The 922,746-nt window shown below is 40.5% G+C and carries 831 protein-coding genes, 12 tRNA genes, 1 other RNA gene, 15 pseudogenes, 2 riboswitches and 1 other annotated feature (2 of these 862 only partly in view); of the genes and pseudogenes, 349 read left to right on the top strand and 510 right to left on the bottom strand.

The genetic code is table 11. The features are described 5' to 3' along the window. A protein-coding gene (hrpA, locus tag G3341_RS10825) for an ATP-dependent RNA helicase HrpA (protein ID WP_163861834.1) crosses the window boundary here: on the top strand, nucleotides 1-1,950 show its 3' portion. It extends 1,941 nt beyond the left edge of the window; only the last 1,950 of its 3,891 coding nucleotides appear in the window; its start codon lies beyond the left edge, outside the window; the stop codon is at nucleotides 1,948-1,950. Nucleotides 1,951-2,025: 75 nt separating this feature from the next. On the opposite strand, the gene G3341_RS10820 is transcribed toward hrpA, so the two are convergent. The 6 genes from G3341_RS10820 to ydgH form a co-directional block, all read right to left on the bottom strand. After that, nucleotides 2,026-2,997, bottom strand: a complete 972-nt coding sequence (locus G3341_RS10820; protein WP_230085877.1) for a fimbrial protein — start codon at nucleotides 2,995-2,997, stop codon at nucleotides 2,026-2,028. Further along, the gene (locus G3341_RS10815) at nucleotides 2,994-5,429 is read right to left on the bottom strand and encodes a fimbria/pilus outer membrane usher protein (protein WP_244316513.1); all 2,436 of its coding nucleotides are present in this window, start codon (nucleotides 5,427-5,429) and stop codon (nucleotides 2,994-2,996) included. The genes G3341_RS10820 and G3341_RS10815 overlap by 4 nt, the downstream gene beginning before the upstream one ends. Before the next feature lie 25 nt (nucleotides 5,430-5,454). Further along, nucleotides 5,455-6,126 (bottom strand): fimbrial biogenesis chaperone, encoded by a 672-nt coding sequence (locus G3341_RS10810; protein WP_154624104.1) that lies wholly within the window; start codon nucleotides 6,124-6,126, stop codon nucleotides 5,455-5,457. 45 nt (nucleotides 6,127-6,171) lie between these two features. After that, nucleotides 6,172-6,699: a fimbrial protein gene (locus G3341_RS10805; RefSeq protein WP_163861826.1), complete on the bottom strand. Its 528-nt coding sequence runs from the start codon at nucleotides 6,697-6,699 to the stop codon at nucleotides 6,172-6,174. A gap of 501 nt (nucleotides 6,700-7,200) precedes the next feature. Continuing rightward, the gene (locus G3341_RS10800) at nucleotides 7,201-8,589 is read right to left on the bottom strand and encodes an amino acid permease (protein ID WP_154622341.1); all 1,389 of its coding nucleotides are present in this window, start codon (nucleotides 8,587-8,589) and stop codon (nucleotides 7,201-7,203) included. 281 nt (nucleotides 8,590-8,870) lie between these two features. Then, nucleotides 8,871-9,821: a DUF1471 family protein YdgH gene (ydgH, locus tag G3341_RS10795; protein WP_154622340.1), complete on the bottom strand. Its 951-nt coding sequence runs from the start codon at nucleotides 9,819-9,821 to the stop codon at nucleotides 8,871-8,873. Nucleotides 9,822-10,205: 384 nt separating this feature from the next. Between ydgH and pntA the strand changes: the two genes are divergently transcribed. Beyond that, entirely contained in the window at nucleotides 10,206-11,738 is a 1,533-nt protein-coding gene (pntA, locus tag G3341_RS10790; protein WP_154622339.1) for a Re/Si-specific NAD(P)(+) transhydrogenase subunit alpha, read from the top strand. Between the two features lie 13 nt (nucleotides 11,739-11,751). Beyond that, the gene (pntB, locus tag G3341_RS10785; protein ID WP_154622342.1) at nucleotides 11,752-13,140 is read left to right on the top strand and encodes a Re/Si-specific NAD(P)(+) transhydrogenase subunit beta; all 1,389 of its coding nucleotides are present in this window, start codon (nucleotides 11,752-11,754) and stop codon (nucleotides 13,138-13,140) included. Between the two features lie 75 nt (nucleotides 13,141-13,215). On the opposite strand, the gene uspE is transcribed toward pntB, so the two are convergent. Continuing rightward, nucleotides 13,216-14,160 (bottom strand): universal stress protein UspE, encoded by a 945-nt coding sequence (gene uspE / locus G3341_RS10780; protein WP_154622338.1) that lies wholly within the window; start codon nucleotides 14,158-14,160, stop codon nucleotides 13,216-13,218. A gap of 128 nt (nucleotides 14,161-14,288) precedes the next feature. Further along, nucleotides 14,289-15,047 (bottom strand): FNR family transcription factor, encoded by a 759-nt coding sequence (locus G3341_RS10775; RefSeq protein ID WP_154622337.1) that lies wholly within the window; start codon nucleotides 15,045-15,047, stop codon nucleotides 14,289-14,291. Between the two features lie 341 nt (nucleotides 15,048-15,388). Here G3341_RS10775 and G3341_RS10770 point away from each other — a divergent pair, with 341 nt between their 5' ends. From G3341_RS10770 to G3341_RS10750, 5 genes and pseudogenes are all read left to right on the top strand, one after another. Continuing rightward, nucleotides 15,389-16,399 carry an NAD(P)H-quinone oxidoreductase gene (locus tag G3341_RS10770; RefSeq protein WP_163861823.1) on the top strand — a complete coding sequence of 337 codons (1,011 nt, stop codon included), beginning with the start codon at nucleotides 15,389-15,391 and terminating at the stop codon, nucleotides 16,397-16,399. Between the two features lie 403 nt (nucleotides 16,400-16,802). Continuing rightward, nucleotides 16,803-18,743 carry a pyridoxal phosphate-dependent decarboxylase family protein gene (locus G3341_RS10765; protein WP_154622329.1) on the top strand — a complete coding sequence of 647 codons (1,941 nt, stop codon included), beginning with the start codon at nucleotides 16,803-16,805 and terminating at the stop codon, nucleotides 18,741-18,743. 82 nt (nucleotides 18,744-18,825) lie between these two features. After that, nucleotides 18,826-19,952, top strand: a pseudogene (gene tyrP / locus G3341_RS10760) (tyrosine transporter TyrP). 295 nt (nucleotides 19,953-20,247) lie between these two features. Continuing rightward, complete coding sequence (locus G3341_RS10755) at nucleotides 20,248-20,799, top strand: PadR family transcriptional regulator (protein ID WP_154622331.1); 552 nt, start codon at nucleotides 20,248-20,250, stop codon at nucleotides 20,797-20,799. Further along, a complete protein-coding gene (locus G3341_RS10750) occupies nucleotides 20,792-20,989 on the top strand; it encodes a DEAD/DEAH box helicase (protein WP_154622332.1) in 198 nt (65 codons plus the stop codon). The genes G3341_RS10755 and G3341_RS10750 overlap by 8 nt, the downstream gene beginning before the upstream one ends. Before the next feature lie 217 nt (nucleotides 20,990-21,206). Here G3341_RS10750 and G3341_RS10745 read toward each other — a convergent pair whose 3' ends face one another. Continuing rightward, nucleotides 21,207-22,952 carry an ABC-F family ATP-binding cassette domain-containing protein gene (locus G3341_RS10745; protein ID WP_163861820.1) on the bottom strand — a complete coding sequence of 582 codons (1,746 nt, stop codon included), beginning with the start codon at nucleotides 22,950-22,952 and terminating at the stop codon, nucleotides 21,207-21,209. 392 nt (nucleotides 22,953-23,344) lie between these two features. Here G3341_RS10745 and G3341_RS10740 point away from each other — a divergent pair, with 392 nt between their 5' ends. The 10 genes from G3341_RS10740 to alr (G3341_RS10690) all read left to right on the top strand — a co-directional run bounded on the left by G3341_RS10740 (nucleotide 23,345) and on the right by alr (G3341_RS10690) (nucleotide 36,205). Further along, nucleotides 23,345-23,821: a GNAT family N-acetyltransferase gene (locus G3341_RS10740; protein ID WP_154635603.1), complete on the top strand. Its 477-nt coding sequence runs from the start codon at nucleotides 23,345-23,347 to the stop codon at nucleotides 23,819-23,821. Nucleotides 23,822-24,196: 375 nt separating this feature from the next. Next, nucleotides 24,197-25,267 carry an HlyD family secretion protein gene (locus G3341_RS10735; RefSeq protein WP_154635604.1) on the top strand — a complete coding sequence of 357 codons (1,071 nt, stop codon included), beginning with the start codon at nucleotides 24,197-24,199 and terminating at the stop codon, nucleotides 25,265-25,267. Further along, nucleotides 25,264-28,020: a ribosome-associated ATPase/putative transporter RbbA gene (gene rbbA / locus G3341_RS10730; RefSeq protein ID WP_163861817.1), complete on the top strand. Its 2,757-nt coding sequence runs from the start codon at nucleotides 25,264-25,266 to the stop codon at nucleotides 28,018-28,020. The genes G3341_RS10735 and rbbA overlap by 4 nt, the downstream gene beginning before the upstream one ends. Before the next feature lie 6 nt (nucleotides 28,021-28,026). Beyond that, complete coding sequence (locus G3341_RS10725) at nucleotides 28,027-29,151, top strand: ABC transporter permease (protein WP_163863591.1); 1,125 nt, start codon at nucleotides 28,027-28,029, stop codon at nucleotides 29,149-29,151. Between the two features lie 183 nt (nucleotides 29,152-29,334). After that, on the top strand, nucleotides 29,335-29,898 hold the full coding sequence (gene ahpC / locus G3341_RS10720) for an alkyl hydroperoxide reductase subunit C (protein ID WP_154623842.1): 564 nt from the start codon (nucleotides 29,335-29,337) through the stop codon (nucleotides 29,896-29,898). 79 nt (nucleotides 29,899-29,977) lie between these two features. After that, the gene (gene ahpF, locus G3341_RS10715; protein WP_163861814.1) at nucleotides 29,978-31,558 is read left to right on the top strand and encodes an alkyl hydroperoxide reductase subunit F; all 1,581 of its coding nucleotides are present in this window, start codon (nucleotides 29,978-29,980) and stop codon (nucleotides 31,556-31,558) included. Between the two features lie 265 nt (nucleotides 31,559-31,823). Next, nucleotides 31,824-32,024 carry a hypothetical protein gene (locus G3341_RS10710; RefSeq protein WP_163861811.1) on the top strand — a complete coding sequence of 67 codons (201 nt, stop codon included), beginning with the start codon at nucleotides 31,824-31,826 and terminating at the stop codon, nucleotides 32,022-32,024. Between the two features lie 699 nt (nucleotides 32,025-32,723). Then, complete coding sequence (locus G3341_RS10705; protein ID WP_163861808.1) at nucleotides 32,724-33,614, top strand: type II restriction endonuclease; 891 nt, start codon at nucleotides 32,724-32,726, stop codon at nucleotides 33,612-33,614. Nucleotides 33,615-33,621: 7 nt separating this feature from the next. Continuing rightward, entirely contained in the window at nucleotides 33,622-34,545 is a 924-nt protein-coding gene (locus G3341_RS10700; protein WP_163861805.1) for a DNA cytosine methyltransferase, read from the top strand. Between the two features lie 436 nt (nucleotides 34,546-34,981). Further along, complete coding sequence (gene alr, locus G3341_RS10690; RefSeq protein WP_163861802.1) at nucleotides 34,982-36,205, top strand: alanine racemase; 1,224 nt, start codon at nucleotides 34,982-34,984, stop codon at nucleotides 36,203-36,205. Between the two features lie 46 nt (nucleotides 36,206-36,251). Here alr (G3341_RS10690) and G3341_RS10685 read toward each other — a convergent pair whose 3' ends face one another. Both G3341_RS10685 and G3341_RS10680 read right to left on the bottom strand, forming a co-directional pair. Then, on the bottom strand, nucleotides 36,252-36,833 hold the full coding sequence (locus tag G3341_RS10685; RefSeq protein ID WP_163861800.1) for a YebB family permuted papain-like enzyme: 582 nt from the start codon (nucleotides 36,831-36,833) through the stop codon (nucleotides 36,252-36,254). Nucleotides 36,834-36,958: 125 nt separating this feature from the next. Continuing rightward, nucleotides 36,959-38,446, bottom strand: a complete 1,488-nt coding sequence (locus G3341_RS10680) for a PLP-dependent aminotransferase family protein (protein ID WP_163861797.1) — start codon at nucleotides 38,444-38,446, stop codon at nucleotides 36,959-36,961. A 103-nt stretch (nucleotides 38,447-38,549) separates the two neighbouring features. Here G3341_RS10680 and G3341_RS10675 point away from each other — a divergent pair, with 103 nt between their 5' ends. Then, on the top strand, nucleotides 38,550-39,008 hold the full coding sequence (locus G3341_RS10675) for a GNAT family N-acetyltransferase (protein ID WP_154623015.1): 459 nt from the start codon (nucleotides 38,550-38,552) through the stop codon (nucleotides 39,006-39,008). A 217-nt stretch (nucleotides 39,009-39,225) separates the two neighbouring features. Here the strand turns inward: G3341_RS10675 and G3341_RS10670 are convergent, their stop codons facing one another. After that, nucleotides 39,226-39,771 (bottom strand): NADAR family protein, encoded by a 546-nt coding sequence (locus G3341_RS10670; protein WP_163861794.1) that lies wholly within the window; start codon nucleotides 39,769-39,771, stop codon nucleotides 39,226-39,228. Between the two features lie 316 nt (nucleotides 39,772-40,087). Here G3341_RS10670 and G3341_RS10665 point away from each other — a divergent pair, with 316 nt between their 5' ends. From G3341_RS10665 to G3341_RS10640, 6 genes are all read left to right on the top strand, one after another. Then, a complete protein-coding gene (locus G3341_RS10665; protein WP_154623017.1) occupies nucleotides 40,088-40,996 on the top strand; it encodes an AEC family transporter in 909 nt (302 codons plus the stop codon). A 312-nt stretch (nucleotides 40,997-41,308) separates the two neighbouring features. Continuing rightward, nucleotides 41,309-42,775, top strand: a complete 1,467-nt coding sequence (locus G3341_RS10660) for an AMP nucleosidase (RefSeq protein ID WP_375097465.1) — start codon at nucleotides 41,309-41,311, stop codon at nucleotides 42,773-42,775. A gap of 58 nt (nucleotides 42,776-42,833) precedes the next feature. Beyond that, nucleotides 42,834-43,250 carry a helix-turn-helix domain-containing protein gene (locus tag G3341_RS10655; protein WP_163863590.1) on the top strand — a complete coding sequence of 139 codons (417 nt, stop codon included), beginning with the start codon at nucleotides 42,834-42,836 and terminating at the stop codon, nucleotides 43,248-43,250. 129 nt (nucleotides 43,251-43,379) lie between these two features. Then, entirely contained in the window at nucleotides 43,380-44,339 is a 960-nt protein-coding gene (accA, locus tag G3341_RS10650) for an acetyl-CoA carboxylase carboxyl transferase subunit alpha (protein WP_154623019.1), read from the top strand. A gap of 119 nt (nucleotides 44,340-44,458) precedes the next feature. After that, the gene (locus tag G3341_RS10645; RefSeq protein ID WP_163861791.1) at nucleotides 44,459-45,160 is read left to right on the top strand and encodes a phosphohydrolase; all 702 of its coding nucleotides are present in this window, start codon (nucleotides 44,459-44,461) and stop codon (nucleotides 45,158-45,160) included. A 46-nt stretch (nucleotides 45,161-45,206) separates the two neighbouring features. Then, nucleotides 45,207-46,109: a LysR family transcriptional regulator gene (locus tag G3341_RS10640; RefSeq protein ID WP_163861787.1), complete on the top strand. Its 903-nt coding sequence runs from the start codon at nucleotides 45,207-45,209 to the stop codon at nucleotides 46,107-46,109. Nucleotides 46,110-46,144: 35 nt separating this feature from the next. On the opposite strand, the gene G3341_RS10635 is transcribed toward G3341_RS10640, so the two are convergent. From G3341_RS10635 to G3341_RS10620, 4 genes are all read right to left on the bottom strand, one after another. Further along, nucleotides 46,145-46,615 (bottom strand): DUF1456 family protein, encoded by a 471-nt coding sequence (locus G3341_RS10635; protein ID WP_154623021.1) that lies wholly within the window; start codon nucleotides 46,613-46,615, stop codon nucleotides 46,145-46,147. Between the two features lie 178 nt (nucleotides 46,616-46,793). Beyond that, nucleotides 46,794-47,108 carry an AzlD domain-containing protein gene (locus G3341_RS10630; RefSeq protein ID WP_163861786.1) on the bottom strand — a complete coding sequence of 105 codons (315 nt, stop codon included), beginning with the start codon at nucleotides 47,106-47,108 and terminating at the stop codon, nucleotides 46,794-46,796. Beyond that, nucleotides 47,105-47,806: an AzlC family ABC transporter permease gene (locus G3341_RS10625; RefSeq protein WP_154623023.1), complete on the bottom strand. Its 702-nt coding sequence runs from the start codon at nucleotides 47,804-47,806 to the stop codon at nucleotides 47,105-47,107. The genes G3341_RS10630 and G3341_RS10625 overlap by 4 nt, the downstream gene beginning before the upstream one ends. Nucleotides 47,807-48,015: 209 nt before the next feature. After that, entirely contained in the window at nucleotides 48,016-48,831 is an 816-nt protein-coding gene (locus tag G3341_RS10620; protein WP_154623024.1) for an AraC family transcriptional regulator, read from the bottom strand. 411 nt (nucleotides 48,832-49,242) lie between these two features. Here G3341_RS10620 and leuE (G3341_RS10615) point away from each other — a divergent pair, with 411 nt between their 5' ends. The 3 genes from leuE (G3341_RS10615) (at nucleotide 49,243) to G3341_RS10605 (ending at nucleotide 50,953) form a co-directional block, all read left to right on the top strand. Further along, on the top strand, nucleotides 49,243-49,884 hold the full coding sequence (leuE, locus tag G3341_RS10615) for a leucine efflux protein LeuE (RefSeq protein WP_154623025.1): 642 nt from the start codon (nucleotides 49,243-49,245) through the stop codon (nucleotides 49,882-49,884). Nucleotides 49,885-50,081: 197 nt separating this feature from the next. After that, nucleotides 50,082-50,477 carry a cytidine deaminase family protein gene (locus tag G3341_RS10610; RefSeq protein ID WP_154623026.1) on the top strand — a complete coding sequence of 132 codons (396 nt, stop codon included), beginning with the start codon at nucleotides 50,082-50,084 and terminating at the stop codon, nucleotides 50,475-50,477. Nucleotides 50,478-50,485: 8 nt separating this feature from the next. Continuing rightward, nucleotides 50,486-50,953: an NUDIX hydrolase gene (locus tag G3341_RS10605; protein WP_163861782.1), complete on the top strand. Its 468-nt coding sequence runs from the start codon at nucleotides 50,486-50,488 to the stop codon at nucleotides 50,951-50,953. A 2-nt stretch (nucleotides 50,954-50,955) separates the two neighbouring features. Here the strand turns inward: G3341_RS10605 and G3341_RS10600 are convergent, their stop codons facing one another. Beyond that, entirely contained in the window at nucleotides 50,956-51,570 is a 615-nt protein-coding gene (locus G3341_RS10600) for a LysE family translocator (RefSeq protein WP_163861779.1), read from the bottom strand. A 166-nt stretch (nucleotides 51,571-51,736) separates the two neighbouring features. On the opposite strand from G3341_RS10600, the gene G3341_RS10595 reads away from it, so the two are divergent. After that, nucleotides 51,737-52,624 (top strand): LysR substrate-binding domain-containing protein, encoded by an 888-nt coding sequence (locus tag G3341_RS10595; RefSeq protein ID WP_163861776.1) that lies wholly within the window; start codon nucleotides 51,737-51,739, stop codon nucleotides 52,622-52,624. A gap of 122 nt (nucleotides 52,625-52,746) precedes the next feature. Then, entirely contained in the window at nucleotides 52,747-53,850 is a 1,104-nt protein-coding gene (gene ddlA / locus G3341_RS10590; protein WP_163861773.1) for a D-alanine--D-alanine ligase, read from the top strand. 129 nt (nucleotides 53,851-53,979) lie between these two features. Here the strand turns inward: ddlA and G3341_RS10585 are convergent, their stop codons facing one another. From G3341_RS10585 to G3341_RS10570, 4 genes are all read right to left on the bottom strand, one after another. Continuing rightward, a complete protein-coding gene (locus G3341_RS10585) occupies nucleotides 53,980-54,531 on the bottom strand; it encodes a shikimate kinase (protein ID WP_154623031.1) in 552 nt (183 codons plus the stop codon). A gap of 327 nt (nucleotides 54,532-54,858) precedes the next feature. Beyond that, a complete protein-coding gene (locus tag G3341_RS10580; RefSeq protein WP_154623032.1) occupies nucleotides 54,859-55,644 on the bottom strand; it encodes a GNAT family N-acetyltransferase in 786 nt (261 codons plus the stop codon). A 3-nt stretch (nucleotides 55,645-55,647) separates the two neighbouring features. After that, a complete protein-coding gene (locus G3341_RS10575) occupies nucleotides 55,648-56,742 on the bottom strand; it encodes an NAD(P)/FAD-dependent oxidoreductase (RefSeq protein ID WP_163861770.1) in 1,095 nt (364 codons plus the stop codon). Nucleotides 56,743-56,904: 162 nt separating this feature from the next. Continuing rightward, nucleotides 56,905-58,068 carry an MFS transporter gene (locus tag G3341_RS10570; RefSeq protein ID WP_154623034.1) on the bottom strand — a complete coding sequence of 388 codons (1,164 nt, stop codon included), beginning with the start codon at nucleotides 58,066-58,068 and terminating at the stop codon, nucleotides 56,905-56,907. 707 nt (nucleotides 58,069-58,775) lie between these two features. Here G3341_RS10570 and G3341_RS10565 point away from each other — a divergent pair. Then, nucleotides 58,776-59,696, top strand: a complete 921-nt coding sequence (locus tag G3341_RS10565; RefSeq protein ID WP_163861767.1) for an acyl-CoA thioester hydrolase/BAAT C-terminal domain-containing protein — start codon at nucleotides 58,776-58,778, stop codon at nucleotides 59,694-59,696. A gap of 376 nt (nucleotides 59,697-60,072) precedes the next feature. Here G3341_RS10565 and G3341_RS10560 read toward each other — a convergent pair whose 3' ends face one another. Next, the gene (locus tag G3341_RS10560) at nucleotides 60,073-60,855 is read right to left on the bottom strand and encodes a GNAT family N-acetyltransferase (protein WP_154624125.1); all 783 of its coding nucleotides are present in this window, start codon (nucleotides 60,853-60,855) and stop codon (nucleotides 60,073-60,075) included. A 166-nt stretch (nucleotides 60,856-61,021) separates the two neighbouring features. Between G3341_RS10560 and frmR the strand changes: the two genes are divergently transcribed. The 5 genes from frmR to G3341_RS10535 all read left to right on the top strand — a co-directional run bounded on the left by frmR (nucleotide 61,022) and on the right by G3341_RS10535 (nucleotide 63,905). Further along, nucleotides 61,022-61,294: a formaldehyde-responsive transcriptional repressor FrmR gene (gene frmR / locus G3341_RS10555; RefSeq protein ID WP_163861764.1), complete on the top strand. Its 273-nt coding sequence runs from the start codon at nucleotides 61,022-61,024 to the stop codon at nucleotides 61,292-61,294. Nucleotides 61,295-61,309: 15 nt separating this feature from the next. After that, entirely contained in the window at nucleotides 61,310-62,422 is a 1,113-nt protein-coding gene (locus G3341_RS10550) for an S-(hydroxymethyl)glutathione dehydrogenase/class III alcohol dehydrogenase (protein ID WP_154624127.1), read from the top strand. 68 nt (nucleotides 62,423-62,490) lie between these two features. Beyond that, nucleotides 62,491-63,321, top strand: a complete 831-nt coding sequence (fghA, locus tag G3341_RS10545; RefSeq protein WP_163861761.1) for an S-formylglutathione hydrolase — start codon at nucleotides 62,491-62,493, stop codon at nucleotides 63,319-63,321. A 66-nt stretch (nucleotides 63,322-63,387) separates the two neighbouring features. Next, on the top strand, nucleotides 63,388-63,708 hold the full coding sequence (gene yqfB / locus G3341_RS10540; RefSeq protein WP_163861758.1) for a N(4)-acetylcytidine aminohydrolase: 321 nt from the start codon (nucleotides 63,388-63,390) through the stop codon (nucleotides 63,706-63,708). 14 nt (nucleotides 63,709-63,722) lie between these two features. Next, entirely contained in the window at nucleotides 63,723-63,905 is a 183-nt protein-coding gene (locus tag G3341_RS10535) for a hypothetical protein (RefSeq protein ID WP_163861755.1), read from the top strand. A gap of 82 nt (nucleotides 63,906-63,987) precedes the next feature. Here the strand turns inward: G3341_RS10535 and G3341_RS10530 are convergent, their stop codons facing one another. The 6 genes from G3341_RS10530 to G3341_RS10505 form a co-directional block, all read right to left on the bottom strand. Beyond that, nucleotides 63,988-64,857 carry an SDR family oxidoreductase gene (locus tag G3341_RS10530; RefSeq protein ID WP_154635611.1) on the bottom strand — a complete coding sequence of 290 codons (870 nt, stop codon included), beginning with the start codon at nucleotides 64,855-64,857 and terminating at the stop codon, nucleotides 63,988-63,990. 18 nt (nucleotides 64,858-64,875) lie between these two features. Then, nucleotides 64,876-65,388: a GNAT family N-acetyltransferase gene (locus G3341_RS10525; RefSeq protein WP_163861752.1), complete on the bottom strand. Its 513-nt coding sequence runs from the start codon at nucleotides 65,386-65,388 to the stop codon at nucleotides 64,876-64,878. 30 nt (nucleotides 65,389-65,418) lie between these two features. Beyond that, complete coding sequence (locus tag G3341_RS10520) at nucleotides 65,419-65,856, bottom strand: GNAT family N-acetyltransferase (RefSeq protein WP_154624133.1); 438 nt, start codon at nucleotides 65,854-65,856, stop codon at nucleotides 65,419-65,421. A 448-nt stretch (nucleotides 65,857-66,304) separates the two neighbouring features. Further along, on the bottom strand, nucleotides 66,305-67,297 hold the full coding sequence (locus G3341_RS10515; protein WP_163861749.1) for a D-cysteine desulfhydrase: 993 nt from the start codon (nucleotides 67,295-67,297) through the stop codon (nucleotides 66,305-66,307). Between the two features lie 17 nt (nucleotides 67,298-67,314). Further along, nucleotides 67,315-68,742 (bottom strand): Na+/H+ antiporter NhaC family protein, encoded by a 1,428-nt coding sequence (locus G3341_RS10510; RefSeq protein WP_163861746.1) that lies wholly within the window; start codon nucleotides 68,740-68,742, stop codon nucleotides 67,315-67,317. 215 nt (nucleotides 68,743-68,957) lie between these two features. Then, nucleotides 68,958-69,500 carry a GNAT family N-acetyltransferase gene (locus tag G3341_RS10505; protein ID WP_154623561.1) on the bottom strand — a complete coding sequence of 181 codons (543 nt, stop codon included), beginning with the start codon at nucleotides 69,498-69,500 and terminating at the stop codon, nucleotides 68,958-68,960. Nucleotides 69,501-69,632: 132 nt separating this feature from the next. Between G3341_RS10505 and G3341_RS10500 the strand changes: the two genes are divergently transcribed. Further along, nucleotides 69,633-70,475 carry a helix-turn-helix domain-containing protein gene (locus tag G3341_RS10500; RefSeq protein ID WP_163861742.1) on the top strand — a complete coding sequence of 281 codons (843 nt, stop codon included), beginning with the start codon at nucleotides 69,633-69,635 and terminating at the stop codon, nucleotides 70,473-70,475. A 9-nt stretch (nucleotides 70,476-70,484) separates the two neighbouring features. Here the strand turns inward: G3341_RS10500 and G3341_RS10495 are convergent, their stop codons facing one another. After that, nucleotides 70,485-71,384 (bottom strand): LysR family transcriptional regulator, encoded by a 900-nt coding sequence (locus G3341_RS10495; RefSeq protein WP_196713096.1) that lies wholly within the window; start codon nucleotides 71,382-71,384, stop codon nucleotides 70,485-70,487. Between the two features lie 122 nt (nucleotides 71,385-71,506). Here G3341_RS10495 and G3341_RS10490 point away from each other — a divergent pair, with 122 nt between their 5' ends. From G3341_RS10490 to G3341_RS10470, 5 genes are all read left to right on the top strand, one after another. Next, on the top strand, nucleotides 71,507-72,691 hold the full coding sequence (locus G3341_RS10490) for an MFS transporter (RefSeq protein ID WP_163861738.1): 1,185 nt from the start codon (nucleotides 71,507-71,509) through the stop codon (nucleotides 72,689-72,691). An 85-nt stretch (nucleotides 72,692-72,776) separates the two neighbouring features. Beyond that, nucleotides 72,777-73,841, top strand: coding sequence for a bifunctional DNA-binding transcriptional regulator/O6-methylguanine-DNA methyltransferase Ada (gene ada, locus G3341_RS10485; protein ID WP_154623558.1), 1,065 nt, complete (start codon nucleotides 72,777-72,779; stop codon nucleotides 73,839-73,841). 153 nt (nucleotides 73,842-73,994) lie between these two features. Then, nucleotides 73,995-75,242 (top strand): adenosylhomocysteinase, encoded by a 1,248-nt coding sequence (locus tag G3341_RS10480; RefSeq protein WP_154623557.1) that lies wholly within the window; start codon nucleotides 73,995-73,997, stop codon nucleotides 75,240-75,242. Between the two features lie 19 nt (nucleotides 75,243-75,261). Continuing rightward, nucleotides 75,262-76,530: a NupC/NupG family nucleoside CNT transporter gene (locus G3341_RS10475; RefSeq protein ID WP_154623556.1), complete on the top strand. Its 1,269-nt coding sequence runs from the start codon at nucleotides 75,262-75,264 to the stop codon at nucleotides 76,528-76,530. An 18-nt stretch (nucleotides 76,531-76,548) separates the two neighbouring features. Then, a complete protein-coding gene (locus G3341_RS10470; RefSeq protein WP_154623555.1) occupies nucleotides 76,549-77,205 on the top strand; it encodes a Crp/Fnr family transcriptional regulator in 657 nt (218 codons plus the stop codon). 131 nt (nucleotides 77,206-77,336) lie between these two features. Here the strand turns inward: G3341_RS10470 and G3341_RS20475 are convergent, their stop codons facing one another. Next, nucleotides 77,337-77,498 carry a hypothetical protein gene (locus tag G3341_RS20475; protein ID WP_167520920.1) on the bottom strand — a complete coding sequence of 54 codons (162 nt, stop codon included), beginning with the start codon at nucleotides 77,496-77,498 and terminating at the stop codon, nucleotides 77,337-77,339. Between the two features lie 151 nt (nucleotides 77,499-77,649). Between G3341_RS20475 and G3341_RS10465 the strand changes: the two genes are divergently transcribed. Together G3341_RS10465 and G3341_RS10460 are read left to right on the top strand one after the other, a co-directional pair. Further along, nucleotides 77,650-79,056, top strand: coding sequence for a PLP-dependent aminotransferase family protein (locus G3341_RS10465; RefSeq protein WP_163861734.1), 1,407 nt, complete (start codon nucleotides 77,650-77,652; stop codon nucleotides 79,054-79,056). Between the two features lie 269 nt (nucleotides 79,057-79,325). After that, a complete protein-coding gene (locus tag G3341_RS10460) occupies nucleotides 79,326-80,480 on the top strand; it encodes an MFS transporter (protein WP_163861730.1) in 1,155 nt (384 codons plus the stop codon). A 38-nt stretch (nucleotides 80,481-80,518) separates the two neighbouring features. Here the strand turns inward: G3341_RS10460 and ydeE are convergent, their stop codons facing one another. Both ydeE and G3341_RS10450 read right to left on the bottom strand, forming a co-directional pair. Further along, complete coding sequence (gene ydeE / locus G3341_RS10455; protein WP_154624252.1) at nucleotides 80,519-81,709, bottom strand: efflux MFS transporter YdeE; 1,191 nt, start codon at nucleotides 81,707-81,709, stop codon at nucleotides 80,519-80,521. A 303-nt stretch (nucleotides 81,710-82,012) separates the two neighbouring features. Further along, on the bottom strand, nucleotides 82,013-82,798 hold the full coding sequence (locus G3341_RS10450; RefSeq protein WP_154624251.1) for a helix-turn-helix transcriptional regulator: 786 nt from the start codon (nucleotides 82,796-82,798) through the stop codon (nucleotides 82,013-82,015). A 97-nt stretch (nucleotides 82,799-82,895) separates the two neighbouring features. Here G3341_RS10450 and G3341_RS10445 point away from each other — a divergent pair, with 97 nt between their 5' ends. Continuing rightward, nucleotides 82,896-84,317 carry an MFS transporter gene (locus G3341_RS10445; RefSeq protein ID WP_163861726.1) on the top strand — a complete coding sequence of 474 codons (1,422 nt, stop codon included), beginning with the start codon at nucleotides 82,896-82,898 and terminating at the stop codon, nucleotides 84,315-84,317. A 60-nt stretch (nucleotides 84,318-84,377) separates the two neighbouring features. Here the strand turns inward: G3341_RS10445 and yghU are convergent, their stop codons facing one another. Next, nucleotides 84,378-85,217: a glutathione-dependent disulfide-bond oxidoreductase gene (yghU, locus tag G3341_RS10440; RefSeq protein ID WP_163861722.1), complete on the bottom strand. Its 840-nt coding sequence runs from the start codon at nucleotides 85,215-85,217 to the stop codon at nucleotides 84,378-84,380. Nucleotides 85,218-85,266: 49 nt separating this feature from the next. Further along, a complete protein-coding gene (locus G3341_RS10435) occupies nucleotides 85,267-86,424 on the bottom strand; it encodes an iron-containing alcohol dehydrogenase (RefSeq protein WP_163861719.1) in 1,158 nt (385 codons plus the stop codon). Nucleotides 86,425-86,697: 273 nt separating this feature from the next. Here G3341_RS10435 and G3341_RS10430 point away from each other — a divergent pair, with 273 nt between their 5' ends. The 4 genes from G3341_RS10430 (at nucleotide 86,698) to G3341_RS10415 (ending at nucleotide 91,005) form a co-directional block, all read left to right on the top strand. Beyond that, nucleotides 86,698-87,894, top strand: coding sequence for an anthrax toxin-like adenylyl cyclase domain-containing protein (locus G3341_RS10430; RefSeq protein WP_163861716.1), 1,197 nt, complete (start codon nucleotides 86,698-86,700; stop codon nucleotides 87,892-87,894). Between the two features lie 138 nt (nucleotides 87,895-88,032). Next, nucleotides 88,033-89,298, top strand: a complete 1,266-nt coding sequence (locus G3341_RS10425) for a M24 family metallopeptidase (RefSeq protein ID WP_163861713.1) — start codon at nucleotides 88,033-88,035, stop codon at nucleotides 89,296-89,298. Nucleotides 89,299-89,319: 21 nt separating this feature from the next. Then, nucleotides 89,320-89,979 carry a CerR family C-terminal domain-containing protein gene (locus G3341_RS10420; protein WP_163861710.1) on the top strand — a complete coding sequence of 220 codons (660 nt, stop codon included), beginning with the start codon at nucleotides 89,320-89,322 and terminating at the stop codon, nucleotides 89,977-89,979. A gap of 141 nt (nucleotides 89,980-90,120) precedes the next feature. Next, nucleotides 90,121-91,005: a 4Fe-4S binding protein gene (locus G3341_RS10415; RefSeq protein ID WP_163861707.1), complete on the top strand. Its 885-nt coding sequence runs from the start codon at nucleotides 90,121-90,123 to the stop codon at nucleotides 91,003-91,005. 171 nt (nucleotides 91,006-91,176) lie between these two features. On the opposite strand, the gene G3341_RS10410 is transcribed toward G3341_RS10415, so the two are convergent. After that, nucleotides 91,177-91,665, bottom strand: coding sequence for a MarR family winged helix-turn-helix transcriptional regulator (locus tag G3341_RS10410; RefSeq protein WP_163861704.1), 489 nt, complete (start codon nucleotides 91,663-91,665; stop codon nucleotides 91,177-91,179). 84 nt (nucleotides 91,666-91,749) lie between these two features. Between G3341_RS10410 and G3341_RS10405 the strand changes: the two genes are divergently transcribed. Then, the gene (locus G3341_RS10405; protein ID WP_163861701.1) at nucleotides 91,750-92,628 is read left to right on the top strand and encodes an EamA family transporter; all 879 of its coding nucleotides are present in this window, start codon (nucleotides 91,750-91,752) and stop codon (nucleotides 92,626-92,628) included. Between the two features lie 108 nt (nucleotides 92,629-92,736). Here G3341_RS10405 and G3341_RS10400 read toward each other — a convergent pair whose 3' ends face one another. After that, nucleotides 92,737-94,920 carry a glycoside hydrolase gene (locus G3341_RS10400; RefSeq protein ID WP_163861698.1) on the bottom strand — a complete coding sequence of 728 codons (2,184 nt, stop codon included), beginning with the start codon at nucleotides 94,918-94,920 and terminating at the stop codon, nucleotides 92,737-92,739. A gap of 859 nt (nucleotides 94,921-95,779) precedes the next feature. On the opposite strand from G3341_RS10400, the gene alkB reads away from it, so the two are divergent. The 3 genes from alkB (at nucleotide 95,780) to G3341_RS10385 (ending at nucleotide 98,538) form a co-directional block, all read left to right on the top strand. Next, entirely contained in the window at nucleotides 95,780-96,412 is a 633-nt protein-coding gene (gene alkB, locus G3341_RS10395; protein ID WP_163861695.1) for a DNA oxidative demethylase AlkB, read from the top strand. Nucleotides 96,413-96,726: 314 nt separating this feature from the next. Beyond that, on the top strand, nucleotides 96,727-97,752 hold the full coding sequence (locus G3341_RS10390) for a threonine aldolase family protein (RefSeq protein ID WP_163861692.1): 1,026 nt from the start codon (nucleotides 96,727-96,729) through the stop codon (nucleotides 97,750-97,752). A gap of 321 nt (nucleotides 97,753-98,073) precedes the next feature. Beyond that, entirely contained in the window at nucleotides 98,074-98,538 is a 465-nt protein-coding gene (locus tag G3341_RS10385; RefSeq protein WP_163861689.1) for a YaiI/YqxD family protein, read from the top strand. Nucleotides 98,539-98,675: 137 nt separating this feature from the next. Here G3341_RS10385 and G3341_RS10380 read toward each other — a convergent pair whose 3' ends face one another. After that, nucleotides 98,676-99,113: a VOC family protein gene (locus G3341_RS10380; protein ID WP_244316425.1), complete on the bottom strand. Its 438-nt coding sequence runs from the start codon at nucleotides 99,111-99,113 to the stop codon at nucleotides 98,676-98,678. A 229-nt stretch (nucleotides 99,114-99,342) separates the two neighbouring features. Here G3341_RS10380 and G3341_RS10375 point away from each other — a divergent pair, with 229 nt between their 5' ends. Genes G3341_RS10375 through G3341_RS10360 form a run of 4 tightly spaced genes read left to right on the top strand, consistent with a single transcriptional unit; the run spans nucleotide 99,343 to nucleotide 109,444 of the window. Next, entirely contained in the window at nucleotides 99,343-101,181 is a 1,839-nt protein-coding gene (locus G3341_RS10375; protein WP_163861686.1) for an AAA family ATPase, read from the top strand. A 3-nt stretch (nucleotides 101,182-101,184) separates the two neighbouring features. Beyond that, complete coding sequence (locus G3341_RS10370; protein ID WP_154623434.1) at nucleotides 101,185-101,814, top strand: 4Fe-4S single cluster domain-containing protein; 630 nt, start codon at nucleotides 101,185-101,187, stop codon at nucleotides 101,812-101,814. A gap of 18 nt (nucleotides 101,815-101,832) precedes the next feature. Continuing rightward, a complete protein-coding gene (locus G3341_RS10365; RefSeq protein ID WP_163861683.1) occupies nucleotides 101,833-108,069 on the top strand; it encodes an AAA domain-containing protein in 6,237 nt (2,078 codons plus the stop codon). A 16-nt stretch (nucleotides 108,070-108,085) separates the two neighbouring features. Further along, nucleotides 108,086-109,444 carry a hypothetical protein gene (locus G3341_RS10360; protein ID WP_163861679.1) on the top strand — a complete coding sequence of 453 codons (1,359 nt, stop codon included), beginning with the start codon at nucleotides 108,086-108,088 and terminating at the stop codon, nucleotides 109,442-109,444. A 66-nt stretch (nucleotides 109,445-109,510) separates the two neighbouring features. Here G3341_RS10360 and G3341_RS10355 read toward each other — a convergent pair whose 3' ends face one another. From G3341_RS10355 to G3341_RS10345, 3 genes are all read right to left on the bottom strand, one after another. Then, nucleotides 109,511-112,597, bottom strand: coding sequence for an efflux RND transporter permease subunit (locus G3341_RS10355; protein ID WP_163861676.1), 3,087 nt, complete (start codon nucleotides 112,595-112,597; stop codon nucleotides 109,511-109,513). After that, complete coding sequence (locus tag G3341_RS10350; RefSeq protein ID WP_154623438.1) at nucleotides 112,594-113,613, bottom strand: efflux RND transporter periplasmic adaptor subunit; 1,020 nt, start codon at nucleotides 113,611-113,613, stop codon at nucleotides 112,594-112,596. Before G3341_RS10350 ends, G3341_RS10355 begins: the two co-directional genes overlap by 4 nt. A gap of 289 nt (nucleotides 113,614-113,902) precedes the next feature. Further along, entirely contained in the window at nucleotides 113,903-114,910 is a 1,008-nt protein-coding gene (locus G3341_RS10345) for a DUF481 domain-containing protein (RefSeq protein WP_244316424.1), read from the bottom strand. 294 nt (nucleotides 114,911-115,204) lie between these two features. Here G3341_RS10345 and G3341_RS10340 point away from each other — a divergent pair, with 294 nt between their 5' ends. Beyond that, complete coding sequence (locus G3341_RS10340) at nucleotides 115,205-115,468, top strand: DUF3811 domain-containing protein (protein ID WP_163861670.1); 264 nt, start codon at nucleotides 115,205-115,207, stop codon at nucleotides 115,466-115,468. A gap of 102 nt (nucleotides 115,469-115,570) precedes the next feature. On the opposite strand, the gene mnmH is transcribed toward G3341_RS10340, so the two are convergent. The 3 genes from mnmH to G3341_RS10325 form a co-directional block, all read right to left on the bottom strand. Then, on the bottom strand, nucleotides 115,571-116,665 hold the full coding sequence (gene mnmH / locus G3341_RS10335; protein WP_154623441.1) for a tRNA 2-selenouridine(34) synthase MnmH: 1,095 nt from the start codon (nucleotides 116,663-116,665) through the stop codon (nucleotides 115,571-115,573). 265 nt (nucleotides 116,666-116,930) lie between these two features. Continuing rightward, nucleotides 116,931-117,716, bottom strand: coding sequence for an ANT(3'')-I family aminoglycoside nucleotidyltransferase AadA33 (gene aadA33 / locus G3341_RS10330; protein ID WP_163861668.1), 786 nt, complete (start codon nucleotides 117,714-117,716; stop codon nucleotides 116,931-116,933). 37 nt (nucleotides 117,717-117,753) lie between these two features. Then, nucleotides 117,754-118,518: an FCD domain-containing protein gene (locus G3341_RS10325; protein WP_154623448.1), complete on the bottom strand. Its 765-nt coding sequence runs from the start codon at nucleotides 118,516-118,518 to the stop codon at nucleotides 117,754-117,756. A 365-nt stretch (nucleotides 118,519-118,883) separates the two neighbouring features. Here G3341_RS10325 and G3341_RS10320 point away from each other — a divergent pair, with 365 nt between their 5' ends. The 6 genes from G3341_RS10320 (at nucleotide 118,884) to G3341_RS10295 (ending at nucleotide 130,211) form a co-directional block, all read left to right on the top strand. Next, a complete protein-coding gene (locus G3341_RS10320; protein WP_154623443.1) occupies nucleotides 118,884-120,350 on the top strand; it encodes a fructuronate reductase in 1,467 nt (488 codons plus the stop codon). Nucleotides 120,351-120,364: 14 nt separating this feature from the next. Beyond that, nucleotides 120,365-121,792 carry a glucuronate isomerase gene (uxaC, locus tag G3341_RS10315; protein ID WP_163861665.1) on the top strand — a complete coding sequence of 476 codons (1,428 nt, stop codon included), beginning with the start codon at nucleotides 120,365-120,367 and terminating at the stop codon, nucleotides 121,790-121,792. A 126-nt stretch (nucleotides 121,793-121,918) separates the two neighbouring features. Next, complete coding sequence (locus G3341_RS10310) at nucleotides 121,919-122,518, top strand: TetR/AcrR family transcriptional regulator (RefSeq protein ID WP_163861663.1); 600 nt, start codon at nucleotides 121,919-121,921, stop codon at nucleotides 122,516-122,518. Between the two features lie 53 nt (nucleotides 122,519-122,571). Next, nucleotides 122,572-123,669, top strand: a complete 1,098-nt coding sequence (locus G3341_RS10305) for an alkene reductase (protein WP_154623446.1) — start codon at nucleotides 122,572-122,574, stop codon at nucleotides 123,667-123,669. Between the two features lie 573 nt (nucleotides 123,670-124,242). Continuing rightward, nucleotides 124,243-125,829, top strand: a complete 1,587-nt coding sequence (locus G3341_RS10300; protein WP_244316423.1) for a hypothetical protein — start codon at nucleotides 124,243-124,245, stop codon at nucleotides 125,827-125,829. Nucleotides 125,830-125,834: 5 nt separating this feature from the next. Further along, on the top strand, nucleotides 125,835-130,211 hold the full coding sequence (locus tag G3341_RS10295) for an AAA family ATPase (RefSeq protein ID WP_208852748.1): 4,377 nt from the start codon (nucleotides 125,835-125,837) through the stop codon (nucleotides 130,209-130,211). A 182-nt stretch (nucleotides 130,212-130,393) separates the two neighbouring features. Here the strand turns inward: G3341_RS10295 and G3341_RS10290 are convergent, their stop codons facing one another. From G3341_RS10290 to G3341_RS10275, 4 genes are all read right to left on the bottom strand, one after another. Further along, nucleotides 130,394-131,383, bottom strand: coding sequence for a patatin-like phospholipase family protein (locus tag G3341_RS10290; protein WP_163861660.1), 990 nt, complete (start codon nucleotides 131,381-131,383; stop codon nucleotides 130,394-130,396). A gap of 81 nt (nucleotides 131,384-131,464) precedes the next feature. Beyond that, nucleotides 131,465-132,562: a hypothetical protein gene (locus tag G3341_RS10285; protein WP_154635614.1), complete on the bottom strand. Its 1,098-nt coding sequence runs from the start codon at nucleotides 132,560-132,562 to the stop codon at nucleotides 131,465-131,467. A gap of 670 nt (nucleotides 132,563-133,232) precedes the next feature. Then, nucleotides 133,233-133,745 (bottom strand): GNAT family N-acetyltransferase, encoded by a 513-nt coding sequence (locus tag G3341_RS10280; protein WP_163861657.1) that lies wholly within the window; start codon nucleotides 133,743-133,745, stop codon nucleotides 133,233-133,235. A gap of 38 nt (nucleotides 133,746-133,783) precedes the next feature. Next, complete coding sequence (locus G3341_RS10275; protein ID WP_163861654.1) at nucleotides 133,784-134,410, bottom strand: GrpB family protein; 627 nt, start codon at nucleotides 134,408-134,410, stop codon at nucleotides 133,784-133,786. A gap of 543 nt (nucleotides 134,411-134,953) precedes the next feature. On the opposite strand from G3341_RS10275, the gene G3341_RS10270 reads away from it, so the two are divergent. The 7 genes from G3341_RS10270 to G3341_RS10240 all read left to right on the top strand — a co-directional run bounded on the left by G3341_RS10270 (nucleotide 134,954) and on the right by G3341_RS10240 (nucleotide 141,119). Then, a complete protein-coding gene (locus G3341_RS10270; RefSeq protein ID WP_163861651.1) occupies nucleotides 134,954-135,289 on the top strand; it encodes a metalloregulator ArsR/SmtB family transcription factor in 336 nt (111 codons plus the stop codon). A gap of 140 nt (nucleotides 135,290-135,429) precedes the next feature. Further along, complete coding sequence (locus G3341_RS10265) at nucleotides 135,430-136,713, top strand: arsenic transporter (RefSeq protein WP_154623239.1); 1,284 nt, start codon at nucleotides 135,430-135,432, stop codon at nucleotides 136,711-136,713. 325 nt (nucleotides 136,714-137,038) lie between these two features. Further along, nucleotides 137,039-137,272: a YgdI/YgdR family lipoprotein gene (locus tag G3341_RS10260; RefSeq protein WP_154623238.1), complete on the top strand. Its 234-nt coding sequence runs from the start codon at nucleotides 137,039-137,041 to the stop codon at nucleotides 137,270-137,272. A 1,125-nt stretch (nucleotides 137,273-138,397) separates the two neighbouring features. Continuing rightward, nucleotides 138,398-138,733, top strand: a complete 336-nt coding sequence (locus G3341_RS10255; protein ID WP_244316422.1) for a hypothetical protein — start codon at nucleotides 138,398-138,400, stop codon at nucleotides 138,731-138,733. Nucleotides 138,734-139,089: 356 nt separating this feature from the next. Then, nucleotides 139,090-140,142 carry a hypothetical protein gene (locus G3341_RS10250; protein ID WP_163861637.1) on the top strand — a complete coding sequence of 351 codons (1,053 nt, stop codon included), beginning with the start codon at nucleotides 139,090-139,092 and terminating at the stop codon, nucleotides 140,140-140,142. A 195-nt stretch (nucleotides 140,143-140,337) separates the two neighbouring features. After that, on the top strand, nucleotides 140,338-140,601 hold the full coding sequence (locus tag G3341_RS10245; RefSeq protein ID WP_163861634.1) for a hypothetical protein: 264 nt from the start codon (nucleotides 140,338-140,340) through the stop codon (nucleotides 140,599-140,601). Next, nucleotides 140,598-141,119, top strand: a complete 522-nt coding sequence (locus tag G3341_RS10240; protein ID WP_163861631.1) for a hypothetical protein — start codon at nucleotides 140,598-140,600, stop codon at nucleotides 141,117-141,119. Before G3341_RS10245 ends, G3341_RS10240 begins: the two co-directional genes overlap by 4 nt. A 343-nt stretch (nucleotides 141,120-141,462) precedes the next feature. On the opposite strand, the gene G3341_RS10235 is transcribed toward G3341_RS10240, so the two are convergent. Beyond that, on the bottom strand, nucleotides 141,463-141,630 hold the full coding sequence (locus G3341_RS10235; RefSeq protein ID WP_163861627.1) for a hypothetical protein: 168 nt from the start codon (nucleotides 141,628-141,630) through the stop codon (nucleotides 141,463-141,465). 216 nt (nucleotides 141,631-141,846) lie between these two features. Here G3341_RS10235 and G3341_RS10230 point away from each other — a divergent pair, with 216 nt between their 5' ends. From G3341_RS10230 to G3341_RS10205, 7 genes and pseudogenes are all read left to right on the top strand, one after another. After that, complete coding sequence (locus G3341_RS10230) at nucleotides 141,847-142,065, top strand: hypothetical protein (RefSeq protein WP_163861624.1); 219 nt, start codon at nucleotides 141,847-141,849, stop codon at nucleotides 142,063-142,065. A 27-nt stretch (nucleotides 142,066-142,092) separates the two neighbouring features. Then, nucleotides 142,093-142,445, top strand: a pseudogene (locus G3341_RS20720) (GNAT family N-acetyltransferase); the annotation flags it as partial. Then, nucleotides 142,446-142,589, top strand: a complete 144-nt coding sequence (locus tag G3341_RS20715) for a GNAT family N-acetyltransferase (protein WP_244316420.1) — start codon at nucleotides 142,446-142,448, stop codon at nucleotides 142,587-142,589. It begins immediately after the preceding pseudogene. Between the two features lie 124 nt (nucleotides 142,590-142,713). After that, nucleotides 142,714-142,962, top strand: coding sequence for a DUF7079 family protein (locus G3341_RS10220; protein ID WP_163861621.1), 249 nt, complete (start codon nucleotides 142,714-142,716; stop codon nucleotides 142,960-142,962). A 699-nt stretch (nucleotides 142,963-143,661) separates the two neighbouring features. Further along, nucleotides 143,662-143,889, top strand: a complete 228-nt coding sequence (locus G3341_RS10215) for an ECs_2282 family putative zinc-binding protein (protein ID WP_163861618.1) — start codon at nucleotides 143,662-143,664, stop codon at nucleotides 143,887-143,889. Nucleotides 143,890-143,905: 16 nt separating this feature from the next. After that, entirely contained in the window at nucleotides 143,906-144,379 is a 474-nt protein-coding gene (locus G3341_RS10210) for a hypothetical protein (RefSeq protein ID WP_163861616.1), read from the top strand. A 994-nt stretch (nucleotides 144,380-145,373) separates the two neighbouring features. Beyond that, a complete protein-coding gene (locus G3341_RS10205; RefSeq protein WP_163861613.1) occupies nucleotides 145,374-146,939 on the top strand; it encodes a phosphodiester glycosidase family protein in 1,566 nt (521 codons plus the stop codon). A gap of 54 nt (nucleotides 146,940-146,993) precedes the next feature. Here the strand turns inward: G3341_RS10205 and G3341_RS10200 are convergent, their stop codons facing one another. Both G3341_RS10200 and G3341_RS10195 read right to left on the bottom strand, forming a co-directional pair. Further along, a complete protein-coding gene (locus tag G3341_RS10200; RefSeq protein WP_163861609.1) occupies nucleotides 146,994-148,577 on the bottom strand; it encodes a phosphodiester glycosidase family protein in 1,584 nt (527 codons plus the stop codon). A 616-nt stretch (nucleotides 148,578-149,193) separates the two neighbouring features. Further along, nucleotides 149,194-150,228 carry a phosphatidylinositol-specific phospholipase C gene (locus tag G3341_RS10195; protein ID WP_163861606.1) on the bottom strand — a complete coding sequence of 345 codons (1,035 nt, stop codon included), beginning with the start codon at nucleotides 150,226-150,228 and terminating at the stop codon, nucleotides 149,194-149,196. Nucleotides 150,229-150,805: 577 nt separating this feature from the next. On the opposite strand from G3341_RS10195, the gene ydfG reads away from it, so the two are divergent. The 3 genes from ydfG to G3341_RS10180 all read left to right on the top strand — a co-directional run bounded on the left by ydfG (nucleotide 150,806) and on the right by G3341_RS10180 (nucleotide 152,268). Beyond that, on the top strand, nucleotides 150,806-151,555 hold the full coding sequence (gene ydfG, locus G3341_RS10190; RefSeq protein WP_154635672.1) for a bifunctional NADP-dependent 3-hydroxy acid dehydrogenase/3-hydroxypropionate dehydrogenase YdfG: 750 nt from the start codon (nucleotides 150,806-150,808) through the stop codon (nucleotides 151,553-151,555). A gap of 81 nt (nucleotides 151,556-151,636) precedes the next feature. Further along, nucleotides 151,637-152,005, top strand: a complete 369-nt coding sequence (locus G3341_RS10185; RefSeq protein WP_154635671.1) for a DUF1283 family protein — start codon at nucleotides 151,637-151,639, stop codon at nucleotides 152,003-152,005. Between the two features lie 26 nt (nucleotides 152,006-152,031). Then, a complete protein-coding gene (locus G3341_RS10180; RefSeq protein WP_154635670.1) occupies nucleotides 152,032-152,268 on the top strand; it encodes a DUF1161 domain-containing protein in 237 nt (78 codons plus the stop codon). A 38-nt stretch (nucleotides 152,269-152,306) separates the two neighbouring features. On the opposite strand, the gene bioD is transcribed toward G3341_RS10180, so the two are convergent. The 3 genes from bioD to G3341_RS10165 all read right to left on the bottom strand — a co-directional run bounded on the left by bioD (nucleotide 152,307) and on the right by G3341_RS10165 (nucleotide 155,335). Further along, nucleotides 152,307-152,981, bottom strand: coding sequence for a dethiobiotin synthase (gene bioD / locus G3341_RS10175; protein WP_154635669.1), 675 nt, complete (start codon nucleotides 152,979-152,981; stop codon nucleotides 152,307-152,309). Between the two features lie 141 nt (nucleotides 152,982-153,122). Next, entirely contained in the window at nucleotides 153,123-154,331 is a 1,209-nt protein-coding gene (locus tag G3341_RS10170; protein WP_163861603.1) for an ROK family protein, read from the bottom strand. Between the two features lie 101 nt (nucleotides 154,332-154,432). Beyond that, on the bottom strand, nucleotides 154,433-155,335 hold the full coding sequence (locus G3341_RS10165) for a LysR family transcriptional regulator (protein ID WP_154624817.1): 903 nt from the start codon (nucleotides 155,333-155,335) through the stop codon (nucleotides 154,433-154,435). 115 nt (nucleotides 155,336-155,450) lie between these two features. Here G3341_RS10165 and G3341_RS10160 point away from each other — a divergent pair, with 115 nt between their 5' ends. From G3341_RS10160 to tus, 3 genes are all read left to right on the top strand, one after another. Further along, complete coding sequence (locus G3341_RS10160; RefSeq protein ID WP_154624818.1) at nucleotides 155,451-156,713, top strand: MFS transporter; 1,263 nt, start codon at nucleotides 155,451-155,453, stop codon at nucleotides 156,711-156,713. Between the two features lie 104 nt (nucleotides 156,714-156,817). Further along, a complete protein-coding gene (locus G3341_RS10155; RefSeq protein ID WP_163861600.1) occupies nucleotides 156,818-157,381 on the top strand; it encodes a lytic polysaccharide monooxygenase in 564 nt (187 codons plus the stop codon). A 124-nt stretch (nucleotides 157,382-157,505) separates the two neighbouring features. After that, the gene (tus, locus tag G3341_RS10150; protein WP_163861596.1) at nucleotides 157,506-158,426 is read left to right on the top strand and encodes a DNA replication terminus site-binding protein; all 921 of its coding nucleotides are present in this window, start codon (nucleotides 157,506-157,508) and stop codon (nucleotides 158,424-158,426) included. Nucleotides 158,427-158,547: 121 nt separating this feature from the next. Here the strand turns inward: tus and fumC are convergent, their stop codons facing one another. Further along, nucleotides 158,548-159,945 carry a class II fumarate hydratase gene (fumC, locus tag G3341_RS10145; RefSeq protein WP_154624821.1) on the bottom strand — a complete coding sequence of 466 codons (1,398 nt, stop codon included), beginning with the start codon at nucleotides 159,943-159,945 and terminating at the stop codon, nucleotides 158,548-158,550. Between the two features lie 178 nt (nucleotides 159,946-160,123). Here fumC and manA point away from each other — a divergent pair, with 178 nt between their 5' ends. The 3 genes from manA to add all read left to right on the top strand — a co-directional run bounded on the left by manA (nucleotide 160,124) and on the right by add (nucleotide 164,161). Beyond that, complete coding sequence (gene manA, locus G3341_RS10140) at nucleotides 160,124-161,302, top strand: mannose-6-phosphate isomerase (protein ID WP_154624822.1); 1,179 nt, start codon at nucleotides 160,124-160,126, stop codon at nucleotides 161,300-161,302. A 108-nt stretch (nucleotides 161,303-161,410) separates the two neighbouring features. Then, nucleotides 161,411-163,045: a YdgA family protein gene (locus tag G3341_RS10135; RefSeq protein WP_154624823.1), complete on the top strand. Its 1,635-nt coding sequence runs from the start codon at nucleotides 161,411-161,413 to the stop codon at nucleotides 163,043-163,045. Nucleotides 163,046-163,159: 114 nt separating this feature from the next. Beyond that, the gene (gene add / locus G3341_RS10130; RefSeq protein ID WP_163861593.1) at nucleotides 163,160-164,161 is read left to right on the top strand and encodes an adenosine deaminase; all 1,002 of its coding nucleotides are present in this window, start codon (nucleotides 163,160-163,162) and stop codon (nucleotides 164,159-164,161) included. Nucleotides 164,162-164,624: 463 nt separating this feature from the next. On the opposite strand, the gene G3341_RS10125 is transcribed toward add, so the two are convergent. Next, nucleotides 164,625-165,599 carry a bile acid:sodium symporter family protein gene (locus G3341_RS10125; RefSeq protein ID WP_163861590.1) on the bottom strand — a complete coding sequence of 325 codons (975 nt, stop codon included), beginning with the start codon at nucleotides 165,597-165,599 and terminating at the stop codon, nucleotides 164,625-164,627. A gap of 54 nt (nucleotides 165,600-165,653) precedes the next feature. Beyond that, nucleotides 165,654-166,697: an oxidoreductase gene (locus G3341_RS10120; protein WP_163861587.1), complete on the bottom strand. Its 1,044-nt coding sequence runs from the start codon at nucleotides 166,695-166,697 to the stop codon at nucleotides 165,654-165,656. Nucleotides 166,698-166,924: 227 nt separating this feature from the next. Between G3341_RS10120 and G3341_RS10115 the strand changes: the two genes are divergently transcribed. The 10 genes from G3341_RS10115 to osmB all read left to right on the top strand — a co-directional run bounded on the left by G3341_RS10115 (nucleotide 166,925) and on the right by osmB (nucleotide 177,229). Beyond that, on the top strand, nucleotides 166,925-167,365 hold the full coding sequence (locus tag G3341_RS10115; RefSeq protein ID WP_163861584.1) for a DUF2569 domain-containing protein: 441 nt from the start codon (nucleotides 166,925-166,927) through the stop codon (nucleotides 167,363-167,365). An 87-nt stretch (nucleotides 167,366-167,452) separates the two neighbouring features. After that, nucleotides 167,453-168,034 carry an electron transport complex subunit RsxA gene (rsxA, locus tag G3341_RS10110; protein WP_154624828.1) on the top strand — a complete coding sequence of 194 codons (582 nt, stop codon included), beginning with the start codon at nucleotides 167,453-167,455 and terminating at the stop codon, nucleotides 168,032-168,034. Continuing rightward, complete coding sequence (gene rsxB / locus G3341_RS10105; protein ID WP_154624829.1) at nucleotides 168,034-168,660, top strand: electron transport complex subunit RsxB; 627 nt, start codon at nucleotides 168,034-168,036, stop codon at nucleotides 168,658-168,660. Before rsxA ends, rsxB begins: the two co-directional genes overlap by 1 nt. Next, complete coding sequence (gene rsxC, locus G3341_RS10100) at nucleotides 168,653-171,655, top strand: electron transport complex subunit RsxC (RefSeq protein WP_163861581.1); 3,003 nt, start codon at nucleotides 168,653-168,655, stop codon at nucleotides 171,653-171,655. The genes rsxB and rsxC overlap by 8 nt, the downstream gene beginning before the upstream one ends. Nucleotides 171,656-171,668: 13 nt before the next feature. Beyond that, nucleotides 171,669-172,754 carry an electron transport complex subunit RsxD gene (gene rsxD / locus G3341_RS10095; RefSeq protein ID WP_163861577.1) on the top strand — a complete coding sequence of 362 codons (1,086 nt, stop codon included), beginning with the start codon at nucleotides 171,669-171,671 and terminating at the stop codon, nucleotides 172,752-172,754. A 9-nt stretch (nucleotides 172,755-172,763) separates the two neighbouring features. After that, nucleotides 172,764-173,390 carry an electron transport complex subunit RsxG gene (gene rsxG, locus G3341_RS10090; protein WP_163861574.1) on the top strand — a complete coding sequence of 209 codons (627 nt, stop codon included), beginning with the start codon at nucleotides 172,764-172,766 and terminating at the stop codon, nucleotides 173,388-173,390. Nucleotides 173,391-173,392: 2 nt separating this feature from the next. Then, nucleotides 173,393-174,109, top strand: a complete 717-nt coding sequence (locus tag G3341_RS10085; protein WP_154624603.1) for an electron transport complex subunit E — start codon at nucleotides 173,393-173,395, stop codon at nucleotides 174,107-174,109. A gap of 15 nt (nucleotides 174,110-174,124) precedes the next feature. Further along, on the top strand, nucleotides 174,125-174,766 hold the full coding sequence (gene nth, locus G3341_RS10080; protein WP_154624602.1) for an endonuclease III: 642 nt from the start codon (nucleotides 174,125-174,127) through the stop codon (nucleotides 174,764-174,766). A gap of 108 nt (nucleotides 174,767-174,874) precedes the next feature. Further along, entirely contained in the window at nucleotides 174,875-176,818 is a 1,944-nt protein-coding gene (locus G3341_RS10075) for an exoribonuclease II (RefSeq protein WP_154624601.1), read from the top strand. Between the two features lie 192 nt (nucleotides 176,819-177,010). Further along, nucleotides 177,011-177,229 (top strand): osmotically-inducible lipoprotein OsmB, encoded by a 219-nt coding sequence (osmB, locus tag G3341_RS10070; protein WP_154624600.1) that lies wholly within the window; start codon nucleotides 177,011-177,013, stop codon nucleotides 177,227-177,229. A 40-nt stretch (nucleotides 177,230-177,269) separates the two neighbouring features. Here osmB and yciH read toward each other — a convergent pair whose 3' ends face one another. The 5 genes from yciH to pgpB form a co-directional block, all read right to left on the bottom strand. After that, a complete protein-coding gene (yciH, locus tag G3341_RS10065; RefSeq protein WP_154624599.1) occupies nucleotides 177,270-177,596 on the bottom strand; it encodes a stress response translation initiation inhibitor YciH in 327 nt (108 codons plus the stop codon). Between the two features lie 2 nt (nucleotides 177,597-177,598). After that, on the bottom strand, nucleotides 177,599-178,330 hold the full coding sequence (gene pyrF, locus G3341_RS10060) for an orotidine-5'-phosphate decarboxylase (protein WP_154624598.1): 732 nt from the start codon (nucleotides 178,328-178,330) through the stop codon (nucleotides 177,599-177,601). 41 nt (nucleotides 178,331-178,371) lie between these two features. Next, nucleotides 178,372-179,541, bottom strand: a complete 1,170-nt coding sequence (gene lapB, locus G3341_RS10055) for a lipopolysaccharide assembly protein LapB (protein WP_154624597.1) — start codon at nucleotides 179,539-179,541, stop codon at nucleotides 178,372-178,374. Between the two features lie 6 nt (nucleotides 179,542-179,547). Next, nucleotides 179,548-179,865 carry a LapA family protein gene (locus G3341_RS10050; RefSeq protein ID WP_163861572.1) on the bottom strand — a complete coding sequence of 106 codons (318 nt, stop codon included), beginning with the start codon at nucleotides 179,863-179,865 and terminating at the stop codon, nucleotides 179,548-179,550. A 154-nt stretch (nucleotides 179,866-180,019) separates the two neighbouring features. Beyond that, nucleotides 180,020-180,724, bottom strand: a complete 705-nt coding sequence (gene pgpB, locus G3341_RS10045; protein WP_163861569.1) for a phosphatidylglycerophosphatase B — start codon at nucleotides 180,722-180,724, stop codon at nucleotides 180,020-180,022. Between the two features lie 203 nt (nucleotides 180,725-180,927). On the opposite strand from pgpB, the gene ribA reads away from it, so the two are divergent. Further along, nucleotides 180,928-181,524 carry a GTP cyclohydrolase II gene (gene ribA / locus G3341_RS10040; protein ID WP_154624607.1) on the top strand — a complete coding sequence of 199 codons (597 nt, stop codon included), beginning with the start codon at nucleotides 180,928-180,930 and terminating at the stop codon, nucleotides 181,522-181,524. Between the two features lie 192 nt (nucleotides 181,525-181,716). Continuing rightward, on the top strand, nucleotides 181,717-182,700 hold the full coding sequence (gene hemB, locus G3341_RS10035; protein WP_163861567.1) for a porphobilinogen synthase: 984 nt from the start codon (nucleotides 181,717-181,719) through the stop codon (nucleotides 182,698-182,700). Between the two features lie 48 nt (nucleotides 182,701-182,748). Here hemB and G3341_RS10030 read toward each other — a convergent pair whose 3' ends face one another. From G3341_RS10030 to cysB, 3 genes are all read right to left on the bottom strand, one after another. After that, on the bottom strand, nucleotides 182,749-183,213 hold the full coding sequence (locus G3341_RS10030) for a hypothetical protein (protein ID WP_154624595.1): 465 nt from the start codon (nucleotides 183,211-183,213) through the stop codon (nucleotides 182,749-182,751). A gap of 318 nt (nucleotides 183,214-183,531) precedes the next feature. Then, complete coding sequence (acnA, locus tag G3341_RS10025; protein WP_154624594.1) at nucleotides 183,532-186,204, bottom strand: aconitate hydratase AcnA; 2,673 nt, start codon at nucleotides 186,202-186,204, stop codon at nucleotides 183,532-183,534. 304 nt (nucleotides 186,205-186,508) lie between these two features. Then, a complete protein-coding gene (cysB, locus tag G3341_RS10020; RefSeq protein WP_154624593.1) occupies nucleotides 186,509-187,483 on the bottom strand; it encodes an HTH-type transcriptional regulator CysB in 975 nt (324 codons plus the stop codon). Nucleotides 187,484-187,805: 322 nt separating this feature from the next. Between cysB and G3341_RS10015 the strand changes: the two genes are divergently transcribed. Beyond that, nucleotides 187,806-189,839 (top strand): M13 family metallopeptidase, encoded by a 2,034-nt coding sequence (locus G3341_RS10015; RefSeq protein WP_163861564.1) that lies wholly within the window; start codon nucleotides 187,806-187,808, stop codon nucleotides 189,837-189,839. A gap of 363 nt (nucleotides 189,840-190,202) precedes the next feature. Here the strand turns inward: G3341_RS10015 and sodC are convergent, their stop codons facing one another. Next, nucleotides 190,203-190,727: a superoxide dismutase family protein gene (gene sodC / locus G3341_RS10010; RefSeq protein WP_163861561.1), complete on the bottom strand. Its 525-nt coding sequence runs from the start codon at nucleotides 190,725-190,727 to the stop codon at nucleotides 190,203-190,205. A 367-nt stretch (nucleotides 190,728-191,094) separates the two neighbouring features. Next, nucleotides 191,095-193,689 (bottom strand): type I DNA topoisomerase, encoded by a 2,595-nt coding sequence (gene topA, locus G3341_RS10005; protein WP_154624947.1) that lies wholly within the window; start codon nucleotides 193,687-193,689, stop codon nucleotides 191,095-191,097. Nucleotides 193,690-193,979: 290 nt separating this feature from the next. Here topA and G3341_RS10000 point away from each other — a divergent pair, with 290 nt between their 5' ends. Continuing rightward, nucleotides 193,980-194,228 carry a DUF2498 family protein gene (locus tag G3341_RS10000; protein WP_154624946.1) on the top strand — a complete coding sequence of 83 codons (249 nt, stop codon included), beginning with the start codon at nucleotides 193,980-193,982 and terminating at the stop codon, nucleotides 194,226-194,228. A 92-nt stretch (nucleotides 194,229-194,320) separates the two neighbouring features. Here the strand turns inward: G3341_RS10000 and sohB are convergent, their stop codons facing one another. Next, nucleotides 194,321-195,367, bottom strand: a complete 1,047-nt coding sequence (gene sohB, locus G3341_RS09995) for a protease SohB (RefSeq protein WP_163861558.1) — start codon at nucleotides 195,365-195,367, stop codon at nucleotides 194,321-194,323. A gap of 179 nt (nucleotides 195,368-195,546) precedes the next feature. Between sohB and G3341_RS09990 the strand changes: the two genes are divergently transcribed. Together G3341_RS09990 and cobO are read left to right on the top strand one after the other, a co-directional pair. Further along, the gene (locus G3341_RS09990; RefSeq protein ID WP_154624945.1) at nucleotides 195,547-196,311 is read left to right on the top strand and encodes a YciK family oxidoreductase; all 765 of its coding nucleotides are present in this window, start codon (nucleotides 195,547-195,549) and stop codon (nucleotides 196,309-196,311) included. 4 nt (nucleotides 196,312-196,315) lie between these two features. Beyond that, the gene (gene cobO, locus G3341_RS09985; protein ID WP_154624944.1) at nucleotides 196,316-196,906 is read left to right on the top strand and encodes a cob(I)yrinic acid a,c-diamide adenosyltransferase; all 591 of its coding nucleotides are present in this window, start codon (nucleotides 196,316-196,318) and stop codon (nucleotides 196,904-196,906) included. 43 nt (nucleotides 196,907-196,949) lie between these two features. Here the strand turns inward: cobO and G3341_RS09980 are convergent, their stop codons facing one another. The 4 genes from G3341_RS09980 to rnm form a co-directional block, all read right to left on the bottom strand. Beyond that, nucleotides 196,950-197,858, bottom strand: coding sequence for a hypothetical protein (locus G3341_RS09980; RefSeq protein ID WP_154624943.1), 909 nt, complete (start codon nucleotides 197,856-197,858; stop codon nucleotides 196,950-196,952). Between the two features lie 171 nt (nucleotides 197,859-198,029). Continuing rightward, nucleotides 198,030-198,947, bottom strand: coding sequence for a 23S rRNA pseudouridine(2605) synthase RluB (gene rluB, locus G3341_RS09975; protein ID WP_154624942.1), 918 nt, complete (start codon nucleotides 198,945-198,947; stop codon nucleotides 198,030-198,032). A 142-nt stretch (nucleotides 198,948-199,089) separates the two neighbouring features. Beyond that, nucleotides 199,090-199,710, bottom strand: a complete 621-nt coding sequence (locus G3341_RS09970; protein ID WP_154624941.1) for an L-threonylcarbamoyladenylate synthase — start codon at nucleotides 199,708-199,710, stop codon at nucleotides 199,090-199,092. Between the two features lie 306 nt (nucleotides 199,711-200,016). After that, on the bottom strand, nucleotides 200,017-200,889 hold the full coding sequence (rnm, locus tag G3341_RS09965; RefSeq protein ID WP_154624940.1) for an RNase RNM: 873 nt from the start codon (nucleotides 200,887-200,889) through the stop codon (nucleotides 200,017-200,019). A 168-nt stretch (nucleotides 200,890-201,057) separates the two neighbouring features. Further along, nucleotides 201,058-201,158 (top strand) — a sequence feature (Trp leader region). Nucleotides 201,159-201,186: 28 nt separating this feature from the next. On the opposite strand from rnm, the gene G3341_RS09960 reads away from it, so the two are divergent. From G3341_RS09960 to G3341_RS09930, 6 genes and pseudogenes are all read left to right on the top strand, one after another. Then, nucleotides 201,187-202,761 carry an anthranilate synthase component 1 gene (locus G3341_RS09960; RefSeq protein ID WP_154624949.1) on the top strand — a complete coding sequence of 525 codons (1,575 nt, stop codon included), beginning with the start codon at nucleotides 201,187-201,189 and terminating at the stop codon, nucleotides 202,759-202,761. Beyond that, nucleotides 202,761-204,392: pseudogene (gene trpD, locus G3341_RS20710) on the top strand (bifunctional anthranilate synthase glutamate amidotransferase component TrpG/anthranilate phosphoribosyltransferase TrpD). Before G3341_RS09960 ends, trpD begins: the two are co-directional and overlap by 1 nt. Before the next feature lies 1 nt (nucleotide 204,393). Continuing rightward, nucleotides 204,394-205,755 carry a bifunctional indole-3-glycerol-phosphate synthase TrpC/phosphoribosylanthranilate isomerase TrpF gene (gene trpCF, locus G3341_RS09945; protein ID WP_163861555.1) on the top strand — a complete coding sequence of 454 codons (1,362 nt, stop codon included), beginning with the start codon at nucleotides 204,394-204,396 and terminating at the stop codon, nucleotides 205,753-205,755. A gap of 87 nt (nucleotides 205,756-205,842) precedes the next feature. Then, nucleotides 205,843-207,033 carry a tryptophan synthase subunit beta gene (gene trpB / locus G3341_RS09940; RefSeq protein ID WP_154624936.1) on the top strand — a complete coding sequence of 397 codons (1,191 nt, stop codon included), beginning with the start codon at nucleotides 205,843-205,845 and terminating at the stop codon, nucleotides 207,031-207,033. Further along, nucleotides 207,033-207,839, top strand: a complete 807-nt coding sequence (gene trpA, locus G3341_RS09935; RefSeq protein WP_154624935.1) for a tryptophan synthase subunit alpha — start codon at nucleotides 207,033-207,035, stop codon at nucleotides 207,837-207,839. The genes trpB and trpA overlap by 1 nt, the downstream gene beginning before the upstream one ends. 220 nt (nucleotides 207,840-208,059) lie before the next feature. Then, nucleotides 208,060-208,374, top strand: a complete 315-nt coding sequence (locus tag G3341_RS09930; protein ID WP_154624934.1) for a BON domain-containing protein — start codon at nucleotides 208,060-208,062, stop codon at nucleotides 208,372-208,374. Nucleotides 208,375-208,692: 318 nt separating this feature from the next. Here G3341_RS09930 and ompW read toward each other — a convergent pair whose 3' ends face one another. Further along, entirely contained in the window at nucleotides 208,693-209,328 is a 636-nt protein-coding gene (ompW, locus tag G3341_RS09925) for an outer membrane protein OmpW (RefSeq protein WP_154635701.1), read from the bottom strand. Between the two features lie 421 nt (nucleotides 209,329-209,749). Here ompW and G3341_RS09920 point away from each other — a divergent pair, with 421 nt between their 5' ends. After that, entirely contained in the window at nucleotides 209,750-210,502 is a 753-nt protein-coding gene (locus G3341_RS09920) for a YciC family protein (RefSeq protein ID WP_154624646.1), read from the top strand. 107 nt (nucleotides 210,503-210,609) lie between these two features. On the opposite strand, the gene G3341_RS09915 is transcribed toward G3341_RS09920, so the two are convergent. Continuing rightward, nucleotides 210,610-212,331: a SulP family inorganic anion transporter gene (locus G3341_RS09915; protein WP_163861552.1), complete on the bottom strand. Its 1,722-nt coding sequence runs from the start codon at nucleotides 212,329-212,331 to the stop codon at nucleotides 210,610-210,612. Between the two features lie 227 nt (nucleotides 212,332-212,558). Here G3341_RS09915 and G3341_RS09910 point away from each other — a divergent pair, with 227 nt between their 5' ends. After that, nucleotides 212,559-213,113: a septation protein A gene (locus G3341_RS09910; RefSeq protein WP_163861549.1), complete on the top strand. Its 555-nt coding sequence runs from the start codon at nucleotides 212,559-212,561 to the stop codon at nucleotides 213,111-213,113. A gap of 63 nt (nucleotides 213,114-213,176) precedes the next feature. On the opposite strand, the gene G3341_RS09905 is transcribed toward G3341_RS09910, so the two are convergent. After that, on the bottom strand, nucleotides 213,177-213,371 hold the full coding sequence (locus tag G3341_RS09905; RefSeq protein ID WP_154624648.1) for a YqaE/Pmp3 family membrane protein: 195 nt from the start codon (nucleotides 213,369-213,371) through the stop codon (nucleotides 213,177-213,179). A 293-nt stretch (nucleotides 213,372-213,664) separates the two neighbouring features. On the opposite strand from G3341_RS09905, the gene yciA reads away from it, so the two are divergent. Continuing rightward, a complete protein-coding gene (gene yciA / locus G3341_RS09900; protein WP_154624649.1) occupies nucleotides 213,665-214,081 on the top strand; it encodes an acyl-CoA thioester hydrolase YciA in 417 nt (138 codons plus the stop codon). Nucleotides 214,082-214,185: 104 nt separating this feature from the next. Here the strand turns inward: yciA and G3341_RS09895 are convergent, their stop codons facing one another. Together G3341_RS09895 and G3341_RS09890 are read right to left on the bottom strand one after the other, a co-directional pair. Continuing rightward, on the bottom strand, nucleotides 214,186-214,923 hold the full coding sequence (locus G3341_RS09895; RefSeq protein WP_154624650.1) for a TonB family protein: 738 nt from the start codon (nucleotides 214,921-214,923) through the stop codon (nucleotides 214,186-214,188). A 125-nt stretch (nucleotides 214,924-215,048) separates the two neighbouring features. After that, nucleotides 215,049-215,222 carry a YciY family protein gene (locus G3341_RS09890; RefSeq protein WP_154624651.1) on the bottom strand — a complete coding sequence of 58 codons (174 nt, stop codon included), beginning with the start codon at nucleotides 215,220-215,222 and terminating at the stop codon, nucleotides 215,049-215,051. A gap of 312 nt (nucleotides 215,223-215,534) precedes the next feature. On the opposite strand from G3341_RS09890, the gene cls reads away from it, so the two are divergent. Both cls and G3341_RS09880 read left to right on the top strand, forming a co-directional pair. Then, nucleotides 215,535-216,995: a cardiolipin synthase gene (gene cls / locus G3341_RS09885; protein WP_154623662.1), complete on the top strand. Its 1,461-nt coding sequence runs from the start codon at nucleotides 215,535-215,537 to the stop codon at nucleotides 216,993-216,995. Nucleotides 216,996-217,018: 23 nt separating this feature from the next. Next, nucleotides 217,019-217,351: an HI1450 family dsDNA-mimic protein gene (locus G3341_RS09880; RefSeq protein WP_154623663.1), complete on the top strand. Its 333-nt coding sequence runs from the start codon at nucleotides 217,019-217,021 to the stop codon at nucleotides 217,349-217,351. A gap of 71 nt (nucleotides 217,352-217,422) precedes the next feature. On the opposite strand, the gene oppF is transcribed toward G3341_RS09880, so the two are convergent. The 7 genes from oppF to G3341_RS09845 form a co-directional block, all read right to left on the bottom strand. Then, the gene (gene oppF, locus G3341_RS09875) at nucleotides 217,423-218,424 is read right to left on the bottom strand and encodes a murein tripeptide/oligopeptide ABC transporter ATP binding protein OppF (RefSeq protein WP_163861546.1); all 1,002 of its coding nucleotides are present in this window, start codon (nucleotides 218,422-218,424) and stop codon (nucleotides 217,423-217,425) included. Then, nucleotides 218,421-219,410, bottom strand: coding sequence for an ABC transporter ATP-binding protein (locus G3341_RS09870; RefSeq protein WP_163861543.1), 990 nt, complete (start codon nucleotides 219,408-219,410; stop codon nucleotides 218,421-218,423). Before G3341_RS09870 ends, oppF begins: the two co-directional genes overlap by 4 nt. Nucleotides 219,411-219,421: 11 nt before the next feature. Beyond that, nucleotides 219,422-220,330: an oligopeptide ABC transporter permease OppC gene (oppC, locus tag G3341_RS09865; RefSeq protein ID WP_163861540.1), complete on the bottom strand. Its 909-nt coding sequence runs from the start codon at nucleotides 220,328-220,330 to the stop codon at nucleotides 219,422-219,424. A gap of 15 nt (nucleotides 220,331-220,345) precedes the next feature. After that, a complete protein-coding gene (gene oppB / locus G3341_RS09860; protein WP_154623666.1) occupies nucleotides 220,346-221,266 on the bottom strand; it encodes an oligopeptide ABC transporter permease OppB in 921 nt (306 codons plus the stop codon). Between the two features lie 78 nt (nucleotides 221,267-221,344). Beyond that, nucleotides 221,345-222,985, bottom strand: coding sequence for an oligopeptide ABC transporter substrate-binding protein OppA (gene oppA / locus G3341_RS09855; RefSeq protein ID WP_154623667.1), 1,641 nt, complete (start codon nucleotides 222,983-222,985; stop codon nucleotides 221,345-221,347). 92 nt (nucleotides 222,986-223,077) lie between these two features. Further along, nucleotides 223,078-224,694 (bottom strand): ABC transporter substrate-binding protein, encoded by a 1,617-nt coding sequence (locus G3341_RS09850; protein WP_410241963.1) that lies wholly within the window; start codon nucleotides 224,692-224,694, stop codon nucleotides 223,078-223,080. Nucleotides 224,695-225,322: 628 nt separating this feature from the next. Further along, entirely contained in the window at nucleotides 225,323-225,967 is a 645-nt protein-coding gene (locus G3341_RS09845) for a YchE family NAAT transporter (RefSeq protein ID WP_163861536.1), read from the bottom strand. 493 nt (nucleotides 225,968-226,460) lie between these two features. On the opposite strand from G3341_RS09845, the gene adhE reads away from it, so the two are divergent. After that, on the top strand, nucleotides 226,461-229,118 hold the full coding sequence (adhE, locus tag G3341_RS09840; protein ID WP_154623668.1) for a bifunctional acetaldehyde-CoA/alcohol dehydrogenase: 2,658 nt from the start codon (nucleotides 226,461-226,463) through the stop codon (nucleotides 229,116-229,118). A 146-nt stretch (nucleotides 229,119-229,264) separates the two neighbouring features. Here the strand turns inward: adhE and G3341_RS09835 are convergent, their stop codons facing one another. After that, the gene (locus G3341_RS09835) at nucleotides 229,265-229,894 is read right to left on the bottom strand and encodes a thymidine kinase (RefSeq protein WP_154623371.1); all 630 of its coding nucleotides are present in this window, start codon (nucleotides 229,892-229,894) and stop codon (nucleotides 229,265-229,267) included. Between the two features lie 548 nt (nucleotides 229,895-230,442). On the opposite strand from G3341_RS09835, the gene hns reads away from it, so the two are divergent. Next, nucleotides 230,443-230,853 (top strand): histone-like nucleoid-structuring protein H-NS, encoded by a 411-nt coding sequence (gene hns, locus G3341_RS09830; protein WP_163861532.1) that lies wholly within the window; start codon nucleotides 230,443-230,445, stop codon nucleotides 230,851-230,853. Nucleotides 230,854-231,295: 442 nt separating this feature from the next. Here the strand turns inward: hns and galU are convergent, their stop codons facing one another. Together galU and rssB are read right to left on the bottom strand one after the other, a co-directional pair. Then, nucleotides 231,296-232,216 carry a UTP--glucose-1-phosphate uridylyltransferase GalU gene (gene galU / locus G3341_RS09825; RefSeq protein ID WP_410241975.1) on the bottom strand — a complete coding sequence of 307 codons (921 nt, stop codon included), beginning with the start codon at nucleotides 232,214-232,216 and terminating at the stop codon, nucleotides 231,296-231,298. A gap of 174 nt (nucleotides 232,217-232,390) precedes the next feature. Further along, nucleotides 232,391-233,401, bottom strand: a complete 1,011-nt coding sequence (gene rssB, locus G3341_RS09820) for a two-component system response regulator RssB (RefSeq protein ID WP_154635699.1) — start codon at nucleotides 233,399-233,401, stop codon at nucleotides 232,391-232,393. Between the two features lie 131 nt (nucleotides 233,402-233,532). On the opposite strand from rssB, the gene G3341_RS09815 reads away from it, so the two are divergent. The 3 genes from G3341_RS09815 to G3341_RS09805 all read left to right on the top strand — a co-directional run bounded on the left by G3341_RS09815 (nucleotide 233,533) and on the right by G3341_RS09805 (nucleotide 235,283). After that, nucleotides 233,533-234,012, top strand: coding sequence for a YchJ family protein (locus G3341_RS09815; RefSeq protein WP_154623828.1), 480 nt, complete (start codon nucleotides 233,533-233,535; stop codon nucleotides 234,010-234,012). 199 nt (nucleotides 234,013-234,211) lie between these two features. Continuing rightward, the gene (gene purU / locus G3341_RS09810; protein ID WP_154623829.1) at nucleotides 234,212-235,060 is read left to right on the top strand and encodes a formyltetrahydrofolate deformylase; all 849 of its coding nucleotides are present in this window, start codon (nucleotides 234,212-234,214) and stop codon (nucleotides 235,058-235,060) included. A gap of 138 nt (nucleotides 235,061-235,198) precedes the next feature. Further along, a tRNA-Tyr gene (locus G3341_RS09805) sits at nucleotides 235,199-235,283 on the top strand. A 1-nt stretch (nucleotide 235,284) separates the two neighbouring features. Here G3341_RS09805 and G3341_RS09800 read toward each other — a convergent pair. After that, complete coding sequence (locus G3341_RS09800) at nucleotides 235,285-236,160, bottom strand: LysR family transcriptional regulator (protein WP_154635702.1); 876 nt, start codon at nucleotides 236,158-236,160, stop codon at nucleotides 235,285-235,287. Nucleotides 236,161-236,620: 460 nt separating this feature from the next. On the opposite strand from G3341_RS09800, the gene xthA reads away from it, so the two are divergent. Next, nucleotides 236,621-237,436 (top strand): exodeoxyribonuclease III, encoded by an 816-nt coding sequence (gene xthA, locus G3341_RS09795; protein ID WP_163861529.1) that lies wholly within the window; start codon nucleotides 236,621-236,623, stop codon nucleotides 237,434-237,436. Between the two features lie 80 nt (nucleotides 237,437-237,516). Here xthA and G3341_RS09790 read toward each other — a convergent pair whose 3' ends face one another. The 3 genes from G3341_RS09790 to G3341_RS09780 are packed head-to-tail and all read right to left on the bottom strand — an operon-like array spanning nucleotide 237,517 to nucleotide 241,059. Further along, entirely contained in the window at nucleotides 237,517-239,448 is a 1,932-nt protein-coding gene (locus G3341_RS09790) for a DNA topoisomerase III (protein WP_154621942.1), read from the bottom strand. Nucleotides 239,449-239,452: 4 nt separating this feature from the next. Beyond that, nucleotides 239,453-240,493, bottom strand: coding sequence for a selenide, water dikinase SelD (selD, locus tag G3341_RS09785; RefSeq protein WP_163861526.1), 1,041 nt, complete (start codon nucleotides 240,491-240,493; stop codon nucleotides 239,453-239,455). Between the two features lie 14 nt (nucleotides 240,494-240,507). Next, nucleotides 240,508-241,059, bottom strand: coding sequence for an NAD(P)H nitroreductase (locus G3341_RS09780; protein ID WP_163861523.1), 552 nt, complete (start codon nucleotides 241,057-241,059; stop codon nucleotides 240,508-240,510). Between the two features lie 324 nt (nucleotides 241,060-241,383). Between G3341_RS09780 and sppA the strand changes: the two genes are divergently transcribed. The 3 genes from sppA (at nucleotide 241,384) to pncA (ending at nucleotide 245,098) form a co-directional block, all read left to right on the top strand. Beyond that, nucleotides 241,384-243,240 (top strand): signal peptide peptidase SppA, encoded by a 1,857-nt coding sequence (gene sppA / locus G3341_RS09775; protein WP_154621945.1) that lies wholly within the window; start codon nucleotides 241,384-241,386, stop codon nucleotides 243,238-243,240. A gap of 195 nt (nucleotides 243,241-243,435) precedes the next feature. Continuing rightward, on the top strand, nucleotides 243,436-244,455 hold the full coding sequence (ansA, locus tag G3341_RS09770) for an asparaginase (protein WP_163861521.1): 1,020 nt from the start codon (nucleotides 243,436-243,438) through the stop codon (nucleotides 244,453-244,455). Then, nucleotides 244,442-245,098, top strand: a complete 657-nt coding sequence (pncA, locus tag G3341_RS09765; RefSeq protein ID WP_154621947.1) for a bifunctional nicotinamidase/pyrazinamidase — start codon at nucleotides 244,442-244,444, stop codon at nucleotides 245,096-245,098. Before ansA ends, pncA begins: the two co-directional genes overlap by 14 nt. Nucleotides 245,099-245,819: 721 nt before the next feature. Here the strand turns inward: pncA and G3341_RS09760 are convergent. Together G3341_RS09760 and msrB are read right to left on the bottom strand one after the other, a co-directional pair. Beyond that, nucleotides 245,820-246,122 (bottom strand): YeaC family protein, encoded by a 303-nt coding sequence (locus G3341_RS09760; protein ID WP_163861518.1) that lies wholly within the window; start codon nucleotides 246,120-246,122, stop codon nucleotides 245,820-245,822. Between the two features lie 118 nt (nucleotides 246,123-246,240). Continuing rightward, entirely contained in the window at nucleotides 246,241-246,654 is a 414-nt protein-coding gene (gene msrB / locus G3341_RS09755) for a peptide-methionine (R)-S-oxide reductase MsrB (protein ID WP_154621948.1), read from the bottom strand. A gap of 355 nt (nucleotides 246,655-247,009) precedes the next feature. Here msrB and gapA point away from each other — a divergent pair, with 355 nt between their 5' ends. Further along, nucleotides 247,010-248,005 (top strand): glyceraldehyde-3-phosphate dehydrogenase, encoded by a 996-nt coding sequence (gapA, locus tag G3341_RS09750; protein ID WP_004920333.1) that lies wholly within the window; start codon nucleotides 247,010-247,012, stop codon nucleotides 248,003-248,005. 171 nt (nucleotides 248,006-248,176) lie between these two features. After that, on the top strand, nucleotides 248,177-249,058 hold the full coding sequence (locus G3341_RS09745) for a D-hexose-6-phosphate mutarotase (RefSeq protein WP_154621949.1): 882 nt from the start codon (nucleotides 248,177-248,179) through the stop codon (nucleotides 249,056-249,058). Nucleotides 249,059-249,124: 66 nt separating this feature from the next. On the opposite strand, the gene G3341_RS09740 is transcribed toward G3341_RS09745, so the two are convergent. The 4 genes from G3341_RS09740 to fadR all read right to left on the bottom strand — a co-directional run bounded on the left by G3341_RS09740 (nucleotide 249,125) and on the right by fadR (nucleotide 253,665). Continuing rightward, a complete protein-coding gene (locus tag G3341_RS09740; protein ID WP_154621950.1) occupies nucleotides 249,125-249,877 on the bottom strand; it encodes a MipA/OmpV family protein in 753 nt (250 codons plus the stop codon). Between the two features lie 138 nt (nucleotides 249,878-250,015). After that, nucleotides 250,016-251,086: an alanine racemase gene (gene alr, locus G3341_RS09735; RefSeq protein ID WP_163861515.1), complete on the bottom strand. Its 1,071-nt coding sequence runs from the start codon at nucleotides 251,084-251,086 to the stop codon at nucleotides 250,016-250,018. A 48-nt stretch (nucleotides 251,087-251,134) separates the two neighbouring features. Continuing rightward, on the bottom strand, nucleotides 251,135-252,436 hold the full coding sequence (locus tag G3341_RS09730; protein WP_244316419.1) for a D-amino acid dehydrogenase: 1,302 nt from the start codon (nucleotides 252,434-252,436) through the stop codon (nucleotides 251,135-251,137). A gap of 512 nt (nucleotides 252,437-252,948) precedes the next feature. Then, the gene (gene fadR / locus G3341_RS09725) at nucleotides 252,949-253,665 is read right to left on the bottom strand and encodes a fatty acid metabolism transcriptional regulator FadR (RefSeq protein ID WP_154621783.1); all 717 of its coding nucleotides are present in this window, start codon (nucleotides 253,663-253,665) and stop codon (nucleotides 252,949-252,951) included. Between the two features lie 222 nt (nucleotides 253,666-253,887). Here fadR and nhaB point away from each other — a divergent pair, with 222 nt between their 5' ends. Both nhaB and dsbB read left to right on the top strand, forming a co-directional pair. Beyond that, nucleotides 253,888-255,435, top strand: a complete 1,548-nt coding sequence (gene nhaB, locus G3341_RS09720) for a sodium/proton antiporter NhaB (protein WP_154623641.1) — start codon at nucleotides 253,888-253,890, stop codon at nucleotides 255,433-255,435. A gap of 232 nt (nucleotides 255,436-255,667) precedes the next feature. Next, entirely contained in the window at nucleotides 255,668-256,189 is a 522-nt protein-coding gene (gene dsbB / locus G3341_RS09715) for a disulfide bond formation protein DsbB (protein ID WP_154623640.1), read from the top strand. Nucleotides 256,190-256,499: 310 nt separating this feature from the next. On the opposite strand, the gene G3341_RS09710 is transcribed toward dsbB, so the two are convergent. From G3341_RS09710 to G3341_RS09695, 4 genes are all read right to left on the bottom strand, one after another. Further along, entirely contained in the window at nucleotides 256,500-256,805 is a 306-nt protein-coding gene (locus G3341_RS09710) for a DUF333 domain-containing protein (RefSeq protein ID WP_163861509.1), read from the bottom strand. Nucleotides 256,806-256,841: 36 nt separating this feature from the next. Then, entirely contained in the window at nucleotides 256,842-257,174 is a 333-nt protein-coding gene (locus tag G3341_RS09705) for an SMR family transporter (RefSeq protein ID WP_154623638.1), read from the bottom strand. A gap of 139 nt (nucleotides 257,175-257,313) precedes the next feature. After that, nucleotides 257,314-258,516, bottom strand: a complete 1,203-nt coding sequence (locus tag G3341_RS09700) for a sugar transporter (RefSeq protein WP_154623637.1) — start codon at nucleotides 258,514-258,516, stop codon at nucleotides 257,314-257,316. Nucleotides 258,517-258,706: 190 nt separating this feature from the next. After that, entirely contained in the window at nucleotides 258,707-259,564 is an 858-nt protein-coding gene (locus G3341_RS09695; protein ID WP_154623636.1) for an NAD(P)H-hydrate dehydratase, read from the bottom strand. 156 nt (nucleotides 259,565-259,720) lie between these two features. On the opposite strand from G3341_RS09695, the gene G3341_RS09690 reads away from it, so the two are divergent. Beyond that, nucleotides 259,721-259,942 (top strand): DUF2594 family protein, encoded by a 222-nt coding sequence (locus tag G3341_RS09690; RefSeq protein WP_154623635.1) that lies wholly within the window; start codon nucleotides 259,721-259,723, stop codon nucleotides 259,940-259,942. A 178-nt stretch (nucleotides 259,943-260,120) separates the two neighbouring features. Here the strand turns inward: G3341_RS09690 and G3341_RS09685 are convergent, their stop codons facing one another. The 5 genes from G3341_RS09685 to G3341_RS09665 form a co-directional block, all read right to left on the bottom strand. After that, the gene (locus tag G3341_RS09685; protein WP_154623634.1) at nucleotides 260,121-260,402 is read right to left on the bottom strand and encodes a hypothetical protein; all 282 of its coding nucleotides are present in this window, start codon (nucleotides 260,400-260,402) and stop codon (nucleotides 260,121-260,123) included. Nucleotides 260,403-260,651: 249 nt separating this feature from the next. Beyond that, nucleotides 260,652-261,533: a protease HtpX gene (gene htpX, locus G3341_RS09680; protein ID WP_154623633.1), complete on the bottom strand. Its 882-nt coding sequence runs from the start codon at nucleotides 261,531-261,533 to the stop codon at nucleotides 260,652-260,654. 178 nt (nucleotides 261,534-261,711) lie between these two features. Next, the gene (prc, locus tag G3341_RS09675) at nucleotides 261,712-263,754 is read right to left on the bottom strand and encodes a carboxy terminal-processing peptidase (protein WP_154635698.1); all 2,043 of its coding nucleotides are present in this window, start codon (nucleotides 263,752-263,754) and stop codon (nucleotides 261,712-261,714) included. Between the two features lie 19 nt (nucleotides 263,755-263,773). Beyond that, nucleotides 263,774-264,466, bottom strand: coding sequence for an RNA chaperone ProQ (proQ, locus tag G3341_RS09670; RefSeq protein ID WP_154623815.1), 693 nt, complete (start codon nucleotides 264,464-264,466; stop codon nucleotides 263,774-263,776). Nucleotides 264,467-264,577: 111 nt separating this feature from the next. Then, nucleotides 264,578-265,060, bottom strand: coding sequence for a GAF domain-containing protein (locus G3341_RS09665; RefSeq protein WP_154623814.1), 483 nt, complete (start codon nucleotides 265,058-265,060; stop codon nucleotides 264,578-264,580). A gap of 134 nt (nucleotides 265,061-265,194) precedes the next feature. Here G3341_RS09665 and yebS point away from each other — a divergent pair, with 134 nt between their 5' ends. From yebS to G3341_RS09650, 3 genes are all read left to right on the top strand, one after another. Continuing rightward, nucleotides 265,195-266,421, top strand: a complete 1,227-nt coding sequence (gene yebS / locus G3341_RS09660) for a membrane integrity lipid transport subunit YebS (protein ID WP_154623813.1) — start codon at nucleotides 265,195-265,197, stop codon at nucleotides 266,419-266,421. After that, complete coding sequence (locus G3341_RS09655; RefSeq protein WP_163861506.1) at nucleotides 266,396-268,729, top strand: PqiB family protein; 2,334 nt, start codon at nucleotides 266,396-266,398, stop codon at nucleotides 268,727-268,729. Before yebS ends, G3341_RS09655 begins: the two co-directional genes overlap by 26 nt. Nucleotides 268,730-268,876: 147 nt before the next feature. Then, the gene (locus G3341_RS09650) at nucleotides 268,877-269,110 is read left to right on the top strand and encodes a DUF1480 family protein (protein ID WP_154623811.1); all 234 of its coding nucleotides are present in this window, start codon (nucleotides 268,877-268,879) and stop codon (nucleotides 269,108-269,110) included. 388 nt (nucleotides 269,111-269,498) lie between these two features. Here the strand turns inward: G3341_RS09650 and G3341_RS09645 are convergent, their stop codons facing one another. The 4 genes from G3341_RS09645 to ftnA form a co-directional block, all read right to left on the bottom strand. After that, nucleotides 269,499-269,846 (bottom strand): YebY family protein, encoded by a 348-nt coding sequence (locus G3341_RS09645; protein ID WP_163861503.1) that lies wholly within the window; start codon nucleotides 269,844-269,846, stop codon nucleotides 269,499-269,501. A gap of 41 nt (nucleotides 269,847-269,887) precedes the next feature. After that, nucleotides 269,888-270,784: a copper homeostasis membrane protein CopD gene (copD, locus tag G3341_RS09640; protein ID WP_163861500.1), complete on the bottom strand. Its 897-nt coding sequence runs from the start codon at nucleotides 270,782-270,784 to the stop codon at nucleotides 269,888-269,890. Between the two features lie 2 nt (nucleotides 270,785-270,786). Further along, nucleotides 270,787-271,173 carry a copper homeostasis periplasmic binding protein CopC gene (gene copC, locus G3341_RS09635; RefSeq protein ID WP_154622385.1) on the bottom strand — a complete coding sequence of 129 codons (387 nt, stop codon included), beginning with the start codon at nucleotides 271,171-271,173 and terminating at the stop codon, nucleotides 270,787-270,789. 186 nt (nucleotides 271,174-271,359) lie between these two features. Beyond that, complete coding sequence (gene ftnA / locus G3341_RS09630) at nucleotides 271,360-271,863, bottom strand: non-heme ferritin (protein ID WP_154622384.1); 504 nt, start codon at nucleotides 271,861-271,863, stop codon at nucleotides 271,360-271,362. 378 nt (nucleotides 271,864-272,241) lie between these two features. Between ftnA and G3341_RS09625 the strand changes: the two genes are divergently transcribed. Next, nucleotides 272,242-272,472, top strand: a complete 231-nt coding sequence (locus G3341_RS09625; RefSeq protein WP_154622918.1) for a DNA polymerase III subunit theta — start codon at nucleotides 272,242-272,244, stop codon at nucleotides 272,470-272,472. 75 nt (nucleotides 272,473-272,547) lie between these two features. Here G3341_RS09625 and yebF read toward each other — a convergent pair whose 3' ends face one another. Both yebF and G3341_RS09615 read right to left on the bottom strand, forming a co-directional pair. Then, a complete protein-coding gene (yebF, locus tag G3341_RS09620; RefSeq protein WP_154622919.1) occupies nucleotides 272,548-272,913 on the bottom strand; it encodes a protein YebF in 366 nt (121 codons plus the stop codon). A gap of 189 nt (nucleotides 272,914-273,102) precedes the next feature. After that, a complete protein-coding gene (locus G3341_RS09615) occupies nucleotides 273,103-273,276 on the bottom strand; it encodes a YoaH family protein (RefSeq protein ID WP_154622920.1) in 174 nt (57 codons plus the stop codon). Nucleotides 273,277-273,429: 153 nt separating this feature from the next. On the opposite strand from G3341_RS09615, the gene pabB reads away from it, so the two are divergent. The 8 genes from pabB (at nucleotide 273,430) to mntP (ending at nucleotide 281,733) form a co-directional block, all read left to right on the top strand. After that, complete coding sequence (gene pabB, locus G3341_RS09610) at nucleotides 273,430-274,797, top strand: aminodeoxychorismate synthase component 1 (RefSeq protein ID WP_154622921.1); 1,368 nt, start codon at nucleotides 273,430-273,432, stop codon at nucleotides 274,795-274,797. Next, the gene (locus tag G3341_RS09605; protein WP_154622922.1) at nucleotides 274,790-275,350 is read left to right on the top strand and encodes a CoA pyrophosphatase; all 561 of its coding nucleotides are present in this window, start codon (nucleotides 274,790-274,792) and stop codon (nucleotides 275,348-275,350) included. The genes pabB and G3341_RS09605 overlap by 8 nt, the downstream gene beginning before the upstream one ends. 173 nt (nucleotides 275,351-275,523) lie before the next feature. Further along, nucleotides 275,524-276,888: an L-serine ammonia-lyase gene (locus G3341_RS09600; RefSeq protein ID WP_163861497.1), complete on the top strand. Its 1,365-nt coding sequence runs from the start codon at nucleotides 275,524-275,526 to the stop codon at nucleotides 276,886-276,888. Between the two features lie 652 nt (nucleotides 276,889-277,540). After that, nucleotides 277,541-278,506, top strand: coding sequence for a PTS mannose transporter subunit IIAB (gene manX, locus G3341_RS09595; RefSeq protein ID WP_208852747.1), 966 nt, complete (start codon nucleotides 277,541-277,543; stop codon nucleotides 278,504-278,506). Between the two features lie 87 nt (nucleotides 278,507-278,593). Continuing rightward, a complete protein-coding gene (locus G3341_RS09590; protein WP_154622923.1) occupies nucleotides 278,594-279,400 on the top strand; it encodes a PTS mannose/fructose/sorbose transporter subunit IIC in 807 nt (268 codons plus the stop codon). Nucleotides 279,401-279,412: 12 nt separating this feature from the next. Then, nucleotides 279,413-280,264, top strand: a complete 852-nt coding sequence (locus G3341_RS09585; protein WP_154622924.1) for a PTS mannose transporter subunit IID — start codon at nucleotides 279,413-279,415, stop codon at nucleotides 280,262-280,264. 90 nt (nucleotides 280,265-280,354) lie between these two features. Next, complete coding sequence (locus G3341_RS09580) at nucleotides 280,355-280,813, top strand: DUF986 family protein (protein ID WP_163861492.1); 459 nt, start codon at nucleotides 280,355-280,357, stop codon at nucleotides 280,811-280,813. 151 nt (nucleotides 280,814-280,964) lie between these two features. Next, a riboswitch (yybP-ykoY riboswitch) is annotated at nucleotides 280,965-281,142 on the top strand. A 6-nt stretch (nucleotides 281,143-281,148) separates the two neighbouring features. Next, nucleotides 281,149-281,733: a manganese efflux pump MntP gene (gene mntP, locus G3341_RS09575; protein WP_154623324.1), complete on the top strand. Its 585-nt coding sequence runs from the start codon at nucleotides 281,149-281,151 to the stop codon at nucleotides 281,731-281,733. A gap of 47 nt (nucleotides 281,734-281,780) precedes the next feature. Here mntP and rlmA read toward each other — a convergent pair whose 3' ends face one another. From rlmA to G3341_RS09560, 3 genes are all read right to left on the bottom strand, one after another. After that, a complete protein-coding gene (gene rlmA / locus G3341_RS09570) occupies nucleotides 281,781-282,602 on the bottom strand; it encodes a 23S rRNA (guanine(745)-N(1))-methyltransferase (protein ID WP_163863580.1) in 822 nt (273 codons plus the stop codon). 109 nt (nucleotides 282,603-282,711) lie between these two features. Beyond that, nucleotides 282,712-282,912, bottom strand: coding sequence for a hypothetical protein (locus G3341_RS09565; RefSeq protein WP_154623323.1), 201 nt, complete (start codon nucleotides 282,910-282,912; stop codon nucleotides 282,712-282,714). 638 nt (nucleotides 282,913-283,550) lie between these two features. Next, complete coding sequence (locus G3341_RS09560; protein WP_163861488.1) at nucleotides 283,551-284,873, bottom strand: serine hydrolase domain-containing protein; 1,323 nt, start codon at nucleotides 284,871-284,873, stop codon at nucleotides 283,551-283,553. Nucleotides 284,874-286,338: 1,465 nt separating this feature from the next. Here G3341_RS09560 and G3341_RS09555 point away from each other — a divergent pair. The 3 genes from G3341_RS09555 (at nucleotide 286,339) to G3341_RS09545 (ending at nucleotide 289,222) form a co-directional block, all read left to right on the top strand. Beyond that, nucleotides 286,339-287,310: an SDR family NAD(P)-dependent oxidoreductase gene (locus G3341_RS09555; protein WP_154624334.1), complete on the top strand. Its 972-nt coding sequence runs from the start codon at nucleotides 286,339-286,341 to the stop codon at nucleotides 287,308-287,310. Nucleotides 287,311-287,585: 275 nt separating this feature from the next. After that, nucleotides 287,586-287,912, top strand: coding sequence for a helix-turn-helix transcriptional regulator (locus tag G3341_RS09550; protein WP_154624335.1), 327 nt, complete (start codon nucleotides 287,586-287,588; stop codon nucleotides 287,910-287,912). After that, on the top strand, nucleotides 287,906-289,222 hold the full coding sequence (locus G3341_RS09545) for a type II toxin-antitoxin system HipA family toxin (protein ID WP_163861485.1): 1,317 nt from the start codon (nucleotides 287,906-287,908) through the stop codon (nucleotides 289,220-289,222). Before G3341_RS09550 ends, G3341_RS09545 begins: the two co-directional genes overlap by 7 nt. A gap of 469 nt (nucleotides 289,223-289,691) precedes the next feature. Here G3341_RS09545 and G3341_RS09540 read toward each other — a convergent pair whose 3' ends face one another. From G3341_RS09540 to guaB, 8 genes and pseudogenes are all read right to left on the bottom strand, one after another. Continuing rightward, nucleotides 289,692-292,028, bottom strand: a complete 2,337-nt coding sequence (locus tag G3341_RS09540; protein ID WP_244316502.1) for a YecA family protein — start codon at nucleotides 292,026-292,028, stop codon at nucleotides 289,692-289,694. A gap of 373 nt (nucleotides 292,029-292,401) precedes the next feature. Continuing rightward, nucleotides 292,402-294,552 carry a nuclease-related domain-containing protein gene (locus tag G3341_RS09535; protein WP_163861482.1) on the bottom strand — a complete coding sequence of 717 codons (2,151 nt, stop codon included), beginning with the start codon at nucleotides 294,550-294,552 and terminating at the stop codon, nucleotides 292,402-292,404. A 279-nt stretch (nucleotides 294,553-294,831) separates the two neighbouring features. After that, entirely contained in the window at nucleotides 294,832-295,839 is a 1,008-nt protein-coding gene (locus G3341_RS09530; protein ID WP_148407672.1) for a PIN domain-containing protein, read from the bottom strand. 151 nt (nucleotides 295,840-295,990) lie between these two features. Continuing rightward, the gene (locus G3341_RS09525) at nucleotides 295,991-296,473 is read right to left on the bottom strand and encodes a HigA family addiction module antitoxin (RefSeq protein WP_244316501.1); all 483 of its coding nucleotides are present in this window, start codon (nucleotides 296,471-296,473) and stop codon (nucleotides 295,991-295,993) included. Nucleotides 296,474-296,500: 27 nt separating this feature from the next. Next, nucleotides 296,501-297,763, bottom strand: a pseudogene (trbL, locus tag G3341_RS09520) (P-type conjugative transfer protein TrbL); the annotation flags it as partial. Next, nucleotides 297,741-298,926 (bottom strand): annotated as a pseudogene (locus tag G3341_RS09515) (tyrosine-type recombinase/integrase). The pseudogenes trbL and G3341_RS09515, both read right to left, overlap by 23 nt. A 306-nt stretch (nucleotides 298,927-299,232) precedes the next feature. Then, complete coding sequence (guaA, locus tag G3341_RS09510; RefSeq protein WP_154624338.1) at nucleotides 299,233-300,810, bottom strand: glutamine-hydrolyzing GMP synthase; 1,578 nt, start codon at nucleotides 300,808-300,810, stop codon at nucleotides 299,233-299,235. Nucleotides 300,811-300,896: 86 nt separating this feature from the next. Continuing rightward, nucleotides 300,897-302,363 carry an IMP dehydrogenase gene (gene guaB / locus G3341_RS09505; protein ID WP_154624339.1) on the bottom strand — a complete coding sequence of 489 codons (1,467 nt, stop codon included), beginning with the start codon at nucleotides 302,361-302,363 and terminating at the stop codon, nucleotides 300,897-300,899. Nucleotides 302,364-302,534: 171 nt separating this feature from the next. Here guaB and xseA point away from each other — a divergent pair, with 171 nt between their 5' ends. Then, nucleotides 302,535-303,914 (top strand): exodeoxyribonuclease VII large subunit, encoded by a 1,380-nt coding sequence (gene xseA, locus G3341_RS09500; RefSeq protein ID WP_163861479.1) that lies wholly within the window; start codon nucleotides 302,535-302,537, stop codon nucleotides 303,912-303,914. A gap of 255 nt (nucleotides 303,915-304,169) precedes the next feature. Here the strand turns inward: xseA and G3341_RS09495 are convergent, their stop codons facing one another. The 5 genes from G3341_RS09495 to maeB form a co-directional block, all read right to left on the bottom strand. After that, the gene (locus G3341_RS09495) at nucleotides 304,170-306,425 is read right to left on the bottom strand and encodes a TonB-dependent receptor domain-containing protein (protein ID WP_163861475.1); all 2,256 of its coding nucleotides are present in this window, start codon (nucleotides 306,423-306,425) and stop codon (nucleotides 304,170-304,172) included. 158 nt (nucleotides 306,426-306,583) lie between these two features. Then, nucleotides 306,584-308,746: a S9 family peptidase gene (locus G3341_RS09490; RefSeq protein WP_163861472.1), complete on the bottom strand. Its 2,163-nt coding sequence runs from the start codon at nucleotides 308,744-308,746 to the stop codon at nucleotides 306,584-306,586. 20 nt (nucleotides 308,747-308,766) lie between these two features. After that, a complete protein-coding gene (locus G3341_RS09485) occupies nucleotides 308,767-309,564 on the bottom strand; it encodes an energy transducer TonB (protein WP_154623918.1) in 798 nt (265 codons plus the stop codon). 126 nt (nucleotides 309,565-309,690) lie between these two features. After that, nucleotides 309,691-310,578 (bottom strand): ChaN family lipoprotein, encoded by an 888-nt coding sequence (locus G3341_RS09480; RefSeq protein WP_231131764.1) that lies wholly within the window; start codon nucleotides 310,576-310,578, stop codon nucleotides 309,691-309,693. A gap of 123 nt (nucleotides 310,579-310,701) precedes the next feature. Next, entirely contained in the window at nucleotides 310,702-312,981 is a 2,280-nt protein-coding gene (maeB, locus tag G3341_RS09475) for an NADP-dependent oxaloacetate-decarboxylating malate dehydrogenase (RefSeq protein ID WP_163861468.1), read from the bottom strand. A 417-nt stretch (nucleotides 312,982-313,398) separates the two neighbouring features. Between maeB and G3341_RS09470 the strand changes: the two genes are divergently transcribed. From G3341_RS09470 to G3341_RS09455, 4 genes are all read left to right on the top strand, one after another. Next, complete coding sequence (locus tag G3341_RS09470; RefSeq protein ID WP_154624974.1) at nucleotides 313,399-314,019, top strand: LuxR C-terminal-related transcriptional regulator; 621 nt, start codon at nucleotides 313,399-313,401, stop codon at nucleotides 314,017-314,019. Between the two features lie 167 nt (nucleotides 314,020-314,186). Further along, nucleotides 314,187-314,552, top strand: a complete 366-nt coding sequence (locus G3341_RS09465; protein ID WP_154624975.1) for an ArsC family reductase — start codon at nucleotides 314,187-314,189, stop codon at nucleotides 314,550-314,552. 14 nt (nucleotides 314,553-314,566) lie between these two features. Further along, nucleotides 314,567-315,697 (top strand): succinyl-diaminopimelate desuccinylase, encoded by a 1,131-nt coding sequence (gene dapE / locus G3341_RS09460; protein WP_154624976.1) that lies wholly within the window; start codon nucleotides 314,567-314,569, stop codon nucleotides 315,695-315,697. Continuing rightward, the gene (locus G3341_RS09455) at nucleotides 315,694-316,362 is read left to right on the top strand and encodes a M15 family metallopeptidase (RefSeq protein ID WP_154624977.1); all 669 of its coding nucleotides are present in this window, start codon (nucleotides 315,694-315,696) and stop codon (nucleotides 316,360-316,362) included. The genes dapE and G3341_RS09455 overlap by 4 nt, the downstream gene beginning before the upstream one ends. A gap of 43 nt (nucleotides 316,363-316,405) precedes the next feature. Here the strand turns inward: G3341_RS09455 and G3341_RS09450 are convergent, their stop codons facing one another. Then, nucleotides 316,406-316,795 (bottom strand): DUF454 family protein, encoded by a 390-nt coding sequence (locus G3341_RS09450; RefSeq protein ID WP_163863576.1) that lies wholly within the window; start codon nucleotides 316,793-316,795, stop codon nucleotides 316,406-316,408. 179 nt (nucleotides 316,796-316,974) lie between these two features. On the opposite strand from G3341_RS09450, the gene G3341_RS09445 reads away from it, so the two are divergent. Next, nucleotides 316,975-317,166 (top strand): YpfN family protein, encoded by a 192-nt coding sequence (locus tag G3341_RS09445; RefSeq protein WP_154624979.1) that lies wholly within the window; start codon nucleotides 316,975-316,977, stop codon nucleotides 317,164-317,166. Here the strand turns inward: G3341_RS09445 and G3341_RS09440 are convergent. The 5 genes from G3341_RS09440 to ypfJ form a co-directional block, all read right to left on the bottom strand. Continuing rightward, nucleotides 317,147-319,159, bottom strand: coding sequence for a tRNA(Met) cytidine acetyltransferase TmcA (locus tag G3341_RS09440; protein WP_163861466.1), 2,013 nt, complete (start codon nucleotides 319,157-319,159; stop codon nucleotides 317,147-317,149). The two genes, G3341_RS09445 and G3341_RS09440, sit on opposite strands and share 20 nt — an antisense overlap. Before the next feature lie 7 nt (nucleotides 319,160-319,166). Next, on the bottom strand, nucleotides 319,167-319,619 hold the full coding sequence (locus tag G3341_RS09435; RefSeq protein WP_154624981.1) for a DUF441 domain-containing protein: 453 nt from the start codon (nucleotides 319,617-319,619) through the stop codon (nucleotides 319,167-319,169). A 195-nt stretch (nucleotides 319,620-319,814) separates the two neighbouring features. Next, on the bottom strand, nucleotides 319,815-320,126 hold the full coding sequence (locus tag G3341_RS09430; protein WP_208852765.1) for a hypothetical protein: 312 nt from the start codon (nucleotides 320,124-320,126) through the stop codon (nucleotides 319,815-319,817). Nucleotides 320,127-320,248: 122 nt separating this feature from the next. Next, nucleotides 320,249-320,542: a DUF7677 family protein gene (locus G3341_RS09425; RefSeq protein WP_154624983.1), complete on the bottom strand. Its 294-nt coding sequence runs from the start codon at nucleotides 320,540-320,542 to the stop codon at nucleotides 320,249-320,251. A 9-nt stretch (nucleotides 320,543-320,551) separates the two neighbouring features. Next, on the bottom strand, nucleotides 320,552-321,442 hold the full coding sequence (gene ypfJ, locus G3341_RS09420; RefSeq protein WP_163861462.1) for a KPN_02809 family neutral zinc metallopeptidase: 891 nt from the start codon (nucleotides 321,440-321,442) through the stop codon (nucleotides 320,552-320,554). A gap of 389 nt (nucleotides 321,443-321,831) precedes the next feature. On the opposite strand from ypfJ, the gene G3341_RS09415 reads away from it, so the two are divergent. The 6 genes and pseudogenes from G3341_RS09415 to G3341_RS09390 all read left to right on the top strand — a co-directional run bounded on the left by G3341_RS09415 (nucleotide 321,832) and on the right by G3341_RS09390 (nucleotide 325,753). After that, the gene (locus tag G3341_RS09415) at nucleotides 321,832-322,275 is read left to right on the top strand and encodes a PPC domain-containing DNA-binding protein (RefSeq protein WP_163861460.1); all 444 of its coding nucleotides are present in this window, start codon (nucleotides 321,832-321,834) and stop codon (nucleotides 322,273-322,275) included. Between the two features lie 30 nt (nucleotides 322,276-322,305). Beyond that, nucleotides 322,306-322,887 (top strand): ECF transporter S component, encoded by a 582-nt coding sequence (locus G3341_RS09410; RefSeq protein WP_154624986.1) that lies wholly within the window; start codon nucleotides 322,306-322,308, stop codon nucleotides 322,885-322,887. Between the two features lie 2 nt (nucleotides 322,888-322,889). Continuing rightward, nucleotides 322,890-323,594, top strand: a complete 705-nt coding sequence (locus G3341_RS09405; protein WP_163861458.1) for an energy-coupling factor transporter transmembrane component T — start codon at nucleotides 322,890-322,892, stop codon at nucleotides 323,592-323,594. After that, on the top strand, nucleotides 323,585-324,427 hold the full coding sequence (locus G3341_RS09400; RefSeq protein WP_163861456.1) for an energy-coupling factor ABC transporter ATP-binding protein: 843 nt from the start codon (nucleotides 323,585-323,587) through the stop codon (nucleotides 324,425-324,427). The genes G3341_RS09405 and G3341_RS09400 overlap by 10 nt, the downstream gene beginning before the upstream one ends. Before the next feature lie 70 nt (nucleotides 324,428-324,497). Continuing rightward, nucleotides 324,498-325,250 (top strand): annotated as a pseudogene (locus G3341_RS09395) (energy-coupling factor ABC transporter ATP-binding protein); the annotation flags it as partial. Between the two features lie 83 nt (nucleotides 325,251-325,333). Continuing rightward, nucleotides 325,334-325,753: an outer membrane protein assembly factor BamE gene (locus G3341_RS09390; protein WP_163861454.1), complete on the top strand. Its 420-nt coding sequence runs from the start codon at nucleotides 325,334-325,336 to the stop codon at nucleotides 325,751-325,753. A 60-nt stretch (nucleotides 325,754-325,813) separates the two neighbouring features. Here the strand turns inward: G3341_RS09390 and purC are convergent, their stop codons facing one another. The 3 genes from purC to dapA form a co-directional block, all read right to left on the bottom strand. Then, complete coding sequence (purC, locus tag G3341_RS09385) at nucleotides 325,814-326,527, bottom strand: phosphoribosylaminoimidazolesuccinocarboxamide synthase (RefSeq protein WP_154624991.1); 714 nt, start codon at nucleotides 326,525-326,527, stop codon at nucleotides 325,814-325,816. Nucleotides 326,528-326,949: 422 nt separating this feature from the next. After that, the gene (bamC, locus tag G3341_RS09380) at nucleotides 326,950-327,999 is read right to left on the bottom strand and encodes an outer membrane protein assembly factor BamC (protein WP_163861452.1); all 1,050 of its coding nucleotides are present in this window, start codon (nucleotides 327,997-327,999) and stop codon (nucleotides 326,950-326,952) included. Between the two features lie 16 nt (nucleotides 328,000-328,015). Continuing rightward, nucleotides 328,016-328,924: a 4-hydroxy-tetrahydrodipicolinate synthase gene (gene dapA, locus G3341_RS09375; RefSeq protein ID WP_154624993.1), complete on the bottom strand. Its 909-nt coding sequence runs from the start codon at nucleotides 328,922-328,924 to the stop codon at nucleotides 328,016-328,018. A gap of 273 nt (nucleotides 328,925-329,197) precedes the next feature. Here dapA and G3341_RS09370 point away from each other — a divergent pair, with 273 nt between their 5' ends. After that, nucleotides 329,198-329,755: a glycine cleavage system transcriptional repressor gene (locus G3341_RS09370; protein WP_154624994.1), complete on the top strand. Its 558-nt coding sequence runs from the start codon at nucleotides 329,198-329,200 to the stop codon at nucleotides 329,753-329,755. A 14-nt stretch (nucleotides 329,756-329,769) separates the two neighbouring features. Continuing rightward, complete coding sequence (gene bcp / locus G3341_RS09365) at nucleotides 329,770-330,240, top strand: thioredoxin-dependent thiol peroxidase (RefSeq protein ID WP_154624995.1); 471 nt, start codon at nucleotides 329,770-329,772, stop codon at nucleotides 330,238-330,240. A gap of 399 nt (nucleotides 330,241-330,639) precedes the next feature. On the opposite strand, the gene G3341_RS09360 is transcribed toward bcp, so the two are convergent. Both G3341_RS09360 and G3341_RS09355 read right to left on the bottom strand, forming a co-directional pair. After that, nucleotides 330,640-331,161: an O-acetyl-ADP-ribose deacetylase gene (locus tag G3341_RS09360; RefSeq protein ID WP_154624996.1), complete on the bottom strand. Its 522-nt coding sequence runs from the start codon at nucleotides 331,159-331,161 to the stop codon at nucleotides 330,640-330,642. Nucleotides 331,162-331,171: 10 nt separating this feature from the next. After that, nucleotides 331,172-332,245, bottom strand: a complete 1,074-nt coding sequence (locus G3341_RS09355) for an AI-2E family transporter (protein WP_163861450.1) — start codon at nucleotides 332,243-332,245, stop codon at nucleotides 331,172-331,174. Nucleotides 332,246-332,383: 138 nt separating this feature from the next. On the opposite strand from G3341_RS09355, the gene G3341_RS09350 reads away from it, so the two are divergent. Together G3341_RS09350 and arsC are read left to right on the top strand one after the other, a co-directional pair. Then, complete coding sequence (locus G3341_RS09350; protein ID WP_154624998.1) at nucleotides 332,384-333,847, top strand: beta-barrel assembly-enhancing protease; 1,464 nt, start codon at nucleotides 332,384-332,386, stop codon at nucleotides 333,845-333,847. 13 nt (nucleotides 333,848-333,860) lie between these two features. Further along, a complete protein-coding gene (gene arsC, locus G3341_RS09345; protein ID WP_163861448.1) occupies nucleotides 333,861-334,217 on the top strand; it encodes an arsenate reductase (glutaredoxin) in 357 nt (118 codons plus the stop codon). Between the two features lie 33 nt (nucleotides 334,218-334,250). Here the strand turns inward: arsC and hda are convergent, their stop codons facing one another. The 3 genes from hda to upp all read right to left on the bottom strand — a co-directional run bounded on the left by hda (nucleotide 334,251) and on the right by upp (nucleotide 337,067). Continuing rightward, nucleotides 334,251-334,958: a DnaA inactivator Hda gene (gene hda, locus G3341_RS09340; RefSeq protein ID WP_196713477.1), complete on the bottom strand. Its 708-nt coding sequence runs from the start codon at nucleotides 334,956-334,958 to the stop codon at nucleotides 334,251-334,253. A gap of 116 nt (nucleotides 334,959-335,074) precedes the next feature. After that, entirely contained in the window at nucleotides 335,075-336,376 is a 1,302-nt protein-coding gene (gene uraA, locus G3341_RS09335; protein ID WP_154625001.1) for a uracil permease, read from the bottom strand. A gap of 64 nt (nucleotides 336,377-336,440) precedes the next feature. Next, entirely contained in the window at nucleotides 336,441-337,067 is a 627-nt protein-coding gene (gene upp, locus G3341_RS09330; RefSeq protein WP_154625002.1) for a uracil phosphoribosyltransferase, read from the bottom strand. A gap of 438 nt (nucleotides 337,068-337,505) precedes the next feature. Between upp and purM the strand changes: the two genes are divergently transcribed. From purM to fbaB, 15 genes are all read left to right on the top strand, one after another. After that, the gene (purM, locus tag G3341_RS09325; RefSeq protein ID WP_163861446.1) at nucleotides 337,506-338,546 is read left to right on the top strand and encodes a phosphoribosylformylglycinamidine cyclo-ligase; all 1,041 of its coding nucleotides are present in this window, start codon (nucleotides 337,506-337,508) and stop codon (nucleotides 338,544-338,546) included. Beyond that, on the top strand, nucleotides 338,546-339,181 hold the full coding sequence (gene purN, locus G3341_RS09320) for a phosphoribosylglycinamide formyltransferase (protein ID WP_154625004.1): 636 nt from the start codon (nucleotides 338,546-338,548) through the stop codon (nucleotides 339,179-339,181). Before purM ends, purN begins: the two co-directional genes overlap by 1 nt. A gap of 269 nt (nucleotides 339,182-339,450) precedes the next feature. Further along, complete coding sequence (gene speG / locus G3341_RS09315) at nucleotides 339,451-340,038, top strand: spermidine N1-acetyltransferase (RefSeq protein WP_154625005.1); 588 nt, start codon at nucleotides 339,451-339,453, stop codon at nucleotides 340,036-340,038. 54 nt (nucleotides 340,039-340,092) lie between these two features. Beyond that, nucleotides 340,093-342,162, top strand: coding sequence for a polyphosphate kinase 1 (gene ppk1 / locus G3341_RS09310; protein WP_154625006.1), 2,070 nt, complete (start codon nucleotides 340,093-340,095; stop codon nucleotides 342,160-342,162). Between the two features lie 4 nt (nucleotides 342,163-342,166). Then, complete coding sequence (gene ppx, locus G3341_RS09305) at nucleotides 342,167-343,696, top strand: exopolyphosphatase (RefSeq protein ID WP_154625007.1); 1,530 nt, start codon at nucleotides 342,167-342,169, stop codon at nucleotides 343,694-343,696. A 178-nt stretch (nucleotides 343,697-343,874) separates the two neighbouring features. After that, the gene (gene mgtE / locus G3341_RS09300) at nucleotides 343,875-345,335 is read left to right on the top strand and encodes a magnesium transporter (RefSeq protein WP_154625008.1); all 1,461 of its coding nucleotides are present in this window, start codon (nucleotides 343,875-343,877) and stop codon (nucleotides 345,333-345,335) included. A 595-nt stretch (nucleotides 345,336-345,930) separates the two neighbouring features. Continuing rightward, nucleotides 345,931-347,286: an MFS transporter gene (locus tag G3341_RS09295; RefSeq protein ID WP_163861443.1), complete on the top strand. Its 1,356-nt coding sequence runs from the start codon at nucleotides 345,931-345,933 to the stop codon at nucleotides 347,284-347,286. A 271-nt stretch (nucleotides 347,287-347,557) separates the two neighbouring features. Beyond that, on the top strand, nucleotides 347,558-348,796 hold the full coding sequence (locus G3341_RS09290) for an MdtA/MuxA family multidrug efflux RND transporter periplasmic adaptor subunit (RefSeq protein WP_154624052.1): 1,239 nt from the start codon (nucleotides 347,558-347,560) through the stop codon (nucleotides 348,794-348,796). Further along, entirely contained in the window at nucleotides 348,796-351,918 is a 3,123-nt protein-coding gene (locus G3341_RS09285; protein WP_163861440.1) for an MdtB/MuxB family multidrug efflux RND transporter permease subunit, read from the top strand. Before G3341_RS09290 ends, G3341_RS09285 begins: the two co-directional genes overlap by 1 nt. Then, on the top strand, nucleotides 351,918-354,992 hold the full coding sequence (gene mdtC, locus G3341_RS09280) for a multidrug efflux RND transporter permease subunit MdtC (protein WP_163861437.1): 3,075 nt from the start codon (nucleotides 351,918-351,920) through the stop codon (nucleotides 354,990-354,992). The genes G3341_RS09285 and mdtC overlap by 1 nt, the downstream gene beginning before the upstream one ends. Nucleotides 354,993-355,001: 9 nt before the next feature. Continuing rightward, nucleotides 355,002-356,396 (top strand): two-component system sensor histidine kinase BaeS, encoded by a 1,395-nt coding sequence (gene baeS, locus G3341_RS09275; protein ID WP_163861434.1) that lies wholly within the window; start codon nucleotides 355,002-355,004, stop codon nucleotides 356,394-356,396. Continuing rightward, complete coding sequence (gene baeR, locus G3341_RS09270; protein ID WP_163861431.1) at nucleotides 356,393-357,088, top strand: two-component system response regulator BaeR; 696 nt, start codon at nucleotides 356,393-356,395, stop codon at nucleotides 357,086-357,088. Before baeS ends, baeR begins: the two co-directional genes overlap by 4 nt. Nucleotides 357,089-357,234: 146 nt before the next feature. Continuing rightward, on the top strand, nucleotides 357,235-358,614 hold the full coding sequence (gene yegQ, locus G3341_RS09265) for a tRNA 5-hydroxyuridine modification protein YegQ (protein ID WP_154624056.1): 1,380 nt from the start codon (nucleotides 357,235-357,237) through the stop codon (nucleotides 358,612-358,614). 438 nt (nucleotides 358,615-359,052) lie between these two features. Further along, complete coding sequence (yegS, locus tag G3341_RS09260) at nucleotides 359,053-359,958, top strand: lipid kinase YegS (protein ID WP_163861426.1); 906 nt, start codon at nucleotides 359,053-359,055, stop codon at nucleotides 359,956-359,958. A gap of 46 nt (nucleotides 359,959-360,004) precedes the next feature. After that, nucleotides 360,005-361,054 carry a class I fructose-bisphosphate aldolase gene (gene fbaB / locus G3341_RS09255; protein ID WP_154624058.1) on the top strand — a complete coding sequence of 350 codons (1,050 nt, stop codon included), beginning with the start codon at nucleotides 360,005-360,007 and terminating at the stop codon, nucleotides 361,052-361,054. A 207-nt stretch (nucleotides 361,055-361,261) separates the two neighbouring features. Here the strand turns inward: fbaB and thiD are convergent, their stop codons facing one another. Next, nucleotides 361,262-362,059 (bottom strand): bifunctional hydroxymethylpyrimidine kinase/phosphomethylpyrimidine kinase, encoded by a 798-nt coding sequence (thiD, locus tag G3341_RS09250; protein ID WP_154624059.1) that lies wholly within the window; start codon nucleotides 362,057-362,059, stop codon nucleotides 361,262-361,264. 51 nt (nucleotides 362,060-362,110) lie between these two features. Continuing rightward, nucleotides 362,111-362,201: riboswitch (TPP riboswitch) on the bottom strand. A gap of 259 nt (nucleotides 362,202-362,460) precedes the next feature. Between thiD and pagP the strand changes: the two genes are divergently transcribed. Then, nucleotides 362,461-363,036 (top strand): lipid IV(A) palmitoyltransferase PagP, encoded by a 576-nt coding sequence (gene pagP, locus G3341_RS09245; RefSeq protein ID WP_154624060.1) that lies wholly within the window; start codon nucleotides 362,461-362,463, stop codon nucleotides 363,034-363,036. Between the two features lie 74 nt (nucleotides 363,037-363,110). Here pagP and G3341_RS09240 read toward each other — a convergent pair whose 3' ends face one another. From G3341_RS09240 to mgrB, 3 genes are all read right to left on the bottom strand, one after another. Further along, complete coding sequence (locus G3341_RS09240; protein WP_154624061.1) at nucleotides 363,111-363,527, bottom strand: GFA family protein; 417 nt, start codon at nucleotides 363,525-363,527, stop codon at nucleotides 363,111-363,113. A gap of 52 nt (nucleotides 363,528-363,579) precedes the next feature. Beyond that, nucleotides 363,580-364,962 carry an amino acid permease gene (locus G3341_RS09235; protein WP_163861422.1) on the bottom strand — a complete coding sequence of 461 codons (1,383 nt, stop codon included), beginning with the start codon at nucleotides 364,960-364,962 and terminating at the stop codon, nucleotides 363,580-363,582. A 197-nt stretch (nucleotides 364,963-365,159) separates the two neighbouring features. Further along, nucleotides 365,160-365,237, bottom strand: coding sequence for a PhoP/PhoQ regulator MgrB (gene mgrB, locus G3341_RS20700; protein ID WP_230085875.1), 78 nt, complete (start codon nucleotides 365,235-365,237; stop codon nucleotides 365,160-365,162). Nucleotides 365,238-365,889: 652 nt separating this feature from the next. Here mgrB and G3341_RS09225 point away from each other — a divergent pair. The 3 genes from G3341_RS09225 to brnQ all read left to right on the top strand — a co-directional run bounded on the left by G3341_RS09225 (nucleotide 365,890) and on the right by brnQ (nucleotide 368,887). Then, on the top strand, nucleotides 365,890-366,273 hold the full coding sequence (locus G3341_RS09225) for a helix-turn-helix domain-containing protein (RefSeq protein WP_154624064.1): 384 nt from the start codon (nucleotides 365,890-365,892) through the stop codon (nucleotides 366,271-366,273). Between the two features lie 252 nt (nucleotides 366,274-366,525). Continuing rightward, complete coding sequence (gene yidA / locus G3341_RS09220; protein ID WP_154624065.1) at nucleotides 366,526-367,341, top strand: sugar-phosphatase; 816 nt, start codon at nucleotides 366,526-366,528, stop codon at nucleotides 367,339-367,341. Between the two features lie 214 nt (nucleotides 367,342-367,555). After that, entirely contained in the window at nucleotides 367,556-368,887 is a 1,332-nt protein-coding gene (gene brnQ, locus G3341_RS09215) for a branched-chain amino acid transport system II carrier protein (RefSeq protein WP_154624066.1), read from the top strand. 29 nt (nucleotides 368,888-368,916) lie between these two features. On the opposite strand, the gene yddG is transcribed toward brnQ, so the two are convergent. Together yddG and G3341_RS09205 are read right to left on the bottom strand one after the other, a co-directional pair. After that, nucleotides 368,917-369,843 carry an aromatic amino acid DMT transporter YddG gene (gene yddG / locus G3341_RS09210; RefSeq protein ID WP_163861419.1) on the bottom strand — a complete coding sequence of 309 codons (927 nt, stop codon included), beginning with the start codon at nucleotides 369,841-369,843 and terminating at the stop codon, nucleotides 368,917-368,919. 149 nt (nucleotides 369,844-369,992) lie between these two features. Further along, the gene (locus G3341_RS09205) at nucleotides 369,993-371,450 is read right to left on the bottom strand and encodes an alanine/glycine:cation symporter family protein (protein WP_163861416.1); all 1,458 of its coding nucleotides are present in this window, start codon (nucleotides 371,448-371,450) and stop codon (nucleotides 369,993-369,995) included. 648 nt (nucleotides 371,451-372,098) lie between these two features. On the opposite strand from G3341_RS09205, the gene G3341_RS09200 reads away from it, so the two are divergent. After that, the gene (locus G3341_RS09200; protein ID WP_154622807.1) at nucleotides 372,099-372,335 is read left to right on the top strand and encodes a DinI-like family protein; all 237 of its coding nucleotides are present in this window, start codon (nucleotides 372,099-372,101) and stop codon (nucleotides 372,333-372,335) included. A gap of 370 nt (nucleotides 372,336-372,705) precedes the next feature. Continuing rightward, entirely contained in the window at nucleotides 372,706-373,080 is a 375-nt protein-coding gene (locus tag G3341_RS09195; RefSeq protein WP_154622806.1) for a hypothetical protein, read from the top strand. Nucleotides 373,081-373,150: 70 nt separating this feature from the next. Here the strand turns inward: G3341_RS09195 and G3341_RS09190 are convergent, their stop codons facing one another. Next, a complete protein-coding gene (locus G3341_RS09190) occupies nucleotides 373,151-373,525 on the bottom strand; it encodes a hypothetical protein (protein WP_154622805.1) in 375 nt (124 codons plus the stop codon). 329 nt (nucleotides 373,526-373,854) lie between these two features. Here G3341_RS09190 and G3341_RS09185 point away from each other — a divergent pair, with 329 nt between their 5' ends. Then, on the top strand, nucleotides 373,855-374,076 hold the full coding sequence (locus G3341_RS09185; protein ID WP_154635549.1) for a HEAT repeat domain-containing protein: 222 nt from the start codon (nucleotides 373,855-373,857) through the stop codon (nucleotides 374,074-374,076). A 306-nt stretch (nucleotides 374,077-374,382) separates the two neighbouring features. Continuing rightward, the gene (locus G3341_RS09180; RefSeq protein WP_154623412.1) at nucleotides 374,383-374,724 is read left to right on the top strand and encodes a hypothetical protein; all 342 of its coding nucleotides are present in this window, start codon (nucleotides 374,383-374,385) and stop codon (nucleotides 374,722-374,724) included. Between the two features lie 57 nt (nucleotides 374,725-374,781). On the opposite strand, the gene G3341_RS09175 is transcribed toward G3341_RS09180, so the two are convergent. Next, on the bottom strand, nucleotides 374,782-375,285 hold the full coding sequence (locus tag G3341_RS09175; protein ID WP_154623413.1) for a DUF1543 domain-containing protein: 504 nt from the start codon (nucleotides 375,283-375,285) through the stop codon (nucleotides 374,782-374,784). A gap of 271 nt (nucleotides 375,286-375,556) precedes the next feature. On the opposite strand from G3341_RS09175, the gene G3341_RS09170 reads away from it, so the two are divergent. After that, nucleotides 375,557-376,708 (top strand): pyridoxal phosphate-dependent aminotransferase, encoded by a 1,152-nt coding sequence (locus tag G3341_RS09170; RefSeq protein WP_163861413.1) that lies wholly within the window; start codon nucleotides 375,557-375,559, stop codon nucleotides 376,706-376,708. 329 nt (nucleotides 376,709-377,037) lie between these two features. On the opposite strand, the gene G3341_RS09165 is transcribed toward G3341_RS09170, so the two are convergent. Beyond that, nucleotides 377,038-377,382, bottom strand: a complete 345-nt coding sequence (locus G3341_RS09165; RefSeq protein ID WP_154622869.1) for a DMT family protein — start codon at nucleotides 377,380-377,382, stop codon at nucleotides 377,038-377,040. A gap of 161 nt (nucleotides 377,383-377,543) precedes the next feature. On the opposite strand from G3341_RS09165, the gene G3341_RS09160 reads away from it, so the two are divergent. Both G3341_RS09160 and G3341_RS09155 read left to right on the top strand, forming a co-directional pair. Further along, nucleotides 377,544-378,032 (top strand): N-acetyltransferase, encoded by a 489-nt coding sequence (locus G3341_RS09160; protein ID WP_167520919.1) that lies wholly within the window; start codon nucleotides 377,544-377,546, stop codon nucleotides 378,030-378,032. A 131-nt stretch (nucleotides 378,033-378,163) separates the two neighbouring features. Beyond that, entirely contained in the window at nucleotides 378,164-378,946 is a 783-nt protein-coding gene (locus tag G3341_RS09155; protein ID WP_163861410.1) for a class I SAM-dependent methyltransferase, read from the top strand. 7 nt (nucleotides 378,947-378,953) lie between these two features. Here the strand turns inward: G3341_RS09155 and G3341_RS09150 are convergent, their stop codons facing one another. Both G3341_RS09150 and G3341_RS09145 read right to left on the bottom strand, forming a co-directional pair. After that, entirely contained in the window at nucleotides 378,954-379,367 is a 414-nt protein-coding gene (locus G3341_RS09150; protein WP_244316500.1) for a hypothetical protein, read from the bottom strand. Nucleotides 379,368-379,544: 177 nt separating this feature from the next. Beyond that, nucleotides 379,545-379,883, bottom strand: a complete 339-nt coding sequence (locus G3341_RS09145; RefSeq protein ID WP_154622866.1) for a GlpM family protein — start codon at nucleotides 379,881-379,883, stop codon at nucleotides 379,545-379,547. Between the two features lie 374 nt (nucleotides 379,884-380,257). Between G3341_RS09145 and G3341_RS09140 the strand changes: the two genes are divergently transcribed. Further along, complete coding sequence (locus G3341_RS09140) at nucleotides 380,258-381,892, top strand: methyl-accepting chemotaxis protein (RefSeq protein WP_163861407.1); 1,635 nt, start codon at nucleotides 380,258-380,260, stop codon at nucleotides 381,890-381,892. A 160-nt stretch (nucleotides 381,893-382,052) separates the two neighbouring features. Beyond that, nucleotides 382,053-382,895, top strand: a complete 843-nt coding sequence (locus G3341_RS09135; RefSeq protein ID WP_154622864.1) for an MBL fold metallo-hydrolase — start codon at nucleotides 382,053-382,055, stop codon at nucleotides 382,893-382,895. A gap of 69 nt (nucleotides 382,896-382,964) precedes the next feature. On the opposite strand, the gene G3341_RS09130 is transcribed toward G3341_RS09135, so the two are convergent. Next, on the bottom strand, nucleotides 382,965-383,354 hold the full coding sequence (locus G3341_RS09130) for a nuclear transport factor 2 family protein (protein WP_163861405.1): 390 nt from the start codon (nucleotides 383,352-383,354) through the stop codon (nucleotides 382,965-382,967). A gap of 638 nt (nucleotides 383,355-383,992) precedes the next feature. On the opposite strand from G3341_RS09130, the gene G3341_RS09125 reads away from it, so the two are divergent. Then, complete coding sequence (locus tag G3341_RS09125) at nucleotides 383,993-384,172, top strand: hypothetical protein (RefSeq protein WP_154622787.1); 180 nt, start codon at nucleotides 383,993-383,995, stop codon at nucleotides 384,170-384,172. A 299-nt stretch (nucleotides 384,173-384,471) separates the two neighbouring features. On the opposite strand, the gene lpxL is transcribed toward G3341_RS09125, so the two are convergent. The 7 genes from lpxL to icd form a co-directional block, all read right to left on the bottom strand. Next, a complete protein-coding gene (gene lpxL / locus G3341_RS09120; protein ID WP_154635547.1) occupies nucleotides 384,472-385,395 on the bottom strand; it encodes an LpxL/LpxP family Kdo(2)-lipid IV(A) lauroyl/palmitoleoyl acyltransferase in 924 nt (307 codons plus the stop codon). Nucleotides 385,396-385,639: 244 nt separating this feature from the next. Beyond that, entirely contained in the window at nucleotides 385,640-386,104 is a 465-nt protein-coding gene (locus G3341_RS09115) for an Hsp20 family protein (protein WP_154622569.1), read from the bottom strand. Between the two features lie 737 nt (nucleotides 386,105-386,841). Beyond that, entirely contained in the window at nucleotides 386,842-387,369 is a 528-nt protein-coding gene (locus G3341_RS09110; RefSeq protein WP_154622570.1) for a hypothetical protein, read from the bottom strand. Nucleotides 387,370-387,488: 119 nt separating this feature from the next. Continuing rightward, complete coding sequence (locus G3341_RS09105; protein WP_154622571.1) at nucleotides 387,489-388,019, bottom strand: hypothetical protein; 531 nt, start codon at nucleotides 388,017-388,019, stop codon at nucleotides 387,489-387,491. A gap of 256 nt (nucleotides 388,020-388,275) precedes the next feature. Beyond that, the gene (locus G3341_RS09100; protein WP_163861402.1) at nucleotides 388,276-388,548 is read right to left on the bottom strand and encodes a hypothetical protein; all 273 of its coding nucleotides are present in this window, start codon (nucleotides 388,546-388,548) and stop codon (nucleotides 388,276-388,278) included. A gap of 155 nt (nucleotides 388,549-388,703) precedes the next feature. After that, complete coding sequence (locus G3341_RS09095) at nucleotides 388,704-389,324, bottom strand: DUF2971 domain-containing protein (protein WP_163861400.1); 621 nt, start codon at nucleotides 389,322-389,324, stop codon at nucleotides 388,704-388,706. Between the two features lie 139 nt (nucleotides 389,325-389,463). Then, nucleotides 389,464-390,717 carry an NADP-dependent isocitrate dehydrogenase gene (icd, locus tag G3341_RS09090; protein ID WP_154622573.1) on the bottom strand — a complete coding sequence of 418 codons (1,254 nt, stop codon included), beginning with the start codon at nucleotides 390,715-390,717 and terminating at the stop codon, nucleotides 389,464-389,466. A gap of 1,026 nt (nucleotides 390,718-391,743) precedes the next feature. On the opposite strand from icd, the gene rluE reads away from it, so the two are divergent. From rluE to G3341_RS09050, 8 genes are all read left to right on the top strand, one after another. Then, nucleotides 391,744-392,409, top strand: a complete 666-nt coding sequence (gene rluE / locus G3341_RS09085; RefSeq protein WP_163861396.1) for a 23S rRNA pseudouridine(2457) synthase RluE — start codon at nucleotides 391,744-391,746, stop codon at nucleotides 392,407-392,409. Then, nucleotides 392,402-392,851, top strand: coding sequence for an NUDIX domain-containing protein (locus G3341_RS09080; protein WP_163861394.1), 450 nt, complete (start codon nucleotides 392,402-392,404; stop codon nucleotides 392,849-392,851). The genes rluE and G3341_RS09080 overlap by 8 nt, the downstream gene beginning before the upstream one ends. Nucleotides 392,852-393,054: 203 nt before the next feature. After that, the gene (gene mnmA, locus G3341_RS09075) at nucleotides 393,055-394,158 is read left to right on the top strand and encodes a tRNA 2-thiouridine(34) synthase MnmA (protein WP_154624136.1); all 1,104 of its coding nucleotides are present in this window, start codon (nucleotides 393,055-393,057) and stop codon (nucleotides 394,156-394,158) included. 2 nt (nucleotides 394,159-394,160) lie between these two features. Continuing rightward, entirely contained in the window at nucleotides 394,161-394,793 is a 633-nt protein-coding gene (gene hflD, locus G3341_RS09070) for a high frequency lysogenization protein HflD (RefSeq protein WP_163861391.1), read from the top strand. Nucleotides 394,794-394,810: 17 nt separating this feature from the next. Next, the gene (purB, locus tag G3341_RS09065; RefSeq protein WP_163861388.1) at nucleotides 394,811-396,181 is read left to right on the top strand and encodes an adenylosuccinate lyase; all 1,371 of its coding nucleotides are present in this window, start codon (nucleotides 394,811-394,813) and stop codon (nucleotides 396,179-396,181) included. A gap of 216 nt (nucleotides 396,182-396,397) precedes the next feature. After that, nucleotides 396,398-397,072: a two-component system response regulator PhoP gene (phoP, locus tag G3341_RS09060; protein ID WP_154624138.1), complete on the top strand. Its 675-nt coding sequence runs from the start codon at nucleotides 396,398-396,400 to the stop codon at nucleotides 397,070-397,072. A gap of 1 nt (nucleotide 397,073) precedes the next feature. Continuing rightward, complete coding sequence (phoQ, locus tag G3341_RS09055) at nucleotides 397,074-398,531, top strand: two-component system sensor histidine kinase PhoQ (protein ID WP_196713177.1); 1,458 nt, start codon at nucleotides 397,074-397,076, stop codon at nucleotides 398,529-398,531. An 86-nt stretch (nucleotides 398,532-398,617) separates the two neighbouring features. Beyond that, nucleotides 398,618-399,742, top strand: a complete 1,125-nt coding sequence (locus G3341_RS09050) for a cupin domain-containing protein (RefSeq protein ID WP_163861383.1) — start codon at nucleotides 398,618-398,620, stop codon at nucleotides 399,740-399,742. Between the two features lie 59 nt (nucleotides 399,743-399,801). On the opposite strand, the gene pepT is transcribed toward G3341_RS09050, so the two are convergent. Further along, the gene (pepT, locus tag G3341_RS09045; RefSeq protein ID WP_163861380.1) at nucleotides 399,802-401,040 is read right to left on the bottom strand and encodes a peptidase T; all 1,239 of its coding nucleotides are present in this window, start codon (nucleotides 401,038-401,040) and stop codon (nucleotides 399,802-399,804) included. Between the two features lie 310 nt (nucleotides 401,041-401,350). After that, nucleotides 401,351-402,499 (bottom strand): FMNH2-dependent alkanesulfonate monooxygenase, encoded by a 1,149-nt coding sequence (gene ssuD / locus G3341_RS09040; protein ID WP_154622253.1) that lies wholly within the window; start codon nucleotides 402,497-402,499, stop codon nucleotides 401,351-401,353. Between the two features lie 584 nt (nucleotides 402,500-403,083). Between ssuD and G3341_RS09035 the strand changes: the two genes are divergently transcribed. Further along, nucleotides 403,084-403,797 carry an SDR family NAD(P)-dependent oxidoreductase gene (locus tag G3341_RS09035; RefSeq protein ID WP_230085859.1) on the top strand — a complete coding sequence of 238 codons (714 nt, stop codon included), beginning with the start codon at nucleotides 403,084-403,086 and terminating at the stop codon, nucleotides 403,795-403,797. A 60-nt stretch (nucleotides 403,798-403,857) separates the two neighbouring features. On the opposite strand, the gene cobB is transcribed toward G3341_RS09035, so the two are convergent. Further along, nucleotides 403,858-404,691 (bottom strand): Sir2 family NAD+-dependent deacetylase, encoded by an 834-nt coding sequence (cobB, locus tag G3341_RS09030; RefSeq protein ID WP_163863572.1) that lies wholly within the window; start codon nucleotides 404,689-404,691, stop codon nucleotides 403,858-403,860. 295 nt (nucleotides 404,692-404,986) lie between these two features. Between cobB and G3341_RS09025 the strand changes: the two genes are divergently transcribed. Beyond that, a complete protein-coding gene (locus G3341_RS09025) occupies nucleotides 404,987-405,484 on the top strand; it encodes a TIGR00645 family protein (RefSeq protein WP_154623836.1) in 498 nt (165 codons plus the stop codon). Between the two features lie 115 nt (nucleotides 405,485-405,599). Beyond that, nucleotides 405,600-406,157, top strand: a complete 558-nt coding sequence (locus G3341_RS09020) for a class IV adenylate cyclase (RefSeq protein WP_163861377.1) — start codon at nucleotides 405,600-405,602, stop codon at nucleotides 406,155-406,157. 37 nt (nucleotides 406,158-406,194) lie between these two features. On the opposite strand, the gene lolE is transcribed toward G3341_RS09020, so the two are convergent. The 3 genes from lolE to lolC are packed head-to-tail and all read right to left on the bottom strand — an operon-like array spanning nucleotide 406,195 to nucleotide 409,338. Further along, nucleotides 406,195-407,442 carry a lipoprotein-releasing ABC transporter permease subunit LolE gene (gene lolE / locus G3341_RS09015; protein WP_163861374.1) on the bottom strand — a complete coding sequence of 416 codons (1,248 nt, stop codon included), beginning with the start codon at nucleotides 407,440-407,442 and terminating at the stop codon, nucleotides 406,195-406,197. Continuing rightward, entirely contained in the window at nucleotides 407,442-408,143 is a 702-nt protein-coding gene (gene lolD / locus G3341_RS09010; protein WP_154623833.1) for a lipoprotein-releasing ABC transporter ATP-binding protein LolD, read from the bottom strand. Before lolD ends, lolE begins: the two co-directional genes overlap by 1 nt. Beyond that, complete coding sequence (gene lolC, locus G3341_RS09005) at nucleotides 408,136-409,338, bottom strand: lipoprotein-releasing ABC transporter permease subunit LolC (RefSeq protein WP_163861371.1); 1,203 nt, start codon at nucleotides 409,336-409,338, stop codon at nucleotides 408,136-408,138. The genes lolD and lolC overlap by 8 nt, the downstream gene beginning before the upstream one ends. Nucleotides 409,339-409,533: 195 nt before the next feature. Between lolC and mfd the strand changes: the two genes are divergently transcribed. Further along, on the top strand, nucleotides 409,534-412,977 hold the full coding sequence (gene mfd / locus G3341_RS09000) for a transcription-repair coupling factor (protein WP_154623831.1): 3,444 nt from the start codon (nucleotides 409,534-409,536) through the stop codon (nucleotides 412,975-412,977). A gap of 66 nt (nucleotides 412,978-413,043) precedes the next feature. Here the strand turns inward: mfd and umoD are convergent, their stop codons facing one another. The 20 genes from umoD to yceD all read right to left on the bottom strand — a co-directional run bounded on the left by umoD (nucleotide 413,044) and on the right by yceD (nucleotide 430,473). Beyond that, a complete protein-coding gene (gene umoD, locus G3341_RS08995; RefSeq protein WP_154623830.1) occupies nucleotides 413,044-413,646 on the bottom strand; it encodes a UmoD family flagellar biogenesis regulator in 603 nt (200 codons plus the stop codon). Between the two features lie 697 nt (nucleotides 413,647-414,343). After that, entirely contained in the window at nucleotides 414,344-415,648 is a 1,305-nt protein-coding gene (locus G3341_RS08990; RefSeq protein ID WP_154624436.1) for an NAD(P)/FAD-dependent oxidoreductase, read from the bottom strand. Nucleotides 415,649-416,493: 845 nt separating this feature from the next. Continuing rightward, nucleotides 416,494-417,513: a beta-N-acetylhexosaminidase gene (nagZ, locus tag G3341_RS08985; protein ID WP_154624437.1), complete on the bottom strand. Its 1,020-nt coding sequence runs from the start codon at nucleotides 417,511-417,513 to the stop codon at nucleotides 416,494-416,496. Nucleotides 417,514-417,589: 76 nt separating this feature from the next. Next, the gene (locus G3341_RS08980) at nucleotides 417,590-418,462 is read right to left on the bottom strand and encodes a phosphotransferase (RefSeq protein WP_163861368.1); all 873 of its coding nucleotides are present in this window, start codon (nucleotides 418,460-418,462) and stop codon (nucleotides 417,590-417,592) included. Next, nucleotides 418,452-419,036, bottom strand: a complete 585-nt coding sequence (lpoB, locus tag G3341_RS08975; protein ID WP_154624439.1) for a penicillin-binding protein activator LpoB — start codon at nucleotides 419,034-419,036, stop codon at nucleotides 418,452-418,454. Before lpoB ends, G3341_RS08980 begins: the two co-directional genes overlap by 11 nt. After that, on the bottom strand, nucleotides 419,036-419,452 hold the full coding sequence (locus G3341_RS08970) for a YcfL family protein (RefSeq protein ID WP_244316499.1): 417 nt from the start codon (nucleotides 419,450-419,452) through the stop codon (nucleotides 419,036-419,038). The genes lpoB and G3341_RS08970 overlap by 1 nt, the downstream gene beginning before the upstream one ends. A gap of 9 nt (nucleotides 419,453-419,461) precedes the next feature. Further along, nucleotides 419,462-419,812 carry a purine nucleoside phosphoramidase gene (gene hinT, locus G3341_RS08965; RefSeq protein ID WP_154624440.1) on the bottom strand — a complete coding sequence of 117 codons (351 nt, stop codon included), beginning with the start codon at nucleotides 419,810-419,812 and terminating at the stop codon, nucleotides 419,462-419,464. A gap of 28 nt (nucleotides 419,813-419,840) precedes the next feature. Beyond that, nucleotides 419,841-420,632: a metal-dependent hydrolase gene (locus tag G3341_RS08960; protein WP_154624441.1), complete on the bottom strand. Its 792-nt coding sequence runs from the start codon at nucleotides 420,630-420,632 to the stop codon at nucleotides 419,841-419,843. Between the two features lie 13 nt (nucleotides 420,633-420,645). Further along, nucleotides 420,646-421,638, bottom strand: coding sequence for a DNA polymerase III subunit delta' (gene holB / locus G3341_RS08955; protein WP_163861364.1), 993 nt, complete (start codon nucleotides 421,636-421,638; stop codon nucleotides 420,646-420,648). A gap of 9 nt (nucleotides 421,639-421,647) precedes the next feature. Continuing rightward, nucleotides 421,648-422,274 (bottom strand): dTMP kinase, encoded by a 627-nt coding sequence (gene tmk, locus G3341_RS08950; RefSeq protein ID WP_163861360.1) that lies wholly within the window; start codon nucleotides 422,272-422,274, stop codon nucleotides 421,648-421,650. 1 nt (nucleotide 422,275) lies between these two features. Continuing rightward, nucleotides 422,276-423,304, bottom strand: coding sequence for an endolytic transglycosylase MltG (mltG, locus tag G3341_RS08945; protein WP_163861357.1), 1,029 nt, complete (start codon nucleotides 423,302-423,304; stop codon nucleotides 422,276-422,278). 19 nt (nucleotides 423,305-423,323) lie between these two features. Continuing rightward, entirely contained in the window at nucleotides 423,324-424,154 is an 831-nt protein-coding gene (gene pabC / locus G3341_RS08940; protein WP_154624445.1) for an aminodeoxychorismate lyase, read from the bottom strand. A 173-nt stretch (nucleotides 424,155-424,327) separates the two neighbouring features. Then, complete coding sequence (gene fabF, locus G3341_RS08935; RefSeq protein WP_163861354.1) at nucleotides 424,328-425,578, bottom strand: beta-ketoacyl-ACP synthase II; 1,251 nt, start codon at nucleotides 425,576-425,578, stop codon at nucleotides 424,328-424,330. Nucleotides 425,579-425,656: 78 nt separating this feature from the next. Next, nucleotides 425,657-425,893, bottom strand: a complete 237-nt coding sequence (acpP, locus tag G3341_RS08930; RefSeq protein WP_099110956.1) for an acyl carrier protein — start codon at nucleotides 425,891-425,893, stop codon at nucleotides 425,657-425,659. A gap of 155 nt (nucleotides 425,894-426,048) precedes the next feature. Next, nucleotides 426,049-426,783, bottom strand: coding sequence for a 3-oxoacyl-ACP reductase FabG (gene fabG / locus G3341_RS08925; protein WP_154624446.1), 735 nt, complete (start codon nucleotides 426,781-426,783; stop codon nucleotides 426,049-426,051). Nucleotides 426,784-426,790: 7 nt separating this feature from the next. Then, entirely contained in the window at nucleotides 426,791-427,723 is a 933-nt protein-coding gene (gene fabD / locus G3341_RS08920; protein WP_154624447.1) for an ACP S-malonyltransferase, read from the bottom strand. Between the two features lie 18 nt (nucleotides 427,724-427,741). Beyond that, nucleotides 427,742-428,692: a beta-ketoacyl-ACP synthase III gene (locus G3341_RS08915; RefSeq protein WP_154624448.1), complete on the bottom strand. Its 951-nt coding sequence runs from the start codon at nucleotides 428,690-428,692 to the stop codon at nucleotides 427,742-427,744. Between the two features lie 3 nt (nucleotides 428,693-428,695). Beyond that, nucleotides 428,696-429,742: a phosphate acyltransferase PlsX gene (gene plsX / locus G3341_RS08910; protein ID WP_154624449.1), complete on the bottom strand. Its 1,047-nt coding sequence runs from the start codon at nucleotides 429,740-429,742 to the stop codon at nucleotides 428,696-428,698. Between the two features lie 23 nt (nucleotides 429,743-429,765). Continuing rightward, the gene (gene rpmF, locus G3341_RS08905) at nucleotides 429,766-429,936 is read right to left on the bottom strand and encodes a 50S ribosomal protein L32 (RefSeq protein WP_004253223.1); all 171 of its coding nucleotides are present in this window, start codon (nucleotides 429,934-429,936) and stop codon (nucleotides 429,766-429,768) included. A gap of 12 nt (nucleotides 429,937-429,948) precedes the next feature. Next, nucleotides 429,949-430,473: a 23S rRNA accumulation protein YceD gene (yceD, locus tag G3341_RS08900; RefSeq protein WP_154624450.1), complete on the bottom strand. Its 525-nt coding sequence runs from the start codon at nucleotides 430,471-430,473 to the stop codon at nucleotides 429,949-429,951. A 143-nt stretch (nucleotides 430,474-430,616) separates the two neighbouring features. Here yceD and G3341_RS08895 point away from each other — a divergent pair, with 143 nt between their 5' ends. Beyond that, entirely contained in the window at nucleotides 430,617-431,201 is a 585-nt protein-coding gene (locus tag G3341_RS08895; RefSeq protein ID WP_154624451.1) for a Maf family protein, read from the top strand. A gap of 59 nt (nucleotides 431,202-431,260) precedes the next feature. Here G3341_RS08895 and rluC read toward each other — a convergent pair whose 3' ends face one another. Continuing rightward, nucleotides 431,261-432,217 (bottom strand): 23S rRNA pseudouridine(955/2504/2580) synthase RluC, encoded by a 957-nt coding sequence (rluC, locus tag G3341_RS08890; RefSeq protein WP_154624452.1) that lies wholly within the window; start codon nucleotides 432,215-432,217, stop codon nucleotides 431,261-431,263. A gap of 543 nt (nucleotides 432,218-432,760) precedes the next feature. Here rluC and rne point away from each other — a divergent pair. Both rne and G3341_RS08880 read left to right on the top strand, forming a co-directional pair. Further along, nucleotides 432,761-436,036, top strand: a complete 3,276-nt coding sequence (gene rne / locus G3341_RS08885) for a ribonuclease E (RefSeq protein WP_163861351.1) — start codon at nucleotides 432,761-432,763, stop codon at nucleotides 436,034-436,036. Between the two features lie 136 nt (nucleotides 436,037-436,172). Then, nucleotides 436,173-436,799, top strand: coding sequence for an NAD(P)H-binding protein (locus G3341_RS08880; protein WP_154624454.1), 627 nt, complete (start codon nucleotides 436,173-436,175; stop codon nucleotides 436,797-436,799). A 45-nt stretch (nucleotides 436,800-436,844) separates the two neighbouring features. Here G3341_RS08880 and tmaR read toward each other — a convergent pair whose 3' ends face one another. The 3 genes from tmaR to G3341_RS08865 form a co-directional block, all read right to left on the bottom strand. Further along, a complete protein-coding gene (tmaR, locus tag G3341_RS08875) occupies nucleotides 436,845-437,177 on the bottom strand; it encodes a PTS system regulator TmaR (protein WP_154624455.1) in 333 nt (110 codons plus the stop codon). A 288-nt stretch (nucleotides 437,178-437,465) separates the two neighbouring features. Then, nucleotides 437,466-438,734: an MFS transporter gene (locus tag G3341_RS08870; protein ID WP_154624456.1), complete on the bottom strand. Its 1,269-nt coding sequence runs from the start codon at nucleotides 438,732-438,734 to the stop codon at nucleotides 437,466-437,468. 264 nt (nucleotides 438,735-438,998) lie between these two features. Continuing rightward, nucleotides 438,999-439,196 carry a hypothetical protein gene (locus tag G3341_RS08865; RefSeq protein WP_230085896.1) on the bottom strand — a complete coding sequence of 66 codons (198 nt, stop codon included), beginning with the start codon at nucleotides 439,194-439,196 and terminating at the stop codon, nucleotides 438,999-439,001. Between the two features lie 409 nt (nucleotides 439,197-439,605). On the opposite strand from G3341_RS08865, the gene sbcB reads away from it, so the two are divergent. Next, nucleotides 439,606-441,033: an exodeoxyribonuclease I gene (gene sbcB / locus G3341_RS08860; protein ID WP_154624457.1), complete on the top strand. Its 1,428-nt coding sequence runs from the start codon at nucleotides 439,606-439,608 to the stop codon at nucleotides 441,031-441,033. Between the two features lie 45 nt (nucleotides 441,034-441,078). Here sbcB and dld read toward each other — a convergent pair whose 3' ends face one another. From dld to yieE, 9 genes are all read right to left on the bottom strand, one after another. Beyond that, entirely contained in the window at nucleotides 441,079-442,812 is a 1,734-nt protein-coding gene (dld, locus tag G3341_RS08855; protein WP_154624458.1) for a D-lactate dehydrogenase, read from the bottom strand. 224 nt (nucleotides 442,813-443,036) lie between these two features. Next, complete coding sequence (locus tag G3341_RS08850) at nucleotides 443,037-444,419, bottom strand: APC family permease (protein ID WP_154624459.1); 1,383 nt, start codon at nucleotides 444,417-444,419, stop codon at nucleotides 443,037-443,039. After that, nucleotides 444,409-444,624, bottom strand: a complete 216-nt coding sequence (locus G3341_RS08845; RefSeq protein ID WP_154624460.1) for a hypothetical protein — start codon at nucleotides 444,622-444,624, stop codon at nucleotides 444,409-444,411. The genes G3341_RS08850 and G3341_RS08845 overlap by 11 nt, the downstream gene beginning before the upstream one ends. A gap of 388 nt (nucleotides 444,625-445,012) precedes the next feature. Beyond that, complete coding sequence (locus tag G3341_RS08840) at nucleotides 445,013-446,986, bottom strand: ligand-gated channel protein (protein WP_163861347.1); 1,974 nt, start codon at nucleotides 446,984-446,986, stop codon at nucleotides 445,013-445,015. 254 nt (nucleotides 446,987-447,240) lie between these two features. After that, nucleotides 447,241-448,029, bottom strand: a complete 789-nt coding sequence (locus tag G3341_RS08835) for an ABC transporter ATP-binding protein (protein ID WP_154621899.1) — start codon at nucleotides 448,027-448,029, stop codon at nucleotides 447,241-447,243. Continuing rightward, complete coding sequence (locus G3341_RS08830; RefSeq protein ID WP_154621898.1) at nucleotides 448,026-449,120, bottom strand: FecCD family ABC transporter permease; 1,095 nt, start codon at nucleotides 449,118-449,120, stop codon at nucleotides 448,026-448,028. The genes G3341_RS08835 and G3341_RS08830 overlap by 4 nt, the downstream gene beginning before the upstream one ends. A 22-nt stretch (nucleotides 449,121-449,142) precedes the next feature. Further along, nucleotides 449,143-450,243, bottom strand: coding sequence for an ABC transporter substrate-binding protein (locus G3341_RS08825; RefSeq protein WP_244316512.1), 1,101 nt, complete (start codon nucleotides 450,241-450,243; stop codon nucleotides 449,143-449,145). Between the two features lie 471 nt (nucleotides 450,244-450,714). Next, entirely contained in the window at nucleotides 450,715-452,205 is a 1,491-nt protein-coding gene (locus G3341_RS08820) for an amino acid permease (RefSeq protein WP_154624241.1), read from the bottom strand. A 220-nt stretch (nucleotides 452,206-452,425) separates the two neighbouring features. After that, on the bottom strand, nucleotides 452,426-453,289 hold the full coding sequence (gene yieE / locus G3341_RS08815) for a DNA-binding transcriptional regulator YeiE (RefSeq protein WP_163861340.1): 864 nt from the start codon (nucleotides 453,287-453,289) through the stop codon (nucleotides 452,426-452,428). Between the two features lie 227 nt (nucleotides 453,290-453,516). Here yieE and G3341_RS08810 point away from each other — a divergent pair, with 227 nt between their 5' ends. Continuing rightward, nucleotides 453,517-454,596, top strand: a complete 1,080-nt coding sequence (locus G3341_RS08810) for a YeiH family protein (RefSeq protein WP_163861337.1) — start codon at nucleotides 453,517-453,519, stop codon at nucleotides 454,594-454,596. Nucleotides 454,597-454,701: 105 nt separating this feature from the next. Further along, on the top strand, nucleotides 454,702-455,544 hold the full coding sequence (gene nfo / locus G3341_RS08805) for a deoxyribonuclease IV (protein ID WP_154624865.1): 843 nt from the start codon (nucleotides 454,702-454,704) through the stop codon (nucleotides 455,542-455,544). A 66-nt stretch (nucleotides 455,545-455,610) separates the two neighbouring features. Here the strand turns inward: nfo and fruK are convergent, their stop codons facing one another. Continuing rightward, a complete protein-coding gene (gene fruK, locus G3341_RS08800; RefSeq protein ID WP_154624866.1) occupies nucleotides 455,611-456,546 on the bottom strand; it encodes a 1-phosphofructokinase in 936 nt (311 codons plus the stop codon). A 161-nt stretch (nucleotides 456,547-456,707) separates the two neighbouring features. Here fruK and G3341_RS08795 point away from each other — a divergent pair, with 161 nt between their 5' ends. The 3 genes from G3341_RS08795 (at nucleotide 456,708) to yeiP (ending at nucleotide 459,258) form a co-directional block, all read left to right on the top strand. Continuing rightward, nucleotides 456,708-457,145 (top strand): nucleotide triphosphate diphosphatase NUDT15, encoded by a 438-nt coding sequence (locus G3341_RS08795; RefSeq protein WP_163861334.1) that lies wholly within the window; start codon nucleotides 456,708-456,710, stop codon nucleotides 457,143-457,145. A 163-nt stretch (nucleotides 457,146-457,308) separates the two neighbouring features. Then, nucleotides 457,309-458,553, top strand: a complete 1,245-nt coding sequence (mtr, locus tag G3341_RS08790; RefSeq protein ID WP_154624868.1) for a tryptophan permease — start codon at nucleotides 457,309-457,311, stop codon at nucleotides 458,551-458,553. A gap of 132 nt (nucleotides 458,554-458,685) precedes the next feature. Beyond that, entirely contained in the window at nucleotides 458,686-459,258 is a 573-nt protein-coding gene (yeiP, locus tag G3341_RS08785) for an elongation factor P-like protein YeiP (RefSeq protein WP_154635581.1), read from the top strand. Nucleotides 459,259-459,355: 97 nt separating this feature from the next. Here the strand turns inward: yeiP and G3341_RS08780 are convergent, their stop codons facing one another. Beyond that, nucleotides 459,356-459,694 (bottom strand): hypothetical protein, encoded by a 339-nt coding sequence (locus tag G3341_RS08780; protein WP_163861331.1) that lies wholly within the window; start codon nucleotides 459,692-459,694, stop codon nucleotides 459,356-459,358. 318 nt (nucleotides 459,695-460,012) lie between these two features. On the opposite strand from G3341_RS08780, the gene G3341_RS08775 reads away from it, so the two are divergent. Then, nucleotides 460,013-460,636, top strand: a complete 624-nt coding sequence (locus G3341_RS08775) for a YrbL family protein (RefSeq protein WP_154635579.1) — start codon at nucleotides 460,013-460,015, stop codon at nucleotides 460,634-460,636. Nucleotides 460,637-461,210: 574 nt separating this feature from the next. After that, the gene (gene mepS, locus G3341_RS08770) at nucleotides 461,211-461,792 is read left to right on the top strand and encodes a bifunctional murein DD-endopeptidase/murein LD-carboxypeptidase (RefSeq protein WP_154624342.1); all 582 of its coding nucleotides are present in this window, start codon (nucleotides 461,211-461,213) and stop codon (nucleotides 461,790-461,792) included. 88 nt (nucleotides 461,793-461,880) lie between these two features. On the opposite strand, the gene G3341_RS08765 is transcribed toward mepS, so the two are convergent. The 3 genes from G3341_RS08765 to rsuA form a co-directional block, all read right to left on the bottom strand. After that, nucleotides 461,881-462,222, bottom strand: a complete 342-nt coding sequence (locus G3341_RS08765) for a hypothetical protein (RefSeq protein WP_163861328.1) — start codon at nucleotides 462,220-462,222, stop codon at nucleotides 461,881-461,883. Nucleotides 462,223-462,902: 680 nt separating this feature from the next. Continuing rightward, the gene (locus tag G3341_RS08760; RefSeq protein ID WP_244316511.1) at nucleotides 462,903-464,033 is read right to left on the bottom strand and encodes a Bcr/CflA family multidrug efflux MFS transporter; all 1,131 of its coding nucleotides are present in this window, start codon (nucleotides 464,031-464,033) and stop codon (nucleotides 462,903-462,905) included. A 162-nt stretch (nucleotides 464,034-464,195) separates the two neighbouring features. Continuing rightward, nucleotides 464,196-464,900, bottom strand: a complete 705-nt coding sequence (rsuA, locus tag G3341_RS08755; RefSeq protein WP_154622296.1) for a 16S rRNA pseudouridine(516) synthase RsuA — start codon at nucleotides 464,898-464,900, stop codon at nucleotides 464,196-464,198. 225 nt (nucleotides 464,901-465,125) lie between these two features. Between rsuA and G3341_RS08750 the strand changes: the two genes are divergently transcribed. Together G3341_RS08750 and rplY are read left to right on the top strand one after the other, a co-directional pair. Then, entirely contained in the window at nucleotides 465,126-466,886 is a 1,761-nt protein-coding gene (locus G3341_RS08750; protein WP_154622297.1) for a DEAD/DEAH box helicase, read from the top strand. Nucleotides 466,887-467,049: 163 nt separating this feature from the next. Continuing rightward, a complete protein-coding gene (gene rplY / locus G3341_RS08745) occupies nucleotides 467,050-467,331 on the top strand; it encodes a 50S ribosomal protein L25 (protein WP_154622298.1) in 282 nt (93 codons plus the stop codon). An 87-nt stretch (nucleotides 467,332-467,418) separates the two neighbouring features. Here rplY and yejK read toward each other — a convergent pair whose 3' ends face one another. Continuing rightward, nucleotides 467,419-468,420 (bottom strand): nucleoid-associated protein YejK, encoded by a 1,002-nt coding sequence (gene yejK / locus G3341_RS08740; protein WP_163861321.1) that lies wholly within the window; start codon nucleotides 468,418-468,420, stop codon nucleotides 467,419-467,421. 242 nt (nucleotides 468,421-468,662) lie between these two features. On the opposite strand from yejK, the gene G3341_RS08735 reads away from it, so the two are divergent. From G3341_RS08735 to G3341_RS08725, 3 genes are all read left to right on the top strand, one after another. Beyond that, nucleotides 468,663-468,890, top strand: coding sequence for a YejL family protein (locus G3341_RS08735; protein ID WP_154622300.1), 228 nt, complete (start codon nucleotides 468,663-468,665; stop codon nucleotides 468,888-468,890). A 21-nt stretch (nucleotides 468,891-468,911) separates the two neighbouring features. Next, nucleotides 468,912-470,630 (top strand): LPS biosynthesis-modulating metalloenzyme YejM, encoded by a 1,719-nt coding sequence (gene yejM / locus G3341_RS08730; RefSeq protein ID WP_163861318.1) that lies wholly within the window; start codon nucleotides 468,912-468,914, stop codon nucleotides 470,628-470,630. Between the two features lie 72 nt (nucleotides 470,631-470,702). Further along, a tRNA-Pro gene (locus G3341_RS08725) sits at nucleotides 470,703-470,779 on the top strand. A gap of 105 nt (nucleotides 470,780-470,884) precedes the next feature. Here G3341_RS08725 and G3341_RS08720 read toward each other — a convergent pair. The 28 genes and pseudogenes from G3341_RS08720 to G3341_RS08585 all read right to left on the bottom strand — a co-directional run bounded on the left by G3341_RS08720 (nucleotide 470,885) and on the right by G3341_RS08585 (nucleotide 496,906). Then, nucleotides 470,885-472,420: a pyocin knob domain-containing protein gene (locus G3341_RS08720; RefSeq protein ID WP_163861315.1), complete on the bottom strand. Its 1,536-nt coding sequence runs from the start codon at nucleotides 472,418-472,420 to the stop codon at nucleotides 470,885-470,887. A gap of 65 nt (nucleotides 472,421-472,485) precedes the next feature. Continuing rightward, complete coding sequence (gene gpJ, locus G3341_RS08715; protein ID WP_163861312.1) at nucleotides 472,486-477,183, bottom strand: TipJ family phage tail tip protein; 4,698 nt, start codon at nucleotides 477,181-477,183, stop codon at nucleotides 472,486-472,488. A gap of 2 nt (nucleotides 477,184-477,185) precedes the next feature. Next, entirely contained in the window at nucleotides 477,186-477,848 is a 663-nt protein-coding gene (locus G3341_RS08710) for a tail assembly protein (protein WP_163861309.1), read from the bottom strand. Beyond that, nucleotides 477,752-478,480 carry a C40 family peptidase gene (locus tag G3341_RS08705; protein ID WP_163861306.1) on the bottom strand — a complete coding sequence of 243 codons (729 nt, stop codon included), beginning with the start codon at nucleotides 478,478-478,480 and terminating at the stop codon, nucleotides 477,752-477,754. Before G3341_RS08705 ends, G3341_RS08710 begins: the two co-directional genes overlap by 97 nt. Nucleotides 478,481-478,488: 8 nt before the next feature. Next, complete coding sequence (locus G3341_RS08700) at nucleotides 478,489-479,187, bottom strand: phage minor tail protein L (protein WP_163861302.1); 699 nt, start codon at nucleotides 479,185-479,187, stop codon at nucleotides 478,489-478,491. A gap of 69 nt (nucleotides 479,188-479,256) precedes the next feature. Beyond that, a complete protein-coding gene (locus G3341_RS08695) occupies nucleotides 479,257-480,126 on the bottom strand; it encodes a hypothetical protein (RefSeq protein WP_163861299.1) in 870 nt (289 codons plus the stop codon). Between the two features lie 95 nt (nucleotides 480,127-480,221). Beyond that, the gene (locus G3341_RS08690) at nucleotides 480,222-480,551 is read right to left on the bottom strand and encodes a phage tail protein (RefSeq protein ID WP_163861295.1); all 330 of its coding nucleotides are present in this window, start codon (nucleotides 480,549-480,551) and stop codon (nucleotides 480,222-480,224) included. A gap of 48 nt (nucleotides 480,552-480,599) precedes the next feature. Next, a complete protein-coding gene (locus tag G3341_RS08685; protein ID WP_163861292.1) occupies nucleotides 480,600-483,584 on the bottom strand; it encodes a phage tail tape measure protein in 2,985 nt (994 codons plus the stop codon). Beyond that, complete coding sequence (locus tag G3341_RS08680; RefSeq protein WP_244316498.1) at nucleotides 483,562-483,831, bottom strand: phage tail assembly protein T; 270 nt, start codon at nucleotides 483,829-483,831, stop codon at nucleotides 483,562-483,564. Before G3341_RS08680 ends, G3341_RS08685 begins: the two co-directional genes overlap by 23 nt. A gap of 65 nt (nucleotides 483,832-483,896) precedes the next feature. Then, entirely contained in the window at nucleotides 483,897-484,271 is a 375-nt protein-coding gene (locus G3341_RS08675) for a phage minor tail protein domain-containing protein (RefSeq protein ID WP_163861288.1), read from the bottom strand. An 88-nt stretch (nucleotides 484,272-484,359) separates the two neighbouring features. Continuing rightward, a pseudogene (locus tag G3341_RS08670) lies at nucleotides 484,360-484,842 on the bottom strand (phage tail tube protein); the annotation flags it as partial. Nucleotides 484,843-484,860: 18 nt separating this feature from the next. Continuing rightward, nucleotides 484,861-485,259: a phage tail terminator protein gene (gene gpU, locus G3341_RS08665; protein ID WP_163861284.1), complete on the bottom strand. Its 399-nt coding sequence runs from the start codon at nucleotides 485,257-485,259 to the stop codon at nucleotides 484,861-484,863. Further along, nucleotides 485,259-485,810 carry a phage tail protein gene (locus G3341_RS08660; protein WP_163863570.1) on the bottom strand — a complete coding sequence of 184 codons (552 nt, stop codon included), beginning with the start codon at nucleotides 485,808-485,810 and terminating at the stop codon, nucleotides 485,259-485,261. Before G3341_RS08660 ends, gpU begins: the two co-directional genes overlap by 1 nt. After that, nucleotides 485,785-486,090 (bottom strand): ATP-binding protein, encoded by a 306-nt coding sequence (locus G3341_RS08655; protein WP_163861281.1) that lies wholly within the window; start codon nucleotides 486,088-486,090, stop codon nucleotides 485,785-485,787. Before G3341_RS08655 ends, G3341_RS08660 begins: the two co-directional genes overlap by 26 nt. A 3-nt stretch (nucleotides 486,091-486,093) precedes the next feature. Continuing rightward, the gene (locus G3341_RS08650; protein WP_163861279.1) at nucleotides 486,094-486,444 is read right to left on the bottom strand and encodes a DUF2190 family protein; all 351 of its coding nucleotides are present in this window, start codon (nucleotides 486,442-486,444) and stop codon (nucleotides 486,094-486,096) included. A gap of 82 nt (nucleotides 486,445-486,526) precedes the next feature. Beyond that, complete coding sequence (locus G3341_RS08645) at nucleotides 486,527-488,569, bottom strand: ClpP-like prohead protease/major capsid protein fusion protein (RefSeq protein WP_432279734.1); 2,043 nt, start codon at nucleotides 488,567-488,569, stop codon at nucleotides 486,527-486,529. Continuing rightward, nucleotides 488,514-490,019, bottom strand: coding sequence for a phage portal protein (locus G3341_RS08640; RefSeq protein WP_163861276.1), 1,506 nt, complete (start codon nucleotides 490,017-490,019; stop codon nucleotides 488,514-488,516). Before G3341_RS08640 ends, G3341_RS08645 begins: the two co-directional genes overlap by 56 nt. After that, nucleotides 490,016-490,231: a hypothetical protein gene (locus tag G3341_RS08635; RefSeq protein ID WP_163861273.1), complete on the bottom strand. Its 216-nt coding sequence runs from the start codon at nucleotides 490,229-490,231 to the stop codon at nucleotides 490,016-490,018. Before G3341_RS08635 ends, G3341_RS08640 begins: the two co-directional genes overlap by 4 nt. Further along, on the bottom strand, nucleotides 490,228-492,342 hold the full coding sequence (locus G3341_RS08630; RefSeq protein WP_163861270.1) for a phage terminase large subunit family protein: 2,115 nt from the start codon (nucleotides 492,340-492,342) through the stop codon (nucleotides 490,228-490,230). The genes G3341_RS08635 and G3341_RS08630 overlap by 4 nt, the downstream gene beginning before the upstream one ends. Continuing rightward, nucleotides 492,339-492,842: a DUF1441 family protein gene (locus G3341_RS08625; RefSeq protein ID WP_163861267.1), complete on the bottom strand. Its 504-nt coding sequence runs from the start codon at nucleotides 492,840-492,842 to the stop codon at nucleotides 492,339-492,341. Before G3341_RS08625 ends, G3341_RS08630 begins: the two co-directional genes overlap by 4 nt. A gap of 261 nt (nucleotides 492,843-493,103) precedes the next feature. After that, on the bottom strand, nucleotides 493,104-493,352 hold the full coding sequence (locus G3341_RS08620) for a hypothetical protein (RefSeq protein WP_163861264.1): 249 nt from the start codon (nucleotides 493,350-493,352) through the stop codon (nucleotides 493,104-493,106). Between the two features lie 4 nt (nucleotides 493,353-493,356). Next, on the bottom strand, nucleotides 493,357-494,052 hold the full coding sequence (locus G3341_RS08615) for a hypothetical protein (RefSeq protein WP_163860440.1): 696 nt from the start codon (nucleotides 494,050-494,052) through the stop codon (nucleotides 493,357-493,359). Nucleotides 494,053-494,232: 180 nt separating this feature from the next. Next, nucleotides 494,233-494,490 (bottom strand): hypothetical protein, encoded by a 258-nt coding sequence (locus G3341_RS08610; protein ID WP_163861261.1) that lies wholly within the window; start codon nucleotides 494,488-494,490, stop codon nucleotides 494,233-494,235. A gap of 63 nt (nucleotides 494,491-494,553) precedes the next feature. Continuing rightward, on the bottom strand, nucleotides 494,554-494,847 hold the full coding sequence (lysC, locus tag G3341_RS20540) for an Rz1-like lysis system protein LysC (RefSeq protein ID WP_208852764.1): 294 nt from the start codon (nucleotides 494,845-494,847) through the stop codon (nucleotides 494,554-494,556). A gap of 222 nt (nucleotides 494,848-495,069) precedes the next feature. Beyond that, nucleotides 495,070-495,498: a structural protein gene (locus tag G3341_RS08600; protein WP_163861258.1), complete on the bottom strand. Its 429-nt coding sequence runs from the start codon at nucleotides 495,496-495,498 to the stop codon at nucleotides 495,070-495,072. 9 nt (nucleotides 495,499-495,507) lie between these two features. Continuing rightward, nucleotides 495,508-495,864, bottom strand: coding sequence for a hypothetical protein (locus G3341_RS08595; RefSeq protein WP_244316497.1), 357 nt, complete (start codon nucleotides 495,862-495,864; stop codon nucleotides 495,508-495,510). Next, nucleotides 495,864-496,277 (bottom strand): putative holin, encoded by a 414-nt coding sequence (locus G3341_RS08590; protein WP_140181293.1) that lies wholly within the window; start codon nucleotides 496,275-496,277, stop codon nucleotides 495,864-495,866. Before G3341_RS08590 ends, G3341_RS08595 begins: the two co-directional genes overlap by 1 nt. Nucleotides 496,278-496,585: 308 nt before the next feature. Continuing rightward, nucleotides 496,586-496,906 carry a GrlR family regulatory protein gene (locus tag G3341_RS08585; RefSeq protein WP_163861255.1) on the bottom strand — a complete coding sequence of 107 codons (321 nt, stop codon included), beginning with the start codon at nucleotides 496,904-496,906 and terminating at the stop codon, nucleotides 496,586-496,588. Between the two features lie 177 nt (nucleotides 496,907-497,083). Here G3341_RS08585 and G3341_RS08580 point away from each other — a divergent pair, with 177 nt between their 5' ends. Then, nucleotides 497,084-497,881, top strand: coding sequence for a hypothetical protein (locus G3341_RS08580; protein ID WP_163861251.1), 798 nt, complete (start codon nucleotides 497,084-497,086; stop codon nucleotides 497,879-497,881). A gap of 617 nt (nucleotides 497,882-498,498) precedes the next feature. Here the strand turns inward: G3341_RS08580 and G3341_RS08575 are convergent. The 13 genes from G3341_RS08575 to G3341_RS08515 all read right to left on the bottom strand — a co-directional run bounded on the left by G3341_RS08575 (nucleotide 498,499) and on the right by G3341_RS08515 (nucleotide 505,222). Continuing rightward, the gene (locus G3341_RS08575) at nucleotides 498,499-499,155 is read right to left on the bottom strand and encodes a bacteriophage antitermination protein Q (RefSeq protein ID WP_163861249.1); all 657 of its coding nucleotides are present in this window, start codon (nucleotides 499,153-499,155) and stop codon (nucleotides 498,499-498,501) included. Nucleotides 499,156-499,185: 30 nt separating this feature from the next. Continuing rightward, nucleotides 499,186-500,154, bottom strand: a complete 969-nt coding sequence (locus G3341_RS08570; protein ID WP_163861246.1) for a DUF968 domain-containing protein — start codon at nucleotides 500,152-500,154, stop codon at nucleotides 499,186-499,188. Further along, a complete protein-coding gene (locus G3341_RS08565; protein ID WP_432279738.1) occupies nucleotides 500,151-500,960 on the bottom strand; it encodes a KilA-N domain-containing protein in 810 nt (269 codons plus the stop codon). Before G3341_RS08565 ends, G3341_RS08570 begins: the two co-directional genes overlap by 4 nt. Nucleotides 500,961-501,043: 83 nt before the next feature. After that, nucleotides 501,044-501,430 carry a RusA family crossover junction endodeoxyribonuclease gene (locus G3341_RS08560; RefSeq protein WP_163861240.1) on the bottom strand — a complete coding sequence of 129 codons (387 nt, stop codon included), beginning with the start codon at nucleotides 501,428-501,430 and terminating at the stop codon, nucleotides 501,044-501,046. Continuing rightward, nucleotides 501,423-501,626: a hypothetical protein gene (locus tag G3341_RS08555; protein WP_036940668.1), complete on the bottom strand. Its 204-nt coding sequence runs from the start codon at nucleotides 501,624-501,626 to the stop codon at nucleotides 501,423-501,425. The genes G3341_RS08560 and G3341_RS08555 overlap by 8 nt, the downstream gene beginning before the upstream one ends. Next, complete coding sequence (locus G3341_RS08550; protein ID WP_163861227.1) at nucleotides 501,623-502,132, bottom strand: hypothetical protein; 510 nt, start codon at nucleotides 502,130-502,132, stop codon at nucleotides 501,623-501,625. The genes G3341_RS08555 and G3341_RS08550 overlap by 4 nt, the downstream gene beginning before the upstream one ends. After that, the gene (locus G3341_RS08545; RefSeq protein ID WP_163861223.1) at nucleotides 502,129-502,773 is read right to left on the bottom strand and encodes a phage N-6-adenine-methyltransferase; all 645 of its coding nucleotides are present in this window, start codon (nucleotides 502,771-502,773) and stop codon (nucleotides 502,129-502,131) included. The genes G3341_RS08550 and G3341_RS08545 overlap by 4 nt, the downstream gene beginning before the upstream one ends. Then, nucleotides 502,773-503,021 carry a hypothetical protein gene (locus G3341_RS08540; RefSeq protein WP_080739799.1) on the bottom strand — a complete coding sequence of 83 codons (249 nt, stop codon included), beginning with the start codon at nucleotides 503,019-503,021 and terminating at the stop codon, nucleotides 502,773-502,775. The genes G3341_RS08545 and G3341_RS08540 overlap by 1 nt, the downstream gene beginning before the upstream one ends. Continuing rightward, entirely contained in the window at nucleotides 503,018-504,067 is a 1,050-nt protein-coding gene (locus tag G3341_RS08535; RefSeq protein ID WP_163861215.1) for a helix-turn-helix domain-containing protein, read from the bottom strand. The genes G3341_RS08540 and G3341_RS08535 overlap by 4 nt, the downstream gene beginning before the upstream one ends. Nucleotides 504,068-504,075: 8 nt before the next feature. Then, a complete protein-coding gene (locus G3341_RS08530) occupies nucleotides 504,076-504,255 on the bottom strand; it encodes a DUF4222 domain-containing protein (protein WP_163861212.1) in 180 nt (59 codons plus the stop codon). Beyond that, nucleotides 504,245-504,454: a hypothetical protein gene (locus tag G3341_RS08525; protein ID WP_163860439.1), complete on the bottom strand. Its 210-nt coding sequence runs from the start codon at nucleotides 504,452-504,454 to the stop codon at nucleotides 504,245-504,247. The genes G3341_RS08530 and G3341_RS08525 overlap by 11 nt, the downstream gene beginning before the upstream one ends. 61 nt (nucleotides 504,455-504,515) lie before the next feature. After that, nucleotides 504,516-504,971 carry a YmfL family putative regulatory protein gene (locus tag G3341_RS08520; protein WP_163861209.1) on the bottom strand — a complete coding sequence of 152 codons (456 nt, stop codon included), beginning with the start codon at nucleotides 504,969-504,971 and terminating at the stop codon, nucleotides 504,516-504,518. Between the two features lie 2 nt (nucleotides 504,972-504,973). After that, complete coding sequence (locus tag G3341_RS08515) at nucleotides 504,974-505,222, bottom strand: helix-turn-helix domain-containing protein (RefSeq protein WP_163861206.1); 249 nt, start codon at nucleotides 505,220-505,222, stop codon at nucleotides 504,974-504,976. A gap of 98 nt (nucleotides 505,223-505,320) precedes the next feature. Here G3341_RS08515 and G3341_RS08510 point away from each other — a divergent pair, with 98 nt between their 5' ends. Both G3341_RS08510 and G3341_RS08505 read left to right on the top strand, forming a co-directional pair. Continuing rightward, entirely contained in the window at nucleotides 505,321-506,010 is a 690-nt protein-coding gene (locus G3341_RS08510) for an XRE family transcriptional regulator (RefSeq protein ID WP_163861204.1), read from the top strand. A gap of 140 nt (nucleotides 506,011-506,150) precedes the next feature. Next, on the top strand, nucleotides 506,151-506,360 hold the full coding sequence (locus tag G3341_RS08505; RefSeq protein WP_163861201.1) for a hypothetical protein: 210 nt from the start codon (nucleotides 506,151-506,153) through the stop codon (nucleotides 506,358-506,360). Between the two features lie 139 nt (nucleotides 506,361-506,499). On the opposite strand, the gene G3341_RS08500 is transcribed toward G3341_RS08505, so the two are convergent. Beyond that, nucleotides 506,500-506,724, bottom strand: coding sequence for a hypothetical protein (locus G3341_RS08500; RefSeq protein ID WP_163861198.1), 225 nt, complete (start codon nucleotides 506,722-506,724; stop codon nucleotides 506,500-506,502). Nucleotides 506,725-506,833: 109 nt separating this feature from the next. Here G3341_RS08500 and csrA point away from each other — a divergent pair, with 109 nt between their 5' ends. The 8 genes from csrA to G3341_RS08460 all read left to right on the top strand — a co-directional run bounded on the left by csrA (nucleotide 506,834) and on the right by G3341_RS08460 (nucleotide 512,310). Then, nucleotides 506,834-507,019 (top strand): carbon storage regulator CsrA, encoded by a 186-nt coding sequence (gene csrA / locus G3341_RS08495; protein WP_163861195.1) that lies wholly within the window; start codon nucleotides 506,834-506,836, stop codon nucleotides 507,017-507,019. A 97-nt stretch (nucleotides 507,020-507,116) separates the two neighbouring features. Continuing rightward, complete coding sequence (gene rdgC / locus G3341_RS08490) at nucleotides 507,117-508,019, top strand: recombination-associated protein RdgC (RefSeq protein WP_163863563.1); 903 nt, start codon at nucleotides 507,117-507,119, stop codon at nucleotides 508,017-508,019. Between the two features lie 84 nt (nucleotides 508,020-508,103). After that, nucleotides 508,104-508,889 carry a hypothetical protein gene (locus tag G3341_RS08485; protein WP_163861192.1) on the top strand — a complete coding sequence of 262 codons (786 nt, stop codon included), beginning with the start codon at nucleotides 508,104-508,106 and terminating at the stop codon, nucleotides 508,887-508,889. Nucleotides 508,890-508,900: 11 nt separating this feature from the next. Continuing rightward, entirely contained in the window at nucleotides 508,901-509,506 is a 606-nt protein-coding gene (locus G3341_RS08480; protein ID WP_163861189.1) for a hypothetical protein, read from the top strand. Between the two features lie 2 nt (nucleotides 509,507-509,508). Next, on the top strand, nucleotides 509,509-510,306 hold the full coding sequence (locus G3341_RS08475) for a DNA adenine methylase (RefSeq protein ID WP_163861186.1): 798 nt from the start codon (nucleotides 509,509-509,511) through the stop codon (nucleotides 510,304-510,306). Between the two features lie 11 nt (nucleotides 510,307-510,317). Next, nucleotides 510,318-510,890 (top strand): 3'-5' exonuclease, encoded by a 573-nt coding sequence (locus tag G3341_RS08470; RefSeq protein ID WP_163861184.1) that lies wholly within the window; start codon nucleotides 510,318-510,320, stop codon nucleotides 510,888-510,890. 29 nt (nucleotides 510,891-510,919) lie between these two features. Then, nucleotides 510,920-511,135, top strand: coding sequence for a hypothetical protein (locus G3341_RS08465; RefSeq protein ID WP_163861181.1), 216 nt, complete (start codon nucleotides 510,920-510,922; stop codon nucleotides 511,133-511,135). After that, complete coding sequence (locus G3341_RS08460; RefSeq protein WP_163861178.1) at nucleotides 511,135-512,310, top strand: tyrosine-type recombinase/integrase; 1,176 nt, start codon at nucleotides 511,135-511,137, stop codon at nucleotides 512,308-512,310. Before G3341_RS08465 ends, G3341_RS08460 begins: the two co-directional genes overlap by 1 nt. Nucleotides 512,311-512,688: 378 nt before the next feature. Here the strand turns inward: G3341_RS08460 and G3341_RS08455 are convergent, their stop codons facing one another. After that, entirely contained in the window at nucleotides 512,689-513,015 is a 327-nt protein-coding gene (locus G3341_RS08455; protein ID WP_154622302.1) for a hypothetical protein, read from the bottom strand. 446 nt (nucleotides 513,016-513,461) lie between these two features. On the opposite strand from G3341_RS08455, the gene G3341_RS08450 reads away from it, so the two are divergent. Then, nucleotides 513,462-513,665 (top strand): thiamine biosynthesis protein ApbE, encoded by a 204-nt coding sequence (locus G3341_RS08450; protein ID WP_163861175.1) that lies wholly within the window; start codon nucleotides 513,462-513,464, stop codon nucleotides 513,663-513,665. Nucleotides 513,666-513,680: 15 nt separating this feature from the next. Here G3341_RS08450 and G3341_RS08445 read toward each other — a convergent pair whose 3' ends face one another. Next, nucleotides 513,681-514,100: a hypothetical protein gene (locus G3341_RS08445; RefSeq protein ID WP_163861173.1), complete on the bottom strand. Its 420-nt coding sequence runs from the start codon at nucleotides 514,098-514,100 to the stop codon at nucleotides 513,681-513,683. A gap of 251 nt (nucleotides 514,101-514,351) precedes the next feature. Between G3341_RS08445 and G3341_RS08440 the strand changes: the two genes are divergently transcribed. After that, on the top strand, nucleotides 514,352-515,029 hold the full coding sequence (locus G3341_RS08440; protein ID WP_154623479.1) for a DUF1345 domain-containing protein: 678 nt from the start codon (nucleotides 514,352-514,354) through the stop codon (nucleotides 515,027-515,029). Between the two features lie 63 nt (nucleotides 515,030-515,092). On the opposite strand, the gene G3341_RS20865 is transcribed toward G3341_RS08440, so the two are convergent. After that, nucleotides 515,093-515,215, bottom strand: coding sequence for a hypothetical protein (locus G3341_RS20865; protein ID WP_255427368.1), 123 nt, complete (start codon nucleotides 515,213-515,215; stop codon nucleotides 515,093-515,095). 121 nt (nucleotides 515,216-515,336) lie between these two features. Between G3341_RS20865 and G3341_RS08435 the strand changes: the two genes are divergently transcribed. Beyond that, a complete protein-coding gene (locus G3341_RS08435) occupies nucleotides 515,337-515,747 on the top strand; it encodes a GNAT family N-acetyltransferase (protein WP_163863561.1) in 411 nt (136 codons plus the stop codon). A 21-nt stretch (nucleotides 515,748-515,768) separates the two neighbouring features. Here G3341_RS08435 and G3341_RS08430 read toward each other — a convergent pair whose 3' ends face one another. Next, nucleotides 515,769-516,302, bottom strand: a complete 534-nt coding sequence (locus G3341_RS08430) for a GNAT family N-acetyltransferase (RefSeq protein WP_163861171.1) — start codon at nucleotides 516,300-516,302, stop codon at nucleotides 515,769-515,771. 258 nt (nucleotides 516,303-516,560) lie between these two features. Here G3341_RS08430 and G3341_RS08425 point away from each other — a divergent pair, with 258 nt between their 5' ends. After that, nucleotides 516,561-516,821, top strand: coding sequence for a DinI-like family protein (locus G3341_RS08425; protein ID WP_154623476.1), 261 nt, complete (start codon nucleotides 516,561-516,563; stop codon nucleotides 516,819-516,821). A gap of 84 nt (nucleotides 516,822-516,905) precedes the next feature. On the opposite strand, the gene G3341_RS08420 is transcribed toward G3341_RS08425, so the two are convergent. Both G3341_RS08420 and G3341_RS08415 read right to left on the bottom strand, forming a co-directional pair. Continuing rightward, nucleotides 516,906-517,706, bottom strand: coding sequence for a MipA/OmpV family protein (locus G3341_RS08420; RefSeq protein ID WP_154623475.1), 801 nt, complete (start codon nucleotides 517,704-517,706; stop codon nucleotides 516,906-516,908). A 22-nt stretch (nucleotides 517,707-517,728) separates the two neighbouring features. Continuing rightward, entirely contained in the window at nucleotides 517,729-517,971 is a 243-nt protein-coding gene (locus G3341_RS08415) for a hypothetical protein (RefSeq protein ID WP_163861169.1), read from the bottom strand. Between the two features lie 175 nt (nucleotides 517,972-518,146). On the opposite strand from G3341_RS08415, the gene G3341_RS08410 reads away from it, so the two are divergent. From G3341_RS08410 to G3341_RS08400, 3 genes are all read left to right on the top strand, one after another. Then, nucleotides 518,147-518,824 carry a response regulator gene (locus G3341_RS08410; protein WP_154622388.1) on the top strand — a complete coding sequence of 226 codons (678 nt, stop codon included), beginning with the start codon at nucleotides 518,147-518,149 and terminating at the stop codon, nucleotides 518,822-518,824. Further along, a complete protein-coding gene (locus tag G3341_RS08405) occupies nucleotides 518,814-520,175 on the top strand; it encodes an ATP-binding protein (RefSeq protein ID WP_163861167.1) in 1,362 nt (453 codons plus the stop codon). The genes G3341_RS08410 and G3341_RS08405 overlap by 11 nt, the downstream gene beginning before the upstream one ends. Nucleotides 520,176-520,272: 97 nt before the next feature. After that, entirely contained in the window at nucleotides 520,273-520,854 is a 582-nt protein-coding gene (locus tag G3341_RS08400; RefSeq protein WP_154622389.1) for a cysteine hydrolase family protein, read from the top strand. Nucleotides 520,855-520,873: 19 nt separating this feature from the next. On the opposite strand, the gene G3341_RS08395 is transcribed toward G3341_RS08400, so the two are convergent. Then, nucleotides 520,874-521,722, bottom strand: coding sequence for a D-amino-acid transaminase (locus tag G3341_RS08395; protein WP_154622392.1), 849 nt, complete (start codon nucleotides 521,720-521,722; stop codon nucleotides 520,874-520,876). A 318-nt stretch (nucleotides 521,723-522,040) separates the two neighbouring features. On the opposite strand from G3341_RS08395, the gene G3341_RS08390 reads away from it, so the two are divergent. Next, complete coding sequence (locus G3341_RS08390; RefSeq protein ID WP_154622390.1) at nucleotides 522,041-522,616, top strand: DUF308 domain-containing protein; 576 nt, start codon at nucleotides 522,041-522,043, stop codon at nucleotides 522,614-522,616. Between the two features lie 309 nt (nucleotides 522,617-522,925). Here G3341_RS08390 and G3341_RS08385 read toward each other — a convergent pair whose 3' ends face one another. Further along, a complete protein-coding gene (locus G3341_RS08385) occupies nucleotides 522,926-523,429 on the bottom strand; it encodes an anti-virulence regulator CigR family protein (RefSeq protein ID WP_163861164.1) in 504 nt (167 codons plus the stop codon). Between the two features lie 335 nt (nucleotides 523,430-523,764). Here G3341_RS08385 and G3341_RS08380 point away from each other — a divergent pair, with 335 nt between their 5' ends. The 4 genes from G3341_RS08380 to G3341_RS08365 all read left to right on the top strand — a co-directional run bounded on the left by G3341_RS08380 (nucleotide 523,765) and on the right by G3341_RS08365 (nucleotide 529,161). Then, the gene (locus tag G3341_RS08380; RefSeq protein ID WP_163861162.1) at nucleotides 523,765-525,030 is read left to right on the top strand and encodes a mechanosensitive ion channel family protein; all 1,266 of its coding nucleotides are present in this window, start codon (nucleotides 523,765-523,767) and stop codon (nucleotides 525,028-525,030) included. A 366-nt stretch (nucleotides 525,031-525,396) separates the two neighbouring features. Next, nucleotides 525,397-527,754: a DMSO/selenate family reductase complex A subunit gene (locus G3341_RS08375; protein WP_432279733.1), complete on the top strand. Its 2,358-nt coding sequence runs from the start codon at nucleotides 525,397-525,399 to the stop codon at nucleotides 527,752-527,754. Nucleotides 527,755-527,765: 11 nt separating this feature from the next. Next, nucleotides 527,766-528,383, top strand: coding sequence for a DMSO/selenate family reductase complex B subunit (locus tag G3341_RS08370; protein ID WP_154621931.1), 618 nt, complete (start codon nucleotides 527,766-527,768; stop codon nucleotides 528,381-528,383). 1 nt (nucleotide 528,384) lies between these two features. Next, the gene (locus G3341_RS08365) at nucleotides 528,385-529,161 is read left to right on the top strand and encodes a dimethyl sulfoxide reductase anchor subunit family protein (RefSeq protein ID WP_154621932.1); all 777 of its coding nucleotides are present in this window, start codon (nucleotides 528,385-528,387) and stop codon (nucleotides 529,159-529,161) included. A 253-nt stretch (nucleotides 529,162-529,414) separates the two neighbouring features. Here the strand turns inward: G3341_RS08365 and G3341_RS08360 are convergent, their stop codons facing one another. Continuing rightward, nucleotides 529,415-529,957: a DUF924 family protein gene (locus G3341_RS08360; RefSeq protein WP_154621933.1), complete on the bottom strand. Its 543-nt coding sequence runs from the start codon at nucleotides 529,955-529,957 to the stop codon at nucleotides 529,415-529,417. A gap of 1,280 nt (nucleotides 529,958-531,237) precedes the next feature. Between G3341_RS08360 and G3341_RS08355 the strand changes: the two genes are divergently transcribed. Next, on the top strand, nucleotides 531,238-531,507 hold the full coding sequence (locus G3341_RS08355) for a hypothetical protein (RefSeq protein WP_154621934.1): 270 nt from the start codon (nucleotides 531,238-531,240) through the stop codon (nucleotides 531,505-531,507). Between the two features lie 46 nt (nucleotides 531,508-531,553). Here the strand turns inward: G3341_RS08355 and G3341_RS08350 are convergent, their stop codons facing one another. The 5 genes from G3341_RS08350 to G3341_RS08330 are packed head-to-tail and all read right to left on the bottom strand — an operon-like array spanning nucleotide 531,554 to nucleotide 537,745. Continuing rightward, the gene (locus G3341_RS08350) at nucleotides 531,554-533,299 is read right to left on the bottom strand and encodes an acetyl/propionyl/methylcrotonyl-CoA carboxylase subunit alpha (protein WP_167520917.1); all 1,746 of its coding nucleotides are present in this window, start codon (nucleotides 533,297-533,299) and stop codon (nucleotides 531,554-531,556) included. Beyond that, nucleotides 533,286-534,899, bottom strand: a complete 1,614-nt coding sequence (locus G3341_RS08345; RefSeq protein WP_154621936.1) for a 5-oxoprolinase/urea amidolyase family protein — start codon at nucleotides 534,897-534,899, stop codon at nucleotides 533,286-533,288. Before G3341_RS08345 ends, G3341_RS08350 begins: the two co-directional genes overlap by 14 nt. A gap of 9 nt (nucleotides 534,900-534,908) precedes the next feature. Further along, nucleotides 534,909-535,715, bottom strand: coding sequence for a putative hydro-lyase (locus G3341_RS08340; RefSeq protein WP_163861161.1), 807 nt, complete (start codon nucleotides 535,713-535,715; stop codon nucleotides 534,909-534,911). After that, nucleotides 535,712-536,485 carry a LamB/YcsF family protein gene (locus G3341_RS08335; RefSeq protein WP_154621938.1) on the bottom strand — a complete coding sequence of 258 codons (774 nt, stop codon included), beginning with the start codon at nucleotides 536,483-536,485 and terminating at the stop codon, nucleotides 535,712-535,714. Before G3341_RS08335 ends, G3341_RS08340 begins: the two co-directional genes overlap by 4 nt. A gap of 15 nt (nucleotides 536,486-536,500) precedes the next feature. Next, entirely contained in the window at nucleotides 536,501-537,745 is a 1,245-nt protein-coding gene (locus tag G3341_RS08330) for an NRAMP family divalent metal transporter (protein WP_154621939.1), read from the bottom strand. 391 nt (nucleotides 537,746-538,136) lie between these two features. On the opposite strand from G3341_RS08330, the gene G3341_RS08325 reads away from it, so the two are divergent. The 3 genes from G3341_RS08325 (at nucleotide 538,137) to G3341_RS08315 (ending at nucleotide 541,989) form a co-directional block, all read left to right on the top strand. Then, nucleotides 538,137-538,799 (top strand): GntR family transcriptional regulator, encoded by a 663-nt coding sequence (locus tag G3341_RS08325; RefSeq protein ID WP_154621940.1) that lies wholly within the window; start codon nucleotides 538,137-538,139, stop codon nucleotides 538,797-538,799. A gap of 524 nt (nucleotides 538,800-539,323) precedes the next feature. After that, nucleotides 539,324-540,631: a glutamate/aspartate:proton symporter GltP gene (gltP, locus tag G3341_RS08320; RefSeq protein WP_154635563.1), complete on the top strand. Its 1,308-nt coding sequence runs from the start codon at nucleotides 539,324-539,326 to the stop codon at nucleotides 540,629-540,631. A 404-nt stretch (nucleotides 540,632-541,035) separates the two neighbouring features. After that, a complete protein-coding gene (locus G3341_RS08315) occupies nucleotides 541,036-541,989 on the top strand; it encodes a glycoside hydrolase family 6 protein (RefSeq protein WP_154623201.1) in 954 nt (317 codons plus the stop codon). Nucleotides 541,990-542,101: 112 nt separating this feature from the next. On the opposite strand, the gene catA is transcribed toward G3341_RS08315, so the two are convergent. Continuing rightward, on the bottom strand, nucleotides 542,102-542,743 hold the full coding sequence (gene catA, locus G3341_RS08310; protein WP_154623200.1) for a type A chloramphenicol O-acetyltransferase: 642 nt from the start codon (nucleotides 542,741-542,743) through the stop codon (nucleotides 542,102-542,104). A 1,693-nt stretch (nucleotides 542,744-544,436) separates the two neighbouring features. Between catA and G3341_RS08305 the strand changes: the two genes are divergently transcribed. Beyond that, a complete protein-coding gene (locus G3341_RS08305) occupies nucleotides 544,437-544,724 on the top strand; it encodes a DUF2645 family protein (RefSeq protein WP_154635564.1) in 288 nt (95 codons plus the stop codon). A 35-nt stretch (nucleotides 544,725-544,759) separates the two neighbouring features. On the opposite strand, the gene G3341_RS08300 is transcribed toward G3341_RS08305, so the two are convergent. From G3341_RS08300 to G3341_RS20695, 3 genes are read right to left on the bottom strand one after another with little or no spacing between them, the layout of a single operon-like run. Next, a complete protein-coding gene (locus tag G3341_RS08300) occupies nucleotides 544,760-544,975 on the bottom strand; it encodes a hypothetical protein (protein ID WP_163861158.1) in 216 nt (71 codons plus the stop codon). A 36-nt stretch (nucleotides 544,976-545,011) separates the two neighbouring features. Beyond that, nucleotides 545,012-545,677, bottom strand: coding sequence for a tetratricopeptide repeat protein (locus G3341_RS08295; protein WP_244316496.1), 666 nt, complete (start codon nucleotides 545,675-545,677; stop codon nucleotides 545,012-545,014). Further along, the gene (locus G3341_RS20695) at nucleotides 545,674-545,934 is read right to left on the bottom strand and encodes a hypothetical protein (protein ID WP_244316495.1); all 261 of its coding nucleotides are present in this window, start codon (nucleotides 545,932-545,934) and stop codon (nucleotides 545,674-545,676) included. The genes G3341_RS08295 and G3341_RS20695 overlap by 4 nt, the downstream gene beginning before the upstream one ends. A 35-nt stretch (nucleotides 545,935-545,969) precedes the next feature. Here G3341_RS20695 and G3341_RS08290 point away from each other — a divergent pair. Then, nucleotides 545,970-546,449: pseudogene (locus tag G3341_RS08290) on the top strand (Hcp family type VI secretion system effector). Here the strand turns inward: G3341_RS08290 and G3341_RS08285 are convergent. After that, complete coding sequence (locus G3341_RS08285; RefSeq protein ID WP_163861156.1) at nucleotides 546,446-547,363, bottom strand: hypothetical protein; 918 nt, start codon at nucleotides 547,361-547,363, stop codon at nucleotides 546,446-546,448. The pseudogene G3341_RS08290 and the gene G3341_RS08285 overlap by 4 nt on opposite strands. Before the next feature lie 82 nt (nucleotides 547,364-547,445). Further along, nucleotides 547,446-547,705: pseudogene (locus tag G3341_RS20690) on the bottom strand (ISNCY family transposase); the annotation flags it as partial. Nucleotide 547,706: 1 nt separating this feature from the next. Between G3341_RS20690 and G3341_RS08280 the strand changes: the two are divergent. Next, a pseudogene (locus G3341_RS08280) lies at nucleotides 547,707-548,258 on the top strand (site-specific integrase); the annotation flags it as partial. A 58-nt stretch (nucleotides 548,259-548,316) separates the two neighbouring features. Here G3341_RS08280 and G3341_RS08275 read toward each other — a convergent pair. Together G3341_RS08275 and G3341_RS08270 are read right to left on the bottom strand one after the other, a co-directional pair. Further along, nucleotides 548,317-548,392 (bottom strand) — tRNA-Thr (locus G3341_RS08275). Between the two features lie 5 nt (nucleotides 548,393-548,397). After that, nucleotides 548,398-548,485: transfer RNA gene (locus G3341_RS08270), tRNA-Ser, on the bottom strand. Between the two features lie 215 nt (nucleotides 548,486-548,700). Between G3341_RS08270 and rcsD the strand changes: the two genes are divergently transcribed. Then, the gene (gene rcsD, locus G3341_RS08265) at nucleotides 548,701-551,412 is read left to right on the top strand and encodes a phosphotransferase RcsD (RefSeq protein ID WP_154624745.1); all 2,712 of its coding nucleotides are present in this window, start codon (nucleotides 548,701-548,703) and stop codon (nucleotides 551,410-551,412) included. 1 nt (nucleotide 551,413) lies between these two features. Beyond that, entirely contained in the window at nucleotides 551,414-552,064 is a 651-nt protein-coding gene (gene rcsB, locus G3341_RS08260) for a response regulator transcription factor RcsB (RefSeq protein WP_154624744.1), read from the top strand. An 89-nt stretch (nucleotides 552,065-552,153) separates the two neighbouring features. Here the strand turns inward: rcsB and rcsC are convergent, their stop codons facing one another. After that, nucleotides 552,154-554,934: a two-component system sensor histidine kinase RcsC gene (gene rcsC, locus G3341_RS08255; RefSeq protein WP_244316509.1), complete on the bottom strand. Its 2,781-nt coding sequence runs from the start codon at nucleotides 554,932-554,934 to the stop codon at nucleotides 552,154-552,156. Between the two features lie 194 nt (nucleotides 554,935-555,128). After that, entirely contained in the window at nucleotides 555,129-557,726 is a 2,598-nt protein-coding gene (gene gyrA, locus G3341_RS08250; RefSeq protein ID WP_163861152.1) for a DNA topoisomerase (ATP-hydrolyzing) subunit A, read from the bottom strand. 241 nt (nucleotides 557,727-557,967) lie between these two features. Between gyrA and ubiG the strand changes: the two genes are divergently transcribed. The 4 genes from ubiG to yfaE all read left to right on the top strand — a co-directional run bounded on the left by ubiG (nucleotide 557,968) and on the right by yfaE (nucleotide 562,731). After that, nucleotides 557,968-558,690 carry a bifunctional 2-polyprenyl-6-hydroxyphenol methylase/3-demethylubiquinol 3-O-methyltransferase UbiG gene (gene ubiG / locus G3341_RS08245; RefSeq protein WP_154624741.1) on the top strand — a complete coding sequence of 241 codons (723 nt, stop codon included), beginning with the start codon at nucleotides 557,968-557,970 and terminating at the stop codon, nucleotides 558,688-558,690. Nucleotides 558,691-559,025: 335 nt separating this feature from the next. Next, nucleotides 559,026-561,317 carry a class 1a ribonucleoside-diphosphate reductase subunit alpha gene (gene nrdA / locus G3341_RS08240; protein WP_154624740.1) on the top strand — a complete coding sequence of 764 codons (2,292 nt, stop codon included), beginning with the start codon at nucleotides 559,026-559,028 and terminating at the stop codon, nucleotides 561,315-561,317. An 11-nt stretch (nucleotides 561,318-561,328) separates the two neighbouring features. After that, nucleotides 561,329-562,465: a class Ia ribonucleoside-diphosphate reductase subunit beta gene (gene nrdB, locus G3341_RS08235; protein ID WP_154624739.1), complete on the top strand. Its 1,137-nt coding sequence runs from the start codon at nucleotides 561,329-561,331 to the stop codon at nucleotides 562,463-562,465. A gap of 2 nt (nucleotides 562,466-562,467) precedes the next feature. Then, nucleotides 562,468-562,731: a class I ribonucleotide reductase maintenance protein YfaE gene (gene yfaE / locus G3341_RS08230; protein WP_163861150.1), complete on the top strand. Its 264-nt coding sequence runs from the start codon at nucleotides 562,468-562,470 to the stop codon at nucleotides 562,729-562,731. A 61-nt stretch (nucleotides 562,732-562,792) separates the two neighbouring features. Here yfaE and G3341_RS08225 read toward each other — a convergent pair whose 3' ends face one another. After that, complete coding sequence (locus tag G3341_RS08225; protein WP_163861148.1) at nucleotides 562,793-564,133, bottom strand: anaerobic C4-dicarboxylate transporter; 1,341 nt, start codon at nucleotides 564,131-564,133, stop codon at nucleotides 562,793-562,795. Between the two features lie 486 nt (nucleotides 564,134-564,619). Between G3341_RS08225 and tyrP (G3341_RS08220) the strand changes: the two genes are divergently transcribed. Then, complete coding sequence (tyrP, locus tag G3341_RS08220; RefSeq protein ID WP_230085774.1) at nucleotides 564,620-565,780, top strand: tyrosine transporter TyrP; 1,161 nt, start codon at nucleotides 564,620-564,622, stop codon at nucleotides 565,778-565,780. Nucleotides 565,781-565,859: 79 nt separating this feature from the next. Here the strand turns inward: tyrP (G3341_RS08220) and G3341_RS08215 are convergent, their stop codons facing one another. Then, nucleotides 565,860-566,408 (bottom strand): YfaZ family outer membrane protein, encoded by a 549-nt coding sequence (locus tag G3341_RS08215; protein ID WP_154622143.1) that lies wholly within the window; start codon nucleotides 566,406-566,408, stop codon nucleotides 565,860-565,862. Nucleotides 566,409-566,707: 299 nt separating this feature from the next. Between G3341_RS08215 and G3341_RS08210 the strand changes: the two genes are divergently transcribed. Beyond that, nucleotides 566,708-568,147 carry a catalase gene (locus tag G3341_RS08210; RefSeq protein ID WP_154622142.1) on the top strand — a complete coding sequence of 480 codons (1,440 nt, stop codon included), beginning with the start codon at nucleotides 566,708-566,710 and terminating at the stop codon, nucleotides 568,145-568,147. Between the two features lie 102 nt (nucleotides 568,148-568,249). On the opposite strand, the gene menE is transcribed toward G3341_RS08210, so the two are convergent. The 6 genes from menE to G3341_RS08180 all read right to left on the bottom strand — a co-directional run bounded on the left by menE (nucleotide 568,250) and on the right by G3341_RS08180 (nucleotide 575,383). Then, on the bottom strand, nucleotides 568,250-569,665 hold the full coding sequence (gene menE, locus G3341_RS08205; protein ID WP_163861144.1) for an o-succinylbenzoate--CoA ligase: 1,416 nt from the start codon (nucleotides 569,663-569,665) through the stop codon (nucleotides 568,250-568,252). Continuing rightward, nucleotides 569,653-570,624: an o-succinylbenzoate synthase gene (gene menC / locus G3341_RS08200; protein ID WP_154622140.1), complete on the bottom strand. Its 972-nt coding sequence runs from the start codon at nucleotides 570,622-570,624 to the stop codon at nucleotides 569,653-569,655. Before menC ends, menE begins: the two co-directional genes overlap by 13 nt. Further along, entirely contained in the window at nucleotides 570,624-571,481 is an 858-nt protein-coding gene (gene menB / locus G3341_RS08195) for a 1,4-dihydroxy-2-naphthoyl-CoA synthase (protein ID WP_154622139.1), read from the bottom strand. The genes menC and menB overlap by 1 nt, the downstream gene beginning before the upstream one ends. A gap of 2 nt (nucleotides 571,482-571,483) precedes the next feature. Continuing rightward, a complete protein-coding gene (menH, locus tag G3341_RS08190; RefSeq protein WP_163861142.1) occupies nucleotides 571,484-572,257 on the bottom strand; it encodes a 2-succinyl-6-hydroxy-2,4-cyclohexadiene-1-carboxylate synthase in 774 nt (257 codons plus the stop codon). Beyond that, entirely contained in the window at nucleotides 572,257-573,930 is a 1,674-nt protein-coding gene (gene menD / locus G3341_RS08185; protein WP_163861141.1) for a 2-succinyl-5-enolpyruvyl-6-hydroxy-3-cyclohexene-1-carboxylic-acid synthase, read from the bottom strand. Before menD ends, menH begins: the two co-directional genes overlap by 1 nt. 118 nt (nucleotides 573,931-574,048) lie before the next feature. Next, a complete protein-coding gene (locus G3341_RS08180; protein WP_163861139.1) occupies nucleotides 574,049-575,383 on the bottom strand; it encodes an isochorismate synthase in 1,335 nt (444 codons plus the stop codon). Nucleotides 575,384-576,255: 872 nt separating this feature from the next. Here G3341_RS08180 and G3341_RS08175 point away from each other — a divergent pair. Both G3341_RS08175 and G3341_RS08170 read left to right on the top strand, forming a co-directional pair. Then, a complete protein-coding gene (locus G3341_RS08175) occupies nucleotides 576,256-577,461 on the top strand; it encodes an alpha-xenorhabdolysin family binary toxin subunit A (RefSeq protein WP_154635739.1) in 1,206 nt (401 codons plus the stop codon). 10 nt (nucleotides 577,462-577,471) lie between these two features. After that, nucleotides 577,472-578,479 (top strand): alpha-xenorhabdolysin family binary toxin subunit B, encoded by a 1,008-nt coding sequence (locus G3341_RS08170; RefSeq protein ID WP_163861137.1) that lies wholly within the window; start codon nucleotides 577,472-577,474, stop codon nucleotides 578,477-578,479. Nucleotides 578,480-578,544: 65 nt separating this feature from the next. On the opposite strand, the gene nuoN is transcribed toward G3341_RS08170, so the two are convergent. The 14 genes from nuoN to G3341_RS08100 all read right to left on the bottom strand — a co-directional run bounded on the left by nuoN (nucleotide 578,545) and on the right by G3341_RS08100 (nucleotide 595,234). Beyond that, nucleotides 578,545-580,008 carry an NADH-quinone oxidoreductase subunit NuoN gene (gene nuoN, locus G3341_RS08165; protein ID WP_163861134.1) on the bottom strand — a complete coding sequence of 488 codons (1,464 nt, stop codon included), beginning with the start codon at nucleotides 580,006-580,008 and terminating at the stop codon, nucleotides 578,545-578,547. A gap of 6 nt (nucleotides 580,009-580,014) precedes the next feature. Continuing rightward, nucleotides 580,015-581,535, bottom strand: a complete 1,521-nt coding sequence (nuoM, locus tag G3341_RS08160; protein WP_154622111.1) for an NADH-quinone oxidoreductase subunit M — start codon at nucleotides 581,533-581,535, stop codon at nucleotides 580,015-580,017. 19 nt (nucleotides 581,536-581,554) lie between these two features. Beyond that, on the bottom strand, nucleotides 581,555-583,417 hold the full coding sequence (gene nuoL, locus G3341_RS08155) for an NADH-quinone oxidoreductase subunit L (protein ID WP_154622110.1): 1,863 nt from the start codon (nucleotides 583,415-583,417) through the stop codon (nucleotides 581,555-581,557). Then, complete coding sequence (gene nuoK / locus G3341_RS08150) at nucleotides 583,414-583,716, bottom strand: NADH-quinone oxidoreductase subunit NuoK (RefSeq protein ID WP_004921109.1); 303 nt, start codon at nucleotides 583,714-583,716, stop codon at nucleotides 583,414-583,416. The genes nuoL and nuoK overlap by 4 nt, the downstream gene beginning before the upstream one ends. After that, the gene (gene nuoJ / locus G3341_RS08145) at nucleotides 583,716-584,261 is read right to left on the bottom strand and encodes an NADH-quinone oxidoreductase subunit J (RefSeq protein ID WP_154622109.1); all 546 of its coding nucleotides are present in this window, start codon (nucleotides 584,259-584,261) and stop codon (nucleotides 583,716-583,718) included. The genes nuoK and nuoJ overlap by 1 nt, the downstream gene beginning before the upstream one ends. Before the next feature lie 12 nt (nucleotides 584,262-584,273). Next, the gene (gene nuoI, locus G3341_RS08140; RefSeq protein ID WP_154622108.1) at nucleotides 584,274-584,816 is read right to left on the bottom strand and encodes an NADH-quinone oxidoreductase subunit NuoI; all 543 of its coding nucleotides are present in this window, start codon (nucleotides 584,814-584,816) and stop codon (nucleotides 584,274-584,276) included. A 14-nt stretch (nucleotides 584,817-584,830) separates the two neighbouring features. Beyond that, nucleotides 584,831-585,808 carry an NADH-quinone oxidoreductase subunit NuoH gene (gene nuoH / locus G3341_RS08135; RefSeq protein WP_154622116.1) on the bottom strand — a complete coding sequence of 326 codons (978 nt, stop codon included), beginning with the start codon at nucleotides 585,806-585,808 and terminating at the stop codon, nucleotides 584,831-584,833. Further along, a complete protein-coding gene (nuoG, locus tag G3341_RS08130) occupies nucleotides 585,808-588,531 on the bottom strand; it encodes an NADH-quinone oxidoreductase subunit NuoG (protein ID WP_154622107.1) in 2,724 nt (907 codons plus the stop codon). Before nuoG ends, nuoH begins: the two co-directional genes overlap by 1 nt. Nucleotides 588,532-588,633: 102 nt before the next feature. Further along, complete coding sequence (gene nuoF, locus G3341_RS08125; protein ID WP_154622106.1) at nucleotides 588,634-589,992, bottom strand: NADH-quinone oxidoreductase subunit NuoF; 1,359 nt, start codon at nucleotides 589,990-589,992, stop codon at nucleotides 588,634-588,636. Further along, the gene (gene nuoE / locus G3341_RS08120) at nucleotides 589,989-590,531 is read right to left on the bottom strand and encodes an NADH-quinone oxidoreductase subunit NuoE (protein WP_154622105.1); all 543 of its coding nucleotides are present in this window, start codon (nucleotides 590,529-590,531) and stop codon (nucleotides 589,989-589,991) included. Before nuoE ends, nuoF begins: the two co-directional genes overlap by 4 nt. Before the next feature lie 2 nt (nucleotides 590,532-590,533). Further along, nucleotides 590,534-592,333, bottom strand: a complete 1,800-nt coding sequence (nuoC, locus tag G3341_RS08115) for an NADH-quinone oxidoreductase subunit C/D (RefSeq protein WP_195848136.1) — start codon at nucleotides 592,331-592,333, stop codon at nucleotides 590,534-590,536. A gap of 73 nt (nucleotides 592,334-592,406) precedes the next feature. Next, nucleotides 592,407-593,081, bottom strand: a complete 675-nt coding sequence (locus G3341_RS08110) for a NuoB/complex I 20 kDa subunit family protein (protein WP_154622104.1) — start codon at nucleotides 593,079-593,081, stop codon at nucleotides 592,407-592,409. 18 nt (nucleotides 593,082-593,099) lie between these two features. Continuing rightward, nucleotides 593,100-593,543 (bottom strand): NADH-quinone oxidoreductase subunit A, encoded by a 444-nt coding sequence (locus G3341_RS08105; RefSeq protein WP_070929231.1) that lies wholly within the window; start codon nucleotides 593,541-593,543, stop codon nucleotides 593,100-593,102. Nucleotides 593,544-594,304: 761 nt separating this feature from the next. Next, nucleotides 594,305-595,234 (bottom strand): LysR family transcriptional regulator, encoded by a 930-nt coding sequence (locus tag G3341_RS08100; protein WP_154622114.1) that lies wholly within the window; start codon nucleotides 595,232-595,234, stop codon nucleotides 594,305-594,307. A gap of 771 nt (nucleotides 595,235-596,005) precedes the next feature. On the opposite strand from G3341_RS08100, the gene G3341_RS08095 reads away from it, so the two are divergent. After that, complete coding sequence (locus tag G3341_RS08095) at nucleotides 596,006-597,220, top strand: pyridoxal phosphate-dependent aminotransferase (protein ID WP_154622103.1); 1,215 nt, start codon at nucleotides 596,006-596,008, stop codon at nucleotides 597,218-597,220. A gap of 541 nt (nucleotides 597,221-597,761) precedes the next feature. On the opposite strand, the gene G3341_RS08090 is transcribed toward G3341_RS08095, so the two are convergent. After that, the gene (locus G3341_RS08090) at nucleotides 597,762-598,136 is read right to left on the bottom strand and encodes a hypothetical protein (RefSeq protein ID WP_244316494.1); all 375 of its coding nucleotides are present in this window, start codon (nucleotides 598,134-598,136) and stop codon (nucleotides 597,762-597,764) included. 211 nt (nucleotides 598,137-598,347) lie between these two features. Between G3341_RS08090 and yfbR the strand changes: the two genes are divergently transcribed. After that, complete coding sequence (yfbR, locus tag G3341_RS08085) at nucleotides 598,348-598,929, top strand: 5'-deoxynucleotidase (protein WP_163861132.1); 582 nt, start codon at nucleotides 598,348-598,350, stop codon at nucleotides 598,927-598,929. Nucleotides 598,930-598,972: 43 nt separating this feature from the next. Here the strand turns inward: yfbR and G3341_RS20685 are convergent, their stop codons facing one another. From G3341_RS20685 to yfbV, 5 genes are all read right to left on the bottom strand, one after another. Further along, nucleotides 598,973-599,389 carry a hypothetical protein gene (locus G3341_RS20685; protein ID WP_195848629.1) on the bottom strand — a complete coding sequence of 139 codons (417 nt, stop codon included), beginning with the start codon at nucleotides 599,387-599,389 and terminating at the stop codon, nucleotides 598,973-598,975. Nucleotides 599,390-599,532: 143 nt separating this feature from the next. Next, nucleotides 599,533-601,362 carry an SLC13 family permease gene (locus tag G3341_RS08075; protein WP_154622731.1) on the bottom strand — a complete coding sequence of 610 codons (1,830 nt, stop codon included), beginning with the start codon at nucleotides 601,360-601,362 and terminating at the stop codon, nucleotides 599,533-599,535. Between the two features lie 87 nt (nucleotides 601,363-601,449). Continuing rightward, nucleotides 601,450-602,124: a sugar phosphatase gene (locus G3341_RS08070; protein WP_163861130.1), complete on the bottom strand. Its 675-nt coding sequence runs from the start codon at nucleotides 602,122-602,124 to the stop codon at nucleotides 601,450-601,452. 21 nt (nucleotides 602,125-602,145) lie between these two features. After that, nucleotides 602,146-602,640, bottom strand: a complete 495-nt coding sequence (locus G3341_RS08065; RefSeq protein WP_154622734.1) for a YfbU family protein — start codon at nucleotides 602,638-602,640, stop codon at nucleotides 602,146-602,148. 127 nt (nucleotides 602,641-602,767) lie between these two features. Beyond that, the gene (gene yfbV, locus G3341_RS08060; protein ID WP_154622732.1) at nucleotides 602,768-603,223 is read right to left on the bottom strand and encodes a terminus macrodomain insulation protein YfbV; all 456 of its coding nucleotides are present in this window, start codon (nucleotides 603,221-603,223) and stop codon (nucleotides 602,768-602,770) included. Between the two features lie 606 nt (nucleotides 603,224-603,829). Between yfbV and ackA the strand changes: the two genes are divergently transcribed. From ackA to G3341_RS08045, 3 genes are all read left to right on the top strand, one after another. Continuing rightward, nucleotides 603,830-605,032 (top strand): acetate kinase, encoded by a 1,203-nt coding sequence (gene ackA / locus G3341_RS08055; RefSeq protein WP_163861128.1) that lies wholly within the window; start codon nucleotides 603,830-603,832, stop codon nucleotides 605,030-605,032. An 83-nt stretch (nucleotides 605,033-605,115) separates the two neighbouring features. Continuing rightward, complete coding sequence (pta, locus tag G3341_RS08050) at nucleotides 605,116-607,260, top strand: phosphate acetyltransferase (protein ID WP_163861126.1); 2,145 nt, start codon at nucleotides 605,116-605,118, stop codon at nucleotides 607,258-607,260. Between the two features lie 181 nt (nucleotides 607,261-607,441). After that, nucleotides 607,442-608,542 (top strand): hypothetical protein, encoded by a 1,101-nt coding sequence (locus G3341_RS08045; RefSeq protein ID WP_163861124.1) that lies wholly within the window; start codon nucleotides 607,442-607,444, stop codon nucleotides 608,540-608,542. Nucleotides 608,543-608,711: 169 nt separating this feature from the next. Here G3341_RS08045 and G3341_RS08040 read toward each other — a convergent pair whose 3' ends face one another. The 4 genes from G3341_RS08040 to yfcD all read right to left on the bottom strand — a co-directional run bounded on the left by G3341_RS08040 (nucleotide 608,712) and on the right by yfcD (nucleotide 612,372). Further along, nucleotides 608,712-610,166 carry a sodium:solute symporter family protein gene (locus G3341_RS08040; RefSeq protein WP_154622642.1) on the bottom strand — a complete coding sequence of 485 codons (1,455 nt, stop codon included), beginning with the start codon at nucleotides 610,164-610,166 and terminating at the stop codon, nucleotides 608,712-608,714. Further along, nucleotides 610,163-610,360: a DUF3311 domain-containing protein gene (locus G3341_RS08035; RefSeq protein ID WP_154622643.1), complete on the bottom strand. Its 198-nt coding sequence runs from the start codon at nucleotides 610,358-610,360 to the stop codon at nucleotides 610,163-610,165. Before G3341_RS08035 ends, G3341_RS08040 begins: the two co-directional genes overlap by 4 nt. An 18-nt stretch (nucleotides 610,361-610,378) precedes the next feature. Then, nucleotides 610,379-611,614 (bottom strand): M24 family metallopeptidase, encoded by a 1,236-nt coding sequence (locus tag G3341_RS08030; RefSeq protein WP_154622644.1) that lies wholly within the window; start codon nucleotides 611,612-611,614, stop codon nucleotides 610,379-610,381. A gap of 215 nt (nucleotides 611,615-611,829) precedes the next feature. Next, nucleotides 611,830-612,372 (bottom strand): NUDIX hydrolase YfcD, encoded by a 543-nt coding sequence (gene yfcD, locus G3341_RS08025; RefSeq protein WP_163861122.1) that lies wholly within the window; start codon nucleotides 612,370-612,372, stop codon nucleotides 611,830-611,832. 297 nt (nucleotides 612,373-612,669) lie between these two features. Here yfcD and G3341_RS08020 point away from each other — a divergent pair, with 297 nt between their 5' ends. Then, a complete protein-coding gene (locus G3341_RS08020) occupies nucleotides 612,670-613,572 on the top strand; it encodes a TIGR01777 family oxidoreductase (protein WP_163861120.1) in 903 nt (300 codons plus the stop codon). A gap of 275 nt (nucleotides 613,573-613,847) precedes the next feature. Further along, nucleotides 613,848-614,582 (top strand): methyltransferase family protein, encoded by a 735-nt coding sequence (locus G3341_RS08015; RefSeq protein ID WP_163861118.1) that lies wholly within the window; start codon nucleotides 613,848-613,850, stop codon nucleotides 614,580-614,582. Nucleotides 614,583-614,694: 112 nt separating this feature from the next. Here the strand turns inward: G3341_RS08015 and G3341_RS08010 are convergent, their stop codons facing one another. The 12 genes from G3341_RS08010 to G3341_RS07955 all read right to left on the bottom strand — a co-directional run bounded on the left by G3341_RS08010 (nucleotide 614,695) and on the right by G3341_RS07955 (nucleotide 626,928). After that, complete coding sequence (locus tag G3341_RS08010) at nucleotides 614,695-615,267, bottom strand: UbiX family flavin prenyltransferase (RefSeq protein WP_154623566.1); 573 nt, start codon at nucleotides 615,265-615,267, stop codon at nucleotides 614,695-614,697. 73 nt (nucleotides 615,268-615,340) lie between these two features. After that, nucleotides 615,341-616,165 (bottom strand): YwqG family protein, encoded by an 825-nt coding sequence (locus tag G3341_RS08005; RefSeq protein ID WP_163861116.1) that lies wholly within the window; start codon nucleotides 616,163-616,165, stop codon nucleotides 615,341-615,343. Between the two features lie 762 nt (nucleotides 616,166-616,927). Then, entirely contained in the window at nucleotides 616,928-618,445 is a 1,518-nt protein-coding gene (purF, locus tag G3341_RS08000) for an amidophosphoribosyltransferase (RefSeq protein WP_154635736.1), read from the bottom strand. Between the two features lie 14 nt (nucleotides 618,446-618,459). Beyond that, nucleotides 618,460-618,963 (bottom strand): colicin V production protein, encoded by a 504-nt coding sequence (gene cvpA / locus G3341_RS07995; RefSeq protein WP_154624027.1) that lies wholly within the window; start codon nucleotides 618,961-618,963, stop codon nucleotides 618,460-618,462. Between the two features lie 179 nt (nucleotides 618,964-619,142). After that, nucleotides 619,143-619,799, bottom strand: coding sequence for a cell division protein DedD (gene dedD, locus G3341_RS07990; protein WP_163861114.1), 657 nt, complete (start codon nucleotides 619,797-619,799; stop codon nucleotides 619,143-619,145). Between the two features lie 5 nt (nucleotides 619,800-619,804). Beyond that, nucleotides 619,805-621,094 (bottom strand): bifunctional tetrahydrofolate synthase/dihydrofolate synthase, encoded by a 1,290-nt coding sequence (gene folC / locus G3341_RS07985; protein ID WP_195848178.1) that lies wholly within the window; start codon nucleotides 621,092-621,094, stop codon nucleotides 619,805-619,807. Further along, nucleotides 621,087-622,070, bottom strand: a complete 984-nt coding sequence (accD, locus tag G3341_RS07980) for an acetyl-CoA carboxylase, carboxyltransferase subunit beta (protein ID WP_154624025.1) — start codon at nucleotides 622,068-622,070, stop codon at nucleotides 621,087-621,089. Before accD ends, folC begins: the two co-directional genes overlap by 8 nt. Nucleotides 622,071-622,222: 152 nt before the next feature. Continuing rightward, nucleotides 622,223-622,909: a DedA family protein gene (locus G3341_RS07975; RefSeq protein ID WP_154624024.1), complete on the bottom strand. Its 687-nt coding sequence runs from the start codon at nucleotides 622,907-622,909 to the stop codon at nucleotides 622,223-622,225. Nucleotides 622,910-622,956: 47 nt separating this feature from the next. Then, the gene (truA, locus tag G3341_RS07970; RefSeq protein WP_154624023.1) at nucleotides 622,957-623,772 is read right to left on the bottom strand and encodes a tRNA pseudouridine(38-40) synthase TruA; all 816 of its coding nucleotides are present in this window, start codon (nucleotides 623,770-623,772) and stop codon (nucleotides 622,957-622,959) included. Beyond that, on the bottom strand, nucleotides 623,772-624,782 hold the full coding sequence (locus G3341_RS07965; protein WP_163861110.1) for an aspartate-semialdehyde dehydrogenase: 1,011 nt from the start codon (nucleotides 624,780-624,782) through the stop codon (nucleotides 623,772-623,774). The genes truA and G3341_RS07965 overlap by 1 nt, the downstream gene beginning before the upstream one ends. 94 nt (nucleotides 624,783-624,876) lie before the next feature. Continuing rightward, nucleotides 624,877-626,007: a 4-phosphoerythronate dehydrogenase PdxB gene (gene pdxB, locus G3341_RS07960; RefSeq protein WP_163861108.1), complete on the bottom strand. Its 1,131-nt coding sequence runs from the start codon at nucleotides 626,005-626,007 to the stop codon at nucleotides 624,877-624,879. Between the two features lie 126 nt (nucleotides 626,008-626,133). Next, nucleotides 626,134-626,928 (bottom strand): AraC family transcriptional regulator, encoded by a 795-nt coding sequence (locus tag G3341_RS07955; protein WP_154624021.1) that lies wholly within the window; start codon nucleotides 626,926-626,928, stop codon nucleotides 626,134-626,136. Between the two features lie 99 nt (nucleotides 626,929-627,027). Here G3341_RS07955 and G3341_RS07950 point away from each other — a divergent pair, with 99 nt between their 5' ends. Together G3341_RS07950 and G3341_RS07945 are read left to right on the top strand one after the other, a co-directional pair. After that, nucleotides 627,028-627,957 carry a DMT family transporter gene (locus G3341_RS07950; protein ID WP_154624020.1) on the top strand — a complete coding sequence of 310 codons (930 nt, stop codon included), beginning with the start codon at nucleotides 627,028-627,030 and terminating at the stop codon, nucleotides 627,955-627,957. Between the two features lie 298 nt (nucleotides 627,958-628,255). Further along, nucleotides 628,256-632,923: a tetratricopeptide repeat protein gene (locus G3341_RS07945; RefSeq protein ID WP_163861105.1), complete on the top strand. Its 4,668-nt coding sequence runs from the start codon at nucleotides 628,256-628,258 to the stop codon at nucleotides 632,921-632,923. An 87-nt stretch (nucleotides 632,924-633,010) separates the two neighbouring features. On the opposite strand, the gene G3341_RS07940 is transcribed toward G3341_RS07945, so the two are convergent. Both G3341_RS07940 and tctD read right to left on the bottom strand, forming a co-directional pair. Beyond that, entirely contained in the window at nucleotides 633,011-634,444 is a 1,434-nt protein-coding gene (locus tag G3341_RS07940) for a sensor histidine kinase (protein ID WP_163861103.1), read from the bottom strand. Beyond that, complete coding sequence (gene tctD / locus G3341_RS07935) at nucleotides 634,441-635,109, bottom strand: transcriptional regulator TctD (protein ID WP_154624017.1); 669 nt, start codon at nucleotides 635,107-635,109, stop codon at nucleotides 634,441-634,443. Before tctD ends, G3341_RS07940 begins: the two co-directional genes overlap by 4 nt. A 291-nt stretch (nucleotides 635,110-635,400) precedes the next feature. On the opposite strand from tctD, the gene G3341_RS07930 reads away from it, so the two are divergent. From G3341_RS07930 to G3341_RS07915, 4 genes are all read left to right on the top strand, one after another. Beyond that, a complete protein-coding gene (locus tag G3341_RS07930) occupies nucleotides 635,401-636,375 on the top strand; it encodes a Bug family tripartite tricarboxylate transporter substrate binding protein (protein ID WP_163861102.1) in 975 nt (324 codons plus the stop codon). A gap of 12 nt (nucleotides 636,376-636,387) precedes the next feature. Then, nucleotides 636,388-636,819: a tripartite tricarboxylate transporter TctB family protein gene (locus tag G3341_RS07925; RefSeq protein WP_163861100.1), complete on the top strand. Its 432-nt coding sequence runs from the start codon at nucleotides 636,388-636,390 to the stop codon at nucleotides 636,817-636,819. 10 nt (nucleotides 636,820-636,829) lie between these two features. Then, nucleotides 636,830-638,350: a tripartite tricarboxylate transporter permease gene (locus G3341_RS07920; protein WP_154624015.1), complete on the top strand. Its 1,521-nt coding sequence runs from the start codon at nucleotides 636,830-636,832 to the stop codon at nucleotides 638,348-638,350. A 192-nt stretch (nucleotides 638,351-638,542) separates the two neighbouring features. Then, the gene (locus tag G3341_RS07915; protein ID WP_154624014.1) at nucleotides 638,543-638,971 is read left to right on the top strand and encodes a hypothetical protein; all 429 of its coding nucleotides are present in this window, start codon (nucleotides 638,543-638,545) and stop codon (nucleotides 638,969-638,971) included. A 63-nt stretch (nucleotides 638,972-639,034) separates the two neighbouring features. Here the strand turns inward: G3341_RS07915 and fabB are convergent, their stop codons facing one another. Beyond that, the gene (gene fabB, locus G3341_RS07910) at nucleotides 639,035-640,249 is read right to left on the bottom strand and encodes a beta-ketoacyl-ACP synthase I (RefSeq protein ID WP_163861098.1); all 1,215 of its coding nucleotides are present in this window, start codon (nucleotides 640,247-640,249) and stop codon (nucleotides 639,035-639,037) included. Between the two features lie 204 nt (nucleotides 640,250-640,453). Between fabB and mnmC the strand changes: the two genes are divergently transcribed. Then, on the top strand, nucleotides 640,454-642,505 hold the full coding sequence (gene mnmC / locus G3341_RS07905) for a bifunctional tRNA (5-methylaminomethyl-2-thiouridine)(34)-methyltransferase MnmD/FAD-dependent 5-carboxymethylaminomethyl-2-thiouridine(34) oxidoreductase MnmC (protein ID WP_208852763.1): 2,052 nt from the start codon (nucleotides 640,454-640,456) through the stop codon (nucleotides 642,503-642,505). A 203-nt stretch (nucleotides 642,506-642,708) separates the two neighbouring features. Here the strand turns inward: mnmC and G3341_RS07900 are convergent, their stop codons facing one another. From G3341_RS07900 to hutU, 9 genes are all read right to left on the bottom strand, one after another. Beyond that, complete coding sequence (locus G3341_RS07900; protein ID WP_154624011.1) at nucleotides 642,709-643,230, bottom strand: GNAT family N-acetyltransferase; 522 nt, start codon at nucleotides 643,228-643,230, stop codon at nucleotides 642,709-642,711. Nucleotides 643,231-643,288: 58 nt separating this feature from the next. Further along, a complete protein-coding gene (locus G3341_RS07895; RefSeq protein ID WP_154624010.1) occupies nucleotides 643,289-643,561 on the bottom strand; it encodes a YfcL family protein in 273 nt (90 codons plus the stop codon). 29 nt (nucleotides 643,562-643,590) lie between these two features. Next, complete coding sequence (locus G3341_RS07890; protein ID WP_154624009.1) at nucleotides 643,591-644,139, bottom strand: elongation factor P hydroxylase; 549 nt, start codon at nucleotides 644,137-644,139, stop codon at nucleotides 643,591-643,593. Nucleotides 644,140-644,155: 16 nt separating this feature from the next. Beyond that, nucleotides 644,156-644,959: a TSUP family transporter gene (locus G3341_RS07885; protein WP_163861094.1), complete on the bottom strand. Its 804-nt coding sequence runs from the start codon at nucleotides 644,957-644,959 to the stop codon at nucleotides 644,156-644,158. Nucleotides 644,960-645,136: 177 nt separating this feature from the next. Continuing rightward, on the bottom strand, nucleotides 645,137-646,231 hold the full coding sequence (aroC, locus tag G3341_RS07880; RefSeq protein WP_154624007.1) for a chorismate synthase: 1,095 nt from the start codon (nucleotides 646,229-646,231) through the stop codon (nucleotides 645,137-645,139). A 74-nt stretch (nucleotides 646,232-646,305) separates the two neighbouring features. Next, nucleotides 646,306-647,238, bottom strand: a complete 933-nt coding sequence (prmB, locus tag G3341_RS07875; RefSeq protein ID WP_154624006.1) for a 50S ribosomal protein L3 N(5)-glutamine methyltransferase — start codon at nucleotides 647,236-647,238, stop codon at nucleotides 646,306-646,308. A 157-nt stretch (nucleotides 647,239-647,395) separates the two neighbouring features. Beyond that, entirely contained in the window at nucleotides 647,396-648,793 is a 1,398-nt protein-coding gene (locus tag G3341_RS07870) for an amino acid permease (RefSeq protein WP_154624005.1), read from the bottom strand. Between the two features lie 195 nt (nucleotides 648,794-648,988). After that, nucleotides 648,989-650,521, bottom strand: coding sequence for a histidine ammonia-lyase (gene hutH / locus G3341_RS07865; RefSeq protein WP_154624004.1), 1,533 nt, complete (start codon nucleotides 650,519-650,521; stop codon nucleotides 648,989-648,991). A gap of 11 nt (nucleotides 650,522-650,532) precedes the next feature. Then, nucleotides 650,533-652,218: a urocanate hydratase gene (hutU, locus tag G3341_RS07860; protein ID WP_154624003.1), complete on the bottom strand. Its 1,686-nt coding sequence runs from the start codon at nucleotides 652,216-652,218 to the stop codon at nucleotides 650,533-650,535. A 376-nt stretch (nucleotides 652,219-652,594) separates the two neighbouring features. Here hutU and G3341_RS07855 point away from each other — a divergent pair, with 376 nt between their 5' ends. Further along, nucleotides 652,595-653,164, top strand: a complete 570-nt coding sequence (locus tag G3341_RS07855; protein WP_163861089.1) for a hypothetical protein — start codon at nucleotides 652,595-652,597, stop codon at nucleotides 653,162-653,164. 47 nt (nucleotides 653,165-653,211) lie between these two features. Here the strand turns inward: G3341_RS07855 and hutC are convergent, their stop codons facing one another. Together hutC and hutI are read right to left on the bottom strand one after the other, a co-directional pair. Next, nucleotides 653,212-653,955 (bottom strand): histidine utilization repressor, encoded by a 744-nt coding sequence (gene hutC, locus G3341_RS07850; RefSeq protein WP_163861087.1) that lies wholly within the window; start codon nucleotides 653,953-653,955, stop codon nucleotides 653,212-653,214. Between the two features lie 566 nt (nucleotides 653,956-654,521). Beyond that, nucleotides 654,522-655,760, bottom strand: a complete 1,239-nt coding sequence (hutI, locus tag G3341_RS07845; RefSeq protein WP_163861085.1) for an imidazolonepropionase — start codon at nucleotides 655,758-655,760, stop codon at nucleotides 654,522-654,524. Nucleotides 655,761-656,096: 336 nt separating this feature from the next. Between hutI and smrB the strand changes: the two genes are divergently transcribed. Beyond that, nucleotides 656,097-656,639, top strand: a complete 543-nt coding sequence (gene smrB, locus G3341_RS07840) for an endonuclease SmrB (protein WP_154623999.1) — start codon at nucleotides 656,097-656,099, stop codon at nucleotides 656,637-656,639. Between the two features lie 88 nt (nucleotides 656,640-656,727). Here smrB and sixA read toward each other — a convergent pair whose 3' ends face one another. The 4 genes from sixA to G3341_RS07820 all read right to left on the bottom strand — a co-directional run bounded on the left by sixA (nucleotide 656,728) and on the right by G3341_RS07820 (nucleotide 661,789). Then, nucleotides 656,728-657,210, bottom strand: a complete 483-nt coding sequence (sixA, locus tag G3341_RS07835; protein WP_163861083.1) for a phosphohistidine phosphatase SixA — start codon at nucleotides 657,208-657,210, stop codon at nucleotides 656,728-656,730. A gap of 372 nt (nucleotides 657,211-657,582) precedes the next feature. Beyond that, nucleotides 657,583-659,760 (bottom strand): fatty acid oxidation complex subunit alpha FadJ, encoded by a 2,178-nt coding sequence (gene fadJ / locus G3341_RS07830; RefSeq protein ID WP_163861081.1) that lies wholly within the window; start codon nucleotides 659,758-659,760, stop codon nucleotides 657,583-657,585. Further along, nucleotides 659,760-661,079, bottom strand: coding sequence for an acetyl-CoA C-acyltransferase FadI (gene fadI, locus G3341_RS07825; protein WP_154623996.1), 1,320 nt, complete (start codon nucleotides 661,077-661,079; stop codon nucleotides 659,760-659,762). Before fadI ends, fadJ begins: the two co-directional genes overlap by 1 nt. 413 nt (nucleotides 661,080-661,492) lie before the next feature. Continuing rightward, entirely contained in the window at nucleotides 661,493-661,789 is a 297-nt protein-coding gene (locus G3341_RS07820; protein ID WP_163861079.1) for a YfcZ/YiiS family protein, read from the bottom strand. A 352-nt stretch (nucleotides 661,790-662,141) separates the two neighbouring features. Between G3341_RS07820 and fadL the strand changes: the two genes are divergently transcribed. Beyond that, nucleotides 662,142-663,467: a long-chain fatty acid transporter FadL gene (gene fadL / locus G3341_RS07815; protein WP_163861077.1), complete on the top strand. Its 1,326-nt coding sequence runs from the start codon at nucleotides 662,142-662,144 to the stop codon at nucleotides 663,465-663,467. An 844-nt stretch (nucleotides 663,468-664,311) separates the two neighbouring features. Here fadL and mlaA read toward each other — a convergent pair. Continuing rightward, a complete protein-coding gene (gene mlaA / locus G3341_RS07810) occupies nucleotides 664,312-665,064 on the bottom strand; it encodes a phospholipid-binding lipoprotein MlaA (RefSeq protein ID WP_154623994.1) in 753 nt (250 codons plus the stop codon). A gap of 554 nt (nucleotides 665,065-665,618) precedes the next feature. Between mlaA and G3341_RS07805 the strand changes: the two genes are divergently transcribed. Both G3341_RS07805 and G3341_RS07800 read left to right on the top strand, forming a co-directional pair. Continuing rightward, nucleotides 665,619-665,693 (top strand) — tRNA-Arg (locus tag G3341_RS07805). A gap of 445 nt (nucleotides 665,694-666,138) precedes the next feature. Further along, nucleotides 666,139-666,318, top strand: coding sequence for a SymE family type I addiction module toxin (locus tag G3341_RS07800; protein WP_163863552.1), 180 nt, complete (start codon nucleotides 666,139-666,141; stop codon nucleotides 666,316-666,318). Between the two features lie 33 nt (nucleotides 666,319-666,351). On the opposite strand, the gene G3341_RS07795 is transcribed toward G3341_RS07800, so the two are convergent. The 4 genes from G3341_RS07795 to G3341_RS07785 form a co-directional block, all read right to left on the bottom strand. Further along, nucleotides 666,352-666,774: a hypothetical protein gene (locus G3341_RS07795; RefSeq protein ID WP_163860438.1), complete on the bottom strand. Its 423-nt coding sequence runs from the start codon at nucleotides 666,772-666,774 to the stop codon at nucleotides 666,352-666,354. A gap of 9 nt (nucleotides 666,775-666,783) precedes the next feature. Continuing rightward, entirely contained in the window at nucleotides 666,784-666,966 is a 183-nt protein-coding gene (locus tag G3341_RS20960) for a hypothetical protein (protein WP_432279737.1), read from the bottom strand. 64 nt (nucleotides 666,967-667,030) lie between these two features. Further along, nucleotides 667,031-667,555 carry a hypothetical protein gene (locus tag G3341_RS20530; RefSeq protein ID WP_208852762.1) on the bottom strand — a complete coding sequence of 175 codons (525 nt, stop codon included), beginning with the start codon at nucleotides 667,553-667,555 and terminating at the stop codon, nucleotides 667,031-667,033. Between the two features lies 1 nt (nucleotide 667,556). Then, entirely contained in the window at nucleotides 667,557-667,796 is a 240-nt protein-coding gene (locus G3341_RS07785; RefSeq protein ID WP_163861075.1) for a VENN motif pre-toxin domain-containing protein, read from the bottom strand. Here G3341_RS07785 and G3341_RS07780 point away from each other — a divergent pair. After that, entirely contained in the window at nucleotides 667,780-667,932 is a 153-nt protein-coding gene (locus G3341_RS07780) for a SymE family type I addiction module toxin (protein WP_163861073.1), read from the top strand. The genes G3341_RS07785 and G3341_RS07780 overlap by 17 nt on opposite strands. Before the next feature lie 52 nt (nucleotides 667,933-667,984). Here the strand turns inward: G3341_RS07780 and G3341_RS07775 are convergent, their stop codons facing one another. From G3341_RS07775 to G3341_RS07755, 5 genes are all read right to left on the bottom strand, one after another. Further along, entirely contained in the window at nucleotides 667,985-668,215 is a 231-nt protein-coding gene (locus G3341_RS07775) for a hypothetical protein (RefSeq protein ID WP_154635735.1), read from the bottom strand. Continuing rightward, nucleotides 668,212-669,078 carry a hypothetical protein gene (locus G3341_RS07770; RefSeq protein WP_163861071.1) on the bottom strand — a complete coding sequence of 289 codons (867 nt, stop codon included), beginning with the start codon at nucleotides 669,076-669,078 and terminating at the stop codon, nucleotides 668,212-668,214. Before G3341_RS07770 ends, G3341_RS07775 begins: the two co-directional genes overlap by 4 nt. A gap of 17 nt (nucleotides 669,079-669,095) precedes the next feature. Then, nucleotides 669,096-669,791 (bottom strand): hypothetical protein, encoded by a 696-nt coding sequence (locus G3341_RS20680; RefSeq protein ID WP_230086023.1) that lies wholly within the window; start codon nucleotides 669,789-669,791, stop codon nucleotides 669,096-669,098. Next, on the bottom strand, nucleotides 669,788-670,042 hold the full coding sequence (locus tag G3341_RS07760; protein ID WP_163861069.1) for an NYN domain-containing protein: 255 nt from the start codon (nucleotides 670,040-670,042) through the stop codon (nucleotides 669,788-669,790). The genes G3341_RS20680 and G3341_RS07760 overlap by 4 nt, the downstream gene beginning before the upstream one ends. Before the next feature lie 333 nt (nucleotides 670,043-670,375). Further along, nucleotides 670,376-671,380: a VENN motif pre-toxin domain-containing protein gene (locus tag G3341_RS07755; protein ID WP_163861067.1), complete on the bottom strand. Its 1,005-nt coding sequence runs from the start codon at nucleotides 671,378-671,380 to the stop codon at nucleotides 670,376-670,378. A 119-nt stretch (nucleotides 671,381-671,499) separates the two neighbouring features. Between G3341_RS07755 and G3341_RS07750 the strand changes: the two genes are divergently transcribed. Next, a complete protein-coding gene (locus G3341_RS07750; RefSeq protein ID WP_154624912.1) occupies nucleotides 671,500-671,727 on the top strand; it encodes a SymE family type I addiction module toxin in 228 nt (75 codons plus the stop codon). A 252-nt stretch (nucleotides 671,728-671,979) separates the two neighbouring features. Here G3341_RS07750 and G3341_RS07745 read toward each other — a convergent pair whose 3' ends face one another. After that, nucleotides 671,980-672,882, bottom strand: a complete 903-nt coding sequence (locus G3341_RS07745; protein ID WP_154624913.1) for a hypothetical protein — start codon at nucleotides 672,880-672,882, stop codon at nucleotides 671,980-671,982. 132 nt (nucleotides 672,883-673,014) lie between these two features. Between G3341_RS07745 and G3341_RS20890 the strand changes: the two genes are divergently transcribed. Beyond that, nucleotides 673,015-673,302 (top strand): SymE family type I addiction module toxin, encoded by a 288-nt coding sequence (locus tag G3341_RS20890; protein ID WP_348273356.1) that lies wholly within the window; start codon nucleotides 673,015-673,017, stop codon nucleotides 673,300-673,302. Between the two features lie 48 nt (nucleotides 673,303-673,350). On the opposite strand, the gene G3341_RS07735 is transcribed toward G3341_RS20890, so the two are convergent. Further along, on the bottom strand, nucleotides 673,351-673,578 hold the full coding sequence (locus tag G3341_RS07735) for a hypothetical protein (protein WP_154624914.1): 228 nt from the start codon (nucleotides 673,576-673,578) through the stop codon (nucleotides 673,351-673,353). Nucleotide 673,579: 1 nt separating this feature from the next. After that, entirely contained in the window at nucleotides 673,580-674,644 is a 1,065-nt protein-coding gene (locus G3341_RS07730) for a VENN motif pre-toxin domain-containing protein (RefSeq protein ID WP_163861065.1), read from the bottom strand. A 95-nt stretch (nucleotides 674,645-674,739) separates the two neighbouring features. Between G3341_RS07730 and G3341_RS07725 the strand changes: the two genes are divergently transcribed. Then, nucleotides 674,740-674,991, top strand: a complete 252-nt coding sequence (locus G3341_RS07725) for a SymE family type I addiction module toxin (protein WP_348273355.1) — start codon at nucleotides 674,740-674,742, stop codon at nucleotides 674,989-674,991. Nucleotides 674,992-675,035: 44 nt separating this feature from the next. Here G3341_RS07725 and G3341_RS07720 read toward each other — a convergent pair whose 3' ends face one another. The 4 genes from G3341_RS07720 to G3341_RS20670 form a co-directional block, all read right to left on the bottom strand. After that, nucleotides 675,036-675,362, bottom strand: coding sequence for a hypothetical protein (locus G3341_RS07720; protein WP_154624156.1), 327 nt, complete (start codon nucleotides 675,360-675,362; stop codon nucleotides 675,036-675,038). 2 nt (nucleotides 675,363-675,364) lie between these two features. Next, complete coding sequence (locus G3341_RS20675) at nucleotides 675,365-676,132, bottom strand: hypothetical protein (RefSeq protein WP_244316493.1); 768 nt, start codon at nucleotides 676,130-676,132, stop codon at nucleotides 675,365-675,367. A gap of 250 nt (nucleotides 676,133-676,382) precedes the next feature. Then, entirely contained in the window at nucleotides 676,383-676,748 is a 366-nt protein-coding gene (locus G3341_RS07710) for a DUF596 domain-containing protein (RefSeq protein WP_154635658.1), read from the bottom strand. Nucleotides 676,749-676,756: 8 nt separating this feature from the next. Next, entirely contained in the window at nucleotides 676,757-677,788 is a 1,032-nt protein-coding gene (locus G3341_RS20670) for a hypothetical protein (RefSeq protein WP_230085883.1), read from the bottom strand. A 189-nt stretch (nucleotides 677,789-677,977) separates the two neighbouring features. On the opposite strand from G3341_RS20670, the gene G3341_RS07700 reads away from it, so the two are divergent. Next, the gene (locus G3341_RS07700) at nucleotides 677,978-678,208 is read left to right on the top strand and encodes a SymE family type I addiction module toxin (protein WP_244316492.1); all 231 of its coding nucleotides are present in this window, start codon (nucleotides 677,978-677,980) and stop codon (nucleotides 678,206-678,208) included. A gap of 48 nt (nucleotides 678,209-678,256) precedes the next feature. Here G3341_RS07700 and G3341_RS07695 read toward each other — a convergent pair whose 3' ends face one another. From G3341_RS07695 to G3341_RS07685, 3 genes are read right to left on the bottom strand one after another with little or no spacing between them, the layout of a single operon-like run. Continuing rightward, complete coding sequence (locus G3341_RS07695) at nucleotides 678,257-678,733, bottom strand: hypothetical protein (protein WP_154624158.1); 477 nt, start codon at nucleotides 678,731-678,733, stop codon at nucleotides 678,257-678,259. Then, nucleotides 678,730-690,207, bottom strand: coding sequence for a hemagglutinin repeat-containing protein (locus G3341_RS07690; RefSeq protein WP_163861061.1), 11,478 nt, complete (start codon nucleotides 690,205-690,207; stop codon nucleotides 678,730-678,732). Before G3341_RS07690 ends, G3341_RS07695 begins: the two co-directional genes overlap by 4 nt. Nucleotides 690,208-690,218: 11 nt before the next feature. Beyond that, complete coding sequence (locus G3341_RS07685; protein ID WP_154624813.1) at nucleotides 690,219-691,895, bottom strand: ShlB/FhaC/HecB family hemolysin secretion/activation protein; 1,677 nt, start codon at nucleotides 691,893-691,895, stop codon at nucleotides 690,219-690,221. 664 nt (nucleotides 691,896-692,559) lie between these two features. On the opposite strand from G3341_RS07685, the gene G3341_RS07680 reads away from it, so the two are divergent. Further along, nucleotides 692,560-693,102: an RNA 2'-phosphotransferase gene (locus G3341_RS07680; protein WP_163861059.1), complete on the top strand. Its 543-nt coding sequence runs from the start codon at nucleotides 692,560-692,562 to the stop codon at nucleotides 693,100-693,102. 3 nt (nucleotides 693,103-693,105) lie between these two features. Here G3341_RS07680 and G3341_RS07675 read toward each other — a convergent pair whose 3' ends face one another. Further along, complete coding sequence (locus tag G3341_RS07675) at nucleotides 693,106-693,402, bottom strand: SMI1/KNR4 family protein (RefSeq protein WP_244316491.1); 297 nt, start codon at nucleotides 693,400-693,402, stop codon at nucleotides 693,106-693,108. Nucleotides 693,403-693,513: 111 nt separating this feature from the next. After that, complete coding sequence (locus G3341_RS07670; protein WP_154624809.1) at nucleotides 693,514-693,720, bottom strand: hypothetical protein; 207 nt, start codon at nucleotides 693,718-693,720, stop codon at nucleotides 693,514-693,516. 262 nt (nucleotides 693,721-693,982) lie between these two features. Here G3341_RS07670 and G3341_RS07665 point away from each other — a divergent pair, with 262 nt between their 5' ends. Then, nucleotides 693,983-694,321: a hypothetical protein gene (locus tag G3341_RS07665; protein ID WP_163861057.1), complete on the top strand. Its 339-nt coding sequence runs from the start codon at nucleotides 693,983-693,985 to the stop codon at nucleotides 694,319-694,321. 115 nt (nucleotides 694,322-694,436) lie between these two features. On the opposite strand, the gene G3341_RS07660 is transcribed toward G3341_RS07665, so the two are convergent. Both G3341_RS07660 and G3341_RS07655 read right to left on the bottom strand, forming a co-directional pair. Continuing rightward, complete coding sequence (locus G3341_RS07660) at nucleotides 694,437-695,039, bottom strand: DJ-1/PfpI family protein (RefSeq protein WP_154624807.1); 603 nt, start codon at nucleotides 695,037-695,039, stop codon at nucleotides 694,437-694,439. A 293-nt stretch (nucleotides 695,040-695,332) separates the two neighbouring features. Further along, nucleotides 695,333-695,839 carry an AAA family ATPase gene (locus tag G3341_RS07655; protein WP_163861055.1) on the bottom strand — a complete coding sequence of 169 codons (507 nt, stop codon included), beginning with the start codon at nucleotides 695,837-695,839 and terminating at the stop codon, nucleotides 695,333-695,335. Nucleotides 695,840-696,710: 871 nt separating this feature from the next. Between G3341_RS07655 and G3341_RS07650 the strand changes: the two genes are divergently transcribed. From G3341_RS07650 to G3341_RS07635, 4 genes are all read left to right on the top strand, one after another. Next, complete coding sequence (locus tag G3341_RS07650) at nucleotides 696,711-697,943, top strand: YjgN family protein (RefSeq protein WP_163861053.1); 1,233 nt, start codon at nucleotides 696,711-696,713, stop codon at nucleotides 697,941-697,943. Beyond that, on the top strand, nucleotides 697,940-698,980 hold the full coding sequence (locus G3341_RS07645) for a M48 family metallopeptidase (RefSeq protein WP_163861051.1): 1,041 nt from the start codon (nucleotides 697,940-697,942) through the stop codon (nucleotides 698,978-698,980). The genes G3341_RS07650 and G3341_RS07645 overlap by 4 nt, the downstream gene beginning before the upstream one ends. A gap of 814 nt (nucleotides 698,981-699,794) precedes the next feature. Then, the gene (locus G3341_RS07640) at nucleotides 699,795-700,460 is read left to right on the top strand and encodes a hypothetical protein (RefSeq protein WP_163861049.1); all 666 of its coding nucleotides are present in this window, start codon (nucleotides 699,795-699,797) and stop codon (nucleotides 700,458-700,460) included. Between the two features lie 468 nt (nucleotides 700,461-700,928). Next, a complete protein-coding gene (locus tag G3341_RS07635; protein ID WP_163861047.1) occupies nucleotides 700,929-702,242 on the top strand; it encodes an NAD(P)/FAD-dependent oxidoreductase in 1,314 nt (437 codons plus the stop codon). A 126-nt stretch (nucleotides 702,243-702,368) separates the two neighbouring features. Here G3341_RS07635 and G3341_RS07630 read toward each other — a convergent pair whose 3' ends face one another. From G3341_RS07630 to G3341_RS07615, 4 genes are all read right to left on the bottom strand, one after another. Continuing rightward, entirely contained in the window at nucleotides 702,369-703,088 is a 720-nt protein-coding gene (locus G3341_RS07630) for a hypothetical protein (protein WP_163861045.1), read from the bottom strand. A 298-nt stretch (nucleotides 703,089-703,386) separates the two neighbouring features. Further along, on the bottom strand, nucleotides 703,387-703,917 hold the full coding sequence (locus G3341_RS07625) for an MltR family transcriptional regulator (protein WP_154621775.1): 531 nt from the start codon (nucleotides 703,915-703,917) through the stop codon (nucleotides 703,387-703,389). A gap of 104 nt (nucleotides 703,918-704,021) precedes the next feature. Then, nucleotides 704,022-705,173, bottom strand: coding sequence for a mannitol-1-phosphate 5-dehydrogenase (locus G3341_RS07620; protein ID WP_163861043.1), 1,152 nt, complete (start codon nucleotides 705,171-705,173; stop codon nucleotides 704,022-704,024). Between the two features lie 10 nt (nucleotides 705,174-705,183). Continuing rightward, the gene (locus tag G3341_RS07615) at nucleotides 705,184-707,139 is read right to left on the bottom strand and encodes a PTS mannitol transporter subunit IICBA (protein ID WP_154621777.1); all 1,956 of its coding nucleotides are present in this window, start codon (nucleotides 707,137-707,139) and stop codon (nucleotides 705,184-705,186) included. A gap of 597 nt (nucleotides 707,140-707,736) precedes the next feature. Between G3341_RS07615 and G3341_RS07610 the strand changes: the two genes are divergently transcribed. Beyond that, nucleotides 707,737-708,981, top strand: a complete 1,245-nt coding sequence (locus G3341_RS07610; RefSeq protein ID WP_163861042.1) for an SLC13 family permease — start codon at nucleotides 707,737-707,739, stop codon at nucleotides 708,979-708,981. Between the two features lie 43 nt (nucleotides 708,982-709,024). On the opposite strand, the gene G3341_RS07605 is transcribed toward G3341_RS07610, so the two are convergent. From G3341_RS07605 to G3341_RS07590, 4 genes are all read right to left on the bottom strand, one after another. After that, nucleotides 709,025-709,819: a MoaF C-terminal domain-containing protein gene (locus G3341_RS07605; protein ID WP_163861041.1), complete on the bottom strand. Its 795-nt coding sequence runs from the start codon at nucleotides 709,817-709,819 to the stop codon at nucleotides 709,025-709,027. Nucleotides 709,820-709,828: 9 nt separating this feature from the next. Then, nucleotides 709,829-710,608, bottom strand: a complete 780-nt coding sequence (locus tag G3341_RS07600) for an SDR family NAD(P)-dependent oxidoreductase (protein ID WP_154621780.1) — start codon at nucleotides 710,606-710,608, stop codon at nucleotides 709,829-709,831. Between the two features lie 190 nt (nucleotides 710,609-710,798). After that, a complete protein-coding gene (locus G3341_RS07595) occupies nucleotides 710,799-711,536 on the bottom strand; it encodes a cyclase family protein (RefSeq protein WP_154621781.1) in 738 nt (245 codons plus the stop codon). A gap of 211 nt (nucleotides 711,537-711,747) precedes the next feature. Then, entirely contained in the window at nucleotides 711,748-712,635 is an 888-nt protein-coding gene (locus G3341_RS07590; protein WP_163861040.1) for a MetQ/NlpA family ABC transporter substrate-binding protein, read from the bottom strand. Nucleotides 712,636-712,806: 171 nt separating this feature from the next. Between G3341_RS07590 and G3341_RS07585 the strand changes: the two genes are divergently transcribed. The 5 genes from G3341_RS07585 (at nucleotide 712,807) to G3341_RS07565 (ending at nucleotide 719,288) form a co-directional block, all read left to right on the top strand. Next, nucleotides 712,807-713,931 (top strand): alkylhydroperoxidase domain protein, encoded by a 1,125-nt coding sequence (locus tag G3341_RS07585; RefSeq protein ID WP_163861039.1) that lies wholly within the window; start codon nucleotides 712,807-712,809, stop codon nucleotides 713,929-713,931. Nucleotides 713,932-713,935: 4 nt separating this feature from the next. Next, on the top strand, nucleotides 713,936-715,396 hold the full coding sequence (locus G3341_RS07580; protein WP_163861038.1) for an NAD(P)-binding domain-containing protein: 1,461 nt from the start codon (nucleotides 713,936-713,938) through the stop codon (nucleotides 715,394-715,396). Nucleotides 715,397-715,399: 3 nt separating this feature from the next. Then, nucleotides 715,400-716,413 (top strand): methionine ABC transporter ATP-binding protein, encoded by a 1,014-nt coding sequence (locus tag G3341_RS07575; protein WP_163861037.1) that lies wholly within the window; start codon nucleotides 715,400-715,402, stop codon nucleotides 716,411-716,413. Continuing rightward, nucleotides 716,410-717,078, top strand: coding sequence for a methionine ABC transporter permease (locus tag G3341_RS07570; RefSeq protein WP_154622346.1), 669 nt, complete (start codon nucleotides 716,410-716,412; stop codon nucleotides 717,076-717,078). The genes G3341_RS07575 and G3341_RS07570 overlap by 4 nt, the downstream gene beginning before the upstream one ends. Before the next feature lie 482 nt (nucleotides 717,079-717,560). Continuing rightward, nucleotides 717,561-719,288, top strand: a complete 1,728-nt coding sequence (locus tag G3341_RS07565; protein ID WP_154623655.1) for a potassium/proton antiporter — start codon at nucleotides 717,561-717,563, stop codon at nucleotides 719,286-719,288. A gap of 317 nt (nucleotides 719,289-719,605) precedes the next feature. On the opposite strand, the gene G3341_RS07560 is transcribed toward G3341_RS07565, so the two are convergent. The 7 genes from G3341_RS07560 to G3341_RS07530 form a co-directional block, all read right to left on the bottom strand. Beyond that, a complete protein-coding gene (locus tag G3341_RS07560) occupies nucleotides 719,606-719,899 on the bottom strand; it encodes a helix-turn-helix domain-containing protein (RefSeq protein WP_154635756.1) in 294 nt (97 codons plus the stop codon). Nucleotides 719,900-721,842: 1,943 nt separating this feature from the next. Next, nucleotides 721,843-722,199 (bottom strand): hypothetical protein, encoded by a 357-nt coding sequence (locus G3341_RS20520; RefSeq protein ID WP_208852761.1) that lies wholly within the window; start codon nucleotides 722,197-722,199, stop codon nucleotides 721,843-721,845. A gap of 63 nt (nucleotides 722,200-722,262) precedes the next feature. Continuing rightward, nucleotides 722,263-722,338 (bottom strand) — tRNA-Lys (locus G3341_RS07550). 30 nt (nucleotides 722,339-722,368) lie between these two features. Next, nucleotides 722,369-722,444: transfer RNA gene (locus tag G3341_RS07545), tRNA-Lys, on the bottom strand. A 52-nt stretch (nucleotides 722,445-722,496) separates the two neighbouring features. Beyond that, a tRNA-Val gene (locus G3341_RS07540) sits at nucleotides 722,497-722,572 on the bottom strand. Nucleotides 722,573-722,606: 34 nt separating this feature from the next. After that, a tRNA-Val gene (locus G3341_RS07535) sits at nucleotides 722,607-722,682 on the bottom strand. A gap of 37 nt (nucleotides 722,683-722,719) precedes the next feature. After that, nucleotides 722,720-722,795, bottom strand: a tRNA-Val gene (locus G3341_RS07530). A 456-nt stretch (nucleotides 722,796-723,251) separates the two neighbouring features. Here G3341_RS07530 and gltX point away from each other — a divergent pair. The 3 genes from gltX to G3341_RS07515 all read left to right on the top strand — a co-directional run bounded on the left by gltX (nucleotide 723,252) and on the right by G3341_RS07515 (nucleotide 725,081). Beyond that, on the top strand, nucleotides 723,252-724,673 hold the full coding sequence (gltX, locus tag G3341_RS07525) for a glutamate--tRNA ligase (RefSeq protein ID WP_154625124.1): 1,422 nt from the start codon (nucleotides 723,252-723,254) through the stop codon (nucleotides 724,671-724,673). Nucleotides 724,674-724,891: 218 nt separating this feature from the next. After that, nucleotides 724,892-724,967, top strand: a tRNA-Ala gene (locus G3341_RS07520). A gap of 38 nt (nucleotides 724,968-725,005) precedes the next feature. Continuing rightward, a tRNA-Ala gene (locus G3341_RS07515) sits at nucleotides 725,006-725,081 on the top strand. A gap of 46 nt (nucleotides 725,082-725,127) precedes the next feature. Here the strand turns inward: G3341_RS07515 and gcvA are convergent. Beyond that, entirely contained in the window at nucleotides 725,128-726,030 is a 903-nt protein-coding gene (gcvA, locus tag G3341_RS07510) for a transcriptional regulator GcvA (protein ID WP_163861036.1), read from the bottom strand. Between the two features lie 113 nt (nucleotides 726,031-726,143). Here gcvA and G3341_RS07505 point away from each other — a divergent pair, with 113 nt between their 5' ends. Both G3341_RS07505 and G3341_RS07500 read left to right on the top strand, forming a co-directional pair. Then, nucleotides 726,144-726,767 carry a glutathione S-transferase family protein gene (locus tag G3341_RS07505; protein WP_154625126.1) on the top strand — a complete coding sequence of 208 codons (624 nt, stop codon included), beginning with the start codon at nucleotides 726,144-726,146 and terminating at the stop codon, nucleotides 726,765-726,767. A 9-nt stretch (nucleotides 726,768-726,776) separates the two neighbouring features. Next, entirely contained in the window at nucleotides 726,777-727,796 is a 1,020-nt protein-coding gene (locus G3341_RS07500) for an LLM class oxidoreductase (protein ID WP_231131775.1), read from the top strand. A 68-nt stretch (nucleotides 727,797-727,864) separates the two neighbouring features. Here the strand turns inward: G3341_RS07500 and G3341_RS07495 are convergent, their stop codons facing one another. The 4 genes from G3341_RS07495 to zipA form a co-directional block, all read right to left on the bottom strand. After that, nucleotides 727,865-728,080: a DUF3820 family protein gene (locus G3341_RS07495; protein ID WP_163861035.1), complete on the bottom strand. Its 216-nt coding sequence runs from the start codon at nucleotides 728,078-728,080 to the stop codon at nucleotides 727,865-727,867. A 67-nt stretch (nucleotides 728,081-728,147) separates the two neighbouring features. Continuing rightward, nucleotides 728,148-729,332, bottom strand: a complete 1,185-nt coding sequence (locus G3341_RS07490) for a NupC/NupG family nucleoside CNT transporter (RefSeq protein ID WP_154625128.1) — start codon at nucleotides 729,330-729,332, stop codon at nucleotides 728,148-728,150. Between the two features lie 317 nt (nucleotides 729,333-729,649). Further along, nucleotides 729,650-731,665: an NAD-dependent DNA ligase LigA gene (ligA, locus tag G3341_RS07485; protein WP_163861034.1), complete on the bottom strand. Its 2,016-nt coding sequence runs from the start codon at nucleotides 731,663-731,665 to the stop codon at nucleotides 729,650-729,652. 57 nt (nucleotides 731,666-731,722) lie between these two features. After that, nucleotides 731,723-732,736, bottom strand: a complete 1,014-nt coding sequence (gene zipA, locus G3341_RS07480; protein WP_195848206.1) for a cell division protein ZipA — start codon at nucleotides 732,734-732,736, stop codon at nucleotides 731,723-731,725. Between the two features lie 348 nt (nucleotides 732,737-733,084). Between zipA and cysZ the strand changes: the two genes are divergently transcribed. The 5 genes from cysZ to crr all read left to right on the top strand — a co-directional run bounded on the left by cysZ (nucleotide 733,085) and on the right by crr (nucleotide 738,143). Next, the gene (gene cysZ / locus G3341_RS07475; RefSeq protein WP_154625131.1) at nucleotides 733,085-733,849 is read left to right on the top strand and encodes a sulfate transporter CysZ; all 765 of its coding nucleotides are present in this window, start codon (nucleotides 733,085-733,087) and stop codon (nucleotides 733,847-733,849) included. 301 nt (nucleotides 733,850-734,150) lie between these two features. Further along, a complete protein-coding gene (gene cysK / locus G3341_RS07470; RefSeq protein WP_163861033.1) occupies nucleotides 734,151-735,104 on the top strand; it encodes a cysteine synthase A in 954 nt (317 codons plus the stop codon). Between the two features lie 352 nt (nucleotides 735,105-735,456). Then, nucleotides 735,457-735,714: a phosphocarrier protein Hpr gene (gene ptsH / locus G3341_RS07465; protein WP_008910625.1), complete on the top strand. Its 258-nt coding sequence runs from the start codon at nucleotides 735,457-735,459 to the stop codon at nucleotides 735,712-735,714. A gap of 142 nt (nucleotides 735,715-735,856) precedes the next feature. Next, entirely contained in the window at nucleotides 735,857-737,584 is a 1,728-nt protein-coding gene (gene ptsI, locus G3341_RS07460; protein ID WP_154625133.1) for a phosphoenolpyruvate-protein phosphotransferase PtsI, read from the top strand. Nucleotides 737,585-737,633: 49 nt separating this feature from the next. Further along, complete coding sequence (gene crr / locus G3341_RS07455; protein ID WP_154625134.1) at nucleotides 737,634-738,143, top strand: PTS glucose transporter subunit IIA; 510 nt, start codon at nucleotides 737,634-737,636, stop codon at nucleotides 738,141-738,143. A gap of 236 nt (nucleotides 738,144-738,379) precedes the next feature. Here the strand turns inward: crr and cysM are convergent, their stop codons facing one another. From cysM to G3341_RS07415, 8 genes are all read right to left on the bottom strand, one after another. Further along, a complete protein-coding gene (gene cysM, locus G3341_RS07450; RefSeq protein ID WP_163861032.1) occupies nucleotides 738,380-739,264 on the bottom strand; it encodes a cysteine synthase CysM in 885 nt (294 codons plus the stop codon). Nucleotides 739,265-739,573: 309 nt separating this feature from the next. Beyond that, nucleotides 739,574-740,662 carry a sulfate/thiosulfate ABC transporter ATP-binding protein CysA gene (gene cysA, locus G3341_RS07445; RefSeq protein ID WP_154625135.1) on the bottom strand — a complete coding sequence of 363 codons (1,089 nt, stop codon included), beginning with the start codon at nucleotides 740,660-740,662 and terminating at the stop codon, nucleotides 739,574-739,576. Further along, nucleotides 740,659-741,525 carry a sulfate/thiosulfate ABC transporter permease CysW gene (gene cysW / locus G3341_RS07440; RefSeq protein ID WP_163861031.1) on the bottom strand — a complete coding sequence of 289 codons (867 nt, stop codon included), beginning with the start codon at nucleotides 741,523-741,525 and terminating at the stop codon, nucleotides 740,659-740,661. Before cysW ends, cysA begins: the two co-directional genes overlap by 4 nt. Continuing rightward, nucleotides 741,525-742,355, bottom strand: a complete 831-nt coding sequence (gene cysT, locus G3341_RS07435; protein WP_154625137.1) for a sulfate/thiosulfate ABC transporter permease CysT — start codon at nucleotides 742,353-742,355, stop codon at nucleotides 741,525-741,527. Before cysT ends, cysW begins: the two co-directional genes overlap by 1 nt. Beyond that, a complete protein-coding gene (locus tag G3341_RS07430) occupies nucleotides 742,355-743,377 on the bottom strand; it encodes a sulfate ABC transporter substrate-binding protein (protein WP_154625138.1) in 1,023 nt (340 codons plus the stop codon). Before G3341_RS07430 ends, cysT begins: the two co-directional genes overlap by 1 nt. Before the next feature lie 262 nt (nucleotides 743,378-743,639). Then, entirely contained in the window at nucleotides 743,640-744,536 is an 897-nt protein-coding gene (locus G3341_RS07425) for a Dyp-type peroxidase (RefSeq protein ID WP_163861030.1), read from the bottom strand. A 291-nt stretch (nucleotides 744,537-744,827) separates the two neighbouring features. After that, nucleotides 744,828-745,424 carry an RpoE-regulated lipoprotein gene (locus G3341_RS07420; RefSeq protein WP_154625140.1) on the bottom strand — a complete coding sequence of 199 codons (597 nt, stop codon included), beginning with the start codon at nucleotides 745,422-745,424 and terminating at the stop codon, nucleotides 744,828-744,830. Between the two features lie 95 nt (nucleotides 745,425-745,519). Beyond that, nucleotides 745,520-745,951, bottom strand: coding sequence for a GNAT family acetyltransferase (locus G3341_RS07415; protein ID WP_154625141.1), 432 nt, complete (start codon nucleotides 745,949-745,951; stop codon nucleotides 745,520-745,522). Between the two features lie 137 nt (nucleotides 745,952-746,088). Here G3341_RS07415 and hemF point away from each other — a divergent pair, with 137 nt between their 5' ends. Further along, a complete protein-coding gene (hemF, locus tag G3341_RS07410) occupies nucleotides 746,089-747,006 on the top strand; it encodes an oxygen-dependent coproporphyrinogen oxidase (RefSeq protein WP_163861029.1) in 918 nt (305 codons plus the stop codon). 156 nt (nucleotides 747,007-747,162) lie between these two features. Further along, nucleotides 747,163-748,311, top strand: a complete 1,149-nt coding sequence (locus tag G3341_RS07405; protein ID WP_163861028.1) for a M4 family metallopeptidase — start codon at nucleotides 747,163-747,165, stop codon at nucleotides 748,309-748,311. Between the two features lie 78 nt (nucleotides 748,312-748,389). Here the strand turns inward: G3341_RS07405 and rluF are convergent, their stop codons facing one another. The 24 genes from rluF to trmJ all read right to left on the bottom strand — a co-directional run bounded on the left by rluF (nucleotide 748,390) and on the right by trmJ (nucleotide 777,117). Then, a complete protein-coding gene (gene rluF, locus G3341_RS07400; protein ID WP_154625144.1) occupies nucleotides 748,390-749,262 on the bottom strand; it encodes a 23S rRNA pseudouridine(2604) synthase RluF in 873 nt (290 codons plus the stop codon). A gap of 148 nt (nucleotides 749,263-749,410) precedes the next feature. Further along, nucleotides 749,411-750,883 (bottom strand): ribosome biogenesis GTPase Der, encoded by a 1,473-nt coding sequence (gene der, locus G3341_RS07395; RefSeq protein WP_154625145.1) that lies wholly within the window; start codon nucleotides 750,881-750,883, stop codon nucleotides 749,411-749,413. A gap of 138 nt (nucleotides 750,884-751,021) precedes the next feature. Further along, the gene (gene bamB, locus G3341_RS07390; RefSeq protein WP_154625146.1) at nucleotides 751,022-752,194 is read right to left on the bottom strand and encodes an outer membrane protein assembly factor BamB; all 1,173 of its coding nucleotides are present in this window, start codon (nucleotides 752,192-752,194) and stop codon (nucleotides 751,022-751,024) included. A 132-nt stretch (nucleotides 752,195-752,326) separates the two neighbouring features. Beyond that, complete coding sequence (locus G3341_RS07385; protein ID WP_154625147.1) at nucleotides 752,327-752,950, bottom strand: YfgM family protein; 624 nt, start codon at nucleotides 752,948-752,950, stop codon at nucleotides 752,327-752,329. Nucleotides 752,951-752,960: 10 nt separating this feature from the next. Next, nucleotides 752,961-754,253 (bottom strand): histidine--tRNA ligase, encoded by a 1,293-nt coding sequence (gene hisS / locus G3341_RS07380; RefSeq protein WP_163861027.1) that lies wholly within the window; start codon nucleotides 754,251-754,253, stop codon nucleotides 752,961-752,963. A 214-nt stretch (nucleotides 754,254-754,467) separates the two neighbouring features. Continuing rightward, entirely contained in the window at nucleotides 754,468-755,589 is a 1,122-nt protein-coding gene (gene ispG, locus G3341_RS07375; RefSeq protein ID WP_154625148.1) for a flavodoxin-dependent (E)-4-hydroxy-3-methylbut-2-enyl-diphosphate synthase, read from the bottom strand. A gap of 153 nt (nucleotides 755,590-755,742) precedes the next feature. After that, nucleotides 755,743-756,684: a cytoskeleton protein RodZ gene (rodZ, locus tag G3341_RS07370; protein WP_154625149.1), complete on the bottom strand. Its 942-nt coding sequence runs from the start codon at nucleotides 756,682-756,684 to the stop codon at nucleotides 755,743-755,745. A gap of 191 nt (nucleotides 756,685-756,875) precedes the next feature. Beyond that, nucleotides 756,876-758,057, bottom strand: coding sequence for a bifunctional tRNA (adenosine(37)-C2)-methyltransferase TrmG/ribosomal RNA large subunit methyltransferase RlmN (locus tag G3341_RS07365; RefSeq protein ID WP_154625150.1), 1,182 nt, complete (start codon nucleotides 758,055-758,057; stop codon nucleotides 756,876-756,878). Between the two features lie 149 nt (nucleotides 758,058-758,206). Then, complete coding sequence (gene ndk / locus G3341_RS07360; RefSeq protein ID WP_154625151.1) at nucleotides 758,207-758,632, bottom strand: nucleoside-diphosphate kinase; 426 nt, start codon at nucleotides 758,630-758,632, stop codon at nucleotides 758,207-758,209. Between the two features lie 244 nt (nucleotides 758,633-758,876). Beyond that, on the bottom strand, nucleotides 758,877-761,198 hold the full coding sequence (gene pbpC / locus G3341_RS07355) for a peptidoglycan glycosyltransferase PbpC (protein ID WP_163861026.1): 2,322 nt from the start codon (nucleotides 761,196-761,198) through the stop codon (nucleotides 758,877-758,879). A 69-nt stretch (nucleotides 761,199-761,267) separates the two neighbouring features. Then, the gene (locus tag G3341_RS07350) at nucleotides 761,268-766,316 is read right to left on the bottom strand and encodes an alpha-2-macroglobulin family protein (protein WP_163861025.1); all 5,049 of its coding nucleotides are present in this window, start codon (nucleotides 766,314-766,316) and stop codon (nucleotides 761,268-761,270) included. A gap of 340 nt (nucleotides 766,317-766,656) precedes the next feature. Beyond that, entirely contained in the window at nucleotides 766,657-766,959 is a 303-nt protein-coding gene (locus tag G3341_RS07345) for a hypothetical protein (RefSeq protein ID WP_244316490.1), read from the bottom strand. Nucleotides 766,960-767,080: 121 nt separating this feature from the next. Further along, nucleotides 767,081-768,019 (bottom strand): Rpn family recombination-promoting nuclease/putative transposase, encoded by a 939-nt coding sequence (locus G3341_RS07340; RefSeq protein WP_163861024.1) that lies wholly within the window; start codon nucleotides 768,017-768,019, stop codon nucleotides 767,081-767,083. 478 nt (nucleotides 768,020-768,497) lie between these two features. Continuing rightward, nucleotides 768,498-768,953, bottom strand: coding sequence for an enhanced serine sensitivity protein SseB C-terminal domain-containing protein (locus tag G3341_RS07335; RefSeq protein ID WP_154625155.1), 456 nt, complete (start codon nucleotides 768,951-768,953; stop codon nucleotides 768,498-768,500). Between the two features lie 94 nt (nucleotides 768,954-769,047). Further along, nucleotides 769,048-770,343: an aminopeptidase PepB gene (gene pepB / locus G3341_RS07330; RefSeq protein WP_154625156.1), complete on the bottom strand. Its 1,296-nt coding sequence runs from the start codon at nucleotides 770,341-770,343 to the stop codon at nucleotides 769,048-769,050. 157 nt (nucleotides 770,344-770,500) lie between these two features. Then, on the bottom strand, nucleotides 770,501-770,701 hold the full coding sequence (iscX, locus tag G3341_RS07325; protein ID WP_154625157.1) for a Fe-S cluster assembly protein IscX: 201 nt from the start codon (nucleotides 770,699-770,701) through the stop codon (nucleotides 770,501-770,503). Between the two features lie 33 nt (nucleotides 770,702-770,734). Then, nucleotides 770,735-771,070, bottom strand: coding sequence for an ISC system 2Fe-2S type ferredoxin (gene fdx, locus G3341_RS07320; RefSeq protein ID WP_154625158.1), 336 nt, complete (start codon nucleotides 771,068-771,070; stop codon nucleotides 770,735-770,737). A 2-nt stretch (nucleotides 771,071-771,072) separates the two neighbouring features. Further along, a complete protein-coding gene (gene hscA / locus G3341_RS07315; protein ID WP_154625159.1) occupies nucleotides 771,073-772,923 on the bottom strand; it encodes a Fe-S protein assembly chaperone HscA in 1,851 nt (616 codons plus the stop codon). A gap of 11 nt (nucleotides 772,924-772,934) precedes the next feature. After that, nucleotides 772,935-773,456, bottom strand: coding sequence for a co-chaperone HscB (gene hscB, locus G3341_RS07310; protein ID WP_154625160.1), 522 nt, complete (start codon nucleotides 773,454-773,456; stop codon nucleotides 772,935-772,937). A 107-nt stretch (nucleotides 773,457-773,563) separates the two neighbouring features. After that, on the bottom strand, nucleotides 773,564-773,887 hold the full coding sequence (gene iscA, locus G3341_RS07305; RefSeq protein WP_004921385.1) for an iron-sulfur cluster assembly protein IscA: 324 nt from the start codon (nucleotides 773,885-773,887) through the stop codon (nucleotides 773,564-773,566). 150 nt (nucleotides 773,888-774,037) lie between these two features. Next, complete coding sequence (gene iscU / locus G3341_RS07300; RefSeq protein ID WP_154625161.1) at nucleotides 774,038-774,424, bottom strand: Fe-S cluster assembly scaffold IscU; 387 nt, start codon at nucleotides 774,422-774,424, stop codon at nucleotides 774,038-774,040. A 24-nt stretch (nucleotides 774,425-774,448) separates the two neighbouring features. Beyond that, nucleotides 774,449-775,663: an IscS subfamily cysteine desulfurase gene (locus G3341_RS07295; protein ID WP_154625162.1), complete on the bottom strand. Its 1,215-nt coding sequence runs from the start codon at nucleotides 775,661-775,663 to the stop codon at nucleotides 774,449-774,451. A 118-nt stretch (nucleotides 775,664-775,781) separates the two neighbouring features. Continuing rightward, nucleotides 775,782-776,279, bottom strand: coding sequence for a Fe-S cluster assembly transcriptional regulator IscR (gene iscR / locus G3341_RS07290; RefSeq protein WP_154625163.1), 498 nt, complete (start codon nucleotides 776,277-776,279; stop codon nucleotides 775,782-775,784). A gap of 106 nt (nucleotides 776,280-776,385) precedes the next feature. Then, nucleotides 776,386-777,117, bottom strand: coding sequence for a tRNA (cytosine(32)/uridine(32)-2'-O)-methyltransferase TrmJ (gene trmJ / locus G3341_RS07285; protein WP_154625164.1), 732 nt, complete (start codon nucleotides 777,115-777,117; stop codon nucleotides 776,386-776,388). A gap of 124 nt (nucleotides 777,118-777,241) precedes the next feature. Between trmJ and suhB the strand changes: the two genes are divergently transcribed. Next, nucleotides 777,242-778,045 carry an inositol-1-monophosphatase gene (gene suhB / locus G3341_RS07280; protein ID WP_154625165.1) on the top strand — a complete coding sequence of 268 codons (804 nt, stop codon included), beginning with the start codon at nucleotides 777,242-777,244 and terminating at the stop codon, nucleotides 778,043-778,045. A 246-nt stretch (nucleotides 778,046-778,291) separates the two neighbouring features. Here suhB and G3341_RS07275 read toward each other — a convergent pair whose 3' ends face one another. Beyond that, on the bottom strand, nucleotides 778,292-779,443 hold the full coding sequence (locus G3341_RS07275; RefSeq protein WP_163861023.1) for a 3-phenylpropionate MFS transporter: 1,152 nt from the start codon (nucleotides 779,441-779,443) through the stop codon (nucleotides 778,292-778,294). A gap of 80 nt (nucleotides 779,444-779,523) precedes the next feature. Continuing rightward, complete coding sequence (gene glyA / locus G3341_RS07270; protein ID WP_154625167.1) at nucleotides 779,524-780,777, bottom strand: serine hydroxymethyltransferase; 1,254 nt, start codon at nucleotides 780,775-780,777, stop codon at nucleotides 779,524-779,526. A gap of 352 nt (nucleotides 780,778-781,129) precedes the next feature. Between glyA and hmpA the strand changes: the two genes are divergently transcribed. Beyond that, nucleotides 781,130-782,329, top strand: coding sequence for an NO-inducible flavohemoprotein (hmpA, locus tag G3341_RS07265; RefSeq protein WP_163861022.1), 1,200 nt, complete (start codon nucleotides 781,130-781,132; stop codon nucleotides 782,327-782,329). A gap of 445 nt (nucleotides 782,330-782,774) precedes the next feature. On the opposite strand, the gene glnB is transcribed toward hmpA, so the two are convergent. From glnB to G3341_RS07240, 5 genes are all read right to left on the bottom strand, one after another. Next, the gene (gene glnB / locus G3341_RS07260) at nucleotides 782,775-783,113 is read right to left on the bottom strand and encodes a nitrogen regulatory protein P-II (RefSeq protein WP_004912721.1); all 339 of its coding nucleotides are present in this window, start codon (nucleotides 783,111-783,113) and stop codon (nucleotides 782,775-782,777) included. 12 nt (nucleotides 783,114-783,125) lie between these two features. Next, the gene (locus tag G3341_RS07255) at nucleotides 783,126-784,748 is read right to left on the bottom strand and encodes an NAD+ synthase (protein WP_163861021.1); all 1,623 of its coding nucleotides are present in this window, start codon (nucleotides 784,746-784,748) and stop codon (nucleotides 783,126-783,128) included. Nucleotides 784,749-784,866: 118 nt separating this feature from the next. After that, on the bottom strand, nucleotides 784,867-786,207 hold the full coding sequence (gene glrR / locus G3341_RS07250) for a two-component system response regulator GlrR (RefSeq protein ID WP_163861020.1): 1,341 nt from the start codon (nucleotides 786,205-786,207) through the stop codon (nucleotides 784,867-784,869). Next, on the bottom strand, nucleotides 786,194-787,045 hold the full coding sequence (gene qseG, locus G3341_RS07245; RefSeq protein ID WP_154625171.1) for a two-component system QseEF-associated lipoprotein QseG: 852 nt from the start codon (nucleotides 787,043-787,045) through the stop codon (nucleotides 786,194-786,196). The genes glrR and qseG overlap by 14 nt, the downstream gene beginning before the upstream one ends. A gap of 2 nt (nucleotides 787,046-787,047) precedes the next feature. Continuing rightward, nucleotides 787,048-788,487 (bottom strand): sensor histidine kinase, encoded by a 1,440-nt coding sequence (locus G3341_RS07240; RefSeq protein ID WP_154625172.1) that lies wholly within the window; start codon nucleotides 788,485-788,487, stop codon nucleotides 787,048-787,050. Between the two features lie 917 nt (nucleotides 788,488-789,404). Here G3341_RS07240 and G3341_RS07235 point away from each other — a divergent pair. Beyond that, entirely contained in the window at nucleotides 789,405-790,436 is a 1,032-nt protein-coding gene (locus G3341_RS07235) for a methyltransferase (RefSeq protein ID WP_154624684.1), read from the top strand. 225 nt (nucleotides 790,437-790,661) lie between these two features. Here G3341_RS07235 and purL read toward each other — a convergent pair whose 3' ends face one another. Beyond that, complete coding sequence (gene purL / locus G3341_RS07230; RefSeq protein ID WP_163863542.1) at nucleotides 790,662-794,549, bottom strand: phosphoribosylformylglycinamidine synthase; 3,888 nt, start codon at nucleotides 794,547-794,549, stop codon at nucleotides 790,662-790,664. A 445-nt stretch (nucleotides 794,550-794,994) separates the two neighbouring features. Between purL and mltF the strand changes: the two genes are divergently transcribed. Further along, the gene (gene mltF, locus G3341_RS07225) at nucleotides 794,995-796,629 is read left to right on the top strand and encodes a membrane-bound lytic murein transglycosylase MltF (protein WP_230085909.1); all 1,635 of its coding nucleotides are present in this window, start codon (nucleotides 794,995-794,997) and stop codon (nucleotides 796,627-796,629) included. A 58-nt stretch (nucleotides 796,630-796,687) separates the two neighbouring features. Here mltF and tadA read toward each other — a convergent pair whose 3' ends face one another. Both tadA and leuE (G3341_RS07215) read right to left on the bottom strand, forming a co-directional pair. After that, nucleotides 796,688-797,224 (bottom strand): tRNA adenosine(34) deaminase TadA, encoded by a 537-nt coding sequence (gene tadA, locus G3341_RS07220; RefSeq protein ID WP_163861019.1) that lies wholly within the window; start codon nucleotides 797,222-797,224, stop codon nucleotides 796,688-796,690. 195 nt (nucleotides 797,225-797,419) lie between these two features. Further along, nucleotides 797,420-798,067, bottom strand: a complete 648-nt coding sequence (leuE, locus tag G3341_RS07215; RefSeq protein WP_154635755.1) for a leucine efflux protein LeuE — start codon at nucleotides 798,065-798,067, stop codon at nucleotides 797,420-797,422. A gap of 201 nt (nucleotides 798,068-798,268) precedes the next feature. On the opposite strand from leuE (G3341_RS07215), the gene G3341_RS07210 reads away from it, so the two are divergent. Next, nucleotides 798,269-798,727: an XRE family transcriptional regulator gene (locus G3341_RS07210; protein WP_154635754.1), complete on the top strand. Its 459-nt coding sequence runs from the start codon at nucleotides 798,269-798,271 to the stop codon at nucleotides 798,725-798,727. A gap of 878 nt (nucleotides 798,728-799,605) precedes the next feature. Beyond that, a complete protein-coding gene (locus G3341_RS07205; RefSeq protein ID WP_163861018.1) occupies nucleotides 799,606-800,616 on the top strand; it encodes a glycosyltransferase in 1,011 nt (336 codons plus the stop codon). Nucleotides 800,617-800,715: 99 nt separating this feature from the next. Here G3341_RS07205 and G3341_RS20665 read toward each other — a convergent pair whose 3' ends face one another. The 20 genes from G3341_RS20665 to G3341_RS07105 all read right to left on the bottom strand — a co-directional run bounded on the left by G3341_RS20665 (nucleotide 800,716) and on the right by G3341_RS07105 (nucleotide 817,957). Further along, complete coding sequence (locus G3341_RS20665) at nucleotides 800,716-802,218, bottom strand: gp53-like domain-containing protein (RefSeq protein WP_244316489.1); 1,503 nt, start codon at nucleotides 802,216-802,218, stop codon at nucleotides 800,716-800,718. 5 nt (nucleotides 802,219-802,223) lie between these two features. Next, on the bottom strand, nucleotides 802,224-802,883 hold the full coding sequence (locus tag G3341_RS07190; RefSeq protein ID WP_154621869.1) for a DUF2612 domain-containing protein: 660 nt from the start codon (nucleotides 802,881-802,883) through the stop codon (nucleotides 802,224-802,226). Beyond that, nucleotides 802,880-804,067, bottom strand: a complete 1,188-nt coding sequence (locus tag G3341_RS07185) for a baseplate J/gp47 family protein (protein ID WP_163861017.1) — start codon at nucleotides 804,065-804,067, stop codon at nucleotides 802,880-802,882. Before G3341_RS07185 ends, G3341_RS07190 begins: the two co-directional genes overlap by 4 nt. Further along, nucleotides 804,060-804,404, bottom strand: coding sequence for a hypothetical protein (locus G3341_RS07180; protein WP_154621871.1), 345 nt, complete (start codon nucleotides 804,402-804,404; stop codon nucleotides 804,060-804,062). Before G3341_RS07180 ends, G3341_RS07185 begins: the two co-directional genes overlap by 8 nt. Then, a complete protein-coding gene (locus tag G3341_RS07175; RefSeq protein WP_154621872.1) occupies nucleotides 804,401-805,093 on the bottom strand; it encodes a Gp138 family membrane-puncturing spike protein in 693 nt (230 codons plus the stop codon). The genes G3341_RS07180 and G3341_RS07175 overlap by 4 nt, the downstream gene beginning before the upstream one ends. A 3-nt stretch (nucleotides 805,094-805,096) precedes the next feature. Beyond that, nucleotides 805,097-805,912 carry a baseplate hub protein gene (locus G3341_RS07170; RefSeq protein ID WP_154621873.1) on the bottom strand — a complete coding sequence of 272 codons (816 nt, stop codon included), beginning with the start codon at nucleotides 805,910-805,912 and terminating at the stop codon, nucleotides 805,097-805,099. Next, on the bottom strand, nucleotides 805,905-806,198 hold the full coding sequence (locus G3341_RS07165; RefSeq protein WP_154621874.1) for a phage baseplate plug family protein: 294 nt from the start codon (nucleotides 806,196-806,198) through the stop codon (nucleotides 805,905-805,907). Before G3341_RS07165 ends, G3341_RS07170 begins: the two co-directional genes overlap by 8 nt. A gap of 2 nt (nucleotides 806,199-806,200) precedes the next feature. Then, nucleotides 806,201-806,728 (bottom strand): phage baseplate protein, encoded by a 528-nt coding sequence (locus G3341_RS07160; protein WP_154621875.1) that lies wholly within the window; start codon nucleotides 806,726-806,728, stop codon nucleotides 806,201-806,203. Continuing rightward, entirely contained in the window at nucleotides 806,725-809,238 is a 2,514-nt protein-coding gene (locus tag G3341_RS07155; RefSeq protein ID WP_208852775.1) for a hypothetical protein, read from the bottom strand. Before G3341_RS07155 ends, G3341_RS07160 begins: the two co-directional genes overlap by 4 nt. A gap of 82 nt (nucleotides 809,239-809,320) precedes the next feature. Then, a complete protein-coding gene (locus G3341_RS07150) occupies nucleotides 809,321-809,779 on the bottom strand; it encodes a hypothetical protein (protein WP_154621876.1) in 459 nt (152 codons plus the stop codon). Between the two features lie 50 nt (nucleotides 809,780-809,829). Continuing rightward, nucleotides 809,830-810,282 carry a phage tail fiber protein gene (locus G3341_RS07145; RefSeq protein ID WP_154621877.1) on the bottom strand — a complete coding sequence of 151 codons (453 nt, stop codon included), beginning with the start codon at nucleotides 810,280-810,282 and terminating at the stop codon, nucleotides 809,830-809,832. A gap of 9 nt (nucleotides 810,283-810,291) precedes the next feature. Then, a complete protein-coding gene (locus tag G3341_RS07140; protein ID WP_163861016.1) occupies nucleotides 810,292-811,779 on the bottom strand; it encodes a DUF3383 domain-containing protein in 1,488 nt (495 codons plus the stop codon). 10 nt (nucleotides 811,780-811,789) lie between these two features. Beyond that, nucleotides 811,790-812,305, bottom strand: coding sequence for a phage gateway protein (locus G3341_RS07135; protein WP_154621879.1), 516 nt, complete (start codon nucleotides 812,303-812,305; stop codon nucleotides 811,790-811,792). A 472-nt stretch (nucleotides 812,306-812,777) separates the two neighbouring features. Next, nucleotides 812,778-813,227 (bottom strand): lysis protein, encoded by a 450-nt coding sequence (locus tag G3341_RS07130; RefSeq protein ID WP_154621880.1) that lies wholly within the window; start codon nucleotides 813,225-813,227, stop codon nucleotides 812,778-812,780. Between the two features lie 20 nt (nucleotides 813,228-813,247). Next, nucleotides 813,248-813,421 (bottom strand): hypothetical protein, encoded by a 174-nt coding sequence (locus G3341_RS20460; RefSeq protein ID WP_167520916.1) that lies wholly within the window; start codon nucleotides 813,419-813,421, stop codon nucleotides 813,248-813,250. Beyond that, entirely contained in the window at nucleotides 813,403-813,873 is a 471-nt protein-coding gene (locus tag G3341_RS07125) for a lysozyme (RefSeq protein WP_163861015.1), read from the bottom strand. The genes G3341_RS20460 and G3341_RS07125 overlap by 19 nt, the downstream gene beginning before the upstream one ends. Then, complete coding sequence (locus G3341_RS07120) at nucleotides 813,873-814,142, bottom strand: HP1 family phage holin (protein ID WP_154621882.1); 270 nt, start codon at nucleotides 814,140-814,142, stop codon at nucleotides 813,873-813,875. Before G3341_RS07120 ends, G3341_RS07125 begins: the two co-directional genes overlap by 1 nt. 628 nt (nucleotides 814,143-814,770) lie before the next feature. Continuing rightward, nucleotides 814,771-815,202: an antiterminator Q family protein gene (locus tag G3341_RS07115; protein ID WP_163861014.1), complete on the bottom strand. Its 432-nt coding sequence runs from the start codon at nucleotides 815,200-815,202 to the stop codon at nucleotides 814,771-814,773. Nucleotides 815,203-815,503: 301 nt separating this feature from the next. Continuing rightward, a complete protein-coding gene (locus tag G3341_RS07110) occupies nucleotides 815,504-817,741 on the bottom strand; it encodes a VapE domain-containing protein (protein ID WP_163861013.1) in 2,238 nt (745 codons plus the stop codon). Between the two features lie 3 nt (nucleotides 817,742-817,744). Further along, a complete protein-coding gene (locus tag G3341_RS07105; RefSeq protein ID WP_154621885.1) occupies nucleotides 817,745-817,957 on the bottom strand; it encodes a helix-turn-helix domain-containing protein in 213 nt (70 codons plus the stop codon). Nucleotides 817,958-818,072: 115 nt separating this feature from the next. On the opposite strand from G3341_RS07105, the gene G3341_RS07100 reads away from it, so the two are divergent. Together G3341_RS07100 and G3341_RS07095 are read left to right on the top strand one after the other, a co-directional pair. Then, a complete protein-coding gene (locus tag G3341_RS07100; RefSeq protein ID WP_154621886.1) occupies nucleotides 818,073-818,696 on the top strand; it encodes a LexA family protein in 624 nt (207 codons plus the stop codon). Between the two features lie 484 nt (nucleotides 818,697-819,180). Next, the gene (locus G3341_RS07095; protein ID WP_163861012.1) at nucleotides 819,181-819,417 is read left to right on the top strand and encodes a hypothetical protein; all 237 of its coding nucleotides are present in this window, start codon (nucleotides 819,181-819,183) and stop codon (nucleotides 819,415-819,417) included. A gap of 29 nt (nucleotides 819,418-819,446) precedes the next feature. On the opposite strand, the gene G3341_RS07090 is transcribed toward G3341_RS07095, so the two are convergent. Then, complete coding sequence (locus G3341_RS07090; protein WP_154621888.1) at nucleotides 819,447-819,842, bottom strand: hypothetical protein; 396 nt, start codon at nucleotides 819,840-819,842, stop codon at nucleotides 819,447-819,449. Nucleotides 819,843-819,987: 145 nt separating this feature from the next. Between G3341_RS07090 and G3341_RS20860 the strand changes: the two genes are divergently transcribed. The 3 genes from G3341_RS20860 to G3341_RS07080 all read left to right on the top strand — a co-directional run bounded on the left by G3341_RS20860 (nucleotide 819,988) and on the right by G3341_RS07080 (nucleotide 821,893). After that, nucleotides 819,988-820,122: a hypothetical protein gene (locus G3341_RS20860; RefSeq protein ID WP_276123071.1), complete on the top strand. Its 135-nt coding sequence runs from the start codon at nucleotides 819,988-819,990 to the stop codon at nucleotides 820,120-820,122. Between the two features lie 9 nt (nucleotides 820,123-820,131). Beyond that, the gene (locus tag G3341_RS07085; protein ID WP_163861011.1) at nucleotides 820,132-820,833 is read left to right on the top strand and encodes a hypothetical protein; all 702 of its coding nucleotides are present in this window, start codon (nucleotides 820,132-820,134) and stop codon (nucleotides 820,831-820,833) included. Nucleotides 820,834-821,341: 508 nt separating this feature from the next. Beyond that, nucleotides 821,342-821,893 carry a DUF2815 family protein gene (locus tag G3341_RS07080; protein ID WP_163861010.1) on the top strand — a complete coding sequence of 184 codons (552 nt, stop codon included), beginning with the start codon at nucleotides 821,342-821,344 and terminating at the stop codon, nucleotides 821,891-821,893. On the opposite strand, the gene G3341_RS07075 is transcribed toward G3341_RS07080, so the two are convergent. Continuing rightward, entirely contained in the window at nucleotides 821,885-822,448 is a 564-nt protein-coding gene (locus G3341_RS07075) for a hypothetical protein (protein WP_154635753.1), read from the bottom strand. The genes G3341_RS07080 and G3341_RS07075 overlap by 9 nt on opposite strands. Before the next feature lie 19 nt (nucleotides 822,449-822,467). Here G3341_RS07075 and G3341_RS07070 point away from each other — a divergent pair, with 19 nt between their 5' ends. The 3 genes from G3341_RS07070 (at nucleotide 822,468) to G3341_RS07060 (ending at nucleotide 825,854) form a co-directional block, all read left to right on the top strand. After that, nucleotides 822,468-824,525, top strand: coding sequence for a DNA polymerase (locus G3341_RS07070; protein ID WP_163861009.1), 2,058 nt, complete (start codon nucleotides 822,468-822,470; stop codon nucleotides 824,523-824,525). A gap of 132 nt (nucleotides 824,526-824,657) precedes the next feature. Further along, entirely contained in the window at nucleotides 824,658-824,876 is a 219-nt protein-coding gene (locus G3341_RS07065) for an ANR family transcriptional regulator (protein ID WP_154622134.1), read from the top strand. A 717-nt stretch (nucleotides 824,877-825,593) separates the two neighbouring features. Next, nucleotides 825,594-825,854, top strand: coding sequence for a YfhL family 4Fe-4S dicluster ferredoxin (locus G3341_RS07060; RefSeq protein WP_154622133.1), 261 nt, complete (start codon nucleotides 825,594-825,596; stop codon nucleotides 825,852-825,854). A gap of 150 nt (nucleotides 825,855-826,004) precedes the next feature. Here G3341_RS07060 and acpS read toward each other — a convergent pair whose 3' ends face one another. The 11 genes from acpS to rpoE all read right to left on the bottom strand — a co-directional run bounded on the left by acpS (nucleotide 826,005) and on the right by rpoE (nucleotide 835,688). Further along, on the bottom strand, nucleotides 826,005-826,391 hold the full coding sequence (gene acpS, locus G3341_RS07055; RefSeq protein WP_154622132.1) for a holo-ACP synthase: 387 nt from the start codon (nucleotides 826,389-826,391) through the stop codon (nucleotides 826,005-826,007). After that, complete coding sequence (pdxJ, locus tag G3341_RS07050) at nucleotides 826,391-827,122, bottom strand: pyridoxine 5'-phosphate synthase (RefSeq protein WP_154622131.1); 732 nt, start codon at nucleotides 827,120-827,122, stop codon at nucleotides 826,391-826,393. The genes acpS and pdxJ overlap by 1 nt, the downstream gene beginning before the upstream one ends. A 213-nt stretch (nucleotides 827,123-827,335) precedes the next feature. Next, nucleotides 827,336-828,079, bottom strand: a complete 744-nt coding sequence (gene recO / locus G3341_RS07045; protein ID WP_154622130.1) for a DNA repair protein RecO — start codon at nucleotides 828,077-828,079, stop codon at nucleotides 827,336-827,338. Beyond that, complete coding sequence (era, locus tag G3341_RS07040; RefSeq protein ID WP_154622129.1) at nucleotides 828,079-828,987, bottom strand: GTPase Era; 909 nt, start codon at nucleotides 828,985-828,987, stop codon at nucleotides 828,079-828,081. The genes recO and era overlap by 1 nt, the downstream gene beginning before the upstream one ends. After that, nucleotides 828,984-829,664 carry a ribonuclease III gene (gene rnc, locus G3341_RS07035; RefSeq protein WP_154622128.1) on the bottom strand — a complete coding sequence of 227 codons (681 nt, stop codon included), beginning with the start codon at nucleotides 829,662-829,664 and terminating at the stop codon, nucleotides 828,984-828,986. The genes era and rnc overlap by 4 nt, the downstream gene beginning before the upstream one ends. A 268-nt stretch (nucleotides 829,665-829,932) precedes the next feature. After that, a complete protein-coding gene (gene lepB / locus G3341_RS07030) occupies nucleotides 829,933-830,904 on the bottom strand; it encodes a signal peptidase I (RefSeq protein ID WP_154624305.1) in 972 nt (323 codons plus the stop codon). A 17-nt stretch (nucleotides 830,905-830,921) separates the two neighbouring features. Further along, nucleotides 830,922-832,718: a translation elongation factor 4 gene (gene lepA, locus G3341_RS07025; protein ID WP_163863540.1), complete on the bottom strand. Its 1,797-nt coding sequence runs from the start codon at nucleotides 832,716-832,718 to the stop codon at nucleotides 830,922-830,924. Nucleotides 832,719-832,962: 244 nt separating this feature from the next. Continuing rightward, nucleotides 832,963-833,424, bottom strand: a complete 462-nt coding sequence (gene rseC / locus G3341_RS07020; protein WP_154624308.1) for a SoxR-reducing system protein RseC — start codon at nucleotides 833,422-833,424, stop codon at nucleotides 832,963-832,965. Between the two features lie 9 nt (nucleotides 833,425-833,433). Beyond that, nucleotides 833,434-834,378, bottom strand: a complete 945-nt coding sequence (gene rseB / locus G3341_RS07015) for a sigma-E factor regulatory protein RseB (RefSeq protein ID WP_154624303.1) — start codon at nucleotides 834,376-834,378, stop codon at nucleotides 833,434-833,436. Next, nucleotides 834,378-835,004: an anti-sigma-E factor RseA gene (rseA, locus tag G3341_RS07010; protein ID WP_154624302.1), complete on the bottom strand. Its 627-nt coding sequence runs from the start codon at nucleotides 835,002-835,004 to the stop codon at nucleotides 834,378-834,380. Before rseA ends, rseB begins: the two co-directional genes overlap by 1 nt. 105 nt (nucleotides 835,005-835,109) lie before the next feature. Next, complete coding sequence (rpoE, locus tag G3341_RS07005) at nucleotides 835,110-835,688, bottom strand: RNA polymerase sigma factor RpoE (protein ID WP_154624301.1); 579 nt, start codon at nucleotides 835,686-835,688, stop codon at nucleotides 835,110-835,112. A gap of 493 nt (nucleotides 835,689-836,181) precedes the next feature. Here rpoE and nadB point away from each other — a divergent pair, with 493 nt between their 5' ends. Beyond that, nucleotides 836,182-837,783, top strand: coding sequence for an L-aspartate oxidase (gene nadB, locus G3341_RS07000; RefSeq protein ID WP_163861008.1), 1,602 nt, complete (start codon nucleotides 836,182-836,184; stop codon nucleotides 837,781-837,783). 36 nt (nucleotides 837,784-837,819) lie between these two features. Here the strand turns inward: nadB and trmN are convergent, their stop codons facing one another. Then, on the bottom strand, nucleotides 837,820-838,548 hold the full coding sequence (gene trmN / locus G3341_RS06995; RefSeq protein WP_163861007.1) for a tRNA(1)(Val) (adenine(37)-N(6))-methyltransferase TrmN: 729 nt from the start codon (nucleotides 838,546-838,548) through the stop codon (nucleotides 837,820-837,822). 164 nt (nucleotides 838,549-838,712) lie between these two features. Between trmN and G3341_RS06990 the strand changes: the two genes are divergently transcribed. From G3341_RS06990 to srmB, 4 genes are all read left to right on the top strand, one after another. Next, a complete protein-coding gene (locus G3341_RS06990) occupies nucleotides 838,713-839,444 on the top strand; it encodes an IclR family transcriptional regulator (RefSeq protein WP_154624298.1) in 732 nt (243 codons plus the stop codon). A 2-nt stretch (nucleotides 839,445-839,446) separates the two neighbouring features. After that, nucleotides 839,447-840,364, top strand: coding sequence for a formimidoylglutamase (gene hutG / locus G3341_RS06985; RefSeq protein WP_154624297.1), 918 nt, complete (start codon nucleotides 839,447-839,449; stop codon nucleotides 840,362-840,364). Nucleotides 840,365-840,658: 294 nt separating this feature from the next. Next, nucleotides 840,659-841,864 (top strand): sodium/glutamate symporter, encoded by a 1,206-nt coding sequence (gltS, locus tag G3341_RS06980; protein ID WP_154624296.1) that lies wholly within the window; start codon nucleotides 840,659-840,661, stop codon nucleotides 841,862-841,864. Between the two features lie 163 nt (nucleotides 841,865-842,027). Then, on the top strand, nucleotides 842,028-843,368 hold the full coding sequence (gene srmB / locus G3341_RS06975) for an ATP-dependent RNA helicase SrmB (protein WP_163861006.1): 1,341 nt from the start codon (nucleotides 842,028-842,030) through the stop codon (nucleotides 843,366-843,368). A 31-nt stretch (nucleotides 843,369-843,399) separates the two neighbouring features. Here the strand turns inward: srmB and G3341_RS06970 are convergent, their stop codons facing one another. After that, the gene (locus G3341_RS06970) at nucleotides 843,400-844,854 is read right to left on the bottom strand and encodes an ankyrin repeat domain-containing protein (protein WP_154624294.1); all 1,455 of its coding nucleotides are present in this window, start codon (nucleotides 844,852-844,854) and stop codon (nucleotides 843,400-843,402) included. Nucleotides 844,855-845,013: 159 nt separating this feature from the next. Next, nucleotides 845,014-845,397 (bottom strand): autonomous glycyl radical cofactor GrcA, encoded by a 384-nt coding sequence (gene grcA / locus G3341_RS06965; protein ID WP_154624293.1) that lies wholly within the window; start codon nucleotides 845,395-845,397, stop codon nucleotides 845,014-845,016. Nucleotides 845,398-845,717: 320 nt separating this feature from the next. On the opposite strand from grcA, the gene ung reads away from it, so the two are divergent. Next, nucleotides 845,718-846,398 carry a uracil-DNA glycosylase gene (ung, locus tag G3341_RS06960; RefSeq protein WP_154624292.1) on the top strand — a complete coding sequence of 227 codons (681 nt, stop codon included), beginning with the start codon at nucleotides 845,718-845,720 and terminating at the stop codon, nucleotides 846,396-846,398. 231 nt (nucleotides 846,399-846,629) lie between these two features. Here the strand turns inward: ung and grpE are convergent, their stop codons facing one another. Continuing rightward, nucleotides 846,630-847,220, bottom strand: a complete 591-nt coding sequence (gene grpE, locus G3341_RS06955) for a nucleotide exchange factor GrpE (protein WP_154624291.1) — start codon at nucleotides 847,218-847,220, stop codon at nucleotides 846,630-846,632. A gap of 101 nt (nucleotides 847,221-847,321) precedes the next feature. Here grpE and nadK point away from each other — a divergent pair, with 101 nt between their 5' ends. From nadK to bamE, 3 genes are all read left to right on the top strand, one after another. Beyond that, complete coding sequence (gene nadK / locus G3341_RS06950) at nucleotides 847,322-848,221, top strand: NAD(+) kinase (protein ID WP_195848186.1); 900 nt, start codon at nucleotides 847,322-847,324, stop codon at nucleotides 848,219-848,221. An 85-nt stretch (nucleotides 848,222-848,306) separates the two neighbouring features. Then, the gene (gene recN, locus G3341_RS06945; RefSeq protein ID WP_163861005.1) at nucleotides 848,307-849,968 is read left to right on the top strand and encodes a DNA repair protein RecN; all 1,662 of its coding nucleotides are present in this window, start codon (nucleotides 848,307-848,309) and stop codon (nucleotides 849,966-849,968) included. Between the two features lie 112 nt (nucleotides 849,969-850,080). Then, nucleotides 850,081-850,560 carry an outer membrane protein assembly factor BamE gene (gene bamE / locus G3341_RS06940; RefSeq protein WP_154624288.1) on the top strand — a complete coding sequence of 160 codons (480 nt, stop codon included), beginning with the start codon at nucleotides 850,081-850,083 and terminating at the stop codon, nucleotides 850,558-850,560. 179 nt (nucleotides 850,561-850,739) lie between these two features. On the opposite strand, the pseudogene G3341_RS06935 reads toward bamE, so the two are convergent. From G3341_RS06935 to G3341_RS06920, 4 genes and pseudogenes are all read right to left on the bottom strand, one after another. Further along, nucleotides 850,740-850,877 (bottom strand): annotated as a pseudogene (locus tag G3341_RS06935) (PCC domain-containing protein); the annotation flags it as partial. Continuing rightward, nucleotides 850,868-851,097, bottom strand: a pseudogene (locus G3341_RS06930) (transposase); the annotation flags it as partial. The pseudogenes G3341_RS06935 and G3341_RS06930, both read right to left, overlap by 10 nt. A gap of 138 nt (nucleotides 851,098-851,235) precedes the next feature. Next, the gene (locus G3341_RS06925; RefSeq protein WP_163861004.1) at nucleotides 851,236-851,529 is read right to left on the bottom strand and encodes an RnfH family protein; all 294 of its coding nucleotides are present in this window, start codon (nucleotides 851,527-851,529) and stop codon (nucleotides 851,236-851,238) included. Next, the gene (locus tag G3341_RS06920; protein WP_154624286.1) at nucleotides 851,522-851,956 is read right to left on the bottom strand and encodes a type II toxin-antitoxin system RatA family toxin; all 435 of its coding nucleotides are present in this window, start codon (nucleotides 851,954-851,956) and stop codon (nucleotides 851,522-851,524) included. Before G3341_RS06920 ends, G3341_RS06925 begins: the two co-directional genes overlap by 8 nt. A 154-nt stretch (nucleotides 851,957-852,110) precedes the next feature. Between G3341_RS06920 and smpB the strand changes: the two genes are divergently transcribed. The 3 genes from smpB (at nucleotide 852,111) to G3341_RS06905 (ending at nucleotide 854,379) form a co-directional block, all read left to right on the top strand. Beyond that, nucleotides 852,111-852,593 (top strand): SsrA-binding protein SmpB, encoded by a 483-nt coding sequence (gene smpB / locus G3341_RS06915; RefSeq protein ID WP_154624285.1) that lies wholly within the window; start codon nucleotides 852,111-852,113, stop codon nucleotides 852,591-852,593. Nucleotides 852,594-852,641: 48 nt separating this feature from the next. Next, nucleotides 852,642-853,005, top strand: a transfer-messenger RNA (tmRNA) gene (ssrA, locus tag G3341_RS06910). Between the two features lie 165 nt (nucleotides 853,006-853,170). Beyond that, entirely contained in the window at nucleotides 853,171-854,379 is a 1,209-nt protein-coding gene (locus G3341_RS06905; RefSeq protein WP_163861003.1) for an integrase domain-containing protein, read from the top strand. Nucleotides 854,380-854,488: 109 nt separating this feature from the next. Here the strand turns inward: G3341_RS06905 and drt5 are convergent, their stop codons facing one another. The 4 genes from drt5 to G3341_RS06885 form a co-directional block, all read right to left on the bottom strand. Beyond that, complete coding sequence (gene drt5, locus G3341_RS06900) at nucleotides 854,489-855,967, bottom strand: antiviral reverse transcriptase Drt5 (RefSeq protein WP_244316488.1); 1,479 nt, start codon at nucleotides 855,965-855,967, stop codon at nucleotides 854,489-854,491. A 144-nt stretch (nucleotides 855,968-856,111) separates the two neighbouring features. Continuing rightward, nucleotides 856,112-857,728 (bottom strand): DUF927 domain-containing protein, encoded by a 1,617-nt coding sequence (locus tag G3341_RS06895; protein WP_163861002.1) that lies wholly within the window; start codon nucleotides 857,726-857,728, stop codon nucleotides 856,112-856,114. 185 nt (nucleotides 857,729-857,913) lie between these two features. Next, nucleotides 857,914-858,675 carry a hypothetical protein gene (locus G3341_RS06890; protein ID WP_163861001.1) on the bottom strand — a complete coding sequence of 254 codons (762 nt, stop codon included), beginning with the start codon at nucleotides 858,673-858,675 and terminating at the stop codon, nucleotides 857,914-857,916. A 36-nt stretch (nucleotides 858,676-858,711) separates the two neighbouring features. Further along, entirely contained in the window at nucleotides 858,712-858,906 is a 195-nt protein-coding gene (locus tag G3341_RS06885; RefSeq protein ID WP_163837203.1) for a helix-turn-helix transcriptional regulator, read from the bottom strand. Nucleotides 858,907-859,215: 309 nt separating this feature from the next. Here G3341_RS06885 and G3341_RS06880 point away from each other — a divergent pair, with 309 nt between their 5' ends. Beyond that, a complete protein-coding gene (locus G3341_RS06880; protein ID WP_163837158.1) occupies nucleotides 859,216-859,695 on the top strand; it encodes a hypothetical protein in 480 nt (159 codons plus the stop codon). Here G3341_RS06880 and G3341_RS06875 read toward each other — a convergent pair. The 5 genes from G3341_RS06875 to G3341_RS06855 all read right to left on the bottom strand — a co-directional run bounded on the left by G3341_RS06875 (nucleotide 859,679) and on the right by G3341_RS06855 (nucleotide 862,039). Continuing rightward, the gene (locus tag G3341_RS06875) at nucleotides 859,679-860,203 is read right to left on the bottom strand and encodes a hypothetical protein (RefSeq protein ID WP_163861000.1); all 525 of its coding nucleotides are present in this window, start codon (nucleotides 860,201-860,203) and stop codon (nucleotides 859,679-859,681) included. The two genes, G3341_RS06880 and G3341_RS06875, sit on opposite strands and share 17 nt — an antisense overlap. A 70-nt stretch (nucleotides 860,204-860,273) precedes the next feature. Then, complete coding sequence (locus G3341_RS06870; RefSeq protein ID WP_163860999.1) at nucleotides 860,274-860,708, bottom strand: DUF2787 family protein; 435 nt, start codon at nucleotides 860,706-860,708, stop codon at nucleotides 860,274-860,276. A gap of 280 nt (nucleotides 860,709-860,988) precedes the next feature. After that, nucleotides 860,989-861,306, bottom strand: coding sequence for a hypothetical protein (locus G3341_RS06865; RefSeq protein WP_048607090.1), 318 nt, complete (start codon nucleotides 861,304-861,306; stop codon nucleotides 860,989-860,991). A gap of 9 nt (nucleotides 861,307-861,315) precedes the next feature. Next, entirely contained in the window at nucleotides 861,316-861,657 is a 342-nt protein-coding gene (locus G3341_RS06860) for a hypothetical protein (RefSeq protein ID WP_163860998.1), read from the bottom strand. A 97-nt stretch (nucleotides 861,658-861,754) separates the two neighbouring features. After that, the gene (locus G3341_RS06855) at nucleotides 861,755-862,039 is read right to left on the bottom strand and encodes a helix-turn-helix domain-containing protein (protein WP_163860997.1); all 285 of its coding nucleotides are present in this window, start codon (nucleotides 862,037-862,039) and stop codon (nucleotides 861,755-861,757) included. A gap of 137 nt (nucleotides 862,040-862,176) precedes the next feature. On the opposite strand from G3341_RS06855, the gene G3341_RS06850 reads away from it, so the two are divergent. Both G3341_RS06850 and G3341_RS06845 read left to right on the top strand, forming a co-directional pair. Further along, a complete protein-coding gene (locus G3341_RS06850) occupies nucleotides 862,177-862,593 on the top strand; it encodes a hypothetical protein (RefSeq protein ID WP_140171336.1) in 417 nt (138 codons plus the stop codon). A gap of 61 nt (nucleotides 862,594-862,654) precedes the next feature. Further along, nucleotides 862,655-863,455, top strand: coding sequence for a DNA translocase FtsK (locus tag G3341_RS06845; RefSeq protein ID WP_163860996.1), 801 nt, complete (start codon nucleotides 862,655-862,657; stop codon nucleotides 863,453-863,455). A gap of 121 nt (nucleotides 863,456-863,576) precedes the next feature. Here G3341_RS06845 and G3341_RS06840 read toward each other — a convergent pair whose 3' ends face one another. From G3341_RS06840 to G3341_RS06810, 7 genes and pseudogenes are all read right to left on the bottom strand, one after another. Further along, nucleotides 863,577-864,179 carry a DUF4326 domain-containing protein gene (locus G3341_RS06840; protein ID WP_069367795.1) on the bottom strand — a complete coding sequence of 201 codons (603 nt, stop codon included), beginning with the start codon at nucleotides 864,177-864,179 and terminating at the stop codon, nucleotides 863,577-863,579. After that, nucleotides 864,179-864,619 carry a DUF488 domain-containing protein gene (locus tag G3341_RS06835; protein WP_069367794.1) on the bottom strand — a complete coding sequence of 147 codons (441 nt, stop codon included), beginning with the start codon at nucleotides 864,617-864,619 and terminating at the stop codon, nucleotides 864,179-864,181. The genes G3341_RS06840 and G3341_RS06835 overlap by 1 nt, the downstream gene beginning before the upstream one ends. A gap of 8 nt (nucleotides 864,620-864,627) precedes the next feature. Further along, a pseudogene (locus G3341_RS20955) lies at nucleotides 864,628-865,241 on the bottom strand (dual OB domain-containing protein). A 167-nt stretch (nucleotides 865,242-865,408) separates the two neighbouring features. Continuing rightward, the gene (locus G3341_RS06825) at nucleotides 865,409-866,428 is read right to left on the bottom strand and encodes a restriction endonuclease (RefSeq protein ID WP_163860995.1); all 1,020 of its coding nucleotides are present in this window, start codon (nucleotides 866,426-866,428) and stop codon (nucleotides 865,409-865,411) included. Between the two features lie 45 nt (nucleotides 866,429-866,473). Beyond that, nucleotides 866,474-869,716, bottom strand: a complete 3,243-nt coding sequence (locus G3341_RS06820; protein ID WP_163860994.1) for a type I restriction endonuclease subunit R — start codon at nucleotides 869,714-869,716, stop codon at nucleotides 866,474-866,476. A 65-nt stretch (nucleotides 869,717-869,781) separates the two neighbouring features. After that, complete coding sequence (locus G3341_RS06815; RefSeq protein WP_163860993.1) at nucleotides 869,782-870,900, bottom strand: restriction endonuclease subunit S; 1,119 nt, start codon at nucleotides 870,898-870,900, stop codon at nucleotides 869,782-869,784. Further along, on the bottom strand, nucleotides 870,897-872,444 hold the full coding sequence (locus G3341_RS06810) for a type I restriction-modification system subunit M (RefSeq protein ID WP_163860992.1): 1,548 nt from the start codon (nucleotides 872,442-872,444) through the stop codon (nucleotides 870,897-870,899). The genes G3341_RS06815 and G3341_RS06810 overlap by 4 nt, the downstream gene beginning before the upstream one ends. A 701-nt stretch (nucleotides 872,445-873,145) precedes the next feature. Between G3341_RS06810 and G3341_RS20660 the strand changes: the two are divergent. From G3341_RS20660 to G3341_RS06785, 5 genes and pseudogenes are all read left to right on the top strand, one after another. Then, nucleotides 873,146-873,274 (top strand): annotated as a pseudogene (locus G3341_RS20660) (integrase); the annotation flags it as partial. 989 nt (nucleotides 873,275-874,263) lie between these two features. Beyond that, the gene (locus tag G3341_RS06800) at nucleotides 874,264-875,148 is read left to right on the top strand and encodes a hypothetical protein (RefSeq protein WP_163860991.1); all 885 of its coding nucleotides are present in this window, start codon (nucleotides 874,264-874,266) and stop codon (nucleotides 875,146-875,148) included. Nucleotides 875,149-875,835: 687 nt separating this feature from the next. Continuing rightward, nucleotides 875,836-876,285, top strand: a complete 450-nt coding sequence (locus G3341_RS06795; RefSeq protein ID WP_163860990.1) for a hypothetical protein — start codon at nucleotides 875,836-875,838, stop codon at nucleotides 876,283-876,285. 780 nt (nucleotides 876,286-877,065) lie between these two features. Then, complete coding sequence (locus G3341_RS06790) at nucleotides 877,066-877,542, top strand: GNAT family N-acetyltransferase (RefSeq protein ID WP_154622934.1); 477 nt, start codon at nucleotides 877,066-877,068, stop codon at nucleotides 877,540-877,542. Between the two features lie 59 nt (nucleotides 877,543-877,601). Beyond that, on the top strand, nucleotides 877,602-878,696 hold the full coding sequence (locus tag G3341_RS06785) for a fatty acid desaturase family protein (RefSeq protein ID WP_163860989.1): 1,095 nt from the start codon (nucleotides 877,602-877,604) through the stop codon (nucleotides 878,694-878,696). A 19-nt stretch (nucleotides 878,697-878,715) separates the two neighbouring features. On the opposite strand, the gene G3341_RS06780 is transcribed toward G3341_RS06785, so the two are convergent. After that, entirely contained in the window at nucleotides 878,716-879,609 is an 894-nt protein-coding gene (locus G3341_RS06780) for a hypothetical protein (RefSeq protein WP_163860988.1), read from the bottom strand. A gap of 399 nt (nucleotides 879,610-880,008) precedes the next feature. Here G3341_RS06780 and G3341_RS06775 point away from each other — a divergent pair, with 399 nt between their 5' ends. Continuing rightward, nucleotides 880,009-880,953 (top strand): ATP-grasp fold amidoligase family protein, encoded by a 945-nt coding sequence (locus G3341_RS06775; protein WP_154623621.1) that lies wholly within the window; start codon nucleotides 880,009-880,011, stop codon nucleotides 880,951-880,953. 60 nt (nucleotides 880,954-881,013) lie between these two features. On the opposite strand, the gene G3341_RS06770 is transcribed toward G3341_RS06775, so the two are convergent. Together G3341_RS06770 and prpR are read right to left on the bottom strand one after the other, a co-directional pair. Then, nucleotides 881,014-882,156, bottom strand: coding sequence for an MFS transporter (locus G3341_RS06770; RefSeq protein WP_163863516.1), 1,143 nt, complete (start codon nucleotides 882,154-882,156; stop codon nucleotides 881,014-881,016). A 652-nt stretch (nucleotides 882,157-882,808) separates the two neighbouring features. Then, the gene (gene prpR / locus G3341_RS06765; RefSeq protein ID WP_154635749.1) at nucleotides 882,809-884,401 is read right to left on the bottom strand and encodes a propionate catabolism operon regulatory protein PrpR; all 1,593 of its coding nucleotides are present in this window, start codon (nucleotides 884,399-884,401) and stop codon (nucleotides 882,809-882,811) included. Nucleotides 884,402-884,654: 253 nt separating this feature from the next. On the opposite strand from prpR, the gene prpB reads away from it, so the two are divergent. From prpB to G3341_RS06750, 3 genes are read left to right on the top strand one after another with little or no spacing between them, the layout of a single operon-like run. Then, nucleotides 884,655-885,539: a methylisocitrate lyase gene (prpB, locus tag G3341_RS06760; RefSeq protein WP_154624144.1), complete on the top strand. Its 885-nt coding sequence runs from the start codon at nucleotides 884,655-884,657 to the stop codon at nucleotides 885,537-885,539. Between the two features lie 46 nt (nucleotides 885,540-885,585). Then, nucleotides 885,586-886,749: a bifunctional 2-methylcitrate synthase/citrate synthase gene (gene prpC / locus G3341_RS06755; protein WP_163860987.1), complete on the top strand. Its 1,164-nt coding sequence runs from the start codon at nucleotides 885,586-885,588 to the stop codon at nucleotides 886,747-886,749. Nucleotides 886,750-886,763: 14 nt separating this feature from the next. Further along, nucleotides 886,764-888,212 carry a bifunctional 2-methylcitrate dehydratase/aconitate hydratase gene (locus tag G3341_RS06750; protein ID WP_163860986.1) on the top strand — a complete coding sequence of 483 codons (1,449 nt, stop codon included), beginning with the start codon at nucleotides 886,764-886,766 and terminating at the stop codon, nucleotides 888,210-888,212. A 369-nt stretch (nucleotides 888,213-888,581) separates the two neighbouring features. Here the strand turns inward: G3341_RS06750 and G3341_RS06745 are convergent, their stop codons facing one another. The 7 genes from G3341_RS06745 to G3341_RS06715 all read right to left on the bottom strand — a co-directional run bounded on the left by G3341_RS06745 (nucleotide 888,582) and on the right by G3341_RS06715 (nucleotide 897,228). Beyond that, nucleotides 888,582-890,213: a sodium/sugar symporter gene (locus G3341_RS06745; protein ID WP_163860985.1), complete on the bottom strand. Its 1,632-nt coding sequence runs from the start codon at nucleotides 890,211-890,213 to the stop codon at nucleotides 888,582-888,584. A 242-nt stretch (nucleotides 890,214-890,455) separates the two neighbouring features. Then, entirely contained in the window at nucleotides 890,456-891,460 is a 1,005-nt protein-coding gene (locus tag G3341_RS06740; RefSeq protein WP_154624148.1) for a substrate-binding domain-containing protein, read from the bottom strand. Nucleotides 891,461-891,609: 149 nt separating this feature from the next. After that, entirely contained in the window at nucleotides 891,610-892,650 is a 1,041-nt protein-coding gene (galM, locus tag G3341_RS06735; protein WP_163860984.1) for a galactose-1-epimerase, read from the bottom strand. Nucleotide 892,651: 1 nt separating this feature from the next. Beyond that, on the bottom strand, nucleotides 892,652-893,827 hold the full coding sequence (gene galK, locus G3341_RS06730; protein WP_432279736.1) for a galactokinase: 1,176 nt from the start codon (nucleotides 893,825-893,827) through the stop codon (nucleotides 892,652-892,654). A 67-nt stretch (nucleotides 893,828-893,894) separates the two neighbouring features. Further along, on the bottom strand, nucleotides 893,895-894,947 hold the full coding sequence (locus G3341_RS06725; protein ID WP_163860982.1) for a UDP-glucose--hexose-1-phosphate uridylyltransferase: 1,053 nt from the start codon (nucleotides 894,945-894,947) through the stop codon (nucleotides 893,895-893,897). A 23-nt stretch (nucleotides 894,948-894,970) separates the two neighbouring features. Beyond that, nucleotides 894,971-895,996, bottom strand: coding sequence for a UDP-glucose 4-epimerase GalE (gene galE / locus G3341_RS06720; RefSeq protein ID WP_163860981.1), 1,026 nt, complete (start codon nucleotides 895,994-895,996; stop codon nucleotides 894,971-894,973). A gap of 302 nt (nucleotides 895,997-896,298) precedes the next feature. Further along, the gene (locus tag G3341_RS06715) at nucleotides 896,299-897,228 is read right to left on the bottom strand and encodes a cation diffusion facilitator family transporter (RefSeq protein WP_154624153.1); all 930 of its coding nucleotides are present in this window, start codon (nucleotides 897,226-897,228) and stop codon (nucleotides 896,299-896,301) included. A gap of 297 nt (nucleotides 897,229-897,525) precedes the next feature. On the opposite strand from G3341_RS06715, the gene G3341_RS06710 reads away from it, so the two are divergent. Next, on the top strand, nucleotides 897,526-897,963 hold the full coding sequence (locus G3341_RS06710; RefSeq protein WP_154624154.1) for a universal stress protein: 438 nt from the start codon (nucleotides 897,526-897,528) through the stop codon (nucleotides 897,961-897,963). A 60-nt stretch (nucleotides 897,964-898,023) separates the two neighbouring features. Here G3341_RS06710 and eco read toward each other — a convergent pair whose 3' ends face one another. Further along, nucleotides 898,024-898,500: a serine protease inhibitor ecotin gene (eco, locus tag G3341_RS06705; protein WP_154624155.1), complete on the bottom strand. Its 477-nt coding sequence runs from the start codon at nucleotides 898,498-898,500 to the stop codon at nucleotides 898,024-898,026. 269 nt (nucleotides 898,501-898,769) lie between these two features. Here eco and G3341_RS06700 point away from each other — a divergent pair, with 269 nt between their 5' ends. From G3341_RS06700 to G3341_RS06685, 4 genes and pseudogenes are all read left to right on the top strand, one after another. Further along, the gene (locus tag G3341_RS06700) at nucleotides 898,770-898,988 is read left to right on the top strand and encodes a DUF465 domain-containing protein (RefSeq protein WP_154635748.1); all 219 of its coding nucleotides are present in this window, start codon (nucleotides 898,770-898,772) and stop codon (nucleotides 898,986-898,988) included. Nucleotides 898,989-899,221: 233 nt separating this feature from the next. After that, nucleotides 899,222-899,581: a nitrous oxide-stimulated promoter family protein gene (locus tag G3341_RS06695; protein ID WP_163860980.1), complete on the top strand. Its 360-nt coding sequence runs from the start codon at nucleotides 899,222-899,224 to the stop codon at nucleotides 899,579-899,581. Nucleotides 899,582-900,470: 889 nt separating this feature from the next. After that, the gene (locus tag G3341_RS06690; protein ID WP_244316487.1) at nucleotides 900,471-900,725 is read left to right on the top strand and encodes a hypothetical protein; all 255 of its coding nucleotides are present in this window, start codon (nucleotides 900,471-900,473) and stop codon (nucleotides 900,723-900,725) included. Nucleotides 900,726-901,156: 431 nt separating this feature from the next. Beyond that, nucleotides 901,157-901,385, top strand: a pseudogene (locus G3341_RS06685) (DNA polymerase III subunit theta). Here G3341_RS06685 and G3341_RS06680 read toward each other — a convergent pair. The 6 genes from G3341_RS06680 to G3341_RS06655 all read right to left on the bottom strand — a co-directional run bounded on the left by G3341_RS06680 (nucleotide 901,382) and on the right by G3341_RS06655 (nucleotide 910,154). Continuing rightward, nucleotides 901,382-902,917, bottom strand: a complete 1,536-nt coding sequence (locus G3341_RS06680; protein ID WP_163860979.1) for a pyocin knob domain-containing protein — start codon at nucleotides 902,915-902,917, stop codon at nucleotides 901,382-901,384. The pseudogene G3341_RS06685 and the gene G3341_RS06680 overlap by 4 nt on opposite strands. 65 nt (nucleotides 902,918-902,982) lie before the next feature. Further along, the gene (gpJ, locus tag G3341_RS20950; protein WP_163860978.1) at nucleotides 902,983-907,710 is read right to left on the bottom strand and encodes a TipJ family phage tail tip protein; all 4,728 of its coding nucleotides are present in this window, start codon (nucleotides 907,708-907,710) and stop codon (nucleotides 902,983-902,985) included. 56 nt (nucleotides 907,711-907,766) lie between these two features. Then, on the bottom strand, nucleotides 907,767-908,372 hold the full coding sequence (locus G3341_RS06670; RefSeq protein ID WP_163860977.1) for a tail assembly protein: 606 nt from the start codon (nucleotides 908,370-908,372) through the stop codon (nucleotides 907,767-907,769). Next, nucleotides 908,369-909,079, bottom strand: coding sequence for a C40 family peptidase (locus G3341_RS06665; RefSeq protein WP_163860976.1), 711 nt, complete (start codon nucleotides 909,077-909,079; stop codon nucleotides 908,369-908,371). Before G3341_RS06665 ends, G3341_RS06670 begins: the two co-directional genes overlap by 4 nt. Further along, nucleotides 909,076-909,813, bottom strand: a complete 738-nt coding sequence (locus G3341_RS06660; protein WP_163860975.1) for a phage minor tail protein L — start codon at nucleotides 909,811-909,813, stop codon at nucleotides 909,076-909,078. Before G3341_RS06660 ends, G3341_RS06665 begins: the two co-directional genes overlap by 4 nt. Beyond that, on the bottom strand, nucleotides 909,810-910,154 hold the full coding sequence (locus tag G3341_RS06655) for a phage tail protein (RefSeq protein WP_163860974.1): 345 nt from the start codon (nucleotides 910,152-910,154) through the stop codon (nucleotides 909,810-909,812). Before G3341_RS06655 ends, G3341_RS06660 begins: the two co-directional genes overlap by 4 nt. Before the next feature lie 172 nt (nucleotides 910,155-910,326). Here G3341_RS06655 and G3341_RS06650 point away from each other — a divergent pair, with 172 nt between their 5' ends. Continuing rightward, the gene (locus G3341_RS06650; protein ID WP_163860973.1) at nucleotides 910,327-910,605 is read left to right on the top strand and encodes a hypothetical protein; all 279 of its coding nucleotides are present in this window, start codon (nucleotides 910,327-910,329) and stop codon (nucleotides 910,603-910,605) included. Here G3341_RS06650 and G3341_RS06645 read toward each other — a convergent pair. The 4 genes from G3341_RS06645 to G3341_RS06630 all read right to left on the bottom strand — a co-directional run bounded on the left by G3341_RS06645 (nucleotide 910,588) and on the right by G3341_RS06630 (nucleotide 915,440). Then, nucleotides 910,588-910,788 carry a hypothetical protein gene (locus tag G3341_RS06645; protein ID WP_163860437.1) on the bottom strand — a complete coding sequence of 67 codons (201 nt, stop codon included), beginning with the start codon at nucleotides 910,786-910,788 and terminating at the stop codon, nucleotides 910,588-910,590. The two genes, G3341_RS06650 and G3341_RS06645, sit on opposite strands and share 18 nt — an antisense overlap. 11 nt (nucleotides 910,789-910,799) lie before the next feature. After that, entirely contained in the window at nucleotides 910,800-914,294 is a 3,495-nt protein-coding gene (locus G3341_RS06640; protein ID WP_163860972.1) for a phage tail tape measure protein, read from the bottom strand. A gap of 62 nt (nucleotides 914,295-914,356) precedes the next feature. Then, nucleotides 914,357-914,815, bottom strand: a complete 459-nt coding sequence (locus tag G3341_RS06635; protein WP_163860971.1) for a hypothetical protein — start codon at nucleotides 914,813-914,815, stop codon at nucleotides 914,357-914,359. A gap of 142 nt (nucleotides 914,816-914,957) precedes the next feature. Continuing rightward, the gene (locus tag G3341_RS06630) at nucleotides 914,958-915,440 is read right to left on the bottom strand and encodes a hypothetical protein (RefSeq protein ID WP_163860970.1); all 483 of its coding nucleotides are present in this window, start codon (nucleotides 915,438-915,440) and stop codon (nucleotides 914,958-914,960) included. A 235-nt stretch (nucleotides 915,441-915,675) separates the two neighbouring features. On the opposite strand from G3341_RS06630, the gene G3341_RS06625 reads away from it, so the two are divergent. After that, nucleotides 915,676-915,990 carry a hypothetical protein gene (locus G3341_RS06625; protein WP_163860969.1) on the top strand — a complete coding sequence of 105 codons (315 nt, stop codon included), beginning with the start codon at nucleotides 915,676-915,678 and terminating at the stop codon, nucleotides 915,988-915,990. Nucleotides 915,991-916,095: 105 nt separating this feature from the next. On the opposite strand, the gene G3341_RS06620 is transcribed toward G3341_RS06625, so the two are convergent. The 13 genes from G3341_RS06620 to G3341_RS06560 form a co-directional block, all read right to left on the bottom strand. Beyond that, nucleotides 916,096-917,109 carry a hypothetical protein gene (locus tag G3341_RS06620; RefSeq protein ID WP_244316486.1) on the bottom strand — a complete coding sequence of 338 codons (1,014 nt, stop codon included), beginning with the start codon at nucleotides 917,107-917,109 and terminating at the stop codon, nucleotides 916,096-916,098. 158 nt (nucleotides 917,110-917,267) lie between these two features. After that, nucleotides 917,268-918,530, bottom strand: a complete 1,263-nt coding sequence (gene umuC, locus G3341_RS06615; RefSeq protein ID WP_163860968.1) for a translesion error-prone DNA polymerase V subunit UmuC — start codon at nucleotides 918,528-918,530, stop codon at nucleotides 917,268-917,270. After that, nucleotides 918,530-918,943: a translesion error-prone DNA polymerase V autoproteolytic subunit gene (umuD, locus tag G3341_RS06610; RefSeq protein WP_163860967.1), complete on the bottom strand. Its 414-nt coding sequence runs from the start codon at nucleotides 918,941-918,943 to the stop codon at nucleotides 918,530-918,532. The genes umuC and umuD overlap by 1 nt, the downstream gene beginning before the upstream one ends. 75 nt (nucleotides 918,944-919,018) lie before the next feature. Further along, nucleotides 919,019-919,105: an SEC-C metal-binding domain-containing protein gene (locus G3341_RS20945; protein ID WP_163863513.1), complete on the bottom strand. Its 87-nt coding sequence runs from the start codon at nucleotides 919,103-919,105 to the stop codon at nucleotides 919,019-919,021. 24 nt (nucleotides 919,106-919,129) lie between these two features. Then, the gene (locus G3341_RS06600; RefSeq protein WP_163860966.1) at nucleotides 919,130-919,366 is read right to left on the bottom strand and encodes a DUF1799 domain-containing protein; all 237 of its coding nucleotides are present in this window, start codon (nucleotides 919,364-919,366) and stop codon (nucleotides 919,130-919,132) included. Nucleotides 919,367-919,416: 50 nt separating this feature from the next. After that, complete coding sequence (locus G3341_RS06595) at nucleotides 919,417-919,731, bottom strand: phage tail assembly chaperone (protein ID WP_163860965.1); 315 nt, start codon at nucleotides 919,729-919,731, stop codon at nucleotides 919,417-919,419. Further along, the gene (locus G3341_RS06590) at nucleotides 919,724-919,987 is read right to left on the bottom strand and encodes an Ig-like domain-containing protein (protein ID WP_280117356.1); all 264 of its coding nucleotides are present in this window, start codon (nucleotides 919,985-919,987) and stop codon (nucleotides 919,724-919,726) included. Before G3341_RS06590 ends, G3341_RS06595 begins: the two co-directional genes overlap by 8 nt. Beyond that, nucleotides 919,987-920,646 carry a phage tail tube protein gene (locus G3341_RS06585; protein WP_163860964.1) on the bottom strand — a complete coding sequence of 220 codons (660 nt, stop codon included), beginning with the start codon at nucleotides 920,644-920,646 and terminating at the stop codon, nucleotides 919,987-919,989. The genes G3341_RS06590 and G3341_RS06585 overlap by 1 nt, the downstream gene beginning before the upstream one ends. A 49-nt stretch (nucleotides 920,647-920,695) precedes the next feature. Then, the gene (locus G3341_RS06580) at nucleotides 920,696-921,097 is read right to left on the bottom strand and encodes a phage tail terminator-like protein (protein ID WP_163860963.1); all 402 of its coding nucleotides are present in this window, start codon (nucleotides 921,095-921,097) and stop codon (nucleotides 920,696-920,698) included. Beyond that, entirely contained in the window at nucleotides 921,094-921,675 is a 582-nt protein-coding gene (locus G3341_RS06575) for a hypothetical protein (protein WP_163860962.1), read from the bottom strand. The genes G3341_RS06580 and G3341_RS06575 overlap by 4 nt, the downstream gene beginning before the upstream one ends. A gap of 1 nt (nucleotide 921,676) precedes the next feature. Further along, a complete protein-coding gene (locus G3341_RS06570) occupies nucleotides 921,677-922,030 on the bottom strand; it encodes a hypothetical protein (RefSeq protein WP_154623727.1) in 354 nt (117 codons plus the stop codon). Between the two features lie 2 nt (nucleotides 922,031-922,032). Continuing rightward, on the bottom strand, nucleotides 922,033-922,515 hold the full coding sequence (locus G3341_RS06565) for a DnaT-like ssDNA-binding protein (RefSeq protein WP_163860961.1): 483 nt from the start codon (nucleotides 922,513-922,515) through the stop codon (nucleotides 922,033-922,035). A gap of 47 nt (nucleotides 922,516-922,562) precedes the next feature. Next, a protein-coding gene (locus G3341_RS06560; RefSeq protein ID WP_163863509.1) for an Ig-like domain-containing protein crosses the window boundary here: on the bottom strand, nucleotides 922,563-922,746 show its 3' portion. Its footprint extends 104 nt past the window's final position; 184 of the gene's 288 nt are visible here — the last part of the coding sequence; its start codon lies off the right edge, out of view; it ends in the stop codon at nucleotides 922,563-922,565.

Below are 922,746 nucleotides of genomic sequence, written 5' to 3'. Positions count from 1 at the left end.
CTCTTTCCTGGCTCTGGATTATTTAAAAAACCCCCTAAATGGACGATGGTCGCCGAATTGGTTGAAACCTCTAAATTATGGGGTCGAGTGGCTGCGGCGATTGAACCTGAATGGATTGAACCGTTAGCTGAACACCTTGTTAAATATCATTACAGTGAGCCTCATTGGTCTAAGTCACAAGGTGCCGTTATGGCATCGGAAAAGGTGACTTTGTATGGCTTACCAATTGTCGCTGCTCGCCAAGTGAATTATGGCAAAATCGACCCATTATTATGCCGAGAATTGTTTATTCGACACGCACTGGTTGAAGGCGATTGGGGGACACGCCATGTGTTTTTTAGAGAAAACCGTAAGTTATTGGCAGAAGTCGAGGATTTAGAACATAAATCTCGACGCCGTGACATATTGGTTGATGATGAAACCTTATTTGCATTTTATGACCAACGCATCCCAAATGATGTGATATCTGCTCGTCACTTTGATAAGTGGTGGAAAGTTGCTTCTAAACAGCAACCAGATTTACTGAATTTTGAGAAAAACATGTTGATCAAACAAGATGCGACACATGTTTCATTACTGGATTACCCGAATTACTGGCATCAAGGCGAACTTAAATTTCGCCTCAGTTATCAGTTCGAGCCAGGTACTGATGCAGATGGAGTGACAGTTCATATTCCATTAGCGATTTTAAACCAAGTACAGAACATCGGTTTTGATTGGCAAGTTCCCGGTTTACGTCAGGAATTAATTATTGCGTTGATCAAATCATTACCTAAACCAATACGTCGTAACTTTGTTCCTGCTCCTAATTATGCCGCGGCATTTTTAGAACGCGTTCCTACGCCTGATGGGAGTTTGCTCGACAAGTTAGAACGCGAATTACGTCGAATGACAGGGGTTACTGTTGAACGTGATGCTTGGCAGTTAGAACAATTACCTGTTCATTTAAAAATGACATTCCGTGTGGTTGGCGAGAAAAACAAAACGATCGCTGAAGGTCAAGATCTTGATGCACTGAAAAAGAGTTTAAAAGCGAAGGTTCAAGAAACACTTTCTGAAGTCGTTGATGATGGAATCGAGCAAAGTGGCCTGCATATCTGGAGTTTTGGGGAGCTACCGCAACGCTACGAGCAAAAACGAGGCGGTTATTCCGTAAAAGCTTACCCTGCTTTAGTGGATGAAAGGGGCAGTGTAGGGATCCGTGTTTTTGAAACTGAGTTTGAACAACAACAAGCGATGTGGTCGGGTGTGCGTCGGTTACTGCTACTGAATATCCCATCCCCCATAAAATATTTACACGAAAAACTTCCCAATAAGTCGAAGCTTGGCTTGTATTTTAATCCATATGGGAAAGTATTAGAGTTAATCGATGACTGTATTGCTTGTGGGGTTGACCAACTGATTGCAACATATGGTGGCCCAGTTTGGACCGAAAATGAGTTTAGTAAGCTGCAAGATTTTGTGCGCGCAGAACTCAATGATGCAGTTGTACAAATAGCTAAACAAGTCGAACAGATATTAACCGCCGTATTTGCGATTAATAAGCGTTTGAAGGGACGGGTCGATTTTGCCATGGCGATGGCACTTTCAGATATTAAAGGACAAATGTCGCATTTAGTCTTTAAAGGCTTTGTTACTGAGCATGGTTGGAAGCGACTTCCCGATGTATTACGTTATTTAAATGGTATTGAACGTCGACTAGAAAAATTAGCGGTTGATCCGAATAGAGATCGCGCCCAAATGAGTAAAATTGAGCATGTGACGACTATGTGGCAACAGTGGAAGGCCAAATTAACGCCAATACAGCAAAACCTACCAGAAGTACAAGAGATCCGCTGGATGATAGAAGAACTACGCATTAGTTTATTTGCTCAGCAATTGGGAACGCCATATCCAATTTCAGATAAACGGATCATTCAGTCAATGGAGAATTTAAGTCAATCACTGTGAATTGAGTGAGTAACTAAATCGAAAAACAGATAGCCCCCGTCATTTTTATGGTGGGGGCTTTTAATGTGAAAAAATTTAGGGGTATACAATCTGTAATGTTGCAGTCGCATTGGCCTTTCCGGCACGAACAGATGCTTGAGTTTGAACATATTGAGCATCAAAATACACAGCATAAGCCTCTCGGTTAAAGCTGGTACCTAAATGAAAAATTTGATTGAGGGGCAGCGCTTCTCCTTGAAAGCGAATGCGCAGGCCAATTCCTTGGGCACTGTCTGGTCTTTTATCTAAAGCAATCACTGAATTATCAGCATAGTGACTAGAACGGCCTCTAAGAATAATACCAACAGACGTTTTACCGCTACAGTTCAAAGTTAAATAAAAAGGTACGGGTGTTGAGTGACTCCCAATGCCCTGAAATTGACGTTGTTTAACTTTATTCATTTTGACTCGCTTATGTTTTTCAACGAATTCACAGCTTGGGGTCATAATTTTTGTATTAACAAAGCGATAACTTTGCACGGGCAAATTACCGATAGAGGCTTCAATGAGCTGGTCTGTGCTTAATTCTCCTGAGCCAACGATACTTTTTGTTTTTATTAGTTGAATACGGATCCCTTTGAGCGCACTACCACAGTAACGATAACGATAGTTACTCGTATGACATGAATAGGGAGATTGATTAACTAAAGGGAGCCTATCTCGGCCAAAAGTCTGTTCTAACGGGATAAAACGAAGACCAATACCATCAATATTCGTTTGATAAAGAGTATTATCGTGTTCGGATGAAAGTGTGAATAAGCTATTTCCCCACTGAGCATAGGCAGGTGAAGAGCATTCGACCATAATAGGGTAGTTATCGATTTCATTTACAGTGAGTTCTCGAATAACGGAACCCACAGCGAGCCGGTGGGGCACCATAATAGAACCCAAAGATAAAATAGTATGATGTGGTGTAAAATTGGCAACATATTGGCATTGAGATGCGTGGGCAGTATGAACCATTAAAATGTAGTAGAAACATAACGAACGAAAAATGAATGTCATCATAAAGCTTCCTTGCGTTGACAAACTACCGGAACATGATAAAAGCCTTGCTGTTGATATGATGCTAATAATTGATAATGAAATTCACATTGCTGTGATTGGCGTTCTCCCCATTTCAGTTTAATTGTGCCTCTTGTTTCTAATCCACTTAAATATACTTGCCCCACATCATTGATAATACCTACATTAACGTCATTGTGGCTGCTATCGCCGACTTTGGTGACTAGGCTCGCGATAGCACCAAATGGCGCTAATTTTTCATCATCCAATTGAATAGTAAAAAATACGCGTTTACCACGTTTGACAGGAAAGTGTACGGCGACCAAAGCACCTTTAGTGGGTAAGGTGGATTGAAAATTGGTTTCAATTTCCGCATCTAAAGGCAAAGTAAGGGTATCAATGACGAAGTGATTACGTCGATAAGGTTGTAGTTGATTGATAATCGCATGTCCTTTGCTATCGGTGCGTACATTGAGATGCGTATCTAAACGAACATCTTTAGTGTCAGGCACGATAAGTAAAGCAGCGGTTTCACCACGACTCGGTGTGAAAGTGACACCGTAAGGATGAGCCACAATTGAACTACGAAGACCATAATGGAATTGATGATCTTGTTTGTAGCCGTACCCAGCATTTAAAAAAAACTTATTATGATGATATTGAGTGTAAAAGCGAGTTTCTGATTGATTTCCCGAAGATGAACAGCATCGTTCAGTAAATTGGTTATGTTGAAGTGTATAGGAGATCAAATCATCATTAAGAATAGCGCCTGTGAGTGTGGCTTGTCGATTCTGATAGTTGTTTGGTGAATGTTGTGCCTGATAACTAAAATATGTATTTGGCAACCAAGCATTGATCGGAATAATCATTGATGCAGAAAATACATACTCTGGTTTATGTTCAGTCATGAAGTAATTCGACTGGCAATTCAGATTAAAATGATACTCGTTTAAATTCCCAGAATAGTTGATGTTATAGCTCCACTGTTGGGTATTATTTTGCATAACTCGCTGTTGTGATGCCGATAATAATAAATTCCCCAAAAAACCTAAGCTTTGAGATAAATGTATTTTTAATCCTTGTTGAGGATGGGAAGGCGTGGTGGCGGTTTCTTTTTCAAATATATCTGTCATTAGACGTAACTTAGGATTATTTATCCAATGAATACCGAGTGTAATGTTAGTTCCTGTAGAGGATATTAATTTGGTATATTCTAGCTGATAATTATTTGAACTATTATTTACACTCTGGTTTTGTGTCCAATTGATATTAATATTACCGAAACGACCAATAGAAAAAGAACTTCCGAGTAGAAAAGATTTAAACGGTTGTGAAAAAATAGAACCGCCATAGACAGTAATATGATTATTAAGGCCATATTTCATTTCTCCATGGAGAAAATAAGGTGATGAAGTGGAGTGTTGATGGCTCACTGAACCACTATTTATCGCATACCGAAACTGACCTTGCTTAATCATGACGAGTGATGAGGAAAACGGGTACTGATATTGCCGAATAGTTCCATTACTTTCAGTAATAATCACATCTAAAATGCCTTTAGGGCTAAGTGGCTTGAGTTTATTTAGCATAAAGGGCCCCGCAGGTAAATAATCATTAAAAATAATGATATTATTTTGTTTTACGGTCACTTGAGCAGGGCTATGGTTAATCCCCTGCAAAACCGGAGAGTAATAAGCATCATAGTCAGGATACATTAACTCATCATTTGAGAGAGAAAATCCTTTGAATGAAAAGGGGATAAAAAATGAAGAAGTTAGGTAATATTCACCAAGTGTTAATTGACTTTTTAAATTTCTAATCGGGTAAGATAATGTTGTATTATAATATTCCCATTCTCTTTGTGGTGAGGAATAATTAAAGTGGTTTCTTAGTCGCCACCCTAAATAATTAAAACCATTCATAAGTGACAAGTTGAAATTATCTTCAATGTATTTGCTTGAGTTATGGCTTCCTAATAAGTGATAATCGATAAAGGCGGAGGTTATCCCATCACTCCATGAATCTTGTGAGTTCAATTCCTTTTCATCTTTGTCTAGAAAATGTTTTGGAATATTCAATTCTAGTGTCAAGTGGTTGAAATCAAAATAATAAGAGTAACCGATTATGATCTTAGAGAGTTTATCGGTTAGCTCGCCATTATCATTAAATTCCATTTGATTTAATGTTTTCTTGTTTAACCCAATTTTTATTAACTGTTCCTTATTGAATATGGGCGTTAATTGGTCTTCAATATATTTAAAGGCAATGTTAGATGTCAATAACCTTACATTATTGACAATCAGGTCAACCGAATATATGCCAGCTGGCTGATGATCTAAGTTTAGTATGATATTTTCAATGTCGTGAATGTTATGATAATTATCAAGTGCATCTAAATTGAAACTATCGGAGTGAGAATAAGATGAAAACAACATGAAAATAACCAGTAAATTTTTATTTTTATTCATCATTGATAGATAGCACTTGTGAAGTTAATTGTGTTTTTCCACCATAGTCATTCAATGCACTCCAAAATACGGTATTGGTTTTCGATGATGGAACTTTCCAAGAAAGTTGACTAAAAGGAGCTATCATTCCAGGTTCAGGGATCTCCGTATCATTCAAGCGTAGTTCTCGAAGTGTAATATAATAGCCTGTAGGGTTTTTCGCTATGAGGCGCTGATTTTGGTAGTGAAAGTTTATTTTTTTAAATGCAGCTTCTGAGTTTTCTGTTAATGATTCCGGTCGATAAAACAGTTTAAAACTTGATTTAACAATGATTTGTAAAGTATTTTCCCTATTTTCATGTAGGGCGGGAAGAGATTTAATATGGAGCCAATATAGAGTTTCTCTATCTTCATGGTTTGATGGCTTAACGTTAATAATCCTTAGTTTATTTAAAGATAATGGCTTAAGCTTAAATAAAGGTGGTGTGATAATAAAGTCATTAGAACGTTGACTCTCTTTTTCAATCCATGATTGAATCAAATAAGTTGTTTTCTCTTCAGGATTTTCCATAGATAAAGATAACTCTCTCTCGTTTTCTTTATATATAAAACGAGTACCATTAATAATGACACCTGCATAAGCATGAAAGGATAATAACAATAATAATAGAACTATTTTTTTCATAATAGTTAGGGAGAGAGGAAATTCCGCCTCTCCCTTGTCCTCTGTCTATTGATAGATAATACTAAAATGCGCGAGTGCATCGGCTGAACCAGGAGTAACTTGTTCACTCGTGGCAATATATTTTGCAACAAAATTCATTTCAACAGTCTTACTCGATGTCACTTCTTTAAATTGGCTGCCGCCATTTAATGGTATACGACGAACGCTACTCTCTTCATAAAGTGCTATTGCGATACCGGTGGCGGGTGTTGATGTGGTGTTTGGTGATAACCCTAATAAGGTTGGATTCGCGTTATCACTTTTCCCATCAAATTTAAATTGAATCTTTTTATAATCAGTAGGGCAGTTAGACAGTGTTATTCTAAATGGTGTTGCTGCTGCAACACTATTTTTATGATTAAAGGAAGCAACTGAGATTTTCCCCATATTCACGACTTTATTAATAGAATTAGTATCAACTGAACAAGCTGTGGGTATTATGCTGCCAATAAACTTGATTTCACCATCAGCTGAAAAAGAAATTGAATGATTAAAAAATAAAATAATTAATAGAAATTTTAAGATGCTATTCATTATATAACCTTGTGAATGATGTGTTATTTAACTTTTGTCAATATTAACCGCTGTGATTGAGCGGAATATAATAAATAGATTTTTTTTGTGAAAAAGAGGTAATTTTATAGATGCCGAATATGGGATTTTTTTATCTGTTTTGAGGTTTTTAACAGCTATTTTTTGCTATCAAAATATATAACTAACGTAGTTAGTAGTTTTATCTACTAGTGTTTAGCTTATGGCAATCAACAAAAGGGTATGAATGTTATGTATATCAATAATAACTTGGTTATCTTTTAAATTGATTTAGTTACAACATACTGTGTGAAAAATACTGACCTAATGCGACAACAGTGCATGTACAACCGTTTCATAAAATAGTCTAAAGGTGTTTGATCAAAAATTAAGGCGTTGAGGGGTGAGATGTTGATAAGAACGAGAAGTTAACCCGTAAGACAATAGCAAATGCCACTACATTGGCGTCAATTACACATCCAATGTAGTGATTGATAAACAGCGCTAGAATAGGTAATACGTTGCTGGAATCGCAGCTGCAACGATGGCGAGGGCAAGGAGTTTTTCGATCTTATTCAGTGGGGCTTGTTTTGATTGTTGTGCTCGAGCATACCAAAAAACAAATATACCTGGAGCATATAACACAACCGATAACATAAGGTTGATAAGGCCCGATGCATACAATAACCAAAGACCGTAAACACTGGCAATAAATCCAACCATTAATAGGGCTTTGCTATGGCGTTGTATCGCGACTTTTATTAAAAAAGCCCCCACTAAAAAATAAGGAACTAGGATCATCTCAGAAGCAATCGTCAATAATGTATTGTAATTGCTACCACTTAGCCAAATGAGTATCAATGAGAGTTGTACAGCACCATTCGTTAGCCACAAAGAAGAAGAAGGGGCATCATTCTTATTAAGCTTATTAAATATTTTTGGAAACGATTGGTACTGTGCCGCAATATAAGGGACTTCGGCGGCCATAATTGTCCAACTGAGATATGCTCCACAAACAGAAATAATTAGCCCCGCAGCAATAATAATTTCACCACTCGAACCGATTAAACTCACCATTAAACTGGCCATGGACGGGTTTTTGATTTCGGCTAGCTCAGCTCTAGGCATAATGCCCAGTGAGAGCAGGGTAACCAATATGTAGATGATAAGTGCGGAACTAACTGCAAACACGGTTGCTAAACCAACATCGCGACGATTTTTAGCGCGAGCAGAAACGACGACAGCTCCTTCGATACCAATAAAGACCCATAATGTGATGAGCATAGTATCTTTAACTTGTTGCCAAACAGGTAATTCAAGCGAAATACCCGTAAAGTCAGCATCAAAAATATCAAGTTTAAATGCGATAAAGGCTAAAATAATAAATAGCCCCAATGGGATAAGTTTAGCCATCGTAGCAAGTTTATTGATACCCGCTGCTGTTTGCACTCCACGCAATACTAAGTAGTGAACCACCCATAGTAGGATAGATTCTCCAATTAAGGCTTGCCAAGTATTACCATCACCGAAAATGATGTTATCAGGAGTGTCGGTAAAAAAGCTAATAGCGGCAAAAACAATAACTAAGTAGGATACGTTAGCAACAACAGCACAAAGCCAATATCCCCATGCAGAACAAAAACCAATCAGCTCACCGAATCCCTCTTTTGCATAGGTAAAAATACCACCATCCAAATCAGGGCGTATACGAGAAAGTAGTAGCAATGAGAACGCTAAAAATAAAATACCAATGCCCGTGATAGACCATCCAATGATCAGGGCTAACGGGCTAGCAACTTCAGCCATATTTTGAGGAAGGCTAAAGACACCAGCACCCACCATTGAGCTGAGCACCAAGGCAGTGAGTGCAGTAAGACTGAGTGTATGTTTCAATGTATGTCCTAGTTATTCTACAATCAAAAGTTAAAATAACGTTAAATCTACAATTTGCATATTCATTTAAGCTGGCATAATTTTAAATTGCAGATTGTTTATCTGTTACTTTGATAAAGTGAGGGGGATTCTACGAATGAAATGATTGTTATGCAATGGAAAACTATGCAGATTTGTAAGATTTTTATTCAATGATGCCATAACAGAAAATGGGCTGGTTCAAATAAAAAAAGCCAGCTTAACTAAAGCTGGCTTTCGGTTAACTAATTTAACTTAGTTAATTATTTAAATAGGTCAGCACTGATTGTTACGCTACCGCCATTCGACTGCCATTCACGAGTGATATGGAAGTATTTTGCGCCTTTGGCTTCAGCACGTTTTGCTATTTGATAACGAACCTCTGGTGTGTTGGTGTAATAGCCAGAGAAAGTGATCGAATCAAAAGGCACCATTTGTGCAGCGGCAACCTTGTTAACTTCTTCAATAACGTAACCACTAGGTAATGTAACGCTTGTTTTACCTGGTGCACTGCTTGACGTTTCAAAGAATCGACCTACAGCTACGGTAGGCTCCTCTGAAGAAGCCACGCCTGGAATGCGTACTTTTTTAGCCGCTTCTCCACCTTCAGCTAAAAGAGCTTTACCCGCTTCTGAGTCCGCAGGTACAACGGCTTCTTCCAGTTGAACTTGACGTTTAGGCGCATCTTTTTTGTAAATATAAGCAGTAGCGAGCGTATTGCCACCATCGTTAACGGCGATATTACGTACTACGTAGAACGAAGCGGCACCTTTTTCTGACGCTTTTTTAGCAATCGCTTCATAAAGGTCAGGTTGAGAAGGGTAAAAACCACTGACGGTAACGGCATCAAATGGCTCATACTGTGCAGCATCGGTTTTAGACATTTCTTCAATGCCACCAAATACACGACGTTTACTTTCTTCTACTGCTTTGGCATCTTTTTGGTAAAGGTCTGCGACAACGCGCATATTACCGCTATCACCCACATCATCAAGGCTTTGGATATAAAAAGCATAAGCGCCTAATTTATCAGCCCTACGTGAGACGGCATCGGATGCTTCATAAATAGCATTAAAGCGCCCAGTCACTGTTATGCGCTCATAAGGTTTTAACTCTTCAGCCTGTTTAGGCGTCAGCTCAACAGCTGCCTGTGTAGCAGTAATACTAGTTAATGATAACACCGCGGCTGCGATGGCCGTAGTTTTCAGCTTCATACAAAATCCTTCCGACTTGCGCAATTTATTTTAAAAGTGCTGAATCTTAGTTGTATCACATGACCGTGATTATTACACGTAACCAATCAAGTTGTCTCATTATTTTATTTTTTGTAAGAAATAAATATTCATTGACTAGTCATAATTACCAGATTTTTTGTGCTATCCAGTATTTTATTGACCTAAAACTAAGATTTTCACTGTGAATTCCATTTACTGTCTAAGAATAGCGATCAATTATGGATCAAGAAGGTTATTTTCAGTAGGTTATTAGAACAAGACAAAACCGTTTTAGCTAAAAATCGGACTATTCCATTAAAGAATGAACAATTTTTAGTAAGCTTAATAAATACAACATAACTTTAGCTTTAAAAAGGGAACATTATGCGTATTGGTATACCAAGAGAACGACTTGCCAATGAAGCTCGTGTTGCTGCTACACCTTCGACTGTAACTCAGCTACTTAAGTTAGGTTTCAGTGTTTGTATCGAAAAGGATGCAGGGCATTTAGCGAGTTTTGATGATGTGGCTTATGAACAAGCTGGTGCAGAGATTGTTGATCGTGACACCGCATTCTCTGCTGACATTGTTTTTAAAGTAAATGCGCCATTAGACGATGAGATTCCTTTATTTAAAGAAGGTACAACGCTCGTCAGTTTTATTTGGCCAGCTCAAAATGCTGAGTTGATGGATGCCTTAAAGGCAAAAAATATCAATGTGTTAGCAATGGATGCGGTACCGCGTATTTCCCGCGCACAGTCACTCGATGCGTTGAGCTCAATGGCAAATATTGCCGGTTATCGTGCAATTGTAGAAGCCGCGCATGAATTTGGGCGCTTTTTTACAGGGCAAATTACTGCCGCTGGTAAGGTCCCTCCAGCAAAAGTCATGATTATCGGTGCGGGTGTCGCTGGTTTAGCCGCAATTGGTGCTGCTGGTAGTTTGGGAGCGATCGTACGGGCATTCGATACTCGACCAGAAGTAAAAGAGCAAGTGCAAAGTATGGGGGCTGAATTTCTTGAGTTAGATTTCAAGGAAGAGGCCGGAAGTGGTGATGGCTATGCAAAAGTGATGTCGGAAGCTTTTATTAAAGCTGAAATGGCGTTATTTGCTGCACAAGCTCGAGAAGTTGACATTATTGTTACAACAGCCTTAATCCCAGGACGTCCTGCTCCAAAATTGATCACTAAAGAAATGGTTGAATCCATGAAGCCGGGCAGTGTGATTGTTGATTTAGCCGCGCAAACCGGTGGGAACTGTGAGCTAACCCAAGCTGATCAGCTGGTTGTAACGGATAATGGCGTCAAAATCATTGGTTATACTGATTTACCTAGCCGCCTACCGACTCAATCGTCGCAATTGTACGGTACTAACCTTGTTAATTTAATGAAGTTATTGTGCAAAGAAAAGAACGGTGAAATCAACATTGATTTTGATGATGTTGTGATCCGTGGCGTGACGGTGATTAAACAGGGTGAAATTACTTGGCCGGCTCCTCCCATTCAAGTATCTGCTCAGCCGCAGGCGAAACCTAAGACGCCAGAAAAACAAAAGGCGCCAGAGAAGAAGAAAATGTCGCCGGCAGTGAAATACGGCTTAATGGCATTAGCCATTATTTTGTTTGGTTGGTTTGCTAATTCTGCACCGAAAGAGTTTTTATCACACTTTACGGTTTTTGCTCTCGCGTGTGTGGTGGGGTATTACGTTGTTTGGAATGTTACACATGCGCTGCATACTCCGTTAATGTCTGTAACTAATGCGATTTCGGGCATTATTGTTGTTGGCGCGGTACTACAGATAGGCTCTGGGGGATGGGTTGGCTTTTTATCCTTCATTGCAATATTGATTGCCAGTATCAACATTTTCGGTGGGTTTACTGTTACCCAACGCATGTTAAAAATGTTTCGTAAAGGATAAGGGGTAACTTATGTTGTCAAGTGGAATTGTGACAGCGGCTTACATTGTTGCTGCTATCCTATTTATATTTAGCCTTGCGGGTTTATCGCGGCATGAAAGTTCTCAGCGTGGTAATACCTATGGTATTGCGGGTATGGCAATCGCGTTACTTGCCACCATTTTGGGTCCAGATAGCGCCAATATCGGTTGGATGATTGTTGCAATGGTGATCGGTGCTGTAATTGGCATCCGCTTAGCCAAAAAAGTTGAAATGACTGAAATGCCAGAGCTAGTGGCTATCTTGCATAGTTTTGTGGGCTTAGCGGCGGTGTTAGTTGGTTTCAATAGTTTCATTGCGAGCGAAGGTCATATGGATGCCGTTATGGAAAACATTCATTTGACAGAAGTTTTCCTGGGTATTTTTATCGGTGCAGTGACATTCACAGGTTCCATCGTCGCGTATGGTAAGCTTTCAGGTAAGATCTCATCAAAACCAATGATGTTGCCAAATCGCCATAAATTGAACTTAGCAGCTCTTGTTGTTTCATTTATTTTGTTAGTGATCTTTGTTAAGACAAGCAGTGTTGGCCTGCAAGTATTTACCATGCTAATTATGACTGTCATTGCATTAGCATTTGGTTGGCATTTAGTCGCTTCCATTGGTGGCGCTGATATGCCGGTGGTTGTCTCAATGTTGAACTCTTATTCAGGTTGGGCAGCGGCAGCGGCTGGATTTATGCTAAGCAATGACTTGCTGATTGTGACGGGTGCTTTAGTTGGTTCATCAGGGGCAATTCTGTCTTATATTATGTGTAAAGCAATGAACCGTTCTTTCTTTAGCGTGATAGCCGGCGGCTTTGGCACAGATGGCTCTTCAACGGGTAGTGAAGAGGAAATGGGAGAATACCGTGAAACAACCGCGGAAGAAGTGGCTGAGTTACTGAAGAATTCTACCTCAGTCATTATCACCCCAGGCTATGGCTTAGCGGTGGCTCAAGCACAATATCCCGTTCACGATATTACTGCTAAGTTACGTGAGCGTGGTATTAATGTACGCTTTGGGATTCACCCCGTGGCTGGACGCTTACCGGGCCATATGAACGTTCTATTAGCTGAAGCTAAAGTTCCTTATGATATCGTGTTGGAAATGGATGAAATCAATGATGATTTCTCTGATACCGATACTGTATTGGTTATTGGCGCTAATGATACGGTAAACCCAGCAGCACAAGAGGATCCAAATAGTCCAATCGCAGGTATGCCTGTATTGGAAGTTTGGAAGGCAAATAATGTGATTGTTTTTAAACGTTCGATGAATACAGGTTATGCCGGTGTGCAAAACCCATTATTCTTCAAAGACAATACACAAATGCTATTCGGTGATGCAAAAGCCAGCGTTGATGCTATTTTAAAAGCACTATAATCTATAAAAACAAAAAGCTCTGTCATATGACAGAGCTTTTTATATTCACTAAAAAACACAAAACAAGTTATTGAATTAATCGTCATCAACGGTGATTGGGCAAACAAAGCCATCGGGTTTAATGGCTAATAAATCGCATTTTAACTTATCAATCACATGTTCCGCTGTATTGCCAAGAAAAGCCGCGGAAATTCCTGTTCTGCCTAATATTCCAAGAACGACGACGCCAGCATGTAATTCTTCACATATCTCAGGAATAATTTTTTCAGGTAACCCCTCACGAACATGAGTATATTTTTCATCAATCGCGAATTTTTGACGTAGCTCTTTCATTGCGATGAGGTGCTGTCCACGCAATGCATTGTTATAAAGGCTAGGGTCAAAGTCGGGTAACTCTATTGCAATATTCATGGGGGCGATAGGATAGGCACTCACTAGGTGAATTTCCTGCTCTTTCACAATACGGGCGGCTAAATCTTTGGTTTTCTCGACAAGCTTGATATTAAGGTCATCATGATAAGATTCTTCATTCGATAAATTGACGGCAACCACAACAGAGCCATGATCAGGCCAAACTTTATCCTTGACCATCCAAACAGGGGAAGGGCATTTTCTTAATAAATGCCAATCGAGCGGGGTAAAAATTATCGATTCAAAATTATCTGTCTGGTGAGCCATTTTTAGCAACAGGTCATGTTCACCGCTGATCACTTCCTGAATAATTGCTTCGTAAGGCTTGTTATGCCAAATAACTTTAATTTCTATCTCAATGCCCGCTTCGAGATAAAAATGGGCTTGCTGTTTAATCCAAGCCGCTTTTTGATTGATGACTCCTTTACGCATCGCATCACGTTCTTCAGGTGATAACAAGGTAGTCATATCATAGGAAAGATCATAGATAGGTAAGAATGCTTTAATCCGTCCACCATTACGTTGCACTATGTAGACAGCACGTCGTAATGCTGGTTGATCATCCTGATTTGGGTCAATTGCAACTAGGAGATTTCTATAGTTTGCCATATTAAAATCCTCATAACGGCTGGACATTCCTTACTAAAGATAAACTAAGGTATTGAGGAGAAATAGGCAAGATTTGATGAAAAATAATCATGGTGGGTCACAAAATAGATATTGTGACCCAGCTAGGATTATGAGCAGGAGACAGTGGAAATTTTACCAGCTATATCAGTCAGTTTTTCCATATCTTCGATAGTAATATATTTACCTTTAACACTTAACATACCGCTTTTTTGGAAACGTCCTAAAAGTCGGCTAATGGTCTCGACGGTAAGGCCTAAATAGTTACCAATATCACCGCGTGTCATTGTGAGGCGGAATTCTCTAGGTGAAAAACCGCGCTCTGCAAAGCGATGCGATAAGTTAAGAATAAATGCAGCTAAACGCTCTTCTGCATTTTTCTTAGATAATAAAAGGATCATTTCCTGATCACCTTTTATTTCTCCACTCATTAAACGCATGATTTGTTGACGCAGGTTTGGCATTTTACCTGACAGGTCATCAAGTGTTTCAAACGGAATTTCACAAACCATTGATGTTTCAAGTGCTTGTGCAAAACTTGGGTGCTGTGTATGAATGATAGCATCAAAACCTACAAGGTCACCGGCAAGATGGAAACCGGTAATTTGCTCATCACCTTCTTCAGTGATGGTATAGCTTTTGATTGTGCCTGAGCGAATAGCATATAAAGAACGTAACTCATCACCTGCTTTAAAAAGTGCTTGGCCTTTTTGAATTGGTTTTTTACGTTCAATGATATTATCAAGTTGATCCAGTTCATGTTCATTCAGCGTGAAGGGAATGCACAGTTGGCTAATACTGCAATCCTGACAATGAATAGCACAACCACCAGACTGGATGCGACGAACAACTCTTTTTTCTGGGATCATATTAAATGCTCAATACAAGTTAAAATTATTGATATGAGTCAATTTTAACATAAGATAACGCGACTGGTAAGTAGAAATATAAAACAGAGTCATCGTAAATAGAAACTCTTACAAAAACAAGGTGTTCAGCTAGGTTTGCATAAATAGCAATAACGTGATGAAATCATTTATTTAACTTAAATAAAAATGAAGTGAAATATTTTTTATAGATAAAATAGGTTATCTATTTAATATCTATTTAAAAGTTATATTTAGGGACTTTTAAAAATTAACATTATTTATAATATTTAAACAAGAGTGCAATATTCGGTTTTAACATTGAAATATCATAGGAGCTGTAGATGGCAAATAGCCCATTAAATATTCCCACTTCCATGAAAGTGATAAATATTACAGAACATGGCGGCGCAGAAAAATTGCAGCTTATTGACCAACCGCTGCCAACCTTATCTGAAGACTATTTGTTGGTTAAGGTTGAGGCGGCGGGAGTTAACCGGCCTGATATATTTCAACGTATGGGATCTTATCCTCCACCGCCAGATGCATCCCCTATTTTGGGGCTTGAAATAGCCGGAACGATTGTTGCAAAAGCAAATAATGTTGAACAATGGCAGGTGGGTGACAATATTTGCGCGCTAGTCGCGGGTGGCGGCTACGCAGAGTATTGTTTGGTTCATAAAGATATTGCATTGCCGCTAGGAAACTTATCCTTTATTGAAGGGGCGGCTATCCCTGAAAACTTTTTTACTGTTTGGGCTAATGTTTTTCAAATCGGTCAATTGAAGAAAGATGAAACCGTGTTAATTCATGGTGGAACATCTGGAATTGGCTCCGTCGCAATCATGTTAGCAAAAGCTTTTGGCGCAACGGTCATTACAACCGTAGGTTCATCTGAAAAGGTGGAGGTTGCTAAAGGATTAGGTGCCGATTGCGTGGTGAATTATCGACACGATGATTTTGTACAACAAACACTTGATTATACAAATCTTCGCGGGGTTGATATGGTCGTTGATATAGTTGGTGGCGACTATGTCAGCAAAAATTATCAAGTTGCCGCAAAATTCGGGCGCATTATACAAATTGGCATGATGCAAGGTAACCCAAAAAACCTTAATTTAATGCCTTTAATGGTTAAACGTTTAATTCATACTGGCTCGACAATGCGCTCACGTACAATCGCTGAAAAAATCAGCATAGCGACTGACTTAAAGCAGCAGGTATGGGGGATGTTGCAAAAAGGTGAATTAAAACCTTTTATTAACAAAGTGTATTCGTTAGACCACGTGGCGGATGCTCATCGCTATATGGAGTCTGGTGATCTCTATGGTAAAATAGTTTTAATTAATAAGTAGTTATATTTATTGTGACATATTCAAGTCATGAGATTATGCCTTTCTCATGACTTGTCATTAGACCTCGTCTATAACAAATATTTTACATTTTCAAGCTGTTTTAGCGTAAATATCTCTTTACAGCTGATAAAATTTCGAAATTTTGTTCCCGCGCACAAATCCGATTGAAATAAAGACGAGTTTGTTAATATTTTAATAATTATCGATTATATCTATACCTAAGTTGGCACATTAACGGTTTGTCTATCAAATAAAATTCCTAAATGATAATGAAGATAACAAAGTCATTAATACATTGTTGTCTTCATGAGACATGCATTCCGTTATATCACTTTCCAATGATAGTAGTTACCTAAATTAAATATGCTTCTCAATGAGGGCATGATTTAAAGGTGTAGTGATAATGACAAATTTTAATAACTCAAAAATGAATGTGGATGCTTTATTTCTTGGGCCTAAATCTGAAAACGCGGTCTTTTTCAGAGAAATGATGGAATATGCAGTAACAGAACACATGCACTGGCGCTCAGGATACCATCCCGAAGACCCTGAATATGTCACAACCGTCGAACGATATGCACCAGAATATAGAGATACGCTATATCGGACTGAAGGGATTTTAAATCAACTCTCTTCTAAATTAAAAACAACATCAATTCCTTGGTTTTCTCCTCGTTATCTTGGCCATATGAATGCGGATACGCTGATGATCTCTAATCTCGCGTATGTCATGGCGATGATGTATAACCCAAATAACTGCGCACAAGAGTCGTCGCCGACCACAACCGTGCTAGAGCTAGAAGCTGGGGCAGATCTGTGTGCAATGTTCGGTTATGACCCTAATCGTGCATGGGGGCATATTACCTCTGGCGGTACTGTCGCTAACTATGAAGGTTTATGGGTAGCGAGAAATATTAAAACGTTACCGTTAGCAATAGCTAAGCACCCTCAAGCCAAACAGCTGCTTAAAGATAGCTCTGAGAAAGCGTTATTAAATATGCAGACTTCAGCTGTTTTAGACCTAATTGATGAATTAAAAAAACGTGGTTTATTCGAAGACGTCAGGGAAATGACGTGCCGTGGTGAAGGCGTAGAACAAGGCAGACTCGGTAAGTTATTAGTACCACAATCTAAACATTATTCATGGCTTAAAGCGATGGATATTTTAGGATTAGGGCAACAAAATATTGTGCAATTGCCTGTGGATGGAAGTTATCGCACAGATACCGACCAGATGAGGCAGATAGTGTTTTCATTGATAGAGCGAGGCGAACCTATTTTAGCGATTGTTGCCGTTGTCGGAACGACTGAAACCGGCGCTATCGATAATGTCGCTGAACTCATTGAGTTACGTCGTGAGTGTGAAGCTCGATTTGGTGTTTCGTTTTATATCCATATTGATGCCGCTTATGCAGGATATGCATGCGCGATGTTCCGTGATGAAAATAATCAATTTATTGAATATGACACACTGATTAAACGCTATCACAGCGAAGGTATTTTTCCTTCAGATGTCATTTGGCCTAAGCCAGATGTCTATCAAAGTTTCAAAGCACTACAAGAAGCCGACTCTATTACTGTTGATCCCCATAAGGTCGGGTTTATCCCTTATGCAGCAGGTGCTATCTGCATGAAAGATAAACGTATTGTTGACCTTATTTCTTACCATGCCGCCTATGTTTTTGAAGAGGTCGCTGAAAAAGGACGTAAAGCAGACAAACAACAAAATGTGTTATTAGGCTCTTCAATTATGGAAGGTTCAAAAGCGGGGGCAACAGCAGCCGCGGTTTGGGCTGCACATCGTTTAGTACCACTCAATATTCTCGGTTACGGAAAGGTCATCGCCGCGGGGCTAACAACGGCGAATTGGATGATTGAGAGTATGAATCATTGTGACGTATTCAAAATAGAAGATAGGGAATTTCAGATCGTCGCTATGCCATCGCCTGATTTTCATATGGTTAATTTTATGTTTAAGGAAGTTGGGAATAGCTCGTTAGAAAGGCAAAATCAGCTCAATAAACGGTTATATGAGTTATGTTCTTATGCGGCGGGTCGCTCTTATACCAATAACTTTTTAACTTCCTCAACATCTTTAACTTCAGAAGAATATGGTAATAATCCCCGAAACTTTTGCCGTGAAATGGGGTTCAGTGACCAAGAATGGGATAAAACGCAATCATTATATGTACTAAGAGCTGCGATTATGACCCATTGCCTACGTGACAAGCAGCATTTTACTGCCTTTTGGGAAGAACTAAGAAATATCTTTGAGGGTAAGTTACAGCAGCTTATAGATGAAGAAAATAAACTCACACATTCAAAACAAAAAATAGCTCTATAAAACTCTTAGCTAGGATCTCAATATGAAAAATCGCACACTTGGTAGTGTTTTTATTGTTGCAGGTACTACGATTGGTGCTGGTATGCTGGCAACGGCTCAATGGTAAGCTTAGTGATGTTATTCGCTCTTTGGGCATTAATGTGCTACACCGCGTTATTGTTAGTTGAAGTATATCAGCATGAGTCGTCGGAAACAGGTATAGGCTCCGTAGCTCAACGCTATTTAGGTTCTGGTGGTAAGTTTATTACCGGCTTTAGTATGATGTTCCTCATGTATGCGCTGACAGCTGCCTATGTGAGTGGAGCAGGGGAAATCATCACATCGAACTTAAAAAGCAGTTTATCCATTGAAATGGCAGACTGGATGGGAATTGTGATTTTTACCATCATCGGTGGAGGTGTAGTGTGTTTTGGTACATCCTCTGTTGATTTTATTAACCGCATTTTGTTTGCTGCTAAAATTGTCTTTTTAGTCATTATACTCGCATTGATGTTGCCGCATGTTGAACAGCAAAACTTATTGTCGGCACCCACAGAGCAAGTATTAATTCTCTCTGCAATTCCTGTATTTTTTACTTCATTTGGCTTTCATGGCAGTGTACCTAGTATTGTGAAATACATGGGTGGGGATGTGAAAAAGCTTCGGATAATTTTTATTATCGGTAGCGCCATCCCATTGATTGCCTATATTTTATGGCAAATTGCCACTCTGGGTAGTATTAGCACAACGACGTTTGTCGGAATACTTGCAGAAAATTCAGGACTAAATGGCCTATTAGATGCGATCCGTAATGTTGTGATGTCAGCGAGAACAGAATTTATTGCTCAGATGTTTATGAGTCTAGCGCTTGCGACTTCGTTCCTCGGTGTTGCATTAGGCTTGTTTGATTTCTTAGCCGATTTATTTAAACGCCAAGATAATATGTCGGGCCGTATTCAAACTGGGCTATTAACTTTCTTGCCTCCTTTAGTCTTTGCACTCTTTTATCCAAAAGGGTTTATTATGGCATTAGGCTTTGCGGCAATTGCTTTATCCATCCTAGCCTTGTTACTACCAAGTGCCTTAGCATTTAAATCAAGATTAAGAAATGAGCGCAAATATCAAGTTACAGGTGGAGCATTAGCATTAGTGATTGTCTTCTTGTGTGGAATTGTCGTCATAGGTGTTCAATTCGCTATTGCATTTAACATCATTCCAAATGTGGGCTAACTTCGATTTTCATTAAAACAAACAAAGCCAATCAAGTTATTCGTGATTGGCTTTGCTTCATACGTCAACCCGCCTATCACTGAGTGACGAATATAACCTTTCAAAATAGCGCCACTGAGGCATCAACAAGAAATTCATTTATTAATCCCTCTTTTTCGATCATTCAAAATAGGAATGGTTATCATTAGCATTTTATGCAAAAAAACAGATATATCTAAACTGGAAATCTTTGAAAAATACACTATGATATTAGATATATCGGTTTTTAATTTAGAGAGTCTCTCTGAGAATATGAATGAACAGTGAACAGCAATCAGAGTCGTGTGCTTGTGATGGCAAAAGTTTAAGCCGTATGTTTAACCCAAAGCAGCTACGTATTTATATTCTCCATTTATTGGCTGACGGGGCAAATTATGGTTATGAGCTGATTAAGAAAATAGGAAATGAAACCGCAGGGTTTTATTGCCCTAGTCCAGGTGTTATATATCCAACACTGACGTTATTGGAAGAGCTAGGGTTTATCACAGCACAAAAAGAACAGGGCAAAGGGCGGAAGTGCTATTCACTGACACCGGAAGGCAAATGTTTCTTGTTACTGAAAACCGAAATTTTAGCTGAAGTAAAGCTGAAATTGAATTATGCGCAAGAGCTTAAAGCGGGCAATCAATTTGCCAAAGAAATTGAGCTCGCTGTAGATAAATTTAAATCATTGTTGCGACATAAAATTGTTTTGCAGGAGTTGACTAAAGAACAATCAACTCGTGTTGTTGAAATTATTAATAGTGCTGTTGAACGTATTGAGCAAGTGAACTCAGTATTGACAACAGAGGAAAATGAACATGGCTAAAACGAATAATATTATTCAAGCAAAAGAGTCTTCATATATGAAAGATAATGTAAAGACACCATCGAGCGAAAGTGTCGAAGGCGCTGAGGTAAAAACGGAAGTTGTACAAGATAAAAAATTTAAAGAGGTTGTGTGCCCAAAAGTGCCGACATCCTATTTTAAACGAGCTAAACGTCAACGTACCAAATAAGAAAATAGTTAGGTAGGGGGAGTTTAGCAATTTATTGTTCATGGCATAACTTTTTGCGTTTAATGACGGCAATCAGCGTTATGTCGCCTATTTTTAAACAGAAAAGGCCATGAAAATAAAAAACAGCCTACCTTAAACTATAAGGTATTCGGTGATAAGGGGATGTTTCCCTCGTATTCTCAATCCCCCAATAAACCCGTTATTGGGGGATTTTTAATTACAAGTTGAGTCGTGCCTGTATTTTTTCTATTTCATCCATCCATTGTTGCTGGAGCTGTGGCTTTTGATGGGCCAACTTACGTTGTTTGTCAGCTTGCAGCTTTTCCTCAAGTAACAGTAACTTTTCCAACAATTCATCTTCATAAGCGGTAGATTGGGAGACTGTCTCATTTATCGCGGGTGAAACAGCTCTTTGGTTCATCGTGTCGTTATGTTGCAAATGTGATTGTTGTTCGATTTGTTGGTAAACCTCCTCGACGTCAAGATACTCTTCTAATCGATGATTATTGATATACCAAAAACGCTGGCAGCTTGTTTCAATTAACCATTTATCATGGCTAACCACGAGCAATGCGCCTGCAAATTGTGCAATTTGCTCACTCAGTGCTTCCTTACCTTCAAGATCAAGGTGGTTCGTGGGTTCATCTAGCATCACCAGCTCATATTGAGCCAAACTCAAGCCAATAAATAGCAACCGTGCTCGTTCACCCCCACTCAGTGTGGCTACTTTTTGTTGATGGCGCGTATAAGGAAAACCTGCACCAATTAATGCCATTTTGCGTTGTTCATCAACTAAGCTAGCAAAAGGTCGTAAGGCATCAGATAAACTGTCATTATCATTGAGTTGCTCAAGCTGTTGGTCGTAATAACCTGCATTGATAGATGGATGAAACGTTAATTGGTCACTGTATCGCTCATCCGCTTTAAAACGTTGCCATAATAAACGTAATAAAGTGGATTTACCGCAACCATTCGCACCAATAATGGCAATACGATCACCACTCTTGACCTGATGAAAACCTGTAGTGAAAAGCAACTTCTCATCAGGAGTCTTAATGTTGGCATGATCTAATTCCAGCACTCTATCCGCAGGGATTGATTTACCATTTAGCGCCAATGTCCATTGATAGCCGTCAGTTAGCTCGGTTTGGGCGTCTTTAAGCCTATCAATATGTTTTTCCATCTGCTTTGCTTTACGAGAAAGGTCTTCGTTATCATAAACTTGACCCCATATAGCCAAACGCTTGGCACTCACTGCAATGCGTTCGATCTCTTTTTGTTCTGCTTGGTGACGTTTTTCATCAGCAAGGTCTTTTTGATTCAGTGCCTGGCGTGCAGATGAGCATGGAAGCCGGAAGAAATGTAACGTTTTATCTCGCAATATCCATGTGCAGTTAGTCACTTTATCAAGTAGATCTTGGTCGTGAGAAACTAAAACAAAGCTACCTTTCCACTGTTGCAAAAAGTTACCTAACCAAATCAGTGTGGGGAGATCAAGGTGGTTACTTGGCTCATCCAACAGCATGAGATCCGGTTGCTGAATTAATGCTCTACCTAACAGTAATCGAGTATGCTGCCCGCCACTAATTTGATTGGCTTTTTGTGTCCATTGCATCTCAGTGAATCCTAAATCAGCCAGCAAAACTTCTGCTCGCCAACGTTCGGATAGGCGCTCTGCAACTGGGAGTTGCTGCATGATTGTATCGATTAAACACAATTGTGCGACTTCTTCAGGCAGATGCTGTTCAATATAAGCGGTAATACACTGATTAGCATAAGTAATGCTGCCACTGTTAGGCGATAACTGGCCGGTCAAAAGCTTCAATAATGTACTTTTGCCACTGCCGTTATGGCCAATAAGACCAATGCGATCGCCGCGTTGTAGCGTAAAGGTAATGTCACTCAATAAAGAGGTTGTAGAAGTATCATAGTTTAATGATTTTACAGATAATAATGTGCTCATAGCTTACTCAAATTTTAGGCATAGCAATGCCAGGGTATAGTCAGGACGACAACCCAGTAAGCTGAGGAAGATATCTTTTGGGAGCTTCGCTCAGGCAGGGTTATCGCAGTATTTCACTGTGAAAGCCTGAGCTTTGGCGATTACCAAAGAAGTGTGAATAATCAATAAGATCACACAACGTCATAATAAGCCTCCTTTTTTCTAGTGTTGAACAATGTCGTCATCATAACAAGCCTAGCCATTATCAATCAATCACAATGATGCATTATGTTTAGGTATTGTTATAAATGATTCTAATGGCATTAAAAGTGTCATGAATAAAACTGTTAGTGGCTGTGGTGAGTAATAATTTTAGAGTAAAATCAAAGCGTAAACATATAGGAAACACCAAAATGAATGTAGAAATAAAACCAGCCACAATGAAAGATGCTAATTTGATTTTGGAAATGATCATCGAACTAGCAGAATATGAAAAAGCACGTCATGAAGTTAAAGCCTCAGTTACCGATATAGAAAACTCATTATTTGGTGAAAATTCAAATACAGAGGCTTTAATTTGCTATGTAGATGGTAAACCAGCGGGTTATGCGGTCTTTTTTTCCAGTTATTCGACTTGGTTAGGGAATAATGGTATCTACTTAGAAGATTTATATGTCTCTCCGGATTATCGCGGGGCAGGTGCAGGTAAAAAATTATTAAAACATATCGCAATGATTGCCAGTGAAAGAAAATGCCAGCGTTTAGAATGGAGTGTTTTAGATTGGAATCAACCTGCAATTGATTTTTATAAAAGTATTGGAGCGGAACCACAAGATGAATGGGTACGCTATCGACTGGATGAAAAAGCGATTGCTAAATTTATAAATTAATTACATCAAAAGTTAATTTTATAACAAAACAATGCTAGCAAGATTTATTGTTAGCATTGTTTTTTTGTTGCTAAATAAATTTTAAGCAATAAGTGCCAAGAAAGTCTTTTTAATTTTTGAATATGGTATTTTGTGATATATGTGCTATTTTACTTAAGGCGAATAAGGATAAAATAGAATTAAATTAAAGGGATAGCGAATGTACAAATAAGTAAGTCCAAAAAGGAGTGTTGCGTCAATATGTTAAAATAAAAATAGCCATCAACATTTTTATTTTCTTGGTTTTACTATTTTTTGCTGTGATTAGACAACATGGGTAATACTGAAATTTAAATTAGCTATTTTCTTTCACATAAAGAAAAAAGAAGGGATGGTATGAAAATAAATAAACAAAAGATCATATTTTATGTTGTTATTATTTTAATTATTGCTGCCGGTGGTTTTTATTATTGGAGCGTGAATTCGAATAATCTACCTGCTGGATTCGCGGAAAGTAACGGTCGTATTGAAGCAACAGAAATTGATATCGCGACGAAAACGGCTGGGCGTATAGATTCTATTACTGTGAGAGAAGGGGATTTTGTCAAGGAAGGCCAAGTTCTTGCCAAAATGGATACTCGGGCGCTACAAGAGCAGCTTCATGAAGTGCAAGCGCAATTGCGCCAAGCAATTAGTAATGTATCAACTGCTGAGTCGGGCTTAGTTCAGAGGGAAAGTGAAAAATTAGCCGCGCAGGCTGTTGTTCGTCAACGAGAAGCAGAACTTGATGCGGCCCAAAAACGGCTTAATCGCTCTCGTGCATTAGTAAAAACGAAAGCCGTTTCTCAGCAACAAGTGGATGATGATACCGCTCAGGTTCAGGGGGCAAGAGCAGCACTACAAGCCGCTAAAGCACAAGTTGCCGCCTCAATAGCCGCTATTGATTCAGCAAAAGCGGGTGTTGTACAGGCTAAAACGCGTGTTGATGCAGCGACAGCAACGGAAAGACGTATTATTGCTGACTTAGATGATAGTGTACTTAAAGCACCACGAAATGGACGTATTCAATATCGCGTAGCTGAGCCGGGAGAAGTATTAGGGGCTGGTGGTAGAGTATTGAATATGGTTGACCTCAGTGATGTCTATATGACCTTCTTCTTACCGACTGAAGATGCCGGAAAAGTTGCATTAGGTAGTGATGTTCATATTGTATTAGACGCGGCTCCCAATATTGTTATTCCCGCGAAAGCAACTTTTGTTGCAAGTGTCGCGCAATTCACACCAAAAACCGTTGAAACACAGAATGAACGTTTGAAATTAATGTTCCGTGTTCGTGCGCGAATTTCTCCAGAATTACTGGAAAAACATCTCGAATATGTCAAAACAGGCTTACCTGGTAAAGCTTATGTACGTTTAGATGCGGATGCACAATGGCCAACTGACCTAGAGGTGAGATTACCACAATGACCCATAATTTGATGGATGATGTGATAGTAGATTTAAGCCATGTCAGCCAGCATTACGGTGATAATTGTGCATTGGATGACATTACCTTATCAATTCCTGCTAGAAAAATGGTTGGGTTAATTGGTCCTGATGGGGTTGGAAAATCAAGTTTAATTTCATTAATTGCTGGGGCAAGAGAGATCCAACAAGGCAAAGTGATGGTACTTGGTGGTGACATGGCGGACAAAGAGCATCGCCGAGAAGTGTGCCCCAAAATTGCTTATATGCCACAAGGTTTGGGGAAAAACTTGTACCATACTCTGTCGGTTTATGAAAACGTCGATTTTTTTGGTCGTCTATTTGGTCAATCAAAAGAAGAGCGACAATACCGTATTAATGACCTACTAGAAAGTACTGGGCTAGCTCCTTTTAAAGATCGACCGGCAGGGAAACTGTCAGGTGGTATGAAACAAAAGTTAGGGTTGTGCTGTGCATTAATTCATGACCCCGATTTACTGATCCTTGATGAGCCGACAACTGGCGTTGACCCATTATCGCGTGCGCAATTTTGGGATCTCATTGAACGTATTCGTGAACGACAAACGAATATGAGTGTGTTAGTCGCGACAGCGTATATGGAAGAAGCTGAGCGTTTTGATTGGCTTGTTGCAATGGATGATGGGAAAGTCATGGCGACAGGACACGCGACTGAGCTGAAATCACAAACTCAATGCGATGACCTTGAGGCTGCATTCATTGCGTTATTGCCAGAAGAGAAGCGTCAAGGCCATAAAAAGGTTGTGATTCCGCCTCGTGACACCTCTGATGACGATGTCATCGCAATCGAAGCACAAGACTTAACGATGCGTTTTGGGCAATTTGTTGCGGTGGACCACGTTAATTTTAAAATCCCTAAAGGTGAGATATTTGGCTTTTTAGGATCAAACGGTTGTGGTAAGTCAACGACGATGAAAATGTTGACTGGCTTACTACAAGCAAGTGAAGGGCAAGCGTGGCTATTTGGGCAAGAGATTGACCCGAAAGACATTGAAACACGTAAACGTGTTGGCTATATGTCACAGGCTTTCTCTCTCTATAGTGAACTAAGTGTTGAACAAAACTTAGTATTGCACGCTAAATTATTCCATATTCCCGATGAGCAAATTCAGCAACGTATTGATGAAATGTGTCAGCGATTTGATTTAGATGAAGTGCGAGACACAATGCCTGATGATTTACCGCTGGGTATTCGCCAGCGATTATCACTCGCTGTTGCTGTTATTCATCGTCCAGAAATGCTGATACTTGATGAACCGACGTCTGGTGTTGACCCTGTCGCTCGAGATATGTTCTGGAATTTAATGGTTGATCTGTCTAGACGTGACGGTGTCACTATTTTTATTTCTACTCACTTTATGAATGAAGCGGAGCGTTGTGACCGTATTTCATTAATGCATGCAGGGAAAGTTCTGGATTGTGATACGCCTGCTAACCTTATTAAAAAACGTCAATTAACAACACTGGAAGAAACTTTTATTGCTTACTTGCAAGATGCTGTAGGGGAAGCGGGGGCAACTAAGGATACTGCACCCGAATTTCATGTTGACCCTGAGCTTAAAAAACAGGCTGATGAAGCACTGAAAAGCCGTTTTAGTTTGCGTCGATTGTTTAGCTATAGTATTCGCGAAGGCATGGAATTAAGACGCGACCCTGTTCGTTCGACACTGGCGTTACTTGGTACGGTGATCCTGATGTTTATTATGGGGTATGGGATCAGTATGGACGTGGAAAATTTACGTTTCTCAGTACTCGACCGTGACCAAACAGGGTTAAGCCAAGGCTATACGCTAAATCTTGCGGGCTCACGTTACTTTATCGAACAGCCTCCACTTCAAGATTACGATGAATTGGAAACCGCGTTACGTAGCGGCAAAGTCTCTGTGGCTATTGAAATTCCTCCCAATTTTGCACGAGATATCGCAAAAGGGCACTCAGTGAAAATCGGTGTATGGGTTGATGGTGCTATGCCTAACCGTGCTGAGACTGTTCGTGGGTATGTACAGGCGATGCATTTAGCGTGGTTAAGTACGATGGCGGCCAAACAACCTGCTGGGGTAGTCGGTATGCCAGTTATCGATATTCAAACCCGTTATCGCTATAACCCTGATGTTAAAAGCTTACCTGCGATTGTCCCAGCAGTGATTCCATTATTGCTGATGATGATCCCAGCTATGCTCAGTGCGTTGAGTGTCGTACGTGAGAAAGAATTGGGGTCGATGATTAATCTTTATGTCACCCCGATCACCAAATTGGAATTTTTATTGGGTAAACAGCTCCCTTATATTTTATTGGGGATGTTTAACTTTCTGATGTTATGTGCATTGAGCGTATTTGTTTTTGGGGTGAGTTTTAAAGGCAGTTTTCTCACTTTAACGCTGGCTGCTTTTCTTTATATAACAATTGCAACGGGTATGGGGTTGCTGATCTCCTGTTTTATGAAGAGCCAAATTGCCGCTATCTTTGGTACTGCCATTATTACGCTCATTCCCGCAACACAATTTTCAGGCATGATTGATCCTGTATCATCGCTTGAAGGTATTGGACGCTGGGTAGGTATGGTGTATCCAACATCTCATTTTTTGACAATAACACGAGGGACTTTCTCGAAAGGACTGAACTTGTTTGACTTACAGGCTTCATTTATTCCTTTATTGATCACTATTCCAATAGTGATCGGCCTCAGTGTTATTTTCCTGAAAAAACAGGAGTCCTAACCAATGATGCGTAAGTTACTAAATATATTTCATTTGGGAGTCAAAGAACTTCGCAGTTTAGGGCGAGATAAAGCGATGTTAGCATTGATTGTCTTTGCTTTTACGGTGTCGATTTACTCATCTGCAACAGTAACACCAGGGTCATTGCATAATGCACCGATAGCGATTGCTGATCAGGATAAATCACAATTATCAAATCGTATTATCAATAGTTTTTATGCACCTTATTTTAACCCTCCAGCGGATGTAACACCGGAACAGATTGATGGCCTGCTTGATAGAGGAACCTATACCTTTGCTTTAGATATTCCTCCAAATTTTCAAAGAGATGTACTCGCAGGTCGTCATCCGGAGATTCAAGTTAATATCGATGCAACGCGTATGAGCCAAGCATTTTTGGGAAATAGTTATATTCAAAACATCACATTAGGTGAAGTGAATGAATTCTTAGCTAAATATCGTAGTAATGCCAGCTTACCGGTTGATCTGGAAGTTCGTATGCGTTTTAACCCTAACTTAACTCAATCGTGGTTTGGTTCAGTAATGGCAATTATCAATAACATCACCATGTTATCGATTGTCCTTACTGGCGCGGCTTTAATTCGCGAGAGAGAGCATGGAACCGTTGAACATTTAATGGTTATGCCATTAACACCGTTTGAAATTATGCTGTCTAAAATTTGGTCGATGGGGCTAGTGGTACTTGTCGCTTCTGGTGTTTCATTATTGCTGGTGGTGAAAACATTATTACAAGTTCCGATAGAAGGCTCTATTTTGCTATTTATGGGCGGTGTGGCGCTTAGTTTGTTCGCGACTACATCAATCGGTATTTTTATGGGAACGTTAGCACGTTCTATGCCTCAATTCGGGTTATTAATGATCCTTGTGTTATTACCATTAAATATGCTTTCCGGAGGAATGACGGCTCGTGAAAGTATGCCTCAGCTAGTTCAAGACATTATGTTAACAATGCCAACAACTCACTTTGTCAGCCTTGCCCAGGCGATTTTATATCGTGGAGCAGGATTCCAGATTGTGTGGCCACAGTTTATCGTGTTGTTAATTATAGGTATTGTCTTCTTTTCATTTGCCTTGTTGCGTTTTCGTAAAACGATAGCAACGATGGCATAGTGCTTTATTGTTACAACACTGTCAAAAAACGCTTGCTGAATTGTTTAGTAAGCGTTGTAATGTATTATCTATTAATATTAATTCCATCATTAGGTGTTGCCTATCAAATCGATAGTATTAACTGATTGGAAAAAAAGTCTGAAAACCAGTAACTTAATAAGCAACCAAACAGGAGAATAGAAAATGTCTTTAATTAATACTCAAATCAAACCATTTAAAAACCAAGCATTTAAAGACGGTAAATTCATTGAAGTCACTGAAAAAGACGTAGCAGGAAAATGGAGTGTTTTCTTCTTCTATCCAGCTGACTTTACTTTCGTTTGCCCAACTGAGCTTGGTGATATTGCTGACCATTATGAAGAGTTCCAAAAAATGGGCGTTGAAATCTATTCTGTTTCAACAGACACCCATTTTACTCACAAAGCATGGCACGAAAGTTCAGATACTATTCGTAAAATTAAATACACCATGATTGGTGACCCAACAGGTGCGCTGACTCGCAATTTTGAAAATATGCGTGAAGCAGAAGGCCTAGCTGACCGTGGTACATTCGTTGTTGACCCACAAGGTATCATTCAAGCTATCGAAATCACAGCTGAAGGTATTGGTCGTGACGCGTCTGACTTGCTACGTAAAGTTAAAGCAGCACAGTATGTTGCAAGCCACCCAGGTGAAGTATGTCCTGCAAAATGGAAAGAAGGTGAAGCAACGCTGTCTCCATCTTTAGACCTAGTTGGTAAAATCTAATTCGAATTTTATCTCGAAAGCAAAAATAGACTGATGTTATCGGGTGCTATGCACCCGATTTTATGACCAAGGGGATCATATGCTCGATAACAATATGCAAGCGCAATTGAAGGCTTATTTAGAAAGATTAACCAAACCTGTTGAGTTAGTTGCAAATTTAGATAGCGGCAATAAATCAAACGAAATAAAAGAGCTGTTACATCAAATTGCTGCACTTTCTGACAAAATCACTGTTCGTGAAACCCAAGATGCTAGCCAAAGAATACCCTCATTTTTAATTACGAATCCAGGGGTCGATAGTGGGTTGCGTTTTGCTGGTTCACCATTGGGCCATGAATTTACATCATTAGTGCTTGCGTTATTACAAATTGGCGGTCACCCGTCTAAAGAAGCACAGGAATTATTAGATCAAGTGAAAGCCCTTGAAGGGGAATTCCACTTTGAGACGTATTACTCATTATCTTGCCATAATTGCCCAGATGTTGTGCAAGCGTTGAACTTGATGGCAGTTTTGAACCCAAATGTCACTCATACCGCCATTGACGGTGCTTTGTTCCAAAATGAAATAGAACAACGCAATGTGATGGGCGTGCCGGCTGTTTTCCTGAATGGGAAAGAATTTGGTCAAGGCCGTATGACATTAAGTGAGATAGTGAATAAAGTTGACAGTAATGCAGATGCACGTGCAGCTAAAGCATTAACTGAGCGCGAACCATTTGATGTATTGGTTATTGGTAGTGGTCCTGCTGGTGCATCGGCTGCGATTTATACCGCACGTAAAGGTATTCGCACTGGTGTGATCGGTGAGCGCTTCGGTGGTCAAGTGATGGATACGGTTGATATCGAAAACTATATTTCTGTGATTAAAACAGAAGGTGCGATATTCGCGGGAGCACTGAAAAACCACGTTGATGACTATAGTGTCGATGTTATTGATGGTCAGTCTGTGACCAAATTAATTCCAGCAGCGGAAGAAGGTGGCTTACACCAAATTGAAACAGCATCGGGTGGCGTGATGAAGTCACGCAGCATCATTATTGCGACAGGCGCTCGCTGGCGCAATATGGGGGTACCGGGTGAACAAGAATATCGCACGAAAGGCGTGACTTTCTGCCCACATTGCGATGGCCCACTATTTAAAGGCAAACGTGTTGCTGTGATTGGTGGTGGTAACTCAGGTATAGAAGCAGCTATTGATTTGGCCGGTCTTGTTGAACATGTGACCGTATTAGAATTTGCGCCTGAACTGAAAGCAGACTCAGTATTACAAGATAAAGTACGCAGCCTGAAAAATGTCGATATTATCCTTAATGCCCAGACATTAGAAGTTAAGGGTGATGGTAGTAAAATGACAGGTCTTGAGTATAAAGATCGGACGAATGATAGCGTTCATTTATTAGAAGTTGCAGGTGCATTTGTTCAAATTGGTTTATTACCCAATACCAATTGGTTAGGGGATACCGTTGCACGCAACCGCATGGGTGAAATTGAAGTGAATGCGCGTGGCGAAACCAATATTAAAGGTATTTTTGCAGCAGGTGACTGTACAACTGTGCCATACAAGCAGATTATTATTTCAGCCGGTGAGGGAGCGAAAGCCGCACTTAGCGCCTTTGATTACCTCATCCGCACAAGTACCAGAACCGCTGAAGAGGTGTAAATCATACCAATTCAGTAGGTTGTACCCAAAGGCACTCGGGGGCGAGTGCCTTTTTTTATGCGTAATTTGCATATAAAGGTTTCAATACTGCCGAAAAGTGTTCAAGTGTGGACAACTTATGGACGATCTAAACGCTGATTTGGTGGTACTTACAGCGGAGAAATTCATCCAATGAGAGTATAAGCGCAGTTGTTGTTAGTTCTTGTTGGTAAAACAGTTTATATTCACCAAAGCATGATTTTATTATTGAGATGGCACAAACAATATGCTTAGACCGATTCAACTTGGCCAACCGGAAGTGATAGAGTTTTGGAAACTGTTTGATTATTTATATGATAATGAGATCTTTGGTGTGAATCACAGTAGTGAAAAGGGCGTTTATGCGGTGAATTTTAACCATATTGAACCGGTGACCTGCGAGTACAGCCAATCGATACTATTAAATACCAATTTAAGAATTTATTGAAAGCGGCGTGCATGCGTAAGTTTATAAGCGTTAAGACGGTGCGAAGTATGGTGAACAGCCAGTTTAATAGTATGCTTGTGGTAAGGAGTACTTTAACGAAGTCTGATGTGCTTAGATGTTGGGACTGGAAAACAGCGAGAGTTAGTTTCTGTTAATTTTTTCCATAGGTCGCCAATGTGCAATTTTTCTTTTTCCTCTTTCATATTCATGTCTCAGGGGTCTCTTACACCGCCCAAATCGCATACCTCTGTATACCTCATCAGGATGATTGTATTTTCCGCCTACTAGCAACAAGAATGATTTTGGGAAAATAGCGTTAATAATAAGAATATAGATATAAAATTTAGAACAAAAAACAGGCATTATTGAGTGTCTTTTATATAAATGGAGTATTCGTGGGAGGTATTTGGAAAGTGGTTATAATGGTTAAAAATTAAAATAGTCTTGTATGTTTTTGATAAAAAACAGAAAGATAGGAATGGTAAAAGGTTACAAACGGGTTACTTTGCGTTAATGTGTAACCGTTTAAGAGATTACAAACTTAAAGTGCAACTCATTGTTTTGTAAGATATAGTTTTTAACCCTTGCTTTATAACCGGTTTCCAAAGGGAATGTATGCGAAACTGAATTTTCTATAAAGGTAAATATGGGCTAATATGTATGACCTTACACTAATGTTATGTTTAAAGGCATGTTTTAATGGACAATAGTATTCAGAATTTAATAAAACTATCAGAAATAGAAGAAAAAAGATTTGCTGGTTTTATCAAGACAACCAGAGGAAAATTGATTTCTCCTCCTAAAGTTGCAGCGCAAAAAGCAACAGAAACTAACCATGATTTAATTACAGGCCTATTGAAACAAAAGCAAGTTACTCAAGCTATTATTCAACTGCGTGAATTAGCTTATGACGAGTTCTTAAAAGAAGAGTCCGCTTTTAATGCGGTAATTTTGAAAGAAATAGGTGAAAAATTTGCCGCACCAAAAGCAAAATTAGAAGAGTTGTGTGCTCAATTATCATTACCTGATTTCACCGATCTAGAATCATTAACACATACAATCACAGAATTGTTTGGTAATTATTCAGGATATATCAGCCCTTATAATTATCAACTTTGCTTGAGTAATACTCAATCAAGAAGGTCTCGCGCAGGGAAAACATTTGAAGGGATAATTTATTTCCTATATGAATACTATGGTTATCCTTTTGAATCACAAGCATCAATAGGTAAAAAAGCTTTCACTGAATTAGGGCTAGGTAAAGTGGTCGACTCTATTCTACCGGGTATAAGTGCTTTTAATCAACGTAGAGATAAGACAATTGTTGGAACAATGAAAACAACATTAAGAGAACGTTGGCAAGAAGTTGTGGAAGAAGTGGCAAGATCTAATCTTCCTAATATTCATTTGCTTACTGTTGATGACAATATTTCAGCATCAAAAGCAGAGCAAATGGCTCGTCATAACATAGTGTTGGTTGTCAGGAATGACATCAAGAATTCTGATACAATGAAAAACAAAAGAAGTATTATTGATTTTGAGACGTACTTTTTAGATGAGTTACCAGCAACGTTAAAATTTTGGAATTAGTAGCATTATGATAAAGGTCATTGATCTTTTTGCCGGTATAGGTGGAATTCGTTTAGGATTTGACCAAGCATTTGGTGGTGTAAACTGTGTTTTTACCTCTGAAATAGATAAGTTTGCTATTCAGACGTATAAAGCTAATTTTGGCGATGACAATATTCATGGCGATATAACTGAAATTTCAGAACTCGATGTACCGGAGCATGATATTTTACTCGCAGGATTCCCATGCCAGCCTTTTTCACAAGCAGGATTGAAGAAAGGATTTTCAGATACTAGGGGGACACTTTTTTTTGATATCGAGCGTATCCTTCTGAAAAGAAAACCAAAAGCATTTTTACTTGAAAATGTTAAGCAGCTTCGTGGTCATGATAAAGGTAGAACACTTCAAGTTATATTAGACCATCTTAAAGATGCTGGTTATGTTGTTTATCACGATATTCTTAAAGCCCGAGATTTCGGTATTCCTCAAAATAGAGAGCGTATTTTTATCGTTGGTTTTTTAGATCAGAGTGTTGAATTTAAATTTCCTGAACCAATTGGAATAGAAACAAAAGTTGGCTCGATACTAGAACCTAATGTTGATGATTTATATACAATTTCAGATAAGTTATGGGAAGGTCATCAACGCCGCAAAATTCAGAATAAATTGAATGGTAAAGGCTTTGGTTATGGTCTTTTTAATGAAGAATCACCTTATACAAATACAATTTCTGCTCGTTACTATAAAGATGGAAGTGAAATATTAATAGAGCAAAAGGGGAAGAATCCTCGCAAAATTACCCCAAGAGAGGCGGCTAGATTGCAGGGATATCCAGATACCTATGAGATACCGGTTTCTAATGCACAAGCGTACAAACAATTTGGTAATAGTGTCTGTGTCCCAGTTATTGAAGCTATAGCTAAAGAAATGCGAAAAGCGATGAAAATGTAAAACTGACTTCATGCTTTCCATCAGCGGTAATAACTCATGAAGCAGAATACCATTGCGGCCTTTTCAACATCACCAAGACTGCCCGAGCCTTGCGGAATGATCCCCATCAGTTATGGTGGTATGTGGTGTATGTCTAACAAATAATCGCGAATAGTATCTGTACCCAAAGGCACTCGGGGGCGAGTGCCTTTTTTTATGCTGAATTATTGCAAATTTATGCAGTTCATGGACTGATTCCCTTCCAATTTACTGTAAATCCTCTGAGTCGCTAAGAAAGATTTGTCACGAATAGTAATAACCTCTATATATATGTTTTATGTGATAAATAATGTATTAATTATTATTTAACCAAACAAATAGTTATCACATGTTATCGTCTTGATTAATCATGCAAATGATTCAAGAGTTATTGAAATCTTTCTTAAGGGTAAATTTGATGTCTTTCAAGCTTCGGTATCTTGCGTTATTACCTCTACTTGTCGTTGCGGGTTGTCAGCAGCCAGCTAACATGAAAGCTGTTGCATCAGAAAGTGCGCAGGTACAGCCAATCGCAGTGAATAATGCATGGATAGAAATATCACGTAGTGCATTAGAGTTTAATATCAAAAAAGTACAAAATTTGCTTGGCGATAAGTCTTCGTTATGTGCGGTCCTGAAAGGGGATGCCTATGGGCACGATCTCTCTTTAGTTACACCTATTATGATCGAAAATAATATTCAGTGCATTGGTGTAACAAATAACCAAGAATTAAAAATGGTCAGAGATCTCGGCTTTAAAGGTCGATTAATGCGAGTACGTAATGCCACTGAACAAGAGATGCAGCAAGCAACGCAATATGATGTTGAAGAGTTAATTGGTAACCTTGATATGGCCCAACGTCTTAATGCGATTGCTCAAAAACAAGGAAAGACAGTACGTATTCATTTAGCACTAAATTCGGGTGGAATGTCGCGTAATGGTCTGGAAGTGGCTAATGCGGCTGGATTAAATGAAGCAAAACTGATTTCTCAACTACCTCAATTAAAAATTGTTGGGATCATGTCACATTATCCAGAAGAAGATGCTCTGCAAATTAAAAAAGATTTAGCGCGTTTTAATCAGCAATCTCAGAAGGTATTGGAGATGACAGGATTAGATCGTAAAGATGTAACACTGCACGTTGCGAATACATTTGCAACCATTACAGTACCTGAATCATGGCTAGATATGGTGCGTGTAGGTGGTATTTTTTATGGTGACACTATTGCTACTGACGAATACAAGAGAGTGATGACGTTTAAGTCAAATATTGCTTCTGTAAATCATTATCCTAAAGGGAATACCGTGGGTTATGACCGCACTCATACGCTAAAACGTGATTCTGTATTAGCGAACATACCGGTTGGTTATGCAGATGGTTATCGTCGAGTGTTTAGTAATGCAGGTTATGCTTTGATCGGTGGTCAGCGTGTACCTGTCTTAGGCAAGACATCAATGAATACAGTAATGGTTGATGTAACTGATTTAAAGCAAGTTAAACCAGGCAATGAAGTCGTCTTTTTTGGCAAACAGGGCAATGCTGAAGTCACAGCAGAACAAATTGAAGATATCAGTGGTGCATTATTTACTGAAATGTCAATCCTGTGGGGGGCTACGAATCAACGTATATTAGTTGATTGATAGCCAAAGGGCAGCCAATTTTGGCTGCTTTTTCTTATTTATCAAATTAATGGATATCGGTGTGACTACGATAAATAAGCTCTAATTGCGGATGTGACCATAAACTTGCTGGCGTTACGGTTGCTCGTTCCCATGGTATATCACCGATAAACCATAACTTCCAAAAATTCAGTTTGGCATTTGGGTTTTTAGCTAATAGATCTTTAAAGGTTTGAATTTCACCTACTTTGATAGAAAGGGCAGATTGGTATATATCAAATACGAATTTTGAACAAAATTGGCGAGAAGAATAGTAGTCAAAGCCGGTATGATAAAATTTATTGAGCCTTGATGGGACTTCGGCGACTAAAGCCGCTTTTTGTACGTCAGTAAGGTGGCTAGTTAGCCGGCGTATTCCATACCTTTTTTCTGCGGAACGCTGAATAAAGCGAGTCAAAGTCGTGACGGTTGATAAAGGTACTCGACTCTCTGCAACTAAATAATCCTGTCCATTATGACCAATAATTAAACCGACATGATTACTCCAACACTGAGAGGCGGAGGCAATTTGGCGAAATAAAGTAGTACCAATACTTGTAAAAACAATATCACCAACTTCAAGGTCTTTGGGAGGATTGTTATTCGTCATTTCGATACCTCAACATTTTGTTTAATTGATTGCATGATAGTGTTTAATGTTTAAGGTGGAAATCAAAGCTTGTCTTAAAATTATGATTTGAACCCTAAATTTTACTTACGTTGAGAGTTTGTTGATTAAATGACATTTAGTCGCCGTAAGGCATTACTTAATTCGATGATATTATTGGTAATATCGGTTTCAGTGTGAGCGGCATAACCAAATAAAATCCCGTTATTATGTCGGCTTTTAATACAATAACGAGATAACGGTTGAACCCCAAACCCTAATTGATAACAGGCAGATAAGATAAGTTGCAAATTGATCCCCGCTTTTAGCCAACATACGGCATGGATACCTGAATCAGTTCGCTGTACTTCAAATATATTAGGCAAGTAGGTATTAATAGCATCGATTAATGCGTTTTGACGTGAATAACATATTTTGCGAATTTTTCGCACGTGACGAGCATAGTGACCTTCTTGAATAAATTGTGCTAAAGCCGCTTGTTCCAGATAACCAGAATGGCTATCACTGTAATACTTCATCATGGTAAAAGGTTCTATCAGAACTTCTGGTACAATTAGAAAACCTAAGCGAAAACCGGGATACATCATTTTGGAAAAGGTGCCGGCATAAATAACTCGTTGGTAGGTATCTAGGCCTTGTAGTGCTTGAATCGGCTTGGATAAATAACGAAATTCGCTATTGTAGTCATCTTCAAAGATCCAAGCATTATTCTTTTGAGCCCACTCTAATAACGCGAGACGCCTCGCTAGGCTGAGCGTTGTACCTAATGGGAACTGATGGGATGGCGCAGTGTATATCAGGTTAGCATTGGGGTAATGTTGCATGGCAAATTCAATATCCATGCCTTCATCATCTGAATGAACGGGTGATATATGCGCACCTGAAGCAGTTAAAATAGCTCGTGCACTATCATATCCAGGGTCATCTAACCAGACTGAGTTCCCTTTGTGTAGTAAAACATTCGCAGTAAGGTTAATTGCTTGTTGGGTACCATTTACAATAATAATTTGTTCTGCTCGGCAGTTAACCCCTCGGGTTGAGTGTACATAATCGACTAATATTTTTTTGAGTGGTGGATAGCCGTCAGGGTGGTTGTAATAGGGAATGTCTTGTTTTGACTTCCGCCAAACTCTTCCGAGTAATCTGCCCCATAAATCATGGGGAAACTGATCAACGCAGCCAATACCAATATTAAACATTTGTCGTTGATTTGTATTAGGCCGAGAATTTTTCCACAATGTCGTTAAATGACTGATCATTGGGTTGAGATTAGGGGCAGAATATAGAGGGTGGTTAAGGTAATTGGTTTTAGAGGTTAACTTAACTAACTCATCAGGTAGGGTGGTGGCGACATAGGTGCCTGATCCTGCTTTGGTGATGAGATAGCCTTCGTCTATTAAGCGTTCATAGCCGGCAATGACTGAGTTGCGAGAAATAGACATCATTTCCGCGAAAGCACGGCTTGAAGGTAATTTGATACCCGCGCTGAGCCTACCATCTAAAATGGCATTTCTAATCGTATGGTAAACACTTTCTTTGATGCCACCAGATTGCAAAAGCAGGTGAGGAAAGTGAGCTTGTGGTTTACGCCTCATCAAAGTGGATCCTAAATAAATATCAAAAGTGTATCTTATTTAGTACCAGATTGATAGGTAACATAGCGCCATTGTTTATCTATTGAGTTATAAAGGATACATTATGAATAACAATGCGTTACCTATTACTGTTAAGTTCGTTTTACCTGATCATTATTCACAATGGTTAGTGTATTGGTTGCAATATCAAGAATTTTACAACGTAGATTTAAGTGAAGAAGTGACCCTAAAAACATGGGCGCGTTTTTTTGATGAAAATGAACCGATGTATTGTGCTGTAGCACTTGAAAATGACAAAGTCGTAGGTTTTGTTAATTACCTTTATCATCGTTCTACGTGGGCGGAAAATCATTTTTGTTATTTAGAAGATTTATTTGTTTCACCGGAGGTAAGGGGCCGTCAGGTTGGCAAACATCTCATTGAATTTGTTCACGAACAAGCTCAAAAGCAGGCTTGTGGCCGTTTATATTGGCATACGCAAGAAACGAATTTACGAGGCCAACGTTTATATGATTGGGTAGCTGAAAAACCTGGGGTTATTGAGTATAGAATGCCATTGTAATATCGTAATCACTCATTCATTGAATGACTTAATAAAAACGTTCTATTCTATTCCGTAAACGATTCAGGTCGTTTCTTACCCCCACCATTTTTGCAAGTGGCGGGGGTTATTTTACCATTCACACCTTTTCGGTCATTTCAGGCAAAGTTAAAAGACATTTCTTATGCCCTTATTGTATTAAGGGCCAATATGATGAAGAAAATAGCTATTCAACAGCTTATTTAAGTGAGATTAATTGATTCCTGACTTCCATGAGAGCAAAACCTAATAGATTTAGCCCTTTCCACGTAAGTGGATTATCGATATTTTCATGATCTTCAGCGAGACCTATTCCCCATATCTTATCGACTGGACTTGCTTCTACTAAGACTCGCTCATTGGTATTTAATAAAAACTGTTGTAAGGCTTCATTTTGTGAAAATTTGGCTAAATTGGCTGCAATGACAATATTAAACCTGTGGGCATCCCAAATCTCTTGGTTAAATCCTCGAACTTCGCGGCCAAATGCTTTTGCTGCACCAGGGTTAGGGGCATGAATAATTTTCTCTCGTGTTTCATGATCGTTAAACAGCTTTGCTTTTTCTGCCATCATAAAATGTTCGGCACTTGCAAAACGATGTCCTTCTACTGTAAAAGCAGCTGGATACCATTGGCTGAAACAACTTTTAGTAATGAGAGTTGACTTTGATTGATGTCCCCAAAAAAAGAGATATTTAAATTTTTTACCTGCTCGATATTGTTTACGAAGAGTTTCAATGTTCATAATAAATTATTCTAATAATACGTTATTATTGAGAGTATCGATGAACAAACTAAAATACTATCGGAAATCGCTGTATTTATAGGGGAGTACAGTAATTTGCCATGCCATGATCAGATAGAGCAGTGTAAAAACTATGCTTGTCTTCTGCTGTATAAAAACAAAAATGTGAGGTGTCATACACTTTTCATAAATATCTTCAATGACAGTATATCAATAAGAAAATAGCGCCACTTTTACCTAACTGTCACATTTTGTTAACGATACAGTGTTGCTTCTTATTGGTTAACAGTTATTAACGACAGTAAAGTATAAAAATATGGAACAAGTATTATTAGTTTTATGGCCGCTGTTTGCATTGATAGCAATGGGGTTCGTGCTGCGTCGTTCGTCAATGATATCAACGGACTTTTGGCCCAGCGCTGAAAAATTGAATTATTTTATTTTGTTTCCAGCTTTGCTGATTAATAGTTTAGGTAGTGCACCGCTTGATAGCCCTAAATTACCATATCTAGCAGGAGCAATATTTTTTGTTCTAGCAATAAGCAGTGTATTAGTTTTAATTTTTAAATTCATTTTTAACATGTCAATACCTCGATTTGGTGCGCATATTCAAGGTATCACTCGGTTTAATACCTATTTAGGCCTTGCTATTATTGCTGATTTATTTGGAACTGATGGGATCGCCATTGCTGCCGTTATTATGGCTATATTAGTGCCAAGTTGTAATGTTATTGCTGTATTAGCATTAACATCGGGTTCAAAAGTCTCTTTTAAGCAACTGTTTTTACCTATTATTAAAAACCCACTGATCTTATCGTGTTTGATTGGTATTTTACTGAATCTATCGCCAATCGGGTTGCCTTTTGGGTCAGACCAATTATTAAAATTACTTGCAGCGGCAAGCTTACCATTGGGGCTAATTTGTATTGGAGCTGCATTGCAAACATCAACACTGAGAAAAGAATTTAAACCTTTAATGACCTCAACGTTGTTACGTTTGTTAGCTATGCCTGTTTTAGCTGTTTTCACTGCGAAACTCTTTTCATTACCTGAGTTTGAAACGGTGCTATTTGTCATTTTCTTTGCGATACCTACGGCACCTACCGCATATATTTTAACGCGTCAATTAAATGGTGATAGTCAGCTTATGGCTGGAATTATCACATTACAGACGGTAATTGCGGTAATCACATTACCTTTAGTGCTTACTCAGATAATACATTAACTCGTTTTTATTATTTCCGGCTTAAATAAAGTATTCATTATGATGAGTACTTTATTTATATATCGGATTATTACTGGAAATAATGGTTGAAATGTAGACTGGAAGAGTGTTGTCAGATAAAAACCAAGCAGTGGAATTTAACATAAGCAAGCCTGCAAGTGGCTTATTTTCAGACAATAAACCGCGAATATATATTCGTCTCGTAAAAGAGAATGTTCATCTGTAGATTATAAGTAGAGAGGCTTGTTTGATAAATGCTAAAGACATACACTGCGTAACAGAGAAACAATGTTATCCGATAAGGGGTTATGCGTGTCTTTAGAAAAATGCCAAAAATATGAAAATTTGTCTATTGATGAGGTATTAGATAAGCTTTCATTGCTATATACCAACGCCATTGATTCCTTAAGAAATTCGATTGCGGCCTACATTAATAGCGGGCAGTTGCCTAGTGCAGAGGCTCGAAAAAAAGGGTTATTCGCGTATCCAGAGTTGTGTGTAGAATGGCGAGGACAAGTCGACCACTGCGAAAAAACGAGAGCATATGCACGTTTTGTCAAACCAGGGCAGTATAGCATCACGATTACGCAACCTGATTTATTTCGCCAGTATTTAACTGAGCAGTTGGGTATTTTACAGCAGGATTATGATGTCACTTTTTCTGTTCGCCCATCACAAACAGAAGTGCCATACCCATTTGTTATCGATGGTTCAGATTTAGTGCTAGATAGAAGTATGAGTAGTAGCCTTGCCACTCATTTCCCTATTACAGATCTGGCCGATATCAGTGATGATATAACAGATGGTTTGGTTCAAGCGACGGATGAAATGCCGCTTTCACACTTCGATGCATTACGTGTGGATTTTTCGCTAGCGAGACTTAAACATTACACAGGCACTCCACCGGAACATGTCCAGCCCTATATCTTATTTACCAACTATAATCGCTATGTTGATGAGTTTGTCAGTTGGGCTTGCGAACAAGTACGGGATCCTAATAGCCGTTATAGCGCATTATCCTGTGTTGGTCATCACTATTTAACGGCAGAAAATGCCGATCCACAAACAGCAACATCTGACCTTACTTGGAAGAAATTCCAAATGCCTGCATATCATTTGATAGCAAAAGATGGTGTAGGAATTACGCTAGTCAATATTGGTGTTGGGCCATCAAATGCTAAAAATATTTGTGACCATTTAGCGGTATTACGGCCTCATGCATGGTTAATGATAGGCCATTGTGGCGGGCTACGTGAAAGCCAAAAAATCGGTGATTATGTATTAGCGCATGCCTATTTGCGTGATGATCATATTCTAGATGATGTATTGCCACCGGATATTCCCATTCCAAGTATCGCTGAGGTACAAAGAGCGCTGTACGATGCAACGAAACAAGTTAGCAATATGCCGGGCGAATTAGTTAAACAACGCTTGCGGACAGGAACGGTTGTCACAACCGATGATCGTAACTGGGAATTGCGTTTTTTTGCGACAGCTCGACGTTTTAGCTTAAGTCGTGCGGTTGCCGTAGATATGGAAAGCGCAACAATTGCTGCGCAAGGTTATCGTTTTAGGGTGCCATATGGCACATTGTTGTGTGTTTCAGATAAACCATTACACGGCGAAATAAAGTTACCGGGACAAGCCAATAGTTTTTATGAGGGGGCTATCTCGGAACATTTACAGATAGGAATTCGAGCCATTGACTTGTTGAGACAAGAAGGTGATAAGTTACATTCAAGAAAGTTAAGAACATTTGATGAGCCTCCTTTTAGATAGGGTCTAATCGCGAGTCATTAAGTCATGTTGAGATGTGATTAAGCGAGTTATTAACGATATGGTTGATGAACTAGATATTTCTAAAGTCAGTGAGTTATCAGGCATACCGCCATCAACGCTGCGTTATTATGAAGAAAGAGGGTTGATTACTCCGATTGGTCGTAAAGGCTTAAAACGAGTTTATCATGCTAAAGAGGTCATGACTCGCTTATCACTGATTTCTTTGGGGCGTGAGGCTAAATTTTCGCTCGATGAGATAGGGGCTATGTTGAACCAAAAAACGGGTCCAAGTATTGATCGCAGCCATTTAATAGCCAAAGCAGAGGAAATTCAAAAAATGATTGAAGACCTGACTGTTTTGAAGAATGGCATATTGCATATCGCGCAGTGCCCTGAAGAAAACCATCTTGAATGCTCTAAATTTCAAAAAATTATGTCGATAGGTTTACGAACGAATAGAAAACTCAATAAATAGGTCATATTTTATTGACTGTTAGATGGGATTATCCCATTTTTGATAACAATCTATCCCATTATCATGCATAGAAAGCCCTTTAGATCTTAACTACACTTGGATCATCACTGTATTGATTTAAAGGGTCATATGTCTGCTCACTTTCTCGCATTTGAAAAACCAATTGTCGAACTTAATGAAAAAATCGACGCTTTAGTGGCTTTTAAAAATAATAGCCAACAGTCTGATATTAATTTTGATGAAGAGATTAAATTACTTGAGAAAAAATGTCTTACGTTAACGAAAAAAATCTTTTCGCAGCTAGGTGCTTGGGAAATTGTGCAAGTAGCTAGGCATCCCATGAGGCCTTATACCCTTGACTATATCTCGCTTATTTTTACTGAGTTTAAAGAGTTAGCTGGAGATAGAGCTTTTGCAGATGATAAGGCGCTTGTTGGTGGTTTAGCGCGTCTTGAAGGTCAGCCTGTTATGGTTATTGGCCAACAAAAAGGGCGTACCACGAAAGAAAAAGTGATGAGAAATTTTGGTATGCCTTCACCTGAAGGGTATCGTAAGGCATTGCGCTTAATGAAAATGGCAGAGCGTTTTCATCTGCCGGTTGTGATATTCATTGATTCAGCGGGAGCTTATCCAGGAATTGGTGCTGAAGAGCGGGGGCAAGCGGAGGCGATAGCGAGAAATATCCAAGAAATGTCGCATTTAAAAACCCCCATTATTTGTGTGGTCACTGGAGAAGGTTGTTCTGGTGGTGCATTAGCTATTGGTGTCGGTGATCGGATTAATATGTTGGAATACAGCACTTATGCAGCCATCTCACCAGAAGGCTGTGCATCGATTCTTTGGAAAGATGCACAAAAAGCACAAGTTGCGGCTGAAATCATGGGTATGACAGCGAAACGACTGAAAGAGCTTAATATTATTGACGCTATTATTGCTGAGCCACTTGGTGGCGCGCATCGCGATTATGCACAGGCAGGGGAAAATTTAAAACAACAACTCCTGACTGACCTTGCAATACTAAATAAACTGGACATGGAAACTTTATTAGCGGAACGTTATCAAAAAATTATGGCTATTGGTTATTGTTAATGTGATGAATTTGACTAAATTGCCAGTGTGTTTTGTGGATAGAAGTAAAAGGAAAGATAAAATCGATACTTGCGTGATATAGTGATATCCATCGATACCAGCAGACAGCGGGGGATACTGTGGATATTGATCACTGGGCGAGTGAGTTTGATAATTACTTATTAAAGAATTGGGTTAACCATGATAATGCTCATGATATTTTCCATCTCAGGCGAGTTTGGCGTACAGCACAAACATTGATGGGAGCGTCAGAGCAAGTTAACCCTTTGGTCGTGTTGGTTGCTTGCTATTTCCATGATGTTGTGACTTTGCCAAAAGATCATCCACAAAGAAGCCAAGCATCATCTTTGAGTGCAACGGAAACTCTTCGTATTTTAACAACACATTTTCCGAGTTTACCTAAGCACTATCATGACGCTATTGCTCACTGTATTATTGCCCATAGTTTTAGTGCCAATGTTGAACCGATATCACTAGAAGCAAAAATAGTGCAGGATGCCGATCGGCTAGAAGCGCTTGGGGCCATTGGTTTAGCAAGAGTATTTGCCGTTAGTGGTCAGCTTAATCGCACATTATTTGATGGGGATGATCCTTTTGCCCAAAATAGAGCATTGGATGATAGTCGTTGGGCATTAGATCATTTCCAAGCAAAGTTATTAAAACTCCCAGAAACGATGCAAACGCCAGTGGGTAAATTACTGGCAACACAGAATGCGAACTATTTAGTTCAATTTATGGCGAAATTAAGTGCAGAGTTAAGCGGGAATATCGCTCAATTTGACGATGATATTATTGCGCGGTTTTCATTGGATGTTAATTAACATCTGCTCTTCGTTAAATATGATAAAGAACGGTAATAGGCGTTAAATGTCAGTCGACTTAAATTTACTAAAAGTATTTATTTCTGTGGCTTCACAAGGCAGCTTTGCGCGAGCAGGGCAGCAATTAGCTATGCCAACCTCCAATGTCAGTCGTTGCATCAAACAATTAGAAGCGCAGCTTAATTGCCGATTAATTGAAAGAACAACACGACGTATGCGGTTAACAGAACAAGGTGAGATTCTCTTAAAACATAGCCAAAATCTGTATGCGGAATTGGATGATGTATTGAGTGAAATCAGTCATCGTGAGACTCTAACAGGAACTCTTCGGTTGACTATTCCTAGTGAGGCAGGAAGCCTATTATTAGCAGAAATCATCGCTGAATTTGCGTTGCGACACCCTCAATTAACCATCCATTGTGATACTCAATTAATGCCTTTAGATGTGATTGATGACGGTATTGATTTGTTATTCACTTTTCATCGTGGGGAATTGAAAAATAGTAGTTATCACTCACGAGTCATTAAAAGGTGGCAAAGTGTTGTTGTTGCTGCTCCTCATCTTATAGAACGCACAGGAAGGCCGAAAGCGATAACAGACTTAGCAAATATGCTCTGTATTTCAAGTTTGAGTGCGATATCAGGGCAGCCTTGGGTATTTATTGATAACCAACAACATACCCAAAAAGTCACTATTAACAGTCAATATCGTGTTAATAGCGGTATTTTAGCTAAGGCTGCTGCGTTAAAAGGCATTGGTTATGCCATTTTAGCGATAGCGCCGTGCCAAGCTGAAATAGAGCAAGGGTTGCTTGAGGTCATTCACTTTAATGAAAGTCCCGCACCAATTGAATTACGAGCAATTTATGCAAGCCGCCGTTCGTTATCACCAAAAATTGATGCTTTTATGCAGCATTTGATGCAATCAGTGGATACTATGACCCCGTAGAGCTGCATAGATTAAAGCGTAAACAGCCTATTGGTTTAGACAGAAGCACCCCGTAATTTCACGGTCAAACCCTTTAAAAAATAGCGCAATAATTGGTCTCCACATTCACGATAATTTTTGTGGTCAGGGTTACGAAACAACGCATTTAATTCCGGTTTGGAGACGCGAAAATCGGCTTTTTGATAGATCTCGATCATGTCTGTATCTTTTAATTCAAAAGCAATACGCAGCTTTTTTAGGATAAGATTATTGGTAAGGCGTGTTTCTATTTTGGGCGCTGGAAAGTTTTCGTTTTTGCCCCGACGAAAATAAATTAATCCATTAAGAAAATGGGCGAGTGCTTTGTCATTACATTCGACATATTCAGGATCATCCTCTTTTTTTAACCAATGGATCATTTCTGTTTTGCTAACCGTTAAGTTAGCCAATTTAACGATTTCAACCATTTGATTATTACTGAGGTCTAGCATGTAGCGAATGCTACGTAAAACATAATTATTAAGCATGGTTATTGATTTCCGTCATTGTTGATTTTCTAAATCAATCACCACAACAGTGCTGAGATTCAAAAATACCGAGTGGATTTGAGGGGGGCATACTAGAGCGTTATGCTATTTTTATCAATAAGAGGATGCGTAAAGACAATGATTTCGTCTACGTTTACGCATCCCGTGTCATGAAATGTTAGCCAATAAAATATATAAGGCTATAGAAGAAGGCTAAGGTTAATCCAACCGTTAATAGCATATTTTTGAGTAATGACGCGGCAATCACACAGAATAATGCCCCCCATAGATATGGATTATCAGGAAAGCCCCGCAATTCATGGTTTTCTAAAAGAATAACGGGAGCACAGATCGCAGTTAATAAGCAAGGTGCTGAATAACTCAATGCTTGTTTAATAAACAACGGCAGTCTAATCGGCAGCTGAGGAATTAGAAAAACGTAACGTAAAGAAAATACAATGACGGTGAGTATAATAATCAAGAGCCAGATCATTTTTCTTCCTTAAGCATACGAGATACCATAACAGAGACACACATTCCGCCAACGCCTGCAATAACGATAGCACTACTTATCGAATAAAGAGAAAGTATTACAGCGGTCACTAATGAAAAAATAACACCACAAATTGTGCTTATTTTCTTCGTTAAAGGAACAACAATCGCTAATAAGGTTGCTATAACAGAGAAGTCTAAATGCAGGCGACTAAGGTCAGTAATAAAGTTGGCCATCAAAATGCCTAAAAGGCTGGTGATAAGCCAAACAATATAAAAACTAAACCCAGCACCAAATAAATAAGAAAAACTGAGAGGGTGGCGTTTAGCCGCGCTAATTGCAAAGAGCTCATCAGTGAGTAAAAAACCAATACTAAGACGCTTCGTGGTTGAGAAGTTTTTTACATGAGGCCGCATTGTTAAACCATACAGTAAATGCTGTGATGTAATAAAGAAGACCGAAATAATGATCGTAAGATAACCAGCTCCTGAATTAAGTAATCCTAAAGTAACAAGCTGTGCTGCACCAGCAAAGATCATCGCTGACATAGCAACACTTTGCCAAAACGAAAGTCCTGCTTCAACGGCCATTGAACCCGCTAATACTCCCCATGGTATAACCGCTAAATTTAGAGGGGTCATATGCATTGCCCCATTGATAAAAGCACGTTGCCAGTGGCTACGTTGTTGTGAATACATTGATTTAATACCTTTTTTCGACTTGTTATTTTTATGATACTGGCGTAGTGAGTCGCGAGATAGAATAAAATTGCTCTCACAAAGCACAAATTATCACTGATTAGATGAAATAAGATGAATAGTGGAGCTGTCATAATCATTATTAAATACATAAGCATAGCATTAGGCTATGAACATCAAACTTATCGACGCTCAAGACTATGATGATGCTAAAGATGACGAATGTACTGATTTGGTGTGACACCGATAGCTTGCTTAAAATGTCGTGTAAAATGGCTTTGATCAGAAAATCCACAAGAGTTTGAAACATCGGCTGGCTTCACACCTTGTACAAGTAGTTTTTTGGCTTTGTATAATCTTGCTTGTACTAAAAAGGCATGCGGTGTTGTTCCCGTATGTAATTTAAACTGTCGAAGAAAATGCCATTGGCTGAAGCCTGCAATTGTTGCTAACTCACTTAATGAATGCGCTTGTTCTGGCGTACTCATCATAAGGTCGCAAATATCCTGCATACGTTGTCTGGCAGGAGTAATATCATTCAGTCGAAACGGGTTTTTATTATATTTCAAAATAAGCCAGCTGAGTGAAGAGAGTAGTAAGGTTTCTTTGAATAACCTGTTTTCTGGTTGTAGTAATAAGTTAAATAATAAATTTAATTGGGCAGCTAAACCTGCATCCTGAATTACGGCATTAGGAAACCAAGGTGTCACACCATAGTTGTCATTTTTTAAATCTAAGGTTAAGCGCTGAAACATTTCTGGGGTAGGGTAAATCGCTTTGTATGACCAGCCACTTTCAACAGCGGAAGACCCCGTGTGAATTTCATCAGCATTGACGACGATAATATCGCCTTTAGGAGCATAGTGATTCTCACCAGTACGAAAAAATTGTTGAGCACCGTCTTCAATCACACCAATACAAAAACCTTCGTGGCTATGACGAGAAAACTTTTGCTGGTGGTATTGAGCCTGTATCATTTCTAACCCATCCAGCTCTTGTAAATGAAAATAATTAGCGCTTTCCATCTAAATTCCTACTTTTAAAACACCTTAAATAGAGGTATGGCACACAGTGAGATTGACTTAAACGTGTCTTACTTTATACCGCTAATCGTAATAATTTTCACTCCCACTCTTTTACTCTTTATTTCAGATAATAAATTCAGTTAGTGAGTTTAGTTTGATATAAAAAACTAAAAGATAAACCTTTTTCAATACGATTCTAACTTGAGTTGTTTTGTTGAATGATAAGTCTACCCATAGCGAGATATTTGAAATTATATTATGGATTTATAATCAAATTGTGGATTATTTGACTGTATTTTATTTTGAGATTAGTGATATCTTTTATAGTTTTCAAGCCCCGTGTATCATAGGCATTGTCTACAGGAGATGTTTAATTTTTGTTATAACTTTTATTAAGTTAGCGGGTTTCCTATGCTTGAAAATCTCGGTATCACGAATTTATGGACTTATTTAATTGGTGTGATTTTTATTACATTGGTACCAGGGCCTAATTCTTTATTTGTGTTAACTAGCAGTGCAAAATATGGTGTTAAAAATGGTTATAAGGCCGCTTTAGGTGTATTCTCAGGTGACGCTATACTGATTTTCTTATCCTTTTTAGGCGTTGCTTCGTTAGTTAAAACATCACCAATCTTTTTTAGTATTATTAAATATGTCGGCGCAACTTATTTAGTTTACTTAGGAATTAAGACACTTTACAGCGTCTTTCATAAGAAAGAGGCTGTCGCAGATGTCGATGCTATGGTGTTAGCAACGAAAGGAACGTATCAAAAAGCGGTATTTTTGAGTTTGCTTAATCCTAAAATGATTATTTTTTATGTGTCATTCTTTATACAGTTTATTGATCCAGCCTATCCAAATGCGGGTATCCCCTTTTTTATTTTGGGCGCCATTCTTGAAACATGTAGCATGATTTATCTATCAATGCTGATTTTTGGTGCTGTTGCTGTGACTAATATGGTTAAACATAACAAAAAATTATCTAAATTATCCAACAGCTGTATTGGCGCTATATTCTTAATGTTTGGTGCTAAATTAGCCTTAGCAGCCTAGTTTCTTATACTTATTCATGAAGCCGACTTAGTGTCGGCTTTTTTGTATTCTGTATTCTTTCAGCGTTGATCTCTTTTTTAAAAATAGTAAGAGCCTCGCTTTCGCTGACAGAATATAGCGCACGATTGCGTTGTTAAATGGGATAAAAAATACAATACAATAAAAAGGTTTTTTGCTGACGAAATGGATTGTTGAATATGAAAAAATTAGTCGAAATAGCTCGCAAGTATGCGAAGCCAACGATCATTAATAGCTATATTGAGTGTGCTTATGTCGCCGCTGCACTTGAAACTGAAGAGGGTGATATTTATACAGGTATCAGTATTGATACTGCTTGTTCACTTGGGTTTTGTGCTGAACATGGTGCAGTCGCGGAATTACTGAAAGCAGGAAAGTCGGTTGTGATCAAATCGATGGTAGCAGTTGATTCATCTGGCAATGTAGTGCCTCCTTGTGGACGGTGTCGGGAGCTCATTAGTCAATTATCTTATAAAAATAAACAAACATTGATTGGCGTAGATAATGAAACACAAGTGACGCTAGAACAATTGATGCCTTATGATTGGAAAGTTGGGCAAGATAGAGGTTTATAAAAGCGAATATGGCTCAAGAATACAAACATTTCACAGCGACAGCATTGATACGTAATCACTTAGGGGAGTTTTTATTACATAAACATCGTAAATTAAATATTTGGCTCCCACCTGGGGGGCATATAGAAGAAAATGAAGAGCCACAGGATGCGGTTATACGTGAAGTACTTGAAGAAACAGGGTTAGTTTGCCGTGTTATTGATTGTGCTTATCCAACAACAACGAAGGTTGCAAGCAATGAACATGTTTGTGCGTTACCCATGCCTTTGGCGATTTTAAAAGAGTTTATTCCTGATAAAGTTAATGGCGACCATTGGCATATAGATATGGTGTATTTATGTGAGCTCGTTGCTCCAGATGAAACGCCATATGCGGAATTTTATTGGATTCCGTTTAGCGAACTTGCCAATCTCGATATTCCCGATGATCTTCTACAATTGGCAAGTATGGTTAATGAGTCTAATTTATTGAAATAAAATTATTTTGTATTGAAAAATAGCAGAGAAAGGCCAAGAAAAATGAATAATAATCCAATGATTTTATCCATAACCAATTGATAATTTAAAATTTTACTGCGCACTGTTGGTGTTGAGAAAAATAAAGCAATTACACTAAACCAGATCCAATGGGCAAAAGAGATAAATAAACCATAACTAAAATTTTGCAGTAATGAATTTGTACTTTGAATGACTTGGGTATAGACAGAAACCACAAATAGCATGGTCTTCGGGTTTAATGCATTAGTGAGAAAGCCCATTCTAAAAGCGGACAGTGTTGTTGGCTTCATCACAGCAGTGCTTTCTACATTTATTTGATGTTTGTTGGTCAACGACTGAAAACCAATATAAACCAAATACCCTACACCCAGTAGTTTCACGAGAGTAAAGAGCATGGGAGAATTCATAATAACCAGTGTTACACCAAAAATGGTGTAGAAGACATGTACTTGTACACCAAAAGCGATACCTAATGCAGAGAATAAGCCTATTTTTGTTCCATAGACATAACTATTACGGGTCACCATTGCAAAATCCGGACCCGGGCTCATCACCGCAAGTATCGTAATTGTTGCTACTGCAAGAAGTTCATTCATTCTAAATCCTTTAAATAGATGATAAAAAATAACGTTAAATTGCTTTTTATTGATTAATTTAACTTACTGATTAATTTAATTATCAATAGATTGTGTTTAACTAAAAAGCGATTTATGCTGACACTAATCTGTCAGTTTTCGTTACCTATTTATCGGTATAATTTAAATGAAACTACCGCCATTATCTTCACTACGTTTTTTTGATGTCGCTGCCCGTACAGGGAGCTTTGTGAAAGCGGCCGATGAACTCCATGTCACCCACAGTGCCATTAGCCGACAAATCCGTCTGCTGGAAGAACATATTGGTATCGAGCTGTTTGAACGACGTAATCGAGCGGTATTTTTAACGTCGGCAGGTAAAAAGTTATTTCACACAACCCGCGAAATATTCGCCCAATTAGAGACGACACTGCAAGAATTGGCTCAAGAGCAGGATAGCCATGTTGTTAGTATCTCTTGTGAACCAACGATTGCAATGAAATGGCTTATTCCTCGATTGACATTATTTTATCGAACGTATCCGCATATTACGGTACATCTCATTGCAGCGGGGGGGCCTATAGATTTTACTAAAGCAGGTGTTGACCTTGCATTGAGGCGTAATGATTTTAAATGGGATGATAGTATTTACGCTGAAGAGATCTGTCGTGAAAGAATGGGGTTAGTACAGAGCGCTGACTTACAAAATCAAACAAATGATATGACGTTACTTTATCCGGCCTCTCGGCCATCTGTTTGGCAGCAATGGCAACAACAAATGGGAGAGGTTAAGCGGAGCAATAGGCAAGTTTCATATGAGCATTTTTATCTGTGCATTCAGGCGGCAGCTTCAGGGCAGGGTATAGCCATAGCATCATGTCTTATGGTGGAAGATGAACTCAAATCAGGGCAGTTAATCGCTCCTCAAGGGTTTATTGAAGATGGTTCGGCTTATTATTTACTTGCGCCTAAAGCGCCGAGTATGGGCAGTACGCGATATCTCTTCAGTGAATGGTTAAAAGAGAACCTACAAGCCAGTGCCAAGGGGATCCAGTCAGAAAGCGCTCTTTTTTAGGTGTGATTTGTTTATTCTTTCAGCAACCCTATGTGATAAATAAAGATTTTGTCACATAACCATTTTATGTCGTGCTATATTTTCTGACTTAGGTTTGTCGGTTTATAAAGGTGGAGTGAGTGATGAGTAAATTACGGGTAGGTGTCATTTTTGGCGGTAAATCAACAGAGCACGAAGTATCCTTACAGTCAGCGAAGAATATTATCAATGGCCTTGATCGCAATAAGTATGATGTGTGCCTGATTGGTATCAATAAACAGGGCCATTGGCATGAATATGATGAAGCTGATTTTTTAATTCATGGTGATGACCCTTCTCGTATTGCCTTGAATACACCAAAGCGAAGTATTGCGATTATCCCAGGTAAATCAACCCAACAATTTATTTCACTCGAAGATGCTCAACCACTTCCTCAAATAGATGTTATTTTCCCTATCGTTCATGGCAATTTAGGTGAAGATGGCTCCTTGCAAGGGCTGTTACGCATGGCTAACTTGCCTTTTGTCGGTCCGGGTGTTTTAGGCTCTTCAGCTTGCATGGATAAAGATGTGACGAAACGTCTATTGCGTGATGCCGGTTTGCAAATTGCCCCATTTATTACACTGATGGCATCTGACCACACAACAGTAAAATATGCTGAAGTCGTTAAGCAGCTAGGATTGCCATTATTTATTAAGCCAGCCAACCAAGGCTCTTCTGTTGGGATCAGTAAAGTCACCAATGAGTCTGAATTTAATGCGGCATTAGATTTTGCATTCTTATTTGACGTAAAAGTACTGGTCGAAAGTGCGGTAAAAGGGCGTGAAATTGAGTGCGCAGTCTTAGGTAATGAACAGCCAGTTGCCAGCCCGTGTGGTGAAATTGTTCTTCACGACAGTTTCTATGCTTACCATACAAAGTATATTGATGAAAATGGTGCCTCTGTTGTGGCTCCAGCAGACTTAGAATCAGCGGTAAGTGATAAAATAAGAGAAATCGCACTAAGGGCTTATCGAGCATTGAACTGCTGTGGCATGTCTCGGGTTGATGTGTTTTTGACCGAAGATAATCAAGTCATTATTAATGAAATCAATACCCTTCCAGGGTTCACTAATATCAGTATGTATCCTAAATTATGGCAACAGGGTGGGATGACTTACCAAGAGTTGATCAGTCGTTTGATCGACTTGGGGATTGAAAAATACCAACAAACTGTCGCTTTAAAAACAGCGTGTGATACACATTAAAGGTAACAAGGGGGGGAAAGTTTGCCAAACCGCCTATATTCAATAAAAGCGAGTGAATGTGGTTATCACGCTAGCTGTTAGCGTGATAATTTTCTTTCATTGTGATTTGCCTATAAGAGTCGGGTGTTATCACGGGTTATTGATATCTTCTTGTATTTGCTTTAAGAAAAACGCAGTCTCTTTTGGTGTTGTTAGTCGGATAAAGCGAATGTGTTGATATTGCTTATTTATCATACTTGCAATTCTTGGTGCTTTTCCTTTGTGATAGGTTTTTAACACCCATAGCAGAATAGAATCACGACTAAAAAAAGTTTTTTTCCATGTTTCATTATTTCCAGTATTAGGCCACAGCTCTTTTTGGCTGATGATTCGATATAGCGCTCTGCGTATTGACTGATATAAGGTTCTAGAAAATGAATAATCTAGCCAAATCACCAGATCAACCTCTTGCCATTTAATCGGTTGTGTACGGGTATAGTTCCCATCAAGTACCCAACCATTTGGTGCGGCGAGGAATGCCTGAGTTAACTTTTCTTTTAATTGCTCATCACTAGAGTGCTGCCAATTTTTTTGCCAATAAAGTGCATCCAGTTCAATATACGGGATGGAATAAAGTGAAGATAAGGTATGACCGAGAGTGCTTTTTCCACTACCACTACAGCCTATAATATTGATTTTCATAACTTGAGTGATCTTATCGTCAATGTGTCATGCAGATTAATTGCCTGATACAAACTCAGCGTAAATAATAAATTATCTCCCGCTGAGGTCGTATAAAGGAGAAGGAAAGGTGGATTTTACTTGTTGATTATTTTAAATGATCAAACAAAGAATGCTTTACTATTTGATTTCAGCAGACAAGTGACACATAAGCAGCTGTCGATAGCTGCCTACACTTGCTTATTTCAATACAATATTAAATGTTTAGAGCGTGATAAAGCGAGGCCACTCGTTAATGTACTATTATAAAACCCGTTGTTTAATCTGTGGCCTATTCGCTAAAAACCGTCAATTAATAAGTGACTTACACCAGACATAGTTTATATAACGAAATAGTGGTTCAAAACCGAATTTTTTGTATAGATCAAACCCTGCTTCTGACGCATCAAGGAAACAGTGCTCGACACCTTGTTGGCGGCAAAATGCAAGTGCATAAGCAATTAATTGTGTTGCATAGCCTTTCCCTTGGTGGGTAGGTTCGGTACCGATGTCATCAAAACGAGCCAGAACCCCTTCAATAGTGACGGTCATTGAGGTGGCTGGCTCACCATCAACCAATAGAACAAGATGGAATTGAGGGGCACCTTGTTGTAAAGCATCTTCATGATAACGAACATACTCATTAACGACTTTATCGTGCTCATCTGAGATATAAAAAGCAGAGACTAAAGGTTTTGCCCATAAGGATAGATCATGGTTGGCAAATACAATATCCACCTGATTTTTAGGTAATTCTACAGTAAGTTGTTTATCTAGGGATAATGCCATTGCCGTCGTGACGCTGTCACGTTTGTAACCTAACGCCAGCGCTTCATTGACGATTTCTTGTTGCATCTCTTCAGGAAGCACCAACGTATGGTTTTTCTTTTGCGCTACAAACAGATGATGGGCTTGTTTGAATGCTTGAACAGATGACTCAGGCTGAAGATAGATAAAGTTAAATACAGGCGAATTTAGCGGTGTAAGGTAACAAATCGTATGTTGCTCAATTTGGATGCTGTGCTCACAAATCGAGGTCCAAAACGTTTTTTCAATGGACTGATAATGCCTTAAATAATAGAGCGGAATATTCATATTTCAGTTACCTGACGCAAAGCGTGTTAATCGATAAGGGCTAAGTGCTGTTTTTTCTATGCCATGTATTATTTCATCTTGCGCCAAATGGCAAATCAGCGGTGCAAGTGTGATAGCAGCATGCATACTTATAATATATAAACCACTAAAATCAGCAACTTTCCCAACAATTGGCAATTCATCTTGTGGCATAGGTCGCATTCCTACGAACGCTTTCTGTAAGACTAATGTATCTGTACCTATAAATGAATTTTGAATAACGGATAAGGCATTTTGTGCGATATTGCCCGCACTGTGCTGAGGTTGCTCATCAATGTAATCTTCCGCACATAAGGTATTTCCGTTTGTTGTAGGGCGGACTTCCATATCAGGAGTCGAGAGGATATGCCGCATAGCGGGAGTGGCATTAACATCTTGAAAATGAGCAATAATTGAAGGTGAAGGGGCTATAGGTAGCGTAACGTGTAACGGTTGTAATAGCTCGATAGCACCTAGACCTGCGGTAATAATGACCTGATCTGCATATAAACGGCTTGTTGAAGTCGTAACGCCAATAATTTTATCATTTTCTTGTAACAGCGTTCGTACCGCGGTATTGGGTAAATAGTTTACCCCTTGATTTATGGCAAGCTCAAGAAGCGTTTTTGTCACATAAACAGGGTCGACGTAGCCTTCATCAACAGAAAAAGCTGCCAGCTCAGGAAGTGTAAATAGATTAGGCTCCAGTGCTTGTAGCTGCTGCTTGTTGAGGGCAGTAATGTTAAATCCTGTTTTTTTATGTGAATCAATAAATTGTTGTGTCGCTTCTCTATCATGTTGCCAGCTAATGGCTCCGCTCCAATTAATGCCGAGTTGGCCTTGCGTTAATTTATCCAGCGAACGCCATTCATCAAGCGCTTGCTTTCTGAATGCACTATATTCATTAGGGCGACCATAAGAGACATTGAGCCAGGCAAATGCATGTTGAGTGACTCCACTGGCTGCTTCATGTGCATCAATCAGGGTAATTTGTCCCTTAAAATGACGCGATAAATACCAAGCTAGAGTTGTGCCAACAATGCCAGCACCTACAATAATAATTTTATTATTTTGTTTCAAATGTTTCCCTCTTGACCTGAACTTTATAGTTTTATCTTATTAATCAATAAGTAAGTTTCTATTTTGAGCAGATGGTATTGCACCTTACCATGCTATGATTAAGGTGCATCAGTGTGACTCAGCACAACGCATTAATGTCCCTCTAAGAATATTGGGGATGCATTAAACCCTTATAAATTTAGAGATAATAGCAATGATGATTAATAATGAAGCAATCATCAGTAGTGCAGTTGCTAAAGTGAATTGAAATGCGACAAAGCCGATAGCAGCAGGACCAGCCAAAATCCCTAGGTAACCTAACGTCGAAACGGCTGGAACGGCGAGGGCTTCTGGCATTGTATTCTGTTTACCTATTGCCGCAAACATGACAGGAACAATGTTAGAGCAACCTGCACCAACTAAGGCATAACCCATAATAGCAATGGATAAATATGGAGATAACACTGCAATAATAAAGCCAAAACAAGCTAAAAGAGCACCCCAAAATACTACGCGAGCGGAACCGACACGCATAACAATTCGATCTCCGGTTAAGCGGCCAATGGTCATGGTGGTAGCAAATGCAGTAAAGCCAAGCCCCCCGAGAGACTCTTTTAAACCATGATGCTCAATTAAAAAGACTGCACTCCAATCTAAGACGGTTCCTTCCGCGAGAAAAATAGCAAAACAGATAATACCAAAAACTAAGACGATACCTTTAGGTATCGCAATTAGCGGGCCAGTCGGTGCATTGGCATAACCTAGAAAGCCTTTAAAGCTCATTGAAAGTAATAATAAACAGACAAGCGAAATTATCGTGGCAGCGATAATTGGCGGAATGCCGACTAATAAAATAGCACTCATTGCTCCAGCCCCCGCGATCCCACCAACGCTAAAGTAACCATGAAAGCCAGAAATAATCGGCTTTTCAGACGCTTTATCAACGATCACCGCCTGTATATTCATTGCGCAATCAGTAAGTCCGATACCGACGCCGAAAACAAATAGGCAGACGATCAAAATACTGATCTGTGAAATAGCCGGTAATAAAGGGAGCATGAAGCAAAAGAGGATCGTCGCTGCAACCATGAGCTTACGACAACCAAATTTAGCAGCCAGCGCGCCGGTTAAAGGCATAGCAACTAACGCCCCAACGCCGAAACATAATAACAATAGACCCAATGTGGCGTCATTGGCACCAGTATTGATTTTAACGAAAGGAACGATTGCAGCCCATGACGCTGTTGCAAAGCCAGAAATGAAGAAAATAATTCGTGTGGCGATTTGTTCTTTTTTTGCCGGAGGCATAGCCGGTGTTGTGTTTAATAATTCTGAAGATGAAGTCATTGTATCAATAATTTAGTTTAGTTATTAAATGGTTTATGATGAAGCTTATTTCAACCTACTCATGTCAAATAAGGCAATTATTTGCCCGTATCATGCAATGTTGATGTTGTTCTCATCGAACATGAATGTTCGTGGTGAGCGCTGATTATAATAAGGATTAAAGAGACAAGATCATAGGGGAAAGTGTGAAATTAAGGTAATTATTCATTTTTATCTGTACTAGGTTCAGATTACCCTTTTGCTGCGTGAAAATAAATAATGTTAATTATTATGGAAATTGATGTAGCTAATTTATCAATAGTAGAAAAACAGCATGCGTTTTTGTACAAAAAATAATGTGGGAATAAATAGTTTATAACATATTTTCTTTTTCTATTTAGAAAAGGAGATGTGGAGGTTTAATACGCGACAACATATTATGAAAACTGACCGATGGCGGGTTATAGAATTATCATATTATTTTTAACCCACAGTGGTTGGTGAAATGTAGTGAACAAAATTAAATGCCAATGCGTATATGTTGCTGTATTTATCTGTTTTCCTTAATTAATGTATACGGTGCTATTGATTCAATCGCATAATGAAAAACGCTTTTTAATCTATCATATCTATATTATATAAAAGAGCATTTTCGGTGTATATTTATATAGCGTTAGATGTCTATACTTGTTAGGAATATATAATATATTGGTTATTATGGTTATGACATGAAAATACTCCCTGTTATTTTATGTAGTATGAGTTTTTTTATAGCGAATCAAGCTAATAGTTCACCTGAATTACAAAAAATTCAAAATAAACAAGGCAAAGAGATTCACTATTATCTTCTCAAACAAAACGAGCAACCCGCTGAAAACTTGCTGGTCTTAATTCAAGGTTCTGATTGTCGAAGTGTGATTAATAATACCAATATGGTAGAAAACTTTGCTATCGCGTTTCCAGATAATGATATCTTATTGGTTGAAAAAACAGGGTTAGATAGTCAAGTTGGCAAAGACGGAAAAGAAGCCTCAGCGGAGGATTGTCCTATTGCTTATATGGAGAATGATTCGCCATTAGAACGTAAAGATAACTATTTAACACTGTTAGCGCATTTTAAAAATAGTTACCAACACATTGTTTTACTTGGTGGAAGCGAAGGGGCTGTGGTGACAAATTTGATTGTGGCTGATACTGACATGGTTCATGCGTCTATTTCACTTAATGGTGGTGGCGCATTTTTTATTAATGATGTGCTGTATAGCATCGAAAAAACAGTACCTAGTGAAGAATCATCACACGCCATTGAAGGTTTTAAGCAATTTGCTAAGGATGTAGTACAAAATAAATTACAACAAGATAATTATCCAAGTGAACATGGAAAAAAATGGTGGCGTGAAATGTTAATGATTAACAATCAAAAATTACTGCAATCAGTTAAAACGCCCCATTTAGTCATACAAACCATGAACGATACTCATGTTGATCCGCATAGCGTAATGAGGATGATGGGATACGTTAATAACAATCATGTATCGTTCAAGACTTACCCAGACCTTGACCACTTTTTTATTGATGATAAAGGGAAGTCACAGACAAATGTCATCGTCAACGATATTCAGAAATGGTATCGCGCGATCGATAAATAGCATTTTTAGCCTCCTTCGATAATGGGAGGCTAATAGCTAATGATGAATAGGGAGTTTTACGCGTTTATTTAAGCCTCAATATATTCGTTTGGGCGTAAAATTGATGCCTTCCATAAACCTATTGTGTGAGCTAATTAACGCGTTAATTAGCTTACTTGACTGTTTTTAATTCAAATTCACTGATCTGCAAAGGTTGTTCTTCTAATTGATAAATGCGGGGCGACATACACATTTTTAAGTTACCTTAATGTTTATTCAAGTAAGAATAAGCGCCTTTTTCCTAGATACAGTGCTTTTTGCGGATGAAAGCGTAGACATTCACGAAAAGAACGACAGTGAATAAGCCGTATTAATGAATTAATTTTACTCAGCGATCTTACTCAACAATAAAGCTGTAATAGTGGAAAAGAGGGGTAAATCCTAATTTTTGATAAATAGACAGCCCATCACTAGAAGCTTCTAGAAAGCAACACTCAATATTTTTTCTTATACACGTTTTTAAGGCATGTTTAATGAGTAAAGTCGCTAATCCTTGGCGTTGATATTGAGTATCCGTACCGATATCGTCAAGACGTGCCATATTCCCATTTATCGTGAGTGTTAAAGCACTCACTGGCGTATTGTTTTCATTAAATAATACATAGTGTTGAGACTGAATATCACGCTGTAATGCTCTTTGGTGATAGCGAATATATTCATTGATTACAGTAGGATCTTCATCTGCATCACTATCTTCAGTACCAAATGCAGTCATTAGCGGCTGTGCCCATTCGATTAACTGATCATTACAGAGTGCGATTTTGTACCCTTCAGGGAGTGCCTCCTCGGTGTGATTGACCATCTCAGCTCGAGTTAAAACCATTGCGGTGGTTTCTCCATCACTTTGATACTGTTTCTCTGCAATCAGTGACATCATGTGTGGAAGAATATCTTCGTGTACGACAAGGATATAAGGCTTTTTTTGTTTAACAAATAGGTTGTTAGCAGTCGTAAAGTCAGCGACAGATGCCCCTGAATGTAAATAAACAAAGCTGAAGGCCGGTATCGGTAATTCTGAGAAATAAGCAATGGTTGCATCATTAATAGCAATAGTGTCTTTACATATGCCAGTCCAGAAATGACGTTCTTGTTGATAGAATAATATTTCATTATTTTTCATAATATTACTTCATTTGTTTCCCTTTTGATTGAGTGTACAAAAAGTCTGTGTTACTGAACAGTTCATCGGGCTAAGAGAGCATTTTTGGCGCGATCAATTTGCCCTTCCTGTACAGATTACCTGAAAAATACTATACTCCCCCTATGTATATAATGAGCGACAGACTATGCCACATTCACCGAAAGAGAAAAAAGCCGTCTTGACACGAGTCAGAAAATTAAAAGGACAGCTACTCGCATTGGAAACCGCTTTAGAAGATGAAGTGGAATGCAGTGCAGTGTTACAGCAAATAGCCGCAATTAGAGGAGCAGTTAATGGGCTAATGGCTGGCGTTTTGGAAAGTCATTTACGAGAAGGATTGCAAGCGTCAGCGGCTACGCAAAGCCAAAAAGAATCTGTTGATGATGCGATTTCTCTCATTCGAACATACCTGCGTTAATAATAAGGAATCAATATGAAATCAAGAGCCGCGGTCGCGTTTGGACCTGGAGAACCACTGAAAATTGTTGAAATTGATGTGATGCCACCGAAAGCAGGTGAAGTGCTAGTTAAAATCAGTCATACAGGGGTTTGCCACACTGACGCATTTACCTTATCTGGGGATGACCCTGAAGGATTATTCCCCGTGGTGTTAGGCCATGAAGGGGCAGGCGTTGTGGTCGAAGTCGGTGAAGGTGTTACCAGCGTTAAACCCGGTGACCACGTTATTCCTTTATATACGGCAGAGTGTGGTGAATGTCTATTTTGTCAATCAGGCAAAACGAATTTGTGTGTATCTGTTCGTGCAACTCAAGGTAAAGGTGTTATGCCTGATGGCACGACTCGTTTTTCCTACAATGGTCAGCCACTTTATCATTATATGGGATGCTCAACGTTCAGCGAATATACCGTAGTCGCTGAGGTTTCATTAGCCAAAATTAATCCTGAAGCAAACCACCAAGAGGTGTGTTTATTAGGTTGTGGCGTAACCACAGGGATTGGTGCGGTGCATAACACAGCCAAAGTCCAAGAAGGGGATTCTGTTGCAGTATTTGGTTTAGGCGGTATTGGCCTTGCTGTTATTCAAGGTGCGAGGCAAGCGAAGGCAGGGCGTATTTTTGCGATTGACACGAACCCTGCGAAATTTGAATTAGCCCGTCAATTTGGTGCTACTGACTGTTTAAATCCTAACGATTTTGATAAGCCTATTCAGCAAGTACTCATCGAAATGACAGAGTGGGGGGTGGATCATACTTTTGAATGCATTGGTAATGTTAACGTAATGAGAGCCGCACTTGAAAGTGCACATCGTGGTTGGGGCCAATCTATTATTATTGGTGTTGCAGGAGCTGGACAAGAAATAGCGACTCGCCCATTCCAACTTGTAACGGGGCGCTCATGGCGAGGTACTGCATTTGGTGGCGTGAAAGGTCGTAGTCAACTTCCTGGAATGGTGGAAGATGCCATGAAAGGAGATATTGAGTTAGCTCCTTTTGTCACCCACACGCTGCCTCTTGAAAGTATCAACGACGCCTTTGATTTGATGCATGAAGGTAAATCCATTCGTACTGTGATCCACTACGATTAACGGTTAACAAGCCCAATTTTAACCTGTTTTTATTGGGCTTGTATTTTCAAATTGATAAGGAGCTCACAATGGAAAGGATTGAACGCCACGCTTGTTTTGGCGGCTGGCAAGATGTTTATCAGCATTACTCTACCGTCTTAAATTGTGATATGAAATTTGCAGTTTATCTGCCGTCGACTTCAGCAAATAAACAGTACCCTGTCATTTATTGGCTATCTGGATTAACGTGTAATGAACAAAATTTTATTACGAAAGCGGGAGCACAACAATTTGCTGCTGAGCATGGTGTCGTTTTAATTGTGCCAGATACGAGTCCTAGAGGGGAACAGGTTGCAGATGATGAAGCTTATGATTTAGGGCAAGGTGCGGGTTTTTACCTAAATGCGATAAGAGAACCATGGCATCATCATTATAAAATGTATGACTATATTGTGTCAGAATTACCTAATCTTATTGAAGCCAATTTTCCCGTTAATGATAAACGCGCTATTTTCGGTCATTCAATGGGGGGACATGGCGCATTGATGATTGGCTTACGTAATTCAGAACGTTATTGTAGTCTGTCAGCGTTTGCGCCAATTGTTGCACCATCACAAGTTCCTTGGGGACAAAAAGCATTTGCGGCTTATTTAGGGGAGGATAAGTCCCTCTGGTCGCGCTATGATACGATCAATCTCCTGAATGAGGCGCAAACGACTCCCCCTATGCTGGTTGATGTGGGAACTGACGACCCTTTTTATCAAGAACAATTACAACCTGAATTGTTTGATGAGGTTTGTCAGCGTAAACGCCATGATTTTACTTTGCATTTGCGTGAAGGCTATGACCACAGTTACTATTTTATTGCTAGCTTTATTGGCGAGCATATCGCATTTCATGCACGTCATCTGAAATCATAATTATGCTTGGTGATGAAATGCTTCATCACCAATCTTTATTTAAACCATTTCCATCAAAGGATAGCTATGCGTAAAGCGCCTGACACGATAACCTTTTTTGAGCGATTATTACCACTGGTTGTTTCTGGTGAAAAAGTCATCACAATTCGTGATAAAAGTGAAAGTAATTATATTCCTGGAACGATAGTGAAAGTATTTGCCCTCGAAACAGGCACTTATTATACGGATATTGAAATTCTTTCTGTTGAGCCTATTGGTTATGATGAAATTTCAGCGTATTACGCGAAACAAGAAGCAATGACGTTAGATAATTTAAAAACCTTAATTCGTGAAATTTACCCTACAGAGCAATCACTGTTTGTTATTCACTATCGCCTCGTTCAGTAAATGTATTTTACTTAGTGATTGAGCTTATTGCTTTTGTCAGTTTCATAAAGGCTTTAGTTGTTGGTGTCATTTCATTTTCATCAGCAATAGCAAAGGCAGCGGAACGTTTAGATGAAAAAACGGGTCTGCGGATATTTGCTGGGGGCTGTTTGATGATGTTAGAACTCTTGATTGAAAATAAAAAAGGCAAAGCCTAAAAATTACAACTTTGCTCTTTTATATTACAGCAGGAACGTATAAATCAATCGCACCAATTATTTTATTGTTATAACAAATTAGTTATGGTTTAAAATGGTTTTGGTGTTTAATGAGAAATTGTTTTAATGTAGTGGGGGCTTTCCCTGTAATTTTCTGAAAATTGTCAAATATCATTCCTTCGCGAGACAATTTTCCAGATGTGAAAGCAACATAATGGTCATAAATGCTTTTCATATAGGCAAGCTCGAGAGAGTTGGTTTGGGCAAATTGCCAAAACTCATCTGGGTCATCGGCTTGATAATGAAAAGGAATACCTAGCTCCGTTGTTAATAATTCAGCAATTTGTGTGTAATTTTTATTCTCATAACCTAAGCGATATACTTGCCCAGCATGCTGTTCAGGGGAAAGTAAACAATAAGCTGCAAGTTCGGCTACATCAGCACAATCTACCCAACTTAATATAGCATCACCAAAGTAAGAATGTAGGACACCTTTATTGATATTATCTTCCCCTTGGTAACCTAATAAATTCTGCATATAGGACTCAGGGCGTAAGTGAGTATATTGGATACCTGACCATTCGATATAGCGTTCCACTAATTGATGCCAAGCCCAATGGGCGACTTGTGCCTCATCATCACCACAAGCGCCAAGGTGCACAATATAATTAACCCCACTTTTTTTGGCGATATCTACAAAGACTTTGCTTTGTTGTAGCATATCAATGGTATAACCCGTCATCATAAAAACAGAATTCACACCAGAAAGTGCCACTTCAATGGTCTTTGGCTTATCGTAATCCATTTCGACAATAGGATAGGGGGAATGAGTGAGTTTCGCGGGATTTCTAACGGCGAGAACAACATCTTCATGCCCTTGAGCTTGTAATGAACGAACTAAATAATGCCCAACTTGGCCAGTTGCACCAGTGACAAGAATTCTATTTTTCATTATTTATTACCAACAAAATCATAATGTTTTACTCATGATAAATGCTATAGATTGCTGAGAGTGGTGAGTGAATGCGGTTTCTTTAAATTTACTCATCCCGTTTGCTTGATAAAAATTGACTGCGGAATGATTTTCAGCCAGCACATCTAACCATAATAGACGGTCCCCATGCTGTTTAGCGAGTGATTCTATTTGGTTAAATATGCTTTTTCCATTTCCTTTACCAGTTGCAGTAGGTAAAAAATACAGTTTATTTAACTGAGTGCCTATGATGGATTCATTAGTGATCGCTGCATGATACGTTAGTTTTACTATGCCTATTGGTTGAGTATTCTCGATAATAAACCAATCAGTATCCGGTCTGTTAATATCATCAATGATTTTGTGCGGAGAGTATTCATGATAAAGATAACTGGCTAATTCATCGGCATGTAACCATAGCTTAGCAAAGTGGTAAAGGTAGCTTTCCATACCGATATTATAGAGCAGCGTGGCATCTTGTTCTGTGGCTTTTCTTAGTATAACTTCCATAAAATATCTTATTATTTAGTGTATTAAATACTAGATGCTAAGAATAGCAAGCATCTCTTTGCTTTCTTCATCTAACCCTATTTCTTTAAAACCAAAGGATGAATAAAAGGATTTGGCAACCGTATTTTTAGGATTATAGCAAATCTCGATTTCTTGCAATGATGAGGCTCGCTTGATTTCAGCCAAGGCGAGTTTCATTGCTTGGCGTCCTATTCCTTTGTGTTGATATTTTTGATCGACCATAAAACGCCAAATAGCTATTTTTGTGTCTGAGGCAGGTACCCACATAAAAAAACCAACAGGATCATCATCGAGGTAAATAGCCCTAGTAACATACTCTGGATTATAGGCAGCCTCAAGCAAAGACCATGTATTTGAAGCAACAAAGTCTTCTTGTTCTTCAAATACATCGAGTAAAGATATAGATTCGTAATTTTCTTTTGTTATTGGGCGTAAATGAATATTCATTATTTTCTCCTTGATGGAGTATCAAGTTTATACAATTGGTTATATGTTGCCTACCGGAGGAGCGATATAGCGCATTTTTAGCGCTAAAAAATGAGACAGCACTATCGTTATTTGAGTGTATTTAAAGGGCTGTAGTATTTCTTACTAATAGTTTTATTATGGGTAAAGTTTTATCGCGGGAAGTAATGTTGTTGCATTCTATTTTATTGGTACTTTTTTATTTTTATATATTGGTAAGTAACCGATTATTAATTTATTAGCGAAAATAACAGATACAATAAAATGAGATAAAAATAATAATGACTGATTTAAAGGTAAGGTCAGTCAGTTTAATTTAAATATAATATCAAGCTAATAAAGCATATTTAAAATATAGCTAGATTATACAGAGATTATCAGAGGGGAAAGTATAGGAGGAAACGGTGCTATAAAATGCACCGTTTTTCCATTAATTGTTAATCGTTTTATTGATTTCTGGGTAAGCAAATAGGGCAGGAGCACCGCCAGTATGGATAAAAAGAACGGGCGTTTTTTCATCTGAATTTTCTAGATAATTGAGCAAACCTGCCATGGCTTTTCCTGTATAAACCGGATCTAATAAAATTCCCTCACTACGAGCTAATAGGGTGATAGCATTCAGTCCTGCTTGATTTGGCATACCATACATAGGTTCAAAAAAACCATCCCATAGTTGTACTTCAGGCACTTTTAAAATTGCAAATAACTCAGCTAATTCACGCTGAATTTTTTCCACTTTAGGCGCTTGCTCCTGCTTAAATCGTGACACTGTCACGCCGATGACCTGAGAATGAGGTAATAACTCTTGTAAACCGATAGCCAGTCCAGCATGGGTTCCCGCACTACCTGAAGCGACAATCACTTTCTCAAATTCGATTTCCAACGGTTTCTGTTGAGCGATTTCAATAGCGCATTGCACATAACCTAATGCACCAAGCGCATTAGAACCGCCTACAGGCACGATATAAGCATCTTCTAAAGCTAGAGTTTGAATGAGTTCTTCCATTTGAGCTTGAGGGTCTGTTAATGCCTCACACATCACAGATTCAGCCCCAAATAGGTTAGTCAGCAACTTATTGCCGTTATGCAAGAAATTATGCTCATCACTTTGAATCGGGTTTTCAAGTAAGGCAATGCATCTTAATCCATACATCGCGGCAATTGCTGCTGTTTGGCGAACATGGTTAGACTGAATTGCTCCTGCGGTAACAATGACTTTCGCTTTTTTCTCCTGTGCGTCAGCAATAAGAAATTCCAGTTTACGAAGTTTATTCCCTCCCATTGCAAGAGGAGAAATATCATCACGTTTAATGAAAATTTCACGACCATATACACGCGATAAATTTTCAAGACGCTGAAGAGGCGTCGAGGTTTTATTCAAATTCAACTTGGTGAATTGGGCTAATTTTTGTTGTAGTGACATGTTAACTTCCTTGGAAACTAATGTGAAAAACCTAAGTATAGATAAATAGCGAGTACCATACTTGCTGTAACTAACGCATAAGGCATTTGTGTACGAATATGTTCGATATGGTCGCAATCTGTAGCCATTGAGGCGACAATCGCATCTGCTGAAATGGGGGACGTCATATCACCAAATATTGAACCAGAGATAGCCGCACCGATCATATATTCGATAGGCATATCAATGGATATACCGAGTTGTACACCAATTGGGATCATGATGGCAAAAGTACCCCATGAGGTGCCTGTTGCTAATGACATGATGGCGCTAATGATAAAGATGAAGCCGACAGAAAAACCAGGGGCCATCACGCCTTGCGTAACGGTGGCAATATATGTACCTGTATTTAGTTCTGCTGAAACATTTCCCATTAAAAACGCTAATATCATAATAGAACTAATTTTTAGCATGTTGGCATAACCAATAAATAACTCGCGAAAGAAACTCTCAATATTCAGTAGTCGGCGAGCGATAAACCAACAGAAAGAGACCACAGTACCAAACATAACTCCCCAGTAAACAGATGTGGAACCACTTCCTTTACTAAAATCACCATCACCAGTGATGTATAAAGCCACTGGAACCATCAATACGGTCGACAGAATTGGGATAAAAAAGTTGAATACGGAGTGTGTATTAGGATGGTCAATAATCTCTTTTTCGTCTTCTATTTGATTTTTTTGCGAATGAATACCTGTTGCGTGGTTGGCTTGATAACGCATTTCCGCTTTTTTCATTGGCCCCCAAGAGATATTGGTAAAAACATAGAATAAGATCGTTATAAGCGATAACCATGCCATTAAGTTATAACCTATTGATGTAATTAAAATATCAAAAGGTTCGCCACTAATCAGTCCTTGTGAAATTTGGACGCCAATCAATCCCATAATCACAGCTCCCCAGCCATTGATAATGGCAGAAGAGCAAACAGAGACACAGGCGGTTTGGATGATGTATGACATTTTTTCAGGCGCAACCGCATATTTATGCGCTAGATTCTTCGTGGCAGCACCAGCAACCAACTGATTAATTGAGCTTTCTATGAAAATCAAGGAAGTAATCACAATCGCCAAGAGTTGCGTCGTAACCCGATTTTTGACTAATTGCGTTCGATTGGACAATAACTGAACTAAGGCTCGGACGCCTCCTGTAATAACGACTAGGCGCATAATGCCGCCGATCATTACCATGAATACGATAGTACGAGTATTGCCTGGCGAGGCGAATGTATCAATAACGCCGTCGACTGTTCCCTTGATACCCAGCAAGATATTGTGGTCGTTAATCACGGTAAAACCAACGAGGATCCCCAACATCAGTGACAGCATGACTTGACGAGTGAATATCGCCAATAGAATAGTTACGATGGGAGTAATGATTGTCCAAATGCCATAGTCTTGCATGTATTTACCTATTTGCAATGAATTTTTATTTTAAAATTATAATTGTTGAAAAATCATAGCACTAATAGGGAAGTTTATTGAATAAATAACTGCACATACTCTGCGTTTTATAACGAAAAATAGGCATAAATTTTAAAATAAGGAGAAAAACAGGCGGGAAGTAGGTAAAAAAACCATTGAGAAATGGCTTTTTTACCTTAAGTAATTATCAAAAGCTAGTTTAGGTTTTTCCATTCGTCATATGTGATACGGCTGAGCTCTTCTACTTTGATTTCACCAATTAATTCAATATATTGAGGCTCAAGAGTGCCATAATGAACAAATCCACATTTTTCTTGAGCGATTTTAGACTGTTCGTTACCTTGAAAATAGCCGCACCATAAATTATCGAGTTTTAAGTCGTTAAAACCATGACGCATAACTTCGCGAATCGCTTCTGGAATCAAACCTTTCCCCCAAAATGGAACGCCAATCCAATAACTCACTTCGGCATCGTTTTCACCAATGGGGAAGTTGCTTTCTGAGCCAATTGATAAACCGATTAAACCGATGGCACGGTTATCTTCTTTTAGTGCAACAGCATAAATCTCATCCCGCATAAAAATATTTTTGATGATATCTAAGCTTTCTTCAACGCTCTGGTGTGGGGGCCAACCGGCAATAGGTCCAACGCGTTCATCTTTAGCATATTCATATAAGTCCGCTGCGTCGTTTTCTTGCCAAGGACGTAAAATTAATCTTTCTGTATGCAATATCATTTTTTTATCTCCTAAAATCTAAATAAGTGAACGCTATTTTAGGTATTTTTTTGATAGATATAAGCGCAAAACCTCGCTATTTTAGGTACTTTTAACAACTCATTGCTCTTTTTATACTGGACGTAACGATTAATGCGTAGCTTAGTGAACCATTCGTATCATGTCCCTCAAGTTGCCAGCTTGGGCGAAACGACATTTGATAAACAACTGTTAATGCCGCTTGTTACAGCTTATGTAACCGTGTTGATTTGCAAGCGAGGAAGCGCCATTTTTAACATTAATTTCAACAAATATGTTGTAAAAGCGCATGATATTGTTGTGTTGTATGACGATACGTTCGTCATGCTACAGCAATGTTCACGCTCAGCACTGTTTGACTATATTTTGCTTGAAAAAGCCTTTGCCAGTGATGTTGCATTTCAATTGCCTAATCCGTTGTTTGCGTTTTTCAATGAATCGCCAGTACTTCATGTCAAGCAAGAAGATTGGAAGTCATTACAACAATGGCAAAGGTTATTGAGTTTTATTATTCAGCAGCAAGGGGAATATGCCACCTTGATGCTCTGTAATCATGTGCAAAATTTCTTTTTAATGATTGCGAATAAAATGCCTCAAACACCGCTTAAGCAAAAAGCACAGCAGAGCCGTAAAGAGCAGCTGTGTTGGCGTTTTTGGGACATGATTACTCAGTATTGCAAAGTGCACAGAGAAGTACAGTTTTATGCACAAAAATTAGCAGTAACCCCCTTTTATTTATCACAGATAACCAAGAGTTTTTTTAATGATACTCCTAAAGCATTGATAGATAGACAAGTTATACTGGAGATCAAAGCGCTATTAGGGTCTGGGAATAAATCAATCAAAGAAGTGGCGGTGTTATTAAATTTTGAAGATACCTCTTATTTATGCCGATATTTTAAGCGACACACAGGCGTGACATTATCGCATTTTAGGAAAAATCATGGCTATGACTGAGATATGTCATTAGATTGCTTCAATTTGTGTAGCATGTTTTTTCACAAAATCAATAAAGCATCGTAACCTAGGTGAAACGGCTTGGTTGCGATAATAAACAGCATGAATGGGCTGCCTTACTCTGTCTGTTTGTTCTGTTAATACTTGAACCAGTTGACCTGTTGAGAGAGCTTCATGGCTCACGAAATCAGAAGAAAGCAGTATCCCACAGCCTTGAAGCGCTAATTGAAATAACACTTCACCGCTGGATGCTGACATATCTGGCGTTATTTTAAGTGGCGTGCCATCCGCTTTGTTTATTGGCCAGATATTCAATGTTTCCGGTGTGGTAAAACCTAATAAACGATGGTGATGTAAATCATCAATCGTGTTGGGCATGCCGTATTTGCTAAGATAAGCAGGGCTGGCCAACAGCCGTTTCTGACTATAACCAATTAATGTTGCATTAAGTGATGAGTCTTTTAATTGACCAATACGAAAGGCGACATCCGTTTTTTTCTCTAGCAGATTAGTGACACCTTCAAAATTGGTAATTTCTAACGTAATTTGTGGATATTGCTCACTAAATAGTGGCATCAAAGGCGCGATAACTCGAGTTAAAAAAGGAGTCGAAGCATCAACGCGTAATTTTCCAGAAGGGATAGTTTGACGTGCGGATAACATTTCCTCGGTTTCTTGAGCAAGTTGAACTATCTCTCGCGCTTTTTGCAAAAATGCACAACCTTCATCACTGAGCTTGATCTTACGTGTTGTACGGTAAATTAGGGTGGTTTGTATTTTTTCCTCTAGTCGAAGAAGCAACCTACTTACCGTTGATATGGTCATATTCAGCTGTTCGGCAGCTGCTGTCATAGAGCCGCAATCAACGACACTGATAAAGACTTGTAACTCTTCAAATGTCATCTTCATTTTTGCAATTCCAACAAAAGTTTTTCTTACCTTAATGGCTTTTTCAAGACACATCAATATGAAAAAATCACGCATCTTTAATGTATTCAATAAAATAAGACAGTTATTCGTAAGGTCAATCTATGAAGATCAATACAGCACTATTAGCATTATCAATAGGCGCATTTGCTATCGGTGTGACTGAGTTTTCGCCAATGGGAATGCTACCTTATATCGCCGATAACCTGAACGTGACGATTCCTTCCGTAGGCTCAATCGTGATGATTTATGCATTGGGGGTGATGGTTGGAGCCCCTATCATGACATTAGTATTAGCTAAATATCCCCCTAAATATGCACTCGTTTTTCTTATGTCCATCTTTACGCTCGGTAATCTGTTATCCGCGATGTCGCCTGATTTGGTGACGCTGTCACTTTCTCGGCTGGTTACTAGCTTAAATCATGGGGCCTTTTTTGGATTAGGGGCATTAGTGGCGGCGAATGTTGTTCCTCCAAGTAAACAAGCCAGTGCGATTGCGGCGATGTTTATGGGATTGACGATTGCAAATATAGGCGGAGTACCATTCATGACCAAACTGACGCAAGTGATTGGTTGGCGGCCCGCTTTCTTTGTCATATCAGGGTTGGGGCTGATGACCTTGCTCAGTTTGATCCTAGCGTTACCTCGCCATCTATCGGGTCAAACAATACATGTTCGCGCTGAATTACGTATTTTACGCAAACCTCAAGTGATGCTAGGAATGCTGAGTACCGTGTTAGGTGCAAGCGCTATGTTTACCTTGTACACCTATATCACGCCAATGCTAATGCAGTTTATTAACGCATCTGACCAAATGATTACCTTTATGTTAATTATTGTTGGGATAGGGTTTACGGTAGGAAATTATCTCGGTGGATTATTTGCAGACAAATCGTTGTATGGAACATTATTTGTTTTCTTTGGTATGTTAGCGCTCAGCATGGCAATCTTTCCTATTATTGGCACAACGACGATCGGTGCAGGGTTTGGGCTAGTATTTTGGAGTATTTTTAGCTTTGGTGTGGTGCCTCCTTTACAAATGTTAGTGATGAAAGCAGCACAAGGAGCGCAAGCTTTAGCGTCTTCTGTGAATGTGGGGGCATTTAATCTTGGTAATGCCATTGGTGCGGCGATTGGTGCTAGCGTATTATCATTTGGCTACGATTATTCAACGGTAAGCTATATGGGAGCTTTAGTCGCATTACTCGGTATTGTCGCCTTATGGCTTAAAATACGCCAAAACTCACGAAAAGAAGTTTGTCAGCCAGCTTCTTGTCTGTGTGATTAATCGGACTAAAAAGCAAGAGATGGAGTTTGTTGCCACCTGATCAGTTTAATAATGGCGGTAACACAGGGCAGATTGGAGTATGACAATGACAGCAACAAACAAATGGTTAAGTGATGAAGCGCGTTGGCAAGCAATTGTCGCCCGTGACAAAGCGGCGGATGGTCATTTTGTTTATGGTGTTCGTACCTCAAGAATTTACTGTCATCCCTCGGCGGCGGGGCGTTTACCCAAACGAGATAATATCGAATTTTTTGATAACGAACAGCAAGCGATAGACAAAGGTTATCATGCGGGGAAACGTAGTCGTAAAGAGGCTGCTCAACTTGAACAGTTTTATCAGGAAAAAATAGCCCAAGCTTGTCGATATATTGAGCAGAGTCATACGACGGTGAAGTTAGATGAACTTGCCGCAGTTGTAGGGATCAGTCGTTATCATTTTCATCGTTTATTTAAAGCGCAAACAGGGCTAACCCCGAAGGCGTATGCGGATGCGCATCGTCATGGCAAATTGCAGCAACAGTTACAACAACAACCACGTATTACGGATGCTATTTATGATGCGGGATTCAGTTCTAATAGTCGATTTTACGAAACGGCAACGGAACGCTTAGGCATGACGCCGAAAGCCTGGAAAGCGGGAGGCGATGGCTCAATCATTTATTTTGCATTGGCGATGTGCTCGTTAGGCCATGTTTTGGTAGCTCAAAGCACAGTGGGGGTTTGCGCTATTTTACTGGGGGATGATCCTGAAAAGCTGTTACAAGACTTAGAAGATAAATTTCCTCAAGCTGAATTAATAGGTGGCGATAGCCAATTTGAACAACTGGTTGCGAAAGTGATTGGGTTTATTGAAGCGCCTGAACTTGGCTTAAACTTGCCTTTAGATATTCGCGGCACTGCGTTTCAGCAGCGGGTATGGCAAGCATTGCGTACGATCCCCGTTGGCTCAACAGTGAGTTACAGTGACATTGCAAAGCAAATTGGTCATCCGAAAGCTATTCGAGCGGTTGCTGGCGCGTGTGCGGCAAACATGCTTGCGGTTGCGATACCTTGCCATCGTGTTGTACGAACAGATGGATCGTTGTCAGGCTACCGTTGGGGGATAGAACGTAAGCGTAGCTTGCTAAACAAGGAAGCAATAAAGAAGTAATGAGTTTAATAAATAATCACTCAGAAAAATTGTTTGCCATAATTATATCCTGTTAACACTTTTTCAATCTGATATGGGCAAATGACCTATTGTAACGATCGTTCGTTTTGTATGTTTTCTTCATTTGAAGCAACATAGTGAAAGGAATTTAAGATGGTTACAAGCATTTATAAAGATTTATCTCTGGCTCCTTCAGGCGAACAAAAAATTGCTTGGGTTCGTGCGCATATGCCACTTTTGCGCGCTTTAGAAGCGCGTTTTAGTGAAGAAAAACCTTTTGCAGGCAAACGCATTGCCTTGTCGATTCATTTAGAGGCGAAAACGGCTTATCTCGCGCAAGTGTTTGCGGCTGGTGGTGCCAAAGTGTCTGTGACTGGCAGCAATCCAATGTCAACGAAAGACGATATTGTGGCTGCACTTGTCAAAAATGGTATTAATACATTCGCTATTCATGGGGCGAGTGGTGAAGAATATCAACAATTTGTAAAAGAAACCTTAGCCTGTGAACCTCATATTGTTATTGATGATGGCGGTGATTTGGTTCATGAGTTACACAGTGTGTATCCAGAATATGCGAATCATGTCATTGGCGCATGTGAAGAAACAACGACGGGTGTATTAAGGGCGATAGCGCGTGAGAAAAGTCATGAACTGAATTTCCCTGTCATCTCTATTAATGGTGCGCAATCCAAACATTTATTTGATAACCGTTATGGTACTGGCCAATCCACATTTGATGGCATTATGCGAACAACTAACCTAGTGATTGCGGGTAAAAAAGTTGTTGTTGCAGGCTATGGCTGGTGTGGCAAAGGCTGTGCTATGCGTGCAAAAGGATTAGGTGCGGAAGTCATTATTACTGAAATTGATCCGATCAAAGCACTTGAAGCGAAGATGGATGGTTTTGAAGTGATGACCATGGAAGCAGCATCTCCATTAGGCGATATTTTTGTGACCGCTACGGGTTGCTGTGATGTATTAACTGAGGCGCATTTTAGTTTAATGAAAGAAGGGGCGATTATCAGTAACACAGGCCATTTTGAAGATGAAATAGACTTGAAAGGCTTACAAGCATTAAGTGTTTCGACGTATGAGGCTCGTCAAAATATTGATGCATATTGCTTAAAAAATGGTCGTACTGTTTATCTGTTAGGTCGAGGTGCATTAGTCAATATCGCCTGTGCAGATGGTCATCCGGCTGAAATTATGGACATGAGTTTTGCTTTACAAGCATTAGGTGCAGAGTATTTGCTTAAGCATGATCTTGATAAGAAAGTGTATGCTGTTTCTGATGAAATCGACAGTGAAGTGGCTCGCTTAAAATTACAAGATATGGGTGTCACTTTTGATGCTCTTAGTGACAGACAATATCAGTATTTGAACGCCTTCGAACTGAAATAAAAATAGTCGGAGAACGCTAATGTCGATACTGAATAGCCTTTTAGGTATTGCTGTCATACTGTTGGTTGCATACCTTTGTTCTAATAACCGCCGTAGGATTAGCCTACGGCTCGTTTCTATCGCACTATTAATGCAATTTACGTTTGCATTTTGCATGTTATATCTTCCTATTGGAAAACAGGTCATGATGTGGATGGCTGATAAAGTCACTGCATTGTTAGACTACACACAAATAGGGACTCAGTTTTTATTAGGTGGCTTGGCAACAGACAAGATGTTTGATTTGCTTGGCGCTGATGGGTTCATCTTTGTGTTTAAAGTATTACCTGTATTGGTATTCTTATCTGCGTTATCTGCATTGTTATTCCATGTTGGCATTATGCAAAAACTGATCATTTTGATTGGTGGTGCTTTGCATCGTTTATTAGGCACATCACGTGCAGAATCGATGTCATCCGCTGCAAACATTTTTCTTGGTGTTACAGAAGCGCCACTGGTGATCCGTCCTTATTTGAAATATTTATCTTCCTCAGAGTTTTTTACCATTTTGGTCGGAGGAATAGCATCAATTGCTGGCACCGTACTATTAGGTTACGCGCAATATGGTGTAAAAATTGAATATTTATTAGCGGCATCTTTCATGTCTGCACCTGCTGGTTTATTGTTTGCGAAGCTGTTTTATCCTGAAACTAAGGAAAACAGTGATAAGCATACGAGCGCTAACTCGATGAAAGAGGAAAAGTCAGAATACCGCAATAGCATTGATGCGGTGACTCAAGGTGCTAGTGTTGGGGTCAGTATGGCGTTAAACATTGCAGGTATGCTATTAGCGTTACTGGCAATTATCGCGATGTTTGATGGCATAATGATGTGGGCGACGAGCTTTACAGGCCATGAGATTTCGCTGACTCAGCTGATTGGTTGGTTATTTTCACCAGTGGCTTGGTTATTAGGTGTCGATTGGACTGAAGCACAGTTTGCAGGACAGCTGCTAGGGCAAAAAGTACTATTCAATGAATTTATTGCATATGCTAATCTACAGCCTTATTTAGATGGTTCAATTCTCCCAGCTACCGGAGAAGCCTTAAGCGTGAAAACACAAGTCATTCTTTCATTTGCTTTGTGTGGTTTTACGAATATAGGCACTATCGGTATTGCGATAGGAGGAATTGGTGCTATGTGTCCAGAACGTCGGGGCGAATTAACCAGTATCGCATTTAAAGCCTTCGGTGCGGCAATATTAGCTAACCTGATGAATGGCGCAATTGCTGGATTAATTTTAGGTTAATAATGGTAGGTGGCATATATGATGGATGAAACGCCTTTTCGCGAATTGTGGCTCAAGTTTAGTGAACAAGAACTCCTGCCCGATGTTGATTGGTTATTTCGTCATGCGCCACCTTCCGTCAAAAATACGTTTTGTACAATTCATCTGCAAGAAGGTTACAAGTTAATCCATCAAGGCACCGATAATAAATACACTTACATTATTATTGAAGGCGAGTTTGTCGTGAATAAACTTGCTGATAATGGTAAAGAGCTTGCACTTACCTTCTGTTATAAGGGGGAGTTTCTTGGTGAGATGGAAGCTCTTTGTCAACAAACAGGCTATCGCTATGATGTTATTGCATTAACAGATGCGCGAGTTATCCGCATTCCCTCTGACAGCTTTTTAGTCTGGCTATCTCAAGACCATCGTTTATCCATTCTTTTAAACCGTCAATTAGCAAAACGGTCATTAATTAATGGAGAACAACGGCTAATGACAGCCGTTGACTCTATTGAAAAGAATCTCCTGTATATTTTAACCCAACTATCCAGTCATCAAATTCGTTTACCAAGAGAAACGTTAGCTGCAATTTTAGGTACATCACGCCGTCATTTAGATAAAGTTTTATTTAAACTCAAGGAGCAGGGGGTGATACAACAAGAAGGCCCAATAATTTTATTAAGCTCCCGTTAATCTATAGACTAAATTAAATTTCTATTTTTGTATGGTCAATATTATAAGCATGCATGCAGATTAGTTTAAAAATAAACTATATCAATAAGTTGGTTTATATTTTATATGCTAATACTATTTATCTATTTAGTTTATATTTTCTGACCTTTATATTTTTCATATTTTTTGCGATTCTTAAAATTATGATAAATTTTCTTTATTAAATAAAATAATTTTTTGGCTATCCAGATAATCGCAGTGACTAAGATAAATGAAGGATAATGTTTGCCATTTCTATTATGTTCGTATTCCATATTGCGTTCCTATGCTGTATTTCTATTTTTAGATTGGCATAGGGAATAATGTCAAAAAAGTGACAGATATTATTTTTTGCATAATACAGATCAAAAAAGAACAAATCTGTATTACATTACCGCAATAGAGAAACGGTGAAAGGGCTGGAAGATGTTACTGTACAAGCAAATCGCGCAGACACTACAAGAAAAAATTTATCGGGGGGATTTTTTGAGTGGTGAAAAACTGCCTTCAGTAAGGGAAATTGGGCGTGAACATGCGGTGAGTTTAACCACGGCTCAGCTTGCGTACCGTGAACTTGAAAAGATGCAGTTGATTTACGCGGTCCCTAAATCAGGTTACTTTGTCATCCCAAATAAAAACGAAGCTCTATTGCCTAAGGCTGTCAATTATATACAAAAGCCAGTTCAGATTGCTCAATGGAACCCAACTATTGATTTTTTGCGTGTAGAAGAACGTGATAACGTTACTTCGCTATCTTGCGCGGTACCTAATATTGAAAGCAAAACGTTGGAACCGTTGTGGCAAGAAATCAACATGATCAGCCGTCGTAAAAATAGCTTAGTATTAGAGTATGATTGTTTACAAGGATTGCCCGCTTTACGCGAGCAAATTCACAGTATTTCTACTCATAAACCGTCATTCACTCCAGATGACATCGTGACGACGACTAGCGGTCATCAATCAATATCATTATCTATTCAAGCTTGTACACAAGGTAATGACGTTATTGCGATTGAGTCACCCGCCTTTCCAGGGTTATTACAAACTCTGTATGGGTTGGGCAGGAAAATTATTGAGATCCCAACAGACCCGCAAACAGGGATTAAACTGAAAAGGGTACAAGAGGCTTTTCATCATTGGCCTGTGAAAGCTATTGTCGTCACACCCACCTGCAATAATCCTATGGGCTGTTCTATGCCTGACACACATAAGCAACAATTATTGGCGTTGGCAAATCAGTATGGTGTGACAATCATTGAAAATGATGTGCTTGCTGGATTAGCTTACGAATATCCACGCCCAGCGACAATACAATCATTCGATAGTGAAGGTCGGGTGATCCTTTGTAGCTCGTTTTCTAAAACCATTGCCCCAGGGGTCCGTACGGGGTGGGTTATACCGGGTAAATACAAAGAAAAAGTCATGCATTTAAAATATTTATCTCATTGCTCGGGGGAAATATTTATGCAACAAGTGGTCGCTAATTTTTTGCGTGAAGGGCACTATTTTCCGCATTTACGCTCTATGCGACAACATTACGAGGCGTTACAAAGCCAGTATCGTGAGTTAGTGGAAAGCTATTTTCCACCGATGACGCGGATTTCTCGACCACAAGGTGGATTTTCTTTATGGATTGAGCATCCACCTGTCGATAACCGTAAATTAATGGATGTCTTAAACCGAAATAAAGTGATCGTGCTTACAGGAGAACATTTTTCATCGGCAGGATGTTTTACTCATCATTTACGAATTAACTATGCATTACCATTGATTCCGAGACGCCGTAATGGGTTAAAGATATTAGGTGAGACATTAAAATTAGCCAGCTTATAGTGTAACCATGAGATTGCGCCTTGGTCGTGATGGGGTGCAATTATTTTATTTGACGCTAAATGTTGTCTTCGATAGACTCATAACCTCTCCCAAATTCTATATCGTCATTTCCCTTTATTTCTGAACACCTCGCTTTTTGATATCGCGTCAAAGTCTTTCATTATCACTATTAACGTCTTGTTTTAACTCTACATTTAATCATTTTTGCTTATATCTGTGACTGAACGTCAGCAGAGAACGAGGTGTTTTTATTTACGCAAGAGAATCCTATGCAATCGAACCGTTATTTATTATTAGTTTTTGCAGCCGCTGTTTATTTAGTCGGCACAACAGAATTTATGTTATCGGCGACGCTAACGCCGCTAGCGGAAGTGTTTTCCGTTACTAGCGCACAAGCATCCTGGCTAATTTCAGCTTATGCGCTGACTTATGCGGTTAGTGCGCCAGTATTAGGTTATTTTTCTGACAGAGTTGAGCGACGAAAATTACTGTTAGTTGCTATGTTTCTATTTGCAATAGATAGTCTAGCCATTATTGCTTCTCCAAACTTCACGATAGCTCTGCTGTTTCGTATTTGTGGTGGCTTAGCATCAGCAGCGATTGTGCCAACTATTTTTTCCTTAATTGCGGATATCTTTCCTTCTCGCCAGCAGTCCTCTGCGATGGGAACGGCAATGATTGGTATGACAGTGGGAATTGTTACGGGCCCAGTGTTAGCCGGTGTGTTAACAGAATATTTAACATGGTATGCACCATTTATCATGACGACGCTCGGAAGTCTGATCGTTTGGTTTTGTGCATGTAAAATACTTCCTTCTTCAAAACAAATTCATACTTTGAAAACACAGGGCAGTTTTCAGTGGCTACGTAATACTAAAATTACCCATTTTATTGGTGCAAAAGCATTATGGAATGGTACGGCCGTCAGTATTTTTTTATTATCAGGGGAAATATTACGACATAAATTTGCAATAGATAGTGCATTGATTGGTCTTGTTATCAGCGCGTTTGGTGCTGGTTTATTTATAGGTAATTTGCTTGTCGGTAAATTGAACAATTTATTATTGAATGATAGTCAACGGTTATTACTCGTGATTTCAATGATGGCGATTGCAGTGGCTACGTTTATTTTTGCCTATTTTCCATTAATTGCTCATACACTATGCTTAGTGATTTGGGGCAATTTTCTGGGAATGGCTGCACCACTCAGTACAACAATAATCGCGACTCGAAGTGGTGAAAATAAAGGGCAAGTGCTAGCAGTATCGGAAAGCTTGAATAATATAGTGCTATTTTCAATGTTACCCTTATTGTCATGGTTATTGATGAACTATGGAATACTAACCATGGGAGCGATGAGTATTCTTGTATTAGTCATTTCAATAATGATTTGTGGATTTGATGCTAAACGTCCTGAAGCGTAAGGTAATTGGTGAAGTGGTTATCGCTTCACCAACGATTATTACTGTGTTTGTAATAGACGATGTTGTCTCACACTCATGCCTCTGAGCATACTCATCCAAGCAAGAACAGTGAAGATCATCAAGATGATAAAAATAGCTTTAGGCGGTAATTCAGTGAGGACAATCCCTGTGATCATGGGGTTAAATGCACCACCGAGTAAACCCAGTGCTTGAGCAGAAAAATAGCTTGATTTCATGCCTTCCGGAGCAATGTTATCGATAAGCATGTATTCACCTGGTGCATAAATAAGTTCTCCCAACGTAAAAATAAATGAACCTAACGCCCATAAGTACAAGTTTTCACCCGCTTCCATAAATGTGGCTAAACCAGCGACAAAGAAGATAGTCCCTATCGTCATGTAACGTTTAAGGTTATCAGGCGTGAGGCGTTTGCCTACCATATATTGTAAGGTGACAACCACGACGGCATTCACAGGGAGTACAACGCCAATAACGGCTTGTGCAAACTCACTGTTTGCAACAGTAATCACATATTGTGACATCCACGTTGTAAAAGAACCAAACACGAGAGAACCGAGAAAAGTCGATAGAATAAACCACGCAAGCGCTCTGTCATGCAGCATTGCTGCGGGGTTCCAAAGGTGTTTTGTTTCATCGTGATGAGAAACAGGTTTTACACTCTGTACATAACGTTGGATAAAGAAAATAGGAACAGAAGCAGAGATAGCAGCCAACCAGAAAGGTAAATTGATATTATACATCAATAACCATGTTCCAAGTGGTGGCCCAATTGTCCAACCAATATTTAAAAAAGTATAATTAAGTGAAAATACTTTCGCTTTAACGGAAAGGGAGAGTGTATCTGAAAAATAACCTTTTAATACTGTCGAAAAAACAGAATAAGAGCAGTTAATGAGCGAAAAGAAAATAACCACTAATACAGCATGATTAGATAATGGGATAGCAATAAAACCGCAAATAAAGGCGATAACAGCAAGGAGCATACAACGTTTTTTATCAACTTTATCGGCCAAAATACCAAAACCCATGCTGAATAAGACACCGACAGTCAGCGCTAAAGACATCGCAACACCAACGATATCAATCGCCATTTGATATTCGCGTGTTAGGTAAATTGCCATAAAGGGCAATGTTGCACCACGTCCAATGGTTAATAGCAGTGAAGAGCAGAGTAAAGCGCTATTTGAAATATTTGATTTAGACAACATGACTCACGACCTAGCGTTATAATTGTTATTGAGTTGTAGCACTGACTGTTAACGTTATAAATTACCGAATTTTGTGATGACAGGGAATGGGGGAGCAGCAACAATCGCTAAAAAAGATAAAAACAAAATATTCCCTTATACCTATCTCGTATTCGGATTTTTAAAATAGGGTATAGGGGGAATAACATCATATTTATAGTGTAATACACTACTACTTTTATATTGGCTGGATGGTATTAATCGATAACCTATTAAAACAAAGATGACAAGGGTGAAAATATCTTCACCCCTCAGCATATTAGCTTATTTAGGGATATAGACTAATAGGCGGTTACTTTTTTCAATGTCAAAAGTTAGGGAAGAATAATCATAATCGGCTATTTTTCCTTGATAGACCAGCTCCCGCACTCCTGTGCATGGCTGGTATATTTCGTGTTTATTCCAAAGCTGGCTAAATAATGTGGATTGTTCTGTTAATATTTTAATGAGCTTTTTGATATTAGGATCATTTTTAGTGCGAGCATAATCACGGCGGAAGCTTGCCAGTAATTGCTGTGCCACTAACGGCCAATTTGCGAACCGTTCCTGATAACGTTGATCCATAAATAATAAATATAGGAAATTACAATAATAAGGTTCCGCCTCAGAGAAATGGAAATAATCGTCTGCGCGAGGGTTATAAGCCAGTACATCCCAATGAAGATTGAGTACATAACATAAATAATTTTCAGGGAAATCAGCGATCAGTCGAGAAATAGCAGAGGGAACATGGTGCTCGGTCTTGGCGGTTGCGATAGGTTCCCGATTATGGGTTAACAAATAAAGATGCTGGCGCTCTGCGCTATTTAAATGCAGAGCTGCTGATAAATTGTCGAGAAATTGTGTGGATACACCAATATCACGGCCTTGTTCAAGCCATGTATACCATGTAAGCCCAACACCTGCCAGTGCCGCGACTTCTTCACGGCGTAATCCTGGTGTTCGACGCCGAGAGGTTCTCGGTAAGCCAACCGATTCAGGAGAAAGACTTTCACGTTTTTGCCTTAAAAAATCAGCAAGTTCAGGTCGGTTACGTTGTTTTTCTTTCATAGCCTATTGTCTTTAGTAATAGTATAAATGGTTAAATTGTACCATGATAATTTTCTATTTATAGTCCTCATTCTTTAGTCGTCTGAATGAGAAGATTATGAATCAGCAGCAACGTATCGCACTCTTTGTCTTATTATTGGCAGGGTTTGTAACAATTTTTGATTTATTTGTGGTGAATGTTGCCATAGTTAGTATTCAACAGTCATTGAATGCTAATTTAACCGAACTAACATTAATCATTGTCGGTTATGAATTGGCCTTTGGTCTATTGCTAATTACTGGCGGGCGCTTAGGTGATATTTATGGTAAAAAGTCCTTATACCGCACTGGCATGGTATTTTTTACGATCACATCTTTATTTTGTGCACTTGCGCCGACAGCGACATTATTAGTTATCGCTCGCTTCTTGCAGGGGCTGTCTGCCGCATTACTTTTCCCACAGGTATATGCCAGTATTCGATTAAATTTTAATGAATCTCAGGCTAAAAAAGCCTTCGGTTATTTAGGAATGAGTTTGGGATTAGCGGCCATTGCAGGGCAGGCGTTTGGTGGTTGGTTAATCACATTAAATCTATTTGAACTCAATTGGCGAACTATTTTTCTTGTTAATGTGCCGATAGGTATTCTTGCTATTGCCTTATCTCGATTCTTACAGGAAGGAGAAAAAAATCGAGTTGATTTAGATTGGGGGGGCGTTTTCTTGTCAAGTATGGGTATTTGTTGTGGGTTATTACCGTTTCTCATGTTGCCCGTGTGGGGCTGGTCAACAGTGAGCTCACTACTGTTTTTATGTGGCGTATTGATGTTAACGTTGTTTGTTCGTCATGAACTGAAGATGGAAAAACAGGAAAAAGCCCCATTGTTAAGTATGCGTATTTTGCGTCATCGCTCTTTTGTTATTGGTTTATGGGTGGTAATGAGTGTTTATGCGACTTCATCCGCATTTCCTTTAATGTTGTCTTTGTTACTTCAGAACGGAATCGGGTTAACGCCTTTTTTATCAGGCTTAGTTTTTGTTCCAGCCAGTGTTGGTTTTGTTATTTCCTCATTACTCACGCCCCATTGGATAAATCGTTATGGTGAGCGAATTGTATTTTGGGGAGCCGTATTTTATGGGGCTAGCTATATATTATTACTGACCGGTCTCTATTGGTTTTCATCAAATCATTCAGTGGTATGGCTGAGTCCTATTCTGCTGGCTATAGGCTTTACTCAAGGAATGATTATGACGCCAATGTTGAACCTAGTTCTTGCGAAAGTAACATCCCAAATGGTAGGGCAAGCTTCTGGTTTTACGGCGACATTACAGCAAGTTGGCGCCGCAATAGGCGCAACAGCAGTATCAGTGGTCATGCAATATGGCTTAACTCATTTCTCATACCAATTACCCTTTGAGCAACTTAAAAATGCAGTTAGTTTGGGATTAGTGTTTAACTTTTTAATGGCGGTCTGTGCGGCGGTTTTATTATTAAAGATTATCGGCAAAGCGACAATGAAAGAGCTTCCAAAGCATCCGTAAAAAATAAAAAGCCTTATACAAATAGTATAAGGCTTAATGCATCATAATGAATTAACGGAATTACAGTAGATCACTGGCATCGTGGCGTTCACGAACTTGTTGAGCAGGATCACCTTGCAGACGGTTAACACGGCGTCCACGTTGTACTGCTGGACGGGCATAGATTTCATCAGCCCAGCGAAGTAGATGTTTATATTCATGAACACTCAAAAATTCACCCGCATCGTATTGCCAGCCTTTAACTAATGCTCCGTACCATGGCCAAATCGCAATATCCGCGATGGAGTAATGCTTACCTGCAATATATTGATTATTGGCCAAGCGTTGGTCGAGTACATCAAGTTGGCGCTTAGCTTCCATTGCAAATCGATTGATCGGATATTCGAATTTTTCTGGCGCATACGCATAAAAATGCCCAAAACCGCCGCCCAGAAAAGGAGCCGAACCCATTTGCCAAAATAGCCAAGATAAGGTTTCCGCCCGTTCAGGCTGTGTTGTGGGTAAAAATACAGAAAATTTTTCAGCAAGATAAGTCAATATTGAGCCAGACTCAAATATTCGTATCGGTTGCTCACCACTCCGATCGACGAGCGCTGGAATTTTCGAGTTTGGATTGATTTCTACAAATCCTGAGCTGAATTGATCGCCTTCACTGATATTAATCAACCAAGCATCATATTCTGCTTCTTTAATCCCTAGCTCCAGTAACTCTTCCAGCATAATAGTCACTTTTTGCCCATTAGGAGTCCCTAACGAGTAAAGTTGTAGAGGGTGCTTCCCAATAGGCAGGGCTTTTTCATGTGTTGCACCTGATACAGGGCGATTAATATTCGCAAATTTACCACCGTTACCTTTTTCCCATTTCCAAACTTTAGGAGGGGTATAGGTTGAATTATTCATTTTTATCTCCAATTCGTTAGCTTGCTACATTGAGTAAGTACCGAGTTATTTATAAAGACGCAATATAAATACGGCGGCTGATTTCAGGTGTAATGTCATGATGCTCACCCAGCGCGGTCATGCCATTTTTGATCAAACTTTCTACTAAAGGTTCAATGACATCTTGATTCAAATTGTAATCGCTGAAGCGCGTTTTCACATTCATTCGTTCAAAAAACTCTCGAGTGAGTTCAATGGCACGAATAGCCTGTTGTTCTTCAGAGCCTTCATGAATACCCCAGACTTGTTGTGCATATTGCACAAGTTTAGCCTGTTTTTGATGGCGTTTTTCGAGCAACATAGACGGTAATACAATCGCAAGAGTTTGCGCGTGATCTAACCCATATAATGCAGTAATTTCATGTCCTAACATATGTGTTGACCAATCTTGTGGCACGCCAACACCGATAAGACCATTTAATGCTAAAGTTGCAGTCCACATTAAACTCGCACGCGTATCGTAATCATGTGGGTTAGCTAAGGCTTTAGGGCCGATATCAATCAGCGTTTTTAATAAGCCTTCAGCGAAAACATCTTGTACAGGCGCATTCGCTGGATAGGTTAAATACTGTTCCATCACGTGAACAAAAGCATCAATGACACCATTACTGATTTGGCGTGGAGGGAGAGTAAATGTCTTTACGGGATCTAAAATAGAAAACTGTGGATACACAGTATCATGCATAAAAGCACGTTTAGAATGTGTTGCTTCACGGGTAATTACAGCGTTTTTATTCATTTCTGAACCTGTTGCCGGCAGTGTTAACACAGTACCAAAAGGCAACGCGGTATTCACTTTTTCACCGCCGCTAGTGAGAATGTCCCAACTATCGCCAGAAAAATTTGCAGCAGCAGCGACAAATTTAGTTCCATCAATGACTGAGCCACCACCGACAGCCAATAAATAGTCATAGCCTTCTTGATGAATTTTATCGACGGCTTTGATTAAGGTTTCATAGCGCGGATTGGCTTCAATACCACCAAATAGGCCAATTTGACGGTTACCTAATGCTTTTTCAACCTCATCTAATGTGCCTGTTTTACGAGCGCTTTCGCCGCCAAAAAGGATCAAAACTTTGGCTTCTTTTGGCACCAATCTATTCAATTCAGCGATTTTACCTTCACCAAAGACAATACGTGTTGGGTTATAAAATTCGAAATTTTTCATAGATAGACCTTATTTCAGCATGGAACAGGGATATTTTTTTGCCTTGAACAACTGGGAAAAAGGCAAAAACATTAAAAATTATTAATGTATTAACTAGCTTAACACATTATACAGACATAATTAGATTATGTATTATCGCAAGGTGTTATTTGTCATAAATACATGTAACTATTTATTTTTTATATCAATATCAAGAAGTCGCTTTATGCAAGCGAACGGAGAGGGATTTTGATACAAGGTGAAGGAATTTACCTGATCAGCTAAGGAAGGCTTATGATCCCAATACATAAATATCACCACAAGATTAGTAATGAATATCATGAAAACTTAACCCCTTCTACAGAACAGAAATGCACTTATAGCATAGAACGACTCGTAGAAGAGGTTAGCCGGAATACAGGTATAGTATCGAGCCATTTATCTCCATTACATCAAGTTGCAAAGGAACAAGATTGTATTATTGGTATCCGCCCTGTTGATCGTTTTGCAACACAGCTGATTGCTGCGGGTAATCCAACAAAGGGCTTTCATATTAAAGGTAAAAGTGCTTCATGGGGGGCACAGGCAGGGTTAATTTGTGTCGACCAACGTTTTAGCAAATTAGAGAATAAATCAGAACAACAAATTGATAAATATAACGTTTTTGTACGTGATTGTATTGAAAAAGGACATTCTATACCGGTACCGCTTGAAATAACGGAGGAGCGGTTACAAACCTTATTACAGTTGGGGGCGATTCATCAGCTTAGTTTCGAAAACTCACAAGGTATTAGGCACTTTACTGCTGAAGGACCGAGTCGACGCAATTATCAATTTGAAGCTAAATGGCTACCACAACAGCAGAAATACCGTATTTATTTTGAAGGAAAAACACTTGAAGTGTTGGCTTCTGTTCAAAACTTTGTTCCTATTACTGCTGATTATGATCTGTTATTGATTGGCCCACATATGCGATATTTTGGTTCTCAAGATAGGGTACCCGTCCCTGATGTCGCACATTCAATATATAAACAACGTATTGAAACATATCAAAATTTACCTAAAGACTCAAACCTGAGACAAGGTTACATGGATGAAACTCATTTTTATCAGAATGAAGATCGTGAGGTAGGTAATGCCTCACCACGGGCAAAGGAAATGATCTCGTTGATCAATAAAGCGCTGGTGGGAGAGGCCGAAAAAGTGGTCCATCATAGTGCAGATGCGACGAATCCAATGACTGAATTAGAGGCAAATTTTCCCGCCACTTTTGCTTTACCTAAAAAGATAGGGCATTTTGATGAGTTATGCATTATCGCCAATAAAGAGGAATTGGCGGAATTGATAACAATAGCCAAAGAAGAGGGTTACCACATTAACATTAATCCTTTGTGGAAAAATGAATTACCCTCAGTCAGACGTCCAAGCTTTGAATACGCTAAACGTAGACTCTCTATGGTTAATTTAAAATCAAAAATCACTCATTTTTAAATATGAATTTAGATATGTTTAAACAATACCTTAGAGACATTTACATCATATATTTACTCACATAACACAAATTTTTTTGACAAACGGTTAGGATATGATCTACATTTAATTCATTCAAATGAATGAAATGAGGTTTTTATGAAAAATACGATGATCCCAAATACATTTTCTATTAATGAACGAGATAGAAGGTGGAACCTTGCACGTCAAATTATGCAAGCTAATGGTCTTGAAGTCTTGATGGTATATGGTGATAGGGAGTCTGCGGCACCAGCACCATTTTGTATCGACCATTATTTTACCAATGACCGATTAGGATCGGTTGTTTTGTTCCACCTTGATAAGCCGCCAGTCGTGGTTACTTTTGCTCCCATGATGGTTGCTGACCATATGCAAGCAGCCATGCGTGGTGATCTACAGTGGATTTCACCTGAACAAATTGTTGTAGGTAAAACAGGGCGTAATATTGCACAAATATTAATTGATTTAGATATCTCATCCAACGCCAAAATAGGAGTAATAGGCTTAGAGCCATACCCTCCTTTCTATTTTGATGGGGCAATGCCATTTAATACCTTAACAGAAATTAAAAAAAGGTTACCCAATATCCATTTTGTTCCCGTGTATAAACAATTTTTCCAGTTAGCTTCCGTTAAAAGTGAAGAGGAGTTAGCACATATTCGGCATGCTGCGATGATTGGTGAAGCGATGAGTGAAGCCATGCGTGCAACTGCAATTCCGGGGAATACTGAAGCCGACATTGCAGCTGCTGTGACATCGACTTGTTTATCTATGGGAGGATTTACGGCTGAAATCTTAATGGGTTCGGGCCCTGAATATATTGGTTGGGGACAACCCGCGTGGCAATATCGTTCACAAAAACCTCGTGAAATCCAAGAGGGTGATATTGTTTTAACAGAAATATTTGCTTTGTATGGCATGTATGAAACTCAACATCAAGCCGCTGTTGCTGTCGGTAAAGTTCATCCTAACGTCGAAAGAGCCGCCGAAGTGGCACGTGAGTGCTATGAAATTGGTATTGAATATTTGAAAGAAGGGGTTACTTTTGGCGAGGTTGTCGATAAAATGGAACAACCTTTATTAAAATCAAAGGGTTGGCATGTGCATCCATTGATTCATAGTATTAATCCTTATGGGCCAATTGGTTTCGACACAGCGCCTGGCATTGAATCACTGCCTATTGCACAAAAGTATCGCCAATTAGAAAGGTTACCTAATCCAGGCAGAGAATTAGTACTAAAAGCAGGTATGACGTTTGCGTTTGAACCTAATTGCGCCTTTGGTTATCATTTATGTAATTTAGGCGGAACCGTCGTCGTTGGCAAAGAAAAAGGCATTGAATTAAATACTAATTCCACGTATTTGATGCGAGCCGATATTTAACCCATAAGGTCACAGCGGGATATGACAGAAACGAATAAAAATACGCTTTCTTCTGAGCTAACCAAAGAAAAATTGATAAATGAAGGCATCAAATTATTTGCTCTTCATGGAATTGCTGGGGTAAGAACTCGTCAGTTAGCTGACAATGCAGGGGTCAACCAATCAGCCATTCCTTATCATATGGGAGGAAAGTTAGGGGTCTATTCCGCTGTCATTCAAAAAATTGCGTCCGATCTTGCGGCTGCGAGCCATCCTCATGAATTTGATCGGGCTTTCACGAAACTGACACAGCAGTCATCCAGACAAACAGAAGAAGCCAATGCTTTACTGCATATGTTAATCAATGGTCTTGGGAATGCGTTGTTACAGCCAGCGCATAATTATTATTCGGTATTGATCTTAAGGGAGCAGCTTGAACCGACAGAGAATTACCAAATTATTTATCGTGATTTTATTGAACCATTTCATATTCGGTTATCAGGATTGATTCAGTTTATCAACCAACTGGATGAACAGACTGCAATTATTCGTGCACATGCAATGATTGGTCAGGTCTTAGGTTTCGTCGTGGCGAAAAGACCGTTATTGAAAAGGTTGAATCAAGATAACATTGACCAATCATTACTTGATGAAATTTTACAGCAAATAAGTCTATTAGCGAGTAGGGCATTACGAGTATAAAAAACAGTTATCATCATACTCTCTATCGTGGTGACTGTTGTTATTACCTGTCCATGATCAATCATTGGTTTACTATCATTCCCATAAATTCTGATTAATGGGTATAATGGCGCTTATTGCTAAGTCATGGAGTTTAGTTGTATGAGGCGTTTTATTAGGATGGAGCTTCCTCCTGAGCCTATGATTAATGGTAAATGCGTAAGAAAACGCCTCAAAAATAGTGCTTGTGATAGTTGTGCACAGGTTTGCCCTGTTGAGGCGATTACTTTAGGTTCTATGAGTGCTGCTATTGATAATCAACTTTGTTATCAATGTGGTAATTGTTTGTTTTCATGCCCCGTTGATGCAATCGATAATATCGATCCTCATGAACGCTCCTATCATAATAACCGTTTAGTCATTAGCCATGATGAGCCATTAGCTAGTATTGAAGAGTTATTAGTGTGGCATAAGCAATATCAGATTAATGGCATAGAAATTGCTGAACCATTAGTGGATAAGTGGTTACCAGTACTTGCTGCACTGAATGTAAAACTTAAACATCTTCAAGAGCCTGTCTGGCAGCTAGTGGTGACTGAAGCACCTGAAGTTGATAGTGGGCGACGTTCATTATTTTTTCGACAAAAATTAGACGAAAACCCATTAAGTAAAGGTCAAGTCAGAACCGGTCTTAATGCGCGTAAGCAATTTTATCCGCAAGATAGTTGGTTCCAGATTGAGTTAAATGCAGAGAGTTGTATTTTATGTGGTGCTTGCGCAAAAGTTTGTGATGAACAGGCTATTAAATTAGAAAATAATCAATTTATTTTTGATGAGAAAAAATGCACAGGTTGTATGAGTTGCCAAGTGGTATGCTTTCCTCAATCCATTGACGTCAAACCCTTTGTGGCAAAAGATAATCAAGCAAGAATATACCATTATTACGATGGTCAATGCGAAAAATGTCGACTCTCTTTTTTAGCTTGGCAACCAAATGAGCGTTTATGTCCGATTTGTGCACAGCATAAAAAGCAGGGTTGGTTATAAAGTCGGGGTATGCTTAGGTTGCCTTATACATTTTTGCGTTAAAATCTTAGTTTTCTATTTCTTCGCGAATGGCTCGGCTTTAATGCACTGTATAACGCATTAACTAGTGGCAAGTTGATACATTGGGCGATAGTGTTATATCGCTCAAATAATTTGAAGCTAGAAGGTGATTTATTGACTTTCTAAAGAGGCAAGAAATACGCGTAAAATTTGATTTAACGACGCCTGTTCTTCAGGGCTTAAACCTTCCACTAGCCTTGCTTGATTGGCAACATGTTTTTCAATTGCTTGATCGATGAGAGCTAATCCACTGTCAGTTAATGAAATCAAAAAACCACGCCCATCTTCAGGATTAGGGTGGCGTGCGACTAACCCAATTTTTTCTAGCTGATCGATTCGATTTGTCATTGTCCCTGACGTAACCATGAGAGTAGCAAGCATATCACCAGGGGATAGGGTATAAGGACTTCCTGCTCGGCGTAAGGTTGCTAGCACATCAAAGCTTGAACGATTAAGGCCAAATTGCGCAAATACTTTTTCCATTTCACGAGTGAGATGGAAAACGATATTGCTTAAACGACCTATCAAGCCCATCGAACTAATATCTAAATCGGGACGTTGATTGGCCCATTGTTGAGTGATTTTATCTATGCGATCCATAGGTGAATTATGTCAATAATTTATCTTGACGTCAAGGTAAGTTAAAACTATCTTGATATCAAGATAAATTAACCGAGTTTGATAATGAATCGTTATTCCATTTTATTGCTAACTGCATTAGCACCTATTGTTTGGGGAAGTACTTATTTAATTACTACGGAAATGCTACCCGCTGGATTTCCGCTAACTTTAGCGGTATTAAGAGCGTTACCTGCGGGGTTATTATTATTGATTTGGCTGCGTAAGCTGCCACAAGGCGTATGGTGGCTACGGGTTATTGTATTGGGGATCTTAAACTTTTCGTTATTTTGGTGGTTGTTGTTTGTTTCAGCGTACCGTTTACCTGGTGGTGTTGCTGCAACGGTGGGGGCTGTACAACCGTTAATTGTATTGTTTTTAAGCTATTGGTTGTTGAAAAGTCAACTCTCAGTACTATCAATAGTCGCTTCATTGACAGGTATTTCAGGGGTTGCAATATTGCTATTAACTCCAAGTGCAGCGCTGGACTTTACAGGTATCATTGCAGGATTTGCTGGCGCTTTTTCGATGGCAGCGGGTACCGTACTTAGTCGACGTTGGCAGCCACCGGTGACACCATTAACTTTTACTGCTTGGCAATTAACAGCAGGTGGAGTGGTATTATTACCGTTTGCTTTATGGTTAGAGCCTGCATTACCTTCACTCACCGTCATGAATATGCTTGGGATCAGCTATCTAACTTTGATTGGTGGTGCATTAACTTATGCATTATGGTTTAGAGGACTTGCATTATTGGGGCCGAGTTCGGTCGCTTCTTTAGGTTTTTTGAGCCCAGTGAGTGCAGTTGTATTAGGCTGGATAGTATTAGAACAGCACCTAAGTTTATTACAATTTGTTGGTATGGTGGTGATATTAGTTAGTGTTTGGGGGAGTCAACAGTCAGAAAAACGATTAGCGCAACGGAAATTACAACAAGCCGTATAATTAAGCGACTAATTAATAAAAATAACTATAAATTTATAATATAAGAAAAGGGCAAGTCGTATCCGGACGCTTTGCCCTTTAGTTTGTTTACTGCTGGTGGCGCGAATGTCAGTAGCTTTGTTGAATAACTCTTCCGCTTGCCAAAATGGCTTTCAAGGATTGAGGGGGTAAATCGTTAAAGGCTTGTTTAGAAAAATTGGCCATAATGACGGTTCCATCACTAAAAGTTGTCTTTTGTACCCATCCTTCATTATCGAGCCATTGGAAGCCCACCATCTTTTTGTCCCATAAAACCTCGTGCAATGGACGATAAACTTCATTTGACCTGAGTATGTCAGGGAGCCGTTTTTGGATTGTATTACGACTTAAATTATATAGTGGTGCTGTATTATATAATTGGCTGAGTAGTTCCCGAGTTGTTTGTACCTCTGGGAATTTCAGATTATCGAAAGTCCAGTGATGAGTACTAATGATAGTATCATGAAATACAGCTTGATATAGCGGGAGCCGCCAGCGAGGATCAAATTCAACCGTTAAATAAGGTTGTTTTAATTTTGCTTTTTTGAAGAATGTAGCGGGCTCATTTTCAGGCCACCATGCACCTAAATAGTAAGGCGAATTTTTATCTTTATGGATGCTCTGATCTCCCCAACCAAATCCCCAAGTTTCCATTCCATGAGCAAACATTAAATGTTTGGCTGTTAAGGCATTACCATCTTCAGACCCGAGAGGGATCCTAAGGTTTTTTTCAATCCATTCTAGACGTGTATTACGTGCCTGAGCCATTTGTTGTGCGCTCGTTCTATTCTCTGGATGATAGTCATTCGTCACCATCGCAGTACCATCAACATCTAGGAATAGGCTATTAGTGTGTGATAATTCAAGGATATTTTTGATTCTATTTTTTGAGTAATTCAGCATACAGCCTGGATTAAGGTAATAGCCTTGACCTCCAAACCCCGGTAGTTTTTGGCCATTTTTTTGCACAATGGCACATTTTTTACGTAACTCGGAGGGAATCTGAGCGGTAAGCCATTGGTCATTCACTCCAGCAGGGATCCCTGTGTCATAGGAGTCATAACTGCCGATTAAATAACCTAGTTCTAATGCCTGATCGACGGCTTGAGGCTGATAAAAGGTGACAACCCAATTATCAACACCTAACCAAATTCTATCTAATCCTCTAATATTTAGCTGGTTAATTAGAGGAATGGATAACCCTTGTCCCCAATTTTGACTAGCGGTTAACCATGGACCTAATTGCAGAGCAGCGAAACGTTTAATTTTTTGAGCTTGCATTTGCTGATGTTGTAAAAACTCCGCATCGTAAGGGGCTTTAGAATTAGGAATAATGCGTTTAAAAGCATTGTTTAAGGCATTGGTTAAATAAGGCCGCTGCCATTCTTCTGGGGGAGCAAGTGTGATTTTTTTGAAGGCGATTTGTGCATCCTTTTCAAGAGCTTGCCAAATACGTTTGCCGCTCGAAGATTGCAAATATTGGCTTAGCCCTTGCCAATCTTTAATATCCTGTTGATCAAGTAATCCTTTACCCCAAACATAAATATGGGTAGCACCAATTAATTTATAACCATCATGTATATAGGTAAATTTTTCTCGTAGTGTTTTTATTTCACCGATGGATTCTAAATATTGCCGATACGCAAGCGCTCCATCAATAGGAGAGTTACCAACCGAAAGAATAACGTCAAAAGGTTGCTCAAGATTAAAGTGGTCGAAAATATGACCAGAAGACATGTGTAGTTGTTTAGATTGTGTTGAAAAATTAATTTTATTATTAAATGGATTTATTAATAGCCAGCTATATACTCGATTTTGTTGTTGGCTCCATAAAGGAAGTTTTAGGTCATAATTGGTATCAATACCATTTTGTTCCTTTAATAAATATTGTTGCCATATAATATTGTTAGTTGGAATATGGCTACCTTCACCCAGTGGCATATATAATGCAGAGATGTCCTTAGGTGATTGATACCAAAAAAATGTTTGAACTTGACTAGTTGTAAAACGTAAACGAAGTTGCTGACCTTCAAGTCTAGCAGAAACGTTCATTTGCCTGTCTGGCCAATACCAACTGGCTTTATCGTCAGTTGCTTTGATTTTTTGGGTTGTACGCTGTTGAATTCCCTTATTAATAACTTCATTTTCATGGGCGATTTTTAGCGTTTCAGGTTCTATAGTAATAGAAAAATCATTATTTTTGAGTGTTAGACCATGAGAAATTGAACTAATAAATAATAGCGTTATGGCGAGTTTACAATGGTATTTTTTCATGCAGTAAGAAACCCGTGTTTATAATATATTGGTACTGTGGTAAATAAAATCTTAACCTGCACATAAAAAAAACAAAAACAGATTTAATGATGGGTTAAAGTTCGAATTAATCGTATTAAACAAAATATACTTTTCTACAAAACTATTTTTCGTTGAATAATTACTGTTACATAAAATGTTAATGTGTTCTATTAATATTAGGCGTAATATTCGGGATTATCGCGGCAAATGTGTGCCCGTAGCATAATTGATCCATCAAAGTCGTACTCATTGCTGTTCCATCGGTAGAAAAATAGAAAGCAGACCATCCCTTTATGATTTGTTTTCTATTTTTCTTATCATCCAATCAAATTAGCAAAGGGTCGGCAACTTGACACATCTTCAGACTTTGAGCAATATCCATAGGACCACGATAAAGAGGGGCACCTAAGGCTGAAAAATGTGCTATCGCTTGTGCAAAATCGCTGACATGCCAATATAAGAGAGTCCTTTTTGCCTGCGCTGATTTTGCTATCCGTTTGAACAGTTTCGATAGAAAAATCATCTAGATGTAATAAAGTGAAATCAAACTCAGGTAAATATTCTGTAATGGTATTCGAAAAAGCGTTTTGGAACTAAGCCAATCCTTCACTGACATTCGGAACATGAATTAAAGTTGCAGTAGAGCTAGTGATTCGCGCCATAAAGTTATTTAAGAAAAAGCGATGAGTGATTTAGATTTCAATTAGATATGTAGGGATAATATTTGGAGAGACTAAAAAGTAACCAAATGTTATTTTTTAGCTAGTAAAGTCACCTCGAATATTGTCGTATTTCGCTCAAGAATTTACGACTCATTCTAATTTAACCTGGGGCCAATATGCTATTTTCTAATGAAGAAAACACACTACCCATTGCCGAGAATGCTTTTTTATTAAAAGGCTTTTTATTAGGAAATGGTGAGGCGCTATTGTTGGCATTAAATCAGGTCGTAGAACAATCGCCTTTTCGTTTTATGGTGACACCTGGGGGGCATAGTATGTCAGTTGCTATGACAAATTGTGGTCCATGGGGATGGGTCACTGATGGACAAGGTTACCGTTATCAAATGAGTGACCCTGTCACAAAAGAAGCTTGGCCAACTATGCCCGCTATTTTTATGACTTTGGCTCAAGAAGCCGCTGAGATGGCCGGTTTCCCTAATTTTTTACCAGATGCTTGCTTAATCAATCGTTATTCTATTGGGGCAAAGTTATCTTTGCATCAAGATAAAGATGAAACTGATTTTTCGCAGCCCATTGTTTCTTTCTCCTTAGGACTACCTGCAATATTTGATTTTGGCGGTAAAACCCGAGAGGCGCCCAAAAAAGCATTATTATTGGAACATGGAGACGTTGTCGTTTGGGGGGGAAAGTCGCGATTAAATTACCATGGTGTACGTAGTATCAAAGCGGGGAGTCACCCTGTTTTAGGCGAATATCGTATTAATATCACTTTTCGCCGCTGCCAGTAAAAATGAGTTAATAGATTATTTTTCCATCATGTATAGGTTGGTGATATTTCAATACAGATGGTTAATTCCTTCAACTGTAGCAGCCTGTTATTCATTGGAGGTAAATAAACAGAAAAATACCCTTAATATTATTAGGTAAATTATACGCCATCATTTTATGCATAAATTTATGTTGTCATAATTTAAAAAACTACCCAATAAAGGTTAAGCAGTATTTAAAACAGGTATGCAACGTAGACTATTGAAGATAGCCCATTATCAGAATATAAATAGTGATTCAAAAAATACTAACAAAAATAACACTGGGAATAATAATGTACAGTTTTCAAAATGATTATAATGAAATAGCACATCCGTCAGTCATGAATACGCTGAATAACTTAGTTGGAAAGCGTTTTGATGGCTATGGTACTGATCAATATACTCAACAAATAGCAGATAAGATTAAGTTGAGAATCGGATGTCCTGATGCGGATATACATTTTTTTAATGGTGGGACCATTACCAACTTAACCGCAATTTCGCATGCATTACGTCCACATCAAGCCGCAATTGCCGTAGAGTCTGGACATATTGCAACTCATGAGACTGGCGCTATTGAAGCAACCGGCCATAAGGTGATTACTGTTCGCTCAGAGTCAGGTAAGCTTGAGCCTAAGCATATTCAGGCAGTGTTGGCAGAACACAATGATGAGCATGCGGTTCAACCTAAATTAGTTTATATCAGTAATTCAACTGAAATTGGAACAGTTTATCGTAAGCAAGAGCTTCAAGCACTTCGCACTGAATGTGATAAACATGGACTATTACTGTTTATGGATGGCGCACGTTTAGCCTCTGGATTGATGTCCAGCAACAGTGATTTAACGATTGAAGATATCGCCCAATTAACGGACATGTTTTACATTGGCGGGACAAAAATAGGCGCATTTGCAGCAGAAGTACTGGTTATTTTAAATCCCACACTAAAATCAGATTTTCGTTATTCGTTAAAACAAAAAGGGGCTTTACAGGCTAAAGGTTGGTTGTTAGCTGCTCAATTTGATGCATTATTTACCGATGATTTATTTTTCCAGCTAGGTGCTTATGTGAATAATAAAGCGGCTCAGTTAGTGAAACTTTTTGAAGAAAAAGGGTTTGGGTTCCTAGCGCCACCAGAGTCTAATCAAATTTTTGTGATTCTACCCAATGAATTAGCTGAGAAGCTGATGACTCATTATGTATTGCGCAAAATTTGTGAACCTGAACATGGCCAAAGTTGTTTACGTTTATGTACATCTTGGTCAACAACACAGCAAGATGTCGACAAGTTCATTACCACATTTAAGTCACTTATTTAAGCTAAAGATGCAGAATAAAGTGACTGGATGACATTGTATAGGGGGAAGTGGCTCCGATAATGTTTGATATTATCGGGGACACTTCAATGCGGTGGTGAATTGCGTCTTTAAAGCCCCTTGTTTGTATATTAATAGGTCAGTTTCTCTCGAATAAACATTCACAATTCCATTTTTCGTTGGGGTATTGAACTGATTTTCCTTTGGGAAAGGATCTTTTTTCTCGAACATTTAGAAAATTAGGTATGCGATTGAAATAGCAATGCCTCTTATCTAAAGAAGTTGGTAATATAGGCTTTGATATTGTGATTACAGGATGATGTTATGTTTATTTGGGTAGATGCAGATGCCTGTCCAAAGGTGATCAAAGAAGTATTATACCGTGCAGCTGATCGCGAAAAGGTTCAGGTAACGTTTGTTGCTAATCAACGACTAACCGTTCCTCCTTCTGCTTTTTTACGTACGTTACAAGTCGCTGCTGGTTTTGATGTGGCAGATAATGAAATAGTACGCCGTGCACAGCAGGGTGATTTAGTCGTGACTGCGGATATTTCTTTAGCTGCTGAAGTGATGGAAAAAGGCGCTATAGCACTGAATCCTAGAGGTGAGCGTTATAGTGAAGCAACCATTCGTGAGCGTTTAACTATCAGGGATTTTATGGATACAATGCGGGCGAGTGGCGTACAAACAGGAGGGCCTGCTAGTTTAAATCAGCGTGACCGTCAACAGTTTGCTAATGAGTTAGATAAATGGTTACTACACCGCAGAAAGCAGCTAGCAACTCAATAGATTCATTATCCTACCAATGTGTGTCATCTTAACAAAATCGATTTAAGATGACATAGTCTATATGTTAAATGAGTGAATACTTATCCACGACTTCTAAAAACACATCTATCAGTGATATCTCTTATTATTTTTTATTTCTACTGACCTTTATGATTTGGCCTATGATGAACATATTCAATCACGGTTCCGTCAGGATGAATGGCATTAAAAGCTTTCCCTGTGGGAACGTTTTGGAGTGGAAAAATAATTTTTGCTCCTGATTGGATAAGCTTATCGTAATAAGGTTGTACATCATCCACTAATAAAGTGGTATGCGTGCTCGTAAAGGGCACTAATTTTTCATCGGGGCCTTCAATAATAAGAAAAGCACCGACCATCGCGAGACGTAATTGATGTTCAGGGAACGGAAAGAAGCCATCCATGGTGACTTTTTGCAATTGTTCATAAAAAGTGATGCTGTCTTCTAGTTCCCCTGGTGCGACAAAAACACGGGCCATCACTCGAGGTGTCGTTAAGTGTTCACTTGATGGTTGTTTACGCCATAACTGTGTTAATTTCATTATTTCTACTGCCATTTTGGACACTCTATAGGTTAAAAAATATAAGTAATTTTATAAAATATCGAGTTATTTCTGAGTCTATTTTGTTCTAATATTTATCAATAAAGTATAAAGGGTCCTAGGCTGTTTTTATTGCCGTATGAGAATGTTCAGATAATTGAAAATCTCATTAATATAAATACGCTATTCATTGATATTTACGGTAAACTTTAAAAAAATATCTAACAAGAATGTAAGGAATAACATGGAGCCTGTTTTTCAAAAACCTCGTTGGTTGCGTGATTTACTACGATTTATTCCCTTAAAAAGTCAATTCGTACTATTTGGTAATGTGCGTGACCTGCAAGCCAGTGAAATTGCCCCTAATATAGTTACGCCATTACCTTTTAATCAGGCTCTTTTTAATGGTCTTTTTGATGCAGGCTATGCGCATGTTATTACTTATACCCCCCTTATGGGATTTCAGTGGGTAACGCATCCTTCTCGCCAAGCACAAGAAGGAGACGTGTTAATGCAGCAATTAGGGTTAACAGCGTCAGGAGGGCGTGCGGCCGGAGGTATTGACCTTCTTAATCAAGTGTTAGAAAAATGGATAAATTATCAGGAACAGCCGATCGCATTATGTATTGATTTTGCGTCATGCCTGATTTCGCATCATGCCAATTTAACCCCCGCTGAACATAGCCTATTTACGCGTGCACTGGTTGTTTCCCATCAAGCGAAAGCTCGGCCTGCTGGAGAGAAAAATCAGCCCTTCTTCAATACGTTGTTTTGGATTGTGGAAAAGGAAACTGATTTACCGGATTGGTTTCTCGTTAATAATCCACGGATACGGGCGATTTCTGTTGCCAAACCGGATAGTTTAGTAAGACGCCAATTGGCACCAACATTATTGGCTTCACTGCAAGGTTTTGGGCAACTCGTTGATTCAGAAAAAGAGCGTGTCATCAATGATTTTATTGATGAAACAGAAGGGTTATTGTTGCTTGACCTTACAGCGATTATTCAACTAGCCCGTATTGAATTGGTCGAGGTTTCTCGTCTCAGCGATGCAGTACGACGGTATAAAGTTGGGATAACTGAAGATCCATGGAAAAAAATTGATAAGCAAAAAATACATAATGCACCACAGGTTATTCAACGCCGAGTGAAAGGGCAGCAACACGCGATCACTCACTTATTGGATATCATTAAACGGGCTATGACGGGGGTTGCTAATCACAAAGGTGGTCGCCCACGTGGTGTTGTCTTTCTTGCAGGACCTACGGGAGTTGGTAAAACTGAGCTTGCAAAAACTGTCACTCAGCTGCTATTTGGTGATGAAAATGCGTACATCCGCTTTGATATGTCGGAATTTAGTGCTGAACATGCAGATCAGCGCCTAATAGGAGCACCTCCAGGCTATGTTGGCTATGATTCTGGCGGTGAGTTAACGAATGCCATTAGAGAAAAGCCTTTTAGCGTAGTGTTATTCGATGAAATTGAAAAAGCACACCCACGTTTGATGGATAAATTCCTCCAAATTATTGATGACGGTGTATTAACTTCGGGACGTGGCGATCGCGTTTATTTTTCTGAATCACTCATTATTTTTACCTCAAATCTTGGTATTTACCGTTTAGATGATAATGGTGAAAGAGTCGCGAATGTACAGCCGCATGAGCCATTTGAAACCGTCACGCGTAATGTCAAAAATGAAATTGAGCGTCATTTTAAATTGGTGCTTAATCGACCTGAGTTGCTCAACCGAATTGGTGAAAATATCATTGTATTCGATTTTATTCGTCCTGATGTCGCCGAGCAGATATTTGAGCAAATGGTCAGTAATATTCTTTCCGGACTAGATAAACAAGCGTTGAATATCTCCATTTCTCCACAAGCGAAAGAAGGCCTAAAAAAACGTTGTTTGTCTGATTTGTCGAATGGTGGAAGGGGAATTCGCAATCAATTAGAGGCTTATTTAATTAATCCATTATCACGGGCCATATTTGATAGTGAATTGACAGCTGGAGCAAATTATCAAATAACAGATATTGAAATTGGCGAGCTGACACATATCACATTACAGCCGCAGGCCAGTTAAAGCATGAAAATCAGTCTTTCACGCCTACATTTTCCTGTTACAACCTTAGGACCTGGCCAGAGAATTGGTTTGTGGGTACAAGGTTGTTCTTTGCACTGTAAAGGATGTTTATCGCCTGATACTTGGCATCAACGTGATAATGCAATTGAGATCAGTGAGCTGATTGCACAACTTAGTCAATGGTTTCCTTTTGCGGATGGTATCACCATTTCCGGTGGTGAACCTTTCGAACAACCAAAAGCGTTGCAGCAGTTGCTGAAAGCGTTACGACAGCACTTCCAGGGAGATATTTTCGTTTATAGCGGTTATGAATGGGAGCAAATCAAGCAGCAGGTTTTAGAAATGGATGGATTGATTGATGCGCTGATGAGTGGCCCTTACCTAGAGAATGCGCCACAAACGCAAGCTCTTAGAGGAAGTGATAATCAGCAATTACACCGGCTCACCCCCCTTGGCGATGCGCGATTTGCTCAATACGACAGAGCGTTAACCGAAAATGATAAAATACTTGATTTAGCACTTGATCAGACAGGGCGTATCTTTTTAACAGGCATCCCACAGCGCCATGATATGTTGCGTTTACGAACATTACTTGAGCAACAAGAGCAGCCCCTAAAACAACTAAAGAAATAACCTAAATTGGAATAACGGATGACCATGATACGCTTTTGTCCACACTGCCACACAAAACGTCCATTAACCGAGATTTTTTGTGAAGGAGATATAAACAATCAAACTTGTGGCTGGGATCTGACTCTTGAACCTATTCATGATGAGGACTGGGAAGCTCCGAACCAAGACAAGGTTATTTCAATTGACACGGCTAAAGATAATCAAGGTATTGACTTAGCTCATGACACTCCGCCAATAAAAAATAGTGTTTGCACCAACGGCCATCCAATGGAAGAGGGTGAGCTCATTTGCTTCCAATGTGGTGCGGATATAGCTGAAGAGCAACAGAGCGATATTAATCAGCCCGTGATTTTGGCTGAACGAATGATAGGTAATTGGTGTTTACAGCAGCGAATTAATGATGTCGATAGTGAACGAGAACGTTACGCTGTCACAAATAAAATAACCGGCCAAGTAGGTGTGCTCACACTCTATCAAAAGGGCGAAGAGCCTGATCCTGCTATCTATCAGGTATTAAACGTTATTCCTGTCGAACATATCCCAGTTTTTTATGAAACAGGGCGTTGGGAAAATCGAGCTTGGCATGTAACAGAAACATTAACGGGGGGATCGCTCAGTCAATTTATTCAGCGAGGTGAGTTTTGGCGACCAGATGAAATTCCACGATTGGTCGAGGAGATGGGGCAAGCGCTAGCGACATTCGCTGAACATGGCTTGCGTCATCGGGCGTTGAGACCTTCTAACTTACTGATCCGTAGTCGTGAACCATTAGATATCGTAGTGATCGAATATGGCTCGGCTAGCTTATCTGAGTTTGACCTTGATATTGTTTCACCGTTAGATATCTCACGCTATACCGCGCCTGAAACGCTTGCTGGTGGAGTTTGTGCAGCTTCTGACTGGTGGAGCTTAGGCATGATTTTGCTTGAACAGCTTACGCGAGGTCAGTGTTTTGAGCATATTCATGATAACGCTTTTTTGATTCAAATTATGACCAATGGTGTAGAGCTACCCGATGATTTGGATCCTAACACTCAATTATTATTGCGAGGCTTATTAAATAGGGATCGTTTTTTGCGTTGGCAGTGGCCGCAAGTTTCTGCTTGGCTACAAGGTCGTCCGGTACAAGCGCTTGAAACAACACCTGCTCATCGTGATTTCGTATCGCATAGCTTACAGTTTGCGGGACATCAATTTAAACATCCTAATGAATTGGCCATGATGGCTGCTGAGGCGACGCATTGGGATGATGCCGTTGCGATGTTAACACGAGGGGAAATAACTTCTTGGTTAGCAAAATTTGCTGATATGGGGAACGTGCTTAGTCAGTTACAACGTTTAGTGGGTCATTCCGAGCTGGAAGATAACCTTAAACTGACTTTAGCACTACGGATCCTGAATCCTAATATTCCTTTTGTTTATCAAGGAGAAATCATCACTCCAGCTTGGTTATTGACGCATCCCGCATTAGGTTATCAATTCATTAGTGAACCGTTGACTGATGAAATCCAACGTATTGACGAACAACATTGGCTAGCTCAACTTTATTACCGTCAATGCCGTATTCGACAGCGTGCGGAGCAACAAAAAATTCCTTTAAATGAGGAAAGTTTAAAACTTTATCTGTTGATAACGTCCGTCAGTCAGTTAGCTGCACGTTGGGATATTTTTCACCAACAGTTTCCGGATACTCATAACGATAGCTTAAAAGTATTGATTGGGAAGCAGAAGCTGCAAGAGGATGATTATATCCTGTTGCTAAGTGCCGATATTGGGCAATTTATCTCATTGGAAACGATAACCAATGAGGCGGCACGATTAGCTCAACAACAGGATATAAGTGATTTTGATGAGACTATTGCTAAACAACAATTAACATTACCACGCGCTGAATTATTTCAACAATTAGTCGATCGGTTAGCGGGTTTTAAGCGTATTGGCATTCTTGTGATAGACCAGTGGGTAGACACTTTTTTACTGACGCGCCGCTTACCATTACCACAAATTCTAGTCATGCTCGCTATCCCAAAAGAGCAGTGGCAAGTGCCTGAATCGCAGAAATATATTCTTGAAGTTTTAAACTTTTTTTCGAAAAGATTAGTGTCTGTCACTCAACGGGGTAATCTAGTCCGTATGCGCTTAACCGCAAACGCGGGTCGCGTTGATTTAGTTGAATGCGCAAGTTCTACCTCGGGTGCAGATAAACTCCTTGAGCATCTGATCAATCGGAAAAGTCGTCCTATCACTGTAGACGGTGATCTCCTGTTACAGCGCAAAGGTGTGAACAATCGTTTATGGACGTTACAGTCAGATACTCAGTTGTACCAGAGAGATACTGGTATTAATGGAATGTACTTGGGTTTTCCATTTTTATTGCTGAATACACAGCCTAATCAAATTAAACCTAGGATTGCACCTTTATTTTTATGGCCAGTATCCATCCAATCGACGGAATTACAACGAGGCCCAATACAATTAGCTTTTGATAATGAGAGAGCGGCCGTACGCTTAAATCCAGCGTTGGCCAATTTTGTTGGGATCCCTGCCATGAGTGAATGGCAGAAAGTGCTGGATAAAATTCTGTCTTTGGCTGCTTTGAGTGTGGAAGAGGTCATGACAACACTCGCCAACACCTTGCCAGCAAGAGAATTGGCACTGACACCATTACCTTCGATTACGGAGGAAGTTCCAGAAAATAGCGCGCAAATTGTGTGTTCAGCCGTACTATTTCATACCTCATTCATTGGTCAGGCGATCAGTAGTGATCTTAGATTGATCGCATCGCAATCAATTCAACAAACGGCGCTTGCCACTATGCTGAATCTTGACCATTCAGAACCTCAACAGAGCAGCCCGATAAAAACGGATGAGCAATATTTTTTATCATTACCTGACCCTTCTCAAGAGTCTGTGGTACAAGCGGCTCGACAAGGTACGGGTTTATTAATTGAAGGGCCTCCCGGAACAGGCAAAAGCCAAACAATTGTGAACTTAATCGCAGATGCGATAGGGCACCAACAAACCGTACTGGTTATTTGCCAAAAACCCGCAGCGCTGGACGTTGTGTATAAACGCTTAGTTGCCAATGGATTAACTGATCGGGTACTTTTGATCAATCAGAACCAAAAGCCTCGAGAAATTATTCAAGCGGTGAGAGAGCAAATTGAACAGTTATGGGGCAGGTTAGCCATAGCGTTACATGATGATGATTGGCGTCATCAACGTCGACAAATACAAGCCACGCTGAAGCAGCATGAGTGCCTACTTGATGATTATTATCAGGCGATGTTTAGCGAGGATGAACAGCTAAAACTTTCTTATAAGCAGGTACTATCTGAATTACTGCTGACTGAGCAAACCGATTATTTTTCATTAGACAAGGATCAAATACAGCCTTATCTCGCATCATTAGATAGGCATACCGTGATTCAGTTTGTGCATGATTTGAAAAGCCATGCTCCACGTTGGTTATCGCTCAATTACCAGAATAACCCATTGAATTGCTTAACTACTTTCTTATCACATGACCCGCAATACCACTGTTTTAATCACTATTTTCCACAGTGGGTGGATGATGAACAACAGCGTGAAAATGTGAATGCTGTAAGTAAAAGCCAAATTAATATTCACGAGCTAACCAATCATAGAGCCGCCTTTAGTCAATGCCAAAAACAATTTTCTGCATTGACGACGGAACAATGGCACCATTTTTCACAGTGGTTAACCCTATTTTTAACTGAAAATGGTAAACAAACCGTCGGCACGATGATCATACAGCAGTTAACGCAACTGAATGATCGTTTATGTATGATTGATACTACCGCGTGTGACCCTTTGTATTTTCCACTGTTTACTCAGTTAGATCACGACAATTTAAGCGAATTATCTCGCGCTATTAGCGAAAAACGCCAAGGCTCATTACTCAAGTTTTTCAATCCTTTTTACTATGTACGTAAAAGTAAGTTAAACCAGTTCATTGCTTCGAGTGGCATAGGAAAAGATGAGGGTAAACTACAGAGTCTGTTAAAAACTATCGATGTTGAACAACAATGGCGCTTATTGTATCAAGAATTACAGCCTATATATGGCCAATTAGCGATAGCGCCAACAGAATATGGGCAACAGTGGCGACATAAACTGAGTGGGCTAATTGAATTACTCAAACATGTTGAAGCCAATGCGACTATTTTGGCTGAATACCCACAACCTGAACATTTCCTTGATAGCATAAGAACTCAGCAGCATGATGGCTTTATGCAACAATGCCGTGAAGTGGAGTCCGCTATCGTTAAGGCAGAAGCTCGACAAAGGAGTATTGAAACACTTAATCAACTAGCACCTACACTGAAAACAGAACATTTCCAGCAGTTTAAAGAAACGATTGAGGCAGATGGTTCATTAAGACAAATTATTGAACAATTGCAACGTGCGCTGCCAGACTTAATTCAGTTTCAATTGTTTAGAACTGAAACGGCACACTTTACGAATGCACATTGGCAGTGTTTGGCATTATTACAGCCTCAAATAAGCGAAGAGGGAATGCCACACTGGGTTGATACTCTAGCGAATACGCTGAAACACTATTTTTTCGTATTTGCTAAAAACAAAATTGAAACCCGATCACCCATTTTGAGTTTAAATCATTCTCAGCTTACTGAGCATATTACTAAGCTCTCTGCATTACAGAAGCAGTTGCAGCAATATAATAAACAAGCGCTAACACTCAATATAAATTCTTTATTATTAGCCACTCGTCGTGAATGGGAAGCGATTACCCGTCTCGCGGGGCCACGAGCAAGGCGATTACGAGAGTTTGTCAGTGAAGGATGTGAACTTGGGTTAATGCAATTACGACCAGTTTGGTTGATGACACCCGATGTTGCGAGCCAAATACTTCCTTTGAAAGCCGCGATGTTTGATACTGTTATTTATGATGAGGCATCGCAAATGCCTATTGAATTTGCTTTACCTACCTTATTTAGAGGTCGGCAAGCTATTGTCAGTGGTGATGAAAAACAGATGCCCCCATCAAAATTCTTCAGTGGAAAAGTCGTCGAAGAAGATGGTGATGAGGAAGATGAAGAGCAGCAAGAACAGGTTGATGAGCAATGGGATTATCGCCAAATTAGTGATTGTCCAGATCTGCTCCATCTTGCGCGCACTGTATTGCCTATTCATTCCCTTGATATTCATTATCGCTCGGTGTATCGCGAATTAATCAATTTCTCAAATTATGCCTTTTATGAAAATAGGCTCAATATTCCTGCTCAGCACTCCAAGAGAATTATTAATGATATCAAGCCATTAATGCTATTACCGATTAATGGTACTTATGTGAATCAAAGCAATGAAGATGAAGCGAAAGCGGTTATTGACCATTTAACTGAACTGTGGAAGCGACCATTTAATGAAAGACCGTCGATAGGGGTCGTCACGTTCAATCAAAAACAAGCTCAACTGATTAATCAACATATTCGAGCGAAAATCCAACTTGATGAGCAGTTCCATCAGGCCTATATCGAAGAAAATCAACGACAAACTAACGATGAAGACATGTCGTTTTTTGTCAAAAATGTGGAAAACGTTCAAGGAGATGAACGTGATGTGATCTTATTTTCAACGACTTTTGGGCGTAACGTTCAGGGAACTTTTCGTCGTAATTTTGGGGTGTTGGGGCAAACAGGTGGCGAGCGACGATTAAATGTCGCCATTACACGCGCTCGTCAACAAGTGGTGATCATGTCATCAATGCCTATTGATGAGATCTCTGATTTACTCACGACTTACCGGAAACCTGAAATTCCTCGTGATTATTTACAAGGCTACTTAGCCTATGCCAAAAACCTGAATGACCCATTGATGCAACAAGAAAACCATAAATTGCTCAGTAGAATGTGTCATACCGCGGCAGCACAAGAAGAAACTACAATTCAATCAGATGCATTCGTTGAGTCTGTTGTCAGCTTCATTCGTTCACATGGATGGAAAATTGCCCCGCCAGAACATGTTGGTGTTTTCTATTTTGATTGCCTGATTGAAAATGAAGCAACAGGAAAATTTTTGTTAGGCGTTGAATGTGATATGCCACATCATTCACTGTTGCAACGTGCTCGAGCACGTGAGCTATGGCGAGCAGGGGTGTTGGAGCGTATTGTGCCACATAGGCACCGTGTCTCACTGACAGAATGGTATTATGCAAAAGAAGAGGCGCAACAACGATTACTTGATGCAATTCATCGTGCTTCATTAAATTAATAAAGGATAATTCATTATGAGTTCATCTGTTCACCGTATTTCTGTAAGAGAAATGAATGAGATCCGCAGTCGACGACAACTGGCAGTGATGAATAGGTTGTTTCAGCAATGGCAAGCTTTAAGTGAAAAGCGGCTCACTCGCAACGAAAGGACAACTCATATCACAACGGCATATCAAAAATTACGAGAAAAGTACGATAAAATTGCACAATTTTCCAGCCGTGAATTGAACGCATTTAATCAAGAAATGGCAAGTTTTACGGTAACTTTGAATAGTGAAATGCGCCAAATAAGAGAGCAATTCATTGAAGAACAAGCAATCGCTGCGCGTAGTCAATACCATCGCCAACGTAATCTTGCTGAATTACTCGAGCGGCTTCAGCAGCAAGCACCTCATGAAATAGCCTTAATTGCAGAGTTACAAAATAAGGCTATTTTAGATGATGAGCAGATGGCCTCGCTTATTTTTCGTGCGATGACAGTGCTGGAAAATGCCGCTAAATCACCAGCAGAAACGCAAAATGAACTGTTAACTCAGCTAAAAGCGCAGTCAGAAGGTAAAAGATTGTTTTGGCAAAGTGGTGGACCACAAAGCCCATTTGCAATCCAATGTGAACAAATTGCCTTGATGATTGAGAAACTAAATGTACTTGGCTGTCAAAAAGAGGCGACATTACACACAGAAAGATTAACTGAACTCCAATCAATGCCAGAGAATGCTCAGCGCCAGATGAGTGCAGACTCCTTAATTATGGTGATGGCTGAACAGTTACGTGATAATCAAAAACACCTTGAATTAATCGAAAGGCTGGCGCAGGTGAGAGATGAACTCGCAAGTTTTGAAAATGTAGAGTTTGCTTCACTTCTTCAACAAGCGGATCAAGCTTCAAGAATTAACCCAATCTCACAGATTGAGCGGTTAATTGAACAGATAGAAGCGGCCATAGAGCAAGCGGAAAATGCGATTATTATCCGTGCGCAACGGGAAACCATACTTGAAGGCTTAAGCAAATTAGGCTACGAAGTGCGTGAAAACTCAGTGACTTCATGGTTGGAAAATGGGCAAGTGGTGATTACCCACCCCGCAACTCCGGGCTATGGCCTCGAATTGGGGGGGAAGCAGACGCGTTTTCAGGCTCGCACGGTGGCTTTTTCCTCACAACGTGATAATCAGCGTGATCACGATGTGGATGCTATTTGGTGTAACCAGCATCAACAACTGCAAGATATTCTTGCGCAATCAGATGCGGAGTTAATGATTGATAGGGCATTACCCGCAGGAAGTGGTGAGATGAAAGTAGTTGAAATCACAGATGGAAATGAACAAAGTCGCAATATTATAAGCCATTTACCGCATCAAAAAACGTTGCGTTAATCACCCTCTTCTGTATGCGAAAAGGGCATTACCCCTTTTCGCGTACTCTAATACTTTGATGTTCGTTTACCAATGTTTGACATTACGATCAGCCTCGGTGACAGACGTCAGTTTTGCTAATTGCGGTAATATTTTCTTTTTCAAATCATCCATAAAGCTATAGATAACAGGAACGAACAGTAAACTGAGAACGGTAGAACTGAGTAAACCACCAATCACGGCGACCGCCATTGGCGCTCTGAACCCTGCATCGGCCCCTGTAGTCAGCACTAACGGTATCATTCCTCCTATCATGGCGAATGTTGTCATAATAATAGGGCGAATTCGCTCTTGACCAGCCTCAATGATCGCGTTTTCACGGCTTAAACCGCGACGTTCTTTTTCTAAAATAAATTCAACTAATAAGATTGAGTTTTTAGTGACGATTCCCATTAACATTAAAATACCGATAATAACAGGTAAGTCGATCATTGCACCGTACAAGACAAGAGCGATGATTGCACCACCGATGGAAAACGGCAGAGCCGCTAAAATGGTAATAGGCTGCATAAAATCTTTAAATAAGATGATTAAAATAGCGAATACCAATAATACACTGAATAGCATAGTGGTACTAAAACGGTTAAACATATCATTCATGTATTCGATATCGCCATCTTCAAGCGGTTCAATGCTTAAGGGTAATGCGTTATATTCGGGAAGAGCCTTCACATTTTCCAATGCTTCACCGAGTGTTAACCCTTCTAAGTTTCCTTCAATGACCATTTTTCGAGAACGGTTCACACGGTCAATTTGGGTAGGGCCATCACTAAAATCGATATTAGTAACGGATTTGATAGGAACACTCAGCTGCGTATTACTTCGAACATAAAGATTGTTTAAAACATTAAGATCATCTTTTTGGTAATCAGGAAGTATCACCTGCAACGCTAATTGTCTTTCCGGTAAATTGAATTTAGCACTTCTGGAATTAGATTCGCCCATACTTGCAACACGTAAGGTATTTGCAATTTCATCTGCGCTTACCGCCGTACGACCTAAATCATTCGTCGAGGGCGTAACGATTAATTCTTTACGTAATAGCGGTTTGACAACGCACACATTATTGATCCCTTTCACTGTTGCAATGCTATCGCGTAATGTGTGCATAGCCGCCTCTAATTCTTCAGGGTCAGTACCTGTGAATGTCAGCGAAAATTCTTTATTCCCATCACTATTACTAAAGGTATAACGTACGTCAGGACTTTGTTGTAATAAATGAGCAATCGAGTTTTCAAATTGCTTTTGAGACATGGCGCGTTCATGTGGTTCAATTAAAGTAAGAATAAGCTGGCCTTTATGTTGAGCAATACCATCGGCATCATCACTGATCCCCGCAATAGTATAAATGGACTTAACTTCCTCTCTATCTCCGAGTAATTTCGCCAGATGACTGATCGCTTTATTTGTTTCTTCAACCGGTGTGCCTGGTGGTAATTCCACATCAATTTGGCTAACACTAATATCCCCCTCAGGCATAAATCCAGCGGGTAAATAGGCAATTGTTGAAACCGAGCCAATTAAAAATAATAACGCTAAAGACAAAGCAAGTTTACGATGCCGTAATGTCACTAATAAGAACCGTGTATATTTTAAGATCCACTTAGGGACGTTATCTTCTTTAACAGGTTTTGAGGTCGGTAATAATAGATAAGCGGCCATGAGTGGCGTGACTAATCGAGCAACGAGTAATGAAGATAAAACGGCCGCAGAGACTGTAATTCCAAATGGCACAAAATATTTACCAACAAATCCCCCGATAAAACTGACCGGCAAGAAGACCGCGACAATAGTTAATGTTATTGCGACGATAGCGAATCCAATGGCATCGGAAGCTTTTAATGCCGCTAAGTAAGGACGTTCACCACGTTCAATATATTTTTGGATATTTTCAATCTCAACTATCGCATCATCGACTAGAATACCAATGACCAGTGTTAATGCTAATAATGTAATACTGTTCAGGCTGTAATCAAAAAGCGCTAATATAAAAAATGTTGGTAAAATCGACAATGGTAAGGCGATAGCTGCAACAAGTGTGGCTCGCCAGCTTTTCAAAAAGAAGAAAACGATAATGATGGTTAAGAATGCGCCTTCCAAAAGTGTTTGGATGGTTAAATGGTAGCTTGATTCCGTATATTTTACGGTTGAAGATACCAATTCAATGGCAACATCGGGATGTTTTTGTGTGAGTTCTGCAATAGCGCGATTGACCTCTTCGGCAACGATTGTATCACTGGATCCTTTAGCACGAAAAACGGCAAAACCAACCACATCTTTCCCATCTAACTGTGAGACTGTTTTGGTTGTTTTTTGCCCTAAATAAATCGTAGCGATGTCACCTAGCTTAACCCATTGCTGGTCACTAAGCGGGAGTTGGATATTTTTAATATCATCAATATTTTTTTTCTCACCTAAAACCCGAATAGTGTGTTGTAGGTCATTATATTTTGATGATCCGCCTGCTGAGTTTTGGTGAACATTTCGCAGTAATTCGTTAATGCTGATAATAGAAAGTTGTAATGCGGCTAATTTATTCGCATCAGGTTCCACTCTAATAATACTGTCGGCTCCCCCTAAACGGTTGACCTTTTGAACACCGGGGATCATGATCAGTTGTTTGCTGATAGTATCGTCAACAAACCAAGAGAGGTCTGCAATAGATTGCGTATCCGATGAAATGGCGTAACGCAATATGGCGCCACCCTCAACATCAACCCGATTAATTAATGGCTCATCGATAGTTTGGGGCAAATCACTTCTGATTTGTGCTATTTGCTCACGGATATCATTTGTTGCTATATAGGCATCAATATTTAAATCAAACTCAATGGTTGTCGTCGAAATACCCTCAGTAATCGTTGAATAGATATGACGAATACCGGGTATCCCTGATACAGCTTGTTCAATTTGTTTGGTCACTGCATTTTCTAATTCAGTGGGCGAGGAACCATCCTGAGTAACGGTTACCGTTACAATAGGGAAGCTAATAACAGGATTTGCAGTAACAGGTAAATGAATAAATGAAAATATACCTGCTATTGTTAATGCTAAAAAAATAACAATGGTAGGGATAGGGCGAGTAATTGCCCAAGAGGATAACTGCAATCTCATTTGATATCCTTTACAGGTATAACCTTATCATTTTCGGTCAGAAAAGCTTGAGCATTATTAACGACATTAATATCAGTAGGCAGTGGGCTTACTATTTCGACACGTCCTCCTTGTACTTGGCCTATGACGATTTTTTGCTGTTTAACGGTATTATTCTCGACAGTAAAAATGATCCTTTCACCGTTATCGATGGTTCTAATTGCACTATAAGGTAGGGTTAAAATAGGTTTTGCCGCTTTATTTATTATCGCCGTGCCCGACTCACCGAGTTGAATATTAGGGCGTTCATTTGTCATTGATATGCGTATTTTCCCTAGCTGTGAGATTGCATCTATTTTAGGAGATAAATAGCGTAACTTGCCTATAAATTGGTTGTTATCATTTGCTTTTAATGTTATCGATTCAATGGTTGATAGCCGTTTCAGTTCAGAAGAATGCGCGAATGCTTCAAATTCAATTTCATTATTTTCAATGATTTTAAAAAGCAGCTGATTATCCGTTAACATGCCACGTATTGCATGTCGCTCACTGATAACACCAGAAATGGGCGCAATGATTTTTGATTTTTCTTGCTGGCTTTGTTCTTTTAATAATTGTGCTTGCAGCTGGCGCAGTTCAGCACGACTGGCATTTAACATAGCTTGTTGTGCCACGGCTTCCGATTTCGCTTTTTCAAAATCATTGGCTGAAATAACCCCCTTGTGTGCAAGAGGTTTTAATCGAGATAACTCTTTTTGTGATTGTTCTGATAATGCTTTCTGTTGCTGAATATAAGCTGCCGCCTTTTCTGTTTCTGCTTGTAATTGCTCGACTGACGCATTTTGGAGTGGCGATTCTAGCGTCGCTAATAGCTGTCCTTTCTCTACCCATTGGCCTTCTTCGACAAAAACATCGATGACCATTTGTTGCTGTAATGGTGAGCCAATGGCAACTTCATTTTTTGCGATAAATTTACCGGGTAAGCTAATAACCTCTATGTGCTCTATTTTTTGTGGTTGAGTTACACTCAGGCGCATATTTTCAGCGCGAGAAGGTATCGATATGATGATAAGTATGGAAAAAAAACAAAAATAAAAAAAACGTGTCATAAATAAAGAAAGCCGATAGTGAATATGGGGCTTAATATAATCAGAGACACTATTTGTTACCATAAACCGGAGTTAAACCTTAATCTTCTGTTAAGGTTAGCTAAAAAATATTCATCATGAGTTTATGATAAGTCTGAAGGGAATACTCTAACTTGAAATAGATGAAGAGGTCACACTGAAAAGGCGGATGAACTTAGCCTAAACTGGAGTGGGGGTATTACCATTTATAGCCAACACCAATCGTGTAATTGGTATTATTGGAGTCACCTTTATTGGCATTGATTTTTTCTCGAATGATATTCGCATTTAAGTTTAATCCATCTGTCAGGTAGTACATCATTCCTAAACGCGCATTAAAATCTAAGCTTACGTCGTGATTAAATCCTCGGCCGATATGCCCTTTAGTATAGACATTGATAGTTTTTGCAAATAGATTTTGATTAAAGTCCCAAGCCAGATTTCCTTGCATGTAATTTTCTTTACTGTTATCTCGATATGCCATACGTTGGTAACTAATAAGGCCAGTAAAGGAAAGGGCGCTTCTTTCATTATTCCAGACTTGCCAACCAGGACCTGTTCCTAGGCCACCTTTCGATTTAATATCTTCAATCCAGTCATGCTGATAGTTAACAGAATTACGCCAAAAGAAAGCAGGATTAATAAAATGGTCTAGTTCATAACCTAAATTGTAATAATAGGTGCTGACCGTATGATTATCTTTATTTCTTATCATGGCTGCTGTGACGCCATGACGCCATTTTTTGGAGGTAACTTGCATATTTGCATCAAGCGAATATTTTTCACTACGGGAAGCGCCTTTATTGTATGCTGCCCCCGCACTTACAGCGCCCGTTATCTTAGTTTGTTTTGGGTGTTTTTCTTCGATTTTCTTACTCAAAACTAAGCGCTCGTTAATAGCCATTTTTTGCTGTTGATCACCATGAATTAATATGACGTGTTTTGTATCTGCTGCCTGTATTGCATCAATTTGCTGCCACTCAGAGGAAGCATTAGATTTTACAACAGCGGGGTTATCGATACTAAATGTTTTAATATCGTTGAGTTTTATTCTTAATTCTCCAGCATAGCTGGTCTTAATAAGCGCTTTATTATTATCAATAAGGCTGATATCACCAGAGAGTGAATCACCATTTTTTAAGTAGATATTATCAGCATAGCTATTCGCGGTAATTGAAACCAAAATTAAACCTGTAAAACACCGCATTAGACTAAACCCCATATCGTACTAAATATATCAATTAGTTAACCCTAGTATTGATAGAAATATAAGGCAAGATCCTTTACGAATCTGTAGTTATGACGAGTTTAATTTACGCAAATATAGCGTTATTTAATGACGCCAATATTGGGTTAGTTAATATTACTTAGTTGAACTATCCATCGAATATTATTTGTTCAGAAAAGAAGATATCAGCGCGTGAAATTGATATGAATGAGGTTCAGTTTATTGCGTTGGATGCTATATTATGAACTCCTACGCGATGACTGAGGTGTACATATGAAGATGTTAACGCTACAAGAGATGACTGATGCTCAACGCATGAGAGTAAGTACAAGGCTAGGTCAAGAAAGAAAAAAATTGGGGCGTGAATTAACCAATGCGGAGCACAGTAGGGTAAAGAACGAAATTGTCTCTGAAATATCAAAAGAGGTTGAATTGGCAGCTAAAAAGGCCAGAGTGCAGAAAAAGAAAGATAAATTAGTTGCCAGTGAGGAAACATACAGTTGGTCAACTCATAACCACCGTAGGGGTCTCCGTTAAAATATAGTTAATCAATGAGCTATATAGATAACAATTAATTCATTTGAAACTGGCAGAGTCATTAAATTGGCTCTGTCAGTATGTTTGTTGTAAAAATAACCCTTAATTTCCATGGGTTATCAGCCACTGTAAAACCTCTTGATAATTGCCACGGTACACAATTCTGTCTTGTTTTTGACTAAGCTGATAGTGATACATGGGGTCGTAGTATTCATTAAGTAATGGTACTAGCCAAATTAAGTGAGCATCGGTTTTACCACTTTTTTGTTGTTCGGCTAATGCAATATCCAGTGATGTTGTTAATTCTATGGTGCGTTGCGAACCTAAACGGCGATGAATTGCTGATAGGCCATGGTGCAGATATTCACTGTAGGCTATCCACCCTTGTTCTTCACCATAAGCAGTTAAAAACGCATGCGTCATCCGGTCAAAATATTCTTCTTTTAGTCGCTGTAAACGTAATTCAAAAGGGTCTTCAACAACCACAATAGCTGCATTTGCCATTTGCGCGCGTAGCGCCTCCGGTAGACTATTTGCGCCAATGGTGCGACCTTCATCTTCCAGTATCCAGCGTGTATGTTGTTGAGATTTTTTGAGCATTTCCACCGCTAGATGATTTTCGAATGTTGCTTGTGGGTATTGTTGTTGCAATGTTCTGCCGAAAGAGGAACCTCGGTGATGAGCGATCCCTTCAAGGTCAATACCATTAGGTAATTCATGTATCATCATCGTTTTACCGCTGCCAGTATATCCGCCTATCAAAATGATAGGGCGTTGAGCTAACTCTTTTGTTACCTCAATGGCAGCCTGTCTTAATGCTTTGTAGCCACCAATAATTAATGGGTACTCAATCCCTATCTCATGGAGCCATTGCTGAACGATATGTGAACGCATGCCCCCTCGAGCGCAACAGATATAGCCATGAGGATATTGTTGGCATGCTTTACGCCAAGCAGTAATTCGCTTGGCTCGAATTTCACCGTTGACTAATCGATGACCTAATTCTACTGCTTTTGCTGAGCCTTGTTGTTTATAGCATGTCCCAACAGCAGAACGTTCCGCATCATTCATTAAAGGGATATTGTGCGCGTTGGGCATTGACCCTTGCTGAAACTCAACAGGGGCGCGGACATCAATTAAAGGGGTGCCAGTAGTTAAAATTTGGCGGATATTTTGCGGTAATGCTGCTGATTCCATGGTGAAAACGGTTATTAATCCAAATTATAGGAGCGTCTACTATACTCCTATGTGGGCGTGAAGGCACGTCATGATCCTAACGGAGTAATAACAGGATACTTCCATCGTGACGCTGTCACTTATTTCGTGATTCTGTCAATGATTCAGTTTACTGACCTTTTTTGATGACGTGTAAGATTTTTCAACTCTGTCAGCGACAGGTAACGGTTGATGAGTCACCGTTAGAGCATTTAATGCTGACAGAAAGAAAACGAATATCAATGAATTACATGTTGTTGCATTGCGCTTTTATGGCAAGAATACAATCTTCGATAGCTTTAGGATCAGAAATATCGAAAGGTTTTCCTGTTAAATAAGCATGCTGTGCTGCCGCAAGTATGCGTTGATGCGAAATATGACTCGTTCTATTCAATAACCAATCTACAGCTTCTGATTTAGATGCAATGTCGTGAGTCGATAACGTATAAAATATACGAGCGAGGGCAAGGATAATATTACATTCATCGCCTTGCCAATCATCCGAGCTATTCCATTGAGCCAATGTCGCTTTGATTGCCTGTGATAAATCCTCTAATGGAATAGGGGCAAATGTGTGGGCAGCATCTTCACCGAGTATTGCGATATTGTGTAACCTCACTTTGGTGAGGAGAATCGCGACATCGGGATCTATTTGTGGGGGTTCAAAGATCCCTGAGTTAATGTCCTCTCTTAACCATTCACCAAATTGTAGTTCGCGATGAGGAGGGTAGCGCCACTGTTTTATGGTTTCACTGAGTAAGATAGTGATTTCTAATGCACGTAACGTAGGATCACTTCCAGGCCAAGCCGATACCGCTAGAAGCTCTCTCATTAATCGTTTACGTTGCTGCTCCGTCAGTGGTACATGAATGGTAACAAGCAAATCAATATCACTAAGGGGTTTTAGTCCCCCATGCAAAGTAGAGCCATAAAGGTGAATAGTATTGAGTGAATCACCAAGATGTTTCTCAATAAGTAAGCAGGCGGATTTCACTTGTTTCTGTATACTGCTGTCTATATGTTCAAAATTCATCAAAAACGTTTCTTTTTATCTCTTGTTATGCGAAATATTAATTACGGACTAAATCGACAGGATAAGAGTTGAATAAATAGCCATCAAAATTAGGATCTTCAACGTCAGATAATTCTAATAGCCGCCGTTTGACATTTTCGAGATGTTGCCACATAGCTTGTTTCGCCGCAATAGGGTCTTTTTTAACCATGGCAGCTAAAATGGCCTGATGATCTTTCATCCATTCTTGGCGGTAATTGATATCAGTAATTCGTGTATGCAATTTTAACCACATAGGATTATTATCTCGCCAAGCCCATGATTGTTTTAACAGTTCAACGAGTAAACTATTATGTGTTGCTTCAGCAATGGTGAGATGGAATTCGCGGTCGTTGTTTTCTGACTCTTCAGGATCCTGATTGTCATGATGCCGTTGTAATGCTTGACGAATATTGGCGATATCAACAGGGGTGACTTGCGTCGCAGCAAACTCAGCAATATTGCTTTCGAGTAGCTGCCTTGCCTGCAACAATTCAAATGGGCCTGCTGCATTCAGCGCGCAAGAGGCAGAGGTCGTGTTTTCTTTTTGATTAGGCAGAGCAATCAGATAAATACCGGAGCCTTTTCGCACTTCAATAAGGTTTTCAAGTTCTAGCATGATCAACGCTTCGCGCACAACAGCCCTAGAAACATTTAGCATCTCGGCTATTTCTCTTTCAGGGGGAAGCCTATCGCCGATGGCATAGCCCATATTCGTGATCATTTGCCGCAGTAAGTGGCCCACTTCTTGGTAAGGACGTTTAGTTTCAGTCGATGATGTCATGATAATGGCCATATCAATCTCCCGTCTTAGTTAAAGTAGTTTAGCACAAATTGGTTGACCAAATGTGATTATGGAAGCTACTCATAAAAAATGACAGCATATAAACTTAGACAATATATACCCCTATGGATTCGGCTTATTTTAATAGAACGCATTGAGTAATAAATAATTAGTGAAGTGTTATATCATTTTGCTAATTCATTTAACGACTCCATTGGTTAACTTATACGTATTAATACTGTGATCAGGTTAACCAAATAAATTAAGGGAAATAGTCGAATAGTGATTTGTATGCCACTATGCTTTTCCAAATTGAACCAATAGACTTCCTAATTTTGTGCTTGCTAGCCCCCTAGGAACCCGTCATGAAAAATAAACTGGCGATGACTGACCCTGTTATTGTCTATCCTAACTGGACGACTGACCGTTTGACAACTCGTATGGTTCATCTCGGGTGTGGGGCATTTCATCGAGCACATCAAGCGCTTTATATGCATCTTGTTTTAGAAAAAACGCAGAGTGACTGGGGCTATTGTGAGGTCAATTTGATGTCTGTGCGTAATATCGCCATCATTGAAGCCCTCAAAGCTCAATCGATGCAATATGCTATTGTAGAAAAAGGACCCTCAACAACAGCATTGAAAGTCATAGGCTCGATGAAAGAAGCGATGCATCCGCTGATTGATGGCGTCGACGCTATCATTGAAAAGATGGCTTCGCCTGATATCAGTATTATTTCGTTAACAATAACAGAAAAAGGTTATTGTATTGACCCAGTAACAGGTCAACTGGATCTTAATAATGAATTGATAAAACAAGATATTACAACTCCAGATACCCCTCGCTCAGCAATAGGGTTTATAACCGCGGCCCTGAAACGACGTTTCGAACGTCAGCGCCCTCCATTTTCTGTGCTCTCTTGTGACAATGTTCGTGATAATGGTCATATGGTTCGTCGAGCCGTTATTGGGTTGGCATCTTTGCAAGATCGGAAACTCAGCGAATGGATTGAACAACATGTCACGTTTCCATGCACGGTGGTAGATCGAATTGTCCCTGCCGTTACGGAAGAAAGTACCAATGAAATGACTCAGTTACTTGGTAAAAACGATCGGTGTGCTGTGATTTGCGAGCCTTTTAAACAGTGGATAATTGAAGACAATTTTGTTCATGGACGTCCTGAATGGGAACTTGCTGGCGCTAAATTTGTGCGGAACGTGAAACCTTTTGAATTAATGAAATTACGTCTGCTCAATGGCAGCCACTCCTTTTTGGCTTATTTAGGTTATTTAGGCGGCTATACCTATATCGCGGATACGATGGATAATCCTGATTACCGCAATGCAGTACGAAAGCTGATGCTTAATGAGCAAGCAATGACGGTTACGGTATCGGAAGATATTGATTTTATCGCTTATACGGACAGTTTAATGGCCCGCTTCACAAATCGAGCGTTAAGGCATCAAACATGGCAAATCGCGATGGATGGTAGTCAAAAATTACCTCAACGCTTATTGGACTCAGTTTTATGGCATTTAGAGCATGGAACGGAACACTCTTGCTTAGTATTAGGCATAGCGGGATGGATGCGTTATATCAGTGGTATTGATGAGCAAGGTAATACTATAGATATACGAGACCCACTAAAAAAAACATTTGCGGCTATATATGCAAAACACGGTCTTTCCGTCGGGGTCGTTGAAGAGTTATTAGCCATTGAATCGATATTTGATAAACATTTAGCAAATAATCCCTCTTTTATTACAGCAGTGAAATTGGCGTATCAGAAGTTACTGGATGTTGGTGCACGACAAGCTGTGGCGACATTATAACGTTGGAGCTTCTTATGAAATCCTTCCTTTGCGAAAATTTTTTATTAAACAATAAAGTAGCGCAGAATTTATATCATGATTATGCTGCCAAAATGCCAATTTATGATTATCACTGCCATTTAAATCCTCAAGAAATAGCTGAAAATCGTCAATTTGATAACCTTGGGCAAATATGGTTAGAAGCTGACCATTATAAATGGCGAGCTATGCGCTCGGCGGGTATTCCAGAACGATTCATTACAGGTCGTGAAAGTAGCGACTATGAAAAGTATTTAGCTTGGGCCAAAACGGTTCCAATGACATTGGGTAACCCGCTTTATCATTGGACCCATCTTGAATTGCGTCGCCCATTTGGTATTACTGGAAAATTATTAAGTCCAACGACCGCGGATGACATTTGGCATGAAGCGAATGAACGGCTTTCTCAGCCAGCGTTTTCAACACTCGGGATTATGCAACAAATGCAGGTGCATATGGTTGGTACCACCGATGATCCCATTGATTCTTTGATATACCATCAGCAAATAGCTCAAGATAAAACAATTAATATAGAAGTCCGCCCTAGCTGGCGGCCAGATCGTGTATTTAAAATCGAGCAGGTTGGTTTTGCTGACTACATTGAACAATTAGGGGAGAGTGCGAATATTGCTATTTCGCGTTTTAGCGATTTACTTTTCGCTCTAGAACGACGATTGGAATATTTTGCATTTCATGGGTGTATCGCATCCGATCATGGTATTGATATTGTGCGTTATGCACCGATACCCGATGAAACGGTGCTTGATCGGATATTACAAGCTCGCTTGCAAGGAAAAATCCTGGATGAAATCGCGATTGCACAATTTTCTACCGCGATATTAGGATGGTTGGGAAAACAGTATGCTAAATACGGTTGGGTGATGCAATTGCATATTGGCGCGATGCGTAATAACAATCGCCGACAATTTACGTTACTGGGGTCTGACAGTGGATTTGACGCTATTGGTGATTTACCGATTGCCTATCCACTTTCCCGTCTTCTTGATGAGATGGATAAAACTAACGAACTTCCTCGTACCATTCTCTATTGTGCTAATCCACGCGATAACGACGTTTTGGCGGCATTAATCGGTAATTTTCAGGATGGTGAGGTTGCGGGCAAAATCCAATTTGGCTCCGCTTGGTGGTTTAATGACCAAAAAGAAGGAATGCAGAGGCAATTGGAGCAGTTATCTCAGTTAGGTTTGCTCAGCCTATTTATCGGAATGTTGACTGACTCACGGAGTTTTTTATCTTATACACGGCATGAATACTTCCGGCGTATCCTTTGTAATATGCTAGGGACTTTAGTGATGAATGGAGAAATACCAGCAGAGGAAAAAATGATAGGCCAACTGGTTGAGAATATTTGTTTTTATAATGCTAAGCGTTATTTTTCAGCAATAACTCCCCTTAGTCAGTGAAATTCACGCAAGTTATCGTTGTTTGAGTCTTTTTAAGGTACTGTAATATTTTTTATATAGCTTATTTTGCCATATAATAACAAAAAGTAATTTGCTCTAGACCGAGCGGTCTATTACAGTAGAGATATGAACAGAAAGTCAGAACAGGATACACGAGAACACCTTTTGGTTACGGGAGAAAACCTTTGTCTTCAGCGAGGCTTTGTCGGCATGGGGTTAAATGAGTTGTTAAAAACCGCAGAGGTACCAAAAGGCTCGTTTTACCATTATTTCCGCTCGAAGGAAGCCTTTGGCGTGGCTATGTTAGAACGCTATTATGCGGTTTACCTCCAACGGCTAGAGGGGCACTTTGAGCATGGCACAGGGAATTATCGAGATCGCTTGTTGGCTTATTATGGAAAGGTGCTGGATAACACTTGTGCATTTAGTCATATAACAGGTTGTTTGACGGTCAAATTATCCGCTGAGGTATGTGACTTATCAGAGAATATGAACACAGCTATGGATAAAGGTGTCAGTCAAGTAGTGGCTATACTGGCACAAGCACTGGTTAATGGCCGAAATGAAAAGTCGTTGAGCTTCTCGGGTGAGCCATTGTCTGTCGCACAGGTACTTTATTCACTCTGGCTAGGTGCGAATTTACAAGCCAAAATTTCTCGAAGTCGCGCACCAATGGAAAGTGCTCTGGCTTATGTGGAAAAAATCATCACTACGCCTGATTGTTGATAGGCGTTTTTATTTACCTAACTACTAGTCGACCGGTCTAATCTGGAGATTTTATGTCACAGAAAAAATTATTCACAGCGCTTAAAGTGGGGTCGTTAACTGCTCCAAATCGTATTTTTATGGCCCCATTAACTCGCTTACGTAGCATTGAACCGGGGGATATTCCAACGGCTTTGATGGCTGAATATTATCGTCAACGTGCGACAGCTGGCTTAATTATCTCAGAAGCAACTCAAATCTCTGCTCAGGCAAAAGGCTATGCGGGCGCTCCCGGCTTACATAGTGCCGAACAAATTGAAGCATGGAAAAAAATTACCGCTACCGTTCATCGTGAAGGAGGGCGTATTGCCGTACAGCTATGGCATACAGGGAGAATTTCTCATACAAGCCTTCAACCTGAAGGCGCTGCACCAGTAGCACCCTCTGCTATCAATGCGGGAACCAGAACATCATTAAGAGATGAACATGGGCGAGCTATTCGAGTTGATACGTCTACACCGCGAGCATTAGAACTTGCTGAAATCCCCGGCATCGTTAATGATTTTCGTCAAGCTGTTGCTAATGCAAGGGAAGCGGGTTTTGACATGGTTGAACTGCATGCGGCACATGGTTATTTATTACATCAATTCTTATCACCATCAGCCAATCATCGCACCGACCAATATGGTGGAACAAGGGAGAACCGTGCACGTTTTCTGCTAGAGGTCATTGATGCTGTTTGTGCAGAATGGAGTCCTGAACGCATTGGTATTCGTGTTTCTCCATTAGGTCGTTTTCAAAATACCGATAATGGGCCAAATGAAGTTGAAGATGCGTTATATCTTATTAACGAATTGAATAAACGACACATTGCTTATCTTCACATGTCTGAGCCTGATTGGGCTGGAGGACAACCATACAGCTTAGATTTTCGCAAACAAGTTCGTGAGCGTTTCGAGGGAGTAATTATCGGTGCGGGGGCCTATACGGTTGAGAAAGCTGAAGATCTGATCGAGAAGGGATTGATTGATGCAGTTGCATTTGGACGTGATTTTATTGCTAATCCAGATTTAGTAACGCGTTTCCAGCATAAGGCGGCGTTAAATCCGCAACGTCCTGAAACCTTTTATGGAGGAGGAGCAGAAGGGTATACCGACTATCCTTTTCTTTAGATTTTAATTTTAGTAGCGGCGGATTATCGCCGCTTATCCTCTACGAGGATAGAAACAATGCTAGTGTTTTTAGTGAGTAAAACTTATTAAGTTTACAATAAGACTTTTATTTAAAAATTGATGGTCGCTAAAGTATCATTAATTTATTTTTATCCCTCAAAATACCCTGCCATAATTTATCTTATACATCTAATTTAAATATTGACCTGAAAGTTTATCTCCGTAATATCTCTTACCATTAAGAGTCAATGATGTAAAAATCACACTGCTTATTATTTGAATAAAGCCTTTGCGCTATGGCTTATTTTTAACTGTGTATATCGGATAACACATTAATGGTCATACTCATTTTTTGGCTAATGCCAACAAGGTATTGCATTAATTTATAAGGAAAATGTTTAAACTTGCATATACGGCAAACTTAAAATAAAAGTTTTTTATGTGGTTTTTGAGCTATAGGCGCCTTTTCATTAGCAAATCGTCATTTTTATTTTTTTATGCTAACGGTGATCTATTGAACAATATATTACATAAGTGATTATCGAATAATAGTGATTTAAAAAGGTTAGCATAATGAACATCAATAAAGATAACGAACTGAGTGATAAAAACATTAGCAGTAATGATTGGGAAATAGAATGTGATAGCGCTTCACTTGTTATGGCTAAAAACACGGAATTAGTTCTATTCGAAAATACGCAAAATTCTGACAAGACAACCACTCTCATTGCATCGTTTGTTGCATCCTGTAATCAACGAGGTGAAAAGCCATTAGATCAATGGCTGCATGATGAATTTCGTAAATATCCGGAGATCTGGGAAAATGAAGAGGAAATACGAAACACGACACGAGATGTGATTGAATCTACAGATGCTTTTAATGTTTCACGTCATTCATTACAACGTCATCAAGAACAAGGGCGCAGCCGCGCATCTTGGTTGGCCAATGAGATTGAAAAAAATGCGGCGGTTAGTGGCTCAGTTGATGTAGGTCGATATGCGACTGATATTGATAGCGCTTTGGCAGATGCAACGGCTAATGCTCGTAAAATAGTGAGCACTTTAGGCGGTGAAATCAATGGCAACTATAATTTGGATGGCTTTATCGCTGAACAACACCATGTCGATACCTTTAATATCGATGCCACGGTGAAAGGAAGTCCTTATCGTGCACGAATGGTCAATTCTCATGACTTGAATTCAGTTGATATTGAAATTGTGGATGTCAACGGTAATGTGGTGGGGCAGTATCAATCGAAATATGGCTCAGATGCCAAATCAACCCATAGCCAATTTGAGCGTGGTGACTATTCCGGTCAACAGCGTTTAGTTCCAGAAGGCCAAGGGAACGATGTTCCTAATAGTACAGAAGTGATCGAGGCTGGTGGTGTCACCTCGACCCCTTTATCTAAAGAAAAAGCTAAGGCCCTTCAAAAACAAGCTCAGGCAGAAAGAGAAACGTATCAATATGAGTGGAAAGATACCAACCGCATTGATATTGCTAAAAAAATAGGTAAGCAAGCTCTGTTCGGTGCTTGTATTGCTGTTGGTATGCAGGGGGTAAGAATTCTCGCCCGTCGAGCTTGGAATCGACTGAATGGCCGCCAAAATCCAAGTGTTAACGACGATCTAAAGGAATTTTTTTCAAGTTCATTGCGCTCTACCACTGAGACAGCTGCACAGATTGCAGTATCTGGTGCTGTTGTCGTTGCGGTAAAAAATGGCTACCTAGGGGCACTATTACGCAATACGCCAGCAGGATTAATCACCAATATCGCTTGTATCGGCTTACAAAATGCGAAAGTTCTTTATAAATTAGGTAAAGGTGAATTAACTCAAAGTGAAGCGCTTGATGAAATTGGTAGCACGACAGTGACAGCTTCCATGGCAATTTTGGGCGCGACGAAAAGCGCGATGGTCGGCGTGAAGATGGGGACAGTTTTTGGTCCTATCGGCATGGCTGCGGGTGGTTTTATCGGTGGTGTGGCTGGAGGCATTGCGGGCAGTAAAGTGGGTGAAATCATCTATGATGCCGGTAAGGTCGTCGCAAAAAAAGCCATTGAAGTGGTGAGTAGCGTTGTAGAAAGTACAGGGCAAGCAATCAAATCCATCGGGCGTGGTATCAGCAACTTTGCATCTTCACTTTTTTCGCTGTGGTAAATACAATGAATCGATCTGAAATTAAAGAAAAGTTAATAACTTATTTATCTGTTGGATATCCAGGCTTATACATACAGTCAGGTGAAGAAGCTAGGGTTGATGCCTTATTACAAGAGGTTGCCTCAGAATTAGAGTTATATCCCAAAGAATGGAACCTTGGTTATGGTTGGGTTGATTTTTATCATAAACAGCCGCGCGATTGCCAAAATGAAAATATTGAACTAGCCAATGGTTTAATGACCTTACTTGATGATGACTTAACAGGTAAGCTATTCATTATTAAAGATGCTAAAAATGCTCTAGAAAACCATCCACTGGCAGTCGCTAGACTGAAACAATTATTAAACCGCATTCAACGTCATCACCGTGGTCATTCTGCGGTGATCCTCGTATCAGAAAGTCTATATATACCTGCTCAAATCGAAGCACAAATTACGCTCTTACCGCTAAAACTTCCTCATGGTGAAGAGATATCGAACCTAGTCGATATAGTGTGCCAACAAGTGAGTTTACGCACTCCTGAAGTGCTAAAACCGCGTTTATGTGCGGCTTGTAGTGGTTTAAGTCAGGAAGAAATTCGCCAAGCACTTGCTATGGTTCGCCAGAAACAAGAGCAACTTGACGAAGCAGGGCTGGCTCTCATTCAACATGAAAAAGAGCAAATCATCGCTAAAAGTGGTGTGCTTGAGATGATTAAAGTCAGTGAAAATGCTTCAGATATTGGTGGTCTTGAAAATCTTAAAAGTTGGCTTCATCGTCGCTCACAGATTTTCTGCCGTTTGGGAGAGGCTGTTACTGCAAAAATACAAACGCCAAAGGGGGTTTTGATAGCCGGTATGCCAGGTTGTGGTAAATCATTAACGGCTAAGGCCGCTGCAAGCTTATTTCAACTGCCATTATTACGTTTAGATATCGGTTCATTACTTGGTAAATATGTTGGTGAGAGTGAAAACAACATGCGCCGTGCATTAACCATGGCTGAATCTGTGAGTCCTTGTATTCTCTGGATAGATGAGTTGGAAAAAGCGTTTGTTGGTATGAACAATGGCAGTGGCTCAGAGGTTTCATCACGGCTTTTTGGTTATTTTCTGACATGGATGCAAGAAAAAACAGGTTCCGTGTTTGTCATTGCTACAGCAAATAATATTACGGTGTTGCCACCTGAATTATTACGTAAAGGGCGTTTTGATGAGGTCTTTTATGTCGGTTTTCCAAATGCCGCTGAACGGGGAGCAATTCTCGATATTCATCTTAAGGGAACGGGATTAATGCTTAAAGCTGGAGAGCGTAGCAAACTCGTTACTAAGTGTAGAGATTTTGCAGGTGCTGATATTCAAAATGCGGTGAACGAAGCCAAAGAATCCGTGTTTCTCGATAGCCGAGAATTAAACTTTAAAGAGTTAGAATTTGCTATTGAGCAAACCGTACCTTTAAGAGAAACACTGCGGGAGCAAGTTGCTAAATACGAAGAATTATTTGAAAAACTTAAGCTTAAACCAGCATCGACAATTGAAGGCCTCAGTGTTGCACAGATGCTAAGACTGGCGGATGACCCTAATGCTATTCGTCGTAAAAGTGTCGCAACCAATGAAGATTGCCCCGATGATTTATTAGAGAAGTTAGCTAATGATTCTGAACCAGAAATTAGGACAGCCGTATACGAAAATCCGAATTGCCCTGAACGGCTGTTGAGCATGCGAATTAATATAGGAGAAGGGCAAGCAGACTATGACCTAGATTTATTGCATTTAGCGTGTATTCACCCTCATGCTCCCCATGATTTATTGGCCTCACAATATCAACGCTTAAAACTCACAATGGAGCATAAAAAGCTTCTAGCGAGTAAAAGCACTCACAATTTATTGCTCGATTGCTTATTACAGGATGAAGATATCACTATTCGCCAATTAGTTGCTCGTAATGAAAATCTAAGTTCTGAACAACAGCTTTTATTAACTAAAGATAGAGAGATTGAAGTACGTACCAGCCTAGTCCATAACAATAATTTATCGTTGAAGGCGCAATTGCAACTTGCTCGAGATACATGTTCAGATGTCCGCGAGGCTCTAGCTAAATTTGCTGAATTGACAGATGAAGTACAATTAATTCTTGCTCGAGATGAATCTTATGATGTTCGAGCAACATTAACTGAGTATTACGATGACCTAACTGAAGAGGCCCAGCTAATCTTAGCGCGAGATAGGGATATTGACATTCGTATCAAATTAGCAAGTCGTGATGGTGGGTCAAAACTATCTGATAAAACGAAGAAAATCCTAATCAAAGATCAGCCAAAGGTTCTTTTAGCTCTGGCTGATAACGAAAGTATTTCAGCTGAAACACAGTTAATTTTAGCGCAGCATACTGATGTTAAAGTGCGTAAAAAATTAGCTAACCACAATTCATTGTCACATGCCGCGGTACAAGCATTACTGCAAGATATAGAAGAAGTGCAGATTGAACTTGCGGGTAATTCTCATCTAGATACTTTACCGGATGAATTCCAATCAATACTGAGTCAAAGTCAATTCGAAGATGTTCGTCGAGCTTTAGCAAGCAATCGAAAAATTAACATTGAAGCCCAAATATTACTGGCACAAGATCTTTGCGAACCAGTACGTAATGATTTAGCGATGAATAACAGTATCTCACAAGAGGTCGCTGAAATATTAGTTAAGGATGAAAGTGCAGAGGTCCGTGAAACATTAGTGAAATATGGCTATCGCTATCGTGAGATACCGCTTGTCATACAACAGCATGTGGCTGATGACGCTGAGCCTAGAGTGCGTAAAACACTCGCCGGTGCAATAAATTTACAGGATGAAATCCAGCAAATATTATTTGAACAGGATCCTGAAATATATGAAACACTCGCTAGGAATCCGTGTATTAGCCTAATAATACAGCAGCAACTTTTAGAAATAGACGATCCTGAGGTTCTGCTTTGTTTAGCCAGTAACCCATCCCTTGATAGTACGATACAAGCTTTATTATCTGAAAACAGTAATACAGAAGTACGAACTCGCCTTGCAGATAATTTTTCATTGACGCCTTCAGTTGCCGATAAATTAATTGAAGATATTGAGGATGTGCAAAAAAGCCTAGCACATAACTTACAATTGAGTGAATCGCAGTATCTCCGACTATTCAAAAAAGGCTCAGAAGATGTGCGAGAAATATTAGCGTCAAACCCTAAAATAGGTGAAAGTCTGATGGAGCAAATATGTGATTGGCGGAAAGACTCAGACTCTTCATTGATGGGGAGAATGAATATATTTGGTTTAACCTCCAATACTATTTCTAAAAGTAAACTCGCTCTAGCCAGTAACAAGCAATTACCTGAGGCATTACAGCTCATTTTACTAAAACAAGGTGATGAGTTACTTGAATTAGCCAAAGTACTGGCGAAAAATACCGCTATATCTAAAATCGTACAGAAAGAGCTTGTAAATCATAAAAGTGCAAGTGTACGTGAAATTTTGGCTGCGAATAACAATATTTGTTATGACGTTAAGCTAAAATTAATGAGTGATACCGTTGCCTCAGTGAGAGCTGCGCTGACTAATAATTTATGGCTAGAAAGTGAAATACAGCGACAGTTAGCTCGGGATCCTTCACCTATAGTTCGTCAAGCTTTAGCTGGCTGCGATGATTTAGATAAATCCTCACAGATAATACTTGCCCAATCTCCAGAAAAAGACGTTCGCGCTACCTTACTCAAAGGCAAAAACAACATCATGTTTTACCTTAAACGAACGACTCAAGAGATGCTAGCGAGAGACAAAGAACCTGAAATTCGAGAGCTTTTGGCGGCATATGATCAATTAGATCCGGCGGCACAGCTAATATTAGCGAAAGACGATTTACTTAGCGTAAGAGTTGCGTTGGCTAAACGTGATGAAAGCTGGATGGGAACACCATTAAGTGAAGAAGTACAGCAAATACTCGCTCATGATTCACATTTTGATGTGCGCCTTGCGCTTGCTGGTTACACTCGTCTGCACTCGAATATTCAAGCACAATTAGCGGCAGAGACTAATGCTAGTATCAAAATAAAACTCATGGAAGAATCTAACTACGTAAATCAATTGTCATTAGAAGCTCAGCAAGTACTCGTTCAAGATCCTGATAAGGAAATTAGGAAAAAATTAATAAGCACATTATTCGGTATATTTTCCATCACAAGTAGTGAAGATATTTATTTGACACTTGCTAAGGATCCTGATGAAGAAGTGCGAAACTGGATGATCTCAACGCTTTTAATGCCATATTGTCGAGCTAAATACAGCAATGCAGTCAGAAGGGCGCTATTTGATGATGCGAGTGAAGAAATAAAAAGAAAGTTAGAACAGGTTGAAAGTTGCAGAAAAGCTGATTCATAACCAGCCATTTATCATCTAGAGGTGAATTTATTTGCATGCCCTACATGACTACTGTCATTGATATTGACAAAGGATTATTTGAATAGGGTAAACTTGATGTAGTCAGTAGGGTAACATAGGAGATTGGTTATATTTATCGTCTGTTAATCATATGATTAATTTTCAGTCATAATAAATGATCATTATTTCCATCTGTCTTGAACCCAGTTACAGACCTCTTCCCATTCTTGACTTAAAAGGTAGTTATCAGTTTCTGTTAATATTAAGTTTATACTGTGCCAATCATCTAATTGAATATCTTTACTCAATGTGGGGTTAACTCTTTTAAAATTATCTTTTAATAATTGGGAACCTTGTTTGGTAACAATTTCAGAAGAGGTGTCTAAGATCAATTGTAAAATTGAAAATGGCGCTATATTTTTTTGTCCTTTATGGATATGAGGTAGCAACCAAAAATTTGCCCCTACGTTGAGAGGATTACTCATTTCTATTAATGGTATTCCTGTGGCTTTATATCCGGTTCCTATTGATAGTACACAAAGCTCACTCAGGCTAGAGACTAACTGTTGTGAGATGATTTCACTGATGGCGATCGTGGTTGGATTATTCGCGAAAACGCCACCATCCACACAATAACCTAAATTATTTTCATCTATACGATAGGGTGGAAAATAAGTTGGTGCTGCTGCCGTGGCTAATGCAGCATCAATCATTTTGATATTTTTATAAATATTATCAACGCAATTAGATAAAATTACCGGTTCCCAGCCTTGTTTAGTCGTATTTAGTAACTGCGCAGTGTTAACGATAATGATTTTTTTTGATTCAGAGAGCTTTTTTTCACCAAAAAAGCGATTGAAAATTTTCTTCATTCCAACATGAGTATATTTACTGTGGAATAGACTTAGAATATTTTCAGGTATTAAACCCTCAGCAGAGAATTTATTATTCGGCATAAATATAATGGATGCATTATCAGTATAGCTCTCTATGATCTTAGAGATAGGGATCTCATTAGCAAGAGCAATAGCTAATATACCTCCAGTCGATGTGCCAATAAATGCATTGGTTTTATTGAGGATGTGGTATTTTTCATCTAGCTTTTTAATAATGACAGCAGAGATTAAGCCTCTAATGCCTCCACCATCAAAACTTATCATATTAAATGACATTTTTGACCTTTCTGCGTTATTTAAAAAAAACTCTGATATTAAATTTTGTTTGATATCAGAGTTGAAGAAAAAATAAGTAAATTAATCAGTTATTATTGATTCCCTATAGTTTTTTATGGCTTTTTTATATTCATTAGATGCTAATTTAATACCATTGTAGTATGCTTTATAATTAACTCTAATGACTCCATTTATTTTATCACACAGTTCCTTACATTGTTGTATTACTGCCACTATATCTAAGATAGCTAAAAAAATATCAACCATGTTAAGTGTGATAGTGATAACTGTTGCAAATCTACCTATTGCATCCATGACTTCAAATGAACAGGGACTCACTTCCTCTGCGGGAATGCCGACTTCTTCTGACTGTTTTTTAATTGTGTTCATTGAAATTTTTAACTTATAAATCATGATAGAAAAACTTAAAGGAAGGATAATATTAAAAGCATATATCGCATCAGGTGGTATATTAATATTTTTAATAATATCTATACATCTTTTAACATCATCATCTGTTTTTTTGCTAAAGTTCAATTCATCTAACGCATTGTATACCTTATTAATTTCATCGCTATGGAAGAGTAGTCGCGCAGATTCTGCATATAACCGAAAGATTCTTGCATCTAATTTTTTTTCTTTTCTTTCTATCGCACCCATAAATTGAAATAAGTGACTTCTACAAATTCTTGCATCTAATCCAGCAGGTGCTTTTGCTGCGATTAATGTATTATTCTTTTTATAGTGAGTGATATAGTCATGAACATTACTGCCAATTTCATGCGAAATATTATTATCTGCATTTTTTAATCGTTCATTGAGTTCTTTCGCATGCTTTGAAATAACACCTTCTAAAATGACTCTAGATGCCTCAAGGTTTGCAAATACAGCCATACTTAAGCCTAATGACCAGATAGAAGCGATAGCAGCAGCGTCAGCAGTTATTCTAATACCATCATCAGCAGTGGTTTCAAGCTTCATATTACTCGCTAGATGATAAATATAATCGAATTCCTTATCTACGATATGGTCAGAATCAAAGTCACCTAGCATTAAGAATAGGTTATGTTCATTGATTAATATATCTATATTCTCTTCACTTTCTGTTTCCCATGTGGATAGGTAATTCAAGTAAGTAATAAGATCGGTGCTGGCTCTTTTTTTTTTGATATTTTTCATAAAACGCTCCTGATATATAAGCAATAGTATCTAGTTAATGTTATTAAAATAATTCATAGTTAACTTTGGCTAATTTTAATTAATGGCAATCCCTCTTTTATGAGTGCGTTAATACACGTCAAATGGTTTTATGATTTATCTAATATCATACAAACGTTTAATTTAGTAAGGTGGTGTATTTAAAGGTTGATGTTTTTAATACGCTGTAGCGCAACAATCAAATGATAGATTTTTTACGGGTTTCTTAGAGAGTAAGGCAACCTAAAAAATAACAAATCAAACAATAAAAACATGGTAACTTTAATAAATCACATATTAGGTCAAAGAAATAAAAATAACAATATTAAATATCGTTCATTTATAGATTTGACATCCTTTTCAATTAGGAAGGTGCCTTGTTGTATTGTGTTGAATTCTTCTAGAACATCGATGTTAAGGGGGTTGCCGTATGCTTAATAAACTTTATTATTTATGTTGTGAAAATAAAATCAAAAGTTTGAAATACACTAGCAATATAAACATGTAAAATGAAAAATAAATTCAATAATAATTAAACAATCAAATGATTCTATTCAGGCGTTTAAATTCTTGCCAATTATACAACATAATAGAGTAATTTAATCTTGAGTAAGAAATAGGTGATTAATTAAAAAATCACCTTTAAGTATTCTTAAAAGTCAATATGCTTTGTCCTTTTCATTATACTGACCATTTCATCTTGGTATATTAAGTTTTGAGTTATGGACCAGCCCATCTTTTGATATAACTTCTGTTGATCTGGGGTGTATAGATATAAATCTTGGTCTGTTTTTTTCCAATAATCATCGGTGACATTTTGGATAAGCGCTGACGCAATTCCTTGCCCTCGATATGTGGGATGAGTGTAGATTTCACCGATCCACCATTGTGCGTCATCAATAAAGTCTATTTCTTTATCGATGATACTTGCCGTAGCAACTAAATGATTGTTTTGCCAAACACACCAAACCTCATTTAAATTTGTCGCTAATATACGAGCTTGTAATCGGTTAGTGATCGTTTCTGGGGTTGCCCATGGTGTGAATGCACGCCATTCTTGGTGTAACAATTCTGCCAAGACAGGGAGATGTAATTGAATATCGTTCTTATTTAATTGGCGAATGACTCTATGCATGACTTCCTCGTTAATATGGTCTTTACGCATGTATTTATAGCTCATCACGGAAATGGGCTATTGCTTAGTTACATTTTATTTTTTAGTGAAGTAAATAATTTTTCATAAATTGACCGCACAGTATCATTTTTCTTCTGGTTATAATCCATCATTGTATTAATCCCTTTTTTGGCTTGCATTTTACTGGCCGCGTAAGTTTTAACGTCATCAGGATGGGTGATCAGCCAATCACGGAATAATCGATGACGAAGATGTTCAGGGCAGTGGGGGGCAAAAACATGTAGGTTGACTTGCGGGTTATCTAAGTAAAGCATTCGGTGTTCATACCAAGAGGGTTCACGAATGGTATGCACATATCCCAAAGCAGTTAGCTGTGGAATATAACGGCTTTCATCGGTTGGATCTGCCACGATTAAATCAATATCAATGATTGGCTTAGCGGACAAGCCAGGCACTGCGGTTGAACCAACATGTTCAATATGCAGTGCGGTATCCCCCAATATCGCCATAATACGTTTTTTTTCTTGTATAAAGCATTCTGCCCATCTGGGATCATAATCGCTAACATCAATTTTCAATGCTCGTGGTTTTTCGAGTACCCATGGATTTTCATTTGGGTCGCCATCTTCAAAGGTCATCACCGCGGCAATTTCTTCTGGAGATAATGCATCTAAGGTTTTACTAAATGGATTCATTTTTCAACTCATCATTAATCGTATATGGGGCAAGTTAATGTCGCTAAATTAGTATCGGGAGATTTGATAATTTTCATGGTCATGTCATACCAACCATATATATTCCTACTCCGACGAGTAGTGAGTGATGCTTCATCTTTAAATCCTGACGAAGGGGGGGATTCTCTGGTTTTTATATTATATTCAGAAACATACCGCAATAAATTTTTTAGGTAGGGTCAATATTGATTGCTGTGTCATGTGCACAAGGATCTAGCTGCTTATCCCTGAGCTACGGAGTGACGTTATCAACGTATAGATAGGAAAGATAGACGGTATTTAGTTTAGGAATATATTCAAATAACTTACAAATTAGAAAAATTTTGATAAATGGAAAAACACCTGCTTTAGGTAAGATTGAGCGATAACGCATACAAGCAGAGATTTGTTTAGCTAGAAAAAGGTATTTATAAAAAGGGTGACTAACATGACAGATACTACATATCTGATTTGACGAATATGTTCATTGGCATTATATTACTCGAAGATAGAAAAGGAGTGAGTATGGAACCCTTACAGTTATTTAAAATACTGGCAGATCAAACTAGGTTAGACATTATCTTGTTACTAAAAGCCTCTGGTGAATTGTGTGTTTGTGATATCTATACTGCTTTGAATTTATCTCAGCCGAAAACATCTCGTCATCTGGCTATGTTAAGAGAATCTGGCTTATTACGGGATTCAAAGCATGGCAAATGGGTTCACTACCGCTTATCACCCGCATTATTGCCATGGATAAAAGATATCATTGACCTAACATATCTAGCAGAAAAACATCGAATATCAGAATTAGTTAATGCGCTAGAAAATAAAAATTCTGCTAGTCACTGTTCTTCATAAAAAATTTTTATCTTAACATATATGATAAATCGTATATGAAGGCGTGATCATGATAAATCATATTTGGGCCATTGGTCTCTCAACACTTTATTGTGATTCGAACTAAAAAGGCGAGTTAGCCTTTAGAAATTGAGGTTGTTATGTTTATTGCAGTATTCATTTTTGTTCTGACGATCACGTTGGTTATTTGGCAGCCTAAGGGGCTTAGCATCGGATGGAGTGCAACAATAGGGGCAATATTGGCACTCACTTTTGGTGTGATTAATTTTCAAGATATTCCGATTGTTTGGAATATTGTTTGGAACGCAACGGCCACTTTTATTGCCATCATTATGATTAGTTTGATTTTAGATGAAAGCGGTTTCTTTGAATGGGCTGCATTACATGTTGCTAAATGGGGGAATGGAAAAGGGCGGTTACTATTCAGTTATATCGTTTTGCTTGGTGCAATGGTGGCCGCTTTATTTGCCAATGATGGAGCAGCTTTAATTTTAACCCCCATCGTTATCGCTATGCTATTGGCGTTGGGGTTCAATAAAGGAACAACGTTAGCTTTTGTCATGGCGGCGGGGTTTATTGCAGATACAGCTAGCTTACCACTGATTGTCTCTAATTTAGTTAATATTGTTTCTGCCGATTTTTTCAATATTGGATTTTCTGAATATGCATCCATTATGGTTTTCGTCGACATTGCATCGATCATTGCAACATTAGTGATATTACACTGGTTTTATCGCAAAGATATTCCACAGCAGTATGATGTAACAAAGCTCAGTAAACCAACCTTAGCGATTAAAGATCTAAAAACATTCAAGGCAGGTTGCTTTGTATTGGTACTGTTATTGATAGGTTTTTTTGTATTAGAACCTTTAGGTCTTCCAATAAGTGCTATTGCTGCGATAGGGGCGTTAATTCTCTGGGTTATTGCTTCTAAAGGTCGCGTGATCAATACCCGACAAGTATTACAGGGTGCGCCATGGCAGATAGTGATTTTCTCACTGGGTATGTATTTGGTTGTCTATGGTTTAAAAAATGCAGGATTAACCACTTATCTTTCAAACATATTAAGCTATCTTGCTGATGGCGGTTTATGGAGCGCAACAATAGGCACTGGATTTATCACTGCTTTCTTATCATCAATTATGAATAATATGCCAACTGTATTGATCGGTGCGTTGTCAATTGAGGGCAGCAGTGCTACTGGGCTGATCAAGGAAGCGATGGTATATGCGAATATTATTGGTGCTGATTTGGGGCCTAAAATTACGCCGATTGGAAGTTTGGCGACTTTACTTTGGCTACATGTATTATCGCAAAAAAATATGACTATTACATGGGGATATTATTTTAAAGTCGGTATTATTATGACCATTCCTGTGCTGACAGTAACATTGATTGCTTTAGCACTCAGACTATCTATTTAAGTGAATGTGGCATTGTGTTGAACGCCGCCAAAAAACGCAATGTTATCCTATCTGATGAACGTTGGCTTTGTTGGAATAATTTATTGATGTGCTGACACTCAAAATCATGTCTATACCGCTATTCCTGAAGCCAATCTTTGACGGTAAATAATTTATTTAGGGTAGGTACTGTCACATAAATCAATAAATTCATATGTAAATAAATTTATTTACGTTAATGAAAATTTTTTATAGTTAAGTAATTATTCATAGGATAGGTTAACAATGCATAGAAATTTACCTATACTGAACTTGTTACATAAATATCGATACATAAGGAGAACATATGAAAAAAGTTACATTGTTTGCTGTTATTCTAAGCTCTCTTGTCGCCTTTACTGTAACAGGCTGCTCTTCAAACCAAGCAATAAAAACCACGGATGGACGTACTATTATCACCGATGGTAAACCTCAGGTTGATAATGATACTGGATTGGTTTCTTATAAAGATGCTCAAACAGGAAAAAATGAGCAAATTAACCGCAATGAGATCACCAATATGAGTGAACTTGAAAATTAATGACTAAACTAAAATATTTAGTAGTGACATTATCATAATGCCGATGCGGCTATATTCCTTTCAAGAAATAAAATGTTTTCTTGAAAGGAATTTTTCGATGTGATTTGGTTATAAAAAAGCAAATTAATGATCAATTAATGTTCATCAAGCAGATGTGAAACTGAGTTTAACCGCCTTAACCAAGTCGTCAGTATTATTATCAATAAGTATCTGCTGTATTCATCTTATTATCAATACATATCATCCTGAAGATGAAAACACTATCTTCAATCATGCAAGTTTAGTTTCTTACGATAATCACTCCATAAACAATATTGTGAATAAACTCAAATAATATGATATTAATGCCTTAAATCAGTATTAACTACTAATTGCTAACACCTTATCTTACTGTAAATGCTTTCGATACATTAAATTGTTACAAAATGGAATAATAACACTACTTCACTATGTTGGGTTTTAAATTTAAGGATACGAATTGAGTATTTACACATCTTTTTATACTTATAGTATATATTCTTACATTTGGCAGTAAAAAATTTTAGTTAAATTAAAAAAATATTTAAGTAATAGGCTATTATATTTATATGTTAGTAACTACATGTAAACATATATTTCAATAAAACAATAATAATTGTTAAGAAAAATCTGTTTTTAATTCAATATTCAACCTTAATTAGGGGGTTGATGAGTTTCAATTTTTAATATGTATTATGTGTTGTTTTTTTGTTTGATGTTAATTTTTTATTTCAAATCAATTTAAAGATTATTATTTGAAATGTAAAAATATCTTTTTATTCATAGAGTTATTATTTTCTGGCAATGATGTGCATAATATGAGTAAGTTAAATAAGTGTTAAATCGCAGCTAAGAACAACAGGGTGTTTTACTTTCATTTTTAATGAAGAATATTTAATCATTGACTTATTAAAAATAAAAGCCAATTACATTTGCTTACTCACTGCATGAATACCCCCTCTAGAAAAAAATTTTTTTTGGATTAGAATCTCCGTCAATCCCGTCAATTGAGTAATATGCAATTTACAGACTGCGAATAAAATTAATTTTGGTATTCAAGACTCAGGTGCGGCTGAAGGTACTTTATTAGCTTCTGTTCAACGTCCTATGACGATAAATTGTAGCCAATTTAAAGATCAAGTTGATGCCTATATCGGAATTTCAGCTAATGTTAAACCAGAGTTCTATTCTGGTAATGCTATTGATGTCAATTTAAATAGCGGAAGTCGTAGAGCTGCTGCATATGTAAAATTATTTGTGCACCACAACGGTTCTAAATTACCGATACGTTTAGATCAGAGTATGGTCGATCTTGGGCATATTAACGCAAATGAAAACAATATCAATATGACAAAAATGCTTGAATATGAACTTTATTCAAAAGGGACAGGAATAACCGGTGTAGCACGTGGTTCCGTGGAGCTTTCCGTCATTATGCGTTAAGTTTATCGTAAGATTGATTTTAAACTAGGCATTTTAAAATTAGCGATAGCTCACCAATAATCATGACAGTAGATTTAATACTGTGATTGACTCTCAAAAAGGGACTGAAGATAGAGATAAAACCCTGATGGTAGTTTTTCATAATTTAACCATACGGACTATCGCCTAAAAGATAATGTTGCATTGTGGTTAAGCGGATATCAATACAGTCGTTTTTTATCTTATATAAATCGAACACTTGGCAAATGAGATTCAATTTATTTTAAAAGATTATTGGGAATGTAAAGATACGATAACAACTTTAGGAGTTAGTTATAGTGGTTTCTATAACATGCCAGTAATTTTTAGGTAAAATGATGAAAAAGATTTTATTAGCAATGGTTTTGACAAGTATAACGTTACCAACATTCGCTGCGGACGTTAAGGTATTCAATGGGCGAGGTTTAGTCGGGGTATTTGGTTATTATTCGACAACTAACACTCATATTACATACGCTAATGTTGGTGATGTTTATCCGTATGTTTCGTTAACCAATTTTTTTAATGGTGTATTCAATCAATGCAATGATTCTACTTTGATGGAAATTGATGGTGTATTTGGGATACCAATTAGTAATGATTTAATGCTAGTGCCTGAATTTACTTTTACAAATAGACGAACAAGAGATACGTATCCTTACCAACGGATAGACACAGTAACAGGACATTTCAATGGTTGGGGGTCTGGTACTAATCAATTTCCACATTCTCGAAGCTGTATTTTTGAACCTTACCAATCAACACCTGTAATTACTCTACGACATAATGTAACAGTGACGGGGCGTTTGTTAGTTTACGGAACAGGGAATCAAAAAAGTGGAAGATACTATTTAAGGGATAATATAGGGACTTCTATTAAAGATTGGCGTACTCAGTATGAAGGCGTATGGTCGGTGCTAGTGCCAAAATCAGATCCAATAAATATCACGGTTTCTGGACTAACTTGTAATTTACAGACTGCGAATAAAATTAATTTTGGTATTCAAGACTCAGGTGCGGCTGAAGGTACTTTGTTAGCTTCTGTTCAACGTCCTATGACGATAAATTGTAGCCAATTTAAAGATCAAGTTGACGCCTATATCGGAATTTCAGCTAACGTTAAACCAGAGTTTTATTCTGGTAATGCTTTTGATGTTAATTTAAACAACGCAAGTCGTAGAGCTGCTGCATATGTGAAATTATTTGTACACCATAACGGTTCTAAATTACCGATACGTTTAGATCAGACGATGGTCGAGCTTGGGCGTATTAACGCAAATGAAAACAATATCAATATGACGAAAACGCTTGAATATGAGTTATATTCAAAGGGGGCAGGGATAACCGGCGTAGCACGTGGTTCCGTGGAACTTTCCGTTATTATGCGTTAAGCGGTATCACTACAGGCAGTGAAGGATTACGCAAGCGAATATGTGGAACAAATCATACTGGCTGTAGTGGACGTAAATAACAATGTCGCGGGTGAAGTGTGGCTCACGTTCGTTAGGCTTCACACTCCATTATGATAACTAGCTCGATAAATTTTATTTTTACTTAACGTTGATGGTATTAATTATAAAGTTGTTGTGAGTAATAGTAAAAGTATTCCAAGTGTCTCTACGAGCAATGGCCAAACTAATTACAATCATGCCGAGCAGAAATTGTTTAGTGATATAAATGATAATTACAAAGGTAAAAACGCCGAAATTGCGATTGCGGTAGAGAATACATCCCAAAAGGTGCCCGGTATGTGTGATGGTTGCCAGCAAACTAGCTTGGAGTTTGCAAAACAAAACGAACGTTTTAATATAACTATTTACCAAGGCACAACAGGAATTAGAAAAGAATGAGCACATCATTAATCGCATATTTACACGCTGTATATCCCGAGTTAGAAATAGATATAAGTAAAATCAAAGGATATACAGGAGATGAAATACAGAAAATTGAGCGCCTCTACGATATTAAAGTAGTTGGCCAACTTCGTGATTTTTTGAGCTGTATGGGCCGATGCAGCGGTGGCTTTTTTGGTGATGACCTGCTTATGTTTTACAGGGAAATCAAAAGTGTTCGCTCTCATGTACTTTCTCAATTAACACTTCGAGATAATTTATGTTCATTGCAGCTCTGGGAATTAGTTAATAAAAAACCATTCTTAGTATCATTTGAGAATCAAACTCAATATTATTTTTTGTTAACTGAATCTGATGCCCCAGACTTGGTTTATCATTATGATGAGAATGAAGACACGGTCGAAGCAACTCATTGGACTTTTTATGAACATATCAAAAACCTTGTAGATACCGATACTCGAATGCACAAAAAAAACATGACACCAGATTATTGCGGAGAACTAATTATTATTTAGGTAAGTTAGAAATAGTTGGTTGGTTTGATTAGCATATAAATATGGGTAGCTAATAATTTAGCTACCCAACCATGAACAGTCTACGCCAGCCTATACCTTCAAAAAATAAAGTATCGGTTTTGGGATGCTAATAATCATTGCAACGGTCGTAGCGCTCGTGCCTTTTCGCTAAACCAAATTTCCACGATCTTTGCAAGCCCAATTTTATCCTACAAGAATCAGAGATGATCGGTCAGGTTAATTCGCTGCTTTTTTAATCCCCCCCTAAAGTCATAAATCCCACTGCCAATTGCACATTTGCCGCCAATAACGGGTAAAACGCAATTTTCTTTCATTTCTGTTTTCAAAAAGAGCGGTTGTGTGTTATCCCCCAAATAATAAGTGCAAATACGCTAACTAATGCACCTAAAATACAAACACCATTCCAACCTGCATAAGCATACATGGCCGTTGAGCTGATAGCGCCCAAACCACTACCTATTGCATAAAACATCATATATAAGCTGATCATTCTGCTGTTTGCTTCCGGTTTAGTACGATACACGTTCAATATTAGTGGATAAAGAGACGGGTGCAGAAATTGGATTAATGTTACCAGTCAGCAAAGATGGAAAGGTTTTAGATGCCAAAGCCACATTTGTGAAGAAAGTGGTAGAGTGATAGATATTTCGACTATTCGATTGATGCCATAATTTTTCTATAAATCTACATGTTCAAGTTAAGTTATATGAATATGAGGCTGAAAAGGAATTTTTGCATTTTTTCTGTGATTTATTGGGGATTAGAGGGGGGTTTTAAGGATGAACATACCTTTACTGATTTTTATATTACAGTGATTAACGGGGTAATAATACAAGTCTGTGATGGCGCGGATATTGATAAGCTTAATCAAGTGATTCTCAATGAGATCAAAGCATGGCCAATTTTTGGTGTTGATGTTAACTAGCAATAATCAGGAAATAAAATTAATACTATGATTGAACCTAAAATTCGCCTACTCGGAATAGCTGATGTACAAGATTTTCGTAACATTCGCTTGTCAGCGTTGAAGAAATCGCCAGAGATGTTCGGCTCCACTTATGATTGTGAGGAAAAGCAGCCACTTCAATCATTTGTAAAACGGTTGGATAGTTTTACGGCATTCGGTGCATACATAGACGGAAAGATTGTCGGTTTGTGTGTTTTTAAACAAGAGGATGGCGTTAAAGATGCTCACAAAGCTTATTTATCGAGTGTTTTTGTTGAGCCTGAATTTCGAGGGTTAGGTATAGCTGAAAACTATTACAGTCAGTGAAAAATTATGCGATTAAGCATGTTGAACAAATCATGCTGAGCGTAGTAGATGGAAATGTCGCCGCTATCAAGCTCTATGAAAAACAGGGTTTCAAAATCTACGGTGTGGAACCTCGTGCACTGAAAGAGGGCACGGAATATCGGGATGAAATTCTGATGGCGTTAATTCTTCGCTAAACCGTTCAATATCATCCTGAGTTTATTGAATAAGGGTAAAAGCACCGGCGCAATCCTTAAGTGCAATAATTTCCGGAACAGTTGTAACGGATAGTCTTGATGATGAAATAGAAGAGCTTACGAAATGGGCAATTCGTTAAATAATGAAGAACGTCTTTATGTGACGTTGTCACTTATTTTTGTTGATAACGCTATAGACTACGATTATATAGCTTACATGGTTAAAAATTATGATATTAAATACATTGAAGATGTGTTGTTTAATTATGTGGCTCCAGCTTGCTACTTCAATGTTATATCGCCAGTTCCGCCTGTTTGTTATTTTTTTGATGAAGAGCAATTATTTTTGCATGATTCAAAAGATACATTTTGAATTGAAACTATGCTTTTAGTACTTTTTTATTACCCAAGTGATGATAGAAACCATCCAATTCAGAAATGCAATTTGCAATATCGTCGTTAGATTCCCCGAAAGAAAATTCGAATCTTTTACTGAATTTATTTTCCCAACACTTAAAGAAATACTTCAGCGTGAACAATTCCTTTTCTTGGTGCGGAAACGTAGAAGTGAAAGCTTTCTTATTGAGTATATTGCAACAAACAAGGATGGAAGAGTTGGTTTGCTCATCGATTTAGGTCAGTATTTGTTTCTTATCCATGCTGTACTACGTATCTCATTAAAATGCACAGATTGGCGAGAAGTGAAGTGATTAAATTTTTAACACGTATCTGAATCAACAGGGGTTAGAAGCGCTAATTCATTGAAAGGGATTCATCTTATGAAGCTATTGGTCATTATATTCTATTTAACATAATATGCATTATGCGAACCCAAAAGTGAAATGAAGAAATCCAGTGTTCTGGCTGGTTAATCGTGTTGGTTCGTTTAGGCACTAAATAGATGTTATTTTCATCATCTGCTATCATTATGTACAATCTTAGGTCTCCGTGGTAAGTTCAAATGAACCCGATATAATTAGTTATTTTACGGAAAGTCCGTAATTGTCTTGAGACTACCCCCGTAGTACACAGGACGGGGAGTTTTAGAGTTAAAACTTTTAGTGAGGTTAAAATGAATAAGCATAACAGATCTATTACCCTACACTGTCCTGTCTGTAGCAATACTGAATTTGAAATATATGGAGAGCAAGATGCTACTAAATGCTTTGATTGTGGCTATGAATTAACGAAAGATGAATTAATTCGGGAAAATGATGAAAACATTCAAGCCAATGTTAACGAAATGAAAGAAGATATTATTAAAGACATAAAAAAAATGTTTAAGAAATCGTTCAAATAATAAATAGAGGTTAAAAATGGATGCGAGTGCTTGGATTGCTTTATTTGCTTTAATTGTTTCCATTTATACTGTGATTTCATCCGAGATAAGAAATAGGCGAAATAAAAAAGAAAATAAAATTCTAGAAGAAAGACAAAATGAACTCACAAGGCTTTTATTAGAAAAAGAAACTGAAAGTTTTATTGAAAATAAGAAAGCTGACTTAGGCGCTAGAGTTTTAAAAATAGGAAAAGGCACAAGAGTAAAAGTATTTAACAAAGGAAAATCAACAGCTTACAATGTAATGTTGAAAATTGATGATAGTGAGCATAATCCATTATTAACTTCTGATTTAAAAGACAAATTTCCTTATGAAATGCTTCATCCTCACGAAGACATCGAGCTGTTAGCTAGCACATATTTAGGTATGAAATCTAAATATAAAATAGAATTATCATGGTCTGATGATAGTAATAAATATAACGTAAAAGATATTTATATCAATTTTTGATGTGTAATATGAAAAATAATTTAGTTACTGAAAATGGTGTCATAACTAGTAAAATGGTTGATACTGGACGCTTAAATAAATAAAAATTAGGAGCCTAAAATGGGGCTTAATACAGGAGTTATGCTGATATTTGGGCTTATCATTGTATGTGCCTATTTTGGAATTGGAAAGTAATAAGATAGGCTCGCACAATGCACTCTATATGTAAAGATGAACCTTCCCGATTGCGGTAAACCCCAAAACCATTCTACCGCAATCGCTCAGGACCCTTTTGTAACATAGCGTTATACATTAAGTGAACTAAATAATATTTACGGTTTAGTATGTTTAATTACGTACCGAGAAGCGAATAAAAAATAATTTCCTGAAGAAATGGTTATGAGTGTAAAACGCTCAGAACTAGGACTATTACGGTTGAGTATTATCCCCCTTCCCTTTACCACATATGATCGGTTATCTGAGTTGGTTTCTTAATACCTGACATCTAATGTATAAATGACATGAACTAGCCTGAGCTTTACCCTTGAAGAAATATCTACCGGTGTGCATTAACCCTTTTAATAATAGTCACAACCAATTCTGTATACGTATGCTGTTATTGATGTAGCCATAAAATCTCTTTCTACCCTTAGCGTCTCTGCGAATCCACAAACCAGCCAAGTAAGAACATACACTTTGTTGTCAAGACGTTTTACGTTCATTTTTGAGGTTCTTTATATCGAAAAATGAATTTTACTAGGCGTACATAGCTTATCAGTCTAAGAACATAATACTATTCTGTGGATTCTTCTTTATTCGTAAGGACAATTAATATCTTTTAAGTTTGCGTAATTTTACTTACTCATCTATAACTTTATTTAATCGAAATCAATTTGAGGATGACATGGTGAATTAATTATTTGAAATTTAAGTATTGAAATTGGAATTGTTTCAGCTAATACAATTAAAAATTAAATCAAAGGTATCATTTTAATACAATATAGGAAATTAACTCATGTTTAAATACTCTATTCTTGCTATTCTATTAGGGTTAAATATCTCCGTTGTGCATGCTAATTATATTGACGAATATAGTAGTGAAAGATCTGAAAATTGGAATTGCTGGGGACGTTTATATTATACATTCGAAAATAGAAACAACGATAATAAGAAAGTCTCTTTAAGTATTAATACAGACATATGCGATAGAAAGGAAATTAGACCATTATTTGTTGATGTTTATTTGCATAATATCAAATTTAGCGGGGCAAGTTATAATAAAACCTCAATTGATATTATTGTTGATATAGAACATAAGTTAACTGGTCAAACTGAAGTTATGCGAATAACTGAGGATGTTGGCAAGGTTAGTGAGTATATGAAGCGGTTTGAGTATCCTGCTGCAAAGTCTGGGGAATATGAAATAACTATCAAACAAATTTGGTTGATGTTTAGAAATAATGGCCGTACTGTTGGTTCATTCCAAATAAGAGGTGATAATGTTCGTACTGGGAATGGCTATATAAAGCCTAACTACACCAACGATGCAGTAATGGCGTTAATTAATGAGGCTAAAAAAGAAACTTTGCAAACTGGCAAACCAAGTCATATCGTTTTTGGTGGAAACTACGAAATCCCAATGAGCACAGGCTCTGGAAAATATACCCTTGCGAATAAAGGGAATCTATTAATTATACCGAGGGTGAGAAATAATGAGAAATATATTATTCCTCATTTGCTGGGTGATACTCACAAAGGGGAAGCAGCTCGATGCGAAGGCACTGCTTCCGCCCGCACGTCAGACGGTACGCTTGAGTATGCTGAGCTATATAATCCAGACGAGGCTTGGTTAAAGCTTGAAAAGCCATTAGTAGCGCTGAATGCAAATTACTTTGATGTGAGGCCTCAATTAAATGGAGCGACTTGGAAAAGCAATAAATGCTCAACGCCTTTGGGGATTTATTTTGATAATATTTCTAACGGGCCAACACAAGGTACTCACAACGAACCCAATAAGTATTTTGCGGGGCCTAGCTATTTCATTGATGAAGATGGCAGCAAAGCGCCGCTTGATGCCCTGTTTTGGAAAATGGATTTAAATTCAAGCATTGAAGTATATTACAGCAACGGTGTATCTGATCCAGCGATCGAACAACATGCTATAGAGTTAGACAATAGTGGTTATAAATTCCTTGCTATTGCAGGAACAGGATTACCTCTTAGTGTTGTTTCACCAAAACCTACACCTGATTCGGGTTCGTCAGAAACTACCCGCATAGGCATTGCCGCGGACGATAATAATAGTGTGATTTATGTGTTTCAAGGCGGAAGTTACCGTAATGGGATAAGTAGAACGGATCTTAAAAATCTGTATTATGGTTTAGGTGTTTCAAGTTCAATGGAACTCGATGGAGGTGGGTCTGCCGCCATTGCGATAGACAGTAATGCTTTTGTCGTTAAGGGAGATGCAAGGCCTTCCTCATCATGCGACACGTCGGGGGTCTGGTGTTCATTAATATCTCAGCCCGACGGTAAACATAGACCAGTACCTTCATGGTTAGGGCTATCTATCAATAAATAGTGATAAAAGAAGAGCTGAGTTTACTGCTCTTCTTTTTGAGCAAGGTAACATTGGTTAGTTATTTTTAATCAAAAGGATGGCATCCGAGACTAACCTTTCTTCTTCATCAGAAAAGGGACCTGTAGGCTTGCCGTCTACAATCATCACTGATGACCCGCCACCATCAAGGTTCATCGCAGTGATAGCGCCTAGCGCCTTCATTAAACGCCCCATTTCTGTAATGGTTGCCCCTTCTGAATTAGTTGGATTTCTTCCATAAACAACCGCGATGAAAAGAACATTGTCTTTAGTGATACCAATAGCTGTCCGAGGGTGCCGGCGAAGTACCCAGCCTTCATAAAACCCCTCTCTATTTTCGGAATCATTTGCGAGTGACAATCCATCATCGTCTTGACTTTGGTTAAGCTCCTTTATTTTAGGGTAAGGATCCCAGCCCTGAGTAGCTCTGATTTCAATAGGAATATTTCCATTCACAAGAAGAGAAGGCCCCGCACTTATCATTGTTATTCCAGGCTTGAGTGTGAATTCTTTATTATCAATAAACACTTTGTGAACTAGCTTCACGGGTATATCTTTCTTCAATTCCAACTTTTTATTACCAGTCACCTGAATGTAAGTTTTATCACTCTCTATTTTTGTATTTACTTTATCTGAATAACTTATAATATCGCCACGTTTATTTATTATTATTTCTGTCGCCGTTACATTTGGGGTGTGGTTTCCATACATGCGGTTATAAGCAATAACTTCGTTATCATTGTGACACACAAAATCATGAACAGGTTTTTCTGTTGGCTTGCTTTCATAACCGCCACAATTTAATAATTTTCCCGGAACTCTATTTAACCCGTTTATTTGGTAACTCAGGTCACCTTGCGTTATAAATGATTTTGTTACCACTGACGTTCCAAAAAATACATTTGTTTTATTACCACTGTTGTCAAAAATAATGACGGGTCTATTATTTGTAGCCTCGCGTATCAACTCTCCATTACTTACATATATACCTGCTGGAGCGCCGTAATCACCGACTGAATTATCAAAGGCAAAAAAACCACCATTTACGCCTGCGATTGCTTTTTTTCTGTCAATCATTGATGTAACGGATTCTGCTCCCTGTATTGTATCTTTAGCTAGGGCGCTAACAATCTTCCCATCAAATTTATTTAAATCAATCTTTAATACGCTAATATCGAATGGCCCACTTGTATGCAAACCTTCCTGTGCGCTATACCGCACATTAAATTCAAGGCCTTTGGCTTGTAATTTATCCGCCTTGTCTTTAGCTTCATTTTGGTTATTAAAACCCTTAATTCTAATTATGGGGCCAATGAAATTGCCTAGTGGCGCTGTTTCAGGGGCGAAATTGACTTCAAAGGGAATATTTAAATTTTTAAGTTCGTCTATATATTTTTGTTTTGTCTGAGAATTTATTACACCAGTGGAAAGAATATACCCATCCTTCCCTACTGTTCCTCTTTTTATTTCATACAGAGTGGCTCCTTCACTCAAATCTTTTTTAATTACGGACTGGTTCAATTTTGGCTCTCCGATATTTAGATCAGGAACAATCCAATCAGAGGCATAGCTTAATAAGGGGGCCGCCGTAAGTAATGCCAGTAATATTATTCTTCGCATTAGAATTTCCTCAGGTGTCAAAGTACCGAGGATACATAATTCGTGATGAACAATATGTAACATGCATCATAATTTAACTATTTGGTGGAATATATAGATAAAATTGGAAAGGTAAGTTAAAACAGCTAAATATTGTCCAGTTTGACCTTGAGTTACAAAGTTATTTCTCTCTCTATAAAATATAATAACACTTTTGAATTCGCATGCTGTGGTTTGATGTAAGCGTAAGGCCCTTCTCTGTCGTTAATATCACGGAATAACTTCATCTCCCTCAATGTCAAGTTTGGATTGAGGCATTCTATTCATAACTATTCATCTGTTTGATTTGTTTATCAAATCATTCTCACATTTTCTAGAATGGTGACGAAGAGAAAATGCGAAACAATTGTGATCCACAAAGAGCATTTGCTTCCTTAGAGTTAAACGACTTAGCAGACCTATGCGAGGCTTCAGTTTGGAGCAAGTTTATTTTAGCGCTGGACTTTATGTTTTTAAAATAAAAACGGAAATGTTATTTTGGATAGATTGTAATGTCGTATGAGCAATCAAACGAAAAGTTTATTTACTGGTTTATATAAATGCATAAGGCTTAATAATTTAGCCTTACGCAATCAAGCTATTTTTGAAGATTTTTATTATTAGCGATAATGCTGCTAATTAAAGACTCTCCTGGGAAGTCAGCGATTATTATTCCAACCGTTCGATTAACGCCCAGCCTGTTGTATTGATTAATTTTATCTCTTGTCAAAATATTTGTACCTTCAAACGCGATTGTACAAATCCCAATAAAACAAGAAACCCTAGGAAAATCAGGATAGCTATACTTCCAGCCCGGGGTCGTTAGCCCTGTAGATAACCTTGGGGCTGAAGTACCAGGAGATGAGTGACCGCTTGCTACAAAGTAAGGAAATGAACCTCCAGAACCACTCAGATAGTTAATATATGTAGTACGAGAACTACCGCTTATTGCTGTCGCTAACTGTTCTTTAACATGTTCCCACTTCGTGTATAAGTCCCAATTGGTTTTAAGATGATATTCATCTTGTATATTAGCCTGCCAATAGGAGACGCCATAGTCCCAAAACTCCCTTCCATCACTTAATATGGCAAACTTCCCCCTCACTTCAGCCAATCTTGTGTTTAAAGACGTTAACTTCACATATTTATCCTTATGCAAGGAAATGTAATATTCTAGGGTTTCACTCATAGAGCGAGTGTTGTTATTATTTGGCTTCATTTCTTCTTTCAATCTAAATATAACGGTTTCGGATGGATTCTTTTCCAGAAACCTATCAACGGAGTTAAGAAAATCGCCAAACATGACGTCTAGGAAAACAGTCCCATGATGCAAAGCAAACCTGTCGCTCGTATGTCTAACACGTATATCAAACATCCGAATTCCATATTCAAGTTGTTGATCAAAATTAAGAGTTTGAGTTGCGACGCTATCAACAAAACCTTTGTAAGCTGCGCTATCATGTGTACCTGGTATCGCTATCTCAGAAAGTAACACATCATCCCTAATCGAGCTCATCCACTTTGATTTACTAGTGAATCCGTCACTAGCCTTTCTGAAGTACGCAGAATCCCAATGAGCATGACTTGTGGTGCAAAAAGACATTATTAGAATATAGAAAAATATCTTTAACATGTTTTGTGCCCTTGATTTGGAGAGAAGAACATTTTGAATAAAGTGAAAAATCACGCGTTAGTTATGAGTGCAGCCATCTAAATGATAGCATTTTAGTGAAATAATGGAGTAACCTGGCAAGGAAGATTTTTTTATAAGAACTAATAAAAACAGATAGATAGCCGTTATTATTGCACCAGTAATAATATTGGTAATTAATAATTTGAAAGGCAGTTTTATTGAATTTATTACAAGATTTTGGCCGATCCGCTGGCATTTCCAAGATACCGTTAGGATTATCACTCATGGTTTGAATCACATTGACCCGATTTTATTCTTTATCCGACATAGCCACCAATATTTTAATGCCCTTTATTTCAGCAAAAGATTGACTTCTTTATGCGGCAAAATGACGTTTTTATTAACTTACACAGCTTCAGAGCAGCAAATTGTGAAGATTGTAGCTGCCAAGTTTGGGGCCTCACAGCGTCATCCCTCTACTCTTTATTGTGTAATAACAATAAGTTTTTTGTAGATCATTACTGCAAGCGCGTTAGAATAACTGAACACTAAGCAATAATAAGAGACAGGGGTAAGCATGATCATTTTAGTTACAGGAGCATCATCAGGTTTTGGCGAAGCAATTGCTCGTCGTTTCATTCAGCATGGAGCAACCGTTATTGGTACCGGTCGACGAACTGAACGTTTAGTCGCATTACAAAAAGAGTTAGGCGATAAATTTCACCCTATTACGCTTGATATTCGTGATAGAGAAGCTATTCAATCAGCAATTGCAGGCTTGCCAGCATCACTAAAAAACATTGATGTATTAGTTAATAACGCGGGCTTAGCGTTGGGTATCGAACCCGCCTTCAATGCTAATCCAGAAGATTGGGCCACCATGATTGATACTAATACTAAAGGGTTGGTTAACATGACTTATGAAGTACTGCAAACGATGGTGGCCAATAATCATGGACATATTATTAACATTGGCTCAACCGCTGCAAATTGGCCGTATAAAGGTGGTAACGTTTATGGTGCAACCAAAGCTTTTGTTAGGCAGTTTTCACTAGGTTTGCGTGCAGATCTTCAAGGTAAAAAAGTACGTGTCACTGACATTGAACCTGGCTTGGTTGGCGGAACTGAGTTTTCTAATGTTCGACTCAATGGCGATGATGCTAAAGCTGCTAATATATATAAAGGCGCCGATGCACTTACCCCTGAAGATATCGCTGAAACAGTTTATTGGGTCTCTACCTTGCCTGCTCGCATGAATGTGAATACACTTGAATTAATGCCTGTGTGCCAAACATTTGCAGGTTTAACCGTTCATAAAGAAGAGTGATTTTTCGTACTTTTCTAAAGGGATTCGCCTCATATTTGTGGTTAAATAGCGAAATGGAACTCATTTAGTAAGGATTTAATGATGAACTCATCTCTCAAAGTTGTTAAGCAAGGCTTGTCAGCATTATTGCTGTGTCTTCCTTTGTTAGGGCTTTCTTCAGCGCATGCTGCGAATGTCAACTGCACTGCGGGAAGTACTTGTGTAACGTCAGGAAATGTTGATAGTGTTCTGACGAAAGAGCAAGCTCGCCAAGAAAAAGAACAGTGGGATCAAACACGTCAGTTACGTACAAAAGTGAATGCGCGCACTGAAAAAGAGTTCGATAAGGTTGATGCCGCGTTTGATGCGAAAGATGCATGCGAAAAAAGTCTTAATTTAAATGCTTATTGGGAACCTAATACACAACGTTGTCTTGATGTAAATACTGGACGCCCATTAGCTCGCCCATAACTCATTAACCTAATTAAGGAGTTATTATGAAAACGAGACTTATACTTCCAGCACTGTGTATCCTGTTTGCCCCTGTATTAGCACAGGCATCATGTGAAAGTGTGATTGAAGAAATTAAGCAAAAGATTATCAATAATGGTGTTCCTGCTGATAATTTTAGCTTAGTGGCTGTTCCAAATGACGAAGTCGATCAAACACAAGGACAGGTTGTTGGCCACTGTCAGAATGAGACGTATAAAATCATTTATACTCGTCACCAATAAAATAGCTAGGGCGCTTTGAGCGCCCTTTTCAATTTTATCTAAGCATATTCACACATAAATTCTTTAAGCTTATCTTTATCTAAATATTGACAGAGTTCTTTCTCTTCTGGCCGCAATAAATAGGGGATCTCACCGAGTAATGGTGCTTTTAAGTGCTTTTGTAATCGACTAATAATCTGAGCGTAATGGGCAAGGCCTGGATTAATTCGGTTCGCTATCCAGCCGACAAGTGGTAAACCATCGGCTCGTATTGCCTCTGCTGTAAGCAATGTGTGATTAACACAACCGTGTTGAATTCCGACAACAAGTATTACACCAACCTTTTGGCCTTTTAACCAATCAGTGTAAAACGTATTGTCATCTAATAAATAACGCCAGCCACCATTACCTTCGATAACAACGGTATCGCATTGACTATTTAGGTTTTCTAAGCCTAGTTTAATTTTACTGAAATCAATACGGTTTTCGTGATTGTAATTATCTTTAATTTTTATTGGATTGATATCATCATATGATACAACCTCTTGTGATATTCCATGAATGAGTAAAGCATCCTTATTTCTCATACCTTCTGGAGTATCAATACATTGATCAGCAATGGGCTTGTAGCCTACCGCTTTAATTCCTTGGCTATTAAGCGCCTGCAATATGGCCAATGTGGATACTGTCTTCCCGACATCTGTATCTGTCCCGGTAATAAATAGATTCATCATAGTTATTTTCTATCCTGAAGTGACAGACGACTGCATAATTGCAGTGAAAAATGATATGGAATCAGTTTATGGGAATGGGCAAGTCTTAAGTTTGCGTTAGCTCAATTTTCTAGTTAATAGCAAAAACTTTATCAACTTTTGTTAACCTTGTAGTAACTGGATCAATAAAGAGCCATCGTATAAAGCCTGTTGAATTAAAGCAGTTTCACTCTCTTTTTTAGTAATTTCAGATTTTTCAATATGCAATTCTTGACAGTAGATATGAATGCACTGGGAGCGACAGTATTGATATAAAAGTGGATAAAATAGCGAAGAGACACGATTTAATGGCGAATTGATCAAAATTAACTCAATGCCAAAAATATTAATTAATTGATAGAGCTGCCCTGCGAGTATTTGAGCAATATTATCTAATATGTGCAGGCAAAGAGGATCTTCAGTTTCAATACCTAAACAGAAATTATCGAAATTAATTTCTTCATTTAAAAGCGAGGTTTCTGGGTATAAATGAAATAATTTAGGAATACGCTTTAAGATCGCTGGAATCGAAATCGATCTTTCTAAGCAGCCAATCCCGCCACAATAACAACTCTCGTGGCTGTTCTGAATCTGTCCATGACCGAAATAAATGGTACGTCTGGTATGGCTATCTAGCGCAATACCATTATTGATAATGGCGGCACTAACCACATCATCGATTTGTAAATAAATAATATTTTTAGCTGTTCTTTTAGCATGAAAAGAAAAATAATCGGTTAAGGCTAACGTATTAACATAAGGTTGAATATAGGTTGGTAAACCGGTTTGTTCTGTTAAGTGATGGCCAAGTGATAAATGATCAATATCATAGTCCGGTAATTTATAAATCACACCGGAAAAAGGCTCAATTAGACCATCTAAAATAATGCTAATTGCAGTGACACGCTCAAGGTGTTGTGAGTAAGTGGCAAAAAAATGGCTAATTAAAGATGAGAGAGTATTTGAAAATTCATCATTGCCTTTTACGTGAAAAGGATAGCTTTGTTCTACGATGGTTTGGGTATTGATCTCTTTTAGGGCTAAGCTGATAGAACCATTTTCAATTCGGATAGATAAAAATTGCCACCCTTCACTTTCTATTACTAAGCCAATGGCTGGTCGACCACGTAAGCCAAGAACGGGGAATTCAATTTCTTTCACTAAGTGAGCATCGATCAATTCACGGGTGATTTTTGTAATACTCGCTGGAGCGAGTAGTGATTGTTTGGACAACGCAATACGCGAGATTGGCCCGTGTTGATCAATCACTCGGTAAACAATCCCTGTATTTAGTTGCTTAATCTGATCGATATGACCGGTTTGATTTTCCATTATGAAATATTAAATCCCATGCTAAAGCAGCCAGCTATTATGCGTAATATAAGTCATCAACGCCTTGAACCACATGTTAATTGTGACTTAAATCACATGATTTAACCAACAATGTTTTTTATGAGTAACTGAGTTAATTTTTGTGCGGCCGCTGGTAATGTCCTACGACTATTGTAGACTAACCATACCTCCGATGCTGCATTGATATTAGAAAATTTGATGTACTTTACACCATCAATCTTCATGCGAGTGAAGGACTCTGTGATAATAGAAATTCCCATGCCAGCTGCAACTAATCCTAAAATGGTCATCGCTTCACCGGCTTCTTGAGATATTTTAGGCGTGACCCCAGCGGATGTAAGCAGATTATGTATTTCATCATAAAGCGCCGTTCCCACCTCTCTTTCGAAAAAAACTAAAGGATAATCAGCCAATAAGTGAATATCGACACCTGTTTTTTCGTATTTTAATAGCGGATGCCCTTCATACACCGCAACCATGAAAGGTTCTTTAAACAATAATTGGTAATTCAATTGTTCAGGTAATTGAGTATTACGCATAATACCCATATCAATCCTACCCGTTAATAATGGTGCAAGTTGTTGTTTTGTATTCATTTGATGCATATGAATAGCGACTTCAGGGTAGGATTCACGATATTGACGTAAACACATAGTCACTTTATGCATAAAGGGGGTTGTTGAGGTGAAGCCTATAGAAAGTTCGCCTAACTCGCCCTTTTCCATTCTTGCGGCTTTCGTGGCGGCAGCTTCGACCTGAGACAATATTTGATAAGCCTCTTTAAGAAACATAGTGCCTGCGGGGGTTAAGGATACATTCCTATTATTACGCTCAAGTAACTTTGCATTGATTTGCTCTTCAAGTGACTGAATTTGCTGACTCAATGGTGGTTGAGAAATATGCAGTCGATCAGCCGCTCTCCCAAAATGTAACTCTTCTGCAACAGCAACAAAATAGCGTAAGTGTCTTAATTCAATAGCCATTTTCTTTATGATATCTTTAAAGTATTATTGGTAATTATTAATATATTAGACAAAATAGTCTGAGATTTCTATCCTTTGATCGAAATCAATTGGGTTATATGGCAAGGAAATCTCTATGGAACATTCATCAAATAGTCTTACTACTGAAGACACCGCTAACGGAACGCGGGATAACTCAAATAAGAATACTGTCCCTAAAAAGCACTATATTCAACGTGATGATGCACTATATTTGCGCGTGACACTTTCATTCTTTACCGTGGGGTTAGCTACATTTGCATTACTTTATTTTGTGCAACCGATTTTGCCGATGTTATCAGAGGATTTTAATGTTTCCCCTGCTACGGCTAGTCTCTCGTTATCATTAAGTACTGGATTAATGGCGCTAGGGCTACTGATTACTGGACCAATTTCCGATGCGATTGGACGAAAAAATGTCATGGTCGTTGCGTTAACAAGTGCGGCATTGTTCACACTGTTAAGTGCTTTTATGCAAAGTTGGCAAGGTATTTTAATTGCTAGAGCGCTCGTTGGATTATCGTTGAGTGGTGTTGCAGCGGTTGCGATGACCTACCTAAGTGAAGAAATCCATCCTAGCTATGTCGCATTATCAATGGGGTTATATATTAGTGGTAACTCTATTGGTGGAATGAGCGGACGTCTTGTTACGGGCATTATCGCTGATTTTTATTCATGGCGTGTCGCTGTGGTTTTGTTGGGCAGCCTAGCTTTAATTGCTGCAATTGGCTTTTGGCGGTTATTGCCACCTTCACAACATTTTAGAGCAAGCTCTTTAAAACCCAAAAATTTGTGGATTAACTTACGCCTTCATTTTCGTGATAAAGGTTTACCATGGTTATTTGTTGAAGGCTTTGTTTTGATGGGAGGGTTTGTCACTATGTATAACTATATTGGTTATCGATTACTTGAAGCCCCCTATCATTTTAGCCAAGCTACTGTTGGCTTATTATCAATAATTTATTTAACAGGTACATATAGCGCATCGAAATCCGGAAGTTTAACCTCTAGATTTGGTTTGGGAAGTGTGCTGATTGCTGCATTAGTTCTCATGTTGTCAGGGATCTTGTTAACACTATTTTCGAGTTTTTGGCTCATCCTTTTGGGCATGACGGTGTTAACAGCTGGGTTCTTTTCTGCTCATTCAGTCGCCAGTAGTTGGGTTGGACACCGAGCTAAACGGGCTAGAGGCCAAGCTTCTTCACTTTACTTGTTTAGTTATTATGCAGGTTCGAGTATTGCAGGAACTGTTGGTGGGATTTTTTGGTTGCAATTTGGATGGGCTGGCGTTGCTTGGTTTATTGCTGGGCTGCTTCTTATTGGTATGCTAATCGCTTACAAATTAAAGGCTAACTGCTGATCAAGCCAGTGTCTTTACTTTATCAATACCTATTAAATGATGAAATTTATTTTGTGAGTTTGATTCAGTGAAAATGTTGCCCTCAACAACGATGAGGGCAACCAATGAAAAATCTATTTTTACTTCCTTTTCTACTCTGTTTTTCAACATTTATATTCGCGCACGGCTATGTATTTGAACCACAAAGCCGTGCTTACCTGTGTAATCAAAAGCTCAATGCAGAGTGTGGTGCAATACAATATGAGCCACAATCTCTTGAAGCTGCAAAAGGTTTCCCTTTATCAGGCCCTATAGATGGTCAAATCGCAAGTGCGGGTATTACTCGCTTTGCTGAACTTGATGTGCAAACAGCCGCTCGTTGGAGCAAAAATGATCTTCATCACTCTCAACAAACGTTTAAATGGTATTTAACTGCCAGACATTCAACATCTAAGTGGGAATACTTTATTACCAAGCCGAATTGGAACCCTAATTTACCAATAAGCCGTAATCAATTAGTTTTAACACCATTTTGCCAGTATGATGAACCCAAACGCCCTGGTTCAGTCGTCGAGCATCATTGTACATTACCAAAAGAAAATTTAGGCTATCAACTGGTGTTAGCGGTTTGGACGATTGCTGATACGGATAATGCTTTTTATCAAGTGATAGACCTCAATATCAAATAAGACTTTTTATAAAGGGGAAAGAAGGCCCCTTTCGTTCTGTTAGACAGATTTATTTTGCTCGATGCTGAATATTTGTTATATTTTCAATATATAGAATGTTGTAACTAAATGGGTGTATTGGCTTATGACAAATGCTAAATATGAGCTTATAAATTGCTTTAATCAATTAGAGAACAAAATAAGTAAGTTTAGTCATCTCATGGCTGAACAGCCCGTTTTTTCTGCCTCCGTATTTCGTCTCCCTGAAATTATGAAAGGTGATGAAAATAATGAAATAAAACATATTGAGGTTGAGAAAATAACAGGGAAAGATGCAATCAATCATGCTATAGCGCATTTTAATTTGTTGTTTATTCATGATAAATCAGAGTTAACCAGCAACAAATCGGCAGTTAGGTTACCCGGTGCTATTTGTATAAATGCGCCCTATTCTACTTATCGGATGTTTCATTCATTACTAGAAGATATCAATGAATTAAAAGTGAAAATAAAGAAGATTGTGACTCAGCAATCTGGCGTCGATGAATCACAACGTTTTGAGTTTATTCATGATAGTCTCCATGGTCTATTGACGTTAAATACTTATCGCTCTTTAACTTATCTTACGGATGTCGATACCGTTAGATTTGGCTGGGCAAATAAAAAAGTCATCAATAAGACCACCAAAGAACAGGTATTAAATAAGTTGCAAGCCTCATTAGAAAATGGCCGTCAACCATTAGGTATACCTAGAGAACATTGGCTGAAGCAATTAGAGCAAGAAATTACTCTAATTAGTCAGCTAAATCAGGATGCCGTACTTAAAACTCAGAGACCGGTGAAAGTTCAGCCTATTGCTCGTGTTTGGGATAGCGCACAACAAAAACAGACTCAACTTGCCTGTGCCAATCCGTTAATCATATTTGCCGTCGAAAAATCATTAGATGATATTGTGATCGGTGATTTGCCGGATTATAACGCAGACAATATTACTCTTCGCAACCGCCCCCGATCAAAGCCCATAGAATTATTGATCCCTCGCCTCAACTTATATCAAGAAGTCTAGAGATAAAATGCGATGTTCGTTGGAGATTGAGCGTGATAAAAAGTACATAGATTATGCAACATAAAAAAGCACTTACTTATTGTTAAGCAAGTGCTTTTTTTAGCTTAAACTAATCTGTTAATTAGTTTTTCATGCTGCCAACCATATCTTCAGGACGAACCCACTCGTCGAACTGTTCAGCGGTTAGATAATTCAGTTTTAAAGCTGATTCTTTCAGCGTTAACCCTTCTTTATGGGCTTTTTTAGCAATTTCAGCTGCTTTATCGTAGCCAATATGGGTATTTAGTGCAGTCACTAACATCAGTGATTCATGCAGAAGTTTTTCAATGCGCTCACGGTTTGGTTCAATACCAATCGCACAGTGCTCATTGAAGCTACGCATACCATCGGCCAAGAGGCGAATTGATTGTAAGAAATTATCAATGACCATTGGACGGAATACGTTCAGCTCAAAATTACCTGAAGCACCACCAATATTGATAGCAACATCGTTACCCATAACTTGAGCACAAAGCATCGTTAGCGCTTCGCATTGTGTTGGGTTAACTTTACCTGGCATAATTGAGCTACCTGGCTCATTTTCAGGGATTGCAATCTCACCAATACCGCAACGAGGACCAGATGCCAACCAACGAACATCATTCGCAATTTTCATCAAAGATGAAGCAAGACCTTTTAGTGCACCATGAGCGTGAACTAAAGCATCACACGTTGCTAATGCTTCAAACTTGTTAGGTGAAGTAACAAATGGTTGCCCTGTTAACTCAGCAATTTTTTTAGCGACACGTACAGCATATTCAGGGTGAGTATTTAAACCCGTACCGACCGCGGTACCGCCAAGAGCCAGTTCGCACACATGAGGTACAGAGTTTTCAATATGTTTTTCATTGTGAGCTAACATCGCTACCCAGCCAGAAATTTCTTGGCCTAACGTCAGCGGAGTTGCATCTTGTAGGTGTGTACGACCAATTTTAACGATATCTTTAAATTCTTTTGCCTTAGCATCTAATACTTTATGTAATGCTTTTAGCTCAGGAAGTAAATGTTCGCGAATAGCAACAACGGCCGCAACGTGCATAGCTGTTGGGAAGACGTCATTGGAACTTTGGCTCTTGTTAACATCATCGTTCGGGTGAATAAGACGGTCATTACCTCTTTGGCCACCTAAGATCTCACTACCACGGTTTGCAAGCACTTCATTCATATTCATGTTACTTTGAGTGCCAGAACCTGTTTGCCAGATAGCAAGAGGGAATTCTGTCGGATGCTTACCAGCGAGTACTTCGTCAGCAGCAGCGATAATCGCATCGCCACGATCTTTAGGAAGTAATCCTAAATCCATGTTAACGCTTGCAGCTGCTTTTTTAGTCACGGCTAAGGCATGGATTAAAGCAACTGGCATCTTCTCTACAGATATACGGAAATGTTCTAAAGAACGCTGGGTTTGCGCGCCCCACAACTGGTCAGCTGGTACTTCAATTGGTCCCATTGAGTCTTTTTCAATGCGAGTGGCTGCCATTACTATCTCCTTAAGTACATACACAGAATAATCGGTTTTAAAATCACCAGCTTGCAGGTAAGCTGGCAATACCCCTCTATGATGCCACACATTTAATTTCAATAATGCGACTTAACCGTGTTTATTGTATTGTAGTATCAAGGAAATAAGTTGATTTTTAGAAAAAGAGAGTTTGGCTATGCTAAAAATGATTAATAAAGTTCAAAATTATGACTGGGGAAGTAAAACTGCGCTCACACAGTTATACGCTATCCCTAACCCAGAACATTTGCCAATGGCCGAATTATGGATGGGTGCCCATCCTAAAGCGAGTTCTTATGTTGTTAACGCTAAAACCGGTCAAAAACTCTCATTAATTGATTACATTGCCAGTAATCCTGAGAAAATTCTAGGCAAAAAAGTAGCCGCGTCTTTTTCATCACGCTTGCCCTTTTTATTCAAAGTATTGTGTGCAGCAAAACCCCTTTCTGTACAGGTTCATCCGAATAAAGTTTACGCTGAGGTTGGTTTCGCTAAAGAAAATGCAGCGGGTATCCCTCTAGACTCACCTATCCGTAATTATAAAGATGATAATCATAAGCCTGAGCTAATTTATGCGCTCACCCCTTTTAAAGCGATGAATGCATTTCGCCCATTGCAAGAGATCGCCGAGTTACTTGATTTTGTTTCCGCGGCACACCCTGAAATTCAATTTTTTGTTCAATCACCGACGGAAGAAAAGCTGGCTAAATTATTTGCACAAATTCTCAGTCTTTCTGGGGAGCAGAAAGAATTAGCATTAGGTGTATTAAAAGCGGCACTTAATAGCCGCCAAGGTGAACCTTGGAATACGATAAAACAAATGGTTAGCCTTTATCCTGAAGATACTGGTTTATTTGTGCCACTTCTGCTTAATGTGATTGAGTTACAACCTGGCGAAGCGATGTTCTTATATGCAAGAACGCCACACGCATATATTGAAGGTGTAGGTTTAGAAATCATGGCAAATTCAGATAATGTCCTACGAGCTGGTTTGACCAATAAGCATATTGATGTGCCTGAATTGATAGCTAACGTTGATTTTGTTCCTAAAACAAGCAAAAGTTTACTTAGTGAACCCCAGAAATCAGGAAATATCTGTAAATACCATATACCAGTAGAAGATTTTGCATTTAATATATATTCTATTAACGGCACGGAGATAAACATAACTAATGAGACAGCTTCTATCTTATTTTGTATAGACGGTGAGTTAGTTTTGAGATCAGGCAGTGAAGAATTAAAAATCAGTTCTGGAGAATCTGTTTTTATTTCAGCCTTTGAAAAAGAAGTTCGCTTAACAGGTATAGGTGAACTTGCTCGCGTGTATAACCTTTGATTTATTTTGCGTTTTGTTCGTCTTGATTGCACGCAAAAGACGGTTTGTTAAAACTTGTACAAAATTCATTGCATGTTGAATAACGTGCTGAAAGGATGGATGTTTATAATGAAAAAGTCATTAGTTGCAGTTGGTGTTATTATTGCTGTGGGTGCTGCTTGGACAGGGGCGTCATGGTATACTGGCTCTAAAGTAGAAAAGGAATTAAACAAAGTTATCAGCAACACTAACGCATTTTTTGCTGCAAATGCGCCAGAAGCTGGACTCACATTTAAAGTTGAAAACTTTAAACGTGGCGTATTCTCATCTCAAGCAAATATCGTTATTTCAGCAGCTGAATCAGCAGGTCCTGATGAAACTATCGTTTTCAATACCGATATTGATCACGGCCCTTTCCCGCTATCACAAGTTGCTAAATTTAACCTAATGCCGAAATTAGGTGCAGCACATATTGAATTGGCAAATAACGCTTCTACAAAAGAATTATTTGAAATAACAAAAGGTAAACCTTTTATTTCAGGTGATGCTGTAATTGGTTATAGCAAAAGTATTGATTCAGATTTAGAACTGTTACCGATTGAATATTCGAAAGAAGATGCAAGTATCTCTTTCAGCGGTTCAAAAATGGTGTTCAATACGACATCTGACCTCGAAAAAGTGGATGCATCTCTAATCACTGATAATTTAGTGATTCAAAAAGCAGATAAATCTGAGGGAATGACCTTAAAAGGATTGAAATTAATCTCTAACGTAACGAAAACTCAATATGGCTTCTATACGGGTAAACAAGAGTTTGTTATCGCAGATACTGATTTTAATATCCCTGAAGTTAAATTTTCTTTCAAAAATTTAGCTATCAATTCAGATACTGTTCTTGAAAAAGAAACGGTCAAAGGGAATTTAGCTTATAGCATTGATGGACTGACAGCGCTAGGACAAAACTTAGGTTCAGGTAAAGCGGTTCTTTCAATCGATAAATTAGATGCAAAAGCATTAGGTCAATTTGTTGAGCAGTATAACAAAGCCTTAGCAGAAGGTCTGGCAAGTGGTAATCCATCCGCTGCTGGGGAACAAATTGCTATGGATATAGTCACAAAAACATTACCTCAACTGCTGCAAAGCAAACCAACCTTTTCGATTAGCCCTGCTTACTGGAAAAATGATGCTGGACAAAGCTCAATTGACTTAAGCATGACTTTCAACAAATGGAATCAAGACGAACTGACTTCATTAGCGTTGTCGAATAAGGTTGATGAAGCAGTTAAGAGCCTGTTGACCTCTTTTGACTTTAATTTCACGCTGAATAAACCTATGGCGATCGAGTTGCTTGCTCAAGCAGCTATTTTAGATCAAGGTAAAGCTGTCGATGCTGAAATCAAAAAACAGTATGTGGAACAAGCAACAGCTGAATTTGAACAAGCACAAATGATGCTGACTTCTGATATGTTCTCTTCTCCGTTTGAAGAAATGTTTATGACAGACGAAGAACGTGCTGAAAAAGCTAAGCAGAAAAAATCACCGTGGATGGTTGAAAAAGGTAATGACCTGACAATGACTATCAAATTTGCAGGTAATGATATTACTTTCAACGCGGATAAATACACTTTAGCTGACTTCTTAACTAAGATGAAGATCATGTCTAGCCCAGAAAGCACTCTGGATTATGAAGAAGAAGAAATCATCGTTCCTGAAGTTGAAGAAGCGCCAGCTGAAGGTGCAGAAGTCGCACAACCAGCAAACTAATTTAGTTTAAAATAAATCTTAAAACGCCAGTCAATCAATTTTGACTGGCGTTTTTACATCTATACTAAGAACATATATACAACGAACTATCAGCAAGATAAAGGGATGCAATTAGTGATTAACAGACAACTGCCATTAACGGATATCCACCGCCATTTAGATGGTAATATCCGCCCTGAAACGATTCTTTCTCTCGCTCAACAGCATAATATCGCGTTGCCTGCCTATGAGCTAGAAACTCTACGCCCTCACGTACAAATCATGACACAAGAAGCTGATTTAGTCGGATTTTTACAAAAATTAGATTGGGGAGTCGCTGTGTTAGCAGATTTAGATGCCTGCAAACGAGTGGCTCAAGAAAATGTTGAAGATGCTTATAATGCAGGCATTGACTACGCTGAACTACGTTTTTCTCCCTACTATATGGCAATGCAACACAAATTACCCATTGAAGGTGTCGTTGAAGCCGTGATTGATGGGATAATGGCAGGTTGTAAGCAGTATGATATCAAGATCAATTTAATTGGTATTTTGAGCCGGACTTTCGGACCAGAAGCTTGTTCTCAAGAATTAGCGGGTCTTCTCGCTCATCGTGATAAGCTTTGTGCGCTAGATCTTGCTGGTGACGAACTTGGTTTTCCTGGCTCCCTATTTAATGCCCACTTTACCCGAGCTCGTGATGCCGGTTTGCAAATAACGGTTCATGCGGGAGAAGCGGCAGGTGCAGAGAGTATTTGGCATGCGATTAAACAGTTAGGTGCGCAAAGAATCGGTCATGGCGTTAAAGCAAATGAAGACCTAGAACTCATTGAGTACTTAGCCTCACATAAAATCGGTATTGAAAGCTGCCTGACCTCCAATATTCAAACGAGTACAGTATCATCATTATCTGCACATCCGTTGAAAATGTTTTTAAATCACGGCGTATTAGCCTCAATCAATACAGATGACCCCGCGGTTGAAGGTATTGAGCTAGACCATGAATATAATATCGCCGCTCCGATGGCAGGATTAACGCAAGCTGAAATTGAACAGGCGCAAATCAATGGATTAACGATGTCTTTTCTCAGTGAGAGCGAAAAGCAGCAATTACGACAAAAAGCCGCCCTTCGCTAATCAGGGTATATTCCTTTTTCATTTTGGGAGGTTGGCTTAGAGAACAAACGGTTGCTAGCTATCAACTCTTGCTCTAGCGCATTAAGGCATGAGAGTTTCGAGCCGCTCTCCCGCCATAAACAACCTCCTTTAACAGTGGATAAAATCGATGTTATTGAGTTGATGGGACATAGAAATAATAAATAAGATTATTATTCAATTAGTTAATAGATTGAGTATTCATTTTCAACCTTACTATCCGCTGTCATTAAATGTTTAAACGGATTTTAAGATAAAGTCAGATAAGCTGTATTCTAACCCCAAACATCCCCGTTTAGGGCAGTTCAACCAAATTCTGCCCTGTTTAGCTTTTTTATTTTTATACTCAGTGGCTAATGTATGAAGTTTGTTTCCACCCATTAGTATGTTGTAACTAAATACAGGTATTTTATCGAGTAGATACCTCTACTCGACACAGAACTAATTATTTAGCTAAGCGCTTTGCATAGCGTTGAGCAAGAACAGCGCAAACCATCAACTGTATTTGATGGAATATCATTAATGGCAATAGTATCACTCCAACGACTGAGGCTGGGAAAAGAACATTCGCCATTGGAACACCATTAGCAAGACTTTTTTTAGAGCCACAAAATACAATCGTTATTTCATCTTCTTTGCTAAATTTAAATAGGCGAGCCGCTAATGTATTGAGCACCATAACAATAAATAAAATAAGGCAACTGATTACAGAGATCATAAAGAGTGAATAGGCATCAATACGCTGCCATATCCCTTCAACGACCGCTTCACTGAATGCAACATAAACAACCAATAATATTGATGACCGGTCGGTGATATTAATTAGTTTGCGATTCCGGTTAATCCAATTCGCTAATAACGGCCTAGAAAGGTGCCCTACGACAAATGGCAACATTAGCTGTAATAAAATAGCACCAATTGCATTCAGTGTATCCATCGCTTGGCTGCCATCTTCATCCATTAAGAAGCCCACTAAGATCGGCGATAAAAAGACTCCCAAAATGCTCGATGCTGAAGCACTACAAATTGCCGCGGCAACATTCCCGCCTGCAACAGAAGTAAATGCAATTGCCGATTGTACCGTTGCAGGTAACGCGCAAAGGTAAAGGAAGCCCATGTACACGGTTGGTGACATCCAAGTTGGCACCATGAAATGCAACCCTAAACCAATAATAGGAAATAAAATAAATGTGCTAGAAAAAACCAATAAATGCAGTCGCCAGTGTCCAATTCCGGCCATGATAGATTCGCGAGACAGCTTTGCGCCATGCATAAAAAATAACAGTGCAATTGCTGCTGTCGTTAAGTATTGAAAGCCGATTTTAATCTCCCCCTCACAAGGAAATAGGCTAGCAATTACCACAACACAAATCATGATAAGCAAGAAAGGATCAATTTTAAGTTTTGCTAACAAATTCATTTTAGTACCTAACAAAGAGCCAGCTTTTGCTGGCTCATTAATTTAAAATTAATTTTAGAAATCAATATCTACAGTACGTTTTTCTTTGGCTGAAATGATACCGGCTTCAATCAGCTTCATGATTTCAATCGCTTCTTGGGGTTGTACTGGGTTTTCGGCGCCATGACGGATTGCGTCGAAAATCTTAAGGTAATAACCACCGTAATGACCTTTTTTGTTCACCCACTCTTTAGAAATCAATTCATCGCCTTGTGACAGCGTCACAACTCCGTTACGTTCATCAACCCCCCAATTTTCATCGTTGGGTAACGCCCCACTTTTTAGTTTATCTTCTTGGGAATCAAGACCATATTTAACATAACTGCCTTTCATGCCATGGACGACATAAAGCGGAGATTCCGCCGCAGCCACGGTGGTAGCATGAAGAATCACTTTTTTATCTGCGTAATTAAGCAATACATGGAAATAATCGACGGCTTCTGCATTAGGGCGGATCATCGCTAAATCTGCATGAATACTGGTAGGCTTACCAAAAAATTGTAAGGCTTGATCTAATAAATGCGGGCCTAAATCATACCAAATTCCACCGCCGGCAACAGCCGATTCACGCCATCTTTGGCGTGTCACTGGACGATAGCGGTCAAAATGAGATTCATAATATTTAATGTCACCTAAGCAACCGTCAGCAAAGAGCTGTTTTAACGTCAAAAAGCCCGCATCCCAACGACGATTATGGTACACAGAAAGTATTTTTTCTGCTTTTTGGGCCTGTTGTTGTAGCGCTTCGGCTTCTTCAACAGTAACAGTAAAAGGTTTATCCACAACAACATGTTTACCTGCCGCTAGTGCTTGGCTCGCCAGCGGATAATGAGTATCGTTCGGTGTTGGAATAATAACTAATTCTATTTCAGGATTTGCAAGTAACTGTTCTGGAGAGGAGACTACCGTAACATTCGGCCAATCTGTCGTCACTTTATCTGGCTGACTGCTTGAAATTGCTGTCAGCTCATAACCTGGCAAAGTGGCAATAAAAGGTGCATGAAATGTTTTACTTGCATAACCATAACCAATAATACCCACTTTAATTGGTGCAGACATAATAACCTCATTTTATTAGTTTCCACAGAACGTATAAAAAGTATCACCATAACCAATTAATTAGCAAATAAAACTATGGTAGGATATCCATTGATTGATTCTATCAAAATAATTTTAAGTACCATTGAACACTGAAAAAAAGCATTTTAAACGCTAGCTTAGATGCTCTTAGGCAGGTAACAATATGTATTTGAATTATTATGAACTTAAATATGGAATAAATTGATATGACGCCTGTCTATGACCATCATCGAATTACGGGTTGGCTCCTTGCTCCAGCCGCCTTTATTTTAATGACATTTTTTGCTGTGTGCGCCATGGTAGTAATGTATTCCATTAAACTTTATCAAATTGTCACCACTATTGAGAATTGGTCCAGTTATATCCCGTTAGATTGGTGTTTATCATTTCTTATTACCGTTGTGATGGCGCTATTTACCGCTCATATTTTGAAATTGATGTTTATTCGTTCTAAACATTTCCCTCGCCGTTTTATTATTTGGCTATTAGTGTTATTGCTGTTGGGATTAAAAACCTTCGCCTTCGCTGCCGTTGAAGACAATATCGCACTAAAAACACTCGCTTGGCCACTTATTGGCGCGGGAGTCTTTGTGCCTTACATTAAAAATTCTGCCCGCGTGAAAATGACTTTCACACAAGATCGATAAGCATCACAAAAATAGCTTGTTATCATACGCTCAGTTTTACTGACATACGTCGGTCTTTGTTCTTTAATTTTGTTTTCAGGCTATGAAATGACTGATTATCTTTTACTATTTATTGGAACAGTGCTGGTTAATAACTTTGTGCTGGTAAAATTCCTTGGTCTGTGTCCATTTATGGGCGTATCAAAAAAACTCGAAACAGCCATTGGAATGGGCTTTGCTACGACTTTTGTCATGACACTTGCCTCCATCAGTTCTTGGCTGATGGACACGTTAATTTTAGTGCCTCTTGACCTTCTCTATCTACGCACCCTCAGCTTTATTTTAGTGATCGCCGTCGTTGTTCAGTTCACCGAAATGGTTGTCAGAAAAACCAGTCCAACACTCTACCGCTTATTAGGGATTTTTCTCCCACTCATTACAACTAACTGTGCTGTGTTAGGTGTTGCTCTGTTAAATATCAACCAGTCGCATGGTTTCTTACAGTCAGCCGTTTATGGTTTTGCTGCCGCAGTCGGCTTCTCATTGGTCATGGTTTTGTTTGCCGCTATTCGTGAACGGCTTGCTGTTGCCGATGTCCCTGCTCCTTTTCGTGGTTCATCTATTGGCCTAGTTACTGCTGGACTTATGTCTTTAGCATTTATGGGTTTTAGTGGTTTGGTGAAATTCTAATGATGTCGTTATGGATTGCTATTGGCATTTTAGCTGTTTTGGGACTGATTTTTGGTTTAGTCCTTGGCTATGCCTCTCTACGCTTTAAAGTTGAAGAAGACCCTATTGTCGAAAAAATTGATGCGATTTTGCCTCAAAGCCAATGTGGTCAATGCAGCTACCCAGGCTGTCGTCCTTATGCGGAAGCCGTCGCTAATAATGGTGAGATGATCAATAAATGTGCCCCCGGCGGCGAGCAAGTTATGTTGAAAATTTCCGAGCTGCTGAATGTCGACCCTCAACCGATTGACGGCGATGAGAGTGCACAGAATCCCGTTCGTAAAGTTGCCATTATTGATGAGGAAAACTGTATTGGATGCACCAAATGTATCCAAGCATGTCCTGTCGATGCCATTGTTGGTGCAACCAGAGCGATGCATACCGTCATTGAAGACTTGTGTACAGGTTGTGACCTATGTGTCGCGCCCTGCCCAACCGACTGTATTGAACTGGTTCCCGTGAAAACGACGACGGCAAACTGGAAATGGGATTTAAACAGTATTCCAGTTAAAAATATTCCTGTGTCAGCTAATGAACAACAGCCCAAATCACCCTTTTCTGCGGTAAAAGGTGATGCACATGTTTAATTTATTTAACTGGCTGAAAAAAGATACTATTTGGGATTTTTCAGGCGGCATACATCCACCTGAAATGAAGCTTCAATCCAGCCAAGTTCCAATGCGCGTGGCTTCAATCCCTGAGCAGCTTATTATTCCGTTACAACAGCATTTAGGCCCTGAAGGTGAGTTAATTGTTAAAGCGGGTGATCATGTACTCAAAGGCCAACCTTTAACACGTGGTGTTGGCCGAACCGTACCTGTCCATGCTTCAACGTCCGGTACAATCACCGCAATTAAACCGATGGTTACCGCTCACCCTTCTGGCTTAAAAGAACTGTCGGTTTGCCTCAACGCTGATGGCGAAGATACTTGGTGCGAATTATTTCCTGAGCCTAATTATTTACAACTCACCCCAGCGCAACTATTGCAAAAAATTGAACAAGCAGGTATCGCCGGACTTGGGGGGGCAGGCTTTCCAACAGCCTCTAAGCTTGCCGGGGGGAAAGATGCGATCAAGACCTTAATTGTGAATGCCGCGGAATGTGAACCTTATATCACCGCGGATGATCGCCTCATGCAAGAACATGCAGATGAGGTCATCGAAGGCTGTCGCGTTTTGCAACACCTACTCAATCCTGATCAAATTCTTATTGGTATTGAAGACAATAAGCCAGACGCTATTGCGGCTTTAAAAAAAGCAATAACCACTCATGATAAGCATATTTTTATTCGGGTCATTCCGACTAAATATCCTTCTGGCGGAGCCAAACAGCTTACTAAAATTTTGACGGGTAAAGAGGTTCCCTCCGGTGCTCGTTCATCTCAAATCGGCGTATTAATGCAGAACGTGGGAACGGTGGTTGCAATAAAACGAGCCGTGATTGATGGTCAACCTTTAATCGAACGTGTCGTGACCGTAACGGGTGAGTCGATCGCCTCTCCGGGTAACTTTTGGACTCGTCTAGGTACCCCTGTACAACACCTTTTACAACAGACGGGTTTTACGCCTGCAACTGAGCAAATGGTCATTATGGGTGGCCCATTAATGGGGTTTACTTTGCCTGACCTTAACGCGCCCGTTGTTAAGATTTGTAACTGTTTACTGGTTCCTAGTATCGAAGAGGTTGGGCAAAAGCCTCTTGAAGAAGCGTGTATTCGTTGTGGTTTATGTGTTGATGCATGCCCTGCTGCTCTGCTCCCTCAGCAACTGTATTGGTTCAGTAAAGGTAAAGAGCATGAGAAAGCACAGAAGCATAACCTATTTGATTGTATAGAATGCGGCGCTTGCGCCTATGTTTGTCCAAGTAATATTCCTCTCGTGCAATATTACCGACAAGAAAAAGCAGAAATACGTGAGATTAAGCAAGAGGAACGACGGGCAGCAGAAGCAAAATTACGTTTTGAAGCGAAACAGCAGCGGATGGAACGCGAAAAACTGGCCCGAGAAGAACGCCATAAAAAATCAGCTGTTCAAGTGGAGGCATCCGATAAAGATGCTGTTGCCGCAGCCCTTGCTCGTGTAAAAGCCAAAAAATCAGCTGCCACATCCGCAATTGATGTCATTGTAGGTGCAGAGCCCGATAACAGTGCGGTTATTGCCGCAAGAGCGGCACGTAAAGAGCAAGCGAGAGCAAAACAGGCCGAGAAACAAGCCGCTACAATGATAGCAGAAGATAATACTAACGACCCACGTAAGGCTGCCGTAGCCGCTGCACTTGCTCGTGCTAAGGCGAGAAAAGCCGCGGCCGCGCAAGAAAGCAAAGGTGACACTGTCACTCAACCTACGGAAGCAAACGATGGGAATGATCCGCGTAAGGCAGCGGTTGCTGCGGCTATTGCTCGTGCAAAAGCCAAGAAAGCGGCTCAACAGGAGACTATCGCCTCAGAGAACGTAGAACCAACCAGCGCTGAAGAACCAGCTGAGGTTGATCCGCGTAAGGCAGCGGTTGCCGCCGCTATTGCTCGTGCAAAAGCCAAAAAAGCGGCTCAACAGGAGGCTACTGCCTCAGAGAACGTAGAACCAACCGGCGCTGACGAACCGGCTGAGGTTGATCCGCGTAAGGCAGCGGTTGCTGCGGCTATTGCTCGTGCAAAAGCCAAAAAAGCGGCTCAACAGGAGGCTACTGCCTCAAAGAGCGCAGAGCCAACCAGCGCTGACGAACCGGCTGAGATTGATCCGCGTAAGGCAGCGGTTGCCGCCGCTATTGCTCGTGCGAAAGCTAAAAAAGCGGCTCAACAGGAGGCTTCCGCCTCTGAGAACGTAGAACCAACCAGCGCTGACGAACCGGCTGAGGTTGATCCACGTAAGGCTGCGGTTGCCGCGGCTATTGCTCGTGCAAAAGCCAAAAAAGCGGCTCAACAGGAGGCTACTGCCTCAGAGAGCGCAGAGCCAACTAGCGCTGACGAATCGGCTGAGGTTGATCCGCGTAAGGCAGCGGTTGCCGCGGCTATTGCTCGTGCGAAAGCCAAAAAAGCGGCTCAACAGGAGACTATCGCCTCAGAGAACGTAGAGCCAACCAGCGCTGACGAACCGGCTGAGGTTGATCCACGTAAGGCTGCGGTTGCCGCCGCTATTGCTCGTGCGAAAGCCAAGAAAGCGGCTCAACAGGAGACTATCGCCTCAGAGAACGCTGAACCAACCAGCGCTGACGAACCGGCTGAGATTGATCCGCGTAAGGCAGCGATTGCCGCCGCTATTGCTCGTGCGAAAGCCAAGAAAGCGGCTCAACAGGAGGCTACCGCCTCAGAGAGCGCAGAGCCAACCAGCGCTGACGAACCGGCTGAGGTTGATCCACGTAAGGCTGCGGTTGCTGCGGCCATTGCCCGTGCTAAAGCCAAAAAAGCAGCACAAGATAAAGCACAACTTATCGCGAAAGCCGATGAAGAGGAAATGCTTTCCCCTGCTGCTGAGCAGCCAATTGAAGAAGAAACAGATCCTCGTAAAGTCGCCGTTGCCGCAGCGATAGCTCGTGTAAAAGCGAAACAGGCTCAAAAACAAAACGAACAAACCATGACAGAGTAAGTGATTAAATACCATGAAATTTAGGCCTATTGACCCAAATAATCGCCGTTTGAAAATTGCAAGCGCTCCATTTACCCATGATAATCAAAGCACTAGCCTTGTTATGCTATGGGTGATATTGGCCGCTTTGCCTGGTATTGCGGCACAAATTTACTTTTTTGGTATTGGTACTCTCTATCAAATTGTTTTAGCCATAATCACGGCCATTATCGTCGAGGGCATTGCTATTCGCCTTCGTCAAAAGCCTGTATTGAATGTACTCAAAGATAACTCTGCGGTTGTAACGGCGCTATTATTAGGTATTAGCCTACCGCCATTAGCGCCGTGGTGGATGATCGTTTTAGGAACAGCTTTCGCGATAATTATTGCAAAACAATGCTATGGTGGATTAGGACAAAACCCATTTAACCCTGCTATGGTCGGTTATGTTGTACTCTTAATTTCATTTCCCGTACAAATGACCAGTTGGTTACCTCCCCATGAGTTACAGACTTTAAATATCAATGCATTAGAAAGTCTATCAATTATTTTTACAGGGCATACCCCAACTGGAGTTACGCTTGATGCCTTACGAATGGGTGTCGATGGAATGAGCCAAGCAACCCCATTAGACAGTTTTAAAACAGGGCTTTTAACTCATCCTATTTCAGATGTTTTACAGCAGCCTATTTTGCAAGGCTCTCTCGCTGGTATTGGCTGGCAATGGGTGAATATTGCCTATTTAGTCGGTGGCGTAATCATGTTGAATCGCCGTATTATCAGTTGGCAAATCCCTGTTGCATTTCTCGCTACATTGGCATTTTGTGCAATCGTAAGCTGGTTAATCGATTCTGAGCGCTACTCTCCACCTTTAGTGCAATTACTCTCAGGCGCAACTATGTTAGGGGCCTTCTTTATTGCAACTGACCCGGTAACAGCCTCCACAACACCAAAAGGTCGCCTCATTTATGGTGTGATGATTGGTTTATTAGTATGGTTAATTCGTGTTTATGGTGGTTATCCCGATGCCGTCGCTTTTGCTGTCTTATTAACCAACATTACCGTTCCTCTCATTGACCACTATACGCAACCCCGTGCATACGGGCATGGACATAAGTAAGGAGGCTGTATGTTGAATACGATGCGCCGTCATGGGGCTATTTTGGCGCTATTTGCAGCAGGTACAACGGCTCTCAGTGCTACGGTTTATACGTTAACTAAGGATACCATTGCTCAACAAGCGGCGATTGTGCAAAAGCAATTACTTGACCAAGTCGTGCCAACCCATTTATATGATAATGATTTAGGACAAGAGTGTTATTTAGTCGGTGCTGAGGCCCAACTTGGCGGTAAACAACCCCATCGACTGTACATTGCGCGAAAGAATGGTGAACCTGTCGCCGCCGCTCTCGAATCGATTGCGCCTGATGGCTATTCTGGCGCGATACATCTATTAGTTGGCACTGATTTTAACGGTAATGTCCTTGGTGTTAGGGTGACTGAACATCATGAAACCCCCGGACTCGGCGATAAAATTGAAACTCGAATTTCCGATTGGATCACGCTATTAACAGGTAACGTTGCTTCTGAGCAGGACCCTAAATGGGCGGTAAAAAAAGATGGTGGTAATTTTGATCAATTTACGGGTGCGACAATAACGCCAAGAGCGGTTGTGAATGCCACTAAGCGCACTGCTGTTTTTATGCAAAAAATACCACAAAATCTATCAAGTTACCCAATTTGTGGAGCTGAATAATCATGAGTGAATCTAAAGAACTTTTTGCCCAAGGCTTATGGAAAAATAACTCAGCGCTGGTACAACTTTTAGGGCTATGCCCTTTACTCGCGGTTTCATCAACAGCAACCAATGCACTAGGACTTGGGCTTGCCACAACACTGGTATTAATCTGTACCAATGTGGCTGTCTCGGCATTTCGTCGTTGGGTACCGAGTGAAATCCGTATACCTATTTATGTCATGATTATTGCTTCTGTTGTTAGCGCCGTACAGATGTTAATTAATGCTTATGCTTTCGGCCTCTATGAGTCTTTAGGCATTTTTATTCCCCTGATTGTGACAAACTGTATTGTTATTGGCCGCGCGGAAGCCTATGCATCAAGGAATCCAGTGCCACTTTCAGCCGTTGATGGACTTGCTATGGGATTAGGGGCTACCGCGGCTTTACTTGTTCTCGGCGCTATGCGTGAAATTTTAGGCAATGGCACGTTATTTGATGGTGCAGATTTACTTTTAGGGCCATGGGCTAAATCATTAAGAATTGAAGTGTTACAGCTTGACTCTCCGTTTTTACTCGCTATGCTGCCACCGGGTGCTTTTATCGGTCTAGCATTAATGCTTGCGGGTAAATATTTAATTGATGAAAAAATGAAAAAACGAGCCGCTCTCAAGTCAGGTCTGCAACCTGAACGTGAATACCCAAAAGAACAAGGATGCGGCAGCCATATTTCTAGATAAAATTGATTGTGAGCTATGAATAAATCAAAACGTATTGAGATATTAACTCGTTTACGCGATAACAATCCCAATCCAACAACGGAATTACAATTTAATTCCCCTTTCGAGCTGCTGATCGCTGTTTTGCTATCAGCACAAGCCACGGATGTTAGTGTTAACAAAGCAACCGCTAAATTATATCCGGTAGCAAATACACCTGAAGCTATGTTGGCGCTAGGTGTTGATGGCATCAAAGAATATATAAAAACCATTGGGCTATTTAACACCAAAGCGGAAAGTGTGATTAAAACTTGTAAGATCTTAATTGAAAAACATAACAGCCAAGTGCCCGAAGATCGTGCCGCGCTCGAAGCCTTACCCGGCGTGGGTCGCAAAACGGCCAATGTTGTTCTAAATACAGCATTTGGTTGGCCAACTATCGCTGTTGATACCCATATTTTTAGGGTCTGTAATCGAACTAACTTTGCACCGGGTAAAAATGTTGTCGAAGTGGAAGAAAAGCTCCTAAAAGTCGTCCCCGCTGAGTTTAAAGTCGATTGCCACCATTGGTTTATTTTGCATGGTCGCTATACCTGTATTGCTCGTAAGCCTCGTTGTGGTTCTTGCATTATCGAAGACTTATGCGAATTTAAAGATAAAGTTTACCCTGAAAATTAATATTACACTGCTCCCAGTAATTTGTTCACGATGCAATTTTTTCTTGCTCTAAGACTTTGTCTTACGTAACAATGGGAGTCAAACTCAACCTCCATAAAAACGGTAAGTATGTTTCAAGACAACCCATTGCTCGCGCAACTCAAACAGCAGCTACATTCTCAAACCCCACGAGTTGAGGGTTTGATAAAAAGTACCGACAAAGGTTTCGGTTTTCTCGAAGTAGATGGACAAAAAAGCTACTTTGTACCTCCTCCGCAGATGAAGAAAGTCATGCATGGTGACCGTGTTGTGGCTGCTATTCATACCGATAAAGACCGTGAATTCGCTGAGCCAGAAGAACTTGTCGAACCTTTTCTCACGCGTTTTGTAGGTCGAATTCAGAAAAAAGATAATGATAACCGTTTATTCGTTATTCCAGATCATCCGCTACTAAAAGATACGATTTCTTGCCGCCCAACCAAAGACGTTACCCATGAATTTGCACAAGGAGATTGGGTTGTTGCTGAAATGCGTCGTCACCCCTTAAAAGGTGATAAAGGTTTTTACGCTGACATTACAGAATTCATTACGGATGGTGAAGACCATTTTGCGCCTTGGTGGGTAACACTGCGTCGTCATCAACTTGATCGTGCAGAGCCACAAATGGTGGATAGTGAACGTGACGATGAAGGCATTGAACGCATTGACCTCACTCACCTTCATTTTGTCACTATCGATAGTGCCAGCACGGAAGATATGGATGATGCGCTCTATGTTGAAAGAACCCCTGAAGGTAATCTAAAGCTTTATATTGCTATTGCCGATCCAACCAGTTATATCAAAGAAGGCAGTGAATTAGATAAACTGGCTTTGGCACGTTCTTATACCAATTATCTTCCTGGTTTTAACATTCCAATGCTACCTCGTGAGCTATCCGACAACCTATGCTCTTTGCGCCCTAATGAGCAGCGCCCTGCACTTGTCTGTGCCACGACGATATTAGCAGATGGCAGTATCGCTGAAGATATTCAATTCTTTAGTGCTTGGGTTGAGTCTAAATCTAAATTGGTTTACGACGAAGTTTCTGATTGGTTGGAAAAAACAGGTAGTTGGCAGCCAGCTAATCCAGCGGATCAACAACAGATCGAGTTACTAAAAGAGATGGCTGATAAACGCCATCAATGGCGTCAACAAAATGCACTGGTGTTTAAAGATCGCCCTGATTATCGTTTCCTATTAGATGATAAAGGCAATGTCATTGATATCATTGTAGAAAGCCGCCGTACAGCAAATCGTATTGTCGAAGAAGCCATGATAACGGCTAACCTGTGTGCAGCAATACAACTGAAAAACAGCTTAGGTTTTGGTGTATTTAATGTCCACATGGGCTTTGAACCATTACAAATTGACCAAGTCGTACAAACGTTGAAAGATCATGGTATCGAAACGACCGCGGACGCATTGCTAACTTTGGAAGGTTTCCGTCAACTACGTCGTCAGTTAGATGCACAACCGACCCAATTCTTAGACAGTCGTATCCGCCGCTTCCAAACATTTGCTGAGGTGAAAAGTGAACCCGGCCCGCATTTTGGCTTAGGTTTTGACGCTTACGCAACTTGGACATCACCGATTCGTAAATATACAGACATCGTTAACCATCGGTTATTAAAGTCTGTGATTGCTGGCCAGCCTTCAACGAATAAGCCAACAGAAGAGTTGTCAATAAAATTAGCTGAACGCCGCCGTGCAAACCGCATGGCTGAACGCGATGTCGGTGATTGGCTATATGCGCGTTTCTTAAAGCCATTTGAGGGGACTGACCAAGTTTTCCCAGCGGAGATCATCGATATTACTCGTGGTGGTGTTCGTGTCCGACTCACCGATAATGGTGCTGTTGCTTTTATCCCAGCGCCGTTCTTACATGCTGTGCGCGACGAAATACAATGTAGCCAAGAAACGGGCAGCGTATTAATTAAAGGTGAACCTGCGTACAAACTCAACGATATTATTCATGTCAATATCGCCGAAGTGCGTATGGAAACACGTAATATTGTTGCTCGCCCCGCCGCATAATTCTTTTTAATACTATACTATAAATATGCTACTGATTTTATCAGTAGCATATTGTTTTATTGCCGTCTTATTTAGTCTACAACACTTAGTTATATTTCCGTTTTTTATAGATATTAATTCCCGATAATTCTGATTCGTATAATTACTGATTGTGATAATTTGGTTACGTCCACAAAACTCGGAGTCACTAAAATGAACACGACAAGTAAACGCGTTACGACATTCGCTTTAGCCACTATTATCGCTATTAGCCTGAGTGCATGCTCAAATATGTCAAAACGAGACAAGAATACCGCTGTAGGTGCTGGCGTAGGTGCCGTAGGTGGGGCAATCCTAACGGGAGGTAGCACACTAGGAACTGTTGGTGGCGCTGCTGTTGGTGGGATTATTGGACATCAAGTCGGAAAATAAATTCATGGCTAAGGGGCTTTCCCCTTAGCCTGTATTACGATCAGCCACCCGCTAACTTAACGTGATAGCCTTTTGCTTCTAAAAGTTGTTTGATTATGTCGCGTTTATCGCCTTGGATCTCAATATCACCGTCTTTTACTGAGCCGCCACAACCGCACTTTTTCTTCAATTCCGCAGCCAGTTTTGCCAGTTCGCCATCGTCTAGGTCAAGTCCGGTAACAATACAAACGCCCTTACCTTTACGCCCAGCCGTTTCACGACGGATCCTAACAATACCGTCTCCTTTAGGGCGTTGGATTTTTGGCTTCTCTTGTTCTATTCGCCCACTCTCAGTGCTATAGACTAGGCGACTATTTGAATCACTCATACTCAAGCCTTAATCGATTGGTTGATTTGCTGTAATGCTAATGCAGGGTTATCGCTACGAGTGATCGGCCGACCAATCACCATATAATCAACCCCTGCTTGTAATGCATCTTGTGGCGTCATGATACGACGTTGGTCACCCACATCACTTCCTACAGGGCGAATGCCTGGCGTGACTAATTTAAAATCACGACCACACAATGATTTTAATCTTTTTGCCTCGTGCGCTGAACACACGACACCATCTAAACCACACTCTTTCGTCAATAATGCCAAACGTTCAGCATGCTCTGCCGGTGTCGCATTAATACCAACCCCCAGCAAATCAGATTGATCCATACTGGTTAAAACGGTAACTGCTGTTAATAATGGCGCTTCTTTACCATAAGGCTCTAATGCTTTTCGGGCGGCTTCCATCATACGGCTGCCACCACCTGCATGAACGTTCACCATCCAAACCCCCATCTCTGCTGCCGCAGCGACTGCACGAGCAACGGTATTTGGGATATCGTGGAATTTCAAATCAAGGAAAACCTCAAAGCCTCGTTGATGCAGTGACTTGACAAAGTGCGGGCCATTAAAGGTAAACATCTCTTTACCGACTTTCAAACGGCATTCACGGGGATCAATTAGGTCAACAAACGCCAATGCAGCGTCTACATCTTCATAGTCGAGTGCAACAATGACTGGCGAGTGAGTAGATACACGAGCGTGGTTTTCTGTTGAAGAAATCATTTAGTTGTAGCCTTAATCATATTTGGTAAAAAGTGACACTGTCACTGTCCATCTAATCCACGAATTGGTTTGATTGTGTCCCATGAACGGCAAGATGGGCAATGCCAATATAACGAATGTGAGGTAAAACCACATTTGTGGCAACGGTAATCGGGTTTAGTTCTAATTTGCTCACCTACCATTTTGCGTAACAGGATTAAGCTTTCTTTTGCTCGCCCTTCTTCCGCTTCTTGTAGGTGGTAATCCATTAAGCGATAAAATAATCGCATGGTGGGATGGCGTTGAATCTGATCATTAATATAACTTGCAGCAGCCTCATGATTTTGTTTATCAACAATAATATCGGCTAAGTAAAGTTCAGCAATTGCGCCCGTATTGCCAGCAACACATTGACGTAAGTACGTTTCCCAATCTTCGATATTCGCAGTTTGTTGGTAGCAATCATGCAATAAAGGCAAGGTTTCAGCCACCAGCTCTCTGTCTTGTTCATAAACTTGTTTTAGGACCGCAATGGCTTTGTCATACTGCCCTTGCTCAATAAAAATGCGCCCTTTCATAATCGACACACGAGCACAGGTTTTATCGGCCTGTTCTGCCTTATTGAGTAAGCTTAATGCACCATCAAGGTCGTCACTGCTAAGATGTTGGCTAGCTAGCTCACAATAGAAATGCGCAATATTTTCACGTTGCTCTTCATTACCCAATTTAACTAATTTGGTGGCAATCTCGATAGCCTTACTCCATTCACTAGTCAGTTGGAAAATACTGAGTAATGACTGCAAGGCATTTTGCTTAAAATCGACCTCATCAGTTAATTGCTGAAACATATTTTCAGCGCGATCATAAACCCCTGCCGCCATATAATCACGGCCGAGTTGCTGAGTGGCTAAAAGACGTTGTTCAAAAGATAATGATGCACTTTCAACAAGCGATTGATGAATTCGGATTGCTCGTTCAACCTCACCTCGGGAGCGAAATAAATTACCTAATGTGAGATGTGCTTCAAATGCGGAGCTATCCTCTTTCAACATATCGAGAAAGAGGTCAACAGCTTTATCTTGCTGATTTGACAAAAGAAAGTTAACACCCGTCACATAGTCTCGTGACAGGCGATTAGCATGTTGCTGCTTGTCTTGTTGAGCGCTTCGACGCCCCATATACCAGCCGTATGCAGCCGCGACAGGTAACAACAGAAACAGCAGCTCAAACATACAAGTTTATTCCTTGTTCTTCTGAGCCACAATTTCTGTAGAATCAGAGAATGTTTTATCATCCACACTCAGTTGGGATTCAAGGCGTTTGATTTTACGGCGCGCATTTTTCAGGCTAACCACCGCACGCAAATAAAACAGCCCTGCAACTAACCAACCGAGCACAAAACCGACCCCAAACAACGAAGCCAAAAGCGAAGATAATGCAAAATCTCCCTGCGCAATCAGATAGTTAAATGTAATCACCTGATTATTGCTTGAGCCTAGCGTTATTGAAATGATAAAAATCACAACAGCTAGTAATAATATCAGAAAATATTTCACATTCTTTCCCGTTATCCGTTTTTATGAAATGAAATTATCTACCTGATAAGGTAGCATTTCTGGCGCACTCAGACAAAGTAATTTATCTTATACGCCGACTTTGCTGATGCCTTATGGCGCTTATTTAAGCGACTTTTGTGCTATCACTCGCGACTTATGCTCGCTCTTTTAATACAGCACATGCCACCAAGGCTAGAATCGCGCTAATGATAATGGATGCAATAGCATCAACTGGCCAATGCATTCCTAGTAGCAATCGACTCAAAACAATCCCTTCAGCCCACACAGCAATTATCACTGAAAGTAGATATTGCCTACGCTGCCAAAATAGCCCGATCAATAATAACGCCCAACCTGCGGCAAATAAAACATGGCCTGATGGAAATGAATACCCTGTTTCAGCCTGCCAATGTTTCCGTTGCCATGACGGAACCTGAGCATTTTCTTTAACAAACTGTTTAATTACCTCAGCCCGTTGTTTTCTTTTTAATTCATAAAAATCTGAATTCGAAATGCCATACTCTTTTTCTAACCAAACCACATAAGGTCGTGGTTCTTGGAGACTGTTTTTAACAATCCCTTTGATACCTTGTCCCGCAACAATACAACAGATAATCACGATCCCCCATAAAATGGTGTGTTTTAATTTGAGCTTACAAACATAAAAAGTCAGAGCGAGTAAAACGGTTGAGGTTATTAGGCTATAAGGGAGCCCCGCAGTTTCGGTTAACCAAAACAGCCATTTAATCGATTCTACTTTCGATGACGGCAGCCAATACCAGCCGCTCATCCACAGTACGGTAGGCGGAATAAGTAATAAAACAGCAAAAGCGATGATGGGATATATTGATCTATTCATTTTATGCTATTTATGCCTGTTGAGTATTTGAATTAATAAAATTTGATTCACAAGTGATTAACTCTGTTATAGTAATGAATAGGAGACCGTGTGCAAATAAAAGTCTTCTCTATATGCTAAACACCATATAGCATCGATAGATTATCCCCTATCGATTAACGTTCTTAATTACGCAAGAGTTATTTCAACTAATGAATGAAAATATGCAGCTAATACGTGTTGCCGAAGCCAAATTACCCACTCCTTTCGGCGAGTTCTTAATGGTCGGGTTTGAGGAAATAGCAACCGGTCGTGACCACGTCGCTCTCATTTTTGGCGATATATCAGGTCCGGAACCAGTGCTCAGTCGTATCCACTCCGAATGCTTAACGGGTGATGCGTTATTCAGCTTACGCTGTGATTGCGGTTTCCAATTAGAAGCAGCACTTTCTCAGATTAGTAAAGAAGGCCGTGGAGTGCTACTTTATCATCGCCAAGAAGGTCGCAATATTGGCCTACTCAATAAAATTCGTGCCTATGCATTACAGGATCAAGGCTTAGATACCGTCGAAGCGAATCTTAAATTAGGTTTTAAAGCGGATGAGCGCGATTTTACACTGTGCTCTGACATGTATAAATTATTGGGTATTAACGAAGTCCGCTTATTAACCAATAATCCTAAAAAAATTAATATTATGCGTGAAGCCGGCATTAATGTTGTTGAACGTGTTCCTTTAATTGTTGGCCGTAATCCAAGCAATGCTCATTACTTAGATATAAAAGCTGAGAAAATGGGGCATATGCTATTTAAGCATCAATAATTTTTCAAAAATGGAAGAGCTTATGATCGCGCTCTTCCTTTACCAATATTAAAATAATAACAATCGGTTGTATGACTTTCCCTCTCTGATATATTCACTTTCACTCTATAAGGTTTATACTGTTACCCATCAATGATCTCGAAAAATAAATTTAACGACTTAAATTTATTTCTCTGATAATAAGGAGCTACGGTGAATAACCTGCATTCTATCCAACGTATGAGAAGATTACGCAAAACTGAAAAAATGCGTGACCTTTTCCAAGAAACGCATCTTTCCCTTAATGACCTGTGTCTACCTATCTTTGTTGAAGAAGGTATTGACGATTATAAACAAATCGACAGTATGCCTGGCGTTGTACGTATCCCTGAAAAACGTTTAGCCTTTGAAATAGAACGTATTGCCAAAGCAGGCATTAAATCTGTGATGACATTTGGCGTTTCTCATCATTTGGATGAAACGGGTAGCGATGCGTGGCAAGAAAATGGTTTAGTCGCACGTATGTCACGCATATGTAAAGATACCGTCCCCGAAATGATTGTGATGTCAGATACTTGTTTCTGTGAATATACATCACATGGTCATTGTGGTGTTATGCAGGGTGACATTGTTGATAATGATGCCACAATCCATAACTTAGGTTTGCAAGCAGTGGCCGCTGCTCGAGCAGGTGCGGACTTTATCGCCCCTTCAGCTGCAATGGATGGACAAGTTGCAGCCATTCGCCACGCTCTAGATGCAGCGGGTTTTACAGACACCGCAATCATGTCTTACTCCACAAAGTTTGCGTCAGCGCTCTATGGTCCATTTAGAGATGCGGCAGGCTCTTGTTTGAAAGGTGACAGAAAAACCTATCAAATGAATCCGATGAACCGCCGCGAAGCCATTCATGAATCATTGATTGATGTTCAAGAAGGCGCTGATGCACTAATGGTTAAACCCGCGGGAGCTTATTTAGATATCATTCGTGACCTACGCGAACGTACTGAATTGCCGATTGGCGCTTATCAGGTTAGTGGCGAATATGCACAAATTAAATTTGCTGCAATGGCGGGAGCGATCGACGAAACTCGCGTGACGCTTGAAACTTTAGGTGCGATCAAACGCGCTGGTGCTGATATGATTTTCACCTATTTTGCACTTCAACTCGCTGAAGACAAAATTCTGTCCCTCTAATGATTGTCTACAGTGCCCGTTAATGCATTCATTAACGGGCATTTTCATTTACCCTTTTTGCCTGTTAAGTTGTTCTGTTAATCGTAGGGCATAACTTTGCGCAACACTTGGGTCATGTAGGCCTGTAATCAACAATTTTTGCTTTTCATCAGCAGTCTTTGCAGCCACTCCCCAGCAGGCGATATCCGCCCTTGAGTGAGACATTTCATCCAAATTGGCTACTTTTTCTGGCATGGCCACAATATCGTTGTTTTGAGATAAGGGGACTATATCTATTGCGACATAATCCGCATGACGACCTAATGGGAATTCTTTATCTACCAATAAACGGAGATCACAAACTTCAGTTTCGGGTGTTTGCATCACAATGGAATATAAATTTGGAATATGTTCAAGAATATCTCGAACTTCATTTTGATAATGATGACTTGACGAACTTGACGAGGTAGAGACGAGAATATCTGCAGCCCAAAGTGCACCTTTGTAAAAATCCGTTGCATTAATATCTGCCATATCTTTTTCCTTTACGTTAGATCATTTCATTAGCCCGTTTATATCTTATCGAATATCAATATACGCTATTTGTATCCGCCGATTTAAAAATACGTCCCCACTCCTTACGCATTTTTATCCCCCTGTGAGCAGTTATTCCCCCCTTACCGACCGCAAAATGTATTTCGCCACCCAAAAAACACTCTGTACATCCATTCATAGAGCCTAACAGCAACATCATCATAACCTGAAGTTAATCGCATTATATTGCGAAATAACAATAAAAAACGCCCATTGTAAAAATACAGATGGGCGTTTTTAACCAACAAATGCCAAAAATTAGTGCAGCATTTGACGGATCACATAATGCAAGATACCGCCATTTCGGTAATATTCCATCTCGGTGGCTGTATCAATGCGGCAACGTGTGGCGATTTCTTTCACCTGCCCATCTCCATAGGTGATTTTCACCACGATATGTTGACCCGGCTCAATGGATTGCAAGTACTCAACATCTATACGCTCATCACCTTTAAGCCCCAGCGTTTTACGTGTGGTGCCTTGTGGGAATTCCAGAGGAATAACCCCCATACCAATGAGGTTAGAACGGTGAATACGCTCATAAGATTCTGCAATCACCACGCGAACACCCAGCAAATTAGTGCCTTTTGCTGCCCAATCTCGACTCGAACCAGAACCATATTCCTTACCGGCAATGATGGCTAAAGGCAATTTTTCTTTTTGGTACAGCATGGCGGCATCATAAATTGCCATTTGTTTGCCCGTTGGAATATGTTTTGTATAGCCACCTTCAACCCCTGGCACCATTTCATTACGAATACGAATATTTGCAAACGTACCACGCATCATCACTTCATGGTTACCACGGCGAGAACCGTAGGAGTTAAAATCAGCGACAGCCACACCATGTTCCTGCAAGTAGCGTCCCGCTGGACTATCTACCTTAATATTCCCTGCTGGAGAAATATGGTCCGTTGTGACTGAATCGCCTAATATGGCCAGAATATGCGCTCCATGGATATCCTGAACAACCTCTGGTTCCGCCTTCATACCTTCAAAGAAAGGTGGATGACGGATATAGGTAGAATCCTCCTGCCAGTGATAAGTAGAGGAGCTTTCAACCTGTAATGCTTGCCATGCTTCGTCTCCATCAAAAACAGCACTGTATTCTTTACGGAACATTTCTGTTTTCACTTTTTCAACCGCTTGGGCAATTTCAGCGCTTGATGGCCAAATATCTTTCAGGTAGACATCATTACCTTGATGGTCTTTACCTAGCGGGTCTGTTTTGACATTGATATTCATGTTGCCCGCGAGTGCATAGGCAACCACCAGCGGTGGTGACGCAAGCCAATTGGTTTTGACTAAAGGATGGATCCGCCCTTCAAAGTTGCGGTTTCCAGATAATACCGCCCCTACGGTCAAATCGCTCTCTTTGATCGCTTGTTCAATCGGTTCTGGTAATGGACCTGAGTTACCGATACAAGTTGTACAACCATAACCCACAAGATTAAAGCCTAATTTGTCTAAATACGGCGTCAAACCGGCTAAAGCTAAATAGTCGGTAACCACTTTAGAACCCGGCGCTAAAGAAGATTTAACCCAGGGTTGACGCGTTAAGCCTTTTTCTACTGCTTTTTTCGCTAATAGCCCAGCAGCCATTAGGACACTTGGGTTTGAGGTATTTGTACAAGATGTTATTGCCGCGATGACAACAGCACCATCGGTCATGTCAAAGGTTTGTCCTTGATAATTTACCGTTGGATGTGCCGCTTTATCTTTTTTATTCAGTTCCAATTCGACAGCGGCTTGAAACGCTTTTGGTACTTGGCTCAGTTCGACGCGATCTTGTGGACGCTTAGGCCCTGCTAAACTGGATTCCACTGTCGACATATCAAGCTCTAAGGTGCTCGTAAAGATCGGTTCATCACCGGCATGACGCCATAAACCTTGCTCTTTAGAATAAGCTTCCACCAACGCAATTTCATCATCACTGCGTCCTGTTAGCTTCATATACTCTAATGTGACATTATCTACAGGGAAGAAACCACAGGTCGCACCGTATTCTGGCGACATGTTCGCGATCGTTGCCCTATCCGCCAATGGTAAATCCGCAAGGCCATCACCATAAAACTCAACAAACTTACCAACCACACCATGCTTACGTAGCATTTGTGTGACCGTTAAAACTAAGTCCGTTGCAGTAATACCTTCACGTAATTTGCCTGTCAGTTTAAACCCGACAACATCAGGGATGAGCATTGAAACGGGTTGACCGAGCATAGCGGCCTCAGCCTCAATTCCCCCAACCCCCCAGCCTAATACACCAAGGCCATTGATCATGGTTGTATGTGAATCGGTACCCACTAAAGTATCTGGGTAGGCATATAATTGACCATCAATTTCTTCATACCACACTGCTTTACCGAGGTACTCTAAATTCACTTGGTGGCAAATACCAGTACCCGGTGGAACGACTCTAAAGCGGTTAAACGCTTTTTGTCCCCAACGCAAAAAGAGATAACGTTCATGGTTGCGCTTCATTTCAATTTCAACGTTATCATCAAATGCTTTGTCGGTCGCAAATTCATCAACCATCACCGAGTGGTCAATAACAAGATCCACCGGAGACAACGGATTGACTTGATTAACATTACCACCTAACGATTTCACCGCTTCACGCATCGCAGCCAAATCAACAACCGCCGGTACCCCTGTAAAGTCTTGCATCAGTACCCTAGCGGGTCGATAAGCTATTTCTCTCTCAGCATGCCCCGTTTTTTGCCAATCGATGATCGCTTGCAAATCAGCTTCGACCACTGATTTGCCATCAATATTACGCAACAGGTTTTCAAGTAGGACTTTGAGGGATTTGGGTAGCTTAGTAGCATCACCGAGTTGTTTAGTAGCAATCGGCAAACTGAAGTAATTATAGAGCTTGCTTCCGACACTGAGTGTTGATGCACTCTGTGTTTTTAGACTCAACGACATAACTCCTCCTTGGTTTTATGATGATTATGGGTCATCTTACTTGCCTAACAAATTCACAATGTTTTGTTAATTACTTGTAATTATAGTTGCTGAAAATATTTACTTTATGGATTTTGTGTCAAATCCTTAAATTCTCTGTGCTTTTCATCAAAAAACACAAAAAAATTTAAGAAAAATAGGTATCGAAATATAATATGAGAAATTCGCTCGTCTTATGAGTAATCATTAAATGACTTAAATAGAAACCTTATGTCGCGCATAAAAACAGGCGACATAAGGTAAAGAAAGGGGTTGAAAGGTGTCATTACACGATAGGCAATTTAATGTCTTTAAACATCTCTTCAATATCTTCATTGTTACGAAGTGCAATCGCCTTATCCACAACATCCCGAGTAAGATGAGGGGCAAAACGCCAAATAAAGTCATACATATAACTACGCAAAAAGCTGGTTCGCTTAAAGCCTATTTTCGTTGTGCTATAGCTAAATTTATCCCGCATATCAATCACAACGAGATCACTATCCAACTCAGGGTTCACCGCCATACTCGCAATGATACCAATCCCTAACCCAAGACGAACATAGGTTTTAATAACATCCGCATCTGTTGCCGTAAAAATAATTTTAGGCTCAAGATTTGCCTTTTGAAAAGCAATATCTAATTCAGAACGCCCTGTAAAACCGTGGGTATAAGTCACTATCTGGTATTGTGCTACATCCTCAATCGTGACATTTTTCTTCTCCGCTAACGGGTGATCTTTTTTCACCACAACACAGCGATTCCAGTGATAACAAGGAAGCATGATCAAATCACTATAGAGATGCAGCGCTTCTGTTGCTATTGCAAAGTCACTATTTCCCTTACAGACTTCTTCAGCAATTTGGGTCGGCGAGCCTTGCTGCATGTGCAATGAAACATGTGGATAACGCTCGATAAAACCTTTTATGACAGGCGGTAATGCATAGCGTGCTTGGGTATGCGTTGTCGCAATATGCAAGGTGCCTTTATCTGGATATGTATGCTCCCCTGCAACCGAGCGAATGGCCTCTATTTTTGACAAAACCTCACGAGAAATACGGATCACCTCTTCACCGGCGGGTGTAACATGAGTGAGATGTTTACCACTGCGAGCAAAGATTTGAATACCTAGCTCATCTTCTAGCATGCGAACTTGTTTACTGATGCCTGGCTGTGAGGTAAATAGCCCTTCAGCAGTTGAAGAGACATTCAAGTCATGATTAACCACTTCAACAATATAGCGTAATTGCTGTAATTTCATTTTTAGGTTCACCTCTACAGAGCGTGTCAGAATTTAGCTATAGCTAAAAATTATTACTTATAATTAAAAGCTATATATATGATATTTAATATAACTAATATAACACCATAATGCAGACTGTGAATAGCCAGATGATGAAATTCCACATAAGTTAATTTAAATATAAAACTATTTATACAGTTAACTAGTAAGGAAATGCAAAGTTATGACCCAATTTTCGTAAACTATGATTGAATAGGAGATAAGCAACTTTGTAAGATGGGTAAATCCACTTTAGCCTTAGTAATGGAAATTAAAATTCTCAACGAAGAGAGGACGTTACATGCAGAAAAACATTTTGGCGCTCATTATCAGTATGTCGACTATCGCCATGGCCCCTCAGCTGTATGCCAAAGAAATTTCCTATGGAAATCAAAAGATTGTTTTATCAGACAACATCGCTTCTGGTGATGATTTTTATCGCTACGTGAATCAGGATTGGATCAGTAAGGCAAAGATCCCTACCGGTATGCCACGCATCAACTCGTTTGTTGAGTTATACCTAACCACAGAAAAGCAGCTACAAAGTATTATCGACCAACTTCAAAACGCGCCGGCCAACACGCTCAATCATAATCAAACAAATATTCGTAACTTGTATGCTAGCTACCTTAATGAAGAGGCCATCGAAAAAACTGGCATTGCGCCTCTTAAGGAAGAGTTAGATGCCATTAGCCATGCGAAAAACCATAATGATATTAGCAAATTGATGGCATTACCTGCTTATACGCCATTTATTTCTTATTGGGTCGACCTTGATGCCAAACAACCTGATACTTATGTTTTATACCTTGGTCAAGGCGGTTTAGGCTTACCGAATCGTAATTATTATCTCGACGACACCCCTCAGATGGAAGATATTCGCAAAAACTATATTGCTTATATCGCAACAATCTTAAACTTAGCGGGTGAAAAAGAGGTTGAGCAGAAAGCTCAGCAAATTTTTGCTCTAGAAAAATCCATGGCTCAGGTGCATTGGAGCCCAGAAGCACGTCGCGATACGATCAAAAATTATCATCCCATGACGCTCGATGAAATGAAAAATTTCACTGAAGGATTTGAGTGGGATAATTTCATAAATCAATGGCAACTTTCAAACATACAATTGAATAAGGTCATTGTAGAAAATGATAGTGCTGTAAAACAGTTAGCGAAAATCTATGCTGATACCCCCGTCTCGACACTTCAAGACTATCTACGTTTTCATTATTTAAGCGACCAAGCACCCTATTTAAACCGTGATTATTCTGACGCTAGATTTGATTTTTATTCACGTAAATTGAATGGTATTGAAAAACAAAGATCCCGCAAAGAACGTGCTCTTGAAACAGTAAACCGTTTACAAGGCGAGCCGATGGGCCAGATTTATGTCGAGAAATATTTCGACCCTGAATCAAAAGCTAAAATTACTGAGCTGGTGAGTTATATTAGAGGCACTTTCAATTCACGCTTAAAAGATAATGACTGGATGGATAACCCAACGCGTGAAGAAGCGCTCAAAAAGCTTGAACAATTTACCGTTAAAGTAGGCTACCCTGATAAGTGGAATGATTTTAGTAGCATTAATTTAAAGCCTGATACTTTATTGGATAACTATAAGCAAGTCTTGAATTGGTCCTATCAGGATAACATGAGCAAAATAGGACAACCGGTTCGTCAATGGGAATGGGGAATGACACCTCAAACCATTAATGCGTATTTTAATCCTGTTCAAAATGAGATTGTATTCCCTGCCGCAATTTTGCAGGCGCCATTCTTTGACCCTAATGTTGACCCTGCTTATAACTACGGCGCTATTGGCGCTGTCATCGGCCATGAAATGGGCCATGGGTTCGATGATCAAGGAAGCTTATATGATGGTACAGGGCAACTTCGTAACTGGTGGAGTGATGCTTCAAAACAACACTTCAAGCAGAAAACTGATAAATTAGTTGAGCAATATGATGGCTTTCGTGTCGATGGCCAAAAAGTGAATGGTCAACTCACATTAGGGGAAAATATTGGTGATTTGGGCGGCCTTAATATCGCGCTGAGCGCGTATAAGCAATTCGTCAAAGAGAATTACCCAAATGGTGAAGCACCTATTATTGATGGCACAACGGGATTACAACGTTTCTTCATTTCTTGGGCAAGAACTTGGCAAGAACTGTCAAATAAAGAATCTGAACGAAACAAAATCTTAACCGACCCGCATAGCCCAAACCAATTCAGAGCGAATGGTGTCGTACGAAATATGGATGAATGGTATCAAACATTCTCTGTTGATAAAGATAACAAATTATATCTTGAGCCAGAACAGCGTATCCGTATTTGGTAATTAACCATTAACAAAGGCGCTAGCAATGAGTGCCTTTGTTAGTTCTGACAAATACAGGTAGCTGTATATTTATACAGTTACCCATGAATTCAGCATCAACCTTCTCTTAATAAAAATAAATTATTTATTTTCAATAAATTAAAGTCCCTGAATACCTCAGAGCCTCATAGTAAGATTGATTTTTGGTCGGGTTTTATCAATAACTGTATATTTATACAGCCATCCATGAATTCAGCATCACCCTTCTCTTAGTAAAAATAAATTATTTATTTTCAATAAATTAAAGGCCCTGAATAACTCAAAGCCTCATAGTAAGATTGATTTTTGGTCGGGTTTCCCTAATAACTGTATTTACATACAGTATTATTTAATAACACCGCACGCCATACGAGCTCCACCACCCCCTAGCGCTTCCGGATGGTCAGAGTAATTATCCCCGCCAACGTGCACCATTAGAGCACGGTTTTCAACGTCTTTGAGTGTTTTTAAGCGTGGCGCTAATACGGCATAATCCGCATTACCTTTAGCATCAACAACTAGACCAGGTAAATCACCTAAGTGACCTGTTTTATCATAAGGGCCTTTGTGAACGCCGGTTTTCGCTGGATCCATATGCCCACCCGCTTTTAATGCAGGCACTGTTTTACCTTCTTTTTCGCCAGCTTCACAGCTTGGGTTTTCATGAATATGGAAGCCATGAACCCCGCCTTGTAGGCCTGTTAATTTTGGTGAGAACAGTAACCCATAATCCGTTTCGGAAATAACAACCTCACCAATGGCTTTACCTTCACCTTGTGGAGTTGCTTCTTTCAAGACTACTGTTTTTTCCGCTGCGTTAGCTGCAAAAGCGGTGAGTAAACCAGCGAGTAAACACATTTTTAATTTCATTCTACCTCCAGTCGTGGGTCTATTTTTATACGTTTATATCGTTACATTGATTATTGCGTTTGTTGCTAAAAAGCGGATAAATATCAATAAACTGATAACTATTGATATTCGCTATTTATCAGCATAGCAAACCCGCATCATATTGCTTTGCGGTTAGCCACATAAATCAACACTTAACCTAAATATACGCATTTTTAAGACTGCGCCTGAAAAGTGATAAAGATAATAAACCGTTCATCAAAGATGGGATTTCAGGGAGAGAGGATGAACCCTATGTCACCCCTGAAAATTATTTGAGTTCTTACAGAGAAAAAGGCGATAGAATCGTCTATCGCCTTTGGCTTTTAGAGGGGCAATATAAAGAATGTTACTTCTCTTTTGCTTCCCATTTACCGTCTACAAAAAATGCACTCCAACCCGTCGCTTTGCCATTTTTCTCAGAAGAGACATATTGTTGCTTGGTTTTACGGCTAAAACGTACCACTGTTGGATTACCTTCTGGGTCTTGCGCTGGCGCATCTGCTAAATATTTTAGCTTTTCAGGTAATCGGTCCTTGAAGCGTTGCAGTTCTTCCACCAAAGGTGCTCGAGTTTCACGCGATTTAGGGAACGTGTTTGCCGCAAGAAATACCCCAGCAGCACCATCACGCAATACAAAATAAGCGTCTGATTTCTCACATGGCAATTCAGGCAATGGAACCGGATCTTCTTTTGGTGGTGCAATCTCACCATTTTTTAAGATCTTACGCGTGTTTTTACACTCTTCATTTGTGCATCCCATATAAGGCCCAAAGCGCCCTGTTTTTAGGTGCATTTCAGAACCACATTTGTCACATTCAATGACAGGGCCATCATAGCCTTTAATACGGAATTCACCCTCTTCAATCTCATAACCTTCACAGGCTGGGTTATTACCGCAAACATGCAATTTACGTTGATTATCAATCAAGTAGCTATCCATCGCTGTGCCACATTTCGGGCAACGGCGCTTAGCACGTAACGCATTAGTTTCCGCATCATCACCCTCAAGTATATTCAATACTTCATGTTCAGGTATCAAATTGATGGTTTTCTTACAACGTTCTTTTGGTGGAAGCGCGTAGCCTTCACAACCAAGGAATACACCGGTTGATGCAGTACGAATTCCCATATGACGTTCACAATCAGGACAAGTAATTGATGTGATCACCATTGGGTTAGTACGCATTCCACCTTCTTCAGGCTCTTTCTCTGCAATATCCAACTGCTTGCTAAAGTCAGAGAAGAATTCATCTAACACGGCTTTCCATTCAGCTTCATGGTTAGCAATATGGTCAAGTTGATTTTCCATACGTGCCGTGAAATCGTAGTTCATCAGATCGTTAAAGTTTTCTTCCAATCTATCAGTGACGATTTCACCCATTTTTTCTGCATAGAAACGGCGGTTTTCAACTTTAACGTAACCCCTATCTTGAATAGTCGAGATAATTGCCGCATAAGTTGATGGGCGACCAATGCCACGTTTCTCAAGCTCTTTAACCAAAGAGGCTTCACTAAAACGTGCTGGAGGCTTAGTAAAGTGCTGACTTGGTAGCAGTTCAACGAGTGACAATTCAGAGCCCACCTGAATTGGTGGCAATGTTTTATCTTCATCGTTTTTACGCAGAGCAGGCATGACACGCGTCCAACCATCGAAACGCAAAGTACGCCCTTTGGCTTTTAGCTCAAAATCACCCGCTTTCACCGTTAATGTCGTCGAATCATATTTTGCAGGTGTCATCTGACAAGCCACAAATTGATTCCAAATCAACTGGTAAAGTTTTTTCGCATCAGCTTCCATGTCTTTTAGTGAATCAGTTAAGACATCAACACTTGACGGACGAATTGCTTCGTGAGCTTCCTGCGAATTATCTTTGCTCGTGTAAACGTTAGCTTCTTTTGGTAAATATTTCTCACCAAAATTGTCATTGATGTAACCACGCGCCATATTGATTGCGTCTTGGCTCAAGTTCGTTGAGTCAGTACGCATATAAGTGATATAACCCGCTTCATAAAGACGCTGAGCCATCATCATGGTTTTTTTCACACCGAAACCTAGGCGAGTACTTGCCGCCTGTTGTAATGTCGATGTGATAAAAGGTGCGCTTGGTTTACTTGACGTTGGTCGATCTTCACGATCAACAACTTGGAAACGAGCTTTTTCAAGCACGCTCACCGCCGCTTCGGTCTGAGCTTTTGTAACTGGCTTGAAAGGTTTACCTAATTGGTGTGTGACTTCCATACGTAATGCTGCAATATTTTTGTCAGCAAGATCTGCATGAAGCTCCCAATACTCTTCCGGCACAAACGCTTTAATTTCACGTTCACGTTCAACAATCAAACGTACCGCAACGGATTGCACACGCCCCGCGGATAAACCACGCGCAACTTTTTTCCACAATAAAGGCGATACCATATAACCCACAACACGATCCATAAAACGGCGTGCTTGTTGAGCATTGACCCTGTCAATGTTTAACTCACCTGGGTTTTCAAATGCTTGAGTAATCGCATTTTTAGTAATTTCATTGAACACGACACGACTGAAGCGAGAATCATCGCCTCCAATCACTTCGCGTAAATGCCATGCAATTGCTTCCCCTTCACGGTCAAGGTCCGTCGCAAGATAGACATGATCTGCATCTTCCGCTAACGCTTGTAATTCAGAAACGACTTTTTCCTTACCTGGCAATATCTGGTAATTCGCCTTCCAACCATGGTAAGGATCAACCCCCATACGTTTCACAAGCGCTGTTTGAGGGTCTTTTTTAACCTTTTTAGTTTTGTCGGTAGATGAGCCTGTACTCTTTTGTGAGCCGGACCCGCTTTTCGGCAGATCGCGAATGTGGCCGACGCTGCTTTTTACAACGTAGCCACTGCCAAGATACTTATTGATCGTTTTGGCTTTTGCCGGGGACTCCACGATAACAAGAGCTTTACCCATATTTACCTTTACCTAAATTTCTACAATGGCGCATTTCTACATTAAAATGCACAAAATGAAAATCTCTTTTTTATATTGCGGCACAATTGCAATATATCAATATAATTTCTTTAAATAGTTTGCGTTTAAGCAAAAACTACCAGACCAATCACGCTATGCTAAAAAGAATACAAAGTGTGCTAGCTGACTGATTTTAGCCGTATAATAACTAATTATGGCTAACGAAAAGCACACACTCTACCTGATAAAACGCCAGACGCAACCAATTATTTTTTTTATGGGGCTAACTTATGGATAACAATATTCAATCTATAACACAAAATGAACTTCTAGAAAAAGCCAATGAGATCATAAGGAAGCATGATGACTTCATTCATGGGATGTTCGTTCATACCGTCGAGCAACACCGTGACACTTTAGTCTTTAAAGGTGAATCTTTTCTCGATGCCAATGGTATTCCAACAACCAAAAGTGCCGCGGCTTTCAATATGTATAAACATCTATCACATATACTGTCTGAACAGTATCGCCTTAAGTAATAATGCCTAAGCAAAAAATTACCGGCTTTTAGCCGGTAATTAATAATAGTTATGAAATGTATTTTTTGCGAGAAAACTTAATCTCAATTTAATTACATAAATGGTTTCTGACCACGCTGCCACCAGCGTAATAACAACTTATCGACATTTTCAGAAACACTCCCCGTAAACCTTTCTAACATTTTTTTACTTTGAGTATAACGAACACTGATTATTTCTTTGGTTTCTACCGCAGAAATAATAATATCATCACTGACACCAATTTGATCAATCAACCCTTTCTCAAGTGCTTGACTACCATACCAGTATTCGCCAGTCGCAACCGCATCGATATCCAATGATGGGCGGTTTTGATGAACAAACTGCTTAAATAACTCATGAGTTTCATTAAGGTTTTCAACAAACTTCTTACGCCCTTGTTCGGTATTCTCACCTAACATAGTTAACGTACGTTTGTATTCACCCGCTGTATGTAACTCAACATCAACATCATGTTTTTTTAACAAACGGTGGATATTAGGTACTTGAGCAACCACGCCTATTGATCCTAGGATAGCAAAGGGAGCCGCAACAATTTTATTCGCGATACAGGCCATCATATAGCCACCGCTTGCCGCAACTTTATCGACAGCTATCGTTAACGGAATATTTTTTTCTTTAATGCGCGAAAGTTGCGATGCAGCCAAACCATAGCCATGCACCATCCCACCAGGGCTTTCAAGACGTAATAAAACTTCATCATGAGCTTCTGCCACAGCCAGAATAGCACTGACTTCTTCTCTTAAAGAATTCACTTCTCGCGCATCCATACTGCCTTTAAAGTCTAAAACATATAAACAAGGCTTTTTAACTGTCGTTTGACCTATTTTAGCCCCTGCTTTTTCATTTTTTTCCTGCACCTTTTGTTGTTTCTTAAATGCTTTCATCCAAACTTTATGCTCAGATGCATTCATTTTAACTTGCTGCATTTGGCGTTGGCGCTCACGATAATTCTCACCTAAATCAGTAAGTTTTAGCTCACCTCTACCACCTTGGCGACGCATTCCAACACCAAAAACAAAAACGGCTAGTGCGATAATCGCAACGACTATCGTGACAACTTTTGCCAAAAATAGTCCATACAGAGAGAAATACTCCACAAAATCATCCTTCTCATGTTTATCTTGATAAAAATAGTCTCATGATTGCTCTTAAACAACCAGTAAAATAACTCTGCTTTTTATCGTAATTTCACTTAAATCTCTACGCTACATTAGCCAATAGCATCAATCAATGAGATGATATCGTAACTGTTAACAAATAGGATAGGAAAAATACTATGCTCCACTATCAACCCAAACATGACCTGCTAAGTCGTAAAACCCTTTTAGTTACTGGGGCCGGTGATGGTATTGGCCGTGAAGCCGCATTAACCTATGCCCGCTTCGGTGCCTCTTTAATCCTTGTAGGTAGAACAAAACATAAACTTGAAAGCGTTAGCCAAGAAATCGAAAAACTCACTGGCAAAGCGGCTGATATCTATGTATTAGACCTATTAACAGCCCCTTATGAACAGTATGTTGAGTTAGCCGATGAAATTGCTAAAAAGCACCCTTATCTTGATGGCGTGTTACATAACGCTGGGCTATTGGGTGTTGTAGCACCAATCATCGAGCAGCCCGCTGACTTATGGCATGATGTTATGCAGGTCAACGTTAATGCTTCATTTATGTTAACTCAAGTTTTGCTTCCTCTATTATTGAAAGCGCCAAACGCATCCCTTGTTTTCACCAGTTCCAGCGTAGGTAAAAAAGGCCGCGCAGACTGGGGAGCTTACTCTGTTTCTAAATTTGCGACTGAAGGCCTAATGCAGATTCTCTCTGAGGAGTATAAAAATACTGGCTTACGTGTGAATTGCATTAATCCAGGACGTACACGAACCAGTATGCGTGCTAGCGCTGCGCCAGATGAAGATCCAATGACCATCAAAGCCCCCGCTGATATCATGCCAATCTATCTATTCTTGATGAGTAATGATAGCTTACGTAAAACTGGCATTAGTTTTGATGCTCAACCGGCTCAACAAGTCAAGGCAACGGAGTGATTTTATGTCTCAAAGTCGACATGAAGAACGCCAACAACGTCTAAAAGAAAAAGTCGATGCTCGAATTGAAGCCGCTCAATTAGAGCGAGGCATTTTGCTTGTTTTTACAGGGAACGGTAAAGGCAAAACAACCGCGGCATTTGGTACAGTTTGCCGAGCGGTAGGTCATGGCCAAAAAGCGGCGGTAGTGCAATTTATCAAAGGCAGCTGGGATAACGGTGAACGTGAATTATTGCAACCTCATGGTGTCGCTTTTCATGTCATGTCCACAGGTTTTACATGGGAGACCCAAGATCGTGAAGCCGATACCCTTGCCTGCCTTGATACATGGCATCATGCACAACAGTTACTGACCGACCCATTAATCGATTTGGTTGTGCTTGATGAAATCACTTATATGATTAGCTACAATTATCTGCCGCTAGAAGACGTGATACATGCCCTCACTCATCGGCCTGAAAATCAATCAGTGATTATTACGGGACGAGGCTGTCATCGTGATTTACTCAATTTAGCCGATACTGTGACAGAAATGCGCCCTGTCAAACATGCATTTGATGCCGGTATAAAAGCCCAAAAAGGGATAGATTGGTAACTCTCTTTTCAACTGCCGGTAGGCTCACTCGCGTATCGGCAACTTAGTGATACATCAACGTACCAGCACCAAATATCGCGCGTGTTTGCTGCATAAATTCAGCATATTTGCGTTTTTCTTGTAATGAACTTCTATCGCTCCCCATTTGGCTATAAATGATCGCCATATGCGAAATTTTATTATGATATTGATTGTAATAAAATTGCTTTCTTTGCGGATCGAGTGAACGCCGGAAGCTATCGATCAGATTAACCACCTCTTGAGCATGCAGCTGCAAGGCCTCATCTGAGAAATCGGGTTGAGTGAGAGGGTAATCAAAATGAACTGTCACTGATTGATTGGCGTGATTCACCATTTTTTTCACAATAAGCTGTGATATCAATCCATCCTCTTGATGAATTAAGTCTACTAATTCTTTATGCGTCAAACATTTCGTTTTCACTTGGCTGACTGTTGTCGAGCTGTTTATCTCTTCAGGCACCGCTTCCCCAACGTGAAAATCACAATTAAACACATTATTATCAATAATATAATCATTACTACTATTGATTCTACCATTTAGCAGATAACCATTCACGACTAAGGATTGTTTCTTTAAATGATGAATAGAAGGAATACCTTCAGTGCCATGAACAAAACTGTATGTATAATAAATTTGCTTATTGGGATTGAGAATGCCGCCTTTATTGCCTGGGTACACAATAAATTGTACAGCCTTGCCTGACATTGTCGTCATCAAATGCGGCCCTGGCCGTAATAGAATACTGCCCACCCCTTGATGTGGAATAACGATCGGCTGGTAATCGATAAAAAATATCAAACTTTCTGATGAATCGTTTGTGAAATAAAAACGCCCACTTTCAGATGTTATCGTTTTGGGATCATCACAAGCGCTAATACTGAAGCCTAAACTAACGACTAGCAACGTCTTGATTAATCGAAAACCAATCATAGAAGACAATAACCTTTTATTCTATCCTTACAGTTAATGAAAGTACCGTAAACACCGGGTATTCTCAAATACGTTTTTATCATTTTGTGACAAATACATTACTAGAATTAATAAAAAAGGTTATAGAAAACTCTATAACCTTTTTTAAAGAAATAATAAATCCAAATATCGTTAGATACGTGTACGGCGCTTCGCTGTCGGTCTAGATGATTGGCGTTTAGAGGCCGGTCTTGAAGCGACTTGTGAATGACGTTTAACTGCACGACGGATTTGATTCGCTTTAATACGTCGTTGGTCACGTTCAACCGCCACTTTCGTTTCCGTTTCTGGCTCCAGTTCCACCAGCTCTCTTAAGTAGTTGGTTTGTTCCAGTCCCAGTTCTGTCCAACCACCACGTGGTAAGCCTTTTGGTAGGTCAATATCACCATATCTTACACGGATCAGGCGGCTAACTTGTACACCAACGGCTTCCCATAAGCGACGCACTTCACGGTTACGTCCTTCCGTTAAAGTAACGTTATACCATTGGTTCATACCTTCACCACCTCGGTATGAAACTGTTTTAAATGCTGCGGGACCATCCTCAAGTTGAACACCTTGAGTTAGCTGACGTATTTTCGCATCGGTAATTTCACCAAATACACGCACAGCATATTCACGTTCGACTTCACGACTTGGATGCATCAAACGGTTTGCCAGCTCACCGTCAGTCGTAAACAGTAATAATCCACTTGTATTAACATCAAGACGTCCAACAGCAATCCAGCGTGCACCAACAAGTTTTGGTAAACGGGTAAAGACTGTCGGGCGACCTTCAGGGTCATGACGAGTACACAACTCCCCTTCAGGTTTATAGTAAGCCATTACACGGCAGATCTCTTTTTCAGCTTCTTTTATCGCTAAAATACGCCCATCTAATCTAATTTTTGTCGATGATTTAACTTCAATGCGATCACCTAACGTGGCCATTTTACCATCGACACTGATGCGCCCTTCTTTTAAAAAGGATTCGATTTCACGGCGGGAGCCATGCCCTGAACGGGCAAGAATTTTTTGTAACTTTTCAGTTTTTTGCGGTTTGGCGCTCATATAACCCTCAAATGTCGCCTTCACAGGCGTCAGATAATTTTTCGTCAATAATGATGACAAAAAATAACGAATTGGAAAACCTGCGCATTATACACAGGTTTATGGAGATCCCCTATTATTAATCCATATATCGAACTTAACGTTATTCGAACGGAGATGGGTCACCGGTGCCAACACGGACAACAACTGGGCTATCGTCAGTTAAATCAATGACCGTCGTTGGTTTCTGGCCAATATAGCCTCCATGGATAACTAAATCGACCTGTTTACCCAGTACGTCACGGATTTCTTCAGGATCGGATTGCGTAAAATCATCTCCTGGCATTATCAGGCTGGTTGACATTAATGGTTCACCAACGGCTTCAAGCAAATCACGAGCAATTGGGTTTGATGGCACTCTTAACCCAATTGTTTTACGCTTTTCATTCATCAAACGGCGCGGAACCTCTTTTGTGCCACGAAGAATAAACGTGTAATTACCCGGTGTATTGTTTTTGATTAAACGAAATGCCGTATTATCAACATGGGCGTAATTGGAGAGTTCAGAAAGATCACGACACATTAAGGTGAAGTTATGATTTGCATCCAGTTGGCGTATACGGCAAATGCGTTGCAGCGCATCTTTTTCCTCTAAACGACAACCTATCGCATAACCAGAATCCGTCGGATAAACAATCACACCACCTTTATTTATAATTTCAACACTTTGCGCAATTAGCCGTGCTTGTGGATTATCCGGATGGATATAAAAAAACTGACTCATACAGACCTCTGATCTTTAGTATTGACAGCATCATCCGGTAAAAAACCTTAAAATGGTACTATCTTTTATTAATTATTTACCCTAGTGCACACACCTGTCATGATATGTTCACTGAATGATTAGGTTAGTTTTTAACAAGTTAACTTGCTTATCGTGTGCCAATTCAATGACCCAGAAGCGCCAAATAACGTCACCTCTCCACCATTAAATTTTTCTCTCTATCGCGATAGAAAATAAGCAACTTAACCTGAATCCACTTAAGTATAATGCGTATATTTTACACCGTATTTATTATACATCAACGGTTTATGCTGTTTTCACCTCATTCCATAGGGTCCAAACAGCCTGTTGGTCATCCGGCAACCAAAGGTTACGACCTAACTCTATCCATGAACAAGGGCGATGAAAATCTGATCCCACAGAGGTTTTTAAATCATTTAATAGAGCCAATTCCGCTAAATATTGCTTCTCGTTTGCGGGTTGTTGGCAATGAGATACTTCCATCGCATCCCCTTGAGACTGCTTAAAATAGGCAACTAACCGTTTGATCCATTTATTGGATAGTTGATATTTCGATGGATGAGCGAGTACTGCAACGCCTCCTGATTGATGAATGGCATTCACTGCATCATCAATACTGCACCATTTGGCCGGAACATACCCTATCTTCCCTTTTGATAAATAGCGTTTAAAGACATTATTAATATTTTTTTCTTTGCCTATTTTCACTAAATACTGTGCAAAATGCGCTCTGGTCACCTGCCCACCTGTTGCAATTTGCAATGCATTTTCCCATGCGTCCGGTATGCCCGCTTTTTGTAAACGCCGACCCATTTCGATCCCGCGTTCTAAACGTAGCTGAGACTGTTGCTTTAATAATTGAACCATTGACGGCGCAGTAGGTGAAAAATTTAACCCAACAATATGAATCTCAATATTTTCCCATAGCGTTGAAATTTCAACGCCATTAATGAGTGTTAGAGGCCGTTGTGTTTGTTCAAGGTATTCACGCGCCTCAATAACCCCTTCACATGTATCGTGATCGGTGATGGACAGCACATCAATTCCCATATCAATCGCACGCTCAATCACGTCACTTGGGGATAAATCACCATCGGAGGCATTCGTATGGCAATGTAAATCATACCGAGTAATTAATGGACTCGAAAATTGTGACATAAGGTGTTTTTCTCCTTTTTTCCAATTTCTGGATATTTTTCCTAAATATAAATAATAAACAGCTTGACACAATCAATGCGATCCAGTTTACTAGTACACAGGACGGCTTGCTAGCCGATATTAGTTTGATTATCCAGAGAGGCACTTATGGCTATCATTAATTTATCAAATCGTTGGTGGCGTAACTTCCCAAATTGGGCGGAAGTCGCACACGCATAAATTTGATATGCCTTAGTGCCAAACCCGCCTTTATCAGCGGGTTTTTTTATGTCTAAAAACAATATAAAAGGCAATAAAATGAATAACCAAAACACAACATTACCACATTTTAGTTTTCTGGATAGCCCAATTAACTACCAGCAAGACCCTACATTGCTATTTCATCATCTGTGTCAGGATACACCGGCGACGATGCTATTAGAATCGGCCGAAATCAATAGTAAAGCAAACTTACAAAGCTTGCTGATTGTTGACAGTGCTCTACGCATTCGAGCGTTTGGTCAACGTGTAGAAATCGACGCACTCACCGATAATGGCTGCCAATTACTCCCTGTGCTCGCAACACACTTAGCAGATAAAGCACAACATTGTGAATTATCCGCCCAACATTTGACCGTCTCCTTTAAGCAGCCTAGCAGTGATCTCGATGAAGACAGTCGTTTAAAAAGCCCATCATGCTTAGATGTATTACGTTTGCTACCAACACTGGCACAGGCTAATTCACACCAAAGTGACAATTTATTTGTCGGTGGGCTATTTGCTTATGACTTGATCGCCAGTTTTGAATCACTGCCAGAAGTGAAAAATATCAATCGTTGCCCAGATTACTGCTTCTTTGTCGCTGAACACTATTTAGTGATCGACCATCAAAATCAGGCTGCTCGCCTAAAAAGTTGTCTTTTTTCAACTGTTGATGAACATATTCAAACGGTGACGCAACGACATAACCAAATCATTGCCGCATGCCGTCCATTTTTATCCCCTCTACCATTAGGTGAGGCGGAAAAATTCAGCGTAAAAACCAATAAAAGTGATGAGCAATACGGTGCTGTGGTCAATGCGATGAAAGAAGCGATTTATCGTGGTGATATATTTCAAGTTGTACCATCACGTAAATTTTCAATGCCTTGCCCTTACCCATTAATCGCATATCAAAAACTGAAAGCACAGAACCCGAGTCCTTATATGTTTTTTATGCAAGACAATGATTTTTCGCTATTCGGAGCCTCACCCGAAAGTGCGCTGAAATACAATGCGAGTAGCCGTAAGGTCGAAATCTACCCCATCGCTGGCACGCGTCCTCGCGGTCGCGATGCTTCAGGTAAGATTGATTTAGACCTTGATAGTCGTATTGAACTGTCAATGCGAACTGATCATAAAGAATTAGCCGAACATTTTATGCTCGTGGACTTAGCACGTAATGACCTCGCGCGTATCTGTACCCCAGGTAGCCGTTATGTGGCGAATTTAACCAAAGTGGATCGTTACTCATACGTCATGCACCTTGTTTCGCAAGTTGTCGGTACGCTACGTGATGACCTCGATATCTTTCATGCTTATCAAGCGTGTATGAACATGGGCACACTGACGGGGGCGCCTAAAGTCAGAGCGATGCAATTAATCGCGGAATATGAGCAAGAGCGCCGCGGTTCTTATGGTGGCGCGGTTGGTTACTTTACCGGTAAAGGCGATTTTGATACTTGCATCGTCATCCGTTCTGCTTATGTCGAAAATGGTATTGCTACCGTACAAGCCGGAGGTGGTGTAGTACTTGATTCATCACCACAAAGTGAAGCTGATGAAACACGTAATAAAGCTCGTGCTGTTATTCGCGCGATTGCCCAAGCCCACCAAGCAGAGGAGTTGTTCTAATGGCTAACATACTATTACTCGATAATGTTGATTCTTTTACTTACAACCTTGTCGATCAACTCCGCTCTGGTGGTCATCAAGTCGTTATTTATCGTAACACGGTGAGTTCAGAACATATTTTATCCGTTCTCAATAAGATGGAATCGCCATTACTCGTGCTCTCTCCCGGTCCGGGTAAACCCAGTGATGCGGGCTGTATGCCTGACGTTCTACAACAGGTTATCGGTAAGTTACCTATTATTGGTATCTGTTTAGGTCATCAAGCGATTATCGAAGCTTATGGTGGCCATGTTTCTGCCGCTGGGGAAATTCTGCATGGTAAATCGTCTATGGCAACACATGACCAACAGGCGATGTTTAGCGGACTTGATAATCCAATTCCTGTCGCTCGCTATCATTCATTAGTGGGTAGTCAAATCCCTGAAAAATTAACAATTTGTGCACAGTCGAATGGCATGGTGATGGCTGTACGTAATGATCATGACCGTGTTTGTGGTTTTCAATTTCATCCGGAATCTATTTTAACCACTGAAGGTGCCATTTTACTGGAAAAAACCGTGGCATGGGCTCTTTCAACACCAACTTGCTCAATCACACCATCGTTATAACCAGGGAAGAGAGAACCTATTATGCAAACTATTTTCGATAAATTATTCCGTGCCCAAGCGCTGACACAACAAGAAAGCCAACAATTATTTAATGCCATCATTCGCGGTGAATTAACTGAGGCGCAATTAGCCGGTGTATTAGTCAGCATGAAAATGCGTGGTGAACAACCAGAAGAGATTGCTGGTGCAGCATTGGCTTGCCTAGAAAATGCGCAACCTTTTCCACGTCCTGATTACCCCTTCAGCGATATTGTCGGTACAGGAGGTGATGGTGCAAATAGTATCAATATCTCTACAGCCAGTGCTTTTGTTGCCGCACAAGCGGGTATTAAAGTGGCTAAGCATGGCAACCGTAGTGTATCTAGCCGCTCAGGCTCTTCGGATTTACTCGCTGCTTTTGGTATTTCATTGGATTTAAGTGCCCAAAGCGCGCGCGATGCACTAGATGAATTAGGCGTGTGTTTCTTATTTGCCCCACAATATCACAGTGGTTTTCGCCATGCGGCGCCTGTACGTACCCAACTAAAAACACGAACTTTATTCAATGTACTGGGGCCACTGATTAATCCTGCACGCCCACCTATTGCCTTAATTGGTGTGTATCAAGAAACATTGGTTGAACCTGTAGCAAAAACGCTACAAATGCTTGGTTTTACACGTGCAGCTGTGGTACACAGTGGAGGAATGGATGAAGTCTCTCTTCATGCAACAACTCAAGTTGCAGAGCTCAATCAAGGAACTTTATCTTTTTATCAGCTCACTGCCAGTGATTTTGGTTTGCAACCGTATCAGCTGTCTGACCTAGAAGGTGGAACGCCCGATGAAAATCGGATTTTGTTGAGCAATTTGTTACAGGGTCACGGAAAACCAGCCCACGAAGCCGCCGTTGCAGCGAATGTTGCCATGCTAATGCGTATTAATGGCTTTGAAGACCTCAAGGCCAATAGCGAACATGCTCTAAATATTATTCGTAGTGGTGCCGCGTATGATCGTGTTACTGCTCTAGCGTCAAGGAACCAATAAAATGAAAGCGACTGTATTACAAAAAATTGTTAATGATAAGCTAACGTATTTAGCGGCGCGCAAAGCTAAACAGCCTTTGGATAGCTTCATTGGTCAAGTCACCCCTGCTAGCCGCAGTTTCTATGAAGCCTTATCAGCAAAAAAACCGGCTTTCATACTTGAATGTAAAAAAGCATCGCCATCAAAAGGATTAATCAGAGAAGACTTTGATCCGGCAGTGATTGCCAACATATATGCCCCCTATGCTTCCGCGATTTCTGTCTTAACCGATGAGAAGTACTTCCAAGGTGATATGGCGTACCTGACCATCGTTAGCAATACCGTTAAACAACCGGTTTTATGTAAGGATTTCATTGTCGACCCTTACCAAATTTACCTTGCGCGGTATTATCAGGCAGATGCTATCTTATTAATGCTCTCCGTCGTCAATGATGAGGAATATATTGCACTCGCTGACGTCGCACACCAATTAAATATGGGTGTATTAACCGAAGTCAGTAATGAAGAAGAATTACAACGCGCCATAAAGCTAAAAGCACACGTTGTCGGTATTAACAACCGTGATTTACGTGACCTCTCGATAGATTTAAACCGAACGCGTCAACTCGCACCACGTTTACCAAAAGAGACGATTATCATCAGTGAGTCAGGTATTCACCGTCATCAACATATTCAAGCCTTAAGCCAGTACGTAAATGGTTTTCTAATTGGCAGTGCATTGATGGAACAAGCGGATATCGACAAAGGATTACAAAAATTATTAATCGGTGAACATAAAGTCTGTGGACTTACTCGAGGCCAAGATGCTAAAGCCGCCCTCACAGCTGGCGCAACATACGGAGGACTGATTTTTGCTGAAAGCTCCCCGAGAAAAGTGACACTGTCACAAGCAAAACAGATTGTCCATACTGTACCTCTACAATATGTCGGTGTATTTCGTGATCAATCTACTGATTTTATTGCCCACATGGTAGAACAACTCGCACTCTCCGCGGTACAACTGCATGGCAATGAAGATATCGACTATGTGCAAAATCTGCGCGCTATCTTACCTAAACATTGTGAAATTTGGAAAGCGGTCAACATGTCGCAACCTGACTTTAGTCAGTTTGAAGGACAACCCATTGACCTACTCGTTCTCGATAATGGCGCTGGTGGCAGCGGACACACCTTTGATTGGGAAAAAATACCTAGTCATAGTCCGTTCCGCGTTATGGTTGCCGGCGGATTAAACGCTGACAATTGTCGACAAGCGGCAACACTATTATGCAATGGCCTTGATTTTAACTCCGGTGTCGAAGTTGAACCTGGTATCAAAAGCGAGACAAAGATCAAACAAGTTTTCAGTTGTTTAGCCAGCTAATGCCCCATTGATTGGCATTATATTTGGCTTCAACGCCCTAAACTGAACCCTAATTAAGTCGCATGACATAAAGAGATGAATAATAAAATGAGTAAATTAGATCCCTACTTCGGTGAATTTGGTGGACAATATGTTCCAGAGATTTTAATCCCTGCGCTTAATCAGCTTGAAGATGCATTTATTGACGCACAAAACGATCCTCAATTTATAAAAGAGTTTCATGACTTACTCAAAAACTATGCGGGTCGACCAACGGCGCTCACACTCTGCCGAAACTTAACCGACGGTACTAAAACAAAGCTTTACCTTAAGCGTGAAGACTTGCTACACGGTGGTGCACATAAAACCAACCAAGTATTAGGCCAAGCGTTATTAGCTAAAAGAATGGGCAAAACCGAGATTATCGCTGAAACAGGCGCGGGTCAGCATGGTGTAGCGACAGCACTCGCTTGCGCATTACTTAATATGAAATGCCGTATTTATATGGGGGCAAAAGATGTAGAACGCCAATCACCTAACGTCTTTCGCATGAAATTAATGGGCGCAGAAGTCATTCCTGTACACAGTGGTTCAGCGACATTAAAAGATGCGTGTAATGAAGCGCTTAGAGACTGGTCTGGCAGTTATGACAAAGCGCATTATCTGTTGGGAACGGCAGCGGGTCCACACCCATATCCAACAATTGTACGCGATTTCCAACGCATGATTGGTGATGAAGCGAAACAACAAATTTTGGAAAAAGAAGGCCGTTTACCCGATGCCGTCATCGCCTGTATTGGCGGTGGTTCAAATGCGATTGGTCTATTTGCTTCATTTATTCCAGAAGAAAATGTCCGTTTAATCGGTGTGGAACCTGCCGGATTGGGGATAGAAACCGGTCAACATGGTGCCCCACTTAAACATGGCCGTGTTGGGATCTACTTTGGAATGAAATCCCCCATGATGCAAACTGACGAAGGACAAATCGAAGAGTCTTACTCAATTTCAGCAGGACTGGATTTCCCTTCTGTCGGCCCTCAGCATGCGCATTTGAATAGTATTGGCCGAGCAGATTATGTCTCTATTACTGACGATGAAGCCTTAACGGCTTTTAAACTGTTATCTCGCAAAGAAGGGATCATCCCCGCGCTAGAATCATCTCATGCGCTCGCTTATGCCCTGAAGCTGGCTGAACAAGAGCCAAATAAAGAGCAATTGTTGATCGTTAATCTATCGGGCCGTGGCGATAAAGATATTTTTACAGTACACGATATTTTAAAAAGCAAGGGAGAAATCTAATGGAACGCTATACACAACTTTTTAAGCGTTTGAGCAGTGTAAACCAAGGTGCATTCGTTCCATTCGTCACATTAGGTGATCCTGACGCTGAACTTTCGCTGAAAATTATTGATGCTTTAATTGCTGGTGGCGCAGATGCCTTAGAAATTGGTATTCCATTCTCGGATCCACTTGCTGATGGGCCTACCATTCAAAATGCCAACTTAAGGGCATTTAAAAGTGATATTACACCAACGCTATGTTTTGAACTTTTAGCTCGTATTAGACAAACACATCCTGACATGCCAATTGGCTTATTAGTTTATGCTAATTTAGTGTTCAGTAATGGTATTGATCATTTTTATTCGCGTTGCCAGCAAGCTGGCGTAGATTCTGTATTAGTTGCAGATGTACCTATGCGAGAATCAACACCATTTCGTCAATCTGCAATTGCTCACGGTATTGCCCCCATTTTCATCTGCCCACCCAATGCTGATGAAGCATTAATTAAGCAAATTGGGGAGTATAGCGAAGGTTATACGTATCTATTATCCCGTGCTGGTGTCACTGGGACAGAAAAACGTGCTGAAATACCATTGACTAACCTCATTAGTCAATTAAGCCAATATCAGGCAGCCCCTGCTCTACAAGGGTTTGGTATCTCTGAACCAGCACAAGTCAGTGAAGCTATTGCCAATGGCGCTGCGGGAGCGATTTCAGGTTCTGCTGTTGTGAAAATTATTGAGAATAATCTGCAACGCCCAGATATCATGCTAGCTGAATTAACTCAATTTGTGAGAAAAATGAAAGCAGCTACACAAAAATAACCTGTAACCATAACGACAGATTGCCCATATCTTATATGGCAATCTGTCTACCCTATCTATTTTATACCCACTATTTTCTTCTTTAAGTTGAATTTTTTTCGCTTTCTACTGATACTAAAATTATCAGTGATACACCATGATCTATAGTCTCTGATAAATTTTTGCTGGATGACTTAACAATCAACGTATTTTGTAGTTTGAAACGTTAGGAGATAAAAGGATGAAATTATTCAAATCCGTTAGTGCATTATTTGTCGCTATCTTTATGGCTTTCACACTCGCGGCCTGCGCACCAACAGACAAATCTGAAGGTACCGGTGGTTATATTGATGATACTGTCATTACAACTAAAGTAAAATCAGCGCTACTGGCTGAGAAGGATTTAAAATCAACACAAATCAGTGTTGAAACCTTTAAAGGCCGAGTGCAATTAAGTGGTTTTGTTGATTCAAGAGCTGACGCTAATAAAGCGATTGAAACAACGAAAAAGGTCAAAGGCGTTCAGTCTGTGATTGATTCAATGAAAATCCGCTAAACGGTTACCTGTCAATTTTATCAATATCAGCTCAATTTGGGCTGATATTGATAGCCTAAATTAATTTTATATATCTCAATAAAATGATCACTGCCATTTATTATAACGCAATGAGTTACGTGCATGTTTAATTATTGTTAACAGATGTGGCTTTATTATTTCCTGACAGATAATTTATAAAAACTCAGCGATTATTTTTCGGATATATTATTTCTTAATAAAAAAATCCGAGAATATAGATTCTCGGATTTACGATGACACTCTCATCCATTAGAGTTAATTTTTTACCTATTATCTAAGGTCTTCAATACAAATTGATTAGAAACGGTAACCCGCACCAAACATAAATACAAATGGGTCTAAGCGAGTATCAATTTTATGTTGCTCACCTTGGAATTTGAATTTAACGTCAGTGTCGATATCCATCCACCAAACTGAAGCGTTCAACATCCAGTTATCCGTTAGCATGTAGTCCATACCTGCTTGTGCAGCAAAGCCCCATGAGCTTGATAGGTCTAGGTCGCTCAAACCAAGCTGTTTAGCGCCTGAATTGAATTTCTCATCAAAGAAGAAGGTATAGTTAAGACCCGCACCTAGGTATGGGCGTAATTTATCTTCTTTGCTACCAAAATAATATTGCGCCATTAATGTTGGTGGTAAATGATGGACTGTCGCAATATTACCTAATTCACCTAAACTAACTTTATGCTCAAATGGTGTCGCAGCTAATAATTCCACACCAATATTATCTGTCACCATGTAGCTGAATGTCAGACCTAATTGAGTATTATTATTCGCATTAAAGTGACCAAGATTTAATACATCTTCAGATCCTGCATTTGGACGAACAGTTGCAGTACCCGCACGGAAAATAAAATCGCCAGCTTCATGAGCAAATGAAGCTGCTGGTGCAAGAGTTGCAGCAGCTAAGACAAGCGCAGTGAGTTTTTTCATTATTAATCCCATTCCTGTGTTTTTATTTTGGTATAAAATATACCGTTTAATTTTATTTAATGTTCAAATCAAGATCACATCTTTTAATAAAAATGACCTAATCTGACTACGTTGAATTTATTATTTCATTTATAAATTTTTTAATTTTGATTTAAATCAATTTTTGTCAGGTATACGTTTAAAATAAGAATTGATCCCTCGCTTTTGTTATTTTATTCAAAAGATATAAATTATATTTTAAATGCATCTTATGTAGAGTTAGATCTATTTAAGATAACAATAGTCCTTCATGAAATAATAATCCGCATTTATCCTTTTTTGCTCACCCCTCGTCTTATCTGAACTTTCTCTACCTATACGTTAGATACTCGGTTACAATCACCTAAAATTTTGTCCCGTTTTTGTAGATAGGAGCAGTTACATGTCCATTTCGGCCAACTCACTCATCAATGATAGTGTGAATTTTTTCAAGAATCAGTTGGGTGGCCTATTCACAATTGTGCTGTTAGCAACGGTTGTCAGTGTTGTGATTTACGCAATAATGGTACCAAATGCCCATATGCTTGCCGTTTTGTATAATGCACAGGCACAATTAATTGATTCAGGAAATTCAGGCTTACAAAATTGGGTACAAGACCTTTCGGAAGAAGATAAAAGCAGTATCTTACGCGTTTCTTTTGGTCTTATCCTATCGGTTACCTTTGGTAGCCTAATCTTGATTTGCGGTGTTTTATCCTATATTGCGGGGTTATCCCGTGGCGAAGACATCACCGCAACTCAAGCGTTATCAGCATCTTTACCTAAAGCGCCTTCTATGTTTTTGCTGTTAGTTGTCTGCTCTTTGCTGGTGCAACTCGGCATCACTATTATGCTGATCCCAGGGATAGTGCTGGCTATTGGCTTCTCATTAGCCCCCGCGGTACTCATGAGTGAAAATGTTAATCCCTTTAGCGCAATGGGGAAAAGTTGGAAAATGGCCTATGCCAACTGGCGAGTGGTATTACCGATGGTTCTGATTTGGATGGCATCGCAAATGCTCGTCAGCATATTAATTAACAAACTCCAACTCAATCACATCGTTGCTAATGGGTTGTCCTTTTTCATCAACAACATCATTGCTGCTTTCGCGTTGTTGTATTTTTATCGGTTATATATGCTGATCACTCAAAAGTAATCATTACTGATTAAAAATGACGCTCAACGGCACCTTAAATGTTCTCTCATTAAGGTGCCGTTTGACTTTATAGCCTAGCATCATTAACGCTAATCAATATCTCGGCGTTATTCGGGATCAGGTGATTCCAGCTCTTTTAGCTGCTTCTGTTGCTTACTTTGGATCAGACGAATAGCAAAATAGATATCAGGTACAACCAACAGGTCATCGTCTGAACGATTAATTTTATTCTTCTCCAACCAGCTGTTGATTGATGTTCTACGCCCCGCCAGTACCAGTGTTACCCCTTTTGCTTTTAACGCCGTCACGATATCATTTAACGCAGAAAAAACGCTTACATCGTTATGAGTGAAGCTAACAGCGGCATCAACGATCACCCATGCTGGACGTTTGGGCTGATTATCCAAATGTTTATTTAAACGTTCTTTAAAATAATTAACGTTAAAATAGGTCAATGGTGAGTTAAACCGATAGATCAACACACCTTCAACAGGTTGAACGCCATTATCTTTAGAAATTGAATGTAGCATCCCTTGGTCATCAACCCCTAACAGTTGGTCTGTTGGACGGAAAATAACGCGAATAAACTGTAATAATCCAAGCAAAACCGCTAAGCCAACACCATTTATCAGCCCAGCAACTAATACCGCACCGAGTGTAAAGATACTCAGAGTAAAGGCTTGCTTATTGCGTTTGCGCATAGACCCTATATTACGAATACTGAGCAATGACCACGTCGAAACAATTAACACCACACCCAATGCAGGCATCGGTATATATTCCAATAAATCGACAGAAAAAAGCAGCACCATTGCAATCGCGACAGCAGCAACAATCGAGACCAGCTGAGTTTTCCCCCCCATCATATCATTTACCGCGGTACGACTACTGGCCGCACTAACCGCAAATCCTTGAGAGAATGCTGACGCAATATTGGCCATACCTAAAGCGCGTAATTCTTGATCAGCGTCGATGCTATAGCCATTTTTACTGGCGAAACTTCTCGCTGTCATCATAAAACTCACAAAGCTTATGACAGCCAAGTTTAAAGAAGGGGTAATTAAATCACGCATCAATCCTGGGTTAAATTGCGGCATAGGAATGAAAGGAAGCCCTTCCCCCAAATCCCCCACCACACTAATTCCATATTTTTCAATGTCGAAAACATAACTGACGAATGTAGCAAAGATCATCGCAATCAATAATGATGGCCACATGCTACGTATTTTTTTTATTGTAATGATAATGATGAATGTCATAACTGACATCAACAAAGTGGGAATATGGGTAGCCAATAATGCGGTTGGAAAAGCGACTAAGCGCTCAATAAAACCACTCGGCAAATCGACGATACCAAAAACTTTACCGATTTGGCTGACAATAATAGTAATAGCAACACCATTTAACAGCCCTTGTAAAATTGGTCGCGATAAAAAATCAGCAAACGTGCCTAACCTAAACCGAGCCGCAATCAAACACCACATTCCCGTCATGAGACTCATAACAATAATCAATTGCCATCGCGTTGCTTCATCCCCCATCGCCAAAGGGCTAACCGCAGCGGCAATCACCGCACAAGTTGCAGCGTCAGGGCCGATAATCAATTGTTTTGATGTGCCAAATAATGCATAAAAAATCATTGGGAAAATGCATGTATATAAACCGATAATGGCATTAATTCCCATCAGTTCAGCATAAGCAATTGCGACAGGCAAAGCGACTGCTGCAACCGATAAACCCGCTTTAACATCAGGACCTAAGTCAGCAAAACGATAATGAAATAACGTTTCTAAGCCGGGCATCCAGACAAACAGTCGCGCCTTTATCATTGTCAGAAAACTCTCTAAAAATTAATGAGTTAAATTATTATAGATACTATATATATCTGAAGTATCAAAGATTATCTATCACTTATCTCAAATAACCGTAAAATAATGCAAATATGATTGGTAACAAAGCGTGTTTATTGGTAAAAAGAAGCAAATTCTTAACAACTCATCTAAAAATCGGTTAAACTACCCCATTATCTTTATGCGAGGCTGTGGTACTCACTGTTATGAAACAACTTATTGATTTTATCCCTTTGGTGATATTTTTTATTGTCTATAAAAGTTATGATATTTTTTATGCCAGCGGTGCGTTACTGGTAGCAACCCCTTTAGCATTACTCGCAACATACCTGATTTATAAACACGTCGAAAAAGTCGCAAAAATCACTTGTATACTGGTGATGGTGTTTGCTTCCCTCACCTTGATTTTCCACAGTGACGCCTTTATCAAATGGAAAGTAACCATTATTTATGCATTATTTGCTTTGGCATTACTGATCAGCCAATGGTTCACTAAAAAACCATTAATTCAGCGTATGTTAGGTAGTAATCAAGAAATTAAGTTACAAGATAGTCATTGGGTTAAATTAAATAGCGCATGGGCTATTTTCTTTATTGTCTGTGCGGCATTAAATATCTATATCGCGTTTTGGTTATCGCTGGATACTTGGATGAATTTTAAAGTGTTTGGTTTAACCGCGGGAACGTTAATTTTTACTGTCCTCAGTGTTATTTATATTTACAAAAACATGTCGAAAGAACCCATCGAACAAGAAAAGTAATAGATTAGTTACGCGATTACGAATAAAAAAAAAGAAAACCTGCATTTGCAGGTTTTTTTATTTTTAACGGCCTCTTCCGAGAGCCTGATCTATTTTCTTATCTGTATTGTATTGGGATAAGGCATACACTGACCAAATTGCGGCAGGAAGCCAACCAATTAACGTAATTTGTAGAATGAGGCAAATAATGCCGGCGAATGGGCGACCGATAGTAAAAAACTGTAACCAAGGTAATAAAATTGCCAATATCAATCTCATATTATCTCCCTAGAGTTTACGACCCAACTTTAGCAAATATTTTGCCATTGTAGACAGTCAAGTCTCAATATGAAATATAAAAAACACTTCTTGCAGTTTCTTTGCATATTTTTAGTCTATTTATTTGCTTTTATTGCCTTATAAAAAGCTATTGATAACACATTCCAGTTATCTTTTGACGCTTTTAACAGCAATAAGCGTATCAGTTCATGATTCATCGTGACGGATACGCTCATTCTAGTTTATGATGAGAATGGGTTTAAATATTTCTATATTTTGATAAAGAGTTTGATATGCAATTACCAAACGGGGAATTAGTCTTACGTACTTTAGCCATGCCAGCAGATACAAATGCAAATGGTGATATTTTTGGTGGCTGGTTAATGTCTCAAATGGATATTGGCGGTGCAATTTTAGCAAAAGAAATTGCACTTGGGCGCGTTGTCACTGTTGCCGTAAATGGCATTAAATTTCAAAAACCTGTCGCCGTTGGTGATGTGGTTTGCTGCTATGCGCGTTGTTTAAAAACAGGTAAAAGCTCCATTACCATTAATATTGAAGTATGGGTAAAAAAAGTGGCGACAGAGCCAGTGGGTCATCGTTATCGAGCAACAGATGCCGTTTTCACCTATGTGGCTGTTAATGATGATAATTCGCCTCGTCAACTACCTCAGGAAAAACAATATTTTCAGTTAGAGAGCACTGAGTAACTTTGCATATCAATTCGAGTACCTGACCAATCAATAACGCCCCCAAAACCTATTTAGCCGTTTCTGGGGGCGTTTTATTTTCTCTATCGTTTAACAAAACGGCTTTACACTTGGCTTACTGTGCCATCAATTTTGAAATATATTTCCGTCACATAACCTTTTGCAGGCAATTTTTCGAATGTCCAACGATTCATCGCGCGTTTTACGTCACGTTCAAATAAACCTTTTGGCGTTGCTTCTACAAACTCAATATTGGTAACACGCCCATCAGCATCAATGTCATAGCGAACCTTAACGTAACCATCTTTACCTAAACGGCGAGCACGTTCTGGGTAAGAAGGAGCCTGTTTACGGATAGCTTTAGGTCCACGTTGACTGGTAGATTGAGAGCTCGTTGCCCCTTTGTTGTTTGCAGTGACATTCGCCGTTGATTTAGGCGCCGCGGCATTCAAGTTAGATAGCGGTTTTAAATCGTTGTTTGCTAGCTGTTTTTCAACTGGCTTCGCCTCTTTCTTAACTTCACGTTTTTCTTCTTTTTTAGGCTTTGGCTTTTTCTTAACTTCAGGTTTCTTTTCTAATGCGATAGCCGGTTCAACAACGGGTTCAGGTTCAACAATAGGTTCTGGTTCTGGCTCAGGTTCTGGTTCAGGTTGTGGCGTTGGTTCCGGTTGAGCGGCGGCAGGCTCGACCGCGGGTTCATCCGACTCAAATGCAACCATGGCTATCGTCATAGGCTCCACCACGGTTGCTGTCTTCGGCTGATTGAAAATCCATGCCATAGCAAGCCCTGCATGAATAGACAACGAAATGATAATAATAAGAGGCCAACGGATCCAACGCATACGAATTTTCTACCCTACGACTTTCAACCTAAAGAATATGATCGATAGTTTAAATGCAAATAGCAATCATATTCAATAAGGTTTGTCATTCAAAGTGAAAATTGTGAGACTGAGCCCTACTCTTTTTACTCACTCCACTGGGTAAATAGTAAGGAACGGCGGCGTTTATAGATATCAAATTTTCTGATTGAGTAGATATGCATATTGCGCCTTGAATGCCCTTCAAGCCAGCGTCGACGGCGTCTTAAGGATTGTCTTAACATCCGCCAGCGACCCACTTCATGCCTACTACGTCTCATTTTTTTATCCTTTTGATTACTGAATTTAACTACGAGTGAAATTGGTAAAATATTATAGACCTTTAGTCGCGCTAGCCAAGAATAACCTTAAAATTGGTAAAATATTTCAACTCTGCATGAATTTGATATCAAAAGATAACTATCAAGAGAATAAATTGTTTTTTCATTATTAATCTATAAGATTTAGCAAAGCTTTTAAGATGACTTTTTGCTAAATTCTATTAGGATTAACATCAGTTTTTATTTTATAAGGTCTATTTCATTTTTTGACTATTTTTACACTCTCCTATTTTGTGAGGCATGTAATCGATTATGGCAACCGTGTATACGCTATTGAGCTGGTTATTGTTTTTCTTATATTGGTTAATAATTGCAGCAATTACCGTTCGAATTCTTGTGAAACGACGCCCTGTCACCTCAGCGATGACATGGTTATTAATTATCTATATTCTGCCATTAGTCGGTATTATCGCCTATATTGCATTCGGCGAGCTCCATTTGGGGAAACGGCGTGTTGATAAAGCACAGCAAATGTGGCCATCTGTCGCGACTTGGCTTGAAAACTTGCGTCATTCAAAACATATTTTTGCCACTGAAAATAGCCCTGTCGCCGAGCCACTTTTTCAGTTGTGTGAAAAACGCCAAGGTATTGCTGGCGTTAAAGGGAATCGCATTCAGCTCCTGACTACTTGTGAAGAATCCCTTAAATCTATCGTCAACGATATCAACAATGCACAGCATTCTATTGAAATGGTATTTTATATCTGGCAACCCGGTGGATTAGTCGATGGCGTTACCGAAGCCTTACTCAACGCGGCTAAACGTGGTGTAAGATGCCGCATTATGGTGGACTCTGCGGGTAGTTGGCATTTTTTCCGTAGCGATTACCCCGCCAAAATGCGGGCTGCTGGAATTGAATTTGTTGAATCATTAAAAGTAAATCTAATGCGTTTTTTCTTGCGCCGCATGGATTTACGTCAACACCGTAAAATTGTGGTGATCGATAACTATATCTCTTATACCGGAAGTATGAATATGGTTGACCCACGCTATTTCAAGCAGGATGCTGGTGTGGGTGAATGGGTCGATATTTTGGTACGTATGGAAGGCCCTGTCAGTACCACGTTAGGTATTGTTTATGCGTTTGATTGGGAAATGGAGACGGGACAACGTATTTTGCCACCGCCACCAGACACCAATATTATGCCATTTGAACAAGCTAACGGTCATACCACGCAAATGATTGCTTCTGGTCCAGGTTTCCCTGACGAGTTGATTCAACAATCATTAATGACGGCGATTTTCTCCGCTCGTAAACAGCTCATAATGACTACGCCTTATTTCGTTCCTAGTGATGATTTATTACACGCTATTTGCACCGCAGCAATGCGTGGAGTCGATGTCAGTATTGTGATGCCAAGGCAAAATGACTCGTTTCTTGTTCGTTGGGCAAGCCGTTCGTTTTATTCTGAGTTGTTAGAAGCCGGCGTCAAAATTTATCAATTTGAAGATGGACTCTTGCACACGAAAAGTGTTCTAGTTGATGGAGAGCTTAGCCTCGTAGGCTCGGTCAACTTGGATATGCGGAGTTTATGGCTGAATTTTGAAATCACCGTTGTGATCGATGATAAAAACTTTGGTAGCGACCTAACGATGGTACAGTATGATTATATCGCCCGTTCTACACGACTCGAAATCGAGGAATGGGAACAACGACCATTCTGGAATCGCGTTGTTGAACGTTTATGCTACTTCTTTAGCCCGTTATTGTAATTTATTTAACTTTAGGAACTGTCATGACTAAGCCACTAACTGTACAACTTATCGATGAGGATGAAATCATTGAAATAGCCTATGACTTGTTCCTAGAAGGCGCTATGACAAACTTAGAGCCTGCTGATCAGGTGATTTTTGCCCTGCAATTTGAAGAGTGTGGCGCTGCTGAAATTGTGCCACTGACTTCGCATTGGCAAAGCATTATTCAACCTGAATTTAATTTAGAAAATTTTAGCGAAGTGATTATTGGCTTAGCGCAATCCGCAGATGAAGATATTAACGATATCTTTGCTCGAGTTTTGATTAGCCGTAATCCAGCCGTTCCCTTCCACCATATTTTATGGAAGCGTTGATCAATATTGATACGGCTTTCGCATAAAATACGCATTAAAAAAGGGCCTAACGGCCCTTTTAAATTTCATCGTTAAAGTGGATCAACCTTTAAACAAGATACCGCATGTTTAAAACTTCCCTCTAACAAAGGCTTCGTTTTCGCACAACCTTCATCAGCTAATGGGCAACGAGTTCTAAACACACAACCCGACGGTGGATTAATGGGAGAAGGTAATTCCCCTTCCAATAACTCTATCGCTTTATTTTTCTCTTTATCCGGATCAGGAACAGGCACTGCTGACATCAAGGCTTTCGTATAAGGATGAAGAGGATTGTTATACACCTCATCATAGGTTCCCAACTCAACCGCATTACCTAAATACATCACTAATACCCGGTCAGAAATATGCTTTACGACGGCCAAATCATGAGCAATAAAGATCAAGGATAAGCCCATTTCCCTTTGCAATTCTTGCAATAAATTAACCACCTGTGCTTGAATGGACACATCAAGTGCAGATACTGGTTCATCACAAATAACGAGTTTAGGTTCAAGGATCAGTGCTCTTGCAATCCCAATACGCTGACATTGTCCACCAGAAAACTCGTGAGGATAACGGTTGATTAAATTGGGTAATAACCCTACTCGCATCATCATTTTTCTGACTTTTTCCGTCACTTCAGATTGACGCATCTTTGGATTATAGGTTTTCAACGGTTCAGCGATGATATCACCGATTGTCATACGCGGATTTAGTGACGCCAAAGGGTCTTGGAAAATCATTTGAATGTCGTTACGTACGTCTCGCCACTGTTTTTCATTTAACCCTAGTAAATCACGTCCTAACCAACTGACGGTGCCTCCCGATGATTTCACTAACCCAATAATAGCGCGAGCAAAAGTGGACTTTCCACACCCAGATTCCCCCACGACACCCAGTGTTTCACCTTCATATAAGCGCAGTGTCACACCATCAACCGCCTTTAAACTTTTATCAGGCTGCCAGAACCATTGTTTTTTGTCTCGAATAGCAAAATGAACTTTTAAATCATTAACTTCGAGCAAAACGGGTCTATTTTCATGCTGTGTCATACCAACTCCTCCACTGGATTAAAGCAAGCTCTCAAACGATCCGTTGAAAAGACGCTCAGCTCAGGCTCATGTTCAATACATTGTTCATTCGCATATTGGCAGCGCGGAGAAAATGGGCAGCCTTTTGGCAGGCGCAACAAATTAGGCGGGTTACCAGGTATGGTTGCGAGGCTTTCATCATCACCATCCAAACGCGGTACTGCTGCAAGTAATCCCAACGAATAGGGATGAGAAGGATGATAAAAAATATCGCGCGCTGTGCCGTATTCCATGGTACGCCCTGCATACATCACCAGAACTTTGTCACACACCCCAGCAACCACGCCTAAGTCATGAGTGATCAAAATAATAGCGGTATCAAACTCTTGTTTCAGTTCATTTAATAACGTCATGATCTGCGCTTGAACCGTAACATCTAATGCCGTTGTCGGTTCATCCGCTATCAATAATTTAGGCTGACACAATAATGCCATGGCGATCATGACACGTTGACGCATCCCACCAGAAAATTCATGAGGATACATATTCATTCTTTTACGGGCTTCTGGCATTTTTACTGCATCGAGCATACGTACGGACTCTTCAAAAGCTTCCTGTTTCCCCATACCTTTATGCAGCATTAGCACTTCAGATAATTGTGTTCCAATTTTTAAGTAAGGATTTAATGACGTCATAGGATCTTGGAAGATAATCGAAATCTCTTCTGCTCGCATCCTATTCAAATCCTTTTCTTTTAAATTAAGGATTTCACGACCATTAAATATGGCCGAGCCACCTATTTTGCCATTACGGGCTAACAACCCCATGAGAGCGAAAGCCGTTTGGGATTTTCCTGAACCTGATTCTCCCACAATACCTAAGGTTTCACCGGCACGTAATTCAAAATTCAGTTTATTAACGGCTGTTACATCACCATCTGGCGTTGAAAAAGTGACGTTGAGATCTTTAACTCTCAGTAGAGGGTTAGATGATTTAATTTCAGACATAGTCATTCCCTCTAGCGGTCTTTCGGGTCGAGGGCATCACGTAAACCATCGCCGATAAAGTTAAAACAAAATAGTGTGACAACAAGAAAACACGCTGGGATCAATAATAACCATGGCGTCACTTCCATAGAATTAGCACCATCACTTAATAATGCGCCCCAACTACTCAACGGCTCTTGAGTACCTAACCCGAGAAAGCTTAAAAACGATTCAAATAAGATCATACTTGGCACGAGTAATGATGCATACACGACAACAACACCTAATACGTTAGGAACAATATGGCGTAAAATAATGTGGCGAGTGCTCACACCACAAACTAAAGCGGCCTCAATAAATTCTTTTCGTTTCAGCCCTAAGGTTTGCCCACGCACGATACGCGCCATATCCAACCAAGAAACCATACCAATAGCGACAAATATCAATAAGATATTCGTGCCAAATAATGTCACTAGCAAAATCACAAAGAACATAAATGGAAATGAGTTTAAGATCTCCAATAAACGCATCATAAAGGAGTCTACTTTTCCACCAACATAGCCAGCCAGAGAGCCATAAAGTGTGCCCACAATAACAGCCACAAGTGCAGCAGCGACTCCAACCATCAGAGAGATACGCCCACCGATAGCGACCCTAACTAAAAGATCTCGACCAGAAGCATCGGTACCAAAATAGTGCCCACTCGCCATATCTGGCGGCATCGACATCATTTCCCAGTCCGTATCATCATATAAAAAGGGGGATAACATCGGTGCAAAAATCACAAATAACGTAATCAAAAATAGGACAAACAGGCTAAATATTGCAGCACGGTTATGCATAAATCGACGTCGTGCATCCTGCCACAAACTACGCCCTTCAATATCTAATTGCTCCGAAAGTTTTTCCAGAGCTTCACTATTCTTTTGATTCAATAACACAGTGTCTTCTCCGGATTAATAACGAATTTTCGGGTCGATAACAGCGTATAACACATCGACAATCGCATTAAAGGCAATGGTCAATACACCGACTAAAATTGTTAGACTAAGAACCAATGAATAGTCACGGTTCAATGCACCATTAACAAATAATTGCCCAATGCCTGGTAAACCAAAAATCGTTTCTATCACCATTGAACCTGTGATAATCCCCACAAATGCAGGCCCCATATACGAAAGCACAGGAAGCAAAGCAGGTTTCAATGCATGACGTAAGATGATAGTACGAAGTGGTAAGCCTTTTGCACGCGCAGTACGAATGAAGTTTGAGTGCATAATCTCTATCATTGAGCCACGTGTAATACGTGAGATGCTTGCAATATAGGCTAGCGATAATGCCACCATCGGTAATATCATGTGTTTGATATTACCGCCGTCCCAGCCACCACCAGGGAGCCATTTCAAATGAATGGCGAAAATCAGCACCAATAGCGGTGCCACTACAAAGCTGGGGATGACAACCCCCGTCATGGCAAACCCCATGACCGTAAAGTCCCATTTACTATTTTGATTTAATGCGGCAATAACGCCAGCAGACACACCAAAGAATACGGCAACGATAAAGGCAGTAGCCCCTAATTTTGCAGAGACAGGAAATGCTTTCGCGACTAAGTCGTTAACACTATAGTCTTTATATTTAAATGATGGGCCAAAATCACCTTTAGATAATTGCACTAAATAGTTGAAATATTGCTTATACATCGGATCATTTAAGTGATATTTCGCTTCTATATTCGCCATAACTTCAGGCGGTAGTTTACGTTCTCCCGTGAAAGGGCTGCCTGGTGCTAACCGCATCATAAAAAATGAAATCGTAATAAGAATAAAAAGTGTCGGAATCGCTTCTAGTAAGCGACGTATAATAAATTTTAACATTGCCCTTCCCTACATCTGTTGCTTAGCCGGACCAATCATCACATTGTTGTCCGGCTCCTCAGAGCCGGACTGTTATTGTTAGTGCTTAATAATATAAAGGTCTTTAGTATGAAGGTTATCGAGAGGGTCTTTACCTGTATAACCCCCCACATACGGTTTAACTAAACGCGTGTTTACATAGTAGTACAATGGCACAACAGCGGAATCTTTATCTAAGATTTTTTCAGCTTTATCATAGAGATCGGCACGTTCTTCATCCGTTTTCACTTGCAACGTCTGTTTCATCGTAGCATCGAAGTCTTTATTCTTATAATGAACAGTATTATTACTACTATGGGACAGTAGCATATTGAGGAAAGAAGAAGGTTCGTTATAGTCTGCACACCAACCAGCACGAGCAACATCATAAGCGCCTTGATGTCGGCTATCTAAGAAAGTTTTCCACTCTTGGTTTTCTAATTTGACTTCTGCGCCAATGTTTTTCTTCCACATTGAGGAAGCGGCAATCGCAATACGCTTATGTAAATCAGAGGTGTTATACAATAAATTAAACTTCAATGGATTTGCTTTGTTGTAACCCGCTTCTTCGAGCAGCTGTTTCGCTTTTTCGTTGCGCTGCTCTTGCGTCATATTCGCATACCAATCTGGCTTTTCCGTTTTCATGCCGTTGGTAAATGGTGGTGTAAACCCATAAGCAGGGATATCGCCTTGAGCTTTCACTTTATAAGTAATGACGTCTCTATCCATAGAAAGTTTTAATGCTTCCCTTACACGAGGATCATTAAAGGGTGGCTTTTCGTTGTTAATTTCATAGTAATAGATACACAGATAAGGATTTACCCGTAGCTCATCTGGCATATTTTTTTGCAGCGTTTTAAATTGCTCAATGGGTAAATTACTGTAAGTCATGTCGATTTCACCGCTACGGTAACGGTTAACATCGGTAACTTCAGAGGAAATTGGTAGGTAAGTGACTTGGTCGATAATGGTATTAGCATTATCCCAATAGCTCGGGCTACGCTCAAGGACAATGCGTTCATTGACTGTCCAGTCTTTTAATTTATAAGCCCCATTCCCCACAAAGTTTTGTGGTTGAGTCCATTTTGCACCATATTTTTCAATCACTTTTTTGTTTACTGGTGACATTGAAGAATGGATCAAAAGTTTAGGGATATACGGTACTGCTTCACTCAATTCGAGAACAAGGGTATGGTCATCTAATGCTTTAACACCGAGTTCTTCTGGTTTTTTCTTACCAACAATAATGTCATCTACATTTTTCAAGTGCGCATACTGTAAATAGCTTGCATAAGGAGAAGCGGTATCAGGGTCAACAAGACGTTGGAAACTATAGACAAAATCGTGGGCCGTTACGGGATCTCCATTTGACCATTTAGCTCCCTCACGAATTTTAAAAGTCCATTCTTTAAAATCTTTATTTTCCCAGCTGACTGCCGAGCCAGGCAAAATTTCACCATTTGGTCCAACGATCGTTAGACCTTCAAAAAGATCACGAGCTAAAGCGGATTCCGGAACACCTTCAATTTTATGTGGATCAAGAGATTGAGGTTCAGAGCCATTATTACGAACGAGTGTTTGTTTCTGCGCAAGCTCAACACCAGCAGGTACCGTTGCAGCAACACTACTCGTCATCCCTCCAGCCATCAATCCAGCAGTAACACCTAAAGCAACCATGGTTTTATGAATGTATTTACTCATCTTATCCGTTACTCCCATACCATATTTCATTGTTATATTGTGGATTGTGATGCTTACCAACGCGGTAAACTGTTTATTATATTATTTTAGTACTATTTATTAGTTTGGTTTATATATAACCGCTTAATATCCATATAATCAAGAGGGTCTTTACCTTTAAATCCTCCAATTGCTGGGTTAACCAATCGAACACTTACTCGGTAATAAACAGGAATAAGCGCTGAGTCTTGATCAAGCAAGGCCTCCGCCTGTTGATAAATTTGCTTGCGCGCTGCATCATCAGGCGCAACTAATGCTTTTTCTAATAGAGAATCGAACTGAGGGTTTTTATAGAAAGCGGTATTATTACTACTATCTGAAGACATGATGTTCAAAAATGCAGAAGGCTCATTATAGTCGGCACACCAAGTCGCACGTACGACATCATAATTACCGTCGTGGCGGCTTTGTAATGATGTTTTCCATTCTTGATTTTGTAAGCTCACTTCTGCCCCAATATTTTTTTTCCACATGGAAGCAGCAACTATGGCTTGCTGTTTGTTTTGATCAGAAGTGTTATAAAGCAGAGAAAATTTAAGTGGATTCGCGGCATTGTAGCCTGCTTCAGCTAAAAGCGCTTTTGCACGTTGATAGCGTTTCTCATCACTCCAACTGGCCCACTCAGGCGGTGAAAAATCACTATTATTAATAAAAGTAGGCGTAAAACCATAAGCAACTATCTGCCCTTGTCCCATAATTTTATGAGTAATAATGTCTCTATCCAATCCGAGTTTTATGGCTTCTCGCACTCTGGGGTCAGTAAAAGGTGGCTTGTTATTATTAATCTCATAATAAAAAGTGCATAAGTAAGGACGAACATATAATTCATCTGGTCGCTCTGATTGCATTTTTTTATATAAAACGGGGGGAATAGCGGAATTACTAATATCAATTTCACCACTACGATAACGATTGACATCACTGACTTCCGACGAAATGGTTAAAAAAGTTGCTTCATCTATTTTGCTATTCTGATTATTCCAATACAAAGGGTTACGTTTAAGAACAATACGTTCGTTAACAACCCACTTATCCAATAAATAGGCGCCATTTCCGACAAAATGATTACTTTGCGTCCACTTATCCCCATATTTTTCAATTGCTTGCTTATTTACGGGTTTCATCGCCGTATGGTTAAGCATATCAATAAAATAAGGCACAGGATGGCTCAGCGTGACTTGTAAATGTTTTTCATCGAGTGCTTTTACACCTAGCGACTCCAGTGGTTTTTGACCTTTTAAAATCTCAGCAGCATTTTCAATATAGGCACTTTGCAGATAACTTGAATAAGGTGAACCTGTTTTTGGATCAGCTAATCGCTGCCAACTGTAAACAAAATCTTGGGCAGTCACAGGAGAACCATCGCTCCATTTCGCATTATCTCTGAGCGTAAATACCCAAGTGGTATAATTCTCATTAGTCCAACTTTCAGCCACGCCTGGCGTGACTTTACCGTCAACATCCGTATAAATGAGCCCTTCAAGCAGGTTAAGGATAATACTGGTTTCCGGTATACCCTCAACTTTATGTGGATCTAATGAAGCAACTTCAGAACCATTATTAATCGTAATAGCTTGTTTAACTGCCGTCGCTACAGGCGCGGCATTAGAATGAAATGCAACTAAAAAAATAGGTAGTGAACACAAACTCTTATAAAGAAAATTCATCATCACCCTCAAAGGTTATAAGTGTTGCTACAACAAAATCCAGCACTTAATCGGCTTATTTCGTCAAAGTAATATCCTAAGTTAGCGATACCACTCACCTTTTAGATTAGTTTTCATAATTCACAAGTACCACCTATAAAAAACAACAAATTGTTAACATTGTGTAATTATGCTGAAATCTATCGTTACTATACAAATCAATAAACATTATGATTTTACGGTACTAACAGAGGATTTATCTGTTATTGCTATATTTAAATACCAAGGACTGGTTTAAACATATCATTAACATTAGATAAATTAAATAGCGTAAAAATTTACTCAGCTCACATTTCCTTACTTTTTATACCTTCTTTGACAAAAAATGCGACATATTATTATAAGTATTGCCAGACTATAATAGTACAAAATAACAGCACATTAATGTGTGAAATTATCCCTTTGATGACAATCAAATAATGATATTGGGCTTTTATTTTTTCTATTAACACGAGATAGTACAAAAATTCACATACGCTTTATTGCTTAAGCAGTATAACGTTCAGAATATTATTACTAATGCGATAACAACCTAATTAATCGCCATATTAGTGACGATTAATTAGGAGGTATTAGTCATTTTTGGAGTGGATTAGAGAAGGCCTGGGAATATCGCTTTAACACCTGTGACAATGAACTCAATCCCCAATGACATCAGAAGTAAGCCCATAATACGCGTCACGACGTTGATACCTGTTTGTCCTAAATAACGAACTAATAATGACGCTGAACGAAACAGTAACCAGCAACAAAATGCAAATACAATACTTGTCAGCGCAAGGCCGATAAAATTTTGCCATCCATGCCAGCGAGATGACCAAACGATACAAGAACTAATTGCCCCTGGCCCTGCCATTAAAGGTAACGCAAGAGGAACCACGCCGATACTATCACGGACGGCAGTTTCTGTTTTCTCTTGCTTATTTTGTTTATCTTCACCAATTTTCCCACTGATCATTGACATTGCGATAGTCACTATCAAGATCCCCCCCGCAATACGAAACGAATCAATAGAAATACCAAATAGCTGAAGAATAGAATCGCCAATTAATAAGGACGTACATAAAATGATAGCTACAGAAGTATTCGCGATCGTATTGGTTTTATTACGCCCTGCACTACTTTGATAATTGGTCATGCTAATAAACACAGGTAAGATCCCTACTGGGTTTACTAACGCAAAAAGGCCGATAAAAAATTTTATATAGCCTGATAAATCAAGTAATCCTGCACCCACTCATTAGCACCTTCAAAAAGTCTCGTTTGAGAAAATGATCGATAGATAAAGTTTATCATTAAATTAATGAAATACATTGTGCTAAGTTTTGTTTTAGTTACCACGATTAACCATCGGCTTAATAAGCATACAAAAAGCAGGCTATTTCTCTATTTCACCAGCGTAATAACGATATTTTTGGTTAATTTCCAAAAAAGAAGCGAATTTGGCTAAAATTGCCTTGCTGAAAGGTTTCAGTTTTGATTTTTTGTGATTTAGATCACGTTAATAAATATGAATAATGTTAATCTATTCTTAACTGATAGGGAGAGAAAATTTAAGAAAAGTACGCTTTTCATATTGATTTAAAAGCTTTTTAAGCCAATAAGCGGATAAGCAAAGTATGATAATAAATATAAACTATAATTATCTACTCACTTTTGTAACACCGTTGTGTTTCTGGATGCACTGCTCATTGGCTTAAAAAGTTTAACATTTATCAGGAGTAATCTCTATGTCAGTAACTAATGTTACCGAACTCAATGACCTCGTTGCTCGTGTCAAAAAAGCTCAGCGTGAATTCGCTAACTTCTCTCAAGAACAAGTTGACCGTATTTTCCGCGCAGCGGCGCTTGCCGCAGCAGATGCACGAATCCCTCTCGCAAAACTGGCGGTTGAAGAATCAGGCATGGGTATTATTGAAGATAAAGTGATCAAAAATCACTTTGCTTCCGAGTATATATACAATGCCTATAAAGATGAAAAAACCTGTGGCGTGCTTTCAGAAGACCCAACTTTCGGTACCATCACAATTGCAGAACCTATCGGCATTATCTGTGGTATCGTGCCAACCACTAACCCAACATCAACCGCTATTTTTAAGTCGCTAATTAGCTTAAAAACACGAAATGCAATTATTTTTTCACCACACCCAAGAGCAAAAAATGCAACCAATAAAGCGGCTGAAATCGTTCTAAAAGCAGCAATAGCCGCGGGTGCCCCAAAAGATATCATCGGTTGGATAGATGCGCCATCTGTTGAATTATCCAATGCACTCATGCATCACGATGACATCAATCTGATTTTAGCAACTGGTGGTCCGGGTATGGTAAAAGCCGCCTATAGTTCCGGTAAACCGGCTATTGGTGTAGGTGCGGGAAATACCCCTGTAGTGATCGATGAAACTGCGGATATCAAACGCGCTGTTGCCTCTATTTTGATGTCAAAAACGTTTGATAATGGCGTGATATGTGCCTCAGAACAATCCGTTGTGGTCGTTGATGAAATCTATAATCAAGTTCGTGAACGCTTTGCTAGCCATGGCGGCTATATTTTGCAAGGCAAAGAACTGAAAGCCGTTCAAGACGTTATTCTTAAAAATGGCAATCTCAACGCCGCCATTGTTGGTCAACCCGCCTACAAAATTGCGGAAATGGCCGGTATCACTGTTCCTGTGACGACAAAAATTCTGATTGGTGAAGTTAAAGTCATTGATGAATCAGAACCATTCGCTCATGAAAAACTTTCCCCACTACTCGCCATGTATCGTGGTAAAAACTTTGAAGATGCCGTAGAAAAAGCAGAGTTACTGGTGGAAATGGGCGGAATTGGTCACACTTCTTGTTTATATACAGATCAAGATAACCAAGCTGAACGCGTTAATTATTTTGGCGTGAAAATGAAAACAGCGCGTATTTTGATTAATACCCCTGCCTCACAAGGTGGTATCGGTGACCTATATAACTTTAAATTAGCGCCTTCTCTCACACTGGGTTGTGGTTCATGGGGGGGTAACTCCATCTCTGAAAACGTTGGACCAAAACACTTAATTAATACTAAGACTGTGGCGAAAAGAGCTGAAAATATGTTATGGCATAAACTTCCTAACTCAATTTATTTCCGTCGCGGTTGTCTTCCTATTGCCCTTGAAGAGATAGCAACGGATGGCGCAAAACGTGCGTTTATCGTGACTGATGGTTATTTATTCAATAATGGCTATGTCGAAGAAGTCATTAATGTCCTTAAACAACATCATATTGAAACTGACGTCTTCTTTGAAGTTGAGGCTGATCCAACCTTAACCGTTGTCCGTAAAGGTGCAGCACAAATGAACGCCTTCAAACCTGATGTCATTATTGCATTAGGTGGTGGCTCACCAATGGATGCCGCCAAAATTATGTGGGTAATGTACGAGCACCCAGAAACCCATTTCGAAGAGTTAGCATTACGCTTTATGGATATCCGTAAACGTATCCATCGCTTCCCCAAAATGGGCGTGAAAGCAAAATTAGTCGCTATTACCACAACGTCTGGTACTGGTTCTGAAGTGACACCATTTGCGGTAGTTACTGATGATAAAACAGGTCAAAAATATCCATTAGCAGACTATGCTCTAACGCCTAACATGGCGATCGTTGATGCAAACCTAGTCATGAACATGCCGAAATCGTTGACTGCATTTGGTGGTTTAGATGCTGTGACGCATGCTCTAGAAGCTTATGTTTCTGTTTTAGCGAACGAATACTCAGATGGGCAAGCACTACAAGCGCTGAGCTTATTAAAAGACTATCTGCCCGCTAGCTATCATGAAGGGGCGACTAACCCTGTGGCAAGAGAACGTGTTCATAACGCCGCTACCATTGCAGGTATTGCATTTGCAAACGCCTTCTTAGGGGTATGTCACTCAATGGCCCATAAACTGGGGTCTGAATTCCATATACCGCACGGATTAGCTAATGCACTATTAATTAGTAATGTGATTCGTTACAACGCTAACGATAACCCAACCAAACAAACCGCATTCAGCCAATATGACCGCCCACAAGCACGTCGTCGTTATGCTGAAGTCGCTGACCATTTAGGTCTGACGAAAGCGGGTGATCGTACCGATACGAAGGTTGAGAAGCTATTGGCTTGGCTTGAAGAGATCAAAGCAGATTTAGGCATTCCTAAGTCTATACGTGAAGCTGGCGTTGCTGAGGCAGACTTCTTAGCGCATGTTGATAAGTTGTCTGAGGACGCGTTTGATGACCAATGTACAGGTGCAAACCCACGTTACCCATTAATTTCCGAGTTAAAACAACTGCTACTTGATTCCTATTATGGACGTGAATTTACTGAAGAACCTGTTGTCGCAACCGCGAAAACAGAAAAGAAAAATTCAAAGAAATAATTAAATAATTGCACAATTAATAAAAAGGCACTGATTAAAAACCAGTGCCTTTTTGGTAATATAATAAGTAATTATTTATTATACACTTTTATCAACTAATAACGCCCTGCCTCTGTTTTATTTCAGTAACCATCAATTAGTTAGCGTTAATTAAAGTGAATAGCAACCTTAGGAATAACCCCTTGATTCATTAGTTTTGCTTGTTCGATGGCTTCCGTATAGTGCTTACGACACACTGAAATATACTTCTCGTTACCGCCTATATCGACCTGTGCGCCTTCGTAGACGGGAATACCATCATTCCCTATCCTCAACACTTTATTTGCTTTACGACCGCAATAGCACACTGTTTTTAATTCGACTAATTTGTCTGCCCATGCTAATAAATATTGACTACCCGCAAACAATTCTCCTGAAAAATCGGTTCTCAGGCCATAACATAAAACGGGAATATCACAGTTATCGACAATATCGCATAGCTGTTCAACTTGCTGTTTTGTTAAAAATTGACACTCATCAATTAAGACACAATGTACCTTTTTTATCCCATTTTCACTTTTGATGATTTCAGCCATATTCGTTGTAGGCGAAAATAGTAACGCATCCGCAGACAGCCCAATTCGAGAAGAGACTTTACCTTGCGAGAAGCGATTATCGATTTCAGCGGTGAAAATCAATGTGCGCATTCCTCTTTCATTATAGTTATAAGAAGATTGCAGCAGGGATGTCGATTTTCCCGCATTCATAGCAGAATAGTAAAAATATAGCTGAGCCATCAGCCTAGTTCCTCTAAATTAATAAACGAAATAATCTTACCATAAAACATGTTATTAGATTAACAATCCGCATTTTAAGGGTTTAAAAACAGCACAATACACAAAACTCTATTGGCTTTAATGAATTTAGACTGATACTAAACACCTTTTTTGCTCCTATAACAGGTAAAATAACGAACTATCGTTTGTGCAAAATAGCCTGTTATTTTATCAACCATATAGCTAGCCTGCTGTATCAAAAAAAGAAAATTTACGTTTAGGCTCATTTATTTGAGCTTTTACCACTAATAAAGATGTCACCGTTTACGAGTGAGTACCTCAAATTATAATCCAAAAAAACTTCGGTTAATTGAATCCGTTTTTCATTAGTTTGGATATTGATAATAGCGGTATATATATCAGTGAAAAGTTAATATTTCTTTTGTAAAAAAATTGCTTTTGGTAAAGATAACTTTTAAACTAATAGTGTAAATTAGCTATTGCAGAAAATAAAATAGCATTCTATTATTAGTGTACACAGGCCAACAATTAAATTTGAGACCAGGAAAATGAGCGAATCTTTAAAAGCATTAAATAACATCCGTACTCTTCGTGCACAAGCAAGAGAAATTGCTTTAGAATCACTGGAAGAAATGCTGGAAAAATTAACCGTCGTTGTTGAAGAACGTCGTGAAGAAGAAAATCAAGCTCGTGCAGAGCTAGAAGAGAAAAGCCGTAAGCTGGAAAGTTTCCGTCAAATGGCAGAGGAACAAGGTATCGATCTAAACGAACTTGTTCAAATTTTAGATACAGGTAAAGGCACTAGCACTCGTGCTAAACGTGCTGCTCGCCCTGCTAAATACAAATATGTTGATGAAAATGGCGAAACTAAAACTTGGACAGGCCAAGGCCGTACGCCAGCTGTTATCAAGATTGCCATTGAAGAACAAGGTAAATCTTTGGACGATTTCTTAATCTAAAATTTTAACCTTATTCAAAAAAACGCCCTAATATTAGGGCGTTTTTTTTATCTGATATTTGTTTTTTTTATTATATAAGCCTGTCTATACAAATAGCACCGCCAATATTCCCTGTATTAAATAAAAGCCCCCTAACCCAAACACCGCAACCTGCTATAACCGTCGTTGAACTTTTTATCTCCAAGTTATTTATCATTATGATTTAAATTTTGTCACACCATAAAGTAAAGTTATGTAATTTGCCCTACCCTCAAACGCGTGATTGAATAATCAGATTTAGGGTTATACAAAAAAATGATGTATTTACCCATTCAATATGTAAATTAAATTAAATAATAATTTACATTACACTACCCTTAACTATCGACTGTTCTAAAATCAACAAACAAAAAAAGCCAACCTTCCAGTTAGCTTTTATCAATCATCATAGAGAGAAGCTGTGTTATTTAGAACTGTTCAACTCGTGTGATAAATTTTTAATCCATTGGGAAAAGTCTTTGCCTAAAGTATCATGCTGCAACCCATATTCTACAAAGGCTTTCATATAACCTAGCTTATTACCACAATCATGGCTTTTACCACATAAGTGATATGCTTCAACAGGTTCATTATTTTCCATCATGATGGCAATAGCATCGGTTAATTGAATTTCATCACCAGCTCCAGGTGCTGTTTTCGCCAATGTATCCCAAATTTTTTCGGATAAGACATAACGTCCAACAATAGAAAGGTTTGATGGCGCTTCTTCTTTCTTCGGTTTTTCAACCATACGACTGATTGGTTTACTATCACCAGGAAGTAAAACCGCACCATCACAATCCACGATACCATAATTGGATACTTCATCTTCTGGAACAGGCTCGACTAAAATTTGACTCGCACCTGTTGCTTCAAAATGTTCAAGCATTTCGCTCAAATTAAATTTCGTTAAATCGGTGCTATAGCGGTCTAAAATTACGTCGGGCAAAATAACGGCAAAAGGCTCATCACCCACAAGTGGTTTAGCACACAAAATTGCATGGCCTAATCCCTTAGCGATACCTTGACGCGTTTGCATAATAGTGACATGACTAGGACAAATAGATTGCACCTCATCAAGTAACTGGCGTTTTACACGCGCTTCTAAAATAGCTTCAAGTTCAAAACTCGTATCAAAGTGGTTTTCAATCGAGTTCTTTGATGAGTGAGTGACTAAAACAATTTCATTAATACCTGCTGCGATACACTCATTAACCACATATTGAATGAGTGGCTTATCAACAAGAGGTAACATCTCTTTTGGAATTGCTTTAGTCGCTGGAAGCATACGTGTGCCGAGACCCGCAACAGGAATGACTGCCTTACGTACCTTTCTTTGTGTCATATTCGTCATAACTCCAGAATTCTCCTAAGCACCTTATTCTATAGACTAAATCAACAGTAATAATGTGGTGCGTTTTTAGTGCGAGGCAGTATAACAGGAATAATTTCTGGATAAATAGTACTAATCCCTAATAAGGAATGATATTGCATCTAATGGATTAAATTTAAACAAAACTTAAGCTTCTGGATTAAACATTAATTTAATATTTTGATGATTATTCCAAATTCGACACTGCCAAAATGTTCCTCGAACATCCAAATGATTGGAGGGTTGATGCTTTAAAGTGCCTAGCGGAACACTTCGTGACAAGCTATATTGTGCGTTTTCGGTAGATACTTCAACCTCCAAACCACCACTAGCCAAAATAATTGCTTTATTATATGTATTGAAATACCCCAGCAATATTGGAAATTGCCCGCTAAAACCAGAGTCTTCTAATAAATAATTTATCTGATTAATAATTTTATCAATTTTCGGCAACTTTTTATCAGGAAAACTCACCGCATTTTTTAATAAGTCATTAAATACAACCCGGATCAAAAATGCTGCCATGATACCTTCTCGAGGCGAACGCTCAATATCAATACAGTAAAAACCAATTTGTGTATCTGATATCGGGGCTAAATCCAGTAATAATCCAAATTGGTTAATTGCATTTAATTGACGGTAATTAATTCGATAGCCATTAATAACCTGATTTACTGGTGGTTGCAGTTGTTTTAAGACAGGAATGATATCCTGCTCATCATAATCCATTAATGATGAGATATCTTGAGGATGTAATGTATTTATCAGTTCACTATCATATAGCTCTGGATAAAGATTGGCATGAATCGTGACTTTCAACTCTTCTAAATTTTTGATTGGCTTTAATAAGGCATCTTTTGCTCCCAACCTCAGCATACGATCCAACTGAGTAAAATCGGTTGTCGCCGATATCACAATGACAGGTATATGAATATGCTGAGCGACCAGTTCTGACATAAAAGCCTCACCACTCATCACTGGCATATTAAGATCACACAAAATAACATCCGGCCTAATTTTTTCGACCGTGAGTCTTATTAATGCGCTTTGACCATTATCAGCGACGAAAACCTGCATACCTTGTGCTTGTAAGTACCCTTCTAACATTGAGCGAAAAATTTTTTCATCTTCAACGATGAGTATCTTTTTATTTTTCATGTTGAACCTACTTCTGGCTATAATTGGCGATTAACTACCAATACTATTATTCATATGACAAAATCATTGTACTATCACTTTTAAAGTATAGTTATTTTTATTACCTATACTTATTTTTATAGAGTAAAAAGATGGAACAATCCTTAAACCAGTGCTGTTTTTGTGGCAATACCGCACCTTTTGACCAATGTTGCCAACCTTATCTCGAAAATAAAGCGACGCCTGAAACCCCAGAACAACTGATGCGATCCCGCTATAGTGCGTATGTGACACACAATGCGGATTATCTTATCGCAACTTGGCATCCTGATTGTCAGGCTGAACAGTGGCGAGAAGAACTCCAACAAAGTTTCTCACAAACGAAATGGATCTCTCTTCGTGTTATTAGTTCTTCTTATGCTAAAAATAGCGATGAAGGATATGTCGAATTTTCAACTTGCTTTATTGATGAAAAAGCTGATCATAAACAGCTTATTCATGAACGTTCCCGTTTTCTTCGCATAGATAAACGTTGGTATTACATAGATGGTGTGACACCTAAGACGGGTCGAAATGACCTATGCCCATGTGGTTCCGGCAAAAAATTTAAAAAATGCTGTAACAATAATTAGTGGTTATGTTTTACCCATCGTAACGGAAATGCAGAATGTATCGCTTGCTGAATTGTTTGCTTTATCATTCACGCGGCTAACTGGTTCACAGAGAGAAGATTTATCTTTGTGCACCAGAGCGTTATGAACCTAGTCATAAGTCGCCGCAAAGAAAGAATGATAGCCAATTCGCTTTGTAAGTTAAGGATCAGACACCTCCATGCAACAAAAAAATGTACAAAAAAAAGTCCTTCGCACTATATGTCCTGACGCAAAAGGATTGATCGCTAAAATCACCAATATTTGTTACAAGCACCAACTCAACATAGTCCAAAATAATGAATTTGTTGATCATCGTACTGGTCGGTTCTTTATGAGAACGGAGCTTGAAGGGATTTTTAATGATGAAACCCTTCTCGCTGACCTAGATGATGCATTACCAGTAGGTTCAAAACGTGAATTAAATTCATCGGGTCGTCGTCGCATCGTGATTATGGTTACGAAAGAAGCTCATTGCTTAGGTGACCTATTAATGAAAAGCGCATACGATGGCTTAGACGTTGAAATTGCAGCTGTTATCGGTAATCACGACACACTAAAAAACCTTGTTGAGCAATTTGGTATTCCTTTCCATCATATTAGCCATGAAGGTTTAACCCGAGAGCAGCATGATGAGAAAATGATTGCGCAAATCGACCAATACCAACCTGATTATGTTGTTTTAGCCAAATATATGCGTGTATTGACTCCCGCATTTGTCCAGCACTACCCGAATCAAATCATTAATATTCATCATTCATTTTTACCCGCCTTCATTGGTGCCCGTCCATATCATCAAGCATATGAACGGGGCGTTAAAATCATTGGAGCAACCGCCCACTTTGTTAATGATAATCTTGATGAAGGCCCTATTATCACGCAAAACGTCATTAATGTAGACCATACCTTCACTGCTGACGATATGATGCGAGCGGGTAGAGATGTAGAAAAAAACGTGCTTAGCCATGCATTATATTGGGTATTAGCGCAACGCGTTTTTGTTTACGGAAATAGAACTATTATCTTGTAAGACACTTAGCTGCTGTTTAAATATGCATGCAGAGTAAAAAAACAGCACTTAAACAGCTTTTAAAAATTAATGCTTTACAGGGGCGCGTCATTTGATATGATGCCGCCCGCTGTCAACGAATACAGCAATTCAAAATCTGGTGGGATACCCAAGCGGCCAAAGGGAGCAGACTGTAAATCTGCCGTCACAGACTTCGAAGGTTCGAATCCTTCTCCCACCACCATTCAAGCAACTCCCTGACCTAAATCATCAATAGTATCCATAAAGCGATTTAACACACTCGAATGTGATTTAGACTTATAAATATAGCAACTACACTCATCTATAATGGAATTCAAGGGAATATATTGCAGTAAGTTGTCCGCGATTTCATGCTCAGGATAACAATCAATAATAGCAATAAAATCACCCACTTGTAGAAAACTTTGACAACTACTGATGTTATCCATTTGCCGAACACTTGCTTTGTTACCCTCAAGCTCCACCTTTTCGAGTAATTCCCCCATTAAATTACTCTTATAGAATGCAGGGTCACATAACCAAGTACAATTTTTTAATAGTGCCATAATATTATGTTGATGCTTTTGATATAGCTCACTTCGACAAAAAATTCCTAATGATGCATTTTCTATTTTTCGTTGTAAGGAAAAACGCTCACTCACGACTGGCTGTGAACTTAAAATTAGTGTATTTCCATCATAATCGACTATTTCATCAACCTCCTCATAATTAAATCTTAATATATTAATTTGGACATTATTTTTATTAGCGGCTTGATAAAGATTAATAAGAAAGTTTTCTTTCCCCCAGTCATAATAAATATTTGCTTCATTGACAATATAGCCCGTGAAATGTTTTTTGGTTATTTCTTTCTCCTGCAAGTAAAGATCGCGCAAGTCATTATATAATTCTTGTCCATCTTTAGTTAAAGTCATACCAAATTTTTCTCTCTTAAATAACCGCTTACCCAAGCTGGTTTCGAAATCTTTAATCGACTTGGCGATAGGTGGCGTCGTTCGGTTCATCACTCTAGCAGCCTTACTTAATGAGCCATTTTCAACAACTGCCATAAATGCCTCTAATTTTCTTGAAAAGAACATATCTATGACCCCATTCTGTTTATTAAACATGCAGAATCCAACATTATTAATCATTAAAAACAATATGTTGAATAGCCCATCACTTGACATTTCAGATGAAAACTTTAATTTAACTTTTCATTGAATGAGTAACAATATTTCATAAAAGTATTTTTATATTTTCCAACAATGCAAAGCAATATATTATACTGTTTCATTTCATTATTTTTTATGGCTCGACTATTAAATCACATTAAATATAAATCACCAATTGGAAATCAATGAACATATTTTTCATTAATTGTACAATTAATAATGTTACTTAAAATTTGGAATGTAATGTTATTATTATAATTAAGGTAAAAAATATTTATTCCCCATAATTAAAGTCCTGTTTAAATAGTTCTTTAATAGTTACAGTTAACTCCGCATCTGATAGAATCCCCCTGTACAGACAATATCTAACAGGTGATAAAAGACCATGAAATTTATCTCGTTCAACATAAATGGCCTCCGTGCTCGCCCACATCAATTGGCGGCTATTATTGATAAGCATCAGCCTGAAGTGATCGGGCTACAGGAAACCAAAGTTCATGATGACATGTTTCCTTATGATGAGGTCAGCAAGCTAGGCTATCATGTATTTTATCACGGCCAAAAAGCCCACTATGGCGTAGCGCTATTGACCAAAAGTGAACCTGTCGCTGTGCGTAAAGGATTCCCTACTGACGACGACGATGCACAACGCAGAATTATTATGGCGGATATTGAGACCAATAATGGTCTGCTAACTGTCGTGAATGGTTACTTTCCCCAGGGTGAAAGTCGCGACCATCCAACAAAATTTCCTGCCAAAGAAAAATTCTATCAGGACTTACAAGACTATATTACATCAACTCAGACACCTGAGTCACAACTGTTAATCATGGGTGATATGAATATTAGCCCAACCGATCTCGATATTGGTATCGGTGACGCAAACCGTAAGCGTTGGTTAAAAACAGGGAAATGTTCTTTCTTACCAGAAGAGCGGGAATGGATGGAAAGATTACTCAATTGGGGCTTAGTCGATACCTATCGTGCCATGCACCCTGAAACCAATGATTGCTATTCATGGTTTGACTACCGTTCAAAAGGATTTGATGATAATCGAGGATTACGTATAGACCTACTATTAGCCTCAACGGCTCTTTCTCGCCGCTGTTTAGCGACAGGGATTGATTATGAAATCAGAGGAATGGAAAAACCATCAGATCACGCCCCCGTTTGGGCTGAATTCGATTTAACGAAAGACTAATCTTTCCCCATTCAATAAGGGAGTGGCTCTCATTCCCTTATTGATCATGATAAAAACAAGAATGATTTTTGGATTGTTAACTACTCTTGTACACTCTTTTTCATTTTTTTAGCCGATTTAGTGGCTTTTTTAGTGCCTTTGGCATGTGTTACCGGTGGTAATTCACGAAACGCACGTAAATTAGTCAACTGGCGAGCCTGAGAGATCAGCTGTGTCAAGGTGGCGCTTAACGGATTCATAAAATCATCATATCGCGTTTGCTTTTCACTGATTTGCGTCAAAATAGATTCCCAATGTGCAGTCATATCCGGTAATGTCGCCATATCAGGCAATACATGAATGAGCGCTCGGCCTGCGGGGGTGGAGTGAATATAACGACCTTTTTTAAATAGGAACTGACGTTTAAATAATAAATCAATGATCCCTGCACGTGTCGCTTCAGTGCCTAACCCATCCGTTTCGCGCAATACTTTTTTTAAGGCTTTATCTTGAACAAAGCGCGCTATCCCAGTCATTGCTGATAATAAAGTTGCATCAGTAAAAGGTCTTGGTGGCTGAGTTTGCTTTTCAACAACCTCTCCTTTTTCACACAATAACTCATCCCCTTTAGCCACAACAGGTAATGGACTACCATCATTTTCAGAGTCTCGCTCTTTATTCCCAAGAACCACTCGCCAACCTGCTTCCGCTAAAAAACGTGCCTTAGCAATAAATTTACCCTTTTCAATATCAAGCTCAATGGTACATTTGCGATAAACGGCATCTGACATAAATTGAATGATATATTGACGCGCCACTAACTGATAAATATTAGCTTCATTTTCAGTTAATTTAACCGCCGTTGCTTTAGCTGTCGGAATAATCGCATGATGAGCATCAACTTTTTTGTCATCCCAACAACGATTTTTTTTATCCAGTTCAGGCAGTTCGAACTGGGTTAATTCTGGTTGATGAACTGAAATCGCATTCAATACCGAATGACGTCCAGCAAAGTGCTCATCAGGCAGATAACGGCTATCTGAACGTGGATAAGTGATGAGTTTGTGGGTTTCATACAGACGTTGGCAAATGTCCAACACCTCTTGTGCGCTTAATCCAAATTTTTTAGCCGCTTCAATCTGTAATGCAGATAGTGAAAAAGGTAACGGAGCCGTTTCAGATTCACGCTTGTCTTGATATTGGGTGACAAAAGCCGGTTTTCCGGTAATTCGCGAGACAACATGTTCAGCGAGAGGACGATGAAATAGACGCCCTTCCTCATCCTGATAATCAATACAAGATTCACTTGGTTGCCAAATGGCCACAAAACGTTCATCTTGAGGCGTCACTATATGCGCTTTGACCTCAAAATAATCTTTCGGTACAAAATTTTCGATGTCTTCATCACGACGAACAACCAGACCTAGTACTGGTGTTTGCACTCTTCCCACCGACAACACACCTTGATAACCGCCTCGTTGCCCCAACAACGTGTACGCTCGAGTCATGTTAATTCCATACAACCAATCTGCTCGTGCCCGTGCTAGTGCGGAAACACATAATGGAATAAATTCGCGATTTTCTCGTAGCCGGTCGATGGCTCTTTCTACTGCTTGTGGGTTAAGGTCATTAATCAAACAACGTTTGACTTGCTTCCTTTTATCGGCCGGAAGTTTTAAGAAATCTAAAACTTCATCCACCAACAATTGCCCTTCTCTATCAGGGTCTCCTGCATGCACGACCTCAGTCGCTTGTTTGAGCAAAGTATCAATTGTCTTTAATTGTTTGGTTACTGCGGAACGCGGTTTGAGTTGCCATTTTTCAGGAATGATCGGCAAGTCTTGCAAATTCCAGCGTGCATATCGAGGTTCATACGCGTCGGGTTCTGCTTGTTCCAATAGATGCCCGATACACCACGTGACTATTTGATCATTACCACACTGGATAAAACCATCACCTCGTTTGTGAGGCTTAGGAAGTACATCCGCAATTGCCCGCGCAAGGCTAGGCTTTTCCGCAATAAACAAACGCATTAAGTTAATCTTTCACTTCAATTAAAGGAACATTTTCCCGCTGGGGTAATAATTTACCGATAGACTGTAACAAAACACCTTGCTGCTGTGCAATGTCTTTAATTTTAGCGACCTCAGAAGGCTCTACGGCGATGAGTAATCCACCAGATGTTTGCGGATCACAGAGTAACTTGCGCTGAGCTTCCGTCATTGGCCCAATGAGATGCCCATAACTGTCAAAGTTCCGTTGGGTTCCACCGGGAACACAACCCGCATCGATATATTGCTCAACATTCGCCAATTTGGGTACTTGGCTAAAGTAAATTTCTGCACGGACTTTCGAACCTTCACAAATTTCACTCAAATGACCAAGTAGGCCGAATCCCGTCACATCGGTCATGGCCGTCACCCCCGTTAATGGCGCAATAATTGCCCCTAACTTATTTATCTGACACATAGTTTCAGTGGCTAAGTTTTGGTGCTCTGACGCCAATACCCCTTTTTTCTCTGCGGTCGTTAACACACCGATACCTAACGGTTTAGTCAGGAAGAGTTCACACCCTGCGGTAGCCGCACTATTTTTCTTCACATATTCCGTATTCACTACGCCAGTCACTGCAAGACCAAAAATAGGTTCAGGTGCATCAATCGAATGCCCACCAGCAAGAGAGATCCCCGCCTCAGCACACGCTGCTCGCCCCCCCTCGATGACTTCTTTTGCCACTTCCGGGGGTAATTTTGCGATTGGCCACCCTAAAATCGCAATCGCCATGATGGGTTTGCCTCCCATGGCAAAAATATCACTAATTGCATTCGTGGCGGCTATCCGACCGAACTCAAAAGGTGAATCGACAATCGGCATAAAAAAATCAGTCGTACTGATAATACCGATGCCATTACCTAAGTCATACACCGCCGCATCATCTTTCGTTTCATTACCGACTAATAAATTAGGGTCGTGAAATTTAGCTTGTTCGGTATGAAGAATTTGCTCCAATATTTTTGGGGCGATTTTACAACCACAGCCTGCGCCATGGCTGTACTGAGTTAATCTGATTTTTTCCACTGAACTTGGCCTTATCAAAAGTGAGAAACAAAATCTTGCATATCAGGAAATTGAACTTTTGCAGGTGCCTTCAGCTCAGGTGTGCCTAAATATAAGAAACCAACAATATGGTCATTCGGCGTGCAACCTAAACCTTCACGAACAATAGCATCTTCCGTCCAAGATCCTGAACGCCAGATCCCTCCAAAACCTTGTGCTACTGCGGCCATTTGCATGGCTTGTACAGTACACCCTGCGGCGACAATTTGTTCCCATTCAGGCACTTTAGGGTGCTTTTGTGTCTTCGCAATAATGGTAATAATCAATGGCGCTCTAAAGGGAGCATTACGCGCTTTTTCTTCAACTTCTGCGCCTAAATTGCCTTCTTTTGCCGCTTTTTCCAGTAATTGACTAAAACGATTTAACCCTTCACCTTGCATAACAACAAAGTGCCAAGGACGTAAAGCACCATGATCCGGCGCTCGCATGCCTGCGGCCAAAATATTTTGTAACTCATCACCTTGTGGTGCTGGCGTTGTTAGCCGTGAAGCTGAACGGCGGTTCAATAAAAGGGTTAAAGCATCCATATTCATCTCCGATTCAGAGTAAACTGATATAATAGTCATTCAAACAAGCAATCATAATCATGCTATTTAATGATTAAATAACCGATTTAAGGTTATTCTACTGTGTCTACAAAGCTTTTTGGCAGTCTTATTCGCTTGAGAGAGACTACAGTATTATATTGATTAATAAATTGAATTATATCATTTGTGTGTGTTGAAAAATATAATCACGATATTGTACAACGCGCTAGAAAACATTGTTATGAATAAAAATATCATTCATTAGCAGACAACTGTTTTTATTTCATTAAGATAACAAGTGCAAATTCGTGTGTCGGAGAAATTATGCGTCAAATATGGGAAATCATCGCCACTGTATTTAAGTTTAGTTGGCGAATACTAAATTTTATTCGAGAGCTGGTTTTCAATACCATTTTTCTTGTATTGTGTTTTTTAGTCATTGGTTCGATAGCGCTATATCAATCCGATTCTAAACCTGACCAAAACTATTTTGGTGCACTGTATGTTGATTTACAGGGCGTAGTTGTTGATCAAGTCTCAACACCTGACCCTTTTGGTCGTATGAGCCGTGAACTCTTGGGGACTCCCAATAGCCGAATGCAAGAAAACTCGCTATTTGATATTGTCGATACGATCCGCAGTGCCGCTACCGATGACCGTATTACCGGTATGGTACTCCGCTTAGACAATCTTGTTGGAGCCGACCAACCTTCGCTCAATTTTATTGGTAAAGCCATTACCGAGTTTAAAGACTCTGGTAAACCTATTTATGCAGTTGGTGATAGCTTTAGTCAATCTCAATATTACTTAGCCAGTTATGCTGACCACATTTTCCTTGCACCACAAGGAATGGTCGGCATTCAAGGTTTTTCAACCAATACCCTTTATTACAAATCACTGTTAGAAAAGCTCAAAGTCAGTAGCCATATTTTCCGTGTAGGGACGTATAAATCGGCAGTTGAGCCGCTAATGCGTGACAATATGTCACCAGAAGCTCGTGAATCGACTAAGCAGTGGTTAGATGCCTTATGGGGTAACTATCTAGAGACTTTGGCTAAAAACCGTAAAACCACAGCGGAAGGAATTTTTCCAGGTACAGAGGCATTACTCAATAAATTACGTGCTTCTGACGGTGATAACGCGAAATATGCGCTAAACCAAAAACTGGTCGACAAAATCTATACGCGTGAACAAGCTGAAAATGTGCTCAAGAAGCAATTTGGTTGGAATGACCAAGAGAAACATTTTAATTACGTGAGTATCTATGATTATTCAGCAAAAATCACCAGTATCGGCGCTGAAATGCCCGGCAATATTGCGGTGATCGTTGTACAAGGTGCGATCATGGATGGCCCCCAAGCGCCGGGCATTGCCAGTGGAGACCTGATCAGTTCGCAAATTAGAGAAGCTCGCTTAGATAACAACATCAAAGCAATCATCTTACGTGTTAATAGCCCCGGTGGTAGTGTCACAGCCTCTGATCTGATTCGTAATGAATTAGCCTCTGCGCGAGCAGCAGGTAAGCCGGTTATCGTCTCTATGGGCGGTATGGCGGCATCAGGTGGCTATTGGGTCTCAACACCAGCTGACTATATTATTTCTAGCCCAAATACGATAACAGGTTCTATCGGCATCTTTGGTGTGATCAATACATTTGAAAATACACTAGATTCTGTCGGAGTCTATACGGATGGCGTATCAACAACCCCACTGGCTGATATTTCTGCCACTAAAGGCATAAGCCCTGAATTTGCTGATATGATGCAGATTACCATCGAAAATGGTTACAAAACCTTTATTGGTTTAGTGGCGAAAGCACGCCATAAAACACCGGAAGAGATCGACAAAATTGCACAAGGTCGCGTCTGGATCGGCAGTGATGCGAAAAAACTTGGTCTAGTCGACCAATTAGGTGATTTCGATGATGCCGTCACCAAAGCCGCTGAATTAGCCAAGCTTGATTCTGTACAATTGGACTGGATGCAACCTGAGTTGTCATTTATGGATCAGTTAATTCTCGAACTGAGCAACAGCGCACAAGCGATAGTACCCGATGTGTTACAGGTATTCTTACCTCCCGCCGTCGCCACTGATATTCGCCAGCAAGCCCAATTTTTCTTAAAAATGAACGATCCTCAAAATCGTTATGCCTTTTGCCTAAATTGCGCGGATATTCATTAATCTCCCCGATCCCCTTTAGAATATCTAAAGGGGATTAATTGATTTATCTTGTCATTCTCCCTAGCAAAAGCCATTTAAGCAGTAGATAACTGCAATTAAATGCGTCAGAATTATCTCGCTTCCAAATAGAGCCAATGGTAACAAGCACTTTTTATCTTGTTAGGCAATGTGTTCAGAAATAAATTAGGTAATTAAATGCAGAAGAAATCGATTTATGTTGTGTATACCGGTGGAACCATTGGTATGCGCCACTCTCCCCAAGGTTATATTCCTATTTCAGGCCATCTTCAGGCCCAGCTAGCTAAAATGCCAGAGTTTCATCGTCCTGAAATGCCAGAGTTTACAATCAGAGAACATCAACCTTTAATCGACTCTTCTGATATCACACCTGAGGATTGGCAAAATATCGCCGATGATATCAGCGAAAATTATGACAATTATGATGGGTTTGTCATCCTTCATGGCACAGATACCATGGCTTATACCGCTTCTGCGCTATCCTTTATGTTAGAGAACTTACGCAAGCCCGTTATTGTGACAGGGTCACAGATACCCTTGGAGGCATTGCGTTCTGATGGCCAAACTAACCTACTGAATGCATTGTATCTTGCCGCTAATTATCCCATTAATGAAGTTGGATTGTTCTTTAACAACAAGCTGTATCGGGGCAATCGTACTGTCAAATCTCATGCGGATGGCTTCGATGCATTTACCTCTCCTAACTGTCCTCCTTTGATGGAGGCGGGTATTCATATTCGCACATTCAACACATGTCCAGCTCCCATCGGTATAGGTCCGTTGATTACCCATAGGATAACCCCTCAACCTATTGGCGTTGTCATGATCTATCCAGGGTTATCGATTGAAATTGTACGTAATATTCTCCAGCAACCCGTGAAAGCACTCATTCTGCGTTCTTATGGTATTGGTAATGCTCCCCAGCAACCTGAATTACTGAAAATCCTCCATGATGCAACAAATCGCGGCATTATCGTGGTAAATCTGACGCAATGTATTTCTGGTCGCGTCAATATGGAGGGGTATGCAACAGGCCACGCTCTTGCCGAAGCTGGGGTGATTAGTGGATTTGATATGACATTTGAGGCCGCTTTAAGTAAATTACATTACTTACTCAGTCAAGAATATACACTGGCACATGTTCGGGAATTAATGCAAAATAATCTTAGAGGTGAACTCAGCTATGCCGATGAATAATCCCCATGAGGATTTAATTAAATCCGCTTTACTCTTAGTTGATCTACAAAATGATTTCTGCACTGGCGGCGCACTTGCTGTCGCAGACAGTGAAATAGTGATAGAGACAGCGAATAGAGCCATAGAACTATGCCAACAACAAAATATTCCGATTATCGCTAGCCAAGACTGGCACCCTGCCAACCATCTGAGTTTTGCCGTTAATTCAGGAACCCGTGAGGGGGATATTGGCACTCTCAATGGCATTCCTCAAGTCTGGTGGCCAGTGCATTGTGTGCAAGGTGAAACGGGCGCTGACTTTCATCCAAAGCTCAATCGAGAGGCTATCTGTGAAGTCTTCACTAAGGGGGAAAATCCTCAAGTAGATAGCTACAGTGCTTTTTTCGACAATGATCGGATTAGCCAAACACGCTTGCATGCATGGCTACAAGAACAGCAAATTACGCAATTATTTATTATGGGTATTGCCACCGATTATTGCGTCAAATTTACCGTACTGGATGCACTCAAACTAGGCTATAACGTCGATGTGCTGATTGATGGTTGCCGTGGTGTAAACTTATCAGCGATGGACAGTGAGCTTGCCTTAGCTGAAATGTCGCAAAAAGGGGCGACTTTACTGACAACCGACTCCTTGCAATAGACATAAAAATACCCGCTGGATCCGATGATACAGTGGGTAAAACATCCCGCTATCATTTCAGATTAACTGCATCCTCTTTTGATCACTAAAGCTATCATGTTGCAAGCCCACTTTGCCCTTGCTGTGACACACTTAAGTTTGCTCACCGTCTGTTTAAACCGCTGCATTCTTGTTGCTTTAATGGTTGAAACTTAACGAGCAGTTTTAGTCAATATAGTAACCTTTCGTTCTGTTACTGGAACAATAGCTACGGAACGCGAATATGAGTTGCTATGGCTCCCACCAGCTCCTCCTCACCGGTGACTCTTCCATGTTTATTATCACTATCAAGGCTTGCCGATATGCTCATGAGAATCATTATTTGCCATAAATTATCTTTATTTATTAAGCAAAATTACAGGCGTGTTTATCGAAACAGTGCTTTGATGCTTCTTTATGGCAACCCAATAAATAACCTTAATTATCAATGATTATCATCAATTTAAATAAACAGTGAACAAATAAATTAAAGCCGACTTTGAGGCCGTAAAAATCTTTCTCATGCCAGACTTTATGTTTGAAAAATCGTCGGAAGAAATTATTTGAAAGAAAAGAGTAAATGAGAAGACAATTTCATAATGTGTCTCTTAACCTTTTGTATTAGCGGAGAAGACCGTTTTAGCAATAGCGTATTATCGATATGACTTGCCTCTTATTGAGATAAAGAGGCAAGCAGATGAAACTAGTCTTTGTTTTGTGGTTTCAATGTCGCCAGCATCTCGCCTTGAAACATTGATTTGAGCTCCTGCTTACTTTTCATGGTAATTTGCCCATCCGTACCAATCGTCATATGTTCAGGGTCATGATTGTGACGCGATTGCCATAACATCACCATTTGTAAGCTATGTTCTTTTTGTTCTGCGGTTAAAGCGACACCATCAGGCCATTTTCCTAATTCAACAGCGGTCACTAAACGCTGATAAATCTCAGGGGTCATCACTGATAACAGTTGCTCTAATTGTTCTGGCTCTAACTCTATACTCACTTCACGACTCCTTCAAAAAGACTCAGCAAATCATCTATCGGTATTTCATGATCTATTTCAATTTAGCTGAATCGATAATGCTTTATTTTGTTTTTTAGCTTCAGCTTGCTTCAGCACCCTATCCACGAGTCTTTTCGCCGGTTTGCTCATCGATAAAGCTTAATGATGCTGAATTAATGCAGTAACGCTGCCCAGTAGGTTGCGGTCCATCAGGAAAGACATGTCCTAAGTGAGCATCACAGTTTTGGCAGCGAACTTCGATTCGATGCATGCCATGAGAGAAATCTTCGATGTATTTAATCGCATCTTCATTCACTGGCTGATAAAAACTAGGCCATCCACATCCGGCATCAAATTTGGTCTCTGATAGAAAAAGTGGTGTACCACAACACAGACATTCATACACCCCATCTTTACGATTATGCAATAAAACCCCAGTAAAAGGACGTTCTGTTCCTGCTTGTTGAGTCACATATTGCTGAATATCATTTAGCTCCGAAATATCAATCGGTTGCTTACTTTTATCTGTCATATCAAACCCAAATATTGAAATCACTTAGTGGTATTAAGCTAATAATACCCCCATTTGACGCAACAAAAAATTAACAACAAGTTTTATAAAGATATTCTAAACTAATTAACACGCTGCTTTGTGTTTTGATTTGTGACGGGTTTCACATATATCACTGATAGCAGGTTTCATTATCCCGCACAATCCCGATAATACGTGCGGATGTATTTGCCTCTAAAGTGGCTGACAAGTAAGCAATTAGTGCGAGTAGTTTTGATTTTTTTCAATAATTGACACGATTCCGCTTGACGGCTGGCAAGGTTTTGGTAACTTTAACTACAACTTAATTCACGAATAAATAGCTGGTGGAAATACTATGACTATCAAAGTAGGTATTAATGGTTTTGGTCGTATTGGCCGTATCGTTTTCCGTGCTGCACAAGAGCGTTCTGATATCGAAATCGTTGCTATCAACGACCTGCTCGATGCAGACTATATGGCTTACATGCTGAAATATGACTCTACTCACGGTCGTTTCAACGGTACTGTTGAAGTTAAAGATGGTCACCTAGTTGTAAATGGCAAAAAAATTCGCGTTACCGCAGAGAAAGATCCTGCAAACCTGAAGTGGAACGAAGTCGGTGTTGACGTCGTTGCTGAAGCAACGGGTATCTTCTTAACAGATGAAACCGCACGTAAACACATCCAAGCAGGCGCGAAAAAAGTTGTTCTGACAGGTCCTTCAAAAGACGACACGCCAATGTTTGTTATGGGTGTTAACCATAAGAGCTATGCAGGTCAAGAAATCGTTTCTAACGCTTCTTGTACAACTAACTGCTTGGCCCCTCTGGCTAAAGTTATCAACGACAAATTCGGTATCATCGAAGGTCTGATGACAACTGTTCACGCAACTACAGCAACGCAAAAAACTGTTGATGGCCCTTCTCACAAAGACTGGCGTGGTGGTCGTGGTGCTTCTCAAAACATCATCCCATCTTCAACAGGTGCAGCTAAAGCAGTAGGTAAAGTTATTCCTGAACTGAATGGCAAGCTGACCGGTATGTCTTTCCGTGTTCCGACGCCTAACGTTTCCGTTGTTGACTTAACTGTTCGTATGGAAAAACCAGCGACTTACGCTCAAATCTGTGATGCTATCAAAGAAGCTGCTGCGGGCGAGCTGAAAGGCGTTCTGGGTTATACTGAAGATGATGTTGTATCAACAGATTTCAACGGTGAAAAACTGACTTCAGTATTCGATGCTAAAGCAGGTATCGCACTGAATGATAACTTTGTAAAACTGGTTTCTTGGTATGACAACGAAACTGGCTATTCAAACAAAGTTCTTGACCTGATTGCTCATATTTCTAAATAAGAGTCATTCATGTTTTAAGGTTAATTTGAGCCGCCTTTTGGCGGCTCTTTTGTTTTATTTACCGCCAATTTTGTCGGGAGTCCCCCACTTACGTCTCAGGGAGAATGACGGTTTTCCTGAGTTCTGCTAACCTATTTGTATTCACTGTTCCATATATACAGGCAAATAATTATGCATGATACACTCTTTGCTTTACCCGTTATTAAGCAACTTTCAGCCTACATTAGCCAACGTCAGTTGGGTGAACTGCCCTTAATTATTATTTCTCACCCTAAAGTACGTGGTGCTGTTAGCATTCAAGGTGCTCAACTAATTGATTGGCAACCTCATGGTCAAAAACCGTGTATCTGGCTCAGCAGTGAAAGTGCATTCAAAGCAGGCACCGCTATTCGCGGTGGTATTCCTATTTGTTGGCCTTGGTTTGGTCCTGCTGGCAGCCCTAGCCATGGTTTTGCACGGATTTTACCGTGGCAGTTTACTGCACATAATGAACACGAAGATGGTGTGATCCTCACCTTTACCCTCACCGATAACGACTATACCCGTAAACTCTGGCCACATGAGTTTACCCTCATATTACGTATGAAACTCGGTGAAACCTGTGAATTAGAGTTAGAAAGCTATGGTGATTTTGACACTACGGCCGCCATGCACACTTACCTCAACGTTGGTGATATCCATAAAACGACGGTCTATGGCCTAGGTGGCCATTATTTTGATAAGGTAAGTGACCGTGAAGTCTATGCAGATAAACCCCTAAAAATAACCGCTCATACTGACAGAATTTATTCTGAGCCAGAAGAGTATAGCTTGGTCAGAGATGATTGCTGGTCACGCACTATTGAAATCCATCATTATCATAATTCTGATGTCGTGTGCTGGAATCCATGGGCTGAATTATCATGCAGCATGCAAGATATGCCAAATAATGGTTATAAACAGATGGTCTGTGTCGAAACAGCACGCATTAATCAGCCAATGAAAAGCGAAAGTCAGCACCCTGCTCGCCTTTCCTTAGTGATGATGACACGAGACAATAAACCGCAAGAGTAATACATAAAATAAAGCCCCAAAAGCATATTGCACGTCTGGGGCTTTTTAGGCATTTCTATTCAGCCGTTAGAATGTGTAGGTCACACCACTCCAAACAATTGCAGAAACAGATTTGTTAACCATTGGGCTATCTTTAACCTCATTTGGTAAACGGTCAACACGCCCCATGGCGAATGCACTCCAGTTTTCAGTAAATTTATAGTTACCTGATAGCTCAACATATGGCGTCCAGCTATCACCTGGGCGGTAACGAGCTAAACCACTATTTTGTGACTCTTTTGAGGAGACCCCATATTCATAGCGGTTTTGGTTTTTGCTATCCCATTTGATACCAACACCTGGCACCAAAGACCATTTATCGCCATGGAAACCATACAGATAAGCAACTTCCGCACGTAAACCATTACTGATGCCTAACATATCCCCTGAAGCGATGGTTCTGATCGTTCCCCAATCCGCTCTGTGCTTGTAGGTCAGACCGCCCATGACCGTGTCTCTGCGACGATCCAGTTCACGCATATCGCGATCATCATTGTCTTTTGGTTTAAAAAATTGTGGATAGTAATAAGCGTCAAGGGATAATTGGTCAACTTGATCATTCCACAAATAGTAACCTACTGCTAAGGTATGAAAGTAAAAATTTTCCCCTTCATAATTAACAATGGGAACTGGTGTAACATAATCTTTTGTTTTTATGCCTTTATACGGTGTTGATTGTGCTAAAACCGAACCACCTACAGACCAAGTGCCTGCTACCGCAGCGGAAGATAAGAAACCTAGTGCAACAGCAAGTGATGTTAATTTAATTGTTTTAGACATATAAAACCTGAAATATTAGATAATTGAACAATAGTGTGCATCATACCTTGATGCACACCTTAGCCAAAATGCTAGCAGAGATGATCACATTTTTAGCTAAATTTATAGCTATGTCTAATAATAGTTTATGCAATTATTCTAATTTTCATATTTCACTGGCACCCTTTTAGCCAATGCGCACATCAATTCATAGCCAATAGTGCCTGCTGCCTGTGCAACATCATCAATGGGTAAATTTTTCCCCCACAGTTCCACTCGATCACCAATCTTGGCCCCAGGACAGTCACTAATATCGATAGTCAACATATCCATCGAAATAGCCCCTAATATTGGGCAACGCATTCCATTTAACCAAGTGGGTGTGCCTGTTGGCGCATGACGAGGATAACCATCCGCGTAACCACATGCGACTGTCGCAATTTTCATTGGATGAGTCGCCGTAAACTTACTGCCATAACCAATTGATTCACCCTTAGCGATATCATGCGTTGCAATAATTTGTGATTGCAACGTCATCGTTGCGCGCAGATCCTTATCAGCAATATCTTGCCAACAACCACTTGGTGATGCGCCGTACAGAATGACGCCAGAACGTACCCAGTCATAATGCGTATCTGGATGCCATAACGTGGCACCTGAATTAGCAATACACACAGGTAGACTCTCATCAATAAACGACTTAATGATTTGGTGTGGTTTGTCTGTTCCTGTCAACGTATCTGAGTTAGCAAAGTGAGTCATCAATGTCACCGAAGCCACATTATTGATTGCAGAGAGTCGGTGCACTACCTCTGCATACTCTTCAGGTCTAAAACCGAGGCGATTCATACCACTATTCAATTTGACATATACGGGTATTGCAGAGTTAACCGTTGCATTTTCTAGCGCATCTAATTGCCAATGGCTATGCAGTGCCGTTGTCAACTGATATTGGTCTATCAGCTGTAGATCGTCAGGTTGGAAAAACCCCTCTAACAATAAAATTGGGCCTTGCCAACCCTGCTCACGTAACAAAATAGCCTCATCCAAATCTAAAATGGCAAAACCATCTGATGCGGCTAACGCATGCCAGACTCGTTGAATACTGTGCCCATAGGCATCTGCCTTCATGACTGACCATATTTTCGCTTGTCCAACATGCTGACGCACAATGGATAAGTTATGGGTAAAATTTTGCAGGTGAATGACCGCACTAATTGGGCGAGGCATCGTGTTTCCTTCTTTTTATGCTATCCGAATGTATTTCCAGCCAATTGCTCAACGCGCAGGCGATAAATCACCGTTTGGAATTAATTTGGTATTAAATCCATCTATATATCTGAATACGGATAAATCGTCCGATGCAATATCGGGTTTATTGCCAGAAATCAAATCAGCCAATAGCTTGCCTGAGCCACATGCCATCGTCCAGCCTAATGTCCCGTGCCCAGTATTTAAATATAAATTGCTATAAGCCGTCGGACCAACAATCGGCGTACCATCTGGTGTCATTGGTCTTAATCCAGTCCAAAATGTGGCTTGAGAAATATCCCCACCGCCCTGATAAAGATCTTGCACCACCATCTTTAAGGTTTCACAGCGTTTTTTTAATACATTCAAATTGAATCCAACAACCTCAGCCATACCACCGACACGGATACGATCATCAAAGCGTGTCACGGCTATTTTGTATGTTTCATCCAATACCGTTGATGTTGGTGCACGTTGAATGTCAATGATAGGCATAGTCAAAGAGTAGCCTTTCAAAGGATAAACTGGGATTTTTACTAAATTATGTAATAACGATGTTGAATACGAGCCCATTGCCACGATATAACGATCGGCCTGCAATATTTCGCCTTCACAACGTATGCCACTGACTTTATTTCCCTCAGTCAGAATTTGTTCAATGTGACAACCAAATCGAAATTTCACGCCTAAATCTTGAGCCATTTTGGCGAGTTTTTTGGTAAATTGCTGACAGTCACCCGTTTCATCGTTCGGTAAACGCAATCCACCTGTCAATTTATGTTTCACATAGTCTAGGGCTGGTTCGGCTTTCACTAACTCATTTGCCGTTAATAACTCGTATGGCACCCCTTCTTGCTGTAAAACAGCAATATCATTTGCTGCATTATCAAACTGTTTTTCAGTCCTAAATAGCTGCAATGTACCGCCTTCACGTCCTTCATAAGTAATGCCTGTATCAGCACGTAATTGACGAATGCAGTCACGGCTATACTCAGCAATTCTGACCATACGGCTTTTATTCATTGCATAATGCTGAATATCGCAATTTTTTAACATTTGCCACATCCAACGTAATTGAAACAATGTTCCATCTGGCCGAATTGCGAGAGGGGCGTGTTTTTCAAACATCCATTTCACTGCTTTAAGGGGAATACCGGGCGCTCCCCATGGAGTGGCATAACCAGGGGAAATTTGCCCTGCATTACCTGCACTCGTTTCTTCGGCAACATCCATTTGTCTATCTAGCACAGTCACTTCATGCCCTTCTCGTGCTAAATACCAAGCTGTCGTAACACCGATGACACCTGCACCTAATACTAAAACTTTCATTATTCCCCCTGCCATGTAGCATGAAATATTTTTAGTTAGAATAATATTCTATAATTTATTTTCCAATATGGTTGATTAACATTTTTAACAATTCAGATAATTAATTCAAATTTCATTACAAATACTTTACACTTTGGTTTTAAATTCTATTGGCAAAATTTTGCAAAGTTAAATATAACCAATAAAAACAATAAAATATGTATTTTTTGCGGTCTGGACAGTTGCTCGCTCGTGGTTTAATTTAGAGTTTTACACTGTCTTGTTGGGATTTTATTTTGGAAGGACAACTTTTAATATATTTTAATTTACCACAGCATGACAGATTATTACTCTAATCATATTACTTAGTGTGAATAATACCTTTGTTATTGCGCAGTTTTTAGAATTGACGAAAATTTAGTGACTTAGGACACAAAATAAAAAAGCCAGTAGGTTAAATAAACCAAACTGGCCTTAGTGATGACAAACAGATGTTAGATTAAAGAAGGCAATTGAGGTGCACTCCGTTAAAATTATCGGCTATTGGCGAGATCATTAGGCATATTGCCTTGCATACTGTGCCAAATCATCCCACTCTCTTTACCATAATTCCTAACACATTCCATGATACGTTCATACGCTTGCTCGCGGCATAAATTGGCTAGCTGCTGATAAAAATTAAGCGCAAGACGTCTCGCTTCTGGATTCGAGAAATAATAACGCCCAACGCGGGTATAAAGCCCTTTCAACCCATTGATAATTAAACCATAAATAGGGTTTCCAGACGCAAACGCCAATCCTCGGAAAATATTGTAGTCCAAGGCGCTAAAGGCATCTGAGTTGTCTTCGACTTTTTCACGTTCAGACAAGACCTCCAGAGACTTTTCAGGATTTTGACGAAATGCAGTGCGGATAAAAATAGCCGCAATATTCGTTCTTACCGCCAATAAATTATCGATAAGCTGCGGCACACGGTCATGATCGAGTCGAGCCAAGGTTTCTAAAATATTTAGACCCGATGTCTCCCAGTAATTGTTTACTTTTGTTGGCTTACCATGCTGAATAGTCAACCAACCATCACGAGCTAAACGCTGTAACACTTCTCGGAGCGTTGTACGAGTCACACCAATCAGCTCCGATAGTTCACGTTCTGCAGGCAAAATCGACCCTGGTGGAAAGCGATTATTCCAGATACTTTCAATAATATACTCTTCCGCAAAACCTGCAGGACTTTGAGCTTTTATGACCATATTTTTATTATTCCAAACATTTTCAGACGGATTATTGTAGAAATCATACCAGATTGTCGTAAATTGAGATAGTTAGACCACACATAAACAATGAAACCAATCATAAGACCCTCATATAATTAATATATTATCTATTACTGATTAGACTTAATTTATGTGAAAGATAAGAGTAGTATGTGAATTTACTGTACAATACACCCAGTAAGAGGAAAACTGCACATAATGGATTTTAGTTTAAAAAGAGCTTTTTTGAAAAATTTTCTAGGGAACTCACCTGATTGGTATAAGCTCGCAATAATAATATTTCTGGTTATCAATCCACTGGTATTTTATTTCGTTAACCCGTTCATCGCCGGGTGGCTACTCGTCATCGAGTTTATCTTCACCTTGGCAATGGCACTCAAATGTTATCCGCTACAGCCTGGGGGCCTTCTGGCTATCGAAGCGGTCCTTATTGGCATGACAACGCCTAAACAGATCTCTCATGAGATCAGTAACAATTTGGAAGTCATACTGCTGCTGATCTTTATGGTCGCTGGTATCTATTTTATGAAGCAGCTATTGCTGTTTGTCTTCACCAAACTGTTACTGAATGTGCGCTCTAAACGCACATTGTCCTTGGCCTTTTGCTTAGCTAGCGCATTCTTATCTGCTTTTTTAGATGCGCTGACGGTGATTGCGGTTGTCATTAGTGTTTCGGTTGGCTTTTACTCTATTTATCATCAATATGCATCTAGTCAGCATAGTCATACTGATATACAAAACGATAGCTTCATTGATACCGCAGAGAAAAAGCAAACCCTTGAACAATTTAGGGCTTTCTTACGCAGCCTAATGATGCATGCCGGTATCGGTACTGCTTTAGGTGGCGTGATGACGATGGTTGGGGAGCCACAAAACCTTATCATCGCTAAACATGCAGATTGGGATTTCGTGACCTTCTTCTTACGAATGGCACCGGTTACCCTACCAGTCTTTGCCTGTGGACTCATGGTTTGCTTTTTAGTCGAAAAATTTAAATTATTTGGCTATGGTGCTGAGTTACCGGAGCCGGTTCGCCAAGTGCTGACTAATAATGACAAAAAGAATAGTGCTAAACGTACCCAAAAAGAAAAAGCGCAGCTCATAGTCCAAGGTTTGATTGGTATTTGGCTGATCGTCGCCCTTGCTTTCCACCTCGCGGAGGTCGGGCTTATAGGCTTATCTGTCATCGTTTTGGCAACTGCATTTTGTGGTATTACAGAAGAGCACGCGTTAGGTAAAGCCTTTGAGGAAGCATTACCCTTTACTGCCTTACTCACAGTCTTTTTCTCTATTGTTGCTGTCATCATTGACCAACAACTGTTTACCCCCTTTATTCAGTTTGTTTTACAGTCATCTGAATCATCGCAACTATCACTGTTTTATCTGTTCAATGGTTTACTTTCTGCTGTTTCAGATAACGTGTTCGTCGGTACGGTATACATTACGGAAGCATTAAAAGCCGCCAATGAAGGCTTAATCTCCCATCATCAATACGAGTTATTGGCCGTCGCTATCAATACAGGTACTAACCTCCCTTCTGTTGCGACACCGAATGGGCAAGCAGCTTTTCTGTTTCTACTCACTTCGGCACTATCGCCACTGATCCGTCTTTCCTATGGGCGCATGGTATGGATGGCCTTACCTTACACCATTGTAATGACAGTCGTTGGTTTATTAGGCGTCGAGTTTTGGCTGATACCAATGACACATTGGCTAGAAAGCTTAGGCTGGATTAGCCTACCTTAGTTTCGTCATCACCGAAACGCATAAAGACCACGCAGATGACACATTATGGGTGGTCTTTATCATTCTTCTCATTGATATCCCGTCACCATTGCTTTGAAATACCTGCTAGAGTGGTTTGATTTGTAATATTAGGTAAATCCTTATCTAAAATCACATAAATAGTCTCTAACATCTTTTTTTGTTGTGTCGATAGGGGCAAAATGTGCGCATCATTAATTTAGGGAAGTAAAGTATGTTCAGATTCTTTAACTACTGCTCGCAAGGACGAGGCGCTTGGCTGTTAATGGCCTTTATTGCGTTTATGTTGGAATGCGCAGCGCTCTATTTTCAACACATTATGAAGCTACAACCCTGTGTTATGTGTATCTATGAGCGCGTTGCATTGTTTGGGATTATGATTGCGGGCTTAGTCGGGGCTATTGCGCCACGTAATGTGATTTTACGTTGGGTCGCTATCATTATTTGGATTTACGCGGCATGGCGTGGCTTAGAGCTTGCATGGGAACACACTATGCTACAACTCTATCCATCCCCGTTCGCATCATGTGACTTTTTTGTCAATTTCCCTGAATGGTTACCATTGAATGAATGGGCGCCAGCTATTTTCGAAGCAACTGGTGACTGTGCTGTTAAACAGTGGGATTTCTTAGGGCTAGATATGCCACAATGGCTAATTGGTGTTTATGGCGCTTACCTGCTAGTTGCTATTATCGTCACAATCAGCCAATTTTTCCCTTCACACAAAAAAGCATAATATCGAAACCGTCATCAATTAAGGATATTGATTATTTTACGGTTAAGGCTCCCGATAAACACTATCGGGGGTCATTTTATCTCCTGACAAGCTACGTTTTTGAATCGCTTCTTCACTTTTTTATCTGTATCGCCAACGTTTGAATAAACATCTGCCCCAGTTTAAAACCCCAAAGTATGATGGAAATCTGTTGAATACTGGGTTTGATATCAGGCGGGTTATGCAACATAAAAAGAGGCCAATATTTATTGAAACTGCAATACAAACCATAAACCCACCTGTTAATGATGGGTTCTACTGAATAATTTTATTAAATACAGCTACCCGTCAAAATGACATCGGCAGCACAACGCTTCCCATTGGCAAATTGACACACCGCCGTCTGAGCACCATCCAGTTCTAAGTTAAGTGAAGGTAGTCCACCCGCTGAAACACAGGCCTCTTGGGCTTTAGGTCCTAAATTAACCACTTGTTGTGCATATTGGGATGCCGAGCGATCGACTTGCACTGTATTCATCGAATCTGAGCTAGAACACCCCGCTAAAATAAGTATTGTGCTACCTAGTAAACCTTTAACAAAAGTAGAATTAAGCAGGTTACTGATTTTTCTATTCATTCTATACTCCGCTTATGATGATTTCTGCTCCCTGAATCAGTGAACACTGCTTTTAGAAAACAGATTAATGACCAACACACCAACGATAATTAATAGCATACCAATAATTGCTGGTAAATCGAGCTTCTGCTGATAAATAAATATCGCCGCGATAGACACCAATACGATACCTAAACCCGACCAAATGGCATATGCGATCCCTAAAGGTATTAACTTAACAACCTGTGATAGCCCCCAAAAAGAAACGGCATAGCCAATCACCACAATCAAGGACGGCCAAAAACGACTAAAACCATCGGATGCTTTTAATGTCGTTGTTGCTATCACCTCTGCGATAATAGACATCAATAAAAAACCTAGCCCTTTCATCCGCTCATCCTTACTCTTTGAACTTATTAAAATAGTAGCGAATTTAGCATAGTTCGCGATCCCTGTAACGCACCCTCACATAAAAAAAGCCACAATAGAAATAATTCTATTATGGCTTTTTCACTTTTTCGTCGGAAATTTAGTGTAACGCAGTGGATGCTTGCAGCTGTTCGTTAAATGAGCCTTTATAACGCCTAAAAATAAAAATGCACCACACCAATGAAATCAATCCAAATATGGCCCCTACATAACCAATATTCGTCATTCCCATATGAACAATAATTTGATTACCTAATAAGGCGCCACCACCGATGCCAATGTTAAAGATCCCAGAGTAAATTGCCATCGCTAAATCTGTTGCATCAGGCGCTAAATCAATCACTTTGACCTGCATACCTAAGCCTACACACATGATTGCAATCCCCCAGAATAGGCTTAATAGAACCAGCCAGCTAACATGGCCACTCACTGGCATCAATAATAATAAGCTAATTGTTAATACCGCTATCGCAATTGGTAAAAAGGATAATGTATATTTATGACTGTAACGACTAAATATCACACTGCCGACAATGCCTGCTGCACCAAAAATAAGAAGCAATAACGTTGCAAAATTCTGACTTTGTTGTGCTATTTCACGAACAAATGGCTCAATATAGCTGTAAGCGGCAAAGTGTGCCGTCACAACGATAACGGTTAATGCAAATAACCCCACTAATGCAGGACGTTTAAAAATCACAGGTAAACTTTTTAATGAGCCTGAATGTTCGCTTGGTAACCTAGGTAAGAAGCGAATTAGCGCAATCATCGTCAACAATGCGATAGCACCGATACATAAGAAAGTGACTCGCCAACCTAATAATTGTCCAATCACACGGCCAATTGGCAGTCCTAAAACTGTCGCTAATGCCGTACCAGTTGCGAGTAAGCCTAATGCTTGCGCTTTTTTACCTGCTGGTGCGACACGGATTGCCAAAGACGCGGTAATTGACCAAAACACCGCATGTGATAGAGCGATACCAACCCGAGCAATGATTAATACATCGAAATTCCAAGCAAAACCGGAAAGAATATGGCTAAGCACAAACACAATAAACAGTAATGCTAATAACTTGCGACGTTCTATCTTACTGGTTAGTAGCATCAAGGGTAATGACATTATTGCGACTACCCAAGCATAAATAGTGATCATTAGCCCTGTATGCGCAACTGTCATATCAAAACTTGCAGCTATGTCACTCAATAATGCGACGGGAACAAATTCTGTAGTATTGAAAACAAATGCGGCGACTGCTAGTGCCACAACTCGGATCCAAGCTGTTTTTCTAGAAACCTGTGTCATTGTCTTGCTTACGCCTTTGTTGGTATCAGCAAATACTCATCCCCCAATCACAAAGTGATTGGTTAAAAACCAGAAGTCATGAGTTAGCTGAAATTTGATATTGCTTCGCTGACATAATAAGAAGCAATCGATTTTGTGTGAATTGTATCACATTTTTTCACCGCAGTTAAAGCCGCTCAATATCAAACCATCAATAAATAATGGCTCTATTTCTTATCGTTCTAGCCTCATCAATAATTTCGTGAGCGGTTAGGCCAATAGGACCGATACCTTTTTGTACCAATACATCTGCGGCTTTACCATGTAACCAAACGCCTGCCCGTACGGCTTGTTCTATTGGCAGCTTTTGTGCCAGTAAGCTACCAATAATTCCTGATAATACATCACCGCTACCTGCTGTCGCTAAACCACTGTTCCCCGTTTCATTACACCATGTTTGATTATCCGGAGCTGCAATGATCGTATGGTGTCCTTTCAACACCACCCAACAACCGAATCGTTGACTGAGCTGTTGCGCAGAAAAATGCCTATCTAATTGGATTTGTGCGACCGTTGTTTGTAGTAGTTTAGACGCTTCTTTAGGGTGTGGTGTGATGACTGTTTCTGACGAGAGTTTTACAGCTTCAGGGCGTTGTGCCAATAGATTGAGACCGTCAGCATCGATTAAAACGCGCTGATTTTGCGCTATAAGACGTAAAGAACCGTCTAGCAACATTTTCGCCTCGTGAGCAGTCCCTAAGCCACACCCTATGACCCAAGCCGTTGGGGTTTCACCATCCATAACATGACTCGCTTGGCGTAACATCAACTCAGGAGCCTGTTCCACTAAGTGTAATGCCTGTGGCTGCTGATTCAACCCAATGATGACTTTACCACAACCGCTTTTAAGCGCAGCGACCCCTGCCAATACACAAGCTCCCGTCATACCAACACAGCCACCTATAATATTTAGCGTTCCAAAAGTGCCTTTATGACTTTGTTCTGGTCTTGGTTGTACGAATATTGGAAACTGTTCTGCTAGCCACTGTTTTTCTTCTATCGTTAACATAATTGGCACTCCTTAAATTTTCGTACAGCGCGATGACGTAAATTATCTCTTCTTAATTTGAATAATTCATATTAAGCCATTCATTGATGGCACATTGGATAAACTTTCTATGATAGAATATTAGCAAATTTATCTTTCTTAAAAGGACGCTTTTTGATGAAAACACATTTTCCTACTCAGCCTGATGTTAATGAACTCGCGGCAGAAGTGACTTGTATTAAAAATCTGCTGGCTCATATGTTAAAAGCAATTGGTCAAGCAGATGCAGGTAAAATTTTAATTAAAATGGAGCGTGAAATTGCATCAATGGAAGATGAAAAACAAGCTGAAATTTATCGAAATACATTAGATCAAATAAAAGCAGGGTATCGCCAATAGATTATTTTAACGATTAGTGCTATTTAAGGGCGTTAATTTTTCAATTACACTTAAAACTGCACAAATAACTAAATATCATTTATTGAAATCGCTTATCTTTGATCTCGAATTAAACCATTCTTTATTCATTTAGCTCCCCCTTCAGATCCCTATGAAGGGGGCTTTTTTTTGCTTAAAATTAGGCTTTTACTTTCCCATCATAAATATCTTGGCAATGCTGAATATAGCTCTCTAATGTCATGTCGGCAGTTTTATTATCCTGTGCCCTTTGTTCTTCAAAGGCCCATACTTTAAAATTTTGCCCTAAATTGGCACCAGACATACCAACTTCTTTATACATACGATGATAAAAACCATTTGGAGATTGATAGATTTCAAATTTAAATGGCACTAAACGAGCTGGGTTTTCAACTGTCGCAAATTCATTACCAAATACCAGCGTTTTCACAAGTATATCCATTTTCTATCCTTATAACTCATTCACTATTAAAGCCTATTGGCCTATTACCCGTATCGATCATAGACTATTCATCGATTTACAGCCTAAGAAAAACTACGCTATTTCACTTAGAGAATACACTATTTTGATTTATATTAAATTAATGCCTGTAACTAATTTTTTATTTTCAAATAAAAAGCCCGCGGTGATTAATTCAACGCGGGCTTCTGTCTAATTTGGAGCATCAATTATATCATTGCGACTCTTCGACTATTTTAAGTATTCACCTGAACGTAGTGCTTCAATACGTTTATCCAATGGAGGGTGCGACAGGAACAGTTCATTGAATGCTTTACCACGGCCATTAATACAGAATGCCATTAAACGCCCTTCTTCTTGTGGCTCATAGCTCGTTTTCAAACGCTGTAATGCTGCAATCATTTTTTCTTTACCAACGAGTTTTGCAGAGCCTGCATCCGCATGGAATTCACGATAGCGCGAGAACCACATGGTGATAATACTCGCTAAAATACCGAATACGATTTCTAATACCATCGAGACAGCAAAGTAAACCATTGGGTTACCATTACTGCTTTCACTTTCTTCATCGTTGCTCGACATAAAACCAGAAACAAACTGAGCAATAATACGTGAAATAAAGATAACAAACGTGTTTACAACACCTTGTAACAACGTCATTGTGACCATGTCACCATTAGCAATATGGCTGATCTCATGCGCAATAACAGCCTCTGCTTCATCACGGCTCATATTTTCTAACAACCCAGTGCTTACCGCTACCAGCGATGCGTCACGGCGAGCACCTGTTGCAAATGCATTAATATCAGGAGCATGATAAATAGCAACTTGTGGCATTTGAATACCGACTTGCTGTGCCTGACGGCTCACCGTATTCATCAACCATTGTTCAGTTTCATTACGTGGTGATTCAATAACTTCGCCACCAACGGACTTAAGCGCCATCCATTTTGACATTAATAACGAAATAAACGCACCACCGAAACCAAACAGGCCCGCCATGATCATCAGACCTTGAACACTGCTTCCTTTAACACCCGTCAAGGTTAAGATTATCCCAAACACAAACATAACTGCTAAGTTTGTGAGTAAGAATAAGGCTATTCGCATCATATTTTTTTGTTTCCTTGGTAAAAATAAATATCACGAAGAATTTACTGTATAAATAAGGTTTTTTCATACTTTTTCAAGTGGCTTAACAAGAAAAAACCAAAAATTAACATAACTTTACACACATCATAAAAAAGGCCAGCTTTTGCTGGCCCTGACTATAATCTATTGTATAACCAATTTATTTTTTATTGGTTAATAGACTGGTCTCAGGATGAGCAAGATCAATCGCAATTTTAACTGTTTCGTCTAAATATGGGTCTGGCCCTTCGTAATCTTTAGGTAAATCATCTATAGACTTCAACAATGGTTTACCCTCTTTTGCATAACGTTCATTTATACGTTTCAGTTTAGTGGCTTCAAGCTCATTATCTTCCTTCAAACGCTGGGCATAATTCAGCGAGATAAGATTTTTACTCTCTTTATTCGCTTTATAATGCGCAATGTCTTCATCGATATACTTGAACTCCGTATCTTTGCTAATACGCGCTAAGTGTTTCGTTTTGAGTTCAGACACATCCTCAGTAATATCCCCTACCTTGCTGTAATTAGCAGGCGGAATACTATCCCATGGTAGCGCATTGTCTTCAAAGCTCTCACCTGTTTCAGCAGGATCTTGCCCTGTTGGCATAACAATATCAGGTGTTACCCCTTTACGTTGCGTACTCCCACCATTCACACGGTAGAATTTCTGGATAGTATATTGGACAGAACCCAGTGCTGGCCATTCAGGTTTTAGCATTTGATCATAAACACGGCTTAAACTACGGTGTTGTTGTACTGTACCTTTACCAAAAGTCGGTTCACCGACAATCAAAGCACGTCCATAATCTTGCATTGCCGCCGCAAAAATTTCTGATGCTGAAGCACTAAAACGGTCGACGAGCACGACCAACGGCCCTTTGTAATAAATGACATCATCATCATCGATATCTTGACGAACCTGACCATTATTATCACGAACCTGAACAATAGGCCCTTTAGGAATAAATAAACCGGATAACGCTACGGCTTCGGTTAATGCGCCGCCACCATTACCACGCAAATCAATAATCAGTGCAGACACATTATCCTTGGCCATTTTTTGCAGTTGAGTTTTCACATCATTGGTCAAACCAACATAGAAGCCAGGAATATCTAAAACGGCAACTTTCTCTTTACCCACATTTTTAATTGTTAGCTTAACCGCTCTATCTTCCAAGCGGATTTGTTCGCGAACAATAGTCACGATATGCGGTTTAGCCCCTTTCGTGTCGGATAACACTTCTAAGCGAACTTTGCTGCCTTTCGGCCCTTTAATCAAAGCCACCACATCATCAAGGCGCCAACCAACAACATCCACCATGGGTTTACCCGTCTGACCGACACCAATAATCTTATCGCCGACTTTTAACTCTTTGCTTTTCGCGGCTGGGCCACCGGCAACTAAAGAATTAATCACTGTATTCTCATCGTCTTGCTGTAATACAGCCCCAATACCTTCAAGCGACAAACTCATTTCAGAGTTAAATTGCTCAGTATTACGAGGAGAAAGGTAACTGGTATGAGGATCGATTTCTCGAGCAAATGCATTCACGATCAACTGAAAAACATCCTCACTTTGCCCTTGTGTTAAACGTCTTAGCGCAAAATTATAGCGTTTAGTTAGTTTTTCTTTGATCTCTTTATCGTCTTTGCCCGATAGCTTCAGGTTCAGCCAGTCATACCTAACTTTTTGATCCCAAAGTTTATCTAATTCTTGTTTGTCTTTTGGCCAAGGCATCTTGCTACGGTCGACTTCAATTGAGTCTGTGGCATCAAAATTCATTGGCTGATCAAGACGCGCTAGCGCATATTCAAAACGTTCAAAACGTCTTTTTTGCGAAAGGTTGTACAGGTCATAGAACTTATCCAGTTTTCCATCTTCAAGCCATTCACCGACTTTCGCTTTGTCTTTTGCATACTCATCAATATCAGACTGAAGCAGAACATTATGACCGTAATCCAACATATTCAGATAACGATCAAATATTTTACCGGAGAATGCTTCATCCAAATCAAACTGGCGATAATGTGAACGAGTAAATCGAGACGTTACCCTTTCACTGACGGTGCCATGCTGAGTGTCCTGTTTTAAAACAGGTAACTGAGCAGCAGTGACCGGAGTCACTGCTTGAGGATTAGCAATTGCACTACCAAAAGTGGCAACACTAACAACTAATGCAATTTTTAAAAGTTTGTTCATGCCCTGATTGACCTCCGTATCAGAACTTTAAATGTTCCGCGCGCACAATCATTGCCATTCCTGTTGGCAACTGAACTCTGACACCGTCTTTTGCAATTTCCAGCACAGACGCTTCCATCAGACTAGTACCAACTTTCACTTTCAAAGTCTGACCGACTTGAAGTGCGTTAATATCAGTCACTGATTTCAGTTTTTGTTCTGGAGATGCTGCACCGCTACGGCGCTGAGGTTTAGTCGAGGAGTTTTGTGGGCGTTCTTTATTTTCTGACTGACGATGGCGCGGTGCATTTTCTTTTGCAGTTACCGGCTTACGGGTGTTTTTATCACCTGATTTTTTGGCAGCGGGTCGTTTTTGCGCTTTTTGCTCTGCACGTTGCGCTTGAACTCGAGCTTTTGCCTCAGTCAATTGTTGACGTGCATGAGTAATATGCTCCGCCTCTAATTCACCACAATCATTACCATCTAAGTCAACGCGTTTAGCGCCTTCTTTAACACCGTAGAGATAACGCCAGCTAGAGGTATACATACGCAATGCTGAACGCAATTGCGTTTTACTAATACCATCTTCTTCAGTTAAACGACCTACGATATCCTGAAAAATTCCGACTTTTAACGGACGTGCTTCGCCTTCAGCGATAAAACAGCGTGGAAAACGCTCAGCTAAAAATGCGATAACTTCTTTACTACTATTCAACTTAGGTTGATTTTCCATGAAATTTCCTGATAACAACGATTTTGCCAACCAGCACGGGCATGAACAAGCCGACATTATAATAGCGTTGCAGACAATTGCCACGTTCCTATTAAGTTAACACACGAATATTTAGTGATAATTAGGCATTGAACACATTGCCAGATGTTGGCACAACTGACTTACAAGGTGTTTTAAACCATTTTCATCATCTTGGTCAAATTGGTTGAAATTCGGACTATCAATATCCAACACGCCTAAAACTTGACCATTAACTTCCAAAGGAAGCACAATTTCAGCGTTACTTGCTGCATCACAGGCAATATGACCTGGAAAAGAATGCACATCATCGACACGCTGTATTTTATTTTGGCTATATGCCGTACCACAAACACCTTTGCCAAACGGTATTCTGACACAAGCTATTTTTCCTTGAAAAGGACCTAGAACTAATTCTTGCCCATTTTTGAGGTAAAAACCAACCCAATTAATCCCCTCTAATCGCTCATACAACAGTGCACATGTATTCGCTAAACTAGCAATTAGATCATATTCTCCTGCTAAAAGAGCAGACAAATTATCTGAAAGTTCGTGATAATACTTGTTTTTATCCATAAAATTTTCTTGTAATAATAAAATGATGCAATAAATTTAACATTTCGTGCAACCTGTAGGTTAGCAAGTTGTCACTAAATCGTAAATTTTTTTACACTAGATTACACGCGCAGCTAAAACCAACGAGCAATATAATGAACCACATTAATCATAGTGATATAATTTCGCAACATTGCTGCTATTGCAATCTTAAATTATCTATCCCACCGCATAATGCGCGCCAAGTTGTCGTATGCCCACGGTGCCATAGTCAGTTAGATGATGGGCGCTCTTGGTCATTAAAGCGCTTGTTTATTCTTTCGATTACATTATTGATGTTAGCCCCTATTGCATTTTGGCAACCCCTTATTTCGATTCATTTGCTCGGTACGCAAATTTACGCCAATGTCATTGAAGGGATTAGCCTGATTAACCATCAAGGGGATCCCCTATCAGCGAGTATTATTGCTTTTTGTGCGATTGTGGCCCCCTTGTTTTTGCCAATAGCGCTTATCTATCTCTATATCGGAAAATACTTTTCCTTAAATTTACGCCCCGTTTTGCTGGTCTTGAGCCGTTTAAAAGAGTGGGTAATGCTAGATGTCTATCTCATTGGCGTCGGTATCGCGGCGATTAAACTGCAAGATTACGCAAGTGTATTTATCGGTAATGGGCTAATTGCTTTTATCACAATGACCCTTATTAGCCTATTGATATTAATTCATCTCAATATCGAACAACTTTGGCGGACATTTTATCCTAAACGTGAGCAAGCTGATGATCCTCATGCCTTAACTTGCCAAGCCTGTCATTTTACGGCACCTGCAAACCAACGCGGAGTGTGCCAACGCTGCCATCGCCCGTTACATCATCGAGAACCTTATAGTTTGCAAAAAACATGGGCCGCACTGATTGCTGCGATGATCCTACTGTTTCCTGCTAACTTAATGCCGATTTCCGTTGTCTACATTAATGGGCAACGAATGGAGGACACCATATACTCTGGCGTTGTTTCACTCATTGATTCAGGAAATTGGCCCATTGCAGCCATTGTTTTCATCGCGAGCATATTGGTGCCATTTATTAAAATACTGATCATGATTCTACTGCTATTTTCAATCCAATATAGAAGTGGTACTGACCCTGTGCTGAGAATGAAGTTACTGAAATTCGTATCATGGATTGGTCGTTGGTCAATGTTGGATTTATTTGTTATTGCACTCATGATGACACTCATCAATCGCGATCAATTGATGTCTTTTACTATGGGCCCTGCCGCATTGTTTTTCGGTGTTGCTGTTATTTTAACTATACTCGCTGTCGAGTGGCTTGATAGTCGTTTAATTTGGGACTCTTATGCAAAATCACAATCAACAAAATGAACCTGCTGAGCAAGAAGCCATTTTACGCAAACGAGCGCGTATCTCACCATTTTGGCTTTTACCGCTTGTGGCGGTCTTCATCGCAGGTTGGTTGCTCTTCCAACACTGGTTAGAGCAAGGTACAGAGGTGACCATTGAATTTTCTTCAGCGCCGGGAGTGGTTGCTGGGAGAACCCCCATTCGCTATCAGGGGGTTGAGGTTGGATTAGTTCAATCCGTCACGGTTAGCCAAGACATGAAAAAAATCATTGTTAAATCCAGTATAAATAAAGATATGAAACCTGCACTTACCGCAGGTACCAAATTTTGGTTGGTCACACCCAAAGCTTCTTTAGCTGGCGTTTCTGGGTTAGATGCCTTGGTTGGGGGGAACTATATTGGAATGCAGCCCGGTACCGGTGAAGAGCAACACAATTTTATCGCTCAAGACTCTCCCCCTCAGTTGCAAACGGAAGAAGGGCAATTGCTGATCTATTTAACGGCAAAAGATTTAGGCTCTTTGCATGAAAACTCCCCCATTTACTATCGAAAAGTACCTGTGGGCTATATCTCTGATTATTCTATTTTACCTGATGATAAAGGTGTTTCCATTGCGGCGGTCATTGAAAAACGTTATACCAAATTGGTAAAAGAAAATAGCCAATTTTGGAATGTCTCCGGTTTCCAAGGCGGCTTTGACCTGAACTCGGGCATCAATGTCAAAATGGAAAGTCTTTCTGCTGTCATCAATGGTGCTATCGCGTTTGACTCTCCCTCTCAAAGTGCGCCTGCACAAGAAGGACAGCAGTTTGTTTTACATCCGAACAAAGATGAACTTAAACAGGATGAGCAGCAACACAAACAAAGTTTAGTTGTCTCTTTATGGTCGCCTGAGACATATGGCGTCAATGAAGGGCAACCTATTGTTTATCGTGGCGTTAAAGTAGGTAAGGTGTTACAGCGTAACTTACTTGACGACAAAGTGATGTTTCAAGTTGCCATCTTAGATAAATATCGCCACCTCATCCTTGCTGATACTAAATTTGTTGCAAACAGCCGCCTTGATGTTCAATTAGGATTAACTGGAATTCAGTTTCAAGGGGCCACGCCTCAAGAGTGGTTAGACGGCGGCATTCACTTATTAGTTGGTAAAGGGAAAGAGACCTTGCCTGAAACTTTCCCGTTATATCGTAGCGACGATAATGCAAAAGCGGGGATAACCGGCTCATCACCCACGACCACTATCACATTAAACGCAACGACCCTTCCCGACATTCAAGCAGGCTCTGTCGTGCTTTACCGTCAATTCACGGTCGGTGAAATTGTCTCAATCCAGCCGACTAATGAAGGCTTTGCGATTAATATTCATATCTCTAGCCAGTATCGCCATTTATTAACCAAAAAGAGTGTCTTTTGGGCGGAAGGTGGCGCAAAAGTCAAATTAAACAGTAACGGATTAACCGTACAAGCGGCTCCATTGACACGGGCAATTCGAGGCGCAATTAGCTTTGATAATATTCAAAGTGCAGCTCTTGATAGCACAAGACAACACACTCTTTACCCAACAGAGACCGCAGCAAAAGCTATCGGTAGCGTAGTGACTTTAACCACTTTTGATGCATCTAAATTGTCAGAAGGAATGCCTATTCGCTACTTAGGGATTGATATTGGGCAAATAGACACATTGAAATTGTCAGCGAACAATCGCGAGGTGAATGCGCGCGCGATCCTCTACCCTGAATATGTTCAGGCCTTTACCAAAAGCGGTAGCCGCTTTGCTATTGTCACTCCCGAGCTTTCTCCTGCGGGTTTCAATAACCTTGATACCCTTCTACAACCTTATATCAGCGCTGAACCCGGTAGAGGAAATAGAAATCGTTACCAATTTGAACTACAAACTGCCAATATCACCGACTCCCGCTATTTGGATGGGTTAACTATTGTACTTGATGCAAGTGAAGTAGGCTCAATCCAAGTGGGAACGCCATTACTATTTAGAGGAATGGAAATAGGAACTGTTACTGGTTTATATTTGGGAGAGCTTTCCGATCGCGTCTATGTTGCGTCACGTATCGGAAAAGAATACCAATACCTGATCCGCGATAATACCCAATTTTGGATCTCATCTGGCTATAACATGTCATTTGGCCTTACTGGCGGCATGATTAAGAGTGGTACTTTCAAACAGTTCGTTCGTGGTGGCATTTCTTTAGCTACCCCACCGACAGTGCCTCTTGCCCCTAAAGCCAAGCCCGATCAGCATTTCATTCTAAAATTAGAACCACCAAAAGATTGGTTAGACTGGGGGACATCTATCCCTAAACAATAATCACTAGAAAGGTGCATATTTTAACAATATTGCACCTTTTCTTTAATGCCACCAAAAAAAATATTTTGGAAATAGGTTTCATTTATACTATGCTTAGTTTTGTTAAGTCGATAATCTATTGTCACAGACCCTATGAGAGGTAATCTAATGAGCATAGTTAATTTGAAAATATCTTCCTATGAAATCAACGATGCTGTTATGCATGATCATAAAAGTGATATTCTCAGTATCCCTTGTGATTCGGATACCGAATTTTGCATGCAGCTAGACGGTTGGGATGAAAATACCAGTATTCCAGCGCTTATTAATGAAAAACCCGTATTGTTATATCGTCATCGCTATGACAAAGATAACCATCATTGGGTGATGAGAGTGGCTTAATTGATGAAGTCGCTATCATATCAACAGCAAGTTACAGGCAAAAAAAGAGGCCTGGTAGATTCCGATTACCGGGCCTTGGGAAATGGCTCTGGCAGAGCCGTGCGCTAAAAATTGCCATTGAGACGTAACAAAGTACAATTTAATACTAGCTTGCTAAGCGCACTCTTACCACATAAATTATCAATTTTTTTACATATTATTAACACAATTTATTTCTTAATATTCGAATATCGAGCTATTTGATTGATAGGTAAATTCTATATCAAAAATAAGTGTAACCTTTCAAGTTTAGCTGGGGTTAAATGCATAAATGGTAAAAAAAATGCCATAAATGATAAGTAATATACTTACAATTTACGGCACTTATTATTTTACTATAAATATAATATCAGGCTTTGTTGCACAGCTTCTCTGCTGCTAACTTAAGCGGTTGAATACGCTCTTCTGTGGTTTTCTGTGTATCAATGGGCTTTAATAGCACATCAATTGGTTGAGCTTTTATCTCTTTATTCTTCATCTGGCTATCCGCGACATCATTAAGTGGGTATTGCATTAGTGTCGCTGGATTGATCACAATAAGTGCCCCATTGCCTCGGCACTCTAGCATCACCTCTTCACGGGTAAATGGCCAATCATCACCAAATTGCTTTTTACTCACGGTCTCGATAGGGGCAGCTGCCACACTAAAAGTGGTACTTACCAACAACATAGAATAAAGCGCTAATTTCAGTTTCATGAAAATTACCTTGTTAGAACATCAAATTCATTATCGTATTATTATACCGGCTGATAAGTTGCAAAAATAGCGACAGCCAAAATGGCCACACTTCCTAACAACAATTCAATCCAGCTATTAACAATCAAATATTGTAATCGCCCTTTTCTTTTGATCGTCGGCACCAGTATATAACGATTAATCAAGGCGAGTAGGACCATTAACGCGACTAAACCAATTTTTAACCAAAGCCAAGATTGATATTCTGAGCCAGAATAGCTTAACGGCCAATTTGGCAATAATGTTATCGAACTCATGATTCCTGTCATTAATACCAATACCACAGCAACATGTCCTGCACGTGAGAAACGAATCAAACTAATAAATATTTGCTTATCTAAGCCTGTAGCTAATTCATTTTTATCACGTAAAAATTGAATGCAAATCAGGAATGGCCACAAACCACCAAACCAATAGGCTGAGCTGATAAGATGAATGAATTGATTCAAACGATGTAGGCCCCCAATTAAACCATCATGCATCGCTGCATGACCAATAAGAGCATGTAATCCGAGTAGAATAATCGAAAGTATTAACAGCAGGTATAAACGAAGATTTTGTGAACGAATAAAAACAACGACAAGCGTCATTAAGGAAAAGAGTAATTCCCAACGCCACACTTGACCGAATGTTGTACTAAAAACGCTCTTCCAAATATCAATATCAAGTGTATCTTCCCAGCCATCTCCCATTAACCCAGCTTGCGCAGACATCCACGCAAAAGCAGTAAGTGCCGTGATGACTGCGCTAAAGATAATCGCACGATTAAGGAGCTGACGAAGAACCTGACGAAAAGCGCCAACACTGAGAACAGCCGCGAATATTGACATACCACACATCAACATCGCAGCGACAAAATGGGAAAAGCGTATGACTGTATAAAATGCCTCTAGAGACATGATTATTTCACAGTAAAGCTATATTCACCCTTTGTTTTATGCCCATCGACAGAAACAACACTCCAATTAACATCATACTTACCGGTCGCAAGGTTGCTTTCGATAGGTACGATAACCTTGGTATCATTACTTGGGTCTAATGCCGGTTTACCTGTTTTCACTACACTATTATCAGGCCCCGTCACTTTTACCTTAGTAAAGTTGATCTCAATACCTTCAGAGAAGTTTAGAGTAATTGACTCTGGAGCTTGTTCTACTGAAGCGCCCTCTGCTGGAAGTTGATCTTTTAAATGCGCATGCGCAAATGCCTGTTGAAATGACATGCCTAAAAACAATACAGCAACCGCACTTAATTTGCGCCACGATGATTTGAGTTGATAGATTGGCATAGTAACCCCTTAATTTGCAGGTGAATTTAGATTTATTGCCAACCATTATACGGAAGAAATACGCTTTATCGCCAAAAAAATCGATTTAGCTGTTTAAGGTGTGATTATTGACACAAAATGAAAAGAAAAAGGCTCATGAATGTTGAAATTAATCACTACGATTCATAAGCCTATTGATGTTTTATATTAAACGTGTGCAGCGGCAGACATATTTTTTAGATCTTTATCCAATAAGAATAGCGCTTTGCCACTTTCACCCACCATATCCAGTTTATCCAGAATGGATTTGAATAATTTCTCTTCTTCATGCTGCTCTGCAACATACCACTGTAAGAAATTAAACGTAGAATAATCTTGCGTCGTCATCGCTAAATGCGCCAACTTATTAATTTCTGCTGTAATCTGCTGTTCGTGCTGATAAGTTTGTGTAAATACATCAGCAATAGATTTGAAATCAACCGGTGGAGCTGCAATTTGACCTAACTTCGGTAATGCACCTGTATCACTTAAGTAGTCAAATAAACGCTGCATATGTTCCATTTCTTCTTGAGAATGCGCTTTTAAAAACGCCGCAGCACCTTCAAAGCCTTTATCGCTACACCATGCACTCATTTGTAAATATAAATTAGCAGAATAAAACTCAAGATTTAACTGCTCATTCAATTTATTGATCATATCATTTGTTAACATATTCTTTCCTTAGCTGTTAAGATTAATTCCATTATTATGCATATAATAAAAATAATTAAAACCCTAAAACAATAATAAAACATAAAAATATAATCTACTGATAATTAATAACTTTACGTAAGATTAACAATAATCAATCTCATTATCTTTATTCATGTCATTTCATTATTTTTCATGAGGAACAAGAATTATTCTTATTTAAAAATACATTATATCATTATGGTTATTGATTAATTTATTACGTGTTTTATATGCAAAATTCTCTTTTTTATAAAAAGTATTAAATTATTTATATCTCTTCAAACATCATGAATCTAGTGATTTTTATCCATAAATTGCTACACTATCCTCTCTACAATGAAGTGATTGAGAGTGGATATGAGCTATAATCTTGCATTATTACCTAAAGACGAAATGGATAAAATCAACGTAGATCTTCAAGCTTCCGGAGTTGCCTTTAAAGAGCGTTATAATATCGCCGTCATTGCAGAAGCCGTTGAACAAGAACAACCTGAACATCTTCGAAACTATTTTAGGGAAAGGTTGATCCACTATCGTCAACTCTCACAACATTTTTCTCGTCTTCCATACGAGCCTAAAAATCGTTAGACGTTATCAAGCGTCATAAAAAAGGGAAGCTAAATGCCTCCCTTTCCTATCAATACTTAAATAATATATTGAGGATTATTTTGTAGAGTTATAAGTGATCGTGGATTTTTCACAATCAACTACCACGTTATAATGTAAATCCTGTTTAGATCCTCTTACCGTTAACGGCACTTGATAACCTGTCGCCGTTTTAGTCACTTCTTGATTATTCACCCAAGCAACTGCTTTTTTACCCACCAATGCCTTTTCATCTCCCCAACGAGGTAGACGATTGTTCATAAAATCATTTTTAACTTGTGCAGCGATTTGAGGCTCTGCTAATTTTTCACAGCTAATAAAGGGGGCTGCTTTGCCTTCTTCTTGATTAGCGCTGAATGCAATTGAACTGAACAACAATGCACAGCTACCTAAAGCAAAACCGATTTTTTTTCCAGCCTTCATGCTTCCTCCGATCCCTATAAAATGTTAGGTAACAAATTAGTTCAGTGACCATAGTTAATTTTTTACGACATTTATCTCATCTAACTAAAATAGTCGAAATATTTATAAACTGCCAGAAATGGTATGACTTAACTAATATGTATCAGATTTTAGCATAAATGTTAATAGTTTGTTTTACTCATATTTATTTTATTCTTCAAACCGAGCATGAATCTGCTCTTTATCTTTATGCTTCTCACGAATTTCTTGTGCGACCAGTGCGATCGCTTCCCCACTGCTCATTCCATCTGCCATTAATTGATGAATGCGTTCAACAGCTTCCTGTTGTTCTTGATGATTGAGTGCAGGCATGCCTGAAAACATCTTTACCTCTCTTCTTACTGGTTAATCATTAAGTGATTTAGGTGAAAATAAAAAATTTTAGCCTAATTTTAACAGCTGTTAGCTGTTTAAGATAAGATATATGCTAATCTGGACAGTAATTCTTTTTGTGGATTTTTAGATTAGTATAGACAAATGGTTATCAATAAAATACAACTTCCTTATCATCCTGATGCAGCTATTGATTACTTTGCTCCACTAGCTCATCAACCTTGGTCCATGCTCCTGCATTCAGGCAATGCGGATCATCCACATAATCGATACGATATTATCGTTGCTGATCCTATTGCAACGCTCATCACCGAGGGGGATAAAACGACCAAAACCCACTTACAAACTGTCGAAGTTTCGAGTGACGACCCGTTTAAATTACTCCAACAATCCATTGAACAATTCACACCTAAACACGCTCGTGACGATTCGCTCCCTTTTACAGGAGGGGCTTTAGGTATTTGGAGCTACGATCTCGGTCGACGTATTGAAAAAATGCCACAAATAGCCCATGTTGACCTGCACTTTCCCGATATGGCCGTCGGTATATATGAATGGGCTTTGATTGTCGATAATCAAGAAAAAACGGTCACATTATTGAGTTACTCCGATGTACATGAACGTCTTAATTGGCTAAAAAAGCAAAAAGCACCACGCAAAACGCAATTTACGCTCACTAGCGCATGGCATTCAAACATGACACAAGAGCAATATCAGCAAAAAATACAACAAATACATGAATACCTGCGCAATGGTGATTGTTATCAAATCAACCTAGCACAGCGTTTTGATGCCACCTATAAAGGCAATGAATGGGATGCTTTTTTATCACTCACTCAATCAAACCGAGCGCCTTTTTCTTCCTTTATACGCCTACCTGATAATGCAGTGATAAGCATTTCACCTGAACGTTTTATTCTTTTGCAGGATGGGGAAATTCAAACTCGACCAATTAAAGGTACGCTTCCACGATTAGAAGATAAACAAGAGGATCTCATTCAAGCTGAAAAGTTAGCTAATTCGCCTAAAGATCGCGCTGAGAATCTGATGATTGTCGATTTACTTAGAAATGATATTGGTCGCGTTGCTGTGCCGGGCTCCGTGAAAGTGCCGGAATTATTCGTTGTTGAAGCTTTCCCAGCCGTTCATCACCTCGTTAGCACCATCACTGCAACTCTTGCTGCACCTTATACTGCAACAGATTTGCTTCGTGCCAGTTTTCCTGGTGGTTCAATAACTGGCGCACCTAAAATTCGTGCCATGCAAATTATAGAAGAGCTTGAACCTCATCGTCGGCATGGGTATTGTGGTGCAATTGGCTATATTAGCTTTTGTGGTAAAATGGATACTAATATAACGATTCGTACTTTGTTAACTGATAAGAAACGTATTTACTGCTGGGCCGGTGGTGGAATCGTTGCTGACAGCCAAGCAGATAAAGAATATCAGGAAACGTTTGATAAATTACGGCTTATATTACCCTTGTTAGGAGAATTGCAGCATAATGACTAAACTGAATGACTTTATTAGCCGTTTTCAGTTTACACTTCCTGTTACTCGCCAAACACAACGTACGGCGAGTAAATCTGCTGCTGTACTTCTTCCGATCATTAATAAAAAAACACCAACCTTGCTGTTAACACAGCGCTCACCTTTCTTGCGCTCTCACGCAGGTCAAGTCGCTTTTCCGGGTGGCGCTAGCGATCCTGAAGATGGTTCTCTGATCACCACTGCTTTACGGGAAGCGTATGAAGAGGTTGCCATTCCTCCAGAAAAAGTGCAAATACTCGGGCAGCTTACCCCTCAACAAAGCCTTGGTGGCTATGAGGTCACCCCCGTTGTCGGATTATTGCCTCCAGGTATTGACTATCACCCTAACCCTAGTGAAGTTGCTTCTGTCTTTGAAGTGCCTCTATTTGATGCATTATCATTGAGCCAACATAAGTATGTTGATGTAAAACGGGCAGGAAGCAGTAACCGCATCTTTTTCTATTGGCATAATAACCATTTAGTATGGGGACTGACTGCCGCCATTATTCATCAGTTAGCTCTTCAACTAAAATAGCGCCTTCATCACGAAATCGCTGACATTTTGTGCTATTTTTAATCAATAGGCCTTTTGTTGCTACCTTATTTTAAAAAATAATTTAAACTTACTGGTTAACACTACTAAATAACAGTAAAGTAGCGCCCTTTAAAATAAATCACTAAATATCTACTTTTTTTAAGGAGTCCTGCGTGATAAGCGTATTCGACATGTTTAAAGTGGGCATAGGTCCTTCAAGCTCTCATACCGTCGGCCCAATGAAGGCGGGAAAAGAATTTGTCGATGATTTGGTAAATAAACAATTATTACCAAGCGTCACACGCATTGCGGTTGACGTTTATGGCTCTCTTTCGCTCACTGGAAAAGGTCACCATACCGATATTGCAATCATTATGGGCCTTGCTGGCAACTTACCTGCAACCGTTGATATTGAATCTATTCCAAGCTTTATCGATAACGTTGAAAAAACGGAAAAATTACTGCTAGCCAATGGTACTCACACCGTCGATTTTCCTCGTGAAGGTGGTATGAATTTCCGTTCAGATAACCTCCCTTTACACGAAAACGGCATGACCATCCATGCGTTTTCAGGTGAAGATGAAATTTACACCAAAACTTACTATTCCATCGGCGGTGGTTTTATTGTTGATGAAGAACACTTTGGTCAATCCACTCTCGATAGCAAACCTGTATCCTATCCATTTAAATCAGCAGAAGAACTGTTACTTCATTGCAAAAAGACAGGCTTATCCATTTCTAGCTTGATGATGAAGAATGAACTAGACCTTCATACTAAAGAAGAAATTGAGGCATATTTTGCCGATGTCTGGAAAACCATGCAGGCTTGTATAGAACGAGGACTCAATACTGAAGGCGTTCTTCCTGGGCCACTACGCGTGCCTCGTCGTGCTCCAGCACTGAATCGCCTCGTAACTTCATCAAGCAAACTGTCTAATGACCCAATGAACGTTGTGGATCTCATTAACATGTATGCTTTAGCTGTTAATGAGGAAAATGCGGCTGGCGGGCGTGTCGTAACTGCACCAACGAACGGTGCATGTGGTATCGTCCCCGCTGTACTTGCTTATTATAATCACTGTATTGAACCCGTCACTCCTGAGCTTTATACCCGTTATTTCCTTGCATCTGGCGCTATTGGTATTCTTTATAAAATGAATGCTTCCATTTCAGGTGCAGAAGTTGGCTGTCAAGGTGAAGTCGGTGTCGCATGTTCGATGGCCGCTGCTGGCCTCGCCGAGCTGTTTGGTGGTAGCCCTGAACAGGTTTGTGTCGCGGCTGAAATTGGTATGGAACATAACCTAGGTTTAACCTGTGACCCTGTTGCTGGCCAAGTGCAAGTACCTTGTATCGAACGTAATGCGATTGCTTCCGTCAAAGCTGTCAACGCAACGCGTATGGCATTGCGTCGAACAAGTGAACCACGAGTCTCTCTCGATAAAGTTATCGAGACAATGTATGAAACAGGAAAAGACATGAATGCAAAATACCGTGAAACCTCTCGCGGTGGTTTAGCCATTAAAGTCCAATGTGATTAAACACTCACACTACCATTAAACGGTTATTTGATACCGCGTATAGCACTTTATTTTGTATACGCGGTATTTATTTAGCAACGGTTACTTTGAGCATTATTTAACCTCACAGATATCTTTTTCTGCTCTATATTTCTCCTACTTTGCTCATCACATGGAGCCATTTTATTCTGTGATAAATATTTAATGAAAAGTGATTTTATATTCTTTATCTTTTAACGGCTCCCTTTCAGAACTTCCTACTGCTGAATCGTGTCATTTTTTGACACTTTTTTAATCTCACGCGTAAAAACCTTACATTTCCTATTCTTTTTTTGTTACCGATAACAGTTTAATTATCCATTTAAAAATCATTTTTAGATAATTGATTCAACGAAACAAATATATACAGATAAAACTTGCATTTTATTTGAAATAACCTGCATGTTTTTAATTTTCTGACGCAAAACAAGTTTTTACGCTTATACAAAATGTTATGCTACCTTTTCTAATGATCGTAATTAGCATGATAATTGTTTACTCGTTGTACTAAGTGGAGTGAATTTAATCAGCTAATATTATTAATACCGTTCTTTAATTAGGAGGTTTCATCACCCTGATTCAATTTTGACCTGATAAACAAATTCCGTTCTATATCTGTTAAGAGGGAAATCAAGTGAGTATAGCTATTATGATTGGTACCCACGGTGTGGCGGCAGAGCAGCTTCTCCGTACCACCGAAATGTTAATTGGCGAGCAGGAAAATGTCTCGTTTATTGACTTTGTACCAGGGGAAAACGCGGACACCCTATTTGAAAAGTACACAGCAAAACTAGCTGATTTAGAGACCTCCAATGGAGTGATTTTTCTAGTCGATACATGGGGCGGTAGCCCATTTAACGCGGCGAGTCGTATCGTAAACGAACATAAGAACTATGAAATAGTCACTGGTGTTAACGTGCCTATGTTAGTAGAAACTTTTATGTGTCGCGATGATAACCCTTCCTTTGAGGAGTTAATCTCCGTTGCTTTAGAAACTGGCCGTGGTGGGATCCGCGCGCTGAAATTTAAAGAACCAGAAGCCGCTGTAACACCAGCGCCTGCTCAACAACCTGCGCCTGCACAAGTTGTCACCGCAGCGCCTGGCGAACATATGGTGATCGCACTCGCCCGTATTGATGACCGTTTAATTCATGGTCAAGTCGCAACTCGCTGGACAAAAGAAACACGTGTAAAACGTATTATCGTTGTCAGTGATGAGGTCGCAAAAGACCAAGTTCGTTCAACATTACTCAAACAAGTTGCCCCTCCGGGCGTTACAGCCCATGTTGTTGATGTTGCAAAATGTATTCGTGTTTATAACAACCCGAAATACGCGGGTGAACGTGTCATGTTGCTGTTCACTAACCCAACAGATGTAAAACGACTCGTTGAAGCAGGTGTAGATATAAAGTCAGTCAATATCGGTGGTATGGCGTTCCATGAAGGTAAAACTCAAGTGACAAATGCCGTGTCTATCAATCAAACAGATATTGACGCTTTCAATTATCTCAATGAGAAAAACATCGAATTGGAAGTCCGTAAAGTTTCTTCTGACAGTAAAGTTCAGATGATGGATTTGATTAAAAAATTAAAAAATTAGTCCTAGTTAAGCCGTTAATAATTTTAAATTTTAACCATTACTCGAAAACAGATTTACCAAACATGTTTGGTTACAGGAGATTAAACAATGGAACTTACCGTTGTTCAAATAGTACTGGTTTTCATCGTTGCTTGTATCGCTGGTATGGGCTCTATACTCGATGAATTTCAGTTCCATCGCCCACTCGTTGCCTGTACGCTTATCGGTATCGTTTTGGGAGACATGAAAACCGGCATCATCATCGGTGGTACACTCGAAATGATCGCATTAGGCTGGATGAACATCGGTGCTGCTGTTGCACCTGATGCCGCGCTTGCGTCAATTATTTCAACCATCTTGGTTATCGCTGGTGGGCAAAGTATCGGCGCCGGTATCGCTATCGCAATTCCACTGGCCGCAGCTGGGCAAGTATTAACCATTATCGTTCGTACAGTCACTGTTGCTTTCCAACACGCAGCTGACCGTGCAGCGAACAATGGTAATCTGACAGCAATTAGCTGGATCCATGTTTCGGCACTACTACTTCAAGCGATGCGTATCGCAATTCCAGCACTGATCGTTGCAGTTTCTGTGGGAACATCTGAAGTTAAACAAATGTTGGATGCGATCCCTGAGGTTGTCACCGATGGTCTAAACATTGCTGGTGGTATGATCGTGGTTGTCGGTTATGCCATGGTCATCAACATGATGCGTGCTGGCTACCTAATGCCATTCTTCTACTTGGGCTTTGTAACTGCTGCATTTACTGATTTCAACCTAGTTGCACTGGGTGTTATCGGTGCAGTTATGGCTATTCTCTATATCCAACTCAGCCCGAAATATAATAAGTCTCAAGTTGTTGTGACTCAAAATAATGCCAATGGCAACAACAACCTTGATAATGAATTAGACTAGGAGGATCGCAACATGGTAGATACAACAAGTCCAACAGCTAAAAAGCTGACACAAAGCGACATCCGAGGTGTCTTTATACGTTCTAACTTATTACAAGGTTCTTGGAACTTCGAACGTATGCAAGCCTTAGGTTTCTGTTATTCAATGGTGCCTGTCATTCGTCGCCTCTATCCAGAAAATAACGACGAACGTAAACAAGCGATTAAACGTCACCTTGAGTTCTTTAATACCCACCCTTACGTTGCAGCTCCAGTTCTAGGCGTGACCATGGCGATGGAAGAACAACGTGCAAATGGTGCTGATATTGACGACGGTGCGATTAACGGTATCAAAGTTGGTTTGATGGGGCCTTTAGCGGGTGTTGGTGACCCGATTTTCTGGGGTACCGTTCGTCCAGTGTTTGCTGCTCTGGGTGCAGGTATCGCGATGACAGGTAGCCTGTTGGGTCCAATTCTGTTCTTCGTGCTATTCAACCTCGTTCGCCTACTCACGCTCTATTATGGCGTATCCTATGGCTATAAAAAAGGGGTTGATATTGTTCAAGATATCGGTGGCGGCTTCTTACAAAAACTGACTGAGGGTGCATCGATATTAGGTCTATTTGTCATGGGGGCACTCGTGAATAAATGGACAAATGTGAATATCCCTGTCGTGGTATCGAGTATTGAGAATCCTGAAACAAAAATCATGGAAATCAAAACGATTCAAGATATTTTGAATGACTTGATGCCCGGTTTAGTGCCATTATTACTCACCTTTGCCTGTATGTGGCTACTTCGCCGCAAAGTTAATCCATTGTGGATTATCATTGGCTTCTTCGGATTAGGTATTTTGGGTGCTTGGTTGAAGTTCTTAGCACCATAATTTACTGTCATTAATTGAAATGGGAGGTTGCAGCCTCCCATTTTTACTTTTAAGCTCTCTAGAATGTTAACTTAGCCAAAGGCACTCAACATGACCTTAAATGATTTCATACTGGCCATTATTATTTTACTGATGCTACTGTATGCGATTTACGATGAATTTATTCAACATATACGTAAAGGGAAAACTCTACTAAAAATTAATCTAAAGCGGAAACATAGAGCTGATGCTATTATATTCATCGTATTAATCTTTATTGTTATTTATACTAATATTTCACGACATGGCAGTATATTAACCACATACTTGCTAATGGCTACCATTTTAATGTCAGTCTATTTGGCTTTTATTCGAACACCAAAATTATTTTTTAAACAAAATGGTTTTTATTTTGCGAATACATTTATATTGTATGACAGAATAAAAACAATGAATTTATCAGAAGACGGTATTTTGATTGTTGGTTTAGAGTATCGAAAAATTTACATCAAAGTATCACAACTTGATGATTTGCAAAGAATATATGAATTTCTTATTAATCATAAATAATAGTTATATATATTCACATTAAGATTGAGGTTAATTAAAAATTAAGTTAACCTCAACTCTCCCATTCCTGCAAATGAAAATTATTCTCAATACTATTTAATAGGCACACAAAATTAAGTGTTGCCTTTAAATTAATTTATGATATCTTTCATTCCAAGTCATTGGGGAGTAGCCTATTCTGGAAATATATCCAGAATGTCCGTGTCAACATACTCGTTTGTTGTTTAAACGTGGTACGGACGCCATCTTGGTTGGCAAGACCATAGACACATGAATAAGCCTTTTGGTTGGGGGTAATTCATGTGTATATGGATGCACCAACCGAGGTTAATATTATGAGTTTTTACGCTACCCTAATTTTAGCACTTGCACTTTCAATGGATGCATTTGCTGTCGCTATCTGCAAAGGTGCAGTCCTGCATAAACCCCGCTTTAAAGAGATCCTCCGCACTGGTTTTATCTTTGGCTTTATTGAAGCCCTAACCCCCATCATTGGTTGGGCAATCGGTATTTTAGCCAGCCAATATGTTATTCGCTGGGATCATTGGATCGCATTTGCCCTGCTGTTCTTATTAGGATCGCGCATGATTTGGCAAGGTATTAAAGCGAAAAATGAAGAAGATTGCTGTACTCAGCCATCCCGTAATAGCTCAATGAGTTTAGTACTCTCCGCCATTGCCACCAGCCTTGACGCAATGGCTATCGGCCTTGGGCTCGCATTCTTACAAGTGGATATTGTTCATACCGCAATGACGATTGGCTTAATGACCATGATAATGGCCACTATAGGTATGATGATTGGTCGCTATGTCGGGCCATTACTCGGGAAAAAAGCAGAAATTATTGGTGGTCTTGTTTTAATGGCTATCGGCTTCAATATCTTGTTTGAACATCTCGAACTATTTATGTATAGCGCTTAATTTTATCTCCCCCACATACACTTTGTGGGGGAAATATTGAATATCCGTTAATCGATCAATTGATAAACTCGAACCATAAAATCCGCAGTATAATTTTTTATCCCAGAACGTTTTAATTCCTGTTTGACTTCTTCAGAAGCACGCCAAGCAAATGGAGTCATTTGCAATAATGCAAATGCTTCCTCTCCCGCCAATGGCATAGCATAGTTTAAATGACTTTCATCCAATAATTTAAATTGAGGTAGCTGTTCCTCTTTCAGCGGATGTAACTTTACTTCAGAATAAATCAATTGTTTTAATTCTTGTAAATGCTCAGGCGCCGGAGTCACGGTAATAAGAATACCGGTTGGCCGTAAAACTCGAGCCAGCTCATCGGCTTTACAGGGTGCATAGATACGAACAATAGCATCAATGCTTTGCGATGCAAAAGGTAAACGATGACTAGAGGCGACACAAAAATGAACTGAAGGATAACGTTTTGCAGCATAGCGAATAGCCACTTTTGACACATCCAATCCAAACACAGATTGAGTTTTACTCTGCTTAGCTAAGCTTTGCATAAAATAATTCGTGTAATACCCTTCCCCACAACCAATATCTAATACCGTACTCTTTTTCTCAGAAATAGAGTGATTGAGCTTATCTGCAACCAATTGACGCATTGCATCATAATGACCAGCATTCAAAAACTCTCGACGTGCTTGCATCATTTCTGCACTATCGCCCGGATCTTTAGAACGTTTGTGTTGAACTGGCAACAAATTAACGTAACCTTCTTTGGCACAATCAAACTGATGATTATTTTCACATCGCCAACTGTTATTTTGCAGCGTTAATAAGTTAAAACATAAAGGACATTGATAGTTCATAACAGGTATAGTTTGATAAATAAAAAACAGTATACCATAGAGATGCAGCGCCACGGGTAGCTTATTTCCCATGGCACTGATACTGAAAAGGTTCTAACAAGAAAGAAGATTAACCCTTATCAGATGTGGTTGGCGTTTTCTTTTCTACGGTATTGTGTGATTTGGTTTTACCTGCTGCATGTACTTTATTGCTTTTTTGCTCTTTAACAGTTGGAGTGGCTTGCCCGCTTTTTACTGTATTATTTGCTGCTAATGCCGAACCAGAAATAGCAAGTGACAATAGCGTTGCTACTGCTAAAAATCTTTTCATTATAAGCACCTTCAAATTAATATATACAAGGATGTTCTTGCTCCGCTACTAAATCATGTTTTATGAATAATTCACAATAGGACAAACTTAAAGATTTATAAATTTTTTATAGGTTATCTTTGATAATTTATTTATTCAGTTGGTTGATGCACCGTTGATTTTCAATACGGAAAAATCAACAAATAGTAAATAAAAAGTCAATTTACCGTTACCCATTAAATTCATGTCTTTCTATTCCATCGTCATTGCATCAATAACCACATATCATTGAATTCATTTAATTAATTTATATTTTTAAACATCAAACCCAATAAACATAAGAGTTTACACGCCTTTTTTACTTCAAAAAACCTTATTAAAAAAAGATAACATCATGTTTTTATTGTATTTACCCATGATAATCATTAATATTTAATTCTAAGAAGGATAGTTTAAAGATAAAATAGGCTGAAAATTTATTTAATTCACGACTGCTTATTTTTATTCCTATGAATAACTCAATAGAAAAATAAAATGGCAGAGAACATTAAGCTTTAGAGAAAATAGTAATATAAAAATTTTCCTTTATTAAATGATAAAATATAACGGCCGCTCGCTGTAACGAACGGCCGTTATAGTCTTGATATTAAATTAAATGTTTAATTTAATATTTTATTTAACTGGTTATTGATTGCATTAAACATTAGAGATGCTTCGAGTGGTTGTCCATCATCAGCAGGATGCGCTACAGGCCATGTTGACCATTGAACTATCACTAACTGCTCTTTAGGGTTAACAACAATAATTTGTCCGAAAATACCTAAAGCCCATAATGTATTATTACTATCTAAACCCATTTTGGGTTCTACATTCTGCGTGTTTTGTGGCACACTATTATTCCACCACTCAAAGCCATAAATACCTTCAGGGTAACTTGCATTAACAGAATTTTTCGCTTGTACCCATGATTTCGATTCATTTAACCAATTTTCTGGTAATGTCTGTTTACCATCTGCTAATACACCATTTTCTGCAAAAAATAGCCCAAACTTACCCCAGTCCTCTAATGTGGCATTAAAACCATGCGCGCCACTATTATGTTTACCAAGCTGATAGCTTTGCCATACCCCATCGTGAGTCATCCCAAAAGGCTGCCAAATTTTACTTTCAAGATAATCTGCAATGGATACCCCTGTTGCTTTTTCAAGTGTATCACCTAATAACCATGCTCCCCCTGAGTTGTATTGCCACACATCCCCTGCTTTTGCATAACGTTGCCGTTTCGGGTCTAGCACTAATTGTTGAACGCATGCATAAATTTCTGGGTTTGCTTCACACTCTGTCATTTTGGCAAAATCTGAATTTGCTTTTTCATAATTCTCCCCCCATTCAACCCCTGAGGTGTGTTGCAGTAATTGCCTTATAGTCACGCCTTCCCAAGCCGTTCCTTTGACACTTGGATTATATTTTTCGATAGCATCATCTAATGACGTGATCCGGCCTTCCTGTAGCGCAATCCCTACTAGGGTAGAAACCACGGATTTACCGACAGAGCGCGACGTCCATAATGTTTGGGGAGTGTTACCTAGTCCATAATATTCAAAGACAACGTTCCCTTTTTTGATAACCATTAACGCAGTAACATCATTACGCTTTATGTAATTTTCAAGGTTATATGTCATCCCTTTCAATTGGTAAGTCACATCGTCTAAACGTTGGATTTTTCTTTCCAAGGGCTTAGGATTAACGGCATGAAAAACATCCCCAGGATACGCGCGATAGTCATTACGAAAACCGAGTAACCTTTCATTTTGATCCCATTTCAGCATATCTTTGACATTTGGATAAGTCCTATCAATAGGCTGAGGACATTTAGCTAATGCAGGTACACCACATTCATTATTCGTTGGATTTGCATAGCCATAGAACGATGTGATGAGTAAAACTGAAATTAAACATACGTTTTTTTTATTTTTTCTCATAAGGCGCCCTTTTTATGATAATGACCATTTGTTATTTTATTGCCATAAGTATCTTAACGTCGGTTTAGATTACTGCTATCGCCCAAAAAGATGAGAGTATTGGTGATTAATGGTTTTTAATTTTTAAATAAACTACTCTAGGTTTCGAGTAATAAGATGTATTCTTGTCGTTAAGATATTTTATTTACCCTTAAGAGTAATATTTATGAAAATTAGACTGGCGAAACTAGAAGAAGCAGAACGCCTCTGGTTTATCAGAAATCAAGTAATCCGAGCAAGTTGTAAATAGAGCTTTGATCAAAACACAATCACTGCTTGGACCCCAGATACCCTGCCTGTAAGCTACCGAACTAGGGTAAACGATAACCCTTTTTTTTGTTGTAAATGAAGCTGATCTTCCAATCGCTACTGGTTTTTTAAACCTTAAGCAGCATAGTGTCGATACTGTTTTTACTTTACCGGACTAAATAGGTTTAGATCGGTTTAGGCGATGCGGGGTTAATTATAGAGGCAATAAAACAATAAGCTAAACAGCGTCATATTAAGATATTAACTTTAGAATCAAAGCCTAATGCCGAACGTTTTTATTAAAACACGGGTGTATCTCTCAGGAAACCTGTCTATATTATTCTGCACTGGCTAAAAACCACCTTCCTTGTATAAAGATGATGTTATCTCTATAACCAGTGATCATTTGATTTTTATAACATACTTCACTGATTCGAATCAGTGTAAAAGAGTCAATATCCTTTCAACTTTGCACTACATATAAAACGACATTTAATCAATATAGAATAGGTTTTATAGATATAGATAATGTTCCATGGATATCGCTAACGCCGTTATCCATGATTTTACCCTGTTACTATTAAATCTCTGATTGTTCCTCATCAATAACTAACGAAAGAATCGCCTTCCTGTGCTTCAGTGAAAATAAGATGAACAATCTCCAACAAATAAACTTACGATATTTTCAGTTATCCACAAAAAAAATAAAAATCAATTAACATCATTAGGTTATGTTTTATTATTGGCTTTTAACTCTATCAAACCCGTGAATGCGCATCTATTTTTCATTATTCTAAATCCATATTTAGTTATTTTAACGCATTGACAGTCTTCATTATTTTTGCCAGCATCAAAAGATAAACTAAAAATAATGCCCGTGATTATACTACCTAATAGATTGTAAACTTGGGGTAGACCGCTTATTTATATTTATAGATAAGCATGCTTCTAAGTTAACATTAACCAATGTGGTCAAAATATAAAATAGGTTTCAACTTACTCAATTTGATAATGATTCAACGTTTGTAACATTGCTCAATACATAAAAACATTTTGTCATGGTAAAATGCAATGTAGTTAAAAAATCAATTAAAAAGCATCATGTAATATTTTATTTTCGTACTTAATTTGCAATAACTGTTTTTGATTTTTTATACTTTTATATTAGGAGTGTGACATGAAACAAAATTCTTTCGGTGCAACCTCCACAGCGGATGATGTTTTAAATAATATCGATTTAACCAATAAACGAATTCTTGTAACAGGAACATCATCGGGACTTGGTGTGGAAATTGCTCGAGCACTGACTGCTCGCGGTGCTCATGTCATAGGTACTGTTCGTCATATTGCTAGCAACGAAAAACAGGCTCACGCTATTCGTGGTGCTAACCCACAAGGTCGTTTCGAACTGATTGAATTAGATCTTTCATCATTAGACTCTGTGCGTGCATGTGCAAGCGGACTTCTAGAGAAAGCAAAATCAATTGATGTCATTATTACCAACGCAGGGGTGATGGCAACCCCCTTCGGACATACGCGTGATGGTTTTGAAAGCCAATTTGGTATTAATCACTTAGGGCATTTTGTGTTAGTTAATCACCTAGTGCCTTTATTGCATTCTGGCTCTCGTCTTATTAGTGTTTCCTCTGCGGGACATCGATTATTTGATTTTGACATCGACGATCTTAATTTTACCACTACCGAATATCAGCCACAGCTTGCCTATAGCCGCTCTAAAACAGCCAATATCTTATTTGCTGTTGAATTTGACCGTCGTTATCGTCATCTTGGTATCCGCGCTTGTGCTATTCATCCAGGCAACATTGCCACCAACCTAAGCCGTAATATGTCAGTTGAAGATCAAGTCGAAATTGGCACTATGATTAATACGCTTAATCAACAAGCCGGTTTATCTGAATTAACGACAAAAACAATTCCTCAAGGGGCAGCTACCACTGTATGGGCTGCTGTTATTGCAGATATTGACCAAATTGGTGGGCAATACTGTGAAGACTGCCAAGTCGCACCAATTAATGACGGCCCTGGCTTTTACGGTCTTCGTTCTTATGCCATTGACCCTCAATTAGCGACAACATTATGGCTTAAAAGCGAACAGTTAGTTGGTGAAAAATTCCCTGTCGGAAGCTAACTTTTCTCTACTAGAATTTTATGTTGCGACATAAAATTAAGCAGAACACAAGCCCCTTAACTATAGGGGCTTTTAGCCATCTATACCTTTAATGAAATTCACGACCAAACAACAAAACATATAAAGTTCCATTATGGTTACCTTATTGCATCAAAATGACAGTAAAGAGCACATTTAGTTACATTATAGACGCCTTTACTTAATATCAATAAGGTACCATAATAGTAACATTATTTGTTGTTTTTGCATTTAAAGTCACCCAATGGGATCTTTATATGAACAAGAAAATTAGTGCTATTGCACTTGCGGAACAGCTTGGCGAACGACTAAAACAAGCAAGATTGAACCAAAACTTAACACAATCCGAAGTTGCGGAATTTGCTGGCGTCGCACGTAAAACGGTCATTAATGCAGAAAAAGGCAAAGCGCAACTAGACATTTTTATTGCCATCATGCAGGCTTTAAATTTAACGGATCAACTTGATTTATTTTTACCACGACAACCTATATCGCCTTTGCAATTAGCTAAATTACAAGGTAAAAAACGCCAACGAGCCTCAGGACAACGACAAGAAAATAAAGAGGAGCACCTCGAATGGTAATGGAAGTCATTAATGTTAATTATCATGATCAAACCATCGGCGCCCTCAGTTTTGATACAGATAGCGGCATTGGTGCTTTTGAATATGACCCTAGCTTTATTAAAAAAGGGATCGAGCTATCCCCTTTAAAAATGCCTTTGTCTTCAACAATATTTCGTTTTCCCGAATTAGATTTCAATACCTTTAGAGGGCTTCCCGGTTTAATTGCAGATTCCCTGCCCGACGATTTTGGCAATGCTGTACTTAATGCTTGGGTCGCAAATAAGGGGTTATCCCCTCAAGAAATCACCCCGCTACAAAGATTACAATACACAGGGAAACGAGGTATGGGCGCCCTTGAATATTCTCCAGCCACTCAAATGCGTAATCTTAATTCATCACAACAAGTTGAAATTGAATCACTTGTTGCAATAGCGCAAGAAATCTTGGATACCCGAGGGAATTTTTCAGTTGAACTGAGTCGGGATGGTCAAGAATCACGCGAGGCCATGTTATCGCTATTGTCTGTCGGTATGAGCGCCGGCGGTGCTCGCCCAAAAGCGGTCTTAGCCTTTAATGATGACTTCACACAGGTGAGATCGGGACAAACAACAGTACCCAATGGATTTACACATTACCTTATGAAGTTTGATGGGGTCAGTGAACACAATAAAAACCAAGAAACTTTTGGTGACCCATTAGGTTATGGGGCGATGGAGTTTGTTTACCACATAATGGCAACAGAATGTGGTATTGAGATGATGCCATGTAAATTATTACATGAAGGTGTTCGACGACATTTTATGACCCAACGTTTTGATCGCGTTGGTAACAACAAAATTCATATTCAAACACTCAATGGATTAGCGCATGTCGATTATAAAAAACCGGGGTCATATTCTTATGCTGAGTTATTTGCCATTGCTCGCCAATTAAAATTATCTGCACAAGATGCCCTGCAATTATTCAAACGTATGACGTTTAACATTATTGCGCGAAACCACGATGATCACTCAAAGAATTTTGCCTTTATGCTGAAAGAAAATAAATGGAAATTGGCCCCTGCTGACGACTTGGCCTATAGCTACAAACCGGGCAGTAAATGGGTAAACAGTCATTGGATGAGCCTAAATGGCAAACGTGATAATTTTATTCGAGAAGATTTTTATAGTTTAGAGAAGGTGAGCCCATTATTTAGTAAAAAGAAAATAAATGCAGTGATTGATGAAACCATTGAATGTGTTTCGTCGTGGCCGAGCTTAGCCAAAGAGTGGGATGTGCCTAAGTCATTAAGCGACGAGATGAGTAAAAATTTAAGGTTAAATATTTAACGCTAGTTTAAGGCTAAATATTTAATGCTGTGATGAATTAATCATTTTCTGCCACCACAATTGAAGAATCTTGTTATCGTCTTACGTATTCAAACCAGCCTAAAAACGAACATGCAACACCATCTACACAATATTTACCCAAACAAAAAGGCACCAGTAACTAACTGATGCCTTTGAATTTATCGACAACTAAAAACTGTTATCAACAATAGCTAGTTTATTCCCACTCAATTATCAATTAAATTAAAATCAACTTAAATAACAGTAACTTAGAAAGTCAATCTTTCTTGATACCACAATCTATACCATGCGGAGATTTTTTTATTTTTTCTGCTCATCGACGTTTATTAAGCTCAGAATCATACTGAGAAGACTCTCGCACAACATGGATCAAATATAAAATTAAAGATAAAAATCAGTATGTTATACAAATTTATGCACAACCTCCATTTGAATTTCTAAGCTGATTCTACCGTCCATGACATCTCTTGTATTTCATGCCACTGCCACATGGACAAGGGACATTACGGCCAATCTTTTTGCTCTTGCGACCAAAGTGGACTTGTTTTTCCCGTTCGAGATTGACCGTACGTTCAGGATTGGCCATTCTCGCCGCGTCTTCATAAATGTGTGCGTTTTCTGCTGTTTGCTCCGTCGGTATGTAAATTTTGAAAGACCGCGCCTGGACATAAGTACCATCGGCACTAACTTCAGCCACAACGCCAATGACGTTAGTAGCCTTGGCGCTCAACGCAACTGCGCTAGCCTTATTGTTCACCTTAGTCCAGTCAATTGGATGACCATGCCGTTGAAGCCAAACGAAGAGCGGTACACCGTCCCCGCCCAGAACAAAGTAACGAACGGGATGCTGAATCAGTGTTTTTCGAAGGTCGGACAGCATCTTGGCCAGATTATTCCGGCCTTCCTCTCCTAGGTCACGGATATAACTCTCTGCTGAAAGCCAGCCGCTAGCTCGGGTGCTATCGAGTGCTCCAAGCAGCTTCAGAACCTCCTCCGGGAACTTCTGACTTGGTAACGGTTTGCTTTCCCACTCCTCACCTTCGAAGGTCCTGTCGACGATGTCACTCATGCCATCCCAGATAACCATGTTCGCTTTCTCTTCCTTCAACTGCTCGATAATATCCTGATCAAAACGGTTCTTCTTCAGGTAAGCACCCAAGTGATCGAACTCGTCGAAGAGATGAGCCCCGCGTATTCCGGCCACGGCTTGCCGCACCTCCAAGTAATGGACGAACTCCCCCGGTGTGGGCAAGAGTCGCTTGAGCACAAACAAATCGTCGATGGACAGTGAAATGAAAGCATGCTTTCCAAGCAAAGGCTCAACCTGCGGTAATTCTTTACAGTACGTGGAAAAGGGCGAGAACGACTCGACTGTCAACCCAATCGGCACCATCACCCGGTAGTCAGAGCGACGCACACGACAACACTCTTCGTATTTGCCATTCACGAGGTGATAGAGGGACACTTCATCCGCCGAATTCATATAATTGAAGAAGCGCACACATTGTTTATATGCCTTGAGTACTAAGTCCTGCACTGATTGAGCATGGCGGCCAAAATCAAGCGCCGGTGATGCAATGGTGGCAGCTGCACCAGCCTTAGCCTCAACTAGTAACAGCACATCATCGACCAGGATTAGAGTATCGTTTTCGGACCACTGCTTGCTATCAGGATCCTTGTAGTAAACCTCCTGAAGAACTGTGGCTCCCGGAAGCTGGGCATAGAGAATGTCGGCAAAGGCTGCTTCGCTCATCATTTTCTGCCTATCTTTAAAGGCCTTATTGTAATCCGGCTTTCGCTGAAGGAGATTAAATAGGAGCGCACGATACCCCGCATCGCGAGCAAAACAGGGATCGACCGCGTAGTAGTCCGACCCAAGCTGAATTAGAGGTTTCTTACGTGCTGGCAGTGTCCGAAAGGGTGTCCCCTTAAAATCGCCCGCTGCGAAGAACTCAGTATCTTCTCCTCGCTGGTATGACAAGTCTGCTAGCAATGTCGGTGGCAACTTCGTGTGACGGCTTACATTGGCAATACCGCCGCGAAGCATATCCTCCATCGCCCCCCGGGCCGCTTTGGACTGTTCCTCATTTTCAGCAATCCATGACTCCATAGCGTCTTCCATAGACTTACTTTGCTCTATAGAAAAAGCTTTTACCGCCTCAAACTGCTTCATCATCTCAATGATTGCATTGGCCTGCCCAGAACGAGTAGCGTCGGCCATGGCCTGAAAGCCTTCCGCAATATCGGTGGCACCAATGCCGTACACCTCCTCCAAAACATCATTGTGAGGCGCCAGAACGTAGCGATAGAACTCGCCCTCCAAAACTTGATAACGATTCCCGCGTATCATGACCCAAGTGGATTTCGCACGGAATTCAATGTCGGCCGTATTAGGACCGAAGATGCCATCTTTGGTATCAGCAGAGGTGGCCATAGCATAGAACATGGCCAGCTCTCTCAGTTTTCGGCTACATTCAAACAACTCAGCGCACAGTGCTTCGTCGAATTCCATATCCGCAGGAGCGGCCTCAGATGCCAGAACCGCGTGAACATACTCCAGTAAGAACTGGGTTTCATTAACTACGTCAGCTGGGCTACCCTCTTGGCCTTGCTTTTCGCCCCCAATTTGGTTTCCCATTTTTTTCATCATGTGCTGAGCGTAGATGTACCCGAGCAAATCATGCGGAGGCATTTTGACAATCAACTCACGCATTCGGTCAGCAATGGATTCCATATCCTTCAATAAAGAAGCTACAGCCTTCTTTCGATCTTCTTCCATATTCATTCTTATCACCCCATTTTGAACTACTGATCTTTCGAGCACCATAATGCTCACTCGTCAATCATATCAGCTCAGTCCTGCATCTTGGCTTTACGCTGTTCACGATAATCAGCTTTCTTATATATCGCCCTTACTCTGGTTACGTCGAGATTTCGAGCACTTACTGTAGTGGATAATTTTTTCCGGGATTATCCGTAGCGATTCAAAGCCCCACAAAAACACGCAAATTCAGATGTATTTCACCGCTTTCATGACCAAGCAAAATTTAATGAAATGCTACCTCACGCAAAACATCAAAATAAAATAAAACTTAAATAAAAAAATAATTAAAACTCAAATCGCAACTAAAAATAATCAAAAAAAATATCCCGCCAATCTATTTTAAACAACATTTTTTGTACTTGATTCCACTTCCACAGTGACACGGTTCATTTCGCCCAAGTTTCATCCGCCTACCTTCTCGTAAAAATGGAGGTAAAGCATCACTTACTCTAGATGCTGGTTTCATGTCAGCTGTAAGTCGTTCCATTTCGTCAGACGCCGCCCATGGATAATCCAACGTCACGCCGAACTGGACTCGCCCATTCGGACTTACAGAAACTCCAAACCATTGAGCTGCATGTTGCTGATACTTGTGTTTTGCACAGTGAGCTTCCAACACAGCAACCGCTTCAGGAGATACCTTTGGATTACAATGAAAGCTGACTCCACAAGGTGGAGTTCTCGAGGCCAGAGTAACATCATGCCGCTTACCATCGAACTGCGCTTTCCTTATGATAGTTTCAAGTATGCGGTGAACATTTCTACAAGCATCCTCATTCATTGAAAGCAAGTGGAACCCGAGTTCAAGTGTTGCCGGGTCTGCTCTATTCTCAATTTCTTTAATCAAATCTTCATAACGTGTTCCTCGCATTTTCGTGAGTATGCCTGCTGGGGTATAATCACCTTGAAGATTATCTCTGCGAACTAACATCGCCGCATCTAAATCTTGTGCGACAGAATCTTCAAGCATCACTAGGTCGTAATTTCCATCTAGCCAGAGATTCTGCTTAAGATGATAGCCAAGCACGGTTAACTCATGCCCACTCATCAACTTATCTGATACAGCCACTCTTAATTTTACATAGCTTAGAAAACGCAATGGCGTTGCCAGCATTTCCGTCAACGTATCTAGGAGGAAAACGTCCATTACGAACGGAGGACGGATGACATTGGTAGTCTGGAATTTCAGTGACTGACTTGCCTGAAAGGCAAGTGCAGGATAGTGTTCAGACACAAGGCTGAACAAAAAGATATCTTTGATGCTAGTCGGAAGAGCTATGTCTTTCTTGTTGTCATCCACCAACCGGCATCCTCCAGCAAGCAGTTCATTCGCACACACCCACCCCTGATCATACGAATCCTGAATGGCGGCAGCGAAGTCGGCCTTTAGCTGGTTGTCGTTGCCCTTGCGTGCTGCAATAGTTAGCTTTTTAGCCTTCGCCTGCAAAACGATGAGTCGATCTCCGTATATGACCAGAACATCAACCTCAGCAACAATATCTTTACCACGATATAGGTTTACATTCGCATGAACATGTTCACTGCCAAAAACCCTAGATAGGCGGCGTGCAGCAAATTGTTCAGTAAAAGCTCCGCGATGCTCAGCAGCTGTCGGGCGATAAGCCTTGTCGTCCCACATCCAAAAGAATGGAGATTCGTATAATGCCTCGTAAATGGCGTAATGTGAAAAGAGAAGTACAGTTCCATGCCCGGTCGGTATGAGCGGTCGAGCAGCGACCTCATTGAAATCCCCAACCTCCTTAAACCCATCGTTATGCCCTGAAAAGAGAAATGCAGCAAAGAAGGCTTGAACTATATTGCCCTCAACACCACTGTGGAATACCACTTCATCTAGCGAGAACTCGAATACTGGCAACCAAGTCGCTAGAGAGCCTCCATCTGATTGAAAATCCGCGATAAGTTTCGTTCCCTTCTCATCCATCAAAGTGCACATTGTCTTCGCTATGATGCGCGCCTGACCAGAAGTGAAGCCTTTGTTTTTAAGCAGCCATTCATCATCCGCCCCAAACTTTTCTGGCACTAAATCTCTATACTGGAAAGCATAAGCTGATTCTGTACCGTAAAAGATTAGTTCTCGCATCCCTGGCCCATGCCACGGGTTTGGAGGCTCCCCTCCCTGCTTCATCGCTTCAGACATAGAAGCGAAGATTGGATAGGACATTGCGTTGTGAAGCTCCTGCATAAGCGCATCAGTACGCTGGACATAGCCATCAATTACAGCTTTCAGTTGCTTGGTTAGGTCCAACGGTCCTTTTACCACGAGACCAAGCAACGTCGTAAGCTCCGTCCGTATAAGGCGCTCACCACTGAACAATCGATCCATGTCAGATGGCTTTAGCGTTCCCTTAATATGAATGACGTTATCGCGATTACAAATTTGCGCAATCGCATGAACATATCCTGGCGAACAAGCTAATACTGCCAAATCCTCAAAAATATGGGCTTCGTCTCTCGGTTTTTCCATATTTTCCCCCCAAAATTATTTACAGCATGGAAGAACATTCTCTTCTCCCATCATCCTCGTTGTTCAAGTTTGCAGTAGTTACCTGTCGAACAAAAATGGCAAGTTCTGCTGAATCCCCACTACGCCTAACCTCATCAAGCAGTTCAGTAGCATAATTTGGGTTGGCACGGAAAAATACCGTCATAGCTTCGTCATGTGATCTGTCTTTCATCTAACCCATAATCTTGGTCGAACGGTATCGACACATATTTTTATGGATAGAAGCGATATAATCCTTACTTACGTATCAAGCATGTCCCACTCATCCCCCAAGACCCATCGCAGGGCAGAAAGCTTCCCATTGAGCATCCCCCAAACAAAGTCGCTCCAAGGCCCAGTATCTTCATATTTATCCCTGACTCGTTGGGCTGCAATTTTTGCTTGGTCGAGGATATCTTCGTGAATCACATCATTGCCGTGGCGTTTTGTGCCAACGGGGACTACCTCTATATCACCATTATCTATGTGATACATCATGTTCATATGGCGGTTGTACCAAACTTTATCGAAGAGCTCGTCCATCGCAGACATGATTTCCTGAAGCCCACGAGTTTCGTCCTCCCAAGCAAAGCTATTCTCATAGTGAAATTCTTCAAGATCGAGCAGATCCTCGATTGCAGAGCTTGTGGTGTTAAAGAATAAAGAGCTGTTGCCGTCAAAAATATCTGCGAAATCGTCGTGTGGCTGCCTGTGGTCTTTGCCGGAAAAATCCGTCACATTGTGAGTGACAAATCTAAAGGTTTCGTACTCACTTATGTGCGACAGCCGAAACTCTTGGAAAGTCTCTGCTAACATTGCATCAGCCACACTATTCTTCTGCTTATGGAACGGTGCCTTCTTAGCGATAGCCCGCTCTGCCGCTCTTATTTTTGCGGCATCAGAGATTATAACTTCGTGGGCCATGTCAAAAAGTTTGGTAACACGATTTACTGTATTTTGATTAACTTCGGAAAGAATAGGCAATCTGTGATTAACATCATCTAAGGTCCTGAGCGCAGTATCTTTACCTTCAACGCCAAAAGACTCAATTACCCCTTTAATTACTCGAAATTCACTGGAGAGTCGTTTTCGCGTAGCCTCAATCACCCTATCTTTATTTCGTTCGTACTCGGCACGTATTAGATCGGGCAGTAGTATTTTGATACTCCCATCCCCTACCAGATGCTCGATGGCAGTAAGCATTGGCAATTCAGCTTTTTTAGAGGAAATATCAAGCCAAACACATGTATCGAGCATTATTAGATGCATTAAAGCTCCCAGAAGTTATGAAAGTCAAAGACCTATATTGTATAAGATCGTTACCTGATAATCTAAGGTGTTTCAAGATGCTATGACTTGAAGAACTACTTTCATGACACTTGAGGGGCTGCGCAGGTATCATGGCATTGAGTTACTATTTTTACCGTCGTTTCTTCCGATCTTGCAACTTCTGCAGATTGCTCCAAAAATCCTCATCAGTACCAAATACGGCAGCAAGAACCCGAGCCTCATCATCCGTAAGACGACGCAAACCGCAGATAATATCGTCAATATACCGCTTGCAGATACCCATAGCTTCCGCCAGTTCATCATGAGACATGTTCAGCGGTTTTAAAAATTCTTCTGTCAGAATTTCTCCCACTGTCACAGGCCCGGCGGTATCTGCTTTTGTGTAGTATGCAAGAATCTCTGAACGCCCCTGCTCATACGTAAGCTCACCTGAAATAATACGTGCCTTAATGGACTCGTACAGTGGCGTACCACTGGGGTCCATTCCTTCAAGTCTCAGGGAAGCCTCTGCTTTGCGGAAGCCCTCAATACGTAACCGTGTATAGGGAGTCCTGGACATGTTTTTCCTTTGAATTGCAGGAGTAAAGTTCGCACAGTGAAAGCGCCAGCTCACGCTACCTCGTTAACTGACGCACGTGACTCAAGATTTATTATTACCCGATAAGCTATCATCGGCAAAATCATCATGTTCGCAGTTATCCCGATGAGTAGCTGTCTGCTTACGTATCTGAGTCGCCAACTCCCCTCCAATAGTTTGTTGGACACGAGAAGAATTGCTACTTCGCTTCATTTTCTGGTACTCAGCAGCTCCGTTGGCCATGCTGCTTCCCATATGGCTTGCCATGCGGCCAGCTCGTGAGAATGAAGCAAACCCCTGACTTCCTCCACTGGTGCTAACTGAACAGCTCCCTGCTGACGAACCACCGGAACTGCCTGAGGGTTGGCCTCCAGAAGTATCTACAGAACCGGTATCTTCCCCGCCGCCAAATCCTCCACCGGAACTGCCTCCACCACCTGAACCAGATTCTTCGGCCATGGCAGCTTGCGCAGACTCGAACGCTGCCTTTAATGCAGAGGCTCCGCCGCTGAGTTGAGCTGATGCCCCCATTGCCATTGTTCCAGCACCGCTGATGGCAGTAGCGGCAGCGCCGGTAATCATACCCGCCCCAAATCCACCAATCCCTTGTAAAGATCCCCCTCCTACAACACCTGATAACAACAGTGGTAGCTTATTCGTTAATACTAATAGGATAATTGACGCCAAAAGCAAAACAATAAGACTATTTAGATCAGGAACATCATCTTTAATAAGAGAAAAATATTGATCTAAAAATGATTGTCCAATCCCAATAATTAATGTCATCGTGAATAATTGAATGCCAATCGATAAAACAGTTCGTAAGTAATTAATTGCTATATCAGAGGTCCATTTCGAACCACCAAATCCAAGCAATATAACTCCTGCATAACATAACACCCATGCAGAAACCAACATGATTAGCATATTTATCGCTATAAGGGACATCACTACCAAAACGATTATCGCGACCGTTATCATAATGGTGGATATCATTGGCGACCAAATTGATGCGGCTGAACTGACCTTTGTTAATATCGCAAACGCCATATCAACTATGCTTGAGGGCGAAATACCAGTACTTATTCCTAAAGCATTTGCTGCAAGTTGTCTCATTGAATTAATTATGGATTGAGATATGGATGGGCCATTGATTAAAAGATAGTAAAAAAAACCAATGACGGCAAAAAAGCGAACTATTTCAGCAAGTACGCCTGTCAACCCTTCCCCTTGCATCGCCATCATGCCAAATATCCAAACCATACTTATTAATACCAGCCCCCAGAAGAGCCAATTTGCATAGTCAGCAATTACTGTTGTCCATGTTATTCGCCCAATCTTGTAGCATCTCAGCCCTCTGCTCACGATATTCAGCCTTGTTATAAACAGCTCGTACCCCTTTTTGTTCATGGGCAAGGCTCATCTCAATCCAGTCAGTATTGTACCCGGCCTCATGTAGCAAGGTGCTGGCTGTACGCCGTAAGTCATGGGGACCAAACTTAGGCAACAACTCCCCTTCTTTCTGAGCCAGGCGATACGTCAGTGTCAAAACCCGGTTTAAAGTAGCGCTACTCATTGGCGCATCGGAATCGTACCGCGAAGGAAGGATAAAATCAGAGCTACCGGCAAAGGTTTTGAGAGCAATCATAATATCCATTGCCTGTCTGGAAAGAAAAACCAAATGTGGATTACGTCGTTTCATCCTCTCCTTTGGTATCGTCCATAATGCCTCACTAAAATTGATCTCGTTCCAGGTTGCGTTAGTAAGCTCACTTTTACGTACCATCGTTAACAGCAAAAGTTTAACCGCTGCTCTGATTGATGGCGTCGTTCCTACCCGTTCCATGTACCGATACATCAGACCAATTTCAATTGGCGTCAATGCCCTGTCTCGAGGCTCAAATTTCGCTATGCTTGCAGGCCGTACCAGATCAGCTGGATTCTCCACCTTCTGACCGCGCTCAATAGCCCAGCGATAGACTTGCAATACAATCTCTCTGGCGTGTACAGCTGTCGCCGGTGCCTCTCTCGACAATGTTATCGGTTAATGCGCGTAAGTCTTCATGTGTAATCTCACTAAGTTTCTGCTGGGCAAATTTTGACTTCAACTCCCTTTGATATACCGAACGCCGCATATCACGCGTCGATTCAGCCATTTGATAACCGCGTAACCATTTCTCAGCCCACGCCCCAAAAGTCTCCGCATCTTTGATACGCGCTTTATCTCTGGCTTTTTCCCTCGCAGGCGATCTTCCACTGGCAACCATTTTTTTGGCTTCATTGAGCCGTTCACGCGCTTCTGCAAGCGTGATCCCTCCAACACCATAGCGGCCAAAAGTAACGGTCTCCTGTCTTCCGTTTATTGAATAGTTATAACGAAATGAAATAGTTCCAGCCGGAGTGACCGCAACATACAGACCATCACGATCATTAACTTTATAGAGTTTCTCCTTCGGCTTAAGGTGACGCAGCCTGGTGTCAGTCAACATGGTTTATTGTTTTCCTTTATCAAAAAATACCATGTTGTAAAAAATTCAGAAAAGTTGTTTAACTATCTGTTTTTAATTGAGTTATAAAAAACAAATACCATAACTCAAACGAAATTTATCACATGGTACTTTTTCAAACCTGAATTCGAAACCAGAGAGTACCATCAAAAATTCCATTGAAAAAACCGTGCTTCCCGTTGCTAACAGCTGCCAGAAAGTGCCTGACGAAAAAATAAAAAAGCCCGCAATTACGCGGGCTTAGCGGACTTTTATGCCATCAAGTGCCTGGTCGTGCCAGACGCGAAATCATTCCCACTCAATTGTTGCTGGTGGCTTGCCGCTGATATCGTACACGACCCTAGAAATACCATCGACCTCGTTGATGATGCGGTTTGAGACACGACCTAAGAAGTCATAAGGTAGATGTGCCCAATGTGCTGTCATAAAGTCGATAGTTTCAACAGCACGCAGAGAAACAACCCAATCATACTTACGGCCATCCCCCATCACACCAACTGAACGTACAGGTAAGAATACAGTGAAAGCTTGGCTAACTTTGTGGTAAAGCTCTGCTTTATGCAACTCTTCAATAAAGATCGCATCGGCACGACGTAGCAGGTCGCAATACTCTTTTTTCACTTCGCCTAATACACGTACACCAAGGCCTGGGCCTGGGAATGGATGACGGTATAGCATGTCATAAGGTAGTCCAAGCTCAAGGCCGATTTTACGCACCTCATCCTTAAACAGTTCCTTCAGAGGCTCAACAAGGCCCAGTTTCATGTCTTCTGGTAATCCACCGACGTTATGGTGAGATTTAATAACATGCGCTTTACCTGTCGCTGATGCCGCAGACTCGATAATATCTGGGTAAATCGTCCCTTGCGCCAACCATTTTACTTGCGTCTGTTTAGCGGCTTCTTCATCGAAAACATCAATAAAGACATGCCCGATCGCTTTACGTTTTGCTTCAGGATCATGAATACCCGCCAGCGCACCAAGGAAACGATCTTCAGCTTTAACATGGATAATATTCAGGTCGAATTTACCTGCAAACATTTCCATGACTTGATCAGCTTCGTTTAAACGCAATAAGCCATTATCAACGAATACACAAGTCAAACGTTTACCAATCGCACGGTTTAACAGTAATGCGGTTACAGAAGAATCGACGCCACCTGATAAGGCTAAAATCACATGGTCATCACCGATCTGCTCTTTCAGGCGTGCGACTGTATCATCGATAATTGCGGCTGGTGTCCACAGTGCTTCACAATGACAAATATCTTGTACAAAGCGTTTCAAGATATTCAGGCCTTGGTATGTATGAGTCACTTCTGGGTGGAATTGAACACCGTAGAATTTTTTCTCTTCATTGGCCATGATGGCAAATGGGCAGCTTGGAGTGCTTGCGATAGTTTTAAAATCTGCTGGGATAGCCGTCACTTTATCGCCATGGCTCATCCACACTTCCAGTACTGGCGTACCATTTTCACTGAGTGAGTCTTGAATATCACGGAATAAATCACATTGTTCCTTGATTTCAACTTGTGCGTAGCCAAATTCACGTTCACCAGAAACTTCTACTGCACCACCGAGTTGCATTGACATAGTTTGCATGCCATAGCAGATACCAAGGACAGGCACACCGGCATTAAACACGTAATCAGGCGCACGTGGGCTATCATTTGCTGTCGTACTTTCTGGGCCACCAGAGAGGATGATACCATTTGGATTGAATTCACGGATTTGCTCTTCTGATACGTCCCACGCCCAGAGTTCACAATAAACGCCAATTTCACGAATACGGCGAGCAATCAATTGTGAGTACTGTGAGCCGAAATCAAGGATAAGAATGCGATGCTTATGGATATTTGTTGTCATTTGAGGAGAATTCCAAAAATTCAAGTCAAAAATAGAAAATTGGTAGCTCCGCCATTATTCGCGGAGCTACCCTGAATCATTATCGATTATTGCCCCAGACGGTAGTTCGGGGACTCTTTAGTAATGGTCACATCATGTACGTGGCTTTCTTGAATACCCGCACCACTGATACGGACAAACTCGGCTTTAGTACGCAGGGCGTCAATAGTACCACATCCTGTTAGACCCATACAGGAGCGTAGTCCACCCATTTGTTGATGGATAATGTCTTTTAGGCGACCTTTGTATGCCACACGTCCTTCAATCCCTTCTGGAACCAGCTTGTCAGCTGCATTATCAGATTGAAAATAACGGTCTGAAGAACCTTTAGACATCGCGCCCAGTGACCCCATACCACGGTAAGCTTTATAGCTACGACCTTGGAACAAGATGGTTTCACCCGGAGATTCTTCAGTTCCAGCAAACATTGAGCCAACCATCACACAAGCAGCGCCTGCTGCAATCGCTTTAGAAATATCTCCCGAGAAGCGAATACCCCCATCCGCAATGACAGGGATCCCTGTGCCTTCGAGTGCTTCTACAGCATCTGCAATAGCGGTAATTTGTGGTACACCAACACCCGTTACAATACGTGTTGTACAGATAGAACCCGGACCTATACCGACTTTAACGGCGCTAACTCCTGCTTCAGCCAGCGCTTTTGCGCCTTCAGCAGTAGCAACGTTACCACCGATGATTGGCAGGTCAGGATATTTTTTGCGGGTTTCACGAATACGTTGTAAAACACCTTCAGAGTGACCGTGTGAAGAGTCAATTAACAGCACGTCAACCCCCGCAGCAACTAGCGCGTCAACACGCTCTTCGTTACCACCACCAGCGCCAACAGCCGCGCCAACACGTAGGCGACCTTGTTCATCTTTACACGCATTTGGTTTACGTTCTGCTTTTTGGAAGTCTTTAACGGTGATCATTCCTAACAGATGAAAGTTATCATCAATGACGAGGGCTTTTTCGACGCGTTTTTCATGCATTTTTTGTAGCACGATCTCACGAGCCTCACCCTCTTTGACCGTCACTAAGCGCTCTTTAGGTGTCATCACCGCAGTTACTGGCTGATCCAAATCAGTAACGAAACGCACGTCACGACCGGTAATAATCCCCACTAGGGATTTATCAGCAGCAACGACAGGGTAACCAGCAAAACCATTACGTTCAGCCATTTCTTGAACTTCACGGATTGTTGTATCAGGTGTTACGGTGACAGGGTCAGTCACGACACCACTTTCATGTTTTTTCACGCGACGAACTTCTTCCGCTTGGCGTTCAATAGACATGTTTTTGTGAATGAAGCCAAGACCACCTTCCTGAGCTAAAGCAATCGCAAGGTCAGATTCAGTCACTGTATCCATCGCTGCGGAGAGCATCGGAATGTTCAGGCGGATAGTTGCAGTTAATTGAGTTGATAGATCGGCCGTGTTTGGTAATACGGTTGAGTGTGCAGGAACGAGCAATACGTCGTCGAAAGTTAGTGCTTCTTTTTTAATGCGTAACATAGGCAATATCTCACCAGGCAGCGTTGTGGAAAGGTATAAAATATTGCCGCGGCATTATACACACCGAAACCGTTTGCCTCCAGTCCTTTTTTGAAAAAAAACTTGATAACTGTTCTGACTAGGTTAGTATCAATCAATTAAGTCATTGTTTTAGAATTTGATCTAGCTCACATGTCAACTCAAGAAAATAGTGGAATTTATTCTGTCAGCAAACTCAATCAGGCGGTTCGTGAACTTTTAGACCGTCAGATGGGGAGAATTTGGCTGACCGCCGAAATATCGAATTTTTCGCAGCCTAGCTCTGGTCATTGGTATCTGACGTTGAAAGATGACAAGGCGCAAGTTCGTGCGGCTATGTTTCGCGGGCAAAATGCGCGTGTAACTTTTCGGCCTCAAAATGGCCAACAAGTCTTAGTTCGTGCAACGGTAACACTCTATGAGCCTCGGGGTGACTATCAAATCATCATTGACAGCATGCAGCCAGCGGGTGAAGGCCTTTTACAGCAGCGTTTTGAATTGCTCAAACAGGCATTAGGGGCGGAAGGCTTGTTTGATGCCATACATAAACAACCACTGCCCTCTCCTGCTAAACGTATTGGCGTCATTACATCGGCAACAGGAGCAGCCTTACACGATATTCTGCATATTTTACGTCGCCGAGATCCTTCACTGCCAGTCGTTATCTATCCGACTGCGGTTCAAGGTGAGCAAGCCCCTGCACAAATTGCACGAGCGATTGCATTAGCAAATATTCGTCATGAATGCGACGTATTGATTGTTGGACGTGGTGGTGGCTCATTAGAGGACCTGTGGGCTTTTAACGAAGAAATTGTGGCAAGAGCGATTTTTGCTAGTCGACTGCCTATTGTCAGTGCAGTTGGCCACGAAACCGATGTCACGATTGCCGACTTTGTTGCCGATGTTCGAGCGCCTACACCTTCAGCTGCGGCTGAGTTAGTCAGCCGCAATCAACTTGAACTAATACGTCAATTGCAATCCGCTCAACAGCACCTTGAAATGGCAATGGATTATTATCTTGCAGGCCAGCAACAACGCTTTAGCCGCTTACAGCATCGCTTGCAGCAGCAACATCCACAACTTCGTTTAGCTAGACAACAGCACCAATTGAGTCTTCTAAATCAGAAGATCAATCAAGCGATGACTCGACGCTTACAAGTTGCTCAGTTGCGCTATGATCAGTTACAGCGTCGACTGTCACAACAAGATTTGCGCCCTTTATTGCAAAAACGACACAGCTCATTACAGCAAACGCAATATCATCTGCAAAATATGATGACCGAGTTACTTAATCGCTATAAACAGCGCTTTGCGGTAGCTTGCTCAAAAATGGAAACTGTTAGCCCACTGGCCACTTTAGCTCGAGGCTTTAGTATCAGTGAAACGGCCGATGGCACTGTGGTGAAAAAGACTTCACAGGTGAAATTGGGGCAGAAATTGAAAACACGCCTCAATGATGGTTGGGTAGAAAGTGAAGTCACTGAGGTGACTAAAATGAAAGCGAAACGTACACCTCGCTCAATCAGCAAATAAATGAATCGGTTATTCTCAAAATTTTCAACCTATTTATTTCTCAAGGTTAATTTTGAAAAGATGTCATCAAATTTAGCAAGGACAAGATCAGACAGTTTTAAAATGGCGAGCCAATGCAGGAGTCCTATTGGCCCGTATCAACAGAAAATAATAGACTGATTTTTGAGGATTAATAGCCTTTAACCCGCGAGATAGGCCTCATACCGCTATCAAGGGTCTTAAGGGGTATCTAATCTAGATACCCCAATAATTAAGTTAGAAACGAACTTCTCCCCCAAGCATATAGGAACGCCCTCTTGCAGTGGCATTATTCTTCCCGCGTTCTTCCATAATAGCGGTAGAGTTTGAACGATTTAAGGCATCCGAATACGTCTCATTCGTCACATTATTCACCGAGAACATCAATTTGACATTTTTATTGATTTTATAATCAGCATAAAGATCAATAATGGTAGGTTGCTTTTCATATTTATCTTTAAATGCATCACCATTATTGTCGACCAGCGATTCCACACCGATCCGCTTAGCAGGTCCTGTTACTGTAATAGTCGAACCTAATTTCAATGTTTCATCGAATAGCCTAACGCCACTATCCAGCGTCAAATAATAATCAGGTAACTCAGTCAGATCACCTGCACTGAAGTCAGCAACACTGGCAATTGAGACAGGCTGAGCACTGGTTTCTTTGGTGTAAGACAATGTTGAATAGAAGACGCCTGCATCGTAATTAGCTTGCAGTTCATAACCACGTAAATTAACGTTTCTTGGATCATTCATATAGATATAACTTTTCTGCATAAAATCAGGAAACTCTTTATCCCAGACATCGTCGTTCATTAAACACCATGCAAATTCTGCTTCTGTTCTTGGTCGACATAGCAAATAAGGTTTACTCGTGATGTAATCTTTCACTTTTGTATTGAACCAGAGTGCTTTCATATTGAACTGGTCACCTTGTACAATTAAATCAGGTTTGACGCTATTAAAGCCTATTTGCCATGTTTGTGCTTTTTCCCCTTTTAAAAACGGGTTCATCGAATTACCGCCATTTTGAGAAAAAAAGACTTCCTGTGAATTAGGCGCGCGCATCGAATGAGAATAACTCACAAAAGGCTGAAACTCTGGGATAATTTCAGCTGAGAGTAGCACGCCTGGATTGAATCCCCCTTCACGTAAATCGATTGAAGCATCTCCTTGAGGGAAACATTTCACATCATCGTCACAAGCAGGTTTAAATCCTTTTAATTGATAGTGCATGTAATTTAAATTCAATGATGCGCTGTAAATATCATATTTGACGTTAAATTGCGTATAAAGGCTGGATAGATCTAATGTCCCACTTGGTGAGAATGCATTATAAATCAAGGTATCCTTATTAACCGCACTAGAGACATTTCGCTCATATTTGTTTTTCATCAACTTAGAGCCAATTTGCCATTCATAATCCATATCACCATACGAAAAACGGCTAGTATTGGATAAATTAATACCTTCGGAAATATTTTTAGATTCTCCTTGTCGTAAAGCCCACCCTAATGAATCACCGCTAAATTTTTGATTACTATTACCATAGTTAATCATTAATTCAGTATCAATTAGCTCATTAAGTGGCGTATATTTATATTTAATATAATAATCTTCACTATCTATTTTACGACGCGTTAATTTATTTTGATATAAACGACCACTGAGCTCTATTTCATGGCTATCATTAGGTTTATATTTTAACTTAGCTAATTGTGATTGTGGCTTTTGTTTAAAGGTGTTATCCGTTGCAAAATCATCACTATTATAACCCGCACCATTTTTATAGGAACTAGGGATATTATGTCCACTGACCGCCATCAATCCCCCAAAATACCCATTATCTGAATTCGTTAATGTTTTTCCTGCAACGGCAACCATTCCGTTATAACCTAAGCCATTATCTCCCCAACGCGCCTTACTTCTTACGCCATATAACTGCTTATCGAATATCACATCATCAATGCCAATTGTTCTAAAATTGGCACTCCCTGCAAGAGCATTAACACTGTTCCCCCCATTTAATTGACCTTTTTCAACCTCAACTTCAACGATAAAATTCGGATCAATTAACGCTCCAAAATCATTATTAGGTTGCTGACCGTGAGTATAATTACTCGGTGAAATACCATAATAAGTTTGGGTAACACCATCAACCATCATATTAACGCGACCAAAACCACTTAAGCCGCGAATATTCACGTTTACAGTACCTTGACTTGCATCCATTTGAGTATAAGTCCCTGGCATTGTTCGAATAATTTTATCTAATCCTTCTAGTTTATTCTCCGTACCAACAGCGCTATATGCTCCTGGTCGTTCTAAAGCCTTAACCAATGGTGTTTGTGTTTGTGCACCTGAAACCTTTAACTTACTAAAGTTTATGATGTCTTTATTATCTTGTCGCTGTGTGTCTTCTGCTAAAGCAATTCCATAAAGCCCTGTATATAATAACCCGGCTCCTAGTAGTTTTAATTTGTTATTCATTAAACCATTCCTGTAAACGCAATAATTAAACATGCGCTCACTTGCTTCAAAAGAAAATTTCATATTGAAATTTTTGGCACAACAATCAGGTTATAGTAAAGAGGCTATAACCTAACTGTTGCTTTTAATTACCCATTTAATAATGGGTTATTAGTATATTAGTTTTTTAATTGCGGGAAATATTGTTTTTTATCTTCTAGCATTAAAATAAAACTATAATCAAGAGCAATATCATTCAATGCATTATAACGACCTGATTTACCTCCATGGCCTGCATTCATATTGGTCTCTAATAATAATAGTGAATCACCTAATTTATATTCGCGTAATTTAGCGACCCATTTCGCTGGTTCCCAGTATTGCACTTGAGAATCATGTAAACCCGTTGTCACTAGCATATGGGGATATTTTTGCTTTTTGATATTATCATACGGGCTATAGGCTTTGATTCGCCAATACGCCTCTTCATTTTCAGGGTTACCCCATTCATCATATTCCCCAGTTGTTAATGGAATTGAGGGGTCTAGCATCGTAGTCACCACATCAACAAAAGGCACTGAAGCGACAACACCTTCATATAATTCAGGCGCAATATTGACAACGGTTCCCATCAATAACCCACCTGCACTGCCTCCCATGGCATAAATATGCCCTGGTTGACCATAGCCCTGACTAATCAATGATTTTGTTACATCAACAAAATCAGTAAATGAGTTCATTTTATTAATGGTTTTTCCTTGTAAATACCATTTTTTCCCTAACTCACCACCCCCGCGAACATGAGCAATCGCATAGACAAAACCACGGTCTAATAAAGATAAACGAGAGGAGCTGAATGAAGGGTCAATACTGTAACCATAAGCCCCATAGCCATAAACTAATAATGGATTTTGTGCTTCTTTATACAGATCTTTGCGATACACTAATGACACAGGTACCTTCACACCATCTTGGGCAGTTACCCATAGGCGTTGGCTTTGATATTTCGATTTATCAAAGTCTTTGACTTCTTGTTGTTTCAATAGCTGCTTTTGTTGCGTCTGCATATCTATTTCATAAACAGAAGATGGTGTCGTCATTGACGAATAACCATAACGCAATTTGTGGGTATCAGGCTCTGGATTGTTGCCAATCCATGCCATATAGGCAGGGTCATCAAAGCTCACAAAATTTTCTGCTTTGGTTTGCCAATTGATTTGACGAATATTCACTAAACCATTTTGTCGTTCTTCCAGTACCAACCATTGGTTGAATAACTCAAAGCCTTCTAGGTCAATGTCATCGCGAGGGGCAACCACAGTATTCCAATCGTCACCAATGTGCTTTGCTGAGTACAGGCCAAATAATGGATTCTGATGATTAGAGCGTATGTAAAACTGATCACGGAAATGATCTGGGTAATACTCAACCCCTGTTTTACGTGTTTGAAAGACTTCAACTTGTTTACGTGGCTGATTTGCATCGAGTAAACGATACTCAGCAGTCTCGGTACTTGTGATACCAATAAAAATATAATTTTTTGATGTCGATTTAGACAAGCTGACATAAAAAGTATCATCTTTTTCTTCATATACCATCACATCTTGCTGCTGTTGTGTTCCAACTTGATGGTAAAAAACTTGGTACGGTAAGAGGGTTTGCGGATCTTTATTGACATAAAATAATGTGTTGTTGTCATTTGCCCAAACAATATTACCCGATGTATTCGTCAGTTCAGCATTCTGCCACTCTTGGCTATCTAAAGAACGAAAAGAGATACTATAGTTGTTACGACCTTCTCTATCTTCTGCAATCGCGATGTGTTTGTTATCCGGCGAAACCGTCAGGGTGCCTAAACGATAATACTCACTCCCTTCTGCGCGCTGGTTGCCATCGACAAGTACCTGCCAAGGTTCATGGCTATTAACAGGACGACGTTCATAGATAGGATAATTATTGCCCGCTTCAAAGCGGCTACGATAGGTATACCCATTATAATTATAAGGAACCGACTCATCATCCGCTTTCATACGCGAAAGTAATTCCTCATAAATTTGTTTTTTAAGCCCTTCACCCTGCGCTAATTGCTGCTGACTATACGCATTTTCTTTTTCAAGATAATCAATGACATCTGGTGACTTTCTTTTATCATCTCTTAACCAATAATAATCATCAACACGTACATCACCGTGTGTTGTCATCGTATAAGGTTGTTTTTTCGCCTTTGGTGCTGACATGAATTCCTCCGCAAGGCTATGACTGGTTTGTAGTCCAATAAGTGCTATTAGACAAAATTTAGCGATTCGAGTTGATGCTGGCAATAAATTTGTTCGTATAATCATTTTGTTACTCTAATTGACCATTAATTTTCAAGTGCAAAGTCTATCGGCATTTTTACTGTCACTTTGCCGTTCTTTAGCATTTCAGTCGGTGGTGTGGGGAGAGGCTGTGCGCGAGAAAGAACTCTTTCCGCTTCCCTATCGAGAGAGCGAGTTCCTGAACTTTTCGTCAACGAACTATGAATGATATAGCCTTGTGCATCCACTTCGAACGTCACGACAGGAATGCCTGTTCGGTTACGTCGGCGGGCATCTTCAGGATAGCGTTTAAACGTATTTAATTTACCTAACACTAGCGCTTGCCACTGTTTTTCAGCATCAAGCGTCGCTTGTGATTGACTATTGAAGTCAGCTGCTATTTTGTCCGTCTTTTTTAGCGCCGCTGCATCACTGGTTACAGGGGCATTACTTGCTTTTGAATTATCACTTTCGACGTTTTCAACGGGCTTTTTCTTAGGTTCTTTTTTTTCTTTTTTAGGAACTGTTGGTGCTTTTCTCTTTTCCGCTTTTGTGACTTGCAGTTCTGCATTCTCATTCACCGGAATAGGAGGAAGGTCAAGTTCATCAGGCGTAGCCTCTTGTGCTTTACTTGCCACCGAAACCTCCTGAACTTGACCGATATTCACCTCCGTTAACTGTTTAGCTTCCGCTTCTATGGAAAGCTCCATCACAACGGATGGAGGTGGCGTTAGCTCATCCCATGCTTGGTCATCATTGCTGTGGATAAAAAACCAAATCACTAAAAGATGTAATGCAATCGCAATAATCACCGCCCCACTCATTTTGGTGGTTTGGTAGTACCCTAATGTCATCGTGCCCATTTTAATCTTATTTATTTTTGCTATGCCTAAAACATAAATGATAATTAATTACATATGCAAATGAAAACTATTTCAAGTTAAAATGGTAAAAGCATCACAAATACATTACTAATAGTTATCAAATGGTTACTTTGCATCCACTTTATTTTGGTTTGGTGTATACCAAACATAATCGGCATGAATGTTATCAATGGCATTGTCTTTTTCAGAAATGATTAACACCTTAAATTCAGCGTCTGGTGCGAGATCTTGTACATGCAATGGAACACCGATCGCGCGTGTAGCATGATACCCACCTGCAAATAACATTGCTGGCGTTGGTGCTTGTAATAATGATTTTGCCATCCTGCGGTCACGCATTTGTTGAATAACCGTCATCTTTTGCACTTGCTCTGGCGTTAATGCACCATCATGAGATGTTTCAATCGTTTTACTAATCAACTCTTGGACAACGGGTTGAGTTGAGTAGACACCATTAAGAACGGGAGGTTTTTCATAAGCTTCTGTGATTTCCTCAGTATTTAAGTTAGCCGAAAGCACAGGGTAAGGCGCTTTAAGTAAATATTTCGTTAACTCACCGTACTGCTCCCATGGCCAACCTTTTTGCCATTTTAGTTTTGATTGAAGCTTTTCATCCCGAATGTAGGGATTCCCCTGCATTTGTGCCTTAACGGCATCCACACTCTTTTGTTGATCCGGCTTAATCATTTCAAGCAAAACAGATCCTTGTGGACGTGTTTTATGCATTTCCTGTGCGAGCCACTGCTCGATTTGATGGTGATACAGATTGTCATGCTTTTCGCCAACAATAACGCGCGATGATTGCGATAGTTGTTCAATAAGTTGCTGAGGTGTGATGGATTGCCCCGTTTGTAGATCAATGATTTGCCCTTGCCCTGTCAATCGGCTATCAAGCTCTAAAGGTTTTTGTTCGACTTGCTGCGCACAACCTGCAACAAGCAGTAATGCCATCGCGATAAGGGAGGATTTTACCTTCAATCTTACTGATATCATTATCTTTTCCATCTATTAATAATTGTGTATAGAACCACTCAAAATACAGATAATGATAATTATTTTCAATTAAAAAAGACCTCTGAATTTAAAAACTCAGAGGTCTTTCAAGATTAAATCAAATTACAGGGGGTGAGTCTGTGCTTCAACAGCAGCTAATGCCACCATATTCACAATACGACGCACGGAAGCTATCGCAGTCAATATATGAACAGGTTTGGAAACCCCCATCAATACAGGCCCGACAGTCACACCGTCTGAACTCGTCACACGCAATAAGTTATAACTAATACGTGCCGCTTCCATATTTGGCATAATCAGCAAGTTTGCAGAGCCTTTTAATGGACTATCCGGCATAACATCTTTACGAATTGATTCAATTAATGCCGCATCAGCGTGCATTTCACCATCAATTTCCAGATGTGGTGCTCGAGCTTTAACAAGTGCTAACGTATCACGCATTTTTTGTGCTGACGCACAGTCAGATGAACCGAAACTTGAGCGAGATAGGAGTGCCACTTTAGGTTCAATACCAAAACGATGCACAGTGTCTGCTGCCATTAATGTGATTTCTGCAAGCTCTTCAGGTGTTGGATCTTCATTGACGTAAGTATCTGCAACGAATGTATTTCCGGTTGGTAATAACAGCGCATTCATCGCACCCGCGGCATGAACCCCTTCACGGAAACCAAACAGATTTTTCACAACACTGTAGTGCTCACTATAGCTGCCAATGGTGCCACAAATCATGCCGTCAGCTTCACCACGCAGCACCATGATGCCTCCGATTAAGGTCGGATTACCAATTACGGCGCGGCGAGCCATCTCCTGTGAAACACCTCGGCGTTTCATGATTTGATAGTATTCTTGCCAGTACTCTTTGAAACGTGGGTCATTTTCATTATTGACCACTTCAAAGTCTTTACCAAGCTCAATGTGCAGACCCAATTTTTGAATACGCATTTCAATGACACTTGGGCGACCAATTAGGATTGGGAAGGCTAAACCAAGAGAAACCAATTCTTGCGTCGCATGTAATACACGCTCCTCTTCCCCTTCCGCCAACACAATACGTTTTTTCTGTGTTTTTGCTTGTGAGAAAATTGGCTTCATAAACAAGTTTGTTTTGTAGACAAACTGATTGAGTTTTTCAATATAAGCATCAAAATCTGCAATAGGACGTGTTGCTACCCCTGAATCCATTGCCGCTTTTGCAACTGCTGGTGCAATTTTCACAATCAATCGTGGGTCAAACGGTTTTGGAATAATATATTCAGGGCCAAAAAATAGGTCTTGGTTTCCATAAGCAGAAGCCACTTCTTCACTTTGTTCCGCTAATGCCAAATCGGCAATTGCATAAACACAAGCAAGTTTCATCTCTTCATTAATCGTTGTTGCCCCAACATCGAGTGCGCCACGGAAAATGAATGGGAAACACAGCACGTTATTCACTTGGTTTGGATAGTCTGAACGACCAGTACAGATAATAGCGTCTGGGCGTACTTCTTTGGCTAATGGCGGTAAAATTTCTGGCTCAGGGTTAGCAAGCGCTAAAATAAGAGGGTCTTTCGCCATGGTTTTTACCATGTCTTGAGTTAATACCCCAGGGCCAGAACAGCCAAGGAAAATATCCGCATTTGGGATCACATCAGCCAACGTTCTTGTGCCATTGTCTTCAATTGCATACGCGGCTTTTGTGACATCCATTTTCTCATCACGGCCTTTGTAAATGACCCCTTTCGAGTCACATACCGTGATATTTTCATGTTTTAAACCTAATGTCACCAATAGGTTCATACAAGCAATGGATGCGGCACCTGCCCCAGAAACAACTAAGCGTACATCACCGATATCCTTTTTAACGATACGTAATCCGTTAATCACCGCCGCTGTACAGATGATCGCGGTACCATGTTGATCATCATGGAATACAGGAATGTTCATTCTTTCACGTAGTTTCTGTTCGATATAGAAACATTCCGGCGCTTTGATATCTTCTAAGTTGATACCACCAAAAGTAGGCTCTAGAGAGGCAATGATATCAACAAGTTTATCCGGATCTGTTTCATCAACTTCGATGTCAAAGACATCAACGCCAGAAAACTTCTTAAATAGCACCCCTTTCCCTTCCATCACGGGTTTACCCGCCAAGGCTCCAATATTACCTAATCCCAAAACGGCGGTACCGTTCGAGATCACACCGACAAGATTCCCTTTTGCAGTATAGCGATACGCTTTAAGTGGTTCAGAAGCGATTTCAAGGCATGGGACTGCAACGCCTGGTGAATATGCAAGAGCCAAATCGCGCTGAGTTACCAATGGTTTGGTCGGTGTTACAGTTATTTTTCCTGGATGAGGAAACTCATGAAAATCAAGAGCACTTTGTTTTAATTTATCATCCATCATCAAGTCCTTTCAAAGTAGGTAGGGTAAAAGCAGTGACAGTATAAACATATCAGGCAAGCAAATCATGATCTTGGCGACAATTTCCAGAAAATTCTTTTGCTTACAGTATTGCATGAGACGATTCAGTACAATTTACTGCGCCCTTTCCCTGCTAATCCAAATAATAATTCTATATAGATATAATTATCCTTGATAATTTTAATCATGTAAAAATCACGTTATTATTTTTTATGTTCCGTCTGTTTTTAAATATCTGTACTTCTATTTTAACTACATCCATTAATATAAAAAATCGTATATTAATAAAACACAAAAATGATAAAAAAATAAAGTGACCCTATATTATAAACATTAATTTTATATTCATTATTTACTAACTTCATACTGTCAGTATAGGCATAAAAGGAATCCACTATGTCTTCCCAAACCGTTATGATCATTGATGAACATCCGATTTATCGCTATGGTTTACGACAATTAATCAACGCAGATGAAGATTTTCATGTCACAGCAGAAAGCTGTAATTGCTCTGAAGCACTACATATTGCGGAGGAAATACAACCTAATATCATTCTTATTGACACCAACATCTATGGTATTAAAACATTCGAAACGATCAGGTCATTACGCAAATACTGCCTGAAATCCTACCTGCTCGTTCTATCATTTTCTTCATCTAAAACAGATGTCTATAGCGCAATAGATTCTGGAGCACAAGGTTACTTACTCAAAAATAGTGACCTTGATATGCTCATGAACAGCATGCGTAAAGCGGCTGCGGGTCATCATGTGTTTAGTGAAAAAGTGTATCAGTGCCTGAGCAATCGTCATCGGCTGCATGATCCTGTGTCATCGTTAACGCGCCGAGAGCGTGAAATACTACATGAAATAGCCGCGGGACTAAAAAATAGAGAAATATCGAAATTACTTTTTATCTCGGAAGAAACGGTGAAAGTGCATATCCGTAATTTACTAAAAAAATTAAATGTACGTTCTCGTTTAGAAGCCAGCTTAATATATATGCGCTCTAAATAATAAACTTTCAAATTGTTTATCGCTTCACTAAAAAATAGATAAAACTGGATTGTCGCTTTTTTATTTAATCAATAGATTAACTTTTCTTTCTGGAGTTAAGGGGTAGATCATAATGTCATTTTCACGCATCATGTACAACTAACTGTTAGTTATCAAAGGAAAACCTCATGTCCAACACTTCCTCTTACATCATGTATGGCATCAAAAATTGTGACACGATCAAAAAAGCTCGCCGCTACTTGGAAGACAATGATATTAGTTACCAATTTCATGATTATCGCGTTGATGGAATTGATGATGCCTTACTCTCCTCTTTCATCGCAGAACTGGGTTGGGAAGTCTTAGTCAACAAAAGAGGGACAACTTGGCGTAAACTTAGCGACGAGGAAAAAAATGCCGTTGTCGATGCTGAAAGTGCTAAGCAAGTCTTGTTGGCAGAACCCGCAATGATCAAACGACCCATTCTTGTATCAGCAGATAAGCGTTATCTTGTCGGCTTTTCTGCTGCTGAATACCAACAGTTTACCCAATAAGCTGGAGAGCTACGATGGATTGTCCTGTTATACAACTTGCTCAAGCACTCATTTCTCGCCCATCAATTAGTCCTGATGATCAAGGCTGCCAAGCTTTATTAATCGAACGATTAAAAAAGAAAGGCTTCGTGGTGGAAGATATGCCCTTCGGTGATACCCAAAATTTCTGGGCACATCATGGTACAGATGGTGAAACCTTAGCTTTTGCGGGGCATACTGATGTGGTGCCTGCTGGCGATCCTGCTAAATGGCAAACACCGCCTTTTACACCGACGATTATTAATCAGCATCTATATGGACGCGGTGCCGCTGATATGAAAGGCTCCGTAGCCGCAATGATTGTGGCTGCTGAACGCTTTGTCGAAAAACATCCTAACCACCGTGGTCGGTTGGCTTTTTTGATCACTTCCGATGAAGAAGCTAAAGCAACCAATGGTACGGTCAAAGTTGTTGAAACACTAATGCAGCGCAATGAGCGTTTAGATTATTGCTTGGTGGGTGAGCCTTCTAGTCAATCGCAACTTGGTGATACCGTTAAAAATGGTCGACGTGGCTCATTGACCGCTCATTTAACCATTTTAGGCACGCAAGGACATGTCGCTTACCCCCATCTTGCCGATAATCCAGTCCATCGTGCGACCCGTTTTTTAGATGAACTCGTTTCGACACAGTGGGATCAAGGAAATGAATTTTTCCCTGAAACCAGCATGCAAATAGCTAACGTACAAGCAGGAACAGGCGCAACCAACGTTATTCCTGGTGAGTTTTTTGTCCAATTTAATTTCCGATTCAGTTCGGAATTAACGGATAAAATGATCAAAGAACGTGTTGAAGAGATGCTTGCTCGCCACCAGCTAAAATATGAGTTGGTTTGGTCATTATCAGGTCAACCTTTTTTGACACGCTCAGGTCATTTAGTTGATGCGACGACCCAAGCTATCCGTGAATTAACCGGTCGAACGACTGAGTTATCGACTAGCGGGGGAACATCTGATGGCCGTTTCATTGCGCAAATGGGGGCTCAAGTCATTGAGTTAGGTCCATTAAATGCAACTATTCATAAGGTTGACGAGTGTGTCAAGGTCAGTGATTTGCAACAACTCGCTTTAATCTATGAGCGAATTATGGAGCTATTGCTATTATGATTTCGATTGAAATGCTAACAGGTCGTTCAACGGAGCATCTCGTCACATTAGGTGGTCCTCATCGCCTTCAGTTTAATGCGACCAAAGCATTTTTAGCCATGCAACAAGCCGCGGCAAGAGCAGGCTTTAAACTCCAGTCTGCGAGTGCATTTCGTGATTTTTCTCGCCAGCAACTGATTTGGAATGAGAAATTCTCAGGGAAACGCCCTGTACTTGATAAACAGAGCCAGCCATTAGACATTACGTTGTTAACGGAAGGCGAGTTATGTGAGGCAATTTTACATTGGTCCGCCCTGCCCGGAGCAAGTCGGCATCACTGGGGAACTGAAATCGATGTTTATGACCCTTTACGCCTTCCCGCGGGGCAGTCACTGCAACTTGAACCTTGGGAATACGAATCAGGCGGTTATTTTGCTGAACTGAATCAATGGTTGAGTGACAATATGGCCACCTACGACTTCTACCGCCCTTTTACCGCCAAAGATGCCGGTGTTGCTTATGAGCCTTGGCATATTAGTTATTGGCCGTTGTCACATGAGGCTGAGCAACTGTTAACACCTGAAGTCATCAAAACTGTTTTGCAACAAGAAGATATTTTGGGTCACGATTGGTTATTAGCCAATTTAGAGTACGTTTTTAATCGCTATATTAAAATAGCGGAATAAACCCAAAAAGCACCAAGCAATTTGGTGCTTTTTTATAACGCAATCATGGCAATTCATTTTTACTCGGGATTGGTTTATCAATCACAGGTAAGCGATACATAAAAAAGAGTAACCAACATAACAAAATAAATAGTCCGAGTTTTAACCACCAAAAGTTAACAACCCAAATCGATATCATAAATGTCACCAATATCACTACCATTGCTTTAGGTTTAGCACCTTTTGGTAGGCCTTTATAGGTTTGCCAATGCCGAATATATCCACCAAACCAAGAGCGATAGAGTAACCAGTGATGAAAACGCGGTGATGAGCGAGAAAAACACCATGCGGCTAAGAGTAAAAATGGCGTTGTTGGCAATACCGGCAATACAACGCCTAAAAAGGCGAGTATTACCGCGAGCCAACCTAATAAAATTAAAAATCCTTTTGTTATGTTCAAAATGGCTCTCCCAACCGCACCGAAAACATGGTTAAATAAACTGAATGATCGATAAGGAAAATACCCTATCGAATTTCAAACTTTAATGTGATGCTAAATGTGTGCCAGTAAAAGTGTTCACTTTTCTTCCACCTTTTTAGTAACCTCATATTGGCAAGTATAGAAGGCTACATATGCATTGGTTAGCAGATTATTGGTGGGTAGTCCTACTGATTTTAGTCGGCATCATCTGGAACGCTATCAAAGAGATGATGCGGTTTGATCATAAAAAATTTCTTGATAATAAACCAGAGATACCGCCACATAAAGATAACAACCATCTTTGGGATGATGAGGACGATTGGCCTAAAAACAAGAAAGATTAGTTTTTTGCGCTACCATTTCCACAAGCTCAGGGTAGTCACGTTGAAGGCATTGCTTCAATTCTGCCCGAGCTTGCTTTAACCAAGCCTTTTGTCCTGCTAGCTGTAGTTGCTGGCATATCTCTTCGAGCGATAATTGTAATTGAAAATAGAAACGCAATAACAACAACCCACCTTCGTGTTGAGTCAGTAACCTCTGTATCGCCGCACTGCTAGCTTCAAGTGTTCTGTGATAAAAAGCAAAACCCACGAGTTCTAACCAGTCTTCGTCACTCAAATGTTGTTGTTCACAGAATGGCAAATTGAAATGACTAAGGTCTTTTCGCCAAAACAGATCTTTTGATAAACACCGTTCAGCTTGTTCACATAACAGTGAGGCCTGTGCTGATAACGGCAGTATCGCCATTGCGGTATAACATCCACTGCTCGCTTCAAGGTGACTGCCTACACGCACTAATCGATAACCCGCTTGCTGCCAAAAACTTAATAATTCAGGGGTCAGCCCAAAACTCACAGATAAAAAATCCCTTCCTTGCTCAAGGGCTAGGTGTTTTTGTGCGGCAAGTAGTTGTAAACCTATTTTTTGCCGGCGATAGGCAGGAGCAACAGCAATTCGCATAGTACGCTGGGAACGCATTTGTGCTGCTTCAGGAAAATAACTGTGCGCCGCAAGAGATTGCACCAGCAAATTACCGCGAGGACGACGCAAACCAGCCCATACCTGCCAACTTAATGCATGGTCTAAACTCCCTTCTTCCACCATCCATAATGCCCCGACCAATTGAGTCGATGATTTTGCTGTCATAAATTGCTGCTGGCTGGCATCAAGTAAGCGACGTAGGTCAAGGGGGGATGTTCGATAATGAGCGCTAGTTAAGAGTCCATAAAAGTTTTTTAGCTGTTCTGGGTTGTCCGCTAGCTGTTGTTGAGTCGTCTGTTCGATTAAGCATACCGAGTGAGTTTCTGTGCTAATGTCAGTTTCCTCAAGCAGTAATGCTTGGTTAAGCCAATTTTCTAAAGGGTCATTTTCTGCCCAACGGATAGGTGCCGCTAAATGAAGTGATGTAAAATTATCCAAATGGCTACAGAATTTATTGATAAAGCCTCGACCTGTGCCTTCATAACCCTCCACCGTGGTCGTTAATAAGACTCGAGGAAAATAGCTGACTAATTGTCGCAAAATATAGTTAGGGATCGCCGCAGCTTCATCAATAATTAACCAGTCTGCATCAATTTCGCCATCCTTCAGGCAATAACGTAGCAACTCATCAGGCGAGAAAAAGCTCACTGCGCCACCAGCGTACTTTTCAAGGGTTTGTATAGCAACCTTTGCGGGTGCACAACACCAACATTTTCCTTGCCATTTTTGTATCAGCATCCCCGCGAGAGTGGATTTACCACGCCCTCTAGGGGCAATCACTCCCCATACCCCAGATGTTGCTGCTAATAATTGGTTTAATGCTATTTGTTGTGCCGCTGTTGCTTCACCTGAAGGTGCTTGCCAATGTGCTTGTTCTGGTAGTCGCGAAAAATAGGGTTGCCGATACTGTTGCCACAGCAAGACATCGGGGCGTGATTTTATAACTCGTTGTAGATGATGAACAAAATTAGGCGTTGCTATCGCGCCATTTTGTTCATTCCAGCGTAAACTGTCACTATCTAGCGTATCGGCCCAAATATGCTGCGCTGGTGTACATAAAATCAATAAACTGCCCGCTTTTAATGTTCCTGCCAGCATGGCTAATGCTTCACTGTGTAATCCTTCTCGGGCATCGAAAACAGCATGTAAAAACTCTCGACCTAATAATAAATGGGCATTTTTGACGGGTAAAGCATTTGGCATGGTTGATGAAAGTGTCAGCCAGTCACCACTTATGGTGGATTGGATCTCTTGCAACCGTTCAACCACCCACTGGCTTTCACCCGATAATACCAGTAAGCGCCGATAGCCATAGTCACTTAATTGAGCACATATTTCAGGAAGTGAGTCATTCATATCTTTGCTAAGATTTCCCAATCAACAATGATAATATCCCCGCGGCAATAAGAGGACCGACAGGCACACCACGAAATAGCGCCACACCAATCACCGTACCCACTAATAAACCTGCCACTGTTGAGGGTTGATGTGACATTAATGTCACGCCTCGGCTACCTAGCCAAGAAACTAAAATCCCTATCACGATAGCCAGCAGTGATTTCCAGTTTAAAAAAGAACCTAATACATCTTGTGCAGAGATTTTACCGCTTGCAATAGGGGCCATAACGCCAATTGTTAAGATTAAAACCCCGATCGTTAAACCATATTTTTCTACCCAAGGGAAAAAATTATTTAAAGGCGTTATACGTACGACTAAAAGAAATAACATCGCTAGTGTCACTGTCATATTATGACTAATGATCCCAAGACCCGCTAAAACTAATAAAATTATCAAAGTAGGATCAACCTGACTCATATCATATTCCCTGTAAAAAACGCTATTTTTTGCTTATAAGGATCGCTAAAAATAAAAAGTAACGCCTATGTTATTGGCTCCCCGAATAAGAATCAAACCTAAGCGTATATTATTATTGCCCAATATATGCCTGAAATAACGTTTTAACAGGCTCACCACCTATCGCTATTATTTTATTTTTGAAATTTAAGGACGTCAGTTCAGAGAGTAATCGCGTTTTTTATGATGGGGCTCATCGGCAATAAACACTGTGGCTTGTTTAGAAGCATCAATGTGCCCTTTCTCAATTTTATACGGATGTACATGCCAAAAAACACACTCGCAATCTTTTGGCACTATCCATTCGTTATTGGTGTTTTTATTTAATAATGTACCTTCGCATTGTGGCTGACTAACCTGTGACTTTAGGCCCCAAACCTCTCCTCTAACGATGAGTTTTTGCTCATGGCCAGTTTTAGGTAAATTAATAGAAAATGTTAACATCCCCTCAGATGAAAAATCTTGCATCGTATAATGCGTTTTCGCTAACGCATGATTCAATCCTATACACAAGCAAATAGTAGTTATCGTACACTTTAGCTGTGGCACTGAAACCTCTCTCAAGGGGGTTTTAATAATCCACTCAGTGCTTAATATAAAGCGACTTCCCACTCTTCATAGGGGGGTTCCACATTAAAGGATGCATCACAATAACTGCGAATATAATCAGTTGCTCTTTTTTGTGCGTGAATAAAATTCAAAACTTCCCCTGCTTCATCAATTTCAAGGGTATTGATAAAAATAGCGTAGGCTTGTTCAATTGCACTGGGCTCTTCACCATAAAGAGATAAGTAATCAACCCCCTCAAGCATAACGTGTGAACCACTGGCCATAAAATAACTAAACGTCCTTATGGCGCTGCTAACACTTTCACTAAGTTTCATCCACTCCCCTTAAATGTTGTTTTTAGCCGAAAAGGTGTTACAACTGTTGATATCTCCCGTTTCAAACCCTTTTTTAAACCAAAAATAGCGTTGTTGAGACGTGCCATGCGTAAAGCTGTCAGGGATAACACGACCTTGACTTTGTTGTTGCAGCCTATCATCACCAATGGCTTGCGCGGCATTCAACGCCGATTGCAGATCCCCATCATCTAATATGCCTTCTTTGTCCATATTATGTCCCCAAACTCCCGCAAAACAGTCGGCCTGTAACTCAAGTTTGACAGATAATTTATTGGCTTCTTTTGTACTCATGCCTTGCTGTAATCGTCTCACCTGCTGCTCAACACCTAATAAGTGTTGGACATGATGACCAATTTCATGAGCGATAACATACCCTTGTGCAAATTCACCACCCGCACCTAATTTAGTTTTCATGTCATTGTAAAATGAGAGGTCGATATACACTTTACTGTCTGCTGGGCAATAAAATGGGCCCATAAAGGCTTTACCTTGACCACATGCTGTTGAGGTGCCGTTGCGATAAATAACGAGCTTTGGCTGCTGATACTGTTTACCTAATTTTTTGAATTCTGACTGCCATATGTCTTCAGTGGAAGCCAGCATCACTGACGTAAAATCTGCCAGCTGTTCTTCTTGTGGACTAATCGCTCTTTTTTGTGCTTGCTGAGATGATGGGTTACTAATAGGTTCACCTGTAATTAAACCTGTCAGGTCAACACCATAGTAACCGGCGACCACAATAACAATCAGGATCACAAGGCCACTTTTTCCGCGTAGAGGAATACGCATTCCACCACCAGTATTGCGATAATCACGAGGGGTATTTTCGGATCGTCTATCCTCGATATTGTTACTACGACGACGGTCTTGCCAACGCATCGTTACCTCCATAATGAGTTAATAAATTGTTAACCCGTAGTTTAAACCTAAAAATGGCATAACTTGATTAATTATTTTTATTTGCACATCGTCATCACACGCAAATAGATAAATGAGCCCACTGAATTAACACAGATATTCGCGATATTAACCTTACAAATAAAATGGTTATATTGCCTCTTAGACGTTTATTCTTTACTTAACATAAATTAAGCCTACTTTTAATCAAACGATCACGATAAAACACTTTGTTGCTGATATCTCATTGATTGTTACTTACAATACCAGCAGATAAATATAAAATTATTATAATTAACTTTATCACTGCGTTTCTATTAATAGAAAAACCATATCATATTCAAATTATAAGTATATTTAGGATCATAAGCATGAATGCAGCTCGGCTTCCATCTTCTGGCGCGCGTTATTTCGCCCTTCGCTTGCAGCCAGACGATGATGTCATTCCAACATTACGTAATTTTATTCAACAAAATCAATTGAAAGCCGCTTTTATTGCGGGCTGTGTTGGTAGCTTAACCCAAGTTAATCTACGTTTTGCTGGAAGAGAAGAAACCCAGCAGATCATGGGTAAGTATGAAGTCGTTTCTCTGATCGGCACCTTAGATGCGACGAGTGAACATTTGCATTTAGCTATCTCAGATGAAAATGGTCATGTTCAAGGTGGGCATATGATGAACGGTTGTACCGTGAGAACAACCTTAGAATTAGTCATTGGAGAGTTAGATAACATCACCTTCACTCGAGAATATTGTCAATTATCCGGTTATGACGAACTCGTTGTTACCCAACGCCACAACCATCATGATAAATAACGGGTTAATCCACTAAGGATCGAAATTTCCATGTCTAAATCACCTATTCTTTCAAGTCGTACTTTGGTACTTATTGTTTTTTCAATCGCCATTAATATGTTAGGTGGACAAATCAGCTCCATGATTAAGCTGCCTATCTTTCTTGATTCGATCGGCACGTTGATCTGTGCATTGTTAGCCGGACCATGGATTGCGGTATTAACAGGGTTATTAACCAATTTATTATGGGGATTGCTAAGTGGCCCTATTGCAGCGGCATTCGCACCCGTTGCTATGATGATAGGTCTTAGTGCTGGTTTGCTCGCTCATGCAGGGCTATTCCGTACATTACCGCGCGTTATTCTGTCTGGCGTGATTATTACATTGGCGTTGATGCTAGTTGCCGTACCAATTCGTACCTACCTGTTTGCTGGCACAACGGGTAGCGGTGCGGATTTCTTTGTCGCTTATTTCCATGCTGTTGGGGAAAACTTACTTGAGTCTGTCGCTATTACTGTCTTAGGTGCCAATATCGCGGATAAAATTCTTTCTGCATTAATCGCTTGGTTGTTAGTACGCCGCTTACCGTTACGTGCACAACAGAATTTTCCGCATATGGCTCGAGTCAGATAAGTATGCACCCTTTTACGTCGCTAACATTATGGCTTTGGTTGAGTATCAGCGTAGTGCTGCTGCCGTTTGGCTGGCCATTAATCACAATCAGTTTAGCCAGCTTCGCTGCTTTGCTGATTTGGCGACAGGCTCGCTATCGTTGGAGGTTTGTGTGTTGGTTTATGCTACCAATGGCGTGTGGCTTATGGTTGATCCATGGCGGATGGCTAGCCTATTGGCTGACTGGTGAATTTACAACAACACCCCAGCAACAAAAAGCGCTTATTTTATGGTTTCAACTATTCGCCATTATGAGTAGCGCACAGCTGTGGTTACAATACGTACCAACTGAAAAATTTATTCGAGCACTGTTCGCCAGCCGATTGCCCAGCAGCTTTTCATATTTATTCGCTGGGCCATTACTCTTTCTGGAACAATTACGTCAGCAATTAGCGAGCATTAAGGAAGCTCAGCTCGCAAGAGGCGTTCCCCTTGATGGTCATCTTTGGCAACGATTGATTTCATTACCTGCTTTATTATTGCCTCTCATGACTCAAACATTGAGTGAGATGGCAATTCGTGGCGCGGCATTAGATATGCGAGGCTTTCGTTCTGTCAGTCATCGCACAACTCTAGATGCCCCTAAAGACAGTACGATGCAAAGTATTTTCCGTTATAGCCTTCTAATGGTCATTGTCATTGAAGGAGGGATCCGCTGGTGGTGGTAAATTTACAGCAATTGGTTTTCATACCTAGCAATACCGAGTTTTCTCCTCTCGGACCTGTCGACATCCAATTGTCCGCAGGTCAGTGGCTTGCGGTATTTGGTGGTAATGGTAGTGGCAAAAGCACGTTAGCTCAGCTTCTTTGCGGTTGGTTTCCTGAGCTGCTCACAGGCAAGCTTGACGGTGTCGCTGAAGTCTTATCACAACCAATATCGAATAACCATTTGGCTGCACTCAGTAGTCAAAGGCAGTTGGTTCAACAAGCACCACAACTTCAATTATCAGGATGTGGATTTAGCGTAGAACAAGAAATTGCCTTTGGCCCTGAAAACCTTGGATTACCTGAAGAACAAATTAGGCAACGAGTCAATGACGCTATGCGGTTAACTCATAGTGAGAGACTTCGTGACCGCCACCCAAATTCTTTATCAGGAGGAGAAGCGCAACGTGTTGTGATTGCCTGTGCCCTCGCAATGCAACCTAAACTGCTCTTATTGGATGAAGCCTTCAGTCGTTTAACGCCAAAAGCCACACAAACCATGTTACTCAACTTAAAACAGTATTCTCAGCAAACAGGTTGCAGTGTGATTTTATTCGAACGTAACCTGCTTCCTGCGATCAGCTTTTGTGAACAATTAATGTTATTAGCGCATGGCAAGGTGATTGCTAGCCATGACAAAACGCGTGTTTTTACTGCGGCGCAACCGACTATTAATATGCCTGATGCTTGGCGTGTTTTGGGTCACTTAATGAATCAAAACCATTGGCAAGCCGCACTCCCAACTGACGATAACGCTTTGCTGAATGCCTTTAAGGATTACCATGATAGTCGTTGATAACCTAGAATACCGTTGGCCTAATGCCATGCATGCGACGATCTCTCAATTGACACTCACGATAAATACTGGTGAAAGTGTTGCACTCGTGGGGGATAATGGCGCTGGCAAATCAACACTATTGCGGCTTATTGCAGGATTATTACGTCCAACACAAGGACAAATTCAGGTTAATTGTCACAAGCTTTCAACGCTCAACGCCATGCAACGAGCCAATCAAATTGGTATTTTATTTCAAGAAGTTGAAAAGCAAATCTTTCATAGTCGTGTGAAAGATGAAGTTGCCTTTGGGCTTCGTCGTCAGAAATTATCTCAACAAGAGATTAATGAACGCACCCTAAAAACACTGAAAAGTGTTCATCTGCAAGATGTGGCAGATAGCCACCCTCTCGATTTAAACGCGGGTCAACGACGAATGGTTGCCGTCGCCTGTTTGAGTGCTGTTGCCCCTAAAATTCTCTTATTAGACGAACCTACTCGTGACTTTGATGCATGTTGGTTGAGCCGTTTTGAACAGTGGCTCGCCTTACAGCAATCGATGGGAACAACAATACTTGCCATTAGCCATGATCTTGATTTTGTCGCACGTAATTTTAAGCGAGCTATCCACTTATCTGCGGGAACCGTGATTGCTGATGGTCCTCCGGAACATACGTTATGCCACCCTGATTTACAACCTGATTCGGTCTTACCCGCCCCAACACTTTATTCATTGAGCAATGCACTTGGTCTTGAACGAGAAAACGACCCTAAATGTTGGGCTAACAAATTTATTGCCAAGTCATCGACATTTATCGGTACTCACGTGATTTCGATTGATTAAACGACGCCAATATTCATAAACTGTCCACGCTGGCTAGCCTAAAAATAATAGCTTTATTCCCATTCAATAAGACGGAGAACATTATGCACACGATTAAAGCTATCTATGTAATATTTATTCTAGCATTTTCCCTTGTGGGCTATGCTTCAACAAACCCATTAACGGCTATCACCACTGGCATGACGCCACAACAAGTGGTCTCTATTATGGGATCCCCTGCTGACTCAGCGACACAGCAAGATGCCACTCTACTGCTCTATACAAAACATTTTACAATGACGTCTTCCACCTCCTTCACCGTCCAACATTTTATTTTTATTGATAATAAACTAGTAGAGTATGGTGAAAAGAATGAAAAAATGCGCCAGACGGCCTTTACACGCCACCCAGCGGCTGAGCAGCTAAAATTATGGCTATCCGAACAAGGTAAACCCGTTAACCTATCAGCGACAGCGGGCTGCCAACGGTTAAATCAACAATCTAATTGCACGAATCAACAATAAATCCCCAAAAAAAAGTCGCTCTTATATGAGCGACTTTTTAGTGACGGCTTTAATTGTTCATTAATCGAGTTCTACGCCAATACGACGAGCCACCTCTTCATAAGCTTCAATCAAGCCACCAAGGCTTTGACGGAAACGGTCTTTATCCATTTTATTTAAGGTTGCTTTATCCCATAAACGGCTACCATCTGGAGAGAACTCATCGCCAAGAACCACTTGACCTTTAAATAAGCCAAATTCAAGTTTAAAATCAACCAAGATCAACCCTGCATCGGCAAAAATCTTTGATAATACTTCATTCGCTTTATAACTTAAGCGCTTCATTTCCGCCAAATTTTCTTTGTTTACCCAGCCAAAAGTTTCACAATAGGACTCATTAACCATTGGGTCATGTTTTGCATCATCTTTTAAGAATAAGTCAAACAGTGGCGGGTTTAACACCATCCCTTCTTCAACACCAAGACGTTTAACCAAAGAACCGGCTGCTCGGTTGCGAATAACACACTCTACCGGCACCATATCCAATTTTTTGACTAGTGCTTCAGTATCAGAAAGCAACGCTTCCATTTGCGTTGGGATACCGGCTTCTTCCAGTTTGCTCATAATAAAATGGTTAAACTTATTGTTTACCATCCCTTTACGCTCGAACTGCTCGATTCGCTCTCCATCGAGTGCTGATGTATCATTACGGAATTCCAGAATTAAAAGGTCAGGATCCTCAGTGGTATAGACCGTTTTCGCCTTACCACGATACAACTCAGCTTTCTTTTGCATCTTACACACTCCAGAGATGGGATTATTCAATTAGGATATCAACCTGCAAAATGACACCCGCAGATTCAGATAAGTAACCGCAGAAGGGGTTAAATCTGCTCTCTACCGTTACTTATCTGCTCTGTTTTGATAAGTGATTGAATAAATGCATCTAATTCTCTAACTAACTGATATTAAATATTTTATCTACCTCACCTATTTATGATAATAAAATTCACGTGTAGACGCAAACGATTACTTAAGCTTAAACACTGGTTTTTTGTCCATTGACAGCGAATTTTAAAATTCAGGTTTTAAAGAAGTCATCAAGGTGGCTCTTTTTATGCCGTTGACCATGAAGAGAGTTAAAACAGGATTGTGAGTTATAAAAAAAGCCGTGACCCAATATCGCTGGATCACGGCTTGAGATAAGTCAGAAAAAATTACTTATTACCCACTTTACTGAAAGCGGCTTTCAAGGCAGCAACCATATCATCATTTTGTTTCTGAGTTAATGGTACACCTTTGGTGTTGATAAACTGTAGGCTACTACGGTTATTCAAATCACCCACTTGAATTTTATAATCTGCTTCAGGAATGGAAGGATCATCAATACCTAAATTCTGCCATTCGGAACTACTTAGCCCCTTATAGGTGACCATAACAGAACCATTTGAACGGCTACGGTCACCCACCTTCATACCAACGCCTTCGAGAGTACGTGGTAAACGTTCCCAAACTGCATCAAATGGCGCACGTACGATAACCACAGGTAAACCTGTAGAATCACTACCTGATTGAACATCAATGATGCCATAAGCACTTTGAATGCTGTTTTTATTCGAGGTATCACGTAGTGCGTACAGGCTCTCAGTTAATTCATTCAACAATAATTTATTGTAACGCTGAATTTCGGCCTGATCATTAATCGACTCGGTACCTTGGCGCAAGCCTAAGTTGGTGACAGTCAATGCGATCATCCCGCCTTGCGGCTGAACAGTCACTTTATGACGACTTTCTAACGGAACATCTTCGTCTGCACGTTCCCATTTCACCCAATCGGTTTCAATCGCGTGCGAACCATCATCCTTAGAAGAAACAGGAATATTACGTTGTTCCAAAATCATTGCGACTTGTGACCAAAGCGCACTATTTTCAGGTGTATTCTCAAGCAACAAACGGCTTGCTTCAGCGCTATCTTCAGTACGTGAACCCGCGAGTTGCGAGATAGACAATACTGGAGGGCGAATATCAAGTGCTTTACCTACTGGGCCCGATGAGGTGACTTTAGGGATTTCATATTCACCATTTTGCAATGGTAATGTCATTCCCTGAGGTATATTTAACACTTTCAATGGCGCGGCATCGAGATAGTCTTCGTTACCGCTGACCTGACGTTTATAGCGCTGATCGCTGGAGCAGGCTGCCAGTAACACAACGAGTGACAGGCCAGCAACCTTCATAACCTTCGATTTTTGCAATAGTGTTGCCATTAAAATTCCCTAAATTTTACAGTAACCCAGCGAGTTTCAGGGCTTCTTCCACTTTTTGTTGACCGGCTGCGGTTAACGGTGTCATTGGTAACCGTAATGTATCGTCAGCAATCAAGCCAAGGCGGTGGCAGCCCCACTTCGCTGGAATTGGATTAGGCTCAACAAATAACTGATGATGCAAACCCATCAGACGTTTGTTTAATTCACGAGCCTCAGTATATTTGCCCGCAAGCGCTAAGTCACACATTTTTACCATTTGTGCGGCAGCAACGTTAGCAGTAACAGAAATAACGCCCTGACCGCCCAACTGCATGAAGTCAAGTGCGGTTGCATCATCACCAGTGAGCAGAACAAAATCGTCATTAACCAGTTCTTTGATTTGATGAACCCTTGCTAAGTTCCCTGTCGCCTCTTTAATTGACACAATATTCGCCAATTTAGCTAAGCGCCCCACTGTTTCTGGTAATAAATCACATCCTGTGCGTGATGGTACATTATAGAGAATTTGAGGCAAGCTCGTGTTTTCTGAAATTGCTTTAAAGTGTTGATACAAGCCTTCTTGTGAAGGTCTATTGTAATACGGTGTCACTGTCAGGCAGGCAACCACTCCGGAATGTTCAAACTCTCTTGTCAACGAGATAGCTTCTGCGGTCGCGTTCGCCCCTGCTCCAGCAATAATAGGAATACGCCCATCGGCAAGTTCCAACGTGGTGTGAACGACTTCAACATGTTCTTTATGCGTTAAGGTTGCCGACTCACCTGTGGTCCCAACAGAGACAATGGCGGAGGTACCGCTCTCAACATGGTAATCAACCAATTTTTTCAAGCTTTGCTTATCCAAACGCCCATTTGAATCCATTGGTGTAATTACTGCAACAATACTGCCAGTTAAAAACGCTTTATAGTTTGTGTTTGAATGAGACATAGCTATACCCCCTAAATAGTTTAGTCTCCATGGTACTTTTTCATTTGAAAGAAGAAAACCACCCAACCACAGGTTTTTAATGAATTTTGTTAATACCGCCATGAATAACTTAAACAGAAGTAATAATTCTCGATCATTCTTCGCAAGAGTGAATCTGCCTACTTGGCAGATTCTCATTTTTATGGTTTCCTTACCGATATCAACAAGCAGATTTTATGCTTGGAATCTTGAAGCTAAAAAGTGGATCTGCCAATTAAAAATAAGGAACAGACTTTGCCTAAGACAGAACAGCAATTTCTTGTGATTACTGCGCTAGGAACCGATCGTCCGGGCATTGTGAATACTATTACACGTCTTGTGAGCGAGTGTGATTGCAATATTGAAGACAGCCGTTTAGCCATGTTTGGTAAGGAATTTACCTTTATTATGATGCTTTCCGGTAGTTGGAACGCGATAGCCCAAATTGAAGCTATTCTACCGCTGAAAGGGGCCGAACTTGATCTGTTGATTGTGATGAAGCGTACGCAAAGTGTACAAACAACCGATTATCCATCAACAGTCACAGTGAACGTTATGGTTGATGATGCACCGCGTATCGTAGAACAATTTACGAATTTATTCACAACTCAACAATGTAATATCGCGGAGCTTGTGTCAAAAACACAACCCGCAAACAATGGCATGCCGGCTCAGCTCGAAATTCAAATTACAGCGCATCATCCATTGGATGATAATGGCATAATTATAAAGAATAAATTTCAACAACTATGTACAATACTCAATGCAAAAGGCAACATAAGCATTGTTAATAATCCTAAAATGCAGAGTTAACGGAGATATATGTAATGAACCCATTGAAAGCCGGTGATAAGGCGCCTCAATTTAGCCTTCCTGACCAAGATGGTGAAATCATCAATCTTTCAGATTATCAGGGTCAACGCGTATTAGTTTACTTCTACCCTAAGGCCATGACCCCAGGATGTACAGTCCAAGCATGTGGTCTGCGTGACGAAATGGATACACTTAGACAAAAGGGTGTTGAAGTTTTAGGCATTAGCACAGATAAACCCGAAAAATTGTCTCGTTTCGCTGAAAAAGAAATGTTGAACTTCACACTGCTCTCAGATGAAGATCATCAAGTTTGTGAACAGTTTGGTGTTTGGGGTGAAAAACAGTTCATGGGGAAAACTTATGATGGCATCCATCGTATTAGTTTCCTTGTTGATGCAAATGGAACTATTGAACATGTATTCGATAATTTCAAAACCAGCAATCACCATGAAATTGTTCTCGAATACATAAATAGTCACGCTTAATATTTTACCTGATAGGGTTGTTAAGCTTTACACAACCCTCTCTTCTTTCTCCAGCAACCTTAATCCTACCGCGCAAAAGACAGGACAATCAAAAACTAACGATGATTGTTCATCTGAACAGTACCAACACCTCTATTCTTCGCTGAACGCGAAACAAAGATAGAGACAGCTTATTGCTATGATATTCAAATTCATCCCATTCATGTTCCGGCATTATCGACAGAGAGGACAAGACAATGAATCTCGATGAATAGCCAACCAAACAACAAAAATAAACCGGTTACTGCTCCCGTTGGAGCAATAACCTCTTTAGCGTCAGCAAGCGTAACTCGATACAGGTTAATCTAAGCCAGATTGAACCGATAAAATCATGAACAATAACGCTTCCACAATCCTGTTTTATTGTTGCAGTTGCTGTTGATATAAATGGTAATTTTCTGCATCGAAGCACATGAAAATGACTTTCATCGGCAACGCATGAGCGGCAAGGTAATTTACGACGGTTTCGCAAGCAACCTGTGCAGCTAATGCCTTAGGAAAACCATAGATCCCAGTGCTAATATTGGGAAATGCGATGGTCGCGACCTTATACTGGCTGGCCAATTGTAAGCAGGATAAATACGCATTTGCTAATACCTGTGTTTCACCGTATGTTCCGTCTTGCCATACCGGCCCTACCGTATGAATAACATATTTAGCAGGCAAACGACCCGCTGTCGTTATAACTGCATGCCCAGGTTTACACCCTCCCTGTTTAGCTCTAATTTGGCGGCATTCATCAAGAATTGCACTGCCTCCTGCACGGTGAATAGCGCCATCGACGCCACCACCGCCTAATAAAGAACTATTCGCTGCATTCACGATAGCATCGACGGTAACTTTAGTGATATCACCTTGTTGTAACTCGATATTAGCCGGCATTGTCGCCCCTTCACTCCAGTTTAGCTTGGTTTTCCGTTGTTTCTTCAGGCCAGACGTTAATCACCGCTTTGATCAATGTGGCTAACGGTATCGCAAAAAATACGCCCCAAAAACCCCATAATCCCCCAAAAATCACTACCGATAATATAATCACAAGCGGATGAAGATTCACGGCCTCAGAAAAGAGTAGCGGAACGAATAAATTACTGTCTAACCCTTGAATAACAAGGTAAACAATGATTAGCGACCAAAAATCACTGCCGATCCCCCATTGAAACAACGCGACAAGAACCACTGGGATGGTTACCGCCACGGCACCAATGTAAGGGATCAATATCGATACCCCGACCAGTACCGATAATAACACCGAATAACGCAAGTCAAAGTAAGCGAATCCCGCATAGGTACAAACGCCAACAATGATCATCTCAGTGACTTTACCACGTAAATAGTTGGTAATTTGTTGGTTCATTTCTATCCATACTTTCCCCACCAATAAACGGTTTCGTGGAAGGACTTTTTGGACACTATTAATGATTTTTTGTTTATCTTTTAATAAGAAAAATGTCATTAGAGGCACAAGAACGGTATAAATAGCTAAAGTAAATACACCGATTAAAGAAGCCACCGACATTTTCACGACGGATTCCGCCATCCCTGACAAACGACCACGCAAATTATCAGCCATCATATCAATGATACCCGCGTCAACTAAAGCCGGATATCGTTCAGGTAAGGTTTGTGCGAATTCGTTAAAACGATTTACCATATTTGGCAAATCCCCTACCAGATTAATCCCTTGTTGCCATGCCGTTGGTGCAATAATTAAAATGACCATGGCACTAATTCCCGCAAACAAGGTCAAAATAATCGTAACCGCAACAACACGAGAGCAACCAATACGCTCAAGTAAATGTGTCGGCCATTCAAGTAAGTAAGCTAAGGCGATAGCGACCAACAACGGAGCTAATATATTGCTAAAGAAAAAGATGATACAGAAGCCAACAATGAGCAACGTAAACAACGCAACAGCCTGAGGATCAGCAAAGCGTCGCCGATACCATTGTAATAGCATTTCCAACATATATAGCTCCTTGGGAAGTGATGCTTTAAAGACAGTTCCTAAATTAGCGAAAATTATACCAATTAACAGACATTTCGATAGCTTTTGCTATCATGGATTAAGCTGAAAATTAATCGTTGTACGGGATGCAATTTTTTCATGAATAAAAAACTGAAAAATCCACTTCTAGTTTTATTGATAGCAGCGTGCGTCAACGGCGCGACATTCCCCGCATACAGTGCCGTTGAGGACACGCTTCCTGACATCGGTACGACCGCTGGCGGTACGCTGAGTATCAACCAAGAAATTATTATGGGTGATGCGATCACGCGCCAAATTCGTGCAAGTACCCCGTTGATATATGACCCTCTCCTCAATCAATACATCAATAAGCTCGGTATGCGATTAGTCAAAAATGCGGATTCCGTTAGAACACCTTTTAAGTTCTATTTAGTGAATAATCCGAACATTAACGCTTATGCCTACTTTGGTGGTAATGTCGTATTGCATTCAGCACTTTTTCGTTACAGCCAAAACGAGAGTCAACTTGCCTCTGTTATGGCTCACGAAATCTCTCACGTGACGCAACGCCACCTTGCACGTATGATGGAAGACCAAAAAAGTACCACACCGCTTGCTATAGCTGGCACTATTGGTTCACTCTTATTGGTCATGGCAAACCCACAAGCCGGATTTGCGGCCTTAACAGGAACAATGGCCGGCGTTCAGCAAGGTATGATCAGCTTTACTCAAGCTAACGAGCAAGAAGCAGACCGCATCGGCTTACAAACACTAAGACGCGCAGGCTTTGACCCTCATGCTATGGCTGACTTTATGCAAACCATGTCAGACCAAACTCGTTACATGTCAAAGCCACCTGAAATACTGTTAACGCACCCATTACCCGATAGCCGTTTAGCGGATGCGCGTAACCGCTCTAATCAGTATCCCAAACTCACCGTACCGTCTTCCGATGATTTTATGTATGCACGAGTGCGTATCTTATCAATGTATACAGCGGGACAACAGCATGCCCTTGACCAAATTCTTGAAAATTATAGTCAAGGCACGGCGCAAGAACGCATGGCCGCGGACTACGGTAAAGCATTAAAATTATCACAAGATAAAAAATATGCTGAGGCAACTAAAATCATGGCGAGTTTGCTGGAAAAACAACCCGATAACCCATGGTTTATCGATAGTATGACCGATTTAGATATTGAACAACGTCGTTCATCCCAAGCCGTGACCCGCTTACAAAACGCATTGAAAAAATCGCCTAATAACCCTGTATTACAAATTAACCTTGCCAATGCGTTAATTAATAATAAACAGTATCAAAATGCGAGTTCTTTGCTGAATAAATATACATTCAATAATCCTGACGACCCAAATGGGTGGGATCTATTAGCAGAAACGTCCGCCAAACAAGGCAAACGGAATGAAGAGCTGGCCGCCTATGCGGAAGGAATGGCATTACGGGGTAACTATGATAATGCGATCAATTATCTTAGCGAAGCCAGCCGTAAAAGTCGTTTAGGCAGCTATGAACAGCAACGCTATGATGCACGTATTGATGAATTAAGAAAGTTACAATTAAGAGACAGTAAAGCCAAACCGTAAGGAAATGATGACCATGACGGACACAATAACCATTTATCATAATCCACGTTGTTCTAAAAGCCGTGAGACCCTAGCCCTATTAGAATCCAATGGGGTTGCACCGACTATCGTCGAATACTTGAAAAATCCGCCTAGTGTTTCTCAACTAAAACAATTGTTAAAGGCGTTAGGCTTTGCAGATGCTCGCCAACTCATGCGCACGAAAGAAGAGTGCTATAAAACGCTAAATTTAGGGGAAACCACTTTAACGCAAGAACAACTCATTCAAGCCATGCATGAAAACCCAAAACTGATTGAGCGCCCTATTGTTGTCAAAGGCAAACAGGCAAAACTAGGACGTCCACCCGAGCAAGTCCTTGAGCTTTTATAAGGATACAAAAAAGGCAGCTAAGAGGCTGCCTTTTTATAACTGGAGGATATCTTTGACAAAAGGAATTGTCAGTTTACGTTGTGCAACAATTGATGCATGGTCCAGTTTGTTCAAAATATCAAATAACGTCCCCATTTTTCTGTCTAGACGTTTTAACACAAAGCGACATACATCTTCTGGTAATTCAAAACCACGCATCCTAGCGCGTAGCTGCAACGCACAGATTTTGTCTTCATCACTCAGTGGATGCAGTTTATAAATTTGCCCCCAATCTAGACGAGAGGCTAAGTCAGGAAGAGAAAGTTCAATTTGCCTTGGTGGCCTATCACCCGTGATCAACAAGCAGGTACGACCGATTTCTAAAATACGGTTATACAAATTAAAAATCGCCATTTCCCATTCAGGATCACCCGCAATACACTGAATGTTATCGATACAAACCAAAGAAAGGTGTTCCATACCTTCCAAAACTTCAGGAACAAAATAGGCACGTTTATCGAGTGGTACATACCCTACCGCCATATCTTGTTCGGAAAGTTCAGCGCAAGCGGCATGCAATAGATGGCTTTTTCCTCCACCTTCACGAGACCAGTAATAAATATAGCTACCGTGGGGTTGATTAATGGCGAGTTTAATCGCAGACAACAACGCTTCATTTTCGCCTGCATAAAAGCTAGCAAACGTTTCATCATCAGGTAGATAGAGTGGTAGTGAAAGTTGCGATGGCGTGTTCAGAAGCACCTCTGGCTGTGCAAAACAATTAACAGTAGAAAGTTTACCATAAATTTCAAGCATAAATGAACAAGAAGAAACTCAATTGCCGATGCTTTCATCACATCGGCAATTGCAGAATGCTTTTATTTCTTAGACTGGTGAGTCTCTATTTCTTCAAGGTCTGACGTTACAAATTGTTTTTCAGGGCGCACAAAAGTAATAAAACGGAATACTAAAGCCATCACAATACCAACAATTGTTGCTAAGGCCATGCCTTTCAGTTCCGCTTGACCGATATGGATCACCGCCCCACTGACACCAATGATTAAGATGACAGAGGTTAGGATTAAGTTTTGCGGTTTATTATAATCAACCTTCGAGTCAATAAGAACACGAATACCGGACGCACCAATGACACCATAAAGTAATAATGAAACCCCACCCATGACAGGTACTGGCACTAACTGAATCGCAGCGGCTAATTTACCTACACACGAAAGCAAAATAGCAATCACAGCCGCACCACCGATAACCCACGTACTGTAAACCTTAGTAATTGCCATGACCCCGATATTTTCACCATACGTGGTATTCGGTGTTGAGCCAAAAAAGCCAGAAATGACAGTAGAAAAACCATTTGCAAACATAGAACGGTGCAAACCAGGATTTTTCATTAAATCACGCTCAACAATATTTGCCGTCACAACTAAGTGACCGACGTGCTCAGCAATGACAACTAACGCAGCAGGTAAGATAGTTAAGATAGCGAACCATTCAAAACGTGGTGTATAAAAAGTCGGTATTGCAAACCATGGCGCTTCAATGACAGGTGTAAAATCGACAATCCCCATAAAATAAGACAACGCATATCCCGCCAAGAAACCAATTAAGATAGGAATAATGGATAAAAAGCCGCGGAAGACAACAGCACACAACACGGTCACCACCAGTGTGGTAATCGAAATGATTAAGGTACTTGAATCGACTGGAGCGCCTTCTTTAGGCAACAAACCCGCCATTCCCGCGGCTGTTTGTGCTAATTCGAGGCCGATAACCGCAACAATGGCGCCCATTGCCGCGGGTGGAAACATGACATTTATCCAACCTCGACCCGCAACTTTGACAATTAACGCCACAATACAGAATAAGACACCACAAATAATAAAGCCGCCTAATGCCAATTCATAACCAAGAGGTAGCAAAATCATCACGGGTGAAATAAAAGCGAAACTGGAACCTAAATACGCTGGGATCTTCCCTTTACAGATAAATAGATAAAGTAAGGTGCCAATACCGTTAAACAACAAAATCGTTGCTGGGTTAACACCAAACAAAATAGGTACAATCACTGTCGCGCCAAACATGGCAAATAAATGTTGAAAACTTAGCGGTATGGTTTGTAGTAGTGGTGGCCTTTCTTCAACACTAATCGCACGACGTGTCATTTTTTCATCCCCTTAATGCATTTTTATCATCAAAAAAAAGCCGACTTCTAAAGTCGGCTAATTATTATTTAGTACCAAATATCTTATCGCCAGCATCACCTAGCCCAGGAACAATATAACCATGTTCATTTAGGTATTGATCAATGGACGCGGTATAGAGCTCGACATCTGGGTGAGCTTCTTCAAGTGCTTTAATCCCTTCAGGTGCTGCAACCAGCACTAATACTTTAATTGATTTACAGCCCGCATTTTTCAACAGGTCGATCGTGGCGATCATTGACCCACCCGTTGCCAGCATTGGGTCAACCACCAAAGCCATACGCTCATCAATATTGGAAACTAATTTTTGGAAGTAAGAGACAGGTTTAAAGGTTTCTTCATCACGATACACACCGACAACACTGATTCGAGCGCTTGGAATACTTTCTAGAACGCCATTCATCATGCCGATACCTGCACGGAGAATAGGTACAACAGTGATTTTTTTCCCTTTAATTTGCTCTATTTCTACAGGACCACACCAACCTTCAATGGTAACTCTCTCAGTTTCTAGGTCAGCGGTTGCTTCATAAGTTAGTAGGCTACCAACCTCTGAGGCCAGTTCACGAAAGCGTTTGGTGCTTATATCATGATCTCGCATCAGGCCGAGTTTATGTTTAACGAGAGGGTGTTTTACCTCAACGATCTTCATGGAATTCTCCTACTATTTTAGACGTCAGCGCACAAAAAAATCGCGGGATTATACCTCTTTTTATGGAAGATGCCACTATGCCATGTTTGATTGATGTCAAAACAATCAGAAATAGCTTATTTTTAAACTCACCATTTCACTCAATATGCCAATAGCACATTCCACTACCTTGAACCGAATAACCGCATGCATGCAATGAAATATATTCAATAAAATCACAATGTAAAATTATAGATGCTCAATCGCATTTTACCTTATGTAAACGGTATAAATATTTGCAACAAGCATTCCCCCATAAACACTAAAGCTTAATTTCGCTACGATAAAAAACACGATGATGATTTCATTCATAAAGCTATCGCAAACGTTTGCTTAGCCTGTTAGAATAGCGTTTATTGAAGTCTATTTTTCCAAAACACAATTGCCTTGGGGGCCGTAGTGACTGATAAAACCTCTCTCAGCTATAAAGATGCCGGTGTTGACATTGATGCAGGTAATGCATTGGTTGAACGTATTAAAGGCGTAGTGAAAGAAACTCGCCGACCAGAAGTTATGGGAGGATTGGGAGGGTTTGGTGCGTTATGTTCCCTGCCACAAAAATACCGGGAACCTGTGTTAGTTTCAGGTACAGATGGCGTTGGTACTAAACTGCGCCTTGCAATGGATTTAAAACGCCACGACACGATCGGCATCGACTTGGTCGCTATGTGCGTTAATGACTTAATTGTACAAGGTGCCGAACCGCTATTTTTCTTAGATTATTACGCAACAGGCAAGCTGGATGTTGATACCGCAGCAAGTGTGATCACAGGTATCGCAGAAGGTTGTAAACAATCAGGTTGTGCCCTTGTCGGGGGAGAAACCGCGGAAATGCCCGGTATGTACCACGGTGAAGACTATGATGTTGCTGGATTCTGCGTTGGTGTTGTTGAACGTTCCGAGATCATTGATGGTAGCAAGGTTAGTGCCGGTGATGCACTGATCGCATTAGCATCAAGTGGCCCCCACTCTAATGGTTACTCATTAGTACGTAAAATTCTTGAAGTGAGTCAAACCGACCCAGAATCAACAGACCTTGAAGGTCAATCACTGGCTGACCACCTATTAGCACCAACACGTATTTATGTAAAAAACGTCCTTGAGCTGATTGAAAAATGTGATATCCACGCAATCGCACACATCACTGGCGGTGGTTTCTGGGAAAATATTCCTCGTGTATTGCCTGAAAATACACAAGCACAAATTGATAAAGCGAGTTGGCAATGGCCTGCGGTATTCAATTGGTTACAAAAAGCAGGCAGTGTGACAGATCACGAAATGTATCGCACCTTTAACTGTGGTGTCGGCATTATTATTGCCTTGCCACAAAATGACGTTGATGCGGCACTCACGCTGCTCAACGGTTTAGGTGAAAAAGCATGGCAAATCGGTTCTATTGCTCAGCTTCCTGCGGGTGAAGAACAGGTTGTTATCCGCTAATGAAAAAAATTGTTGTTCTTATTTCAGGCAGCGGCAGTAATTTACAATCGCTGATTGATGCGACGTCCAATGGCCTTCAGGCGCAGATAGTGGCTGTCATCAGTAATCAACCCGATGCTTATGGGTTGATTCGTGCACAAAAGGCAGGGATCCCTGCCTTAACGCTAAGTGCAAAATCATTGGCAAGTCGTGAAGAATATGACGCTGCATTGATGGCAATGATGGATGGATATCAGCCTGATTTAGTGGTGCTTGCTGGGTTCATGCGCATCTTAACGGCGGACTTCGTGAAACATTACGCGGGAAAAATGCTGAATATTCACCCTTCTCTATTACCGAAGTACCCCGGATTACATACCCACCGCAAGGCAATAGAGAACGGCGATAGCGAACATGGGACTTCCGTGCATTTTGTCACTGAAGAGCTAGACGGCGGTCCTGTGATATTACAAGCCAAAGTGCCTATTTTTGCAGAGGATAGTGAAGAAGCGGTTGTAGAGCGAGTGAAAGCACAAGAGCACAATATTTATCCACTTGTTGTGCAATGGTTTATCGATGACCGTTTAGTCATGAAAGATAACCTTGCTTATTTAGATGGTCAATGTTTACCACCACAAGGCTATGCAAATGAATAGCCTAATCACTGTCCAACGCTAGACCATGACATTCACTAAGGGCAAAGAGAGATCTCTGCCCTTTTTGTTGGATAAGCCACTCTATCCGCGACAAAGTGCGTTAATCTTCACCACTTAGTAGAGCCTCCTGCTTTGTGTCATTATTTTATCGTAAATTAGTGGTATCCTTATTGGTTAAGAGTGAAAATAATTCGTGGCATTTATTTGTCTTTATGACTTAAAAATATCGATAGTAGATGCGTATCTTTTAAATAGAATTGAGGTGTTATATGACGACCGGGCAAGTTCATCCGTTTAGGTTGCGCCCACTTGAACGTGAAGATTTAGCGTTTATCCATCAACTTGATAATAATGCCAGTGTAATGCGTTACTGGTTTGAAGAGCCTTATGAAGCTTTCGTTGAGTTGAGTGATCTCTATGATAAACATATTCATGACCAATCTGAGCGGCGCTTTATTGTTGAAAATGACAGTGAAAAAGTTGGCTTAGTGGAATTGGTTGAAATCGATTATGTTCACCGTCGTTCTGAGTTTCAGATTATCATTGCTCCGAGCCACCAAGGCCATGGCTACGCAACACGTGCAGCTAAACTCGCAATGGACTATGCTTTCTCTGTTCTCAATTTATATAAACTTTACCTCATCGTGGATAAAGAAAATATCAAAGCTATCCACATATACAATAAACTGGGCTTCCATACGGAAGGCGAGCTTATCGATGAGTTTTTCGTCAATGGTCGCTATCATACCGCGATCCGCATGTGTATTTTTCAACACCAATACTTTGCAAGCAAAGCTCAGTCTGCAAACCCTGAAAGTGTTGTTAATCCACATGCCACAATTAAGCAGCACGTTTAAGGTAAGGTAATTATTCATCCTTAAGTTTATCTATTCCTACAATATGGAGCAACGATGTCCCAAGAACGTCTATACCACGAAAAAGAGCTAAGCTGGCTTGCTTTTAACGAACGGGTTTTACAAGAAGCAGCAGATAAGCGAAACCCTCTTATCGAGCGTATGCGTTTTTTAGGTATTTATTCCAATAACTTAGATGAATTCTACAAAGTCCGTTTTGCCGATGTAAAACGTCGTATCTTAATTAACGAAGAGCGCGGCTCCGCCAGCGGCGCTCGTCATTTACTTAAACGTATTCAAAATAAAGTTGCTAAGCAGGATCAAGAGTTCGATATTTTGTACAACGACCTCTTGCTTGAAATGGCTCGCAACCAAATTTTCTTAATTAACGAACGGCAAATATCCCCTCGCCAACAAATTTGGTTACGCCAATATTTTCGTCAACACCTGCGTCAACATATTACGCCAATCTTGATTAATCCCGATACTAACTTGGTGGAGTTCTTAAAAGATGACTACACCTACTTAGCTGTTGAGATTATTAATAGCAGTAATGTGCAATATGCTCTCTTAGAAATTCCGTCAGATAAAGTTCCTCGGTTTGTTAATCTGCCACCCGAAATGCCAAAACGCCGCAAATCGATGGTTCTGATTGATAATATTTTACGTTACACCTTGGATGAAATTTTTAAAGGATTCTTTGATTACGACGAATTAAATGCGTATTCCATGAAAATGACCCGTGATGCAGAATATGATATCGCGACAGAAATGGAATCAAGTTTACTTGAAATCATGTCATCAACACTCAAACAGCGGCTCACGGCTGAGCCTGTGCGTTTCGTCTATCAGCGTGATATGCCTGACGAAATGGTCGCTGTACTACGTGAAAAATTAGGTTTATCGAATGACGACTCCGTGATCGCTGGCGGCCGTTATCACAATTTTAAAGATTTTATTAATTTCCCTAATGAAGGAAATAAAAGTCTACTCAATAAACCTTTACCTAGACTGCGTCACCGCTGGTTTGACAATTTCCGTAACGGCTTTGATGCCATTCGCGAACGGGATGTTTTGCTCTACTACCCTTATTATACTTTTGAGCACACATTAGAACTGTTAAGACAAGCTTCTTTTGACCCGAGTGTCTTATCAATAAAAATTAATATTTATCGTGTTGCCAAAGACTCACGCATTATTGATTCCATGATCCATGCGGCCCATAACGGTAAAAAAGTCACGGTGGTGGTTGAGTTACAAGCCCGCTTTGACGAAGAAGCCAATATTCACTGGGCCAAGCGACTCACAGAGGCTGGGGTACACGTTATCTTCTCGGCTCCTGGTCTAAAAATTCATGCCAAGCTATTTATTATTTCACGCATGGAAGAAGGTCAAATTATTCGATATGCCCATATCGGAACAGGTAACTTCAATGAAAAGACGGCTCGTCTTTATACCGACTATTCATTGCTCACTGCGAACGAGCAAATTACCAATGAAGTTCGCCGCGTGTTTAGTTTTATTGAAAACCCATACCGTCCTGTCACTTTTGACAATTTAATGGTTTCACCACAAAACACACGCCTCAAGCTCAATGAACTCATTGACCAAGAAATGGCGAATGCCCAAGCCGGTTTACCAAGCGGCATTACGTTAAAAATCAATAATTTGGTTGATAAAGAGCTGACCGACAAGTTGTATGACGCCTCCAATGCTGGCGTCAAAATTCGTTTATTAGTCAGAGGGATGTGCTCACTCGTTGCTGGGCAACCTGGGTATAGTGAAAATATTCAAGTCACCAGTATTGTTGATCGCTTTTTAGAGCATGACCGTGTTTATGTATTTACGAATGCAGGTGATGAAAAAGTCTTCATTTCATCGGCTGACTGGATGACCCGTAATATTGATTATCGGATTGAGGTGGCCGTCCTCCTAGTGGACAGTCGACTGAAACAGCTAGTTTTAGATATCCTTGAATTACAATTTAACGATACCGTTAAGGCGCGTTATGTTGACAAAGATCTCAGTAATCATTATGTTCCCCGCGGTAATAAGCGCAAAATTCGGGCGCAACTTGCTGTTTATGACTATTTGAAATCACTAGAAACGCCTGAGACAAGGTCTTAATACTATGCCATTAACTGATATATCAACCCCTAGGCCTCAAGAGATCGCAGCGATTGACCTTGGTTCAAACAGCTTTCATATGGTGATTGCGCGTATTGTTAACGGTGCTCTACAAATACTGACGCGTTTAAAACAACGCGTGCATCTTGCCGATGGTTTAAGTGATACAAATGAACTGAGTGAAGAAGCCATGGAACGGGGCCTTGCCTGCCTTGCGTTATTTGCAGAACGCCTACAAGGCTTTACGGAAGAAAACGTCTGTATCGTAGGCACCCACTCTTTACGTGTTGCCACAAACGTTGAAGAGTTTTTGAAACGAGCCAAAAAAATCATCCCTTATCCAATTGAAATCATTTCTGGGCAAGAAGAAGCGCGTCTTATTTTTATGGGGGTAGAACACACCCAGCCCGAAAAAGGACGCAAATTGGTTATTGACATTGGAGGCGGTTCTACTGAATTAGTGGTAGGTGAACGTTTTGAACCTCTTTTAATCGATAGCCGTCGAATGGGTTGTGTGAGCTTTGCGCGAAATTACTTCCCGAATGAAGTCATTAGTTCAGAAAACTTCAATCGCGCCTATCTCACGGCTTGTTTAAAGCTTGAGCAGACCGCCAACAAGTTTAAACATATGCACTGGGATGTCGCGATGGGTGCTTCAGGGACAATCAAAGCCGTACATGCTGTGATTGTCGAAATGGGCGAACGTGACGGTATTATTACCCGCGAACGGCTCGAAAAGATTAAGCAAATGGCCCTGAAGTATAAAACTTTTTCAGCTGTTGCAATCCCTGGTCTCTCGACTGAGCGCAAACACGTGTTTGTTCCTGGCTTAGCGATACTCTGTGCTGTTTTTGATTCATTAGATATTAAAGAGTTACGGCTTTCCGATGGGGCGCTACGTGAAGGTGTACTTTATGAAATGGAAGGACGTTTTCGCCATCAAGATATCCGCCAACGTACGGCCTTGAGCCTTGCAGAACACTATAATATAGATAGAGAGCAGGCACGGCGCGTGTTAAAGACGATGGAGGAGCTATATCATCAGTGGGCTCAGCAAAATCCCAAGTTAGCCAATCCGCAACTGGAATCCATTTTAATTTGGGCTGTGATGCTGCATGAAGTTGGCCTGCACATTAATCAGAGTGGTCTACATCGCCATTCCGCTTATATTCTACAAAATACCAATTTACCGGGGTTTAACCAAGAACAGCAAACTCTATTAGCGACGCTTGTACGTAACCACCGACGTGTGATTAAATTCGATGATATACCTAAGTTTAATTTATATAAAAGAAAACAATTTTTACCATTGATACAAATTTTACGGTTATCCATACTATTAAATAACCAAAGACAATCCACAACCATCCCATCATCATTACGCTTAGAAACCGATGATGGACACTGGACACTATACCTACCTGCTCAGTATTTGTCGCAAAATGCTTTGATGCAGCTTGATCTCGAAAAAGAGAGCGCTTACTGGGAGGATGTGCCCGGCTGGAAATTAGATATACGCGAAGAATCTAATTAGTATGACGACCGTGAATACTGTCTCCCTAAGATAGGGTTCTAGTTAGTTTTACGTTAATTTGCCTTGATTGTTGATATTTATTTGGGTTAACGATCAATAAATGGCAAAATATACGTGTTTTTTCGCCAATGGATCCACACAGGTACGCCAAGTACCCGTCATTGTTTTAAGGATTAAAATGTCACAACCTGCTTCCTCAATCGATGCGGTACCAACAATCAATCCGCATTCTCAGAAACTGGCTCACATCCGCCAGCAGATTCTGACGCTATTTTTGGATGATGAAGAATTTGTCCAAACGCTTGTCGAACATGACCAACACGCTATCTTAAGCGATAAGGCTCTTAGCGAAAAAATCAATGCAGTCAAAGAACTCCTCATTGATTTACACGCCGCCGATATTGCCGATATTTTAGAGATGTTACCTTATGATGAGCGTCTAGCGCTATGGCGTCTCGTCGATAACACGGAACGTGGTGAAGTGTTAGTCGAGGCTTCTGTCGCCGTTTGGGATAGCCTGATCAAGGATATGTCTGACAGGGAATTACTTCGCGCTGTTGCTAACTTACATGTTGATGAACAAGCGTATATTGCAGAGCATTTACCACAAGATACCATGCGTAGGCTACTCACCTACCTTGACCCGAGCTTACGAAGTCGTATTCGTGAAGTTCTGCAATATGCAAAAGACAGCGTCGGACAAATGATGGATTTTGAGTTCGTCACTGTCCGCCCCAATGTCACTTTAAAAACAGTTCAACGTTATCTCCGCCAACGTGGAAAAATCCCTGAGGCAACAGATAAAATTTTCGTCGTCGATAGTCATAATTATTTGCAGGGTGAACTCCCCCTCACGACGATATTAACGCAATCACCAGAGCGTATTGTCGCTGATGTCATGAAAACAGACACGGTCACCTTCTTACCCGATGAAAAAGGTGAAGATGCAGCCAGTGCGTTCGAACGTTATGACTTGATTTCAGCAGCTGTTGTCGACAGTAACGGCCTATTGATGGGACGGTTAACCGTTGAAGATATCGTTGATAATTTAAACGAAGAGAATGACAACAGTATCCGTCGCATGGGGGGGTTGAGCCCAGAAGAGGATGTGTTTGCCCCTGTTGGTCAAGCGGTGAAAACGCGTTGGACTTGGCTTGCCATTAACCTTTGTACGGCATTCATTGCATCTCGTGTTATCGGTGTCTTTGAGGACACGATCTCCCAACTAGTCGCCTTAGCGACCTTAATGCCTATCGTTGCCGGAATTGGAGGCAATACAGGTAACCAAACCATTACTATGATTGTGCGTGCAATCGCACTTCACCAAATCCAAACAGGTAGTTTCTCATTCTTAATGTTGAGAGAACTGGGGGTTGCCTTTATTAATGGTGTCGTTTGGGGGGGAATTATGGGGGTGATTACCTATTTCCTCTATGGTGACCTCGCAATGGGCGCAGTCATGACATTAGCAATGATCCTCAACTTGCTGATGGCGGCCATTATGGGCGTTCTTATCCCATTGATTATGCTCAAAGTGGGTAAAGATCCGGCTATCGGTTCTAGTGTTATGATCACTGCAATTACCGATACTGGTGGTTTCTTTATCTTCTTAGGTTTAGCAACGCTGTTTTTGGTTTAACCCCTTTTGGCATACCCAGAAAATTACACTCTGGGTATGCCAATTATAATACTTAGCCTACCCCATTACTCACATTATTAATTTCAAACTCTCTCCCAATAATTACACGCTTTTTGATTGTTTTTTATTTTCTCGCATTTTACGACGCTGTTGATTGTCATTATTGAAATAATTCATGACAAATAATGAAATTAATTATTTGTGACTGGATTGATGAATTAATCAACAAAAATAGCAATAAATCGCCTTATTTTCTCTTAATTCAAAAATGAGAATATATGATCTGCTGCAAAAAATTATTTATTAACATCATATAATGTGATTGTTTTGCGCGATGAAATATATAATTAAACAAAGATATATAGTTAGATTATTCATCTTGTTTACAGAGTTGCAGTTTACAAAATATGGAATTTTCTGCTATAAATGAGTGCATGCATAAAGATACAGCGTATTAACTAGGTTGTTCCATCCAAGGTTTTATACCACTTATCTGCACACATCTAATATTATTTACTGTCTACGACAGTAAATTTAGCGGTTATTCCGAATTTAAAATAAAAAAATATATTCGGTATTTGAAAAGGATAATATTATGACAGCGCAAACAACCAGCCAGCCCTCGGCAAGGCCTTTGAGAAAAGAAGATTATAAAACATTAGGGTTGTCATCTTTAGGTGGAACCCTTGAATTTTATGATTTCGTCATTTTCGTCTTTTACGCGAAAATTATTTCTCAGCTATTTTTCCCTGGTGATAATGAGTTTTTAGCTCTGATGGCAACACTAGGTTTGTTTGCTGCGGGTTATCTTGCTCGCCCGCTTGGTGGCATTATCATGGCGCACTTTGGCGATAAAATCGGTCGTAAGAAAATGTTTACTCTTAGCATTTTCTTAATGGCCTTCCCAACCTTTGTCATTGGTTTCTTGCCTACCTACGCCACAATTGGCGCCGCTGCACCATTATTGCTTCTGTTGATGCGTATTATGCAAGGTGCGGCTATTGGTGGTGAAATGCCAGGCGCATGGGTATTTATTGCGGAACATACCCCCAAACAACGCTATGGCCTTGGCGTTGGTACTTTAACATCTGGTATCACTGGTGGCATCTTATTAGGCTCCATTGTCGCCATCATTATTGAACGTAGCTATAGCGCTCAGGAAATTCATGATTTCGCATGGCGTATTCCCTTTATTCTTGGTGGTGTTTTTGGCTTTATTTCCGTTTATTTACGTCGTTTCTTAGAAGAAACCCCTATTTTTAAAGAACTGGCGGCAAAAAAAGCATTAGCAAAAGAGTTACCTGTTAAAACGGTGATAAAATCGCATAAACAAGCATGTATGATCACTGCGGCACTGACTTGGTCATTATCTACCGCTATCGTTGTGACCATTTTGATGACCCCTGATGTTGTGCTTAAAGGCCTTTACCAGATCGACCGTGATATCGCACTGCAAGCAAACTGCGCTGCAACTTTAACATTAACGTTAGGCTGTATCTTCTGGGGTTGGTTTGGCGATAAAATGGGTACCCGTGCCTCAATGACCTTGTCATGGGGGGGGTTGGCCGTCACTGCCTTGTATTTTTATTCGTCTTTATCCACGGATATTGCAGCCTCAACATTAATATTTAACTATGCATTGATGGGCTTTTTTGTGGGGGCTATCGCGACTACCCCTATTATCAGTACTCGCGCATTTCCACCTGAAATTCGTTTTTCGGGCTTATCATTTGCCTATAACGTGGCTTACGCCATCTTTGGTGGATTAACGCCTATCTTAACTGGAGCATGGTTACAACAATCTCATATGGCGCCAGCGTATTATGTGGCGGGAGTCTCTTTATTAGCCGTTGCTGTTGCTTACCTGCCATTAGCTTGGAAAGGATGGACCGCCAACAGCGAAGCAGAACAGAATAAAGTTGGCGCATTAAACACCAGCGCATCACGCTAATGTGACCCCCTCTGTTATGTTATTTGTTTATAAACCTGTGGTTGTTAATCGCCACAGGTTTTTTTATACAATTTAATCTACTAACCTGCTTATTCTGCACACTAGTTGACGTTTTTTTCATATTTCCTTCATTTTTACGTGTAACCCCCACGTTAAACTATTAACATAACGCAACTGACTAATTTTTAACTATATAGCAGATGCATATCTGCGACTTTGTCCTTCTAATGTGATGTTTTTCTACTTGTTGTTGAGCTAAGCGAAAATTTAAATGAATAAACAAAAACGCCGTACTACATTCACCCGTTCAGCCATTTTCGTTGCCGTCATAATCGCTGCCGGTGCAGGTTGGTATTTTTATTCGCAAGAAAACCCTTCCAGTACCACGCAAAATAATTCCAATACCCCGCGGCCGACACGACCTAGTGGAATGCCAAATCGCATGCTCGCACCTGTTCAATACGCTAATGCGGTGGAAAAAGTTGTTCCTCGTTACTTAACTGGCCTTGGCACTGTTCAGGCTGCAAACGTCGTCACTGTCACCAGCCGCGTTGAAGGACAATTAATGTCATTGCATTTTACTGAAGGCCAACAAGTGCAAGCGGGTGATTTACTTGCTGAAATTGATCCGCGTCCATTTGAAGTACAATTAGCACAAGCCGAAGGTCAGCTTGCTAAAGATAAAGCAACTTTGGCGAATGCTCGACTAGATTTAAGCCGTTATCAAAAATTAGCCAATACGAAGGTTATTTCACAACAAGAACTCGATAATCAGCGAGCCTTAGTGTTACAAGCAGAAGGCAGTATTAAAGTCGATCAAGCATCTGTTGATAACGCAAAATTACAGCTCACTTACAGTAAGATCACCGCCCCAATTTCAGGGCGCGTCGGTTTAAAACAAGTCGATGTAGGTAACTTCATTTCAGCTGGCAGCGCAACTCCTCTGGTCGTGATCACACAAACTCAACCTGCTGATGTCATATTTGCCCTGCCTGAAGGCGATATTCCTGCGGTTCAAAAAGCCCAATTATCCGGTCAAAAAGTCAAAGTCGAAGCGTGGGATCGCAATAATATTGCGATGATTAGTGAAGGCTACCTCTTGAGCACCGACAACCAAATAGACCCAGCCACCGGCACATTAAAAATGAAAGCCCGTTTCACGAACGAGTTACAAAGCTTATTCCCTAACCAATTTGTCAATATCAAAATGCAGGTCGAAACACTGCAAAATGCCGTTGTCATACCGACTGCTGCTTTGCAAATGGGGAATGAAGGCCATTATGTTTGGGTATTAAGTGATGATAACCATGTGAGTAAAAAATCCGTCACTGTTGGAATGCAAGATAGTCATCAAGTCGTGATTGAAAGTGGTCTAACCGCGAATACAAAAGTGATTACTGACGGTGTTGATCGTTTAACGGATGGTACCAGCGTTGAGGTCGTGAATAGTGAAACGGTCGCTAAATCAGCCAAACCGCAAAAAAATAAAAATACAGCGGAGAAAGCCTGATGCAGCCAGGGATCCAAAAAGGTGGCGGCCCTTCTCGTCTATTTATTTTACGTCCCGTCGCCACAACCTTATTTATGGTCGCGATCTTACTCGCAGGGATTATCGGTTATCGTTTTCTCCCTGTATCTGCATTACCTGAAGTGGACTATCCAACGATTCAGGTAGTGACGCTCTACCCTGGCGCTAGCCCTGAAGTCATGACATCGGCGGTAACTGCGCCGTTAGAAACACAATTTGGGCAAATGTCAGGTCTTAAGCAAATGTCTTCACAAAGTTCAGGCGGCGCTTCAGTGATCACACTGATGTTTCAGCTCACTTTGCCATTAGAGGTTGCAGAGCAAGAAGTTCAAGCCGCGATTAATTCAGCGTCCAGTTTATTGCCCTCTGATTTGCCCTATCCGCCAATTTACAACAAAGTTAACCCTGCTGACCCACCGATATTAACACTTGCGGTAACTTCAGATGCGATGCCTCTAACGCAAGTACAAGATATTATTGAAAACCGTATTGCTCAGAAAATCTCTCAAGTCAATGGTGTCGGTCTTGTGACACTGGCAGGTGGACAACGCCCAGCAGTTCGTGTCAGTTTGAATCCACAAGCAATGGCAGCAAAAGGCTTAGACAGTGATACTATTCGCACTGCGATCAACAATGCCAACGTGAACTCTGCAAAAGGGAGTTTCGATGGCCCTACCCGAGCCGTCACCCTATCAGCCAATGACCAAATGAAGTCACTGGATGATTATCGTCGTTTAATTGTTGCTTTCCAGAATGGAGCGCCGGTACGACTTGGTGATATAGCGACAATCGAGCAAGCCGCAGAGAATGCTTATTTGGGTGCTTGGGCGAATACGCAACAAGCGATTGTCATTAATATTCAACGCCAACCTGGCGCTAATGTTATCGAAACGACAGATACTATCCGCAATTTACTGCCTGAATTAATCGAGACACTGCCTAAATCAGTGGATGTTAAAATCTTAACGGATAGAACTAGCACGATTCGAGCCTCTGTCAACGATGTGCAATTCGAATTAATGCTTGCTATCGCACTGGTTGTCATGGTGATCTACCTGTTCCTTCGTAATGGTATCGCCACGTTAATTCCCGGTATTGCCGTTCCGCTTTCCTTGGTAGGCACCTTCGCCGTTATGTATTTTTGCGGTTTCTCCGTCAATAACCTCACATTAATGGCATTAACTATTGCCACAGGCTTTGTCGTGGATGATGCGATTGTGGTCATTGAGAATATTTCCCGTTATCTCGAACAAGGGGATAAACCCGTCGTAGCAGCCCTAAAGGGAGCCGGTGAAATCGGGTTTACCATCATTTCACTGACATTCTCGCTCGTGGCTGTTCTGATACCGTTACTGTTTATGGGGGATATCGTTGGTCGCTTATTCCGTGAATTTGCTATAACCCTTGCAGTTGCTATCCTCATCTCTGCCGTGGTTTCATTAACACTCACGCCAATGATGTGTGCGCGTTTATTAAAACCCGAGTCAGAACATAAGCATAATCGCTTTGAAATCGCTTGTGAGCGTTTCTTCGATAGCATGATTGCAGGTTATGCAATTTGGCTCAAACGTGTATTAAATCATCGTTGGTTAACACTTTCTGTGGCTATCGGTACCTTGGTTCTAACTGTATTACTGTATATGTGGATCCCAAAAGGTTTCTTCCCATTACAAGATGGTGGGATTATTCAAGGTACCATTGAAAGCCGTCAATCGATTTCATTTGCAGCAATGTCGCAAAAACAGCAAGAAGTGGCCGAAAAATTATTGGCAGATCCGGCGGTCGACAATATCACGACTTATGTGGGCGTCGATGGAACCAATGCAACACTGAATAACGGACGTATTCAAATTACCTTGAAACCATTAGACGAGCGCCCTGATCGTGTAAGTACCATTATTCCGCGCTTGCAACAAATAGCGAATACTGTCTCAGGCGTCAATTTATACTTGCAACCGATGCAAGACCTCACTATCGATACACAATTAGCGCGGACGCAATATCAATTTACCTTGCAAGCCAGCTCTTTGGATGAGCTAACTTTATGGGTGCCTAAATTACTGGCGGAATTAAAACAACAACCTGAATTAGTGGATGTCAGTAGTGACTGGCAAGACAAAGGGTTAGTTGCCTACGTTAATGTTGACCGAGATACAGCAAGTCGTTTTGGTATTAGCATGTCAGCTATCGATAATGCCTTATATAATGCCTTCGGTCAGCGCATGATCTCAACCATTTACACCCAGTCTAACCAATATCGTGTCATTCTGGAGCATAATACACAAACCCGTGATGGCATCGACGCATTAAATGATGTTCGTCTGAAAGGAACTGATGGCGCAATAGTTCCATTGAGTACCTTAGTCAACATTCAGGAAGGTTATGGCCCGCTAGCCATCAATCATTTAGATCAGTTCCCAGCGACAACATTCTCGTTCAACCTTGCTGAAGGTGCCTCTCTAGAATCAGCGGTAAATGCCGTCAAAAACGCTGAAGCACAAATTGAAATGCCTAAATCAATTACCACCCAATTTCAAGGCGCTACACTCGCTTTTGAAGCGGCGTTAAGTAGTACCGTTTGGTTGATTGCCGCGGCGATTGTCGCTATGTATATCGTGCTAGGTATTTTATATGAAAGCTTTATTCACCCGATTACAATACTGTCAACGCTTCCAACCGCGGGGGTGGGTGCATTACTTGCCTTAATGATGGCAGGCAGTGAACTCGATGTGATCGCGGTGATTGGTATCATATTGCTGATCGGGATAGTTAAAAAGAACGCTATCATGATGATTGACTTTGCTCTTGCTGCTGAACGCCAGCAAGGCATGTCGCCTAAAGAGGCTATCTACCAAGCTTGCTTATTACGCTTCCGCCCAATACTCATGACAACCATGGCCGCATTACTGGGGGCATTACCTCTCATGTTGAGCTCAGGGGTCGGCGCAGAGCTACGCCAACCACTGGGGATTTGTATGGTGGGAGGGCTAATTATGAGCCAAATCTTAACCTTATTTACGACGCCTGTAATCTACCTGTTATTTGATAGTCTTTCCAATAACTTAAAAGCTCGTCGTCAAAGCCGTAAACAACAGGTGTCATAATGAAGCGTTTCTTTGCACTGTTCATTAGCCGCCCTGTAGCGACCACATTGATTAGCGTCGCCATTTCGCTATGTGGCGCGCTGAGCTTTATTTTCTTACCTGTTGCCCCGTTGCCGCAGGTTGATTACCCCGTGATAAACGTGACAGCGTCACTTCCGGGCGCCTCTCCTGAAACAATGGCCTCTTCTATTGCGACCCCTCTTGAGCGTTCATTAGGAAGTATCGCGGGTATTAGTGAGATGACCTCCAGCAGTGCACTGGGTCGTACGACAATTACATTAGAATTTAATCTTAATAAAGATATCAATAATGCAGCTCGTGAAGTGCAAGCGGCGATTAATGCAGCACAAAACCTGTTGCCAAGCGGTATGCCAAGCAAACCTAGATACTATAAATCGAACCCATCCGATGCTCCCATCATGATTTTGACATTAACGTCAAAAACCCTGAGTACGGGTGAGATTTATGATATTGCATCAACCCGTTTATCACAGCGTATCGCACAAATTGAAGGCGTGAGTGAAGTTTCTGTTGGTGGGGGTTCGCTGCCTGCTGTTCGAGTTGAACTCAATCCAACGGCCTTGTTTAATCAAGGTGTATCGCTTGATAAAGTGCGTTCGGCGATCAGCAGTGCCAACGTGCGTCAGCCTCAAGGCTATATCAATGATGATGACAAGCGCTGGCAAGTGCAAACCAATGATGAATTAAAGAAAGCCGCGGATTATCGCCCCATTATTGTCCACTATCAAGATGGCAATGCCGTCAAATTAAGTGATGTCGCCAACGTTAAAGACTCCATCCAAGATGTGCGTACCGCAGGTATGTCTGGAGGAGAACCCGCTGTATTGATTGTCATCCGTCGTGAAGCGGGGGCAAACATTATTGAAACGGTTAATCGAATTCGTGCTGAACTGCCCGAATTTCAAAATATGATCCCCGCAGCAATTGATTTAAAAGTCGCGCAGGATAGAACGCCAACGATCCGTGCATCCCTGGTTGAAGTTGAGCGCGCACTCATCATTGCAATCGCTTTAGTTATACTTGTCGTTTTACTGTTTCTACGCTCAGGCCGCGCAACGCTAATACCCGCAATTGCGGTACCTGTTTCCTTAATTGGCACCTTTACTGCCATGTATCTTTGTGGATTCAGTTTAAATAATTTGTCATTGATGGCACTCACCGTTGCAACCGGTTTTGTGGTAGATGATGCCATTGTGGTACTCGAAAATATCTCACGTCATATTGAAAATGGCACTAAACCCTTTATTGCCGCGGTCAGAGGGGTTAGCGAAGTCGGATTTACCGTTGTTTCCATGAGTGTTTCCCTTGTTGCCGTATTTATTCCGTTGCTTTTAATGGAAGGATTGGTTGGGCGTCTATTCCGTGAATTTGCTATCACACTCGCCACCGCCATTGGCATATCATTGGTTATCTCACTGACACTCACACCGATGATGTGCGCCCATTTATTAAAAAAACGGATTATAAAAACCGACAAGCCTAATAGCACTCACCGTTATTTACAGCGGATACAAGAAAGTTACGGCGTCACGTTAAATTGGGTGTTATCACATAAACGCAGTGTGCTAGCGATTTTATTTGCGACAATTGGGCTCAATATCTATTTGTATATCGCTATCCCTAAAACGTTTTTTCCTGAGCAAGATACGGGGCGTTTACTCGGTTTTGTTCGTGCTGACCAAAGTATCTCATTTCAAGCGATGAAAGAAAAAATGACGCGCTTTATGCAGCAAGTCAAGGCTGATCCTGCCGTCGAAAGTGTCACAGGTTTTACAGGCGGTAGTCGCGTGAATAGTGGTTCTATGTTTATTTCTTTAAAGCCACTCGATGAACGCACAGAGAGCGCCAATGCGGTCATTAATCGATTGAGAGCTAAGTTAGCCAAAGAACCGGGCGCTAACTTATTTATGATGCCAGTACAAGATATTCGTGTTGGTGGTCGGCAAGCAAACTCCAGCTATCAATTTTCACTATTGGCCGATGAACTCAATGCCCTACGCGAGTGGGAACCCGCAATACGTAAAGCTATTGCAGACCTTCCTCAAGTCACCGATGTGAACTCGGATAAGGAAAATAAAGGCGCTGAAATGGCTATGACCTATGATAGAGATTTAATGGCTCAACTAGGTATCGATGTCCGGATTGCTAATGACCTATTGAATAACGCTTTTGGTCAGCGTCAAGTTTCCACCATTTATGAGTCCATGAACCAATATAAGGTCGTCATGGAGGTTGCTCCTGAGTACACTCAAGATGTCAGCTCACTGGATAAGATGTTTGTTATCAATAGTAACGGTGAAGCGATACCATTGTCTTATTTCGCTCGCTGGCAACCTGCAAATGCACCATTAAGCGTAAACCATCAAGGCCTATCGGCATCCTCAACCATTGCCTTCAACGTCGCTGAGGGGTATACCCTTGAAGAGGCTATTTCAGCAATCGAAAAAACAATGACAGCGCTTGGCGTCCCCTCCACGGTTAGAGGGACGTTTGCAGGCACGGCTCAAATATTTCAAGACACTCTAAAATCACAATTATTTTTGATTTTTGCCGCGATTATCACCGTATACTTAGTGTTAGGTATCTTGTATGAAAGCTATATTCACCCATTAACCATCTTATCGACATTGCCTTCGGCTGGTGTTGGTGCTTTACTCGCTTTGGAGCTATTTAATACCCCATTTAGCCTAATCGCGCTAATCGGGATCATGCTTCTCATCGGTATAGTGAAGAAGAACGCCATTATTATGGTTGATTTTGCAATCCAAGCTCAACGTAATGAAGGTTTAACGGCCCGTGACGCTATTTTCCGCGCCAGTTTACTCCGTTTTAGACCTATTTTAATGACTACGCTTGCAGCAATCTTTGGCGCCCTACCACTCGCGTTAGGAAGTGGTGATGGTGCAGAGTTACGTCAACCATTGGGTATCACGATTGTGGGTGGCTTGGTGATGAGTCAGCTTCTCACCTTATTTACCACACCCGTCGTGTATTTATGCTTTGATCAACTCAGACAGCGTTATAGCAAAAAAGCAGTAACGCTTACTCATTAAGGCAACATAATGAAACTGAGATTTAATAGTGTCAGCACCCGATTGTTTTTGGCCATTTTTGCCACCTGCATACTGCTTGTTGTTATCATGCACCAAGGTGTGCGCATGAGCTTTCAACATGGTTTTATCGATTATATTCGCGAGAATGATCAACAGCGTACTGAACTTATTGCCGATGCTCTTGCTGAACAATACGATGAAACCGGCAGCTGGCGTTTTTTAATACGGAATGAACGTGCCTTTTTTCATATTTTACGCAGCATAGAACATCACCAACGTGCCCTTCCTCCTACCAAACCAAAAGGTTGGCGTTCTTATTTTTGGGTTTACGATAGCCAAGATCAGTTGATTTTAGGCCGTGATGTTCCTTTACCGGATGATGTCATCCGTCAACCAGTCGTCACATCCAATGGCAAGACTGTGGGTTGGGTGATTGCCAGTAGTGGCGATGGTATCAGCAGTGAAATTGACCGCCGCTTTGATGAACAACAGATGCTAACCAGCTGGCTAATTGCAGGATTATCTTTAGTTGTTGCCTTAATCGCGACTCTTTTGTTAGCAAGAGGCTTTTTAAAGCCCATTAAACGGCTTTTATATGGGACTAATCAGCTTGCTAATGGTGATTTTTCAATCCGTGTTGCGGAAGTCGGCCACGATGAACTGGGGCAATTAGCGAAAGATTTTAACCATTTAGCTTCAACCCTTGAAAAAAATGAACAGATGCGTCGCGACTACATGGCGGATATCTCTCATGAGTTACGAACACCATTATCCGTCTTACAAGGTGAATTAGAAGCGGTACAAGACGGTGTTCGTAAAGCCACCCCTGAGACCATTAATTCTTTACTCGCAGAAACGCAAACATTGATTAAACTCGTCAATGATTTGCATCAACTGTCTCTGTCTGATCGTGGTTCATTAGTGTATCGCATACAGTCTGCGGATATTATTCCATTAATTGATATGACGATTGGCCAAGCCCATTGGCGACTTGAAGAAAAACAGTTAACCGTTGAGGCCAATTTACCTCAGCAGCAAATCATTAATATCGATCCTGACCGTATCCTACAGCTCTTTTATAATTTAATGGAAAATAGCCTACGCTATACCGACCCTCTCGGTAAAATAGTGATTCGAGCCACTGTTGAAAATGACCAGTTTTCCCTTTATTGGGAAGACAGTGCTCCGGGGTTAACGGCACAGCAATGTAGCCACCTGTTCGAACGCTTCTATCGCGCTGAAGAGTCTCGTAGCCGTGCTAGCGGCGGCTCTGGCCTAGGATTGGCAATTTGTTATAATATTATAGAAGCCCATAAAGGAAGCATACATGCTAGCCCTTCTTCTTTAGGTGGCGTATGCATTGCTATCCATTTACCGCTTAATCAAAAGGAAAATGAGCAGTGACAGTATTAGAAACTTCAAGTGCCAATGTATTGGTTGTTGAAGATGAGCCAAAACTTGGACAACTACTGTACGATTATCTTCACGCCGCTGGGTACCAGCCTTCACTGCTACAAAGGGGTGATGGCGTCGTTGATTATGTGCGACAACATCAGCCGGATATTATCCTACTTGATTTAATGCTGCCGGGTATGGATGGATTGAGCATTTGCCGCGAACTGCGGAAGTTTTGCGAAATACCGATTATTATGGTGACGGCAAAAACCGAAGAGATCGACCGTTTATTAGGTCTTGAAATCGGTGCTGACGACTATATTTGTAAGCCTTTTAGCCCTCGCGAAGTGGTGGCACGCGTGAAAACTATCTTACGACGTTGTCAGCGTCTCCCCATCTCCGATAAAAGCAAGACACAACTGGTCATCGATGAAAATGCTTTTCAGGTTCGCTACGGCGAACAGCTGTTAGAATTGACCCCCGCTGAATTCCGTTTACTGAAATTCTTGTCTGATAACGCCGGAACCGTTTTCTCTCGTGATCAGCTACTTGATATTCTTTATGATGACCATCGTATTGTTACCGATAGAACGATTGATAGCCATGTGAAAAACTTACGTCGTAAACTTGAATCCCTCGACAGTGAAAAAACGTTTATTCGCTCTATTTATGGTCTTGGTTATCGGTGGGATGAGGTCTAGCCTTATTCATTGATGCAGGTCAGTTAGACTTACTTTTTGTGGGGAATATTTTGATTTCCTGAAAAATCGCGCTAAAATCAGCTCCCTTTAAAATACTTATCCTCTAAAGGGTAAGTCCTGACTTGACATCAGACAGAGAACCAACCATGTTTACACCAGAATTATTATCTCCAGCAGGTTCGTTAAAGAACATGCGTTACGCCTTTGCTTATGGTGCCGATGCCGTTTATGCGGGACAACCTCGCTATAGCCTGCGCGTACGTAACAACGAATTCAACCATGAAAATCTCGCTAAAGGGATCCAAGAAGCCCACGAGTTAGGTAAGAAATTCTATGTTGTTGTTAACATCGCGCCGCATAATGCCAAACTCAAGACTTTTATCCGTGATCTCACTCCTGTCATTGAAATGGGACCAGATGCATTGATTATGTCTGACCCTGGCTTAATTATGATGGTACGTGAAGCCTTCCCTGACATGGATATTCACCTGTCCGTGCAAGCAAACGCCGTTAACTGGGCATCGGTAAAATTCTGGAAGCAGATGGGGTTAACGCGAGTGATCCTATCGCGTGAGTTATCCCTTGAAGAGATTGCTGAAATTCGTAAGCAAGTGCCTGATATCGAATTAGAAGTGTTTGTTCATGGTGCACTTTGTATGGCTTACTCTGGCCGTTGTCTTCTTTCAGGTTATATTAATAAACGTGACCCCAACCAAGGTACTTGCACCAATGCTTGCCGTTGGGAATATAAAGTCGAAGAAGGTAAAGAAGACGAGGTTGGCAATATCGTCCACATGCATGAGCCTATCCCTGTCAAAAATGTTGCCCCTACGTTAGGCGAAGGCACCCCAACGGATAAAGTATTTATGATTGAGGAAGCAAAGCGTCCAGGTGAATATATGACCGCCTTTGAGGACGAACATGGCACTTACATCATGAACTCGAAAGACTTACGTGCTATTGAACACGTCGAAAATCTAACAAAAATGGGTGTTCATTCACTGAAAATTGAAGGACGTACAAAGTCATTTTATTATTGTGCACGTACGGCGCAAGTTTATCGTCGTGCTATTGATGATGCTGTTGCAGGCAAACCTTTTGATCCTACCCTTCTTTCAACCTTAGAAGGCTTAGCTCATCGCGGCTACACGGAAGGCTTTTTACGTCGTCATACTCATGATGCTTATCAGACTTATGAGTACGGTTACTCAGTTTCAGAAACGCAGCAATTTGTGGGCGAATTCACAGGAAAACGCGTTAATGGACTTGCTGAGGTTGATGTAAAAAATAAATTCAGTGTTGGTGATAGCCTAGAATTAATGACACCCGCAGGCAATATTGTGTTCACCCTTGAGACGCTTCATAACCGTAAAGGGGAAGCAATTGAAGTGGCACCAGGAAATGGGCATATTGTGTACCTTCCTGTTCCCGATGATGTTGAACTCGATTTTGGTTTATTGATTCGGAATCTGGCAGGCACCACAACACGTTCACCTCATCAGCCAGAAATGACAACTACTGCTTAGTTCAGACACTTATTATCTATTCTGATTATAATGCTAGATATCAATAATTTAATTTATTGATTTTCTAGCATTTTTTATTTCCTCAATTTATATTATTTCCTTATAAAACAGGATTATCAATTGATAATCATTCTCATAAATAGTGATTCTCCGTGAAAATGTATTTAATATCCATTTTTATGCAATAGATCACAACAATTAGCTATTCAATGTCGTATAGTCACAATCGAAAATGAAGAACTAGAAAGTCATAAAATAAGACTAGGAACCACCTCCTTGGCTGGCTCAATCTCCCTTGAGCTAGCCATTTCTTTTTTTACCTCTGCGAACTCCCCGTTAATTATACTTATTTTAGCCATGTGATTATTTAATAGTTGCCACTACCCCAACTATCGGGTCTATACTTTTATCACTCTTTTTTTCATTACAAGGATCAAAATGGCTATCGATAAGCTTCATCGCGCACTCGTTATTCTTAATGGCAAACAAGCAGCCAATCCTGAACTCAGAAAATCAATCTATCAACTACGTGACGAAGGTCATACGATTTGGGTGCGTATCCCATGGGAAAACAGTGAGTTACCTCTTTTTATTGAGGAAGCCATAAAGCAAGGCGTAGAAACCATTATTGCAGGCGGCGGTGATGGCACTATCAATGCGGTATCAAGCGCGCTAATGGCTTTACCTGACACACAACGCCCAGCTATGGGGATTTTACCATTAGGAACCGCGAATGATTTCGCCACTAGCGCTAATATTCCTATGGATATCCATGCTGCTTTAGCATTAGCAGTAAAAGGTAAAGCTTTTGCTATCGATATTGCTAGAGTGAATCATGATGCTTTTTTTATGAATATGGCCACTGGGGGATTTGGTACACGCATCACCACAGAAACGCCAGAAGCCCTAAAATCCGCTCTCGGTGGCGCGGCCTATGTGATTAACGGCCTATTACGCCCTGACACCCTAAAAACTGATACCTGTAAAATTGAAACTGAACATTTTAACTGGGAAGGCGAAACTTTAGTCGTCGCCATCGGCAATGGTAAACAAGCAGGTGGAGGTCAGCAACTCACTCCAGAAGCGTTAATCGATGATGGTAAATTGAATTTATTGATCGTGCCTGCGCGTGATGTGATACCCGCCCTACTGACGAATTTGTTCACCAATGACAAAAATCAGCATTTAATTGAAAAAACAACTTCTTGGGTCAAAATTTCATCCCCCCATGAAATGGTATTTAATTTGGACGGAGAGCCACTTTCTGGTGAAACTTTCACCTTTGAGTTACTACCTGAAGCGATCCACTGCCGATTACCGCCTCAATGTGGCTTGTTATCTTAAATTTAATGATTAACATCCCCTAGACTTTTGTTAAATGGAGGAAGTCATGACTGATATCGCCAAGCTGTTAGGTTCTGAAGCATCAACGCTTCTTGACCATCGTTGCCAAACCATTCCCCGTGACAGCATTTATTTACCTGGTTCTGATTTTGTCGATCGTGTCATGATCGATAATAACCGCCCCAATAGCGTCCTTCGTTCAATGCAAACTTTATTTAATCATGGTCGCTTAGCGGGAACGGGTTATTTATCTATTCTTCCTGTGGATCAAGGCGTTGAGCATTCAGCAGCAGCCTCATTTGCCGCTAACCCCCTCTATTTTGATCCTAAAAATATTGTAGAGTTGGCCATTGAAGCCGGTTGTAACTGTGTTGCCTCTACCTATGGCGTACTGGCTGCCGTTTCCCGTCGTTATGCTCATAAAATTCCTTTTTTAGTTAAGCTCAATCATAACGAAACCCTTAGTTATCCAGCACAATATGACCAAACACTCTATGCAAGTGTCGAACAAGCATTTGAAATGGGGGCGGTTGCTGTAGGTGCTACCATCTACTTCGGTTCTCATGAGTCTCGTCGCCAAATTGAAGAAATCTCAGCGGCATTTGAACGGGCACATGAACTTGGTATGGTCACAGTTCTCTGGGCTTATTTACGCAACTCCGCATTTAAAAAAGATGGCGTTGATTACCATGCAAGTGCCGATTTAACAGGGCAAGCTAACCACATCGCGGCGACTATTGGCGCTGATATTGTTAAGCAGAAAATGGCTGAAAACAATGGGGGCTATAAAGCCATTGGGTTTGGTCATACTGATGAGCGCGTTTATACCAAACTGACAACAGATAACCCAATCGACCTTGTACGTTATCAATTAGCCAACTGCTACATGGGACGTGCGGGCCTGATCAACTCCGGCGGCGCTTCAGGGCAAAATGATTTAAGTGATTCCGTTCGTACTGCTGTAATCAACAAGCGTGCAGGTGGTATGGGATTAATATTAGGCCGTAAAGCCTTTAAGAAATCGATGAAGGAAGGCGTCGAGTTAATCAATGCCGTGCAAGATGTTTACCTGAATAAAGACATCACCATCGCTTAAGCTTTATCTACCTAACGTCCTCTGATTGCAGGATAAAATTGTTAACAAAGCGGGATAAAAAACCTCTTTTCCCGCTTTATGTTATCAGGAAAAATGATACTCAATTTTCCTAATTGATTTTCAATCAGCATAGCCAATATGCCAGCAAGCACACTCTGTCAATCAGTAACATGGAGCCTTCATAAGAAGGCACTTTTGTGGTTCACCTTACCACCACGCATGAAAATGATGAACAGGTCCGATCCCTTCCCCCACCTCTAAGCTATCCGCATGCTCTAACGCCGCTTGTAAATATGCTTTGGCTTCAGGAATCGTTTGCTGCCAATTAGCAAATCGAGGCCTCAGTGCCGCTAATGCGGCAGACAGAGTGCAGCCTGTACCATGAGTATGACGCGTATTCACTCTTGGTGACGTAAAGCGCCACTCGCCTTCAGGAGTAATCAACCAATCGGGACTTTCACTGTCAGTTAAATGTCCACCTTTCATTAAAACCGCCTGACACCCCATTTCTAGTAATCGATGCCCTTGACTGAGCATTTGGGCTTCTGTTTTCGCGACTTGTTCATCTAACAATGCCGCCGCTTCAGGTAAGTTAGGGGTAATAAGTGAAACCAAAGGCAGAAGCTCACGTCGCATCGCATCAATTGCGTCAGGAAGTAATAATGGATCACCACTTTTAGCGATCATCACCGTATCTAAAACAATATGAGGAATATGATATTGCTTTAAGGCTTGCGCCACGACAGCAATGACTTCTTGGTTGAATAACATGCCGATCTTAGCGCTATCAATACGCACATCACTAAGTACCGATGCGAGCTGCGCAGCAACAAACGTATCAGGTAATTCGTGAACTGATTGCACACCTCGGGTATTTTGCGCTACCAAAGCAGTCATTACACTCGTTCCATAAGCACCGAGTGCCGAAAACGTTTTTAAATCCGCTTGGATCCCAGCGCCACCAGAAGGGTCTGTTCCAGCAATGGTTAACGCATTGATTCTCATGAAATGTCACTCCTAAGCACAGCATAAGGAGTGGTCTATTGGAAGGTTTATCATTGACGCTTCCGACTTCCCTACGCTGGCATTATCCAGATCAGGTAATACGGGTGCTTCTCAGTCTTAAGCGACGCCCCGAGCCAAAAATACTGAGTAAGTATCGCATTTTTTCTCGCAGCAGACCAGCCTATCAGCCATAGCTTTCCTTACATGGCTGATTATGCAGAGACAATTAAGATAATGCCCAATATTAGGCAAATTCAATTAATGCTGTTATAACTCACCTATGTAAACTAAAATAATTAAAGTGTATAAGCATATTATCAGTCATGATAGTCGAGACTTATTACCCATATTTATCTACTTCAATGCCATCGAAACACGCATTAACCTGAATCGGATTTACAATGAGAGTTAATAAAAAATTGCAGCAAGTTGTAGGAGCATCAGCTTTAATGATGACTTCCATCTGCTTCGCGTCATCCACCAACACAGCTCAAGAGTCTGAGGGACTCTGGGATAAATTTACTCGAAATGTCAGTACTACTTGGGATTCGGATCAATACGACATCTATATTCCTGTTTTAACATGGCATAACCGGTTTACTTACGATAAAGAAAAAACCGACAGTTATAATGAAAATCCTTGGGGATTTGGTCTCGGTAAATATCGCTATGATGAAGATAATGACTGGCATGCCTTATATGCTATGGCGTTCATGGACTCACATAACAAAGTCGAGCCAATCGCAGGTTATGCTTTTCAAAAAATGTGGATCCCAGGCGAACTGGATGGTTTTAAAATGGGGGCAGGTTTCACGTTAAGCGTGACGGCTCGTGATGACTACTACTATATTCCATTGCCTCTACCACTCCCATTAGTTTCTATGGAATATGACCGATTAGCGGTTCAAGCCACTTATATTCCAGGAACTCATAATAACGGCAACGTGTTATTTGCCTGGCTTCGTTGGCAGTGGTAATCCGTATTATTCATTAAATAACAACAAAAGTGGTCAGCAACAGTATTCTGTTACTGGCCATTTTGATTGATGCATTATTTTTGATTCGTTGCTTTCCGATAAGTTAAATACCCAACAACACCACCACCGCCATCTTGCGGGTGATTTATGCCATCCATAACATTGACTGTTTCGAAATCAAAAGGCGAAACGCCTTCTAGGCAAGCAACATTCACGCCATATTGTTCAGGATTTGAGCGCCGTTGATGAAAGGTATAAATGCCACAAACAGAACAGAAGAAATGAGCAGCCTGCTGTGTGTTAAACCGATACTCGGTTAACTTTTGTTTGCCTTCAAGAATTTCAATACCAGATAATGGTGCAGAGACTGCAATTGCCCCTCTCATTCGGCAGTAGGAGCAATTGCATCGTCTTAGGGTATTCAATCCATCGGTGAGTGTTACTTTGAATTTAACGCTGCCACAATGGCATTGGGCAAATCGTGTCTCCATAAAGCCTCCCATCAATGAAATGAATAATTACATTAATTGATGTTGAAGCTAATTAATTAGCTGTCGATGCCTTGTTTTTTTCAGCTTCTTGTTTCTTCGCCCCAGAGAACTGATAACCAATCCATAGCACCGCAATCCATACTGGCATGATCAAGACCGAGATCCTTAGCCCATCCATCATTAAGATAATAATTAAAATCATCGCTAAAAAGGCTAAGCACAGGTAATTGCCGAATGGATACCAAATACTTTTAAACTTCGTTTCAATACCTTGTTTGTTCATTTGCGCTCTAAACTTTAAGTTAGAAACACAAATCATAATCCAGTTAAGAACCAGCGTTGTCACAACCAATGTCATCAGTAAAGCAAATGCTTTACCTTCCATGATAAAGTTGATCACAATACCGCCAGAAGTTGCAATACCCGATACGATCAGCGCCATGACAGGCACGCCACCTTTATTTACTTTCGCCATAAATTGAGGGGCATTTTGTTGTTGCGCTAAGCCATATAACATACGGCTTGTACAATAAGCTGCACTATTATACACCGAAAGAGCAGCGATCAAGATAATCACATTTAATGCATTTGCAACCAGGATGTCACCTAATTCATGGAAAATTAAAACAAATGGACTTGTTTCACCATCTAGATTAACCCATGGGTATAAGGCCAGTAATACCGTTAGTGAGCCTATATAGAAAATCAGGATACGATAAACAACTTGGTTGATCGCCTTCGGAATACTTTTTTCAGGCTCTTCGGCTTCCGCGGCAGTGATCCCAACCAGCTCAAGGCCACCAAATGAGAACATAATAATGGCTAATGCCATTAATAACCCTATAAAATCATTAGCAAAGAAACCACCATGCTCCCATAAGTTAGAGATGCTGGCTTGTGGGCCACCTTTACCGCTCAATAATAAATAACAACCAAAGACAATCATCGCAATTACAGCAATCACTTTAATTAAAGCAAACCAAAATTCGGTTTCGCCATAAGAGCGCACATTGATTAAGTTGACCGCATTAACAGCAATAAAGAAAACAGCAGCAGAGATCCAAATAGGTAAGTCAGGCCACCAACGTCGCATATACTCCCCTGCTGCGGTCAGTTCCGTCATCCCTACGAGGATAAACATAAACCAGTAATTCCAGCCAGACAAGAAGCCCGCAAAACCGCCCCAATACTTAAACGCGAAGTGGCTAAATGAACCTGCAACAGGCTCTTGAACAATCATTTCCCCTAACTGACGCATAATCAGAAAGGCGATAAAACCACATAATGCATACCCTAGTAATACAGAAGGCCCCGCCATCTTAATCGTTGTGGCTATTCCAAGAAACAACCCTGTACCTACGGCGCCCCCCAAAGCAATCAATTGGATATGCCTATTCTTTAATCCACGCTTTAGCGTCTGCTGCTCTTGCGCCATAACTTTACCCTTATCATCCTATATATTTGCTTGTTATCTCTAATTATTGAGCAAATCATACACGTTTATTTGAATTTTATTATTAACACTATCTCAATACCTACTCTGCCCTATTATGAGCATTTAGCATATTAAATATTGAGGTTACGTGACAAAAATTGCAGAAGGAGCACATTATGACGCATAAAAGAATAAATTCAAAACGGTAACCAGTCAGTGACTCCGCAGATACCATATATAAAGTTTTCGCCGCCTTGGTCGCAAAGGCTATCCATCGCTAAAAGATATAAGAAAATGCAGGTTATCACGATGCAAATACCGATCACCAATTTGTATTTCAACTATGATCTCCCTTAAAAACGGCGTAATACATATTACTTTTCATGGTGTTATAATTAATTCACTCTCGAGTAAGGTGATATGGCTATCTGTCGATGATGGTTAACATAAAATGTTACATCAGTCATTCAAGTAAAGTTTGAGGAAAATAAGCAATTTCCATCCATTTTTGTATTTATGCTCAATTTTCCAACTAATCGTTAAAAACCCAGTTTGATTGACTTTTTTTTCATCAATTCAATGGCAATTCCGCACAACCAGCCTTTGTCATAAACAAATGAAGTTGTGTATACTTCAGCTGCTTTATTAAGGGCTATCAGAAGTTAATGTTTATTTTTCAATCATATTGATAAATATTCTGCTCGCCGCTTCATCAATAATGATAGACAAATAGTTTTATACGGGTTCGTCATACCGTGCTAGATTGGTCACGAATGACCCCTACGGAGTTCGGGTATACATGTTTTACTATTGTTCTTTATTACATAATTGAGGAATAATGCTTTAATTAACTCAATTCGACAGAACAACTGTACTTCGAACAAAATTTAACGCCAAAAGGTCAACGACCTCAGTAATTAAATCGAGATGCCACAAGACAACCACTTAGCACTTGTTTATGCCCTAAGCAAATGGATTGAAGAACATTTAGGCCGTGTTATCCATTTAGAAGAGCTTGCTGCCTACTCAGGCTATTCGCTTTGGCATATGCAGAAAATTTTTAAAGAAGTCACTGGAATTTCATTGGGTAAGTATATTCGCCAACGCCGACTTGCTGGCGCGGTAAACCTGTTGAGAAACAGCGATCAGTCTATTTTCGATATTGCACTAGACTTTGGGTTTGGTTCACAGTCGCATTTCACCTACATGTTCCGTAAAGAATATGGCATCACGCCATTTGATTTTAGGCAAAATGTTGATATTGATTTAGACGTCAAAGAACCATTACATTTAGCGAACCACCGTGAGTGAAGATGCCTTATTGGCATTGAAACTATCACGTCTCTTCACGCATTCAATGCCATAAGCCATTGTCACTTTAGTAATTTTATATTATCAGCGCACCCGAACTATCCCATAGCGACGAGGCAAGTCCTTGGGATAACGCATTCAATATGCAAAGCCATCTTACACATTTATCGTCACCACTCTTTTTTAGCTAATTTACATTTTTTGTAAATAGAGTAAGGTATTTCAATTAAATATCATTAATCGGAGGCGTTGATGTCTATCAAACTGGTAGCGATTGATTTAGATGGTACTTTACTCAACTCTCAGCACCAAATTACACCCGCTGTCAAAGATGCCGTCATTCAGGCTAAAAATAAAGGTGTTCGTGTTGTACTCGCATCTGGGCGACCATTTTCTGGGATATCCCCTTACCTTAAAGAGCTCGGGCTAGATAACGCATCTGATTACTGTATTAGTAATAATGGGAGTGTCATTCATCAAGCCAATGATGGTACTCATTTAATTGAAAACTTACTGGATTTCGCTGATTACCAATATTTTGTCTCCCTTGCTAACGATGTGGGTGTACATATGCATGCGCTTGCACAAAACACCATGTTTACAGCGAATCGTCATATCAGCCATTACACGGTCCACGATGCCTATCTGACCAATACACCTCTTGTATATTGCCCTGCAAATGAAATGGACACTGACCTGAAATTTACAAAGTTCATGATGGTCGACCAGCCTGAAAAGCTCAGTGTCGGTATCGGTTATATTCCTGAAGACGCTTTTGAAAGTTACTCTTTAATGCATACAAGCCCTTACTTTTTAGAAATCTCGAACAAAACAGCCAGTAAAGGCGCGGCATTACAATTGATTTGTGAGAAACTCGGCATCACACCCGATAAAGTCATGAGTATTGGTGATCAAAATAACGATGTGCAAATGCTACAATATGCCAAAGTACCTGTCGCGATGGGAAATGCGATTGATAATGTTCGAAACATCGCAAAATTTGTTACAACAACCAATAATGAAGATGGTGTTGCTGTTGCACTAAATAAATTTATCAACCACCAATAATCTGTTTGGCAGTGAATTTCACTGCCAAATGAAGATATACCACAAAATAATACCATTCATTTACGTATCACCCTCTTAATTTCGCTGCTGTTAAAAATATAATTCAACAGCAAAACCTTACTTACTTCTCTAAATTTGATACTATCTGCCCCCTTAAAAATACTGTAATACTAAAATATTCATTGCAAAATAAACATTACAAACAGGTAGTAAAATGTTTTCAACTAAAGATATGGTAATTCTTGGGATGATGGTCTTCGCGCTGTTTTTAGGCGCTGGCAACATCATTTTTCCTCCAATGGCAGGCTATCAGTCCGGTACCGATTGGTTTAGTACCTCGCTCGGTTTTATTATCACAGGTGTTATTCTGCCTTTCATGACACTGGTCACTGTCGCCGTTAAAGGCAGAGGAGAAAGACTGTCCGTTGATTTACCCAAATGGGTCGCTGTTATTTTTTGGGTTGCTCTGTACTTAATTGTTGGCTCCACTTTTGCCATGCCTAGGGTAACAAATACGGCATTTGAAATGGGCTTTATCCCTTTAGGATTTGTTGAAAAAAGTACAGCATCTCATTTGACCTTTGCTTTGATTTTCAACGTTTGTTCGCTGTTTTTCATGCTTAAGCAAGGTACGATGATCAGCGCTATTGGCAAATTCATGACACCGGCTTTGCTTGTTCTCTTAGTGGTTGTGGGTATCGCTGTCGTTGTGGAGCCGCTGTCTCCAATTAATGCCCCCGTGAAGCAATATGCGGATTACGCCTTCTTTGGCGGTGTTATTGATGGCTACCAAACTATGGATGTATTGTCCGCAATGGCATTTGGTGGGATCGTAGCTCGCGCATTAGCCTCGAAAAAAATCACTGAACCTCGCCAAGTTGCTTTTATCACCATTAAAGCCGGTTTAATTTCCGTGAGCTTACTGGCGGCTCTCTACATTTGTTTATTCTATCTTGGTGCGACCAGTGAAGTTGTCGCGAATACCGCGACAAATGGTGGGCAAATCTTCTCACGCTACGTTGATGCACTGTTTGGTTCAATTGGCACATGGATTATGTGTGGCATTGTTTTATTAGCCAGTATGACAACACTGGTTGGTGTTACTAGCGCATGTGCGGACTATTTTGCGACCTTCCATCATCGTTTAGGCTATCGCTTTTGGGTCGTCTTTTTCACACTACTCACGACCATTGTTTCAACCTTTGGCTTGGATACGCTGTTAAGAGTCACTATCCCTGCTCTACTGATGATTTACCCGTCGTCAGTGACGATTGTGTTCTTGCAATTTGCTCGACGTTATATGGCGGCACCAAGAGTATCTTATGGCATCACAATTGCCGTTATTGTCTTCATGAGCTTGTTAGATACGCTCAACAATATGGCATTACTCAGCGAAGGCGTTAAACAATTTTTAGTGAGTCATTTACCGCTGTTTGAACAAGGTATGGGCTGGCTAATACCGGGGATCATTGCTTTCATTATTTCTTTATTTATCGGAAAAATGTTTTCAGGTAAACCTGCGCAACTCAATGATGAACTTGCTTAATTAATCCGTTCACCTTTCTATAGCGCCCTCTATTTTTGTTGGGCGCTTTTCACTGAAACTTTGACAAGAGAAACACGCCGAGTCGCTAAAAAACAAATTATTGACCCGAGTGTTACCATTACGACACCTTGCCAAAAACCTAAAGTCAATGTTGTACTTAATAGCATCGACGAAAAAGCGGTTGATATTACTGGGGTGAAGTAAGATAGCGTTCCTAAAAAAGCCACGTTGCCTCTAATCACGGCTAACGTCCATAAAGCATTTGCTCCACCTGTCGCTAATGATGCAATCACGAGTAATAAAATACTTGATAACGAAATATGAAAATGTTTATCTGGTTCAAATGCAAACAGTATCCATAATCCCACGGCTGTCAATAGAAAAAACAGCACCATTCCGTTGTGCCCACCTGAAATACGCTTCGTCACATTACTGTAAAACGCCCAAAGAATCGCCCCAACAAAAGCTAAAAGATAACTGACAGGGTTGCTTGAAATATTATTCGCTATAGCTTCAATAGAAATAGGTTGATCACCGGAAATAACCCAAATTAAACCTGCAAACGCTAAGCACAGCCCAATACCAAGAAGCAAGGTAAATCGTTGCCGATTAAAAAAGACAGCTAACGCAATTGTAAAACTTGGCCATAAATAATTCACCATACCGAGTTCTATCGCTTGTTGGCGGTCTCGCGCTAACCCTAATGCAAGCACAAAACAGATTTCATAACTGACGAATAACAACGTGCCCCAAATTAAATAGCGTTTAGGATAAAGGTGAATTTTGGGCAACCCCATGAATAAAACCAAAATCACTGTTCCTAAGCTGTAAATTAATGCAGCCCCGCCAACAGCACCAAAATTTTCACTCGCACTGCGTACTAACCCTACGATTGTGCTCCACAGTAAAATCGAGACCACACCATAAAATGTTGCTGCATACCGCTTTAAATTCATTGTTTTCTCGGTTGGATAATTGCCTTGTTCACCTATAAGAAAAACCTTAAAGCTCAAACAATTAGAAAGCAAGTATTATTAATACTGTTTATATAATAGAAAACACAATAAGAGCCAGTGTTAAAAACATGACTCTTATTGTGTAATGATTAGACTGATTGTTTATCAACCCACTGTTGCACTTGTTCTTTTTCCCAAATACCTTGTTCAACTTGGGACTTTAATTCTGGATGCTGGTCAATATCGAATGTCGGTATTCCCCCCGCTTTTCTTTGTCGATCGTAATCCTTAGCCAACTTAAAGGCTATTCCTGATAACAGTAAAATTGCAATTAAATTAGTTATTGCCATCACCCCCATCGATAAGTCAGCCATTTTCCAAATAAGCGGCATTTCCGCTAACGTCCCAAACATCACCATCGCTAATGCTGCCAAACGCAAAATAAATAAGCTGGTCGTGTGATTATTTTCTAAAAATATCATATTGCTTTCTGCATAAGCATAATTGGCAATAATAGAGGTGAATGCAAAAAAGAAGATAGCAATTGCAATAAATGTCGACCCCCAACTCCCCACAACTGACGATAAGGCAAGCTGAGTTAACTCAATCCCATTAATCTTTTCAACTGGATTGTCAAGAACACCAGAAGAGAGAATGATGATGGCTGTCGCGCTACAAATCACGATTGTATCCATAAAAACACCAAGCATCTGCACATAACCTTGTGATGCGGGATGCGGTGGATATGGTGCTGCTGAAGCGGCAGCATTCGGCGCTGATCCCATTCCGGCTTCATTCGAGAATAAACCGCGCTGAATCCCCTGTGTCATAGCTTGACCTACGCCATAACCAATTGCTCCTCCAGCAGCTTCTTGTAATCCAAAAGCATTACGGATAATTAGCATGATGACATCTGGTAGCCGCTCTATATGATGACCGAGAACCCAAAATGCAAGTATCAAATACGCTAACGCCATAATCGGAACAATAAACTCAGCAACCTTTGCAATTGATTTTAATCCGCCAAATATGACAACACCACTCATCACGACAAGGACTATACCAACATATAGAGGGTTAAAATCAAATGCTACAGCCGTTGCTTGTGCGATAGAGTTCGCCTGAACGGCATTGAATACCAACCCAAATGCAATAATTAAAAAAATAGAAAAGAGAACGCCCATCCAGCGAAGATTTAACCCTTTTTGCATATAATAAGCAGGGCCACCGCGATAATTTCCTTGGTCATCTTTCGTTTTATACAATTGTGCAAGTGTAGATTCAATAAAGGAAGTTGCCATTCCTAGCATCGCCACAACCCACATCCAAAAAATAGCACCTGGACCACCCACCGTTATCGCAATAGCGACCCCCGTTAAATTTCCGGTTCCCACTCTTGCGGCTAAGCTGGTACACAAGGCTTGAAAAGAAGATATCCCCGCTTTACTGGACTGGTTGCTATTTTTTAAAACACCGAACATATGACCAAAATGGCGAAACTGGATGAATCCTGTTCGAAGAGTAAAGTAAATACCCACACCAAGTAATAAATAGATGAGGAGAGAGCCCCAAACAATGTTATTTAGATAATTTACAATTTCTACCAAACTATTCTCCTTATATGAATATATAAATAAAGATTATTGTTTATATAATGATAGCCTTTTGATATCCCATCTCTCAGGCATACAAAGTTCACGATATAAACTCACTTTTTATAGCGCCCCTAATTAAATACAGAACAAAGGATCATAAAACTATATTTTTTTATCTTTTCTGTAAAACATTTTCTGTATTGAGAATATGTTAGATCAAATTTTATTATCGCCACGCTTAACATCCTTGGGTTAACCACAATTATTATTAATATTTATCAATAGATTACAAAGCAACCCAACCAATCATAGAAAAGTTAATCAATTGATTTTTTTATTCTGCCAACACCTTATCTTATTTGCATATATAATAATCATATTCTCATATTAATGGCTGTAATAAAATGAACTTACTATATTCCTGAATATAGTTATTCAGCTAATAAGGCCAATAAATCTATTTATCAATAATGCTAATTTTTTATTCAATCATTTGTTATTTGGTATGAACGCGAACACTCATGGGAGAGTGTTGATAAAATACGCGCCTGAACCTATCCGAAAATAATCGAAAAAAGACAATGATAAATAGCCATTGCTTCTATTAGTGCAACACAATAAACTTTACAGCTAAATCGTAACCCTATTGAAGGTTAAAAAATGAAAATCACCATTAAAATCTCTGATGATGCAGTATCTAAAAACCTCTATGATGCCTTTACCGCTGAATTACGCGCTAGAGTGTTAGAAGTCTACCCAGGTAGTGACCTATATATTGTTCATGACAGTGGTGCGACAACATTCGACACTTCAGGTTTTCATGATGATAAAGAAGCACATATTGTTCTCCATGAACTGGTTGAAGATGTTCTTCATCATGGCCATTGGTCAAAATAATTATTTTTGACTCATGCTTACCGGCCTTTAATTTAAACGTTCACGACATTTGAAGGCCGGTGAACAATATCCATTCTATTTGATTATTCCTCTCATTTTTAATTCTGATCAAGATCATGTTTGTAGCAATCTAACCTGCTTAAAAATCGAAACGCCTTTTCTTTCCACCGTTATATGATAGATTATATAACGTAATTTTCATTTACATTGCTTTTGCTCATTATGGCAGCCAGTATTTTTACTGGCTCTTTTTTGTTTCAAAATGCGAAAAGATACGTAAACTAAGACCTTTTCAGCCTATTCTGCTATAGTTTCAGTTCGTTACCCTATAAAGTTAAATCTCATTTAGTGTAAAACTAGAGGTACTGCCATGAAACGTCTTTTACTTGCTGTATGCTTTGCCCCTGTCATTGCTATGGGTGCTAATGAACCACTTAACATTAGCCAAATTGCCAATGACTACTGTGATATCACTGGCCAAGCGCTTAACGATGCTTATCGTTCAGATAAAAGCAGCAATGAATTAGCAATAAATACACTTAGCCAATTAAAGAGCAAAAATGTTGATCTTGCCAAATTAGAGACTAACGAAGCTGATTTGCAAAAAAACTTAGATGTCGCAATCAAAGCAGTCCGTGATAATAAAAGTCAATTTAAAAACCAAGATGAATTTACCGCATCGCTAAATGACTCTATTTCAGCGTGTAAGATCCAAACTGAATTGCTTCTAAACAAAGCCAAATAATCATCAATATAAAAATGCGCTCAATATTTGTTCAGATAATATTGAGCGCATTTTATCGACGCTTTCTGATTTACTGTTGTTTCTCTTGGCAGATACCGGTTATTGCTGCTTGGTTTGCTTCAGTATCACTCAATAATAATTGATTGTATCCAGAAAATTTCCCATCACGCACATCAATATTCGCAACAAAAGGTAAAGCTGAACTGTTATCATTCAGTTGATACATACCACACACGCGAACGCCTTCCCCCTCTTTATAGTGATTCCGCTTCACCACCTTAACATCCTTGAAGGTCACTTTCTGTTGTGAAGGCAACTTTTGTTCAACAAGTTGCTGAGCCATTTTTTGAATATCTGCATCATTTATTGATGTAACATATTGATATATAAAGCCAGCAATAATAATCAAGATCACAATAAACAGTTTGGTTTTTACACGTTTCAACAGATAACCCTTCTTTGCGTTTACTTTTATCTCTAATTATAACTGTATTAAATGGGGGAAAGTGAACAAAATGAGTCAAATTTACGCTTCATTAAATTTGGTTCCATTCTATCCCTCAATGGGATAACAGACCTTTATTTTGGTTATCTTTATGATAGATATATAGTTAAAATAAATTATTTGAAAAGATATTTATATAAAAATAAAAAATAAACTTTAATATTCTTTTTTTATTAATTTTCATTATATATTAATAAAAAAAACATTTTCAATTTTCACTCTCAACATTATAATCCAGAAACAATTCTCATTTAACCAACATAAACCAAATGAAAGAAAAAATAGTGAAAAACTTAGTTGACCTCACCTATGGCTCAAATAATGATGTTAAAATCGCGGCTATCAATGCATTAGGTGATTATAAATGCTCAATTGAACAACAAGAAGCTATTAATAGATTACTAGTTCTATGTGATGACTATAATAAAGATATCGCCATAGCCTCTATTAGTTCATTGAGTAAACTCGCCAAGTTTTTCACTGACTTATAGCAAAAAAAACAAAAACCATTGATTTTAAAGGAAAACATTGGGTTTATTTATATTATATACTATCGCTACGACCTAAGATTGATATCAAAAAATAAATTTCTAAATTAACAAACTGTATTTTTTATAATAAAAAATACACCTTAATCACTTTATTTTAAAAACTGAAACAGTTTCTTTTCATTGTGAATAAAATAAGAGGGATTTTGATGAAATTATGATTTATACCTCCATTTAGGTAAATATGATTGAAATAATAAATAAAAGAGCCACAATAATCATTAATAGATACCCAATAGGAGTATAATTATGAATTATCTTAAACCTCTTTTAATTTCAGCAAGCCTATTTGCCGTAAGTTTTACAACTTTTGCATATAACAATAATTATTGTGATGGCACTTGGCATAGAGGCAGTTATCACAATCAACAACAATATAATAATCGTCCTTGTGATGGTCCTCGTCACTATACTCATTCAGGGCGACATAATGGCATGATGCAGTACTCAACCTCAATTCAAACAGCGCAACCCTCTGAAACACTGAAAAAAATTGCGGAAGATACGCCTAAAGGAGAAAATGGTAAGCAATACCTTATTCGTGTTTCCGTTATCGAAGTTTTAAATAACGACTCTTCTCAAAATCCATAATTCAATCAGGGCAGCAAGACTGCCCTGTTCAGTGACAAAATGACAGTAACTAAAAATTTAAATCCCTATTGGCTGATAACCTTGCCATTCAGGTTTAAAATGTTCACCGTTTGGTTGCTCAACTAAATGTATGTAATACTCACCCACCTGATTGAGCAATAGACAATCATCAACATCCTTTAAATTATCTTTATGCTGCTGCTGACAATTAACTAAAAGTGAATGAATCGCTTTTTGCTTTGCAGCGCTTGCTGATTCTGCAACAAACAAATCAAACTCATGGAGTTCCGCTAAAGTAGATGATTGATATCCTCCAACATTAACAAAATACAACCGCTGTGAACTTACAGAAGGTTCGCGACTTAACTCAATTCTATAGCCATCCACCCAATCAATAATTGCATAGCCATCAATGTGGACTTTATCCTTATCACCGAACCACGCTTCCCTTAATGCTGGCCATGCATCTGTTGCTTGTTGAGCGACAACAAATTGCACATCATGCACTTCAATATTTGATTTACCTGCATTTCCACCAATATAAAACATAAATAACTTCATTTTGTATTCCGACTTTATCTTCCAATATCGATATGTAATCTATTACACATCGATATAAATTCAAAGTAAAAAAGCCCAGTATTTTGATAAAAACAGTAATGAATAATTTTTCATATTTATCATATCGTTATATATCCACCCCGTATCCACACATCTATTTTCATGCATAGAAATGAATAAAAACGCATTTTTTTTAAATAATTATTTACAAGTAAACAATTAACAATTATAACTAATCCAGTTTGTACTATTTCTATTGTAAGGAAACACCATGGATCGTCGTTCTTTTCTAAAAACAAGCTCAATTATCATGGGCGGATTGGCTAGCACAACTTTATTAAATCAAGCAATCGCTGAAACTAAAAGCCCTCTTGTACTTGATGCTCAACACCCTTTACTGCTCAATTTTAACGAGAACTCGTTAGGCATGTCCCCGAAAGCGAAAGATGCCGTTGTGGCCGCTTTACCGAACTCTTTTCGCTATCCAGATAGCGCTCGCGCGGAATTGATTACCGCTATTGGGCAACAGTACGCTTTATCTGATAAACATGTTTCTCTTGGGAACGGTTCTTCAGAAACAATTCAAGCCGCCATCGCTATGCTGGCAGCACAAGCACAAAAACAAAATATCAACTTTCAACTTGTTACACCGGATCCAACCTTTAACTATGCTGAGCTATACAGCATCCCACTCGGTGGAAAAATTACTAAAGTGCCGTTAAAAGAAGACCTGACTTTTGACCTGCAAAAGATGGAACAGCTAGCAAATGAGTTTGATGGATTGTCTATTATCTACATCTGTAATCCAAATAACCCAACAGCAATGATCACCCCTGCCAGTGAATTAGCAAAATGGATTAGTCATGCTTCAGAAAAACAATTTTTTATCCTAGATGAAGCCTATGCTGAGTATGTGGAAGATCCTAAATTTACCACTGCAATTGAACTGGTTAAACAAGGTCACAAAAACCTTATCGTGACACGTACATTTTCTAAAATTTTTGCTATAGCGGGACTTCGAGTCGGCTACGGAATCGCTAACCCAGAAGTCATTGCAGCCATTGATGCATTTTTGTCTATAGATAATACAAATACAGCAGGGGCAGTTGCCGCACTAGCTTCATTGAAAGATAAGCCATTTATTGCATATAGTCTGAAATCAAATAATTTATCCAGAAAAATTGTTGAGACTGCATTAAATGAATTAGGAATTACCTATGCGCCATCTCAAGCTAATTTTCTTTTCCATAAAGTAAAAGGTGATGTAAAAACTTATCAGCAAAGAATGGCAGATGCCCATGTGATGGTAGGCCGAGAATTTCCACCAGCATTAGGATGGAGTCGTTTAACATTAGGTACACCTGAAGAAATGGAACAATTTGTTATTATATTAAAACAGTTCCGCGAAAAAGGTTGGGTATAGTTTAAATTGCTTCCCCCGCATACTAGGTGTATGGGGGGATTAATGAAATACATCACAGAACAACAAACTCATTTCACATCCCATTAGCCCATACTCAAACCCAGACTTTTCTAACACTCAGCCCAGAGTCAACTCAGTCAATCCGTCATTCAACGTTATACAGCAACGCTTATCTTTATTTTGTTCCTGTAATGGTCAGCAAGGTATAACACTTCTCTCTTGCAACGCCATCCCTCTTTCCTTCATGTTATTCAACATAATACTCAAGCTTAACTTGTTAGCCAATATCGCACATTTCTCATGACACAGAGCGCTTATTAAGCAAGACGTCAGAATGGACCTTTAAAAATAAAGAATGCGCCAGCAAAAATCAGAAGAAAACCAATAATATGGTTAATTGTGATACTTTCGCCTAAATAGAGAACTGAAAAAATCACAAACACACAGAGTGTTATCACCTCTTGCATTGTTTTCAGTTCCGCAGCACTGTAATACTGGTGCCCAAGGCGGTTAGCAGGCACAGCGAAGCAATATTCGACAAGTGCGATTAGCCAACTAAAAAAAATAATGCTATACAATGGTTTATCGGTAAACTTTAGGTGTCCATACCACGCAAACATCATAAAAACATTCGAAATAATGAGCAATAAAATAGGATAAGATTTAGCAAGCATTTTAAAATAACGGGTAGTAAATAATGATGACATTATGCTGAGAATAACAATAAAATCTATAACAATCGATTTTCACATCATCATAAAAAAGCCATTTCAATCATCTTATTTCGATAACTCCTGCTATATTAATCATTATTCAAATCGTCTTTGGAGAAAACATGCCTATTCAATATCGTTTAATGCAGATAACCGATTGTGAAAATGTTGCTCAATTATTACAAGCTAATTCAGAATCTCAAGGCGGTGGACTATTAGGGGATTACCCATTAAGTAAAGTTAAGATGATGTTTACTCACTCAACCCATACGATAGTCGCTTATGATAAGAATTTCATCGTTGGTGTTGTATTCAGTTTTAGCCCATATGCGGACACTCTGCTGCCTCTTGCTAAATATATTACACAACAATTTAGTGAGTTAATGGAAAATAATTGGTTTTACGGTCCTGTATGTATTGATAAGACCTATCGTGGAAAGGGTATTCTCCAAGCACTTTTTGATGCGCTTCGTGCCAAGCATGCAGGAAATCCTATTGCCTTTATTAATGCCAGTAATCAACGCTCTTTAATTGCTCATCAAAAAATAGGTATGCAGGAAGTGGCTCAGTTTACTTTTAATAATGTAGATTATTATCTTGTCACTCATTAATGGCTCGATACTTATAAATAGGCCATGCTGATCTTTTTCTGTTATTTTATGTACTAAATAGTACATTTTTTGTTTTTATTTCCGTCATTATCGGTTACATTAGAAAAATGTGTATTATGGAGTACTCTTTTATGACTGATTTTTTAACTTCCAACCGAAAAGCGTGGGATAAGCAAGCGCAGCAACAGCAGCCTTGGTCTATTCCTGTTGACTCACAAACGGTAGCCAAAGCAAAACAAGGCGATTGGCAAATTCATTTAACCCCTTCTCCCCTACCTAAAGCATGGTTAGGTGATATTAAAGGTAAACGGATCCTGTGTCTCGCTTCTGCTGGGGGGCAACAAGCGCCTATTTTAGCCGCTGCTGGCGCGGATGTGACCGTATTTGATCTTTCCGACAAACAATTAGAGCAAGATAGGCAAGTTGCGATTAGAGATAACCTAAAATTAGAAACTGTCCAAGGAGATATGCGTGACCTACATCTATTTACGGATAACAGTTTTGACCTTATTTTTCACCCTATCTCAAATCTCTATATTCCAGATGTCAATCCTGTATGGCAAGAGTGTCAGCGAGTCTTAAAACCACAGGGAAGATTGCTATCCAGTTTTTTTAATCCTGTTGTGTTTATTGGTGATCGTGATCCACTGCTACGTGAACAACAATTGATTAAACCTATTTATAAACTGCCTTTTTCTGAAATAGAAGTACTTACGGAAGAGCAAATTAGCTTGAAACAACACAATGAGGAAGCTTTTGTCTTTGGTCATTCATTAACTGATCTAATTGGTGGGCAAATAAATGCTGGTTTTAATATCGCAGGTTTTTTAGAAGACTGGCAACCTAATCCACGATTTGTCATCGATAATTATCTACCGACTTTCTTAGCAACATTCGCCATTAAAGTCGCCTAATTTGAAATTATTCAGGTTGATTTTCTGTTAGATCAGCCTGATTGTTATCTTGACAATATCTCGCCCACACTAATTCAAACTGTTCTTTTGGAATAATGTCATCTATTTCTTCAACAAAGGGAATGGATACCATTGTCTTGCCTACCGCATTTTTATGATACCTAACAATAAAGCGCTTGAAACCGTAAGGGAGTTCATTCTTAAACCCGAAGACTTCCCCACAATAATACCCCGTCTCTTCACCATCTGCCGTTTTGTTCAGCATATGATAATTAACGTTTCTATATTGGGCCGCAGTTGGATAAGCAAGAAAATCTTCCACTGAATTTTCAATTTTTTTCTTAGTGTCGAATTCTGATACCTGAGCGATATCAGTCATAATACCGGCAATATAGGCACCACCCACAATAAGCAATAGCACTAGGCTTCTTAATAACATATTTCTCACAGTGATTTTTATGAAATGTAAACTGATTTATTATAGTAAATTGTAACAAATTGCGACAGAAAAATAATCACCTTAAAAAAATAATTTAATCCTATATCATCTGCTTTTGTTGCTTATTGTATAAGAGATTAACTTATATTGCTTGCAAAGTTATTGATATATTTGCCAAAGATAGATCAATATGGCTGCGGCTAAAATCCAATTGAGGGTTGCAACGCCTAAGCAAACCCACGCTGAAGTCTTCATCGCTAACAAATAAACTGTTAATAAATACAACATATAAGGGATTAATGACCACAAGCCAAATAGTGCGGTTTTACGTAAAGCTAACGCTCCCTGCTCTTGAATCACTATGATGTGTGCAATTAATGCAAAAGTTGGAAATAAAGGAACCAAACCAGCAATATAAAACAGCTTACTTTTTGATAATAAAGCAATAATTAAAACTGCAAGCGCACCTAACGAGCACTTTATAAATAATGAAAACATTATGACCTCTTCATGTTATTCAATTATTGAACGTCATTATCGCTGAACAAGCAAAAATACTCAGCGATTTTATACCGCATCGAGTCACGTTAAGTTTACCTGAGGAACATGGGGCAATACAATTTTAAAACAATAAGTTATTTTTAATAACATTAAGTTAGCTTCTGTATATATTTAAATTATTTTCCTTTTGAATATAAAGTATACACTGTTTTTGCCGATATCTTTGATTAGTGCCTACGCCTGACTTCTGTACGACTGCCATAAGGTATTGCCAGATTGTTTATATCTATTTGGTCATCACTTTATATCTATCAAGTAGTTTATTTGTACATGCTCAAGCATGTTACCGACAGTATGTAAGGAAATAATCAATGATGTCTGCTATTGCAAAAAAAACTAAATTACCTAATTTCCGATTTTCGTTTTCAGGTCTTAAAACAACTACACTCATTTGGCTGTTATCAGGATTACTGATTGTATTATTGCTTTCTTCTTGTTGGTTATTTTTTAGCTATCTAAAAAACTACCAAATAACCGTCGATAAACTGGACAACATTTATCAAGAGCAATCCGCGTTAAATAAGACATGGCAATCTCTTTTACAAGCGAGAAATACTATAAATAGAGCAAGTTCAAGACATTTATTAGTTATTAATAAAATGCAAACAGCAAATACTGACGTTGATAGTTTAGTCAAACAATTTCATGAAAAAATTGAGGATACAGAACAGCAATGGCTAGAATTCGCCAGCTTATCACAAAATAAAAATGAGTTAATATTTAATGAGTTAGATAAAAGTTATATTGAACTAAGAACCGCGCTAATAGAGTTGTCCAGTTTTTTAGTACAAGGCAAAACGTATGATTTTTTGAATCAACCGACACAAAAGTTTCAAGATGCATTTGAACAAAACCTCAATTATTATCACCAAAATCTCAATCAAAGCTATCATGAAATATCCGTTGCGAGTGAACAGCTATACCGAAAAAGCATTATAGGTATCATTACGGTCATTGTGATTCTAACGCTAGTCACATTATTAATTCGCTTCATTCTTCAATATCTATTTATTCGTCCTCTAAACCAAGTCATTGACGGCATCGAAAAAGTCAGCCAAGGCATTCTTTACCACAATTTTGATCACACTGGCCTTGCTGAAATAAAGTTACTTAAATCACATGTTTCTAACATGCAAAAAAAACTGATCGATATTGTCAAGAATATCCATTCAAACGCGCATAGTATAAAAAACGAACTAAATGAAATTACACAAATGAATCAAGATCTTTCTATTAGAGCAGATCAGCAAGCAGCTGCAATAGTTGAAACTGCGGCAAGTATAGAAGAACTCGATTCCTCTTTTAAACTTAATAGCGCCCATACTCATGAATCATGCCAATTAATGGAGAAAACCAGCATAACGATTGACAAAAGCAATGAGCTTATTTCTGATGTAGTTGAAAATATGGATGATATCGTCGATTTTTCGAAAGAAATTAGCAAAATTACCTCTACAATTGATAATATTGCCTTTCAAACTAACTTGCTGGCTTTAAATGCCGCTGTAGAAGCCGCGCGTGTAGGTGAGCATGGTAAAGGCTTTGCCGTCGTCGCTAATGAAGTGCGCGAGCTTTCCATGAGCTGTAACCAAGCTTCTAAAGAGATTAAAACGCTGATCGATAATTCGAATGAGAAAATTCATCATTGCTTTCAACTTGCCGCGGATGCTAATGACAATATTGTTTCCATTGCGAAAAGTACATCCAATATTAATGATATGATCCAAAGTATTTCTCATGCATCCACTGAACAAACCCACGGCGTTGGACAAATTCATCTTGCCATTAATGAGCTGGACAATACAACCCAAGCTAATGCAACAATGACTAAGGAATTACAGAGTTCTCTACAATCTTTAAAAAAACAATCTGAATTACTAAAAGAAATTATGGATATATTTCACCTTGATGCGACTTCTAACACATTAGAAACACAGAATACTTGAACTCAAAATATTTAATTTTTTAACTGGGTAGTGGCTTATTAGTCACTACCTTCGTAATTTTCTTGCACATAGAAAGCATTTTTAATAAGTTATTTTTTGGCTTTATTCTGATATAACGATGTTGCTAATAAGAGATTAACCAAATATATAATGAGTTAACATGACAATAAAAATATCCGTTCTTGTTGATAATAATACCCTTATTGATAGCTATTTTTGTGGTGAACCCGGAGTTTGCTATCATATTGATGCTGATGGACATCAAATTCTTTTTGATACTGGCTATTCAGACATATTTATCGATAATGCACACACAATGGGCATAGACCTAGCAAATATCACTGACTTAGCCTTATCACATGGACATAATGACCATACTTGGGGGCTAAATCATTTAATACAACACTATGACCGTCGTAACAGCCTTTTCCCCAAAAAAATACGTCTGATCTATCATCCAGATGCCCTTCTTCCCAAACGTTTTGGTGATAAAGTTATCGGCGCTAATATTCCTAAAGCTGTATTAACGGCTTATTTTGAAAACCATGAAACCGTTAAGCCATTTTATCTGACTGATAATGTTATATTCTTAGGACAAATTCCCAGAACTAATACTTTTGAAGGAAAAGAACCTATTGGTACGACAGTTGATAATAACAATCAGCCTATTGATGATTATGTATGGGATGACAGTGCATTAGCGATTAAAACGTCTGAAGGCCTAATCGTTATTACAGGCTGCTCGCATGCAGGTATTTGTAATATCGTTGAATATGCGAAAAAAGTTACCAAAATGGATAAAATAGTCACTGTTATCGGTGGGTTCCATTTACAACAAGCTTCTGATGAAGTCTTAAACCAAACTGGTGACTATTTTAGCCAACTTGATGCTAAACAGATACATCCTTGTCATTGCACTGATTTAGCAGCTAAAATTCATCTTTCAAAATATACTAAAATTCAAGAGGTTGGTGTCGGGTTAGTATTAAACTATCCTTCATAATCACCCGCAGAGTGATGGTGCCTACTCTTCACCATCACTCGATAATTTTGTTGTATTCCTCAATAATAACTATACTCTTGAACCAAGATCACTATCGCTTTTTGCGCCAGAAATCATTCTCGTGAGTTCTTCACAACGAATAATTTTCCCGTCTGATAAATGGAAACAAGCGAACACTTCAAATTCACTCACCTCTCCATTTTTTTTCTCTGCATGTGCAATATGCTGAGTATGAACACAGTTCTGCCCTTCAGCAATAGATTTGATCGTGATAGTAATACTATTGGTGGCTTCTTTTAGTACTTTGAGATGAGCAACAAATTCATCATAATCTATTTGCTTACCATCAACAATTTGGATGTAATTCGGTGAAAAATATTGTTCAATAACCGCAACTGAGCCAATTTCTTTGCCAAGTACGCTTGTAAGAGCCTGTTGAACAAAATTCATATTATTCATATTTAATTTCCATCTATTTAAAAACATTATTCAATACATATTTTGTCATTGCACATTCTTTTCAAGTCTATTCTTCAACAAATGCCATGAAAAAATTAATTATAGGTAAAAAACGCGAACAAAAGCCAACAAATAGGATTTTATGGGCATATAACAATAGCACTGCTTTTTGTATTCAATACTATAAGCTTGACTATTTTAATCCTCTGATAAAAATAGAATTTATTAACCTTAATACATATGAGTCATCATGTTAAATCCAATTGTTGTCACATATCATACCGTTGGTTATTAAGGCCACATGAAATTTTTTAAGTGAATTCACCTATCAAGATAGCCTCTCAGAAGAATAAGCCTTTAGCCTAAAGCTATATACCTCTTTTTATTTCAACTATCTTATTATTAAAAAAATCTTATTCTCATTTTTAATTTCAAATAAAATCTGCCATTTGTTTTATATTCATGTCGCCTTAAAATTCATTCTAATTATCGATTGGCTTTTAATTGCCATTTAAAATCAATCAATTAAATAAAACTAAATTTAATTGATGTTCATCACAATAAAAAATAGCTGATTTATCCTCTGCATATTATTAATAATAAAATTTACATACCCCCCACAAACAGAGGAGACTATCATGAAAAGTTTCTTGCTTATACTTACTATTCTTTGTTCATCAGCTTTCGCAGCTTATGCCACTGAAACGGTAACATGGTGTCCGCCAAATCCAAGTATTGACCCTCTCACTGGCGAAGCAATTTGTATCAACTATACGCCAGGAATAGGTGGTATTGATTCCGGTGGTGAAGGACCATAACGCATTACTATCTTAACTTAATATTAAAACCCTCGACATGAGGGTTTTATCATCATTATTCATAAAGAAATCTTTGTAACCATCTGACTAGATGCTCAAAACTTCAATTAAACTAGCTAGATTTTTATTGATTAAATTAATGACCAAAACGGATTTTCCAACATACAAATAATGTCCATTAATAAAATTAATGATTATTCATCATTGTCCATAAAAACACCTTCAAACTCTGCCTAGACAACTTAACCATAATCATCACTGTCAAAGGTGGATATCCGCCTTAGACATCATGCTCTCTTTTACATATAAAGAGAAGGCTCCCCATCTGGCCTTGTTTTAAACCGTCTATGTGCCCATAAATACTGTTCTGGCGCTTTCATGATTTCTTTTTCTAATACAGAGTTAATCGTTGCCGCATCACGTAATGTGTCATTAGTTGGATAATCAATCAGTTCCTTACCTAACACTAAATCATAATTCACACCATTTTTATTCCGTAGCAGTGTTACCGTAAGTGTTGGAGAATGAGACAGTTGCGCAAGTGTTGATGTGCCTTTTGAGGTTGAGGTATTTTGAACTGAGAAAAAGGGGACGAATACCGTTCCTTTTTTACCAAAATCTTGATCGGGTGCGAACCATATTGCTTTCCCACTTTTCAATTCTTGGACCATAAATTTTAAATTCTTACGATCAATCATCCCTTTGCCTGATCTGCATCGACCTTTAGTTTGAATATATTCCATCGCTTTATTGTTATGCGGCCGATACATAGCGTTCACAGGAAAACAGAGACCCATTATCCGCCCCCCCAGCTCCAGCGACATAAAGTGAACGCCAACTATAATGACACCTTTATTTTTCGCAATGGCTTCTTGGTAGTTATCAATTCCTTTTACCTGAAATAATTTTTTAACTCTTTTATCACTCCAAAACCATGCAATTCCCGTTTCAAATAATGCAATACCTAAAGATCGTAAGTTTTCATGAACGAGATCATTTATTTCTTTACTATTTTTATTTGGAAAACATAGCTCTAAGTTTCTTTTTATAATTGAAACTCTTCTTTTAATAAAATACTTCGAGTTTTCCCCCAGAAATGCACCAAGCCACAAAAGCCATTTGTAAGGTAATTGAACTAATAAAAACAATAGGATGATTCCCAACCATGTTATAATATATTTAGGATGGAGCAGTTTTAGGGAGAATAGATTTTTAGCGTACATATGTTTCTCTGTATTTTATCTTTACGGTATGCAATCAAAATTAGACATTAACAACTAATTTTAATTCAAAAAGATTATGACATGATTATTTATAAAAAACGATTATTTTGATTATATAAATAAAGATTATATTATCTCCTCTTGCAAAGGGAATGCATTTCTGTTTAAGTCATCAATAATTGACGCCAACTAAGAATAAAAAAGGCTGCACAATATGTGCAGCCTAATATATTGATGTAACCTATTATGATGATTGCTTATCTTTATTCTCTATCGCTATCATTTGTGGTTTTTCCTCCTCTGGCAATTCATATTCAATATTAATTGTGAGCAGCCCACTGGATAGGTCCGCTTTCTCTATTTGGACATTCTTACCGAGGTCAAACTGTAAGGTAAATTGTCCTTGAGATATACCTCGATGGATCCACTTTTCGTTATCTTCCTGAATTTTTTCTTCTTTTTTCCCTTCTACCAATAAGCGACCACCTTTTAATGAAACCGTTAAATCACTTTCTTGATATCCAGGAACACTCACCGTCAGCTCATAGCGGTTATCATCAACCTGTTTGAGGTTATAAGTTTGTATAGGCGATGAAATAGGCTTACTTCCTGTCAGTTGACTAAATAAACGGTCTATTTGGTCAAATCGATTGGAAAGTATATTATCAGAAAGTGTTGGAAATAATGAAAAAGGTCTAATGTTAGCCATAATTCCTCCTCCAATATTAATTAAACTTAAGGGTCTCTTACCTACCCATGATATAAATAGGAACTCATAATCGTTTTTCAAGTCCCCAAGACATAATTTTTATATTTCCTTTTAACCCCCTTGATTATCAATCAACTAATCAAACATCACCCAATGCTACGTACAATCAACTATGGGGATAAACTATAAATTTTTCAAGGTGCTAACAACAGGAGACATATAAATGATACCAACAGCGCTAGTTTGCATGCGTCTAGTGATAATAATGCCGACAGATTTCCTTGATGAAATCCCATGCTAGCCATTAAATTACGTTAAAATAACTTATATTCAAATAGCAGCATAATGGATAAGCAAATGAAAGAAGCCATCAAAAAGAGACCGACCCCATACACTCCTAAAACATGCCCTTTCTGTCATTTTTATGGAATACGCAAAAATAAAAATAACTGGTCATGTGACATGTGTGGGCGCGTGTGGACAAAAGATAATGACCCAAGGTTAAAGGAATAGCGAAGTACATTTGCAAAAATGTAAACAAGAGAATATTGGGTTTTATCCACCCAGAACAGCTTGCCTTAGTCAGCAATTTTTGATTATTACGTTTGTCGGCATTGAAGCGTTCGATAACAGAGTCTGAATAAAATTACTTAAAGCTACACGCCTCAAAATTCGAACTTCCCTCAATCAACGGTGCGGTCAGATTATTGGGAAAGATATCAAAGTGATATTGAATTTTATTCGTATACATTTCCATGTGCTTTTTTATGAATTTCATCTTTCATTGCTTTCGTTATTTTTTGGTAAATTTCTAACGTTCCATCACTAGAAACGGTACCCATATAAATATCATCACCACTCTTCTGAATAACAACTGAAACTTTTACCGGTTCTATCTTACCAAGATCTTTTGGTTCTACTTTCCCATTGATTGTATAAGTCATGCTGGTGACTTCTTGCGTTAGCACACTGGATTTTGGGTCAAAACGCCATCTAGATTCCTGCTTTACCTCTTCGACATCATTCCCTGCTTGAATCAATAATGAGTCTATCGCAACTCCATCTGGAGCTAGTATCATAAGTTTAAGAATTTTTATTTCTGGAGTGTTATAAGCATCAAACCAATAGCCATATAAGTCACTCTCGGAGTATGGTTGAGGAAGTTTTTCAATTTTTTGTATTTTGTTATTAGTATCAGCAACACTGACACTAAATATACAAGGAAGTACAAATAGCAGAGCAATTGAAGAGAGAGCTTTTTTCATCATATTCACAAGTAATTTATGATTTATCAGTAATAAAGCAAAATACAGCTTCTAACGCTGTCCCACAACCTCAATTCAAGAGTGAGCATCGGAATATTAACTGAGTGGAAGTGCAAATTCTATTGATTATCCAATTTATAAGTGGTGATACCAATGACTTCACCAAAAGGAACTTTCATGACGACAAACTCGACAGTACCATAGTGTGTTTTAATGGTTTTCTTTATACCCTTATTTTCGAAAGTGGCGCATAATTTTGTTAATTCCGTTAATTGTGTCGTGTCAACACCCAGACTCGAAAGGTACTTAATTTCTTCAGGTATGCTACCGCAATCACTCTTTTTAGATTCACTCACATGATACCCATTTGTCACTGAAATCAGCTCGTTATCTTTAAATAACAGTATGGCATTCATAGTCCACGGAGTGAAAGGCGCTTTATCATTTGAAAAATACAAATCGATATCGCATGCCTTATATTCGCGCATACTTTTGCAATTTCTTAAATCGATATCTTCATTTTTATTGACGTCTTCAAAGCTTTGTTTCCACTTCAAGCCGAATGGCGCTTTAGTTTCATTATTTAGCTCCGCTGTATAACCATTAAAGCAAGCCATTGTTAATAAACCAGCTACAACTCCCTTTTTCATACATCACCATATTCATATTTAAGTTAAGTTAAGTACGTAAATACTAGGATAATTGCAGATTTCAGACAATAAAAAATCACCAAAATAACTGATAAAACAACTAAGCCAACGGTATTCGTTGTCATCTACTTCTTATCAATACTCAATACGAGAAATAGAATGTCATGGTCAATTGATAAGAACAGTGTCATAACCCCCCCCCACATTGTGAGGTGCTTTTTGTTCATAAGTCCTTTTCAAGAGACTGAGTTACTAATTAAGCTTTAGCATGTAAGCTACACCAATTTTCATCTAAATCTTCAATTAACGCGAATTGTTCATCGATCTGATTGATAGTTAAGCTCATTCTTAGGTATTTATGTTCCACTCTCTTATATAGAGCAAAGAAAATAGGATTATCAATTGTACTTTTTGTAGTATCAAGAGTAACCATTGTGACTTCTTGACAGTATGGTTCTCTTCTAACTATCTCTGCTAATTTAAATAAATAAGGTTTATATTTGCTCCATTTATTATCTAAGTTTTGCACATCAATAGTATATTCATCAATAGGGGAAATTGAATACTTGTACTTTTATTGTGTAGGATACAAGTCATCTAGTCGTTGATATGTCAATTCGTATGAATTAGATTTAAGCTGCATTTGAAAATATTTAACTCCCCTTCCTTGAAGGGTTTTCATGATCAACCGTATTTTTTTTCGGACATTCGCAAACCAAAATAAATTGCCTTTACAGCCCTGAAATCGTAATACTGTTTACCCTTACTCGGTGTGATAATTCTAATTTCTTGTTCATAGTCCCACCTCTTAGACTTTACACTTGTTAATTTTTGAATAACTTCATTTTGCGCATCCGATGCAAATATATCGTCAACATTTATTATCGGTGGTTTATTTTGATATATGACATCAAAAATAGAATATCTAGCACCTTCAAATTCACACAACTTATCTAAATCATATTCAATACAAAAACCATTATGGCTATCAGCATAATGCGCCCATAACAATTCATGAGTAAAAGTCTTACTCAAAGAATAAATTCCAGACTTATCTTTAGTAGCAATTAAATCACTAAATGCTTCCTTTAATGAATCAAGTGAATTTAAAGAGGTTTGTTTTGTATTACCAAGCGCACTATTTAAAACATCTAATTGATCAAATACTTGATCTGTTAATACTAGACCTTCACATGGGTCGTTTAACTTATCATAATTAGGAGACCAAAAATAATCCTGTTCTAATGAAGATAAATCCCTTGAAAACACATCTTTATCTCCACCTCTATACTTGAATACTCTCATACTAGTTTTCCTTAGGACGATGTCATCAAGATATAAATTATCTGTAGATAATGTAGGCTATTTTTGATAACCACTTCAAATGTGACAATAAAAAACGGGAACTATTAAGCTCCCGTTATTAATCACACCACGTAATAAATTACATGTGTTTGATGATTGCGTCGCCGAACTCGCTACATTTCAGTAGTTTAGCGCCATCCATCAGACGTTCGAAGTCATAAGTTACGGTCTTAGCTTCGATTGCGCCTTCCATACCTTTAACGATAAGGTCAGCGGCTTCAGTCCAGCCCATGTGACGTAACATCATCTCAGCAGAAAGAATAATTGAACCTGGGTTCACTTTATCCTGACCTGCATATTTAGGTGCTGTTCCGTGTGTTGCTTCAAACAGCGCACATTCTGAACCAATGTTTGCACCTGGAGCGATACCAATACCACCAACTTGTGCCGCTAATGCGTCAGAAATATAGTCACCATTTAGGTTCATACATGCGATAACATCATACTCCGCTGGACGCAGCAGAATTTGTTGCAAGAAGGCATCGGCAATCACATCTTTAATGATGATATCTTTGCCATTTTTTGGATTCTTAATTTTAACCCAAGGGCCGCCATCAAGTAATTCACCGCCAAACTCTTCTAGAGCTAGTTGGTAACCCCAATCTTTAAAGGCACCTTCAGTAAACTTCATAATGTTGCCTTTATGCACTAGAGTAACTGAATCACGCCCATTATCGATCGCATATTCAATCGCCGCACGAACTAAACGTTTTGTCCCTTCTTCTGAGCAAGGCTTAATACCAATACCACAGTTTTCTGGGAAACGAATTTTGGTGACACCCATTTCATTTTTCAGGAAATTGATGACTTTATCTGCTTCTGCGCTACCCGCTTTCCATTCAATACCTGCATAGATATCTTCTGAGTTCTCACGGAAAATAACCATATCAGTCAGCTCAGGCTGTTTAACTGGGCTTGGTGTACCTTTATAGTAACGAACTGGACGTAGGCAGATGTAGAGGTCAAGCTGTTGACGTAGTGCAACGTTCAAAGAACGAATACCACCACCAACTGGGGTTGTCAGAGGGCCTTTAATCGAAACACGGTAATCACGGATTAAATCGAGAGTTTCTTGCGGTAACCAAACATCTTTACCATATAATTGAGTAGATTTTTCGCCGGTATAGATTTCCATCCAGGAAATTTTGCGCTCGCCGTTATAGGCTTTGTTAACTGCCGCATCAACCACTTTCAACATCGCTGGAGTTACATCAACACCAATACCATCACCTTCAATGTAGGGAATGATTGGGTTGTTTGGAACATTCAGTTTGCCTTTGGCATCAATGGTAATTTTAGCGCCTTCTGCCGGAACTACTACTTTGCTTTCCATTAACCTCTCCTTTCACTTGCGCATTTGCTTGTTAATTTTTTGTAAGAGACCCGTCAATACTACTTCAATCTTTCTCTAACGCCAATGGTTAGTCGTTCAAGGTTTTATGTGGATCGCATTAAACGTGTTTATCAATGATTGTTACATCCCTATAAAAAAGAAAGAATCGGATTAAAATCATAACATTACAAATCCCTTTGAATTATTGGCGATATCACATAAAAATTATGTCGTAGCAATAATTTATTAAACCAATAAAAAATTGGTGAAAAAAGAAACTATTAACAGGTCACTTTCAATCAATAGCATTGTTAAATTTTATTTAATTTATATATATAATATTTGTTAATGTATTTTTTATATTAACGTAATTTATTAAATATCACTGAGTCTATATGAATATATTTATTCGTTATGTTTATTTTTAAATAAAACGGATTTATCCAATCTTTTTAAGACAAAAGTGCCAATAGAAAATTCAGTCGCCTTTCTACCTGATAGGTATTTTTTACAGTATGTTTGACACATGTAAATCGAACGCATTTTCTATTTATCCCCCTCAAAATGATAGAGAAACAACGATATTTTGTGAGTACATTGCTCCGAAAATAGCAAATTACTGTAAACCGTTATTTATCGATTAACGGAAATAACATCGCATCAATCTACAGCTGCTGACAATGACGCTTTTTAAATAGATGGATTAAGTACCCACCGTTTTCTGCTCGTTAACTGTGGCTAATTTGGTAAATACCTAATAAAAATCCTACAAGGATAAGTGAAATGGCGTGTCCTCATGCGATTGATAATACTGAAATAAATACCATAGCGTTATTCTTTGCTTATTAACTTATCGTATCCTATTATGATTTTACTGCTTGAATTAGCCCTGTATTTTAGTTTTGCTTCGCTCACGCTTATCCCGGTGTCATTTTGTGTGAAAATCAACTAGACTAAAAAAATCAGTCAGTAGAATGCTGGCCTGAGTTTTATTAATACAATATTAATCGGTTAAAATGAGTTCCCATGCCCATAGCGAATCATAAAGCAAAGCCTCCAGCCAATAAAAAAAGTCAACGTAAGTTTGTTCGCAAACCAGCCTCTAATCATTCTCATGCATTCTCATCTAAACCTAAATCAGTCGTTGCACGCAAAGTCATCTTATTTAATAAGCCCTTTGATGTGCTCCCTCAATTTACCGATGAGCAAGGCCGAGATACCTTAAAAAAATATATTCCTATTACAGGCGTTTATGCGGCTGGTCGATTAGATCGTGACAGTGAAGGCCTCTTAATTTTGACCAATGATGGAAAATTGCAAGCGCACTTAACGCAGCCACACAAAAATACGCATAAAATTTATTATGCACAAGTCGAAGGCATTCCTGACGAAACCTCGCTAGAAAAGTTTCGTCGCGGTTTAGTGCTCAATGACGGACCAACTCGCCCCGCAGGTATCGAATTAGTCGATGAGCCAAGTTGGTTATGGCCAAGAATGCCCCCTATCCGTGAACGAAAACACATTCCAACAAGTTGGTTAAAAATCACGCTTAATGAGGGGCGAAATCGCCAAGTCAGGCGAATGACCGCAAATATTGGCTTCCCGACTTTACGATTGGTCCGTTACCAGATCGGTGAATATACACTGAATAATTTATTGCCAGGCGAATGGAAGGAGATCACTCTTGTTTAAACCTCACGTTACCGTTGCAACAATTGTCCATGTAAACGATAAATTTTTAGTTGTTGAAGAGCTAGTTAATGGTAAAGCGACATGGAATCAACCAGCCGGTCATTTAGAAGCGAATGAAACGCTACTCGCTGCTGCTGAACGCGAGCTGTTCGAAGAAACAGGGATCAAGGGACAGCCTCAAAGGCTCATTAAAATTCATCAATGGCTTGCGCCTGATGAGACACCGTTTATACGTTTTCTCTTTTCTTTAGCGCTGACTGAACAGTGTGAAACTCAACCTCAAGATAGCGATATCTCTTGCTGTCACTGGGTTAGTGCGCAAGATATTCTTGAAAGTCAATGCTTACGCTCTCCACTTGTTGCTGAAAGTATTCGATGTTTCCTTGAAGGAACTAGCTATCCTCTTGATGTACTTGGTGCATTTGGTGATCACTATCGATAATCAATGCTCCACCATAATAACAGCCTATAGATGGCTGATTAAAGATACATCCCAGCTATGTTGTCATGGCAATGGCGTGCCTCAATACGGTGAAGATGTAATCTGTTACGAACGATAAGAATATTCCCCCGGCTAACGCTGGCGTAACAAGGGGACAACATGGTAAAGTATGGGGCTTAATTTTTCCGCAGTGAGAGTATTACATGTCAGATAACAGCCAAAAAAAAGTCATCGTCGGTATGTCCGGTGGTGTTGACTCATCCGTTTCAGCTTATTTGCTCCAGCAGCAAGGGTATCAGGTTGTTGGTCTGTTCATGAAAAACTGGGAAGAAGATGACGATGAGGAGTATTGCTCCGCAGCGACCGACTTGGCTGATGCGCAGTCCGTTTGTGATAAATTAGGTATTGAACTTCATACCATCAATTTCGCAGCAGAATATTGGGATAATGTTTTTGAACATTTCCTGTCTGAATACAAAGCTGGACGCACACCAAATCCAGATATTCTATGCAACAAAGAAATTAAGTTTAAAGCATTTCTTGAATTTGCAGCAGAAGATCTCGGTGCAGATTATATTGCAACTGGTCATTATGTCCGCCGTCGTGATGTTGATGGTAAAAGCCAATTACTTCGCGGCTTGGATAGTAATAAAGATCAAAGTTATTTTCTTTATACACTCAGCTATGAACAAATCAGTAAAAGTCTGTTCCCTGTTGGCGAATTAGAAAAACCTGAAGTTCGCCGTATCGCTGAAGAAATTGGATTGGTCACCGCAAAGAAAAAAGATTCAACCGGTATTTGTTTTATTGGTGAGCGAAAATTCCGTGATTTCCTTGGTCGTTATTTACCTGCACAGCCAGGTCCTATTGTTACTGTTGAAGGTGAAACCATCGGCGAGCATGAAGGATTGATGTACCACACGCTCGGTCAGCGTAAAGGACTTGGTATTGGTGGAACAAAAGAAGGTTCAGATGAACCTTGGTATGTCGTCGATAAAGATGTTGAAAATAATCAGCTGATTGTTGCGCAAGGCCATGAGCACCCAAGGCTAATGTCTACAGGACTGATCGCACAACAATTAGACTGGGTTGATAGAGAGCCATTAACACAAACACTACGCTGTGTTGTTAAAACGCGCTATCGCCAAGCAGACATCCCTTGTACTGTTACCCCGCTCAATGAAGGTAAAGTTGAAGTCACTTTCGACTATCCAGTGGCGGCGGTTACCCCAGGTCAGTCTGCTGTGTTTTACCTTGATGAGGTATGCTTAGGTGGCGGTATTATTGAATCCCGTATTCAGGAGTAATTGTGGCTAAAAATTATCGCGATATTACACTTGCGCTCGCGGGCATTTGCCAAGCAAGTCACATGGTACAGAAACTTGCTCAAGAAGGTATTTGTAATGACCATGACCTTGAAGTCATGGTCAACAGTTTAACTAACATGAATCCATCTTCAACGATTGATGTTTATGGTAACGACCCTGCGAATCTAAAAGTCGGACTAGGCGCGATGCTCAGCATGTTATCAGGCGGTAATAGCGGTAGTGGTTTATCTGCCGAAATGACCCGCTATATGTTAAGTATCATGGTGCTAGAACGACGTCTCAATAAAGATCAACAGGCCATGAACCAACTTGGACAACGTATTGAACAATTCGAGCGCCAAGCGGATTACTTTGAACCGATGTCTGAAGGTGTGTTTAATGCATTAGCTGGAATTTATGTGGATGTGATCAGTCCACTCGGTCCACGTATACAAGTTACAGGTTCCCCTGAAATTTTAAAAAATTCACTCGTGCAAGCCAAAGTCAGAACGCTCTTGCTGTGTGGTATTCGAAGTGCTGTATTATGGCAGCAAGTTGGGGGAAGCCGTCTGCAATTAATGTTTTCCCGAAGCCGTCTGAGTCATCAGGCGAAAGAAATTTTGTCTCACCTTTAAATCTGGAGTTGCTACCAATGGAATTATCCTCACTGACCGCTGTATCCCCGATTGACGGCCGTTACGGTGATAAAGTCAGCGCACTACGCACTATTTTTAGTGAGTTCGGCTTACTGAAATTTCGCGTTCAGGTTGAAGTTCGCTGGCTACAAAAACTGGCGGCAACCGCCCAAATCAAAGAAGTTCCATCATTTGATGCTGACGCAAACGCTTACCTAGATGAAATAGTCGCGAACTTCTGCGAAAAAGACGCAATGCGTATTAAGGAAATAGAGCGTACCACCAACCATGACGTTAAAGCGGTTGAATACTTTCTAAAAGAGAAAGTGGCACAAGTCCCCGCCTTGCACGCCGTTTCTGAGTTTATCCATTTCGCTTGTACCTCTGAAGATATCAATAACCTTTCGCATGCATTAATGCTAAAAACAGCCAGAGAAGAGGTGTTACTGCCTCAATGGCGTCAAATTATTGATAAAGTGAAAGCAATGGCGCATGAATATCGTCATCTCCCTCTGCTTTCACGTACTCACGGCCAGCCGGCGACACCTTCTACCATTGGTAAAGAGTTTGCCAATGTTGCTTATCGTATGGAGCGTCAATATCGCCAGTTAGAGCAAGTGGAAATTTTAGGTAAGATCAATGGTGCTGTAGGTAACTACAACGCACACATTGCGGCTTATCCTGAAGTTAACTGGCATGAATTTAGTGAGACTTTTGTGACCTCTTTAGGGATCACATGGAACCCATTCACCACACAAATTGAGCCTCATGATTACATCGCTGAACTATTCGATTGCGTCGCCCGTTTTAATACTATCGTATTAGACTTTGATCGTGATATTTGGGGTTACATTGCGCTCAATCACTTCAAGCAAAAGACAATCGCTGGTGAAATCGGTTCTTCAACCATGCCACATAAAGTCAATCCAATTGATTTTGAAAACTCAGAAGGTAATTTAGGTTTGGCGAATGCCGTACTTAACCACCTTGCTGGTAAATTGCCTGTTTCGCGTTGGCAGCGTGACCTAACGGATTCTACGGTGTTGCGTAACCTTGGCGTCGGTCTTGGCTACGCTTTAATTGCCTACCAATCGACTCTTAAAGGCTTGAATAAGCTAGAAGTTAATGAGCAGCATCTGCTCGATGAGTTAGATCAAAACTGGGAAGTTCTGGCTGAGCCAATTCAAACCGTTATGCGCCGTTATGGTATTGAAAAACCATATGAAAAGCTAAAAGAGCTAACACGCGGTAAGCGAGTCACTGCGGAAGGCATGAAACAGTTTATTGATGGATTAGACCTCCCTGAAGAAGAAAAGACGCGCTTGAAAGCAATGACACCTGCCAATTACATCGGTTACGCTGTCACTTTTATTGATGAGTTAAAATAGCGTTTTATTTCAATAAGTCTTAGTGGAATCAAGTAGGCGAAGAATTCTTCGCTTACTTTTCTCTTTTTTTGACATATCTCTGTTTTGTTTGCCTTTGGTTTACTTAATCTCTTGTTGTAAAGCACATATCTTTTTACCATATCCCCTCTAGTGCGACTATTATGGCGATAACTATCGTCAAGTAACCTGTAATTCTTCTTTAATATGAGGTTTTAGATGCGAATTCTTATCGTTGAAGACAATGCTCTTCTTCGTCACCACTTAACTGTACAACTTAAAGAACTGGGTCATCAAGTTGATGCAGCTGAAGACGCTAAAGAAGCTGACTATTTTCTACATGAAAGCCGCCCAGATATTGCAATGGTTGACCTCGGCTTACCCGATGAAGATGGTTTATCCATGATTAAACGCTGGCGTAGCACACAAATCAATATCCCTGTTTTAGTGCTGACAGCGCGTGAAAGCTGGCAAGAGAAAGTACAAGCATTAAACAGTGGTGCAGATGACTATGTCACCAAGCCTTTTCACCTTGAAGAGCTAGTCGCTAGGATGCAAGCATTGATGCGGAGAAACAGTGGACTTGCCTCTCAAATTTTAGAGTTAGATGGCTTTGTCATTGATTTATCAAGAAAAGAATTTATGGTAAATGGTGAGTCCGTTAAATTAACTGCTTTTGAATACACCATTATTGAAACCTTGCTCCGCAATAACGGCAAAGTGGTCAGTAAGGATTCCTTAATGCGTCAGCTGTACCCTGACGCGGAGCTGCGTGAGAGTCACACTATTGATGTATTAATGGGGCGGTTACGGAAGAAAATACAACAATTCCACGCAAAAGATGTGATAGTGACAGTCCGTGGACAAGGCTATCGCTTTGATGTGAATGGCTAATATGCGTTCAAAAAAATTTAAACTTAAACCTTTATCGCTGAGAGCACGTTTTTTATGTGCCACCTCAGCGGTTATCCTCGCGCTTACGCTTTCTTACGGTATCGTTGCGATATTAGGCTATCTGATTAGCTTTGATAAAACCACATACACCTTACTTCGTAGCCAAAGTAATCTTATTTATAGCCTAGTTCAGTGGCAAAATAACAAAATTGATATTCGTGTACCGCCAAATTTCACACTGAATAATCCAACACTTATCATCATTTATAATGAAAATGGACAAGTACTTTGGCGACAACGTGAAGTGCCTAATGTCGAAAATCTTATTCGTCGTGATTGGCTAAAAAAAGAAGGCCTGTACGAAATTGATACCGATATTGGTGAAACACGCCAGCTGTTACAAAATAATCCGGAATTTAACAGCAAGTTAGATGATATGAACCACAACGATGAGCCATTAACGCATTCCGTTTCAGTAAACCAATATGGCGCAACAGAAAATCTCCCTCCCCTTACTATTGTTGTGGTTGATACGTTACCCCAAGACTTACAAAAAACAGGCTTAGTTTGGGAGTGGTTTGGTTATGTGCTGCTGGCTAACTTAATTTTAGTGATTCCACTACTTTGGCTGGCTGCATATTGGAGTTTACGTCCAATAAAATCTTTAGTATCACAAATTAGTAGCCTCGAAAAAGGCGAACGTGAAATGTTGGATGAAAACCCACCAAATGAATTACGTGGCTTAGTTCGCAATTTAAATAACTTGCTGACTAATGAACGCAAACGTTATAGCAAATATCGCACTACCCTTTCTGATTTAACACATAGCTTAAAAACGCCTTTGGCCGTTTTGCAATCGACTTTGCGTTCACTGCGAACAGGGAAGCAAATGACCATTGAGCAAGCAGAGCCTATCATGTTAGAACAGATTGGTCGTATCTCTCAACAGGTTGGTTACTATTTACACCGTGCTTCTACTCAAGGCGATAATAACCTGATGTTACGCGAAATCACCTCAGTCCCCTCTGTGTTAGATAGCCTTGCAAGTGCTTTACATAAAGTCTATCAAAATAAAGGCGTGTCGATTACAGTCGATATTTCTCCTGAAATCACCTGGTTAGGCCAACCAAATGACTTTATGGAAGTCATGGGTAATATTATGGAGAATGCGTGTAAATATTGCCTTGAATTTGTCGAGGTGACAGCAGCTGTTGGGCAAGATAGTTTAGTGATTACTGTTGATGATGATGGGCCTGGCGTGCCAGAAAGCCAGCGTAATATCATTTTCGTCCGTGGACAACGCGTAGATACGTTACGCCCAGGTCAAGGCCTTGGATTATCCATTGCCCTTGAAATTATTGACCAATATGACGGTAATATCACGATCAGTGATAGCCCACTTGGCGGCGCCAGAGTACAAGTGACTTTCCGTCGACAGAGTGTCAATGAAGATAGTTAATCTGTGATCATCGTGTCTGTTTACCATCTGCCGTAGTGGCAAATTCAGGTATACTATCAACAGATATGTTAACCTAGGACAATAAGATGGATTATAAACTGAATCTTGACTGGCAGAGTTTTCTCGATAGTCATTGGCAGAAACGCCCTTTACTCATCAAAAACGGTTTTACACGTTTTATTGATCCTATCTCGCCTGACGAACTCGCGGGACTAGCGATGGAAGATGAAGTTGATAGCCGCCTTGTCAGCCACAATGAGGGCATATGGCAAGTGGCTCATGGTCCTTTTGAAAGCTATGAGCATTTAGGCGAAGAAAACTGGTCTATTTTAGTGCAGGCAGTAGACCATTGGCATCACCCAAGTGCAGCTTTGATGAAGCCTTTTAGAGTCTTGTCTGATTGGCGAATGGATGACCTCATGATCTCCTATTCTGTGCCAGGGGGTGGTGTTGGGCCTCATTTGGACCAATATGATGTCTTCATTATCCAAGGTGAAGGCCGTAGACGTTGGCGTGTTGGTGAAAAAGTGCCGATGAAACAGCATTGCCCGCACCCTGACCTTCTTCAGGTTCAACCATTCGATGCGATTATCGATGAAGAAATGGAGCCGGGTGATATTCTGTATATTCCACCTGGATTTCCCCATGAAGGTTATGCGATTGAACCATCATTAAACTACTCTGTTGGTTTCCGAGCGCCGAATACACGTGAACTCATGAGTAGCTTTGCAGATTATCTGATCTCAAATGACTTAGGAAGTTATCGTTACAGTGACCCAGACTTGTCATTTAGAGATAACCCTGCCGAGATTTTACAAGGCGAGCAGATTAAGTTACGGGAAATGATGGAATCTATGCTGCATGAACCAGACGTTTTCCGTAAATGGCTGGGTGAATTCATTTCTCAGTCACGTCATGAACTGGATCTTGCACCACCGGAACCACCTTATGAGCAAGACGAAATCTATGACCTTCTCAAAACTCAGCAAGAGACCTTATATAAACTCAATGGGTTGAGAGCACTACGAGTTGGCGACCAGTTTTTTGTCAATGGCGAATGCCTAGAAACAACTTGCTATGAAGCTGCTGATAGCCTATGCCGTTACGATTCCGTTAACGTTCAGCAACTCGGTGATGCTATTGATGATGTGAATTTTATTGCGTTAATCACAGCACTAATCAATAGCGGTTATTGGTATTTCGATGATTAATTAAATATTTCTATCATACCGTACCTTATGTTCTCCATAAGGTACGGTAACAATGCTATTTACTGCTCGTTTTTTGCTCTTTGCGCAGTCAATTCAGCGATACGCATAATCACTTCTACCGCTTTCTCCATGCCTTCTAATGTAATAAACTCATGTTTACTATGGAAATTATAGCCACCCGTGAAAATATTCGGGCAAGGCAGTCCTCGATAAGATAATTGAGCACCATCAGTACCGCCACGAATAGGTTGAATAATGGGGTCAATACCACAATCCTTCATAGCTTGATGAGCAATTTCAATAACATGTGGGTGTTTCATCACTTCTTTATGCATGTTGTAATAACTATCATCGATCGTCAGCTCAATATAACAGCTGGGATGTAGACCTTGCCCTACTTTCTCTGCAATACGAATGATATTTTTCTTACGTGCCTCAAAGCCCTGACTATCAAAATCACGAATAAGGTAATTCATTTCTGCTTTTTCAACAGAGCCTTTCACTGAGTTTAGGTGATAAAAACCCTCATAACCTTCCGTATTTTCAGGTGTTTCTTCTTTTGGTAATTCAGCATGGATACGATTTGCTAATGCTAAAGCATTCACCATCACCCCTTTAGCTGTTCCCGGATGAACGTTATTTCCTACGATTTTTATAGCGACATTAGCGGCATTAAAATTTTCATATTCGAGTTCACCGACAGCACCACCATCGACCGTATAAGCCCAACGAGCATCAAAAACTTTTAAATCAATATGTTGTGCCCCTCGGCCAATTTCCTCATCAGGCGTAAAAGCAAGACAAATTTTACCATGTGGAATTTTATTCTCTTTAAGACGAACTAAAGCCGTAATGATCTCTGCAATACCCGCTTTATCATCAGCGCCCAGTAATGTCTTGCCATCGGTCATGATCAGCGTTTTACCAATCATTTCATGTAAGACCGGAAACATTACGGGCGATAACACTTCGTCACCAATCCCTAGAGCAATATCACCACCACGATAATTTTCCAAAACTTGTGGAGCCACATTTTTACCTGAAAAATCAGGTGACGTGTCTAAATGTGAAATAAAGCCGATGGTGGGGACTTCCCAATCAACATTGGCAGATAAGCAAGCCGTTACACACCCATACTCAGAAAGCGCGACGTCTTCAAAGCCCAACATTTTTAATTCATTGACGAGAGCACGAGCAAATTTTAATTGCCCTGTGCTACTAGGTACTGTTTTTGCGTTGAGTTTTGATTGTGTGTCAAAAGCGGTATACTCAAAAAACCGCTCTAAAAGTTTATCCATGCTTTATTCCCCCCTAATATTTATTGCCTTATTATGGGGATGAACGTATCAACAATTCTTGTTTCAAATCACTTTTGCGGTTAATCACAAATCGTTTTAGGCAAAAACATCGTAGAGATGATAATAAAATAGCCTTATTGAATAATTTTTATAAACCTATTTTTCTCGTTATTCTCTATTGGTGACGATAAATAGGTAAATTTGTCATTATTATTTCAATTCAAATTTCATTTTAATCTATTTAAAATAACGAAATAACTAATACCTTATACGTTGAAACAGTTAACGTTTTATATTAATTTACAGACGATTATTTCGGACGTGAATGTGCCCCAATAGCTTCTCCTTTCGACTGTTCATTTAATGTCGATGTTGCAGCCAATATCTCTGTTGATGTCTCTAATAATGGCATGACCAACTCTGCAAATCGATGAGCTTCTTCTAAGTGTGGATAACCCGATAAAATAAATTTGGTGATACCGATAGCTTGGTATTCCTTTATGCGTGAGACAATTTGTTGTGGATCCCCTACCAGTGCCGTTCCTGCCCCAACACGCACTAAACCAATCCCCGCCCATAAATTAGGCGCTATAAATAAATTCTCTCTTGAACCTTTATGCAGGGCCTGCATACGAGCCTGCCCCTTCGAGTCCATCCGTGCAAAGGTCGCTTGTGCCTGTGCAATGGTATCATCATCAAGATGAGCAATCAGTTTGTTGGCTTCATCGATAGCTTCTTGTTCAGTCTCTCGCACAATGACATGTAGGCGAATACCAAACTCCAGACAATGACCTTTATCGGCTGCGTGTTGCTTAACCTGATTAATTTTTTCAGCGACCTCTGCCAATGGTTCACCCCATGTTAAGTATGTATCAACATATTCTGCGGCAATTTCCATTGCTTCAGCCGATGAGCCTCCTAAATATAGCGCGGGTCCTGAAGGTTGTAGCGGCGGATACAGTAGATGGGCATTTTCAACTTGAATATAGTCACCTTGATAATTAACTTGTTGGCCATTCATTAGCGGTTTATAAACTTCAAGGAACTCTTTCGTCATATGATATCTTTCTTGATGATCGAAAAAGAGGCCATCACCTTTATTTTCTATCGGATCCCCGCTTGTCACCACATTTATCAGCACCCTTCCACCAGAAAGCCTATCCAGTGTTGCTGCCATACGAGCCGCAAGACTTGGTGGTTGTAAGCCAGGCCTAACCGCGACTAAAAATCGTAATTTTTGTGTCACTGACACCAGTGCTGCCGCGGTTACCCATGGATCCTCACATGCCTTTCCTGTGGGAACGAGCACACCATGAAAACCAATATTATCTACCGCTATCGCGAGCTGTTGTAAATACGCTAGAGTGACCGCACGTCCCCCTTTTGACGTTCCTAAGTAGCGTCCATCTCCCTGCGTCGGTAAAAACCAAAATAGTTGTTGTTTTTGCGGTATTGCCATTTTTAAATATGCCTTATTCTTGTTACCATTAAAATGTTTTTAGCTATCTTGCTGATTAATGTTTATCAACCCATTAGCTCACATTGAAAATATAATAATTATCGATTAAGAAACGCTTCCCTACATCTACATTATATTGACAAGGAGCTCTATAAAAATAAATTTCATTTTAATTCATCTATTAATAAAAAATATCAGGGTACTATTTCAAGCCCTATTAATTTTTATCTTTTATTAAAATAAAAACTTACTTCATTATAATGACAGCGGTGTTAGTCATATTTTCAATCAAGCCACAATAAAACTTTGTTGGATGAAAAATGCATTGATTTTAAAGAGTCGCCACTCAAAAAGACATTGAACATATTAATCATTCATTCCCATTAATTATTTGACACTTAATAGGTGTTATTTAATTAATTTGAACATTAAATATTTATACTAACAGTAACCACAGCTGTACTATAATTACATACTTGCCATCCACATTAACGGATAATGACTTTATTTATTACCTGTATAGACTCTACATTGACTCACAACAACTTCTAAACAGCTTTAATCAGTTGAAAATAAAGAGAATAATGATGAAAAAAACATTTTTAGTGTATGGTGTTAGTAAAGGATTAGGAAAAGCACTCATAGAGGGTATTCCTACGGCTCAAGATACTATTTATGGGGTTTCTCGTTCAATTCCTCAATTCATTGGCGATAACTTCCATTGGATTCAAACTGATTTAGCAGATAACCATTCAGCGCAAACTGTCAAAACCATTCTTCAAGATACGCCCATTGATTGTCTCATCTTTAACGTCGGTATTTGGGAAAAACATGCTTTTACTGATGAATATCTGTTTGAAAAAACAGAAGACACTGAAATAGTCAATATGATTCAGACCAATATTAGCGCCTGTATCTTGCACCTTAAAGCAATGTTGCCAAACCTACGTCTTGGAAAAAAGAGTAAAATCATTTTAATTGGTTCAACTTGGGGTCTGGATAACCATAATGGTCATGAAGTGACTTTCTCTGCTTCAAAATACGCATTACGCGGTATTGTTCAATCGTTAAGGGAAACACTACGCCAAGATAAAATCGCTATCTCAGTTATAAACCTCGGTTATTTAGCAACTGAATATGATTTATCAACGCCTATCGAAGATGTTATTTCACGAACTGAAGGAGCACTGATCCCATTACAAGACGTATTAAATGCGGTGAAGTTTATCTTAAGTACTAGTGATGCAACCTGTGTAAAAGAAATTACCATGCCGGCTATGTTAGATGAGAACGTCTAATATAAATTGATAAGCATGATGATGTGAGGGGGAGAAGCATCCCTCACATACAGGGGTTTATCATTGACTTTCGCGAGTCGAACTCAATTCACTCATAAGCTGATTGACGTAATCCACCACCACTTGGCTAGCAAGACCATAATGCTTCTCTTCAAATTCACTTTCAACTTGACTCGGCTCTAGATTAAGCTCAACGGTATGTGCCCCATTTAACCTCGCTTCATGCACAAAACCCGCAGCGGGGTAAACATGTCCAGAAGTGCCAATTGCAATAAAAATTGTCGCTTCTTCAAGCGATTGGTAAATTTGGTCCATACCAAAGGGCATCTCACCAAACCAGACGATATGGGGTCTTAGTGGTTGAGGAAATTGGCAACAATGGCAGCGTTCTTCCACGCTGAGATCCCCTTTCCATTCCACAACTTGATTTGACCAACTACAACGTACCTTCAATAATTCACCATGCATATGCACAATACGTTTGCTGCCCGCACGTTCATGTAAATTATCAATATTTTGAGTAACGAGCAGAAAGTTATCGCCTAGCAACGCTTCTAACTGTGCTAATGCAAAATGTGCAAGGTTTGGTTTAATATTTTCTTGTTGCAGCTGACGGCGACGCTCATTATAAAAACGTTGTACTAATTTAGGGTCTCGCGCAAATCCTTCAGGGGTTGCAACATCTTCAACACGATGTTCTTCCCATAATCCATCGGAGGAACGAAACGTTTTAATGCCTGATTCGGCTGAAATTCCGGCTCCTGTTAATACGACTACTTTCACATTTTTCATATTGGTTATTCTATTTTCACTGTAAAAAAAACGTTTGCGATCTCGTTGACGACGTAACATTTTAATTTTTTTAAGTTTCTTTAGCCTATGACGAAAACGCAACATCGATATACTTCCTTCTTCCATGTCTTTATAGCACAGATGCCATACAGTACCTTGAATAACAAGGTTGATGACTCAAACCTAAATCGAATGTAAGTATAACGCAATAGATAACAACAGAAAGTGTGAGGATGAATGTTTAGCGACAATTTTAATTAAGGATTATGAAAACACGCTCTTTTACAAAATAGTGTATTTTCATCGACCATCAAATATCGAAGTCTTGAGTGAGACGAGCTAAAATAGCCCCACTTTACGCACGTCTTAATTATTTCATCACAGATAAAAGGTTAGCATGGAAAAATTATTTGAAAAAACGATGTATGCTTCACGTTGGTTACTCGCACCTGTCTATTTTGGGCTATCACTGACCTTATTAGCGTTAACCATTAAGTTTTTCCAAGAGCTGTGGCACGTTATCCCCAATATATTTTCTATTCCTGAACCTGATTTAATTCTGATCTTATTATCTTTAATTGATATGGCATTAGTCGGCGGTTTGCTCGTGATGGTAATGTTTTCAGGATACGAAAATTTTGTATCTCAACTTAATATCTCTGACAGCAGCGAAAAATTGAACTGGCTAGGTAAAATGGATGCCACCTCGCTAAAAAATAAGGTCGCAGCCTCAATCGTTGCAATCTCTTCGATTCATTTATTAAAAGTGTTTATGGACTCAAAAAATATACCTGATAATAAGTTAATGTGGTATGTCATCATCCATCTAACCTTTGTTCTTTCTGCATTTGTCATGGGTTACCTCGACCAATCGATCATGAAAAAAAGCAAATAGCCCTCTTGATTAAAGGAAGAGTCAATGCTCTTCCTTTAAAACACATTTTACGACATGAAAAATCATTCTTGTTAAGGAATAATAATCTTCAATTTATAGATAAATGAGCATAACAATGAGCAAACATTTTGTTGGGCAATATGAGGCAGAAATTAAGTTCAAATTACCTCACCACCAGCAATTTTTACACGCTATCAAGGCTAATGGCGCCGACCTTTTTACTGCCGACAATACGGAAACTGACTACTTTTTTGATACCCCAGATCAGCAACTAGCGCAACAGGGTATAAGTATGTCGGTACGAGAAATGCACCCTTCAGGAATTAAACTGTGGATAGTGAAAGGGCCTGAAGCCTCTGAATGTAAAGCGATTGATATTGAGGATTGTACTCACGTCAAAAAGATGCTCACCACCTTAGGATACCAGTGTTATTTTACTGCCAGTAAAGTGCGTAGTATCTATTTTCTTGGTGATGCTCACATTACCATTGATTATTTGGTCGATATTGGGTGGTTCGCGGAATTTGCGATTATGACTAACGAATCTCATCTGCTTCCCCAATTAACCCAGCAGATGCTGCGACTCGCTCAGCAATACGGTTTGAATGAAACAATGATTGAACGACGCAGCTATAAAGAGATCCAACTTGCACAGAGCAATATCACTCGCTAAGCATCGCTGGGGCGCTATTACCCCAGCGAATTACGCTTTATTGACCACTCAAAATACGTGCAGGGTCTAATTTGCTAGCTCTACGCGCTGGATACCAACTAGCGACTAGGCTTAATACTACCGTCGTCAACAATACATACACCACATCTAACAGATGCAGTTGAGAAGGCAGGAAATCGATAAAATACACATCACCTGATAAAATAGGATGGCCAATCACATATTCAAGACCTTTGATGATGGTGGTTAGATTTAAGGAAATCACCACACCCAGTACCGCACCAATGCATGAGCCCACTAATCCACTTAACAGACCGTACCACAAAAATATCGCTCTAATTTGCCTGTCTTTAGCGCCCAGTGTACGTAATACCGCAATATCACTGCTCTTGTCCTTCACTGCCATGACCAGTGTTGAAACGATATTGAAACATGCAACGCCGATGACAAGGATCATGGCTAAATACATAATACCGCGCACCATTTGAATATCGTTGTACATGTAACCATAATCGCCAATCCAGCTCTTCACGACGACATGATGCATTGTCTTCACCCCTGCATCATAAACAATTTTATCGGCATTAAACGGATCATCTGCTTTAATTTCAAATCCTGTAATACCCTCGCCATAGTCTAAATACGCTTGGGCATCGGCCAGCGGAATCAAGGCCAGTTGATGGTCCAGCAAACCGCTTAAACGAAAAATACCGGCAACCTGAACACGGATCCGTTTAGGTTGTTGTATTTTTAAACTCGCATCCGTATTGGGGATCATAATAGTGACCCAATCGCCTACTGCGACATTCAATGCATTCGCCACGCCTTGACCTAAAATAATCGATTGTTCCCCGGCCTTAAAATTTTTCCAAGCATCGTCGAGAACAAAATTCGGCAGTTCACTCACCTCAGACTCTGTTTCTGGTGAAACCCCCATTATTTGTATCGCTTTGAGATTAGCTCCTCGCTCTAACAAGCCTGTAAAACCAACATAAGGACTAACGGCTTTAACGCCCGGCGTATTGCGGATCACATTATTTGCATACTGCCAATCTTGATAAGGCGCCTTAACTGCGTAAATTTGCCCATGGGGAACAACTGACAACACACGATTTTTCAATTCGCGTTCAAAACCATTCATGGCGCTCAAGCCAATAATCAGTACTGCCACACCAAGCACAATACCGAGTGTTGAGACAATAGACACCAGTGATACCATGCCCGTACGACGGCGACCTCGGCTAAAGCGTAGCGCAGTGAGTAAAGTCAGTGGTAATCCAGACATTACACTGCCCCCAGAGTAACATCTTGTTGTAGATGACCATCACGCATTTCTAGCTGGCGAGATAAGCGATGGGCTAATTTCATATCATGGGTCACGACTAGAAATGCCGTACCTTGTGTGCTATTCAATTCACCTAATAATTCAAAAATGGCATCTGCATTACGCAAATCAAGGTTACCTGTTGGTTCATCCGCCAGTACCAGTGCAGGTTGATTCACCAATGCTCTGGCAATCGCCACACGCTGACGTTCGCCTCCTGAAAGCTCAGAAGGACGATGCCCTGAGCGATGAGCTAGCCCGACGGCCTCCAGCATATGAGTTGCACGCTCAAAAGCTTCGGCTTTTTTGATGCCACCAATCAATAGTGGCATCGCTACATTTTCTAATGCCGTAAAATCAGGTAACAAATGATGAAACTGGTAGATAAATCCTAAGTCTTTATTGCGAATAGCCGCTCGTTGATCAGAAGAAAGTCGATTAATATGCTGACCGCGGAAAATCACCTCACCTTCTGACGGTGTATCTAGACCCCCTAATAGATGCAGTAGTGTGCTTTTACCGGAACCTGAGCTACCAACAATGGCCATCATTTCGCCTTCATTCATCGAAAAACAGACATCTTTTAATACTTGTGTTGATAGTGTCCCTTCTTGATAGATTTTACTTAAATGCTCACAGACAAGAAGTGGTTGTTTATTCATAACGTAACGCCTCAGCAGGTTGCACAGCCGCCGCACGCCAAGAAGGATAAAGCGTCGCAAGCAGCGAAATCAGCATTGCGGATATCGCAATAATTAAAATACCAGAAAAATCAAGCACGATAGGTAATTGAACGCCTTTTGGTAACATACCAAATAAAGGCATTAAAATATTCAATTGACTCGAAAGTAGCATACCCAGTAGTGTGCCTATCAGGGTTCCCACAATTCCTGCACCTGCCCCTTGGATCATAAAAATGGCCAAAATACGGCCACGCTTCAGACCTAAGGTTTTTAAAATGGCGACTTCCGCATGTTTTTCCATCACCAGTAATGACAGTGATGTAATAATATTAAAGGCCGCAACTGCAATAATCAGGCTTAGTAACAAGCCCATCATGTTTTTTTCCATTCTAACGGCTTGGAAAAACTCACCTTTACGCTCTCGCCAGTCAGTCCATACCAATCCTTCGGGTAAACTTTGCTGACTCAATGTGTCGACTTTTAATGGTTCATCGAGAAATAATCGCCAGCCAGTAATATGCCCTGACGGGTAACGCATCATTCTTGCCGCATCATCTTGTGCCACAATCAGTTCGCTCGCATCCGCTTCCCCATTGGTTTGAAATATCCCAGCCACCGTAAATAGACGCTGGCTAGGAATACGTCCCATTGGCGTCAATTGGCTCACACCCGGTATAATTAAACGAACTTCATCACCCCGTTTTAGACCTAAATTTTCAGCTAACTTTTGGCCTAAAAACACGCGGTACTGCCCTGCGACCAATTCTGAGCGCTGCCCATCAATTACATTATCTAACAAGGGTGACCTTTCCTCTGACGTGACACCCACCATCATGCCTACCCCAACATTCGAACGGCTTTGTAAAACCACATCCGACTGAACAATGGGCGTAATATGTTTAACCCCTTGTAGATGCTGTAAATCCGCTATTGGGTATTTTTTAGGATCGATATGCCCTGAAGCCGATGTTAAAACGGCCTGCGGCATGTAAGAGAGTATGCTATCTTGTAACGAACGTTCGAACCCATTCATGACAGAGGTCACGGTGATCAGTGCAGCGACCCCTAACGTGATACCAATCGCTGATAGACTGGATACAAAACGGCCGAATTTATCGACAGCTCGTCCGCGCATATAACGCAGACCTATAAATATTGAGACAGATTGAGACATGAAATCTGTAACGCCCCTGTTGCCAAAGCGAAGTGTTCAGCGATAATAAAGGGTACGAATGATGAATGGAACCACCCGGCCCCGGTTTTGTGGTTTTTTTTCTTATTGGCACGGCCTGTTTGTCTTACTTTCAGACAATTGTACGGGGTAAAACAGGTTGTTTAACCATGATGCATTGAGAAACCGAATATTTTTATGTCTGCAAAATTTCGTTATGAACTCCCTACGCGCGGTGGTGATGTCCGTCATCTAGGATGCTTGATTGGGGCCGCTGGTGCGCTTGAATGTGGAGAGATGATAGAGCGTCATCAAGGGCCTGTGGTCATCATCACAAGAGATATGCAGAACACACTGCGCCTACGCGATGAAATTCAACAATTTACCCAACTACCGATAGAAATACTTTCTGATTGGGAAACATTACCCTACGATAATTTTTCACCACACCAAGAAATTATCTCTCACCGTTTATCAACCTTATATCGCCTACCGACAATGCAAAAAGGCGTGTTGATCCTGCCCGTCAACACCTTAATGCAAAAGGTATGCCCTGCTGAATTTTTAACTAGTCACGCGCTAGTCATGGCGAAAGGCGATAAACTTTCACGTGATAGCTTGCGTGATGAACTTGATAAAGCAGGCTATCGTCACGTTGAACAGGTTTTAGAGCATGGGGAATATGCAACTCGAGGCGCGTTACTCGATTTATTCCCAATGGGTAGCACTTTACCGTATCGAATTGACTTTTTTGATGATGAAATTGATAGCTTACGGACTTTTGATGTCGATAGCCAACGAACCCTTGAAGAAGTAGCACGCATCAATTTATTACCCGCACACGAATTTCCTACCGATAAAGAGGCTATTGAGCGTTTTCGCAGCCAATGGCGCGAACGTTTTGAAGTTAGACGCGATCCTGAGCATATTTATCAACAGGTAAGTAAGAAAACGTTGCCTACCGGTATTGAATACTGGCAACCCCTATTTTTCAGTCAACCGCTACCCTCTCTATTTGACTATTTGCCTGCTAACACACTGTTTATTTCGCAACATTATCAAGAAGCAGCAGAACGTTTCCAAACAGATACCCAGCAGCGTTTCGAAAGCCGCGGTGTCGACCCCATGCGTCCTCTGCTACCGCCAACCGATTTATGGCTCACTGTCGAACAACTTAACCAAGCATTAAAACAATGGCCTCGAGTTCAGCTTTCGGTTGAGAAATTAGCGGATAAAGCAGCGAATACCAATTTAGACTATCAACCTTTACCCGACATTAGTACTCAAGGGCAAAGCAAGCAACCATTGGAAAAGCTCCGTCAATTTATTGAACATTTTGATGGAACCGTGGTTTTCTCTGTTGAAAGTGAAGGTCGACGTGAAACGGTGACTGAACTATTAGGTCGCATAAAAATTCGTCCTGAAATTATTAACCGTTATACCAGTCCATCCGACAGCCGTTTTGCTATTATGGTCGGCGCCGCTGAACATGGCTTTATTCAGCCTCAGCAGCACCGCGCTTTAATTTGTGAAAGTGACTTACTTGGGGAGCGTGTTGTTCGGCGCCGTACGGATAACCGTCGAACGATCAACACCGATACGCTCATCCGCAACTTAGCCGAATTACGTCCCGGTCAACCCGTTGTACACATTGAACATGGCGTTGGACGTTATCAAGGTTTGACCACCTTAGAAGCCGGTGGCATTAAAGCTGAATATTTGATCCTGACCTATGCAGGTAACGATAAGCTATATGTACCTGTTTCCTCTCTACATCTTATTAGCCGTTATTCTGGCGGTGCAGATGAAAACGCACCTCTCCATCGTCTTGGCAGTGATAGTTGGGGCAGAGCCCGTCAAAAAGCGGCAGAGAAAGTACGTGATGTGGCAGCAGAACTACTCGATATTTATGCGCAACGTGCAGCCAAGCCTGGCTTTGCATTTAAGCACGATAAAGAGCAATACCAAGAGTTTTGTCAAGGCTTCCCCTTTGAAACGACGCCCGACCAAGAATTAGCTATTAATGCCGTCCTTAGCGATATGTGCCAACCTATCGCCATGGATCGTCTAGTGTGTGGTGATGTTGGTTTTGGTAAAACCGAAGTGGCTATGCGCGCGGCCTTTTTAGCTATCAACAACAATAAACAAGTGGCGGTACTTGTACCAACCACCCTACTTGCTCAGCAACATTTCGATAATTTCCGCGACCGTTTCGCAAATTGGCCAATAAGAATCGAAATGCTTTCCCGTTTTAAAACGGCAAAAGAACAGCAGCAAATTATTGAGGAAACTGCGGAAGGGAAAATTGATATTCTGATCGGTACGCATAAATTGCTACAAAGCGACATCGTCTGGCATGACTTAGGCTTACTTGTGGTGGATGAGGAGCACCGTTTTGGTGTTCGTCATAAAGAGCGTATCAAAGCGATGCGTGCAGATGTCGATATTTTAACATTAACCGCAACACCGATTCCTCGTACATTGAATATGGCAATGAGTGGTATGCGAGACTTATCGATTATTGCGACACCGCCAGCTCGCCGTTTAGCCGTCAAAACCTTTGTGCGTCAGTATGATGACCTGGTTGTTCGTGAAGCGATTTTGCGTGAAACATTACGTGGTGGACAAGTCTACTATTTATACAATGATGTCGAAAATATTGAAAAAGCCAAAAAACGCCTTGAAGAATTGGTTCCAGAAGCGCGCTTTGTGGTTGGCCACGGTCAAATGCGCGAACGTGAGCTTGAACGCGTGATGAGTGATTTCCACCATCAACGTTTCAATGTCTTAATTTGTACTACGATCATTGAAACAGGTATCGATATTCCAACGGCAAATACAATCATTATCGAGCGTGCTGATCACTTTGGACTAGCACAGCTGCACCAATTACGTGGTCGTGTAGGTCGTTCTCACCACCAAGCTTACGCTTATTTGTTGACCCCGCATCCTAAAGCCATGACAACTGATGCCCATAAGCGTTTAGAGGCAATCTCTTCACTTGAAGATCTCGGCGCTGGTTTCGCACTAGCAACTCATGATCTTGAAATTCGAGGAGCCGGTGAATTACTTGGTGAAGAGCAAAGCGGCCAAATGACCACAATCGGTTTTACACTGTACATGGAGTTATTAGAGAATGCGGTAGATGCATTAAAAGACGGACGAGAGCCTTCATTGGAAGATCTCGTGAATCAGCAAACGGAAGTCGAATTACGCATGCCCGTGCTACTGCCTGATGATTACATTCATGATGTCAATATTCGCTTATCATTCTATAAACGTATAGCAAGTGCGAGTGATGAAAGGGAGTTAAGCGAGCTGCGTACAGAGTTAGTGGACCGTTTTGGCATGTTACCCGATGCTGGGCGCTTTTTACTGGCGAGTGCAGCCATTAGGCTTGAAGCAGAAAAATTGGGTATTAAGCGTATAGAAGCTCATGAGCAAGGTGGATTTATTGAGTTTGGCGAGAAAAATAAAGTGTCGCCAAACTTCTTAATCAGTTTATTACAGAATCAACCTAAAACGTTCCGCCTCGATGGGCCTGTGAGACTCAAATTTGTTCACGATTTAAATGATAGACATGCTCGTATTGAATTTATCAAACAGTTATTAAATGACTTTGCGGATAACTTAATCGATTAATTCTCTGCTCAAATGCCTTGAAACAACCTTCAGTTGAGCCTTCTCTGGAGGTTGTTTCAATAAATATTAATCAAAATAGGCGTACGTATTCTTTCCAGGATAAATCTCAACAGCGTTATTGAATGTGTTTGATACTTTTTCATCATTTTTGACACAATAAAAAGGTATTAGTGCATTAGCGTCGCTACGAGCAACGTCACAAAGTTCATTACTAGAAGCACTTAAATCTAAACGACCTTTTTGATCAAGAGGTATCAATAGCCCCGGCTCGTATGCTGTGCGCACTTTACCTAGCGTATTACCAATACGATACACCACATCATAACCCACAATGATTTGTTCGACTTTCTCAGTAATGACACAGCTACGATATTCACGATCCACTAATTTAGGCAAAGACTGACTTTGTAATGTTTGGATCATAAATACCATCTTACATTCACTTTGTGCTGGATGGTAACGTGATAAATATGCTTGATTAAACCCATCCAGCACTCCCATGAACGAACAGTTTTCATGCTCAATCAGCCGATGTGATTTGATAGGTTCAATAGACAGCACTGTTGCGTGTTTGGTTGGCTTCTCAGACCAGCTTAACGATACTATTGATGCAATAATAATGAGGCAAATAGCTATTGCTGCTAATAAAAACTTATATGTTAGCTTCATAGGCGCCCTTATTAGTTACAAAATTAGTAATATCTCTATTGTATCCGTTCATTTTGATAATTCGATGATTGCAGACAATATAGCCACAATTTTTGGAATTTTCTTAACTCACGATAACTTTTGAAAAATTCACTTTGACCTCATCCATCATTAGGTCAATAAATTAAAATGTAATTTAATTTTACATCTTGATTATGATCAATTTATTTTATTATATTTTTAGTGTTAGTCACTTAATGCTTTATCCCAAACCGATAAATTATCGATAACTATTTATTAAACAAGAAAATTATCAATCATGAAATTTTATACATTTTCTTAGTTTATTAGATAATGTTATATATTAGATAGTTAACTATTATATATAACATTAATATGCAAACTATTTTTTAATAAAAAAGCCTTTAAGGCTCATTAAAAAATCATGTTTAATCACTAAGCAATACGTAGATTAACTTAAACTAACAATGATTTGTTACTAAATAATTCACAAATAAGCCTCTATTTTTAGAATTAATAGAACTATTTTTATTGAATGAACACGTTATCAATAAAGTGGTTAATCTTTTTTAGTATCATGTGAAGGGTAATTAATCATTTGAATTAATATTTAATATAACAATAGTATTCATCAGAATAAAAACCCTCGTTCAACACTGAACGAGGGTTTCTGTGTAGAAGGTAACGACATAGAAAATTAATGAAGCTTCAGCTTCGGACGGATAATACGGTTAATGCTGCCCACTAACATCATTAATCCCGTTTTGACGTAACCATGAAGCGCTATTTGATGCATTCTATACAATGAGATATAGACGAAACGTGCAATTCGCCCCTCAACCATCATATCGCCACGCATTAAATTCCCCATCAAGCTACCTACGGTACTGAAACGTGAAAGAGATACCAAAGAGCCGTGGTCTTTATAGACATAGTCTTTTAATGGTTTCTCTTTCATCATTGCTAAGATGTTATTATAACAATGCGTTGCCATTTGGTGTGCCGACTGCGCTCTTGGTGGCACAAAGCCCCCTTCTGGCTTAGCGCATGAGGCACAATCACCAATCGCAAAGATAGTATCATCACGCGTTGTCTGTAATGTTGGTTTCACGACCAGCTGATTAATGCGGTTAGTTTCTAGCCCTGCAATTTCTTTCATGAAGTCAGGGGCTTTAATACCTGCGGCCCACACCATTAAGTCAGCACGAATTTTTTCGCCTTCTTTGGTATTCAAACCGTCATCATCTGCACTGGTTACCATGGTTTTCGTCAGGACTTTGACGCCAAGTTTGTTTAATTCTTGATGCGCGGCTCCTGAAATACGAGGAGGTAGCGCTGGCAAAATACGTTCACCTGCCTCAACCAAGGTGACATTCAAAGCATCCGTATCCAGCCCTTTAAAGCCATAACTGGTTAACTGTTCTACCGCGTTATATAACTCAGCTGATAGCTCAACCCCAGTCGCACCAGCTCCGACTATCGCAATGTTCACTTTTTCTTCCGCATTATCACGGACTGAATAACGTAAAAATAAGTTAAGCATCTCATCATGGAAGCGGTGTGCTTGCTGAGGATTATCTAAGAAAATACAGTGTTCTTTGACACCCGGCGTACCAAAATCATTGGATGTACTTCCTAGCGCCATCACCAATATGTCATAGTCAATTTCACGTTCAGGAACTAACAGTTCATTATTTTTATCTCTCAACTCACCCAAAATGACCTTTTTATTATCGCGATCAATTTGCGTTAATGAACCTAGTTGGAAATTAAATGCGTTATGGCGTGCATGAGCTAGATAACTAAGTGCATCAACACCATCATCTAATGACCCCGTAGCAACCTCGTGCAGCAGAGGCTTCCATAAATGACTTGGATTCCTGTCGACAAGGGTGATTTCCCCACGCTTTTTACGTCCTAATTTGCGCCCAAGACGGGTTGCTAGCTCTAAACCACCAGCACCACCACCGACTATCACAATCTTTGGTTGAGAAAAGGCCATGGATACCTCATTACAAAATAAATTAATGTTATTTAAGCCTTTTAAAAGATAAAACACTTAAATAACACTCATTTCATCGATAAACCTCAACTCCATGTTGAGAATAACACGCTTGGTTATTTGGTCATACCAAATATTGACGCATATCAAATTGACTGATTAATATGACATCGATCACAGGTTAGTTTCATATTATGCAAAATACGAATCGTGTCAGCTAGCGATATATTGATATTAATCAATATTCGAAATAATTTCCAACCTATTTGATAATGATAATTAGTTAGTCTAGCCTGCGACCTTACCCTCTTTATAAGGGCGATAGCAAATACAATTCGGATAATGTTTGTATCACTCTATTCAGCTGTACCTAAAATACTTAGATATGTCGAATGGACGCCTATCATAAGATCAATACGAAGGGATATGTTGAGTGAAGTTCCTTATCTATCAAACCGTGACTAGTATCGTATCCGCTTGATTGCTTTCTCTTTCACTTTTGTTATCACTTATACCATGACGTTATGACTTGTTCTCCTATTTCTGCTAGCAATTACAGTAAACCCTTCACTCGACGAAAACATAAACACTTAGCAAGTCACTCTCGTGATTAGCCTACTTAAGCACCCGATTTTCTTGGTGACACTCATCCCATTGCATAAAGCTTTTAGGTTGTGTAAGAGAACAAGACAGAGTGCAAAACTAAACGACTTATCAACGGCCTTTCCCGCTAAATCAAATGATAGAAAAAAACACCCAACGAATGAACACTTGGGTGTTTTTTTATTCTGACGACAACAACATTGCCTAATAGGACAATATCATCGCATTGTAAGGTCAATTCACTAACGTTGTTCTTGCCATTGACGGGATAAACCAACCAACTGTTTGTGGCTTTCTTGCCAACGCTGAGTACTTTGTAACTCTTTAAGACTATATTGCCGTCCACTGTGGAATAACGATGAGGCTAAGCTGCCATGTTGCTTGGGTAAATTGTCTAGTACACTGACTGCACCATCACGGTTATTACAGACTAATACCATATCACAGCCCGCAGATAATGAAGCCGCAGCGCGTTCCGGATAACTTCCCATGATAGCGGCCCCTTCCATCGATAAATCATCCGAGAAAATGACACCATTGAAACCAAGTTGCTCACGTAAGATGGATTTCAACCAAAAAGGCGAACCACTTGCAGGGCGTTCATCCGCTTGAGTATAGATAACATGTGCTGGCATCACTGCATCCAATAAATCACGCTGGATAAAATCTCTAAAAATTGACATGTCTTTTTTGCGAATGATCTCAAGGTCACGGTCATCCCTAGGCGTTTCTTTATGTGAATCCGCTTTTACGGCTCCATGCCCTGGAAAGTGCTTACCCGTTGTTTTCATGCCTGCATTACGCATACCTTTAATAAAGCGTTCTGCCATAACCATGGCTATTTCCGGATCTTCATGGAAAGAACGTTCACCAATGGCAATACTTTGATGACCAAGGTCAAGTACCGGCGCAAAGCTAATATCGATATCCATGGCTATCATTTCAGATGCCATCAACCAACCCGCTTCTTCGGCCAACCTAGCCCCTTCTGACTCACTGTTTAATGCAGCAAAAGCTTGTGCGGAAGGCAACGCGGTAAAACCATCACGAAAACGTTGAACACGCCCACCTTCTTGATCCACAGCGACCAATAGGCGGTGGCGTGATGCATCACGAATTTGACGCACTAGCTCCCTTAATTGTGCTGCATCATGAAAATTACGGGTGAATAAAATTAATCCCCCCACTAACGGATGTGCCAGTATTTCACGCTCTTCACTGTCCAGCTCATAGCCCTGAACATCTAGCATTATCGGACCCATACATGCCTCACTATTTAAACTATTTTGCGGTCATAACACGCATTTCAATGCTTTCATTTGTGTTAAACAAAGCGGTTTAATACGGCAAATGAAAATATTGCCTTAATGCTCCAGAGTGTAACAAAAAATCGCTATTTTGACTTTGATTCCATTGCACTTCATACCACATCAACATCATATATTTTACCCATGGTGTCCATTGGCGACACTGAGCAGCCAACCGTTCAGCATCTGTATATGATTGATGTTTATTACAATATTCTGATAGGAAGTCATGTCGTTGTTGGGTGTTTAGTTGATTGGCTTGAAAGTAGGTTTCTAATGACAACCCAATATCTGTATTCGCAGCATATTCCCAATCTAACAAAATGATACTGTTATCCTCTGTATAGAGAATATTACCCCGATGAATATCCATATGGGCGGGAGCAAGCTTTAACGTTTTAGGCGTTGGGGCGGACAAAAAATATTTATGCCACCGTAGCCATCGTGGGTTTTTACGCTTTGGATCAATCAACTCCCCATAATGAGCCATCTCTTGCCGCAGCTGTAACGGGTAACTTAATAAGGGTTGAGTATGCAATTTAGCGATGGTTGCCGCTAATAACGATTGAAATTCAGGTGATAAATATTGAGTATGGCTTGGATGTTGACCATCACACCACGAGAGTAATAACCAGTCTCTGTTTCTTGCTAGCTGTTTTGGGGCTTGGCCGAACCCGTGCAACTGCTGTAGCACTTTTGCTTCTTTACGACGGTTGACATAGAGCGCATGTTGAACTTGCCCCTGTGCACGAGCAATTAACTCAACGACTTGATCTGCCAAGGCGGCTCTCAAACGATAAGTTCCCCCAGACAGCCCCGCTAAGGGCGTTATTTCCCAGAGTTTAATATCAATCTTTGGAAAATAACGCCTTAACAGTAGCCTCAATGAATCATTATTGGTCAATATCGTTTTTTCCTGACCAAATAATCTCACCGCTTTGTACTGCCATAAGCTGCATTTCAATATCACGTTGCTTATTTGAGCCTGAAATTACACTGTACAACACATAGTCTGCTTGCACATAGCGCCCCAGCCCAATCGCCTTACTGCGCGTGACTAAGCTATCATCTTGTGATAGACCTAACGTTTTACGTGCTGTATTCACAACATCTTGAGGAACAACTTTAAAAAGGTGACTACTATCAACCGCTTTTACAATCGCTGAGGTTGCGTTTTGCACGGAAAATGAACCATTTGTGTTGTTTTTGACTGAATCGACTAACAATACTTTGCCACTTTCAATACCGCTTGCTCCAGACATTTCACTCACCAATGGTGATACCGCCGCAGACCAGTCCGTCGTTTTTTGTTTAGGTGGCGTAGGGACCTTATCGATTGGTGGCGGTGTGACTGGTTCAGTCGGCTCTACGGGTTCAACCGGTACAACAGGCGGTGGTGTTTTTGGTCTTTCTGATTGAAAAGAAGGACACCCTGCCAATATCATCGCTGCCGCTGCAACAAATAGGATACGTTTCATTATTTTTCTCCAAGCGTTTTCGGTAAGAAGACATAAATACGTACATTACGCGCCAGTGATGAAGTACTTTGATTACTAACACTAATAGATAAATTGGCAGGTATTGTTTGCTGTATATCATGCGTTGTCGCTATTTTTAAGCCGTTATTATCATACCAATAAAGGCGGTACATGATGGTCACCGCCTCGGATTGACTGTTACTCATATTGACTTTAGCCACTGCCGCATAGTTTTCAACACTCACTACGGGTTGTTCTACGATAATGCCATGCGCTAAAACCGAGGGCTCCATAATGACACGTTGTTGTTCATTAAATACCAAGCCATCATTTTTTCCCCACAGGCAGCCGCTCAGTGAAAAGACCACCATACTGAGCGCCAACACACGTATTAGTACATATTCGACTATCTTCACGTCATTGCCTTATTTGGCGAGTAATGGACCTAGAGGGCGACCACCAACTAAGTGCATATGAATATGAAACACTTCCTGCCCGGAATCTTTATTGCAATTCATGATTAAGCGATAGCCACTCTCAGCAATACCTTCTTGCTGAGCTATTTTTGCTGCAACGATAAATAAACGTCCTAATACCTGTTCATCTTCCGCAGCTACATCATTCACTGTTGGAATTAATTTATTTGGAATAATAAGAATATGTGAAGGCGCTTGCGGCGAGATATCACGAAATGCGGTAACAAGCTCATCCTGATAAACGATATCAGCAGGGATTTCACGTCGAATGATCTTACTGAAAATTGTTTCTTCTGCCATTTCAACTTCCTTTAATATTGACTAATAATTACGCGTTGTTATCGCCGACATTCAAATGAAAGAGGCGGTTAAAGTTTTCAGTGGTAATACGCGCCATTTCTTCTGGGCTCACCCCTTTGAGAACAGCCATATATTCTGCTACATCACGGACATAGGCCGGTTGATTCTCTTTACCACGATGAGGAACTGGTGCCAAATAAGGTGAATCCGTTTCGACCAAGATCCTATCTAAAGGAACAATTCTTGCTGCTTCACGAATTTGTTCTGCATTACGAAAAGTCACAATACCAGAAAAAGAGATGTACATCCCAAGGTCGAGTAATTGTTTCGCGGTGTCTTTATCTTCGGTAAAACAGTGTAATACACCGCCACAATCAGTCACATTCTCTTCACGCAAAATGGCCAAAGTATCGTCTCGTGCATCCCGAGTATGTACAATGACCGGTTTATTTACCTGACGACCAATGCGAATGTGCTGACGGAAAGACTCCTGTTGCAGTGCCGCATTTTCTTTTTGGTAATAATAGTCGAGTCCCGTTTCCCCTAACGCAACCACTTCCTTCCCTGCCGCTAACTGTGCTAAACGCTCAAAATCATAGCCTTCATCTAAATTAAGCGGATGGATCCCACAAGAAAATGCAACATTATCTCGTTTGCCTATCAGGGTTTTCATACTATCAAACCCATGTAGCGTTGTGGCAACCGCCAACATAAAACCCACATCGCGCTGCGATGCTTTTGCGATAACATCATCGACACCTGTATGTAATTTTTCATAATCAAGGCAATCGAGATGGCAGTGTGAATCAACTACAAACATATTTCACTCTTTTTCATCGTGTTAGAGTCGCAATTAATGCTTCCCATTGTAATAACTGATTGGTTAAAAGTAACTCTTGATTCAGTGCAGGCACTGTCATCAATTGGTGGCGGCATTGTTGCCAAGCTTCATAAACGTTAAACAATTGCGTATAGGTCATTCGTGACGCGAGCACACTAATGAGAGGCAACTGATCCTGATTTAAACAGAATTGTGCAGCTTGTTGTTGTAATTTCATGCTATCGGTTAACAATCCGAGCAACCAGCCAATCAATTCAGTGGCCTTATCATTATTCATGACAGATAACAGAGACAACATATCATTATGCTGCATTGCATGGGCTAGCCCTTGACACAAGGCATGACGCTGCTGCCAATTTTCAGGCTGCAACAGTGACATCGCCGCTACTGGCGCCCCTTGGCAGAGCTTTAATGCGGTCAATGCATCATTATAGTTAACGCCTGCAATGTGTTTTTGTAACCAATACCATGCCGTCTGCAACTCTGGAGGCGACAAATAAGTATATAAACAGCGGCTACGGAGTGTCGCGAGTAAATTTTCTCGCTTTTCACAGCCTAATAAAAAATAAGTCTGTTGTGTTGGCTCTTCTAACGTTTTTAATAAGGCATTTGCCGCCGCATCGGTTAACGCTTCAGCACGCGGAATATAAGCAACTTTCGCCCCATTTTGCTGGGCATAGCCACTTAAGGTTTCCGTCAGTTTCCTTACTGCATCTACACTGACGGTGGTTTTACCTTTTTCAGGTTCTAATACATGGTAATCAGGGTGTGTACCGGCCAACATCAGCTGGCAGCTATGACATTGACCACAACTTTTTAGACCGTCGGTGTTTTGACAAATTAACCAGCGGCTGATCCCATAACATAGCGCCTCCACACCATTACCAGATAGTGAATGCAACAATAATGCATGGTGCCCACGGCCTTGCTGATAGGACGTTATCACTTGACGATAAGTTTCATTCAACCAAGGGTACCAGTTCATTTTCTCACCTTACTTCGCCAACCACTGCTTGAGTGTTTGGCGAATATCTTGTTGTACTTGTTCAATATTTTGGCTGGCATCGATCGTCAAAATGGTTTCGTCTGTTGCGGCTAATTCAAGATAACGAGCACGAGTACGCTCGAAAAATGCCAAGGATTCTTGTTCAATCCTATCCAACTCACCACGCGCCCGAGCGCGTTGTAAACCAAGTTCTGGTGGTAAATCTAAATATAAGGTTAAAGCAGGTTTAAACTCCCCTAACACCAAATCACGCAAGGATTGCATCAATTCGCGATCAATCCCTCTCCCCCCGCCTTGATAAGCTTGGGAAGATAAATCATGCCTATCCCCAACAACCCATTTGCCCGCGGCAAGGGCGGGTTTGATGACATTTTCAACCAATTGAACACGTGCTGCATACAGCATAAGCAGCTCCGCAGTATCGGTCACTTTCTCACCACTGATTCCTTGCTTGATCAATTCGCGTAATTTTTCTGCTAACGGCGTTCCCCCCGGCTCACGCGTAAAAGCAATATCTTGAATACCCGCTTGGTTTAAAGTTTCAACAACAGTTTTAATCGCCGTTGTTTTCCCTGCTCCCTCTAATCCTTCAATGACAATATAGGCATTTTTCATTTTACTTATCATTCTGTTTTTCAATTTTTCGATACACTTTGACTGCACGATTATGGTCATTCAGCGTACGGCTGAATGTGTGACCACCAGTACCATCTGCAACAAAGTATAAATAATCCGTTTTAGCCGGATGGGCTGCTGCTTTAATCGATGCAAGGCTCGGCATTGCGATCGGTGTTGGAGGTAGCCCATCAATACGGTAAGTGTTGTATGGCGTATAGTTATCTAAATCACTACGATAAATTTTCCCCTGATACTTATCACCTAAACCATAAATTACCGTTGGGTCGGTTTGTAAACGCATATTTTTTTTCAATCGGTTCACAAACACTGAAGCGACTTGATTTCTTTCACTATCGACGCCGGTTTCTTTTTCAATAATTGATGCCATGATCAACATCTCATAAGCATTTTTATAAGGCAGATCTTTATCACGTCCCTGCCATATCTCCTCGACATTTTTTTTCATCTGTTGATGAGCTCGTTTCAAAATATCGACATCGCGTGTTCCCGCGGTATACAAATAAGTGTCTGGATATAACCAACCTTCCAGAGTTGTATCGCCATCAAAGCCAATCAGTGCATATAACTCAGTCGGGGTTTTTCCTTCAATCTCATGCTGCAAATAAGGCGCATCAAGTAAAATATTCGTCCAATCGGATAAACGATAACCTTCAACAAAACGGATAGAAAACTGTGCTTCTTTACCACTCGCAATTAATGCCAACATCTGTTCAATATCCATATTCGGCCGCAAGCGGTATGTTCCTGCTTTCATTTTGGCTAACTCGGGACGAAACTTTAACAGCCATTGGAATTTATCAGTTTGATTAATGATGTTTTGATTAACTAATAAACCCTCAAGCGCAACACGCCCCGTTCCCGATGGCACGGTAAAAATTTTTTCTTGGGTTAAATTAAGCGGTTCTTTCGCGTAGTTTAAAACTTGTTGATACAAGACGTAGGCTACACTTCCTGCAATCAACACAATCGCGACCGCTGCAATAAATATTTTTTTAGCTAGTTTCATTCATCAACCATTTCTGTGACTAAATTTGGCAACGTAACAACAAATATTCAAATAATTCTCTAGAGGAATATTGCCAGAGAGGCTTGTTTTTACCTAAGTTGATCGTCGCAACCGGTAATATCGGCATCAAAGCATTACAAATAAACACCTCATCACAACATCCTAAAACTTCAGGGAATCGTTCAACTTCTTGTAGATCGTACTGACTGGTTGCTAAAAGCGCTATAATCTTTTGTCTCATTAATCCATTTACCCCTGAAAACGTTAAGTTTGGAGTAAATACTGTTTCACCTTTGCGCCAAAAGAGATTTGCACTGCAACATTCAATCAAAATACCATCTGAATCAACAACTAATGCTTCATCCGCTTGAGCTTCATCAATTTCCTGACGAATTAAGATCTGTTCGAGACGATTGAGATGCTTAATGCCGGCTAAATATGGGTTCTTGCTGATCGGCACACTGCTCAACATCAAGTGAATACCCGATTTCTGCAATGCTTGATAATGCAAGGGGAAAGGCGCTATCGACATAATCACTGTTGGTTGATTGAACCCCAAAGAACTATAGCCTCGGCCACCTGTACCACGACTCATGATCACTTTGAGTACCCATTCATCATGACTTTGTTGCTGACAAATGGCGAGAATTTGCTCTTGCAGACGTTGCCAATCAGGTTGAGGTAACTTGAGACGAGCGCTATCCTGCACTAAGCGCCTAATATGGTGCTCAAGCATTTTGGGCTGCTGATTAAACACATGAATCGTCGTAAAGCAGCCATCACCAAATTGCACAGCGCGATCAGAAACATCAATATGACGGCATGCAATTCCATTAACCCAATATGACATTGATAATTCTTATAATAATGGCTGATAAATCAGTCAGTAACAGGATGTTTATTATCATAAACTAAACTGACTGAGACTGCAAAATGACAATAAAAGAAAAGCCCCTGTATGGAACATACTGGGGCTTTAAATACATTATAGCGCTAATAATAAGGCAATAATGTTAGATTAATTTACTCTTGGTGATAACGACGGAAAATTAATGAGCCATTGGTGCCGCCGAAACCAAATGAATTACACAGAGCATACTCCATGTTTTCCACTTTTCTTGCTTCACCTAGAACGAAATCCAGTTTGCAGGCTTCATCTGGGTTTTCCAGATTAATCGTTGGCGGAACAATCTGATCAGCCAATGATAAGATCGTAAAGATAGACTCAATCGCGCCAGCTGCACCTAATAGGTGACCAGTCATCGATTTGGTTGAGCTAACCAGTACGTTAGTGTCTTCACCAAAGACAGATACAACGGCTTGGGCTTCAGCTAAGTCACCCGCTGGCGTTGAAGTCCCATGAGCATTGATATAGCCCACGTCGTTTGCTTCAATTCCAGCATCGTGCAGAGCATTCATCATCGCCAACGCTGCACCTTCTCCATTTTCAGGAGGTGATGTCATATGATAGGCATCACTACTCATGCCGAAGCCAGAGACTTCTGCATAGATTTTAGCACCACGTGCTTTAGCGTGCTCATACTCTTCAAGAATGATAATACCCGCACCATCTCCCAGCACAAAACCATCACGGTCTTTATCCCATGGGCGGCTAGCTGCTTGTGGGTCATCATTACGAGTAGAAAGAGCACGTGCAGCACCAAAACCAGCAACACCTAATGGTGTTGTTGCTTTTTCAGCGCCACCTGCGAGCATAACATCCGCATCACCATAAGCGATCATACGAGCCGCATGACCGATATTGTGCACACCTGAGGTACAAGCAGTGGCAATAGAAATACTTGGGCCACGGAAACCGTACATAATGCTCAGATGACCTGCGACCATGTTAATGATCGTAGAAGGAACGAAAAATGGGCTAACTTTACGAGGACCGCCGTGTTGTAGTGCTTCACAGTTCTCTTGAATTAAGCCTAGACCACCAATACCAGAACCAATCGCCAAACCGATACGAGTAGCATTGGCTTCTGTTACTTCCAGACCTGCATCTTTGATGGCTTGATAGCCAGCAGCGATACCATACTGGATGAATGGGTCCATCTTCCGTGCTTCTTTGCGGGAGATACCATAATCTTCGTAATTGAAATCTTTCACTACACCAGCAAATTTAGTTGCATGGTTTGTAGTATCAAAATGTTCGATGAGGCTGATACCACTCTGTCCGTCACAAACAGCTTTCCATGATGATTCAACTGTATTGCCGACAGGAGATAACATGCCCAGTCCAGTTACGACTACACGACGCTTAGACACGTATATCCTCCAAGGAGGGAAAAAGTTACCAAAGAAACATAGGCGGTCGAGTGACCGCCTAGATAAGTTTTAAAACAATTACTTAGATGCGTTCTCGACGTAGTCAATCGCAGCCTGCACTGTTGTGATCTTTTCAGCTTCTTCGTCAGGGATTTCGATATCGAACTCTTCTTCCAGAGCCATAACCAGCTCAACTGTGTCAAGAGAATCAGCGCCCAAGTCATCAACAAACGAAGCTGTTGTTACAACTTCTTCCTCTTTAACACCCAGTTGCTCAACGATGATTTTCTTAACGCGTTCTTCGATAGTGCTCATACTATTAAAATTCCTATCAAAACTCGCTTTCGCGATGGTTTTCGTAGTTTATAAAATACAGGAAAAGATACAACCCAATCCCGGCTGTTGGAACCTAAATTTTGCATTATTTTGCGCTAATTAACACTAATAATGCAAATGGTTCCATCATTTCTTTAGATCATGTACATGCCGCCATTGACATGTAATGTTTCACCTGTGATGTAACCAGCTTCATCAGAAGCTAAAAACGCTACAGCACTGGCAATTTCTTGCGCATCACCCAGCCTATCGGCAGGAACTTGAGATAAAATGCCTGCACGCTGTTCATCTGTCAATGCTTTGGTCATATCAGTTTCAATAAAACCAGGAGCAACGACGTTGACGGTGATACCACGGGAAGCAACCTCGCGTGCTAATGATTTGCTAAAACCAATTAGCCCAGCTTTCGCTGCTGCATAGTTCGCCTGCCCCGCATTTCCCATCACACCCACAACAGATGCGATTGAAATAATGCGCCCACAACGTTTTTTCATCATGGCGCGTAATACGGATTTAGATAAACGGTAAACGGATGATAGATTGGTGTCAATAATATCTTGCCACTCATCATCTTTCATACGCATCAAAAGGTTATCACGAGTGATACCTGCATTGTTAACCAGTATATCAATTTCGCCAAATTGTTGACGAATATTATTCAAGGTTTCATCAATTGATGCAGGGTCTGTCACATTCAGAGCAAAACCTTTGCCTTTTCCATCTAAATAAGCAGAAATCGCTTCTGCTCCTTTATCGCTTGTTGCTGTACCAATAACAGTCGCACCACGCGCAGCAAGTGTTAAAGCAATTGCTTTACCAATACCGCGACTCGCGCCTGTTACCAGTGCAATTTTTCCTTCAAAGCTCATATCGTCCTCAGAGGTTTTCTAACGCAGTGCCTAATGATACAGGATCATTGGCTGCAACGGCAGTTAAATTAGAGACAATACGCTTGGTAAGACCAGTTAACACTTTACCTGGGCCTACTTCAACAAGGTGTTCAATACCTTGATCTGCCATTAATTCTACAGTTTCAGTCCAACGAACCGGATTATACAATTGACGAACCAAAGCATCACGAATATTTTCAGCTGATTGTTCAATTTTTACATCAACGTTATTGATAACTGGGAAATTTGGCTGATTAAACGTGATGTCTTGCAATGCAACCGCTAATTTTTCAGCCGCTGGTTTCATTAACGCACAATGCGAAGGAACACTGACTGATAATGGCAACGCACGTTTAGCCCCAGCTTCTTTACAGGCTGCACCCGCGCGTTCTACTGCCTCTTTTTCACCTGCAATAACGACTTGTCCCGGAGAGTTAAAATTCACAGGCGATACAACTTGACCCTGTGCGGCTTCCTGACAAGCTTTTTCAATAGATTCGTTATCTAAACCGATAATCGCATACATGGCTCCGGTTCCCTCTGGGACCGCTTCTTGCATTAATTTACCACGTAATTCAACCAGTTTAATGGCGGCTTTAAAATCGATGACACCAGCACACACTAACGCAGAATACTCACCTAAGCTATGCCCTGCCATCATTGTAGGCATTGGCCCTTGTTTTTCTTGCCAAACGCGGAAGATAGCGACAGATGCAGCTAACAAAGCAGGCTGAGTTTGCCATGTTTTGTTCAATTCTTCTTCTGGTCCATTCTGGACAAGTGCCCAGAGGTCATAACCTAATGCTTCAGACGCCTCAGCGAATGTTTGCTCTACAAGCTGACTTTCTGCCGCTAATGCAGACAACATACCAAGAGACTGAGATCCCTGACCGGGAAAAACCATAGCAAATTGTGTCATGTCTATTTTCTCAGTAAATTAAAAACGAACGAGTGCAGAGCCCCAAGTGAAGCCACCACCGAATGCCTCTAACAGCACTAACTGGCCACGTTGGATACGCCCATCACGCACGGCTTCATCAAATGCGGTCGGCACCGATGCAGCAGAGGTATTACCATGTTTATCAAGCGTCACAACCACCTTTTCCATGGTCATATCCAGTTTTTTTGCTGTTGCTGAAATGATGCGTAAATTCGCTTGATGCGGCACTAACCAATCGAGTTCTTCTTTTGCAATACCACTTTCCGCTAATGTTTCATCAACAATGTGAGCTAACTCACGTACAGCAACTTTAAATACTTCGTTGCCCGTCATGGTTAAATAGGCTTCATCTTCTGAGCCGCGCTCACGATTTGGCAGCGCCAGCAAATCACCATAACGGCCATCGGCATGAAGGTGTGTCGATAAAATACCGGGTTGCTCAGAAGCGCCAATAACCATGGCCCCTGCTGCATCACCAAATAAGATAATCGTACCACGATCATTCGGGTCTAATGTTTTAGAGAGTGCATCAGCGCCAATGACCAATGCTTTTTTTACCATGCCCGTTTTTACAAATTGGTCAACAATGCTAATCGCATAGGTGAAACCCGCGCAAGCAGCAGCAACATCAAATGCCGCACAATCGTGAATACCTAACATTTGTTGAATTTGACATGCGGCACTTGGGAACGCGTGAGTCGATGACGTTGTAGCAACAACAATCAACCCAATGTCACTGCTATCGACCTGAGCCATTTCTAACGCTTTTTGTGCGGCGTGAAACCCCATTACCGCAACACTTTCATCTTCGCCTGCAATTCTTCTTTCATGAATACCTGTGCGAGTCACAATCCACTCATCAGAAGTATCAACCATTTTTTCCAGGTCAGCATTCGTTCTAATTTGTGCGGGTAAATAGCTGCCTGTGCCTAATATTTTGCTATACATAGGTTATTGATCACTCCTGGGTAATACGATATTCAGTCGAGCTGCTATTCTGTCTGGAACTTGTCTGTCTACTGCTTGAACTGCACGTTCAATAGCCGCTTTAAATGCATTTTCATTTGCTGCGCCATGACTTTTAATGACAATTCCTTTTAATCCTAACAGAGTTGCACCATTATACTGGTCGGGGTTCAGCTCCCCAAAACGCTTCATAAGTCGTTTTTTAAGCCATTTTTTAGCCAGTTGCATCAACCAGCTAGGTTTTTTATTCTTTTTGCTTTCTTCTGTTGATTTTAACAATGAAAGAATGACACGGATCACCCCTTCCATTGTTTTTAGCGTGACGTTACCTGCGAAGCCGTCACAGACTAGTACATCCGTTTTGCCTGTTAGCAATTCATTGCCTTCAACATAACCGATATAATTTATTGCCGCAGTTTCTTTGAGGAGTGCGGCGGCTTCGCGGATATTATCCAACCCTTTGGTTTCTTCTTCACCGATGTTCAGCAGTGCCACTCTCGGTGAGACAATCTTAGCCACTTCTTCTGCAACCACTGACCCCATCACAGCGAATTGCACCAGCATTTCACTGTTACACGTGACGTTAGCCCCTAAATCCAGCACCACTGTTTGACCTTTTTGTTGATTCGGCAAAATTGTCATCAACGCAGGTCGCTCAATGCCTTCAATCGATTTCAACATCAGTTTCGCCAAGCCCATCAGCGCCCCAGTATTACCGGCACTCACGCACGCTTGTGCTTGCCCAGTCTTGACTAACTCTAACGCCGTTCGCATCGATGTTCCTTTGCTTTGTCTTATTGCCGTAGAGGGTTTAGCATCGTTAGCAATCACGTTTTCAGCAGGAATAATTTCGACACGAGAAGTCAGCTCGACACTTTGTTGTGCAAGCAGAGGTTGAATGGCGTCAGGTTGACCGACTAGCAGTAATTTGAGTGATGGATTAGATGCCAGAGCCTGCAATGCAGCAGGCACTGTGACGCGGGGACCAACATCCCCGCCCATAGCATCTAACGCAATGGTTAGATTAGCCAAAGTATCAACGTGTAAATCAGAAACTACTTGTTGATAACCTTACGGCCACGGTAATAACCGTCTGCTGTCACATGGTGACGCAGGTGGGTTTCACCTGAAGTTTTGTCTACAGAAACTAGGGTAGCAGTCAGTGCATCATGTGAACGACGCATACCGCGTTTTGAACGAGTTGGTTTATTCTGTTGTACGGCCATTGACCTTACTCCTTAAGTACTTTTCTTTAAACTGGCTAATACGGCAAATGGGTTTGGTTTTTCCGCCTCTGGAGGTAGTTCACCAAAAACCATGTCCGCTTCGGACACTTCACAGTGTTCAGAATCATGAACCGGAACCACTGGTAAGGAAAGAATTATTTCATCTTCTATCATTCCCAGCAAATCTATTTCACCAAATTCATCAATTTGAATTGGTTCGTAGGCTTCCGGTAATGCTTCGGCCTTTTCGTCATTGACGACAGGACTAAAACAATACGATACGTAAACATGATGCTTGAAATCTTTTCTGCAACGCTGGCATTGTAGGGTGACATCCACATCAGAATGCCCCTCTATGACCGTCAGACGCTGATTATCAATTTTAAATGATAATTCGCTCTCAACATCACTGTCTACACTGACTACTGATTCAGCAATACGTGTTACCTGCTCAGGCGTGTAACTCCCGACATAGTCGAGGTTTTTTTGAGCTGCACGCTGCGCATCGATAGTCAGGGGTAATTTTACCTTTTGCATAAGGCGCGCATATTAACTTTGTAATGAGCTATAGTCAAAGAAAAAGGCGGACAAAACTCGCCTTTTCACCAAAAAATCGCCTGTTAAGCGCCGGATAGTTTAAAATGAGTTCACCCTTTTGGCTATGAGTTTCGAGAAAAAATATGAAATCGATTATTTTAGCATCAACCTCACCCTATCGGCAGCAGTTGCTAAAGAAGCTAGGTGTGCCCTTTTTAGCCGTTGCGCCCAATGTGGATGAAACCCCGATATTAAATGAATCCGCTGAAGCATTAGTGACTCGTCTCGCCCACGCAAAAGCCCATGCCATTAGCGAACAGCATCAACAACATTTAATCATTGGTTCGGATCAGGTTTGCGTCATTAATGGGAAAATTGTCGGTAAACCACTCAATTACGACAATGCGTTTAAACAGTTGAAGCAAGCCTCAGCAAGCAAGATAACATTTTATACTGGGCTGTGCTTATTAGACTCCGCAACAGGCAGTTATAATGTGCAATGTGAATTATTTAATGTCTATTTTCGCGCTTTAAGTGATCACGAAATCGACACTTACTTACGCAAAGAAGAACCTTATCAATGTGCAGGAAGTTTTAAATCGGAAGGGCTTGGTATCGCTTTGTTTGATAAGTTAGAAGGACGCGATCCAAACACATTAATTGGTTTACCGCTAATCCTATTACTGGACATGCTACGTCACTACGGATTTAATCCGTTAAGCGATTAAAAAGAGGCTAGAGAGGTCGGCAGGAACCCTACCGACCTCTTACTAGCAATCTCACGATATTAATGTTGTTTTTGTGCGCGTAGAGCCTTCAAGCACTGATTCAATTCGTCATCAAGTGGCGCTTGTAAGCGCATCTCTTCGCCACTTTTAGGGTGTATAAATTTCAGCGAACTCGCATGTAAAAATAATCTTTTTAACCCTGTACCGGCTAATTGGCTATCGAATTGCTTATCCCCATAACGGTTATCAAATGCAATCGGATGCCCTGCATGCAGCGTATGGACGCGAATTTGATGCGTACGCCCCGTAACCGGACTGGCTTTGACTAACGTGGCTTGTGCAAAACGCTCTTCAACTTTAAAACGCGTTTCTGAAGGTTTTCCCTCAGGACTTACTCGAACAACGCGCTCACCACTTTGTAAAATATTTTTCAGTAATGGCGCTTGAATCACTTTAGTATGGGATTGCCACTGCCCGCGTACTAACGCCAGATAATCTTTTTGCATCTGTTTAAGACGTAATTGCTCATGCAACGCCCTCAGTGCTGAGCGTTTCTTCGCCACTAATAATATCCCTGACGTATCGCGATCAAGACGATGCACCAATTCCAAAAAACGAGCTTCTGGACGTAATGCTCTCAATCCTTCAATGACCCCAAAACTAAGCCCACTTCCGCCATGCACTGCCGTACCAGAAGGCTTGTTAATCACTAATATTGCGTCGTCCTCATACAGGATACAATCAGCCAAAGCGGAGACTTTATCCAGTTTTGCCGAAACGGGCGCTGCTTCGCGCTCTGCAACCCTGACTGGCGGAACACGAACTTGATCACCTGCGGCAAGCTTATACTCAGGTTTGATGCGCCCCTTATTCACCCGCACTTCTCCCTTACGGATAATGCGATAAATCATACTTTTAGGCACACCCTTTAATTTTGCGAGCAGAAAATTGTCGATTCGTTGTCCGGCTTCGTCATCGCCAATATCGATAAACTGAACTTGATTTTGTGTTTTCATTCAAAAATATGTTAACTCTGGTTGATTAAATTACGACCTTATTTGCAGGATATATCATACCGACTCCGTAAATTTTTTTATCATTTTTTTTTAATTGGTCAAAGAATAGCTTGTTAGTCATATTTCTAAATAAAATTTTCATATAACTCATGTCTCGACTTGCTATAATGAGGTCGGCAATGGAATAATATGCAATTGCCACCATGTTCGATAAAACGATAATTGGCATAAGATACAAATTTACTATTTGATTGAGTACAAGTGCAGCAATGGCGTAAGACGCTTCGCGAAATCAAATAATTAGCGAGCAACGATTATTAGCTTTTTGGGTTAGGAACTTCCGTTAATACAATTATGACGGCTTCCTGATTAAGAACGCTGAATTTTTAATCTAAAAATCAGGTTCACCGAATACTGCGCGTCTCTATACGAACGACTGCCGGGAGGCAGGCGGTTTTGTAAAAATCACGAGGCCATCGGTTTACAATAGCTCCCTTTTTCGCTGCTCTATTATTGAAAGAAAAATAATGAGTAAGTAACAATATGAAAAGAATGCTAATAAACGCGACTCAACAGGAAGAGTTGCGTGTTGCCCTTGTTGACGGGCAACGACTCTATGATTTGGATATCGAAAGTCCAGGTCATGAGCAAAAAAAGGCAAATATTTACAAAGGTAAAATCACTCGTATTGAACCTAGTCTAGAAGCTGCTTTTGTTGATTACGGTGCTGAAAGACACGGTTTCCTTCCCATCAAAGAGATCGCTCGCGAATACTTCCCAAGCAACTATCACTCCCAAGGTCGTCCTAATATTAAAGATGTTCTCAAGGAAGGCCAAGAAGTGATCGTTCAAGTTGATAAAGAAGAGCGTGGCAACAAAGGTGCCGCACTCACTACCTTTATTAGCCTAGCTGGAAGCTACTTGGTTTTAATGCCAAATAACCCACGTGCTGGCGGTATTTCTCGTCGTATTGAAGGTGAAGATCGTACGGAATTAAAAGAAGCGTTGTCTTCGCTCGAAATTCCAGATGGTATGGGTTTGATTGTCCGTACCGCAGGTGTTGGCAAATCAGCAGAGTCTTTACAACAGGATTTGTTGTATCGTCTACGTCACTGGGAAGCCATCAAAAAAGCGGCTGAAAACCGTCCGGCTCCTTTCTTAATCCACCAAGAAAGTAATGTGATTGTACGAGCATTCCGTGATTATCTGCGTCCTGATATTGGTGAAATCCTGATTGATAACCCAAAAGTTGTCGAGATGGCGCGTAACCATATTGAAGCCATTGGCCGTGGCGATTTTGCCAGCAAAATCAAATATTATAGCGGTGATGTTCCGCTGTTTAGCCACTATCAGATCGAATCACAAATCGAATCTGCGTTCCAACGTGAAGTTCGTCTTCCTTCAGGGGGCGCTTTGGTTATTGATACCACAGAGGCTCTCACCGCTATTGATATTAACTCCTCACGCTCTACTCGTGGCGGTGATATCGAAGAAACTGCATTTAATACTAACCTTGAAGCGGCAGATGAAATTGCACGTCAATTACGCCTCCGTGACCTTGGTGGTCTCATTGTTATTGACTTTATCGACATGACGCCAGTTAGGCATCAACGTGAAGTCGAAAACCGTTTACGTGAAGCTGTTCGTCAAGATCGTGCGCGTATTCAAATCGCACGTATTTCACGTTTCGGCCTATTAGAAATGTCCCGTCAGCGTTTAAGCCCATCTTTGGGTGAATCTAGCCACCATGTCTGCCCTCGTTGTTCGGGAACCGGAACCATTCGTGATAATGAGTCTTTATCGCTATCTGTACTTCGTTTAATTGAAGAAGAAGCACTGAAAGAAAATACTCATGAAGTTCATGCGATTGTCCCTGTACAAATCGCTTCTTATCTACTCAACGAAAAACGTAAAGCCGTAAGTGAAATTGAGACTCGTCAGCGAAATGTTCGTGTGGTTATCGTACCAAACGACCAAATGCAGACCCCTCACTTCCACGTGATCCGTATTCGTAAAGGTGAAGAAGTTAACACTCTGAGTTACAACCTTGCGCAATACCACGAAACCGAAACATTAAATGGTACAGAAGACGCTGCTGCTGAACGCAAAATGCCTGAGCAGCCGGCTATTTCTGCATTTGCTTTACAAGAACCTGTAGAGCAAACAGCAGTGGCTAAGCCAAAAGAGAGCAAAACACGTCCTGAGCCAGCAAAACAAACGGCTAAAGTCGATGCTCAACCGGGTTTATTCAGCAAACTCGCTGCGTTCTTTAAAAAGATATTCGGTGAAGAAGAGAAAGTTGCCGAAAAACCTGTCGAGAAAAACCGTCAGAACTCGGGTAACGATAAACGTCGTCATAATGAACGCCGCAACAATCGCCGTAATAATCGCCGTGATCGTGATGAAAACAGCGATAACCGCGAAAATCGTTCTAACCGTAATGCTCAAGCAGACGATAATAACAATCGTAAAGGCCGTAACAATAAAAATTCCGGTCAACAAGAAGAGCAAACTGTTGATAATGCTAGCCGCGAAGCTCAACAACAACAGCGTCGTGAGCAACGTGCTGAACGTCGTCGTCGTCAAGATGAGAAACGCCAACAACAGGCCGCTAAAGCTCAACAAGATGCGACTCAAGATACCGATACCACCGCTACTGAGAAAGAAGAAGCTCAACCGCGCCCAGTCACACCGCGCCGTCAGCGTCGTCAGTTAACTCAGAAGGTACGTATCACTGATACCGTAGACATTGTTGAACAAAACGAAGATCCGACCAAGGCTGAAGTCGTTACCCAAAACAGTGCTAAAACGGTTGCAGCATTACCGGCACCAGTACACATCGCTGAGCAAGATATCGAACTTGTTGACGTTAACGAGGAGCATTCACAAGATAACCAAGGCAATGAGGAAGAGAAGCAAGACACGATCATTCCTCGTCGCTCACGTCGTTCACCACGTCACTTGCGTGTCAGTGGTCAACGTCGCCGTCGTTATCGTGATGAGCGCCATTTAACTAAATCACCAATGCCGCTGTTCGCCGCTGTTGCTTCTCCTGAGCTGGCTTCAGGTAAAGTGTGTATCAGTTACCCGCTTGTTCAACCACAGCAAGAATCCATGGCGATCATCACCAATGAAGAAATGCTTGAACAACAAGGTGTTTTAGCCGTAGCAACGGTTGAGGCAGCGGAAGCGATTTCTTCTTCAGCGACTCAATCCTCGCAAGAAGTTACTGAGGTCGTCACTGTTGAGCAAACGCAAAAAACAGACGTCGAAGAAGCTGAGATTGTTGCTGAATCAACCGATTCACAAGTCATGACGCTTGAACCTGCAAGTGCTCCGCAAGCGGAACCGGTTATCGCTGTACATACCGAACAGCCTGCTCAGTCAGCTCAAGAAACTGTTCAATCACAAGTCGTGAGTGATGAAAAACAACCTGCGGTTGAATCTACGACTATTGTAGAAGAAGTGATTGAAAATACCGTTATTGAACAAGCTCAACCTGTTGCGGATACAGAAGAAACACGGGTCATACAACCACAGTCTATGGCTGTTGAGGTTGAACAAGTTTCAACTGAAGCCGTGGAAGCACCTGTTATCGCAGAAAAAGTATCAAAACCTGCTGTGATAGTCACTAACAAGGCTATCCGCCACGCAACCTCGCCAATGATGAAAGCGCCTGCGCCTGAAGTCGTTGAATCTTCATTCGAGATTAAAGTTTACCAACGTGAAGCATCAACTTTTGTTGGTAAAGGTGCTGGTGGCCACGTGGCAACTAACCATGCAACATCTGGAATGGCAAAACCCGCAAGTTTTGAATAACCCTTCTCTTTACGACAAAAAGCCCTGCTAATTGCAGGGCTTTTTTTATTTGTAGATAAATATTAATGCATTGTTAATAATACCAACCTAAACCATCACATTCCTATTTAATGAATATTACCGCAAGGAAAATGACATGGCTCATTGGGTAATTTTTGGTGCGACAAAAGGTATTGGTCTGTTATTAGCAAAATGGGGCGTAGCTCAGGGTCACCGCGTTTCCGTCTTAGTTCGTCATCAAGTAGATGCTGAAACATTAGCAGCAGCAGGCATGCAAGCCTTTATTGGTGATGCCACTGATATCGCCTCTTTAGAGTCTCTTTTCGCTGACACAACAACCGATAGCATTATTTTTACTACGATAGGCGGTGGCCAAGCCGATTTTTACGGTAACTACAATATCATCCGCAAGGCAGAACAATCTCAGATAAGTCGTTTATTACTTGTCACGTCAATCGGTTGTGGTGACAGTTGGTCAACCTTATCCCCTAGAGCAAAATCACTTTTTGGTCAGTCAGTTCGCCAAAAAACCATGGCTGAATCTTATTTAAAAACAAGTGAGATAAACTACACTATCTTAAGACCGGGTGGCTTAATGAATACAGCAGCGACTTATAACGCCAAGCTAGTCAAAGGCGAAGCTCATGGTGTTGTCAGTCGAGAAGATGTGGCGATGTTACTCGCAAATCTTGTGGATGATAAACATAGCTACCAGCAAGTATATGCGGTTATTGACCCCGATTTGCAGCCGAATTGGCGCTAAGGCCAATATCAAATGAGCCGAGTTAAACTCGGCTCTCATACGGTATTATTTGACGTCTTTTTTATTCAGCTCGCCCATCTCTTTGAGTTTATTCGAGATCTCACGGCGTTCTTTAGAAAGCTCTGCGTTTTTAATAATATAGTCGTCAACGCGGTCATCGTAGTCACTGCGCATATTCGCAATAATGGCTTGAATTTCCTCAATCGTCATACCTGGCTTAATATAGTCACTCAGGTTATCAAGCAATAAAACACGTTTTTGGTTATCACGAATTTTCTTTTCATTATCCGTAATTTCACGGCGAATTTTATTTTTACGACGATACATACGCACAAATTCCAACACATTTTGGAAAGACGGCTTGCTAGCGTTGTCCATGTTTAAAAACCCTCTGTTAGAAAAACAAAACGCATTTATTTCTATACCCTAAATAATTCGAGTGATATGTCAGCAACACATAAGGCTATTCGATGAACATCGAGCATATTCGCTATTCCAACCCACTGGATATTGCTAGCTAACATACAACTAAAACTACGATAGATATAACACAATACCTTCTAACAGCCTTATGTGACAACCCTATTTCACATATTCATTGATATAAAAACAGAGAAAATGGCATTTTTACTCAATGAATGCTATCAATAGGCTGAATTGTTTCAGTTAAACCTTTTGCGTTAATGTTTCCGAATGGTTTTCTTGTAAATTGACAGTTTGCTCAACAGGCTCCATTTTGTCGCTACGTAAACAGAAGACAGACAATATGGTTGTCATTACCACAAAGCCACCCATGATTAAGTAAGTCTCCGCAAAACCAATTTTATCATAGCCCCACCCGGCTAACGGCGACAGAATACTGGCAACAATTGAGGTGATACAACTAAATCCAACTAAATACAGGGTAGAAGATAGACGTTTATCAAAATGGCGGCTGTTATATTTAAAAATGGCGATCAATAATATCGGTAACTCAACAGCATGTAGGAGTTTCATAATAGAAATCATAAGCGGGCCTTCAACGAGTCCGGAACCAATGATTCTTAACGCCATGACACTACTCGCAAACAACAAACCATTTTTAGCACCTATACGATTAACAATATATGGCGCAAGAAACATTCCCCCAGCCTCTAAGAAAACCTGTAATGAATTCAGGTAGCCATACATTTCATTACCGGTTTTTTCGTCTTGGAACTGATGCGCAAAATAAACCATAAATTGCTGATCATAAACACTATAAATACAAGTACCCAGCACAAATAGAATTAGCGCCCAAAACCGTGGAAGGACAAATAATTGCAAGGCATCGTTGATGGTAATATTTGAAGGCTTACCATGTTCTAAATCGTTAAACGCATTGGCTTTTGCGGTTTTTAGCCTTAAAAGAATAACGAAGAAACATCCACCGGAAACCATGGCCATAATAAAATTATAGTTAGGATCGATATTAATATTGCGCCCAGCAAAAAATGTGGCAACAGCCCATCCTAATGACCCCCACATCCTTGCTTTGCCATACTCAAAATCGCGTAGTCGGCTGATACGCTCAGTATAAGACTCGAGTACGCCAATCCCCGCATGAAAAGTCATACCAATAAATAACCCACCAATCAAACTGCCAACGACCACATTCCATTGTAGTAATTGACCAAATACCATAAAAAATGGTCCAGATGATATTAATAATACGGCAATGAATAGCAGTAAATTTTTGCGTAAGCCGAGTTTATCTTGTAAGAAGCCATAAAGAGGTTGGGCACAAAGTGCAACTATTGAAATACAAGAAAAAATTATTCCTGTATCCGTGCCTTCTAAACCCACATATTTTCGAAGCCAAATAGCAACAACAGAAAATGTGGATGACCAAGTAAAGAAGAAAAAAAACAGCAGCGCACTCAATGAAGCATAATATTTTTTCGATTCACTATTCATTAAAATTTTGCCTACACGTTCCCTTAATTAACTAAAATGTTAAGGTTAACATTCTTAATAGACTACTGATTCACCGTTATATTGTGATGTTAAGCACAAATGTTAACGTTAACAATTATGTTTTGTGAAATAGATCACTAAAACTAGCTGAATGATTTACACCTAACGGTGGCATTGCTTTTATTATGGTTCCGATATGTTAGAGAATATCAAGGAAAACGCAGGCGATACTATCCCTAGCCCTCATTTGAGGGCTCGTGTTATCTAGATTTGGCTATTAAGGTAGTTGACGGCATCATCAAGGATACTTTTGCGAGCCGGGTTATCTTCTTCTTTTGCATCATTTTTCAATTTATCTACGATACCCTGTTTAGTCACTCCATCGCTAGCCAGCAGCCCCAATGTGACTCGACCTATTTCAGCTAAAATTAAGCGCGTTCTTTCATCATATGTATTCATCATACGTTCCTTTTTTGTCTATGACCTTAAAAATAATAGATCAAAAAAACCGCATTTACGCATATTTTTACGCTGATTTACCGACTTTTTAAATTTCCAAAAACAAATTTTTATTATTAATTGCATTTGAAATCAAAAAGATAAATAAAAATAAAGCGTCGATAACTGAGATATAAATTAAAAGTTAATACAGTGATTAACATTCTCTGATTTGCAGAGCCGACGATAGCTTAGGTTCAGGTTTTGTCACGTATCAGGTATGATAGGCCATAAAATATTTGTGTAGTGTGAAGTTACAGTGTTCCTTCTGAGCAGTATTGTGACATACCGCTTTTAGCGTATATTTTCTGTAGATAGCCATCACAAATTATTTTCATCGCTAAAATAGCAATAAGGCTAACGGAGAATCACGTTGCAAGATACTAAAAAACAGCCTACATTTTTTATTCATGACTATGAAACCTTTGGCAAGCACCCTGCACTTGATCGCCCAGCACAATTTGCGGGTGTAAGAACAGATCTCGATTTCAACATCATTGATGAGCCAGAAGTCTTCTATTGCGCCCCATCAGATGATTATCTCCCCCAACCTGAAGCCGTGATGATCACAGGTATTACTCCGCAAATAGCATTAGCCCAAGGGGTTAATGAAGCTGAATTTGCGAAACGTATTCATCATCAATTTAGCCAGCCAAACACCTGTATCATGGGCTACAACAATATTCGTTTTGACGATGAAGTCACTCGTCATATTTTTTATCGTAATTTTTACGACCCTTACGCCTATAGCTGGCAACAAAATAACTCACGCTGGGATTTATTGGATACATTGCGTGCTTGCTTCGCACTTCGTCCAGAAGGCATTAATTGGCCTGAAAATGAGGATGGACTGCCGAGTATGCGTCTTGAACACCTTACTAAAGCTAATGGTGTTGCCCATGAAAATGCTCATGATGCTATGTCTGACGTTCTAGCAACAATCAATATGGCTAAGCGACTCAAAGCAGCGCAACCGAGAATGTTTGATTATTTCTATCAATTGAGAAATAAAAACAAAGTTAGCCAATTAATTGATATTGTCGAAATGACGCCATTAGTGCATGTTTCCGGTATGTTTGGCGCATTACGTTCTTATGTTAGCCTTGTCGCACCGCTAGCATGGCACCCTGATAATCGTAATGCGGTTATTATGTGTGATTTATCCGCTGATATTTCACCCCTCATCAATTTAACTGTCGATCAGCTTCGTGAACGCTTGTATACGCCAAAAAGTGAATTAGGTGATGCATTACCCGTGCCGATAAAGCTAGTGCATATCAATAAGTGCCCAATACTTGCTCCCGCTAAAACGTTGCGTAACGAAGATGCCGAGCGAACAGGCATTGATCGTGACATCTGTTTCCGTAACTTAGAAATCTTACGCAAACATCCTGACATCCGTAATAAGGTCATTGAAATTTTTGCTCAAGCTCAACCATTCGATGAACCTGACGATGTCGATGCTAAGCTTTATAGTGGTTTCTTTAGTAGTGCTGACCGCGCTACCATGGAAATCATTCGAAAAACATCGCCACAAAACCTACCAGCCCTTGATCTAACCTTTGAAGATCCACGGATGAAAGCGTTATTCTTTCGCTATAAAGCACGTAATTATCCAAGCATTCTCTCATATGAAGAGCAACAACGCTGGTTGCAGCACCGCAGGGAGTACTTTACCGAAAGCCGGTTAATGGAATACATGCAATCCATTGAATTATTGATGGTAGAACACCAAGAGGATGTTGAACGCTGTAAGCAATTAAAAGCGCTCGTCAATTACGCCGCTGATTTAGCAAGCTAATAATAGTTGGGCAGGTTACCTGCCCAACTAATCAATAACGCTCAGTTAGTGGTCATGTGGGCAGCCACAATCCCCTTCCCAATGTTTGCGTTTCGTGGTCTTACCTAAACCAGGATTCATGGTATTAGTCGGATCCGCTTGTTTATAAAATGATTTCAGCTGAGGCTGAGCTTTATATAAATGACCGACATTATGCTCAGCTGGATATTGCGCCCCGCGCTCATCTAACAAGGCCAACATTTTTTCTTTTAACTCTTTAGGGTCAACCCCTTTTTTCAATACATAATCTTGGTGCATGACATGGCACATAAAGTGACCACAGTACAGTTTATGCACTAACAATTTCTCAATTTCTGGTGGTAATTTTTCAAACCAATCACGATCATTTCGACGTAAAGCAATATCCAATGGTAATACATCTTCTACGTCTTTATTATGAACCGCATGGTAACGCACAGCAGAGCCAGCCGCAGCAAAACGATGTAAAAACGCTTTTGCTCCTTCTTCTGCCGTACATTCGAAATAATCGCCATCCGCCGTTGCAAAGAATGATTTTAACCACACCTTCGCTTCTTCAATCCCGTCGCCTGCCATTTTCAGCATTAAATGGTGCTCATATTTATCGCGGAATTGTTTCATACGAGGTGGTAAATGAGATGGCCATAGCTTGCTTAGCGCTTGCATTGTACGGTCTACCAGATTGGATGGTAACAATGGCACTTTATTCAAGACCGCATCAATGCGCCCTTTGATGGTAAAAAAGAGCGGCATTTTATCTGTACCAAACTTATCTATCATCAAGAAAGTATCTTTACCGTAAACTTCGGCAATATCAAAGCAGCCACGGTGCATATATTCACCCGCAACAGGCAAGTTTTTAAATTCACTCAAAATATGGCGTCGAATATCTTCAAGTACGTCTGGGTTATTGGAGCCAATATAAAATACCTGTGTTGAGGTATCCGCGGGGAAAGTATCAAGACGCACAGCAAAAACAGCTAATTTACCGGCACAACCCGACGCTTCAAATAAACGTCGTTCATCCGCATTAAATCGTGATGGTGTATCCGCATCAACATCACGCACTCGTTCTGCATATTCGTGATCTGAAGCCAGTTTTTCACTCAGTTCGATATCTTCTGTGCGGTAACGTCGATTTTGCAAATTCGTTAATATTTCTTCTGGTGTCTCACCTAAATGAATACCTAGATGATTAATTAATTCAACATTACCTTCCTCGTTGACACGGGCATACAGCGCTAACTCGGTATAGGCTGGCCCCCGACGTACTAATGAACCTCCGGAGCTATTACAAATCCCTCCAACAACAGAAGCACCAATACAGGATGACCCAATCAGTGAATGTGGCTCACGACCTAATGGTTTTAATAATTTCTCAAGGTCATATAACGTACTTCCAGGCATAGCAACGACTTGGTTAAACTCAGGTAATACTTGAATCTGATTTAATTTTAGTGTGCTGATAATGACAATATCACGGTCATAATCGTAACCGCTGGGGGTTGAACCTTCGGTCAAGCCTGTATTAGCTGCTTGCATAATGACAATTTTGTCAGCTTCAACACAGGCTTTGAAGACATACCATTGTTCTAATAAGGTTGTCGGAAAGACGACTGCAATAGCATCACCGAAACCCGAGCGAAAACCTTTACGATAACGTTCCGTTTTGTGCGGTTCAGTCAGGATATTTTTTTTACCTACAATATTTTTCAATGTAAGCAATAATCGTTGATTTTCAGGGCTGTTTACTGCATTCATTTCTACGCCTTCTTGTCAGGATGATTATCAATAAATTGTGAATAGCTTGTCATGTTATAGTGATCTACTCACCATACCACATTATGAAAAGTTTTAGTTTGGGATATTAATGCAGTTTTACGATTAGTTGTTGAATAAATTTGCGGGAAAGACAGATAAGTGCATTGATTTATACATAAAAAAAACAGCGCTTAAAAGCGCTGTTTTTTATTCTATTGACTCAATTAATAATCACTCATTTGAGGCATTGGTCGACGGAACATACGCGTCAAGATAGCCATATAAACTAGGCCTACCGCGGTCCAAATTAAGCCATATACCATTGAATCTTCTTCGATATTTAACCAGAGTACACATACCGTTAGTGTACCAATAACAGGTAATATCAAATAATTTAGAATGTTTTTAATTCCATTGATACGGCGTTCACGAATAAAGAACTGGCTGATCACGGAGATATTCACAAAGGTAAAGGCAATCAATGCACCAAAGTTAATCAATGCCGTGGCGAAATCCATCTCAAACCAGATAGCGCCGAGTGCTAGCACCCCTACCATCAGGACGTTATAAGAAGGTGTACGCCATTTTGGACTTACGTGACCAAAAATTTTCTCAGGGAATACACCATCACGCCCCATAACGTACATCAAGCGAGCACTACCTGCATGAGCTGCCATTCCTGAAGCCAATACTGTAACACATGAGAAAACCAAAATGATTGACTGGAAAAATGCACCAGCAACAAATCTCATAATATCAGGCTGAGTTTCATTAATATTCTTAAAGCGTGAAACATCAGGGAAAAACTGCTGCAAGAAAAATGATACTGTAATGAATATAATCCCACCGATTAATGCGGTTAAGAAAATAGCGCGCGGGATCACTTTACCTGCATTTGGCGTTTCTTCTGATAGCGAACTTAATCCATCAAAACCTAAGAATGAGAAACAGAGTATCGTTGCTCCTGCAATCAAAGGGATAAGTTCGGTATGCTCATCAGCAAATGGACGGAAGGTCCACACCTCTCCCGTCCCTTCACCGTTAGATACACCATGAATAACGATAAAGGTAAAGACAACCATTACCCCTACTTGAATAATTGCGATCACGGTACTTAGGTTTGCAATAACGTTGATGCCACGTAAGTTAGCCGCTGTCATTAAAATGACTAATCCCACAACAAAAATAGCAGGTTCAACGGTTGGGAAGATGTCTTGTAAATAAATCTTCGCTAATAATATGTTGATCATTGGCATAAAGATGTAAGACAGCAACGAGGTCCATCCTACCAGAAAGCCAATATGTGGGCTCATTGATTTTTGAGCATAAGTATACGCTGAGCCAGCAGATGGAAAACGTTTGACCAGTTTACCGTAGCTCAGCGCAGTAAATAGTATCGCAGCAAGTGCAATAATATAGGAAGTCGGGACGTGACCACCGGTTTTATCCGATACCATGCCAAATGTATCGAAAATCGTCATTGGCTGAATATAAGCAAGACCAATCATCACCACTTGTAATAAGGTGAGTGTTTTTGCTAGTTCAACACGGTTGTTGGCACCTGTTTGGTTGCTACCGATGGATAATGGCGTTGAATTATTTGGCATGATAAAGCCCTCCCATAACTTTCGATTGAGTATTATTTGACCTACTTAATCGACAGTTACTGGGAAGACTTTGCATCTGCCTATAGGCAGAAAAGAACGATGAAAGGTTGAATGGTGAAGTTGCGAAGCAACCAACTGCTCCGTAGTCATCAATGCGGCAACCACGGCCACCAGGCCCTGCTGCGAATGCGAAAAAGTAAGCCATGCAAGCATTCCTCAAATCGGTAGCATATTTTCTTTGCTACACGTAAAAATATAAATTTATCTATCCGGCCTATTATCCGGCCCCGCGAAATAGTTCGAACTTAACAAGCAAAAAAAAACCGATACCAGAATTAAGGTATCAGTCATTTTTTTAGTTCGCGCATTTTGCACTTCACTTGCTGAAATAGCAATAGCTATTGTAAAAAAAACGGCCAATATTTAATGAGAATTTTTGATAAATTCCCAGATTTTGCTGCATGCGCTAATAACTTAGTTTTTTCTATAAAAATTAGCGATTAAAAGGCATTTTTTATGTGTATTTATCCTAAAAACAATAAGGCCTTCTTAATCAAGATAAGAAGGCCTCAATCAGTCAATTACTGTATCGATTAGAAGTTATAGTTAATACCAATATTGTAACGACGACCTTCTAATTCAGCACCATAGTTTGTCGAATCAATACGACGGTCAAGAATGTTATAAACACCACCAACAATGTTTGCATTCTTATTCAACTTATAGCTTGCGCCTAAATCAAACAGTGCATAGGATGCTGTACCGTTATTCATGCTTTCACCACGGCCTTGGTAATCAGACGTTTTACCGCGGAAATTCATACGAGTCCACGTTTGCAACTCTTCTGTGGTATCCCATGTTAACGTCGCATTCCCCATATGTTTAGGTTGTTTGTTTAACGGCTTACCTTTATTGACACCACTTTTTTGCTCTGTATCAGTGTAAGTATAGTTTGCAGCAAAGGCTAAATTATCCAGAATTCCCCAGTTGAATGTTAATTCAACACCACGCATTCTTGCCTTATCCACGTTTGCACGATCGCTAACAAAACGATACGGTTTACCATTATCACCAATACCATCATCTAATGTACAGTCTCTGATATTCGGATTGCTATTATCACAACGTCTCACTTCTGTAATTTTATCTTTGAAATCTGTATTATAGATCGTGATTCCGGCGGTAATATTGTCTTGGTTATTCCAAATAACCCCGATCTCTTCTGTAACACTTTTCTCCGGTTTCAAATTCGGGTTACCGTAAATAACCGCGTTACCTGCGCGTCCACCCGTTGATTGTCCCCATTCTGCGGAAGATTGGCGTAAGTCAGGTGCTTTATAACCAGTAGACACACCACCTTTGATGGTCCATTGGTCATCTGCATGCCAAACACCGTAAAGACGAGGAGTCCAATGAGAACCATAGTTTTCATCTTTATCCATACGGATCCCACCAGTTAATGCAAAGTCATTAGTCATTAACCATTCATCTTCTGCAAACAGTGCCCAGCTATAGCGGTCAAGTTTGTTTAGTGCAAATTTATTATCACCTGCTTCTAATTTTTCTTTACGGTATTGACCGCCTAAACTTAAGCTGTGATCACCAATTAAGAATACACTTTGATTACGTATGACGAGATCATCAAATTTCATCTTACGAGTTGGGTTTTTAGTTTCATCGTATTGAATATAAGTATCAGTGTTAGCTAGGTCATAAACCCCTGTATGAGTTAATGCTGTATGGGTCATCTCATATTTACTAAAGCTGCTACTGTCACCTTCTTTATACGTATAGCCTTCACGATAATCCCTATGCTGACTATCTTTTTTGAAATCCAAATCAAAGGTATTCTTTTCATCTGGTGTTAATGAAAGTGTTCCACCGCCACTTGCGATGATTTGACGACCGAAACCATCAATAATTTTATCTTCACCACGATGTGAATATTGGCCGTTAAGTTTCACGCCTAATAATCCATCAATCAGTGGACCAGAAGTATAGAAACTGCCTTGTCCTGTATTTCCTGAATCTCTACGTTCAGTAATTGTCGTATCTGCACGTAAACTTGTCGTCCACTCTTGCTGCACACGGCGAGTGATAATGTTAATGACCCCGCCCATCGCATCTGAACCATAAAGAGAAGACATAGGACCACGAACAACTTCGATACGTTCAATAGCAGGCAGTGGTGGCAACCAACCTTGCTCAATACCAGACCCATCACTATTTGGTCGAGTTGTACGCGTATCAACACGCTTACCGTCAATCAAAATCATCGTATACTTAGCATCCATACCACGGATACTAATATCGGAGCTACTACCACCACCAGTTACAAGAACACCTGGAACATCTTTCAGTGCATCCGTGACATCACGGTAAGCTTTATTTTCAAGTTGCTCACGAGTCACCACTGAAATCGATGCAGGCGCATCTTCGATTTTCTGTTGGAAACCAGATGCGGTGGTCACCATGATGGTATCCTTGCTATCATCCGCAAATGCAGGTGCTGCTGTAATTGCTGCGATAATACTCATTGCAATTTTTCTTTTATTAAAAACTACCATTCCCAACTCTCCAAGAGATAATTTTGATTTGAATTTATTGATATGACATCAGCTCAATATTCAGGTATATAACCTTATACTTACTGTTATTATTTTTTTGATTATTAGATAATATCAATTACCTATAGAAAATTTACGGTTATTACTGTTTTTCATAAATTTTCTATAATTAATGACTATTCCAAAATATCATCTTACTTGTCTATAAGATGCCTATTGATAATATTTAATAGACATCTTTAAGACTTATAAAATTAACTCGCTAATTTCTCAACTAACCCATCAATAAGGACTTGTGGCACACCTTGCGAACAACGCTCTATACGACCACGCACGCCATAGACATCGGCTAAGCTGCTTGGCGTAATGACGTCCTCAGGTTCTCCTTGAGCAATTAACTTACCTTTTTTTAGCATTAAAACATGCTCAGCGTGTCTTAAGGCTATATTAATATCATGCACCACTACCACCGTAATAATATTACGTCGTTTTGTTTCTTTCGCGACTAAATCCATTACATGATATTGATAATTTAAATCTAATGCACTTAATGGCTCATCTAATAACAATAAATTAGGCTGACGAATTAATGATTGTGCCAAACCCACTAATTGTTTTTGCCCACCAGATAATTGGTCTAAATAACTTAATGCTAAATGTTCAATACCTAATTGGCGTAATAAACGCATCACTTCATCTTTACTATTTTCATTACTGAGTCCGCCTGACGCTCTTTGAGCAACAATCACTGACTCTAAAACATAAAGATGTACTCCAGCAGGCAGGCTTTGTGGTAAATACACCACATTTTGAGCTCGCTGAGCAAAATTCTGTTTTGTTAAATCCACCCCATCTAACAATAACTGTCCCGTTGATTTATTTAATCCGGCCAACGAACGTAATAAGGTTGATTTACCGCTGCCATTCGGCCCTAACAGCACCGTTATTTTGCCTCTAGGTAAAGCATGTGTGCTCAACCCTTCAATCACAGGATTTTTCGGATAACCTGCATTAAATTGATCAATAATCAGGCCATCTGTCATGACACGTTACCTCTATGACGCAAAATAATACTAAGGAAGAACGGAACACCAACCAATGACGTGACAATTCCAACTGGAATAATGACACCCGGTATAATATTTTTAGATGCAATAGACGCCATTGATAAAACTAATGCACCGATCAATGCACTTGCCGGTAAATAGAAACGATGGTCTTCACCAAACATGAGTCTTGCAATATGTGGAGCGACCAAACCGATAAAGGCAATCGGTCCAACAAATGCCACGGCTAAAGCAGACAGAATACTGATACGAAGTAACGTGGTTAAACGTAAACGACGTACATCAATACCAAAGCTGATTGCGCGATCTTCCCCGAGTCTTAACGCTGTCAGTTTCCACGAACTCATCATCGCTATAGGGAAAATCAATGCGAAGACTAATGCCATTACACCCAGTTTTACCCATGTCGCTTTGGATAAACTTCCCATTGTCCAAAACACTAGGCCTTGCAGCGTATCTTCTGTCGCAATGAACTGCATCATGGATACGAGTGCGTTAAACGTGAATACCAGTGCAATACCAAATAACACAACACCTGACGTTGCAACACGCGTCCAGCGGGTCACGGCATCCAGCATCAATGCAGCCAACAACGCAAAAATAAACGCGTTGGCAGAAATGACCCATTGATCAGGTACACCAGGGATAGCAATACCTGAAACAATAGCTAATGCCGCACCAAATGCCGCAGCATTTGACACCCCCAGTGTAAATGGACTGGCTAATGGGTTATTCAAGATGGTTTGCATTTCAGCCCCAGCAAGGCCAAGTGACATACCAATAACCACAGCCATCAGAGCATATGGCAGGCGAATATCCCACACAATCACTCTTGTACCTGCTTCAACAGATTCCGGAGAGATAAGCGTCTGCCAAAGTTTTTCTAAGGATAAACCTGATGGACCTAAGGTAAAATCAATAACCAGTGACAATAAAATTGCAGCGATGATAACGGCTATCCATGCAATTCGACGTCGTAACATGTGTTGATAATGTTGTTTTACACCATTATCACTTTCTTGAACTGACTGCTTAACAGTTGACATTGTCTCGGTAGTAAGACTCATTATTATAATTACCTACAAAATTTTACTTCTCACTGACCCAATAAACGCCTGACGGCTCAACGGCAAGGAATTGACGATGCAATTCATTTAACGTTTTTTGTGGATCAAGTTCAGCGAACTGTTCTGGATAAAACCATTTCGCAAACACCTGAGTCGCTAGCACGTTATAGGGTGAGTTATAGTAGTTATGCCAAATCGCATAATCTTTACCGTCTTTCACGGCAGATAATGAGCTAATCCCCTTGCGCTCAGTAATTTTTTTCAGGCTTGCTTTCGCTTCTTCGATGGTGCCTTGTGCACCTAACTGCACGCCAACATCCTGACTTCTCGGTGCTTTAGCACCTGTTGCAATATAGATTTGAGGGTCTACCGCAATAATTTTTTCAAGATTCATGTTACCCAAAGCCCCCGGTAACACCTCTTTAGCAATATTCTTACCACCCGCTAGATCAATAAAATTGCCCATATTTCCGTTGCCTGCGGTTCCACAACAGTCTTCAAAAGCACCTGCTCGTAGATCAATAAATACCGTTGGTTTTTTATCTTCAGGGATCTTACTGGTGATATCAGTCACTAACTTTTGATTTTTTTCATAAAAATCAGCGAATTTCTCTGCTGTTTGCTCGCGATTTAATGCTTTCCCAAGCATGCGGATACTTGGCAAGGTATTTTGTAATGGGTTATCCCTAAAATCGACAAAAACAACAGGCACCCCCGCTTTTTCAAGCTGGTTCACCAATTCACTATTTTTACCGGGACCATGACCAGATAGACCAAAAATGGCAATGTCAGGGTTAAGTGTTAAGACTTTTTCAGCACTGACGCTGTCTGCACTTGTATTGCCAATCAGGGGGATATTATCGATTTGAGGAAATTTTGCTTTATAGGTCGCGTAAGTTTGTGGGTCAAGTTTACGTAAGTCACCTTGCCAACCAACGATTCTATCAAGGGGTTTGTCACCTTCAAGTAAGGCTATCGCACTCAATAAACGGCCTTCACCAAGTAAGATGCGATTCACATTGTCAGGAACTTCAACAGTCCGCCCAGCAACATCTGTCACTGTTGCTGACAGAGAATGGAAGCTAACACTCAACATTGAGCTTGCAAATAAAGCTAACCCCATTCCCTTCCCTAACGATTTCATCATCAACTTCACAACGTACCTCTTTATCCCCATTTTTTGTGCCATAACAATAAAGCAAATAAGAATACTTATCAATACGATTGCCAATTTAATTCCATATTGGTATTGAAGTGTGATCTTACACGAACTTTTTGTTAATTAATTGAAAATTAATATTTTCATTTATTAAATAAGAATAAAAAGGACCAAATATTGACTCTATCACCCAAGCACTTAGTGACAATTGGGCAACCCTACTTTCAGTGCCATTAGGCTAAACACCTCTTCCTTGTGCTATCCAAACGACGATGGCTTGTTACTCATTTCACGACGCGTCGTAAGTCAGTCATAAGAACGCGCGTTTTCTTACACCTCAAAAAATGACCATTTGATATCGCTTCTCAAGCTCATAAAAAAAGAGCCAACCTATAACTAGGTTAGCTCTTTCTTTGGCTGCCAACGCAATCTTAATTATTTATTCAAATTTTCGCGATAGCTTGGGAAATCCATGTCTTTATAGCGAATGAATGAGGTTTTCTTGACAATCTTATAACCAAACCAAATTGCTAAGAATAATGGAATACCGATATACGTCGCGGTCACCCCTACCCAATCAATCTTATCTTCTAAAAATGCTTGATAGTTTTGCCCTAACGTAATGATTAAGCAAAGTACGAAAGCAAAAATAGGTCCAATTGGGAAGAAGCCTGAACGGTAAGGCAAATCCTTGAGATCTTTACCTTGCGCAATATAACCTTTACGGAAACGATAATGGCTAATCGCGATCCCCAACCAAGCAATAAATCCTGTCATACCGGAAGTATTCAACAACCACAAATAGACGGTTTGGTTACCAAACATGGAACTTAAGAAACACAAACCAGCAATCACCGTTGTCGCAACTAGGGCATAACGTGGCACGCCGCCTTTTGAAAGGCGAGCAAAAATACGTGGCGCTTTTCCTTCACGCGCTAAGGTATACAGCATACGCGTCGATGCATACATCCCTGAGTTACCCGCCGATAATACCGCAGTCAAAATAACGGCGTTCATTACCGCTGCTGCCGATAGTAACCCTGCATTCTCAAAGACCAATGTGAACGGGCTGACACTAATATCTTTAACATCATTACGCAGTAAGTTTGGATCAGTATAAGGGATAATCAAACTAATGATTAAAATCGCAAAGATATAGAATAGAAGGATACGCCAGAAAACTTTACGCACCGCTTTAGGGATATTTTTCGCGGGATCTTGTGACTCACCTGCTGCAATACCGATCAATTCCGTTCCTTGGAACGAGAAGCCGACGATCATTGCAACACCAATCATCGCAGAGAATCCCCCCGCAAAAGGAGCGTCACCAATTTCCCAATTGTGCCACCCTGCATTTTCAGCGCCGCTCATGATGCCAAAAATCATCAGCACACCAACAACAATGAAAATAATAACCGTGGTAACTTTAATTAAAGAGAACCAATATTCTGCCTCACCGAATCCTTTTACTGAGATATAGTTCAGCAAGAAGATAATGGTTAAGAAGATCGCACTCCAAATCCAACCTGGGGTGTCTGGGAACCAATAGGTCATCACAAGTTGCGCAGCAACCAAGTCAACAGCAATGGTGACAGCCCAGTTATACCAATAGTTCCAGCCTAATGCGAAACCAAATCCTTCATCGACATACTTAGCGCCATAGGTTGCAAAAGAGCCTGAGACTGGCATATAAGCCGCAAGTTCTCCTAAACTGGTCATCAAGAAATAGACCATTAAACCAATAATCGCATAAGAAAGAAGTGCCCCGCCGGGGCCAGCTTGTGCGACGGTCGCACCAGATGCAACGAAAAGGCCTGTACCAATCGAACCACCGATAGCGATCATTGCTAGGTGGCGGGCTTTTAACTCGCGGCGTAATTTTTGAGGTCCGCTACTTTGTACCGTAGTGGTATGTTGTTCTGACATCTGTTCCCTGTATTTCTTTATTTAATCAATATTAAGAGAATTCTAGCAAAACATCCTGTCAGAACTAAGTAACTCTTAGCTGTTATAAGATACCTTCATAATCCACACAGAATTATTAGTAAAACACTTATACTGAATGAAGGTAATCTTTGTTCAAATAGTCATCGCATTAGGCATAACACTGATATAAACCCTATATTTTCATATAATATTCAATATGTTATTTGCAATATGCCAATAGATTTTTTATCGCGTTCGATAAATGCTTCTGACGGTGATAAATCAAATACAGTGTACGTTGCAATTGCAGATCGGCAACTTGTAGCTCAACTAAAGAACCATTTGCCAGTTGTTCATCGATAACACGCCTTGATAAACAGCTAATTCCCATACCAAAACGTACAGCATGCTTAATCGCTTCGGAATTTCCGAGTTCCATGAAAATATGAAAACCAGGGAGATGAGCAAACAAAAGCTGGTCAAGGACATCACGCGTTCCAGAACCCCGTTCACGCAATACCCAAGGGGCATCACGCAACTCTTTTAATGTTAACGGTTTGCCAGCTAAAGCGTTATTTGGTGCAGCAAAGATAACTAGCTCATCTTTTAGCCATGGCTCTGTGATTAATTCTGGGCTATGGCATACCCCTTCAATTAACCCGACATCGGCACGAAATTCCATTACCGATTTGATAACTTCTTCCGTGTTACTAATGTTCAGCTCGAGTGGGATGGTGGGGTGCTCATGACGATACTCTGCCAACAAAGGCGGTAGCATATAGTTGCCGATAGTGGTACTGGCGGCAAGGCGCACAGCCCCCATCTCTTTTTTAAAGAGTTGCTCAACTTCAAGGGCTTGTTCAAGTAATGCTAGCGCTTTTGGATACAATAACCGCCCATGCTCATTCGTTACAAGACGTTTACCAACACGATCAAAAAGTTGCACTCCGAGTTGCCCTTCCAGATCAGTTAAAGAAGCACTCACTGCTGATTGTGACAAAGCGAGTAACTGAGATGCCTGCGTGGTGGAGCCACTTTTCAGTACTTCCGTAAATACTTCGAGTTGCCTAAGTGTTATTCGCATACAGGTAGCTCCCACATTGTTCACTTGAGTTTGTAATAATATTGTTAATATTAATGATTTATTACCAACTTACCAGAAGAAACTTATAACCTGTTTTTTAGATTGATTATATACAAACAATCAATTTAAATTATTAAAAGTTTTGTTATATGCTTATTCCAAAATTATCTATACCCATAATTAGCAGCTTTTGTTAATGGGTATCAGTAGTAACAGAAGGTAAAGTTATGGATAAAAGCAATACAAAAACATTAGTACAGAGCACAAGTCATCCCGCTCTCAAGCTAATTCCAGGTGTTATTTTAGCGGGGATCTTAACCGCTCTTTCGATGTTTCTTGGTGAACAGCAATGGTTTATTGATGTGGGTTTAGGGGCGCTAACTCTCGCAATCCTCTTAGGTATTATTGTGGGTAACACCGTTTACCCTGTGATGAGTGCGCGTTGTGATAACGGTATAAAGTTTGCCAAACACTATTTTTTACGAGCCGGTATCATACTGTATGGCTTTCGCTTAACTTTTCAACAAATCACCGATGTGGGTGCCACAGGGCTACTCATTGATGCTTTAACGCTTACCTCCACTTTCCTCTTGGCTTTCTGGTTAGGTAAAAAAGTCTTTGGGCTCGATGATGAAACGACCTTTTTAATCGGTGCGGGGAGTAGTATCTGCGGGGCTGCGGCGGTAATGGCGACAGAGCCTGTCGTAAAGGCTTCTGCGAGTAAAGTTGCCGTTGCAGTGTCTACCGTGGTCATTTTCGGTACTATTGCGATTTTTGTATACCCATGGCTTTATCAGCTTAACGCACATTTCGGTTGGTTTACCCAAACACAAGATACTTTTGGCATTTATGTAGGCTCAACAGTCCATGAAGTCGCTCAAGTGGTTGCTATCGGCCATACTATCGGTCCTGATGCTGAAAATGCTTCCGTCATTACAAAAATGATTCGTGTCATGATGTTAGCGCCTTTCTTAATTCTTTTATCCGCCTATTTAAGCCGTCGTTCAATCGTCACTAACAGTGAAAATACACAAAAAAGCAAAATTACTATTCCTTGGTTTGCGGTGATTTTTATCTTAGTGGCTGCATTTAATTCCTTTGATTTATTACCTACAGTCATCGTGAAACACATTATTACTTTAGATACTGTATTATTAGCAATGGCAATGGTAGCACTCGGCCTCACCACACACGTTAGCGCAATACGTCAAGCAGGTATTAAACCTTTATTAATGGCGCTGATCCTATTTGCATGGTTGATTGTTGGTGGCGTCATCATCAACGCGATTATCCAAATGATACTTTAATTACCTTCCCATCTCTTCTCTAAAGGCCGCTATTTATGCGGCCTTGTTTGTTCATTTCATTTATTCCCCTATTAATGGCATACTTCCTTAAAAAAGGAGTCAATAATGAAATATATTGGAGCACATGTCAGCGCCTCCGGAGGTGTTGATCAAGCCGTCATTCGCGCCCATGAAATTAACGCCACGGCATTTGCGTTATTCACAAAGAATCAGCGCCAGTGGAAAGCCCCTCCACTGACCGAAGAAATCATTGAAAAGTTTAAAGCTAACTGCACCAAATATGGCTATGGTAAGCATCAAATCTTACCTCATGACAGTTACTTAATTAATCTAGGTCATCCAGAAGTCGAAGCCTTAGAAAAATCACGCGCTGCCTTTATTGATGAAATGCAACGCTGTGAGCAGTTGGGCATTGATTTACTCAATTTTCACCCAGGTAGCCATCTCAAAAAAATTGAAGTTGATGATTGTTTGGCACGTATTGCGGAATCCATCAACATCGCATTAAATGAAACGCAAGGTGTTATCGCTGTTATTGAAAACACCGCGGGCCAAGGCTCAAACTTAGGTTATCGTTTTGAGCATTTAGCAAAAATTATTGAAGATGTGGATGATAAAAGCCGCGTTGGCGTTTGTATTGACACTTGCCATGCCTTTGCCGCTGGTTACGACTTACGTACGGAAGACGCTTGCGAAGACACCTTTCAACAGTTTTCAGACATTGTCGGGTTTCAATACCTTAAAGGCATGCATCTCAATGATGCAAAAAGTGAATTTGCCAGCCGAGTCGATCGCCACCACAGTTTAGGTGAAGGCAACATTGGCTATACCCCTTTTAGTTATATTATGAAAGACCCACGTTTTGATGGCATTCCTCTGATTTTGGAAACCATTAATCCTGATATTTGGCCTCAAGAGATTGCGTGGTTGAAGTCACAGCAAAACTAATCAATAGAATCAAGGCGGTAAATTTCCTTAACCGCCTTGAAATTATGCATCTTGTAATGGGGTTATTTACAAAGACTCCATTTCAATTTTTGCCATCATATCCGCAAGTTTATTACGATTTTTTAAGCCAACATCCGGTTGTGAGACCGATAGTGCTGAAATTGCCGTTGCCATACGGAGTGTGTGTGCGCTCGACTCACCATTTAACAATCCATACGCTAGACCCGCTACCATCGAGTCACCAGCACCAACGGTACTGACAACTTCACAATGTGGTGGCTTAGCCAACCAAGAGCCTGAGGCATTGACCCATAACGCGCCTTCTTCACCTAACGATATCACCACATGAGAGATGCCTTTATCGCGAAGTTCATGTGCCGCTTCAATGACATCTTTCAGATCGGGTAACTTGCGCCCAACCCACATTTCCAATTCATGGCGATTGGGTTTCACTAACCATGGCGATGCTTTCAAACCCGCTTTTAATGCTTCACGGCTGCTATCAAAAATAATACACGGGCACAATTGACGCAGTCGGCTCATCCAGCGAGTGAATTCCTCAGCTTCAATACCATTCGGTAAGCTTCCACTGACCACCACCATATCAAAATGGCCTAACCAATTGAGTGATTCCGTTGAGAAACGATTCCAGTCTTCTTTACTAACATCAAAACCAGAAAAATTAAAATCGGTCGATTCACCGTTATTTTCCGTCAATTTAACGTTAATTCTTGTCCTACCTGGCACCATATGAAAACGGTTTGCCATTCCGTTATCACTGAAAAAATGTTGGAACTCTTCTTGGTTATCTTTTCCCATAAAACCACTTACGGTGATATCGATTCCAAGGTCTCGTAAAACTTTTGCGACGTTAACCCCTTTGCCTCCTGCATTGAGGCTAGCTGTTTTCACTAAGTTGACTTCACCGACTTCGATTGATGGGCACAGCCCAACAAGATCATAAGCAGGATTTAATGTAATTGTAGCAACCCGGCGAGTCATAACCTCGAATCTCCCTTATCGTTATTGTCGTATACATGCTAACCATAGTTATACCATTAAAACACAATGGCTTCAGTGATATTTGTAGTTTTTCCTGATTGTTTTTCTAGACTAAACTGGCAATATTAGCCGGCTTAAAATAAAGAATATAAGGAGAACTCATGTCTATTGTTGATGGTGTTGTCGTTGGTGTGGGAGTCATTATCACGAATCAACAAGGCCAAATTTTAATGGGGAAACGCAGCAGCCAACACGCACCGTACTGGTCTATTTTCGGTGGGCACGTCGATGCGGGTGAATCATTCGAGGCATGTGCTATTCGTGAAATAAAAGAGGAAATTGGTATTGATATTACTACCCCAACTGTTTTTGGTATTAGTAATAATGTGAATACCTATCAACAGGAAGGCAAACATACCGTTTCTATTTGTATGCATGTTGAATACAACGGTGACGTAGAGCCGCAAATTATGGAGGCTGATAAGTGTGAAAGCCTAATGTGGGTTGCGCCTAATGAGTTGCCTGAACCACACTTTGAAGCTAGCCGCAATGCTATCGACCTATGGTTGAACCAACAATTTTATCACCATCCCGCTTAAGGCTTCCTTTTGTGCAAATGGCATTGCGTCATTTGTACAATAATCATCCAACTCATTATAATTACTCTTAATTTTTTACATTTGTCCGTTAATTATTATTTACATCAACACACACCGTCTGTATCATTAAGCTAGTACAAAGAAACATTAATCGGGAGTTCCCATGTCTGTTGATACAACAAAAACAATCAAACAGCCCTCCATCTTAGGTGGCGCAATGATTATCGCGGGTACAGCCGTTGGCGCTGGTATGTTTTCAATCCCCATGGTGACCTCTGGTGTTTGGTTTACAGGCTCTATCGTGCTTTTAATCTATACCTTTGTTTGCATGCTGCTTTCAGGGTTAATGATTTTAGAAGCCAATATGAATTACCCTGCTGGTGCCAGCTTTCATACTATGGTCAAAGATTTATTAGGACCGATATGGAACTCACTTAATGGTCTATCCATTACTTTCGTGCTGTATATTTTGACTTATGCTTATATATCCGCGGGAAGCTCCATTATTTCTGAGAACTTATCTAGTTACATGGCGGTTCCTCAAGCCGTTTCTGGGTTGTTCTTTGCGCTTCTGGTCGCTTTCTTTGTTTGGTTATCGACACGTGCCGTTGACCGTTTAAGCACGATTTTAATCGGCGGTATGGTCATCACCTTTGTGATGTCTATTGGTGGCATGGTCACAACAGCATCCCCTTCAATTCTACTCAACCAAGTCGATCAAGGTAATGCCCACTATTTACCGTATGCACTCGCTGCATTACCTTACTTATTAACGTCATTTGGTTATCACGGTAATGTTCCAGGTCTAGTTAAGTATTACAATAAAGATAGTCGTTCTGTTGTACGTAGTCTTGTGTATGGCGCTATTATTACTGTTGCGATTTATATCCTGTGGCAGTATGCGGTTCAAGGTAACATCCCACGCTCCGCGTTTATTCAAATTCGTGAAGAAGGCAATAACATTGGTGCATTATTGAAACAAATGAATGCATCGACGAATAGCGATTTCATTTCCCAATTTTTGACGCTATTTTCCTATATGGCATTGGCAAGTTCATTTTTAGGTGTATCACTTGGTTTATTTGATTTTATTGCTGACTTCTTTAAATTTAATGACAGCAAACAAGGTCGCTTTAAATCTGCCCTAATCACATTTTTGCCACCAACTGTCTTTGCACTCGTTTTCCCTAATGGTTTTATCTACGCGATTGGTTTTGCTGGTCTTGCCGCGACAATTTGGGCTGTCATCGTACCTGCATTAATGGCTAAAGCGAGTCGTAAACGTTTTCCAAACAACAGCTATCAGGCTCCTGGTGGTATCAGTATTATTCTGTTTGTCATTCTATTCGGTGTCATTAATGCTGTAGCACACATACTTTCCTTATTTGGGTTACTCCCAGTCTATTAATTGAACATCCCTCCCCAGCTAAGTCGCTGGGGAGATTTTTTTGCTGAAAAATGTGTTTACTATCTTGCCTAATCGCCTATCTGCGAGTAATTTTGTCGCACTCTTTTATGAAGACAATCAAGAAGGTTATATATGGCAAAGGCCAATGAAATCAAACGCGGTTTTGCAGTGAATTACAATGGCAAACTGTTGTTGGTTAAAGACATTGATATTCAAGCGCCAAGCGCTCGTGGTGCCAGCACTTTATACAAAATGCGCTTTACTGACATTAAAACAGGGCAAAAAGTCGAAGAGCGTTTTAAAGGTGATGATATTTTAGAGACTATCTCACTCACTCGCCGAGCTGTTAGTTTCTCTTATATCGATGGTGATGAATATGTCTTTATGGACAATGAAGACTATACGCCTTATCTATTTAAACGTGCGGATATTGAAGAGGAATTATTGTTTATTCCTGAAGAAGGCCTACCTGGCATGCAAGTGCTAACAATGGATGGTCAAGTCCTTGCACTCGAATTACCTCAAACTGTCGATATGGTCATCGTAGAAACCACTCCCGCCATTAAAGGGGCTTCTGCGAGCGCACGTACAAAGCCTGCAACAATGGCTACCGGTTTAACGGTTCAAGTTCCTGAATACCTCACCAGCGGCGAAAAAATTCGTATCCATATTCCTGAGCGTCGTTATATGGGTCGCTGCGATTAATTGTTGTTATCACCTATGGGCGGACGCCCATAGGGCTTTCGAACTTTATACAATTTGAATTCGCTTTGCTGCTTTAAATCATATGACTCTTTTCAAATCAGTTATATATCAGTGTATACACACCCAGAGTCTGTGCTTTATCTATCCATTTAAAGCTTTGAGTCCCTTTGTTATTTGGCAGCTCTTGAGTGCCTTTTTTTAAGGTCTTTAGGGAGATTTGCGTTGTCACGGGCTTACCGCTATCGTTCCAGCAAGTGGTTTGAACATTTTCCTGATATGTCCCGATTTGACATGGCGATGCAACGATAGCCCCCGTAAATGTAATCGTGCCACTACCGATTACTGTTTTTTCTTTCGCTTGTGCTATTGGTGAATAGTTAATGACTGTGATTGCCAATATTGCTGCTATGGAAATTTTATTGACTATAAGTTTCATAAAAAGCATCCATTAAAAATTAAGTTATCGTCATTTGTAATAAATTATTTATATTTAAATTGTTTTTTATTTTTATCACTGAATGACGAGATTCTAATTTGAATGAATGAAATGATATTTAACTGATAGCCGTAGTTTTTTATTTTTCTTTAACTCTAAGAAATAAAATATAATAAGATAGCCTGATCACAAAATAACAAGCGATCACACAGATTGCCACTTTCCTTCTTTCTTATCCATTAAAATTAGCCTGTTTATTTTTATAAATAAGGCAACAGCCTTGGTCGACCTAATTCACATTCACTTAATGGCTATAATATGAAGACATTACTTGCAAAGCCTATCGTACTTAGTCCATCGCAATTGATTGCCAGTGGACGGCAACGAGCGTGTTATCATCATCCTGAACGTGAGGATTTATGCGTAAAAGTGCATCATGCAGATAGAGATGATAAAGAGACGATACGCGAAATAAAATATTACAAACGGATTTATCGAAATAAATCGTCGTCAGAGACAATCTCCGATTATTATGGTACTCAGGAAACAAACATGGGGACGGGTTATGTATTTCAGTTAATTAAAGATAAAACAGGGGCTGTATCTAATACACTTGATTATTTTTTTAAAAATAAAAACTATTTTTTAAAACATCAAAAAAATATGCGAATTGCGTATGATATTTTTAAAAAAACGATATTTAAAGACGCCATAGTGACAATGGCATTAAAGCCTTACAATATTGTCTACCAATTAGGCTATAAGCCTCATGGTCAATTTGTGATCATTGATAACCTCGGCAGTGCAAATTTAATTCCCGTCGATTATTTTTCGTCAACGCTAGCGCGAACAACACTCTCTCGCCGATTTGCTGATTTTGAACGACGAATATATAACGAATACCATATTAAACTCGCCAACATGCAGATACTAACTCGCTAACTTGGTATGCCTACAGTATAGTGATGGTTAACGATAATGAGTTTGCCATCACTATTTAAGTTGGTCAGCTTAAGTAAATTTAAACTTCTTTACATTTAAGAGTGTCTTAATCCTTAATAATTGCAGCAAGCCAGCTTAAAATGTGATCTAGATCGTTATTTTTGTTATATTCTTTGTTCACTTAACAGTTAAAGTTCTATTTTTTTAACAAAAAGCCGCCAAAACCCTTACTCTATTCGTATTTAATATAATGTTTTGTAAATTACCCCCTTATTAACTCGCCATTTCAGTTCTGTTTATGTATGCTCTCTATGTTTGGCGAAATAAGTATGCAACTGCCAAATTTTAACGATGAGTGTCTGCCTAGCTGGCTGTTATTGTGTTTACATATCACACATCTTCTTCTACGGCGTGCAGTTTATTTACATTCATATACAAAGTTTAGTTGTTCTGTATTAAACACTTTCTGTGAAAAGCTAGTGTTGCATTTGATAAAATGCGTTTTTCACAGGGATAAGTTTACGTTTATTGTGTGGAAAAACACAAAACAAAATGGCAAGGGATATCGAGAATAATGGCAACATCTGAAAAATTTAAGCGCAACATTTTGCGCATTATACCAGCAATCGCGATTGCCGCGGCACTTTCAGCTTGTACTACCCCTAATTCTTCAAAGAATGCTCAACGTACTCCCCACTCTGAACCTCGCATGTTAAATGGTTCTTCTGACTCTTTAGCGATGGCTTCGCAAGATGAGTTTGAACAACTCGTCCAGAGCGTCGATACCAAATCGAAAATTATGGACCAATACGCTAACTGGAAAGGGGTCAGCTATCGCCTAGGCGGTACAACAAAGAGTGGTATTGATTGTTCAAGTTTTGTTCAGCGCACCTTTATCGAACAATTCGGTGTTGCTTTGCCTCGCACCACCTCGGAACAAGAGTCTTCAGGACAGAGCGTCAAACGCAATAATTTAAAAGCAGGTGACTTAGTTTTATTTAAAACAGGTCGTCGCATGAAACACGTTGGCATTTATATCGGCGATAATAAATTTGTTCACGCTTCTACCAGTAGCGGTGTTATCGTTTCTGAAATGACCAATGAGTATTGGAGCAAAAGATACTACGCGGGCCGTCGTGTTATTAATGGCTCATAAGCTGTAAAATCTCATTAATCTCTTGCCAATAAAAAAGCTTCCAAGTTTAAAAACTGGAAGCTTTTTTATTGTATTCAATACGGTTTTATTAAGACGAATAGAAACCTGATCCAAGCTCGGCAATAGCAACGCCATCGGCCTTTAAGCGACACATTGCCGCAAGCTCATCATTTGCATGAATAAAGAGGCAAACTTCTTTTTGCCACTCTAAAATTGCACTTTCAATTTGCAATTCAGACAATGATTCTGATAACTGCTTCATTGCGATGCAATCTGTCGCACAGTCATGACTGAGTAATTTCAGCCCCACAAGTTTATCGCTACCAAAATCATCTGTAGGTACCACTTCAACATCAGTCCCTATTTTTCCAGATAACCAGCGGTAGCTTTGCGGCAGCCTGTGCACTACCGAAAGACCTGATTTTTCCACAACAAATTCCTATTGCTACCTAACCATCATATTATTTGCTGAACGAGATCCATTTACCTAATCAACGCTGAGTAGAGTTTTTTCCATAAATCCCCCCTACTCCTAAGCAATTTGATTCTCCCTCCTCTAAGTTAATCCTTAGAGCTCAGTAAACTTCATCAAACCTCGTTCAAACCGAATTCGCTACAACTCACAAAAGTAACGTGTTTGTTAAATTATCATACCTAAATATAACATTAATTATTGCTCGTGTCGTTAAATTTTTGTGACACAAATCCTTGCATACGAATTTTTTTACCCAGAATGTTAAACTTTAAATTTTTTTTACTATTGAAATTCAACATTAAGACTAACTATTAGCCATTTTTTTTACATAACTAAACGGAGGTTAATAATAAACTGAGTTATTTTGAATAAAAATCATCATCTCAACCAATTTTTCACTTAACTCCAATCAGCTTAGTTTAATACATAAATTTAACAAACGTTAATCAAATGATAGTTGACCCAGATCATTTTTATACAGAAATTCTAATTTTACTGAGGATGAATTCGGTTTTATCGAGTAGTTAATTTTTACTTAACACTATTCAAATAAATATGGTGACTAACTGAAATTAATGCAGGTAAGCGGCTTAAAACAACAGAAGCCGCTTGACATGATAGAAACTGATCGTCGTTTATTTTTTAGCGCGTTTAGCTAATAAAACAAATAACATAGAAAAGGCAACACAAGCGACCATCGAGCTAACCATCGGCCACGCGGATTTAGCCGGAATCAACGATATCAATGAGCCAATTAACGCCGCAATCGAAAAGCGAATCGTTCCCGCTAATGAAGATACGGTTCCTGCAATATGTGGGTAGTTATCCAAAATCACCGCCATCGCATTAGACGTGATCATCGCAATGCCACTGACATAGACAGCAACACCAAGCACTAAAGCCCAGAAACCGACATCAAGTGCTGTTGTGGCTAATAACCAAATACCCATGGTAAATTGCACAATAATTCCAAGGTAGAGCATATGCTCCGCACCAAAGCGTCTTACATAACGGCTATTTAAGGTTGTCATTAAAAATAAGAAAACAATATTAATACCAAAAAAGTAACCGAAATCTTGAGGAGATACACCGTTAAGCTCAATATAGACAAATGGCCCTGCATTCAAGAATGAAAACATGCCTGAAAATGAAAATGAACTTGCGAGGATATAAAATAGAACCTGCTTTGCACGAAACAAGGTCGCAAATTGTTTTAAGGTATTACCTAAATGGAATGGCTGACGTTTCTCAACAGGCAACGTTTCACGTATAAATAAGCTAACTAGAATAACAGCCAAAACAGCAGCAATCGCAATACTCCAGAAAATAGCGTGCCATGAGAACCACCGCATCATTTCTCCGCCGAGAATTGGCGCAAGTAAAGGCGCAATCGTCATCACTAACACGACAAAAGACATACTTCGCGAAAATTCATCGCGTGTAAACATATCTCTCATTAATGCGTTAATCACAACACTCGCTGCCGCTGCCGCAAAACCATGTAGGAATCTAAACAGAATGAGTGAATCGATGGATTCAGAAAGTGCACAAGCTGCCGATGCGATAGCAAATACAATAACACCACCTAAAATGACAGGCTTACGTCCTAGGCTATCCGCCATTGGTCCATAAAACAGTTGCCCTATCGCAAAGCCAAATATATAGCTATTTAGCGTCATTTGGATGCGCCCTTCATCGACATTGAAGTACTCACCCATAGCTAAGAAACTCGGTAGGTACATATCAATGGCCAAAGGCATAAGCATCGATAATAAACCTAATATTAATATCAATCCTAAGTAGGATGATGTCTGCTGTTGCACTCTTTTAAACTCCTATCTCGTTCCGCTTAAGGCGCACGAGCCAATGACACAGTAAGCGTATATAAACTGCGCATGACTAAACTTCTTTTGTATTACGTTTGGTATTTAGCGCGGAACTGTCACGCTATTAATTTCATCTTCTGTCAGCACTCGATATTCACCCGGTGCCAACTCAGCATCTAGCCATATATCACCAATACGTTCGCGATGTAGGCCACAAACATGATTTCCAACAGCCGCAAACATCCTTTTGACTTGATGATAGCGACCTTCACTGATCGTCAATAAGACTTCTTTGGGCGTGATTATTTCTAATTGTGCAGGTTTAGTTGGATATTTTTCACCATTAAGCATGACGCCTTCAGCAAAGCGCTGTGCGACATCATCGGCAATATCGTGTTCTAATTCGACCCGATAGGTCTTTTCACAATGATGTTTAGGTGACGTTATACGATGCGACCATTGACCATCATCCGTTAATAGCACAAGCCCTGTTGTATCGATATCAAGGCGTCCTGCCGAATGCAGCTTATCGGCTAACGGTTCATCAATAAAATAGAGAATAGTCGGGTGTGTCGGGTCGTCAGTTGAACAGACGTAGCCTTCAGGCTTATGCAGCATAAAATAACGAGGACCTGTAACATGGACTAAAACACTGCCTTCATAAGCAACCGATTGTTCAGGGCTAATCTGTAGCGCACCTGATTTAACAATTTCATCGTCGACAGTGACTTTTCCTGCACGTAGCTCGCGAGTTACCAGACTCCGACTAATCCCTAATTGCTGGGACAAAAACTTATCCAGTCGCATAAATTCTCTTAATTTGATGGAATAGCAACTCAACCCTATAAAGCGGCCAAGTTGTTAGAAATAAAATTGAAAGGTTATTGTGATTATGCTCACATCTTTTATTATATCAATAACTAATCACAAGTGATAGCGTCTCAAAATTATGTGGTGTTTTTAGCTCATGCCATTGTGTTAACCTAAATTTAACACTGAGAGACTCACTATTTTTAATTAATGCTGAATAATATGCCTTTTGTTCTCCGCCCCTATCAACAAGATGCTGTCGATGCGACGATTCACTACTTTCGCCAGCACACGCAACCTGCTGTTATTGTGCTACCTACAGGCGCAGGAAAAAGCCTAGTGATAGCCGAACTTGCTCGCTTAGCTCGAGGAAGAGTGCTTGTGTTAGCTCACGTCAAAGAGCTTGTTGAACAAAATCATGCTAAATATAGGGCTTATGGCCTAGAAGCGGATATTTTTGCTGCGGGTTTAAATCGTAAACAATCCCACAGCAAAGTGGTCTTTGGCAGCGTACAATCTGTCGCGCGCAACCTAGAAAGCTTTCATGACAACTTTTCACTGGTCATTATTGATGAGTGCCACCGTATTAGCGGAAATAAAAAAAGCCAATACCAACAAATTATCAATAGCCTTAGCCAATATAATCCAATGCTAAAAATTCTAGGGCTGACCGCTACGCCTTATCGACTAGGTTCAGGCTGGATTTACCAATATCATTATCATGGCATGGTCAGAGGTGATGAAAATTGCTTTTTCCGCGAATGTATTTACGAATTACCGTTACACTATATGATTAAAAATCATTTCTTAGTACCGCCTGAACGTCTCGACATGCCTGTACTGCAATATGATTTTAGCAAGGTGTCACTCAGTTCCGCGGGCATTTTCAATGAACATGAACTCAATCTTTCTATCCAAAAACAAAAACGCATTACGCCGAAGATTGTGGCTCAAATCGTTGACTATGCGACACCACGACAAGGCTGCATGATTTTTGCTGCAACTGTCGAACACGCAAAAGAGGTACTCAGCTATCTCCCCCAAAATACTGCCGCCTTAGTCACCGCAGACACACCGGCGATGGAACGTGAAGCGATTATCCAACAATTTAAAAATAAACAATTGCATTTTTTAGTTAACGTCTCCGTATTAACAACCGGTTTCGATGCCCCTCATGTGGATGTTATCGCCATTTTACGCCCTACTGAATCGGTCAGTTTATACCAACAGATTGTTGGACGTGGTTTGCGATTATCACCTAATAAATCTCAGTGTTTGATTTTAGACTACGCGGGTAATCCTCATGACTTATTTCGCCCTGAAGTTGGTTCAAGCAAACCTAATTCGAATAGTGTGCCTGTACAAGTTTTTTGTCCACTCTGTCAATTTGCGAATACTTTTTGGGGAAAATGCACAGAAGATGGCCAAATTATTGAGCACTATGGCCGCCGTTGCCAAGGTTGGGAAGAAAATGCGTTAGGACACAAGCAACAATGTGAATTTCGTTTTCGTTTTAAGCAATGCCCTCACTGTGGAGCAGAAAATGATATCGCTGCACGACGCTGTCAAAAATGTGATGAGGTGCTATCGGATCCTGACGATATGCTAAAAGCCGCATTGAAACTAAAAGATGCTTTAATTTTACGTTGTGGTGGAATGGAGATGACAACAGGTCGCGATAATAAAGGTGAATGGTTAAAAATCACCTATTATGATGAGGATGGTACTTCTGTCTCAGAACGTTTTCGCCTTCATACAACACCACAACGTCGTGCATTTGAGCATCGTTTCTTGCGTGAACACTTACGAGCGCCTGGCGTTCCTTTCAAATGGTCGTCAGCCCATGATATCGTTACCCAACAGTCCGCATTACGATACCCGCAATTTATTGTTGCTCGTAAAAAAGAAAGCTATTGGGAGATCCGCCAAAAAATATTCGATTATCAAGGACGCTTCCGCGTTGCTGACCAACTCTATTCTTGATGTTAATTAGATTATGATTGCCGTTGTAGGCATTTTCCGTTAAAATGCCGCCCGCTTGGATGTTTCGCATTAGCGTACTTCAACAACACCAAGCCAAATATCGAACCTGCTGCTGGGTCGCCTGTAGCAGGATTTTATTTTTTTCTTGTATAGAGAAATAGTAATGTTAACTATCAATGCAATTGCACGTAAAGAGCAGGGTAAGGGTGCGAGCCGCCGCCTGCGCAGAGCAAACCAGCTTCCAGCTATCGTTTACGGTGGCAACCAAGAAGCTATCTCTGTGACTCTTAGCCACGATGAAGTGATTAACCAAGAAGGTAAAGCAGAATTTTATGAAGTTCTGAACCTGGTTATCGATGGTAAAGAAACTAAAGTCAAAGTTCAGGCTGTTCAACGTCACCCGTTCAAACCAAAAGTGACGCACATTGACTTCCTGCGCGTTTAATTAAAGCCACAAGCCGAGCTTTAGAATTTATCGGGACGCCGAGTAAATAACGCCGCAATTGCGGCGTTATTTATTTTCAACATACACTTATTTTCCACCACGACGCTGTAGCTGATCACGTAAATTCGGTGGTGTACCGCGAATAGTCAGAGTGTCCGTCACTGGATCCCAAAAAATACGTTCTCCCATCAACATCGCATCAAAACTGATCGTGATTCCCCCGCCACTTCCCGAGAATTTAGTCAGCTGTTTTAATGTGCCTCTATCCGCAGGAAAACTGTCTTCTAACTGATAATCATTTTGACGGGCAAAATCACCAAAACTCTGTTCTTCTACTATTGGTAACTCATTAGACAGTGCTTGTAACTCAATTTCTTCGCCGGATTGTAACTGTTCCGTACAATATGCATGCACTTGCTGACGATAAGCTTGACGTGTGTTCTTATCCATTTGCGCATTATCGCAAAAATCATCGAGCGCCTGCACTAGCCCTTTATTCTGTACTTTTGCATTCAAACCTTCTGACGCAGCCAAGAAATCCATAAAAAAATCAGATACTTTACGACCAACACGCCCTTTTAAAAAGGTCAAATAGCGTGTAGATTCGGGATTGGTTTCCCATTCCGTTAAATCGATACGAGCAACAATGTCTGCATGAGGAATATCGAGGTAATGCGTGGTCGATAAATCGAGGCTGTCGGTTACAAACATACTATCGCAACTACTGAGCACCGCGATTAATAAATATTCAACAGCAAGATAACGGTATTGGCAAAATAACACGACCCCACCTTCAGCAAAGGGATATTTAGCCAATTCATCTTTTAAACGCACGGTCATTGCTCGACTAAAGCCAAGAAATTCTTCTTCACCTTTACGCAACAGTTTCAACGCATCGGCCAGCTCGCTTTCTTCATTAAACTCACCAAAAGCTTTACTTTTTGCGCTATATACTCGGTGTAATTCTGCCATCATGTCTTGTACAACGTTATCGGTTGACAATAAAGAATCGCGCAACATGACTTCAAGTGTCTGTTCATCACGTTTAATCAACTGATGTAAAGCTATCTGGGAAATTTCCAGACTCATTGTAGGCTCCTTATTCAAGCAGAAATATTCTCGCGCGTATTCAAACACTGATACTATTTATCTGCAACCGAAACTGTCATTTGCGCCTATTTTTACACCTAAATGCTGAACTAATACTCATTCGAATAATCTTAATAAGCATTATTATCACTCAAAGATAAATTTCTTGCTAAGAAAGAAGAAAATCATCCCGCTATACGCTATCATAGGTGGGCTTTTACTAATTTAGGATGTCAGAATTTATGCCACAGTCATCTCGCTATAGCGATGAAAAAGTTGAAACTCTACTTGCTGAACTTGTCAGCGTGTTAGAAAAAAACCATACTCCTGTAGATCTCTCACTTATGGTGTTAGGCAATATGGTGACCAATCTGCTCAACACGTCAGTTGCACCAGCACAGCGTAAAATGATTGCAGACTCATTCGCCAATGCTTTACTGTCTTCTGTTAAAGATGACAAATCCCACTAAATAGATAATGAAATAAACAGTATGGTGACCCATCAGCGCTACCGTGACAAAGTCTCCCAGATGATCAGTTGGGGGCACTGGTTTGCTCTTTTCAATATCCTACTTAGTCTGGGACTAAGTAGTAGCTATCTGTTTATTTTTGATTGGCCCGACACACTTGCTGGGCGTATTTTTGCCTTCGTCAGTTGGATAGGACATTTTAGCTTCGTTGTCTTTGCTTGCTACTTACTCATCGTTTTTCCACTGACCTTTATTGTCATGTCTCAGCGGTTGCTGAGGCTAATTTGTGTTGCCCTTGCGACTGCTGGCACCACATTGTTAATCTTTGATATTCGTGTCTTTAGCCAATTTGGCCTGCATCTAACACCACAAGTATGGGATCTCGTCATTAACCCTGAACAAGGGGAAATGGCACGTGAATGGCAACTTATGTTTATTGTTATTCCGATCATCTTCTTAGTGCAAATGTTATTCGCAACTTGGAGTTGGCAAAAATTACGTAGTCTGAACCGACAAACTTTTGGTAAGCCTTTAGCTGGATTTTTCATCGCGACCTTTGTTATGTCTCATTTGATGTATGCATGGTCAGATGCCAATTTTTATCGTCCTATCACGATGCAGCGCTATAACTACCCACTGTCTCAGCCTATGACCGCCAGAAAACTCCTTGACCGATATGGACTGTTAGACTTATCCGAACATCAAAATCGTGTATTCCAGCAAGGTAGCCCTACAGCGTTAAAAGTCCAGTACCCATTGAAACCACTTAGCTACTATGACCAAGGTATAGGCTATAATTTACTGCTCATTGTGGTGGACGATTTAGGCGATAAAAAGCAGCAAGATGACATGTCATCGTTGAACGCCTTTAAAGATATGAGTACCGAGTTTACTAACCATTATACGACTGGTTTACGTAATGATACGGCCCTATTCGGCCTGTTCTACGGTATTTCCGCTAGCTACTTTGATAATATTCTGAATGAACGTAATGCTTCTGTACTCATACAGGCGTTACAACATCAAGGCTATCAATTCGGTCTGTTCTCTACCGATGGGTTTAATTCACCGCTGTTTCGTCAAGCTATCTTGGCGGATTATTCGTTGCCAGCAAAAGCAGCCGATAGCGACGCGCAGACCATTACACAATGGACGTCATGGCTGACTAATTTGAAAAATGAATCGCCTTGGTTCTCATTTTTGAACATAAAAGGCCAGCCAGGTAGTCAACAAACGGATGCCCAAATCAATCAAGTTATTGAAACATTGATACGTGATGGGCGGATGAAAAATACTATCGTGGTGATTACCGCGAATTATAATGGTGCTGAGCAATCCGAAACCACTGACTGGTTTAATCAGAAACGTTTTGCACGTGAAAAAATGCAAGTTCCATTATTTATCTATTGGCCGAATACACCTAGCCAGCAAATTGATAAGCTCACCAGTCATCAAGATGTATTGACAACAATTATGCAACGGTTGCTGCATGTCTCTAACTCCCCAGATGACTACAGCCAAGGCGAGGATTTATTCAGCCCAGAACGTAAATTCCCTTGGATCATTACTGGGGATGATAACGATGTCGTGATCACAACGGATGATGCAACCTTATATATGGATAAAAATGGTCAATTTAGTATCTATGACTTGCAGGGTAAAGAAATGAAAGACCAAAAACCGGATCTTGCTCAGCTACTAAAAATCTTTACTGAGCTTAAGCGATTTAATGAAAATTAACGTTTAAAAATCAATCAGTCGTGCAACTCAAGTCTTGCTTTAATGGGGAAAATGAGTACTATTATGGCAGTTCGGCATGTAGCGCAGCTTGGTAGCGCACCGTCATGGGGTGTCGGGGGTCGTAGGTTCAAATCCTATCATGCCGACCAATTTTTTATAGGGAAACCAACCTGTTAGGGTTGGTTTTTTTGTGGGTAAAATTTTAAAAAGGTAAAATGGCGGTAAAATGACGGTAAAATGACGACACAATTACACTATATATCATCGCCTTCCTCCACTTCCAATTCAGCCTTCTTAGCCTCTTCTTCAGCTTGCTTCTCTGCGGCTTCTTTTGCTAATCGCTCTGCTTCTGCTTGCTTGAGGTTGTAGATAGAGCTGGATGGCATGTTTACGCGAACGTCGATCCAGTGTCCGTTGGGAATATCGCAATACTCATAGTCTTCGCGCTCAACTTTAAGTAGCTTTTCTTTCTTGCCTTCTTCAGTGTCAACTTCAACAAGCTCATCTTTCAGAAACTCAGGATAAGTCATTAAACGCTCAGCTTCTTGACGCTCATTTAACTCATGCTTGCGATAGCGTGTTTCGATGATAATATCGCCATCGGGCAATACATCAAAGCTACCCCAAACTAATGGTAGATTGTTAATACCATTTGGGATGACCATGCCGCCATGAATACCACCCCAGCTAGCATCGGAATTCATACCGAGTACGCCTTTCAGCTTATAGCGACCAGTGCCGAGCTTTTCGAGTTCAACGCCTTCTGACTCTTCGTTAAGCTCAATGTGATCAGCAAAAACTTTAACAATCGGAGATGCGGCTTTTAAGTTGCCATTTGAGTCTTTTGTTGTGTTACCAGTGTTGTATTGTAAAATCCAAGGCACACTTACTGATGTACCTTGGTTGCTTATACTGCGGTAATAGATGAGCGCAGGGCTGTTATGTGCTCGATATTCTTGTAATACATTCCCTCCCCCTGTAGGTGTGACTATCAACGTTCCAGCCCGTTCGATTGGGTATTCATTTGCGATGGTAGCTTGCCCTGTATACGGCTGCATGTAAATGCCCATCTTTGTTGTTTTACCAAGATTATCACTGGCTGTTAATACTATAGGCTCTCCCACCCCGAAATCACCAACCCTCATGATATCAACGCCATTTAACGTTGCACCACCATCTTTAAGAACTAATGTTGAGCCTAGATCATCATTTGTAATAGAAAAGCCTTTGTGTGAATCAGAACCGAATCCAATGTATGCCCTGCGTTTCCCATCTGCATTTTGAAATTGCATATAATGATTTTTGTAATCACTAGTGTTTTTCAGGGTTATTGCAGCTCCATCTTTTGTGATAGTCCCTCCGGCTTTATCAAACTTCCCGTCTAGCAGTTTATCCCGCTCTGCTTCTGTGCGTGTTTTTCGAACTGTTCCATCAGGGAGTTTAATATCAATCACGCCACTTTCAGTCATGATGCGATTTTGTATATCACTGAACTGTACGTTAGATACGTTCATTGCAACAATCGCGTTTGCTGCTGCTGAAATTGAATCCATTGTTGTTGTGAAAATAACGTATTTAGCGCCAGTTTGCGACGCTGGAAGCGGAAAGTTGAGCGTTAGTTCTGTGTTCGATTGTATTGAGTGAATGCTGTTGTTGTGAACAGTGTTACCAATCTGGATTTGTAACGATTGCATTGGAAGCACAAGATTGATGTTCTCTTTCCACTTCGTGCCTGTTCCCACTAATTTTGTGCTATTTGCTGTCGCTGTGACTGTGCCGATGTTGTACATAATATTTCCTTGAAATTTGGACGTAAAAAAACCGCAATTAAGCGGCCTGTTTTGAACTGATTGAGTTACTTGAATGATGGTGCGTTGCTCTTGCATGCGAGTATAAGTGCAGGGTGGATTCTTAATGTACAATCAGAGTTATCACCGCCGCTGCCTTGGCCTGTTAATCGTATTTTGATTTCCGTATCTTTTTGCATTTTGGGTATTTTAATATAACAAGATGCAACAGCAGCCCATGTTGTATCTGGACTGTCAACAGTTGTTGTGATTACACTTTGACTCACTCCATTTGCGAATACTTCAATCTTGATTGGATAATGAATTGCTGGTGACTTATGCTCTGATGCGAAATGCATTGTTGGCAAAATCAAATCAACGTCATAGGGCATCCCACCCACATAGATGATTGATGTTTCTATGGACATATAGGATTGTTTGTAAAAATACTTTGACACCCCTTTGTATAAGACTCCTGTTGCAACATCACCAATGAATTTTTCAGCGTGGACAGTTCCTCTGAAGTCACCATCAGTTGCGTAGACCTTTCCTCTAAATGTCCCGTCATTAAACTCGGGGTTACCATTTTTAGGTATTTGCCAGCCTTTCTCTCCTTTTTTAAAGTCATTGGATTGGATGACATTGCCAATTTTAGCGTTAGTAATCGAACCATCTTGAATAAAACCAGAACCAATAAATACTTGTCCGTTAACCACGGCAAATGGAGTAACAAATTGACCATTGGCATTATTAAAAATAATAAACTCATCCGCGGCAAAAGCGATTTGTGTAACAACTTGTCCGTTTTTAACCTGCGCACTCATCATCATTTTAACATCGTAGTATTGCCCGTTATGCAATACACCCGCTTTAATGCTGAAGTAAGCGCGAGAGTTTCCTTGTTGATCTACAGAGGTTTCTGCCCGCTTCTCAATTGCTGCTTTATTCTCACCAATTTCTGATTTAATCAGCTCGTTAACTTCCGCTTGTGACTTCTCATTGTCGGATACAGTTTTCTTGAGAGTCGTAATACTTGAGTTTACATCATTGAATTGAGTTTCAATTTTCTCGAATGACTGTGCGAATGCCTGAAACTTGTCAGCTGTTACTGTATCTAAACGAGTAATTGACGCTTTAATTCTCAGTTGCTCAATTGCTTGATTTCCAACCTCCGCAGTCAACTGCATACCCATTTCAGACAGTGAGCTTTCAGCATTAACAATTGTTTGCTGCATGTTTGCAATCGTCGCTTCATTGCTTTCAAAGCGAGACTGACTCTGCTCTTTGACTTCCGTTATCGCTTTTGTGTTGCTTGCGGTTGTTTCAGTTAATTTACCAATACTGGCTTGAGTATCATCGTACTGACTTTGTTGAGTTTGCTTAATCTGAGTTGTCGTTTCTTCTAGTGTTGCGATTGACTGTGTATTGTTTGTCACAGCAGCACTAACTTTCGATAGTTCCCCTTTGTTTTTATCAATTTCATCTTTGTTCGCGTTGATGTCTTTCCCGAGTTCTGCGCGCACTTGTTCTGTGCGCTCTGACTGTGCTTTGTCTTTCTCAGCGATGGACTTACGCACATCAATAAATTCAGCTTCTGACTGATCATGTTGCGCTTTTACACTTTCAACTAATTGTGCAGTAGCTTTTTCATTTGTTGCTGTCGCTGTTGCAAGTCGAGTGACTTCTGCTTTCGTTTTCAGTAACTCTGAGTTAGTTTCATTAACTTGTGCAGTTGTCTGCATAATCGCTTCTGATACTGCAAACTCGATGTTAGTCAGTGACGTTTCAATGTTAGTAATGTAACCACGCATTTCCCCGAATTCTGCTGTCGTTGACTGCTCAAACTTCGCTTGCGCTTGTTTCAAGTCAACTGTTGCGGTTTCGACTGTAGTAACACGACCTTTGATGTCACCAACTTCTTTATTTGTCTCTCCTAATTCCGCCTTAACTTGACTAATTTGTTGAGCTGTCGCTTTCTCATAGCTCGTTTGAGTATCTTTGATATTGAGAATTTCAGCAGCGTTATAGCTTACTTCAGCACTGATTTTCTCTTGCCAGCGCGCAGCAGCTTCTCTATCAGTAACTTGCACTTGTTCAATGCGGAATATCTCAGCTTTGCGATCAGCAACTTCTTCTTTCAAGCTAAAATGTAATTCTGTACTGAACTGAGTGTTCATCATTACTGCTTCATTGACAGTACCTAGCTCGCGATCAATACCGATGATTTTCTGCTCAAAGACTGCACTGTCAATTTTCAAGTCGGCCACTTGGTCTTTGTTGAAGTCGATTTGCTCCTGCATTTTCTGGCCAGCTTCGGTAGAAAGAAAATTATCGCCAATAACTTCCAGTATTTCATCAGCGCGATCCTCTGGCTTGCCTCTAGCTTCAACAAACTGCGATTTGCCCACTGGGTTTACAGTTCTGACATAAACATAATATGTCTGGCCAGCTTTAAGCTTTCTTCCTTGAATAACCCACATCGTACCGCTACCGAGGTATTCCGCTAGATACTCAACATCATTGATATTCTGTATCTGCTTCTCGGAAAACCAAAATTCATATTGCAAGCGCAGGGCATTTTGACCGCCAACGTGAGGGATAACCCCTAGGCTAAAAAAGCCCGGCTCAACATCAATGTAAGACGGCGGTGGCGGTGGGTTAATATCAAATGATACTGATGATTGCACCCCCTTTTGCCCTTCTTTGTTTTGCGGTGACACTGACAAAATATAGTTGCCTTGGGGCAAGCCGCCTAAGCGGTAAAAGTTATCCGATGTTTTCGCGGTACCAACAATGCGATCTGCTTGGGTCAACTTAAGAAGAAAGTCAACACCACGTACAGAAGTTGATGTCGTCCAATTCGCCTCAACTTGCCAGCTTTCATTGTCGGGACTAACTTCAACTGAAAGGTTTTCAACTGGGGGTAAATACCCACCCAAAGGCGTATCAGGTAGCGGTTCGAATTTAGCCCCCTGATCAACAATCGCTTCTTTCTCTGGAACATGCTGCACCGCTGTAATCGCATAGGTGCCATCCCCATTATCAGAAACGGTCATTGCCCTAAATAGCCGTCTTGCTAAATTAGGTTGCGCTATCGCCCAAATGCCTTTAGCTCTGACCCCTTTTGGCATTTGTTCAACTTTTATCTGGCTGTCGGATAGGAAGCTTGTAATTTTAACGCGCTCCGGCTTTCCTGTGCCATTAATTACCGAGATCATAGCGGTACCAGATTTTGGTGGGGTCACTTCTCTGTCTAATGTGAATATTTTCTGAGTAGCATCAATAGCAAGCAAACGCCCACCAACTTGCTCAGAAACCCAGTCATTATCCATAATTTCAATAATATCACCGGGTAAGTGCCGTAGGCCTTCAGCGCCAACACTAAAATCAACGGTTTGAGACTCCAATCTTTCCGTGGCTAAGATCCATAAGCCATACCGGTGGGCTTGACCTCGGCTGGTACAACCAAACGCATCCACCCTTAAAACATTAGGGCCAAATTTAGCAACTAATGCATCATCAGAAACCAGCTCAATACTGGTTTTCCATCCGTTGGATGGGTCAATAAACCGCACTTCGATAATATTATGACGTGCTTTTAATGGGCTAAAACTGTAGTTAAATCGACCATTGATGACATTGGCATTTGTGTATGGCCACACTGTGTCGCTCGGGCGATCTTGAACAAATGTCATTTGCTGCCCGTTCCACACAGGCATGAGGCGCATCATTGAACAGAGATCACTGATGACGTCATGAGCTTTTCGCAAATCGGTAATGTAAGCGTTGCAGGTCGCTCGAGGCTCTTTGCCGCCAAAGCCGTCAGGCACCAACTGATCATTATGTTGAGCAATGACATAGAGAGCAAACTTGTCAATCATGGCAATATTAAGCCGCTTACCCATTCCATAGATCGGGTGGGTTAAAAGATCTCGTAGCACCCACGCCGGATTGTTCGTATATGCTGGTTTAAAAACGCCACTCCAAATACCGGAGTAAGTTCTCGTTTCAGGATCGTAATTATCAGGCACTTGAATAATGCGCCCTTTAACAAGATAGTTGCGGCGTGGGAATTGGTTACCGAATTGCTCACTCTCAAAAGTAAGCCCTGCAACCGCAGAGCCGGGATAGGTTTGAATGATATCGGTGATCTCAGTATAACTTGACCACATGGTGTTGTTTTGTAACTTATCGCTTGTACTGTCTTCCGTGATCCTGACTATGCGTACACCGAATGGCGGCGGTGGTAATTTATCAATAACAACCGCCATCAAATAAGGTGAATTACTTCTTTTTCCTCGGATAGTGACATTTTTTTCTGTCACCCAAGCGCCATTGCGTTGCACTTGAATTTGTAACTCAACAGAAGTGCCAACACGATCCCCGTTATCTTTAACTTCAACAAGTGCCTGTGTGCCAAACGTTAAACGAAGCCGGTCAATATTTCGTGATGTGATCGTGCGAGTAACGGGGGTGCTTTTTTTCACCTCTACCCCCACGGGGGTCTCACTGGATGAAGAAGCAAAGCCCTCTAACGGTGGTTGCTCCAGTGTTCCAGAAACCCATTGAGCCGTCATTCCATTAACGTTACTGTTTCCTGACTGATCAATAACGGGCGTATCATTTAAGAATACTCCCTGCAAATCACCGACCGGCCCTTCAATTGGCCCCTCACTCACAAGGTCAATAATTGATAACTTTTGTCGTGATGTTAAATCGTTTGGCGCTTCATACGGAGTATGCTGTTTGCCGCCACCCTTACCCATAATTACGTCTCCCCACTGCCGCCATGTTTACCCACATCAATATCCGTTGCTTCACCGTCATCCATAATTTCGACGCTTTGCGATATCACTCGAGAACCACACATGATTTCACCGTATGCGACCGGAACCGGCATCCCTTGTGCAACAGCGTTATCAAGATTGCTAAAATAGGTATTCCCTTTTTCTTCCTCAGATCTCGACAAGTTTTGACGCTTAGGTACAGGGGTGAGCATTTGCGCCACACCGCCTAACATCATTGCCGCCCCCGCAGACATCATCATTGTTGCAACGGTTGCCGACATCCAAGCCGGCCCCCACCAACCAAGACCGAGTATTGCAGCCCCAGCAACAAACTGAAAAACGCCGCCCGTCTTCGCTCCTTCAATACGTGGAACAATATGGATCACCGCATTTGGCTCTAGCGGCTCATAAACACGCTGATGTAATTCTTTAGGGTTAACGTCGGTGCCTGAAATGCGAATTTGGTACCAACCATCGCGAAATGCAGTTTTTAAGTGTGGGATTTGTAAGAAAAGCGCATGAAGACCTTCAGCGGCGGTACGAATATTTAAATCAAATCGCCGCCCAAATCGTTGGAGATCCCCGTAAAAGCGGATGGTTGCCAATGGCGGTAACGCCAAATTGAGTGTGTTAGTCTCTGCCATCTTTCGTTATAAACCTCACGTTTGCTGAGTTGATTGGGGACGTGGTGCAATATCATTTGATTACCCAAATAAATTGCCGCATGATTGGCGCGTGAACTGGCGTAGCAAAATAAAATTACATCACCAGGCTGAATATTTTTTTTAACTTGCTTAAACCCGTTACTTGATAAGTTGTCGAGATACAACTCTTTACCTTGTCGCCACCAATTGTCATGCCGTTCAAAGTCAGGTAATGGATAACCGGCTAGGTGATAGGCATCACGAAATAAGCCATAGCAATCATTGGTACCGTGATTAAATTCACGCCCCAGTAATCGAGGAACGCAATCAAATTTAGTAATTCGGTCATCACAAACCAGCCACCACGGCAAATCAGTTTTGATTTGATGCGCTCTATCCGCTGAACTCAAAAAAGGCACTCCGTTTGGGTGGCTATGCACAATCGCAATAACCTCGCCCTGCTGGCTAGCTTGTATGTAATCCTCAGCCGAAATAGAGAAATGACTTTCAGGAGCCGCATGTTTGTTTTCACAGGAAATGTACTGCTCTGAATTACCCTGTCTGATGATTAGGCCGCACGACTCCTGTGGCGCCATGCTTTTTGCATGTGCCAAAATGGTTTGTTCTAACATAAAAAGTCCTACTGACTGAGGCGAGATGTAGAAAGGAAGCAGCCTATTCGGCTTGTGTTATTTCTTAATTTGCAGTCAGATAGCTGCTTCCCGCATTTATCTTTTGTTGGATCCGATGTTGGGTTGCCTAGTTCATCCGCAACGGGAGCACCTTTATAGCCGCACTCTTCCGAGCGGTACGACCAAGGACATACATCAGAGAGGATAACTCGAGCTGGCAACATCGCACCATCAGTCTCGCTCGGCGTGGCGAGTTCAAATGTTGCCGTTTCTGGGTTAATCGTGGTTAATTGCTCGATGACCCAACGACTGACTGATTCTTGCGAAGGATCTGCATATTCATTACCGTTCGCAAAGTTTACCGCATCGAGAAAACGCGTATTCACTTTTCGCCGAATAACATAGCCACCCACCCCTGAATCTAAAGGACTTGCGATCCCCGTTATCAAACCAAAAACATTTGATAGTGCTATCGTCGGTCGGCTTGCGGGGCCTTTGCCGTTGAAGTTAAAGCCACTTCCCGAAATCGGATAAGGCTCATACTCTTTCCCCTGCCACACAACCGGTTTTAATAATTCGTTAGCGCCATCATGAAATCGATAGAGAATGCCGCCAATATGTGTAAAGTCTATTTCATATAAAGTTAATTCAGCGTCAGCCTCTAATTCAGTAATAGAGATAAGCAATTCAGGTGGGATATTTTGCATTTATTACTCCCATTAAAAAACCACCCGAAGGTGGTTGTGATAAAACATGATTCTATAGCTCAATCAATGTTATTCCACAAGAGCGTTTCCATTTGGATGGTAAAACATATGTATCGCGTACCCTTTTTTCCTGCTCTTGCTCATGTACACTGACGATAAGTATTTACCATCATCTGAATTTAACCACATCCTTACATCACCATTAAGATCTTCATTATCATTGCGAGCTTTATTAATTTCTTGAATTAAATCATTTCTTTTGGCAATAACATTATCTATCTCAACATATATTGCCTTTTTGTCACTAAAACAAATAGAAGCATCACCGATGAATTTTTTATTTAAACCAAAGCTAAAATTCTTCACTAAATTACATTTTAGCCCTCTATCATTTACATAAGCATCACTGGATGGTTCGATCTCAGAATTGACAAAGTTAACACTCCCTATTGATGTAATGAATTCACCCTCTTCAACTACACCACTCCATTTCATGCCAGACGGATTAACTTTATATTGTACTAACCCCTTTCCTCTGATGGGTATTTCAATAAAAATTGAATTTGCCATTCTCAGGGTTTCAATAAATTCCATATCATGGACAAAATAAGCTAAGGAGTGATCTTTGTTAAGCCTAATGTAATTATCTAACACCTTTCCTGCATTAAATTTCACTGCTATTTTGCATAACCTTTCGTTATCACAATCAAAGCGTTCGCCGATAAGATACATTCCTGAGCCTGTAGATATTTTATTATCATCACTAGAGATAACAATAGTTAAATCACCAGCAGTGCTACTGCTTAGTGGTTTAGCAGTTATGGTTGCTAGATAAGATGTCGTTCCTCGCATTTGGTCTATATCACTTTCATATTTCCACTCTGCATTAGCTCCAAATTCAACCGAAAAAAGCAGCAAGCCCAACATTAATTTTTTCATTACAATTCCCTATTTTGCATCTTTTAGATGCAGGTAATGATAACCGAGATCATCTCCAATGCCATAGATAACATAACCAAATATAGAATCTTTTGTTATGTTATAACCTCCTCAAATTCAGCGCTAATTTCAGTTTTTAGCGCTTTTTTATCTGAAGACCACTTTTTGCAAATGACCGTTATTGGTTTATTACTTTTAATTGGCTGAAAAATAAATGACTTATATCCGCCATGCTTTGCAAGAAATAATAATACCTCATCTGCTATTTGAGGTTTAAGTGACAGCATCACGTTTATTTTTCTAAGTTGATGATTAATGCCATCGGGGCTGCGTTGAGCATAACCATCACCAAATTGAGCCTCCTTGATCCTTGGGGAGAAATCCGTTTTCATTCCCGGTTTAATTGGCCAAATAAATACTTCCATTATTCCACCTCTAAAAAGCCTTCGTTCGGGAGGCTTGTGTTTCTGTGCTTAGGCGGAAAATGAACCGCCGTCACGCCGTTGGGTTCTCATGTAATCTTCTGCACCTTTTTTCGCGATGTTGTATACAGCATTTAGCGCTTGCGGTCCTATCTCCCCATTGCTACCATCATTTTGAATGGTGATATGGTTCACTTGAGAAAACCCACCAGCACTTTTATTGGCTGCTGCAATGACGCCTAACTTACCATCAGCACCTCGCCGTAATGGCAATATTGCCTCCGGCCCCGCCTCCCCCATCAAACCTGCACCACGCGCAAATGGAAACAATGTTGGCTTGGAAACGACTTGCCCACTATATGCGCTCAGTCCGGGAGCAGTATAAACACCGCCTTTAGCGTTTGGCGTAATCCCTCCAAAATCAAATAACCCACCAGCACCTACAAGAAATTTTTGTATTTGCATTTCAGCAATCATTTTAAGAATTGACACAGTAAAATCCCTAAATTTTGCTTCAGAATTAAATAAAACATTTGTCAACTGAGTGCTGAAACCACTAAGAGCCGCAGACGTCACATTTTGAATCTGAGCATTTGCATCTAATGCCACATCCTTATAATTACCCCAAGCTGTTTCCATCCCTGCTAGCCAGTCTTTACGCGCCGCATCCTCTTTATCAAAGGTGGATTGTTTAGCTGATTGAACCTTATCCCATTGCGGTGTATCACCATAAACCGAGCGAAGCTGCTCAACCTCCAAGGCTCGCTGAAGCTCTAAAGTAGATTTACCTAGAGAGTCCGTGATTGCCTTTTGCCTTGCTTCCTGCTGCTTAACATACTTATCAGCCTGATCTTGCAGTTTATTTAGATGCTCTTGTTTGGCGATTTTATCACCCAAATCTGCCAGCTGTTTTTTGCTCGCAAGAATACTTTCCTTGTTCTTAAGCAACGATTGTTCATCAAATGACAACTTACGCGTCTTGCTTGCCTCTTCCAAGACATCAAATTTAGCTTGCTCTAACTGTAAGTTTTTACGCTGCTGACTAATAAAATCAGTGGCTGTTGAATGCTGCTCGAGGAGTTTTAATTGAGCTTGAAGAGAGGTTAGCTCAGCTTGAGCGGACTCATCGTTACGAGTGCCAAGATCAGGTTTATACGCCTTACCTTTTGGTGTTTTAGCTACTCTTGGCGTTTCTCTTGATAACTCCTTCTTATAACGAATCTCTTCACGCTTAATTGATTCATCAATTATAGACTTTGAGGCGCCAGAATTTTTAATTTCGCTCAATCTTCGTTGGTGTCTATCCTCTGCATTTTCATAGTCCTTTTTTAACTTCTGATCAGCAGTAAACTGCCTTTTTTTACGCTCCTCTTCATTTCTTTCTGCTTTATCTCTAGCGGCTTTAATATCATTCTGAAATTTAATTTCCCTTAATTCAGCTAGCCGCTGCTTCCTATCATCCATTCCAAATGTATATATTGAGCCATCAAACCTAGATATATAGTCCTCTAGCCTTTTTATTTCATCTTCAGTTGTTTCCTCTCTGTCTATATCAAGCATCTTATCCCATGCTTCTTTAGCCGCATCACCAACCCAGACCCACGCCCTTTCTAGTGCTCCTAGATTTTCCTTGATTTGCTTAGTTCGATCATCCATAGCGTTAGCATAAGACTCCATGGCTAACTTAGCGGCTTCAGAACTACGCCCCTGCTCCTGCAAGGTTGTGATTTGTTCAAGCTGTGTAGCAGTCAAGAAATGTAGCGATTTATCAAGCTCCATCACTGCCTGAACAGGCTGATCTTTAAGGCGTTGAAATTGCTTTATAGTTTCATCAATCGATTGACCCGTGGCTTTTTCCATTTTAGCGGCAACATTCGCCACCATGTCCACCTGAGAACCACTAAATGAACCAGAGCCGACCACTTGAGCCAAAGCATCGGCCATTTTGTATTGCGTGATGCCATCACCCGATAAAGCCCGAGCCAGATCATTAAGTTGGCTTTTAGTTTTGCCTGCATAATTGCCAGTCAAAATCAGCTGCTTATTGTACTCACTAAGCTCTTTGGATCCTTGGTAAGCTGCAACGCCAAAGGCAGTTAGGGCACCCACGCCGCCGAACATGGCAACTTTCCACGGCGTGATCAGTGATGTAATCGCTTTTAGGGAATTACCAAAGCCACCAAATGAGTCTTTAATTTGCCCGCCCTGCTGAACCGCAACCAACCACGGTGGCATGCCAGACGCTAAAGAGGTGACAATGTCTGTCATTTGCATCGGGAGCTGACGCATAGCTTGACGATACTGACCCGAGGTCAGTGTAACCCCTTTGAGCGCTGAGTTTTGCTTTTCCAGTTTGCGAATATAAATGTCTGCGGAACTTGACACGCCAAGCTGTGCCGCTTGCAGCCGAAGCATTTCAGTGCGGGAAAGGCTTTGCTGTGTGACCTGCTCTTTTAACTTACTAATAAAGCGCTGCTTGGCTTGAGTTGCAGAGAGTTCAGCGCTCTCAGTCTCACGACTTAGCGCTGTTGCTCGGGCTTGTAATGCCGTGTACTCTTTTAGCGTTAAAAGCTCCCTATCCTTATCCTTTTGTAGTCGGATCCGTATTTCTTCAATCTCTCGTAAGCTTTTCTTTTGCTTTTCAAATTCATTGAGTTGCGTTGTATACATCTCAGTGAGGTTTGGCTTAAAAGTAAACGCCTCGCTGCTTTTTTTCTCTAATTCAGACATGAGCTGAATGTGTGAGCTAGCCACCTGAGCCGCTTCTCGTTGTAGTGCTTGCAGTGACTGTAAAGAGCGCTGCTTTGCTGATAAAGCCTCACTTTCGAGTTGTTTTGTTTGGCTTGATTGCTTTTGAAGCTTTTCCGCCTCCCGCGCCGCCATCCGGTCTAGCAAATTCTGCTGGCGCTTCATGGAGCGCTGCTGCTCACGCTCTTGCTCTTTTAACCTTCGGGCAACTCTACCGTCTTTCTCTTCAAAGTCTGTAGTATTCGCACCAATATCAATAACAAGATCAGCTATCTGTTGTTGGCTCATAACGTAGCCCTCCTGGTATTGCTGAGCCGACTAATTGTATGGCTTCGTCAGACATTTCGTTATCATCAAAATCAATATCAGTTAGCAACATAAAATCAGTCATTTCGACGTCCGCGCCACACATTGATGTAACAATTGTTCTTTGAAGCGCGGCAAATTCAGTATCAATCAATTGCGGCGTGAACGGTGTTTTGCTGAAATGCTCAATCCAATCATTGAACTCTGAAGCACTCACTTCGCTTAACATACGTCGCCAATCCGGACGCCCAAACTCACGCGCAAAGCGTAAAGCAAAAACGCGCTCACGCCGTGCTACTTTTCCAGCGGCTCGGCATCTTCATGATCATCATCTGAATTATCGTTTTGACTTGCCATGCCACTGATGTCGAGTATTGCCGCGACTGCTTCTTCTAGTGCGCTCTTCCCCCAACTAGCAGATACTTCGCTATTAATTTCATCAACATCACGCTCGCGATCGCTATTCCATAAAGAGCGAGATACCAGCCACGCCTGACTTTCCGCCAATGTGCGAATAGATTTAGCAGTCAATGCCGCGCCCTCTAACCCTTCGGACTCTTTTTCTTTTTCCACTAAAAAATCAAAGTAATCGGCGCGTTGTAATGCAGTGACCTCATACAAAACAACTGTTTTATCATGAAGATGAATTGTCTTTTTATTTAAAAACATTATGTTAGGTTCCTTTGATGGAAATAAAAAAAGCCACAATGAATGTGGCTACAACGAATGAATCACGTTAGACTTTTGGTTGAGTAACCGTTTTGCTTGCTGGCTTTTCAGGGATTTCCTCGGCAAGTGTAGGACGACCGGTGTTTTTGATTTTAACGGTGCGAGTGATCGTCTCTTTGATAGGGATGGTTTTTCCTAATCCGCTCACCCAACCTTTAAATAAATCAAGCGCACCATTCGGATACATGATTTTATAAAAACGAGGCTGACCATCATCAAACCATTTAACAAGATCTTTTTGCCCTTCCTCGCCCGGCAGCCAAGCTAAAGTAACGCTGGTTTCACCTGATGATTTTTCACCTTGTGTGGTATTTTCCCAATCCCCATTGGGATCATCTAAGTAACTGTCATCTTCACTTGCAGCGGTGATCTCTCCCGGTTCAAGATTTTTGACTTTACCAAGTCGTGTGAACCCTGTTTCGGCAAACGGATCTTTCGTTGGGTCGTCTGTTCCCGTGTAAATCCACAGTGTTGTGCCAGCGCCTTTAGTCGGTTCTAGCGGATTTGGCATGATTGGCATATGCGCCCCTTACATTTCATATTCAATAAAATAGGTGAGATCAACCGATGCCCAGTACGACATTTCATCGTCACGGGCATAGCTAAACCCTTGTTGTGTGATGCTATCGATCGCTTCACCCAGTCGTTTCATCCCAGCGACGGCGGGAAACAATTTACTTTCTACCCACTCATCAAGTTTGGCGTCCGGCTGTGAAGACTTAAGAAATAATTCAATATGCAAAACTGCGTTCCAGCCATTGGTATCAAGGTACTTGGGTGATGGCTGCACATCGGTGAGATAAACAGCAATGACGGGAAACTCGTTTTCATTGATACTGACCACTCGCCCATCATAGATGGTCGCCTCCCCAACAAAGGGCTTAAGGCCGTCTATTACGATATTGCGGATCTTGGTGTGCTTTATCACTACCCCCCCTTAAAATGCAGTTTTAGCTGATGATTGATCGCGTACGTCATTTCTTTCCCATAATCATCCTCTCGCACCTTTATCGCATGCTCTTCAAATGCGTCCGTTAACGGCTTGGTGAGGGGGATTTTTACCACCTCAATGGGGTATCGACTTTGCCCCACGCGCTGTAGCACATGCCAACGACCATTATTCAGTTGTTGAATAAAGGCGCCTTTAAATGTAAACCGTCCTACCTTTAACGTACTGGTTTGCGCCATACCACGGCGCCGAGATAGCTGCATGCGCGCGGTGCCCAGAGCAATTGCCGGTAAATTACCTCGGTTTACAGTCAACCTTGCCTTGGGCGTGCTGTGTTGAGTACTCGCTCGCCTGATACGGACACGTTTTCGGATAATTTTTTGAGGAATTCGGGTTTCTTTTGCCACTTGCTTGACGCTTCGACTCACCGCCCTTGAGGCTACACGATTGATCGCTTGTGCTGTTGCCGTGGGGACAATGCTGTCATTCAGTAAGCGTAAGCGCCTAATCGCCTCTTGTGCTCCCTTCATCATCGGCATTCTCAACAAAAATTAACCATTTCCCGTTAAATCGCTGATATCGGGTCACGGTATAGGTAAGATCATCCGCAACAACAATGTCTCTTGGCCTTGGCTTGTATTCCTCAGAAAACACTACGTAGGAGATGCCATCACCGTTAATTGGCCCCATTTCAGGCAAAAAATGAGATTCCACACCCACATAGGCTTTTTCATTAATGATGATGGATTTTCCGAATCGCTTTGCTGTTGTTGCATCCACACGATCCATTAAGCGCTCAAACGCCCCCATCGATTAGCCGCCCGCCGCTGCTGCGGTCGCAGGGAAAACATTGAGCTTAACCGGCACCAATTCTGCGCTAGCTTCTGCGGCTTCCCACGTAACACCCACTGGAACGCCCCCTTTATCAGCCACAATGCCTTTATCGGCGGTCACGGCCTGACCCGCTGTTAAAGCAACGCCCGTTTTTTTCTTCAGCAAAAAAACACCTTCAGCAAAACCATCACCGGTTCCACCTGCATCAATATTCGTTGCAGCAACGCAAGCTAACGCGCCCACCATCACTAGATCGCCACTGAGAATGGCGGTTGTACCGGTATTTTTAATCTCAACCGTTAAGCCTTGTTGTTGATAATTCTTAGCCATAACTTCTCCTTCCGGCTCCGAAAAGCCGGATTTTAGATATAAAAAAAGCCCGTTAGGGCGAGATGAGTTTGTTTATCCCAAATTACTCCGCTTCAACGCGAAGCAAACCACGGTAATCAACCGGTGCAACACCGGCATCAATACGCACTTTCGTGGTAACACCGTCAGAAGTAAAGCCTTCTTGCTGGTCAATATAAGGTGTATCAACACCATTCAAATACGCCACTTCAATGGTGTCCGTACCTTTTGCCGAGGCCATGTACCACGTGGTATCACTCTGATCATCTAAACGCGGCTCGGTGATAATCTCCGCAATATTGCGGATAGGATTGATGATATTCGCGTTCACATCCGCTCCTTTTACACTGCCTGAGCCAACAACCTGAGTGGCGGCGATTTCTAGCGCGGTTGGTACGAGCATAAAAGCAGGGCGAATATTTAACGTACGGGAACCTTCTTTTTGCTTGCGCATGGCCGTTCTGCCGTTACCAATGGTAGCGACGTCCATGCCGCCTTTGATGCTGTTGTTATGATCTGCACTAAAGAGAGGCTTACTGTCAGATTGCATTTTTTCATTTTTGGTCAGAATAACGTAAACCAAATCGCCAATGGTCGCTTTCGCCGCGCGACCTAGCTTCATTGGAACATCGGTTAACATTGACATGTCATCATTGATAATCGCCTGGCGTGAAATGCTAAAAAGCTCCCCGTAGGTGGCAAGTGCAATCGTCTCTTTTTTGTCACTCGTGGTGACATATTTATACTCTGCCCCCTCACGAACCGTACGAAGTGAATTAAAACCGCCCATCCCCACTCGATGCGCGACTTTAAAATCACTGAGCTGCCCTTTCTTCGTCCATAGATCAAAGGTTTCTTCCGCCTCATTCCAGCCCTGTAGAATGGATTTATTGGCGACATCCAGCAAAATATTACCGAAATCAGAAGTCGTATGTGTAAAGGCCATTGCGATCATTTGCATTGGGTTGTAACTTGCAACTCCTACACCGCGATCGGACAGTGACATACGCGCTAATTCACGCAGTGTCATGCAGTTATAAGGGTTGTCTGCTTGCGCTTCGTCATAGCCAGCTCGGGTCATCAGCGATGCGCGAACGCTGTCACCCACAATATTTCCGTTATTGGCATAAATATGAGCACCGTAATCGACGGTGTTCGTTGGTGTTGCTTCCTGCGCTAATTTATTGAGTAATTTATTTCTAGCATCCTCAATTGAGCAGTTCACATCAAGCGCGCACTCCATCATCATGTCATCATGCTTACCGCCAAACATCGCAAACAAGTCCTTAATCCCGTTCATGCGAGCCTGCTCAGCCTGTCGCGCTTGAGCTTGAATATCGGCAGTGTTCGGTTGCGGTGTATTGGTTGAGTTTTGTGGTTGCGGTGCTGGATCATTAACGGGCGCAATGGTGTTTTTTGGTTTTGTTAGGCTGTTTTTTAATGGATTTGGCATGGATTTAAATTCCTCAATGCGTTTGGATGAAAGACTGGCCATAGCTTTGACTGGCTCAATCACAGTATTAGCAAAACCGTGCTCCACGCACTCTTCTGCCGTCAACCACGTCTCCTCGCCGAGCATGGCTTCAATTTCTTCTTTCGTTTTCCCTGTTTTTTCCATGTAGGCGGGAATTAAGACGTTTTCCACTTTATCGAGCAGGTCGGCGTAATCACGCATATCATTCGCATCCCCCCACGAAACGCCCCATGGTTTATGGATCATCATCATGGCGTTGGTTGGCATAATGATTTCAGTGCCCACCATGGCAATGACCGATGCCATTGATGCGGCTAACCCATCGATATACACCGTAATAGTGGCGTTGTGGTTTTTGAGTTGATTGTAAATCGCGATACCCTCAAACACCTCACCACCGGGCGAATGTATATGCAGGTTGATGTGGTTAATGTTGCCAAGAGAAATTAAGTCTTCGGTAAATCGCCGAGCACTGATCCCCCACCCGCCAATTTCGTCATAAATATAAATATCAGCCGAAGTCTCGCTGGTTGCTTTCATTTGAAACCAACTTTTGTCCGGTGCTGACGCTAACGGCTTACTCATCTTCGTACTGTTTTTCGGCGGTACGAGGTGTTCGTTCTTCTTTCGCATTGTCACTACCTTTGTCATGCGCTGGATCAGTATCAAAAACTAGCCCAAGTCGCTCATTTTCATCAATTTCCGCTTTACGGCGGCGTTTAACTTCCGCTGGATTGCCGCCTCGCGCGCGAACCCAATCACTTTCAGATGCTGCACCCCCGCGAATTTGCGCCTTCCACGCATTTGACTCTTTCAATGGATCAATCCATGGCATGACAGGACCGCTATACGTCGCGTTATAGAGTGATGCCAACTCAACATCCGGAGGAACAACAATCACACCCGAAGAGATGGCCATTTGTAGCCATTGACGGTAAATAGGCCGACTCATTGAACCGCAAAAGGTATCTTGCAGGATGTAATATCCTTCAAATGACTCCACCAGCTCTTGCCGCTGGGCGCTGTAAGTGCCGTTATAGTCACGTGCGATACTGGAATAACTTCCTCGGCTCCCTGCCGCCACTGCTCTCAATTGCCCGTTTCGGAAATTTTCTAAGTTTTGATTGGGTCGGTCTGATTTGATCATGCCGACCTCTTCGCCCGGCCTTAACCCGTCGTAGATAATCCCCGGAGCAATATCAATGTGCCGGTCACCATATTCTTCGTCTGTATCGTAGGTGCCTGCATCCCCTTTTTTAATGTACATTCCCAAAGAGGCAGCAATACGGGCGGCGGTCAGTTCGGCATCTTCATAATCTTTCAGTGAACTTAAACGCATTAAAATGCCAGAAAACAAACTATTTCCACGCAACTGATGCAAGCGACGCACATATTTAAGGTGAAGCATGTTTTCTGCTTGGATAGATTTTAAATCTCCCATTTGCTGACCGGCAGTGAGTAAGTTTTTATACACTAGATAAGATTTGGGTCGCCCCCACTCATTAAGCTCAATACCCTGCCGGATCCCCTTGCTTGGGTTATCAAGGTGTATCGGCACAAAGTCAGGCTCCAACCCCTCAAGCCAAAAAGGAATACTCGCTTGTTTATTAAGCCCTTTTTGATTGCCTTTAACGACCTGCGCAAAAACCTCCCCATCTCGCAACCATGTTCTGACTAGCATTCTCTCCAGCATCGGGCGCGTATATTGCCCAGTGACGTCTGGCTTTATCGACCATTCAGACCATGCAGCCCTAATTTGCCCTGCTAGCGCATCGTGAATTTGCCCCGTTTTCGAAAGCGGCTGAGGCTCTACAATGATCCCCTTGCCGCCAACAATGCGCTCTTCCATTTTGTCGAGAATGCCAATCACCAAATCATGATTATTATCGAGCCAACGCGCTTGCTCCCGAAGCGATTGACCCGCGATTTGTGTTAACTGGTTGGCATTGCGGTTTTCTCGCCGCGCCTTATGTAATCGAGAGGGCATTGCGGCTTCATACGCTAGAATTTGCGCCCGAGAGCGTAGCCGATTTCTCGCCCATCCCGGAGAGACGACGGATATCGCCTTGTCAAGAAAATTCATTGAAACCTCGCTAACTTATAGCCGGGCGATCTGCGACTCGCCGCACTACTTTGTAAATATCGCCGCTCCCAATACTCTCGCCCCTTGATAATCTCACTGAGGTTCTCCATGGTCATTGATTGCCCGTTGAGACTAATGCTTTTCCCCTCTAGCACTCCCATTTCAGCCTCAAAGTACTTATCTAACATTTGTTTAATTTGCTCGCGGGTCATACCCAGCCTCCTGACGTTTCAGAAACAGGTACCCATGCCGAGCTAGAGACTGGCGTAGAATCTGTTTTTTCGGGTGAAGTTTGAATAGATGGTGGTGCAATGACTGTTGATTTCGGTGCCATTAACGGATTATCGCGATTTATGTCAGGCAATTGCGCCCATTTTGGCGGATTTTCCCACTTGATTTTTTCATATCCAAGTAAAATAACTAACGCATGCGCATAAACCATTAAGTCAAAAGCCTCGTTAGCTCCCTTGCCCGGCTTAGCCCATTTCCCATTGCTGTCGCGCTCCTCGTACGTCAACTCATCGTAGAAAGAATCATCAAGCCAGTCCGGAAAATGAATATAGTTATTACCTACCGTCTGCCGCCCTAAATGCGAAGAAATACGATCTTTTAATTCATTGGTTTGCAATAAATAAATAGGGACATCACCACGCGCTTTGGCGCGACGATCGGAGCGTTCCGTGTTATCGGGGTAAGATTTAGTGATTAGCTTGCTTTTAGCTTTACCATCACCTTTAAAGAGATATACACGACGAGCAAGCCCCTCTTTTTTGCATTTACGCCAAAATTGATAAGCGTTATCGGTCACCCCCTCTTCACCGCCGGTGTCTATCGCCATGCTATGAATGCCCATTTCAATTTCGTTACCATCTTGAAGTGGGTAGGTTTTATCGAGAACGTCAGTAATCAATACTTTCCAATCTTCCGCGTATGATGACGGGTCAATTTTTTGAGCTTCACCATCATCATTAAAGCGCAAGGAACGCGTAATATCGAAACGGTCTATTATCCAGCGCTCTCCTCTTGCGCCATAGCCAATCACTTGAACAACAAATCGACGCTTCTTGCCACCTTGCACGTCAACGGTTGCCACGAGAAAGCGCACACCATCAGGCACTACGCCATAATCCCAATACTCGGCGCGCAATTTGAGATCATCACCACTTCGTTGCTCTTGGCTAATTTTCGGTAAATAGGCTTGCCCCCAGTCCGTATTAATGACTGATTTTAACGTTTCTTCACTGCCTGTTTTTTCATACTCTTGCTCAGCATTGAGTAAGTTATAAACTAACTTTTCCCATGTTTGATAAGCCGCTGCGGGGCCTTCCATCCAAAAAGAAGCAATTCGTGATTCTCTTGGCTCGCCAGTAATGGTGCCCTGACTATCAATGGATTGCCCCTCTCTAAGCCAAATCCCTTTATTATTAAGTTCCCGCTTTTGCTCTGGCTCAATGATCCCCATGCAATGAGGACATTGTAAACGCGCCGCTTTACTCCCTTTTGTTGGGTCATCGCCTTCGGAGAAGCCCACCATATTTTCACGAATGGGTAGAAAATATTCAGAGCAATGTGGACAAGGCCAATACCAGCGACGACGATCACCGCGATTATAAAGTGACAAAATACCGGTTGTTGGTGGGGCCTCATGCGGTGTTTTGGCTCGCCATTTGCTGTCTGTAATTTCTCGACCGGGGGAGCTTTCTGCCAGCGTTTTCCCAGCTGACATAAAAGTGGTTGTCCGTTTTGAACCTAGCGTATAAACATCACCTTCGTTATCAACATCCTCTGTAATGCGGTCATAATCAGTAATTGCGACGAATTTATAATCTGATGATGAAAGTACATTTACCGAAGGCCAGCCAATTTTTAAATAATTGCCCGCCTTAAATGTTTTATCATGGACGTTATTATCATTACGGTGCGGGCTTAATCGCTTAGCCACTTCCCTACTTGACCTGAATGTCCTATCTAGGCGCTTTTTGGAGTGTTCCCTCGCCTTTTCTTCGGAAACTTGGACAAGTAAAAAATCAGCGGGATCACAAACAATAACGTAGACAATCCAACCATCAACAAGCCCGAGCGATTTACCTGTTCGTGCGGGTCCGACAAATATCACGGAATCATATCGACGATCTGCCAAGCAATTCATTGGTTCAATGATGTAGGGTGTTAACGAGTCATCCCACGGAATGGAAGACCCCTCCCCCATGGGCACTCGCATGTATTTCTTAACCGCCTTTGCAATAGGCATTCTGCGCGGAGCTTTTAGTAACGCGGCAACATCTTTTCTCACGCCGGATGCAGAGGCATAACGCACTGTCATTCTTCAGGATCCTCCGCATCCAAAACCTTGCTGGCCAAAATATCACGCAACTCATCAACAATAATTTGTGCTTCTGTTAGTTGCTCGGCGTTCCAGCCTTTATCGCGCTCCAATTTGTCTGGCCATGTATCTAACACTTGGGTAATTGCTTTTACCAATACCGCCATCTCCAAATGCACATCAGCCACCGGCACCAGTTGTTTAAGTGTGGTTTCGAGCTTTATCCGTTCGTTTTCAGACTGGAACCAGTCTTTACGATCTTTCGGCAGCATTTGTGATGGGTCTTGAAAGCTATTCTTATTCGCGTCAGGGTCGGCACCAAAAAGTATCGGGCCAATATCCCGTAAAGCATAAACGGGATTTCCCCGAACGGTATTTGCAATGGGAGTATTTGCATCGAGCAATCGCTTTTTAACTGTACCGCGATTTAAGCCGAATGCTTCAGCAATCTTAGCCACGCTCCAGTTGTAGGCGTCCCCCAGATTGCTGATGTTGGACATTGACACCTCACTCTGTCAGGTGAAAACTGATATTTTTATTTATTATCAGATAGATATAACATATTGAGGTGACAGCTCATTTTGAAAACTGTCACCTCAATATTGATATTAGCAAATTAAATCAACCGGTTAGCGCACCTGCTGCTGACAGCATGAAAATTTGAAAATGAGCCGTTTCCCGCGAGCACGCCGCCCCGTGGAGAAGGCACCCCCTCGGGAGTACCTTTTGAGTTTCTTGCAGAGCCAATCAGTTTCAATGAGTTAAGATTTTTTTCTGGTTGCAATCAGCCCATCAACAATCTTTTGCTGATCAGCTATATCAGCATTAATTAATGCTCTCTGCTTATCTATCTCAATCAACCGACTAGCACACTCTATTTGACCGTCACTACCAGTACTGCAATTTACTATTGCTGTCTTTGTTAAGTGAAGAAGGATAAGTTTTGATATCGACTTAAATAAATCAGGGTCTGATTCATGAAGCCGCTGCAATAATGGCTTTCTGCTCATATAATCATCTCCAAATAGATCTGGCTCCGTCTATTTCTTTTTGCATTTGCAGAAGTCTATTATTAGCAGCGGCTTCACTCCGAATCATTGAAGCGCGTATATCCGCAAGCGAAGAATACAATTGACTAAGCTCGCTTTCTACTATCCGCCTAAGCTCTTGAAACTCTTCACGACTAACGGGTGGATTTATATCAATAACCTTATCCAGCGCAGCGATAACTGCTTTGTTGCCACTGCTATGAAGGGTTTCTCTTATTCTATCTAGTATTCCAGTGGCACCGGTTTCTTTTATCTCGCGATCTGTATCATCGAGCTTAGCCATCGAAGATAACTGGTCATCGTTATGATTAACACCAGTGGTCACCTTAAGCAGCGCTTGCTCTGTCCCCTCTATTGCGCCTTTTTCCGCTGCTTGTCGCAGTGCGTCATCTATTGCAGGGCACTGTACTTTTGCTATTGCAGGGCCTTGTACTTTTGCGCTTGTGATTGTTCCGCTTGTAACTAACGTTTCATTAATAAGCACTTGACCGCTTGCAATAAAGAACTTATCAGCACTAAAGCCGACACTTGCTGGCTGCTTCAATCCTGCACTAACCATCAGACCTTCAATACGTTTTAATTGTGCTTCCAGCTTATCTAAGTCAGTGCTATCGACTGATATCTTTATAGATAGGGTGGCTATTTCTTTTTTATCTGACATGACTGTCTCCATAAATGAAAAAGCCACCAGCGGTTAACTGATGGCTATTTGGAATATTATTCTAACTGTTTGCGAGGTGAGTGATTAAACCCCCGTAAATTTTAAGACCTAAAACTATTCGCTAAATATAAAACTCTATCAATGCCACTCAATGAATAGCATTTGTAGAATTAAATAAAATCAATCTTTAAGTATCCTGATGAGAGAAAATACTGAAGTTATAAGCACGGCAGATAAAGTAAGAACTAACCAGTAATCCAAAGGAAGGTCAAACTTTATCCACATATACATGGCATCTGCTATATAGGTAATCATTGCTGCTGATATTAAAATAAAAAACAACAAAAAATGTTTATATGTAACCTTGGATTTTATTTGATGCCGAATCAGTACTACACAGGCAAATAGAACAAAAATAAAAACTAAAGTATCACGCATATATACTCTCAAATGAATAACAATTAAATACAGTATATATGCTACTAACTAGATTATCTTAAATTATCTTGCTCTTTCTGCCTCAATCTCTCGAATGGCTTTCTTATCTAAATTGCACTTTGCAATTGAATTCATCGCATCTACTAGCAACTGTGACATATCTTTCCAGTCCATTTTTTCTGGGATATCAGGTTGCTCACAATCAGCGGTTAGATGTGGGGGCAATGGAACCGGCTGAACGGGAATCAATTTCTCTTTTGTAGCTCCGCAACTCACTAACAACATCATTGGGAACAGCAGTATTAGCGCACTCATTGTCTTTGAGTGCTGTTTTGATAACAGTCTTAACTTTGACATGTTCTGAGTCCTCAAATTGCTTTGCTTTGATGTTGTCGAGTGATGTTTGATAGTGAAGAGTAATTGCTGATTGAGTTACTCTGTTCAATAGCTGACTTGTCGATAGTTTGCTGTTTAGCGATTTGTTTTCACTTGTTAGTTTCTGATTCTCAGTAATAGTCCAATTAAGGACACCGCCGAGGATCATCACACCAACTAATGTAAAAACTTGCATTTTCCAGTTCACAACAAGCTCCACGCTTTTTCGAACGTAGCCTCGCTGTAGGGCTGATAACCCAATTCAACACTGACAATTGCCGTTGCTAATGCAATGCCTGTTTTCTTATCAGTAGTATTGATGTGATCATTGATTCCGACACCGATAGAAGTAGCCGCACGATTAATATAACTGGAAGTATTGTTTTCAATCGGGGGCGCGTACTTGTTAATGATTGCTGATACAGAATTCAGTCCATATTTACGCTGGTAAGTTTGCAGTAATTTATAGATAGCTCGAATGCCATATTCAGCTGAGACAAAACGACAAAAGCGTTTTTCTATAGCAGGATCATGTGGTAATTGCCCTTGCCATTTATTCGCTGGGTTATAATCAATATTGCCTGGGTTATTGTTGCGTTCGCCTCGTGCGATTTTTCGTTGCTGATTATTCATATAGCCGCCTTAACGAAGAAAAGGCCGCTTAATAAGCAGCCAGAGTGATTTTAGTTTTTCGAAGAAATGACGGATAACAACAACTGACATGATGTTTCCACCCGCCGAGAAGATCACCAGAAACATAACACCGTTAAATAAGACATCCGATGGTGCTGACACTCGGTCACCAACGGTTGTTTCATAGATCTTGTAGATCCAGCAAATAAATAGCGCTGTACCCACAATAGAATCACGAAACTTTTTATAGCGACAAAGAAACACAGTGACTGCTGAGCCTGTCATAAACAGTATGTCAGTAGCCCCGAGTGGATTCTGTTTACACCAACTAATGATGTCATTACCAAATAAGAGAAGGTTTTCCATTAGGAACCTCCTTTATTGCGCCAGTCTTTTATCGCTTGAGTGATGGTGCTGAAGTTCTTATCTATCGATGTCATGATCCGGCTAAATAGCTTTCTCAAATTATCCTTGTTTGCCATTAAGACGAGAACGGGAATCAATAGTGCTGAAATAGCAATCGCCGTTATCTTAGGGCTAATATCCCAATTCCATATCTGTGCAATAACATCTGAGGCTTCTTTAGCGATTAATATCCCTGCACCAAGTGCAAGAATGAAATGTAAGATTTTTCGTCGGTTATTGTCTTTTGATGCAATAACGGAAGCTGAGGCACCAATAATCGCCCCAAGAACTACACCATAGTCGGCACCCACAAGGAGACCGCCCATAGCGCCACCGCCAGCAGCACCGAGGGTGATACCTAATGATGTGCTCATTTGTGTTTCTCTTAGTTAATTGAAAGCCACCAGCAATAGCAGCTAGAACTGAATAAGTGACGGGCGCAACTCCGCCTTATGCGCAGCTATCGATTTCTCTGCATGAGGTTTTCGATAAGTTAATGAAATACAGCTCGCCAATAGGCTTTGTATTTTGAGCGGGTTAGAAAGTAATGAAATGACCAGGCTAAACTTAACTGTTCTTTAGTCTTACCAGACAATTTAATACATAGATTAATAAATATATTTTTCATATTATCTCCAATAAAAAAGGCCACCTAAGTGACCTTGTCATTTATCGAGATGCCTTAATATAAATCCCCGATAAACTTTGCTTCAACTTCAATCATAGTTTCTGGCATCCCCTGAACGCCACCTCTCAGTATGTAGCCAGTAGGAGTGGTTAATGTAAATAAGCCAAGGGTAAAATTGCCAATATCACCAAATACAGAGGTTACTGACTTGTCATGTTGCTCTAATTGCAAAATAACATCATTTGCTAATACTCGACCTTTGTATGAATACACAAAATCGCCGCCATTAACTTCATGATTTCGAACAACTACCGTTCCATTCCCAAAATCTTGCATGTTACTTCGAAAAGTAACGTAGTAAATCCCATCTTTCATATATACCTCATGCAGTAATTTTAAGCTGAATATCAGCCATGTAAATTTACTGCAAATAAGTAAGTTAGGCTAATATATTGAGGCTATCTGGCTTACTTATCTAACATTTCATTGGTAACACTTGAACTTTTATTATCATATGAAATGATATCTCTTTATTCTAAAGTAGGATTAGAAATGGAATTGTTTAAATACTGCGATAAAAAATACAATGTAATGTCAGGCTCAACGTTGCGTCTCGGAGCTCTTCACCATTTTAGAAAAATTGAAAATGATTCACTTCGAGATGAAAAAGAAGGCACTTTCACCATTCAAATTGATTTTTCTGATGGGATAATCCTTCCAACAAAAATTGCAAACTTATTTTTCCAGTCGATAATTGGATTTGGGGATACTTCAGAACCGATACCTCGCTTCAACGGATCAGTTTCCATGCATGGTGATAAGGTTGAAATCGATCATGTGATGGCTCACGAAGTTAAATTTAAATCAGCAAAAGTAACTATAGAGCGTTCTGGGCTTGATAGTTACATCTTTTGTTGTTCAATGAATCCAGTGAAACCGCCATCTTTTAGTGGCTATAATGACCACTGGAAAATATCAAATGATAAGATTGAACAATTCGGTATTAAAACGGCCCAATTAATGCTTGAACAGTTAAAATTAGCTGATTTTAACTTCTTTCCCGCTAGGAATGGATCACTGTCTGAATTCGGTTTTTCAGTTAACCTCGAACATCGACCAATAAAATACATCGACCGAGTGCTACATATAACCCAAAACAACCTTCCATCATATGAGGAGTTTATTGATTTAATAGCAAATATGGACTTTTATAAACCATCAAAATTCAAAGATGAAATGGAATATAGATATAAATTCATCATTCATGATAATGGACGAATCTATCTTCCCCAAAAAGACTTTATTAACTTGAATACAAATGAGTTTTATTTATCAAATATTGCACCATAGCTAATTACTCACAGTAGCTAGAAGAAACTATCCGGAATTTCCGGATAGTTGAACTTGTAAGGATTACTTACAAGTTGAATTGTCGTTGTCGGAAATCCGGCATCGGAACAATATCAATAAGTTACTCCCTCGAATTGGGAGGAATTAAAAATCAGGATGCTCGTCAAAGCCTTCAAATTCATCAGGCATACAAACCTCCAGAAAGCAAAAAAGCCCGCAAATAGCACAGCACTATCGACGGGCAAACAAATGAGTTCACTTACTTTTATTAGATTCACTCTATCAATATAGACTACAGCCCTGATAATGCAAATGCGTATAATAAAAAACCCGCCATTGCTGACGGGTATACACCGCAATCCAAATTTACCTAGTATGGGACGCCACGATTGAGTGAAATGCGGTGTAACTCCTATATAGGGATGGTATTTGCTTTTTCAAGTCTCTGCTTGTTCAGTTATTGTGCATAACTACACATGTAACTCTGACCAAACGTAACAGCAAGTCTTATGTTTAGTTTGGGCGTAAAAAAACCCCGCATAGCGAGGTTATAAACAATTTTGGCAACATACCAAATTAGCCTTAAATATGGCTCATTTTGTTAACTTTTGCAAGTTTTACACTTCATTTTTGCTTTTCTGTTCTTGCCTTTTATTTCTCATTAAAAAAAGTGAGTTCTCATCCAGATTGCCACAAATATATAACATCTTGATCCAGTGGAGATGATAGGTTTTATTCCAGTTATATCGACTCACGCCAGCCAATTCAGCAAGTTTGGTTTGTGAATAATTTTCAGCCTCATATTCTTGTACTGATAACCAAATCAATGCCTTTAGACGTCCCTTAACTTTACTGCTTAAATTATACGCAGCTGCATATTCATTAAATTCACACCAGATGTATTTACAAATATTCACCTGATGTTCGAAGTTTAAGTCATTACCATATCTATACATAATCCATGATCGGTGCTCATCACTTAGTGCATTTATAGCTCTTCTCCATGAACTCATTTCAAATGTATGAGGATCAATCATTGGCCTTGGTGTTCTATTGCTTCTGGTTTCTAATGCATAAACGGGGTCTGTATCTCGGCAAACAAGACGGCCGTTTAATTCTAGGTTTCTTGCTCTAACTCTTGGTGTCGTTTTAGTATCAGTCAAACCAAACCCCTCAAATGCTTCTAGTTGCCCTTTCGTTGTACCAACGCAACTATTTACTGCATCATAAGCTTTGATACTTAAATATTCTAAATCATGTGAATAAATAGCCATGTAATCCCCCACTGCGTTCCGCACAACGCATTAACCAAAAACGCCTAGACCGAAAAGACGGTCAAAGCACTGACGATGAAAATCTAATTGATAGCCGTATTTTTGTTCCCACTTATGCGGATCCCTGTGCAATTCATCATGATGACCACGGCATAAAGGGATAACATAAAAATCATGGGCTTTTGTACCCATACCGCTCAGGCCGTATCCGACGATGTGATGTGCATCATCGGCAGGGTTACCACACGCACAGCAAGGCAGCTTTTTAATAATTTGGAGCAGATTTTTATTTTCCCATCGATGCCGTTTAGGATTTTTTAAATACAGTGCTGGTGGATCAGGGTCTATTTTCAACGCCAGTTTAGCTTTTTCCATCGCCACGCCTTGAGGCGTGAACGTTGGGCCATCGTGAAGAGGTGGAGCACTAACGCCCAGCAACCGCTTTAATATTTCGTCGGGCAATAAATGTGAAATTTGATGCTGAACAGTCCATGTGAACAAGTCACCCAACGATAGAGGGGTGCCTTTCGGGTAACATAATCCCTCACCGACTGCCCACAGTATATTTTGATAGTAATTATCCTTCGCTATTGATGACGCATTATAAAGAGCGGGATTTTCACGTAATTGATTGTCATGTGACCAACATGTACGAACATAATGATTACCGATCTTCGTTATTGTTAGCTCATGATGATGATAGTCATCACTATCGTCATGGATTTGGCAATAATTAATGTTCTGTTTAATACGCCCTTTTAATGCCTCTATTCCACCAGCTTTAGCGAATACATCTCTATTTCTAAAAAATGGGAGTAATCGCTTGTCATCAAGTAAAGCTTGTTTATGTGTGACCTTGCCTGATTTGTTCGATTCGCTTAGCACTGGTGATATCTGCATTAAACCTTTGAAGTCAGATAATTGATTTACACCAGGCTTAAACATCACAATCCCCATATCAGGCACAATAGTCGCAGGGAGGATCCAACTGCTTATCATGCAGCGCTCCCTACCACCATTAACTTGATGAGATCAGCGCTTTTACTATCAAAAAAGTGGGGTTGAGTTTCTCTTGGGTTACTTGGGCTAGTGATATTCTTTCCGTAAATAAGCCCTTTAGCCGTAATAGACCAAAATTGTTTAGTCTTATTAGCTGCCTTGGTGCTAGGGCGAGATAATCTTTCAACTAAACCTAGTTCAGCCAGACGCTTAAAGGCAGCTTGTGCGGTTATATTTAAGTTGTTTTTACGGATTAATTCAGTTAGTGAGTGCGTCGCACGGCTTGAGCCGTCGGCTGCATCGATTGGTGCGTCAATCGCATAGCTTGGAGATAGATTAGGTAAGCCAGCCATTTGTTGAAGCTTTTGATAGCCACCTAATTTAGAGGAATTAGATAAGTTAAGGGTTTTAGCCATCGACTCTAGCAAAATAGTACCTGCTTGAACCTTGTCGCTTAACTGAGCTTGGCTTCTTTGCTGTACTACTGCGTCGAACGTACGGATGACTTTTAAGCTAAATGATGGGCTAATCCACATTGCATATGCATAAATTAACTCTTTGCATGCATAAGAACCCTGAACAGCGCCTCCTTTGAAGGATATAACAGGCTGATTTTGTTCCGATGCCGGATTTCCGCCATCGAATAATAATTCACTTATCAGTGCCTTTGTTTGCTCGTTATTCAGGAAATAGCTCGGCTTGTGCTTATTTTCACCACCAGATGCGCGGTGTAAATCATTCAAACAAAAACGACCATTAAAATCTTGGCGTACGCTAACGCCATCAATAACCAATTGGTTCATGATGTATTACTCCACAAGTTGTTTTACTTCATTAACCCAATGTCCGCATATCACTGGATTAACATACAGTCTATTAGAATACATATTTATCCCCGTTTGTCACTAGGAATTGAAAGCGCACGAATTTCAATTTCGAAGCGTCCACCCTTTACGACTTCGCACCATCTCATATCAACATGTTTGACCTGATCATCATCTTTCCATACGTTTGCATGTGTTAAAGCATCAAATGGAGCCTTCAGGTAGTTATCGATGTCTCTTCTATGCCGTGTAGGTGGGTACATTTTCACAATCACTGAAACATCACCAACTATTGCAGTTGGCTTTTTTCTTAATTGTTCATATACCGCTGCTATTGCATCAGCGCGGAACTTGCGCCCCTTTTCACTAATGATCATAGTGCCGCGAACAGTTCGCCAACAGGCATTCACGCTAGGAGGGAAAGGTAACGTGAAACTTAAAGATCTAGGCATCGTTACCCCCTTCTTTTTTTACCATCCGTTTTTTAATTAATTTAGGGCCATAAATTGCGGCGGGTATAAACACATAAACAAAGAACGCAGCAATAACGACGCAAACAGGGAAGTAAACTAATTCAAAAGAGACTTGGCTCCATCCAACAAAGACTATTAGCCAAAATATTAACTGAGTATCTTTTATGTAACTCATGCTCTCACCCCTGCTAATAGTTGATCTAAGTGTTTTAAATGCATGCATCCCATGCCAGCGACATTGGCTTTTTTGACTACTTTTAACTCACACGCAAAGTCTTCTCTATCTTTCTTGTGATCATCAAGTAGTGCGATTGGTTCCTGTTGCTCATTGATAGTGTCTATTTCTTGAATTTCCGCAGCTGGCAACAATTGCACTGTTTCTTTTATTTGCCCCAAATTAACAACCGGCTCCACAACAAACCCCCTAACCTTTCTAAGTTGTGAAATAGCGTTATCGCATACCGTGTAATGACTAACTAAGTTGCCTTTTCCTTGTATTTTGTACTTTCCAACGAGCTTTATTGCTTTAGCTTCCAGTAGTCTGTCTATTGCTGTATGTGCTTCCCTTTTTGTTAAAGTGGTTAGCTTATGGACATGGCTAACAGTAAAAGTGTCTCTGTCACGTACAGATGTAATGACTTGCACACTACGTAAATAAATTGCTGCATGCATTTTTCTCACGCTACTGCCTCCATCTTTTTAGCTAACCACTGTGCCTGCTCTATAAATGCCTTCCCGCGCTGTTCTAGTTCTTCTCTACTGATATAATCAAATGCTTTTCCATTCCATGTTTTATCGAAAACAACAATTGCCCCAGCAAAAAACGCACCGGTTGGTTTTTGTTTTTCATCTGCAGGGATAAACCACTTCGGAACGTCAAAACCGATACGCCCACGGATAAAACAAATGTGGTCTGCATTTTCTGGCCACCACACCTCACTTGTTGCCGCTTTCAATAAAAATACATAGCGACCACCCAGATCTCTCATTGCTGAAGCATGAGACATAATGTGACGAACACCTGTGATTGCCTGTTTTTCGTGATATGAGCTACGGGAGTACGGAGGATTACCAAAAGCAACCCCGCCAATTTCTTTTAGCTTTTCCGACCAGTCTTGAGTCAACGCATTATCTTCTGCAGTGTAGAAATGAGGACATTTGCTGTTTTCCCCATCGGTGAATAGATCTAAATTAAATGGGCCATATAAAGAATTAATACCCCAATAGATATCTTCTGGCGTTTTCCACTGGTCCCCAATTTCTTTCAGCTCATGAGCTGATTTTGCTTTGAGTTCATTAATTTTTGCAACGTATTCGCTCATCAGATAGCACCCCGCTGCTGGTGGGGCATAGCAAACAACTTAATGCGCTCATAACGTTGTTGAATGCTGAAATATTCAATGTATTTGTTTAAGTGGGGATGCTTGCGGCACATGACTAAATATTTGTAATTTTCGACCCAGTTCAATCTTAATTCGCGCAAGATCCACCATCGGCGCAACTGGTGCAACATCGCAACTAGACCAAAGACATTAGCCCCGTAAATTTCTTTTGATTCACTGTGCATCATGCTGTTGCCTCCTGCGCTGCTTGTTCTGTCGCTTGCTTCCAGATACTGATCCACGTTTGACGACCCTGAAACTCTTTCATCGTGCGAATGCCTGTTTTTCCAGCCAGTGCTGCGGCTATTTCCTCAATGCGGCCTTGCGGCTTTGAACGTGACCCGATGATCCGTGTAAATGCCTCATCACGTGCGACTGTATCGATGCTGACTTTTTGCTCACCCGCCAAACGCAGGGTTAGATCATCCCATTGGCTGCGCAGCGTTCTTGGGCATTGGACATTCCTTTTCCAAAAGTCATCGAGAGTTACACGCTTGTAGAATTGACAAATTTCTTTGTGTGAATGACCGTCGATTTCACGCATTAAGCGAACATCGTTAGCCCAGTCTGTAAAATTTGGTGCCTTCGGAGCCTTCAAGCCAAGCTCTTGAAATACTTCACGCTTGCGGTTGAATAGCCACTCTGCGCATTTGAGATCATCAGCAGTGCCCCATTTTTGAAGATTTGAGCTGTAAATCACCGCCTCTGGACAACGTTTTAAAAAATCACTTTTAGACTTGTCGCTTAATTCGCCAGAATTCTGCGACGAAGAGTTAGTTACTGATGGATCTTGTTTTGAAGTTACTGACGGATCGCCCCCAGATTCTGGCGGGTCAAAGCGGTTATTTTTGCTTGATTCTGATGGGGCAGAATTTGATGCAACAGAATTTGACGCGTCAGGTTTTGAGGTGTCAGAATCTGCTGGTTGAGGAAATGCAGCCCTTGCAGCTAAGAATAATTTTTCAACATTCAGTTGATAGATGTTGCTAGCATTACGATTTCCCTTGCGCCGCTTTTCTCTTGATAACCAGCCATTCTTTTCAAGCTCTTTAATTGCCGCTCTTACTGTGCTTTCGCCAGCGCCAATTTGACGCGCAATAGTAGGAACCGAAGGCCAACAAATGCCCTCGTCATTTGAAAAGTCAGCAAGTCGGGCCATAATCGCAACAGAGGTTATTTTCAAACCTGCACTTGCGCAGCCATCCCACACATAACTTGATAGTTTTACGCTCATGCTGCTACCTACTTAACTTCTGTATAATATTTTTTGAATTGTTCAAGTGGCTCAAAACAGGGATGCGGGTAATTGCCCCACATGAAAATAACACGCTGTTTATGCGGATCCCACTCAATGACTTTAACGACAACGCCACGCTTATCTCTGAAGTAGCGATTAAGGTTTTTGTGTTTTTCATTGCTCACTGACCTCACTCCCGCTTTGATAGTAAAAATCAGCCCAGCTATCCCTTAATGCTTTGCTATCTACCAACTGCTGATTAATTTGGTAGTTTCCAAACTCATCAGTTGAAGTTATGATCTCTACATATTGAAACGCACCATGCTTAGCAGCGGGTAAACAACGAAATTGCTTTTTGTAACTTAAGTGCGCTAAACTACTCATGCTAATTACTCCACACAAAAAGTTGTTAGCACTCGACGCTCGGGACCGCATATCCTGAGCGTCACCCTTTCTTATGTAATTTAATGAATGCATTTACAGCAGCCCTCCCGCTAGCAATCGCTTTATCTAATAATTTCATAATGTGATTTTCCTCACTGCTATCTACCCGTCCGTCTTCTAGTGACTTGTCCATAAATACCGCCAGCTCGCCACGTTTTCCTGCCGCTCTTGACATCAGCCGAAATAACTCAGGCTCATCCAGTTCCTCTGCCTTAATTTTTTCCACCAGCAATAAATTTCTTCTTTCCGCACAATGCTCAGTAAAAAAATTTGTGTTAGATAAATCCTCCATAGCGAACAAATCATCTAGCTCAAAGAACCGACAGCCATTCTTTTCATACAGCTTGTTGTTAAATGTGGTTTCACTAATCCCAAGTGCAGCCGCCATTGCGGAACGCCCGCCGGGATATGCTCTGCACATCTCTTTCACGACTTCTTTTAGTGTTTGTTTGCACATATCTACAATTCCGTGTTTTTGTTGGTAGTTAACTCAACTGGTTCTTTCTGGTAATTTTCAGGGAATATAATTTCTAGTACGGATATCTCACCATTAAAAAAAAGAGATAACTTTTCAGCTGTTGAAAATGATGTTTTTTGTTGTCCACGCTCGATCCTGCTAAGGCTTGCTACATCAATATCAACTGACCTAGCTATTTCTGACAATGTGAGATTTTGCTTTTTTCGCAAAAATCTTAATTGTGTTTGCATAACCCCTCCTTTATTTTGCGTAATTCGCATAATATTTCATTGGGATAATTTGCGCAACTTACTTTGCATAATTCGCAAAAAAGATTTGTAATTAACATATGAACATTGGAAGCCGAATTAGAGCCATCAGAATGGCTAAGAAAATAACCATAGCTGAGCTTGCGGATGCGATAGATAGCGATCCGGGAAATGTTTCGCGCTTAGAAACAGGTAAGCAAAAATCATTTACAGAACAATTGCTAATGAAAATATCTTCCGCATTATCAGTTTCGGTTATTGATTTATTTTCTGAAGAGTTAGATTATACTGTACATAAAAACAGTATTACGGAATCTAACGAGATGCGTGAAAGTATATACAGGGTTGAATTACTTGATGTAAACGCAAGCGCTGGCCCAGGATGCAATCAGATTAGTGAAGTTGTTGATGTGATTCATTCAATAGAATATGAGTCTGAGCAAGCAAAATTAATGTTTGGCTCTAGACTTGCTTCAACAGTTAAAGTGATTAATGCTAAGGGTGATAGCATGTCGGGGACTATAGAACCCGGCGATCTCATTTTTGTTGATATCTCTATAAATCACATAGATAGCGATGGGATATACGTATTTTCCTTTGATGGGAATATTCACGTCAAACGACTACAAGTAGTGCCAGATAAGATAATGGTTTTGTCTGATAACCCGCTTTACACAAACTGGGAAATAAATCCTAGCAACGAGCATCGGCTGTGTATCCACGGTAAAGTCCTTATAAGCCAAACTCAGGCATTTCGGCGTCACTCCTAAATCGACCTTATTCTCTTAAGCCCAGTAAATCTGGGTTTTTTTCTATCAAAATAAAAAATTTGCATATTTCGCAAATAAAAAGTTGCACATTGCGCAAATTAAATATACATTATTTACAACAAAGCAATGGAGATAAACTTATGCAAGCAAATTCAAACGAACCGATCGTAACTTTTAGCGTACCAATGTCACAAGATGATGTGCGCGAGTGGATCCTCACAAAAGCTAAGCAGATTAACAACCTGCAAAAACTGCGCGAAGAACGTGACAACCTGCAATCTAAACTCGAAAAGCTCGACGAAGAAATTGCAGAGTGCATGGATATGTGTGCGGTTACTGTTAGTGCTTAATTAGATGTAATGTGTGGAGTAATGGTATGGGTAATGAATGTAAGTACCAGAAAATCATTGATTTAATGAATGATGATAATACCAGAGATAAGATAAAAGCCACAGCACGAAAAATTGCTGGTGGCTTAGGAATGACTACTTATAGCTCAATGGCCCTTTCTAAAACATTAGCCAAATAATCTTCTAGGCCATTAACTCTTACTTCGTCAGGAGATAGTTTAATGACTTTAATGAGCTCCAGTGCAGTCGCTGAGAACTTGGCTTTTTGTTCATCAGTTTGTGATGAAATTAATAAATTAAATAGCATTTCAAGGCCAGCAATACGTACATCACTTGGATAATCATTTAAGTTTTTATCTTGCACTTTAAAATTCTCTTGGTTGTTGTGGTGACACCAAGGATACCACAGCCGCCTGATGTGGCTAAATAATCAGGCAACCTTTTAACTGTGTGGAGTAATAGAGAGGGATTAAATGCTTACTTTAACTCGTAGAACACGAGAAACATTAATGATCGGTGATGACATTATAATTACTATTCTCGGAATAAAAGGAAATCAAGTTAGAATTGGAATTGAAGCGCCGAAGGATATTGGGATTCATAGAAAAGAAATTTATTTAAAAATACAAGCAGAGAAAAATAACGAATCTGTTAATTAATTGCCATTGCTCGCTTTGGCGGTGACAAGCCGCCACTTTTTTACTTAATACATAAGGCCACTGGCGTATAGTCAGTTCACACTAGGTAAGTTAATTAATTATTGTCAGTGGTCTTATATATCGTTTAACTCGTGATATTGATTTTAATAATCTCGAAGAACAGTTACTACCTTTAAAATATGAGCCTTGTGGCTCACAGGATATATCTCGATTTGGTTTTATTCCGCCCTTGGGGATCGGTAAATCTGAGTGTTTAACTCATCAAGTAAATGACCAGATGCTTATTTCACTTTATAAAGAAGAGAAAATAATTCCAGCACAAGTTATTAAAGATGAAACTCAAAAGAAAGTAAGTAAATTAGAGTTAGACCAAGGCCGTAGGCTTAAGAAAACTGAGCGTGACTCAATTAGAGATGAAGTTATACATGAGTTATTACCTCGTGCGTTCTCTAAATACACGCGGTTTGACGTGTGGATTAATATTACTGATCGCCTTATTATTGGGCTGGTGTCGTCACCTCGTCGCGCAGAGGACTGCTTCGCCCTGCTGCGTAAGGCATTAGGCTCTTTACCTGTAGTGCCGTTAACAACGAAAGACCCTATTGAATTAACGCTAACAGAATGGGTTAGAAGCGGTCAATTACCAAAAGGCTTTGTTTTTGGCGAGCAATCAGAAATGAAAGCCGTCCTAGAGGAAGGCGGAATCGCTAAATATACAAAACAAGACTTAATTTCTGATGAAGTTCAAACGAATATTGAAGCTGGTAAATTAGTTACTAAATTATCGCTGGGCTATGAAGATAGAGTTACATTCTGTATTGATGATAGCTTTATTTTATCTAAGCTTAAATTTGATGCTGCATTTTTAGAAAAAAATGATGATATTGGGATGGAGGATTACAATCAACGATTTGACGCTGATTTCTTCTTAATAGTCTCAGAATTAAATATATTAATAAAAGCATTAATTGATTCACTTGGCGGAGAAGCCAAGCTTTAAATTATTTAGCCAACACCAAGGAATTTAATTCTCTTTATTAAGAGACGGACTCTTATTATCTAAATATTGCGTGGAGTATTAATTATGCCAAATCATGTCACCAATGAATTAATTATGACATCAGGAACTTCAAAAGAAAAACTGCATGTACTTAATAGCATTATCAACAGTGACGGTATCTTTGATTTTAATAGACTGATCAAAATGCCGAAAACATTAAATATTACTTCTGGCTCTCATACTGAAATGATGGCGGCAGCTATAAGGGAAAACGACAAAGGTGTTTTTGAGCGGTTTAAAAAGCAACTTGGAGCGAAACGGTATAAAAAATTAATTAATGAAGCTAAGCAGTCAATCAAGAACAAAGCCCTATATGGTCATGCCACTTGGTATAGCTGGCGCATATCTAATTGGGGAACAAAATGGGGAGCATATGATGTACTGATGCCAGTGAAGCGTAAATATAAAAAAGTTAAATATGGGCATCGCCATACTCCAACACATGTTAAATGCTACGAAAAACGTATTTATAAAAAACGATTAAAAAGACATATTACCAATGGAGGCGAGTTGATAATTAAGTTTGATACGGCATGGTCTACACCTGAGCAAATTTATGCAGCACTTGGAAATAAGTTTAGCCAGCATAGCTTTGCTGTTCGATTTGCTGATGAAGACCTAGGCAGTAATTGCGGGACATTCGATATTGTTAATGGGGATCTAGTTAACATCAATATAGCTAAACCCTATAGGGAACAATCTGAGTCTGAAAAATTACATTGGCGTAAATTCGCCTTTCACTTATGCCACCCCACTATATCACCTAGTGATTACGGTATGGACGAAAACTATCAATATATTGATGATTAATGGTGGTTGTCATGAAAGAGCGCGGAATTATTTTTAACTCAGAAATGGTACGCGCCATCCTTGATGGCCGTAAAACTCAAACACGCAGAATCATGAAACCACAGCCAAAAACAAATGAAAACGGTGGTTTTTCGTGGCCTAGTAATATATGTCAGTCCATGATCAATATTAAAGAAATGATGCAGGACAACGAGGGTGTATGGGCTGGTATTGCTGGCATAGCCTGCCCGCACGGTGGTGTTGGCGATCGCCTTTGGGTTCGTGAAACATTTAAAGCAGGGTTATGCACTGAATCAACAATTGCATACAAAGCTACGCATAAACCCTCTGATTTAGAAGAAGGATGGCATGAGGAAATTAAGTGGACTCCATCCATTCACATGCCTCGCTGGGCTTCACGTATCACGCTAGAAATTACTGATGTTCGAGTAGAGCGATTACAAGAAGCTAGCGACGATGATTTTAAAGCCGAGGGCTACCCGCTGGAGAGAGAGTTAACTGGTGGCAGTACTGATGCGTTTTGTTGGTTTCGCAATTTATGGGATTCAATTAGTAAGCCTGAATGTAATTTTGAAAGTAACCCTTGGGTGTGGGTTATTGAGTTTAAGCGAGTGTGATTATGAATAAAATCAAGCACCCTGTTATTCGCTACCATGGCGGCAAGTTTCGACTTGCCCCTTGGGTGATTAGTCACTTTCCAGATCATCGTTGTTATGTTGAGCCGTTCGGCGGTGCTGCATCGGTTCTTTTGCGTAAACCTCGTTCTGAAGCTGAAGTTTATAACGATTTAGATGATGAAATAGTAAATCTATTTCGCGTTCTACGTGATAAAGACCAAGCTAACAAACTTATTGATGCTTGCTTATTAACGCCCTATTCACGCACTGAGTTTAATTGTGCTTATGATGTTTCAGATTGCCCTATTGAAAGAGCACGAAAAACAATTGTGCGTGCCACTATGGGTTTTGGTAGTGCCGGTGCAACAAAAGGCAAAACAGGTTTTAGATTAGACACTAAACGTAATTCAGCGACAGCGCAAAAAATATGGACACGGGCACCAGAAAACCTACTCGCTGTAGTGGATAGATTACAAGGGGTATTAATTGAAAACCGTGACGCTGTTCAGTGCATGAAAGACCATGATACCACCAGCACATTGCATTTTATCGATCCACCCTATTTACATGAAACAAGGAGCATGAGAAGCGAAACATATCGGTACGAAATGGATGAGTGGGGACACCAGCAATTAATAACCGTCGCTGGCCAGCTTTCAGGAAAAGTTATTATTTGTGGTTATGACAACGATCTATATAACAGCCAACTCTCGAGCTGGCGAAAAGAAGTAAAGACAACAGCAGCAAATGGACACGCAGGTTCTGTAAAACGTACCGAATGTCTGTGGCTAAACTTTTAAGGTGAAATTTAATGAAATATAAACACTTAATGTTAGATCTGGAAACGATGAGCAACAAAAGTAATGCAGCTATCGTTTCGATTGGTGCAGTAGCTTTTGAACCCTCGACGGGTGAATTAGGTCCCGAATTCTATTTGGCTGTTGATCTTGTTAGTTGCGAAAAGCTCGGCCTACACATTGATGCTGATACGGTCTTGTGGTGGATGAAACAAAGCAGTGAAGCTAGAGCCGCTATCGTTGATGAGGATGCTAGAACCATTCAATCAGCATTACTTGCCCTATCCGCTTTCGCTGAAGAACATTTATCTGACAATGTATGTGTTTGGGGTAATGGTAGCGATTTTGACAATGTTGTCTTAGCTAGCGCTTACGATGCATGTGATTTTAACCCGTTTTGGAAATTCTGGAATAATCGAGATGTTAGAACAATTGTGGAGTTAGGCCGTAACGCTGGCATTGACCCTAAGCGGACATTAACCTTCGAGGGTGAGCAACACAATGCTTTAGCTGATGCAATCCATCAGGCTAAGTATGTGTCTATTATCCACCAGCATTTAATTAAACCAGTTAACGACGATATTTAAATCTGTATGCGGCAGGTGTGGGGGTAATTATGTCTAGTGGAAAACTTATGAAAGCTAGCGCGTGGGCTAAAAGAGAGTTTGAAAAAGGCTCAATACCGGACAACAGAACCATAAAGCGCTGGGTGGAAATTGGCGAAGTTAGAGGCAGGATCGTTGATTGTTCTGTCTGGGTTTATGCTTCCGAGCGCTGGGGAGTTGAGTCTGATATTTCATCATGTGTGAGTGATTTAATAAGGGCTTCTTGATGGCAGGTCGACCACGAAAAAGAGAGTTCAGGCATTTGCCTGACTTTCTCTACTATGACAAAGCGGAAAAGCAGTATCGCTTTACGCTGGTGAATGGCGTTCGCAAAAGCATTGGCGCAGATAAAGCAAAAGCGATCGCGATTGCAAAAGAATATAACAACATCATGAGACCGGAAAAGACGGTTTCTGTTAATGCTTTAATTGTAGATTCCGGCGGTAAAAATGGCGAGTCTCTTCCGTTTTCTGAGCATCTAGATAAATTATTTAGCAGGATGGTTAATGATGAACAGCCGGCGGAAAGCACTCTTAGCGATTGGAATAACGATCTGGAAAGGGTTAAGACTTATTTCAATGATATCTCACCTATCGAGGTTACGCTTGAGCACGTAAACGGATTTATAAACGAATTTCACGCCGAAGCTTCAGCTAATGTGCAAAATAGAAAAGTTGGCTTTCTAAAGAAAATATTCAGTTATGCGATGGATGAGTCACTTATGCTAGACAATCCAGCAGAGCGTAAAAAAATGAAGCGCGTTGACGGCAAAAAGCGACGTCGTTTATCTTACAGTGATTTTATTAAGATCCGCGCATCAGCGGAGCCCTGGTTGCGAACAGCTATGGATCTAGCGCTACAAACAACACAAGCCCGACTTGAGGTTTCTCGTATTAAATACAATATTAAAACCCCAAAAAATAACACCTGCGGTTGTGTTTGGTTTGATGAAGAAAAGGACGGGATTTACGGTATGATCTACATTCACAGACAGAAGGTGCAGCACAAAGAGGCGTCTCATGTGGCAATTCCCATCGGAAAAAAATTAAAAGAAATCATTGATAATAGTCGTGACAATGTAGCCAGCCCCTACATTGTGCATAGGCTACCAATTCGAATTCCGAATAATATGAGTAAGCGAGTAAACCATCCCACTCAAGTTGCTCCTGATTATCTTAGTCGTGCTTTCTCAGAGCTTAGAGATCGTGTTGGTGTTGCTGCTAATTTACCATTGGACGAGCGACCAACGTTTCATGAAATACGAGCGCTGGCAGCATTCATGTTTAAAGATCAAGGTTACGATCCGCAAGCAAGGATGGCTCATAGTGATGCTGAATCAACAAAAATTTATACTGAAAATCACGTTGAATGGGTACAAGTTCCGCACTTTGAAATAGCTTAAAAATGGGCGGTAAAAGTCAACTTAACTCATTGATTCGTATAGTGTGGTTTTTGCATATTATGCACTGTTTGCATAACCAGCACAATTAATTATTTTCCTTTCAAATCAATAACATCAATATATTACAATCGGTGTCATGGGGTGTCGGGGGTCGGAGGTTCAAATCCTCTCATGCCGACCAGAATTCCCTAAAAAAACCAACCGTAAGAGGTTGGTTTTTTTGTGCCTGAAATTTTCAAAAGGTAAAATGGTGGCAAAAGTCCTGACATGATTACACCAACGTTTCATCCCACTCAGCCCAAGGACAGACTAGCCCCCACTCAGTGTTAGCTTGGCGGGAATGCAAATTGAAGTAAATAAAAAGCCTGCCGGAGTGGGTTATTCATTAGGGCTTAAGTCACTTATTAGATTCTCAGCTTTCCCACAAAATTCATCAATCTTTGGTACTTTCTTGAACTCAGGATCATCAGCTTTTTGCTTGCACTTCACACTCACCTGCCCTTGGAAATATGCCATGGATACCATGTTATCAACCAAGCGCTTGCAGGTACGACTTTTAACCGCTTCCTTAAATTCACCACAAAGGAGCGCTTTTTGACGATTAATACTTGCAGCCATGTCTGGCACTTTGTCATCTTCTGTGATTTCAGCAACTGAGCCAAATGAAAGCAAACCTAAAAATAAAATGACTAATCTCTTTTTCATACATCACCATCTTTAAGTTAAGTATGTGAATATTAGGATAAATGCAGAGCTCAGGCAATAAAACACCAGCGCCTATTTTGGATGATGAGTCGTGACTTTAATAATTATAGAAACCACGCAGTGAGATCATCAAAATAAGATAATCCTCGTTATCCATCATTATGAATATCAATTTTTATTTTCACTAAACACTTAACTCAAATAAAAATTATTGAACCACTTTTATGCCCTTTATTATTTTTTTCATTTTAATATACTCATCATATTAAAATGACTACAATAAGTTGAATAAGCGTATTGCATCATCTAAATATATAGTCAGAGCAAGGCTCTTATTGAGATGGTCATTATTGTTTAGTTGATTTTTATTAAAACTAACAATATATTTTTCGATTTATTAAAGTATTTATAGCAAATTTATTGCTTCCATTGAAAGAGTCAAAACCGTGAATATAAAAACTTCATGCATTCTAATTGCAGTAACCCTAATGTTAGGTTGCTCAACAGCAACGAAACAAGTGTCTGATCAAAATGGATGCACGATTCAAATTGATCCTCCCGAAGGAAAGTTACCCGCCAAAATTGAGCAAGCAACAGGGACTTCCCCTGTCTGTAAATCGATTGAAAAATCAATTGATAAAGCTATTTAGAGATAACTATCGCCATCACGCAGGCAAATCTGTTGACGGTCCCTTGCAGAACTTATTCCATAAATTATCAATTTGCTCTTCCGTCAACATTTCATCTACCCCATCAATAATTGGGATGGAAATATGGACTGTGCCGTCAGGGCATATATAGGTTTTTACGATAAAGCGCTTATCTTCAGTTTCTCTTGAAAAATCATAGTGTCGTGATACAAAACCACAAACATACCCTACCTCGCCACCATTATGTGATATTTTGTTAAAATAATAGGTGACGTTTTTAAACGATTCCGCTTTAGGGTTATCTAAATAACCTAATACTGCACGCTCGACCCGTTCTATCATACTAATTTCATTTTTATAGACGACTGACATACCAAATAAAAATGCCGCACCGAGCAGGAATAATCCAATGATGATATAAAATATTTTATTCATAAAATGATCATCTAAATAATAATAAAATAACGATACTGACGATTCAAAATAGCAAATAGATTCTGCTATCGATCAATTTATAACGTAACACAGTCCTATTTTCCACATAAAGTAAATTTAATGTGTCGATATAGTTTATTGGCAATGTATTTACTTGAAATCCCCCCCTATTATGGGCTTGTATTATTGCTACATAGGCTCAAACATTTGATATAATAAATATTATTTTTATATTTATTAAGGTATGTGTCATGTTACATTACGCGATACGCGTTATGCGCCTTTTTCGTCATGTGTTTCTCTCTCGCCCACGCTTTATTATTTCATTATTTGTTGCCTTCGCTACTTTTTTCGCACTACTCTCTTATCAAAATACTATGATGAGTTTGATCATCAGCTGGAATGCTTTTGCCTGGATGTATTTATTATTTCTTTTTGTGCGTATTATGAATCACAAAGCTAAAAACATCCGTGAAATCACGAAAGTTGAAGACGAAAGTGCTCAAATGGTTATTTTCTTTTTGGTTGCAGGATGCTGTGTAAGCTTATTAGTTTTATTTTTTGCATTAGGCGGTCATGGTGATTTCTCTAAGTCAGATAAATTCATCCCTTATGCACTCACAGCGTCGACTTTAATTTCATCATGGCTACTTCTTCCCACCGGTTTTACGATGCACTATGCACACTTATATTATAGTAATGCTAATCCGCAGCAGCCATGGTTACGTTTTCCAGATAAATTACTCGAACCGAGCTACTCTGACTTTATGTATTTTTCTTTTACTATTGCTGTTGCATCACAAACAGCAGACATTGAGGTTGCATCGACACCTATGCGCCGTGCTGTTTTATTACAATCTATCATCTCTTTTATTTTCAATATGGCTATACTCGGATTATGTATCAATATCTCCGCAAGCTTGTTCTAACTGATTTAAACTGAAAATGCGAAAACATACCCAAACTGAGCAAGTAGTCAGTGCAACACAATTTTATTTATCGTTTTGCATCTCTTTTTCACATTCAGATGGCGGCACACCAAAGATGACCATCATAAAGACAGTAAGACAATAACCAACATATTGACTATTGAGTAGTTTTTTGATTATTTTCATAGAAATAACCCATTGTGTTTTATTTATTCACTAAATTAGCACTGTTTATCATCGCAGCCATACATCATTTAAGCACATTTACAATTCAGTCATGTTTATCAATAAGGAATACTCATTGCACATGTTTCGACTAGCAACCCCCCCTGATATAGCATCCCTCATTCAGCTTGATAGTGTCACAACGGCAGAACGAGCTCAAAAAATATCTCAATGGGTCAACAACAAACATTGTTACCTGATTGAACAACAGAACCAAATTATCGCTTATGGGGTATTACACTACCATTTTTTTGAATGTGCTTTTATTGAAATGATAATGGTTAATCAAGCCTTTCGACAGCAAGGTGCTGGTCTTTCATTGCTACAACAACTTAAACAGACTTGCCTTACTCAAAAAATATTTACATCGACTAACCAGTCAAATACTCCGATGCAACGATTACTCGATAAAGCCCAATTCAAACCAAGTGGCTTCATCGATAATCTTGATGAGGGAGATCCCGAACTTATTTACTTTTGCCAATTAGCCTAGTTAATTGGCAACATCATATTTTTAGAGTAAAGAAGGTTGCATAACAACATTGATTAATTTTTGATTAAATCGTTGATATATTTGCGGGTTGATTTTTATTGGATAACTCAATATTTCCAACTGATGAGGTTTAAACTCTGGGTGATAACTAGGATGAACATGTGCATATTCATTTTGTTTAAATCCACAATGCAGATAAAAACGTAATCGCTTTTGACTAATTTCATCAATGACAGGATCAATTTCCAAGATAATGTTGTTCACCTGTTTAGCAAATAACTGTATGACCTTTTGACCATAACCCTGCCCCCTTAGAGCCGATGAAACTGCAAGATGTTCAATATAAAAGAAATCATCGACTCTCCAACTGCCTATAAAGCCAATAAAAATACCGTTATCAGAAAAATAGTATAAATAATAATCCCCATGACTAAGGATACTTTGCCGCCCTTGATAACTTCTTTTTTCATGAGCGGGGAATGCTGAATCATACAGTTGGTTTACATTTGCTATTTCTAAAACGTTTCTGCTAGTCAACCTTGTTACTGTGAGCATGCGACCTGAACCTATCCTATCATCTTAAAAAAACCTATTTAGCATACTTATTCTCTTTTTCTAGGCAACTCATTTTAAGTTTTTATCCAGTGTTAACCCTTACTAGCGCATTGTTTTATTTTAACTTTAAAAAGTAAAAAACCGTGGTTGCACATATTTTATGTGTCATTGAAAAAATATTATCGATCTGATATTGACTTTATTCGTGACTCAATCTAAAAATACTGTATACAAACACAGTATTAGTTAGAGGCGACTATGTTACGCATTGAAATTTTATTTGATAAAAATGCACCACAAAAACCTAGTGATATTATGTTGCAAGCTCTTGAGTCTGAGATAACGCGCAAACTCAGCCCACAATACCCAGATATGGTGACTCGGGTAGGTTTTAGCTCTGGTCAACGTATTAATATTTCTGGAACCAAACTTGCCCAAGACAAGGTTCGTATCGAAGAGATATTAGAAGAAATATGGATGGATGATGGCTGGATCCCAGAACAAACGTTAGAGGATTAAGTATGCATAAAATTAAAGGAATGTCTGGATATCGTCTATCGTGTCCAGCATTCCTTTATTGTTTATCATCAACAGAATGATAAATTAAAAAGTATACCTTACTCCACCTAAACCTACCCAACCTAGGCGTTGCTCCGTGATGGAACTTTTTGCTGCATCACCGACAAGATAATAAGCCCCAACCCCCGTGTAAAAGGTTATATTTTCATTCCAGTTATAGTTTAGGATAGCGCCTCCATGAACATCTTTAAATCCACTCCCCGCATCATATTCACTAAAACGGGAACGGCTCGCCTGTAGTGGAGAAACGCCAAAATAAGCTTGATTGTAAGCTTTATTCCCCCAGGTGGTTGCTAGCGTATATTCGATATCCCACCGATGACTAAACTGATAATAACCAATCCCCCCCATTTCAACATTGACAGTTCTACCAATATTTCGTCCACCATAATGGCGATCTTTCGTTGCCATATTGGCAGAAAGGTAAAGCTGAAAATTATTAATCGAATAATTAATTTCTGCCCCCACGAGCATGGAGCTATCTAGATCCCCCATACCTTTTAAATCTTCATTCTTATGACCCAAAATACCTATTTTTTCATCTCGTCCTGCGTCATAACCTAACCGACTGGAAACCGTTAAGTTTTCGGTTAAACCAATAGCCCATTCTGCTCCCTCTAACCCTAAGCTAAATACGCCGTAATCATCGGAAATATATCCGTAGTTCACATCAACGGTTGGCGAAAATAAGTATTTATTAGATCCTTCATAAGCAGGCATAACAGAACCCCCTGCTCCCAAAACTATGACACTCTCCCCTGCGACGACAACACTGTAGGGTGACAAGGCAGTGACTAATATTGCCGCTGAACACAAACGTTTCATTAAAATATCCTATCTGGTTCTGTTAATAAATTTTTTGTCGAATAAATGCTTTAATTTCTTTTATAGGCTTCAAATTCTTTTTAAATTCGTCTTTTATCCTTTCGTTTTCAATACCATTTCTAGTATGTGTATTCTCAGCTAACTGATTAAATGAAAGCGTTGGCATGAGCATTTCCTTTGAAGGACTAAAGTTTTTTCCCATTAAAAACATTGAGATAAGAATAACAGTAACGAAAATAGGGAGTTCAATTAATTGTAATTTCATTTTAGTTATTCCAAGGATTGCAAAGATGTTAAAATAGTAATCCTATTCGCGCTTCGTACCTTAAAAATGGGTTAAACAAACCTTAAGAGATCATTAAATCTCTCATTGAATTTACCTTAGTTATATTGTCGGAAAAATATTAGCTGCTTATACTGCACGCTAGAGAGGTGATAAAATGAATATCTTATTAGTTGAAGATGATCTCCAACTAGGCAAAGCATTATGTCGTGGTCTAGAACTTGCTGGTTTTAATCCCCTTTGGGTACGATTACTTAACGATGCTAAACAACAATTAAATTCACGTAATTTTGATCTCATGTTATTAGATTTAGGTTTACCTGATGGTGATGGATATGAGGAATTAATTGCTTGGCGTCGTTCTGGCCAATCAATTCCAATTATTATTCTGACCGCTCGAAACCAGATGGATAATTTAGTGGCCAGTTTAGATTCCGGTGCCGATGATTTTTTAACAAAACCGTTTGCTATGCCTGAGCTTATTTCTCGTGTTAAAGCCGTAAGTCGTCGTATGGCAGGATTTTCTTCAGAAATTTGGCAATTGGATAATTTGCAACTAAACCCAATCAACCATCAAGTTCTATTAGATGATCAGCTATTAATGCTTTCAGGAAAAGAATATCAGCTATTATATGAATTAGTAAAAAATGCAGATAACGTGGTACGTAAAGCGGATCTCGAACAACGTTTATTTGGGTTAGATGATAAAATAGAAAGTAATTCACTTGAAGTTCATATTCACAATTTACGGCGCAAGATAGGTAAAGATCGTATTATTACTATTCGCGGCATCGGTTATTTACTTAAAAAAGAAGCGCAATCAAGTGAAAGTTAAATCCTTTTTTATCTATACTTTTTTCTTACAGATAAGCTCAGTAATTCTGTTATGGGTATTATTAGTAGGTTGGTTACAATTTTTTTATTTACCTGATATTGATGATGATTTTAACCTCCAGCAGCAAATCGTTACTGAAGGTTTTGCGTCTACTTTAGGTACCGTTGCTAATAACCCAGAATATTTTGAACGTATCATGACCTCATTGCAAAAAATGTATACTGACGCAATGGAAAATGGTTTAGAGGTATCCTATAGACCATTTGTTGCCGTGCGTAACCAACATGGTGATGTGTTATATCGCAATAGTGACCAAATCAAAATAACCGATAATATTTTGTTCAATGACCTCAAAAAACAGTATCCTAATTGGCACTTTACCTTCGCATGGAATGATGAACACTCCATCGAGGTGATCCTTGGAGAGTCTTACTTTGACAGGAAATCAATAATAGGTAGCCCCGCTGAAGGTACTGCAATACCTTTATTATTTATATTAGGCATCATGCTAATTGCAATTATCATCACCGCTTATTTTAGTTTAAGACCGCTAAGACAAGCTGCAACGATTATCGCTAGCCGCAAACCGGGGAATTTAACTCCCATCTCAGTAAAAGAGCAGTATAAAGAAATTCGTCCTATTATTACGGCAATCAATAATCTCATGTCACGCGTTGATGCTGCAAACCAACGTGAAAAACGATTTATGGCAGATGCTGCACATGAACTCCGTACCCCCATTGCCGCGGTCATTGCTCAGCTTCATTTATTGATGCAAATACAGAATGTAAAAGAGAAAGAAGAAATCGTTAACGACATGCAGGCAGCATTAAATCGAGCGGCGTCGTTATCACACCAGCTTATCGATTTAGCACGCTTAGAGGCTGAAGACTTTTCTGTAAATAAAGAGCAGATTAACTTACCCGTATTAATTTCTCATATTACTTCATTGCATGTACCACATGCTATAAACCAAGATATCGATATCGAACTACAAAGTGCAGATAATGTCTTTATTACCACTGATAAACTAGCATTAACAACAATTTTTACCAACTTACTGGAAAATGCGATTAAATATAGTGATAAAAAAGGAAAGATTAAAATCACAATTAAAGATTTATCGCCTTTCGGCGCAACGATTACCGTACAAGATAATGGTCGAGGCATTCCAGAAGAAAGCCGCCAATTAATATTTTCACGTTTCTATCGTGTTCCCGGTACAACAGAAACAGGTAGTGGACTTGGTCTATCCATTGTTCATAACCTCGCAACAAAAATAGATGCAGCGATACGTGTCACCGATGGACTAGATAAAAAAGGTGTTGGTTTTATTATCGATTTGCCTTAACGCCCTTTTTGCAACTAGGTTAACAGAGTCTTAAACAGTGTTTAGTCTATACTTAAACACTGTAAGTCTTTTTACTTATTTGTTTAAAGGAAAGCTCATGTCCCAAGCACTCATTATTATCGACCTAATTCAGGAAATTGTTGGCGAAAATGGTTTATTAAATACCAGCTATCCACAAACTCAAGAACGCCATATTATCGACAGAGCGAATCAAGCCGCCGATTTTGCCCGTAAAAATAATATCCCTATTATCTGGGTAAAAGTGGGCTTTGCGGATGATTATCATGATATCCCAGCGGGTTCCCCTATGTTCCATCATGCAAAAGCGATCGGTGCATTAAAATTAAGCTCTGCTGGCTGCCATTGGGCTGAAAAATTAGATGTTCAACTCCGTGACGTCATCATAGTAAAAAAAGGTGTCAGCGCATTTACAGGTAACCAACTCAACCATTGGTTAAAAGAAAATAACATTAAACATGTTATTTTTGGTGGGGTCAGTTCAGTGATGACCATTCAAAGCAGTGCTCGCCAAGCTCATGATTTCGGTTATCAAGTTACAGTCATTGATGAACTATGCGCCGCAGCAACATTAGAGCTACATCATCAAAGTATGCAAGCATTACAAGGAATGGTCACCGTTTCCTCCCTAGCCGATTTCCTGCAAGGAAAACTAAAGTGAATGGACTCTTTTTCATGTCTTATACAACTAACATCTTTTGTATATAAATTTCACGCAACCGGTGTGTTAGTGGTCCAGGCTTTCCGCCGGCCACTTTCCGCCCGTCAATTTCAATAACAGGCCAAACGAATGTCGTTGATGAAGTAATAAAAGCTTCTTTTGCGGCCATTGCCTCTTCAACAGTAAAAGTACCTTCTTCAATAGCTAAATGCTGCTCCCGAGCAAGCGTTAAAATTGCTTGCCGCGTAATACCGGGTAATATTTCATAACCTAAAGCACGAGTTTTGATTATATTTTCATGTGTAATGATAAAAAAGTTGCTTGAACTCCCTTCTGTGATATCGCCATTTGACACAAAAAGTGCATCATCCGCCCCTTGAGAATGCGCATAGTCTTTTGCTAAACATGCCGCCAGCAAAGCAACGGTTTTAATATCGCATCGTTGCCAACGAATATCGTCAAATGTTACGACACTAATCCCTGTTGTAGCGCGTGGATTATCAATAATCGAAGCTTGTTGGGCAAATATCACTAATGTGGGTGTAATCGTTTTATCGGGAAACAAGAAATTGCGCTGTCCAGCATTGCCCCTTGTGAGTTGTAAATAAATTAACCCTTCAGTGAGATTATTTTTTTCAATGATCTGTTGGTGAATTTTTAATAACGACTCTTCTGTATAAGGTAAAGCTAATTGCAATTCATGACATGAACGTTGCAAGCGTGTCATATGATTTTTAAAATCAACCAAACGACCATTAACAACAGCGGTAACTTCATAGACTGCATCAGCAAACAAGAAACCACGGTCGAATACGGATATTGATGCTTGTTCTTCTGGCACAAATTGACCATTTATGTAGGTAATCATAATGTTTACTTCCTTTTCAAGCTTATAAATACCAAGTTTCACGATGCGATATATCTGTTTTCACTCATTAGTATTACAAAAACACTATTATTTGAGTTATTGACTTAACCACTCATTATTTGAGTATTGTATTGTTCAATTTTATTCTTGCCACTTTAACTCATCGTATTTGGACTTAATCGCTAGTATTAACAATAGCCACGATTAGTGTTTTTGTGAAATAGCTATTGAATTAAACACTAATGGTCTATATTTTGGATATTAACTCAAATCGACCCATACAGTTGCCACTCATTTGATTTAAGGGGAAATTTTATTATGCTTAATCTCAATCAAAATCAACTTAAAAATCTTGCAGATTCACAATTAAAAGGTCATAGAACGCTTATCTATTTGGTCGCCTTATTGCTTCTCATTGGTGGGGTGGTCTGTATAACTAACCCGATTGTCTCTGGTATCGCATTTAGTTCATTGATCGGTGTTATGTTATTGATTAGCGGTATAGCCGTCATTTTAAATATTGTATTCAATCGACTGTATGCAAATGTATCTGTCTTATTCAGCTTAATTGCAGGTATTGCTTACTTAATCTTAGGCTATGCTTTTATCACCGACCCCTTACAAAGCTTATTATTCTTAGCGGTATTTGTCGCTATTCTCTTCATAATTGGTGGTGTGATCCGTATCTTCGTTGGCGCTAAACTTTTCAGCTCTGCGGCGGGAATGATGAATATTTTAATTGGTATTCTCGATTTTATCATTGCCTACATGCTGTTAAGCGGTAATGCGCAAACGTCAATCACATTGTTAACGCTCTTTATTGGTATTGAATTACTGTTTAGTTCTTTTAATTTATTCCTACTGGCTGGAGCGCTAAAAAATAGCAGTAAGTGATTGATAATTCAAAAATATTGAACTGGAAACTGCTGATATCAAAATTTTTTTAAAGATTCAAAAAATGTTTAGCTAGGTGCTTGACATTCTACAGCCAAAAGCTAAAATGCATTCAAGTGATCTAGATCACACTTTAACTTTTGGAGTTTCCATGAATAGCATCAAAGAATTTATTAGCAACGTTCAAGAAGTTATTGAACTACTTGCTAAGCGTTTTATGTAAAAAACGAAAGCCTTTATTACCTCACCTTTAGCGTTCTATGCATATTATTTAGCAATACAGCCTTAAATTGTTTTAAGGCTGTTTTTTTATTCAAATACATCTTGAATCACTTTAACCACAACCGCTGTGCTGACTGCGACGAGTAGCAAATCGCGTCCACTTATACGCCATTCATACCCTTCATAAACAGGTAATTGGGATACAAACCCTCTCGGTAAATGATGCCTCCCTATACCAGCAGGTAATGGCTGACCAACAATAATTTGTCTTGCCATTTTAGGTGGTAAACGTGAATAGCCTGTAATTCCATAATCAATTGCAATCGGTCTAATCGACGCAACATTTAAATTAACACTTAAAACTGGTATAGCAGGACTTGGTATTATCATTCCGTAATTAGGATAATAACGAGGCGCATTAGGGTGTTTTCTATGCTCTTTATACTTATGTTTATGCGGTCTATCGTCATAATATTGATGATGACTATGACCTTCCCAGTGGTGATTCCGAGCATCTGCCTGAACGCTATAAGGTATTATCATTAATAAGATAGAAAGAGTGCATCTTCCCATTTTCAGTTTTTCCATCATTGCAACTCCGCCGCTAATCATCCCGCTTAAAGTAATCAGCCGTTCGAAATTCAACAATCGGAAATTGTCTTATATTAGGTAATTATACGTAAATTCGCTATTGATGTTTTTTATTAATTTATAATATTCTATTAAATACATAATTTTTTTATTTAAAACTTAATTTCATCCATTGAATTGTACTTTCAACTTAATTTTTTGCCTATCCCAGTTTTTTTGTCCACTATAGATGAGATTGAGTCACATTTATGTTATTGTCTATGCGTAACTTATAGTGAAATACTTTAACCAAAACATTTATTTGTACGTTTGATGTCAATAAAAAAGGAGAGCACATGCAGCAGCAACTGCTAGACTGGGTACGCCAGTTTAATCAAGAATATGCCGATATTGCTTCGCTTTTAATGGTCTTAGGCTTAATTTTAATCGTTGCCCTCGTTTTGCATTTTATTTTGCATAAAATTATTCTTCCTCGTATCGAGAAAAGTGGACAGCAAAAAGACAGTGGATGGCAGCGCCAATTAACCCAATTCAATTTATTTAACCGCATCGCTTTTGTTATCCAAGGTGTTGTTGTTAATATTCAAGCCGTGTTATGGCTACATGCTGGCTCAACCGCACAGCAAATATTAACCGTGGCATCACAGGCTTGGTGTTTACTTTTCGGTTTGCTCACCTTTTATTCTATTCTCGATATCTTATTAAGTATCTTACAACGAGCAGCAAAAACAGCCCATTTACCATTACGAGGCATTTTTCAGAGCATAAAACTGATCGCTACCGTGCTCATTGCCATCATGATCATTGCATTATTGATCGGTAAATCTCCACTTATCTTACTTAGTGGTTTAGGTGCAATGACGGCCGTCATGATGTTGGTCTTTAAGGATCCCATCATGGGGTTAGTTGCAGGTATCCAACTATCTGCAAATAATATGGTGAACATTGGTGATTGGCTTGAAATGCCAAAATATGGCGCTGATGGTGCAGTCGTCGATATTGGTCTAACAACAGTTAAAGTTCGCAATTGGGATAACACCGTTACCACAATTCCAACTTATGCTTTGATTTCGGATTCATTCAAAAACTGGAAAGGCATGACTGAATCAGGTGGTCGCCGTATTAAACGTAGTATTCGTTTAGATACCACCAGCATCCATTTTCTTGAACCTGAAAAAATTACCGCTTTAGAAAAAGCGAATTTACTTGAGCCCTATATGGGACAAAAAATATCTGAGATTCAAGTGTTCAACTCTGCGATTCCAGACGACAAAGCAACACCATTGAATCAACGCCGGCTGACCAATATCGGTACATTTCGTGCTTATGTTGAGGCGTATATGAAATCACATCCGAATATTCATAAAGGGATGACAATCATGGTAAGGCAGCTTGAGTCTGACTCAAATGGCTTGCCGATTGAAATTTATGCCTTTACGAACACAACGGCATGGGTTGAATATGAACGTATTCAATCGGATATTTTTGACCATATTTTTTCCATCCTGCCACAATTTGATCTACGCGTTCATCAATCACCAACGGGTACAGATATGCGCGCGATTGGTCAAACCATAGCAAATTCAAATACCCAAGAGTAACTAATTAATTTATCTAATGGTATTACAACTTTGGTAGTACAGTAAAAGAGGGAAAACACCCTCTTTTACTGCTTTTAGCACCTCTCATTATATAAATAAATACATATCGATAGATAATGTAAATCGCTATATTTCCCTAAATTGCCGAAAAAACCCTTTTAATATTAATGTGATAAAACATGATAGCCTTTGATTTATCATGGATATTGTTGATGTAGGTCATGTTGCTTTGTTACAACTTTTTTTAACATACATAGGAAAGTGATATCGAACTTTACATATAGGCAATGTCAATGCATAAAACAAATAAAAATACTCATTTTGGAGAACTGAGCCAGAAGGGAGTTTATTCAAACTTCCGCAACAGTGGCTACCGCAGCTGCTGTCGCAGGCTCAATCACCTTACCTTTTGCTGCTCAAGCAAAAACACCAGAAATCATGCCTGATGAAATCAACGAAAAAATCAGTTATAGCGCTTGCTTAGTTAACTGTGGTAGCCGTTGTCCACTCAAAGTCCATGTTAAGGATGGTGTTATCAGTCGTATTTCTAACGAAACCATGTACGACGACTCTACATTAGGGGAGCACCAAATTCGCCCATGCTTACGTGGCCGTTCAGTACGTTGGAAAACCTACAATCCTGATCGCCTGAAATACCCAATGGTGCGCGTTGGTAAACGCGGTGAAGGCAAATTCAAAAAAATCAGTTGGGATGAGGCAACAACCATCATTGCTGAAAAACTCAAATACACCATTGATAAATATGGCAGCGATGCAATTTATTACCAATACGGTACAGGTTCAACAGGGGCTAACTTGCATGGTCGTGCGGCATGTAAACGTCTTCTCAGCCTGACGGGTGGGTTCCTAGGTGACTACGGTACCTATTCCTATGCTCAGTTAATGGAAATCACACCATATGTTTATGGTAGTGTGGAAGAATCCCTGCTTTCTGAGATCCAAAACTCAGACCTCGTTGTGATGTTTGGTCATAACCTTGCTGAAACACGTATGTCTGGTGGCGGTCAGTTCTATGAAACATTGAACGCATTAGACAAGAGTAAAGCGAAAGTCATCATCATTGACCCTCGCCGTACTGATAGTGTAACCACACTTGGCGCAGAATGGATCCCTATCTATCCGGGTACTGATGCTGCACTAGTTGCAGCGCTAGGCTATGTCATGATCCAAGAAGGCTTAACCGATGAAGAATTTTTGAAAAATTACTGTGTCGGTTGGGATGAAAGCACACTGCCCGCTTCCGCACCACGTAATGGTTCTTACAAGGATTATATCCTTGGTAACGGTCCAGATGGCATCGCTAAGACTCCTGAATGGGCTAGTCAGCTAACCGGTATTTCGGTTTCACGTATTATCCAATTAGCTCGCGAAATTGGTAATTCAAAGCATGCGTGGATTTCACAAGGCTGGGGTTTACAACGTACTGAAAATGGCGAACAAGCCTGCCGCTCTATCATGATGCTTCCTATCATGTCAGGTAATATTGGTCGCCCAGGTACCAATACAGGCCTTTGGGGCAATAGTATTGCTTACCCTGTTGCTGGTTTCGCTTTACCAAACCCTGTTAAAGCGACATTACCTTCATTTATGTGGACTGAAGCTATTGTCCGCGGTAAAGAGTTAACTGCTGAAAATGGCGGTATCAAAGGGGCAGATAAGCTCAATAACGACATCAAATTTATGTGGTGCTACTCAAGTAACGTGATCGGTAACCAGCACGCTGACTTGAATAAAACCCACGATATTTTATCTGATGAATCAAAATGTGAATTTATCTTAGTTTGGGATAACCACCACACGCCATCGGCACAATATGCTGATTTGCTGTTGCCGGATGTTACCCCCGTTGAGACAAATGATCTTATCAATAACTCCTATGCAAGTGGCGCCTATCACTATTTAGTCCGTTTGCAAAATGCGATTAAACCTCTGTGGGAAAACCGCCCTAACTATGATGTATTAGCTGACATTGCAGAGAAAATGGGAGTAAAAGAGCAATTCACTGAAGGTCGTACTTATGAAGAGTGGATTGAATATTGCTACAACAAAACCCGTGAAAAAATGCCTCATTTACCTGAGTTCAGTGAAACCGATGGTGGTGGCATTATCGACCGTCAATTTGCCGATACATCAAAATACATTGCACTGAAGGATTTCCGTGATGATCCTGTCGCAAATCCATTAAAAACACCTTCTGGAAAAATTGAAATTTATTCAGAGCAATTAGCAGAGCGTGTTAAAAATTGGGAACTTCCAGAAGGCCAGCGTATACCGGCAATTCCGGAATATTGCGTCAATAAAGAAGGCGTTGAACAGCAACGTAGCCAACAAAAATTCCCATTATTAATGACGGGCTTCCATGATAAAGGTCATGTTCACTCAAGCTATTTTAATGTTGAGATGTTACGTGAAGCTATTCCACATCAATTCTGGCTCAACCCTATTGATGCCCAAGAACGTGGATTAAGCAATGGTGATGTCGCTGAAATATTCAATGACCGTGGTCGCATTCAGATTAAAGTTAAAGTGACTGAGCGCGTATTACCGGGTGTTATCGCTGTTCCACAAGGTGCATGGCGTACCTTAGATACAGCGGGATTAGATACGGGAGGCTGTATCAACACCCTAACCTCACAAGTTCCTTCTCCATTGGCAAAAGGAACACCACAACATACTAACCTTGTTGAAGTGAAACGCGCTTAAGGAGTTAATTGATGAAACAGTATGGCTTTTATTTTGACTCCACAAAATGTACTGGCTGTAAAACGTGTCAGGTCAGTTGTAAGGACGAAAAAGATCTCGATTTAGGCCCTAAATTCCGTCGTGTATACGAATTTGGTGGTGGTAGTTGGCAGAAACAAGATGGTATTTGGCAGCAAAATGTTTATAGCTACTATTTATCCATCTCTTGTAACCACTGTTCGAACCCAACCTGCGTGGAAGGTTGTCCAACAGGAGCGATGCACAAACGTGCAGAAGATGGCCTCGTTGTTGTCGATCAATCCGTCTGTGTTGGCTGTCGTTATTGCGAATTGCGTTGCCCGTATGGCGCGCCTCAATATGACGAGAAGAAAAAGCTGATGAGCAAATGTGATGGTTGCTACGAGCGTGTCGCTAAAGGTATGAAACCTGTTTGTGTTGAGTCATGCCCACAACGAGCGCTGGATTTTGATGATATCAATGTCCTTCGTGAGCTTCATGGCACGGAATGCGGTATTGCACCAATGCCAGACCCAAGCCTGACTAATCCAAATATCGTCATTAAGCCACACAAAGATGCCAAACCATCTGGCGATAAAAGTGGCGAACTCAAAAACCCAGCGGAGGTGTAAAATGCATGAATTACCATTAGTCTTTTTCACCGTCCTAGGGCAATCGGCGGCAGGTCTATTTTTATTTGCGTATTTGAGCAAAAAAATGGGATCTATTGATGAAAAACAATTGAAAAATGCCAATATTCTCGCATTTGTGGTGATGATTATTGGATTAGCTATTGGTGGCTTACACGTTGGCCAACCGCTACGCTTTTTCAACATGCTACTCGGTGTTGGTCGTTCGCCAATGAGTAATGAGGCGTTCTTAAGTGGCGTTTTTGTCACTTTTGCCGCGGCAACACTGTTTTTCACATTATTTTATAAAAAACCGCTGTTACGCGAACTCGCGAACATTGCTGCGGTGATCTCTGGCCTCGCTTTTGTTTGGTCAATTCCGCAAGTTTATAATATTGCGTCCATTGCAAACTGGAATACTAGCTACACCACATTACAAATGTGGATGACCATGTTAGTCGGTGGCGGAGCCTTGGCGATTGCTATCGGTGCTCGTGGTTTAGGTATTGCGGCTTTCTTAGTCGGTGCTGTCGTTATCTTCGCAAGCCGTGCTGGTTATCAGGCCTTTTTATCCGAAACAGGCCCTGCACTTAGCGCAGAACAGACTGGTTTTTGGGGATTCCAAGTTGTTGTACTGGTGATCGCATTAGCTGGTTTTGTCGGCATGGCATTAAAACAACGTGCCCCAAAAGCGACTCTCGCAACCTGTGCGGGTGCCGTTTTACTTGCAGAACTTGCTGGGCGTATCGCTTTTTATAACCTGTGGCAAATTACGATGTAATTCATCATTACACCTGTTTTCCCACTAAAGAGAAAGCCTGCAAAATTGCAGGCTTTCTCTTGTCGTTGCCCATTATACAAAATAACACTGACAATTTTATTCTGTGAGCTTTGTAACACTGAGTATGAATTACAGATTATCAACGTCAAATCACCGCCAAGTCATTTCACTCACCCAAACACAGAATTGAAGCTAAGCGAACGCTATGAATACTGCGGTTAGAGAGCCTCAAGCACAGCACTACAATTGATGATTAAAAAGATGAATTAGGTTGCTGTAAAAATGCAATTTCTTCTTTCGTTGATACCCGCCCTAATATCTCATTACGATGCGGATAACGCCCAAAACGATCAATAATGGCTTTATGCTGCATTTCATAATTCAATGTATTGTCGTCGCCTAATCCTCGAAATAACTCCACCGCTTGTTGATGAATAAAACTGGATTCCGAATGCATAAACGGCATGAGAATGAATTTTCGTTGAGATAAAGGCAATAAATTATAGTCTGGCTGTTTGATCGCTTCCTGAGCTAACACTAAAGCCATTTGGTCTTGTGCAAACGCTTTTGCCGTATCACGCCAAATATTTCTTGAAAACTGGTCTAGAACGATAATTTCAGCGAGTCGACCACGGATAGAAATTCGCCAGTAAGCAAGTTCGCCTTTTGCCGCACGTTCTAAGGTTCCGGCAAAACGTTGGGTAATGACCGCATCAAATTTTGCACTTTTTTCAAACCACTGTTTTGGTGTCGATTCTTCGAACCAAAATGTCAAAACGTTCTCCATGGTATTCATAATCGTTAGATACCCAATTTCTGTAGTGATAAGTTATTTTTTATCGTAAATAAAACCCATTATCATTGTTATGAGCTAGCTCTTAAAACAACAATCATAAGACAAATATTTTACGTTTTTGCGAAGCGGTTCCAAAATTAGCGACCAATCGTGGTTATAAATCAATCAGCCTGATAGGGTTCTCCTATCGCTATTCAATAAAAATAATTAAAATCTATCAATCCACATAGCCTAAGTAAATTAACCTAAAAGATACCGATGCCTTCATTAAAAAATGAACAGTTAAATGATTTAGTGAATACATCGCTATTTTTCACGACAAATAACACCAAACCAATATTATATTCGTATAGGCTATAAACTCAGTTATCCATATTTACATGCGCCAGGTGTTCTCGTTTGAGAAATTGATTATTATCATAGTGTTGCAATTAATCAACTAGCTAAAATGAGTCATAGTACTTTATCAATTCATCAGTATTTTTTAAGAAACCTTTATTTAAAACAAAACAGACAAGTCTATATTTTAATATCCAACCCATTGCCTTTATCGGTTTTCATTCTAATTTAGAGCGTCTATTGTGGACTTTACATTTCCCCATAAAAGATTTGACATTATTGATATATCATAAATAAAAATGGTTAATAATAGTGGTGGATACTCAACACAGTCTAAATAAGACATTACCGAACGCAATTTGTGACTATCCCATGATATTTCTTACTTTCGATATCAAACATGCTGAACAACAATAACGAATATAAGCAAAAAACATCTTATAGAATAATGCTACTCCGCTTCATCCATCCCCTTCCATTTAGCCTATTACCTATTTATTTTCTTACACCAAGTCCAAAAATGTCTTTGGGGGTGACATTAACTGAATCATAATTAGAATGCTTATTGTTTAGATAGTGATAATAACATCTATTTTGTATTGCTAATTTTGAAAAAATATTTTTTTACGACATAATGACGCATTATTAACGCCTTTTAATTCATAATATTAACAATGATAGGCCTCTAATAGAGATTATTACTTGTTACAATCTTAACTTATTGATTTGCTATTTAATGCCAATTTACAATGATTATTCACGACATTACATACATTTGCTGAATCCAATGATAACATTTGTGTTCAATCTATTAATTGATGCTCGCTTTTTACACTTATCGTCGCTAACAGATGCCGTCAAGTGACTTAATTTGTCATCGTTAGTGCTGCCACTCGCTGTGGCCCAGTGTTACTTTCATACTTGTTGGAGGAGCAGTTCGAATGGCAGGACATATGGTACTCATTGGATGGGCCTTATGGGTAAGCCCTTGCGGCACAGATGCATGTGATGCGCTACCTGTTACTGAGACCATTTTTACGCAACAAGAATGTATCAGCCGTAAATCTTACCTCGAATCCAAACGCCCAAACCTGTACTTTATGTGTGGTGAAGTCTATCGAGATAGCGACGAAATTAAAAAAGAGGACCAACACAGTGTGCCTGCGCCTAATCCTCCATTACGTTCATTACCAACGCGTATTTCTCGATAACATTGGCAAACGTGGGAGCCCGTTGTAACTTGCTCCCACCAAACAGCTAGGCAATTTCAGCGATGGCACAATCTGCGTTAATATAATCACCTTTTTTAGCAATATATTTCAATTTACCTGCACGGTGTGCCATTACCTGAACCTCCATCTTCATGGCTTCCATCACACCAATCACCTCCCCTTGAGCCACCTCATCACCTTCAGCAACTAACCAGTTAAATAACACACCTGAAATTGGCGCATTCAGCAAATGATCCTGCTTGTCATTGGCTTGTGTTGTCGTAGAGGCTTGCTCAGTAGATTGTAACGATAACCCTGCTAATAATTGTGCGGGCAATCCTAATTGGCAACGTTTACCATCAATTTCAATAAAAGTATGAGTTAACGGCTGCTCATTTTGAGGGAGCTGACGTTTTGCTGGCGGAATTTGTACCCTAAACTCGGTTTCAATCCAACGTGTATGCACGTTAAATTGCTCACAAAAGTCCATTTGTTCTATCACTGCACGATGAAAAGGCAATACCGATGCTACACCTTCAATAGTAAATTCGGCTAAAGCACGGCGAGCACGCTGAATGGCCTGTTCTCGTGTGCGGCCAAACACAATCAATTTCGCCATTAGTGAATCAAATGTGCTTGGTATAGTTGACCCTGCCATAACACCACTGTCTAAACGAACACCTGGGCCAGATGGTGGATCAAAACGCTGGATCACGCCCGGTGTAGGTAAAAAACCATTTCCCGCATCTTCAGCATTGATACGAAACTCAAAAGCATGACCTCTGGGCTTAGGTGTTTCATTGATGCTTAATGGTAACCCTTGGGCAATACGTAATTGTTCAATGACTAGGTCTATACCTGTCGTTTCTTCCGTCACAGGGTGCTCTACTTGTAAACGTGTATTCACTTCAAGGAAAGATAATTTACCATCTTGGCTAAGTAAAAACTCGACTGTAGCAGCGCCGATATAATTTGCTTTCGCACAAATATCAACAGATGCTTGAATGATTTGTTGCTGTAATGCTTGCGAAAGAAAAGGCGCTGGCGATTCTTCCACCAACTTTTGATTACGACGCTGTAAAGAACAATCACGAGTCCCGACGACAACAACATTGCCATGCTGATCAGCAATCACTTGTGCTTCAATATGGCGAGGATTATGCAGAAATTGTTCAAGGAAACATTCGCCGCGTCCAAATGCTGCTGTCGCTTCCCTCACTGCCGAGTGGTAGAGCTCTTCCACTTCCTCCATCTGCCATGCCACTTTTAAACCTCGTCCTCCGCCACCAAATGCAGCTTTTATAGCAATGGGGAGACCATTCGCGTGAGCAAACGCCACGACTTCCTTCGCCTCTTTCACTGGCTCTTTTGTTCCTGCGACCAATGGCGCGCCCACTTGCATGGCCAGTTGGCGAGCTTTTACCTTATCACCTAATATTTCAATAGTTTCTGGATTAGGTCCAATCCAGATAAGGCCATTCTCTTGCACGGCACGTGCAAATTCTGCACGTTCTGAAAGAAATCCATAACCAGGGTGAACCATCGTAGCCCCTGATTTTTTCGCGATCCTAATCAGTTTGTGCATATCCAGATAGCTGTCAGTGGGGGTATTACCCGCTAAACCATAGGCCTCATCCGCCATTTGGACATGTAATGCCGCAATATCTGCATCTGCATAAACGGCCACAGACGTAAACCCCATATCACGACAAGCACGAATAATTCTTACCGCTATTTCACCGCGATTCGCGATCAACACTTTATGTTGAATATTATGATTAATTGTAGGCATAAGTGTCCCGACTCCCTTCAAATTCGTTGAATACCTTTATTGGATTAAATTGTATTTTTGCGTTAACAGGGATTTGACCCGCTAGGTCTAAATGATATTCACACACTGCCCCGATAACCGGATAGCCCCCCGTTAATGGGTGATCATTCAAAAATAGGACCGGTTGACCATTCGCGGGAATTTGAATTGCACCAACACAAGTCCCTTCACTCGGTAATTCTTGATGTTTAGCGCGCTCGATCCCCTTATCCCCAGCTAATCGCAAACCGATACGATTCGATGCCGCAGTCACTTGCCATAATTGCGATGTTAATAATCGTACCGCTTGCTGTGTAAACCAGTCAGTTCGAGGACCTAAAACAATATCTAATACAACAATTTCATGAGCGCTTGGATAATTTAAAACGGGCAGTTCATTGAGTGAAATGACAGTTTGCTGCTTAAGGCTTTTCACGGCTAAGCGCTGCCCCGCCTTGAGTGGCGCTGGGCCAACTTGAGCTAAGGTGTCGAAAGAACAACTTCCTAAAATAGGTGTCATCTCAATGCCACCGCGTATAGCCAAATAACTACGAACCCCTTTAGTCGCCGTCCCCAAATGGATAATGTCGCCCTTGGCGAGTTGAATTGGCTGATATTGCTGCGCAAAATAGTGGATCCCTTCCGCTGTGGTGATTTCAACATCGCAACTGGCTCCGGTTACCCCGACTAATAAAGGTCTGTTTGCCTGCGCTTTAAAGCCACCTTGAGTGATTTCTAATGCAGCTTCATGAATATCATTCCCAACAAGGCGGTTAGCGCTACGTAATGCCCCTTTATCCATCGCTCCCGACTCGGAGATCCCCAAAGCCGACAATCCCATTCGTCCATAGTCCTGTACTAATGTTTGTAAGCCTGTTGCTAGCACCGTCAAATCATCACTCAGGACCATTTTTTCATGACTTTTATGGTGATGAGTCGGCTGAGGTAAACTGTAAGTCGTCTCTGCTCTGGCGGCATCAACAAAATTGACTCGATAACCCGGTTTTAACAGCGCGGGTTCCTCTCGATACAAATCCCAAACAGCCGTTTCCGTGACACCGATGAGCTGCCATCCCCCAGGGCTAGCCTGCGGGTAAACACTACTAAACTCTCCCGCTAATGCCACCGAGCCGGCTGGAATACGGATCCTCGGCGATGGCCTTCTAGGTACATTCAACTGTGCATTTTTCGCCACCATATAAGCAAATCCGGGAGCAAAACCACAAAATGCCACTTGGTATTCATTCTCCGTATGTCTCCTTATGACATCTTCAATCGATGTACCAAGATGCTCAGCCACATCAGCAAGATCTTCTCCATTGTAATGAACGGGGATCGTCACGAGCGGCCCCGATTTCAGCTCCGTTGCTGAAATGTCTAAACGGCCAATTTGGTCAATTAACTTATCAATATTGGTGAGCATTGAATTAAAACGAACAAGCACTGTTCTTGCCGCTGGTGTTATCTCTTCAATTGCCAGTTTGTGTGCCCTATTGCGCAGTAAATGAGTCAATGCCATCGTCTCTTCAAGACTGTGTAGCTCGATCATAAAAGCGCTTAAATTGACCGGTAAGAATCGCATTACCCCCTCCTATACATGGTAGGCAGCATCAGGTATATCAGTAATAAACATATGTCCCGGTGCATGGCTAAGCGCAAAGGGGACTCCCGATTTCATCACCGCAGCTTGCGGCGTCACACCACAAGCCCAAAATACGGGGATCTCACCATTTTCAATACGGACTGGGTCGCCAAAATCAGGTGCCATCATATTTTTGATGCCTAATTGTTCAGGCGCCCCGATATGAACAGGAGTGCCATGAACCGATGGAAAACGCCCTGTAATACTGACGGCATCAGCTACCCGCTCCGCCAAGATAGGTCTCATCGAGACAACAAGCTCACCTTGTAAACGCCCTGCTGGGCGGCATAAGCGATTGGTTTTATACATGGGTACATTGGTGTTATCCGTAATATGGCGGACATCAATCCCCGCTTCCATTAATGACGTTTCAAAGGTAAAGCTACAACCAATTAAAAAGGTTACTAAGTCCGGATGTTCCTGATAAATATGGGTCGCGTCCGTTACTTCATCAACTAAATTGCCGTTTTGCCATACACGATAACGTGGGATATCTGTTCGTAAATCAGCGCCTTCAGCTAAAATTGTTTGCCAACTTCCCGCTTCGCACACGTCTAAAACAGGACAGCTTTTGGGGTTACGCTGGGCATACAATAAAAAATCAAATGCCCAATCACGAGGTAATGCGATCATATTAGCTTGTGTCAAACCTGCCGCTAAACCTGCTGTTGGCTTGTCAAAACCTTGGCGGATCGCCTCCCTTGCTTCTCTCGCCGCGGCGATTGCTTTTTCTGAGGCTTTAAATAACCTAGTCATTGCCCTCTCCCCGCAAAAGCAGTAATTTCAACGCCATTTTGTTGCAACAGTTCTCGAACCTTTTGCGCCATAGCCAGTGCACCGGGGCTATCGCCATGTACACAGATCGAACCTGCATCAATCGGTGTAAAGGTTCCCTCAATCGACATCACGCCACCTTCATTGACAAATTGCAGCATACGCTGTGCTACTTGCTCAGGATCATGTAGAACTGAACCAACTTCTTTACGCGAAACTAAGGTACCATTCGCGTGATACGCTCTATCTGCAAATGCCTCTGCAACGACAGTAAGCCCACTTTCTTTCGCCCATTCAATCAACGGTGAGCCAGCAAGTGCAACCAAGACCAATTGAGAGTCAATAGCGCAGATCGCTTCAATAACTGCCATTCCTTGACGTTTATCATGGGCGATGGTGTTGTACAGTGCACCATGAGGTTTGACATAATCAACGTGACAACCCGCAGCTACCGCTAACCCTTTCAGCGCCCCGATTTGATAAATCACATCTGCAATCAGTTCATTCGATGAGATATCCATATTCCGACGGCCGAAACCAACTAAATCTGGATATCCGACATGAGCACCAACTACAACATGGTTGGCTTTAGCCTCAATTAACGTGTTAAAGATCCCTTCAGGAGAGCCAGCATGAAATCCGCAGGCAACATTGGCGCTGCTAACCACTTTCAGCATGGCGTTATCATTACCCATTTGCCATTGGCCAAAACTTTCTCCGAGATCACTGTTTAAATCGATAATTTTTTTCATTGTGCTATTTGACCTCTACTTCAAATAATTAAAGATAGCTTCAACCGACATGGCGCCCATGTACCATGTTAGGGCACAAATAATAACGCCAGACCATAGCAACCAACGCGGATAATGATATCCGGACATCAAATCAGCACGCTTCCACCCGATATAAACAAAGATGGTTAAACCAATCGGTAAAATTAATCCATTGAAGCCACCAGCAAATACCAATAAGGCTGCTGGTGCCGTTCCCATCATTAAATAAACAGCTAATGAAATTGCAATGAATATGATTGTGGCAATGTTACGCTGCCTTTCTGTAATGGATTTTTTAAATGCGGTAATAAAGCTCATTGAGGTATAAGCAGCGCCTATTACACTCGTCAAAGCCGCTGCCCATAAAATCAATCCAAAAATACGCAATCCAAAATTACCCGCAGCAGCTTGAAACGCTTGAGATGCAGGATTTGCAGCCTTACCTGAAATATCAATGGTCACACCGCTTGCTACCACGCCAAGAATAGCGAGGAATAAGATGTAACGCATGAGGCCAACAACTAGGATCCCCTTAGTCGCAGCACTTGAAACAACATGAATATTTTCAACACCCACCGCACCTTTATCTAATAAGCGATGTGCACCTGCATAGCAGATATACCCCCCTACTGTACCGCCCACAATCGTTGTGATCATTGCAAAATCAACAGTATCTGGCAGGACACTTTGGCGTAATGCTTCCCCAACTGGTGGATTAGAGGCAAAGGCCACAAATAGTGTCAGCCCTATCATGACTAACCCCAACACAATTATTACACGGTCAATGAATGTACTCGCCTTACGAGAAGAGAAAATATAAATCGCTAATAATGCACTGATTAGTCCTCCCCATTTAGGATCTAATCCGACGAGGGCATTTAACCCTAACCCAGCGCCCGCAATATTTCCGATGTTAAAGATGAGCCCTCCGAATATGACTAATACAGCTAACACATAGCCACTGCCAGGAATGGTCGCGTTGGCTATCTCAGAGGAGTGCATTTTCGTTAATGTCACTACTCGCCAAATATTTTGTTGGACAACAAAGTCAATAATAATTGACGCGAGGATCCCGAAAGCAAATGCAGCCCCTAATGTAACGGTAAAGGTTGCAGTTTGAGTGATAAAACCGGGACCAATTGCGGATGTTGCCATTAAGAAAATCGCACCAATTAATGAAGTGCGCCTATTTTTTACAAATTCAGCACTGCTGGTGGTTGTGTTTTCTTGAGCTGCCATATGCATACTCCTTTCGAATTGTTTTTGTCGTTATTGATGTTGTGATAGTGATAAAGGCAAAAAACGTGCCATTGTTCTACTAATGAAATTAATTGTTAATCTATCTTTAATGCATTGTTGAACAATTAATAGTGAATGGCGAATAAGTAAGCAATAAAAATCGTGGTTGGTAGGTTAAAAATCAAATGGTGATCACTTTTTTAACAAAACGCGCAAATAATTAACATAAGTTGAATGCGTTCCAAGAGGTAGATGCACCAATCAAGTGCAAAATAATGGGTTACCATGTCATAGTGCACCAAAAGGAACCTTGAAGCCCTTTAGGGAATATGTGAAGATATTCTTTTATGGCACGCTTTATTGGCTATTCATCCATAACAAACCGACTTATATGACTAAACAACCTGTTGCGCAGACCTTATCCGTCACTATCGCCGAAACGATCCGCCACAAAATTACGGTTGGAGAACTCACGCCAGGCCAACGCTTATCAGAAGCGGCTCTCAGTGAAGAATTAGCGATTTCTCGAAACACATTACGTGAGGTATTTCGGGTTTTAACGCAAGAAGGATTACTGACTTATGCACCAAATAAGGGAGTATTTGTTTCTATCCCTGACATGGCGGCAATCATCGATATTTACCAAGTTCGCCGGTTGATTGAATGTGATTCATTAAGGCACGCATATGCAATGCATCCAGCTGTACAAAAAATGAAACAAGCCGTCAGTGAAGCTCACGAACAAGAGAAAATTGAAAATTGGGTTGGCGTTGGAACTGCAAATATGAAATTCCATACCGCTATCGTTGAATTATCTGATAGTGAAAGACTGATTAAACTTTATCGTAATATCGCCGCTGAGTTAAGACTGGCTTTTGGTCATCTGAATGACCCTAAAATTTTATATGCGCCTTATATTGATAAGAATCAGTCCATCTTAGAATTATTGGATGCAGGTCATAATCTTGAAGCCGCTGAAAAATTACACCAGTATTTAGATTTATCGGAGCGTACCCTACTTGCGGCCTACAAGCGTCGTCAATCCGGTTATTAATTTTTGCTCTATTAATTTTTGTTCTATTAATCCATCCCTATTAGCGAGGCTTTTCAGAGCATAAAGAGCTAATGACTCTATTTTATGAAATATCCCCTTCATGTCATCACGATACTGATATCTCACCAATTTATTTAGAATATTAATTATAAAAATAGTTTCTATTTATAGTTAATGGCGCCTTCATTTATTTAATATCTCCATTCTATTAATGTCTTTTTTTAGAATACTTTTCATCCATCTAATAACATTTAAGTTACAGAATGAAAACAATAAAAAAACATTATCTATTTAAAGTTCGTATTACCGATTCCCCATACAATCCCTTTCTTTATGAGTAACTGAAAGATACTGTTACAAATATATACAAATCAAAGATAAAAAATGATTGCTAACATCAATCACTCAACTAAATGATTCAATATTTACGAATCAATAGTTGTAGTTTTAACGAATATTAGTTATAAGAATTGCGATCGTAAAAACACAAACATAAAAAATATTAATATATTTGAGATTTCATTATGACTTCAAACCACATTTCCACGAAGAAAACATTTAAGTTTGGCCTAGGATGGCAAATATTAATTGCACTGATTTTAGGGGTTATTGTCGGCGCCTATTTGCATGAAAGCGTAGAATATAAAGATTGGTTAATTGTGAATGTTTTATCCCCAGCGGGAAAAATATTTATTCAGTTAATTAAAATGATCGTCGTGCCAATTGTTATTTCAACGCTTATTGTGGGTATCGCTGGTGTTGGTAATACTAAACAACTCGGCTCATTAGGATTTAAAACGATTCTCTATTTTGAAGTGATTACAACGATTGCGATAGTTGTCGGGATCAGTTTTGCCAATATCTTTCAACCCGGTGTTGGCATTGATATGTCACAACTCACGCAAGTTGATATCTCACAATATGAGAAAACCACGCAAGAAGTAGAAAGTCACCCTTCCGGTATCATTAATACCATTTTAACCATGGTACCAAGTAATATTTTTGCTTCTATGGCGAGTGGTGAAATGTTACCCGTGATCTTCTTTGCCGTATTATTCGGATTAGGGCTCTCTTCATTACCTAAAGAGAAAAAGCAACCCTTACTGGATGTGCTACAAACGTTCTCAGAAACGATGTTCCGCGTCACTAACATGATTATGCTGTACGCTCCTATCGGGGTATTTGCTCTTATTTCAGTCACCGTTGCCAACTTTGGTTTTGCCTCACTCGTTCCATTATTAAAATTAGTGATCCTTGTACATTGTGCTATCTTATTTTTTGCAATCGTTGTGTTAGGACTCGTTGCTCGCTATTGTAAAATTAATATTTTTACTTTAATGAAAATCTTAAAAGACGAGTTATTATTAGCCTATTCAACAGCAAGTTCTGAAACCGTATTGCCACGTATTATGGATAAAATGGAAAAATACGGGGCGCCTAAATCTGTTACCAGCTTTGTTATTCCTATTGGTTATTCATTTAATCTTGATGGTTCAACACTTTATCAGAGTATTGCGGCTATCTTTATTGCTCAGTTATATGGCATTGAATTATCTATCGGCCAAGAGTTAATTCTTGTATTTACGTTAATGATTACATCAAAAGGAATTGCTGGTGTACCGGGTGTATCTTTCGTTGTCCTACTCGCCACTTTAGGCAGTGTAGGTATCCCATTAGAAGGATTAGCCTTTATTGCGGGCGTTGACCGTATTCTTGATATGGCACGAACCGCCTTGAATGTTATCGGTAATGCCCTTGCTGCATTGGTTATTGCTAAATGGGAACATAACTATGATGAAGTCAAAGCTCAAGAATATGAAAAAACATTCTAACTATTGAGCGTATATGCGAAAACACCAAGCTAACACTTGGTGTTTTTTTAGTTATATCCAATCTATCTTTAATAACTGAATTAAGACATCATTATTATTGATAATTTCTATTAATATAAACAATGAGAACTCAGTTCAAGAATCACCACACCAAAATAACTAAGTATATTTACTTTATCACTCCGTCATGTTAAAAATTCATCTTATTAAAATAATAATATTGATACTGTCTATTATTCTTTTTCGTTACAGACCATATCAAATCATGTTGTTAATCTAAATTATTCAATCCGGTTTAGCAGGGTAAAACTAAATGATTAAGCAGCTAATGCATTAATAAATATGTTTAATATTTATATCAACTGATTACGCTATTACATCTTATTAAAACCGGAGTTGATACTATGAATAAAATCATTTTTCCATTTTTAATTTCAGCTTGTTATATAGGTAAGCTCATGGCAGCAGACTATTTTATTGACCCCAAATCTTCAGCTGCATTATGGGTAGAAAAAAATAAGCATGACCCAAGAGCCGTACTCATCAATACAAAAATTGCCTCTGTTCCTACCGCAATTTGGCTATCCAAAATTCAAGAAAATGAAACAGAATTAACTCAGCAAATTTCAGGCTATATCACGCAGGCCAATAAACAAAAAACTCAATTGATGCTTGTTCTATACGGGTTACCTAACCGAGATTGCTCTGGACAAGCGTCAGCGGATAACAGTGCCAACACTCAAAAGTATCAAACATGGATTAATACACTCGCTAAAACAATTTCAGATACTAAGGTGACGATCATTCTTGAGCCTGATGGCTTAGCCGATATGAGCTGTTTAACGCCATCACAACGTAAAGAAAGGATTGAATTACTCAATTATGCTGTCACTCGCTTTAAAACACTAAGTCCGAATGTTTATCTATATATAGATGCTGGTCATATGCGATGGCAGCCAGCAAAAGAAATGGCAACACAGTTGGTCAACGCGGGTATAAAAGACGCTTATGGTTTCTCATTAAATGTTTCTAATTATCACCCTACCGAGCCAACTATCAAATATGGCGAAGAGATAAATCAATTTATCGCCGCACTTTCTAATGCTCGCCCGAATATCATTATTGATACTTCTCGTAATGGTAATGGAGCCTCATCACTACCTAACCAATGGTGCAATCCAATGGGTCGTAAAATTGGTGAAGGCCCGAAAGATATCTCTGCTACTGTTAAAACAGCATGGATTAAACCACCTGGCGAATCAGATGGGGATTTTTCACCTAAAGCAGATTGCCATGGAGGCCCTAAAGCGGGTGTATTCAGTCCTGATTTAGCCGTGCGATTAGTTAATGGGGATTAATCTACAATCAGAAGCACCGTGATGATGAGTCAGTTTCTCTAGAAATATAAAAAGTGCCGATAATCATCGTTATCAGCACTTTCTTTTATACTAATGAATAACGACAGCGATACTAATATTCAACGTTATCACACAGTGTTTGTATTTGATTCACCATTCTCGCCATATGAAAACCATCAATAGTTGCATGGTGTACTTGCACTGAAAGAGGCAGTAGCACCTTTTCACCTGAATAATGATATTTTCCCATCGTAAAAATAGGTGGAAAATAATCAGTGAAATTAGCCACATTTAAATTGAACCCTTCAAAGCTCACCCATGGGATCATCGAAATGCAAAAATGATTTTCCGGGTAGTCTGGTTTAGCCATCAAATCGAGACAATCTTTATATAATAATTGGTCTTGCTGGTAATGAGATAAAAATATCGACCAGTCATCATTATATTCAGTCCATAACTGTGAAAATGTTTCTGTCTGCTGATGAAAAATCGTATAAGCAGGGTTGACCTGATCCCACAGTACAAGCTCCCCCTCTTTTATGGCCATACGTGATTCAGGGTAATGGTTGACCGCTTTAGAGATAAGGTAAATCATAACAGGATAAAGTTTATAACCTTGCTTAACAATTGCCGATTTTAGCGTACTAATATCTAGCTGAGTCGTTAAACTAAACCCACATGGCATCGCCTGACGGTAAAATGAGAAATGTTGTTTTCTATTCCACTCATCAATATTCACTTTAGTATAATTCATTTTATTGCCCTTCTCGTTGATTAATAATGGTTTTTAACGAAGAAGGGCGACTCTCTCTGCTTTACTAAGCAACATATTTTCTGCTCCATATCATGACATAATGCATACATTTATTGCTGTCAGATCCGATTAACTCGGAACCACTCAAATAAGGTGTTTATTATAATAAAGCTAGTCTCTAAAAAATGCATCATTTTTGCCCTATAGAAAAAATTTATAACATTTACCCTCGATAAAAAGCACAATCAACGATGTCTACTATTTCAATCCAATAACATTTACATTATCTTTTTAATCAAAGAGATAAAAAATAAACACCAGAATTTAATGACTGTTTTATAACAATGATGCCCCTGTCTATCATCATTTCCCCTATAAAAATTTGACTTAATACTGTAAAATTATTCGAAATAGAGAAATGATGGAAATAAGGAATAAATATGGACTCTCTTATAGAAGCTATTGTGGGAATTTTTAGTTTTCTTTTCGAGTTACTATACTCTCTTTTTAATCTTTTCGGCTTTAGAATAACCGCACTAATTATTAGCTTTGTTGGTGTTTATGCCCATGACTTCCAATTGAGCTGGATATTCGGGTATATCGCTTTAGCTATTATCCTATATAGCCCATTAATCTATCAGCGAATTATAAAAAAATAACCCGCTTATCACTAAACGCTTTATCCAGAGCTCATAAACTGACGTATTAACCATACGTCAGTTTAAAACTGTCATGTATTATCTATATTAAAGCCAAAAATATTGTCACCTGCTGGTGATTGTATTCATAAATAAATGAAAATATCCCAAAGCGGCATGCTACCCGCTGCTAATCTGCACTAAAAACGCTCAAAACAGCACAGTCGTTGTTTTTGATTGCGCCAATATACTCATAAATAATGTTAACTATCACTAATACCGGCAAACCGCCGTTCTATTCTCTTTAACCTAATATCGCCTACAGAGCATTAAGATACTTCGGGGGGCATTTTTGTTTGAGCCGTTTACTCCTGAAAGTGTGTATCTTTAGTGATATTTAACCCAACCATCTATTTTCGATGCTCAATAACCTTTATTGGATAAATGTTTCTATTTGTTACAATAGGTATTAAGATTAAGTCATTATAAATATGGAAATAATGTAGATATGTTTTTTAAACTTGGAAATTTTTTTATCTTTTTAGTTTGTACTTCCATTCTTATGCATGATGACGTTTCGGGTGTAATTGATGTTCTCATTAGATATTTAAGGAATGAAGTCATCTAAACCTACAGCGAGGAAATGGCCTGTTTATTGACAATTACGCATTTACCATTCTGACCCTACACTGCTAATTGGTAACGCTTCGTTTCGAGATGAGAACTGTGATTTGCAAAGGTTTCATACTGCCAACGGTGATCTGCCACCCATTGAGTATGAACAAAATTCCTTAAGAAAAGTGTCCTGATTCAGTTGTGCAGAACAATTTTCCTGATTACCCTAAATGGGATTTACTAGACACAGTATGGTGGAATACATTTGGTGATGCTGATTATTTAACCAAATATAAAGAGAGGAACGGCTAGAAAACTAGATGATTTTATTCAATCTTATTACTCAAACAAAGGAGAACCTATTAGAGAGTGGACATCTTATGGTAGGAGGATTTTAGAAAATAGAGATAGAATTAGAAAGCTTCTAGGAATTTCTTGATATGAAAATAATACTAAAAATAGGCGCGTTTCTGTATTTAATCTTTTTGTTACTATTAATTAATATCCTTTCAACATCTGACTATGAATGGATGGTTGGTGATGGGGATGTAGATAATCTTTGTCAACTTCCCCTTGGAGGTAGGTATATAATTGAGCCTATTTTAATATTAATACCATGTATCTTATTGTTCTTTTTTGAAAGAAATAAAAAATTAAGGTGGTCCTATGTACTAATTGTCATTATATATATTATATGGTCATTTTTTCTTCGGTTTACTTTTTGCTAAGAAATATTCTACTGGTTCCTCCAAAACCCATGATGTTAAACAGGCAATACTGTTAATCGAATCCAAGTTACCGCCCCTCCCCCCCGAAATAGCCACACCTGTACCAACCCAAAAATCTTGGCAATTCTGGAAAAATAGCCGGTTGGCGTTATTTTTACCGTGAAACCGAAACCGCCATTTTGATAACAAATGAGCAACACAAAATGGTCTTTTTTACGGTAGGAAGATGGGAATTTTGAATGCCTAAGCATTGGGTAGCTTAAGCACCTTTATGTTAAATCCATACATTAGTTATTTTTTTTATGAATTTTTTTATCTAAGTAGTCAATCCGTAATTGAATATCGGTGTAACCTAGTTGATAAGCTCTTTTGTATAATTCGACAGCTTTCTCATAACTTTGAGGCACACCAAGTCCTTCCTCATACATCAATCCCAAGTTAATTAAACCACCAAGACTATCTTTATTGGAAGCATCTTGATAGAGTTTTACTGCTTTATTGATATCACGTTGAACACCAAAACCATGCTGATAAAGCAACCCCATTGAATTCATTGCCGCAGGATCCCCTTTGATGATGGCTTTTTCATAGCATTTTATTGCATCATCATAATTTTCTAAATCACCGTACAAATAACCTAATCGAGTAATCGCAAAATCATTACCGAATTTTATCGATTCTTTATACCATTTTTCAGCTAAATCAGTGTTTATCTCTCCCCCACGACCATTACGGTATAGGTCACCCAGACTCATCATTGCACTACTTGATTTATGTTTTTTAATTGCAATTTCATACACCTCTTTCGCTTTGGTATAATTATTATCCAACTCGTATAATATGCCTAAATTATAGTCAGCCGAAGATGATCCAAGCTCTGCCGCTTTTTGATAAAGCAAAATAGCCTCATTTTTTTTTCCTTGGTCTTCTTTTAGCATCGCTAAACGATTCATCCCGTTTGCATCGTTCTTATCCGACAGTCTCTGATAAATTTCTTCTGCCTTTTCGATATTTTTTCGACACCAGTGCCCGTTTCATAAAAACGCCCGACAATTAATAATGCCTCATCATCCCCTTGGTTTGCTAAAGCCTCACACGCCGGAAAATTATTTTCCTCAGGAATACATTTGATCGTTGGTTCAGAATAAGACCATACGGGATTGCATAAGAGTAGGAATACAGTGACCATTATAATTTTATTACTTAGCATAACCAAAATTCACCTAATTATGGATTTATTTATTAATGGCTAATTTAATCTATCTAACGTTAGAAGGAAAACAACAAGCTTTGATATCACGCGGTTGTGGAACTTTAGATTCAATCGGAAACCGTTATCAAACAGATAAAAAAGATGCGATATTTGTCACTGAATTAAATTTTTCCATATCCAGATCGCAAAATTTGCCGCACCAACCTATCCAATTTACCAAATAGATAGATAAATCATCGCCATTATTGTTAATTGCGGTTTCAAATAATGAAACGCTCAATCTCGTCTTCAATTATTATCGAACAGCTCAGAATGGCGGAATTGAAAAATATTTCACGGTAAAATTAAACGAAGCATCGATTATTGATTACTCTCATCAATGCTCAAACAATATTTTACGTAATGATATCGAACCGGAAGAGCGATTGACGATCCGATATCGTGATATTACAACAGCTCAAATTATGGCTGGCACATCTGGCTACAGTATATCTAATGATAGTGTATTCTAATTTTTATACTTATTAATTAAGTGTCGAATTTCAGCAACAAAAGCATCATCACTCGCGGCATTACTTGGGCTTGCAGCTAACGTGATTAATGGGCTTAATTCCTCTTCAACGAAATAATAGGCCATGGTAATTTGACTTTTGTCCATCGCGTCATAGACGGCGCGATTCTTATTCTTCAGTCGCTTTGCCGCTTCCGCCATTTTTTCAATGGTCCCATAGCTGTATATCAGAGTGGCTACAATGACTGTTCGACTGATCACCGCACGGGGACCACCTAAAGGTTTAAAAAAAGACGGGGACTTTGTGATAATGAACGCAACAATACGCGTGATTATTGCTGCCACAATAAATTTCCGAATCTGTGATTCCGTCATGATATCAATCGTCACGCCTTCGGCAAAATTTCTAACCGATACATTCACTTGTTCATCAATTTTAAATCTATCATTAAAATTAATTGGTTTGTTTATATTAGAAATAGCACCTGCCATTTGAATATAATCCGATAGCTTTCGTTTTCTCGTTGGCGGCATTTGGTTAACGATAGACCCAATGATAATATTGATAACCTCAGAAAGATTTTCATAGGGGTCATAAACAAACCGCAATAAATAGATAGCTTCAACATTTTCTTTCATGATGCGAGGACTTTGAGATACCCGAGATTTAAGAAGAAAATTCATACCTTGCAAAGGCGGAGGTAACACACCAAGTTCAGCAGCAGTATTTATCGAACGTTTAACACCTTTTGTTGAGGTTATGGCAAAATCCTCAGTTCCTTTTACCCAAGGATTACTGAGTGCCGTTTTAACCGAAGGTTCATCACCCTCACTCCGATAATAAATTGATTCATCTAATCCTCTAGGAGGTAAACATTCATTGGAGCGATTATGTACACTTTTAAGGTTTTTCAAAATTCGACAATAATAGCCAATCGTTTTTCCATGGCTTCATTAGCATCCATGATTTCACCGTTATAGCACGCATAATATTATTTTAAACTTTGCTTCCAAATATTTCTTCTGAACGAATCTGAAGTTTTGTTAAAGTCTCAAGCATATCGTCGTTATTGAGTGTACATTGGGGTTTCTTTTCTGTCGGTTTTTTATGTCTTCGAGATGGGCGATTGCCTGCTGGGACGGCTTGAAAGCGGGTATTATCACGCTTATCTTGAACCATTTTTACTAGTTCTAATGTGCGGCCTAAGCGTTTATTATCAACGATAGCGCCTGGTCAACCTCTGACAGCCGATCATATATGCCTGAAATATTTAGACCGGTTGTTATCTTTGTATTAGCTACAGTGTTAAGACGTTCAAACATACTCCATCTTGAATGATCACAGATAGATCTAGCTTGGATCCACCCTGAAGATGCAAAGGGAGGGAAAGCGATAGGTGTTGCCCTAAATAATACCGCCTGCAAGGTATTGAGAGAACAAATAGGAAAACACCAGCGCTTTGTATTTGTTCATACTGAAGCATGGCATAGGTCAGATGGAACGCCCACAGCTAAAGTTAGCAAAATGAGAATTAACCATAATACAGCTTGGAAAACAGGATTGCGCAGAGCTGGCATAGAAAACTTTCGATTTCATGACCTAAGGCACACATGGGCTAGTTGGTTAGTACAAGCTGGAGTTCCACTATCTGCGCTTCAAGAAATGGGCGGCTGGGAATCCATAGAAATGGTCAAGAGATATGCGCATCTTGCACCATCCCATTTGAAAGAACACGCAATGAAAATTGATGCTCTTTTTGGTGAAGATGTCCCAAATATGTCCCATCAGTTATTAGAGGTGGTCAAATGACATGAATTACAAAAAAGAAAAAACCCGCTATCTGATTGAGAGATAACGGGTTCTTATTTGGTGCCGGCTACCGGAGTCGAACTGGTGACCTACTGATTACAAGTCAGTTGCTCTACCAACTGAGCTAAGCCGGCGAATATGGCGGAAGGATAGAGATTCGAACTCTAGGATGGTTTCCCATCGGCGGTTTTCAAGACCGCTGCCTTCGACCGCTCGGCCATCCTTCCATGGGGCGCGATTATGGAGGAATCGACGCAGCTTGTCTACCCCTGAAAGTAAAAAAATTGATTTTTTTATTCTGTTTGGCTAATCTTCACTCAATTGTTCTCTATTTCATAATAAAAGTGTTAATATCTGTGCAAAATCGGTGTCTCATATTTTCATAGGCGTATGATTTTTAATCAATTAATATATTTTTGCCGACAGGACTGCTCACCATAATATGTACAGACAATTACTAATAAAAACGACATTGCTTTCCCGCCTATTTTACGTCTTTATCCTGTTACTGGTCGTGATGCTATCTCTGTCGCTTTATAATTCATATCATTCATGGGTTATCAGCCGTAAAGCCGCGTTGGATACCATGGCAAAACAGCTGGCCTATCAGATTGAAGATTACCGTTATCAAGCCAATTTGATGTACAAGCTGGTTAATGAGAAGTTGACGCCACTTTCTGAAGTCACAACGCTTCCCTCGCCCCCTCACCTTACAAAAATCCGCCACGATGTTTTTTGGCTAAGCAGTTCAAACCAAACTATCGATGCTATTTTATTTGGTAATGATAAGGAGCAAAATATTCAGTTAGCAAGTAAGCTTGCCGACTACATGGAAATTGTTTGGGGGGCACGCAATGAATACAACTCAATGTATTTTCTTAATGGTTCTGATAACACGCTAGTCTTGGTAACCACACATTCTATTTTAAAACCTGAATTACGCTTTAAAGAGAGCTATCTCACGTTAACCGCGGAAGAAAAGCGTACAGACATGTTAACCCAGTCGACACTGTTAGATAGAAGAGAGATTATTTCTAATCTACAAAAACTGACACCTGAGCATATCTATTACTATACCTACCGTTTGATGTTTAACTCGCCAGGGCAGTTAACCAGTGTTATTTCTTTTGATATATCAATCAACTCTATACTGCCAACCAATCTTAAAGGCGATAATATTTCCTTATCACTACGCAACAGTGACACAAATAAGCTTTCTAATGTTGAACTTCGAGGCACTAGTATCGTTTTTGCACAACAGATAGAAGGTAGCAATTATCAGGTTTATTATCGTGTTCCCTTAAAAGATCTGGTTGTTGGTATCATTGGTTATAACCTTTGGCTGTTGACTTGCATCATTATTGTGACATTACTGGCTTTCTTTACCAGTATCTTTATTCGTAAACGGATTATTTCACCTAACTCGATTATGCAACATGAGTTGAAGCTGAAAGATACGCTTAATCACGACATCATTAACAACATTAGTTACGGTATTTTGGTGTATGACTTTACAACCAATAAAAAATTGCTCAGTAATAATGCGGCCAACTCCTTATTACCGTCTATGGATCTTAACCATATCAAGGAATTGGCTACAAATAACCATGACATGATCCAAATCTCGATTGAGAACAACGTTTATGAAGTCATTCTCGTTAAAATTAACATGCTAGAAGATACTTATCTTTTCATTATTATTGATAAAGATAAAGAAGCATTGACACAACGGCGACAAGAACTCGCTAACCGTGAGTATAAGAAAAATATTCAGTTGAGAAAGGTTGTCTTTGAGAATATGCAGAAGGAAATTCAACCTTCCTTAACGCTGTTAAATAACGCCGTTGAAGGACTTATTGAATCTCCGACAGCAAATAAGCAAGATTTCATTGATACCATCGTCCTGCAAACAACTCATATTAGCCGCTGGTTTAATAATATTAATTTATTAAATTCACTTGAGTCATCTGCCAGTAAATCATCTGCTGAGAAAATTTCCGTTAGTTCACTACTCACTCAATTTTTAAAACAAAATCTTTTTCGTCTTAGAAGTAAAGGATTAACGCTTTATTTTTATAATAACATTAATCCTGAATCTATGTTTTCATTAGATCCAACCTATCTAAGACATCTTTTACAACTCATTTTTGAGTACTCCATCGATACCACCTCTTTTGGAAAAGTGTCTATTACCCTTAATTATCAAGAAGATAAAAACCATATTATCATTGATATCAGAGATAGTGGTATGGGGCTCACCAAGCACGAACTGAGTAATCTTCAGCATCCATTTTCGGGGCAAGTACTTACCTCATCACGATTTAGCCGTTCCGGCATTACCTTCTATTTATGTAAAGCAATCAGTAAAAAGATGAATGGGACTTTTACAATTAATAGTAGCCCTGCTATTGGCTCTCATTACCAACTTATTTTACCTGTTAAATCAGCAACAATGGCCGATAGCTATCCGACTTTACTTGAAGATATACATATTCGTTTAGCTATTCATAATGCTGATGCTTCAAGAATAATCAGAAACACACTAACACATTACGGCGCTGACTTTTTAGACTTACATGAAAGTTCGCCACACTCGGATTGGGATTTATTGATCACTGATAATGATGAAAACCAGTTTAAAAACATCATAAAAGTTTCTGGAACGGTGCTAGGTGTCAACTCAATCACATCACAGCATTTAGAAGTTAACTATAACTTTGCAGATGAGCTGATTGATGCTATATCTTTGCTTATCGAACACGCAGCATCTGATGATAATAATTTAGAGTCCATTGGTCATATTCCATTTGCTAGCCAAGAGCTTGCTCAAACCAATGATGAATCAATGGAAAGTATACTTCACACTTATCAACATATTTTATCAAAAAGCGATTATAAGGAATTGTTCATAACAACAGTACCGATAGATATTAATAAACTGTATAATAGCGAAAGTGTTGAGGATTTGACCGAATTGAAAAACACAGCACATCGTTTAAAAGGAGTTTTTGCTATGCTAGATTTTAGGTTCCTTCACAAGCTTTGTGAAGATTTGGAACTTTACATAGCAGAAGAAAATAGCTTAAAAATAAGTAATTGCATTAGAGAACTGGATATTTCAGTGAAAAAACTAATGCTAGAAGGTAACCAATAATATGAATAACCTAAATGTCATTGTTGCCGATGATCATCCTATTGTTCTTTTCGGTATCAGAAAGTCACTCGAACAGATAGAATGGGTCAATATCGTTGGTGAATTTGAAGACTCAACATCTTTAATTAATAATTTAGCACGTTTAAATGCTGATGTTTTAGTCACTGATTTATCGATGCCAGGTGATAAATACGGTGATGGTATTACATTAATTAAATACATTAAACGCCACTATCCGGACCTTTCGGTTATCGTTCTGACAATGAACAATAACCCTGCTATCTTAAGTGCTATCCTTGAATTGGATATTGAAGGGATTGTTCTGAAGCAAGGTGCTCCCGCTGACTTACCTAAAGCATTAGCCGCATTACAAAAAGGTAAAAAATTTACCCCTGAAAGTGTGAGTAAACTGCTTGAGAAGGTCAATGCAAGTGGCTACGGCGACAAACGCTTATCACCAAAAGAAAGTGAAGTTTTACGCCTATTTGCAGAAGGCTTTTTGGTGACAGAAATTGCTAAGAAGCTGAATCGTAGTATTAAAACAATCAGTAGCCAAAAGAAATCAGCGATGTTGAAGCTTGGTGTTGATAATGATATCGCATTGCTTAACTACCTATCTTCTGTCAGTATTGATAATTCACCTAGCGATTAACCTATTGAATTATCTTTATATTATTGATGAAAAACCCTATAAAATGGGTTTTTCTCTTCCCTCTCGATACCACTCGCTTCATTCTATACCTATTGGGCAATCACATATTTTAATAATGTTTCTTTCAGTATTGTGATTTTTGTCGGTTTTGATAAACAATCATTCATTCCCGAATCTATACAACGCTGCTTTTCATCTGCCATTGCATTCGCCGTTAATGCAATAATCGGGACCGCTGAACCCCGTTTTCTGAGTTCTTTAGCAAGCTCATAGCCATCCATATTAGGCATATTGACATCCGTCAAGACAATATCAACCGTATGATTTTCTACGTATTTTAGCGCATCTAGGCCGTCAACCGCAGTCGATGTGCAAAAGCCAATATTGGCAATCTGGTCGCTCAATAACACCCTATTAATTGGATGATCATCAACAATTAATACTTGATAAGCAGATAGTGAGCCATCAATTTCAAGTGAATTCGCTTTGATTGACTCTGCTTTTGCGACTTGCCCCTCAACTGTTTTTGAAATCACTTTATCAATAATAAAGGGTAATTTTTCATTTTGATAAGTGTTATATAGCCATTTATTAGGCGCTATTTCACGTAAGTCACCCACATAAAAACCACTGAGTTGGATTTCCTTTTTCACATTACACTTATGTGGCTCTTCACTATCAGTAATAAGCAAATCATAACTTTCTGTTTTTTCTATTTCATCACCGGAAAATACCACAAAATGATGGTATCTGAGTAATTTGGCTAAAAAGTCAGCTAAAAATTGATTTTGGCAATTAATTGCTATCCGATAACTAAAACGATACTCCGGTGTTTTTTGTTCAATATATTTTTGCCCATAAAGAGGTATTCGAATAATAAATGAACTACCTAGCCCCGTTTGTGAATTAACTTCGATATCACCATCCATCAAGCTAATCAATTTTTCACAAATGGCTAAGCCTAGACCAGTCCCTTTATGACCCACGTTATTCTGATCATAAACTTGAAAGAAAGGGTCGAATAGTTGCAAAACAACCGCCTGAGACATCCCTATTCCAGAATCTTTAATTTCAATCTTTAAATAGTTTTCATCACGCCAAACATAAAAAATCACAAAACCTGAGTCTGTAAATTTAATGCTGTTATTAACAATATTAGAGATGACTTGTTGTAGCCTAACAGAGTCATTCAGCAATAAATCCGGCACATTGGGTTCAATAAAGGAATAGATTGCAATCTGTTTTTTGGCAATTAAAGGCAAATAATTGGCTAAAACAAAAGCAAAAACGTCACGGCAATTAAATAGTTTATTTTCAATTTTTAACTGTTTGGATTCTATTTTAGAAAAATCCAAAATATCGCTGATAATCTGTAATAACAGTGATGATGAATTATCCATCGTTGTAACCAACCGACTAGCTTTATCTGATAATTCAGCTCGCTGTAATAATTCAATATTACCAATAATTCCATACAACGGTGTTCGTAATTCATGGCTTACCGTCGCTAAAAACATTGATTTAGCATGGTTCGCTTGCTCTGCGGCATCCGCGACATCTTGCAACGATTTTTCCATTTGCACACGAATGCTAATATCGATAAGCACGCAAATCGCCACATCTTCGTTTTGATAACGTGAATTCACAAAGCTAATTTGTAGATGTGTACTACTCGTTGTCACCACATCAATATAATTACTCGATTTTTGTCGAATAATCGTCAGTATACGCTGCTTATCATCTTCACTTAATAAACGGAAATAGTCATGAGCCAGTTCATTACTCAAGATATTACCACCATCACTGAGCCTTAGAATAATAATACCGACAGGTGCTGAAGCTACGATTTTATGATTGAATTGTTCGTGTTCTTCGAGGCGAATAGCCGTATTCGCCGCGGGTATTAGCATTTTTCGTTCTAACAGCAAAATTAAGAAAAAGATCATCCCTCCTGTAATAATGTTAATAATCACACTATAAAAGATGGCTACCTTATGCTCTGCTAATATCTCACTGGTTGGTACTGCATAAATAACCGTCATTAAGGAAGGCGTTAAGCGCTTTTTAAAAATTAGCTTTGAATAATCGGAATTAAAACCAAAAAAGCTTGGCTCAGAAATAGATAATAGACTGGAATTTTTTGGGTTAGAGTCCGCAGTGCTGTATAAAACGGGTTGGTTATAGGCGTTAACGACAACCGATTCAATTGACTTATTAGAACGCTGATTAAATTGGTTTAAGCTAATCGTTCTCTCTAAACCGATAAATCCATACAAACGGCCGTCAACATAGATAGGTTGGATTAAATAAAGTTGTCCTGAATCCGTTTGTGCGCCATGAACCACCGTATATAAATTGCGTTCTTGCCCTTGTAATCTAAGGCTTTGGTATGACCTGATATTCTCATAGCCAATTTTCTTAAGCATTTCGATATCTGATACTGTCGTTCGGATCGAAAAATCCATCATACAGTAGCTCTTAGAACCAATCACAAACACGTGATTTAACCCTTGAGGCGCAGCAATACTGTCTTTCCAAAAATAAATTAATTGCTCGAATGCCGTAAGATAATTCGTTGTGCTATTTTCGAAATATACACAATCGGCTTCAGGGGATAAGGGATATAAGGTATAAGAGCCGGTCACAGGCAGTGTCGGATAATTAGGTTGATTAACCAGTTTCTCCTCATGCTGTTCCGTCATAAACTGAATAGAACGTAAGGTTGTTCCTGTCTGTAAGATAAATGCCTGCATATTCTCAAAACTTGAATAGAATTGCTGGCGTATATCGGATTTACTTTCGTTGAATTGAGTGTAGAGAAAGAACAGAGTAATAAATACCCCCATTCCCCATAGCATTAAACCAAGGATACGAAATAAATCACGTGATAAACGTAATGATGTTCTAAATGATGGTAAGTATCTCAAGTTTTATCCTACACCAGCTATGTAACGACGATTAAGTATACTCGATACAACTGATAAAAAGCGATAAATGTCAGACCTGCTAGTTATAGATAGCAAAACGGGCGGTAAACCGCCCGTTAAATTATTCAGCTTCACATTTATTCGGCTGAATCTGTATCAGCATCCGCACTATTCTCTATACTATCTTCATCAGAGGTTTCATCCTCTTCCGTTTCAGCGACACGTTGTAAACCAACAACTTTTTCATCTTCAGCTGTTCTAATCAGAGTGACACCCTGAGTATTACGGCCTACAACACTCACTTCTGAGACGCGTGTACGCACTAAAGTTCCGGCATCGGTAATCATCATAATTTGGTCGGTTTCATCCACTTGGATAGCCCCGATCACATTACCGTTACGTTCACTCACTTTAATGGAGATAACACCTTGAGTGGCACGAGATTTCGTTGGGTATTCTTGCTCAGCCGTACGTTTACCATAGCCATTTTCAGTCACCGTTAAAATATGACCTTCACCGCGTGGAATAATCAATGAAACCACTTTATCTTCATCCACTAAACGGATACCACGAACACCTGTTGCGGTACGCCCCATTGGACGAACAGCATCTTCAGCGAAACGAACGACTTTACCTTGCGCCGAGAACAGCATCACTTCATTTGAACCATTGGTTAAATCAACACCAATCAGCTCATCACCGTCATTGAGGTTAACCGCAATAATACCGGCACTTCTTGGGCGGCTGAAGTCTTGCAGAGGGGTTTTCTTCACCGTACCGCTAGCGGTTGCCATGAAGACATAATACCCTTCTTCGTATTCGCGAACTGGCAAGATCGCTGTAATACGCTCATCCTGCTCGAGTGGCAGCAGATTAACGATTGGACGACCACGAGCCCCACGACTTGCTTCAGGTAATTGATAAACCTTCATCCAATATAGGCGACCACGGCTGGAGAAACACAAAATCGTATCATGGGTGTTAGCCACCAGCAGACGTTCAATAAAGTCTTCTTCTTTAATACGTGCCGCAGATTTACCTTTACCACCACGACGTTGTGCTTCGTAATCAGACAATGGCTGATACTTAACATAGCCTTGGTGAGATAAGGTAACGACCACATCTTCTTCACTGATTAAATCTTCAATATTGATATCAGCAGAGTTTTCAGTGATTTCTGTTCGACGAGCATCGTTATAGATTTCGCGAATAGCTTCTAATTCTTCGCGAATGACCTCCATTAAACGCTCAGGACTACGTAGAATATACAGTAATGCTTCAATTTGTTTCAGAAGATCACGATACTCTTCCAGCAGTTTTTCATGCTCAAGGCCAGTCAGTTTTTGCAGACGCAAATCCAAGATAGCCTGAGCTTGTTGTTCTGTCAGGTAGTATTTACCATCATGAACACCAAATTGCTCTTCTAACCATTCAGGACGTGCAGCGTCGTCGCCAGCGCGTTCTAACATGGCAGCAACATTACCCAGATCCCAAGGGCGTGCAACTAAGCCTGCTTTCGCTTCAGCAGGCGTTGGTGCCTGACGAATGAGTTCGATAATAGGGTCAATATTCGCTAATGCTACGGCTAATGCTTCAAGGATATGAGCGCGTTCACGTGCTTTGCGTAATTCAAAGATAGTACGGCGTGTCACCACTTCACGACGATGGCGAACAAACGCGGCAATAATATCTTTTAAGTTAAGGATCTTCGGTTGGCCTTGATGCAAAGCAACCATGTTGATCCCAAAAGAGACTTGAAGTTGTGTGAGTGAATAGAGATTATTAAGCACAACCTCACCAACCGCATCACGTTTAACTTCAATCACAATACGCATGCCGTCTTTATCCGACTCATCACGTAATGCACTGATCCCTTCGACGCGTTTTTCTTTAACGAGCTCAGCAATTTTCTCGATAAGACGTGCTTTATTTACCTGATAAGGAATTTCGCTAACAATAATGGTTTCACGACCATTTTTCTCATCGACTTCAACTTCTGCACGGGCACGGATATAGACTTTGCCGCGGCCAGTGCGGTAAGCATCAATAATTCCACGACGGCCATTAATGATGGCAGCGGTCGGGAAATCAGGCCCAGGAATATGCTCCATTAAGCCTTCAATGCTGATATCTTCATCATCTATATAAGCAAGACAACCACTAATGACTTCCCCTAAGTTGTGTGGAGGAATATTGGTTGCCATCCCTACAGCAATACCCGACGAGCCATTAACCAATAGGTTAGGTATTTTTGTCGGCATTACTTCTGGGATTTGCTCTGTACCATCATAGTTTGGGACGAAATCAACGGTTTCTTTTTCAAGATCCGCTAACATTTCATGGGCAATTTTCGCCATACGGATTTCCGTATAACGCATTGCAGCTGCGGAGTCTCCGTCAACTGAACCAAAGTTCCCCTGACCATCTACCAGCATATAACGCATAGAGAAAGGCTGCGCAAGACGAACAATCGTCTCATAAACAGCGATATCACCATGTGGATGGTATTTACCGATAACGTCCCCGACTATACGGGCAGATTTTTTATAGGGTTTATTCCAATCATTTCCCAATACATTCATCGCAAACAGTACTCTGCGGTGTACTGGCTTCAGTCCATCTCGAACATCTGGAAGTGCGCGGCCGACAATAACGGACATCGCATAATCCAAATACGAACTTTTTAGTTCTTCTTCGATATTGACCGGTGTGATTTCTCTGGCAATGTCGCTCATGGAACCACTGTCCCTCATAACTTCGGATTCAAAGGTTTAGAACTATACCACAATTCGCCAATTTAATAAAAAAAATGAGAAGTGAGTATTTGTCTTTCAAGCTATGTATAATAGCGGAAAAATGTCTTTATGTGTCCGGATACTTTGAGTTTATTGCGTAAGAGCAACAAAAATGTTTCATAGTCACCATAAATTCACGTATTACGGCTCGGACACCTATTTCGTAACAGGAGCTCCACTCATGAATGATACTTCAACTTCAGCGTATCAAAATGTCGATAAGCAGGAAATTGAGAAATTTGAAGCGATCGCCTCTCGCTGGTGGGATCTAGAAGGTGAATTTGCCCCACTTCACCGCATTAATCCTCTGCGCCTCGGCTATATCATGCAACGCATCGATGGTTTATTTGGTAAAAAAGTCTTGGATGTTGGTTGTGGCGGTGGGATCTTATCAGAAAGTATGGCACGAGAAGGAGCCGAAGTGACAGGCCTTGATATGGGAGCAGAACCCTTGATGGTCGCACGCTTGCACTCATTAGAATCAGGTATCCCTGTTGAATATGTGCAAGAAACCGTTGAGCAGCATGCTGACAAGTATCCACACGCTTATGACGTGGTGACCTGTATGGAGATGTTAGAGCATGTCCCTGATCCTCAATCCGTAGTGCGTGCATGCGCTAAATTAGTGAAACCGGGTGGACATGTTATTTTTTCGACTATTAATCGTAATAAAAAAGCATGGTTGATGGCGGTGATCGGGGCCGAATATGTGATGAAAATGGTACCTAAAGGAACTCACGATGCGAAAAAATTCATTCGCCCTTCTGAGCTGATAGGCTGGGTCGATGAAACCCAATTAAAAGACAAACATATCATTGGGTTACATTATAATCCTTTGAAGGATAAATTTTACTTAGGCCCTAACGTTGACGTCAATTATATGCTCCATACTGTAAGCGAATAAATAGCAAGCGTTACGTTTAAGAAAGCAGCAAACGATCTCATTTTACAAAATTAATTTTTATCACCATGTGGCGAGTTTCGATTAATAGAATTCCTTTTATATTGCAGCTTACCGACATGGTGATCATTTTTATCCCTAAAGTTATCCACAGAAGACTCAGATTTGTGCACTTGCTAAAGCTGCACATTAACATTATCTTGTTATAGTAAAATCAACAAACCACTACATATAGTATGTAATTTAAATCTAACACTACAAGTCTCATGGAGTTAATCTATGAGCTTTTTTATGTTAGCGATATGCTATTTTGTAGGTCAACCAAGGTGTACTTGCTCATGAACCAGAGTCTGTTAGTCACAAAACGTGATGGACATAAAGAACGCATTGATCTCGATAAAATCCACAAAGTGATAACTTGGGCTGCGGAAGGCCTAAATAATGTCTCAGTTTCTCAGGTGGAGTTACGTTCACAGATTCAGTTTTATGATGGGATCAGAACCTCTGATATCCACGAAACCATGATCAAAGCAGCGGCTGACCTGATTACAGGTGATACCCCTGACTATCAGTATCTTGCAGCGCGTCTTGCGATATTTCACCTACGTAAAAAAGCGTATGGTCAATTTGAGCCACCAGCGCTGTATAAGCACGTCCAACGCCTAGTCGAAATGGGTAAATATGATAAGCATTTGCTGGAAGACTACTCACAAGAAGAGTTCGAGCAAATGGACAGTTTCATTGACCATTGGCGTGATATGAATTTCTCCTACGCTGCGGTGAAGCAACTTGAAGGTAAGTATTTAGTGCAAAACCGCGTTACGGGTGAGATTTATGAAAGTGCTCAGTTCCTGTATATTTTAGTTGCTGCTTGCTTGTTCTCTCATTATCCGAAAGAGACGCGTCTTGACTATATCCGTCGCTTTTATGATGCCGCATCGACATTTAAAATTTCGCTACCAACGCCAATTATGGCGGGGGTTCGTACACCAACCCGTCAATTCAGCTCTTGTGTGTTGATCGAATGTGGCGATAGCTTAGATTCTATCAATGCGACATCCAGTGCAATTGTTAAGTATGTTTCTCAACGTGCGGGTATCGGTGTGAATGCAGGCCGCATTCGTGCATTAGGCAGCCCAATTCGTAGCGGCGAAGCCTTCCATACAGGCTGTATTCCGTTTTATAAGCACTTCCAAACTGCGGTAAAATCTTGTTCGCAAGGTGGTGTTCGTGGTGGTGCAGCGACACTCTTCTACCCACTATGGCATTTAGAAGTAGAAAGCTTATTAGTGCTGAAAAACAACCGTGGTGTTGAAGGTAACCGTGTTCGTCATATGGACTATGGTGTTCAAATCAATAAGTTGATGTATGAGCGCTTAATCAAAAACCAAGATATTACCCTGTTTAGCCCATCCGATGTGCCAGGCTTATATGATGCCTTCTTTGCTGATCAAGAAGAGTTTGAACGCCTGTATACCACTTATGAGCAAGACGATAATATCCGTAAGTCTAGTGTTAAAGCGGTTGATCTGTTCTCGTTAATGATGCAAGAACGTGCTTCAACAGGCCGTATCTATATTCAAAACGTTGACCACTGTAACACTCACAGCCCATTCGACCCACAGATTGCGCCAGTGCGTCAGTCAAACCTATGTTTAGAGATTGCACTACCAACGAAGCCATTGAATAACATCAATGATGAAGAAGGTGAAATTGCACTCTGTACGCTATCTGCCTTTAACTTAGGTGCGATTGAAAGTCTTGATGAGTTGGAAGAACTTGCGGTGCTCGCTGTACGTGCGCTAGATGCCCTGCTCGATTATCAAGATTACCCCATCATTGCAGCTCAGAAAGGCGCCATGGGCCGTCGTACTTTAGGTATCGGTGTCATTAACTATGCTTACTACTTGGCGAAACACGGTGTCCGTTATTCTGATGGCAGTGCCAATAATTTGACCCATAAAACGTTTGAAGCGATCCAATACTATCTATTGAAAGCCTCTAACGAATTAGCAAAAGAACAAGGCGCATGTCCTTGGTTCAATGAAACAACCTATTCGCAAGGTATTCTACCTATTGATACCTATAAGAAAGAGTTGGATAAGTTAACCAATGAGCCGCTGCATTATGATTGGGAAGCGCTACGCAAAGATATTCAACAATATGGTTTGCGTAACTCAACCTTGTCTGCTTTGATGCCGTCAGAAACATCATCACAGATTTCTAACGCAACTAATGGTATTGAGCCACCTCGTGGTTATATCAGTATTAAAGCATCGAAAGACGGTATTTTACGTCAAGTTGTTCCTGATTATGAAAATCTAAAAGGCGCGTATGAGCTGTTATGGCAAATGCCTTCAAACAGCGGTTATCTACAATTAGTCGGTATTATGCAGAAGTTTATTGATCAATCGATCTCTGCAAACACCAACTATGACCCTACACGCTTTGCAACTGGCAAAGTACCAATGAATCAATTGCTAAAAGATTTATTGCTCGCCTATAAGTTTGGTGTGAAAACACTTTACTACCATAACACTCGCGATGGCGCGGAAGATGTTCAAGGTGATCTGGAAGAAGTTGTTGAGTCAGCGGATTCAGATTGTGAAGGCGGCGCGTGTAAAATTTAATAGGAATTGTTATGTCACATACTTACACCATCTTCTCACAAAAGAGAAATGACCAACTGTTGGAGCCGATGTTTTTCGGCCAACCGGTTAACGTTGCTCGTTATGACCAACAAAAATACCCGATTTTCGAAAAGCTAATCGAAAAGCAATTGTCATTTTTCTGGCGTCCAGAAGAAGTTGACGTTTCTCGTGATCGCATTGACTATAATGCATTGCCTGACCATGAGAAGCACATCTTTATCAGTAACCTGAAATACCAAACGCTACTTGATTCTATTCAAGGTCGTAGCCCTAACGTGGCATTATTGCCACTCATTTCAATCCCTGAGCTGGAAACTTGGGTTGAAACTTGGTCATTCTCAGAAACAATTCACTCACGTTCTTATACGCATATTATTCGTAATATCGTCAATGACCCAGCGATTATCTTTGATGATATCGTTGAAAATGAGGAAATCCTCAAACGTGCGCGTGATATCTCTGCTTATTATGACACCTTGATTGAGATGACGAACTATTATCATATGTTCGGTGAAGGGACTCATACCTGTAACGGCAAACAAATCACAGTGTCACTGCGTGCCCTAAAGAAACAACTGTATTTGTGTCTGATGAGCGTTAATGCGTTAGAAGCTATCCGTTTCTATGTTAGCTTTGCATGCTCGTTTGCTTTTGCAGAACGCGAACTAATGGAAGGCAATGCTAAAATCATTAAACTGATCGCTCGTGATGAAGCGCTACATTTAACAGGCACTCAGCATATGCTGAATCTGTTACGTTCAGGTCAAGATGACCCTGAAATGGCTGAAATTGCAGCAGAGTGCGAAGACGAGTGTTATAAACTGTTTGTGGATGCGGCAGAGCAAGAGAAAGAGTGGGCAGAATATCTCTTCAGTGAAGGCTCAATGATTGGCTTGAACAAAGATATTTTGTGTCAATACGTTGAGTATATTACTAATATTCGTATGCAAGCTGTTGGGTTAAAACTGCCATTCGAGACTCGCTCAAACCCAATACCTTGGATCAACGCATGGCTGGTCTCTGATAACGTGCAAGTCGCCCCACAAGAAGTTGAAGTCAGTTCCTATCTGGTCGGTCAGATTGACTCTGAAGTCAATACTGATGACTTGAGTGATTTCGAACTCTAATCATGGCAAGCCATAAAGTCACCCTGCGCTTATCGCAGGGTGTACAAGTCCCCTATCACACCGAAGTCCATTCTAGCTTACTTGATGCTCTTGAAGATAGCCGCATTCCTGTGGAGTATCAGTGTCGAGAAGGTTACTGTGGTTCGTGCCGAGTGATGCTGCTGAAAGGAAAAGTCGGTTATAAACAAAAACCACTTGCCTTTGTTCAAGAAGGTGAAATTTTGCCTTGTTGCTGTCACCCCCTTTCTGATATCGAAATCGGCTAACAATAGCAGCGATAACGCTAACACAATGTCATCGCTGCTAATGACTTAACCTGCTCAGTTGTTATAAATAGCCATATAATCCAGCAAATACCCAACCGAATACACAGGACACACCAACCCCAATCAAACCCGGCAAGATAAAGCTGTGATTAATGACAAATTTACCTATTCGTGTTGTACCTGAACGGTCAAATTGGATAGCGGCTAAGTCACTGGGGTAAGTTGGCAGTATGTAGTAGCCGTAACAAGCAGGCGCTGATGCAATAATATACGCAGGGTCAACACCAATGCCTAACGCAATCGGAACGACAGCAGCCAATGCAGCCGCTTGTGAATTCACAAATTTAGAAACCAATAATAGGATCACCGCATAAGCCCAAGGGTAATCTTTTACCAATGCCCCTAAAGTCCCTTTGATCTGATCCATGTGGGCACCAAACATGGTTTCAGCCATCCAAGCAATCCCATAGACCGCCACAATCGCAATCATCCCAGAACGGAAGACTTCATTTTTCGAAATTTGCCCTGGGTTAGTTTTACAAATAATGATGATCAGAGCACCCGCCAATAACATAAACATCTGGATCACAAGCACCATCGATAATGGCTTACCATTCACCAGAGGTCTTAACTCAGAGAATGCGCCCAACACAGCCACCACCGCTATGGATGCTAAGAAGATCCACATTGCTACCCAATTAATTTTTGGCAATTTTTTATCGAGCAGTGTGGCACTATCGCCATATACATACTCATAGTTTTCATGCACTGAAATAAATTTTTGAAACTCTGGGTCCTTATCGAGATCCTTCCCTCTAAACCAGCTAAAAATACCGATTGCCAATATACCAATCAGAGTCGATGGGATAGTGATGGCTAATAAGTCTAAAAACTCAAGAGATTGACCATTAATGGTGATGCCATTCAGCATTGCGACGAGCGATACCACTGCAACAGAAACGGGGCTAGCAATGATCCCCATTTGTGCACCAATACTACTTGCTGCCATTGGTCTTTCAGGACGAATATTATTTTTAATCGCGGCATCATAGATAATTGGCAGGATGGTATACACCACATGCCCTGTACCACACAAAATGGTTAAAATGCAGGTAACAAAAGGTGCCACAATAGAGATGTATTTTGGGTTTTTACGTAGTAGTCGTTCTGCAATTTGTAGCATGACATCCAAACCGCCTGATGCTTGTAACGTCGCTGATGCTGCAACAACAGCGATGATGACAAGCATGACATCAACAGGCGGTTTTCCAGGAGGTAAGCCAAAGCCGAAAACCAGTATCACAAGACCGACACCGCCTAACAGCCCTAATGCCATTCCTCCTTTTCTCGCGCCATAAAACAAGCAGACGAGAATAATGGCGAGTTGTATCAAAAAGTCCATAAGTTCATCCTTTTCATTAATGTATCCTTACATTATCCGGATGAAAGATTGACAGATTTTTGATTTATATTAATGAGTGAAAAAATTTAATATTATTTTTCCACACTATTTTCCTGCCTTGTCACAAAATTAATTTTAATTTATTGAGACACTGTCCCGTTAAATTAAAAACCACATTAAAATCAATTCATTAATTAACACCATTAACATAATTAACCACATAAATTCACTTTTGATAGTTAATATTCATAACTGAAATTAATTAATAATCAAAATTTATTCGCTGTTATTTTCAGCAGTCATAATAAAAAACACCCATCACTGTAAAATTATATTTACACTCATTGTAATTTAGATTTGACAGATAAATCATGATCGCATAACCTGCACAACTTATTAATCTACGACTTTTAATCAGAGGAATTTGTGAAAAATCGTACGCTAGGTAGCGTTTTAATCGTTGCAGGAACAACAATCGGTGCAGGGATGCTGGCTATGCCACTTGCCGCAGCAGGTGTCGGTTTCACAGGTATCATATGCCTACTTATCGGTCTCTGGATGTTAATGAGTTATACCTCATTACTTCTCGTGGAAGTCTATCAATATAATCCACCCGATATGGGTTTAGGTTCAGTCGCTAAAAAGTATCTCGGTCCCGTAGGGCAGATTGTGACTGGGTTAAGTATGTTATTATTAATGTACGCTCTTACCACAGCCTATATTGGCGGTGCTGGCGTACTGATCTCTGATAGCTTACTGTCTTGGTGGGGATTACATCTCTCAACAAAATCCGCAATTATTTTATTTACACTCATCGGCGGCGCCGTGGTATGTATCGGTACCCATTCCGTCGACTTTATTAATCGCCTCTTATTTACAGCTAAAATTATCTTTTTAGTGATTATGTTGGCGGTAATGTTACCCCATGTCGAAAGCGTCAATTTAACCAATATGCCTGTCGAGAAAGGCTTACTGCTTGCGGCCGTTCCGGTTATCTTTACCTCATTTGGTTTCCATGGCAGCGTTCCAAGCTTAGTGAACTATATGAATGGTGACGTCCGTAAACTGCGTATTATTTTTATTACAGGTAGTGCAATCCCTCTCGTCGCTTATATCTTATGGCAAATCGCTACGTTAGGTTCCATTCCAGCCAATACCTTTTTAGGCATTTTAGCGCAAGAAGCTGGGTTAAATGGCTTACTGACGGCTATTCGTGATGTTGTCGCAACTCCACGGGTTAATATTGCGGTGAGTTTATTTATGGATCTTGCGCTAGCGACTTCATTTTTAGGGGTGGCTCTTGGGTTATTTGATTACCTTGCGGATCTCTTTAAACGCAGTAATCGTCTATTTGGGCGTCTACAGACAGGCGTATTAACCTTTTTACCACCTCTACTTTCTGCCTTGTTTTTCAGTAGTTTTGTGCAAGCCTTAACCTATGCGGCAGTGGCGTTGTCTGTATTGGCGCTTATCATTCCTGCTTTACTGACTCTACGTGTCAGAGCGATTGAAAAGCCTACCGCTAATCAAGCCCACTACCAAGTGAAAGGGGGCTCTGTTGTGTTGGGTATTGTGCTACTTTGTGGTGTCGCTGTTATTGCGATTCAATTCGCTATTGTTGCAGGATTCTTACCTAATGTCGGGTAATTTTGAGCCTGCACTAGCCAACAAAAAACCCGTACCATGTACGGGTTTTCTCTATTTAGCTCAATAAAGTGCTAACTCATTAGAAGCTTAAACCTGCTCCAACATACCAACCATCCGCAATTTTGTTGCTTGGATTGTTATGATTGCCTTTAATGTCAATGATACGATAGCCCGCATCAATTGATAATGGTTTAAACACAGTATAAGTCGCCCCTACTTTCGCTTCAGTATAAGCATCACTACCTGAAGTCAGTGACGCTGGCGCACCGTAAGCTTCACCATAAATGTTCAGTGACGGCATAACTTGCCAACCTAACCCTGCACCCGCGGCAAGAGCCATACCATCTTTGTTGTCTTCAGGTGAAAGATATAATGCTTTACCACCAACATAGGCTGAAAACGGCCCTAAAGGCAAACCAAAGGTTGCGCCTAAGCTCCCCATTTGGCCATCATGGTCACTACGCGCCCATGAGCCATCAAATGCAAGCCCTGAACCTTTAGTTCCGATCCCAGCACTTAATTCAGTGTAATGCTCACCAGCACTCGCATTGACAGATATCGCTTGAGCAGTGCCCACAAACATAAGTGATGATGCCGCTGCGGCGACAAAGAATAATCCTTTACGCATATTATTGCCCCAATAAATAGAAATTATTCGTTAATATTACAATATATAAATCCTATTCTCAGTAGTTATTACTGTTTTTTACTTTTCATGCCACCAAGACGACTTTTCTACAACATAGGCGGGTGTTTCTATTTATTTTTAATCAGTTATCACAGCAATCGGCACCATGTATTAGTTATTATCCAACCAATCAACTATAATCGAATGATAATACGGAATTATCTGCATTTACCGTTTATTTTGATGCATATTAAATGAATTTTATAGTTTTATTGTCTGTAAATTACTGGAGTATTGTGATGAAAAAGAAAGGTCTCACTACCGCATCTGGCGCCCCTGTTGTGGATAATAATAACGTAATGACAGCTGGCCCACGTGGCCCAATGCTATTACAAGATGTGTGGTTTTTAGAAAAACTCGCTCACTTTGACCGTGAAGTCATTCCTGAGCGCCGTATGCACGCTAAAGGTTCAGGTGCATTTGGTACTTTTACGGTTACCCATGATATTACTCGCTATACCCGAGCAAAAATATTTTCTTCTGTAGGCAAAAAAACGGATATGTTTGCTCGCTTCTCAACGGTAGCCGGTGAGCGTGGTGCCGCAGATGCAGAACGTGATATCCGTGGCTTTGCATTAAAATTCTATACAGAAGAAGGAAACTGGGATTTAGTTGGTAACAACACCCCAGTATTCTATCTTCGTGACCCACTGAAATTCCCTGACTTAAACCACGTCGTTAAACGCTGCCCTTATAGCAATATGCGCTCAATGGCCTATAAATGGGATTTCTTCTCTCACTTACCTGAATCACTCCACCAACTGACCATTGACGTCAGTGACCGAGGCATTCCACGTAGCTATCGCCACATGCACGGTTTTGGTAGTCATACCTATAGCTTTATCAATGACAAAAATGAACGCTTTTGGGTTAAGTTCCATTTCCGTTGCCAGCAAGGCATTGAAAATTTGATGGACGATGAAGCAGAAGCGATTATTGGTAAAGATCGTGAAAGCTCTCAGCGTGACCTATTTGATGCAATCAATAAAGGTGACTATCCGCGTTGGGCGCTACAGATCCAAGTCATGCCTGAAAATGAAGCGTCAAAAGTGCCTTATAACCCATTTGACCTCACTAAAGTATGGCCACATAAAGATTACCCATTGATTGATGTTGGTTATTTTGAGCTAAACCGTAACCCTGCTAACTATTTTTCAGATGTTGAACAAGCCGCATTCAACCCAGCCAACATTGTGCCTGGCATCGGATTTTCTCCTGATAAAATGTTACAAGGACGCTTATTCTCTTATGGGGATACTCAACGTTATCGCTTAGGTGTGAACCACTATCAAATCCCAGTTAACTCACCGCGTTGCCCATTCCATAACTACCATCGTGATGGGGCAATGCGCGTTGACGGTAACAGTGGTAACGGCGTAACTTATGAGCCGAACAGTGCAGGTATGTTCCAAGAACAACCTAATTTCAGTGAGCCTCCATTAACCCTTGAAGGTGCAGCTGATCATTGGAACCATCGTGAAGATGAGGATTATTTCAGCCAGCCCCGTGCATTATACGAGCTGTTGGATGATGCAGAGCATCAACGCATGTTCCAACGTATTGCTGGTGAATTGATTGAAGCCTCTGAAGAAACCCAGAAACGTCAAATCGACCTCTTTAAGCAGGTACATCCTGAGTATGGCGCGGGTGTCGAAAAAGCACTGAATAACCTTAAATAATTTGGTTATCTAATCGAAAAATCAGGCTTTATTTCTAGAGCCTGATTTTTTTATTACAGACGCCAATGAAGCTGATTGACTCTCCATAACAATCGGTTGTTATTAAGAGGAGAATATTTGTTGGTGTACCCAACTTTTTACCTGCTGACGAGAGACTTTAATACCGGTATTTTTTAATTCGGCGTCTAAAGGATAAAAGTGCACAGGATATTGGTATGGAGCCAGTTTATCTTTTAACCAATCAGCAATACCCGCTAATACGCTTTTGTCGATTAACTCAATGACGGCAACAGGCCTTTGACCAAACTCCGCATCATCAATAGGAATAATAAAACTCTGGCTAACTGCGGGGTGGTTATTGATAATGCTTTCAATGTCTTCAGGTTGTACGCATTCACCACCACTAATAAACAAATTATCCAAGCGCCCAATCACATGGTATTCTCCATCGATATATGCACCTTTATCATTGGTTTTAAACCAACCATCTTGGGTTTTTAACGGTTTGATTTCCCCATCAAACCAATACCCCATGGCTTGACTCTGTGATTGGATTTGTATTTCACTATCCATCAAGCGAACCTGTTTACCTATCAGGGGCAATCCTACGCCCTTTTTGCCATCAGCGCGTTTTGCACAAACGGTTGAAGCCATTTCGGTCATGCCATAACCACTCCAGCACTCAATACCTTGGCTTGATGCCAAATTGGTTAGTGAGGTGGGTATTGTCGCCCCGCCAAGTAATACTTGCCGTAGCGTTAATGGCGGATTTTCCTCCTGATTGAGAAGTCGCCACAGTTGTGTTGGTACCAATGAAGCATGGGTAATACCTTGCAACGCTTGTGTTAATGGAGAAGATTTAATCGCTAATCTCGCCCCTCTTCCTAACCATCGCCACAATATTCCTTGCCCTGAAACATGAAATAACGGTAAAGAAAGTAACCAGCAGTCACTCTGTTGATAGTCCATCGCCTGTAATACGCCATTAGCACTATCAAGATGAGCAAACATGGAATGAACCGCGGCCTTCGGTAACCCCGTAGAGCCGGATGTCAGAATTAAGGTTGCAGGTTGCCGAGTTAATTCACAAAAGCATGGCAGATCATAGTGTGTTAATTTTTGAGAAACAGTGAGATCAGGCGGCAGCGTTAAAGTCGAATAATGAAATGCATTTAGCAGGCCATCTGCAAAATCAATCACAAAATCAATATTCAGATGCGGAAGCAATTCTTCAAGCAATAAGATGGGCAAGCGAGGATTGAGCGGCAAAACTTTCGCCCCACAGCGCAAAATAGCGAGTTGACTTAATAACAATTCAACACTGTTTTTGCCCCGTAAAATGACCGTTTGGCCTTTTTTGAGTCCTTGTTTATCAAAATGATAAGCAAGATTTATGACGTTTAAATTCAATTGTTGCCAAGTCAGTGAAGCAACATCGGTTATCAACGCAATTGCATCAGGTTGATGGCTGGCCCAGTGTTGCCAAGGCCAGTCTTTAAACGGTGTTAACTCTGCCATTCGATAATAAGTTCATCTAGTTGCATAACAGGCAGCGTGCTATTTGGCCAAGTACGTATAAGTTGAGACTGGATAAGATCTAACGTGTCGAGCCCAGGTATCGTATTCGGTGTTAGTTGATGAGCAATTCTTGCCAACTGGGTTAACCCAAAACTGGTCTCAATTGATGAACTGATCACCGCTTGCAAACCATGGTGATGAGCTTCTTGAACCAGCTGCCGACAATAGGCAAGGCTTCCCGTTAACGTCGGTTTGATCACAATCGCTGCCACGCCCGGTTGCGCTTCGACTTTAAAACCTTCTTCGCGAACGCTCTCATCCCATGCGATCGCAATACCGGTATCCGCGGCATATTGCAGTGATTCTTCACGGGTTTTGCACGGTTCTTCGAGAAAAGCGATTCGATCACGATAGTCTGGGTTCACATATTTGGCAAAGCCATCGGCTTTCGCTCGCGTCCAACTACGGTTAGCATCAAGGCGTAACGTTAAGTCAGGTACAGCTTCCAGCAACAAATTAGCGACCATGCCATCACGTACCGCTTCATACAATCCAACTTTAACCTTGGCGATTTTTTCACCTTCCATAGCATCAAGGCGTAAGATTAAATCGTCCGGATCGCCACTACATAATGGTGCTTTTCGATAATCAGCTTGTTCAGGCAATTCACCTGATAATTCCGCCAATGCACAGCTACAACCGAAAGCAACTGAGGGTAATGCACTATCCGCCAATGGCTGACCGCTGACCCATTCAGTCAGTCTCTGCTTGGCTTCCTCAGTCGCTTCTAGCAATGTTTCTTGACTAAATTCGGGGAGAGGAGAAATTTCTCCCCATCCTTCGTTATCCCCATCTTGTAAGCGAACCAGCAATCCATCACGAGTTTTCAGACGTTGGTAACGTAGGATAACGCCTGCCTCCATCGGCAGGCTAAATGTATAAAGTGTTGCTTTACGCATTACGGATTACGCTTATATTTAGAAAAGTCTGGCGCACGTTTTTCATTAAATGCGTTACGCCCTTCTTGGCCTTCCTCTGTCATATAGAACAACATAGTTGCATTACCGGCCAATTCTTGCAGCCCTGCTTGACCATCACAGTCTGCATTCAGTGCCGCTTTCAAACAACGCAGTGCCATTGGGCTATTTTCAAGCATTTCACGGCACCAACGGACTGTTTCTTTTTCGAGATCAGCGTAAGGCACTACGGTATTCACTAACCCCATATCCAAGGCTTCTTTTGCATCGTATTGACGGCACAGGAACCAAATTTCACGTGCTTTCTTTTGTCCAACAATACGCGCCATATAAGATGCACCCCAACCCCCATCGAACGACCCCACTTTAGGCCCAGTCTGACCAAAGATCGCATTATCTGCTGCTATTGTGAGGTCACACATCATATGCAAGACGTGACCGCCACCAATAGCAAAGCCTGCTACCATCGCAACCACGGGTTTCGGACATGTACGAATTTGGCGCTGGAAATCTAGAACATTCAGGTGATGAGTGCCACTCTCGTCACGATATCCGCCGTAATCACCGCGAATTTTTTGGTCACCGCCTGCACAGAATGCTTTTTCCCCTTCACCCGTTAGAATAATGGTACCAACTTTATCGTCATAACGCGCATCAGATAAGGCTTGGATCATTTCTTTAACGGTTTGTGGACGAAACGCGTTACGCACCTGTGGACGATTAATCGTAATTTTTGCAATCCCTTCCGGTGACTTGTGATAAAAAATATCATCAAACCCTTCAGAGCAATCTTGCCATTCGATTGGGGCATAGAGTTTTTCTTCGTTAGGATAAATCATTATCAAGTTCCTTTAACCACAGATGATAGAAAATACTGAAGTGCAGTGGCATAGCCATTCGGGTTTTCCCGATGCGCATTATGCCCTGCATTCTTAATTAGCGTAATCGGCAAAGCATATTGTTGCGAAACGCATCGAAATTTTTGGTCTTGTTCACCACAAAAATAGCGAAATGGAAGTGTTAACTGTTGCAGTTTATCGGCTAAAAATGGTTGTTTAGACAATGAAGTGCCTTCTAGCATATCGGCAATACGACGGGGATCATTGGCTTGTCGTAATAAAATTAATTGCTGACGTTGGCTATCGCTTAAACTAGCAAATACAGGTTGTTGATACCAATCGTACAATACGCTTTCGATTGGCTCATGGCGAAACCGTTGCGCCCAAGAGTGGTCATTCAGGTAACGGGCATCACGTTCTGATTGTGTCTTCAAGCCAACATTTCCCCCTTCAACAACTAAGCCACATAAACCTGTAGGCTGACGGTAACATGCCGTGTGCATAGCCAGCCGCGCCCCTAAAGAATAACCAATGAGGTAATAATTTTCGATACCATGGTATTGCAGGAGCTGGATGAGGTATTCATCAAAATCAGCAAAACTTGAGCAAGTTATCTCCTGAGATCGCCCATGCCCAGGTAAGTCGATACATAATGATGGCAAATGTGGATACAGTTTAATAATCGGTAGCCACTCATCCGCGCAACCCAGTAATCCATGTAACCACACTAGCCAAGGCACTGTTTGGTTCTCATTGTAACGATATGCCGCTAACATCAAAGATTACCGACTTCATCGAGTAATTGTTTTAATGTACGAGCGCCCTCGTCACTATCAACAATCAATTCGATTAACAAACAACCTTGTTGGTTAAACCAAAATTGTTCAACCAAGGTTTTGAGTGATAACCAGTCTTTAGGCGCCGCATACTGTAACCCAAACATCAAGGCCGCATGCTCAAAATTCACATTCTGCGGCATGCAGTAATAAGGTTCCCTCGCCTCTTCTGGTGTAGGTAACATCGAAAAAATTTGTCCGCCATTGTTATTCACCACGATCAAAATAGTCGGTGCTGAAGGCGCACGTAAGAGGGCAAGACTATTGAGGTCATAGAGGGCGGAAAGATCACCGACAATCCCTAATGTAGGTTTTATTGTGGCGCGTTGCACACCAGCCATGGTGGATATCAATCCATCAATACCACTTGCCCCACGATTACTATACACAGGGTAACCTTCAGGCAGCTGTGCCAAAGCATCAACCAACCGTACGATCAGGCTATTACCAACAAATAATTGTCCTTTAGGGGGTAACAGTTGAGGTAATTGATGAGCGACCGCCGCCTCAGAAAACTGGTTGTGTAACTTCGCGGTGACATGCTGTTGAGTGCGTTTTGTCAAAGCCCATAGCTTTTCACACCATGGGCTTCTAGGCTGGGCGGGATGAGCATCCAACCAACCTTTAATTGAACAAGTCAATTTGCGTCCATAATGGTTTGCTGGGTCAAGGCGTCCTGGGATCATATCAATAATCCAGTACTCTTGTGGTTGGCATTGTGCTTGCCACTGTAATAACCGTTTGCCAGTTAAACTCGAACCAAGTTGTATCACTAACTCAGCCTCATCGAGCCACGCTTTAGCTTGCGGATGGGCGAGCCATAAATCAGCACAAGGATGAATTTGCCCTGTTTGTGATAAAACATCACTAATCAATGGCCAACCTAATGTTTTCGCCCAATTCGCGACATGCTCACCCTCTTGGGCGTTCATTCGCCCCGCAATCACAACCCCTTTTTTTTGTCGCCAAAAATACCAATCCGCAATATGCGCTACTGTATTCGTTAAGGGTTCGCTTAACCAAGGTAACTGAGAGTTCCACCAATTACCGAGCTGCTGCTGCCAGTCATAATCCCCTTCCGTCTCGCCATATAAAGGCTCCGCAAACGGACAGTTAATATGGAAAGCGCCATGACGCAATTGATTCATACCATTATCAATGGCGCTTACCAGCCATTTGGGTGAAATATCACGGGTTGGTCGTGGCAACATCAAGCTTTGAGCTGGGTGCGATGCAAAAATATGCGTCTGGCGAATCGCTTGATTAGCACCACAATCGATTAACTCAGGCGGCCTATCCGCCGTCAAAAAAATGACTTTCTCTCCCGTCAAGCCTGCTTCAATTAATGATGGATAGAGATTTGCCACCGCCGTGCCCGATGTCACAATGACGCCTACAGGTTCAAGACTTGCCTTCGCTAACCCTAACGCTAAGTGTCCTAGACCTCTTTCATCAAAATGTGTATGGCAATGCAACTTATTATTCTTTGCCGCGGCAAGAGTTAAAGGTGTGGAACGCGAACCAGGCGCAATACAAATATGTTTCATGCCATGACGAGTGAGCGCTTCGATAATAATCTCAGCCCAACGCAGATTAAAAACAGAATTCGACATAATGAGCTCAATAAGTTATTTATTATCAGTTAGTGTAATGCGCTTAATATAAATTTCTTGATCTTAGAACAATTTTTAATGAACTAATTGAAACCAAAAGAAAATAACCCTGTTATGACTAAGGTTTTTCGCTACGCTCCAGCAGAGATTTCAACCCAGCCGCTTTATTTTCAATCTCGATCCACTCTTGCTCAGGATCTGAATCGCTGACGATCCCAGCGCCTGAAAATAACGAGAGTTGTTGATTTTCAATTTGCGCACAACGTAGCGATACCGCAAACTCGCTTTTATTTAGACTCACAAAGCCACCAGTACCTGCATACCAACGACGTGAGAAAGGCTCGTGTTCACTTAAAAATTGCCGAGCCACCGTACGCGGTAAACCACAGACTGCTGCTGTTGGCTGTAAACGCTGTAAGCATTCGCTGTCAGATGGAGAAATCAGCGTCGCAGCAATCGACCGGTAAAGATGTTGAATTTTACGTAAACGAATAACTTTTGCCGCAGAGACATCGATACCCGTCACCACGCCTTGTAATTGTTGGCAAATATCATCCACCACCACTAAATTTTCATGTTGATTTTTACTATCTTCCAATAACCACTTTGCATTTTCTGCTGCAATCGTATCATCAAGATGATTCGCCACCGTACCAGCAAGTGCTTCAGAGTGTAATTGTGTGCCTTGACGTAAGTACAAACGTTCAGGCGTCGATGATATAAAACCCGATTCTTGACTAAACGCCATCATAAAATGATAGCACTGAAAATTGACTTGTTGACTCGCAGACAAAAATTCAGCCGCAGCGATTGGTTGGGATAAGCTCAATTTTGTTTCACGAGCCATCACCACTTTTTCCATATGACCCGCTTTCATTCGTGTAATGGCCTCGGTCAATAAGCTGCACCACTGCTCTTTTTCAGGAAAATGTTCATGACCGACGATTTCCGTATGTAATGTAAGAGGTTGTGTTGGTGCGGGTTTTATTTGCTGTAAAAATTCAATAGCCGATAAACGGTCTTGTTCCCCTTGGATATTTAGGTAAACAGATACCGATGAACGGACACGATAAATTTCTAAACGAGGTAAAAAATAAAAAGTGGCATGTTGCTTATCTTCAAGCGAAATACCTTCACCTACGGCATTCCAGCCGTTGAGTCCCCATAAACGCATGTCGGGATATTCAGTATGCTCAGATAAAAATTGTTCAGCATCAACAATGGAATGAAAGGTTTTTACTTTGCCTATCGTGCTGCATTCATCACTTCCTGTACGGTGATACCAATAAAATTGAGGATAGCAGGATTGTTCAGATAGCCAAGCTAACCCAGGAAATGTAGCAGATTCACCTAGTTGCCAGTGTAAACGAATGAATTCTTGGTTGCCCAATGCCAAAGTTGACAGTTGATGAAGAATTTCAGTTATTAAATTATCTATTTTTTTATGTACCACTTTCGATCCCTACTGCCACACTCAACAAAGACTATTCATAATTATATAGTGCAATATAATTTATTAATACATTGATTATTTCTGACAATAGATGTAACTCATAATAAAATCAAATTTGTCTTCGTTATTGATGATAAACACAGCAATAAAAACATACTTATCTTATTGTACAATATAATAAATTTAACTTTAAATACCCCTTTAGTAGGTATCAAACGCTTGCGCCGTAATAGCTTAAAAGATAAACAAACCTATGTATGCTGATTATTTATTAAACATGTTTATCTATAATAAAGCCACTCATAGTAACCTCGTCATATTACAATATGCTTAAGACAGCACTTTATGTGAAATGCCATTGATTCTTGTTAATTGATTAAAATAAAAATAGCGCTTGATAAGAATAATGATCATCCTTTATGGTGAACAAGCTAACTCAAATAGCAATAAGATTAAAAATAATCGCTTAAATTTAATTCTATTCTTAATAGGATTTTTTGATTCTGCTAATCACCCTAAACCGTGAATAATTAGCAGCAATTTAAATAGAGTCTTACTGTATAACTAAAAACAAAAATAATTATTTATCGTTTAATATTAAAGCTAAAATCGATAATAAACTTCATATTAATTATATTAACATATCAATTTCTAATATATTTTTTCATATTTTAGTATCTACTTTTACCGCATGCTTCAAGTAGCTTATTCACTCTTACGCGGGTAAATGAAAATCTAATGTTGTTAAATGGACCATTTGATTAGAGATTATATTATTTCTATTTTATCTTTCTCAACGTGGCAACCATTTAGTGATTTTCTGCTGTATACCTTTTATTTAACCCCTAATGTTAAATTGGAAATTAACCATTATGAGTGACATAGCTTATGATAAAATAATTGAAAAAGAGAATATTGGAACAGCAACTCTTGCATTATTAACTAATCAAGATCCCTATTCTGCAAGGTCAGCCGGTATTTTTACTCACCAAGACCTGTCAAATATCCATAAATATATTCACTTTGCGCTATCATTACCCACTTCTACACTAGAAATATTATCTTGGCTTAAAATTGGTGAGTCCACAAACTTACCTATAGAAACGAATGTTCTGACTGAAACTATCCAATTGATTCACCGTCATGCAAGTCATTGGGACAGTATTGAACAAGAGGTTAAACAGCAATCTGTTAATTTATCATTAATTAGCAGAAATATTGTCCAGACTGGAAATCAAATTATTCATTATATAAATGACATGCCTATTATCCAACAAATAGCGAATAGTGTTGAGGGCCTTTCTAATGAAGATCTTGATGGCATTACTTACCAAAATGACGACCAGCAAATTGCTACTGAGCTATTAAGTATACTCGGTCTTATCCACGATGATATTAAAATACAAGCCAATAAAACAGCGAGCATAAAAAATAGCATTTCAGATTTTCGCATTCACATTATTGGTGGAAATCTATCCAATCGACAACATGTTGACTCACTCCTTTTTAAGGTAAAATCTATTTATATGCAGCTAGACTCCACAGATGCAACTGACTCTGAAACCTATCATCTTGAAAAAATAGCGTTACTCAAAAAAGAAATTTTTCAATTAGAAAAAGAATATAGCCATTTTGTTAAATTGAGCTTTACAGGGCTTGCGGGTGGACTCATTGGTTTAGTGATTACTGGCGGAATTTTTGGTAGCAAAGCAGAAAAAATCCGCCATCAAAAAAATGAATTATTAAAAGAGATAAGCAACATTAATGACAAAATAAATCAGGACCGTTTTATAAAGAAAACTATCTTTGACATTCAAATTAACCTACAAAAAATTGAAAGTCATTTTAAAGATGCTCGCTTAGCAATTGATCACTTAGATTATATGTGGCTAGTGATTTTAACTGAAATCAAGCAATCGATAGAGACCTTCGCTCGCATTGATAATGCCGCTAATCTTTTAAAATTTATTACTCGTTTTAAAAAAATTATCACCGCCTGGGCTTCTGTGCAAACTTATTCAGAACAACTCATTGAGTTATTTGACATTCAATTAACAAAAAACACTCATCTATATTAAAGGTCACATTATGAAGCTCACTGCCAAATCCCCAACCTTACCTTCTATTGAATTTTATCAGATGAGGATGTGTATTAATAAACTCAGTGCATTTAATCAAAACATTCTAGATTATGACCCTATTATTTTTAATCGTATAAAAAACATCTCTGATAAAGCAGAAATACTTAATGAGTTAGTGAGAGACTCATTACCTATAATGAAATTAAAAACACGTTATATAATCAATAGCACAATTAACGAATTATCTCCCATAAATACAACGTTTGAACTTCATCATAAACATCATGATTTAATACTTACAGAATTTATCGATGATTTTTCTGAAGTTAAGACTGAAATAGAAAAACTAAAATTATCAATGCGAAGTATCACAGATTACCTAACAGCGGTACAACTTAAGGAGGAAAATCAGTTAAAAAGTGAATATTATCTAGCTCATCAAAACAAGCTTATCGGGTTAGCGACCAAGAATAAAAAAAAGATACAAGAACTTAATCAAGAAATTAATGCGATTGTAGCCGCCGAAGAGATCATTTTAAACTATAAATTATCTGATATGTTTGAAAAGTTTTTTCCAGAAATAGCGTTTATTGAATCGTTAAATATTCCGCCGTCCAAAAAAGATTTATTAAAAATCGCTATTGATTGTGCAAAACGCTTACTGGTCATTCTTGATAATGGTTTGGATTTTATGAAATTAGTGGATGTGCGTTTATATTTAATCGACCAAATGGCTATCTTACATGAAAAATCAAAACAGTATGAAGAAAGAAATAACCGACTAACCTATTTTCTTATATTAGGTAAAGAAGTCACGCAAATCGATCATCAGCGACAGGAGATTGCTGCTAACTTTCAACAACTACAACGCTATTTTCAGCAATGGATCGATTATATGGCTGATTGTTTACATGAAGAAACATTCAATGTCTATAATGCAATAGAATCCTGTGAAGTATTAATGGAATTTCTTGTGGAAACTGAGTACCAATATCAACGCCAGTTAGCAGATTAAAAAATAAAGAGCGGTAACCTTTCGATTACCGCTCTTTTACATGCTATGTCTGTGCTACGTTGTTATTACAGACTAATGACTGCTAATGCACTTGAAGCGATATTGATCAGCGGCTGTGGCCATACCCCCATTAAGATAACGATGATGGCGCAGATCACTGCCACGACGGTACCAAATGTTGCCTTTTCTGGGCCTGTATAGCGGTCAGCGTGCTCTGCATCACGGCTATATAAGCTAGCCATAAAGCGTAGATAATAGAACAAGCCAATTGCACTCCCCACAACCACGGCTCCGGTTAACCACCACAATTCAGCATTCACAGCAGAAATGATCACATAGAATTTACCAATAAACCCTAATGTGATTGGCACACCTGCCAATGAAAGCATCATCACTGTCAATACCGTTGCCAGTACTGGCTTGTGCCAGAACAGACCACGGAAAGCACTCATGTCGTCTTGGTCATCACCACGGTATGGGCTAGAGACAATACTAATCGCGCCGAATGCACCTAAGCTTGCAAACAAGTAACCGGCTAAATAAATCGCTACGGTAACTTGTGATGCTATGGGGTCGACTCGTAGTGCTACCAATGCAACTAATAAGTAGCCCATATGTGAAATCGATGAGTAACCCAGCAGGCGCTTTGCACTTTTCTGAGTGATAGCCAGAAGGTTACCAAACAGAATCGACGCAATCGCAATAACACTGACAACAATCGCCAATGTATGACTTTGTGCCGCTGGTGCTTCCATAAAGATACGCATTAGTACCGCGAAGATACCAATTTTACTGCCTGTCGCAAGGAATGCAGATACAGGGGCTGGCGCACCTTGATACACATCCGGAGTCCATAACTGGAATGGGAACAGTGATAGCTTAAAGCCAAAACCAACAATCAGCATCCCCAAACCAACCAAAATCAATGGAGCATGAATTTGGCTATCTGTTAGGCTTTGACCAACCGCGGCAAAACTCAGGCTACCTGATTCCGCATACAGTAATGCAATACCAAACAACAAGAAAGAAGAGGCGGCAGCAGATAGCAGCATATATTTAATGCCTGCTTCTAATGAGCGTTTGCGTTCAAAAGTATAAGCCACTAAGCCAAACAACGGCAGAGAGATTAGCTCAATACCAATGAACATTGACGCCATGTGGTTTGCCATTGAAAGTAGCACACCACCTGCTACAGCGATAGACAGCAGTAAGTGAAACTCTTCTTTATTATCCTTGAAGCCTTCCAACCAATGAAAAGCAAAAATACTGGTCGCCATACCCGCAATGAGGACTAACGCGGTGTAAAACATGGCGTAGCCATCAACACGAATAAGCGGAGTGACTTCCATTGGTAAACTCCCTGCAATAAAGAACAGAGAGAGTAACGCAACTGCGAAGCCGAATACTGTCAAAGTGGCACTTGTTAGATGATCGCGTCGCCACGCAATGGACAGCATCACAACCACCGCGGTCAATCCGACGATCAACAGCGGGAGTATTGCGATCAATTGTTGAGGTGTTATTGTCATGGCGAATTACGGCCTTAATGTTGTAAGTGAAACAGTGTACAGGTTATGTAATGTTTCCATCGCACCCGCTGAAGTATCCAGCAGTGGCTGCGGATAGAAACCGATAATAACCAGTAATACAGCCAGAGCCAGCAGCACACCAAATTCGCGCGCTGTTAACCCTTTCATTTCGCTATCTGATTTCGGTGTTCCGTAATAAGTTTGCTGCATCATCCACAGTGAGTAGACCGATGCGAACACAACACCGAAGACCATTATGCAAGTCACGAGAGTGAATTGGCTGAATGTTCCAAATAGGATCATGAATTCACCAATAAAGTTACCGGTTCCTGGCATACCTAATGTTGCAGCGGCAAAGAACAAAGACAGACCCGGTAACCACTTAATACGTTTCCACAATCCTCCCATCATGCGCATATCACGAGTTTGCGTACGCTCATACAGCTGACCACTGATAATAATCAATGCCGCACCCGATAAACCGTTCGTGATCATTTGGATCACCGCCCCTTGGTACGCAAGCACTGAACTTGCATAGATAGCAACGGTTACAAACCCCATGTGAGACAAGCTACTGTATGCCGCTAAGCGTTTGATGTCAGTCTGTTTGAAGGCTAACCATGCACCGTAGAAGATACTAATTACACCAAGTGTCATGGCAATTGGTGTGAACTGGATAGACGCTTCAGGGAATAGAGGCAAGGTAAAACGCAGCAAACCATAAGCTGCTGTTTTCAACATGATACCTGAGATATCAACAGAACCCGCTGTAGGCGATTGCTCTTGGGTATCTGCCATCCAACCATGGAATGGAACTAACGGCATTTTCACTGCAAAGGCAATAAAGAAGCCTAACATCAGCATAAAGCTAACCGTGCTAGACATCTGAGTACCAAGCAACTCATTGTAGTTAAATGTCCACACGCGAGTATCATTGAAGTGGACTAATGCTAATCCAACAATCGACACTAACATAATCAAGCCACTGGCTTGCGTGTAGATAAAGAACTTAGTTGCTGCATTAATGTGTTGTCTGTTTTCTGCCCCTTTGTGCCCCCAGTTAGCAATCAGGAAGTACATTGGGATCAACATCATTTCCCAGAAGAAGAAGAATAAAAACAGGTCAACTGCCGTAAAGATCCCCATCACCCCTGCAATAATCCACAACAGGTTAAAGTGATAAGCACCTTGGTTAGCTTGGTTTTCGCTCCACGAACTGAGAACTGAGAAAGCGCCCATAATCGCGGTCAATACCACCATCAGTAGCGATAACCCATCAATAGCAAGATGGAAATTAATACCCAGCGATGGGATCCATGGCATAAAGAATACGGCTTGCCATTGTGGAATACCTTGTGGGTTTGCCAGAGAGTAATTTCCCTGTAGCCACAACTGGATTGATAATATTAATGTTATTCCCATTGAAGCCAGCGCAACCCAACGAGGTGCGCGATGGCTGAACCGGTCAGCCTGCCAACTTAGCAGGCCACCGATGAAGGGAATGAGTATTAGCCAAGGTAATAGCATGGCGCAATGTGTCCCTTAATTAAACCAAAAGCAGCAGAGCAAGAATCAGCACTGCACCCAGCCCCAATGAGGCAACATACCAACGGACTTGACCGTTCTCACTCACTGCTAACCCTTTGTTTGCCCAACGAGACAAGCAAGCTGGCAAGTTCATCAGTGAGTTAATAGGATCGCTTTCCAGTAGCCATGCAACCCCTTTGAAAGGTTTCACAAAGACCACGTCATACAACCAGTCGAAGCCCCATGCATGGTACCACCACGTAGAGAAGAAACGACCCGGTGCACTTTTCGCGATTGCTGTAGCGATAGAACGTCTGAACAGATAAATGAATGTCACAATCAACAGACCGATAACGGCTAGGCTACCCGACAGAATTTCCAGCTGTAACTTACCTGCTTCATGTTCCAGTGGATTAACCGGGAATACCCCCTCTAACGGCTGGTGAATCTGTGCACCAACGAATGTCGCTAAAACGGCCAGAATGCCCAAAGGTACAGAGTGAGTAAAACCTTTGACCTTGTGCGCTTGGATTTTCGCTTCGCCATGGAATGCGATGAAAATCATACGGAAGGTATACATTGCAGTCAGTAGTGCCCCGATGAGACCTGCCCATAACAGTACAGTTTGCCCATCCACTTCTGCTCCCCATAAAATTGCGTCTTTACTGTAGAAACCAGCGGTAAACAGAGGCAATGCAGCCAATGCGCTTCCACCGATTAACATCACCGCGTAGACGTAAGGGATTTGCTTACGTAACCCACCCATTTTGAAAATATTTTGTTCATGGTGGCAAGCAATAATCACAGAACCTGCGGATAAGAATAACAACGCTTTAAAGAATGCGTGTGTCATCAGGTGGAAAATTGCCGCATCCCACGCCTGTACGCCAAGAGCCAAGAACATATAACCAATTTGGCTCATGGTTGAGTAAGCGAGTACCCGTTTGATGTCGGTTTGTACCAATGCCGCACAACCTGCAAACAGCAGTGTCACACCACCAACGATGCCTACCAGATGTAAAATTTCAGGTGCCATCAGGAACAAGGCATGAGTACGAGCAACAAGATAAACACCCGCGGTTACCATGGTTGCTGCGTGGATCAGTGCAGAAACAGGTGTTGGACCCGCCATCGCATCGGCCAGCCATGTCTGTAGTGGAAGCTGTGCAGATTTACCTACCGCACCACCTAAGATCATTAAGGTTGCCCATGTAATTGCCGTGCCGCCTTCAGCCATTTTCTGAGGTGCCAAAATCGCCATTTCACTGAAGTTCAGAGTACCCAGTTCATTCCACAGAATAAACATACCGATAGCTAAGAACACATCACCAACACGGGTTACAAAGAAAGCTTTCATCGCCGCTTTGCCGTTATCTGGATTGGTGTAATAAAAACCAATCAACAGATAACTACACAGCCCTACCCCTTCCCAACCGAGATACATCAGCATCATATTATCGGCGAGAACTAAAACCACCATACTCGCGATAAACAGGTTCGTGTAGGTAAAGAAACGTGAATAGCCTTCTTCGCCACGCATATACCAAGAAGCATAAACGTGGATCAGGAAACCCACTCCCGTCACTACGCCAAGCATAGTGAGAGATAGACCATCAAGGTGCAGTGTGAATGGGATGGTAAAATCACCCACTGACATCCAAGTCCACAGCGGTTGTGTATAAACATAAGCATCATTGGCATTTGCCATCAACGCCTTGTGTTCTAGGAAATCAATGCCTGCATAAGCGGCGACAATAGCAGCCAAACCGACGGCACTAATACCAACAATTGCTGAAACATTTTCTGACCAGCGACCACGGGAAAATGCTAATAACACAGACCCCAGTAGCGGAAACAGAATTGTTAAATAGAGTAAGTTCATCCGCGCATCTCACTGACTTTATCAATATTCAGGTTCTGACGATGACGATGGAGTTGCAGTAACAACGCCAATCCAATACTCGCCTCCGCAGCAGCCAGTGCAATGGCCAAAATATACATAATTTGACCGTCTGGTTGCCCCCAGAAACTCCCTGCAACGACAAATGCCAAAGCAGTTGAGTTAATCATGATTTCCAGTCCGATCAGCATGAAAAGCAAGTTACGGCGAATAACAAGACAGCTTAGTCCCATTACAAATAAGATCGCCGCTAAAATCAGACCATGTTGAAGAGGTATCATTATTGTTCCTCCGCATTCGCTTTGGTGCTACTCACAATATCAGCACCATTTTCATTACGGTCACGACCGACGTGGAACGCCACCACAAGACCAGCGAGTAGCAACAGTGATGCTAATTCAACGGCTAGGACATAAGGTCCAAACAAGCTGATAGCCACTTCTTTCGCACTAATCATTGTGCCAGCAATACCCTCTTGGTATGACAGACTCATGATGCCGTAAACCAGAAGTGCAAGAAGTACTGCTGATAAAATAGCAGGACCAATCCAGTTCTTCGGCGTTAGCCACTCACGCTCTTGTTCTTGTACAGAGCGACCGAGGTTAAGCATCATCACTACGAAAACGAATAGCACCATAATGGCACCTGCATAAACGATGATCTCCAACGCACCCGCAAAATAAGCGCCAAGCGAGAAGAACACCATCGACAGAGCCAGTAGAGAAACAACCAGATACAACAACGCATGTACCGGGTTAGTATTGGTTATCACCCTCAAAGTTGCTAAAACAGCAACCAGACCGGCGATATAAAATGTAAATTCCATGAATATCGCTCCTTATGGCAACAGGTCTTTGACGTTAATTGGTTTGGCTTCGTTATCCGCTTCACCTTTGTCTTTACCTGCAATCGCCATACCCGACTTACGGTAAAAGTTATAATCAGGATATTTACCCGGACCTGAAATTAATAAGTCATCTTTCTCGTAAACAAGATCCTGACGACGCCATTCACCCATTTCAAAGTCAGGCGTTAATTGAATGGCTGTTGTTGGGCAAGCCTCTTCACACAACCCACAGAAAATGCAGCGAGAGAAGTTAATGCGGAAAAATTCAGGATACCAACGCCCATCTTCATGTTCAGCCTTTTGCAGTGAGATACAACCCACAGGACAAGCAACTGCACATAAATTACAGGCAACGCAACGCTCTTCGCCGTCAGGATCGCGGGTTAATACGATACGACCACGGTAACGGGGCGGCAAGTAAACGGGTTCTTCGGGATACATTTGCGTTTCACGTTTTTGGAACGCATGCAAACCGACCAACCAAATACTGCGTACTTGAGTGCCGAAACCGACCAATAAATCTTTCAATGTCATGGTTCAATCACCCCTTACTGAGCGTTGTATAAAATGACTGCTGCGGTACCCAGCAGGTTAAGCAAAGTCAGTGGCAAACAGACTTTCCAGCCAAAGGACATCACTTGGTCATAACGCGGACGCGGTAAAGATGCACGGATCAAGATGAACATCATCATGAAGAAGGCAGTCTTAATGGCAAACCACAAGAATGACGGCAAGAACGGCCCATGCCAGCCACCAAAGAACAGTGTGACAATCAATGCAGAGACAGTAACAATACCGATATACTCACCGACGAAAAATAGGCCGAATTTCATACCTGAATATTCAACGTGGTAACCATCCGCAATTTCTTGTTCTGCTTCTGGTTGGTCAAACGGGTGACGGTGACATACCGCAACACCTGCAATCGCAAACGTCACAAAACCAAAGAACTGAGGAATGACGTTCCACATGCCTTCTTGAGAATTGACGATATCAATCAAATTGAAGGAGCCAGCCTGAGCCACAACCCCCATCAATGAAAGTCCCAAGAACACTTCGTAGCTCACTGTTTGAGCCGATGCACGCATTGCGCCCAGCAGTGAGTATTTGTTGTTACTTGACCAACCGGCAAAGAGCACCGCATAGACAGCAAGACCCGCCATCATTAGGAAAAATAGGATCCCAATGTTTAGGTCTGCAACATGCCATGTCGGGCTAACAGGAACGATAGCAAACGCAAGGAACAGTGAACAAAACGCAATCACGGGTGCCAGCGTAAAGATTTTTTTATCGGCAAACTGTGGGATCCAGTCTTCTTTGAACAGCATTTTGAACATGTCGGCCATTAACTGCCCCATGCCAAACGGTCCAACACGGTTAGGACCATAACGATTTTGGAATAAACCGAGAATACGGCGTTCCCCCAAACTCATGTATGCCCCACAGATCACAACAACCAATAGGATGACAATCGACTTTAGGATAGAAATCAGGATTTCCATCACTTCTGGGGATATCCAATCCATCATGCCCCCCTCCGTAGATTATTGACTGACACACCCGCCATGGCTGGTGCAATACCCGGCATACCTAGAGGTAGACCAATTTGGCCACAAGACAAGTTTTGACTAACACGAACTGTCAAATTGAAAGTTTGCCCTTCGTGACTAAATTCAGCTTTAGTCCCCGCCGCAAGCCCTAGCGTTGCGGCATCTTGTGCATTCAACATAATGTAAGGTTCAGGCATACGCTGTTGGATCACATCAGAACGTTGTGACATTTCATCACTACCGAACAAGTGATAATAAGGCGCAACAACCCACTGCGCTTCAGTCGCTTGATACGCGGTTGGAATGTCAGTGAAGTAGCCTATTTTACTTTCTGTTGAATTGAACAAACGAACACCAGGGTCACCAAAACGCAAGTGCCCGCCCACCTCGCTTTGGAACTTGTTCCAAGCTTGTGGTGAGTTCCAACCCGGAGCCCATGCAAATGGAATTTGCTGGCGCGGTGCGGTTGGACTATTGTTCCCTTCCATAGAGAAAGCAAATGCCGTGTCTTTATCCTGAGGTTGACGCTGCTCATGAACAGATTGATTCGCTAGCATCGCGGTACGACCACTGTAGCGGTGCGGTTCACGTGCTAACTTCTGACCACGAATACGGAAAGACGCTTTTGGTGCAGCATCGACTATACCGGCGAACTGAGGTAAAGCGTTCACGCATTCCGCAATGACATGATCAAGTTGTGACCAATCCGCATCGCGCTCTTGTGCTTCGGTTTGTAGTGAGTGCAACCAACGCCAACTTTCGTTCATCACGATAGCTTTATCGTAGAAAGATGGGTCAAAGACTTGGAAGAAACGTTGTGCACGACCTTCTTGGTTAATCAGCGTACCATCTGCTTCAGCAAAGCTTGCTGCTGGCAGGATCAAGGTTGCTTTATCCATGATGGCAGTATGTTGATGGTCAACCACAATCAAATGCTTCAACTTAGCCAGTGTGCTATCAACCTTATTGACACTACTGTGACGGTAAAGGTCATTTTCCATCACGATAGCCACATCCGCTTCATCTGCGTTGATACGCGCAAAAGCACTATCGAGTGAAGGCGCTTTCATCATCGCTAAACCAAAGCTGTTCGCGTGTGAAGCTAGATAAGACAAGCCAACTTGTGCTCCTTTCGCTTTCAGCGCAAAAGCAACGTTAGCGGCTGCTTGGATCATTGCATCACTTGCCGAATGGCTACCACTGATAATCAATGGTTTCTTGGCACTCGCCAGCGCGTCTGCGATGGTTTGTACTTTTGCTTTTAACTCGCTCGGTAAATCCGCGACTGCGGGCGCATCACCATTAATCATATTCGCAATAGCAAAACCAAAGCGAGCTTGATCAGCAACAGGCGCACGGTAGTTAAATGCCGCGATATCATCTAAACGTGTATCATCTACGTTAGTGATAAACAGCGGATACTTGGCATGTTGACCAATATTCATGATCGCCGCGATTTGCCAATCAGCCACTTTTTGAGCTGCTGCCATTTCACGAGCTTTACCTTTCACTGCTTGACGAACAGACAGTGCCATACGAGCGCCCGTCTGAGTGAGGTCTTCCCCCAGAACCAAAACAGCATCATAACCTTCTACTTCACGTAGGCTTGGTGTATAAATACCGCCGTTTTCTAGGATATTTTGCATCAGTTCAAGACGGCGTTGCTCATCCGCTGATACACCTGAGTAGAAGTTTTCTTCACCCACTAAGGCACGTAATGCATAGTTACTTTCAATGCTTGCACGAGGAGAGCCGATACCAATCACCTTCTTCGCTTGATTGATAATCTGTGCACCACTTTGCATTGCTTCGATAGCGGAAATAACTTGCTTAACGCCATCTTTATTCAGTAATGGCTGACGAGGTCTATCTTTACGATTCACATAACCATAACCAAAACGACCGCGATCACATAAGAAATAGTGGTTTACCGAACCATTATAACGGTTTTCAATACGGCGTAGCTCGCCATAGCGTTCACCTGGGCTGGTATTACAACCGAGACTGCACTGCTGGCAGATACCCGGTGCAAATTGCATATCCCATTTACGGTTATAGCGCTCTGAATGCGTCTTATCTGTAAACACACCTGTTGGACACACTTCAACTAAGTTACCTGAAAATTCGCTTTCCAGTGTGCCATCTTCAGTACGACCAAAGTAGACATAGTTGTGTGCACCATAGACACCCAAGTCGGTACCATCTGCGTAATCTTTATAATAACGAACGCAACGATAACAGGCGATACAGCGGTTCATTTCATGATTAATGAATGGCCCTAAGTCCTGATTAACGTGTGTACGTTTAGTAAAACGATATTTACGCATATTATGACCGGTCATCACCGTCATATCTTGCAAATGGCAGTTGCCCCCTTCCTCACAGACTGGACAATCATGAGGGTGGTTGGTCATGAGCCATTCAACAACACTTTCACGGAATTGTTTGGCTTCTTCATCATCAATAGAGATGTAAGTCCCTTCCGTTGCCGGTGTCATACAGGACATAACAAGGCGACCACGGGTGTCATCCGCGTTTTGATACTGCTTAACCGCACACTGGCGGCAAGCGCCAACGCTTCCCAGCGCTGGATGCCAGCAAAAATAAGGAATATCTAGCCCCAGAGAAAGGCAGGCTTGCAACAGGTTTTCAGACCCGTTTACATCATATTCTTTGCCGTCTACATATATTGTAGCCATAGTCAGCATGCTTCCCAAAGGCCCGCTTCACAGCAGGCGTTAATCAAAAATACGTTCTTCGTGAAAAATCGATTTTTTGTGGTTGCTCATTCACAAAAAATATTACCAACGCTGTTTTAACAGGTTGGGCTGAATACCTGCTATCTGGGCTATATTGCGCAGATCTTTTTGCGAGATACCCGCTTCAAACTCTTCACGGAAATATTTGATAGCGCTCTGTAATGGCTCAACCGCACCCGGTGCGTGAGCACAGAAAGTTTTGCCCGGACCTAAGAAACGGCATAGCTGTTCCAGCGTTTCAATATCACCCGGTTGCCCTTCCCCGTTTTCCAACGCTTGTAAAATTTTTACGCTCCATGGCAAACCATCACGGCAAGGCGTACACCAACCACACGATTCACGAGCGAAAAAGGTTTCAAGGTTACGAACCAGAGACACCATATTAATTTCGTTATCAACGGCCATTGCTAATGCAGTACCTAAACGGCTTCCTGCTTTACCGATAGATTCGAAATCCATAGGTAAATCAAGGTGATCTCCCGTTAAAAAGTCAGTACCTGCACCACCTGGTTGCCATGCTTTAAGCGTGAGGCCATCGCGCATACCGCCCGCGTAATCTTCCAGCACTTCGCGCGCTGTCGTACCAAACGGTAATTCCCATAATCCCGGATTTTTGACGCGACCAGAGAAGCCCATCAATTTAGTACCTGCATCTTTACTTTTGCCTGCACTGAGATTGATATACCACTGCTCTCCATGCTCTAAAATGGCAGGAACGTTACAGATAGTTTCCACGTTATTAACGCACGTTGGCTTACCCCATGCGCCAGATGTTGCTGGGAAGGGTGGCTTTGAACGAGGGTTTGCACGGCGGCCTTCAAGGGAGTTAATCAAGGCGGTTTCTTCACCACAGATATAACGTCCAGCGCCAGTATGTACAAACAGTTCAAAATCAAATCCTGAACCTAAAATATTTTTACCGAGTAAGCCCGCGGCTTTCGCTTCTTCGATAGCGTGTCGTAAATGCTTTGCCGCTTCGACATATTCACCACGCAAGAAAATATAACCACGGTAAGCTTTTAGTGCATAAGCCCCGATGATCATACCCTCAACTAATAAATGTGGTAATTGCTCCATCAATAGACGGTCTTTATAGGTGCCTGGCTCCATTTCATCCGCATTACATAAGAAGTAACGCAGTTTCATGTTTTCGTCTTTTGGCATCAGGCTCCATTTCAGCCCGGTGGAGAAACCTGCACCACCGCGTCCTTTTAATCCAGCATCTTTAACTAGATTCACCACTTCATCCGGTGCCATGCCTTTAAGCGCACGTTCCACACCTTTATATCCATTTTTACTGCGATACTCATCCAGCCAAACAGGCTGTTTGTCATCACGCAAACGCCATGTCAACGGATGTGTTTCCGCAGTACGGATCACTTGTTTAAAGGAGTTTGTCATGGATACTGCTCCAGTAACTTTTTAATATCTTCAGGCTGTACGTAACTGTGCGTGTCCTCATCAATCATCATGGTAGGACCTTTATCACAGTTCCCCAGACAACAGGTTGGCAACAGCGTAAAGCGGCCATCTTTTGTTGTCTGGCCTGGGCGAATATTCAGCTGATTAATGATTTCAGCTTCTAACCCTTGATAACCTGTAATATGACAAACCACACTATCGCAATAGCGAATAATGTGACGACCTACAGGCTGACGGAAGATTTGGCTATAGAATGTCGCCACACCTTCAACATCACTCGCGGGAATACCCAGCACTTCAGCGATAGCGTGAATGGCACCATCTTCAACCCAGCCACGGTTTTTTTGCACAATTTTCAGTGCTTCAATGGAGGCAGCGCGCGGGTCTTCATAATGGTGCTTTTCACCTTCAATTTCTGCACGTTCAGCTTCCGTTAACACAAAGCCGTGCTGTGCTTCTTGAGGCTCAAAAACATTGACTCCATCAAGACTGGTCTGCTTATTATGTTCATTATGCATGGTTAGCGATCCACATCCGACATTACAAAATCGATACTACCCAGATAGACAATCAAGTCGGAAACCAGACTACCCCTAATCACCGCTGGAATTTGCTGCAAGTGTGCATAGCTCGGTGTACGGATACGAGTACGGTAGCTCATCGTGCTGCCATCACTCGTTAAGTAGTAACTGTTAATTCCTTTGGTTGCTTCAATCATCTGGAATGATTCATTGGCTGGCATAACCGGACCCCATGACACTTGTAAGAAGTGATTGATCAGGGTTTCGATATGTTGCAGCGTCCGCTCTTTTGGTGGCGGCGTCGTCAATGGGTGATCGGCTTTGAAAGGCCCTTCAGGCATGTTCTTCAGACATTGCTCAAGAATACGCATACTTTGACGCATCTCTTCCACTTTAATCATCACACGGTCATAGCAATCACCGTTATGTGCGATTGGAATATCAAACTCAAAGTTTTCGTAACCTGAATATGGACGCCATTTACGTACGTCAAAATCAATGCCGGTAGCACGTAAGCCTGCCCCTGTGACTCCCCAAGCTAAAGCTTCTTCTTTAGTGTATGAAGCAACACCGATTGAACGGCCTTTTAAAATGGAGTTTTTCAGGGCTGTTGTCACATAGGAATCAAGACGTTTTGGCAGCCAATCTAATAATTCACGTAATAATTTATCCCAACCTCTCGGTAGGTCATGCGCAACCCCACCAATACGGAACCAAGCTGGGTGCATACGGAAACCCGTAATAGCCTCAACGACGTTATACACTTTTTGGCGGTCGGTAAACGCAAAGAATACCGGTGTCATCGCTCCCGTATCTTGAATATAAGTACTGATGTATAGCAAATGGCTATTAATACGGAACAATTCAGATAGCATGACACGAATCGTTTTAACACGATCAGGGACTTCAATACCGGCCAGCTTTTCAACGGCCAATATGTATGGCATTTCATTAACGCAACCACCGAGGTATTCGATACGGTCGGTATAAGGAATGTAGCTATGCCAAGACTGACGTTCCCCCATTTTCTCTGCACCACGATGGTGATAACCAATGTCAGGTACACAGTTTACGATTTCTTCGCCATCAAGCTGTAATACAATACGGAAAGCACCATGCGATGAAGGGTGGTTCGGTCCCAAGTTCAGGAACATGAAATCTTCATTTTCGTTCCCACGAGCCATGCCCCACTCTTCTGGTTTGAAAGTCAACGCTTCCATTTCCAGATCTTGTTTTTGCTTGGTCAACTCAAATGGGTCGAATTCTGTTGCACGGGCAGGATAGTCTTTACGTAATGGGTGGCCTTCCCAACTCGGTGACATAAGCAGGCGACGTAAGTTCGGATGACCTTGGAAGGTGATACCAAACATATCCCAAACTTCACGCTCATACCAGTTAGCATTTGGGAATAATGACACCATGGAAGGCACATTTAAGTCTTTTTCACTTAATGCGACTTTCACCATAATATCACGGTTACGATCGATAGAGATGAAGTGATAGAAAACACTAAAGTCTGCCTCTGGCAAACCTTGTCTATGTATTCTTTGACGTTCATCCACCCCATGTAAGTCAAATAACATCACATAAGGTTTTGGTAGTTTTTTCAAAAAGTCTACGACTTCCAGTAGCTGCTCGCGCCGCACCCAGATAACTGGCATGCCAGTACGGGTCGCTTGAACAGAAAAGGCATCCGGGCCAAATTGGTTGCGCAGTTCCAGAAGTACAGGATCATTTAAGTGATCCTGTGTCTGCCATCCAGGCAGGGTACTTTCTTGCGCTATCTGATCTGTCATCATTCTTCACCATAACGCTTGATCAGGTTTATTATTTCGCAACACATTGCTCTGTTACGCTGTATGGCTTTAAGCCTTAAATTTCGTCTGGGGTACGCAGGTTAGTCACTGCAATACGTTCACCGTGCTTTCTTTCTCTTTCTGATTGCATATTGGCACGATAAACCCCTTGGTCACCCACAACCCACGAAAGCGGACGACGCTCTTTCCCGATAGATTCTTGTAATAGAAGTAATGCTTGCATATAAGCTTCAGGACGTGGTGGGCAGCCTGGAATGTAGACATCCACAGGGATAAACTTATCTACTCCCTGAACAACGGAATAAATGTCATACATACCACCAGAGTTAGCGCATGCCCCCATGGAGATAACCCATTTTGGTTCCAACATCTGATCATAAAGACGTTGGATTACCGGAGCCATTTTAGTAAAGCAGGTTCCTGCAACGACCATAAAGTCGGCTTGACGAGGTGAAGCACGGAGTACTTCTGCCCCAAAGCGGGCTACGTCATGAACTGCTGTGAACGACGTTACCATTTCAACATAGCAACATGAGAGACCAAAGTTATATGGCCAAAGAGAATTTTTACGTCCCCAGTTAACGACATCATGTAGCGCATGAGAAAGTTTTCCCATGTAAACACTGTTTTTAACTTGCTGCTCAAGTGGATCTGTTACAATTTCTTGAGTTTGCAGGGGGTAACGGTCGTTCTCACCGTTCGGATCTATGCGGGTGAGCGTATAATCCATTGTATAATGCCTCGCTTTTTACTGCGGATGACGATTGCTGATTTTAATAACTTCACTAGGACCTTTTACTGCGCGACGTGAACGGACAGGAGTCCAATCCAATGCACCGACGCGAATCAAGTAAAACAGTCCCGCCAACAATACCAGAATGAAGATTGCTGCCTCGATAAAGCCCAACCAACCTACTTCACGGACTGCGACAGCCCAAGCAAAGAGGAACATAGCTTCAACATCGAAAACAACGAAGAACATGGCAACCAGATAGAATTTGGCTGACATACGAAGACGGGCACTACCTACTGAATCGATACCTGATTCATAAGGTACATGTTTTGTTCTGGCTTTGGCACGGCTGCCGAGAAAATGACCAGCAACCAACATAAACGAACAAAGGGCGATGGCGCCGACAAAGAATATCGCAAAGGCCCAGTTGTGGGCTAACGCTAGGATAGATTCAGACATACTCGTTGCTTACTCATTACACATGGTGCGTAATCTGCTCTTATCAACATCACGGCAGTATTGCACCATAATTGCCCAGTTAACCGAGAAGAAAGACCAAAAATCATCACCAAACATAAAAATCAGCCTGAAGACTGCGTTTGGTTTGTCCTCTCTCTGACTATTTACTTTGCTTAAATTAAGCAAAATAACCCGTAATTGTTACAATCCACCAACCAGTAAAAAACAAGATTGCAACAAAAAGTACTCAAAAGCAGCTAAAACGTGTCAGTGTGATAATACACCTAGTAAACACAATGACTAGTCTAACTGATTATTCGCTTTTACTACACTATTATCTCAGGAAAAACCTGTCTTACTAGATGAAAACTTGCTCTTTTTTTTTGATCTAGCGCACATTTTTATTGAAAATATGCGCATACTGTTTACAGAATATTCAAATTTAGGCTAAGTCATATTAACGATTTTTTATTCACTAAATCAAGTAACTGCCTGACCCAGCAGCGCTATTTTATCAATTCAGCAAAATATGATTGTTAACAACATAACAATTTCGTAACTAAAAAACGAAATTCATGTTCTGCCATCTACATCACAATTATTTCACGTTACATGCTTTTTAACCATACTTATTAAGTGGTTAATACGTTCTTTTTTTATTCTTTTTTGGCTTTTTGGGCCTAAAAAAAACCGCGAATTTTTCGCGGCTTTTCTCTTGAGTACATATTAATCATTTAATAATCATCAATAATGATTAATGCTTAAAATGCCCCTTCATTTTCATTTACAACGGCTTCATCATTCATGGGTGCAACAGCATAAGGAATTTTCTTGTTCTCAATTGCACTAAACACCGTGAGGACAAAATCCTTTTGCTCATCCGCATTTTTGTATAACCAATACTGAATGTCGGGTAAGCGAGGTAAACCGTCAGCTTCACCAAGAATACGCAAATCCGCATTTTGCATTTCCATCGGACGTGCTGTGACCCCTACTTCCGCATTGACTGCTGCTCTCACGGCTGGCAGCGATGCGGCTTCATAAGCGACATGCCATGCAAGACCCGCATCATCCAAAGCATCGGTGCTCAATTTGCGGAATGGATTCGTCTCATCCATCACCACCAGGGGAATAGGTTCATTTGTTCTTAATTGGAAATCAGGTGCACTGTGCCATAACACAGGAACTGTTCTGAGCGCTGTTTTCGGATGGTGACTAATACGTGCCGTTGTCAACGCCAAATCGATTTCATGGCTATCTAGCATGGACTCAATAAAGTGTGCACGCTTGATTCGGACTTCTACCGCAAGGCGAGGGAAAATAGATGCGATACGGTTAAGTAAGAATGGAAGTAAGATATCAACAGTGTCATCGGATGCACCGATTCTCAGCTCACCTTCTGCATCGTTATAAGTCAATGATGCTGTTGCATCATCATTAGCTCGTAAGATCTGTCTTGCGTAACCTAGCAATTGTAAACCATGAGCCGTTAATAACTTATTCCTACCGTGACGAGCAAATAATTCACGGCCAACTAATTGTTCTAAACGTTGCATTTGCTGACTAACAGCAGACTGAGTTCGACATACCGCAGCGGCTGCCGCGGCGAATGTATTCAGATCGGCAACTGCGACAAATGTCCTCAGTAAATCCAGATCAAGGTTCATTATTGGACGATTGGAATTTATCATCATGAATTCTCTTATATAATTTTATGATACCTGGTGTTCCTGCTCTCCTCCCTGAGATCAGATTATTTAATAACTTAAATAACTTGTTTAATGCTTATCAATCCTTAGACTCGCATTTATTGCACTTTATCTTAATAGGCACCTCCAAAAACGAAAGCACCACCAAATGACAAAAAAAGCTTTTTAAACAGTCGATTTAATTGAAATCACAAATACAACCTTCTTTTTTTGCCATCCTCTAAATAGTAACATATTTAATGTAATTGCAATTATTTTAATGTAAACGCCTTTATACACATACACCCAACTTGATAAAAACATCCTTATTTCAATGCATTAAGATAAATTCTTTCATTTTTATTCATTATTCTCTCACTAGAATAATCAATATTGCTAACAAAAAGAGCTTATTTTCGTTAAAAAACCGCGGAAATCTATGAATTTTTATTTCTATACATCCAATTTCGTCATCAATCTTACAATTTGATACAATGTTTTTATGATTTGCCTTTATCTGTACATTATTTATATTTTTTCCTCCAAAACAGCCCCAATTGTTAATATTAAATTCCAAATTAACCGATACAATTGAATGTAAAACCCAAACTAAGTTATATCTTTAGATATCAACAATTGGATTACAACATAAACCAACCTTTTACACCAAAAATTATCTACTATCTTCAAAAGCTTCCGAGGTAGGAGTAGAGTAGATGCTAAGCCGGAGTTCCCCCTACTTATGTCTTCCCAAATAGGGTAATGAGAGAAAGAATGAATAATGTAAAGAAATCCAATAAGCTTGATAATGTCTGCTACGACATACGCGGGCCTGTATTAAAAGAAGCAAAACGTTTAGAAGAAGAAGGTAATAAAGTTCTCAAGCTTAATATTGGTAATCCGGCACCATTTGGTTTTGAAGCTCCTGATGAAATTTTGGTAGATGTGCTACGTAATCTCCCTAGCTCACAGGGTTATTGTGATTCAAAAGGATTATATTCTGCGCGTAAAGCGATTGTTCAGCATTATCAAGCACGCGATATTCGTGAAATGACTGTTGAAGATGTCTATATCGGTAACGGTGTTTCTGAATTAATCGTGCAAGCAATGCAAGCGTTACTCAATAATGGCGATGAAATGCTGGTTCCAGCACCTGATTACCCTCTTTGGACAGCTGCGGTTTCCCTGTCTGGCGGTAATGCCGTACATTACATGTGTGATGAGCAACAAGGGTGGATGCCTGATATTGACGATATTCGTAAAAAAATCAGCCCTCGTACTCGGGGTATCGTGATTATCAACCCAAATAACCCGACAGGCGCGGTCTACAGCAAAGAGCTTCTACTGGAAATTGTTGAGATTGCTCGCCAGAACAACCTTATTATTTTCGCCGATGAAATTTACGACAAAATTCTTTACGATAATGCCGTTCATCACTCTATTGCCGCATTAGCTCCAGATTTACTTACTGTCACTTTTAACGGTTTATCAAAAACCTATCGTGTAGCCGGTTTCCGACAAGGCTGGATGGTCTTAAACGGACCAAAACAACAAGCTAAAAGCTATATCGAAGGACTTGAAATGTTAGCATCTATGCGTTTGTGCGCTAACGTTCCAATGCAGCATGCTATTCAAACCGCTTTGGGAGGCTATCAGAGTATTAGTGAATTTATTCAACCTGGTGGTCGTCTATATGAGCAAAGAGAGCGCGCATGGCAGCTAATTAATCAGATACCTGGGGTCTCTTGTGTCAAACCACAGGGGGCACTTTATATGTTCCCTAAAATTGATATTAAACGCTTTAATATCCATGATGACCAAAAAATGATCCTTGATCTGTTACTACAAGAAAAAGTTCTTTTGGTACAAGGAACGGCATTTAATTGGCCTGAGCCAGACCACTTTAGGATCGTCACCTTACCTTATGCAGATGATCTTGAAATGGCGATTAATAAATTTGGCCGTTTTATCGAGAATTATCGTCAGTAATGGACAGTGACTGTGCAACTTCCTCTTGTGAGGGAGTTGCCATTTTTATGGCAAATAGCACGATAAGCAAATGCAATAGTGGATAATAAATAACAAGCTCTCACTCACTATCAAAGCAAATAAGAGCCCCGTCTCATCAAATAATGTTGAGTAACAATCTAAAATCATCTCATCATGATTGTACTATCTTTCTCATTGGTATTCTTTAAAAGACAATACACATAAATTGATTGTTGATGACTAATCGTTAGATAATGGAAATAAAATAAACAGCAGCTAAGAAAAACAGCAATAATATAATTGGAAAGTATTTCATGATGTCCCCTACTATTATTTATTAAGAATGTTTATGCTGATTATAGATTTTTATCACCGCAGATCAAACAATAATTAAAAACAAATATACAGGCAATTAAAGAGCATCCATAATAGAAGCTCTATAAATGATGTTTTTAATTTATTATGAACCCAACATTCGCTATCTTTTTTAGATTGGTATCACACCATTGATTTATTTTTATAACAATTTAAATTAACATCATTAAACTTTTAATAATTTAGTTTTACATCCACTAGAGTGAGAAAATGCAACATACATTGTTCTTGCATCACCATTAATACCGATAATAACTTCCGGATCATCTTCTTCTGTTATCGTACAATAGAAGTTATTTTTTGTTATAAACTTCTCTCCTCTCTCTGTAATAATTTCTAATCGCCAATAATTTAGCTGACCATCATATTCAAATGAACCTGCTTTTTTGATAATACTCCCATGTTCAACATGATACAGTGTCATATCTGTTGGCTTACCATTATCCGTCGTGTGATATAATCTCACATATTTTAATTTTTCATGCCAAAAATTTTCAAATGTGATAAACCCCAAATTCCAGCCTAATTCAACCCCCATCATTTACCTCCATTAATTTAACAACAATGAATTGACTCCGTGAGATTAAACAGTGTCACGTTTAAACAATAATAAAATAAATGAATGATGATATTCGTAAAGCATTTTAATTATTAATTAGATTTGATTTTCATCTTATTAAGCTTTAATAAACCAATATCTATTTTAAATAAACTATATTATAATTCCCTTTTTACCTGTTTAATGAGGTTATATGAGCTACTTCTTTGCCCACCTTGCACGAATGAAACTCATCCATCGTTGGCCACTCATGCGTAACGTACGCACTGAAAACGTCTCAGAGCACAGTTTACAGGTAGCGATGGTCGCTCACGCACTGGGCATCATCAAAAACCGTAAGTTTGGTGGTCATGTCAATGCTGAGCGCATCGCCTTGTTAGCCATGTATCATGACGCAAGTGAAGTGATTACGGGCGATCTCCCAACGCCGATTAAATATCACAATTCACAAATTGCCCATGAATATAAAAAAATCGAGCAATTTGCTCAGCAAAAGCTATTAGATATGTTACCTGAAGAATTACAGGAAGATTTTAAACCGCTGCTTATCGAAGAATTACAATCAAATGAAGAACATAGTATAGTAAAACAAGCAGACTCACTCTGTGCTTACTTGAAATGTCTAGAAGAATTATCCGCTGGAAATAGTGAATTTAAATTAGCCAAAAAGCGTCTTGAAAAAATTCTTGCGCAAAGAAAAAGCCCTGAAATGGATTATTTCATCGACATTTTTGTTCCGGGATTCAAACTTTCACTGGATGAAATTAGTCATTAACTTTCTAAGCTGGAATGCGTCTTACCATTCCAGTTTTGTTTGTTTAATCCGCTTCATTTAAGGCCGTTGAACAATTCGATGAACTCGGAAAATCCAAATACAGTCTTCTCGACTCACCGTTAACGCCCAATATCACTTTTCCATGGTCACTTTCTCTAATAGAACAATAGAAATTAGTTTTTGTTTTATATACTTTGCCACTTTTAGTCTTAATTTTGACATACCAATAATCATAAGAATTATCTATTCCTATTTCATATAAAAAATAAAAAACATTCTTTAATATTGTTTTATCGGGTATATCATGATAAACCTTCTCAGTTAATAGTCGGCTATTATTATAAATAGCATGGCTTTCTACATGATGCCGTATGACTACTTCACTTAATTCCTCTCCCCAAAAATTTTCAAAATCCGCTTCCCCATAATAGGTATTTCGTCTATGTGCGCTATTTCTCATTCTCCCCTCCGTAGAATCGCTATTTATTTTCAATAGAGAATATCGCCTTCTCCGGTGATGAGAAAATCTTTAAGGTGTTAAACATTAAGTTTTTTCATTAATATAAGAAACTAGCAGCCCTCGTTAAGAGGGCTTCATTATTATTAGAAAGGAAAAAGAATAGGCACAATCAATACACTGATTATCATTACCACTATCGTGAAAGGAACACCTATTTTAACGAAATCGCCGAATTTATAACCTCCTGGGCCAAGTACTAATGTGTTGACTGGTGAGGAAACAGGCGTCATAAATGCAGCAGAAGCCGCAATACCGACAATCATGGCAAAGGGTAAAGGAGAGACTTCCATTTGACGAGCTGCCGCGATAGCGATAGGCGCCATTAAAACAGCGGTCGCGGTATTTGAAATAAACAAACCTATAGAGGCACAAAGTATAAATAAACACAGTAACATCACATGTGGTCCCAAATTACCGGCTATTTCCATCAATGCATCTACTGCTAAGGCGATCCCTCCAGTTTTTTGTAATGCTAGCGCAAATGGCATCATCCCGACAATCAGTATGATACTTGGCCAGTGAATCGATTTATAAGCACTTTCCATATCGATACAACGAAATTTTCCCATCAATAAACAAGCAATTAATGCGGCAATAAAGTTGGGAATTTCATTAGTGACCATCATGGCAACCATTAAGGCCAAACAAAATAAAGCATGCGGTGCTTGTGACGAAGCAGGAGCGACGGCTTCAACCTCTGCGGCCAGATTCAATACAATAAAATTACGAGGTTTGGTTGATAAAATACGAATTAATTTCCAATCCCCAATGACTAATAAGATATCACCAAGGCGTAAAGGCTCATCAACAAGCTTACCATCCATCGCTTTACCATCACGACGAATCCCCACCACATTGAGGCCATAGCGAGTACGAAACTTAATATCGCGTAAGCTTTTACCCAATAATTCAGAGTCAGGGTTCATAGAAACTTCAGCCATACCAACATCACGGGACTGATCTGAAAAGTAATCACCACGTAATATCATTGGTTCTAATTTCTGCTCAAAACAAAATTGACGTAGTTCATCGTCACTCACAGAAATGTCCACCAGCAATACATCTTGCTCTCTAAGTTCTGTGCCACCAGTTGCACTCACCATAACACGGCGGAATTTACGCCAACGCTCAATCCCAACGACGTTAGCTTCATAGCGAGAACGCAAATGTAGTTCATCGAGAGAATGTCCGATCAAGGGGGAACCTTTACGAATAGCCAGACGACGCGCCCTACCCGTTAATTTATAATCACGAATCAAATCACGGAAACTACGTTGGTAACGCTCAGGAAGTTTGTCTGGTTCACTGCTACCTAACCAACGGCGCGCAACCCACATATACGCGATACCGGCCAGTAAAATCACCAAACCAATCGGTGTAATTGAAAAGAATTGAAAGCCTTTGATACCTTCTCTGACCAACTCACTGTTAACCACCATATTCGGTGGTGTTGCGACCAACGTCATCATACCGCTGATCAGGCCGGCAAAGCCTAAAGGCATCATTAATCGACTTGGAGAAATTTTCATTCGTGCTGCAACACTCAGCACGACAGGAATAAAGATAGCGACAACACCAGTAGAGCTCATAAAGGCACCAAGCCCAGCAACGGTGATCATTAAAAAAACTAACATCTTGCTTTCGCTGCTACCAGCCACTCGTACTAGCCAATCCCCCATTTGATAGGCGATACCGGTTCGTACTAAGCCATCACCAATAACAAATAAAGCCGCTATCAATAATACGTTAGGGTCCGCAAAACCCGCGGTCGCTTGCTCTAAAGTCAAAGTATCACTTAGAACAAAGGCCACTATAACGAGTAATGCCACCACATCCATCCGAATTTTGTTTGTGGTGAACAGTACAATTGCGATCAACAGGAGGGTTAACACCCACAACAATTCTCCGTTCAAAATATCCCCTTTTGACGAAAAAAATAGTGTTAGTCATTTTCCTTAGTTAATCATGTTTTACGGGGAAATTCCTTGATTAATTCACTGTTAAACATTTTTTGACACTAATAGTGTAAAAACACCATTTTTGTCTGAGTGAGTTACCGAAACTTGCGTTAATGAACTGATTATCGCATGAATTTGTTCTCTTCTTGGCATACTCTCTGGTGCATGGACCGCAACCACTTGACAACCGGCATCAAGAGCTGAATAAATCCCAGCTTGAGCATCTTCAAACGCAATACAGTCTTTTGGATCTAAATTTAAGGCTTTCGCCCCTAATAAAAAAGGTTCAGGGTCTGGTTTACCTTTAGACACTTTTTCAAACGTAACCCAGTGTTTAGGTTCTGGTAATCCTGCGGCCTGTTGACGACCATGGGCAATCGGTACGGTTCCCGATGTCACAATGGCCCAAGGTACCGCTAACTCATCTAATCGCTGAAGTAATGCCACAGCACCAGATAGGGCTATAACACCTTCAGTATCCGAGGCTTCCATCTCTTCTAACCAGCGAAAACGCGCTTTAATTTCATCTTCGCTGGCTTCAGGCATAAAGTGTCGTAAACTCGTTAAAGCAGGCTTTCCATGGATAAAATGAATAATTTCATCACGACTTACGCCTATCTCTTCACCAAATAAACACCAGCAACGCTCTACAACGGCTAATGAATCGACTAAGGTACCATCGAGATCAAATAAAAAACCTTTTGCTTTTAACTCCACTTTTACCCCTTAAACAACACATTATGCATTGATAATTTGACTAATTTCGACTGCCGATAAGTGGTATTGACGAGGACATGCACGCCAGATTCCCAACATTCGCACATATTTATCCCACATAGGCGTTTGCGAGTTGAAACCATGAGTTCCACTATCGAAATGCGTGTAACGACCTTCAGTGTTCACCATAAAACGAACATAACTCAAATAACGCGCTTCTGTCGCAGCATCAAAGCCTAAGAATTGTACACGACGAGGGTCAACGCCTTGAGCGTCGCTCATATTACCATATGACACCTGCAATGCGTGATACATCTCCATAATATCAATTACCGTGCGGCAAGTACTTTCACTTAACTCACCAAAGTCTCTATCAAGCTCACGCATTTGTAAGCCAAAGCCACGCTCAATAATCGTTTGTAAACGGCGATAACGATCCGCGTTTTCAGGATCAAGCATAGTCATCATTTTATATTGATTGGATAGAATTAAGCGTTGTGCATTGGTCATTTCCATCATGATTCTCCTCGGAAAATGTTTAACTTATCTTCGCATTCAATATTCATGATGGACAGTGAAAACATCACTTTTATTGATCTAGACAACCTTTTTTCATTACTTGTTGTTAAATCGAGCTTTTCACTTAAACGTCATCCATGAATGACTTGTCTAATTGCTTAAATGCTCGCTTTAATAATTGCGCTAACGCCAAGTAATCAGGCTGCTGTTCGATAGGGGCTATTGCGATACCTGCTTGAGTAAATTTCTCACGAATTTCATGAAACCAATTCAATAAACTGGCAGGAAGCGGCGTTGATGCTCTCTTACCTAACCACCACAATCCTTGCATAGGTAAACTACAAGCAAATAAGGCTGTCGCCACTGCTGGCCCGAGTTCCCCCCCTAAGGCTATTTGCCAAGTTAAGGTAAATATCGCAATTGGCGGCATAAAGCGGATGCCAAAACGTGTCGCTTTGATCATACGCAGTTCAGGAAAAACGGGAGATAATTTTTTCTCCATAGGAAATGTTTTTAGGTACAGGTTCCCCAACCTAAAGCGTTTAAAAAAACCTGGCGGTGAGTTTTGCAATGTACTCATAATGACCTTCCTGCAACTAACAAATCTATATCACGAAATAACAAGTCTTGTTACCTACCTTACGCTATTTTATCAATAATGCCTATGTATACACACTAAGAGATAATTTTGAATTATTTAAGCATAAACATGACCATTTTCGGCGAAATCAGCTATTCTGATTGATAGGTAAATTTGCATAAAATGCGTATTTTTCACGATGCTTATGATTTTAATCAATCAAAGCGGTTATTTCTAAAAAAAACGTACAAAATATAAAATATTTTTAGTAGAATTGCCGCGTTTAGCATTGCTGGAGAATTTTTGTAGCTAATATTTGGCTTTTATTCATCGACAGCTTTGATATAGATTGGGGTTTTTGCGTATTATTTCAACACCTGGCGTTAAGTTAACTCAAGAAAACTTAGCACCATAACAACATCGCCTTTTAACCCCTTAATTAGACATCGATATCTTTATGTATTCATCATTATCATGATATCAATCATGAAATATCAGGTGTTAAATGCGCTAGGCTCTACTAGCTGCTCATAATTTTTTACAAAGTCTTTTTATGCAGTCTGCTAATTAAAGGCTTCACAACAACAATTAACGATAGGTATTTCCATGTCAAGTAAGCTGGTACTGGTTCTAAACTGCGGTAGCTCCTCACTGAAATTCGCCATCATCGATCCAACTAATGGCGATGAATATTTATCTGGATTAGCTGAGTGCTTTAATTTGCCGGAAGCCCGTATTAAATGGAAAATGGATGGCGCTAAGCATGAAGCGGAATTAGGTGCAGGTGCTGCACACAGTGAAGCGCTAAATTTCATTGTTAACACGATTCTTGCAGCAAAACCTGAATTGTCTGCTCAAATTTCATCTATTGGCCATCGTATTGTTCACGGCGGCGAAAAATTCACTTCTTCTGTGTTAATTACTGATGAAGTTGTTGAAGGTATTAAAGCAGCCATTCCATTTGCACCTTTGCATAACCCAGCTCACTTGATTGGTATCGAGGAAGCGAAAAAGGCATTCCCTGAATTAGTGAATAAAAACGTCGCGGTTTTCGATACGGCGTTCCACCAAACAATGCCTGAAGAAGCTTACCTCTATGCACTACCCTATGAATTATATGAAGAGCATAGCATCCGTCGTTATGGCGCTCACGGCACGAGTCACTACTATGTGTCACGTGAAGCGGCTAAAAAACTCAACAAACCTGTTGAAGAACTTAACGTTATCACTTGCCATTTAGGTAATGGCGGTTCAGTCACTGCGATTGTTAATGGTCAATGTGTTGATACTTCTATGGGGCTAACACCATTAGAAGGCTTAGTTATGGGAACGCGTAGCGGTGATATCGATCCTGCTATCATTTTCCATCTGCATGACTCATTAGGCATGAGTGTCGATCAAATTAACAAAATGCTGACTAAAGAGTCTGGCCTTTTGGGCTTAACGGGGGTCACCAGCGATTGCCGTTATGTTGAAGATAACTACGAAACTAAAGCAGACGCAAAACGTGCAATGGATGTTTTCTGTCACCGCCTAGCGAAATATGTCGGTGCTTATAGCGCACTGATGGAAGGTCGCCTTGATGCAATTATCTTTACTGGTGGCATCGGTGAAAACTCAGCACAAGTACGTGAATTAACACTGAAAAAATTAGCGCTACTTGGATTCGAGTATGATCATGAACGTAACTTAGCAGCACGCTTCGGTAAAGAAGGCTTAATCACCACTGATAACAGCCGACCAGCTCTGGTTATTCCAACCAACGAAGAGCTCGTAATTGCCCAAGATTCTGCTCGTTTAACAGCTTAAGATCCCATACCGCCAGCCTAACCCGCTGGCGGTACTACTTTATAATACTGTTGTTTATTAGAGTAACCGATAAAGAGGTTCCCGTGTCTCGTACAATTATGTTAATTCCTACCGGCACTAGCGTTGGTTTGACTAGCGTCAGCTTAGGTGTCGTTCGTTCAATGGAACAAAAAGGTGTCCAGTTGAGCGTGTTTAAACCTATCGCTCAGCCACGCATTTCTGGTAACAAAGATCAAACCACTGAAGTTTTACGCTCTCATTCCAGTCTTACTACCATCGTCGAACCATTAAAAATGGAATATGTTGAGTCATTATTGACCTCTTCAAAAAAAGACATTCTGATGGAAGAGATTGTTGCGCGTTATCATGAGCAAACTAAAAATGCTGAAGTGGTCTTAATTGAAGGTTTAGTGCCGACCCGCAAACACTCTTTTGCACAATCACTAAACTATGAAATTGCGAAAACACTGGGAGCTGAAATTGTATTTGTCACAGCGCCAGGTAATAGCAATATTACTCAGATGAAAGAGCGTCTTGAGTTAGTACGTAACGAATTTGGTGGTCAACGCAATAAAAACATTATTGGTGTGATTGTCAATAAAGTGAATGCCCCTGTCGATGAACAAGGCCGTACTCGCCCTGACCTTTCTGAAATCTTTGATGATTCAACGAAAGCAACTGTCGCGAATATCACGCCTAAAGATTTAGAGTGCTTAACCCTACCGGTTTTGGCTTCTATTCCTTGGAACTTTGACCTGATTGCGACTCGTGCCATCGATATGGCAAAACATTTGAATGCTGAAGTTGTTAACGAAGGTGAGATTACAACTCGTCGAGTGAAATCAGTCACTTTCTGTGCCCGTAGTATTCCTCATATGCTTGAGCATTTCCGCCCAGGCTCACTGCTCGTTACCTCAGCAGATCGCCCAGATGTTCTCGTATCAGCGTCTTTGGCTGCGATGAATGGCGTAGAAATTGGTGCGATCCTATTAACTGGTGGTTATCAAATCGACGAACCTATTCGTCAACTTTGTGAGCAAGCATTTGAAACTGGCTTACCGGTATTCATGGTCAAAAGCAACACCTGGCAGACGTCACTGAACCTACAAAGCTTCAGCTTAGAAGTCCCTGCCGATGACCATGAGCGTATCGAAAAAATTCAAAACTACGTCGCTCGCCACATTAGCAGCGAATGGATTGAGTCTCTGGTCGCTGATTCTGAGCGCCCTAACCGCCTGTCTCCGCCTGCATTCCGCTATCAATTAACTGAGCTTGCACGTAAAGCAGGTAAACGTATCGTTCTACCTGAAGGTGATGAACCACGTACTGTTAAAGCGGCTTCTATCTGTGCTGAACGCGGTATCGCAACTTGTGTTCTGCTAGGTAACCCAGAAGATATTCGCCGTGTAGCGGCTGCTCAAGGTATTGAATTAGGTACAGGTATTGAGATTGTTGATCCTGTTAAAGTTCGTGAAAATTACGTTGCTCGTTTGGTTGAACTACGTAAGAACAAAGGGATGACTGAAGTTGTTGCTCGTGAGCAACTCGAAGATAACGTTGTATTGGGCACACTGATGCTAGAAAAAGGCGAAGTTGATGGCCTTGTTTCTGGTGCAGTCCACACCACAGCGAATACTATCCGTCCACCGCTACAGCTGATCAAAACAGCACCTGGTAGCTCATTAGTCTCATCGGTATTCTTTATGCTGTTACCTGAGCAAGTCTTTGTTTATGGTGACTGTGCGATTAACCCAGACCCAACCGCAGAACAGCTGTCTGAGATTGCTATCCAGTCAGCGGATTCAGCCAAAGCATTTGGTATCGAACCACGCGTTGCGATGATCTCTTACTCAACCGGTAATTCAGGTGCGGGTAGTGATGTTGAGAAAGTGCGTGAAGCAACACGTTTAGCACAAGAAAAACGTCCTGATTTAATGATCGACGGTCCATTACAATATGACGCCGCTGTAATGGCTGATGTGGCTAAATCAAAAGCACCAAATTCGCCTGTTGCAGGTAAAGCAACGGTGTTCATCTTCCCAGATCTGAACACCGGTAATACCACCTATAAAGCTGTTCAGCGTTCAGCTGACCTTGTTTCTATTGGTCCAATGCTGCAAGGTATGCGTAAACCAGTTAACGATCTGTCTCGCGGTGCGCTGGTGGATGATATTGTTTATACCGTTGCACTGACTGCTATCCAAGCCGTACAAAATGAAAACGCTTAATATCAAATAGTCTTTTTATTTTAATACGCAAGTCAGCCAAATAACATTGGCTGACTTTTTTATTGGCCAAAATCTGCATTCTGTTTAAGCGCCCTTCTTATAACTGCTGAAAATTGCAAGACTAATTACTATAAATAACAATAATAAAGGCACTTAAGACATTAATAACATGGAGATTGATATGTTAGGTGCTACCGCATACCCAATAAAATTTGATCAAGCTAATATTATCGATTATTACAAAGATACGCATAAAAATATTTTCACTAGAAAAATAGTGGGAGTTAATAACGTGAATAGCTTCAAAAAAGGCATATGTTACGGATTAACGAATGCATTTTTATATTATGCTCATGCAGGACAAGAAGAAACGTACATCACAGAAACCTATAAAGCCTATAAAAATATCACGCAGAAAAACCCACTTAATTACTTAAGGCCGTCCTATTACAAATCGTTAAAAAAACATAGCAAAGCGGTATTAAACCAAAATTTCAATAAAGCTTACAATATTCAGAAGCACTACCAAATAGCTTATTTTATCAATAATATTATCTCTGAATTCAACAGGTCAAGAAAACACTCACATGAGAGTGTTCATGAGTACATCAATAGATTATTTAAGATCAATATATCGTCAGTTAAGGAAGATGAAGCAGAGGCATATTTTGAACTATATGAGTTCACTAATAAACTTTATCAAGATACTCTTAACCCTACTGATGATAAAGTAGATAATAATAAATATTATCAGTTAGTTAAGAATGTCCAAGACTTTTGTTTCAATGAGAGAAATGAGATAGATACCGGTTTGTTTTTTATGTTTTTTTCTTTAATAAAGAATTATTACCTAGACCTTACAAAAAATAGATTCATGCAAGCTGAAAACCTTAATAGCATAAATTACGATTCAATTGAACTTATTGATGATAATATAAAATTCACCTCAAAAAGTTTAAAAAAACACATTGACCACTGTCTGGAAAATAAAAAAAATATTATTGGAAATATGAGTAGTAATACCCACTCTATGGGAATAGTCGTTAAATACAACAATGGCAATCCCCTCTTTGAATTTTTTGAACCTAATGAAGGTCTCTTCAAAACCACGAATAAACAGCACTTTTTTAAGTTTTTAGATAAGTTTTTTCATAATAAATCTTATTCATTTATGACATTAGATGGGGAGAATGCCGTCAGTTTATCCAGCTCATTAGTGGCAGATAAAACATTCGATGATATTCAAGCGCCTAGAGTAGAAAAAAGCTTGATAGCCAATTAATGGCAAATGCCCCGTGAAGAACGCTATGTTAAAAAATAAGAAACAGCTTAACCAGTGAGTGCTAAGCGTAACCTTGTCATCGCGATTTAAATAAAAAACCGTTTCCAATACGTTTGAGAATATAACATTAGCGATAGAGCAAACATGTTTGCTCTATCGATTCTAACCTTTAAGCGGCTTTGTGTTTTTTACCCACGGCTAACGATACAATAGTGGCAACAATAATGTTCAATATAAAGGCAGCAATACCGATATTCATAAATTCAAACCCTTTCCCTAACCAAGGAAACAGTTGTGATAATGAAATATGCTCAATATAGGTTACTGCAAGGAAAATAACACCCGCGATGATTCCCGCAATAGCGCCTACCGCCGTCATTGGGTTATTTTTCCTAAAGCTCATCAATAATGCAGGGAAGAATTGCGCAACTATATTAACCCCTAACAGCATGATAGCCACTAAGGTGTCATTACTGTGGAAAATAAAATACAAGCTAACTAATGCAACCAACGGTACCATAAACCGTGCATAAATACCTGATTGACGTTTTTCTTCACTCACATTCAATGCTTTTTGTACAACACCTGCTAACATATTTGATGTCGTCAACAATAACATTGAACCTGGCACTAAGGCAGTTAACATACCTGCTGCCCCAATAAAGCCAACAATAATAGGTGAGAATGTCGATTTAGAGATCTCGAATAAAGACAAATCAACCATTGAACCATCAAGGTGCGGTATTTGTAATATCGCTGCATAACCGACAAAAAAAGCGAATAGCATGATCAGACTGTATGCCGGAATTAAAATACTATTACGTTTTAATGATTTTTCATCTTTAGCGGTAAATACAGCGGCCATATAGTGCGGCCAACAAAAATAAGCCACCACAGATAAGAAGATCGTTGAAATATACCACGGGATATTGAGGCCTTCATCTGAGAAAGTCAGAAAACCGGGGCTTGCTGTATCAATTGCACGAAACATATCACCAAAGCTACCGTAGTAATGCAATGGGATATAAATACCAATAAATAGTACAACAATTAAAATCATCAAATCTTTTAAGGCTGATGTCCATGCTGAACCATGAATTCCCGATATCATCACAAATAATGTCACAGCGATGATCCCGATCCAAATCGCCATATCTGCCGGAATTGCGCCATAAGAGGCTTGAGAAACAATAATGCCAAGCCCTTTAAGCTGTAATACAAAAAGAGGAACCATTGCGGCAATGGAAATTAAGCTAATCAATAATGCTAGGCCTTGGCTCTGATATTTAGCCCCAAAGAAATCAGAGATAGTTCGAACATCATTTTGTTTCGCAAAACGCCATACACGCGGGTGAACCCAATATAAAAATATTCCCATAAAAGCATTCACAGCTAAGGTATATAATATTGCAGGTCCTTTACCGTATGCCCAACCACTCCCACCTAAAAAGGTGAAAGTGGTGTAAATCTCTCCAGCGCTGAGTAAAAAGACTAATAAAGCGCCATAACTACGCCCACCTACAGACCACCCCTCGTGATCCATAGTCTTGCCTTTTTTCGCCCTTAAGGCCAAATAAATACTCAATAGGAAAAACAGCGTAATAACAATTAATGCTGAGCTCATTGTTTTTCCTTAGTGTCTTTTGCATCCAACACATTAATTAGCAACATAATTAATGCGCTAATAACCACCCAAATGACTATCCAAAACATTAAAAAAGGCAGTCCCATCACAAAAGGCTCAACCCGATTGGCATAATAAATACCAACGGTCAGCGCTAATAATGGGAAAATAACCAAAAAGTGATACCATTTCATGAATAGATTCCTTATTGATTAGCCGCGCGAAATTAAATCACGAGATAAATGGCTAAACATTTCAACACCATCATCGGTAATCAGTAGCATATCTTCAATCATAATGCCGCCAATACCTATTCCGTAGTATGGCGTTTCAAGGCTCATCACCATTCCACTTTGGAATACATCCGTCGTTGCTGCGCTCACAAAGGGAGCTTCCTCTAAACCAACAAACACCCCATCACCGTGCCCCAAATGACCACGATTATAGTGTGGCAATCCGGAGCAACGAATGAGAGCCATCGTTTCATTAAAGACATCACTTAGCCGGACACCCGGTGCAACGCGACTTAGCATGTACTCATGGCCTTTATGTATGGTTTGATAAATTTCTTGAACCTTCTCATTGGCTTGACCAACCACGAATGTTCTAGCGATATCCGCACCATAGCCCGCAACATCGACGCCACAATCAAACTTAATTAAGTCACCCTCTTTAGCGGGTATATTTTCAGGCAACATCTTAGGAGAGAAATCACTGCCGACAGAAATTAAGTTAAATCGACTATAATTAGTTTCTGGAAATTCCATCACTTTGGCTTTAAAAGCGGCCGTTAATTCCGCTGAGGTACACCCCACTTTAATAAGCTCACTAGCAGCTTGAATGCCTGCTTCTGTAATCTGTGCACTTTTTCTTAAATGTGAGATTTCCCATTCGCTCTTAATCACGCGTAATTCATTAAATAGTGGAGCTGAATCGACTAGATTTAACCCTGGGATCACTTTATCCAACCAGACTTTACCCATGTGAGTAATTTGGTTTAGTTCAATCGCTACAGGTTTTCCATAAACACCCGCTTCCGCTAATGCATCTTTCAAAAGAGTGAAGATAGTTTCGATTGGGCTGTTTATTGGTCTTTGTTTAATGACTTTTCCATTATCGGGATTATAGGGGTCATCGACATCGACCCATATTGGAAATGTATGCATTTGTGCATTTGGCATTTCCAGCTGTAAATTAGCCGCTTCAAACTCATTCATGATCACAAGCGATTTAATCGATGGGTCGCGAAAAATAACGGCGATAGCGGACCCCGTCTGCCTAAAGGTATACATAAAGAAGCTTGCAAAACCTGTTAGGTGATAAAAGTTATCGCTTACTGTCGCAACGAGCGCTTCAATCCCCTCTCGTTCCATAATTTTGCGGGCATTATTCGTTACATTCTCTAGGTGTTGTTGTTTTAAAGAAGATACATCTTTATGAAATGTCATTATTTATTCTCTCGGGTGATGTTCCAAGATGAGTACCAAGAATTTATCTGCGGGAAGGTACAACCCTGCGGGTGCATAAATATAGCAATTAAAACCCTTATTAGTTATAACTAATTATTATAATATAGTATAAGTAAACCTATAAAGCGGAATAGTATGAAGGCGAACCAAGGAAAGGATTAAAAGGTTATCCTTTCCATTTAGTCTATATGTCACTATGACTGATCAGAACATGAAATAGCTTTATCAAACTCATTATTACGTGTTAGCCATAATGACAACGCTTTTAACGAGTCAGGCGTAAATTCATCGCAACGAGCACTAATTTCATCAGGTGTTAACCAACTGACTTCTGCAACTTCCGACTCTTGCAGTGCAAATGGCCCATGGCTAACACAGCTAAATAAACCACCCCATATACGGCAGTTTTCCCCTTCATAATAAAATAAGCCATGCTCAGCAAAAGGAACACCTGCAATCCCGAGTTCTTCTTCCGCTTCACGTTTAGCAGAATCAAGAATATTTTCACCTTGAGTGACAACACCACCGGCAGTGGCATCTAAATAGTCTGGATAGAAATCTTTTATACTGGTACGTCGTTGTACCAAAATTCTGCCCATTCCATCGTGGACAACAATATAAGTAGCACGGTGACGCAAGTTTTCTGCTCGCATCTGCCTACGTGTAGCTTGGGCGATCACTTCATTGTTTTCATCAACAATATCAACCCACTCAACCACCTCGGTTTGTTCATCCATCCTTAAAACCTTTTTATCAATCTGTTAACACAGTTTTTATGCCATAGAATTATTGCTGAAATCGGTCAAGCGAACAGCCTGTTACAAGGTATTCTTTTCGCGATCAGCTTGCAAGCCATAGCAAGCAAATTTGAGTATGACAATCACAACTTGGCGGTTTTAATCGTCGGTTATTTCTCTATACAACCACCTATTTTAAGAAAATAAAACACAGTCTCAGCAAAATCGCTGAGTTGCTGCTATAGTTAGCTCAAATGAGCCTTATTTAACTCATCCAACTTTTCACAGGAGGCGATTATGCGGATACTGATTACTGGTGGTACAGGACTGATAGGTACCCCTTTGGTTCAACGGCTTGTCGCGCGTTCAGACGAGGTGACTGTATTAAGTCGTTCTCCGCAAAAAGTCTATAGCCATTTTTGCAAGGCTGTCGAGTGTTGGACTTCATTGCAAGATAAAACGAATCTGAATGAATTCGATGCTGTTATTAACTTAGCAGGGGAACCTATTGCGGAAAAACGCTGGAGTGAGGAACAGAAAAAGCTATTATGCGATAGCCGATGGAAAATCACACAGCGTTTAACAGAATTAATCGCTGCAAGCGATACACCCCCCCATACTTTTTTATCGGGATCCGCTGTTGGTTATTATGGCGACCAAGGCCAAGTCGTTGTCGATGAATCAGAGCAACCACATGATGAGTTCACTCATTATTTATGTCAGCATTGGGAAGCACTGGCACAAAACGCACAATCGGATTCCACCCGTGTTTGCCTGCTGCGTACCGGTATTGTCCTTTCACTAAAAGGTGGCGCGCTTGCGAAAGTGCTCCCTATATTCAAGATGGGTGCTGGCGGGCCAATTGGCCATGGTAAACAATTTATGCCATGGATTCATATCAATGATATGGTAAATGCTATCTGTTTCTTACTTGATAATAAAACATTATCAGGACCATTTAATATGACCGCCCCCTACCCTGTGCACAATGACCAATTTGCGGCAATCTTAGGTGAGGTCATTAATCGTCCTGCTTTTGTCCGCACTCCCGCATTCGCGATTAAAGCCATTCTCGGTGAAGCTGCTGCACTCGTTCTAGGTGGCCAACAAGCAATCCCTAAACGCTTAGAAGAGGCGGGTTTTCAGTTTGAATATATTGAATTAAAAATTGCTTTAGAAGACCTATTTAAAAACCAATAAATGAAAGAGCCATAACTGAGTTTATGGCTTAGTTTATTTTCTCATGTTATGACAACATGTTATTTTGCCAAGCTTTCACTGGCTTTTCTTCTTATTATCTTACGCCGTAGGATTAAACAAGTCTAAAATCGCATAAAAACAATAAATAAATAAAACAATCACCTTATTAATTAATCATTGTGATTATCAGCCATATACCTTTTATTTTTTTAATATTCGTCTATATATATTTTTGAACATTGAACTATTACCTAACTACACGGGTGGTAATTGATATGAAAAGATTACTTATTTTAATTTACAGTGTTGTCAGCTATCTCTTATTTTTAATTGGCATTGGCTTTTTATTTCTATTGTTAACGAATATTGGCATTCATAATATGATGAGTAATGACAGTATATCAGGTATTATGCCTTGGTTAATAAATATTGGTTTAATGATATTATTTGCTTTATCGCACTCCATACCCGCCAGATTAAAATTCAAACAACGTTACCCTTGCTCACCTGCCATTGAACGTAATACTTATGTGTTTGTTTCGGGTGTCGTTCTGATTTTGTTAGCCATATATTGGCAGCCTCTTCCAGGAAAATTATGGCAGTTACCTAGTCATAGCATGGGCGCAATCCTATTAAATATTATCGGAGGCCTAGGCTGGATAATCTGTATTGCTTCAACCTTTATGGTCAGTCATACTGATTTATATGGCTTACGCCAATCATGGTTACAATGGAAAAATAAAGCATATACCCACATCCCATTTCAAATGAGAGGGTTTTATAAATTAACACGCCATCCTATGATGACTGGCTTTTTAATCGCCTTTTGGTTCACGCCAGATATGACGAGTGGACGATTACTATTTAATATCGGCATGACGATTTATATTTTTTGGGGTATTTATCTAGAAGAAATTGATTTAAAAGAAACCTTAGGTAAGGAATATCACGAATATCTAAAAAAAGTCCCCAAAATCATTCCCAAATTATCGAAAAATCACTATAAATAAACTTGAACAATATGAATTTAATGATGCTATAAATAAGCCTATCACTAGCATCATCGCTCAACATGATAATGAAGCTTATTGATGAAATATCAACCTCAATAAGCTTTAGTGATTATTTTGCGCCTTGCCAACGGGTAAAGAGCTCTTGTTCTAATTCAATATCAAATTGATCAAGAATGCGATTAACCGTTTGGTCTACAATATCAAGAATCGTTTGCGGTTGATGATAAAAAGCGGGCATTGGAGGCATGATCACCGCCCCCATTTCAGCAGCTTGAACCAGTAGTCGTAAATGCCCTAAATGTAACGGCGTTTCACGAACGCCTAATACTAACTTTTTACCTTCTTTTAATACGACATCGGCAGCTCGTGTCACTAGCGTATCAGTATAGCTATGAACAATACCTGAAAGTGTTTTCATGGTACATGGCATAATCACCATACCTGCTGTACGAAAAGAGCCCGATGAAATCGCCGCGGCAATATCGCGGCTATCATAATTATGGTCAGCCAGTTGTTGAACCTCTTTGACTGTATAGCGAGTTTCTAGTGATAATGTTTGGCGGGCAGCAGCACTCATCACTAAATGTGTTTCCACATTTTTAACAGGTTTTAGCACCTCTAATAGCCTAACGCCATAAATTGCACCACTTGCCCCTGTCAATCCAATGATTAGCTTCTTCATCCTGCTCCCCGTACGATTCATGTTTATCCATGCTAATAGTAGCAATTATCGCAACGAAAAGCCTCTAAATCTATCAACCACAATCCCAGTTATATACCACTTTACTGAAATCTTTATTTTTTAAATCATCCGGATGGATAAAGAAGTTACCGACACCGATATCTCCCCACAGAATGCCGGTCTCATAATCACTGTCTATTTGCAGTAATAGGACATAATCTTGAATTTCTTCACGATATTCCCTTGGGTCGGTTTGAGTAAAAAATGGGTAACCCCCAAGGCGATGGCCGTTAGCGCCAAAGTATTCATTATATGGCTCTAACCATTCATCGTAAAAATCTTCACCTGCAAACTGCTCTTCATAATCATATAGATTATCAACACCTAACACTTTGCGACCAAACTGAAAATCTTCCGAACTTATATATTGCGTAGATGGCGTAAATTCGATACTAAATTGCCCTTCAATCGGAGAGTAATACTCATCGTTATAAGCCGATTCAATTGCAGAAAAGTCTTGTTGCAGTTGTGAAGCGTCTTCAATGATATTTTCCCAATAGATAACGCGAAAATCTTTTTGAGCTTGTAGATCATCAAAGTCTGCACCATACAAGTCATCACCACCAATAAAAAACTGCAACAGCCCTGTTTTTGGGTAGTGTTCAAGTGGAGGTATTTGTGCAAAGTTGATTTGCGCTAACAGCTTTAGAGGAACGCCATGACTATCAACGGGAAAATCTGTGCCTACAGGCAAATAAGGTACTCCGCCGATACGACTTTCCCATAAAATGGGATTCTCGACTGACGTTAAAGACATATCCAATGTCGGCTTTTTTGTCGCGGTAATATTATCTAAAAAAGGTTTTAATACATCTGGTAAGGCGGTTAAATCCGTCATGAAGAGTTCCTTAAACACATAAGTAATTCGATTAAAATACCCCATCTCGCCAAAGCCTCCATCGGATATAACTGGAAATCTTAATCGTGATTAACTTATCGGTTGCAACAACACATTATTTTTCACGCGAACAACCATATTCAGCACTCCATCCTTCGGAAGCCAATGTGTTTTCTTTTGATTTAATATTCTGACTTTGACTGATCGGTTATTAATGTTTATAGCATTACAGCCCAGTGGTGCATCTGTTGAGTCCGCTATTTATCAAGGATGGCTCCCCATTATCGTCATATTCTTGAGCTGATTTAAGGGGCTTAATCATTGGTTTAAGTAGGTCCATCACTCATTGCCATTATATTCCCTCCTCGACTTTATTAGAGGGAATGATTCTCGCTTCTGTAGCAGGCAATACGGGGAGTATTTATGTTTTTCTTGCACTGTGCCTCTACATACAGCTAGCCTCTTGACCTTTGAGCATCGCTTTCGCGTCAGGCCGTTCCCCTTAGGCAAGCCGTGTATCAATTCACCCTTGGAGGATCATTACCGACCCGTTGAAACAGAAGGCACAAGCTAAATGGTGTTCAGCAGATTTCTCGCTGGCATTTATGAATGAGAACATGGCACTGCCTTTGTTTATTCATGTTGTTTACTGAGTTATTTAAACACGGGTAATACCACTGACCAAATGTTGACACTATGATTTTTCTCATAAAAAAACCAGCCATAATACAATCGGCTGGTTTCTTATTAACCTAGAAATAATTAACCTTCGTTGTAAATTTCTAAATTTTCAATTTCGTTTTGATCTTTAATTTTTAACTCGTCATCTTTACGTAGATTCTCAAGATAATCTAAGTAGCTTTGATCGATATCTTTTGTGACATAAATACCATCAAACACTGAACATTCAAATTCATTGATTTCCGGATTTTCTTCACGAACAGCAGCAATAAGGTCGCTAAGATCTTGGAAAATTAACCCATCAGCACCAATTAATTTACGGATCTCATCAACTTCACGACCATGAGCAATTAACTCATTTGCATTTGGCATATCAATACCATACACATTTGGGAAACGAACTTCTGGCGCCGCAGAGGCAAAATAAACATTTTTTGCACCTGCCTCACGTGCGAGTTCAACAATTTGCTCGGAAGTCGTACCACGAACGATTGAGTCATCAACTAATAATACGTTTTTATCACGAAATTCAGCACGATTTGCATTCAGTTTACGACGAACTGATTTACGGCGCTCTTGCTGACCTGGCATGATAAAAGTACGACCAACATAACGGTTTTTCACAAAACCTTGGCGGTATGGCTTATCTAGGATATGAGCGATTTCTAAGGCAATATCACAAGATGTTTCAGGAATTGGGATGACGACATCAATTTGCAAATCTTCCCACTCACGCGCAATTTTCGCGCCAAGCTTTTGCCCCATGCGTAACCTAGCATTATAAACCGATATTTTATCGATAAATGAATCTGGGCGAGCAAAGTAGACATACTCAAATAAGCAGGGGGTTAATTGAGGATTTTCTGCACATTGGCGCGTATACAATTGCCCTTGTTCTGTCACATAAACCGCTTCACCAGGTGCTACATCACGTAAGAATTCAAAGCCTAACGTATCAAGAGCAACACTTTCTGAAGCAACCATGTACTCTTGCGCGCCATTTTCTAATACGCGACGTCCTAAGACCAATGGGCGGATACCATAAGGGTCACGAAACGCTAGCATCCCATGGCCAATAATCAGTGCAACACAAGCGTATGCCCCACGTAATCTTTTATGCATCTCTGCAACCGCAGTGAAAACATTATCTGGCTCCAATGGAAAATGATCGAAGCGATCCAATTCATAAGCCAAGATATTCAATAGGATCTCAGAATCTGAGGTGGTGTTAACATGGCGACGAGCGGTTTCAAATAAACGGCGCGTAAGTTCATGCGCATTTGTCAGATTACCATTATGAGCAAGGGTGATACCAAAAGGCGAGTTCACATAGAAGGGCTGTGCTTCCGATGCGCTCGAGCTTCCTGCGGTTGGATAACGTACATGACCAATACCCATACAACCTTGTAGTCGAAGCATATGCCGCGTTTCAAAAACATCTTTTACGAGGCCATTCGCTTTACGTAAACGAATATTATTTTTGCCATCAATGGTAGCAATCCCTGCTGCATCTTGCCCACGGTGCTGTAACACCGTTAAAGCATCATAAATTGATTGGTTGACCGGTGTTACACCGGCGATACCGACAATACCGCACATTTAGTCTTTCCTCATCAGCCAGACGGAGAAATATTCTCCGGTAGGAAACTTGACGCATTTTGCAGGTAGTCAAAAAACCACCTGATTATATGACTGAACTGCGGAATAAGTTCTGAACGTTGCCAATCCTCACTTTGAGGTAAAGGTGTAAAAGTATCGAGAAAAAAGAGTAATGCCGATACAATCAATACCCCACGCAACGCCCCGAAGCAGATCCCCAGAACACGATCTGTACCCGATAAGCCAGTTTTTTGAACTAGAGAACTAATTACATAGTTAACTACTGCCCCGACAATTAATGTCGCAATAAACAAGGCAGCGATAGCGATGCCATTTCTCACGAGTACATCCTCAAAGCGTGTAAAATATTCCGCCAAATAAGGATAAAAAGTACTCGCAACAAAAAATGCACAGCCCCATGTAACCAGCGATAACGCCTCTCGAACAAACCCACGGATCAGGCTTACCAGTGCCGAGAAGCCAATGATGGCAATAATTGCGTAATCTAACCAGACCATATCTTATTCCAAAATTCGCACCCACGGCAGTGGCTGGAGTGCATTCTAACAGAAAACGAAAACGTTTGCGTAACCAATTTACATACAATTTAAAAAAACCAACGGCGAAAAGAAAAATTCTTCTTCGCCGCTGTAATTGATTAAAAGCTCAAGCTTTTTATGATATTCCTATTTAAGCATCATGGTTTAAAAGCCCTAATCTCACCTTGTAAACCGGTTATTGACCTCAATTCAGGTAAAGCACTTTCTAAACGCTGCCTTGATGCTTCTGGTCCAACGAAGATCCGTGTCAATTGCCCATTAACAGGTCGAGAAGGTACCGTATAAACCTGATATCCTGACAATCTTAATTTAGCGACAATTTCCTCCACTTTTGCAGAATTTTTCAACGCACCCAGTTGTACCACAAACGCTTTACCTTGCGGTGCCTGAACTTCAGGTTTAGGCTCCGGTTTTGGCTTAGGTTCTGGTTTAACTTCAGGTTTCGGCGTTGGTTTCGGCTCAGGCTTTGGCTCCACCTTTATTGGCTGCTCAGCAGGAATAGCCGGCACGTCTTGAGCTGTGGAAGCTGATTGACTTTGTTGTTGCTCCTGCCTTTGCTCAGACAGCGCTTCTGACAACATCGCTTCCGATGCTTCTCCAGATGCGGCATTTTGTGTCAGTGGTGCAATGGCTTCAATATCCTGCTCATCACCCGGTTTCGGTATAATAGGAATGGCCGCAAATTCATTTTCATTATATTTCTTATCACCATCCAGTAACGCCGGTAATACAATGATCCCCGCCGCCACTAATACAATGGCACCGACAAGACGATTCTGAAATTTACTTGCCACTGACTCTATCCTTTTGCTTTTTCTAACAACATCATCACATGTGCGACAGTATGAAACGAACCACAAACAATAATGACATCCTCATCCGTCGCATCAAGACAAGCTTTCGCCCATGCATCATCAACAGAATCAAACACCTGTGGAGATTCAAGATACTGGCTCAACTGTGATGCAGGGGCTCCACGAAACTCCGTCAGCGGTGCCACATACCAATCTGTCACTTGCTCAGATAAACACGCTAATGTGCCTTGAATATCTTTATCGCCAAGCATACCGATGACCGCTCTCACCCTACGCCCTGGCACGGTGGGTAACTGTGCTAAACGCGTAACCAGATAACCTGCCGCATGCGGGTTGTGTGCAACATCCAAAATCATCAAGGGTTTTTCATTAATTATCTGAAAACGCCCAGGCAGCTGTGCTGATTTCAACCCTTCATGTATTGCTTGGTCGGTAATTTTATCGGCCAGTGTGCGATCAATCTCTTTCAAGCAGCAGATAACCCCTAATGCCGTTGCTGCATTCGCTAGCGGTACATTAGGCACAGGTAAATTCGACCACTGGCATTGATGACTGTGCCATGACCAGCTGTTATTTTGCTGTTCGAAGGACCAGTCTTTGCCGCGACGAAACAGAAGAGTTCCTATTTTATCCGCATATTCACCGATAGATTGAGGCATATCCGGTTCGCCAACCACGCCATAACGGCCACCACGAAAGATACCGGCTTTTTCATGACCAATATGTTCTCGGTCTGATCCCAGCCAATCCGTGTGGTCAAGAGCAATACTGGTGATTGCGGTTACGTCTGCATCCACAACATTCGTTGCATCTAATCGCCCACCTAAACCCACTTCCAAAATCACAACATCTAAAGCAGCCTGTTTAAATAGTTTCAGAGCAGCTAACGTGCCGTATTCGAAGTAAGTTATTGAGGTATCGCCTCGGGCGGCTTCAATATCTGCAAATGCGCGGCAAAAATCAGCCTCCGACAGCTCTGCACCTTGAATACGTACCCTCTCAGTATAGCGAACAAGATGTGGTGAACTGTAGACCCCAACTTTCAGGCCTGCTGCCATCAAGATAGATTCAAGCGTATGGCAAGTCGTTCCTTTTCCGTTGGTACCGGTGACGGTGATAACGCGGGGGGCTGGTTGCGTTAATGCCATTTTACGAGCGATTTTTCCAACTCGCTCCAGCCCCATATCGATATTTTGACTGTGCAAGTTTTCTTGATAAGAAAGCCAAGCCTCCAATGGAGACTCGGCATTAGGTATTGAAAATGGATTATTCATCATCTTTTTTATGCTTAGCAGAGTCCTTTACTTGCTCAGGAGCATCGATGACAACATCGTCATTAACGATATCGATTTTCACATCCTTTTCTTCAACGACCAAAGAAACGTCAGAGGTGTTAAAGCTTGGTTTGTTGGTTAACATAGCGAGCACATCTGCTAATGTGTCACGCATTTCAGGACGACGAACAATCATGTCGATCGCCCCTTTCTCTAACAAGAATTCACTACGTTGGAAGCCTTGAGGCAATTTCTCACGAACAGTCTGTTCAATGACACGCGGGCCGGCAAAACCAATCAGCGCTTTAGGTTCTGCGACATTGATATCACCAAGCATCGCTAAACTGGCTGAAACACCGCCCATAGTCGGGTCAGTTAACACTGAAATATAAGGCAAACCACGCTCTTGCATTTTGGCTAAAGCGGCGCTGGTTTTTGCCATTTGCATCAGTGATAACAGTGCTTCTTGCATACGCGCACCGCCACTCGATGAAAAACAGACTAATGGGCAATTATCTTCTAGGGCTTGTTCAACGGCACGAACAAAACGTGCACCTACAACGGAAGCCATAGATCCACCCATAAAGGAAAATTCAAAAGCAGCCGCAACGATTGGCATATCTTTTAACGTTCCTTTCATCACAACGATAGCATCTTTTTCACCGGTCTCTTTTTGAGCCGCCGACAGCCTATCTTTATATTTTTTTGAATCACGGAACTTAAGAACGTCTTTTGGTTCAAGTTCACTACCTAATTCTGTGGTCGAATTTTCATCGAGGAAGGTTTCAAGACGCTGGCGTGCATGAATACGCATGTGATGATCGCATTTAGGGCACACTTGTAGATTACGCTCGAGTTCCGCCCCATACAGGACTTGCCCACAGCTATCACATTTAGTCCAAACACCCTCTGGGATGTTGACTTTGTTTGATTGGGTCAAGTTACCTTTTTTTAATATTTTTTCAATCCAGCTCATTAATGGACCTTTTCGTCTGATTGATTTCTGGCTATTCCGTCAGGGTAACTGTCGTAAAGATTACTCAATCCCTTCAGGTAAAACGCCAGTATGTTATTTTGTGCCATTAAACCACAATGAAACTTCACTGTGGATAAAAACTTTTTAATCCGTTATGGATTACCATTTTTTTGTGCAGTTACACGTTTTTCTTTTGCCGCTTTACGGCGATGACGAATCACTTCAATCACCCCCGGAAGAATTGAGATAAAGATAATAGCCACTATCAATAATTTCAAATTCTGTTGTACGAAGGGTAAGTCACCAAACAGATAACCTGCATAAGTGAATGATAATACCCATAATAACGCACCTGTCACATTATAAAAGGCAAAATGACGATAAGACATTTTTCCCATTCCCGCAACAAATGGTGCAAACGTTCGAACAATAGGCACAAAGCGCGCTAAAATAATGGCTTTACCACCATGCTTTTCATAAAAAGCATGTGTTTTTTCTAAATAAACACGTCGGAAAATTTTCGAATCAGGGTTCTTAAACAATTTTTCGCCGAAAATTCGTCCAATCGTGTAATTAACCGCATCACCAATAATCGCTGCTGTAATCATTAATGCGACCATTAAATGAACATTTAAATCGTTGCTATCGAGTGCAGAAATTGCCCCCGCGACAAAGAGTAGTGAATCCCCAGGCAAGAATGGTGTTACCACTAACCCCGTTTCACAAAATAAGATCAGAAATAAGATACCGTATACCCAAGTTCCATATTCAGCAACTAACTCTGCGAGATGGACATCGATATGCAAAATAAAATCGATTATAAAACTGATAAACTCCATAAAAACCCTCATTATGAATAGCATCCGTGCTATGTATAAAATTAGATTTACATCAGTTCGTCTGCTAAGAAAACCGGCCCCATGGTATTTTGAGGCAAGGCAAATTTTTCAGGATAATCCACTGCAACTAAATACAAACCATCAGCCTTCGCAGTTGCTGCGGCTTTTGTTCTGTCTTTAAGTTCTAGCAATTCAGCCATCCAGTTAATATCCTGATTTCCGCAACCAATCTCCAGCAAACTTCCCACAATATTTCTGACCATATGGTGCACAAAAGCATTTGCTTTAATATCCACCACAACATAATTGCCGTGGCGAGTCACTTGCACATGCATCACGTTACGCCAAGGGGTTCGTGATTGGCACTGCACTGCTCTAAAGGACGTAAAATCATTTTCTCCCAGTAGAGCTTGTGCCGCTTCATGCATTCTTTTTTCATCAAGTGGATAGTGAAAATGCGTGACTCCACTCGATAAAATGGCAGGGCGATAACGATGATTGAAAATCACATAACGGTAGCGGCGTGCCGTCGCGCTAAACCTTGCATGAAATTCGTCATCAACAGGCTGACACCAACGAACCGCAATATCCTCTGGCAAATGGGTATTTACCCCCATTGTCCAAGCAGCTTCTTTGCGAATGACAGGTGAATCAAAATGCACCACTTGCCCCGTTGCATGCACACCTGCATCTGTACGGCCTGCACAAAATACATGAATAGGATGGTTCGCCACTTTCGATAACGCTTCTTCAAGGCAACCTTGAACGCTCTTTACCTCTTGTTGACGTTGCCACCCATAATAACGACTGCCATTGTATTCGATGCCTAATGCAATACGAGACAACTGCGTTGAATCTGACATCAGTAAAACAGCTCCTGAGCCAGCTTTTCAGCGGTTTCAACGGCCATTAATGCACCACCAAAGCGTACATTATCGGCAACAGACCAAAACTGTAAAATTTCAGGCATACCATAATCGTTACGGATACAGCCAATGCTTAAGTAATGATTACCAGAAGCTTCAGTCACCTGAGTCGGGTAATCCCCCTCCTCTGAGACCTGAATATCCTCAAAACGTTCAAGTTCATCTTGAGCTTCTTCAACACCTACCGGACGTAATGTCTCCAGATATACCACCTGTGCATTTCCATAGAATACAGGAGACTGGATAAAGCTCACCGCAACAGGGATCCCTTCATCTTGCAAAATTTTACGTACTTGATCGACCAAACGGCGCTCTTGTTGCACACTCCCTGCGGTATCCGCCAGCATTGGCAGCATATTAAATGCTAATTGTTTATTAAATCGCCCCTCTTCCGCTGGGATACCATTTAACAAACGTGCACTTTGTCCCGCCAACTCATCCACCGCCGCTTTACCATAAGAAGAAACAGACAGCATGTTAGTTAACGTGATACGTCCAAGGCCTGCGGCCTCAATCAATGGTTTGATCGCACTTAATAATTGACTGACATAGCTATCTGCTAACGAAATAATATTTCGGTTGCGATAATCCGCAAGAACATGTGGATTGACGCCGGGAACCACTAACGGCACATCTGGCTCAAGTGCAAATACACCACTCGCATCAATCACAATACAGCCTTCTTGTGCAGCAAGCTCTGCATATCGCAAACTCACTTCTTCCCCAGCAACAAAGAAAGCAATTTGAGCTTGTGACCAATCAAAATCGGCAGCATCTTGCACCCTGTAGCTTTTACTATTAAAACGAATGCTCTCCCCAGCCGTTCGTTCGCTCGCTAACAGATGTAATTCGCCAACAGGAAATTCGCGTTCTTGTAATAGTGCTAAAATAGCTTCACCAACAGCACCGGTGGCGCCTAATAACGCAATATTCCAACCTTCAGTCATTGCTGTTTCTCCAAAAAATATAACTATTAAATGAAATCATCCATACGTATTAAATGAAAGGCAATATACCCCTTTCTCGTAATATTTAAGAAGATCACTTAATCAAATGTGCATTAAAACCCAGTGCGGTTAATTGAGATACCGTTTGTGGATCATCACAACTGACTGCCAAAGATGACCATTCACGACGTTCTTGGTAGTGTTTTCGTAGCTTGTCAAATTCACCAGGTATTGCGGCGACTTCACGTAATGCTGCGTCATCACGACGCACATCATACACCAGATGCACCAACCTTTTGAGTTGGCTTTGCGTTAATTTACCCTGAAAAGTGATAGCACTCATTTCAGGAATAGGTAGTAGCGACGCCAGTGCAATACTATCCGGCTGCCCTAAAAATTGGCAATAAGCTTCATAGACTTGCGTGGTACCGCGGGCTTTACCTTCAAGAGTATAGCCGGCAATATGCGGTGTGCCGATGTCAACCCACTGCAATAATTCTGTATCCAGATTAGGTTCAGGCTCCCATACATCTAACACGACACTTATTTTTTTGCCTTGCTTTAACAAAGCTAATAAGGCTTGATTATCAACTACTTCACCACGGCTAGCATTAATTAAAATGGTGCCGTCACGTAAATGAGATAAACGCTGAGCCTCCATTAAATGGTATGTCTTATCGGCGCCATCCATATTCAGCGGTGTGTGGAATGTCAGTACATCTGCTTCATTCAACACGGTTTCTAAAGGTAAAAAGTCTCCTGTGTCTCCACTTCTCGCGCGGGGAGGATCACACAATAGTGTTTTGCCCCCCCAAGCCGATAATCGCTGAGCTAGGCGACCTCCAACATTTCCGACCCCAATAATTCCTACCGTTTTGTCACGTAAATCAAAATGATCACGCTCAGCTAACATCAGCAGTGCCGAAAAAACATATTCCACAACCGCAATCGCATTACAGCCCGGTGCTGACGAAAATGCGATATTGGCTTCATTAAGCCATGCCGTGTCGACATGGTCGAAACCGGCCGTGGCAGTACCAACAAATTTTACTGGCGTTTCATTCAATAACTCACGATTCACTTTTGTAATCGAACGAACCATTAATGCATCCGCGTCCAGCAATTCCGCTTCAGGTACTGGACGACCCGGTACAGCTTTAACCTCACCCAGCTTACTAAACAACTGCTGAGCATATGGCATGTTCTCATCAACCAAAATTTTCACTTAATTAGCCCCAATATCTTTATTCGTACCATTCTCAACGAACAAATTATTTTATGGTTGTTTCATTTTATGACCGCGTATTTTGCCACGTTCCGAGTCTATTGCCTATGAACGATTACTTGTGTTTCATTCATCTTTGGCTCGAAAACGGTCTGGTGTCACTCCTGATATTTGTTGAAACATCGCAATAAATGCCGAAGCCGAGCTGTAGCCAACATCCAGTGCGACTTCATGCACGCTTTTACCTTGCTCTAGTGCAGATACCGCATGTAAATAGCGTAACCGCTGCCGCCATTCACTAAATGACATCCCCAACTCTTGCTGACATCGACGTGATAATGTGCGTTCTGAGGTATAACTGCGTTTAGCCCAATCCGCCAATGTTGAGTTATCTGCCGGATCTTTTTGTAAAGCATCTAAGATTGGAGATAAAAATTTATCTTTTGTGATAGGAAGATACGTTTCTTGGCATGGCGAAATCGAAAACTGATCAATTAATACACTTGCTAAACGAATATCTTCATCCGTTTGAGGTTCAACCACGCCTCTCTGATAAAGGTCACTCATAATCGTTTGAAAAATGGGGCTTAACTTGATAACACAAGCACGCGATGACAGTTTCTCACTGAAACGTTGTGCAAAATCGATAATGCGAAATTTCACACTCTGTTTATTAAAACTTGCGTGTTGCGTATTAGCAGGGATCCACACACAAAATTCGGGTGGGGCAAGATAGTGTTTTCCTTCAATCTCCATTTCCATGATCCCACATACCACATATAACAATTGACCAAACGGATGAGCGTGAGATTTATATTCACTCTGCGTATCTATTTGTTCATGGCGTAAGGCAATAAAGGAAGGTTCAATAATATTGCACTCACTAATAAGCCTTGTTGGTGATTTTTGCATTTGTTGCATAGATGTTGTCTGAAAACCGTTATCGAATGTCTGGTTATCAGTATATATAAAAAATCTGACAAAGGTATACTAGCACCACTCATTAGGGAGAAGCTGTTAATGAAAAATTTATTATTTCCGCTGATTGCGGTTTTACTTTGGTCAATGAATGCGATAGTGAATAAAGCCGCGGCAACTGCTATCGATCCTGCCGCAATATCCTTTTACCGTTGGGCGTTGGCGCTGCTTGTCATGACCCCCTTTGTCTTACGTTCAGTGCTACGAAACTGGAAAACCGTGAAAAAGCATTGGTGGCAATTAGCGATTTTAGGCGCCCTTGGTATGATGCTCTATCAAAGCTTAGCGTATTATGCGGCTCATACTGTCAGTGCGACCTTTATGGGGATTATGAATTCCCTGATCCCATTACTTACCGTGGTAATTAGTATTTTTGTACTCCGTGTTATTCCAACGGTTGGGATTTTTATCGGTACTTTATTATCACTCGCTGGCCTTACTTGGTTAGTCAGCCAAGGCAATCCAGCCGCTCTCTTTTCTCAAGGTTTAGGCACTGGTGAATTATTAATGCTCATCGCCTCCGCTGCCTATGCACTCTATGGCGTATTGACTAAACGTTGGGCGATTCAATTATCGAGCTGGGATTCACTTTACGTTCAGGTTTTCTTTGGTGTTATTTTGTTGATACCAAACTTTTTATTAGCCGACGACGTGACTTTGAATCGTCATAATATCGGCCTAGTTGCTTTTGCAGGGATTGCCGCTTCTATTCTTGCACCAGCATTATGGATCCAAGGTGTGATGCGTTTAGGGGCAAATACAACCTCAATTTTTATGAACTTAGCCCCTGTATTTACAGCTATTATTGCCATCTTTGCCCTCGGTGAAGAACTGAAGAGCTACCATCTGATTGGCGGTGGAATTGTGTTATTGGGTGTCATGCTTGCCCAACAGCTACGTACACCGCTGACACAGCTTTTCAAAAGCAAGAAAAAAATTGAGCAGGAAAAAGATTGCTTAAACGATACCTAGCAGTAAAATTAAACCTCAAGCAATGCAATGTCGTAATTCATATGCCCCACACTTGTGGGGCTATGTTTTTCAATCAACATATTCTTAGCCACTCACTTCCTTTGTCCTTTCTTTTATCATTTTATGATATTTGTCCATAATAAATCAGCATCAATGGTTTATCCTTGAATGAAAATTTCACTTAATATACCGTTCTTTTTTTAGTTAGACCTAAATTCATTAAACCAAATATGACAGGCTGATATTTAAATAGAATTTTTCTGTTCGTGAATAAAGATCAGTCACAATAGGAATAATAATGACTAAACGCGTTAAAATTGTGTTGATTGTATTCATCGCTATTTTTGTTATTTCAGGGCTGCATTTAATTCAAAAAAAGGCAACTCATTCCGCTCAGATGGGTTACCAATTATATTATGATGGGAATTTTGCCTCAGCATTTAAATATTTTAATCAGCGGGCACACAGTGACCCACAGTCTGCGTTTAGTCTTGCAATGATGTACTGGAATGGTATTGGTACAGCCCAAAATAAACCACTGGCGATAGAATGGCTAATCAAATCTGCTGATCAAAATAATCCTAGTGCCTTGTACAATTTAGGCTATTTTCGTTATTACAAACAAATAGCTGACACCCCGAATGATTTATATGGACTGACATCATTAAATAAAGCCGCTGACCTTGGGGTATTAAATGCTCAAGAACTATTAGGGATAATTTACCTCGATAACCAACATACACAGATTAAAAAAGATTATGAACTTGCTCGATATTATTTTACGCGAGCAAGTCAACAAGGCTCACGGCTCGCCAAATATGGTAGTGCGGGTATCGCTTACCAATATGATAAGGATTATCAAAAAGCCGTTAGTCTATTGGAGCCTTTGATAAAGGATAACTTCGCTATCGCCGCGCTATTGCTCTCACACATTTATCGTGAGGGGGGTTATGGCATAGAAAAAAATATACAGCTTGCTGATAAATATGAACAAAGTATCCAAGATGCTATGCAATACTTCGATTTTAATCAATCATATTTAGAAGCCGCTCCCCTCTCTGTACAGGGTTATCTCACTCCTAAAGAGCAAAATAGGCAACGCCAGCAACTTGAACAGCGCGCGGCTGAAGGTGATGACAGTGCCTATTATACGCTGTTTGAAAGGTTCTACTCTGGCGATGGTTTTCATAAAGATCTTCTTAAAGCTATCGAGTATTTACAACCTTTAATCGAGAAAAAATCGCCAAAAGCCCTCTACCTACACTATGTAATGACAAAGTCAGAACCGCAATACCTTATTGATGCCGCTAATGCAAACTATCCAGATGCCGTCTTTCAGCTCTACCAGATATATTCTGGTCATATTCACGATATTCATTTTAAAACTAATCGAGAACTCGCTGATAAATATCTCGCCATATCCGCTGATTTGGGAAATTTAGATGCAATCCTTGATTTAATTAATCACTCGCTTAATCACTACCATTTTCCGAATAAAGAACTGAATGCCATTGTCACAAAATATACGCTTGAAGGGCTCAATCAGTTTCCAAGCTCAGCGGAAATGCTCATCACCGCAAGTGGCGTGTACGGTAATAAACGCACTGACCTTTATGATCCTAAAATATCTTTTGAACTCAATGCAAAAGCTCGAGATTACTCATCTGAACCCGATATTATCAATCAATTAGCTGATAAATATGCCAATGCGATTGGTACCCAAAAAGATCTCACCAAGGCGGTTGCTCTCTTTAAACAAAGCTTAACTCTTAAGCCAGAAAAAAATATAGCGAGCATTAAATTAGTACAACTTTATTATGATGAACAACCCGTTAATGGCCTAGATGAACAGTTTATCCTTTCACTTTTGAAAGAGGATGCCAATCCACCCTATTTATCAAAATTAGGCTACTATTACGCCGACTACTTACTTCAACAGGATCCACAAAAAAATCACGCGCTAGCTTTTCAACTTTATGAAGTGACCAGTAAATACTCAGGCAAAGCCGCGCTCCATTATGCAAACGCATTATTAAAATACCAAACTGGACAAGAAGAGGCAGCCTTAAAACAGGTTATTAATGCTTTCGAATACCACAAATATGATCGTTCACTGAATGAAAAAGAGCTTCACGATGCATATGCCCTCTTATTTAATTACGGTATGCATCATCCAAAAGCCCAAGAATTGGTTATCGCCTTTGCATTGAATGAGCACAATGCCGAAGCAACAGCACTTGTTGAATCATTAGTAGGAAAAGATGCGCATATCACTTATTTATATGCAATAAATCATCTTGCCAAAATTCAAGATATCAGTTCAGCAACAGAGAGTGAACTTAAAACCTATTTCAATCTGCTTTTACAGGCTTCAGACTTGGGGAGTATTGATGCCACCATCTATATTATCCATAACCTTGATGACATTAACTATCAAAATAGTCAGCCTTATAACAAGACAAAGTTTATGTCCCTGACGGGCTTAACTCAGAAAGATTTAGTGACGTGGTACCAAAAGTGCGCGGATTTAGGAAGTAACACATGTTTATTTAAACTCGGTGAAATTTACCAAAAAGGCCTATATGGCATCAATCCTGATTATGAAAAAGCGATATCTTATTACTTTAGCATCAAAACGCCTGCTAATAGCCATATGGCATCACAACTTAAAAGAATTAAAACCGACCATCGTGATTTCACTCAATTACTCGAAAAAGCCAATCACGGTGATAGTGATGCACTCTATAAACTCGCTAATGCCTATAGAAAAGGTCAATATGGGCAGAATCCGAATCAACAAATTTGGCTGAAATATCTCGCTGCCAGTGCACAGCGTGATCATCAGCAAGCATTAATAGACAGCATTCACTTTTACACTAAAAACGATCTGATTGAAAAAAACCAAAACAAAGTACTTGGTTATTACCAGCAACTCATTCAATTAGGTAATCAAGAATACGCTGATAAATTAGCCAAGCAATATTTAACCGGTAGCAAACTGGTTAATATCGATCGCTCCAAAGCTCGAAAATATTATCAAGCCGCAGGTGAAATAGGAGACTATGATATCAAATTAATGGACAATTTTGATATTTATCTCAATGTGATAGATGATAGTCTATTAGCCAAATATGAACTTGCTAATGCGTATTTATACGGTTTTGGCACAAAACGCGATATTGAAAAAGCCGTTTATTATTTTGAACAAGCGGCTAACGAAAACCATGAGCAAGCAATTAATCAGTATATAAGCCTACTCCAGAATGGTTATTATGATCATGAGGAAAAAAAGTGGCTGTTACTTCCTAATTGGCAAGACGCAATTATCTGGTTAAATAAATATCCAAATTCAGAACATGCTGCTGACAGTATTAAATTCTTTAATACCACCGTATCCCCCGCCCTAAATGGTGATACTAAAGCCTATTTTAATATAGCTAATTGGTATCAAGATAATATGCAAAGCCAAGCCGCCCAAATATGGTATCGCAAAAGCGTTGATGCTGGTGATGTACGTGCTATTCCATACCTTGATAAGCTATTAGCGAGGGATGATTATGAGACAAAATATCAACTTTACCAACAGGGCGCCGAAAAAGGTGATATCTATTCACAAGTTCAGCTAGCTTGGTTTGATTTGAATAATGCCGAGATAAAAACATATTCTGAGCAATACCAAACAGCGATTAAATACCTTAATCAAGGTTTAAAATCGAGCGATACGCAAATATCACAGTCTGCTTTTGACTATTTAAGTACGCTTTATCATCAGGGGATTAGTGATAAAAATAATCAGCAACTACACCCAAGTGATAATCAGCGCTACCTAGCCCTATTAGAAGATGAAGCAGCTCAACGCAATCAAGCACTGATACAGTTATACGACTATTATAATAAACGCGATCCGGAGAAGGCATTAGGTTACCTAAAAATGGCTTATGAAAAAGGCTATCCGACAGCAATGGAATACTTATATCAAGCCAGTTTTTCTAATGAGAATTGTCAAAACAAACGTTTTGATGAAAATGCTGCGACGTTGTATTTAACTCAATGGTTAGAAAAAAGTCATTTCTCAGGCAATGATTATTACCACACGGACAGCCCTAGTGCACTTATAAATAAACTAGGTGATGTCTATTTTTATGGAAACTGTGGTGTTAAAAAAGATCTTGATACTGCGATTAAATGGTATGAAACCTCTTTAGAATACCGTGGTCATCAAGCTATCAATAAGCTTTATGATGCTTATCTTGAAAAAGGTGATGCTAAAAAAGTTTATTATTATGGCTTAATGGCTGGGAAAAATATCCCTGAGATAAAATTACTTAATACTCTCTCTGATACCGAACGCGAAGCCGTTAAAGCTGAATATGAGCATCAACAAAATGAACAGCAGTATGGTGATTATCGAGATGAAATTATCGACAAACAGCAGAAAGCAGAAACAGGTGACGCCTCCGCGGCTTATTCATTAGCCATCATTTATTCACGAGGTACCCAAGCACCTTTCGATCCCGTGAAAGTTGTTTACTATTATGAGTTATCAGGTAAAAACGGTAACGCGGATGCCTACAATGCGCTTGGCCATCTCTATCTAAATGAAGATGACCTTAATTTTCCAAAAGATGTTCAAAAGGCGCTCTATTATTTTGACCTAGGGGCTAAGTTGAATGACAGTAACACGGCTCATCTGGCAGGCGATTTACTCTATTTTGAGAGAGATGGTATCGAGACAGATTACGCTCGTGCCGCCCAATATTATGCAATGACTGATTTAGAACAAGGCATACATCATGCTTTAGCAAAATATAAACTCGCAGAATTGTATTACCATGGTTTAGTCGGTTCAAAAAGTAAAGAAGACCAGCAAAAAGCCTATGACTACCTACAGTTAGCCGCGAAATATAAAGTTCCCCATGCAATAAAAGCATTAGAAGAGTGGGATTTTAAACAAATAAACAAATAGAACATTCACGATTAGGGGGAAACTCTCCCCCTAATGCATTGGCTATTTTCGCTAAAAATCAGACAAACATTCTCAATAACATTTGTATTATTTTTTGCCCAGCTCTTTACTGGTTTGAAAAACAACTCGGGCTAATAATCCACCTAGCTCGTTTCCTTTCAAAAGTTGTAATTCTGTACCATGGTAAATGGCAATGTCTTTCACTAGAGCCAGTCCTAACCCTGAGCCTTCAAGACTCAATGCATTATTAAGACGAGTAAATGCTTCCATTGAACGGTTAATTTTTTTATCTGGTATACCCGGTCCTGAGTCTTCCACTTCTAATATGGTGTACTTGTTATCTTCACTCAATGACACCCGAACAGTCACAATACCGTTATCAGGGGTATATTTAATGGCATTATCGATGAGATTCGCACACATTTCTGCCAATAATATCGGCTCTCCTTTAATCCATGATTGCTCTTCGCCTTCATAACCAAGATCAATCCCTTTACTTTCCGCTTGCCCTAAGCGAGTAAAACAGGCTTGTTGGGCTAATTCAACTAAGTTAATTGCGCTATATTGACGAATCGCTTCTTTTTCGTGCGCTTTTAAACGCGCTAACTGTAATAAGCGATCCGTTAATATAATCGTGCTGTCTAAGGTGTTGTTTATAGCCTGCAAGCTTTGCTGCCGCTGCTGTTCATCATCACTATTCAGCGCCACCGAAACCTGTGTTTTTAAGACGGTTAAAGGCGTTTTTAATTGGTGTGAAGCATCCGCGCTAAAGCGCTCTTGTCGCTTTACCATTCTTTTAAGCCTTTCAATATAGCGATTTAATGCATCAACAAGCGGTGATAACTCTGACCATGGCAAAATATCAGGGAATGGCGTTAAATCATTAGCCGAACGTCCCATCATCAATTGAGATAGATTTTTCAATGGTGTTAATAACTTACTAAGTAGTAAATACGCTAATACTAAGGTGAGAAAAACGACGGTGCCTTGACTCATTAACGAGGATATTAATAATTGTCTAGCAAATTCATGGCGTGAAGAAACCGTTTCGGCAACACGGATCTGCACCATCCCCATCATCCCACCTTCATTAACTGGTTGGTAAAACGTGGCAACTCGGATAGGTAAGCCTTTATATTCGGCATCATAAAAATAGACAAGCGCTGTATAGTGTTGAGAACGCATCCAATTAGGTGGGATCTCAGGTAAATCATCATAGCCTGAAATAGTCTTCCCATTAGGTTCAATCACTTGATAAAACAGACGGTCATTAATATTACGTTCAAAACTGTCTAAAACAACATACGGGACATCAACAATCAAATGACCATTTTCTACTTTTAATCGCTCTGCAACAGTACGTGCCGATGCGAGCAAGGTTCTGTCGTATGCTTGGTTAGCTGCATTTTTTGCACTGTAGTAGTGGGTATATACTGTAAATCCCCCTAATACAATGAGGGGGATACCGAAGAAGAGCAGCAACTGATGAAAGAGAGAGCGTGGATGAGAGACTAATTTCATACACTACACTGCTCTAATCGGTATCCTAATCCGCGAAGCGTATTGATATTGACATCGGTTCCCGAGAGTTTTTTTCTTACACGATGTACATAGAGTTCAATACTCTGTAAATTGGCTTCCTCTGATAATGAAAACACCTGTTCAAATAATTGTGTCTTTGACACTGGCCGTCCACGACGATGAAACAAGGTATTCAATACGGCAAATTCTCTTGGCGTTAACGCTAACGGTTCTAACCCTATTAAGAAATACCCTTCTTCATGATAACAAAGTGAACCAAAACGTTGGGGTTCATTAACTTGCCCTTGGCTACGTCGTAATAACGCTCTGATCCGTGCTTCTAGCTCAGATAAATCAAAAGGTTTAGTAAGATAATCATCCGCCCCCGCATTTAATCCTTTGACTCTGTCAGAGACATCGGAGTTTGCTGTTAGCAACAACACAGGGGTCTCTTGGCCCCGTTTTCTCATCTGTGCGAGTACATCTAAGCCACTGATTCTGGGCAAAGAAACATCCAATATGACTAGCGAATAACTTTCCGTCTGTAATAGCTGGTCGGCAATTGCACCATCACTCGCAATATCAACCGCAAAACCTGTCGCACTCAGTGCTTTTTGCAACCACAATGACAACTCATCATGGTCTTCAACTAATAATATCCTCATTTGCCATGCTCTCAATTCATCCCATGATAAATATACGTTCGCATTAACCCCTGAGAAATGAAATGCTTAAGTGCAATATTTTCAAGCTGGTTCACAAGAATACCCATAAACACAAATTAACATTAAATTAACAATTTAAAATAACAAATAATAAGCAATCTGATATACATCACAAAAAAACAACTTCATTTGTTAATGAAAGGTAAATGAAAGCTTTACTAGCCAATGATAATGATTAGAAAAACAACAATGAAGTCTCTCTTTATCTGATTTTTCGTGAGGAAATAAAGAATGAAAAAAATATCATTAACCACATTAGCTGCTGCACTTTTCTTTGCTGGCCTTAATCAAGCGGTAGCATTACCTGAACGCACTGAATGTATTGCACCAGCAAAACCGGGCGGCGGATTTGATTTAACATGTAAGTTGGTTCAAGTTTCCATGTTGGAAACCAAAGAAATCGAAAAACCGATGCGAGTGACCTATATGCCAGGGGGAATTGGTGCTGTCGCCTATAATGCGATTGTTGCTCAACGCCCTGCTGAACCAGGAACCATTGTGGCATTCTCCGGCGGATCGCTACTGAACCTCGCCCAAGGGAAATTCGGTCGTTATAACGAAAACGATGTACGCTGGCTTGCCAGTGTTGGTAGTGATTATGGCATGATCGCTGTCCGTGAAGATTCACCTTACAAAAACCTGAAAGAACTCATGGACGCTTTCAAGAAAGACCCGAATAGCATTGTCTTTGGCGCTGGTGGCTCAATTGGTAGCCAAGATTGGATGAAGACGGCGTTACTGGCAAAACAAATCGATGTTGACCCACGCAAAATGCGTTATGTCGCTTTTGAAGGTGGTGGTGAAACATTAACCGCTTTACTCGGTAATCACATTCAGGTCATGTCTGGTGATATGAGTGAAATGGCCCCTTACCTTAACGATGGCAAAGTGCGTGTGTTAGCCGTTTATTCCGACAAGCGCCTGGGTGATGGCCTCGAAAATATCCCAACAGCGAAAGAACAAGGCTATGACATCGAATGGCCAATTATTCGTGGTTTCTATATGGGACCGAAAGTGTCGGATGAAGATTATAACCAATGGGTTGAAGCCTTCAAAAAATTACAACAAACCGATGAATTCAAAAAACAACGCGAGCTACGTGGTTTATTTGAATACAACTTAGTCGGCCAAGAACTTGACAACTATGTCAAAGAAGAGATCGAACAATACCGTGAACAAGCTCGTTCATTCGGTTTAGCGAAATAACGGAGGCCGTTGATGAGCCAACGCATATTTGCCATCGTCTGGCTAATATTGTGTGGTATCGGTCTTTATATTGGCTGGGGGATCCAAAGTGAGTTTTCTTATGAACCACTGGGCCCCCGCCCTTTCCCGATAGCCATACTTTCATTAATGGCTTTATGTGCCTTCATCTTGCTTTTTGGTAAACAAGAAGCAATTGAATGGCCAAAGCCATATGTTTTACGTCGCTTAGTATTACTCATCCTGTCATTGGTCATTTATGCTTGGGTGTTTGAGTGGCTAGGCTTTCCTTTATCTACCAGTTTATTGACGATCAGTATTGCGCTGTTGTTTGGCGCGACACCCATAGCCGCCATCATTTCCGGCCCAATATTAGGTGTCGTTCTATTCTATGCCTTCGACAAATTACTGGATGTCACCTTGCCTATTGGCAACCTGTTTAATTAAGGAGATAGCCATGGAAACTTGGATGTATCTTTCGCAAGGTTTTGAAGTTGCATTAATTCCACAAAATTTGCTAATCGCACTTATTGGTTGCTTTATTGGCACGGTTGTTGGCATGTTACCGGGGCTAGGTCCTATCAATGGCGTTGCCATCCTATTACCACTGGCCTTTGCGCTAAAACTTCCCGCAGAGTCAGCTTTAATATTATTAGCGACGGTATATTTAGGCTGTGAATATGGTGGCCGAATCTCTTCTATTTTACTGAACGTCCCCGGCGATGCCGCCGCCATTATGACAACGCTTGATGGTTATCCAATGGCTAAGCAAGGTAAAGGTGGGGTTGCGCTATCCATCTCTGCTGTCAGTTCATTTATTGGTTCAACCATTGCTATCTTTGGGATCATTTTATTCGCCCCTCTACTCGCCCAGTGGGCTCTCGCGTTTGGCCCCGCGGAATATTTTGCCCTCATGGTGTTTGCCATCGCCTGTCTTGGCAGCATGATGAGTCAGAACCCAATTAAATCGCTATTAGCAGCCTTAATTGGTCTTGCCTTCGCTACTGTTGGCGTCGATGCAAACTCAGGCGAATACCGTTTTACTTTTGGTAGCGTCAACTTATCCGATGGTATCCAATTTATTGTTGTGGTGATTGGGCTATTCTCTGTCAGCGAAATACTGCTGATGTTAGAAGGCACTGCAACAGGGCAAGGTTTAATCCGCAAAACAGGACGCATGCTATTTAACCGCAAAGAAGCTAAAGCCTGTGCAGGTCCAACTTTACGTTCTTCTTTGGTCGGTTTCTTTGTCGGTGTGCTCCCCGGTGCTGGTGCCACCATTGCCAGTGCTATCACCTATATGACAGAGAAAAAAATCAGTGGTGCAAATGGCCAGTTTGGTAACGGTGATGTACGTGGTGTCGCGGCACCTGAGGCTGCAAATAATGCTTCTGCATGTGGATCATTCATTCCCATGCTCACTTTAGGTGTTCCCGGTTCAGGAACTACTGCCGTCATGATGGGCGCATTGACACTGTATAATATTACTCCAGGCCCTGGCATGTTTACTGAGCAGCCAGATATCGTATGGGGATTAATTGCAGCGCTTCTGATCGCTAATATTGTCTTACTCGTTATGAATATTCCATTAATCGGTTTATTCACCCGCATGTTAACCGTGCCCCTTTGGTTCTTAGTGCCTGCAATCGCTACGGTATCCGCGGTTGGCGTGTATGCTGTGCATAGTACAACATTCGATCTGCTTCTGATGATGGGGCTTGGTGTCTTTGGCTATATCCTACGGAAAATGAATTTTCCATTATCCCCTTTAATCCTTGGTTTCGTTCTCGGGGAGATGCTTGAGCAAAGCTTACGCCGTTCTTTATCAATCAGTAATGGCGAATTTAATATTCTCTGGAATAGCCCAATCTCTCAATGTTTGCTCGTGATGGCGGTATTAGTCCTTGTGTTACCCCCTATCGTGAAATTAATTCGTAAAAAACGTCAACATCAAGCGACAACCCGCGAACACTCTTAAATTCGCTCAACAATCAATATCGCTCTTTTTGACTAAACATTGCCCCTTTATATAGGGGCTTTTTTTATTCTAAAGCAGTAACACAATATAAAAATAGAGAACTTACTTAAAAAATCAGAGAGTGACTCTATTGTTAGTCTCGATTTATACTTTATATTGTCGACTATAATTTCGAATGGAATCATTTTCACTATGTTAGTTAGCGTATTGCAATCCTTATTAAAATGGCAGCCCAAACCACTTCGTCATAATCAGTTTGCAACGCTATTAAATGATAGATACCAAATCAGTAGTCAATTCCCTTCTACCATCACTGAGATAGATGATAATGGCCGTTTATTAGTGAAAGCCGATGGAAAGATCTATATCTATTGTAATGGCATCTTAATTCTACGTATCAATAAAAATGTGAGTACCATTACGATTGGTATCCTTGAAGATAAATCTAAAATTATTGATATCAGAAAAAATATCTTTCGTTCACAACAAAAGGTTGCCTCATCAAGTCATCAATCTCTTCCAGCGACAACCGCTTCAGATAATTCATCTTCAAGTCATGATTACAACTTTTCTAGCGGTGATTCAGGAGGAGGAGACTGTGGTGGTGGCGGGAGTGACTAATAATAGAAAGCGAGAGCGTTATACTCTCGCTTTCTCATTTCATACATGTCAGCTAGGATTCAATTAGCCTTTATATTTACTCATGACTAAAGTGGCATTCGTTCCACCAAAGCCAAAGCTGTTTGACATGACGGTCTCTAGTGCTTGTTCCGTTGGTTTAGTGACAATATTCAGTCCTTCCGCTTTCGGATCCAAGGTTTCTACGTTGATACTTGGTGCGATAAAACCATGTTCCAACATCAACAGGCTATAAATCGCTTCGTGAACCCCTGCTGCACCTAAAGAGTGCCCAGTCATTGCTTTCGTGGCTGAAATGGCTGGTGATTCACTGCCAAAGACTTCTTGGATAGCTTCGAGTTCTTTAGTATCACCGACTGGCGTAGAAGTACCATGAGTATTGATATAATCGACTTTGCCTTCAATACTTTGCATCGCCATTTGCATACAACGCACAGCACCTTCACCAGAAGGAGCAACCATATCTGCACCATCTGAAGTCGCACCATAACCAACGATTTCAGCATAGATATGAGCACCACGAGCTAATGCATGTTCTAACTCTTCGACAACCACAATACCGCCGCCGCCAGCGATAACGAAACCATCACGATCAACATCGTAAGTTCTTGATGCTTTGCTTGGCGTTTCATTGTACTTCGTTGACAGCGCACCCATGGCATCAAATTCACAGGTCATTTCCCAGCTCAGTTCTTCACCACCACCAGCAAAGACAACATCTTGTTTGCCAAGTTGGATCAACTCTACCGCATGACCAATACAGTGTGCAGATGTTGAACAAGCGGAACTGATTGAGTAGTTCACCCCTTTGATTTTAAATGGCGTGGCTAGACAAGCTGAGATACCCGATGCCATTGCACGAGTCACCATATAAGGGCCAACACCACGAAGGCCTTTTGCACGCATACCGTCAGAGCCAGCGACTTGATTGCGTGGAGAACCGCCACCTGAGCCAACCACTAACCCCGTGCGTAAATTCGAAATCTGTTCATCTGTTAAGCCCGAATCACTAATAGCCTGTTCCATAGATAGGTAGGCATAAACGGAGCAATCACTCATGAAACGGCGGATCTTACGGTCAATCAAGCCGTCAGTATCCATTTTTACATTACCCCAGACGTGGCTACGCAGCCCCGCCTCTTTGAATTCTTCTGAGAAAGTGATCCCGGAACGACCTTCCTTCAGAGAAGCCAGTACTTCTTCCTGGTTATTACCAATACTGGAAACAATACCCAGGCCAGTGATGACTGCACGCTTCATTCATTACCTCATGTCTTTTAATAATGTGAGTACGGGATTACAGGTTGCCACTTTAGCTTACACTTGTAAGCTGAACAAGTCCGATCAGGGTAAATATTTGTATTTTTTTTTCCTCTAGTACAATAACCTTTTTATTCAAAGGTAGCCTTAACGCTTGTTCAGCGCTAAAATTTAACGATTATTTGCATAATAACAGGCATGAGTGTGAAAAAGTCGGTAGTAGAAGCAGCCCGCCTTAGCTGGAATGAAGAAGGCACTCCAATTTCAGAACAGTTTGATGATGTCTATTTTTCTAATCAAGATGGCCTTGCAGAAACCCGTTATGTCTTTTTGCAAGGAAATCAATTTCCAAGCCGCTTTGAAACACATCCTTTTGAAACCTGTGTTATCGCTGAAACAGGTTTTGGTACTGGGTTGAACTTTCTCACTTTATGTCAATGTTTTGAACAGTTTAAGTTAAATCATCCTCAAGCAAAGCTACAGCGTTTGCATTTTATTAGCTTTGAAAAATATCCTCTTAGTCGAAAAGACCTTCAAGCCGCACACAGCCCTTGGCCTGAGCTTGCTCCCCTATCAAACATGTTATGTGAACAATGGCCTCAACCTTTACCAGGTAATCAACGTATTGTGTTAAAAAATGGGGAAATCATTCTTGACTTATGGTTTGGTGATGTAAACGAACAATTACCTCGACTTAATTGCAATTTAAACAATAAGATAGATGCTTGGTTTTTAGATGGATTTGCGCCTGCCAAAAATCCACAAATGTGGAGCGAACAACTGTTCACTGCAATGGCTAAATTTGCTCGAGAAGGAGGAACATTTGCCACTTTTACCTCAGCGGGTTTTGTAAAACGAGGTTTACAGCAAGCAGGTTTCACCATAAAAAAAATCAAAGGCTTCGGCCGTAAACGAGAAATGCTGACAGGTAGCTTAACGGCCAAACATGACATAAAAATGACACCTTGGTTTACGCGACAGCCAGCTTCACAACCAACTGATATTGCTATTATTGGTGGCGGGCTCGCCAGTTTGGCAAGCGCATACGCCTTAATCCAACGTGGGGCTAATGTCACTATTTACTGCAAAGATCCACACGTTGCCCAAAATGCATCGGGTAATCGCCAAGGTGCAGTTTATCCTTTGCTTAATGGCCGTGATACCCCATTAGAACGCTTCTTTGTGAGTGCATTTCCATATGCGCATCGCTTTTACCATCATCTTTCGGCATTAGGTCTTCAATTTGATGGGCAGTGGTGTGGCGTCTCTGAACTGGCTTATCATGACAGAAGTCGTCGAAAAATTGACGCGATGCTCCAGACTGATTGGCCAGAGGCATTTGCAGCCGAAAAAACACGCGAGCAATTAAGCGAATTGGCAGGCTTAGACGTCAATCATTCAGGGATCCATTATGCTAATGGGGGCTGGTTATCTCCTGCTCAACTCTGTGATGCCCTTATGCAGTATCTTAATAATAATGGCGTAAAATTTTATTTTAATCATGATATTACACAGTTACAGAACGCTAGTGAAGGTTGGCAATTAACGGCGGAGATCGCGGGTCAACAACAGCAATTTGTGCATCAAACCGTGGTTATTGCTAATGGTCACTTGCTCAATCAATTTCCACAAACTCAGCAATTACCGGTTACCCCCGTCAAAGGGCAAGTCAGCCACATACCAACGACACAGACCCTTAGCCAACTAAATAATGTCTTATGTTACGAAGGCTATTTGACCCCTGTTAATCCAAATAATCTGCAACATTGTATTGGTGCTAGCTACCAACGTGACCAGTTGGATTTTGATTACAGTGAAGCTGACCAACAGGATAATCGCCAAAAACTCATCAATAGTTTAGCCGATGTTAGCTGGCCTGAAGAGGTTGATGTTTCAGGTAAACAGTCTCGTCAAGGGATCCGCTGTGTTATCCGTGACCATATGCCACTGGTGGGCAATATTCCTAACTTTGCACAATTAATGGTGGCCTACGAAAATTTGCCTGAACAGATTAAGCAACAAGCTGACATCCCCCCTGCTCCTGCCTACCCTAGTTTGTTTATGTTAGGGGCATTAGGTTCACGAGGTCTGTCGACGGCGCCTTTATGTGCTGAGTTGCTCGCCGCACAAATTTTTGATGAGCCTTTACCTTTAGATGATGAAACACTCGCGGCTTTACATCCAAACCGCTTTTGGGTCAGAAAGTTACTAAAAGGTCGGGAAGTCAAAGTAGGCAAGCCATCATCTAAACCATAAGCTGCTTTGCTGACAATGAAAATACTGACGACGCCTAAGCGATGCGTTGTCATCAACGTTTAAAGATAACAACGCCAATTGAACAGCGGCTTAATCAGCTATTTGTCTTACTTCAGAAAATTGATGATTAAGCCCATCACGAGATATATTCCACTTCATTCGCGAAAAAACGCTTTAATTCAGTATCCAAACTCACAATATGGTTATATTGATTTCAGGCTCATACGCATCGCACAACGTTCTTCAGCATTAAAGCCCGCTTCAACTTCTTGCGCTAAGATAGCTTTCAATTCCGAATTTAGCTCTGAGGTTTCAATCAAAGAAAACCCTAAGCGCTGATAATATGGCGCATTCCATGGAACGTCGCGGAAAGTGGTTAATGAAACAGATGCAAACTGCTGCTGCAATGCATAATTCAGAACATGAAGAATTAACTTCCGGCCGACTCCCTTGCCTTGCCAAGATTGGCAAACTGACACCTCATTGATATGCAGGCTGTCGGTTAACTTTTCAGCGTTGATAAAACCAATAGGTTGGTCCTCATCATTGACAGCAACCCATTCCATATTCTGTTGAATGTGTGTTAAGTGATCTTGTTCTGACTGTACATCATCAGCGGCAATCCAAGCATATTGGTGATGGTCACGAAATAGTTGCGCAGCCGAGCGTTCAATTTCAGGTAACTTGTTGGCATCAGAAGGTACGGCCTGACGAATAAAAAACATAAAAAACCCTATAAAAAAAGAGGAGTTTCCTCCCCTTTAACAAAAAATGACAAGTCGCTTAACGTACTTCATCAAGTAATGATTTCCACATATCTAACACCAATACCTGATCAGGTGGTGTGAGTTCTCCGCCTTTAATGGCCTGTTGAATACTGGCTTCAACACGCTGATAAAGGGCATCCGCACTACTTTCATTTTCTTGTTCAAGTTCTGCTACAGCAAGGGTTAAATGCCCACGCAAATAGCCACCCGCAAAGAGTTCATCGTCACTCGCGTGTTCGACCATATCATCAATTTTTGTCAGTATGCGTGTTTCAAAATCGGCAAGCATGCTTAATCCTTACTGTCGTTAATCTATCATTAGGCAAAAATGTCTTCCGGATAAGGGAAGGCTTCTGCACAAAGTGGTGGCGTATTGTAAAACGATTGTAATGCGTTCACAAAGCGTAATGGCCTTTCAGGGATACCATTTGCTAAATATTCCATCACTTGGGCATGTACTTTACGCTGGAATGCAATACGGTCAGGTTCGAAATCACCTTCTAAATTATCGCAACTGACGTTAAAAGGGATACCTACCGCCACACAAAACAGCCAATCTAAAGCTTGTGGTTTAATTTCAACAACTTCAAATTCACATTGTGTTTTTTCATCACGGCCATCAGGGCAATACCAATACCCATAATCAACCTGTTGACGCCGTGCTTCACCAGCAATGCACCAATGTGAAATTTCATGTAATGCGCTCGTGAAAAAGCCATGCGCGAACACAATACGGTGATAGGGTGTTTGCTCATCGGCAGGCAAATAAATTGGCTCATCGTCACCTTTCACCAATTTAGTATTATATTCTTTGTAAAAGCATTGTTCGAAAATATCGATCAACTGCTGATAATGGTGTTTACTCATGGAAATTCAAATCATCTTAAAATAACGAAACAACCCAAGCTTTAATGGCATCGCCATGGCTATCATGAAGTAATTTAATACTCATCAACAAGGAGATGATGACTATCATTGGTCGGATCAACTTTTGCCCTTTAGTTAACACCAAACGAGCGCCTAACCTTGCTCCCACCATTTGCCCTACAAGCATAACAAAACCTAAGACCCAAAGAACATGACCTCCGATAATAAAAAATATCAAAGAGCCAAAATTTGAAGCAAAGTTCAATAGCTTAGCATGAGCTGTCGCCTTCGCGAGGTTATAACCTAATAACAATACATAACCTAACGCTAAAAATGATCCTGTACCAGGCCCGAATGCACCATCATAAAAACCGATAGTCATCCCGACAGCAACCCCAAAAACAGGCATACTAATGCGTTGTTTACGATCTTGTGCACCAATAGAAGGTGATAACAGGAAATAAAGACCCACACAGATCACCATAATAGGGAGTAGCTGTTTGAGAAAATCCGTGTTAATCATTTGGATGAGAATCGCACCTAACATGGCGCCGATGATTGTCATGATAAAAGGGAACATCTGCTCTCGCAGATTAATCGCCTTACGCCTTACAAAATAAAGCGTCGATGAAAAAGATCCTCCAACGGCTTGGAGCTTGTTGGTTGCTAGCACTTCAACAGGAGTAATACCAACCGACAATAGTGCAGGTATGGTTAATAAGCCACCACCCCCCGCGATAGAATCAATAAACCCTGCAAACAACGCAACACAAAAAAGTAATAGATAAACTTCAGGTGCAACAACGGTCAGCCAATCCATTTTTTATCCAAATTACAGAATTGCCATGATTGAGATATGTAATATACCCCGCAACACATAACGTATGTTAAGGCTAACAGGGTATCACTGCCCAGATGAGGTATTTTTAAGCAGGCGTCATCCAAACCTTCACATTAAAATAAGGGAGGATATCTCCTCCCTCATACGAATAGGCCATTACAATTCGCTAAATGGTTTCATCGCGGGTACAACATCAGCACACTGGCCACGATGACGTAAATAGTGATCCATTAAAACAATCGCCATCATCGCTTCAGCAATCGGCACCGCACGGATCCCGACACAAGGGTCATGACGGCCTTTCGTGATCATTTCTACCTCTTCACCATCACGATTTAAGGTTTTACCTGCCACTGTAATACTGGAGGTCGGCTTCATCGCAATATGGGCAATGATAGGCTGGCTGCTACTGATACCGCCAAGAATTCCCCCAGCATGATTCGAAGTAAAGCCTTCTCGCGTAATCTCATCACGATTTTCACTGCCTTTTAGGCCGATCACCCCAAACCCATCGCCAATTTCAACCCCTTTAACGGCATTGATGCTCATCAAGGCATGTGCAATATCTGCATCTAGACGGTCAAAGACAGGTTCACCTAAGCCCGCAGGCACATTTTCAGCCACCACCGTGACTTTAGCACCTATGGAATCGCCCTCTTTTTTCAATCCACGCAGAAGCTCATCGAGTGCATCCAGCTGGCTCGGGTCAGGACAGAAAAAAGGATTTTGCTCCACAATTGACCAATCTTTGATTTCGCATTTTACGCTACCCATTTGGGTCAAGCAGCCGCGAATTGTAATACCAAATTTCTCTTGTAAATACTTTTTAGCAATCGCACCTGCTGCAACACGCATCGCTGTTTCGCGAGCAGAAGAGCGCCCACCGCCACGATAATCACGCTGACCATATTTCTGCTCATAGGTATAATCTGCATGCCCCGGTCTGAATACGTCCTTAATGGCACTGTAATCCTGAGAGCGCTGGTCAGTATTTTCAATCAACAGGCCAATACTGGTTCCCGTTGTGATGCCATTAAACACGCCAGACAGAATTTTAACCTGATCAGGCTCGCGGCGTGCTGTCGTGTAACGAGACGTTCCTGGGCGACGACGGTCAAGATCCCCCTGTAAATCCGCTTCTGTCAAGGCGAGTCCTGGTGGTACGCCATCAATGATACACCCCAAGGCTAAGCCGTGAGATTCACCAAATGTCGTCACGCGAAACAGTTGCCCAATTGAATTTCCTGCCATGCCAAATTCCTACTTAATATTCAATGATTGTTATTGTGATGTTGTGATTGATTAGAATGCCGTGCAGGATTCACTTAATCAATATAAAGTTGAAAGTGTGCATGATGCTCAACTAATTGTTCACGAGTTAGCATAAAGACACCATCACCACCATACTCAAACTCTAACCAAATAAATGGGATCTCTGGATATTGTTCAATCAAATGGACCATGCTGTTACCGACTTCGCAAACCAGCACACCATCTTCAGTCAGGAAACGAGGCGCATTAGCTAAGATACGACGAACCAGTTTTAAACCATCACTGCCCGCAGCTAAAGCTAACTCGGGTTCAACACGAAACTCTTCCGGTAAATCATCCATATCCTCAGCATCAACGTAAGGCGGATTGGTCACAATCAAATCATACTTCACGTCTGGCATATCTCTGAATAAATCAGAGCGGATAGGTATAACTCGATGTTCTAAACCATGATTAGCAATATTTTGCTCTGTTACCGCCAGCACATCCGTCGAAATATCAACAGCGTCGACTTCTGCTTCAGGAAATTCATAGGCGCAAGCAATCGCGATACAACCACTACCAGTACACATATCCAGGATAGTTTGAGGTTCATCCGCTAACAACCCAACAAAGTGATTATTGATCAATTCACCGATGGGTGAACGAGGGATTAGCACACGCTCATCCACATAAAATTCGTGACCACAGAACCAAGAGCGATTAGTGAGATAAGCAACTGGAATCCGTTCATTGATGCGACGCAATACACGCTCAACAATACGATGACGCTCCGTCGGAGTCAGGCGCGATGTCAGTAGTTCATCCGGTATATCAAGGGGTAAATAAAGCGTTGGCAATACTAATTGTAACGCCTCATCCCATGCATTATCGGTACCGTGACCATAATAAACATTGGCAGCATTAAAGCGGCTCATTGTCCAACGCAAAATGTCCTGAATGGTATGAAGTTCAGCAACAGCTTCATCAACGAAGATCTTTTCCAAGAAGGGTTTCTCCAGACTGTGTATCGAAAGCCTTCAAGTTTGCCATGAAGTGAGACACAAATCAGCAGATTAATTCAATAAAATAATAAGGAAATGACAAGAAAGAGAATTCACCTGATTAGGCCTCCACTCATGGAGGCCCAAATGAAAACATTCGTTATTCTACCGACTCCGCTTCATAGCGAGTTTGACTGGTGGTTTCAGGTTTTTTCACCCACAGCGCATACGCACCGGCCAAGATGACTAACCAAACAATACCAACATATAAGGCGATACGTGTGTCCTCGAAATAGCCTAATACTCCAAAGATAAACAACATAAATACGATGGCGAGCGCGGGGCCAACCGGCCATAATGGCACAGGAAACTTCAGCTTACTCACCTGCTCCGCTGTCATTTTGCGGCGCATCGCAACTTGTGAAACGAGGATCATCAACCATACCCAAATCGTGGCAAAAGTTGCAATAGAAGCAATAATTAAGAATACTTTTTCTGGGATCAAGTAATTTAATATGACGCCAACGAGCAGTACAAGTGACATAACCAATACTGTCATCCAAGGCACACCATTTTTAGTTAATTTAGTGAACGCTTTCGGAGCTTGGCCTTCATGGGCCATGCCATACATCATACGACCGGCACCAAAAATATCACTGTTAATCGCTGAAATAGCTGCCGTAATCACAACGACGTTCAATATATTCGCGGCAGATGAAATACCTAAACTATCAAAGATTTGAACAAATGGACTGCCCTGCTGCCCGATCTGATTCCAAGGATAGATACACATCAATACAAAGAGGGTTAAAACATAAAATAATAGGATACGAATAGGTACAGCGTTGATTGCTCGAGGGATAGTGACGTCAGGGTTTTTCGCTTCGCTTGCTGTGATACCTATCACTTCAATCCCACCAAAAGCAAACATGACGACTGCAAATGACGCAATCACACCAGCAACCCCATTTGGCATAAAGCCACCGTGCTCAAATAAGTTAGCGATGCCAACAGCATGATCAGAGGCTTGTCCAAAACCAAACAGCATAATCGCCGCACCACCCACGATCATTGCTACAATAGCGACAATTTTAATAATAGAGAGCCAAAACTCCATTTCGCCAAAGACTTTGACATGACATAGATTAATTGCCCCAATAAAACAGATGATACTCAAGACCCAAATCCATTGAGCGACGTCAGGGAACCAGAGTTTCATGTAAAAACCAAAGGCTGTCACGTCAGCCAAACATACAATGAGCATCTCAAAGACGTAAGTCCAACCTGCAAAAAAGCCTGCTCGCGGGCCTAAATAATGACTCGCATATTGAGAGAAAGAGCCCGCGATGGGGTTATGTACGGCCATTTCGCCCAATGCGCGCATCACCATAAAGACCGCGGCACCGCCAATAATATAAGCAATCAGCACCGCAGGACCTGCTGTAGAAATTGCTTTTGCCGAACCATAAAATAAGCCTGTACCAATCGCTGCCCCAAGGGCCATAAACCGGATGTGCCGCGCCGAAAGTCCGCGCGTAAGTTTTGTTGTGCTTTGCATGATTTATCCTTCGTATTATTGTAATAATTGTTTTTAATAATGGTCGTGCAGATAAATACTACAAGCGGTCGATACATTGCCGACCACTTACACTCGCGATGCATCAAGATGTAGCCTTTGAGCAAGACTGCTCTACGGCTTAGGCGGCTACATCCTGAATGATTTAGAGTATATTATTTGCGTGATGTATAAGACTTAATTGGAAAAGAGTGAGCCCTCTGTGAATAACATTGATAATTGGTGTTCAGCGATGAGGTTAATTGCTGCATCGATATCCGGTGAAAAATAGCGATCCTTATCGTAATAAGCGACTTTCTCACGCAAGATCTTACGTGCTTTTTCTAGCGTTTCACTTGACTTTAAGCCGTCACGGAAATCCATGCCTTGACACGCAGACAACCATTCAATGGCTAATATTCCCGTCACGTTTTTCGCCATTTCCCACAAACGACGCCCTGCCGCTGGAGCCATAGACACATGGTCTTCTTGGTTTGCCGAGGTTGGTAAACTATCCACACTTGATGGATGTGCCAATGCTTTGTTTTCACTTGCTAAAGCAGCCGCTGTTACCTGAGCAATCATAAACCCTGAATTAACCCCTCCATTATTCACCAAGAAAGGAGGTAATTGAGACATGTGAGTATCCATCAGTAAAGCAATCCGTCGTTCAGACAACGCACCGATTTCAGCCAGCGCTAGCGCGATATTATCCGCCGCCATCGCCACCGGTTCTGCATGGAAGTTACCACCAGAAATAATATCGCCATTATCTGTAAAGACGAGAGGGTTATCAGAGACCGCATTTGACTCTATGAGGATCACTTCGGCGGCCTGACGAATTTGTGTCAAACATGCGCCCATGACTTGAGGCTGGCAACGTAATGAGTAGGGGTCTTGCACTTTGACACAATTTTCGTGTGATTGAGCCAACTCACTGGTTGGTGTTAAGACATCACGGAACAGCTTCGCCACATCGATTTGCCCTTTCTGACCACGAACCTCATGGACGCGTGCATCAAATGGTTTACGTGACCCCAATGCTGCCTCGACACTCAATGAGCCACACACAATACCACTTAGCAGCAAATTCTCCGCCTCAAATAGCCCCTTTAATGCAAAAGCGGTCGATACCTGAGTACCGTTTAATAACGCTAAACCTTCTTTAGCCTCCAGCTTTAATGGTTTTAGTCCCGCCTTATCAAGAGCCGATTTCGCACTGATCCATTTACCTTGATAATGTGCTTTACCCTCCCCCAATAAAATTAAACTCATATGTGCTAGTGGCGCCAAATCACCCGATGCCCCTACTGAGCCTTTAGCAGGTATAAATGGATAAACTTGGTGGTTCACTAACGCGATCAACGCTTCAATAACCTCTAAGCGAATACCTGAAAAACCACGCGCTAAGCTATTAATCTTTAATACCATAATCAAGCGGACAAGTTCATCATCAAGAGGTTCACCGACACCCGCTGCATGTGACATGACAATTGAACGTTGCAATGATTGCAAATCTTTCGCCGCAATCCGTGTGTTAGCCAACAAGCCAAATCCGGTATTGATGCCATAAGCTGTTTTATCTTCAGCAATAATTTTATTTACCGTTGCCACACTTTTTTCAATTGCCGAATGAGAGCGTTTGTCTAAAGAAACGATGACTTCCTGTGAAAGAACAAGACGCAAATCATTCAATGTCATTTTACCCGGATGAATAGTTAACTTAGTCATTTTGGCACCTCTTAGCGTGTTTTAAGCATCGGTAGATTAAGATTTTTTTCTTGCGCACATTCAATCGCAATATCATAACCTGCATCGGCATGGCGCATAACGCCTGTAGCTGGGTCATTGTGTAGCACTCGGGCAATACGTTCAGCGGCTTCATCTGTACCATCACAGACAATCACAACCCCCGAATGCTGAGAGAAGCCCATACCAACACCACCGCCATGATGTAAAGAAACCCATGTTGCTCCACTTGCTGTATTCAGCAGTGCGTTTAATAGTGGCCAATCCGATACCGCATCTGAGCCATCTTTCATCGCTTCCGTTTCACGGTTTGGACTTGCCACTGAGCCTGAATCAAGGTGGTCACGCCCAATAACAATTGGCGCTGAAACTTCACCATTTCTCACCATTTCATTAAACGCTAAACCTAACTTAGCTCTATCTCCTAAACCCACCCAGCAAATACGTGCGGGTAAACCTTGGAAGCTAATGCGTTCACGCGCCATATCAAGCCAACGGTGCAAATGCTTATCGTCAGATAAAAGTTGTTTAACCTTAGCATCGGTTTTATAGATATCTTCAGGATCACCAGATAGTGCTACCCAACGGAAAGGGCCAATGCCACGACAGAACAACGGGCGAATATAGGCTGGTACAAACCCAGGGAAGTCAAACGCATTTTTGACGCCCATTTCGAGAGCCATTTGACGGATATTGTTGCCATAGTCGAAAGTTGGAATACCTTGCTTTTGAAATGCAAGCATCGCTTTAACATGCTCCGCCATCGATGCTTTCGCAGCTTTTGCGGTACCTTCAGGGTCTTTCACACTACGTTCACGGTACTCATCCCAGCTCATACCCATAGGTAGATAGCCGTTCAAAGGGTCGTGGGCACTCGTTTGGTCTGTCACCATATCAGGGCGAACGCCACGTTTGACTAATTCAGGTAAGACTTCCGCAGCATTAGCACATAAGGCAATAGATACGGCTTTCCCTTCTGACGTATATTGTTTAATACGCGCTAATGCGTCATCCAAATCTGTCGCTTGTTCATCGACATAACCTGTACGTAAACGAAAATCAATGCGACTTTGTTGGCATTCAATGTTCAGTGAGCAAGCTCCCGCAAGCGTCGCAGCTAATGGTTGAGCGCCCCCCATACCACCTAATCCAGCCGTCAATACCCAACGTCCGGTTAAATCACCGTTATAATGCTGGCGCCCTGCCTCAACGAAAGTTTCGTATGTCCCTTGGACAATGCCTTGGCTACCAATATAAATCCAACTCCCTGCGGTCATTTGGCCATACATGGCCAAGCCTTTCGCATCGAGTTCGTTAAAGTGTTCCCAATTCGCCCAATGAGGAACGATATTGGAGTTAGCAATGAGCACTCTAGGTGCATTTTCATGCGTTTTAAAAACGCCCACAGGCTTACCTGATTGTACAAGTAAGGTTTCGTCGTTTTCTAAATTTTTGAGGGTTTCAACAATTTTGTCATAGCACTGCCAGTTACGAGCAGCACGGCCAATGCCACCATATACAACCAGTTCATGTGGATTTTCAGCGACATCAGGATCTAAGTTGTTCATCAGCATGCGTAATGGCGCTTCAGTCAACCAGCTCTTTGCACTAAGAGCGTTACCACGAGGTGCCCTAATATCACCATTCCTGTATTTATTATTTATCGTTGTCACATTCATACCCTCTTCGAAAGATTCAGTTTGTACTGATAATGTCTCCCTATAGATATAGTTGTATATACATGTACAATCAATAATCTTTTTAACATGACCATTAAGAAAAAAAAGATTAAAAAACCCAATTTTTTATTATTTATCAATAACAATGACTAAAACCACCATGTTTAAAACGGTTAATTTTTCTTCTAATTATGCAGCTCAGATCACATTAATTTTACATTTGGTTCACATCATTTGTTTTTCCGCACACGCAATGTCAGTTTTCTTTTTAAAATGCAAAATTATCTAAAGAGACTAACCAATTCAGACTATTTACCTTATCTATGTGTTTAAAATCTCTAAAGATAAAAAATGCACACCTAAATTCGGATAAATCATGGAAAACAACCTATTCGCTCAATTTGCAAAGAGGCAACATGAGACTAATAGTGAGAGGCTAGAGCAATTGACCCAAGAGTTTGCTCATCATTTGAGTGATACTCTATTTTGGATCGCGTCAAAAAAAGTTGGCTCACAAATTAGCTTTGAATTGATTTCAGGGGATAATAGTGACTCTCCCCCCTCCCTATTCGCGTATATGAACAGTGATGGCTCTACGGAATATCCAACAACCATTCTTGATGATATTGAACATCATGGACGTCAATATACGGCGATCCGCGGCAGCTACTTGATTGCCCTTTCACAAAAAATCACCACGACTCTCCACATTTTGGATGAGAATAATGCGTCTATTGTTCTTTCACATGACATGCAACTGAAGTTGCATCAGATCATTAAATCTCTGTGGACAACTGAGACTGAAGTAGACCCACTACCAACAATTCATGCACAGCCCACTGATACGCAACCTGCTTCAAAAAAGCGTTCATGGCTTAAGTTTTTTATTTTCAGTGCAATATTGATAATCGTCTGTGCGACAGGATACTGGCTGTATAGGTATTGATTAACGTGAAGATAGAAAGCAACACAATAATGCGTTGCTTTTTTTAATTAAGATGTGAAGTGCCCTTTTAATTTATAGCGATGTCCTGGAAAGAGCAGTTTAGTGCTGGTGACAACAAAAGATTGAGACCAAGTCCGCCGAGAAATTAACAAACAGGATGATCCCACAGCAATATTCAATAATTTAGCGGCTCGCTCATCGGCCTCAACCGCTTCCACAATATGCTCACCTTCAGTTAAAGGCGCAACCATCGACAGGTAATCATGGGGTGTGATGGTCGTAAAGTTTTGTTGTAAATACTCAGGTGCAGCCAATGCATTGACATATCTATCCTCAATTTGCACCGCAATTTCGTTTTCGTAGTGCACAATGATGGAATGAAATACTGGGGTTTCAGGGGAAATATTCAGTTCACTAGCCAGTGAAATTGAAGCAGGTACCTGCTCTAATTTAATAATTCGACAGCTATAATGATGATTTCTTGCAAGAATTTCAGCTTCAATACTATGGACTTCAAATAATGCCGATTGGCCTTTAGGCTCAGCAACGAAAGTACCTATACCTTGCACGCGGACTAGTAATCCCTCTGCGGTCAGTTCCCTTAATGCACGATTTGCGGTCATGCGGCTACATTCAAACTGTTTGACGAGTTCTGATTCAGAAGGAACGCGATCATTCGCTTGCCATTGCCCTGTATGGATTTTCTCTATGATCAATTGTTTTACTTGCAAGTAGAGTGGGATAGGCGTGTCCCGATTCCCCTTTTTATCGGCTGTCACAATTATTTCCATTTTAAACGTAAAATGCCAAACCCTTCGCGTGTATTTAAAATATAAGCACATGAAATATAAGGGTTACCTTCATACCTTTGGGTTGTACTAACAAACAACACAAATACTGACAGTCGCAAATAAAACTTAATAGTTCCACTCTAATGAGTATGCCTATTAAGATTCAAAAACAGCAATTCATCCTATCTTATAGGCTATTAGTTGCATAATACAAAGTATTGATAATACTCATAACATTAAGCAATAAGAATTTTATTATTTAATAAATCACTTTAAAAATCAAAAATAAGGCTCAGTTTACGCGCTCCATAATGCCGCCTGTTGCTAAGCAGTGGGGAAACCTTATCGATATTGAAATTCCCATTCCCCCACTCATCACCACAACCAGCAACCATCAAGCGAACTGTGATAGTGATTTAATACCTTTCATAACCAACAAATAACGGGATAAATGGACGTTTTTCAACTTATTTTTCAGAATCAATAAAAATAATGTGATGGATATTTCCATTGATACCTTAGTTCATTATTAAATAACCCTTAGCACAATATATCCCGCTGTTTAGTTAGTCATTTTGATGGCTAATTCTTCCTTGATAAACTCGCATATACAAAGGCTGACTCCCCTGCTCATAAATCATTTCAACAGGATCGACAGCATTCCACACGACAAAGTCTGCCTGATAGCCCGTTTTTAATTGTCCATGGCTATCTTCACGACCTAAAGCTTTCGCGGCATGGCAGGTCACGCCAGCCCAAATCTCTTCAGGTGTTAGTCTAAATAAAACGGCTGCCATGTTCATTATCATTCGCAACGATGCAAAAGGGCTTGTTCCTGGGTTAAAGTCTGTCGATACTGCCATGGGAACTTGGTGTTCACGCAATAAGTCTATCGGTGGCAACTTCGTTTCCCTTAAAAAATAAAATGCCCCCGGTAACAATACAGCAACCGTACCACTCTCTTTTAATGCGCGAATTCCTTTAAGATCAAGATATTCAATATGGTCAACTGAAAGCCCTTTAAAACTAGCCACCAATTCGCTGCCACCAAGATTTGATAGCTGCTCAACATGGCCTTTGACTGGAATGCCTAACTTTTGAGCCGCAGAAAATAATTTTTGGCTTTGCTCAAGTGAGAAACCGACACTTTCACAAAATACATCTACCGCTTCAAATAGCCCCTGCTCCCACAACTTAGGCATAATGTCACAACAAATCAGGTCAATATATTCATCTGATTTATCTTTATATTCAGGAGGTACAGTATGTGCTGATAATAGCGTGGAACTCACGGTCACTGGATAGGATTCAGCGAGTTTTTTTGCAACCATCAACTGCTTTTGCTCGCTTTCTAAGTCCAAACCATAGCCTGATTTCATTTCAATTGTCGTCACCCCTTCGCGGATCAAAGCTTCTAAACGCGGCTGTGAGACTTGATATAATTGCTCTTCATTGAGCGACCGTGTTGCCCTAACTGTTGAATTAATTCCACCACCTTGCTGGCTAATCGCTTCATAGGAGACACCATTCATACGTTGTTCCCACTCTGCGGCACGATTACCACCAAAAACAAGATGTGTATGGCAGTCAATTAGCCCTGGCGTCACTAAGCGCCCTTCGAGGTCGATAACCTTCGCATCACGACTATCAAGTTCCCCCTTTGGAACAATTGCAACAATCAAGTTATCTCGCGTCACCATATCGTGATTTTCTAAAAGCCCATACGCCACATTGAGATTCGCATCCATGGTTGCAATACGTCCATTTCGCCAAATAACATCATGAGCAAGTGTTTTAAATGACATAATGAGTCCTATAAGGGTTAGTAATACCTTTTTATATTGATAAAACAATTTGTTATGTTTTCTATGACGTCAATCATGCTTAAATGTGATGATAAAAAGTCTCAGTAACACAACAGCTTGATACAGGTGCTACGCCATTAAATATAGCGTTTAGAATAAAAGGTCTATATATGTATATACAATTAGCCTAATAAAACAACGCTTGTCAATATAAACTCGGATATTTAGTTAAAAAATTGTTAGCTAAAGCTTATCTCTCAACGTTATATCCGCCACATCCCAAAATAGGTTACACTAAAGAAAATAAGATTGACGAAAAAAGACAGTTTATAAAAAATGAAAAATAAATTTGGATTACAAGAAGATGATATTCTTCTGTTTAAAGAGGCTATTCGCGGAACCAAAAAAATTCAGCAAGATCAAATGCTGCACCCACCTATTCGCGCTAAAGTGACACAACCTTCTGTCAAAAAAGTACAACAAGAACAAGTTGATGCTTCATTTTACTTTTCAGATGAGTTCCAACCCCAGTTGGAAGATGAAGGTCCTACACGCTATTTAAAACCGGGGTCAAACCCGTATGAGCTGAAAAAGTTGCGTAGAGGAGACTATGTTCCTGAACTATTCCTCGATTTACATGGCCTAACTCAAATGGAAGCTAAACAAGAAATTGGCGCACTAATCGCAGCATGTAAACGCGAAAATGTCTTCTGCGCCTGTATTATGCATGGTCATGGTAAACATATTTTAAAGCAGCAAACCCCACTTTGGTTAGCACAACATCCTGATATTATCGCTTTCCATCAAGCACCTAAAGAATGGGGAGGTAATGCATCTTTGCTACTACTTATTGAAACTCAAGAGCATACTAGACGCTAGCAAGCGACTGTTTAGTCAGTTGAAAAAAAACTTACGTTTAAAAAATTCAAGGCCCCTTAAGGGGCAAATCGATAACATAAATCCGTGATTACTGATTCACAGAAAGCTGTGCTGGACTTAACATCCACTCAAGGTGAGCGTTATGACGTTTCACATCCAACTCAATACATGCAATTGAGGAGGTGATAAACATAGGTGGAGCCTCATGGGGGCATAATTCCGACACCAAATACCCCACCAGCGGTAAATGTGAAACCACCAGCACTGCATTAGCGCCCATTATTACCAAATCACGAATATGATCAGCCACAAATGCCGCATTACCACCGGGGGTCAACATATCCATGACTGTCGCTTGATGAGGTAAGCTAAGATGTTCTCGCACAACCTGCAATGTTTGTTCAGCACGGACATAAGGGCTAACAAGGATATTATCAATGGCAGGGTTACGTTTATTCAACCATTGAGCCATCAAGGCCGAATCATCTTTTCCCTTCTGGGTTAATACTCTAGCCGCATCACTCGCAGCCTGTAACGCCGCATCACCATGACGCATAATATAAACTTGCATAATCCACCATCTGAGTAGCCTAACGACAAGCATTGGCTAATCTTTTTGTTAATATAATTTGTTGTAAAAGTCACCATCAGTGGGGCGAAGAGTGATTCTGCATCAAACTTCTAGCAAATAAAATGACCTGAGTAGTTTTTTGTCACTGATTTTGTCTGAAAAACACATAAAATTTGGCACACTCTCTTAATCAAGGTATGTCAGGTATTTCATAAACAAATACTATTTTCCAACCGTTTACCTTAACAATAATCGTTCTACTCAACAAATAAAAAGCCTGATAATTGCCAACTGGAGCAAATATATCAGGCCTTGTATTCTGAGTTGTTAATCCGTGCTTTATCTAGTGAGCTAATGATTCTCAATCATCACTTACTGAAAAAATGTCTTATTTTCTTCTGCCATTTTGCATAAAAGCTCACACGGACGGAATTTATCACCATAACGTTCGGCTAGATTATTCATCGTATCCACTGTTTTTTGGATCCCAAGACTATCCATATAACGGAATGGCCCACCAAAGAAAGGAGGGAAACCAATACCAAAGACCGCACCGATATCACCATCACGTGCATTTTGAATAATCTTCTCATCTAAACAGCGAACAGCTTCATTGAGCATAAGCATCACACAGCGTTCAGCAATATCAATTTTACTTAAATGGTTTTTTGGATGCACATTGATTAATGAATAGATGCTCTTATCTACCTGACGTTTTTTAGATTTTTTCCAAAAGCGCAGCTTAGAGGATGGTTGATGTCCATATAAATAAAAACCTTTCCCGTTTTTCTTACCTTTACGGTCATCTTTATTCACTTTGTCTAAAAGATCAGGCGCCTTGAACCTATCACCAAAGCGATTCACTAAAATAGGTAAGATTTTCGTTCCTACGTCAATACCGACTTCATCAAGTAAGTTGAATGGCCCGACAGGGAAACCAAAATCGACTAAAGCACTATCAATATGTTCAATTGATTCCCCAGCCATTAAACATTCGGCAGCTTCACATAAGTAAGGGGCTAAAATACGATTTACATAAAAACCTGCATCATCCCCAACCACGATTGCCGTTTTACCTTGGCGTTTGGCAAACGCCACGACGGTTGCGATCGTTTCATCATCTGTTTTTTGATGGGGGATCACTTCGACTAAAGGCATTTTATCGACAGGACTAAAGTAATGCAGACCAATCACTTTTTCTGGATGAGCGGCAGGTTCAGCAATTTGATGAATAGGTAACGATGATGTATTTGATGCAAAAATGGCTTTTCCTTGAGTCACATTTTGTACTTCGGTCACCATTTTTCGTTTCAAAGCCAAATCTTCAAAAACAGCTTCAACAACGATATCTGCATGCTCAAAACCTTGATAAGTTAAGGTTCCTGATATTTTCGCCATCACAGCACTACGTTCACGCGCAAGCATTCGCCTTTTATTAACTCTTTGTGTTAATAAATCCCAGCTATACCCTAATGCGTGAGTTACCCCTTTATCATTAATATCTTTGATACGAACAGGAAGGTTACCTTTCATTGCTGTTACAAATGCAATGCCGCCCCCCATCAAACCGCCACCTAAGATACCAATTTGATTAAATTTTAGTGGCTTAGCTGAAGATCCCGTTTCATTTTTCAATGATGTTGTAGCAAAGAATAGACTACGTAAAGCGGCTGATTCTGGTGTCATGACTAACTCGCCAAACGCTTTTGCTTCTGCTTCGTACCCTGCTTTAGCGCCTTTTTCAACACCCGTTTTGACCACTTGGATTATCTTTTCTGGTGCAGGATAATGCCCTTTGGTTTTGCGCATCACTGTTTGTTTGGCACTAGAAAAAACTTTATTACGTAATAAACTACTACTGAGTAGCCTTTGTTGCCACGGAAGTGGAGCACGTTGGACTTTGCCTTTTTTAGCCATCGCTATCGCTACATCTAACAAAATGGTGTCCGGTACGACATCATCAACCAGCCCCATTCTCTGTGCCTGTTTTGCGCGTAACTGCCTCCCTGTCAACATCATATCTAACGCATTGGGAATACCAATCAATTTAGGTAAACGTTGAGTGCCCCCAGACCCAGGTAGTAAACCAAGCTGTACCTCAGGCAAACCTAAACGGGTTTTCGTATCATTGGAACAGACCCTAACATGACACGCGAGCGCTAATTCTAGCCCCCCACCAAGACAAGCACCATGAATAGCAGCAACAATCGGCAATGGATAGTTCTCTAACTTATCAAAGAGTTTATGCCCTTCCCGCGATAACTCACTGGCTTCCTCTTTACTTTTACAATCCGCGATCATGCTAATATCCGCACCCGCGATAAAACTGTCTTTTTTACCCGAGGTGATGACTAGCCCTTTTAAGCCAGAAGTCGATTGCGCCTGCTGTAAAATGGCCAAAAATTGTTGTGCAAACTCCGCTTTTAGCGTGTTAACTTTTTCATTCGGCACATCAATGAAAATCACGCCAACCGTTTGAGCGTGAACCTCAAGGCGAAATGCATCTTGGATGCACTCTGCTTGAACTTCGGTTTCCGAATGGTGTGTCATTATTCCACCTCCAAAATCATTGCGGCACCTAAACCGCCCGCAGCACATGCTGTGGTTAAACCAAACCCACCACCACGTCGACGTAATTCATGAAGAGTTTGCGTCACCATACGCGCCCCTGTTGCAGCAAAGGGATGCCCATAAGCAATAGATCCCCCCAACACATTAAACTTATCCATATCTACTTCGCCAATTTCTTTTGATAGCCCCAATTTTTCTTGGGCAAATTGGCGGCTCGAAAAGAGTTTAATATTGGCCAATGTTTGGGCGGCAAAGGCTTCATGCATATCAATTAACGTTAAGTCTTGTAGTGACAAACCTGCCCGTTTAAGGGCTATCGGTGTTGCATAGGATGGACCTAATAACATGTCTTGCCAAACATCGATGGCTGAAAATGCAAAACTACGAATATAGCCTAACGGTGTATAGCCCAACGCTTTAGCACGAGATTCGGTCATCATTAACACAGCGGCAGCTCCGTCTGTTAATGGTGTACTATTCGCGGCGGTGACAGTACCGTGTTTACGGTCAAAGGCTGGTTTTAACTTAGCATAAGACGATAGGATAGAGTTGGTACGAATATTATTATCTTGTGTAAATGCTTGCTTGAATGGAGGCATATATGCCGTCATGACTTCTTGTTGCAACACACCACTTTCCCAAGCTTTAGTCGCAAGCAAATGTGAACGATGGGCAAGCTCATCTTGTTGTTCTCGGGTGATGTGATAGCTTTTTGCCATTTGTTCTGCGGTATCCCCCATGCGCAAACCAGTTGAATATTCAGCAACAGCTGGCGCAACGGGCAATAAATCCTTTAAACGCAATTTAGACATTAATGACAGTTTCTGACCAAAGGATTTGGCTTTGCTCAAAGATAAAAGTGTGGCTGCCAACTTTTTAGATACCCCAATAGGCAATACCGAAGATGAGTCTGCCCCTCCGGCGATCCCGATTGAGATATGCCCTGCCATCATGCTCTCAGCGATGTTCGCCATTGCTTGAAAGCTAGTAGCACACGCGCGTGAAACACTATAAGCATCTGTCGAAACGCTCATGCCTGTTCCTAATACGATCTCCCGTGCAATATTAGGTGCTTCAGGCATCTGTACAACTTGCCCAAATACAAGTTGTTCAATAAGTTGCTTTTCTATACCGGTTCGGGTTAGCAACTCTGCAACAACGGCTTTTCCCAGATCAACTGCTGCAATTCCTTGATATGCTGTCGCTTGCTTGGCAAAAGGTAAACGAAGGCCGCTAATGATTGCGATCCTTTCCTTTGCCGGATAATTGCTTTCACCATGGTGGGAAAGTTGGTTCATGGTAGCTCCTGCTAAAAAGTGATAAAAAGTTTGATGACCTATAAACCTTTCATGTGTACCACGGCAGTAACCTGTTAGACCCATATTTTAAATATGATGGCATATGTGAATAAGCTGTTCCTCTCCCTCTCTTTTAAGAGTTGATAGAGAAAGTGTCACTTTCTTCAACATCACGTTGATAATGTACTACCGCCCAAAGAGGTCTGACCTGTCACCATTGTTAACATAAAATTTACATTCGGAAAATAGCAACATTGAGAAAATGCGAGCTTGCACACAACTTGATGAAGATTAATGAAAGAAAAAAGAAAAGAAACCAAGCGCGGAAAAAGAGATATGTTTACAATAAAGATCCTTCACTATCGTTAAATTTTACCATAGTGAAGGAAATGAAAAGTTAATCATCCGTTTGATTAACGCAAACCTAATTGAAAAATGAGACTTTCTGCTTCACAGCTAAACGTAAAATTAGCCGATAACTCAAACCTACCGTCAACATGGTCAATAGTATGGTTGATAACACAAGGATCTGATTCAACCGACCTTGCTTTTTCAGTCAGTTGTTTCAACATGGATTCTGCCTCTTCTTGGCTTGCGAATACATGCTGATACGACGCAGTGCAATCTTTGTTATCCAAAACTGTACCTACATCTACACAGCAGCAAGCAGCAGTCTCTTCCGCGCTACAACGGTTAATCGCATCAGTCATTTTATTCTCCAAATCAACACACTGTTAAGTGGTTATCATACCGCTGAAAAAGAGGGAAAAACCAGTGTGTCGCCAATAGAATCTCAGACTATCCGCTATAAGTTTGATCTAACCCCATAAATAATCATTAAAAGTAGAATCGCCCTCATCATATGTTGCTATTTTGTTAAATACGTCTCAATTTTGAAAACATTTTAGAGATAAACAAAAAACATACTTGCAACACATGAGGTGGTCAGACCTATACTCTAGTAACTGGTCTGATTTGTCATAGAGGCAAGCGACCCTACAATTCTGCGCTTCTTGCGATAGAAGTCGCCTACTATAAATAATAAACAAGAGGGTTTTGGTCATGAGCCAGAAAAACCTATTTACTCGATCAGCTTTAGCAATAGCAGTGGCAATGATTTCATCCAATGCGGGTGCCGCTGGTTTTTTGCTTAATGAATATTCCACATCTGCGCTCGGACGCGCATTTTCTGGTGCCGGCGCAATTGGCGATAACGCAAGTGAAGGTAGTCGTAACCCTGCTGCAATGATGTTATTCGATCGTCCAGCCATTTCAGTCGGTGCGGTTTATATCGACCCTAGTGTTGATATTAAAGGACGTGGGGCATCTCCTTTAGGAAGTAACTTGACTGCAAATGATATTGCACCAAGTGCACTAGTACCTAATGCTCACTTTATTTTTCCTATCAATGATAAGTGGGCTGTGGGCACATCCATGACCACCAACTTTGGCCTAGCAACTGACTTCAGTAAAAATTATGCTGCTGGCCCTATCGGCGGTAAAACTGACCTTAAAACCGCTAATTTAAATTTAAGTGGGGCATATCGCTTAAATGAGAATTTTAGCTTTGGCTTAGGTGTCAATGCCGTTTATGCCGATGCTGAAATCACCCGCCATGCAGGTGATTTAGGGAAATTAACACCACAACTTGGATTACCACCTATTCCAGCTAGTACCACAATGGCAAAACTCACAGGCGATGATTGGGGTTACGGTTGGAACGCGGGTATCCTCTATGAACTCAATCCGGACAACCGCTTTAGTTTGACTTACCGCTCTAAAGTGACGGTTAAATTTAAAGACGGTAAATACTCAAATGACCTACCAGCCAATTTACCAAGTAACCTACCATTAGTCGGTACTGGTGGTGAAAAAATCAAAGGTAAACTTGACCTAAACCTGCCTGATATTTGGGAATTCTCAGGTTACCATAAAGTTGCCCCTCAATGGGCACTACACTACAGCGTAGCCTATACTGGCTGGAGCGAATTCAAAGATTTAACAGCATATCGCAGTAGTGATGGGAAAGAATTATTCCACAAGGCTGAAAACTTTAAAGATGCTTGGCGTTTTGCTGTCGGTACCACTTATTACTATGATGATAACTGGACATTCCGTACTGGTATTGCCTATGACGAAAGTCCTGTTCCAACCAAATATCGTTCAATTTCTATCCCAGACCAAGATCGCTACTGGTTAAGTGCGGGGACAACCTATGCATTTAACGAGAATGCTTCTGTAGACCTTGGTATTTCTTATATGTATGGTAAGAAAGTGAATATTTCAGAAAAACTAAGTGAGAGTGATAAAATTCCACTTCCAGCATATCAATTTAAATCTGAAGGATCGGCGTGGCTATACGGTGTGAACTTTAACTATACCTTCTAATCTGCCATTTCAAATATATAACAGGGGGAGTTATTCCCCTGTTATATTTTCTGATACAACAAGATAATCTAAACAACTCAATTGTATTATCAGTAAAAAATTCATCATTGAAGTTTATACAATCTTCCGTAATTTCTTCTACCTATTTCAAAAATTTCTTCACTGTCATTAAACAAAAAGCGCACAAATAAAATAACCTTTTTCGCACTAAAAACACCGTCTTTTCCGAACGATTTAACTAGCATTTGCTTTTCTTGATTAAAAATAAACATGGCATTCTGATTTAAATAGCAAAATACACTACTACGTTCTAGCTAAAAATGGGGATTAACGCCCTTCTAGCCTGAGTTACGCTTGACTTTTACCCAGCTGAATCTATAAATTAAGTTGTAGCTGATTAGTGAAATTCTTATCATTGGCACTATATTCAGCTTACCACTGTAAAACTATTTCAGTTTCTTTTGTATCAATCATTTCGTTGTAAATAGTTTTGCACTTCTTTTTCATAACATCACACACCCTGCATGTTCTTGTCACTATGCTGAGTACAATATAGTTATTGTTTAATTCAGTGTGGTATCACTGACATATAGGCAAAATAAATTAACGTTTAAGCGCTATAAAAAGCTAACCGTTAATGACTAAAGAGGCAAATATGACAACATAGGAGATATTGTATGGGAACATTATTTACGGTTGGCTTTATCGGTGTTTTAGGTGTTATTGCACTTATTGACGCTATCACTTCTCGAGGAAAACGAGGCAATGAATAATACTCTTATCACTCTCTAATGCTTAGTCGCAAAAGAGAGTGATAGCTTCAACTCAGACTTAATCCTTATTTCTAATCAATAGAATCTAATTCGCCTTCAATTGCAGCCGCATTAGGATTTTCTGTAGCTTTCAATTCCCCGCCACTAGACAAGAAATCATTACGCTGGAAATAAGCCTCGCGCATTAGCAAATACGGATCTGATGAATTTTTCAACAACCCGTCGGAATCAAGTAACTGTGACCGCGTTTCAATCCCTTCTAAGGCCCATTTACCTGCTGACATCCAAAATGTTAAATAGCTCAGCATCGGATACAGGTCATCGACTAGATTTCCCCCCTCTTCTCGCGGTGTGAAGCTGCCATACCCTGGCAATACCACATAAGGACCATAACCCACATCATAGTAGCCCAATGTATTACCAAAACGTTTAGGCTCTTCCTTAGCGAGCTGAGGGTTAGCCATTGAAGCAACATCAATAAGCCCACCAACACCAAATACAGTGTTAAGAAAGAAACGGTTAAAGTGTTTGAAACCTTGAGTGACTTCACCTCGTAGGAAGCTATTTAGCATGCTAGCAGGTTCTTCAAGGTTAACAAAAAAATTGGTTAAACCGTTACGCGCCGGCATAGGCACATAGTCACGCCAAGCAACAGCCACAGGCCTCAACACATAAGGATCTAACACATTGTAGTTAAAATTGAACATTGCTCGGTTAAAACCTTCGAGCGGATCTGAACGCTCCTGAGTTTCAGGATTAATTGAGCTCGAGCACCCAGCAAGCAAGACTCCCGCAAGAAGCATGCCACTCATGCGAAACTTCATAATACTCTCCATTCCCTGTACCACAGTCATGGCACTTTTCTTCGAATTATAAACCAATGTGTTTATATTAAAACCAAATAGATATAATTGTTAACCAATTTGAGTGCTCAAAATGACCAAGCAGCAATAATGTTAATTATACCCTATTTAAGTGAGCTTTTTTTATAAGAAAAGTGATCAAATGCACGATTGGTTAAGTCTGAGACCGTATCGTAGACAATAAATGGGTAACTTACGGTTATTTTGACTAATTATTTTATTGTTTCTGAGCTACAGCCTTGTTGAGTCAGATTGTTTATTTTTTATTCTATTCACCAGACCAATATAAGCCCTGTTTTCTTTCTAAACGCATTTTTTACATCACCTAATGGATAGCGACATTAGGAATATGCCGCTAAATTGGCTACTTTTATATCTTAGACATCACATTGAACAAAAGTTAACCTAACGTCTTTTTTTTTGCGCTTTTACAAAAGAAATTCAACGTAACAACTTGATTCAATTAGAAGTCAGAAGTAGAATGCCGGACGTTAACATTATAATACTTTCTTTGAGTCCCCTTAGTTAAATGGATATAACGAGCCCCTCCTAAGGGCTAGTTGTAGGTTCGATTCCTGCAGGGGACGCCATGACAAGCTAAACCAAACTATTCCCACCTAAACAAAAACCTTACCAAACCAATCACAGCAACTCTATGCTATACCGAACTAAACAAAGCTAAACTGACATAAACAAACTTCTGGGGGGAGTATTGGGGGTATCGTATATTCTGCTCGATTTCAATACCCCCAATGAAGCTAAAAATTAAACAAGTAAAAACGGCAAAGCCTAAAGATAAATCATATCGACTTTCTGATAGTTTGTTTATCCACCAATTGATAATCACTGTGCATTTCGGTTTCATTAGCATTCACCGAAGCCGTGGTATTCAAACCGCTTCCAATACTGCTGCTTAAACTGCCATCCTGTTGCTTTGAGTTGCGCTTGTCGGTGGCTTATGAAGGTATTTTTGAATAAAAAGAGAAGTCAATAAAAGGATTAGATACGACAATTAGCACCAACGACTAAAGAAAAATAGGGGTCAAAACCAGAAAGTATACAGAGGGTTACGTTTCCAACCAAAGTAAACCTCCCCCCAGCCCACAACTCACCTTAAGCGATAAGTGGTTGAATGAGTTGGGGTTTACGGTAGGCAGTCACTATCCCCTCACTCGCCAAGCCGGACAGTTGATTATCCGGCTGGCTGAGGAGTGAGAGTACTCAAGAAACCCCTGTGTAAAGCAGGGGCTATTTACGCTTAAACTTATGTGAAAAACTATCTAAAACACTTTTCACTGGTAAAGAAGCATTTTGCTCAAGATGGTATATTTTATCGTTAATCTTATCCAAATCATCTTCAGATAAACTGTGACTTCCCATAGTTCTCAACGAGTCAACACAACTAATAAATAAGTCATAATCATCAGTATCAATGAGCGTTAAAATAATATTTAACTCATGACTATTTTTTAAATCCCCCAAGCATTCGACCAATCTAATTTTCCAAAATATAGATTTGTGCTCTAACACATCAAACAAATTAGACCAGTCTAGTTCATTGAATTTACTTAAAATTCTAGAGCATTCAACGATGCCGCAATCATACCAATAATCTCTAGGTTCATTGTCGTTACTAAAATCAGTAATACATAAATCAAATTCTTTATACATGTACATGCCTCAATCGGTCGGATTAAAGCCAGGAGCTGGCTTCCCACCTACAGGATACCCAGCTGTAACTTGATTTCTTTTTTTAATCACATCAATTTCTATGCCATTAATTGTACCACGATGTAACGTTTCACCCGTTGAACTTCTTTGCCCAATAGCTGTGGAATTACCAATCTTCTTGACCGAGTCAATAATATTTTTATCTGACCAACTTTCAGGGAAAAGTGTACTCGTCTTAATTTTGGATAGATTTCCATCAGGAAACTGATGTCGTAAATTTTACAACTCTTGTACCATCTGGATTTAATCTTACTGCTTCTACCGCATAATTTGGATTTTCATTATTCACTGAAGGAGAGTGTCCCCCAATTAATTTATTTGAGTTTCCAACCCTTTGCCCTGACAGTATCTTAGTTTCTATTTCCGGTGAGATCACGGTTATATGGGGTTGATTAATTATCGGGCTAGTTTCTTTCCCCTTTTGCCCATTATTTTTCGCAGAATTATCGATTTTAGGAGTTTCAGTTCCGTTAGGTACCCCTTTCACACCTCCTGATGTAGTGGCTCGACCATCAATCAACCCACTTTCATTCATCACAATCACTGCTGCTAAAATACCTGTTAGCTCTTTGAGGTTCTCTGTTTGTGATGAATGCTTATTGATTCTATTTTCTAATGCTGGATCGAGTTTAGATATTGAATCTTTTACCATTTCTTGGCATTGAACATTACAATCTGGCAAGCCTTCTAATGTTTTTAGGCTTGATAATGCACTCTTCATGTCATTGGTTGATATTCCCCATCCTTTCCGCTTGTGACTGAAGTTTTTTATCTGGTTTATCAATATCATGTTGTAACTGTTTTCTCTCTGCCGGTGTTTTTGCATTAGCGAATTCACCAACGAAAGTAATGATTTTTTCAGCATATAAGAAGTTATTCTCAACTGTGGTCTTTCCTGCTTGACCTGCATTTGCTGCACTCGATGTATCATCAAGACAGTATACAGTGGGGCACTTGCCCAACCGACAGCGCCCGAACCCCAGCCCACAGCTGATAATCAGTGGTAAGTGGCTGAATGAGCTTGGGTTTACGGTGGGGAGTCATTTTACCCTCACTCGCCAAGCTGGACAGTTGATCATCCGGTTGAGTGAGGGATGAAGTAGTCAGACAAGACTATGTGTGGCGCTAATCTTTTTCTTCGTAAGAAATATTAGCGTCTTTTATTTTCTAGATAATTTACAAAACAAACTACTATTCCTAAAAATATGCCTGCAACACTTCCTATTTCTAAAGCACTAATGAAATCCTTTAATCCAAAATTAAAGGTTTCAGTTTCAAAATAGAATACTAATTTCATCAAAAATCTAATAAGAATTATAGTAATAAAAGCAGCTATAAACATGCTAAAAGACCAAAGTAAAAAGTATATAAGTATTTTCATTTTTCATCTTCAGGTTTTAATAATTCTTCAACTACTTTATTTGATGATTCAAATCCAATAGCTCCTAGTGTGCTTCCAGTTATATTTGGTATCGATGATACAGCCGGAGCAGCATATATAGACGGCATTTCTACTAGGTACTTTTCTTTGAGGCCACTTGACCATGGATTCAATTTGTTATTTAAAACGTTTGTAGTCCCTAGCCCAACACCATAACCTACTGATGAACCAATGAATGCACCGCCCATAGAAGCCCAAGGCGACTTCCCATCAATTAAACTTGATACTCCAGCGCCTGTTGTATTGGTTGTGACAGTTCCCCAATATCCCATTCCTGGTGTGATCCCCCCTGTTAATAATGACGTCCCGAAATTTGCATAACTAAAATCAGTATTTTCAGGATTTTTATAAATGTTATATCCCTGCATTCCTAAGTTTGCCGTGCCTGTGGTTGTTACCCCTATCACGCGGTTAGCTAAAGATGTGCTACCTAACCAAGTTGATACATAAGGGCTAACGACTTTACTTGCCATTGGTAAAGCCAGAGTAATCGTTGCTATTGCAGCCCTAGGAATTTTATTTGTTCTTTCTAAATCACCATAGTTTTCGATGATTGGAGTCAACTGACTGATACTCGTTTGTGCTATATAACGGCAATCTGAATTGCAGTTGCTTGAATTTAATAATGTAGTGAGTTCATTCTTTTGTTTCTCTAAATAATCTTTAGAAATCTTTGTATCCAAAGCTTTTTGTAACTGTTCTTTATCCAAGTTTTCCGCAATGGCAATCAGTTTCTTTTTGTCCTCATCTGTGGCTGCAGTATCATACTTATCAATCCACGATGTGATTTGTTTAGCACTCAAATAGTTATTCTCAACTATTAAGAATTATAATTCTTGATCGCAATATTTCCAACTTCGCTATAATCGAAATACTTAACATTGCAATCAAACTCTAAGAGTTCAGACTTTATGTTATTAAAACCCAAACTCTCAATGGTTGTATTTTTCAAAGCGATGAAAGAATCATACGCCTTATTAAAATCATTGACATTATCAGAAGTAATAAAATTATTATAATTAATCGACTCAATAACAACATCTGACTCATGAAAATTCAAATCAATTTCCCCATCAAAAACTAGCATTATATTAATTGTCGAGTTTTCAAAATCAGAGCAGTAGCCAGCAAGCCATATATGCTTATCCCCAATACAAAACTCATTCCCTATGGAGTGATAATAGTCATCATTATTAGTTGATAACTTAATATATACACACTTAATTCCTGAAACCGTTAATTCTGCTCGTAGTATCATTAAAGTAAAAATGTCTAACTCATCAATACGTAAGTTATTCAATGCATTAGCTACAATACTATTGCTATTTTTTTTAGTTATTACGCCATACCATGATTCATCATCAATATTTACAATGATGTTATTCAACAAAATAGATGATTTTTCTTTTTTATCAATAGCATCTAAAATTGAGAAATATGATTTCAAACCAATATTATTATCCAAGCAAATTACTTGAGGATAGCAATCTGTTATATTTAATTTATACTTAATCATTTATCATCAGCCTTTTTAAATTTATATTCAGTAACTGTTGGATTATTTATCGGTGTCCCATCAGTCTGTGAAAAACCAGTACTTGGGATAACATTTTTTTCAGTTAGAATAAACCCATGTTTTTTAGCTTCATTTTCAATTTTTCTTATTATTGGATTACTCCATGAACCTTTAACTATAATTGTCCCATTTCTATCCAACACTCTTAAAACCTCATTATTAAATGGTTTAAACCCAGAAGGATTTTCCATGATGATCGTTTTTTGGGACCCAGTAGCAATATTCGATAAATTATTAGCATCACCAGCATATACACCGGCTCCTTTAGGGTAATCAGGATGGGAAATATTATAAGCACCTTCTATAGGTTTGTTACCAGCACCTATATTTAAAGTGCCCCCTTGTTGTGGTTTATCATAAAATGGGTATTTTACGAGAGTATTTTCTTGCCAAATATGGTTACTCGGAGAAATAATTCCACCACTAGGCTTACCAACAACTTTATTACCAACATATCCGCAGAATATAGCAGCTGAACCCAGTGCGATATTTGTGCCACCTTCAGCAATTTTACCATCAGATACTTAGGCTATCCCCTTTCCTGTCTGGTAAGAACCACCGGCAGCTAATGATAAACGCATTAACTGGCTGATTCTGCCGGGTCCGGCTAACAGTGCATCGGTTCCTATCACGGCCTGAGACAACTGAACTCCAGCCGAATTAAGGTATCGGTATGCTTCGTTATATTCTTTTGTTAAAACCGAGCCGATTGAATCCTGTTTCAATATTGAGTCGATAACCTGAGACGCTTCCGCTTCATTAATTCCTCTGTAAAGCTGTAATTGAGTTCCGTACTCATTAAGAAAACGCGCCAGCTCTGCTTTACCGGCATCATCCAGTTTTCCTGCTTTATAACCGGCAATTAACTTATCGTTATATTTATCTTCATTTGTGAGATAAAAAATATCCTGTGAAGCCTTCAGCAGGTTTTGTCCGGCCTTCTGGGCTTCAAGCGCTTTAAACCGGCGATCTTCTTTCTCTGGTGATAATAAGTTATTCTCAACTGTGGTCTTCCCTGCTTGACCTGCATTTGCTGCACTCGATGTATCGCCACCCACCAAGCCACCAGCAATGCCCGCCGCCAGACTCGCAAATGCACTCTCTGTTGCTTTTTCGTCTTCCGTCAGTTGGCTTGCAGCTTTGCCATACAGTTTCTCAGATAACATCCCCACCGCTTCTGCCGTCACTGCACCCAGTGATTGCGCACTCGCATTTTCACCTTTTGCCAGCGCTAATGCAACATTTGCAATCGCATGAGCGGCTAGTCTACCTTTTTTATTATCTTCTGGAATATTTTTGGCAATTTCATTTGCAATATACGGCGCACTCGCATTCGCTACCGCTTTGTTCACATCACCATTCACTAACCCTTGGATTAACGCTGTACCTGATTCGACTATGCGCCGTTTGTCTCCACCGACACCCCAACCCGATTGATTGATTTCAGCCTGAATGAGAACTGTGTAAACAGGTCGATACGTTGAAGCCTGAAGACCAAGATATGATTTGTCATTTTTTAGATATGGCAATCGCCCAAGAGAAGATTAAACAGGTAATTGGCGTCATGAAGTAAGTCATTTAAACGCGATTAATACGGGCGGCAACCCGTATTAACCGCTAACCACAGCAACTAACAGGAGTAGTCACCATGGCTAAGCGCGATTGTAGTGTAAAAACACCGACGACTAAAGAAGAAGTGGTCAAAACCAGACAATATACAGTGGGTTACGCCCCGAACCGAGGTAAACCCAACCCCAGCCCACAACTCACCTTAAGCGGTAAGTGGCTGAATGAGTTGGGCTTTGAGGTGGGCAGTCACTATACCCTCACTCGCCAAGCCGGACAGTTGATTATCCGGCTGGCAGAAGGGGAGTAAAGAGGTTCAGGAGATCCCAGTATAGGGCTAGGATTACTACATTCAATAATTCCTAACGTATATTGAAACGATACATTAACCATATGGCAGCGCCAGCACAGCCACCAATAATGCTGCCTATCTCAAACCCACTTTTCCATTCCAGCTCAAGGACTGGTTTATCATTTAAAAGCCATTCTACTGATACAGCACTAATTGAAAAAACTATAGCGCAGAGTAATATTAGACAAAATAAATAGCATATTGAAGGCTTCATTTATTTTCTCCCTTATTTGCTTGTTCATTTACTTCAATAGGTTTTTTATTTTCTAAAACATTATAGTTTACAACTGAATTTCCATATTCCAAGCTAAATGAACCTAACCCACCTCCAATAATTCCCGGAGCAGGGCTAATCGTTGTTCCTTCTGTGATAAAATTTGAATATTTTGACTTGTCACTGTATTCAAATGCTTTTTTACTCGCCGACATCCCAAAGTGATGCTTAATTTCAGCTGCTTCCATTTTACTTGTAATGCTTGACCCAAGGCCATAACCTAACATAGTTCCAAAGCCTGCCCCGATCATGGCTGCTTCAGAGTCATTTCCTAATACTTGGCTTGTCAGGTAAGCACTTCCTACATTGAGTCCCATATTAGTTTGGAGTGATTTTCCTGTTCCCCCCCAACCTGTAACTCCCGAAGAAAAGAAGCTTAAATAATCAAATTTATCACCTGTATTTCCATTATAGAGCTGAACTCCACCATTAGCGCCCATGCTTAAACCAGAACCCGTTAATTTAGCGCCAGTCGATATATTCGAGCTTAATAAAGACTTGCCACCCGCTAATAATCCAAACACATTTTCAGGCTCTGCAACAAATGCTCCCAACCTATCCCAGTTATCTGATTTACTCATGCCATATTCGAGATCTTTTTGGTTTTCATATAAAACAGCATTTCTGACATCTTCATTGTCTAAAGAGCCGTATAACCATGTCGGTCTTTCTGCTGCTGAAATCCCGCCATCAAGTTTTAACCTTTCATATCCGGCAGTACAGTTCAGCGAATACCTATCACAATCTGCTTTGTATTTATCAGAGTTTTTTCTATTCAATTTAGAATACTGGTCAATAACTGGCTGACAGTCACTTCCTTCACTTCTACATTTCGTCATTGCCCTATCAAATTCTCTAGCTTCATTAAAGCTCAGATAGTTATTCTCAACAACAACTCATTCCATTGCAACTTGGCCAGATAAAACCACTTTTTCCTAGTTCACTCAGTAAGTTACAAGACAATTTTCCCAGTGCATTTTCTCGTTTGGACTCGAACGCCCCGACGTGCGTTTTTTGGTATTACAGTACAAGTTTCTACTATATCTTTTCGTAACGTAAAAACACCGACGGCTAAAGACGAAGTGGTCAAAACCAGACAATATACAGTGGGTTACGCCCCGAACCGAGGTAAACCCAACCCCAGCCCACAACTCACCTTAAGCGGTAAGTGGCTGAATGAGTTGGGGTTTACGGTGGGGAGTCACTTTCCCCTCACTCGCCAAGCTGGACAGTTGATAATCCGGCTGGCTGAGGAGTAAAGTGACTAATAAGATAAACCTTATTCATTTTCAAAGCTTATCTTTTAGTTAATTACATTTAAACTTATTCAATATCCAAAGGCCTAATGCACCTACACTACCACCAATCGTGCTAAGTTTGACAAGGGTCCATAACTCATCAATACTGAAATTAAATTCTTTTCCATGAATTGCAGCTAATATAATATCAATAAGTATCGAAGAAACTAAACTGGCAACGAATATTACAAGTATAAATAATGGCAGCAAGACTAATAAAAATCGAAAGTTATTCATTTTACTTTCCCGTGTCATTCTTAATTTCATCGTTAATTCTACTATTTGTTTTTTCTGTTACTACTGAACTGGTAACATTACCAGCTACGCTAGGCCCCTTAGCTGGAGATAAGTCTTTTGATAACCCTAATTGTCCTTTATTCGCACCACCTTGTAATCTAGGGTTATATTTAGGATCTAAACCTTTTGTCTCCACATACTTCCATTTATTACTTCCCCACTTTATGAGACCGCCTAGTCCATAACCGATTCCTGAACTAATTCCGGTTGTTCCAGCACCGAGTAATGGATCTTCACCTTTTAATTCACTTGAAAGCCCCCCACCAAAAGCATTCCACCCTACTACACCATAAAAATTAGAGTCTTTAGTAATTCCACCTACGTGAGCAGCAATGAGTACATCAGTGTAATTAATGGGTTTATCTCCAGATAACTGAATGAGGTAATTAGCACTTCCACCTATACCCGCTACAATAAGCCCTGTTCCTGAATATAATCCTAATCCAGCAACGCCAGCGGCATGTCCCGAGGTTTCTAAATTACCGTCATTAATACCTTTAGCAATTTCCGCTTTACAATTTTGATCGCAATCTTTGATATCAGCAAGCCAGAATCCAAGATTCCCACCGAGCCCAGCGCCAGACATAGTGTTATTCTCAACTGTGGTCTTCCCTGCTTGACCTGCATTTGCCGCACTTGAGGTATCACCACCCACCAAGCCACCAGCAATGCCCGCCGCCAGACTCGCAAATGCACTCACTGTTGCTTTTTCGTCTTCCGTCAGTTGGCTTGCAGCTTTGCCATACAGTTTCTCAGATAACATCCCCACCGCTTCTGCCGTCACTGTACCCAGTGATTGCGCACTCGCATTCGCCACCGCTTTGTTCACATCACCATTCACTAACCCTTGGATTAACGCTGTACCTGATTCGACTATGCGCCGTTTGTCTCCACCGACACCCCAACCCGATTGATTGATTTCAGCCTGAATGAGAACTGTGTAAACAGATCGATACGTTGAAGCCTGGAGACCAAGATATGATTTGTCATTTTTTAGATATGGCAATCGCCCAAGAGAAGATTAAACAGGTGATTGGCGTGATGAAGTAAATTATTTAAACGCGGATAAAACAGGTTGCAGCCTGCTTTATCCGCTAACCAGTGCAACTAACAGGTGTAGTCACCACGGCTAAGCGCGATTGTAGTGTAAAAACACCGACGACTAAAGAAGAAGTGGTCAAAACCAGACAGTATACAGTGGGTTACGTCCCCAACCGCGGTAAACCCAACCCCAGCCCACAGCTCACGCTAAGTGGTAAGTGGTTGAATGAGTTGGGGTTTGAGGTATGGAGTCACTATACCCTCACTCGCCAAGCCGGACAGTTGATTATCCGGTTGAGAGAGAGCGAGTAAGATCGTCAAAGAAAATCCCTGTATTTACAGGGATCTTCTTATAATTAATCGTTCAGTGAGCTAGTAATAAATGGTGTTATGACAATACTCAGATTGTCGTATCTTGCCTTATCTATCAATTTGATTATTTCGTTTATATAATCTATTGATTGCATTTCTGTTAGCTGGTCTTTCAGAGTATTAAACTCTCTTTTCAGTGCTAATAGCATTTCACTTCCTGTAAAAAATTCTTCATCGCAATTAGTTAACGCTGATAATATTGGGAAAGTAGCATTATTTAATGAAATAAATAAATTTTCATTTCCATCATAGTTACTCACAGACATTACTGAATCATATCGCTCAGTATCCCACAATAAAAAAGTATACATAATTAATTGACCCTTGTTTTACCTGGGAATGTATTTACTAGATTTCCATGTTTATCTGTAATAACAGTCATTGTAGCTGTAGGATTGCCTCCACTTTTCGCATCAATACCTATTGGTCGCCCCATATCAACAAAATGCATATAGTTATCAGTAGTTTGGGAATAAATCACAGGAGATTTAACAACAGTATCTGATTGTAAGATTACTTTTAACTCATCTTTAGTCACTGTAAAATGGGATTTATTAGCACCCCATTCACCACCGTGTTTCTTCCATGCATAATCAAGTCCTGAGCCTGTAGAACCATCACCAACCCTTACATTAACACGTGACTGTGTAATTGAGTTTTTCCACTCTGGACTAACTTTCTCTGTAGGTAACGCATGTCCAGACTCTATGTTTTTAGGTGGGGTTACATCAGGTTTTACATTCGGCTTACCTGTAACTTTATTTCCGAGATAGCCACCTGATACAGTTGCGCTACCAATACCAAAATTGATTAAGCCATCAGCTATTTTGCCATCTGCAATTTGAGCAAGACCAGTTCCTGTTTGGTAAGAACCACCTGAAATCAGCGCCAATCGCATTAATTGGCTAGCTCTACCCGGACCGGCTAATAAAGCATCAGTACCAATCATCGCTTGCCATTCATGCCTAGCTTGAGTACTGAGTTGGCTTAATGCTTTATTATATTCAGCTGTTAAATCAGGCAAATAATTCGGATATTTTAGTATTTGTTCGACGGCTTTGAAAGCATCCGCTTCACTCATCCCTCTTAACTGCAATTGCGTACCATACGCATTGAGATATTCAGTTAATACCGCTTCTTCGGCTTTATTCAGTGTGCCTTGCCTATACTGATAAAGTAACTTTTCGGTATAATTATCTTTATCAGTCAGATAGATAATATTTAAAGACGCCTCTTTTAGGTTTTTACCTGTTTTTTGGTCTTCAAGTGCTTTATCCCTTATCTTTTGATCATCTGGACTTAAATGGTTATTCTCAACTTAACATTCAATTCTATGTCCATTCCTGTGTACCATCTTGAAGTATCCAGACTGCCCCCCCAGGACAACTTTCATCAAAAAACCAAAATTGATCAATTAATTCCTCTTCTGTCTCAGGAAATGCGTCATAAAAACATTGCAATTGTTCATCTATCGAGCCACTTAAAAATTTACCGTGCTTAGCTAATTTTAAATGACCTTCATACAATAATTTTTTTAAGAACCAAAAAAATATTTTTTTCCTTTCCGGAAAGGAAAAATCTTCACAAATTACATGTAGAGAAGGAAGCATGTCTGGTGTGATATAGGCCCATAACCCGTCTAAAGCTTGGGTTTTAGCGTATTCAACAACCGTTTCATATTCAACATTTGATACCATATAGTTCCCTACCTGAATTTTATCTCTGCATTTTTTCCAAGCCCATTTTCTACTTGTTTTAAAGTAGGGCTGTTCCTTATTTGTATTGTCCAACGAGCACCTGTTTGCTCTGCTGAACTAGATACACTCCTAAGAGTTATCATTGTTCCATCAGCCAGTTTCGCAGTATAAATCCCATCTTTTACCTTAGTTAGTGGTTGAGCGGCCAATTGCTCAGCATAATTATATATCTGTTGGTCCGTTAAATTTTGACTTTCATAAACTCTAGTTGAATAACGATTCCCTCCTATTCCCTGCCTAATTGTCTGACCATCAATAGTTATATCCTGAGAAGGGGAGTTTTTATCATAAATTTTTGATAATTCATCAAAGCGTTTTTGTTGGAGCTCTCTATTACGAGCGTTTTCCTCATCCTGAGGTTCCCAACCACCCGGAGCTCCAGAACTGCTGCCACCTAACTCATTTTTTTGCTCAGTTGTTAATCCTTTACCAATATTAGGTTTGGAAGAGTCATTGTTACCTGATGAATGGCTATCTGCAAAAATACCACTTACATTTAATTCCCGTCCTTGAGAATTCTTTGATGCAGTAATGTTTTTTGTACCATCTGCATTAAGGGCAGCTTGGAAAATGCCCTCTTTAGAATAAACAAAAATAAACTCATCAACAAATTTGACAATATCTCCCCTGCGAATCTGGCTCCCTGCCCCACCGTTATCCATGATATAGACTGTATTACCATTTTGATCCTTAGTTTCTCTTGCCCCTCGGACAAATGCCTGACCAAATCCCGCTTGTTTAGCCAGAGATTCCATCGTAACAGGCGGCTGGTTTACAGTCAGGGCGTTTCTTTCCCAGAGAATATCAAATTGCTTTTGCTGTTCCGGTGATAACGCCGCTTTTACCTCAGCAATATTTACTTCACCTTCGGCATTGATAAAATCGTTGATAGATTTACCAATATTTTTTAATGCGTTATCCAGCGCTAAAGCTATTTTCTTATTTGCATCGGCATCATTTATACCGGGGAAAACTGGCACAGGAAGAGGACCGAAAGGAGAAGGAAGAGCAACCGCATTATTCTCAACAACAACTCATTCCATTGCAACTTGGCCAGATAAAACCACTTTTTCCTAGTCCACTCAGTGAGTTACAAGACAATTTTCCCAGTGCATTTTCGCGTTTGGATTCGAACGCCCCGACATGAGCTTTTGGTTTTTGTAGAGCATATGTTTACAGTACTTTGTCGTAAAGTAAAAACACCGACGACTAAAGAAGAAGTGGTCAAAACCAGACAGTATACAGTGGGTTACGCCCCGAACCGCGGTAAACCCAACCCCAGCCCGCAACTCACCTTAAGCGGTAAGTGGCTGAAAGAGATGGGGTTTGAGGTAGGCAGTCACTATACCCTCACTCGCCAAGCCGGACAGTTGATTATCCGGCTGAGTGAGGGGGAGTGACACTATCGATACACATCAAAGGTAGTAGGTTTTAGAAATTAGAGCTCACTACCTATCTTTTTGATAAAAAGTTAGAGATGGCCCATAATCAGATTCTAAATTATGAAAATCTACTAAAAATTCTTTTGTTGGAAATGCTTTTTTAAGGGACATTTCCCAAGAACACTTCATAACTTGGCATAACTGCAAGAAAATTGAGTCAGATGTATTATCTAAATTGCCTGTGAATAGGTCATATAAGTGTACATGATTTAACATTTTTTCTATTGCAGAACGATTCGTTCCAAATTGTTTTTTCCACTCATTAAAGTTACTTTCTTCATACCTATCACTTAATAATATGCAACCATCTATATCAACGAACTCAGGTATCAATAATTTCACACTACAAAGTACATCTTCTGGATGACAACAATCACTAATATAGTCATTAATCGTCATATCGTTTGGAGAGCCCCAGTTATTTTTCCATAGTTCATAACGAGTTAAATCATATGGCTCTTCAATTAATATAATTTTTTTCATGGAATTTCATCCTCACGAACTGGTCGGGGTAACGCTTTAGTTGATGGAGACTGAACCCTTACTTGCCCATTAGGTAATACATTACGCCCATACTCTATAACATGAGGAGTCGAAACACCTCCGTGTGCAGCACCAGTGACATCAACCCGTTTCAAAATCATACCGTTAGAATCATAAGTCGCATAGCTTGTAATATTTCCTTGGTTATCAGCTCGATATACAGTACCGTTTTTAGGTCCATTCTCAATTTGGAACCTTCCACTTACTTGTTGAGCATTCTCTAATGGACCACCCGCAAGGTTAGTCGTATTTCGAGGGGGTCGTTGATGATTATTACCTGTATTTTGTGGAGACTGAGAACTACTTTCTGAGTCTTTTTGTTTACCACCTTTACTGCCCCCGCCCTTAATCCCAGCAACAGATATTCCAGCCCCCGGTACAGCGCCACCAATTCCAATATTTTCACCTGCTTCTTTAGCTATTAATGCACCTTTAGCTGTGACAGATAGTGAGTCATAAATCGCTTGGGCACTTTGTGCATTTTCCGCTTTCACAAAATTAACAAGTTGAGCGCGATCTTCACTGCTCAAATCATCAACAAGGGCAGACCATTTCAGGGCGTCAGCGACATCAATACCGCCATTTAAATCAGACCACGCAGCGATAGCAACAGATGAACTACCATCCTTAATTTCAGCAATGGTTTTATCTCTATTGTCCTCACTAATTTTACCGTATTTAGCATAAATCCTTTTTTTATCTGCGCCTGTTCTATCTGCTTCTTCAAGTTCTCTCATCATATCAACAACATTTTGAGAGCTCAGATAGTTATTCTCAACTGTGGTCTTCCCTGCTTGACCTGCATTTGCTGCACTCGATGTATCGCCACCCACTAAGCCACCCGCAATACCCGCCGCCAAACTCGCAAACGCACTCACTGTCGCTTTTTCGTCTTCAGTAAGCTGGCTAGCATCTTTGCCGTAAAGCTCTTTTGACAACATTCCCACCGCTTCGGCTGTCATGGCACCAAGCGATTGTGCTCCTGCATTTTCGCCTTTTGCCAGCGCTAATGCAACATTGACAATACCGTGTGCGGCAACTTTCGCTTTATCATCTTCGATGTGTTGACCTATATAGTTTGCAATATACGGCGCACTGGCATTCGCCACCGCTTTGCTCACATCACCATTGGCTAAACCTTGAACCAATGCTGTTCCTGCCTCGACGATGCGGCGATTGTCACCGCCCACGCCCCAACCGGATTGGTTGATTTCTGCCTGAATCGCCTCTTCACGTGCTTTGCCTGTCAACGTGGGATTATTTTTATTCACTTCTTTCGTCGCGTTAATGGTGGCTTCCGTCAATGCCACATCGGTAATTTGTTGGCCTATCTCACCAATTAACTGATTCTGCTCTATCCGTTTTTGCTCTTTCTCTTTATCAAAAATGCTATTGAGCTTTTCATGGGCATTATCCGTATCACGGCTTAAGTCATTGATATCTTGTTTCTGGCTATCCTTATCACGAATTGTAATCTCACCTTCAGATACCGCCGATTGGGTGGTGTTGCTGTCTTTACCTTTATTATTCACATTGGTTAGCAATGAACCCGCGGCATTGGTCATAAACTGGTCACCGACTGACGCGCCCCCCGAGCTAAAGCCACCACTTTGACTATCGACTTTATACTCGGCTTTATTTTTGATATCCCCAAAGCCCAGCGTGCCCGTATCCAACTTGTTCTTCTCAGCGTCCGCAGTGCTGCTAATCACCGCCCCATCGAGTTGCGTATGATTGCCAACGGTGATATCAAAGCCGCCTTTACCGGCACTAATACCCGTTTGTTTATCCACCGATTGATAATCGCTGTGCATCTCGGATTTATTAGCACTCACTGAAGCGCTGGTATTCAACACTGTTCCAATGCTGCCAGATACACTGCCACTTTGTTGCTTCGAATCATATTTGTCCGTCACCTGCTGACTAGATAGGGTCAAATCCCCACCCACATTGGCTTTCACGGTTTCACCGCTCACCTGCGCACCTGTCAGCGTGGTGTCTTTGCCGCTGTTGAGGGTCAGTTGTTTGCCCGCATTAACCTCTGTATCGGTATAGAACTGGCTATTGCCTTTCTCAAAGCCATTGCCTTTATTCACGCTCGCATTAACATTCCAACCGCCTGTACTAATACCCGCACCGATTGAACTGCCTTTACTTTCGTTCTTACCATCCACGGTTTGGGTGTTGGTAGCACTGGTCAGGTTGATATCATTTTTGGCGGTTAACGTGATATTTTTATCCGCATCCAGCTGACTGCCTTGTACCGTCAGGTTGCCTTGGCTGCCGGCTTTTTTGCCTGTGGCTGTAAGATTGATATTGTCCCCCGCACTTAAACTGCTACCTGATGCGGTATGTTGCTCTGTTTTCGTGGTGGATTTTGAAGAACTACTGCCGTAAGACACATTGACGCCAAAGGCATCTGCCGTACTACCGCCTTCTTTCAGACCCGCCAGCTCACCCGCTTGCTGAGCCTGAACACCTTGCAGACCCGCCTTCATCCCTTTAAGAGCCGCTAACTGCCCGTCATCTTCTTGTTTAGCCGATTTTGCGGTCTGTGCCATACCATCCAATAAACTACCCGCAGTTCCGCCTAACGACACAGTCAACCCGCTGGATTTGCTTTCTACCGTGGTGATATCGGTACGGCTGTTTTCGGCCGCTGTAATGTTCACATCACTACCCGTCACATTGATATCTTTCGCCGCAATCACATCACTGCCATGAATGTTTGCAGTGCCACCCGCTGTCAATGTAACATCGCCTGCCGTGCTACCAATCACGCTGCCTTTTTTCTGGTTGCTGTCAGTATCCGTAGTCACTTTTTGTGAGTTTGAACCCACTGTGAAACCAATGCCGCCAGTGCTCATTAGGCCTGACTTGGTTGTTTTCGACATATGTGTTTCATGGGACGCTTCATCAGAGGTGGTCACATTTAATTGATTTCCAGCAGTCACAGTGACATTGTTGGTTCCAAGTAAATTACTCCCTTCAATATTAACGTTGTTCCCTGCGGTCACTTTCACATTATCGCCGCTAAACGTACTACTGATAGCGGTACGTTCACTGACTTCATCATGGGTCTCTTTCGTTGTGCTGGATAAGAAACCTTTATCTGTATGTTTAGTGTGTTTCGCCGTGTCACGGGTTTCAATACCCGAAGTCATATTAATGTCACGCCCCACCTTTATCGCCAGCTCACCACCGCTGGTCACATTCGCTGCACGCGCAGACAAATCTTGCCCTGCCGATAAGGTTAAATCCCCTTGAGTTTGGATTTGCGTGCCGACTTCAGTGCTATTAGCGCCACGATAGTAATTGCTTGAATTATGCGTGTAATCAAATGCCGAGCTGACATCGCGAGTTTCTAAACTGATATCGCTCCCCGCAATTATGGAGGTTTTGCCATCAACGCCTAAATTGCCGATATCTGTGGCAATCAAGTTGATATCTTGTACCGCTTTCAGGGTAAGCTGACCATTATCACCCGTCACATAAATACTGGCAGGGCGGTCAAGCCATTGTGATTGACCATCTCCACGCTGTGCAGTTTCACTGAGAATATCGCGCCCCGCGGACAGCGAAACGCTATCTAATCCACGAATTTCCCCACCAACATTCTTAATGTCTTTTAGAGTATCAAGTTGTACATCTTTACCCTGAATGCGCCCGCTATTTTCGATATTTTCAGCACGTAAATCTGTCAGTTCGCGGCTACTGATTTCACCACTATTGAGGATGTTGCCTGTCATATTGGCAGAAACATTACGTCCCGCTAACAATGCACCATTACCGTTTAAGTCCCCTTGACGAGCTCGGACATACACCTGCGGAACACTGACCATTTCAACGTGGCCATCTGGCAACGTGACCTCTTTATTCACCATCCACACAATATCCGTGGTCAAATTCGCCATTTGTTCGGGTGATAATGCAATGCCCGGAGTCAGGTTAAATTGATGACCAAACGCAACACCATTAGTCAGTAATGCACGGTATTGTTCTTCATCACTATTGTAATGACCTAATAAGCGTTGCCCTGTCGTTTCAATCAATTGATCACGAACTAAACGTTGCTCATAGTAGCCATCACCTAAACGCTTATGCAGCTGCTCGTTGGTGACAATATCAATACTCGACAACCATTTTTTGTAGTTAGTGAAACGCGGGTCAGTTTCAATCAAAAATTGGCTATCACTACTCGGCGTTAGGTTAAAAAGGCTGTTATCAGGTAATTGAATGTTTGGCCCAACCGTTCTTATCACGGTATTTAGATTACCTTTACCCTGAGGCCCAGTTTCTGCGGTGACGTTTTCCCCTTTACCTGCATCCCTTTGCTCTTGAATATCCACTTCTTTACTGATATTTGCATCATCGACTTGCAGTGATGGGTCAACCGATTTGTCATCTTTGACATCAACCTTGCCTGAAATTGCAGGTAATTGTACCACTTCCATTTTCTGGCCTGGCCTCAGGTCTAATGGCGTGTTTTTGCTATTTTTTAACGCCTGCTCAGTAACTGTGGCACCTTGATTTTCTTGTTGATTAGCATCAGAAACGCGTTCTGCTTGCCCATTCAGTTGGTTCACTTTCACTGAATCGAGCTGCATTTTATTGATATTGCCCGCATTTTCGGTAACTTCTAATAAATGTAATGCTAAATCTTCTTCGCTATTGACCCCTTGGTATTTTGACGTGCTAGTACGCGTTTTCCATTTACCACCGCCTTTATAGCGATAAATCGTATTTCCATCTTCAAAGATACGGCGAACACCTTGTGCCTCTTCGTTATTTAGCTCATAGCCTGTTAAGATCAGGTTTTGCCCCGCAACAACGCGTGAATTTTCATTGTTCAGTTGTTGCCCATCTAGTGTTAAGTGCTTACCACTGGTGATTAGCGCCGCATCTCGTTTGATAATTTGGGTTTCATAAATGATACGGTCGTACTCATATTCATAGAAATTTTTAGTCCAATTACCATACTCAAACATCCGCCAGCGATTGGATTTTTCATAATGAATACCCACTTCCTTGTTCAGCGTGCCATCGTCATTAATCGCGTAACGTGTTTGGTTTCCATTACGCGGCTGAATTTTATAACGTCGCCCATTACCAAAGTCGTACCAGTCGAAATGTTCACGGCTTACTTCGACGGCATCGTCAGTCAGTTGCAAATGAATATCTTTATTTTCAAGAACATCCGTTTTTAGTGTGAGGTTACCGGCAGCCTCAATGTTAGCACTGTGGTTCTTCACACTTTTTGCATGACCTGTGGCTTTTAGCTGGTCGTTTAATTGGCTACCGAGGGTTAAATCACCATCACTGTAAATTAAGGCATGGTCACGATTTAACAGTTCAGAAACCGCAATATTGACTTCTTTACGTCCTGCAATCACCGCCGCTTTGTCCCTTTGCTTATCATTCACTAAGGAATTCACTGCGATGACAAGGAAATCACCGTAAATACGACCGGTTCCTAGGTTATCTAAAGAATTAGCAACAATGTGGGTTAATACACCGTCAATAAGCCCTGTATTCAATACCTGACCACTGGCTTTAATTCGAGTATTTTGTCCACTAATTTCGCCAGAAAGTGAGTTAATCACTGTCGTTGTAGATAAAGCCAGTTCGCCAAGGCTAGAAATTAACCCTTTATTGGTAACCCCTTGTGTAAAGTTAGCTGTTAGGTTTTCCCCTGCTTGAATACGCCCAGTATTTTCAAAGTGTTGGTTGAGTGCCAGCGATAACACTTTTTGTGCAATAAGCTTACCTTCACCCGTTAGTTGGTTCGCAGTAATAGTGGCATCGCCATTACTGACTATCACCCCTTGCTGGTTTGATACCGCTAAGGCTTTGCCTCTCGCATTATCGGTTATACTCAGTTTTGTCCCCGCAGATAGCATCCCTTGGGAGTTATTCAGGTTTTGTGCAATATTCGCTTCAATCGCTTGCCCTGCACGAACCGCCCCGCTTTGGTTATCTAAATGCGTGGTTCTGAGGCTAACACTTGCCCCCTCAAGGCCTTTACCTGCTTGAGATGTATTTTTGTTATCAATATATTTCGCAGAAATATCAAGGTGTTCATTGGCTTTGACCCAACCTTGTTGGTTTTCAATTTGCTGTTTTACTGCCAATTCAACATGATTGAGGCCTTGAATAACACCGCTATTATTATTGAGTTGTTGAGTCTTCACGTTCAGGTTTTGACCAGACAAAAGTTGCCCTTGCTGGTTTTCAATCCGTTGATGAATATCTAGCGTTGCGTTCCCCTGAGACTGAACAACCCCTTCAGCATTATCGAGATTTTTCCCTGTCACTTTTAACGAGGATTGGCTTAGTAATAACCCTTTTTGGTTCTCGATCTGCTCGGCATTCACGGTGAGTCCAAGTTTTCCTTGAACTACGCCTTGGATATTATTCAAATTCTCGGTATTCAGCTCAAGTTTGCCATTACTCGCTAATGTCCCTTGCTGATTTAGCAATGCCTGTTGCTGGGTATGAATATCCATCGACTGACCAGCAAAAATTTCTCCGTTCTGGTTTTCAACCCCTGTCGTGGTGAGTGATACCGCCCCAGCGCCTTGAATTTGCCCTTGGTGGTTAAGCAGTTTCCCACTGTCAATCGATAAGCCGCCCCCACTTAATAAACCGCCACTTTTTTGTGTATGGCTATTATTGAGCACCTCGCCATGGGTATTCAATGTCAATTGCTGGCCTGCTTGAAGTCGACCTTGTTGGTTATCGAGCGCTCCCGTATTTGCCGTTAAATTATTGACGGCAAGCATTTCTCCTTCCGTATTATCAAACCGATTTTTTTGGCTATCGAGCGAAATTTGATTTGCTTGTATTTGCCCTTGACGATTAATTAACTCGCCAACGGTCATCGCCAGGTTTTGGCTAGCAAAGATGCCTTGATCCGCTTTTTTAGCAAGATTAATCAGTTTCTGACCCTGTGTATCAATACTCACAGAGTGGCCTTTAATCATGCCTTCACGGTTATCCAATTGCTGCGTTGTCATTGAGAGCTCAGACTGGCTGCCCACCAAGCCTTGCTGATTGTTAACACCTTGGCTGTTCAGTTTAAGCGTGCTTTTCGCCACAATACGGCCTTGCTCATTATTGAGCTCCCCCGTTGTTAGGGTTAACCCACCTTGCGCATAAATGCCTTTATTGTCACCGCTTTGCGTGTTGTTTAGCTGCTCACCATGAGTATTAATCAGTATGTCACTACCAGATTGAATTGAGCCTTGTTGGTTGTCAATTTGGCCACTATTTAACACGAGTGTTTGCTTCGCTAACAACGAGCCTTGTGTATTATCAAATCGGTGGTGATGGGTATTAATATCAACGGTGTTAGCTTGTAGATACCCCAACTGGTTTTGTAGTGCTTGGTTGCGCATCTGCAACAATTGCTCTGCGGCGATTAACCCTGCTTGGTTATTGATACCCTTAGTCACATCCAGTTTTGCATCACCATGGCGAGCAACCAGTTTTCCTTGCTGGTTTTCGATATCACTGGCTGCTATGCTCAGTCCATTCTCACCAATGAGTGCCCCGTCTTGGTTCAATAATTCATGGGTTAAATCAACCTTAAGATGACCATTTTTTGCGGTGATGACTTGTCCATCACGATTGTCGAGACTGTTGGCGGTTAATGAGAAGTCGCCATTACTGCCTATTTCACCCGCTTGATTAATTAGCTTCCCTTGTAAGGTGATTTTCCCCGCTTTATCGCCAGTTTGTAATAACTTGCCCCCTTGGTGATCAAGGGTATTCGCCATGATTAAGATGTGTTCAGCTTGGGTGACAGCCTGATTTAGCGAGAGCGCTCCACCATCAATACTCAAAGTGTTAGCTGCCAATATTTCACCTTCATCACCCTCAAGTGATTGGCTATTTAAGGTGACATCCCCCATGCTGGCAATCACTTTACCAGTACGGTTAATTAATGATTGCGTTTCAACAAATACACCTTGGCGGCCGGTCAATGTCCCACCCGTGTTATCCAGTACTTGTTGAATTTGTAAATCAAGCTGACCCATTCTTGCACTGAATATTTTACCTTGCTGATTATCAAGGGCATGGGTTTTGATCAACCAAGAGCCGTTACCAATGATATCCCCTGCGTTATTGTTAATCTGTTGGGATACCTCAATAGTGCCTTGGTGTTCGCCCAGTTGGGTCATTGTCCCTTGCTGATGAGTTAAATTATTCGCTCGCAATTGGATATGTTGTGCTTGGGTATTGGCGGCTGTCAGGTCAATGTCTTTACCACTCAGTGATAAATCGCCTTGAGCAATGATTTCCCCGCGCTGCCCTTGCAAATCTTCAGTGGCAAGCTGCATATCCCCTTGTTTACTAATTGCTTTGCCGTCAATATTGCTGAATGACTGCGTGTTAAGGGTAAAATCCTGCTGCGCAAACAAGGTCCCTTGGGTGTTATCGACATGCTGCTTGGCATTTAGGATCAACGCCCCGACTTTAGCCGCGACCACAACGCCTTGTTGGTTGGAGAGTTTATCCACATTGACACTCAATGTGCCTTGGCTGCTAATATTCCCTGACTGGTTATCAAGGGTATCGGCGAGCTTGATTTGCCCTTTTTCACTGCCCGTTTGTAGCATTTTTCCACGTTGATGGGACAGGTTTTGCCCCTCAATTTGGATGTTGTCTGCCTGCGTCACCGCGTCATTGAGGTTGAGTTCCTCCCCCGTTAAGGCCAGTTTGCCTTTCGAGAGAATTTCCCCTTTTTCACCATCCAACTGCTTAAGTGTCAATTGGTTATCACCAAAACTGGCAATAATTTTACCGGATTGGTTAATTAAGCGTTCCGCAGCCAGCTGAATACCTTGATTACCTAATAATGTGCCTTGAGCGTTATTCAACGCCTGTTGGATACTCAACGTCACATGACCCAATTTGGCCGCAATAATCTTACCGTCTTGGTTATTTAGCTCGTTTGCGACAATATCAATTTGGCCATTGCTGGAAATTTCACCTTTCTGGTTATCAAATTGATTTTGAATATGTAAATCAGTTTTGCCTTCCCTTGTTTGCAGTAAGGTGGCCCCCTGATGGCTAAAGTTGTTGGATAAAATAGAAACTTGGCCTGCTTGCGTGAATCCTTGATTTAAGTTGATATCTGCGCTGTCTATACGCAATGTGTTTTGCGCAAAAATAGTGCCTTTTTCACCGTCTAAGCGATTTGCTGTTAATAAAGCGGCACCGGATAAACTGCTTATTTTACCTTGCTGATTGATCAGTTTATCCACGTTGAGCATCAGGGCCTTATCAGTTTGAATCACCCCACGCGTATTATTCAATTCGCCAGCAGACGTTAGGTCTAAACGATAGTTCGTGCTGGTGAGTAATTTACCGTCCGTATTGTTAACAGCGCCTGCCTGTATGTTCAAGTCACCTTTAGATGCGATACTTCCTTGGGTGTTATCCAATCCATTAACCACATTAAGCTTTAGTGTTTTATCGCCTGTCTGCAACATATTGCCTTGACGGTGAGATAACGCAGTGGCCTGTAAAGTAATTTGTTCTGCTTGTGTGGTACTTTGATCAAGATTGGTCGATTTGGCGGTTAGTCTCAATGTACCACTGGTCAGAATTTCCCCTTTCTGCCCATCTAACTTATCGGACTTGATGGTGAGGCCTTGCTTGCCTGATGTTAAAATCGTGCCTTGTTGGTTGTTCAGATTGTGGCTTTGAATATCGACTTTACCATCACGGCTTAATAGCTGCCCAGACTGGTTATTCAACTGCTGCGTCGTTATTAAAGTATCACCTGCAAGGTTGATTTCTCCCTGTTGGTTACTGAATACCTGAGTATTCAAGGTATTTTCAGAATTCCCTTTTTGAACTAATTTACCTTGCTGATTATCAATAAACTCAGGTGCTGTCAGAGTCAATTGATTGGCGACAACCTCTCCCTTTTGGTTATCAATCCCACGCTTAGCAGTCAATGTCGCATTGTTTGTTGCTAGTAAATGCGCCTCTTTAGTACGAATATCCGCAGCACTCGCCGTCAACGTGATATTCTTGGCTTGGGTATTGGAATGGGATAAATCTATGGCGCTGCCTGTTACCGTTAATTCGTCTTTAGCAAGGATATCCCCTTGTAACACAACCGCTTTATCACCGTTAACCCTTAACGAGCCCACTGAAGTCAGTTTGCCTTTACTATCAACCCCTGCCGCTAATAAAGCGCTATTATCACTGTTAACTTGCTCAGCACGCAGTGTTGCATCACGCCCAGCAACAATTTGGCCTTTATCGGTGTTAGTGATGGCCTGTTTTGCTTTAAGCTGAATATCGTTTTGTGCAAGTACAGTCCCTGAGTTGTTTATGCCTTGCTGGCTATTAAGGGCAATATTTTGGCTTGCGTTGATCACGCCAATATTGCCAATTTTACCGTCAGCCGATAGGGTAATATCACCGGCCTCTGCCCCAATATGCCCCGCATTACGCACGCCCACACCATGCTCTGTCCCCCGCATTTTGATGGTATTGACATACATGCCGCCTAAAGCGGCAACATCTAAAGCAAATTCAGGCTTATCATCGGTGGAGGAATTATCTGTTGTCTTGAGAATGGTTTTTCCATCCGCTGCAACGGTATTTTTTCCCGTTGTAATCGCTAAATCTTTAGCATGCAATTTGGCATTAATATTCACTGAACGGGCTATCAGAGCGGTGTAGTTAGTTCCATTGCCATTGTAACCTTGCCCAACAATATTGATGCTGCCTTTATCAACTTCAAACCCTTTGATTTTGCCATTCTCTATCAGCGTTTTACCCGCAGAAAGTAAGGCTTTATCCGCGTTGATGAAGCCACAACCGTTACAGGTGATCCCCGCTGGGTTGGCAATGATCACATCCGCCTTTTTCCCAGCCACTTCAATAAAGCCATTGAGCTGACTTGGGTCGCGACTATTCACCTCATTGAGAATAATTTTGGCTTCCCCTTTGGCGAGCCAATCATTACCTTGAATAATACCGCCCAATTGTGTGTTCGTGTTGGTACTGCTGTTGTTAAGGATAGCCCCTTTCTGATCAACATCGAACTGGCTGTATTGGTTGCGAGAAACCCCATCACGGTTGGGTGCTTGAATATTGACTTGGGGTAAACCATTTTGTGTATTCACAATCGTGGGTTGTTGGTTACCCGGAGCCTTACCATCGGCAACTATAGTCGAGGCTGAAACGTTAAAGCTCACCATGCCTAATGTGAACCATAAGGAAGTTACTATCGGTTTAACTGACCAGCGCACCTGACATCTTGTTGTTTTCTCGACGCGATTGTTATTCGAACCCGCTGGCCCCGCACGATGGCTGCGCGTAATATCGGAAACCACCATCACCATTTGGCGCGCGGCATTAAAAATGAGGCGATAAAATAACTTGTTCATCCTGAGCGTCCTTAATAATTCCAGTTTACAGAGAAAGCAAAAGTAGCAGGATCGGTTCTAAAACCATCCGGTTTAGAGAAAGGCGTACCGAGTGATAAGTCATAGCTCAAATTAGCTGGATTAATCGCTCCGCGTAAACCGACAACACCACCAGCAAGATGAGTCCCTAAATTCATGTCTGCCCAGCGCCCACTGATTTTGCCGTAGTCTGCACCAACATAGAGCTCTTGAGCTGAGATAGGGAGTGCCCATGACAAGGTATTGCGAAGTGTCCACCCCTCATCGGCACTGAGAGTACGCTCGCCATCGAACCCTCGCACCGTCCAGCGGTTACCAATACTGAATTGATCTTGAGGCGTTAATGGTCTGTCACTGATCTGACGTGAGTATTGTGTGTCGAAACGCAAAGACTGTTCTGCCAAAGTAAAAGGTATGCTCGCCGATGCATGAAACTGCATCACAATCGCTAGCGCTGTCGCGTAATCTTGGGAATCTTTACGACGAAATTCTTCAAACGCTGGCATGGCCCCAAACCAACGTGTGCCATGTTGATAACTTGCACCCAAGTTAATGGTTGATTGCCCTATATATTGGCGATGGTTTAGCCCTAACTTCCACGCCGTCGTTCGACGTTTTTGGTTGCCAATTTCAGTTTCACCCACAAAGTTGCGCGTCTCACGTAAATTAACATCATAGGTCGCGGTGGTTTTCGCTGTGGCATCACGGTAAAGTACATTACTCAGTTGCAAATTCAGGCTTTTACTTTTACCGCGATATTTTATATCGCTGTTCGCACCCGCGATAGTTTGGGTATATTCATAATCACTCGCGGTGGTAGCAAACTGCCAATAACCAAACGGTACCGAGTAGTGTGCACTGTAGTTAGTGGTGTCTTTATCACTGGAGAAGCTTAAATCGCGTGTGGCGGTAAGGTAAAAAAGATCACTGAGTGATGTTGGATTATCCAATGCTATCATCACACCCGCTTGATTTTTACCCGTACTTTTTGAACCTGTATTGTCAACCCAAGCTCCCGCATGCCAATAACGTGATTGTTCGCGCTTAATCACAATTTGGGTTTCACCCGGACCATCACCTGGCACCATTTCCATTGAAGCTTGTACGGTTGGTAGGCGCTGTAGATTTTCGAGGCCTTGCTCAATATCTCGCAAATCCAATAAATTACCTGAATGGGCTGGCATTGCAGTATATAGCGTGCTGTATTGTGATGAATCATCGGTAAAAACAACTTTTTGTACTTTACCTGGCATGACAACTAACCGGAGAACACCCGTTGATAAATCTTGCTCAGGAACCAGCACCCGACTGGTAATCCAACCATGGCTAATCAACCTATTTTGCATATCCGTCACTAAATGGTTAATCCCTTGCACACCGATGCAATGCCCGACGGCTTGATTTGCTAAGCGCTGAACGGGTACCCAATGAGGTAAGGCCTCTTGTCCACTAACAACAACCTGTTCGATTAAAAAACATGGTGTTTCATTTGGAAATTGCAATTGGCTTTTTGCAATGGGCACAGACAAGCTCACATTCGGGGCTTTAGCATCAAATTGTTGTTGCTGTGCTTGTTGTTGCTGAGTTTGTTGCTGAAACAACGTATCGGTATTCTCAGGTCGAAGCATGGAGGCACTTGCTAGTAAAGGCGATAATGCCATAACCGACATAAAGCTATACAAATAGGTGAGTGTGGATTTTAATTGCATTACGTGTATTTGTTGTTTTGACTAAGTTAAATATCAAGACAAAAAATGACATAATTTTACATAAATAACAATTAGACATATCTCATTTTTTAACAAATCTTGAAGTTGGTAACCAGTACGATTCTGTTCCATAAACCCACACGATGTTTTTCGCCGTAACGAAAAATACCAGGTGCGACTTCAAAATCCATATAAATGCATTTAGGAGCTAAATTGAAACTCATGAGTTAACAAAAAATATCCTTTATTATCAATAAGGTTAATAGTTAAATTCGAAACCTGTAGGGTTATGGTGAGCTAAACCAAGCTATTCCCACTTAAACAAAAACCTCATCAAGCCAATCTCAGTAACTCTTCATGCTATACCAAACGAAACACAGCTAAATTGACATAACCTATTTTTAAGAGAGAGTATTGGTGGTACCCTCATTCGCCAAGCCGGACAGTTGATTATGCAGCTGGCTGAGGGGGAAAGAAGAGACTAAGGAAAGCCTAGTGTGGGGCTAAGATCTCTTTTTAGTTCACCATTGATCATATTTATAAAATGTTGGTGGAACTGAACCTAGTCCAATGGTGTTCACCACTATCTATTTCACAGTGTCCGACGTTGCTTGAGGCTATTATTGTGAGTAAAAACAACACAAATATCAGTAAGTTTTTAAGTTATATATTACGTCACCAACCAGAGACCATTGGCCTATCTTTAGATAAAGAAGGGTGGGCAGTCATAGATGATCTTATCCTTTGTTCTGCTAAAAAAGGATATGTGCTCGATTATACTCTTATTCGTAATATCGTTGATAATAATGATAAAAAGCGCTTTACAATCTCAGATGATGGATTACGTCTTAGAGCCTCACAAGGGCATTCCTCGCAACAAGTGAATATTGATTATAAAGAAAAAGTCCCTCCACGCTTTTTATACCATGGAACAACTAAACGATTTTTACCAACAATCAGAGAACAAGGTTTATTCCCTATGTCACGACAGTATGTTCATCTTTCATTAGATGAACATACTGCAATTTTGGTAGGGCAACGTCATGGAAAACCAGTGCTACTAAAAATAAGAGCTCTACACATGTACGAACAGGGCTTTAAATTCTATCAGGCTGATAATGGCGTCTGGTTATCTGAACAAGTACCTCCTGAATTTATTCAAGAATAGTGACTATTCATCATTTGCCAGCTCTGCTTTATAGCGTTCTGAGTCGAGACGAGCTATTTTCAGCCATTCAGTAAAGTTATCTGTGTATCCCCTATCTTCCCAGCCTGCCGAGGCGAAGGCATGAACATAGAATACTTTTGGGTCTCCTGATGTATTGTCACCGTCAAAACAAACAATATCATCTGAGTAACTCCAGTTAGCAAAAGGAATTAGTCGCCTTTCTGGATAGAGTTCTCTGACTTTCTCACACCAAAAATCAACATAATGTGAAGAGTAATAAAACAGCCACCACGGTTCCAAGTTCTCTAATTCCGTTCTTGATACATAATTGATAAAGCTTTCAGGGAAAAAAATCCTGAGTATAAATAATTTTGGTACATCATAGTTCTATCAATCATTTACCTTTACCTGTTATTCCTGGTGAATCATTTGACCATAAGGATTATTTTCACTGAATCTATCGCTTTGATTGCTAACTCTTCCAGTGATAGCTTCACCCCATGTTGTTGTAGAGCCTAAGCGACCAGAATCAAACATATCTTTTGGTAATAGATCATTGAAGTTTCTAACATTAGCTTCAACTTTAATACCAGTACCTCTAGCAGCTTTTAAATACATTTGTAAGCTCTCTTCTCTTTTTCATCTTTAAATTACTGAGTAGTTCATGCTGACTCCTCAACTACTTTATATGCTCGCTATACGCAAGGGGCTAGCAATGAATCTAGCAACTGTTATGACTATTAAGTTTTGCACCTATGATATTAAAATGCCACCATGATGAACGTTGTGATTAATTATTTTCTACAATAAAAAAACCTCACTAGGTGAGTGTTATTAATATATCATTATCTAAAATGTAAATTGAACAAGGGCCTCGCCGATGCGCAATAAACACATTGACCAAAGCTATATGGAAAAATTTCTCAGAATACAGAGCGAGGTGATAACCCCTTATTTAAGACAAATCATGCACCCAGCCGAATTAAAGTCAATATTCTGTATTTATGAAATGATTGAGCAATGTGAGAATATATATACCTATCTAGTTAACGGTAATACGGTTGTTATATTTGAAATCTCTCGCGTAGATCAGTCTATAACTCATGATCGAACTGTGTCTATTCGTGATTACGCTCAAGAATCAAAAGGGAGACAATGGAATAGATACGTTAGAGAGTTACAGGCATTTTCTGAGCGAGAAGATTCACAAGTGAAATAAAAAAGGCCACACAATGGTCTGTACCCTTTACGTTAAATTAAAAGCATCCAACTTTTTGGGGCAAATCAAATGCGCCCTATTCTATATTTTAAATACTCACAAACGTAAAATGACACTATATTTTGGCTTCTGCGATCGCATCTACAATCATTTTTTCATATAACTCGTGTTGGTTTGCGGGGAGTATCTGGCGATGCATTTCTCGGCGTTTATTACTATCAAAAAGCTTTTCTGCAATCCATCCCGTTAAATATAATGCCGATAAACAACCACCAGCAGTACCAATATTACCACGAATAACAAGAGGCTTATCTTCAACATCTGCCCCCATGCTTATCAATGCATTTTTTGCATCTGGGTGTGTCGTCGCTTGGGTATTATCCAATAGGCCAAGTTGATGCAAAATAAAGGAACCTGCACAAATAGAACCAATAATTTGTCGCTGACTATCAAGCTTAAAAGATCGCATAAAATCTTCATCTGCAAGGGCATTAGGAATACCTTGCTGGCCACTACTAAATAAAACAACATCAGCTTGATTTGCTAATGAGACATGTCCATCCGTGTCGACTTTTTGCCCAAGCGTCGAGGTGTGATAAGGCTTGGTTCCCAAAACGCTGACATTCCAGTCCTCACGACAACGACCAAAAATATCCCGCATCAAAAAATAATCAATATCCGTAAACTCATCGAAAATAACAATCGCGACATTAAACATTCTGACCTCTTACTCAATAATTACCTATTTCCATAATAATATTTTATGTCGCAAAAAAAAGTGGATGCTAAAAGTAGAGCATTTTTGGATACGCTGATATTCATTTCCTTTTTATGACGAATATTCAGAATAACCAAGCATGTGCTCTAGACTCGCATAACGCATCCTAATTCACACTGTACACTAATACATACGTTATGTGATTATACGGAAATACTAAAGAGTTGAGCTTGTAAGGAGCACTTAAAGGTTACTATTTGCAACATAGGAAATGACATTACTCCCCTTTCATACTATGCAGTTTCAATGAAATGTTTGTTGATTGCCAGTGAGCACTGGTTGATATCATTCACTTCAACCACTTTTTGAAGTAGTGATTGATTTGAATTAAAAAAGATATCTAGCTTGTTATCAAATTTCTTTGCAAAACGAAGCAATTCAATTGTGTTTAGCAACGTTTCCTTAGGTTTTTGTCTTGCGATTCTTGCTAATAGAAACCGCTTTATTATTCTGAACGCACATACCCTATATGGGGTCTTTAATCTGATAATCAAAGAACACTCTTCAAAGAATGGAGTCATTCGCCGGTCATAAGCCCCTTCAACTATCCAACCTCCTTGAGATTTTATGTCAGAAATCAGTGAATTCATCACTTCCTGAGTATTCTTAATGTATTCTCCGTTGCTTTTATCCCAGTACACATCATCATACGCATATGCGGGTGTATTAAATTTAATTGATAATTTTTTAGCTAATGTTGTTTTACCTGCACCGGAAATACCAATAATACAAACCTTCACTAAAACCTCACTAACTCATAGTAAATCACAAAACAACAAAGCCTATCTAAGAGCTCGTTATATCCATTTAACTAAAAAGATATAAATTACCTTACAACGTTCGGATGTTTCTTGCTGCTAACTGAATTGACATTTTGAATGGTGAATAAAATTAACCATAATTAATATCTTCTAGTCTAAATAACCTATATCTATTTTTCATGATTCATTAGCTAAGTAACATCAATACAAATCTTCTATCTCTAGAAGAGATATCCTTTGTATCTGGTAGCTACTGTACAACCTCTTATTCTATTTCCTTAGATAAATGGAGAGTGACAACTATCCATATTAAACCAACATAATCGATAAATCAAAAATGCTATTGTCGCCAAATATAAAAGAAATACTTATAGTATCGGTACCCTCTATATCTAAAAAGAACACATTCTATTTCATGACAAAACTCACCAAATCCAGATGTGTTTCACACAAAGTATGAGCAATACCGTGTATTCACTCAAAATAGGATAATTCTTGAATTCACTATTTTACCCTATTAATGTCAATAAAATAACCATAAATTATCCTTTTATGAAGATAACCCTCCACATGATGATTTATTTATATTGAGTTTCACTTAATAATAATTTAGATTAAGTCACAAAATTTGTGATTGGTAAAATTGGGAATTTACACCTTTAACGAATAAACTGTTGAGTCATATTTAGCTTACTGTGTTTTATACTGAAAATTCATTACCACTATTATTTTCATCTAAATATACATCACTATGCGTTATATCTCATTAGTTTCAACCTAATTGTCTGCGTGTAAGTTACTTTTTACTCCTCAAGCGTGCTATAAATAAAACATAAATAGAGTGATCTTTATGGAAAATGTAACAAAAAACCTTTTGGATATTGATATTGAAAAGGAAGATATGCGTAGTCAAGTCCATCATGTTAAATTTCATGGTGATAATACTGAGTATTTCTTTATATGGATAGTGAATGTTTTATTGACGATACTCACTCTAGGTATCTATTCAGCGTGGGCCACCGTCAGAACCCGACGCTACTTCTTAGGTAACACTGAGATTAATGGCTCACGCCTTGAATATCATGCTTCACCTGTAAGTATTCTAATATCTAGGATTATTATATTTTTCTGTTTTGCATTATATTTAGTCGTTAACTATATTTACCTACCAATAGCATATGTTATTCTGTTTTTGTTTTGCTTGATGCTACCTTACTTTATTATTCGCTCATGCCGTTTCCATGCCATTATGACAAGCTATAGAAATGTAAGATTTAATTTTCTCGGTAGCTATAAAAAAGGATATTGGCACTTTTTCATTCTTCCACTCTTACTTTTATTAGTTGGCGCAGGTGTTTCTTTCTTAATAGGAAATATTGTAAGTTTAATCATTATATTTAATTCATCGAATAGCTATGACCATTTACATTATAGTAAATATTTAATCGGCACATACGTTACTTTATTTTTAATCGTTATCTCTATATATGTAGTTTCCGCAATAAGAACAAAACAATTGTATGAGTATTTTGCCAATAACTTTTACTTTGGAAAATCCGCATTTAAACTACAAATGAATTATCGAGCAGTTGCTAAAATTTATAGTATCGCGTTTTTAATACTGCTCCCTTTCATCATCTTAAGCGGGTTTAGCATCATCTCTATAGCAGAGGCCATTGCAATATACAAAAACAGCGCCAGCGAATCGGAAATGCCTATTTTCATGTTTTTATTCATATATCTGTACTTTTACGTGGGGTTGTTACTCTCTTATAGTTACATTCACCTCATGATGAGACGTGAGTTTTTCAATAAATTAGAGTTCAGTAACGAGCTAAAATTTAGCTCATCCATAACCTATTTTTCTTATCTTATTCTACTGTTCTCTAATAGTCTTATTATTATATTTACGCTAGGGCTAGCGACACCGATTGCTCAAATTCGCTATGCACGATATTTCGCCATAAATACTAAAATTACAGGTGATATGTCTCTAGAAAATGAACTCGCTCATGATGAGACTGATGCCAATTCTTTTCATGATGAAACGCTTGATTCCTTCGACTTTGGATTATCGTTGTGAACATAGCGGGTGAATATACTTATAATAAAAAGGCACTGAAACACAGTGCCTTTATTGAGTTAGATAATGATAATCATCAAATCATCCTTCATGTAAACGATGAAGTTAAAACATATGCATATCAAGATATTCGTTTATCAGAGCCGCTAGGATCACTACCAGACTCTATCTATTTTTCTGATGGTGGATGCTTTATCTGTGAAAAAGAGCAAAAGTTACGTAACAAGCTTGTTTTGAAAAAAAGCAAGCTCCATTTTGGTGTTATTCACTTTTTAGAACGCTATAAAATGGCTAGCCTTTATTTACTCGCCTGTATTATTCCTATGGTATATCTCTTTTTCCAATTCTTTCTGCCATCAATGGCATCGGTTATTGCTAAAGAGACGCCTGTTCAAATTCAAAAAGACCTTGGTCAAGAAACACTTGTCCTGTTAGATAAAAGTGTACTTGAACCAAGTAAATTGCCATTAAAAAAGCAGCGAGAACTTAAAGCCCTATTTGACAGAATTACGCCTAAAGAATTTAATCACTATCAGTTAAAGCCACAGCTTATTTTTAGAGACTATCCGAAACAAGCCAACGCCTTAACATTAACTGATGGTACAATTATTATTACTGATGAGCTAGTTAACTTAATTGAAGATGAAAATGAACTCGTTTCCGTTTTATTGCATGAAATGGGGCACCATTATCATCATCACATAATGAACTCTTTAGTGAATTCGTCATCGTTAAAATTTGTCAGCATGTGGATACTGCGTAAATCATCGGGAATTGAAGAGATATTGTTAAATTCAGGTAATCAATTAATGGCATTGAACTACTCTCGAGATATGGAATTAGAAGCTGACCAATTTGCCATTGAGCATATGTTAAAACAAGAACGGCCATTAGCGATGATGGAGTCAATATTTATAAAGTTGGCTAACATATCACCTGAAATGAATAGTAAGTTATTAAGTACCCATCCTCTATGGAAAGAGCGCTTAAATATGATAAATGCGTCTAAAACCAATAATGAGAGTGAAAAACACTAATAACCTCCCTTGATTAATCACTAAATAGAGAATTCCCGCTAAGATAGGGATTCTCTATTGCCCTATTGGCAAAGAAACCAGCAGATACCTGATGATTAATGGAAGATTTATACATTCGCTAGAGACAGTATTTATGAAAATACTATGCCTCGTTTTATGACTCTGTGACCACACGAGTACTCTCTGTTTTCTGTGAAATTAAGTTTTCTTCTCTATCAAAAAGTAAATTTATGTTATATCTATGAGCTTTAAATCTTATTTATGCTCATAATTATGCTATTATGCAAGATTAGATGAAATACGTATCCGTGCCATTTAATCAAAACAAAAATAGTTGGTTAAATGGAATCTTGACTTACTCCCCCATACTCGGCCTTAAATCAAAATACGAGTGCAGATTGATTTGCATTTAGTAGCCTCGCCGACTTGTCATGATTGAATAAGCTGCCGCCTACAGTGCCAATCATCGTTGCCCTATTGTGTAGGCTTTTAGCTGCTGTATGGATAGTATGAGTTCTTTACAACATGATCATCCATAAAGCGATGTTTTATGTTTAAGACCCTAACGCGACTTAAACTGGCTAAAGCCATAATAAAAATACTGCGGTGCGACCTATTCTATATTTTAAATACTCACAATTACATTTAGACACTTTTTAAACATCAATAAGTCATTGATAATTAATTAAATAGTCATGATTATGGCCAATGATATGAAATTACTTTTATAGAACATTTTTATATTTAATTTGATTTTCCCTTAATTGTATAACATGATGTAATTAAATAATATTTCTCTCATTGGACTATGAAAATGTCTTTTTTAGAATCATCATTTAAATACATTACAGACAGTAAGAATATAAAATTAATAGTGATTGTAGCAATTTTAAGTTGCGTAGGGTCATACTTTGCTATCGATGAACTGATTATTAAAGAGAAAGTTTCCCGTATCGAAGAGTTAAATAAAGATAAAAATCATTTGGCTAGTCAATTAAAAGACATTCAAAATCGCTTAGAAAAACAAATCGATAGCGAAGACTCTAGGTTAGAAAAAAACGTAGCTAATGTTAAAGCTTTATATAATGAAGTCATTACAGATTTAAACCGAAAGAATAATCAATTAATGCAAGAGAGGGATACTCTTACTTCACAGTTAGCACAAAATGCACATACTACGCAATTAGAAATCAATAAAAGAAATAATGAAAACATTCTTGCGCTCAGACAGACACTAAATTCCGTTGAAAAAAATATCCATACCCTTTATCTGACTCATTCTAGATTAAGCTCAGAATATGGATATTCACAGAAAGAGTGCGAAAAAAGAGGGAGTGATTTTTACGGTAATATTTGTGAGCAATCATCTAAGTATAAAGCTGAATTAGACTCACTGGGAGAACAAATTAAATCTCAAGAGCAACGTCGAAAGTTTATTCAAGAAGAAATATTATCTATTCAACGAGGGGCAATAAATTAGTCAATAACGATAATATATCATATTAAAAATTATTATAGCTTTATTTCCAGATGAAATATAACCTATCAGGGAATAAAGTTTATTTTAATTTAACTGATAATAAATAATTTTAGTTATCAAAATATCACTTACCGGCTACTGGGTAGAGAATGTCTGATAATGCAGGTGTCATCTACTTGCCTTATTATCATTGGATGAAATATCGAGTTATAACCAGTTGTTCGTTGTTGATACACGATCGATGTGACACGTTCGTCATAGATACCATTCATTAAAGCGATACGATTTTCTTTGCTTACAGATTATCCTAATAGCGCCTTTGCCTTATTTCAAGTTGAGTTTTCTTCACTATCAAAAAATCAGATTTACGCTATAGTCATGATCTTTCGGTGTTATTTAATCTTTTGATTATGATTTAAACACCTCCATATCAGCTATATCAATATCAGATACTATTAGGCAAAATCGATGAAATACGCTTCAGTGCCATTTAATCAAAATAAAAATGGTTGGTTAAAAGAAGGTTTAGTGATCAATACCTACCCTACTCTAAATAACGATACTGATGCAGATTGGGTCGTTGTTGGTTCAGGCTATGCAGGTCTCTCTTTTGCTAGAAGGCTCGCGCAAAATAATCCGAGCCTAAATATTATTCTGATTGATTCAGCAACCGCGGTTGACAGTTCATCGGCAAGGAACTCCGGATTTATTATTGGATTGCCTCATAATATTGGTAGCTCGACTGCTGAATTAAAAAAGGCACAATTTTATCGTTCATTACTTGAAGAAGGTATAAATCAACTCACGGCATTAATAGCGCAATTTAATATCGAGTGTGATTGGGAAAATGTAGGCAAATATCACTGCCAAGTCGATACCAAAAACCAACGTGTGTTGCAGGAATATGTTGAGAACCTTAATCTTATGCATGAGTCTTATCAACTCTTAGATAAAGACGCTCTGTATCAAAAGCTCGGTACGCATTTTTACAATAAAGGCATTTATACGCCTAATTCAATTTTGGTCAATCCTGCCAACCTCGTGGTCGGCCTAGCAAATAGCCTTCCGGAAAATATCACCGTTTATAATAATACCCCTGTCATGGCGGTTCACACAGCGAAAGTACATACGATTTTTACGCCCTACGGTAATATTCGGACGCCCAATATCATGCTAGCCACCAATGCACTTTCTCGCGAATTGAGACCTATAGCGAATTACCAAGCCGCTATGGCAACGTTTGCAAGCATTAGTGCACCACTGACCCTTGAGCAGAGACAGAGATTACCTGCAATGAATAGTTGGGGATTAACACCTGTGAATGCTATTGCAGGCGCGACCTTACGTTATACTCAAGATCACCGTTTATTAATTCGTCAACATGTTACCCCTGCTTTAAAAGGCCGTATAACAGCCGAACAAACCTATCAAGTGACGCAACAACACAAGCAGCTCTTTAATAGAATTTATCCGCAATTATCAGATGTACCACTGGTTAATACTTGGTCTGGTACCATTAGTGTCACCCGCAATGGAGCACCTGTTTGGGGGAAATTAATGCATGGGGTTTATAGTGCCGGAGGCTGTAATGGTGCAGGTATATCTAAACAAACGATAGCAGGTACATTACTCGCTGATTATGCTTTAAGCATTGAGCATCCTTTAATTGAAGCCATGAATGCACTTGGTAAGGCAAATTACCTTCCCCCATCCCCCATTTTAGACATTGCAATTAGTACATCTTTAATGAAAGAAAGGTACCTTGGTAGACGTGAAGTGTAACAATAATGTCGTTATAAATAATCACACACGCCATACCGTTTATAGAGGCTATTAGGATAGCCTCATAAGATAATCTTATTGGGTTATCTCATAAGCTGAATAATATAAAGTATAGAATTTTTAATTTTATGTATTCAAAAAGCCATCAAGATAATCTTTTAATTCATTAACAAGGTTTACTAAGCCATCAGAAGAGCTACCTTTAACCCTATATACATCAAAGCGTTTAATTATTTCCATTAAAGTCTTAATCACCGTTATTATCATAGTAATCAATTCTTTTATTTTTAGAATTAATGATAGTAATTCATTTAACTTTTCTAAAAAATCGCTCAAACGTGAAATTTCTTTGTTAATACGTTCAGTCACTTCATCTAAAAAAGGCAAGAAGTGATTAACGTCCTTTACTTTATCAGTATAAACTGACATGAGTGATGCTTTTTGTAACACTAGGTTATTTAAATTATTTTCAAACCCTCCAATGGATTTTTGTATTTGCGCTTTATAGATTGATTGATGATTTATTTCATCATCAATAGCGATTGCCGAAAAACTGTTTCTTGTCTCTATTTCTAAGTGATTAGCCTTATCACATATCATGTTAATGCTAGCTAATACCGCATCCCCAAGTATCGAGTTTCTCTGTGTTTGTTGGAACAGAGGTAGTAAGAGGTTCACATCAATAACGAGTGAGCTTATGACCGTATTCAATCTAAGCATGGCGTCATGGCTATATGCTAACACCTTCGTGGTATAATTTGTTTCTGAATCCGGTAACGTTGAGTTAATCGTGTTAATTTCTTGATAGCGTGTATCAATGTTTATTTTTGTTATTGCCGTTGACATAATAACCTTCTCCTTTAATGATTTAGAATTATGACTCATTACATTTCCCGAGTATTGATGATCAATAAAAAATGATTCTTATCTAAGGTAGCCTAAGACATTTCTCTATATAAAAGTCATATTAAAGTATTAATTCTTATAACGAATAGTATGATTTTTTAACTTATAGATAAGCTAACTCTGGCTTTAAACAGAAAGAGAATATTATCTTTATGGCGAGTTTGTACAGAATAGAAAACATAATAGATTCATCTATTATGATGGTTGTAATAAGAATCACTGAAAAGGTGTTATTGAATTAAAAAACCTCAGTATCTAATATCTGAGAAATTAAAGAGGTCACTGAAAGCACTAATGCTGATTTAACCATCTCTTGATAGCGATATTTTTGTAAGTCAATTAATTGTTGGTCAATTAAATCTTCAGGTAAATTAAACAGCATCATTTCAGGTAAGGGGTCAATGCAATGCAGTGTTTTTATTGGTCCAATAATCTCATCATCAGTAAAAGCCAATGGCAATTGTTCTGTTGAGAGAACTTCATTTAATGCAAGAAAAAGTTCAATATCTTCATATAATTCGCGAGAAATAGCCCCTAAGGCAAATAATAATTTTAAGCGTACAGAGAGTTTCCCTAATGGACCGTTGCCTTCAAGGAGTGGCTCAACAGCATATTTAACCGCATAATCATCTTTGCGAAAAACCTTTAGCATCAGTTGATCAATGGCTTCGGTGATCAGAACAATCACTTCCTGAATAAATGGCCTGATATCTGAATGTTTATTCAGCCTTTCAAGGACTTGATTTTCTGTATACTGTCTATTTTCCATAATGACTCTTTACACCACTTGGTAGCTGAAAATTCAACAACTACCAAGTGATAAGTTGACTACCTTTATAATTTTGAGGCTATAAAAAGAATAAAGCTATCCATTTATTTATTCATGTGCTGGTATTCATAACAAATAGCTTGAACCAACTGTGGGTGATCGACTAACCCACAGAATCGCTTAACAGCTTCATCGACTCCATTTTCGCTAATATATTTAGCCATTTCAACTGCTTGAGGATCAGCTTCACTCCTAAAATGCAAAGCAGCAGCAATACCAATGACTAAATAGTGATTCGCTAATTGGTATTCAAGGGTGCCAAGTAACGGTTTAATTAGCCTATCTTCAGGACTGAGTTTACGCATAGGCTGGCGCCCGACTCGCTCAACATTGTCATGGAGGTAAGGATTAGCGAAACGCTTTAAAATTTTATCTATGTATTGTTGGTGCTTGATAGGATCGAAGCGATAGCGTTGAATTAAGACTTGCCCACTCTCCTGCATGGCTCCTTTCACAATCTCTGCAATCTGCGGATCATTGATCGCATCGTAGACCGTCTGATATCCCTTGAGTTGCCCCAAATACGCTGTAATTGCATGCCCAGTATTTAGAGTAAATAGCTTACGCTCAACGAATGCCAGCAAATTTTCTGTCAGCTCCATTCCCTTGATTTCAGGAATGTCGCCAACAAACTGTGTTTGATCAACGATCCATTCACTAAATGTCTCTACCGTTACATCGAGCGGGTCATCGTTTGCCGCCCCCATAGGAGGTACAATGCGGTCGACAGCAGAATCTACAAAACCAACATTTTCCTCTACCCATTGATGCATTGAATCGCAAAGATGAGCTAACACATGCTGTTTCAGCTGGCTTGTTCCTCTTACCATGTTTTCACAGGCAATAATATTCAAGGGTTTACTGTTGCCGATTTCCCTTCTTTTCTGTATACCTTTTGCCAATGTTGCTGCAATTTTTTCTAATATTTGAGGCCCGACAGCAGTCGTCACCATATCTGCAATGGCGATATGCTCCACTGTTTTTGGATCCATACTGTTAACCGCATTCACTCGCTGAACTTTTTCAACGATATGTTCTTCACCAACCACATGGACTTGATAGGACTGCTGATGTGCTAATTGGTCAATAAGCTGTTGATTAACATCTGCAAAAATCATTTCTGAATTTGCATCTGCTAATAGTTTGCCGATAAATCCACGTCCAATATTACCTGCACCAAAATGAATGACTTTCATAGCAATCTCCTTAAGCGGCACTTTGTGTTGATAAAATATCGAGAACTTCCTGAACACTCTGAGTTTTACAGAGTTTTTCAATCATTCCGTCTTCATCAAGTGCAGAGGTAATTTTTGTAATGACTTGGATATGTTCATTATTACGGGCAGCAATTCCTATCACTAAATGGGCAATATCTTCTGGTTCATCACCGAATCGAACACCAGTAGGGTACTGGCAAATAACAATGCCTGTTTTTAATACGCGTGCCTTCGCTTCAATTGTGCCGTGTGGTACCGCGATAGACTCGCCTAGATAGGTTGATGTTAACTTTTCTCTTTCTAGCATCGCCTCCACATATTCAGGTTCAACATATCCCCCTTCAACGAGCTTTTCTCCCGCAAAGCGAATGGCTTGTTCTTTATTCGGTGCGCTTAAATTAAGATGAATATGCTGTGAACTGAGAGTAAACAATGCTTCTTCTTGCTCTTCTGGATCATAATGTTCATCATTTGCCGCGATTAGCGTTTGTTTAATCAAGCGACTGTCATTCGCGGCGTGTGGGCTTTTTTCAGCAATAAGACGCGTGATGAGGTCATTATACGTTTGGCTATCTAAAAAATTTGTCAGTGAGATATGAAGTGCATGAGGCGCATAGTTTTTTGCTCGTGCAGTTAAATCTCTATGTGTCACAACAATATCTACATCGGCAGGGAGATCATTAATTGCCATATTGGTCACTGCAATTTCATTTAGCCCAGCATCACGCACTTTCTTCGCTAAGACTCCGGCGCCCATCGCACTGGACCCCATTCCTGCATCACAGGCAACGATAATTTTGCGAACCTGACTCAAATTTGCTGTCTGGTTTGCTACAGCCTTGTCACTTTTTCCACTTGAAGATTTCGATTGCGCTTTCATTTCACGCATTTTTTGCGTTGCGTTACCAAGCTCATCTTCATCCCCTAAACGCGTTCGTTTTAATAAAATAGCCGACACTAAAAATGAAACTAATGTGGCACTCGTGACCGATAAAATCACACCGATTAATGATGATTTCGGCGTCATCAGCAATACGGCAAAAATAGAGCCTGGAGATGCTGGTGAAACAAGCCCCGCATGAAAGATGCTCATCACAAATACGCCCGTCATTCCACCAAGAATAACAGCAATAATTAATCTCGGATTCATCAACACATAGGGGAAATAGATTTCATGTATTCCGCCAAAAAAATGGATAATCGCGGCACCGGGCGCTGATTGTTTCGCATTGCCTTTACCAAAAAACATATAAGCCAGCAGTACGCCTAAACCTGGACCTGGGTTTGCTTCAATTAAAAAGAAGATGGATGCCCCTGTTTCTGTGGCTTGCTGTATCCCTAAAGGAGAAAAAATACCATGGTTAATCGCGTTGTTGAGAAATAAGATTTTGGCTGGTTCGACAAATATTGAGGTCAACGGTAATAGATTATGGGCCACCATCACATTGACCCCAGCGGAAAGTATTTTGGATAAACCTTCCACTAAAGGACCAATCGCAAGGTATGCAAGAATGGCGAGCAGCATCCCGATAATGCCTGATGAAAAATTATTCACCAACATCTCAAAACCTGTTTTGACTTTGCCTTCAATCCAGCGGTCAAAACGACGGATTGCAAATCCTCCTAATGGACCGGCTATCATCGCTCCCATAAACATTGGCATATCCGCCCCTACGATAACCCCCATAGTGGTGATCGCCCCAACAATGCCGCCACGTTCGCCACCCACTAAGCGACCGCCAGTATAACCAATGAGTAAGGGAAGAAGATACGTAATCATCGGGCCGACAAGTTGCGCCAACGTGTCATTTGGCCACCAGCCCGTTGGAATGAAGAGCGCGGTAATCAACCCCCACGCGATAAAGGCACCAATATTAGGCATAACCATGTTACTCAGGAAGCGCCCAAAATTCTGTACCTTTAATTTGACATTTGATGTTACCATAATAGAACCCCGTGGTACGAAAATGATACGGTTATAACGTTATCGCCAAATAACGTTTGTGATTTTTGAACAGTTTCACTCTAGCATGACCGCTATCGGATGCGTACCACGCGGGCTTTTTGTGATTGATATCACTATTCCCCCCTCACTCCCCCTATGTTTTTAGTGATCAAACTCTCAATAACGGCATGTAGCAAAACTACATTGCGTATTTTTTGTTCATCAAACCAATTTAACGTGATTTTCATCACATTTTTTACGACGATGTTTTTTGTTAAATAGTGATTGGCATCACAAAATATTTTTAGGTTGCCTACTTTTTAACTCAGTAAAATTCACCATTTGGTCTATTGTTACTGTTATTCAATATTTTTGTAATAAACTTTCATCTCGTCGCATATCGCTCTCGTTTGATGCGCTTTTCTTTTTTGAAGTGAGGAAATTCAATTTCTCAACATCTCGACCCTATTTCATCTCATTAAAATCATCATTAAATGACATGTTGCAACTTATTATTATTTAAAGGTTATTCTACTTGCTTCATTGATTCTTCACCGCTAAATTAGCCGTAATTTTACTAATAAGAGTGAATAGGTTATGAGCCTCACGATCATTATTTTTCTGCTAGTCTATGTTGCGATGGGGTTTGGTAAATTGCCCGGTTTTAAAGTCGATAGAACAGGAGCTGCGGTTATTGGTGCTTTGGCCATGATGGCTGTAGGGAGTATTACGCCACCACATGCATGGAATGCTATCGATTATCGTACTATTGGGATGTTATTTGGCTTGATGGTCGTTTCCGCATCTTTTGTCGTATCCGGATTCTATAGCTGGACGGCGAACCGCGTTGCGATGCTAAACGTCAGTGCTCCAGTACTACTTGCTGTATTAATTGCCGTTGGCGGACTACTCTCCGCCTTACTCACAAATGATGTCGTTGTTGTCGCCATGACACCTTTGTTAGTCTCAATTACCTTATCTCGTGGATTAAACCCAATTCCCTTTCTGTTAGGATTTTGTTTTGCCGCTAACAATGGTGCTTCAGGTTCATTAATTGGCAGCCCTCAAAACATGATTGCGGCACAAGGGTTAGATATTTCCTTTATTGGTTTATTACAAGCTTCGGCGATCCCAGCTTTGCTATCATTACCTATTACATGGGCTATTTTAGTTTTTCTCTATCGTAATCGTTGGTATCTCGCTAAAACGGCGACAACGCCCTCGGCCCCTACTGCACCAACTGACCCCGCGACAAAACTTGATGTATGGGAAACCACCAAAGCCGGTATTATCACATTCATTGTGATCATCGCTTTCGTTATCAGTGATATACCAAGAGAACTTATTGCCTTAACGGCTGCGGGCTTTTTACTTTTAAACCGTTCGATAGCCTCAAGTGATATGTTGAAACTCGTTGATGGTAATTTACTATTACTGATTATGGGGCTATTTGTTGTCAATGCCGCCTTTGCATCGACTGGCTTACCACAACAAATGTTAAATGACTTGCGCAGTAATGGCGTTGAATTAAACAACCCTATTGTTCTATTTTTGGTCACGGGAGTATTAAGTACTATTGTCGGGAATAACCCCGCCGTGATGTTACTTGTCCCTTTCCTATCCACAAGTGGCAATGCCGATTCATTAGGTGCAGCCTTAGTATTAGGCTCTGGGTTCTCAAGTAATTTATTTGTATTTGGAAGTCTTGCCGGCATTATTGTCGTTGAGCAAGCTGCCGCTTACGGCGTCAAAATCTCATTTTCAGAATTTGCCAAGTCGGGGGGCATCGTTGCGCTGCTGTGTATGCTTTTAGCGGCCGCATGGATAGTGTTAGTCCTTTAAAAAAAAGCCACTCGCTGTTTACGGCGAGTGGCCTATAGAATACTTATTTAGGGTAGTGAGTTTTATTTAAAATAGTAGCATGTGCCCCAACGGGGAATAGGCTAACTGAACTAAATTCCTGATCTTGATACCCCATAATTCCGCCATCCGTTCTCATACCTTGTAAATCAATGAGAATAATACCGAGCGTTGGGATAATCTTTTCGCGCCAAATGAATAAATATAAATTGTCGGATACCTTTATATAATGGCAGCGATCAACATCCGCCAATCCTTTTTCTACGCCATCTAAACAATGCCACGCATAAAATTGTTCATTTAAATAAACATGTTCATAACGCTCTTTAGGGTTATAGGTATACATATTACGCATACCAATCAACTCTGAAGTATAAGCAGGTAGTGGATGTTGAGTATTACTCAGACTACCAAAATGAATATCGACATCAACGTCTGTCAAGGGTTGATTTTGTTCGACTTTTGTAAAAGCTGACATACGGATATCTTGTTCAGTGGGAAGCGTGCCCCGCACTAATACGCAATTATCCTCTGCTTCATTAATAATGATCGTAATACTTGTACGCCAATCTTCTGGTGAAATAAAATTAATAAAATAAATGCCTTCACGAATTGAGGTGATACGACAATCACGTACCACACCTTGCCATTCTATTTGTTGCTCGGTTGGAAAAGAGATTGTTTCCTGAGCTGCTGTCTCGGCAAACGTTAATTGGAATGTTTTACCTGTTAGTTGATTATTGGTATCTAATATATAGCTATCAGGTGCAAATCCATCAGATAATGCGCCAACTTGGATAAAGGCCACTTCTTCAATCATAATAACTCCTTAGGTAAAAGCCAGTGTAGGTAGGTCAACAACAGCCGCACCACCGTCGATAACGAGTGCTGCACCGGTAATCATAGAAGCATCCGCAGAGCACAAGAATCGACACGCTAATGCAACTTCATGTGCGCTAGCAGGACGCTGTAAGGGAACATCTCGGCATACATACTGGTAGGCTTCATCCAACGTGAATTGATGTTGTTCCATCAAAGGTTGCATCTCTTCGTCTGCCATTGGTGTTCTTACCCAGCCCGGACAAATTGCATTTGCTCTAACGCCTTGACGACCATAATCACGTGCGACAGAGCGCATTAGCCCAATTAACGCATGCTTTGCTGTCACATACCCACAGGCCTCTGGTCCTGCGGCTAAAGAGGCAAGCGAACCAACAAAAAGGACATTACCGCGACGCTGTATCAACGATGGTAAGCAGCCACGAACACTGGCAAAAGCACTGTCGAGATTCGCTTTCATTCCTTGGTGCCATTGTTGGTCATTCATATCTTCCACTCGGCCTAGCCCCATTCCGCCCGCATTACAAATCAAAACATCGATAGCATCTGTATGCTGTTTGATTTGCGGTAAGATGGTTTCATTCCATGAGTCTCCAGTCGACACATCGGCGACGATGGCAATCGCTCCGGTACGAGCAGCAACGGCTTGTAACGGTTCTGGACGTCGTCCAACAATCAATACGTTATCACCTTGCTCTGCAAACACCTGCGCGCATGCGGCACCAATTCCAGTTCCCCCACCGGTAATGATTACGGTTCTTGAATTCATCCAACCCCCACCAGCATTTGTTAAAATAAAGTTAATTCGAGTATTAATATAGATAGAAATAACTTTGCTTGACTATCGACCTAAGGGACGATATGCGCTGAAGTGCAAGATAGATAATGACTTTTGTGAATATTAAGAGGGGTTATCAGCCTGTTTAAGAACAGATACAGGCTGATAGAGAGAAAATGATTTATGGCAAAATAGCAAAAGAGCGAACAGGGAAACCACTTGCATTGTTAGGTTTAGCAACCAAATTGAAAATAACCGCGCCACGCGTTGGCAATTTATCTAAGTTAGTCATTAATTCAATCTGATAGGTGTCTTGTTCTAAGACATAATATTCACCTAATAGCGCATTATTGTGACGGAAATCTTTCGCTGCATCGGTATCAAAAGTTTCATGGCCGATCGCTTTTACGCCTCTTTCTTCAAATAAAAACTTCAATGCATCCATTCCCCATCCTGGGATTTGATTATGGCCTTCCGCGTTTTTATTCTCCATTGCTTGCTGTGATGGCCAGCGATGGCTCCAATCAGTGCGTAACGCAACAAACGTTTCAGGCTCTATTTTTCCATGTTCCGCTTCAAAATTAAGGGCATCTTCTCGTGAAAAGGCAAAATTAGGATCTTGTTTTGCTCTTGCTGACTGGTCGATAACAATCAAGGGTAACACTAACTCCTTTAGCTCAAGTTCATGCAAGTAACGTTTTCCTTGTACAAAATGACATGGAGCATCAATATGTGTGCCATATTGCCCAGGAAAGGTAAATTGTTGTGCAAAAAAGCCATCTTGATAATCAAATAGTGTCTTAAAGTTTGCTGATTCAAACATAAAAAAATGGGGAGAATCTTTATCGAAAGCGTGTGTTAAATCAATCCATGTTTTTGACTTTAATAGATTGAGTGCTGTGATAAGTTCATTCGTCATAACGGTTCCCCTGATGATATCGCTATTACATTTTTTTATTTTCAGTTTGCTTATGTTATTAATTAACCAAAAACACCCTTTTGTCCATATCGATAATAAGAAAAATTTTCATATTAAATTTTAGTGGCTAACAGGGTCATCGAGATAAAATAAAACCACCTAATAGGATATTAGGTGGTAATAAATAACAATGTTAAACATCATAAAAAGACTAGGGTTTTGGATAAGAGGCCCATGCTTGAGGCTCAATAAAGCCATCATAAATACGTTGGGAGCGAATATAATCTGCGTATTCTTTTGATTCGAATGCTTCTTTTAAGTCTTTCGCCCACTGTGAATTCACATCATCTTGCATCACGGTCACAATCACTCGGTGTTCTAATGGTGAGTTTTCGACGACTAATCCATCTGCAATTCGTTGTCCAGCACTTGCAACATAGTTACCATTAACAACAACGAAATCAACGTCATCTAATAAGCGTAACCCTTGTGCTGCATCTGTTTCTCGAATATCTAAACGATATTTAGCCGGTTCGATATCATTAACGCTAAATGTCAATGTACTGACATTAGGTTTAATTTTAATCCAACCTAATTCTTCTAAAATACGAGCCCCACGTTCAGCATTCACGGGGTCATTTGATAAAGCGACGATCATACCGTCTTTGACTTCATCAAGAGATTTATGTTTATTCGAACGCAAACTTTGTGGTGCACTAGGCGAATCAGTCAATGCCACCATATTAATATTATTTTTCTTATTATAGGCTTCCATATATGCACGACTTTGGTTCACTGACGCATCAATTGAGCCTTCTTCAAAAGCAGGGTTAATTTGTCTATTTTGAGAGAATTGACGTAAATTCACTTTATAGCCTTTCTTCTCCAAAATAGGCACAACACCTTTTTCGACTTGGTCGATATAATTACCAACACCAAAGCCAATCGTTATTTCTTTCTTATTGGGGTTACCCTTTTCATTATTATCATTACATGCCGCTAACGCGATAACCACAATACCCATTAGTGATAAAAGTTTTATTTTTTGTTTCAACATGATGTTACGACCCTGTGTCAATAATGTGGTCAGTATAATCATATTTTTTACATCCTATTTAGATCATCTCGTTATAACTTAATACAAAAAGAATATATATAACCTCTTTTATAACTTATAGTTATAAAAATATAATAATTTGTTCGTTCGAATAACCATCTGCTTGAGATGTAATGGAGAGGATAAAAACGTTAAAAAAAAGTGAGTTATAAGATGCCTATTTTAAATTACGATTTAGTTAATGCGCTAATAAACCTAACACCAGAATCTACGCTAGCTGAAGCTAGAAAGAAACGTTTAAACACGACAGAAAATACTCAAGCTGCTTTTGAAGCGATTTTTTCTGCTCCCTCGACACAATTAACCGGTGACGTTAAATTTTTATTGGCTCGTTTTGTTGCCGAGCAAACAGGCAGTCCAGCGTTAGCTGATTTTTATCATCAGCTATTAGCACAACGTTCACCTGCTCTCGATACTCCAGCACTTAAAGCTGCTACAAAGTATGTAGAAACCTTGGTTAGTCATCCAAAACAAACGCACTATCAGCTTATTCATTCGCTAATAGAAAGCGGATGGAATGAGCAAGATATTATTTTGCTAGCTCAGCTAGTCACCTTTGTGACTTACCAAGCTCGCTTAATTGAAGGGTTGAAATTGCTGCATGATGCAAGTGCAACCAGTAACCAAGCTGAACCTATTACGGCTGGCCCTTGGAACAACCATCCTCTCACTCATCAAGGCAGACCGTCGCCAGTCGCTTTCACGCAAGAACAACTAGGCTGGGAGGCTTGGTTGCAGGCTCGTGATAAACACAGCCTTACTGCTGATGAAGCACAAGTGATGAAAAAATTTGGCCAACTCAATTCCGAATATTTTTTACTGCTTGCTCACCACAGCAACATCTTAGAAATACGTACGATGATTGATCGTGATATTTTTTATACCGCTAATGGCTTACCTCGCTGGGAACGCGAATTTGCTGCGGCTGTTGTGAGTAAAGTTAACGGTTGTATCTATTGTGCTTCGGTGCATGCGCGTAAAGCAAGCCAATATGCTAAGGATCGCCAAACCGATGTAGCAAGGTTACTCGCAACACCAGCGGGAGACGTTTTAGCTAATGGCTATGATGCACGCTTAACAGCAATAACTGACTTAGCGGCCTCACTCTCGGCAACACCAATACAGGCGACTCCTCAGCACGTTAATACCCTTCGTCAGCTCGGACTGACTGAGTTGGAGCTTCTCGATCTTATTCAATCAACCGCCTTTTTCTCTTGGGCGAACCGTCTGATGCTGTCTTTAGGCGAGCCTTTTGAAGTCACGCAAGACAAGGAATAAGTTTATGAAACAGTTAAATGGCTTAAAGGCTTTGGAAGAACACATTATTCAAGACCTACAATATCTTAATTTACCCCTTAACCGCTGGTCATTATCCCCAAACTCTACGGATAATCATCAACTAGATGTCGCGATTATCGGTGCAGGAATGTCCGGGATTACTGCCGCATTTGCTCTTAAATTACAAGGTGTTGAAGCAATTGTTTTTGATCAAGCGCCAGAAGGCAACGAAGGTCCTTGGAAACAGCCTGCTTTGATGGAAACATTACGCTCACCAAAACATGTTGTTGGTCCAGCGCTCGCTTCCCCCTCGTTAACGTTTCAAGCATGGTTTAAAGCTCAGTTTGGTACTGATGCATGGGAAGCTCTCGATAAAATTCCACGCTTACAATGGGATGAATACTTACAATGGTTTAAAAAAATGACCGCACCCACGGTGTTAAATGAGTATCAATTAATCGATACTCAACTCAATTCGCAAGGTTGCATACTGACTTTCCAAACTCATCATGGGCAACAGCAATATCAGGCACAACATGTGATCCTAGCAACGGGGATGGAATCCTTTAGTGAACCCAATATTCCTGATTTTATGGATGGCATTCCTCATCGTTACTGGGAACACTCTTATGCAGGTAGCGACTATAGTCGCTTTGATGGATTAGATATCGCCGTTGTTGGTTATAGCGCGGGGGCAATGGATAGTTCAGCAACCGCCCTTGAGCATGGTGCGCGTTCGGTCGAATTACTGATCCGCGCTAAAGATATGCCCAGAGTCAATCGCGGTAAAGTCGCTGGCAACCCTGGCTTCACCCAAGCTTATGAGCACCTAACCGATGCACAAAAATGGCATTACAGTGATTATGTCGTTAAAGCGAAAACACCGGCTCCACACGGCAGTACGCTAAGAGTTTCTCGTCATGACAATGCTTACTTTAATTTCGATACTCAAATTAAACAGATTGATGTCAAAGACAATAAATTACATATCTCGACGACAACCGGTAATTACGTCGTTGATTATTTGATCTTAGCGACTGGTTACCGCATTAACTGGCAGCGACACAACGCGTTTAGCAACATTGCTCCTTTTATTAGAACATGGGCAGATATGTATACCCCACCAAACGAAGAACAGAATGCCGAGTTTAGCGCCTACCCTTATTTAGGCGGGCATTTTGAATTCCTGCCGAAAGCGGAATGTGACTTACCAGAACTCAGCAATATCTACTGCTTTAATTTAGCCGCCTCCTTAAGTATGGGCCCCATGATTGGCTTGATCCCCAATACCAATACTAGCGCCCAAAAGTTGGCGGAACATATCGCCGCTAAATTGTATCTCGCTTACCACGAGCAGCACTTACAACAAGTAAAACAGAGTACTGAAGCCGAATTACTTGGTGATGAATGGCAGCCTGCGTTGCCTTATCAGCAACGCGTCAAGCAAACGAATCATGTGGGGTGACATATGATTAGGTTTCAAAATATTCAAAAGATATACCAGAAGGAAGGACACTCCCTCACGGCTCTACAAGACGTTAATTTGCAAATCAATGAAGGTGATATTTTTGGCTTTATTGGTTACAGCGGTGCGGGCAAAAGCTCATTGATTCGTTTAGTGAATCAGCTAGAAAAACCAACATCTGGTGAAGTGGTCATTAATGGGCAAAACATTGCTCATCATAGTGCATCTGAAATTCGCGATCATAAAAAAAGTATTGGGATGATTTTTCAACACTTTAATTTACTAGAAACCAAAACTGTTGCTCAAAATATTGCGATGCCACTGTTACTCTCTGGCGTTAGTAAAAAAGACATTGAGCGGCGAGTTGATGATATTTTAGCTTATGTTGAGCTCAGTGATAAAAAACACCAATATCCGGGACAGCTTTCAGGAGGACAAAAGCAACGGGTGGGTATAGCTCGTGCATTAATTAATAATCCTAAAATTCTCTTGTGTGATGAAGCTACGTCGGCGCTAGACCCACAAACAACACTTTCAATTTTATCCTTACTCAAAAAGATTAATCGTGAGCAAAAAATCACGATTTTACTGGTGACGCACGAAATGGAGGTGATTGAACAAGTTTGTCATCGCGTTGCGGTGATGGAGGCGGGACGTATCGTCGAAGAAGGTACTGTGTTAGAGATATTTTCGAATCCACAACATCCAACCACCCAAAAATTTGTTCGCACCGTCCTCAATGAAGAGATACCTGAACGTGTTCTCCACAATTTAGAGCATCAAAATAATATTTATCGCTTGGAGTTCTTAGGAAGTTCAGCTCAACAACCTGTTGTGAATGAACTGATCTTACAAGATAAAATTAAAATTAATATTTTATTTGCCAATATGAAGGAAATCAGTGGCGTCGTGCTTGGCAGTATGTTTGTACAACTGATTGGTGACAACGAAAATATTCATCAAGGTGTTGAGTTTTTACGCCAGCGTGGTGTTGCTGTTAGCAAGGGGGTTCTATGACACAATGGTTTGATACCGCATTAACAAGTAAGCAGTTTTTACTTGCTATGTCTGAAACATTCACCATGGTTTCTATTGCGCTGGTGATAGGCTCATTATTGGGTATTTTACTGGGCATTTTGCTTGTCGTGACCCGCCCAGATGGGATTTGGGAAAATAAATGGATTTATCGCATTCTTAATCCAATGATCAATACCATTCGTTCATTACCTTTTATCATCTTACTGGTGGCGATGATCCCATTAACACGCTTTATGGTTGGAACTTCAATTGGCACCACCGCGGCGATCGTACCGCTTGTTATTTATATCGCCCCTTATACTGCACGTTTAATCGAAAACTCGCTGTTAAGCGTTCATTCTGGGATCATTGAAGCCGCGGATTCAATGGGTGCCACTAATTGGCAAATTGTTTGGCATTTTATTTTACCGGAAGCGAAGTCCTCATTAATCCTTAGCCTAACCGCAGCAAGTATTACTTTAGTTGGCGCAACCGCAATGGCAGGCGCCGTTGGCGGTGGTGGTGTAGGCGATCTCGCGCTCAATTATGGTTACCAACGTTTTGACAACGTGGCGATGGCAATCACCGTAGTCACATTGGTTATTATTGTGCAAGGAATGCAAATGATCGGTGATTACCTTGCTAAAAAGGCTCGCTATCACTAATTCTCTTCGGCCGATATACATTTATATCGGCCATACCTCACTTTCATCTGTAAATCGCTTTTTTATTCACTATTCCCGCATGTTTTTCAGGCTTTTTTTACCTCATCACTGTGTTTAACACATATAGCCTATTGATTAGTATTAAAAACATACAAAAAACCAAATTTTAGACACTTTATCGCTCAGTCTTACCAAAAAGCATAAATAAAAGGCTGATTTTTAGTGTTAGTTGCCATTAAAAGGCTATAAAAATAGGCAACAAATGTAAATTTCATTTAATATAATGCAGTTATTTGTCAATTCATTTATATTATTTATTGTATAATCATAACGATAGGCAGATTGAAATGTTTTTCAGCTACTTTCAACAAAAACAGTATCAATGCCATATCAATTTTAATTTTTTATCATATTGCTGATTACGTTATACGCAACACTACTGCATCATCAGCGTGTTATCAACCCCTAACTTAAATCTGATTATGCCGACTATAGAACAACTGATATTACTCACTTCAATCCTCATTTTACTGGGCATTTTTTCCAGTAAGCTCTCAGCTCGATTAGGTTTACCCATGCTTGTTATGTTCTTATTTATAGGAATGCTAGCAGGTGAAGATGGTATCGGCCAAATCGCGTTTAATAATGTTAACGTTTCTTATGCCGTAGGTTCACTCGCATTAGCCCTGATCTTATTTGATGGTGGTTTGCAAACGTCGGTAAAATCTATTCGCCTTGTTTGGAAACCAGCATTTACCCTAGCAACATTCGGTGTTCTGATCACCGCTGGGATTACTGGACTCGCTGCGGCCTATATTCTTGGGATCCCATTACTTGAAGGGCTTTTACTCGGAGCCATCGTCGGTTCTACAGACGCGGCTGCCGTTTTTTCTTTATTACGTAATGCCGGTATCTATCTCAATGAGCGTTTGCAGTCTACGTTAGAAATAGAAAGTGCCACCAACGATCCAATGGCAATTTTCTTAACTGTTGGTTTATTGCAGCTGTTGATGAACCAAACCGCCTCAGGAACAGAGTTGTTGTTACTGTTCGTCAGCCAAATGGGAATTGGTACGATTGTTGGTCTCAGCGTTGGTTGGATATCCATCAAAATCATTAATAAGATAAAGTTGTTAGCAACGGGTCTCTATCCTGTGCTTGTCGCTGCCTGTGGCCTGTTGTCATTTGGTCTTGCGAGTAATCTACAAGGTAGTGGTTTTTTATCTATTTTTGTCACTGGTGTGGTTATTGGTAACGCACGATTTGTTTTCCAGCGTAACACTTTTTTGTTTCATGATGGATTAGCTTGGTTAAGCCAAATCATTATGTTCGTTATGTTAGGCCTATTAGTCAATCCAAGCTCGTTGCTCGAGGTGTGGTTTGAAGGGCTCGTTATTGCACTGGTACTCACCTTTATTGCTCGCCCTATTGCCGTTGTGCCTGTTTTGAGATTTTTTGGCTTTACCCGTGAAGAGATCACGCTAGTTTCGTGGGTTGGACTCAGAGGTTCTGTCCCTATTATTTTGGCGATTTTCCCCTTTATTTATGGGTTGCCAGGCGCGAATCTCATTTTTGATGTGGTTTTCTTCGTTGTACTGATTTCTGCAACCTTACAAGGTTCCACCTTGCCATATGTCGCACGAAAACTGAATTTGATGCAACCCCCTCCGCTGCTACCAGCCGCGACGCTAGATATTACAGCGGTAGACCAAATCGATGCTGACCTAGTGGAATACACGTTAGGTGAGGACTGTTCTGCCGTGGGAAGACGTTTATCTCAGCTCGCACTGCCTGACCAAACGGTCATTGCGATGATAACCCGTGGTAAAGGAGTGCTTCCACCACGAGGCTCAACAAAGTTATTTGCTGACGACCATTTGTTTGTTGTGCTAAAACCAGAAAATCGTCCTTTTTTAGAACGTCTGTTTTCGGAACAAGTTTCTCCGGATCTCAGCCCTATTGAACTGCCGACCTCCGGACTTAGTCTAAAAGGAACAACAAGATTAGATGAAATCTATGAGTCTTACGGCATTTTGATTGATAATGAAAATAACCAAACTCTCGACCAGTTTATTTATAGCATTACCACAAGTGAGCCGACACAAGGCACGGTGATTAGCCTTGCCAGCTTACAGATAAGAATTAGTGAGATGATTGGTTCTCGGATTGTTACTGCTGTATTAGAGCCTATTTCCCAAGAAGAGAATTAGTCAAAAAATTCATAACATCAGTTAATTTGGTGAATAATAAAATTAACTGATGTTGAATCTGTCGCCTTCTTTTATCCACTTATCCATCTCTCCGTTTTTCACTTAGACAATCTCCTGAAATTCTATTGATAAAAAAATAAAAGCCCATAATAGGGCTTTTATTTGATAGCAGATAAATAAAGATAGATACAAGAATTTATCAGTATTCTCAATAGAGAGAATTCTCAATTGCTATTAGTATAATAATGTTCTTAATTGAAACAATTAAGCGTTGTTCACTTAATTAAGTTTCATTTTGAAACATAATTAACTGTTCTTTAAATGAGAGAATAAATAGAGTCGTCAAACCCTTTAGATTCTTTGTCCTCATTAGCATGAGAATCATCTTGTAGAACTTCACTGAAAAACTCGCCCATATTCACATCTAATACTTTTAGTACTCTTACTAGGCAATCAATATCTATACGATTTACTCCACGCTCATAACGGAATAGCTGTTGTTCGCTGATATCAATCTCTTTAGCTAACTGGAAAACGGTATAGCCCTGAGATTTTCTTAACGATTTAATTTTTTGTCCAACTGCACAAGCGACAGGATATTTTGTATTCATAAACATTCTCGCTTCAACTTATATTATTAATGAAATAAAAAATCAGCAGGTGATTCTCTGTGTTTTTCTATTGTTATCTTTATTTATGATATAGCCATTAGGGTGTGTTAACGACGATTCAGCATATATCTTGAGAGGGATGATATACTAGCCATATAATTAGTTTCAACTAATCCAAAAAAGACATTGCAACTATGTAACTAAATATTTTCATAATCACAAAAAATCCACAGCTCGCATATTACTCTTAATTTTCAATGAGTTAATTAACTTAACAATTAATAATTGTTGTTCTGTTCGAACTCAACCCAACAGGTAGCTACAGAGTTATTATCTAAATTAAGCTCATTTAACCGATAAAAAATCTAAAAATAAAAGAAATAAACAGAATAATTTAACACTGTAACAGTATTAATGATTTTTCAAAGTAATATTCATTTTATGAATATACATAATACGATAAATACACTAAAACTGTAAAACTAAGTAAAAAATGGAAATCTTTCCCATATTATCATTTTGATAACTTAAATATCAATAACTTATAACAATAGTCCTTTTGTTACAATCGGCAAAAAATACTCGATTTTTAAAGCAGCATAAAAAATAGACTATAGCCAATGTACTCAACATAACAAAACATTAACCCTAAGTATCATTTTGGTTTGCTATACATGAAGCATATCACAAAAAACAAAAAATTAAATTTCCACAAATACACAGATTTTTATACTGATAAATCCCTCTATATACGATTATTTGTAATTATATTCCTGTTGTAAATTAAACTTGCGAGAATTATATCTATAAAATTTTCATTGGCAGTTTTTTATATCATCAACTTTTATAGAATATTGCCCACTATTTTTGATTTTCCTCTTTTTCGCTAGGCAAATGAAATATAAGCACTTATTAGGGAAGATATTTACTATTTTTACGTGTAAAAACACCCTATCAGGTAAAACGAACAATAATAAAAACATCTTTATGTGATACTCTTTTTTTGCACAAAACACACCACAACTGCTCGAAATGATATTTTATTTATTGATTGTTAAATTTAGTATTAATAAGCCTATCTTATAGAAGATTCATTACTCCTATTAAGACTAACATTATCAAGATGAATCATTTTTTAAGCTTTAACATATTAAAGAGCTGACACAGCCAGCTTTGCTGCTAGACCCACAATGAAATAACGCGGCGTGACAATAAGAAAATCAACTATACATGACCGTTAATAGAATATTCTCTATTCAAGAGGATAAATGAAATAATATGATTAAGAAAAATTTACACTTAACAAGCCCGATTCTGTTGCTTAAAAATAGAGCATCTTTAATTTGAGTGATAAGCAAATAGACTTCCTATTTGTTCCGCGAAAAATACTTCATACTGCATATACTCAGATAAGCGTACTCGCCGATGACATACGCGATATTTAATGAATTCGCCACCGAATTTCCCAAGTAACACGATCAATCTCTCGTCCAGACACTTAATAAAACAAAATCTGGATACATATAGAATAATGCTAAAGAGTTAAACTAAAGCGATATTAAGTATATCCTTAAGGCTATTCCGTACATTTATTAATCGAAAGATAATCATCAATCAAAACTAAATACGCTTCTAAGTTATGTTTTAGGATTGCTGTATTTCTTTTGCGCCCATTCATGGCAATACATCATTTCTAACTTCACCATAAATGAGCTTTGAAAGGCGTTGCGGAGTTTCTGTTTTACAGTTTGGAGCTGGATGCTATGCAACGAACTATTATTTGTTTTGCATATTCGCGATGATGTTCCGCTAGACTTAGGTCGATTCCTATGAATAAAAAGCGGCTAGGCGTGTAATAAAGTTAATGTCCATTGGGAAGCACTAGCGCAACGCTGTCTCGCTTCGCTTGGCTCGAGCTTGAATACAACTTCTCAGCTACCCGTTTAGTACAATAGATAATTTAAACCTTTGCTGGGTGATCTAGAGGAGTCGATAAGATGGTGGGTCGTACAGGATGATTCGGCCTTTGGCCTCCCCCTGCGAGTCGTTGTGACAAAAGCAACGCTGCCCTGCTGCGCTCCGACTTGCACTTGCACTTGCACTTGCACTTGCACTTGCACTTGCACTTGCACTTGCACTTGCACTTGCACTTGAACTTGAACTTGAACTTGAACTTGAACTTGAACTTGAACTTGAACTTGAACTTGAACTTGAACTTGAACTTGAACTTGAACTTGAACTTGAACTTGAACTTGAACTTGAACTTGAACTTGAACTTGAACTTGAATGCAGTTTCTCACCTGCACGCTATGTGCAATAAGGAATTTCAACGTTTGTTGGATGATTTAGAGGAATAAATAAGATGGTGGGTCGTGCAGGATTCGAACCTGCGACCAATTGATTAAAAGTCAACTGCTCTACCGACTGAGCTAACGACCCATCTGGTATGACTGATTTTGAATTTTAAGATGGTGGGTCGTGCAGGATTCGAACCTGCGACCAATTGATTAAAAGTCAACTGCTCTACCGACTGAGCTAACGACCCATCTATAAACTTTTGTAATCAGTATTATGAATAATGCGAGTAACTAATGAAGTGGTGGGCGATACCGGGCTCGAACCAGTGACCTCCTCCTTGTAAGGGAGATGCTCTACCAACTGAGCTAATCGCCCACTTCATGACAAGCTTCACATATTTGTAAATAAATGGTGGGCGATACCGGGCTCGAACCAGTGACCTCCTCCTTGTAAGGGAGATGCTCTACCAACTGAGCTAATCGCCCATTTATTTACTTCATTTACTTCTTTTATCGTCGACAGTGGTGGGCGATACCGGGTTCGAACCAGTGACCTCCTCCTTGTAAGGGAGATGCTCTACCAACTGAGCTAATCGCCCTGCCGTCGATGGAGGTGCATTATAGGGATCCCTCGTTCTGAGTCAACGGTTTTTGAATAGATTTTTTCTGTTCGTTGTAAAAATAAGCAAGATGTACCAATATTCGCCAGAAAAGAACCTTATTTAACCAATAAATGGTTAATCCATATCACCCAACAAATACAATACTAGAACAAAAATATTTTTATGCTTGAAAAATCTCCTTTATTTTTCTTTTACGACTGATTTTATTTGCCTCAACTATCGATAACTTGATTGAGGTATCACTTTAGAGTGATAGAATAGAGCAACATTTTAGACTTGTTGTCGAGTTTCTCGTGATGAATAACGTGTGCTGCTGACCCCGTTTTCATCAAATGAACCTAAAGTAGAAGATAAGTTTGTGCTTCATCGATCTTCTTAGTCTAGAGAAGCCCAACATGTTAGAAACCACGTATCGCAATTAAGGCAATCTCGATGAGTAAAATTAAAACCCGTTTTGCACCTAGCCCAACAGGCTATTTACATGTTGGTGGAGCGCGTACTGCGCTTTATTCCTGGTTATTCAGCCGTCACAATCAGGGCGAATTTGTTCTGCGTATTGAAGATACCGATTTAGAACGTTCAACCCAGGAAGCTATCGATGCCATTATGGATGGTATGAACTGGTTAAATTTGAATTGGGATGAAGGCCCTTATTATCAAACGAAGCGCTTTGATCGCTACAACGAGGTCATTGATCAAATGCTTGACGCGGGCACCGCTTATCGTTGTTACTGCTCTAAAGAGCGTTTAGAAGCATTACGTGACCAACAAATGGCTTCTGGTGAAAAACCGCGCTATGATGGCTGCTGCCGAGATCACGCCCATAATCACACACCAGACGAGCCTCATGTCGTTCGTTTCCGTAATCCACAAGAAGGCTCAGTTATTTTTGATGATAACATCCGCGGTCCTATTGAGTTCAGTAACCAAGAGCTCGATGATCTCATCATCCGCCGTACAGATGGTTCACCAACTTATAACTTCTGTGTGGTGATTGATGACTGGGATATGGAAATTACTCACGTTATCCGTGGTGAAGACCATATTAATAACACCCCTCGTCAAATTAATATCCTCAAAGCGCTGGGCGCGCCGGTTCCAGAATACGCGCACGTTTCAATGATTTTAGGTGATGATGGGAAAAAGCTGTCTAAACGTCATGGCGCAGTCAGTGTAATGCAGTATCGTGATGAAGGTTATTTACCAGAAGCGCTACTCAACTATTTAGTTCGTTTGGGCTGGTCACATGGCGACCAAGAAATCTTTTCTCGTGAAGAGATGATTGAATACTTCAGCCTAGATGCCATTAGCAAATCAGCCAGTGCATTCAACACCGATAAATTACTTTGGTTAAACCACCACTATATTAATCAGTTACCTGCTGAAGAAGTCGCGGTTCATCTTGCATGGCATATTGAACAACAAAATATCAATACTGAAAACGGCCCACAATTAGCTGAGCTAGTGAAATTGTTAGGCGAACGTTGTAAGACGTTGAAGGAAATCGCAGAATCTTGCCATTACTTCTATGAAGACTTTGCTGAGTTTGATGCCGATGCCGCGAAAAAACACTTGCGCCCTGTTGCTCGTCAACCATTAGAAACCGTCAAACAAAAATTAGCGGCAATCACTCATTGGACAGCTGAAAATGTTCATCAAGCCATTGAGCAAACAGCCGCAGAGCTTGAAGTCGGTATGGGTAAAGTCGGTATGCCATTACGTGTTGCAGTGACAGGTGCCGGCCAATCACCCGCGTTAGATGTGACTGTACATGCGATAGGTCAAGCGCGTTCAATCACTCGTATTGATAAAGCATTAGCTTTCATCAGCGAACGCGAAGCGTCTGCACAATAACGCCTCCCCCAAAGCCCTATTTAAAATAGGGCTTTTTGCCATGTTTAGCTTTGTTAATAAATCATTCGCAACGATTAATCACCGGCCAATACCTCACTAAACCCCGTTCTTGATGATTAAATGCTCTATAATTCAGCAGTTAAACTCAATTTCACATTATTTGATTGACACCCTAGCATTGCTTGAATATTATGCCCTCCGTCCAAAGGATTTTGTTTGGGGCTATAGCTCAGCTGGGAGAGCGCTTGCATGGCATGCAAGAGGTCAGCGGTTCGATCCCGCTTAGCTCCACCATCTAATTCCCTGTTAGGTGGTATCAAAATCATTTTGTTGGGGCTATAGCTCAGCTGGGAGAGCGCTTGCATGGCATGCAAGAGGTCAGCGGTTCGATCCCGCTTAGCTCCACCACTCTCTTTTTCAGTCTCCCCCTAAATATTAGAAATTGACCTCGTTATTATTCTATATTCATTGCAGCCTGCTGCTGTATCCAGCAAACAAATGCATCTACTTCAGGTCGTTGCCGTGAGGCTTCCAACATCACTAAATAATACGCGAATTGAGCTGGCCAAGGCTTATCAAGCACTTGAATTAATCTTCCCTCAGTCATTTCCTGTTGAGCATAGGCTTGAGGCACCAACGCAATCCCTTGCCCTGCAATAGCCGCTCGAATCAGTAAATAATCATCATCAAAGGTGCTGCCCTTTTTTGCTCTTTCATCAATTTTAACGCCATGAGCGGTTAACCATAATGACCAGTCTGCACGATCACTGTCTTGTAATAATGGGTAATTTAAACACGCCTCTGGGGTGACGGGCATTTTTGTAATTTTACCATGAGTGAAAAAATGTGGGCTAGCAACTGGCAGTAACGTTGGCGTCATTAGATGCTCTGTATGCAATCCCGGATATTTTCCCAATCCATGACGGATCGCAATATCAACAGGATCTTTTCTTAGATTAACGAGATTTGCAGAAGCTTCGATACGTAATTCAATTTCTGGATAACGAGTTCTAAAATCGCCTAATCGAGGGATTAACCATGAGGCGGCGAAAGAAGGAACGGTGCTAATGGTTAAACTATTTTTGACTTTCGTCTCTTCCAATTGCCGCATACTACTTTCGATCTGTTCGAATGCCTGTAAAAGCGTAGGATAGATGCGAGCAGCCTCCTCGGTTAGTACCATGTGATAGCGCTGCCGAATAAATAATGGGCGCCCTACACGCGTTTCTAGCAAGCGAATTTGTTGGCTAACTGCACCTGAAGTCACGCCGAGAACTTGCGCTGCCTGTTTTATGCTGTTGTACCGAGCCACCTCGGTAAAAGCGCGTAATGCTAATAGCGGTAATACGGGATTCATAATTTAGTTTCTCTAAACTCAGAGTTAGATTAAATCGTTTTATTTTACTGGTTTTAAACGAAATACTAAAAAGTCTTACATCATATGTTTAGTTTAACTCATCGAGAAATAAAATGATCGAACTCTATACTGACAGCTCACCAAATGGTTTTAAAATCACCATTCTATTAGAAGAATTAGCACTCCCCTACCGTTTGCATACCGTTAATATTGATAAGGGGGAGCATAAACAGGCTGATTTTTTAAATTTAAACCCACATGGACGGATCCCTGTGATAACGGATACGGAAACAGGGATAACTTTATTTGAATCAGCTGCAATTTTGCTCTATCTAGCTGAAAAAACCGGAAAACTTCTCGATAGAGACCTAAGAATTCGCTGGGAAACCATAAAGTGGCTACAGTTTCACTCCGCAAGTGTTGGGCCAATGCTAGGGCAAAGAGTTCATTTTGAAATTTTTAGTGAGTTACAGATCCCTGAAGCCATCCAACGTTATCAACATCTAAGTGACAATGCTTTATCCGTTTTAAATAACCAACTACAACATCACCGCTATCTCGCTGGAGAACAGTATTCCATTGCAGATATTGCTAATTTTGGTTGGTTGCATATTGCACGTATTGTTAATTTTGACTTCAGCCGTTTTGAGCACCTTTGTGCATGGTACGAGCGTATTGCTAAACGCCCTGCCGTCGTCAAAGGCATCACTTTGCCAGCCCCCGCCACTGGAGCCTAAAAGGATAAAATGAATAATATTAACGAAATAAACAATATGGCCTTTTCCAATCATCCAGGCTATCAAAGGATGTTCAAAGCCGATTCATTAACAGTCGGGGTATTTTTACCTCTACGTTTTTACCGCAATGATATTCGTGTGCTGACTGGACAAAGTGTATTGATTCAAGAAATTGACAAGCATAACTTCGCGGCCATCTGGGTACGCGATATTCCCTTATTCACGGCTGATTTCGGCGACGCAGGGCAACTTTTCGATCCCTTTACCTATCTTGCTTTTATTGCAGCCCAAACAAAAAATATTGCTTTAGCCACAGGCAGTGCCATTTTTACCTTACGTCATCCTATCGACCTTGCCAAAATGGCAGTGACCATTGACCAACTATCAGGAGGCCGCCTTGTGCTAGGTGTCGCTTCTGGTGATAGATATATCGAGTTTCCTGCTTATGGTTTGCAACACAATCAACGAGCAGAACGTTTTGCAGAGTCTATACAGCTTTTCCGACAATTGATGCAACACGGGGAATTAACCGTTAATTCATCACTTGGACAATTTACGGGGGTAGAGTTGCTTCCTAAGCCTAGTACAGGAGAAATCCCTTTAATTGTGACGGGTAATTCAGGACAGTCGTTGCAATGGATTGCAGATCATTCAGATGGATGGTTAACCTACCCCGGTTCCACTAGCGATAAACAAGGCCCGATACGACTCGCTGAGAAAATTCGGACATGGCGTAATTTAATACCAGACAATCATTTTCGCCCGCATATCACTAATGAATGGATTGATTTAGTTGATGACCCTAATTATCCAAGAACAGCATTAAATGGGGGTTACGTGCTACGAACAGGACGTCATGGGCTGATCGAATTATTAGAACAATGGCAGTCAGCGGGTGTTAATCATGCCGCCCTTGGCATTCAATTTTCTCAGCGTCCTGCTAAAGACGTTATTGAAGAAATTGCCTTAGACATTTTACCTCTTTTTCCAACACATCAGACCGTGGCAACACGACCTATGGATTGGTAGCAAATAATCACTCAATTTATTTATGTACGGCTCTCACAGACGATGATAGCCGTTAATCAATTACAAGCCTAAGAACGCTTTAAAGGCTTTACAAGGCCATCTAGCCCCTCTATTTTTAAGCCTAATGCCATTTCCATCAATTGCCCTAATCGCCCTTGTGGAAATTCCCCTTTTTTATAGAACCATAAGAGGTATTCTTCTGGAAGGTCAATCAAAACACGACCTTTATATTTGCCAAACGGCATTGATGTGTTTGCTATATCGATCAGATCTTGTTTTTCCATTTGCCCTCCAAAAACAAAGCGGCATTCATCATGAATGCCGCTCAACACTTTAACACTTTTTAGTGAGTTACAGAATCAATCCAACAACAGCCGCTGATAGGAAGCTCACTAAGGTTGAACCGAACAGTAATTTAAGACCAAAACGAGCAACTGTGTTCCCTTGTTTCTCATTCAACCCTTTGATAGCACCTGCAACAATACCAATTGAAGAGAAGTTAGCAAATGAGACTAAGAAAACCGATAGGATCCCCACTGAGCGGGTCGATAGTCCAGCAGCAACGGCTTGTAAGTCACTCATCGCAACGAACTCATTGGTTACCATTTTCACCGCCATAATACCGCCTACTTGTAATGCTTCGTCGGCTGGAATTCCAAGTATCCAAGCGAATGGATAGAATACATAGCCCAACATGGTTTGGAATTTGATATCAAAGATAGCCATACAAATACCATTAACCATGGCAATCAATGCAATAAAACCGATTAACATTGCTGATACGATAATCGCAACTTTAAAACCTGCAAGAATATATTCACCCAGCATTTCAAAGAAGCTTTGCCCCTCATGAATGTTGCTCATTTGCAACTCTTCTTCCGCTTCTGGTGGGTACGGGTTAATCAAAGAGAGAATGACGAAAGTACCAAACATGTTAAGCACTAATGCTGCGACCACAAAACGCGGTTCTAACATGGTCATATAGGCACCCACAATAGACATCGACACTGTCGACATCGCGGTCGCTGCCATCGTATACATTCTACGCTCAGACATTTTGCCTAACTGATCTTTATAAGCAATAAAGTTCTCTGATTGTCCTAAGAGCAGTGAACTGACCGCATTGAATGACTCTAACTTGCCCATTCCATTAACTTTAGATAATACCGTCCCGATGACACGGATCACAATCGGCAACACTTTGATATGTTGTAAAATACCGATGAGCGCGGAGATAAAGATAATGGGACAAAGAACTTGTAAGAAGAAGAATGCTAAATTTTCTTCGATCATACCCCCAAAAATAAATTTGGTTCCCTCCGCTGCATAACCTAATAAATGGGTAAAGACCCCCGCAACAGCAAGTACGAATGAAGAACCTATATTCGAATGTAAGAAAAAATATGCCAATGCAACTTGGATAACGAGGAGTTGAATAACATAACGTAACCGTATCGCTTTACGGTTACTACTCGCTAATACGGCAAGTGCGCCAATGACTATAAGGGATAAAACAAAATGCAGGATCGAGGTCATATGCGACTCCATACAAATTTAATAATGCGGTCATATGACTATTCTATGTAATAGACGACATTTAAATGCGATAAGCATCACATTAGCATGAAAATGAACACTGTGTATTTTGTGAAAAGACTATATGGCTCACACTTTTAAGGAGAAATTCGATTCTCGGCAGGAAGATTGATGCAGGTCATATCAATACGCATTTTATAGGTAATACACCATTTCTTCAAATATTGATGCAATAAACTTTAAGCAGCAGTGAGTCAGCAGAGGCATAAATACCGCTAACAGCACTGCAACTTAAATACGATACGTCAATAAAAAGATTAGGCACCTAATAACGCAATAAGCTCATCTTCATCAATGACGGGTATACCTAACTCATTCGCTTTCGCCAGTTTTGAACCCGCAGCTTCACCCGCAATAACCAAATCCGTCTTCTTAGAAACGCTACCAGAAACTTTCGCGCCCAAGGCAACTAATTTATCTTTCGCCTCATCGCGAGTGAGTCGACTGAGAGAGCCAGTTAAGACAACGGTTTTTCCTGCAAATGGACTGTCGATAGTACTCGCATCTACAGCAACCGCTTGTGGCCAATGGATATTCGCTTTATGTACGAGATCATGAATAACAGCTTGGTTGTGCTCTTCACGGAAAAAGTTAACTACGTGCTTCGCAACAACATGACCAATGTCTTGTACGGTTTTTAGGGACTCTTCATCAGCCGTCATCACTGCCTCTAACGTGCCATAGTGTGCCGCTAAATTTGCAGCGGTTGCCTCTCCCACTTCACGAATACCTAACGCATAGATAAAACGAGCTAATGTGGTTGATTTGGATTTGTTTAATGCATCGACCAAATTTTGTGCTGATTTCGGCCCCATACGATCAAGCCCCGTCAAAATCCCCGCGGTTAATTGATACAGGTCAGCAGGGGTTTTCACATATTCTTTTTCGACTAATTGGTCGATGATTTTATCGCCCATTCCATCGACGTCCATGGCTCGACGGGAAACAAAATGTTTAAGTGCCTCTTTGCGCTGAGCACCACAAATCAAACCGCCAGTACAACGTGCAACTGCCTCACCTTCTACGCGTTCAACGTCTGAACCACAGACAGGGCAATGGGTTGGGAAGACAATTTCACGGCTATCAGCAGGACGTTCTGATTCGACGACACTAACAATTTGAGGAATAACATCACCGGCACGACGGATCACGACAGTATCACCGATATGCACACCTAAACGCTCAATTTCGTCAGCGTTATGTAGCGTAGCATTACTGACGATGACACCCGCCACTTGAACAGGTTCAAGACGAGCCACAGGCGTAATAGCGCCTGTACGACCAACTTGGAATTCCACGTCTTTTAAAAGGGTCATTTGCTCTTGTGCAGGGAATTTAAAGGCTGTCGCCCAACGCGGGGCACGTGCAACGAAACCTAACTCTTCCTGAGTCGCTATGGCGTTAATTTTAATCACTACGCCATCAATATCAAAGCCGAGGGTTGGCCGCGCTTTTTCTATCTCATGATAGAAGTCTAATACGGCCTGAGCACCTGTACGTAATTGGACATAATCGCTGACCGGTAGCCCCCACGCTTTAAATTGCATGAGACGCTCATAATGCGTATCGGGTAAAGAGCCTTCTTCTACCAAGCCGACGCCGTAACAATAGAAAGTTAATGGTCTTTTAGCCGTAATTCGTGGGTCGAGTTGACGTAATGAGCCCGCTGCCGCATTACGTGGGTTAGCAAACACTTTGCCACCTGTACGGCGAGCCTCTTCATTTAAAGCTTCAAAGCCTTTTTGTGGCATGAACACTTCCCCGCGAATTTCCACTCGTGTAGGAATGTTATCACCTACCAAACGTAGCGGAATGGCACGAATCGTTCGGACATTTGAGGTGATATTTTCACCGACAGTACCATCACCACGCGTCGCTGCTTGGACAAGTTCACCATTTTCATACAACAGACTCACCGCAAGGCCATCTAATTTTAGTTCACAGCAAAATGTTTGTTCTTGATTGTTTTTTAATCTATCTCTGACACGCTTATCGAACGCAAGATAGCTTTCTTCATCAAATACGTTATCCAGCGACAACATAGGCACTTCATGGCGCACCGTATCAAATGCGGCCAATGGTGCGGCCCCTACGCGTTGAGTTGGAGAATCACTGGTGATCCACTCAGGATGTTCTGCTTCGATACCCTTGAGCTCTTGCATCAATTTGTCATATTCAGCATCGGGAATTTCAGGTGCATCCAATACATGGTATTGATATTCATGATGGCGTAATTGCTGTTTGAGTGTCTCAAGATATTGTTTTGTTGTCATGTTTCACCAATAAAGATAAAAAACCCCCAGTTAAGGGGGTTTAGTTAATACTGATTTTTAATTCAATGTATTGCGTATCCGGGCATGATACACCTCAATTTTCTGAGGTGTCAGCATTTTACGTTCATCATCAAGGACGACCCCTCCGACATCGGAGGCGATGCGTTGCGCTGCCTGTAGCATCAACTTGAAATTTTGTCCTGCATCACCATAAGAAGGCACCATCATAAACATCGAGACACCCGGTGTGGTGAAATCAGACATGGTTTCTGGGTCAAATGAACCCGGTTTAACCATGTTTGCAAGGCTAAAGAGGACAGGTCCTGTTCCTGAAGGATGCACATGACGATGGAAAATGCGCATTTCACCAAATTGGAACCCTGCCTGAAGAATACTTTGCAACAGCGCTTCACCTTGTAGAACTTGGCCCTGATGAGCAGCTACATGAAGAACCAGAACCGTCTCCTTGTTGTTCGCTGGAGATTGGTTTTGCGGTTGTTCAGTTTTCTTCTCAGTGTGCGCCTGTTCCTGTTCATGGTGTATCGGCTGTGGCTCCTCTTGGTTGTCGCTTGTATCAAAATCAAATTCAGGTTGTTCTGGTACCGTTGTCGCTCGCTGATTGATTGCTGTGTTTGGCTGAGCCCCTTGCGACGGTGCAGGTTCAGGTTTTACCGCAGTGGGTTCATTAACAGCATGAGGACGCGGAGCAATTTCAGGTTCATTAGGTTCTGAATGCTCGGGCGTTATCGTGAATACGGGCTCAGTATCACGAACAGTAGGTGAAATGGGTGGCAAATCAGGTTCGACACGACGTTCTTCTTTCACCTGACGTGCAGGTTCAGAAACCTCAGGTGACGAGGTCGATGGCTCAACCACATGGGTTTCATTGAATAGTGCAGAATCATCATCATAGTGAGATGATTTATCCTGAGAGTCATGTTTTCGGCGTTTTACGGGACGATCACGAAATAATTTTGAGCGCTCTTTACGGCTAGTCCATAAACCATGCAGTAATAACGCAACTATGGCTATCGCACCTACGACCACTAATATTAGACGCAAATCCTGCATCGCTGCTATCTCTAATTGTTGAATGATAATGCCACCACGGCAAAAAACTAAGTCAAACTCTTTAAGTTGCAAGCTAATGCGCAGCCACCCGCCCTTAGAGCCACATTACCGTGTGATTTTAAGGAATTCAAGTCACTGAACGCCGTCAACTTAGATTCAACTTAAAATATGACGGATATACTTAAGATTATTTGGCAAACGCTCTAAGTGCAACCCTCTGAACGATTTTCTTATAAGAAAGAGACAATTCTGCTTTCGTTTGCTGATTTTTTAAGCAAATACTGACTAGCCAGCCTAAAAACCTATCTATATGATACATGGTCAACCGTAAAGGAGAGAACAAGAAGTATGATTCAATCGACAGATTCGCAACAAAAAAATCACTCTGGTTTTTATTACTTCGCTCAAGGATGGCGTCTTGTCACGCGCCCAGGCATTAAGCGCTTTGTCATTCTACCACTTTTAGCCAATATTATTTTACTTGGTGGCGCGTTTTGGTGGTTATACAGCAAGCTTGGTGGTTGGATTGACCAAATCATGGGCTATGTGCCAAGTTGGTTGCAATGGCTAGATTATCTCATTTGGCCGATTGCTGTTATTTCAATCTTATTAATATTCACTTATTTTTTTAGTACCGTGGCCAACATTATCGCAGCGCCATTTAACGGCTGGCTGGCCGAAAAGCTGGAATCCGAATTAACCGGTATTCCCGCACCTGATGGCGGTATTATTGATGTTGCTAAGGATGTGCCACGCATGGTGAAGCGTGAATTCGTCAGAATTGGCTATTACCTTCCCCGAGCGATTGGTCTCTTAATTTTATTTTTTATCCCCGGTATTGGACAAACCGTCGCTCCCGTTCTCTGGTTCCTATTTGGCGCATGGATGATGTCTATTCAGTACTGTGATTATCCATTTGATAACCACCGCGTTAGTTTTAACGATATGAAACAAGCATTAGCAAAAGATCGCATGAATAACATTCAATTTGGCGGTGCTGTAAGCGTGCTAATGATGATCCCTATCGTCAACTTATTGATTATGCCAGTCGCGGTTTGCGGCGCCACATTAATGTGGGTAGACCAATATCGTGCGCGTTATGCACGTTATTAATTTGACTCTTCGATAGCCATTCAAAAGCGCGCTAGAGCTCACAACTCTATCGCGCTTTCTCATTTTAACGTCCTATTCAACGTTATACTAAATGTGGTAAGTGATGCTTTTGGCTCATAACCTTTTACACAGAATATTTTCATACATATAGCAATTGGTTATAAAATTAAGATAGCGATTAGTTATAAGCTTATGTTTAATTTATATTTGCAATAATAATGAGTTCACGTATGTTGGGAAGCAATATTCTTTCTCAAACCCAGTTCTAGTTGGCTAATTGCCTTAATTATAAGGATATCCCATGAGTAAAATTTATGATGATAATTCGCTAACCATCGGCCATACCCCATTAGTACGCTTAAAACATTTTGGTAATGGTAATATCTTAGCTAAAGTTGAATCTCGCAACCCAAGTTTCAGCGTTAAATGTCGTATTGGTGCGAATATGATTTGGGATGCAGAGAAAAAAGGACTACTCAAAGAGGGAAAAGAATTAGTTGAACCAACGAGTGGTAACACCGGTATCGCTTTAGCCTATGTTGCAGCAGCCAGAGGCTACAAACTCACACTGACGATGCCTGAAACCATGAGTGTAGAGCGTCGTAAACTGTTGAAAGCCTTAGGTGCTAACCTTGTTTTAACGGAAGGCGCTAAAGGAATGAAAGGCGCTATTGAAAAAGCCGAAGACATTGTCAAAAGCGATCCGAACAAATATGTTTTACTTCAACAATTCAGTAATCCAGCTAACCCAGAAATTCATGAACAAACCACAGGACCAGAAATTTGGGAAGATACCGACGGTAAGGTCGATGTTGTCGTCGCGGGTGTCGGGACTGGCGGAACGATCACGGGTATCGGTCGTTATTTGAAAAAAACCAAGGGTAAGGATGTCACACTGGTCGCTGTAGAACCGGAAACCTCCCCCGTCATTAGCCAAACACTATCCGGTGATGAAGTGAAGCCCGGTCCACATAAGATCCAAGGCATTGGTGCTGGATTTATCCCTGGCAACTTAGATATTTCACTTATCGACAGAGTATTTAAGATCAGCGATGACGAAGCTGTTCACACTGCCCGCCAATTAATGGAAAAAGAAGGTATTCTTGCTGGCATCTCCTCCGGTGCAGCACTCGCAGCCGCCGTAAAACTCTCAGCGGAGCCTGAATACAAAGATAAACATATTGTCGTCATTTTACCTTCATCGGGCGAACGCTATTTATCAACGGTTCTGTTTGCTGACCTATCGGCTGAATAATATTAAAACCGTTAATTTATCGTTAAAAAAGCACCTCAATGGTGCTTTTTTTGTGGTATGGATCAAACTTTAGCACGTATTGAGATGATTTCTGAACGAGGGTTTAGTATTAAACATAGTAATTATTTTGAGGCGCGAAATTAATCCACCTTAAGTTAAAGATAGTCGCTGTTTACGGTATTCTTTGAAGATTAAAGGGTGTATTTTGCACTGAGAAACTGAAAAAGTGTTGACTCTCGACAAAGTAGGAAACCTTTTTAACAGTTAATAATCTAACTATACGCAAACTCAAGTTTATTCAACTACAATAGCTTGGGTCATTATAAAAAACTAAAGTTATTGAGGAAATAATATGTTCCAGCAAGAAGTCACTATTACAGCACCAAATGGCTTACATACTCGCCCTGCCGCGCAATTTGTGAAAGAAGCCAAAGCATTCACTTCTGATATTACTTTGATTTCTGGTGGCAAATCAGCAAGTGCGAAAAGCCTGTTCAAGCTACAGACTCTAGGCTTAACTCAAGGTACTGTTGTGACCATTTCTGCCGAAGGCGAAGATGAAAAACAAGCAGTTGAACATTTAGTTAAACTGATGGGCGAGCTGGAGTAATCTTGCTAGCGAGAGAACCAGTGTTACCGCGTTAATCTTCATCCCTGAATGGCATCATTCAGGGATATCAGTTTACATATTGATAGACTTACTGTTATCTCTTCAACATCAGAACACCTACCCGCAGTAGTAAGGTAATATTATGATTTCAGGTATTTTAGTATCCCCAGGTTTTGCTTTTGGTCAGGCTTTAATCCTCAAAGAAGATCCTATCATTGTTAGCACAAAAAAAATTGCTGACGACCAGATAGAAACCGAGATCCAACACTTTATTGAAGGACGCAACAAATCAGCCGAACAACTCAGCCTTATTAAAGAGCGAGCCGAAAAAAATCTTGGTGCAGAAAAAGCTGAGATCTTTGAAGGCCATATTATGCTGCTGGAAGATGAAGAGCTTGAACAAGAGATTATCTCCCTCATCAAAGGCGATAAAAAAACCGCTGACGCTGCCGTCTACTCCGTTATTGAAGACCAAGCTCAAGCGCTCGAAGCACTTGATGATGAATATCTAAAAGAGCGTGCAGCTGACGTTCGTGATATTGGTAAACGTCTATTAAAAAATATTCTCAACATACCAATTGTTGATTTAAGCGCTATCGACAAAGAAGTTATTCTTGTTGCCGCTGACCTAACCCCTTCAGAAACCGCTCAATTAAACTTAGAGAAGGTTTTAGGCTTTATCACGGATTTAGGTGGCCGGACATCACATACCTCTATTATGGCCCGTTCACTTGAACTACCGGCGATTGTGGGTACCTCCGAGGCAACAACTAAAATTAAAAATGGTGATTACCTAATCCTCGATGGTGTGAACAATCACATTTATGTGAATCCGTCAGATCAAGAAATCGACAAGCTGAAAAAATTTAATGAAGAGTACCAGCAAGAGAAGAATGAACTGGCTAAATTAAAAGATTTGCCAGCGATTACACTTGATGGTCATCAAGTGGAAGTTTGTGCAAATATCGGTACTGTGCGTGATGTCGCGGGTGCTGAACGTAATGGGGCTGAAGGGGTTGGTTTATACCGTACTGAATTCCTATTCATGGACCGAGATTCGCTCCCCACTGAAGAAGAGCAGTTCCAAGCATACAAAGCCGTTGCGGAAGCAATGGGCAGCCAAGCAGTGATTGTACGTACAATGGACATTGGTGGTGATAAAGATTTACCATACATGAACTTACCTAAAGAAGAGAACCCTTTCTTAGGTTGGCGTGCAATTCGTATTTGCCTTGATCGCAAAGAAATTCTACATTCTCAGTTAAGAGCTATTTTAAGAGCCTCAAGTTTTGGTAAACTGCGTATTATGTTCCCGATGATTATTTCCGTTGAGGAAGTTCGCGAACTAAAAGCAGAACTTGAGATGCTAAAAGGTCAATTACGTGAAGAAGGCAAAGCCTTTGATGAAGCAATTGAAGTGGGTGTCATGGTGGAAACACCGGCTGCGGCGGTTATTGCTCATCATTTAGCAAAAGAAGTTGACTTTTTCAGTATTGGGACAAACGATCTCACTCAATATACTCTAGCTGTTGACCGTGGTAATGAGCTGATTTCTCACCTCTACAATCCGATGTCACCTGCTGTTTTGAACCTGATCAAACAGGTTATCGATGCATCGCATGCAGAAGGCAAATGGACAGGAATGTGTGGTGAATTAGCAGGTGATGAACGTGCAACCTTATTGTTGCTTGGCATGGGTTTAGATGAATTTAGTATGAGTGCAATTTCTATTCCTCGTATTAAAAAATTAATTCGTAATGCAAACTTTGCGGATACTAAGGCATTGGCTGAACAAGCACTTGCTCAACCAACCGCTGACGAATTGATGAAACTTGTTGATACCTTTATCCAAGAAAAAACGTTATGCTAGGAACAGCACATTAGTTCGGTCCCATATAAAAACGATTAGGAGAAGGTCCATGGGTCTGTTTGACAAACTGAAATCACTGGTTTCGGATGATAAGAATAGCAGTGGCAGTATTGAAATTATCGCACCTTTATCAGGTGAAATCGTCAATATTGAAGATGTTCCCGACGTTGTTTTCGCTGAAAAAATTGTTGGGGATGGCATTGCTATCAAACCTGCGGGGAATAAAATCGTCGCACCTGTAGATGGGACTATTGGTAAGATATTTGAAACCAATCATGCATTTTCTATTGAGTCCGATGATGGTATCGAACTGTTTGTTCATTTCGGTATTGATACCGTCGAACTGAAAGGTGAAGGTTTCAAACGTATCGCAGAAGAAGGTCAATTCGTCAAAAAAGGTGATTTAGTTATTGAGTTTGACCTAGCACTACTGGAAGAAAAAGCGAAATCAGTTTTAACGCCTGTTGTGATCTCCAACATGGATGAAATTAAAGAACTGACTAAGCTGAGTGGTGCAGTCACCGTCGGTGAAACTGTTATTATGCGAATCAAAAAATAATACAGTCGTTTTAAATTATTCAATAAAACCACCAGATGGCATCAATGTCGCTGGTGGTTTTTTCTCGCTCTCAACGGCCTGTACGACTCAAAATAATGACACTCGCCCCTCGATACATCCACGCAAACAATGCTAACGGTCGATAAATGACAGTATCATCACTTCTCACCGTTCACCGAGCTTAGCCATTGTTATTTTTACCTTACGGTGAAAAACAACGAATAACACTGACGCCATTAATCATCAAATACGCCAGTAGAAAGATAGCGATCGCCCCGATCACAGATAATGGCTACAATCACCACGTTTGGATGTGTTTTGGCCACTTTCAGTGCACCAGCCACAGCGCCACCAGAGCTAACACCACAAAAAATACCTTCTTGCTTAGCCAGCGCTCGCATCGTCTCTTCGGCTTCTTGTTGGTTCACATCCAGTATGGTATCAACCAGTTCTTGATGAAAAATTCCGGGCAAATACTCAGGAGACCAACGGCGAATACCGGGGATTTGGCTCTTTTCGGCAGGTTGTAATCCGACTATCTGCACATTTTGTGATTGTGACTTCAAATAGCGACTCACCCCCGTAATTGTGCCCGTCGTTCCCATACTGGAAACAAAATGGGTCATACGGCCGTTAGTTTGCTGCCATATCTCTGGCCCTGTCGTTTTAAAATGTGCCAGTGGGTTATCTGGATTATTAAATTGGTCGAGCACCTTTCCTTCCCCACGCGCCTCCATTTCTTGAGCCAAGTCTCGGGCGCCTTCCATCCCCACCGCAGTACTCACTAAAATAAGTTCGGCACCATAAGCTTTCATCGAGGCTTGACGCTCTTTGCTCATATTTTCAGGCATCAATAATTTAAGGTGATAGCCTTTAACTGCCGCAATCATGGCTAGCGCGATCCCTGTATTACCACTTGTTGCTTCAATTAACGTGTCGCCAGGTTTTATTTCGCCACGCTTTTCAGCTTCAGTGATCATAGAGTAAGCCGCCCTATCTTTGACTGAGCCTGCTGGGTTATTACCTTCTAGCTTAACCCAGATTTCAGCATCCATCCCTTCTGTTAAACGCTGTAGTTTTACTAGCGGCGTATTACCTATAAATTGTTCAAGAGTTGCCACTGCTAATTCCTTATTCTCTTTATCTATTATCACTATCTTGTTGGTTATAGATAGTATCCTAACACCTAGGAATTAGCAGCATGAAAAAAATTCACTTATATATCAGTAATTAATAATAGTGATTAGACTTATTACTAATATCGATATATGAAAAGCTGCTCATGGCTTTGATTGACAAGAAGGCGTCATAAGATATCGAAAATGGGGCCATATGGCCCCGTAGAAAACAATATAGAAGGATAAATTACCCTATCGCGGAGATATTGAAGCGATATACTTGCACTATCTACCTTTCAGACTGGACGAATATCAGGCGCTTTGCGCGAGTCGGGGAAATAGCAACTCATGATCCCCTTGGTAAATTCTCGCTTTCTGACTCCCAAGAAAATAATGTTCCCCACGTATTGGGATCTGCTGCGATGATTGCCATACTACTGATAACTGCCCTGCTCCCCAACCTATCGGTTGTACCGTTAACTGCCAGAAATGCCCTCTAGGCCCTGACTCAACCACTCGAACAGGTAAACGATGCTGTTCATCCACCTCTTTCACGAGTGTGATATCCCAAGGGCGTAGAAAAATATCCACTTCCCCTTGATGGGCGCTTGCATGATGCAGAGGGAATTCATAACCATCAATCAACAGCTGGGAACCATTGATTTGACCATGAAGTTGATTAATTTCCCCCATAAACTCAAGCACAAAGCGCGTTTCTGGACGATGCCAAATATCATCAGGCGTCCCAACTTGTTCAATATGGCCTTCACTCATAACGACGACTCTATCCGCAACTTCCATGGCTTCTTCTTGGTCATGAGTAACAAATACACTTGTGAACTTTAATTCATCATGTAGCTGGCGCAACCAACGACGTAATTCAATACGTACTTGTGCATCCAACGCACCAAACGGTTCATCTAGCAGTAAAATTTGTGGTTCCACCGCTAAGGCGCGAGCCAAAGCCACGCGCTGTTTTTGCCCACCAGACAGTTGAGCAGGAAAACGAGAAGCTAAATGAGATAATTGCACCATCTCAAGTAATTGAGTCACTTTTTGTTTGATCGCTTGTGATGATAGACGCTGTTTTCTTGGCACGACCGTTAGCCCAAATGCCACGTTATCAAACACGGTCATATGGCGAAATAAAGCATAATGTTGAAACACAAAGCCAACGTGCCGATCTTTTGCATGGATCCGGCTAACGTCTTGTCCATGAAAACGCAACGCCCCATAGCTATGTTGCTCTAGACCAGCAATGATTCGTAATAGCGTTGTTTTACCTGACCCCGATGGCCCAAGCAGCGCAACCATTTCACCCGATGCGATATCCAATGAGATATCCTGTAGCACTTGTGTCCTACCAAATAATTTTCCAATTTTTTCGATTTGAATACTCATGGTAGATGAACTCCTGATTCGGATCGCTGCCGGCTCAAATGCCATTGCAATGCACTTTTAATAATTAAGGTGATAATTGCCATCACAGCGAGGATTGCAGCCGCAGTAAACGCACCGACGGTATTGTAGTCTTGATGCAATAATTCCACTTGTAATGGTAATGTGTAGGTTTCCCCTCGGATCGCACCGGAAACAACAGAAACCGCCCCAAATTCCCCTATCGCTCGCGCATTCGTTAGAACAACACCATACAGTAACGCCCAACGAATATTGGGTAATGTCACTCGCCAAAACATTTTCCAGCCAGATGCCCCCAACAACACAGCGGCTTCATCCTCTTGGCTACCTTGGCTCAGCATCAAAGGCACCAACTCTCTCACCACAAAAGGACAAGTCACAAAAATAGTCACTAGGGTCATGCCTGGCCACGAAAACATCAATTGGATGTCATAGCTTTCTAGCCAACCACCAAACCAACTGTTGGACCCATAAAACAATAGGTAGAGTAGACCAGCAACCACTGGCGATACGGCAAATGGGATATCCACCAATGTTAATAATAACTGCCTACCGGGAAACTGAAATCGTGTGACCAACCAAGCTAGCATCGTGCCAAAAATTAAATTGACTGGCACGGTTATCAACGCGATAAGTACTGTTAAACCAATTGCATGCAGCATATCGGCATCGTTTAAATTCATTAAAACCGCATCTAACCCTTTCGAAAAAGCGGTCATAAAGATCCAAATGATGGGCACGACCAGTAATAGAACTGAAAATAAGACACCAATAGCAATCAAGAACCATTTAGCCCAATTGATTGGTTGACGTGAACTCACCATAATTGGCGTGATTTGAGCCATTATTTGCCCCCCAACCTTTTACCAAAGCGGCTTTGTACTATGTTGACTGTGAATAACAGCACTAATGAAACCGCTAAAATCACTGAAGCAATCGCACTGGCGGCAGGATAATCAAACTGCTGTAACTGGCTGAAAATCATTAGAGATACGACTTCAGTTTGCCAAGCAATATTCCCCGCAATAAAAATAATCGCACCAAACTCTCCCAAACTACGGGTAAAAGATAATACGGTGCCAGCAATAAGCGCAGGTGAAACCTCCGGTAATACTACTCGACGAAAAGTTTGCCAGCGACTTGCACCTAATGTTTGCGCAGCTTCTTCATATTCAGGGCCAAGCTCTTCTAACACAGGCTGTACCGTTCTCACGACAAACGGAATACTGGTAAATGCCATGGCGACAGCAATACCAAGCCACGTATTGACGACTTTAATATCGAATTGATGCAAATACTGCCCATACCAACCCGAAGCAGCAAATAGCGTCGCTAATGTTAAACCCGCTACCGCTGTAGGTAACGCAAACGGTAAATCAACGAGGCCATCCAAAAAAGTACGGCCGGGAAAACGATAACGAGTTAAAATCCACGCCAGTAACATACCAAAAACGGCATTAAACAAACTCGCGACTAATGCCGCAAGGAGGGTTACCTTATAAGCCGCCACAACTTGCGGATAACTGATCACATCCCAATACTGTTGCCATGTCATTTCCGATAGCTGAATGACTAAAGCACTCAAAGGTAGCAGTAATATCAAGCAGGTATAAAATAGGCTGCTACCTAGTGTGAGGCCAAATCCTGGCAAAAAACGTTTCCCTGACTGACGCATTAACGTCGCCCTTCTGCCATCAATTTATCGAATTCACCATTGGTGGCGAAATGCGTTTCCATCACAGCAGGCCAGCTTTTAAATTGTGATTCAACCGTGAATAAACGTGTTTCAGGGAATTTATCTTTATTTGCAGCCATCACGTCTTTATCGTTCACTCGATAATTAAAATTCGTGATAATCTGCTGTGCTTTTGGGCTATATAAGTAGTAAAGGTAAGCCTTGGCAACATCTTGCGTACCATTTTTCTCGACATTCTTATCAACCCAAGCCACAGGGAATTCAGCTAAAATATCCACCGGAGGAACAATAACCTCATAATCGGACTCACCATATTGCTGGCGAATATTATTCACTTCCGATTCAAAACTAATTAATACATCACCCAGTCCTCTTTCAATAAAGGAGGTGGTTGCACCGCGCCCGCCAGTATCAAATACCTCAACATTTTTCAAAAACTGTTTCATTTGCTCACGCGTTTTCTTTTCGTCACCTTTATTTTCTTGTGCATAGGCTCCCCATGCCGCTAAATAGGTATAACGACCGTTACCCGATGTTTTTGGGTTTGGGAAAATTAATTTAACGTCTTCGCGTGCCAAATCATCCCAGGTTTTAATCCCTTTCGGGTTGTCTTTACGGACTAAAAACGCCATCGTGGAATAATAAGGTGAACTATTATTTGGTAATCTTGATTGCCAATTTTCTGGGATCAAATTCCCTTTATCGTGCAAAATTTGCACATCTGTGACTTGGTTATAAGTCACAACATCGGCCTTCAAACCTTGCAATATGGCTAAAGCTTGCTTAGAGGATCCCGCGTGGGATTGCTTGATGGTCAACTTGTCATCTGGGTGTAGCTCATTCCACTGTTTTTCAAATTCAGGATTTAATGCAACGAACAATTCCCGTGCAATATCATAAGAGCTATTAAGTAGTTCAGCCGCCATCAGTGGCGCACTACCCATAAGTGAGAAGGTTGCGAAACCCGCTAAGACTGTTTTCTTTAAGATCGCTTTCTGCATTAGGCACCTACTTATGACTAAACCAAAACTACGCTGTTAAGCTACTTTAGCTGCTTTAGTTATAACTGTGTAGCTATCAATCGCCTTTTAATATATCAAATTGATATAATCAAGAAATTATGGCAATAAGCAATCAAATTATATTGATGATCAATAGGTTAGTCACATGAGCGCCCTTCATGGATAGGCGATAAGATGGGAATAACAAATCAGGTGTTTATGAAAACATCAATTGCCGCCAACTGGCGGCAATACGGCGATGTTATAGCGATAATAACGTGTCGATTGAAGGAGCAAAATAGTAGCTTCCTGAAACGGCTTTCGTCATGCGCAATAAATCATCATACTTGCCATCTTTCTCACCAAACATGCTAAGAAGCTGTTGTTCAATATTATGGAGACGCGCACAGTAAGCAAGGAAGTATAATCCATGTTTTCCACTCGCTGTACCATACGGTAAACTATGACGCATGATAGACAGCTCTTCACCGTCCTCTTCAACCACTACACGAGAAACGTGTGAAGTAACGTTACGTTCACTTTCATCAAGCTCCACACTATCACTCTTAGTACGGCCAATCATCTTTTCTTGTTCTTGCTCTGAGAAGCGATCCCACTTATGTAAACTATGCTCATAACGTTGAACAAGAATATAGCTGCCTCCCTTATCAATGCCATCTGCAATCAGTGCAACTTCAGCGATTTCTTCTCCCTGAGGGTTTTCGGTACCATCAATAAATCCGCTCAAATCACGTTCTTCGACCCAACGAAAACCATGGATCTCTTCTTCAACTTTAATCGCAGGACCAAATGCCTTCAGTGCAGCCTGTGCCAATGAAAAGTTAATATCGTGACGCTGAGATTGAATATGAATAAAAAGGTCACGTTGTGTTGCGGGTGCAAGACCTTTCCCTAATTGACGAAAAGGCTTTAATTCAGGTGCGCTTTCAGGTGCTGATAATTGCTTCCAAATATCAGAACCAAATGCAATAACCGCGCCTAACCTATCAGATGGGTACTGTTCTTGTAATTGTGTTAATGCGTCGACAAAACGCTGACATCCCGTTTTTATGTCAGCAAGAGGCCCTTGCACCATTGCTTCAATAAAAATACCGAAACGGCTATGATCTTTCAGAATACCGCTCTGAGAATGAGACATGCTAATCAACCTCTTTGAAATAATTTATTATTTGTGCGTGAGATATAGTATCTCATCAATGATGATTTTCACCTTGTTTTAACGCAAATATTCAGGCGCACAGGAAAATAATACAAAAAAGAATTTAAGGGGCTGATTAAGGCTAGGCATTAATAGTGAGCTGAGGGCTTAATAACGAAAGTTAAACTCCGTAACAACGTCATTGAACGCACTCACACCCTCAAAATTCTCACTATATTTAGATTGAGCGACATAGCAAATAGGGAATGAATCGAACCAGCAGCTGAGCGATTATTTCTTCCAAATAATTCGCGACACTGTCCAATTTTTTAATTCATCATCAGGCGGCATTAAACCTTCTGGTCCTTGCCATTTACCTGTGAAGCTATACACAATATGTGCCGTCTGTGGTGCGACGCATTCAACAGTAGGTTGGTCATCAATAGGCTCAGCGATTTTACAGGCACCAAAGGCTTTTTCATAAATATCACTAAACGGTGAACCAATTTTAATTCCCCACTCGGTGACAATATCAGGATCACTGACGCTAATGCGTGAAACATAGCCTTTTTCAGGGCCAAATACTTCAATTTTCACCTTATCATCATCTAAGCCTTGAAATACAGTGACAATCTCACCTTGTTCAGTTTGCATTCCACTACGGATGACATAACGATCATCCAGACGCTCTTTGATGATGTCAGCTTGCATTGGGGTGAACCCCGTGATCCCTCCTACCCCAGCAGCTTTGGCCGTTATAGGGCTACTAAACCAGTTCATTGGCGAAAGTGAAGACCAAAACCCACCTGAGCCTGCGCACCCCGATAGAATAAATGTACCACTCAAAATAGCTATCTGAGAAAGCTTCACAATGACACTTTTGGGCATAACATCCTCAATTCATATTGGATTACTTGATGCATACTGTGACAACCTATTCCTAAAAACATTCCAACTCATCACCCAATAAATCATCAACAACATTAAAAATCGAGATCATTCGTCAGTGTTTTCGCATAAATGAGTCGGGCTGGCTGTTCTTCCTCGTATAGCATTTTTTCAAACATATAAATGGCGGCATCCGATTCTTCGCTAACCAGAAACTCAATCCTACCACATCCTCTCGCTCGTAATTTTTTTTCTAATCGGCTCACGAGCGCATTAGCAATACCGCGGCCACGATAATCTGGATGTACAGCAAGATAGCATGCTGTTCCTCTGATCCCGTCATAGCCCCCCATTACCGTGCCCACCACTTCGCCCGACACTTCAGCAACCAAAAAAAGGTCTGCGCCACATTGGAGTTTGCGTTCAATATCAAGTTCAGGGTCTCCCCCAAACTCATTTAAATCACATCGTTCCCACAATGTGATAACTTCTTCAAAATCGCTTTGCCGGAAGATACGTATTTCCATATTAGTGACCCGTTTTAACTGAGTTTTCTGTCATTATCACCGCTTTTCACACACAATCAATATTTCAATATGCCTTTTTTCATTCAAAAGGGTATACTTTAGTCACTTTTTTTTACCAACCGTTCTATTGGAAAACAATGAATTACCCTGATATTTTTCAAGTAAAAACATTTTTACTTGAACTACAAGAAACGATTTGTCAAAAAATCACTGAACTGGATGGTAAGGAAACCTTCCTTGAACAAACGTGGGAACGTGCTGAAGGTGGTGGTGGACGTAGCCGTGTATTGACTCAAGGAGCGCTATTTGAGCAGGCTGGCGTTAATTTCTCCCATATTCAAGGGAAACAACTCCCCGCTTCCGCTACGGCACATCGTCCTGAATTAGCAGGACGCAGCTACCAAGCCATGGGCGTCTCTTTAGTCATTCACCCTCAAAACCCTTATATTCCAACGACTCATGCTAATGTACGCTTCTTTATTGCCGAAAAAGAGGGTCACGAGCCAGTGTGGTGGTTTGGTGGCGGTTTCGATTTAACCCCTTATTATGGTTTTGAAGAGGATGTGGTTCACTGGCATACCATCGCTCATGACCTCTGTGCGCCTTTTGGTTCAGAGACGTATCTTAAGTATAAAAATTGGTGTGATGAGTACTTCTTTTTGAAGCATCGTAATGAGCCTAGAGGCGTAGGCGGACTATTTTATGATGACCTCAACCAACCTGATTTCACGACTTGCTTTAACTTCACACAAGCTGTTGGCCATGGTTTTCTCGACGCTTATGTACCTATCGTTGAGAAACGTCGCCATCACACGTGGGGGGAAAGAGAACGTCAATTCCAATTATATCGACGTGGTCGCTATGTTGAATTTAACCTTGTTTGGGATAGGGGCACATTATTTGGTTTACAAAGCGGTGGGCGCACTGAATCCATTTTAATGTCTATGCCTCCTTTGGTTCGCTGGGAATATGACTATCACCCTGAACCAAATACCCCCGAGGCAAAACTCTATAGTGATTTTTTAGTGACTAATAAAGACTGGTTGAACAAATAGTAACATTATTTACTCTTAATAAAAGTCGTCATAAGACTTGGCGGCTTTTGTGATAAAAAACAATAATAGTTAATAAATTTACTTATTAATCACATAGTTACATATACAGCTCATTATCTTATGATTCCATTTTCACACACAAAATGGAGTCTGTTTATGAGTCATATTCTTGGTCGTTCCTATCTTCCTCCGTACCTTATTGCACATCTCTATCAGGAGTCGAAATGTAAAAAATTAAAATCTACGTTATTTCATATCAATGAACTGATGAGCACCGCCTATTCAACAGAAGATAAAGAGCATCTAAAACAGTTATTTGCTTGTTCAGCACGCCCTGGCACCAATTATGAACGTATTATCAGAGATGCACAGGAAAGAGAGTTTTTACCCAATCATGTCCATTCAAATCTACCTATTTGTTCACGTTCCGACCTCTCATTAGATGAAAGTTATCCAAGTCCCTATGAACTTCATATGCCTCATGAAGATTATCAGATCGTTATGAAGGAAGGCGACCCTATAAAGCCATCAACAGCAGAACAAACTGTGTATGATTCCATTGGCCATGTGAGATCATTTTTTAAAGAAAAACTGAATATTAATAAAATTTTTGGCTGCGATTCACAAATTAATGCCGTCATTCATTTTGATAAAAATTACCCTAATGCATTCTGGAACTCACAGGCCATCTATTTCGGTGACGGCGATAATCTCTATTTTGGTCCGTTTTACAATGATATTGATATTATTGCTCATGAGTTAACCCATGGCTTTATTACCTTCACGACAGACTTTGACTATGTCTTCCAGTCAGGGGCATTAAATGAATCTGTCGCCGATGTGGTCGGGATCATGGTCAAGCAATATGCAGCCAATGAAACCGCGACTCAATCTAACTGGCTACTGGGTGAAAACTTGTTCATTGATAAACAAAAAGCACCTGCCTTACGCTCTATGTCAGCACCAGGCACTGCATATCGCCTATCCGAAAATAATCGAGATCCACAAGTTGGGCATATGCGAAACTATCGAAACTTATCGATTTTCCAAGATAATGGCGGCGTTCATATTAACTCAGGCATACCTAATAAAGCCTTTTACCTATTAGCGACCATGTTAGGGGGTTATTCATGGGAGCGAGCGGGACAAATTTGGATCCGTACGATGTTTGATAAAACACTCACGACCAGAACAACATTTAATGAGTTTGCCCAAGCGACGCTAAGAACAGCAACACAACTCTTTGATCATAAGGTGGTGGATATTACACGTAAAAGCTGGGAAGGCGTTGGGATCTACATTTAAGAATATCAATGCAACAACGGTCAAACACTGACAAAGTTTGTCAGCCATATAATACGGCTGACTTTATGAGATAAAAATTTAACGTTTTTTCTTCTTACGACCCGGTTGAGTAAAACGTTTACGAGATGCAGTATCTGTCGTTGCCTTTGGTTTGTTACCTGCACTCGGTTTACTTACCCGTTTTGTCGCCACTGATTTCGCTTTAGCCGGTTTCTTAGCCTGAGCCATTGAATCTGATTTTTCAATCATATCAAATAACTTAATCAACTCATCATCCGTTAAATCACGCCATTCACCTAATGGGATCCCTGAAAGATTCACATTCATAATCCGTACGCGTTCAAGCTTTGTGACCTCAAAACCGAAATATTCACACATACGACGGATTTGGCGGTTTAATCCTTGAATCAGCGTAATTCGAAAGACAAAAGGAGCTTCTTTCTTTACTTTACACTTTTTCGTCATAGTACCTAAAATCGGTACCCCCGCGCCCATACCACGAATAAAATCATCGGTAATGGGTTTATTAACGGTCACAATATATTCTTTCTCGTGCTCGTTGCCCGCGCGCAAAATTTTATTCACTAAGTCACCGTGGTTAGTGAGAAAAATCAGCCCTTGGGAATCTTTGTCGAGCCGACCTATCGGGAAAATACGTTTACTGTGATTCACATAATCAACAATATTGTCTCTTTCACCGCTTTCAGTAGTACTCACGATGCCTACTGGTTTATTCAGCGCAATTAACACTAAATCTTCTTCATTTCTAGGCTCAATCAGTTGTCCGTTCACTTTGACAACATCACCACTAAAAACTTGATCACCAATGGTCGCTCTCTTGCCATTGATAAACACATTTCCTTGTTCGATGTAACGATCCGCATCACGCCTTGAGCAAATACCACTCTCACTGATGTACTTATTTAGACGTGTAGAAGATTTAGTTTGCATGGTTACCCTCTGTAATCTGCATAATTGGGAGCTGGAATCGATACACGTTAGCTCACCACAACGAATAACAAATAGTTATTAAAAAGCCGTAACAGAGTAAATTGTCACGGCTTTCTCGAAGTATCACAAATATGTGCGACTTCTAGGATTAACGTTTTTTCAGATGTTGCATTAAACGTTTACGTTTACGCAATTGTGTTGCTGTTAACTGGTTCTTTTTATTCGCATAAGGGTTTTCCCCTTCTTTGAATTGAATACGAATCGGTGTCCCCATGACCTGTAATGAACGACGAAAATAATTCATTAGGTAACGTTTATAGCTATCAGGTAAATCAGAGACTTGGTTACCATGAATGACCACAATAGGAGGATTATGCCCCCCCGCATGCGCGTATTTCATTTTCACACGACGACCACGAATAAGAGGCGGTTGATGCTCATCTTCTGCCATTTTCATTATCCGCGTCAGCAGTGCAGTACCTACACGACGTGTTGCTGATTCATAAGCTTCTTGCACAGATTCAAATAAATTACCCACACCACTACCATGTAACGCGGAGATAAAGTGGATGCGCGCAAAATCGACAAAGCCGAGACGCAGCTCTAACATGTCTTTCACATGTTCGCGGTCTTCAGGCTTCATACCATCCCATTTATTGACCGCAATCACCAATGAACGGCCTGCATTAAGAATAAAGCCTAATAATGATAGATCTTGGTCAGAAATACCTTCACGAGCATCAATCACGAGTAAGACGACGTTAGCATCTTCAATGGCTTGTAATGTTTTGATAACTGAGAATTTTTCAACCGTTTCAGTGACTTTACCACGCTTACGTACGCCCGCCGTATCAATCAGGACATATTCGCGCCCATCACGTTCCATTGGGATATAGATACTATCACGCGTTGTGCCTGGCATATCGAATACGACAACCCGCTCTTCACCTAAAATACGATTAGTGAGTGTTGATTTGCCAACATTTGGTCGACCAACAATGGCTAATTTAATCGGTAATGTGGTTGGATCAAAATCATCTTCATCTTCGTCAAATTCAGCTTCCGCTTCTTGTGCAGCCCAGTAAGCGGCATTTTCTTCTTCCTCGGTTAGCTCAATTTCTTCTTCTATCTCAATAAAAGGCTTTAATGATTTTTCAATGAGTTGGGTTACACCACGGCCATGTGACGCCGCAATAGAATGTATTTCACCTAGGCCGAGTGAATAAAAATCACCAATGGCACTATCAGCATCGATACCATCGGTCTTATTCGCCACCAGATAGGTTTTTTTCTTTCGACTACGTAAGTGCTTAGCAATACCTTCATCTGCTGGCATAAGTCCTGCGCGTGCATCGACCATAAAGAGAACCACATCGGCTTCTTCAATCGCTTGCAGTGACTGTGCAGCCATGTGTGTTTCGACGCCTTCTTCAGTACCATCGATACCACCAGTGTCGATAATAATAAATTCATGCCCTTCAACTTCAGCACGACCATATTTGCGATCACGAGTCAGCCCAGGAAAATCCGCTACCAGTGCATCACGGGTACGGGTTAATCGATTAAATAACGTGGATTTTCCTACGTTTGGACGCCCAACCAGCGCTACGACGGGTATCATTATTTGATGCCTCACTACTTTAATTAACTAAAAGAATTCGGTGTTTTCAGTGAAACTGACCTAGAAAACAAAAAACGAAACAGCTCCCAATATTAGGAGCTGTTGATTTTATCGAGAAATTTGCTGCTTGTCAGAAAATTAACGCGTTAACAGATAAACTGTCCCGTTTCTTGCCTGAACCATGAGCTTATCACCAGCAACAACTGGGCGACTATGAATACCTGAGCTATTGATTTTATTTTGCGCCACAAAACCGCCAGTGCTCATATCTAACCAATGCAAGTAACCTTCTTTATCACCCACAACAATATACCCATTGTACATTTCTGGGGCACTTAAGCCACGATTAAGCAAACCCTCTTGGGTCCATAAGGTCACACCATCACTCTTACGTACTGATAATACACGGTCATTTTGATCGACAAGGTATAAATTCTCACCAGATAAGACCATGTTATTGACGGAGCCTAAATCGCGTTTCCATTTTATTTGCCCAGAACGCATATCAAGTGCTGCTAATGTACCGTTATACGCAATCGCATAAATAGTACCATCATCAATAATTGGCGTCATATCCACATCGTCTAAACGCCCAATCTCTGTTGAACTTGTCACCTGGGAAATACGTTGCTGCCAAATGAGTTGGCCTTGAGACAATAATACCGCACTAACACGGCCATTATCCCCACCCACAATGGCCGCACCGTAAGCGACACTCGGAGCTGATTCCCCTCTTAGTGACAAGGATGGTGTATCCATATTCACTGTCCACTTGATTTCACCATTATTTTCATCAAGTGCTTGGAGCATACCGTTACTAGTATGAACCATGACGAGGCCATTACTTGCGACTGGACGAGAAAGCGCTTCCCCCGCAACTTCCACATCCCAAACGACTGAACCATCTTCTTTATTTAATGCGATGACGGTTCCACGCTCGGTTCCAATATAAATATGGTCACCAGAAACCGTTAACCCACCCGATAACAGTGCGGATAAGTTAGCAGAAAGAAAACCTGTACGCTTAGAAAGGTCGACTGACCAGATTTCTTTACCGCTATCAAGCTCAAACGCCTTAACTAGCCCTTTGCGATCAGCGGCATAAATTGCACTGCCATCCCAAACAGGTGACAGATCAGAATAAAACTGTTCAACACCATTTCCGACTGATTTATCCCAAACTATCGAAGGTGTAAATTGGTTTTCAACCTGAGGAAGTGGCGCCATAACGATAGAATCAGTTTCGCTGGAACAACCTGCAAGTAAAGCTGAAGCGACTAGGCCAATCAAAAGTGTTTTCCGCAACTGCATAATAATCGTTTCCTTTCTTCTTATAAATTATACTCACCATATTCCAAGTCACATCATTATCGGCATTCAGTCATCCGAACAAATTTCTTGCTCGGATGCTTGCACTTGTTGCCTAGATGCGACGCAAATTACTTAGAGTACAGATACGTTGTTCAGTTTAAGGGTAAGAAGGCTTCTAATTGCTTGTGAGCCATCACTTTCCAGCCCTTGAGTATATGCAGCTTTTGCGCCTGCATTGTCGCCCTTATGGAGTAAAGCGTCTCCACGAATATCTTGTGCTGCTGCTTGCCATGATTTAGCTTTAATATTACCCACTGACGCTATCGCGGCATCAGCTTTACCTTGTGCTAGCTGTACTCGCGCTAAACGAAAGTTGATGAGATCCAGCATATCATCGGTTTTTGCTTTGGTTAAAGCATCTGATAATGATTTTTCTGCTAACGCTAAATCACCTTTATCAACAGCAACTTGAGCAAGTTCTAACCCAATCATCGCACTGTATACATCATTTGTTTCAGCAGCGAATTTTTGTGCAGCTTCAATACCTTGAGCTGAACCTGAATGCAGTTGTGTACTGACATTTTCAAATTTTTGAGCGCTTTCTTGTAACACATTGCTCTTGTGAGACTGCCAATAATTCCATCCTAGAACAGCCCCAATACCGACAACAAGTCCAATGATTAACGCCACGCCATTATTAGCAAAAAAGCGTTTGATAGCATCAACTTGTTCGTTTTCAGTTGTGTAAACTTCCATTAGTTTCTCCTTAACCTAACAGTTCAGCTAAACGCTGTGCTAATTGCTGCTGCGATACGGTTTCTTGCTCACCAGTCAGTAAGTGTTTCACACTAACTTGCTGATTAGCAATTTCATCTTCACCTAAAATCAGCGCAATTCTTGCACCTTGCTTATCTGCACGTGCTAATTGTTTCTTAAAGTTGCCGCCACCGTGATTGGTCATCACACGTATGTTTGGCAACGCATCACGTACTTGTTCAGCTAATAACAATGCTGCTTGTTGGCTATTATCGCCAAATGAAGCTAAATACACGTCAGTGACAGAATCATCAGCAGTGAAGTTAGGGTTCAAATCTTTAACCAAGAGCACCATACGCTCCATACCCATCGCAAAACCAACTGCTGGTGTTGGCTTACCACCGAGTTGACCAACTAGGCCATCATAGCGGCCACCTGCACACACCGTACCTTGTGAGCCAAGAGCGGTTGTCACCCATTCAAACACAGTACGGTTATAGTAATCCAGACCACGCACTAAACGTTGATTCACTCGGTATTGAATACCAGCCGCATCTAACAATTTGCACAGGCCATCAAAGTGCTCACGAGATTCATCATCTAAATAATCAAACAGCTCAGGTGCATCATTTAATAATGCCTGTACTTCTTGATTTTTTGAGTCAAGTACGCGCAATGGATTGGTGTACATACGGCGTTGACAATCTTCATCGAGCTTTTCTTTATGCTGCTCAAGGAAAGCCACTAATGCTTCACGATAATTTGCACGAGCTTCTAAAGAACCGATTGAGTTTAACTCTAACGTCACATATTCACTGATACCTAATGCACGCCACCAGCGTGCTGTCATCATGATCAGCTCAGCATCAATATCTGGCCCCGCAAGACCAAACACTTCGGCACCTAGTTGGTGAAATTGGCGATAACGACCTTTTTGCGGACGTTCATGACGAAACATTGGCCCTAGATACCATAAGCGCTGTTCCTGATTGTACAGCAAACCATGCTCAATACCTGCACGGACGCAGCCAGCAGTATTTTCAGGGCGTAAAGTGAGGCTAACCTCAGTTTTGTCTGTGTCATGACGGTCGATAAAGGTGTACATCTCTTTTTCAACCACATCCGTCACTTCACCAATCGCTCTACTAAATAGCGGGGTGTGCTCTACAATCGGGGTACGAATTTCACTAAAACTATAACCCTGTAAAATATTTTTGAGAACTGCTTCAATTTTCTGCCAGACTCGAGTGTCTGCCGGCAGGTAGTCATTCATGCCACGAACGGCCTGGATATTTTTTGCCACGTTATGTCTCTATTTTTCGGAATCGAATAGCCTCGATTATAAAAGCGAAATGTCATTAGGTTCAATCAACAAACCATAATATTCCTCTTCAATCGGGAATATTCTGCTCTTTTTAGGGTTGCCCCTGTCCTTTTCACTCAAAATAGTGCCGTTGAGTGCTCGCCAAAATACCATAAAAACAAAAACTGGCCCATTAGAGCCAGTTATTTGACAATCATTTTTCTATTTGGTTTATCTGTATGCGGTTATTTTCATCAAGCATGGCTGCTTTTGCTCGAATTTTCGCCTCTAGCTGATCAATAATATTGTCATTATCAAAACGCTCTTTTTGACGAACACCATCTTCATAGAAGCCACTTTTGGTTTTCGCACCAGCCACCCCTAAGGTGGAAACCTCAGCTTCACCGGGACCATTGACGACACAACCAATAATGGATACATCCATTGGGGTGATGATATCTTCAAGACGTTGCTCTAGGGCATTGACTGTGCCAATCACATCAAATTCTTGACGAGAACACGTTGGACAAGCAATAAAGTTGATGCCACGAGAACGAATCCGTAATGATTTTAGAATATCGAAACCGACTTTAACTTCTTCAATTGGATCCGCCGCTAACGAAATACGCAATGTATCGCCAATACCTTCAGCCAACAACATGCCAAGGCCAATTGCTGATTTAACAGAACCAGAGCGTGCCCCACCAGCTTCGGTAATACCTAAGTGCAGTGGTTGGTCAATTTTTTGTGCTAATAAACGGTAAGAGCCGACGGCAAGAAAAACATCCGATGCTTTAACACTGACCTTGAACTGATCGAAATTCAATCTATCCAAGATATCGACATGTCGCATCGCTGATTCAACTAGCGCTTCAGGTGTTGGCTCACCGTATTTTTCTTGAATATCTTTTTCCAGTGACCCGCCATTGACCCCAATACGGATAGGAATGTTGTGATAGCGAGCGCTATCCACAACTTGGCGAATACGCTCTTCACTACCGATATTACCTGGGTTAATTCGTAGGCAGTCAACACCATATTCCGCGACTTTCATCGCGATACGATAGTCAAAGTGAATATCAGCAACCAATGGCACATTCACACGCTGCTTAATGAGTTTAAAGGCTTCTGCTGCATCCATCGTAGGTACAGATACCCGTACGATATCCACGCCTACACGCTCTAATGATTGGATTTGCCGCACTGTTGCTTCAACATCCGTCGTGCGCGTATTGGTCATAGATTGGACAGCGATAGGTGCCCCATCGCCAATAGGCACATTACCTACATAAATTCGGGTGGATTTACGTCTTTTTATCGGTGATTCATTATGCATTTTAATTTTACTCTCTGGACATCCATGTGCTCTTAAACACTGTTGTGTAGTGGATAATCATTGCTGCGATGACCACTATACACAAAAACGCAAACTGCAAACTATCACAATTCTAGTTTTAGGATACAGTTTGCGTCTTCTTAATTTGTGACTTTATGCTTCTGGTATTTTTAACTTAGCAGAACGATTCGCTTTAATAAAACGGCTTAAGTCAACCGCATTGCCATTGAATTTGATATCAACGTTTGCGGGAGCTCCAATATTTAAGCGGTAAGGCAATTTGCCTTGTAAATCCAAGGTATCACCATTGTTCTTGATACCACTATACAAGACTTTATTATTCGCATCGCGAACCTCCAACCAACATGAGCCTTTAAAACTCATCGCGAGTGCATCTTGAACGACAGGTGCCGTTGCAGGTTCTTCAATTGATTGGGTACGATCAATGTTCACTGTTGCGCTTGGTGAATTTGGCAGTGGCACAGTTTTAACCGGTTGTGATTCGGTTGTTTGATTATCGTTTGGCTGAATTGAGGTGAGATCGACCGCAGAATTCGTTGGCGTCTCTGTTGCAGGAGGCGTTTCCGTGGCGTTACTCGTCACTTCCACTTGATTTTCACTGCTATTTTGTTGGGATAATAGCAAATCATTTTGATTAGCCATTGTGACAAATTCACTTTGTTGTTTTTGGTGATCTTGCCACCACCAAACGCCGACCATTGCAATTAATACAATGACAATTAACCAAGTTAGCTTCATCAACCAACCTTCACGCTTCTTACGTTTTTTACCTAATGAGTAACTTTGCATAGATGAAACCGTTGATGTTGCAATCGGCTCATCATTTCTAAGTAGCGCATTTAATTCACTTTCTGGCACATTCACCATACGTGCGTATAAACGCATATAACCACGTAAAAAGGTGGGTTCGACACCAGCAGGTTTTACATCTTCATCGATTTCTCTTACCGTACTAACTTTAAGACACAGACGCTCCGCGACCGATTCTTGCGTTAATCCCATTCGCTCACGCGCTTGAGAGAGTAGTTTTCCTACTGTAATTGGAGTTTGTTCGGTATTGTTATCGATAGTCATTTGCTAGCAACACTGTGTTCGAGTGAATGAAATATAAAGCTATTTTCCTTAGCTTTACTCGTAATAATCCTAACGTGACAATTTTATTAATATCATCACCTACAAATCATTGTAGGTGATGAGGGTCATTTTGCCTATCCATAAATGACCTAAATGATAATTAGACCAAATATTTAGATATTATCTATAACTCAGACTGCTTTCACCTTGATAGGTTCCCCAGCCATGCGCTTTTTCAATGTCCGTTTAGTACGGTCAATGACCTCTCCCGCCAGCTGACCACAAGCGGCATCAATATCGTCACCACGAGTTTTACGCACTATCGTCGTAAAGCCATATTCCATCAACACTTTTGAAAAACGATCGATACGGCTGTTCGAACTACGACCATAAGGTGCGCCTGGGAACGGATTCCAAGGGATCAAGTTAATTTTACTTGGCGTATCTTTTAAACATTCCGCTAATTGATGCGCTTGTTCAATACTGTCATTGACATGATCCAGCATCACATATTCCACCGTGACACGACCACCATTCGCATTTGATTTAGACAAATAACGTCTTACGCTGCTAAGGAAGGTTTCAATATTGTACTTTTTATTAATCGGTACAATGTCATCACGGATATCATCCGTCGGAGCATGTAATGAAATCGCTAACGCCACATCAATCATATCACCTAACTTATCGAGTGCTGGTACAACCCCAGAAGTCGATAAGGTGACACGCCGCTTCGATAAACCAAAGCCGAAATCATCCATCATGATTTCCATCGCTGGGACGACGTTATTCAGATTTAATAACGGTTCCCCCATTCCCATCATGACGACGTTAGTAATAGGACGGCGTCCGCTGGATTTTAATGAACCGATTATTTTTGCCGCACGCCAAACTTGCCCGATAATTTCAGAAACACGTAAGTTACGGTTAAATCCTTGCTGCGCTGTAGAACAGAATTTACATTCTAACGCACAACCCACTTGTGAAGAGACACATAATGTTGCGCGGTCATCTTCTGGAATATAAACCGTTTCAACTTGCTGGTCACCTACTGTTATCGCCCATTTTATCGTACCATCAGCTGAACGCTGTTCTTCAGCGACTTCAGGAGCACGAATTTCAGCGACTTCCTTGAGTTTCGCTCTCAATGCTTTGTTTATATCTGTCATTTGATCGAAATCGTCATAACAGTAGTGATATATCCATTTCATGACTTGATCGGCACGGAATGGTTTTTCACCCATTTGCGCAAAAAAATCACGCATTTGTTTACGATTCAAATCGAGGAGATTAATTTTTTGTGTGTTTTTTTCTGGTGTGACAGAAATAGCGGAGGAAGTTGCACATTGTGCACTTGTTGTCATATCGGACATGTTTAAGTTGCCTCGTTGTTACACTTTCGGCGAGTGCTATGTGAATAGCACAACGTTCATAATAAAATAAGCCCTGTTAACAATTATATTAACAGGGCGTCGCATTGTACAAACTTTATTAGAATAATGCTAATGCATTAGTTTGTTAATTAGCGAGGGCAGATTTCATCTTCAGTAAAGAAATACGCGATTTCACGATTTGCCGACTCAACAGAGTCAGAACCATGAACTGCGTTTTCAGTGAAACTATCCGCATAGTCAGCACGTAACGTTCCTGCTAATGCGTTATCTGGGTTAGTTGCACCCATCAGGTCACGGTGACGCTGAACCGCATTTTCACCTTCCAGAACTTGCAGCATAATTGGACCTGAAGTCATGAATTCAACCAGACCTTCAAAGAAAGGACGACCTTTGTGCTCTGCGTAGAAACCTTCAGCTTGCTCACGAGTCAAATGCAGCATTTTGGCGGCAACGATTGAAAAACCAGCGCTTTCAAAACGATGATAGATTGCACCAATAGCATTTTTCTTTACTGCGTTTGGTTTAATAATAGAAAATGTACGTTGAACCGTCATAAATAACCTCTTAGCGATATCGTGACTTTTACCCAGCGTTCTTAACTTTTTCAAGTAATTCAAAAACGAAAAGTATGTGTCAGTTGTTGTTTTTTATAGTGTTAATCTTCTGCTACCCAGTAACAGAAACAAGGCGTTGATTATAGGGGCTACGATTACAATTTCCTACAGTTACATCAACATTTTGTTAAACTTTTTATAGCAAAAAAGACTATTTTTTTGACTAAGTAACACTTTTTATTCGTTACTTCACTTTAAAACTGACTGAGGTCACTTGTCCCCCCATGTCTAAAACAGAAATTTGGTAGTTTCCTGATTTATCAAAAGTCAGTAAAACGCTGCCATTGTGTCCTGTTTCTTTTATTTGCTCGCCATTTAAAAACCACCATTGTTGTCCTTGCCCACCTTGCGTCACTAAGCGTACATCTAAACTACTTTTACCTGGTAACCGCTGTAGAATTTCACCTTCACGCACGCCCGAAATCAACAGTGGCGGCATTTCACTCCTCATTGGTGGACATTGGGGATCAATACGAGGTAACCGGTTAGCACGTTTCTCACCCGACGGTAGCCATGACTCTAATGTAATCGGCCACAAATAGATCTCTTTTTCTATTGCGTTAGGGCAATCTGGCGCAACCTGTAAACCTTGAGTATTGACCCATATTTTCTGGCGTAGCCCTAATAATGACTCCTGTCCTTTCGCAATGAGTGTTGGTGGGATCGTCTTGTCCAAAATCCAACTTAAGCGACGTTGCCGGCAATTGCTATCCTCTTTTGGCAACGCGGTGCCACTCGGCCAACAAATCACCGCTTGGCTAACGCTTGCGGGCTTAGTATCTTTCGGTATCAATTGGGTTGATTGATATAAACGAGCTAACAATAAATTATTCACCTGATTCATTATCGGAATAGCCGTTGCGTAGCCAAATTGCCCTGCAACAGGTGTACCATCTGGCCGCCCAACCCATACACCAATGGTATAACGCGGATTGACCCCTATCGCCCATGCATCACGATAGCCATAACTGGTGCCGGTTTTCCATGCTAAATTCACTTGTGCGCTTAAACTACTGTCTGGCACAGGGCGCGCCTCTCCCCCCATAATACGTCGCACAATCCACGCAGCTCCCGGTGAGATAAGCTGGCGATCGCGTATCACTTCACTGGGTCGATAGCGCAGTGGTGAAACTTTTCCTTGGCGAGCAAAAGCGCTGTAAGCTGCTACTAGCTCATCCATACGTGCAGCCGTTCCACCTAAAATGAGTGATAAATTGGGTTCACTTGCTAAAGGAAAACGTAATTCTGTCCCAACATTACGTAACTTGGCCGTAAAACGTTTACTCCCATAAGCATCAAGTACTTGCACTACCGGCAAATTCAGTGAACGCACTAATGCATCACTGACGCTCACAGGACCATTAAAACCACTATCAAAATTACCTGGTCGATAATCATCAAAACGACGTGGTACATCTTGTAACAGTGATTCGGCATGGATCAATCCATCATCCATTGCGAGTGCATATAAAAAGGGTTTAAGTGTCGACCCCGGCGAACGCCAAGCCGTGATCATATCAACATGACCAAAACGGCTATTATCTGTAAAATCAATTGACCCAAGATAAGCTTTCACACTCATATCAGTATGATCAACAACCAATAATCCTAATGAAGTTTGCTTAGGCAGCTGGTTTTTCCAATTAATCGCCATATCCTCTAACTGACGCTGTAACCCTGCATCAATTGTGGTTTCAATAATTGAATCTTGAACATCTTTGACGACGCGACGCGCTAATAAAGGCGCTAAATGAGGATTTTTACGCGGAGCTAACCAGATTTGTTCCTGTTTAATATCAGCAACTTTATCTGCCGACCAAACCTGATATTCAGCGAGCCTATCAAGGACTTTATCGCGTGCAGCTTGCGCTCTTTGGGGATAACGGTCAGGTCTCAGTCTGCTTGGCGCTTGTGGCAATACCGCAAAGAGCGCCGCCTCACCTGACGTCAGTTTATCTGGCGATTTATTTAAATACACCCAACTTGCAGCACCAATTCCTTCAATAGTTCCCCCGTAAGGGGCTCGATTCAGGTACATTTCCAAGATTTCATCTTTTGAATAATGGTATTCAAGCTGTGCGGTACGCCAGAGTTGTTTGAGTTTACCTGTTATTGTTCGGTCATGAGGGTCAATTAACCGAGCAACCTGCATAGAAATCGTACTTCCCCCTGATACGATACGCCCTGAACTCACATCCTGCCATAATGCCCTCAGCAACGAAAAAGGGTTAACGCCCGGATGTTGATAAAAATGGCGATCTTCATAGGTGAGGAGTGCTTCAATAAATTCAGGTGATACTTCATCTAATTTTACGGGATAGCGCCAAATGCCTTCTCTGTCAGCAAAACGCCAAAGTGGTGTGCCATCTTCGGCCACTACGGTACGTGCCATTTCAATTTGCTTGATGGGTAATGGCCATAACCTATCAAGCAATAAAAATAGCAGAGGCAAAAAAATCACCAAGACGATCAATGTCATCCCAGTGCGTCGTAACCCTTTTTTCATAAATGGATCTACCGCAAAGAAATAGCCCTTATACGACTAGCACTACACAGTATAAGGGTTTAGCAAAGATTAACGAACGATTTCTAATTGACCACTAGCATTACCGACAGCTCGCCATTCAGGCACATACATGGATTCCACCTGTGGAACAGGAATGTTGTATACACCCGGCGTCACCGCTCTAGCTAAATACACTAAAGTGGTTGGTTTATACTGCTGTACCTCAACGGCAGCGACAAAACGGTCGTCACGATATTCCATATGACTGATTTGTGCTTGCTGCATATCATCGATCACTTCTTGTAAGTTTGGCGCTGTTTCGCTGAGATTTGCACTGCTGTTTGCCAAATTTTGGTTTTCTAGTTCTAAACCTGCTGGCAATAAATCAACGACTAATGCATCAGGAACCATCTGTGAAGCGTTTACTTCCAACTTCACAACTACCATTTCGCCCGATCTTAAACGGTCAAGTGTAATTGGTTGGCCTTGTAAATCTAAATAGGTACGTTTCACACTTAATACATTGGAACTCGGCGTTGGTGTATACATCGGGTATCCCACCACATTCAAACGGCTATACAATGTATTGGTACCCGCATTTTCAATGCTGTAGCCTGTTTGTAGCTGTTGTTTGCTCAAGAACTCATTGACCGGTTTGTCCGATGTCATTGGTGGCTCTTGACCATTGATAACCGCTTTCCATGGCGTTTCGGAATCATTCACATAATAACGACCCGCTAGATACAACGCATTACTCTCTTGAGTTGAGAAGTACTGTTGTGAAACTAGGTTATTGGACAATATCTGTAGTTTTTGATCACGCGATTTCGGCATTAATTGATGTTCATTTAATAAAGCCACTATCATTGCATCGTCACGGATCGTTGAACCATAGTCACCATCATAACTGTAACGACTACGCTGTTTTTTCAATCCATCGATAATGGCGCTGTCACCACGTGCCTTATCTCCCATGAGATTCAATGCGATCCCTAACTGCACTAGCGGTAACCCACTATTGGATTCATTGGTCCTAGAGTACAATTGGCGCAAGGCTCCTAAAGGAGCTTTCTGCTGTGTGGCCAATACCAAGCCTGCATAAGCTTGAGCAGCAAAGCGCGATGCATCCGGATTATTGGTATATGGATAATTGATTTGATTACCATCTTGTAAGTAGCTTAACAAACGGCTATTTGCATTCACTAACGCATCTTGAGGTACTGAATAGCCTCGTTGATGAGCTCTATTTAAAAAATCTGTTGCGTAAGCCGTCAGCCAATACTCTTCGCGGCCATTCCGATCCCACAACGAGAAACTTCCATCAGGACGCTGCATGCTTAATAAGTGCGGAATACCGATTTCAATGGCTTTCCGACGATCATCATCCGTTTGTGATTTCACACCCAGCTTCGTTAATTCCGCTTGCGAGGAGTACAGTGAAGGATATAGTCCGCTGATCGTCTGCTCAAGGCAGCCATATGGATATGCAAATAACTCACGAATATAACGTGCGATTTGCAGTGGAGGACGACTCGTCAACAGTACCTGCCCTTCAAGCGTATCCGGTGATAAACCGCGCAACTCTTCCGTTGGTAATGTCCATTGTTCACCGGGCTCAATCGCAATCGCATAAGAAAGAGTTTCTGCTGGTTGAGCAGGACGTACTCCGACTTTCCAACTATTACTGTATTCTTTCAATGACTCGCCGGGGATGTTAATACCATTGATTGTCATCGACACTTGACCTTCCCCATAACCGTAATCAGCACGAACAGGTAAGGTAACTGTTGTTCGTTTGCCTTTCACTAAAGAGAGTTCTTTCGAGGTCGCCCCATCTAATTTCACCATACCCGAGGCTTTAAAGGTCACCGTGACATTTTGTGTATTATCAGTTGTGTTAGTCAGATCCAGTGCAAAGTAAGATTTATCACCACCAGCCATAAAACGTGGCATCGACATTTGTGTAATCAATGGTGCGGCAACCACAACTTTACTGTCGGCATGACCAAAATCTTTGTCATTCCAAGCTTGTGCCATCACGCGTAATTCCCCATTAAAATCAGGGATTGGTAATGTGATTTCACCTTCACCATTTTTATCCAGTGTCACAGGTTGAGCTTGTTCCGCAATGATTTGCACTTCTGTTAGCGGCTTCATTCCTCCACGCTCTAACGCGGCTTCTTCACTATCACCACCAAAGCGCAGATTAGCAAGTTTGCCCTGCCCCTCAATCAAGTGACCATATACATCGTATTGGTCTACGCCATAACGTTTGCGCCCAAAGAAGGCTTCATACGGATTAGGGGTTTTAAAATCAGTAATGTTCAAGACACCCGTATCTACCGCGGACAACAACACATTCACTTTTTCAGGTAATGGTTTACCATCTTGCGCGGTTGCTTTCACTTTAACGGTAAGATCTTGATTAGGTCGCATCTTTGTGGGTGCGGTCAGTGATAAGCCAATTTTACGATTCTCATCCGCCAATGGTAGATGGAGTACACCGATAGCGCGTTTTACTGTCGCCTCTTTCGAATCATCCCCTGGGCGTACAACTACCGCAGTGATATAAAGATCATGGCGTGCCCATTCTTTATTAACAGGCACTTCAATTTCCATCCCTTTTTCAGGGACGTCAATCTCTTGCCACCATAGCGGACCACTACTGGATTCAAGCAAAATATAGCCTTTGCCCGCTTTAGGAGATTCCACTCGAACTTTTGCTTTTTCTCCAGGTAAATATGCAGGTTTATTTAAGCTTAGTTTTACTTGATCAGGGCGTATAGCCCCATTACCACCCGCATTATCTTGCCATGAATAACCCGCCCAAAATTGTAGGCTGCTAACTAATTTATTATCTTCATTAATCACTTCAAGACGGAAAGAACCCCAATCAACTGGGAAAGACACTTTCGCAGTACCATCTTTTTCAATCTTGATGTTTTCATTCGCCATCATCAAATCTTTTTGATCATAATTTGATGTCCAGCCACCACTTTCTGACCAGCTCCAGAAATAATCACGGCGTTCATAGACTAAACGAGCGGTTAAATTTTCGGCCGCAAGCTTATTACCTGCCGCGTCAGCAAATACCAGTTCAAATTCAGCAAGAGAGTTTTCATCGACGTTATAGCGCTGTGTGTAACGGTCAGTCCGATAATCATAAATTTCTTTTTTATTAAATAATGGACGAATACCAACCATTGCTTTCGCCGGCCATACCGCCTGTTCTGCTCGGCGAGTCACAGGGCGCCCCCCCGCTTCCAATAAACTCGCTTGTGCAATAACTTTAATTGGTGAACGCAAAGATTCCCAATTACTCTGGGGTACAGCGATAACGGTTTCACCACTATCATTTAATGTTAAATCAAACTCATCCAGCTTACGTTGTAGCCCTTCCTCATTTTCAAAACCAAATTCAAAACCGGGTAGTTTTGCTACCGCTTCACGGTCAGGTCGAATAAAAATTTGTCCTTGAAGTTCATTACCTGCGGCTGGTGCGCCATATAAATAACGCCCCTGAATATCAAACTCAACAGGCTCATTATTCAGAATAGGTTTTTCTTGAGCACTCATCTCCAATGCCATGCGCTCAGGCATGAAATCTTCAACGTTGAATTTATAGTAACGCAACGGTGAACCATCACCTAAATCAAAGCGTAAAGACCAGCCGCCTGTTTCAGCGGATTTTGGAATTTCGTATTGATACTGGTATAACCCATTGTGATCTTGTTCAGGCTGCCACACAAAACTTCTAACGACTTGCCCATCGGTTTTTAAAACATCGACTTTAACTGGCTGAGCCTTAATTGGCTGGCCATCACCATCACGTAATAAACCATTCACCAATAACAATTCACCTGGGCGATACAAATCTCTAGGGCCAAACACAAAGAACTGTTTTGCATAACCAACTGGACCTGAAATATCAAACTCGGATAAGTCTAGTGCTGGCTGTGTCAGGTCAATCATACTTGTTTGACCATCAAGGGTCGCTAACAATAGTTTCCCACCCGCTAACTTATCTAATTTGGCATGCCCATCACCATCAGTAGTGGCTTTATTAACTAATTGCCCTTTTTCATCAAGAATACGTAATTCCACGCCTTTTAGTGCAGAACCTTTTGCCAGTGATTGTGTAAATACATCAACCTGATCTTGATAGCTATGCAATGACACGCCAATATCACTGAGCGTAAATACGGTTGCAGGGAATTGATAACTATAGCTACCTGCTTTTTGCATAATCGCTAAATAAACACCATCTTGCTGGAGTTCTTTAATCTCTTTCAGCGGCAATAAAACCGTTTCACGAGTATTTTTGGTTGGATTTAGGTCAAAACGCCCTGTGTAGGCAAGTTCGGTTTTATTGAGGAACTCTTCTGAATACCAATATTCATAATTACTACGGTATTGCCACATTGCCAAAAATTGTGGCAATTGTTTTTCATCAATGCGGAAAAAGTTCACATCCACTTTATCGACATTCAATGCGATAACTGGCAAGCCTTGTGCAACTTTGCTAGGTAATAAGGAGCCTTTACTTGCAAACCCAACTGTCGGGATAATTTGTGCCGTTTGTAATTTTTTCTCAAATGGTTGAGTTATTGTCCGTTCATTGACCGCTTTGATCCCCGTATTGACCGTAAGATTTAGCTCTCTTGATGGCGGTATATGGCGAAAGCGCAACTCCATTTGATTATCAGATAGCTCCCAAGCGCCATCTAACTTACCTGATTTAACATCAACTAAATTTAAAAATTGGCTAAAATCTTGGTTTTGCTCTAGGGGAACAGAGAAAGTAACGACAATTGCACTCGCGCCATCTAGCTGTAACTCAGAGGCATCAAGAATCGTTAACTCTTTACCTGCATAACGCTTGATCATCTCTTCTTTAGATAATTTCGTTGCAGATTTATTTTCCGTTGCAAGTGGTGCAGTCTTCGTTGGATTTTCTACCGTTGATTTGTTTTCTGCTGCAATATTTGTATCTTTTTTGCTTGTGTCGTCTGTGTTATCACAACCCGTTAGTGCAATGACAGAAGCTAATGCCGCTGCAATATAACGTTTTTTTGTCTTTAGACCCGCCAATGAAGCCCAACTAAAATGTTGATTCATGACCGATTCTTCCTTTAATAGTTAATATATTGAGCTTTCACTCTCATCTAACTCAATGAGAGCAATAAAAATTTTGACCTGATGATAAAATAGGCGAAAACTAAAATAGTTTGTATCAATCAATTATATAATTTAACAGATTGTGCGGTGAGCACCTATAAGACAAAACGGAAAAAATCTTACTATTTGGGGCAATACGGCGGGTGAAATAGGCAATAGCGGGTATAAAAATAATGAGCAAATATATCAATAGAAAATATTGCGACGACTTATAATATGCGAAGACAATAATTCAAGAAAAGAGCGCCTTTCGCATCAACAAAACGGGGAACTTATCATATTATTGAAGAGAAATAAGTTCTTCTCGGCTTAGTCCAGTACTTTCCATAATTAACTCAAGACTAATACCGTTTTTTAAAAGCGTTCTTGCTGTCGCTAGGTTTGCCTCATGCTTTCCTTTTTTAATGCCTTTTTCAATACCTTTTTCAAGGCCTTTTTCAATGCCTTTTTCAATACCTTTTTCAAGGCCTTTTTCAATGCCTTTTTCAATGCCTTTTTCAAGGCCCTCTTCCAATCCTTTCTGGTGCCCTTTTGCCCAGCCCACTTTGGCACCTTTCTCTTGCAAACGTTGTGCAATACTCATAATAACCTCTTGATGCTTTTCAGTTTTTTCACTCAATTGTTGGATTATTTTCTCAACGTTTAAGAGCAATAATTCAAGAAAAGAGCGCCTTTCGCATCAACAAAACGGGGAACTTATCATATTATTGAAGAGAAATAAGTTCTTCTCGGCTTAGCCCGGTGCTTTCCATAATTAACTCAAGACTAATACCGTTTTTTAAAAGCGTTCTTGCTGTCGCTAGGTTTGCCTCATGCTTTCCTTTTTCAAGGCCCTCTTCCAATCCTTTCTGGTGCCCTTTTGCCCAGCCCACTTTGGCACCTTTCTCTTGCAAACGTTGTGCGATACTCATAATAACCTCTTGATGCTTTTCAGTTTTTTCACTCAATTGTTGGACTATTTTCTCAACATTTGCTGCATCCATCGTAAAAAATAAATAATTGAGAATAGTAATAACATCGCTATCAGTATTATAGTGATTATTGAGCGCCTGAGCCAATAAGGAGATCACGTGTTCACTTTCATCCCGTAAATGTTTATGTTTCATGGCTAATTCCATGATGGCAACCTTACGGTAATTAACAAGTTCATTATCATCAATGACTGTGACATCAACCAAGGGAAAAGAGCGGGTATATAAATCCTTCGCCACATCCGCTAATGGAAAACAATCTGTCCATCGTTGTGAATATGGATAAGGCGAGCAATCTCCGTGGTAGAATAAAACAGGCACCACGAGCGGTAAGTGTTTATGACCTTGTTGTAAATGTTGATTCATAGCTAAAAATGCATAATGCATTAATCGCCAAGCCATCAATTTATCAGGTGACGATTGATGCTCAACAAGTAAATAAATATACCCATCACCCTCTGCGGTTTGGACCGAATATAATACGTCAGATAACCGTGAACGCAGCTGTTTATCGATGAAAGAAGAATTGGTTAACGCGAGTGTTTCAAAATCACAGAGCGCATGGATGTGAGCAGGTAAATGAAAATGGAAAAAATCTTTAGCATTCTCTATTTGCGCCATAAAACCTTTAAATGCCGCATCATGAGCTGAGTGTCGTTGTACTTTTTTCATTATTGAGCCTTATCTAAAATAAACCTATAAAAATCATCGTAGATATTTATTTTTAGGTGCAATGGATTATTGCCTTAGAAAGGGCATCACATTTGAAATGACCCTACACTCGTCCTATTTCAAGCGATAACGTGACTCATCACAAACAAACTCATCATAAAGTATTTACGCCGTTAGCATAGCTCAAAGTATCATCTCGTGATCTAGCCATATTGATGTCATTTAACTATTTCTAATTAGCAGAAACAGTGTGCCCCTACTGCTTGTCATTGCACGATAACCGTATCACTTAAGCGCAGAAAGGGTCATTAGCGACTCAGCTACTTCGCCGTGAAAGTTACTCTGAAAAACAGAAGAATTCGAACACGTGCTCAAAATATCGCCCTGCTATTTGGGCTAGAGGAAATAGTGATTAGATAAGAAAGAACAACGGCGGGCCAAAAGCACAGTGAGCCATTATCTAGCCCACTGCGGAAACTTACTTGGTATTTTTAATCGGGATAGTATCGCGTAGCCAACTACCTAACTTACGCTGGTAGAAAGGTTGAACATGTTCAGTGATAAAATGGCTAATCCCTTTTTCAGCTTCGTTAACTAAACAAAAATCAATAGACTCATTATCATTTAAATACTCACAAGCTAAAGTCCCCGCTTGATGAATAATCTCATCGATATTTTCAGTTCCGGGTACAAACTCCAATGCCACCATAAGTATGGCTTCGTCAGTATCATCATCAGCTTGGGCAGAAACTAAAAAGGCACGACGGACTACTTTGTGTTGCTTAAAGCATTCGATTAAAGCTTCCGTCAATGCTTCAGGTTCTGTTTCAAGCACACTGAGTTTTAATGAGGCCCCTTCAGGGATAATTAACTCAGTAAATTCAATATCATTATCGGCGCTTAAAGGTTTATTCGATTCATATTGCTGCGACATGCTCATGCCCTATGTAAAAATAATTGTAACTATAATAAAAAAACAGGCACGAAAAGTCGCCCCTTTCGTGCCTGTTAAGAAAACGAATAACCTTTTAGCCTGCTTTTTTCATCAGCAAGTTCGCAATTGTTCTCACTCCAATTCCCGTGGCACCTTCAGCCCACAGACTAACCGGAGATTTGCGATAAGTGGCTGAACAATCGATATGTAGCCAATTTTGGCGGTAGTTTTCAACAAAATGAGATAAAAATGCCGCTGCGGTACTCGCCCCCGCCGTATTAGATGGTGCTGCGATATTATTCAAATCAGCAAAGCTTGATGGCAGCTGCTGACGGTGGAATTCGGCTAATGGCAGACGCCAGAACAACTCATGTTCTGCATCGGAAGAATCCATTAAGTCAGCCACTAATTTATCGTCAAAGCTGAGTACGGAATGATAGTCGTTACCCACCGCTGTTTTTGCTGCGCCGGTTAACGTGGCGGCATCAATAATTAAAGAGGGTTTTTCTTTACATGCATCAATCAAACCATCAGCTAAAACCAGACGGCCTTCGGCATCTGTATTCATCACTTCCACTGACTTACCATTACGGTAACGAATGATATCACCTAATTTAAACGCGTTACTACTGACCATGTTATCCGCCAAACAGAGGAATAACTTGACGCGTTTTTTCAAACCACGATTAATCGCCAGTGCCAATGAACCAACCAATGTTGCAGCACCGCCCATATCTGCCTTCATTGAATTCATTGATGCAGAAGGTTTAATACTGTAACCACCTGAATCAAAGGTAATGCCTTTACCAACAAGACAAGCAAAAACAGGTGCATTCGCATTACCAGTTGGGTTGTAATCCAGTGCTAATAAGGCCGGAGAGCGGTTTGAGCCACGACCGACAGTATGGATACCTGCATAACCTTGCTCAAGTAGGTCTTCGCCTTTAATAATGCGATAGCTGATTTCTTCAGCTCCGATGTGGCATAGTAAATCAATAGCACGTTGCGCTAATTGCTCAGGACCTAGCTCTTCAGCTGGCGCGTTAATCACATCACGCACCCAATCAATCGTACGGATACGACTTTCTAACTCTTGGCGTTCAGCTTCTGGCAAAATTGGCCATTCAATTGTTCTCGCCCCTTTTGGTGCACGGAAACCTTGCCAAAATGCCCAACTTTTTTCCAGATCCCAACCTTCACCTGTCAAAGAAACATTACGAATACCTTGGCTATCCAATTTACGTCCTGCGCTTTGTACTGCACAAAGCTTGCCTGGATGTTTTAAATGAATAGTGATTCCTTTATCACCAGAACTGATCAGTGCACCTTCACCCCAACAAGGAGCTGCGGCTTCAAATGAAATCATTACTGGCATAATCTGTTTTGTCATTGTTTCTCCCACTTTATCTGTTTTTTTACAGGCAGCTTTTATCTATTTCTATAGCTGATAAAAGTAACTTAACTTATTAGAGGCTAAATAGGTATCAAGATAGTGCTCATAAATAAAAACCGGACTGTTCGCCCGGTTCATCGATTCAATTTGGCCATTATTCAAACTCATCTAGCCAAACTAACAAAATGGCTTCTAAGATTTTTTCATTAGATTTTTGTGGGTCATCATCAAAATCTTCTAATTCACAAATCCATTGGTGCATATCTGTGAAACGTACTGTTTTTGGATCCAAATCCGGATACGCATCATACAATGCTTCGCCGATTTCTCGGCTATTAGACCATTTAAGGCTCATCTTCGTTTCCCCACACAGTTGATTGTATCAGTATCAATGTTCACGAGCGTGATTAATTGTATATTTTGGGATCTCAACAACCAAATCTTCGTCAGCAACGAGCGCTTGACAGCTTAAGCGACTTTCTGGCTCTAATCCCCACGCTTTATCAAGCATGTCATCTTCTAATTCACTGCTTTCTTCTAGGGAATCAAATCCTTCACGAACAATACAATGACATGTAGTACAAGCACATGATTTCTCGCATGCATGCTCAAGTTCAATACCTGAACGCAATGCAACATTTAAAATCGACTCGCCCTGTTGTGCATCAACAACCGCACCTTCCGGACATAACTCTGTATGAGGTAAAAAAACTATTTTAGGCATAATTATATCTCATCCACAGATTGGCCTGATAACGCTTGACGAATAGAAGCATCCATTCGACGCGCAGCAAACTCCTGTGATTGCTTATCCAGTTGTTTAATGGCATTCTCAATAGCGGTAGGGTCTGTACCTTCTACCGCTTCAATTAAAACATTGACTGCATTATCAATCGCTGACTCTTCTTCTGGAGTCAATAGATTGGCATCTTGTGCTAATGCACTTGTCAAACTTTCAAGGACTCTTGCAGCTTCAACTTTTTGCTCCGCTAAGCGGCGCGCACTAAGATCATCTTGCGCGTTAGTCATTGAATCTTTAATCATGCTTGAAATTTCAGTATCCGTGAGACCATATGATGGTTTGACTTGAATCGAAGCTGCAACGCCTGTCGATTTTTCCATGGCACTCACGCTTAATAAACCATCCGCGTCAACTTGGAAGGTGACACGAATATGTGCGCCCCCCGCTGGCATCGGAGGAATATCACGTAATGTAAAGCGGGCTAATGAACGACAATCAGCAACCATCTCACGCTCACCTTGAACGACATGAACCGACATCGCCGTTTGCCCGTCTTTAAACGTGGTAAATTCTTGAGCTCGTGCTACAGGTATCGTGGTATTACGGGGAATAATTTTTTCTACCAGTCCGCCCATTGTTTCAAGGCCTAGAGATAGAGGGATCACATCCAATAATAGCATGTCGCTATCCGGTTTGTTTCCGACCAAAATATCCGCTTGAATAGCCGCTCCTATTGCAACCACTTTATCTGGATCAATCGAGGTAAGGGGCTGTTTGCCAAAGAACTCGCCCACTTTATTTCTGACGAGAGGCACACGCGTCGAACCACCAACCATCACCACATTAAGTACATCTTCTGGCTCTACTTGTGCATCTTTCAAGGCACGACGACACGCCATCAGTGTACGTTTTACGTGGTTTTGGATCAGTTGCTCAAAGACATCACGTTGAATTTCACCTTGCCATTGTGGCAAGTTAATTGATGCTGTATTTGCCTCACTGAGGGCAATTTTAGCGTCTGTAGCGACATTTAATAACTGACGGGTTAAATGGTGGTTACCTTGAGTGACTAAGCCTGCTTGCTCTGCAATCCACTGTGCTAGCACATGGTCAAAATCATCACCACCCAAGGCTGTGTCGCCACCTGTCGCTAACACTTCAAAAACACCACGACTCAGGCGTAAGATAGAAACGTCAAATGTTCCTCCGCCTAAATCATAAACGGCAATAACCCCTTCTTGTCCTGAATCAAGACCATAAGCAATAGCGGCAGCCGTAGGCTCATTTAACAAACGCAGGACATGCAATCCTGCAAGACGGGCTGCATCCTTTGTACCTTGGCGCTGGGCATCATCAAAGTAAGCAGGAACAGTGATCACCACACCGTCCATTTCCCCCCCCAACGTTGCTTCTGCCCTCTTCGCTAGCGTTTTTAAAATGTCAGCAGAGACTTGAATCGGATCAACTTGCCCCGCAGCGGTTTGAATAAACGGTAAACCATTTTCACTTGCCGTAAAATTATAAGGTAGCTCAGGATAACGCTGTTGAATATCGGCCAATGAACGCCCCACCATCCGTTTGACGGAGATGATGGTATTTACAGGATCGCGTTCAGCTAATTGTTTCGCTGCCCAGCCGACCTGTTTATTATCAGCCTGATAATTAACAACAGAAGGTAATAAATAGCGTCCTTCGTGATCAGGCAAAGCCGCCGCCTCACCGCTACGCACAGTCGCTATCAAAGAGTGAGTTGTGCCGAGATCAATACCCGCTGCTAACTTACGTTGGTGAGGTGCAGCCGTCATACCCGGTTCGCTGATTTGCAGTAAAGCCATAATCGTTTCTCTTAAAAATCATCCAGTAAACGTTCTTCGAGCTGTTCTGCCTGTTGTTGCAGTTTATCGAGAAAACGTAATTTTCGTACTGTGTCAGCCGCCTGTTCCCACTGCTCACGATCAAGTTGTTCAACCATCACAAGAGAGCGCGTTTTTTGCATCTGTTTTACTTTAGCCATAAACTCAGTGAGTAAATCGTTCGCCTCACTGTGGCGCTCGATATTGTCTAGTTCTTCGCGTAGCTCAAGTTGTTCCATTAAAAATGCAGTATCATGCATAGTATGTTGTTCGTTATTAATATCAATACCTTGTAATAACAACAGATATTCTGCACGTTTTAGTGGATGACGAAGGGCTTGGTAAGCCGCATTTATGGTTGCAGCCTGCTGAAGCGCTTGCATTTTTTCCTGTTCAGTACAGGTTGCAAAGCGATCTGGATGATATTGACGCTGTAGCGATTGAAAACATTGAGCTAGTTGTTCATTGTCTATCGCATAGCTGGGTGTTAACCCAAAAAGAGTAAAATAATCCATAAGTGCTTAGTTTCTCGAACTAGAATACCAATGTCGTTTAACAGCACCTACCTATCGTGTAGCTCACGAAAAGCGCATTGGTTAAGAATATTGTCTATAGAAAGACGTTATACGTGAAAGCTTTCCCCACAGCCGCATTCACTGCTGACATTAGGGTTATTAAATTTAAAGCCTTCGTTTAAACCTTCTTTGACAAAATCCAGCTCAGTGCCATCTAAATAGACGATACTTTTGCCATCAACGATCACTTTGACACCCTTATCTTCGAACACAGTGTCTTCTTCATTGATAATATCTGCAAATTCGAGAATATAAGCCATTCCTGAACAACCGGATGTTCTCACACCAAGGCGTAAACCTTCGCCTTTACCACGGCTTGCAAGAAAAGCTTGAATACGTTGCGCAGCACTTTCTGTTAGAGAAATAGACATTGCGAACCTCACTATAGAAACAAACAAGGCAGATACCCACTTAATCGCAGCATCCGCCTTCAAAATCATCATTATTATACCGACCAATGGTTCTGTCGCACAGATTTTATTTATCTATGTTTCTACAACCTAGAGGCCGGAATTTAAGCATTATTTGCCTTGGCGTTTGCTTTTATAATCCGCAATGGCTGCTTTAATTGCATCTTCCGCTAGAATTGAGCAGTGAATTTTCACTGGTGGCAATTCTAACTCTTCCGCGATAGCGGTATTTTTAATCGCTTCTGCTTCGTCTAGGCTTTTGCCCTTCATCCACTCAGTCACGAGTGAGCTTGAAGCTATGGCTGAACCACAACCGTAGGTTTTGAAACGTGCATCTTCAATGATGCCATCATCATTGACTTTAATTTGCAGTTTCATCACGTCACCACAAGCAGGCGCACCAACCATACCGCTACCCACACTTGGATCGCTATTATCAAATGAACCCACATTACGTGGATTTTCATAATGATCGATTACTTTTTCGCTATATGCCATTTTTAAGCTCCTGAAACTGTCTGATTAATGGTGAGACCATTCGATGCTGTTAAGATCTACGCCGTCTTTGAACATTTCCCATAAAGGAGACAGTTCACGTAAGTGGCCAATTGCGCCATGAATCTGTTTGATTGCATAGTCAATTTCTTCTTCTGTTGTAAAGCGCCCTAAAGAAAAACGAATTGAACTATGTGCAAGTTCATCATTCATTCCCAGTGCACGTAAAACATAAGAAGGTTCAAGGCTTGCAGAGGTACATGCAGAACCTGAAGATACAGCCAAATCTTTGAGAGACATCATCAGCGATTCACCTTCAACATAGTTGAAGCTGACATTCAGAATATGTGGCGCGCCGTTCTCTAAGTCACCATTAAGGTGCACTTCTTCAATATCTTTAATCCCATTCCACAAGCGTAAACGTAATTCACGTAACCGTGCAGATTCCTCGGCCATTTCTTCTTTCGCGATGCGATAAGCTTCACCCATACCGACGATTTGGTGAACAGGCAATGTACCTGAACGCATACCGCGCTCATGACCACCACCATGCTGTTGAGCTTCAAGGCGAACACGTGGTTTACGACGTACATAAAGAGCACCGATCCCCATAGGGCCGTACAGTTTATGTGCAGAGAATGACATCAAATCAACTTTCAGAGCTGATAAGTCGATAGGCAGTTTTCCGACACTTTGAGTTGCATCGACATGGAAAATAATGTTGCGACTACGGCACATTTCACCAATAGCCGCGATATCTTGTACAACACCGATTTCATTATTCACATGCATAATAGAAACAAGAATGGTGTCGTCACGTAAAGCAGCTTCTAGCTCTTTCAGATCAATCAAACCATTTTTTTGCGGAGCGAGGTATGTCACCTCAAAACCTTCGCGTTCTAATTGGCGGCAAGTATCTAAAACGGCTTTATGCTCCGTTTTACAAGTAACAATGTGCTTGCCTTTCTTTTGATAGAAATTAGCAGCACCTTTGATCGCCAAATTATCAGATTCTGTTGCGCCAGAAGTAAAGACAATTTCGCGTGGATCGGCATTCACCAATTCAGCGATTTGATTACGTGCAATATCAACGGCCTCTTCTGCTTGCCAACCGAAACGGTGGGAACGCGAAGCGGGGTTACCAAAAATGCCGTCCATTGTTAGACATTGCATCATTTTTTCAGCAACACGGGGATCTACCGGTGTTGTTGCTGAATAATCAAGATAAATCGGTAATTTCATTGCTCACTTACTCCAAAAGACAACGTTGTCTTCATTTTCCAATGATACTTGCGGTGCTTAATGGTTGAAACGCCACCACGTTATGTATCTAACTGCAATTTATTAAAATATTGTATAATTAAGCACGGACATTAATAATTGTTTCAGGTGAAAGTCCACCTAATGTTGCACGACGTTTTTCATTATCTTGTCTATCGGCAACATCCATCACTTCCTGATTCTTAACCAGCTCATCAAGGCTAATGCTACTAAGGAAGCTCGTAATTCTGTCACTTAAATCGCGCCATAGCGCATGAGTCAGGCAACGATCACCATTTTGGCAACCTTCTTTGTTACCTTGGCAACGCGTCGCATCAACAGATTCATCAACCGCAGCAATGACTTGAGCAACAAAAATTTGATCGGCATCTCGGCCAAGTAGGTAACCACCACCTGGACCACGAACACTCGACACGAGCTCGTTTTTACGTAAGCGAGCGAAAAGCTGTTCAAGATAAGAGAGGGAAATTCCCTGACGCTCAGAAATATCAGCTAGGGGCACAGGCCCTGTCTGAGAGTGTAATGCGACATCTAGCATCGCCGTTACTGCATAACGTCCTTTGGAAGTGAGTCTCATAACATATACTCCGTGGTAAAATATAGGCCAATTGTGACATTCCCGACTAATTTAGTCAACTATTTACCTGACTAATTTACTCAAGTATTCTGCACGGAGTAACCACTCATTTTTTAGCCCATTTTTCCATCGACGTCAGGATACCACGTAAAATATGTAGCTCTTGGGTTTCAATATGAGCACGGGTAAATAACCGTCTTAATTTATTCATAATTAATCCCGGATGTGCCTTACGAATGAACCCAGACTCATTCAATACGCTTTCAAGATGCACATAAAAACGTTCTATATCTTGTGCAGGGGGATATTCTACCTCAGACGAATCTGAGTTAACCGCATTTTTTTCATCTAAGGCTAAATATGCCATTCTAATTTCATAACTGACTAACTGCACTGCCATCGCCAGATTGAGAGAACCGTATTCGGGGTTGGTTGGAATATAGAGATGGTACTGACATTTCTGCAATTCTTCATTGGTCAACCCGATACGCTCACGACCAAAAATAATGGCAACAGGCGCCGTTTTCGCTTGCTCAACTGATTTTTCTCCACATTCACGTGGCGCAACCATCGGCCAAGAGAGTGTCCGTGAGCGTGCACTAGTGCCAATCACTAACTGACACCCTTCTAATGCTTCATCTAACGAATTGACAATTGTTGCCTGGCCAATGACATCACTGGCCCCCGCAGAGAGCGCAATGGCATGTGAATCAGGTTGTACTTGAGGATTAACAAGATAAAGATTGGATAACCCCATCGTTTTCATAGCGCGGGCTGTAGAGCCCATATTGCCTGTGTGTGAGGTCTCAACAAGAATAATGCGGATATTGTCTAACATGATTTAGTCGTTTTTCAAAAAATAATCGCAAGAGTTTAACACAAAATTGCTTATTGTGACGAACATCTATATAATCCGCCCACTCAATGTTTTTCGTTCTTTAACATTCCAGTGGAAAAAGCCCATGCATCCGATGCTTAATATCGCCATACGTGCAGCACGTAAGGCTGGTAATCATATAGCTAAAAGCTATGAAACGCCTGACAATGTCCAGATTTCACAAAAAGGTTCCAATGACTTCGTTACCAATGTCGATCGTGAAGCTGAACATTTCATTATCGAGATCATCCGTAAATCATACCCAGAGCACACCATCATTACTGAAGAGAGTGGTGAATTACTCGGTAAAGAAGATGATATTCAATGGGTAATTGATCCACTGGATGGTACGACAAACTTCACCAAACGCTTCCCACATTTTTCTGTATCTATCGCTGTTCGTGTTAAAGGCCGTACTGAAGTTGCAGTGGTTTACGATCCAATGCGTAATGAGTTATTTAGCGCTGTTCGTGGCCAAGGTGCACAATTAAACGGTTATCGTCTGCGTGGTGCTGATGCTCGCGAATTAGATGGGGCAATCGTTGCTACTGGTTTCCCTTTCAAACAAAAACAACATTCCGTTGTGTTCATGAATATCATGAGCAAAATGTTTGATAGCTGTGCTGACTTCCGCCGTACAGGTTCAGCAGCCTTAGACTTATGCTATGTCGCCGCTGGCCGTGTTGATGCCTACTATGAAATTGGTTTGAAACCTTGGGATTTCTTGGGTGGTGAGCTAATTATGCGTGAAGCAGGCGGCATCATGACTGACTTCGTAGGTAACCATAACTATTTAGCTTCAGGTAACATTGTTGCGGGTAGCCCACGCATCGTGAAAGATATTTTGTCTGTTATGCGTGAAGAGCTGTCAGAAGCATTAAAACGTTGATCGCGTTGTCGTATCATGATGAAAAAGACGTTGAGCATCGCTCAACGTCTTTCATTTATAACAAAGTCTAAAGTCATACTCACTATTTTCTTGCCTTTCCTCTCATCATCCCCAAATCGCACTCGTGTTGATTAGTCGACGGTATAATGGCCCTAGCATCCTGAGCAGTGAGTTCATGCACAGATACTTTCTCATCACAGTATATTCTGTTATCAATATGGCTCGAATATACCTAAGTGTATGATTCTATGAGTGTGCAGCGATTTTTGGTCGTATAAACAAAGCTGGAATTGCCAAAAGAGCCATTAAATAAAAGACAATGCCATGCTGATCGGGAACCCGTTCATAAATAGCCCCCACCATGACAGTGATAATCGCTAACCCTCCCCCCGTGGCTAATGCCGAATAAACACCTTGTAATGGAATAATTTCATTCTCTTTGCGCGCACTAATAAAACGCATTGCCGCCAAATGACATACCGTGAAAGTACCGCTGTGCAATATTTGAACGATAATGAGAATAGGTAATGAAGTGAAAGCCCCCATGAGTCCCCAACGGATAATTCCACTCACAGCAGAGAGTAAAAGTAAGTTACGCGAGCTCCAGCGGCGAAATAACTTCTTGCTCAACATAAAAACAATCACTTCAGCCACAACGCCAAGCGCCCATAATCGACCTATCACAACATCTGAGTAGCCAGCCTCTTTCCAAAATAACGAAGCATAACCATAGTATGCTGCGTGAGCACCTTGCAGTAAGGTGACGCAAATTAAAAACTTAACGACATTTTTATCGGCAATAAGTTGCTTAAAAGACACCTTATCTTCATCTGCAACCATCGGGGCGCCTTTAGGCATGATGGCGGGTTTTAACATCGTCGTGAGTAATAACGCTAAACAGCTAATAATTAAGGCCGCCATAATTGATTTATGACCTAATATATCAGCAAAATAGCCCATAACTATCGAGCCAATAATAAAAGCAATGGAGCCCCAAAGCCTAATTTGTCCATAATCGAATGGAAATTGTTTTTGCCATGTTCCCGCTAATGAGTCACCGAGTGGCACCAATGGTGCAAAAAATAAATTAAATCCAACCATGACAAAAAATAGCCATGCCCAATGGGAACCAAACGCAAAAGCGATAGAGAATAACAACGATAATGCCGCCAATATTCTTAATGCATTAATGAGGCTTGATGGATCCTTTACCATCGGTGTAATGAACATTGCACCAAGGAAACGTGCAGCGAGTCCAACCCCCAACAGTATCCCGCTCATTTCAGCATCAATTCCCTCCCCCTGTAACCATATAGGCCAGAATGGTAGAAAAATACTGTAAGCGAAAAAATAGGTAAAATAATCAATCGCCAGCCAGCGAGTTGATGGGATTACCATTATTCCTCCTTTTTTCAATGCAAAAAACCCGCTTTTACCAACGTGTAGAAGCGGGTTTAAAAAATTAAATTAATTTAATTTTATGCGTAAACTGGGTATTTTGCGCAAATATTCAATACTTTTTGTTTGGTACTTTCAATGGTCGCTTCATCATTGAGGTTATCCAGAACATCACACATCCAGCCCGCCAGCTCACGCGCATCCGCTTCATTAAAACCACGGCGCGTAATGGCTGGTGTACCTACACGAATACCAGAGGTAACAAATGGACTCTTAGGATCGTTAGGAACACTGTTTTTGTTCACCGTGATATTCGCACGACCCAATGCTGCGTCTGCATCTTTACCTGTGATATCTTTATCAACCAAATCAACTAAGAATAGGTGATTTTCAGTACCGCCAGACACTACTTTATAGCCGCGTTGCTGGAAAATTTCTACCATTGCCTTCGCATTTTTAGCAACTTGCTGTTGATACGTTTTAAATTCAGGCTCCATCGCTTCTTTCAGTGCTACCGCTTTACCCGCAATCACATGCATTAGCGGACCACCTTGAGAACCAGGGAATACTGCGGAGTTTAGTTTTTTATACAGCTCTTCATCACCACCCTTCGCTAAGATTAAGCCACCACGTGGACCCGCCAAGGTTTTGTGTGTTGTTGTCGTTACGATGTGTGCATGAGGAACAGGGTTAGGATACACACCTGCTGCAATTAGACCCGCTACGTGAGCCATATCAACAAATAGGTAAGCATTGATGCTATCTGCGATTTCACGCATTTTAGCCCAATCAACAATGCCTGAATAAGCAGAGAAACCACCGATGATCATTTTTGGCTTATGTTTCTGAGCTTGTGCTTTGATGTCTTCATAGTCGATTTTACCGCTTTCATCGATACCATAAGGAACGATGTTATACAGCTTACCGGAGAAGTTAACTGGTGAGCCATGCGTTAAGTGACCACCGTGCGCCAAGTTCATACCTAATACGGTATCACCGGGTTGCAGTAACGCCATATAAACAGCTGCGTTAGCCTGTGAACCTGAGTGAGGCTGTACGTTTGCATAGTCCGCACCAAATAGCGCTTTTGCACGGTCGATTGCTAGCTGCTCAACCACGTCAACATACTCACACCCACCATAATAACGCTTACCCGGATAACCTTCGGCATATTTATTTGTTAGCTGAGATCCTTGAGCCTGCATAACTCGTGGACTGGTATAGTTTTCTGAAGCAATTAATTCAATATGTTCTTCTTGACGTTGAACTTCTTTCTCCATTGCTTCCCACAGTTGTGGATCATAATCTGCAATATTCATTTCACGCTTTAACATTCGCTTCTCCTGCCTCAGCCATTCAATAAGTTGATAACAAAACTATCGCAATAGCACACAGTGTAAACTCTTTTTCTTCAGGGTGATAGCCCTAAAGAAAAAATATACGCAAACGTTTGCATATATTTTAATTGCCCTAAAAAGAGTTCGGTTGTATCGAGATAAAATCAGTCATATTCACACTGTAAAAACATTAAATACTGTTTTTTTCTATCTGATTTTATAAAGCCTCTATTTTTCAACTCTTTTTGTAATAGACCTATTTACATTGTGTATTAAAAGTTATAAGTTGTATTGAAAATGCATGTTATAAAAATTCATCTTCTAATGAAATTATTTCAGGAGAACCTGTATGCTAGACAGCCAAACTATCGCCATTGTTAAATCAACCATTCCAGCCATTGCTGCGACAGGACCAAAATTAACGGCTCACTTCTATGAAAGAATGTTCAAGCAACATCCTGAGCTAAAAGATATTTTTAACATGACGCATCAAAGTAACGGTTCACAGCGCGAGGCGTTATTTAATGCTGTTTGTGCTTATGCAACACACATTGAAACCCCAGAAGCGTTAATTTCTGCGGTAGAAAAAATCGCGCAAAAACATGCAAGTTTAAACATCAAACCTGAACATTACCCAATTGTTGGCGAAAACTTACTGGCCGCCATTGATGAATTACTCAGCCCAGGCCAAGAAGTCCTTGATGCGTGGGGTAAAGCCTATGGTGTTCTCGCTGATATTTTTATCCACCGTGAAGCGGAGATTTATCGCAAAAATGCCGATAAAGTCGGTGGTTGGGAAGGCTTACGTGAATTCCGAGTTGCTGCTAAACAAGCACAAAGTGATGTCATCACGAGTTTTGAATTTTTACCTGTCGATGGTCAACCTGTCGCTGATTATCGTCCAGGGCAATATATTACCCTCTATATCAATGATGATAGTTTGGCCAATCAAGAGATCCGCCAATATTCACTCACGACCGCACCAAATGGTCGCAGCTATCGTATTGCTGTAAAACGAGAAGATAAAGGTATTGTTTCTAACCATATCCATCAAAATCTCAATGAAGGTGATATTGTTTACTTAGCGCCACCATGTGGCGATTTCTTCATTGATATTGATAATAAAACCCCGGTCACGCTAATTTCTGCGGGGGTCGGCTTAACACCAATGTTGAGTATGCTCAATCAGTTAACAAAAGAAGGCCATGAGGCACAAATCAATTGGCTACACGCAGCGGAAAATGGTGCGGTTCATGCGTTCCAGCATGAAGTTAACAAGCATTTAACTCATCATCAAAACAGTCACTCTGCGGTATGGTTTAATCAGCCTCGTTCAGAAGATAAGCAAGGTTTCGACTATCAATTCAGTGGATTGATGGATCTTTCACAAGTAAAAGAGTGGCTTGTAGAGCCGAATATGCACTTCTATTTTTGTGGCCCCGTTGGTTTTATGCAATACATTGGTAAGCAATTGATTGAAATGGGGATATCTGAAGATAATATTCATTATGAGTGTTTTGGCCCTCACAAAGTCCTATCCTTAAACTAATTTAAAATTTAGCGGTAATGGTTTCGCATATTAAACACTGTTCTAATCCCATTCCTGTGTTTATGCCATTACCGCCTTTTATCAAACCAGCGATATCTTTTACTGCTTGACAGATTAACCTTCCCTTCCCCACACTCAATCCCCTCTACCATTATTTTCCTGAGCGTTGGCTTCGATAAAACAGGGGTGATGTATCGCTAAATAGCCATAAAAAAGAGCTGTGCGAGCACACACAAAACCAGCTCAATGGCAGAAATCAGGAGTTACACAATGAGGGATTGATACAACGATAATAGGGCTTCGAGAGCGTTACAACGCCTGAAAAATATAATGCTTCCGCTGGATATTGATGGTGCGGATCCCTAAGAACATACACAAGTATGTCACTAGGGCCCGCAAAAGAAGAGCACAAGGTGATGACACAAAATAAGATGAGGGTTGCGGGTTAAATCGCTTCCTCGTCTTGCTCCCCTGTTCTAATTCGGATAACACGGGCAACATCATAGACAAAAATTTTGCCGTCACCAATCTTGCCTGTTTGAGCCGTTTGCATGATCGTTTCGACACAGTTTTCAACGATGTCATCAGGCACAACGATCTCAATTTTAACTTTTGGCAAGAAATCCACCATATATTCTGCGCCACGGTATAATTCTGTATGGCCTTTTTGACGACCAAAACCTTTCACTTCGGTTACCGTCATACCAGTAATCCCAACTTCAGCTAAGGCTTCTCGGACATCATCCAGTTTGAAAGGTTTTATAATTGCATCAATTTTTTTCATAAATAGTTCCTGTTATGACCAATTTTTACGGCCAAAACCCGACGTGATTGGATAACGACGATCTTTCCCGAAGTTACGCACCGTAATGCGAGGCCCAACAGGTGCTTGGCGGCGTTTATATTCATTAATATCGACAAGGCGCACAACGCGACGCACAATCGCCTCATCAAAACCTTGTTCAATCAGTTGTGCGACAGAATAATCTTTTTCTACATAGCCTTCCAGCAATGCATCTAAAATATCATAAGGTGGTAAGCTATCTTGGTCGAGTTGCCCCGGCGCTAATTCCGCTGAAGGTGGTCTATCGATCACGCGTTGTGGGATCGCTGGAGACACGGTATTACGGTATTGTGCTAGCTCGAAAACTAATGTTTTTGGCACATCTTTTAGCACATCAAAACCACCCGCCATATCACCATATAAAGTCGAATAACCAACAGCAGATTCACTCTTATTACTGGTTGTCAGCACTAAACGGCGACGTTTATTTGACATTGCCATCAAAATAACTGCACGACAACGCGCTTGTAAGTTTTCTTCTGTGGTATCGACTTGCGTTCCTTCAAACATTGGTTGAAGCTGTGCCATAAAAGCATCAAACATAGGCTCAATTGACACAATATCAAATTCAACTCCCAACAGTTCAGCTTGCTCTTTCGCATCATGAATGCTCATTTCTGACGTGTAACGAAATGGCATCATGACGGCTTGAACACGCTCCTGACCAATTGCATCTACTGCAATCGCAACGGTAAGACCTGAATCGATCCCGCCCGATAAGCCAAGTATCGCGCCATTAAAACCATTTTTATTAATATAGTCACGAGTTGCCATAACGAGTGCTTGATAAACCTGAGCAACAGGCGACAATACAGGAGGTAACTTTTCCATAGGCACGATGCTGAGTTCGTTGAACTGGCAGTTCACCACTTGTTCTTCGAATTCCATGAGTTGATGAGTCATATCACCATTACTGGCCAAAACCTTAGACGCGCCGTCAAAAATCAGTTCATCCTGACCGCCAACTTGGTTCAAATAGACAATTGGCAGCTGTGTGCGTTGGCAATGAGCGACCAGCAAATCACTACGAATATGTTCTTTATGACGATCATACGGAGATGCGTTAATCGTTAATAATAACTCGGCGCCAGCTTGTTTAATGGCATCAACAGGGGCATCGAACCAAATATCTTCACAAATGAGTAAGCCTATGCGATAACCTTTAAAATCGATAACAGCGGATTTATTGCCCGCAGAAAAATAACGCGGTTCATCAAAGACACCATAATTTGGTAATTCTTGCTTAAAATAACGCGTTAATAACTTTCCTTGATAGAAAAAAGAGAGTGCATTATACATTTGACCCGCTTCATTCCATGGATGACCAACAATAATGGCGGTTTCAGTACTCGCATTTTGTAAACGTTCTAATTGCACTAAACAGCGCTGGTTAAAATCGGAGCGAAATAGCAGATCCTCTGGGGGGTATCCCGTGAGTGATAGCTCAGAGAACATCACAATGTCAGCAATATCTTTTTGTTTCTCAAAAACCTGCAACATACGATCGCAGTTACCTTCAATATCACCCACTAACCAATTTAATTGAGCTAATGAAATATTAAGCTTACGGCTCATAAGGTATTTATTCTCCCGAGCATTTATATTGATACCTTCATTCACTCTTAGCCGTGACTCGTTTACGGCGACTATGTCTTGAGTCACTTAACAGGATAAATGTAGACTATGTTATTCATTATTCTTTGAAGTCATTCGCTTCTAAATCGTGACGAGCCAATAACTTATAAAACTCTGTACGGTTTCTTCCCGCCATACGAGCCGCTTGAGTGACATTACCTTTCGTCATTTGCAGTAACTTGCGTAAATAGTTCAATTCGAATTGGTTACGCGCTTCAACAAAGGTTGGCAATGCCGTATTTTCACCTTGTAAAGCTTGGCTCACTAATGCTTCACTAATAACAGGTGTTGTCGTCAACGCAACACATTGTTCGATTACGTTAACTAATTGACGCACGTTACCCGGCCAGCTGGCTGACATTAAGCATTTCATTGCCTCGGTGGAAAAACTACGTACAAACGGTTTATGCCTTGATGCCGATTCACGTAATAAATGATTCGCCAAAATAGGGATATCTTCTGCTCTTTCGTTCAGTGCAGGTATCCGTAAGTTCACGACATTCAAACGATAATAGAGGTCTTCCCGAAATTCATTTTTTTCCATGGCTTTAGGCAAATTACGATGGGTAGCAGAAATAATCCGCACATCGATGTCTAAGTCACGGTTACTCCCTAATGGCCGTACTTTACGCTCTTGTAACACACGCAGTAATTTCACCTGTAAAGGCATTGGCATATCACCTATTTCATCAAGAAATAAGGTGCCACCACTCGCTGCAAAAAATAGCCCTTCACGGCTACTCACAGCACCTGTAAATGCCCCTTTTGCATGACCAAAGAGTTCTGACTCTAATAACTGTTCAGGTAAAGCGCCACAGTTGATAGCAATGAATGGCTTATTCGCCCGAGGACTGGCCTTGTGAATGGCTTGCGCGAGGACTTCTTTACCTGTACCACTTTGCCCATTAATTAATACGCTGACATCCGATTGTGCCACCATATGGGCTTGTTCTAGCAGCCGAATCATCAACGGGCTACGTGTCACAATCCCCTCGCTCCACTCTTCATCACTGATCGGTGTTGAAGACAATGCCAGTGCGTCATCAATCGCTTTATACAATGCATCTTTATCAACAGGCTTAGTGAGAAAACTAAATACCCCCCGTTGGGTTGCTGCAACGGCATCAGGTATAGAGCCATGGGCAGTTAAGATGATCACAGGTAAGTTAGGATGGTGTTTTTGAACTTCATCAAACAGCGCCATGCCGTCCATTTCATCCATTCGCAAGTCGCTAATGACTAAATCAACTTTTTCTTTTTGTAGTAGCTTTAACGCTTCCATTCCGCTTTCAGCTGTTATGACTTTAAACCCTTCGCTGCTTAAGCGCATACCAAGTAATTTCAGCAGGCTAGGATCATCATCCACCAACAATAGATTTGCTGATTTACGGCTGGTCATTACGCTCACTCTCCAATTGATTATTTGTGGTTGAATTTTCGCTCTCAGTAACAGGCTTCTCTACTTTAACCGCTTCTTTGGCCTGATTTTTATCAACTGCTTCTACCTCTTTTTCTGTTTCATTGGTATTTTGCTTGCGGGAAGAGAGCTGTCTTTCAATATCTGTCAAATTCTCTAATTTGCGTGATGTCGTGTCCAACTCAAAGAGTAGTCGAGCATTCTCCTCTTTCATACGATCAAGCTTATTATCTGTTTCTTGCTGTAAGCGCTTAAAACGAGAATTGGCTTCCGCGAGATTGATAATTTGTACTTGCTGCTCACGCCAGAGCTGAAGTAACGGACGAATTGCCGTCGGGAAGTTAAGGCTAAAGGTATTCATGCTATCGACCATTTTACGTCGCTCAGCAATCGAGGGCTCTGCTGCTCCCATAAGAATACTTTGTTGAAATGCATTCGACCAATTATCAATAGACAGTTGTAAGGCTTGTGCGCGGGCTGTTTTCGGATCAAGACGATCGGCACAATCCATCATCCTCAGCCAAAAAAGGGCATTTTCACGCGCACTCTGCTGCTGATTATCCCAAATTCCATGGCAATCAGCATAACGGTAGTCTGTGACTTTGACCTCGGGTACCACAACTTGCGCCAATGTATCTAATGGCGATTGTCCACTTTTAGTCGCACACCCTGTCAAAATTAATGACAATAATAATGCGCCTAACTGTACCGTTTTTCGCTTTTGGATAAATGTCGTTGTTTTTTTCGTTAATTCGATGTATCGCTTTGACAGCATTGTCAAATGCAGTGCTGTCAAAACATCTGTAGACCTATTTGCCATTATTATTCATTCTCTGCAGTTAAAGGCAGTTCAATTCTAAAGCAGACATCTGCTAATTTATGGGGAACAAGTGACAATTCACCCCCCATTTGCTTAATACAATCTTGCGCAATACTTAATCCTAGACCACTTCCTTTGACGGCCCCTTTTCTCACCAGTGACCCTTGATAGAAAGGTTCAAAAATCATACTTTGCTCTGATTCAGGAATAGGCGTGCCAGTATTAGCAACTTCAATGACAAGCTTATTATCTATTCTGCGGCTTGTGATCCAAATATTACCTGATTCACTGCCATAGTGCACCGCATTGGAGTAGATATTATCAATAACACGTCCAAGTAACGTTGGTTCAGCAAGGCAATGATCAATTCGTAAACGGATATCTGTTTGAATATTTTTCGCTCTCGCTGGTAAATTATGAGCCATAACAATGTCTTCAATCAATTTTTGTAAGTCGACATGCTGTGCTTCTGGCGGACTATCAGCCAACTTGCGATTATAATCGAGAAGCTGTTCAATAAGTTGCTGAAGATGCTTACTACTATGATCTAAAATTTCGACGACTTCTTTTTGTGAAGCGGTGAGTGGCCCTGCCACTTCATCCGCAAGTAATTCTGTGCCTTCACGCATACTGGCTAATGGTGTTTTAAGTTCATGAGAAATATGCCGTAAAAATTCATGTCGCTGTGACTCTAGCCAAGCCAAGCGTTCACTTAACCAGATAATACGCTGCGCTAAAGACCGTAGCTCACGGGGTCCTTTGAATTGCTTAAGATTATTTGTTAAGGTCCTTCCCGTGCCTAACCGATTGATCATTCGCTCAATCCCTTTCACAGGTCCAATAATCATCCGTGTAAATAGCGCAACCAATAAAACGCTTAATAGAAATAGGATCAGACTTTGCCAACCAAAGAGTTGCCCTTTATTTGCAATCGCTTTTTGTAGCTGCTCGCCTCGACTAAAAATGACATCACGCGTTTCTTGTATCAATACATTATTTTGTTCAGAAAATTGGCTTAATGCGGTCGTGACTTCTTTTGGTGGCTCACTATTTTCACAAACCACTGTTTTTAGCTCACTCAATGCTTGAGAAAGCGCTGAAGTATCTGTTTCTTTAGGCAGTATTGTTTTCTGCCGTTCGAACATTTGTTGATAATCAGAGAATTGTTTTAAATAAAGCGAATGTAAAGAGGCATCTTTTAATACACAATACTGACGGTAGCTTCTTTCCATTTCTAAAGCTAATCCCCCCATAGCCTCACTACGGCGAGTATCCAAAAGTGTTGTTTTATTAATTTGAGCCGCTTGGTTACTTAATTGCTCCAAACTTTGATAAGCCTGATAAGCCAATACCAATAGCGGTAATAGCACTAACCAAAATGCCATGACAACCAATTGGCGCAGGGAGCGCGGAAATAGACGCCATTTACTCAATGCATTCATCTCACACCTATTAAACGTGGTTCCATGGTAGCAGAACTGAGTACATTAGGTGAACCTGATTACGACAGTTCAGTTTTCCACTTCAAAAAAGGATGATCCCGCTAGTCACAGCAAGCAATGTGCCAATCTATTTGAAAACAAGAATGAATATGAAAAGAATGAATATGAAAAGAATGAATTTGGGGATAAAAACAGGAAGGCGGAATAAAGTGTTCAACTCTATTCCGCCAGCGATTTACTGATGTGATATATGATTATCTCTCTATAATCATATAGGTGGTGCCTCACTCCACGTGTCGTCCGGTGTTTGATAAGGTCTAAAGACGAATATCTGTGCTGTTGGACGGTAGGCACCTTACTTTGGCATCATTCTTGCTTTATGTGGTATGTTCCCACCTTATTGTGGACCGACATAATAATGTTGAATGAGCAACTGAATATTATTATGCATACATCGTGCCAACTTTTCAATATATTTTTTATTTAATTGAAAATTAAGGGTTTTTATTTAAAATCTCACAATTAATTTCTTTTTCTGGCCCTAAACCTATCACCCATTATCACAAATTGTCTCTTATTAAAGACACCTATCACCCGGATATAAATTATCCTTTAATTTCAATAATTTAAATGTCGCCAATTAGCGACAGTCTAATAGTGGGTTTGTCGCTAAATTTATACACATCCGTAAATACGCCTGATTGCCTACCCCTAAAACCACAAAATCATTAATAAAATTACTTAATAAAAGTATTAGCTGTAAGTATCAAAAAGAAAAAACAACAACAAAATGACTAACTATATTGATATTTATTAACTTGTTATTTTTAACGGGAAATTTCACCAATCTAAAAACATCAACAATACTTAAGTTAAGGTGATCTTTTTTAGCCTTCGAAAACTCAATGAGGAAATTTATGAACGTACAATCAAACAATAGGATAGAAACCATTGATATGCAGCCCGCGCTGCATGTGCTGGAACAAACTATCGGTTTTGTCTTCCAAGCTGCGCTACGTGCTGCTGTGCAGTTAAATATCGCAGACCATTTAACACAGGGAGCAAAAACCATTCATCAGTTAGCCGATAGCATGAATGTGGATGCAAAAATAATTAAAAAAATCCTGCGAGTACTTGCGACACGTAACATTTTTACCTGCCAAGGGGGAACCCATTACGCGCTCACTCCAGAAGCCGCATTTTTATGCTCGGATCACCCCTACTCATTACGTCCCGCAATCCTCTGGCTGACAGATAAAACCTTTTGGTTAACCAGTGCAAGGTTTGCACAATTCGCTTATGGAAGAAAGCCATTTGAAGAGCTATTCGGCGCTACATTCTTTGAGTACTGGGAAAAAAAGGCTTCACAACCGGATGGTTTTGATGAAGGGCAGGCTTCTTTATCAAAGATTGAAAATGAATTTATCCTACAAAACTATACCTTTCCCCAAAATATTATTGTTGCCGATATTGCCGGCGGCTTAGGCAACCTACTTCTTGAAGTATTAGCCCGTAATCCCTCATTGAAAGGGATTTTATTTGATAAAAAGCATGTGCTTGAAAAAAATATTTTGTCCAAATTAAACGATAATACTCGCTGGAAATTGCAATCGGGTTCTTTTTTTGAGCAGTGTCCAGAGGCCGATATCTATTTGTTGAAATACATCACTCATGATTGGCCCGATGATAAACTTGTTGAGATATTTAAAACTATTCGCAACGCAATGAAGCCCACCTCAAAATTACTGATCATGGATGCTGTTATCCCTGAAGATAATGCGCCTCATTTTGGAAAAGAGTTAGAACTTATATGTTTGAGTGTGATTCATGACAGTAACGAACGGACAAAAAACGAATTTATGGAATTATTTTCGCAAGCGGGTCTAAGGATCACCCAAATCATCCCAACAAACAGTCATATCAGCATCATTGAAACTGTTCCAATCTAATTCGCGGCAAACAAAAAAATAGCCCCATCAGACGGGGCTATCAGACTGCCGCTAAACCTATTATATTTGGCGGCAAGTCGAATCGGTTTTGAAAATAAACGAGGAAAATCAATTTATTGATTTTCGACTGATAACACAAAGCGGGAAAAACCACGCTTTTATCCCGCTTTGTCAACAACCTCATAGCCCCGTCAGACGGGGCTATCCACTTTATATTTAATCGAGTTAACCTAATTGTTTACGTGCATTACGGAAAATACGCATCCATGGGCCATCTTCACCCCAATTATCAGGATGCCACGAATGACTCACAGTACGGAATACACGCTCCGGATGAGGCATCATAATCGTCGCTCGGCCATCCATTGAGGTTACAGACGTGATCCCATTTACAGAGCCATTTGGGTTCGCCGGATATTGCTCAGTCACTTGCCCGTAGTTATTCACAAAACGTAACGCGACTAATCCCTTGTTTTCCAGTTGCTGAATATGAGTAGGCTGTCTTGCTTCAACGAACCCTTCACCATGAGAGACCGCGATAGGCATACGTGAGCCAACCATATCTTGCAGCAATAATGATGGGCTCTTCGCCACTTCAACTAAACTAAAGCGAGCTTCAAAACGCTCAGAACGATTGCGAACAAACCGTGGCCAGAACTCTGCCCCTGGAATTAACTCATACAGGTTAGACATCATTTGGCATCCATTACACACACCGAGAGATAAGGTATCTTGGCGCTCAAAGAAAGCGGTAAATTCGTCACGTACTTGAGGGTTAAACAGAATCGACTTCGCCCAGCCCTCTCCAGCACCTAATACATCACCGTATGAAAAACCACCGCATGCAACCAGTGTTTGGAAACCTGCTAATGATAGATTGCCCGCTAACAAATCACTCATATGCACATCGACAGCATCAAAACCAGCACGGTCAAATGCCGCTGCCATTTCAACATGAGAGTTCACCCCTTGCTCACGTAAAACAGCAACTTTAGGACGAACACCAGACATAATGTAAGGCGCGGCAATGTCATCAGCAATGTCAAAGGTCAGGTGCGTATTCAAACCTGGGTCTTGAGAGTCTAACTTAGCCTTATGTTCCTCATCGGCGCAATCTTCGTTATCACGTAAGCGTTGCATCTGCCATGTCGTTTCCGCCCACCATTCGCGTAATGTACTACGTGATTCATGATAAACTACCGTGTCACGGCTATTAATCACTAACGCATCCTCTTGCGTTACTGTGCCTAAATAATGTAGGCACTCACCCAAGCCAGCATCCGCAAAGCAAGCTTCAACATACGGTCTATCTTGTTGTTTAATTTGGATCACCGCACCTAACTCTTCATTAAACAATGCGGCTAAAATATCCTCATCAAATTCACTGATATCCACGTTAATACCGCAGTGACCAGCAAAGGCCATTTCCGCTAATGTGACAAACAAACCACCATCAGAACGGTCGTGATAAGCTAATAGCTTTTGCTCTGATAATAAGCTTTGGATAGCCGTAAAGAAGCCTGACAGCAGTTTAGGATCACGAACATCGGGCGCTTTATTGCCCAACTGGCGATAAACTTGAGCAAGTGCAGAACCACCTAGAGCATTATGTCCTTGCCCAAGGTCAATCAGCATCAATGCAGAATCAGGCTGTTGTTTTAATTCTGGGGTCACGGTCAAACGCACATCTTCAACGCGACCAAATGCACTAATAATCAATGACAATGGTGAAGTCATCTCACGCTCTGCCCCATTTTCGTGCCAGCGCGTTTTCATTGACATTGAGTCTTTACCTACTGGAATCGTTAATCCCAGAGCAGGACATAATTCTTCACCAACCGCCTTAACCGCTTGATATAAACCTGCATCTTCACCAGGGTGACCGGCTGCCGACATCCAGTTAGCAGACAGTTTCACACGTTTAAGGTCTTGCACATACGCACAAGCGATATTCGTTAACGCTTCACCAACCGCCATGCGAGCAGAAGCGGCAAAATCCAGTAATGCAATAGGTGTTCTCTCACCAATAGACATCGCTTCGCCATAATAACTATCTAGGCTAGCAGTCGTCACGGCACAATCGGCGACAGGGATCTGCCATGGCCCAACCATTTGGTCACGCGCAACCATTCCCGTTACGCTACGGTCACCAATGGTGATTAAAAAGGTCTTTTCTGCCACAGCAGGCAGGTGTAAAACGCGCTTAACCGCTTCATTTAAATTAATCGATGTTCTATCTAGCGCATCGGGTTGTGCTTTTAATGTGTCGACATTTCGCAGCATTTTAGGGGTTTTACCGAGTAGCACATCCAGAGGCATATCGATAGGCTGATTATTAAAATGCTCATCTTTCAACACGAGCTCACGCTGCTCAGTGGCTTCACCAATCACAGCAAAAGGAGCACGCTCACGTTCACAAATGGCGGTAAATAGGGGCATTTGTTCAGGGGCTACCGCTAATACATAACGTTCTTGTGATTCATTACACCAGACTTCTAATGGACTCATGCCCGGTTCATCATTAAGAATTTTGCGTAATTCAAAACAACCACCTCGGCCACCATCACTCACGAGTTCAGGCATTGCATTAGATAAACCACCCGCACCAACGTCATGAATAAAGAGAATTGGGTTGTTATCACCTAACTGCCAGCAATTATCGATCACTTCTTGGCAGCGACGCTCCATTTCAGGGTTATCACGCTGTACTGACGCAAAATCCAGATCCGCATCGGATTGACCCGAGGCCATTGAAGAGGCTGCACCACCGCCAAGCCCAATGTTCATTGATGGGCCACCAAGCACAATCAGTTTTGCACCAACTGGGATCTCCCCTTTTTGGACATGATCAGCGCGAATATTACCAATCCCCCCCGCTAGCATAATCGGTTTATGGTAGCCTCGTAGCTCTTCACCGTTGTGGCTATTGACCTTTTCTTCATAGGTACGGAAATAGCCTAAAAGCGCTGGGCGGCCAAATTCATTATTAAATGCGGCCCCCCCTAGAGGCCCTTCAAGCATAATATCGAGCGCAGTAACAATGCGTTCTGGTTTACCGAAATCTTCTTCCCAAGGCTGCTCAAATCCCGGGATACGGAGGTTAGACACGGAGAAACCCACTAACCCTGCTTTTGGTTTTGCCCCACGGCCTGTTGCACCTTCATCACGAATTTCACCACCAGAGCCTGTTGCAGCACCTGGCCACGGTGAAATTGCTGTTGGGTGGTTATGCGTTTCCACTTTCATCAAAATATGAGCATCTTCTTGATGATAACGATAAGTGCGACCTTCTGGTTCAGGGAAGAAACGCCCGACAGAAGAGCCTTCCATCACTGCGGCATTATCTTTATAAGCCGATAAAACATAATCAGGTGTTGTCTCGAAGGTGTTTTTAATCATTTTAAACAGCGATTTCGGCTGTTTTTCACCATCAATGATCCAGTCAGCATTAAAAATTTTATGGCGGCAGTGTTCTGAGTTTGCTTGTGCAAACATATATAACTCAACATCTGTTGGGTTACGTTTTAATCCTGTAAATGCATCAAACAAATAGTCGATTTCATCATCAGCCAGCGCTAACCCCATTTCGATATTCGCTTTTTCAAGTGCTGAACGCCCTAAGCGAATGATATCGATAACTTTCATTGGCTGTGGTTGATGATGAACAAAAAGCGCTTGAGCCTGCTCAAAGTCGCTAAAAACCGTTTCCATCATGCGGTCATGAAGCAGTGCCGCAATGGCTTGCCATTGTGCCTGTGATAAAGCATCCGCCTGCACATAATAAGCGAGACCACGTTCAATTCTTTCGACTTGAGGTAAACCACAATTATGTGCAATGTCAGTCGCTTTGGATGACCAAGGAGAAATGGTACCAGGGCGTGGGGTCACTAATATCAGTGTGCCAAATGGCTCATGCTCCGCGAGAGAAGGTCCATATTTTAGCAAACTACGCAATTTGCCTTGCTCGCTATCACTCAAAGGTGCTGATAGTTCAGCGAAGTGCATATATTCAGCATAAATATCCGTAACAGGAAGCTGTTTTTCAGCAAACAACGCCAAAAGGCGAGTAATACGAAATGCTGATAGAGCAGGTGAACCACGCAAAATTTCCATAGTCATAATTTCTCTCATTTAAACGCCAGCCCTGATCATAAAAGCAGGGGAACTGGGAGACATTATAGAGCAATGCGAATCAATACGAAACCGTTTGCGTGACTAAAAATAAAGCAAACCGTTAAAAATTATTAGGAATGAAATAGCACAATATTGGTTGCACGGATCATAATTGTTGAGCAAAATGTCCAAACACTGGAAATATAACCATTACTTATAATTATTTTTTTACAACAACACCGGCATAAAACCCCTCATGGTTTTCCGAGCCACAAGTAGGCAGCAAAGTTTCTTAGCGCCACTATAATGAAATATTCGGATGGCAACTTAATTTGCTCAATTGATAAAGCAATGAAAAGTTCAGAGGGTATACATATGAGATATTTTCTTGAATAACATAAAGGTTAACTATTTAATCATTGTGATTGTTGCGCTTTTAGCGGCCATGATTATTGGACTTAATCTCCGTTGGCCCAATACGCAAGACAATCAGCTCAACCAAATCATCTCTCGCGGTGAGCTACGAGTGAGTGCAATTAGTTCTCCGTTGATCTATCAAGATGACGAAGCAAACTTGCATGGTTTTGATTATGAGCTTGTTCAAAGCTTTGCCGACTATCTCGGCGTTAAATTGAACATCACCCTGCGACCAACCGTTGAGCTAATTTTCGATGATATTGAGAATGGCAATGCAGATATTGGTGTTGCTGGATTGCTCTATAATAAAGATAGGCTGAAAAAAATGAAAACAGGGCCTAGCTATCTCAATGTCACACAGCAACTGGTTTACCGAAAAGGCTCTACACGCCCTAAAAGTTTTGAGGATATTAACGGTAAGCTCGTCGTGATGGCAGGTTCTGCTCATGCTAGTACCCTCAAAATGGCGGCTGAAAAACATCCTGAGTTGGTTTGGGAAGAAACAACCGAATACACAACTAGCCAGCTATTAGAGATGGTGGCGGAAGGGCTGATTGACTATACGCTAGAAGACTCTATTTCTGTTGCATTACAACAACGTATTCATCCTGAAATTGCGGTCGGATTCGATTTAGTCGATGACCATGCCATCACTTGGTACATGAAACGCCTTAATGATGATAGCTTGAACGCTGCTCTACTTGATTTTTTTAATGCCAGCAATGAATCCGATTTGCTCGCAAGGCTCGATGAAAAATATTTTAGCCATGTCGGTTCATTTGACTACTTTGATACCATGTCATTTATCAATGCTATCAATAAAAAACTTCCTACTTATCAACCACTGTTTGAAAAATATGCTACGGCGCTTGATTGGAAACTATTAGCGGCTATTGCGTGGCAAGAATCGCATTGGGATCCGTTGGCGACATCACCAACAGGGGTTCGTGGGCTCATGATGCTCACCAAACCAACCGCCGAAACAATGGGCGTTGCAGATAGATTAGATCCTGAAGAGAGTATTAAAGGCGGAGCTGCATATTTAGAATATTTAATGCAACGCCTTCCAGTTTCTATCGCCGATGATGATAGAATTTGGTTTGCACTGGCCGCCTATAATATGGGGTATGGCCATATGCAAGATGTCAGAAAACTAACTGAATTACAAGGTGGAGACCCAGACCGCTGGTTAGATGTAAAATCGAGACTCCCTCTGTTAACTCAAAAAAAGTATTATTCACAGCTTAACTATGGTTATGCGCGAGGGCATGAAGCCTATCGCTATGTTGAAAACATTCGTCGCTACCATCAAAGCTTAGTCGGCTATTTACAAAATCAAGATAAGAAGCAACGTGCATTGGCTATTGCCGAAAAATCATTGATTTTATTTCCACCGCTTGTCTCCCCTCACAGCCCCAATGACAAAACTGAAAGCACTGAGACGTCAGGGGATCCGGAAACCATCGTCGATAACGTGCCGCCGTCTACCACGCAAAGTGATGTGAAAGAGAAAGTCAGCCTAAAACAGAAACAATCCCCCCACAATGCATACAAACTGCCAGCCATTTCACCTGCAAATGGCCAGCCCTCTTTAGGACAATATCTCCTCTCCATCAACCCAGAAAAAAGCGAGCAGGATAAAGAAGATACTGTAACGAATTAATCAATGATTATCTGATTGGTCGATAAGGAATGTGTTGTTAGATATCGCTTTCGTTTATTCAGGCATTTTTGCTGTTTCGATTTTCAACACACTCACATTGAATTTGACTTAGCATTCTTTTTTGTTCTTTCTTTTGTGCTCTGCGCATTTTAAAAAAAGCACTTAACATCGTAGAGCAGGTTTCTTCGAGTACCCCACCCGTTACATCAATATAATGATTTAATCCTGGGCGTTCTAATAGATTAATAAATGAACCACAAGCCCCTGTTTTAAAATCTTTGGCGCCATAAACTAAGCGCCCTATTCGACTATGCACTAATGCACCTGCACACATAATGCAGGGTTCTAAAGTCACATACAGTGTGGTGTCTAATAGTCGATAATTATTAAGTGCCTTACCACCTTGCTGTAAGGCGATAATTTCAGCGTGAGCTGTAGGGTCATGACTTTCAATTGAACGGTTCCATCCAGATGCAACTAATTGGTTATCCTTAACTAATAGTGCACCTACAGGTATTTCACCTGCATCTTGGGCATTTTTCGCCAATTCTAAAGCGCGATTCATCCAGTACTCATCAATCTCTACTTGCGTCACACCAACCTCTTCACTGTCTATTTTGATAGATTATACCCCAAATAGCTTGGCTTGCATGCAGATGATGAATCATGTAGATACCTAGGTGAGTTAAAAAATACCTGAACGTTGCCGTTATTATTAGCGCAACAGCAACGTCAAAGATAATAATTACAACCCATTGATTCAATGAAACTTTATTCAAAAAGATTATGATTAGTTACTGAAAATTGCCAGTTTCGCTGCAAATCCCATAAAAAAGCTGCCTACTGCACAATTTCCTAATTTAGCTAACACTTGTTTTTCACGTAAAAAACGCGCAATGAGGTAGCCACTAAAAATTAATAAACTTAGGTAGAGAAAGCTAACAAATTCAAGGATTGACGCTAGCACAAGGTAAGGTACCCATGCTTGTGCATAACTAAAGTCAATAAACTGAATAAAAAAGGAAATATAAAAGAGAATGGCTTTTGGGTTGGTTAAACTGAGGATCAGCGCTCTCGTGAAGATTTTTTCTGATTTGACCACGACCGAATCATCACCAGTATTGGGTAGTTTTTTCTGTTTAAAAGTAACAAAAAGAATTTTACTCCCTAAGTATAATAGGTAAGCAGCCCCCAAATAACGCACGATCATAAACAGCGTGGGGGAGGCTTTTATGACAGAGGCAACACCAATGAATGAAAGGAAGATCAATATCGCATCGCCCGTGAACACACCTAACGCTGCACGATACCCAGCACGAGTACCATGTGAAGTGCTTGATTTTAAAACATATAAAGAGTTTGGCCCCGGAACAATGATGATTAGGATCAGCCCTGCCATGTAAGTCCAAAAATTTAAAACACCAAAACTTTCAAACATAATTAAGACCTTTGTGATTTTTTTCTTATTATTATCACAATCTTTCTGAGTTGTGAATATTTAATTCAACTCATTATTTGCTTATTAATTTCAAATGCTAAAACAAGCTAATAATAATCATTATTTTTAATTTTCTTTTATTTTCATACTATAAATGTGCTTAAGAAATATTTAACTCAACTAATAAATAAAGGATATGATATGGCACTTATTCAATCAGGTATCCAAGCCGGTATATTTGAACAATTTTATCCGACAACGCTTGTATATTCTGCTGCTAAAAAAGTCTTCTTCTTAGGTCATACGCCTCAAGAAAAAGCGTATTTTATTTATAGTGTAAATGATAAAGGAATTATTGATACAAGCGCACCTGTTCATAAAGGTAAATTAAACAGTTATCTCAGCAACCTTCAATATGTCCAAGACTTAACGCTGAACAAGCAATATATTTACGGTTATAACTTAGAAGAGAAAACGATTCAATTCTATTTAGTTCAGGATAATGGTAGCCTTGAAAATGTCTATGATTTCACCTTTAACGCGACTGGAATGCAAATTAGAACCGCCTCATTCTTTGTTATTAATGGTGTTTTGTATTACTACTACCAATACGAAAAATCAAAAAATTGGGAATCATTTAGTGTAGTTATCGTTAAATAAAATAAAGCGCTCGCACACTAGAATTAAGGATTGTTTTCAATCCTTAATTCTTTAACCCTGATCAAATTCACATCAACATTTATTGTGTTTATTCATCTATATAAAACTTTCAATATATTTCTGAATTAAAATGTCAATTATTCTACTGCATAAAAAAACTATATTATTCTTAATTAGATGGATATAATCACTACGCTATTAGACCTTCCCAAAATACTCCCTCTTTTATGATAAAAAGCACAAGCACAAGCTAATCGATAAAACGGGTAATACACGACAAGAACAGATAATGCAAAGAATCGGTGAGTAATTCGCGCTATTAAGCTTACATATCGCGATAGGTTCGTCACAATCACTCACTATCAACGACGCTAAAACAGATGATGGAAAAGAGAAGATAGGTCAAATATGGGAAGAGATCTAGCAAGATGACTCATGGGTGCCAGCATAAAAAATAATTGCAGAGAAAGTAATGTCGAGATCGTTCTTCGAATTACAGAAATGAAAGTTGGCGTTAATAGTCCTTATGACGTTCTTGTGTTAGAAATCACTTTTGCAGGTGGAGCCATCAACAAAAAAACACACAAATGAGAAGATATTGATAGGCAGCACAGCGTAGCTATTTATCTTGTGAGATTATGGGACATATGTACGCTAAGACCGGAGAATATTTGGAAAAACGGATGATGGTTATCCTGAATCAGTAAAAAAATGCTTAATGTGATGGAAGGCTAGCGTTATGGTGAATTTTTGTTTTTAGCTCTTTATATTGTTTGCTATTATAGTTACATACGTAAACCTAATAGGTTGTCCACATACTATAGTTTTAATCTAAAACCCATCAATTGTAGACAATTGACTAAAAATCAGGAAGATAAATGATTTGCTTTGAAAATGCCGTAAATAACAACGCGTTATTTTTTGGTAGTAGTTCAGACGAAAATACATCAGACTCTCTTCATGTTGCATATGGCGCCGACAAAAATTTTTTGTTTGGAACAGGTGTTTCCATTTGCTCAGTTTTGTTAAATAACAAGGATATGAGTTTTCATTTTCACATATTCACGGATATTTTGAGTGATAGAGATATTGAACTTTTTAAAGAAATTACAAATCTCTACAATACAAACATAACGCTATACACCTTAAATGTAGATGCCTTGAGAAGCCTTCCAACAAATAAAGAATGGTCTTATGCCATCTATTTTAGGCTCATTATAGCGGATTATTTCTATAACAAATGTGACAGAATTTTATACATGGATTCTGATGTTTTTTGTGCAGGAAGCATTAAAGAGCTAAAAAAATTAGATCTAACGTCTACACCAGTCGCCGCTGTCATGGATGTGAATGATTCATTCTCAATAGAAATGTCTGAATTATTTAATGCTGAAGGTATTAAAAAAGGATATTTTAACTCTGGTGTGATGCTAATAAATACTGAAGAATGGAAACGCAGACAGATAACAGAAAAGTCAATATCTGTTTTTACAGATAATAAATTATTATCTGTTATCAAGTATTATGATCAAGACGCACTAAATATTGCGATTAATGGTGATTGGTTAAAGCTAGATACTAACTTTAACCTCAAAATAAACCTTAACGATAAGTATAAGAATAGAGCTATCCGTATTGTTTCTCCCCCTGTATTAGTCCATTTTATTGGAGTAACTAAACCTTGGCATAGCTGGTCTAAGTATTACCATGAGGTTAATTACTTCTTGAATGCAAAAGAAAAATCGCCGTGGAAAAATATAAGTTTAATAACCCCCCAAAACATTACACACCGTAAATATGCATTTAAACACTTAAAATATTGTAAAGAATATTTACAAGCGTTCTATCAGTATATTTTATACGCTTATTTAAAAATACTTAGAAAATAGCACATTATTAAAAGAATAATTAACCATGTAAATTTCATGCTATTTCATTGTTAAATGGGTCTCTATGTTAGAGACCCACTTCTCAATTTATCTTAATTATTAATGTCCTATTGCTATCCATGTAAAATGGAAATCCCACCAACTCCCTCTACCGTTGATGCCGATTGCAGAAAAGTAATCTTTAGTGAATTCCCTAACGTTGATTGCTTCATTTCCTGTGGCATTATTCATAGTTGCCGTAACAGAAAAACACGCATTAGGAAATTGTGTGGGAAACGTAAATTTTTTAAGCGTATCTTTTTGGGTCAAATCGGAACCCCACTGAATAATAATTCCAGTGCTAGCATCTTTCCACCAACCTCTAGCAGCCTTGCTCGCTGTATTTTTTCCTCCCATTGCACCAATTTTGTTATCAACTTCAGCCTTGGTATACGCCCCAACATCCCCTGCATTCAATGAGATATCAGCACTCAACGCTTTATTATTCACTTTACGGGTATTTGGCACGCGCCCATTTGCGTTATTGTTTGCGTTTGTAGCATTCGTGTTAGCCGCATTTGCTGTGACTTGCGCATCTGTACCCATTTTTTTAGCGTCTGCTATCTTAGTGTCAGATTCCGCTTTCGTGTAAGCACCGACATCGCTCGCTGTAATTGTGATATCTGCACTGAGTGGCTTATTGTTCACTTTGCGCGTATTTGGCACACGGTTATTTGCATTGCTGTTCGCTGCGTCAAATTTTGAGTTTACTGTGCTATTTGTCGCATAATCCCCTGACGGCTGATAACTGCCTTTTGGCTGATATCGCCCATCCCCTTCCGCTTTGGTGTAACTGTCACCTTTAAGCGCATAATTCCCCGCAGGGGCATAATTGCCTTTGGGTTGATAACTAGTGTCAGATTCTGCTTTTGAATAACTGTAGCCTGCCGCTTGATAACTGCCCTTTGGTTGATATTTGCCATCGGATTCGCTTTTCGTGTAACTGCTTCCTTTTAAGGCATAATCCCCCGAGGGCTGATAACTGCCTTTTGGCTGGTATCGTGTATCCCCTTCTGCTTTCGTGTAGCTTTCGCCTTTGACGGCATAGTTATCCGCTGGGGCGTAGTTTCCTTTCGGTTGGAAATGCGTATCTGACTCTGCCTTCGAATAGCTGTAGCCGGCGGTTTGATAGTTGCCTAATGGTTGGAACCGCTTGTCCGATTCGGTTTTGTTATAAACCTGAATATCTCCCGCCGTTAAATCCGCTTTCAGCTCTTGCCATGCAGCCCCTGCGGCAGGTTCAACATTGTTATTCTCAATCTTGGATTGCCATGTTTTATTTTTATGATAAACAACACTACGAATTGGGTAGGGCTTCCCCTCCACTGCCCATAGGGGAATGCCATAACTTTGCAATTCACCAATCGCTCCCGTGATATCGTGAAACAACGCATTCATTTTTTCACGTTCAATATCCTTAGCAGCAGGGTCAGTTTGTTGATCACGCTCATAGTCATAGCTGTAACCTTGAGTGTAAGAAACTGAACCATCCCCCTGCACTGCATCAGGAATAGCATTACGATCCCCTTGTGTTGCAAAGGGGATTTTAAATATTTTTGTCATGGGTTTTAGGCTCCGAAATTACTGCTTAGAAAGTTTTTACGATGTTGGCCGTGGCCGAAAGCTTTCTTCGTCACGATACGATATTTGACACCAACTCCCGATGGGCGTGGCATGAGATCAAAGTTTTCAAGAAGTACTCGTAAATGTTCGTCAGGATTGAAATTAAACACGTAATACAGATAGGTCATATCCAGCGGATCAAGCACAAACACTTTGCTATCTGCTTGCCAAAAGAATCGTTTAAGAAATTCGTTAATATTGGTCACCGTTGGGCTTTGCGTAAGGTTAAAATAGCGCATACGCACAATGAGGCGTTTTTGGTCGACGGTCAGTGATAAGGTGTAATCGGCATTACGCCGAAAGTTAGCGTTAAAATTGGCTTTCTTTTTGCCAAAACCAAAGCCAATTTTGGTTTTATCACTGGGCGGAACATCAATCCCCAATGGCACATCAAGAATACGCGCCCAGATGTTAAGCCCGAACTCATTTGCTGTATCGATATTAAACACATCACGGTACCAATCACGCCAAAACTGTATCGTGGATTGATCAAAGTAGTCCGCTTTGTATTTGGCTAACGCCTTGAGATTCTCAGCATCCTCATATTGCCAAAGAATGGCTTTTAATAAATCAGAATGAAAATCGAAGGATTGGATTTTTATCATGTGATCACCACTTGTACTGCACTACGTTTGAGCCTTGCCACCTCATTCATTTTGATTTCGTAGTTATTGGGTGACCAAGTTTTACCATCGTTCGAAAGTGCAACACCTGTAATAAATAATCGAGGTTCTACAGCATTAATCCCTGCCGAAATTTCAAATGGAGAAACATCTCGCCCAACCACTAACCCCCCCTCACCATCGATATCACCATTTGCCCACGCCTCAACCGCGGCGGGGATAATTGTTTGTGCATCCACCGTCGCTTTTTTTACCATTACTCGGCAAAACAGCACAATTTCTTTGGCTCTATCGAATTTAACTGGGTAAGTTTGACCGCTGATAGCTTCCAATACTTCAACTTTTTCACTACCGTTAAAAGCGGCACCCAGTGTCTTTGTGCGTAACAATGAACGGGCAATCGCCTCTTTATCGCCCCCTTCAACACACACATAAATGCTATGAGGAACTAAAGTGATACCGTCAAAAACCATCGGTTGGTCAGTGTAATTTTCTCGATACGCCAACGAACGCACACCTTCTAATGCGTAAAGTGCGGAAGTGATCGCCTCCCCCACACTGACGGTGTTTTTCGCTAACGTCTGCTTACGTCGTCGCCTTGATTGTAGATCGGTTTCCGCATTACGCCCCAATACTGCGGTACTCGGGTTATGAACGGTTTCCCAGCCTAATACCGAACTGGCCACTTTATTGAGTTGTCCCACTCCGCATTCAATTGCCCCTGTTTCAATGGACCGCATATCCCCCGTCACGGAACCATCTTGACCGATAATTAAAGTCTTAGTGGTTTCGAATAAATCACCATTGAGCGAGGCAGCTTGTGAACCTTTCGGGATAATGGTGTCGGCAATACCGGTGAATTGCACCTGAGATAAAAAAGAATGTGTCGCATCAAAACGCTGTCCACCCATTAACGCCCATATTGCATCAAGGAAAATACCGCCGGCTAAATCAGGGTTAATTTGGTTAGCCAGTTCGGCATTATTTCGCACAATCGCATCCCGATTTTCAACTTCCATGGTGATCAGTGCGCCCTGTGGTGTTTCTGGCGAAACATCCAGATCCTGGCCAAACACACTTTTAAATTCGCTTTCAACATCATCGCGTAATGTGCTGGTATCAGGAATAATAACGCCTTGCGATGTAATGAATTGATAATCAGCCATTGAGTGTTATCTCCCCATAAATCGTTTGGATCACAGCGGTATATTTCAGTGTGTTATCCGCCAATGAAGCCGAAAAAGACAGGACCGATATCACATCATTGAGTTCACGCATACGATCCCGAAACGCGGATTCAAAGAGCGGAATATCAGCCTGGCGTCCAAATGTCGTTTTCCAATAAGGAATCCCCCTATCCAGCTTATGCAGCATTTCACCGCGTATCGCTTTGACATAGTGTTCACAGCGATTTTTCAATGATCGTTCACCATTGGCGATAGCTAAATTGCCGCTATTTCCCAAATGAATATCATTGTTTTTATTCACATCAAAGGTCATCATATGGGCGCTCCTGTATTGCTATTACCACTTTGAATGCCGCTATGTTTATGCGTTGAACCGATATCTTTACCATTATGTTTCAACGTGCCACCACTTGACTCACTATTACCATGGGTTTGCTGGTTACCATTAATCGTCACGTTGCCATTAAATGTCGTTTCAGGAACATTGACCTCAAGAATGGGGGAATCTAACACCACTTTTCCCTCATGCAGTGCTAAACACACCGAGCCATCCATAGATTGAATAACCAATGCATCCGTATTTTTACCATCAATCAGCCAACCTTTAAGCGTATCGGGGTAGAACATCGCATCGCTGAAGGTATGTAAGCGAGCCGTATTCGGTTCATCTTCCAACCCTCCTCGCTGAAAGATTAAGCTAATATCGCGGTCATTGGCTTTGAGCCAGCCAAAATCCCCCGCCTTAATCGGCATACGAATAAAAAAACCGCCGCCACCAAAGCGAAACACGGGGATATTAGGAACGGCTGCACGAGCAATCTTTTGTCCTTCAGTCGACACCATCATGACTAATGGTTTGATAACAGCGCGGTTAGTTTTATCGTCATAACTCACCACTGTGGCGGGAAGCATGTCATCAATATTCATCAATAGACTACGAAACGCAGCCATAAATTGCCCTGCCAAGCTGCCTTCGCTAGCAATATCATTATTAGGTTGGTTCATGGTTTACACTCGTTTGCAGGACGCTTGGTAAAAAAATGAGTCGTCGTGAGAGGCAATGTCGAACTTTAATTGCTCAATAATATAGTCACCGTTTAGCGCAGAATTAAACTTGCTTTCCAGGCGTAACATGCCACCTAATGACGATTCACCATCAATTAAATAAGTGACGTCAACACCTTTTTCAGTCGCTTTCGGAATACCCACCATGCCCGACTTTTGATTGAGAATACGTAAACGGCCGTTTAAAGCTTTGTCGCGGTCTTTCACATACAAGGTGTCATCATCAATAAATGCTTTCACATTACCGGCATCTTGCAATCGCTCCACTTGTTTGAGTGCCGACCCACAAAAATACCAGTTAGCAATATTTTTATCGGTCGCTTGAAAGTCCAATCTCACCCCACAATCCTGTGCAATATTTTTAGCTAACTCACTCATTTTGCTCATCGCGCTACCCGATGAAGAAACAATGTCACGTGCCGTTGCATTGTTAGTTTTGGCCTTTAATGTGAGTGTGACATCAGGTGGCGAGGCAATTTCGGCACTGACAATATCGCCTACATAAATCCGAAACACACCAGTACTGGCACGACCCGCCTCAACAATTAATCGATGTGGCTTCTTCGCTTTGGTATAAGGGCTAGTTTCGGTCAACAACATATTACGTGTTGCAGAATTGAGGCCATCGATATTGACAGTACATTCATTCTGTAAAGGGTTAGCGTACTTGGTGCCACTTGCACGAACACGTAGCCCCTCATACCATTGCAATCGACCATTGACTTCAATGCCTAATCGAATACGGCGTAAATCAATCATCCTCCCTCCACCACACCAGATATTGAGATTGATTAAATTGCTCCCACCAAGGTAATACATCATTATTCGTGATAAACGCAAAATTGCTCTTACTTGATAAATACCGGTAGGGGATCAAGGATTGGTTTGGCATCGCTCGCAAGCCTTGTAACAAAACCCTATCATTACACTTGATATCACAGCACATCACATCACGCGCTGCCTTCAGCGTAAATTCCCAATCATCGCCATCAAGTGTCACTCTGATCCGTTGATTGGGTATCGCACTTAATGGAATTTCTTGCATGCTCACTCCTCTGCATTAAATGAACCATCTACGACTTTGACGATAACAGACTTTTTCTTTTTTTTAGGGATTGTCGATGTTTGTACCTTGCCGCGATTAACGGTGCTCGACTGCGCTTTTTTAGCCACTTTTCTGGGCGGCAGAGCCCCGTATTCAGGCTCTATATTGCGCCACTCTGTAAACCGCAATGAGAGTTTGATCGCGTCTGTCATGTCAGGACTTTCATCGTGATCAAAACTCACTAACAAGAGTGGTTGATACGTTTTGACTCGCGTTTGTATGCCAACCAATTGATGTTGATCATAGGCTTGTTGCATCATTTCAAAGGCATTTTTCAATTCACCGACTAAAATCAAACTCATGCTAATTTCAACTGGCTGTACCACAACGTGATCGCTACGCGTTTCCCCAGACTCAACAGTAAACTGCGTGGCTTTGTGTTCATCGCGTACATTAATTTGGATGGGGCTGGCCGTCTCAAATAGCACCGTGAAGTCATCAATGTTGAAAATTTTAATTTCTGTGATCATTTACTCAGCCCTGTATTGTTTTGCTGCCCTAAATCTTGTAAGTGGGGAGTTAATGCCTCTTTCATGACGACTGCGAGACCTTGAGCATCTGTCGCTTGGGTTTCCACTTTAATCTCACCAATAGACACGTTAGTTTCATTAGTCATGTTAGATTGATTACTGATCGCCTGACTGGTCATCGAATTCATCGTATTCGCTGACATGCCGTTAATGTGCTGACTCAGACCTGTGACTAGAAAAGCCGTATCATCCTCGGAAAGTTTAGGGGTCTCCGGTATTTGAGATTCAATCGTGCCATTCACTGACAGTTTGCGCTCAACGGTCTGCGTTATTTCAGCATCATCATCAAAACCAAACCAACCTTTAACCGTCTTCCAGCCATTTTTGATCGCATCCAACCCGTCATTAATCCAGCCTAAATACTGTTTAATTTGGTTCCAAAGCCATTTGAAAATACCCACAACGGTATCAGAAACCGTATTAAAGATACCTTCAAACCCTTTCCCCCAATTGATAACGTCTTGAATACTTGCCACCAGCCAACCGATGAACTCATCCATGGCATCATTCATGAGGTTATACGCATCAATAACAATGTCAGCCACAAATTTGGCGGCAACTTTGAGGTATTCAAAAAGCGCTTTAAACGCTTCCCATAACGCCATAATGACGATTTTTAAGGCGGGATATTTATCTAGCAAGCGACCAATCATCGAATCGTTGCCATCAATAAAGTTCATGATATCGTCATAAACTAATGCGAACGCTGTTGCCAATAAGGCAATAACGGCAATTAACGCTAAAATAGGCCATGTAAACGCCAAAGTCGTTGCTGCTGCCGATAACATCGCAGGCAAATAAAAAGCTGTAATAGCAGCGCCCATCGCAATAAAAAAACCCACGATGAATGTTTGATTTTCTTTGCAGAAGCTGACAAACCGATTAATCCACTCTACCCCTTTGGCTAAAATCGGGATCACCATTTCGAGTAAGCTATTTTTCAGCATATCTGACGATTGCTGAAAGCCTCGCATCGCTTTGTTAAACCTAATAGATTGCTCAATACTATCTTTGTTGATACCGGAGTATTCTTTTTGAGCCTCCATCATGTGCTCAAGCTCTTTACGCCCTTTCATCATGAGTTCAACGGTTTTATCGTCCGTGACACCCAAGGCAGAGAGCGTCGCTTTCGCTTTATCAAACTTCATGCCCTGCACTTTATCCGCGGTTTGTAACACCTTTTCCATGGAGTTTTTAGCAAATCCAAACGATTTTGCCATCGCAGATAAATCGGCTTGAGCTGCATCACGCGAGCCACCAAGTTCGGCCATTGAACCAGCGAAAGCATCCACATCGACTGCCGCTACATTGATTTTTTTGCCTAGATTATCGAGAGATTCTATTTCAGCCGAACGTGTGATAGAGGCTTCTACTAAGGCTTTCGCCCCCGCCAGTAACTTCTCCGCAGCAAATGCCTTTTTAACAAAAGACATGACCGTATTACCCAACCGCTGATATTTGCTTTGCGTGCTATCAATGTTTTGTTGCACATTTCTTTGAGCATTAATTTCGCTGTTAGCCGCTTCGATTCCCTTCACCTTCATCGTATCCACAAGGTGAATCAACTCCGTGTAATTACCTTGCAATGCTTGAATAATCGCGTTTGAGAGCCGTTTAGCTGTGATGCCTTGATGCTCGGTATTAGCCAGGTCTGTGACACCTTGATTCAGCAGAGTCAACTCTTGTTGCAATGCCTGGTAATGAGCCTCTACGTCACTGAGAACAATACTCGTTGATCGCATACCTTCATCAGAGATTGCTCTTTGTGTATCGAGGTTAGCCATCGAATTCGTAACCGTATCTAACCGTGTTTTGATAGCATCAGTTTGTGCAATGGCTTCGCTCGCATTAACTACAAAATCAATAGCATGCTCAACGGATAAGCCCTGTACCGATTCGCGCAAATGTGCCATCACACGTTCAACTTCTGTGGCACCATCGGCTGTGGTTAGCGGAATTTTTTGCAGCTCATGAATAAACTCACTGACTGCGTTTTTTACTTGTTCTAATGCCGTTTTTTGGTCACCCACGGATAAGGTACCAAGGTCATTTTTAAGTTGGGCGATTTCAGTCTGTAGCGATTGCCCCCAATGCCCTAATGCCTCCCCAGCGGATGACCACGCGGTTTCTGTATTTTGACGCAGCGCATCAAGGGCGCTTAATGATGAACCCACCGCATCCAACCGAACCATAATTTGACTTATTTCAGCGCTGACGTCATTGGCATTGGTTGTGAAATGGATTTTATGGTCGGTTGATAGGCTTTGTAGTGATCGCCAAAGTTCAGCCATGACACTCCCAATGGTCAGTGAACTTTGCTCCGCTGCCTGTTGAGTTTGTTTCATGGCATCAATAATGTCATCGGTCGAACGTTGCACTTTTTTAAATGCCTCATTCGCTTGCCTTGTATCAAACTCAAAGACCTGCACAAAGGTATCCATTAATGACATTAGCGATCCTTTGAAGCCGCAAGGGCTTCGTTATAACGGTTAGTAATGGCAATTTCCCATAGGTCCATTGCTTCTTCTAAATCTATTGAGGTTTTGAGCTCTGTGAAGGTGGCGAGGCGTTCACTGACGATGACGGCAAAGAACCCATCAGCGTTTTTATAATCGACGGGAGTGAACCGCTTACCTTGCTGAGCAGGAAGTGGAGGAAACCTTGACTCCCGTCGTTCCCGAAAAAACTGGTGTTATATTTCAGCATTTCCAACTCTAAGCGGATCAGGGATTCGCCGTCAGTCACATGATTATCAATGAGCGTTTGTGTTTTAAGCGGTATTTCTTCACCGTCGATAACCACACATACGTATGCCATCATCTTCAGCATGGCTTCTTTGCTGACCTCGTAATTACCAATTTTAGGTGCATTGGATAACGGGTACTTAGCTAAGATTTCGCGCCCAACCGTAGCGGGTAGTCGACTAATTACAAATGATTTTTCAATACCATCAACATCTTTGATAGCAACTTCTTTAGGCTTAATTAGCATAGTGAACACCAATAAAAAAGGCGGGATCCCCCGCCATAATTTGAAATAAATTAACGTACTCGCGTGCTATCGAAATCCTGAAACACAAAGGTATAGGCTTTGGATTTCAAACGCCCTGCGGAAGCCGCTGAGTTACCACGGCTCCCATTGGTAATTTTGCCATTACGCGCCGTGACCGTTGAACCATCACCATAAGACGCCACAAAGGTAATGATATCCCCAGCATGTCGACGCCCTTTTTTAGCGGTATTAGCCTCGAGCAAAATAGACAGATTCTGATCTTCTTCACTACCTGCTACGACGTTAATTGTGACGGTTTGTGGTGTCGGAGTGGACCAACTCACCAAGTTACCGTTAATATCCATGCCCGTTTGTGCGATATCGACCGCGGGTAAATCCAGCGGATCCGCATCGTCAGCAAAGGCGGTAATTAAAATCCCTGTGGGAAATGTTTTGTTGGCTTGAATAATAAAACTCAAACCGGTTGCAGATACATCATGCATGTTCTACTCCTAGACTAAATTATGAGAACCTTCGACTTTGCGAACCCAATCGCCTTTGCCATAAATCAATACGTATTTCATGACATACTCAGGCAGACCACTTTTTCCTGTATTTTCAACAATCTGTGCGTTATACCAATAGCCTTTATCTTGTACGTCATACCATGCGAGGTCATCACCGGATGCGTCCGCAATGGCGAGTTTTTGCGCATCTGTCAATGTTTTCCCGGCTAAAATCGTGCCATTATTAATCGCCTTTGTGACCGCACCAGCAATCACCATTAACGCTCGTGCTTCACCGTCTTTATTCGCTGGAACACCGCGTGTTGCCAACAGCAAGCTAAACCACTGCTGAGCAATATAGGCTTTTAACCACTGTTCATTGGCGTGCACACTCATATCTAATGGGTTTGATGCTCCACCGCATAAGAAGCCTCGCTGATAAAAACGAATTTGTGAGCCTGCTATCGCGGTTTCACCGTAATAATTCACACGCAACTTATCGAATCGATCAGCCGCTTTATCCGTGGTCACTTGTGCTGGGAATGTCACTCCGAGTTGGCGAAACATATAGTTTGTCGTGGCGTTAGTCCGGTCATAATCGGTCGCCGCCATCACCGCCATAGGTAACGATTGAATAAAGTGAACGTTGTCCGTTTTTAGGTTCAAGCCCACAGACGCAGTGTCCATTAAAGCCGCGCTGAAATCTTCAACCTGCTTTTCACTAACGTTAATGTGTAACTGGTATTTGACGTTCTCACCCGATACATACTGCGCTAATGGCACTGCTTGCTCTAACGTCAGTTCAGCTAAAAAGGTGGCACTCCCAAATGAGTCCGACACTTGCTCTGCCACAATAAAGGCTTCCAGCGGTGTTTGTGCAGGGTTACCTTCAGATGCGCTACCTGAAGACAGCCCCATGGCATCAGCCAGCACGGAATAATCAACGTGGATAGAAGCACTCTCTTGCACTCCTCCACTGAGTTCAAAAGCACTCTCTAATGCATTAAACGTCAAGTAACTGCTGGAAAATTGCGGTTCCTTTTCTGCATTGAGTTTCGTTTGAATGATGGACGCAATATCCGCATAAGATTTTGCTTCCGATAAATCAATGTCTTTATAGTTTTTGGTCACAGTACCGATAGTGACAGAGAGAGTGCCATCGGCAATCGCGCTTAAGTCCGCTAACGCTGCCGCTTTAACACCAAACAGTGTAGGCATCCGCCCTACTGGTTCATAAGACGCAATTTGTAATTCTTTTGGCTTACTCACGGGAGCAGGACTGACATAGCTAAAATATTGTCGAGCAAAATGCGCTTCTGGAGAATCAACACCCAGAAATTCATCGACTTGACCATTTGCAAATTCAAGCACTTTACCCGCTGGAATTTTAGGATTGGTAGAAAATAAACGAGCAGTTAGTTTACGCATCGGAACAGAAGACGCGCCAACAACCGCCGATGCGATATCAACGTATCGAGTTTGTTTAATTGGCATAGTAAAAACCTTATATGCGATGGATATCAGGATAAAGTGCACTAATGGCAGCTGTATCAGGGAAAAGAGAACGTTTAAAGGTCACATTAAAATCAAATGAAGGATTTTGTTCGTAATCACCATGTTCGTTCACAGAGTAAGGTTGGCGAACTGACGTTGCTCGCTGCACGCCAATACCTTGCTTTCTCAGCGTGGTGGCAAAAGGTAGCGAATTGACAATCATTCTGACAATAGCCGCGATATCAGTGGACGTATAATGTTCTATTTGAGTCACAAACACTTGAACTTGATACGTTTTTTCAGATAACTGATGTTCTTGGTGACCCGCTTTATTACCTTGAACGTGATAGGTTCTACTTTGCCAACCGTGACCGTGTTCATTTATGGGAAAAAAGACCACCATATTATCTTCACGGTCTTGCTTGATAGACGGAAAACCCGCTTTAACGGGGATCTCGATGCCAACTTCTTTCAGCTGCATCAAGATTTGTTTTTGAATAGCTATTTCAACATCATAATCTTTCATAAATTTCTGTCTCTATACAAAACATTGATTTACAACCATTTCATTTTCAATTCGTATCACCCGCACATCATGTTTCGACCGTTAACAACTGAAAACCGGGTGATAAGCCACGCTGTATGGCTTGAATATCGTGTATACCCAAAAGCCCTCATTTGAGGGCGTAAAAAAGATGGCGTTAATCAAACAGTAGTCAGGCGGTTGGGCCAAATAGGTCAGCGTCTGTGTTCGTCGTATCGACTGAATTCCCTTTGATTTGAGATGATTAACCTAGCAACTGATATTTGACGGGAAGCACATGTCGAATCGCCACACTCATTGTATTGAGCTATCTCCCACCGCTTAGCCCGATGAATTTAGGTGAGAAAACAAAATTTGGGATAATTGGCGTTTATCTGCTGGTATCTCACTTCACTGGGTGCCACAAGGTTACATACCACTCACCGAATGACATGGGTAAAACCTTGCATATTGGTTATTGGATACACTGCATTTTTATGTAATCTTGCAAACCTAAGATGATTTGAGTTGACTCCGCAATTCGCTCTCTGAGTAACCAATAATTTCGGATAGCGGCGTCATCAGGTCGGGCGGTGGTTGCATCATCCAAGCCGGAGGCGGTAGTGCCTTCGGATTTTTTACAACTGGCTTTGATGTACACCCGCTCAGGATGACGCTCAGCAGCAATACGCAACTGGTCAATTTCAATCTGTGCATTGGCTAATTCCTGAGTATGCTTAATATCCAGCTTATGAAGGGATTGGACGCGCTCTTGGAAATCTTCATTGATTTTGATTTGCTCTGTAAGTTCAGCCAGCAACCTAGCATTTTGGGTGTGTAATTCCTCTATCCTTTCATGCTGCTTCCACATCCCCCATACGGCCACCCACGCTGCAATAAATAGCAATGCTCTCGCTGTATTCATGACAATTACCGTCTAGAAAATTAAAAGTTAACTTGTCGCCCTTTGTAATGTTCGAATGCCTTCAAGCAACGTTTTTCTAAACTGGTTTTGTCAATAGCGCACGTGTTGTCAGTAAGCAGGTATACGCCCGAAACAATGAACACCATGAAATAAATAACAAAACCAGCAATAACCACTACAGCTTTCCATGACATATAGCGGCCTCCACTTCTCGGCGACTAACCAACCCACGCCACACTTTGCCACCCGCGTAAACCCATCTTTTTAACTCTTCACAAGCGCCATATTGATCACCTGCATTAAGCTTTTTAAGCATGGTTGATTTAGCGAATGCGCCGGTACCCACATTGAAAGCAAATGAATATAGTGCCGCTTTTGTGTGTTCGTTGATGGGAACTTTGATTAGCCGGTCGACCTGCTGTTTGGTTCTCATGAAATCCCGTTCTAACAGCTCGTTGCACTCTTCTTTTGAATAAACTTTATTAGGAACAATGTCTTTCCCTGTATGCCCATAGCAGACCGTTAATACCCCGCCGACATCTTCATAAGGCTCATATCTAACCCCTTCAAAATGCGCAATCACGGTTAAAGCGATAGCCGATGCCCCTGCACCTACAAGCACAGTTAATTTTTGTTTGAGTGACATTAGATATCCTTAGGCGCTTTTGCCATAAGTTCAGCCGCTATTCGTGCTGTCGCAGAGGGATTTTGTGGATCGGTTTTATGTACCAGTTCTTCAAATAAACGCGTTCGTTTTCGCTGCTCTCGTCGATTCATAAAGAAGGTGGCGAGTCCAAGAATGATGCTAAACGCCATCCCGATAATAAAGCCCCACTCATACAGCGATAAGCTTGCAAAGAATGCTGTAAGCCCAGCACTGCCGTAGGCTGCGTTGCTGTATTTATCCATACGCATAATCCCACCCCCTACGGAGTGCCCGAAATTAAAAGTTTTTGGGGATTTCTGTTTTTTCGCCCTCATTTGAGGGGATAAAAGAAGAAGTGATTATTTGAAGCATGATTTAGCTCATGCGGGCTGTTCCGTGCTACCAGAACTTTTTCAGCGTGTTATAGGTATTGTGAAGGCAGTCTTTCGTCAGTTTGAGTTTGCGCCATGCCTTATCAAGCATCAGTCACCTGCGGCTAATTTTCCCCACAATGAGAACCCTACTCGCTTTAATGCCGCTATGTGCAAGATAGAAGCTAGCAAATAGAGTTTTCATTGCCTAGAAAGCAAAAAAGCCACCGAGGTGACTTTTAAATAATTTCGTGAAAAACAGGTCTATTTAACATTATAGCCCTTACACGCCCCGCGATTTTTGAACTCAATTAAAATGTCACCTCAAACAGCTAAAAATCACTATCTTCTAGGCTATTTTTACTGTTTATCGCGAACAACATTTTATTAACAAATCGTCACTATTGCTGTTTAACTAAAAACCGGAGCGTAAGGTTTATTTTTGATAGTTTTTTTGCGGTCCCCAAAAAGAAAAGGCCCTCAAACTGAGGGCCTTTGCCATGGGTAGAACACCATTTTTATCAGATTAACACACATTTTGCGGTCGCACTAATTTCAGCGTATCGATTGAGTGTTTTTTATACAAAATATCTATATCCAATTGAATATTAAGTGCTTCTAAGAAACCCAAAACAAAACTTTCAGCAATTTGCATCTGCCTTCGCACTTCATCTTCTCGGATTTTGAACTTACGCCCAACGGCACGTTTAGATTTGCCCTTGATGTAATATTCTTCAAGATAAGCGCGCTCACGTTCCATACCGACGGTTGAAAGTTTAGCGACACATAAGTCAATGACTAAACCGTCCTCATCACTACACGACAGCCTATTACCACTAGATCTCGGTGAATAATCGCTAAAGCCTGCCGCCACTGTTGACCAACCTAACGCAGCATAATGATTACCAGCAGACCAGCCGCCCCAATGTGTCAAAATTTTCTGTATATCTCTGTTCATAGTTTCCGACCTGTGTTTTTCTGTACCAATTGCCCCAATTTCAGGCATCGATCACGACAAAAAGCATTTGGTTAACTGAAGCAAGTAAAAATAACTCATTGAGCAACTAGACAACCCATGACAACCTAGACAACCTATTTCTATTAATACTTTTTTAGCGCCGATATACTTATATGTGTATCGTTTTTTAAACGGTTGTCTAGGTTGTCTAGGTTAACTAATTAATGAATTATCAATATGTTAAAAGCAGACAACCTCGCGCTTATAGGTTGTCTAGGTTGTCTAGGTTGTCTAGGTTGTCTTATTCGCAAATAAATACACGTTGCTGCTTACCTTCAAGGAATTTACGCATCGATTTATACCCACAATTTTGCAGAACATTGCTAATTCGCATTTGTTCGCGTCTTGAGATATTTTTAGGATCGAGATTCAACGCTTCTCGCAAAACGTCGGCAGCACGTAAAAAACCACGCGTTCGCGGTTTTTCACCCGTCATCAAATCAGGCTCATCCAACCAACGTTCAATAATTTCTAACCAAGCGTCTTTAATGGTGTATTTTTCATAAATGTGTGAGGCTAAATATTCAGCGGCTTCATATTGGACACCATCCGCTTTAAACATTTCGCGGGCTTCGGCCCACAGTTGAAGAACATCACGCCGAATATCATCAACGTTGACCTTAATCACCTCGACCGGAAGCCAACGGCGATTCCCCGTACGGTCGGCTAAGAACTCGTCCTCATTGGTGGTACCGATAATTAATGAACGACGCGGGAACTGTGTGGCAAACTCCTTAAACTTTGGGATCCAGTTCTCATGTGTGCGGGTGACAAAGGCTTTGATGGATTCAAGCTCTTTCGTATTCAGTCCGCGTAGCTCGCCAATTTCAGCGACTAAACGACCGCGCATTTTACGTGCTAAGTCATCATCTTTTTCAGCAAAAGAGATTTCTGTAAAGAACGTCGGATCAGGGCATAGCGCCGCGACCCCCGTGGACTTCCCACATCCTTGAGCACCAATTAAGATAGGCACCATGTCAGCTTTAATCCTCGGTACCAAAACACGCCCTGCCATCGCCGTCCACATATAGAGAGAAACAGCGCGGGTATAAGGTGTGTTCTCCGCACCAAAATGCGTGTGGTAAAACGTCTCAACACGCCTAACGCCATCCCACTCTAGGTTAGTCAGCCACTCGATAGCCGAGTCGAATTGATTCTCTTCCGCAGCAAGTAAAACCACATCACGGATCAGCTCACGCCCTACAGGTTTAAAATCGCGCTTTTCCATCGCAATACGTAAACGCGAATAGTCCGCATCGCTAAACTGTTGCCATTCATTGGTTCCGGTTGGCGCGAACATAATTTCATCGCGAAAGGTATCAAAGCGAATTTCGATATCGATAAAGTCGGGGTGCATGACCGCTTTAGCCACATTATCAATGGTAGATTCTATCCGGCCATATTTATCACGCTTAAATGAAGGTAAAGGCAATGGCTTGTTAACGACTTGGATCGCCTCAAAATCGTCTACGGTTACAACCGCTGTTTTTAAACGCTCACAACCAGGGTTAATCCACCCTTCTTTTTGGGCTAACGTGAATATCGCTTGGTAGCCGGTGCGGTCAGCACGGAGTTGAGACCACTTATTTATTGCAGCCTCTTCATCGCCCTTATCTGCTTTAGCGGACCATTCAACCCATAACGCTTTGGCCTTATCTTCATAATCGGTATCTTTGAACCAGGCCAAACGATTACCCATATCAACCCAAGTTGGGTAATTTTCGGCAAAGCGTAATACCCGCGGATGCCACAGCGCAGAGCGAATATCCTCAAAAGTGTGACTATCAATGTGGCTTAAATCGACTAAACGCGTTAGGTCATCGCCCGATACTGTATTAAAATCAGAGCCATCAACAGCATTACTGTGCAAGACGAGATTGGATGCCAGAACGGTATCAACATTAATCACCGCACCATCGAACTCTAAGAATTCAGCGCCTTCATGCGGGGCAAATACCATATGAGATGGCTCATAAACAGAGCGATCCCATTTGACAGGCTCATCGCTTAACAGCTGGTAACAGTCCATGATCTCTTGTTCAACACGTGGACCTAATTCGGCATACATGTGAGCTGTCACGCTGTTATCTAGCATAATGCCGATGCGCCAGCGTTGCTCATTATTGGCGGTTGGGTGTTCATGGCTAGCCGTCGTATAACAAAAACAGCGGTACATACTCAGGACACCGGTTAACCGGTTCCAAGCATCTAAAGAGCAGCCATCCATATCTAACCAAAGAACGTGACGATGACCGGCATTAGCCGCACTACGCCCTTTGGTTTTATTGATCAACGCACCCCAAATATAATTAAGACGTGCCTTTTTCTCACGCATGGCCTCTATTGAGTCATTTGGAGACACATTAATCGTTTTTTTAAGCGCTTTGATAGCTAACTTATACTCATCAAAGCTAGGCGCTTGCGCTAATTGAGGACGATTATCCCTAGCGGAGCGCCCTACTGAATAGGTGATCCGCATAGGCTAAACCTTCGTTGAAACTGATGAGCCCTTTAACAACCACTCCGGGTCACACTGTAAAACTTGTGCTAATTCAAGGATAAATCGAGGTCGAGAAATGACATTACTCTCTATTCTATTGATCGCTTGTTGCGTTAAACCTACTTCTTCAGCTAAATCGTGCTGCGTATAACCAAGTAGCTTACGTCTTTGTTTTACTCTATTACCAAGTGTCATTAACGACCCCCTTTAACAATATTCGTAGTATTTCATCACCACAAAAACTGTTTGTCAAATACAATAAAATTAGTATTAATAGTGGGAGGTAAAAATACTCCTAGGAATCACAAAAATGTCACTAGCAACAAGGGTACGACAGCGTAGGTTAGCACTTAATTTAACCCAATCTGAATTAGCTGAACGCGCAAATATCAGCCAGCAATCTGTCGAGTCGATTGAAAACGGTAGGACACGAAAACCAAGAAATATCATAGAACTGGCTAAAGCTTTACAGTGTCACCCAGAGTGGCTACTCAATGGTAAAAGCATTATGCCAATGGCAGAGGTAAACTCTCGTAGAGTTCCCCTATTAAGCTACGTTCAGGCCGGATTATTTAAGGATGCAGACCCCATTACTGATCATGAAGGAAATTTTGAATATATCTTAGTTGATGATGATATTAGTGAAAACGCATTCGCACTAAGAATAGAAGGTGACAGCATGAACCCTGAGTTTAAAGAGGGGGATATCGTTGTTATCGACACGGAACTTTGCCCTAATCCTGGCGAATTCGTTTTTGCAAAAAATGGCGGAAATCAGGGAACATTTAAGAAGTATCGCCCGCTAGGCATTGGTACCGGCGAGTTTGAGCTTGTTCCGTTAAATCCCGATTATCCTACACTCAATAGCCACGACTACCAAATTGCGCTTATTGGTGTCATGGTGGAACACCGAATTTACCGTCGAAAAAGGTAATTTCTCCCCCCAATTCCTGCAAAGAGAGTTTTCTTGCAAGCAGCCAAGAAGACTCTTTGCCACATCTCCATATCATTTTTACTCGTTTAATTAATTTATAAAACAAATAGATAAGTATCTCACAGACTAAAATACAATTTTAACTGTTTACAAATACTATTTTTATAGTATTGTTATTCACACGACTTACTACATAACTAGTAAGATTTTGCTCTTTAACAATCTAGAAAGTCGGAACAGTACAAAGCCACCTGTTTAGACCCCTACGCAAAAATGCGACGTATTAGCAGGCACGATCTGTTTGCTAAGAAGGTTACTTCCGCACGAGAGTGAGAACGGCAAGGAATGGGCAACACTGGCAGTAAGGCGTTGTACAAACGCAAAACCACTCATTATAGGCCATTCAATGAGTGGCCTATAATGAGTTGATTAATAGGCAGGCGATGGAGATATGTGTGAATGCTTTACGAAACTAGGCAAGGACATGGAAAGTCGCATCAAAGCAAAACGTCCAGAAGACGCAAACCTACGATCCGCTGGGTGGAAACAGTCGGGCTTGTTTATGTCTAGCGGCATCATGTCAGTTAATTATTTCATTGAATACAGTATCAGTTATCAAGAATTCAAGAAGGACGGCACACCAAAAGCTCGCATGACTAGGCAGGATTTCCCCGTTACATTCTCGTTCTGCCCTTTCTGCGGCGTGAAATATAACAGCTAGCATCGTGTTTAGTTAAAAATGGTAGTTAACTACTTAGCTTTAAGCGAATCAACGCAACTTATTAGTGCATTTGCGGCATTGACTTGAGATTCATCTATGGATAAATAAATATTATCTGAAAGGCTAATGTCAATTCTTGCTCCGCCATAGTTATGGTTAAGGATATTGATAACCCCAAAACTATAGCCGGTTAGTGACGATTTATTTTTTATGTCTATGGGGTTTGTCATTTTTACAATCAATTTCTTGCTGTCGTACAAGTCATCTTTTAACTCAGCCAAGTAAATATTTTCACACTCAACAGAGAAGCCCTTCTCTTCTATAGAGTCTGGCCTAAATACAATACAAACATCATCCGGCTTGCACTGATTTGTAGCCATGCCAGATGCTGAGAACAAGATCGCAGCAGCAGTAAGTAATTTCACAATCATAATCCATTTATTTAAGTGAAATGGAGTATATCAGTATTTGTGTTTAATGATAACGCAAAGGAGTATTGTCAATGATCATCAAAAATACTCCACCTAATATTTAAAAAATAATTCTTTATTATTCCTCGGAAATCATTCAATGAAAAAAGCCAAAATTTTGCCATCGGATAAATTTCCGATGAATAACAACGTTCGCCGTTTACGTTATCAACAAAAACGTAAAGCTCTTAAACAAAATCCTAACACCACCTTCCCTATCACCTTATATCTTTGAGGTATCAAAATGAGTCTCGAACTAGCAATTAAAGAAAACACCGAAGTCATGCGCCAATTAATTGCCACAATGCAATCAGGCGCAGTCGCACAGCCTCATACCACATTAACACTAGATGCAGAATCTCAACTGAGCAAAGCTGAAACAAAAACAATCAGTAAAAAAGAAACTGCTAAAATAGACACACACTCTGTCATTAACCCGATTGATATTCATACCCTCAATTTAGAGCAACTCGCTGTCTTAGCGGTATTATTTAACGGTAACTTTGACGAACTCACGACTGAACAACTTGATAAAGTCAATGCAACCATAGCTGCTACGGGTAAACATCGAAATACCCAAGCCGATGCCCTCTATATGGCGCTAGTGAATTTAGAGGAAGTCACCAACTTACCAAATAACACCATCCACGACCTGTGTTTGGAAATGCTACGCCATTGGTCTGATATCGTCGGTATTACTGAACGTCGCGAATTTGCTATCGAACTTCTCAGGGCCGGTAAGGTCACGAGCAAAACGCCAGAAGATACCGACCCTAAAGTGCTGTTTGAGCAAGCTGAAAAACTCATTTTGCAGTTAGCAAAAGGCGGCTATCGCAATAACGCGGTTGAAATTCTTACTCAGTTTGGTGCTAAAAAATTAGGTCAAGTGCCCGAAGATAAATTAGCCGAAGTGGTTGCGCTGGCGAAAAAAGCCTTAGAAAGTTAACTCCCTGATATGCAGCAGGAACTTATCCTTAGAATTAACGGTACTCAATACGAAACCTGAATGGACTTTAGCAAGTACCGTCGCTCATACGCTGGTTGAATCTGTTTTACAAAATCGATAAGAAAATAGCTCAGGGCTAGGTCATATCCGTTAAATAAAACAGATAGCCCATAAGTTAATGCTGAAATAGCCGAGGCAATAAGCCCGCATGTTAACACCGTTTGGTAACTCGCCGTAGGAAAGAACTATTCTATACAAGCCACACAATATAAGGCTTAAAGCTAGTCACGAATAAATGGGGTAGCCAAGCTAAAATTGACAAAACCGAAAATTGGTTAAGCAAGTTAACCCTCATCGCTAGACAAAACTCGCGGCACTCATTCGCTGAGCTGAAGGTAAGCCTGTGGTTGTATTCCCCGCAGCCCTCATTATGAATCCTAAAAATGATTTTGATAATGTGACCGAAAAATCACTTATCGCTGATCCCATTTAATTAAAGGTCCCCAATATGAAAGTTAAATTATCCAACGTCCGTTTGGCATTCCCTGATTTATTTGAAGCAACCCAAGTTAACGGGCAAGGTGATTATAAATTCCGCGGAACGTTTCTCATCCCGAAAAACCGTACTGATTTAATCGAAGCGATTGAAAGCGCGATTAAACAAGCCGCTACCGCAAAATGGGGGGCAAAAGCCAGTGCTATTCTCAAATCAATTCGTGGTAATTCTAAACGTTTTAACTTCCGTGATGGTGATGAAAAGATTGAGTATGACGGTTATGCAGATCATATGTACATCAGTGCGAGCAATAAAGTGCGACCGCTGGTTATTGACCGTGACCGCACTCCGTTAACAACACAAGATCATCGCCCTTACTCCGGTTGTTATGTTAACGCAACCATCACCATTTTTGCCTATGACAACCAAGGCAAGGGTATTTCCGCCTCACTTGGTGGTGTTCAGTTCTTCCGTGATGGTGACGCTTTCGCAGGTGCCCGTGTCGCGAGTGAAGATGACTTCGACGACTTAAGCGTCGCCGAAGAGGAAGAATCACTAATCTAGTTCTCTTGTTATATTTGACGGGAAGGAATATTCGTATTTCTTCCCATAACTTGAAAGGTAAATTATTTCAACTTGAAAGTTATATGTTTTATTTTTTGTGTATCGAGCCATTTCATTTAAATATTTAGCACAATCTATTCTGGTAATTGGGGTACTAATCGCAATTAACGGCTCCATTTTATCTACTGCTAACGAATTTCCTTTTTTAGGGTACCCCATCCTTAAACAAGTTTGATTGAATTCAATTATATCCGCTAACGCTATAGAGGGACTTTTTTCGCTGGTATCAGATAAATCAAATTTCTGACCGTTTTTATCAATAACTATTAAATTTTCAATATAGCCAACGCCAGGACCATCATTATAAAAATAAAAACCTATCCCGTTATTATTAGGATCCGCTTGGGGAACAATAGAAATACGAGGCTGAACCGCACGAATAAAGTTAGCTTCCTGACTTTTATTTCCTGAATAAGTAAGGTAAACAGCCACGGCAGATACCGCTAGTGATAAAATTGCAATACCGAGTGCCAATCTATCCCTACTATTACTCATACATTACCTCCTATAAATTATGAAAAATACACTCTGGCTAGACCTCGAAACATTCAGTGAAAAGCCAATTCAATACGGTACGCATTCTTACGCAGAAACCGTTGAAATTATGCTTTTTGCTTGGGCGTTAAACAACGATTCAGTTAACGTTTGGGATATTACGCATAAATCCTCTATGCCTACTGAATTACAGCAAGCGTTAACAGACCCTAACACTATAATTTATGCACATAACAGCCATTTTGACCGCACCATGCTCAACCATAGTGGTATCAAAATAGATGTTAGTCGTTGGCGTGATACGATGGTACAAGCACTCGCGCACGGTTTACCCGGTGCTTTAGGGGCGTTATGTGACGTGCTTGGTGTGCCTTTGGATAAAGCCAAAGACCAAGAAGGTAAAGCATTAATACAGCTATTTTGTAAGCCTCGACCTAACAACTCAGCATTACGCCGCGCAACAAGCAAAACCCATCCCGAAGAGTGGAAGCGTTTTGTGGCCTATGCAGGGCGAGATATCGAAGCCATGCGCGAAGTGCACCAACGTTTGCCAAATTGGAACTACCGCGACAGTGAATTAAAACACTGGCATCGTGACCAACGAATTAACGATCGCGGGGTGTGTATGGATATTCAATTAGCCGCCTCCGCGATTAAAGCGGTTGAAGTTGAACAAAAACGTTTAGCCCAACTCACCCAAAAACTGACAGATAATGAAGTTCAGGCGGCAACTCAGCGTGATGCCCTACTAAAACATATCTCTGCCGCTTTTGGTGTTGATTTGCCTGATATGCAAAAAAGCACATTAGAACGTCGCATTAACGATCCTGATATTCCCTTATCTCTACGTGAATTGTTAGCCATTCGATTACAAGCCAGTAGCACCAGCACCAGTAAATACAAAGCGCTGATCAATGGCGTAAGCTCAGACGGTCGTTTACGTGGAACATTGCAATTTTGTGGTGCTTCACGCACGGGGCGTTGGGCGGGTCGATTATTTCAGCCACAAAATTTACCAAGGCCAACACTTGACCAAGAGACCATTGATAACGGTATTGAAGCGTTAAAAGCAGGATGTGCCGACCTCATTTACGATGACATTATGCAACTGACCAGCTCAGCTTTGCGCGGTTGCATTATAGCACCTGAAGGTAAAAAGCTTGTAGTATCCGACCTTTCCAATATTGAGGGCCGTATGCTCGCTTGGTTAGCCGGTGAAGCGTGGAAGATTAACGCGTTTAGCGAATTCGACAGGGGTATCGGCGCTGATCTCTATAAATTGGCTTACGCGCGCGCATTCAATATCAGTCCAGAAGAGGTTAATAAAGATATGCGCCAAATCGGTAAAGTGATGGAACTCGGCTTAGGTTACGGGGGAGGAGTCGCCGCATTCTTAACATTTGCCCTCACCTATGGTCTGAATTTAGAGGAACTGGCTGAAGCGGCATTGCCTAACATTCCACCCAAAGTGAAACACGAGGCGATCAGTTGGTATAGAAAATCGGTGGAAACCCAAAAAACCTATGGTCTCAGTGAAACCGTATTTATCACCTGTGACTCACTTAAGCGCATGTGGCGCAATGCACACCCCGAAACGGTCTCTTTCTGGTATGAATTGGAAAATACCGTGCGTCGGGCGATTGCTTCACCAAGGGTAACCTTTCCATGTCGTAAGCTTAAAATTAGACGGGATAAAGCATGGCTACGTATTGTTTTACCGTCAGGCCGCGCGGTTTGCTACCCCGCCCCACGTCATGATAACGGCCAAATCAGCTATATGGGGATTAATCCTTATAACCGCAAATGGCAACGTTTGAAAACCTATGGCGGGAAATTGGTAGAAAACGTAACCCAAGCCGCTGCCCGTGATATTCTCGCCAGTAACATGCCAATTATTGAAGATCACGGTTATGACATTGTACTCACCATTCACGATGAGGTGTTGACCGAGGCACTCGATACCCCTGCATTCAACCATGAACACTTATCCAAATTACTTGCCACCAACCCCGAATGGGCCTTAGACCTTCCGCTTAATGCCGGAGGCTTTGAGGCCTATCACTACAGGAAGGATTAAATTGTCCCGCTGACTACAATGACATTGGCTCCTATGCCGCCCAACGGTTACGCAATCTAATGCGTTGGTTGAACAACACACTTTATCTTCACTTTAATCTATCCATATCAATTTCATCTTTGAGAATCCTATATGACATTCATAAACAACGATAGCCCGTTGTATTTCCGCGCGGCTCGGGATGCGATTCGTCTTGAACAGGCAAAGAAATATTTTGAGGCTTCTAAAGCTTGGTCACAAGCCCATAGATTATCCCGATCACGAGATAACCAAATATGGAGCGAACGACGCTCTGACTTTTGCTTTATGCAAATTAAACGCGAACAGTATAAACTCGCGAGTCATAAGTAAAGTACATGAAAATGAACCAAAAATCGGTGGTATTGCTTATACATTGACGTCTCCTAATGGTCAAGATCCCCCCAGTAGGGGCGTATTCTGCCAGATGGTAACAACATGTTATGGAGTACAAAGCCCCAGTCAAAAGCCTCGCCCCGATCAATGACGGGAACACGCGAGGCTTTTTATATTCGGGGTTCGCCACGTTATTTTGGGTCGCAATAATCTTGAAAGGATACAAAGAGAAAAACACAAGGTCGTCATAAGTACTGCCAGATAGATCGCTACAATAATGGAAAAATTTGATAGGAACCTCTTCGGCGAAAGAGAGAGTTGATTGATAGGAAATTGAGCGCTTTTTCGCCATGTCATCGACGCGGCTTATTGAGCTATTTTAAAATGCTTATACGACAGTGAGTTATGTGTATAACTTAGGTAATTCTCAATACGATAAAGCGTCAGTATGATCATCAGAATCGGGGCTTTTGCCCTTTTGTGATACGATAGTCGGCATGAGATTACCTATTTATATCAACACATTAAGTATAAAGCTCACACATTCACTGTTTTTGAATCGATAAAAAGAATATGCGTTGCGGTTTTGTGTTATGAATTTAGGTTTTACAATGTAAAATAGACGGTATTAAATGGCAGCTCATCGCCAAAAATAACGAATACTGAAATAATATCACTCACTGACTTTAACTGAATAATATATAACCTATTGATATGGCACTATTAATTACCAAAAAATGCATCAATTGCGATATGTGTGAGCCTGAATGTCCTAATGATGCAATCTATATGGGCGATGAAATCTACGAGATCGACACAGATCTCTGTACTGAGTGTGTTGGCCATTATGATAAACCGACCTGTCAGTCCGTTTGTCCTATCACTAATACTATTATTACCGACCCCCAGCATATCGAAACCCAAGAACAACTGTGGGATAAATTTGTGATGATCCATCACGCTGATAAGATTTAATCAGTTTATACGTTTTGCCGTTCGTCGCTAATAAACCAACCTATGACTATGACGAAATGAGATACCCCGCCGTAAACGGCGAGGCATCCTGTTTTGAATCGCGATTACCGCCTGAGAATTCCATTTATCAAAATGGCGTTTAAACGATTATCACGACAAACTTTCAATGATCACCGTCGCCACGGCATAATGACGCTCATCGGTAATAGAAACATGGATATGCGTCACTTTCATTCGTTGAGCCAACTGATTCGCCTCTCCGAGCAATGTAAGTTGTGGCTTGCCTAGGGCATCATTGCTGACTTCAAATTGATTAAATGCCAAGCCATTACGAATGCCAGTACCTAAAGCTTTAGCCGCCGCTTCTTTAACCGCAAAGCGCTTTGCCAGAAAACGCGCTGGTTGAGCTTGTTGCTGAAATTGCTTAAATTCATTTTCGGTTAATATACGCTTAGCCAAGCTATCGGCCGAACGCTTAATGACACCTTCAATCCGAGCAACTTCGACAATATCTGTACCTAGACCGATAATTGCCATTAGTCACGCGCTTCTCGTAGTAATTTCTTCATATCGGATACTGCATCGGCTAATCCACTGAACAATGCTCGACCAATGATCGCATGTCCGATATTCAGTTCATAAATTTCAGGCAATAACGCGATGCGTTGAACATTATGATAGGTTAACCCATGACCCGCATTAACTTTTAAACCTTTATTCGCCGCGTAAGTTACGCCATCACGAATACGACGATACTCAATTTCCTGTTCTTGCTCTGTTTTTGCATCTGCATATGCACCAGTATGAATCTCAATAAATGGCGCGCCTGCGGCTTGGGCTGCATCAATTTGTGCGTGGTCAGCATCGATAAATAGAGAGACTTGAATACCTGCTTCAGTGAGACGTTTCACTGCTTCTGTGATTTTTGGTAATTGGCCCGCCACATCTAATCCACCCTCGGTGGTCACTTCTTCACGTTTTTCAGGTACAAGACAACAAAAGGTCGGTTTAATACGGCATGCGATCGTCAGCATTTCCTCTGTCACTGCCATTTCAAGATTCATCCGCGTTTGGATAGTCTCTTTCAGCAATTCAATATCCCTATCAGTGATATGACGACGGTCTTCGCGTAAATGTACAGTAATGCCATCAGCGCCTGCTTGCTCAGCAACAAATGCCGCCTGAACAGGATCAGGATACTGGGTGCCCCGCGCATTTCTCACTGTCGCGATATGATCTATGTTGACACCTAACAAAAGCTCAGCCATTTTTCACTCCCTATAATTGATACGGTCAAATACGCACGAATGCCCCTATCCTACTGCAATTTAATATTTATTGGGAATAAATCTCTATCACTACGCGTACCTTTCCACATTTCGCTGTTTTTTTCTACAATCTCTTATCGTTTGATAACGGTGAATAAAACTTGGAGGGTAAAACAGTCAACGGTGCACAATGCGGGATATGTGCAGATTCAATCAGGCTTTAGGGGGATGGGTAGGCGGAACTTTCACGAATTGCCTAAATAACTCACGACTTTTTAATGGCTTTCCGCCCAAATAAGGCTTTAACGCCATGCGTGTAAAACGTTTTGCCGCTTTTAGCGTATCACTGTCTGGAAACTCACGAGCGGCTAACGCTTTGAGCTGCCTACCCGTGAAGCTTAATTGATCTATCACCAAACTACCGATAAACCCTTTTTCTTCGCGATAACGATAAGTCATTGTATCTGCAACGGGTTCGCCACTGCCTGCACAATGAAGGAAATCAACTCCATAACCAAGGTAGGATAATAATGCTAATTCAAATTGACGTAATGCCGATTCAGGTGTTTGTTCACTCGCGGCAAGTAATTGTAAACATGAAAGGTAGTCAAAGAATAACGCGGAATACGGTGTTCCAAACTCAATGACGCGCGAAACTAACTCATTGAGATATAAACCGCTATAAAGCACAGTACCCGATAATGGCAGCGAGAGTGAAATCGGATCCGCATGGGTTAACGTTTTGATTTCGCCTTTACCTCCCCAACGGATAAGTAATGGCGTAAAGGGCTGCAAGCAGCCCCTCAGCGGTGAACGATTACGGCGAGCACCTTTTGCTAACAGTCGAATTTTGCCTTCACCTTCAGTAAAAAAATCAATTAATAGGCTTGTTTCACTGAAAGGCCTAGAATGAAGCACAAATGCACGTTGCCAGCCCGCACTCACCGTTTCACCCATTATTTTAGGTCATCAACATAGCCTAAGCTGCGTAGCGCTCGTTCATCATCAGCCCAGCCAGCTTTAACTTTCACCCAAAGTTCAAGATGGACTTTGGTATCAAACAGTCTTTCCATATCGATACGGGCTTCTGTGCCGATCGTTTTGAGTTTACTGCCTTTATTCCCAATAACCATTTTCTTTTGGCCTTCACGTTCAACCAAAATAAGGCCATTGATATGATAACCGCCCTTTTCCATAACTTTGAATTGTTCGATTTCAACAGTGACAGAATAAGGTAATTCATCGCCCAAGAAACGCATTAATTTTTCACGGATGATTTCCGATGCCATAAAGCGTTGAGAACGATCAGTAATATAGTCTTCTGGGAAATGGTGTTCAGCTTCAGGAATGTGTTGCTTGACAATTTTTGCAATTGTATCAACACCTTTGCCTTTTTCTGCACTAATTGGTACCACATCCAAAAAGTTCATTTTTTGGCTAACAAAACTAATATGCGGTAACAGAACCGTTTTATCCGTTACATTATCAATTTTATTGATCGCTAAAATGACTGGGCAGCGTAGACTTTTTAGCTTATTAAGCACCATTTCATCATCGTCGGTCCAGTTCGTGCCTTCAACAACGAAAATAACCAGCTCAACATCACCAATGGAGCTTGAAGCAGCTCGGTTCATCAAACGATTTATTGCCCGTTTCTCTTCAATATGCAGCCCTGGAGTATCCACATAGATGATTTGGTATTCCTCTTCAGTATGGATCCCCATAATACGGTGACGAGTCGTTTGGGGCTTTCTCGATGTAATCGAAACTTTTTGCCCTAACAACTGGTTTAATAACGTTGATTTGCCGACATTGGGTCGCCCAACAATAGCCACAAAGCCACAGTGGGGTTGTTTTTCACTCATTCAATCTCCAAAATTTTCAATGCTTGCTCCGCAGCGGCTTGTTCAGCTTTACGACGACTTGAACCAACACCATGAATAGGCTGTTCAATACCACTCACTTGACAGTGGATAGTAAACTCCTGATCATGAGCCTCACCTTTTACCTGAACAACCATATAATTAGGTAAAGGCAAATGACGCCCCTGTAGATATTCTTGTAATCTCGTTTTCGGGTCTTTTTGTTTATCGCCCGGGCTGATTTCATTCAACCTATTTTGATACCAATCTAGAATAATTCGTTCTATCGTTTGAATATCACTATCGAGAAAAATCCCGCCGATCAGTGCTTCAACTGTATCTGCGAGTATAGATTCACGGCGGAATCCGCCACTTTTTAATTCACCCGGTCCTAAACGTAAACATTCACCAAGCTCAAATTCACGAGCAATTTCCGCTAACGTGTTTCCACGAACTAACGTTGCTCTCATACGACTCATATCCCCTTCATCCACTTTAGGGAATCGATGATATAAATCATTGGCAATAACAAAACTTAAAATAGAATCGCCAAGGAATTCTAAGCGTTCATTATGTTTACTGCTCGCACTACGATGTGTAAGCGCCTGAATTAAAAGGTCGTGTTGATTAAACTTGTAACCAAGTTTTCGTTGTAATTGCTCAAGTAAAGAGGGGTTCATGCGCGCCCAGCCATTTTTCTGATTGACAAAAAAGCACACGCAACAGACCTGTAAGGAACAAAACTGTTGCGTTTGCACTGACTCTTAACGCTTTATCCTTAATTTTAAATAATAAATTTCAGCTAAAAATATAGCTAAATACTATTAATATGATTATAGGAGTTAATTAAGAAGCCAATAAATATTTAATTAAATTATATTGTACACTGAGAAAAACAATAATGCTTCGGTTTATACGGGTTTTCGTGCGAAAACCCGTATAACATGATTATGAACCTAGTGGTCCAATACGACTAAAACGAATACCGGTAGGCCACTCGTTTTCTTGTTTATCGAGGCTTAACCAAATAAACACCGCGCGACCAACAAGATTTTCTTCAGGAACAAAGCCCCACATACGGCTATCAGAACTGTTATCCCTGTTATCACCCATCATAAAATAATGTTTTTCAGGCACAATCCATTCATTTGGTGGCATATTCGGTTGAATATAACGCGATTCTGTTATTGCCTGACGAATAATCAATATCTGGTGCTCGACAGTATCAAGCTTTTCACTTCTTTGATATTGACGTAATGCATTACTTGGAACAGGTTGATCAACGGGGATTTCATAGTTCCCTTTTTGGCTCTCAACGACAGAATCAACATTGAAGAACATTGTCCATTCACTTGGCGCTAATGGGCCATATTTAATTGGCAATTGCTTGGTACAGTTATTGTCCGCACAATTCGGATAAATTGTCAGTTCCTTCGCATCTGGGTTATAAACAATTTTATCGCCGGGTAAACCAATCACACGTTTAACAAAGTCCACACTCGGATCCTTTGGATATTTAAATACTGCAATATCACCGCGAGAGGGTTTACCGGTTTCAATCAAGGTGGTTTGCGTTATTGGGTCTTTCAACCCATAAGCAAACTTTTCAACCAACATGAAATCCCCAACTAATAACGTTGGCATCATCGATCCAGATGGAATTTGAAATGGTTCGTAAATAAACGAACGAACCACCAAAACAATTGCTAAAACAGGAAAAATTGAAGATCCTGTTTCGACCCATGACGGACGGCGTACCACTTTCTCCATCTCGTCTTGAGTCAATGAGCCTTGACTCACTTCCTGTATATGTTTGAGCTTCTTCTTCCGCGCAGGCGAAAATTTAAAGCGATCTAAACACCAGATAATCCCCGTAATCACTGTTGCCAGTGTTAGGATCAAGGCAAAGGTGTTAGCCATTGAGACTCCTTGTAATTTTAGTTGTCTTTACCAACATGCAATATCGCCAAGAACGCTTCTTGAGGCAATTCAACATTACCGACTTGCTTCATACGTTTCTTACCTTCCTTTTGCTTCTGTAACAGTTTTTTCTTACGGCTAACGTCACCACCGTAACACTTAGCAAGCACGTTTTTACGTAATTGTTTAACTGTAGAACGAGCAATAATATGGTTACCGATCGCCGCTTGAATCGCGATATCAAACTGTTGACGAGGAATCAACTCCTTCATTTTTTCAACCAGTTCACGACCACGATACTGTGAATTTGCGCGGTGAGTAATCAATGCCAGTGCATCCACACGCTCACCGTTAATCATCACATCCACACGCACCATATCTGACGCTTGGAAACGCTTAAACGTATAATCTAAAGAAGCATAACCTCGGGAGGTAGACTTCAAACGATCGAAGAAATCTAGCACAACTTCTGACATTGGAATGTCATAGGTTAGCGATACCTGATTACCATGATAGACCATGTTTGTCTGAACGCCGCGTTTTTCAACACAAAGTGTAATCACGTTTCCGAGATACTCTTTCGGCATCAACATATGACATTCCGCGATCGGCTCACGCAGCTCTTCAATGTTATTCAGCGGTGGCAATTTAGCAGGGCTATCAACATACACAACCTCACCGTTCGTTTGTACAACTTCATAAACGACGGTTGGCGCCGTGGTGATCAGATCTAAATCATATTCACGCTCTAAACGCTCTTGGATGATCTCCATATGCAGTAAGCCGAGGAAACCACAACGGAAACCAAAACCTAGCGCACTCGACGTTTCTGGCTCATAGAATAATGAAGCATCATTTAAACTCAGTTTGCCCAGTGCATCACGGAATGCTTCATAATCATCTGAACTGACTGGGAATAAACCGGCATAAACTTGCGGCTTCACTTTTTTGAATCCAGGTAAGGCTTTTTCTGCTGGATGACGAGCACCTGTGAGCGTATCCCCTACTGGTGCACCGGTAATATCTTTAATCGCACAAACTAACCAGCCCACTTCACCGCAGCTTAATGAATCACGGTCGATTTGTTTAGGTGTGAAAATACCGAGTCGATCAGCGTTATATACCTGGCCAGTACTCATAACCTTAATTTTATCGCCCTTACGCAAGGTACCGTTTTTAATACGGATAAGCGATACAACACCTAAATAGTTATCAAACCATGAATCAATAATCAGGGCTTGCAGAGGTGCTTCAGAATCACCGACGGGAGCAGGAATTGATTGAACCAAACGTTCAATAACCTCTTGCACGCCGATACCGGTTTTCGCTGAACACCGCACTGCATCATGAGCATCAATGCCCACAATATCTTCAATCTCTTCCGCTACGCGTTCCGGATCTGCCGCTGGCAAGTCGATTTTGTTCAAGACTGGAACAACTTCGAGATCCATTTCAATCGCTGTATAGCAGTTAGCCAGTGTTTGGGCTTCAACCCCTTGCCCCGCATCAACAACCAACAGTGCGCCTTCACAAGCGGCTAACGAACGTGATACTTCATAAGAGAAGTCAACGTGGCCAGGCGTATCAATGAAGTTTAACTGATAGGTCTCCCCATCGGAGGCCTTATAATCAAGCGTCACACTTTGCGCTTTAATTGTAATTCCGCGTTCACGCTCTAAATCCATGGAGTCTAGAACTTGAGCCGCCATTTCTCTGTCCGTCAAACCACCACAAATTTGAATAATACGGTCAGATAACGTGGACTTACCATGGTCAATGTGAGCAATGATAGAAAAGTTTCTTATGTTATTGATTTTCAAGGTAATATCTTCTTTTAAATTGCCTACAAAATCAGCTCTGTATAAAAATATATCACAGAACTAAAATGCTATGATTATCACAAGATTGCTAATTAGCTGCATTTTACATAGAAGATCCCTGTAACACAAAGGTTCAATGTAAAACAACTGTAAACTATGCGGGTTTTAGCCTAATAATGGCAATGAATGGTACTTTAATGAAACAAAACCACCTGCAAATAACAGGTGGTTTAACTGATTAATCAACTTGAACTAAGCGTTCTTCTGGAGGCAAGCCTATTTGTAGGATAACAGGTTGAAACGCTGTCTCATCCCGCCAATAAGAGGCGATTTTTCGGGCCAAAAAGAATCCTAAAAACCCACCTATGACACCAGAAATCGCGACCCAAATTTGTTCCAAGCCTGCTAACTGTACTAACGCTGCAACGAAAAATAGGCCAATTAAGGGTGTCAAATACACTAACATCGCAGATCGAAGTAAACTCCCTTCAGGAATACCGACTTCAACTTTCTGCCCCACAACTAAAGGTTGTTGTATTTCAACCTCTAATTGATGTTCAGTATTTGGTCCTATCTTACTCAATGCATACGAACCACAAGCCCCACGTGCACTACAGCTACCACACCCGGAAGAAGCCCCATAACGCAATAATGCCCTTCCTTGGTGCCAACGAATAACTGTTGCCCACTCTTTTACCATCATTTACTCCTAAAAACGAATGCTCGCAGCGACTTGCTGTGCCGTTAACAACGGCAATTCGCCTATTATGGTAATCACATTTTGTTTCTGAGTCATTGTATAAATTGTGCGGCGACCATTTTGAATAGGTTGCTCTAAAGGTTGCCCTTGTTCGGCCTTAGTGACATTCACAGAAAAGGTGAACAAGCCATCACTAAATAATGCGCTTTCAACCTCATCATTCTGTGCGAGACTACGCTTTGAACGTGAAATTTCTTCAAATCCTGGGGGTAAAAAACCCACGCGCCATTTAAATGACGGGCTCGTATTTTGAGGAGAGACTAATAATGGTGGTAAATTAATTTTACTTAAGTTCACCAAAGAGTCATTCACCGCTTTACTATCTAACACGGTCGAGATCACGCGAAATTGTTCTAACGTTTGATTATTGTTATTAAGAAGATCAACTCGTAGGGGTAACTTGTTCTCTTCATCAATTAACAACACATAATTAAAGCGTGAGTTATCTTTAGAGATAATACGAATAACTAACGACGGCTTATCACCAATATGTGTGCGTCCTGCATCGATAAAATTATAGTATGGCTTAATTTTGTCGTAATCAGCGAACAGCACTGAAGGCAAGTTATCGACAATGTGTTTGCCATTCAAACTAAAGGCATCGAAACCGGGTTCGAAATAACTAATTCGCTCGCCCTTTTGAACAATCTCACGCCGCGTCGAATCCATTTGGATCATCTGAGATATCGGCACATTATTGATGAGTCCATGGCGGTAGCGAACAGGAACGATACTTCTCGGGCTAAAAGACATGAATGACATTTCGTAGGAAAGATTCTGGGCAGCACTTCCCATCTCTTTAAAGAGAACTTCGGCATCTTGTTGAGATGCCGAAGCTTGATTAGCAATAATCAGGCTGCCCGCCAGGCAGATGACGGATAACCACTTATTCATTAGTGCTGTTTAACTCCAGCCGATACCGCTGCTTTATCATCATTTTCATGATATTGCTGATTTAGCATGGAGCGTCTTTCAATTTCATATTGCTGAAGCATTGCATTAACACGCTGATTTTGTTGCTCAACTTGTTGCATTTGTTGCTCGTTACCAAAAAGTTGGCCATCAGAGAAATTTAGGCTTACAGGTGCGCCAGCCCCAACAGGAATAGTGTTAAACACGGGTTCATCAATCATCGACTCATCGGAGTTACTTTGGTTATATTGTTGCACACCAACGATGACGGCAAGAGACACACATGCTGCAACACCAATTTGGGTGATTTGGCTAGCCCATGGGCGAACCTTCTGCCAAAACGGCATACTTCCCCATGTTGCCGGCTCAGGCTGTGACTCAACAACTCCCTGAGGATTAAATTGCACAACTTCATTCTCTAATGCTGCGGCGACCTTACCTGCTATGTCAAAATTCATGACATCAGGGGTGTCGTTACGCAGAGTATCACGAATAAGATGATAGCTCTCCCAACGTTTTTGTAACGTTGAATCACATGAGATAGCGTTAATCAGTTCTACATCTAGAACTTCGCCATCCATCATTGCGGAAAGTTTCTCTCTTTGCATGCCCGAATACCTTCAGTTAATTGCATCACAATTACAGTTTAATACCCTGATTTCGCTATATTGCACGGTGTTGTATTCCAAAAATAACATGAATACAAACAACTTCTAGTGCTGCTGAATCAACGGTTGTACTTTATTATCGATAGCTTCCCTTGCTCTAAAGATACGGGAGCGCACAGTGCCTACAGGGCAATCCATAATCTCCGCGATTTCTTCATAGCTTAAACCATCAAGTTCCCTGAGTGTTATTGCCATTTTTAAATCTTCAGGTAACGACTCAATCGTTCGAAAAACTACCTTCTTCAATTCTTCAGACAACATTAAGTTCTCTGGGTTCGAAATTTCTTTCAGTGCGCCTGCAGTTTCGTAATTTTCTGCATCGCTCGCTTCCAGATCCGACGCGGGAGGGCGTCGATCTTGAGCGACTAAATAATTTTTGGCCGTGTTAACCGCAATCCGGTATAGCCAAGTATAAAAAGCACTGTCACCACGAAACGAGCCAATCGCACGATAAGCTTTAATGAATGACTCCTGAGCAACGTCAGGCACATCCGCTTGTGGCACATAACGGGAAACCAAACTTGCGACTTTATGCTGGTATTTCACCACCAGTAAATTGAACGCTTTTTGATCGCCCTTTTGAACTTTTTCGACCAACATCTGGTCTGTCAGTTGCTCGCTCATTCCTGGGAAAATCTCCCGCAATCAGGCTGTAAATTTGTTAACTCGATCATGTCTCCCTTCCTAAAGCAAGCGTTACTTTGAGTAGTAAAAACAAGTGAAGTTCAATTTAATACATAAAAATAGTAAAAAACTTACAAAAAAAAGATGTTTTTACTGATAAAGGATCCACACGATCCTCAATAATTCACTTTAAGTTCAGATAGATAACCAAGCGTGTTGCGTGTTATCCCCTCTGATACAAAACGGTAAAACAGTACTCAATAGTGAGTCAATAAAATCAGCGTAAGCCCAACTTCAAAAATAGCATTACCAAGTCTGATAGGCTAACATGAAACTTCCAATAGATACTATACTCTAAATACTTCGAGGTGCAGCTAGGCAACAACCAATGAACCGCTAGACGCGTCTATCAGTCAGTGACTCGTACCAGTCATCCTAGCCAACAATACTGCAACTTGAAAGATGGCGAGCATATACAACATGCAAAACACTTATGAACGATTACCCACAGCATTACACTGATATACTTATTATTGGTAGCGGTGTCGCAGGGCTTTCCGCTGCATTACGGCTCGCACCATTTCATCAAGTGACCATCCTAAGCAAAAGCACGCTCAGTGAAGGTGCATCTTACTATGCACAAGGCGGAATTGCTGCTGTTTTTGATAATACAGACAGCGTAGAGTCTCACGTCGAAGATACCTTAATTGCCGGCGCAGGTATTTGTGATCCACAAGCGGTCGAATTTATTGCTTCCAATGCCAAAAACTGTGTTCAATGGTTGATTGATCAAGGCGTATTGTTTGATACTGAAGTGACTGAAACGGGTGAAACACAGTATCATCTTACCCGTGAAGGTGGGCACAGCCATCGCCGAATACTCCATCATGCCGATGCCACAGGCAAAGAAGTTGAGACGACTCTCGTCAATCTGGCTTTTTCCCACCCCAATATTCATGTCAAAGAGCGTTATAACGCTGTCGATCTTATTCGATCTGATAAAATCGACACATCTGGCCAACCGCGTATTGTCGGGGCTTATGTCTGGAATCGACAAAAAGAACACGTCGAAACGATCCGTGCCAAAATCGTCATTCTAGCCACTGGCGGTGCAGCGAAAGTTTATCAATATACCACAAACCCTGATATTTCATCGGGAGATGGTATTGCAATGGCATGGCGCATCGGCTGCCGTGTGGCAAATTTGGAATTTAATCAATTCCATCCAACATGCTTGTTCCATCCACAGGCCAGAAATTTTTTATTAACGGAAGCATTGCGTGGAGAAGGCGCTTATTTGAAACGCCCTGATGGAAGTCGATTCATGCCAGACTATGATCCTCGTAGTGAACTGGCACCAAGGGATATTGTTGCAAGAGCCATTGATCATGAAATGAAACGACTCGGTGCGGACTGCATGTACCTTGATATTAGCCACAAACCCGCGGACTTTGTTCAGAGCCACTTCCCAACTATCTATGAAAAACTAATGACCTTAGGGCTTGATCTGACTAAAGACCCAATCCCTATTGTACCAGCAGCGCATTACACCTGTGGCGGCGTCATGGTTGACCAAAATGGCATGACCGATATCCCCAACCTCTACGCCATTGGAGAAGTCAGTTATACAGGACTGCACGGGGCTAATCGCATGGCATCCAATTCACTTTTAGAGTGCTTGGTTTATGGCTGGTCAGCATCGGAGCATATTAATCAAACGATCTCACAGGTCGATGATATCCCGATACTCCCTGAGTGGGATGAAAGCCGTGTGCATAATTCAGATGAACAAGTCGTCATTCAACATAATTGGCATGAATTACGTTTGTTTATGTGGGATTACATGGGGATCGTTCGAACAACTAAACGCTTAGAACGCGCCTTACGACGCATCCATCTATTACAGCAAGAAATCCATGACTATTATGCTAATTTCCGTATTTCAAATAACTTACTAGAGCTTAGAAACCTAGTTCAAGTCGCTGAATTGATGGTTCGCTGTGCGCTGGAACGTAAAGAGAGCCGCGGCTTACACTATACGTTAGATTATCCCGCGTTATTGCCACTCTCAGGTCCGACTATCCTCAAACCTTAATCTCATGAATTAATAGCTAGTCCGTTGGATTAGCTATTAATATTTCAAATAAAAATCACGTATGAGCCGCTGAAAATCTTCGGTATAAATCGTATTATCGGCCTCTTTTAATACTAACGTTGTGATTTGCGCTACCACAGGCTCTCGTTTTAACCCCAATAGCATGCGGTGAAATGGCATCGTGGCTTTGTCACGAATATTCACTCGATAAGCGGTAAACCAGTTATCGCTATGCGCCATTGCTTCAACCTTTTCACCAACATCATAAGGTAGTACAAGACAAAATAAGCCATCCGGTGCCAAACAGTGCCGTGCACTATCTAATAATGTTTGATGAGTTAACGTGGCAGTATAGCGAGCCTGTTCGCGCTGCTCGCTACTGCATGACACAGATGGCTCAAAATAAGGCGGATTACTGACGATCAAATCATAGTCATGTTGTCTTTGAGTACAAAACTCAACAATATCTTGCGCAAAGACTTGTAACCTTTCACGCCATTGAGATTCGATAAAGTTTTCTTGTGCTTGCTGTGCCGCCGCACTATCCAATTCAACCGCATCAATAATGACTTGTTGATTTCGTTGAGCAAGCATCAAAGCAATTAAGCCACTGCCACTACCAATATCTAAGGCTGTTTTTGCCTGTTGCACGGGCGCCCATGCCCCCAGTAATACCCCATCCGTTCCAACTTTCATTGCACAGCGATCATGTCCCACAAAAAACTGCTTAAAGGTAAAACCGCCTTTGCGATAACTTTTTTTCACGTTATTCAACCACTCTAATTATTTTTTAATCATTCAAATTTTCATTATACGACAATTTTAAAATGCAATATTTACACTTTTCTCACAAAATAATTCTCACAATATGAGAATATTATTTGAGCCTAAAAATTTTTACTGCTAACTTCGAAAAAAAGGGGGATACCATGAACAGTATTAACCGAACATTAAATATTCTATCTTATATCACTGCTAGTGCGGTTCCCGTCACTCCACAAGTGATATCCAAGGCATTGAATATTCCTGTTTCGACTGTTTATCGACTACTCGCCATTCTCATAAACTGGGAATTTGTGACTTATGCTAAACAATATGGTACCTATACTGTTGGTGCGCAGAGTATCAAAACTCAAGAAAAATACTATCACCACAGCCTGTTAATGAATTCATCAAAAATAGAACTGCTATCACTGAGTAAAAAGACACAAGAAACCGTCGCAATTATTACATCAAATCTGTGCGAGACCATCTGTGTTGACATGATAGAGAGTTCACAAGCACTACGCTGTTCCTTTGTCATCGGGCGAGGCAATACCCTCATCAAAGGGGCGAGTGCAAAAACATTGCTCGCGTTTCGCGACGAAGAATATCAATCATTAGTGTTTGAAACCCATACAGAACAATTGCAATCACCCGGCAGTATACAGCAGTTAAAACATTCACTCATGCAAATACGCCAGCAAGGCTATGGCATCTCATGTGGCGAAATAGATGAAGGCGTTTTAGGTGTATCCGCACCTATTTTTAAAGGCAATGATGTTATTGCAGTTGTTTCTGTAATGGCACCGGAATTTCGTTCAACTCATCGAATTGACGAATTTATCGCTGAGACCTGCAAAGCAGCTCATAACATGACCAAACTCATTAATCTGGAGTAATTATGGCAGCACCTTTTATTTGGCAAGGCCGTACTGATGGTGATACCGAAGAACACCTACGGATCCATCAAGTCATGAATAAAAATACCCCTGCACAATTTGCTTTAATTGGCTTTGCTTCCGATGAAGGCGTTAAACGTAATAAAGGACGACTAGGCGCTAAAGCAGGACCTGATGCTATCCGCCAGCAACTTGCAGGTCTACCACTGCATCAACCTTTAGCGATTCGAGATGCAGGAACGATCTATTGTGACGATGGCCAATTAGAATCAGCACAACGCCGTCTTTCGGATGAGCTCATCACGATTTTATCATCGAAACAAACCCCTATTGTTTTAGGGGGAGGACATGAAGTGGCATTTGCCAGTTTTCAAGGACTGTTTGATTTCGTTAAACAGACTCAACCAACGAAAACCATTGGCATCATTAATTTTGATGCCCACTTTGATTTACGTTCAGCGCCAATAGCAACATCTGGCACGCCATTTTTACAAGCGGCACAATTATGCGAACAGCATAATCGCCCTTTTCATTATCTCTGTCTTGGTATTGCCGATCATGGCAACACTAAAGTGTTATTCGATACGGCGGATAAATTAGGTTGCCAATATATTCGTGATAAGGCACTGACCGCTTCTCAATTACCTAAAGCCATAGAACAAGTTCAACAATTTATTAATCGCGTCGATTATTTATATGTCACCGTTGATCTTGATGTTTTTTCTGCGGCAATCGCTCCAGGCGTTAGCGCCCCCGCGGCGAGAGGAATTAATACAGAAACATTCGAACAATTATTTTCAGTCATTAAAACGAGCAAAAAAATTGCGGTATTTGACATTGCTGAATGTAATCCAGAATTTGATATTGATAACCACACGTCAAAATTAGCAGCTTATTTGATTTACCAATTTTTATTCTAATAAACAAACACAACAACGCGACTGATAAATATACCGTTCAATACATTTGTAACCCAATAACCATAACAGTAATTAAAACAATACTGACAAAAAAATATCGCAACAGTTTTAACATTAAAGTTTATTTTATGACGTTAACCACAAAATAAAAATTTAAAACTTGAGAATTAAACTGTTGCGAAAGGGTAGCCGAATACTTCTTTAGAGACATTCACACTGTGGCTAGAGCGTAGGCGTGTCGCCAAAAACGGCAAATGGCGAGAACGGTTATAGATTACACAGGGAAACATCCATATGACATTACAACTCGATACATTATCTACACTCCTCCTTACGGTACTGTGCCTCCTAATGGGCATTCACTTAAAAAAGCGTATTGAATGGTTACAACGCTTTTGTATTCCATCACCTGTTATCGGTGGCTTTTTAGTGAGTCTCATTATTTGGGGACTGAAATCCTTTAATTTGGCTGAAATCCATTTTGATACCAGCCTACAGACTTTTTTAATGGTTGCTTTCTTCACAACAATCGGAATTGATGGCAGCTTCCGTATTCTAAAAAGTGGCGGGCGTCTACTGTTTATCTACTTATTTATTTGTTGGTTTACCGTATTATTCCAAGACACCTTTGGTGCCGGACTCGCACATTTATTAGATATCAACCCCGTCATTGGCGTGATGGCAGGAGGCGTCTCTTTAACTGGTGGTCATGGTGGTGCAGCCGCATTTGGTCAAATGGCCGAAGGCTTAGGTGTACAATCAGCAACAGTTGCCGCCATTGCAGCAGCGACTTTTGGTTTAATTACTGGCAGCTTATTAGGTGGACCAATCGCCTCTTTCTTAATCAAAAAGCATCGTGTGACTATTCAAGCCGATGAGACCGTCACCAGTCCAAAAGTCACCGAAACCATTTCAAGTAAAATTGAGTCTATTGATGCCCATGCCTTTTTAAAAATGTTGGCATTAGTATTAGGTATCATGGTCATTGGGCAATTTGCGTCAGCACAATTTACCAAAGCGACGGGCTTCTCTTTACCCAGTTATGTGGGAGCAATGATCATTGCGATTGTCATTCGTAATATCAACGACCAAGTTCATCTATTTAAAATTAACCAAAAATCTGTCGATTTAATTTCTGAAGTTTCTCTCGGCCTATTTTTAACCATGGCAATGATGTCCCTTAAGATTTGGGAACTGAAAGATGTTGCCTTACCCCTCTTTATCATTCTTTTTGCTCAGGTCGTGGTATTAATTCTGTTAGTGGTATTCGTTATCTTTAGACTCCTCGGCAAAAACTACGACGCTGCCGTTATGTGTGCAGGATTAATGGGGCACGGATTAGGAGCGACCCCGAATGCAATGGCAAACATGTCTTCCGTGTGTGAACGCTATAAGCAAGTTTCCATGAAAGCCTTCATGATTGTTCCATTAAGTGGAGCTGTACTCATTGATTTAGTGGGTATTCCTTACCACACTTGGTTAATTAACATCCTCAGTTAATCTTCTTGGGCATGCGTGCTTTTCACCTCGGAAAAGCACGCTTTCTGGCAATAAGACTGCCCGTTAAACGCTAAAACAGGTACACTTTGCTAAAAGATCTATATTTTATAATGAACAATTTGGCTAACCTGTTTATAATCAGCGCCCCAAATAGAGGTATATCATGACTGCAACCACATTTTCTGAACTTGAATTAGATGAAAGCCTGATCAACGCGCTGGCAGATAAAGGCTATGAACGCCCTACTGCAATTCAGGCAGCCGCTATCCCTGCGGCGATGGATGGCCGTGACGTTTTAGGTTCAGCCCCAACTGGTACAGGGAAAACCGCGGCATTCTTGCTACCAGCCATCCAACATTTACTTGATTTTCCAAGAAAAAAATCAGGCCCTCCGCGAGTTCTTGTATTAACGCCAACTCGCGAACTCGCGATGCAGGTTGCAGATCAAGCAAAAGAATTATGTGCACATAATCATCTTGATGTCGCGACAATCACTGGTGGTGTCGCCTATATGAACCATGCTGAAGTCTTTAGCGAAAACCAAGATATTGTTGTTGCAACAACAGGTCGCTTACTTCAATACATTAAAGAAGAAAATTTTGACTGCCGTGCTGTTGAAATTCTCATTCTTGATGAAGCAGACCGTATGCTCGACATGGGCTTTGCTAATGATATTGAAACAATTGCGGGGGAAACACGCTGGCGTAAGCAAACGATGCTGTTTTCTGCGACTCTTGAAGGCGAGGCGATTCGTGACTTCTCCGAGCGTCTGTTGGAAGACCCCGTTGAGATCGACGCTGAATCTTCCCGCCGCGAACGGAAAAAAATACAGCAATTTTACTATCGTGCAGATAATTTAGAACACAAAACCGCCTTGTTATGCCATCTCATTGCACAGAGCGATGTGACGAAATCAATTGTGTTTGTTCGCAAACGTGAACGTGTGCGCGAAGTTGTTCAGTGGTTACGTGATGCGGGTATTGAGCCTTGCTATCTTGAAGGAGAAATGGTTCAAGCAAAACGTAATGAAGCGGTTCGCCGTTTAGTTTCAGGCCAAGTCAAAGTTCTTGTGGCTACCGATGTGGCCTCTCGAGGTTTAGATATCGAAAATGTCAGCCATGTGTTTAACTTTGATATGCCACGGACTGCTGACGTTTATCTGCATCGTATTGGTCGTACCGGTCGTGCTGGCCGAAAAGGTACCGCGATTTCACTGATTGAATCACACGATTACCCTTTATTCGGTAAAGTGACACGTTATATTGAAGATCCTATAAAAATGCGTGTTGTCGATTCTTTACGTCCATCAACTAAAGCACCTTCTGCATCAATGATGAACAAACCAAAACCATCTAAGAAAGTGCTCGCTAAACGTAAAGAAAAGAAAAAAGAAGAAGAATCGAAGAAAAAAGCTAAAGTCCGTCATCGTGATAAAAAGAACATCGGTAAACGCCGTAAACCCGTGACAACAGCTTCAGAACCTAGTCATCAAAAATCTGAATAAATGACTTAACGGGCTTAGGCCCGTTTTTTGATTACGACATTTTGGCCATCAATCTTTCGCGTATTATACGTCCTTGTGAAGATAACCAGTCAGCCTTAACCATATGATTTTTTAATACATCGCGACAGTTATACCCTCGGTGATTTTTAACCCTCCAATCAGCACCTTTATTTAATAAATACTCAGCGACGGATAACGCATGACTACCTAGCGCATCATGTAATGGTGTATTCCCAAAGTCATCAACGACATTCACCGCAAATCCGCTTTGCAACAACACTTTCGATTGTTCCAACCTTCCTGATTGAGCAGCAAGGTGTAAATAGCTTCGATTGTCGGCCAAATGTGTTTTTTTGATTTCCTTGGCATAGAAAGAATTCAGCAAGATTTGCATAAACTCAGGATCTGTTGATCTGACGGTATAACTGACTAATTCATCAAACTGCGCCGTTTTATTGCTAATTGCGACTAATCTTGAAAATTCCGTTATATTCCCTTGCCTAATACTGTTTTCACAACAGTTTTGCCAGCATTCGGTATAATGATCATGGCTGGATGATACGTTACAACTAAACTCCTCTAATTGCTTATCAAAATCATCATTAACAACCTTTTGATAATTTGACCAAGGCGCAAAATGACACATCATTTTGAGTATTTTAGGCATCGTATGGGCAATAAAATTACGAGTCACTATGCGATGAGGTAACCAGTCACGCCATGATTTCCTGTCATCATAATAATCTAACAGTATTCGACTCCCTAATGCGGATGGAAAAGGCGATAGCGATTGTAGTAAATCTAACCAATCGTAACGAACAACATAAAAACGCGATAAACCATTTTCTGCCATTTTTTTCGCTTCTTGATAATCCATCCCAATCTGCCGTAACGTATTTTTGGCAATTCCTGCTGGCGTATATCCAATACAGGGGGTTTGGCTAGCTAAGGAAGCAAAAGTTGCAAGCCCTCCCCCTAAAGAATGACCGACACAGATCATATTTCCTTTTGACGCGTTAAATAACACATTAGTTAAATTAACCGCTTGAAAATATTGAGGTTCAAAGCAACCAATCCCTTGCCGTATATCCGCATAAAAATCAATGAGCTCATTTGAGCCAGCAAAGCTAATAATATATAAATCATTCATGCGACAAATATGCGCTTCAAAGCCTGTCGCCTTATCAGATAACAGTCTTGGATCAACGCCAATGTCACTCAGTTGCTGATGGTTAAGACGCTCAACACCATATCTATTTTCCCAATCCGAAAAATAAGCGCCATACGCAATTAACCCCATCAAATAATCATAATTTTGTGGATCACGACCAAAAAATTGCTGAAATGATAATTGTTCTGGCTCCTCCATTTGATGAGCACACTGTGGCAATGACCCCTTCTTCTTCAAATAAATGCTGATGATTTCTTGGATCATAGCAATTTGATTATCAGGTTCAATTTGCATATTTTGGTTAATTGAGGACATAAAGCCTCCCAAATAATGGTGATAGGAAACAACATTAAAAGGGAAAATCCAGAAGGGAAAAAGAATGTACTTTGTTAGATGGGCATAAAAAAGCCATTGAATTCAATGGCTTTATAAATTAGTTATAGGCTAATACTTTTATCTTGAACAATATCGTTATTACAGGCTTTCAGTGAAAGTACGAGTAATAACATCACGTTGTTGTTCTGGCGTTAATGAGTTGAAACGCACTGCATAACCCGAAACACGAATCGTTAATTGTGGGTATTTTTCAGGGTTTTTAACCGCATCTTCTAAAGTCTCACGGCTTAACACGTTGACGTTTAAATGCTGACCACCTTCAACACGGACGGTTGGTTTGACTTCTAAAGGCACTTCACGATACTCAAAAGCACCGAGTTCATCTTTAGCCACAATTTGCCCTTCACTGTAATCTGCTTTTGCACAGACACAACGTGCTTCATTTTTCTCTTCATCAAGTAACCAAAAAGAGTTTAGTAATGCAGCATTGTCAGTTTTAGTAATTTGAATACCTGTAATCATGTCGACCTCCACGCTCGAGCAGGATTGAGATCAATCCCATCATTTGACTGTCAGTTAAATATTTGGTCTAACCAATTTCTCTACACATTATATACCAGCAAGAACCTAGGGCTTCTTTGATATTTATCAATAATTTCCAGAGGGAATTAACGCTCATTAACTCAACACCATGTTTTAAATCAATTTTTATCATTTATTGAAATCAATTTTTTTTGCTGTTTTTAAACTATTTTTTAATGATTTAAGCGAAAACTCATCTTTATCTCTCGCAACTTAACCAGTAAGCTTATAGCTATAATTTGGTTGTTATAGGAATTTTCATGTCAAATACTCCAACTTGGCACGATGTTATTGGTTCAGAAAAAACACAAAGTTACTTTAAAGACACTCTCGCCTATGTGGCGAATGAACGTCAAAACGGAAAAATTATTTATCCGCCTCAACAAGATGTGTTTAATGCCTTTAGATATACCGAGCTCGCTGACGTTAAAGTCGTCATTTTAGGGCAAGACCCTTATCACGGCCCAGGGCAGGCTCATGGCCTATCTTTTTCAGTGCTACCCGGCATTAAGCCACCCCCTTCATTAGTCAATATGTATAAAGAGTTAGAAAAGGATATCCCAGGTTTTAAACGCCCTGATCACGGTTATTTACTCAGTTGGGCTAAACAGGGGGTGCTTTTACTCAATACCGTATTAACGGTTGAACAAGGTAATGCGCATTCCCACGCGCATTTAGGATGGGAAACATTTACAGATAAAGTGATTGCCGCAATTAATGAGCACAGAGAGGGGGTCATTTTCTTATTATGGGGCTCACATGCTCAGAAAAAAGGCAAGATCATTAATACCAAACGCCATCATGTATTAAAAGCACCGCACCCTTCTCCACTCTCTGCGCATCGTGGCTTTTTGGGATGTGGACACTTTTCACAAACGAATGCGCTGCTACAACAACAAGGCCTCACACCAATAGATTGGACTCCCGTCATTGAAGCGTGACGTTTTATCGCCATAAAAAAACCGGGTAACACATAAGTGACCCGGTTGAGGTTGTTGACAAAGCGGGATAAAGTGTGGTTTTCCCGCTTTGTGTTATCAGCCGAAAATCAATAAATTGATTTTCCTCGTTTATTTTCAAAACCTGTTCGACTTGCCGCCAAACATCATAGGTTTGTCAGCCGTCTGAACCGGGTAATACATAAGTGACCCGGTTTCATCATTCACGCGACCTTATTTAGAGACGATAACCATTGCCGGTCTTAACAAACGACCGTTTAATAGATAGCCCTTCTGCATCACGTCAATAACATGGTTTGGTTGATGATCAGGCGACTCAATCATCGTCATAGCCTGATGTATTTCAGGGTTAAATGCCACATTAGATTCACCAACCACTTCAATGCCGAATTTACCTACAGCATTTAAAAATGATTTCAGTGTCAAATCTAAGCCCTCTAACATCGCCTTCGACGTTTCACTTTCGTGATCCGCGGCATCAATTGCGCGCTCTAAATTATCGATAACAGGCAATAACTCGTTAGAAAACTTCTCAAGCGCAAATTTATGTGCTTTTTCGATATCTTGTTCTGTACGGCGACGAATATTCTCAATTTCAGCTTGCGCACGTAACATCGCTTCACGCTCAACTTTTTGTGAAGCTGCGAGTTGTTCTTCAAGCTCAGCAATACGCGCTGCTAACGCTTGCACCTCTGCCTGTGACTCAGCCTGCTGCGCTTCTTGCTCTTGCTCTGACTCCGATTTTTGGACTTCATTCAGCTCAGGGGCTTGCTCATCATGCATGTTTTGTTCTTTACTACTCATGAATATCTCCGCGTATTTAGCATTAATCCCATTTATTAGAGTATTATGGGGATATAAAACAGGGATTCAAGGGACGTCATGCAATGAGAGGCCAAAAAATTATGCGTCAGGATAAAAGCACGCACCAAACCATTTTTCGAACCATCGGTATCGTTGGTCACCCACGCCACCCCGAAGCTTTGGCTACCCATGAATTAATCTATAATTGGCTATTATCTAAAAACTATCACGCCATTATTGATAAGCAAGTTGCCAAAGATTTAAAACTCCAAAATGCGAATACGGGAAACTTAACAGAGATCGGTCAACAAGCAGACTTAGTGATTGTTGTCGGAGGCGATGGCAACATGCTGGGAGCCGCCCGAATTTTATCCCGTTACAATAACAAAGTGATTGGTATCAACCGCGGCAATCTTGGTTTCCTTACCGACCTTGACCCAGACAACGCTTTGCAACAACTTTCACGGGTTCTTGATGGTGAATACCGAGAAGAGCAGCGTTTTTTACTTGAAGCTCAAGTCATCAAACCAAACCAAAAAGCGCGTAAAAGTAGCGCGATTAATGAAGTGGTTCTCCACCCCGGCAAAGTTGCTCATATGATTGAGTTTGAAGTCTATATTGATGATCGTTTTGCCTTTTCACAACGCTCAGATGGCTTAATCATTGCCACACCAACGGGGTCGACAGCATATTCGCTCTCTGCCGGAGGGCCTATTCTGACACCTAATTTAGATGCGATTGTACTCGTTCCGATGTTTCCTCATACCCTGTCATCACGCCCACTGGTTATCAGCAGTGACAGCCGTATCCGACTTAAATTTTTACGTAGTAACATTGACTATGAAGTGAGTTGTGATAGCCAAATTATGTTACCCATCCAAGATGGTGAAGAGGTTGTTATACAGCGTAGTAACAAAAGCCTTAATCTCATTCACCCTAAAGATTACAATTATTTCAATACATTAAGTTCAAAATTGGGTTGGGCTAAAAAAACTTTCTAATTTTTTTCATCTGCCTCTTTACTGTATAAAAAAACAGGATACACTGTATACAAACACAGGTGTGTATTTTTACAGGAGAGCGCAGATGCTTACCCAACTTACCATTAATAATTTTGCTATCGTTCGTGATCTGGAAATTGATTTCCGTAGCGGTATGACCACAATTACAGGTGAAACTGGTGCAGGTAAATCTATCGCTATTGATGCACTTGGTCTGTGCTTAGGTAACCGGGGTGATGCGAATATGGTCCGCCCTGGCGCACAACGAGCTGACTTATGTGCGCGTTTTTCCTTAGTGGATGCCGATATGGCGGCTAAATGGCTTATCGCTCACGAACTGGATAATCATAATGAATGCCTCTTACGGCGTACGATCACGTTAGATGGCCGCTCTCGTGGTTTTATCAATGGTACTGCTGTCCCTCTTTCTCAATTACGTGAACTGGGTGCCTTACTGATCCAAATTCATGGCCAGCACGCGCATCAACTCCTCTTAGATAATACACACCAAAAATCATTACTGGATGCTTATGCAAATCAGCAAGCACAACTTGCTAATATGAAACAGGCTTGGCAACAATGGCATCACTCCTGCCAACAACTCGCCATGTTTCAAAAACAGATGCAGGAGCGTGAATCACGCCAACAGCTTTTGGAGTATCATTTAAAAGAGTTAAATGAGTTTAACCCTGTCCAAGGGGAATTTGAAAGTATTGAACAAGAATATAAACAGCTAGCTAATTATGGGCAATTTTTAACACTCGGACAAAATGCAATGCAGATTATGTCTGAAAATGATGGCGTTAATATTTTAAGTTTACTAAATAGCGCAAAACATGAGTTAACTGAGTTAGCCACTCTGGATACTAAGTTTTCTAGCTTGTTGGATATGCTCGAGGAAGCCTCTATTCAAGTGAGTGAAGCAAGCGATGAACTAAGGCATTATTGTGATCAATATGAATTAGATCCTAATCGTTTGTATGAGCTTGAACAACGTATCTCAAAGCAAATTCATCTTGCTCGTAAGCACCACATTATGCCTGAAGCGCTACCTGAGCTATACCAGCAATTATTAGATGAACAGCAAAAGACTGCGGAGCAAAATGATGACTGTGAAATGCTCAGTGAACAAGTACGCCGAGACCATCAACATGCGCTTGCCTGCGCTCAACAGCTACATCAGGTTCGTGTCGAGTATGCTCAAGAGCTCAGTCAGTTGATCACAAATAGTATGCATCAACTCTCCATGCCCCATGGTCGCTTCACCATCGATGTCACATTCACCCCCGACCATTTGCAAATCGATGGTGCAAGCAAAGTCGCGTTTAACGTTACAACAAACCCAGGGCAACCGCATCAATCACTCGCGAAAGTTGCGTCAGGGGGCGAGTTATCACGTATTGCCTTAGCAATCCAAGTGATCACCGCGAAAAAAATGGATACACCAGCCCTGATTTTTGATGAAGTTGATGTCGGAATTAGTGGCCCTACCGCCGCTATTGTTGGTCGACTACTCCGTGAATTAGGTGAATCCACTCAAGTCATGTGCGTTACACATTTACCTCAAGTTGCAGGGTGTGGACACCAACATTTTTATGTCAGCAAAGAAACAAATGGCGTAGAAACAGAAACTCGGATGCAATTGCTAGATAAAAAATCACGTTTACAAGAACTTGCACGTTTATTAGCGGGCAGCGAAGTGACCAAAAATACACTGGCGAATGCAAAAGAATTACTCGCAGCATAAATTTTGACAACTTTTTTGCTCTCCTATGGTCTTAGAGTCAATACGGAAGGTTTTAAATTGTATCAATGTCGATTATCATTGATGTTCTGACTCCAAAAGGAATGAGATATCCATGCGTTATAAACTGTTAACTGCTGCTGCACTATCACTCGCATTAATGTCCACGGGCTGTTCAATGATGGAACGTTTGGTCTATCATCCTGACATTAACCAAGGTAATTACCTGACAGCGAAAGATGTTGCTAAGATCCAAAAAGGAATGACTCAGCAACAGGTCGCTTATACTTTGGGCACACCAATGTTAACCGACCCGTTTGGTACTCAAACTTGGTACTATGTTTTCCGCCAAGAGCTTGGTCATGACCCTGTTAAGCAAGAAACGCTGACCTTAACTTTTGATCGCAACGGTATCCTTACTGAGATCAAAAATGAGAAAAATCTTGCAGAGCAAGAAGCGATGGAAGCCAAAGAAATTGAAAGTTCACCATCTGAACCAGCTTCTGCTGAGCCAGCACCTGCTACTAGCCCAGCAGAGCCCAGTATGCCGACTACTGAGCAACCAGCTCCTGCTAAAAAAATGCTAAGTCAGTAATTGACTAATAAATAATAGCTAGCTTACATCGGCTGGCTATTTTTTACTCAATTTGTAATAGCTACCTGCCATCAATAAATACAGGTAGTTATTACAATTTTAACCAGCCTCACCTCGATCAAATCATTTTGATAATATTCTCGAGTAAAGGTGATGTTATCTCACTCTTCAATGACTCATTCTAAGGTTGTTCTAACGGTACAACCGTTCATCATATGCCCACCTTGAACATGGCTATTTTCATCTGAGATAGCTAGATGTAAATGTTCACTCATCGCATCTAAGGTGCCGAACAGAGAAACAACTTTATACTTACCGATGTATGGACAGGGTCTGACTGAACATTTAGCTCTAGCGCTTCACAGTCCTTCATATTACAGAGAATATAAATTGTTCTATAAAGCGCCTTAACTACTTTATCTTTCAACATCTTATAACGATATTTAGGTGTCCAAACTCGATGATATGTGCAGTGCCAATACCATGTGATGAACTGTGTATAAAACCCGTGTGATTTCCTTTGTACTTGTGGTGAATAAGAGGATGTTTTCTGACATGGGGTTTCTTTCAGACTATAGCCTCACAGGCTCAATCATCACCTTAGCTGGTGGTTTACAGCGGACAATAAAAAACCGAGAGAACTCTCGGTTTAATAGAAGGAACAAAAAACAGTCACTATTTTTTGTTATCTTTCGATTTTTCAGCTCTTTTACGGCGTAACTCTTTAGGGTCAGCAATCAGTGGCCGATAAATTTCAACACGGTCCCCGTCTTTCAATGTATCGCTTAGCTTTACCGGGCGACTATAGATACCAACTTTATTTTTTTTCAGGTCAATATCTGCTCGTAGTGCAAGAATACCTGAAGCAATAATCGCATCTTCAACCGTTGCCCCTTCAGCGACATTGACCGACAGTAGATATTGCTTCTCAGGTAAAGCATAAGTGACTTCAACGTTTAACTCAGACACTATAAACATCCTTTGCTCTGAGCGTGAATGCCTGAACCATGTTATTCGCTAATTCTTTAAAGATTTTGCCAAAAGCAAGTTCAATCAGCTTATTCGTAAACTCAAAATCAAGGTGAAATTCAATCTTACACGCATCCGAGCTTAACGGTATAAAACGCCATCCCCCTGTTAGCTTTCGAAAAGGCCCTTCAACCAATTGCATGTGGATACCTTTATTATCCTCTAACACATTTTTGGTTATGAACGTTTTACTAATACCTGCTTTTGAAACCTCTACAGAGGCCGTCATCTCATCATCACTATGACTAATCACCCGACTACCAACACATCCAGGCAAAAAACTTGGATATGCAATAACATCATTAACAAGTTTATACATTTGTTCTGCGCTAAATGGCACTAACGCAGAGCGACTAATCTGTGGCATATCAATTCCTATCCCCAAAAACTGCACATATAATACCACTATTGATTGGTTAAACAAAAAACAAAACGCCTTAAGCACAATAATTGCACAATCGGCACATTTTTAAACGTAGAAAGATTTATTTAACTTCAGCTTACAGTATAATGAACAAACTATGACAAAGAAAAAAGCTTATAAACCTGGTTCGGCAACTATTGCCTTGAACAAACGTGCTCGCCACGAATATTCTATCGAAGAAGAGTTCGAGGCTGGCCTGTCCTTACAAGGTTGGGAAGTAAAATCACTACGTGCTGGCAAAGCTAACATTGGTGATAGCTATGTCTTACTCAGAGATGGTGAAGCTTATTTATTTGGTGCAAATATCACACCACTGAATGTAGCATCATCTCACGTTGTCTGTGATCCGACACGTAGCAGGAAGTTGTTACTAAACCAACGAGAATTAGATACCCTTTATGGTCGTGTTAACCGTGAAGGCTATACGGTCATCGCCCTTTCCCTTTATTGGAAAAATGCTTGGTGCAAAGTCAAAATTGGCGTAGCAAAAGGTAAAAAGGCGCATGACAAACGTTCTGATATTAAAGAACGTGAGTGGCAATTAGATAAAGCACGTATAATGAAACATTCTAATCGCTAAGTTCTAGCTTTTTAGAGTATTTTTCTGTTATACTGCGTTCAACAACTTGGGGCTGATTCTGGATTCGACGGGATTTGCGAAACCCAAGGTGCATGCCGAGGGGCGGTTGGCCTCGATAAAAGCCGCAAAAAAATAGTCGCAAACGACGAAAACTACGCACTAGCAGCTTAATAACCTGCATAGAGCCCTCTCTCCCTAGCCTCCGCTCTTAGGACGGGGATCAAGAGAGGTCAAACCTAAAAGAGATCGCGTGGATGCCTTGCCTGGGGTTGAAGCGTTAAATTTAATCAGGATAGTTTGTTAGTGGCGTGTCTGTCCGCAGCTGGCAAATGAATTTAAAGACTAGACTAAGCATGTAGTACCGAGGATGTAGAAATTTCGGACGCGGGTTCAACTCCCGCCAGCTCCACCAAATATAGTATCATTGATGCTCAGTGATGATTAAAAAAGCCTTCAATATCATAGTTGGAGGCTTTTTTTATATGTATTAATGGTCAGTTATGTTCAGTGACAAGCAAAATTTTTAGTTATATCATTAGTTATATCCCTTATGTATAACTAAAAGGCGTATAACTATATGGCGCGTACAACAGTACCACTCAGTGATACCAAGCTTAAATCAGCAAAACCCAAAGATAAAGATTATACGCTGCAAGATGGAAATGGCTTATATCTACTAATCAAAACAACTGGTTCAAAAATATGGCGCTTTAACTACTACCGCCCTATAACCAAGAAACGAGCACTTATTAGCTTTGGTAGCTATCCTACAGTTAGCCTTTTAGAGGCTCGGCTTAAACGAGAAAATGCGCGAGAGCTTCTAGCTAAAAATATAGATCCACAAGAACACAAAAAAGCTGAAGAACAACGCCTATTTGAAGAAAAAAATAATACTTTTGAAAAAATAGCTCAGCAGTGGTTCAAAATCAAAAGTAAATCTAGCTTGCAAGAATCAACTTTGAAAGATATTTGGCGTTCTCTTGAGCTGCATGTACTTCCTAATGTTGGTGATATAGCAATAACTGATTTAAAAGCTCGCCATTTTATTAGCGCATTAGAACCCTTAAAAGCACAAGGCAAACTAGAATCAGTTAAACGAGTAGCACAACGCATTAATGAAGTGATGTTTTATGCTGTGAATGTTGGCTTTCTTGATGCTAACCCTGCTGCAAAAATTACCGCTGCCTTTGAAAATCCAGTTGTAAAAAACTTACCTGCATTAAAACCTGATCAGCTTCCTGAATTGATGGCTGCAATCCAAGGAGTCAACATTGAGCGACAAACTTATTGTTTACTGCAATGGCAATTATTAACTATGACCCGCCCAGCCGAAGCAGCCGAAGCGGCATGGTGTGAGATCGATCTTGATAATAAGCTTTGGACTATCCCACCAGCAAGAATGAAGATGAAAAGAGAACATATCATACCTCTCTCTCCTCAAGCATTGGCAATATTAGAAACTATGAAACCTATAAGCGGTCATAGGGAACACATTTTTCCTAGTATAAAATCACCACACACTAAACCAATGAATAGCCAAACAGTTAATGCGGCTATCAAGCGTGTTGGCTTTGCAGGTCGCCTTGTAGCACATGGATTCCGTTCAATTGCATCAACTGCATTAAATGAGCATGGATTTCAACCTGATGTGATTGAAGCAGCTTTAGCCCATATAGATAGTAATGAGGTAAGACGTGCTTATAACAGAGCTATTTATCTTGAACAAAGGCGCGAAATGATGGATTGGTGGGGAGAGTTTGTTACAAATGCAATCAAAGATTGCTAGTGTAAATTTTATATTCCATTTTTAAATGGAATATAAAATTTGTCTGTTATTTTGTCCATAATTTTTAATTTAACCATGGTTAAATCATGAGCAACCGAGATACATATAATTATATTTTATTGACACATTCTGAAATCAACAAATTCATAGGTGAACACTTTGCAAAGTACTTCAGAACGTAATTACGTTCAGCTGAAGGTAAAGTACGAGAACCAATCGCAGAAGACCACGATAGCCAATCTGATTGTCCTGTTTTCAAATACTCATCTCTTATTTCTTTTAAACCGAAACCTAGCTCTGGTATTTCTAAAATTTTAGCTTTAGATATGTTATATTCTACTGATAACTCCAATATTATAATCAAACATTCTCCATATAACTCTTGCCCCCGTAAATAATCCTCCAATATACATCCTATCCAAAACAATTGATATTCTAGAAAGTTAGATTCAGATTTTAAATAATCATAAACAACCCTAGCCAAAGCTTTTTTATCTTTTATATCACTACAAACAGAGTGTATATGTTTTATCAAATTAGGAAATTTAGATAATAAAACTGGCATTATTTCTAACAAATTCTCACTATGACTCCTTAAAAAACTTAATATTAAATCAGCATCAGATTCCTCTATAGAGTCATCCATCAATAAAGACATTAGCTGCTCAACCTGCAGAGAGCTTAACCTATTTTCCTCTATAATTTCAACCTCTTGAATATCCACACCTGACACAGTATCGATCTCTTCAAACCACGTAACTATTTCACTTAATGATTGGCGAATTTCGCTTAGCTGCCCCTGTAAATTACCAATTTTCGTATCATAAAATGTTTTAGATGGATTTATATTTAATCCATATTTACCTAACAATTTTTGTATTCTAATAAAGTCTTCGCGCAACACACTTGGATCATCATCAAAAAGAGTAAAATCATCCATAAACCTGACAAATTGTGATGATTTTAATGTTCCTGACAAGTCAATAAACTTAAGAAATTCATTTCCAATCATTTTGCACGGATATATTCCTTGTGGTAAAAAATCAATACTTCTACCTGCATTTATTTCTCGAAAAAATTGACTAGCGGCACTACTATCGATATCTGAAAATTGTTTATTTACAAACCAATAAGATAGGTCATGATGATATAAACTATTAAAATATGATGCAATATCGAATTGAATACTATGTTTATACTTCATTGAACAATTATTAAGATGATGTTTGTATTTAGAATAGGCTACATTTACAGGTACTCTTGAACCTTCAACTATTCGATAACCAAAACTTCTACGGGTATCGCTCACTTCTCCTCTAAATTTCGTTCTATTTCTCAAAACTAAATCATATATAAAAAACTCTGATACAGGATCTAATTTAACGGTCCTACGTAGATGACCTTTAGGTTTAGTTGCATATACCTTATGCTGAGGTAGAAAATTATCATTAGGTTGGTCATCCCTGAGTATTTTTTCATAAATGTATTTTGAAATTTCATCCCCATGAAGTTCAGACATAATTATGTTCGTTTTTAGAGGAAATAAGGTTGATTTGAAATCCTCTTTCATGAAGTTAAATGTGCTCATTATAATTCCTTGAATAACAGCGTCTAATGATAAATTCATATATTATAATTATCATAGCTCATATGCATACTAAACGATAGAAAACATATTGATAGTAACAGGCTATATTGATTATAAATACAGCCTGTTACTTCTTAGTTATGACTATTCAACTTTCAAACAGTAACGGCGACTCAATTTCACACCATTAACCTTACACTGGCGAGTGCTTTTGCCTTGGGCATCAGTAAGCAACTGCCCTTCTGAGACCAACTGACTAATCACAGATTTTTTGTTCCCTATGATATTATCATTAAAAAATGATGGTTTTACTGCAGCATAATGTTTCCCTTTGATTTTAATAACAATAACATCTAAGTTATTTAGCTCGTTCTCATCTACTAGGCTCTTTTTCGGTTTACAGGGCTTTTTCAATGCATCTAATAGTTTTTGATTGAAAACAACCTTTTTAATAGGATTTTGATCTATAGCTTTCAGATAACAATGTGTAATTCCATCAAAAACCTCCTTCTCAGTAAAGGGGAGAACCTTAGTTTTAATACCTAGGATCCCACTTGCGTATACTAAGGCAAAACGAGTAGCTATACGTTTTTCTAATCCATTAGAACCTACATCATTCTGCTCTAAGAATTCGGCAATATAATATTTTAGCTTATTAGTAATGTACTCATAGGACTTTTGATTGACCTTTGCCAGTATCTTCCGTACGAATGCATCCCCAGCTGTGCCATAATAATTATTGCAATTTTCTTTCAAATATTCTGCATATTCAGCAGATGACGATACACCTTCAGGTAATGAACTAAAAATACCCATATTATTATCACAATCAACAGGAACATCGATGAACCGCGCTATTTCACCATTCTTACGATTCATTAAACCAGTGCTAGCATGTTGGCTTAAAGCTTCTTCTCCGTTGCTTAAAGCGACTAATTGCCAACTAGCCGAACGTTCTTGATAGGTATTACTTCTTGACTTACCAGTACCAGAACCAAGCATATACACAAACTTTTGCATTTTTTGGGCGGCTGCTTGACGATTGGAGTCTATTAAAATAAGTTCGTCTGTCAATAATAAACCATGATTACGAGACTCCGCTTGCTGCTCAAATGCAGCCTCAGTGATATTCCAATCAAGAATGTATGAAGAGTCTCCAAATACAGAAGCTGCTGATTCTAACATTGTACTTTTCCCAGAAGAACTCTCACCGTGAGCATGAAATCCTCCTGATTCTATTTTTGTAAAATAAATGCACATGCCAGCAAAAGCTGAACATAAGCCAAGCATAATATAAGGACTATATTTAGCAGTTTCTGCTACCTTATTCTTCCATTGTTCCAATGTCCCTTTAGCCTGACATGAGTAATTAAATGTTCTAGCATTAGGGTTTGGAAATATCTTCAAGTTATTATGTCCACCTAATACCTCTCCTGAATTTTTAATATAGTAGTAATTATTATCAACATAAAGAAAACCTGGTTTATTACACAGTACAATTCTTTCATCACAATCACCTAAAATAACATCAAAAACTTCTTTGAAATTCTCATGGATAACTTTAGGTTTAAAGCCATTCTCTAATAGAAGGCTTTTAAGTTTATTAGGCACTGCAATTATTGATGCTGGAATTAATAAACAATCATCCTGCTTTTTATTTATATTAAAAAACTTAACTAAACGATAAGATTCTTGCCCTTCATCTTGGTATGATAAAGCAACAAGCTTAATATGTTTCGAACCAAATTTTTTCATTGTCATAAATGACCTCATTGATAATTAAAAAATCACTAAATCACCAAATCACCATTTACAACACCAATATGTATTAGCATTATACTAATAAAGATAAATTAACCAGTGTTCATTCTAAAAACTATCAGACTAATCAATCTTCCATATCTACAGGCATACTGGTGCTGTCTAAACAGAGATCTAGAATTTAGTTACTGGAAATTACACTTAAAAAATATGTCATTGAATTTCATTGTATCTAGCTTAACTAGTGAATCAGCAAACATACGACTATTTGATATACGGCGTTTACTGCTGTGTTTGAGCTTTCCCTCCTTATTAGTAAAAAATGCTATTTCGCACCACATGATTTTAGTTATATACTTGATAACCCCGCCAATATCATTAATTTCATCAACCACCATAGGTCTATTTTTAATGCCTTGCCGAGAGTTTAAATTCTTAGATGACTTCATGTAATCTCTAAGAGATTTGATTTTTTCACTTTCATTAGGAATTAATAAATGAAAATGAGGTTGATAATAACTAGAATTAATGCTCTCATATAAGTGGAGATCTAATTCTAGACTGCCAAAAATAAAGTTATTAAAACCAATAGATTTAAGCTTCTTTCTTAATTTATCCTTTAATAAATTAGGATTGAAATCTGGCAATTCATTTATTGCAATTTTATCTTTATAAAAAACAAGAGTCACGAAGATATAATTATCACTTACATAGCTAATATATTTATTAACTATATCTAGCTGTTTAACATTAATACATTTAGCACAAGCTAAGCTATTACATGGATCATTTTCCTCACAATTATAAATTTTTTTAGCTAAATTCTTATGGATTTTATTTTTTGTTTTATTGTAAACAGACTCCAATATTTTAATGCGAACATTATTTTCTTTATCTTCTTTACTGATTCGCCTATTTATACTTCTTCTATTGGCATAGATTTTCATACATAACTTTCTCCTTCATATATTAGATAAAAACTTTTATTTCATCGTCCTAGATTCTAGCCATTTCTTGACTAAACCTAAGTCATAACCGACTCGGCGTACTCCAATACGAATACGTGGAGGGAAGCCTTCATGTTTTTCTAATAAATAGATCGAATTGCGGGAACGATAACCGAGAATAGACATCACCTCGGCTATTGAAACTATCTGTAATATATCTGTATTATTCATAACTCACCTATTTGCTATCTAACTCGCTATCAATAGCCAATACTATAAACCACCTCATTTTGTACAAAAATCAAACGGAAAAATGAACTTTCTATTCTCGTTAGTGACGCAATCGATTGCAGAATTTTCTATATTAAAATTAGTTCTGTTTTGCTCTTTTTTTTCCTTATTTTTCTTATTTTTATTATCTGTATTTGTGATTCAAGTCACCCTTAAAGTTGTAATACCATGTATTACATAACTTTCATTTTAATTATGATATATCATCTAGAATAATCACAAAAAATCATAAAACAGGATTTGATAATAATGAGATTAAAATCTATAAAAATAAGAATTGGAAGTGATACATATCGAAAAGTTGAAAATTTATACAAAAAATTAAAATTCAAACTTAATGAAGGAGACTCCTTGCCTACAGAAGGTGAGAGTATTGAAGCTACAATTAACTACTGTATCGAGGTGGCTTACAATGATTTGAAAAATAAAGCAAAACGCGAGATATACCAACAGGAATTCCCATTACCTAAAAGTCGCAAAGCATTAAAGCTTTATTATATTTATCAGATTGTTAGAACATTAAAGCATGAAGGGAAAAATAGAAATGAAATAATTAGTTATATGAATAAGCGCAACCATCCCACTCCAGATGATATTCTAACTCTCAAATATGCTGATTTAATTAATAATAAGAAAAACCATTCTATATGGAAAACAATAGATTATGAATATTTGATGGAATATGATGAGAGAATAAATCTAATAAAACTCCTCAATAAACTATATTAGTTTCAATAAAATAAACAGATTCACTATACAACCGCCGTACCTTACTCCCCTTTAACCCATAGCTGGTGCGGCTTACCCTCTCTTGCTGGTGGCTATCAAAGAAATAGAGATAGTCACTATCCATACGCTCCACCAGCGACCAATGCCACTGGTCTCCCAGTAAAATAAGCCGACGTGACGTTGTATGAGCGTCTAAGAACGCCTGACAGGCAGACAGTATTTTTTGTGTGGTAAGTCCATCTTTGTAACGAAATGGCGTGGTGACGCGCAGAGGAGCTTGTGATGGGTACTTTGAGGTTAGGCGCTTAATCAAGTAATCCATCTCAGGAACATCAATACCTTGACTTAAACACTTGTACAGTGACCAGTATTCGCTGTATTCACGCAAAAGATAATTAAATAATGGGCGGGACTTAATGCGGTCACCATAGAACCATGTACTCATATTCACCAGACTGTAAATCCCACAGAGGCAATCTAAATCCCCTTGCTTGGACGGTATCAACATCAACTCAAACCTTCTATTGATTGTACTGTACTTAATGGAATAACCAGCGCTGGTATTATTTTTTACTTAATTAGTGGGTTTCCCACTGAATACTGACTTCATAACATTTCATTTTGTGGTATTGAATAAAATTGCGTTGCCACAATTCAAACAGTGCTCCGCCCTCTTCTTCATCAATATCCCCCATCAAAAAATGATAGATATAACCCTGCGACCAACAAATATCGAGTTCCTTTTCAAGCTCAGGATAATAGCTTCCCATGTATGAAAAATCTGTCACATAATCAAACTGCCATTGCTCATGCAGCCGTAACAAACGTATTTCGACAGGATGGAAACCTCCTGTTTCAGCACTATACAATGGGTCTCGAAAATTTAAGGTAACCGCCCTAACAGTGGTTAAATCAATCGCTGAGTTAATCACTGAATTATTCAGTTCATGTAATAACAATTGGCTAAATACTTGTGCGATAGGCAAGCGTAGCCCTGACTGATGAATAGTCATATAAAGTGGCCTTTAAATAAAAAAGTGGAAATAAACTGTTAAGCACAACCCAATCATATATGGGTATAGTGCCATGCTAATATTTTACCATAACCACTAGCAAAGTAAAGTATTTTACTGTTTATAATCAGATAGTTACATGAATTTAGCCATCATTGCTATTTTGATATACCTACCGTGATTTTTATTTATGGCGGGGGAATATTGATGTGGAAAGTGAATGAAAAAATGGAAGCGTCAAAAGGTAAAATGCCAACCTAATAATAGGCTGGCATAGCCATTAACCGTTAAGTAACGTAACAACAAAACTTTTTTTATCATCCGTGAGCTGCACGGAATAAATTACGGTGACAGAGCCTGCTTTTCCCGTTGCTTCGGCAGCACAGAGATAAACGCCTCGTTCTGCATTTTGACGTTGCGTTCGCACATTCTCAAGCTGCTCATACATCGCCCAACCGACATGTTGATTGACCACTTGTAACGCTAATGCTTTTGCACCATCACTGTTACAATTAACGGTGCTCTCATTACATCCTGTTAAACCAACCATCGCCGTTAATATGCTTAATTTCATCCACTGGTTCAGTTTCATTTTCACATTGTCACCTTACAGCAGAAAATTCACGGTTATTCCTGCTAATATATCCAGTGCAATCACCACCAACGCCACGTAATACCAAGCACGACGATTCGGTATTTTCACGATAAAGTAAAAGCAGCAAACATCCCAAATGAGAATCAATGCTTCTATTTTATTCAATGTCACCTTTTTAGTGATAAAAAATTCAACGATATTTAAGAATAAAATCGGTAAAAACCAAAATAGCCAAAAGGTTTTAGCTAATCCAAAGCCACCGTTGAACAAACGCTGTTTAAATAAAGCTGGATCATTTAAGCCTTTCGCTTCGTTTTCTTCTCGGATTTTTTGCAATTTATTTTTGATAGACATGACTGTTCCTTCAATTAAATGAATTAAGGGTTTTTCCATGGTGTTGACGCTAGAATGGGGGCAATGCCTTACCGATAGGCAAGGGTAAATATTTAGGCTATTTCAATAACCTTCTATGATTATTAGAGGATGGCTTATTGATGTAACGACTCGGCCATATTGTTTCAGGAGCCGTGCCAATCACATCCGCAATAATCTGTTCAGCTCTTGGGTAAGCTCGCTCTAGCGCATTATTTAACGTCCGAGCAGAAAGACCATGCTCACGAGATAATTGTGCTAGTGTGACCCCTTTTTTATGCAAAGCCGCCACAATATCCGCGCGGTGCCAATCCGCAGTGCTTCCTTTTCGGGACTTTTTTTGAGATGCTACAGGGTTAGACATAGTAATAACTCCACTGTTTAATTCCTCGTCTATTAAAAACCAATTAAAGGGAATTATCAATAGATATCTTTATTATTTTAACATCTTTCTAGTGCGGTTATTTTATCCTTTTGATATGTATGGAATTTATAAAGATCATGACTGATAAAAAACAACTAACTGAAATGGATAATGCGCCCAAGCTTTGGTTTACCAGTGGGGAGCTAGCTGCTATAGGAAAAGAAAAAGCTGACGATCCAACACGTTACCCTGAATATAAAGATATGGATATCCCTACCACAGCGAAAGGCGTTAGAGTCCGTCTAGAGTCAATCACAGCTCTTCATCCCCACTTTCGCAAGAAGAACCCTAATAAGCGTGGCGACCTCTATCATATTGATGCATTTAAGGTGATCCTAAACACTGATGAAAAAGAGCTCATCAAGCAAAACACGCTATCTTCTGAAAGTGCAGATCTTAACCTTTTACTTGAAATCTACAAATCACTGTCAGTTGAGAAAAGAAAAGCGTTATTAAAGAATGCGCTCACAATGAAACAGGAAGACCTAGATTAGTATCTTTTAATACCTTTTGTTATTTTAATAACTGTATTTTCGTCACTGACTCAGAGGCACTATGCAGTTATCTCATCACAACACGCTAGACAGCAGCTATGACCTATTGACAGCTAAAGCCATTGATTATGATGTCATTCTCATTAACAGAGCGTCACCGAGACGTTTACAGCGCCATTTTCGGATAGGATTTCATCGCGCTGAACGAATCATTAATCAACTTGAGTATCTCGGTGTTATAACACCTTTAAACCAATATGATTATCGTGAAGTGCTCGGGTATCCGACTCACGACCGCTCTTTTGATTCATCAGCCTTTGCAGCACCTATAGAGACAGCACAAACCCCATTATTCGCTGAATTACCACTGGATACACAATCCTTAGAATACCGTTGCTTGATTCAGGCTATCGTCTGGCAGCGTATTGTAGTCTGGGTTGAAGAAATCGAGATCGAGAGCGGTACAACCAATATATTGAAATCTGTCTCACCGTTTGAATACCTGATTGATACCCACAGCGATGACATTTATCAGGATACACTCCGCAACAACGCCAGTTCTTACCGTTTTCTTGCCACCCTTCGCCCTGAAGCCCCATTGGAAGTGTTACGACAACATGGACGAATTAGTTTTCAGCCGTGCTGGAGGCTGCCCCGTATAGCACAAGAAGAATGGCAAGGTTTATGGATACCGAATGAAGCAGGATGGGAAAGCCTAAGTGAGGAAAACATTCATCAAACAAGAGGGATTGGTGAGTGGCCTGACTTGCCCCATAAAAGCATGAAACCGTTGGTGCATGGGCTGCAAGAGGATGGCGGGGACTATTTACGGTATTTGATTTATTGGAAAAGTCAGTTTTAACCATTGCGAATATAATCAATTAATAATCACAATTTCTAAAAAAGTTTATCATAAACTATGATTTATATAAGCATAAATCATACTCCCTCCACCATTGACTTTAGTTCATAAATTTAAAAATCTACTTACCATCATCCCAAGAGTTCAGAAAATCAGCCAATATATCTCCATGACAGGCCTGTGGCTTACAAAAGCATCCCAACCTTTTCCCAGACAAACTATAAACCTTTGATTTATCTACATTTAAAAATTTATCATAATCGAAGTCATACTTGAATTTTCTGATAACTTCATCTCGATCTCCATCCTCAAACATTGAGTAGGGATTTCCCCAGTATGATCCCCTACCAATGTATTCATAGTGAGGAGTACATTTTTCAGCTTTATACTTTGTATCAGACTTTATATTAATCACCCTAGTTATCTGAATATGTATAAATCTCAGAGGGATTTTAGATTTTGTCAATAATTCAAACTCTAAAACAAATTCCTCTCCATCATCAAAAACAATCGCATGTGTTATATCATCACATGACCACTTTGGTAAATGATTAGAACTTACAGTACCTATATTCTCCGAACAAAAAACTTCAATCAGCTTGTTTGGATCTTCAGGATAAAGCAATTCCACATCATCTAAATTCGATGTTATCTTACCCACTTTCCTTGCAAATTTTGAATAGCAATTAAAAAGCTTAGGGTACAAAATCAATATCTTAGCCATTAGTACAGGTGCTTAACATTAAAGTTTAAATCAGTATGTTCGTTTAGGTATTCTATCACTAAACGCCTGTGACATAAATGAGGTTCGTGCTCACTACAAAGTAAACAGCCTTGATCAAATAGCGGGAGTTTTGCAAAGCGTTCGATGTTACGCTTTGCCATTAAATTTAAGAACCTATCTTCATACATCTCCCAAGATATATCACCTTTTTTGTATGGATTAAGTATTTCTTTAGTTGGTGCCAATTCAGGCATATGAACATATTCTGAGCCACATAGCTCCTTCAAAAAGAATTTCAAATCATCTTTTTTTGCAAAACCAGCCAATTGAGATACATTATTCAGACGCACATCAATTAGTGTTTTTACTTTTGATTTTTTCAAGTATCCAAAAAATGTTTCAGCTTTCTTTTGAGTAAATCCTATTGTATATATACGCATAATATCCCTCAGAAAATTGTAGCAACAAGTTTATAACAATAACCTAAGTATTGTTCCCCTAAACTCAGACATAGAATACCTGACAGTTGCAAATTTTTCGCTACAATCTCATCAAATTTAGGATCCGTCACTGCAAAATCATAATCTATCCCTCTATATGTGAATGAAGCTCTCCTTTTATCATCCACGGTATAATAAAGCCTTAAGTTTTGTACTCGCACTAGATACAACGATTGAGGCACATGATACAAACCAGCTGTTATATGAGTAAAATCGATTCTATTCGTTGTCCCCAAAGATCTACAGGGGAATCTAGTAGAGTATGCAATTGCTCAGAATTAAATGAATAATTTTGAATCCACTCAGTGTCATTAATCAAATAATTTTCAGGCTGATGAGGAAGAGGGACGTGCTCTTCTAATTCCATAAGCACTTTTTGAAATGGCTTAACATTAAAAGTACCGTGAGGGTTTCTGATTTTAGCTTGTTGATGACTTAACTCCCCACCTTGTATATTTGAAACTGGTCTTATCCATCTACCTGTACTAACACATTTTCCTGCAACACAATGTTGGCCATGCTTAATAGAATTAGCTAATACCACAATTTCATATTGAGCCATATAATCTCCTAATGAACACAACATTACTCAAAAATAAAGTAAATATTTATTAGTCAGTAAGTTATATCACATCCATAAAAATTTACTTTGAAAGCAATCACTCTTTGAGTGAAATTCATTAGGATAAAGTCAAATATTCAATTATTAGCAATAACTGGCTAGCTAAATTAATCAGATAACGCAGGTAAAAAGACTTTCCTCAGTGGCACAAGCAATTTAGTCTCAATATCAACGTGCTCATAATACTCAATCAAAGTGCGCACTAAGTCATCTAATGTCCAAAGTGATAACGGGATTTTTGATCGCTCCGCTTCATAGCGTGCATCTTTAGTAAATCCTCCCGTACTGACATATAAGCCACGATCATCATGATGACGCCCACCGATAAATCCTCTTAAATCTTGGCTGCCTATTTGCCCTTTACGATGCTTAACTTCAACCACAATTCTTGGGTTTTCAAATCCAAAACCGTCAGGCGATGCGATAATATCTTTGCCTCTATCTGAACCACTATTTGGCGAAACTTGGGTTTTATATCCCATCCCACGCAGAATACCGGCAACTAATAATTCCATTTCATCCGCATCAAGGGTAATTATTTTATCTTTAATACGTTCTAACGCTTGAATTTCCATATCCTTTAATGGATCAGATACAATTTCTTCATCGTCTATATTTGAAATATTAGCGTTTTTTTCGCTGTCAGATAATGGTTTATTACCCAATAATTCTTTCACTGCAAAATCAGGAAGTTTAAAAACAGTCAATGTAGAACCTAGGGTATTTTTGGTTTTAGTTGATAAGGTATCCCGATCAATTTCATCAGTATTCCATTTAATCTGACGCGCAATTCCCATCCCCATAGAACAAAGATCAGCACGGTATTGAAACTCAGAAACAACCTGCCCTAATAAATAGGTACGGTTAGCAGGTGAATAAGTAATTACCCAATCGCTAACTTTAATTTCATTAACAAAACGCCATACTTGAGATGCGCCTGAACGCGCTGTACCGAGTTTCGTTGCTGGGTCTACTTGACGGTATAATTTCAGTATCTCTTTTCTTGATTGCCCAATTTTCAATAATGGAGCTAAGCCAGACCAGCCTAAACCAACCAGTTCTTTTTCTCGAAAATCATCATATAACTTCCCTGAATCACCACGAACCATCCACATTTTATGACTCATTAATCTATTCCTGCGTTAAAGATAAATCGGTTAAAGTAAAACCCACTAATTTGATTTCAACAATTCATTCGATAGTAACTCCGCTTGCGCCAAGACGGTTTCCGTTGCCAATACAGACATATCAGGCGGATAGCCATAACGGTTAAGTAACCGTTTAACAATAACGCGTATTTTTGCTCTTGCAGACTCTTTGATAGTCCAATCTAATGTGACGTTATTGCGGATCATTTCAGTTAGTACAACCGCTAATTCCCTTAGTTTTGATTTTCCGATTAGTTCTTGAGCACTATCATTTTCAGCCACAGCCGTATAGAAAGCATATTCATAAGGTGATAAATTCAGGTCATTCGCTTCGCTATCAACCTTATTGATATCTTTCGCCAATTTAATTAACTCATCAATGACTTCAGCTGCCGTCAAAATTTTATTTTGATAGCTTTTAATCGCCCCAGTGAGCATATCCATCAGCTTTTTACCTTGAATAACGCTCATTTTTGTTCGCACATTGATTTCATCTGCTAATAATTTTTTCAAGGTTTCCAACGCGATATTTTTATGTTGGTAATCCTGCATCTCCATTAAAAAATCATCAGAGAGAATTGATATATCTGGTTTTTTAATCCCTGCGGCATCAAATACATCGACTACCGTATCAGTCACTAAGGCTTGATCAATAGTCTGTTTAACGCGAACTTCCATGCTGTCATCACCGATAATGCCACTTCCTCCAGTTGAATCAAACTTGTTCAATCTGGCTTTTACAGCTTGGAAAAAGGCTATTTCAGGTGCCGCCTCCATCGCTTCAGGGTGTGGCGTTGCTAATGCAAAGGCTTGAGATAAAGCGGTTACCGCTGTTAAAAAACGCACTTTCCCCTGACCTTCATCAATCCCTAAAATAAAATCTTCTGCTTCTAAGATAATGGCTAGTTTACGAGATGTGGATGCGGTGAAATATTCACGATAATCAAAACCAAAGAGCATTCCGTCAAGGATGTCTAATTTCTCTTTCATGACCTCAACGGCTTTTTCTTGAGTAAGTGCAGGATCACCTTTACCACCCGCATCTGAGTAAAACGACAGTGCCGATTTTAAATCAGCCGCAATTCCCAAATAATCGACAACTAAGCCACCTGATTTATCTTTATAGACTCGGTTAACACGGGCAATCGCCTGCATCAGGTTGTGCCCTTTCATCGGTTTATCAATGTATAACGTGTGCATACTCGGTGCATCAAACCCCGTTAACCACATATCGCGCACAATGACTAATTTCAGCTTGTCATCTTCATCTTTCATGCGATTAGCGAGTACTTGCCTGTCTTTCTTAGTCGTATGGTGTTTCGCGATATCAGGGCCATCAGATGCGGAAGACGTCATCACGACCTTAATCACACCATCATTGAGATCATCACTGTGCCATTCAGGTTTGAGTGCCACGATTTCCTCATACAATGCCGCAGCAATCCGACGTGACATAGCAACGACCATGCCTTTACCGTGATCCGCATTCGCCACTAACCGTTCTTCAAAGTGCGAGACTAAATCTTTAGCGATCGCTTTGATACGCTCTTTACTGCCAATAATACTTTCAACTCGCGCCCATTTAGCCCGTTGTTGCTGAGTCTGTGTTAAGTCTTCATCGGTGAAGCTTTCATCGAACGCTTCAATCAGTTCGCGGCCTTCATCGCTAATTTGGACTTTTGCTAAACGACTTTCATAGTAGATAGGCACTGTCGCCCCATCTTCTACAGCCTGAGCGATATCATAGATATCAACATAGTTACCAAATACCGCGGGAGTATTTACATCTGTTTTTTCAATGGGTGTCCCCGTAAAGCCTAAGTAAGTCGCATTTGGTAAAGCATCGCGCATATATTTGGCAAAACCATAAACAGTGCGCTTACCGACAACATTACCGTGCGCATCTTTCACATCGACTTCTTTTGCGGAAAAACCATATTGAGAACGATGTGCCTCGTCAGCAATGACAATGATATTGCTGCGATCAGACAGTAGTTCATAAACACTACTACCATCATCAGGTTGGAACTTTTGAATAGTGGTAAATATCACGCCACCTGAGCCAACTTTCAGTAATTCTTTTAATTCTTCTCTATTTTCAGCTTGTTTCGGGGTTTGACGTAACAATTGTACCGCAGAAGAAAAAGTGCCAAATAATTGGTCGTCTAAGTCATTACGGTCGGTGATCACCACAACCGTTGGGTTATCGAGGGCTAAAACAATCTTCCCTGTATAAAACACCATTGAAAGAGACTTACCCGAACCTTGGGTATGCCATACCACACCTGCTTTTCTATCGCCTGCTTTTTGTTCTAATACGAGGTGTTGTTGGTTTCTACCTTGTTGCTGTAACGCTACTTCCGCAGAGGGTGAATTCGCATTGACATTTGAAGCGCGAATGGTCGAAAGTACCGCCGCATTCACTGCATAGTATTGGTGATAGGCAGCCATTTTTTTGACAGTTTTAATAGAAATGATACCGTTGCTATCTTCCTGTTTACTGGATTCAAACACGATAAAATAGCGGATCATATCTAATAGCGTAACAGGGTTAAGTAAACCTTGAATTAACACTTCTAACTGTGGCTGAGTATTTTTAGCCTCAGTCATGCCATTATGGGTTTTCCATGCCATAAAACGGCTAAAATCGGCAGAAATAGTCCCTGATTTTGCCTCTAATCCATCAGAAATCACACTAAAGGCATTGTAGGTAAATAATGAAGGAATTTGCTGTTGATAGGTTTTAATTTGATTATATGCCCCTTCAATAGTGGCATTTTCATCAATCGTATTTTTTAGTTCAATTACGACCAGTGGTAAACCATTAATATAGATAATCACATCAGGGCGACGTTCTTTGCGATCTTCTCGAATTGTGACCTGATTGACTACTAGAAATTCATTATTATCCGGTTGATTAAAATCCACCAGCCACACATATTCGCCTTGAGTATTGCCATCTTTACTGACCTCAATGTTGATCCCTTCTGTCAGTAAACGATGAAAACTCAGGTTATTTGCCATTAAATCAGGCGAGTTAATTTGTGTGACTTGTTTTAAGGCTTCCTCACATTTATCTTCTGTTAAATGTGGGTTTAAGCGTTGTATCGCTTCTAATACTTTTTGCTGAAGAATGACTTGCTGATAAGTACGCAGGGGATTTGTACCCGATGGCTCAATGTCTGGACCATACACATATTCATAACCTAAGGCTTGTAACTGCTCAATGGTCATGGTTTCGATATCGGATTCTGTCATTTTTGACATTATTTTGTCATCCTTTAGCAAAAGGGAATAAAAAAGCAGCGCCGAAGGTACGCTGCCTAATACGATTATTGTTTTATTTCTTCTGGTGTATAATTAACGCGTACTTCTCCACTCATTAATTTAGGGAGTAACGTGTCGCGAAAGTTTTCTAAAGTTTGGATTTGCTTTTGATTTTGATTAATTTTATTCCACATTGCTCCCACAACATTATGATAATCATTTAATTTTTCTTTTGGAGGTAATGCAAATAACACATTTCCAATATCTTCAGGTTTCAATGATGGATAAGTCGATGTAGAACCTTCAGCTATAGAATGCAAATATTCGGTCATATCTTCGGATGTTAATAAATAATAGATAAAATATGGTGTAATAGTGTCACAAGTTATCGTACAAAACCCCGTTGATACCACTAGATTTGCTTCAGGTTTAAAGCAAAAACCATAATGGCACTGGTCAGGTCTTACAGTTGAAATTAATATATCAAGATGTTGGACTAATCTTTTAGCTCGACTAGGTGCCTCCGATAAAATTAATGGTTTCAACTCACTAATATAGCCTTTAGTTAGAGAGCTTGTATCTAAATATAGAATATTTTGATGATCATATTTTTTAGTTATCGAGCTTTTATTTAATGTTACAAAATGACTAACTTTAACCTCAACCCAATCATCCTGCGCCTCTTCCACAAACCACTGACGAAAAAGTGTTTCTGCCATCGCTTCTAACGTTTTATTTTGACGATGAAGTAAGTCGATTTTGTTGTCTAATGAGGAAAGAACAGAAGCAATGGCTTTTTGTTCTATACAATCAAGCGTTGTTTCTACCTCAATTGCATTTAGTAATGTCTGTGTTAACAAAGGGTGGCTTGAACCCTGAGCATACTGGTTTAAATCTAAATACTTAAATAAATAGTATAAATAATTAGAATTATTATTACCTAACGCCTTGGCTGATAATGCATTATCAGAAACCCATACAGGACTTTTCTCCAAATACGTCGCCCCACAATACGCCCCAACTCGACCAATAATCAGTGTGTTACCAACATAATTATACTTATCAGTGAAATCTAATATTCCATTACCACCATAAACAGGTATTTTCCCTTTTTCTTTTGGTCTACTTTTACCATTTCCAAATTTGACTAACTGTTTAAGAGCCACATTTTGCCACTCACTCATACCATCACCTTCGCCAAATTCTCAGCAATCGCCTGATTAAGCTTTGCCTCTTCTTCTAATTGTGCTTCAAACTCGGCTTTTAGTGCAGTAAAACGCTCTTTAAAGTCAAAGTCATCTTCTTCATCAGCAAGACCCACATAGCGACCTGGTGTAAGCACATAATCCAGCTCAGCCACTTTTTCGATAGCGACAGAGGCACAAAAACCAGCAACATCTTCATATTCGCCACCTTTATTACGCCAATTATGATAGGTATCTGAAATCAGTTTAATATCTTCATCAGATAACACTTTAGTTCGGCGGTTAATTAAATGACCAAGATTTCGTGCATCAATGAACAGAATTTCACCGCTGCGATCTTGATAAACCGAAGAGTTATTACGATCACGGCGCATAAACCATAGAGCGGCAGGGATCTGCGTATTTAGGAACAACTTAGCAGGCAAGTTAACAATACAATCAATCACGTTAGCATCTTTTACTAATGCAGCACGGATATCGCCTTCACCCGACGTTTTCGAGGTTAGCGCGCCTTTAGCTAGTACCACTCCCGCTTGCCCTTTCGGTGACAAGTGGTATAAAAAGTGCTGCATCCATGCAAAGTTTGCATTCCCTGCTGGTGGCGCACCGTATTGCCAGCGGGCATCTTTACGTAATTGTTCACCAGACCAATCAGAGACGTTGAACGGTGGATTAGCAATAATAAAATCCGCACGTAAATCTTTATGGGCATCGTTTAAAAACGAGCCTTCATTGTTCCATTTTACTTGCTCAGAGTTAATACCCCGAATAGCCAAGTTCATTTTCGCCAAACGCCATGTGGTTTGGTTAGACTCTTGACCATAAATAGAAATGTTATCAATATTCCCTTGGTGGGATTCAACAAATTTTTCTGATTGAACAAACATACCGCCAGAGCCACAGCATGGATCAAAAATACGTCCTTCATAAGGCTCTAGCATGTGAACCAGTAAGGAAACAATTGACTTTGGCGTATAGAACTGACCGCCCTGTTTACCTTCTGCTAACGCAAATTCACCTAAGAAATATTCAAAAACATGACCTAGTACATCCGCAGAGCGTGATTTAGCATCACCTAGTGCAATATCTCCTACAAGGTCAATTAACTCGCCAAGTACCGTTGCATCAAGGTTTTGACGTGCATAAACTTTTGGTAATACCCCTTTTAATTGCGGGTTATCTTCTTCGATGGCTTCCATAGCATCATCGACTAATTTACCGATATTGGGCTGTTTTGCATTATTGAGTAAATTTGTCCAACGTGCTTTTTCAGGCACAAAGAACACATTGTAAGCAAGATACTCATCACTATCTTCGGGATCTGCCCCTGCAAACTCGCCTTGACCTGCTTTAAGCTTCTCATAATGAGACTCGAAGGAATCAGAAATATACTTTAAGAATATTAATCCCAGTACAACATGCTTGTATTCTGCTGCATCTATATTCTTACGCAATTTATCAGCGGCTTTCCACAGGATAACTTCTAACGGTTCAGATTTGGTTTCTTTCGGTTTTTTAGCCATTGTTCCATTACTTACATCAGTAAAAATAATGGAACTATTGTTACCTATTTATAGCCAGAAATCTAATAGAATAGGCTGATAACTTGTGATAGTTATCAAAAGGATGGATTATCAGCAAATGTCATATTTCATACTTCAACGCTGCTTTCAAATTATAAATATTAGATAATAATTTTTTCTCAATTCTTCTTGAGGCAATAACTGCATCAAGCTACTATGGTCAATCTGTTTTATTTCAAATAATAAACGCTAAGCTTAACGCAAAAAACACTATTTTCTGTATAGCTCTACACTCTATTTATTTCCACTCAATATCTATAGCATAAACTTGTAGTTATACGTTTAGTTATACATAAATTTCATTAAAATAAAATATAATTAAAAATCAATTAAATAGATATCAGATTCAACTTACGCCAGCCCACCAAATTATCTTCTAAGAACGTCCAAAGAAGACTGAAAAGCCCGCTAACTCAATGAGTTGCGGGCTTTTTTATGTCCTGCGCAGTCTGATGTCACCTAATTAAATCCAATCATCTTAGGCACCTTGATAGGCACCTCGCAAACCTTTATCGTTTTTGAGATAGGCACCTCGCAAACCTTTATCGTTTTTGAGATGCCTAAAAACAATAAAACATCAAAATTGGCAAGACAAACCAACCCCTTATCAGTTAAAGAGATCAATGCTTGTTTATGTAGCTCAGCGACTCACCATATCTCTCCCTGCGAAAGCCGCTGAAGCCCGTTGGGACGAAATCAACTTTGAAACCAAGGAATGGCAGATACCCGCTGCCAGAATGAAGATAAATCGTGAACACACTGTTCCGCTCTGTGCCAATAGCAGACATATTTATACGAGTGAATTTAATTATAATTACTTAAAGTTGGAGTAGCTTGTTTAGTGACTAATGCAACCGCTTCTTGCTTAAACTCAGTGGTATAAATTCTGTTTGTTCGTTTTTTCATTTAACACCTCAATAATTAGATTATATTCTATTATTAAAGTGTCCTGTTTTATTAAGGCAGATCAAAGGACTATCAATCGAGAGGCTGGACGAGTACGCATATATTCCCTTTTTAATATATTTAAATCTTCATTTCGGATTTTCGTATAAAAATAAATTATTGTCTGTAAGCGCATATCGAGAATGTTATTTCTTGCCACGTTAATCATATTCATCGTCCGCTTCACTCCTTGAGACATTTAACAAGCTTTTTATGGCGTAATTAAGGGCGAATTTCGTCCTTAGCAAGCCTGGTTTTACGTGGCCTCCGGAATTTTGAAATTCCTAGACGTCAAGCCCAATAAACTACGTGTTATTTAGTTCTTCCTCCTGTAAAATAGACCCTAAATTCATCACATACTGTTTATTATGCCAAATGCCATAGAATATCTGACTATAGCAGTTCTCAATCTGGTCATACTACCAACTCTCATTATTCGTCATAAAATGGTACTCCTGCCTGTTTTACTTTATTTATGGTCTTTTTTTATAATCAGAGCTGACATGGGGAACGAGGTTTTTATCATAAACCGCGTTTCTATCTCATTTATGATTATTTATATTTTCATTGAAATCCAGCGGCGCGTCTATGCTGACAAGATTTATATGTATCCTGAAAAAAAACTGATTTTCCACAACAGGAAGTTCCGATTTCCATTAACGCTGGCTGTCATATTAATTTTTTTATCTTTTTATGATTCAAAAATTTATTATGGCAGTGTGCATGATGAAAAAATCATTATGGCAGTTCTTTGTGTTATAGCGCTGTGTATTGAATATAAAAAAGAGATTATAAATACGTATAATGGAGTGTAATGGAAATGGAAACCCCAGAAAAAATAACAAAGGTTGATTATTTCAGACAAGGTCTCTACCAAAAAATTTCATCCGAAAAAATAAGTCTGAATTGCAAGGAAAATCAAAAGGTCAGATTGTTTTATATACCTCTGGCAGCTTTCTTTTTTATAATGTGTATTATCACGACATGTGAACAGATAGAAATTTATCAGTCTAAAATGTACATTTTGAATGAACAAATTTCTTACATAAAAGAAAAAACACCGGAAGGATTTGATAAATATAATACAGACGAAAACGATGCTGATAATTTTGAAACGAGACTATTGAAGACATATTATGCAAGATATGGCTATCTTGCTGAAAAAGATGGAATTAATATTTTTGATTACATTTATAGTAAGTTAAATCCTAACATGAGCACTTATGTATCAGAAACACCTTCATTTATTATGCATTCTGTTCATTTTCTGATTAGCTTTATTGGTTTTATTTGGATTGCAAAGAAGATAATTTTCCGGAAGAAGCATCCGTTGCTTTATATTGATAGGGTACTAAAGTGTTTCTATTTATGGGATGGAAAAAGTGTTTATATAAATGACAACTTATCATTACGCTCCTATAGGGAACTTTCACGCATAATACTCTTCACATATAATAATGACGAGAAAAAAGAATATATATTTAACCCTGCCGTTCATCTATTCAGCTTTCTGAATATTGATAATCCTAAAGCAGAAACCCAGTTTTATGAACAAATCAATGCCTACCTTCAATCAGGCCTAGATAGTTTTGCTACAGGGAAAATGCCCGGAAAAATTGCGTCATATTTAACACCTCGTCTTCCCCCAGATATAGCTGAACGCATTGAAAATATAAGAAAGACGATGGTGAATTATTAATAAGCTTTATGTGATTTAGGCATGTAAGCCAATCATTTCGTATAAAGGTGATGAAATTCAGGGATCATTGGAGGATGAATTAATATCCATTGCAGAAGAAAAAGGTATATATGAATAATTAAAAAAATCAATTGTATAATTACCTACTTTGGCTATAACTGCACACCAACACAGGTAAATCACCCCACACCACTCCCCGATCAGCGCCTTAAGCTTAAATGCGGTGATCTGAGCTTGTTGTTGCTGATTTTGCTGCTTAATCGTCTGGATATCTTCACTGTCCGGTATTTAATACCAAACAGCAGTTTAAAATATTGACGGTAAATGTGAAACCGATCTCAAGTCCTGCCGTTTTCAGCCAGTGATTTTTTAAGGTAATGGCTGAAAGTAGTGTAAGTATCCCTACAAAACGTACCATTAATTTTTAGAGATCTTCAGACAAACTAATTATATCGGAGCAAGGTCAACTTCCGCAATTCGCTCTCAGCGGATCTCTGGTTCAATGAGCTTGCCCACTTTGTGAAGCGAACATAGCTAATGTCATTTCAGACAGTTGTTACCTAACATAAAGTTAAATTTTTGATTTATTTACAGTAGCGAGTCATTATGTAAGACCTAGGTAGAGTTAAACTGTATCGAAGATTACTATACGTAACGTAGCTCAATTAGCACAAATGGAGGAAAATAATGTCTACCGAAATTTTATTTCCAATTAAAAAGCTTCCTCAATTTGAAGATATCCTCAATAGTATCATCGATGGATTTAATGACTTTTCTTTGTCTACAAAACAATTAACGATAGGGATATCCGCGAAAAAAGGAATAAACTTAGTTGATAAGTTTATCTATATACATGACCACCAGTATGATTATTTTTGTTGGGTAAGCTTTAATTTTATTGAAGAAAATCTACGTGATATAGAAGATATAGAGTACCCATATATGGGAAGTGTCTCTACAAGAGGTGAGGCTAACTTAAAATTTTCAGCTTTAATTTTATATATAATATCTAGCTCATTGAATTCAAGAATAATTTATGATGATGCTTATTTAATTCAAACTAAAGAGTCTTATCCATCTTGTGAATTAAAACTATTTGTTGAGCGTTACATTCAAGATCTTTATTCCATTACTTAATGGGAGGATCTCTATTCCACACTGAAATCTAAATTAACGATCTTACAAGCTCTCAGCCAACCGGATAATCAACTGTCCAGCTTAACGAGTAAGGGGATAGTGGCTTCTCACCTCAAACCTTAGTTCTTTTAGCCACTGACCACGTAAAACGAGTTGTGGTATGCCGTTGTGTTTACCTCGGTTGGGACATAACCCTCTTGTATATTTTGAGGTTTTGCCATTTCTTATTTAGCTACCTCATTTTTTTACACTCTCCCTCTTGCTCATCTCTTAACTTTCAAATTTCAAGGTATCGGTCTATTTACACGTTCTTTTTATCTCCATACTCGAAAAACGCTATCAGCCTAACCCGTGCCATCAACACGCAAGGGGATCAAGCAAAATCGAGATGCACAGTAATTACCAATCGATAAATAAACAAATGGGTATCAATGCAGCCAAAGGAGATTTTGATATCACAGTGAGTCATCATACCCAGCTCGATGGCATAATAATGAGTAGTACGGTAGAAGCTGAATGACATCAATGTTGGTTTAATTCACCTAAAAAATCGTTACAAAAACATTATGAGAAGCCTAGAAGAGAAGTCGAAACGGATGTGCAACGTAGATATAAAAACATTTCCTCAGAGAGCTATTTAGGCCAATACCTTAAAACTCTAACTCAGACTCCATCGGCAATAAAAACGAAATAGGCATTTTTCAAAAATACGAGTCATTTATTTTCTTTTAAATCCATTTGGGTAGACTATTGCCATCAAAAATAATGGAGCACCACACAATGCCTCTACAAGCTGATTTTATACCACTAACAAAAGAAATGACTGAGGAATGCGCTAGACTCTATTGCAAGACCTATAGCTCAGCACCTTGGTTTGAACATTGGCCATCGCATCAGCCCATTATCGAATTTATTACCCATCATTTAGGTAATAATTACTTTATGGGCTTTGTTATTCAAATAGATAAACGCATTGTGGGTGCCTGCCTTGGCTTTAAAAAACCGTGGAATCAGGGAGTAGAATATTATATTGATGAACTCTTTATTCATCCTGATTTTCAAGGAAAAGGTCTTGGAAGTGCTTTTATGCAACACATTGAACAACAATGCGTTCAGCATAATCTTAATGCTATTATCCTAAATACAGAAAAAGGCTTTCCTGCCGAGAATTATTATCAACGCAATGGCTTTACGATACACAATAATTTGATTATCTTATCCAAACACACCACTGACAGTCATGATAGTGTCGAATAATGTCATCATTATTTTACTACCACCTAGCCTGTTATTTAACTTTTTAGCTATGTGAGATTATGGATACACCATTGAGTGAATTGCACTTTAAAAATAATGATGAGCAACGTTTTCATCTTGCATTAAAACAGGCTAGTAATGAATATCTAAAATGTAAAAATGACCATGTTTACGCTAGCTCAATGGATATCTGCTTAGTTCTCGGTATGTTTGTGATTGCCATTATCTGTTATATTCCCACGCTATTGACGTATTCAACGTTTGTCTATGTTATTGCCTATATCTGTTTTGTGTTGTTAATCATGTTATTAAATGTCCTTGGACAACATGATGCCTGCCATAATACGCTGTTTAAAACACCATGGCTCAATCGTATTTTTGGTCGTCTAGTTACCTTACCTCTGGGACTTGAACCTGAATTTTGGCGTGCGAGACATGTCTATTTTCATCATCGCTATGCCAATATTGAGCATTATGATTTAGATACGGAAGAAAATGGTATTTTTCGACAAACGCCTTTTCAAAAATGGCGCCCAGTCATGAAATACCAATACCTGTATTGGCCACTCATTGCTTCATTCTCTCTAACTTGGATTGCATTCGTTTTTGATTGGTCTGATCGGACAGGGAAAACCCCGCTAAAATCACGTGGAATTTTAACAGGCTGGTCAGGTTGGCTATTATTTTTTACTAGCAAACTTGCTCATCTATTATTAATGCTAGGATTACCCTTATTCATTGCCCATCATAATGGTATTAGTGTGATGACCATTTTGCTCACCTATCTAGTAAGCCAGATGATTGCTTCTTTATTTGTTGTCTATTTGCTGTTAGGCACACATTGGGCAGAAACTGCCTTTTTTGAGGCACCTGATAATCAGCAGATGCCTCACGGCTGGTATCAACATAATTTTATTACTGCGTGTGATTGGCTCCCCTCCCCTAAATACTTATGGCGTTTAACTGGGGGATTAAATTACCACCTCACTCATCATCTCTTTCCTGGTTGGCATCATCGGAATTACCCTGCACTTGCAGCAATTATCGAAAAACTTGCAAAACAACATAATATGCCGTATCGCTGTATTAGCTATCGACAATTGCTGAGCGCTCAAATTCGTTTTCTACGCCAGATGGGGAAAGAGCCACAATAATAAAACGGTCTAAAATAGGTTAACCTGCATACTGAGTGATGCCAGTATAACCTTTACCTTGGTATATTTTATCGACATCCCCTGTCGCTAATGCCACTTTATAAACGCCACCAAGCAGATCTGCAACATACATTAATTGTGCTTCTTTATCATGTGTTAAACCTATTGCTTCATTAAAGCCTCGACAAATAACGCGATAATGAGTTAGCCCATTGCTGGTAATGTCAGCACGGTTTAAACTATTACCCTTTGGTTCACCGCCTCTGTCGGTCCAATAAAGGACATGCGCTTGTTGATCAAGTAATAGATCAATAGGCTCAGGAAGATCACCGAGCAATAATTCAATATCTTTTCTCGACGATGGCTGATAAGGGCTAGCGGGATGTAAAGGCGCCCTAAATAAACGACCAACCCCACCCTTTGCCGTTCCCTTTTGGGTCCAGTAAAGCCAGTTATTCGGAGCATCAACGGCAATTCCCACACATTGGTCAAGTATATCGACTTTGTTTAGGCTATTTCGAGGTCGCTCAATATGAACGTGTAAATCTGTTCCGTCAATGTTACATGAGCTAACTTTTCCGCCTTCTCGGTCACACCAATATAAACGCTGAGTTTGTTGATCGAGTTGGAGTTGTTTTGGCGTTCGTACAAGCCCATTTCCTACCAACATTTTTCTTTCTGTGGCATCAAAACTCATGACATTTATAGAACCATCATCGGCGTCATAGTCATCCCCCATATTGCTCCAATAAATTAACCTTTTTATAGGGTCAACAGCGATACCATCCGGTGTACCGCCAAGGCCTTCAATTAGTGTATCAATTTGGGCTGTTGATTTGTGAAGCTGAATAATTGCGGGATTGATAACATCCAATAGTAATAAATAAGGTTGAGAGAGCTCGCTAGGTTTCACATTAATACCTCATCATGTATTTAATTAACGTCATACTACAAATATAGTTAGCCAATTGATAATTAGCTAACTAATTATTAGAAATATAATGTGTTTTTAGGTGTCTAGCGAAGATCGTATGTTGCGAGAATGTATTCTTAACGTTAATTTATTGACTATAAAATATAATGACTACTTTTGATATCAGTCTAGGCCAAAATAAGATTAACTAGCCCAATTCGTTATTACTTATTTTATTTAGCTTAAGTGTTTCTTAAGAAACTGTTCATCACTAGGTTAATTAAGATAACAATGCCTCTATATTTAATATCTATTTATGTTTGTAGAAATATAATTACTAAACAATTTCAGATTGTAACAATTTATTATAAATAACATTAAGAATGGTTGGCGACTCATATGAAAAAAGTCGAATATTCACTCAAAAAACTGCGCACATTAGTGATCAGCGATAGGCTCTATCTATCTAATAAATTTAGAAAAAAACTTAACTATACGCCTAATTTCAATAATCCTAAAAGCTTTAATGAAAAAGTAAACTATAGGATGTTATATGATAGGAATCCGTTATATACACAACTGGCAGACAAGCTAGCGGTGAGAGAATATGTCTCTCGAAAAATTGGTGAGCAATATTTAGTCCCCATTTTGGCCACTTATGATGACGTTAATGCAATCGATATTGATAAGTTACCAGAGCGTTTTGTATTAAAGTGTAATCATGATAGTGGTAGTAGTATTATTTGTGTGGATAAAAAGCGTTTTGATCTCCAAAAAGCAAAAGATAAGCTTTCATTCCATCTTATAAAAAATTTGTACTACATTACTCGTGAACGGCATTATAAAGATATTCAAGCTCAAATAATTTGTGAATCATATATCGACCTATTTACAAACAAAAATAGGAAGCTTGTACCTGAGACTTGTCGTATTCACTGCTTTGCAGGAAAACCGACCTTTGTTGAAATCGACTATACCGATGAATTTGGAAATGAGTTCATCAATATTTATGATACCGAATGGCAGCTACAACCTTTCACGTTTGGTTATCCAAACATGTTAGAACCTGTTGCTGAACCAGCGTTGTTTCAAGATATGTTAAGGCTAGCTCAGCGACTTGTCAGCCCGTTTGATTATTGCCGCGCCGATTTTTTAATGTCTGAAGAGACATTATATTTTAGTGAACTGACTTTTGCGCCCAATGCTGGACGTACAGAAATTCAGCCGTTGTCATGGGATTTTAGATTGGGAGAGATGTGGCAACAAAAAATTATTGGTGCGACTGGTAACATAGAGGCTGAGGGAGCATTAGCCACAGGTACTTTTAGTCATAAGAAAAAATAACTGATTTAGTTAAAAAAACCGTGTTCACTCAATGAGTAACACGGTTTTTTTATATCATCGCTAATTCGCTAATACCCCAGCTTTACGGCGTACACTTGCGATCAACATATAAATGGTTGTGACGGTTAAAACAATAAAGAAGAAGTTCACTAATCCATTATGTTGTTCTAAGAAAGTACCTGCTACTAGCGGCCCGACAGCAGAGCCTACGCTATAGCTAAATAACATGACTTGAGTTGCAGCAACAATGTAAGAAGAATCCAAGTTATCGCAAGCTAGCGTAATCGCAATGGGGTACAAGGCGAATGAAGACATGCCTAACAACGCCAATGCCACTATCATTACCAGATAATCACTAGAGACATAAATGATCCCCATCGCGAATACCCCTAATAATGAGACCATCGCTAACAGAAGCGTTTTACTCATGATCACAGAAAGCTTGCTCACGACGGGCTGAATTAACATGCCACCTAAAATAATCGATGCCATTAATACGCCCACTTGTTGGGTAGTAAATGGACCATTTTTGAGTGATAACGGCATTAATCCATAAATTGTGCCCATCAAAATACCTGACGTCATGCAACCGATAATGGCGGGCTTGCTCAGACGAGTTATTTTTTTCAATGACAGTTTTTGATGGGAGTCGCAAGCAGGTTGCCCTTGACGAAATAACAAGGGAGGCAAAACCGCCAGCAATAATAACCCTAGAACCACCATAAAAGGATAAGCACCATGAGTACCAATCACCCCGATGGCTAATTGCCCTAATGTGGTTCCGCCATACAGGGACGTCATATAAAAACTCAGTCGTTTAGCTCTTTCTTTAGGGCTATCACCGATAAGCAACCATGATTCGACAACCACAAAAATCCCTGCAACAGCAATCCCTGCAACCACACGGTTTGGTAGCCAAGCCGCAATGCTTGGAGTCCAAGGTAAGATAACTACCGTTGCCGCAAGCAGTAATAAAAAGGCAATAAATGAAAGACGATGGCCAATTTTAGCAATAATAGGCTCAATCATCATTGAACCTATTAATAATCCAATATAATAGGCACTCGCTAACCACCCCGCATAACTGGTATCAATATTGAATCCACCCATTGATAATGGGATTAAACTCATCAGATAGCCCGATGCGATGGCAAAAATAGTCAAGCCAGCGACAGGAACGAAAGTACTGTCTTGTTTGCGCATTAATGTAGAGGCCTGTTTCACGACCTACTCTCCCACTGACAAAATAAATAATGACTCGTCATATTTCAAATTGCAGCATGCCTGACTTTGCGATTAGGACTAGAGGCATAGTGGAGTATGCGCCTAGTAACACATTCACGGGTCACTTAGCTGTATTTAAAAATTTTTAGAGTATCTGCGCTGCATTCATCGGGGGGCCACGCGGCAATATTGAGTACCTAAAAAGCACTCAGTCCGGCGACTACTGCAGGTGTTAAAATAAAATGATAAGACTAATTTGGCGGCAATATAGAACTTTACTCAGTTAAATTAAAATGAGAAAAACTAATGCTCACTAGCAAAAATATTTATGTGAGAAAAATCACGTTTTTTTGCGACTTGTTTTTTACGCCTATCAGGTTAGATAATAAATAAATGACATTAAAAACAACAGGTTGAAAAAACCTCATTCCATTGTAACCTATGCCGCATTGTTGGTTAATTTTAAACCGCATCACGTTAATTTATTTAGTGGAACAACCATTAAAAAATATTTTCTTACAATATTGTGCTGCACTATTTACTTGATAAAGTCACTTACTAGTATGAATCATCTATTTTATTCATTTTTTGAATTGAAAATCTTATTTATCTTTAATTAATTTCATTTTAATTAAAGAGAGCTATTTTCTTGTTTTAATCGACGCCACAATGTTGTGCGACTAATCCCTAAATAGCGTGCTACGGCTTGCCTATCCCCATTAAAATAATCCATGACTTCAGATAGCGTCTCTCCTATCGGTTGATTTTCGACTAAATCATTCCTCTCGGTTTTACGCTCAGGTGATAAATTCATGAGCATTTTTTGGGTAATGCCTTTATCGGGGTAAGCACTGCAATATAATGCAACCCGTTCCATCAAATTACGTAATTCTCGAACATTGCCAGGCCATAAATATTGGCTAAAAAACTCACGACAACTAAATAGCTGTTGTACTCTAAAAGCAGGCAATGACTGCTGTAACCCAGCAAAAGCCAGTTTGAGCAATCTTTCTGCTAACATGTAAATGTCCTCTCCTCGTTCGTGTAGCGAAGGTACCTTCATACGCAATACGCCCAAACGATAAAATAGATCAGCTCTAAAACGGCCCTCTTTTACCCAGTTATCAAGGTCACAATGTGTTGCACAAATGACGCGGACATTCACCTGCAAGGGGCGATAGCCACCAATTCTGACGACGGTCATCTCTTCCAAAACCCTGAGTAATCGCGTCTGTAAGGCCAATGGCATCTCACCGATTTCATCTAAAAATAGCGTTCCTCCATTTGCCATTTCAAACAATCCTGCACGTCCACCACGTCGTGATCCAGTAAATGCCCCCTCTTCATAACCAAACAGTTCCGCTTCTAATAAATTTTCAGGAATGGCGCCACAATTGACTGCGACAAATGGGATCGGAGATTTATTCCTTTTATGTTGATTAAATAATCGATATTCATGATGAATAGCCTGAGCGACCATCTCTTTACCTGTTCCGCTTTCTCCTTGGATCAATACGGTCGCTTCTGACTTCGCATATAGCATAATATCTTGGCGAACGCGCTCCATTAGCGGTGAAGCACCAATTAAGTCGTTAATCGTGTGCCGTACTTTGGTTGTATTTTCAGATTGATAACCTGTTGGTATGGTTTTTTGGTCATAGGAGATACGACTTAATTCTATTGCATCATAAAATGCTTGGCGTATCGTTTCGGTTGAATAGATAAAGATCCCCGTCATTTCTAATTCTTGAGCGAGATCCATAATTAACCCAGCGCCAACAACGACATTAATTCCCATCGCTTTCAACGCTTTTAATTGTGCACGCGCATCTTCTGCGGTGATATAGCTACGTTGTTCAATGCGCAAACCAAAATTTCGCTGAAATTCATCCAGTGATGGAATGATTTTTTGATAATTAATAATGCCAACTTTATGGCTAATTTCACGAGCCTTAGCTAAGGCTTGCATCACATCGAAACCACTCACTTTGACAATAATGACTGGCACCGATACATGGCTTTTTAAGTAAGCACCATTTGAACCCGCACTGATTATTGCATCACAATGACCTGTTTTTAATCGTTCACGCACCTCTTCAGCGGCCTGCTCAAACCCCATATTCAGCGGTGTAATATCCGCCTGTGCACTGAATTCAGGGCTAATATCACGAAAAAGTGTGAATAATCGCGAAACAGAAACTGTCCAAATAATCGGTTTTTGCATACTGTTAGCCCTAAAAGTCTTATGATATTTCGATAACGTTTCATTTAACACTAGCATTGTTTCAATGAAACATCACAGCCTCTTGTTCAAGAATTCAAAAGTCAGTCACAAACCTCATCTATTTCACATCACATTGATTTCAAATAGATAAAATAATTATTACACCTATATTAGATTTTGGCATGGCACTTGCTATACATAAAATAACAAACACAGATACATTTTGTTAGCAATTTGATAACGTGAGGTTTCTATGCCATCAATACCCGCAGGCCAAGCTTTTCGTCATGCATTAAGTAGTGAAACACCTTTACAACTCGTCGGGACTATCAATGCCAACCATGCTTTATTAGCTCAACGAGCAGGTTATAAAGCGATTTATCTTTCCGGTGGAGGGGTTGCAGCAGGCTCTTTAGGGATGCCAGACCTCGGTATATCGACCTTAGACGACGTCCTGATTGATATTCGACGCATTACAGATGTTTGTGATTTGCCTTTAATGGTTGATGCTGATATTGGGTTTGGCCCTTCTGCATTTAATGTCGCACGCACCGTGAAATCAATATATAAAGCAGGAGCCGCTGGCTTACACTTAGAAGATCAGGTTGGCGCTAAACGTTGTGGACATCGACCGAATAAAGAGATCGTTTCTACGCAAGAAATGGTTGATCGTATTAAAGCCGCGGTTGATGCTCGTGTTGATGATAGTTTTGTGATCATGGCACGTACAGATGCGCTTGCCGTCGAAGGATTAGAAGCCGCATTAGAAAGAGCTCATGCTTATATTGAAGCCGGCGCAGATATGCTATTCCCTGAAGCAATTACTGAATTAAATATGTACCAACAGTTTGTCGATCATACTCAAGTTCCTGTGCTTGCTAATCTGACTGAATTTGGTCAAACCCCTCTTTTCACTCTTGATGAATTACGCAGTGTCGGTATTGCAATCGCCCTGTACCCACTCTCTGCTTTTCGTGCCATGAATAAAGCGGCTGAACAGGTTTACACCACATTACGTCAAGAAGGCACTCAAAAAAGTGTTATCCCATTGATGCAAACCCGCGATGAACTTTATCAGAGCATTAATTATTACGATTATGAACAAAAATTAGACGCACTTTTCTCACAACAAAAATAATCGCTCCAATAAAAAAAGTTGTGCGACACCGACAGAGGATAATCCGATGAATGAACAACTTAATACGACTGGAACATCACAATTTAAACCTAAAAAATCCGTGGCGCTTTCTGGTATTGCCGCTGGTAATACTGCACTCTGTACTGTTGGTAAAAACGGTAATGATTTGCACTATCGAGGGTATGATATTCACGACCTCGCGACACAATGTGAATTTGAAGAAGTCGCCTATTTGCTTATTCATGAAAAATTACCGACAAGCTCGGAGTTAACCGCATATAAAGAAAAACTCAAAGCGTTAAGAGGACTTCCTGCTAGTGTCAAACAGACCTTGGAGTCCATTCCGGCCAACGCACATCCAATGGATGTCATGCGTACCGGTGTTTCAGTCATGGGTTGTGTATTACCTGAAAAAGAAGCACACACATTAGCAGGTGCAAAAGACATTGCAGACAGGTTACTTGCCTCTCTTGGTTCCATGTTGCTCTATTGGTATCACTTCAGCCATCATGGTCGTCGTATTGAAACAGAAACCGATGATGATTCAATCGGCGCGCATTTCTTGCACTTATTACACGGTAAAAAACCGCCCGCTCAATGGGAGCGTTTCATGCATATTGCTTCCATTCTCTATGCTGAGCATGAATTTAATGCATCCACTTTTGCAGCAAGAGTAATAGCAGGAACTGGCACCGATTTTTATTCCGCGATTACCGGGGCCATTGCCGCATTGCGAGGCCCTAAACATGGTGGGGCAAATGAGGTTTCATTAGAAATTCAGCAGCGTTATTCCTCTATTGAAGAAGCAGAACAAGATATCATCGCTCGCCTTGCAAGGTCGGAAGTGGTGATTGGTTTTGGTCATCCTGTTTATACGCTTGCGGACCCACGCCACCCTATTATTAAGTCCGTGGCGCTACAACTATCCGAACAGAATTTAAATCGCCAACTCTATGATATTGCCCATCATTTAGAGTTAGTGATGAAGCGAGAAAAAAACATGTTCCCCAACTTAGATTGGTTTTCAGCCGTAACCTATCATTTAATGGGGATCCCTACCGCGATGTTTACCCCCCTGTTTGTAATGGCGCGCACCGCTGGATGGTCTGCCCACATTATCGAACAGCGCCAAGATAATAAAATTATCCGACCTTCTGCTAATTATATTGGTCCAGAAAATAAATTATTTACTCGTATGGAACAACGTTAATAAGGATGACATTCATGACAACTGCTCTTTCAACTCAACAAGAATTCGATAAAGTGATCAGTGATATCGTTGATTATGTTACTGAATATCCAATTACTTCTGAGCTTGCCTATGAAACCGCTTATTATTGTTTTTTAGATACACTCGGTTGTGGCATGGAATCTCTCGAATATCCGGCTTGTAAAAAATTACTCGGTCCTATTGTTCCCGGTACTCTCGTACCTAATGGCGCTAAAATTCCAGGAACGCAATTTCAGCTAGACCCTGTTCAAGCGGCTTTTAATATTGGCGCGATGATCCGTTGGCTAGATTTTAATGACACATGGCTTGCTGCTGAATGGGGGCATCCTTCTGATAATCTCGGTGGTATTTTAGCGGTTGCTGATTGGTTATCACGAGAAGCTATCGCAAAAGGTAAAGCCCCTTTAACCATTAAGCATGTATTAACGGCGATGATTAAGGCCCATGAAATACAAGGATGCATTGCCTTAGAAAATGCGTTCAATAAAGTTGGGCTTGACCATGTCATCTTAGTGAAAGTGGCTTCTACTGCTGTTGTCGCTCACATGCTAGGACTCAATCGCGAAGAAATCCTGAATGCGGTATCTCTTGCTTGGATTGATGGTCATAGTTTACGTACCTATCGTCACGCACCGAACACGGGTTCACGCAAATCTTGGGCGGCTGGAGATGCAACATCTCGCGCAGTGCGTTTAGCTTTAATGGCACAAAAAGGTGAAATGGGCTACCCCAGTGCATTAACCGCCAAAACATGGGGGTTCTATGATGTGTTGTTTAATGGGCAAGCTTTCCGTTTTCAACGCACTTACGGCTCCTATGTCATGGAAAACGTGCTATTCAAAATCGCTTTCCCTGCTGAATTCCATGCACAAACCGCTGTAGAGGCAGCATTACAACTGCACGATAAACTGAAATCACTCGGAAAAAGTGCAGAGGATATTGAGAGTGTATCAATACGCACCCATGAGGCGTGTATACGTATTATCGATAAGCAAGGTCCGCTGAATAATCCAGCTGATCGTGATCATTGTATTCAATATATGGTCGCAGTCCCGCTGATTTTTGGACGTTTAACTGCTGCTGATTATGAAGACAATATTGCTCATGATCCACGCATCGATACCTTGCGTAGCAAAATAGTTTGCCGTGAAGAACCTAGCTTCACTCAAGACTATCATGACCCTGATAAACGCTCTATCGCGAATGGATTAACGATCAAACTGAAAGATGGACAAATCTTTGATGAGTTGTTAATCGAATACCCTGTTGGTCATAAACGCCGCCGTCAAGAAGGGATCCCTTTGCTATTAAAGAAATATCGCACTAATTTGGCTCGTCAATTTCCTGAAACTCAGCAATTACGCATTCTTGCTGCTTCATTAGATAAACCGCTATTAGAAGCGATGCCCGTCAATGAGTTTATGGACTTATTTGTTATTTAATCATGAAGTTTAAGTATGGGAGCATTAGCGCCCATACGCCCATATTTGATGAATAGCGCCTTGCTATTCATCAATTCCTGTTTTAGATAAAAATTAAATAGAGTGTGTTGTCATTCAAGAATGAAAACATGGCTTTCATCAAGCTAGATACTGGGTTATCAAGTAAAACAGGGGACATTCGTCCCCTGAGGTGGTTGACAACGCGGGATAAAAGCGTGGTTTTTCCCGCGTTGTATTATCAGCCGAAAATCAATAAATTGATTTTCCTCGTTTATTTTCAAAACCTATTCGACTTGCCGCCAAACATACTCGGTTTGTCAGCCGTCTGAGGGGACATTCGTCCCCTGTTGATTGTTTCAATCTATTCACTTACCAAAACAGTGCATACAGAACACACAAGATAATGAAGATTGCATAAGAGGCGATATTGAAACCCGCGGAGGTTTTAAAGGTTTCAGATGTCAAAATAATGGCGCCTTGGCTATCATCTTCTTTTGACGTGGTTAAACTAATTAAACCAATGACAACGGCTGTAAAGAAGAAGGTATACATCATTTGATCAAGGAATGGCATTCCTAATGGCATTAATTTTAAGAATAAAGCAAATGGAATGGAAAGCAGTACACCGATAATGGCCCCTTTTGCATTCGTTTTTTTCCAGAATAAACCCAGCAAGAATACAGCTAAAATTCCAGGGCTTACTAATCCAGTATATTCTTGAATATATTGGAAAGCTTGACCAATATTACCCAGTAATGGAGCAATAAAGCAGGCAATAATTAATGCAACTACAGCACTAACTCGACCCACATTCACTAATTTATGATCACTTGTTGAAGGTGCGATATATTCTTTATATATATCCATGGTGAAAATCGTAGCCACTGAGTTCAGCATAGAAGCTAATGATGACACGATCGCTGCTGCCAATGCGGCAAAAACAATGCCTTTAGCGCCTACAGGTAAGAATTGCGTTAACCAAGGATAAGCTTTATCTGCCTGAGCAAGTGTTGGAATATGTTCCTGCGCCATGGTACCTAAACCAGCTAGCAGTTGTGGGTCAGTCACAATCACATACGCCGCAATCCCAGGTACAACAACCAGAATAGGCACAATAAGTTTTAAGAAAGCGGCAAAGACGAGGCCTTTTTGCGCTTCATTGATCGATTTCGCCGCTAAAGCACGTTGAATAATATATTGGTTAAAACCCCAATAATACAAGTTAGCAATCCATAGGCCACCAATCAGCACAGCGATACCCGGTAAATTACTGAACTGAGGGTTATCTTGACTTAAGATCATTTCAAAGTGTTGAGGTGCTTCACTCACCATGCGGCTCATTCCCGCAGAGAGCCCACCGTCTCCACCAATATAACTGACCGCCATTATTGCCGTGAGTAAGCCACCGAGGATCAGGAAGAATACCTGTACAACGTCAGTCCACGCGACTGCCGATAGGCCACCATATAAAGAGTAAGCAACCGCAAACAATGCCAAACCAAAAATAGCGTAAGACATTGGGATACCTAAGATAGTTTGTAAAGCTAACGCCCCTAAATATAATACTGACGTTAGGTTAACAAACACGAATAATGCGAGCCAAAATACCGCTAAAATCGTTTTTAGTGTGCGGTTGAAACGCTTTTCAACAAATTCAGGAATGGTAAAAATGCCTTTATCGATAAAAATAGGCATAAAGTATTTAGCAACAATAATTAATGTTAGTGCCGCCATCCATTCATAAGACGCGATCGCTAATCCAATAGAAAATCCTGAGCCAGACATGCCAATAAACTGCTCAGCAGAAATATTTGCCGCAATGAGTGAAGAGCCGATGGCCCACCAAGGTAACGTTTTGCCCGCTAGAAAATAGTCTTTAGTCCCCTTTTTCTCACCTTTTTTATTCCGAGAAACCCATAAACCCACTGATATGATGATAAGTACATACAGGATAAATACCCCGTAATCTAATGTACTTAAGCCAACACCTTCTGTATGCATGATCAATTCCCTCACCAAAATGATTCGCAATCAGTGTAAACGTTACCATTAAAAATCACTGTTAGATTAATCACATATTTTCACAATAAATTAATTTCGGTGATCAATCGTGAAATAAGTGGCTATTTATGCGTATATTAAATACGCTAACCATCGTTGAAATATCATTTTTTTGAAAAATTCAAAAAAAATCATAATATCAAAAAGGATACCATCATAAAATGATGATAACGTTTACATTGCTATGATTTTAATGGACGTACAGAATTACGCTGTACTAATGTTGGAGAGTAGATCAAACCACCCGTATCTATCTTTTCATTACGAGCGAGTGCCAACGCTAACTCCGTCGCACGCTCAGCCATCATTTGGATAGGATAACGGATCGTTGTTAAACGAGGATGGATATAACGCGCGATCAATACATCATCAAAACCGATGACTGATACTTGTTCAGGGGAAGAGATATCATTTTCATCGAGGACTGCGATAGCGCCTGCGGCCATAAAATCGTTATACCCCACAACCGCGGTTATCTCTAATGATTTCATTAATAAATTCGTCATCGCTTGTTCTCCACCTTCCCCATAAGGCATACCATATTCAATATAACTTTCAGGAAGTGAGATAGCGTGTTTTTTCAGCGCATCACAATAACCAAGCAACCGCTGCTCAGCATCTTCAATTTTATGATTTGATGAAATATAAGCGATTTTTGTATGGCCTTGGCGGATAAGATGTTCGGTTGCTAGGTAAGCACCTTTATAATTATTCAGTGAAACACAGCGGTCAGCAATCGCCTCAATACGTCGGTTGATCAGGACTAAACTCGGCACTTCATCAGCAAATTTAATTAACTCTTCATCTGATAAGGCTTTTGAATGAATGATCAGTGCATCGCAGCGATTATTAATTAATAATTCTATTGATTGACGTTCTTCTTGGGCAGTGTGGTAGCCATTACAAATCAGAATATGCTTACCATTTTTATGGGCGACCGCATCAACAGCCTTCACCATGGTACCAAAAAAGGGGTCTGAAACATCATTGACCAACACGCCAATCGTATTTGAACTTTGGCTCACTAATGCACGGGCTGCGGCATTAGGCCGATAACCAAGCTTAGACATGGCACTTTTCACCGCAGCAATTGAAGTTTTACTCGCCTTAGGTGATTGATTAATCACTCTGGAGACTGTCGCTACCGACACTCCCGCTTCTTTCGCCACGTCTTTTATTGTTGCCATTTTTTACCCCTAAGTTCAGTTGGTTTCATTAAACAATGAATTAGTAGAAAAAACAATGGGGTATGTCTTAGAACCTGATAATGTCATGGAACCAATATATCAACTCTATGACTCATCACGAAAAACGCCGCATTAAAGCGGCGTTAAGCTTAAAAAATGAGTTGATAACTCGTTTGTTGTTCGTATTGTTGGTTCGGTTGTGAAATTCCCCTGTATTCATCGCCCCATTCGGGATGATTAACCGCATCCGGAAGAAACTGGGTCTCAAAAGCCACGCCAGAGAACGGGGTATAATGACGTGATTTCCCTGGTACCGAAATTAAATAGTTTCCAGTATAAAACTGCATTGATGGCATCGTTGTTGCTATATCCATCCGAACGTCACCATCAGGTGCAAAGAATGAAGCGACGGTTTGCTCACCATCAATCAAGTCAGTTGAAAGGATCATCGTATGGTCATATCCCCCCGCTGCTTTTTGATCCGCATCTTGTAAAAAGTCATAACCAATGCGTTTTTTGCGACGAAAATCAAAAAAAGTCTCCGTAACATCCCGCCATTCTCCTGTTGGGACACCACGCTCATCCGTAGGCAGATAGTGAGTCGCTGATAATTGTAAGTCGTGCTCAAGCGCGGTTCTTACGGAATCCTCACCGGCCAAGTTAAAATAAGCATGATTTGTCAGATTGACAGGGCACAATTCATTCACTTGAGTGCGGTAATGAATGATCACTTTGTTTTCATCTGTTAATACATAACGTACTTCCACCTGGAGTTCACCCGGAAATCCCTGATCACCTGCCGCAGAAGTTAATGAGAATATTGCCTCTTGTGGATCTAATTGTGTGACTTTCCAAACCCGATAACTAAAATTATCCACACCACCATGTAAACAATTTTCGCCTTGATTTTTTGTCACTTGATATTCACGACCCGCTAAATTAAAACGGCCATTTGCGATACGATTTGCTACCCGACCAACCGTTGCCCCCAAATAAACCCCCTGATCCATCTGGGCAGCCATGTTTGGTGAGCCAAGTAAAACATCGCGCTTACCCGTTGGCAGTGGTAAGATGCAACTGATCCAACTTGCCCCCAAAGTCGACAATAAAATTTTCATGCCATGACGGTTGGTGAGTGCAATGACTTTCGATGCACGGGCAACATACCTTTGGTCTTTTGATAACTGCACTTTATTCTCCCAACGATAATGCATTCGTTATCAGCCCAGCGCCATCGCTTGGCTGGCAAACATAGATATCCGCTTGTAGCCCTGTCATGGCGTGATAGTGTGTTTCAACAGCCTGAATAACAGATTCAACCAATTGTTGTTTCATCAGTGCCACAACACATCCGCCAAATCCCCCTCCAGTCATTCGGACACCCCCCTGTTCACCAAGAACGGCTTTCACAATATCAACTAACGTATCAATCTCTTTGACGGTGATTTCAAAATCATCACGCATAGAAATGTGTGACTGTTCCATTAATGTACTGAGTAGAGGCAGATTATTTTCTGTTAAGGCTTTTGCGGCTGCAAGTGTTCTATCATTTTCACTAATAACATGTTTGGCTCGTTTGGCCACCAGAGGCTCCAGCTCCCCTTGTTTTTGATTAAATTGCGCCATGGTGACATCACGTAATGCTTTAACACCAAATTGTTTAGCGGCGTTTTCACACTGCTGGCGGCGGGTATTATACTCACTATCAACCAAACCGCGCTGTTTATTTGAATTGATAATCATGACCACAAGGTCATCAGGTATCGGAATAGGCGCCAATGCTAAGCTGCGGCAATCAATGAGTAGAGCATGCCCCTCATCACCACAAGCAGAAATGAGTTGATCCATGATCCCACAATTGCAACCTACAAATTTATTTTCTGCTTGCTGCCCATTCAATGCAATATCTTGTTGGCTGATCTTGAGCTGATATAGCACCTTCAATGTTTGTCCTATCACCACTTCCAGTGAAGCAGAAGAACTAAGCCCTGCACCTTGCGGCACATTACCACTCACCGCAATGTCACAGCCTGAAAACTGGTAACCTCTGAGAAGTAAAAACTTAACCACGCCACGAATATAGTTTGCCCACATTTTTTCAGGTAAGAATTGAATCTCTTCATCGAGACTAAATTCATCGATATCATTCGCATAATCAGCGGCAACCACTCGAATGATGCGGTCATGACGTTTTTTAGCGGCCGTTATCGTTTGATAATCAATCGCACAAGGCAATACAAAACCATCATTATAATCTGTATGTTCACCAATTATGTTCACTCGACCCGGTGCTTGTACGTACACCTCTGGTTGAGAATCAAATTTTTGGTGGAAGGCGTCGGTGACTTTTTGGCGAAGAATTTCAATGCTACTCATAGCAACCTCTTGATAATAATTAAACTATTTTGATACGTCACTGTGTCTTTTCGAATATTCACTGCTGTTTATAGTGAACTTCACTGACAGCACGTAACCTTTCAGCTGCTTGTTCTGGCGTTAAGTCACGCTGAGTTTCTGCTAGCATTTCATACCCAACCATAAATTTTTTGACTGTCGCCGAACGTAAAAGAGGTGGATAAAACAACGCATGCAACTGCCAATGATCCCTGTTTTGATCATCACTCAAGAAAGGCGCAAAATGCCATCCCATTGAATAGGGAAATGCACATTGGAATAAATTATCATAGCGACATGTGAGCTTTTTCAATGCAATACTGAGGTCTTCTCGTACTTCAAGACTCATCTCGTTCATACGCCTAATATGCGTTTTCGGCATTAGCATTGTTTCAAATGGCCAAGCCGCCCAGTAAGGAACAACAGCAAGCCAATGCGCTGTTTCAACAACCGTTCTTGACCCCTCTTGCAATTCGGCTTGCGCATAATCCAATAATAAATTACTGCCTTGCTGCTGATAATAACGCTGTAACTGGGCATCTTTACGAGCAATTTCATTGGGTAAAAAATCACTTGCCCAGATTTGTCCATGTGGGTGAGGCTGAGAACACCCCATTATCTCACCTTTATTTTCAAAAATTTGCACCCACACAAAGCGTTGACTCAGCTCGTCAACTTGTTGTATCCAAGTGTCAATCACTCGACCGATTTGTTGCGTGGATAACTCCGGTAAAGTTTTACTATGGTCAGGCGAAAAACAAATGACGCGGCTCAAACCGCTAACTGACTGTGTTTTAAATAACGCAGATTGCTCTTCCGGCTGCTGGCATGCTTCGGGCAATAAGGCGGAGTAGTCATTCTGAAAAACATACGTACCTTGGTAGTCTGGGTTGATATCCCCAGAGATCCGTTGGTTAGTTGGACATAAAAAACAACTCGCTTCATATTCAGGTAATTGTTTTATTTCTGGCTTTTCATCTTGCCCGTGCCAAGGACGCTTAGCTCGATGTGGGGAAACTAACACCCACTGCCCCGTTAATGGGTTATAACGTCTGTGGGGGCAATCTGACGGATTAAATGGAAGCTTATTCATCGTAATTATTCTCCTATCCTCTATTATGATTCATAACCATTAGGGTTATTGGATTGCCAACGCCATGAATCTATAGCCATATCATCAATCGTACGACACGCTTTCCATCCGAGTTCACGTTGCGCTTTTTCAGATGTTGACCAGTACTCAGCAATATCGCCCGCCCTTCTAGGAACGATGGTATAAGGGATTTTCCTTCCTACTGCTTTCTCAAATGCATGCAGCACTTCCAACACACTGCTTCCTTTTCCCGTTCCAAGATTATAAATATGTAATCCCGCCTTCTGGCTGACCACTTTCAGAGCAGCAACATGCCCATCCGCTAAATCCATAACATGGATATAATCACGGACCCCTGTTCCATCAATGGTAGGGTAATCGTTTCCATAAATAGACAGTTTGTCACGTCGTCCCACCGCAACTTGCGCAATATAAGGGGTTAAATTATTAGGGATACCTTGAGGATCCTCCCCCATAGAACCTGAAGGATGAGCCCCCACAGGATTGAAATAACGTAATAATGTGACAGACCAATTAGGTTGAGCCGTAAACAAATCTGACAAGCAACGTTCAACCATATATTTACTCGTGCCATAAGGGCTTTGCGTATTGCCCGTTGGAAATGCTTCAGTAATAGGCACAGTATCGGGTTCACCGTATACCGTTGCTGAGGAGCTGAAAATAATACTGTGTACGCCTGCACGCTGCATACAACGGGCAAGTACTAACGTTCCATTCACATTCACGTCATAATATTCAAGTGGCTTAGCGACAGATTCACCAACGGCTTTCAAACCTGCAAAATGGATAACCGCACTGATTTTATGTTCACGAAAAATAGCCTCTAACAACGCTTCATCACGGACATCCCCTTGATAAAAAGTAGGTCGTACTGCTGTTAGTTTTTCTATCCGGTTTAATACTTCTGTTTTTGCATTGCACAGGTTATCAATAATCACCGGTGTGAACCCTGCGAGGATCATTTGGACGCAGGTATGACTACCGATGTATCCCATCCCCCCAGTGACAAGCACTTTTGTAGGCTGCATAGCTTACCCCTTGATTCATTTAAGGATATAAAAATTCATTGCACAGAGTATAACAACGGGCTAACCCACTAATCTGTGATCTGACTCGCGATAGTGTAAACGTTTACACAAATAGAGGCAATAACGCTGAATAAGCGGTCAATCGGCAAAAATAAGTTGCATGAGGCGTAACAGGGAATAGTAAGACTTGGTATGTCGGCAAGAAAAAAGATTAGTGTGCAAATACAAATAACTAAATGCTGGTTGTAATAAGAAGCCAGAAAGTCTTATTTTCTGGCTATACGTGGATTATGGGTAATGAATTAATGAATGCACTCTTTGTCATAGGGATCTAAGTGAGTCATTACATTAAGAATTTGTGGATTTTCCATTAGCTTATCACGGACGTTTACCGCAATTTCATGACCTGCAATGATCGATAAATTCCCATCGACTTCCAAATGCACATCGACTAAATAAAAATCCCCCGACTTACGCGTTTTTAAATCGTGGAAGCCTTTGATTTCATCAATACCATCAAGAACGGTACGGATCTCTTGTAATGTTTCTTCATCGGCACCTTTATCCATCAAATCTTGCATTGACTGATATGTAAATTTATAACCCATACGAAAAACAAAAGTCCCGACGATCAATGCAGCGATAGGGTCAAAAATTTTAAAGCCACATAAACTACCTATGATCCCGATAGCCACAACTAACGATGAGGCGGCGTCAGAGCGTGCATGCCAAGCATTCGCAACCAACATACTCGAGTTAACTTGATTCGCCACTCGTAACATATAGCGAAAGAGGCTTTCTTTGGCGATTAATGATACCAATGCAGCCACTAATGCAATTGTATGCACCTCTTGAATCAACTCTGGATTAAGCATTTTTTGTGTTGCCGACCAAATCATGCCAACACCAACAATTAATAAAATCACACCTAAAATCAAAGATGCTCCATTTTCGTAACGAAAATGTCCGTAGGGATGATCGTCATCAGGCTGCTTATGGCTTTTTTTGTTGGCAATTAAAACAACAAAATCCGCAATCAAATCAGATAATGTATGAATACCATCTGCAATTAAACCTTGTGAATGAGAAATGAAACCAATAATAATTTGCCACAACGAAAGCAGCATATTAACGATCACACTAATCAATGTGCTCTTTTTAGCAGCATGAAATTTTTGTTGTTGGAGTGTTAACTCATTGTCTGTTGTATCTGATTGCGTACGCTTATTCATAATCTATATTCTTAATGAAAAACAAAACAATTATCATTTAAATGAACTTTTAAATCAATATGTTACCTAATAGCATCACTCATATTGACACAAGAAACAAGAAAAGTCTTGTTATTTAATTATCGCTTATTCTGTTAATTAATAATCATCACTTTCTATAAAATAATATTAATTTGAATAGCTAAAAAAGACGTTTTTCTATTTAAATCCAATGTAATTAACAAAAGACAACTCACTTATACTATATTAACGGCTAGCTGCTATAATAGCGCCAATTAACATACGAATGAGGTGGTTATGTATAATAAAATTTTAGTCCCTATCGACCTACTAGAAGATTCGCTTAATCCACAAATCATCAAACATATTGAAGAGCTATCAAAATTAGGTTCCCCTGAAATCCACTTCTTATCAGTGATCCCAAGCGCTGAACTATTTTTTGGTATTGAAGTGACTATTCTGCCTGAAAGTCATAAAAACTCAGCGGAGCGTTCTATTCTCGCACTCAGAGCGTTAGAAGAAGTGATCAAGGACATCAATATCCCTGATGACAAAATGGTATGTAAAATTGGCATTGGTTCAGCCAAAGATGAAATTCTCAGTTATGCCGATGATATCGAAGCTAACTTAATTGTAATAGGTTCCCATCGACCAAGTGCCTCAACCTATTTACTTGGTTCGACCGCATCTACGCTTGTTCGCCATGCCAAGACATCGGTACTGGTCATTAGATAAACGCTAAGAAAAAGTGCCACATATCATCATGTGGCACTGATAAGACAAAATGACGACAAATTATTTTTTGCTCGAATCAAGTAACTGATCGTCAGTTGACCAAATACGGTATTTCACATCCATCTCTTTTGGTGCATAAACCACAATAGGTAGTTTACTGTTATAACGAACAAAAGCATCATCACCAAGTTGTGTTGTTACAAAACGCTCTTTCGCTGGCTCTGAACACGCCATCATCGTTCCAGCTGGCCCTTTTACATCTTCTAATTTGTAATAGTTATATCCCCAGCCTTCTAAGGTTTTTTCTTCTAAATCGCCCATAAACCATTGGCGATTACAGTCAGCCTTAATCGTCTTACCGATAACTAATTCGACTTGCAAGTTATCTTCATTAGGTTTTGTAGGCAGTTGTATCACATGACGAGTCATGCCCTTTTCCGCTTTAGGATAAGGTGCGATCTTTTCCAACTCCCCTGTTGCCATTGCACAAGAAGACACTAATGCTGCTGCCATTACAGATAAAATCGCTTTTTTCATTATAAAATCCTATTAAAAATAACAAAGCTAACTGAAAATACATATCATGCATCTAGAATAAGTTAAAAAGTCTAACTTTCCTACTCTGGATGATTCTTAATTTTAAAAATACGAAAATATAACTATCTCAATAAAGTTAATCATAGCTAATTTTAGTGGAATGATCATAAATTTGATAAAAACTATGTAAATTCCTATTTGTTATAATGCATAAATAATAGACGATGCTTATACTGAGTGTGAGGCTTAATACATTCTGAGGAGGTAGTATGTTATCTACAGATCAAGATTTAGTTTCAAAGTTAATATCTACACACCCCCGCTTTCAAAACCTTTATGAAAAACATCATCAGCTTGATAAAGAAATCAGCAAATTAGAAGGCCCGTCCGGTGCTGGTTATAACGAGCATGTTGTGAAACTCAAAAAAGAAAAATTACATTTAAAAGACGAAATGCAAAAAATAATGCAATCCGTCAATAAGGTCTAAATCGCAATCGGCTAGGTCATAGCAGGAGACGTTTGGCTTATCACGCCACATTGTTGTGTTTAATTTTGTAAGTCATCTAAACTCACTGATAGACCTACTCAATAAATTTTAATTTTATTATGGCATAAGTATCAACTTATGCCATTTACGTGACTTGCGTTTATCTTTACTTTCTATTAAATGCAATAAGTTGTATATTAAATGCAATTTATTGCATAAATTGAGGTGATTCAATGGTCGGTAAACGTATTCAAAGAGAAATTAAAACTATTGAAAAAATGATCCAAATATATGAAAAGGCGCATCCCGCCTCCGCAGACTCACCAGAGCAATATCAAAAATTATATGATTATGCAATTAATCGCCTTGAAAAATGCCGTTATGGAGAACAAAAACCCGCCTGTAAACAGTGCCCAATACATTGCTATCAGCCTAAAATGCGTGAACAAATGAAACTGATTATGCGGTGGTCAGGGCCCAAAATGCTCTTTCATCATCCTATATTAGCAATACGCCATTTATTAGATGATAGAAAACCAGTCCCCGAACTTCCTGCAAAAAAATCAAGAAGGTCGTCAGATACAAATAATTAACTATGTCTTGATTAAAAATATTCCATCATGAAAATTCTATTGATATAGCCTATTTCTGATGCATAGAAAGATTGTTAATTAATAGTAAAAACTCTTTTATCTACAGTTAAAACCGTCGATATTAATTTATCACTGTACCTCTGTGAACTTTTACCAGTCCCCCCTCACTTTACATCGCGTTTTCCTGCATCTTATATGACGAAATGTATTTATCTTAAATCCCATCGTGACGTTTTTCTAAAAATTAATACCCTTTGGTAACTAATAATTAAAATGCATGTTTATATGTTCACTCAAAATGCTCATTCGCAAAAATACTGGGGTTAAATGAGATTATTGTCTCAATAATAGGAATTGTCTTACGACTTTAATATATATAATTAATCGTTACGATAATTATATTTGATTAGTGACGTAGTTAACAATTCCTATCATTAATTTTGTTAATCAGTTATATGTTTACCGAGGTAAATGACAGTAAAATATATAACTAAATTTCTTCTTCACACACTGAAAACGGTAAGTAACCCTAACTAGATCAATAAACAATGAAATTGAGCAAATCCCTTAAAATAGTTTTCATCCTGCCAAAACCTAATAACCAAAATAATAAACCAGCATAAACAAAATCAATAGGTAATAAAAAAGGCAAGCTGTGTTAATATTCGTTATTTACGTCATAAATCTCAAAATAACTCGTAAAAACAACCTTTAGACACATTTATTAATATTTAGAATTAAACTGTGACACAAAAAAATGAGGTTTATATAATTTCAATCAATCAAAGGAAGGTGAATTTATATTTCACTGATTAAAACAACAAAGGTATTTAATATTAAATTAAAAAAATAACATTTGACTACATAGAATTAACATACAGGATGCGTCATGCAAAATGATAACAATGTGACTGATTGTCGTATAAAAAGAACCGCTATTAATAAAAATAGCTCATATTCTATTATAGAACGTCCCACAAAAGGATTACTTATTATTGAAAAAGGAACCTTAATATGGGAAAGTCCGACAACAATAGAAATGTTACACCCAGGTGATATTCTTTATCATCAACAAGGTTCATATGCTTTAAAAACTTTAGATTATGAATCACAGGATGTGCAAATATTAATTAATGATTTTTAGCTAGCAAAGCCGCACTACAAGCCAGCCCGCATTTTTGCGATTTGCTTATTTTTGCCTATTTTTATCGATTCCTCTCATTTTTGTGTCACAATTTCGGCACAGTTAACCAATTCATCAAATCAATATATTTACGACTAGTATTGATATATTTACCCCCATCCATCCAATATTATGAGCCTTCACTAATGGAGGCCGAATGAATACAACCAAACTTCTCTTACTTGCACTTAACTGCATACGCGAAAACAGAGCTCCATCATATGTAGAGCAATCACGAATAAATGTTTTTTATCGAACTGAGATATGCAATAAGAATATTTCTATAAATAAATTTATGTTTGACCTCAATCTGAATCTGATTGAAGAGCCAAGAAAAAAACCAGTGATAGATTTAATCTATACGTACATTTGCAAATCAGAAGAGAAAAAACATGCACAATCTCTCAGAACTATCGAAAGAAGATAAAGACAAAGTAAATGTCGATTTAGGCCGCTTCCGGTGTCGCTTATCGTGAAAGACTCGGCAAGCCTGTTATTGATATCGAAGTCGAAAATCAACAACCCGAACACTTGCGCGAGTACTTTCGTGAGCGTTTAGTTTATTACAGAGAATTGAGTAAGAGATTTCCGCAATGGTATGAGTACAACAGTGAGGGTTAGATATCGCTGACCTGCTCAGCTTCCTCTGCTGCACGTTTAGCATCTTCTTCCGCTTGCTTCTCTGCTTCTTCTTTTGCTAATCGCTCTGCTTCAGCTTGCTTGAGATTGTAGATAGAGTTACTCGGCATGTTTACGCGAACGTCGATCCAGTGTCCATTTGGAATATCGCAATACTCATAGTCTTCGCGCTCAACTTTAAGTAGCTTTTCTTTCTTGCCTTCTTCCGTATCAACTTCGACGAGTTCATCTTTCAGAAACTCAGGGTAAGTCATTAAACGCTCAGCTTCTTGACGCTCATTTAACTCATGCTTGCGATAGCGTGTTTCAATGATAATGTCACCATCGGGCAATACATCAAAGCTACCCCAAACCAGTGGTAGATTGTTAATGCCATTTGGGATGACCATGCCGCCGTGAATACCACCCCAGCTAGCATCGGAATTCATACCGAGTACGCCTTTCAGCTTATAGCGACCAGTGCCGAGCTTTTCGAGTTCAACGCCTTCTGACTCTTCGTTAAGCTCAATGTGATCAGCAAAAACTTTAACAATCGGAGATGCGGCTTTTAAGTTGCCATTTGAGTCTTTTGTTGTGTTACCAGTGTTGTATTGTAAAATCCAAGGCACACTTACTGATGTACCTTGGTTGCTTATACTGCGGTAATAGATGAGCGCAGGGCTGTTATGTGCTCGATATTCTTGTAATACATTCCCTCCCCCTGTAGGTGTGACTATCAACGTTCCAGCCCGTTCGATTGGGTATTCATTTGCGATGGTAGCTTGCCCTGTATACGGCTGCATGTAAATGCCCATCTTTGTTGTTTTACCAAGATTATCACTGGCTGTTAATACTATAGGCTCTCCCACCCCGAAATCACCAACCCTCATGATATCAACGCCATTTAACGTTGCACCACCATCTTTAAGAACTAATGTTGAGCCTAGATCATCATTTGTAATAGAAAAGCCTTTGTGTGAATCAGAACCGAATCCAATGTATGCCCTGCGTTTCCCATCTGCATTTTGAAATTGCATATAATGATTTTTGTAATCACTAGTGTTTTTCAGGGTTATTGCAGCTCCATCTTTTGTGATAGTCCCTCCGGCTTTATCAAACTTCCCGTCTAGCAGTTTATCCCGCTCTGCTTCTGTGCGTGTTTTTCGAACTGTTCCATCAGGGAGTTTAATATCAATCACGCCACTTTCAGTCATGATGCGATTTTGTATATCACTGAACTGTACGTTAGATACGTTCATTGCAACAATCGCGTTTGCTGCTGCTGAAATTGAATCCATTGTTGTTGTGAAAATAACGTATTTAGCGCCAGTTTGCGACGCTGGAAGCGGAAAGTTGAGCGTTAGTTCTGTGTTCGATTGTATTGAGTGAATGCTGTTGTTGTGAACAGTGTTACCAATCTGGATTTGTAACGATTGCATTGGAAGCACAAGATTGATGTTCTCTTTCCACTTCGTGCCTGTTCCCACTAATTTTGTGCTATTTGCTGTCGCTGTGACTGTGCCGATGTTGTACATAATATTTCCTTGAAATTTGGACGTAAAAAAACCGCAATTAAGCGGCCTGTTTTGAACTGATTGAGTTACTTGAATGATGGTGCGTTGCTCTTGCATGCGAGTATAAGTGCAGGGTGGATTCTTAATGTACAATCAGAGTTATCACCGCCGCTGCCTTGGCCTGTTAATCGTATTTTGATTTCCGTATCTTTTTGCATTTTGGGTATTTTAATATAACAAGATGCAACAGCAGCCCATGTTGTATCTGGACTGTCAACAGTTGTTGTGATTACACTTTGACTCACTCCATTTGCGAATACTTCAATCTTGATTGGATAATGAATTGCTGGTGACTTATGCTCTGATGCGAAATGCATTGTTGGCAAAATCAAATCAACGTCATAGGGCATCCCACCCACATAGATGATTGATGTTTCTATGGACATATAGGATTGTTTGTAAAAATACTTTGACACCCCTTTGTATAAGACTCCTGTTGCAACATCACCAATGAATTTTTCAGCGTGGACAGTTCCTCTGAAGTCACCATCAGTTGCGTAGACCTTTCCTCTAAATGTCCCGTCATTAAACTCGGGGTTACCATTTTTAGGTATTTGCCAGCCTTTCTCTCCTTTTTTAAAGTCATTGGATTGGATGACATTGCCAATTTTAGCGTTAGTAATCGAACCATCTTGAATAAAACCAGAACCAATAAATACTTGTCCGTTAACCACGGCAAATGGAGTAACAAATTGACCATTGGCATTATTAAAAATAATAAACTCATCCGCGGCAAAAGCGATTTGTGTAACAACTTGTCCGTTTTTAACCTGCGCACTCATCATCATTTTAACATCGTAGTATTGCCCGTTATGCAATACACCCGCTTTAATGCTGAAGTAAGCGCGAGAGTTTCCTTGTTGATCTACAGAGGTTTCTGCCCGCTTCTCAATTGCTGCTTTATTCTCACCAATTTCTGATTTAATCAGCTCGTTAACTTCCGCTTGTGACTTCTCATTGTCGGATACAGTTTTCTTGAGAGTCGTAATACTTGAGTTTACATCATTGAATTGAGTTTCAATTTTCTCGAATGACTGTGCGAATGCCTGAAACTTGTCAGCTGTTACTGTATCTAAACGAGTAATTGACGCTTTAATTCTCAGTTGCTCAATTGCTTGATTTCCAACCTCCGCAGTCAACTGCATACCCATTTCAGACAGTGAGCTTTCAGCATTAACAATTGTTTGCTGCATGTTTGCAATCGTCGCTTCATTGCTTTCAAAGCGAGACTGACTCTGCTCTTTGACTTCCGTTATCGCTTTTGTGTTGCTTGCGGTTGTTTCAGTTAATTTACCAATACTGGCTTGAGTATCATCGTACTGACTTTGTTGAGTTTGCTTAATCTGAGTTGTCGTTTCTTCTAGTGTTGCGATTGACTGTGTATTGTTTGTCACAGCAGCACTAACTTTCGATAGTTCCCCTTTGTTTTTATCAATTTCATCTTTGTTCGCGTTGATGTCTTTCCCGAGTTCTGCGCGCACTTGTTCTGTGCGCTCTGACTGTGCTTTGTCTTTCTCAGCGATGGACTTACGCACATCAATAAATTCAGCTTCTGACTGCTCATGTTGCGCTTTTACACTTTCAACTAATTGTGCAGTAGCTTTTTCATTTGTTGCTGTCGCTGTTGCAAGTCGAGTGACTTCTGCTTTCGTCTTCAGTAACTCTGAGTTAGTTTCATTAACTTGTGCAGTTGTCTGCATAATCGCTTCTGATACTGCAAACTCGATGTTAGTCAGTGACGTTTCAATGTTAGTAATGTAACCACGCATTTCTCCGAATTCTGCTGTCGTTGACTGCTCAAACTTCGCTTGTGCTTGTTTCAAGTCAACTGTCGCTGTTTCGACTGTAGTAACACGACTCTTGATGTCACCAACTTCTTTATTTGTCTCTCCTAATTCCGCTTTAACTTGACTAATTTGTTGAGCTGTCGCTTTCTCATAACTCGTTTGAGTATCTTTGATATTGAGAATTTCAGCAGCGTTATAGCTTACTTCAGCGCTGATTTTCTCTTGCCAGCGCGCGGCGGCCTCCCTATCAGTAACTTGCACTTGTTCAATGCGGAATATCTCAGCCTTGCGATCAGCAACTTCTTCTTTCAAGCTAAAATGTAATTCTGTAGTGAACTGAGTGTTCATCATTACTGCTTCGCTGACCGCTTCAACATCTCTGTCAATGCTGACAACTTTCTGCTTCACATCAATCGTGTCCAACTCAAGCTCTGCAATCGCTTCTTTGCTAAAGTCAATCTGCTCCTGCATCTGCTTGCCTGCTTCGGTGGAGAGGAAGGTGTCGCCAACCGCGTCCAGAATACCCTCAACATCCGTTGATGACTCACCTAAAACAACGCTCGTCCACTCTGACTGATTCCCGCTTTTATCAACTAAACGAGCACGGAAATAGAAGCGCGCACCTGCTTTAAGGCCAGACATGCGATACGATTTTAGCGGATAAGGTACATCAGCCAGCAGTTGCATAGATTCAACTGTGTTTTCAGATGAATATTGCAGTTCTGTTTTTAGCGTGTCGCTCGTGTTCGCATCAAAGCCCCAATTGAGAGTAATTCCCCAAACCTCAGAAGTAGCGCGTAAATTTAAGGGTTTTGGTGGATTACCTTCTTTTCCGTTGAGTTGAGTTTCTTCCGCATTAGCCCACACGCTGGAAATTTCAGACGCATTAATCGCCCGTACGCGAACTTGATAACGGCCTGCATAAATGCCATTAACTTCAAAACCCAGCGTTGATGTACGCGGGGCATTTATCCAGTTACCGTTGTCACGACGCCATTCCGCCTCATACGCAATCGCACTTTCAGCCGCTTCCCAATCAACCCGTAAAGTTGTAAATGCAATGCCTTGGTCTACTTGTGTGTATGAAGAAATACGCACATTTTTAGGCGCTGGCTGTACTTTGGGTGGTATAACGGTAATGGGTCTTTCGTCAATACGTGCCCCTGAATCAATGTGATCATAATTATCAGGATTGTGAATGGCTCCGCTGATAGTATAAGTATTATCTCCGTTATCACTGATATTAATGACACGGTATAACTGGATAGCTAAATCATCAGAATCAACCACCCATACTGCTTCTTTTTGCGGAATTTGTGAATACTCAACCGAAACAGTAACGACTTTTTGATTCACGGCCGTAACGGTTCGCCCTTCTGATCTGCCATCAGGCAAATTAACAATTAAACGGTCTCCAACTTTAATTGACGCTACTCTATCAAGCGTGATTTTACGACCTTCGACCGCTGAAATTCTCCCCCCGATTTGACGCCCAGCAAAATCTGAATCAGCTAAACCAATAATATGACTAGGAGATGGTATCGCACCCTCTAAACCTGTGGCAAAAGTAACTACGCGGTCATTTGAATTAACAAGTAAAACCCATCGACCACGACGATTTGCCTCACTTCTGCGAGTGCAACCAATCGCTGACAGATCTGTTTTACGCACTCCATATCTACGCTGAAGCTTTAAGTCAACAACGGCTTCAATGTCGTCACTGCTATGGTTTTCAGTGTTTGTGAATGAAACTAATGCTTGTGTATAGCGATTCTGGATGCTGCCGCCAGAGTAAGAAGGTTTGCCACCAACAATATTTGCGTTTGTGAATACTCTAAAAACAGGGTCAGGCATGTCAGCTATGACATTAACTTTGTTGTCAGCCCAATATGCCATTCCACGAAAAATAGCAGCAATATCACGAAGTACAGTGTATGCAGCTTCTTGTGATTGAAAATAAACGTCACACAGAAAGCGAGGTTCTTTACCATCGCCACCACGCCCATCAGGAACTAATTCATCACAATATTGTGCAATTTTATACAGATCCCATTTACTAATATTGGGTATCTTGATCCTATCTCCGCAGCCATATCTATTATGGATTGAGGCATCATAATAAATCCATGCTGGATTGTTCGTCGCAGAAAGTTTAAACGTTCCGTCCCACACCCCTGTATATGTGCGAGCAACTGGATCATAATTTGTTGGCACCCTGACCAGTATTCCCCCTCTGGGCCGTACGCTGATTTTAGGGATACGATTATTAAATTGGCGGGCGTTAAAAGTAACAAATAATAGTGCTGTGTTTGGATAGCGTAATTTCGCATCAATAACTTCAGTAATTGCTGCAATTGAAATTTTGTCTGCCATCCTTGCATTATTTTGGTTTTTAGTCAGTCGACGAACGCGAAGTTGCCAACCAGTATTCGCTTTTGGTAAATCAATTCGATGAGAACGTTGATACTCACTAGTTGTTTTGCCATCGAATGCAGATTTGATGATTTCTTTATAGCCTGCGCCGTCTGTCGATAGTTCTATAATGTAATCAATACGATACCCTGTCGTGTCACCGTTATCGTGCTGTTGCAACAATTGAGGAACAGAAAAGCGAACGCGAACTGCCGACAACTGAGTGTTGTTGATGTTTCTTACATACGGTTGATCATCTTTAAGCTCTATCCCCACAGCAATTTCATTATCAACCGAAGGGATGCCCTGAATATATTCTTGGTGTTCAGTGCCTGCACGAAACTCCCACGTCACCCCTTCAAAATTTTTAGAACCATCCGTATTCCCTATTGGCGTGTCATCAAGAAAAATACGTGTATCATCAATTCCACCAGCAATCTCACCTTCAGAGATAGCTAATAGAATTTTTGCGGTTGATTCGGATAGTAGGCTATCTTTTTGCTCAACAGGTGTCCGAGGTTTGGAACTACCCCCTTTAGCGCCTTGAATTCTCATATTTCACCCATAAAAAAAGCGGCTGTTAAGCCGCAATAGAAAAAAGCTGAAGTGATTTATTGCTGATCTTCTGTGTATATCCCTGCTGAGACAATAGCTCCACCGATTTCTCGCCTATCCAATCCATAAAACAATGGAACAGGATTACCTTGAGCTGTCGTGTTCACAGCTCCACCAAAGGCATAGGATGGCTTGTTATCTGAATCTTGCCGCATTGATAGCCCTTTTGGCTGAGGAGATAACATTTGCACCACACCACCAAGAGCCATAGCTGCACCACCAAGAGCTAAAGCCCCTCCCCATGTTCCAGCCGCAGTAAAAGCCACAGATAGACCGCCAGACAAAAATGCCGCAGCCCCGATCATTGCTACTCCGAGAATAGTTTGAAAAAATCCTCCACGCTTGCTACCTTTAATTACTGGAGCTATACGAATTTCTTCACAGGTATCAAGATGCAACTCATCCTCAACAATATTGCGCTTACCTTTGAATACCGCGAATTCAAGCCCTTTGAGGTGTGCATTAGCAAGAAACTGCTCAAAGCCATCATAGAGAACAGACAGAGCCTTAATTGCTTCACGAGGTGAATCTATATCTAATTTGTGTTCACGCCCAAACTTTGCGCCAAGAACACCGTATAAACGTATTGTTTTTATGCTCATACAAATTCTTTCCTCCGAACAATTTTTATCGTCCGATCGCGCCAGTAATCGCTGTAGGGTACTAACCTGCTGAGTTGACCATAAAGATGGTGAAGTAACATGCCATTCATAATCACACCAGCGTGATTAGGAACATCGGCTTGTACTTGCATAATCACCATATCGCCCTCTTTCGGCTCGCCAGTGACGTCAACAAAACCCGCTTTTTCGTAGTTATCCATATACAGATTTTCGCCTTCTTCCCACCATTGCCTATCAACGCTGTAATTATGCAATTCAATACCGTGTTTTTGCCTGTAATAGTCCATAATTAAGGACCAGCAATCTGCATGACCAAGCACAAATGGACGCCCTTCTAACTCACGACAACTTCTTGGCTCTATGATGCGAATATCCCCTTCTGGCCATGATGCGATAACCCACGGTAACCTCGTGGCATCACACTGTAATTTATCAATTTCGCTAGGCTGAGTTGTCACACCATCCCCACAGTGACTATGGACAATCGCAATAGGCTCTCCCCAATCTTCGGCAATTGCATAGTCTTCAGGGGAAAGTTCAAAATGCTCATTGGGATTATCAGAAAGGTTATGGCAGGGGAAATATTTTCTGACTCGACTCTTTTGACAAATCACGCCACATGCTTCTTTCGGGTATTCGGCTTTCACATGCTGAAATATCGCCTCTGTTAATTTCTTGGTGATCATCGTATTAACCCCGCCGCTGGGAACCCACCAAAATCCAAGGGTTCATTCTCACCAAAGCGCTTCTTACAATCACTGACTAAGCCGCCACAATTATCGAGTGACGGATCATCGACAGGCTCACCACGCTCATTGAAATATTTATTCCCTGTATAATTGCACCCTCGACCACTACGATAATCGCCTTTCATACACCAAAAACAGAGGTTGTGTATCTGGCGACCGGGTATCATTATTCCTTGAAGGTCGTATGGACTGGAAAGCTCAAATTCAACAGCTTCTCCAGCGACTTCATTTGTTTTCCGGTCAATGTAATACACTTGAGTAAAGCATTCGTCAGGGTTCGCTGTTGAGTTACCATTAATAAAATTTTTAGCGTCAAGATAGTGTGCAAAGGTTTCGTATATAGTGACTTTTGTTTCTGCCATGTCATCGAATTGCAAGCAAAGAGATGATATCAATCCATCAATATTTGCGACTCTTAATATCGGTCTTGCAGGGCTGCCATCGCTGTTTTTATCCATCCCTTCAATTTCATAAGCCCACGCACCGTACTCATTGCCTTGCCACCAGATAGGCTTAGGTTTGATATCGCCTTCATCAATCTCCTCTGGTGTGTGCGGCAGGTTATATGCGTGAAATCGGAGAATAGGACCGTCAAACTCGCTAGCATCAACTTCAATGAGTTGTATTTTATTGCCCGCCTCAAGCTTTTGGGCGTCAGATGTAATATTCATACGCTAAATGCCTGTTCAAATGTTGCTGTTATAGTGACTGCCAAGCCGCCAATCGGTGTCATGGTGATAGAATCAGCTTTCACTCGATATAACCCTTTTTCGCAAAAAGGTGGCGTCCATATAAATGACTTTGTTGTGTGATGGCGGATAAACTTGAATATGGGCATTACCTCCTCTTTCATTCCTGTGTAAGTGAAAGGCCATGACTGAGATTCTGTGTTGATGCCATCTCCAGCAACTTGTTTATAACCATCGCCAAACGTGACTTCTTTTATTCGGTGAATGAACTCACCCGTTGGCGTTTCTTGCGTTTGCATTCGCCATTTAAATTCTTCAATCATGGTTTGCCTCCTAATATAAAAAACCTCAATTAAGAGGCGTGATTAATGAATATCAGTTATCGAACTGATCTAATGTCAGGATTTTCAATAGATTAATTTGGTTTATGGTTAAAGGTCAGCCCTGTGGATTTTACCGGAGCGATGGCTGATTAACTTCGGTGTGAGGATTTATATGTCAGAATCAAACAGCGCGGGTGACACTAAAACTTCTAATTTTGAAGATATGCTCTTAGATTTAATCGCAAAGTCTGAGGTTCAGGGTGCGATCCTACGCATCCTACTCATGAGATATTTTACCAATGAAGACAAGGAGTTGATTGAGGAGTTAATACATAAATCCCAGTCATTATTAAAAAATAAGCAAGAATTATCCCGTACAGATGAAATCATGCATGAAAAACAACTGAAGTACTTAGACTTATATTTACCAAAATCAAAGCATCCCAACTGATTTTAGTTGTTGCTGTAACGCTTCATTCATATTTTTAGAAGTAAGACAGATTTGATCCATATCACAGCTCATTGCCGCTTGCATGTCAGTGAGCTGTTTTTGTAATTCCTCGATTTGAGCACTTTGCTGCGTTACTCGTGCTGATAACTCACTGATCACTGCTTCTAAATATTGATTGCTCATAACTACCTCTCTTAATTACCTTTGATTGTTCTTGATAAAGCAGATGCAGGATTGCGTAATAGTGTATTAACACCATTCTCTATCATCTGTTGGAATTCACGCTTTACTGCGTTTGTGTTCATTTGATTTGACTGCGATTGCTGAATTTGCCCGCCATTATCTAGCTTTATATCACCCATATTAATGTTGATGTTGGTTCCGCCAGCGCCTTGCATCCCATACATTCGCTGAACCGGTACATTAGCCATAGGATGGTTATTACCAACATATCCACCCGACGCATAGCCATTTTCAGCACTCTTCATTAATGACATTAACGAGTTGATACCTAAACGACTTGTGGCTTCTTTGGTGAAAACAAACTCCCCCTTATGGACGACACCAGCAGGTTCATACTTATCACCTGAACCTGTAAAGCCACCACGTGCGAAGCCCAGCTTAATACCTAAGAAGTTACCAAAGCTAGTACCACCAAAAGCAGCAGTCATCGCCTTTAGTGCTGCCGCTTTTATCAGCATGTCGGCGACCATAGTTGCAAATGAGCGACCATACTCACCAAAATTAGCCTTTCCAGTCATAACCCATGCTGTCACTGAGTTAGTCATGCCAACAAAGGCATACTGTGATGCTTGAGCGACTTTGCCATAAGTATTCGTTGCATCTTCTTCAAACTCTGCGAATCCTTTTTTTACCCCATCACGCCAGTTAGCCCGAAGATCATCTTCCTCTTGGTAAAACTCCCTCAGTTTGGCTTGCTGCTCAGGTGAGTCCGCCTTTTCTAACGCAATATTACGCTGATACTGCCTGTCTGTGAGTCCGGCACTGCCGCGTAACGCTCGGATCCGGTCTTCAATTTCAGCAACACGCTTAGCCCTTTCCTCTAATAGCTTGTTTTCTCGATTCTGTTTTTCGAGCTCATCGCCTTTAACTGCAAGCGCTCTTTGTCCTGCGAGAATTGACTCACGGCGCATTAGCAGGGATTTTTCATCCGTGGTTAACTGTCGCTCTCCCGTATTAACGATTCTATCTAGAATGGTGAACTGAGCTTCAGTTAGCATAAGCTGCTTACGCTCATTGCTAATAATGCGATCACCTGTTTGTGAGAAATCACGAGCAACTTTAGTTTGAGCTTCCAGTGCTAATAACTGTTTTTGAAGATCTTCATCGTGGCGAGTGCCATAATCAGGGCGATATTCTTTGCCTTTTGGCGGTGTTTTATCCTTGAATTGCGCCTCAATACCCCGCTTGTAGGCTTCAATTTGCTCTGATGTAAATAGAGTCGCAATGCCTTCTTTGGCGTGGCGCTTATTTTCTTCAATTAATTGATTAAGCTTTTTGTATTCCTCGTTTCTACGCGCTGCCGCTGTCTGCCCCTGCTTGACACCAGCATTAAAGGTCTCTTGGTTTTTAATGGCCTTTTCTTCGTCTTGTCTAGCTAAGCGTTCACGCTCTTGTTTTATAGCGTCAGCAGCCACTGCCTTATCAATCAGCTCGTAGGCTTGTTGTTTGAGTTCTACTTCTCGCTCAGCGCTAGCTAAACGTTCAGCATCTCTTTTTTTAGTTGGATTATCGCCTGTGTATCCGGCACTATAACCAAGGGTTTTTGATTTAATATCTAGTTCTTTTTTCGCTTCTTGCCATTCTGTAAACGCTGTTTGTCGCTCTAAAGCAAGACCAGGGTTTCGCCCCACGCCTAACATAGCATCCCAGCCTTTAGTAGCTGCGTTTTCAATCCAATTCCATGCGCGCTCTAAAGTACCAAGGTTATCCACGATAGACATAGAACGTTGATTCATTGCCTCAGCATAGGCTTTGGTTGATAGTTCAGCGGCTTTTTCTGTTCGTCCTTGCGCTTCAGCTGCCGCAATTTGCTCGTACTGCTTAGCCGTTAAAAAGTGAAGCGAATTATTTAGCTCAGTCACCGCCTTAACAGGATCATCTTTAAGTCGTTTGAAGTGTTCAATCGTTTTATCAATATCCTGCCCGACTGCTTTTTCCATTTTTGCCGAAATATCAGCAACAATCCCAACCTGATTTCCCGAAAATGCACCTGAACCGACGACTTTTGCTAAAACATCAGCCATTCGATATTGAGTAATACCGTTACCAGATAATTGCTTAGCTAATGAGTCAAGCTGTGAAGCTGTTTTTCCTGCATAATTTCCTGTCAGGATCAGCTGTTTGTTATATTCTGTAAACTCTTGAGAACCTTTATAGGCAGCAATAGCTAAAGCCCCTGTCACGCCCACCAGCCCGAGCATTGCTATTCTCATCGGGGTAATTAAAGACAAAACCGCTCTGAATGAATTACCAATTCCCCCGAAAGAGTCTTTAATCTGCCCGCCTTGCTGAACCATGACTAACCAAACAGGCATACCCGAAGCTAACGAGGTAACAATATCCGTCATCTGCATGGGTAATTGACGCATCGCATTACGGTACTGCCCTATCGTGATAGCGCCATTGCGATAGGCCTGTTCTTGCTGTTTTAGCTTGGCAATATAGGGCTCGACCTGTTGACCAACACCTAATTGAGCCGCTTTCATTTGCAATAATTCAGATTTTGTCTTCCCTATTGCTTCGGCTTCATTTTTTAACGCCTGAATAAAGTTTTCTTTAGCTTGAGCCTCCCTCGCTTCGGCTGCTGCTGCGGCTTGTTGTTCTCTGGCGAGCTCTCTTGCTGATTGAGCTGCTTGCTTTTGTTCTGCTGCAAGCCTTGCCGTGCGCTCTTCCTGCTTCTTCATTTGAGCAATGATAGGTGCTGCTTCTCTGGCGATCCCCATTTGAGCTGCTTTGTATGCCAGCATTTCTGTTTTTGTGGCGCCATACAAAAACACCTGCTCGTGCATTTTGTGTAAAAATGAATCTTTAAGGGTTGAGAGTTCTTTTTCAGCGGCGCTAAGTCCATTAGTACGATTGGTAATTTCTTCAAGCAAGACTTGATAACGCTCGGTATCAATATTCCCTTTTTGATAAACCTTACTCAGGTTCTCCCTAATTGCAGTTAACTTAGCTGTTGATCCCGTTACTTTTTGAATGCTTTCTATTTGCCGATGGAATGAATCAGCAACCTTGGTGTTTCCAGCTTCAGTTGCTCGAATCGCACTTTTAATTTGAGACTCTAAAGCAATAAAGTTAGAGCCATCAATTTTATAGTCTTCGTAATACTGGTTAACCTTTTTCAGTATGCTTGCAAACTGATTGCTCGCGTCACCTGCTTTTTTAACTGATTGAATTTGTTCTTTTAGGGATAAGGTATTATCCCTAAATTTGGCGTTCATCCTATCGACAGAAACAACCGTTTCTCTTTGCCTTTCCGTTAACTCAGAAATAGAACGCGCAACCGCCTTATGTGATGGCTCAGACTGTTTAAATGTGCTATTTAGCTCATCTACGGATTGATCTGTCCTGCTGGCGGCTTGCTGTAAGTCATTAAGTGCTTTAGACCCTTTTTCTAGTTCACTCGTGCTTACTTTAAATGAAATACTTGCTATTTCTTGTGTCATAACTTTCCTCGGGCACAAAAAAACCACCCAAAGGTGGTTATGTGTGATTATTGATAGCTATTTTACATCGACCATTTTAGCTTATTGGGTTCATACTTAAATTGCACCATGCCTTTGCCTAACACAGGGAGTTCTATATAAAAGACATTGGCGTGTGACAACTCAGTTGCAAAATTGAAAGCCCCAATTACTGAGGCTGATGATTGTTGTTTCTTATCAATCTCTACAATTAATTCTTTAATTTCACTACTGCCAAACTTTATGGAGCCTGAGCATAATTTACCCAAGCCACAATCAAATTCACCACCGCTAAGCTCAAAATGAAAATCATATGCTTCTTTATTGTTTTGGCTTTCAACTTTCACTACCAATGACACACCGTCATTCTCTTTCTCAGGTGCTAAACTTGCAAAATACTGAGTCGTACCACGCATCTCATCAGCTTTTTCTGTGTACTTCCAGTCTGCACTAGCAGCAAATCCAACAGAGCAAAGTAAAAGTCCTAATAAAATTCTTCTCATCTCACCATCCCACCTGTTATTTTCAGTAATGTTAGCTCAGCGGGAGTGCAAATTGAAGCAAACAAAAAACCTGCCGAAGCAGGTCTTAAATGAATAGAATATTTTTTTAATTACGGTTATCAATATTCATTATTTAAATATACTATCCCTCAGTAGTTGTTGTCTTTGATTCTTCTTGTTTTTTAGGTGATTCAATACTCCATATTTTATTAGTGTATATAATTGCTACCAATAAACTAACAGCAATGGAAAGATATATAAATATATGGTCTTTGGGTGTTTTAAATCCAACAACAAACATTAAAGGTGTGGAAACTTCAAGTACGTATGCCAACCAAAAGACTGCCATACAATTTTCAACTTTTTTAAAAATGATTTTTACAATATCAAACACTTTTGCAGCTAAGAAAAAACAAACACCAATTTTAAAGAAAATATCTGAATTCGCATTGAAATCCCACTTAAACCACGCGGCTATAGAGGCTCCAAGCCCAAATACAATCCCCCATGTAATGATAACAAGTAGAATAAAAATAACTAAAACGTAACCGTTAACTTTATCGTTCGATACGTATTTCTTTACGTGTTTTATATTAAAGCGTTCCCGTTCCATCTTGTCCGTCATAATACACCTAATATTTATTAATTTCCCTTATGATAGCCCGAAGGTGGTACAAAACAAAGCAAAAGACTTCAGTTAAGAGGCGTGGCGTAAAAGTTTTACGTGACGTGGATTGATTAAATGTAACTACTGCGTGTTTCTTCGGCGAAAATCCATACTATCTTTACTATATGATTGTGAATATCCACGCCTCATACTATCATTGAGGCATTAAAAATTATTATCATTGTGGTGATTTATGAAACACTATTTATTGTTTATTGGTTTACTTTTATCTCCATTATCTTATGCATCAACTGCTGAAGATAACAAGATGGCACTCAACATAATGACAGTATCACGATTTTCTGGAGTATGTAGTTCAACCTTCAATCTTGCTAGTTTTCAAGCTGATGGAGATAGTAAAAAGATAGATATGTTTGTTGCTGAATTTATTGCCAACGAAGCCAGTAAGATGGGCATGACAGTTGAAGAATTTGTTAGCAACTGCAAAGATGCCATTAACACATACGATAAATACAAGGCTGAGTTTAAAAGGAAAAGCAAAAAATAGAAAATCTCCCTTTTTCATACATCACCATATTTTAGCTAAGTGCGTAAATACTAGGATAGATGCAGAGTTCAGGCAACAAAAAACCCACCGGAGTGGGTTATGGTTTTATTCTTCCGATTTCTTCTCGGGTATTTTTTCAACCTTTATGATCACAGCTGATGTAATGCTTTCACCAATCTTTTTAGCGTTAATTGATAGTTTCAGCGGGATTCTATCCCATTCTCCTTGCTGAATTATCTCTTTATTTTCTGCCTCATCTAAAAATACATCTTGGACAATGCATGAAATTACTTCATTAGTATGAGTACTTCTTACTGTAACTTTAAAAACATCAGGATCCGTGGCGTCTACTTTTTCTACCATATAGACGCCATCTATCCTAGTATCAATAGCCTTTCTTCTGGCATTTACAGCAAGGTCCTTCATCACATCTTGTTTTATTTCAATACCTGCAAAATCAACCGTATCCGCTTTGGCTAGAGACTTAACCAATTCTGCCTTTGACTCTTCAGCATATTCTTGTTGCTGTTTTATGACTGGCTTTTGATTAATTATATTTTGAATTATTTCCAATCTTGCAGTCTCTTGCTCTGACATAAATTCAAGAGTCTCAAGATGCTGTTTTTCACTCTCTTTTTTTATTTCTTCAGAGCGTGTTTCTCTTCTTGTTTCAAGATATTTTTTAAACACGGTTGTTCCGCCCCAGACCAAGGCTACTCCAATCGTTGTTATTACAATATCTTGAGGTGTCATTTTTTCTATTGCAACCTTACTGATAGTATCTAAAAAGCCATTTAAATCAATATTCAGAATTGACGAGCCTTCATCAACCACAACAACAATCTCTATTGCTGCTTTATCTTCATTTGAAAGTCGCTTTTCTGGGTCGCCATATTTAAAGCTGGCATAAGCTTTATTTATCTGGGATTGCATTTCCATGAAGCCCTTCATAACCGAAGGTGTTATGCTTCCCTGAAACTTCTCACCCGTTAGCTTAAATGTTAAGTTAGGCCATCCTTCAAAGTTAACCCCGCCAATGAATGGGTTACTTTCTGAATATTGCTCAAAAAAGGATAGAACCTCCTCCTCCGAACTAATAGTAATCATATCTTTTTTCAAACCCATCCCCTAAGCATTTTATATTGTTTTTTAGAATAGAACCTTCATTGCCAATGTAATCATAATTATGTTGATTCATAGCAACAGGATTATTTAGCTAAGACTAAATATAATATCAATATTACTTAAGGATGGTTATCTGGTAATTTGATCAGGGTTTACGCCTTAACTACTGGCAACTCATCAAACTTTGTCGTGTACGCAGGTGACAGCATTTCGCGTTTCATCTGGTATCCACTATCCCCACCTTTCGCAGCAAACCAAACTTTGCCTAGTCCACTATTATTTATCGTGTCTAATGTTTTCATCAGCTCATCGCTATTCTTAAACGGCTTCTGAGTCGAAAACATATCGAACTGAGTAATATCTGAATTTGTGAAGTCAGACAACATTATCCCAGCTTTATAGTAGCGATAACCATCTCGCCATATGGAATCCAATCCACGCATGGCAGCATTAATGATGTCTCGCGTGTCACTACTTGGGTATTCAAGTTTGACACTGGTGCTGTTGGCATAATCTTCGCCAGATGCATGGCGACTTGTTTGTATGAATAGGCCAATGATTTGGCATCGCTGTTTTTCTTCACGAAGCTTCTCCGCTGCACGTTCTGCGTAATCACAAACAGCTTTGCGCATAGTCTCGATATCTAAAACCTTCTTACCGAAAGAGCGAGAGCATAGTATTTGTTGCTTAACTTTTCTGACTTCTTCAAGCTCAATACAGGATTCACCATTCAGCTCTCGGAGTGTTCTTTCTAGCGTTACGCCAAACGTTTTGCGTATTGTGGCCACTGGCGCATTGGCTAAGTCTAAAGCGGTATAAATGCCCATAACTCTCAACTTTGCTGAGATTCTACGGCCAATGCCCCATACTTCCTCAATCGGAATAAGTGACAGTAATTTTCTTTGCCGACTTCTATCAGATAGCTCGACAACACCGCCAGTTTTCTTCCACGTTTTAGCTGCATAGTTAGCAATCTTCGCGAGTGTTTTAGTTGGGCCAATTCCAACGCCAACAGGCAAGTGAGTTCGCTGCAATATCGTTGATTGAATTTCTCGCCCGTACTCCTCTAAGTTAAATGTATGGGCCATGCCAGTGAAATCAAGGAACGCCTCATCTATCGAATATATCTCCAAGCGCGGAGCATACATTGATAACAGCGACATCACTCTATTGCTCATGTCGGCATATAACGCATAGTTAGAACTGAATATGTTGATGTTGTTCTGTCGGTAATAATTTCGTCGCTCATAGTAAAGCTCACCCATTTTCACACAGAGTTTTTTTGCTTCCGCTGACCGTGCAATCACGCAACCATCATTGTTGCTCAGGACGATTACTGGCTTTCCCGCCAAGTCTGGCCTAAACACTTTCTCGCAGCTTGCATAAAACGAATTAACATCAACCAAGGCAAACATTACTGGGCCTTGTGAATGATAAAAGTTACAACTCCGAATATCTGCAAGTCCTGCGCATCGCCAATGAGTATCGGCTGAAAGTCAGGATTCATCGGCATTAACATAGGTGGATGAGACTTCAGTCTCTTAACTGTGAATTCACCGTCTACACAAGCAATCACAATATCACCGTCTTTAGCTGAAAGCGCACTATCTACAATAACAACGTCACCGTCATTGATATTTGCATCAATCATCGAATTACCTTCGACACGCAACATGTATGTGCTATCAGGGTGCTTAATCAGCGTACTGTTAAGGTTTATCCTCTCCTCCATATAGTCAGCCGCAGGTGATGGGAACCCCGCAGGCACACGATCTAGGAAGAGTGGAATATTGATAATTGACTCGGAATCGATAAGTTCTAGCTTCATGATGCACCAAAATATAACTGTATTTATATACAGTATATTCAGGCTTATTTGGTTGTAAAGCTTATTTACTTACCTTTATTTCAACTTCCCACAGCACCACTTATAGCGAACTCCGCTGCCGCATGGACACGTTTCATTGCGTGTTACTGAATTTATCTTCATAAACCCTCCTAGGGCATTGCTGCCCTATTTTTTATGCATCAATTCTAAAGCTTTTGATTCCATCAGCTGAATATCTTTAATCACGGTTGCCAGATCACAAATACCGTAAGCACTAGCCAGCATGGGGATCACTGCATAATCAATCCCAGTAGGACCATCCATACTTATGCGCCATTGAGTCGATAAGGCTTGAAATAACATCACTGATGCTTCGATATCTGGGGTAACCTCAACATCATTGTCATCAAGATCCCCCAGCAAATCTAACTCAATGGTAGATAAAGGTTTACTGTATAGTGCCCGCGCAACCGCTAGGAGTTTTTTTCCCGAATACCTAAGAGCGCTTGCCGATAGGACGTAAAAATTTCGAAAGCTGCCCCCGGATAGTTATCAAAAAACTCAGTGATATTATCATTGTTAAATTCATGCTCTTTAAATCCCCATCCTTTGGCAATTTTCAACAAGAAACCTGCATCCGTTAAATTTTCAGCTTTTCCCATCTCATCTAACTCACTCATTTTTTTATGGTGAAATATGAAAGGTAGCTCACCTTGCTTGCCATCTGGTAGAGTAATTTTCACTGTATGCTCAAAGGTAGGATTTGGATTATACGTTAGCTTAGCCATTGTTTGCCTTTTCATTAATGGTAATAGTTGATTGCGTCTTCACGCTATCGGCCGTCGCGGTAATGATGACTGTACCGACTGCTTTTAATGTGACGTTACCTGATGTGTTTACTGTCGCTTTTGCGGTATCAGAGCTACTCCAAATTACATATGGATTAGATGCGTTAGTAGGTGTTAGGGTGATATTTAATTGAACAGTATCACCCACAACACCTGTTGCCGTAGGCTTATCTATTGTTAGCCCTGATACCGGTATTACTTTGCGTGAGCATACACCGATTGTTTCGAACGCAAAGAAAAGCGCACTGTCGTCGTTTCAATTTCATTCACCGCTGTATCGGGGATTTCTTTATACGAGGTGGCTGCTAAATAGTAACGATCTTGTTCCGCACGTTTGTTATAAAAACGTACCGCTACCAGCTCTTTGCTCTCGTCATAACCAAGTAACAGTTTATGATGCTTAGCATCGGCGTTATAGGCCAGTGTGTAAGTAATGATGTACGGATTCTTAAAGGTATCAAGACTGATAGCTTGTTCATCCTCAAGAAATTGGATGCTGGTGGACTGCTGATCGCCCCCTTCAATGCCGACAGTCGTCACACGCTTGATTTGCGTCCAACCTGTGATCTTCTTGATAGTGCCCATTGCTTCTTCTGCTGGGTATTTAGCCTTGTCAGAACTGTCAAAGCCTTCAATCGTGATGTTGCTGGCTGAAACGGTTTTAACTCGCTTAGGACCATTCAAAGCCGACCAACTGTCACTGATAATGACAATATCACCCGCTTTAATGTCACCCGCACTGGCAACCGTCAATACGGTTTCAGTTGCGTTAGTTGCTGCCGTAATTTCAGCGGGCTCACCGTATCCACTGGAAACAGAAATGATAGAGCCATTAGGAATGCTATATTCCGCCATGATTAACCTCTTTATTTATATATAAAAAAACCGTCATTAAGACGGTCGATTATCGAACTGAATCACATCGATAAGATGTGCGTATGGGAATGGTGTAGTGAGTATCACCCGCGAGCGGCGGAAATTGACTGGGCTCACTGTTGAGATACAGTGTATCCGTCAGTGTGAGCCCGTTTTGAAGCTGGGTTTTGATATTGTCCGCAATCAAGCTTAATTGCTCGTCGCCGATCCCCACCTTACCGACAAGATTAATTTGAATAACGCCCTTTAAAATTGGCATATCCAGTGCTAATCCCATATTCTCTGTTGAGGCTGGCATAATATGCATTTGCAGATAGGGGGCATTAATATCATCAAAGGCCATATTGGACCATGCTACCTTTAACCCCTCTCGCTTCGCTATTTGCGCCACCAGCGCACGTATTGACTGATTAATTTCGGATTGTGTCACGATTTCACCTCAGCAATAGCTTCCCTTACAAATTGACTGACATTCTCCGCCGTGATCGCCACCATGCCATTCGGGGCTTGCTTTGAATGCCCCATTTCTAGCGGATAGGCATAAGGTACGTTATTGGTAAAGTAGATAGCCTTCATCCCAACCTTAAAATGCTCAAGCACGTAATTCCCCATGGAAACAGTCATTCTGCCTGATTTATCAATACGGCCTGTTTCGCCATCTGCAGGTGAATTGAATGTGACTTGCCAGTTCCCGCGAAAACGCCCACCGGTATAACCGGGAGGGGCTTTAATATCCATGGAGTCATTGACCCGTACACGCTTTTTTAACTGGCGTTTCTTTGGGGTGAGATTATGAGGATCCTTTCTCAGTTCTTCATTGTACTCAAACACAGCACGGTTGTAGTCAACTGCAACTTGATTCACTTCCCACAATTCAGGGTTACCCACTGGCGACATTTGAACCAACTGAGCCAATATTTTAAACCCCGTTTTTTTGACCACAGCTTCCATATCTGCTTGAGCGTTATCAACAAACAAGTTAATTGAACGCATAAATGATTGTGACATGTCACGCCCTCAATTGAGATTGATAGCAAATCACGAGTTCAGCAGGTTTAATTGGGTTCGGCTCTTGTACACGCAACCACACACCGTCAATCAATACCCGATCCCCTTTCTGAATAACCTCGGCGGGTGAAAAGACCATTTTGATATCTGTCGACAAGATGAGCGTTCCGTCAATGTCACTGGGTTTATATTGCACCTTAACCCCTGTGGCGAAAAACTCGGTTTCAGGATCATGGTGCTCTTTACCTGTGTCATCATCCACCCAATGTTTACCATCCCGTTTAACTGGGTATGAAGCGCCGTATTTCTTCAGCATTCGCAACGCTGTATGATGACCACGCTGATAAATGTTCATGGCTACCTCATGGCAAATGTATTAATGGCAAAACCCTCAGAAATATCTATCAAGCCCGATAACAAACCTTTCAACCAAGCGAAATTCGGTGCACCTGTATTAGTCCCTTCCGCATATTTCAAGTCAATTGCGCCCTCAATGCGTTCAGCAATGATTTCACCCCCTAAAGTGGGTTGTAGGTCGTTCTCTTGAGATTCAATGGCTAAGCGGCATTGGGCTTGAATAACTTGCTGAGGGATGCGCTCACTTGAAATTGTAACGCCATCACGAATGAGACCCCGACGCGGGAAAGATAACGGCTGATCAACCTCAGTTCGCTGACCTAACCACTTTTGGGATTCAAGGTAATCCATGGCCACAATTAACAATGACGATAATTCATTATCATTAGGCAGCGTTAACTGCCTTGCTGAAGCATAGGCCTTTAAGTCCTCAATACTCGCATAGCTGTTAAAGGTGGGTGAGGTTTTGTCTGGATCAATCATAAGCCCCTCAAAATAAGAAAGGGGCAAAGAGCCCCTTAGATCTTGGATTATTCACCACTTTCTGGCGGTTTAGCTGTAAAAGTGATTTCATCCGTTGATTGAATTAACCCATCAACGGTGGCTGTCACAACATATTGCCCCGCAGTATCCGCAGTCAATTTCACGGTAGCACCACCCGCTTTACCCGTTTTAGAGGATGCCACACTTAAGTTTCCACCTGTGGTAGACCAC

The sequence above is a fragment of the Providencia vermicola genome (assembly GCF_010748935.1).
In the GTDB taxonomy this organism is placed as follows: domain Bacteria; phylum Pseudomonadota; class Gammaproteobacteria; order Enterobacterales; family Enterobacteriaceae; genus Providencia; species Providencia zhejiangensis.
The sequence above is the reverse complement of the archived record's forward strand: the minus strand, read 5'-3'. Positions and strand labels throughout refer to the sequence as shown.

Excerpts from the sequence above, each read along its gene's own strand:
- G3341_RS06795 (WP_163860990.1), top strand. The coding sequence starts at position 875,836 with ATGTCTACCGAAATTTTATTTCCAATTAAAAAGCTTCCTCAATTTGAA.
- G3341_RS10250 (WP_163861637.1), top strand. The coding sequence starts at position 139,090 with ATGAAAAAGATTTTATTAGCAATGGTTTTGACAAGTATAACGTTACCA.
- tmk (WP_163861360.1), bottom strand. The coding sequence starts at position 422,274 with ATGAAAAATGCCTATATTGTCATTGAAGGATTAGAGGGAGCAGGGAAA.
- nhaB (WP_154623641.1), top strand. The coding sequence starts at position 253,888 with ATGGATTTTAGTTTAAAAAGAGCTTTTTTGAAAAATTTTCTAGGGAAC.
- nuoH (WP_154622116.1), bottom strand. The coding sequence starts at position 585,808 with ATGGATTGGATATCCCCAGAAGTGATGGAAATCCTGATTTCTATCCTA.
- recN (WP_163861005.1), top strand. The coding sequence starts at position 848,307 with ATGCTTACCCAACTTACCATTAATAATTTTGCTATCGTTCGTGATCTG.
- G3341_RS06670 (WP_163860977.1), bottom strand. The coding sequence starts at position 908,372 with ATGAGCATAAAAACAATACGTTTATACGGTGTTCTTGGCGCAAAGTTT.
- G3341_RS08015 (WP_163861118.1), top strand. The coding sequence starts at position 613,848 with ATGAAAAGATTACTTATTTTAATTTACAGTGTTGTCAGCTATCTCTTA.
- nagZ (WP_154624437.1), bottom strand. The coding sequence starts at position 417,513 with ATGGGTCCGATAATGCTAGATGTTCAGGGCTATGAGCTGGACAGTGAA.
- aroC (WP_154624007.1), bottom strand. The coding sequence starts at position 646,231 with ATGGCAGGAAATTCAATTGGGCAACTGTTTCGCGTGACGACATTTGGT.
- G3341_RS08610 (WP_163861261.1), bottom strand. The coding sequence starts at position 494,490 with ATGCGTGATACTTTAGTTTTTATTTTTGTTCTATTTGCCTGTGTAGTA.
- G3341_RS07100 (WP_154621886.1), top strand. The coding sequence starts at position 818,073 with ATGTCACTAGCAACAAGGGTACGACAGCGTAGGTTAGCACTTAATTTA.
- yfbV (WP_154622732.1), bottom strand. The coding sequence starts at position 603,223 with ATGAGTACATTGCAAAACTCACCGCCAGGTTTTTTTAAACGCTTTAGG.
- G3341_RS09355 (WP_163861450.1), bottom strand. The coding sequence starts at position 332,245 with ATGTTGGAAATGCTATTACAATGGTATCGGCGACGCTTTGCTGATCCT.
- G3341_RS08370 (WP_154621931.1), top strand. The coding sequence starts at position 527,766 with ATGAAACAGTATGGCTTTTATTTTGACTCCACAAAATGTACTGGCTGT.
- ydfG (WP_154635672.1), top strand. The coding sequence starts at position 150,806 with ATGATCATTTTAGTTACAGGAGCATCATCAGGTTTTGGCGAAGCAATT.
- G3341_RS08710 (WP_163861309.1), bottom strand. The coding sequence starts at position 477,848 with ATGGCAGAGACTAACACACTCAATTTGGCGTTACCGCCATTGGCAACC.
- ompW (WP_154635701.1), bottom strand. The coding sequence starts at position 209,328 with ATGAAAAAACTCACTGCGCTTGTCTTAGCTGCTGCAACTCTTGCACCA.
- G3341_RS10240 (WP_163861631.1), top strand. The coding sequence starts at position 140,598 with ATGAGCACATCATTAATCGCATATTTACACGCTGTATATCCCGAGTTA.
- mltF (WP_230085909.1), top strand. The coding sequence starts at position 794,995 with ATGATTATTGGACTTAATCTCCGTTGGCCCAATACGCAAGACAATCAG.
- G3341_RS06565 (WP_163860961.1), bottom strand. The coding sequence starts at position 922,515 with ATGATTGATCCAGACAAAACCTCACCCACCTTTAACAGCTATGCGAGT.
- G3341_RS06885 (WP_163837203.1), bottom strand. The coding sequence starts at position 858,906 with ATGAATAATACAGATATATTACAGATAGTTTCAATAGCCGAGGTGATG.
- G3341_RS09145 (WP_154622866.1), bottom strand. The coding sequence starts at position 379,883 with ATGTTTTCATTATTTATAAAGTGCTCGTTAGGTGCGCTTGCAGTTTTA.
- yddG (WP_163861419.1), bottom strand. The coding sequence starts at position 369,843 with ATGAATTTAAAGCGGTATGCAGCAACATTTTATGGTGTGGTCTCGATT.
- G3341_RS06595 (WP_163860965.1), bottom strand. The coding sequence starts at position 919,731 with ATGGCTAAGCTAACGTATAATCCAAATCCTACCTTTGAGCATACAGTG.
- G3341_RS10710 (WP_163861811.1), top strand. The coding sequence starts at position 31,824 with ATGCTTAGACCGATTCAACTTGGCCAACCGGAAGTGATAGAGTTTTGG.
- G3341_RS08840 (WP_163861347.1), bottom strand. The coding sequence starts at position 446,986 with ATGGTAGTTTTTAATAAAAGAAAAATTGCAATGAGTATTATCGCAGCA.
- G3341_RS08295 (WP_244316496.1), bottom strand. The coding sequence starts at position 545,677 with ATGAATCGTTTAGCGATGCTAAAAGAAGACCAAGGAAAAAAAAATGAG.
- G3341_RS08395 (WP_154622392.1), bottom strand. The coding sequence starts at position 521,722 with ATGATTACCTACATAAATGGTCAATTTGTGCCAGAAGAACAAGCATCA.
- G3341_RS07760 (WP_163861069.1), bottom strand. The coding sequence starts at position 670,042 with ATGGAAAATCCTTCTGGGTTTAAACCATTTAATAATGAGGTTTTAAGA.
- G3341_RS09835 (WP_154623371.1), bottom strand. The coding sequence starts at position 229,894 with ATGGCTCAGCTATATTTTTACTATTCTGCTATGAATGCGGGAAAATCG.
- mgtE (WP_154625008.1), top strand. The coding sequence starts at position 343,875 with ATGTCACAACCTGCTTCCTCAATCGATGCGGTACCAACAATCAATCCG.
- mgrB (WP_230085875.1), bottom strand. The coding sequence starts at position 365,237 with ATGGATAGCCTTTGCGACCAAGGCGGCGAAAACTTTATATATGGTATC.
- lpoB (WP_154624439.1), bottom strand. The coding sequence starts at position 419,036 with ATGAAACGTATCCTATTTGTTGCAGCGGCAGCGATGATATTGGCAGGG.
- G3341_RS08410 (WP_154622388.1), top strand. The coding sequence starts at position 518,147 with ATGAATATCTTATTAGTTGAAGATGATCTCCAACTAGGCAAAGCATTA.
- G3341_RS09920 (WP_154624646.1), top strand. The coding sequence starts at position 209,750 with ATGTCCATTTCGGCCAACTCACTCATCAATGATAGTGTGAATTTTTTC.
- G3341_RS09980 (WP_154624943.1), bottom strand. The coding sequence starts at position 197,858 with ATGATTGGTTTTCGATTAATCAAGACGTTGCTAGTCGTTAGTTTAGGC.
- G3341_RS10320 (WP_154623443.1), top strand. The coding sequence starts at position 118,884 with ATGAAAAATAAACTGGCGATGACTGACCCTGTTATTGTCTATCCTAAC.
- G3341_RS07570 (WP_154622346.1), top strand. The coding sequence starts at position 716,410 with ATGACACAATGGTTTGATACCGCATTAACAAGTAAGCAGTTTTTACTT.
- G3341_RS08305 (WP_154635564.1), top strand. The coding sequence starts at position 544,437 with ATGAAAATAATACTAAAAATAGGCGCGTTTCTGTATTTAATCTTTTTG.
- G3341_RS10170 (WP_163861603.1), bottom strand. The coding sequence starts at position 154,331 with ATGGAAAATCAAACCGGTCATATCGATCAGATTAAGCAACTAAATACA.
- G3341_RS06585 (WP_163860964.1), bottom strand. The coding sequence starts at position 920,646 with ATGGCGGAATATAGCATTCCTAATGGCTCTATCATTTCTGTTTCCAGT.
- G3341_RS10635 (WP_154623021.1), bottom strand. The coding sequence starts at position 46,615 with ATGCTTAATAATTATGTTTTACGTAGCATTCGCTACATGCTAGACCTC.
- G3341_RS09655 (WP_163861506.1), top strand. The coding sequence starts at position 266,396 with ATGCAAAATCACAATCAACAAAATGAACCTGCTGAGCAAGAAGCCATT.
- cysZ (WP_154625131.1), top strand. The coding sequence starts at position 733,085 with ATGATTCAATCGACAGATTCGCAACAAAAAAATCACTCTGGTTTTTAT.
- ispG (WP_154625148.1), bottom strand. The coding sequence starts at position 755,589 with ATGCATAATGAATCACCGATAAAAAGACGTAAATCCACCCGAATTTAT.
- G3341_RS08570 (WP_163861246.1), bottom strand. The coding sequence starts at position 500,154 with ATGATAAGCAGTTGGATCCTCCCTGCGACTATTGTGCCTGATATGGGG.
- G3341_RS09555 (WP_154624334.1), top strand. The coding sequence starts at position 286,339 with ATGAAACAAAATTCTTTCGGTGCAACCTCCACAGCGGATGATGTTTTA.
- G3341_RS06660 (WP_163860975.1), bottom strand. The coding sequence starts at position 909,813 with ATGAATATTACATCTGACGCCCAAAAGCTTGAGGCGGGCAATAAAATA.
- G3341_RS09185 (WP_154635549.1), top strand. The coding sequence starts at position 373,855 with ATGAAAGAAAAAATAGTGAAAAACTTAGTTGACCTCACCTATGGCTCA.
- G3341_RS07915 (WP_154624014.1), top strand. The coding sequence starts at position 638,543 with ATGTTAGTTAGCGTATTGCAATCCTTATTAAAATGGCAGCCCAAACCA.
- nuoG (WP_154622107.1), bottom strand. The coding sequence starts at position 588,531 with ATGGCTACAATATATGTAGACGGCAAAGAATATGATGTAAACGGGTCT.
- G3341_RS09125 (WP_154622787.1), top strand. The coding sequence starts at position 383,993 with ATGAAAAGTTTCTTGCTTATACTTACTATTCTTTGTTCATCAGCTTTC.
- G3341_RS10560 (WP_154624125.1), bottom strand. The coding sequence starts at position 60,855 with ATGAAAAATAATGAAATATTATTCTATCAACAAGAACGTCATTTCTGG.
- ahpC (WP_154623842.1), top strand. The coding sequence starts at position 29,335 with ATGTCTTTAATTAATACTCAAATCAAACCATTTAAAAACCAAGCATTT.
- G3341_RS07710 (WP_154635658.1), bottom strand. The coding sequence starts at position 676,748 with ATGGTATCAAATGTTGAATATGAAACGGTTGTTGAATACGCTAAAACC.
- G3341_RS07930 (WP_163861102.1), top strand. The coding sequence starts at position 635,401 with ATGAAAAAAATATCATTAACCACATTAGCTGCTGCACTTTTCTTTGCT.
- fadI (WP_154623996.1), bottom strand. The coding sequence starts at position 661,079 with ATGAACCAACTTTCCCACCATGGTGAAAGCAATTATCCGGCAAAGGAA.
- G3341_RS08830 (WP_154621898.1), bottom strand. The coding sequence starts at position 449,120 with ATGAGTCTTACTACCGAGACAATGTCAACTGTTAAGCAGTCAGTTCAA.
- yciA (WP_154624649.1), top strand. The coding sequence starts at position 213,665 with ATGCAATTACCAAACGGGGAATTAGTCTTACGTACTTTAGCCATGCCA.
- ppk1 (WP_154625006.1), top strand. The coding sequence starts at position 340,093 with ATGTCCCAAGAACGTCTATACCACGAAAAAGAGCTAAGCTGGCTTGCT.
- G3341_RS09095 (WP_163861400.1), bottom strand. The coding sequence starts at position 389,324 with ATGAGAGTATTCAAGTATAGAGGTGGAGATAAAGATGTGTTTTCAAGG.
- leuE (WP_154623025.1), top strand. The coding sequence starts at position 49,243 with ATGCTTGAAAATCTCGGTATCACGAATTTATGGACTTATTTAATTGGT.
- G3341_RS10000 (WP_154624946.1), top strand. The coding sequence starts at position 193,980 with ATGGATAACAATATTCAATCTATAACACAAAATGAACTTCTAGAAAAA.
- G3341_RS10495 (WP_196713096.1), bottom strand. The coding sequence starts at position 71,384 with ATGAAGATGACATTTGAAGAGTTACAAGTCTTTATCAGTGTCGTTGAT.
- G3341_RS07170 (WP_154621873.1), bottom strand. The coding sequence starts at position 805,912 with ATGATTGATTTACGCCGTATTCGATTAGGCATTGAAGTCAATGGTCGA.
- G3341_RS10430 (WP_163861716.1), top strand. The coding sequence starts at position 86,698 with ATGATCCCAATACATAAATATCACCACAAGATTAGTAATGAATATCAT.
- G3341_RS10285 (WP_154635614.1), bottom strand. The coding sequence starts at position 132,562 with ATGAAAAATATCAAAAAAAAAAGAGCCAGCACCGATCTTATTACTTAC.
- G3341_RS07350 (WP_163861025.1), bottom strand. The coding sequence starts at position 766,316 with ATGAATCAACATTTTAGTTGGGCTTCATTGGCGGGTCTAAAGACAAAA.
- G3341_RS10420 (WP_163861710.1), top strand. The coding sequence starts at position 89,320 with ATGACAGAAACGAATAAAAATACGCTTTCTTCTGAGCTAACCAAAGAA.
- G3341_RS10600 (WP_163861779.1), bottom strand. The coding sequence starts at position 51,570 with ATGAATGAACTTCTTGCAGTAGCAACAATTACGATACTTGCGGTGATG.
- grcA (WP_154624293.1), bottom strand. The coding sequence starts at position 845,397 with ATGATTACAGGTATTCAAATTACTAAAACTGACAATGCTGCATTACTA.
- G3341_RS08600 (WP_163861258.1), bottom strand. The coding sequence starts at position 495,498 with ATGAATAATCAGCAACGAAAAATCGCACGAGGCGAACGCAACAATAAC.
- aadA33 (WP_163861668.1), bottom strand. The coding sequence starts at position 117,716 with ATGAATTTTGAACATATAGACAGCAGTATACAGAAACAAGTGAAATCC.
- G3341_RS06710 (WP_154624154.1), top strand. The coding sequence starts at position 897,526 with ATGTATAATAAAATTTTAGTCCCTATCGACCTACTAGAAGATTCGCTT.
- G3341_RS07115 (WP_163861014.1), bottom strand. The coding sequence starts at position 815,202 with ATGAACAGAGATATACAGAAAATTTTGACACATTGGGGCGGCTGGTCT.
- G3341_RS08695 (WP_163861299.1), bottom strand. The coding sequence starts at position 480,126 with ATGAAAAAATTAATGTTGGGCTTGCTGCTTTTTTCGGTTGAATTTGGA.
- G3341_RS07145 (WP_154621877.1), bottom strand. The coding sequence starts at position 810,282 with ATGCATGATGTATCTGCAACCGGTTTGAGTTTTATTATTCAAGCCAAC.
- G3341_RS08700 (WP_163861302.1), bottom strand. The coding sequence starts at position 479,187 with ATGCAAAATATCCCACCTGAATTGCTTATCTCTATTACTGAATTAGAG.
- G3341_RS10255 (WP_244316422.1), top strand. The coding sequence starts at position 138,398 with ATGACGATAAATTGTAGCCAATTTAAAGATCAAGTTGATGCCTATATC.
- G3341_RS10595 (WP_163861776.1), top strand. The coding sequence starts at position 51,737 with ATGAAACTACCGCCATTATCTTCACTACGTTTTTTTGATGTCGCTGCC.
- G3341_RS10640 (WP_163861787.1), top strand. The coding sequence starts at position 45,207 with ATGTCAGTCGACTTAAATTTACTAAAAGTATTTATTTCTGTGGCTTCA.
- G3341_RS10725 (WP_163863591.1), top strand. The coding sequence starts at position 28,027 with ATGCGTAAGTTACTAAATATATTTCATTTGGGAGTCAAAGAACTTCGC.
- G3341_RS06790 (WP_154622934.1), top strand. The coding sequence starts at position 877,066 with ATGCCTCTACAAGCTGATTTTATACCACTAACAAAAGAAATGACTGAG.
- rnc (WP_154622128.1), bottom strand. The coding sequence starts at position 829,664 with ATGAACCCCTCTTTACTTGAGCAATTACAACGAAAACTTGGTTACAAG.
- guaB (WP_154624339.1), bottom strand. The coding sequence starts at position 302,363 with ATGTTACGCATTAAAAAAGAAGCACTAACTTTCGACGACGTATTGCTC.
- G3341_RS06695 (WP_163860980.1), top strand. The coding sequence starts at position 899,222 with ATGGTCGGTAAACGTATTCAAAGAGAAATTAAAACTATTGAAAAAATG.
- G3341_RS09645 (WP_163861503.1), bottom strand. The coding sequence starts at position 269,846 with ATGAAACTGAAATTAGCGCTTTATTCTATGTTGTTGGTAAGTACCACT.
- G3341_RS08555 (WP_036940668.1), bottom strand. The coding sequence starts at position 501,626 with ATGAGTTACATAAAAGATACTCAGTTAATATTTTGGCTAATAGTCTTT.
- trpB (WP_154624936.1), top strand. The coding sequence starts at position 205,843 with ATGAGTAAATTAGATCCCTACTTCGGTGAATTTGGTGGACAATATGTT.
- G3341_RS07345 (WP_244316490.1), bottom strand. The coding sequence starts at position 766,959 with ATGAGTATTGCACAACGTTTGCAAGAGAAAGGTGCCAAAGTGGGCTGG.
- G3341_RS10525 (WP_163861752.1), bottom strand. The coding sequence starts at position 65,388 with ATGGAAGTTATACTAAGAAAAGCCACAGAACAAGATGCCACGCTGCTC.
- xthA (WP_163861529.1), top strand. The coding sequence starts at position 236,621 with ATGAAATTTATCTCGTTCAACATAAATGGCCTCCGTGCTCGCCCACAT.
- G3341_RS10515 (WP_163861749.1), bottom strand. The coding sequence starts at position 67,297 with ATGTCACTACAACAAAAATTAGCCCAATTCACCAAGTTGAATTTGAAT.
- G3341_RS09140 (WP_163861407.1), top strand. The coding sequence starts at position 380,258 with ATGATGTCTGCTATTGCAAAAAAAACTAAATTACCTAATTTCCGATTT.
- rsxC (WP_163861581.1), top strand. The coding sequence starts at position 168,653 with ATGTTTAATTTATTTAACTGGCTGAAAAAAGATACTATTTGGGATTTT.
- G3341_RS08330 (WP_154621939.1), bottom strand. The coding sequence starts at position 537,745 with ATGGCAGCTCAAGAAAACACAACCACCAGCAGTGCTGAATTTGTAAAA.
- pagP (WP_154624060.1), top strand. The coding sequence starts at position 362,461 with ATGAGAGTTAATAAAAAATTGCAGCAAGTTGTAGGAGCATCAGCTTTA.
- thiD (WP_154624059.1), bottom strand. The coding sequence starts at position 362,059 with ATGAGAATCAATGCGTTAACCATTGCTGGAACAGACCCTTCTGGTGGC.
- G3341_RS07625 (WP_154621775.1), bottom strand. The coding sequence starts at position 703,917 with ATGGAAAATAGACAGTATACAGAAAATCAAGTCCTTGAAAGGCTGAAT.
- G3341_RS08170 (WP_163861137.1), top strand. The coding sequence starts at position 577,472 with ATGAAGCTCACTGCCAAATCCCCAACCTTACCTTCTATTGAATTTTAT.
- G3341_RS09535 (WP_163861482.1), bottom strand. The coding sequence starts at position 294,552 with ATGGAAAAACCGAGAGACGAAGCCCATATTTTTGAGGATTTGGCAGTA.
- G3341_RS10565 (WP_163861767.1), top strand. The coding sequence starts at position 58,776 with ATGAAAATACTCCCTGTTATTTTATGTAGTATGAGTTTTTTTATAGCG.
- G3341_RS08680 (WP_244316498.1), bottom strand. The coding sequence starts at position 483,831 with ATGTTAAGCGAAGTGAGTGCTTCAGAGTTCAATGATTGGATTGAGCAT.
- G3341_RS10230 (WP_163861624.1), top strand. The coding sequence starts at position 141,847 with ATGAATATGAGGCTGAAAAGGAATTTTTGCATTTTTTCTGTGATTTAT.
- hmpA (WP_163861022.1), top strand. The coding sequence starts at position 781,130 with ATGCTAGACAGCCAAACTATCGCCATTGTTAAATCAACCATTCCAGCC.
- G3341_RS10115 (WP_163861584.1), top strand. The coding sequence starts at position 166,925 with ATGACGCCTGTCTATGACCATCATCGAATTACGGGTTGGCTCCTTGCT.
- G3341_RS07155 (WP_208852775.1), bottom strand. The coding sequence starts at position 809,238 with ATGTCATTAATGGATACCTTTGTGCAGGTCTTTGAGTTTGATACAAGG.
- G3341_RS08470 (WP_163861184.1), top strand. The coding sequence starts at position 510,318 with ATGAAATATAAACACTTAATGTTAGATCTGGAAACGATGAGCAACAAA.
- ptsI (WP_154625133.1), top strand. The coding sequence starts at position 735,857 with ATGATTTCAGGTATTTTAGTATCCCCAGGTTTTGCTTTTGGTCAGGCT.
- G3341_RS10500 (WP_163861742.1), top strand. The coding sequence starts at position 69,633 with ATGCGTAGCTTAGTGAACCATTCGTATCATGTCCCTCAAGTTGCCAGC.
- pntA (WP_154622339.1), top strand. The coding sequence starts at position 10,206 with ATGCGTATTGGTATACCAAGAGAACGACTTGCCAATGAAGCTCGTGTT.
- G3341_RS07870 (WP_154624005.1), bottom strand. The coding sequence starts at position 648,793 with ATGCAAAGCACAACAAAACTTACGCGCGGACTTTCGGCGCGGCACATC.
- G3341_RS10270 (WP_163861651.1), top strand. The coding sequence starts at position 134,954 with ATGGAACCCTTACAGTTATTTAAAATACTGGCAGATCAAACTAGGTTA.
- G3341_RS09685 (WP_154623634.1), bottom strand. The coding sequence starts at position 260,402 with ATGGATATACTTGTGAAAACGCTGGTATTTGGTAATGAATTTGCGACA.
- G3341_RS09025 (WP_154623836.1), top strand. The coding sequence starts at position 404,987 with ATGGAAAAATTATTTGAAAAAACGATGTATGCTTCACGTTGGTTACTC.
- G3341_RS09815 (WP_154623828.1), top strand. The coding sequence starts at position 233,533 with ATGGAACAATCCTTAAACCAGTGCTGTTTTTGTGGCAATACCGCACCT.
- G3341_RS10380 (WP_244316425.1), bottom strand. The coding sequence starts at position 99,113 with ATGGCAGTAGAAATAATGAAATTAACACAGTTATGGCGTAAACAACCA.
- gltX (WP_154625124.1), top strand. The coding sequence starts at position 723,252 with ATGAGTAAAATTAAAACCCGTTTTGCACCTAGCCCAACAGGCTATTTA.
- mtr (WP_154624868.1), top strand. The coding sequence starts at position 457,309 with ATGTCTGTTGATACAACAAAAACAATCAAACAGCCCTCCATCTTAGGT.
- G3341_RS10275 (WP_163861654.1), bottom strand. The coding sequence starts at position 134,410 with ATGAATCCATTTAGTAAAACCTTAGATGCATTATCTCCAGAAGAAATT.
- G3341_RS09225 (WP_154624064.1), top strand. The coding sequence starts at position 365,890 with ATGCCACAAGACAACCACTTAGCACTTGTTTATGCCCTAAGCAAATGG.
- uspE (WP_154622338.1), bottom strand. The coding sequence starts at position 14,160 with ATGGCAAACTATAGAAATCTCCTAGTTGCAATTGACCCAAATCAGGAT.
- G3341_RS10305 (WP_154623446.1), top strand. The coding sequence starts at position 122,572 with ATGTCACAGAAAAAATTATTCACAGCGCTTAAAGTGGGGTCGTTAACT.
- G3341_RS08480 (WP_163861189.1), top strand. The coding sequence starts at position 508,901 with ATGAAAGAGCGCGGAATTATTTTTAACTCAGAAATGGTACGCGCCATC.
- icd (WP_154622573.1), bottom strand. The coding sequence starts at position 390,717 with ATGGAAAGCAAAGTAGTAGTTCCGGCAGAAGGCGCTAAAATTACCATT.
- fumC (WP_154624821.1), bottom strand. The coding sequence starts at position 159,945 with ATGGCAGCCACTCGCATTGAAAAAGACTCAATGGGACCAATTGAAGTA.
- G3341_RS09290 (WP_154624052.1), top strand. The coding sequence starts at position 347,558 with ATGAATAAACAAAAACGCCGTACTACATTCACCCGTTCAGCCATTTTC.
- G3341_RS10755 (WP_154622331.1), top strand. The coding sequence starts at position 20,248 with ATGAACAGTGAACAGCAATCAGAGTCGTGTGCTTGTGATGGCAAAAGT.
- G3341_RS20475 (WP_167520920.1), bottom strand. The coding sequence starts at position 77,498 with ATGGAATACGAACATAATAGAAATGGCAAACATTATCCTTCATTTATC.
- G3341_RS09135 (WP_154622864.1), top strand. The coding sequence starts at position 382,053 with ATGACAATAAAAATATCCGTTCTTGTTGATAATAATACCCTTATTGAT.
- G3341_RS08575 (WP_163861249.1), bottom strand. The coding sequence starts at position 499,155 with ATGGCTATTTATTCACATGATTTAGAATATTTAAGTATCAAAGCTTAT.
- yejM (WP_163861318.1), top strand. The coding sequence starts at position 468,912 with ATGGTGACCCATCAGCGCTACCGTGACAAAGTCTCCCAGATGATCAGT.
- pyrF (WP_154624598.1), bottom strand. The coding sequence starts at position 178,330 with ATGATTTCTTCAACAGAAAACCACGCTCGTGTATCTACTCACTCGCCA.
- G3341_RS09485 (WP_154623918.1), bottom strand. The coding sequence starts at position 309,564 with ATGGGCACGATGACATTAGGGTACTACCAAACCACCAAAATGAGTGGG.
- G3341_RS10185 (WP_154635671.1), top strand. The coding sequence starts at position 151,637 with ATGAACTCATCTCTCAAAGTTGTTAAGCAAGGCTTGTCAGCATTATTG.
- oppF (WP_163861546.1), bottom strand. The coding sequence starts at position 218,424 with ATGACACAGCATGAAAATAGACCCGTTTTGCTCGAAGTTAATGATTTA.
- proQ (WP_154623815.1), bottom strand. The coding sequence starts at position 264,466 with ATGGAAAATCAACCTAAGTTGAATAGTAGTAAAGAAGTTATCGCATTT.
- G3341_RS07075 (WP_154635753.1), bottom strand. The coding sequence starts at position 822,448 with ATGAGTAATAGTAGGGATAGATTGGCACTCGGTATTGCAATTTTATCA.
- fadL (WP_163861077.1), top strand. The coding sequence starts at position 662,142 with ATGAGCCAGAAAAACCTATTTACTCGATCAGCTTTAGCAATAGCAGTG.
- nuoL (WP_154622110.1), bottom strand. The coding sequence starts at position 583,417 with ATGAACTTACTCTATTTAACAATTCTGTTTCCGCTACTGGGGTCTGTG.
- G3341_RS10350 (WP_154623438.1), bottom strand. The coding sequence starts at position 113,613 with ATGCGCCTGAGTGTAACTCAACCACAAAAAATAGAGCACATAGAGGTT.
- G3341_RS07125 (WP_163861015.1), bottom strand. The coding sequence starts at position 813,873 with ATGTCACTCAAACAAAAATTAACTGTGCTTGTAGGTGCAGGGGCATCG.
- G3341_RS07490 (WP_154625128.1), bottom strand. The coding sequence starts at position 729,332 with ATGACCTCGATCCTGCATTTTGTTTTATCCCTTATAGTCATTGGCGCA.
- xseA (WP_163861479.1), top strand. The coding sequence starts at position 302,535 with ATGTCAACTCAAGAAAATAGTGGAATTTATTCTGTCAGCAAACTCAAT.
- hutC (WP_163861087.1), bottom strand. The coding sequence starts at position 653,955 with ATGGAAATAATTGTGACAGCCGATAAAAAGGGGAATCGGGACACGCCT.
- G3341_RS07595 (WP_154621781.1), bottom strand. The coding sequence starts at position 711,536 with ATGACGAATGAACTTATCACAGCACTCAATCTATTAAAGTCAAAAACA.
- pbpC (WP_163861026.1), bottom strand. The coding sequence starts at position 761,198 with ATGAAAAAAGGGTTACGACGCACTGGGATGACATTGATCGTCTTGGTG.
- G3341_RS08845 (WP_154624460.1), bottom strand. The coding sequence starts at position 444,624 with ATGGCTTACTTTTTCGCATTCGCAGCAGGGCCTGGTGGCCGTGGTTGC.
- G3341_RS08515 (WP_163861206.1), bottom strand. The coding sequence starts at position 505,222 with ATGCAAACACAATTAAGATTTTTGCGAAAAAAGCAAAATCTCACATTG.
- G3341_RS09020 (WP_163861377.1), top strand. The coding sequence starts at position 405,600 with ATGAGCAAACATTTTGTTGGGCAATATGAGGCAGAAATTAAGTTCAAA.
- G3341_RS09880 (WP_154623663.1), top strand. The coding sequence starts at position 217,019 with ATGACTAAGCCACTAACTGTACAACTTATCGATGAGGATGAAATCATT.
- G3341_RS09235 (WP_163861422.1), bottom strand. The coding sequence starts at position 364,962 with ATGGCGCAAGAGCAGCAGACGCTAAAGCGTGGATTAAAGAATAGGCAT.
- umoD (WP_154623830.1), bottom strand. The coding sequence starts at position 413,646 with ATGAAGCTAACATATAAGTTTTTATTAGCAGCAATAGCTATTTGCCTC.
- purL (WP_163863542.1), bottom strand. The coding sequence starts at position 794,549 with ATGGAAATTTTGCGTGGTTCACCTGCTCTATCAGCATTTCGTATTACT.
- G3341_RS10075 (WP_154624601.1), top strand. The coding sequence starts at position 174,875 with ATGTTTCAAGACAACCCATTGCTCGCGCAACTCAAACAGCAGCTACAT.
- G3341_RS10390 (WP_163861692.1), top strand. The coding sequence starts at position 96,727 with ATGTACAGTTTTCAAAATGATTATAATGAAATAGCACATCCGTCAGTC.
- G3341_RS09545 (WP_163861485.1), top strand. The coding sequence starts at position 287,906 with ATGGTAATGGAAGTCATTAATGTTAATTATCATGATCAAACCATCGGC.
- rodZ (WP_154625149.1), bottom strand. The coding sequence starts at position 756,684 with ATGACTATCGATAACAATACCGAACAAACTCCAATTACAGTAGGAAAA.
- G3341_RS08775 (WP_154635579.1), top strand. The coding sequence starts at position 460,013 with ATGAAGACATTACTTGCAAAGCCTATCGTACTTAGTCCATCGCAATTG.
- G3341_RS08650 (WP_163861279.1), bottom strand. The coding sequence starts at position 486,444 with ATGGCTAAGAATTATCAACAACAAGGCTTAACGGTTGAGATTAAAAAT.
- G3341_RS08225 (WP_163861148.1), bottom strand. The coding sequence starts at position 564,133 with ATGGACTTTTTGATACAACTCGCCATTATTCTCGTCTGCTTGTTTTAT.
- G3341_RS07160 (WP_154621875.1), bottom strand. The coding sequence starts at position 806,728 with ATGATCACAGAAATTAAAATTTTCAACATTGATGACTTCACGGTGCTA.
- pgpB (WP_163861569.1), bottom strand. The coding sequence starts at position 180,724 with ATGAATAGATCAATATATCCCATCATCGCTTTTGCTGTTTTATTACTT.
- G3341_RS07620 (WP_163861043.1), bottom strand. The coding sequence starts at position 705,173 with ATGAAAGTCATTCATTTTGGTGCAGGTAATATTGGACGTGGATTTATC.
- ahpF (WP_163861814.1), top strand. The coding sequence starts at position 29,978 with ATGCTCGATAACAATATGCAAGCGCAATTGAAGGCTTATTTAGAAAGA.
- mnmA (WP_154624136.1), top strand. The coding sequence starts at position 393,055 with ATGTCAGATAACAGCCAAAAAAAAGTCATCGTCGGTATGTCCGGTGGT.
- G3341_RS07130 (WP_154621880.1), bottom strand. The coding sequence starts at position 813,227 with ATGAATACAGCGAGAGCATTGCTATTTATTGCAGCGTGGGTGGCCGTA.
- cobO (WP_154624944.1), top strand. The coding sequence starts at position 196,316 with ATGTCTCAAAGTCGACATGAAGAACGCCAACAACGTCTAAAAGAAAAA.
- G3341_RS10215 (WP_163861618.1), top strand. The coding sequence starts at position 143,662 with ATGAATAAGCATAACAGATCTATTACCCTACACTGTCCTGTCTGTAGC.
- G3341_RS08340 (WP_163861161.1), bottom strand. The coding sequence starts at position 535,715 with ATGACTAGGTTATTTAAAGCCTCAGAAAAAGCAATCGCCGCGGCGAGA.
- G3341_RS10625 (WP_154623023.1), bottom strand. The coding sequence starts at position 47,806 with ATGTATTCACAACAACGTAGCCACTGGCAACGTGCTTTTATCAATGGG.
- G3341_RS09700 (WP_154623637.1), bottom strand. The coding sequence starts at position 258,516 with ATGACACAGGTTTCTAGAAAAACAGCTTGGATCCGAGTTGTGGCACTA.
- rbbA (WP_163861817.1), top strand. The coding sequence starts at position 25,264 with ATGACCCATAATTTGATGGATGATGTGATAGTAGATTTAAGCCATGTC.
- G3341_RS07495 (WP_163861035.1), bottom strand. The coding sequence starts at position 728,080 with ATGGAAAAACAAGATCTGATCGATATAGCAAACACATCAATGCCGTTT.
- ribA (WP_154624607.1), top strand. The coding sequence starts at position 180,928 with ATGCAGCTAATACGTGTTGCCGAAGCCAAATTACCCACTCCTTTCGGC.
- G3341_RS10675 (WP_154623015.1), top strand. The coding sequence starts at position 38,550 with ATGAATAACAATGCGTTACCTATTACTGTTAAGTTCGTTTTACCTGAT.
- G3341_RS08870 (WP_154624456.1), bottom strand. The coding sequence starts at position 438,734 with ATGAATAGTGAATCGAAAAAATATTATGCTTCATTGAGTGCGCTGCTG.
- lolE (WP_163861374.1), bottom strand. The coding sequence starts at position 407,442 with ATGTCTGGATTACCACTGACTTTACTCACTGCGCTACGCTTTAGCCGA.
- yqfB (WP_163861758.1), top strand. The coding sequence starts at position 63,388 with ATGCGTAAAGCGCCTGACACGATAACCTTTTTTGAGCGATTATTACCA.
- fruK (WP_154624866.1), bottom strand. The coding sequence starts at position 456,546 with ATGACTCGCCGGGTTGCTACAATTACATTAAATCCTGCTTATGATCTT.
- pepB (WP_154625156.1), bottom strand. The coding sequence starts at position 770,343 with ATGACAAAACAGATTATGCCAGTAATGATTTCATTTGAAGCCGCAGCT.
- grpE (WP_154624291.1), bottom strand. The coding sequence starts at position 847,220 with ATGAGTAGTAAAGAACAAAACATGCATGATGAGCAAGCCCCTGAGCTG.
- dapE (WP_154624976.1), top strand. The coding sequence starts at position 314,567 with ATGGATTGTCCTGTTATACAACTTGCTCAAGCACTCATTTCTCGCCCA.
- G3341_RS09455 (WP_154624977.1), top strand. The coding sequence starts at position 315,694 with ATGATTTCGATTGAAATGCTAACAGGTCGTTCAACGGAGCATCTCGTC.
- G3341_RS10400 (WP_163861698.1), bottom strand. The coding sequence starts at position 94,920 with ATGAAAAAATACCATTGTAAACTCGCCATAACGCTATTATTTATTAGT.
- iscA (WP_004921385.1), bottom strand. The coding sequence starts at position 773,887 with ATGTCTATTTCTCTAACAGAAAGTGCTGCGCAACGTATTCAAGCTTTT.
- G3341_RS09180 (WP_154623412.1), top strand. The coding sequence starts at position 374,383 with ATGAATTATCTTAAACCTCTTTTAATTTCAGCAAGCCTATTTGCCGTA.
- ftnA (WP_154622384.1), bottom strand. The coding sequence starts at position 271,863 with ATGTTAACAAATGATATGATCAATAAATTGAATGAGCAGTTAAATCTT.
- glnB (WP_004912721.1), bottom strand. The coding sequence starts at position 783,113 with ATGAAAAAAATTGATGCAATTATAAAACCTTTCAAACTGGATGATGTC.
- maeB (WP_163861468.1), bottom strand. The coding sequence starts at position 312,981 with ATGGATGATAAATTAAAACAAAGTGCTCTTGATTTTCATGAGTTTCCT.
- folC (WP_195848178.1), bottom strand. The coding sequence starts at position 621,094 with ATGAATAATCCATTTTCAATACCTAATGCCGAGTCTCCATTGGAGGCT.
- nadK (WP_195848186.1), top strand. The coding sequence starts at position 847,322 with ATGCGTCAGGATAAAAGCACGCACCAAACCATTTTTCGAACCATCGGT.
- G3341_RS09200 (WP_154622807.1), top strand. The coding sequence starts at position 372,099 with ATGAAAATCACCATTAAAATCTCTGATGATGCAGTATCTAAAAACCTC.
- G3341_RS09155 (WP_163861410.1), top strand. The coding sequence starts at position 378,164 with ATGACTGATTTTTTAACTTCCAACCGAAAAGCGTGGGATAAGCAAGCG.
- G3341_RS07150 (WP_154621876.1), bottom strand. The coding sequence starts at position 809,779 with ATGCTAATTAAGCCTAAAGAAGTTGCTATCAAAGATGTTGATGGTATT.
- G3341_RS07650 (WP_163861053.1), top strand. The coding sequence starts at position 696,711 with ATGGAAAATGTAACAAAAAACCTTTTGGATATTGATATTGAAAAGGAA.
- G3341_RS09445 (WP_154624979.1), top strand. The coding sequence starts at position 316,975 with ATGCATTGGTTAGCAGATTATTGGTGGGTAGTCCTACTGATTTTAGTC.
- G3341_RS08355 (WP_154621934.1), top strand. The coding sequence starts at position 531,238 with ATGGCAGGACATATGGTACTCATTGGATGGGCCTTATGGGTAAGCCCT.
- G3341_RS07940 (WP_163861103.1), bottom strand. The coding sequence starts at position 634,444 with ATGAAATTAGTCTCTCATCCACGCTCTCTCTTTCATCAGTTGCTGCTC.
- lapB (WP_154624597.1), bottom strand. The coding sequence starts at position 179,541 with ATGTTTGAGCTGCTGTTTCTGTTGTTACCTGTCGCGGCTGCATACGGC.
- G3341_RS09410 (WP_154624986.1), top strand. The coding sequence starts at position 322,306 with ATGTCTAAATCACCTATTCTTTCAAGTCGTACTTTGGTACTTATTGTT.
- G3341_RS10405 (WP_163861701.1), top strand. The coding sequence starts at position 91,750 with ATGAATCGTTATTCCATTTTATTGCTAACTGCATTAGCACCTATTGTT.
- G3341_RS09745 (WP_154621949.1), top strand. The coding sequence starts at position 248,177 with ATGCATGATACACTCTTTGCTTTACCCGTTATTAAGCAACTTTCAGCC.
- G3341_RS09495 (WP_163861475.1), bottom strand. The coding sequence starts at position 306,425 with ATGAATAACAAATTAAAACTACTAGGAGCCGGGTTATTATATACAGGG.
- G3341_RS07975 (WP_154624024.1), bottom strand. The coding sequence starts at position 622,909 with ATGGAGTTTATCAGTTTTATAATCGATTTTATTTTGCATATCGATGTC.
- G3341_RS20715 (WP_244316420.1), top strand. The coding sequence starts at position 142,446 with ATGCTGAGCGTAGTAGATGGAAATGTCGCCGCTATCAAGCTCTATGAA.
- G3341_RS07505 (WP_154625126.1), top strand. The coding sequence starts at position 726,144 with ATGATCGAACTCTATACTGACAGCTCACCAAATGGTTTTAAAATCACC.
- phoQ (WP_196713177.1), top strand. The coding sequence starts at position 397,074 with ATGCGTTCAAAAAAATTTAAACTTAAACCTTTATCGCTGAGAGCACGT.
- G3341_RS10605 (WP_163861782.1), top strand. The coding sequence starts at position 50,486 with ATGGCTCAAGAATACAAACATTTCACAGCGACAGCATTGATACGTAAT.
- brnQ (WP_154624066.1), top strand. The coding sequence starts at position 367,556 with ATGTTTTCAACTAAAGATATGGTAATTCTTGGGATGATGGTCTTCGCG.
- G3341_RS08010 (WP_154623566.1), bottom strand. The coding sequence starts at position 615,267 with ATGAAGAAGCTAATCATTGGATTGACAGGGGCAAGTGGTGCAATTTAT.
- hns (WP_163861532.1), top strand. The coding sequence starts at position 230,443 with ATGAGCGAATCTTTAAAAGCATTAAATAACATCCGTACTCTTCGTGCA.
- srmB (WP_163861006.1), top strand. The coding sequence starts at position 842,028 with ATGACTGCAACCACATTTTCTGAACTTGAATTAGATGAAAGCCTGATC.
- G3341_RS07060 (WP_154622133.1), top strand. The coding sequence starts at position 825,594 with ATGGCACTATTAATTACCAAAAAATGCATCAATTGCGATATGTGTGAG.
- eco (WP_154624155.1), bottom strand. The coding sequence starts at position 898,500 with ATGAAAAAAGCGATTTTATCTGTAATGGCAGCAGCATTAGTGTCTTCT.
- G3341_RS09970 (WP_154624941.1), bottom strand. The coding sequence starts at position 199,710 with ATGAGTCAGTTTTTTTATATCCATCCGGATAATCCACAAGCACGGCTA.
- G3341_RS10290 (WP_163861660.1), bottom strand. The coding sequence starts at position 131,383 with ATGTCATTTAATATGATAAGTTTTGATGGTGGAGGCATTAGAGGCTTA.
- G3341_RS10210 (WP_163861616.1), top strand. The coding sequence starts at position 143,906 with ATGGATGCGAGTGCTTGGATTGCTTTATTTGCTTTAATTGTTTCCATT.
- gapA (WP_004920333.1), top strand. The coding sequence starts at position 247,010 with ATGACTATCAAAGTAGGTATTAATGGTTTTGGTCGTATTGGCCGTATC.
- G3341_RS07385 (WP_154625147.1), bottom strand. The coding sequence starts at position 752,950 with ATGGAAGTTTACACAACTGAAAACGAACAAGTTGATGCTATCAAACGC.
- G3341_RS09105 (WP_154622571.1), bottom strand. The coding sequence starts at position 388,019 with ATGAAAAAGGGAGTTGTAGCTGGTTTATTAACAATGGCTTGCTTTAAT.
- rnm (WP_154624940.1), bottom strand. The coding sequence starts at position 200,889 with ATGTCACAATTTTCGAGTCCATTAATTACTCGGTATGATTTACATTGC.
- cvpA (WP_154624027.1), bottom strand. The coding sequence starts at position 618,963 with ATGGTCTGGTTAGATTACGCAATTATTGCCATCATTGGCTTCTCGGCA.
- hutU (WP_154624003.1), bottom strand. The coding sequence starts at position 652,218 with ATGAATGTGACAACGATAAATAATAAATACAGGAATGGTGATATTAGG.
- G3341_RS06575 (WP_163860962.1), bottom strand. The coding sequence starts at position 921,675 with ATGTCACAATCATTTATGCGTTCAATTAACTTGTTTGTTGATAACGCT.
- G3341_RS07065 (WP_154622134.1), top strand. The coding sequence starts at position 824,658 with ATGACATTCATAAACAACGATAGCCCGTTGTATTTCCGCGCGGCTCGG.
- speG (WP_154625005.1), top strand. The coding sequence starts at position 339,451 with ATGACGACCGGGCAAGTTCATCCGTTTAGGTTGCGCCCACTTGAACGT.
- G3341_RS10165 (WP_154624817.1), bottom strand. The coding sequence starts at position 155,335 with ATGGCTATTGAATTAAGACACTTACGCTATTTTGTTGCTGTTGCAGAA.
- G3341_RS07685 (WP_154624813.1), bottom strand. The coding sequence starts at position 691,895 with ATGTCGGTTATGGCATTATCGCCTTTACTAGCAAGTGCCTCCATGCTT.
- glyA (WP_154625167.1), bottom strand. The coding sequence starts at position 780,777 with ATGTTAAAGCGTGAAATGAATATTGCAGATTATGATCCACAACTGTGG.
- G3341_RS07240 (WP_154625172.1), bottom strand. The coding sequence starts at position 788,487 with ATGAATGCATTGAGTAAATGGCGTCTATTTCCGCGCTCCCTGCGCCAA.
- G3341_RS06770 (WP_163863516.1), bottom strand. The coding sequence starts at position 882,156 with ATGCGCAAACAAGACAGTACTTTCGTTCCTGTCGCTGGCTTGACTATT.
- G3341_RS09490 (WP_163861472.1), bottom strand. The coding sequence starts at position 308,746 with ATGATTATACGAACAAATTTATTGCCAGCATCAACTCGAATCGCTAAA.
- G3341_RS09110 (WP_154622570.1), bottom strand. The coding sequence starts at position 387,369 with ATGAAAAAAGCTCTCTCTTCAATTGCTCTGCTATTTGTACTTCCTTGT.
- leuE (WP_154635755.1), bottom strand. The coding sequence starts at position 798,067 with ATGTTTGAAAGTTTTGGTGTTTTAAATTTTTGGACTTACATGGCAGGG.
- G3341_RS08110 (WP_154622104.1), bottom strand. The coding sequence starts at position 593,081 with ATGGATTATACGCTCACCCGCATAGATCCGAACGGTGAGAACGACCGT.
- G3341_RS10765 (WP_154622329.1), top strand. The coding sequence starts at position 16,803 with ATGACAAATTTTAATAACTCAAAAATGAATGTGGATGCTTTATTTCTT.
- G3341_RS06825 (WP_163860995.1), bottom strand. The coding sequence starts at position 866,428 with ATGAGTCATAAAATGTGGATGGTTCGTGGTGATTCAGGGAAGTTATAT.
- G3341_RS09740 (WP_154621950.1), bottom strand. The coding sequence starts at position 249,877 with ATGTCTAAAACAATTAAATTAACATCACTTGCTGTTGCACTAGGTTTC.
- fabD (WP_154624447.1), bottom strand. The coding sequence starts at position 427,723 with ATGACACAATTTGCTATGGTTTTTCCCGGTCAGGGATCTCAGTCTCTT.
- G3341_RS08580 (WP_163861251.1), top strand. The coding sequence starts at position 497,084 with ATGGAATTGTTTAAATACTGCGATAAAAAATACAATGTAATGTCAGGC.
- baeS (WP_163861434.1), top strand. The coding sequence starts at position 355,002 with ATGAAACTGAGATTTAATAGTGTCAGCACCCGATTGTTTTTGGCCATT.
- G3341_RS10375 (WP_163861686.1), top strand. The coding sequence starts at position 99,343 with ATGGAGCCTGTTTTTCAAAAACCTCGTTGGTTGCGTGATTTACTACGA.
- G3341_RS08390 (WP_154622390.1), top strand. The coding sequence starts at position 522,041 with ATGCTTAATCTCAATCAAAATCAACTTAAAAATCTTGCAGATTCACAA.
- G3341_RS10310 (WP_163861663.1), top strand. The coding sequence starts at position 121,919 with ATGAACAGAAAGTCAGAACAGGATACACGAGAACACCTTTTGGTTACG.
- G3341_RS08630 (WP_163861270.1), bottom strand. The coding sequence starts at position 492,342 with ATGACAGTGCGTTATGCCTCTGCATCCGGCGTGAGAAAAGATGTTGCC.
- G3341_RS07665 (WP_163861057.1), top strand. The coding sequence starts at position 693,983 with ATGCGCAATAAACACATTGACCAAAGCTATATGGAAAAATTTCTCAGA.
- G3341_RS08760 (WP_244316511.1), bottom strand. The coding sequence starts at position 464,033 with ATGCTTATGCCTTTGGCCATTGATATGTACCTACCGAGTTTCTTAGCT.
- G3341_RS08065 (WP_154622734.1), bottom strand. The coding sequence starts at position 602,640 with ATGGAAATGACCAATGCACAACGCTTAATTCTATCCAATCAATATAAA.
- G3341_RS09480 (WP_231131764.1), bottom strand. The coding sequence starts at position 310,578 with ATGATATCAGTAAGATTGAAGGTAAAATCCTCCCTTATCGCGATGGCA.
- G3341_RS10810 (WP_154624104.1), bottom strand. The coding sequence starts at position 6,126 with ATGAAAAAAATAGTTCTATTATTATTGTTATTATCCTTTCATGCTTAT.
- rpmF (WP_004253223.1), bottom strand. The coding sequence starts at position 429,936 with ATGGCCGTACAACAGAATAAACCAACTCGTTCAAAACGCGGTATGCGT.
- G3341_RS07695 (WP_154624158.1), bottom strand. The coding sequence starts at position 678,733 with ATGAAAAAAATTATATTAATTGAAGAGCCATATGATTTAACTCGTTAT.
- mntP (WP_154623324.1), top strand. The coding sequence starts at position 281,149 with ATGAGTTTTTACGCTACCCTAATTTTAGCACTTGCACTTTCAATGGAT.
- ydgH (WP_154622340.1), bottom strand. The coding sequence starts at position 9,821 with ATGAAGCTGAAAACTACGGCCATCGCAGCCGCGGTGTTATCATTAACT.
- G3341_RS08435 (WP_163863561.1), top strand. The coding sequence starts at position 515,337 with ATGTTTCGACTAGCAACCCCCCCTGATATAGCATCCCTCATTCAGCTT.
- G3341_RS10470 (WP_154623555.1), top strand. The coding sequence starts at position 76,549 with ATGATGGATGAAACGCCTTTTCGCGAATTGTGGCTCAAGTTTAGTGAA.
- G3341_RS10815 (WP_244316513.1), bottom strand. The coding sequence starts at position 5,429 with ATGTTGTTTTCATCTTATTCTCACTCCGATAGTTTCAATTTAGATGCA.
- G3341_RS06895 (WP_163861002.1), bottom strand. The coding sequence starts at position 857,728 with ATGACAATGAAAAAATTTGGTTCGAAACATATTAAGCTTGTTGCTTTA.
- trpCF (WP_163861555.1), top strand. The coding sequence starts at position 204,394 with ATGAAAGCGACTGTATTACAAAAAATTGTTAATGATAAGCTAACGTAT.
- G3341_RS07920 (WP_154624015.1), top strand. The coding sequence starts at position 636,830 with ATGGAAACTTGGATGTATCTTTCGCAAGGTTTTGAAGTTGCATTAATT.
- G3341_RS10195 (WP_163861606.1), bottom strand. The coding sequence starts at position 150,228 with ATGTTAAAGATATTTTTCTATATTCTAATAATGTCTTTTTGCACCACA.
- G3341_RS08030 (WP_154622644.1), bottom strand. The coding sequence starts at position 611,614 with ATGACATTTCATAAAGATGTATCTTCTTTAAAACAACAACACCTAGAG.
- G3341_RS07415 (WP_154625141.1), bottom strand. The coding sequence starts at position 745,951 with ATGGAAATACGTATCTTCCGGCAAAGCGATTTTGAAGAAGTTATCACA.
- G3341_RS06785 (WP_163860989.1), top strand. The coding sequence starts at position 877,602 with ATGGATACACCATTGAGTGAATTGCACTTTAAAAATAATGATGAGCAA.
- G3341_RS07885 (WP_163861094.1), bottom strand. The coding sequence starts at position 644,959 with ATGGATTGGCTGACCGTTGTTGCACCTGAAGTTTATCTATTACTTTTT.
- G3341_RS09405 (WP_163861458.1), top strand. The coding sequence starts at position 322,890 with ATGCACCCTTTTACGTCGCTAACATTATGGCTTTGGTTGAGTATCAGC.
- G3341_RS08585 (WP_163861255.1), bottom strand. The coding sequence starts at position 496,906 with ATGAAAGATGGGATTTACTACGTTACTTTTCGAAGTAACATGCAAGAT.
- msrB (WP_154621948.1), bottom strand. The coding sequence starts at position 246,654 with ATGACAGATAAAAGTAAGCAACCGATTGATATTTCGGAGCTAAATGAT.
- G3341_RS08100 (WP_154622114.1), bottom strand. The coding sequence starts at position 595,234 with ATGATAAATTCCAATCGTCCAATAATGAACCTTGATCTGGATTTACTG.
- G3341_RS08795 (WP_163861334.1), top strand. The coding sequence starts at position 456,708 with ATGTCTATTGTTGATGGTGTTGTCGTTGGTGTGGGAGTCATTATCACG.
- G3341_RS07185 (WP_163861017.1), bottom strand. The coding sequence starts at position 804,067 with ATGGCTGATTATCAATTCATTACATCGCAAGGCGTTATTATTCCTGAT.
- G3341_RS07955 (WP_154624021.1), bottom strand. The coding sequence starts at position 626,928 with ATGCAACAAATGCAAAAATCACCAACAAGGCTTATTAGTGAGTGCAAT.
- lepB (WP_154624305.1), bottom strand. The coding sequence starts at position 830,904 with ATGGCTAACACCTTTGCCTTGATCCTAACACTGGCAACAGTGATTACG.
- G3341_RS06820 (WP_163860994.1), bottom strand. The coding sequence starts at position 869,716 with ATGTCAAAAATGACAGAATCCGATATCGAAACCATGACCATTGAGCAG.
- G3341_RS07430 (WP_154625138.1), bottom strand. The coding sequence starts at position 743,377 with ATGCAGAAAGCGATCTTAAAGAAAACAGTCTTAGCGGGTTTCGCAACC.
- G3341_RS09850 (WP_410241963.1), bottom strand. The coding sequence starts at position 224,694 with ATGATGAATTTTCTTTATAAGAGTTTGTGTTCACTACCTATTTTTTTA.
- G3341_RS09295 (WP_163861443.1), top strand. The coding sequence starts at position 345,931 with ATGACAGCGCAAACAACCAGCCAGCCCTCGGCAAGGCCTTTGAGAAAA.
- G3341_RS10415 (WP_163861707.1), top strand. The coding sequence starts at position 90,121 with ATGAGGCGTTTTATTAGGATGGAGCTTCCTCCTGAGCCTATGATTAAT.
- G3341_RS07900 (WP_154624011.1), bottom strand. The coding sequence starts at position 643,230 with ATGTTTTTTATTCGTCAGGCCGTACCTTCTGATGCCAACAAGTTACCT.
- G3341_RS06750 (WP_163860986.1), top strand. The coding sequence starts at position 886,764 with ATGACAACTGCTCTTTCAACTCAACAAGAATTCGATAAAGTGATCAGT.
- iscR (WP_154625163.1), bottom strand. The coding sequence starts at position 776,279 with ATGAGACTCACTTCCAAAGGACGTTATGCAGTAACGGCGATGCTAGAT.
- G3341_RS09915 (WP_163861552.1), bottom strand. The coding sequence starts at position 212,331 with ATGATAAAGGCGCGACTGTTTGTCTGGATGCCCGGCTTAGAAACGTTA.
- ssuD (WP_154622253.1), bottom strand. The coding sequence starts at position 402,499 with ATGGCAATACCGCAAAAACAACAACTATTTTGGTTTTTACCGACGCAG.
- G3341_RS07605 (WP_163861041.1), bottom strand. The coding sequence starts at position 709,819 with ATGATTGAAGAAGTGGCCTTTATCCAAGTTGGCGCATTATCTGATGGA.
- yfcD (WP_163861122.1), bottom strand. The coding sequence starts at position 612,372 with ATGGATGAACAAACCGAGGTGGTTGAGTGGGTTGATATTGTTGATGAA.
- yejK (WP_163861321.1), bottom strand. The coding sequence starts at position 468,420 with ATGAGTCTGGAAATTTCCCAGATAGCTTTACATCAGTTGATTAAACGT.
- rsxA (WP_154624828.1), top strand. The coding sequence starts at position 167,453 with ATGACTGATTATCTTTTACTATTTATTGGAACAGTGCTGGTTAATAAC.
- cysA (WP_154625135.1), bottom strand. The coding sequence starts at position 740,662 with ATGAGTATTCAAATCGAAAAAATTGGAAAATTATTTGGTAGGACACAA.
- gyrA (WP_163861152.1), bottom strand. The coding sequence starts at position 557,726 with ATGAGCGACATTGCCAGAGAAATCACACCGGTCAATATCGAAGAAGAA.
- bamE (WP_154624288.1), top strand. The coding sequence starts at position 850,081 with ATGCGTTATAAACTGTTAACTGCTGCTGCACTATCACTCGCATTAATG.
- G3341_RS06870 (WP_163860999.1), bottom strand. The coding sequence starts at position 860,708 with ATGACTATTCATCAGTCAGGGCTACGCTTGCCTATCGCACAAGTATTT.
- G3341_RS08045 (WP_163861124.1), top strand. The coding sequence starts at position 607,442 with ATGTTAGGTGCTACCGCATACCCAATAAAATTTGATCAAGCTAATATT.
- tmaR (WP_154624455.1), bottom strand. The coding sequence starts at position 437,177 with ATGGACAACGCTAGCAAGCCGTCTTTCCAAAATGTGTTGGAATTTGTG.
- G3341_RS08750 (WP_154622297.1), top strand. The coding sequence starts at position 465,126 with ATGCCTTTTGTTCTCCGCCCCTATCAACAAGATGCTGTCGATGCGACG.
- G3341_RS06920 (WP_154624286.1), bottom strand. The coding sequence starts at position 851,956 with ATGCCACAGATTAGTCGCTCTGCGTTAGTGCCATTTAGCGCAGAACAA.
- G3341_RS06655 (WP_163860974.1), bottom strand. The coding sequence starts at position 910,154 with ATGATTGAAGAATTTAAATGGCGAATGCAAACGCAAGAAACGCCAACG.
- G3341_RS08325 (WP_154621940.1), top strand. The coding sequence starts at position 538,137 with ATGACTAAACAACCTGTTGCGCAGACCTTATCCGTCACTATCGCCGAA.
- G3341_RS09690 (WP_154623635.1), top strand. The coding sequence starts at position 259,721 with ATGAAAACACATTTTCCTACTCAGCCTGATGTTAATGAACTCGCGGCA.
- G3341_RS07580 (WP_163861038.1), top strand. The coding sequence starts at position 713,936 with ATGAAACAGTTAAATGGCTTAAAGGCTTTGGAAGAACACATTATTCAA.
- pepT (WP_163861380.1), bottom strand. The coding sequence starts at position 401,040 with ATGGATAAACTTTTAGAGCGGTTTTTTGAGTATACCGCTTTTGACACA.
- G3341_RS07925 (WP_163861100.1), top strand. The coding sequence starts at position 636,388 with ATGAGCCAACGCATATTTGCCATCGTCTGGCTAATATTGTGTGGTATC.
- yieE (WP_163861340.1), bottom strand. The coding sequence starts at position 453,289 with ATGCGAATAACACTTAGGCAACTCGAAGTATTTACGGAAGTACTGAAA.
- G3341_RS10220 (WP_163861621.1), top strand. The coding sequence starts at position 142,714 with ATGGGCAATTCGTTAAATAATGAAGAACGTCTTTATGTGACGTTGTCA.
- ypfJ (WP_163861462.1), bottom strand. The coding sequence starts at position 321,442 with ATGCGTTGGCAAGACCGTCGTCGTAGTAACAATATCGAGGATAGACGA.
- rluE (WP_163861396.1), top strand. The coding sequence starts at position 391,744 with ATGCCCATAGCGAATCATAAAGCAAAGCCTCCAGCCAATAAAAAAAGT.
- G3341_RS08675 (WP_163861288.1), bottom strand. The coding sequence starts at position 484,271 with ATGTTTTTAAATAAAAAGACAATTCATCTTCATGATAAAACAGTTGTT.
- G3341_RS07735 (WP_154624914.1), bottom strand. The coding sequence starts at position 673,578 with ATGAATAACTTTCGATTTTTATTAGTCTTGCTGCCATTATTTATACTT.
- G3341_RS09425 (WP_154624983.1), bottom strand. The coding sequence starts at position 320,542 with ATGAAACTTAGTGAAAGTGTTAGCAGCGCCATAAGGACGTTTAGTTAT.
- lysC (WP_208852764.1), bottom strand. The coding sequence starts at position 494,847 with ATGTCAAAGTTAAGACTGTTATCAAAACAGCACTCAAAGACAATGAGT.
- G3341_RS09780 (WP_163861523.1), bottom strand. The coding sequence starts at position 241,059 with ATGGATGCTTTAACCCTTTTATTGAACCGCCGTTCAGCTTCACGGCTA.
- copC (WP_154622385.1), bottom strand. The coding sequence starts at position 271,173 with ATGCCAATCTATCAACTCAAATCATCGTGGCGCAAATTAAGTGCGGTT.
- G3341_RS07095 (WP_163861012.1), top strand. The coding sequence starts at position 819,181 with ATGGAAAGTCGCATCAAAGCAAAACGTCCAGAAGACGCAAACCTACGA.
- G3341_RS09580 (WP_163861492.1), top strand. The coding sequence starts at position 280,355 with ATGACCTTAAATGATTTCATACTGGCCATTATTATTTTACTGATGCTA.
- yceD (WP_154624450.1), bottom strand. The coding sequence starts at position 430,473 with ATGCAAAAGGTAAAATTACCCCTGACTATCGATGCGCAGCGTGCAGCT.
- G3341_RS10510 (WP_163861746.1), bottom strand. The coding sequence starts at position 68,742 with ATGCAAGACTATGGCATTTGGACAATCATTACTCCCATCGTAACTATT.
- G3341_RS10015 (WP_163861564.1), top strand. The coding sequence starts at position 187,806 with ATGCAGAAAAACATTTTGGCGCTCATTATCAGTATGTCGACTATCGCC.
- yegQ (WP_154624056.1), top strand. The coding sequence starts at position 357,235 with ATGTTTACACCAGAATTATTATCTCCAGCAGGTTCGTTAAAGAACATG.
- G3341_RS20460 (WP_167520916.1), bottom strand. The coding sequence starts at position 813,421 with ATGTCATGGAAAGCTGTAGTGGTTATTGCTGGTTTTGTTATTTATTTC.
- yfaE (WP_163861150.1), top strand. The coding sequence starts at position 562,468 with ATGGCAAGCCATAAAGTCACCCTGCGCTTATCGCAGGGTGTACAAGTC.
- pabC (WP_154624445.1), bottom strand. The coding sequence starts at position 424,154 with ATGTCATATTGGGTTAATGGAATTGCATGCCGTCATATTGATGTTTCT.
- G3341_RS08540 (WP_080739799.1), bottom strand. The coding sequence starts at position 503,021 with ATGATGCACAGTGAATCAAAAGAAATTTACGGGGCTAATGTCTTTGGT.
- ddlA (WP_163861773.1), top strand. The coding sequence starts at position 52,747 with ATGAGTAAATTACGGGTAGGTGTCATTTTTGGCGGTAAATCAACAGAG.
- rsuA (WP_154622296.1), bottom strand. The coding sequence starts at position 464,900 with ATGCGACTGGATAAGTTTTTGTCCCAGCAATTAGGGATTAGTCGGAGT.
- nth (WP_154624602.1), top strand. The coding sequence starts at position 174,125 with ATGAATAAATCAAAACGTATTGAGATATTAACTCGTTTACGCGATAAC.
- G3341_RS08475 (WP_163861186.1), top strand. The coding sequence starts at position 509,509 with ATGAATAAAATCAAGCACCCTGTTATTCGCTACCATGGCGGCAAGTTT.
- G3341_RS10280 (WP_163861657.1), bottom strand. The coding sequence starts at position 133,745 with ATGCGTAAAGACCATATTAACGAGGAAGTCATGCATAGAGTCATTCGC.
- G3341_RS07890 (WP_154624009.1), bottom strand. The coding sequence starts at position 644,139 with ATGAGTAAACACCATTATCAGCAGTTGATCGATATTTTCGAACAATGC.
- G3341_RS09800 (WP_154635702.1), bottom strand. The coding sequence starts at position 236,160 with ATGTTCTTTTCAAGAAAATTAGAGGCATTTATGGCAGTTGTTGAAAAT.
- G3341_RS07745 (WP_154624913.1), bottom strand. The coding sequence starts at position 672,882 with ATGACGAAATGTAGAAGTGAAGGAAGTGACTGTCAGCCAGTTATTGAC.
- G3341_RS07295 (WP_154625162.1), bottom strand. The coding sequence starts at position 775,663 with ATGAAATTACCGATTTATCTTGATTATTCAGCAACAACACCGGTAGAT.
- G3341_RS06855 (WP_163860997.1), bottom strand. The coding sequence starts at position 862,039 with ATGTCTAACCCTGTAGCATCTCAAAAAAAGTCCCGAAAAGGAAGCACT.
- G3341_RS09910 (WP_163861549.1), top strand. The coding sequence starts at position 212,559 with ATGAAACAACTTATTGATTTTATCCCTTTGGTGATATTTTTTATTGTC.
- G3341_RS07670 (WP_154624809.1), bottom strand. The coding sequence starts at position 693,720 with ATGTATTTAAAAGCTGCTAGAGGTACTGGTATTAAAGTTGAAGCTAAT.
- frmR (WP_163861764.1), top strand. The coding sequence starts at position 61,022 with ATGCCACATTCACCGAAAGAGAAAAAAGCCGTCTTGACACGAGTCAGA.
- rcsB (WP_154624744.1), top strand. The coding sequence starts at position 551,414 with ATGAATAACCTAAATGTCATTGTTGCCGATGATCATCCTATTGTTCTT.
- G3341_RS07600 (WP_154621780.1), bottom strand. The coding sequence starts at position 710,608 with ATGAATTCAAGAACCGTAATCATTACCGGTGGGGGAACTGGAATTGGT.
- G3341_RS09870 (WP_163861543.1), bottom strand. The coding sequence starts at position 219,410 with ATGTCTGAAATTAAATCATCTAACCCTCTACTGAGAGTTAAAGATCTC.
- alkB (WP_163861695.1), top strand. The coding sequence starts at position 95,780 with ATGCTATTTTCTAATGAAGAAAACACACTACCCATTGCCGAGAATGCT.
- G3341_RS09960 (WP_154624949.1), top strand. The coding sequence starts at position 201,187 with ATGAATAACCAAAACACAACATTACCACATTTTAGTTTTCTGGATAGC.
- rluB (WP_154624942.1), bottom strand. The coding sequence starts at position 198,947 with ATGAGCGCCAAACCGCAAAAAACTGAAAAGTTACAAAAAATTCTTGCC.
- G3341_RS09170 (WP_163861413.1), top strand. The coding sequence starts at position 375,557 with ATGGATCGTCGTTCTTTTCTAAAAACAAGCTCAATTATCATGGGCGGA.
- gpJ (WP_163861312.1), bottom strand. The coding sequence starts at position 477,183 with ATGGGTAAGGGTGGCGGCAAACAGCATACTCCGTATGAAGCGCCAAAC.
- sodC (WP_163861561.1), bottom strand. The coding sequence starts at position 190,727 with ATGAAATTAAAAATGTGTTTACTCGCTGGTTTACTCACCGCTTTTGCA.
- mfd (WP_154623831.1), top strand. The coding sequence starts at position 409,534 with ATGTCTGCAAAATTTCGTTATGAACTCCCTACGCGCGGTGGTGATGTC.
- der (WP_154625145.1), bottom strand. The coding sequence starts at position 750,883 with ATGATACCCGTCGTAGCGCTGGTTGGGCGTCCAAACGTAGGAAAATCC.
- G3341_RS20860 (WP_276123071.1), top strand. The coding sequence starts at position 819,988 with ATGAAAAAAGCCAAAATTTTGCCATCGGATAAATTTCCGATGAATAAC.
- purF (WP_154635736.1), bottom strand. The coding sequence starts at position 618,445 with ATGTGCGGTATTGTCGGTATCGCCGGTGTAACACCGGTCAACCAATCA.
- G3341_RS10460 (WP_163861730.1), top strand. The coding sequence starts at position 79,326 with ATGCAATCGAACCGTTATTTATTATTAGTTTTTGCAGCCGCTGTTTAT.
- manA (WP_154624822.1), top strand. The coding sequence starts at position 160,124 with ATGCTAAAAATGATTAATAAAGTTCAAAATTATGACTGGGGAAGTAAA.
- G3341_RS10155 (WP_163861600.1), top strand. The coding sequence starts at position 156,818 with ATGAAAAATCTATTTTTACTTCCTTTTCTACTCTGTTTTTCAACATTT.
- G3341_RS10475 (WP_154623556.1), top strand. The coding sequence starts at position 75,262 with ATGTCGATACTGAATAGCCTTTTAGGTATTGCTGTCATACTGTTGGTT.
- fabB (WP_163861098.1), bottom strand. The coding sequence starts at position 640,249 with ATGAAGCGTGCAGTCATCACTGGCCTGGGTATTGTTTCCAGTATTGGT.
- G3341_RS06630 (WP_163860970.1), bottom strand. The coding sequence starts at position 915,440 with ATGACGGACAAGATGGAACGGGAACGCTTTAATATAAAACACGTAAAG.
- hinT (WP_154624440.1), bottom strand. The coding sequence starts at position 419,812 with ATGGCAGAAGAAACAATTTTCAGTAAGATCATTCGACGTGAAATCCCT.
- G3341_RS08445 (WP_163861173.1), bottom strand. The coding sequence starts at position 514,100 with ATGAATAAAATATTTTATATCATCATTGGATTATTCCTGCTCGGTGCG.
- G3341_RS06570 (WP_154623727.1), bottom strand. The coding sequence starts at position 922,030 with ATGAACATTTATCAGCGTGGTCATCATACAGCGTTGCGAATGCTGAAG.
- G3341_RS06640 (WP_163860972.1), bottom strand. The coding sequence starts at position 914,294 with ATGACACAAGAAATAGCAAGTATTTCATTTAAAGTAAGCACGAGTGAA.
- G3341_RS08820 (WP_154624241.1), bottom strand. The coding sequence starts at position 452,205 with ATGTCAGAACAACATACCACTACGGTACAAAGTAGCGGACCTCAAAAA.
- purN (WP_154625004.1), top strand. The coding sequence starts at position 338,546 with ATGAAAAAAATTGTTGTTCTTATTTCAGGCAGCGGCAGTAATTTACAA.
- nrdA (WP_154624740.1), top strand. The coding sequence starts at position 559,026 with ATGAACCAGAGTCTGTTAGTCACAAAACGTGATGGACATAAAGAACGC.
- G3341_RS10160 (WP_154624818.1), top strand. The coding sequence starts at position 155,451 with ATGGAACATTCATCAAATAGTCTTACTACTGAAGACACCGCTAACGGA.
- pdxJ (WP_154622131.1), bottom strand. The coding sequence starts at position 827,122 with ATGGCTGAGCTTTTGTTAGGTGTCAACATAGATCATATCGCGACAGTG.
- rseA (WP_154624302.1), bottom strand. The coding sequence starts at position 835,004 with ATGCAAAGAGAGAAACTTTCCGCAATGATGGATGGCGAAGTTCTAGAT.
- G3341_RS07405 (WP_163861028.1), top strand. The coding sequence starts at position 747,163 with ATGAGTCATATTCTTGGTCGTTCCTATCTTCCTCCGTACCTTATTGCA.
- G3341_RS08430 (WP_163861171.1), bottom strand. The coding sequence starts at position 516,302 with ATGCTCACAGTAACAAGGTTGACTAGCAGAAACGTTTTAGAAATAGCA.
- G3341_RS08595 (WP_244316497.1), bottom strand. The coding sequence starts at position 495,864 with ATGGAAAACCTTCTCTTATTTGGTAATGACATCATTAGTTGGTGTAAA.
- G3341_RS08485 (WP_163861192.1), top strand. The coding sequence starts at position 508,104 with ATGCCAAATCATGTCACCAATGAATTAATTATGACATCAGGAACTTCA.
- dapA (WP_154624993.1), bottom strand. The coding sequence starts at position 328,924 with ATGTCTCATTCAAACACAAACTATAAAGCGTTTTTAACTGGCAGTATT.
- G3341_RS09695 (WP_154623636.1), bottom strand. The coding sequence starts at position 259,564 with ATGTTAACGATAGAAGAAAAACAGTGGCTAGCAGAACAGTTTCCAATA.
- guaA (WP_154624338.1), bottom strand. The coding sequence starts at position 300,810 with ATGACAACAAATATCCATAAGCATCGCATTCTTATCCTTGATTTCGGC.
- G3341_RS08005 (WP_163861116.1), bottom strand. The coding sequence starts at position 616,165 with ATGACGGATTTAACCGCCTTACCAGATGTATTAAAACCTTTTTTAGAT.
- G3341_RS07965 (WP_163861110.1), bottom strand. The coding sequence starts at position 624,782 with ATGACTGAAGGTTGGAATATTGCGTTATTAGGCGCCACCGGTGCTGTT.
- G3341_RS07855 (WP_163861089.1), top strand. The coding sequence starts at position 652,595 with ATGGAAAACAACCTATTCGCTCAATTTGCAAAGAGGCAACATGAGACT.
- G3341_RS08415 (WP_163861169.1), bottom strand. The coding sequence starts at position 517,971 with ATGAAATTACAATTAATTGAACTCCCTATTTTCGTTACTGTTATTCTT.
- G3341_RS07165 (WP_154621874.1), bottom strand. The coding sequence starts at position 806,198 with ATGCAAGAAATTCCATTAAGTGCGATACCCAATCAACGGATCAGAGTG.
- G3341_RS10805 (WP_163861826.1), bottom strand. The coding sequence starts at position 6,699 with ATGAATAGCATCTTAAAATTTCTATTAATTATTTTATTTTTTAATCAT.
- G3341_RS10655 (WP_163863590.1), top strand. The coding sequence starts at position 42,834 with ATGGTTGATGAACTAGATATTTCTAAAGTCAGTGAGTTATCAGGCATA.
- G3341_RS10125 (WP_163861590.1), bottom strand. The coding sequence starts at position 165,599 with ATGAATTTGTTAGCAAAACTTAAAATTGATCCTTTCTTGCTTATCATG.
- G3341_RS06850 (WP_140171336.1), top strand. The coding sequence starts at position 862,177 with ATGACTGATAAAAAACAACTAACTGAAATGGATAATGCGCCCAAGCTT.
- G3341_RS10180 (WP_154635670.1), top strand. The coding sequence starts at position 152,032 with ATGAAAACGAGACTTATACTTCCAGCACTGTGTATCCTGTTTGCCCCT.
- G3341_RS10205 (WP_163861613.1), top strand. The coding sequence starts at position 145,374 with ATGTTTAAATACTCTATTCTTGCTATTCTATTAGGGTTAAATATCTCC.
- G3341_RS09390 (WP_163861454.1), top strand. The coding sequence starts at position 325,334 with ATGCACACGATTAAAGCTATCTATGTAATATTTATTCTAGCATTTTCC.
- uraA (WP_154625001.1), bottom strand. The coding sequence starts at position 336,376 with ATGACACGTCGTGCGATTAGTGTTGAAGAAAGGCCACCACTACTACAA.
- ppx (WP_154625007.1), top strand. The coding sequence starts at position 342,167 with ATGCCATTAACTGATATATCAACCCCTAGGCCTCAAGAGATCGCAGCG.
- G3341_RS06990 (WP_154624298.1), top strand. The coding sequence starts at position 838,713 with ATGAACAGTATTAACCGAACATTAAATATTCTATCTTATATCACTGCT.
- mepS (WP_154624342.1), top strand. The coding sequence starts at position 461,211 with ATGGCAACATCTGAAAAATTTAAGCGCAACATTTTGCGCATTATACCA.
- G3341_RS10735 (WP_154635604.1), top strand. The coding sequence starts at position 24,197 with ATGAAAATAAATAAACAAAAGATCATATTTTATGTTGTTATTATTTTA.
- G3341_RS08385 (WP_163861164.1), bottom strand. The coding sequence starts at position 523,429 with ATGATGGAAAAACTGAAAATGGGAAGATGCACTCTTTCTATCTTATTA.
- G3341_RS10700 (WP_163861805.1), top strand. The coding sequence starts at position 33,622 with ATGATAAAGGTCATTGATCTTTTTGCCGGTATAGGTGGAATTCGTTTA.
- G3341_RS07775 (WP_154635735.1), bottom strand. The coding sequence starts at position 668,215 with ATGAAAATACTTATATACTTTTTACTTTGGTCTTTTAGCATGTTTATA.
- G3341_RS08440 (WP_154623479.1), top strand. The coding sequence starts at position 514,352 with ATGTTACATTACGCGATACGCGTTATGCGCCTTTTTCGTCATGTGTTT.
- G3341_RS10120 (WP_163861587.1), bottom strand. The coding sequence starts at position 166,697 with ATGTCTGCACCAATTAAAGTGGGTATTATTGGTTATGGTTATGCAAGT.
- G3341_RS09615 (WP_154622920.1), bottom strand. The coding sequence starts at position 273,276 with ATGTTTTCAGGCATGCCTGCACTCAATCATCAAGAACAACAGGAAGCT.
- G3341_RS08365 (WP_154621932.1), top strand. The coding sequence starts at position 528,385 with ATGCATGAATTACCATTAGTCTTTTTCACCGTCCTAGGGCAATCGGCG.
- G3341_RS10490 (WP_163861738.1), top strand. The coding sequence starts at position 71,507 with ATGAAGATCAATACAGCACTATTAGCATTATCAATAGGCGCATTTGCT.
- G3341_RS10750 (WP_154622332.1), top strand. The coding sequence starts at position 20,792 with ATGGCTAAAACGAATAATATTATTCAAGCAAAAGAGTCTTCATATATG.
- G3341_RS10680 (WP_163861797.1), bottom strand. The coding sequence starts at position 38,446 with ATGAGGCGTAAACCACAAGCTCACTTTCCTCACCTGCTTTTGCAATCT.
- G3341_RS09195 (WP_154622806.1), top strand. The coding sequence starts at position 372,706 with ATGAAACGTCTTTTACTTGCTGTATGCTTTGCCCCTGTCATTGCTATG.
- ubiG (WP_154624741.1), top strand. The coding sequence starts at position 557,968 with ATGAATGATACTTCAACTTCAGCGTATCAAAATGTCGATAAGCAGGAA.
- yegS (WP_163861426.1), top strand. The coding sequence starts at position 359,053 with ATGGCTATCGATAAGCTTCATCGCGCACTCGTTATTCTTAATGGCAAA.
- G3341_RS08690 (WP_163861295.1), bottom strand. The coding sequence starts at position 480,551 with ATGGAAGTATTTATTTGGCCAATTAAACCGGGAATGAAAACGGATTTC.
- G3341_RS07950 (WP_154624020.1), top strand. The coding sequence starts at position 627,028 with ATGAAAAATTTATTATTTCCGCTGATTGCGGTTTTACTTTGGTCAATG.
- G3341_RS09360 (WP_154624996.1), bottom strand. The coding sequence starts at position 331,161 with ATGCCGGCTAATATCGAGTTACAACAAGGTGATATCACTAAAGTTACC.
- G3341_RS08525 (WP_163860439.1), bottom strand. The coding sequence starts at position 504,454 with ATGAGTAGTTTAGCGCACTTAAGTTACAAAAAGCAATTTCGTTGTTTA.
- hscB (WP_154625160.1), bottom strand. The coding sequence starts at position 773,456 with ATGGATTATTTTACTCTTTTTGGGTTAACACCCAGCTATGCGATAGAC.
- fbaB (WP_154624058.1), top strand. The coding sequence starts at position 360,005 with ATGACTGATATCGCCAAGCTGTTAGGTTCTGAAGCATCAACGCTTCTT.
- G3341_RS06835 (WP_069367794.1), bottom strand. The coding sequence starts at position 864,619 with ATGCGTATATATACAATAGGATTTACTCAAAAGAAAGCTGAAACATTT.
- G3341_RS09435 (WP_154624981.1), bottom strand. The coding sequence starts at position 319,619 with ATGAGTCAGGTTGATCCTACTTTGATAATTTTATTAGTTTTAGCGGGT.
- G3341_RS08400 (WP_154622389.1), top strand. The coding sequence starts at position 520,273 with ATGTCCCAAGCACTCATTATTATCGACCTAATTCAGGAAATTGTTGGC.
- tctD (WP_154624017.1), bottom strand. The coding sequence starts at position 635,109 with ATGAGGATATTATTAGTTGAAGACCATGATGAGTTGTCATTGTGGTTG.
- G3341_RS08990 (WP_154624436.1), bottom strand. The coding sequence starts at position 415,648 with ATGGCCTTTTCTCAACCAAAGATTGTGATAGTCGGTGGTGGTGCTGGT.
- G3341_RS07120 (WP_154621882.1), bottom strand. The coding sequence starts at position 814,142 with ATGCGTATGGATAAATACAGCAACGCAGCCTACGGCAGTGCTGGGCTT.
- G3341_RS10740 (WP_154635603.1), top strand. The coding sequence starts at position 23,345 with ATGAATGTAGAAATAAAACCAGCCACAATGAAAGATGCTAATTTGATT.
- G3341_RS06775 (WP_154623621.1), top strand. The coding sequence starts at position 880,009 with ATGAAAAAAGTCGAATATTCACTCAAAAAACTGCGCACATTAGTGATC.
- fadR (WP_154621783.1), bottom strand. The coding sequence starts at position 253,665 with ATGGTCATAAAAGCTCAAAGTCCTGCAGGTTTTGCGGAAGAGTATATT.
- nfo (WP_154624865.1), top strand. The coding sequence starts at position 454,702 with ATGAAATATATTGGAGCACATGTCAGCGCCTCCGGAGGTGTTGATCAA.
- G3341_RS10620 (WP_154623024.1), bottom strand. The coding sequence starts at position 48,831 with ATGGAAAGCGCTAATTATTTTCATTTACAAGAGCTGGATGGGTTAGAA.
- G3341_RS08660 (WP_163863570.1), bottom strand. The coding sequence starts at position 485,810 with ATGAAGGGAGCACAAGAGGCGATTAGGCGCTTACGCTTACTGAATGAC.
- G3341_RS07565 (WP_154623655.1), top strand. The coding sequence starts at position 717,561 with ATGCCGACTATAGAACAACTGATATTACTCACTTCAATCCTCATTTTA.
- G3341_RS09550 (WP_154624335.1), top strand. The coding sequence starts at position 287,586 with ATGAACAAGAAAATTAGTGCTATTGCACTTGCGGAACAGCTTGGCGAA.
- purC (WP_154624991.1), bottom strand. The coding sequence starts at position 326,527 with ATGCAAAAGAAAGCTGAGTTGTATCGTGGTAAGGCGAAAACGGTCTAT.
- G3341_RS09590 (WP_154622923.1), top strand. The coding sequence starts at position 278,594 with ATGGAACTTACCGTTGTTCAAATAGTACTGGTTTTCATCGTTGCTTGT.
- G3341_RS09035 (WP_230085859.1), top strand. The coding sequence starts at position 403,084 with ATGATGAAAAAAACATTTTTAGTGTATGGTGTTAGTAAAGGATTAGGA.
- G3341_RS08635 (WP_163861273.1), bottom strand. The coding sequence starts at position 490,231 with ATGACCCGCGAGCAAATTAAACAAATGTTAGATAAGTACTTTGAGGCT.
- alr (WP_163861802.1), top strand. The coding sequence starts at position 34,982 with ATGTCTTTCAAGCTTCGGTATCTTGCGTTATTACCTCTACTTGTCGTT.
- G3341_RS09240 (WP_154624061.1), bottom strand. The coding sequence starts at position 363,527 with ATGGAGACACGATTTGCCCAATGCCATTGTGGCAGCGTTAAATTCAAA.
- G3341_RS06740 (WP_154624148.1), bottom strand. The coding sequence starts at position 891,460 with ATGGCAACAATAAAAGACGTGGCGAAAGAAGCGGGAGTGTCGGTAGCG.
- G3341_RS08315 (WP_154623201.1), top strand. The coding sequence starts at position 541,036 with ATGAATAAAATCATTTTTCCATTTTTAATTTCAGCTTGTTATATAGGT.
- nuoK (WP_004921109.1), bottom strand. The coding sequence starts at position 583,716 with ATGATACCTCTTCAACATGGTCTGATTTTAGCGGCGATCTTATTTGTA.
- G3341_RS10570 (WP_154623034.1), bottom strand. The coding sequence starts at position 58,068 with ATGACTTCATCTTCAGAATTATTAAACACAACACCGGCTATGCCTCCG.
- G3341_RS08640 (WP_163861276.1), bottom strand. The coding sequence starts at position 490,019 with ATGAATTTTCTTGACAAGGCGATATCCGTCGTCTCTCCGGGATGGGCG.
- iscX (WP_154625157.1), bottom strand. The coding sequence starts at position 770,701 with ATGAGCCTTAAATGGTCTAATAGCCGAGAAATCGGCGAAGCATTGTAT.
- fghA (WP_163861761.1), top strand. The coding sequence starts at position 62,491 with ATGGAAAGGATTGAACGCCACGCTTGTTTTGGCGGCTGGCAAGATGTT.
- G3341_RS08720 (WP_163861315.1), bottom strand. The coding sequence starts at position 472,420 with ATGTACAACATCGGCACAGTCACAGCGACAGCAAATAGCACAAAATTA.
- prpC (WP_163860987.1), top strand. The coding sequence starts at position 885,586 with ATGAATGAACAACTTAATACGACTGGAACATCACAATTTAAACCTAAA.
- tyrP (WP_230085774.1), top strand. The coding sequence starts at position 564,620 with ATGCTGGCTATGCCACTTGCCGCAGCAGGTGTCGGTTTCACAGGTATC.
- G3341_RS10665 (WP_154623017.1), top strand. The coding sequence starts at position 40,088 with ATGGAACAAGTATTATTAGTTTTATGGCCGCTGTTTGCATTGATAGCA.
- rne (WP_163861351.1), top strand. The coding sequence starts at position 432,761 with ATGAAAAGAATGCTAATAAACGCGACTCAACAGGAAGAGTTGCGTGTT.
- G3341_RS07575 (WP_163861037.1), top strand. The coding sequence starts at position 715,400 with ATGATTAGGTTTCAAAATATTCAAAAGATATACCAGAAGGAAGGACAC.
- G3341_RS08615 (WP_163860440.1), bottom strand. The coding sequence starts at position 494,052 with ATGTCAGATAAAAAAGAAATAGCCACCCTATCTATAAAGATATCAGTC.
- nuoN (WP_163861134.1), bottom strand. The coding sequence starts at position 580,008 with ATGACAATAACACCTCAACAATTGATCGCAATACTCCCGCTGTTGATC.
- G3341_RS07205 (WP_163861018.1), top strand. The coding sequence starts at position 799,606 with ATGATTTGCTTTGAAAATGCCGTAAATAACAACGCGTTATTTTTTGGT.
- G3341_RS08090 (WP_244316494.1), bottom strand. The coding sequence starts at position 598,136 with ATGATGGGGGTTGAATTAGGCTGGAATTTGGGGTTTATCACATTTGAA.
- fdx (WP_154625158.1), bottom strand. The coding sequence starts at position 771,070 with ATGCCTAAAATAGTTTTTTTACCTCATACAGAGTTATGTCCGGAAGGT.
- G3341_RS09905 (WP_154624648.1), bottom strand. The coding sequence starts at position 213,371 with ATGAGATTGATATTGGCAATTTTATTACCTTGGTTACAGTTTTTTACT.
- htpX (WP_154623633.1), bottom strand. The coding sequence starts at position 261,533 with ATGATGCGAATAGCCTTATTCTTACTCACAAACTTAGCAGTTATGTTT.
- G3341_RS09440 (WP_163861466.1), bottom strand. The coding sequence starts at position 319,159 with ATGAATGACTCACTTCCTGAAATATGTGCTCAATTAAGTGACTATGGC.
- G3341_RS06650 (WP_163860973.1), top strand. The coding sequence starts at position 910,327 with ATGTCAGAATCAAACAGCGCGGGTGACACTAAAACTTCTAATTTTGAA.
- nrdB (WP_154624739.1), top strand. The coding sequence starts at position 561,329 with ATGTCACATACTTACACCATCTTCTCACAAAAGAGAAATGACCAACTG.
- gpJ (WP_163860978.1), bottom strand. The coding sequence starts at position 907,710 with ATGAGAATTCAAGGCGCTAAAGGGGGTAGTTCCAAACCTCGGACACCT.
- purB (WP_163861388.1), top strand. The coding sequence starts at position 394,811 with ATGGAATTATCCTCACTGACCGCTGTATCCCCGATTGACGGCCGTTAC.
- G3341_RS08020 (WP_163861120.1), top strand. The coding sequence starts at position 612,670 with ATGCGGATACTGATTACTGGTGGTACAGGACTGATAGGTACCCCTTTG.
- catA (WP_154623200.1), bottom strand. The coding sequence starts at position 542,743 with ATGAATTATACTAAAGTGAATATTGATGAGTGGAATAGAAAACAACAT.
- bamB (WP_154625146.1), bottom strand. The coding sequence starts at position 752,194 with ATGCAGTTGCGGAAAACACTTTTGATTGGCCTAGTCGCTTCAGCTTTA.
- lolD (WP_154623833.1), bottom strand. The coding sequence starts at position 408,143 with ATGAATAAACAACCACTTCTTGTCTGTGAGCATTTAAGTAAAATCTAT.
- G3341_RS07585 (WP_163861039.1), top strand. The coding sequence starts at position 712,807 with ATGCCTATTTTAAATTACGATTTAGTTAATGCGCTAATAAACCTAACA.
- G3341_RS20945 (WP_163863513.1), bottom strand. The coding sequence starts at position 919,105 with ATGAAGATAAATTCAGTAACACGCAATGAAACGTGTCCATGCGGCAGC.
- G3341_RS10705 (WP_163861808.1), top strand. The coding sequence starts at position 32,724 with ATGGACAATAGTATTCAGAATTTAATAAAACTATCAGAAATAGAAGAA.
- G3341_RS20695 (WP_244316495.1), bottom strand. The coding sequence starts at position 545,934 with ATGCTAAGTAATAAAATTATAATGGTCACTGTATTCCTACTCTTATGC.
- G3341_RS09285 (WP_163861440.1), top strand. The coding sequence starts at position 348,796 with ATGCAGCCAGGGATCCAAAAAGGTGGCGGCCCTTCTCGTCTATTTATT.
- G3341_RS08625 (WP_163861267.1), bottom strand. The coding sequence starts at position 492,842 with ATGTCCAACATCAGCAATCTGGGGGACGCCTACAACTGGAGCGTGGCT.
- G3341_RS08035 (WP_154622643.1), bottom strand. The coding sequence starts at position 610,360 with ATGAAATGGTATCACTTTTTGGTTATTTTCCCATTATTAGCGCTGACC.
- G3341_RS10450 (WP_154624251.1), bottom strand. The coding sequence starts at position 82,798 with ATGAAAGAAAAACAACGTAACCGACCTGAACTTGCTGATTTTTTAAGG.
- ydeE (WP_154624252.1), bottom strand. The coding sequence starts at position 81,709 with ATGTTGTCTAAATCAAATATTTCAAATAGCGCTTTACTCTGCTCTTCA.
- G3341_RS08175 (WP_154635739.1), top strand. The coding sequence starts at position 576,256 with ATGAGTGACATAGCTTATGATAAAATAATTGAAAAAGAGAATATTGGA.
- G3341_RS06840 (WP_069367795.1), bottom strand. The coding sequence starts at position 864,179 with ATGGCTAAGATATTGATTTTGTACCCTAAGCTTTTTAATTGCTATTCA.
- G3341_RS10260 (WP_154623238.1), top strand. The coding sequence starts at position 137,039 with ATGAAAAAAGTTACATTGTTTGCTGTTATTCTAAGCTCTCTTGTCGCC.
- purU (WP_154623829.1), top strand. The coding sequence starts at position 234,212 with ATGCAACAAAAAAATGTACAAAAAAAAGTCCTTCGCACTATATGTCCT.
- G3341_RS07190 (WP_154621869.1), bottom strand. The coding sequence starts at position 802,883 with ATGATAAAAATCCAATCCTTCGATTTTCATTCTGATTTATTAAAAGCC.
- G3341_RS08210 (WP_154622142.1), top strand. The coding sequence starts at position 566,708 with ATGAAAAAGAAAGGTCTCACTACCGCATCTGGCGCCCCTGTTGTGGAT.
- G3341_RS20665 (WP_244316489.1), bottom strand. The coding sequence starts at position 802,218 with ATGACAAAAATATTTAAAATCCCCTTTGCAACACAAGGGGATCGTAAT.
- G3341_RS07500 (WP_231131775.1), top strand. The coding sequence starts at position 726,777 with ATGAATAATATTAACGAAATAAACAATATGGCCTTTTCCAATCATCCA.
- G3341_RS10630 (WP_163861786.1), bottom strand. The coding sequence starts at position 47,108 with ATGATCTGGCTCTTGATTATTATACTCACCGTCATTGTATTTTCTTTA.
- rlmA (WP_163863580.1), bottom strand. The coding sequence starts at position 282,602 with ATGAACTATCAATGTCCTTTATGTTTTAACTTATTAACGCTGCAAAAT.
- gcvA (WP_163861036.1), bottom strand. The coding sequence starts at position 726,030 with ATGAATCCCGTATTACCGCTATTAGCATTACGCGCTTTTACCGAGGTG.
- G3341_RS10670 (WP_163861794.1), bottom strand. The coding sequence starts at position 39,771 with ATGAACATTGAAACTCTTCGTAAACAATATCGAGCAGGTAAAAAATTT.
- G3341_RS10580 (WP_154623032.1), bottom strand. The coding sequence starts at position 55,644 with ATGAATATTCCGCTCTATTATTTAAGGCATTATCAGTCCATTGAAAAA.
- prc (WP_154635698.1), bottom strand. The coding sequence starts at position 263,754 with ATGAACAAACTTTTAAAAATTGCATTAGTTGTTAGTGTTGCCACTTTT.
- G3341_RS06680 (WP_163860979.1), bottom strand. The coding sequence starts at position 902,917 with ATGTACAACATCGGCACAGTCACAGCGACAGCAAATAGCACAAAATTA.
- G3341_RS07255 (WP_163861021.1), bottom strand. The coding sequence starts at position 784,748 with ATGAGCCGTAAGCTTAATATTTCATTAGCTCAATTAAATTGGTTAGTG.
- topA (WP_154624947.1), bottom strand. The coding sequence starts at position 193,689 with ATGGGTAAAGCTCTTGTTATCGTGGAGTCCCCGGCAAAAGCCAAAACG.
- G3341_RS08420 (WP_154623475.1), bottom strand. The coding sequence starts at position 517,706 with ATGAAACGTTTGTGTTCAGCGGCAATATTAGTCACTGCCTTGTCACCC.
- mlaA (WP_154623994.1), bottom strand. The coding sequence starts at position 665,064 with ATGAAGTTTCGCATGAGTGGCATGCTTCTTGCGGGAGTCTTGCTTGCT.
- hutG (WP_154624297.1), top strand. The coding sequence starts at position 839,447 with ATGGCAGCACCTTTTATTTGGCAAGGCCGTACTGATGGTGATACCGAA.
- yghU (WP_163861722.1), bottom strand. The coding sequence starts at position 85,217 with ATGAATAATTCAACCTATACCCCTCCTAAAGTTTGGAAATGGGAAAAA.
- G3341_RS08560 (WP_163861240.1), bottom strand. The coding sequence starts at position 501,430 with ATGCCTAGATCTTTAAGTTTCACGTTACCTTTCCCTCCTAGCGTGAAT.
- alr (WP_163861515.1), bottom strand. The coding sequence starts at position 251,086 with ATGCCTCGCCCAATTAGTGCGGTCATTCACCTGCAAAATTTTACCCAT.
- G3341_RS09050 (WP_163861383.1), top strand. The coding sequence starts at position 398,618 with ATGGATTATAAACTGAATCTTGACTGGCAGAGTTTTCTCGATAGTCAT.
- G3341_RS07610 (WP_163861042.1), top strand. The coding sequence starts at position 707,737 with ATGAGCCTCACGATCATTATTTTTCTGCTAGTCTATGTTGCGATGGGG.
- G3341_RS09430 (WP_208852765.1), bottom strand. The coding sequence starts at position 320,126 with ATGCAAGATTTTTCATCTGAGGGGATGTTAACATTTTCTATTAATTTA.
- G3341_RS08460 (WP_163861178.1), top strand. The coding sequence starts at position 511,135 with ATGGCAGGTCGACCACGAAAAAGAGAGTTCAGGCATTTGCCTGACTTT.
- G3341_RS09540 (WP_244316502.1), bottom strand. The coding sequence starts at position 292,028 with ATGAATATGGAAGAAGATCGAAAGAAGGCTGTAGCTTCTTTATTGAAG.
- G3341_RS09665 (WP_154623814.1), bottom strand. The coding sequence starts at position 265,060 with ATGGATAAAAACAAGTATTATCACGAACTTTCAGATAATTTGTCTGCT.
- rsxB (WP_154624829.1), top strand. The coding sequence starts at position 168,034 with ATGATGTCGTTATGGATTGCTATTGGCATTTTAGCTGTTTTGGGACTG.
- G3341_RS07660 (WP_154624807.1), bottom strand. The coding sequence starts at position 695,039 with ATGTTTAATGTCGCGATTGTTATTTTCGATGAGTTTACGGATATTGAT.
- oppB (WP_154623666.1), bottom strand. The coding sequence starts at position 221,266 with ATGTTAAAATTTATTATACGTCGCTTACTAGAAGCGATTCCGACACTT.
- G3341_RS09175 (WP_154623413.1), bottom strand. The coding sequence starts at position 375,285 with ATGAAGTTATTTATGTTTTATATTGGTGGAAATGCAGGTAAATCAAAT.
- G3341_RS10135 (WP_154624823.1), top strand. The coding sequence starts at position 161,411 with ATGAAAAAGTCATTAGTTGCAGTTGGTGTTATTATTGCTGTGGGTGCT.
- ada (WP_154623558.1), top strand. The coding sequence starts at position 72,777 with ATGACAGCAACAAACAAATGGTTAAGTGATGAAGCGCGTTGGCAAGCA.
- trpA (WP_154624935.1), top strand. The coding sequence starts at position 207,033 with ATGGAACGCTATACACAACTTTTTAAGCGTTTGAGCAGTGTAAACCAA.
- G3341_RS10425 (WP_163861713.1), top strand. The coding sequence starts at position 88,033 with ATGAAAAATACGATGATCCCAAATACATTTTCTATTAATGAACGAGAT.
- G3341_RS09470 (WP_154624974.1), top strand. The coding sequence starts at position 313,399 with ATGTCTTCCCAAACCGTTATGATCATTGATGAACATCCGATTTATCGC.
- G3341_RS08360 (WP_154621933.1), bottom strand. The coding sequence starts at position 529,957 with ATGAATACCATGGAGAACGTTTTGACATTTTGGTTCGAAGAATCGACA.
- rseB (WP_154624303.1), bottom strand. The coding sequence starts at position 834,378 with ATGAATAAGTGGTTATCCGTCATCTGCCTGGCGGGCAGCCTGATTATT.
- G3341_RS06970 (WP_154624294.1), bottom strand. The coding sequence starts at position 844,854 with ATGTCCTCAATTAACCAAAATATGCAAATTGAACCTGATAATCAAATT.
- G3341_RS10300 (WP_244316423.1), top strand. The coding sequence starts at position 124,243 with ATGAACATCAATAAAGATAACGAACTGAGTGATAAAAACATTAGCAGT.
- lpxL (WP_154635547.1), bottom strand. The coding sequence starts at position 385,395 with ATGTACGCTAAAAATCTATTCTCCCTAAAACTGCTCCATCCTAAATAT.
- menD (WP_163861141.1), bottom strand. The coding sequence starts at position 573,930 with ATGTCGAATTCTGTTTTTAATCTGCGTTGGGCTGAGATTATTATCGAA.
- yfbR (WP_163861132.1), top strand. The coding sequence starts at position 598,348 with ATGAGCTACTTCTTTGCCCACCTTGCACGAATGAAACTCATCCATCGT.
- G3341_RS10235 (WP_163861627.1), bottom strand. The coding sequence starts at position 141,630 with ATGATCAGCTTATATATGATGTTTTATGCAATAGGTAGTGGTTTGGGC.
- phoP (WP_154624138.1), top strand. The coding sequence starts at position 396,398 with ATGCGAATTCTTATCGTTGAAGACAATGCTCTTCTTCGTCACCACTTA.
- G3341_RS06690 (WP_244316487.1), top strand. The coding sequence starts at position 900,471 with ATGCAAAATGATAACAATGTGACTGATTGTCGTATAAAAAGAACCGCT.
- G3341_RS07340 (WP_163861024.1), bottom strand. The coding sequence starts at position 768,019 with ATGAAAAAAGTACAACGACACTCAGCTCATGATGCGGCATTTAAAGGT.
- G3341_RS08345 (WP_154621936.1), bottom strand. The coding sequence starts at position 534,899 with ATGCGATTCTTACCGGTCAATTTAAGCGCTTTTATGATCGAGCTACAC.
- G3341_RS07210 (WP_154635754.1), top strand. The coding sequence starts at position 798,269 with ATGGCACTTATTCAATCAGGTATCCAAGCCGGTATATTTGAACAATTT.
- G3341_RS10370 (WP_154623434.1), top strand. The coding sequence starts at position 101,185 with ATGAAAATCAGTCTTTCACGCCTACATTTTCCTGTTACAACCTTAGGA.
- G3341_RS10265 (WP_154623239.1), top strand. The coding sequence starts at position 135,430 with ATGTTTATTGCAGTATTCATTTTTGTTCTGACGATCACGTTGGTTATT.
- G3341_RS09650 (WP_154623811.1), top strand. The coding sequence starts at position 268,877 with ATGAGCATAGTTAATTTGAAAATATCTTCCTATGAAATCAACGATGCT.
- G3341_RS07275 (WP_163861023.1), bottom strand. The coding sequence starts at position 779,443 with ATGGTAATCCCATCAACTCGCTGGCTGGCGATTGATTATTTTACCTAT.
- accD (WP_154624025.1), bottom strand. The coding sequence starts at position 622,070 with ATGAGCTGGATTGAAAAAATATTAAAAAAAGGTAACTTGACCCAATCA.
- sppA (WP_154621945.1), top strand. The coding sequence starts at position 241,384 with ATGCGTCAAATATGGGAAATCATCGCCACTGTATTTAAGTTTAGTTGG.
- G3341_RS08535 (WP_163861215.1), bottom strand. The coding sequence starts at position 504,067 with ATGAGCGTAAAACTATCAAGTTATGTGTGGGATGGCTGCGCAAGTGCA.
- nuoE (WP_154622105.1), bottom strand. The coding sequence starts at position 590,531 with ATGCATAATGAACATAATAAGCAGACCAGTCTTGATGGAGTCAATGTT.
- cysK (WP_163861033.1), top strand. The coding sequence starts at position 734,151 with ATGAGTAAAATTTATGATGATAATTCGCTAACCATCGGCCATACCCCA.
- G3341_RS10030 (WP_154624595.1), bottom strand. The coding sequence starts at position 183,213 with ATGGCAGATATTAATGCAACGGATTTTTACAAAGGTGCACTTTGGGCT.
- acpP (WP_099110956.1), bottom strand. The coding sequence starts at position 425,893 with ATGAGCACTATCGAAGAACGCGTTAAGAAAATCATCGTTGAGCAACTG.
- G3341_RS10480 (WP_154623557.1), top strand. The coding sequence starts at position 73,995 with ATGGTTACAAGCATTTATAAAGATTTATCTCTGGCTCCTTCAGGCGAA.
- pncA (WP_154621947.1), top strand. The coding sequence starts at position 244,442 with ATGCCGATGAATAATCCCCATGAGGATTTAATTAAATCCGCTTTACTC.
- G3341_RS06715 (WP_154624153.1), bottom strand. The coding sequence starts at position 897,228 with ATGAATAAGCGTACGCAATCAGATACAACAGACAATGAGTTAACACTC.
- G3341_RS06890 (WP_163861001.1), bottom strand. The coding sequence starts at position 858,675 with ATGAAAATCTATGCCAATAGAAGAAGTATAAATAGGCGAATCAGTAAA.
- G3341_RS08350 (WP_167520917.1), bottom strand. The coding sequence starts at position 533,299 with ATGCCTACAATTAATCATAATATTCAACATAAAGTGTTGATCGCGAAT.
- G3341_RS07795 (WP_163860438.1), bottom strand. The coding sequence starts at position 666,774 with ATGTATAAAGAATTTGATTTATGTATTACTGATTTTAGTAACGACAAT.
- menB (WP_154622139.1), bottom strand. The coding sequence starts at position 571,481 with ATGATTTATCCTAACGAAGAAAAACTCTATGCCCCAATCGAATGGCAA.
- prpR (WP_154635749.1), bottom strand. The coding sequence starts at position 884,401 with ATGCAAAAACCGATTATTTGGACAGTTTCTGTTTCGCGATTATTCACA.
- G3341_RS09625 (WP_154622918.1), top strand. The coding sequence starts at position 272,242 with ATGAGCTATAATCTTGCATTATTACCTAAAGACGAAATGGATAAAATC.
- menC (WP_154622140.1), bottom strand. The coding sequence starts at position 570,624 with ATGCGTAAAGCAACACTTTATACATTTAGCCTGCCGATGGAGGCAGGC.
- accA (WP_154623019.1), top strand. The coding sequence starts at position 43,380 with ATGTCTGCTCACTTTCTCGCATTTGAAAAACCAATTGTCGAACTTAAT.
- G3341_RS09530 (WP_148407672.1), bottom strand. The coding sequence starts at position 295,839 with ATGCATCTAATAATGCTCGATACATGTGTTTGGCTTGATATTTCCTCT.
- G3341_RS06880 (WP_163837158.1), top strand. The coding sequence starts at position 859,216 with ATGAGATTAAAATCTATAAAAATAAGAATTGGAAGTGATACATATCGA.
- G3341_RS10820 (WP_230085877.1), bottom strand. The coding sequence starts at position 2,997 with ATGATGACATTCATTTTTCGTTCGTTATGTTTCTACTACATTTTAATG.
- G3341_RS06665 (WP_163860976.1), bottom strand. The coding sequence starts at position 909,079 with ATGATCACCAAGAAATTAACAGAGGCGATATTTCAGCATGTGAAAGCC.
- gltP (WP_154635563.1), top strand. The coding sequence starts at position 539,324 with ATGACTTCAAACCACATTTCCACGAAGAAAACATTTAAGTTTGGCCTA.
- acpS (WP_154622132.1), bottom strand. The coding sequence starts at position 826,391 with ATGGCAATTATCGGTCTAGGTACAGATATTGTCGAAGTTGCTCGGATT.
- G3341_RS08620 (WP_163861264.1), bottom strand. The coding sequence starts at position 493,352 with ATGAGCAGAAAGCCATTATTGCAGCGGCTTCATGAATCAGACCCTGAT.
- rssB (WP_154635699.1), bottom strand. The coding sequence starts at position 233,401 with ATGAAAAATAAAAAGATACTCATCGTTGAAGATGAAAAAATTTTTCGC.
- G3341_RS06700 (WP_154635748.1), top strand. The coding sequence starts at position 898,770 with ATGTTATCTACAGATCAAGATTTAGTTTCAAAGTTAATATCTACACAC.
- G3341_RS10345 (WP_244316424.1), bottom strand. The coding sequence starts at position 114,910 with ATGCGGTGTTTTACAGGTTTAATTTTGGTTTCAATTACCGCGAATAGC.
- G3341_RS06905 (WP_163861003.1), top strand. The coding sequence starts at position 853,171 with ATGGCGCGTACAACAGTACCACTCAGTGATACCAAGCTTAAATCAGCA.
- G3341_RS10585 (WP_154623031.1), bottom strand. The coding sequence starts at position 54,531 with ATGAAAATCAATATTATAGGCTGTAGTGGTAGTGGAAAAAGCACTCTC.
- G3341_RS06815 (WP_163860993.1), bottom strand. The coding sequence starts at position 870,900 with ATGAGTGAGTGGCAAAATGTGGCTCTTAAACAGTTAGTCAAATTTGGA.
- G3341_RS08335 (WP_154621938.1), bottom strand. The coding sequence starts at position 536,485 with ATGAAAAAAATTATCGATTTAAACAGTGATCTCGGAGAAAGTTTTGGC.
- G3341_RS07235 (WP_154624684.1), top strand. The coding sequence starts at position 789,405 with ATGAACGTACAATCAAACAATAGGATAGAAACCATTGATATGCAGCCC.
- G3341_RS08505 (WP_163861201.1), top strand. The coding sequence starts at position 506,151 with ATGCAAGCAAATTCAAACGAACCGATCGTAACTTTTAGCGTACCAATG.
- G3341_RS10685 (WP_163861800.1), bottom strand. The coding sequence starts at position 36,833 with ATGACGAATAACAATCCTCCCAAAGACCTTGAAGTTGGTGATATTGTT.
- hscA (WP_154625159.1), bottom strand. The coding sequence starts at position 772,923 with ATGGCTTTACTGCAAATCAGCGAACCGGGTATGACGGCTGCACCTCAC.
- G3341_RS10770 (WP_163861823.1), top strand. The coding sequence starts at position 15,389 with ATGGCAAATAGCCCATTAAATATTCCCACTTCCATGAAAGTGATAAAT.
- G3341_RS07175 (WP_154621872.1), bottom strand. The coding sequence starts at position 805,093 with ATGAACCAACCTAATAATGATATTGCTAGCGAAGGCAGCTTGGCAGGG.
- G3341_RS08215 (WP_154622143.1), bottom strand. The coding sequence starts at position 566,408 with ATGCGTAAAGGATTATTCTTTGTCGCCGCAGCGGCATCATCACTTATG.
- rluC (WP_154624452.1), bottom strand. The coding sequence starts at position 432,217 with ATGAAAACACAAAATCAAGTTCAGTTTATCGATATTGGCGATGACGAA.
- G3341_RS09130 (WP_163861405.1), bottom strand. The coding sequence starts at position 383,354 with ATGAATAATATGAATTTTGTTCAACAGGCTCTTACAAGCGTACTTGGC.
- G3341_RS07425 (WP_163861030.1), bottom strand. The coding sequence starts at position 744,536 with ATGTCTCATTCTCAGAGCGGTATTCTGAAAGATCATAGCCGTTTCGGT.
- bcp (WP_154624995.1), top strand. The coding sequence starts at position 329,770 with ATGAACCCATTGAAAGCCGGTGATAAGGCGCCTCAATTTAGCCTTCCT.
- G3341_RS10775 (WP_154622337.1), bottom strand. The coding sequence starts at position 15,047 with ATGATCCCAGAAAAAAGAGTTGTTCGTCGCATCCAGTCTGGTGGTTGT.
- truA (WP_154624023.1), bottom strand. The coding sequence starts at position 623,772 with ATGTCAGATTCAACGCAGTTGTCTCGTATTGCATTAGGCATCGAATAC.
- G3341_RS10435 (WP_163861719.1), bottom strand. The coding sequence starts at position 86,424 with ATGAAAAATTTCGAATTTTATAACCCAACACGTATTGTCTTTGGTGAA.
- lolC (WP_163861371.1), bottom strand. The coding sequence starts at position 409,338 with ATGTCTCAATCTGTCTCAATATTTATAGGTCTGCGTTATATGCGCGGA.
- sixA (WP_163861083.1), bottom strand. The coding sequence starts at position 657,210 with ATGCAAGTTTATATTATGCGTCATGGTGATGCGGCGTTACAGGCTGCG.
- G3341_RS06875 (WP_163861000.1), bottom strand. The coding sequence starts at position 860,203 with ATGTTGATACCGTCCAAGCAAGGGGATTTAGATTGCCTCTGTGGGATT.
- cysW (WP_163861031.1), bottom strand. The coding sequence starts at position 741,525 with ATGGCTCAAATCACGCCAATTATGGTGAGTTCACGTCAACCAATCAAT.
- G3341_RS08960 (WP_154624441.1), bottom strand. The coding sequence starts at position 420,632 with ATGTTTGTAGTTGATTCACACTGCCATCTCGATTGCCTTGATTATGAA.
- G3341_RS07590 (WP_163861040.1), bottom strand. The coding sequence starts at position 712,635 with ATGATTATACTGACCACATTATTGACACAGGGTCGTAACATCATGTTG.
- hutH (WP_154624004.1), bottom strand. The coding sequence starts at position 650,521 with ATGACTAAGTTAACTATTCATCCGGGTAAAATGACATTGAATGATTTG.
- G3341_RS06725 (WP_163860982.1), bottom strand. The coding sequence starts at position 894,947 with ATGAATAAGCTTCCATTTAATCCGTCAGATTGCCCCCACAGACGTTAT.
- cysT (WP_154625137.1), bottom strand. The coding sequence starts at position 742,355 with ATGCGTCAGTCAGGGAAACGTTTTTTGCCAGGATTTGGCCTCACACTA.
- tus (WP_163861596.1), top strand. The coding sequence starts at position 157,506 with ATGACAAATGCTAAATATGAGCTTATAAATTGCTTTAATCAATTAGAG.
- G3341_RS08645 (WP_432279734.1), bottom strand. The coding sequence starts at position 488,569 with ATGCGAAAGAAGAACGAACACCTCGTACCGCCGAAAAACAGTACGAAG.
- G3341_RS20680 (WP_230086023.1), bottom strand. The coding sequence starts at position 669,791 with ATGATTAAGTATAAATTAAATATAACAGATTGCTATCCTCAAGTAATT.
- G3341_RS10610 (WP_154623026.1), top strand. The coding sequence starts at position 50,082 with ATGAAAAAATTAGTCGAAATAGCTCGCAAGTATGCGAAGCCAACGATC.
- G3341_RS09585 (WP_154622924.1), top strand. The coding sequence starts at position 279,413 with ATGGTAGATACAACAAGTCCAACAGCTAAAAAGCTGACACAAAGCGAC.
- G3341_RS09415 (WP_163861460.1), top strand. The coding sequence starts at position 321,832 with ATGAATGCAGCTCGGCTTCCATCTTCTGGCGCGCGTTATTTCGCCCTT.
- G3341_RS08300 (WP_163861158.1), bottom strand. The coding sequence starts at position 544,975 with ATGCTTAGGCATTCAAAATTCCCATCTTCCTACCGTAAAAAAGACCAT.
- mltG (WP_163861357.1), bottom strand. The coding sequence starts at position 423,304 with ATGAAACTAGCTAAAAAAATATTTATTGCAGCGGTCGCGATTGTGTTG.
- G3341_RS09165 (WP_154622869.1), bottom strand. The coding sequence starts at position 377,382 with ATGCTTGCTAAATCTTATCCTATTTTATTGCTCATTATTTCGAATGTT.
- yebS (WP_154623813.1), top strand. The coding sequence starts at position 265,195 with ATGAACCACATTAATCATAGTGATATAATTTCGCAACATTGCTGCTAT.
- G3341_RS08895 (WP_154624451.1), top strand. The coding sequence starts at position 430,617 with ATGAAATCGATTATTTTAGCATCAACCTCACCCTATCGGCAGCAGTTG.
- G3341_RS09705 (WP_154623638.1), bottom strand. The coding sequence starts at position 257,174 with ATGAAAGGGCTAGGTTTTTTATTGATGTCTATTATCGCAGAGGTGATA.
- G3341_RS08380 (WP_163861162.1), top strand. The coding sequence starts at position 523,765 with ATGCAGCAGCAACTGCTAGACTGGGTACGCCAGTTTAATCAAGAATAT.
- drt5 (WP_244316488.1), bottom strand. The coding sequence starts at position 855,967 with ATGAGCACATTTAACTTCATGAAAGAGGATTTCAAATCAACCTTATTT.
- yidA (WP_154624065.1), top strand. The coding sequence starts at position 366,526 with ATGTCTATCAAACTGGTAGCGATTGATTTAGATGGTACTTTACTCAAC.
- G3341_RS07420 (WP_154625140.1), bottom strand. The coding sequence starts at position 745,424 with ATGCCCAAAAGTGTCATTGTGAAGCTTTCTCAGATAGCTATTTTGAGT.
- G3341_RS10085 (WP_154624603.1), top strand. The coding sequence starts at position 173,393 with ATGAGTGAATCTAAAGAACTTTTTGCCCAAGGCTTATGGAAAAATAAC.
- G3341_RS09565 (WP_154623323.1), bottom strand. The coding sequence starts at position 282,912 with ATGAAAAGATTTTTAGCAGTAGCAACGCTATTGTCACTTGCTATTTCT.
- ansA (WP_163861521.1), top strand. The coding sequence starts at position 243,436 with ATGCAGAAGAAATCGATTTATGTTGTGTATACCGGTGGAACCATTGGT.
- G3341_RS08850 (WP_154624459.1), bottom strand. The coding sequence starts at position 444,419 with ATGCCAAATAATTCAACGCCATTATCCATCGGTAGCAACCAAACAGGT.
- oppA (WP_154623667.1), bottom strand. The coding sequence starts at position 222,985 with ATGAGTAAATACATTCATAAAACCATGGTTGCTTTAGGTGTTACTGCT.
- nuoJ (WP_154622109.1), bottom strand. The coding sequence starts at position 584,261 with ATGGAATTTACATTTTATATCGCCGGTCTGGTTGCTGTTTTAGCAACT.
- G3341_RS08705 (WP_163861306.1), bottom strand. The coding sequence starts at position 478,480 with ATGTTAGAACAAACCATTTTGGCACATGCAAAAAGCATGGCGCCACAG.
- G3341_RS08915 (WP_154624448.1), bottom strand. The coding sequence starts at position 428,692 with ATGTATAGCAAAATATTAGGCACAGGCAGCTATTTACCCGCACAAATT.
- G3341_RS07080 (WP_163861010.1), top strand. The coding sequence starts at position 821,342 with ATGAAAGTTAAATTATCCAACGTCCGTTTGGCATTCCCTGATTTATTT.
- rpoE (WP_154624301.1), bottom strand. The coding sequence starts at position 835,688 with ATGAGCGAGCAACTGACAGACCAGATGTTGGTCGAAAAAGTTCAAAAG.
- G3341_RS07750 (WP_154624912.1), top strand. The coding sequence starts at position 671,500 with ATGGCTAAGCGCGATTGTAGTGTAAAAACACCGACGACTAAAGAAGAA.
- G3341_RS09895 (WP_154624650.1), bottom strand. The coding sequence starts at position 214,923 with ATGCGTTGGATCCGTTGGCCTCTTATTATTATCATTTCGTTGTCTATT.
- glrR (WP_163861020.1), bottom strand. The coding sequence starts at position 786,207 with ATGACCAGCCGTAAATCAGCAAATCTATTGTTGGTGGATGATGATCCT.
- ptsH (WP_008910625.1), top strand. The coding sequence starts at position 735,457 with ATGTTCCAGCAAGAAGTCACTATTACAGCACCAAATGGCTTACATACT.
- G3341_RS08685 (WP_163861292.1), bottom strand. The coding sequence starts at position 483,584 with ATGAGCCAACAACAGATAGCTGATCTTGTTATTGATATTGGTGCGAAT.
- G3341_RS10360 (WP_163861679.1), top strand. The coding sequence starts at position 108,086 with ATGAGTTCATCTGTTCACCGTATTTCTGTAAGAGAAATGAATGAGATC.
- rsxG (WP_163861574.1), top strand. The coding sequence starts at position 172,764 with ATGTTGAATACGATGCGCCGTCATGGGGCTATTTTGGCGCTATTTGCA.
- fadJ (WP_163861081.1), bottom strand. The coding sequence starts at position 659,760 with ATGACACACCATTCGGAAACCGAAGTTCAAGCAGAGTGCATCCAAGAT.
- iscU (WP_154625161.1), bottom strand. The coding sequence starts at position 774,424 with ATGGCATATAGCGAAAAAGTAATCGATCATTATGAAAATCCACGTAAT.
- G3341_RS07085 (WP_163861011.1), top strand. The coding sequence starts at position 820,132 with ATGAGTCTCGAACTAGCAATTAAAGAAAACACCGAAGTCATGCGCCAA.
- G3341_RS10295 (WP_208852748.1), top strand. The coding sequence starts at position 125,835 with ATGAATCGATCTGAAATTAAAGAAAAGTTAATAACTTATTTATCTGTT.
- acnA (WP_154624594.1), bottom strand. The coding sequence starts at position 186,204 with ATGTCGTTGAGTCTAAAAACACAGAGTGCATCAACACTCAGTGTCGGA.
- G3341_RS06845 (WP_163860996.1), top strand. The coding sequence starts at position 862,655 with ATGCAGTTATCTCATCACAACACGCTAGACAGCAGCTATGACCTATTG.
- G3341_RS07180 (WP_154621871.1), bottom strand. The coding sequence starts at position 804,404 with ATGATGACCTTTGATGTGAATAAAAACAATGATATTCATTTGGGAAAT.
- G3341_RS09605 (WP_154622922.1), top strand. The coding sequence starts at position 274,790 with ATGACTAAACTGAATGACTTTATTAGCCGTTTTCAGTTTACACTTCCT.
- G3341_RS07820 (WP_163861079.1), bottom strand. The coding sequence starts at position 661,789 with ATGACTGATGCGATTAACCGTTGTAGCGCGGAAGAGACTGCTGCTTGC.
- ndk (WP_154625151.1), bottom strand. The coding sequence starts at position 758,632 with ATGACGGTTCAACGTACATTTTCTATTATTAAACCAAACGCAGTAAAG.
- dld (WP_154624458.1), bottom strand. The coding sequence starts at position 442,812 with ATGAATGCAGTAAACAGCCCTGAAAATCAACGATTATTGCTTACATTG.
- G3341_RS09930 (WP_154624934.1), top strand. The coding sequence starts at position 208,060 with ATGAAATTATTCAAATCCGTTAGTGCATTATTTGTCGCTATCTTTATG.
- fabG (WP_154624446.1), bottom strand. The coding sequence starts at position 426,783 with ATGAGCTTTGAAGGAAAAATTGCACTGGTAACAGGCGCGAGTCGCGGT.
- G3341_RS08425 (WP_154623476.1), top strand. The coding sequence starts at position 516,561 with ATGTTACGCATTGAAATTTTATTTGATAAAAATGCACCACAAAAACCT.
- G3341_RS06645 (WP_163860437.1), bottom strand. The coding sequence starts at position 910,788 with ATGAGCAATCAATATTTAGAAGCAGTGATCAGTGAGTTATCAGCACGA.
- G3341_RS08510 (WP_163861204.1), top strand. The coding sequence starts at position 505,321 with ATGAACATTGGAAGCCGAATTAGAGCCATCAGAATGGCTAAGAAAATA.
- G3341_RS07070 (WP_163861009.1), top strand. The coding sequence starts at position 822,468 with ATGAAAAATACACTCTGGCTAGACCTCGAAACATTCAGTGAAAAGCCA.
- G3341_RS07615 (WP_154621777.1), bottom strand. The coding sequence starts at position 707,139 with ATGGTAACATCAAATGTCAAATTAAAGGTACAGAATTTTGGGCGCTTC.
- G3341_RS06625 (WP_163860969.1), top strand. The coding sequence starts at position 915,676 with ATGAAACACTATTTATTGTTTATTGGTTTACTTTTATCTCCATTATCT.
- osmB (WP_154624600.1), top strand. The coding sequence starts at position 177,011 with ATGAACACGACAAGTAAACGCGTTACGACATTCGCTTTAGCCACTATT.
- G3341_RS07690 (WP_163861061.1), bottom strand. The coding sequence starts at position 690,207 with ATGAACAAGTTATTTTATCGCCTCATTTTTAATGCCGCGCGCCAAATG.
- G3341_RS08590 (WP_140181293.1), bottom strand. The coding sequence starts at position 496,277 with ATGAGCACATCATTAGGTATCACCCTCGGTGCTGCTGGCGGTGGCGCT.
- G3341_RS08735 (WP_154622300.1), top strand. The coding sequence starts at position 468,663 with ATGCCACAGTCATCTCGCTATAGCGATGAAAAAGTTGAAACTCTACTT.
- G3341_RS09160 (WP_167520919.1), top strand. The coding sequence starts at position 377,544 with ATGCCTATTCAATATCGTTTAATGCAGATAACCGATTGTGAAAATGTT.
- csrA (WP_163861195.1), top strand. The coding sequence starts at position 506,834 with ATGCTTACTTTAACTCGTAGAACACGAGAAACATTAATGATCGGTGAT.
- upp (WP_154625002.1), bottom strand. The coding sequence starts at position 337,067 with ATGAAGATCGTTGAGGTAAAACACCCTCTCGTTAAACATAAACTCGGC.
- hemF (WP_163861029.1), top strand. The coding sequence starts at position 746,089 with ATGAATTACCCTGATATTTTTCAAGTAAAAACATTTTTACTTGAACTA.
- G3341_RS10200 (WP_163861609.1), bottom strand. The coding sequence starts at position 148,577 with ATGCGAAGAATAATATTACTGGCATTACTTACGGCGGCCCCCTTATTA.
- G3341_RS09465 (WP_154624975.1), top strand. The coding sequence starts at position 314,187 with ATGTCCAACACTTCCTCTTACATCATGTATGGCATCAAAAATTGTGAC.
- mdtC (WP_163861437.1), top strand. The coding sequence starts at position 351,918 with ATGAAGCGTTTCTTTGCACTGTTCATTAGCCGCCCTGTAGCGACCACA.
- crr (WP_154625134.1), top strand. The coding sequence starts at position 737,634 with ATGGGTCTGTTTGACAAACTGAAATCACTGGTTTCGGATGATAAGAAT.
- zipA (WP_195848206.1), bottom strand. The coding sequence starts at position 732,736 with ATGCAGGATTTGCGTCTAATATTAGTGGTCGTAGGTGCGATAGCCATA.
- rseC (WP_154624308.1), bottom strand. The coding sequence starts at position 833,424 with ATGGTAAAAGAGTGGGCAACAGTTATTCGTTGGCACCAAGGAAGGGCA.
- ung (WP_154624292.1), top strand. The coding sequence starts at position 845,718 with ATGTCAAATACTCCAACTTGGCACGATGTTATTGGTTCAGAAAAAACA.
- nadB (WP_163861008.1), top strand. The coding sequence starts at position 836,182 with ATGAACGATTACCCACAGCATTACACTGATATACTTATTATTGGTAGC.
- G3341_RS10530 (WP_154635611.1), bottom strand. The coding sequence starts at position 64,857 with ATGAAAAATAGAATTCTTGTCACTGGTGCAACTGGCCAAGTTGGGCAT.
- arsC (WP_163861448.1), top strand. The coding sequence starts at position 333,861 with ATGACGGACACAATAACCATTTATCATAATCCACGTTGTTCTAAAAGC.
- umuC (WP_163860968.1), bottom strand. The coding sequence starts at position 918,530 with ATGTTTGCCTTGGTTGATGTTAATTCGTTTTATGCAAGCTGCGAGAAA.
- G3341_RS08040 (WP_154622642.1), bottom strand. The coding sequence starts at position 610,166 with ATGAGCTCAGCATTAATTGTTATTACGCTGTTTTTCCTATTGAGTATT.
- G3341_RS10520 (WP_154624133.1), bottom strand. The coding sequence starts at position 65,856 with ATGAATATTCATTTACGCCCAATAACAAAAGAAAATTACGAATCTATA.
- G3341_RS09560 (WP_163861488.1), bottom strand. The coding sequence starts at position 284,873 with ATGAGAAAAAATAAAAAAAACGTATGTTTAATTTCAGTTTTACTCATC.
- rluF (WP_154625144.1), bottom strand. The coding sequence starts at position 749,262 with ATGCAAACTAAATCTTCTACACGTCTAAATAAGTACATCAGTGAGAGT.
- G3341_RS10410 (WP_163861704.1), bottom strand. The coding sequence starts at position 91,665 with ATGGATCGCATAGATAAAATCACTCAACAATGGGCCAATCAACGTCCC.
- menH (WP_163861142.1), bottom strand. The coding sequence starts at position 572,257 with ATGTTAGCGGCATATCGTTACAATGAGAACCAAACAGTGCCTTGGCTA.
- nuoF (WP_154622106.1), bottom strand. The coding sequence starts at position 589,992 with ATGACAAACTCCTTTAAACAAGTGATCCGTACTGCGGAAACACATCCG.
- mnmH (WP_154623441.1), bottom strand. The coding sequence starts at position 116,665 with ATGGAATCAGCAGCATTACCGCAAAATATCCGCCAAATTTTAACTACT.
- G3341_RS07630 (WP_163861045.1), bottom strand. The coding sequence starts at position 703,088 with ATGTCAACGGCAATAACAAAAATAAACATTGATACACGCTATCAAGAA.
- G3341_RS06745 (WP_163860985.1), bottom strand. The coding sequence starts at position 890,213 with ATGCATACAGAAGGTGTTGGCTTAAGTACATTAGATTACGGGGTATTT.
- G3341_RS09890 (WP_154624651.1), bottom strand. The coding sequence starts at position 215,222 with ATGAGACGTAGTAGGCATGAAGTGGGTCGCTGGCGGATGTTAAGACAA.
- prpB (WP_154624144.1), top strand. The coding sequence starts at position 884,655 with ATGCCATCAATACCCGCAGGCCAAGCTTTTCGTCATGCATTAAGTAGT.
- G3341_RS20685 (WP_195848629.1), bottom strand. The coding sequence starts at position 599,389 with ATGAGAAATAGCGCACATAGACGAAATACCTATTATGGGGAAGCGGAT.
- G3341_RS06860 (WP_163860998.1), bottom strand. The coding sequence starts at position 861,657 with ATGTCTATCAAAAATAAATTGCAAAAAATCCGAGAAGAAAACGAAGCG.
- pabB (WP_154622921.1), top strand. The coding sequence starts at position 273,430 with ATGGTTATCAATAAAATACAACTTCCTTATCATCCTGATGCAGCTATT.
- rsxD (WP_163861577.1), top strand. The coding sequence starts at position 171,669 with ATGAAATTTAGGCCTATTGACCCAAATAATCGCCGTTTGAAAATTGCA.
- bioD (WP_154635669.1), bottom strand. The coding sequence starts at position 152,981 with ATGATGAATCTATTTATTACCGGGACAGATACAGATGTCGGGAAGACA.
- holB (WP_163861364.1), bottom strand. The coding sequence starts at position 421,638 with ATGAACTGGTACCCTTGGTTGAATGAAACTTATCGTCAAGTGATAACG.
- G3341_RS08105 (WP_070929231.1), bottom strand. The coding sequence starts at position 593,543 with ATGTCTGAATCTATCCTAGCGTTAGCCCACAACTGGGCCTTTGCGATA.
- G3341_RS08655 (WP_163861281.1), bottom strand. The coding sequence starts at position 486,090 with ATGGGGGCGTTTGAGCGCTTAATGGATCGTGTGGATGCAACAACAGCA.
- umuD (WP_163860967.1), bottom strand. The coding sequence starts at position 918,943 with ATGAAGCTAGAACTTATCGATTCCGAGTCAATTATCAATATTCCACTC.
- adhE (WP_154623668.1), top strand. The coding sequence starts at position 226,461 with ATGTCAGTAACTAATGTTACCGAACTCAATGACCTCGTTGCTCGTGTC.
- menE (WP_163861144.1), bottom strand. The coding sequence starts at position 569,665 with ATGGCAGAGTTAACACCGTTTAAAGACTGGCCTTGGCAACACTGGGCC.
- dsbB (WP_154623640.1), top strand. The coding sequence starts at position 255,668 with ATGTTCAGATTCTTTAACTACTGCTCGCAAGGACGAGGCGCTTGGCTG.
- G3341_RS06635 (WP_163860971.1), bottom strand. The coding sequence starts at position 914,815 with ATGAGAAGAATTTTATTAGGACTTTTACTTTGCTCTGTTGGATTTGCT.
- G3341_RS09790 (WP_154621942.1), bottom strand. The coding sequence starts at position 239,448 with ATGCGTTTGTTTATTGCGGAAAAGCCTAGCCTTGCGCGGGCAATTGCG.
- yciH (WP_154624599.1), bottom strand. The coding sequence starts at position 177,596 with ATGAGTGATTCAAATAGTCGCCTAGTCTATAGCACTGAGAGTGGGCGA.
- ligA (WP_163861034.1), bottom strand. The coding sequence starts at position 731,665 with ATGACAACAAAACAATATCTTGAGACACTCAAACAGCAATTACGCCAT.
- G3341_RS08465 (WP_163861181.1), top strand. The coding sequence starts at position 510,920 with ATGTCTAGTGGAAAACTTATGAAAGCTAGCGCGTGGGCTAAAAGAGAG.
- G3341_RS07635 (WP_163861047.1), top strand. The coding sequence starts at position 700,929 with ATGAAATACGCTTCAGTGCCATTTAATCAAAATAAAAATGGTTGGTTA.
- G3341_RS08810 (WP_163861337.1), top strand. The coding sequence starts at position 453,517 with ATGGATAAAAGCAATACAAAAACATTAGTACAGAGCACAAGTCATCCC.
- G3341_RS09990 (WP_154624945.1), top strand. The coding sequence starts at position 195,547 with ATGCTCCACTATCAACCCAAACATGACCTGCTAAGTCGTAAAACCCTT.
- G3341_RS10365 (WP_163861683.1), top strand. The coding sequence starts at position 101,833 with ATGACCATGATACGCTTTTGTCCACACTGCCACACAAAACGTCCATTA.
- G3341_RS08095 (WP_154622103.1), top strand. The coding sequence starts at position 596,006 with ATGAATAATGTAAAGAAATCCAATAAGCTTGATAATGTCTGCTACGAC.
- G3341_RS08780 (WP_163861331.1), bottom strand. The coding sequence starts at position 459,694 with ATGAAACTTATAGTCAATAAAATTTCCATAGCAGCAATATTGGCAATC.
- ackA (WP_163861128.1), top strand. The coding sequence starts at position 603,830 with ATGTCAAGTAAGCTGGTACTGGTTCTAAACTGCGGTAGCTCCTCACTG.
- G3341_RS06810 (WP_163860992.1), bottom strand. The coding sequence starts at position 872,444 with ATGGCTAAAAAACCGAAAGAAACCAAATCTGAACCGTTAGAAGTTATC.
- G3341_RS08880 (WP_154624454.1), top strand. The coding sequence starts at position 436,173 with ATGGCTCATTGGGTAATTTTTGGTGCGACAAAAGGTATTGGTCTGTTA.
- G3341_RS07945 (WP_163861105.1), top strand. The coding sequence starts at position 628,256 with ATGACTAAACGCGTTAAAATTGTGTTGATTGTATTCATCGCTATTTTT.
- nuoI (WP_154622108.1), bottom strand. The coding sequence starts at position 584,816 with ATGACATTGAAAGATTTATTGGTCGGTTTCGGCACTCAAGTACGCAGT.
- G3341_RS10325 (WP_154623448.1), bottom strand. The coding sequence starts at position 118,518 with ATGACATCATCGACTGAAACTAAACGTCCTTACCAAGAAGTGGGCCAC.
- hutI (WP_163861085.1), bottom strand. The coding sequence starts at position 655,760 with ATGTCATTTAAAACACTTGCTCATGATGTTATTTGGCGAAATGGACGT.
- cysB (WP_154624593.1), bottom strand. The coding sequence starts at position 187,483 with ATGAAATTACAGCAATTACGCTATATTGTTGAAGTGGTTAATCATGAC.
- G3341_RS07700 (WP_244316492.1), top strand. The coding sequence starts at position 677,978 with ATGTTTACAGTACTTTGTCGTAAAGTAAAAACACCGACGACTAAAGAA.
- galU (WP_410241975.1), bottom strand. The coding sequence starts at position 232,216 with ATGACACAAAGAAAGGTACGTAAGGCAGTCATTCCTGTTGCGGGTCTC.
- G3341_RS07105 (WP_154621885.1), bottom strand. The coding sequence starts at position 817,957 with ATGACACTTGGTAATAGAGTAAAACAAAGACGTAAGCTACTTGGTTAT.
- G3341_RS10550 (WP_154624127.1), top strand. The coding sequence starts at position 61,310 with ATGAAATCAAGAGCCGCGGTCGCGTTTGGACCTGGAGAACCACTGAAA.
- G3341_RS07720 (WP_154624156.1), bottom strand. The coding sequence starts at position 675,362 with ATGTATACTTTTTTATTGTGGGATACTGAGCGATATGATTCAGTAATG.
- rcsD (WP_154624745.1), top strand. The coding sequence starts at position 548,701 with ATGTACAGACAATTACTAATAAAAACGACATTGCTTTCCCGCCTATTT.
- G3341_RS07140 (WP_163861016.1), bottom strand. The coding sequence starts at position 811,779 with ATGCCAATTAAACAAACTCGATACGTTGATATCGCATCGGCGGTTGTT.
- G3341_RS10505 (WP_154623561.1), bottom strand. The coding sequence starts at position 69,500 with ATGATATTGCATACAGAAAGATTAATTTTACGTCCTTGGCAAGAAAAC.
- G3341_RS07110 (WP_163861013.1), bottom strand. The coding sequence starts at position 817,741 with ATGCGGATCACCTATTCAGTAGGGCGCTCCGCTAGGGATAATCGTCCT.
- G3341_RS07335 (WP_154625155.1), bottom strand. The coding sequence starts at position 768,953 with ATGTCGCAGCAATATGAATCGAATAAACCTTTAAGCGCCGATAATGAT.
- smpB (WP_154624285.1), top strand. The coding sequence starts at position 852,111 with ATGACAAAGAAAAAAGCTTATAAACCTGGTTCGGCAACTATTGCCTTG.
- G3341_RS08865 (WP_230085896.1), bottom strand. The coding sequence starts at position 439,196 with ATGATGAATACATATGATGAAAGAACGCGCTTAATTTTAGCTGAAATA.
- G3341_RS07365 (WP_154625150.1), bottom strand. The coding sequence starts at position 758,057 with ATGTCCGATATGACAACAAGTGCACAATGTGCAACTTCCTCCGCTATT.
- yebF (WP_154622919.1), bottom strand. The coding sequence starts at position 272,913 with ATGAAGGCTGGAAAAAAAATCGGTTTTGCTTTAGGTAGCTGTGCATTG.
- G3341_RS08520 (WP_163861209.1), bottom strand. The coding sequence starts at position 504,971 with ATGTGCAAACAAACACTAAAAGAAGTCGTGAAAGAGATGTGCAGAGCA.
- uxaC (WP_163861665.1), top strand. The coding sequence starts at position 120,365 with ATGAAATCCTTCCTTTGCGAAAATTTTTTATTAAACAATAAAGTAGCG.
- G3341_RS06800 (WP_163860991.1), top strand. The coding sequence starts at position 874,264 with ATGGAAATGGAAACCCCAGAAAAAATAACAAAGGTTGATTATTTCAGA.
- G3341_RS09350 (WP_154624998.1), top strand. The coding sequence starts at position 332,384 with ATGAATAAAAAACTGAAAAATCCACTTCTAGTTTTATTGATAGCAGCG.
- G3341_RS10745 (WP_163861820.1), bottom strand. The coding sequence starts at position 22,952 with ATGAGCACATTATTATCTGTAAAATCATTAAACTATGATACTTCTACA.
- G3341_RS10355 (WP_163861676.1), bottom strand. The coding sequence starts at position 112,597 with ATGAGATTGCAGTTATCCTCTTGGGCAATTACTCGCCCTATCCCTACC.
- smrB (WP_154623999.1), top strand. The coding sequence starts at position 656,097 with ATGAAAAATAAATTTGGATTACAAGAAGATGATATTCTTCTGTTTAAA.
- G3341_RS07640 (WP_163861049.1), top strand. The coding sequence starts at position 699,795 with ATGTCTTTTTTAGAATCATCATTTAAATACATTACAGACAGTAAGAAT.
- trmJ (WP_154625164.1), bottom strand. The coding sequence starts at position 777,117 with ATGTTAGACAATATCCGCATTATTCTTGTTGAGACCTCACACACAGGC.
- G3341_RS10445 (WP_163861726.1), top strand. The coding sequence starts at position 82,896 with ATGAATCAGCAGCAACGTATCGCACTCTTTGTCTTATTATTGGCAGGG.
- qseG (WP_154625171.1), bottom strand. The coding sequence starts at position 787,045 with ATGGCAAATAGGTCTACAGATGTTTTGACAGCACTGCATTTGACAATG.
- G3341_RS08545 (WP_163861223.1), bottom strand. The coding sequence starts at position 502,773 with ATGAGCGAATACGTTGCAAAAATTAATGAACTCAAAGCAAAATCAGCT.
- galE (WP_163860981.1), bottom strand. The coding sequence starts at position 895,996 with ATGCAGCCTACAAAAGTGCTTGTCACTGGGGGGATGGGATACATCGGT.
- nuoC (WP_195848136.1), bottom strand. The coding sequence starts at position 592,333 with ATGATGACAGATCAGATAGCGCAAGAAAGTACCCTGCCTGGATGGCAG.
- cls (WP_154623662.1), top strand. The coding sequence starts at position 215,535 with ATGGCAACCGTGTATACGCTATTGAGCTGGTTATTGTTTTTCTTATAT.
- G3341_RS20675 (WP_244316493.1), bottom strand. The coding sequence starts at position 676,132 with ATGAGTGAAGCGGATGCTTTCAAAGCCGTCGAACAAATACTAAAATAT.
- suhB (WP_154625165.1), top strand. The coding sequence starts at position 777,242 with ATGCATCCGATGCTTAATATCGCCATACGTGCAGCACGTAAGGCTGGT.
- era (WP_154622129.1), bottom strand. The coding sequence starts at position 828,987 with ATGAGTGAAAAACAACCCCACTGTGGCTTTGTGGCTATTGTTGGGCGA.
- G3341_RS09710 (WP_163861509.1), bottom strand. The coding sequence starts at position 256,805 with ATGAATAGAAAAATCAGTAACCTGCTTAATTCTACTTTTGTTAAAGGT.
- bamC (WP_163861452.1), bottom strand. The coding sequence starts at position 327,999 with ATGGCAACACTATTGCAAAAATCGAAGGTTATGAAGGTTGCTGGCCTG.
- copD (WP_163861500.1), bottom strand. The coding sequence starts at position 270,784 with ATGTCTCTAGAGGCATTTTATACAGTCATACGCTTTTCCCATTTTGTC.
- G3341_RS08455 (WP_154622302.1), bottom strand. The coding sequence starts at position 513,015 with ATGAAAAAGAGATTAGTCATTTTATTTTTAGGTTTGCTTTCATTTGGC.
- G3341_RS10465 (WP_163861734.1), top strand. The coding sequence starts at position 77,650 with ATGTTACTGTACAAGCAAATCGCGCAGACACTACAAGAAAAAATTTAT.
- G3341_RS10340 (WP_163861670.1), top strand. The coding sequence starts at position 115,205 with ATGAAGATGTTAACGCTACAAGAGATGACTGATGCTCAACGCATGAGA.
- G3341_RS07895 (WP_154624010.1), bottom strand. The coding sequence starts at position 643,561 with ATGCTTGCCGATTTTGAAACACGCATACTGACAAAAATTGATGATATG.
- nuoM (WP_154622111.1), bottom strand. The coding sequence starts at position 581,535 with ATGCTATTACCTTGGCTAATACTCATTCCCTTCATCGGTGGCCTGCTA.
- G3341_RS09115 (WP_154622569.1), bottom strand. The coding sequence starts at position 386,104 with ATGGCTAACATTAGACCTTTTTCATTATTTCCAACACTTTCTGATAAT.
- G3341_RS08825 (WP_244316512.1), bottom strand. The coding sequence starts at position 450,243 with ATGGGGTTAGCTTTATTTGCAAGCTCAATGTTGAGTGTTAGCTTCCAT.
- G3341_RS10385 (WP_163861689.1), top strand. The coding sequence starts at position 98,074 with ATGTTTATTTGGGTAGATGCAGATGCCTGTCCAAAGGTGATCAAAGAA.
- gltS (WP_154624296.1), top strand. The coding sequence starts at position 840,659 with ATGACATTACAACTCGATACATTATCTACACTCCTCCTTACGGTACTG.
- G3341_RS08835 (WP_154621899.1), bottom strand. The coding sequence starts at position 448,029 with ATGACAGATGGCCTGATTATTGATCAATTTAATGCAGGTTATCCGAAA.
- G3341_RS20865 (WP_255427368.1), bottom strand. The coding sequence starts at position 515,215 with ATGAAAATAATCAAAAAACTACTCAATAGTCAATATGTTGGTTATTGT.
- G3341_RS09730 (WP_244316419.1), bottom strand. The coding sequence starts at position 252,436 with ATGAAAGTTTTAGTATTAGGTGCAGGTGTCATCGGTGTTACGACAGCT.
- G3341_RS20530 (WP_208852762.1), bottom strand. The coding sequence starts at position 667,555 with ATGAAGAGTGCATTATCAAGCCTAAAAACATTAGAAGGCTTGCCAGAT.
- recO (WP_154622130.1), bottom strand. The coding sequence starts at position 828,079 with ATGGGTGAAACGGTGAGTGCGGGCTGGCAACGTGCATTTGTGCTTCAT.
- yeiP (WP_154635581.1), top strand. The coding sequence starts at position 458,686 with ATGGCAAAGGCCAATGAAATCAAACGCGGTTTTGCAGTGAATTACAAT.
- G3341_RS07135 (WP_154621879.1), bottom strand. The coding sequence starts at position 812,305 with ATGAAAGATTATGATGTTGAAATAGCTATTCAAAAACAAATCTTGATG.
- rplY (WP_154622298.1), top strand. The coding sequence starts at position 467,050 with ATGTTAACTATCAATGCAATTGCACGTAAAGAGCAGGGTAAGGGTGCG.
- G3341_RS07560 (WP_154635756.1), bottom strand. The coding sequence starts at position 719,899 with ATGAATACAAAATATCCTGTCGCTTGTGCAGTTGGACAAAAAATTAAA.